Annotated in this window: 836 protein-coding genes, 8 tRNA genes, 8 pseudogenes and 3 riboswitches (1 of these 855 running past the window's edge); of the genes and pseudogenes, 337 read left to right on the top strand and 515 right to left on the bottom strand. The window is 71.1% G+C overall.

The window, feature by feature from the left end:
• Both BKA14_RS39860 and BKA14_RS39855 read left to right on the top strand, forming a co-directional pair.
• On the top strand, window positions 1-302 hold the end of the coding sequence (locus BKA14_RS39860; protein ID WP_184955881.1) for an N-acetylglutaminylglutamine amidotransferase. It extends 1471 nt beyond the left edge of the window; 302 of the gene's 1773 nt are visible here — the last part of the coding sequence; its start codon lies beyond the left edge, outside the window; it ends in the stop codon at window positions 300-302.
• 61 nt (window positions 303-363) lie between these two features.
• Window positions 364-2112, top strand: coding sequence for a S9 family peptidase (locus BKA14_RS39855; RefSeq protein ID WP_239092667.1), 1749 nt, complete (start codon window positions 364-366; stop codon window positions 2110-2112).
• Here the strand turns inward: BKA14_RS39855 and BKA14_RS39850 are convergent.
• Window positions 2102-3097: a helix-turn-helix transcriptional regulator gene (locus tag BKA14_RS39850; protein ID WP_184955879.1), complete on the bottom strand. Its 996-nt coding sequence runs from the start codon at window positions 3095-3097 to the stop codon at window positions 2102-2104. The two genes, BKA14_RS39855 and BKA14_RS39850, sit on opposite strands and share 11 nt — an antisense overlap.
• A gap of 63 nt (window positions 3098-3160) precedes the next feature.
• On the opposite strand from BKA14_RS39850, the gene BKA14_RS39845 reads away from it, so the two are divergent.
• Complete coding sequence (locus BKA14_RS39845) at window positions 3161-4567, top strand: MFS transporter (RefSeq protein ID WP_184955878.1); 1407 nt, start codon at window positions 3161-3163, stop codon at window positions 4565-4567.
• A gap of 102 nt (window positions 4568-4669) precedes the next feature.
• Here BKA14_RS39845 and BKA14_RS39840 read toward each other — a convergent pair whose 3' ends face one another.
• The 3 genes from BKA14_RS39840 to BKA14_RS39830 all read right to left on the bottom strand — a co-directional run bounded on the left by BKA14_RS39840 (window position 4670) and on the right by BKA14_RS39830 (window position 8444).
• Window positions 4670-6283, bottom strand: a complete 1614-nt coding sequence (locus BKA14_RS39840; protein ID WP_239092668.1) for a beta-1,3-glucanase family protein — start codon at window positions 6281-6283, stop codon at window positions 4670-4672.
• A gap of 161 nt (window positions 6284-6444) precedes the next feature.
• The gene (locus BKA14_RS39835) at window positions 6445-6870 is read right to left on the bottom strand and encodes a VOC family protein (RefSeq protein WP_203722174.1); all 426 of its coding nucleotides are present in this window, start codon (window positions 6868-6870) and stop codon (window positions 6445-6447) included.
• 56 nt (window positions 6871-6926) lie between these two features.
• Complete coding sequence (locus BKA14_RS39830) at window positions 6927-8444, bottom strand: ricin-type beta-trefoil lectin domain protein (protein WP_239092669.1); 1518 nt, start codon at window positions 8442-8444, stop codon at window positions 6927-6929.
• A gap of 190 nt (window positions 8445-8634) precedes the next feature.
• Here BKA14_RS39830 and BKA14_RS39825 point away from each other — a divergent pair, with 190 nt between their 5' ends.
• Genes BKA14_RS39825 through BKA14_RS39815 form a run of 3 tightly spaced genes read left to right on the top strand, consistent with a single transcriptional unit; the run spans window position 8635 to window position 12943 of the window.
• Complete coding sequence (locus BKA14_RS39825; protein WP_184955875.1) at window positions 8635-9804, top strand: NAD(+)/NADH kinase; 1170 nt, start codon at window positions 8635-8637, stop codon at window positions 9802-9804.
• A 10-nt stretch (window positions 9805-9814) separates the two neighbouring features.
• Window positions 9815-11473, top strand: coding sequence for an NAD(P)/FAD-dependent oxidoreductase (locus tag BKA14_RS39820; protein WP_184955874.1), 1659 nt, complete (start codon window positions 9815-9817; stop codon window positions 11471-11473).
• A gap of 3 nt (window positions 11474-11476) precedes the next feature.
• Window positions 11477-12943, top strand: a complete 1467-nt coding sequence (locus tag BKA14_RS39815) for an ATP-binding protein (protein WP_184955873.1) — start codon at window positions 11477-11479, stop codon at window positions 12941-12943.
• A gap of 36 nt (window positions 12944-12979) precedes the next feature.
• Here the strand turns inward: BKA14_RS39815 and BKA14_RS39810 are convergent, their stop codons facing one another.
• From BKA14_RS39810 to BKA14_RS39800, 3 genes are read right to left on the bottom strand one after another with little or no spacing between them, the layout of a single operon-like run.
• Window positions 12980-13477: a mycothiol transferase gene (locus BKA14_RS39810; protein ID WP_184955872.1), complete on the bottom strand. Its 498-nt coding sequence runs from the start codon at window positions 13475-13477 to the stop codon at window positions 12980-12982.
• A gap of 4 nt (window positions 13478-13481) precedes the next feature.
• Window positions 13482-14252, bottom strand: coding sequence for a hypothetical protein (locus BKA14_RS39805; protein WP_184955871.1), 771 nt, complete (start codon window positions 14250-14252; stop codon window positions 13482-13484).
• Window positions 14253-14285: 33 nt separating this feature from the next.
• Complete coding sequence (locus BKA14_RS39800) at window positions 14286-15620, bottom strand: MFS transporter (RefSeq protein ID WP_184955870.1); 1335 nt, start codon at window positions 15618-15620, stop codon at window positions 14286-14288.
• Between the two features lie 210 nt (window positions 15621-15830).
• Between BKA14_RS39800 and BKA14_RS39795 the strand changes: the two genes are divergently transcribed.
• The 4 genes from BKA14_RS39795 to BKA14_RS39780 are packed head-to-tail and all read left to right on the top strand — an operon-like array spanning window position 15831 to window position 19311.
• Window positions 15831-17087: a multidrug effflux MFS transporter gene (locus BKA14_RS39795; RefSeq protein WP_184955869.1), complete on the top strand. Its 1257-nt coding sequence runs from the start codon at window positions 15831-15833 to the stop codon at window positions 17085-17087.
• Window positions 17088-17142: 55 nt separating this feature from the next.
• Window positions 17143-17952, top strand: a complete 810-nt coding sequence (locus BKA14_RS39790; RefSeq protein ID WP_184955868.1) for a PrsW family intramembrane metalloprotease — start codon at window positions 17143-17145, stop codon at window positions 17950-17952.
• 10 nt (window positions 17953-17962) lie between these two features.
• On the top strand, window positions 17963-18868 hold the full coding sequence (locus tag BKA14_RS39785; protein ID WP_184955867.1) for an aminoglycoside phosphotransferase family protein: 906 nt from the start codon (window positions 17963-17965) through the stop codon (window positions 18866-18868).
• Window positions 18865-19311: a GNAT family N-acetyltransferase gene (locus BKA14_RS39780; RefSeq protein ID WP_184955866.1), complete on the top strand. Its 447-nt coding sequence runs from the start codon at window positions 18865-18867 to the stop codon at window positions 19309-19311. Before BKA14_RS39785 ends, BKA14_RS39780 begins: the two co-directional genes overlap by 4 nt.
• A gap of 72 nt (window positions 19312-19383) precedes the next feature.
• Here BKA14_RS39780 and BKA14_RS39775 read toward each other — a convergent pair whose 3' ends face one another.
• Both BKA14_RS39775 and BKA14_RS39770 read right to left on the bottom strand, forming a co-directional pair.
• Complete coding sequence (locus BKA14_RS39775; protein ID WP_184955865.1) at window positions 19384-20310, bottom strand: NAD-dependent epimerase/dehydratase family protein; 927 nt, start codon at window positions 20308-20310, stop codon at window positions 19384-19386.
• A 374-nt stretch (window positions 20311-20684) separates the two neighbouring features.
• Window positions 20685-22313: a glycoside hydrolase family 99 protein gene (locus tag BKA14_RS39770; protein WP_184955864.1), complete on the bottom strand. Its 1629-nt coding sequence runs from the start codon at window positions 22311-22313 to the stop codon at window positions 20685-20687.
• 130 nt (window positions 22314-22443) lie between these two features.
• Here BKA14_RS39770 and BKA14_RS39765 point away from each other — a divergent pair, with 130 nt between their 5' ends.
• Window positions 22444-22695: a hypothetical protein gene (locus BKA14_RS39765; protein WP_184955863.1), complete on the top strand. Its 252-nt coding sequence runs from the start codon at window positions 22444-22446 to the stop codon at window positions 22693-22695.
• On the opposite strand, the gene BKA14_RS39760 is transcribed toward BKA14_RS39765, so the two are convergent.
• Window positions 22679-23449 carry an alpha/beta fold hydrolase gene (locus BKA14_RS39760; RefSeq protein ID WP_184955862.1) on the bottom strand — a complete coding sequence of 257 codons (771 nt, stop codon included), beginning with the start codon at window positions 23447-23449 and terminating at the stop codon, window positions 22679-22681. The two genes, BKA14_RS39765 and BKA14_RS39760, sit on opposite strands and share 17 nt — an antisense overlap.
• A gap of 88 nt (window positions 23450-23537) precedes the next feature.
• Here BKA14_RS39760 and BKA14_RS39755 point away from each other — a divergent pair, with 88 nt between their 5' ends.
• From BKA14_RS39755 to BKA14_RS39745, 3 genes are all read left to right on the top strand, one after another.
• A complete protein-coding gene (locus BKA14_RS39755) occupies window positions 23538-24011 on the top strand; it encodes a MarR family winged helix-turn-helix transcriptional regulator (protein ID WP_184955861.1) in 474 nt (157 codons plus the stop codon).
• Between the two features lie 90 nt (window positions 24012-24101).
• Window positions 24102-24410 (top strand): endonuclease/exonuclease/phosphatase family protein, encoded by a 309-nt coding sequence (locus tag BKA14_RS39750; protein ID WP_184955860.1) that lies wholly within the window; start codon window positions 24102-24104, stop codon window positions 24408-24410.
• A complete protein-coding gene (locus tag BKA14_RS39745) occupies window positions 24410-24952 on the top strand; it encodes an endonuclease/exonuclease/phosphatase family protein (protein WP_184955859.1) in 543 nt (180 codons plus the stop codon). Before BKA14_RS39750 ends, BKA14_RS39745 begins: the two co-directional genes overlap by 1 nt.
• Here BKA14_RS39745 and BKA14_RS39740 read toward each other — a convergent pair.
• On the bottom strand, window positions 24895-25893 hold the full coding sequence (locus BKA14_RS39740; protein WP_184955858.1) for a class I SAM-dependent methyltransferase: 999 nt from the start codon (window positions 25891-25893) through the stop codon (window positions 24895-24897). The genes BKA14_RS39745 and BKA14_RS39740 overlap by 58 nt on opposite strands.
• 101 nt (window positions 25894-25994) lie before the next feature.
• On the opposite strand from BKA14_RS39740, the gene BKA14_RS39735 reads away from it, so the two are divergent.
• The 5 genes from BKA14_RS39735 to BKA14_RS39715 are packed head-to-tail and all read left to right on the top strand — an operon-like array spanning window position 25995 to window position 29584.
• Window positions 25995-26393 (top strand): TOBE domain-containing protein, encoded by a 399-nt coding sequence (locus BKA14_RS39735; protein ID WP_184955857.1) that lies wholly within the window; start codon window positions 25995-25997, stop codon window positions 26391-26393.
• Complete coding sequence (gene modA, locus BKA14_RS39730) at window positions 26390-27172, top strand: molybdate ABC transporter substrate-binding protein (RefSeq protein WP_184955856.1); 783 nt, start codon at window positions 26390-26392, stop codon at window positions 27170-27172. The genes BKA14_RS39735 and modA overlap by 4 nt, the downstream gene beginning before the upstream one ends.
• Window positions 27169-27951, top strand: coding sequence for an ABC transporter permease (locus tag BKA14_RS39725; protein ID WP_184957232.1), 783 nt, complete (start codon window positions 27169-27171; stop codon window positions 27949-27951). The genes modA and BKA14_RS39725 overlap by 4 nt, the downstream gene beginning before the upstream one ends.
• Window positions 27948-28982, top strand: a complete 1035-nt coding sequence (locus tag BKA14_RS39720; RefSeq protein ID WP_184955855.1) for an ABC transporter ATP-binding protein — start codon at window positions 27948-27950, stop codon at window positions 28980-28982. The genes BKA14_RS39725 and BKA14_RS39720 overlap by 4 nt, the downstream gene beginning before the upstream one ends.
• Window positions 28983-29005: 23 nt before the next feature.
• On the top strand, window positions 29006-29584 hold the full coding sequence (locus tag BKA14_RS39715; RefSeq protein WP_184955854.1) for a DUF1684 domain-containing protein: 579 nt from the start codon (window positions 29006-29008) through the stop codon (window positions 29582-29584).
• Here BKA14_RS39715 and BKA14_RS39710 read toward each other — a convergent pair.
• The 3 genes and pseudogenes from BKA14_RS39710 to BKA14_RS39700 form a co-directional block, all read right to left on the bottom strand.
• Window positions 29571-29954, bottom strand: a pseudogene (locus BKA14_RS39710) (adenosylcobinamide amidohydrolase); the annotation flags it as partial. The gene BKA14_RS39715 and the pseudogene BKA14_RS39710 sit on opposite strands and share 14 nt — an antisense overlap.
• Window positions 29955-30860: 906 nt before the next feature.
• Window positions 30861-31202, bottom strand: a pseudogene (locus tag BKA14_RS39705) (adenosylcobinamide amidohydrolase); the annotation flags it as partial.
• Complete coding sequence (locus BKA14_RS39700; protein ID WP_184955853.1) at window positions 31192-31743, bottom strand: GNAT family N-acetyltransferase; 552 nt, start codon at window positions 31741-31743, stop codon at window positions 31192-31194. The gene BKA14_RS39700 and the pseudogene BKA14_RS39705, both read right to left, overlap by 11 nt.
• Before the next feature lie 100 nt (window positions 31744-31843).
• Between BKA14_RS39700 and BKA14_RS39695 the strand changes: the two genes are divergently transcribed.
• Window positions 31844-32884, top strand: coding sequence for a hypothetical protein (locus tag BKA14_RS39695; RefSeq protein WP_184955852.1), 1041 nt, complete (start codon window positions 31844-31846; stop codon window positions 32882-32884).
• Window positions 32885-32940: 56 nt separating this feature from the next.
• Here the strand turns inward: BKA14_RS39695 and BKA14_RS39690 are convergent, their stop codons facing one another.
• The 3 genes from BKA14_RS39690 to BKA14_RS39680 form a co-directional block, all read right to left on the bottom strand.
• Window positions 32941-33669, bottom strand: a complete 729-nt coding sequence (locus tag BKA14_RS39690) for a discoidin domain-containing protein (RefSeq protein ID WP_184955851.1) — start codon at window positions 33667-33669, stop codon at window positions 32941-32943.
• Window positions 33670-33847: 178 nt separating this feature from the next.
• Window positions 33848-35518 (bottom strand): alkaline phosphatase family protein, encoded by a 1671-nt coding sequence (locus BKA14_RS39685; protein WP_239092670.1) that lies wholly within the window; start codon window positions 35516-35518, stop codon window positions 33848-33850.
• 57 nt (window positions 35519-35575) lie between these two features.
• On the bottom strand, window positions 35576-37786 hold the full coding sequence (locus BKA14_RS39680) for a putative bifunctional diguanylate cyclase/phosphodiesterase (protein ID WP_239092671.1): 2211 nt from the start codon (window positions 37784-37786) through the stop codon (window positions 35576-35578).
• 139 nt (window positions 37787-37925) lie between these two features.
• Here BKA14_RS39680 and BKA14_RS39675 point away from each other — a divergent pair, with 139 nt between their 5' ends.
• The 3 genes from BKA14_RS39675 to BKA14_RS39665 all read left to right on the top strand — a co-directional run bounded on the left by BKA14_RS39675 (window position 37926) and on the right by BKA14_RS39665 (window position 42275).
• On the top strand, window positions 37926-38519 hold the full coding sequence (locus tag BKA14_RS39675; RefSeq protein ID WP_184955849.1) for a TetR/AcrR family transcriptional regulator: 594 nt from the start codon (window positions 37926-37928) through the stop codon (window positions 38517-38519).
• Window positions 38519-40255, top strand: a complete 1737-nt coding sequence (locus BKA14_RS39670) for an ABC transporter ATP-binding protein (RefSeq protein ID WP_184955848.1) — start codon at window positions 38519-38521, stop codon at window positions 40253-40255. Before BKA14_RS39675 ends, BKA14_RS39670 begins: the two co-directional genes overlap by 1 nt.
• A gap of 64 nt (window positions 40256-40319) precedes the next feature.
• Window positions 40320-42275, top strand: coding sequence for an ABC transporter ATP-binding protein (locus BKA14_RS39665; RefSeq protein WP_184955847.1), 1956 nt, complete (start codon window positions 40320-40322; stop codon window positions 42273-42275).
• Between the two features lie 59 nt (window positions 42276-42334).
• On the opposite strand, the gene BKA14_RS39660 is transcribed toward BKA14_RS39665, so the two are convergent.
• From BKA14_RS39660 to BKA14_RS39635, 6 genes are all read right to left on the bottom strand, one after another.
• The gene (locus tag BKA14_RS39660) at window positions 42335-45181 is read right to left on the bottom strand and encodes a Calx-beta domain-containing protein (RefSeq protein ID WP_184955846.1); all 2847 of its coding nucleotides are present in this window, start codon (window positions 45179-45181) and stop codon (window positions 42335-42337) included.
• Between the two features lie 90 nt (window positions 45182-45271).
• Window positions 45272-45351: riboswitch (cyclic di-GMP riboswitch) on the bottom strand.
• 214 nt (window positions 45352-45565) lie between these two features.
• Window positions 45566-46747 carry a hypothetical protein gene (locus BKA14_RS39655; RefSeq protein WP_184955845.1) on the bottom strand — a complete coding sequence of 394 codons (1182 nt, stop codon included), beginning with the start codon at window positions 46745-46747 and terminating at the stop codon, window positions 45566-45568.
• 44 nt (window positions 46748-46791) lie between these two features.
• Window positions 46792-47010 carry a ferredoxin gene (locus tag BKA14_RS39650; protein WP_184955844.1) on the bottom strand — a complete coding sequence of 73 codons (219 nt, stop codon included), beginning with the start codon at window positions 47008-47010 and terminating at the stop codon, window positions 46792-46794.
• Window positions 47007-48215 (bottom strand): NADH-ubiquinone oxidoreductase-F iron-sulfur binding region domain-containing protein, encoded by a 1209-nt coding sequence (locus BKA14_RS39645; protein WP_184955843.1) that lies wholly within the window; start codon window positions 48213-48215, stop codon window positions 47007-47009. Before BKA14_RS39645 ends, BKA14_RS39650 begins: the two co-directional genes overlap by 4 nt.
• Window positions 48212-48940: a ferric reductase-like transmembrane domain-containing protein gene (locus BKA14_RS39640; protein ID WP_184955842.1), complete on the bottom strand. Its 729-nt coding sequence runs from the start codon at window positions 48938-48940 to the stop codon at window positions 48212-48214. The genes BKA14_RS39645 and BKA14_RS39640 overlap by 4 nt, the downstream gene beginning before the upstream one ends.
• A complete protein-coding gene (locus BKA14_RS39635; RefSeq protein WP_184955841.1) occupies window positions 48937-49845 on the bottom strand; it encodes an FAD:protein FMN transferase in 909 nt (302 codons plus the stop codon). The genes BKA14_RS39640 and BKA14_RS39635 overlap by 4 nt, the downstream gene beginning before the upstream one ends.
• Before the next feature lie 17 nt (window positions 49846-49862).
• On the opposite strand from BKA14_RS39635, the gene BKA14_RS39630 reads away from it, so the two are divergent.
• On the top strand, window positions 49863-50000 hold the full coding sequence (locus BKA14_RS39630) for a hypothetical protein (protein WP_184955840.1): 138 nt from the start codon (window positions 49863-49865) through the stop codon (window positions 49998-50000).
• Window positions 50001-50207: 207 nt separating this feature from the next.
• On the opposite strand, the gene BKA14_RS39625 is transcribed toward BKA14_RS39630, so the two are convergent.
• The 6 genes from BKA14_RS39625 to BKA14_RS39600 all read right to left on the bottom strand — a co-directional run bounded on the left by BKA14_RS39625 (window position 50208) and on the right by BKA14_RS39600 (window position 55319).
• On the bottom strand, window positions 50208-50825 hold the full coding sequence (locus BKA14_RS39625) for a response regulator (RefSeq protein WP_184955839.1): 618 nt from the start codon (window positions 50823-50825) through the stop codon (window positions 50208-50210).
• Complete coding sequence (locus tag BKA14_RS39620; RefSeq protein WP_239092672.1) at window positions 50822-51949, bottom strand: sensor histidine kinase; 1128 nt, start codon at window positions 51947-51949, stop codon at window positions 50822-50824. Before BKA14_RS39620 ends, BKA14_RS39625 begins: the two co-directional genes overlap by 4 nt.
• Window positions 51946-52737: an ABC transporter permease gene (locus BKA14_RS39615; RefSeq protein WP_184955838.1), complete on the bottom strand. Its 792-nt coding sequence runs from the start codon at window positions 52735-52737 to the stop codon at window positions 51946-51948. The genes BKA14_RS39620 and BKA14_RS39615 overlap by 4 nt, the downstream gene beginning before the upstream one ends.
• Window positions 52734-53570, bottom strand: a complete 837-nt coding sequence (locus BKA14_RS39610) for an ABC transporter ATP-binding protein (RefSeq protein WP_184955837.1) — start codon at window positions 53568-53570, stop codon at window positions 52734-52736. Before BKA14_RS39610 ends, BKA14_RS39615 begins: the two co-directional genes overlap by 4 nt.
• 79 nt (window positions 53571-53649) lie before the next feature.
• Window positions 53650-54408 carry an ABC transporter permease gene (locus BKA14_RS39605; RefSeq protein ID WP_184955836.1) on the bottom strand — a complete coding sequence of 253 codons (759 nt, stop codon included), beginning with the start codon at window positions 54406-54408 and terminating at the stop codon, window positions 53650-53652.
• On the bottom strand, window positions 54405-55319 hold the full coding sequence (locus BKA14_RS39600; RefSeq protein WP_184955835.1) for an ABC transporter ATP-binding protein: 915 nt from the start codon (window positions 55317-55319) through the stop codon (window positions 54405-54407). The genes BKA14_RS39605 and BKA14_RS39600 overlap by 4 nt, the downstream gene beginning before the upstream one ends.
• 69 nt (window positions 55320-55388) lie before the next feature.
• Between BKA14_RS39600 and rnhA the strand changes: the two genes are divergently transcribed.
• From rnhA to BKA14_RS39585, 3 genes are all read left to right on the top strand, one after another.
• Window positions 55389-55856, top strand: a complete 468-nt coding sequence (rnhA, locus tag BKA14_RS39595) for a ribonuclease HI (RefSeq protein ID WP_184955834.1) — start codon at window positions 55389-55391, stop codon at window positions 55854-55856.
• A 12-nt stretch (window positions 55857-55868) separates the two neighbouring features.
• Window positions 55869-56981 carry an epoxide hydrolase family protein gene (locus BKA14_RS39590; protein WP_184955833.1) on the top strand — a complete coding sequence of 371 codons (1113 nt, stop codon included), beginning with the start codon at window positions 55869-55871 and terminating at the stop codon, window positions 56979-56981.
• 69 nt (window positions 56982-57050) lie between these two features.
• A complete protein-coding gene (locus BKA14_RS39585; protein ID WP_184955832.1) occupies window positions 57051-58190 on the top strand; it encodes a hypothetical protein in 1140 nt (379 codons plus the stop codon).
• 78 nt (window positions 58191-58268) lie between these two features.
• On the opposite strand, the gene BKA14_RS44710 is transcribed toward BKA14_RS39585, so the two are convergent.
• Entirely contained in the window at window positions 58269-59639 is a 1371-nt protein-coding gene (locus BKA14_RS44710; RefSeq protein WP_239092674.1) for an NAD(P)-dependent oxidoreductase, read from the bottom strand.
• 1155 nt (window positions 59640-60794) lie between these two features.
• Between BKA14_RS44710 and BKA14_RS39570 the strand changes: the two genes are divergently transcribed.
• From BKA14_RS39570 to ligD (BKA14_RS39545), 6 genes are all read left to right on the top strand, one after another.
• Entirely contained in the window at window positions 60795-61811 is a 1017-nt protein-coding gene (locus tag BKA14_RS39570; protein ID WP_184955831.1) for a LacI family DNA-binding transcriptional regulator, read from the top strand.
• Window positions 61812-62405: 594 nt separating this feature from the next.
• Window positions 62406-63677, top strand: a complete 1272-nt coding sequence (locus BKA14_RS39565; RefSeq protein ID WP_184955830.1) for an extracellular solute-binding protein — start codon at window positions 62406-62408, stop codon at window positions 63675-63677.
• Between the two features lie 67 nt (window positions 63678-63744).
• Window positions 63745-64638, top strand: coding sequence for a carbohydrate ABC transporter permease (locus BKA14_RS39560; protein ID WP_184955829.1), 894 nt, complete (start codon window positions 63745-63747; stop codon window positions 64636-64638).
• Between the two features lie 64 nt (window positions 64639-64702).
• Window positions 64703-65596 (top strand): carbohydrate ABC transporter permease, encoded by an 894-nt coding sequence (locus tag BKA14_RS39555; RefSeq protein ID WP_184955828.1) that lies wholly within the window; start codon window positions 64703-64705, stop codon window positions 65594-65596.
• A 116-nt stretch (window positions 65597-65712) separates the two neighbouring features.
• Entirely contained in the window at window positions 65713-66030 is a 318-nt protein-coding gene (locus BKA14_RS39550) for a hypothetical protein (RefSeq protein WP_184955827.1), read from the top strand.
• Window positions 66031-66048: 18 nt separating this feature from the next.
• A complete protein-coding gene (gene ligD, locus BKA14_RS39545) occupies window positions 66049-67002 on the top strand; it encodes a non-homologous end-joining DNA ligase (protein ID WP_184955826.1) in 954 nt (317 codons plus the stop codon).
• Window positions 67003-67150: 148 nt separating this feature from the next.
• Here the strand turns inward: ligD (BKA14_RS39545) and BKA14_RS39540 are convergent, their stop codons facing one another.
• From BKA14_RS39540 to BKA14_RS39505, 8 genes are all read right to left on the bottom strand, one after another.
• A complete protein-coding gene (locus BKA14_RS39540; protein ID WP_184955825.1) occupies window positions 67151-67753 on the bottom strand; it encodes a DUF6461 domain-containing protein in 603 nt (200 codons plus the stop codon).
• A gap of 181 nt (window positions 67754-67934) precedes the next feature.
• The gene (locus tag BKA14_RS39535) at window positions 67935-68360 is read right to left on the bottom strand and encodes an MmcQ/YjbR family DNA-binding protein (protein ID WP_184955824.1); all 426 of its coding nucleotides are present in this window, start codon (window positions 68358-68360) and stop codon (window positions 67935-67937) included.
• A 28-nt stretch (window positions 68361-68388) separates the two neighbouring features.
• Window positions 68389-68541 (bottom strand): hypothetical protein, encoded by a 153-nt coding sequence (locus tag BKA14_RS44705; RefSeq protein WP_239092676.1) that lies wholly within the window; start codon window positions 68539-68541, stop codon window positions 68389-68391.
• Window positions 68517-69038: a P-loop NTPase family protein gene (locus BKA14_RS39525; protein WP_184955823.1), complete on the bottom strand. Its 522-nt coding sequence runs from the start codon at window positions 69036-69038 to the stop codon at window positions 68517-68519. The genes BKA14_RS44705 and BKA14_RS39525 overlap by 25 nt, the downstream gene beginning before the upstream one ends.
• Before the next feature lie 6 nt (window positions 69039-69044).
• Complete coding sequence (locus BKA14_RS39520; RefSeq protein ID WP_184955822.1) at window positions 69045-69701, bottom strand: response regulator; 657 nt, start codon at window positions 69699-69701, stop codon at window positions 69045-69047.
• Window positions 69698-70813: a sensor histidine kinase gene (locus BKA14_RS39515; RefSeq protein ID WP_184955821.1), complete on the bottom strand. Its 1116-nt coding sequence runs from the start codon at window positions 70811-70813 to the stop codon at window positions 69698-69700. The genes BKA14_RS39520 and BKA14_RS39515 overlap by 4 nt, the downstream gene beginning before the upstream one ends.
• A gap of 97 nt (window positions 70814-70910) precedes the next feature.
• A complete protein-coding gene (locus BKA14_RS39510; RefSeq protein ID WP_184955820.1) occupies window positions 70911-71750 on the bottom strand; it encodes an SDR family oxidoreductase in 840 nt (279 codons plus the stop codon).
• 85 nt (window positions 71751-71835) lie between these two features.
• Window positions 71836-72498, bottom strand: coding sequence for an alpha/beta fold hydrolase (locus BKA14_RS39505; protein ID WP_184955819.1), 663 nt, complete (start codon window positions 72496-72498; stop codon window positions 71836-71838).
• 54 nt (window positions 72499-72552) lie between these two features.
• Here BKA14_RS39505 and BKA14_RS39500 point away from each other — a divergent pair, with 54 nt between their 5' ends.
• Window positions 72553-73539, top strand: coding sequence for a helix-turn-helix transcriptional regulator (locus BKA14_RS39500; RefSeq protein ID WP_184955818.1), 987 nt, complete (start codon window positions 72553-72555; stop codon window positions 73537-73539).
• A gap of 113 nt (window positions 73540-73652) precedes the next feature.
• Here BKA14_RS39500 and BKA14_RS39495 read toward each other — a convergent pair whose 3' ends face one another.
• The 3 genes from BKA14_RS39495 to BKA14_RS39485 all read right to left on the bottom strand — a co-directional run bounded on the left by BKA14_RS39495 (window position 73653) and on the right by BKA14_RS39485 (window position 75650).
• Complete coding sequence (locus BKA14_RS39495; protein ID WP_184955817.1) at window positions 73653-73928, bottom strand: hypothetical protein; 276 nt, start codon at window positions 73926-73928, stop codon at window positions 73653-73655.
• A 70-nt stretch (window positions 73929-73998) separates the two neighbouring features.
• Window positions 73999-74766: an SAM-dependent methyltransferase gene (locus BKA14_RS39490; protein ID WP_184955816.1), complete on the bottom strand. Its 768-nt coding sequence runs from the start codon at window positions 74764-74766 to the stop codon at window positions 73999-74001.
• A 50-nt stretch (window positions 74767-74816) separates the two neighbouring features.
• Window positions 74817-75650 carry a PhzF family phenazine biosynthesis protein gene (locus BKA14_RS39485; RefSeq protein ID WP_184955815.1) on the bottom strand — a complete coding sequence of 278 codons (834 nt, stop codon included), beginning with the start codon at window positions 75648-75650 and terminating at the stop codon, window positions 74817-74819.
• A 355-nt stretch (window positions 75651-76005) separates the two neighbouring features.
• Between BKA14_RS39485 and BKA14_RS39480 the strand changes: the two genes are divergently transcribed.
• The 6 genes from BKA14_RS39480 (at window position 76006) to BKA14_RS39450 (ending at window position 84632) form a co-directional block, all read left to right on the top strand.
• Window positions 76006-80196, top strand: coding sequence for a GH92 family glycosyl hydrolase (locus BKA14_RS39480; RefSeq protein ID WP_184955814.1), 4191 nt, complete (start codon window positions 76006-76008; stop codon window positions 80194-80196).
• A gap of 53 nt (window positions 80197-80249) precedes the next feature.
• Complete coding sequence (locus BKA14_RS39475; protein ID WP_184955813.1) at window positions 80250-80663, top strand: TIGR03618 family F420-dependent PPOX class oxidoreductase; 414 nt, start codon at window positions 80250-80252, stop codon at window positions 80661-80663.
• Window positions 80660-81718: a DNA glycosylase AlkZ-like family protein gene (locus tag BKA14_RS39470; RefSeq protein ID WP_239092677.1), complete on the top strand. Its 1059-nt coding sequence runs from the start codon at window positions 80660-80662 to the stop codon at window positions 81716-81718. Before BKA14_RS39475 ends, BKA14_RS39470 begins: the two co-directional genes overlap by 4 nt.
• A gap of 475 nt (window positions 81719-82193) precedes the next feature.
• On the top strand, window positions 82194-82820 hold the full coding sequence (locus tag BKA14_RS39460; RefSeq protein WP_184955812.1) for a hypothetical protein: 627 nt from the start codon (window positions 82194-82196) through the stop codon (window positions 82818-82820).
• A gap of 609 nt (window positions 82821-83429) precedes the next feature.
• Window positions 83430-83792, top strand: coding sequence for a hypothetical protein (locus BKA14_RS39455; RefSeq protein ID WP_184955811.1), 363 nt, complete (start codon window positions 83430-83432; stop codon window positions 83790-83792).
• A 90-nt stretch (window positions 83793-83882) separates the two neighbouring features.
• Window positions 83883-84632, top strand: a complete 750-nt coding sequence (locus tag BKA14_RS39450) for a S1 family peptidase (RefSeq protein WP_184955810.1) — start codon at window positions 83883-83885, stop codon at window positions 84630-84632.
• Here the strand turns inward: BKA14_RS39450 and BKA14_RS39445 are convergent.
• Window positions 84622-85401, bottom strand: coding sequence for a phytanoyl-CoA dioxygenase family protein (locus BKA14_RS39445; RefSeq protein ID WP_184955809.1), 780 nt, complete (start codon window positions 85399-85401; stop codon window positions 84622-84624). The genes BKA14_RS39450 and BKA14_RS39445 overlap by 11 nt on opposite strands.
• A 26-nt stretch (window positions 85402-85427) precedes the next feature.
• Between BKA14_RS39445 and BKA14_RS39440 the strand changes: the two genes are divergently transcribed.
• The 8 genes from BKA14_RS39440 to BKA14_RS39405 all read left to right on the top strand — a co-directional run bounded on the left by BKA14_RS39440 (window position 85428) and on the right by BKA14_RS39405 (window position 91453).
• Window positions 85428-85805 (top strand): VOC family protein, encoded by a 378-nt coding sequence (locus BKA14_RS39440; RefSeq protein WP_184955808.1) that lies wholly within the window; start codon window positions 85428-85430, stop codon window positions 85803-85805.
• A gap of 71 nt (window positions 85806-85876) precedes the next feature.
• Entirely contained in the window at window positions 85877-87904 is a 2028-nt protein-coding gene (locus tag BKA14_RS39435) for an NAD(+) synthase (protein ID WP_184955807.1), read from the top strand.
• A 49-nt stretch (window positions 87905-87953) separates the two neighbouring features.
• A complete protein-coding gene (locus tag BKA14_RS39430; protein WP_184955806.1) occupies window positions 87954-88769 on the top strand; it encodes a hypothetical protein in 816 nt (271 codons plus the stop codon).
• A gap of 162 nt (window positions 88770-88931) precedes the next feature.
• A complete protein-coding gene (locus BKA14_RS39425; RefSeq protein ID WP_184955805.1) occupies window positions 88932-89408 on the top strand; it encodes a hypothetical protein in 477 nt (158 codons plus the stop codon).
• A 21-nt stretch (window positions 89409-89429) separates the two neighbouring features.
• On the top strand, window positions 89430-89762 hold the full coding sequence (locus BKA14_RS39420) for an immunity protein CdiI family protein (protein ID WP_184955804.1): 333 nt from the start codon (window positions 89430-89432) through the stop codon (window positions 89760-89762).
• Window positions 89763-89818: 56 nt separating this feature from the next.
• On the top strand, window positions 89819-90316 hold the full coding sequence (locus BKA14_RS39415) for a GNAT family N-acetyltransferase (protein ID WP_239092679.1): 498 nt from the start codon (window positions 89819-89821) through the stop codon (window positions 90314-90316).
• Between the two features lie 49 nt (window positions 90317-90365).
• The gene (locus tag BKA14_RS39410; RefSeq protein WP_184955802.1) at window positions 90366-90752 is read left to right on the top strand and encodes a YciI family protein; all 387 of its coding nucleotides are present in this window, start codon (window positions 90366-90368) and stop codon (window positions 90750-90752) included.
• A gap of 5 nt (window positions 90753-90757) precedes the next feature.
• Entirely contained in the window at window positions 90758-91453 is a 696-nt protein-coding gene (locus BKA14_RS39405; RefSeq protein ID WP_239092680.1) for a SprT-like domain-containing protein, read from the top strand.
• A gap of 74 nt (window positions 91454-91527) precedes the next feature.
• Here BKA14_RS39405 and BKA14_RS39400 read toward each other — a convergent pair whose 3' ends face one another.
• On the bottom strand, window positions 91528-94704 hold the full coding sequence (locus BKA14_RS39400) for a GH92 family glycosyl hydrolase (protein ID WP_184955801.1): 3177 nt from the start codon (window positions 94702-94704) through the stop codon (window positions 91528-91530).
• A 170-nt stretch (window positions 94705-94874) separates the two neighbouring features.
• Here BKA14_RS39400 and BKA14_RS39395 point away from each other — a divergent pair, with 170 nt between their 5' ends.
• The 4 genes from BKA14_RS39395 to BKA14_RS39380 all read left to right on the top strand — a co-directional run bounded on the left by BKA14_RS39395 (window position 94875) and on the right by BKA14_RS39380 (window position 102351).
• Window positions 94875-97577, top strand: coding sequence for a putative bifunctional diguanylate cyclase/phosphodiesterase (locus tag BKA14_RS39395; protein WP_184955800.1), 2703 nt, complete (start codon window positions 94875-94877; stop codon window positions 97575-97577).
• The gene (locus BKA14_RS39390) at window positions 97570-98793 is read left to right on the top strand and encodes a type III PLP-dependent enzyme (RefSeq protein WP_239092681.1); all 1224 of its coding nucleotides are present in this window, start codon (window positions 97570-97572) and stop codon (window positions 98791-98793) included. The genes BKA14_RS39395 and BKA14_RS39390 overlap by 8 nt, the downstream gene beginning before the upstream one ends.
• Window positions 98786-100297, top strand: a complete 1512-nt coding sequence (locus BKA14_RS39385) for a hypothetical protein (protein ID WP_184955799.1) — start codon at window positions 98786-98788, stop codon at window positions 100295-100297. Before BKA14_RS39390 ends, BKA14_RS39385 begins: the two co-directional genes overlap by 8 nt.
• Window positions 100298-101025: 728 nt before the next feature.
• The gene (locus BKA14_RS39380) at window positions 101026-102351 is read left to right on the top strand and encodes an MFS transporter (RefSeq protein ID WP_184955798.1); all 1326 of its coding nucleotides are present in this window, start codon (window positions 101026-101028) and stop codon (window positions 102349-102351) included.
• Here BKA14_RS39380 and BKA14_RS39375 read toward each other — a convergent pair.
• Window positions 102338-102955, bottom strand: a complete 618-nt coding sequence (locus BKA14_RS39375; protein ID WP_184955797.1) for a lipoprotein — start codon at window positions 102953-102955, stop codon at window positions 102338-102340. The genes BKA14_RS39380 and BKA14_RS39375 overlap by 14 nt on opposite strands.
• 93 nt (window positions 102956-103048) lie before the next feature.
• Between BKA14_RS39375 and BKA14_RS39370 the strand changes: the two genes are divergently transcribed.
• Window positions 103049-103558 carry a hypothetical protein gene (locus tag BKA14_RS39370; RefSeq protein WP_184955796.1) on the top strand — a complete coding sequence of 170 codons (510 nt, stop codon included), beginning with the start codon at window positions 103049-103051 and terminating at the stop codon, window positions 103556-103558.
• Here the strand turns inward: BKA14_RS39370 and cobF are convergent.
• Both cobF and dinB read right to left on the bottom strand, forming a co-directional pair.
• Window positions 103552-104307 (bottom strand): precorrin-6A synthase (deacetylating), encoded by a 756-nt coding sequence (gene cobF / locus BKA14_RS39365; protein ID WP_203722188.1) that lies wholly within the window; start codon window positions 104305-104307, stop codon window positions 103552-103554. The two genes, BKA14_RS39370 and cobF, sit on opposite strands and share 7 nt — an antisense overlap.
• A gap of 116 nt (window positions 104308-104423) precedes the next feature.
• A complete protein-coding gene (gene dinB / locus BKA14_RS39360; protein ID WP_203722189.1) occupies window positions 104424-105599 on the bottom strand; it encodes a DNA polymerase IV in 1176 nt (391 codons plus the stop codon).
• Window positions 105600-105695: 96 nt separating this feature from the next.
• Between dinB and BKA14_RS39355 the strand changes: the two genes are divergently transcribed.
• From BKA14_RS39355 to BKA14_RS39335, 5 genes are all read left to right on the top strand, one after another.
• On the top strand, window positions 105696-106421 hold the full coding sequence (locus BKA14_RS39355) for an ABC transporter ATP-binding protein (RefSeq protein WP_184955793.1): 726 nt from the start codon (window positions 105696-105698) through the stop codon (window positions 106419-106421).
• The gene (locus BKA14_RS39350; protein ID WP_184955792.1) at window positions 106418-107173 is read left to right on the top strand and encodes an ABC transporter permease; all 756 of its coding nucleotides are present in this window, start codon (window positions 106418-106420) and stop codon (window positions 107171-107173) included. The genes BKA14_RS39355 and BKA14_RS39350 overlap by 4 nt, the downstream gene beginning before the upstream one ends.
• A 124-nt stretch (window positions 107174-107297) precedes the next feature.
• Complete coding sequence (locus BKA14_RS39345; RefSeq protein ID WP_184955791.1) at window positions 107298-108587, top strand: sensor histidine kinase; 1290 nt, start codon at window positions 107298-107300, stop codon at window positions 108585-108587.
• Between the two features lie 14 nt (window positions 108588-108601).
• The gene (locus tag BKA14_RS39340) at window positions 108602-109246 is read left to right on the top strand and encodes a response regulator transcription factor (RefSeq protein WP_184955790.1); all 645 of its coding nucleotides are present in this window, start codon (window positions 108602-108604) and stop codon (window positions 109244-109246) included.
• A 189-nt stretch (window positions 109247-109435) separates the two neighbouring features.
• Entirely contained in the window at window positions 109436-109807 is a 372-nt protein-coding gene (locus tag BKA14_RS39335) for an Hsp20/alpha crystallin family protein (RefSeq protein ID WP_184955789.1), read from the top strand.
• 29 nt (window positions 109808-109836) lie between these two features.
• Here BKA14_RS39335 and BKA14_RS39330 read toward each other — a convergent pair whose 3' ends face one another.
• The 8 genes from BKA14_RS39330 to BKA14_RS39295 all read right to left on the bottom strand — a co-directional run bounded on the left by BKA14_RS39330 (window position 109837) and on the right by BKA14_RS39295 (window position 119677).
• Complete coding sequence (locus tag BKA14_RS39330) at window positions 109837-110454, bottom strand: carbohydrate-binding protein (RefSeq protein WP_239092683.1); 618 nt, start codon at window positions 110452-110454, stop codon at window positions 109837-109839.
• A gap of 5 nt (window positions 110455-110459) precedes the next feature.
• Window positions 110460-111518, bottom strand: coding sequence for an ABC transporter ATP-binding protein (locus BKA14_RS39325; RefSeq protein ID WP_184955788.1), 1059 nt, complete (start codon window positions 111516-111518; stop codon window positions 110460-110462).
• A gap of 12 nt (window positions 111519-111530) precedes the next feature.
• On the bottom strand, window positions 111531-112619 hold the full coding sequence (locus BKA14_RS39320) for an ABC transporter ATP-binding protein (protein WP_184955787.1): 1089 nt from the start codon (window positions 112617-112619) through the stop codon (window positions 111531-111533).
• A 46-nt stretch (window positions 112620-112665) separates the two neighbouring features.
• Window positions 112666-113643: an ABC transporter permease gene (locus tag BKA14_RS39315; protein ID WP_184955786.1), complete on the bottom strand. Its 978-nt coding sequence runs from the start codon at window positions 113641-113643 to the stop codon at window positions 112666-112668.
• Between the two features lie 171 nt (window positions 113644-113814).
• A complete protein-coding gene (locus BKA14_RS39310) occupies window positions 113815-115560 on the bottom strand; it encodes an ABC transporter substrate-binding protein (RefSeq protein WP_184955785.1) in 1746 nt (581 codons plus the stop codon).
• A 31-nt stretch (window positions 115561-115591) separates the two neighbouring features.
• Window positions 115592-116617 (bottom strand): ABC transporter permease, encoded by a 1026-nt coding sequence (locus BKA14_RS39305; protein WP_203722192.1) that lies wholly within the window; start codon window positions 116615-116617, stop codon window positions 115592-115594.
• A gap of 762 nt (window positions 116618-117379) precedes the next feature.
• Window positions 117380-118285, bottom strand: coding sequence for a TIGR03619 family F420-dependent LLM class oxidoreductase (locus BKA14_RS39300; RefSeq protein WP_184955784.1), 906 nt, complete (start codon window positions 118283-118285; stop codon window positions 117380-117382).
• Window positions 118286-118294: 9 nt separating this feature from the next.
• Entirely contained in the window at window positions 118295-119677 is a 1383-nt protein-coding gene (locus BKA14_RS39295) for an Hsp70 family protein (RefSeq protein ID WP_184955783.1), read from the bottom strand.
• A gap of 176 nt (window positions 119678-119853) precedes the next feature.
• Here BKA14_RS39295 and BKA14_RS39290 point away from each other — a divergent pair, with 176 nt between their 5' ends.
• A complete protein-coding gene (locus BKA14_RS39290) occupies window positions 119854-120780 on the top strand; it encodes a GNAT family N-acetyltransferase (RefSeq protein ID WP_184955782.1) in 927 nt (308 codons plus the stop codon).
• A gap of 1 nt (window position 120781) precedes the next feature.
• Here the strand turns inward: BKA14_RS39290 and BKA14_RS39285 are convergent, their stop codons facing one another.
• The 8 genes from BKA14_RS39285 to BKA14_RS39250 all read right to left on the bottom strand — a co-directional run bounded on the left by BKA14_RS39285 (window position 120782) and on the right by BKA14_RS39250 (window position 128386).
• Window positions 120782-121456, bottom strand: a complete 675-nt coding sequence (locus tag BKA14_RS39285) for a DUF6766 family protein (RefSeq protein ID WP_184955781.1) — start codon at window positions 121454-121456, stop codon at window positions 120782-120784.
• 81 nt (window positions 121457-121537) lie between these two features.
• On the bottom strand, window positions 121538-121945 hold the full coding sequence (locus tag BKA14_RS39280) for a hypothetical protein (protein WP_184955780.1): 408 nt from the start codon (window positions 121943-121945) through the stop codon (window positions 121538-121540).
• Window positions 121946-121962: 17 nt separating this feature from the next.
• The gene (locus tag BKA14_RS39275) at window positions 121963-122676 is read right to left on the bottom strand and encodes a tetratricopeptide repeat protein (protein WP_184955779.1); all 714 of its coding nucleotides are present in this window, start codon (window positions 122674-122676) and stop codon (window positions 121963-121965) included.
• A 22-nt stretch (window positions 122677-122698) separates the two neighbouring features.
• Window positions 122699-123343 carry an SDR family oxidoreductase gene (locus BKA14_RS39270; RefSeq protein WP_184955778.1) on the bottom strand — a complete coding sequence of 215 codons (645 nt, stop codon included), beginning with the start codon at window positions 123341-123343 and terminating at the stop codon, window positions 122699-122701.
• A gap of 10 nt (window positions 123344-123353) precedes the next feature.
• Window positions 123354-124391, bottom strand: a complete 1038-nt coding sequence (locus BKA14_RS39265) for a LacI family DNA-binding transcriptional regulator (RefSeq protein ID WP_184955777.1) — start codon at window positions 124389-124391, stop codon at window positions 123354-123356.
• A gap of 74 nt (window positions 124392-124465) precedes the next feature.
• Entirely contained in the window at window positions 124466-125725 is a 1260-nt protein-coding gene (locus BKA14_RS45415) for a DUF1996 domain-containing protein (protein WP_308441183.1), read from the bottom strand.
• Window positions 125722-127497, bottom strand: coding sequence for a galactose-binding domain-containing protein (locus tag BKA14_RS39255; protein ID WP_184955776.1), 1776 nt, complete (start codon window positions 127495-127497; stop codon window positions 125722-125724). Before BKA14_RS39255 ends, BKA14_RS45415 begins: the two co-directional genes overlap by 4 nt.
• Window positions 127498-127822: 325 nt before the next feature.
• Window positions 127823-128386, bottom strand: a complete 564-nt coding sequence (locus tag BKA14_RS39250) for a hypothetical protein (RefSeq protein WP_184955775.1) — start codon at window positions 128384-128386, stop codon at window positions 127823-127825.
• A 106-nt stretch (window positions 128387-128492) separates the two neighbouring features.
• Between BKA14_RS39250 and BKA14_RS45410 the strand changes: the two genes are divergently transcribed.
• Window positions 128493-130439, top strand: a complete 1947-nt coding sequence (locus BKA14_RS45410; protein ID WP_184955774.1) for a sensor histidine kinase — start codon at window positions 128493-128495, stop codon at window positions 130437-130439.
• On the top strand, window positions 130430-131074 hold the full coding sequence (locus BKA14_RS39240; RefSeq protein WP_184955773.1) for a response regulator transcription factor: 645 nt from the start codon (window positions 130430-130432) through the stop codon (window positions 131072-131074). The genes BKA14_RS45410 and BKA14_RS39240 overlap by 10 nt, the downstream gene beginning before the upstream one ends.
• Here BKA14_RS39240 and cobN read toward each other — a convergent pair.
• Window positions 131071-134619, bottom strand: coding sequence for a cobaltochelatase subunit CobN (gene cobN, locus BKA14_RS39235; RefSeq protein WP_184955772.1), 3549 nt, complete (start codon window positions 134617-134619; stop codon window positions 131071-131073). The genes BKA14_RS39240 and cobN overlap by 4 nt on opposite strands.
• A gap of 53 nt (window positions 134620-134672) precedes the next feature.
• Window positions 134673-134744, bottom strand: a riboswitch (cobalamin riboswitch).
• A 129-nt stretch (window positions 134745-134873) separates the two neighbouring features.
• On the opposite strand from cobN, the gene BKA14_RS39230 reads away from it, so the two are divergent.
• From BKA14_RS39230 to BKA14_RS39215, 4 genes are all read left to right on the top strand, one after another.
• Window positions 134874-136049, top strand: a complete 1176-nt coding sequence (locus tag BKA14_RS39230) for a ferredoxin-like domain-containing protein (protein ID WP_239092686.1) — start codon at window positions 134874-134876, stop codon at window positions 136047-136049.
• Window positions 136049-136666: a precorrin-8X methylmutase gene (locus BKA14_RS39225; RefSeq protein WP_184955771.1), complete on the top strand. Its 618-nt coding sequence runs from the start codon at window positions 136049-136051 to the stop codon at window positions 136664-136666. The genes BKA14_RS39230 and BKA14_RS39225 overlap by 1 nt, the downstream gene beginning before the upstream one ends.
• Entirely contained in the window at window positions 136663-138228 is a 1566-nt protein-coding gene (locus BKA14_RS39220) for a precorrin-2 C(20)-methyltransferase (RefSeq protein WP_184955770.1), read from the top strand. The genes BKA14_RS39225 and BKA14_RS39220 overlap by 4 nt, the downstream gene beginning before the upstream one ends.
• A 145-nt stretch (window positions 138229-138373) precedes the next feature.
• A complete protein-coding gene (locus BKA14_RS39215; protein ID WP_184955769.1) occupies window positions 138374-139993 on the top strand; it encodes a glycoside hydrolase 5 family protein in 1620 nt (539 codons plus the stop codon).
• Here BKA14_RS39215 and BKA14_RS45405 read toward each other — a convergent pair.
• The 8 genes from BKA14_RS45405 to BKA14_RS39175 form a co-directional block, all read right to left on the bottom strand.
• Window positions 139927-141270: a glycosyltransferase gene (locus tag BKA14_RS45405; protein ID WP_184955768.1), complete on the bottom strand. Its 1344-nt coding sequence runs from the start codon at window positions 141268-141270 to the stop codon at window positions 139927-139929. The genes BKA14_RS39215 and BKA14_RS45405 overlap by 67 nt on opposite strands.
• Window positions 141248-142474: a glycosyltransferase family 4 protein gene (locus BKA14_RS39205; protein ID WP_184955767.1), complete on the bottom strand. Its 1227-nt coding sequence runs from the start codon at window positions 142472-142474 to the stop codon at window positions 141248-141250. The genes BKA14_RS45405 and BKA14_RS39205 overlap by 23 nt, the downstream gene beginning before the upstream one ends.
• Window positions 142471-143727 carry a lipopolysaccharide biosynthesis protein gene (locus tag BKA14_RS39200; protein WP_184955766.1) on the bottom strand — a complete coding sequence of 419 codons (1257 nt, stop codon included), beginning with the start codon at window positions 143725-143727 and terminating at the stop codon, window positions 142471-142473. The genes BKA14_RS39205 and BKA14_RS39200 overlap by 4 nt, the downstream gene beginning before the upstream one ends.
• On the bottom strand, window positions 143721-144479 hold the full coding sequence (locus BKA14_RS39195) for a hypothetical protein (protein WP_184955765.1): 759 nt from the start codon (window positions 144477-144479) through the stop codon (window positions 143721-143723). The genes BKA14_RS39200 and BKA14_RS39195 overlap by 7 nt, the downstream gene beginning before the upstream one ends.
• Window positions 144476-146407 carry a putative glycosyltransferase family protein gene (locus BKA14_RS39190; protein WP_184955764.1) on the bottom strand — a complete coding sequence of 644 codons (1932 nt, stop codon included), beginning with the start codon at window positions 146405-146407 and terminating at the stop codon, window positions 144476-144478. Before BKA14_RS39190 ends, BKA14_RS39195 begins: the two co-directional genes overlap by 4 nt.
• Window positions 146404-147528 (bottom strand): glycosyltransferase family 4 protein, encoded by a 1125-nt coding sequence (locus tag BKA14_RS39185; RefSeq protein WP_184955763.1) that lies wholly within the window; start codon window positions 147526-147528, stop codon window positions 146404-146406. The genes BKA14_RS39190 and BKA14_RS39185 overlap by 4 nt, the downstream gene beginning before the upstream one ends.
• A complete protein-coding gene (locus tag BKA14_RS39180) occupies window positions 147525-148337 on the bottom strand; it encodes a glycosyltransferase family 2 protein (protein ID WP_184955762.1) in 813 nt (270 codons plus the stop codon). Before BKA14_RS39180 ends, BKA14_RS39185 begins: the two co-directional genes overlap by 4 nt.
• Window positions 148338-148418: 81 nt before the next feature.
• Window positions 148419-149195: an L-type lectin-domain containing protein gene (locus BKA14_RS39175; protein WP_184955761.1), complete on the bottom strand. Its 777-nt coding sequence runs from the start codon at window positions 149193-149195 to the stop codon at window positions 148419-148421.
• Window positions 149196-149492: 297 nt separating this feature from the next.
• Here BKA14_RS39175 and BKA14_RS39170 point away from each other — a divergent pair, with 297 nt between their 5' ends.
• From BKA14_RS39170 to BKA14_RS39145, 6 genes are all read left to right on the top strand, one after another.
• Window positions 149493-150251, top strand: coding sequence for a glycerophosphodiester phosphodiesterase family protein (locus BKA14_RS39170; RefSeq protein ID WP_184955760.1), 759 nt, complete (start codon window positions 149493-149495; stop codon window positions 150249-150251).
• A 1006-nt stretch (window positions 150252-151257) separates the two neighbouring features.
• A complete protein-coding gene (locus BKA14_RS45400; protein ID WP_184955759.1) occupies window positions 151258-152724 on the top strand; it encodes a hypothetical protein in 1467 nt (488 codons plus the stop codon).
• A gap of 138 nt (window positions 152725-152862) precedes the next feature.
• Window positions 152863-153693, top strand: coding sequence for a siderophore-interacting protein (locus BKA14_RS39160; RefSeq protein WP_184955758.1), 831 nt, complete (start codon window positions 152863-152865; stop codon window positions 153691-153693).
• A 31-nt stretch (window positions 153694-153724) separates the two neighbouring features.
• The gene (locus tag BKA14_RS39155) at window positions 153725-154918 is read left to right on the top strand and encodes a CynX/NimT family MFS transporter (protein WP_239092687.1); all 1194 of its coding nucleotides are present in this window, start codon (window positions 153725-153727) and stop codon (window positions 154916-154918) included.
• Window positions 154919-154998: 80 nt separating this feature from the next.
• Window positions 154999-155871 carry a class I SAM-dependent methyltransferase gene (locus BKA14_RS39150; protein ID WP_184955757.1) on the top strand — a complete coding sequence of 291 codons (873 nt, stop codon included), beginning with the start codon at window positions 154999-155001 and terminating at the stop codon, window positions 155869-155871.
• A 63-nt stretch (window positions 155872-155934) separates the two neighbouring features.
• Window positions 155935-156564: a peptide deformylase gene (locus BKA14_RS39145; RefSeq protein WP_203722196.1), complete on the top strand. Its 630-nt coding sequence runs from the start codon at window positions 155935-155937 to the stop codon at window positions 156562-156564.
• Window positions 156565-156568: 4 nt separating this feature from the next.
• Here the strand turns inward: BKA14_RS39145 and BKA14_RS39140 are convergent, their stop codons facing one another.
• On the bottom strand, window positions 156569-157522 hold the full coding sequence (locus BKA14_RS39140; protein WP_184955756.1) for a helix-turn-helix domain-containing protein: 954 nt from the start codon (window positions 157520-157522) through the stop codon (window positions 156569-156571).
• Window positions 157523-157654: 132 nt separating this feature from the next.
• The gene (locus BKA14_RS39135) at window positions 157655-158479 is read right to left on the bottom strand and encodes an LLM class flavin-dependent oxidoreductase (RefSeq protein WP_184955755.1); all 825 of its coding nucleotides are present in this window, start codon (window positions 158477-158479) and stop codon (window positions 157655-157657) included.
• A 190-nt stretch (window positions 158480-158669) separates the two neighbouring features.
• Between BKA14_RS39135 and BKA14_RS39130 the strand changes: the two genes are divergently transcribed.
• Together BKA14_RS39130 and BKA14_RS39125 are read left to right on the top strand one after the other, a co-directional pair.
• Window positions 158670-160613, top strand: a complete 1944-nt coding sequence (locus tag BKA14_RS39130; protein WP_308441185.1) for a M4 family metallopeptidase — start codon at window positions 158670-158672, stop codon at window positions 160611-160613.
• A gap of 164 nt (window positions 160614-160777) precedes the next feature.
• Complete coding sequence (locus BKA14_RS39125) at window positions 160778-161290, top strand: CAP domain-containing protein (protein WP_184955754.1); 513 nt, start codon at window positions 160778-160780, stop codon at window positions 161288-161290.
• Between the two features lie 219 nt (window positions 161291-161509).
• On the opposite strand, the gene BKA14_RS39120 is transcribed toward BKA14_RS39125, so the two are convergent.
• On the bottom strand, window positions 161510-162916 hold the full coding sequence (locus BKA14_RS39120; protein WP_184955753.1) for an aminobutyraldehyde dehydrogenase: 1407 nt from the start codon (window positions 162914-162916) through the stop codon (window positions 161510-161512).
• Between the two features lie 69 nt (window positions 162917-162985).
• Entirely contained in the window at window positions 162986-164263 is a 1278-nt protein-coding gene (locus BKA14_RS39115; RefSeq protein WP_184955752.1) for a glycosyltransferase, read from the bottom strand.
• 116 nt (window positions 164264-164379) lie between these two features.
• On the opposite strand from BKA14_RS39115, the gene BKA14_RS39110 reads away from it, so the two are divergent.
• Genes BKA14_RS39110 through BKA14_RS39100 form a run of 3 tightly spaced genes read left to right on the top strand, consistent with a single transcriptional unit; the run spans window position 164380 to window position 167146 of the window.
• Window positions 164380-164991, top strand: coding sequence for a TetR/AcrR family transcriptional regulator (locus tag BKA14_RS39110; RefSeq protein ID WP_184955751.1), 612 nt, complete (start codon window positions 164380-164382; stop codon window positions 164989-164991).
• A gap of 17 nt (window positions 164992-165008) precedes the next feature.
• A complete protein-coding gene (locus BKA14_RS39105; RefSeq protein ID WP_184955750.1) occupies window positions 165009-166124 on the top strand; it encodes a hypothetical protein in 1116 nt (371 codons plus the stop codon).
• Window positions 166121-167146 carry an SIS domain-containing protein gene (locus BKA14_RS39100; protein WP_311776119.1) on the top strand — a complete coding sequence of 342 codons (1026 nt, stop codon included), beginning with the start codon at window positions 166121-166123 and terminating at the stop codon, window positions 167144-167146. The genes BKA14_RS39105 and BKA14_RS39100 overlap by 4 nt, the downstream gene beginning before the upstream one ends.
• 136 nt (window positions 167147-167282) lie before the next feature.
• Here BKA14_RS39100 and BKA14_RS39095 read toward each other — a convergent pair whose 3' ends face one another.
• A complete protein-coding gene (locus tag BKA14_RS39095; protein ID WP_239092688.1) occupies window positions 167283-167525 on the bottom strand; it encodes a DUF397 domain-containing protein in 243 nt (80 codons plus the stop codon).
• Window positions 167526-167558: 33 nt separating this feature from the next.
• Entirely contained in the window at window positions 167559-168407 is an 849-nt protein-coding gene (locus BKA14_RS39090; protein ID WP_184955749.1) for a helix-turn-helix domain-containing protein, read from the bottom strand.
• A 231-nt stretch (window positions 168408-168638) separates the two neighbouring features.
• Between BKA14_RS39090 and BKA14_RS39085 the strand changes: the two genes are divergently transcribed.
• Both BKA14_RS39085 and BKA14_RS39080 read left to right on the top strand, forming a co-directional pair.
• Window positions 168639-169277 (top strand): GOLPH3/VPS74 family protein, encoded by a 639-nt coding sequence (locus BKA14_RS39085; protein WP_184955748.1) that lies wholly within the window; start codon window positions 168639-168641, stop codon window positions 169275-169277.
• Between the two features lie 71 nt (window positions 169278-169348).
• Window positions 169349-170884, top strand: coding sequence for an APC family permease (locus BKA14_RS39080; RefSeq protein ID WP_184955747.1), 1536 nt, complete (start codon window positions 169349-169351; stop codon window positions 170882-170884).
• 181 nt (window positions 170885-171065) lie between these two features.
• Here the strand turns inward: BKA14_RS39080 and BKA14_RS39075 are convergent, their stop codons facing one another.
• On the bottom strand, window positions 171066-171617 hold the full coding sequence (locus BKA14_RS39075) for a GNAT family N-acetyltransferase (RefSeq protein WP_184955746.1): 552 nt from the start codon (window positions 171615-171617) through the stop codon (window positions 171066-171068).
• Between the two features lie 413 nt (window positions 171618-172030).
• Window positions 172031-172507 (bottom strand): Lrp/AsnC family transcriptional regulator, encoded by a 477-nt coding sequence (locus BKA14_RS39070; RefSeq protein WP_184955745.1) that lies wholly within the window; start codon window positions 172505-172507, stop codon window positions 172031-172033.
• A gap of 170 nt (window positions 172508-172677) precedes the next feature.
• On the opposite strand from BKA14_RS39070, the gene BKA14_RS39065 reads away from it, so the two are divergent.
• On the top strand, window positions 172678-174312 hold the full coding sequence (locus BKA14_RS39065; protein ID WP_184955744.1) for a substrate-binding domain-containing protein: 1635 nt from the start codon (window positions 172678-172680) through the stop codon (window positions 174310-174312).
• Between the two features lie 197 nt (window positions 174313-174509).
• Here BKA14_RS39065 and BKA14_RS39060 read toward each other — a convergent pair whose 3' ends face one another.
• The 3 genes from BKA14_RS39060 to BKA14_RS39050 all read right to left on the bottom strand — a co-directional run bounded on the left by BKA14_RS39060 (window position 174510) and on the right by BKA14_RS39050 (window position 179316).
• Entirely contained in the window at window positions 174510-175136 is a 627-nt protein-coding gene (locus BKA14_RS39060; protein WP_184955743.1) for an NADPH-dependent FMN reductase, read from the bottom strand.
• Between the two features lie 24 nt (window positions 175137-175160).
• Window positions 175161-175898 (bottom strand): hypothetical protein, encoded by a 738-nt coding sequence (locus tag BKA14_RS39055; protein WP_184955742.1) that lies wholly within the window; start codon window positions 175896-175898, stop codon window positions 175161-175163.
• A gap of 175 nt (window positions 175899-176073) precedes the next feature.
• On the bottom strand, window positions 176074-179316 hold the full coding sequence (locus tag BKA14_RS39050) for an NACHT domain-containing protein (protein WP_184955741.1): 3243 nt from the start codon (window positions 179314-179316) through the stop codon (window positions 176074-176076).
• Between BKA14_RS39050 and BKA14_RS39045 the strand changes: the two genes are divergently transcribed.
• Window positions 179308-179592, top strand: coding sequence for a hypothetical protein (locus BKA14_RS39045; RefSeq protein WP_184955740.1), 285 nt, complete (start codon window positions 179308-179310; stop codon window positions 179590-179592). The two genes, BKA14_RS39050 and BKA14_RS39045, sit on opposite strands and share 9 nt — an antisense overlap.
• Window positions 179593-179608: 16 nt before the next feature.
• Here the strand turns inward: BKA14_RS39045 and BKA14_RS39040 are convergent, their stop codons facing one another.
• Entirely contained in the window at window positions 179609-183484 is a 3876-nt protein-coding gene (locus BKA14_RS39040; protein ID WP_184955739.1) for a protein kinase domain-containing protein, read from the bottom strand.
• Window positions 183485-183568: 84 nt separating this feature from the next.
• A complete protein-coding gene (locus BKA14_RS39035) occupies window positions 183569-184570 on the bottom strand; it encodes a hypothetical protein (protein ID WP_184955738.1) in 1002 nt (333 codons plus the stop codon).
• 107 nt (window positions 184571-184677) lie between these two features.
• Here BKA14_RS39035 and BKA14_RS39030 point away from each other — a divergent pair, with 107 nt between their 5' ends.
• From BKA14_RS39030 to BKA14_RS39015, 4 genes are read left to right on the top strand one after another with little or no spacing between them, the layout of a single operon-like run.
• Window positions 184678-185205, top strand: coding sequence for a hypothetical protein (locus BKA14_RS39030; protein WP_184955737.1), 528 nt, complete (start codon window positions 184678-184680; stop codon window positions 185203-185205).
• 7 nt (window positions 185206-185212) lie between these two features.
• Window positions 185213-186844: a ThiF family adenylyltransferase gene (locus tag BKA14_RS39025; RefSeq protein WP_184955736.1), complete on the top strand. Its 1632-nt coding sequence runs from the start codon at window positions 185213-185215 to the stop codon at window positions 186842-186844.
• Between the two features lie 53 nt (window positions 186845-186897).
• Window positions 186898-187341, top strand: a complete 444-nt coding sequence (locus BKA14_RS39020) for a lamin tail domain-containing protein (protein WP_184955735.1) — start codon at window positions 186898-186900, stop codon at window positions 187339-187341.
• 36 nt (window positions 187342-187377) lie between these two features.
• Window positions 187378-187782: a DUF3224 domain-containing protein gene (locus tag BKA14_RS39015; RefSeq protein ID WP_184955734.1), complete on the top strand. Its 405-nt coding sequence runs from the start codon at window positions 187378-187380 to the stop codon at window positions 187780-187782.
• Window positions 187783-187922: 140 nt separating this feature from the next.
• On the opposite strand, the gene BKA14_RS39010 is transcribed toward BKA14_RS39015, so the two are convergent.
• On the bottom strand, window positions 187923-188918 hold the full coding sequence (locus tag BKA14_RS39010) for an MsnO8 family LLM class oxidoreductase (protein WP_239092689.1): 996 nt from the start codon (window positions 188916-188918) through the stop codon (window positions 187923-187925).
• A 130-nt stretch (window positions 188919-189048) separates the two neighbouring features.
• Between BKA14_RS39010 and BKA14_RS39005 the strand changes: the two genes are divergently transcribed.
• Together BKA14_RS39005 and BKA14_RS39000 are read left to right on the top strand one after the other, a co-directional pair.
• The gene (locus BKA14_RS39005; RefSeq protein ID WP_184955733.1) at window positions 189049-189582 is read left to right on the top strand and encodes a SigE family RNA polymerase sigma factor; all 534 of its coding nucleotides are present in this window, start codon (window positions 189049-189051) and stop codon (window positions 189580-189582) included.
• Window positions 189569-190756, top strand: a complete 1188-nt coding sequence (locus BKA14_RS39000; RefSeq protein ID WP_184955732.1) for a hypothetical protein — start codon at window positions 189569-189571, stop codon at window positions 190754-190756. The genes BKA14_RS39005 and BKA14_RS39000 overlap by 14 nt, the downstream gene beginning before the upstream one ends.
• Window positions 190757-190830: 74 nt before the next feature.
• Here BKA14_RS39000 and BKA14_RS38995 read toward each other — a convergent pair whose 3' ends face one another.
• Entirely contained in the window at window positions 190831-192039 is a 1209-nt protein-coding gene (locus BKA14_RS38995; protein ID WP_184955731.1) for a CHAT domain-containing protein, read from the bottom strand.
• The gene (locus BKA14_RS38990) at window positions 192036-193580 is read right to left on the bottom strand and encodes a hypothetical protein (RefSeq protein WP_184955730.1); all 1545 of its coding nucleotides are present in this window, start codon (window positions 193578-193580) and stop codon (window positions 192036-192038) included. Before BKA14_RS38990 ends, BKA14_RS38995 begins: the two co-directional genes overlap by 4 nt.
• 152 nt (window positions 193581-193732) lie before the next feature.
• On the opposite strand from BKA14_RS38990, the gene BKA14_RS38985 reads away from it, so the two are divergent.
• Window positions 193733-195331 (top strand): ABC transporter transmembrane domain-containing protein, encoded by a 1599-nt coding sequence (locus BKA14_RS38985; RefSeq protein WP_239092700.1) that lies wholly within the window; start codon window positions 193733-193735, stop codon window positions 195329-195331.
• Window positions 195328-197034, top strand: coding sequence for an ABC transporter ATP-binding protein (locus tag BKA14_RS38980; protein ID WP_184955728.1), 1707 nt, complete (start codon window positions 195328-195330; stop codon window positions 197032-197034). Before BKA14_RS38985 ends, BKA14_RS38980 begins: the two co-directional genes overlap by 4 nt.
• 51 nt (window positions 197035-197085) lie before the next feature.
• Here BKA14_RS38980 and BKA14_RS38975 read toward each other — a convergent pair whose 3' ends face one another.
• On the bottom strand, window positions 197086-197652 hold the full coding sequence (locus BKA14_RS38975) for a TetR/AcrR family transcriptional regulator (protein ID WP_184955727.1): 567 nt from the start codon (window positions 197650-197652) through the stop codon (window positions 197086-197088).
• Between the two features lie 508 nt (window positions 197653-198160).
• On the opposite strand from BKA14_RS38975, the gene BKA14_RS38970 reads away from it, so the two are divergent.
• Window positions 198161-200029: a CocE/NonD family hydrolase gene (locus BKA14_RS38970; RefSeq protein ID WP_221477420.1), complete on the top strand. Its 1869-nt coding sequence runs from the start codon at window positions 198161-198163 to the stop codon at window positions 200027-200029.
• Between the two features lie 35 nt (window positions 200030-200064).
• Here the strand turns inward: BKA14_RS38970 and BKA14_RS38965 are convergent, their stop codons facing one another.
• Both BKA14_RS38965 and BKA14_RS38960 read right to left on the bottom strand, forming a co-directional pair.
• Entirely contained in the window at window positions 200065-200349 is a 285-nt protein-coding gene (locus tag BKA14_RS38965; RefSeq protein WP_184955726.1) for a hypothetical protein, read from the bottom strand.
• Between the two features lie 50 nt (window positions 200350-200399).
• Window positions 200400-201581 (bottom strand): GNAT family N-acetyltransferase, encoded by a 1182-nt coding sequence (locus BKA14_RS38960; protein ID WP_184955725.1) that lies wholly within the window; start codon window positions 201579-201581, stop codon window positions 200400-200402.
• Window positions 201582-201768: 187 nt separating this feature from the next.
• Here BKA14_RS38960 and BKA14_RS38955 point away from each other — a divergent pair.
• From BKA14_RS38955 to BKA14_RS38945, 3 genes are all read left to right on the top strand, one after another.
• A tRNA-Gly gene (locus BKA14_RS38955) sits at window positions 201769-201841 on the top strand.
• A 34-nt stretch (window positions 201842-201875) separates the two neighbouring features.
• A tRNA-Cys gene (locus tag BKA14_RS38950) sits at window positions 201876-201946 on the top strand.
• Between the two features lie 22 nt (window positions 201947-201968).
• Window positions 201969-202043, top strand: a tRNA-Val gene (locus tag BKA14_RS38945).
• A gap of 214 nt (window positions 202044-202257) precedes the next feature.
• On the opposite strand, the gene BKA14_RS38940 is transcribed toward BKA14_RS38945, so the two are convergent.
• Window positions 202258-202437, bottom strand: coding sequence for a hypothetical protein (locus BKA14_RS38940; protein WP_184955724.1), 180 nt, complete (start codon window positions 202435-202437; stop codon window positions 202258-202260).
• A 255-nt stretch (window positions 202438-202692) separates the two neighbouring features.
• Here BKA14_RS38940 and BKA14_RS38935 point away from each other — a divergent pair, with 255 nt between their 5' ends.
• Entirely contained in the window at window positions 202693-203253 is a 561-nt protein-coding gene (locus BKA14_RS38935; RefSeq protein ID WP_184955723.1) for a hypothetical protein, read from the top strand.
• An 11-nt stretch (window positions 203254-203264) separates the two neighbouring features.
• Here BKA14_RS38935 and BKA14_RS38930 read toward each other — a convergent pair whose 3' ends face one another.
• Window positions 203265-203621 carry a nuclear transport factor 2 family protein gene (locus BKA14_RS38930; protein WP_184955722.1) on the bottom strand — a complete coding sequence of 119 codons (357 nt, stop codon included), beginning with the start codon at window positions 203619-203621 and terminating at the stop codon, window positions 203265-203267.
• Window positions 203618-204316 (bottom strand): alpha/beta hydrolase, encoded by a 699-nt coding sequence (locus BKA14_RS38925; RefSeq protein ID WP_184955721.1) that lies wholly within the window; start codon window positions 204314-204316, stop codon window positions 203618-203620. Before BKA14_RS38925 ends, BKA14_RS38930 begins: the two co-directional genes overlap by 4 nt.
• A 65-nt stretch (window positions 204317-204381) precedes the next feature.
• Here BKA14_RS38925 and BKA14_RS38920 point away from each other — a divergent pair, with 65 nt between their 5' ends.
• Together BKA14_RS38920 and BKA14_RS38915 are read left to right on the top strand one after the other, a co-directional pair.
• A complete protein-coding gene (locus BKA14_RS38920; protein WP_184955720.1) occupies window positions 204382-204984 on the top strand; it encodes a TetR/AcrR family transcriptional regulator in 603 nt (200 codons plus the stop codon).
• A 492-nt stretch (window positions 204985-205476) separates the two neighbouring features.
• Complete coding sequence (locus BKA14_RS38915; protein ID WP_184955719.1) at window positions 205477-205929, top strand: hypothetical protein; 453 nt, start codon at window positions 205477-205479, stop codon at window positions 205927-205929.
• 217 nt (window positions 205930-206146) lie between these two features.
• Here BKA14_RS38915 and BKA14_RS38910 read toward each other — a convergent pair whose 3' ends face one another.
• The 3 genes from BKA14_RS38910 to BKA14_RS38900 are packed head-to-tail and all read right to left on the bottom strand — an operon-like array spanning window position 206147 to window position 208782.
• Window positions 206147-206827: an O-methyltransferase gene (locus BKA14_RS38910; RefSeq protein WP_184955718.1), complete on the bottom strand. Its 681-nt coding sequence runs from the start codon at window positions 206825-206827 to the stop codon at window positions 206147-206149.
• A 56-nt stretch (window positions 206828-206883) separates the two neighbouring features.
• Window positions 206884-207927, bottom strand: a complete 1044-nt coding sequence (locus BKA14_RS45395; protein ID WP_184955717.1) for an ArsR/SmtB family transcription factor — start codon at window positions 207925-207927, stop codon at window positions 206884-206886.
• Between the two features lie 24 nt (window positions 207928-207951).
• Window positions 207952-208782 carry an SDR family NAD(P)-dependent oxidoreductase gene (locus tag BKA14_RS38900; protein ID WP_184955716.1) on the bottom strand — a complete coding sequence of 277 codons (831 nt, stop codon included), beginning with the start codon at window positions 208780-208782 and terminating at the stop codon, window positions 207952-207954.
• Between the two features lie 58 nt (window positions 208783-208840).
• On the opposite strand from BKA14_RS38900, the gene BKA14_RS38895 reads away from it, so the two are divergent.
• The 3 genes from BKA14_RS38895 (at window position 208841) to BKA14_RS38885 (ending at window position 212153) form a co-directional block, all read left to right on the top strand.
• A complete protein-coding gene (locus BKA14_RS38895; protein WP_184955715.1) occupies window positions 208841-209497 on the top strand; it encodes a TetR/AcrR family transcriptional regulator in 657 nt (218 codons plus the stop codon).
• A 596-nt stretch (window positions 209498-210093) separates the two neighbouring features.
• Window positions 210094-211131, top strand: a complete 1038-nt coding sequence (locus BKA14_RS38890; RefSeq protein WP_184955714.1) for a hypothetical protein — start codon at window positions 210094-210096, stop codon at window positions 211129-211131.
• Window positions 211132-211205: 74 nt separating this feature from the next.
• Window positions 211206-212153, top strand: coding sequence for a GlxA family transcriptional regulator (locus tag BKA14_RS38885; RefSeq protein ID WP_184955713.1), 948 nt, complete (start codon window positions 211206-211208; stop codon window positions 212151-212153).
• A gap of 8 nt (window positions 212154-212161) precedes the next feature.
• Here the strand turns inward: BKA14_RS38885 and BKA14_RS38880 are convergent, their stop codons facing one another.
• The 6 genes from BKA14_RS38880 to BKA14_RS38855 form a co-directional block, all read right to left on the bottom strand.
• Window positions 212162-213166: a zinc-dependent alcohol dehydrogenase family protein gene (locus BKA14_RS38880; protein WP_184955712.1), complete on the bottom strand. Its 1005-nt coding sequence runs from the start codon at window positions 213164-213166 to the stop codon at window positions 212162-212164.
• A 76-nt stretch (window positions 213167-213242) separates the two neighbouring features.
• On the bottom strand, window positions 213243-214523 hold the full coding sequence (locus BKA14_RS38875) for an alpha/beta hydrolase (RefSeq protein WP_203722203.1): 1281 nt from the start codon (window positions 214521-214523) through the stop codon (window positions 213243-213245).
• Window positions 214524-214708: 185 nt separating this feature from the next.
• Window positions 214709-215941: an alpha/beta hydrolase gene (locus tag BKA14_RS38870; RefSeq protein ID WP_184955711.1), complete on the bottom strand. Its 1233-nt coding sequence runs from the start codon at window positions 215939-215941 to the stop codon at window positions 214709-214711.
• Window positions 215942-216162: 221 nt separating this feature from the next.
• Window positions 216163-216876, bottom strand: a complete 714-nt coding sequence (locus BKA14_RS38865) for an FAD:protein FMN transferase (protein ID WP_184955710.1) — start codon at window positions 216874-216876, stop codon at window positions 216163-216165.
• Window positions 216877-216908: 32 nt separating this feature from the next.
• Window positions 216909-217433 (bottom strand): FMN-binding protein, encoded by a 525-nt coding sequence (locus tag BKA14_RS38860; protein ID WP_184955709.1) that lies wholly within the window; start codon window positions 217431-217433, stop codon window positions 216909-216911.
• 16 nt (window positions 217434-217449) lie between these two features.
• The gene (locus BKA14_RS38855) at window positions 217450-219108 is read right to left on the bottom strand and encodes a ferredoxin reductase family protein (protein WP_239092690.1); all 1659 of its coding nucleotides are present in this window, start codon (window positions 219106-219108) and stop codon (window positions 217450-217452) included.
• A 164-nt stretch (window positions 219109-219272) separates the two neighbouring features.
• Here BKA14_RS38855 and cbiE point away from each other — a divergent pair, with 164 nt between their 5' ends.
• The 4 genes from cbiE to BKA14_RS38835 are packed head-to-tail and all read left to right on the top strand — an operon-like array spanning window position 219273 to window position 222580.
• Entirely contained in the window at window positions 219273-220466 is a 1194-nt protein-coding gene (gene cbiE / locus BKA14_RS38850) for a precorrin-6y C5,15-methyltransferase (decarboxylating) subunit CbiE (protein WP_184955708.1), read from the top strand.
• Entirely contained in the window at window positions 220421-221206 is a 786-nt protein-coding gene (cobM, locus tag BKA14_RS38845; protein WP_239092691.1) for a precorrin-4 C(11)-methyltransferase, read from the top strand. Before cbiE ends, cobM begins: the two co-directional genes overlap by 46 nt.
• Complete coding sequence (locus tag BKA14_RS38840; RefSeq protein WP_184955707.1) at window positions 221199-221921, top strand: cobalt-precorrin-6A reductase; 723 nt, start codon at window positions 221199-221201, stop codon at window positions 221919-221921. Before cobM ends, BKA14_RS38840 begins: the two co-directional genes overlap by 8 nt.
• A gap of 53 nt (window positions 221922-221974) precedes the next feature.
• Window positions 221975-222580, top strand: coding sequence for a VOC family protein (locus BKA14_RS38835; RefSeq protein ID WP_184955706.1), 606 nt, complete (start codon window positions 221975-221977; stop codon window positions 222578-222580).
• Here BKA14_RS38835 and BKA14_RS38830 read toward each other — a convergent pair.
• Both BKA14_RS38830 and BKA14_RS38825 read right to left on the bottom strand, forming a co-directional pair.
• On the bottom strand, window positions 222574-223965 hold the full coding sequence (locus BKA14_RS38830) for a glucose-6-phosphate dehydrogenase (protein ID WP_184955705.1): 1392 nt from the start codon (window positions 223963-223965) through the stop codon (window positions 222574-222576). The genes BKA14_RS38835 and BKA14_RS38830 overlap by 7 nt on opposite strands.
• A 30-nt stretch (window positions 223966-223995) precedes the next feature.
• Window positions 223996-224955, bottom strand: a complete 960-nt coding sequence (locus tag BKA14_RS38825; protein WP_184955704.1) for a GlxA family transcriptional regulator — start codon at window positions 224953-224955, stop codon at window positions 223996-223998.
• Between the two features lie 93 nt (window positions 224956-225048).
• Between BKA14_RS38825 and BKA14_RS44670 the strand changes: the two genes are divergently transcribed.
• The gene (locus BKA14_RS44670) at window positions 225049-225171 is read left to right on the top strand and encodes a hypothetical protein (protein ID WP_260416669.1); all 123 of its coding nucleotides are present in this window, start codon (window positions 225049-225051) and stop codon (window positions 225169-225171) included.
• A gap of 25 nt (window positions 225172-225196) precedes the next feature.
• On the opposite strand, the gene BKA14_RS38820 is transcribed toward BKA14_RS44670, so the two are convergent.
• Window positions 225197-226882, bottom strand: a complete 1686-nt coding sequence (locus BKA14_RS38820; protein ID WP_184955703.1) for an alpha/beta fold hydrolase — start codon at window positions 226880-226882, stop codon at window positions 225197-225199.
• 226 nt (window positions 226883-227108) lie between these two features.
• Between BKA14_RS38820 and BKA14_RS38815 the strand changes: the two genes are divergently transcribed.
• The gene (locus BKA14_RS38815; RefSeq protein ID WP_184955702.1) at window positions 227109-228326 is read left to right on the top strand and encodes a hypothetical protein; all 1218 of its coding nucleotides are present in this window, start codon (window positions 227109-227111) and stop codon (window positions 228324-228326) included.
• Window positions 228327-228329: 3 nt separating this feature from the next.
• Here BKA14_RS38815 and BKA14_RS38810 read toward each other — a convergent pair whose 3' ends face one another.
• Together BKA14_RS38810 and BKA14_RS38805 are read right to left on the bottom strand one after the other, a co-directional pair.
• Window positions 228330-228779, bottom strand: coding sequence for a YdeI/OmpD-associated family protein (locus BKA14_RS38810; protein WP_184955701.1), 450 nt, complete (start codon window positions 228777-228779; stop codon window positions 228330-228332).
• Between the two features lie 5 nt (window positions 228780-228784).
• Window positions 228785-230599, bottom strand: a complete 1815-nt coding sequence (locus BKA14_RS38805) for a penicillin acylase family protein (RefSeq protein WP_184955700.1) — start codon at window positions 230597-230599, stop codon at window positions 228785-228787.
• A 721-nt stretch (window positions 230600-231320) separates the two neighbouring features.
• On the opposite strand from BKA14_RS38805, the gene BKA14_RS38800 reads away from it, so the two are divergent.
• The gene (locus tag BKA14_RS38800) at window positions 231321-231704 is read left to right on the top strand and encodes an OsmC family protein (RefSeq protein WP_203722205.1); all 384 of its coding nucleotides are present in this window, start codon (window positions 231321-231323) and stop codon (window positions 231702-231704) included.
• 28 nt (window positions 231705-231732) lie between these two features.
• Here the strand turns inward: BKA14_RS38800 and BKA14_RS38795 are convergent, their stop codons facing one another.
• Entirely contained in the window at window positions 231733-232767 is a 1035-nt protein-coding gene (locus BKA14_RS38795) for a beta propeller repeat protein (RefSeq protein ID WP_184955698.1), read from the bottom strand.
• Between the two features lie 83 nt (window positions 232768-232850).
• On the opposite strand from BKA14_RS38795, the gene BKA14_RS38790 reads away from it, so the two are divergent.
• Window positions 232851-233402 carry an antibiotic biosynthesis monooxygenase gene (locus BKA14_RS38790; RefSeq protein WP_184955697.1) on the top strand — a complete coding sequence of 184 codons (552 nt, stop codon included), beginning with the start codon at window positions 232851-232853 and terminating at the stop codon, window positions 233400-233402.
• On the opposite strand, the gene ligD (BKA14_RS38785) is transcribed toward BKA14_RS38790, so the two are convergent.
• From ligD (BKA14_RS38785) to BKA14_RS38770, 4 genes are read right to left on the bottom strand one after another with little or no spacing between them, the layout of a single operon-like run.
• A complete protein-coding gene (ligD, locus tag BKA14_RS38785) occupies window positions 233391-234365 on the bottom strand; it encodes a non-homologous end-joining DNA ligase (RefSeq protein ID WP_184955696.1) in 975 nt (324 codons plus the stop codon). The genes BKA14_RS38790 and ligD (BKA14_RS38785) overlap by 12 nt on opposite strands.
• Before the next feature lie 9 nt (window positions 234366-234374).
• Window positions 234375-236108 carry an acyl-CoA dehydrogenase gene (locus tag BKA14_RS38780; protein ID WP_438861935.1) on the bottom strand — a complete coding sequence of 578 codons (1734 nt, stop codon included), beginning with the start codon at window positions 236106-236108 and terminating at the stop codon, window positions 234375-234377.
• A gap of 43 nt (window positions 236109-236151) precedes the next feature.
• A complete protein-coding gene (locus tag BKA14_RS38775) occupies window positions 236152-237939 on the bottom strand; it encodes a diguanylate cyclase domain-containing protein (RefSeq protein ID WP_184955694.1) in 1788 nt (595 codons plus the stop codon).
• 57 nt (window positions 237940-237996) lie between these two features.
• Window positions 237997-239871 (bottom strand): alpha-amylase family protein, encoded by a 1875-nt coding sequence (locus BKA14_RS38770; RefSeq protein WP_203722207.1) that lies wholly within the window; start codon window positions 239869-239871, stop codon window positions 237997-237999.
• A gap of 130 nt (window positions 239872-240001) precedes the next feature.
• Between BKA14_RS38770 and BKA14_RS38765 the strand changes: the two genes are divergently transcribed.
• Window positions 240002-241699 carry an alpha/beta hydrolase gene (locus tag BKA14_RS38765; RefSeq protein ID WP_184955692.1) on the top strand — a complete coding sequence of 566 codons (1698 nt, stop codon included), beginning with the start codon at window positions 240002-240004 and terminating at the stop codon, window positions 241697-241699.
• Between the two features lie 93 nt (window positions 241700-241792).
• Window positions 241793-242419 carry a hypothetical protein gene (locus tag BKA14_RS38760; protein WP_184955691.1) on the top strand — a complete coding sequence of 209 codons (627 nt, stop codon included), beginning with the start codon at window positions 241793-241795 and terminating at the stop codon, window positions 242417-242419.
• On the opposite strand, the gene BKA14_RS38755 is transcribed toward BKA14_RS38760, so the two are convergent.
• Both BKA14_RS38755 and BKA14_RS38750 read right to left on the bottom strand, forming a co-directional pair.
• Window positions 242416-243243 (bottom strand): ABC transporter permease, encoded by an 828-nt coding sequence (locus BKA14_RS38755; protein WP_184955690.1) that lies wholly within the window; start codon window positions 243241-243243, stop codon window positions 242416-242418. The two genes, BKA14_RS38760 and BKA14_RS38755, sit on opposite strands and share 4 nt — an antisense overlap.
• Window positions 243244-243308: 65 nt before the next feature.
• Window positions 243309-244289 carry an ABC transporter substrate-binding protein gene (locus BKA14_RS38750; RefSeq protein WP_184957209.1) on the bottom strand — a complete coding sequence of 327 codons (981 nt, stop codon included), beginning with the start codon at window positions 244287-244289 and terminating at the stop codon, window positions 243309-243311.
• Between the two features lie 263 nt (window positions 244290-244552).
• Here BKA14_RS38750 and BKA14_RS38745 point away from each other — a divergent pair, with 263 nt between their 5' ends.
• Window positions 244553-245485 (top strand): LLM class F420-dependent oxidoreductase, encoded by a 933-nt coding sequence (locus BKA14_RS38745; RefSeq protein WP_184957208.1) that lies wholly within the window; start codon window positions 244553-244555, stop codon window positions 245483-245485.
• Here the strand turns inward: BKA14_RS38745 and BKA14_RS38740 are convergent.
• Both BKA14_RS38740 and BKA14_RS38735 read right to left on the bottom strand, forming a co-directional pair.
• Entirely contained in the window at window positions 245470-246105 is a 636-nt protein-coding gene (locus tag BKA14_RS38740; RefSeq protein WP_184955689.1) for a response regulator transcription factor, read from the bottom strand. The genes BKA14_RS38745 and BKA14_RS38740 overlap by 16 nt on opposite strands.
• On the bottom strand, window positions 246057-247352 hold the full coding sequence (locus tag BKA14_RS38735; RefSeq protein WP_184955688.1) for a sensor histidine kinase: 1296 nt from the start codon (window positions 247350-247352) through the stop codon (window positions 246057-246059). Before BKA14_RS38735 ends, BKA14_RS38740 begins: the two co-directional genes overlap by 49 nt.
• Window positions 247353-247454: 102 nt before the next feature.
• On the opposite strand from BKA14_RS38735, the gene BKA14_RS38730 reads away from it, so the two are divergent.
• On the top strand, window positions 247455-248456 hold the full coding sequence (locus BKA14_RS38730; protein WP_184955687.1) for a fatty acid desaturase family protein: 1002 nt from the start codon (window positions 247455-247457) through the stop codon (window positions 248454-248456).
• On the opposite strand, the gene BKA14_RS38725 is transcribed toward BKA14_RS38730, so the two are convergent.
• Window positions 248453-250192 carry a pyruvate dehydrogenase gene (locus tag BKA14_RS38725; protein ID WP_203722209.1) on the bottom strand — a complete coding sequence of 580 codons (1740 nt, stop codon included), beginning with the start codon at window positions 250190-250192 and terminating at the stop codon, window positions 248453-248455. The genes BKA14_RS38730 and BKA14_RS38725 overlap by 4 nt on opposite strands.
• 85 nt (window positions 250193-250277) lie before the next feature.
• On the opposite strand from BKA14_RS38725, the gene BKA14_RS38720 reads away from it, so the two are divergent.
• On the top strand, window positions 250278-251063 hold the full coding sequence (locus BKA14_RS38720; RefSeq protein WP_184955685.1) for an SDR family NAD(P)-dependent oxidoreductase: 786 nt from the start codon (window positions 250278-250280) through the stop codon (window positions 251061-251063).
• Here the strand turns inward: BKA14_RS38720 and BKA14_RS38715 are convergent.
• A complete protein-coding gene (locus BKA14_RS38715) occupies window positions 251047-251877 on the bottom strand; it encodes an alpha/beta fold hydrolase (protein ID WP_184955684.1) in 831 nt (276 codons plus the stop codon). The genes BKA14_RS38720 and BKA14_RS38715 overlap by 17 nt on opposite strands.
• 27 nt (window positions 251878-251904) lie before the next feature.
• Here BKA14_RS38715 and BKA14_RS38710 point away from each other — a divergent pair, with 27 nt between their 5' ends.
• Entirely contained in the window at window positions 251905-252588 is a 684-nt protein-coding gene (locus BKA14_RS38710; RefSeq protein ID WP_184955683.1) for a TetR/AcrR family transcriptional regulator, read from the top strand.
• Here BKA14_RS38710 and BKA14_RS38705 read toward each other — a convergent pair.
• From BKA14_RS38705 to BKA14_RS38680, 6 genes and pseudogenes are all read right to left on the bottom strand, one after another.
• Window positions 252577-253260, bottom strand: a complete 684-nt coding sequence (locus tag BKA14_RS38705) for an ArsR/SmtB family transcription factor (RefSeq protein WP_184955682.1) — start codon at window positions 253258-253260, stop codon at window positions 252577-252579. The genes BKA14_RS38710 and BKA14_RS38705 overlap by 12 nt on opposite strands.
• Window positions 253257-253568, bottom strand: a complete 312-nt coding sequence (locus BKA14_RS38700) for a hypothetical protein (protein ID WP_239092692.1) — start codon at window positions 253566-253568, stop codon at window positions 253257-253259. The genes BKA14_RS38705 and BKA14_RS38700 overlap by 4 nt, the downstream gene beginning before the upstream one ends.
• A 96-nt stretch (window positions 253569-253664) precedes the next feature.
• A complete protein-coding gene (locus tag BKA14_RS38695) occupies window positions 253665-254120 on the bottom strand; it encodes an SRPBCC family protein (RefSeq protein WP_184955681.1) in 456 nt (151 codons plus the stop codon).
• Window positions 254110-254475, bottom strand: a complete 366-nt coding sequence (locus BKA14_RS38690) for an ArsR/SmtB family transcription factor (protein WP_184955680.1) — start codon at window positions 254473-254475, stop codon at window positions 254110-254112. The genes BKA14_RS38695 and BKA14_RS38690 overlap by 11 nt, the downstream gene beginning before the upstream one ends.
• Before the next feature lie 178 nt (window positions 254476-254653).
• Window positions 254654-254917: pseudogene (locus BKA14_RS38685) on the bottom strand (transposase); the annotation flags it as partial.
• Window positions 254918-255019: 102 nt separating this feature from the next.
• A tRNA-Met gene (locus tag BKA14_RS38680) sits at window positions 255020-255091 on the bottom strand.
• A gap of 46 nt (window positions 255092-255137) precedes the next feature.
• On the opposite strand from BKA14_RS38680, the gene BKA14_RS38675 reads away from it, so the two are divergent.
• The gene (locus BKA14_RS38675; protein ID WP_221477419.1) at window positions 255138-255527 is read left to right on the top strand and encodes a VOC family protein; all 390 of its coding nucleotides are present in this window, start codon (window positions 255138-255140) and stop codon (window positions 255525-255527) included.
• Window positions 255528-255635: 108 nt separating this feature from the next.
• On the opposite strand, the gene BKA14_RS38670 is transcribed toward BKA14_RS38675, so the two are convergent.
• The 4 genes from BKA14_RS38670 to BKA14_RS38655 form a co-directional block, all read right to left on the bottom strand.
• A tRNA-Trp gene (locus BKA14_RS38670) sits at window positions 255636-255708 on the bottom strand.
• 196 nt (window positions 255709-255904) lie between these two features.
• Window positions 255905-256600, bottom strand: a complete 696-nt coding sequence (locus BKA14_RS38665; RefSeq protein ID WP_184955679.1) for a DUF6745 domain-containing protein — start codon at window positions 256598-256600, stop codon at window positions 255905-255907.
• 139 nt (window positions 256601-256739) lie between these two features.
• Window positions 256740-257738: a TAXI family TRAP transporter solute-binding subunit gene (locus tag BKA14_RS38660; RefSeq protein WP_239092693.1), complete on the bottom strand. Its 999-nt coding sequence runs from the start codon at window positions 257736-257738 to the stop codon at window positions 256740-256742.
• A 5-nt stretch (window positions 257739-257743) separates the two neighbouring features.
• Window positions 257744-259759: a TRAP transporter permease gene (locus tag BKA14_RS38655; protein ID WP_184955677.1), complete on the bottom strand. Its 2016-nt coding sequence runs from the start codon at window positions 259757-259759 to the stop codon at window positions 257744-257746.
• A 196-nt stretch (window positions 259760-259955) separates the two neighbouring features.
• Here BKA14_RS38655 and BKA14_RS45630 point away from each other — a divergent pair, with 196 nt between their 5' ends.
• The 5 genes from BKA14_RS45630 to BKA14_RS38635 all read left to right on the top strand — a co-directional run bounded on the left by BKA14_RS45630 (window position 259956) and on the right by BKA14_RS38635 (window position 265004).
• Window positions 259956-260180, top strand: coding sequence for a helix-turn-helix domain-containing protein (locus BKA14_RS45630; RefSeq protein ID WP_369076895.1), 225 nt, complete (start codon window positions 259956-259958; stop codon window positions 260178-260180).
• Window positions 260181-260248: 68 nt separating this feature from the next.
• Entirely contained in the window at window positions 260249-260848 is a 600-nt protein-coding gene (locus BKA14_RS38650) for a hypothetical protein (protein WP_184955676.1), read from the top strand.
• A gap of 152 nt (window positions 260849-261000) precedes the next feature.
• Window positions 261001-261672 (top strand): dioxygenase family protein, encoded by a 672-nt coding sequence (locus BKA14_RS38645; protein ID WP_184955675.1) that lies wholly within the window; start codon window positions 261001-261003, stop codon window positions 261670-261672.
• A 23-nt stretch (window positions 261673-261695) separates the two neighbouring features.
• Window positions 261696-263372, top strand: coding sequence for an AMP-binding protein (locus BKA14_RS38640; RefSeq protein ID WP_184955674.1), 1677 nt, complete (start codon window positions 261696-261698; stop codon window positions 263370-263372).
• 36 nt (window positions 263373-263408) lie between these two features.
• Window positions 263409-265004, top strand: coding sequence for a glycosyltransferase family 39 protein (locus BKA14_RS38635; RefSeq protein ID WP_184955673.1), 1596 nt, complete (start codon window positions 263409-263411; stop codon window positions 265002-265004).
• A gap of 13 nt (window positions 265005-265017) precedes the next feature.
• Here BKA14_RS38635 and BKA14_RS38630 read toward each other — a convergent pair whose 3' ends face one another.
• Entirely contained in the window at window positions 265018-266607 is a 1590-nt protein-coding gene (locus tag BKA14_RS38630; RefSeq protein WP_184955672.1) for an AMP-binding protein, read from the bottom strand.
• 52 nt (window positions 266608-266659) lie between these two features.
• Here BKA14_RS38630 and BKA14_RS38625 point away from each other — a divergent pair, with 52 nt between their 5' ends.
• Together BKA14_RS38625 and BKA14_RS38620 are read left to right on the top strand one after the other, a co-directional pair.
• The gene (locus tag BKA14_RS38625; protein WP_184957206.1) at window positions 266660-267670 is read left to right on the top strand and encodes a zinc-dependent alcohol dehydrogenase; all 1011 of its coding nucleotides are present in this window, start codon (window positions 266660-266662) and stop codon (window positions 267668-267670) included.
• 2 nt (window positions 267671-267672) lie between these two features.
• Window positions 267673-269301 (top strand): FAD-dependent oxidoreductase, encoded by a 1629-nt coding sequence (locus tag BKA14_RS38620; protein WP_275412382.1) that lies wholly within the window; start codon window positions 267673-267675, stop codon window positions 269299-269301.
• Here the strand turns inward: BKA14_RS38620 and BKA14_RS38615 are convergent, their stop codons facing one another.
• From BKA14_RS38615 to BKA14_RS38595, 5 genes are all read right to left on the bottom strand, one after another.
• Entirely contained in the window at window positions 269302-269904 is a 603-nt protein-coding gene (locus BKA14_RS38615) for a TetR/AcrR family transcriptional regulator (RefSeq protein WP_184955671.1), read from the bottom strand. It abuts the gene before it with no gap.
• Window positions 269871-271331 carry an MFS transporter gene (locus BKA14_RS38610; protein WP_239092694.1) on the bottom strand — a complete coding sequence of 487 codons (1461 nt, stop codon included), beginning with the start codon at window positions 271329-271331 and terminating at the stop codon, window positions 269871-269873. Before BKA14_RS38610 ends, BKA14_RS38615 begins: the two co-directional genes overlap by 34 nt.
• Before the next feature lie 95 nt (window positions 271332-271426).
• Window positions 271427-271588 (bottom strand): hypothetical protein, encoded by a 162-nt coding sequence (locus tag BKA14_RS38605; RefSeq protein WP_184955669.1) that lies wholly within the window; start codon window positions 271586-271588, stop codon window positions 271427-271429.
• A gap of 41 nt (window positions 271589-271629) precedes the next feature.
• Window positions 271630-272370: an SDR family NAD(P)-dependent oxidoreductase gene (locus BKA14_RS38600; RefSeq protein WP_184955668.1), complete on the bottom strand. Its 741-nt coding sequence runs from the start codon at window positions 272368-272370 to the stop codon at window positions 271630-271632.
• A 77-nt stretch (window positions 272371-272447) separates the two neighbouring features.
• Window positions 272448-272792 (bottom strand): histone-like nucleoid-structuring protein Lsr2, encoded by a 345-nt coding sequence (locus tag BKA14_RS38595; protein WP_184955667.1) that lies wholly within the window; start codon window positions 272790-272792, stop codon window positions 272448-272450.
• A 284-nt stretch (window positions 272793-273076) separates the two neighbouring features.
• Here BKA14_RS38595 and BKA14_RS38590 point away from each other — a divergent pair, with 284 nt between their 5' ends.
• Window positions 273077-274204, top strand: a complete 1128-nt coding sequence (locus BKA14_RS38590) for a glycoside hydrolase family 12 protein (RefSeq protein WP_184955666.1) — start codon at window positions 273077-273079, stop codon at window positions 274202-274204.
• 297 nt (window positions 274205-274501) lie between these two features.
• Here the strand turns inward: BKA14_RS38590 and BKA14_RS38585 are convergent, their stop codons facing one another.
• From BKA14_RS38585 to BKA14_RS38575, 3 genes are all read right to left on the bottom strand, one after another.
• Entirely contained in the window at window positions 274502-275257 is a 756-nt protein-coding gene (locus BKA14_RS38585; RefSeq protein ID WP_221477418.1) for a GNAT family N-acetyltransferase, read from the bottom strand.
• 423 nt (window positions 275258-275680) lie between these two features.
• Window positions 275681-276760: an NAD-dependent epimerase/dehydratase family protein gene (locus BKA14_RS38580; RefSeq protein WP_184955665.1), complete on the bottom strand. Its 1080-nt coding sequence runs from the start codon at window positions 276758-276760 to the stop codon at window positions 275681-275683.
• 62 nt (window positions 276761-276822) lie between these two features.
• Window positions 276823-279855, bottom strand: a complete 3033-nt coding sequence (locus BKA14_RS38575) for a putative bifunctional diguanylate cyclase/phosphodiesterase (RefSeq protein WP_184955664.1) — start codon at window positions 279853-279855, stop codon at window positions 276823-276825.
• 84 nt (window positions 279856-279939) lie between these two features.
• Between BKA14_RS38575 and BKA14_RS38570 the strand changes: the two genes are divergently transcribed.
• Window positions 279940-280587 carry a class I SAM-dependent methyltransferase gene (locus BKA14_RS38570; RefSeq protein WP_184955663.1) on the top strand — a complete coding sequence of 216 codons (648 nt, stop codon included), beginning with the start codon at window positions 279940-279942 and terminating at the stop codon, window positions 280585-280587.
• Here the strand turns inward: BKA14_RS38570 and BKA14_RS38565 are convergent.
• Window positions 280577-281173, bottom strand: coding sequence for a TetR/AcrR family transcriptional regulator (locus BKA14_RS38565; RefSeq protein ID WP_239092695.1), 597 nt, complete (start codon window positions 281171-281173; stop codon window positions 280577-280579). The two genes, BKA14_RS38570 and BKA14_RS38565, sit on opposite strands and share 11 nt — an antisense overlap.
• Before the next feature lie 77 nt (window positions 281174-281250).
• Between BKA14_RS38565 and BKA14_RS38560 the strand changes: the two genes are divergently transcribed.
• Window positions 281251-282336 (top strand): FAD-dependent oxidoreductase, encoded by a 1086-nt coding sequence (locus tag BKA14_RS38560; protein ID WP_184955661.1) that lies wholly within the window; start codon window positions 281251-281253, stop codon window positions 282334-282336.
• Here the strand turns inward: BKA14_RS38560 and BKA14_RS38555 are convergent.
• Window positions 282317-283045: an HAD family hydrolase gene (locus BKA14_RS38555; protein ID WP_184955660.1), complete on the bottom strand. Its 729-nt coding sequence runs from the start codon at window positions 283043-283045 to the stop codon at window positions 282317-282319. The genes BKA14_RS38560 and BKA14_RS38555 overlap by 20 nt on opposite strands.
• Before the next feature lies 1 nt (window position 283046).
• A complete protein-coding gene (locus BKA14_RS38550; protein WP_184955659.1) occupies window positions 283047-283799 on the bottom strand; it encodes an ROK family protein in 753 nt (250 codons plus the stop codon).
• Window positions 283800-283862: 63 nt separating this feature from the next.
• On the opposite strand from BKA14_RS38550, the gene BKA14_RS38545 reads away from it, so the two are divergent.
• The gene (locus BKA14_RS38545) at window positions 283863-284651 is read left to right on the top strand and encodes a TrmH family RNA methyltransferase (protein WP_184955658.1); all 789 of its coding nucleotides are present in this window, start codon (window positions 283863-283865) and stop codon (window positions 284649-284651) included.
• Here the strand turns inward: BKA14_RS38545 and BKA14_RS38540 are convergent.
• Window positions 284611-285165, bottom strand: coding sequence for an SDR family NAD(P)-dependent oxidoreductase (locus BKA14_RS38540; protein WP_239092696.1), 555 nt, complete (start codon window positions 285163-285165; stop codon window positions 284611-284613). The genes BKA14_RS38545 and BKA14_RS38540 overlap by 41 nt on opposite strands.
• Here BKA14_RS38540 and BKA14_RS44665 point away from each other — a divergent pair.
• A complete protein-coding gene (locus BKA14_RS44665) occupies window positions 285143-285871 on the top strand; it encodes a LysR family transcriptional regulator (RefSeq protein WP_239092697.1) in 729 nt (242 codons plus the stop codon). The genes BKA14_RS38540 and BKA14_RS44665 overlap by 23 nt on opposite strands.
• A complete protein-coding gene (locus BKA14_RS44660) occupies window positions 285844-285975 on the top strand; it encodes a hypothetical protein (protein ID WP_260416665.1) in 132 nt (43 codons plus the stop codon). Before BKA14_RS44665 ends, BKA14_RS44660 begins: the two co-directional genes overlap by 28 nt.
• Before the next feature lie 101 nt (window positions 285976-286076).
• Here BKA14_RS44660 and BKA14_RS38535 read toward each other — a convergent pair whose 3' ends face one another.
• The 7 genes from BKA14_RS38535 to BKA14_RS38505 all read right to left on the bottom strand — a co-directional run bounded on the left by BKA14_RS38535 (window position 286077) and on the right by BKA14_RS38505 (window position 292828).
• Window positions 286077-286979 (bottom strand): DNA-3-methyladenine glycosylase family protein, encoded by a 903-nt coding sequence (locus BKA14_RS38535; RefSeq protein WP_184955656.1) that lies wholly within the window; start codon window positions 286977-286979, stop codon window positions 286077-286079.
• 281 nt (window positions 286980-287260) lie between these two features.
• Window positions 287261-288538: a Pecanex-like protein 1 gene (locus tag BKA14_RS38530; protein ID WP_184955655.1), complete on the bottom strand. Its 1278-nt coding sequence runs from the start codon at window positions 288536-288538 to the stop codon at window positions 287261-287263.
• 42 nt (window positions 288539-288580) lie between these two features.
• On the bottom strand, window positions 288581-289285 hold the full coding sequence (locus tag BKA14_RS38525) for a DUF4142 domain-containing protein (protein ID WP_308441186.1): 705 nt from the start codon (window positions 289283-289285) through the stop codon (window positions 288581-288583).
• A 139-nt stretch (window positions 289286-289424) separates the two neighbouring features.
• On the bottom strand, window positions 289425-290126 hold the full coding sequence (locus tag BKA14_RS38520) for a COG4315 family predicted lipoprotein (protein ID WP_184957203.1): 702 nt from the start codon (window positions 290124-290126) through the stop codon (window positions 289425-289427).
• A 209-nt stretch (window positions 290127-290335) separates the two neighbouring features.
• Window positions 290336-291118: an anti-sigma factor family protein gene (locus BKA14_RS38515; RefSeq protein ID WP_184955653.1), complete on the bottom strand. Its 783-nt coding sequence runs from the start codon at window positions 291116-291118 to the stop codon at window positions 290336-290338.
• Complete coding sequence (locus BKA14_RS38510) at window positions 291115-291798, bottom strand: sigma-70 family RNA polymerase sigma factor (RefSeq protein WP_133875041.1); 684 nt, start codon at window positions 291796-291798, stop codon at window positions 291115-291117. Before BKA14_RS38510 ends, BKA14_RS38515 begins: the two co-directional genes overlap by 4 nt.
• Before the next feature lie 424 nt (window positions 291799-292222).
• Complete coding sequence (locus tag BKA14_RS38505; RefSeq protein ID WP_239092698.1) at window positions 292223-292828, bottom strand: TetR/AcrR family transcriptional regulator; 606 nt, start codon at window positions 292826-292828, stop codon at window positions 292223-292225.
• Window positions 292829-292881: 53 nt separating this feature from the next.
• Here BKA14_RS38505 and BKA14_RS38500 point away from each other — a divergent pair, with 53 nt between their 5' ends.
• Window positions 292882-293325 carry an SRPBCC family protein gene (locus BKA14_RS38500; protein ID WP_184955652.1) on the top strand — a complete coding sequence of 148 codons (444 nt, stop codon included), beginning with the start codon at window positions 292882-292884 and terminating at the stop codon, window positions 293323-293325.
• Here BKA14_RS38500 and BKA14_RS38495 read toward each other — a convergent pair whose 3' ends face one another.
• Entirely contained in the window at window positions 293326-294120 is a 795-nt protein-coding gene (locus BKA14_RS38495) for a class I SAM-dependent methyltransferase (RefSeq protein WP_184955651.1), read from the bottom strand.
• A gap of 53 nt (window positions 294121-294173) precedes the next feature.
• Here BKA14_RS38495 and BKA14_RS38490 point away from each other — a divergent pair, with 53 nt between their 5' ends.
• Window positions 294174-294728, top strand: coding sequence for a TetR/AcrR family transcriptional regulator (locus BKA14_RS38490; protein ID WP_184955650.1), 555 nt, complete (start codon window positions 294174-294176; stop codon window positions 294726-294728).
• A 16-nt stretch (window positions 294729-294744) separates the two neighbouring features.
• Here the strand turns inward: BKA14_RS38490 and BKA14_RS38485 are convergent, their stop codons facing one another.
• From BKA14_RS38485 to BKA14_RS38470, 4 genes are all read right to left on the bottom strand, one after another.
• Window positions 294745-295725, bottom strand: a complete 981-nt coding sequence (locus BKA14_RS38485; protein WP_184955649.1) for a hypothetical protein — start codon at window positions 295723-295725, stop codon at window positions 294745-294747.
• Window positions 295722-298208 carry an AAA family ATPase gene (locus BKA14_RS38480; RefSeq protein WP_184955648.1) on the bottom strand — a complete coding sequence of 829 codons (2487 nt, stop codon included), beginning with the start codon at window positions 298206-298208 and terminating at the stop codon, window positions 295722-295724. Before BKA14_RS38480 ends, BKA14_RS38485 begins: the two co-directional genes overlap by 4 nt.
• A 70-nt stretch (window positions 298209-298278) precedes the next feature.
• Window positions 298279-299430, bottom strand: a complete 1152-nt coding sequence (locus tag BKA14_RS38475; RefSeq protein WP_184955647.1) for an exonuclease SbcCD subunit D — start codon at window positions 299428-299430, stop codon at window positions 298279-298281.
• Window positions 299431-299450: 20 nt separating this feature from the next.
• Window positions 299451-301199, bottom strand: coding sequence for an ATP-binding protein (locus tag BKA14_RS38470; RefSeq protein WP_184955646.1), 1749 nt, complete (start codon window positions 301197-301199; stop codon window positions 299451-299453).
• Between the two features lie 193 nt (window positions 301200-301392).
• Here BKA14_RS38470 and BKA14_RS38465 point away from each other — a divergent pair, with 193 nt between their 5' ends.
• Both BKA14_RS38465 and BKA14_RS38460 read left to right on the top strand, forming a co-directional pair.
• The gene (locus tag BKA14_RS38465) at window positions 301393-301977 is read left to right on the top strand and encodes an RNA polymerase sigma factor (RefSeq protein WP_184955645.1); all 585 of its coding nucleotides are present in this window, start codon (window positions 301393-301395) and stop codon (window positions 301975-301977) included.
• Window positions 301970-302875, top strand: a complete 906-nt coding sequence (locus BKA14_RS38460) for a CU044_5270 family protein (protein WP_184955644.1) — start codon at window positions 301970-301972, stop codon at window positions 302873-302875. Before BKA14_RS38465 ends, BKA14_RS38460 begins: the two co-directional genes overlap by 8 nt.
• Here the strand turns inward: BKA14_RS38460 and BKA14_RS38455 are convergent.
• The gene (locus tag BKA14_RS38455) at window positions 302863-303561 is read right to left on the bottom strand and encodes a pyrimidine reductase family protein (RefSeq protein WP_184957201.1); all 699 of its coding nucleotides are present in this window, start codon (window positions 303559-303561) and stop codon (window positions 302863-302865) included. The two genes, BKA14_RS38460 and BKA14_RS38455, sit on opposite strands and share 13 nt — an antisense overlap.
• Window positions 303562-303805: 244 nt before the next feature.
• Between BKA14_RS38455 and BKA14_RS38450 the strand changes: the two genes are divergently transcribed.
• Together BKA14_RS38450 and BKA14_RS38445 are read left to right on the top strand one after the other, a co-directional pair.
• Window positions 303806-304534, top strand: a complete 729-nt coding sequence (locus BKA14_RS38450; RefSeq protein WP_184955643.1) for an ACT domain-containing protein — start codon at window positions 303806-303808, stop codon at window positions 304532-304534.
• A gap of 106 nt (window positions 304535-304640) precedes the next feature.
• Complete coding sequence (locus tag BKA14_RS38445) at window positions 304641-305687, top strand: GNAT family N-acetyltransferase (protein WP_184955642.1); 1047 nt, start codon at window positions 304641-304643, stop codon at window positions 305685-305687.
• Here BKA14_RS38445 and bsaP read toward each other — a convergent pair.
• Together bsaP and bioB are read right to left on the bottom strand one after the other, a co-directional pair.
• Window positions 305684-305860 (bottom strand): biotin synthase auxiliary protein BsaP, encoded by a 177-nt coding sequence (gene bsaP / locus BKA14_RS38440; protein WP_184955641.1) that lies wholly within the window; start codon window positions 305858-305860, stop codon window positions 305684-305686. The two genes, BKA14_RS38445 and bsaP, sit on opposite strands and share 4 nt — an antisense overlap.
• 1 nt (window position 305861) lies before the next feature.
• Window positions 305862-306857 carry a biotin synthase BioB gene (gene bioB / locus BKA14_RS38435; protein WP_184955640.1) on the bottom strand — a complete coding sequence of 332 codons (996 nt, stop codon included), beginning with the start codon at window positions 306855-306857 and terminating at the stop codon, window positions 305862-305864.
• Between the two features lie 85 nt (window positions 306858-306942).
• On the opposite strand from bioB, the gene BKA14_RS38430 reads away from it, so the two are divergent.
• Window positions 306943-308076, top strand: a complete 1134-nt coding sequence (locus BKA14_RS38430) for an 8-amino-7-oxononanoate synthase (protein ID WP_184955639.1) — start codon at window positions 306943-306945, stop codon at window positions 308074-308076.
• 1058 nt (window positions 308077-309134) lie between these two features.
• Window positions 309135-309911 carry a dethiobiotin synthase gene (gene bioD / locus BKA14_RS38420; protein ID WP_184957200.1) on the top strand — a complete coding sequence of 259 codons (777 nt, stop codon included), beginning with the start codon at window positions 309135-309137 and terminating at the stop codon, window positions 309909-309911.
• 38 nt (window positions 309912-309949) lie between these two features.
• Here bioD and BKA14_RS38415 read toward each other — a convergent pair whose 3' ends face one another.
• Genes BKA14_RS38415 through BKA14_RS38405 form a run of 3 tightly spaced genes read right to left on the bottom strand, consistent with a single transcriptional unit; the run spans window position 309950 to window position 313517 of the window.
• Entirely contained in the window at window positions 309950-310471 is a 522-nt protein-coding gene (locus BKA14_RS38415; protein WP_184955638.1) for a DUF1697 domain-containing protein, read from the bottom strand.
• The gene (locus tag BKA14_RS38410; protein ID WP_184955637.1) at window positions 310468-312684 is read right to left on the bottom strand and encodes a glycoside hydrolase family 65 protein; all 2217 of its coding nucleotides are present in this window, start codon (window positions 312682-312684) and stop codon (window positions 310468-310470) included. The genes BKA14_RS38415 and BKA14_RS38410 overlap by 4 nt, the downstream gene beginning before the upstream one ends.
• A complete protein-coding gene (locus tag BKA14_RS38405) occupies window positions 312681-313517 on the bottom strand; it encodes a PfkB family carbohydrate kinase (protein ID WP_239092701.1) in 837 nt (278 codons plus the stop codon). Before BKA14_RS38405 ends, BKA14_RS38410 begins: the two co-directional genes overlap by 4 nt.
• A 153-nt stretch (window positions 313518-313670) precedes the next feature.
• Here BKA14_RS38405 and BKA14_RS38400 point away from each other — a divergent pair, with 153 nt between their 5' ends.
• The 5 genes from BKA14_RS38400 (at window position 313671) to BKA14_RS38380 (ending at window position 317479) form a co-directional block, all read left to right on the top strand.
• A complete protein-coding gene (locus BKA14_RS38400; protein ID WP_184955635.1) occupies window positions 313671-314249 on the top strand; it encodes a GAF domain-containing protein in 579 nt (192 codons plus the stop codon).
• A gap of 34 nt (window positions 314250-314283) precedes the next feature.
• A complete protein-coding gene (locus BKA14_RS38395) occupies window positions 314284-315192 on the top strand; it encodes a diacylglycerol/lipid kinase family protein (RefSeq protein ID WP_184955634.1) in 909 nt (302 codons plus the stop codon).
• A gap of 144 nt (window positions 315193-315336) precedes the next feature.
• Window positions 315337-315894, top strand: a complete 558-nt coding sequence (locus tag BKA14_RS38390; RefSeq protein WP_184955633.1) for an ArsR/SmtB family transcription factor — start codon at window positions 315337-315339, stop codon at window positions 315892-315894.
• Window positions 315891-317144, top strand: a complete 1254-nt coding sequence (locus BKA14_RS38385; protein ID WP_184955632.1) for an MFS transporter — start codon at window positions 315891-315893, stop codon at window positions 317142-317144. Before BKA14_RS38390 ends, BKA14_RS38385 begins: the two co-directional genes overlap by 4 nt.
• Before the next feature lie 122 nt (window positions 317145-317266).
• Entirely contained in the window at window positions 317267-317479 is a 213-nt protein-coding gene (locus BKA14_RS38380) for a hypothetical protein (RefSeq protein ID WP_184955631.1), read from the top strand.
• A gap of 100 nt (window positions 317480-317579) precedes the next feature.
• Here the strand turns inward: BKA14_RS38380 and BKA14_RS38375 are convergent, their stop codons facing one another.
• The 3 genes from BKA14_RS38375 to BKA14_RS38365 are packed head-to-tail and all read right to left on the bottom strand — an operon-like array spanning window position 317580 to window position 319893.
• Entirely contained in the window at window positions 317580-318224 is a 645-nt protein-coding gene (locus BKA14_RS38375; protein ID WP_184955630.1) for a glycosyltransferase family 2 protein, read from the bottom strand.
• Window positions 318225-318232: 8 nt separating this feature from the next.
• Window positions 318233-318808 carry a YdcF family protein gene (locus tag BKA14_RS38370; protein ID WP_184955629.1) on the bottom strand — a complete coding sequence of 192 codons (576 nt, stop codon included), beginning with the start codon at window positions 318806-318808 and terminating at the stop codon, window positions 318233-318235.
• On the bottom strand, window positions 318790-319893 hold the full coding sequence (locus tag BKA14_RS38365; RefSeq protein ID WP_184955628.1) for an MBL fold metallo-hydrolase: 1104 nt from the start codon (window positions 319891-319893) through the stop codon (window positions 318790-318792). Before BKA14_RS38365 ends, BKA14_RS38370 begins: the two co-directional genes overlap by 19 nt.
• Before the next feature lie 67 nt (window positions 319894-319960).
• Here BKA14_RS38365 and BKA14_RS38360 point away from each other — a divergent pair, with 67 nt between their 5' ends.
• Window positions 319961-320539: an LURP-one-related family protein gene (locus BKA14_RS38360; RefSeq protein ID WP_184955627.1), complete on the top strand. Its 579-nt coding sequence runs from the start codon at window positions 319961-319963 to the stop codon at window positions 320537-320539.
• A 10-nt stretch (window positions 320540-320549) separates the two neighbouring features.
• Window positions 320550-321995, top strand: coding sequence for a deoxyguanosinetriphosphate triphosphohydrolase family protein (locus BKA14_RS38355; RefSeq protein WP_184955626.1), 1446 nt, complete (start codon window positions 320550-320552; stop codon window positions 321993-321995).
• A 54-nt stretch (window positions 321996-322049) separates the two neighbouring features.
• Here BKA14_RS38355 and BKA14_RS38350 read toward each other — a convergent pair whose 3' ends face one another.
• Both BKA14_RS38350 and BKA14_RS38345 read right to left on the bottom strand, forming a co-directional pair.
• Window positions 322050-322601: an LPXTG cell wall anchor domain-containing protein gene (locus BKA14_RS38350; protein ID WP_184955625.1), complete on the bottom strand. Its 552-nt coding sequence runs from the start codon at window positions 322599-322601 to the stop codon at window positions 322050-322052.
• A gap of 94 nt (window positions 322602-322695) precedes the next feature.
• Window positions 322696-323181 (bottom strand): hypothetical protein, encoded by a 486-nt coding sequence (locus BKA14_RS38345; protein ID WP_184955624.1) that lies wholly within the window; start codon window positions 323179-323181, stop codon window positions 322696-322698.
• A gap of 64 nt (window positions 323182-323245) precedes the next feature.
• Here BKA14_RS38345 and msrB point away from each other — a divergent pair, with 64 nt between their 5' ends.
• The 4 genes from msrB (at window position 323246) to BKA14_RS38325 (ending at window position 326832) form a co-directional block, all read left to right on the top strand.
• A complete protein-coding gene (msrB, locus tag BKA14_RS38340) occupies window positions 323246-323656 on the top strand; it encodes a peptide-methionine (R)-S-oxide reductase MsrB (protein WP_184955623.1) in 411 nt (136 codons plus the stop codon).
• Window positions 323657-323724: 68 nt separating this feature from the next.
• Entirely contained in the window at window positions 323725-324114 is a 390-nt protein-coding gene (locus tag BKA14_RS38335; protein WP_184955622.1) for a hypothetical protein, read from the top strand.
• Between the two features lie 18 nt (window positions 324115-324132).
• Window positions 324133-325200 carry an ATP-dependent DNA ligase gene (locus BKA14_RS38330; protein ID WP_184955621.1) on the top strand — a complete coding sequence of 356 codons (1068 nt, stop codon included), beginning with the start codon at window positions 324133-324135 and terminating at the stop codon, window positions 325198-325200.
• 66 nt (window positions 325201-325266) lie between these two features.
• The gene (locus tag BKA14_RS38325; RefSeq protein WP_184955620.1) at window positions 325267-326832 is read left to right on the top strand and encodes an alpha/beta hydrolase; all 1566 of its coding nucleotides are present in this window, start codon (window positions 325267-325269) and stop codon (window positions 326830-326832) included.
• On the opposite strand, the gene BKA14_RS38320 is transcribed toward BKA14_RS38325, so the two are convergent.
• Window positions 326783-327238: a potassium channel family protein gene (locus tag BKA14_RS38320; RefSeq protein WP_184955619.1), complete on the bottom strand. Its 456-nt coding sequence runs from the start codon at window positions 327236-327238 to the stop codon at window positions 326783-326785. The two genes, BKA14_RS38325 and BKA14_RS38320, sit on opposite strands and share 50 nt — an antisense overlap.
• A gap of 65 nt (window positions 327239-327303) precedes the next feature.
• On the opposite strand from BKA14_RS38320, the gene BKA14_RS38315 reads away from it, so the two are divergent.
• On the top strand, window positions 327304-327753 hold the full coding sequence (locus BKA14_RS38315; protein ID WP_184955618.1) for a GNAT family N-acetyltransferase: 450 nt from the start codon (window positions 327304-327306) through the stop codon (window positions 327751-327753).
• On the opposite strand, the gene ligD (BKA14_RS38310) is transcribed toward BKA14_RS38315, so the two are convergent.
• Complete coding sequence (gene ligD, locus BKA14_RS38310) at window positions 327742-328773, bottom strand: non-homologous end-joining DNA ligase (RefSeq protein ID WP_184955617.1); 1032 nt, start codon at window positions 328771-328773, stop codon at window positions 327742-327744. The genes BKA14_RS38315 and ligD (BKA14_RS38310) overlap by 12 nt on opposite strands.
• A 1057-nt stretch (window positions 328774-329830) precedes the next feature.
• The gene (locus BKA14_RS38305; RefSeq protein ID WP_184955616.1) at window positions 329831-330025 is read right to left on the bottom strand and encodes a hypothetical protein; all 195 of its coding nucleotides are present in this window, start codon (window positions 330023-330025) and stop codon (window positions 329831-329833) included.
• A gap of 135 nt (window positions 330026-330160) precedes the next feature.
• Here BKA14_RS38305 and abmR point away from each other — a divergent pair, with 135 nt between their 5' ends.
• On the top strand, window positions 330161-330712 hold the full coding sequence (gene abmR / locus BKA14_RS38300) for an ATP-binding transcription factor AbmR (protein WP_184955615.1): 552 nt from the start codon (window positions 330161-330163) through the stop codon (window positions 330710-330712).
• A 10-nt stretch (window positions 330713-330722) separates the two neighbouring features.
• Here the strand turns inward: abmR and BKA14_RS38295 are convergent, their stop codons facing one another.
• Window positions 330723-331715, bottom strand: coding sequence for an IS481 family transposase (locus BKA14_RS38295; RefSeq protein WP_184955614.1), 993 nt, complete (start codon window positions 331713-331715; stop codon window positions 330723-330725).
• Between the two features lie 150 nt (window positions 331716-331865).
• On the opposite strand from BKA14_RS38295, the gene BKA14_RS44655 reads away from it, so the two are divergent.
• Together BKA14_RS44655 and BKA14_RS44650 are read left to right on the top strand one after the other, a co-directional pair.
• On the top strand, window positions 331866-332591 hold the full coding sequence (locus BKA14_RS44655; protein ID WP_184955613.1) for a HipA family kinase: 726 nt from the start codon (window positions 331866-331868) through the stop codon (window positions 332589-332591).
• The gene (locus BKA14_RS44650; protein WP_184955612.1) at window positions 332588-332959 is read left to right on the top strand and encodes a DUF3037 domain-containing protein; all 372 of its coding nucleotides are present in this window, start codon (window positions 332588-332590) and stop codon (window positions 332957-332959) included. Before BKA14_RS44655 ends, BKA14_RS44650 begins: the two co-directional genes overlap by 4 nt.
• A gap of 42 nt (window positions 332960-333001) precedes the next feature.
• On the opposite strand, the gene BKA14_RS38280 is transcribed toward BKA14_RS44650, so the two are convergent.
• The 6 genes from BKA14_RS38280 to BKA14_RS38255 form a co-directional block, all read right to left on the bottom strand.
• Entirely contained in the window at window positions 333002-334015 is a 1014-nt protein-coding gene (locus tag BKA14_RS38280) for a glycosyltransferase family 2 protein (protein WP_184955611.1), read from the bottom strand.
• An 88-nt stretch (window positions 334016-334103) separates the two neighbouring features.
• Window positions 334104-334613 (bottom strand): dihydrofolate reductase, encoded by a 510-nt coding sequence (locus BKA14_RS38275; RefSeq protein ID WP_239092516.1) that lies wholly within the window; start codon window positions 334611-334613, stop codon window positions 334104-334106.
• Window positions 334614-334621: 8 nt separating this feature from the next.
• On the bottom strand, window positions 334622-335422 hold the full coding sequence (locus BKA14_RS38270) for a thymidylate synthase (RefSeq protein ID WP_184955609.1): 801 nt from the start codon (window positions 335420-335422) through the stop codon (window positions 334622-334624).
• A gap of 100 nt (window positions 335423-335522) precedes the next feature.
• Window positions 335523-335762, bottom strand: a complete 240-nt coding sequence (locus BKA14_RS38265) for a hypothetical protein (RefSeq protein WP_184955608.1) — start codon at window positions 335760-335762, stop codon at window positions 335523-335525.
• 29 nt (window positions 335763-335791) lie between these two features.
• Window positions 335792-336400, bottom strand: a complete 609-nt coding sequence (wrbA, locus tag BKA14_RS38260; RefSeq protein WP_184955607.1) for an NAD(P)H:quinone oxidoreductase — start codon at window positions 336398-336400, stop codon at window positions 335792-335794.
• Between the two features lie 69 nt (window positions 336401-336469).
• Window positions 336470-336745 carry an isoamylase early set domain-containing protein gene (locus BKA14_RS38255; protein WP_184955606.1) on the bottom strand — a complete coding sequence of 92 codons (276 nt, stop codon included), beginning with the start codon at window positions 336743-336745 and terminating at the stop codon, window positions 336470-336472.
• 81 nt (window positions 336746-336826) lie between these two features.
• On the opposite strand from BKA14_RS38255, the gene BKA14_RS38250 reads away from it, so the two are divergent.
• Window positions 336827-337279, top strand: coding sequence for a GNAT family N-acetyltransferase (locus tag BKA14_RS38250; RefSeq protein WP_184955605.1), 453 nt, complete (start codon window positions 336827-336829; stop codon window positions 337277-337279).
• 8 nt (window positions 337280-337287) lie between these two features.
• Here BKA14_RS38250 and hemQ read toward each other — a convergent pair whose 3' ends face one another.
• From hemQ to hemE, 3 genes are all read right to left on the bottom strand, one after another.
• Complete coding sequence (gene hemQ, locus BKA14_RS38245) at window positions 337288-337995, bottom strand: hydrogen peroxide-dependent heme synthase (RefSeq protein WP_184955604.1); 708 nt, start codon at window positions 337993-337995, stop codon at window positions 337288-337290.
• Window positions 337992-339521, bottom strand: coding sequence for a protoporphyrinogen oxidase (hemG, locus tag BKA14_RS38240; protein WP_184955603.1), 1530 nt, complete (start codon window positions 339519-339521; stop codon window positions 337992-337994). The genes hemQ and hemG overlap by 4 nt, the downstream gene beginning before the upstream one ends.
• 82 nt (window positions 339522-339603) lie before the next feature.
• Complete coding sequence (hemE, locus tag BKA14_RS38235) at window positions 339604-340635, bottom strand: uroporphyrinogen decarboxylase (RefSeq protein WP_239092517.1); 1032 nt, start codon at window positions 340633-340635, stop codon at window positions 339604-339606.
• Window positions 340636-340708: 73 nt separating this feature from the next.
• Between hemE and BKA14_RS38230 the strand changes: the two genes are divergently transcribed.
• Window positions 340709-341278, top strand: a complete 570-nt coding sequence (locus tag BKA14_RS38230) for a DUF3000 domain-containing protein (RefSeq protein WP_184955601.1) — start codon at window positions 340709-340711, stop codon at window positions 341276-341278.
• 36 nt (window positions 341279-341314) lie between these two features.
• Here the strand turns inward: BKA14_RS38230 and BKA14_RS38225 are convergent, their stop codons facing one another.
• On the bottom strand, window positions 341315-342622 hold the full coding sequence (locus tag BKA14_RS38225) for a S1C family serine protease (RefSeq protein ID WP_239092518.1): 1308 nt from the start codon (window positions 342620-342622) through the stop codon (window positions 341315-341317).
• A gap of 154 nt (window positions 342623-342776) precedes the next feature.
• Here BKA14_RS38225 and BKA14_RS38220 point away from each other — a divergent pair, with 154 nt between their 5' ends.
• From BKA14_RS38220 to BKA14_RS43375, 7 genes are all read left to right on the top strand, one after another.
• Window positions 342777-344081: a ribonuclease D gene (locus BKA14_RS38220; RefSeq protein WP_184955600.1), complete on the top strand. Its 1305-nt coding sequence runs from the start codon at window positions 342777-342779 to the stop codon at window positions 344079-344081.
• Between the two features lie 111 nt (window positions 344082-344192).
• The gene (locus BKA14_RS38215) at window positions 344193-344552 is read left to right on the top strand and encodes a response regulator (protein WP_184955599.1); all 360 of its coding nucleotides are present in this window, start codon (window positions 344193-344195) and stop codon (window positions 344550-344552) included.
• Window positions 344549-345991 (top strand): RAD55 family ATPase, encoded by a 1443-nt coding sequence (locus tag BKA14_RS38210; RefSeq protein ID WP_184955598.1) that lies wholly within the window; start codon window positions 344549-344551, stop codon window positions 345989-345991. Before BKA14_RS38215 ends, BKA14_RS38210 begins: the two co-directional genes overlap by 4 nt.
• 250 nt (window positions 345992-346241) lie before the next feature.
• Window positions 346242-347438, top strand: coding sequence for a thiolase family protein (locus BKA14_RS38205; protein WP_184955597.1), 1197 nt, complete (start codon window positions 346242-346244; stop codon window positions 347436-347438).
• A complete protein-coding gene (locus tag BKA14_RS38200) occupies window positions 347435-349489 on the top strand; it encodes a 3-hydroxyacyl-CoA dehydrogenase NAD-binding domain-containing protein (protein WP_184955596.1) in 2055 nt (684 codons plus the stop codon). Before BKA14_RS38205 ends, BKA14_RS38200 begins: the two co-directional genes overlap by 4 nt.
• A gap of 151 nt (window positions 349490-349640) precedes the next feature.
• On the top strand, window positions 349641-350612 hold the full coding sequence (locus tag BKA14_RS38195) for a hypothetical protein (protein WP_184955595.1): 972 nt from the start codon (window positions 349641-349643) through the stop codon (window positions 350610-350612).
• A 151-nt stretch (window positions 350613-350763) separates the two neighbouring features.
• A complete protein-coding gene (locus BKA14_RS43375) occupies window positions 350764-351795 on the top strand; it encodes a DUF2637 domain-containing protein (protein WP_203722052.1) in 1032 nt (343 codons plus the stop codon).
• A gap of 6 nt (window positions 351796-351801) precedes the next feature.
• Here the strand turns inward: BKA14_RS43375 and BKA14_RS38185 are convergent, their stop codons facing one another.
• From BKA14_RS38185 to dxs, 6 genes are all read right to left on the bottom strand, one after another.
• On the bottom strand, window positions 351802-353022 hold the full coding sequence (locus tag BKA14_RS38185) for a sensor histidine kinase (RefSeq protein WP_184955594.1): 1221 nt from the start codon (window positions 353020-353022) through the stop codon (window positions 351802-351804).
• Window positions 353019-353693, bottom strand: a complete 675-nt coding sequence (locus BKA14_RS38180) for a response regulator transcription factor (protein WP_133874990.1) — start codon at window positions 353691-353693, stop codon at window positions 353019-353021. The genes BKA14_RS38185 and BKA14_RS38180 overlap by 4 nt, the downstream gene beginning before the upstream one ends.
• Window positions 353694-353761: 68 nt before the next feature.
• On the bottom strand, window positions 353762-355048 hold the full coding sequence (locus BKA14_RS38175) for an outer membrane protein assembly factor BamB family protein (protein ID WP_184955593.1): 1287 nt from the start codon (window positions 355046-355048) through the stop codon (window positions 353762-353764).
• Window positions 355049-355087: 39 nt separating this feature from the next.
• Window positions 355088-356449, bottom strand: coding sequence for a PQQ-binding-like beta-propeller repeat protein (locus BKA14_RS38170; RefSeq protein ID WP_184955592.1), 1362 nt, complete (start codon window positions 356447-356449; stop codon window positions 355088-355090).
• Window positions 356450-356452: 3 nt separating this feature from the next.
• Entirely contained in the window at window positions 356453-357763 is a 1311-nt protein-coding gene (locus BKA14_RS38165; RefSeq protein ID WP_184955591.1) for an outer membrane protein assembly factor BamB family protein, read from the bottom strand.
• A 57-nt stretch (window positions 357764-357820) separates the two neighbouring features.
• Window positions 357821-359743 (bottom strand): 1-deoxy-D-xylulose-5-phosphate synthase, encoded by a 1923-nt coding sequence (gene dxs / locus BKA14_RS38160; RefSeq protein WP_184955590.1) that lies wholly within the window; start codon window positions 359741-359743, stop codon window positions 357821-357823.
• 161 nt (window positions 359744-359904) lie between these two features.
• Window positions 359905-359988: riboswitch (ZMP/ZTP riboswitch) on the top strand.
• A gap of 15 nt (window positions 359989-360003) precedes the next feature.
• Here dxs and BKA14_RS38155 point away from each other — a divergent pair.
• Window positions 360004-360876, top strand: a complete 873-nt coding sequence (locus BKA14_RS38155; protein ID WP_184955589.1) for a bifunctional 5,10-methylenetetrahydrofolate dehydrogenase/5,10-methenyltetrahydrofolate cyclohydrolase — start codon at window positions 360004-360006, stop codon at window positions 360874-360876.
• Here BKA14_RS38155 and BKA14_RS38150 read toward each other — a convergent pair.
• From BKA14_RS38150 to BKA14_RS38140, 3 genes are read right to left on the bottom strand one after another with little or no spacing between them, the layout of a single operon-like run.
• Window positions 360863-361549 (bottom strand): carbonic anhydrase, encoded by a 687-nt coding sequence (locus BKA14_RS38150; protein ID WP_184955588.1) that lies wholly within the window; start codon window positions 361547-361549, stop codon window positions 360863-360865. The two genes, BKA14_RS38155 and BKA14_RS38150, sit on opposite strands and share 14 nt — an antisense overlap.
• A gap of 59 nt (window positions 361550-361608) precedes the next feature.
• Entirely contained in the window at window positions 361609-362847 is a 1239-nt protein-coding gene (locus BKA14_RS38145; protein ID WP_184955587.1) for a class I SAM-dependent RNA methyltransferase, read from the bottom strand.
• Window positions 362844-364934, bottom strand: a complete 2091-nt coding sequence (locus BKA14_RS38140; RefSeq protein WP_184955586.1) for an APC family permease — start codon at window positions 364932-364934, stop codon at window positions 362844-362846. The genes BKA14_RS38145 and BKA14_RS38140 overlap by 4 nt, the downstream gene beginning before the upstream one ends.
• Window positions 364935-364977: 43 nt before the next feature.
• On the opposite strand from BKA14_RS38140, the gene BKA14_RS38135 reads away from it, so the two are divergent.
• Both BKA14_RS38135 and BKA14_RS38130 read left to right on the top strand, forming a co-directional pair.
• The gene (locus tag BKA14_RS38135; RefSeq protein ID WP_184955585.1) at window positions 364978-365643 is read left to right on the top strand and encodes a potassium channel family protein; all 666 of its coding nucleotides are present in this window, start codon (window positions 364978-364980) and stop codon (window positions 365641-365643) included.
• Window positions 365640-366323 carry a potassium channel family protein gene (locus BKA14_RS38130; RefSeq protein WP_184957198.1) on the top strand — a complete coding sequence of 228 codons (684 nt, stop codon included), beginning with the start codon at window positions 365640-365642 and terminating at the stop codon, window positions 366321-366323. The genes BKA14_RS38135 and BKA14_RS38130 overlap by 4 nt, the downstream gene beginning before the upstream one ends.
• A 2-nt stretch (window positions 366324-366325) precedes the next feature.
• On the opposite strand, the gene BKA14_RS38125 is transcribed toward BKA14_RS38130, so the two are convergent.
• From BKA14_RS38125 to dut, 4 genes are all read right to left on the bottom strand, one after another.
• Window positions 366326-367105: a DUF3159 domain-containing protein gene (locus BKA14_RS38125; RefSeq protein WP_184955584.1), complete on the bottom strand. Its 780-nt coding sequence runs from the start codon at window positions 367103-367105 to the stop codon at window positions 366326-366328.
• On the bottom strand, window positions 367102-367479 hold the full coding sequence (locus tag BKA14_RS38120) for an OB-fold nucleic acid binding domain-containing protein (protein ID WP_184955583.1): 378 nt from the start codon (window positions 367477-367479) through the stop codon (window positions 367102-367104). The genes BKA14_RS38125 and BKA14_RS38120 overlap by 4 nt, the downstream gene beginning before the upstream one ends.
• 95 nt (window positions 367480-367574) lie before the next feature.
• Entirely contained in the window at window positions 367575-368249 is a 675-nt protein-coding gene (locus BKA14_RS38115; protein ID WP_184955582.1) for a DUF3710 domain-containing protein, read from the bottom strand.
• A 17-nt stretch (window positions 368250-368266) separates the two neighbouring features.
• Window positions 368267-368734 carry a dUTP diphosphatase gene (gene dut / locus BKA14_RS38110; RefSeq protein WP_184957197.1) on the bottom strand — a complete coding sequence of 156 codons (468 nt, stop codon included), beginning with the start codon at window positions 368732-368734 and terminating at the stop codon, window positions 368267-368269.
• Between the two features lie 103 nt (window positions 368735-368837).
• On the opposite strand from dut, the gene BKA14_RS38105 reads away from it, so the two are divergent.
• Window positions 368838-369326: a DUF3093 domain-containing protein gene (locus BKA14_RS38105; protein ID WP_184955581.1), complete on the top strand. Its 489-nt coding sequence runs from the start codon at window positions 368838-368840 to the stop codon at window positions 369324-369326.
• On the opposite strand, the gene BKA14_RS38100 is transcribed toward BKA14_RS38105, so the two are convergent.
• Together BKA14_RS38100 and BKA14_RS38095 are read right to left on the bottom strand one after the other, a co-directional pair.
• A complete protein-coding gene (locus tag BKA14_RS38100; RefSeq protein WP_239092519.1) occupies window positions 369323-370141 on the bottom strand; it encodes a hypothetical protein in 819 nt (272 codons plus the stop codon). The genes BKA14_RS38105 and BKA14_RS38100 overlap by 4 nt on opposite strands.
• A 135-nt stretch (window positions 370142-370276) precedes the next feature.
• Window positions 370277-370573: a DUF4193 domain-containing protein gene (locus BKA14_RS38095; RefSeq protein ID WP_133874975.1), complete on the bottom strand. Its 297-nt coding sequence runs from the start codon at window positions 370571-370573 to the stop codon at window positions 370277-370279.
• A 369-nt stretch (window positions 370574-370942) separates the two neighbouring features.
• On the opposite strand from BKA14_RS38095, the gene BKA14_RS38090 reads away from it, so the two are divergent.
• Entirely contained in the window at window positions 370943-371488 is a 546-nt protein-coding gene (locus BKA14_RS38090) for a LytR C-terminal domain-containing protein (RefSeq protein WP_184955580.1), read from the top strand.
• A gap of 36 nt (window positions 371489-371524) precedes the next feature.
• On the opposite strand, the gene BKA14_RS38085 is transcribed toward BKA14_RS38090, so the two are convergent.
• On the bottom strand, window positions 371525-372319 hold the full coding sequence (locus BKA14_RS38085) for an inositol monophosphatase family protein (RefSeq protein WP_221478541.1): 795 nt from the start codon (window positions 372317-372319) through the stop codon (window positions 371525-371527).
• A 345-nt stretch (window positions 372320-372664) separates the two neighbouring features.
• Between BKA14_RS38085 and BKA14_RS38080 the strand changes: the two genes are divergently transcribed.
• Together BKA14_RS38080 and BKA14_RS38075 are read left to right on the top strand one after the other, a co-directional pair.
• Entirely contained in the window at window positions 372665-374224 is a 1560-nt protein-coding gene (locus tag BKA14_RS38080; protein ID WP_184955578.1) for an RNA polymerase sigma factor, read from the top strand.
• Window positions 374225-374467: 243 nt separating this feature from the next.
• The gene (locus BKA14_RS38075) at window positions 374468-374707 is read left to right on the top strand and encodes a DUF7455 domain-containing protein (RefSeq protein WP_133874972.1); all 240 of its coding nucleotides are present in this window, start codon (window positions 374468-374470) and stop codon (window positions 374705-374707) included.
• A 792-nt stretch (window positions 374708-375499) separates the two neighbouring features.
• Here the strand turns inward: BKA14_RS38075 and BKA14_RS38070 are convergent.
• The 5 genes from BKA14_RS38070 to BKA14_RS38050 all read right to left on the bottom strand — a co-directional run bounded on the left by BKA14_RS38070 (window position 375500) and on the right by BKA14_RS38050 (window position 378994).
• Complete coding sequence (locus BKA14_RS38070; RefSeq protein WP_184955577.1) at window positions 375500-375760, bottom strand: helix-turn-helix transcriptional regulator; 261 nt, start codon at window positions 375758-375760, stop codon at window positions 375500-375502.
• Window positions 375760-376251, bottom strand: a complete 492-nt coding sequence (locus BKA14_RS38065; protein WP_184955576.1) for a hypothetical protein — start codon at window positions 376249-376251, stop codon at window positions 375760-375762. The genes BKA14_RS38070 and BKA14_RS38065 overlap by 1 nt, the downstream gene beginning before the upstream one ends.
• A gap of 99 nt (window positions 376252-376350) precedes the next feature.
• Complete coding sequence (locus tag BKA14_RS38060; protein ID WP_184955575.1) at window positions 376351-378075, bottom strand: DEAD/DEAH box helicase; 1725 nt, start codon at window positions 378073-378075, stop codon at window positions 376351-376353.
• 89 nt (window positions 378076-378164) lie between these two features.
• Window positions 378165-378779 carry a trimeric intracellular cation channel family protein gene (locus tag BKA14_RS38055; RefSeq protein ID WP_184957195.1) on the bottom strand — a complete coding sequence of 205 codons (615 nt, stop codon included), beginning with the start codon at window positions 378777-378779 and terminating at the stop codon, window positions 378165-378167.
• Complete coding sequence (locus tag BKA14_RS38050; protein WP_184955574.1) at window positions 378776-378994, bottom strand: DUF3039 domain-containing protein; 219 nt, start codon at window positions 378992-378994, stop codon at window positions 378776-378778. Before BKA14_RS38050 ends, BKA14_RS38055 begins: the two co-directional genes overlap by 4 nt.
• A gap of 178 nt (window positions 378995-379172) precedes the next feature.
• On the opposite strand from BKA14_RS38050, the gene BKA14_RS38045 reads away from it, so the two are divergent.
• Together BKA14_RS38045 and BKA14_RS38040 are read left to right on the top strand one after the other, a co-directional pair.
• Window positions 379173-380123 carry a pseudouridine-5'-phosphate glycosidase gene (locus tag BKA14_RS38045; protein WP_184955573.1) on the top strand — a complete coding sequence of 317 codons (951 nt, stop codon included), beginning with the start codon at window positions 379173-379175 and terminating at the stop codon, window positions 380121-380123.
• On the top strand, window positions 380123-381001 hold the full coding sequence (locus BKA14_RS38040) for a carbohydrate kinase family protein (protein ID WP_184957194.1): 879 nt from the start codon (window positions 380123-380125) through the stop codon (window positions 380999-381001). Before BKA14_RS38045 ends, BKA14_RS38040 begins: the two co-directional genes overlap by 1 nt.
• Here the strand turns inward: BKA14_RS38040 and BKA14_RS38035 are convergent.
• From BKA14_RS38035 to BKA14_RS45390, 4 genes are all read right to left on the bottom strand, one after another.
• Window positions 380998-381411, bottom strand: a complete 414-nt coding sequence (locus BKA14_RS38035; RefSeq protein ID WP_184955572.1) for a DUF3099 domain-containing protein — start codon at window positions 381409-381411, stop codon at window positions 380998-381000. The two genes, BKA14_RS38040 and BKA14_RS38035, sit on opposite strands and share 4 nt — an antisense overlap.
• Before the next feature lie 121 nt (window positions 381412-381532).
• Window positions 381533-382099, bottom strand: coding sequence for an HhH-GPD-type base excision DNA repair protein (locus tag BKA14_RS38030; protein ID WP_184955571.1), 567 nt, complete (start codon window positions 382097-382099; stop codon window positions 381533-381535).
• 48 nt (window positions 382100-382147) lie between these two features.
• A complete protein-coding gene (locus tag BKA14_RS38025) occupies window positions 382148-382789 on the bottom strand; it encodes a response regulator (protein ID WP_184955570.1) in 642 nt (213 codons plus the stop codon).
• Window positions 382790-382893: 104 nt separating this feature from the next.
• On the bottom strand, window positions 382894-384102 hold the full coding sequence (locus tag BKA14_RS45390) for a sensor histidine kinase (protein ID WP_184955569.1): 1209 nt from the start codon (window positions 384100-384102) through the stop codon (window positions 382894-382896).
• A gap of 120 nt (window positions 384103-384222) precedes the next feature.
• Here BKA14_RS45390 and BKA14_RS38015 point away from each other — a divergent pair, with 120 nt between their 5' ends.
• The 5 genes from BKA14_RS38015 to dtd all read left to right on the top strand — a co-directional run bounded on the left by BKA14_RS38015 (window position 384223) and on the right by dtd (window position 389484).
• Window positions 384223-384957 carry an ABC transporter ATP-binding protein gene (locus BKA14_RS38015; RefSeq protein ID WP_184955568.1) on the top strand — a complete coding sequence of 245 codons (735 nt, stop codon included), beginning with the start codon at window positions 384223-384225 and terminating at the stop codon, window positions 384955-384957.
• Entirely contained in the window at window positions 384951-387290 is a 2340-nt protein-coding gene (locus BKA14_RS38010) for an ABC transporter permease (RefSeq protein ID WP_239092520.1), read from the top strand. The genes BKA14_RS38015 and BKA14_RS38010 overlap by 7 nt, the downstream gene beginning before the upstream one ends.
• 75 nt (window positions 387291-387365) lie before the next feature.
• A complete protein-coding gene (locus BKA14_RS38005) occupies window positions 387366-387716 on the top strand; it encodes a hypothetical protein (protein WP_184955567.1) in 351 nt (116 codons plus the stop codon).
• Window positions 387717-388153: 437 nt separating this feature from the next.
• Window positions 388154-389062 (top strand): aminoglycoside phosphotransferase family protein, encoded by a 909-nt coding sequence (locus tag BKA14_RS38000; protein ID WP_184955566.1) that lies wholly within the window; start codon window positions 388154-388156, stop codon window positions 389060-389062.
• A complete protein-coding gene (gene dtd / locus BKA14_RS37995) occupies window positions 389062-389484 on the top strand; it encodes a D-aminoacyl-tRNA deacylase (protein ID WP_184955565.1) in 423 nt (140 codons plus the stop codon). The genes BKA14_RS38000 and dtd overlap by 1 nt, the downstream gene beginning before the upstream one ends.
• 23 nt (window positions 389485-389507) lie before the next feature.
• On the opposite strand, the gene BKA14_RS37990 is transcribed toward dtd, so the two are convergent.
• Window positions 389508-390296 (bottom strand): sporulation protein, encoded by a 789-nt coding sequence (locus BKA14_RS37990; RefSeq protein WP_184955564.1) that lies wholly within the window; start codon window positions 390294-390296, stop codon window positions 389508-389510.
• Between the two features lie 296 nt (window positions 390297-390592).
• Between BKA14_RS37990 and sigB the strand changes: the two genes are divergently transcribed.
• Window positions 390593-391543 carry an RNA polymerase sigma factor SigB gene (sigB, locus tag BKA14_RS37985; RefSeq protein WP_184955563.1) on the top strand — a complete coding sequence of 317 codons (951 nt, stop codon included), beginning with the start codon at window positions 390593-390595 and terminating at the stop codon, window positions 391541-391543.
• Window positions 391544-391892: 349 nt separating this feature from the next.
• On the opposite strand, the gene BKA14_RS37980 is transcribed toward sigB, so the two are convergent.
• Together BKA14_RS37980 and BKA14_RS37975 are read right to left on the bottom strand one after the other, a co-directional pair.
• Window positions 391893-394439, bottom strand: coding sequence for a bifunctional acetate--CoA ligase family protein/GNAT family N-acetyltransferase (locus BKA14_RS37980; RefSeq protein WP_184955562.1), 2547 nt, complete (start codon window positions 394437-394439; stop codon window positions 391893-391895).
• Between the two features lie 44 nt (window positions 394440-394483).
• Window positions 394484-395668 (bottom strand): acetoin utilization protein AcuC, encoded by a 1185-nt coding sequence (locus BKA14_RS37975; RefSeq protein WP_221477414.1) that lies wholly within the window; start codon window positions 395666-395668, stop codon window positions 394484-394486.
• 221 nt (window positions 395669-395889) lie between these two features.
• On the opposite strand from BKA14_RS37975, the gene BKA14_RS37970 reads away from it, so the two are divergent.
• The gene (locus BKA14_RS37970) at window positions 395890-396591 is read left to right on the top strand and encodes an iron-dependent transcriptional repressor DtxR (protein WP_184955561.1); all 702 of its coding nucleotides are present in this window, start codon (window positions 395890-395892) and stop codon (window positions 396589-396591) included.
• 21 nt (window positions 396592-396612) lie between these two features.
• Here BKA14_RS37970 and BKA14_RS37965 read toward each other — a convergent pair whose 3' ends face one another.
• Window positions 396613-397161: a hypothetical protein gene (locus tag BKA14_RS37965; protein ID WP_184955560.1), complete on the bottom strand. Its 549-nt coding sequence runs from the start codon at window positions 397159-397161 to the stop codon at window positions 396613-396615.
• A gap of 115 nt (window positions 397162-397276) precedes the next feature.
• Between BKA14_RS37965 and BKA14_RS37960 the strand changes: the two genes are divergently transcribed.
• Window positions 397277-397783 (top strand): hypothetical protein, encoded by a 507-nt coding sequence (locus BKA14_RS37960; RefSeq protein ID WP_184955559.1) that lies wholly within the window; start codon window positions 397277-397279, stop codon window positions 397781-397783.
• Window positions 397773-398672 carry an alpha/beta fold hydrolase gene (locus tag BKA14_RS37955; RefSeq protein WP_184955558.1) on the top strand — a complete coding sequence of 300 codons (900 nt, stop codon included), beginning with the start codon at window positions 397773-397775 and terminating at the stop codon, window positions 398670-398672. The genes BKA14_RS37960 and BKA14_RS37955 overlap by 11 nt, the downstream gene beginning before the upstream one ends.
• Here BKA14_RS37955 and BKA14_RS37950 read toward each other — a convergent pair.
• Together BKA14_RS37950 and BKA14_RS37945 are read right to left on the bottom strand one after the other, a co-directional pair.
• Complete coding sequence (locus tag BKA14_RS37950) at window positions 398647-399075, bottom strand: SRPBCC family protein (RefSeq protein ID WP_184955557.1); 429 nt, start codon at window positions 399073-399075, stop codon at window positions 398647-398649. The two genes, BKA14_RS37955 and BKA14_RS37950, sit on opposite strands and share 26 nt — an antisense overlap.
• 12 nt (window positions 399076-399087) lie before the next feature.
• Entirely contained in the window at window positions 399088-400332 is a 1245-nt protein-coding gene (locus BKA14_RS37945; protein ID WP_184955556.1) for an MFS transporter, read from the bottom strand.
• A 183-nt stretch (window positions 400333-400515) separates the two neighbouring features.
• Between BKA14_RS37945 and BKA14_RS37940 the strand changes: the two genes are divergently transcribed.
• Window positions 400516-401667, top strand: coding sequence for a phosphotransferase (locus tag BKA14_RS37940; protein ID WP_184955555.1), 1152 nt, complete (start codon window positions 400516-400518; stop codon window positions 401665-401667).
• Here BKA14_RS37940 and BKA14_RS37935 read toward each other — a convergent pair.
• From BKA14_RS37935 to BKA14_RS37915, 5 genes are all read right to left on the bottom strand, one after another.
• Window positions 401658-401924, bottom strand: a complete 267-nt coding sequence (locus BKA14_RS37935; RefSeq protein WP_184955554.1) for a hypothetical protein — start codon at window positions 401922-401924, stop codon at window positions 401658-401660. The genes BKA14_RS37940 and BKA14_RS37935 overlap by 10 nt on opposite strands.
• A 41-nt stretch (window positions 401925-401965) precedes the next feature.
• Entirely contained in the window at window positions 401966-402814 is an 849-nt protein-coding gene (locus BKA14_RS37930) for a barstar family protein (protein ID WP_184955553.1), read from the bottom strand.
• A 91-nt stretch (window positions 402815-402905) separates the two neighbouring features.
• A complete protein-coding gene (locus BKA14_RS37925) occupies window positions 402906-405821 on the bottom strand; it encodes a vitamin B12-dependent ribonucleotide reductase (protein WP_184955552.1) in 2916 nt (971 codons plus the stop codon).
• Window positions 405822-405855: 34 nt separating this feature from the next.
• Window positions 405856-406368 carry a transcriptional regulator NrdR gene (gene nrdR, locus BKA14_RS37920; RefSeq protein ID WP_184955551.1) on the bottom strand — a complete coding sequence of 171 codons (513 nt, stop codon included), beginning with the start codon at window positions 406366-406368 and terminating at the stop codon, window positions 405856-405858.
• Between the two features lie 274 nt (window positions 406369-406642).
• On the bottom strand, window positions 406643-406966 hold the full coding sequence (locus BKA14_RS37915; protein ID WP_184955550.1) for a LysM peptidoglycan-binding domain-containing protein: 324 nt from the start codon (window positions 406964-406966) through the stop codon (window positions 406643-406645).
• A gap of 278 nt (window positions 406967-407244) precedes the next feature.
• Here BKA14_RS37915 and lexA point away from each other — a divergent pair, with 278 nt between their 5' ends.
• The gene (lexA, locus tag BKA14_RS37910; RefSeq protein ID WP_184955549.1) at window positions 407245-408030 is read left to right on the top strand and encodes a transcriptional repressor LexA; all 786 of its coding nucleotides are present in this window, start codon (window positions 407245-407247) and stop codon (window positions 408028-408030) included.
• Window positions 408031-408045: 15 nt separating this feature from the next.
• On the opposite strand, the gene BKA14_RS37905 is transcribed toward lexA, so the two are convergent.
• Window positions 408046-409851, bottom strand: a complete 1806-nt coding sequence (locus BKA14_RS37905; protein WP_184955548.1) for a hypothetical protein — start codon at window positions 409849-409851, stop codon at window positions 408046-408048.
• A gap of 92 nt (window positions 409852-409943) precedes the next feature.
• The gene (gene hflX, locus BKA14_RS37900) at window positions 409944-411362 is read right to left on the bottom strand and encodes a GTPase HflX (RefSeq protein WP_184955547.1); all 1419 of its coding nucleotides are present in this window, start codon (window positions 411360-411362) and stop codon (window positions 409944-409946) included.
• Between the two features lie 218 nt (window positions 411363-411580).
• On the opposite strand from hflX, the gene BKA14_RS37895 reads away from it, so the two are divergent.
• The gene (locus BKA14_RS37895; protein WP_184955546.1) at window positions 411581-413038 is read left to right on the top strand and encodes an NAD-dependent malic enzyme; all 1458 of its coding nucleotides are present in this window, start codon (window positions 411581-411583) and stop codon (window positions 413036-413038) included.
• A gap of 93 nt (window positions 413039-413131) precedes the next feature.
• Here the strand turns inward: BKA14_RS37895 and BKA14_RS37890 are convergent, their stop codons facing one another.
• The 3 genes from BKA14_RS37890 to miaA are packed head-to-tail and all read right to left on the bottom strand — an operon-like array spanning window position 413132 to window position 415612.
• Window positions 413132-413848, bottom strand: coding sequence for a glycerophosphodiester phosphodiesterase (locus BKA14_RS37890; RefSeq protein WP_184955545.1), 717 nt, complete (start codon window positions 413846-413848; stop codon window positions 413132-413134).
• Window positions 413848-414675, bottom strand: a complete 828-nt coding sequence (dapF, locus tag BKA14_RS37885; RefSeq protein WP_184955544.1) for a diaminopimelate epimerase — start codon at window positions 414673-414675, stop codon at window positions 413848-413850. Before dapF ends, BKA14_RS37890 begins: the two co-directional genes overlap by 1 nt.
• Window positions 414676-414682: 7 nt before the next feature.
• Window positions 414683-415612, bottom strand: coding sequence for a tRNA (adenosine(37)-N6)-dimethylallyltransferase MiaA (gene miaA, locus BKA14_RS37880; protein ID WP_221477413.1), 930 nt, complete (start codon window positions 415610-415612; stop codon window positions 414683-414685).
• A gap of 160 nt (window positions 415613-415772) precedes the next feature.
• Between miaA and BKA14_RS37875 the strand changes: the two genes are divergently transcribed.
• Window positions 415773-416981, top strand: a complete 1209-nt coding sequence (locus BKA14_RS37875) for a DUF349 domain-containing protein (protein ID WP_184955542.1) — start codon at window positions 415773-415775, stop codon at window positions 416979-416981.
• A 179-nt stretch (window positions 416982-417160) separates the two neighbouring features.
• Here the strand turns inward: BKA14_RS37875 and BKA14_RS37870 are convergent, their stop codons facing one another.
• On the bottom strand, window positions 417161-418165 hold the full coding sequence (locus BKA14_RS37870) for a threonine ammonia-lyase (protein ID WP_184955541.1): 1005 nt from the start codon (window positions 418163-418165) through the stop codon (window positions 417161-417163).
• A gap of 85 nt (window positions 418166-418250) precedes the next feature.
• Here BKA14_RS37870 and BKA14_RS37865 point away from each other — a divergent pair, with 85 nt between their 5' ends.
• Complete coding sequence (locus tag BKA14_RS37865; protein ID WP_184955540.1) at window positions 418251-419174, top strand: LysR family transcriptional regulator; 924 nt, start codon at window positions 418251-418253, stop codon at window positions 419172-419174.
• Here the strand turns inward: BKA14_RS37865 and miaB are convergent.
• On the bottom strand, window positions 419098-420582 hold the full coding sequence (gene miaB, locus BKA14_RS37860; RefSeq protein ID WP_184955539.1) for a tRNA (N6-isopentenyl adenosine(37)-C2)-methylthiotransferase MiaB: 1485 nt from the start codon (window positions 420580-420582) through the stop codon (window positions 419098-419100). The genes BKA14_RS37865 and miaB overlap by 77 nt on opposite strands.
• A 30-nt stretch (window positions 420583-420612) precedes the next feature.
• Window positions 420613-421047, bottom strand: coding sequence for a hypothetical protein (locus BKA14_RS37855; RefSeq protein WP_239092521.1), 435 nt, complete (start codon window positions 421045-421047; stop codon window positions 420613-420615).
• A 141-nt stretch (window positions 421048-421188) separates the two neighbouring features.
• Here BKA14_RS37855 and BKA14_RS37850 point away from each other — a divergent pair, with 141 nt between their 5' ends.
• The 5 genes from BKA14_RS37850 (at window position 421189) to BKA14_RS37830 (ending at window position 425097) form a co-directional block, all read left to right on the top strand.
• Window positions 421189-421932: an amino acid ABC transporter ATP-binding protein gene (locus BKA14_RS37850; protein WP_184955537.1), complete on the top strand. Its 744-nt coding sequence runs from the start codon at window positions 421189-421191 to the stop codon at window positions 421930-421932.
• A 38-nt stretch (window positions 421933-421970) separates the two neighbouring features.
• Window positions 421971-422831, top strand: coding sequence for a glutamate ABC transporter substrate-binding protein (locus tag BKA14_RS37845; RefSeq protein ID WP_184955536.1), 861 nt, complete (start codon window positions 421971-421973; stop codon window positions 422829-422831).
• 71 nt (window positions 422832-422902) lie between these two features.
• Complete coding sequence (locus BKA14_RS37840) at window positions 422903-423577, top strand: amino acid ABC transporter permease (RefSeq protein ID WP_184955535.1); 675 nt, start codon at window positions 422903-422905, stop codon at window positions 423575-423577.
• A 73-nt stretch (window positions 423578-423650) separates the two neighbouring features.
• Complete coding sequence (locus BKA14_RS37835; RefSeq protein ID WP_184955534.1) at window positions 423651-424544, top strand: amino acid ABC transporter permease; 894 nt, start codon at window positions 423651-423653, stop codon at window positions 424542-424544.
• Between the two features lie 52 nt (window positions 424545-424596).
• A complete protein-coding gene (locus tag BKA14_RS37830; RefSeq protein ID WP_184955533.1) occupies window positions 424597-425097 on the top strand; it encodes a DinB family protein in 501 nt (166 codons plus the stop codon).
• Here BKA14_RS37830 and rny read toward each other — a convergent pair.
• The 8 genes and pseudogenes from rny to BKA14_RS37790 form a co-directional block, all read right to left on the bottom strand.
• Window positions 425071-426612: pseudogene (gene rny, locus BKA14_RS37825) on the bottom strand (ribonuclease Y); the annotation flags it as partial. The gene BKA14_RS37830 and the pseudogene rny sit on opposite strands and share 27 nt — an antisense overlap.
• A gap of 605 nt (window positions 426613-427217) precedes the next feature.
• Window positions 427218-428273, bottom strand: coding sequence for a hypothetical protein (locus BKA14_RS37820; RefSeq protein WP_184955531.1), 1056 nt, complete (start codon window positions 428271-428273; stop codon window positions 427218-427220).
• A gap of 134 nt (window positions 428274-428407) precedes the next feature.
• Window positions 428408-429115: a hypothetical protein gene (locus BKA14_RS37815; protein ID WP_184955530.1), complete on the bottom strand. Its 708-nt coding sequence runs from the start codon at window positions 429113-429115 to the stop codon at window positions 428408-428410.
• Window positions 429116-429374: 259 nt separating this feature from the next.
• Entirely contained in the window at window positions 429375-430094 is a 720-nt protein-coding gene (locus BKA14_RS44640) for a regulatory protein RecX (protein ID WP_239092538.1), read from the bottom strand.
• Between the two features lie 406 nt (window positions 430095-430500).
• Window positions 430501-431547: a recombinase RecA gene (gene recA / locus BKA14_RS37805; protein ID WP_184955528.1), complete on the bottom strand. Its 1047-nt coding sequence runs from the start codon at window positions 431545-431547 to the stop codon at window positions 430501-430503.
• Between the two features lie 199 nt (window positions 431548-431746).
• Window positions 431747-431947 (bottom strand): DUF3046 domain-containing protein, encoded by a 201-nt coding sequence (locus BKA14_RS37800; protein WP_184955527.1) that lies wholly within the window; start codon window positions 431945-431947, stop codon window positions 431747-431749.
• A 53-nt stretch (window positions 431948-432000) separates the two neighbouring features.
• Complete coding sequence (locus BKA14_RS37795) at window positions 432001-432780, bottom strand: ABC transporter permease (RefSeq protein WP_184955526.1); 780 nt, start codon at window positions 432778-432780, stop codon at window positions 432001-432003.
• On the bottom strand, window positions 432777-433721 hold the full coding sequence (locus BKA14_RS37790) for an ATP-binding cassette domain-containing protein (protein WP_184955525.1): 945 nt from the start codon (window positions 433719-433721) through the stop codon (window positions 432777-432779). Before BKA14_RS37790 ends, BKA14_RS37795 begins: the two co-directional genes overlap by 4 nt.
• A 77-nt stretch (window positions 433722-433798) precedes the next feature.
• Here BKA14_RS37790 and BKA14_RS37785 point away from each other — a divergent pair, with 77 nt between their 5' ends.
• On the top strand, window positions 433799-434563 hold the full coding sequence (locus BKA14_RS37785) for a TetR/AcrR family transcriptional regulator (protein ID WP_184955524.1): 765 nt from the start codon (window positions 433799-433801) through the stop codon (window positions 434561-434563).
• Here the strand turns inward: BKA14_RS37785 and BKA14_RS37780 are convergent.
• Window positions 434535-435197, bottom strand: a complete 663-nt coding sequence (locus BKA14_RS37780; RefSeq protein ID WP_184955523.1) for a UdgX family uracil-DNA binding protein — start codon at window positions 435195-435197, stop codon at window positions 434535-434537. The genes BKA14_RS37785 and BKA14_RS37780 overlap by 29 nt on opposite strands.
• 47 nt (window positions 435198-435244) lie before the next feature.
• Window positions 435245-436591 carry an aminotransferase class I/II-fold pyridoxal phosphate-dependent enzyme gene (locus tag BKA14_RS37775; RefSeq protein ID WP_184955522.1) on the bottom strand — a complete coding sequence of 449 codons (1347 nt, stop codon included), beginning with the start codon at window positions 436589-436591 and terminating at the stop codon, window positions 435245-435247.
• Between the two features lie 49 nt (window positions 436592-436640).
• Between BKA14_RS37775 and BKA14_RS37770 the strand changes: the two genes are divergently transcribed.
• Entirely contained in the window at window positions 436641-437906 is a 1266-nt protein-coding gene (locus BKA14_RS37770; protein WP_184955521.1) for a bifunctional pyridoxamine 5'-phosphate oxidase family protein/GNAT family N-acetyltransferase, read from the top strand.
• A 9-nt stretch (window positions 437907-437915) separates the two neighbouring features.
• Window positions 437916-438569: a leucine efflux protein LeuE gene (leuE, locus tag BKA14_RS37765; protein ID WP_184955520.1), complete on the top strand. Its 654-nt coding sequence runs from the start codon at window positions 437916-437918 to the stop codon at window positions 438567-438569.
• Between the two features lie 972 nt (window positions 438570-439541).
• Here the strand turns inward: leuE and BKA14_RS37760 are convergent.
• The 6 genes from BKA14_RS37760 to BKA14_RS37735 form a co-directional block, all read right to left on the bottom strand.
• Window positions 439542-440606: a sporulation protein gene (locus BKA14_RS37760; protein WP_184955519.1), complete on the bottom strand. Its 1065-nt coding sequence runs from the start codon at window positions 440604-440606 to the stop codon at window positions 439542-439544.
• A gap of 49 nt (window positions 440607-440655) precedes the next feature.
• Window positions 440656-441699, bottom strand: a complete 1044-nt coding sequence (locus tag BKA14_RS37755; RefSeq protein ID WP_184955518.1) for a hemolysin family protein — start codon at window positions 441697-441699, stop codon at window positions 440656-440658.
• Window positions 441696-442988 carry a hemolysin family protein gene (locus BKA14_RS37750; protein WP_184955517.1) on the bottom strand — a complete coding sequence of 431 codons (1293 nt, stop codon included), beginning with the start codon at window positions 442986-442988 and terminating at the stop codon, window positions 441696-441698. Before BKA14_RS37750 ends, BKA14_RS37755 begins: the two co-directional genes overlap by 4 nt.
• Window positions 442989-443086: 98 nt before the next feature.
• A complete protein-coding gene (locus BKA14_RS37745; protein WP_239092522.1) occupies window positions 443087-444757 on the bottom strand; it encodes a serine/threonine-protein kinase in 1671 nt (556 codons plus the stop codon).
• Window positions 444758-444788: 31 nt separating this feature from the next.
• Entirely contained in the window at window positions 444789-446243 is a 1455-nt protein-coding gene (locus BKA14_RS45385) for a class F sortase (RefSeq protein ID WP_239092523.1), read from the bottom strand.
• Window positions 446244-446251: 8 nt separating this feature from the next.
• Window positions 446252-447106 (bottom strand): DUF4397 domain-containing protein, encoded by an 855-nt coding sequence (locus BKA14_RS37735; protein WP_184955516.1) that lies wholly within the window; start codon window positions 447104-447106, stop codon window positions 446252-446254.
• Window positions 447107-447266: 160 nt separating this feature from the next.
• On the opposite strand from BKA14_RS37735, the gene BKA14_RS37730 reads away from it, so the two are divergent.
• Complete coding sequence (locus BKA14_RS37730; protein WP_184955515.1) at window positions 447267-451808, top strand: ATP-dependent helicase; 4542 nt, start codon at window positions 447267-447269, stop codon at window positions 451806-451808.
• Between the two features lie 9 nt (window positions 451809-451817).
• On the opposite strand, the gene BKA14_RS45625 is transcribed toward BKA14_RS37730, so the two are convergent.
• Window positions 451818-451937, bottom strand: coding sequence for an EspF repeat-containing protein (locus tag BKA14_RS45625; RefSeq protein ID WP_221478528.1), 120 nt, complete (start codon window positions 451935-451937; stop codon window positions 451818-451820).
• Between the two features lie 920 nt (window positions 451938-452857).
• On the opposite strand from BKA14_RS45625, the gene BKA14_RS37720 reads away from it, so the two are divergent.
• Complete coding sequence (locus tag BKA14_RS37720; protein WP_184955513.1) at window positions 452858-453619, top strand: NAD(P)H-binding protein; 762 nt, start codon at window positions 452858-452860, stop codon at window positions 453617-453619.
• A 114-nt stretch (window positions 453620-453733) separates the two neighbouring features.
• On the opposite strand, the gene BKA14_RS37715 is transcribed toward BKA14_RS37720, so the two are convergent.
• On the bottom strand, window positions 453734-454660 hold the full coding sequence (locus tag BKA14_RS37715; protein WP_184955512.1) for an LLM class F420-dependent oxidoreductase: 927 nt from the start codon (window positions 454658-454660) through the stop codon (window positions 453734-453736).
• 85 nt (window positions 454661-454745) lie between these two features.
• On the opposite strand from BKA14_RS37715, the gene BKA14_RS37710 reads away from it, so the two are divergent.
• Window positions 454746-455525: an SAM hydrolase/SAM-dependent halogenase family protein gene (locus tag BKA14_RS37710; RefSeq protein WP_184955511.1), complete on the top strand. Its 780-nt coding sequence runs from the start codon at window positions 454746-454748 to the stop codon at window positions 455523-455525.
• Here the strand turns inward: BKA14_RS37710 and BKA14_RS37705 are convergent.
• Complete coding sequence (locus BKA14_RS37705; protein WP_184955510.1) at window positions 455519-456184, bottom strand: hemerythrin domain-containing protein; 666 nt, start codon at window positions 456182-456184, stop codon at window positions 455519-455521. The genes BKA14_RS37710 and BKA14_RS37705 overlap by 7 nt on opposite strands.
• A 67-nt stretch (window positions 456185-456251) precedes the next feature.
• Here BKA14_RS37705 and BKA14_RS37700 point away from each other — a divergent pair, with 67 nt between their 5' ends.
• Entirely contained in the window at window positions 456252-458933 is a 2682-nt protein-coding gene (locus BKA14_RS37700; protein ID WP_184955509.1) for an AfsR/SARP family transcriptional regulator, read from the top strand.
• Window positions 458934-458936: 3 nt separating this feature from the next.
• Window positions 458937-459728, top strand: a complete 792-nt coding sequence (locus BKA14_RS37695; RefSeq protein WP_184955508.1) for a DNA-formamidopyrimidine glycosylase family protein — start codon at window positions 458937-458939, stop codon at window positions 459726-459728.
• Here BKA14_RS37695 and pspM read toward each other — a convergent pair.
• From pspM to rimO, 6 genes and pseudogenes are all read right to left on the bottom strand, one after another.
• Window positions 459688-460497, bottom strand: a pseudogene (gene pspM, locus BKA14_RS37690) (phage shock envelope stress response protein PspM); the annotation flags it as partial. The gene BKA14_RS37695 and the pseudogene pspM overlap by 41 nt on opposite strands.
• A gap of 24 nt (window positions 460498-460521) precedes the next feature.
• A complete protein-coding gene (locus tag BKA14_RS37685) occupies window positions 460522-461379 on the bottom strand; it encodes a PspA/IM30 family protein (protein WP_184955506.1) in 858 nt (285 codons plus the stop codon).
• 301 nt (window positions 461380-461680) lie between these two features.
• The gene (locus tag BKA14_RS37680; RefSeq protein WP_184955505.1) at window positions 461681-462067 is read right to left on the bottom strand and encodes a helix-turn-helix domain-containing protein; all 387 of its coding nucleotides are present in this window, start codon (window positions 462065-462067) and stop codon (window positions 461681-461683) included.
• A 157-nt stretch (window positions 462068-462224) separates the two neighbouring features.
• Entirely contained in the window at window positions 462225-462716 is a 492-nt protein-coding gene (locus BKA14_RS37675) for a CinA family protein (protein WP_184955504.1), read from the bottom strand.
• Between the two features lie 9 nt (window positions 462717-462725).
• The gene (gene pgsA, locus BKA14_RS37670; RefSeq protein ID WP_184955503.1) at window positions 462726-463334 is read right to left on the bottom strand and encodes a CDP-diacylglycerol--glycerol-3-phosphate 3-phosphatidyltransferase; all 609 of its coding nucleotides are present in this window, start codon (window positions 463332-463334) and stop codon (window positions 462726-462728) included.
• Complete coding sequence (gene rimO / locus BKA14_RS37665; RefSeq protein WP_438861934.1) at window positions 463331-464791, bottom strand: 30S ribosomal protein S12 methylthiotransferase RimO; 1461 nt, start codon at window positions 464789-464791, stop codon at window positions 463331-463333. The genes pgsA and rimO overlap by 4 nt, the downstream gene beginning before the upstream one ends.
• 81 nt (window positions 464792-464872) lie before the next feature.
• On the opposite strand from rimO, the gene BKA14_RS37660 reads away from it, so the two are divergent.
• Complete coding sequence (locus BKA14_RS37660) at window positions 464873-466138, top strand: glycosyltransferase 87 family protein (RefSeq protein WP_184955502.1); 1266 nt, start codon at window positions 464873-464875, stop codon at window positions 466136-466138.
• On the opposite strand, the gene BKA14_RS37655 is transcribed toward BKA14_RS37660, so the two are convergent.
• Window positions 466083-468632 carry an FtsK/SpoIIIE family DNA translocase gene (locus BKA14_RS37655; RefSeq protein WP_184955501.1) on the bottom strand — a complete coding sequence of 850 codons (2550 nt, stop codon included), beginning with the start codon at window positions 468630-468632 and terminating at the stop codon, window positions 466083-466085. The two genes, BKA14_RS37660 and BKA14_RS37655, sit on opposite strands and share 56 nt — an antisense overlap.
• A 63-nt stretch (window positions 468633-468695) precedes the next feature.
• Between BKA14_RS37655 and BKA14_RS37650 the strand changes: the two genes are divergently transcribed.
• Window positions 468696-469109 carry a YbjN domain-containing protein gene (locus BKA14_RS37650; RefSeq protein WP_239092524.1) on the top strand — a complete coding sequence of 138 codons (414 nt, stop codon included), beginning with the start codon at window positions 468696-468698 and terminating at the stop codon, window positions 469107-469109.
• Between the two features lie 82 nt (window positions 469110-469191).
• Here the strand turns inward: BKA14_RS37650 and BKA14_RS37645 are convergent, their stop codons facing one another.
• The 5 genes from BKA14_RS37645 to BKA14_RS37625 form a co-directional block, all read right to left on the bottom strand.
• Window positions 469192-470727, bottom strand: coding sequence for a S1 family peptidase (locus BKA14_RS37645; RefSeq protein WP_184955500.1), 1536 nt, complete (start codon window positions 470725-470727; stop codon window positions 469192-469194).
• A gap of 89 nt (window positions 470728-470816) precedes the next feature.
• Entirely contained in the window at window positions 470817-472505 is a 1689-nt protein-coding gene (locus tag BKA14_RS37640; RefSeq protein ID WP_184955499.1) for a ribonuclease J, read from the bottom strand.
• Between the two features lie 38 nt (window positions 472506-472543).
• A complete protein-coding gene (gene dapA, locus BKA14_RS37635) occupies window positions 472544-473437 on the bottom strand; it encodes a 4-hydroxy-tetrahydrodipicolinate synthase (protein ID WP_184955498.1) in 894 nt (297 codons plus the stop codon).
• A gap of 25 nt (window positions 473438-473462) precedes the next feature.
• Window positions 473463-474017 (bottom strand): DUF2752 domain-containing protein, encoded by a 555-nt coding sequence (locus BKA14_RS37630; RefSeq protein WP_184955497.1) that lies wholly within the window; start codon window positions 474015-474017, stop codon window positions 473463-473465.
• Between the two features lie 187 nt (window positions 474018-474204).
• Window positions 474205-475443 (bottom strand): winged helix-turn-helix domain-containing protein, encoded by a 1239-nt coding sequence (locus BKA14_RS37625; protein WP_184955496.1) that lies wholly within the window; start codon window positions 475441-475443, stop codon window positions 474205-474207.
• 187 nt (window positions 475444-475630) lie between these two features.
• Here BKA14_RS37625 and BKA14_RS37620 point away from each other — a divergent pair, with 187 nt between their 5' ends.
• A complete protein-coding gene (locus BKA14_RS37620) occupies window positions 475631-476194 on the top strand; it encodes a GNAT family N-acetyltransferase (protein ID WP_184955495.1) in 564 nt (187 codons plus the stop codon).
• Window positions 476195-476198: 4 nt separating this feature from the next.
• A complete protein-coding gene (locus tag BKA14_RS37615) occupies window positions 476199-476600 on the top strand; it encodes a thiol-disulfide oxidoreductase DCC family protein (protein WP_184955494.1) in 402 nt (133 codons plus the stop codon).
• An 11-nt stretch (window positions 476601-476611) separates the two neighbouring features.
• Here BKA14_RS37615 and BKA14_RS37610 read toward each other — a convergent pair whose 3' ends face one another.
• The 6 genes from BKA14_RS37610 to BKA14_RS37585 form a co-directional block, all read right to left on the bottom strand.
• Complete coding sequence (locus tag BKA14_RS37610; RefSeq protein ID WP_239092525.1) at window positions 476612-477472, bottom strand: HTTM domain-containing protein; 861 nt, start codon at window positions 477470-477472, stop codon at window positions 476612-476614.
• Complete coding sequence (locus BKA14_RS37605; protein WP_184955492.1) at window positions 477469-477906, bottom strand: hypothetical protein; 438 nt, start codon at window positions 477904-477906, stop codon at window positions 477469-477471. Before BKA14_RS37605 ends, BKA14_RS37610 begins: the two co-directional genes overlap by 4 nt.
• 153 nt (window positions 477907-478059) lie before the next feature.
• Window positions 478060-478893, bottom strand: a complete 834-nt coding sequence (locus tag BKA14_RS37600; protein ID WP_184955491.1) for a carbohydrate ABC transporter permease — start codon at window positions 478891-478893, stop codon at window positions 478060-478062.
• A complete protein-coding gene (locus tag BKA14_RS37595) occupies window positions 478890-479900 on the bottom strand; it encodes a carbohydrate ABC transporter permease (protein ID WP_184955490.1) in 1011 nt (336 codons plus the stop codon). The genes BKA14_RS37600 and BKA14_RS37595 overlap by 4 nt, the downstream gene beginning before the upstream one ends.
• A gap of 5 nt (window positions 479901-479905) precedes the next feature.
• Entirely contained in the window at window positions 479906-481141 is a 1236-nt protein-coding gene (locus tag BKA14_RS37590) for a sugar ABC transporter substrate-binding protein (protein ID WP_184955489.1), read from the bottom strand.
• A gap of 18 nt (window positions 481142-481159) precedes the next feature.
• Complete coding sequence (locus BKA14_RS37585; protein WP_239092526.1) at window positions 481160-482128, bottom strand: LacI family DNA-binding transcriptional regulator; 969 nt, start codon at window positions 482126-482128, stop codon at window positions 481160-481162.
• 135 nt (window positions 482129-482263) lie between these two features.
• Between BKA14_RS37585 and BKA14_RS37580 the strand changes: the two genes are divergently transcribed.
• Complete coding sequence (locus tag BKA14_RS37580) at window positions 482264-484186, top strand: glycogen debranching N-terminal domain-containing protein (protein ID WP_184955487.1); 1923 nt, start codon at window positions 482264-482266, stop codon at window positions 484184-484186.
• Between the two features lie 427 nt (window positions 484187-484613).
• Here BKA14_RS37580 and dapB read toward each other — a convergent pair whose 3' ends face one another.
• The 16 genes from dapB to rimP form a co-directional block, all read right to left on the bottom strand.
• A complete protein-coding gene (dapB, locus tag BKA14_RS37575; protein ID WP_184955486.1) occupies window positions 484614-485372 on the bottom strand; it encodes a 4-hydroxy-tetrahydrodipicolinate reductase in 759 nt (252 codons plus the stop codon).
• Window positions 485356-486261, bottom strand: coding sequence for a phosphatase PAP2 family protein (locus BKA14_RS37570; RefSeq protein WP_184957187.1), 906 nt, complete (start codon window positions 486259-486261; stop codon window positions 485356-485358). The genes dapB and BKA14_RS37570 overlap by 17 nt, the downstream gene beginning before the upstream one ends.
• Before the next feature lie 86 nt (window positions 486262-486347).
• Entirely contained in the window at window positions 486348-487682 is a 1335-nt protein-coding gene (locus BKA14_RS37565; protein ID WP_184955485.1) for a M16 family metallopeptidase, read from the bottom strand.
• Window positions 487683-487688: 6 nt separating this feature from the next.
• Window positions 487689-490028 carry a polyribonucleotide nucleotidyltransferase gene (locus tag BKA14_RS37560; RefSeq protein WP_184955484.1) on the bottom strand — a complete coding sequence of 780 codons (2340 nt, stop codon included), beginning with the start codon at window positions 490026-490028 and terminating at the stop codon, window positions 487689-487691.
• Between the two features lie 194 nt (window positions 490029-490222).
• On the bottom strand, window positions 490223-490492 hold the full coding sequence (rpsO, locus tag BKA14_RS37555) for a 30S ribosomal protein S15 (protein WP_184955483.1): 270 nt from the start codon (window positions 490490-490492) through the stop codon (window positions 490223-490225).
• A gap of 116 nt (window positions 490493-490608) precedes the next feature.
• Complete coding sequence (locus BKA14_RS37550) at window positions 490609-491541, bottom strand: bifunctional riboflavin kinase/FAD synthetase (RefSeq protein ID WP_184955482.1); 933 nt, start codon at window positions 491539-491541, stop codon at window positions 490609-490611.
• Between the two features lie 56 nt (window positions 491542-491597).
• The gene (gene truB / locus BKA14_RS37545) at window positions 491598-492479 is read right to left on the bottom strand and encodes a tRNA pseudouridine(55) synthase TruB (RefSeq protein ID WP_184955481.1); all 882 of its coding nucleotides are present in this window, start codon (window positions 492477-492479) and stop codon (window positions 491598-491600) included.
• Window positions 492480-492496: 17 nt separating this feature from the next.
• Window positions 492497-493825: an MATE family efflux transporter gene (locus BKA14_RS37540; protein WP_184955480.1), complete on the bottom strand. Its 1329-nt coding sequence runs from the start codon at window positions 493823-493825 to the stop codon at window positions 492497-492499.
• Window positions 493826-494319: 494 nt separating this feature from the next.
• Window positions 494320-495351, bottom strand: a complete 1032-nt coding sequence (locus BKA14_RS37535; protein ID WP_239092539.1) for a DHH family phosphoesterase — start codon at window positions 495349-495351, stop codon at window positions 494320-494322.
• Between the two features lie 14 nt (window positions 495352-495365).
• Window positions 495366-495833 carry a 30S ribosome-binding factor RbfA gene (rbfA, locus tag BKA14_RS37530; protein ID WP_184955479.1) on the bottom strand — a complete coding sequence of 156 codons (468 nt, stop codon included), beginning with the start codon at window positions 495831-495833 and terminating at the stop codon, window positions 495366-495368.
• A 94-nt stretch (window positions 495834-495927) separates the two neighbouring features.
• Window positions 495928-496221, bottom strand: a complete 294-nt coding sequence (locus BKA14_RS37525) for a DUF503 domain-containing protein (RefSeq protein ID WP_184955478.1) — start codon at window positions 496219-496221, stop codon at window positions 495928-495930.
• A 39-nt stretch (window positions 496222-496260) separates the two neighbouring features.
• Window positions 496261-497283, bottom strand: coding sequence for a TRM11 family SAM-dependent methyltransferase (locus BKA14_RS37520; protein WP_184955477.1), 1023 nt, complete (start codon window positions 497281-497283; stop codon window positions 496261-496263).
• Window positions 497284-497351: 68 nt separating this feature from the next.
• The gene (infB, locus tag BKA14_RS37515; RefSeq protein WP_184955476.1) at window positions 497352-500408 is read right to left on the bottom strand and encodes a translation initiation factor IF-2; all 3057 of its coding nucleotides are present in this window, start codon (window positions 500406-500408) and stop codon (window positions 497352-497354) included.
• 92 nt (window positions 500409-500500) lie between these two features.
• Entirely contained in the window at window positions 500501-500839 is a 339-nt protein-coding gene (locus BKA14_RS37510; RefSeq protein ID WP_184955475.1) for a YlxR family protein, read from the bottom strand.
• Between the two features lie 40 nt (window positions 500840-500879).
• Window positions 500880-501914, bottom strand: a complete 1035-nt coding sequence (gene nusA, locus BKA14_RS37505) for a transcription termination factor NusA (protein ID WP_184955474.1) — start codon at window positions 501912-501914, stop codon at window positions 500880-500882.
• On the bottom strand, window positions 501911-502531 hold the full coding sequence (gene rimP, locus BKA14_RS37500; protein ID WP_184955473.1) for a ribosome maturation factor RimP: 621 nt from the start codon (window positions 502529-502531) through the stop codon (window positions 501911-501913). Before rimP ends, nusA begins: the two co-directional genes overlap by 4 nt.
• 176 nt (window positions 502532-502707) lie before the next feature.
• Between rimP and BKA14_RS37495 the strand changes: the two genes are divergently transcribed.
• From BKA14_RS37495 to BKA14_RS37485, 3 genes are all read left to right on the top strand, one after another.
• Complete coding sequence (locus BKA14_RS37495) at window positions 502708-503175, top strand: hypothetical protein (RefSeq protein WP_239092527.1); 468 nt, start codon at window positions 502708-502710, stop codon at window positions 503173-503175.
• Between the two features lie 153 nt (window positions 503176-503328).
• Window positions 503329-503754: a ferritin-like domain-containing protein gene (locus BKA14_RS37490; RefSeq protein WP_184955471.1), complete on the top strand. Its 426-nt coding sequence runs from the start codon at window positions 503329-503331 to the stop codon at window positions 503752-503754.
• Between the two features lie 54 nt (window positions 503755-503808).
• Window positions 503809-504534: a nucleotidyltransferase domain-containing protein gene (locus BKA14_RS37485; RefSeq protein WP_184955470.1), complete on the top strand. Its 726-nt coding sequence runs from the start codon at window positions 503809-503811 to the stop codon at window positions 504532-504534.
• Here BKA14_RS37485 and BKA14_RS37480 read toward each other — a convergent pair whose 3' ends face one another.
• Together BKA14_RS37480 and map are read right to left on the bottom strand one after the other, a co-directional pair.
• Complete coding sequence (locus tag BKA14_RS37480) at window positions 504535-505224, bottom strand: VIT1/CCC1 transporter family protein (RefSeq protein WP_184955469.1); 690 nt, start codon at window positions 505222-505224, stop codon at window positions 504535-504537.
• Window positions 505221-506078 carry a type I methionyl aminopeptidase gene (gene map / locus BKA14_RS37475; protein ID WP_184955468.1) on the bottom strand — a complete coding sequence of 286 codons (858 nt, stop codon included), beginning with the start codon at window positions 506076-506078 and terminating at the stop codon, window positions 505221-505223. Before map ends, BKA14_RS37480 begins: the two co-directional genes overlap by 4 nt.
• Window positions 506079-506199: 121 nt before the next feature.
• Here map and BKA14_RS37470 point away from each other — a divergent pair, with 121 nt between their 5' ends.
• Window positions 506200-506511, top strand: a complete 312-nt coding sequence (locus tag BKA14_RS37470) for an STAS domain-containing protein (protein ID WP_239092528.1) — start codon at window positions 506200-506202, stop codon at window positions 506509-506511.
• Here the strand turns inward: BKA14_RS37470 and BKA14_RS37465 are convergent.
• The 7 genes from BKA14_RS37465 to BKA14_RS37435 all read right to left on the bottom strand — a co-directional run bounded on the left by BKA14_RS37465 (window position 506501) and on the right by BKA14_RS37435 (window position 516895).
• Window positions 506501-510073, bottom strand: coding sequence for a SpoIIE family protein phosphatase (locus tag BKA14_RS37465; RefSeq protein WP_239092529.1), 3573 nt, complete (start codon window positions 510071-510073; stop codon window positions 506501-506503). The genes BKA14_RS37470 and BKA14_RS37465 overlap by 11 nt on opposite strands.
• 81 nt (window positions 510074-510154) lie before the next feature.
• The gene (locus BKA14_RS37460; protein ID WP_184955466.1) at window positions 510155-510904 is read right to left on the bottom strand and encodes a gamma-glutamyl-gamma-aminobutyrate hydrolase family protein; all 750 of its coding nucleotides are present in this window, start codon (window positions 510902-510904) and stop codon (window positions 510155-510157) included.
• A gap of 27 nt (window positions 510905-510931) precedes the next feature.
• On the bottom strand, window positions 510932-511615 hold the full coding sequence (locus BKA14_RS37455) for a gamma-glutamyl-gamma-aminobutyrate hydrolase family protein (RefSeq protein ID WP_184955465.1): 684 nt from the start codon (window positions 511613-511615) through the stop codon (window positions 510932-510934).
• Window positions 511616-511826: 211 nt separating this feature from the next.
• A complete protein-coding gene (locus tag BKA14_RS37450) occupies window positions 511827-512591 on the bottom strand; it encodes a 3-oxoacyl-ACP reductase (protein WP_184955464.1) in 765 nt (254 codons plus the stop codon).
• Window positions 512592-513947: an aldehyde dehydrogenase family protein gene (locus tag BKA14_RS37445; RefSeq protein ID WP_184955463.1), complete on the bottom strand. Its 1356-nt coding sequence runs from the start codon at window positions 513945-513947 to the stop codon at window positions 512592-512594.
• Between the two features lie 10 nt (window positions 513948-513957).
• The gene (locus BKA14_RS37440) at window positions 513958-515304 is read right to left on the bottom strand and encodes a glutamine synthetase family protein (protein WP_184955462.1); all 1347 of its coding nucleotides are present in this window, start codon (window positions 515302-515304) and stop codon (window positions 513958-513960) included.
• A gap of 64 nt (window positions 515305-515368) precedes the next feature.
• Window positions 515369-516895 (bottom strand): amino acid permease, encoded by a 1527-nt coding sequence (locus tag BKA14_RS37435; protein ID WP_184955461.1) that lies wholly within the window; start codon window positions 516893-516895, stop codon window positions 515369-515371.
• Between the two features lie 723 nt (window positions 516896-517618).
• Between BKA14_RS37435 and BKA14_RS37430 the strand changes: the two genes are divergently transcribed.
• The 5 genes from BKA14_RS37430 (at window position 517619) to BKA14_RS37410 (ending at window position 522032) form a co-directional block, all read left to right on the top strand.
• A complete protein-coding gene (locus tag BKA14_RS37430; RefSeq protein WP_184955460.1) occupies window positions 517619-517987 on the top strand; it encodes a helix-turn-helix domain-containing protein in 369 nt (122 codons plus the stop codon).
• 54 nt (window positions 517988-518041) lie between these two features.
• Window positions 518042-519328 carry a sensor histidine kinase gene (locus BKA14_RS37425; RefSeq protein ID WP_184955459.1) on the top strand — a complete coding sequence of 429 codons (1287 nt, stop codon included), beginning with the start codon at window positions 518042-518044 and terminating at the stop codon, window positions 519326-519328.
• Window positions 519325-519987 (top strand): response regulator transcription factor, encoded by a 663-nt coding sequence (locus BKA14_RS37420; protein ID WP_184955458.1) that lies wholly within the window; start codon window positions 519325-519327, stop codon window positions 519985-519987. The genes BKA14_RS37425 and BKA14_RS37420 overlap by 4 nt, the downstream gene beginning before the upstream one ends.
• A 90-nt stretch (window positions 519988-520077) precedes the next feature.
• Window positions 520078-520971 (top strand): ABC transporter ATP-binding protein, encoded by an 894-nt coding sequence (locus BKA14_RS37415; protein ID WP_184955457.1) that lies wholly within the window; start codon window positions 520078-520080, stop codon window positions 520969-520971.
• The gene (locus BKA14_RS37410; protein WP_184955456.1) at window positions 520968-522032 is read left to right on the top strand and encodes an ABC transporter permease; all 1065 of its coding nucleotides are present in this window, start codon (window positions 520968-520970) and stop codon (window positions 522030-522032) included. The genes BKA14_RS37415 and BKA14_RS37410 overlap by 4 nt, the downstream gene beginning before the upstream one ends.
• Here the strand turns inward: BKA14_RS37410 and BKA14_RS37405 are convergent.
• From BKA14_RS37405 to BKA14_RS43365, 3 genes are read right to left on the bottom strand one after another with little or no spacing between them, the layout of a single operon-like run.
• The gene (locus tag BKA14_RS37405) at window positions 522022-522627 is read right to left on the bottom strand and encodes a TetR/AcrR family transcriptional regulator (RefSeq protein WP_203722054.1); all 606 of its coding nucleotides are present in this window, start codon (window positions 522625-522627) and stop codon (window positions 522022-522024) included. The genes BKA14_RS37410 and BKA14_RS37405 overlap by 11 nt on opposite strands.
• A 16-nt stretch (window positions 522628-522643) precedes the next feature.
• Entirely contained in the window at window positions 522644-524779 is a 2136-nt protein-coding gene (locus BKA14_RS37400; protein ID WP_184955454.1) for a YhgE/Pip domain-containing protein, read from the bottom strand.
• Entirely contained in the window at window positions 524776-526023 is a 1248-nt protein-coding gene (locus BKA14_RS43365) for an ABC transporter ATP-binding protein (RefSeq protein ID WP_203722056.1), read from the bottom strand. The genes BKA14_RS37400 and BKA14_RS43365 overlap by 4 nt, the downstream gene beginning before the upstream one ends.
• Window positions 526024-526158: 135 nt before the next feature.
• Between BKA14_RS43365 and BKA14_RS37390 the strand changes: the two genes are divergently transcribed.
• Window positions 526159-527121 carry an LLM class F420-dependent oxidoreductase gene (locus tag BKA14_RS37390; RefSeq protein ID WP_184957184.1) on the top strand — a complete coding sequence of 321 codons (963 nt, stop codon included), beginning with the start codon at window positions 526159-526161 and terminating at the stop codon, window positions 527119-527121.
• Between the two features lie 128 nt (window positions 527122-527249).
• On the top strand, window positions 527250-527885 hold the full coding sequence (locus BKA14_RS37385; protein ID WP_184955453.1) for a CG0192-related protein: 636 nt from the start codon (window positions 527250-527252) through the stop codon (window positions 527883-527885).
• Between the two features lie 211 nt (window positions 527886-528096).
• Here BKA14_RS37385 and BKA14_RS37380 read toward each other — a convergent pair whose 3' ends face one another.
• Entirely contained in the window at window positions 528097-528678 is a 582-nt protein-coding gene (locus tag BKA14_RS37380) for a PadR family transcriptional regulator (RefSeq protein WP_184955452.1), read from the bottom strand.
• A gap of 125 nt (window positions 528679-528803) precedes the next feature.
• Between BKA14_RS37380 and BKA14_RS37375 the strand changes: the two genes are divergently transcribed.
• A complete protein-coding gene (locus BKA14_RS37375; RefSeq protein ID WP_184955451.1) occupies window positions 528804-529643 on the top strand; it encodes a GNAT family N-acetyltransferase in 840 nt (279 codons plus the stop codon).
• Between the two features lie 356 nt (window positions 529644-529999).
• Here the strand turns inward: BKA14_RS37375 and ispG are convergent, their stop codons facing one another.
• The 3 genes from ispG to dxr are packed head-to-tail and all read right to left on the bottom strand — an operon-like array spanning window position 530000 to window position 533654.
• Complete coding sequence (gene ispG, locus BKA14_RS37370) at window positions 530000-531172, bottom strand: flavodoxin-dependent (E)-4-hydroxy-3-methylbut-2-enyl-diphosphate synthase (RefSeq protein WP_184955450.1); 1173 nt, start codon at window positions 531170-531172, stop codon at window positions 530000-530002.
• A gap of 11 nt (window positions 531173-531183) precedes the next feature.
• On the bottom strand, window positions 531184-532446 hold the full coding sequence (locus BKA14_RS37365; protein ID WP_184955449.1) for a M50 family metallopeptidase: 1263 nt from the start codon (window positions 532444-532446) through the stop codon (window positions 531184-531186).
• Window positions 532446-533654 (bottom strand): 1-deoxy-D-xylulose-5-phosphate reductoisomerase, encoded by a 1209-nt coding sequence (dxr, locus tag BKA14_RS37360; RefSeq protein WP_184955448.1) that lies wholly within the window; start codon window positions 533652-533654, stop codon window positions 532446-532448. Before dxr ends, BKA14_RS37365 begins: the two co-directional genes overlap by 1 nt.
• A 60-nt stretch (window positions 533655-533714) precedes the next feature.
• Between dxr and BKA14_RS37355 the strand changes: the two genes are divergently transcribed.
• Both BKA14_RS37355 and BKA14_RS37350 read left to right on the top strand, forming a co-directional pair.
• Window positions 533715-534566 carry a YhjD/YihY/BrkB family envelope integrity protein gene (locus BKA14_RS37355; protein ID WP_184955447.1) on the top strand — a complete coding sequence of 284 codons (852 nt, stop codon included), beginning with the start codon at window positions 533715-533717 and terminating at the stop codon, window positions 534564-534566.
• A gap of 37 nt (window positions 534567-534603) precedes the next feature.
• On the top strand, window positions 534604-536217 hold the full coding sequence (locus tag BKA14_RS37350; protein WP_184955446.1) for a phytoene desaturase family protein: 1614 nt from the start codon (window positions 534604-534606) through the stop codon (window positions 536215-536217).
• Between the two features lie 113 nt (window positions 536218-536330).
• On the opposite strand, the gene BKA14_RS37345 is transcribed toward BKA14_RS37350, so the two are convergent.
• The gene (locus BKA14_RS37345) at window positions 536331-537293 is read right to left on the bottom strand and encodes a GlxA family transcriptional regulator (RefSeq protein ID WP_184955445.1); all 963 of its coding nucleotides are present in this window, start codon (window positions 537291-537293) and stop codon (window positions 536331-536333) included.
• A 51-nt stretch (window positions 537294-537344) separates the two neighbouring features.
• On the opposite strand from BKA14_RS37345, the gene BKA14_RS37340 reads away from it, so the two are divergent.
• Entirely contained in the window at window positions 537345-537722 is a 378-nt protein-coding gene (locus BKA14_RS37340; protein ID WP_184955444.1) for a cupin domain-containing protein, read from the top strand.
• Between the two features lie 161 nt (window positions 537723-537883).
• Here the strand turns inward: BKA14_RS37340 and BKA14_RS37335 are convergent, their stop codons facing one another.
• The gene (locus BKA14_RS37335) at window positions 537884-539446 is read right to left on the bottom strand and encodes a Rieske 2Fe-2S domain-containing protein (RefSeq protein WP_184955443.1); all 1563 of its coding nucleotides are present in this window, start codon (window positions 539444-539446) and stop codon (window positions 537884-537886) included.
• A gap of 127 nt (window positions 539447-539573) precedes the next feature.
• Between BKA14_RS37335 and BKA14_RS37330 the strand changes: the two genes are divergently transcribed.
• Complete coding sequence (locus tag BKA14_RS37330) at window positions 539574-539807, top strand: DUF2631 domain-containing protein (protein ID WP_239092530.1); 234 nt, start codon at window positions 539574-539576, stop codon at window positions 539805-539807.
• 56 nt (window positions 539808-539863) lie between these two features.
• Here BKA14_RS37330 and BKA14_RS37325 read toward each other — a convergent pair whose 3' ends face one another.
• The 8 genes from BKA14_RS37325 to BKA14_RS37290 form a co-directional block, all read right to left on the bottom strand.
• Complete coding sequence (locus BKA14_RS37325; protein WP_184955441.1) at window positions 539864-541012, bottom strand: DivIVA domain-containing protein; 1149 nt, start codon at window positions 541010-541012, stop codon at window positions 539864-539866.
• 37 nt (window positions 541013-541049) lie between these two features.
• Window positions 541050-542228, bottom strand: coding sequence for a dual-specificity RNA methyltransferase RlmN (rlmN, locus tag BKA14_RS37320; RefSeq protein ID WP_184955440.1), 1179 nt, complete (start codon window positions 542226-542228; stop codon window positions 541050-541052).
• A gap of 40 nt (window positions 542229-542268) precedes the next feature.
• A complete protein-coding gene (locus BKA14_RS37315; RefSeq protein ID WP_438861933.1) occupies window positions 542269-543108 on the bottom strand; it encodes a phosphatidate cytidylyltransferase in 840 nt (279 codons plus the stop codon).
• Window positions 543109-543299: 191 nt separating this feature from the next.
• On the bottom strand, window positions 543300-543857 hold the full coding sequence (frr, locus tag BKA14_RS37310; RefSeq protein WP_184955438.1) for a ribosome recycling factor: 558 nt from the start codon (window positions 543855-543857) through the stop codon (window positions 543300-543302).
• A gap of 41 nt (window positions 543858-543898) precedes the next feature.
• Entirely contained in the window at window positions 543899-544657 is a 759-nt protein-coding gene (pyrH, locus tag BKA14_RS37305) for a UMP kinase (RefSeq protein WP_184955437.1), read from the bottom strand.
• 103 nt (window positions 544658-544760) lie between these two features.
• Entirely contained in the window at window positions 544761-545591 is an 831-nt protein-coding gene (gene tsf / locus BKA14_RS37300) for a translation elongation factor Ts (RefSeq protein ID WP_184955436.1), read from the bottom strand.
• A 32-nt stretch (window positions 545592-545623) separates the two neighbouring features.
• Window positions 545624-546517, bottom strand: coding sequence for a 30S ribosomal protein S2 (gene rpsB, locus BKA14_RS37295; protein WP_184955435.1), 894 nt, complete (start codon window positions 546515-546517; stop codon window positions 545624-545626).
• 219 nt (window positions 546518-546736) lie between these two features.
• Entirely contained in the window at window positions 546737-547381 is a 645-nt protein-coding gene (locus BKA14_RS37290; protein ID WP_184955434.1) for a hypothetical protein, read from the bottom strand.
• 156 nt (window positions 547382-547537) lie between these two features.
• On the opposite strand from BKA14_RS37290, the gene BKA14_RS37285 reads away from it, so the two are divergent.
• The 3 genes from BKA14_RS37285 (at window position 547538) to dprA (ending at window position 550858) form a co-directional block, all read left to right on the top strand.
• Window positions 547538-547897, top strand: coding sequence for a YraN family protein (locus tag BKA14_RS37285; RefSeq protein WP_184955433.1), 360 nt, complete (start codon window positions 547538-547540; stop codon window positions 547895-547897).
• A 17-nt stretch (window positions 547898-547914) separates the two neighbouring features.
• Window positions 547915-549438 (top strand): YifB family Mg chelatase-like AAA ATPase, encoded by a 1524-nt coding sequence (locus BKA14_RS37280; protein WP_184955432.1) that lies wholly within the window; start codon window positions 547915-547917, stop codon window positions 549436-549438.
• A 322-nt stretch (window positions 549439-549760) separates the two neighbouring features.
• The gene (dprA, locus tag BKA14_RS37275) at window positions 549761-550858 is read left to right on the top strand and encodes a DNA-processing protein DprA (RefSeq protein ID WP_438861932.1); all 1098 of its coding nucleotides are present in this window, start codon (window positions 549761-549763) and stop codon (window positions 550856-550858) included.
• 76 nt (window positions 550859-550934) lie between these two features.
• Here the strand turns inward: dprA and BKA14_RS37270 are convergent, their stop codons facing one another.
• Complete coding sequence (locus BKA14_RS37270; protein ID WP_184957183.1) at window positions 550935-551120, bottom strand: DNA-binding protein; 186 nt, start codon at window positions 551118-551120, stop codon at window positions 550935-550937.
• 1300 nt (window positions 551121-552420) lie between these two features.
• Here BKA14_RS37270 and BKA14_RS37265 point away from each other — a divergent pair.
• Both BKA14_RS37265 and BKA14_RS37260 read left to right on the top strand, forming a co-directional pair.
• Window positions 552421-552606: a hypothetical protein gene (locus BKA14_RS37265; RefSeq protein ID WP_184955430.1), complete on the top strand. Its 186-nt coding sequence runs from the start codon at window positions 552421-552423 to the stop codon at window positions 552604-552606.
• 377 nt (window positions 552607-552983) lie between these two features.
• Window positions 552984-553388, top strand: coding sequence for a GntR family transcriptional regulator (locus BKA14_RS37260; RefSeq protein WP_184955429.1), 405 nt, complete (start codon window positions 552984-552986; stop codon window positions 553386-553388).
• A gap of 393 nt (window positions 553389-553781) precedes the next feature.
• Here BKA14_RS37260 and BKA14_RS37255 read toward each other — a convergent pair whose 3' ends face one another.
• Window positions 553782-554243: a pyridoxamine 5'-phosphate oxidase family protein gene (locus BKA14_RS37255; protein ID WP_184955428.1), complete on the bottom strand. Its 462-nt coding sequence runs from the start codon at window positions 554241-554243 to the stop codon at window positions 553782-553784.
• Between the two features lie 33 nt (window positions 554244-554276).
• The gene (locus BKA14_RS37250; RefSeq protein ID WP_184955427.1) at window positions 554277-554762 is read right to left on the bottom strand and encodes a DUF6636 domain-containing protein; all 486 of its coding nucleotides are present in this window, start codon (window positions 554760-554762) and stop codon (window positions 554277-554279) included.
• 119 nt (window positions 554763-554881) lie between these two features.
• Between BKA14_RS37250 and BKA14_RS37245 the strand changes: the two genes are divergently transcribed.
• Complete coding sequence (locus BKA14_RS37245) at window positions 554882-555763, top strand: tyrosine recombinase XerC (protein ID WP_184957182.1); 882 nt, start codon at window positions 554882-554884, stop codon at window positions 555761-555763.
• A gap of 17 nt (window positions 555764-555780) precedes the next feature.
• Window positions 555781-556962 (top strand): aminotransferase class V-fold PLP-dependent enzyme, encoded by a 1182-nt coding sequence (locus tag BKA14_RS37240; protein ID WP_184955426.1) that lies wholly within the window; start codon window positions 555781-555783, stop codon window positions 556960-556962.
• A 50-nt stretch (window positions 556963-557012) separates the two neighbouring features.
• Here the strand turns inward: BKA14_RS37240 and BKA14_RS37235 are convergent, their stop codons facing one another.
• From BKA14_RS37235 to proS, 13 genes are all read right to left on the bottom strand, one after another.
• On the bottom strand, window positions 557013-557447 hold the full coding sequence (locus BKA14_RS37235) for a murein hydrolase activator EnvC family protein (protein WP_184955425.1): 435 nt from the start codon (window positions 557445-557447) through the stop codon (window positions 557013-557015).
• A 50-nt stretch (window positions 557448-557497) separates the two neighbouring features.
• Window positions 557498-557824, bottom strand: a complete 327-nt coding sequence (locus tag BKA14_RS37230) for a DUF2469 domain-containing protein (protein WP_133874843.1) — start codon at window positions 557822-557824, stop codon at window positions 557498-557500.
• A complete protein-coding gene (locus tag BKA14_RS37225) occupies window positions 557821-558654 on the bottom strand; it encodes a ribonuclease HII (RefSeq protein WP_184955424.1) in 834 nt (277 codons plus the stop codon). Before BKA14_RS37225 ends, BKA14_RS37230 begins: the two co-directional genes overlap by 4 nt.
• Window positions 558654-559100 (bottom strand): NUDIX hydrolase, encoded by a 447-nt coding sequence (locus BKA14_RS37220; RefSeq protein ID WP_184955423.1) that lies wholly within the window; start codon window positions 559098-559100, stop codon window positions 558654-558656. Before BKA14_RS37220 ends, BKA14_RS37225 begins: the two co-directional genes overlap by 1 nt.
• Before the next feature lie 44 nt (window positions 559101-559144).
• Entirely contained in the window at window positions 559145-559786 is a 642-nt protein-coding gene (gene lepB / locus BKA14_RS37215; RefSeq protein WP_184955422.1) for a signal peptidase I, read from the bottom strand.
• Window positions 559783-560679, bottom strand: a complete 897-nt coding sequence (gene lepB, locus BKA14_RS37210; RefSeq protein ID WP_184955421.1) for a signal peptidase I — start codon at window positions 560677-560679, stop codon at window positions 559783-559785. Before lepB (BKA14_RS37210) ends, lepB (BKA14_RS37215) begins: the two co-directional genes overlap by 4 nt.
• 156 nt (window positions 560680-560835) lie before the next feature.
• Window positions 560836-561192 carry a 50S ribosomal protein L19 gene (gene rplS, locus BKA14_RS37205; protein WP_184955420.1) on the bottom strand — a complete coding sequence of 119 codons (357 nt, stop codon included), beginning with the start codon at window positions 561190-561192 and terminating at the stop codon, window positions 560836-560838.
• A 128-nt stretch (window positions 561193-561320) separates the two neighbouring features.
• Complete coding sequence (trmD, locus tag BKA14_RS37200) at window positions 561321-562079, bottom strand: tRNA (guanosine(37)-N1)-methyltransferase TrmD (RefSeq protein ID WP_184955419.1); 759 nt, start codon at window positions 562077-562079, stop codon at window positions 561321-561323.
• Window positions 562080-562643: a ribosome maturation factor RimM gene (gene rimM / locus BKA14_RS37195; RefSeq protein ID WP_184955418.1), complete on the bottom strand. Its 564-nt coding sequence runs from the start codon at window positions 562641-562643 to the stop codon at window positions 562080-562082.
• A gap of 45 nt (window positions 562644-562688) precedes the next feature.
• Complete coding sequence (locus BKA14_RS37190) at window positions 562689-562946, bottom strand: RNA-binding protein (RefSeq protein ID WP_014447131.1); 258 nt, start codon at window positions 562944-562946, stop codon at window positions 562689-562691.
• The gene (rpsP, locus tag BKA14_RS37185) at window positions 562924-563439 is read right to left on the bottom strand and encodes a 30S ribosomal protein S16 (RefSeq protein WP_184955417.1); all 516 of its coding nucleotides are present in this window, start codon (window positions 563437-563439) and stop codon (window positions 562924-562926) included. The genes BKA14_RS37190 and rpsP overlap by 23 nt, the downstream gene beginning before the upstream one ends.
• 192 nt (window positions 563440-563631) lie before the next feature.
• Entirely contained in the window at window positions 563632-564288 is a 657-nt protein-coding gene (locus BKA14_RS37180) for a ribonuclease FAU-1 family protein (protein ID WP_184955416.1), read from the bottom strand.
• The gene (gene proS, locus BKA14_RS37175; RefSeq protein ID WP_184955415.1) at window positions 564288-565694 is read right to left on the bottom strand and encodes a proline--tRNA ligase; all 1407 of its coding nucleotides are present in this window, start codon (window positions 565692-565694) and stop codon (window positions 564288-564290) included. Before proS ends, BKA14_RS37180 begins: the two co-directional genes overlap by 1 nt.
• Before the next feature lie 76 nt (window positions 565695-565770).
• Here proS and BKA14_RS37170 point away from each other — a divergent pair, with 76 nt between their 5' ends.
• Entirely contained in the window at window positions 565771-566304 is a 534-nt protein-coding gene (locus BKA14_RS37170; protein WP_184955414.1) for a SigE family RNA polymerase sigma factor, read from the top strand.
• Window positions 566294-567706, top strand: a complete 1413-nt coding sequence (locus tag BKA14_RS37165; protein ID WP_184955413.1) for an outer membrane protein assembly factor BamB family protein — start codon at window positions 566294-566296, stop codon at window positions 567704-567706. Before BKA14_RS37170 ends, BKA14_RS37165 begins: the two co-directional genes overlap by 11 nt.
• On the opposite strand, the gene BKA14_RS37160 is transcribed toward BKA14_RS37165, so the two are convergent.
• The 4 genes from BKA14_RS37160 to BKA14_RS37145 all read right to left on the bottom strand — a co-directional run bounded on the left by BKA14_RS37160 (window position 567696) and on the right by BKA14_RS37145 (window position 571186).
• Window positions 567696-568775: an amidohydrolase family protein gene (locus BKA14_RS37160; RefSeq protein ID WP_184955412.1), complete on the bottom strand. Its 1080-nt coding sequence runs from the start codon at window positions 568773-568775 to the stop codon at window positions 567696-567698. The genes BKA14_RS37165 and BKA14_RS37160 overlap by 11 nt on opposite strands.
• 59 nt (window positions 568776-568834) lie before the next feature.
• On the bottom strand, window positions 568835-569269 hold the full coding sequence (locus BKA14_RS37155; RefSeq protein WP_184955411.1) for a Uma2 family endonuclease: 435 nt from the start codon (window positions 569267-569269) through the stop codon (window positions 568835-568837).
• A gap of 62 nt (window positions 569270-569331) precedes the next feature.
• A complete protein-coding gene (gene ffh, locus BKA14_RS37150; protein WP_184955410.1) occupies window positions 569332-570891 on the bottom strand; it encodes a signal recognition particle protein in 1560 nt (519 codons plus the stop codon).
• A gap of 64 nt (window positions 570892-570955) precedes the next feature.
• Window positions 570956-571186, bottom strand: coding sequence for a hypothetical protein (locus tag BKA14_RS37145; protein WP_184955409.1), 231 nt, complete (start codon window positions 571184-571186; stop codon window positions 570956-570958).
• A 201-nt stretch (window positions 571187-571387) separates the two neighbouring features.
• Here BKA14_RS37145 and BKA14_RS37140 point away from each other — a divergent pair, with 201 nt between their 5' ends.
• Window positions 571388-573088, top strand: coding sequence for a stealth family protein (locus tag BKA14_RS37140; protein ID WP_184955408.1), 1701 nt, complete (start codon window positions 571388-571390; stop codon window positions 573086-573088).
• The gene (locus BKA14_RS37135; protein WP_184955407.1) at window positions 573085-574332 is read left to right on the top strand and encodes a nucleotide sugar dehydrogenase; all 1248 of its coding nucleotides are present in this window, start codon (window positions 573085-573087) and stop codon (window positions 574330-574332) included. The genes BKA14_RS37140 and BKA14_RS37135 overlap by 4 nt, the downstream gene beginning before the upstream one ends.
• Before the next feature lie 9 nt (window positions 574333-574341).
• Here the strand turns inward: BKA14_RS37135 and BKA14_RS37130 are convergent, their stop codons facing one another.
• Genes BKA14_RS37130 through BKA14_RS37100 form a run of 7 tightly spaced genes read right to left on the bottom strand, consistent with a single transcriptional unit; the run spans window position 574342 to window position 582536 of the window.
• Entirely contained in the window at window positions 574342-576066 is a 1725-nt protein-coding gene (locus tag BKA14_RS37130) for an FAD-dependent oxidoreductase (RefSeq protein WP_184955406.1), read from the bottom strand.
• A 29-nt stretch (window positions 576067-576095) separates the two neighbouring features.
• Entirely contained in the window at window positions 576096-577985 is a 1890-nt protein-coding gene (locus tag BKA14_RS37125; RefSeq protein ID WP_184955405.1) for a maleylacetate reductase and hydroxyquinol 1,2-dioxygenase domain-containing protein, read from the bottom strand.
• Window positions 577986-578024: 39 nt separating this feature from the next.
• Complete coding sequence (locus tag BKA14_RS45380) at window positions 578025-578906, bottom strand: helix-turn-helix domain-containing protein (protein WP_184955404.1); 882 nt, start codon at window positions 578904-578906, stop codon at window positions 578025-578027.
• Window positions 578907-578937: 31 nt separating this feature from the next.
• Window positions 578938-579315, bottom strand: a complete 378-nt coding sequence (locus BKA14_RS37115; RefSeq protein WP_184955403.1) for a GtrA family protein — start codon at window positions 579313-579315, stop codon at window positions 578938-578940.
• On the bottom strand, window positions 579302-580252 hold the full coding sequence (locus tag BKA14_RS37110) for a glycosyltransferase family 2 protein (protein WP_184955402.1): 951 nt from the start codon (window positions 580250-580252) through the stop codon (window positions 579302-579304). The genes BKA14_RS37115 and BKA14_RS37110 overlap by 14 nt, the downstream gene beginning before the upstream one ends.
• A gap of 60 nt (window positions 580253-580312) precedes the next feature.
• Window positions 580313-580981, bottom strand: a complete 669-nt coding sequence (locus BKA14_RS37105) for a hypothetical protein (protein ID WP_184955401.1) — start codon at window positions 580979-580981, stop codon at window positions 580313-580315.
• 1 nt (window position 580982) lies between these two features.
• Window positions 580983-582536 (bottom strand): glycosyltransferase, encoded by a 1554-nt coding sequence (locus tag BKA14_RS37100; RefSeq protein ID WP_184955400.1) that lies wholly within the window; start codon window positions 582534-582536, stop codon window positions 580983-580985.
• Between the two features lie 229 nt (window positions 582537-582765).
• On the opposite strand from BKA14_RS37100, the gene BKA14_RS37095 reads away from it, so the two are divergent.
• Window positions 582766-583260, top strand: a complete 495-nt coding sequence (locus BKA14_RS37095; RefSeq protein WP_184955399.1) for a CAP domain-containing protein — start codon at window positions 582766-582768, stop codon at window positions 583258-583260.
• Window positions 583261-583268: 8 nt separating this feature from the next.
• Here the strand turns inward: BKA14_RS37095 and BKA14_RS37090 are convergent, their stop codons facing one another.
• From BKA14_RS37090 to BKA14_RS37075, 4 genes are read right to left on the bottom strand one after another with little or no spacing between them, the layout of a single operon-like run.
• Complete coding sequence (locus BKA14_RS37090) at window positions 583269-584204, bottom strand: class I SAM-dependent methyltransferase (protein ID WP_239092531.1); 936 nt, start codon at window positions 584202-584204, stop codon at window positions 583269-583271.
• Window positions 584205-584238: 34 nt separating this feature from the next.
• Window positions 584239-585846 carry a hypothetical protein gene (locus BKA14_RS37085; protein WP_184955398.1) on the bottom strand — a complete coding sequence of 536 codons (1608 nt, stop codon included), beginning with the start codon at window positions 585844-585846 and terminating at the stop codon, window positions 584239-584241.
• 3 nt (window positions 585847-585849) lie between these two features.
• Window positions 585850-586506, bottom strand: a complete 657-nt coding sequence (locus tag BKA14_RS37080; RefSeq protein ID WP_184955397.1) for a hypothetical protein — start codon at window positions 586504-586506, stop codon at window positions 585850-585852.
• The gene (locus tag BKA14_RS37075) at window positions 586496-588385 is read right to left on the bottom strand and encodes a glycosyltransferase (RefSeq protein WP_239092532.1); all 1890 of its coding nucleotides are present in this window, start codon (window positions 588383-588385) and stop codon (window positions 586496-586498) included. The genes BKA14_RS37080 and BKA14_RS37075 overlap by 11 nt, the downstream gene beginning before the upstream one ends.
• Before the next feature lie 72 nt (window positions 588386-588457).
• Between BKA14_RS37075 and BKA14_RS37070 the strand changes: the two genes are divergently transcribed.
• Complete coding sequence (locus BKA14_RS37070) at window positions 588458-590662, top strand: glycosyltransferase family A protein (protein ID WP_184955395.1); 2205 nt, start codon at window positions 588458-588460, stop codon at window positions 590660-590662.
• Between the two features lie 196 nt (window positions 590663-590858).
• Here BKA14_RS37070 and BKA14_RS37065 read toward each other — a convergent pair whose 3' ends face one another.
• The 7 genes from BKA14_RS37065 to ftsY form a co-directional block, all read right to left on the bottom strand.
• Complete coding sequence (locus BKA14_RS37065; RefSeq protein WP_184955394.1) at window positions 590859-591830, bottom strand: class I SAM-dependent methyltransferase; 972 nt, start codon at window positions 591828-591830, stop codon at window positions 590859-590861.
• Between the two features lie 43 nt (window positions 591831-591873).
• The gene (locus BKA14_RS37060; protein ID WP_239092533.1) at window positions 591874-594252 is read right to left on the bottom strand and encodes a glycosyltransferase; all 2379 of its coding nucleotides are present in this window, start codon (window positions 594250-594252) and stop codon (window positions 591874-591876) included.
• Between the two features lie 67 nt (window positions 594253-594319).
• Window positions 594320-596587, bottom strand: a complete 2268-nt coding sequence (locus BKA14_RS37055; protein WP_184955392.1) for a [protein-PII] uridylyltransferase — start codon at window positions 596585-596587, stop codon at window positions 594320-594322.
• Window positions 596588-596597: 10 nt separating this feature from the next.
• Window positions 596598-596936 (bottom strand): P-II family nitrogen regulator, encoded by a 339-nt coding sequence (locus tag BKA14_RS37050; RefSeq protein WP_184957180.1) that lies wholly within the window; start codon window positions 596934-596936, stop codon window positions 596598-596600.
• Between the two features lie 35 nt (window positions 596937-596971).
• The gene (locus tag BKA14_RS37045; protein ID WP_184955391.1) at window positions 596972-598339 is read right to left on the bottom strand and encodes an ammonium transporter; all 1368 of its coding nucleotides are present in this window, start codon (window positions 598337-598339) and stop codon (window positions 596972-596974) included.
• A 236-nt stretch (window positions 598340-598575) separates the two neighbouring features.
• Entirely contained in the window at window positions 598576-599373 is a 798-nt protein-coding gene (locus tag BKA14_RS37040) for a phosphotransferase (protein ID WP_239092534.1), read from the bottom strand.
• A gap of 34 nt (window positions 599374-599407) precedes the next feature.
• On the bottom strand, window positions 599408-600601 hold the full coding sequence (gene ftsY, locus BKA14_RS37035) for a signal recognition particle-docking protein FtsY (protein WP_184955389.1): 1194 nt from the start codon (window positions 600599-600601) through the stop codon (window positions 599408-599410).
• Window positions 600602-600718: 117 nt separating this feature from the next.
• Here ftsY and BKA14_RS37030 point away from each other — a divergent pair, with 117 nt between their 5' ends.
• Window positions 600719-602413, top strand: a complete 1695-nt coding sequence (locus BKA14_RS37030; protein ID WP_184955388.1) for an alkaline phosphatase D family protein — start codon at window positions 600719-600721, stop codon at window positions 602411-602413.
• Here the strand turns inward: BKA14_RS37030 and BKA14_RS37025 are convergent.
• From BKA14_RS37025 to BKA14_RS37010, 4 genes are all read right to left on the bottom strand, one after another.
• The gene (locus BKA14_RS37025) at window positions 602377-602997 is read right to left on the bottom strand and encodes an HAD family hydrolase (protein ID WP_184955387.1); all 621 of its coding nucleotides are present in this window, start codon (window positions 602995-602997) and stop codon (window positions 602377-602379) included. The genes BKA14_RS37030 and BKA14_RS37025 overlap by 37 nt on opposite strands.
• A gap of 6 nt (window positions 602998-603003) precedes the next feature.
• Window positions 603004-606585, bottom strand: coding sequence for a chromosome segregation protein SMC (gene smc, locus BKA14_RS37020; RefSeq protein WP_184955386.1), 3582 nt, complete (start codon window positions 606583-606585; stop codon window positions 603004-603006).
• A 652-nt stretch (window positions 606586-607237) separates the two neighbouring features.
• Window positions 607238-607432, bottom strand: a complete 195-nt coding sequence (locus BKA14_RS37015) for a hypothetical protein (RefSeq protein ID WP_097318386.1) — start codon at window positions 607430-607432, stop codon at window positions 607238-607240.
• A 522-nt stretch (window positions 607433-607954) separates the two neighbouring features.
• Window positions 607955-608200: a hypothetical protein gene (locus BKA14_RS37010; protein WP_184955385.1), complete on the bottom strand. Its 246-nt coding sequence runs from the start codon at window positions 608198-608200 to the stop codon at window positions 607955-607957.
• Between the two features lie 1038 nt (window positions 608201-609238).
• Between BKA14_RS37010 and BKA14_RS37005 the strand changes: the two genes are divergently transcribed.
• The 3 genes from BKA14_RS37005 to BKA14_RS36995 are packed head-to-tail and all read left to right on the top strand — an operon-like array spanning window position 609239 to window position 612713.
• Entirely contained in the window at window positions 609239-610825 is a 1587-nt protein-coding gene (locus BKA14_RS37005; protein ID WP_184955384.1) for a DUF3492 domain-containing protein, read from the top strand.
• Window positions 610822-612147, top strand: coding sequence for a hypothetical protein (locus BKA14_RS37000; protein ID WP_239092535.1), 1326 nt, complete (start codon window positions 610822-610824; stop codon window positions 612145-612147). Before BKA14_RS37005 ends, BKA14_RS37000 begins: the two co-directional genes overlap by 4 nt.
• Window positions 612144-612713: a spherulation-specific family 4 protein gene (locus BKA14_RS36995; protein ID WP_184955383.1), complete on the top strand. Its 570-nt coding sequence runs from the start codon at window positions 612144-612146 to the stop codon at window positions 612711-612713. The genes BKA14_RS37000 and BKA14_RS36995 overlap by 4 nt, the downstream gene beginning before the upstream one ends.
• On the opposite strand, the gene mutM is transcribed toward BKA14_RS36995, so the two are convergent.
• The 9 genes from mutM to rsmD form a co-directional block, all read right to left on the bottom strand.
• Entirely contained in the window at window positions 612667-613521 is an 855-nt protein-coding gene (gene mutM / locus BKA14_RS36990; protein ID WP_184955382.1) for a bifunctional DNA-formamidopyrimidine glycosylase/DNA-(apurinic or apyrimidinic site) lyase, read from the bottom strand. The genes BKA14_RS36995 and mutM overlap by 47 nt on opposite strands.
• Window positions 613522-613540: 19 nt before the next feature.
• Window positions 613541-614704 carry a putative hexosyltransferase gene (locus BKA14_RS36985; RefSeq protein WP_184955381.1) on the bottom strand — a complete coding sequence of 388 codons (1164 nt, stop codon included), beginning with the start codon at window positions 614702-614704 and terminating at the stop codon, window positions 613541-613543.
• Window positions 614701-615474, bottom strand: a complete 774-nt coding sequence (gene rnc, locus BKA14_RS36980; protein ID WP_184955380.1) for a ribonuclease III — start codon at window positions 615472-615474, stop codon at window positions 614701-614703. Before rnc ends, BKA14_RS36985 begins: the two co-directional genes overlap by 4 nt.
• Window positions 615471-616424 (bottom strand): phosphate acyltransferase PlsX, encoded by a 954-nt coding sequence (locus tag BKA14_RS36975; protein WP_184955379.1) that lies wholly within the window; start codon window positions 616422-616424, stop codon window positions 615471-615473. Before BKA14_RS36975 ends, rnc begins: the two co-directional genes overlap by 4 nt.
• 68 nt (window positions 616425-616492) lie before the next feature.
• On the bottom strand, window positions 616493-616666 hold the full coding sequence (rpmF, locus tag BKA14_RS36970; RefSeq protein ID WP_014694262.1) for a 50S ribosomal protein L32: 174 nt from the start codon (window positions 616664-616666) through the stop codon (window positions 616493-616495).
• 5 nt (window positions 616667-616671) lie between these two features.
• Window positions 616672-617235 (bottom strand): YceD family protein, encoded by a 564-nt coding sequence (locus tag BKA14_RS36965; protein WP_184955378.1) that lies wholly within the window; start codon window positions 617233-617235, stop codon window positions 616672-616674.
• Between the two features lie 90 nt (window positions 617236-617325).
• Complete coding sequence (locus BKA14_RS36960) at window positions 617326-617823, bottom strand: ATP synthase subunit B family protein (RefSeq protein WP_184955377.1); 498 nt, start codon at window positions 617821-617823, stop codon at window positions 617326-617328.
• A gap of 101 nt (window positions 617824-617924) precedes the next feature.
• A complete protein-coding gene (gene coaD / locus BKA14_RS36955) occupies window positions 617925-618404 on the bottom strand; it encodes a pantetheine-phosphate adenylyltransferase (protein WP_184955376.1) in 480 nt (159 codons plus the stop codon).
• Entirely contained in the window at window positions 618401-618964 is a 564-nt protein-coding gene (rsmD, locus tag BKA14_RS36950) for a 16S rRNA (guanine(966)-N(2))-methyltransferase RsmD (RefSeq protein WP_184955375.1), read from the bottom strand. Before rsmD ends, coaD begins: the two co-directional genes overlap by 4 nt.
• 345 nt (window positions 618965-619309) lie before the next feature.
• Here rsmD and BKA14_RS36945 point away from each other — a divergent pair, with 345 nt between their 5' ends.
• Window positions 619310-620464 carry an LPXTG cell wall anchor domain-containing protein gene (locus tag BKA14_RS36945; protein ID WP_184955374.1) on the top strand — a complete coding sequence of 385 codons (1155 nt, stop codon included), beginning with the start codon at window positions 619310-619312 and terminating at the stop codon, window positions 620462-620464.
• A 53-nt stretch (window positions 620465-620517) separates the two neighbouring features.
• Here BKA14_RS36945 and BKA14_RS36940 read toward each other — a convergent pair whose 3' ends face one another.
• The 3 genes from BKA14_RS36940 to BKA14_RS36930 form a co-directional block, all read right to left on the bottom strand.
• Window positions 620518-620976, bottom strand: a complete 459-nt coding sequence (locus BKA14_RS36940) for a hypothetical protein (protein WP_184955373.1) — start codon at window positions 620974-620976, stop codon at window positions 620518-620520.
• A 92-nt stretch (window positions 620977-621068) separates the two neighbouring features.
• The gene (gene recG, locus BKA14_RS36935; protein WP_184955372.1) at window positions 621069-623279 is read right to left on the bottom strand and encodes an ATP-dependent DNA helicase RecG; all 2211 of its coding nucleotides are present in this window, start codon (window positions 623277-623279) and stop codon (window positions 621069-621071) included.
• Window positions 623276-625225 (bottom strand): DAK2 domain-containing protein, encoded by a 1950-nt coding sequence (locus BKA14_RS36930; protein WP_184955371.1) that lies wholly within the window; start codon window positions 625223-625225, stop codon window positions 623276-623278. Before BKA14_RS36930 ends, recG begins: the two co-directional genes overlap by 4 nt.
• A gap of 296 nt (window positions 625226-625521) precedes the next feature.
• Here BKA14_RS36930 and rpmB point away from each other — a divergent pair, with 296 nt between their 5' ends.
• Entirely contained in the window at window positions 625522-625713 is a 192-nt protein-coding gene (gene rpmB, locus BKA14_RS36925) for a 50S ribosomal protein L28 (RefSeq protein WP_026207002.1), read from the top strand.
• Between the two features lie 209 nt (window positions 625714-625922).
• On the opposite strand, the gene BKA14_RS36920 is transcribed toward rpmB, so the two are convergent.
• Together BKA14_RS36920 and BKA14_RS36915 are read right to left on the bottom strand one after the other, a co-directional pair.
• Window positions 625923-626378, bottom strand: a complete 456-nt coding sequence (locus BKA14_RS36920; RefSeq protein WP_184955370.1) for a GNAT family N-acetyltransferase — start codon at window positions 626376-626378, stop codon at window positions 625923-625925.
• Window positions 626379-626392: 14 nt separating this feature from the next.
• Window positions 626393-627331: a thiamine-phosphate kinase gene (locus BKA14_RS36915; protein WP_184955369.1), complete on the bottom strand. Its 939-nt coding sequence runs from the start codon at window positions 627329-627331 to the stop codon at window positions 626393-626395.
• A gap of 101 nt (window positions 627332-627432) precedes the next feature.
• On the opposite strand from BKA14_RS36915, the gene BKA14_RS36910 reads away from it, so the two are divergent.
• Both BKA14_RS36910 and BKA14_RS36905 read left to right on the top strand, forming a co-directional pair.
• On the top strand, window positions 627433-627666 hold the full coding sequence (locus tag BKA14_RS36910) for an Lrp/AsnC ligand binding domain-containing protein (protein WP_133874791.1): 234 nt from the start codon (window positions 627433-627435) through the stop codon (window positions 627664-627666).
• Window position 627667: 1 nt separating this feature from the next.
• Window positions 627668-628303, top strand: a complete 636-nt coding sequence (locus BKA14_RS36905; protein ID WP_184955368.1) for a DUF3515 family protein — start codon at window positions 627668-627670, stop codon at window positions 628301-628303.
• Between the two features lie 15 nt (window positions 628304-628318).
• Here the strand turns inward: BKA14_RS36905 and BKA14_RS36900 are convergent, their stop codons facing one another.
• Window positions 628319-629413: a D-alanine--D-alanine ligase family protein gene (locus tag BKA14_RS36900; RefSeq protein WP_184955367.1), complete on the bottom strand. Its 1095-nt coding sequence runs from the start codon at window positions 629411-629413 to the stop codon at window positions 628319-628321.
• A 107-nt stretch (window positions 629414-629520) separates the two neighbouring features.
• On the opposite strand from BKA14_RS36900, the gene BKA14_RS36895 reads away from it, so the two are divergent.
• Window positions 629521-630027, top strand: a complete 507-nt coding sequence (locus tag BKA14_RS36895; protein WP_184955366.1) for a protein-tyrosine phosphatase family protein — start codon at window positions 629521-629523, stop codon at window positions 630025-630027.
• A gap of 2 nt (window positions 630028-630029) precedes the next feature.
• Here the strand turns inward: BKA14_RS36895 and BKA14_RS36890 are convergent, their stop codons facing one another.
• The 7 genes from BKA14_RS36890 to BKA14_RS36860 all read right to left on the bottom strand — a co-directional run bounded on the left by BKA14_RS36890 (window position 630030) and on the right by BKA14_RS36860 (window position 635212).
• Window positions 630030-630707, bottom strand: a complete 678-nt coding sequence (locus tag BKA14_RS36890) for a hypothetical protein (RefSeq protein WP_184955365.1) — start codon at window positions 630705-630707, stop codon at window positions 630030-630032.
• Entirely contained in the window at window positions 630704-631585 is an 882-nt protein-coding gene (locus BKA14_RS36885; protein WP_184955364.1) for an ATP-binding cassette domain-containing protein, read from the bottom strand. Before BKA14_RS36885 ends, BKA14_RS36890 begins: the two co-directional genes overlap by 4 nt.
• Window positions 631582-631935 carry a GntR family transcriptional regulator gene (locus tag BKA14_RS36880; RefSeq protein WP_184955363.1) on the bottom strand — a complete coding sequence of 118 codons (354 nt, stop codon included), beginning with the start codon at window positions 631933-631935 and terminating at the stop codon, window positions 631582-631584. The genes BKA14_RS36885 and BKA14_RS36880 overlap by 4 nt, the downstream gene beginning before the upstream one ends.
• 81 nt (window positions 631936-632016) lie before the next feature.
• The gene (locus BKA14_RS36875) at window positions 632017-632373 is read right to left on the bottom strand and encodes a hypothetical protein (RefSeq protein ID WP_239092540.1); all 357 of its coding nucleotides are present in this window, start codon (window positions 632371-632373) and stop codon (window positions 632017-632019) included.
• Between the two features lie 15 nt (window positions 632374-632388).
• Window positions 632389-633492 carry a cystathionine gamma-lyase gene (locus tag BKA14_RS36870; protein WP_184955362.1) on the bottom strand — a complete coding sequence of 368 codons (1104 nt, stop codon included), beginning with the start codon at window positions 633490-633492 and terminating at the stop codon, window positions 632389-632391.
• A complete protein-coding gene (locus BKA14_RS36865; RefSeq protein WP_184955361.1) occupies window positions 633489-634484 on the bottom strand; it encodes an NAD(P)H-dependent glycerol-3-phosphate dehydrogenase in 996 nt (331 codons plus the stop codon). Before BKA14_RS36865 ends, BKA14_RS36870 begins: the two co-directional genes overlap by 4 nt.
• Window positions 634484-635212: a lysophospholipid acyltransferase family protein gene (locus BKA14_RS36860; protein WP_184955360.1), complete on the bottom strand. Its 729-nt coding sequence runs from the start codon at window positions 635210-635212 to the stop codon at window positions 634484-634486. Before BKA14_RS36860 ends, BKA14_RS36865 begins: the two co-directional genes overlap by 1 nt.
• 141 nt (window positions 635213-635353) lie before the next feature.
• Here BKA14_RS36860 and cofC point away from each other — a divergent pair, with 141 nt between their 5' ends.
• From cofC to BKA14_RS36845, 4 genes are read left to right on the top strand one after another with little or no spacing between them, the layout of a single operon-like run.
• Window positions 635354-636001, top strand: a complete 648-nt coding sequence (gene cofC / locus BKA14_RS36855; RefSeq protein WP_203722072.1) for a 2-phospho-L-lactate guanylyltransferase — start codon at window positions 635354-635356, stop codon at window positions 635999-636001.
• A gap of 17 nt (window positions 636002-636018) precedes the next feature.
• Window positions 636019-636216, top strand: a complete 198-nt coding sequence (locus tag BKA14_RS44615; RefSeq protein ID WP_203722073.1) for a cold-shock protein — start codon at window positions 636019-636021, stop codon at window positions 636214-636216.
• Between the two features lie 55 nt (window positions 636217-636271).
• Window positions 636272-638536: an RNA degradosome polyphosphate kinase gene (locus BKA14_RS36850; protein WP_184955359.1), complete on the top strand. Its 2265-nt coding sequence runs from the start codon at window positions 636272-636274 to the stop codon at window positions 638534-638536.
• 1 nt (window position 638537) lies between these two features.
• Window positions 638538-639410, top strand: a complete 873-nt coding sequence (locus BKA14_RS36845) for an NUDIX hydrolase (protein ID WP_184955358.1) — start codon at window positions 638538-638540, stop codon at window positions 639408-639410.
• Here BKA14_RS36845 and BKA14_RS36840 read toward each other — a convergent pair.
• The 4 genes from BKA14_RS36840 to leuC form a co-directional block, all read right to left on the bottom strand.
• Window positions 639367-639807, bottom strand: a complete 441-nt coding sequence (locus tag BKA14_RS36840) for a hypothetical protein (RefSeq protein WP_184955357.1) — start codon at window positions 639805-639807, stop codon at window positions 639367-639369. The two genes, BKA14_RS36845 and BKA14_RS36840, sit on opposite strands and share 44 nt — an antisense overlap.
• A 105-nt stretch (window positions 639808-639912) precedes the next feature.
• Window positions 639913-640746, bottom strand: a complete 834-nt coding sequence (locus tag BKA14_RS36835) for an HU family DNA-binding protein (protein ID WP_184955356.1) — start codon at window positions 640744-640746, stop codon at window positions 639913-639915.
• 188 nt (window positions 640747-640934) lie between these two features.
• The gene (gene leuD / locus BKA14_RS36830; protein ID WP_184955355.1) at window positions 640935-641522 is read right to left on the bottom strand and encodes a 3-isopropylmalate dehydratase small subunit; all 588 of its coding nucleotides are present in this window, start codon (window positions 641520-641522) and stop codon (window positions 640935-640937) included.
• A gap of 17 nt (window positions 641523-641539) precedes the next feature.
• Window positions 641540-642979, bottom strand: coding sequence for a 3-isopropylmalate dehydratase large subunit (leuC, locus tag BKA14_RS36825; RefSeq protein ID WP_184955354.1), 1440 nt, complete (start codon window positions 642977-642979; stop codon window positions 641540-641542).
• A 49-nt stretch (window positions 642980-643028) separates the two neighbouring features.
• On the opposite strand from leuC, the gene BKA14_RS36820 reads away from it, so the two are divergent.
• From BKA14_RS36820 to BKA14_RS36800, 5 genes are read left to right on the top strand one after another with little or no spacing between them, the layout of a single operon-like run.
• Complete coding sequence (locus tag BKA14_RS36820; RefSeq protein WP_023561932.1) at window positions 643029-643715, top strand: IclR family transcriptional regulator; 687 nt, start codon at window positions 643029-643031, stop codon at window positions 643713-643715.
• Between the two features lie 31 nt (window positions 643716-643746).
• Window positions 643747-646515, top strand: a complete 2769-nt coding sequence (locus BKA14_RS45375) for a helix-turn-helix transcriptional regulator (RefSeq protein ID WP_184955353.1) — start codon at window positions 643747-643749, stop codon at window positions 646513-646515.
• 44 nt (window positions 646516-646559) lie between these two features.
• Window positions 646560-647348, top strand: a complete 789-nt coding sequence (locus BKA14_RS36810; protein ID WP_184955352.1) for an alpha/beta hydrolase — start codon at window positions 646560-646562, stop codon at window positions 647346-647348.
• The gene (locus tag BKA14_RS36805; RefSeq protein ID WP_184955351.1) at window positions 647345-648094 is read left to right on the top strand and encodes an MBL fold metallo-hydrolase; all 750 of its coding nucleotides are present in this window, start codon (window positions 647345-647347) and stop codon (window positions 648092-648094) included. Before BKA14_RS36810 ends, BKA14_RS36805 begins: the two co-directional genes overlap by 4 nt.
• Before the next feature lie 35 nt (window positions 648095-648129).
• Window positions 648130-648804, top strand: a complete 675-nt coding sequence (locus BKA14_RS36800) for an MBL fold metallo-hydrolase (RefSeq protein ID WP_184955350.1) — start codon at window positions 648130-648132, stop codon at window positions 648802-648804.
• 981 nt (window positions 648805-649785) lie between these two features.
• Here the strand turns inward: BKA14_RS36800 and BKA14_RS36795 are convergent.
• The 3 genes from BKA14_RS36795 to BKA14_RS36785 form a co-directional block, all read right to left on the bottom strand.
• A tRNA-Glu gene (locus tag BKA14_RS36795) sits at window positions 649786-649858 on the bottom strand.
• A 90-nt stretch (window positions 649859-649948) separates the two neighbouring features.
• Window positions 649949-650020: transfer RNA gene (locus BKA14_RS36790), tRNA-Gln, on the bottom strand.
• Between the two features lie 68 nt (window positions 650021-650088).
• The gene (locus BKA14_RS36785; protein WP_184955349.1) at window positions 650089-650886 is read right to left on the bottom strand and encodes an NmrA family NAD(P)-binding protein; all 798 of its coding nucleotides are present in this window, start codon (window positions 650884-650886) and stop codon (window positions 650089-650091) included.
• Between the two features lie 46 nt (window positions 650887-650932).
• On the opposite strand from BKA14_RS36785, the gene BKA14_RS36780 reads away from it, so the two are divergent.
• Window positions 650933-651685: a TetR/AcrR family transcriptional regulator gene (locus BKA14_RS36780; protein ID WP_184955348.1), complete on the top strand. Its 753-nt coding sequence runs from the start codon at window positions 650933-650935 to the stop codon at window positions 651683-651685.
• Here the strand turns inward: BKA14_RS36780 and BKA14_RS36775 are convergent.
• Genes BKA14_RS36775 through BKA14_RS36760 form a run of 4 tightly spaced genes read right to left on the bottom strand, consistent with a single transcriptional unit; the run spans window position 651656 to window position 654534 of the window.
• On the bottom strand, window positions 651656-652447 hold the full coding sequence (locus BKA14_RS36775; RefSeq protein WP_184955347.1) for a fumarylacetoacetate hydrolase family protein: 792 nt from the start codon (window positions 652445-652447) through the stop codon (window positions 651656-651658). The two genes, BKA14_RS36780 and BKA14_RS36775, sit on opposite strands and share 30 nt — an antisense overlap.
• Before the next feature lie 40 nt (window positions 652448-652487).
• A complete protein-coding gene (locus BKA14_RS36770) occupies window positions 652488-652751 on the bottom strand; it encodes a helix-turn-helix transcriptional regulator (RefSeq protein WP_184955346.1) in 264 nt (87 codons plus the stop codon).
• A gap of 17 nt (window positions 652752-652768) precedes the next feature.
• Entirely contained in the window at window positions 652769-653611 is an 843-nt protein-coding gene (locus BKA14_RS36765; protein ID WP_184955345.1) for an ABC transporter permease, read from the bottom strand.
• On the bottom strand, window positions 653608-654534 hold the full coding sequence (locus tag BKA14_RS36760) for an ABC transporter ATP-binding protein (protein ID WP_239092546.1): 927 nt from the start codon (window positions 654532-654534) through the stop codon (window positions 653608-653610). The genes BKA14_RS36765 and BKA14_RS36760 overlap by 4 nt, the downstream gene beginning before the upstream one ends.
• A 181-nt stretch (window positions 654535-654715) precedes the next feature.
• Here BKA14_RS36760 and BKA14_RS36755 point away from each other — a divergent pair, with 181 nt between their 5' ends.
• Window positions 654716-655657, top strand: coding sequence for a 3-methyladenine DNA glycosylase (locus tag BKA14_RS36755; protein WP_184955343.1), 942 nt, complete (start codon window positions 654716-654718; stop codon window positions 655655-655657).
• 18 nt (window positions 655658-655675) lie between these two features.
• On the opposite strand, the gene BKA14_RS36750 is transcribed toward BKA14_RS36755, so the two are convergent.
• The 8 genes from BKA14_RS36750 to BKA14_RS36715 form a co-directional block, all read right to left on the bottom strand.
• Entirely contained in the window at window positions 655676-656326 is a 651-nt protein-coding gene (locus BKA14_RS36750; RefSeq protein ID WP_184955342.1) for a hypothetical protein, read from the bottom strand.
• Window positions 656327-656489: 163 nt separating this feature from the next.
• On the bottom strand, window positions 656490-657323 hold the full coding sequence (locus tag BKA14_RS36745; protein ID WP_184955341.1) for a hypothetical protein: 834 nt from the start codon (window positions 657321-657323) through the stop codon (window positions 656490-656492).
• A gap of 61 nt (window positions 657324-657384) precedes the next feature.
• The gene (locus BKA14_RS36740; RefSeq protein ID WP_184955340.1) at window positions 657385-657696 is read right to left on the bottom strand and encodes a hypothetical protein; all 312 of its coding nucleotides are present in this window, start codon (window positions 657694-657696) and stop codon (window positions 657385-657387) included.
• A gap of 40 nt (window positions 657697-657736) precedes the next feature.
• Window positions 657737-657856, bottom strand: a complete 120-nt coding sequence (locus tag BKA14_RS44600) for a GNAT family N-acetyltransferase (RefSeq protein WP_239092547.1) — start codon at window positions 657854-657856, stop codon at window positions 657737-657739.
• 357 nt (window positions 657857-658213) lie between these two features.
• Window positions 658214-659227 carry an endonuclease/exonuclease/phosphatase family protein gene (locus tag BKA14_RS36730; protein WP_184955339.1) on the bottom strand — a complete coding sequence of 338 codons (1014 nt, stop codon included), beginning with the start codon at window positions 659225-659227 and terminating at the stop codon, window positions 658214-658216.
• A 32-nt stretch (window positions 659228-659259) separates the two neighbouring features.
• The gene (locus BKA14_RS36725) at window positions 659260-660270 is read right to left on the bottom strand and encodes an endonuclease/exonuclease/phosphatase family protein (RefSeq protein ID WP_184955338.1); all 1011 of its coding nucleotides are present in this window, start codon (window positions 660268-660270) and stop codon (window positions 659260-659262) included.
• Between the two features lie 52 nt (window positions 660271-660322).
• Window positions 660323-661666 carry a M16 family metallopeptidase gene (locus BKA14_RS36720; RefSeq protein WP_184955337.1) on the bottom strand — a complete coding sequence of 448 codons (1344 nt, stop codon included), beginning with the start codon at window positions 661664-661666 and terminating at the stop codon, window positions 660323-660325.
• Complete coding sequence (locus BKA14_RS36715) at window positions 661666-662982, bottom strand: M16 family metallopeptidase (RefSeq protein ID WP_184955336.1); 1317 nt, start codon at window positions 662980-662982, stop codon at window positions 661666-661668. Before BKA14_RS36715 ends, BKA14_RS36720 begins: the two co-directional genes overlap by 1 nt.
• Window positions 662983-663009: 27 nt before the next feature.
• Between BKA14_RS36715 and arfB the strand changes: the two genes are divergently transcribed.
• From arfB to thrS, 4 genes are all read left to right on the top strand, one after another.
• Entirely contained in the window at window positions 663010-663447 is a 438-nt protein-coding gene (arfB, locus tag BKA14_RS36710; RefSeq protein ID WP_184955335.1) for an alternative ribosome rescue aminoacyl-tRNA hydrolase ArfB, read from the top strand.
• Window positions 663447-664757 carry an alpha/beta fold hydrolase gene (locus tag BKA14_RS45370; RefSeq protein WP_184955334.1) on the top strand — a complete coding sequence of 437 codons (1311 nt, stop codon included), beginning with the start codon at window positions 663447-663449 and terminating at the stop codon, window positions 664755-664757. Before arfB ends, BKA14_RS45370 begins: the two co-directional genes overlap by 1 nt.
• A 378-nt stretch (window positions 664758-665135) precedes the next feature.
• Window positions 665136-666755, top strand: a complete 1620-nt coding sequence (locus BKA14_RS36700; RefSeq protein WP_239092541.1) for a PAS domain S-box protein — start codon at window positions 665136-665138, stop codon at window positions 666753-666755.
• A 206-nt stretch (window positions 666756-666961) separates the two neighbouring features.
• Window positions 666962-668158 (top strand): threonine--tRNA ligase, encoded by a 1197-nt coding sequence (gene thrS, locus BKA14_RS36695; protein WP_184955333.1) that lies wholly within the window; start codon window positions 666962-666964, stop codon window positions 668156-668158.
• Here thrS and BKA14_RS36690 read toward each other — a convergent pair.
• Both BKA14_RS36690 and cimA read right to left on the bottom strand, forming a co-directional pair.
• Complete coding sequence (locus BKA14_RS36690; RefSeq protein WP_184955332.1) at window positions 668136-668516, bottom strand: RidA family protein; 381 nt, start codon at window positions 668514-668516, stop codon at window positions 668136-668138. The two genes, thrS and BKA14_RS36690, sit on opposite strands and share 23 nt — an antisense overlap.
• Before the next feature lie 3 nt (window positions 668517-668519).
• Window positions 668520-670091, bottom strand: coding sequence for a citramalate synthase (gene cimA, locus BKA14_RS36685; RefSeq protein WP_184955331.1), 1572 nt, complete (start codon window positions 670089-670091; stop codon window positions 668520-668522).
• A gap of 248 nt (window positions 670092-670339) precedes the next feature.
• On the opposite strand from cimA, the gene BKA14_RS36680 reads away from it, so the two are divergent.
• Window positions 670340-671086 carry a tyrosine-protein phosphatase gene (locus tag BKA14_RS36680; RefSeq protein ID WP_184955330.1) on the top strand — a complete coding sequence of 249 codons (747 nt, stop codon included), beginning with the start codon at window positions 670340-670342 and terminating at the stop codon, window positions 671084-671086.
• Between the two features lie 5 nt (window positions 671087-671091).
• On the opposite strand, the gene BKA14_RS36675 is transcribed toward BKA14_RS36680, so the two are convergent.
• The 4 genes from BKA14_RS36675 to BKA14_RS45365 all read right to left on the bottom strand — a co-directional run bounded on the left by BKA14_RS36675 (window position 671092) and on the right by BKA14_RS45365 (window position 677815).
• Window positions 671092-672189, bottom strand: coding sequence for a branched-chain amino acid aminotransferase (locus tag BKA14_RS36675; protein ID WP_184955329.1), 1098 nt, complete (start codon window positions 672187-672189; stop codon window positions 671092-671094).
• Between the two features lie 130 nt (window positions 672190-672319).
• Entirely contained in the window at window positions 672320-673345 is a 1026-nt protein-coding gene (locus BKA14_RS36670; RefSeq protein ID WP_184957176.1) for a 3-isopropylmalate dehydrogenase, read from the bottom strand.
• Window positions 673346-673642: 297 nt separating this feature from the next.
• Window positions 673643-674041, bottom strand: a complete 399-nt coding sequence (locus tag BKA14_RS36665; RefSeq protein ID WP_184955328.1) for an Imm50 family immunity protein — start codon at window positions 674039-674041, stop codon at window positions 673643-673645.
• A 9-nt stretch (window positions 674042-674050) separates the two neighbouring features.
• Window positions 674051-677815: an HNH/endonuclease VII fold putative polymorphic toxin gene (locus BKA14_RS45365; protein WP_184955327.1), complete on the bottom strand. Its 3765-nt coding sequence runs from the start codon at window positions 677813-677815 to the stop codon at window positions 674051-674053.
• 334 nt (window positions 677816-678149) lie between these two features.
• On the opposite strand from BKA14_RS45365, the gene BKA14_RS36655 reads away from it, so the two are divergent.
• Entirely contained in the window at window positions 678150-678485 is a 336-nt protein-coding gene (locus BKA14_RS36655) for a hypothetical protein (RefSeq protein WP_221478485.1), read from the top strand.
• A 22-nt stretch (window positions 678486-678507) separates the two neighbouring features.
• Here the strand turns inward: BKA14_RS36655 and serA are convergent, their stop codons facing one another.
• The 8 genes and pseudogenes from serA to BKA14_RS36615 form a co-directional block, all read right to left on the bottom strand.
• A complete protein-coding gene (serA, locus tag BKA14_RS36650) occupies window positions 678508-680112 on the bottom strand; it encodes a phosphoglycerate dehydrogenase (RefSeq protein ID WP_184955325.1) in 1605 nt (534 codons plus the stop codon).
• A gap of 83 nt (window positions 680113-680195) precedes the next feature.
• Window positions 680196-681437 carry a mannosyl-3-phosphoglycerate synthase gene (gene mpgS / locus BKA14_RS36645; protein ID WP_184955324.1) on the bottom strand — a complete coding sequence of 414 codons (1242 nt, stop codon included), beginning with the start codon at window positions 681435-681437 and terminating at the stop codon, window positions 680196-680198.
• A 168-nt stretch (window positions 681438-681605) separates the two neighbouring features.
• Window positions 681606-681986 carry a hypothetical protein gene (locus tag BKA14_RS36640; protein ID WP_184955323.1) on the bottom strand — a complete coding sequence of 127 codons (381 nt, stop codon included), beginning with the start codon at window positions 681984-681986 and terminating at the stop codon, window positions 681606-681608.
• Window positions 681986-685720, bottom strand: a complete 3735-nt coding sequence (locus tag BKA14_RS36635) for an ALF repeat-containing protein (RefSeq protein ID WP_184955322.1) — start codon at window positions 685718-685720, stop codon at window positions 681986-681988. Before BKA14_RS36635 ends, BKA14_RS36640 begins: the two co-directional genes overlap by 1 nt.
• A 276-nt stretch (window positions 685721-685996) precedes the next feature.
• Window positions 685997-687010: a ketol-acid reductoisomerase gene (ilvC, locus tag BKA14_RS36630; RefSeq protein WP_184955321.1), complete on the bottom strand. Its 1014-nt coding sequence runs from the start codon at window positions 687008-687010 to the stop codon at window positions 685997-685999.
• Window positions 687011-687023: 13 nt separating this feature from the next.
• A complete protein-coding gene (gene ilvN / locus BKA14_RS36625) occupies window positions 687024-687539 on the bottom strand; it encodes an acetolactate synthase small subunit (protein ID WP_184955320.1) in 516 nt (171 codons plus the stop codon).
• Window positions 687540-687541: 2 nt separating this feature from the next.
• Window positions 687542-689371 (bottom strand): acetolactate synthase large subunit, encoded by a 1830-nt coding sequence (locus BKA14_RS36620; protein WP_184955319.1) that lies wholly within the window; start codon window positions 689369-689371, stop codon window positions 687542-687544.
• A 232-nt stretch (window positions 689372-689603) separates the two neighbouring features.
• A pseudogene (locus tag BKA14_RS36615) lies at window positions 689604-691901 on the bottom strand (putative bifunctional diguanylate cyclase/phosphodiesterase); the annotation flags it as partial.
• Between the two features lie 101 nt (window positions 691902-692002).
• On the opposite strand from BKA14_RS36615, the gene ilvD reads away from it, so the two are divergent.
• Window positions 692003-693850 (top strand): dihydroxy-acid dehydratase, encoded by a 1848-nt coding sequence (gene ilvD / locus BKA14_RS36610; protein ID WP_184955318.1) that lies wholly within the window; start codon window positions 692003-692005, stop codon window positions 693848-693850.
• A gap of 153 nt (window positions 693851-694003) precedes the next feature.
• On the opposite strand, the gene BKA14_RS45360 is transcribed toward ilvD, so the two are convergent.
• From BKA14_RS45360 to BKA14_RS36580, 6 genes are all read right to left on the bottom strand, one after another.
• On the bottom strand, window positions 694004-694831 hold the full coding sequence (locus BKA14_RS45360; protein ID WP_184955317.1) for an MSCRAMM family protein: 828 nt from the start codon (window positions 694829-694831) through the stop codon (window positions 694004-694006).
• 55 nt (window positions 694832-694886) lie between these two features.
• Complete coding sequence (locus BKA14_RS45355) at window positions 694887-695420, bottom strand: MFS transporter (RefSeq protein ID WP_308441158.1); 534 nt, start codon at window positions 695418-695420, stop codon at window positions 694887-694889.
• 852 nt (window positions 695421-696272) lie between these two features.
• Window positions 696273-698726 carry a glycoside hydrolase family 2 protein gene (locus tag BKA14_RS36595; RefSeq protein ID WP_184955316.1) on the bottom strand — a complete coding sequence of 818 codons (2454 nt, stop codon included), beginning with the start codon at window positions 698724-698726 and terminating at the stop codon, window positions 696273-696275.
• Window positions 698727-698782: 56 nt separating this feature from the next.
• On the bottom strand, window positions 698783-699640 hold the full coding sequence (locus BKA14_RS36590) for a carbohydrate ABC transporter permease (protein ID WP_184955315.1): 858 nt from the start codon (window positions 699638-699640) through the stop codon (window positions 698783-698785).
• Complete coding sequence (locus BKA14_RS36585) at window positions 699637-700617, bottom strand: carbohydrate ABC transporter permease (RefSeq protein WP_184955314.1); 981 nt, start codon at window positions 700615-700617, stop codon at window positions 699637-699639. The genes BKA14_RS36590 and BKA14_RS36585 overlap by 4 nt, the downstream gene beginning before the upstream one ends.
• A 57-nt stretch (window positions 700618-700674) precedes the next feature.
• Entirely contained in the window at window positions 700675-701961 is a 1287-nt protein-coding gene (locus BKA14_RS36580; RefSeq protein ID WP_184955313.1) for an ABC transporter substrate-binding protein, read from the bottom strand.
• A gap of 310 nt (window positions 701962-702271) precedes the next feature.
• Here BKA14_RS36580 and BKA14_RS36575 point away from each other — a divergent pair, with 310 nt between their 5' ends.
• The gene (locus BKA14_RS36575; RefSeq protein ID WP_184955312.1) at window positions 702272-703285 is read left to right on the top strand and encodes a LacI family DNA-binding transcriptional regulator; all 1014 of its coding nucleotides are present in this window, start codon (window positions 702272-702274) and stop codon (window positions 703283-703285) included.
• On the opposite strand, the gene BKA14_RS36570 is transcribed toward BKA14_RS36575, so the two are convergent.
• The 3 genes from BKA14_RS36570 to BKA14_RS36560 form a co-directional block, all read right to left on the bottom strand.
• Window positions 703282-705897 carry a putative bifunctional diguanylate cyclase/phosphodiesterase gene (locus BKA14_RS36570; RefSeq protein WP_239092543.1) on the bottom strand — a complete coding sequence of 872 codons (2616 nt, stop codon included), beginning with the start codon at window positions 705895-705897 and terminating at the stop codon, window positions 703282-703284. The genes BKA14_RS36575 and BKA14_RS36570 overlap by 4 nt on opposite strands.
• Window positions 705898-706018: 121 nt before the next feature.
• Window positions 706019-706306 carry a MoaD/ThiS family protein gene (locus tag BKA14_RS36565; RefSeq protein ID WP_184955310.1) on the bottom strand — a complete coding sequence of 96 codons (288 nt, stop codon included), beginning with the start codon at window positions 706304-706306 and terminating at the stop codon, window positions 706019-706021.
• Window positions 706306-707391 carry a WD40/YVTN/BNR-like repeat-containing protein gene (locus BKA14_RS36560; RefSeq protein ID WP_184955309.1) on the bottom strand — a complete coding sequence of 362 codons (1086 nt, stop codon included), beginning with the start codon at window positions 707389-707391 and terminating at the stop codon, window positions 706306-706308. Before BKA14_RS36560 ends, BKA14_RS36565 begins: the two co-directional genes overlap by 1 nt.
• 64 nt (window positions 707392-707455) lie before the next feature.
• On the opposite strand from BKA14_RS36560, the gene BKA14_RS36555 reads away from it, so the two are divergent.
• The 3 genes from BKA14_RS36555 (at window position 707456) to BKA14_RS36545 (ending at window position 710711) form a co-directional block, all read left to right on the top strand.
• On the top strand, window positions 707456-707842 hold the full coding sequence (locus BKA14_RS36555; protein WP_239092544.1) for a PH domain-containing protein: 387 nt from the start codon (window positions 707456-707458) through the stop codon (window positions 707840-707842).
• Between the two features lie 41 nt (window positions 707843-707883).
• Complete coding sequence (locus BKA14_RS36550; RefSeq protein ID WP_239092545.1) at window positions 707884-709059, top strand: PQQ-dependent sugar dehydrogenase; 1176 nt, start codon at window positions 707884-707886, stop codon at window positions 709057-709059.
• Window positions 709060-709121: 62 nt separating this feature from the next.
• Window positions 709122-710711 carry a metallophosphoesterase family protein gene (locus BKA14_RS36545; RefSeq protein WP_184955308.1) on the top strand — a complete coding sequence of 530 codons (1590 nt, stop codon included), beginning with the start codon at window positions 709122-709124 and terminating at the stop codon, window positions 710709-710711.
• Here the strand turns inward: BKA14_RS36545 and gatB are convergent.
• The 3 genes from gatB to gatC are packed head-to-tail and all read right to left on the bottom strand — an operon-like array spanning window position 710708 to window position 713984.
• The gene (gatB, locus tag BKA14_RS36540) at window positions 710708-712207 is read right to left on the bottom strand and encodes an Asp-tRNA(Asn)/Glu-tRNA(Gln) amidotransferase subunit GatB (RefSeq protein ID WP_184955307.1); all 1500 of its coding nucleotides are present in this window, start codon (window positions 712205-712207) and stop codon (window positions 710708-710710) included. The genes BKA14_RS36545 and gatB overlap by 4 nt on opposite strands.
• The gene (gene gatA / locus BKA14_RS36535; protein WP_184955306.1) at window positions 712204-713679 is read right to left on the bottom strand and encodes an Asp-tRNA(Asn)/Glu-tRNA(Gln) amidotransferase subunit GatA; all 1476 of its coding nucleotides are present in this window, start codon (window positions 713677-713679) and stop codon (window positions 712204-712206) included. The genes gatB and gatA overlap by 4 nt, the downstream gene beginning before the upstream one ends.
• Window positions 713680-713684: 5 nt before the next feature.
• Window positions 713685-713984, bottom strand: a complete 300-nt coding sequence (gene gatC, locus BKA14_RS36530) for an Asp-tRNA(Asn)/Glu-tRNA(Gln) amidotransferase subunit GatC (protein WP_184955305.1) — start codon at window positions 713982-713984, stop codon at window positions 713685-713687.
• Window positions 713985-714253: 269 nt separating this feature from the next.
• Between gatC and BKA14_RS36525 the strand changes: the two genes are divergently transcribed.
• Window positions 714254-716389, top strand: a complete 2136-nt coding sequence (locus BKA14_RS36525; protein WP_438861931.1) for a putative bifunctional diguanylate cyclase/phosphodiesterase — start codon at window positions 714254-714256, stop codon at window positions 716387-716389.
• Window positions 716390-716512: 123 nt separating this feature from the next.
• Here the strand turns inward: BKA14_RS36525 and ligA are convergent.
• The 6 genes and pseudogenes from ligA to BKA14_RS36495 all read right to left on the bottom strand — a co-directional run.
• A pseudogene (ligA, locus tag BKA14_RS36520) lies at window positions 716513-718930 on the bottom strand (NAD-dependent DNA ligase LigA); the annotation flags it as partial.
• Window positions 718931-719144: 214 nt separating this feature from the next.
• The gene (locus BKA14_RS36515) at window positions 719145-720137 is read right to left on the bottom strand and encodes a uroporphyrinogen decarboxylase/cobalamine-independent methonine synthase family protein (RefSeq protein WP_184955303.1); all 993 of its coding nucleotides are present in this window, start codon (window positions 720135-720137) and stop codon (window positions 719145-719147) included.
• Window positions 720138-720240: 103 nt separating this feature from the next.
• A complete protein-coding gene (mnmA, locus tag BKA14_RS36510; RefSeq protein ID WP_184955302.1) occupies window positions 720241-721332 on the bottom strand; it encodes a tRNA 2-thiouridine(34) synthase MnmA in 1092 nt (363 codons plus the stop codon).
• A 10-nt stretch (window positions 721333-721342) separates the two neighbouring features.
• Window positions 721343-722518 carry a cysteine desulfurase family protein gene (locus tag BKA14_RS36505; protein WP_184955301.1) on the bottom strand — a complete coding sequence of 392 codons (1176 nt, stop codon included), beginning with the start codon at window positions 722516-722518 and terminating at the stop codon, window positions 721343-721345.
• Between the two features lie 82 nt (window positions 722519-722600).
• Window positions 722601-723533, bottom strand: coding sequence for an electron transfer flavoprotein subunit alpha/FixB family protein (locus BKA14_RS36500; RefSeq protein ID WP_184955300.1), 933 nt, complete (start codon window positions 723531-723533; stop codon window positions 722601-722603).
• An 18-nt stretch (window positions 723534-723551) separates the two neighbouring features.
• The gene (locus tag BKA14_RS36495; RefSeq protein WP_184955299.1) at window positions 723552-724328 is read right to left on the bottom strand and encodes an electron transfer flavoprotein subunit beta/FixA family protein; all 777 of its coding nucleotides are present in this window, start codon (window positions 724326-724328) and stop codon (window positions 723552-723554) included.
• 373 nt (window positions 724329-724701) lie between these two features.
• Between BKA14_RS36495 and BKA14_RS36490 the strand changes: the two genes are divergently transcribed.
• Genes BKA14_RS36490 through BKA14_RS36480 form a run of 3 tightly spaced genes read left to right on the top strand, consistent with a single transcriptional unit; the run spans window position 724702 to window position 725779 of the window.
• Window positions 724702-725088, top strand: a complete 387-nt coding sequence (locus BKA14_RS36490) for a YidH family protein (protein WP_184955298.1) — start codon at window positions 724702-724704, stop codon at window positions 725086-725088.
• Entirely contained in the window at window positions 725085-725396 is a 312-nt protein-coding gene (locus BKA14_RS36485; RefSeq protein ID WP_184955297.1) for a DUF202 domain-containing protein, read from the top strand. The genes BKA14_RS36490 and BKA14_RS36485 overlap by 4 nt, the downstream gene beginning before the upstream one ends.
• Window positions 725397-725434: 38 nt before the next feature.
• Window positions 725435-725779 (top strand): PLDc N-terminal domain-containing protein, encoded by a 345-nt coding sequence (locus BKA14_RS36480; RefSeq protein ID WP_184955296.1) that lies wholly within the window; start codon window positions 725435-725437, stop codon window positions 725777-725779.
• A gap of 7 nt (window positions 725780-725786) precedes the next feature.
• Here the strand turns inward: BKA14_RS36480 and BKA14_RS36475 are convergent, their stop codons facing one another.
• The 4 genes from BKA14_RS36475 to BKA14_RS36460 are packed head-to-tail and all read right to left on the bottom strand — an operon-like array spanning window position 725787 to window position 730514.
• Window positions 725787-727409, bottom strand: a complete 1623-nt coding sequence (locus BKA14_RS36475) for an acetolactate synthase (RefSeq protein ID WP_184955295.1) — start codon at window positions 727407-727409, stop codon at window positions 725787-725789.
• A gap of 57 nt (window positions 727410-727466) precedes the next feature.
• Window positions 727467-729083: an Hsp70 family protein gene (locus BKA14_RS36470; protein ID WP_184955294.1), complete on the bottom strand. Its 1617-nt coding sequence runs from the start codon at window positions 729081-729083 to the stop codon at window positions 727467-727469.
• 26 nt (window positions 729084-729109) lie between these two features.
• On the bottom strand, window positions 729110-729700 hold the full coding sequence (locus tag BKA14_RS36465) for a hypothetical protein (protein ID WP_184955293.1): 591 nt from the start codon (window positions 729698-729700) through the stop codon (window positions 729110-729112).
• Window positions 729701-729740: 40 nt separating this feature from the next.
• On the bottom strand, window positions 729741-730514 hold the full coding sequence (locus tag BKA14_RS36460; protein WP_184955292.1) for an enoyl-CoA hydratase/isomerase family protein: 774 nt from the start codon (window positions 730512-730514) through the stop codon (window positions 729741-729743).
• 51 nt (window positions 730515-730565) lie between these two features.
• Between BKA14_RS36460 and BKA14_RS36455 the strand changes: the two genes are divergently transcribed.
• From BKA14_RS36455 to BKA14_RS36440, 4 genes are all read left to right on the top strand, one after another.
• Window positions 730566-731033 (top strand): DUF6232 family protein, encoded by a 468-nt coding sequence (locus BKA14_RS36455; RefSeq protein WP_308441161.1) that lies wholly within the window; start codon window positions 730566-730568, stop codon window positions 731031-731033.
• A 10-nt stretch (window positions 731034-731043) separates the two neighbouring features.
• Window positions 731044-731397, top strand: coding sequence for a DoxX family protein (locus BKA14_RS36450; RefSeq protein ID WP_438861930.1), 354 nt, complete (start codon window positions 731044-731046; stop codon window positions 731395-731397).
• A gap of 61 nt (window positions 731398-731458) precedes the next feature.
• The gene (locus tag BKA14_RS36445) at window positions 731459-731992 is read left to right on the top strand and encodes a PAS domain-containing protein (protein WP_184955290.1); all 534 of its coding nucleotides are present in this window, start codon (window positions 731459-731461) and stop codon (window positions 731990-731992) included.
• Window positions 731989-732876, top strand: coding sequence for a methyl-accepting chemotaxis protein (locus BKA14_RS36440; RefSeq protein WP_184955289.1), 888 nt, complete (start codon window positions 731989-731991; stop codon window positions 732874-732876). The genes BKA14_RS36445 and BKA14_RS36440 overlap by 4 nt, the downstream gene beginning before the upstream one ends.
• Window positions 732877-732932: 56 nt before the next feature.
• Here BKA14_RS36440 and BKA14_RS36435 read toward each other — a convergent pair whose 3' ends face one another.
• Genes BKA14_RS36435 through BKA14_RS36425 form a run of 3 tightly spaced genes read right to left on the bottom strand, consistent with a single transcriptional unit; the run spans window position 732933 to window position 735852 of the window.
• Window positions 732933-733826, bottom strand: a complete 894-nt coding sequence (locus tag BKA14_RS36435) for a ribokinase (RefSeq protein WP_184955288.1) — start codon at window positions 733824-733826, stop codon at window positions 732933-732935.
• A gap of 5 nt (window positions 733827-733831) precedes the next feature.
• Window positions 733832-734665: an ABC transporter ATP-binding protein gene (locus BKA14_RS36430; RefSeq protein ID WP_221478477.1), complete on the bottom strand. Its 834-nt coding sequence runs from the start codon at window positions 734663-734665 to the stop codon at window positions 733832-733834.
• Window positions 734662-735852, bottom strand: a complete 1191-nt coding sequence (locus tag BKA14_RS36425; protein WP_184955286.1) for an ROK family transcriptional regulator — start codon at window positions 735850-735852, stop codon at window positions 734662-734664. Before BKA14_RS36425 ends, BKA14_RS36430 begins: the two co-directional genes overlap by 4 nt.
• A gap of 129 nt (window positions 735853-735981) precedes the next feature.
• Between BKA14_RS36425 and BKA14_RS36420 the strand changes: the two genes are divergently transcribed.
• The 4 genes from BKA14_RS36420 to BKA14_RS36405 all read left to right on the top strand — a co-directional run bounded on the left by BKA14_RS36420 (window position 735982) and on the right by BKA14_RS36405 (window position 739126).
• The gene (locus BKA14_RS36420; protein WP_184955285.1) at window positions 735982-737418 is read left to right on the top strand and encodes a glycoside hydrolase family 3 protein; all 1437 of its coding nucleotides are present in this window, start codon (window positions 735982-735984) and stop codon (window positions 737416-737418) included.
• A gap of 172 nt (window positions 737419-737590) precedes the next feature.
• Window positions 737591-738025: a hypothetical protein gene (locus tag BKA14_RS36415; protein WP_184955284.1), complete on the top strand. Its 435-nt coding sequence runs from the start codon at window positions 737591-737593 to the stop codon at window positions 738023-738025.
• Window positions 738022-738441: a thiol-disulfide oxidoreductase DCC family protein gene (locus tag BKA14_RS36410; protein WP_184955283.1), complete on the top strand. Its 420-nt coding sequence runs from the start codon at window positions 738022-738024 to the stop codon at window positions 738439-738441. Before BKA14_RS36415 ends, BKA14_RS36410 begins: the two co-directional genes overlap by 4 nt.
• A complete protein-coding gene (locus BKA14_RS36405; RefSeq protein ID WP_184955282.1) occupies window positions 738422-739126 on the top strand; it encodes a TetR/AcrR family transcriptional regulator in 705 nt (234 codons plus the stop codon). Before BKA14_RS36410 ends, BKA14_RS36405 begins: the two co-directional genes overlap by 20 nt.
• Before the next feature lie 290 nt (window positions 739127-739416).
• On the opposite strand, the gene BKA14_RS36400 is transcribed toward BKA14_RS36405, so the two are convergent.
• Window positions 739417-741606, bottom strand: a complete 2190-nt coding sequence (locus tag BKA14_RS36400) for a heavy metal translocating P-type ATPase (RefSeq protein WP_184955281.1) — start codon at window positions 741604-741606, stop codon at window positions 739417-739419.
• A gap of 184 nt (window positions 741607-741790) precedes the next feature.
• Window positions 741791-746722, bottom strand: a complete 4932-nt coding sequence (locus BKA14_RS36395; protein WP_184955280.1) for an NAD-glutamate dehydrogenase — start codon at window positions 746720-746722, stop codon at window positions 741791-741793.
• Between the two features lie 210 nt (window positions 746723-746932).
• Here BKA14_RS36395 and BKA14_RS36390 point away from each other — a divergent pair, with 210 nt between their 5' ends.
• Window positions 746933-748885 carry a penicillin-binding transpeptidase domain-containing protein gene (locus BKA14_RS36390; protein WP_184955279.1) on the top strand — a complete coding sequence of 651 codons (1953 nt, stop codon included), beginning with the start codon at window positions 746933-746935 and terminating at the stop codon, window positions 748883-748885.
• Between the two features lie 2183 nt (window positions 748886-751068).
• Here the strand turns inward: BKA14_RS36390 and BKA14_RS36385 are convergent.
• The 5 genes and pseudogenes from BKA14_RS36385 to BKA14_RS36365 all read right to left on the bottom strand — a co-directional run.
• Window positions 751069-752008: pseudogene (locus BKA14_RS36385) on the bottom strand (arginase family protein); the annotation flags it as partial.
• Window positions 752009-752023: 15 nt separating this feature from the next.
• Entirely contained in the window at window positions 752024-752971 is a 948-nt protein-coding gene (locus BKA14_RS36380) for a tetratricopeptide repeat protein (RefSeq protein ID WP_184955278.1), read from the bottom strand.
• Between the two features lie 165 nt (window positions 752972-753136).
• Window positions 753137-754810 (bottom strand): coenzyme B12-dependent isobutyryl-CoA mutase large subunit, encoded by a 1674-nt coding sequence (gene icmA / locus BKA14_RS36375; protein ID WP_184955277.1) that lies wholly within the window; start codon window positions 754808-754810, stop codon window positions 753137-753139.
• A gap of 237 nt (window positions 754811-755047) precedes the next feature.
• A complete protein-coding gene (locus BKA14_RS36370) occupies window positions 755048-755521 on the bottom strand; it encodes a hypothetical protein (RefSeq protein ID WP_184955276.1) in 474 nt (157 codons plus the stop codon).
• A 123-nt stretch (window positions 755522-755644) separates the two neighbouring features.
• On the bottom strand, window positions 755645-756826 hold the full coding sequence (locus BKA14_RS36365; RefSeq protein ID WP_184955275.1) for an FAD-dependent oxidoreductase: 1182 nt from the start codon (window positions 756824-756826) through the stop codon (window positions 755645-755647).
• Between the two features lie 53 nt (window positions 756827-756879).
• On the opposite strand from BKA14_RS36365, the gene BKA14_RS36360 reads away from it, so the two are divergent.
• On the top strand, window positions 756880-757473 hold the full coding sequence (locus BKA14_RS36360) for a PadR family transcriptional regulator (protein ID WP_239092549.1): 594 nt from the start codon (window positions 756880-756882) through the stop codon (window positions 757471-757473).
• On the opposite strand, the gene meaB is transcribed toward BKA14_RS36360, so the two are convergent.
• Window positions 757470-758423, bottom strand: coding sequence for a methylmalonyl Co-A mutase-associated GTPase MeaB (meaB, locus tag BKA14_RS36355; protein WP_184955274.1), 954 nt, complete (start codon window positions 758421-758423; stop codon window positions 757470-757472). The two genes, BKA14_RS36360 and meaB, sit on opposite strands and share 4 nt — an antisense overlap.
• Window positions 758420-759604, bottom strand: a complete 1185-nt coding sequence (locus BKA14_RS36350) for an acetyl-CoA C-acetyltransferase (RefSeq protein ID WP_184955273.1) — start codon at window positions 759602-759604, stop codon at window positions 758420-758422. Before BKA14_RS36350 ends, meaB begins: the two co-directional genes overlap by 4 nt.
• 91 nt (window positions 759605-759695) lie before the next feature.
• Here BKA14_RS36350 and mce point away from each other — a divergent pair, with 91 nt between their 5' ends.
• The 4 genes from mce to BKA14_RS36330 all read left to right on the top strand — a co-directional run bounded on the left by mce (window position 759696) and on the right by BKA14_RS36330 (window position 764788).
• Window positions 759696-760163 (top strand): methylmalonyl-CoA epimerase, encoded by a 468-nt coding sequence (gene mce / locus BKA14_RS36345; RefSeq protein WP_184955272.1) that lies wholly within the window; start codon window positions 759696-759698, stop codon window positions 760161-760163.
• A 281-nt stretch (window positions 760164-760444) separates the two neighbouring features.
• Window positions 760445-761746 (top strand): DivIVA domain-containing protein, encoded by a 1302-nt coding sequence (locus BKA14_RS36340; protein WP_184955271.1) that lies wholly within the window; start codon window positions 760445-760447, stop codon window positions 761744-761746.
• Window positions 761747-762000: 254 nt separating this feature from the next.
• Entirely contained in the window at window positions 762001-763530 is a 1530-nt protein-coding gene (locus BKA14_RS36335) for a coiled-coil domain-containing protein (protein WP_184955270.1), read from the top strand.
• A gap of 136 nt (window positions 763531-763666) precedes the next feature.
• The gene (locus tag BKA14_RS36330; RefSeq protein ID WP_438861929.1) at window positions 763667-764788 is read left to right on the top strand and encodes an AI-2E family transporter; all 1122 of its coding nucleotides are present in this window, start codon (window positions 763667-763669) and stop codon (window positions 764786-764788) included.
• Here the strand turns inward: BKA14_RS36330 and BKA14_RS36325 are convergent.
• Both BKA14_RS36325 and BKA14_RS36320 read right to left on the bottom strand, forming a co-directional pair.
• Window positions 764763-765569, bottom strand: a complete 807-nt coding sequence (locus BKA14_RS36325) for an alpha/beta hydrolase (RefSeq protein WP_184955269.1) — start codon at window positions 765567-765569, stop codon at window positions 764763-764765. The genes BKA14_RS36330 and BKA14_RS36325 overlap by 26 nt on opposite strands.
• A 55-nt stretch (window positions 765570-765624) precedes the next feature.
• Window positions 765625-765966: an Rv1322 family protein gene (locus BKA14_RS36320; RefSeq protein WP_438861928.1), complete on the bottom strand. Its 342-nt coding sequence runs from the start codon at window positions 765964-765966 to the stop codon at window positions 765625-765627.
• A 101-nt stretch (window positions 765967-766067) separates the two neighbouring features.
• On the opposite strand from BKA14_RS36320, the gene BKA14_RS36315 reads away from it, so the two are divergent.
• The 3 genes from BKA14_RS36315 to BKA14_RS36305 are packed head-to-tail and all read left to right on the top strand — an operon-like array spanning window position 766068 to window position 769709.
• On the top strand, window positions 766068-767558 hold the full coding sequence (locus tag BKA14_RS36315; RefSeq protein WP_184955268.1) for an aldehyde dehydrogenase family protein: 1491 nt from the start codon (window positions 766068-766070) through the stop codon (window positions 767556-767558).
• 13 nt (window positions 767559-767571) lie between these two features.
• The gene (locus BKA14_RS36310; RefSeq protein WP_184955267.1) at window positions 767572-768219 is read left to right on the top strand and encodes an ABC transporter ATP-binding protein; all 648 of its coding nucleotides are present in this window, start codon (window positions 767572-767574) and stop codon (window positions 768217-768219) included.
• Complete coding sequence (locus BKA14_RS36305; RefSeq protein WP_184955266.1) at window positions 768216-769709, top strand: DUF6297 family protein; 1494 nt, start codon at window positions 768216-768218, stop codon at window positions 769707-769709. The genes BKA14_RS36310 and BKA14_RS36305 overlap by 4 nt, the downstream gene beginning before the upstream one ends.
• 252 nt (window positions 769710-769961) lie before the next feature.
• Here the strand turns inward: BKA14_RS36305 and nucS are convergent, their stop codons facing one another.
• Window positions 769962-770621: an endonuclease NucS gene (nucS, locus tag BKA14_RS36300; protein WP_184955265.1), complete on the bottom strand. Its 660-nt coding sequence runs from the start codon at window positions 770619-770621 to the stop codon at window positions 769962-769964.
• A 68-nt stretch (window positions 770622-770689) separates the two neighbouring features.
• Here nucS and BKA14_RS36295 point away from each other — a divergent pair, with 68 nt between their 5' ends.
• From BKA14_RS36295 to BKA14_RS36280, 4 genes are read left to right on the top strand one after another with little or no spacing between them, the layout of a single operon-like run.
• Window positions 770690-771304, top strand: a complete 615-nt coding sequence (locus tag BKA14_RS36295; protein ID WP_184955264.1) for a DUF4126 domain-containing protein — start codon at window positions 770690-770692, stop codon at window positions 771302-771304.
• Between the two features lie 9 nt (window positions 771305-771313).
• The gene (locus BKA14_RS36290) at window positions 771314-772660 is read left to right on the top strand and encodes a hypothetical protein (protein ID WP_184955263.1); all 1347 of its coding nucleotides are present in this window, start codon (window positions 771314-771316) and stop codon (window positions 772658-772660) included.
• Between the two features lie 57 nt (window positions 772661-772717).
• Window positions 772718-775318 (top strand): FtsK/SpoIIIE domain-containing protein, encoded by a 2601-nt coding sequence (locus tag BKA14_RS36285; RefSeq protein ID WP_184955262.1) that lies wholly within the window; start codon window positions 772718-772720, stop codon window positions 775316-775318.
• A complete protein-coding gene (locus BKA14_RS36280) occupies window positions 775305-776060 on the top strand; it encodes a hypothetical protein (protein WP_184955261.1) in 756 nt (251 codons plus the stop codon). The genes BKA14_RS36285 and BKA14_RS36280 overlap by 14 nt, the downstream gene beginning before the upstream one ends.
• Window positions 776061-776063: 3 nt before the next feature.
• On the opposite strand, the gene BKA14_RS36275 is transcribed toward BKA14_RS36280, so the two are convergent.
• Window positions 776064-776246: a hypothetical protein gene (locus BKA14_RS36275; RefSeq protein WP_184955260.1), complete on the bottom strand. Its 183-nt coding sequence runs from the start codon at window positions 776244-776246 to the stop codon at window positions 776064-776066.
• Window positions 776247-776439: 193 nt separating this feature from the next.
• Here BKA14_RS36275 and BKA14_RS36270 point away from each other — a divergent pair, with 193 nt between their 5' ends.
• Window positions 776440-777729, top strand: a complete 1290-nt coding sequence (locus BKA14_RS36270) for a hemolysin family protein (protein WP_184955259.1) — start codon at window positions 776440-776442, stop codon at window positions 777727-777729.
• Here BKA14_RS36270 and BKA14_RS36265 read toward each other — a convergent pair.
• Together BKA14_RS36265 and BKA14_RS36260 are read right to left on the bottom strand one after the other, a co-directional pair.
• Window positions 777726-778043, bottom strand: coding sequence for a hypothetical protein (locus tag BKA14_RS36265; RefSeq protein ID WP_184955258.1), 318 nt, complete (start codon window positions 778041-778043; stop codon window positions 777726-777728). The genes BKA14_RS36270 and BKA14_RS36265 overlap by 4 nt on opposite strands.
• Window positions 778044-778061: 18 nt before the next feature.
• Window positions 778062-778910 (bottom strand): 3-hydroxyacyl-CoA dehydrogenase family protein, encoded by an 849-nt coding sequence (locus BKA14_RS36260; protein WP_184955257.1) that lies wholly within the window; start codon window positions 778908-778910, stop codon window positions 778062-778064.
• A gap of 136 nt (window positions 778911-779046) precedes the next feature.
• Between BKA14_RS36260 and BKA14_RS36255 the strand changes: the two genes are divergently transcribed.
• The gene (locus BKA14_RS36255; protein ID WP_184955256.1) at window positions 779047-779385 is read left to right on the top strand and encodes a hypothetical protein; all 339 of its coding nucleotides are present in this window, start codon (window positions 779047-779049) and stop codon (window positions 779383-779385) included.
• Here the strand turns inward: BKA14_RS36255 and murA are convergent.
• The gene (gene murA, locus BKA14_RS36250) at window positions 779382-780668 is read right to left on the bottom strand and encodes a UDP-N-acetylglucosamine 1-carboxyvinyltransferase (RefSeq protein WP_184955255.1); all 1287 of its coding nucleotides are present in this window, start codon (window positions 780666-780668) and stop codon (window positions 779382-779384) included. The genes BKA14_RS36255 and murA overlap by 4 nt on opposite strands.
• A 103-nt stretch (window positions 780669-780771) precedes the next feature.
• Here murA and BKA14_RS36245 point away from each other — a divergent pair, with 103 nt between their 5' ends.
• The 3 genes from BKA14_RS36245 to srmL all read left to right on the top strand — a co-directional run bounded on the left by BKA14_RS36245 (window position 780772) and on the right by srmL (window position 783059).
• Complete coding sequence (locus tag BKA14_RS36245) at window positions 780772-781347, top strand: cob(I)yrinic acid a,c-diamide adenosyltransferase (protein ID WP_184955254.1); 576 nt, start codon at window positions 780772-780774, stop codon at window positions 781345-781347.
• Window positions 781320-781736 (top strand): VOC family protein, encoded by a 417-nt coding sequence (locus BKA14_RS36240; protein WP_239092550.1) that lies wholly within the window; start codon window positions 781320-781322, stop codon window positions 781734-781736. Before BKA14_RS36245 ends, BKA14_RS36240 begins: the two co-directional genes overlap by 28 nt.
• A 180-nt stretch (window positions 781737-781916) precedes the next feature.
• Complete coding sequence (gene srmL / locus BKA14_RS36235; RefSeq protein ID WP_184955253.1) at window positions 781917-783059, top strand: PheS-related mystery ligase SrmL; 1143 nt, start codon at window positions 781917-781919, stop codon at window positions 783057-783059.
• Here the strand turns inward: srmL and BKA14_RS36230 are convergent.
• The 14 genes from BKA14_RS36230 to glyA all read right to left on the bottom strand — a co-directional run bounded on the left by BKA14_RS36230 (window position 782985) and on the right by glyA (window position 794904).
• Complete coding sequence (locus tag BKA14_RS36230) at window positions 782985-783791, bottom strand: PhzF family phenazine biosynthesis protein (protein ID WP_184955252.1); 807 nt, start codon at window positions 783789-783791, stop codon at window positions 782985-782987. The two genes, srmL and BKA14_RS36230, sit on opposite strands and share 75 nt — an antisense overlap.
• 50 nt (window positions 783792-783841) lie before the next feature.
• Window positions 783842-784309, bottom strand: coding sequence for a DUF2550 domain-containing protein (locus tag BKA14_RS36225; protein ID WP_184955251.1), 468 nt, complete (start codon window positions 784307-784309; stop codon window positions 783842-783844).
• Window positions 784310-784317: 8 nt separating this feature from the next.
• Entirely contained in the window at window positions 784318-784599 is a 282-nt protein-coding gene (locus BKA14_RS36220; protein WP_184955250.1) for a F0F1 ATP synthase subunit epsilon, read from the bottom strand.
• Window positions 784600-784706: 107 nt separating this feature from the next.
• Window positions 784707-785831 carry an LCP family protein gene (locus BKA14_RS36215; protein ID WP_438861927.1) on the bottom strand — a complete coding sequence of 375 codons (1125 nt, stop codon included), beginning with the start codon at window positions 785829-785831 and terminating at the stop codon, window positions 784707-784709.
• Window positions 785832-785992: 161 nt separating this feature from the next.
• Window positions 785993-787435 carry a F0F1 ATP synthase subunit beta gene (atpD, locus tag BKA14_RS36210; protein ID WP_184955249.1) on the bottom strand — a complete coding sequence of 481 codons (1443 nt, stop codon included), beginning with the start codon at window positions 787433-787435 and terminating at the stop codon, window positions 785993-785995.
• Window positions 787435-788364: a F0F1 ATP synthase subunit gamma gene (locus tag BKA14_RS36205; RefSeq protein WP_184955248.1), complete on the bottom strand. Its 930-nt coding sequence runs from the start codon at window positions 788362-788364 to the stop codon at window positions 787435-787437. Before BKA14_RS36205 ends, atpD begins: the two co-directional genes overlap by 1 nt.
• Before the next feature lie 2 nt (window positions 788365-788366).
• Window positions 788367-790016, bottom strand: a complete 1650-nt coding sequence (atpA, locus tag BKA14_RS36200; protein ID WP_184955247.1) for a F0F1 ATP synthase subunit alpha — start codon at window positions 790014-790016, stop codon at window positions 788367-788369.
• Window positions 790017-790144: 128 nt separating this feature from the next.
• Entirely contained in the window at window positions 790145-790966 is an 822-nt protein-coding gene (locus BKA14_RS36195; protein WP_184955246.1) for a F0F1 ATP synthase subunit delta, read from the bottom strand.
• Window positions 790966-791529, bottom strand: a complete 564-nt coding sequence (locus BKA14_RS36190; protein WP_184955245.1) for a F0F1 ATP synthase subunit B — start codon at window positions 791527-791529, stop codon at window positions 790966-790968. Before BKA14_RS36190 ends, BKA14_RS36195 begins: the two co-directional genes overlap by 1 nt.
• 31 nt (window positions 791530-791560) lie before the next feature.
• A complete protein-coding gene (locus BKA14_RS36185) occupies window positions 791561-791785 on the bottom strand; it encodes an ATP synthase F0 subunit C (protein ID WP_184955244.1) in 225 nt (74 codons plus the stop codon).
• A 76-nt stretch (window positions 791786-791861) separates the two neighbouring features.
• On the bottom strand, window positions 791862-792656 hold the full coding sequence (gene atpB, locus BKA14_RS36180) for a F0F1 ATP synthase subunit A (protein ID WP_184955243.1): 795 nt from the start codon (window positions 792654-792656) through the stop codon (window positions 791862-791864).
• A gap of 15 nt (window positions 792657-792671) precedes the next feature.
• Complete coding sequence (locus BKA14_RS36175; RefSeq protein ID WP_184955242.1) at window positions 792672-792902, bottom strand: AtpZ/AtpI family protein; 231 nt, start codon at window positions 792900-792902, stop codon at window positions 792672-792674.
• 209 nt (window positions 792903-793111) lie between these two features.
• On the bottom strand, window positions 793112-793612 hold the full coding sequence (locus BKA14_RS36170; RefSeq protein WP_239092554.1) for a hypothetical protein: 501 nt from the start codon (window positions 793610-793612) through the stop codon (window positions 793112-793114).
• 2 nt (window positions 793613-793614) lie between these two features.
• On the bottom strand, window positions 793615-794904 hold the full coding sequence (glyA, locus tag BKA14_RS36165; protein WP_184955241.1) for a serine hydroxymethyltransferase: 1290 nt from the start codon (window positions 794902-794904) through the stop codon (window positions 793615-793617).
• An 80-nt stretch (window positions 794905-794984) separates the two neighbouring features.
• On the opposite strand from glyA, the gene BKA14_RS36160 reads away from it, so the two are divergent.
• The gene (locus tag BKA14_RS36160; RefSeq protein ID WP_184955240.1) at window positions 794985-796496 is read left to right on the top strand and encodes an SDR family oxidoreductase; all 1512 of its coding nucleotides are present in this window, start codon (window positions 794985-794987) and stop codon (window positions 796494-796496) included.
• On the opposite strand, the gene BKA14_RS36155 is transcribed toward BKA14_RS36160, so the two are convergent.
• Genes BKA14_RS36155 through prmC form a run of 4 tightly spaced genes read right to left on the bottom strand, consistent with a single transcriptional unit; the run spans window position 796489 to window position 799621 of the window.
• The gene (locus BKA14_RS36155) at window positions 796489-797433 is read right to left on the bottom strand and encodes an L-threonylcarbamoyladenylate synthase (RefSeq protein WP_184955239.1); all 945 of its coding nucleotides are present in this window, start codon (window positions 797431-797433) and stop codon (window positions 796489-796491) included. The genes BKA14_RS36160 and BKA14_RS36155 overlap by 8 nt on opposite strands.
• On the bottom strand, window positions 797430-798023 hold the full coding sequence (locus BKA14_RS36150) for an arsenate reductase/protein-tyrosine-phosphatase family protein (protein WP_184955238.1): 594 nt from the start codon (window positions 798021-798023) through the stop codon (window positions 797430-797432). Before BKA14_RS36150 ends, BKA14_RS36155 begins: the two co-directional genes overlap by 4 nt.
• A gap of 1 nt (window position 798024) precedes the next feature.
• The gene (locus BKA14_RS36145) at window positions 798025-798717 is read right to left on the bottom strand and encodes an L-threonylcarbamoyladenylate synthase (RefSeq protein ID WP_184957164.1); all 693 of its coding nucleotides are present in this window, start codon (window positions 798715-798717) and stop codon (window positions 798025-798027) included.
• A 37-nt stretch (window positions 798718-798754) separates the two neighbouring features.
• The gene (gene prmC, locus BKA14_RS36140; protein ID WP_184955237.1) at window positions 798755-799621 is read right to left on the bottom strand and encodes a peptide chain release factor N(5)-glutamine methyltransferase; all 867 of its coding nucleotides are present in this window, start codon (window positions 799619-799621) and stop codon (window positions 798755-798757) included.
• Window positions 799622-799702: 81 nt separating this feature from the next.
• Here prmC and BKA14_RS36135 point away from each other — a divergent pair, with 81 nt between their 5' ends.
• On the top strand, window positions 799703-801226 hold the full coding sequence (locus tag BKA14_RS36135; RefSeq protein ID WP_184955236.1) for a GGDEF domain-containing protein: 1524 nt from the start codon (window positions 799703-799705) through the stop codon (window positions 801224-801226).
• A gap of 8 nt (window positions 801227-801234) precedes the next feature.
• Complete coding sequence (locus tag BKA14_RS36130; protein ID WP_184955235.1) at window positions 801235-802572, top strand: outer membrane protein assembly factor BamB family protein; 1338 nt, start codon at window positions 801235-801237, stop codon at window positions 802570-802572.
• A 6-nt stretch (window positions 802573-802578) separates the two neighbouring features.
• Here the strand turns inward: BKA14_RS36130 and prfA are convergent, their stop codons facing one another.
• Together prfA and rpmE are read right to left on the bottom strand one after the other, a co-directional pair.
• On the bottom strand, window positions 802579-803670 hold the full coding sequence (prfA, locus tag BKA14_RS36125) for a peptide chain release factor 1 (RefSeq protein WP_184955234.1): 1092 nt from the start codon (window positions 803668-803670) through the stop codon (window positions 802579-802581).
• 79 nt (window positions 803671-803749) lie between these two features.
• Window positions 803750-803974 (bottom strand): 50S ribosomal protein L31, encoded by a 225-nt coding sequence (gene rpmE, locus BKA14_RS36120; RefSeq protein ID WP_184955233.1) that lies wholly within the window; start codon window positions 803972-803974, stop codon window positions 803750-803752.
• A 212-nt stretch (window positions 803975-804186) separates the two neighbouring features.
• Between rpmE and BKA14_RS36115 the strand changes: the two genes are divergently transcribed.
• A complete protein-coding gene (locus BKA14_RS36115) occupies window positions 804187-804621 on the top strand; it encodes an AAA family ATPase (protein WP_184955232.1) in 435 nt (144 codons plus the stop codon).
• Window positions 804622-804692: 71 nt separating this feature from the next.
• The gene (locus BKA14_RS36110; protein ID WP_239092551.1) at window positions 804693-805334 is read left to right on the top strand and encodes an RNA ligase family protein; all 642 of its coding nucleotides are present in this window, start codon (window positions 804693-804695) and stop codon (window positions 805332-805334) included.
• On the opposite strand, the gene BKA14_RS36105 is transcribed toward BKA14_RS36110, so the two are convergent.
• The 3 genes from BKA14_RS36105 to thrB all read right to left on the bottom strand — a co-directional run bounded on the left by BKA14_RS36105 (window position 805318) and on the right by thrB (window position 809927).
• Window positions 805318-806484, bottom strand: a complete 1167-nt coding sequence (locus BKA14_RS36105; RefSeq protein ID WP_184955231.1) for a nitric oxide synthase oxygenase — start codon at window positions 806482-806484, stop codon at window positions 805318-805320. The two genes, BKA14_RS36110 and BKA14_RS36105, sit on opposite strands and share 17 nt — an antisense overlap.
• Window positions 806485-806616: 132 nt before the next feature.
• Window positions 806617-808686, bottom strand: a complete 2070-nt coding sequence (rho, locus tag BKA14_RS36100) for a transcription termination factor Rho (RefSeq protein WP_184955230.1) — start codon at window positions 808684-808686, stop codon at window positions 806617-806619.
• A gap of 329 nt (window positions 808687-809015) precedes the next feature.
• Window positions 809016-809927 (bottom strand): homoserine kinase, encoded by a 912-nt coding sequence (thrB, locus tag BKA14_RS36095; protein WP_184955229.1) that lies wholly within the window; start codon window positions 809925-809927, stop codon window positions 809016-809018.
• Between the two features lie 54 nt (window positions 809928-809981).
• On the opposite strand from thrB, the gene BKA14_RS36090 reads away from it, so the two are divergent.
• Window positions 809982-810371: a hypothetical protein gene (locus BKA14_RS36090; protein WP_184955228.1), complete on the top strand. Its 390-nt coding sequence runs from the start codon at window positions 809982-809984 to the stop codon at window positions 810369-810371.
• Here the strand turns inward: BKA14_RS36090 and BKA14_RS36085 are convergent.
• Window positions 810355-811680, bottom strand: coding sequence for an MFS transporter (locus BKA14_RS36085; RefSeq protein ID WP_184955227.1), 1326 nt, complete (start codon window positions 811678-811680; stop codon window positions 810355-810357). The two genes, BKA14_RS36090 and BKA14_RS36085, sit on opposite strands and share 17 nt — an antisense overlap.
• A 61-nt stretch (window positions 811681-811741) precedes the next feature.
• Complete coding sequence (locus tag BKA14_RS36080) at window positions 811742-814969, bottom strand: efflux RND transporter permease subunit (protein WP_184955226.1); 3228 nt, start codon at window positions 814967-814969, stop codon at window positions 811742-811744.
• Window positions 814970-815114: 145 nt separating this feature from the next.
• Here BKA14_RS36080 and BKA14_RS36075 point away from each other — a divergent pair, with 145 nt between their 5' ends.
• Complete coding sequence (locus BKA14_RS36075; protein WP_239092552.1) at window positions 815115-815558, top strand: MarR family winged helix-turn-helix transcriptional regulator; 444 nt, start codon at window positions 815115-815117, stop codon at window positions 815556-815558.
• Here the strand turns inward: BKA14_RS36075 and thrC are convergent.
• From thrC to argS, 4 genes are all read right to left on the bottom strand, one after another.
• Window positions 815544-816593 (bottom strand): threonine synthase, encoded by a 1050-nt coding sequence (thrC, locus tag BKA14_RS36070; RefSeq protein ID WP_184955224.1) that lies wholly within the window; start codon window positions 816591-816593, stop codon window positions 815544-815546. The genes BKA14_RS36075 and thrC overlap by 15 nt on opposite strands.
• Window positions 816594-816679: 86 nt before the next feature.
• The gene (locus BKA14_RS36065; RefSeq protein WP_184955223.1) at window positions 816680-817993 is read right to left on the bottom strand and encodes a homoserine dehydrogenase; all 1314 of its coding nucleotides are present in this window, start codon (window positions 817991-817993) and stop codon (window positions 816680-816682) included.
• Complete coding sequence (lysA, locus tag BKA14_RS36060; protein ID WP_184955222.1) at window positions 817990-819375, bottom strand: diaminopimelate decarboxylase; 1386 nt, start codon at window positions 819373-819375, stop codon at window positions 817990-817992. Before lysA ends, BKA14_RS36065 begins: the two co-directional genes overlap by 4 nt.
• Before the next feature lie 2 nt (window positions 819376-819377).
• Window positions 819378-821042 (bottom strand): arginine--tRNA ligase, encoded by a 1665-nt coding sequence (argS, locus tag BKA14_RS36055; RefSeq protein ID WP_184955221.1) that lies wholly within the window; start codon window positions 821040-821042, stop codon window positions 819378-819380.
• 85 nt (window positions 821043-821127) lie between these two features.
• Here argS and BKA14_RS36050 point away from each other — a divergent pair, with 85 nt between their 5' ends.
• The 3 genes from BKA14_RS36050 (at window position 821128) to BKA14_RS36040 (ending at window position 822778) form a co-directional block, all read left to right on the top strand.
• Complete coding sequence (locus BKA14_RS36050; protein WP_184955220.1) at window positions 821128-821931, top strand: thioredoxin-like domain-containing protein; 804 nt, start codon at window positions 821128-821130, stop codon at window positions 821929-821931.
• Window positions 821931-822590, top strand: a complete 660-nt coding sequence (locus BKA14_RS36045) for a DUF305 domain-containing protein (RefSeq protein WP_184955219.1) — start codon at window positions 821931-821933, stop codon at window positions 822588-822590. The genes BKA14_RS36050 and BKA14_RS36045 overlap by 1 nt, the downstream gene beginning before the upstream one ends.
• Window positions 822591-822703: 113 nt before the next feature.
• Window positions 822704-822778 (top strand) — tRNA-Arg (locus tag BKA14_RS36040).
• A 1324-nt stretch (window positions 822779-824102) separates the two neighbouring features.
• Here BKA14_RS36040 and BKA14_RS36035 read toward each other — a convergent pair.
• Window positions 824103-825053: a helix-turn-helix transcriptional regulator gene (locus BKA14_RS36035; protein WP_184955218.1), complete on the bottom strand. Its 951-nt coding sequence runs from the start codon at window positions 825051-825053 to the stop codon at window positions 824103-824105.
• A gap of 63 nt (window positions 825054-825116) precedes the next feature.
• On the opposite strand from BKA14_RS36035, the gene BKA14_RS36030 reads away from it, so the two are divergent.
• Window positions 825117-826040 carry an alpha/beta fold hydrolase gene (locus BKA14_RS36030; RefSeq protein WP_184955217.1) on the top strand — a complete coding sequence of 308 codons (924 nt, stop codon included), beginning with the start codon at window positions 825117-825119 and terminating at the stop codon, window positions 826038-826040.
• A gap of 51 nt (window positions 826041-826091) precedes the next feature.
• Here BKA14_RS36030 and BKA14_RS36025 read toward each other — a convergent pair whose 3' ends face one another.
• The gene (locus tag BKA14_RS36025; RefSeq protein WP_184955216.1) at window positions 826092-826892 is read right to left on the bottom strand and encodes an alpha/beta hydrolase; all 801 of its coding nucleotides are present in this window, start codon (window positions 826890-826892) and stop codon (window positions 826092-826094) included.
• 67 nt (window positions 826893-826959) lie between these two features.
• On the opposite strand from BKA14_RS36025, the gene BKA14_RS36020 reads away from it, so the two are divergent.
• The gene (locus tag BKA14_RS36020) at window positions 826960-827307 is read left to right on the top strand and encodes a winged helix-turn-helix transcriptional regulator (protein ID WP_184955215.1); all 348 of its coding nucleotides are present in this window, start codon (window positions 826960-826962) and stop codon (window positions 827305-827307) included.
• 132 nt (window positions 827308-827439) lie between these two features.
• Here BKA14_RS36020 and BKA14_RS36015 read toward each other — a convergent pair whose 3' ends face one another.
• Entirely contained in the window at window positions 827440-827814 is a 375-nt protein-coding gene (locus tag BKA14_RS36015; protein WP_184955214.1) for a VOC family protein, read from the bottom strand.
• 51 nt (window positions 827815-827865) lie between these two features.
• Window positions 827866-828336 carry a hypothetical protein gene (locus tag BKA14_RS36010; protein WP_184955213.1) on the bottom strand — a complete coding sequence of 157 codons (471 nt, stop codon included), beginning with the start codon at window positions 828334-828336 and terminating at the stop codon, window positions 827866-827868.
• Window positions 828337-828404: 68 nt separating this feature from the next.
• On the opposite strand from BKA14_RS36010, the gene BKA14_RS36005 reads away from it, so the two are divergent.
• Both BKA14_RS36005 and BKA14_RS36000 read left to right on the top strand, forming a co-directional pair.
• Window positions 828405-829610 carry a serine hydrolase domain-containing protein gene (locus tag BKA14_RS36005; RefSeq protein ID WP_184955212.1) on the top strand — a complete coding sequence of 402 codons (1206 nt, stop codon included), beginning with the start codon at window positions 828405-828407 and terminating at the stop codon, window positions 829608-829610.
• Window positions 829607-829963, top strand: a complete 357-nt coding sequence (locus tag BKA14_RS36000) for a YybH family protein (RefSeq protein WP_184955211.1) — start codon at window positions 829607-829609, stop codon at window positions 829961-829963. The genes BKA14_RS36005 and BKA14_RS36000 overlap by 4 nt, the downstream gene beginning before the upstream one ends.
• Here the strand turns inward: BKA14_RS36000 and BKA14_RS35995 are convergent, their stop codons facing one another.
• Window positions 829964-831661, bottom strand: a complete 1698-nt coding sequence (locus tag BKA14_RS35995; protein ID WP_184955210.1) for a CocE/NonD family hydrolase — start codon at window positions 831659-831661, stop codon at window positions 829964-829966.
• Window positions 831662-831790: 129 nt separating this feature from the next.
• Here BKA14_RS35995 and BKA14_RS35990 point away from each other — a divergent pair, with 129 nt between their 5' ends.
• The 4 genes from BKA14_RS35990 (at window position 831791) to BKA14_RS35975 (ending at window position 836203) form a co-directional block, all read left to right on the top strand.
• Window positions 831791-833338 carry a serine/threonine-protein kinase gene (locus BKA14_RS35990; protein WP_184955209.1) on the top strand — a complete coding sequence of 516 codons (1548 nt, stop codon included), beginning with the start codon at window positions 831791-831793 and terminating at the stop codon, window positions 833336-833338.
• Window positions 833339-833497: 159 nt separating this feature from the next.
• The gene (locus BKA14_RS35985; protein WP_184955208.1) at window positions 833498-833809 is read left to right on the top strand and encodes a hypothetical protein; all 312 of its coding nucleotides are present in this window, start codon (window positions 833498-833500) and stop codon (window positions 833807-833809) included.
• 181 nt (window positions 833810-833990) lie between these two features.
• On the top strand, window positions 833991-834626 hold the full coding sequence (locus BKA14_RS45350) for an acyl-CoA-like ligand-binding transcription factor (protein ID WP_184955207.1): 636 nt from the start codon (window positions 833991-833993) through the stop codon (window positions 834624-834626).
• Window positions 834623-836203 carry an MDR family MFS transporter gene (locus tag BKA14_RS35975; RefSeq protein ID WP_184955206.1) on the top strand — a complete coding sequence of 527 codons (1581 nt, stop codon included), beginning with the start codon at window positions 834623-834625 and terminating at the stop codon, window positions 836201-836203. The genes BKA14_RS45350 and BKA14_RS35975 overlap by 4 nt, the downstream gene beginning before the upstream one ends.
• Window positions 836204-836265: 62 nt before the next feature.
• Here the strand turns inward: BKA14_RS35975 and BKA14_RS35970 are convergent, their stop codons facing one another.
• Window positions 836266-836616 (bottom strand): STAS domain-containing protein, encoded by a 351-nt coding sequence (locus BKA14_RS35970; protein ID WP_133874633.1) that lies wholly within the window; start codon window positions 836614-836616, stop codon window positions 836266-836268.
• A 240-nt stretch (window positions 836617-836856) separates the two neighbouring features.
• Between BKA14_RS35970 and BKA14_RS35965 the strand changes: the two genes are divergently transcribed.
• Window positions 836857-837909, top strand: a complete 1053-nt coding sequence (locus BKA14_RS35965) for an AraC family transcriptional regulator (protein WP_311776118.1) — start codon at window positions 836857-836859, stop codon at window positions 837907-837909.
• Between the two features lie 12 nt (window positions 837910-837921).
• Here the strand turns inward: BKA14_RS35965 and BKA14_RS35960 are convergent, their stop codons facing one another.
• The gene (locus BKA14_RS35960; protein ID WP_239092557.1) at window positions 837922-838287 is read right to left on the bottom strand and encodes a hypothetical protein; all 366 of its coding nucleotides are present in this window, start codon (window positions 838285-838287) and stop codon (window positions 837922-837924) included.
• 270 nt (window positions 838288-838557) lie between these two features.
• On the opposite strand from BKA14_RS35960, the gene BKA14_RS35955 reads away from it, so the two are divergent.
• Window positions 838558-838848 carry a hypothetical protein gene (locus BKA14_RS35955; RefSeq protein ID WP_184955204.1) on the top strand — a complete coding sequence of 97 codons (291 nt, stop codon included), beginning with the start codon at window positions 838558-838560 and terminating at the stop codon, window positions 838846-838848.
• Between the two features lie 3 nt (window positions 838849-838851).
• On the opposite strand, the gene BKA14_RS35950 is transcribed toward BKA14_RS35955, so the two are convergent.
• The 5 genes from BKA14_RS35950 to BKA14_RS35930 form a co-directional block, all read right to left on the bottom strand.
• Window positions 838852-840318 (bottom strand): molybdopterin-dependent oxidoreductase, encoded by a 1467-nt coding sequence (locus BKA14_RS35950; protein WP_184955203.1) that lies wholly within the window; start codon window positions 840316-840318, stop codon window positions 838852-838854.
• Complete coding sequence (locus BKA14_RS35945) at window positions 840318-840956, bottom strand: fasciclin domain-containing protein (RefSeq protein WP_184955202.1); 639 nt, start codon at window positions 840954-840956, stop codon at window positions 840318-840320. The genes BKA14_RS35950 and BKA14_RS35945 overlap by 1 nt, the downstream gene beginning before the upstream one ends.
• Window positions 840957-841029: 73 nt before the next feature.
• Window positions 841030-841779, bottom strand: a complete 750-nt coding sequence (locus BKA14_RS35940; protein ID WP_184955201.1) for an anti-sigma factor — start codon at window positions 841777-841779, stop codon at window positions 841030-841032.
• Window positions 841776-842396: a sigma-70 family RNA polymerase sigma factor gene (locus BKA14_RS35935; protein ID WP_184955200.1), complete on the bottom strand. Its 621-nt coding sequence runs from the start codon at window positions 842394-842396 to the stop codon at window positions 841776-841778. Before BKA14_RS35935 ends, BKA14_RS35940 begins: the two co-directional genes overlap by 4 nt.
• Window positions 842397-842504: 108 nt before the next feature.
• Window positions 842505-843401, bottom strand: a complete 897-nt coding sequence (locus BKA14_RS35930; protein ID WP_184955199.1) for a Gfo/Idh/MocA family protein — start codon at window positions 843399-843401, stop codon at window positions 842505-842507.
• Between the two features lie 72 nt (window positions 843402-843473).
• Here BKA14_RS35930 and BKA14_RS35925 point away from each other — a divergent pair, with 72 nt between their 5' ends.
• Both BKA14_RS35925 and BKA14_RS35920 read left to right on the top strand, forming a co-directional pair.
• A complete protein-coding gene (locus BKA14_RS35925; RefSeq protein ID WP_184955198.1) occupies window positions 843474-843839 on the top strand; it encodes a hypothetical protein in 366 nt (121 codons plus the stop codon).
• Window positions 843832-844251 (top strand): hypothetical protein, encoded by a 420-nt coding sequence (locus BKA14_RS35920; protein WP_184955197.1) that lies wholly within the window; start codon window positions 843832-843834, stop codon window positions 844249-844251. Before BKA14_RS35925 ends, BKA14_RS35920 begins: the two co-directional genes overlap by 8 nt.
• 115 nt (window positions 844252-844366) lie before the next feature.
• Here BKA14_RS35920 and BKA14_RS35915 read toward each other — a convergent pair whose 3' ends face one another.
• The 6 genes from BKA14_RS35915 to BKA14_RS35890 all read right to left on the bottom strand — a co-directional run bounded on the left by BKA14_RS35915 (window position 844367) and on the right by BKA14_RS35890 (window position 851377).
• A complete protein-coding gene (locus BKA14_RS35915; protein ID WP_184955196.1) occupies window positions 844367-845830 on the bottom strand; it encodes a glutathionylspermidine synthase family protein in 1464 nt (487 codons plus the stop codon).
• Window positions 845831-845832: 2 nt separating this feature from the next.
• Window positions 845833-846234: a hypothetical protein gene (locus BKA14_RS35910; protein ID WP_239092558.1), complete on the bottom strand. Its 402-nt coding sequence runs from the start codon at window positions 846232-846234 to the stop codon at window positions 845833-845835.
• 49 nt (window positions 846235-846283) lie between these two features.
• Entirely contained in the window at window positions 846284-847048 is a 765-nt protein-coding gene (gene fabG, locus BKA14_RS35905; protein ID WP_184955195.1) for a 3-oxoacyl-ACP reductase FabG, read from the bottom strand.
• 45 nt (window positions 847049-847093) lie between these two features.
• Window positions 847094-848740, bottom strand: coding sequence for an alpha-amylase family protein (locus BKA14_RS35900; RefSeq protein WP_184955194.1), 1647 nt, complete (start codon window positions 848738-848740; stop codon window positions 847094-847096).
• Window positions 848741-850139: 1399 nt separating this feature from the next.
• Entirely contained in the window at window positions 850140-851048 is a 909-nt protein-coding gene (locus BKA14_RS35895; RefSeq protein WP_184955193.1) for a hypothetical protein, read from the bottom strand.
• Window positions 851045-851377 (bottom strand): PadR family transcriptional regulator, encoded by a 333-nt coding sequence (locus tag BKA14_RS35890; RefSeq protein ID WP_184955192.1) that lies wholly within the window; start codon window positions 851375-851377, stop codon window positions 851045-851047. Before BKA14_RS35890 ends, BKA14_RS35895 begins: the two co-directional genes overlap by 4 nt.
• Before the next feature lie 132 nt (window positions 851378-851509).
• Between BKA14_RS35890 and BKA14_RS35885 the strand changes: the two genes are divergently transcribed.
• Window positions 851510-852133: a DedA family protein gene (locus BKA14_RS35885; RefSeq protein ID WP_239092559.1), complete on the top strand. Its 624-nt coding sequence runs from the start codon at window positions 851510-851512 to the stop codon at window positions 852131-852133.
• A 3-nt stretch (window positions 852134-852136) separates the two neighbouring features.
• Here the strand turns inward: BKA14_RS35885 and BKA14_RS35880 are convergent, their stop codons facing one another.
• Both BKA14_RS35880 and BKA14_RS35875 read right to left on the bottom strand, forming a co-directional pair.
• Window positions 852137-853327, bottom strand: coding sequence for a carbohydrate-binding protein (locus tag BKA14_RS35880; RefSeq protein ID WP_184955191.1), 1191 nt, complete (start codon window positions 853325-853327; stop codon window positions 852137-852139).
• Window positions 853328-853354: 27 nt separating this feature from the next.
• Complete coding sequence (locus BKA14_RS35875; RefSeq protein WP_184955190.1) at window positions 853355-854626, bottom strand: chitinase; 1272 nt, start codon at window positions 854624-854626, stop codon at window positions 853355-853357.
• Between the two features lie 176 nt (window positions 854627-854802).
• On the opposite strand from BKA14_RS35875, the gene BKA14_RS35870 reads away from it, so the two are divergent.
• The 3 genes from BKA14_RS35870 to BKA14_RS35860 all read left to right on the top strand — a co-directional run bounded on the left by BKA14_RS35870 (window position 854803) and on the right by BKA14_RS35860 (window position 858835).
• Complete coding sequence (locus BKA14_RS35870) at window positions 854803-855996, top strand: carboxylate-amine ligase (protein ID WP_184955189.1); 1194 nt, start codon at window positions 854803-854805, stop codon at window positions 855994-855996.
• A gap of 55 nt (window positions 855997-856051) precedes the next feature.
• Window positions 856052-857422 carry an FAD-dependent oxidoreductase gene (locus tag BKA14_RS35865; RefSeq protein ID WP_184955188.1) on the top strand — a complete coding sequence of 457 codons (1371 nt, stop codon included), beginning with the start codon at window positions 856052-856054 and terminating at the stop codon, window positions 857420-857422.
• 114 nt (window positions 857423-857536) lie between these two features.
• Window positions 857537-858835 (top strand): polysaccharide deacetylase family protein, encoded by a 1299-nt coding sequence (locus tag BKA14_RS35860; RefSeq protein ID WP_239092560.1) that lies wholly within the window; start codon window positions 857537-857539, stop codon window positions 858833-858835.
• Here BKA14_RS35860 and BKA14_RS35855 read toward each other — a convergent pair.
• Together BKA14_RS35855 and BKA14_RS35850 are read right to left on the bottom strand one after the other, a co-directional pair.
• A complete protein-coding gene (locus BKA14_RS35855) occupies window positions 858813-859625 on the bottom strand; it encodes an Fpg/Nei family DNA glycosylase (protein ID WP_184955187.1) in 813 nt (270 codons plus the stop codon). The two genes, BKA14_RS35860 and BKA14_RS35855, sit on opposite strands and share 23 nt — an antisense overlap.
• 45 nt (window positions 859626-859670) lie before the next feature.
• Window positions 859671-860225 carry an NAD(P)-binding domain-containing protein gene (locus tag BKA14_RS35850; protein ID WP_184955186.1) on the bottom strand — a complete coding sequence of 185 codons (555 nt, stop codon included), beginning with the start codon at window positions 860223-860225 and terminating at the stop codon, window positions 859671-859673.
• Between the two features lie 152 nt (window positions 860226-860377).
• Here BKA14_RS35850 and BKA14_RS35845 point away from each other — a divergent pair, with 152 nt between their 5' ends.
• The 5 genes from BKA14_RS35845 (at window position 860378) to rocD (ending at window position 865149) form a co-directional block, all read left to right on the top strand.
• Window positions 860378-861259 (top strand): LysR substrate-binding domain-containing protein, encoded by an 882-nt coding sequence (locus tag BKA14_RS35845; RefSeq protein WP_221477401.1) that lies wholly within the window; start codon window positions 860378-860380, stop codon window positions 861257-861259.
• Window positions 861260-861501: 242 nt separating this feature from the next.
• Window positions 861502-862110, top strand: a complete 609-nt coding sequence (locus tag BKA14_RS35840) for an ATP-dependent Clp protease proteolytic subunit (protein WP_184955184.1) — start codon at window positions 861502-861504, stop codon at window positions 862108-862110.
• Window positions 862111-862229: 119 nt separating this feature from the next.
• On the top strand, window positions 862230-862844 hold the full coding sequence (locus BKA14_RS35835) for a hypothetical protein (protein WP_184955183.1): 615 nt from the start codon (window positions 862230-862232) through the stop codon (window positions 862842-862844).
• A 287-nt stretch (window positions 862845-863131) separates the two neighbouring features.
• Window positions 863132-863938, top strand: a complete 807-nt coding sequence (ddaH, locus tag BKA14_RS35830) for a dimethylargininase (RefSeq protein ID WP_184955182.1) — start codon at window positions 863132-863134, stop codon at window positions 863936-863938.
• Window positions 863935-865149: an ornithine--oxo-acid transaminase gene (rocD, locus tag BKA14_RS35825; RefSeq protein WP_184955181.1), complete on the top strand. Its 1215-nt coding sequence runs from the start codon at window positions 863935-863937 to the stop codon at window positions 865147-865149. Before ddaH ends, rocD begins: the two co-directional genes overlap by 4 nt.
• Here the strand turns inward: rocD and BKA14_RS35820 are convergent.
• The gene (locus tag BKA14_RS35820) at window positions 865146-866297 is read right to left on the bottom strand and encodes an FHA domain-containing protein (protein ID WP_184955180.1); all 1152 of its coding nucleotides are present in this window, start codon (window positions 866295-866297) and stop codon (window positions 865146-865148) included. The genes rocD and BKA14_RS35820 overlap by 4 nt on opposite strands.
• A 125-nt stretch (window positions 866298-866422) precedes the next feature.
• On the opposite strand from BKA14_RS35820, the gene BKA14_RS35815 reads away from it, so the two are divergent.
• Entirely contained in the window at window positions 866423-867217 is a 795-nt protein-coding gene (locus tag BKA14_RS35815) for a hypothetical protein (RefSeq protein WP_184955179.1), read from the top strand.
• 899 nt (window positions 867218-868116) lie between these two features.
• Window positions 868117-868803 (top strand): hypothetical protein, encoded by a 687-nt coding sequence (locus BKA14_RS35810; RefSeq protein ID WP_239092561.1) that lies wholly within the window; start codon window positions 868117-868119, stop codon window positions 868801-868803.
• Window positions 868804-868806: 3 nt separating this feature from the next.
• Here BKA14_RS35810 and BKA14_RS35805 read toward each other — a convergent pair whose 3' ends face one another.
• Together BKA14_RS35805 and BKA14_RS35800 are read right to left on the bottom strand one after the other, a co-directional pair.
• Window positions 868807-869868, bottom strand: coding sequence for a 1-acyl-sn-glycerol-3-phosphate acyltransferase (locus BKA14_RS35805; protein ID WP_184955177.1), 1062 nt, complete (start codon window positions 869866-869868; stop codon window positions 868807-868809).
• Window positions 869868-870722 (bottom strand): patatin-like phospholipase family protein, encoded by an 855-nt coding sequence (locus tag BKA14_RS35800; protein ID WP_184955176.1) that lies wholly within the window; start codon window positions 870720-870722, stop codon window positions 869868-869870. Before BKA14_RS35800 ends, BKA14_RS35805 begins: the two co-directional genes overlap by 1 nt.
• Before the next feature lie 39 nt (window positions 870723-870761).
• On the opposite strand from BKA14_RS35800, the gene BKA14_RS35795 reads away from it, so the two are divergent.
• Window positions 870762-872051, top strand: coding sequence for a serine hydrolase domain-containing protein (locus tag BKA14_RS35795; protein ID WP_239092562.1), 1290 nt, complete (start codon window positions 870762-870764; stop codon window positions 872049-872051).
• Between the two features lie 150 nt (window positions 872052-872201).
• Here BKA14_RS35795 and BKA14_RS35790 read toward each other — a convergent pair whose 3' ends face one another.
• The 9 genes from BKA14_RS35790 to BKA14_RS35750 form a co-directional block, all read right to left on the bottom strand.
• The gene (locus BKA14_RS35790) at window positions 872202-873599 is read right to left on the bottom strand and encodes a chitinase (RefSeq protein WP_184955174.1); all 1398 of its coding nucleotides are present in this window, start codon (window positions 873597-873599) and stop codon (window positions 872202-872204) included.
• A 446-nt stretch (window positions 873600-874045) separates the two neighbouring features.
• Window positions 874046-874540 (bottom strand): hypothetical protein, encoded by a 495-nt coding sequence (locus BKA14_RS35785; protein WP_184955173.1) that lies wholly within the window; start codon window positions 874538-874540, stop codon window positions 874046-874048.
• An 18-nt stretch (window positions 874541-874558) separates the two neighbouring features.
• The gene (locus BKA14_RS35780; RefSeq protein WP_184955172.1) at window positions 874559-874774 is read right to left on the bottom strand and encodes a hypothetical protein; all 216 of its coding nucleotides are present in this window, start codon (window positions 874772-874774) and stop codon (window positions 874559-874561) included.
• 31 nt (window positions 874775-874805) lie between these two features.
• Window positions 874806-877985: a cyclic nucleotide-binding domain-containing protein gene (locus BKA14_RS35775; RefSeq protein WP_184955171.1), complete on the bottom strand. Its 3180-nt coding sequence runs from the start codon at window positions 877983-877985 to the stop codon at window positions 874806-874808.
• Window positions 877986-878169: 184 nt separating this feature from the next.
• Window positions 878170-879750, bottom strand: coding sequence for a S1C family serine protease (locus BKA14_RS35770; RefSeq protein WP_184955170.1), 1581 nt, complete (start codon window positions 879748-879750; stop codon window positions 878170-878172).
• Window positions 879751-879789: 39 nt separating this feature from the next.
• Window positions 879790-881370 carry a sensor histidine kinase gene (locus tag BKA14_RS35765; protein ID WP_184955169.1) on the bottom strand — a complete coding sequence of 527 codons (1581 nt, stop codon included), beginning with the start codon at window positions 881368-881370 and terminating at the stop codon, window positions 879790-879792.
• 10 nt (window positions 881371-881380) lie between these two features.
• On the bottom strand, window positions 881381-882094 hold the full coding sequence (locus tag BKA14_RS35760) for a response regulator transcription factor (RefSeq protein ID WP_127497738.1): 714 nt from the start codon (window positions 882092-882094) through the stop codon (window positions 881381-881383).
• A gap of 76 nt (window positions 882095-882170) precedes the next feature.
• Entirely contained in the window at window positions 882171-882956 is a 786-nt protein-coding gene (locus BKA14_RS35755; RefSeq protein ID WP_184955168.1) for a lysophospholipid acyltransferase family protein, read from the bottom strand.
• Complete coding sequence (locus tag BKA14_RS35750; protein WP_184955167.1) at window positions 882953-883717, bottom strand: GNAT family N-acetyltransferase; 765 nt, start codon at window positions 883715-883717, stop codon at window positions 882953-882955. The genes BKA14_RS35755 and BKA14_RS35750 overlap by 4 nt, the downstream gene beginning before the upstream one ends.
• Window positions 883718-883811: 94 nt before the next feature.
• Between BKA14_RS35750 and BKA14_RS35745 the strand changes: the two genes are divergently transcribed.
• From BKA14_RS35745 to BKA14_RS35710, 8 genes are all read left to right on the top strand, one after another.
• On the top strand, window positions 883812-884468 hold the full coding sequence (locus BKA14_RS35745) for a hypothetical protein (RefSeq protein WP_184955166.1): 657 nt from the start codon (window positions 883812-883814) through the stop codon (window positions 884466-884468).
• Window positions 884469-884508: 40 nt separating this feature from the next.
• Window positions 884509-885429 carry an ABC transporter ATP-binding protein gene (locus BKA14_RS35740; RefSeq protein ID WP_184955165.1) on the top strand — a complete coding sequence of 307 codons (921 nt, stop codon included), beginning with the start codon at window positions 884509-884511 and terminating at the stop codon, window positions 885427-885429.
• Complete coding sequence (locus BKA14_RS35735) at window positions 885426-886244, top strand: ABC transporter permease (protein WP_184955164.1); 819 nt, start codon at window positions 885426-885428, stop codon at window positions 886242-886244. The genes BKA14_RS35740 and BKA14_RS35735 overlap by 4 nt, the downstream gene beginning before the upstream one ends.
• 157 nt (window positions 886245-886401) lie before the next feature.
• Window positions 886402-890118, top strand: coding sequence for a multifunctional oxoglutarate decarboxylase/oxoglutarate dehydrogenase thiamine pyrophosphate-binding subunit/dihydrolipoyllysine-residue succinyltransferase subunit (locus BKA14_RS35730; RefSeq protein ID WP_184957158.1), 3717 nt, complete (start codon window positions 886402-886404; stop codon window positions 890116-890118).
• Window positions 890119-890175: 57 nt separating this feature from the next.
• The gene (locus BKA14_RS35725; RefSeq protein ID WP_184955163.1) at window positions 890176-890355 is read left to right on the top strand and encodes a DUF6104 family protein; all 180 of its coding nucleotides are present in this window, start codon (window positions 890176-890178) and stop codon (window positions 890353-890355) included.
• On the top strand, window positions 890345-891070 hold the full coding sequence (locus tag BKA14_RS35720; RefSeq protein WP_184955162.1) for an AAA family ATPase: 726 nt from the start codon (window positions 890345-890347) through the stop codon (window positions 891068-891070). Before BKA14_RS35725 ends, BKA14_RS35720 begins: the two co-directional genes overlap by 11 nt.
• Window positions 891071-891289: 219 nt before the next feature.
• A complete protein-coding gene (gene pta, locus BKA14_RS35715; protein ID WP_184955161.1) occupies window positions 891290-893362 on the top strand; it encodes a phosphate acetyltransferase in 2073 nt (690 codons plus the stop codon).
• A complete protein-coding gene (locus BKA14_RS35710; protein ID WP_184955160.1) occupies window positions 893359-894474 on the top strand; it encodes an acetate/propionate family kinase in 1116 nt (371 codons plus the stop codon). Before pta ends, BKA14_RS35710 begins: the two co-directional genes overlap by 4 nt.
• Before the next feature lies 1 nt (window position 894475).
• Here the strand turns inward: BKA14_RS35710 and BKA14_RS35705 are convergent, their stop codons facing one another.
• Window positions 894476-894640 (bottom strand): hypothetical protein, encoded by a 165-nt coding sequence (locus BKA14_RS35705; RefSeq protein WP_184955159.1) that lies wholly within the window; start codon window positions 894638-894640, stop codon window positions 894476-894478.
• Window positions 894641-894773: 133 nt separating this feature from the next.
• Here BKA14_RS35705 and BKA14_RS35700 point away from each other — a divergent pair, with 133 nt between their 5' ends.
• A complete protein-coding gene (locus BKA14_RS35700) occupies window positions 894774-895691 on the top strand; it encodes an alpha/beta hydrolase family protein (RefSeq protein ID WP_184955158.1) in 918 nt (305 codons plus the stop codon).
• Between the two features lie 120 nt (window positions 895692-895811).
• Here BKA14_RS35700 and BKA14_RS35695 read toward each other — a convergent pair whose 3' ends face one another.
• The 3 genes from BKA14_RS35695 to BKA14_RS35685 form a co-directional block, all read right to left on the bottom strand.
• The gene (locus tag BKA14_RS35695; protein WP_184955157.1) at window positions 895812-896762 is read right to left on the bottom strand and encodes a zinc-binding dehydrogenase; all 951 of its coding nucleotides are present in this window, start codon (window positions 896760-896762) and stop codon (window positions 895812-895814) included.
• 23 nt (window positions 896763-896785) lie between these two features.
• A complete protein-coding gene (locus BKA14_RS35690; RefSeq protein ID WP_184955156.1) occupies window positions 896786-898021 on the bottom strand; it encodes an NAD(P)-dependent malic enzyme in 1236 nt (411 codons plus the stop codon).
• 145 nt (window positions 898022-898166) lie between these two features.
• Complete coding sequence (locus BKA14_RS35685; RefSeq protein WP_275412375.1) at window positions 898167-898475, bottom strand: S26 family signal peptidase; 309 nt, start codon at window positions 898473-898475, stop codon at window positions 898167-898169.
• Between the two features lie 86 nt (window positions 898476-898561).
• On the opposite strand from BKA14_RS35685, the gene sodN reads away from it, so the two are divergent.
• Window positions 898562-898966 carry a superoxide dismutase, Ni gene (gene sodN, locus BKA14_RS35680; RefSeq protein WP_184955155.1) on the top strand — a complete coding sequence of 135 codons (405 nt, stop codon included), beginning with the start codon at window positions 898562-898564 and terminating at the stop codon, window positions 898964-898966.
• 97 nt (window positions 898967-899063) lie between these two features.
• Window positions 899064-899474, top strand: a complete 411-nt coding sequence (locus BKA14_RS35675; protein ID WP_184955154.1) for a trypco2 family protein — start codon at window positions 899064-899066, stop codon at window positions 899472-899474.
• A gap of 4 nt (window positions 899475-899478) precedes the next feature.
• On the opposite strand, the gene BKA14_RS35670 is transcribed toward BKA14_RS35675, so the two are convergent.
• Complete coding sequence (locus BKA14_RS35670) at window positions 899479-900171, bottom strand: FadR/GntR family transcriptional regulator (RefSeq protein ID WP_184955153.1); 693 nt, start codon at window positions 900169-900171, stop codon at window positions 899479-899481.
• 38 nt (window positions 900172-900209) lie between these two features.
• The gene (locus BKA14_RS35665; RefSeq protein WP_239092563.1) at window positions 900210-900605 is read right to left on the bottom strand and encodes a hypothetical protein; all 396 of its coding nucleotides are present in this window, start codon (window positions 900603-900605) and stop codon (window positions 900210-900212) included.
• 52 nt (window positions 900606-900657) lie between these two features.
• Between BKA14_RS35665 and BKA14_RS35660 the strand changes: the two genes are divergently transcribed.
• On the top strand, window positions 900658-901608 hold the full coding sequence (locus tag BKA14_RS35660) for a diacylglycerol/lipid kinase family protein (protein ID WP_184955152.1): 951 nt from the start codon (window positions 900658-900660) through the stop codon (window positions 901606-901608).
• Between the two features lie 460 nt (window positions 901609-902068).
• Window positions 902069-902323 (top strand): WhiB family transcriptional regulator, encoded by a 255-nt coding sequence (locus BKA14_RS35655; RefSeq protein ID WP_133874584.1) that lies wholly within the window; start codon window positions 902069-902071, stop codon window positions 902321-902323.
• Between the two features lie 381 nt (window positions 902324-902704).
• Here the strand turns inward: BKA14_RS35655 and BKA14_RS35650 are convergent, their stop codons facing one another.
• From BKA14_RS35650 to BKA14_RS35625, 5 genes are all read right to left on the bottom strand, one after another.
• Complete coding sequence (locus BKA14_RS35650) at window positions 902705-903436, bottom strand: sirohydrochlorin chelatase (protein WP_184955151.1); 732 nt, start codon at window positions 903434-903436, stop codon at window positions 902705-902707.
• Complete coding sequence (locus BKA14_RS35645) at window positions 903418-904182, bottom strand: phosphoadenylyl-sulfate reductase (RefSeq protein WP_184955150.1); 765 nt, start codon at window positions 904180-904182, stop codon at window positions 903418-903420. The genes BKA14_RS35650 and BKA14_RS35645 overlap by 19 nt, the downstream gene beginning before the upstream one ends.
• 151 nt (window positions 904183-904333) lie before the next feature.
• The gene (locus BKA14_RS35635) at window positions 904334-906019 is read right to left on the bottom strand and encodes a nitrite/sulfite reductase (RefSeq protein ID WP_184955148.1); all 1686 of its coding nucleotides are present in this window, start codon (window positions 906017-906019) and stop codon (window positions 904334-904336) included.
• 295 nt (window positions 906020-906314) lie between these two features.
• Window positions 906315-907862, bottom strand: coding sequence for a sensor histidine kinase (locus BKA14_RS35630; RefSeq protein WP_184955147.1), 1548 nt, complete (start codon window positions 907860-907862; stop codon window positions 906315-906317).
• Between the two features lie 27 nt (window positions 907863-907889).
• Window positions 907890-908927, bottom strand: a complete 1038-nt coding sequence (locus BKA14_RS35625) for an SIS domain-containing protein (RefSeq protein WP_184957155.1) — start codon at window positions 908925-908927, stop codon at window positions 907890-907892.
• A 164-nt stretch (window positions 908928-909091) separates the two neighbouring features.
• On the opposite strand from BKA14_RS35625, the gene BKA14_RS35620 reads away from it, so the two are divergent.
• Window positions 909092-910609, top strand: a complete 1518-nt coding sequence (locus tag BKA14_RS35620; RefSeq protein ID WP_438861926.1) for a tetratricopeptide repeat protein — start codon at window positions 909092-909094, stop codon at window positions 910607-910609.
• An 87-nt stretch (window positions 910610-910696) separates the two neighbouring features.
• Here BKA14_RS35620 and BKA14_RS35615 read toward each other — a convergent pair whose 3' ends face one another.
• Both BKA14_RS35615 and BKA14_RS35610 read right to left on the bottom strand, forming a co-directional pair.
• Window positions 910697-911329, bottom strand: a complete 633-nt coding sequence (locus BKA14_RS35615; protein ID WP_184955146.1) for a hypothetical protein — start codon at window positions 911327-911329, stop codon at window positions 910697-910699.
• A 130-nt stretch (window positions 911330-911459) separates the two neighbouring features.
• Window positions 911460-911708: a hypothetical protein gene (locus BKA14_RS35610; RefSeq protein WP_184955145.1), complete on the bottom strand. Its 249-nt coding sequence runs from the start codon at window positions 911706-911708 to the stop codon at window positions 911460-911462.
• Window positions 911709-911723 lie beyond the last annotated feature (15 nt).

The following is a 911723-nucleotide window of genomic DNA, read 5'->3' as shown; positions in this document are numbered from 1 at the left end:
AACTGGCGCACGGTGGCAAGGGGGTTCTCAAGGAGGCGGCCCGCGGGGTCGTGCCCGACGAGGTGATCGACCGGACCAAGGGATATTTCCCGGTTCCGGGCATCCGGCACCTCGAGGGCCCGATGCTCGACAAGGTCCGCGACGCGCTGTCGGCGCAAGCCGCGCGCGACCGGGGGTTGTTCCGGCCGGAGTACGTCGACTCCCTGCTGGCCGACCCCAACACGCCCCGCACGACGCTCGGCGCGAACCAGCTGTGGCAGCTCGCCCTGCTGGAGATGTGGTTGCAGGACAAAGGAATCTAGTGATCGAGGGAGGACCCGTATGACCGGTCAGTTCAACCGTGTCGACGTAACCGTTTTGCCGATGGGCTGGACGGACATAGAAACGGGCTCCTTCCCCTCCGAGGTCTCCGGCAGCTGGTCGCCCGCGCTGTCACCGGACGGCCGGCACGCCGCCTACGTCTCCGACCGCGGCGGCCGGCCCCAGGTGTGGGTGCAGCCAGTCGGCAGCGACCTGACGTTCCTGGTCGACACGGGTGAGGCCCCGGTCGCGTCGGTGCAGTGGTCGACCGGCGGCGGCTGGCTGGCCTGCCACGTCGCCCCCGGCGGCGCGCCCCGGCACGAGGTGTGGCTGGTCCGGCCGGACGGCTCCGAGCTGCACCAGGTGGCCGGTTTCGGCGCCGACACGGCTGACAACATGCGCTGGCTGCCGGGCCGCTCACTGCTGGCGCTGACCGAGAACCTGACGACCGCCCTGCTGATCGACCCGGCCGACGGCTCGCGCTCGATCGCCGCCCGCGGCGAGCTCATCTCGCTGCTCGACGTCGCGCCGGCCCGCGACCGGGCGCTGCTGCGGGTGGGCCCGCGTGGCGACCGCCACATCGTGGTGCGCGACCTGCTGACCGGGGTCGACGAGTTCGTCACGGCGGGCGAGCAGGCGGTATTCGGGCCGGACGGCGAAACCGTGTACGCCCGCAGCGAGTCGGGCGAACTGCCGGTGCTGATCCGGGTGGCCAAGGGCGGCGTGGAGGTGCTGGCCGCGTCCGGGACCGACGAGGTCGAGACGTTCGCGGTCACGGCCGACGGGCGTACGGCAGCGGTGCTGTGGAACGTGCGGGGCGGGCTGTCGTCGGTCGAGCTGCTGGACCTCGACTCGGGCGCCCGGCGCCCGCTGACCCCGCAGCCGGGCCTGGTGATCAGCGGGCCGGCCTGGTCGTTCGACGGGTCCACGCTGAGCTTCACGGCCGAGGGGCCGGGACAGCCGCACGGGGTCTGGGTGTCGTCGGCGGCGACCGGAGTGGTGCCGGTGTCGGCTGAGCCGCCCGCGCCCGGCGCGGTGACGCCCACGCTCGAGACGTTCCCGGCGCACGACGGGCTGGAGCTGAGCGGCTGGCTGTTCCGGCCCACCGGCGAGGGGCCGTTCCCGACCGTGCTGTGGTTCCACGGCGGGCCGGAGGCGCAGGAGAGGCCGGGGCACGGGCCGCTGTTCCAGTCGCTGGTCGACCGGGGCATTGCCGTGTTCGCGCCCAACGTCCGGGGGTCGTCGGGTTTCGGCCGTACGTTTGTCAACGCCGACAACCTCGCTTTGCGCTATGCCGCGATCCAGGACGTGCACTCGTGCGCTTCCTTCCTGGTCGGATCGGGCATCTCCGATAGTTCACGGCTGGGCATCATGGGCCGGTCGTACGGCGGGTACCTCACGCTGGCCGCGCTGACGACGTTCCCCGACCTGTTCGCGGTCGGCATCGACGTCTGCGGCATGTCCAACTTCGCCACGTTCTACGAGCACACCGAGCCGTGGATCGCGGCGGCGGCCGTCTCCAAGTACGGCGACCCGGTGACCGACGAGGTCCTGCTGGCGGACCTCTCCCCCATCACCCGCATCGACCACCTGCGGACCCCGCTGATGATCGTGCACGGCGAGAACGACAGCAACGTCCCGGTGATCGAGGCCGAGCAGGTCGTACGGGCCCTGGCGGAGCGCGGCATCCCGCACCGTTACCTGCTCTTCCCGGGCGAGGGTCACGAACTGCTGCACCGTTCCTCGCGAGCCGACTACATGCGCGAGACGGTCGAGTGGCTGGAGACCCACCTGCGGCCGGTCATCGGCTGACGGCGCCGAGCCGCTCCACTATCCGCCCCATCGCCTCCCGCAGTTCCGCGGGCTCGACCTCGCTCAGGTCGCTGTCGAAGGTGATGAACAGCCCGGCGATCCCCGTCCACGACCAGCCGCCGATCGTGAGCCGGCAGCGCCGGTCGTCGACGGGCTCCACGACGGAGCCGCCGGGGGCCCAGCGGGCGACGAGCGGGGCGGGCAGGTCGAGCACGGCGGACCCGACGCACTGCCACCGCCCGGGGGTGTCGCCGCGGTCCGGGTTCTGCACGACCAGGCGGGTCAGGTCGTCGGGGGTGAGCGGCTGCGGCGTGAAGACCGCGCCGCCGCCCGGGGTGCGGGGCTGGATCCGGTCGACGCGGAAGGTGTGCCAGGTCCGGTCGCGCCCGTCGCGGGCGATCAGATACCAGCGCCCGGCCCAGACGACCAGGTGGTGCGGCTCCACCTCGCGGGGCGGCCGGAAACCGGGCCGGCCCGGATCGGGGACGGCGCCGTCGGTGTCGCGGTAGTCGAAACGCAACACCCGGGCCGTACGGATGGCGGCGCCGACGACGCGCAACGTCTCCACGTCGACGGGCGCGGCCGAGAACTCCCAGTAGTTGCGCAGCGAGGTGACCTGAAAGGCCTCGCTGGCCGCCCGCAACCGGGCCGGCATGACCTGACGCAGCGTGGTGAGCGCCCGCGCGACGGCGTCGTCGATACCGCTCACCGTGGCCGGGGCGGTCTGCAACGCCAGCGCGATCGCGATCGCCTGGTCGTCGTCCAGCACCAGCGCGGGCAGCCGGCCCCCGGCGCCCAGCCGATAACCCCCGCCCGCTCCCATCACGGCGTTGACCGGATAGCCCAGCTCGCGCAGGGTGTCGACGTCGCGCCGCAGGGTCCGGGCCGACACCTCCAGCCGCGCGGCCAGCTCGGCGCCGGGCCACTCGACGCGCGCCTCGAGCAGGGACAGCAGGCGCAGGATGCGCGCGGAGGTATCGGCCACGAAAACCACGATCGCAGACCTGGCGGTCAGCCGGTGACCGCCACCGTTGCGACTCTGCCCGCCATGAGCACTCACCTCTCCACCGCCGTCACGGGCCGACGGGCGTCGATTGCCCTGCTGGTCGTCCTGTTCGCCTCGTTCATGGACCTGCTCGACGTCACGATCGTCACGGTCGCCGCCCCCGACATCGCCGCCGACCTCAACGCCGGTGAGGCCCAACTCCAATGGACGGTGGCCGCCTACACCCTGGCCCTCGGTTCGGGCCTGATCACCGGCGGGCGCGTCGGCGACGCGTACGGGCGCCGCCGGGTCTTCCTCGTCGCCCTGGTCGGCTTTGCCGTCGCCTCCGCGGCCTGCGCGCTGGCCCCGTCCGCGGGGGCGCTGATCGCCCTGCGCGCGGTGCAGGGCCTGGCCGGGGGCTTCCTGGTGCCGCAGGTCTTCGGCATCATCCGGTCCTCGTTCGCGCCGGCCGCGATGGCCAAGGCGTTCGGGGCCTACGGCGCGGTGCAGGGTTTGGCCGCGGTCGCCGGCCCGCTGCTCGGCGGCGCGCTGGTCGACGCGGACCTGTGGGGTCTGGGCTGGCGCACGATCTTCTGGATCAACATCCCGGTCGCGCTGGTCGCCCTGATTCTGGGCCTGCGGGTGCTGCCCGAGTCGACCTCACCCGCGCCGGCCCGCCTCGACATCGCCGGTGCGCTGCTGTCGGCCGTCGCGGTCGTGCTGGTGCTGCTGCCGCTGGTGCAGGGCCGGGACTGGGGCTGGCCGTGGTGGGGGTGGGCGCTGCTGGTGGGCGGGCTGGTCCTGCTGGCCTGGTTCGTGGCGTACGAGCGGGGCCTCGAGGGCCGGGGCGTCCTGGACCCGGCGCTGCTGAGCGTCCGTCCGTTCACGGCCGGGCTGGCGGTGTCGGTGCTGTTCTTCGGCGCGCTGGCCTCGTTCTTCCTGGTCCTGTCGATCTATCTGCAGGCCGGGACGGGCCGGTCGGCCTGGGAGACGGGCCTGGTGATCCTGCCGTACGCGATCGGTTCGATCCTCACCTCCGGCGCCGGGGTCGCGCTCGCCGCCAAGGCGGGCCGGGCCCTGCTGGTCACCGGCGCCCTGACCCTCGCCGCGTCCCAGGGCCTGCTGTGGCTGCTGGTCCGCGACGGCGGCGCGCCCGGCTACTGGTCCCTGGCCGGTGCCCTGTTCCTCGGCGGCCTGGGCCTCGGCCTGGCCGCCCCCATCCTGGTCAACGTCGTACTGGCCGGCGTGCCCGGGCACCAGGCGGGCGCCGCGGGCGGGGTGCTGTCCACCGCCACCCAGATCGGTGGCGCGGTCGGGATCGCCGTGCTCGGCACCGTCTTCTTCGACGCCCTGGGCGCGCCGCCGGTCTTCGGGCAGGCGCTCGCCCAGGTGATGCCGTGGCAGGTGGCCGCGTACGTGCTGGCCGCCCTGGCGATGCTCGCCCTGCCCCGCACCGCCACCGCTCACTGACATGAAGGAGCGCCGGCCACCGCTGCGGTCCCCTCCCGCTGCGGCCCGGCCGGCGCTCCCGTATGCGGCGCCCTTCCGGTCTTTCCGGCGGACGCCTACCCCTCAGAAACGACTCAACGTGATGCCCGCGAGCCGCGGGTCGCCGCTGTGCACCAGCGACTCCTGCGCCTGCACGTCGTCGAAGGCGAACGCGTACGCCCGGCCGTCGACCATGTTGTCGTGGATGACCTTGCCGTACACGTTGGCACTCTCGCCCTGGTAGAAGTCGGCCGCCGTGCCGCTCGGCTGCACGTCCAGCTTGTCCAGGGTGTTGCGGGTCAGCGCGGCGCACAGGGTGCGGGCGATCGGGCCGACGACCAGGTCGTTGGGGGCGCCGAGCGCGCCGTCACAACCCCACACGTCGGCGGTCGAGGGCTTGGTGAACGAGGCCACCGTCTTGCCGGTGCTGTCCGTGAAGTTCATGACGTTCCCGCTGGTGCGGCCGAAGAACTTCGTGTCCGGCTGGTCGCTGAACGGCACAACGGTCAGGTTCTTGCCGGTGTACGTGTTCCACGACTTCGTGATGTACGAGTCGAGGAACGTCGGGCTCATCAGGCCCGCGTCGGCCGCCTTGCCCGGCGCCAGCACCCGCAGCACCGTGCCGTCGCCCCGGGTCACCACGCTCTTCGCGAAGTCGGGCGACGCCTTGATGGCGTCGATGACCCGCTGCCGGCCGTTGGTCCTGACCTCACCCGTCTTCAGCGTCTTGCCGTCGCCACCGGTCACGCTGATGGCGTGCGGCACCGCGAACATGTCGACCTGCGAGCTGTTGATGAACAGGCCGCCGTCGTTGAACGTGAACTCGCTCCAGTCGAACAGGATGTCGCGGTTGGGGTCGCCGCCCGCCCACGGCGCCGGCTGCACCAGGCCGTCGGTGGTCAGCCGGAAGTCCAGCTTCTGCCCGAACGACATGTAGAGACGCCCGGACAGGTTCTTCGGCATCTTGACCGTGACGCTGGACCCGTCGGCCGGTCCCGGGATCGAGACGTCCGGGGCCGGTACGGGCACCGAGCCGCCACCCGACCAGTTGGTGAACGCGCCGTCCGCGTTGACGTAGCCGAGCTTGCCGGTCGTCAGGTTCGTGCCCAGCAGGTAGAGGAAGACGTTCTCCCCGCGGCCCGTCTCGTTGGTGACCTTGACCGGCAGGACGTCACTCTTGGGCGGCACGCTCGTGGGCTCGGTCTCCGCTGGTTTCGTTGCCGCGGGCGGTGTCTTAGCAGGCGGCGTCGCGGCGGGCGCCTTGGTCGTCGGCGCCACCGTCGGGGCCGTAGTGGTGATCACGTCGCCGCCACTACCGCACGGCATGCCGTTGAGCTTGCAGTTGGCCGGCTTGCCGCCCGCCCCGACGAACCCGAAGGTCACGCCGGCGTCCGCCGGCACGACCCCGTTCCACGACCGGTTGCTGAAGGTCAGGTGGTTGCCGCTCACGGCCAGATCGGTGTCCCAGTAGCTGCCGATCGACCCCCCGGCCGGCAGATCGAACTCCACCTTCCACGACTTCATGTCGCCGCCGGTGTTCTTGATGGTCACCTCGCTCTGCCACCCCGAACCCCAGTCCGAGACCGTACGCAACGTGGCAGTAGGCGCAGCAGCCGAAGCCGGCAACGCGATCCAGGTGGTAACCCCGACCACGGCCGCAGCCACCGTGGAAAGGACCAGGGTTCGCTTGTGACGCATCGTTCGCTTGTGACGCATGGTGGAACAGGCCTCCGTAGTAGCGGACCTGCCCATGCTCGAAGCCGCCCCCTTAAAACGACCTTAACGATCATCTTGAAGGCCTTTAAGCCCACCCGGCCTGCCCGAACAAGCGCTCGGACAGGCGCCGCGGCAACTCTCCGTCAGGCTTGTCCGGGGTGGTGGCAGACGGCTTCGAGGTTGATGCCGTGCAGGTCCAGGACGAACGCGCCGTAATAGTCGTCGTGGTATTCGGGATGGACTGCGGGCTTCAGCAACGACGTGGCGCCCGCCGACAGGGCCGCCTCGTAGAACGTGTCCACGTCGGCGCGGGTGTCGACCGTGAAGGCCACGTGCATGTTGGTGCCCACCACGCCGCCGTCGATGAGCCAGAAGTAGGGCTTGACGTCGGCCAGGCCGAAGCCGGTCATGGCGGTGGGCTGGTTGGGGGTGGCGTTGGGTGGGATCTCCAGCATCTTGGTGATGCCGATGGCGGCCAGCACCGGCTCGTAGAACGCCACCGCCTCGGTCAGCGACGGGACGGCCAGGTTGAGGTGGTCGATGCGGGATCCGGAACGGTCGAGTGTCATGACGTCGAAGGTGCCCGGCATCGCGGCCACCGAATGGCCGCGATGCCGGAAGAAAATCAGCCGCGGCGCCACTTCTGGTTGGCTCCGCCGACGCAGTCCCACAGGTGCAGGCGCGCGCCTTCGTTGCCGTTCCACTCGGCGATGTCCACGCACTTGTTCGCTTGCGGGTTGACCAGGTCACCGGCCGCCGACAGGACGAACTGCTGGGCGGGGTTGCCGCTGCACGTGACGATCTGGATGGCGGCGCCGTTGGCCGTGGAGCCCCACGCGACGTCCATGCACTTGTTGTTCGACGTCCGCAGGGTGCCGTCGACGAACTCCCACTTCTGGGCGGCGCTGTTGTTGCAGTTCCACATCTGCAGCTGGACGCCGTCGGCGAAGTTGCCGTTCGGCACGTCGATGCACTTGTTGTTCCAGTTGCTGATCACCGCGGAGCCGCCGCCACCGCCGCCGGTGGTGGTCAGGGCCAGGCCGTACGTCTGGAGGATCTCGTTGACCGGCTGGAACCACATCGTGCCGCCGCTGGAGCAGTTGCCCGTGCCGCCCGAGGTGACGCCTTGGGCCTGGTTGCCCGAGATCCACGAGCCGCCGGAGTCGCCCGGTTCGGCGCACGCGTTGCTGCGGGACAGGCCGGACACCGCGCCCTGGGAGTAGACGATCGTCTCGTTGCGGCCGAGCAGGGTGCCGCAGCGCCAGCCTGTGGTGCGGCCGGAACGGCAGATCGAGCTGCCGATGGCCGCGTCCTGCGAGCCGGCCACGGTGACGTTGCCGCCGGCGTAGTTGTTGACCCACGGTTGCGGGGTCCAGTTGCCGTTCGTACGCACCCAGGCGTAGTCGTTGCCGGGGAACGAGGAGCCGGCGAAGGTGCCTTGGGCGACGTTGTTGTAGCCCAGGGTGGGGCTGCCGGTGCCGCCGCAGTGACCGGCGGTGACAAAGCCACCTGCGACCGAGAAGCCGACCGAGCACAGCGTGTTGCCGTTGATCACGTACTGGTCGCCGCCGCGGATGTCGTAGAGCGCGCGGGGCTGTTCGGCCGCGGTGACCACGGTGACCGATGCGCCGGCGAAGGCGCGCGCGGCACTTTCGGAGCCGGGAGCGGCCATGACCACCACCCGGTTGTTGGGGACGTCGACGTACCACCCCCGTACGACGGAAGGCTTTGCGCTTTTCGCCTTCTTGTCCAAGCTGTCGCGCAGACGGAGAAGATCGGACGCGGATCTGCGAACCACCGCAAAATCCGCACCTGACGATCGCACGGCGGCCGCGGCGGAGGACGAAGTGGCCGCAACCGTCAGCCGGGACGCCCCGGAGGGGATCCAGGCTCCCGCGAAGGCCGGACCGAGCACGGCCTTGAGCCGCTTCTCGACCACGGGCGCCGCCGCCTCGGTCCGCAGCCGCGCCTCGATCTGGGCGTCGTTCAGCTTGAGGTCCCGGCGCATCGCGCTGAGCATGCCGGGGTCGATGTCGATGGCGGGCGAGGGGGCAGGAGCGGCCTGAGCAGCGGGAAGAGGGCTCAGCGAGACAGCTGTGAGGGCTGCCGCGGCGATGGCCAGCAACCGTGGACGTGGGCGCATGGGGATCCTCTCGGAGCGCCGGGAAAACCGGGGATAAATCGGAGGCTGTCTATGTCTGACAACGCTGTCAAGAAACGAGAAGGAAACCTGCCCGAAAGACCCGCGTGTGCTCCGTCGCCTGCCCTCGCCGATCCGGCGCCGGACGTGCAAGGCTGTCTTCTTGAACTACGAGAACGGGCGGTAATCCGGCATGGGGATGGTCAAGGTCGTAGGGCTCGTCCTGCACCCGCGACGCGACTGCGGATCGGCGATAGAGGCGATCGTCGACTGGGCCGAGCGGCGCAACGTCACCGTGCTGGGCCTGCACGACGAGATCGACCGCATCGACTGTGAGGCCGTCGCGGTCACCGCCGACGAGATGGTCGAGCGGGCCGGCCTGCTGGTCAGCCTGGGCGGTGACGGCACGATGCTGCGCACGATGCGCCTGGTCGAGGGGCGCAAGACCCCGGTGCTGGGCGTCAACGTGGGCCGGCTCGGCTTCCTGGCCGAGGTCGATCTGCCCGATCTGACCGACGCGCTCACCGCGATCGACGAGCACAAGTTCACCATCGAGTCCCGTACGGCGGTGCGCACCGTGCTGCCCGACGGCAAGGACGTGTCAGCCTTCAACGACATCGCCATGGTGCGCGTGCCCGGCGAAGGGCTGGCCGCGGTCGGCATCAGCCTCGAGGGCAAGAACTTCGTCAACTACGCGGCCGACGCCGTCATCGTGGCCACCCCCACCGGCTCCACGGCGTACAGCTTCTCGGCCGGCGGCCCGATCGTCTCACCCAACGTCGAGGGCCTGATCGTGACCGCCTCGGCCGCCCACTCGTCGTTCAACCGCCCGCTCATGCTGGCCCTGCAGGAGCAGCTCGACATCGACGTGCTGCCCACCAGCGGCCGGCTCGCCATCGAGGTCGACGGCATCATCGAGGGCTACGCCGGGCCGGGCGACAAGCTGTCGATCGAGCCGATCCCGTCGGCGGCCCAGGTCATCCGGCTCGGCAACACCAGCTTCTACGAGCGGGCCCGGCGCAAGCTGCGCGTCGAGGGCAGCGCCCAGGTCGGCGTGCCCGACGCGACCGACGCCGTGGTGGTCGACGCCTTCGAGCGGCGGCGCTACGAGCTGCTGGTCGGCGGTGAGGTGGCCGGTGTGCTGGACTATCGCCGCCACGGCGACCGGATCGAGCTGCTGAACACCGTGATCGAGCAGTCCTTCTCGGGCCGGGGCCTGGCCGGCCGGCTCGCCTCGGCCGCGCTCGAGGACGCGCGCGGCCGCGCCACCCCGGTCGTCGCCTCCTGCCCCTTCATCAGCGGATATCTCGACCGTCACCCCGAATACGCCGACCTCCTGGCCACCCCGACTGCGGATAGCTGAGGTATTTGCCATGGGCCACCCCGCGATCCTGACCGTCGACGACGACCCCGCGGTCTCCCGGGCCATCGCCCGCGACCTGCGCCGTCGTTACGGCGACCAGTACCGCATCGTGCGCGCGTCGTCGGCCTCCGAGGCCCTCGACGCCCTGAAAGAACTCAAGCTGCGTGGCGGCCGCGTGGCCGTCATTCTCGCCGACTACCGGATGCCGCAGACCAACGGCATCGAGTTCCTGGAGCAGGCGATGGACCTGTTCCCCAACGCGCGGCGCGCGCTTCTGACGGCGTACGCCGACACCGACGCCGCCATCCAGGCCATCAACGTGGTCGACGTCGACCATTACCTGCTCAAGCCGTGGGACCCGCCGGAGGAGAAGCTCTACCCGGTGATCGACGCGCTGCTCGACGCCTGGCAGGCCACCGGCGACCGCGAGATGGAGGACATCCGCGTCGTCGGGCACCGCTGGAGCGAGCCGTCGTACGAGATCCGTGACTTCCTCGCCCGCAACCTGGTGCCCTACCGGTGGCTGGGCGCCGACGAGTCCGAGGGCCGCCGGTTGCTCGAGGCAGCCGGGGTCGGTCCCGAGTCGATCCCGCTGGTGGTCACCTCCGACGGGCGCACGTTCGCGCAGCCCAGCACGACCGAGGTGGCCGAGGCGGTCGGGCTGTCGACGGCGCCCGGACGCGACTTCTACGACCTGATCATCGTGGGGGGCGGCCCGGCCGGGCTCGGTGCCGCGGTCTACGGCGCCTCCGAGGGCCTCAAGACGCTGCTGGTCGAGCGGCGCGCGGTGGGTGGCCAGGCCGGTCAGAGCTCGCGCATCGAGAACTATCTGGGCTTCCCCGACGGCATCTCGGGCGCCCAGCTGACCGACCGGGCGCGGCGGCAGGCCGGCAAGTTCTCGGCCGAGGTGCTGACCACGCGCGACGTGACGGGCCTGCGGCAGGACGGTTCGGCCCGCACGCTGAGCTTCGCCGACGGCGGCGAGATCTCGGCCCACTCGATCGTGCTGGCCACCGGCGTGGCGTATCGGCCGCTGGTGGCCGACGGCATCGCCGAGCTGACCGGTTCCGGCGTCTACTACGGCTCGGCCTCGACCGAGGGCCCGTCCTGCGCGGGCACCGACGTCTACATCGTGGGCGGCGCGAACTCGGCCGGGCAGGCGGCGTTGTTCTTCTCCCGGTACGCGCGGACGGTCACGCTGCTGGTGCGGGGCGACTCGCTCGAGGCGTCGATGTCGTACTACCTGATCCAGCAGCTCAACAAGATCGACAACATCCGGGTCCGTACGCGGTGCGAGGTGATCGGCGCCCAGGGCGACGGCCATCTGCAGGCCATCACGATCTGCGACAGCAAAGAGGGCCAGAGCACCACCGTCGAGTGCGGTTACCTCTTCGTCTTCATCGGGGCCGAACCCCGTACGGACTGGTTGGGAACCGCCGTCGCCCGCGACGAGAAGGGCTTCGTCTACACCGGGCCGGATCTTCTCTCGAATGGCACCCGTCCGAAGGGATGGGATCGGGAGCGGGATCCGTTCTACCTGGAGTGCAGTGTTCCCGGCATCTTCGCCGCCGGCGACGTCCGGGCCAACTCCGTCAAGCGGGTGGCCTCGGCGGTCGGCGAGGGCGCGATGGCCGTCACGCTGGTCCATCGTTACCTGGAGGCGCAGTAAGCCATGAGTGACACCGCTGAGGTCAAGCTCGTTCCGTGCGAGCCGGGGCAGCTCACCAACGACGAGCTGCGCACCCTGTTCCTGTTCGAGAAGCTGACCGACGACCAGCTCACCTGGATCTCGGAGCACGGCTGCACGATGCACATGCCGGCCGGCGGCGTGGTGATCCGCGAGGGCGACCCCGCCGACCAGTTCTTCGTGCTGCTCAGCGGCACGATCGAGCTCACCCGCCGGGTCGGGCAGGACGAGGTGCGCACCAACCGCACCGAGCAGCGCGGCGTCTACATGGGCGCCACCAACGCCTACCTGCGCGACGACGGCGTCCAGCGCAACTACATGATGAGCCTGCGCGCGCTCGACGACAGCGACTTCTTCGTGCTGTCGGCCAACGACTTCGGCTGGATGATGCGCGAGTGGTTCCCGATGGCGATCCACCTGCTCGAGGGCCTGACCATCGGCATGCGCAACACCCAGGCCGCGGTCAGTGAGCGGCAGCGGCTCACCGCGCTGGGCGCGCTCTCGGCCGGTCTGATGCACGAGCTCAACAACCCGGCCGCGGCCGCCTCCCGGGCCACCTCCGCGCTGCGCCAGCGGGTCGCCGGCATGCGGCACAAGCTGGCCATGCTGGCCGCGGGCAAGGTCGACCCGGAGCGCCTGGTCGCGCTGGTCGAGCTGCAGGAGGACGTGATCGAGCGGGCGGCCAAGGCCAAGCCGCTGACCGCGATGGAGACGGCCGACCGCGAGGACGAGCTCGGCGACTGGATGGACGAGCGCAACGTCACCGGCGGCTGGGACCTGGCGCCGGTCTTCGCCCAGGGCGGCCTCGACATCGAGTGCCTCACGCTGATCGAGGAGCGGGTCGGCACCCAGAAGCTGCTCGACCAGGCGATCCACTGGATCGGCTACGCGCTCGAGACCGAGCAGCTGATGACCGACATCGAGGACGCCACGAGCCGGGTGTCGTCGCTGGTCTCCGCGGCCAAGCAGTATTCGCAGATGGACCGGGCCGCGCACCAGTGGATCGACGTGCACTCCGGCCTCGACAGCACGCTGGTCATGCTCAACCACAAGATCGGTGAGGGGATCAAGGTCGTGAAGGACTACGACCGTACGATTCCGCAGGTTCCGGCCCACCCGGCCGAGCTCAACCAGGTGTGGACCAACCTGATCGACAATGCGGTGCAGGCCATGAACGGCGCCGGCACGCTGACCGTCAAGACGTACCGCGAAGACGATCACGTGGTCGTGTCGGTCGGTGACTCCGGTCCGGGCGTCCCCGAGGATCTCAAGAAGCGCGTCTTCGAGCCGTTCTTCACGACCAAGCCGGTGGGCGAGGGCACGGGCCTGGGCCTGGACATCTCGTACCGGATCGTGGTCAACGGGCACGGCGGCGACATCAAGCTCGACTCGAAGCCGGGCGACACCAAATTCCTCGTACGGCTGCCGCTGACCGAGCCGTCCTCGGCGTGAGAAAAAGCGGGCGGGGTCGCCCCCGCCCGCTTTCCTTTACAGCAACCCGCGCACGTAGGCCGCCTGGCCCGCGTGCTGCGCGTCGTCGTCGTACACGCTGATCAGCCGCACCCCGAGCGTCACGGGCGGATCCCAGTTGTCGTCGACCACCCGGTCCAGGTCGGCCTCGGTGAGGTCCGCGAGCCAGGCCACCGTACGGTCGTGGACCGCCTGGTAGTAGTCGAGCAACACCTGCGCGCTTTCCGGGGCCACCGCGGCCACGTCGGACGCGTCATGCCCGTACCCGGTCTCGCCCGGGTCCTTCAGTCCGAACTTGGCGGGCCAATCACCACCGGCGTAGACCTGCTCGGTGCCCATCACGTCGGCCACGTGGTCGTCCTGCACCCGGGTCAGGTGCCAGACCAGCCACCCGATCGAGTTGGCCCCCTTCGCCGGCTGCCACCGCAGCTGGTCGGCGGTGAGCCCGTGCACGGCCGTGTGCACGAGCTCGGGGAGGCGCCCGAAGGCCTCGGTCAGTACGCCCTTGGCATCCATCTGCCTACTCCGTTCCGTTCGGCTGGACCTGCTGGTTCTGCACGTCGCCGTTCTGCGTGGTGGAGTCCTGCGTCGTGCCGTCCGGCTCGGTCTGGCCGTCCGCCGGCGCCTCGGTGGGCGCCGTGCCGGTCTGCGTGCCGTCGGTCTGCTGCGGCTCGGGCGACTCGGCCGGCGCCGAGGTGTCCGTGGGCGCCGCCGTGCCGGTCGGGGCGGCCGTCTCGGCCGGGTCCGCGGTGGGCTCACCGGTCGGGTCGGCCGAGGGCTGCGTGGACGGCGTGGTGGCCGGCTTCTCGTCCGAGCCGTTGTCGCCCTTGAACGCGTTGCCCAACGTCGTGCTGGAGCTGGTCTTGTGCCCGACCGCGTCCGCGATCGAACGCTGGGCGATCAGCTCGAACACCGTGATGCCGCCCATGGCCAGCACGAACAGCAGGCCGGCGGCCGCGGTGATCCGGCCCCAGCGCATCTTGACCGGGCGCCGGTCGACCACGGGCTCGTCCGACGGCACCTCGTCCTCGGCCGCCGCGACCGGTGGGGTGCCGACCGCGGCCGGCGCGGTCACGAACGTCTTGATCTTCTCGCTGCCGCGGTTGATGAACCGGTGATAGAGCTCCGTTCCGACCGAGCCGATGAGGCTGGCCACGGCCGCGCCGATGAGAGTGCCGGCGACGCCTAGGAAGGAACCGACAACCGCGGCGGAGACCGCGGCCAGGGTTCCTGCGATGGTCTTGGGAATGTCGATGCCGGACAAGATCTTGGCCGGTGCGTGCTCGGTCATGTCCTCCTTGCCTCTGCCCTCTTGTGGTGACTGTCAGGCCTTGGCCTTCTCCTTACGCGCGATCGCTAAACCCCGGCGATCCGCCCACACCTCGCGTAGCGGGCGGACCACGATGCCCTCCGCGGCCATGCGTTCACGGGCCAGCCTGCGCGTTCGCAGAATTCCGGCGACGCCGACGATCATGAATATGTATTGCACCGACATGGCCACTTTGAAGTCGGCGATGTCATACGTGGCGCCGCCGCCGGTGCGCGCGTCGAGAATAAGGCCGATCAGCTCGATCGACAGCAGCGACGCGACGAAGCCGCCGACGTTCACCACTCCGGTGGCGGTGCCGAGCCGGCTCGGCGGGTTGAACGTGCGGGCGTAGTCGAAACCGATCATCGAGCCCGGGCCGCCCAGGCCCAGCGCCACGATCAGCACCACCAGCACCGGCATCGGCGCGTGCCCGGGCCAGGCCAGCACCAGGCCCCAGCCGCCCGCGTTGGCCGCGATCACCCCCAGCACCAGCCACGACCGGCGCAGCGGATGCCGCTGCACGAGCAGCCCGATCATCGGCCCGGCGGCCATGCCGACCAGCACGAACAGGGTGAGCAGAGCGCTCGCCGTCTCCTGGGGCAGACCCTGCCCGGCGATCAGGAACGGGAAGCCCCACATCAGCGCGAACACCGTGCCGGTGAACTGGGTGGTGAAGTGCGTCCACAGCCCCAACCGGGTCCCCGGGTGCCGCCACGCGCTGCTCAGGTCGTGCCCGACCTGCCGCATGGTGATCGCGGCGCCGACGGTGATCCGCCGTTCCGGGGTGTCGTGCAGGGCCAGGAAGGCGGCCACCGCGACGAAGACGCCGGCTCCCGCGGTCGCGAGGAACGCGGTGCTCCAGCCGGGGCCGGCCAGCATGGCAGCCAGCGGCACCGCCGAGAGCACCTGCCCGGCCTGCCCGGCCAGCCCGGTGATCTGGGTCAGCACCGGCACCCGGCGAGCCGGGAACCACTGCGGCACCAGGCGCAACACGCTGATGAAGGTCATCGCGTCGCCCGCGCCGACCAGGATGCGGGCCAGCACGGCGCCGCCGACGTGATCGGTGGTCGCCATGATCGCCTGACCGGCCGCCATCAGCACACCGCCGCTGACCACCAGCCGCAGCGAACCGAACCGGTCGAGCAGCAGCCCGACCGGCACCTGCAGGCCGGCGTAGACGAGCAGTTGCAGCACGGCGAACGAGGCCAGGGCTCCGGCTCCGATGCCGAAGCGGTGCTGCGCGTCCAGCCCGGCCACGCCGAGCGAGGTGCGGTGCAGCACTGCGACGATGTACGCGGCGAGGCCGACGGCCCAGACCGTCCAGGCCCTTGCTGAGGGACGCAGGGGCACGGGGTCGCCTTTCACTCGCTCTGTGGCACGTACGGACTCCCACTTTTCTCCGCTTGCACCGGCGTCACAACCGATCGCGGTCCAGACCACACGTGGGTCCCGTCACTGATCGTTTATGCAGGTAGTCAAGCCGATTTCCGCGATTCGGCACGGTTGTGATCACTATTACGACGCGGAACAAAGCCGGTCGCCGGAGACTTGCCGCCGAATATGCGCGCTGAACTCTCCCCTGGTGAACTCCTGCCCGCAGGACGCCGCCTCCGCATCGTCCTCGTGCTGGGTTTTCTCACCGCGCTCGGGCCGCTGACGATCGACATGTACCTCCCGGCGCTCCCGACGATCACCACCGACCTGCACACCACCGAGGCCGCCGTGCAGCTGACGCTGACCGGCACTTTGCTCGGCCTGGCCCTCGGGCAGCTGCTGGTCGGCCCGCTCTCCGATGCCGTCGGGCGCCGCCTGCCCCTGCTGGCCGGGGTCGGCGTGCACGTGCTGGCCTCCGTGCTCTGCGTCGTCGCGCCCAACCTGGCCGTGCTCGGCACCCTGCGAGTGCTGCAGGGCCTGGGCGCCGCAGCCGCCGCCGTCGTCGCCATGGCGATCGTGCGTGACCTGTTCAGCGGGCTCGCCGCGGCCAAGCTCTTCTCGCGCCTGATGCTGGTCGTCGGCGTGGCCCCGATCCTCGCGCCCACCATCGGCGGCGTGGTGCTCAACTGGACCTCGTGGCGCGGCGTCTTCGTCGTGCTCACCGTGGCCGCGATCGCCATCCTGACGGCGACCGCGCTGTTCCTGCCCGAGACGCTGCCCGTCGAGCGGCGGCGCAACGGCGGGGTCACCGGCACCCTGCGCGACTACGGACGGCTGTTCACCGACCGGGCCTACGTGGGCCTGATCCTGGTGGCCGCGCTCGCGTTCTCCGCGCTCTTCGCGTACGTCTCCGGCAGCTCCTTCGTGTTCCAGGAGGAGTACGGCATGGACGAGCAGCAGTTCGCGTACGTCTTCGCCGGCGGCGCGATCGGGCTGATCGGCGCCACCCAGTTCAACGTGCGCCTGCTCCGCCGCTGGCAGCCGGTGCAGATCCTGACGGGCGCGCTGGTCGCGGGCGCGGTCTTCGGCGTGATCTTCCTGCTGTTCGCGATCACCGGCTTCGGCGGGCTGGCCGGTGTACTGATCCCGCTCTGGCTGGTGCTGGCCACGGTGGGCCTGGCCATGACGAACGCCCCGGCGCTAGCCCTCTCGCGGCATGGTGAGGCCGCCGGAACCGCGGCCGCGCTGCTGGGTGCGATGCAGTTCGGGGTGGGCGCGCTCGCGGCGCCGCTGGTCGGCGTGCTCGGCAACAGCGCCCTGGCCATGGCGATCGTGGTGGCGGGCACGATGCTGGCCGTGGTCGTGGTGCTCTGGACGGTCGTGCAGCCTTCGCGCCTGCCCGTCGACGAGTCGGCCGAGCCCGTGATGGCCGTCGCACACTGAGCGACGCGCGTCGCATTACCGCTAGTCGATCCCACCGGCGGGGTAGCAGCGCGGCATGCGCGAACACAACCCCCGCCGGTGGGCCTGGCTCGGCGTCCTGGTCATCGGTCTTGCCCTGTACGCCGTGGTGCTGCGGACCTTGGTCCACACTCAAAATCCCAACTTCGTGCCCGCCCTGATCCTGCTCGGCGCCACGGTCGTCCCGCTCTCGTTCCTCACGTTCGCCCAGGCCCGTACGGGTCGGTGGCAGGTTCCGGCCTCGGCCTTGGTGATCGCCGCGTTCTTCGGCGGGGTGATCGGCATCGTGGTGGCCGGCACGCTCGAGTACGACACGCTGCACCGCCTCGGCGTGCTGCCGATGGTGCTGGTGGCGGTCATCGAGGAGTCGGCCAAGCTGATCGTGCCGCTGATCCTGCTGTTCACGATCCTGTCGCGGCACGAGCGGCGGCTGCCGTCGGACGGCCTGATCATCGGCGTCGCGTCCGGCATGGGTTTCGCGGCCCTGGAGACCATGGGCTACGGCTTCACGGCCCTGCTCGCGTCGGGCGGTAACGTCGGCAGCGTCGAGCAGACCCTGTTCGTACGGGGCCTGACCGCTCCCGCCGGCCACACCGCCTGGACCGGGCTCACCGCGGGCGCGCTCTGGGCCCTGATCGCCGCCCCGAACACCCGGCGCGTGCTCGCGTTCCTGGCCACCTTCGCCGGCGCGGTGGTGCTGCACACTTGCTGGGACACGTTCTCGACTCCGATCGCGTACGTCGTGCTGGCCGTCATCAGCCTGGGCTGGCTCTTCCTGGCCCTGCGCCACTACCGCACGTTCGCCGAACACGCCGAGGGGACAGTGCTGCGGCCGCTGACGATCTAGTCTTCGCCGCATGCGTAGTCCGACTCAGCCCTCCGTCGACTCCGACGACATCGCCGGGATCGTCAACGACGGTCTCGGACTCGGGGTGTCCTCGCCCGCCGTCGAGCTGAGCGGGGGCGGGTTCGCCGCCGTCTGGCGAGCCGCTCTCACCGACGGGCGCGAGGTGGTGGTCAAGGTGGGTCCGCCGCCGTCGGCTCGCTTGCTCTCGTACGAGGCGGGCATGCTCCCGGCCGAGGTCGCGTACTTCTCCATGGTTCGCGGCGTGGCCCCCGTGCCCGAAGTCCTCGCCTCATCGGACAGCTGGATCATTTCGACACTGCTGCCCGGGCGCCCACTGACCGAAGGCGACTCCGCTCCGGCGCGGCGTCAGCTCGGGGCGGCCATCGCCCGCGTGCACGAAATCACCGGCCCGCACTTCGGCTACACCGGCAACCGGCCGTCGGCCGCCGACTGGCCCACGGCGTACGCCGCGATCCTCGACTCCCTGCGGGCCGACGCCGCCGAGTGGGGTGTGCCCCTGCCGCCGCTGGACGGGCTGGTCGCGCGGCACCACCGCCTGCTGGCCACGGTCACCCGGCCCGCGCTGCTGCACTTCGACCTGTGGGACGGCAACGTGCTGGTCGCGCCGGACGGGTCGCTCAGCGGCCTGGTCGACGGCGAGCGTTACCTGTACGGCGATCCGCTGCTCGACTTCGTCTCCCCCGCCCTCTTCCAGCGGATCACCCCCGCGCACCCGTTCGCGGCGGGCTACGGCCGCGCGGCGTTCACGCCCGAGGAGCAGACCCGGATCGCGCTCTACCGCGTCCACCTCTACGTGCTGATGCTGACCGAGCAGCCGAGCCGCGGCATGGAACTCTCCGGCCGGCGGCACGACCACGTGACCCGGCTGCTCGAGGCCGAACTGGAGGAGCTGTGATCACCTGGGTCGGCCCGCCGGGCGACACCTTCGAGGCCGTGGCCGCGCTGTTCGACGAATATCGCGTGCACTACGGCTTTCCGTCCGCCCCGCACGAGACGCAGGCCTGGCTGGCCGAGCAGGTCACGTCGGGCCGCTTCGCGGTGGCGGCGGCGATCGAGTCCGGGACCGTACGGGGCTTCGTCACCACCGCCGTGCTGCCCGCCTCGCTGACCTTGGGCACGGCCTGGCTCGTCCGCGACCTCTTCGTGCCGCCCCGGGCCCGGCGCCGCGGTGTGGCCCGCGCGTTGCTGGCTCACGTGGTCACCGCGGCCCGCTCGGCCGGCGCCCGGCGGGTGTCGCTGCAGACCGAGGCCGACAACGAACCGGCGCTCACCCTCTACGCGGAGGCCGGCTTCCGCCCCGTCACGGGCCTCGACATGCTCAACCTGACGCTCACCTGAGCAACGCCTCCCGAGCCCCGACACGCTCACCCCGACACCCGCCTGAGCAACGCCTCCCAAGCCCCGACACGCTCACCCCGACACCCGCCTGAGCAACGCCTCCTCGGCCTCGGCCGGGAAGGGGTCGTCCACCGGGCCGCCCCGGGCGACATCCCACGCCAGCACATCCACCGCCGTCTCCCGCAGCGGTCGTGTCGTCAGGCCGTGCGCCCGTGCCCGCTGCCCGTCGACCAGATTGGCCGCGGCCGCCTCGGGGTCGCCGATCCACATCGGCACACCCATCCACGGGTCGACGCCCAGCTCCAGCAGCACCGCGCTCGGCACCCAGACCAGCTCGGCCGGGACGGTCACCGGGCACGCCTCGATCAGTTCCCGCATGGTGACGGGCTGCCCCACGACGTTGCAGAACCCGGCCGCGTCGGTCGAGACGAGCCAACTGCCCAGATCCCGTACGTCGATCAGCTGCATCGGATCCTCCGGCGCCCCCGGCACGAGCACCCGGCCGCCGCGCGCCAACCGCCGCGGCCAGTGCGAGAACCGCTCGGTCGGGTCGTGCGGCCCCACGATCAGGCCGGGCCGGGCGAGCAAGGCGCGCTCGCCGAACGCGTCGAGGACCACCCGCTCGCAGCGCGCCTTGCGCCCGCCGTACGACTCGTCGTCGAGCACGGCCGAACTCTCGTCGGCCGGGACGCTCTGATCGGCGTACACAGAAACTGACGACACGAAGACGTAGCGCGCCACACGGCCGTCGAGCGCGGCCACCGACTTGCCGACCACCTCCGGCTGATAACCCGCGCAGTCGACGACGGTGTCGAAGGCACGCCCGCTCAACGCGGACAGATCAGCCGTGCGATCACCGACGACCGTCTCCGCCTCGGGGAAGAGATGCGGGGCGGTGCGGCCGCGGTTGAAGAGGGTCACCTCGTGGCCGGCGGCGAGCGCGGCCTCGACCACGGCCCGGCCGACGAACCGGGTGCCGCCCAGCACGAGCAAACGCATGGTTGTGGAGCCTTCCGACGAGGACCGGGGAGCGAGCCGATAGTAGCGACGCCGCTGCTTGATCCATCGGTTGTCCACAATCCATGGTTGTCCACAGGCTTGAGCGCAAAGATCGCCGCGATCGACCAGAATGGTGTCCGTGGGTGGGGGTCCCCCTTGGTAGGGCGGGCACTGGGCAGGGGCCGTTGTGGCGATCTTGAGCGATCGGGTGGAGTCGGGCGGCGGCTCGTGCGTCAGGGACACGGTGAGTGCCGCGTTGTCGTCGGCTGCGGGCCGGGTCGTCGATGAGCGCACGACCCAGCGGTGCGTGGCACCTCCGGCGGCCGCTCGCGTCCCCCGGCGGGGGACACATGGGCGCCCCCCGCCGGATCGGTTTACGCGTACGCCTCCAGGGCGGCCAGTTGCGCGGCGGGCCAGCCGGTGTTGGCGGTGAAGGTCAACCGCAGTTGCCGTACGGACGTGCCCGGCAGTGTGATCGTCACGGTGTTGCCGGAGGCGGGGTCGAACACGTACGTCTCGGCGGCGCGGCCGGGCACCGTGATCGTCTGGGTGCGGCGCTCCCAGGTGCCGGGCAGGCGCAGCACCAGACGCTTCACCGCGTACGGGGTCCCGAGATCGACCTCGATCCACTGGGGAAAGACGTGGTTGGTGCTCTCCCAGTAGCTGCCCGCGTTGCCGTCGACCGCGTTGCCCGGCCCGTACGGGCCGTTCGCGCTGCCGGCGGTGACGGGCTTGCCGGCGGCGAGGTCACCGGTCGGAACCGGCGGGGTCCCGGTGGTGGGCGGCGTCGGCCGCGTCGCGGTCAGGGCTGTCTGCCCCTTCAACATGCGCCCGCCGTCGCCGGTGATCCGCAGGTAGTAGTCGGCTGAGCAGAACGTGCCGTCCTCGTCGAGCGCCCGGATGCCCGTGCCGGCCGGCACCGACGCGCCGGTCTCGGCCGTCTTGGCGATCTGGTTACCCTCGTTGAACTCGTCGAACATGGACACGTACAGGCCCTGGGCGCCCAGCCTGATCATGTTGTAGAGGCTGCGCCAGTAGAAGTCGCCGTGCCGCCGATGCCCGGAGGAGAGGTCGCCGGGCAGCACGCACGGCTGGTAGTCGATGCCGTGGGCGTTGCAGTCGGCCTGGTCGGCCGTGTTCACGTTGGCCAGGAACCAGTCGAGCCCGTCGAGCGTCCCGGTGCGGCCGACCATCCACGGCGAGAGCATGTGGAACGCGTGGTAGACGTCGGAGAACCCGGCCCGGCTGTCGTTCTTGCCTTCGCGCCAGTAGGTGGGGACGCCGCCGATCACGTAGCAGCCCTGTGCCTTGAACCAGTTCACGACGTCGAGGCACGCGGCCGGCGGGAACGGGCGGCCGTCGTCGTTGAAGCCGAAACCCCAGATGCAGACGACGGGCTTGCCGTTCTGCCGGGCGTAGGCGGGCGAGGAGGCGTACGGGGACATCTTCTGCGACCAGTCCGTCTTGATCTGGTTCTGCATCGACGTCCAGCCCGTGACGTCGTACATGATGTAGAACTTGCGTCCGGTGGCCTCGGCCGCGCCGCGCACCTTGGCCGCCATGGCGTCGCGGGTGGGACCCTCGTCGCCGGTCGGGTTGAACCGCTGCAGGGCGGCCGTGTCGATCCCGTACGTGCGCATCCACTGGAAATGCGTGTCCACGGTCTGCTGGTCGTACGAGGAGAAGAGAGTCGCGGGGCGCCCGTCGCCGAGGTTCGGGTACGCCGTGGGGTAGGCGTGCGTGAAGTCGCGCATGTCGGGCCAGGACACGATCGTGGTGTTGCTCGCCGACGGCGGCTGGAACCGGTCACGGCTCCAGTGCCACCAGCCACCGATCGGGGCGCCGTCGCCGGGGCACGAGAACCAGCCCTGATAGCCGACGCTGATTTTGCCGACGACGTCGCCGGGCGGGGAGGCGGCCGCGGCCGCGGTGGGTGACGGGAGCAGGGTTGCCGCGGGCGTGAGGGCGGCCGCGGACAACAGTGCTCGTCGGGTGACAGTCATGGGGACTCCTGTCGATCCGGTTGGGGATGGAACGGATCGACAGCCATCATCACAATGGACGTCACAGGATTGCAATAGTTGAACGAACTCTTGAAAATACTGAATGATCACTAGGTCGTACGATGTCCGGATGAGCGATGAGAACACTGCCGACCAGCTGCGTCAGGAACTGAAGGACGTCGAGGCCGAGCTGGCCGAGCTGCGCCGCGTCGGGGGCGATGCCCAGGCGCGACGCGGGCAGGACACCGACACCTCGGAGGGATACATCGAGCCGGAGGAGATCGCTACCGAGCTGACCGGTATCGCGGAGAACGAGGCGATCATCGACACGCTGGAGCAGCGGCGCGACCGCATCCAGGAGAAGCTCAACAGCCTCGGATGAAGTCGAGGACGGCGTGGGCCAGCCGCTCGGGAGCCTCGAGCGCCACGTAGTGACCCACGCCGTCCAGCTCCACCGCGGTCACCTGCTGGGCGACCTGCCGCATGGTGGCGACGGCGAACGGGCCGACCGCCAGCACCGGCATCGTGAGGGTGGGCAGCGCCCTCAGCTCGTCGCCCTCGCGCAGCATCGAGCGGTAGAGACCGGCGGCGCCGCGCCACCCGCCCGGCCGGGCGTAGGTGCGCGCGAACTCGCCGACGTCGCCCGCCGGCAGCAGATACTCCAGGAACTCGCGCTCGTGCCCGGCCAGCAGCATCTCGGGCACGCCTGGCGCAGCCAGCACGCCGATGTGCCAGGCGCCGCCGTGCGTGACGTCGGCCAGCGCCTCCAGCCCGTAGCCGGCCAGCCCCATCTCGACCGCGATCAGGGTGCGCACGTCCTCCGGATGCGTGGCGGCCAGCCGATAGACCGCACCGCCGGCGATGTCCTGGCCCACGAGGTGCACCGGGCCCACCCCGAAGTGCGCGATCAATTGGTGCAGATCCTCGGCAGCGGTCGCGCTGTCGTTGTCGCCCGCGGCCGAGTCGCCGAAGCCGCGCAGATCGACGGCGAAGACGCGGTGATTCCCGGCCAGCAGCGGCATCACCCGGTGAAAGGCGTACGAGGTCTCGGGGAAGCCGTGGACCAGCAGGATCGGCTCGCCGCGGGTACCCGCTTCGACGTAGTGCAGGGTAGTTCCGTTGATGTCGACCTTCATGACTTCTCCCTTTCGACAGCCTGACTGTCTTTCTCCAACCCCAAGATAGACACCCAGACTGTCGATCGTCCAGCGGTAGCCTCATCACATGTCCCGATCCGGCGCCGACCTGGCCCTGCTGCTCCTCGGCGGCTTCCGCACCCTCGTCGACTCCGCGATCACCGAACTGGCCGCCGCCGGCTTCGAGGACGCCCGCCCCGTCCACGACTTCGCCATGCGCGCCATCGCCGCCGGCGCCGACACGGCCTCGGAGCTGGGCCGCAGCCTCTCCATCACCAAGCAGTCGGCCGCCCGCACGATCGCCGTCCTGCAGGAACGCGGCTGGGTGACCACCGGCCCCGACCCCCGCGACGCCCGCCGCAAACGCCTGGAAGTCACCCCGCTCGGCTTCGAGGTCATGCGCACCGGAGAGGCCATCTTCGACCGCCTCCGCGAGGAGTGGGCCGCTCGCATCGGCCCCGCCGAGCTGGAAAAACTCGAACACCACCTGACCACGCTGGCCGGCCCGCAACCCGTACGCTTCGACTCGCCGGGCTGGCTGGCCCAGGACACCACAGGCTGACCGGCGACGGAGGTCCCGGGGTCGATGCGGCGATGCGGGCTCCTCGCGATGATGTCGGTGGGCGGCGTGGGTCCGGGCGATAATCGCCGGATGCGGATCGTCACGATGAATGTGCTGGGGCCGGCCAACCCGGGCTGGGACCGGCGCCGGCGGCTGATTGCGGAGACGCTGCAGGGGCTGCAGGCCGACATCGTCGCGCTGCAAGAGGTTCCCGTCGGCAGTGCGCCGGAAGTCGTGGACGAGCTGGTCGGCCCCGGCTATCAGGTGCAAGGCTTCTCCCGTACGGCCGCAGACGGGGTGGGCGGGGCTTTGGCCACTCGCGGGCAGCATCGCGTCGTCGGGGAGATCGATCAGCGGGACACCGTACGGGGGAAAGTCTGCCCTGGTGCGCGACGCTGATGGTCACAGTGGACACGCCGGCCGGCGAAGTCCTGGTTGCGCACCACAAACCGAGCTGGCCGTTCGGCCATGAACTGGAACGGCAGCGGCAAGCCGTTGCCGCCGCCCGGGTTCTGGAACAGCATGCGGCGCAGGTCGGCCATGTCATCGTGCTCGGTGACTTCGACGCGCGGCCGGACGCGGCGAGCATGCGGTTCTGGCGGGGGTTACAACCCGTCGACGGGCTCAGCGTGTGCTATCAGGACGCGTGGGAGACGGCGCACCCGGCCGATCCGGGCCACACGTTCAGCGCCGTCAACCCGCTCGTCCGGGCCGGTGAGGTCGCGACGGCGTTGTCCCGGCGCATCGACTACATCCTGGTCCGGTCCGGTGATCACGGCCCCACCCTCGACGTCCGATCCTGCGGTCTGGTCCTGGACCGGCCCGTCGGCGGCGTGTGGGCCAGCGATCACTTCGGGGTCGTGGCGGACCTGGAAGTGCCGGATCACCCGCCGGGGGCCTGGGGCACCGCTGGGGAGCGGACGGCTACTGCCAGGAAATGATTCTCGTCGTCCTCGTAGCGGCTCGGGGTCCAGCCGGTGGCCTCCAGGGCGCGTGTCAGGTTGTCCTCGTTCATGGGGTCGGCGGGGGTCAGTTTGCGGCCGTGGCGGGCCGCCAGCGCCACCCGGCCCGTGGGGTGGAAGAGGACCAGGCGGCCGCCCGGGCGGGTGACCCGGGCCAGCTCGGCCAGGCCGGCTTCGGGGTCGGGCAGGTGGTGCACGAGGCCGGCCGCGAACACCACGTCGGCCGCCGCGGTGGCCAGCGGGAGCAGGCGGGCGTCGGCCTGGAGCAGGGTGGCCGCCCGGTCGCGGCCCTTGGCGTGGGCCTCGGCCAGCATCGCGGGCGTGCAGTCGAGGCCGATCACCCGGCCGGTCGGGCCTACGGCGGTGGCCAGGGCGGGCAGGGCCCGGCCGGTGCCGCAGCCCAGGTCGAGGGCCACATCGCCGGGGGCGGGCCCGGCGGCTTCGACTGCTTTCCCGTACGCGGGCAGGTCGTCACCGAATTTGTCGTCCCAGCCGGCCGCCTTGGGGGCGAAGAAGGCCCGGCTCTCCGTCAGGTGCCAGCGGTCGGGGTCGGCCAGCCGGGGGTGGACGTGGCGGATGACCGGCCATTGGGGATCGTGGTGGTCGATCACCACCTGGGCCCGGCGTTCGCCTTCGCCGGCGGGGGCCCGGCGGCTCGCGCGCAGGTAGACGATGACGCGGTCGGCTGCCGGTTCGAGCACGTTGAGGGCCGAGTCCAGCACTCCCCCGGCGGGGCCGCTCAGACCCATGACGGCGTCGACGTTCCACGCCCGGGCCGAGGGCGGGAAGGCGGCGGCCAGCCGGGAGGCGAAGCGCGCGGCGGCACCGTGGTCACCACCGTCGATGATGACGGTGAGTGGCGCGCGGGGGGCGAGCACCTCGGCCAGGAAGGCGGTGACCTCGGCAATGCGTTCGGGCACGCTCCCAGCATGCCGTCGAGTGTGTGAGCTGTGCAACGGTTCCGCATCTGCAAGTCGTACGGGGTAGGTAGACTCGCAATTGCGGCCCTAGAGTGGCGGTTGTGACGACCTATCGCATCGGTGAGGCGGCCGACCTGCTCGGCGTCAGCGTGGACACGGTGCGGCGCTGGGTCGACGCGGGCCGGTTGACCGCCGGGCGCGACGACCACGGGCACCGGCATGTCGCGGGGGCCGACCTGGCCGCGTTCGCCCGGTCGCTGGCCGACGAGCCCGATCCGGGCACCAGCCGCTCCTCGGCGCGCAACCGGCTGCGGGGCATCGTCACCGCGGTCGTGCGCGACGAGGTGATGGCGCAGGTGGACATTCAGGCCGGCCCGTTCCGGGTGGTGTCGCTGATGAGCCGTGAGGCGGTTGATGACTTGGGCCTCGAGGTGGGTTCGACGGCGGTGGCCGTCATCAAGTCGACCACGGTGGTCGTGGAGCGAGGGGACGACAGATGAGGCGAATGCTCAGCGGCGTGGCGCTGCTGGCGGTGCTGGCGTCGGCGGCGTGCGGCGACTCCGGCGACAGCGCTCCCGCGGCCGGCCCCAGCGGCAGTGCGGCCGGCGGCGAACTGATCGTCATGGCGGCCGCGTCCCTCACCGAGTCCTTCGACAAGATCAAGACTGATTTCGAGGAGCAGAACCCCGGCCTCGAAGTCACGATCTCGTACGGGGGCAGCTCCGGCCTGGCCCAGCAGATCACCTCGGGCGCGCCCGCCGACGTCTTCGCGGCGGCCAGCCCGGCCACGATGAAGACTGTCGTCGACGCGGGCGACGCCCAGGGCGACCCGGTCGTCTTCGTGAAGAACCAGCTCGTCATCGCCACCGCCAAGGGCAACCCCGAGGGCGTCCGGACGCTGGCCGACCTGAAGAACCCGGAGCTCAAGGTCGCGCTCTGCGCCGAGCAGGTGCCGTGCGGCTCAGCGGCCCAGAAGGCGATCGAAGCGGCCGGCGTGGACGTCGAGCCGGTCACGCTGGAGCAGGACGTGAAGGCCGCCCTGTCCAAGGTGAAACTGGGCGAGGTCGACGCGGCCCTGGTCTACCGCACGGACGCCAAGGCGGCGAGCGCCGACGTGGACGGCGTCGAGTTCCCGGAGTCGGCCGGCGCGATCAACGACTACCCGATCGTCGCGCTCAAGAACGCGCCGAACCCGTCGGCCGCCGCGTCGTTCGTCGCGTTCGTCCGGTCGGAACCGGCGCTCAAGATCCTCACCGACGCAGGGTTCCAGCAGCCCTGAACCGTCGTCGAGCCCCGCTGGCGCTGCTGATCCCGGCCGCGCTCGGCCTCGCGTTCCTGATCCTGCCCCTGGCCGGGCTGCTGATCCGGGCGCCGTGGACGACGCTGCCGGAACGGCTGACCGAACCCGGCATCCTGGCCGCGCTGCGCCTGTCGCTGCTCACCGCGAGCCTGGCCACGCTGGTGTGCCTGGTCCTCGGCGTACCGCTGGCCTGGGTCCTGGCCCGGCTGGAGTTCCCGGGCCGGCGGCTGGTGCGTGCGCTGGTCACCGTGCCGCTGGTGCTGCCACCGGTGGTCGGCGGGGTGGCGCTGCTGCTGGTGTTCGGGCGGCGAGGGCTGGTCGGCGGATGGCTCGACCAGACGTTCGGGGTGAGCCTGCCGTTCACCACCACGGGCGTGGTCGTGGCCGAGGCCTTCGTGGCGATGCCGTTCCTGGTGATCGCCGTGGAGGGGGCGTTGCGCGGCGCCGACGTGCGGTTCGAGGAGGCCGCGGCCACGCTCGGCGCCTCCCGCTGGACGACGTTCCGCCGGGTCACGCTGCCGCTGATCGCGCCCGGAGTGGCCGCGGGCGCGGTGCTCTGCTGGGCCCGGGCGCTGGGCGAGTTCGGCGCGACCATCACCTTCGCCGGCAACTTCCCCGGCCGTACGCAGACCATGCCGCTCGCCGTCTATCTGGCGCTGGAGCAGGACGTGGACGCGGCGATCGTGCTGAGCCTGATCCTGCTCGTCGTCTCGGTCGGCATCCTGGCCGCGCTGCGGGACAAGTGGGTGGCCCCATGAGCCTCGACGCGCGACTGGTCGTCAAGCGGGACGGGTTCACGCTCGACGTCGACCTGACCGCCGAGCCCGGCGAAGTCGTCGCTTTGCTGGGCCCCAACGGCGCCGGCAAGACCACGACCCTGCGCGCGCTGGCCGGCCTGCTGCCGCTCGACCACGGCCGGATCACCCTCGACGGCGTACGGCTGGACGGGCTCGCCCCCGAGCAGCGGCGCATCGGCGTGGTGTTCCAGGACTACCTGCTCTTCCCGCACCTGAACGCGCTCGACAACGTCGCTTTCGGGCCCCGGTGCCGCCGGGTGCCGCGCGCCCAGGCACGGCAGCAGGCCCACGAGTGGCTGACCCGGGTGGGCCTGGCCGACCACGTACGGAAAAAGCCACGCCAGCTCTCCGGTGGTCAAGCCCAACGGGTGGCCCTGGCCCGGGCGCTGGCCTCCGAGCCGCGCATGCTGCTGCTCGACGAGCCCCTGGCCGCGCTGGACGCCCGTACGAGATTGGACACGCGGGCCCGGCTGCGCGGGCACCTGGCCGCCTTCCCCGGCGCGACTGTGCTGGTCACCCACGACCCGCTGGACGCGCTGATGCTGGCCGACCGGCTCGTCATCGTCGAGGACGGCCGGGTCGTGCAGACGGGCGACGCCGCCACGATCACCGCGCAGCCCCGCACCGACTACGTGGCCCGGCTGGTCGGCCTCAACCTCTACCGGGGCCGGGCCGACGGCGCCACCGTCGAGCTGCCCGACGGCTTCACGCTGACGACCGGGACCGACGAGCAGGGTGCGGTCTTCGTGGCGTTCCCGCCCTCAGCGGTCGCGCTCTACCCCAGCCGCCCCGACGGCAGCCCCCGCAACACCTGGCCCGCCACCGTGACAACCGTCTCGCGGCAGGGTGATTCTCTTCGCATCGAACTCGGCGGCCCCCTGCCCGCGGCGGCCGACGTCACTCCCGCCGCTGCCGTTCACCTGGGCCTCGAACCCGGACGTGAGGTCTGGGCCAGTGTCAAGGCGACCGAGATCCGCGCCTATAAAGCCTGATCGGCCGGGGCATAGTGGGGGGCATGGACGCTCTCGATCTGACCGACTTCCGCGCGGCCACAGCCCGGATGTATCTGGCCGGCACCGGTCTGGCCGAGTTCCGGGCCGAGCGCGACAAACTGTTCGCCACCCACCCGCAGTCGGCCATCGCCGAGCCGTCCTCGTTCACCGGCCTGCGCTACCACCCGGCCAACGAGAACGCCGTCATCGAGGCCGACGTGCGCCCGGCCGACGGCGAGATCGACATCGACACGGGCGGCCCCGACGGCGTCGTCCACTACAACCGCGTGGGCATCATCGAGACCCCGTACGGGGAACTCTCCCTCTGGTGGATCGAAGCCTACGGCGGCGGCCTGTTCCTCCCCGTACGCGACGCCACCAGCGGCAAAACCTCCTACGGCGGCGGCCGCTACCTGACCGACACGGTCAAGGGCACCCACGGCCGGGGTCTGCAGCCCCTGGGCGGCTCCCGGGTGCGGCTCGACTTCAACTACCTCTACAACCCGTCGTGCGCCTACAACGACGCCTACCTGTGCCCGCTGGCCCCGCCGGAGAATACCGTGGCCGGCGCGATCGAGGCCGGCGAACTCACCTACCACTGACCCGGTCGGACCACGCCTGGGTGCCCGCTCCCCCCGCGAACACCGCCGCATAGGCGGCCCGGGCCAGCCGCGCACCCCAGGTCGACCGCGGCCCGCCGTAGTCGGCCACCGGCCCGTCCAGCGGGCAAAGCACGCAGACAGCGTCGGTGGCCGTCCCGGTCGCCTCCAGCCCAAGCGCCCGAATCGCCTGCGTCTTGGCCTCGGTCACGGTGGCCACAGCATTGACCAGAGCACCATCACTGAGCCGCACGGGCACCCAGGCCACGATGTTGACGGTCCCCACCTCTGGGCTCCGCTCACCCTCGCCCTCGCCCTCGCTTTGCGGCTGCTCACCGCCTCGCCGCCGCTCATCCATGGCACCGCCGCGCGGCCGCTCGCCTGAACGCCGGTGCTCATCTTCGCCGCCGCCCCGATACTGCTCCCCCTCGCCACCGCCACGCCGCCGCTCACCCTCGACCCGCCACGGCTCCCCCTCGCCACCGCCACGCCGCCGCTCACCCTCGGCCTGCCGCGGCTCACCCTCGCCACCGCCACGCCGCCGCGTGCCCTCGACCTGCCACGCCTCCCCCTCGCCACCGCCACGCCGCCGCGTGCCCTCTCCACCGCCCTGCTTACCGGACGAATGCGAAATGCCGGAAAGGTGAGCAGGGGAAGACCCAGCTGATGAGGCACGGGCAACTGGCGCAGAAGCAAGCCCGGCGGAAAAGGGCGGCGCAGAGACGGGCGGGGAAAGGCCCGGCGGGGGAAGGCCAGGCACGGAAGAGCCAGGCACGGAAGAGCCAGGCACGGAAGAGCCAGGCACGGAAGAGCCAGGCACGGAAGAGCCAGGCACGGAAGAGCCAGGCACGGAAAAGGTGGGCCCAGCGACGGGCGCGTCGGGACCAGGCGCGGCCGGGGCGAGCGCCAAAGGGGGTGGCGCAAGGGCAGGCGCCTCAGAAGCAGACGCGACCGGGGACGGCAGGGATCGGGGTAGCGCAGAGGAAGGCGCTTCAGAAGCAGGCACGACCGGGGCGGGTCCGGAACGGGGTGGCACAGAGGCAGACGCCGCGGGGGCAGGCGCAGAAGAAGGCGGGGCAGCCGGCGCGACTAGGGCCGGCCCGGAACGAGGTGGCGCAGAGGCAGACGGGTCTGCAGCAGACGCCGCGATAACGGCAGCAGAAGAAGGCGGCGCAAAGGCCGGCGCGTCAGAAGCAGAGGGCCCGGAACTAGCTGGCGCAGGGCCAGGGGCGGCGGCGGCGAAGGTAGGCGACGCAGGTGTGGGCGTGGAGACCGGGGCCGGAAAGGCGGCCTGGATGGGGGTGCCCAAGCCGACCGTGGCCCACAGTTGCACTCCCCCGTCCGAGGTCTTGACCACGTCGGCCACGTCGACGCCGGTCAGCAGGCCCACGCCGGGGCCCTGCAGATTGAGGGCGGCGGCCATGGCGGTCAGGTGGTCGGCCGGGTCGTCGCGGTCGTAGGACATGGGGACTGTGGCGTTGATCAGCCACTGGCACCGGCCGAGGCCGCCGCCCAGGACTGCGGACGAGATTGCCCGTACGGGGGAAGACAGCCGCCACACCAGGAGCGGGGTGTCGTGGCCGTTTTCGTGGCGGGTGGTCAGTAAGGGGTCAGGGAGCACTTTCGGGCCATTCGGGGGCTAGGACGGCCCAGATCTCCGTGTCGTAGCGGACGCCCTTCCAGACGAAGTTGCCGCGCAGGGTGGCCTCGTGTTTGAGGCCCAGGCGGCGGGCCACGTTGGAGCTGGCCACGTTGTCGGGGCGGCAGTGCCACTCGACTCGGTAGATGCCGCGGTCGCGGATCAGCCATTCGATCAGCAGGGCGGCCGACTGGGTGATCAGGCCGCGGCCGGTGCCTGCGGGTTCGAGCCAGCAGCCGATCTCGCAGACCCCGGAGGCGTCGTCGTAGTCGAACATCATGACGCCGCCGACGAGCACGCCGTCGAGCCAGATGCCGAGGATCCGGCCTTCGCCGCGCGATTCCAGGTCGGCGTAGCGCTGCAGGGTCTGCCGGGCCGAGGCCAGGTCGGTGCTGCGGCTGGCCCACGGGATCCACGGGTCGACGGTGGCCCGCGCCCGCTCGATGTGGGCCAGGAATTCCTCGGCCTGCCACGGAACCAACTGCCGGAGCTCGGCGCCCTTACCCAGATCGACCTTGAACACGGCCACAGCGTAGCCGTAGCCGGCCCGCCATTTTCTGGTCTCCCCATGTCCACCGGGCCCGCTTAGATTTACGATCATCAATGCTTGACGAGGAGGGCACATGGTGATGGTTCGCAGGATCGCGCTCGGCCTGGCCGGCGCGCTCGTGGCGGCGGGCTCCACGGCGGTCGTCGCCACGACGCCCGCGCAGGCCGCGCCCAGCCGGGCCGAGCTCGCGCTGCGCTGGGCGCCGATCCACTACCAGGACGTGGACTCGACCGGCACCCACGCGCTGGGCGGAAAAAGCGACTTCATTACCCGGTACGACTTCGACGGCAACCTGAACGGACGGGACGACTGGGACAACGCGGGGTCGAACACTTCGGCCGCGGTCTATTACTCAGTGCTCGAGACCGGCACCCACTACTACCTCACATACTTCTTCTTCCACCCGCGCGACTGGATCGACCACCCGTTCTTCGAGACCGAGCACGAGAACGACGGCGAGGGCGTGCTCGAGGTCGTGCAGAAGGACGGCTCCACGTACGGCACCCTCAAGGCCGCCGTCACGGTGGCCCACAGCGACTTCTACTCCTACATCCCGGCCGGCAGCGACTGGACCAACGGCAGCGAGACGATCGACGGCACGCTGCAGTTCAAGGCGTCGCCGCACGACTCGTTCCAGCACCCGGTGACGGCCCAGGAGCGGGGCGGGCACGGGCTCAAGGCGTGGCCGCAGTACGACATCGACGGCGACGGGGTCGTCTACTACCCGACGGCGAGCACGTCGGAGGCGCCGGGCAGCTCGAACGACCGCGACGTGAGGTACGAGCTGATCGACGTCTTCGCGAGCGGCGGCTTGTGGGCGCAACGCAACAACACGAACCTGTTCGCCAACCTGGGCACCTTCGCCGGTGACACGTCGGGCGGGTGCGGGCAGGGCACGTGGAGTTGCGGTACGAACTCGGCCAACGCGCCGTGGGGCTGGGACGACGGGAACGACGTTCCGGCACGAGGAGAGATCGCAACTGATCCGGCGAAGCTGGTTGCCTCGTACTACAAGGTGCCCGGTTCACTCGATCGTGCGTACAGCTACAACCCGTACTCCAGCGCCGCCGCCGCGCTGAAGGCGGCCCGGAACCTTCCTCCGACGGTCGACTAGGTCCCAGTCGTCCGTCAAGGTGCTCCCCGCAGGCTCCCTGCGGGGAGCACCTCATTTCACCGTATTTCCAGCTCCCACAGCGAGAAGCCGTACTGGTTGGACCGCTTGGTGCCGTACATCCGCACGAACCGCGCCACCGTCCCGCCCGCGTCGACGGTGACCGTGCCGCCCGCGCCGGCGGTCGTCGCGAAGATCCGCTTCCAGGTCTTGCCGTCGAGCGAGACCTCGACCCGGTAGGCGGTCGCGTGCGCGTGCTCCCAGACCAGCGTGACCTCGGTCAGCCTGCGGCGCTCGCGCAGGTCGACCCGTAGCCACTGCGGTTGGGCGAAGCCGCTCGACCAGCGCGACGCCGGGTCACCGTCGGCGGCCTCGGCCGCCGCGAAGTGCGGGGCCTCGATGCTGCTGGCGGACACGAGACCGGTCAGCGCAAGGTTGGCACCGGACGGGTTCGGCTCAGCCGCCGTTGTCACTTTGGGTGACACCCTGGGCACGCTCGTGACGGGCGCCGCCACGGCTCGGCTCGGTGGCTCCGACGGCGGCAGCACCGCCTCGGACGCGACGACCGTGGCGGCCGGCACGGCCAGCGACGGCACGCTGGGTGCGGGCACGGCCTTCTCGGTCGTCGCGCGATAGGCCACGTGCAGACCACCCGCCAGCAGCACCGCGGTGATCAGCCCGATCACGGTCCACCAGGCCTTACGCGACCGGCGCCGGGCCGGCGGCGGCTCCGGCGGCGCGGTCGCGGACGGCGGCGCCGCGCCCCCACGCGGCCGCACGTCAGGCATCCTGGTCAGCCTCAGACTGTCCGCACGGGACTGTCGCCTCGGCTCTTCCACTTCAGTTCCCCGCTTACCCTCGAGGGCCGCCCCCTCGCGGCCTCCGACGGGTATCTAAGCGGATGATGGTTACGGAACGTCAGTTACGCGCGAGTAGATCCGTGTCGATTTGCTGTCAAGAAACCGATCAATGCGGTTCGCCCTGCGGGCTGTACGCGGTGAGGAACTTGTCGCGGAACTCGTTCATCGGCCACAGTGGCGCGTCGGGCGCGGGAGTCAGCCCGTCGGTCCAGCCCCAGGAGCCGATCCGGTCGAGCACCCTCGGGTCCTTGGCGACGATCGAGATCGGCACGTCCTTGGTCGAGTTGGTGCCGACCACGACCGAGGCCGGCTGGTGGTCGCCCAGCAGCACGAGCACCAGGTTGTCGTCGCCGAAGTCCCGGACGTACGAGATGAGGCTGTCCAGGGAGTAGGCGATCGACCGGGCGTACGCCTGCTTGACCTTCTTGCCGTCGGCGAACAGCTTCTGCGGGCTCTCGGCGGCCGCCACGACCGGGCCGTAGACCGAGCCGTCGCCGATCTGCTCCCACGGCAGCATCTCGGGCACCGGCGTCCACGGGGTGTGGCTGGAGGTCAGCGTCACCTCGGCCAGCAGCGGCGGACGCTTGGCCTTGGCGAACTCGTAGTCGTGGACCTTCTTCATCACGTACTGGTCGGGCATGGTCGACCAGCTCAGCATCGGGCCGTGGTAGCCGAGCGTGTGCGAGTCGTAGATCTGCTGGTAGCCGTAGAACTGCCCCTCGGGCCAGGCGAAGGTGACGCCGGGCTCGAACCCGACCGTACGGAAGCCGGCTTTGCCGAAGGCCGAGGTGAGCGTGAGCCGATCGGTGGCGACCAGGTTGCGGTAACGGTTCTGGTTGTCGACCCAGAGACCGGACAGGAACGTCGAGTGGGCGAGCCAGCTGCCGCCGCCGAACGTGGGCGAGGTCAGGTAGCCGCTGCGGCCGTGGAAGCCCTTGGCCGCGAGTTCCTGCTGCCCCGTACGCAACTGGTCGGCCACGGGTGCGTTGAAGGCGGGGTTCTCGACGGCGTCGCGGCCGTAGCTCTCGACGAACCCGATGATCACGTCCTTGCCCCGCAGCGCGCTCAGCAGCTGGTCCTGCGGCATGTTCTTGAACTCGTCGGCCTGCACCTCGCGCGCGAAGTCCTTGCGGTCCTGGATGTCCTGCGGGACCGCCAGCACCGTGTCGCGGGCCAGATCGGCCGCGGCCTGGCTGGCCACCGGGATGCCGCCGACGAGCTGGAAGCTCAGCACGGCGAGCGTGACCCAGGCCGCCGAGAGGGTGACCACGCCGCCGCGGACCAGGCGCGGATGCGCGGGCAGCAACCGGGCCAGACGGCGTACGGAAAAGGTCGTCGCGACCAACGTCAGCGCGGCCAGCAGGACGCCGCCCGCGGCCACCCCGATGGCGCCGCCCCGGCCCACCGAGTCGGTGAGGAAGTTGAAGCCGTCCTTGAACAGCATCCAGTCCAGCACGGGGTCGAACGCGCGGGCCAGCACGGCGAAGAACGCGATGTCGATGAGCTTCAGCACGGTCAGCACGCCGAGCAGCACACCGAACGCGGTGGCGGTGACGCGGCGGGCCCGGGCCGGCAGCGCGAGCAGCAACGCCACCACGAGCAGGCCCTCGATCGGCACCCGGACCAGCGCCGTGCCCCAGAAGTTGCCGGGTGGGAGCCGGGTGATCTGGTCGGGCAGCACCAGCGCGAGGAAGACGAGCAGTGCGGCGAGGGTGGTGACCACCGCGCCGCCGATCCGGCGTACGTGCTTGCTGACCGACACTGGGGGTTTCCTCACCGCTGGATTACACACCTGCCATCAGGTACACGCTGTGTGAGGGTCCACGGTTCAGCCTCACGCCGAGATGGCGCTCACCCCGTTCAGCAGGGCATTGATGTCGGCCGGGGCCGCGGGCTTGCCGAACAGGTAGCCCTGCCCGTGGTCGATGCCGATGCTGCGCAGCGTCGCCCACTGCTCGTCGGTCTCGATGCCCTCGGCCACGGTCTGCATCTTGAGCGCCTGCCCGAGGCCGGCCACGGCGTCGACCAGGGCCACGTCGTCGTCGTCGATGTGCACGTCGTCGACGAACGTCTTGTCGATCTTGATCACGTCGACCGGGAGCTGCTTGAGGTAGCTGAGCGACGAGTAGCCGGTGCCGAAGTCGTCGATGGCCAGCCGTACGCCCAGCTCGCGCAGCGCGTGCAGGGTGCGCTTGGCGGTCTCGATGTCCTCCATCAGCATCGATTCGGTGATCTCCAGGGTGAGCGACGCGGCTTCGACCCCGGCGTCGGTGAGCGCGGCGGCGACGTCGTCGACCAGGCCCGCGTACTGGAACTGACGGGCCGAGAGGTTGACGTTGATCTTCAGGTCGGCCGCGGCCGGGGACTCGGCGCGCCAGCGGGCCAGTTGCGCGCAGGCCTCCCGCAGCACCCACCGGCCCAGCGGCACGATCAGGCCGTTGGCCTCGGCGGCGGCGATGAAGTGGTACGGGCCGAGCAGGCCGTCGCGGGGGTGCTCCCAGCGCACCAGCGCCTCGACCGAGGTGACGCGCTGGGTCTGCATGTCGACCACCGGCTGGTAGAGCACCACGAACTCGTCGTGCTCCAGGCCGTGCTCCAGGTCGCTGCGCAGCTGCGCCTCCTCGAGCACCGACATCGTCATCGTCGGGTCGAAGATCGCGTAGCCGTTGCGGCCGGCCCGCTTGGCCGCGTACATGGCCAGGTCGGCGTTGCCCAGCAGGTGGTCGGCCGAGGAGCCGTTCTCCCCGTACGCGGTCGAGGTGGCGATCCCGATGCTCAGCGAGCAGGCGACGTCGCGGCTGGCCAGGCGGATCGGCTCGCGGATGGTGCGGGCCAGCCGTTCGGCGAGCGCGGCGGCGTCGCCCGGTTCCAGGTCGTGCATGAGGATCGCGAACTCGTCGCCGCCCAGGCGGGCCAGCACGTCGGAGGGGCGTACGTGCCGGCGCAGCCGACCGGCGATCGTCGACAGCAGGTCGTCGCCCGCGCTGTGCCCGAGGTTGTCGTTGACCAGCTTGAAGTCGTCGAGGTCGAGCAGCAGCACGGTGACCGGCTGGCCATCGGGGGCCGACACGGCCTCCTCCAGGCGCCGCCGGAACAGCGCGCGGTTGGGCATGCCGGTCAGCGAGTCCGTGTACGCCTGCAGGTGCAGTTTGTCCTCGAGGGCGCGCCGGGTGCCGATGTCCCGCAGGCTCACCACCACGGCCTCGATGTCCGGGTCGTCCATCCAGTTGGTGGCCAGCACGTCGAGGTAGACCCACTCGCCGGCCGCGTTGTGCAGCTGCGACTCGGCCCGCAGGCTCTGCCCTTCGGGCAGCGCGATCAGGTTGCCGAAGAAGGCCTCGGCCGATTCCAGCCGGTCCGGGGGCAGCAACGTGCTCAGGCGCTGACCGACCAGATCCCGCGGCGCCAGGCCGAGCAACTGGCTGACCGAATCGGTGGCGTACCGGATGAGTTTGTCCGGACCGATCGCGATCACCGCGTCGGCCGAGGCGGCCAGCATCGTCTCGGCCCGGCGCTCGGTGGCCTGCCGGCGGTCGTCCAGCCAGCGCCGGCTCTTCGCGTAGATCGCGGTCAGCCCGACCACGCAGGCCATCATGGCGACCAGCACGAAGGTGGTGCCGAGGTCGGTGCCCGCGCGGACCGGCAGCAGGACGGCGTAACCACCGATCGCCATCACGCCGAGGCCGATGACGAAGCGGGGGGTCCACAGGGCGGCCGCCGTGATCAGCAGCAGCACCGCGGCCGGCAGGTAGAGCATCCAGCCGTCCGGGTCGACCCAGCCGAACAGCAGCATCACCGGCAGCTCGCCGAACCACCAGGCCACCAGCCAGCGCTTGGTGCGCCCGGACCGCACCAGGCGCTTCCACGGCAGCGAGAACAGCGCCAGCTGGGCCAGCACGGCCAGCGTGACCGGGATCAGCCACCACCGGTCCAGCGGGTCCCAGCCCATCGCGATCCGGGCCCCACCGATCGCGGTGACCACGGCCGCGATACCGGCACCGATGCGCAGCTGACGCGCCCAGTACTCGGCTGTGTGATCGTCCATCTCGGCTTTCCGCACGGGCGCCACGATCGGCTCACCGGTCGGCGACCTGAGCCAAACCGCACTCTTTCGGGGCCGCTCTTTCCGGCCCATGACAAATGTCAGTGGCTGAGTGAGTGCTCGCTCATTAGAGTGGGCGAACGTGGAGAACAAGCGAAGGCGGGTGCCCGCGCTCGCGCCCGAGGAGCGGCGCGAGGCCCTGATCGCCGCGACCATCCCGTTGCTGCACGAGCACGGGGTCGACGTCAGCACCCGGCAGATAGCCCAGGCCGCGGGCGTCGCCGAGGGCACGATCTTCGGGGTCTTCGAGACGAAGACGTCGCTGGTCGTGTGCTCGGTGATCAAGGCGCTCGACGCCCAGCCGACCATCGACGCGCTGGCCGCGATCGACCGGTCGGCCCCCTTGCGCGACCGGCTCGTGCTGGCGGCCGAACTGCTGCACGCCCGGTTCTCGGAGAACGCGCAGATCATGACGGCCGCGCGCAAGCTGGTGATGACCGGCGACGCGCCGGCCCACATGGTGGCGAACCGGGAGCGGCTGCACACCGCGCTGACCGAGGTCGTCACGCCGGGAGCGGAGGAGCTGCGGCGCTCGCCCGCCGCGGTGGCCTCCCTGCTGCTGCTCTTCTGCGGGGCCAACACGTACGGGCCGTTCGGCGACCCGGACAACTTCAGCGGCGAGGAGACGGTTTCCCTGCTGCTCGACGGACTGCTCATCCGACGGGGGACGCACTAGTGCTCATCCAACTACTCAGGAAACACCTACCGCCGTACCGGCGAGACATCACGCTCGTCGTGCTCTTCCAGTTCCTGCAGACCCTGGCCACGCTCTACCTGCCCACGCTCAACGCCGACATCATCGACAACGGCGTGGTCAAGGGTGACACCGGTTACGTCATGGAGATCGGCGGCTGGATGCTCGCCGTGACCGTGGGCCAGATCGCCGCCCAGATCGTCGCGGTCTATTTCGGCGCCCGTACGGCCATGGCGGTCGGGCGGGACGTGCGGGCCTCGATCTTCTCGCGGGTGCAGGACTTCTCGGCCCGCGAGGTGGGCCAGTTCGGCGCCCCCTCGCTGATCACCCGCACCACCAACGACGTGCAGCAGATCCAGATGCTCGTGCTGATGACCTTCACCCTGATGGTCTCGGCGCCGATCATGTGCGTCGGCGGCATCGTGCTGGCCCTGCGGCAGGACGTGCCGCTCTCCGGCCTCCTGCTGGTCATCATCCCGATCCTGGTCACCACGGTGGCCCTGATCATCGTGCGGATGCGGCCGCTGTTCCGCTCGATGCAGAAGCGCATCGACCGGGTCAACCAGGTCATGCGCGAGCAGATCACCGGCATCCGGGTGATCCGCGCGTTCGTCCGCGACGAGCGCGAGCAGCAGCGTTACGAGGTCTCGAACGACGAGCTGACGGACGTGTCGCTCCGGGTCGGCAAGCTGATGGCGCTGATGTTCCCGAGCGTGATGCTGATCGTGAACTTGTCCAGCGTCGCCGTGCTCTGGTTCGGCGGCCACCGCATCGACTCCGGCGCGATGCAGATCGGCGCGCTCACCGCGTTCCTCAGCTACCTCATGCAGATCCTCATGGCGATCATGATGGCGACCTTCATGTTCGTGATGATCCCGCGGGCCGAGGTCTGCGCCGAACGCATCGAGGAGGTGCTCGGCACGGAGCCCAGCGTCGCCCCGCCGGCCCGGCCGGTGACCGAGGTGACCCAGCACGGCCGGCTCGACCTGCGCGGGGTCGACTTCCACTACCCCGGAGCGGAACAGCCGGTCCTGTGCGGGATCGACGTGACGGCCCGGCCGCGTGAGGTCACCGCCATCATCGGCAGCACCGGCAGCGGCAAGACCACGCTGCTCAACCTGGTGCCGCGGCTGTTCGACGCCACCGGCGGCCAGGTGCTGGTGGACGGCGTCGACGTGCGCGAACTCGACCCGGCCCTGCTCTCCCGGCTGGTCGGGCTGGTGCCGCAGCGGCCGTACCTGTTCACCGGCACGATCGCTTCCAATCTGCGGTACGGCAACCCCGACGCGACCGACGACGAGCTGTGGCAGGCCCTCGAGGTCGCCCAGGCCCGCGACTTCGTCGAGCGCATGGAGGGCGGCCTCGAGGCGCCGATCGCCCAGGGCGGCACGAACGTCTCGGGCGGCCAGCGGCAGCGGCTCGCGATCGCCCGGGTGCTCGTGCACAAACCCGAGATCTACCTGTTCGACGACTCGTTCTCGGCGCTCGACTACGCCACCGACGCCGCGCTGCGGGCCGCCCTCACCGACCACATCGCCGACGCCACCGTGGTGATCGTGGCCCAGCGGGTGAGCACGATCCGCGACGCCGACCGGATCGTGGTGCTCGACGACGGCCGGGTCGCTGGCACCGGCACGCATACGGAGCTCATGGACACCAACGCGACGTACCGGGAGATCGTTCTTTCGCAGCTCACCGCCCAGGAGGCCACGGCATGACCGACTGCACCGGAGTAAGCGCAGCGGCCGTAGGGCCAGGAGGGCATGCCCAGGAGGTTCAGTTATGACCGCGCCGCGTCGTCCCGGACCGCCCGTGGGCGGGCCGCCCGCCGTACGGATGATGGCCGGGCCCGCCCCGACCGAGAAACTGCAGGACTTCAAGGGTTCGACCCTGCGGCTGCTGCGGCGGCTCAAACCGCAGCGGGTGCTGGTCGGCTTCGTGATGCTGGCCGGCGCGGTCAGCGTGGCCCTGTCCGTGATCGGCCCCTACCTGCTCGGCCACGCCACCGACGTGATCTTCCGCGGCGTCATCGGGCAGATGTTCTCCCCTTCCGAGACCAAAGCCGATGTGGTCGCGGGCTTGCGCGCCCGGGGCGAGGGCACCCAGGCCGACCTGCTCTCGGCGCTCGACTTCACCCCCGGCCGGGGCATCGACTTCGACGCGCTGGCCCGCGTGCTGGCCTGGGTCGCGATCGTCTACGTGTTCGCCTGGCTGTTCGGCATCCTGCAGGGCCGGATCACCGCGACTGTGGTGCAGCGGGCGGTCTACCACCTGCGGCAGGAGGTCGAGGCGAAACTGTCCCGGCTGCCCCTGTCGTACTTCGACCAGCAACCCCGCGGCGAGGTGCTGAGCCGGGCCACCAACGACACCGACAACATCGCGCAAACCCTGCAACAGACGTTCGCGCAGCTCATCACGTCGCTGCTGATGATCGTGGGGGTGCTCGGGGCGATGTTCTGGATCTCTCCCCTGCTCGCCCTGATCGCGCTGGTCACCGTGCCGGTGTCGTTCTTCGTGACCACTGCCGTCGGCAAGCGCTCGCAGCCCAACTTCGTGGCGCAATGGGCCACCACGGGCCGGCTCAACGGGCACATCGAGGAGATGTTCACCGGGCACTCGCTGGTCAAGGTGTTCGGCCGGCAGGACGAGGCCGCGGCCGTGTTCCAAGAGCACAACGACAAGCTGTACGCGTCGTCGTTCCGCGCGCAGTTCATCAGCGGGCTGATCCAGCCGGCCATGATGTTCATCAGCAACCTGAACTACGTGCTGGTGGCCGTCGTCGGTGGTCTGCGGGTGGCCTCGGGATCGCTGTCGCTGGGCGAGGTGCAGGCCTTCATCCAGTACTCCCGGCAGTTCAGCCAGCCGCTGACCCAGGTCGCCTCGATGGCCAACCTGATCCAGTCGGGTGTCGCCTCCGCCGAGCGGGTGTTCGCCCTGCTCGACGCGCCCGAGCAGTCGCCCGAGCCGGGTGCTGTCGCTTTGCCTTCCGTACGGGGTGAGATCGTCTTCGACGACGTATCGTTCCGTTACGTTCCGGACAAACCACTTATTTCTTCGCTGAATCTGTCCGTTTCGCCGGGGCAGACCGTGGCCATCGTCGGGCCGACCGGGGCGGGCAAGACCACGCTGGTCAACCTGCTGATGCGCTTCTACGACGTCGACTCCGGGCGGATCCTGCTCGACGGGGTCGACATCGCCACCATGCCGCGCGAACAACTGCGCGAAGAAATCGGCATGGTGCTGCAGGACACGTGGCTGTTCGGCGGCACGATCGCGGAGAACATCGCGTACGGAGCCGACACGTTCGACATGGCCGCGGTGCAGGCAGCAGCCGAAGCGGCCCACGTGGACGCGTTCTGCCGGACCCTGCCCGACGGCTACGAGACGGTGATCGACGAGGAAGGCTCGAACGTCAGCGCGGGCCAGAAACAGCTGATCACCATCGCCCGGGCGTTCCTGGCCGAGCCGTCGATCCTGATCCTCGACGAGGCCACCAGCTCCGTCGACACCCGTACGGAGGTGCTGATCCAACGGGCCATGGCCACCCTGCGCGAAAACCGGACATCGTTCGTCATCGCCCACCGCCTGTCGACGATCCGCGACGCCGACGTGATCCTGGTGATGGAGAACGGCCAGATCGTCGAACAGGGCACGCACGACTCGCTGATCGCGGCCCGCGGGGCCTACGCGCGGTTGTACTCGGCACAGTTCGCCCAGGCGGTAGCCGAGGTCGACTGAGGTTACGGACAAAGGCGACGGGGGCGGCCGAATGGCCGCCCCCGTCTTCGTTCCTCTACTTACTTGACGGTGCTGCGAATCTGGTCGGTGAAGGCCGGCAGGGTGCCCTTGCCGGGCTCGCCGCCCACCCAGGCCCGCAGGACGACCGAGGTGCCCGACTTGAACTTGGGCGAGCCGCGCCAGACGCCGTCGGCGCCGGTCTTGCCGCTCCACTTGGTCACCCAGTCACCGTTCACCCACTGCTGAACCGCGGCGGTCTGGCCGGCAGCCCACGGCATGCCCTTGACGCCCAGGTTCAGCTGGCCCTTGGTCGAGGTGGAGACCACGAACACCGGGTCCTGCTGCACCCACACGGCGATCTCGTTGGACTTGACGCCCTGCGAGAGCGTCGCGAAGCGCGTGCCCCAGGTGATGTTCTGCTCGAACCAGTAGTAGCCCTCGTCGTCAGCGGTCACGTTCTTGACCCACTTCAGGGCCCCGCCACCGACGGTCGCGCTCCACAGCTGGACCTGCTTGCCGGGGGCCACCTTGCCCTCGACCTCGACCTTGCCCGGGCCGACGACCTTCATGGGCTTGGCCATGATGGTCGGCTTCGGAGCCTCACCGGGCTCTTCCTCGCCCGGCTCCTCCGGCGCGGTGCCGTGGGCCGCGATCGTGATGACGCCCTCGGTCACGGTGCCGACGTTGCCCTCACCGTAACCGGTGACCCGAATGGTCTCGGCCGGCTCGGAGTCCTTGGTCACGAGCAGCGGAATCTTGGCCACGTCGATGACCGTGCCCTCGACCGTGCCCTTGGTGATGGTCCACGGGGTGGCACCCGGGTTGGTGAAGTCGTCCGCACCGGCGGCCCGCTTGCCGTCCGACGCGCCGCCGGCGAAGACGACGGTCAGCTTGACGTCGGCGTCGGCCCAGCCGGTGACGACACCGGTCACCTGGACCGTCTCGCCTTCCTTGCCGGTCACGTTGTTGATCTCGAGGTCCGGCGCCTTGTCATCGTTCGACAGGGTGAACGTCGAGGTCGTCGCCGCAGCGCCCACGGCGAGGTTGGCACTTGTCCCGGCCGACGGGGTGGCGGTGAACTTCGCCCACTCCGCCTTCTCGTGGATCTTGTCGCCGCTGACCAGAACGACGACGTAACCCTCGGTCTCACCGGCCTGGATGGTCACCGAGTCGGCGCCCTTGGTCAGCAGGCTGTAGTCGCCCGTACCGATCTTGGTCAGGTCGAGAGTGTCCGAGGCCGCACCCGGCTGAGTGGGGTCGGTGGCGTCGGTGATCCCGAACTTGATCGGCTGAGAGCTGGGGTTGCTCAGCTTGACCGGGAGCAGGACCGCGTGCGGCATGTTCCCCTCGTCGATGGTCACGTTGTCGAACTTGAACGTCGGCGCGGCGTCGTCGTCCTTGATCGTGATCAGGGCCGTCGAGGGGCTGTAACCGACGAAGTCGGACGTGGTGGCGATGCTGAAGTTCTCGTCCGTCTCGTCCATCAGGTCACCGTTGATGTCGACGGTGAACGTCTGCTTCGTGGAACCGGCCGGGAAGGTGACCGTGCCGCTCGTCGGCATGTAGTCGACGTTGGGCGTCGCGGTGCCGGTTACCGTCTTCCAGGTCACGGTGACCGGGCTGGAAGCGGCCTGGCTCAGCGTCGCGGTGAAAGTCGCCGGCTTGTGGCCGTTGTTGCCCTCGTCGATGCTGACCGGCGTGACGCCCGTGGTCAGGTCCTTCTCGTCGAGGATCGTGCCCATCGCGGACGCCGGGGTGCCGACCGTGGCACCGGTCGGGCTGCCCAGCCCGATGGTGAAGTCCTCGGGCTGCTCGTAGACGTCGTCCTTCTTGAGCGGGATCACGATGTTCGAGGTGACGGTACCGGCCGCCGGGTTGGGCGCCGTGGCCGCGGGAATGGTGACGACCCGCTTGGTCGCGTCGGCGTCGTAATCGAAGTCCGTGCCGGCCGTCGCGGTGCCGTGACCGGTCATCGGCGTCGTGGCCAGCGACGACCACTGGGCCTTGATCTCGGTGTCCGAGCCGTGGTCCGCGGTGACCTTGAAGCTGGCGTTCGTGCCTTCCTTGGCGTCAGCGGCCTTGGCGATGCTCAGAACCGGGTCGACCGCGTCCTTGGCGTCGTCCTTGATCTGAACATTGACCTGCTTCGGCAGAACATTGTTGGCGGGACCGGTGCCGAGCACGGTGAACTGCTCGACGAGCGCACTGTCCTTGAGCCCGTCGCTCGTGATCGTCACATCGGCGCTCTTTGTCGTTTCGCCGATCGGAATGGTGAGAGCCGTGTTGGCCAGTGCCGTGAAGTCGGTCGCGGCCTTCGCGGTGCCCTCAAGGGTGGTCAGGTTGACCGTATAGGCCTTCTCGGTCTTCCAGCCCCCGGGCAGCGTTGCGGTGACAGCGGCCTTGGCCGCAGTGGCTCCGGCCGCGGTCTCCTGAGCCGGCGTCGTCGAAGCCAGGCTGGTCAGGTCGAAAGCCGGCGCAGCGCCGTCGGTGATCGTCAGACTGGCCTGCTCGGTGTCACCGGCTCCGTCGTCAGCGGTGATGGTGAAACCCTCATCGCCTTCGTAGACCGTGTCCTCCAGGGCGCTGACAACGATCGTTCCCGTGATCGGGGTGCTCGATCCGTCGGCGAGGCTGGTCAGCGCGGTGGCACCGGGAGTGAGGCTGAAGGTGTAGTCCTTGCCCACGCCCTGCACGGCCCCGCCCGGACCCACGGGTGCGCCGGCGAGCGTGTAGCTGTCCCCGCCGTCCCCCTTGTAGCTCCAGTTGATCGTGATAGTCCCCTTCTCAGCCGCGCTCGAGTTCGCGACGGTGAAGGTGAGGTCGCCCGCAACGGCCGAGGCCGGCGAGCTGTAGACGAGTGCGGGCGCAACGCCGATGGCAGCTGCGACGGCGGCAGAAAGCACCATCCGCACGGGCTTTTTGCCAAACAGCGCGAACGGAACGGAGCCGCTCGTCGCCGCATGGGCTTCTGAATAGGCCATGTCCTTCTGTTCTCCTTCGGCGGCTGGGCTGCCTCCGTCGGGGGAGGCCCCTGGCTTTGCGTCTCCGCCTCACGGCGGGTTTGCCTGTTCGGGTACCGCACCGATGGCGGGGCTCGGGGAACCGGCTTGGGCCGGCCGAGCAGCGAAAACCGAGAAAGATCCGGCTTCTCGCCTTCCGTAATCTAACCGGCCTATCGCCTCGTTACCGGCGGAACGGTTTTTTCGGCTTAAATCGGCCAAACGCTCTTCGCCGAGGGGCGCAGCAGCATGCATTCGGCTAGCTGGACGCCGCCGAGCAGACCGGTCTGGTCAGGCCGAGGAACCGGCTCGCCGGCGGCGGACGGCGGCCCGCAGCAGCCAGGGTGCAGCGCCCACAGCCAGGAACAGCGTGAGCAGCGGCAGGCGCCACCACACGGAGATGTAGCGGGACGGCAATTCCGCGGGCGGAGCGGCCACCCACAGCCGGGCTGACTTGGACCAGGCCAGGAACGCGTCGCCGATCGGGGCCAGGCCGAAGGCGTACCGCTTGGTCCACGGGGTGGCGAGCGGCCAGCCGGCCACCTCGCCGAACTGAGACAGGCTCGTGGCCAGGGAAGCATCGCCGTGGACGCGGGCGGCGCCGATGGTGACGGCCGTGGCGGAGAGGCTGATGCCCAGGACGAGCGGGCCCGAGTCGACGTTGGCCGGGCCGTCGAAACCGACCGGATATTCCCGTACGGCGGGGCCGAGACCCAACGGGGCGTCGAGGAACCACGTACGGAATCTGGTGTATTGCTGTGTGGCGAAGTCGGCGTCGATCTCGGGCAGGAAGCGGTTGATGATGCTCTGCGACGTGCCCTGGGCCCCGGAGGTCGGCTCGCCCGTGTCGGCGTCGACCGTGTGCGGGATCAGCTGGGTGGCGGGGTCGAGGCCGGCCCGGACGTTGGCCAGCCAGACGATCGTCGTCTCCTCGTACTTGGGGGTCAGCACTTTGTCGTGCAGGCGCAGCGACGCCATCGCCACCGTCGAGTCGACCGGCCACGCCTGGCCCGGGTAGGAGGTCAGGTAGGGCGTGGGGGACGCGTCGAAGGCGGCGGCGATCTCGGCCGAGTCCTGCTCGAACTGGCGCAGCTCGCCGGGGTCGCGTGACAGGGCCGCGATGCCGCCGCGCAGCCAGTTGACCCAGCCGCGGTAGAAGACGCCGTACTTCAGGGGCATGTCGCCGGTGAACGGGGCCCGGCCCGCGTCGGACTCGAGGTGGGTCAGCGCCCAGCGGGCGTCCTCGAGGCGCGAGGCGTCGACCGCGGTGAGGCCGTACAGGGCGTACAGGAAGAAATAGCCCTCGGGGAACTGCTGTTGCGCGTCCTCGGCCGCGCCGGACTCCAGCTCGCTGCGCAGGAAGGCCAGTTGGCGGGTGATGCCGCCGTCGGCCGGGGTGGTCAGGCGGGCCACGCCCAGGGCGGCGGCGGCGGTGATCGCCACCGCCAGCACCAGCCGCACCACCCTCAGCACCGCACGAGCTTAAACGGCGTGATCAAACGGGGATGCGTCTTCACTTACGCGTCGCGGCGATCTGCACCGACCAGGCGCAACGCCAGGGCCGGGCATCGGTTCACGGCTTGACGGGCCGCCGGCTCCAGGGCCGGCGGCACCGTCATGTCGTCGCGCGCGACGGGGTAGCCCCAGTCGTCCTCGGTGAGCATCTCGGGCAGTAACTCGGCGCAGAGACCCCGCCCGTCACAGGCGGTCCAGTCGACGTGCAACCGGTTGCTCATCGGTGACTTCCCTCGGCCACGCAGTGTCCGTTCAGATGCGCGATGACGTCCGCATGGAAGGCGCGCATCGCGCTGTGGATCAAGCGGGCCGTGCCGTCCGGGTGGCGGCAGGCGCCGCGCCCCGTGACCAGCCGGGCCAGCCGCTCGACCTCGGCCGGCAACCCCGGACGGGCGCGGCGGTGAGCCAGATCGGCGAGCGTGCTCGCGAGCCGCGGCAACCCGTTGACGCACGGGCCGCACTGCCCGGCGCTCTGCTCGGCCAGGTAACCAGCGATCCGGGCTGTCTCGACGAGCCCGCACGCGCCCACCGGCAGGGCCATGATCACGCCGGCGCCGGGGCTTCCCCCGTACGGGGTGAGAGCCGCGCGGCTGACCGGCAGGCGCGGGTCGGCCGGCACCCAGGCGCCGTGATAGCCGCCCACGAGCACCGCGCTCAGCTCCCGCGTCACACCGCCCGCCGCTGCGATCAGCTCACCCAGCGTCACGCCGTAGCCGGCCTCGACCACGCCGGGTGACACGACCGGACCACTGACGGTGGCCAGGAACGTGCCCGGCTCGTCGTACGTGCCGGCCGCCCGGAACCACCCGGGCCCGTAACGCGCGATCATCGCCAGATGCGCGAGCGTTTCGACGTTCTGGACCAGCGTTCCCGCCTCGGTGATCCGCACCAGCTTGTCGGCCGGCACTGCGCCCCCGCCCGCGACGGCCGAAGCCACCGCGCTCTCCTCCCCCGCCACGAACGCGTCGGGCGCCGCGACCAGCCGGACCGGCACCCGGTCGAGACCGGCCGACCGACGCTGGTCGAGCAGGCGGGCCAGCGCCGGGTGGGCCGCGCCGGGCGCGTACAGAACAGCATCCGGCGCGCCGGTGGCGACCAGTTGGAGGCCGTCCAGAACGAGATTCGGCGCGTAGGCGAGCAGCACCTTGTCCTTGCCGCTGGCCGGCTCGCCCTCGGCGCCGTTGGCGATCACCACGGCCGGGCGGCGGGTCGCCGTCACCGCGCCGAGCTTGCGCCACAACGGGAAACCGGCGCCGCCGCGGCCGGTCAGCCCGGCGTCGCGGGCCATGCCGATCACCTGGGCGGGGTCGGCCGCGGGGAGGCGGCCGTGCTGGGTCAGGTGGGTGTCGAGCCGGGTCCCGGCCGGGTCGGCGAGCAGCCTGAGCCGCACCGAACTGCCGGGCGGCGCCTCCGCGACGCTGGTCATCGAACCTCCTCGTACGGGCCGGGCCGAGCCGGCGGCGGGGTGGTGGGCCGGGCCGCCGTCGGGGTGCCGGGCCGAGCCGACGGCGGCGTGCCGGGCCGAGCCGCCGCCGGGGTGGTGGGCCGGGCCGAGAGCGAGGGGCCGGGCGGGGCCGGGATGGGCAAGAGGCGAGGGTTGAGGCGCCGCCGAACGCGGTCGGGGAAACGGGTGAAGGACGGAGTCAGGCGCCAGGCGACGGCGGCCACGACGAGCAGCGTGCACAAGGCCGCGATCGTCCGGAGCCAGACCGTGCCGTTGTCGGAGCCGGTGCCGAGGCCGTGCATCAGCGCCACGGGCCAGCACAGGTAGGCCAGCCAGTGCACGACCCGCCACACCCGGGCCCCGAGTCGCCGGCGCAGCAGGCTCGTGATCGCGATGGCCAGCAGCAGGTCGAAGGCCAGCGTGCCCAGCCCCTGCCAGAGCGGGCGATAGTTGCCCACTAACGGCAGCACCAGGTCGAAGACCCGCAATTGCGCGTACGGGTCGAAGAGCAGGCCGATGACGTGCCCGGCCACGAACACCACGGCCAGCAGGGCGGCGTTGCGGTGCAGCAGGTTCACCGCGAACCGGGGCAGGCCGAACGCCGTACGGCCGCTGCGGGCGCCGATGCCCAGCGCCACCACGACGCTCAGCAGCACCAGCGAAACGACGCCGCTGCCGCGCGCGAAATACCAGAGGCCGTCGCTCATGCCGGCCACCCGCCGAGCCGCAACACGTCGAGGCCGGGGGTGACCAGCCGGCTGGGCGCGCCGCCGAGAAGTGCGGGAGCGTCGTGGCCGCGCACAACCGCCGCCGTGCTCAGGGTGTTGGCGCGCAGGCAGGAGAAGGCGGCGACCGAAACCGTACGCCACACTCGCGCGGCGGGCCGGCCGGTGCGCGGGTCGATGATGTGGTGCAGCAATTCGCCGGGCCGCCCCCACGTGCGGGACGCCGTGCTCGACGTGGCCAGCGCCGCGCCCGCCGGGAGCCGGACGGTGCAGGCGGGGTCGCCCGGCCGGTCCTGCACCAGCACCCGCCAGCCACCGGCCGGCCCGGGCCCGGCGGTCGCGATGTCGCCGCCCAGCGCGACCAGCACGCCGGTGCCCAGGTGGGCCGCGACCCGGGCCGCGGCCCGATCGGCGGCGACCGCCTTGGCCGTGGCCCCCAGGTCGAGCAGCACCCCGGCGGGCACGGTCAGTTGGCGGCCGCGCAACCGCACCGACCGCCAGTCGGGGGCAGTGAAGATGCGGACCGCGGGCGCCACCTCGCACCCGGTCAGCACCGCGAAGTCCCGGTCGTAGCCGAGCCCGCACAGGGCCCCGCCCACGGTCGGGTCGACGTCGCCGCCGGTGTCGCGGGCCGCGGTGAGCGCCGCGGCGACCAGTTCGGCCAGCAGCGGGCTGACCGTGACGGGCCCGCCGGTGCAGGCCCGCCGCAGCTCGGCGTCGTCGCGGAACCGGCTGCAGGCTCCGTCGACGGCGGCCAGCTCGTCGCGGACCAGGCCTTCCGCGTCGGGAACGAGCGCGGGGTCGGTGACGACCACCCGGGCCACGGTGCCCCAGACGTTCCACTGTGCCGTGCCGGCCCCGACCGGCAGCGCCTCGATGAGCGGCATGTCACGAACCCCCGGAGGTGGCGGACTGCCCGCCGGACGAGGAGCTGTCGTCGGACAGCGCGGGCCAGTCGTCGGCCGACGAGGACGACGACGAGGAAGATGACGATGACGAACTGGCCGACTCGTCGGTCGTGGTGACCGACGAGGACGCGTAGGCGGCCGCGGCCACGGCGGCGGTCCCGGCCACACCGGCCACCACCAAGACGCCGGTGAGCAGCACGGCACTGCGCCGGCCGGACTCCCGTTCCATCCGTGCCTCCGTTCGTTGTGGTCCCCTGCTGGTGGACACCTCAACTACGGTGCGCGTTCCCCTTGGCCTTGCCCTGTGGGCGGCCTTGGCGGTTCCTGTGAGAGTCGCGGGCTCAGATCAGGCCGTGCTCCATGGCCGTGGTGACGGCGGCCGTACGGTCGGCCACGTCGAGCTTGTTGAACGCGCGCAACAGGTGGGTCTTGACGGTCGCCTCCGAGATGAACAGCTGCTTGCCGATGTCGGCGTTCGTCAGGCCGCGGGCCACCAGCCGCAGCACCTCGGTCTCGCGCGCCGACAGGGCCGGTGGCGCGGGCCGGCGGACGCTCTTGATCAGTGAAGACGCCACGCTGGGGGCGAGCACGGTCTCGCCCCGGGCGGCGGCCCGTACGGCGTCGGCCAGTTCCGTCGGTGACGCGTCCTTGAGCAGGTAGCCGCCGGCGCCGGCCTCGATCGCGCGCAGGATGTCGCGGTCCGACTCGTACGTGGTCAGGACCATGACCCGTACGCCGGAAGCTCGGGCCACGATCTGTTCGGTGGCCGTCACCCCGTCGCCGCCCGGCATGCGCAGATCCATCAGCACGACGTCGGGGCGCAGCGTCACCGCCTGCTCGACCCCCTCGGCCCCCGACGACGCCTCGCCGATCACGGTCAGGTCGGGTTCGGCCTCGAGCATGCCGCGCAACCCGTGCCGTACGACGGGATGGTCGTCCACCAGCAGAATCCTGATCACACCGGCACCTCCACTTCGATCGTCGTGCCGGTATCGGGGTCGCTGTGCACGGTGACGGCCCCGTTGACCTGCTCGGCCCGCGCCCGCATGCCGGCCAGCCCGTAGCCGTCGGCCGCGCCGGGCACGAACCCGCAGCCGTCGTCCCGCACGACCAGGCGGACCGCGGCAGGCGTGTACGCGAGCAGCACCGCGGCCTCCTGCGCCGAGGCGTGCCGCCGTACGTTGGTCAACGCCTCCTGCGCCGCCCGCAGCAGCACCACCTCGGCCGCCGTGGGCAGATCCCGTTCGTCGCCGGTGACGCGCAAGCCGGCGCGGACGCCGGACTCCTCAGCGAACCGTTCGACCTGACGCCGTACGGCGGAAGGAAGTGAGATCGAGGCCAGGGGCGCGGGGGAAAGCGCCGCCACGAGCGACCGCGACTCGGCCAGATTCTCGCGGGCGGTGCGCACCGCGAGCGCGATCTTGTCGTCCTTGAGTTCGGGGTCGGCGGCCTGCAGGAGCGTGATGATGCTGGTGAAACCCTGGGCCAGCGTGTCGTGGATCTCGGCCGCGAGCCGGGACCGCTCGGCCGTGACACCGGCCTCGCGGGACAACCGCGCGACCTCGGCCCGGCTGTTCTCCAGCTCGACGATGAGGCGGTGCCGTTCCTGGCTCTGCTCGATCACCCGGATGATCCAGAAACCGAGCCAGATGCCCGTCGCGCAGGAGATGGCCGCGATGACCAGGTCCAAGCCGAACGTGTCGGGCCGCAGGATCAGATCGGAGACGGGCAGCGCCGCATTGGCCAGCACCACCGCGATGGTCGCCTGGCGCAGCCCGGCCAGCTGAAACATCAGCGGGATGAGGGCGAAGAGCAGCCAGTTCGACTCCGGCACCAGCGTGACCGCGGTGGCGAACAGGACCAGATGCGCGGCGAGCAGACGGCTGCTCGTCCGGTCGGCCCGGATCAGGTCACGCCCGAAAACGGCGTGCAGCAACGCCATCGCGCCGATCGCCCCGGCCGCGCCGAGCTTGGCGGGCCATGGGCGATCGACGACGAGGACCACGGTGACCGCGGCGGCCGCGATCACGGCCAGATAGAGGTCCCACAGGTGCGGGTACGGGACCTGGTCCTCGGTCTTCACCGGTCGGACCGGCTCCACCGGAAGGTCAGCAGGCACAAGACCAATCCGATCACACACCAGGCGCCCAGCACCAAGGCGATGCGACCCAGCTCCCACTGCCCGGCCGCCTCGTTGACCCGCATGCCGTCGGGCAGGAACACGTACCGGAAGCCCTGAGCCATCCACTTGACCGGGAAGAACGAGGCGACCGTGATCAGCCAGGACGGCAGCTGGACAACCGGATAGATGAACACGCCCGAGATGAACTGCAGCACCACCACCGGCACGTTGAGGATGGCGCCGGCCGTGCGGGCGTGCTTGACGACCACGCTGACCGCCATGCCGAGCAGCGACGACGAGATCACCGAGAGCAGGAAGACCCAGGCGAACGTCAGCCAGTGCGACGCGTCCGGCAGCGACATGCCGAAGACCAGCGTGCCCACCGCGATCATGAGCACCGCCTCGGCCACCGCCAGCGCCAGGACCAGGAGCAGCTTTCCCAGGACGTACGAGGTGGCGCTGATCGGCGTGCCGTGCAGGCGCTTGAGTGTGCCGTCGTCGCGGTCCATGGCCAGCCCCGAGCCCATGGTGACGAAGGCGGTGGTCAAGATCCCGTACGCGATCATGCTGGCCGAGAAGACATGGGCGGCGCTCACACCCGGCTGGTCGTACGAGTCGGAGAAGATCGTGCCGAACAGGAGCAGCAGCAGCGCCGGGAACGCGAACGTGAAGACCATGGCCGTGCGGTCGCGGAAGAACTGGAGCAGCTCGACGTGGCCGCGGCTGACCCCCAGGGCGAGAGTGCTCATCGGTTCGCTCCGATCAGGTTCAGGTAGGTGTCCTCGAGCGTGGGGCGGGTGACCGTCAGCGTGGTCAGGTCGACGTCGGCCGCGAGCAGCTTGCGCAGCAGCGGCGCCGGATCGGTCACCTGCTCGCTGTGCTGCACGCCGTTCTCGTGCCAGGTCACCCGCGAACCGGCCGACGCCCGCCCGCCCAGCCCGGCCGGGGTGCCCTCGGCGACGATCCGCCCCGCCGACAACACGGCCAGCCGGTCGGCCAGCGCCTCCGCCTCCTCCAGATAGTGAGTGGTGAGCAGGATCGTCGTGCCTTCGGCGGCCAGCTCGCGGATCAGATCCCAGAACAGGTGGCGCGCCTCGGGGTCGAACCCGGTGGTCGGCTCGTCGAGGAAGAGCAGCTCGGGCCGGCCCACGATGCCGAGCGCGACGTCCAGCCGGCGGCGCTGCCCGCCGGAGAGCGTACGGATCCGGCTGTTCCGCTTCTCCTGCAACCCGACCAGCCCGATCACCTCGGCCACCGGTCGCGGCTCGGGATAGAACCCGGCCAGGTGCTTGACCATCTCGGTCACCGTCAGGTCGGCGGCGTCGTCGGTGTCCTGCAGCACGATGCCGATCCGGGCCCGCCAGTCGGCGCCGGCCGTCCCCGGGTCGGCCCCGAGCACCCGCACCTCACCGTCGTCCCGCCGGCGGTGCCCCTCGAGGATCTCGGTGGTGGTGGTCTTGCCGGCCCCGTTCGGCCCGAGCAGCGCGAACACCTCGCCCCGGGCCACGTCGAGATCGACGCCGCGGACCACCTCGTGGCCCTTGTAGGCCTTGCGCAGGCCCCGCACCTCAATGGCTGTCATGCCATCGATCCTGCTGGTTTTTCGTTCCCGCAGGGACGACCGTGTGGTCGTCAGTTCGTGTCAACCGATCGGTGGACGTCTACTCCCAGCGGAACTTCTTGGCGGCGGCCGTCACCATGACGACGGCCCACGCGGCCAGGCTGAGCCAGATGGCCAGGGGCACGCTCCCGCCGTGGGACAGGGTGGCCCGCAAGGCCTCGGCGTGCGCGGCCAGTGGCAGCAGGAACCAGCCAAAAGTGCCCAGGTCGGGAGCGGCGAACATGATCCCGCCGGCGGCCAGCATGAGCACGTAGATCAGGGTGGCCGCGCCCGTGGTGGCCTCCGGACGCAGCAGGCTGGCCATGAGCAGAGCCAGGCCGCTGTACGCCGCGGTGGCCAGCACGGTGACGCCGAGCGCGGGCAGCAACGCCGCGACATGCGGCCGCCACCCGACGGCCACGCCCACCGCGGCCAGCACGACCAACTGCAGGACGATCAGGCCGAGCACCGCCGCGGTCTTCGCGAACAGCAGCCCCGGACGGCTCAACGGCGACGCACCGAGCCGCTTGAGCACGCCGTAACTGCGCTCATAACCCGTGGTGATGGCCTGCCCGGTGAACGCCGTGGACAGCACGGTCAACGCCAGCACCCCGGGCACGACGAAGGCCAGCCGGTCGTCGCCGGGCACGTTGGTGACGTCGGTCAGGCCCGCCCCGAGCATCACCAGCAGCGGCACAGCCAGGGCCAGCACCACGGCCTCGCCGCGGCGCGCCGTCAACGTCAGCTCCATACGAATCTGGCTGGCCACCACGCTGCGCACGGGAGCCCGCCCGGGAGCGGGGGCGAAGGTGCCGCTCATCGGTGAACCCTCTCCCCGCTGGTCAGCGTCAGGTACACGTCTTCCAAGGTGCGGCGGCGTGTGTTGACCGCGGTGACCTGGGCGCCGGCGCTCGCGAACCAGCCGACCACGTCGGAGATCGCCGCCGCGTCGAGGGCGCCGCTGATCGCGTACTCCCCCGGCGTCGCCTCGCTGACCTTGAAGTCGGTCAGCCGCCCCGCGGGCACGAGGCCGGGATCGGCGCGCACCTCGAGCAGGTCGATGCCGGCGGCCGCGGTCAGCTCGGCGGGCGAACCGGTCGCGGCGACCACACCCGAACGCATGATGACCACCTCGTCGGCCAGCCGTTCCGCCTCGTCGAGCAGATGGGTCGTGAGCAGCACTGACACGCCGTCGGCGCGCAACTCCTCGATCAGTCGCCAGGTCGTGTGACGGGCCTCGGTGTCCATGCCCGCCGTGGGCTCGTCGAGGAAGACCAGCTCGGGCCGGCCCACCAGCGCGATGGCCAGCGAAAGCCGCTGCTGCTCGCCCCCGGAGAGGCGGCGCCACCTCGTACGCTCGAATTTGCGCAGGCCCAGCCGGTCGAGCAGCATGTCGACGTCGAGCGGGGTGGCCGCGAACGAGGCGAACAGGCGCAGGATCTCGCCGGCCGTCGCCCACGGATAGACGCCGCCCGATTGCAGCATGATGCCGAGCCGGGGCATCAACGCGTCGTGATCATCCATCGGGTCGAGGCCCAGCACCCGCGCGGTGCCGCCGTCGGCCCGGCGGAAGCCCTCACAGACCTGCAGCAGGCTCGTCTTGCCGGCGCCGTTGTGCCCGAGCAGCGAAAGCACCCGGCCGCGGGGGACGGTGAGCGAGACACCGCCGACCGCGGTCGTGTCGCCGTAGCGCACGACGATGTCGCGTAGCTCGACCGCCTCGTCCGTCACGGTCAACCACTTTACGTGGCGCCCGTTCCTGCGCGGCTGTGGGCGGGGGCCCGCCGTTAAGGTGCTCACATGACCGTGGTGGAGATCTACACCGACGGGGCCTGCGTCCCCAACCCCGGCCCGGGCGGCTGGGGCGCCGTGCTGCGTTACGGCGCCAAGGAGAAGGACCTGTGCGGCGGCACCGCGGAGCAGACCACGAACAACCGGATGGAGCTGATGGCCCCGATCCGGGCCCTGGAGACGCTCAACCGCGAGCCGATGACGATCAAGCTGTACACCGACAGCATCTACGTGCGCGACGGGATCACGAAGTGGTTGCCGCGCTGGTCGGCCAACGGCTGGCAGACCTCGGCCAAGCAGCCGGTCAAGAACGTCGACCTGTGGCAGCGCCTCGACGCGGCCGTGCGGCGTCATGACGTGCAGTGGCACTGGGTGAAGGGGCACGCGGGGCATCCGGAGAACGAGCGGGCCGACCGGCTGGCCGCGCGCGGGCTGCAGGAGGCGGTCGCTTCCGGGAAAGTTGTCGGTGGGGCCTGATAGAACGGGCCGATGATCGATCCGTTTCGAGTCTCGATCTCGTCCGCCGACATCGCCGACTTGCGGTCGCGACTCTCCCGGACGCGCTGGCCCTCCGCGGCCCCGGCACCGGGGTGGACGCAAGGAGCCCCACTATCAGACATTTCTGATTTGTGTGATTACTGGGGCTCCGGCTACGACTTCTCCTCCGCGGAGCACCGACTCAACCGGCATCCCCAATTCCGTACGGTCATCGACGGGTTGGGAATCCACTTCGCGCACGTGCGCTCGGCGCGCGCCGACGCCGTTCCGTTGCTGCTCACGCACGGGTGGCCGGGCTCCATCGTCGAGTTCTTCGACGTGATCGGGCCGCTGTCGTCCACGTTCCACCTCGTGGTCCCGTCGCTGCCGGGTTACGGATTCAGCGACGCGCCCGCCGAAGCGGGCTGGGGCGTCTCGCGGGTGGCCGACGCATGGGCCGAGCTGATGTCCCGGCTCGGCTACTCCCGCTTCGTCGCCCAGGGCCACGACTGGGGCACGAGCGTCAGCACCGCGCTCGGCCTGCGGCATCCGTCGCGGATCATCGGGTTGCACCTGGTGCCGCCGCTGGTCGCGCCCGACCCGGCGACGTTCGACACGCTCACCCCGGCCGAGCAGGCCGCGCTGGACGATCTGGCGGCGGCCGAGCGGGGCGACGGCTATTCGTTCGTGCAGTCCACCCGGCCCCAGACGATCGGGTACGGCCTGGTCGACTCGCCCGCCGCGCTGTGCGCCTGGATCATCGAGAAGTTCCACGCCTGGACCGACGGGGACCCGCTGACCCGGGACCAGCTGCTCGACAATCTGATGATGTATTGGCTGCCCGGGGCGGGCGCCTCGGCCGCCCGGATGTATTGGGAGAGCTTCGGTGAGGTCCAGGCCGTCTTCCGCGGCGACGGCAGTGCGGCTCCCGTCGTCCCCGTGCCGGTGGGCTGCTCGATCTTCCCACGCGAAAATCCACGCCCGTCGCGGCGCTGGGCGGCCCGGCGCTTCCCCGACATCCGGTACTGGAACGAGCCGGCCCGGGGTGGGCACTTCGCCGCCTTCGAGCAACCTGCCCTGTTCGTCGACGAGGTCAGGTCGTGTGTGGCGGCCCTCACTAGTTGAAGGTAATACGATCGGGGTACGTCAAACGGGCCATAGCTCTCGGTCTATTGAAACCGCAACAATTGGGCCATGACCGCGCCCGGCGACTCTGTGCTGATCTTCATCCTGCTGGCCCTGTTCGTCGCGTGCTGCGGCTACGCGGCCGGGCGCGTCCACCAGCGGCGCCAACTGAAGCAGGACCGCGACGAGGCCTACCGCGACGGCTACGAGACCGCCTCGGACCAGGTGTTCAGCCTGGCCGTCCGCTCCACAGTGCCCAAGCGCGCGACCGATCAGGACCCGGGGCGAGCCGTCCGGCATCAAGGCGTCGCGCCTTCCCCCGTACGGGAACCCGACGCGCCGGAGTCGGTGTTCCACCCCACGGCCCCTCACGCCGGGAACTCCGTCTTCGGCCCCCTGCCCACGCCGCGCTCACCCGAGTCCGTCCGGCCCGGCATGCCGCTCGGCTTCCCGGCCCCGCCACCGCCCCCGCCCAACACGGTGGCCGAACCGGGGGCGGTCGGTGGGGTGCACTACCAGCAGTTCCCGGACCCGCGGCACCCCGCTGGTGCCGGGCCCGTGCTGGGGAGCCCTTCGTACGAACCCGCGTTGGGCGGCCCTTCAGACGACTCCGCGCTGGGCGGCCCCTCGCACGAGCCCGCTTTGGGCGGCCCCTCGCACGAGCCCGCTTTGGGCGGCCCCTCGCACGAGCCCGTGTTGGGCGGCCCCTCGCACGATCCTTCACGCGGTCCCGCGGCCGGCTCCGAGCCCGTGGACCGGCCCGGCTCCTCGTCCGCCGAACCCACCCGGCCCACGCGGTCCGGCTCCTCGTCCAGCGAGTCCTCCAGGCCCGCGCCGTCCGTGGCCCGATCCACCCGGTCCGGCTCCTCGTCCAGCGAGTCCGCCAGGCCCGCGCCGTCGGTGGCCCGATCCACCCGGTCCGGCTCCTCGTCCAGCGAGTCCGCCAAGCTCGCGCCGTCCATGGCCGAAACCGCCCGCCACAGCGCCGAACCCACGCTGCACATGGCCGATTCCGCCCGGAATAAACCTGAGGCCGAGGCCGAGCGGGAGACCCGTACGGGAAAGCACACCGTGCCCGACGAGCTCGTGCAGGCCGCCACTTATCGGCTCCCGCCCGACCGGGTGTTCCGCGCGAAGGTGCCGAACAGCACCGCCCTGCCCGACGAACCCACAACCAATCTCAACGTGCCGAAGCCGCGTCGTTCCTGACGGCCGTTTTTGTCGTACCCCCGCCGTAGCGTCTGCGCATGGTCACCTCATCGACGAAGCGCGGCGGGTCGCACGGCCTCAGGCGCGCAACCGCGCGACGATCTCCTCCGGTGAGAGCTCCCGCTCCTGCTCCGGGTCCCCCGCGGCCAGTTCCGTCAGCGCGACGCCGGCATAAACGTCGGCAATCGCACTGAAGAGTGCCGGGCTCAGCCCGGCCGCCTCCTGGGTGGCGGCGACTTCCCGCATCTCGCCCACGAACCGGTGCGCCTTAGTAGCCGACCGCGCCACGCCGTCGCTGTCGGCCAGACCGCTGCGCTCCAGATCGGCCAGCACCAGATCGAGCACACCGTGCGCCCCCGCGGTCCGCATGGCCTGAGTCACGAGTGCGGTGAGCCCCTTGTAAACACTGCCGGTGCACATCTTGACCGCACTGGCCGCCCCCACCCGTTCCCCCACCACGACCGGTTCGATCTGCCCACCCCACGGCAACCCCGCCACCACCCCGGCGGCCACCCCCGACAGATAAATGCGCGCCCCTTTCCGCACAGTCGGCGGCGGCCCCGAAATGGACCCGTCGACCACCCGCAGCCCCGTCAACTCCTCAGCAACCCGCCCCATGGTCCCCGGCGACACAGCATTGAGATCCACCACTAACAGCCCGCCCCCGCCCACCGTCGCCCCACCCTCATGCAGCGGACCCCCGCCCCCGTCGGCCAACTCCGGTTCGGCCCCCGCACTTCCGGCCGGCTCACTGCCATAACCCGAGTCCCACGCCGCCCCCTCAACCGATCCGCCGACACCGCCCGCACCCTCGATCAGCCCGCCGACAGCACCCAGATCCCGCGCCGCTCCTTCAGCCAGCCCGCCACCCGCACCCCGCGCCGCTCCCTCGGCCAGCCCGCCACCCACACCCCGCGCCGCTCCCTCGATCAGTCCGCTATCCGCACCCCGCGCCGCTCCCCCGATCAGCCCGCTACCCGCACCCCGCGCCGCTCCTTCGGTCAGCCCGCCGACAGCGTTCAGATCTCGCGACGCTCCTTCGGCCCGCCCACCCGCACCCCGCGCCGCACCCTCAACCAGCCCGCCGACAACGGCCGGATCCCGCGCTGCTCCTTCAGCCAGCCCGCCACCCACATCCCGCGCCGCTCCGCCGGCCGACTTGCCCGGGGCCGCACCGCCCTCAAGCCGACCGGCTCGACGGGCCGCGACGGCGATCGACCGGGCCGTGTCCACCGCGACGCCCGGCGGGGTCACCGAGAGCACGACGTCGGCCACCGCGACCACGTCGGTCAAGGTCGGCAGCAGTTCGAGTCCCGCTTCCGCAGCCAGCCGAGCCGTCCGCGCCGAACGTCCGTCGATCGTCGTGACGACCCGAGCGCCGCCTTCGATCAGCGCCCGCCCCAGCCCGGCCCCCATGAATCCCGCACTGACCAGACCCACTGTCACCATCGCCAAGCCCCTCACCCAAGATCCACACAGGCCGCTGACAGCTCCAACCTAGGCTGGAGTGTTTTGCTGACAGGCAAGCGGCACCACGACACACCCCGCGGATCCGCGGCCGTGCCCCGCCCCGGCTCAATCCGCGTCCACCGGGCGGCCGGGGCACGGCCGCCCCGCGAGTTTGCGGCCGCGACGCGGGTGCGCTTCTTCTGGTGGCCTTCGGACGTGGCGCTTCTGCATGCAGCGGGCCCGGCACGGTGGGGCTGCGCCGCGAATGTGGTGGGCTTTCGCCTGCGTACCCGGTGGGGATCGTCGTGCCGGCGTGCGCTTCCAACTGCCGGCTGGTGGGGGCTTCGCCGCGACGTGGTGCGGGCTTCGAGGGCGGCGCCGCCGAGCCTTCTACTGCATGCAACAGGCCCCGCCCGGTGGGACCGCGAATGTGCTGGAGCTTTCGGCTGCGCGCACGGTGAAGATCGTCGTGCCGGGATGCACTTCCTGCTGCCGGCTGGTGGGGGCTTTGTCGCAACGTGGTGCGGACTTCGAAGGCGGCGCCGTTGAGCTTTCTGCTGCGCGCAGCAGGCCCCGCCTGGTGAGGGCCTCGTCGCGATGTTGTGGGGCTTTCGGCTACGTGCCCGGTGGCGGTCATCGTGCCGGGGTGCGCTATCTGCTCGGGACTGTGGGCTTTGCTGCGACGTGGTGGGGTTTCGTCGCGGGCGGGCGGGATTGGCGCGGGCGGTGGGCTTTGCGGCGCCAGGCGGCTTCGTACCGCCGAGGATCGGGTCTCGCGGCGCCAGGCGGCTTCGTGCCGCCGAGCGCCGGATCTTGCGGCGCCAGGCGGCTTCGTGCCGCCGAGGGTCGGATCTCCCGGCGCCAGGCGGCTTCGTGCCGCCGAGGGTCGGATCTCCCGGCGCCAGGCGGCTTCGTGCCGCCGAGGGTCGGATCTCCCGGCGCCAGGCGGCTTCGTGCCGACCGAGTTGGGCTTTGCCCGGCGCGGGGCGGCGGGGCACCACCGTCCCGGTGACGACGGGCCTCACCGTCTCGTGTCGGCAAGCCCCACCGCGTCGACCGGGATGGTTGGCTGGGGAACTGCGGTGACCAGGCGGAGCGGGCATCGGTGTCGATGTCATACTGGGGCGTCCCGTTGCTGAGAGTGCTCGGAGCGTTATGCCCGCCGACGATGTGACCGTTCGCCGGCCTACGTTGACTCAGGTTGCCGCCTTGGCCGGGGTCAGCCTCAAGACCGCCTCCCGCGCCCTCAATCAGGAGCCCAATGTGGCGCCGTCGACCGGGCGGCGCGTGCGGGACGCGGCCGACCTGCTCGGTTATCGGCTCAACGGGATCGCGCGGGAGTTGCGCCGTGGTGCCACTTCGGCGTTGGTCGGGCTGGTGAGCGGTGATCTCACCAATCCGTTCTATTCGGCTGTGGCCAGCGGCATCGAGCGTGAGCTGCGGCAGCACGGGCTGCTCCTGATCACCGCGAACAACGACGAGGACGCGATGCTCGAGCGCAGCCTGGTCGACGCGTTCCTGGAGAGGCGCGTACGGGCTCTGCTCGTCATTCCCAGCGCCGACGACCACGAATATCTGGCCATCGAGGGCAACCGCGGCGTTCCGTTCGTTTTTCTGGACCGCCCGCCGGACGGGCTGGCCGCCGACGCCGTGCTGATCGACAACGCGGGTGGGGCGCGTTCGGCTGGGGAGCATCTGCTGGCGGCGGGGCACAAACGGATCGCCATCGTGGCCGACCTGGCGCGGATGGCGCCGCAGCGGGCCCGGATCGACGGTTTCGTGGGGGCGATGCGGGCGGCCGGCAATCGAGCTTGGGAGCCTTATCTGCGTACGGATGTGCATGACGTACGGCATGCCGAACGCACCGTGCGCGAGTTGCTCGCGCTCGACCCGGCGCCGACCGCGATCTTCACAACGAACAACCGGCTCACGACGGGGGCTTTGCGGGGCATGCGGGGTTTGGCCGAGCCGCCCGCACTGGTCGGGTTCGACGACTTCGATCTGGCCGATGTGCTCGGCACGACCGTTGTCGCGCATGACATGACCGCGCTCGGGCGGGAGGCGGCGCGGCTCGCGTACGAGCGGATCAGCGGACATTCCGGCCCCGCCCGAACCATCGTTATTTCTACATCTATCATTGCCCGCGGCTCGGGCGAGAGGCCGCCGCGCTGAGCGCTGGTGTCGCCCGCGCTGAGCGCTGGTGTCGCCAGCGCTGAGTGGCGGTGCCGCCGGCAAGCCGAGTGGCAATGCCGCCGGCGCGCTGAGCGGTAGTGCTGCCGGCGCACAGAGCGGCGGTGCCGCCGCGGCTGAGTGGTGGTGTCACCGGCGCGCTGAGCGGCGATGTCGCCGCCGCTGAGTGGCAGTGTCGCCGCCGCGCTGAGTGGTGGTGCCGCCGCCGCTGAGTGGCAGGGCCGGATCCGCGCTGAATGGCGGTGCCGCCGGCGCGCCGGGTGCGTGAGCGGTGAAAATGACGCTCGGCGATCACACCGAGACTCATCACAACCGAACACGAGCGACGGAGAGATCAAACCCGCGGCGTACGGGAGGTGACCGTTTTGTCCGTCACCAGGGTTGGCCAAGGGACTTCGAAGACCGCCGAAGCAGAGCGAATCATCGATGTATTAGCAGGTCAGCGATCTTTCGCTCAGGTAACAACAGAGTGCGCACGTAACGACACGGAAACAGGCGTTGACACGTGTTCGGTTGAGGCGGCACGGTACTCCCCATCGCGTGACAACGATGTCAATACTTCGATGGAGGATAACCATGCGCTTCACTCGACGGGCTGCCGTGGCAGCTGTCGGTGTCGCTGCGCTCCTGACCGCCACGGCCTGTGGGTCCAGTGACGACAGCAGCGGCGGCGGCTCCGGTTCGTCCAAGGTGGAGGTTTTCACCTGGTGGGCCGACGGCGGCGAGAAGGCCGGCCTCGACGGCCTGGTCAAGCAGTTCGGCACCGACTGCGCCGGGCAGACCTTCGAGAACGGCGCGGTGGCCGGTGGCGCCGGCGCGAACGCGAAGTCCGTGCTCGCGTCCCGCCTGCAGCAGAGCGACCCGCCGGACACGTTCCAGGCGCACGCCGGGGCGGAGCTGCAGGACTACATCAACGCCGGCCAGATCGAGGACCTCAGCGCCGACTACGACAGCTGGGGCCTCAAGCAGGCCTTCCCGCAGGGCCTGATCGACAACCTGACGGTCGAGGGCAAGATCTACTCGGTGCCCGCGAACATCCACCGGGCCAACGTGGTCTGGACCAACAAGAAGGTCCTGGCCTCGGCCGGCATCACCAAGGACCCGACCGACCTGGCCGGTTTCATCGCCGACCTCGACAAGGTCAAGGCCAAGGGCATCGCGGCCCCGCTGGCGATCGGCAAGGACTGGACGCAGCTCATGCTGTTCGAGTCGGTGCTGATCACCGATTTGGGCCCGGACAAGTTCACGGGCCTGTGGACCGGCGCCACCGACTGGAACGACCCGCTGGTCACCAAGGCCATCAACGACTTCAAGACGCTGCTTACGTACACCAACTCCGACCGTGACGCGCTCGACTGGACCGACGCCGAGAAGCTCGTCATGGACGGCAAGGCGGCGTACCAGCTGATGGGTGACTGGGAGGCGGCCGACCTGGACGCCAAGAAGTTCACCGACTACGCCTGGTTCACGTTCCCGGGCAACGGCGACACGTTCCAATGGCTGGCCGACTCGTTCGTGCTGCCCAAGGGGGCCAAGAACCCCGAGGGCACCAAGTGCTGGCTGAAGACCGTCGGCTCGGACGCCGGGCAGAAGGCCTTCAACACCACCAAGGGTTCGATCCCGGCCCGTACGGACGCCAAGCCGGCCGACTACCCGAAGTACCAGCAGGCCGCCATCGCTGACTGGAAGTCGTTCAAGCAGGTTCCGTCCTGCGCCCACGGGTCGGCCTGCTCGCAGGGCTGGCAGGGTGCGGCCAACTCGGCCCTCGGCAAGTTCAGCACCAACTCCGATGTCGCCGAGCTGCAGAAGGCCATGGCCACTGCCGCTTCCGAGTTCGTCAAGAAGTAAGCGCCAGCGGGAAATGGGGGCGGCATTCGGCCGTCCCCATTTTCCGCGTTGACACCAAGGAGCCCGGATGCGCAAACTCCGGCACTGGGGACCGGGCCTGCTGCTGCTCTCCCCCTCACTGATCCTGCTCGCCGTCTTCGTCTACGGCCTGATCGCCTGGACGACCAAAGTCTCGGTGTCCGACGAGCACAACGCTCTGGGCTCGAAGGGCTTCGCCGGGCTCGAGAACTACACGAAACTGTTCACCAACGACATCAACGACCGGTTCACGCACTCGCTGAAGAACCTGCTCGTCTTCACCGTGGTGTTCCTGGTCGGCGCGATGTTCTTCGGCCTGCTGTGGGCTTTCATCCTGGAGCGCGGGGTCAAGGCGGAAGGCTTTTTCCGTACGGTCTACCTGTTCCCGATGGCGGTGTCGTTCGTCGCCTCGGGCGTGGTGTGGCGCTGGCTGATGAACCCGAACAAGGGTGACAGCGCGGGCGGCCTCAACTCCGTACTGGGTGGGCTTGGTCTTGATTTCCTGCAGAACACGTGGTGGACCAACCCCGACTGGGGCATGGCGGCGATGGCGATCCCGGCGATCTGGCAGCTGTCGGGCTATGTGATGGCGTTGTTCCTGGCCGGCTTCCGGGGCATCCCGCAGGAACTGCGCGAGGCGGCGGCCATGGACGGCGCCTCGACGTACCGGCTGTACCGCAACGTGATCTTCCCGCAGCTGACGCCGGTCGCGTTGTCCGCGCTGATCATCCTCGGCCACATGTCGATGAAGATGTTCGACCTGATCATGAGCGTGTCGGGCCCGCAGTGGCTCACCGAGGTGCCCGCGATCTACGTCTGGCAGACGTTGCTGACCAGCGACTACGCCAAGGCGGCGGCCATCTCGATCATCCTGCTGCTGCTCGTGGCGGTCGTCATCGTGCCGTACCTGATCTACACGAACCGGCAGGAGAAGAACGCATGACCGCACCGCACCGGAGTCAGCGAAGCGTTCGCAGGGCCAGGAGGGCATGCCAGGGGGGCTCAGCATGACGACGACGTCTGTCGAAGCTCCCCCGCCGCCCAGCGTCGAAACCCTGACTCCCGTACGCAAGCCGAAGCGTGGCGGTGGTCCCGGGGCAATCGTCAAGTACGCCCTCGCGCTGGTCTTCCTGATCATCGTGCTGATGCCCCTGTACGTGCTCATCGTGACCAGTTTCAAGGCGGGCTCGGACATCGGCGTGGCCAGCCAGTGGAGCCTGCCCGAGACGTGGACCCTGGCGTCGTGGGAGAAAGCCTGGAACGCGCTGCAGCCCGCCTTCTTCCGCACGTTCCAGCTGGCCGTGCCGGTCGCGATCATCTCGTCACTGATCGGTGCGGCCAACGGGTTCGTGCTGTCGCGCTGGCGCTTCCCCGGCGCCGACGTGGTGTTCACGCTGATCCTGTTCGGCATGTTCATCCCGTACCAGGCCGTCATGATTCCGCTGCGCGAGATCGTCACCACCCTGGGCATCCCGCCCGGCATCACGACGCTGGTGCTGGTGCACTGCATCTACGGCATCCCGATCTGCACCCTGATCTTCCGCAACTACTACGCCACCACGGTGCCGGAGGAGCTGATCGAGGCGGCCCGGGTCGACGGCGCGGGCCTGCTGCGCACGTTCGGCCGGATCATCCTGCCGATCTCGATCCCCGGTTTCGTGGTGACGATCATCTGGCAGTTCACGTCGGCCTGGAACGACTACCTGTTCGCCATCTTCCTGTCGAACACCCGCAACGGGCCGATCACGATCGCCCTGAACGCGCTGGCCGGCGCCCAGTCGCCCGACTACGCGGCGTCGATGGCGGGCGCCCTGATCACGTCGCTGCCGACGCTGGTCGTCTACGTCCTTCTGGGTCGCTGGTTCATCGGTGGCCTGATGGCGGGCTCGGTCAAAAGCTAGAGACGCCGGGAGGCTCCCGGTACGCCGAACGGTGTGCCGGGAGCCGGGTCACTATTCGGTCAATCCACCTCCGGAGTTAAAGACCCCGGTGCATGATCACCACTAGGCTCAGCGCCGTGAGTTTCACCGACCGCATGGCGTACGCCCTGGAAAAAGACCTCTCCGACGACGAGCGCCACACCAAGGTCGGCCTGCGCTGCACCGCCATCCTGGTCGGCTGGGCGGTCATCGTTCCCATTCTGATCGGGTACGCCGTGACGGGCCGCCAGCGCGAAACCGAAGTGATCTCGGTCGCCGCGTCGCTCACCCTGCTCCTGCCCTTCACCGCCGCCGTCATCGCCACCCAGGGGCGCCGGTTCGGCCTCGGGGCGGCGTACGTGGTCCTCACGCTCCTGATGGTCTTGCCCGCCGTGTGGGTCGCCCAGCTCGGCTGACTCGGGCACGATGGCCCTATGGCGGAGCTCGAGGAACGCGACGGGGTCAAACTGACGAACCTCGACCAGGAACTGTTCGAGGACGCGGGCGCGACCAAGCGCGATCTGATCGACTATCTCGACGCGGTCCACGAGCGGATCCTGCCGGTGCTGCACGACCGGCCGCTGTCGGTGATCCGGCTGCTGCGCGGTCAGGACAGGTTCATGCAGAAGAACCTGCCGAAGTACACGCCCGAGTGGGTGCCCCGGACGACGGTGTGGGCCGACTCGTCACACCGCGAGGTCACGTACGGCCTCTGCAACGACCGCCGCACCCTGCTGTGGTTCGGCAACCAGCGCGCCATCGAATACCACCCGGCACTCATGCTCGCCGACTCGGCCAGGCCCACCCACCTGATCATGGATCTGGACCCGCCCGAGGGTGGCGCTTTCGACTTGGCCGTACGCGCCGCGAAGCTCGTACGGGAAGCTCTGGCCGGCGCCGGCATGTCGGGCGCGGTCAAGACGAGCGGCGCCAAAGGCGTGCATGTCTTCGTCCCGCTGGACGGTGAAGCGGACCCCGAACAGGTGGCCGCGGCGACCCGAGCCGTCGCCGCCCGGGCCGAACGCCTCGACCCCGAACTGGCCACCACCGCGTTCATCCGCGAGGACCGCCACGGCAAAGTCTTCCTCGACGCCACCCGCTCCGGCGGCGCGACGGTGGTGGCCGCATACAGCCCCCGCGTACGGCCGGGGGTGCCCGTGTCCTTCCCGGTGTCGTGGGACGAACTGGACGACATCAAACCCAGCGACTTCACGCTGCACACGGCAGTCTCACGGCTGGGCGGGAAAGACCCGTGGGCCGCGGAGATGCCCGAGCCGCAAGCCCTCGACGAAGGACTGATCGAGCAGGGCCGGACGATTCCGGTCGCCCGCGTCCAGGCCATGCACGAGGGCAAACGCCGAGCCAAAGCCCGCCGCGAGGCCGAGTAGGCACAGGCGTGCTCCGTGGATCGGGCGGTGGGTGATCGAGTCCTGGTCGGCCGGCCCGCTCCGGCCGGGACCGCCGGCTCAGCCGCGCCGCCACATCCGGACCCGCCACCGACGCTGGGGCGGGGACCCGGCTCGGCTACGCCGGGGGTTATCGACTTCGCGCTTCGGCCAGCAGGTATGTCAGGGAGTGCAGAAGGTCGGCCGTCAGCTTCACACCGGTCAGATACTCGGTCAGGGCGAAAGCCGCCGGGGTGGGGTGCTTCTCCACGTAGTCCGGGTCGCCGGGGTCGAGATCTTCCGTGAAATCGAACCCGACCGTATCCATCGCCGGGAGGAGAGAATCGGGAGCGCTGCCCTGCCGGTCCGTCGGGTCCCACGGCGCGAAGTCGAGCCGGACGTCGCCGTCCTCCACCAGCCGGTAGTGGTCGTCCAGTTCCACGTTGAGAAAGTGTGAGATCGCGGTCGTGCCCTTCGAGAGCCGGACAACCAGGTCGTCGCCGATGGCGGAGTCGCCCTCAAGGTCGAGGACGAAAGACCAACCGCCGAGCTCGGCCACGCCGAGGCGGTGCGAGCCCCGGCTGCCGTCGGAACGCTCGACGAGCCCTTCCCAGCCGACGCGTTCTCCGATCGTCCCGCCGGCCCGCGTAGCCACCTGCTCCGGTGGGACGGCCTTGACCCAGAACAGGCCGAATCCGTTCACCAGTTCACTGTCGTCGTCTTCGAGCCACAGGTAGTCGGTGAAGGTTGGCATGATTCCGCTCCTGCTCGTCACGACGTCGGGCGTTGGATGATCGCCGGGACGGCTCGGCCCGGCGCAGCCCGGAACAGCGGCTGAGGCCACAGCAGCCACCGACACGCCGGCCAGACACCGGAGCGCCTCGCGACGTTTCACCGGTCCAGTAAACCTGCGCATTCGACCGGTCACCGCGATTTCAGCCCAGGTCCGGGCGGGCAACGGCGGCGACACGAGCGGCGAGGAACTTCGGGGCCATTTCGCAATAGCTGTCGGTCAGCAGTTCGGCCACCTCGGTCCAGTCGGTGTGGTCGCCCAGGACCATGGCGGCGACGTTGTGGCCCCAGCCGGCCCGGAAGAACGGGAAACCGCTGCCCGTCAGGCCGAGCAAGTCGTCGGCGGGCACGCGGAACGTCAGCAGGACCGGGGGTTCGCCGGTGACCCAGTCGCGCGGGTAGCAGAGCCGGCGGTCCGGGTCGGCCGTGTAGACGTGGGCCACCGTTCGCTGCCGGATGCGCCAGCGCAGGCCGATCCAGGCGGGTTCCTCGTACGCCTCGGGCAGTGCCCTGCAGATCGGGCGTAGGCGGCTCAGGATGTCAGGGGGCACGTCGCCGGGAGCGGACATGGGCCGACACTAGCGCCGGGGTCCGACATTATCGGGCGGCCAGCAGGACAAGGGCGGCCCGTTCCTCCAGCGGCGCGGCGGGGACCTCGACGACGGCGTGCCCCGCGACTTCGAGCCGGCGCAGCAACGCCGTCTTGCCCGAGCCGGGGGTGCCGGTCAGGACGTGAGCCCGGCCAGCCACTTCTCGACCTCGGCCGGGGAGCGCAGCAGCACTGTTTCGGGGAAGTCGGTGCTCGATTGCCACAGGCGCATCCGCCGGCGTTTGCGGGGGAACGACGTGATGTGGAAGAGCAGGATCGATTCGCGGTCGAAGAACGCCTTTCGCCACGTCTCGTAGTTGCCGTTGCACGTGGGGGTGCGGCGCACGATCCGGGTGACCGTGCGGCGCAGCAGGCGGGTCGCCGAGCGCCAGCGGGGCAGATCCAGGCCGACGATCAGGTCGGCGCGTTGCAGGGCCAGGTCGTGCCAGAAACCGTAGGCCGCGTCGATCACCCACTCGTCGCGGGCCAGCAGCTTTTCGATGACGTCACGTTGCTCGGCCACGGTGAGCGGCTCCCAGCCGGGCCGCCACATCAGGTCGTCGATCGAGTGGTAGGGCAGCCCGAGCCGCGCGCCGACCCGGGCCGCCAGCGTCGACTTGCCGGAACCGGTCACCCCGTAAACCAGGATCCGTCGCATGAGACGTCACGATAGCGGGCCGGCCAGCCCGTCCTCGAACGCGAGGATGACGAGCTGGACCCGATCCCGTACGCCCAGTTTCGCGATCGCGCGGGTGATGTGCGTTTTCGCCGTCAACGGGCTGATCACCAGCTCGCGGGCGATCTCGGAGTTGGACAGCCCGGCCGCCACCAGCCGTACGACCTCGCGTTCCCGGTCGGTCAGCACGGTCAGACGGTCACCGCCGGGTGGGCCGGCCACCGGGCGGTGCGCGAACTGCCCGACCACGCGGCGGGTCACGCTGGGTGAGAGCAGCGCGTCCCCGGCCGCCACGACCCGTACGGCTTGGCGCAGCCCGTCGGGGCCGATCTCCTTGGTCAGGAAGCCGCTGGCCCCGGCCGCGAGCGCCGCGAACACGTACTCGTCGGTCTCGAACGTGGTCAGGATGATCACCCGGGTCGGCAGGCCCGACTCCAGGATCGTGCGGGTGGCCGCGATCCCGTCCATTCCGGGCATGCGGATGTCCATCAGGATCACGTCGGGGCGCACCGCGGCCGCCGTACGCACGGCCTCGTCCCCCGTCGACGCCTCGCCGACGACCTGGATCTCCTTGTCGCGCCGGAGCAGACTGCGGAACCCGGCCCGTACGAGGTGCTGGTCGTCGGCGAGAAGCACTGAGATCATCGGGTGCCTTGGGACAGCGCGAACGGGATCGTCGCCCGTACGCAGAAACCCCGGTCGGACCCGCCGGCGGTGAGCGCTCCGCCCAGCGCGGCCACCCGTTCCCGCATGCCCGCGATCCCGTTGCCGTCGATCACCACCTCGGGGGCCGTGCCGTCGTCCTGCACGTCCACGACGACGCTGGCCGGCGCGTAGCGCAGGGTGATCACCACCCGCTGCGCGCAGGCGTGCCGCACGGTGTTGGTCAGCGCCTCCTGCACGACCCGGTAGATCGCCGTGGCCACCGCGGCCGGCACGTCGGCCCGCTCCCCGAACTCGTTGAGCGACACCGTCAACCCGGCCCCGCGCACGTGTTCGGCCAGCCGCTCCAGCCCGTCCAGGCCGTCGACCGGTTCCGCCGGCGCGCCGTCGCGCAACACGTCGACGAGCGACTTCAGATCGGCCATGGCCTTCCCCCGTACGTCTTGAGCCAGCCGCAGTGACGAGCGGGCCTCGTCGGGATCGTTGTCGAAGGCGTCGAGCGCGACGTTGAGGTGCACACCCACCACGGCCAGCGTATGGGACACCACGTCGTGCAGGTCACGGGCGATGCCGACGCGTTCCTCGGCCCGGCGCCGCCGCGCGTCGAGTTCGCGCTGCTGCTGTTCCTGCTGGAGGCGCAGCCCCATCTCCCGCTGCCAGCGGCGGGTGCTGACGAACGCGTTGGCCGCGGCCAGCACGGCGGCCAGCCACAGGGCGTCCCCGCCGACGTGCGCGAGGGCCCAGTTCCCGTCGTGGTCCTGGTTGACGAAACCGTCCCAGCCGATCCCGTACGCCAGAGCCAGCCCACCCGCGATCACCGCGAAGCGCAGGTGACCGGCGAGCGCGACAGCCACGAACGCGGCGGTGGCCGGCCACACCCACCCCGACCCGACCAGGTCGGCGCCGCGCATGCCCTCGACCGTCAGGAGTGAGAGCACCAGGACCGTACGGGGAAAGCGGTTGAGAAAACCGGCGAACAGCGCGAGCAGGCCGGCCACCGAAAGCGTCATGGTCGTGTCGATGTTGCCGCCGGTGATGGCGAGACCGGCCGGCACACCGACGAGGGTCAAGGCTGGGGCGAGATATTTGTTCATGGCCGGGACGCTATGGCCGGAACCGGGGGCAGCACGTCGTCCCGCCGCGGACACTTGCATCGACGCCTCCCGACTACCGGCTACTCCATGTGGAGTATCACCGGCCGGGTTGCGCCTGACCGAAGTCGGCGCGGTGGTCCCGGGCCCACTGTTCCAGGGTGCGACCGGGCGCGCCGGTGAGGTCGGGCACGCCCGAGCGCACCGGGTCGGGCGCGGTCACCGTCTCGGACCAGTATTCGAGCAGCATCACGATGATGTCCTCGGGGATGAACCGGGCCACGTCCGCGCGGAACTCGTCCGGGCTGATCTCGACCAGGTCCAGGTGGCGGCCCAGGCCGGCCCCGATGGCCGCCACCTGCTCGATGCGGGTCAGCGACTCGGGGCCGGTCAGCGGATAGAACTGTCCGATGTGGCCGTCCTGCAGCAGCGCGGTGGCTGCCGCGTCGGCGATGTCGGCCTCGTGGATCGGAGGCTGCGCCGACTTGATGTACGGCGCTCGCACCGGCATGCCGGCCTTGATCGGCCACGCCCACGACAGCAGGTTGTTCGCGAACGTGCCGGGTCGCAGGATCGTCCATTCGCCGGTGCGCGAGGTCACGGCCTGCTCGATCGCCCGGTGGTGGGCGTAGCTGGCCGAGCGGACCTCCCGTGGCAGTTCGCCCGCGGCGGCCAGCGACGAGAGCACCACGAAGCGGCTCTCGCCGGCCGCGGTGACCAGGTCGGCGACCTGCTGAGCGCCGGTGGGGAAGACGAACACCCGGTCCACCCCGTCGACCAGCTCCGGCGTCACGTCCGGGCCGACCACTTCAACGCCGTCGGGCAGTGCGGCCGACTGCGGTGTGCGGCTCACGGCACGCACCTTCTCGCCCCTTTTCACCAGAACGTCGACCAGGTGCCGTCCGACCGCTCCGGTGGCGCCGGTAACCAGGATTGTCATGCTCTGCATCCGTTCCGTGGAGGTGAGTACCAGTCGCCACCACGCTAGGAACGGATCAGGTCACCGGACGACCTCAATAGATCAATCAGGCGTCGGCCAGGATGCGGGCCAGGTCGGCGGGCCGGGTCAGCTGGGGCCAGTGGCCCGAGTCGATGTCGACCAGCTCGACGTGCTTGGCCCGGGCCAGCTCGGGCAGCTCGCCGGCGTCGATCCACTCGCGGGCCTCGGCCGGGCTGAACTCGGGGCAGACCAGCACGACGGGCACGTCGTAGCGGCGCTCGTCACTCAGGTGCACGGTCGCCGTGGACACGCCCTCGGGCACCGGCACTGCCGCGGCCGCGAACTCCTCACGGGCGGCGGGCGTGAGGTCGGCCGAGTCGGCGCCCTCGAACGGCGCCCAGCCGGGGAACGCCATCATCCCGTTCTCGGCCGGGAAGAAGTCGGCGTAGGTCTCGCCGTCGGCCTTGGGGAACCCGCCGATCATCACGACCTTGGCCACCCGGGCCGGCCGCTTGTCGGCGACGAGCCAGGCCAGGGCGACGGCGGCCGAATGCCCGACCACCACCGAGGCCCCGCCGGCCGCGTCGACCACGGCGAGGACCGCGTCGACCTGGTCGTCGAGGGTGGCCCCGCCCAGGTCGACGGCGACCGCCCGGCGGCCCCGGCCGGCCAGGTCGGCGACCACGGCGTCCCACGTGGAGGGGGTGAGCCACAGGCCGCCGAGCAGCACGATTTGTTCGTCAGTCATGCGCCCCAACCTAGAACCCATTCCGGACGTTCCCCTTCCGGTAGCCTGCGCGGCGTGGAGAATCCGTCCAGCCCCACCTCACGGGCCCTGCGCACGCTGGAGATCCTGCAGGCCCGCCCGGGCACGACCGCCGAGCAGCTGGCCGGCCAGCTGGGCGTCACCGAGCGGGCCGCGCGGCGTTACGTCGGGATCCTTCGTGAGGCGGGCATCCCGGTGGATGCGGTCCGGGGCCCGTACGGGGGTTATCGCCTGGGTCGCGGCACCCGGCTGCCACCCGTCGTGTTCACCGAGGACCAGGCCCTCGGGCTGGTGATGGCCGTGCTGGACGGGCAGCCGGCCGCCATCGACGCCGACGACCTGGTCGGGGCGGCGCTGAGCAAGGTGATCCGGGCGCTGCCGGAGAGCATCGGACGGCAGGCCGCGGCGCTGCGGGCGTACGCGTCGGCCGCCCCCGACCGCCGGGCCGCCCGCGCCGACCCGGCCGTGATGAGCGCCCTGGTCGCGGCCGTGGCCGACCACCACCGGGTCACCGTCACGTACGCCAACGAGGCCGGCGACCAGTGGGAGGCCGAGGTCGACCCGTGGGCCGTCGTCGTGCGCTTCGGCCGCTGGTACCTGCTGTGCCATTCGCACCGCGCCGGCGCCATCCGCACCTACCGCATCGACCGGATCCGCGCCGCCCGCGCGCTGCCGCAGCGCTTCGTCCCGCCCGGCGACCTCGACCCGGTGGCCGCGCTGGAGGAGAACCTGGCCTCCGGCTGGAAGTATCCGACCCGGATCGTCTTCCACGCCCCGCACGACGAGGTCGCCCCGTGGATCCGCCCACCCATGGGCCGCCTCGAACCCGACGGCGACGACGAGTGCGTGCTGATCGGCAGCACCACCAACACCCGCATGTACGCCCAGGAATGGCTGCCCGCCGTCCCGTTCCCCTTCACGGTCGTCGAGTGCCCCGAACTGCGCGAGGCCGTGGCTGAGGTGGCCGCCCGCTTCACCGCCGCGACACAGCCACCGCGAGCAGACCGTCGTCGTGCCCGCTGACGATCGTTCGACCGGCCACTGTCACACAGCGTGGTGCACGTCGAGCGGGATCAGCGCGGCCGCATTCCGTACGGGGTCCCGGATCCGCAGGCTGCGATCGGCGCGGCTGACCGTCACCGGTGTCGCCGTACAGCATGACGAGGTCTCCGGCGGGCCGGCGTGCGCGCCCACGGCACGGCGTCGCCTCCGCTGGTCGCCACCATCGCGGCTACCGGGCACCACACGGCGTCCGGGGGCAGATGCGCGGGCACCCCGGCCGCAGCCACCTGCCGGGCCGTGTCGAGAAAGCCCGACCAGCCCGGGCCCAGATCCACGGCGCCGACGGCCCGCGCGATGCCCAGCCAGGGTTCGGGGCCGGTCGGCGGCACATCCAGTGCCGCGTTGCGCATCTGTGGAGCGTCGCTCGGCATGTCAGCGTTCTGAGCGGGCAGCGGCGACGGCCCTGCGCCTGTCGAGGGCCTAAGGTTTGCGGCCGACGGCGCCGTACTGGTCGATGTCGGGGACGTTGATGTCCGGGTGCCAGCGGGTCACCGGGACCAGGCCGGGGTCGACCAGGTCGAGGCCGTCGAAGAGGCGGGCCAGGCGGTCGGGGCTGCGCAGGTGGTAGGGCAGGGCCGCGGACTGGTTCCAGATGCGGGCGGCCTCGACAACCTCGGGGCTGGTGTCGGTGCCGTCGCAGATGGCCAGGTAACTGCCGGAGGGGACCGCGGCCATCGCGGCGCGGGTCAGGTTTTGCGCTGTGGTGTCGTCTTCGATGTGGCCGAGGACGCCCATGAACAGCACCGCCACGGGGCGGTCGAAGTCGAGTGTGTGTGCGGCTTCGCGCAGCACGTGGGGCAGGTCGTCGAGGCCGGCTTCGAGGTAGACCGTTTCGCCCTCGGGGTGGCTGGTCAGCACGGCACGGCCGTGCGAGACGACCAGCGGGTCGTTGTCGACGTAGACGATGCGGCTCTGCGGCGCCACGGCTTGGGCGACTTCGTGGGTGTTGTCGGCGGTGGGCAGGCCCGCGCCGAGGTCGAGGAACTGCCGGATGCCGGCCGCACCGGCCAGCCACCGCACCACGCGGGTGAGGTAGGCGCGGCTGAGCCGGGCGTTCTCGGCCAGGGCGGGCTGGCCGACCAGGACCTGATCACCCACCGCTCGATCCACGGCGAAGTTGTCCGTGCCGCCGAGCAGGTAGTTCCAGATCCGTGCGGTGTGCGGAACAGAAGGTTCGTCACTGACCACGCCAACAGCCTAACCGTCATCCGGTCCGATGAGGACCGACGACTGAACGGTCAATCGAGGCGGAGCTTGCCGGTGACCGTGGCTTCGCCGCCTACCTCTACCGCGCCGCCGGGGCGGGCGGAGGCGAGGATGGTGGACGGGGCGCCCAGCGTGTCGCCCATGTCGACGGCGATCGTGCGGCCGGCCAGGGCGGCGGCCAGGCAGGCGGTGCTGTTGGCGTTGGCCACGTCTTCGTCGACGCCGATGGCGGGGGCGAACATGCGGGCGGCCAGGCGGCCCTCGGCGTCGGGTGGGGTGTGCACGTAGCAGCCGAGCAGGCCGAGCCGGTCGCAGGCCGCGCGCAGGCGGGCGGGGTCGGGGGCCAGCCGGGTCAGGGCGGCCCGGGACTCGACCGGCACGAGCAGGCGCCAGCGGCCGGTGGAGGCGGCCAGCACGCCGACCGGGAAGTTGAGGCCGCGGCCGGGGAAGCCCAGCGCCGGGAGCACGCCGGTCAGTTCGGGGTCGGTGGGCAGGCGGAGGGCGACCCGGTCTTCGAGGAACGTTGCCATCGTGCCCCCGGTGACGTAGCCGGTCAGGGACCGGCCGCCGACGCGGAGGGGGACTGTCAGGTCGCGTTTTCCGGCGCGGGCGGCCAGGAAGGCCAGGGCGGCGACTGTGCCGTGACCGCAGGCGGGCAGTTCGCCGGCGGCGGTGAAGAACCTGAGGTCGACCGGGCCCTCGGGCGGGCCGTCGACCACCACGGCGTGGGAGGCGCCGGCGCGGGCGGGCAGGTGGCGCAGCGCCGCAAGGTCGGATGGGGCGTCGGCCCGCCACAGGACCGCGGTGGGGCTGCCGCCGCGGCCGTCGCGCCGGCAGGAATGGATCACGGCGACGTCCGTCGGCACTCCTCGGCAGTCGAGACGGCCGGCGAGCCGGCACACGAACCGGCAAGCGGACCAGCGATCAAAACGAAGGCGGCCCCATGATCAAAGCGGCAAGCGGGCCGACGGTCAAGGCTGTGAGCGGATCGGCACGCCACGAGGAAAGGGCCGCGGCCCGTGAACGAACATGATTGAACATGCGCCCCCGGGCGAGGCGGACCCCGAAGTGACCATATCGGGCGGCAGAACGGGACACAAGGACCCTACTGACATCGATGTCAGGCGTTGCGCGATTGTGTGCGATCCGGTCTTGCCCATTGATTGATTTACCGGTAACGATGTGTCGCGCACGTTACGTGAGTTGATCGGAGGAGGCCGGATGCGCCGACCACGGTGGATAGCCGCGACAGTGCCCCTGGCGATGATGGGATCGATGCTGATGGGAGCGCCGGCCCGGGCGGCGGCGCCGGATTTCGCGTCCTCGTTCGAGACGGGGCAGCCGCAGCCCGACTGGATCGACACGACCGAGCGGGCGAGCGGCGTGGACGGCACCGTGATCGTCGGCATGCCGGGCAGCCTGCGGGGCAACGTCACGGCCATCGCGGTCAACGCCCAGCCGAACGCCAACGAGGGCGCCACCAACCTGAACGACGGCGACTCCGCGACCAAATGGCTGGTCGACACGCCGACGAGCTGGGCCCGGTACACGCTGGACGCACCCTCCGAGGTCGTCAAGTACGCGCTGACCAGCGCCAACGACGCCCCGGAGCGGGATCCGAAGGACTGGACGCTGGAGGGTTCGGCCGACGGTCAGAGCTGGACCACTGTCGACACCCGGACCGGGCAGACCTTCGACGAGCGCTTCCAGACCAAGACGTACGAGGTCGCGAGCCCGGGCAGCTTCACGATCTACCGCTTGAGCATCAGCGCGCACGGCAGCGGCAACCTCACCCAGCTGGCCGACCTCGAGCTGGCCGGCGCCGACGTCACGGAACCGCCCACGGGCCCGATGCAGAGCCGGATCGGCAGCGGCCCGGCCGGTTCCCCCACGGCGAAGGCCAACGCGGGTTACACCGGCTTGAAGGCGTTCCAGATCGCCGGCCGGCACACCGCCGAGGGCCGCGGCTACGCGTACAACAAGGTCTTCGACGTCGACATGGCGGTGACCGACAATACCGAGTTGTCATATCTCATCTTCCCGGAGTTCAACCGCACGGACCTGAGCAATCCCGCCACGTACGCCGCCATCGATCTGGCCTTCACCGACGGCACGTTCCTGTCGCAGCTCGCCCCCAAAGATCAACACGGGTTCACCCTGACACCCGCCGGCCAGGGCGAGTCGAAGTCGCTCTACACCAGCCAGTGGAACCTCAAGAAGAGCAGGATCGGAAAGGTCGCCCGGGGCAAGACCATCGACCGCATCCTCGTCGGCTACGACAAGCCGAGCGGCCCCACCAGCTTCCGTACGTGGTTCGACGACATCACGATCGGCGAGGTCGCCCCGGCTCAGCCGAGGGAACACCTCTCCGAGTACGCCGACACGCGCCGGGGCACGCAGTCGTCAGGCGACTTCTCGCGGGGTAACAACTTCCCCGCCACCGCCGTCCCGCACGGCTTCAACTTCTGGACGCCGGTGACCGACGCCGGCTCGACCAGCTGGCTCTACCAGTGGTCGCGGCAGAACAACGCCGACAACAAGCCGACGATCCAGGCGTTCTCGGCCAGCCACGAGCCCAGCCCGTGGATGGGTGACCGGCAGACGTTCCAGGTGATGCCGTCGACCGCGCTCAACCCGGCCCGCACGGCGCGGGCGCTGCCGTTCAGCCACGACAACGAGGTGGCCCAGCCGCACTACTACGGGGTCACGTTCGACAACGGGCTCAAGACCGAGCTCGCGCCCACCGACCACGCGGCGCTGTTCAAGTTCACGTTCCCCGGTGACAGCGGCCACCTGATCCTGGACAACGTCAACAACAACGCCGGGCTCACCATCGACGCGGCCGGCAACGCGATCAGCGGCTGGTCCGACGTCAACAGCGGCGGGCTCTCGGCCGGCTGGACCCGCATGTTCGTGTACGCCACGTTCGACCAGGACGTGACCGCGAGCGGCTCGCTGGCCACGGGCAACCGGCCGTCCACGGGTTACGTGAGCTTCGGGGCCAAGACCGTACAGATGCGCATCGCGACCTCGCTGATCAGCGTGGCCCAGGCCAAGCACAACCTGGACCTCGAGATCGGCGCCGACGCCACTGTCGAGTCGGTGCGCGACAACGCCCGCAAGCTGTGGGACGCCAAGATGAGGACCATCGAGGTCGAGGGCGCCACCGAGGATCAGCTGGTCACGCTCTACTCGAACCTCTACCGGCTGTTCCTCTACCCCAACTCGGCCTTCGAGAACACGGGCAGCAACGAGGCCCCGGCCTACAAGCACACCGTGCAGTCCGCGGTGACCAGCCCGGCCGGCACGCCGACGGAGACCGGGGCGCCGGTCAAGGACGGCAAGGTGTACGTCAACAACGGGTTCTGGGACACCTATCGCACCACCTGGCCCGCGTACTCGCTGCTGACGCCGAAGACGGCGGGCGAGATGGTGGACGGGTTCGTCCAGCAGTACCGCGACGGCGGGTGGATCTCGCGCTGGTCGTCGCCGGGTTATGCCAACCTCATGGTGGGCACCAGCTCGGACGTCGCGTTCGCTGACGCGTACCGGAAAGGGGTCAAGGGTTTCGACGTGGAGGAGGCCTACGCCGCGGCGGTGAAGAACGCCACGGTGACCCCGCCCAACCAGAACGTCGGGCGCAAGGGGCTGGCCAGCTCGATCTTCAAGGGCTACACGCCGAGCGACGTCACCGGCGAGGCGATGAGCTGGGCCATGGACGGCTACATCAACGACTTCGGCATCGCGAACATGGCCGCGGCGCTGGCCGGCAAGACCGGCGAGAAGCGGTACGCCGAGGAGGCCGAGTACTTCCGCAACCGGGCGCTGAACTACGTCAACATGTTCGACAAGTCGGTCGGTTTCTTCCAGGGCAAGAACTCGGCGGGCGTGTGGCGGCAGACGCCGGAGCAGTACGACCCGCGCGTCTGGGGCTACGACTACACCGAGACCAACGGGTGGAACATGGCGTTCCACGTGCCGCAGGACGGTCAGGGCCTGGCCAACCTGTACGGCGGGAAGAAGGGGCTGGCCGACAAGCTGGACACGTTCTTCGCGACGCCCGAGACGGCGACCTTCCCCGGCTCGTACGGGGGAACGATCCACGAGATGCTCGAGGCCCGCGACGTCCGGATGGGCCAGTACGGCCACAGCAACCAGCCCTCACACCACATCATCTACATGTACGACTACGCCGGGCAGCCCGCGAAGGCGCAGAAGCTCGCGCGGGAGGCGCTGTCCCGGTTGTACCTGGGCAGCGAGATCGGCCAGGGCTACGCCGGCGACGAGGACAACGGCGAGATGTCGGCGTGGCAGGTGTTCTCGGCGCTCGGCTTCTACCCGCTGCAGATGGGCTCGCCGGCGTACGCGGTCGGTTCTCCGCTCTTCCAGAAGGCCACAGTCAACCTGGAGAACGGCAAGAAGATAGTCATCAACGCACCCGCCAACAGTGCGTCGAACGTCTACGTGCAGGATTTGAAGATCAACGGGTCGTCGTACGCATCGACGTCGATCCCGCATGAGAAGCTCGCGGACGGCGCGGTGCTCGACTTCACGATGGGGCCGAACCCCTCGTCGTGGGGTGCCGATTCGCCGCCGCCGTCGATCACCCAGGGCAGCGCGCCGGCCAACCCGCTGCGCGACCTGACCGGGCCGGGCAAGGGCACCGCGTCCACGCCCGCGCTGGTCGACGACACCAGCACGACCCAGGGCAGCGGGCCGTTCACCTACGAGTTCGCGAGCGCGGGCGAGCAGGCCACGTACTACACGCTGACCTCCGGGGCCACGGCCGGCGCCGACCCGTCGTCGTGGACCGTGCGGGGCTCGTACGACGGCACGAAGTGGACGACGATCGACAGCCGCAAGGATCAGAAGTTCGACTGGCGGCTGCAGACCCGGCCGTTCAAGATCACGTCGCCGGGGCGGTACAAGCACTACTCGATCGAGTTCGAGGGCACGCCGGCCGAGGTCGAACTGCTCGGCAAGCCCGCGCCGGCCTGCACGACGACCATCGCGGACGAGGTGTCGGGGGCGCTCACGGTCAGCTCGGGCGTCACCTGCCTGGCTCCCGGCTCGACAGTCAAGGGCCTGGTCACCGTACGGAACGGGGCGTCGCTGTATGCCACGGGCGCGACCCTGAAAGCGGCGCTGACGGCCACCCGGGCGGGCACCGTGTCGCTGCTCGGCACCAACGTGTCGGGCTTCGTGACCGCGACCGACTCGGGCCCGGTGTCGATCGAGGGCTCCACGGTGCGCGGGATCGTCACGCTGACCACCGGCAAGACCGCGACGGTGGTGGCCGGCAACACCATCAACGGGGCCCTGACCTGCACGGGCAACAACCCGGCGCCGGTTGACAACGGCCTCAAGAACGCCGGTACGGGCCTCCGGCTGGGGCAGTGCGCGAAGTTGTGACAAAAGGGGCGGCGGGGCCCACCTCGCCGCCCCTTCCTAGTAATGTAGTAACCATGTCAGACGAGAAGCTCTGGGGCGTGATCGCCGCGGGAACCCTGGGCACTGTGGCCACCATCAAGCGGGACGGGCGGCCGCAGCTGTCCGACGTCAGCTACATCGCCCTGCCCGGGCTGATCCGCTTCTCCACCCGCACGTCGCTGGCCAAGGTGCACAATCTGCGCCGCGACGCCCGGATCAGCATCAAGGTGTCGGGCGAGCAGGGTTACGCCGTGGCCGAGGGCACCGCCGAGCTCACCCAGGTCGCCTGGGGCCTCGAGGACGAGGTGGTCGAGGAACTGGTCGAGATCTATCGCCTGATCCGCGGCCAGGAGCATCCGGACTGGGACGAGTTCCGGCGCGCGATGGTCACCGACGGGCGGCTCGTCGTGCGGATCAAGGTCGAGCACCTCTACGGCTGGGTCATGTGACAGTCACGCTGACCCGGACCGCGGCGCGGCGCATCGCCGTACGGGCGCAGCTTTTGACTTCGCCGCGGCCCTCCTCGATGGATGCGGTGATATCGGGGCTGACGTTCCTGCAGTACGACCAGACCGCGGCGGTCGCTCCCCATGCCGATCTCGCTTTGTGGAGCCGGCTGGGCGCTTCTTACCGACCCTCGGAGCTGGCTTCCGGCTTGGCCGACCGCACCTACGTCGAGCTGCGCGGCATGATCCGTCCCATGTCCGATATTTCGTTGTATCGGGCGGAGATGGCCGAGCATCTCGCGCCCGACTCGCAGTTCGGCACGCCGGGCGCGCAACACTGGGTGGACGCCAACGACCGCTTCCGCCGGGACATCCTGGACCGGCTCGACCGCGACGGCCCGCTGCCCCAATCGGAAATTCCGGATACGTCAGTGGTGCCGTGGGGTTCGTCCGGCTGGAACAACAACCGCAACGTCGGCATGATGCTGGAATGCCTGGTCGTCCGGGGTGAGGTCGCGCTGGCCGACCGCGACGGGCGCGACCGCATGTGGGATTTGGCCCACCGCATCTACCCCGCCGAGGTGGTGCCGCTGGAAGAGGCGTTACGCATTCGCGCGGCCCGGCTGCTGCGGTCGCTGGGCATAGCCCGTCGCGTCGACGCCGGCATCGAAGCCCGCATCGAAGGCGTACGCGGGCTGTGGCGCGTCGACCCGTCCTACCTGGAGGCCCCGTTCGAGGGCCGGACGGCGCTGCTCTCCCCGCTGGACCGCCTGATCTTCGACCGCAAACGCATGGCCGACCTGTTCGAGTTCGACTACAACCTCGAAATGTACAAACCCCCCACCCACCGCCGCTGGGGCTACTGGGCGATGCCGATCCTGCACCACGACCGCCTGATCGGAAAACTCGACGCCACCACCGACCGCAAACACGGCACCCTCCGCGTCGACGCGATCCACGAAGACATCCCCTTCACCCCCACCGTGACCGCCGCCGTCCACACCGAACTCCACGACCTGGCCCGCTGGCTGGGCGTCGCCCTCGACCTGCCCGCTTAGAGCAGCGCGCTCAGCGGCGGGTCGGCTCCGGGGCTCTCCAGGCCACGTTCCAGTTCCCCCCGTACGTCCTCAACCGTGCCGTCCTCCCCGAGAACCTCAGGCACGTCGTTGCCGCACTCGAGCTGCTCCAACAGGTCGCAGGCCCTCCCCCAACGTCTCCGCCCGTTCTCGTGAGCCCACCGCAACACTCTTAAGGTCACCCCCGCCGGCGCAAACTCTTCCCACGGATCATCCATCAGCCCCACGTAGACCACCCCACCAGCGAAGCAGGCAATCAAAACGCACAACTGAGGGGCGGCCGGTCCCGTCAGGCCGACATCACGGGCCCGGTGCATGTTGCCCACTCGATAGGTGCCGACAGCCGACCGCAAGCCCGCTCACACTGCCAGCAAGCGGCATGAGGCCGCCCGGAGGCACGAACGCTGATCTGCCGAGATGAGTGCACCTGATCTTGGCGTATGCGAGGCTTCGGCCGATGGAAATCTCTCCGGACATCTTGCAAGCCGCAGCGGCTGATCCTGCCTCCGAGGCATGGAGCTTCATCTGGGCGAAGTCGTGTCATCAAGGCAACTGCGATCCCGCCAGCGCGGTCTTGGTGCCGTGGCTGTCGACGACGATTGCTGCGTTCACCGGCGAAGCATGTGTCAAGGCATTGGCTCTGGCCGGATACATCGTCGTGGACTCCTTGGAGGCGGACCGGACCTCGTACCGTGGCGAGATTGCTGCTCTACGAGGTATGGCCGCGCAGCGTCTAGCAAACGCCTCCGACGATCGTGAGTTCGTCTACCTCCAGCAGGCGATCCTGGGATTCGACGGCGATGAATTGTGGGGCAAGGAGCTCGATCATCTCAATGACGGGGAAGTCGACGTGGAATGCCCTGGTTGTGACGCGGAGGTGTTGGTAGATCTAGGGGACGACGAGTCCTCGGTCATCCCCGGCCTGTCCAGCGAGGTGGCCGAGCGCCTTCACGCTGAGGCGGTTGAAGGTGGCCGCGCCGTCCTCGCCACAGCCCTGACCCGCCTCTTCGGCCGCATCGAGTGTCCCGAATGCGGATCTCTATTTAACGTCGCCGAGCACCTCGCTGGGGTTTCTCGCGGCTGACGCGAGACGCTCGTTCCGCCGCCGCTAGAGCGAGCTGGCTCGGATCGCCGGTCAAGCCGGATTGTCGGCGATGTATCCGCTGGCCGAGATGGCATCGATGAAGTGCCGCAGAACTGGCCAGGGGAGCAACGGGTTGCCGTGCGAGGTAAAGACGACGGCTTTGGCAGCGGGCGTGAACGGGCCGGCGCGCGGTTCCAGGTCGGGATGTGCACGCTGATGTAGCTGTTCGTAGTGTTGGCTGGGTCGACGCAGATGGACACCCGGCAGCAGCCCGCAAGGTGTCGACCTGGCCCGTGCTCAGCCTCAACCAGGCGACCACTCCGCGGGCTCGGTCACCCAGCACGGCTGAAGCCACTCGCAGCCGAGGGCAACGGCCCGTCGCAAGCAGCGACCCGGGCGTGGAAATGTTTGGCGCATCGGCACGTGAGCCGGTCAGCGCTGGAGGGCGGGCCCGAAATCGCCATCATCAAGAACGTGAGATGTCGATGGTGTCGAGACTACGAGCAAGGACGATCGCCCGAATGACCAACACCTCGTGAAGTGCTGTAGCGGTGGCTCATCCATGGCGCGACGGCGCCTCGCGGGGCGCGGGGTTCGTACTATCGCGGCATGGACGGCGAGTACCGGTTGCGGCGGATGATCGGCAGGTTGTCGCATGTCGCGGACGTCGTGGTGCGGGTGGAGCCGTCCGCGCGTGATGAGGTCACCGTCTCGGACGACGTGTTCGGGTGGCGGCGCGACGTTTACGGGCCCGACGCGTACGGCTATGGCGAGTGGGACGATCAGCGGGCGGCGGAGGCGATCGCGGGTGTCCGGGACGCGGTGGCCCGCAGTGGGGGCGACAGCTACCGGGTGACGGTGATCAAGATCTTCTGCACGGAGACGGACACCCAGATAGGCGATGTCAGGTTTGCGGCGGCCCAGGCCGTTGCGAGAGCGCTGGGCATCCCGCCGGTGATAGGCCCCAACTGACATGTATCGATAGACGTCTATTCACGGCTACGGTGTGGCCGGGCCACCGGCCCGTTGTCACCCCCCACCGGCCAAGACAGGACGTCATCCATGCGCCTCCTCGCCCGGACCCTGCTCACCGCGGCCAGCGTGCTCGCCGCGGGTCTGCTCTCCCCGGCCGCCTCCGCGGTGGCCGCACCCACGGCCGATCCCGTGGTGGGCCCTTCGGTCGTCGGTGGTCAACCGGCCACCGAGAACTACCCGTTCATGGTTTACACCTCCGGCTGCACCGGCTCGCTGATCAAGGCGAACTGGGTGGTCACGGCCAAGCACTGCCCGACCCCGGCTTCCGTACGGGTCGGCAGCGTCAACCGCACCAGCGGCGGCACCGTCGTCTCGGTGCGGCGCGCGGTCAGCCACCCGAACATCGACGTGAAGTTGTTCGAGCTGGCTTCCTCGGTCAGCTACGTCCCGGCGCCGATCCCGTCGACGTCGGGCGCGGTCGGCACGGCCACCCGGATCATCGGCTGGGGCCAGACCTGCGCGCCGCGCGGCTGTGGGTCGTCGCCGGCCGTGGCGCACCAGCTCGACACGTCGATCGTGGCCGACAGCCGCTGCGCGGGCATCAACGGACCGTACGAGATCTGCACCAACAACACGGGCGGCGTGGCCGGCGCCTGTTACGGCGACTCGGGCGGCCCCCAGGTCCGTACGGTCAACGGCCGCTGGAATCTGATCGGCGTGACCAGCCGGGCCGGCAACAGCAGTTCGACGTGCGCCACCGCGCCGTCCATCTACGGCGACCTGCCCTCGATCCGCACGTGGGTCAACACGCAGGTCGGTGGTCTGCCTACGGCCTGACCGGGTGTCCCGGACCGTCCGTCAGCGCTTGGCGGATGGTCCGGCCGATCGGGCTGTCGTTTCCCTCGTACGGCCGTCGCGCGTACCGGTCCCGGGGCGAGATGCACGGCTGGGACAGGAAACGGGGTCCCGTGCCGTGGTTGGGCTGGGCCGCGTGCACCAGGAACGGGTGACAGACGAACACGTCACCCGCGCGGCCGGTGCCCAGGACGGTCGGGCGGTGCGCGGACGCGGCGTCCACCAGTGGGGACAGAACCTCACCGGAGGCGCCCTCTTCGGAGTACGGCAGCAGCACGCGCGGAACGTCCATGTGGGAGCCGGCGCGGATCCGGGTGGGTGCGGTCCGCTCGTCGACGTCGGTGAAGAGGAACAACAGCAGCAGGGCCCGATAGCTGGAGTGGACGTTGGTCCAGTACGACGTCTCGCCCGGCGGCATGTAGGCGCCCTCGATGTGCCAGCCCGCGTCGTCCGGCTCCTCGGTGTGCGGGAAGCGCAGCGGGAAGGCACCCATCTCGTTGCGCGGCTGCCAGCGCCCCGGCCCGGCCACCGCGTCGATCGCCTCCACCAGCACCGGCACGTTCATCGCCGCGGCGAACGGCGGCTGCGCCATGGTGCCGACCCATTCGACCGGCTTGGTCCAGGTGCGGGGGTCGTCCCGCTCGGCGTCGATCCGCTCCCACAGCAGCCGCGCGCAGTCGTCGACCACGGCCGCCGGCACGGCCTGCTCGATCTTGACGAAGCCGTCCCGGACGAACCTGTCGATGTCCATGCCCCGAGTGTGGCTACCGTGAGCCCATGACGTCCAAGGACTTTCAGGTCACGTTCGACTGCGCCGAGCCGCAGCGGGTCGGGCCCTTCTGGTGCGAGGTGCTGGGCTACGAGGCCACGGTGTCGACGGAGACCGCGTTCGCCTGCGCCGACCCCGGCGGCGTACGCCCCCGGCTGCTCTTCCTGCGGGTGCCCGAGGGCAAGGTCGTGAAGAACCGCGTGCACCTCGACGTGCGGGTCGGCACCGGGCTCGTCGGCCAGGAGCGGCTGGACGCCCTGGAGGCCGAATGCGTACGGCTGGAAGCGCTCGGTGCGAAGCGGGGGATCCTGCTGGTGGCCGACGGCGTGAACGAGTCCTGCCAGAACATGCAGGACCCGGAGGGCAACGAGTTCTGCTTGGATTGAGCATCGCTCAGGCTCGTGGGGCACCCCCCGGTTGGCAGGACAGACGCGGGGAGTCTGACCATGATGGGGTGGTGAACTTCCGATCTGTCTACCAGCACGGGTTCGCGCGCGTGGCCGCGTGCACCGATCACGTCGTCGTAGGGGATCCCGCGGCCAACGCGGCGGCGATCCTGAGCCTGGCCCGCGAGTGCTCCGAGCAGGGGGTGGCCGTCGCGCTCTTTCCCGAGCTGGGATTGTGCGGCTATTCGATCGAGGACCTGCTGATGCAGGACGTGCTGCTCGACGAGGTGCGGGCCGGGCTGAGAACGGTGGTCGACGGGTCGGCCGAGCTGCTGCCGGTGCTGGTGGTGGGGGCGCCGCTGCTGCACCGGAACCGCATCTACAACTGCGCGGTCGTGATTCACCGCGGGCGGATCCTGGGGATCGCGCCGAAGTCGTATCTGCCCAACTACCGCGAGTTCTACGAGAAGCGGCAGATCGCGGCGGGCGACGACGAGCGCGGCGGCTTCTACGACGGCACCATTCCTTTCGGTACGGATCTGCTGTTCAGCGCCGAGGACGTGCCGGGGCTGGTGGTGCACGCCGAGGTCTGCGAGGACATGTGGGTGCCGATCCCGCCCAGCGCCGAAGCCGCCCTGGCCGGGGCGACCGTGCTGCTCAACCTGTCGGGCAGCCCGATCACGGTGGGCCGGGCCGAGGACAGGCGGTTGCTGTGCAAGTCGGCGTCGTCGCGCTGCCTGGCCGCGTACGTGTATGCCGCCGCGGGCCTGGGCGAGTCAACCACCGACCTGTCCTGGGACGGGCAGACGATGATCTACGAGAACGGGGTGCTGCTGGCCGAGACCGACCGGTTCCCACTGGACGACCGGATGGCGATCGCCGACGTCGACCTCGACCTGCTGCGCCAGGAGCGGCTGCGGATGGGCTCGTTCGACGACAACCGGCGCACCCACGCCGGCCGGACCGGCGAGTTCCGCACCGTACGGTTCACGCTCGACGCCCCCACCGGTGACCTCGGGCTGCGGCGCCGGGTCGAGCGGTTCCCGTTCGTGCCGGCCGACGTCGATCGGCTCGCGCTGGACTGCTACGAGGCGTACAACATCCAGGTCGCGGGTCTGCAGCAGCGCCTCGCCGCGATCGGCAACCCGAAGGTCGTGATCGGGGTGTCCGGCGGCCTCGACTCGACGCACGCGCTGATCGTGGCCGCGCGGGCGATGGACCGGGCCGGGCGGCCCCGCAGCGACATCCTCGGGTTCACCATGCCGGGCTTCGCCACCAGCGACAACACCAAAGGCAACGCGCACCGGCTGATGCGCGCGCTGGGCGTGACCGCGGCCGAGCTCGACATCACGGCGACCGCGAAACTGATGCTGTCCGAGATGGGGCACCCGTTCGCGTCGGGCCAGCCGGTCTACGACGTCACGTTCGAGAATGTGCAGGCCGGGCTGCGCACCGACTACCTGTTCCGGCTGGCCAACCAGCGCGGCGGCATCGTGCTGGGCACCGGTGACCTGTCGGAGCTGGCGCTGGGCTGGTGCACGTACGGGGTCGGCGACCAGATGAGCCACTACAACGTCAACGGCGGCGTGCCCAAGACGCTGATGCAGCACCTGATCCGCTGGGTGGTCTCCGAGAGGATCTTCGACGACGAGGTCGGCGCGGTACTGACCGACGTGCTGAACACCGAGATCAGCCCCGAGCTGGTGCCGGGGGCCGAGCTGCAGTCGACCGAAAGCACCATCGGCCCGTACGCCCTGCACGACTTCGCGCTGTTCCACGTGCTCCGCTACGGCATGCGCCCATCGAAGATCGGCTTCCTGGCCTGGCACGCCTGGCGCGACACCGGGACGGGCGCGTGGCCGCCCAACTTCCCGGAGCCGAAGCGGATCGCCTACGACCTGCCCGAGATCCGCCACTGGCTGGAGACGTTCTGCCGCCGCTTCTTCGCCTTCGCCCAGTTCAAGCGGTCGGCGATGCCCAACGGCCCCAAGGTCTCAGCCGGCGGCTCGCTGTCCCCGCGCGGCGACTGGCGGGCCCCGTCCGACGGCAACGCCAACGCCTGGCTGCGCGACCTCGAACGCTGGGACGCCATCGAATGACTTCGTCAGGGGCCGCCGGTGCCGAACGGCAGCAGGGCGGGAAGGCCGCGTGAGCAGCTTCCCCGCCCAGGCCGCGCGCGTCCGCGACCTCGACCTGCCGCTCGAACGCCGGCTGCTGGCGCTGCGCGAGTGCGCGCTGCACTTCGCCCCGTACGAGTTCCGGAAGACCTGGCATTACCTGATCGCGGCGGCGCGCGTCCCGGTGTGGCTGGAGATCGACCCGGACGCGTTGTTGCGGGCCCTCGACCTGCTCGAACCGGCCCGCAACCGATGGCTGGCCGAGACCCGGTCCTACGCGGCCCGCCGCCGGCTCGAAAAGGCGGCCGGTCGCCGCCAGCCGCGCGCCGGACCACCGCCGCACCCGCCTGCACCGGAACCGTGGCCCGACGACGGGCGCCCCTGGGCGCTGATCTGGTATCGGATGGTGCCCCGCGACGAGACGATCGGCGGCGGCGACATCGAGGAGTTCCGCGCCGAATACACCCCGACCAGCGCTGACGGCCGCTTCGGGGACTATCAGCTCTACATCCGGGGCGTCCCGCTCGGCAACATCACCACCACCGCTCTGGCACCCCACGTCGTCAACCTGCGGGCCATTCGCCGTACGGCCGAGGACCCGGCCCCACGCGACCCCGAGCCCCTGATCCTCGGCGACACCTTCGACCACGTTCACGTCACGCTGGCCGCCACCGAACACGACCTGATCTTCGAGTTCGCGTCGAACCGCCGGCCCGGCTGGGCGCCGCCTCCGCAGTGGACACCCCCACGCGATCGCCCCCGGCGCCTGCTGGTGCGCCGAACCGAAGTGATCACCGCCTGCCGTGCCGCGGAGGCCCGCTTCGAGGCTTTCCTCGGCCTGCCGTGAATCCCGCTCCCGGCTTGGGTGGAGCCGGGGTGGCTGGGCCGGCGTGTGGTAGCCGGAGCGAAGCCGCCGGGATATTTCACGAGGGTGCCCCTCCCGGGTTGTCCTGACGGTGGCGCCCTGAACAATGGGCGGCGGCCCCGCCGTACGAGGAAAGGTTTGATCATGGGTTGGAACACCTCGGTGCTTTTCCGTCAGGGCATGACGGCGGACGAGGCTGTGGACGACCTCGCCATCACGGATTTCAGCGGCGAACTGGTCGGAGCCGACCAGGCTACGAGCGCCCTCAAGCCCGACGCCCTCTATGCCGCGGAGTCGGGTGGCTGGGTGCAGGTCTGGAACCCGATGATGGATGTGGTCATGGGCTGGGAGCCGACCGACCCGGCCGACGCTTTGGTGGTCTTCTTCAGCAGCGTTTCCAGCACATACGGCTTCACGCTGTTCACGAACGGGGAGCGCACCCGTCATTACGTCTACGCCGACGGTGTGGCCGTCGAGGACGAAGGAACGCCACTGCCGGTCGAGGCCGAGATCCCCGTGCCGTCCTGGGGCCCGGACGAGGACTTCCTCTGGTCGATCATCACGGCAGTCACCGGTCTCCGGTACGACGAAAAGCTGCAGTACCGCGTCTACCCGGTGTGACACGCGAGGCATCATCGCGGTATGGATGAGCCGTATCGGCCCTTTGCTCTGCGGGTCATGGCCGACCACCTCGGTGACGGGCTGTGGGACAGCGATCCGGACCATCGGGGGCCGGCTGAGCTGGACGATCTGGGCCTGAGCGCGGAATTGGTGGCGCGGCTGCGCGCGTGGAACGGGCAGTTTCAGCGGACTGCCCTGACCGAATTCGAGTTTCCGAGCGCGGAGGCGGAGCGACGCTGGGTCTCCGATGGTCTGCACCTGGCTTTCGACCTGCAGAACGCGCTGCCCGACATCGAAGTCAGCTACGCCCACGACGACGACCACCGACCGATGCGGGACCGGCGCGGGCCCTAGGATCGGTTTCGATGACCACGCCTTCTGTTCGTTTTGCACGCCTTGCGCCGGCAACTTTGACGGCTCTGCTCGACGGTGACCTGGTCACCGCCCGCAAGCTGGCCGGGGTCGAGCTGACCGATTGGTTCCTGTCCGACGAGATCACGTGGTTGTGGCGGATGCGCCTCGACCAGATCGCCGCCGACCCGGGCGCCGCCGACTGGATCGTGCGGGCCGCCGTTTCCGTTCCCGGCGAGGTGGTGGTGGGCGCCGGCGGTTTTCACGGGCCGCCGGACGACACCGGGATGGTGGAGATCGGTTACAGCACCGACCCCGATCACCGCAGGCGCGGATACGCGCGGGCGATGGTGACCGAGTTGTTGCGCTGGGCGGCCGCGGAGCCGTCGGCTGTCACGGTGCGGGCCAGCATCCGGCCCGACAACGAGGCCTCGCTGGCGACCATCGCCGGGTTCGGCTTCGTGCACGTCGGCGAGCAGTGGGACGAGGAGGACGGCACCGAGTTCCTGTACGAACGTCCGGCGCGTGGTGTCGGTTCCGGGGACGGCCGTTCGTAGAGCCGGTGGAAGCGGCTGGTCGAGGCCGCCGATACGAGGGAGTCATGCGATGCCGCAGTACCTGATCTCGTTCAACGAGGGTGCAATGGATCACATCAGCGCCGAGGAGTTGCCCGCGGTGGGTGAGGCGGCGAAGGCGGCGGTTCAGGAGATCGTGGACGCCGGTGTGTTCGTGTTCGCCGGCGGCCTGAACCCTCAGCGGGCGAGCGTCGTGGCCCCGGACGGCGTGGTCAGCGACGGCCCGTACCCGGAGACCAAGGAGGTTGTCGGCGGGCTCGTGATCGTCGACGTAAGCTCGCGCGACGAGGCACTGAAGTGGGCGGCCAAGATCGCCGGGGCCTGCCGCTGCGCGCAGGAGGTGCGCGAGCTCGGGGCCGACTCGGCGCGCGACGAGATGGTGCGCCGGGCCGCCGCGGAGAAGTCTGCGAAGGAGTAACACGGTTGGAGCTGGGGGACGTCCGGGAGCTCGCCACTGCTGTGATGGCCGAGCATCGGCTGAGCGGGTGGCGGCTGGTGTTCGACAACGCCAAGACCCGCGCGGGGTCGTGTCACTCGGCCAAACGGGAGATCGCGCTGTCGCGGCCGCTGATGCGGTTGTACGAGCCCGCGCAGGTGCGGCAGACGATCCTGCACGAGGTCGCGCACGCGCTGGCCGGCGCGGGTCACGGGCACGACCGGGTGTGGCGGGGCATCGCCCGGCGGATCGGCTACACCGGTGGGCGGTGCCTGCCGGCCGACACGCCCAAGGTCGACGGGGCCTGGGTCGGCGTGTGCGCCGCCGGTCACCGGACCACCGCGCATCGGCGGCCGATCCGGGTCCGCTCGTGCCCCGAGTGCTCGAAGACGTTTGATTTATCAGCCCGGTACGAGTGGACGCACCGAGGGCGGCCGGCGGCGATGGACCCGCGCTACACCGCCGAGCTGGCCCGGCTCCGCGAGCGCCGGCCCGCGCCGCGGCCGCCCCTGGCCGCCGTCGGTGATCGGGTCCGGCTGACCGTCGAGGGCAAGTACGGCGGGCTGACCGGGACCGTCGAGAAGCGCGGGCGCAGCCGCTACCAGGTGCGTACGGGAAAGGGTCTGTTGAGCGTCTCCTTCGCCGGGGCCCAGCCCTTGACCGAGCCGGCACCCAGCCACTGACCGAGCCCGCCCCCAGCCACTGACCGAGCCCGCCCCCCAGCCACTGACCGAGCCGGCCCCCAGCCGCTGACCGATCAGGCCAACGTCAGCGCGTAGACGTAGACGCGGGCGTCGTCGGGCAGCGTGATCGAGCGGATCTGTTTGCCTTCCGCCAGGGCCAGGCGCGCGCCGAAGAGCGAGACCGGCGGCCCGTCCACGCCCTGGCCGGCCTTGATGCGGTGCGGCATGGCGAGCACGGCGGTGGTGCCCGCGGCCGCCGTCCCGCACCAGTCGGCGATGGTCACCGGGACGGAGGCGTACGTGCCGTCGGTATAGCCGATCGTCACCGAGCTCCCGACCGGACCGTTGTGGCTGGTCAGCACCAGGTTGGCCGACGTGTAGGAGCCGGCCGGCAGCAGCAGCGTCCGCCCCGCGGCCGACGTGAAATTGGGGGCCGTGCCGGCCGGATCGGGCGCGGCGTAGGTGACCCCGGACCACGTGACCGGGCCCGCCGGGGGCAGCAGGCCGGCGTCGTAGCTCCAGCCGCCGCCGTCGAAGTTGCCCGAGTCGGAGGCGGCCACCGTCGCGGTGCCGTCGCGGGTCGGGGTGAGCACCACCGCGCACTGCCCCGTGACAGCCGAGGAGCAGACGGACGGGGTCGTGACGATCAAGTTCGCCGACTTCCGCACGCCGGAGACGTCGACCGTCAGCGGGTAGGTGCCCGGCGCGACGGAGGCGGGCGCCGTCACGGTCACGGTCGCGGTGGCCGAGGTGGGCAGGTGCCGCGACACGATCGGGCCCGGTTGGCGAACCTCGGTCCGGAAGCCCGACGCGTCGACCACCGTGACCTGCGGCCGCAGCGTGCCCGGGGCCTGACCGACGATGTCGACGGTGAGCGTCGCGCTGCCGCCGGGCGGGACGGCGGCCGAGGCCGGGCGGATCGCGGCCGACAGCGCGGTGCGGTTGTCGAGCGGGGCCCGGTTGACCGACGGGGGTTCGGCCGCGGCCGAGGTGCCCCACGACGACGGGGACGTGCCGAGGGTGTGCGCGATCGTGCCGCCCGAGCCGACCGCCGACCACGGCACCCAGTTCTTGGTGAGCGAGGACCCGTTGACCCGTACGCGCTGGATGTACCGGTTGGTGTCGGAGGCGCCGGGCGCCGTGACGGTCAGGGTCCGGTCGCCGGTTCGCACGACCGCCGACGGGAACTGCGGGGACGACACGGCCAGGAAGTTGGCGCCGCTCATCGTCGGGTAGAGGCCGAGCGACGAGAACACGTACCAGGCGCTCATCGTGCCCAGGTCGTCGTTGCCGGTCATGCCGTCGGGGCCGGTCGTGAAGAGCGTCATCGCCGCGCGCACGACGGTCGCCGTCCGCGCGGGCGCGCCGGCCCAGTGATACATGTACGGCGCGAGCAGGTCGGGTTCGTTGTTCGGGTTGTACGTGGGCTTGGCGTAGTAGTCGTACGGGCTGGCGATCCAGTCGTTGCGCGCGGTGCCCGCCGGGTCCTTGAGCAGTTTGTCGTACGCGAAGAAGCTGTCGAGCCGGCGCGCGGTGGCCGCCCGGCCGCCCATGAGCTGCACGAGGCCCGACGGGTCCTGCGGCACCAGCCACTGGTACTGGTACGCGCCGCCCTCGTGGAACTGCTGGGCCGCGGCCACCGGGTCGTACGGGGTCAGCCAGGTGCCGTCGGTCGTGCGCGGCCGGAACTGCTGGGTCGAGCTGTCCCACAAGTTGCGATACCACTGCCCGCGCGCCGCGAACAACCGCGCGTCGGCGGTCTTGCCCAGCCCCTGGGCCATCAGCGCGAGCGACGCGTCGGCGGCCGAGTATTCGAGCGTGGCCGAGGCCGGGTGCACGCAGTCGTTGTCGCCGCCCTTGTGCACGCAGTCCGTGCCGAGTTCGAGCCCGGACGGGATGTAGCCGCGGTCGCTGTAGTACTTGATGCCCGTGCGACCGTTGTAGGGCGAATCGGCCGGCGGCTCGCTCAGCGCGTTCTTGCGCAGCAACTCGTACGCGGTGCTCTCGTGGCCTTTGAGCAGGCCCTTGGACCACGCCTCGACGAGGAACGGCGTGACGGGATCGCCGGTCATGATGTTGGTCTCGCTGTTGGCCAGGGCCCAGCGGGGCAGCCAGCCCCCGTCGCGGCCGATCGCCAGCACACTCAGCGCCACGTCCCGGGCCACGTCGGGGGTGAGCAGTTCGAGCAGCTGGTTCTGCGGGCGATAGGTGTCCCAGAGCGAGAAGTTCTGGTACGGCGTGTAGCCCTCGGCCTTGTGCACGGCCCGGTCGAAGCCCACGTACGAGCCGTCGACGTCGCCGGCCACGTTGGGGTGCAGCAGCGAGTGGTAGAGCGCCGTGTAGAACGCCGCGCGCCGTTCCTCCGTGCCGCCGCCGATCTTGACCCTGTCCAGGGCGGTGACCCACTGGGCCCGCAAGGCGTCACGCACCGCCGCGAAGTCGAATCCCGAGGTCTCCGCGGCCAGGTTCGCCCGCGCGCCGGCCATCCCGGTGTAGGACAGCCCGACCTTGACCACCACATCGCGGTCGGTCGTGGCGTCGAACGTCACGTACGCCCCGTTCGAGCCCGCGCCGGCGGCGTCCCGGCTGCCCGCCGTCACCGAAGTGCCACGCCAGGTCCCGTACGAGGAAAAGGGCCGATCAAAGGACGCGGTGAAGAAGACAGTGTGGTCGTCCTGGCCCGCGCAGAAGTTGCCCGCCTCGACGCGGCCCTCGATCGTGCGGTCGTCGACCACGTGGATCTCGGAGTCGAACACCGACTGGTTGGCCTTGCCCGTGTTGAACAGGACGTTGGCCGCCGCGGTGGCCGGGAACGTGTAGCGCTGCCAGCCGGTGCGCGCGGTCGCGGTGAGCTCGGCGTCGACGTCGTACTTGTGCAGCCCGACCCGGTAGTGGCCGGGTGAGGCGGACTCGTCGTCGTGGCTGAACTCCGACTTGTAGACGTTGGGGTCGACGCTGCTGATCGCGCCCGTGGTCGGCATGATCGGCAGCTCGCCGGCGACCCCGCAGCCGACGCCGGAAAGGTGCGTCTGGCTGAAGCCGTAGATCGTGTTCTGCCGGTAGTCGTACCCGCCCTGCCCGCCGGTGTCCGGGCTGACCTGCACCATCCCGAACGGCGCGCTGGCTCCGGGGAACGTGTTGCCGAAGTTCTCCGTGCCCACGAAGGGCCGTACCAGGTCGACGGGTTGAGTCTCCGCGACCGGCGCGGCCAGCACCGAGGTGAGCAGCGCCGCACTGAGCAGCAAGTGCATGGATGAACCTCCCGTGACGGGCGTGATCGAGCCTTGACAACGTTGTCACCAGAGAGAGACGTACGTCAATAAGCTCTGCACCCGTTTCGCAACGCACTGCCCGGCCGAACCCCTCAAGGCCGACCGGCCGATCCCGATCATCGGCTAGACCGCCTAACTGGGGAGACGTGATGGCAACCAGCACCCGCGCGGCCGACTGGTACCGCTTGTGCGGGGTCGTCGGCGCGGTCGTCGCCGCCTTCGCGATCATCCTCGGCACCGGCTCCAGCCTCGCCGCGCCCGTGTCGAACTTCGGCCTGTGCCTGGGCGCGCTGGTCGCCGCCGTGGCCTGCCTGCGCCGCTCCCGCCGCTTCACCGGGCGGATGCGCTGGGGCTGGAGCCTGATCGGCCTGGGCGTGCTCAGCTGGGGCCTGGGCCAGGCCGTGGCCTGCTGGTACGGCATCACCGGACAGGACGTGCCGCTGCCCTCGCACGCCGACCTGGGCTATCTCGGCATGGTCGTGCTGACCCCGGTCGGGCTGCTCGTGCTGCCCAGCCGCACCCAGGCCCTGGCCGGCCGGATCCGCAGCGTGCTGGACGGGCTGATGATCGCGGCCTCGCTCGTGCTGATGGCCTGGATCTTCGTGGTCGTGCCGCTGCTCGAGGACGGCCGGGCCGGCCTGGCCCTCTACGTCAGCCTGGCCTACCCGCTGGGCGACGTGGTCATCGTGACCATGGTGCTCTACATGCTGGCCCAGCAGCGCCGCACCGGCCGCACCTTCAACCAGCTGGCGGTCGTCGGCGTCGGCATCGTGGCGTTCGCGGTCTCCGACATCGGCTACGCCTACCTCAACCTGCTCGACGCGTACAGCTCCGGCGGCGTGACCGACATCGGCTGGTTCACCGGGTTCTCGCTGATCCTGCTGGCGGCGCTGATGCCGGTGAAGCGCACCGAGGACGCCCCCGACGAGGACAGCCAGCAGCCGGTCGGCATCCTGCTCCCGTACGTGGCGGTGCTCGCGGCCCTGATCACGTCGGTTGTCTGGTACGCCACGACCGGCCACACCAACCTGTTCATCGCCTACACCCGCTCCGCGCTGATCCTGCTGATCGTCGGACGGCAACTGCTGACCCTGCGCGAGAACCGCAACCTCACCCGTACGCTCGAGGCCCGCGTGGCCGCCCGTACGGCCGAGCTGTTCGCCAGTGAGCAGCGGTTCCATGCCCTGGTGCAGCACAGCTCGGACGTCGTCACGGTGGTCAGCCCCGAAGCCGACGTGCTCTACCAGAGCGAGTCGGTGCAGCGGGTCTTCGGCTACCCGGCGCACATGCTGACCGGCCGCCGCCTGACCAAGCTGCTCGACCCCGAGTCGGGCCTGCGTCTCGCGCAGGCGCTGCGGCAGGTGGCCGGCCGCCCGTACGCCACCACGGTCCTCGAAATCACCGTGCGGCACCGCGACAAGCGGCTGCGCCAGGCCGAGATGACCATCACCAACCTGCTCAGCGACCCCAGCGTGGCCGGCCTGGTGCTCAACACCCGCGACATCAGCGAGCGCAAGGAGCTGCAGGACCAGCTCGTCCACGAGGCGTACCACGACGCGCTGACCCAGCTGGCCAACCGCGCGCTGTTCCGCGAGCGGGTCGGCGAGGCGCTGCGCACCCAGCCCGACGACGGCGAGGTGACAGTGCTCTTCCTCGACCTCGACGGGTTCAAGGAGGTCAACGACAGCCTGGGCCACCTGGCCGGCGACCAGCTGCTCGTGCAGGTGGCCGACCGGTTGCGGGCCTCCGTCCGCGAGGACGACCTGGTGGCCCGTTTCGGCGGCGACGAGTTCGCCGTGCTGATCCAGGCCCCGGCCGACGGCACCGACGCCGAGCAGGTCGCGCAGCGCATCATCGACGTGCTCGAAGAGCCGTTCGCCAGCGAGAGCCGCGACATCCACGTGCAGGCCAGCATCGGCCTGGCCGCGGCCGGGCTGCTCGAAGCGGGCGAGACCGACGGCGCCGAACAGCTCATGCGCAACGCCGACCTGGCCATGTACAAGGCCAAATCGGCCGGTGGCAGCGGCTACGCCGCCTACGACCCGGAGATGCTTTCCGGCCTGGTCGAGCGGCTCGAACTCGAAGCCGACCTGCGCCTGGCCCTGGAACGCAAACAGCTGCACCTGCACTACCAGCCCACCATCGACCTGGCCAGCAGCGAAGTGATCGGGTTCGAGGCGCTGGCCCGCTGGGAGCACCCCACCCGCGGGCTGATCCCGCCGGCCGAGTTCATCCCGATCGCCGAGGCCACCGGGCTCATCGTGCCGCTGGGCCGGTGGGTACTGCGCGAGGCGTGCCGCCAGGCCGTGTCGTGGAGCAAGGCCGGCGGCGGGCGCCCGGTCAAGATGGCCGTCAACGTCTCGGTCCGCCAGTTCGACCGGGCCGACCTGGTCGAGGTCGTCGCCGGGATCCTGGCCGAGACCGGCATGCCGGCCGACCAGCTCTGCCTCGAGATGACCGAGAGCGTGCTGATGACCGACACCGACGACAACCTCGAACAACTCGTACGCCTCAAGGCGCTCGGCGTCACGCTGGCCATCGACGACTTCGGCACGGGCTACTCGTCGCTGGCCTACCTGCGGCGCTTCCCCGTCGACACGCTGAAGATCGACCGCTCCTTCGTGGAACGTCTGGGCGCCCTGACCGACGACACGGCGCTGGCCGACACGATCGTGCAGCTCGGCAAAAGCCTCGGCATGGACACCGTGGCCGAAGGCATCGAGGAGTTCGGGCAGCTGGCCGCGCTTCGTGAGATGGGCTGCCACTTCGCCCAGGGCTACTACTTCTCCCGCCCCGTACCGGCCACCGAGGCCGGGCGACTGTTCCTGGAAGGCGCTTCCGCCCGTGCTTGACACCTCCCGGCCCTCCGCCCTCGCCCCCTCCCGGGCCTCCGCGCTCGCCCCCTCCGCGCTCGACCCCTCCTGGCCCTCCGTCCTCGACCCGGCCGTGCTCAGGGCGATCGACATGCCGACGCCCTACCTGGTGACCGACCTGGGTACGGTGGCCGACCGGCACGCGGCGTTCCGCGCGGCGCTGCCCGGCGTACAGGTCCACTACGCGATGAAGTGCAACCCGGCCCCCGAGATCCTGCGCACGCTGCACACCGAAGGCGCCGGCTTCGAGATCGCGTCGATCGCCGAACTGCGCATGCTCGAAGCGATCGGCGTCGACCCGGCCGACGTCCTGTACAGCAACCCGGTCAAGCCGCCCCAGCACATCGCGGCCGCGCACGCCGCCGGGCTGTGGCGCTTCAGCTTCGACTCCCCCAACGAACTCGTCAAGATCGCGGAGCACGCGCCCGGTGCGGCCGTCTACGTGCGCCTGCGCGTCGACGACGAGGCCAGCATCTTCCCGCTGTCACGCAAGTTCGGCACCGACGTCGAAGACGCGTACGACCTGATGCTGCTGGCCGAGCGGCTGGGCCTGCGCCCGTACGGGCTCACCTTCCACGTCGGATCGCAGTGCACCCGGCCCGACGCGTGGGCCGAAGCCGTCGACGCCGCGGGCAAACTGATGGACCGGCTCCGCCACGACGGCATCGACCTGCAGATGCTCGACCTGGGCGGCGGCTTCCCGGCCCGCTACACGACCGACGTGCCCACGATCGCCGAGATCGGCGCCGCCACAACCGAAGCGCTCGACGCCCTGCCGTACCGGCCGCCCCTGATCGTCGCCGAACCCGGCCGGCACCTCGTGGCCGAGGCCGGCGTGCTGGCCGCCACGGTCATCGGTCACGAACGCCGCGAGGACGAGAACTGGCTCTACCTCGAAGTGGGCGCCTACAACGGGCTGATGGAGGTACTGCAGACCCCCGGCGGGTGGGACTTCCCCATCCGGACCGAGTCGGCCGCCGCCCTCATCCCGTACACGGTCACCGGTCCCTCCTGCGACAGCACCGACACCATCGGCCACGGCATCATGCTGCCCGCCGACCTGACCACCGGCGACGTGCTCTACCTGGGCAGCACCGGCGGCTACACCCTGTCCTACGCGTCGAACTTCAACGGTTTCGCCCCGCCCGTCCCCCTGTTCGTCGGCTCATTCGCCACCACCGGCGCGCGTGTCTGACACCGTTGTGTTCCGCCGGGGCCGCCGCAGAGCCGGCCCCGGCGGCATGCGTCGCGCCGGCCGCCTGCGCGAACTGCTGCTCTCGGGCATCGTCGACTCGTTCGGCATGGCCCTGGGCTGGACCTTCATCGTGCTCATCGCGACGGCCCGCGGCGGACTCGCCGAAGCCGCCCTGCTCAACGCGGCCATGCTCGCCGGCGTGGTGCTGTCCGCCCCCGTCACCGGCTGGCTGTCCCGCCACCTCGACGGCCGCACCCTGCTCCGCGGCGCCGCGGGGATCGAGGTGCTGCTGCGCTTCGGCACCCTGTACGGCCTGATCGCGGGCTGGCCCTCCTGGCTGGTCGCGGCCCTGGTGGCCCTGCAACACATCGCGGCCTGGGCCGGCTTCGCGGGCATGCGGGCCGAGGTGTCCGCCGTGGACGCCTCACCGCGCTCGATGACCCGTTACACGGTCGCCATCGCCGGTGTGGAAGCGGCGGGGACTGCGCTGGCCGCCCTCCTGCCTACGGGGACGCTGGGCTATCCGACGGGGTGGCTGCTCGTTGGTGTTTACGTTGTTTATTTGGGTTCCCTGCTGCCTACGATGATGGTCGCCCGCCGAGCCCGGATCACCCCCGCCGTCTCCCCCGCGGGGGCGGCCGCCGCCTTTGCCACCCGCGCCGTCACTGCCTCTCTCGCGGGGCCGCCCGCCGCCTCACCCGCAGCTTTCTCTCCCGCGGGGCCGCCCACCGCCTTTCCCGCAGCTGCCTCTCTCGCGGGGCCGCCCACCGCCTTTCCCGCAGCTGCCTCTCTCGCGGGGCCGCCCACCGCCTTTCCCGCAGCTGCCTCTCTCGCGGGGCCGCCCACTGCCGTCGCTACGCCTCCCGCTTTCGCAGCCGCGTCTGCACCGGCGCGCTGGCGGCACGCGGCCGTCCCGCCGTCCGAGCCCGGGCCCTGGCGTCTCCCCCAGCCCCGGCTGCTCCTGGCCGGCGCCGGCATCATGCTGCTCGCCGCCGGCCCCACCCTCCTCGCGATCCCGGTCACCTCCGAACTGCACGGCGAGAGATGGGTCGCCGTCTCCGCGATCGCCTTCTGCATCGGCACCCTGCTGGCCACCCGCGCCGTCGCCGTGGTCGGCCGGCTGCGGCTGCCCGCCGTGCTGCGCTGGTCGCTGTGGGGCCTGGGCATGCTCGCAGGCTGGATCCTCGCCCCGGCCCACGCCTTCATGGTGGTCGTGGCCCAGTTCGCCGCCGGGCTGAGCCAGACCGCCTTCGAGGGCGACATGGACGCACGTGTGGCCGCCGGGGCCAGGCCCGAATCCGTGACCCGCGACCTCGCCTACAGCGCCTCGGTGCGCGCCCTTGGTGGTGCCATCTCCGTCCGCCTCCTCCCCATGCTCGTCGCCGCCCCCGCCATCGGTATGGCCGCCAGCGGGGCCGCCCTGATCCTGGGTGTCCTGACGCTCACCTTGTGGGCCGGCCTGACCACCGCGCCTCATATTTTCCGCCGAGTTGCCCACGGCTGACGGACCTGTGGATAACTCCGAGGGACAAATCGCCCCTGTGGACAATGCACGTTCCAGCAAGGCATTCCGAGTAAAATCGGGTCGGGACGGAGGCCCCCTGGGAGGGCGGGTCATGCCGTGGGAGCCGTAGGGGAGACGCGCAGCGACAGCCGCCCCGCACGCAGCGCCAGCAGCCCCCGCCCGCAGAGCGGGTCGCCCCGCAAGCAGCTCCAGCCGTCCTCACCCATAGAGCGGACCGCCCGGCGCCCAGCGCCAGCCGCCCGTATACGCAGAGCGGGCCACTCCGCACGCAGCGCCCGCCGGCCGCACCCGCAAAGCGGGCCACCCCGCACACAGCGCCAGCCGGCCTCACCCGCAAAGCGGGCCACCCCGCACCCAGCGCCAGCCGTCCGCACGCGTAAAGCCCTCACCCAGCGCCAGCCGACCGCACCCGCAAAGCCCTCACCCAGCACCAGCCGACCGCACCCGTAAAGCCCTCACCCAGCGCCAGCCGACCCTCACCCGTAAAGCCCTCACCCAGCGCCGGCCGCCGATCAGCCGGGTCTCAGCGAGCGGATGATAAATCGGTTGACTACGACACCCCCGCCCGGCCACCATCTCGGCATGACAACTGCGCACGGCATCGTCGGCTTTTCCGGTGCCCTGTGTCGCTTGCCGGGCTGATGACCCTTTAGTAGCGGCGCCACACTGCACGGCACCGGGTCGTTGCGATCCCGGAGCGCTTCTGCATGTCCGCCTATCGGCTTTATCTGCTCATTTCCGGTGTCGGGTCGTTCGCGTCCCGCACCGCCTTCACCCTCAACTTGATCTATCAGGCGACCGTCGTCGGGTTGTCGCCGCTTCAGCTTGTGCTGGTCGGCACGCTGATGGAGGCCGTCTGTTTCGTCGCGCAGGTGCCGACCGGTGTGATCGCCGACCGGTACAGCCGGCGTCTTTCCGTGATCGTGGGTTATCTGCTCATGGGGGCGGGTCTGCTCGTCTGGGGCCTGTTCCCCACGTACGCGGCGATTCTCGTGGCCAATGTCGTGTGGGCGATCGGTGCGGTCTGTGTCGACGGCGCCGAGGAGGCCTGGGCCGCCGACGAGATCGAACCGGAACGGGTGACTCGGGCCTTCGTCCGTGGCGGCCAGGTGTCGCAGGCGGGGGCGCTGGCCGGCATCGTGGCCGCGGTGGCGTTCACGGCAGTCGAACCGGCCCTGCCCATCGTCGTGGGCGCGGTTGTCACGCTGGGTCTGGGCGTCCTGCTCGTCGTGCTGATGACGGAGGACGGGTGGCGCCGGCCTGAGACGTTCACGAGGTCGTCGGCGGGCGGTCAGGTCGCCGCCGCGGTGCGGGCGATCCGGGGCAATGTGATCCTGGCCGCGATCGTCGGCGGCACGCTGTTCGCCGGCATGAGCAGCGAGGGCTTCGACCGCTTGAGCCAACCGTTTTTGATCCCGTACGTCGGTGGCCGGCCCGTGGAGCTGGTCTTCGGCGGCCTGGCGATCGTGGCCGCGGCCGGTTCGATCGTGGTCACCGGGCTGGCCGGGCGGTGGATCGACGTGGTGCGGCCGCAGCGGGTGGGGCGGGTGCTGGCTGTCGTGCAGGCGCTCACCGCCGCCGGCATGATCGGACTCGGGTTCGCCGGGCACTGGTGGTCCGCGGTCGGGCTTTATCTGGGCGTGCGCCTGCTGCGGGACACGGCCGGCCCGATCCTCAACGTCTGGCTGGTCTCGGCCACCGCCCCGGAGTCGCGGGCCACGGTTTTCTCGTTCGTGTCCCAGGCTGACGCGCTCGGGCAGGTGGCGGGCGGACCGCCGGCGGGGTTCGTGGCGCAGCGCCGCGCGATCGGGGCCGGCATTTCGGTGGCGGGCCTGTTCGTGCTGCCCGCGGTGGCCCTGTACGCCGTGGCCACCGCGCCGCGCCCCAGCAGGGGCAACGAGCCGCGCCCCAGCAGGGGCAACGAGCCGCGCCCCAGCAGAGGCACCGAGCCGCGCCCCAGCAGTGGCACCGAGCCGACCGCCGGAGGCACCACGCCGGCCGGCACGAGCAGCGAGCCGATCAGCCCGCTTTGAGGCTGGTCCTGGCCAGTTCGTAGGCCGGCAGCATGGTCTCGTACTCCTCGCTGTCGAGGCTGTCGAGAGCCACCACGACCAGGCCCGCGCTGGTCGGCACGGCGAAGGCCCGCTCGGGGTCCAGCACGTCCTCGAGCGGGTTCTTGGCCTTGTAGACCACTTCGAGCCCGTCCCGGCCGCCGATCTTCACGTCGGCGAACTGCTTCTGCTGCGCGGTGTCGCCTGCGTAGGCGGTCAGGTTTTCCTTGAGGTCACCCGTCCGTCCGGTGTAGACGCGGAGGAAGCCGATGTTGCCGGCCGGCTTGGCGTCGATCTCGCAGACCATGGTGAGCGGGCCGCGCCGGGCCAGTCCGGCCAGCGGGTCGCCGGCTTTGACGGCCACCGCCTTGGGCTTCCACGACTCGGCCACGCCGAACGTCACGGGCAGTTCGCATCCGCTGCCCGCGCCGCCGACCCGGGCCGCCTCGGTCGCAGCGCCCGGGGCAGCGGCGGGAGCGGAAGGAGCGGGGGTGGAAGCGTCCGGGGTGGAGGCCGGCGACGACGAGTCGCAAGCCGCCAGGGCGAACGCGGCGGCGCTGAGGCCGGCCAGGGCTAGATGTCTCACGGGTTCGAGAGTGTAGGCGGTGATTTGATCTCGCTCTATCCCCCCGCTACAGTCCCGCGCCGACAGCATTTTTCCGTACGGGGGTTCGATTCCATGCTTCGCGTTCGCACCACTTTCGCCGCCGTCCTCGGCGCCTCGCTGATGTCTCTGGCCGCTTGCGCCGGCGACGACGCCACCGAGGCCTCGGGCACCCCGGCCACTACGGCCACCAGCGCCGCACCCGCGGCCACGACCGAGGCCGCCGCCCCGGCCGGTGACGCTCCGGACGACAAGACGATCTGCAACGCCGCCAACAAGGCCGACAAGGCCATGAAGGCCGAGCTGATCAGCCAGATGCAGAAGACCCAGGGCGAGCTGGACGGGGCGGGCTACCAGAAGATCCTGGTCAGCCTGGCCGACCAGCTGACCGCCGCCGCCGGGTCGAGCGAGTCCGAGGTGGGCAAGGCCGTCAAGACGTTCTCGACCCTGGCCACCGAGGCCGGCGCGAACGCGGCCAAGGCCGGCGCCAACCCGGAGGCCGCGCTCGCCGCCCCCGGCTTCGAGAAGAGCGGCACCGACCTCACGGCCGCGTGCAAGGCTGCCGGGGTCACCGTCAACTACTGATCCTCACGCCTGCGCAGCAGGTACGTGTCCATGATCCAGCCGTGTTCGGTCCGGGCGTCCGTGCGGGTCTTGACGATGTCGTCGGCCACTTCGGACACCGGGCCGGAGCGCAGGATCTCGTCCTCGGTGCCGACGTAGGCGCCCCAGAAGATGTCCACGTCGGGGTACGCGGTGAAGGCCTGCTGGGCGTCGAGCATGACGACGACGTCGTCGACGCCCTCGGGCCAGCCCTCGGCGAGCCGGCGGCCGGTCGTCACCTGATACGGCCGGCCGACCCGGTTCAGCGGCACCCGGTGTTTGGCCGCGAGCGCCGAGACGCTGCTGATGCCGGGGATCACCTCGTACTCGAAGTCGATCTTGCCGCGGGCCAGCACCTCCTCGAGGATGGCGAGCGACGAGTCGTACAGGGTGGGGTCGCCCCAGACCAGGAACGAGCCGGTCTCGTCCTCCTTGAGGTGCTCGACCAGCATCTCCTCGACGACAAGGGAACGCCGGCGGCGCCAGTCGTCGACGGTGCCCTCGTAGTCGGCGGGTGTGCGGTCGCGGTCAGGGTCCCGGCCGGTGATCATGCGGCGGCTCGGCTTCGAGTAGGCCCGCACGATTCGTTCCCGCAGGTCGACCAGGCTGGCCTTGAGCTCGCCCTTGTCGAGCAGGAAGAAGACGTCCGTACGCCCGATGGCCTTGGCCGCCTGCAGGGTGAGGTGGTCCGGGTCGCCCGCGCCGATCCCGATCAGATAGATCTTCCGCACCCGCACCAGTGTGCCGCACGCGCTCGGCACTACCGCGGAGCACCCGCACCAGAGGGGCGCGCGCTCGGCGCCACCGCGGAGCACCCGCACCGGAGGGGCAACGCCCCAGCACATGACTAGTCGGGGAGGATGGGCACCGACGGGCCCAGTTCACGGCCGATCGTCGCCGCACGGGTCAAAGACGACGAGCCGAAGCGATCCCGTACGGCGTCCATAGCCGTATCCAAGCGGTCCTCCTCGGCGTCGTCGAACAGCGACGGCTGCACGTGCCCGTCCCCGTCGAGGTTGCTCACCGCCACCCCCACCAGTGTCAGCCCACGCAGGCCGATCAGCTCGGCCGCCTCGGTCAGCAGGTCGCGCGCGGTCGTCTGGATCAGGCGGGTCTGCATGGTTGCCTTGAGCAGCGAACGGGACCGGGTGGCCCGCCCGAAGTCGTCGAAGCGCAGCCGCAATGTGACCGTGCGCCCGGCCCGCTGGGCGCCACGCATGCGCCGGGTCACGCGGTCGACCAACGCGTCCAGCGTGGCCTCGATCTCGGCGAACGGACGCGGCCGGCGGCCCAGGGCGCATTGCGCTCCGATCGAGCCACGGCGGTGCCCCACCCGTACGCGCCGGGGGTCTTGATTGTGGGAAAGCGCGTAGAGGTGGCGGCCGTAGCCGGGGCCGAGCATCGACACGAGGGCCGCCTCGCCGATGCGGGCGACGTCGCCGACCGTGTTGACCCGGCGTTCGCGCAGCTTGGCCGAGGTGACCGGGCCGACGCCCCACAGCCGCTCGACGGGCAGCGGATGCAGGAACACCAGTTCGCCGCCGGCCGGCACCTCGAGCAGCCCGTCCGGTTTGCCGACCGCGCTGGCCACCTTGGCCAGGAATTTCGTGCCCGCGATGCCGACCGTGATGGGCAGCCCGACCTGGGCCCGCACCTCGGCCCGGAGCCGCGTGGCGATCTCGCGCGGGGTGCCGCTGACTTTGAGCAGGCCGCCCACGTCGAGGAAGGCCTCGTCGATGGAGATGCCCTCGACCAGCGGCGTGGTGTCACGGAAGATCTCGAACACGGCCTTGCTGGCGGTCGTGTACGCCTTCATGCGCGGCGGCACCACGACGGCCCGGGGGCAGAGCGCGCGGGCCTGGGCGAGGCCCATCGGGGTGCGTACGCCGAAAGCTTTGGCCTCGTAGCTCGCGGCCAGCACGACACCGCCGCCGACCAGCACCGGACGCCCGCGCAGGGCGGGATCGTCGCGCTGCTCCACCGACGCGTAGAAAGCGTCGAGGTCGGCATGCAGGATCGCCACGGCGACACTATAGAACACTTGTTCGAACGCATGGTGGAAAACCCCCGGGTGGTTTCCGGCTTCTGACCGGCCGCGGCTTTTCCTAGCGTCAGTGACGTGATCGAGCTACGCGAACTGACCAAACGGTACGGAAGACGAGTCGCCGTCGACGGGCTGAGCGTCCGGGTGCAGCCCGGCGTGGTGACCGGCTTCCTGGGGCCCAACGGGTCCGGCAAGTCGACAACAATGCGCATGATTCTCGGCCTCGACGCCCCCGATTCGGGCGCGGCGCTGATCGACGGCGTCCCCTACCGGCAGCTGGACCGGCCGCTGACCAGGGTGGGCGCGCTGCTCGACGCGGGCGCCTTCCACCCCGGCCGCAGCGCCCGGGCCCACCTGACCGCGCTGGCCGCGAGCAACGACCTGCGGAGTACGCGGGTGGAGCACGTGCTGCGCATCGTCGGCCTGACCGAGGCCGCGGGGCGACGGACCGGCACGTACTCGCTCGGCATGCGCCAGCGGCTCGGCGTGGCCGTGGCCCTGCTCGGCGACCCGGCCGTGCTGATGCTCGACGAGCCGGTCAACGGGCTCGACCCGGAGGGGATCCGGTGGATCCGGGACCTGCTGCGCGGGCTGGCGGCCGAAGGCCGGACGGTGTTCGTCTCCAGCCACCTGATCGCTGAGATGGCCCTGACCGCCGACCGGCTGGTCGTGATCGGCCGCGGCCGGCTGCTGGCCGAGACGACAGTGGCCGAGCTCGCGGCGGGCGGCGACAGCCTGGAGGACGCGTTCTTCCGATTGACCTCCGAAACCACCGACTACCGAGGAGCAGAGGCGGCATGAACAGCGCAATCCGGATGGAATGGATAAAGCTGCGCAGTGTCCGGTCGACGTGGTGGCTGGCCGCCGTGTCGATCGTCGCCATGGCCGCGGCCGGGACCGGGGTCGGGCTCGGCTATCGGTCGCACACACCGATCGCCACCGAGGCCCAGATCTTCAACAACAGCCTGAGCGGCGCGCTCCTGGCCCAGCTCCTCCTGGGCGCGCTGGGCGTGCTCATGGTGACCGGTGAGTACGGCAGCGGCATGATCCGTTCGACGTTGGCCGCCGTGCCGCGGCGCCGGACCGTGCTGATCGCGAAGGCCGTGGTGTGCGGCGGCGCGGCGCTCACGGCCGGCCTGGTCGCGAGCTTCGCCGGCTATCTAGGCGGGCAGCTGGCGATCCGCGGCACCGCCATCCCGGCCGCCTCCCTCGGTGACGGGGTCATCCTGCGCGCGGTGCTGCTGACCGGCGCCTACCTGGCGGCGACGGCGCTGATCGGGCTGGGGGTGGGGACGATCGTGCGGCACTCGGGTGCGGCCGTCGGCATCCTGTTCGCCCTGATGTTCGTGCCGATAATCGTGGTCGGGATGTTCGGCGAGAGCGGCATCGCGGTCGGCCGCTTCATGCCGCTGCTGATGCTGCTCAACGCGATCGCCGTGATCACACCGACTCCGGGACTGTTCCCGGCCACGGGCAGCGTGCTGCTGATGTGCGGATACGCGGCGGCGGCGGTCGCGCTGGGCGGCGTCCTGCTCCGCCGGCGGGACGCGTGACCGGCGACAGCGGGCAACACCCCGCGACCGGCGACAACCGGCTGGACCCCGCGACCGGCGACAACCGGCTGGACCCCGCGACCGGCGACAACCGGCGGGATGCGTGACCGGCGACAATGGTGCGATGACCGCGCTGCGCGCCCCGTTCACCTCGACGGCTCTGCGCCTCCTGGTGTTCTGTGTCGCCGGCGTGGTCAGCGCGCTCGCGGTGCTGGCCGTGCCCGCGATCCTGCCGGGCGCGGCCGTGCTGATCCTGTGGGCGACCGGCGCTTTCGCGCAGCAGCCGGCGCCCGTGGTCGCGCCGGTGTTCCTGGTCCTGTTCCCGCTCACCGTCGTGCTGCTGGTCGTGCTGGCCCGCCCGGCCGGGCGCGTGCTGGCCACCGTGCACCGCCGGCTCGCCCATCGCCTGCTCGGCGAGCGGGTGGACGCCCCGGCGCCCGGCCCGGGCTGGCGGGCGGTCGGTTACTGCCTGCTCAAGGTGCCACTGGCCGTACCTCAGGGCTACGGCGCCTTCTGTTACGTCTTCGGCCTGGTCAACCTGAGCTACCCGGTGTGGTGGCCGCTGTTTCGCAACCACCCGCCCGGCACCACCCTCGGCCCGGTGGGGGCGCTGACGCCGTTCGGCATCATCAGCACGCGGTCGTTCGCCGGCACCTTGGTCGTGGCCGCCGCCGGCCTGGCCATGCTGCTCGTCGCGCCCTGGCTGATGCGGGCCGGCGCCACCCTCGACGTGGCCGCCCAGCGCCGGCTGCTGGACCCGCACGGGCTGGCCGAGCGGGTCCGCGAGCTGCAGGTCAGCCGGGCCCGGGCCATCGACGACGCGGCCACGATGATGCGCCGGCTGGAACGGGACCTGCACGACGGCGCCCAGGTCCGGCTGGCCACGCTGGCCCTGAACCTCGGCATGGCGACCGAGAAGCTCGGCGCCGACGGCCCGCCGCCCGATCTCGCGCAAGCCCGTGAGCTGGTCGCGCTGGCCCACCGCGGCGCCAAGGACGCCCTGGCCGACCTGCGCGAGCTGGTGCGCGGCATCCACCCACCGGTGCTCGACAACGGTCTGGGCGACGCGTTGGCCACGCTCGCGACGGGCAGCGCGATCCCGGTCGCGGTGAGCGTCGAGCTGCCCGGCCGCCCGGCCCCGGCGATCGAGACCATCGCCTACTTCTGCGCCGCCGAGCTGCTCGCCAACGCGGCCAAGCACAGCCAGGCGTCGCGCATCGCGCTCGGCGTCACCGGGTCCGGCGCCCGCCTGCGCTTGACCGTGGAGGACGACGGCGCGGGCGGGGCGGATCCGGACGGTCCCGGCCTGTCCGGTCTGGCCCGCCGCGTCGGGGTGGTGGACGGCCGGTTGCGGGTGCACAGTCCGGCTGGTGGCCCGACCGGGGTCGAGATCGAACTGCCCACGCAGGCATGAACGGAGGCGACGGCATGCGGGTGGTGATCGCGGAGGACGCCGCGATGATGCGGGAGGGCCTGGTCCGGCTGCTGACCGACCGCGGCTTCGAGGTGTGCGCGGCGGTGGCCGACGCCGACGCCCTGCGGTCCGCCGTCGCCGCGGAGGAGCCGGACGTGGCCGTGGTCGACATCCGGATGCCGCCGACCCACACCGACGAGGGCCTGCGGGCGGCGATCGACATCCGGCGCGACCATCCCGGCGTCGGCGTGCTGATGTTCTCGCAGTACGTGGAGACCCGCTACGCGACCCGCCTGCTGGCCGACCGGCCGTCCGGCGTCGGTTATCTGCTCAAGGACCGGGTGGCCGACGTCACCGACTTCGTGGACGCGCTGACCCGGGTCGCCTCGGGCGGCACCGCGCTGGATCCGGAAGTGGTCGGTCAGCTGATGCGGGCCGGGTCCGCCCCCGGCCGGAGCGCGGCCCTGACCGTACGGGAGAAGGAGGTGCTCGCCCTGATGGCCGAGGGCCGGTCCAATGCCGGGATCGCGGCCGCCCTGGTCATCACGCCCGGCGTCGTCGAGAAGCACGTGGCCAACATCTTCGCCAAGCTGGGCCTGCCGCCCTCGGACACCGACAACCGCCGGGTACTGGCCGTGCTGCGCTACATCGAGGGATGACCGCCGGTCACGCTCGGTGTCAGCGGGGACCCCTCAACGACAACGGATCGTAACGAAGTATTCGGGCGTATCGTGACGCCGGTCATGTCCATCCGGGAATCGGGGGACCACAATCTCCGTTGGTCATAACCGGACCGGGCCCACCCCGCTCGGTTCCAGCAGAGAAGAACTCCGCCTGGAGGAACCACCATGTCGCCTCACGGCGCGACGGTGCGCGAGCTCGACCAGCTCACGTGCCGCGTGTTCGACAGCACCCGCAGTTCCGGGGCGCGGCTCGCCGCGTATCGGATCGACGGGACCTTCTTTGTCGATATCGACCTGCCGGGCATCGACCGGGCCGGTATCGACGTCTCGGTGGACGACGGCGTCCTGACGATTCGGGCCGAGCGTCGCGCGGCCGAGGGCGAGGCCGGTCAGCCGGCGAGCGCCCCCGTGACCCGCGAGGTCGATCTGCGCGAGTCGGAGAGTCTGGACACCGATCGCCTCGAGGCCCGGTGCGACAACGGAGTCGTGACGCTGCACATCCCGGTCGTACGGGAACCGGTCCTGGCCACCGTTTGAGGAAAGCCGCGCCCACGGGCGCGGCTTTCTCAATGCACGAACCGCAGCCAGTTGATGTTCAGGAACTCGTTGCCGTCCTCGCGGACGAAGACCAGATGGACCGTGTGTTTGCCGGTCGTCGGCGTGATGTCGACCTGGTCGGTCCGCCAGTTCTGCCACCCGCCGGTCCGGGTGACGTTGAGCGTCCCGATCGCCGGCTGATCCGCGCCGTCGAGCCGGATCTCCATCTTGCCGCCCTCGGCGTCGCCCGCCACCCGCACGTCGAGCTTGGTCGCGGGCACCGGCCCGAAGTCGACGTCGTCGAACCGCAGCTGGTCGCCGTTGGCGATCCACCCCACGTTCTGCCCGCCGCCCTCGTCCTCGGTCACCTGGGACTGGATGCCCTGGTTGCCGTCGGCCGCCTCGGCCTCGAGCTTCGGATAGACCGTCGGCGTCGGCGGCTCGGTGGTGGGTGCCGGCGACGACGGAGCGACCGACGGCTCGTTCACCACTACGGGGGGCAGGGCCGCGGCCGGGGCCGGCGAGTCCTGCCAGCGGCCGAGGCCGTAACCCACGGCCACCAGCCCGAGCCCGGCCAGCGCGACGAGCGAGCGCTGCCGGACCCGGTAGGCCTTGGTGCGATAGACGGACGGGTTCGGCTGAGACACCCCGCTCAGGCCGTCTCGGCGAGGATCGACTCGGCCGGCGGCTCGGCGAAGTGGCAGGCCACCCGCTGGGCCGGGGCCCGCTCGATCAGGGCCGGGTCCTCGGTCGCGCAGATGTCCTGCGCCTTCCAGCAGCGCGTACGGAACCGGCAGCCCGACGGCGGGTCGACAGGGCTGGGCACGTCGCCGACCAGGCGGATCCGGTTCTTCGGGGGCACGCCGCGGACCACGCCGATGTCCGGCACGGCCGAGAGCAGCGCCTGCGTGTACGGGTGCTGCGGCTTCTCGTAGAGCGAGTCGCGCGGGCCCTCCTCGACGACGCGGCCCAGATACATCACCGCGATGCGGTCGCAGAAGTGCCGCACCACGCCGAGGTCGTGCGCGATGAACACGAACGCGATGCCGAGTTCCTTGCGCAGGTTCTCCAGCAGGTTCATGACCTGGGCCTGGATCGACACGTCGAGTGCGGAGACCGGCTCGTCGGCCACGATGATCTTGGGGCGGGCGGCCAGCGCGCGGGCGATGCCGATGCGCTGGCGCTGACCGCCGGAGAACTCGTGCGGGTAGCGGTTGTAGTGCTCCGGGTTGAGGCCGACCACCTCGAGCAGTTCCTGCACCCGCTTGAGCTCGCCGCTCTTGGCCACCATGTCGTGAGTGCGCAGCGCGGTGCCGACGATCGTGCCGACGGTGTGCCGCGGGTTCAGCGACGAGTACGGGTCCTGAAAGATCAGCTGGATCTCGCGCCGGTACGGCCGCAACTGCCGCTCGTTCATGTGCGCGATGTCGACGCCCTGGTAGCGGATCTGCCCGCCGGTGGGCTCGAGCAGCCGCGTGATCAGACGCGCGGTCGTGGACTTGCCGCAGCCGGACTCGCCGACCAGCCCGACGGTCTCGCCGGGCGAAATGGTCAGGTCGACGCCGTCGACGGCCTGCACCCACTTGGTGCCGCGGGCGAAGAACCCGTCGCCCTTGGTCTTGAAGTGCATCTTCACGCCGTCCAGCTGGAGCAGCGGCGCGCCCTCGACCGAGCGGACCCCGGACTTGGTGGGCGTGGTGGTTGTGCTCATGATCGGTCCCTCTTACGGCAGCCGGGGCAGAATTTCGGTCTGGAACACCTGGTCGGGTTCCTTCAGGTGGCACCGCGAGGTGCGGCCCAGATCGGCGGTCCGCGGGATCAGGTCGGGCTTGAGGGTGGTGCAGAGGTCGCCGGGCACGCGGTCCTTGAACTCGCAGCGCGGGTGGAACGGGCAGCCGCTCGGCACGGCCAGCAGGCTCGGCGGCGACCCGGGGATGGGATGCAGCGGCTGCGGTTCGCCGGTGAGCGCCGGGATGCTTTCGAGCAGACCCCACGCGTACGGGTGCAGGGGCTCACCCAGGATCTTGTTGACCGGGCCGTGCTCGACCGCGGTGCCCGCGTACATGACCAGGATGTCGTCGGCGATCTCGGCCACCACACCCAGGTCGTGGGTGATGAAGACGACCGCGGAGCCGAAGTCGCGCTGCAGGTCGGAGATCAGGTCGAGGATCTGGGCCTGCACGGTCACGTCGAGGGCCGTGGTCGGCTCGTCCGCGATGAGCAGCTTGGGGTCGTTGACCAGCGCCATCGCGATCATCGCGCGCTGGCGCATGCCGCCGGAGAACTCGTGCGGATACTGGTCGACGCGGCGGCGCGGGTTGGGGATGCCGACCCGGCCCAGCATCTCGATCGCCCGGTCCTTGGCCTTGCGCTTGCTGACGTTGTTGTGCGCCCGGTACGACTCGGTGATCTGGTCGCCGATCGTGAAGTAGGGGTGGAGCGAGGACTGCGGGTCCTGGAAGATCATCGCGGCGTCGCCACCGCGGTAGCCCTCGAGCTCCTTGTCGCTCATGTTGACGATCTCGCGGCCGCCGACCTTGATAGAGCCGGAGATGCGGGCGACCTTGCGGTCGTGCAGGCCCATGACGGCCATGCTGGAGACGCTCTTGCCCGAGCCGGACTCGCCGACGATGGCCAGCGTGCGGCGCAGCGGGACCGAGTAGCTGAGCCCCTGCACCGCGCGGACCAGGCCGTCCGCGGTCGGGAACTGGACCTGCAGGTCGGTGACCTCGAGGTAGGCCTCTTCGCCGGCCGCGGCGGTGCGCGGGACGCGGGTCACCGTGTGCGGGGCCTGAATGCTCTGGTCGCTCATGCTGCCGCCTTCGTGCTGCGGAGTGGGGAAAGGATGCGGACCGGGATCATCCGAGACGCACCCGCGGGTCGAGGAAGGTGTAGGCGATGTCCACCACGAGGTTCATCACCACTAGTACCACCGAGCCGACCAGAACGCCGCCCATGAGCACGGGCAGGTCGTACTGGCCGAAGGCGCGCAGGGTGAGCTGACCCAGACCGGGCAGGTTGAAGATGCTCTCGGTGAAGATCGCGCCGGTGAGCTGGAACGCGAGGTCGATGCCGAAGATGGTGACGACCGGGGTGAGGCCGGCGCGCAGGCCGTGCCGGTAGACGACGCGCCGCCGGCTGATGCCCTTGGAGGCGGCGGTACGCACGAAGTCCTGCCCCAGCGCCTCGATCATGGAGGCCCGGGAGTAGCGCGTGTAGGCGGCGGCGTTCGTCAGGCCGACACAGAGCCAGGCCGCGAGCAGGCCGCTGGCCCACGTCAGGGGATTGTCGAGGAACGGGTGATAGCCCGAATCCGGCAGGAACGTGGCGTAGAGCGCGACGAGCAGGGCGAAGACGAAGTACGGGATCGATTGCACGATCAGTGTCGACCCGACCACCAGCTTGTCGAGCGACGTGCCCCGGACCTGCGCGGCGATCGTGCCGGCGAGGACGCCGACGATGAGGTAGACGACCGCGCCGCCGACGACGATCGAGACGGTGACCGGCAGAGCCGCCGCCAGCAGCTTGGTGACCGGCTGGCCCAGCGTGTACGAGTAACCCAGGCAGGGCGCCTCGCACTCGCGGGTGGTGCCGCCGCTGCTGTACTCGCGGCCGGCCACGATGCCCTTCATGTAACTGCCGATCTGGCTGATCGCCGGCTCGTCCAGGTCGAGGCTGGCCTCGATGTCGGCCAGGCGCTCGGGGGTGCAGCGCGGGCCGCAGATGACGCCGGCCGGGTCGGTGGGCGCCAGGAAGAACAACGCGAAGCTGGCCACCAGCGTCACGATCACGACGGAGATCGCGCTCAGGACGCGTTTCAGGATGTACAGCAGCACCGCTTGCTCCTCTTTCCACACGGCGCCGGGTGGATGTCCCGGATTCTCTGATCACGGCGCGCCGTGCCGGTCGCCCGGCACGCCGAGAGGCTACTTTCACGCCCGGGGTGGTCCCGTCCGCCGGTTTGCGCGGACCGGACCACCCCGGGGTTCTAGCTATCTACTGCTGTTTCAGCTCTTCAGGTACATGTTGCTGAAGTTCGGCATGCCCATGGTCGGGTCACCGGTCGTGGTGCCGACGTTGGTGCCCTGAACGACCGCCAGCTTGTCGTAGTACCACGGGATGGCGACGTACTGCTCCATGATCTTCTTGTCCAGGGCGGCCCACTTCGGGGTCGACTGGTCGGCCGGCAGGTTGGCCGTGTCGTTGATCTCCTTGTCGAGCGCCTTGTCGCTCAGCATGCCCCAGCTCTGACCCTCGGCGATGCTCTGCGAGCGGAACAGCACCGGGAACCAGGAACCACCGGCGGGCCAGTCCGAGCACCAACCGGCCGGGCTCTGACCCATGTTGACCGGGGCGTCGTAGTCGCCCTTCTTGGTGCGCAGGTCGGCGGTGGAGACGCCGATCGGCTTGACCTTGAAGCCGGCCTTGGTCAGCGCGTCCGAGCGGATCTGGCTCAGCTGCTGCTGCACGGGCTTGGTGTTGTCGTAGTAGTAGCTGACCTCGAAGCCAACCTTGCCCGCGGCCTCCAGCATCGCCTTGGCGGCGGCCGGGTCGCCGGCACCGGTGCCGGTCAGGTCGGGGACGGGGGTGTACTTCTCGTAGCCCGGAACCGAGGGCGGCATGACCGTGCTGGCCGCCTCGGCCACGTACTCGTTGAGGCCGTAGGCCTTCCACAGCTGGTCGTTCGGATACGCCTTGGCGATCGCCTTACGCACCTCGAGCGGGATCTTCCGGCTGTCCAGCTGCCAGACGATCGTGCAGGGGCTCTCGCCCTGGACCAGCTGGTTCTTCTTCTCGCCGGTCAGCTGCGGGATCAGCGAGGCGTCGAGCACGTCGTAGTTGATCGCGTTGGCGTCCTGGCCGTTGCTGTTCAGGATGGCCTGCTGCGACTTGATGGCGTCGCCGCCCCACTGGAAGTTGAAGCCGTCCAGGTACTGGTGGCGGGCCGGGTCGGTGTTCGGGTCCCAGTTGGTGTTCTTCTCGAGCACCAGCGAGGTGCCGGCCTGGTAGCTCTTGAACTTGTACGGGCCCGTGGCCAGCGGCTTGTTCTTGTACTCCTGCCGGGTGTCCTTCGCCTTGGGGATCGGCGTGAACATCGGGAAGGTCATGAAGAACGGGAGGTCCTGGAACGGCTTGGCCAGCTTGACGATCAGGGTGTCGGTGCCCTGGGTCTCCACACCGGCGTAGTTGTCGCCGTCCTTGTACGGACCCTTGTACTTGTCACCGTCCTTGAAGTAGGACAGCTGGTACGTCGGGCCGTTGACGTAGATGTCGTGGGCGAACGACCGCTTGATCGCGTAGGCCAGGTCCTCGACCTTGACCTCGGTGCCGTCCTCGTACTTGATGCCCGGCTGCATCTTGAAGGTCCACGTCAGCTTGTCGGCCGACGGGGTGCCCAGGTCGGTGAGGTCCGGGACGAGGGTGGGCTTGCCGTCGCGGATGTCGAACTGGGTCGGCGTACGGAACAGCAGCTTGCCGATCTGGTTCGAGTCGACGTAGTAGATGTCCGTAGGATCGAACGTGTTCGGCGTGGTCTGCGCCTGCACGTTGAGGACGCCGCCGGGGCGGGCGCCTTCGATCTCCTTGGCCGGGCCCTTGGCGTTGGGGTCGGTCGCGTTGGCCTGCTGCGTGATCTTGCCCGAGTCGGTGTTGCCACCGGTCGCGTCGTTGTTCGACGACGGGCTGCTGCAGCCGGCCACGCCAAGCGCCAGGGCGGCGGTGGCCGCCACGGCAACGTTAAATCGCCTTGCCATTTCTCCTCTTCTCATACGGGGCGTCACCACGTCACCGTCGGGTGCGGGGATCGAATGCGTCACGGATCGAGTCACCGAGCAGGCTCAGCGAGAGCACCAGGATCGTGATGGCGAGAACCGGGATCCACAGGTACAGAGGATCGGCCCGGTAGTAGTTCTGGGCTGCGGCGATCGTCAGGCCCCAGGACGGCGTCGGCTCGGTCAGGCCGACGCCGAGGTAGGTCAGGCCCGCCTCGACGACGATGTAGCTCGGTAGAGCCATCGACACCGAGATGACGATGGGAGCCACCAGGTTGGGCAGCAGCTCCTTGAAGAGAATCTTGCGGGTCGGCACACCGAGCACCTTGGCCGCGGAGATGAACTCTCGCTCGCGCAGGGAGAGGACCTCGCCGCGGATCAATCGCGCGAGGCTGGCCCAGCCGAAGAAGGAGAGGACGATGATCAGGGAGAAGAAGCGCGCGTTGGCGACGTCCTCTGCGGCCGCGTCCTCCGAGGTGCCGACGAAGATGGTCAGCAGCACGGCCGGGACGGCGATCGCGAACAGCAGGTAGGGCAGGCTCAGCACGAAGTCGATGACCCAGGAGACGATCCGGTCGAGCCAGCCGCCCACGAAACCGGCCAGCAAGCCGATGGTCACACCGATGAGCGTGGTCACGATGGTCACCGTGCCCGCGACGATCAGGGACGGGCGGGCGCCGTAGACGAAGCGGGCGAACAGGTCGCGGCCCAGGCGCGGCTCGACGCCGAACCAGTGCTCGCCGTTCGGCGCGATCGTCGGATAGCCGTACTGGTCGATCAGATCCTGGTGCAGGGTCGTCGGGTCCTGCCCCTCGAGCTTCGTCAGCAGCGGCGCGAGGATCGCGATCAGCACGAAGAACCCGAAGATGCTCGCGCAGATCACCGCGATCTTGTCCTTGCGCAGACGCGCGAAGGCGATCTGGGTCGGGGACTTACGCCGGGTGTCGACCTTCTTCTCGGGGTCGACGGCCGGGCTCGCCATGGCATCGGTCGGGGAGCCGGCCCGGGCAAGCTCGGCTTCCTCGATCAGCGGTTCCACGCGTCGGTCACCTCCATCGGACGACACACCTCACATGCGTCGTGCGTGAGAGGTATTCGGATGCTGCGCTGGGAAAGGTAGCCCGGAACTGGCTCGTAGGAAATGAGTTGACGCATCGAATGAATAACAGCCCGCTGAAAGCGGTGGATGCCTGGCCTCACAACTAGTCCCATCCCTGCAGGGCGCGAACTACCACTCTGCCCCCTAAATCACCCGTAACGACGATCATCTTTGCACCTGATGTCCGATTTGGAAAGCCAGAGGGCAATCGTACTGTTGCGCAAAGTTATGGAAGTCCGGTTCGTGACACGGCAGGCCGCTGTTTCGGGCCGGTTTCGCCACCGCAACGATCTTGGCGAGCGATCGCCGTGGTTTCCTCCGGTACATGAGCCCTGGTAGCGCAAGATCTTCGGTTCGTACGGCACTCCGGGGGCGTATCGACGGCCATCCCGCGTTCCGGGACGCGGTTCGACGGTGATCTCCACCCGCCCGGCGTGTCGCCGGGACTACGCCCCGTAAGGCCGGGAAAGGCGTTCAAAGGAAGACGACCGCCATTTCGATAACGAATGCCCCCTCCATTCGACGCTATATAAGACTTCGAAGCGCGTCTTCCCCGATGCGGCCGACCCATCGACAACCTGCTACCTGCGGGCGACGCGCAGCGACCCTCGGACACGCCCGCCACCCCCCGCGTTCGCTGCGGCGACACCCGGTGAACAGGTTGCGGCAAGCCGCGAGCGGGGCGGCGACGCAGAGTGATCGTCAGGGGCGCGGGGCCAGGGCCGAGAGGATCTCGCCGGCCCGTTCCCGGGCCACCGCGGGGTCGGCGCCGGGCGCCCCGATCACCGGATCCCAGTTGAGGTCGTAGAACAGCTCCGTAACCCCCGCCTGGGCGTAACGGTCGGCGCCGGCCCGGATCTGATCCCAGTCCCCGGACAGCGGGACGGCGTCGTCGCGCAGTCCGGGACGCACGACCGCGCGCACGACGATCCGGACGGCGTCCGGGTCGCGGCCCGCCTCCTCGGCCGCGCGCCGCACGATCTGGGCGCCGCGGGAGATGTCGTCGAAGCCGAGCCGGCTACTGCTCACCCAGCCCGCGCCGAGCCGGCCGGCCCGGCGCAGCGCGACGTCGGCGGTGCCCCCGAGCAGCACCGGCGGGCCGCCCGGCTGCACGGGACGCGGGGCCGCGGTGCTCTCGGGCACCCGGTAGAGGTCGCCCTCGAACGACGCCACCGGGTCGTTCCAGAGCGTCCGCAGCACCTCGAGATACTCCCGGAGGCGTTTACCCCGCGGGTTCGGGTCGGACCCGGTGGCCTCGAACTCCGGCTGCGACCAGCCGGTGCCCAGGCCCAGGTCGAACCGGCCGCCGGAGAGCACGTCGAGGGTGGCCGCCTGCTTGGCCAGGTACACCGGGGAGACGTACGGGATGTTGATCACCGCCACGCCCAGGCGGATCGTGCTGGTGCGGGCGGCGGCCCAGGTCAGCGCGAGCAGCGGGTCGAGCACGTGGTGATAGACCGGCAGCATCGGCTGATCGACGCCGACCAGCAGCCGCTGAAAGGACCAGAGGCCGTGATAGCCGAGCCGCTCGGCCCGCTCGGCGAACTCGCCCAGCAACGCCGGCTCGGCCCACGCCCCCGCCACCGGGGCACCCGTACTGATCAGCATGTCCGGAGCCTAACCGGACGTGCGCTCGAACTCCGCGCTCAGCTGCCGGCCCAGCTCGGTCAGGCGGGTGTCGGGCGCCGCGGCCTGCACCGCGGCGATGAACGCGCCGTACGCCGCCCCGAGCGCGCCCATGTCGCCGTCCTGCAGCAACAGCATGTACGTGGCCTCGGCGACCCGGCGGAAGTCGGCCGGCGTCTCGGCGGGCGGGCCCGGCGGCCCGGGCGGGTCGGGCGTCTCGGCCGGCTCCTCGGCCGTCACCGGCGCCTCGGGCCCGGCCAGTTCGGCCCGCAACCGCAGGCTGGCGCTGAGCAGCCCGACCGGCGAGCCCTCGAACAGCGACGCCGGCTCGTAGTCGCGGGCCACCAGCCCGGCCCCGCGGGCCACCATCTCGTCGGGGTCGAGGTCGACCCGGATGCGGGCCGCCCCCCAGCCGAAGTAGCCGGCCAGCCGGTCGCGGATGGCCGGGATCCGGGTCGAGCCGCCCGCCAGCACCACCTCGTCGATGTCGCCCCAGCCCACACCGTGCGCCGCCCGGGCCGCCGCGATCGCCTCGGTGAGCAGGTCGAGCGAGCGCTGCACATCCGGCTCGATCATCGCCTCGAACGCACGGCGGCTCAGCGGCACGCTGGCACTGACCGTGGCGGTGAGCACCGGCAGCTCGAGCATGGTGTGGTCGGCCACCGTCAGCTCGCGCTTGCGGATCTCGGCCTCCCACCGGATCCGCTGCCTGATGGTCTGGTCCATGCTCAGGTCCACGTGGTGCCGTTCGCGGATCTGCCGCAGGGCGTAGGCGACGATCAGCTCGTCGAAGTCGTCGCCGCCGAGCCGCTGGTCGCCCGACGTGCCGAGGACGTCGACCGTGCCGTCGGCCACCCGCACGATCGAGGCGTCGAACGTGCCGCCGCCCAGGTCGTAGATCGCGTACGTGCCGGGCCGGGCCTCCACGCCGAGCGCCATGGCCGCCGCCACCGGGTCCTCGACCAGCCGCCGCACGTTGAGCTGGGCCAGCCCGGCCGCCTCGCGCAGCGCCCGCCGCTGGGCCTCACCGGCCGCGGCCGAGACGGTGATCACCGCGTCGTGGATGGGCTCGCCGACGAACGCCTCGGCCTGCCGCTTGAGCTCGATCAGCAGGAACGCGCAGACCTCGCGGGGCTGGTAGGAGCGGCCGCGGAAGCGCACGTTCTCACCGCTGCCCAGGCGTCGCTTGATGCCGGCGATCACGTTCTCGGCGTCGTCGGCCGGTGGCACCCCGGCGATCACCTGGCCCGCCCGGTCCTGCCCGACGGCGGCGGGGATCGTGGCCGCGCCCGTCGGCCCCCGCACCATCAGCAGCCGGCTGCCGTCCCACACCGAGACCGCGCACGAGCTGGTGCCGAGGTCGATCCCGACCACACGATGGAAAAAAGGGTATGCGTCGGGATGCTCGGTCAAGGCCGCCCCCTGGACCAGCAGTAGCACGGTATATCTGAGCGCCAAGTTAACATTCGTCACCGACGCGACAGAACTGACAGCGATCGATCCGTCGGACATCCGACTGATGCTGGACAAAACATGGCAGGGTGCACGGCATGACTGTGGTGCTCGTCGACCTGACCTCGGCGGAACTGGCCCAGCGGTGGCCGTCGATGATCGCGCTGTTCGCCGACGCCATGGTGGAGAACTACGGAGTCAGCCCGGCCGAGGCCGCCGCGGAGGCCGAGCGGCAGACCGACGAACTGCTCCCGGCCGGCGTGCACACCGCGGGCCAGCTGTTGCGCAAGGGCATGGACGGCGACGACGAGGTCGGCTTCCTGTGGATCTCCCTGCCCGGCACCACGTACGACACCATGGCCTGGATCGCCGAGGTCTCGGTGCGCGCGGACCGGCGCAGCCGCGGCTACGGCAGCGCGATGCTCCGGGCCGGGGAGGCCGACCTGGTCGAGCGGGGCGTGCGCCGGGTCGGCCTGCACGTCTTCGGCGTCAACACTGGCGCCCGCCGACTGTACCGGCGGCTCGGGTATCAAGTGCTGGCCCAGCTGCGCACGCGTCCCGTCGGGGCCCCGCAGACGACGGTCGAGCTCGAGCCGATGAGCGAGCCCGAGTATGCCGCCCGGCTGTCCGAGGTCGTCGAGCGCCACCCGGTCGCCCTGACTCGGGATCCGCTCGCCCCGGCCGCCCGCGCCCGCGAGGTGGCGCGGGTGCTGGCGCCGCAGGGGGTGGACAGTCCGAACGTCTTCCTGCGCCACGCCGTCTCCGGGGGCCGCCCGGTCGGCTGGATCTGGTTCTCGCTGCCGGGACCGCACCGTCCCGGCACCGGCGCGATCCACTACCTGACGATCGACGAGCCGTACCGGCGCCGCGGCCTGGGCCGGGCCCTGCTCGCCGCGGCCGAGGCCGAGTACGCCCGGCACGACGTAGGGAGGCTGGGTCTCTGGATCGCCGGGCCCGACGCCGGTCGGTTCGCCGACGCGCTCGGTCTCGAGGTCTCGTCCGAGCAGCTGGTCAAGGACCTGTAGCTCAGCCCTCGACGCCGGTGGCCTCGTGCGCCGAGCCGACCGGTTTGGACTGCGACGACCCGCGCTGCCGCAGGAAGACGGCCAGGATCGCCATGGACGCCACGGCCAGCAGCTCCGACTGCCAGTTCTGCAGGGTCCGGTTCCAGAAGTCGGCTCCGAGCACGTACTGCCCCCACGAGACCGGGTCCAGGCGCTCGCTGAGCTGCTCCTCGTTGAAGGCGGCGAGCCCGGCCACCGACTGCGCGAGCCAGGAGCCGAGGAAGATCAGCCCCATCACGAGACCGAGCGAGTTCGAGAACACCGCCGTGCGCCACCCGCCCACGCGCGCCCACTTCGGCGACTTCGCGTCGGCGTACGGACCGAGCTTCTGCTCCTCGTCGGTCTCGCGACCGGGCTTCTGCAGCGACTTGGACTCGGGCGAGCCCTTCTGCAGCAGCCACACCGTCAGCACGATGAACAGAAAGAACTGCAGATACTCGGACTGCCAGTTCTCCGCCACGTCGACGCCGAAGCCGGCCGACGTCACGTAACGCCAGAACGCGACGTCCGGCAGGCCCGACGCGCGCTGGCCGGAGTTGAAGACCGCCAGGCCCGCGTACGCCTGCCCGACCAGCACGACGACGAAGAGCAGCCCGAACACGAGGCCGATGGAGTTCTCGCGCAGGAAACGTCTCACCGGTGCAGCACCCCCAGCGTCGTGACGTAGACGAGGCCGGCCGCGACCACCAGGAGCAGCAGCACGAAGAGAACACGCATGTCAGTCCCCCTCGACCGTGCACACGTACGGGCGGCTCGCCTGCGGTGTGCACCCGGCCGCCACCACCCGCCAGCCGCCCGGGAAGGCGCCCAGGAAGACCGTGTCGTCGTCCAGCTCGACCTGGGCCCACTGCCCGTAGACGGAGGTCTCGACCACAGTGCCGGGGCGGGGCAGGTCCTTGTCGAGGATCGCCTGCGGGCACGGCTCGTCCTCGGCCACGGTGCGCACCGTGCCCGGCGCGAGCACGGCGCAGGCCGCCTCGCCGTCGCCCGCGTCGACCGCGGTGAGCAGCCGCAGCGCCAGCTCGGCCGCGGTCCGTTCGCGCTCACCGACCGTGGCACAACCGGCCGCGGTCAGCAGCATCACGGCGCTGACCAGCACGTTTCTGAGAATCACGGGGCGCCGCATGCCCGTATTTTGAGCAGCTATGCGGCGGCGCGCTCGGCATCTGCGAGGGCGTGCTCGGCCCAGCCGACGCGCTGGGGCGACAGGTTGGCCTGGCGGGCCTGGCTGACCGCCTCGCGCAGCAGGCGCAAGGCCTCCGCGAGGTTGCCCGCCGCCAGCTCGGCCTCGCCCAGCGCGAGCGTGCCGGTGGCCACCCGGCGCGGGTCGCCGTACCGTTCCCGCAGCACCTGGGACATGCGCAGGTGACGCAGGCCGCGCTCGAAATCGCCGGAGACGAAGACGTGGAAGAAGCCGATGTGCCGGTGCACCTCGGAGCGCACCATCTCGTCGGCGTAGCTCTCGGCCAGGTTCAAAGCCTCGGTGTAATAGGGCATCGCGGTCGTCCAGTCGCCCCGCAGCACCTGATGCACCAGGCCCAGCCCGAACAGCGACTCGGCGGCGCCGGCCGGGTCACCCACCTCGCGCTGGATGCGCAGTGCGGCCGTGAACAGCTGCTCCTCGGTGGCCCAGTCGGCCCGGGAGAGGTCGCCGCCGATCGCCGCGAAGTGCGCCAGCAGGCCCAGCCGGGTCAGGGCGGCCGCCTCCTCGACGCGGTTCGCCTCGTCGCAGGCACGGCGGCGTGCCCCCTCCAGCAGCTGCCATGCGGACAGGAAGTCGCCGGTGCGGTACGCCGCCTCGAGCATCGCCTCGTTGCCCGCGGCCAGCAGCGCCCCGGCGGTCGACTCGCTCCCCATGGAACGTTACGTTAGCGACCCATCACAATGAGCGCAGCGCCTCATCGACGGGGGTCTCACCGCCGAAAAGCTCGAAGGTCACCCCGATGGTCGATGGCGTGGTGAGGCAGGCCGCGATCACCGCCGCCACGTCGTCGCGGGGCACCGACGCCCGGTGGCCCAGCTCGCGCGAGACGGTGACCAGGCCGGTGCCGGGCTCGTCGGTCAGGCCGCCCGGGCGCACGATCGTCCAGTCCAGGTCGGCGCGGGCCGTGACGTACGCGTCGGCCTCGGCCTTGGCCTCCAGATACGGCTGCATGGTCTCGCCGCCGGCCGCGGGATCCTGGGCGCCGATCGACGACACCATCACATAACGCCGGACGCCCTGGTCGACGGCCGCGTCGGCCAGCTTGACCGCGCCGCCCAGGTCGACGGTGCGCTTGCGGGCGGCCCCGCTGCCCGGTCCGGCCCCGGCCGCGAACACGACGGCGTCGGCGCCCTTGACGTACGGGGAAAGGGACTCGTCGTTCTCGAGGTCGCCGATCACCGGAACCGCCCCGACGGCCTGCAGGTCGGCGGCGTGCTCGGGCTTGCGGATCAGGCCGCGGGCGGTGTGGCCCCCGGCGGCGAGCAGCTTGAGCAGACGAAGGGCGACCTGACCGTGGCCGCCGGCGACAAGAATGTCCATGCCCCCGAGACTATGCCGACTCCCGGACGACCAAGGTCGGCTGGAACGTCACCGAGCGCGGCAGCCGCCCCGGCGCGGCGATGTGCGCCAGCAGCACCTCGGCCATCTCGGCCGCCATCTCCTCGACCGGCTGGCGCACGGTGGTCAGCAGCGGCCGGCAGTCGAGCGCGGCGCTGCTGTCGTCGAAGCCGACCACGGCGATGTCGTCCGGCACGCGGCGGCCCAGATCCTGCACCGCGCGCAGAGCCCCCTCGGCCATCAGGTCGTTCGCCACGAACAGCCCGTCGATCTCCGGATGCTCCGCGAGCAGCCGCCGCGCCGCGGTCTCGCCGCCGGCCCGGGTGAAGTCGCCCTCCACCGCCGGCACCTCCCGGCCGGCCAGATGCGCCTGGAAGCCTTCCAGCCGGTCGAGGCCGCTCGGGATGTCCAGCGGCCCGCTGATCGTGGCCAGCCGGCGGCACCCGCGGTCGAGCAGGCGTTCCGCGGCCAGCCGGGCACCGAGCCGCTGGTCGACGTCGACGTAGCTGACCGCGATGGGGGACGTGGGCCGGGCCGACACCACGGCCGGGATGCCCAGCTCGTGCACCTGGCGGGGCAGCGTGTCCTGCTCGTGGCTGCTGATCAGCAGCACCCCGTCCACGTGCCCCTGCCGCAGGTAGCGGATCACCTGGTGGTGGTCGGTGGAGTCGGTCGGGATGACCACCAGGTGGACGTCGTGCGGGCGCAACGCCCCCGTGGCGCCCGCCGTGATCCGGCCGAAGTACGGGTCGGTGAAGATGCGGTTGAGGAAGGAGTTGTTGTCGGGCCGGTCGGGCTCGCTGATCACCAGCGCCACCGAGTTCGAGCGGCGGGTCACCAGGCTGCGGGCGGCGACGTTGGGCACGTAGCCGGTCTCGGCGATCGCCCGCTGCACCATCTCGCGGATCTTGGCGTCCACGCTGGGAGCGCCGTTGATCACTCGGGAGACCGTCGCGCGCGACACCCCGGCCGCCTCAGCGACCTGGTCCATCGTCGGGTGCTGCCCACCGCGCGCGGGCCGGGTTGTCATGCGCTCCGTTATAGCAGTGAGCTGGGGACGGGTGCCGCCGCCGTCATGTTCTCCGCCGGCGACACCCGTAGTCATTACGGACGTCCGTCCGTACCGCACTTGATGATCGGCCGGATGCAGTCGTTCACCCGCCGGGCCAGCTCGTCCACCGGCCAGGCGTTGAAGAAGTCGCCGTGCATCGTGTAACCCGGCCCGGAGGCCAGCCGGAAGTTCGCCGGGTTGCCGTTGACCGGGTACCGCATGACCTGCCGCAGCTTCGGCACCACGACCGGGTGGCTGGCCGGGCAGGCGTTGTTCACCGGGTACGCCATGTGGCTCTTGTGATCAGGCGAGTCCAGGTTGACGCCGTCCCAGCAGTGCGGGAAGTCGAGGTACGACTCCAGCATCGTGCCCGGCGGGCAGGTGACGAAGTCGTGCGACGAGCCCACCTCACCCGCGTGCAGACACGACCACCGCGAGATGGTGTTGTCGTTGGGCCCGGTGGCCTTCGCGTTGCCGGCCACGATGCGCAGGCCGAGCGGGAACGGCTGGGTCTGCGCGATCAGGTCGTCGCGCACCCCCTCCCCCAGGTAGTAGAAGATGCCGGTGGTCGGCTCGACCGGGGTGTTGCCGTTGTAGAAGGTCGGGATCCAGTACGACGACTTGTCGATCGACGGGTTGCAGTTGCTGTTCGCGTTGAGCAGGTCCTGCGTGGTGCTGTAGGCGTTCGTCACGGTGCTGCCGAAGAAGCTGTGCATGTGCGACGCCCCCGGCAACCCCGGGAAGATGATCGGGTCGTCCGGCAACCGGTGGCTGAACGGGCAGTCGGCCAGGAACTCGGCCACCCGTACGGCGCCCGGCGGGATCGTGGGCGTGGTGCCACCGCCGCCCCCACTGCCGTACACCTGGAACTCCGTCAGGGAAACACCCCACTGCGTGGCCCGTACGGTGGTCTCGAGCCGGACGTAACGCCCGGTCCCGCTGACCGTCAGGGCCTGCCGGCCGCCGGCGCCGTTGGTGGTGTTGTAGATCGTCGTCCACGAGGAGCCGTTGGCCGACGTCTTGAGGCTGAAGCCGCGGGCGTACGCGGCCTCCCAGTTGAGCACCACCGACGAGATGGTGGCCGAAGCGCCCAGGTCGACCTGCAGCCACTGCGGGTCGCTGAACGCGCTCGACCAGCGGGTGCCGAGATTGCCGTCGACCGCGTTCGAGGCGGGGAACGCCGCGGACTCCGACGACGACGCGGTGGCCGTCTTGCCCTGCGAGATCAGGGTGTCGGCGGCATCGGCGCGGGTCGCGATCGCGATCGCCGAGGTGGCCAGCAGCGCCGCGGCGACGAGGATGCGGGCCCTCACTGGTACACCCGCACGTAGTCGACGAGCATGCGGGACGGGAACGGCGTGGTCGCGTCGATCGGGCCGGGGAAGTCGCCGCCGACGGCCAGGTTGAGGATCAGGTAGAACTTGTGGTCGAAGATCCACGGGCCGCGGGTGTTCTCCACGGTGGCCTTGTCGGCGTTGAAGACCTGCCGGCCGTCCAGGAAGAACCGGATGCCCTTGCTGTCCCACTCGGCCGCGTACACGTGGAAGTCCTGCGACAGGTCGACCCCGGCCGCGTTCTTCTGGCCGTAGCCGCCGCCACCGTTGTAGGCCGGGGCGTGCAGCGTCGTGTACATCTCGTTGGTGTTGCGGCCCAGAACCTCCATGATGTCGATCTCGCCGTTGTACGGCCACGGACGTCCACTGAGGAAGTCCTCGCCCATCATCCAGAACGCGGGCCACAGGCCGTTGCCCTTCGGCACCTTGATCCGGGCCTCGAACCGGCCGTACTGGGCGCTGAACTTGCCGCCGGTGTTCATCCGGGCCGAGGTGTACTGCCGGCCCTGGTAGTCCTGCCGGCGGGCCTCGATGACCAGGCTGCCCTGCCCGTCGGTCTGCGCGTTCTCGCTGTTCGGCGTGTAGTACTGGATCTCGCCGTTCTGCGGGACACCCGGGTCGTACGTCCACTTGGCCGTGCTCGGCTTGGTGCCGGCCGGGTCGTTGAAGTTGTCCTCGAAGACCAGGCGGGAGGCGGGGAACGACGGGTCGGCGGGCGGGGCCGGCGGGTTGTTCGGCGCGCCGCCCGTGCCGTAGACACTGAACTCCCACAGCGAGTAGCCGTACGCGCTGCTCCGCTGGGTGCCGTACATCCGCACGTAGCGGCCGGTGCCGGTGGCGTTGATGACGTCCTTGAGCCCGTCACCGGTGGTCGTGGAGAAGATGGGCGTCCAGTTCACATTGTCGTTGGACACCTGGATCTGATAGCTCTTCCCGTACGCCGGGTCCCACTGCAGCACGACCTGGCTGATGGTGGCCGTCGCGCCCAGGTCGACCGAGATCCAGCCCGGGTCCACCCAGCCGTTCGTCGAACTGGTGGCCCAGCGGCTGGCCGGGTCGTTGTCGAACGCCTTGTCCGGGCTGCACGGGTTGCAGTTGACGTCGTTCTGCCAGGTGCTGGCCTGCGCGGGCTTGTTGTAGGAGAGCAGCCGCGTGGTGCCGCCCGGCGGGGTCGTGGGGGGCGTCGTCGGCGGGGTGGTGGGCGGGGTCGTCGGGCCGCCCGAGAACACCTGGAACTCCCAGAACGAGTAGCCGTACGCCGGAAGCGCGCGCTCGGTCAGGTTGATCCGCACGTACCGGGCGGTGCCGGTGACCGCGATGCTCTGCTGGCCGCCGGCGCCGGTCGTGGTGGTGTACGCCTGGGTGAAGCTCGTGCCGTTGGTCGAGAACTGGACGTTGAAGCCCTTGGCGTAGGCCCCCTCCCAGTTGATGGCGATCCGGCTGACCGCGGTGGCCGCGCCGAGGTCGACCTGCCACCACGCGTTCGCGGTGAACGCGCTGGCCCAGCGGGTGCCGTTGTTGCCGTCGACGGCCTCGCCGGGCAGGTAGGCGCCGGCCACCTCGGTCGAGCTGGCCGTGGCGGGCTTGCCCTGCGAGACGACCACCTCGGCCGCCTGCGCGTTCTGGGTGGTCACGACGAAGTAGGCGGCGATCAGCCCGAAGAGGGCCGCGCCGAGCGTGAGAATCCGGGCCGGGGACAACCTCTTGCTGTTACGAGGCGTCCCGAGCCCGTCCAGGACCGGGGATGTCATGGAGGACTCCTGCTTTAGGGGATGTGTCCGAGCGATTTCAACCTGGGGACCGGCTTGTGAAAGCGCTCTTTGTGACGACACTGTGAACCGGCATCTCGGCACCTGTCAATGCCTGGTGAGACGCCCGGGAAGCGCTTTCTTACCGTTCCCGCAGGTGAACAGCTGAACGTCCCCAGCAGTTCCGGAACCGTCAGAGGCGGCGCGGGGCCTCCGCGTCGGCGGGGCGGCGCCCGGCCGGCAGCACGACCAGACACGACGCGGGCACCGGCAGTCAGCGACCCATGCTGGATCAACCCGTACGGGCCAGTAGCGGTGACCGGGGTCGTCAGGGGTGCCCGACTGGTGCGGTCGCAGGCGGCATGGTGCGCAGCGGGCCGCGGGCCGCGGCGCCGAACGCGGCCACCAGGACCAGGTTGACCGCCACGGCCAGCCAGCCGATGTTCGCGATGTGCGCGACCGGCCAGGCCAGACCGGCCACCAGCAGCAGCGGCGCGACCCCGGCGGGGCCCCGGGGGCGCAGGACGGCCACGGCCAGCAACAGGGTCAGCGGGAAGAACAGGCCGAGCGGCTTGATGATCGTCGCGGCCCCACCCGCGTCGACCAGGTCGGTGTCGCCCAGCGCGACGTGGATGGTGTTGAAGCCGTACGCGACGTTGCCGGCCGCGCCCAGAGCGCCCACCAGCAGCAGGGCCACCGCGAGCCGGCCGCTGCCGAGGGTGACCAGACGCAGCACGACGACGGTGTAGGCCACCGCGCCGAGGATGTGGAAGACGGCGGCGGCCGGGTCGTCCCAGCCGCGCACGGCGTAGAGGACGTCGGCGATCAGGTAGACGACCGGGGCGACGATCAGCGAGGCGTTGAGGGTGCGGTCGAGCGGGGTGGAAGTCATACGCCGACCGTCGCCGCCCGCGCCGCCGCAATCATCCGGGTGGCCCCTGCGAAAGTGCCGGGTCAACCCTGGTCCGCGAACGGCCCGGCGCTGGCACGATACGGGCGTGAGCCGCGCCGGGGTGCTGGGACGGGCGGCGGGCGTGGTGGCGGCCGCGCTCGTCGCCGCCGGCTTCGCGCTCGGCTGGCACGTCGCCAACCTCCACAACGGCCTGATCGCGGCCACTTTCACCGCGGTCGGCCTCTACGTGGTGCACCGCCGCCCCGGCAACCGGGAGGGCCGGCTCTTCGTGGCCGTCGGCCTGGCCCATGCGGTGATGTTCACCGGCCGCCAGTACGCCCTGCACCCGGGCCCGCTGCCCGGCGCGGAGTGGATCGGCTGGTTCGGGGTCTGGCCCCTGCCGCTCGTGCTGGTGCTGGTCGGTGTGGCCGTGATGAGCTTTCCCGACGGACGCCTGCCGTCGCGCGGGTGGCGTCCGGTCGTCGGTGTCCTGGCCGTCGCCGGGCTGGCGCTGTCCACGACGTCGGCCCTGTGGCCGGTCGAGTACGCCCGCACCGGGCTGGTCGCCGGTCATCCCCTGACGCTTGCGGGCGCGGCCGCGGCGCAGGAGTTGTACGACGCCGTCCGTCCGGTGGCCTATCTGCTCTTTCAGCTGACCTGGGCGGCCTGTGTCGTCGTGCGGGTCCGGCGGGCCCACGGCGACGAGGCCCGCCAGCTGCGCTGGTTCCTGTACGCCGTGACGGTGTCCGCCGCGGTCATGGTGCTCGGCCTGGCACTGTGGGGTTCACCGCTCGCGGGCACGCTGGCCGTCCCGTTCGTCGCTGTCGCGGCGGGCGCGGCGATCCTGCGGTACCGCCTCTACGACATCGACCCGGTGATCAACAAGTCGCTGGTGTTCGGCGCGATGGCCGCGGTCGTCACGCTCGGCTACGCCGTGGTCGTGACCGGGATCGGGCGCCTCGTCGACGGCTACGGCACCCTGCTGTCGCTGATCGCCACCGGCCTCGTCGCCGTCGCCTTCGAGCCGCTGCGCCGGCGGGTGCAGCGGCTCGCCGACCGGCTCGTCTACGGGCACCGGGCCACCCCGTACGAGGCCCTGTCGCGCCTTTCCGGGCACCTCACCGCGCCCACCGGTGGGCTGCTGGCCGCGCTGACGGCAACGGTCGCCGACGCCGTGGGGGCCCACCAGGTCGTGCTGTGGACCGGCCCGGCCGACGCCTTGCGTCCCGTCTCGATGTGGCCGGCGACGGTGCCGCTCCCGGCCGCCCCGGACATCGAGACCCTCGTCCCGATCCGCTACGACGAGCGCTTCCTGGGCGCGATCACGGTCGCCAAGGGCGGCCCGGCCAACGGCCGGACCGGGGTTGCGACCGAGCTCTCCGCGGCCGAACGCCGGCTCGTCGGCGACCTGGCCGCGCAGGCCGGGCTGGTGCTGGAGCTGCGGGCCACCGCGCAGCGGCTGGTCGCGGCGGGGGACGCCGCGCGCCGCCGGCTCGAGCGGGACCTGCACGACGGCGCGCAGCAGCGCCTCGTGACCGTTGCCATGGAGCTGGGTGCGGTGGTCCGGCTGGCCGCGGCGAACGGTTCCGATGCGGTCGCCGCGCGGGCGGAGGGCGTACGGGCGCAATTGCTCGAGGCGACCGCCGAGCTGCGGGAGATGGCGCGCGGCCTGCACCCGGCGGTGCTGACGCAGGACGGGCTCGAAGCCGCGGCCGGTTTCCTGGCCGACCGTTCCCCGCTGCCGGTCCGGCTGACCGTCGACGTGCCGCGCCGCCTGCCGGCCGAGGTCGAGTCGACGGCCTACTTCGTGATCAGCGAGGGTCTGACCAACGCGGCCAAGCATTCCGGGGCGGCCACGGTGGCCGTCACCCTCACCGGCGACGAACCGGGCCTGCGGGTCGAGGTGGCGGACGACGGCCACGGCGGCGCCGCGATCACCTCCGGCGGCGGCCTCGAAGGCCTGGCCGACCGGCTCGCCACCATGGACGCCCGCCTGGTCGTGGAGAGTGGACCCGGCGGCACCACCCTGCGGACGGTGATTCCGTGCGCGTGATGCTGGCCGACGACGCCGTGCTCTTCCGCGAGGGCATGTCCCGCATCCTGACCGACGTCGGCTTCACCGTGACCGGGCAGGCCGGCGACGGACGCGCCCTGCTCGCTCTGGTGCGCGCCGACCCGCCCGACGTCGCCGTGATCGACCTGCGCATGCCGCCGTCCTTCTCCGACGAGGGCATCGAGACGGCGGCCGCGATCCGGGCCGCCGCCCCCGGGGTGGGGCTGATGCTGCTCTCCCAATACGTCGAGGTGCACCACGCGCTGCGGCTGATGACCGACTTCGACGGCGGCGTGGGTTACCTGCTCAAGGACCGCGTGTCCGACCTGGCCGCGTTCGGCGCCGACATCCGCAAAGTGGGCCGCGGCGAGACCGTCATCGACCCGGAGCTGGTGGCCCGGCTGGTCGCCCGGCGCCGCGAACGTGACCCGCTGGACCGGCTGACCGACCGGGAACGGGCCGTGCTCGCGCTGATGGCCCGGGGCCTGTCCAACACCGCCGTCGCCGCCGACCTGCACCTGGCCGTCAAGACCGTCGAGGCCCACGTGACCTCGATCTTCACCAAGCTCGGGCTGATCCAGGACGACCGCGAGCACCGCCGGGTGCTCGCGGTCCTGACCTTCCTGCGGGCCTAGCTGTCCTCGATGTCACCCTCGGTTTCCAGATAGAGCTGCTGCAGGGCGTTCAGCGTGTCCGGGTCCGGGGAGTCCCAGAGCTTGCGTTCGGCCGCCTCGAGCAGGCGTTCGGTGACGCTGTGCAGGGCCCACGGGTTGGACTGCTGGAAGAACTTCTGGTTCTCCGGGTCCAGGGCGTACGTCGCCGCGAGCTGCTCGTACATGTAGTCGGTGACCACGCCGGCGGTGGCGTCGAAACCGAACAGGTAGTCGACAGTGGCGGCCAGCTCGAAGGCGCCCTTGTAGCCGTGCCGGCGCATCGCGGCGATCCAGCGCGGGTTGACGACCCGGGCCCGGAAGATGCGTGCGGTCTCCTCGGTCAGGCTGCGCGTGCGGGTGGCGTCCGGGTTGGTCGAGTCACCCACGTACGCCGCGGGGGCCTTGCCGGTCAGCGCGCGCACCGTGGCGATCATGCCGCCGTGGTACTGGAAGTAGTCGTCCGAGTCGGCGATGTCGTGCTCGCGGGTGTCGATGTTCTTGGCCGCCACGTCGATCCGCTTGTACGCGTTCTCCATGTCGGGCCGGGCGGGCACACCGTCGAGGTCACGGCCGTACGCGAAGCCGCCCCACACCGCGTACACCTCGGCCAGATCCTTGTCGGTGCGCCAGTTCCGGCTGTCGATCAAAGGCAGGATCCCGGCCCCGTACGCCCCCGGTCGCGACCCGAAGATGCGGGTGGTGGCCCGCCGCCAGTCGCCGTGGTCGTCGCGGTCGGCCAGGGCGTGCTCGCGGACGAAGTTCTCCGGCTCGTCGAGCTCGGCGATCATCCGGAACGCGTCGTCGAGCATGGCCACGACGTGCGGGAAGGCATCGCGGAAGAAACCCGAGATGCGGACGGTGACGTCGATCCGGGGGCGGCCGAGCTCGTCGCGGGTGATCGGTTCGAGACCGGTCACCCGGCGCGAGGCCGGATCCCAGATCGGGCGTACGCCGATGAGGGCGAGAATCTCGGCGATGTCGTCACCGGCCGTACGCATGGCGCTGGTGCCCCAGGCCGAGAGGCCGACCGAGCGGGGCCAGTCGCCGTAGTCCTCGCGGTAGCGCTTGAGCAGCGACTCGGCCATCGCCTGACCGGTCTCCCAGGCCAGCGCGCTCGGGATCGCCTTGGGGTCGACCGAGTAGAAGTTGCGGCCGGTGGGCAGCACGTTGATCAGGCCGCGCAGGGGGGAGCCGCTCGGGCCGGCCGGCACGTAGCCGCCGTCCAGCGCGTGCAGCAGGTTGGTCAGCTCGTCGGTCGTACGGTCGAGTCGCGGCACGATCTCGGTCGCCGCGAACGCGAGGACGTCCTGCACCCGCTCCCCGCCCACCCCGTGCGTTCCGGACAGCTCCGCAATGTGAGCTCGATCGGTCGGCCAGCCGGCTTCCTCCATCCCGCTGACCAGAGCGTGCGCGAGGGCCTCGACCCGGTCGGTCTCGGCGGTGGACGCCTCCTCGGCGAGCCCGAGCGCCTCCCTGAGCCCGGGGAGCGCCGCGACCTGCCCCGCCCACATCTGCTTCGCCCGCAGCATCGACAGCACCAGGTTGACCCGCGCCTCGCCCTGTGGCGCCGCGCCCAGGATGTGCAGCCCGTCGCGGATCTGCACGTCCTTGACCTCGCACAGCCACCCGTCGACGTGCAGGATGAACTCGTCGAACTCCTCGTCGTCGGGCCGGTCCGACTGACCCAGATCGTGGTCCATCCGCGCGGCCTGGATCAGCGTCCAGATCTGGGCCCGGATCGCCGGCAGCTTGGCCGGGTCGAGCGCGGCGATGTTGGCGTGCTCGTCGAGCAGCTGCTCGAGGCGGGCGATGTCCCCGTACGACTCGGCCCGGGCCATCGGCGGGATCAGGTGGTCGACCAGTGTGGCGTGGGCCCGGCGCTTGGCCTGCGTGCCCTCGCCCGGGTCGTTGACCAGGAACGGATAGATCAACGGCAGGTCACCCAGAGCGGCGTCGGTGCCGTCCGAGGCCGACATGCCCACGTTCTTGCCGGGCAGCCATTCCAGGTTGCCGTGCTTGCCCACGTGCACCACCGCGTGCGCGCCGAACTCGTCGGCGACCCAGCGGTACGCGGCCAGGTAGTGGTGCGAGGGCGGCAGGTCGGGGTCGTGATAAATGGCCACCGGGTTGGCCCCGAACCCACGCGGCGGCTGCACCATGACGACCACGTTCTCGTCCTGAAGCGCGGCCAGCACGATGTCGCCGTTGTCGACGTACAACTCGCCCGGCGCCGGCCCCCAATGTGTGGTCATCGATGCGCGCAGATCGTCGGGCAAGGTGGCGAACCAGTCGCCGTACCGCTCGCCGTTGATCCGCACCTTGTTCTCGGCCAGCTGGTCCTCGGTGAGCCAGTCCGGGTCCTGGCCGCCCGCCGCGATCAGGGCGTGGATCAGCCCGTCGCCGTCGTAGTCGCCGAACGAGCCGATCCGGTAGCCGCGCTCACGCAGGGCCGCCAGCAGCGCAACGGTCGAGGCCGGGGTGTCCAGGCCGACCGCGTTGCCGATGCGGGAATGCTTGGTCGGGTACGCCGAGAGCATCACCACGATCCGCCGCTCGGCCGGCGGGATGTGCCGCAGCCGGGCGTGCGCGACCGCGATGCCGGCGACCCGGGCCGCACGCTCGGGGTCGGCCACGTAGATGGAGAGCCCGTCCGGGTCGATCTCTTTGAACGAGAACGGGACCGTGATGATCCGGCCGTCGAACTCCGGGATCGCCACCTGGGTGGCCGCGTCCAGCGGGGACAAGCCGTCGTCGCTGGCCTCCCACTTGGCCCGCGAGCTGGTCAGGCACAGCGCCTGCAGGATCGGCACGTCCAGGCCCGCCAGCACGCCGACGTCCCACGCCTCGTCGTCGCCGCCCGCGGTGACCGTGGCCGGCTTCGTGCCGCCGGCCGCGAGCACGGTGACCACCAGGGCGTCCGCCTTACGCAACTCGGCCAGCAGATCCTCCGGCGCCGTACGCAGGGACGACGTGAACAACGGCAGGGGGCGCCCGCCCTTGGCCTCGATCGCGCGGCACAGCGCCTCGACGAACGCGGTGTTACCGGCCATGTGGTGCGCGCGGTAGTAGAGCACCGCGACAGTGGGCCCGGTCGCCGTCGTCTCGCGCGGCAGCGGCCCCCAGTCGGGTGCGGCCTGCGGCGGGGCGAACCCGTGCCCGGTCAGCAGCACCGTGTCGGAGAGGAAGTCGTGCACCGCGGCCAAGTTGTCCGAGCCGCCCTGAGCCAGATACGCGTGCGCCTCGGCAGCCACCCCGGCCGGCACCGTCGACAGCTTCATCAGCTCGGCGTCCGGGGCCTGCTCGCCACCCAGCACGACGACCGGGACCGGCCCGGCCAGCAGCGCGTCGAGCCCCTCCTCCCAGGCCCGGCGCCCGCCGAGGATCCGCACGACGACCAGCGTCACGTCGGTGAGCAGGGCGGGCAGGTCGGCCACACCCGTCCGGGCCGGGTTGGCCAGGCGCCATGCCGAGCCGCTGGCCCGGGCACTGAGCAGATCGGTGTCGGAGGTCGACAGCAGCAGGAACACGCGCCAGCTCCCCTCGGGGTCCGCGCCCCGGGTAGTAGAGATCACGGCGACCGGAGTTCCTGGCTCCCAGCCCTTACGGCCTGGTGACAGTGGCGGGACCGCGCCGGACTCACACCGGCTTCCTCCGCGGCGTCGCCGCTCGTGACCTCCCACCCTTCCCGGCGCCGATACTCGCCGTCAAGGAGGGTGCCGGTGTGTGACGATCCCGACCCGAGGATGCGCTCCTGTCGGGGGTCGACCGTAGTATCCGGGCCGTGCCCGCCCGTGAATCCGCCGTCGACGCCTGCCCCGGCGCCCTGCGCCTGCACGCGGCCGCCGACGGCCCGCTGGCCCGCGTGCGGCTCCCCGGCGGCCTGCTCACCGGCGCCCAGCTGACCACCCTGGCCACCCTGGCCGCACAGTTCGGCGACGGTCGTCTGGAGCTCACGTCCCGGGCCAACCTGCAGCTCAGAGCCCTGACCGACGCCGACCCGACGGTGCTCGCGGCCGCCCTGACCGCCGCCGGCCTGCTGCCCTCCGAGACCCACGAGACCGTTCGCAACATCGTGGCGCCGCCACTGGCCGGCGCCACACTGCGCGCCCTCGTCGCCGAGCTCGACCGGGCCCTCTGCGCCGATCCGGCATTGGCCGCCCTTCCCGGACGTTTCCTCTTCGCGCTCGGCGCGGTGCCCCTGTCGGCCGACCTGGCCGCCGTCCCCGTGGACGAAACGTTCGCGATCCTCTTCGCCGGCCACGACCCCGGCCTCCGCGTCCCCGCCACCGACGTGGTCCGGACCCTGCTGACCGCCGCGAACGCCTTCCTCACCGAACGCGCCGAAACCACGGCGTGGCGCTTGCACGAACTGCCGGACGGCCCGTCCCGGATCGCCACACGCACCGCGGCCGCCCTGGGCCTCCCCACACTCCCGCCGTCCACGGCTGTCCCCCTGTCGGCGGACGCGACCTTGCTCGGGATCGTGCCGCAGGGGGATGGGCTTGTGGCGGTGGGCGCGCTCGTGCCGTTGGGGCGGCTCGGCGGGGAGGCGTTGCGGCTGCTGGGGACTGCGCGGCGGCTGGTGGTGACGCCCTGGCGCGGGGTCCTTGTGCCCGATCTGACGGTCGAGGCCGCGCGGCGGTGGGCGCGGGCGCTGGCCGAGGCCGGGCTGCCGGTGGAGCCGGCCACGCGGTGGGCCGGGGTGACCGCGTGTGCCGGGCGGCCCGGGTGTGCGAAAAGCCTGGCCGACGTGCGCGCCGACGCCGACCGCAGCAGCGTGTATTCCGATGGCCTGCCCGTGCACTGGATCGGCTGCGCCCGCGGGTGCGGGAGTCCGGCCGGGGCGCATGTGCGGGTCGAGGCCACCCCGGACGGCTATGCCGTGACCCGGCAACCGGACGGGGAGACGTTCACCGGCGACACGGCCCACGCGGTCGCCGCCGCGAGGAGGAACTGATGGAGTACGAGAGGGACGGCGCCGAGATCTATCGGCGTTCCTTCGCCACTATCCGGGCCGAGGCCGACCTGGGCGGGTTGCCCGCCGAGGTGGCGCGGGTCGCGGTTCGCATGATCCACGCCTGCGGCATGGTCGACCTGGTGCGCGACATCGGGTATTCGCCGCAGGTGGCGGTCGTGGCCCGCAAGGCTCTGCTGGCGGGCGCGCCGATTCTGTGCGACGCCGAAATGGTGGCTTCCGGCATCACCCGCAAGCGCCTCCCGGCGGGCAACGAGGTCGTCTGCACGCTGCGCGACCCGTCGGTGCCCGCCCTCGCCGAACGTCTGGGCACCACCCGCAGCGCCGCGGCGCTCGACCTGTGGCTGGACCGGCTGGAGGGTTCGGTCGTCGCGATCGGCAACGCCCCGACGGCCCTTTTCCGGCTGCTCGAGATGATCGCCGCGGGGGCTCCGCGCCCGGCCGCGGTGCTGGGCATCCCGGTCGGGTTCATCGGTGCCGCCGAGTCCAAGGACGCGCTGGCCGCGACCGACCTGGAGCACCTGATCGTGCGCGGTCGCCGGGGTGGCAGCGCCATCACGGCCGCCGCCGTCAACGCGCTGGCTTCGGAGGCGGAGTGACCGGCAAGCTGTACGGGGTGGGCGTCGGCCCCGGCGACCCCGAGTTGATCACGCTGAAGGCGGCCCGCCTGATCGAGTCGGCTGCCGTCGTGGCGTATCACGCGGCCCGGCACGGCCGCAGCAACGCGCGCGCGATCGCGGCCGGCCTGCTGCGCGAGGGGCAGATCGAGGAACCGCTGATCTACCCGGTCACGACCGAGGTCACCGACCACCCGGGTGGTTATCAGGGCGCGATCGACGAGTTCTACACCGCGGCGGCCGACCGTCTGGCCGCGCACCTGGACGCCGGCCGCGACGTGGTGGTGCTGGCCGAGGGTGACCCGTTCTTCTACGGCTCCTACATGCACATGCACAAGCGGCTGGCCCACCGGTACGACGCCGAGGTCGTCCCCGGCGTCACGTCGGTCAGCGCCGCCTCCGCCGTGCTCGGCCGCCCGCTGATGGAACGCGACGAGATCCTGACCGTGCTGCCCGGCACTCTGCCCCCGGCCGAGCTCGCGGCCCGCCTCGCCGCCACCGATTCGGCAGCCGTGATGAAACTGGGCCGCACCTTCGACGGCGTCCGCGAGGCCCTGGCCAAGGCGGGCCGCCTCGACGACACCTGGTACGTCGAACGCGCCACCACCGACCGCGAACGCCACGCCCGCCTGACCGACGTCGACCCCGAGTCCGTGCCGTACTTCTCCCTGGCCCTGCTGCCGAGCCCGGCCGCCACCGCGTTCGTCGAGGGGGAGGAAGGGCTCGCCGCGCGAGGAGAGGGCGAAGAGAGTGCGGCCGGGGACGCGACCGGCGCGGCCGGGCCGGTGAAGCACGGCAGCGTGACCGTGGTGGGGCTGGGGCCCGGCGACCCGATGTGGCTCACCGCGGAGGCTCGCGGGGTGCTCGCCGCGGCCGATGACCTGATCGGCTACCAGCCCTATCTCGACCGTGTGGCAACCGGGAAGCACCAGCGCAAGCACCCGTCCGACAACCGGGTCGAGGCCGAGCGGGCGGCGTTCGCGCTCGATCTGGCCAAGCGGGGGCGCAATGTGGCCGTCGTGTCGTCGGGCGACCCGGGGGTGTTCGCCATGGCGGCGGCGGTGCTCGAGGTCAGCGAGGACCCGCAGTGGAAGGCCGTACCGGTCCGGGTGGTTCCGGGGCTCACCGCCGCGCAGGCCGTGGCGAGCCGGGCCGGGGCGCCGCTGGGGCACGACTTCTGCATTCTGTCGCTGTCCGACCGGCTCAAGCCGTGGCCGGTCATCGCCGACCGGCTGACCGCGGCCGCGCGGGCCGATTTCGTGATCGCGATCTACAACCCGGCCTCCAAGTCGCGCCGGGAGCAGCTCGTCAACGCGCGGAGCCTGCTGCTGGAGCAGCGCGACCCGGCCACCCCGGTGGTGGTCGGCCGTGACGTCGGCGGGCCGCAGGAGTCCGTACGGGTCACCACGCTGGGCGATCTCGACCCGGCCACGATCGACATGCGCTGCCTGCTGATCATCGGCAGCTCGCAGACCCGCACGGTCACCCGAGGCGACGGCAGCGCCGCGGTCTACACCCCGCGGACCTATCCCACCGCTCCGTAAATGCGGTCCTCAGCCCTTGCAGCCTGACCGCAACCCGCCGCAACGCCATTGCAATTCGTAAATCCACCAGCCCCAAACGATCCGACCGATAGAGGTGGCGCTCCCGAAAAACTTCCGCACTCCGACCGAAGGGCCCCGACCAGCCGTGTTCTCGCCTCGCCGCTGTGCCGCCGTCCTGGCCTCCTCGCTGCTCCTGGGCCTCGCGCTCCCGCATGCGCCGGCCACCGCCGCAACCGCCAAGACCGCCGCCAAGACGAGCGCCACCAAGTCCACCACCAAGACCACGGCCACCAAGACCAGTACGGCCCAGACCGCGCGGGCCAAGAACAGCACCACCAAGACGACGGCCAAGACCTCGGCCACCAAGACCGTGAAGGCCGCCGAGGCCCCGGCCGTCCCCACCCTGGCCTCCCGCATGGCCGCGGTGAAGAGGGCGAAGACGCTCAACTACTACCCGTCCGCGGCCGGCTGGTCGAAGATGTGGACCCAGTGGGACCCCGCCAAGATCGACGCCGACCTGACCAAGGCCGACGCGCTCGGCGCCGACAACGTTCGCGTGATCATCTTCCCGAGCACGTTCGGCTGGCCCAAGCCGTGGAACGGCTACCAGGACCGGCTGTCCCAGTTCGTCGACATCGCGGCCGCCCACGGCATGACCGTCAAGTTCACGCTTTTCGACTGGTGGGACGCGTACGGCGACGTCGACGAGAGCGTGGCCTGGAGCAAGACCGTGCTCACCCGCTACAAGGACGACAAGCGCATCCTGTCGTTCGAACTGCAGAACGAGATCGACGCCGACAACGCCAAGGCCATGACCTGGGCCAAGAAGATGATCCCGGCGATGCGCTCGGCGTTCCCGACGATGCCGCTGACGATCTCGACCGACGGCGTGTCCGGCGCCAAGGGCCTGGCCAAGGTCAAGACCAGCCTCGGCTCGACCACGCTCGACTTCTACGAGTTCCACCTGTACGGCAACTCGGAGCGCGCGCTCTCCCTGATCAAGGGCGCGCAGTCCGCGGTCAGCCCGACCCCGATCACGATCGGCGAGACGGGTTTGAACACCCTGCAGAACACCGAGGGTGAGCAGGCCGCGTTCCTGGCCCGCATCTTCGAGGCGGCCGAGGTGGCCGGCGTGCAGTCGGTGGCGCCGTGGACGCTCAACGACTTCGTCCAGGGCAGCATCCCGTCGTCGGCCGTCTCGCGCATCCCGGCCCAGTACAACTACGGCCTGTACCGCACCGACGGCACCGCCAAGCCGGCCGCGGCAGTGGTCAAGGCGGGCTGGACCGACGCGAACATGCCGGCCAGTGTCATGGACCCGAGCTTCGAGGCGGGCAACAACCTGACCCCGTGGCGCGCTTACATGCCGGAGCTGGGCCTGGCGGTCAAGACCCAGAGCATGGCCCGTACGGGTAAGTGGTCGGTCAGCATGACCAACACCGGCAAGACGGCGGCCGGTTCGCCGTCGTACCGGGTCGCCCCGATCACGCCCGTCAAGGCCGGTCAGAAGTGGCACGGCGAGGTCTGGGCCCGCGGCAACGCGGCCACGGGCACCAACACCATCGCGCTGAGCTGGTTCGACGCGAACGACAAGTGGCTCGGCGGGGCCAGCTCGACGTGGCTGCCGGTCGGCACCACCGGCTGGACCAAGCTGGTGGTCGACGGGGCCGCCCCGGCCGGCTCGGCCAGCATGCAGGTTCACCTCAAGTCGGGCGAGAACACCGGCACGGTCTGGTTCGACGACGCGGTGATCTCCGCGTCCTGAGCAACGGGTACGCCCATCCGGGCGAACAGGCGCGTGAAGGCGGCCACCGACTTCTCCCACGAGGAGGGGTCGGTGTGCCGCCTTCCGACGTTTGCGGTGGCCGACACGATCGCCTCGCCCAGCGCGGCCGGCGACCCACTGGTCACGAAGGTCGTGCCGGCGTATGCGGACGCGGCCTCGACCAGCCCGCCGACCGCGGTGACGACGACCGGCAACCCGTGACTCATCGCGATGTGCAGCGGCCCGCTGGCCGAACTCCGCCGATACGGCAGCACCACCATGTCGGCGGCGGCGAAGAAGTCGTCCACCTCGGAATCCGCGACATAGCGGTTCACGAACGTGATGCGCGACGCGGCCGGCGATGCCGCGATCATCGCCGCGGGCAGGGTCCACCCCTCCCACGTCTCCCCCACCACCGTGAGCGTGTAGTGCTGCGGCAGCCGCCCGAAAGCCTCGACAAGATCTTCAAGCCCCTTGTACGGGCGAATCGTCCCGAAAAACAGCAGACGAACTTGATCATGCGTAGTGGGGACAGCGCGGGGCGCAGGGGCGGCGGCGGAAGCAGAACCGGGAGCGGAGGCGGAGGGCGCGCAGATGTGGGCGGACGTGGGGGCGGGTGCTGAAGCGGGCTCGGGGGCGCGGCGCGCCGGTGGCACGGCTGCCCGCTCGTGGTGGTCGAACGGGCCGTGCAAGGCGATCTCGTCCGGGACGCCCGCGAGGTCGTAAGTGGAGCGCAGGGCGGTCCGGTCGAAGGCGGAGTGGACGATCACGCCCGAGATGCGGCGGAGCAGGGGCTTGATCAGGGTGCGGCAGTACAGCGTGGCCCATCGGTGCTGGGCCTCGCCGGTGTCCTGCACCTCGTGGAACTCGACGACGACGCGGATCCCGAGCGCGCGGGCGGCCAGCGCGAGCACCAGGTAGGAATGCAGCACGGCGCCGGTCCACCACTGCAGCACGAGCACTTCGGGGCGGAACGAGCGCAGGAATAGCACCGCGCGGAGCAGGCTCGGCACGCCCCACCAGTCGATGCCGTCGAAGACGTGGACCCGGGGATCGTACGAGAGGGCATTGAGACGGTGGCCGACGCGCGCGCGGCCCGGGTAGAGCCGCGTGGGCAGCAGTTGCCGCATCAGGATCGCGCCCACTTCGTAGCGGGTGGCCAGCGCGTTGCTCAGCCGGCAGGTGTAGTAGCTGATGCCGGAGAGGAAGCGCCAGCCGGAGCCGACGACCACGATCCGGGTGGGGCCGTCGCCATCAGGAAGCGGCGATGCAGGCACGGTAAACCTCCTCGATCTGCGGGACGACGCGGGCGGCGGTGTAGTCGAGTCCGCGCCGGTGGCCGGCTGTGCGCAGCCGCGCGGTCAGGCCGGGGTCGGTGAGCAACCGCCGGATCGCGGTCACGAGCGCGCCCACGTCACCTACCGGCACCTGCAGGCCGCTCTCGCCGTCGCGGATCATGTCGGCCAGGCCGCCCGCCGCGGTGGCGATCAGCGGGGTGCCGGCCAGCAGGGCTTCCACCGCCACCTGGCCCATGGGCTCGAAGACGGAGGGCACGACTCCGGCCGCGGCGCCGTGCCAGGCCGCCATCACTTCGGGGTGCGGCACGTTGTGGCGCACGATCACGCCTTCGGGGACGGGTGGGGTGTCGTCGCGGGGCGTCCCGATGCAGACCAGCGCCGGGGCATCGCCGAGGGACACCAAGCGCCGGTACGCCTCGAAGAGCACGTCGATGCCCTTGTGCGGTCCCAGCGCGCCCACGAAGAGCAGGTAGGGCCGGTCGGGCAGCCAGGCCGGGCGGGGGGTGTTGCGGGCCAGTTCGTCCAGTCCGTCCGGCACCAGCGACGTGATCACCTGGACGGGCAGGTCACCGGGGAGCCGCCCGTGGCTGACCCCGGCGGCGACGGCGGGCGAGATCGCGGTGAGCGCGTCGATGCCCCGGTGCCGCTGGGCCCGCAGCGCGGTGGTCAGCAGGGCCGATTTGGGCCGCCCGTACTGCGGGGTCGCGCAGGGCACGCACTGGCCGAGCCGTGGGCCGCCGCACGTACGGCCGTTGCGGGCGAAGGTTTTCTTGACGCACGTGAAGCCGAAGTCGTGCGCCGTGTGCACGTGCGGCAGTCCCCCGCGGCCGTAGCGCAGGGGCAGGTAGCTGTACATCATCCAGTCGTGGCTGTGCACCACGTCGTACTGGCCGGAGAGCAGCACCCGCCGGATGGCCGCGGTGGTCAGCGGGTCGGCGGTGGTCGGGTGGAACGGTTTGCCGGCGTCCGCGTTCATGCCGGGCAGCAGGGTGTTGGCCACGCTGCGCACGCGTTTCACCCGTACGCCCCGGATCTCTTCGTCGTGTCCGGCGAGCGGGGTCGCCAGCGTGAGCACGGTGACCTCGTGCCCGCGTCGTACCAGCTCCTCGCTGCTGGTGGCGATGCTGCGCTCGAGCCCGCCGATGACGGGGGCGTACAGGTTGGACAGGTGCAGGATTTTCATGCAGCGGAGGCCTTTCGACGGGTCGGCAAGCAACGGACGGCGACGACGAGGGCGCCGGTGGTCTGCCCGGCGAGCCACGCGATGCCCGCCGCCTCGATTCCGGTGCCGGGCAGCCAGAGCCAGGTCAGGGTCAGGCAGACGGTGGCCATCAGCAGGTTGAGCCGCAGGCAGCGCCGGAACTCGCCGAGCGACCGCCAGTGCGCGACGGCCAGGTTGGTGACGGCGTCGGGCAGGGCGGCCAGCACGAGGATCTTGAGCAGCAGCGCGCCCTGGTCCGCGTAACTCGCGCTGAACAGCCCGAGGATCGACTCCCCGGCGAAGAACAGCACGAGCGCGGGCAGCCCGGTCACGGCCAGCACGACGAGCGCGGCCCTGGGCAGGCCGGCCGGGGCCGCGTTGGAGCGTTCGGCGTAGAGGGCCGAGGCGACCGCGGGCGAGACCATGAACAGCACCGACGCCGTCATCCAGGCCACGTAGAAGTGGCCGTTGGCTTCGGCTCCGAGCCGGGCCGTGACCAGCACCGGCAGCAGCGCGGTGGGCCCGGCCTGGGCCAAGTTGATCAGGTGGTGACCGCCCAGCGAGCCCTGCACGTGCCGCAGTTCGGCGCCGATCCCGCGGGTGGTGAGCCGGGCCCCGGGCCGCAGCCGGCTCAGCATCGTGGTCAGCGTGTACGCCGTGACGGCGACCGACGGCAGTGTCCAGGCCACCAGCACGACGCCCGCCCCGCCGTAGCCGGCCCAGGTCAGCAGGGCCAGCGTGGCCAGTTTGCCGCCGGCCAGGGCCAGGTTGCGGGTGAGCATGCCGTGGCTGGCCCGGTGGGCCACGAACACGTTGTCGAGCAGGGTCGTGGCGGTCAGCGCGACCGACGCCACGACCAGCGCGGCGACGCCCGACGAGCTGCGCAGGAAGGCGAAGTTCGCGGCCAGCGAGGGCAGCACCGCGGCCGCGGCGAACGCGACGGCCGCGGTGACGCCGCATCCGGTGAGCAGTCCCGCGCCGACGATCCGCGACCATTCCCGTACGCCGGTGCCGGGCAGCCGCTGGATGAACATGTGCCCGAGGCCCAGGTTGGACACCATGCTGACCACTGCGGAGACGGAGATCAGGGCGGTGGCCGTGCCCATCGCCGGCTGGCCCGGCTGCCGCGCGGCCAGCAGCCAGTAGAGGTAGCCCAGCCCAGCCGTGCCGACCGTGCTCGCCATGATCAACACGCTGTTGCGGGCCAGCGAGTCGCGGGAGACGGTCCTCAACATCCGGCCGGCCCCCGGCCGTAGAACACGGTGCTCGCCGGGCCCAGGCTGATCTCGATGCGGTGCAGGCAGCCGTCGGGCGGGGCGGGCACGAAGACCTCGACGGCGTCGGTGGCGTCGGGCGCGACGGCCAGCGGGCGGGTGGCAACGAGTCGCTGGCCCACGCGCACCCGCAGCGGCGCGGTCGCGGCGGGCAGCCCGGCGCTGCTCACCCGCAGCCGCACGTGCACGCCGCGGGCCGGGATGGCGACCGGCCGGTCGATGCCCGCGGCCCACCCGGTGAGCGCCACGCTCGTGTAGCCCGGCTGCGGCGGGTGCGGCATCCGGTCGTACGCCTCGAGCGCGCAGAAGCCGGCCGCCAGCATGAGCACGCCGGGGACAACGACGGCGCCGATCATGCGGGGCAGGCGCGGGTCGGCCGTGGCCCCGGTGGCCCGCTCGCGCACCAGCACCGCCAGGCCGAGCAGGGTGACCAGCACGGCCAGGCCGGCCGCGACCGAGCGGGCGCGGATCGCGATCCCGCAGACGTGCAGGGTGAGCGCCACGAACGGGAGGCTGACCAGGCCGGCCGCGGTGGCCAGGCCGATCCGGTGCAGTGGGGGCATGCCCTCGCCGGTCAGCGCGCGCAGCCACAGCTCGCCGAGCACGGTCAGGGTGGCCAGGCAGACCGGCACCAGCAGCCAGGGCAGCCTGCCGGCCAGGGCCAGCAGGAGCAGGGCGCCGTAGACGGCGGCCAGCAGGCGCGGCGTGGTCACCGGGGACCCCCGTACGAGGTGAAGTCGAACCGGTAGATCGCGATGTTGCCGCTGTCGTAGATCTTGATGGTCCACGGCGTGTGGTCGAACTTGGTGAGCTGACCGAGGGTGAACGCGGGCCGGCCGTCGTGCGGGACCGGCTCGTTGGTCTCGAAGTAGATCTGGATCTCCGGCACCTCCCGGGCCATCCGCCGGTCGACGATCAGATAGCCGAACCGCCACGAGCTGAGCTGCTCGATCAGGCGGGGCGGGATCTCCCGGCCGGGCTGGGCGAGGTAAAGGTCGTACGTGCGGAAGGACTGGGAACCGGTGACCGGCCGCTGCTCCCCGTACGACCCGAAGATCAGCCCGGAGTAACGGTCGGCCACGATGCGCAGGTCGCGGCCCTGGGTCTCGCGCAGCCACGCCGAGGCGGCGGCCACCTCGGGGATGGCCGAGCGGGTGTCCGAGCCGAAGACGGGCGGGCCCGGGAACCGGTACGACGGGTTCATGCCGGCCGCGGTGTTGCCGACCAGCGCGACCGTGCACGCCGCGAGCAAGGCCACGGCGACGGCGGCCCGAGCCGTGCGGCGGGTCGCGTGGTCGAGCAGCGCCACCACGACCGGGGCCACGACCAGCGCGATCCCGAGATAGCTGAACGCCCACGAGCGGCGCGCGCCCTCGGCGCCGGACGGGGTCAGGATGAGCAGGGCGGCCGGGAAGTACAGCGAGCCCAGCACCAGCATGGCCAGTGCCCCCGTACGGGAGACCGCGTCGCCGGTCCGCCGATAGCGCAGCCGCCACAGGGCCGCGGCCATCGCCGCCCCGGCCAGGCCCTGCGCGCCGAACGCGGCGTACCGCTCCCACCAGGGCGCGACCGACTCGCGGAACAGCGTGCGCTTGCCCGAGCCACTGCTCCCGGCCATGCCGGCGACCTGGTCGAGCGCCTTGGCCAGGTAAGGGTCGAGATAGCCGGCCGTGCGCGGGGCGACCACGGCCAGGTACGTCACCACGAGCACGGCGGCCGAGCCGGTCAGCACCCAGGCGGTCCAGGTCACCGCGCGCGGGTGGCTGCGGCGCAACGCCCGGGCAGTGGCCACCGCGCAGAGGATCAGCATGACGCCGAGCAGGCCGAGCGCGGTCAGGTGGTGGGTGGCGATGGTGGCCGCCGAGAGCACCAGGGTGACCGCGGACCAGCCCAGCCGGGCCCGTCCGGCCGGTCCGCGCATCGCCCGGTGCAGCGCGACGAGCGTCCACACCAGCAGCGGGATCGCCAGCGACTCGTACCCGAACTGGGTGTCGAAGAACAAGAAGGAGCTGTTCATGCTGTACAGGACGGCGGCCACGGCGGCGATCCGGCCGTCCGGCCAGATCTCCTCGGCCAGCACGGCCACGCCCAGCACGACGAGCAGGTGCGCGGTGATCAGCACGAACAGCGCGCCGTGCCAGATCGAGACGCCGGTCAGGGCCGAGATCGACGCGACGGTCGAGTGCAGGCCGGGGAAGTCCCCGACGACCTTGACGATCGGGTTCTGCTCGAAGAGCCGGCCGTCGAGCAGGATCTGGTGCGCCTGCCGCCAGTGCGCGAACTCGTCGTGATAGAGCGGCCCGTCCGGCGTGCGCAGCAGTTTGGGCAGGTAGGTGAAGCCCGCGTACGCGGTGAGGACCGCCACGCGCAGGCGGGCGCTCGAGGTGCGGCGCACCAGCCAGGCCACCGCGGGCAGCGTGAAGACCAGCATGCCCAGCCAGAACAGCCCGAACTGGCGGCCGGTGTCCCACTCGGCGGCCCGGTTGGCCGCCACGAGCAGGGCGGCTCCGGCCCCACCGGTCACGACCAGGGTCACCGCGCAGGCCAGGGCCGGACGCCGGGACGCCGCCGCGGGCGCCTCGGGCGGGCTCGCGGCGGCGCGGTGGAGACGATCGGCAGCGACCGGCTGGGTCAGGGTCATCGGTCGCCGGCTCCGGCACCGGCCTTGGCCTGCTGGATGACGTGGACCGGGGGTGCCACGCCGGTGTAGATCTCGCGGGTCGCCAGCACGACGTCGCTCCAGGTGGGCAGCGTGTTGCGGCCGTGCTCGGCCCGGTCGGTGCCCGCCGCGACCCGCAGCGCGTCGGCCAGCGCGGCCTCGTCGTCCGGGTTGACCAGCCACAGCGGCGCGCCAGGGGCGGCCATGGCGGCCAGCTCGCGATGCGCCGGGATGAAGGAGGCGACGGTCGGGATGCCGGCGGTCAGCGCGTCGGCCACGGCCATGCCGAACGCCTCGTGGGCCGAGGCCGAAACCACGGCGGCGGCCGACGCCATCCGGGCGTGGAAGGCGCCGTCGGGCAGGCGGCCGTGGAAGACGACCCGGTCCGGGCTCAGGCCGAGGCGGTCGGCCAGCTGTTGCCACTCCTCGGCGGCCGGACCGGCGCCCACCACATCGAGCCGGTGGTCGCCGGGCAGCTGGGTCATGGCCCGGATGACCCGGTCGACCCGCTTGTAGCGTTCGAGCCGGCCCACGCAGAGGATGCTGCGCCCCGGCTCGGGCCCGGCCACCAAGTCGGGGGCGGGGTCGGTGCCGTTGGGCACGACCACCATCCGGTTGCGCGCCTCCGGGAAGTGACCGATCAGCAGTTCCCGTTCGGCCCGGGTGACGCAGATGATCCGGCTCGAGCGGGCCACGATCCGGCGGCCGAGCGGGCGGTAGACGGGGTGCAGAGCCGCGCGTAACCGGCTGTGCCCGGTGCCGTGGTAGTGCGGCGTGAAGACCATCGGGGTGCGGTTGGTCAGCGCGGCCGGCAGCGCAGCCAGGGCGTGGTAGCTGTGCGCGTGCAACACGTCGTAGCGGCCCGCGTGGCCGCGCAGCCACTTCCACAGCCCCACCGAGAACCGGTAGTTGGCGGCGGAGACGGTGAGCGGGAAGCGCCTGACCACGACGCCGTCGATCGTCTCGACCGAGCCCGCGGCGGCCTGGGTCAGCACCTCGACCTCGTCACCGGTCGCCACCAGCGCGGCGCAGAGCCGGCGGACGTGGGTCTCCACGCCACCGACCTCGGGGTGGTAGGCGCTCGTGACGACGCCGATCCTCACCGCGTCCGCTCCGGCGCGCGGTCGCCGGCCGGGCGCCGGCGCGGCCACTCGCGGGCGATGGTGCGCAGCACCCGCATCCCGTCGGTGAACGCGTTGAGGTTGCTCTCGCCGTACAGGCGCTGCTGCTCGAAGCTGGGCACCTCGACGATGCGCAGCCGGGCCCGGGCCGCGCGCAGGTTGAGCAGGGTCTCGATCTCGAAGCCGTCGCCCCACAGCCGCCCCTCGGCCGCGGTGGTGCTGTCCAGCCCGAAGACGTCGAGGTGACGGGCCCAGAAGGCGTTGTAGCCGTAGCAGAGGTCGCTGTACCGCGTCCGGAACAGGAGGTTGACCATCAGGCTCAGGCCGAGGTTGCCGGCCCGGCGCAGGCGGGTGATGTCGGCGCTGCCGCCGCCGGTCGAGAAGCGAGAGCCCTTGGCGAAGTCGGCGCCGGAGCGCAGCGCCTCGATGAAGCTCGGGATCTCCCGGGGGTCGGTCGACCCGTCGGCGTCGATCATGACCAGGATGTCGCCCGTGGCGGCGGCGAACCCGCAGGCCAGCGCGTTGCCCTTGCCCCGGCGGTTCTGCTGGACGACCCGGATGCCGGGCATCAGGCGGCGGGCCACGTCGACCGTGTCGTCGGTCGACCCGCCGTCGACCAGGATGACCTCGTCGACCTGGGGCAGGGCGGCCATCACGTGCGGCAGGTTCCGCGCCTCGTTCAGGGCCGGGATGATGACGCTGACCAGCGGCTCACCCGCGGTCGCGATCACCGGGGGCGGCAGCTCGGTTCCCGCTCCGGCCTGAGGGCGAGCGTAGGGGACCGTCGACATACTTCTCTCCAAGACTCGGTGGGGACGTCAAAAGCCGCCGGGCCGGCCGGCGTGACCGGCCGGCACCGGCGCATTACCTGGTCAGGCTTCCGACCCCTGGAGCGTCCAGGAGTAGATGTCCTGCTTCGAGAGGCCCGTTCCGGTGGATCCGGTGAAGCCGACCCACGCGGAGTCGCCGCGCACGTGCTGGGCCAGGTCGATCTCCTGCTCGAGCACCTGCCGCTCGCGGGCGCCGGCGCTGAGCGCCTTGACGTAGACCCGCAGCAGGCTCGCCTCGGCGTCGTAGCTGACCCGGGCGTTGAACGGGCGGCCGTACAGCGGGATCGGCGACTCGGCCACGGCGTCCTGGTAGTCCGGGTTCCCGCCGAGCACCACCGCGAGGTGGTTGCGGCTCGGGTCGAACGCGTTCTGGTAGATGTCGAACTCGACCGCCAGGCTGGGCTTGATGCCGCGGTAGCCGACGCCGCCGCCCCAGCCGCCGAGGGCCCGCGGGCCCTCGGTCTGCACGACGAACGCGATGCCGTCGGCGCCCGGCCGGAAGTGGTGCAGGTAGACCTTGAAGGTCGACTCGAACGACTGCGTGACGTCGAGCTTCGTGGTCGACCAGGCCGAACCGGACTGCCGGTAACCGCCGGGGGTGAGCCGCAGGATCCGCTGCCGGGCCTTGTCGCCCGACGACAGGATCAGGTCGGCCGCGCCGTTACGGTCGAGGCTCTTCGCGGCGCCCTTGAAGGTGGGCCAGTCGATGATCGGGTCGCCGTCGGCCGCGAACGCCGGCGCTCCCGCGGTGACTATCGAGAGGCTCAGAGCGGCGATGAGCCCGCCGCGGGCCAATCTCGAGGAACGTGAAGAAGACACAGTTCTGCGCTCCATTTCGGATAATTTGCCCCACTAGGACGTGGCCTAAGGTAGGACAGCGCGCAGAGCCGCGTGACCGAGTCGATACTATTTGCTCCGGATAGGATGCATTCGGTCGGTTACCCACTGATGGAACGCGCCGATGTGGTGCTCGCCCGGAACGAGCACACCCCCGCAGGCGCAGGCCCGGGATCTCATCGACGGCTGGCAGCGCTCTCAGGCCTCGAAATCCTGCCGGTGACCCGGACGAACAGCTCGGCCGGCTCGCCCGAAGATCGCGGCTCCTAGGATCGGGCCGTGCCCTTCCCCTACTTGGACGCGCCGACACCGCTGGCTTTCGCCCACCGCGGTGGCGCGGCCGACGGCGACGAGAACACGGCCGAGGCCTTCGAGCGCGCCGTGAAACTCGGCTACCGCTACGTCGAGACCGACGTGCACGCCACCGCCGACGGCATCCCGGTCGTCTTCCACGACGCCACCCTGGACCGGGTCACCGACGGGGCCGGCGCCATCGAGTCGCTGACGTGGTCCGACCTCCAGTCCGTACGGATCGGCGGCGCCGCCCTCGTCCCCCGACTCGACGAGATCCTGGCGGCGTGGCCCGAGACCCGCTTCAACATCGACATCAAGGCCGACCCCGGCGTGGCCCCCACCGTCGAATGCGTACGCACCTCCGGCGCAACCGACCGCGTGCTGCTCGCCTCGTTCAGCAACCGCCGCCTGGCCCAGGTGCGTTCGCTGGCCGGCCCGTCCGTGGCCACGTCACTCGGCTCCCGCTCCGCGGCGCTGCTCCGCCTGGCCTCGGTGACCGGCACCCCCGTACGCTTCCCCACCTCGGTCGCCGCCGTGCAGGTCCCGCCCCGGCACGGCCGCTTCACCGTGGTCGACCGCCGTTTCATCGCGCTCGCCCACCGCCTGGGCCTGCAGGTCCACGTCTGGACGATCGACGACCCAACCGAAATGAACCGCCTGCTGGACCTGGGCGTCGACGGCATCATGACCGACCGCCTGACCGTGCTCAAAGAGGTCTACCAGTCCCGCGGCCTCTGGCCCTGACCGCGCGCCCCTTGTTCGGCCCTGCGCTGCACCCACGCTCCGCGCCGCGCCCCGAGGTCAGCCCACACATCGCGCCGCACCTCCCCACGCGCCAGGCCACACCGCACGCCGCCACGCCACGCCGCGCCGACATGCCCGCCACGCCACGCCGCCTCGCCCGCCACGCCGCACGCCGCCACGCCCGCCGCGCAGCACGCCGCCACGCCCGCCAGACCACCCCACCGCCATGCCCGCGCCACACCGCACGCCGCACGCCCGCCACGCCCGCCAGACCACCCCACCGCCATGCCCGCGCCACACCGCACGCCGCACGCCCGCCACGCCACCGCCATGCCCGCGCCACACCGCAAGCCGCACGCCCGCCACGCCCGCCACACCGCACGCCGCGCGAGGGGAGGTGTGGCAGCGAAACAAGGCGAGTCGCGGGTCGAGGTGCAGCGCGGAGCCAGAAACAGCGCGGAGCCAGAAACAGCGCGGAGCCAGGCACAGCGCGGAGCCAGACACAGCGCGGAGCCAGACACAGCGCGGAGCCAGACACAGCGCAGAGCCAGACACAGCGCGGTGCGAGGCGCCTCGCGCGCCCTGTCTCGGTCATGCCTCGCCGGTGGGTCTCTCGCCTTGCCGCAGCGTGGGGTGCAATGACGCTAAGAAAGGGATCAAGAACGGGCTGGAATTGTTTTCCCAGGTTGCTCTAAGGTGCATCCAGCCCAGCGTGTTTTACATTCGTCTGTGACGACGCGACCTCGGGGCGCCACGGGAGGGCTCTGAGCGGCCCGATGCGAGAGTCGCTGGTCAGCGAATTTTTCGTGATCTTGGTTGAACCCCTGACATCAGCCGTTCGGATGATGTCGGGGGTTCGGAGGCCGGCCCATATTTTTTCTTTAAGTTTGGGCTAAGAATTCATCAAGTTCGCTCCCGGAATTGCATTCCGGCGGGGCGGCTCTTACCGTCTGGGAGCCGGTCGGAATGTGGGCCGGGTGGATTCTTCGAAGATGAGGTATCACGCATGCGTAGGTCTGCTTACCGCCGCGCGGCCGCCACGCCGTCGGGACGCAACCGACGGCTGTTCGCGGTCGGTGCGGTGATCGCCGCCCTGGGTGCGGCCGTGGGCTTCGCCCAGATCTCCGGCGCCGCCGAGAACGATCGGCCCGAGGGCAGCGGGGCCGGCAAGGTCGTCAACGGACAGGTGATCCTCACCGACACGTGTATCGACAGCAATCTCGCCCCGCACACCGGCTTCCAGGAGGGCAGCAAGTGTGTGTCCACCGAGTTCGGTGAGGTCGGCGAGGCCAAGGACAACCCGAGCCTGCTGATCACCGACGCTCCCGAGCGCATCGCGGCGAACACGCCGTTCAGCCTGACGATCAGCACCCGCAACCTGATCCGTGACCGCTTCCTCGCGGCCGGCAAGGGCGGCTACTACGTGGAGAGTTCGGTCCTGCGGGACGGCCTCGTCCGCGGCCACTTCCACACCGCGTGCCGGATGCTGCCGAACACCGACGAGGCCCCCGCGCCCGACCCGGTGCCGGCGTTCTTCGTGGCCACCGAGGACAGCAAGGGCGGCGCCACGCCCGACGAAGTGGTCATCCAGGTGCCGGGCATGCCGACCGACGGCATCGCGCAGTGTTCCTCCTGGGCCGGTGACGGCTCCCACCGCACGCCGATGATGGTGCGCGCCAACCAGACGCCCGCGATCGACTCCGTCCGCATCACCGTCGGCAACGCCGGCGGCGGCAACAACGGCGGGGGCAACAACAACGGCGGCGACAACAACGGCGGGAACAACGGCGGCGGCGACAACAACGGCGGGAACAACGGCGGCGGCGGGAACAACAACGGCGGCGGCAACAACGGAGGCAACAACGGAGGCAACAACGGCGGCGGGAACAACAACGGTGGCGGGAACAACGGCGGCACGCCGGGCAACCCCAACAGCACCGTGAAGCCGACCAAGCCCCCCGTTCAGACCCCCACCACGGCCCCGACGGTGAAGGACGACTTCACCCCCGACCCGACCAAGCCGGCCAACCAGCCGACGAAGCCCACCGTCACCCGTCCCCCGGCCACCCAGCAGCCCCCGGCGAACACCAGCGGCGGCAACAGCAACAACAACGGCGGGAACAACAACGGCACCGACAGCGGCGACAACAACGAGTCGGACAGCGACACCGAGGCCCCGGTGACCAAGGCCCCCAAGCCCCGCGCGACCTCCAGCAGCGCGGCGCCCGCGGCCGGCGGCACCGACTACACGTACGAGGACGGCCAGTTCAACTCGGGCAACAAGGCCCCGGTGGCCGACCAGGTGGCCCAGGTGCAGGCCGACGCCCCGAAGAAGGACGAAGGCGGCCTGCTCGCGCTGACCGGCAACAACACGGTCGCGGTGGTCGGCGGCGCGGCGGTCCTGCTGATGATCGGCCTGATCATCATGGCGCTCACCCGGCGGCGCAGCCTCCCGGGCAGCACCTGGGAGTAACAGCCAGAACGACGAGGGCGGCCCGCATCACGCGGGCCGCCCTTTCTCGTATCCGGGGAAAGCAGCGGGAACTCGCAGCCGGGAAAGTGAGGGTAGCCTTACCGGCGACTACGCGATTCCCGGCACGAAGGAAGAAGCATGGCTGACAGGCCGGCACGAGCAGCGACCGAGGCGGTCGTCACCCGGGTGGAGCAGCTCACCCCGCACATGGTCCGGGTCGTCCTGGGCGGCGAGGCCCTGGGCGCGATCGACGCGGGCGCCTACACCGATCACTACGTGAAGATCTTCTTCCCGCGGCCGGGTGTCACGTACCCCGAGCCGTTCGATATGGGCGCGATCCGCGAGGCGCTGCCCGCCGGGGACTGGCCGGTCGTCCGGACGTACACGGTGCGCAAGTGGCTGCCCGAGCTTCCTGAGTTGTGGATCGACTTCGTGGTGCACGGCGACGAGGGCATCGCCGGGCCGTGGGCGGCCGCGGCCAAGCCGGGCGACGTGATCCGGTTCATGGGCCCGGGCGGCGGTTACACGCCCAGCCCCGAGGCTGATTGGCATCTGCTGGCCGGCGACGAGAGCGCGCTGCCGGCGATCGCGGCCGCGCTCGAGGGCATGCCCGCCGGCGCGCGCGTCCGGGCGTATGTGGAAATCGACAACCCCGACGAGGAGCAGAAGCTCGAGTGCCCCGGCGACCTGGAGCTGACGTGGCTGCATCGGGCGGGCCGGCCGGTGGGCGAGCCGCTGGTGGAGGCCGTACGGGGAAGCGTTTTCCCCGACGGTCAGGTGCACGCGTTCGTGCACGGTGAGGCGAATTTCGTACGGGATCTCCGGCGTTTCCTGAAGAACGAGCGCGCGATCCCGATGGCGCAGCTGTCGATCTCGGGTTATTGGCGGCGCGGCATGAACGAGGACGGGTGGCAGTCTTCCAAGCGCGCCTGGAACCAGCAGGTGGAACAGGAGCAAGACCGGTCGTAGGCCCGATCTTCGGTGGGTCGATGATGTGTAAGTGGTGACTGCCGGAGAAGACCTGACCGTGAAGCGTCGCGGGCGCATGGTGGCGCTGGTCGCGCTGCTGCTCGCGGCGGTCAACCTGCGGCTGGCCGTGACCAGCGTCGGCCCGGTGCTCGACGAGATCCGCGAGGGTCTCGGCATGAGCTCGACGGTGGCCGGGCTGCTCACCTCGGTGCCGGTGGTCTGTTTCGCCGCCGTGGGCCTGACCGCGCCCCGGCTGGCCCGGCGGTTCGGCGCGTCCCGGGTGATCCTGGTCGGTCTGGTGGTCCTGGCCGCCGGTTTGGCCGTACGCCCGTTCGCGCCCGGAACTGCCCTGTTCCTGCTGCTCAGCCTGGTCGCGCTGGCCGGCATCGCGGTGGTCAACGTGCTGCTGCCCTCGGTCGTCAAGGACCGCTTCGCCGACAAGGTGGGCTCGACGACGGGCCTCTACACGGTCGCGCTCAATGTGGGCGCCACCACCGCCGCGGCGGCCACGGTCCCGCTCACCGGCCACGCGTTCGGCGGCGACTGGCGGATCGGTCTGGCCTGCTGGGCGGTCGTCGCCGTGCTCGCCGTGCCGTCGTGGCTGCCGCTGGCCCGCGAGCCGATTCCCCCGGCGGCCGAGGTCAAGACCGATGACCTCGTACGGGTCTCGAGGCACCCGGTCGCCTGGGCGCTCGCGGTGTATTTCGGCATGCAGTCGACCTCGGCCTACGTGATCATCGGCTGGCTCCCGCAGATCTACCGTGACGCCGGGGTCTCGGCCGAGCAGGCGGGGCTGCTGTTCGCGCTCACGTCGTTCCTGGGTGTGCCGCTCGGGTTCGGGTTGTCCGCGCTGGCCGGGCGGGTGCGCAGCCAGAGCTGGATCGCGGTCGGGCTGGGTGTGTTCGGCCTGGCCGGCTACGGCGGGCTGTGGTGGGACCCGGCCGCCGCGCCTTGGCTGTGGGCGACCTTCCTGGGCATCGTCAACACGGCGTTCCCGCTGGTGCTGACGCTGATCGCGCTGCGCGGCCGCACCCCGGGCACGGTCGTGCGGCTGTCGGCGTTCGCGCAGAGCGTCGGCTACATCATGGCCATTCCGGGTCCGTTCCTGGTCGGCGCCCTGCACGACGCGACCGACGGCTGGCGGGCGCCGCTGACGCTGGTGCTCTGCCTGATCGTCCCGCAGATCGTCGCGGGCTGGTTCGCGGGTCGCGACCGTCAGGTGTAGCCGATTCATTCATTACTTTCCGCACAAATTTGATTGCTCTCAGGCACGACGATCGATCGGTCGTGGTGCAGAGTGAGTGCATGGGTGCGGATGTGTGGGAGGTCGGCGACTCCTACGAGGCCTACGTCGGCCGGTGGAGCCGCCTGGTGGCCGCCGGTTTCGTCCGCTGGCTGGAGATCCCGGCCGGCCGTCGCTGGCTCGACGCGGGCTGCGGCACCGGCGCCCTCACGTCAGCCGTCCTCGCCACTGCCGCCGTCGAAGCCTCTGGCCCTCGCGTGACCGGCGTGGACCCCTCGCAAAGCTTCCTGCGTCTCACGCCCGCAGCGGCCACCCCCGTCGCCGGTGATGCGGCCGCCCTGCCGTTCCGCGACGCCCGTTTCGACGTGGTGGTCAGCGGTCTCGCCCTCAACTTCGTGCCGCATCCCGAGCGGGCGGTCGCCGAGTTCGCGCGGGTGGCCAGGCCGGGTGCGGTCGTCGCCTCGTACGTCTGGGACTACACCACGGGCATGCAGATGATGCGCCACTTCTGGGACGCCGCGGCCGAGGTTGTGCCGGCCGCCGCCGACCGGGACGAGGGCCCCCGCTTCCCGATCTGCCACGAGCCGGCCCTGCGTGCGGCCTGGTCCGAGGCCGGGCTGACGGAAGTCACCACGGAGGCGATCGAGGTCCCGACCGTGTTCGCCGGGTTCGACGACTTCTGGGAGCCGTTCCTGGGCGGCCAGGGCGCCGCACCGGCCTACCTGGCCACGCTGGGCGCCGACGAGCGGGCGGCCATCCGCGAACGCCTCCGCTCCCGGCTGCCGACCGAGGCGGACGGGACGATCCCCCTCACCGCGACGGCCTGGGCAGTGCGCGGCCGCCGCCCCGCAGAAACGGCCCGGACACGCAGTGCCCGCGTTCCCCGGGGTGCGACGGCAGCGGCGACGCCCAGCCCTCGCCCGGCAGAGGCCTGAAACGGAGCGTCGCTCTCGTCCGACAGTCACAGGCGTTCGGTCCCGCTCGGCCGAAGGAGGCTCATGACCCCCGACAATCCGATCCCCGCGCAGCGCAGGAGCCCCCACCAGGAGATCCCCGCGCACCACGGCAGCCCTCGGCACACGACCCCCGCTCAACGCATGATCGCGCTCGGCATCGTGCAGGCGGGCAGCCCCGCGTTGCAGAAGAGGGCCCGCCCCTTCGTGCTCCCCCATGAGGCCGCCGCGGCGCGCGAGACGATCAGACGGGTCCGGGCCGCGATGGACCGGGTGGCCCGGGCGCACCAGTTCGCGAAAGGCATGGGCATGGCCGCGCCGCAGATCGGCATCGACCGCGCGGTGACGGTCATCCGTACGGGAAACCAGGAACTGGTCTTGCTGAACCCGCGCGTCGTGGACCGGTCGGGCGACTGCGACACCCTGTTCGAGGGGTGCCTGAGTTTCTTCGACGTGCGCGGTGAGGTCGTGCGGGCGGCCCGCGTCACCGTCGAGCACCGGCGTCTCGACGGCGTTGTCGAGACCAGCCGGTTCGACGGCGGCCTGGCCCGGCACGTGCAGCACGAGATCGACCACCTGGAGGGCCGCCTCTACACCGATCGCATGCCCGCCGGAACTGACGTCATCCCGCTCTCGGAATATCAGGGCACGGGACGGCCGTGGGGTGACCGGTGACCGATCACGCGGCCAGGTCGGTCCATCCGGTCGGCGCGCGGTCGGCGAAGCGCCATCGCAGCCGGATCTGACTGGTCAGCAGCAGCTCGCGCAGCCGTAGCGTGTAGACGACCGTGCCGTTGTCACCCGGCGACTCGGTGGGCGAGAAACCTTTGATGCCCGCGTACGAGAGGGTTTCCGCACTCACCTCGGCGGCGAGGCCGGCCGGCAGCCGCAACGACATGGTCAGCGCCCGGGTCGGGAACCGGATATCGCGCTGGAACCATTGGCCCCACAGGCTGGCGGGCACCCGATACGCGTACGTGACCCGGGTGCGCTCGCCCGGATAGAGCGGGAACCGGGCCCGGGCGTTGCCGAAGATCAGGACCATTTTCACGTACGCATCGGAGGCGCGCGTCACGCGTACGTCCATCGGCTCGGGGCGGTCGTCGCCCGCGTGGGCCTCGAACCCGAGGTCTGACAGCTGCAGCGGGCTCTCCGCGTAGAGCCTGCGGGACACCCCGGGCTGGTCGGGGTAGCGGTCGACGTCGACGCGTACGGGATAGCACGTGACGGGCCGGTCGCCGACGTTGCGCACGACCCGCTCGACACGGCACGAGTACCACCCGTCGGCGTACGTCAGGGTGGCGTTCTCCTCCTCGATCACGAGCGTGGCCGGCAGCATCGGGCTCGGCTCGTAGTCGTTGCGCAGGACCGGGGCGGGCGCGGGCTCACCGGCGGCCTGGCGGCACTGCTCGTACCGCGAGATGATCTCACCCCCGCTCGCCAGGACCGCTTCGGCGCGGCAGGCGAACTCGAGGGTCGGGTGGTGGCGCAGGCTCTCCACGTGACTGACGTACGACGGGTGGTAACCCATCGACGCGGCCAGCTGCTTCTTGGAGAGTCCACGCCGGGTGCGCCAGGCGGTCAGCACCTGGGCGAACGCCGTACGGGCGGCGAGCTCGAGTTGTGAGGTCATCACACACTCCTCAGGGGACGCTGTCCGGCCATGATGCCCCACCGGCGAACCGTCGACCAGAGCCAGAGATGTCACTTTACGGATTCATGAGATTACTCAGCGCACACTTGAATGACCGTTCATGCTGTTGAATCATGCGCGCAGCAGGGCGATGACCGGAGCGAACTCCTCCATGAAAAGGCCGCTCACCCCCACATAGGAGACGTCGAACTCCTCCCGGCGCCGGCACAGCAGGTCGGCGATGCGCTCGGGCGAGCCGGTCAGGAACGCGATGCCACCCGCGGAAGCCATCGCAACCGGGTCGCCGCCGACCATCCGGCTCACCCACGGCGGCACGTCCCCGGGCGCCGGGGCCACAGCGGCCACGTTGAGGTGCACCTCGATGCGGGCGAAGCGCTCCCCCGCGGCGACCCGCAAGGCCTCCACCGTCCGCGCCAACTCGGTCTCGGTGGACTGCGGCGGCAGGCCCAGCGCGACCGTGTCAGCCTGCTCGGCGGCGAGCCGCAACATCCGCGGGCGACTGGCCGCGACCAGCACCGACGGCGGTTTCTCGAGCCCCCGTACGGCTTCGATGGTCGCGCCGACCCGGGCCAGACGCTCAGCCGGTGGGCCGAAATCGCCGCCCAGCGCGGCCGCGTCCCGCTCGGCCCCCGGGCGCCCGCCGCCGAGGCCCAGCTCGAAGCGCCCGCCACTGATGACCTGCAGCGTGCCGGCCTCCCAGGCGACGAGGCCGGGCGACCGGTTGGGCGCGCTCAGCACATAGGTGCCCAGCCGCAGCCGGGTGGTGATGGCGGACGCCGCGGCCAAGGCGGCGAACGGCGACAGGGTGTGCAGCGTGTCGGGCACGAGCAAAGTGTCGTAGCCCAGCTGCTCGGCCCGGCGGGCGGTCGCCGTCCACTCCTCGCCGCCGGCGGCCCGGCCCGCGACGACCCCGAATCGGAACTCTCGCTCAGTCATGCCGACATGCTCCCGCCGGGCCGCCGCGCTGTCGTCAACCCAGAGACGACGGCCGCGTACACCCCCGGTTGTACGGCGCCGGGCACGCGCAAGGGTTTTCCCTGATTCGGTGACAGACGTCGATGCTTACCGTCTCACCATCGGACCTTGAGCCCGCCCGAGAAGCCCCGGGCGGGAAGGGAGTACCCGCGTGAAACGTCGAACCCCTTTGATCGTGGCACTGGCGGCCGGAACCGTGGCCGCCTCCGCCATGGTGGCGGCGACCAGCCCGGCCACCGCCGCCCCGCAGGACCCGTCGGCCGCCGCCGCGCTCGCCGCGACCAAGGCGGACGCCCTCGTCGCCAGCCGCCCGGCGATCCTGCACGCCGGCGCGAACGAGACTTTCCAGCAGCAGAAGGTCATCCAGTCGTCCGGCCTCAACTACGTGCCCTACAAGCGCACCTACAAGGGCCTGCCGGTCGAGGGCGGCGACTTCGTCGTGGTCACCGACGCGGCCGGGCAGACCAAGGCCACCTCGGTCGCGCAGAGCGCCCCCGTCGGCGAGCTCGCCACCGTGGCCAAGGTCGCCGACACGGCGGCCGCCGCCACGGCCAAGGCACAGCTCAAGACGGTCACCACCGTCGAGGGCACCAAGCTGGTCGTGCTGGCCGAGGAGGGTCAGGCGGCCCGGCTGGCCTGGCAGACCACTGTGGCCGGCACGAACGCCGAGGGCCCGAGCCGGCTGACCGTCGACGTCGACGCCCTCACGGGCAAGGTGCTGCGTACGACGGAAAGGGTCATCGACGTCACCGGCACGGGCACCGGCTGGATCAACGGCGCGGTCTCGATCGACACCACCCAGTCCGGCTCGACCTACCTGCTGCAGGACCCGAACCACACCACGATCCGCTGCCAGAACGCCACCGGAAACGCGACGTTCAGCGGCCCGGACAACGTGTGGGGCAACGGCAGCGGCACCGACCGCGAGACCGGCTGCGTCGACGCGTTCTACGTCGCGCAGAAGCAGTACGCGATGCTCTCGTCGTGGCTGGGCCGCAACGGCCAGAACGGCAGCGGCGGCGCCTGGCCGATCCGCGTCGGCCTGAACGACCAGAACGCGTACTACGACGGCACGCAGGTGCAGATCGGCAAGAACACAGCCGGTCAGTGGATCGCCTCGGCCGACGTGGTCGGGCACGAACTGGGCCACGGCATCGACGACACCACGCCCGGCGGGATCTCGCGCTCGGGCACCCAGGAGTTCGTCGCCGACACGATCGGCGCGGCCACCGAGTGGTACATCAACAACCCCAACGACGCCCCCGACTACCAGGTCGGCGAGGAGGTCAACCTGGTCGGCAGCGGCCCGATCCGGTACATGTACAACCCGTCGCTCGCGGGTGACAGCAACTGCTACTCCAGCAGCACCCCGGGCTCCGAGGTGCACGCGGCGGCCGGCCCCGGCAACCACTGGTTCTACCTGCTGGCCGAGGGCACCAACCCCACCAACGGGCAGCCCGCCAGCACCCGTTGCAGCGGGTCGGGCGCGATCACCGGGCTCGGCATCCAGAACGCCATGAAGATCATGTACAACGCGATGCTGATCAAGACGTCCAGCTCGTCGTACCTGAAGTACCGCACCTGGACGCTGACCGCGGCCAAGAACCTCTTCCCGAACAGCTGCGACCAGTTCAACACGGTCAAGGCGGCCTGGGACGCGGTCAACGTGCCGGCGCAGACGGCCGACCCCACCTGCACCGGCGGCGGCACCACGCCGCCCCCGACCACCACCCCGCCGCCCAGCGGCAGCTGCACCGGCACCAACGCCACCGACGTCACGATCCCCGACGCCGGCGCCGCGATCAGCAGCAGCATCGCGATCAGCAACTGCGCCCGGGCCGCCTCGGCGACCTCGACGATCGCGGTCACCATCGTCCACACGTACCGGGGTGATCTGCGGGTCGACCTGGTGGCACCGGACGGCACGGTCTACAACCTGAAGGCGACGTCGTCCTCCGACAGCGCCGACAACGTCAACACCACCTACACCAAGAACCTGTCGAGCGAGCAGGCCAACGGCACCTGGCAGCTGCGGGTGCAGGACGTGTACCGGTCCGACACCGGCTACATCAACACCTGGTCGCTGACCGTCTGACGTTCCTCCCCCGACGCGGGGCCCGGCTTGACGCAGCCGGGCCCCGCGTCACTCAGGTGCAGCTGAGTTGCCCGGCGTTGCCTTCCGGGTCCCCTCCTTCATCCGGGCGTGCGCTCCCCGATCGGTATTGCTGACAGCAGCCGAACGTCAGAAGGAGCCCGAACTTGAAGCGTTTCGTCCGCAACGCCGTCGTCGCCGCCGCTCTGATCGCCGTCCCGACCCTCTTCAGCGCCCCCGCCTTCGCGGCTGCTACCGCCGAGGCGCCGAAGAAGGCCGCGGCCGTCGACCAGGTCGCGTACGAGACCGAGGTCGTGAAACTGACCAACGCCGAGCGCACCGCCCGCGGCTGCAAGGCCCTCCGGATCGACGACCGCCTCGTCCAGGCCGCCCGCGCGCACAGCGAGGACATGGTCAAGCAGCGCTTCTTCGACCACACCGGGTCGGACGGCAGCAACTTCGTCACCCGCGAGGCCCGCGCCGGCTACCCGCGCAACGGCGCCTCCGCCGAGAACATCGCCTACGGCTACCGCACGCCGCAGCAGGTCGTCACGGGCTGGATGAACAGCTCGGGCCACCGCAAGAACATCCTGAACTGCTCGAGCATCGCGGTCGGCGTGGGCCTGGCCTTCACGTCGAAGGGCACCCCGTACTGGACCCAGGACTTCGGCCGCGTCTGACCCAAGATCGTCCGCCCACTGCCCGTCCCCCACCGCACCACGGGGGGCGACCCCGCCGCCAGGCTACTGACCGGGACTGAGGGGACGGTCGGTTATCCACAGGACACGTGTTCATCCACAGCCGAAATGCCGCGCAGCTCCTACTGCGCGGCATTTCGGCGTTTCAACACGTACGGCGAAGTAACAAAGACAGGCCGCCGCCGAACCGGCATCAACCGGTCACGCGGGCCGGAACGAGTCGCGTTCCGCGGGGGCCGCGTGCTTGATCATCAGGTGGCGGGTCACGGAGTACTCACCGATCGCCTCCTGGCTCATGTCCTTGCCGAAGCCGGACCCCTTGACCCCGCCGTGCGGCGCCTCCGAAGCGATCGGCAGATGGTCGTTGATCCAGGTCACGCCCACGTCGAGCCGGTGCGCCACGCGCAGCGCGCGCCCCACGTCGCGGGTCCAGATCGACGAGGCCAGCCCGTAGCGCACGTCGTTGGCCAGCCGCACCCCGTCGTCCTCCGACGAGAACGGCACCACGACCACGACCGGTCCGAAGATCTCGTCCTGCACGATCTCGCTGCGCTGGTCGGCGTTGAGCACCAGGGTCGGCGGGAAGTAGAAACCGGGCCCGTCGAGCGCCCGGCCCCCGACCGCCACGCGAGCTCCGGCCGCCACGGCCCGTGACACGAACCCCGACACCCGCTCGCGGTGCGCGGCGGAGATCAACGGCCCGATGTCGGTCGCGGTGTCCCACGGATCCCCGGTCCGCACCCGCCGCAGCGCCGCCTCCAGCGCCTCGACCGCCTCCGCGAAGATCGACTGCTCGACGTAGACCCGCGTGGCCGCCGTGCAGTCCTGCCCGGTGTTGTAGGTGGCCCCCATCGCCACCCCGCCGGCCATCTCGGCCAGATCCGCATCCGCGAAGACGATGGCCGGCGCCTTACCCCCGAGTTCCAGGTGTACGCGTTTCAGCCCGTCCACGGCGCCCCGCATGACCTCACGCCCGGTCGCCGTCGAGCCGGTCACGCTGACCATGTCGACACCCGGGTCCCGTACGAGAGCCGAGCCGACCGCGGCGCCACCGGTCACCGCGCCCACCAGCCCCGCCGGCGCCCCCGCCTCCTCGAACAGCCGCACCAGGGCGAGCGTGCTGCGCGGTGTCTGCGGCGCCGGTTTGATCACCACCGCGTTGCCCGCGGCCACCGCCGGCCCGATCTTCCAGATTGCCATGACCAGCGGGAAGTTCCACGGCGCGATGCTGCCCACGACCCCGACGGGCCGCCGGATCAGCATCGAGGTGTAGCCGGCGGACAGCGTGCCCGCGCCCGTGCCGTCCAGCGAGCGCGCCGCCCCGGCGAAGAAGCGCAGGTTGTCGACGCCGAACGGCAGCTCACCGTCCCGCATCACCGGCAGCGGCTTGCCCGTCTCCTCGACCTCGAGCCGGGTCAGTTCCTCCGCGTCCCGCTCGACGAGGTCGGCCACGCGCAGCAGCACCCGGGCCCGGTCGGCCGGCGTAGCGTCCCGCCACTGGAGAAACGCGGCCCTGGCGGAGGCCACGACTTTCCCGACCTCGGGTAGCTCGGAGTCCGAAATATCGGAGATCGGGGTACCGCTGGCCGGGTTGATCAGGGAGGTCATGGGCGAGCCGCCTATCCGCAGGTAGCCGAGCTGGTCAGTAGGAACGGGTGAACGGCCCGCCGAGGGTCGTCAGGCGCGGACCGCGCCGAGCTTCTCGATCGCGTCAGCCGCCAGCCGCAGCCCGTCGGCCGATCGGATCGACGCGCTGACCGTGGCGAGGCGCGAGGCCAGGCCGGCGTCGTTCAGCAGCCGGTCGATCGCCGCGCGCATCTCGTCCGGGGTGAACCGGTACGGGTCCAGCCGCACGCCGAAGCCGGTCTCGTGCACGCGCTGCGCGTTGTCGTACTGGTCCCAGAACAGCGGCAGCACGATCATCGGTTTGCCGAAGTGCATGGCCTCGGTCGTCGTGTTGTTGCCGCCATGGGTTATCACCAGGTCGACCAGCGGCAGGATGCTGGTCTGGGGCAGGAACTCGGCGCCGATCATGTTGTCGGCCAGCTCGAACTCGGAGTGCAGCGGCCCCTTGGACACGATGTACTTGTGCTCGGTCTCGGCCAGCGCGGCGATCACCCGGCGCATCAGGTCCACGTCGGCCGAGCCGAGCGAGCCCAGACTGAAGTAAATGATCTTGCTGCCGTCGGAGAAATCAGGAGGCAACGAGTAGGACGAGTCGGTTTCCCGTACGGACGACTCGAGTCGCTGCCACGTGTCCCCCAGCGGCCGCGCCGACGTGTAGTCCAGCGCCTCTGGATACACGTAGAGGTTGAGATCGCCGTCGTGGATGAACTCCAGGTCGGGCAGCGCAGGCGCGCCCTGCTCGACGACCCACGCGTTGAACGCCTCCCACATCGGACGGTGCGTCCGGTCGTACTCGGCGCGGAATTCCTCCCATCCCGTACGGTCGCCGGCCGCGTAACCGCTGAACACGGGCGCGATGTCCGGGCCTTTCACCTCGAGCGGGTTGCACGACACGATCCGCACGAACGGCACGCCGGCCGTGTTGAGCGCCGGGAACGCGACCACGTTGTCCTCGACGATCACGTCCGGCCGGACCCGCGCGATGATCTCGGTGAGCGTCGGCTGGCAGTACTTGGCCCCGTCGATCAGCTCCTGCCAGACCGGCTTGACCCACGTGTCGAGCTGCTCGATCGTGGGTTTGCGGAACTCGGGGGCGGTGTCGCGGATGAAGTCCTTCCAGAACTGCCCGGCGTCCTGCGGGGTGTCCGGCTCGGGGGCCAGGTGCACCAGGTCTTCGGAGAAGCCCAGCGCGGTCAGCTTGCCCGCCCAGGAGGCCTCGGCGGCGAAGACCACGCGGTGGCCCCGGCGGCGCAGCACGTCACCGATCCCGATGCAGTTGTTGGTCGGCCCGTACGCGCTCTCGGGCATGAACAGAACCGTCAGAGGCATTGCCGACCTCCCCAGCCGTTGTTGAACGGCAATTCAACAAGCGCTCTTGCGTAAGGTCAATACCCTGAGCCTATGGTTGTCGGCGACAGTTGACGATCAAGTGAAACGGAAACACGTTGGCAACCCGGAAGAAGCGCAGCGAGCGCCGGGCGGACCTCGTCGAGGCGGCCCGCCGCGCGATGATCCAGCACGGCCCGGGCGGGGTGCTGCTCAACCAGGTCGCCGAGGAGGCCGGGCTGACGTCGGGCGCCGTGCTCTACCACTACCCCGATCTCAGCGACCTGCTCCTGGAGGCCAACCAGGCCGGCATGGAGCGCTTCTACGCCGAACGGATGCGCCGGATCGACGGGCTCACCGACCCGGTAGAAAAACTGGTCGTCACGATCCGGTCGGGCCTGCCCGTCGACGCCGACGACGCCGACGTCCGCCTGCTCTGCGAGCTGGGCGGGTCGGCCGGGCGCAACCGGGTGTACGCGGCCCTGCTGACCACGCTGTTCGACCGTCAGGTGTCGATGTATCAGACGATCCTGGAGCAGGGCGCCGCGCGCGGCGTGTTCACGCTGGCCACGGATTCCCAGACGATCGGCCGCAACCTGGTCGCGCTCGAGGACGCGTACGGGTATCGGATCGTCGCCCGTCACCCGACCCTCGACGCCGCCGAGGCCGAGGAACTCATTCTCTCGTACGCCCGGCAGGCGACCGCGTGTTCGTTGGAGATCGCACCATGAGCGGCAAGGACCACGCCATGAGCGGCGAGTCTGCCGACCTCGTCCGCCGTGTCCTCGACCATGACCCCGATCTGCACCACTTCACCCCGGTGAAATCTGACATTTCACTGACCGAGCGCCCGATCACCGTCGATCAGACCAACGAGTCGGTTGTGGTCGGTGAACAAGTGGTCGTCAAGTGGATGCGCACCCCCGCTCCGGACCGGTCCACCCCGCTGCTGGCCCACCTGGCCGCCAACGGTTTCACCAGCATGCCCGCCCCGCACGCGGCCCTGTTCGACGGCGACAATCTGGTCGCGCTGGTGACCCAGTTCCTGCCCGGGGGCCAGGACGGCTGGGACTGGTGCGTCGACGACCTGCTGGCCCAGCTCGACGGCGGCCCGCCCGCGAGCTTCGGCCGCGACCTGGGCATTCTCGCCGCCGACCTGCACTGCGCCCTGGCCACCCCGTCCGCGCTGCTGCCGGACCCGGTCGTGCCCGCGCCACCCGCCGACGGCTGGGCCGACCTGCTGGAGGAGGCAGTGGCCACCGGCACCCACGAATCGCCGGCCCGAAGCACGCACGGGTGGCCCACCACCAGCGCGACCACATCGCCGGCCACGAGCGTGCACGAGCTGCCGGGCCCGGTTGTCGCGGGGCTGCCGGAGGTCGGCGACGACTGGCTCGTCTCGCTCCGCCCCCGCCTGGCCGCCGACCTCGACTCACCGGCCCGCGCGCACCCCGGCAAGGCGATCCACGTGCACGGCGACCTGCACGTCGGGCAGATTCTGCGTTGGCGGGACGGCTACGCGGTCATCGACTTCGACGGGAATCCGACACTGGCCGCGCAGCCCGAACCGGTCGCCCGCGACGTGGCCCAGCTGCGAATGAGCGTGCTGCACGTGGCCGAGATCGCGAACCGGCGCACGGCCGGCCGGCACCGCGCCGAGCTGGTCGCCTGGGGTCGCCGCACCGCTGATGAGCTGCTCACGGCGTACCGGGAAAGACTTTCGGCCCGAAGCGAGCTGTTCAATGTCGACCTGCTGCGGCCGTTCGAGGTCGAGCAGGAGTGCCGCGAGCTGGTCTACGCGGCTCGGTTCCTCCCCCGCTGGCGATACGCGCCGCTGGGTGTCCTGCGTTCCTGGTACGGGTGATCCGATTGCATCCCGCTCTGTTCCTGGCCGATCTCGAGGCCAAGCCGGCCGCCCTGCGAGCCTTGGCCGGCCACCTCGCCGGCGGTAACCCGTGGGCCGGGCTCGGCACAACCGGCGGTAACCCGTGGGCCGGGCTCGGCACAACCGGCGGTAACCCGTGGGCCGGGCTCGGCACACCCGGACGGGTGACCTTCGTGGGCATGGGCAGTTCCCGGTACGCCGCCCTGGTCGCGGCCCGCCGGCTGCGGCTGCGCGGCGTCGACGCGTCGGCCGAGTACGCCTCGGACGTGCTGCCCGCGCTGCCGGGCCCGCTGATCGCGATCTCGGCCTCGGGCACGAGCCGCGAGACGCTCGACGCGGTCGCGGGACGCGACTACGTGGCCGTCACCAACGTGGCCGATTCGCCGTTGGCCAAGGGTGCGACCACAGTGGTCCCGATGCACGCCGGCGTCGAGGCGGGCGGCGTGGCCTGCCGCTCCTTCCAGCACACGTTGCTGCTGCTCGATGCGCTGATCCGGCAGCTGACCGGCGGGGACACCGCGGCCACCGGACGGCTGGCCGAGCGCACGGCCGAGGCGACCGAGGATCTGCTGGAGCGCCGGGACGAGTGGCTGCCCGCGGTCGACGAGTTGCTGGACGGCGGGGACGGTGTCTACGCGATCGCGCCGGTGGATCGGGTCTCGTCGGCGCTGCAGTCGGCGCTCATGGTCCGGGAGGGGCCGCGCCGGGCGGCCGACGGTTGCGAGACGGGCGACTGGGCCCATGTGGACGTGTATCTGACGAAGACGCTGCGCTATCGTGCGCTGCTTTTCCCGGGTTCGCGTTACGACGAGCAGGCGCTCGAGTGGATGCGTTCCCGGAAGTCCACCGTGGTATCCGTCGGGGCCGATGTGCCGGGCGCCGCGGGAACGGTTCGCTTTCGGCACGACGACGTTCCCGACGTACGCCTGACGACCGAAACGCTGGTGGCCGAACTGGTCGCCGCGAAATGGTGGGAACGCGTCGCACAAACGTCACCGTAATGGGTGAGAATGGTGATTCTAAGTGCGGGTGCCGCAACTCCCGGTGATCGAAGCCACGGCACCCCGGAAAGCACGTGCCTTCAGGAAGTAAACTTTCAGTGAGCACTTCCCAACGGCGCGTGCTTATCGATAGAGTTCAGTTCGCGTCGAGGTCGAACTCGCCGTCCTTGGCGGAGCCGACGAACGCGGCCCATTCCGCCGTGGTGAACAGCAGCGCGGGACCGGAGCGGTCCTTGCTGTCCCGGACAGCGACGCCCTGGTCGAGGAACGCGACCTCGACACAGTTGTTTCCACCGTTACCGTTGCTGCGGCTGGCCTTCTTCCAGACCGCGCCGGTGAGAACAGCAGCGTTTTGCTGGTGCGTGAGCAACTCAAGCACCCCCCTTCATTATGCGGTTGTCTCTCGAGAGCACTACGCGACGAGCAGGCTCTCAATCATCTTGATGGTCATCCGGTGGTCGAGCGCCCTGGCACTCAAACGCTCGAACTCTTGCCGGTAGCGAACAACCTCGGCCGGTTGCTCTTCGTAGTAGTCTCCCGCAAGACCTTCAAGATAGACAACATCCAAATGGGTGGTCTCCCGGAACTCCAAAAGCGCTGCTGAACCGCCGAGGAACGTGTGTTCGCCGGCGCTGAAGGGGAGAATCTGCAGCATCACATTGGGTAATTGAGCAACCTCGATAAGGTGCCGAAGCTGTTCGTTCATCACCTCGTCACCGCCCACTATCCGGCGCACCACCGATTCGTCGATGATGGCGGTCAGCTCGAGCGGACGCTCGCCGCGCAGGCGCACCTGACGGGTGAGTCGCAGCGAGACGCGGCGGTCCGTCTGCTGTGGTGACTCGTTCGAGCGACCCGTCCGGATGAGCGCACGCATGTACGCCTCGGTCTGCAGCAGACCGGGCACGATGATCGGTTCCCAGGCCCGCATCGAGGCGGCGGCCGCTTCCAGGCCCACGAAGTTGCCGGGCCGCATGATGTCCCGGTAGTCCGTCCACCACGTGCGCTCGCGGGACAGCCGGGCCAGTTCGACCAGCGCCTCGCGATAGTCCTGATCACCGACGCCGTACAGCGTCAGCAGATCCTTCACATCTCGCGGGGTCACCGCCACACGCGCGGTCTCGATGCGCGTGACCTTCGCGGCGTGCCACTCGAAATGCCTGGAGACGTTCTCTTGCGTCAACCCTGCCGCTTCACGGCACCGCTTGAGTTCCGCGCCCAGTCGGCGGCGGCGCAGGGTTGGTCCTTCATCTACGGACACCTGGACTCCCTCGGTCCTGATGAGACCGATAGTACGGCCCTGGCCTTCATGATCCAAACACGGCGTACCAAACAAAAAGTACTAGCCTTCTTGTATATGCCCTTCCGGCGGGTACATGATGCGCGGACATCGAGTCACAGCGTTTTCTACCGACAGTGATCATCGCGGCCATGGTGGTCACTGCCAACCCGACCAAAGACCATCAAGACGTTGTCTAAGGGGCGTGGCGGCGTGTTGGCTGACCAGTACTTCCTGATCGCACACGAGGACCGCACCGGCCGGTCCAGACTCCATCCACGTGCGACCGGCCTTGGCCTGGCCGCCGCACTGCTAGGCGAGCTCATCCTGGAAGGGCGCATCGGCATCTCCGACGGAGATCTGCTCATCCTGGACCGGCATCCTCCGTCGGACGCGCTCGCGCACGATGTTCTCGACCTGCTGGTGGCCCAGCCGCAACACCGGGACGTCCGGATCTGGCTGGCCTTCCTCTCGCAGGACGCGGCGATCCGGGTCGGGGAACGGCTCACCCGCCTCGGCGCGGTCGAGACGGTCACCAAACGGCGGCTGCTCTCCACCGAGACCCTCTATATGCCCAACAGCGCGGCGCAGCGCAACGCCGCCGCGTGGGCGCCCGCTCGCCTGGCCAACATGCTGGTTCGCGGCATGGGCATGAGCATCACCGATCGGGTGCTGATCGGCTTGGTGGCCGCCACCGGTCTGACCCGGCACGTGCTCTACGACTTCGAGGCGCACCGGCACGCGTTCCAATCGCTGCCCAGCGCCGTCGGGTCGCTCCCGGCCGACCTGCGGGAGCTCGTCGAATACACCGAAGCCTCAGTGGGCTCGGTCGTCACTGTTGGCCGCCGGTGAGCGGCATCGGGCGCCATCACCTCGGGCGCAACAACTCTGAACATTGGGCCGGGAGGCTGCTGGTGGCACGTATGGAACCCGAAGAACCGGACATCGTCTCGAAGGCGCTGGCCAAGAACAGGCTGGGCGTACCGTCGGTCGTGTTCTTCGGCGTCGCGGGCGCGGCCCCACTGACCGTGATCATCGGTTCGATCACGACCATCTACGCGATCATCGGCAGCACCGCCGTGCCGATCGCCTATCTGGTCACAGCGGGACTGCTCTCCCTGTTCACCGTCGGCTTCGTCGCGATGAGCCGGCACATCGTCAACACCGGCGCGTTCTACTCATACATCAGTCATGGGTTAGGCCGTGTCATCGGCGTCGGCGCGGCCTTCGTGGCCCTGCCCGCCTACTCTCTTATGCAGATAGGCCTGTTCGGCCTGTTCGGGTCGGTCGCCAGCGGCATCCTGGCTGCTTTCGGCTTCACGGTGCCCTGGTACGCCTGCGCGATAGCGGCCTGGTTCGCAGTGGCGATCCTCGGCCTGCTCTGGGTCGATCTGAGCGGCAAGGTCCTGGCGGTCCTGCTCGTGCTGGAGATCGCCGTCGTGCTGATCTACGACCTCGTGATGATCGGCAACCCGGCCGACGGGCACATCACCTTCTCCCAGTTCTCCCCCGCGCCGCTGGCCACCCCGGTGATCGGCATCCTGATGGTGCTGGCGATCGCCGGCTTCGTCGGCTTCGAGGCCACAGTGGTGCTCTCCGAGGAGGCCAAGGACCCCAAGCGGACGATCGCCCGGGCCACCCACATCGCGGTGATCCTGGCCGGCGTCCTGTGCGCGGTCTCGGCCTGGGCCATGAGCGTCAACACCGGGCCCGACCAGATCGCCGCGCGGGCCGCCGAGCATCAGACCGACCTGGTCTTCCAGCTCGTCGGGCCGCACCTGCCCAGCTTCCTGGTCGACCTCGGCTACGTGCTCTTCCTGACCAGCGTGTTCGCGGCGTTGCTGGCCTTCCACGCGGCGGTGTCGCGCTACCAGTTCGCGCTCGGGCGTGAGGGTGTGCTCCCGGCCGCGTGGGGGCGCACCCACCCGCGTACGGGAGCTCCGCTGCTCGGCTCGATCACGCAGAGCGTGCTGGCCATCATCGTGCTCAGCCTGTACGCCCTGGTCGGCTCCGATCCGCTGGTCTTCGTCTTCGCCTGGCTGACCACGATCGGCGGGCTCGGCGTCCTGATCCTCATGTGGGCGGCGTCGGCGGCCGTGCTCGCCTTCTTCATGCGCAACAAGCGCGGAGAGAGCATCTGGAAGGCCTATGTCGCCCCGGCCGCGGCATTCCTGTTGCTGACCGTCGTGCTGGCCGCGACGTGCATCGGCTTCGGCGAGCTGCTCCAGGTCGACGGGAATTCACCGTTCCAGTGGCTCATTCCCGCGCTCTATCTGGCGGTCGCCCTGGTCGGCTTCGTCTGGGCCCTGATCATGCGGGCCGCGCGGCCGGAGGTCTACGCGGCGATCGGCCGCGGCACCGAAGGGCGGGTGAGCGTCGTCCCCGATAGCACGTCGATGCTGCGGGCAATGCACGCCGATCCGGTCGGTGCCCGCAGCGGAAGCGGATATCCCTACTGACTTCCTCCGGCCGGCGCGAGACGTCGTGCGGGCCGGACGGAAAGAACCGGTGGCCGCGGCCGCCGAGAAATCGACATCCACTTCGATCCGGAGGTCGCCTATGGCCTGAAGGTTTCCCCCCAGCTCCGCGGCAGACCGTCGAAGAATCGGCGGCCTGCCGCGTTTTGCGGCCGGGAAGCCGTCAGGCGGCCGACGGGAATTCGTAGAGCCAGTACGACTGCTGGTCGATCCGGGTGAACTTCATGTTGTCCGAGAGCCGGCTCACCATCATCCGGAACACCCGGGACATCCGCCGCACCTCGTCGTTGTGGTTGCAGATGTCCAGACAAACGAGTCCGTTCTGGGCCGAGGCAACCATGTACATCTGCTCGACGAGCTGCGCGAACGCCTCGCGACCCTGCGCGTGCGGGCTGACCGCGACAAATCCGATGTACCAGATCTTGTGAGCGGCATAGTGCTCGGGCCAATGCCGCTCGAAGTACTGCGGTGCGATCAGGGGCACGGCTTCCAGATCATTCGTGTAGGTCGCCACGCCGCAGATGGTGCCGTCGTCATCGAGGGCAAGGTACTTGTCGACTCGCGTGTCCGCCATTACCTCGTCGAACTCGGACCGGAACATCAGATGACGCTGAACCGCCAGGTGATTCAGCTCCTCGAACGCATCCGTGTACATCTTCCACATTGTCTCGTGGAGGGTGGCGTCGGTGATCCGGTCGATGACTTTGATCAGCATGCTCGGCTCCCCCGCAGGCCGCCGCCAGGTCGGCCCGCTTCTCGCACTCATCTTGATCGATGATTGTTGACCATCAGCGTACGAAGGGTCACCCGACCACGACAATGCGTGTCGACGGATTGAATGTGCCAATTCATCTACCGGACGCGTCGAGTGCCCGTTTTGGCGTGCAAGTTGCAGTGACCACAGTAGATTCGTCCCTCAACCCGGCACATTGCGCAGGCCTCCGAGTACTAAACACCGTGCGCATTACCCCTGGTGTACGCCCTTGCCCAACGGCGAATAGCGCTACCTTTCCATAATTGATCTTCAACGTGGCCAGTCAAGTGCGCAGCAGCCTATTTTTTCGCGCAACATCAAATACTGCCCTCGCGAATGTGACGCTCGGTGACGGATCTTTTCCGCAGCGCGACTCAGCGGGACTCAGCGGTGTGCCGGCGCAGCAACCCGTCGACGCTGTTGGGCGCCACCTCGTGCAGGACGATCGAGGTCGAGGTGCGCACCACGCCGGGGGACGCCACGACCAGGTTGGTGATCCGGTAGAGGTCGGCGGTGTCCTTGGCGACGATGCGGACGAGCAGGTCGCCGTCGCCCGTCGTGGCGAGGATCTCGACCACCTCGGGGATCCGCACGATCTGCTGCGCCGCCAGGTCGCCCTCGCGCTGACTGAGCGACAGCGTCATGAACGCCATCAACGGATAACCCAGTGAGGCCGGCTCGAGGCGGCGCGAATAGGCCCCGAGGGCACCCGACTCGCGCATCCGGCGCAGCCGCGCCTGCACGGTGTTGCGCGACATCGACAGCCGCTCGGCCAGGGCGACCACTGTGGCGTCGGGATCGGCGTCGAGCGCCAGCAGAATGCGCGCATCGGTCGCGTCAAGAGATCGCATCGTTGCATCCTCCCCCGTCACCGACCATTCTGCTGTGCGTTTGCACAGCGGGCAAGAACAATGGTGCGCAGGATGCTCCCCCACGCCCGCTCGCACTATGTGCAGTCCCGATGAAAAAATCAACCGAACGGCCAAGGTCGGTGGGGCGGGGATCGCATCATGATGTCTCGATGCCTGGCCGTCATCGTCAGCTCCAGCGCTCAGGGATCGTCGCCGTCCTCGCCGCGGCCGCCGTGCTCGTGGCGGCGGGCGGATGGGCCGGGTACCGGCGACTCTCCACCGACGACTGTCCCGAGACCGTCGGCCTTCACGTGGCCGCGGCGCCCGAGATCGCGCCCGCAGTGCGGACGGCCGCCGAGACGTGGGTCCGGAACGGCGTGTGCGCCACGGTCACGGTGTCCGCAGTCGACCCGACCGCGATGGCGGCCGCCGTGGGGCAGAAACACGGCGTCAACCTGGTCACCGGGCTGACCAAGAAACAGGACACGACGGCCGACGTCTGGATTCCCGACTCGGCCACCTGGCTGCTGCGGCTCGCCTCGGAGGCGCCCGGGTTCGTGCCGTCGGCGCTGGGCTCGGTGGCCGAGAGCCCGGTCGTGCTCGCGGCCCCGGCGAGCAGCGCGCTGACGACCGAAGGGCTGGCCCGGAGGGTCGCCACCGACAAGAACCTGCGGCCCGCGGTGGCCGACCCCGACCGCGACGCGGCCGGCCTGGGCGGGCTGATCGTGCTGGCCGGGGCGGCGGGCCGGGACGCGCGGCTCCGGGTGGGCACGATGCGGGCCCTGGCCGAGAACCGTTCCAGCATCCGCGCCGACGTACTGCAGAAGTTCCAGAGCGGCGACCCGATCGGCATGGCCCCGCTCTCCGAGACCGACGTGATCGCCTACAACCGGAGCGGACCGGCCACCCCGCTGACGGCCGTCTACCCCGCGGCCACAGTGGTGCTCGATTACCCGTACGCGATCATGCCCGGAATCGACCCCCGGAAAGCGGGCGCCGCCACCACGTTGCGCACCGCCCTGAGCACCGGCCTCTTCACGGCGGAACTGGCCAAGGCCGGGATCCGCAGCCCCGGCGGCACGACCGGGCCCGGGTTCGCCGCCCCGCCGGGCGCGCCCCCGGCCCTGCCCCCACCCGCCACGCTCGACACCAAGGCGATCACCCAGCTGCTGGGCAGCTGGACGGCGATCACGCAGCCGGGCCGGATGCTAGCCGTCTTCGACGTGTCGGGCTCGATGAAGGCCAAGGTGCCGACGGCCGGCGGCCTGACCCGCGCGCAGGTGACGCAGGGGGTCGCACGACAGGGCCTGGCCCTGCTCGACGATCGCTGGTCGGTCGGCAACTGGACCTTCTCCACCAACCTGGCCGGCCGGCGCCCGTGGGTGGAGAACCTGCCGATCTCCCCCTGCTCCACTCATCGGCCCCAGATGGAGGCCGCGATCAGCAAGATCGTCCCTGTGCCGGGCGGCGACACGGGCCTCTTCGACACCGCGCTGGCCGCCTACCAGCGGGTGCAGCAGGGCTGGCGGGCCGGCGTGTCGAACTCGGTGGTCATCTACACCGACGGGCGCAACGACAACCCCGGCGGCCTGACCATCGACGACCTGGTCGCGCGCATGGCCGAGCTGCGCGACCCGCAACGCCCGATCCGCGTCATCATCATCGGCATGGGCACGGCCACCGACCGCGCCGAACTGGAGAAGATCGTCGAGGCCGCGGGTTCGGGCGGCGTCTTCATCGCGACCGACCCAGTCAAGATCGGCGAAATCTTCCTGGAGGCGATCGCCAGCCGCAAGGGCGCCTGACCAGCGGCTCGCCGGCACCGCCCGGCGCTCGGCCGCCGGCACGGCTTGCCCTCGACCCTCGGCCCGGCCTTCGCTCAGTCAGCCGGCACGGCCTGCCCTCGACCCGCCGCCCGGCCTCGGCTCAGCCAGGCGGCACGGCCTGCCGACGGCCCGCCGCCCGGCCTCGGCTCAGCCCACCGGCACCCGGCCTCTCCCCCTCAGCCCGCCTGCCAGTCCGGCAGGGCGGACTTGTCGCGGCGTTCGATGACCGGCAGGACCGTGGAGTAGTGCTGCCATGCGGGCCGCGGCTTGTTCTCGCTCATGGAGAGGACCCGCACCAGGGCCTGCAACGCGTCCTGCAACGCCTGGTGCAGCAGCGGGTCGGTGATCAGGCCCGACCGGTCGATCGTGCCCGGGTCGATCGGGACCCGGATGCACGCTGCGCGCAACACCTTGGCGTTGGTGTGGCTGAACACAGTCTCAAGCGCGCTGCGGGCGCCGAAATCCTCGCCCTCGCCCGAGACCGAGAGCCAGGCCACCGGTTTGCCGTCGAGCAGATTGTCCTCGACGAGCCAGTCCAGCAGGTTCTTGAGGCTGCCGGGCAGCGTGCCCGCGTACTCCGGGGTGCTGATCAGCACGGCGTCGGCGATCCGCACCTGGTGGCGCAGCAGCACCACCGTGTCGTGCGGGTCCGTTTCGCCGGGCACGAACGCCGGCACGCCGCGCAGGCCCTCGAACAGGCCGGCGTTGATGTCGTCCGGAGCGAAACGCGCGGCGGTGCGCAGGGCAGCGGTCTGCAGGCTGTCCTCGCGGGTGCTGCCCGAGATCAGCAGGATGCGGGTCATGCCGCCGAGCCTAGAGCCCCCGGGTTACGAGCCCGCGGCGCAGACCAGCCCGATCCGCTCGGCGACCGGGTTGCCGGTGTCCGCGACCGGGCCCGCGTCGCTTCCGGGCGGCGTGTCGCCGCCCCCGGGCAGGGTGTCGCCGCTTCCGGGCAGGGTGTCGTCGTCCGTGCTCGGCGTGTCGTCCGAACGGGTGGCGACTCGCGCGTGATGTCCGGAATCGTCGGGCTTCTCGGCGTTTCCGGAGTGGTGATCGTCATCGGACGACGGCCGGGCCAGCTTCAGCTTGTCGATGCCCGCGCCGCTGACCAGATTCGCAACGGTCGCCACCGAGGTGCAGCCCTTCCGGTGCCCGCGCCACTCCAGCTCGGTGTCGGCGGTGACCGTCACCGTCAAGGACGACCCTTTCCCGTACGCCACCACGAGCGCACCGGTCGTCGCGTCGTACGAGGTGACCCTGAACCGGACCCGCGCGTCGTCCTTGACCTTGGGCCGCTTGTCGTCGCCGTCGCGGATGCCGTCGCCGTCCGAGTCCGCCTTCGACGGGTTGGTGCCGCCCCGGAACTCGACCAGGTTGCGCAGGCCGTCCTTGTCCTTGTCGCCGCGCGCGTCGTTCTTGCGCGGGTCCAGCCCGTTGGCCCGCTCGTACTTGTCGGGCATGCCGTCCCGGTCGCGGTCACCCGAGGAGGCCAGCGCGGTGCCGGGAACGGTCAGGGTGGCCAGGGTCGCGGCCGCGACGGCGGTCAGGCGCAGGCGAGAACTCATCCGGGGGTCCTTTCGAGGGGGGTGATCATCACGGTAGGTCGCGACCCCGGTCCACCGGAACGGCGCCGCGACCACCGCTACCCACCTGCTCCCGCTCTGCTCCCGGCCCTTTTCCGGGCGGCCCTGATCCCGTGCAGGACGGCGAGTCCGTCGTGGGCCTCGTCCGGGGCGGCCGTCAGCGAATGAGGTCCAGCCGCGAGATCAGACGCGGTTCCCGTTCGCGGAGGGCCTGCATGCGGCCGGAAGCCCGCAAGTGGTACGCCAAGCTTTTGAGCTGGTGATCCGGCTCCGCCTCGACAATCGTGCGGATTGCCTGAATGAGCAGTTCGTCACCGATCTTCTCCGGGGCGTTGGAGATCAGCGCCCGCATGACACCGGAGCAGGAGCGCTGTTTCCTGACCTCGGGGGACAGCAGGCAGCTGACAGCCTGCTCGGCCGCGCGTCCGGTCGGGCCGTCGAAGTTGACGACCAGATTGGCCACGACCTCGATGACCAGCTCCGGCGGGAGGCGATCGACGTCCACGTAGAGCGCCTGGGCCATCAGCGCGATCAGTTCGAAGACCGTCTCGCGCTGCACGTCGGTCTGCCGGATGGCCTCCAGAAGCGCCCCCAGCATCCACCGGTAGCGACCGGCCCGGACCTCGGGCTGATCGTCGTCGGAGGCGGCGGCCAGCCAGATCTCGACCATGGCCCGCGCCAGCGACTGCTCGACGCCGTCGCGGGCGACGAACAGTGTCACCGCTCCGGGCATCGTGGTCAGCAGCGGTTCCAGGGTGTGCAGCAGCGTGCTGTCGCCGAGTGAGTTGCTCAGGTGCATCGACCGGAGCAGCGTGTGCAGGCCGAATTCGGAGCGATGGACGTTCGGGTGCCCCGCGTCCGGCGGGTGGTCGTTGAACCAGCCGACGTCCATGTCGGCGGGCGGGTCGGCGGTCCAGTCGAGGGCCAGTTCCACGGTGATGTCGCGCTTGTTCTCGTGCCACACGCGGGTCACCTTGAAGACCTCGAGGGCGTCCATGTACATGTCGCCGGGAATCGCCGCGCGCCACTGCAGGGCCGACGCGCGCATCCAGTAGGCGGGGTCGGCCGCCCTGGTGAACAGGTCGGATGCGCGCAGTTGCCCGCCGCAGGCCAAAGTGAGCAGGAAGAGGTTGAACGAGTAGGTCGCCATCCAGTGGTCGGCGCGCTTGTCGACGGGGCGATAACTGCTTTCCCCGTACGCCGGACGGGTCACGGCCAGCGAGGTGCGGCCGGTGAGCCAGGCGCGCAGGCGGTCCCGGTCGGGGCCGGCGAACTGTTCGGCGACGAACGGCAGGATCGTGGCCCGCGCGGTCAGCGCCGTGAAGCCGAGCAGCGAGCGCAGCAGGTCGTCGTCCTGGGCCGGGCCGAGGCGCAGGGCCAGGGTGCTCGCCCGTTCGCGGGCCTCGGTGTCCCGGACGGCCTGCACGACGAGCCGGGCCACCAGGTATTCGCCAAAGGTGGCGTGCAGGAACTCGTACGTCTGCCGGGTCTGGTCGTCCTGGACGGCCTGCGCACGCTGGATGAAGAAGAAGCGGCCGACCATCTCCTGCCCGGCCGTGAGCGGGGTGCGGAAGGCTTCGGTGCGGCCGGGCCGCGACGGGGTGAGGCCGAGCCCGGCCAGGTCGGCGTCGAGCTCGCTCTCGGTGACCCACAGGCGCAGGCGGTGGAACATGGCGAAAGCGACCACCGACAGGCGCAGCAACTCCTGCTCGACCAGGGCGGGCAGCTGCGAGTCGGGCTGCCCGGCGTACACCCGGCGCACCTCGCGCTCGGCGAAGGACGCCAGCAGACGCTCGTACAGCTGACCACCCTCGAGCCGCGCGACGCCACCGCCGCGCAGACCGTCGCCCGTGGCGTCGTACAGGGCCAGCATGAGCAGCAGCAACGGCTGCTCGGCGAGGTGGCGCAGCGGGCGCAGCACATCCGGGGTGAGCGGACGCGCGACGACCGTGTTCCACACGCTCAACCAGCGCTCGATCTGCGCGTCGTCGAACGGTTCCAGCCGTACGGCCAGAGCGCCCACCGGCAACCGGGCCCGATCGGCCACCGCGATCCGGCTGGTGACGATGACGGCGACCGGGCGGCCCAGCGCCGCCTCGCGGAGCTGGAAGGCGGCCACCCGCTGCAGGTAGTCGGACTGGTGCAGACCGGTGGCCTGCAACAGTTCGTCGAAGCCGTCGAGCAGCACGACCGGCAGCGCGCCCCCGGCCGACGCGACCAGTTCGGCCCACGCGACGGTCTCGCCGATCGCGGTGCGCAGGGCCCGCTCGATCTGATCCTGCACCTCGGCCTCGGCCGGCACCTCCCGCAACGCGACCCGGCAGACGAAGAAGTCGGCGGCGGGCAGCCGGGCGGCCAGGATCCGGGTCAGCGACGACTTGCCCGCGCCGGGCTGGCCCAGCAGCAGCATCGGAGCCTCGGCGGCCCGCGTCGTGGTCAGGTAGGAGGCGAGAAAGCCGGCGATGTCGGTGCTGGTCTCGGCGGCCGCCCACCAGTGGTCGTCGGCCGGCCGGGCCCCCGGCCCGGCCTCGTGCACGCGAAAAATCGGGTCGAGGTAGGCGGCCCCGAGCGCGGGCATCCGCAGCTCGCCGTTGTCGCCGCCGAGCACGGGCCGGTCGAGATCGGCCCGGTAGGCGCGGGCGAGCGCGGCCCGGTGCCGGTGCGGGTCCCGGCCGGAGCTCGCCCTCAGCAGCAGGGATTCGAGGCGTTCGAGCCCCCGGGCCGCCGCGCGGGCCTCCAGACGCTCGGACCAGATCGCGAACTCGGGGATCTCCCCGGCCAGCCGCCGGTGGCTCTCGTCGAAGCGGGCGACGGCCAGGCCGGGCAGCCGGTCGGCGAGCAGGTCCTCAAGGGACGCCCGCCGGTGCTCGGCCGCCTGCTCCCATGCCGCGAACCCGGCGAGGTGTTCCCGCATGGCCCGCGCCGTCCCGGCGAACCACTGCTCCAGCGACTCCAGCAGGCCCGCGTACGGCCGGGCGGCTGCCGGCAGCGGAACGGGCAGGGACAGCACCCGATCGATCAGCCGGCCCTCGGACTGTTCACCCACGAAACGCAGCTGGTCGTCGCGGCCGAAGTCGACGCTCTGCACCCCGGCCGCGGACAGGCACTCCTCCAGCGACTCGAAGAAGGCCGCCACCACGAGCACGACATGCGCGGCCTGCAGACGCTCACTGCGCTCGTAACGGCCGAGCCCCCGTACGGAATCGTCGAGCGCGGCCGACACCAGCGTACCCAGCCGCACCACTTCGGTCTTGGCGTCGAACAGGCTGATCGCGAGGTCGCTGCCGCCCGCAGTGGCCACCGAGAGCGCACCCCCGAGCAAGTTGTCGACGACCTTGGCCAGCGGCCCGGAACCACCGAGAATGCGAACGGCGTCGGCGTAGGACAGACCATGAGGCATCGCCCCATGATGCCGCTCGCTGTCGACGAGGACCGCGGCTGGCTGCTCACCGCGGATGCGGGGCCTACCCTGCGGAATGCGCTCCCCGACGATCGGGAGGCGCGGCTGCGCGGGTGGCGGGAGATGCTGCGGGCGTGCGCGGTTCTGCAGCGCACGCCGGCCCCGAAAGCCCGGGAGATGACCGCCTTGGGCGTGCCCGACATGCGCCCGGAGGTGCTGCCCGGGCGGCTCGCCACGCTGCTGGCCGAGATCCCGAAGCCCACCCCGGTGTCCTGACCGCGAAGGGGCCTGATCATCGGGGCGGCTGCGGCTCCGCGGTGGCCGATGGGGACGGTACGGATCGCCCGTCGGTGGAGGCGATCTGTTCGCGCAGGAGTTCGTGGCGGAACTGGTACGCCGAGCCGGCCGCGCGCAGCACCTGGCGATGGTGGTGGGCGTCGTCCAGGAAGCGCATCAGGCGCCACGGCAGGTCGTCGCCCGCGGCCAGCCAGGCGCTGCGCACCACGAAGACGCCGTACCGGGTCGAGGAGGCCGCGATCACCAGGCCCGCGGTGAGCCCGTACGTGGCGAAGGTGGCGGCCGCCCCGGCCAGCGCGGCCAGGCCCGACTGACCCCCGGCGGCCGTGCGGAAGCCGACGGCCACCCCGATGGCGACCGCGATCACGGCCGTCATCCGCAGGAACACGCGCCGGTCCTGGCGGAACAGGGTGGCCGGGGAGGCGGCGAGCCGGTTGCTGGGGTCGTCGCCGCGGATGCCGAACGCGTACGCCCCGGCCACGCCGCCCGAGATCCCGATGATCGCCAGCGAGTAGGCGGGGAAGCCGCTCGTCGCCGCGGCGAACGCCGCCATCGTGCCCAGCAGGGCGCCGCCGGCGATCTGCGTCCAGGGCGCGCTGATCCGCAGCGACGGCAGCTTGCGCTGGGCGATGTCCGCCGACACGCGCGACGCCAGGCCGCAGATCAGCCCGAACAGCAGGGCGTAGGCGAAACCGGCGAGCAGCCCGACGACGATCAGCCCGGCCACCCCGGCCTCGATCGGGTCGACCCGGCCCGGTCCGGAGCGGGTGGTGTCGCGGGCCAGGAAGAACAGGGTGATCAGGGTGACGGTCACCCCGAAGGCGGCGCCGCGGGACGGCCCGGCCGACTGGACGTGGGCCAGGCCGAGCACGAGACCGGCCAGCCCGGCCAGCAGCACCGGGGGCAGGATCTGCCGCAGGGAACGGCGGGGCGGGCCGGGCCGCCGCGGGCGCAGGGCCAGCAGCACCAGCAGCGCGACCGCGGCGCCCTCGCCCAGCGCCCGCACGGCCTCGGCCTCGACGTCGTCCCGGCCGGCGTAGCCGAGCAGGTTCAGCCCGGTTGTCAGGCCGCCCAGCACCGCCGCCGTGACGAACCGGGCCGTCCGCCCGTGGAGGGGCCGGCGCGTCCAGTTGGACACCCACCACACGGCGAGCCCGGCGGCCAGGCCGTCGCCCGGGCCGAGCAGCCACGGCTGGTCGATGCCGGGCCGGGCGCCGTCGGCCCACGAGGTGATCGCCCCCACGACGACCGCGGCGACCAGTCCGTGCAGCTCGGGCCGGTTCCACCGGCGGGCCGGGCCGGGCGCCGGGCCGCCCCGCGTCACCCGGATCCCGATCCAGGTCAGCAGCCCCGCGACGAGACCGGTGGCCAGCCAGCCGTTGACGTCTTCGTCCCAGCGCAGGGCGAACCCGTCGAACGTGCCCGCGCCGAACCCGGACACCAGCGCGGGGTCGAGCGGAACGTACCGGGCGACCGTACGGATGGCCGCGATCACCACCACCGCGGCCACGCCGACCTCGGCCGCGCGCAGCAGGTCGCCGCCCCGGCTCGGCGCGCGCACCGGCAGCGGCCGCCACGCGAACCCGGCGGCCAGCCCCGAGCCCAGGGCCAGGTCGTACGAGCCGCTCAACGTGCCGGTGACGTAGGCGCCCACCACGGCCAGCACCGCGGCCGGATAGCTGCCGGTCACCCGGAACAGGGCCGCGTAGCAGACCAGCGCGGCCGCCGCGATCCGGATGGCGTCGGTGGCGCCGGTGGTCACACTGCCGAACACCCACGTGTTCATGACTCCGGCCGACAGCGCGGTCCAGGCGATCACGGCGATCAGCGTCAGCGTGTGCAGCAGCCCCCGGGACGTGGGGGCCGCGGTGACCCGCAGTTCCCACCAGCGCAGCTCGCCGGTGTCGGCGACCATGCGCGCGAGGTAGCCGAGCCACCGCTTCGCCTGCGGCACCTCGTACCGGGCCGGCTCCTCGCGGTAACGGGCCGGGACGAAGCCGCGCAGCAGATACTGCGTGATCTCCTCGAATCCGTGCCGGTCGAGCAGCTCGCGCGGGTCGGGCAGCGAGTCGGCCAGCATCACCATCAGCGGCGTCCGGAGCACGCCGGCCAGGTCGGGCCGGTCCGGCAGGCTCGCCACGACCGGCTCCCACCGCTGGTCGCCGGCGGTCCCGCGGCGCAGGTAGGCGATGACGGTCTCGAGGTCCTGCGCGTCGAGGGTGATCCGGGCCCCGCCGGGGAACAGCTCGTCGACCGCCCGGTTCCCGTCGCGGCACCCGAGGAGGATCTGGGCCGGGCCGTCCAGGTTGTTCAGCTGGTCCACGACCGCACCGGCGGGCGCCTTGTCGAAGACCTCGTCCAGCCCGTCCAGGATGAGCGCGAGATGCTGGTCGTCGAGGAGCTTGGCCGCCTGCGACTTGCGGACGGGACCCCGGGCCGGGCTGTCGAGGAAGCGATGGTTGACGTGCAGCCAGTCGATCAGCCACGTACGCAGGTCGGTCAGGGCAGGATCCCAGGACGCGAGCGGGATCAGCAACGGCACCGGCTCGCCCTTTTTCCAGCCGGTCAGCAGCTCCCGGAACACGCCCGTCAGCAGCTCCGACTTGCCCGAACCGGCCGCGCCCAGCACGACCATGCGGGTGCTGTCGGCGTCGCGCTGCCAGGTGCGGACCAGCCGCTCGGCCGCGTGCTGGTCGGCCTCGCCCGCCTGCCAGCCGATGGGCAGCCGCCGCCCCGAGCCCACCCGCACCCACACGGGGTCGGACCGCCAGCGCTCGCGCAAGGCCTCGTGCAGCACCGCGGCCGCGGCGATCGCGTCCTCGTCGCGGACGGGCGTGCGGCGGGGCGCACGGCGACGGCGGCGCCGCGAACGCTGCTCGTCGAGCGCGGTCACCAGTTCGGCCGCGGTCGGCCGGTCGGCCGGGTCGGGGGCCAGCGCGTCCAGCACCAGCGCGGCCCAGTCGCCCGCCTCGGCCAGCGGGCCGGTCACCGCGTAGGCCGGGTCGCCGTGCCGCATCCGGGTCCGCTCGAAATCCTCCAGGGCGACGCTGCCGGGCGTCTTCGACCACGGGTGCCGCCCGGCCGAGGCTCCGGCCACGAACAGGGCCCAGCTGAAGACGTCGGCCGACGGGCGGCGGTCGGGCCGCTCGTGCAGCGGCGACGTGATCACCTCGGGCGCGTGCCAGTCGGGGGTCCCGTTGACGCCCTGGCGGGTCAGGCCGGTGCTCATCGTCTGCTCGATGCCGTCGTCGATCCAGCGCGGCGCCCACGAGACCCCGAAGTCGGTGATCACCGGGCCTGCCGCGGTCAGCAGCACGTTGCCCGGCGACAGGTCACGGTGGACGATTTCCCGGTCGTGCAGGTGGGCCAGCCCGGCGGCGTACCCGCGGGCCAGCCGCAGCCACTGGTCGAGCGGGGGCGGCCCACCGGCGATCAGGTCGTCCAGCCGGTGGTGCGGGGTCAACGGCATGACCAGCCACGAGTCGCGGGAGTCGCCGGGGCCCGGCCGTGCGTCGTCCGACTCGGGCCGCAGCAGATGCGGCGGACCACTGTCGAGCAGGGGCATCACGTTGGGGTGGGGCGCGATCGAGCCCATGATGCGGGCCTCGCGGACCATCCGGCGCTCCGAGATCCGGCCCGCGCCGAAGGGACCGTCCGGCCGCAGGATCTTGATCGCGACGGGCCGGTCGCTCACCTCATCCACCGCGTACCAGACGTACGCCTGCCCGCCGCCCCGGATCGTGCCGCGCAGCCGGTAGCGGCCGCCCGCGCCGAGCCGCCGCAGCCGGGTCCGTCCGTCGGCGGCCACCGGCCACACCCAGTCGTCCTCCGGCGGGTCCGGCGCACCGATGAGCTCCGGCTCCCCCAGCATGATCCCCCTCCCGCCGGGCGAGGTCCCAGCTTGGCCCGCCCCGTGCGCCCGCGGCATCCGGCTGTCGGGGGATGGTGTTCCGCGTCAGTCCCGGTTGAGGTACGCCTCCAGCTGGAAGCGGCGGAACGCCCACAACCCCTTGACCAAGGCGATCAGCTCGTTGAGCCCGCCGGTGCCGCCGGGCCGCGCATTGATGTGCCGGTCCGGTTCCAGATGCTCGGCGACCAGGGTGGTGTACCACTTCGCATCGTGCGCGGGCGGCGTGCCGATGCCCTCCAGGATCAGGCGGTGGATCTCATGGGTGGGCCGGCCCTCGGCCACGTTGGTCAGTTCCCGCCGCACGTAGAACTGCCAGTCCTCGATCCCCTTGCGCTCGAGGAACGCCCGCAGGGTGGGGCTTGTGCTCAGCCGCGCCCGTACGGGATCGCTGTCGAAGAACGTCCGCAGCAGCGGGAAGTTGTCGCGGTCGGCCAGCTGGACCCGCAGCGCGGCGTCGTCGAGCTCCTGCTGCTCGCGCGGCCCCAGCGGCGTACGGGGATCGGCGGTGAAGCTCGTGCTGATCGCGGGCAGCTGCCGGATCGGCGCCTCGATCCACACCACGAAGCCGGTGCTCCGGTTCGAGATCGTCAGCGTGGTGCTCTCCGTCTGCACCGCGACCATCGGCGTGCCCAGCAGCTCGGAGCTCTGGTCCTCGGGGTCGGGACGGACGGCCGGATAGAGCGTGACCGGCCGCGGCAGCCGGGGTGACCGCAGCTCCAGCGTGTTGTTGTTGGACAGGTTTTCGACCAGCACCCGCGCGCCGTCGGTGAGCGAGGTGAACCAGATCCGCCCGACCACCTTGCTGACCGCGGAGGGCAGCTCGGGCTCGGCCCGGCCGACCTGCAACCAGTTGCGGCCGCCGTCGGGTCGTCGCGCGCCGAACCACAGCTGCCCGCCCGGCCGAAGCCGGGCGACCCGGCATCGGCGTTGGTAGCGCCGGTCCATCACCCGGTTGACGTGCCCCGGATACATACACAGATCGGGCAGCGGCGAATCGCCGGCGTCGCACGGAGTGTGGATCTCGGCGGCCATCCCGGGAGGCGTCACGCCCCTCATCCTCAGTGGCCGGTCGGGCTCCCGCAAGCTTGCGCGCCCCCGGGCGCCGGTCCGGCGAACCTGATCTCACGGCAGCAAACCTCTGAGGGGAGAGAGCCATGAGTCAGATCGACTTGAACGCGCTGCGCGCCGATGTGCAGCAGTCCCAGATGCGCGGCGACAGCAACCCCGGCGACCTGCGGGTGACCCAGGACGGCAAGATCACCCGGGACGGCCGCGACGACATGGCGGCCCGGCTGAGCAAGGAGACGTTCGCCGTCTTCCCGTCGCCGGCCGACGACTACCGGATCGCCCGCACCCAGTTGCCGCACGGCACTTATCAGCACACCGTGGGCCGGACGACGGGCTGGGTCTACTCGTTCTCCAACGAGTTCGCCGACCAGTACACCTTCTTCACGTACTACAGCACCCAGCACGGCCAGTACCGCACGATGCTGGTCGCGCCCAACCTCAACGGCCTGTTCGGCGAGCACCAGGCCCACCTCTACGCCGACGGCACCGCCTGCCTGAGCCCGACCGTCGGCATGCCCACGCTGGACGGCTCGTACGCGCGGGCCGTGCTGTGGAGCAACGGTGTCAGCGTCGTGCGCCGCGGCGGCGAGTTCCCCTTCACCTACGACCAGTGAGGTCACGATGCACTTTCTCGACAGCACCGTCGCAGATGTCGAACGCGAGGTAGCGGCGCACCCGGCCGAGCGGGGCGGCGCCCTGCTCGGCCCGGCCGGCCTGGCGCTGGTCACCCGTTTCCTGGCCGACCCCGACGGGCGCACCAGCGACGTCTCGTACAACTCGTCGGACCGGCTCGAGCAGTGGGTCCGCGAGGTCGAACGGGAGGAGGACCTGGAGTTCAAGGGGATCCTGCACAGCCACCCGGCGTCGATGGACCACCCGTCCGGCCAGGACCACCGGGCGTACGCGGACAGCCTGCGCCTCAACCCGGCCCGCGGCACCTTCCTGGCCCCGATCGTGACCCACCGGCCCGCCGACCCCCAGCGGCCGCACGAGATCCCGCTGGCCGGGGGCAAGATGTCGGTCTACCGCGCGGTTCCGGCGGCCGACGGCACCGTACGGGTCCTGCTCGAACCGAGCTCCGTCGTGCCGCTGGACGAACACGTGCGGGCGGCGGCCGACGCGCTGGGCGGTGAGGTCACCCGGCCGCCCGCCCCCGGCACGGTCGGCGGAACGCTGCTGCTCACGGCCACGATCACGCTGCCCGGCGGCGAGGAGCTGACCATCCTGGCCGGCCCGTCCTATCCACTGCTGCCCCCGGCCGTGCTGCGGACCCGGCCCGGCCGGCCCACCGAGTCCGTGCGGATCGAGTGGCGACCCGGTCAGGACCTGGCAGCGGCCCTGCCCCGGGCGGTCTCGGTGCGGGCCGGGCTGGCCGCGCGCACCCGCGGCATGGTCAGCGCGGCCCTGGCCGGGCGCCGGGTGCTGCTGGCCGGGGCGGGCAGCGTGGGCAGTGTGCTGGCCGACCAGCTGGTGCGCTCCGGCGTGGAGAAGCTGACCCTGCTGGACCCCGACGAGGTCAGCCCCGAGAACCTGTCCCGCTCGGTCTACCACCTGGCCGACGTGGGCCGCCCCAAGACCGAGGCGCTGGCCGGCCACCTGCGGTCGGTGCAGCCCGAGGCCGAGGTGGCCACGCTGACCACGACGGTCGCGGCGGTGGGCGAGGGCCTGGACGAGCTGGTGCGCTCGCACGACCTGATCATCGGCTGCACTGACGACCCGTCGGCCCAGGCCGCCCTGAACTACTTCGCCTGCGCCGCCGACCGTCCGTCGCTGTACATCGGCCTGTACGCGGGGGCGCAGGCGGGCGAACTGGTCTACGCCGTGCCCGGCCTCACCTCGTGCTACCGGTGCGCCACCGGGCTGCGCCACAGCGGCGACGCGGTCCGGCCCGCCACCGACTACGGCACCGGGCGGCTGGCCGGCGAGATCGCCCTGGGCCCCGACATCGCCCACGTCACCACGGCCGCCGCCAAGGTCGCGCTGGCCCTGCTCCACCTGGACGAGGACACCCCGGCCCGGGCCTTCCTGTGGCCGGCCCTGCTCGCCCGCCGCAACGTGATCCTGCTCAGCAACACCCGCGAGTTCGACTTCTTCCCCAAGGTGTTCGACGGCGTGCCCAATCAGGAGGCCTATCAGAGCCTGTGGATGCCGGCCGACGGCAATCCCGAATGCGAGGTCTGCGGCGAGAACCGAGCCGAGGCGGTTTTCACTCCTGCTCCCGACCTTTCCGCGGTCGTCCGCACGGTGGCTTAGGCCGTCCGATCACCCGAAGGCTTCCGGGGGCGCGAGTCGTTAGAAAGGTCGTCATGCGAAAGCTTCTTGCGCCCCTGGCCGTGGCGGCCGCCGTGTTCGGATTCGGCGCCGCGCCCGCTTCGGCCGCCACCAAGCCGGTCCTTTTCACGTACGTCTACGTGGACTCGCCCGGCACCGACAACCGGACCAATGCGAGCCTCAATCAGGAATACTTCCGGCTCACCAATCAGCTGGCCAAGCCGGTGGGCCTGAAGAACTGGTCGGTCAGGGACGCCGCCGGCAAGGTAATCACTTTCGGCAACATCACCTTGCCGGCCAAGGGCACGTTCGTCGTGCACACCGGCAAGGGCACGCAAGGTTCGCCGGCCGGCCACTTCTATTGGAACTCGGGCAACTACATCTGGAACAACACCGGCGACACGGCCACCCTGCGCAGCCCCTCCGGCGCGACGATGGACACCTGCACCTGGAAGAAGGTCAGCACGACCAAATGCTGACAGTGGATGTCAGTCTCTGGCCGTACGGTGCTCGTCATGCAAGCAACCGGAACGTTTGAGGTAGCCGAGTTCACCCCGGCCGCGGTGCCGGCCGGGGACATCAAAACCGCCCTGCCGGTCGGCGTGGCCACCATGCGCAAAACCTTCACGGGCGAGCTCGACGGCCGCTCCGAGACCCTGTTCACCGCGGCCTTCGACCCGGTCAGCGGCACCGGGACGTACGTGGCCATGGAATCGTTCGAGGGCAGGGTGGCCGGTCGCTCGGGCACTTTCAACTTCGTGCATTCCGCGGCCACGACCGGGCACGACCGCCAGGCCGAGTTCCTGACGATCGTGCCCGGCAGCGGCACCGCCGAGCTGACCGGAATCCACGGCACAGGCGCCCTGACGGTCGACCCGGACGGCACCCACCACCTCCGGCTCGACTACGAGGTGCCCTGACCGATCAGCCCGGGCGTGACGCCGGCCGGTGGGGGGGGCAGGGCGGTTGTCGCGGGTGAGGCGCGCAGGGCGTCGAGGGCCGGCGGCGGCGAAGCGGCGGGCCCGCCAGGCAGGCGGCGAGACCCCGGGAAGCGCCACCGTCAACTTCTGAAGAGTGCCGCCAGCATCGTGTCCGAGGCGGTCAGGGCGGCCCGGTCGTAGGTGCTGCTCGAGGCGACCAGTTCCGCCGCCCCGGTGCGGTCCAGCAGTTCGGCCAGGCGCCGTTCCACCTCGGCCGGGGTGCCGGCGACGGCCGCCGCGGCGGTCCGGTCCAGGTGTTGCTGCTCGCGCGAGGTCCGGGCGGCGGCCTTGACCGCGGCCACCGGCTCCAGCGGTGGGAACTCCCCCGTCGTACGGCTCCGGGCCATCGCCCACGCCTCGGGCAGCAGCAGGTCCGCGGCCTCGGCGGCGGTGTCCGCGACCAGCACGTCAAGGCTGATCGCGACCCACGGGTGCGGCTGCTGCGGCGACGGCCGGAAGGCACGCCGATAGCCGGCCAGCGCCTCCAGCCCGGGTGCCGGGTCGCCGCCCGCGCCGAGCAGGGGCCCGCCCACGATCACCGGCAGCCCCAGGTCGGCCGCGACCGGCAACCCGCGTCCCGTGGCCAGCACGTACATCGGCACCGGCCCCGCCGGTTGCGGGTGCAGGCTGATCTCCTGCGTCCCGGTGAGGAACCCGCGCAGTTCGACGAGGTCGGCGGCGAAGTCACGTTCGGTCTCGCGCAGGGCCCGGCGTACGGGAGCGGTGAAACCCGGGGAGCGTCCGAGCCCGAGATCCACCCGGCCCGGCGCGAACGCTGACAAAGTGGCGAACTGCTCGGCCACCACCAGGGGCTGGTGGTGGGGCAGCATCACGCCCGCCGAGCCGATCCGGATGGTCGTCGTCGCTCCGGCCACGGCGGCCAGCAGCACGGCGGGGGCCGAACCGGCGATGCCGGGGACGCTGTGATGCTCGGCCACCCAGAACCGCCCGTAGCCCAGCCGCTCCGCCTGTGTGGCCCGCGCCACGGTGCCGGCGAGCGCCGTCGATGCGGCCTCACCGGCCCGGGTGCGCGACCGGTCCAGCAGCGAGAGACGGATCCCGGAGTTGATCACCACAGGTGCAGCGCCGCCTTTCCCGCGCTTGTTCCCGGATTGCGCCGGGTGACCGCGGAACTACTTTTGACCTCCGTGCAACTCCTGGGACCGGCGGCACCGTTCTACCTCCGCCATGAAGGAGGCAGTCGAGTTGAAAGCCGAAGACGAGCAAGCGTTCCGCGAGTTTGTGACGTTCCAGCTGCCCCAACTGCGGAAGCTGGCGTACATGACCTGCGGCGATTGGCACGCGGCGGAGGACGCCGTGGCCAACGTGCTGGCGAAGCTCTACCCGCGCTGGCGCAAGCTGGAGCGGCCCGACCTGTACGCCAAGACGATGGTGTACCGCGCCGCGATCGACGAGACACGCAAGCCGTGGCGTCGGGAACGGTCCGCCGGGGACGCCCTGCCCGAGATGGCGCACGGCGATCCGGCCGGCGCCTCCGACGTACGACTGCGGCTGCGGGACGCGCTCGGCACGGTGCCGCCCCGGCAGCGGGCCGCGGTGTTCCTGCGGCACTACCTCGGCCTGAGCCTCGAGGAAACGGCCGGGGTGCTCGACTGCAACGTCGGAACGGCCAAGAGCCAAAGTTCGCGGGGCCTGGCCAAGCTGCGCGAACTGCTCGCGGCCGAACGAATCAACCTCACCGGGGAAGCGATAGAGGAGTGGACCAATGCAGTTGCATGAGTTCGTGGACACGGTGACGGCCGACGAGCCGCCGCTGTCGCGCAACGCGGACGACATCATCCGGGCCGGGCGCCGTCAGCAGCAGCGCCGCCGGGCCGGGTTCGCCACGGCGGGCGCGGCCGGGCTGGTGGCCGCCGTGGTGGCGGGCGCGTTCGCACTGCCGTCGGCCGGCACCGAACAGACCACCCCCGACGCCGACGCGCCGGCGGCACCGGCCAAGGCCGCGACGTGGCCCGACGCGGCGCCGTTCACCTTCACCTTCCAGGGCTTCGACGCGGGCCAGTTCCAGGTGCAGGACCCGATCGTGGCGTCGACCGCGTATCAGATCGCCTCGGTCTACATGACCGGCGCGGACTCGAACGACAAGCCGTCCACCGGTGGCGACGAGGAGCTCACGCAGGAGCAGCTGCTGGAGCGGAAGAAGAACGCGAAGCCGTCGATCTACGCGTACCTGACCGTGTACCGCCCGGGCGCCTTCGACCCGGCCGGCATCAAGAACGGCAAGAGCACCACCGTGAACGGGCAGCAGGCCGTGCAGGCGACGCTGACCGCCGGCCTCGACCCCACGAACGCCGTCGTGCCCGGCAACAAGCTGCTGGCCTGGGAGTACACGGCCAACGCGTGGGCGTCGGTGACCTCGGTCTCCAGCCGCGAGACGTCGCCGTCCTTCGCCGATCTGGGCGCGCTGGTCGAGGGGCTCAAGCCGGGCCCGGCCAAGCCGGCCACGCTGCCGTTCACCGTCGGCTACGTGCCCGCGGGCTTCAAGCCGGTGCAGACCGGCACGGGTGCCATGGCCGGGCTCGACGGCATCGCCAACGCCCGCGGCGGCGACTACGGCGGCGCCACGTACGCGAAGCCGGCCCCGGCCGCGACGGGCCTGTCGGCGCCGTACGACCAGGGCACCGAGGCCGGCATCCCCGGCAGCTTCAACATCTACGTCACGCCCAGCACCAACTCGAACCAGAAGGCGAAGGCCGGGAAGACGGCCTGCTACCCCAACGGTTTCTGCAACGTGTGGAGCGCCGACGGCAAGGTTCAGGTGCAGGTCAGCAACCAGGGCACCGGGGCCGACCTGCCGGAGTCGGAGCTGAAGAAGATCGCCCAGTCCATCCGGGTGGCCGACGTCGCCGACCGCTCCACCTGGCAGCCGGCCGCGAAGGCCCTCAAGCAGTAAGACCGAAGAAAAAGACGACGGCACCGCCCTCGGGCGATGCCGTTGTCTTGCCCGCGGCCAGCGGGGATCAGGCGTCACGGGCCGGTGTGGGCGAACGGTGTCCAGACACTGGGCCGGTCCGGCTGGGCGGTTCGGAGCCGCCGGACCGCCCGGTGCAGGGCGTGCGCCGCCGGGCGGGCGTCGGGGACGCCGCCGGTCACCAGGGCCGCGTACACGTCTGCGGCCACCTGCGCCGCCTGCTCGTCCCAGACCGACCACAAAGTGGCGATGACGTGCCGGTATCCCGTGTAGTGCAACGCGGCGGCCAGCGTGATCGCCTCGTCCGGAAGGTCCCGTCCGCCCACCGCCGTCTTGCAGCCGGACAGGTACGCGAACTCGCCGCGGTACTGCCCGGAGGCCAGGTCGGTCACGGTGAGCGAGCCGTCCTGCAGCACCAGGCCTCCGCGGGACGGGTCGGCCAGGTTCTGCTCGCCGTGGCAGGCGAAGTGGACCCAGTCGTACGTGGGCAGGGCGCGCAGCACGGCGTCACGGGTGGCGGACGGTCCGACCAGGCGGGTGGCGGCCCCGGTGAAGTGACGTCCGATCAGACCTTCCTCCACCCGTACGTTGGGCAGCTGGGCCTGGCCCGGTGTCTCCGGCATGCCGACGAAGAGCATCCGGCCCGGGCCCGAGGTGTGCGGCCGCGCCTCGAGCAGGGCCCGCAGGGTCGGCGTGTACGACGACACCACCCGGTCGAGCACGGCGGCGCCCGGGGTGCGGTGATCGCCCGCGGCGTGGATCGGCAGCAGCGTCAGCAACCCGGTCGGGCACCACCAGACGCGTGGCCACGGTTGTCCCGGCGCGGGCGGCCCGGTGTGGCCCAGCCGGTCCAGGATCTCGTGGGCGAACGCGTCCCACATCCACCGCAGACAGTCGTCCAGGGCTTCCTCCACGCCCGCTGTCGCCGCCAGGTCCCGCCGCCCGGCGCCGCGCTCGGTCGCCCGCTGCCGGACGCCGACCGCGGTCAGGTACGCCTGCACCTGCTCGGCGACCCGCTCGGCGGTGAGCCGCGGCAAGGCGACGACCTCGACCCCACCCGTACGGATGACGAGCGCGTCGCAGCGCCAGGTGCTCACGTTCAGGATGATCACCGGGCCGCCCGCGGCCGCCGGCAGCAGCGTCGTCAGCCGCGGCGGCCGCAGGAAGTCCGCGAAGCCGGGCCGGTCGCGCACCTCGGTGACGAGCTGGTCCCATTCGCGGGCCAGCGACATCCGGCGATCGACGTCGGTTTTCCCGGTCCTCATTCGCCCTCCGCCGTGGGTCGCTCGAACCAGCCGCGTATCTCGTTGAGGCGCTCGGCCGTCGCGGGCGCGGCCACCCGCAACCGGCTCAGGTCGGAGCGCCGGCTCAGCTGCTGCGACCAGAGGACCGCCCGGCCCGCCTCCAGCAGTTCCACGGCCAGGCCGGGCTGTGCGGCCTGCACCGCCGTCGCGGCCGCGTCGGTCGCCCGGGGCGCCTCGGCCAGCCGGGCCTCGCGCACCGTCCGCCGCAGTCCCGGCCAGGCCGCCGTGGGCAGCAGCTCGACCGCTCGGCGGTAGCCGAGCAGCGCGTCGGCGGCCCGGCCGTCCTCGGCGGCCAGTTCACCGAGCGCGACCGCGGCGCGCAGGGCGCTGTAGATCGACAGGGTCGGCGCCCGCCCCCGGACCGCGGTGATCAGCAGCTGCCGGGCTTCGGCGCGGCGTTGCGGGTCGCCCGGCCGGCGGCGCAGCAGTTCCGCCAGTTCACACCTCAGCGCGTCGGCCAGCGGATCCCCCGGCCCGATCAGGCCCAGCGCCTCCCGGACCGCCTGTTCCCCCCGGTCGAGGGCCGCCTCGTCGCCGGTCACGTCGAACCAGCGCCGCTCGATCAGGCTCACCCGCTGCAGCAGCATCGGCCGGCCGAGCGCACCGGCCGCCGCGGCCTGCTCGGCCAGCTCCCGAGCCCGCCGCAGGTCGTCGGGCTCCCCGCCGGCCAGGTGCCGCATGAACAGCGCCATCGAGAGCGTGCTGAGCCGGCCGGGGTGGTCGACATTGTCCGGTGGGTCGTCGCGCAGCGCGTCCTCGGCCACCTCGACCGCCTCGGTGAGCAGCTCCGGCCGGCCGGTGACGCGCAGCAGGAGGCTGAGCTCGTTCGCGTAGAGCGCGCGGTACGGGTCGAACCGGGACAGTGTGGCCAGCGCCTCCCGACCGGCCGCGATCGCGCCGCTCAGGTCGTCCGGGTCGTCGGTGTACTGGTAGCGGGCGCCGAGCGCGCTGATCAGCGCGCCCAGCCGCAGCCCGCGGTGCAGGGGCCCACGGGCCGGTTCGCGGGCGTCCCGCAGCGCGGCCAGCAGGTCGGCGGTGTCGGCGCTCAGCTCGTACCGGGCGAGCAGCGCCAAAGCCCGATTCGTGACGGCGGACGCGGGGTTGCCGGAGTGGCGTACGGCGTCGGAAGCGGCCTCGATCGCCTCGTCCAGGTCGGCCGGATCGCCGTACCGGAGGAAGCGGGACCGCAGGACGGCCGCGAGATCACCGCGGAAGCCGGCCCGCTCCCCGATCGGCAGCCCCGGCGCGGCGATCGCCTCCTGCAGCCGCTCGGCCGCCCCGTCCAGATCGGCGGCGGCCGAGGTCTGCTCGTACCGCCAGAGCAAACCGTTGCTCAGCGCGGCCAGCACCAGCGGCCGGTCGGGATGACCGGGCCGCAGCCGCGCGGCTCCCCGTTCCAGGTGACTGATCGCCCGGTCCAGGCTGGGCCGGTGGTGCAGCAGCCGGAACCGCGCCAGCCGGACCGAACCGCGCAGCGAGTAGAACTGACCGATAGCGCCCACGTCTCATCCCTGACGGACAGCCCGGGGTACGCCGCGGGTGGGAAACCGGGCGGCGTTCATCGACCCTCATGAGGCAGCATGACGACGTGGACTTACGGGGACCGGCGCGCTTTCTCTGGTGGTTGGGACGCACGAACAAACGCCGGGTGGGGATGGGCGCCCTCTTCGGCTCGCTCTGGTTCCTCAGCCTGGCCACCACGCCCTGGCTGCTCTCCCAGGCCATCGATCACGGCCTGGCCGGCCGGGACCGCGGCGCGCTGATCGGCTGGGCCGCGACCGTCCTGGTGGTCGGCGCGGCCAGCGCTGGTCTCGGGATCATGCGGCATCGCAGCATGACGAAGCTGCGCATGGCGGCCGCGCTGCAGACGGCCGATCTGGTGATGACCCACGCGACCCGGCTCGGCTCGGCGCTGCCCCGGCGCATCACCGCGGGTGAGGTCGTCACGATCGGCATCTCCGACGTGTGGACGATCGGCCGGGCCATGAACGTCGGCGGTGTCGGCGTCGCGGCCACCCTGGCCATCTCGGTCGTGGCGACGATCCTTTTCCGTACGTCACCCACGCTCGCCGTCGTCGTGCTGATCGGCGTGCCGGTGCTCGCGGTCTTCGTCGGCCCCCTGCTGCAGCGCGGTCAGCGGGCCGGGCTGAGCTATCGCGAGCAGCAGGGCGAGCTCAACACCCGGCTGGTCGACGTGCTCGGTGGCCTGCGCATCCTCAACGGCCTCGGCGGCAAACAGACCCATCTCTCCCGGTACGACCAACAGTCCGCCCGGCTACGGGACCAGGGGTATCGCGTCGGTGGGCCGTTCAGCTGGATCGGCGCACTGGGTGACGGGCTCCCGGTCGTGTTCCTGGCCGTGGTGGTCTGGCTGGCGGCCCGGCTCGCGGCGTCCGGCGCGCTGACCGTGGGCGAACTGGTCGGCGTCTACGGCTACACGGCGATGCTGGTCATCCCGGTCAACGTGCTGATCTTCTGCTCGTTCGACGTCACCCGCGGCCTGGTCGCGGCCCGCCGCGTGGTCGACTTCCTGCGCCTGCCCGAGGACGACCGCACCGGCGCGCCCGGCCCGGCCGGCCCGGCCCCGCTGCGCGACCCGGAGTCGGGGGTGGTGGCCGAGCCGGGCCGCTTGACCGCGCTGGCCGGCGCGCGCCCGGCCGACGCGGCCGAGGTGATCGACCGGCTCGGTGCGTACGGGCCGACCACCGCGACCTGGGGCGACCGGCCGCTGGCGGAGATTGCCCAGCCCGAGATCCGCGGCCGCGTCCTGGTCGCCGAGCCCGGCGCCGACCTGTTCGCCGGTCCGTTGCGCGAGGTGGTGGCCGGGCGCGACGACCCCGACGACGAACGGGTGCGGGCCGCGATCAGGACGGCCGTGGCCCACGACGTGGCGTCCGACCTGGGCCGGCCGATCGAGTGGTCCGGCCGCAACATCTCGGGCGGCCAGCGGCAGCGGGTGCGGCTGGCCCGGGCCGTGCACGCCGACCCCGAGATGCTGCTGGCCGCCGAGCCGACCTCGGCCGTCGACGCGCACACCGAGGCCGCCATCGCCGAGCGACTCACCGAAGCGCGCCGGGGCCGGGGCACCGTCGTCGCCACCACCTCGCCGGTGCTGCTCGACCGGGCCGACGTCGTGCACTACCTGGTCGACGGCCGGGTCGCCGCCACCGGCACACACCGCGAGCTGCTCGCCTCCAGCCCCGGTTATCACGCCCTGGTCACCCGCGTCTTCTCCCAGGAGGACGACCTGTGAGCGCCTCGCTGCCCGTCGCCGATCAGCGTCAGGTCGCCCGGGCCACGCTGGGTCTGATCGCGGCCGACCGTCGCTCGATCACCGCCGTGACCGTTCTCAACGTGCTGGCCGCGCTGGCCGGACTGGGCGGTCCGTGGTTGCTGGGCCGCATCATCGACACGGTCGCCGGCGGTGGCGGCGTCGAGACCGTCGACCGGCTCGCCCTGGGCGTGCTGGCCTGCGCAATCGCCCAGACGCTGCTGGCCCGGCAGTCGCTCGGCATCGCCTACCGCTTCGGCGAACGCACCGCCGCCCGCATCCGCGAGGGCTTTCTGCGCCGCTCGCTCGGCCTGCCCGCCGCGGTGATCGAACGCGTCCCCGCCGGCGACCTCGCGGCGCGCGGCACCACCGACGTCGATGCGGTCGCCAACACGCTGCGCGACATCCTGCCCAACATTCTCATCGGCGTCGTCCAGATCGTCTTCATCGTCGTCGCCGTCCTGCTGCTCAATCCGCTGCTCGGCGTGGTCGGCATCCTCGGCCTGTCCGGCATCTGGTTCGCCACCCGGTGGTATCTGCGCGTCGCCCGCCCCGCCTACCTCACGGAGGGTGAAGCCAACTCCGCGCTGGCCGACGAGCTGGCCGCGACCACCTCCGGAGCCCGTACGGTGGAGGCGTTCGGACTGGCCGAGCGGCGCCTGGACGCGGGCCGCCGGGCGATCGACGAGACCCGGCGCACCCGGCTGGCCACCCTGCGCCTGCGCAGCGTCTTCTTCCCGTCGGTGGAGATCTCGTACGCGGTCCCGAGCGTGCTCGTGCTGCTGCTGGGCGGGTTCCTCTACTTCGACGGCCACGTGTCGCTGGGCACGGTCGGCGCGGCGGTGCTCTACCTGCGCCAGCTCGTCGGCCCCCTCGACATGATCTTGATATGGATCGAGTCGTTGCAGAGCAGCAGCGCGTCGTTCGCCCGTATCGAAGGGCTCTCCGCCGTGCCCGCCGGCCCCCCGGCGTCGACGGTGCTGCCCGAGGGGGACCGCATCGAGATCTCCCAGGTGCGTTACGCGTACGACGAGGGCCGCGACGTCCTGCACGACGTGACCTTGACCGTACGGCCCGGGGAACGCCTCGCGATCGTCGGCCTCTCCGGCGCGGGCAAGTCGACGCTGGGCCGCCTGATCGCCGGGGTGGACCGGCCCGCGTCCGGTTCGGTGGCCGTGGGCGGGGTGCCGGTGGCCGACCTGCCACCCGACGAACTGCGCCGCCAGGTCGTGCTCGTCACGCAGGAACACCACGTCTTCCGCGAATCCCTGCGGGACAACCTGATGATCGCGGCCCCCGACGACGAGCTGCGGCGAGCCCTCAAGACGGTCGGGGCCGACTGGGCCGACGACCTCGACCGCGACCTGGGTGAACACCCGCCCGACGGGGCCCAGGCCCAGCAGCTCGCCCTGGCCCGGGTGGTGCTGGCCGACCCCCACACGGTCATCCTCGACGAGGCCACCGCGCTGCTCGACCCGACCGCCGCCCGCACGGCCGAACGCGCCCTGGCCGCGGTGCTGCACGAACGTACGGTGATCGCCATCGCCCACCGCCTGCAGACGGCCCACGACGCCGACCGGGTGGTCGTGATGGAGGACGGCCGGATCATCGAGGTCGGCACGCACGACGCCCTGGTCGCGGCGGACGGCCCGTACGCGGCCCTGTGGCGCTCCTGGCACAGCTGAGGCCTGTCCTGCCGATCACGCGGGGCTGCGGCATGATCGGCAGGACAGGACTCAGGCCTTGAACACGCCGTCCAGCGCGAGGTCGATGGTGCGATCAGCGGCGGCGCGGGCTTCGGCCTCGCCGTCCAGGGTGCCCGCCAGCACCCCCTCGACCATGGTGAAGATCAGCACCAGGTCACCCGGTTCGAGATCGCTGCGCACATGCCCGTGCTCCTGGGCCCGACGCAACGGCTCAGCCAGCAGCGCGACGATGCGGCGCAGGTAACGCCCCTGCACAGCGGGTTCCAGCCGGCGGGCCAGCCGCACGAGCGGACGCATGCTGACCTGAGCCCGCAACACGGCGTCGAGCATGGCCCGGAAGGCGGCCGGCTGCTGACGGGTCGCGGCCACACAGGCCTCGAGCCGCTCCACCTGCAACCCGATGACGGCGGCCGTGAGCGCGTACCGGTCGGGAAAGTGCCGGTACAACGTCGCCTGCCCGACCCCGGCCCGCCGCGCGATCTCAGGCATGCCCACCACGGCGCGTTCGCTGGTCATCAGGTCACAGGCGGCGCGCACGATGGCCTCCCGGTTCCGCTGAGCATCCCGGCGCCGCGGCGTCTGAACTCCGTACAGCATCCGGTTCTCCTGCCCCGTGTTCGTCGCTTCCCGCGCCTGCTCGTCCCGCGCCCCGCTCGTCTTACGCCAGCCCGTCTTGCGCCCGCCCCGCGCTTGCCCGCTCCGCGCCCGATCGCCTTACGCCTGCCAGTCCGCGCCGCGCCTGCCCGTCAGGTGTACCGCTCGTATCACGCCCGCTCGTGCCGCGCCCGCTCGTCCGGCTCCCCGCTGGTACTGCGCCTGCCCGTCCCGCTGGCTCCTGCCCGCCCGTCCCGCGCCCGCCCGTCCGCGTCCGCCTTCCCTGCACCCGCGCCTCTCGGCCCCTCCCCGCCTGCGGCTTACCGAAGTGACCTACGTTACTGGCAAGTAACGATAATGTCATGAAGTTCAATTTCTCGGAACCGGCTCCTACGCTGCCGAAACTGGAGCGCTCCAGCCCCTCCCGCAGGCGAACACCCCTTCCCGTACGGACGTGCCACCGCGCCCGTACTCCGGGGCTCGCCGACCTTGCTCTGCATGAGGAGAGCGCATGGAGCCCCATCGCAAAATCCTGCTCAGCGTCGCCTTGTCCGCCGGTCTCGCCCTCTCCGGCGCACTTCCCGCCCCCGCCGCGGCCGCGCCCATCCCTGCCGCCGCCCCATCGGCCGCCCTCGCCGCGGCCGCGCCCCTCCGTGCCGCCGCCCCATCGGCCGCCCTCGCCGCGGCTGCCGCCCCACCCGCAGCCCTCGCCACCGCACCCACCGCCCCACCCGCAGCCGTCGCCGCAGCCGCCGCCCCACCCGCAGCCCTCACCACCGCACCCGTCACCGCTCCCGCAGCCCTCACCACCGCACCCGTCACCGCTCCCGCAGCCCTCGCCACCGCACCCGTCACCGCTCCCGCAGCCCTCGCCGCTGCCCCGCCCGCGGCATCCGCCGCACTCGCGGCCGCCGCACCCGCCGTCGCCACCACCGGCTACAAGTTCGTGGACATTCCGGGCGCCGGCGTCACGCTCAAAGCCAACGTGATCGCCCCCGCCGCCGCGGGCCGCCATCCCGCGGTGATCCTGCCGGCGAGCTGGGGCCTCAACGACCTCGAATACCTGGCGCAGGCCAAGAAGCTGGCCGAGGGCGGCTACGTGGTGGTCTCGTACACGCCGCGCGGCTGGTGGGCGTCCGGCGGGGAGATCGACACCGCGGGCCCGAAGGACATGGCCGACCTGTCCAAGGTGATCGACTGGACGCTGGGCAACACGACAGCCGATCCCGCCCGGGTCGGCGCGGCCGGGATCTCGTACGGGGCCGGTATCTCCCTGCTCGGCGCCGCGTTCGACAAGCGCATCCGCGTGGTCGCCATGATGAGCGGCTGGACCGACCTGGTGTATTCGCTCTACAGCGACTCCACCCGGCACCGCCAGTCGGCCGGGCTGCTGGAACTGGCGGCCGCGCTGCTCGGCAACGCCGGCCCCGACCTCAGCGGCAAACTGGCGGACTTCAAGGCCGACCGTGACGTCCCCGAGGTGATGGCGTGGGCCCGGGTGCGTTCCCCGGCGACGTACCTCGACCGGATCAACGCGAACGCCCCCGCCGTGCTGATCGCCAACGCGTGGGGCGACTCGTTCTTCCCGCCCAATCAGCTGGTCGACTTCCATCGGCAGCTGACCGGCCCCAAACGGCTCGAGCTGCGTCCCGGCGACCACGCGATCGCCGAGCTGGGCGGCGTGTTCGGCTTCGAGAACGACGTCTGGGCGAACGTACGGGCGTGGTTCGATCAGCATTTGGCCGGCGGCACGCCCGACGCCCGGCCGCCGGTGCTCGTGCGGCCCGACAACGCGGCCACCGAGACGTACGCCGACTGGTCGAGCCTGAGCACTTCGACCACCCGCTACGGTCTGGGCCGGATCCGCACCCTCGACGGCACCGGCCTGCTCGGCGGCGCCCCCACCACCGGCTGGTCGAAGACGCTCCCCACCGACCAGGACACGATCGCCAACGGCGGGGTCGTGCTGCTGACCAACGGCGTCTCGGCCTTCACCAACCAGCGCCCGTCGATCTGGCTGCCCACTGTCGACCGGGGCCGCGCCGGTGTCTGGGCCGCCGCCCGCCCCGGCTCCGTCCTCAAGATCCGGGGCATCCCGCGCCTGCACCTCAGCGTGGCCCAGTCGCAGGGTTCCGCCGTCGCTTACCTGTACGACCTCGACAACCTGGGCACGGCCCGCCTGATCACCCACGCGCCCGTCACATGGTCGGGCACCACCGAGGTCGACCTGGCTCTCTCGGCGGCCGCCTACGACGTGCCGGCCGGCCACTCCCTGACCCTGGTCGTCGACACGGTGGACCCGCTCTATTACGACGCCAACGACCCCGGCCGCCGGATCACCGTCACGGGCGGCTCCTACCTCGACGTCCCCACCCGCTGACCACTCACCGCTGAGGCCGCCCCCAGCGGGCGGTCTCAGCCGTGGTTGTGCCGATGTCCGCTCCGGACCTGCCCGCCGTGCGCCCCAGTGGCCATGACCGCGCGCCGCGCCTGCCAGGCCATGAGCGAACCGATGGACAGCCCCGACAGGATCGAGCCGATCGACAGCCACGAGGCGATCGACCCGACCGACCCGAAAGAACCGATCGACCCGATGGACAGCGCCGACCCGGTGGAGCCGATCGACAGCACCGACCCCTTGGAATAGATGCTCAGCACGGAGCCCTCGGACTTGTACGACAGGATCGAGTCCTTTCTCATGCCGTGATTATCGCCCTCCTCCCCGCTGTCACGCTGACCCCGGCGTCCCGTCAGAAGTCCGAGAAGATGTACGGCATCCGGCGCGGAAACAAGCTGCTCAGCGGCGCGACGGCCGCCTCGTCGACCCGCCCCAGCCCTCGCGTGATCACCTCGATGGGGTCGAGCACCCCGTACAGCAGGCCGCTGAACCCGCCCACCGAGAGCGTCGCCGCCGGTTCCGCCGTCCCCTTGGTCACCGTGAGCCGCCCACCCTCGCCGACCAGGCGCCAGGACCCGCCCACCAGCGCGTCGTCGGTGATCTCGATCGTCACGTCGCCGTCCCCGGCCTCGCTGCCGGTGAGCGCCGGCATGTCGAGCACCCGCACCATCGCCCCGCCGTGAGTCGGGAAGTCGACCCGCCCCTCGGTGGTGACCGCGAAATCCGTGCCCCACAGCTCGGGCACCTCGTCGCTGCCCACCCGCACGTGCACCCGCGCGATCTGATCGACGTGCCGCCCGAAGAACTGCAGCAGCAGCGCCCTCCCCAGCGGCCCGGTGGTCAGCAGGTCAGAACCGTAAAGATCGGCCCCGTACGCCTTGACCCGGTAATCCACCGCCCCGACCACCTCACCGCCGGCCCGTGCGATGGCGACCCACCGCTTGTCCTCCCGGAACTCGGCCGCGCGGACGTCGTCGTAGATCGCGAACCCGTGCCGCTCGGGAAGCAGCCGGTGATGCAGCGCACGCCACTCGTCGAACCCCTCGCGCATGGGCAGCCGCTCGACCTCACCCGGCAGCTCGGCCCGCGTCAGGTGAGAAAGACCTTCGGGGGCAAACGTCGCAATGCGGTGCCGAGGCGTGCCCACGTAGCCGAACCGGGCGTAGAAGCTCGGCCGGAACGGATAAAGCGCGCTCACGGTGTGTCCCTCGTCGCGCACCTGGCGCAGCAGCCGCTCCAGCACCCCGCGCACCAGCCCCCGCCGCCGCGCCGACGGATGCGACGCGACCGAGGCGATGCCCGCCATGGGCTGCACCTTGCCCCGCACGTTCTGCCGCATCCGCAACGAGGCCGCGCAGGCCAGCGCCTTCCCGTCCTCCTCGGCGACCATGTTGACAGCCGTCTCGAAGAACTTCATGCGGCTCGCGTAGGCCGCCTCGTCGCCCTCCGGCCAGGGCGAGGCCAAGAACGCGTACGACTGGAGGGGGAACATGCTCGCCGTGCGCTCCGCCGCGCTGATCTGTCGGAACTCCATGGGCTCATCCAACACCGGGAAGACCCTCGGCCGCCTGCCGGGTTTCCGGCCTGTGGACAACTCGGAACCCCCTGGTGAACCCCGCCCCGCGACGCGCCGGGGTACCCCGGTTTGGCAAGGCCCCAGGTGACCCGCTAATGTTTCTTCCGTCGCCGGGCAAGCCCGACAGGGCAGGCACGAACGACATGCGGACGTAGCGCAGCTGGTAGCGCATCACCTTGCCAAGGTGAGGGTCGCGGGTTCGAATCCCGTCGTCCGCTCGGAGAGGCCTTCACAGTCGTGCTGGGCCGGCTCGGTGGAGTGGCCGAGAGGCGAGGCAACGGCCTGCAAAGCCGTCTACACGGGTTCAAATCCCGTCTCCACCTCGGCAGTATGCTGTTTTCCCGAGGGCGATTGGCGCAGCGGGAGCGCGCTTCCTTGACACGGAAGAGGTCACTGGTTCGATCCCAGTATCGCCCACCACGGATGGCTGTGCGCGAACCATCTGGTTCGTTCGGGTCACGGTCGGTCTGGGTCAGTCCCTCAGGGGCTGGCCCTTCGTCGTTTCCGGGCGGAGTCGTCCACGACGTTCGTGCCTTGCCGAATGCGAAAATCCCCGTTCGCCGGGTGGCGGCTGGTCCGGGGATTTATCGCGCGTGCTGCGTCAGGTGGTTGTCATGATCTGGCGCGGTGGTCGTCAGGCGGTGGTGCGGCGGTGCCGGCGGTATTGCACGACCAGGGCGACGGCGACGCCGAGGGTCAGGACGCCGAGGGCCACACTGACGACGGTCAAACCGGCCGCGGAGGTGGCGCCGTTGGCGACGGCGAGGACTACGAGGGCGATCCAGAGGGCGGGGCGGAAATCGTTGTTCGTCATGCCTTGAATCTATGGATCCGGCCGTCCTGCGACGATCCCGTGAGCTGCCCAACCCCTGGTACAGCCAGCTGTACCAAGGCTCCGTGACGTCGACCGCGCGGTTCCGGACGATGCGGGTAGTCCGAAGTTGTCCACGGGCACCGCGAGCGGGGCCACCGCGATATTGACGCTGATCGCTGCTAGCCTGTCCGCTGAGTCGATCGGCCGGGGTCCCTTTGCCTCGGCCGAACGGGAGTCGACACGAGGAGAGAACTCTTGCGTACCCCTCTGCGTGCGGGCGCCGTCGCGCTTGCCGTCACCGCCGCCCTGTTCGGTGGCGCCCTCGCCGCCCAGGCCGCGCCGGCCGAAGCCGCCCAGGCCGCGCCGGCCGAAGCCGCCCAGCCGACCCTCACTGTCGGGCCGCTGATCTTCAACCCGCGGGCGCAGGGCGACCACACCGGCAGCATCGACATCGCGATCAAGAACAACTCGGATGCGCCGTGGAGCAACGGCATCTCCATCACCGAGCCGATCGCGAACACCTTCGACTTCGACAGCTTCGACGGTGCCGACGGGTGCGTCTTCGGCTGGACCGAGGACAACCGCACGATCGTCAACTGCGGGCTCGCGTTCAGCATCCCCGCCGGCCAGACCGAGATCGTCACCATCGGCTTCCAGTCGTCGGCGACCCCGCAGCCGTACGCGCAGATCGCCTCGACCCTCGGTCACGTCGAGGTCGGCACCTCCACCGCCGACTTCCCGGCACTGTTCCGCTCGACCACCGGTTCACTGCACGACGCCCGCCCGTACGTGCCGGCCACCGTGACCGCCGACTGACGCTCCGGCGCTTATGGCGGCGTCGTGTCCGGTTCGATGTCCATGCGGGCGGTCAGCCCGTCCCTGAGCTGAAAGAGATGGACGAAGCGGGCCGTCGACACGGGCGACCCGTCGGGCGTACGGACGGTCTGGTTGACATGGACCGCGATGCGCCCGGCGCCCAGATCGACCGGCTCGCCAGGGTCGTCGTGGGTGTGGACCCGGGTCCACTGCTCGAGCCAGTAGCTGCGGAGTGCATCTTTGCCGCGCAGTCGGGAACTGCCGTCCGGCCAGTCGACGTCGTCGGTCAGCAAAGCGAGCAGACCGTCGGCGTCGCGGCGGTTGTAGGCCGCATACATGTCCCGCACCAGTTCCGACGCCGTGGTCATGACAGGCCGGTCAGGATGTCGGCTATGGTCTGCGGCTGCGACAGGAACGGGTGGTGGCCCGTCGGAACGTCAACGACCTGGCCGGCGCGGCGGGAGAATCGGCGCTGCGCCGCCGCCGGAGTGCCACGATCGTCGGTGCACACCACGTACGTGGTCGGCAGGTCGGGCCACGCCACCTGCCGCACCGGCTGCTGAAGGACGGCGATCGTCTGCCGGACGAGGCGGGCCGCACCTTCGCGTGCGATCTCCTGCGAGCAGTCCTGTACGAACGTCTCGGCGAACAGCTGCGGCACCGCACCGAACGTGCCCCGCTCGGGGTCGAAGTCGAGGAACGGCGGCGGTTCCGGAGCGCCGAAGGTCGACAGCGACTCTCCCGGCTCGGGCAGATAGCTCGACACGTAAACCATGTGCCGTACCGATGGGACACCCACCGCTGCCTCGGATGCGACAATCCCGCCGTAACTGTGTCCGACGACCAGGGTCGGTTCGTCGCTCCCGGCCAGTGCCGCCCGCACCGCCGCGACGTCCTCCGTCAGGCCGGGACCGTTCGCTCCGGCGGGCCGGTCAACCTCACCGCAGCTCGGTAACGCCGGCGCGACGCTGGTGATGCCGCGCTCCCGCAGCGCTTCGGAAGTCAGGTGCCACCACCAGTCGCCGTCCCGGACGCACGCACCGTGCACGAATACCACTCGCATCTCAGCCTCCTTCTCGGCCGAAACCAACGTTAGACGTACCGGCAGTTACGTGAAAAAGTGTCGGGGTGGGCCGTCACAAGCAACCCGAGATCCGCGACCGCATCCTCGATGCCTGTGTCGATCACGCGCTCATCCATGGACTGCCCGACCGCCTCGAACCGTTCGTGAAGGCGTCCGGATCGTCGACCCGCATGCTGATCTACCACTTCGGGACGCGGGACGCGCTGCTGTACGAGACCCTGCGCCGGGCGCGGCAGCGTCAGCGTGAGTTCTACGGCAAGCTGCTGTCCGCACGGCGGGACGAGCCTTACCTGGTGACGCTGCGGCACGCGTGGCAGGCCATGACCGGCCCGGAGGGTCGCCCCTATCTCCGCATGTTCGGCAAGCTCCGCGAGGACACCGAGCAGCAGTTGTGGCCGACCTTCCGGCGCGAGGCCACCACTGACTGGCTTCAACCCCTCGAGGACGGCATGCGGACCGCCGGCCGCCCCGAGCTCGCCACCCTCGTGCTGGCGGTCATCCGCGGCCTGATCATGGACATCGAGGCCACGGGGGACACGCCGCGAGCCGATCGTGCCTTCGACGACTTCCTCGCCGCGCTTGCCCTGTTGCCGGACACCGGCGAGGCCGGCACCAGGGCCGTCGTGAAACGGCGCATCGCGCCGTAGGTCAGGAGAGTTCGCTTCGGTGGCTCACCGAAGGAGAAGGTTGAGCAGCACGGTCAACCCGACCGACAACAAGATCGACACTGCGATCATCCCGAGGCAACCAGCGGGCCCACCGAGGAACCGGACTTCCGTGTTTCCGATACGCATGGCTGCCCGACTACCCCTCCGCAGCGCGAACACACCGCCGGTCGGCGCCCGAAACGCCGGCGTCGGCGGCTTGCCCTAAAGGGGTCCACTGACCGGCCGCCTCAACCGTCCGTTCTGCGCCTCGCGATGGCCGCTAGATCCACTTCCAGGATCCGCGGCCAACCGTTTCTTAGGACAAGAAGCGATTTGAACGGGTATGAGAGGAATCTAATGAACAAGCTCACGCGTGCCCTGACCCTTGGAGGGTTCGGCGTTCTCACCGCTCTGACCGTTGGCATGGGCCCGGCTCAGGCTGCCCCGGCTGCGCCGGCGGCGCCGGAAAGCAAGACCACGGCTAGTCGCAACGTGTGGCGGGGGGAAAGCCAGATCGTCGGCTTCTACCGGTCGCCGCGCGCCTGCCAGCTGGCCGGCTTCTACGGCGAGCGCCGCGGCGTCTGGGACGACTTCGACTGCACCTTCGTGCGCGTCGGGCCCCGCCGTGGTGCCTGGGCCCTCGAGGTCGTCGACTACGACAACTGGAACTCGTTCGGCTTCGGCCGGCCGTTCCAGGTCATCCGGGGCTTCCCGGCACAGTTCCGGCCCGTCTGGGCCGGGCAGTTCCGGCAGGGCCGCCCGGGCCAGTTCCGGTTCTACCGTCCGGGTTCGCACCGCAACGACTGGATGCAGGACCGGGACCGCCGCCACGGTGGCTGGGACCGCAACGACCGGGACAACAACGACCGGGACCGCGGCGACCGCGACAACAACGACCGGGACCGCGGGGACCGCAACGACCGGGACCGCGGCGACCGGAGCTGACCTCCACGCGCGCGGTGTCCAGACCGAACCGCCGGCGTCGGAGCCGTCCACGACGGCATAAAACGCAGATGGTCCCGGCGAAGGAAAAATCTATCGCATAGCTACTGATCCTCCGTGTTGCATTGCGCCACCGTCAGACCGCCCGGCAAGGTTTCCGCCCGGCGGTCTGACGGCTACTCATGCACTGTGCAGCCGCCTTGACCGCTGAGCGGTGATGTCAGGCGACGCTGTCGCTGACGACGGCGAGGAGGAAACCGTCGTAGCCCCTTTCGCCGACTGTCTGGACGGCGACCGCCTCGACGTCGGTGCGGTCGGCGAGCATGTCGACGAGCCGGCGTACCCCTTCCGATCCCTCATCGGCGCCCTCCAGAACACGGCCGTCGCGGACGACGTTGTCGACCACGATGACCGTTCCCGGGCGGCCGAGCCGAACCGCGTAGTCCAGGTAGGTCGCGTTGGACGCCTTGTCCGCGTCGATGAAGACGAAGTCGAACGGTTCCGGCTGCTCGTCGGCGAGCGCAGCCAGGCCCTCGGCGGCCGGCCCGACCCGGATGTCCACGAGGTCTCCGACGCCGGCCTGATCGACGGCGGCCCGGGCGACTTCGGCGTGCCGGGGATCCAGCTCGAAGGTGACGATGCGTCCGGGAGGTTGGATCGCCCGGGCCATCCAGACGGCGCTGTGGCCGCCGAGAGTGCCGACTTCCAGGATCCGCTGGGCCCGGGCCCCGCGGATCAGCAGGTACAGGAGTTTGCCTTGGGCCTTGGACACGCTGATCGCGGGCAGTCCGGCCTTCTCGCCGGCCCGCTCGACCTCGGCGATCACGGGGTCGGGGCCGATCAGAGCAGTGTCGAAATACTTGTCTACGGATGTCCAGGTCTGCTGGTCCGCTGTGGTCACGGCGTACGGCCTCTCGTCATGCGTCTGCTGTCGGAGCGACGCTAGGCGCGCGGGGCTCAAGCAGGGAAACGATTCGCCGTGGCCGAATCGAGGCTCGGCTGCTCGAACACCTCCAGCAAGGCCTGCCCGGACGGTTCGAGGGCGTAGAACACCTGGCGGCCGGCCCGGACCTTGCGGACGACACCGGCGCTGTGCAGCGCTGTCAACTGCTCCGACACCGTGCTGGCGGGCAGCCCGAGCCCCGAGGCGAGCCCCGACGTCGTCGCCGGGGTCGTCAACGCCCGCAGGATCAGCGCACGGCGGGAACCGATCAAAGCGCCCATCCGATCCGGTCCCCGTACGGCTCGGCGGCCCGGTTCTGACGCGAGCGCCGCCGCGCCACGACACTGGTATGTCAGTCGCAGGACCGCGGCGTCATCGGTCGAGCAGCCGACCCGCTGATCGGCGAACAGCATCGGCACCAGCAGCAGCCGACGGCCTTCGGCCGCCAGCCTGGACTCTTTCGCCTTGGGCAGGCTCAGCACCGGCCGTTCCCACCGTGACCCGCCGCGCAGGTCGCTGAGGACCGCTTCCGGCCCGACCGTCGCGATGACCCGGCCGCGTCGAAGGATTTCCTCGTCGAGCGCCGAGCGCATGCGTGACCAGTACGGCCGCAGCGCCCGTAGCCAGAACTCGTACAGGCTTTCGGCCAGCGTCGTGAAGGAGCGAGCCGGGTCCTGTTGATAGCCGGCCAGCCAATCCGGCGCCCCGGCCGGGAAGTGTTCGGCGAACTGCGCGTCGATCGTCGACCGGGGCGTGGCGCACAGCACCTCGAGTTCCTCCTCGATGCTGGGCGCCGGGGAGTCCGCCATCGGGTGGAACACGTCCGGCGTCCGTTGCCGGGCGCGGACAGCGAGGAGCCGGCCATAGACGTGGAGCGGCGAGTCGGCCGCGATCGAATCCAGCACGGCACCCGCGTGGCGCGCCCATTGCGAGTACGGCCACGGCACTGCTGAGCGAGACCGGCCCAGCAGCTCGACCGCACCGATGAGCTCGGAGAACTGGCTGACTCCGATTCTCAACGACGCCGTGGCCGAACGGTCCAACTCGATACGAATCACGGCACCAACGTACGGCCCGGTGTCTCAGAAGTCGGCGCTGCGCGAAAGCTTCTCGTACGCGCGCATCTCCGTGAGGGCGTTCTCGTGCATCGCGGCGACGACGTCGTAGCCGGAGTTGCCGAGCACGATGCGTTGCGGTGGAACGGGTGCGTTCATCGCGTCGATGACGGCCCGCACTCCGCGTTCGGGGTCGCCGGCCTGCTTGCCGTTCTGGCCCACGAACGCCGCCTTGACGCTTTCGACCATCGGCACGTACGCGTCGACGGTCTCGTTGACGGGCTCGTTCTGGAAGCCGGCGTAGGCCTGGGTGCGGAACGCTCCCGGCTCCACGAGGAGCACGCGGACACCGAACGGCTCGACTTCCTGGCGCAGTGTCTCCGACAGTCCTTCGAGCGCGAACTTCGCCGCCGCGTAGTAGCCGAAGCCTTGGGCGCCGACGAGGCCGGCCACCGATGACATGTTGACGATCCAGCCGTCGCCGCGGGCCCGCATACCGGGCAGGACCGCGCGTACGACGTCGACCACGGCGAACAGGTTGAGGTCGAACGTGCGGCGGATCGTCTCGTCGGGGGATCCCTCGACCGAGCCGAACCAGCCCCGGCCCGCGTTGTTGACGAGCACGTCGATCCCGCCGAACCGTTCCTCGGCCGTCTTGACCGCCGTACGGACTTGCTCGGCATCGGTGACGTCGAGCTGGAGAACCAGCACCCGGTCGCCGTACGTCTCAGCCCATTCCCGCAGCTCAGCAGGCCTACGCGCGGTTACCGCGACCTGATCACCGGCGCGCAGCGCCGCCTCGGCGTAGACCAGTCCGAACCCTCCGGGCGTCGCACCGGTGATGAACCAAGTCCTCATGGACTTCTCCTTTCGCTATAGAGCGCAATGTAGCGCTATAGCGTGTACTGTAGCAAGCATGCAGAACGCACGAGACCGTCTTTTGCTGGCCGCGGCGGAGTTGCTGGAAAGTGGCGCCACCGTCTCCACGCGGGCGGTGTGCGAACGCGCCGGGGTGCAGGCCCCGACGCTGTACCACCACTTCGGCAGCAAGCAGGGCCTGATCGACGCCGTGGCGAACCACGGCTTCACCCAGTACACGGCGGTCGAAAGCTCCGACGACCCGCTGCACGACCTACGCGAAGGCTGGGACAGGCACGTGCGGTTCGGGCTGGAGCACCCGTCGTTCTACGGGCTGCTGTACGGCCGGGCCGAGCGGGGAAAGCCCTGCGCCGTCACCGCTCCCGCGCACGCCGCGTTGCGTGAGCGGTTCACCGCCGCAGCCACCCAGGGCCTGCTCAAGGTGCCGGCGGGCGACGCGGCCGAACAACTGTTCGCCGCGAACATCGGCGTCACGCTCACCCTGATCAGTCAGCCGGAGCCGGACTTCGAGCTGTCCGAACGCGTCCGCGAGGCCGCGCTGGCCGGAGTCCTGCACACCCCCTCCGCCGACACCCCCACGACCCGGGCCGGCGCCGCCCTGACGTTGCGCGCGCTGGTCGACAACGACCCGGCCGGCCTCACCCCCGGCGAGCACACCCTGCTCGGCGAACTTCTGGAACGCCTGGCCCGCTAGGTCCCGCGGGCGGTGGTCAGCCGTCGGTGGAGCTGCCCCCGGAGGATCTGCCGGGCCCGGACGAGTGGCCGCCGCCGGGGATCGGTCGTCGGGTTCCACCACGTGTTCCATGACGCGGCGGGCCGACGGTCCACAAGCGAGCACGGGACCCCGGGGCGGGAGGGCCAGCCGCTGCCCTCCCGCGTGTGACTCATCCGATGATGCCGAACGATCCGCGCCGGCTCGGGAATGACGAGCTGCTCGGTCGTCTCGGTGAGGGCGGCATGGGCGGGCGCTCGACGTGACGGCCGACCGCCATGAGTTGCTCGACCTGCTGCTGGAGGCGGAGACCGGAGGGGCGCTCAGCCAGCGGCCGGAGCTGCGGGAGGCGGCCGAGGCGGCACAGCACACGGGGCGGGTGCGGCCTTCCGTCGTACGGGAACCGGCCGCGCACTCTCACCAGAGGGCTGACCGGGCAGGAGGGCGGCCTGGTGGCGGTGGCCACCGCCGGCGGCGAGGTCGCGACGCTCACCCGGATCGACACCTTCTGACCGGCCGGTCAAGCTAGGTGTTCATTGCCGATGCGGTTCTCGTCCGCCCGTGTACAAGCTGGGGGTATGGCTTTGCATCCCGTTCGCCGCGCTCACCTGATAGGCAGTCTGCCCGCGACCGATGCGGCCGACGCGATGCGGTTCGCACTCGATCACCTGGGGCCGCACCTGGACTGTCTGCCGGACGGCGAGACCGGGGAGCGCGGTCAGTGGATCATGAACCTGCTCGACGGGTTCCGCCGTCACCCCGCGCTGGAGACAGTCCGGGACGGGGATCTCTCCGGGTACGACACGGTGCCGCGCTACCGGGTGCGGCGCGGCGAGCGACTCTACGGCGCGATGCTGGACTTGGGTATCGCGGCCGCGGCCAAGGACGCGCTGCCGGCCTATCGGGCCGCGCGGGAAGCGACCGGCGAGCCGTTCCCGCGTTTCCAGGTCGGCATTCCCGGCGCGCTGGATCTGGCGCTGTTCACGTTCGGGCCGGCCGGCGTGCTGCGGTACGAGAAGCCGTTCGCCGAGGCGTTGTCGGCCGCCATGCACGAGGTGTCCGCGCTGACCGGCGACGACGTGCTGTTCCAGGTGGAGATCCCGGCGGAGCTGGTGCTGACCGCCCGGGCGCCGAAGCCGGCGCGCAGGGCGCTGGCCGGTTTCCTGGCCGCCCGGGTCTCGGCGCTCGCGCTCGGCGCTCCGGCCGGTGCCCGTTTCGGCGTACACCTGTGCCTGGGGGATCTTCATCATCGAGCCCTCGGGCGGATGACCGATGCCGGGCCGCTGGTCCACTTGGCCAATGCGCTCACCCAGCGCTGGCCGGGCTCGCGACCGTTGCAGTACGTACATGTTCCGCTGGCCGCCGCGGCGGACCCGCCCGTGGTGGATCCGGCGTTCTACCGGCCCCTGCGGGATCTGCGGTTGCGGGGCGCCCGGCTGATCGCCGGGTACGCGCACGAACGCCAGGATTTGCACACCCAGTTGCAGATCCGCGGCCATCTCGAGGAGGCGGTCGGCGCGCCGGTCGACGTGTCGACGAGTTGCGGTCTCGGCCGTCGTGACCGGGACGGCGCCGCCGCGGCCATGGAACGCATCGCGACCCTGGTCCGGGACTGAAGCCGACGGTAATAGATAACACCCGCGAGTATCCTGACACGCGGCCGGCGCGTGCCGGCGGGATCGGGGCCGGGATGCAGCGACCGCATCAGGTGGTGGTGCTCGTGCTCGACGGGGCGCTGCCGCTCGACGTCGGGATCCCGGCGGAGGTGTTCCATCCGGAGTCGGGCTTCCCTTACGAGGTGTCGACCTGCGGGGTCACCGCCGGGACGGTGCCGGCGCACGGCGACTTCGGCTACACGGTCTCCCGGGGCCTGGAGGCGCTGGCCGACGCGGACACGATCGTCGTGCCGGGATACGCGCCGGCGGGGCGGCCGATCCCCGTGGGGGTGGGCGAAGCGCTCCGGAAGGCCGCCTCTCGTGGGGCGCGCATCGCGTCGATCTGTTACGGCGCGTTCGCTGTCGCGGAGGCGGGCCTGCTCGACGGCCTGCGGGCGACGACCCACTGGGACGCGGCCGAGAAGCTGGCGGAGCGACACCCGCAGGTCACGGTCGAACCGAACGTGCTCTTCGTCGACGAGGGGGACATCCTCACCTCGGCCGGGGCCGCTGCCGGGCTCGACCTGTGTCTGCACATCGTCCGGCGCGACCTCGGCGTGGGCGCGGCCAACGAGATCGCCCGTGGACTCGTCACCGCGCCCTACCGGGCCGGAGGTCAGGCCCAATATCTGCCGAAGACCACCTCGGCCACCCGGGGCGAAACCCTCGCGGCGACCCGCGAATGGGCCTTGAAGCGGCTCGACCAGCAGCTCACCGTGGCCGGGCTCGCCGCTCACGCGCGGATGTCGCCTCGCACCTTCATGCGCCGGTTCACCGAGGAGACCGGCAGCACCCCGCTGCAGTGGATCCACCGGGCGCGGGTCGACACCGCCCGCGAGCTCCTGGAGAGCACGAAACTGTCGGTCGACGGCATCGCGGCGCAGGTCGGCCTGGGCACCGCGGCCAACCTCCGGCTGCATTTCCGGCGGCTCCTGGATGTGTCGCCTTCGGAGTACCGCGCCACCTTCGCCGGGCGGGGCTGAACAGCCGATTACGGGAGACGCGGGGGCAGGTCCACAGTGTCGCCGGCCACATCGATCGCGACCTTGCCGTGCATCGCGTACGACCGCCGGTTCTCCAGAAGCTCGTGCGCCTCACCCATGCGAGCCAGCGGCAGCGTCGCGCCGATGACCGGCTTGACGAGTCCACGCTCGACCAGCGTGGTGAGCGCGTCCAGCTTTCCCCGGTTCTGGCGGGTGAAGACGAAGTGGTAGGCGGCGTTCTTGTCCCACGCGTCGATGAGGTTCTGCGGCCGCGCGATGTCGACGATGCTGACGACGCGTCCGGCGTCGGCGAGCGTCAGCGGGCTCCGGGTGAGCGTGTCGCCGCCGATCGTGTCGAAGACGACGTCGACTCCGCGGCCTCGCGTCGCCTCGGCCACAGCTTCGACGTAGTCCGTCGCGTAGTCGATCGCCGTGTCGGCGCCGAGGGACCGTACGAACTCATGGTCGCCGGCTTTCGCGGTGGTGATCACTCGTGCGCCCATCGCCTTCGCGACCTGGATCGCGATGGTGCCGACACCGCCCGCGCCGCCGTGGACGAGGATCGTCTCCCCCACTGTGAGCTGCGCCCGCGTCACCAGGGACTCCCACACCGTTCCGCCGGCGAGGGTCAGGCTCGCCGCCTCCAGGTGACTGAGGTTCCCGGGCTTACGGCCGACCAGCTCCACGTCGGCGACGTGCTGCTCGGCGTACGAGCCGGGGCCACCGAAGATCCGGGGCGTGTAGTACACCGCGTCGCCGGCGCGGAACTCGGTCACGTCGGTTCCGGTTGCCTCGACCACGCCGGAGATGTCGTGCCCGATGATCGCCGGAAGCGGCACATGAGCCGTGTAGTCGCCGCGCCGGATCTGGTAGTCGAGCGGGTTGAGGGCGGTCGCGTGGACGCGCACCCGCACCTGGCGGGGTCCGACGTGCGGTACGGGGACGTCGCGGAGCTCGAAAGCGTCGGTCCCGCCGAAACGGGCGAGCACGACAGCCTTCATCGGTTCAGTCATTGTCCCAGCGTGGCGCGCACGATCCGCACCCTCCAGTGGCAGCATTGCCAATATCCGCGAGGATAGTGACACGTGATCATCGGGGATGCGGGCTCGCGGCGCCGACACCCACGAAGGTGACGTCGGGAAAACGGGGCGACGGGCCGTCCAGCTCGTGACCGCCCCGGCCGCGCAGCCACTTGTCGAAGAAGGCGGCAACCAGCCTGCGCTGGGTATCGGTCGCCCGCACCGGGTCGATGCTGCCGATGATCTTGCTGACGTAGCTCGCGGGCAGGCCGAGTTGCCGCGCGATCTGCGGCACCAGCGGCACGGCGTCCTTGTACGAGTCCTCGCCGCTCGCCCCGGTCAGATGCAGGTCGACCCGCCACCCCGTGCTGTTCTCCCACAACATCCGCCAGGACGGTGTCCGGTGGTGGTCGGTGCCGGGGTCCCCCACGAGCATGAACGGCCGGGCGAGACCGTGCCGGGCCACCGGCCACAACTGGAGGACGTCCGGGACGATCGGCGACTCGATGCTGCCGCCCATGTCGACGGCAACCTTGACGCGCGGGTCCTCGTCCATCACCCGCAGGGCGGTGAGCCCACCCGCGGACACGCCGACCATGCCCGTACGGGACAGATCCAAGGCGCCGGTGAGCCCTCTGGCGCCGGGATGAGAGCCGCAGTTGACCGCGACCAGCTGGTCGAGCACGAAACGGGTGTCGGCCACGCGCGTGTCGAAGATCAGGCTCGCCAGCCGCTGGAAGTCGTCGGGCTGCTGCGCCTCTTGGAACAGCTGATTCAGCACGCCCGTGACGACCCGGCCGTCCGGGAACTGCACCTCGGACGCGTCGTAGGTGTGGTCGACGGTCACCACCACGTAGCCCCGGCTGGCCAGATCCTGCACCGCCGCGGTGCCCCAGGTCCGCGGGTCGCCGGCCCCGGCCGAATACAACACCACCGGGAAGGGCCGCCGGTGCCGCGCCACCGGGGCGCCCACGTGACCACTGGTCCGGGTCGCGGCGAAATCGACCGCGCCGGCCGGAACGCCGTACAGAGTGGAACCGGCACCGCTGGCACTGCCGAAATGGGCCGCGGCTCCGGGCCGCATGTGCGGCGCCCGCGGGAACCGGGCCACACCGGCGGCCGGATACCAGAGGCTGACCATCAGTTCGCGCCGGGCCGGAGCGGGCGCCCACGGATTGGCCCGATCATGGTCGACCAGGTGCAGGTCGACCGTGCCGACCGGAAAGCGGCCGGTCGGCGCGGGCAACGTCAATCGAGCCCGAGGGGCGGCGTACGACGCGGGCGCGGGCACGATCGCGACACCCCCGGCCAGCAACGAGGCAGACAGAAACGTACGGCGGCTCAACACCATGATCGACCCTCTCCCGGAGCGAGGACCTGCCGGCGGCGGTCCTTCATGGACTGACGCTAGAAGCGCCGCACCCCGCGCAGAAGGCGGCTGTCACCCCCTCCCCGCCCGGAGGAAAACCCCCGGGGGCCCGGAGGCCGGACGAGAGACGGCCGCCCGGTGGGCGGCCGTCTCCGGGGTGATACGGGTCAGCGGTGGGCGCGGAGCCAGGTGCGGATGTCGGTGACGACCTGCTGGTCGGGGTCGCCGAACTCCGGGCGGAACTTCGGGGTGATGTTCATGGTGTGGGCCATGCCCGGGTAGATGATCGCCCGGTGGTCCTGGTGGCCGGCTGCGGCCACGGCGGCGTCGGCGGCCAGGGCGACCCGGGCCGGGGTCTGCAGGTCGTTCTCGCCGTTGAGGAGCAGGGTCGGGCCGCTGAACTGGGGCAGGGCCTCGGTGACCGTCGGGAAGCGGGCGATGTCGGTGACGTAGTCCTTCAACCCTTCCAGGCCCGGCGTGTCCGGGTAGTTGTCGATGCCGCTGGCCTTGCGCAGCACCGCGCCGGCTTCGGCGTCGATCGCGATCCGGCCGTCGTGGTCGGTGTCGGTGCTCGCCTTGAGCTTGGTGCCGTCGAGCAGCACCGACCGGAGCTGCTCGGCCACCTCCGCGGGCTGGCCGACCAGGCCGTCGGTCGCTTCGCGGGCGGTGAGCCGGCCGTCGCCGTCTACGTCGAACTCGTCGTGCAGCTGCAGCAGCAACCGCCCGTACAGTTGCAGCGTCAGCAGGGTCTTGATGTCCTCGCCGACGACACCCATCGCGACCACACCGGCCGGCTTGGGGATGCCGTATTTCTTCGGGTCGGCGGCGAGGTTGGCGGCCACGTTGGTGCCTTCGCTGTGTCCGAGCAGGACGATCCTCGACGGGTCGATCCGCGCCGAGCCGGCTCCGAAGCGGATGGCCGCGGCGGCGTCGCGCTGGATGAGGTCGTACGGGTTCTTGGGGTTCAGCTGGGCGGGGTCGGTGCTCTCCACCGGTCCGATGCCGGTCACGCCGCGCTTGTTGAACCGCAGTGTCGCGTACCCTTCCCGGCTCGCGGCCTGCGCGAGCGGGACGAAGGTGGCACCCTTACCCTCCGGCAGCGTCTGGTTCATGTCGTTGTGCCCGCTGCCGTGCAGGAACACCACCAACGGCAGACGCCCCCGTACGTGGCTGGGGTACGTCAGTTCGGCGTCGGTGACCCAGCCCCGGCCGAAGTCGATCCGGACATGTTCGCGGGTGATGCCGTGCCAGCCCGATGACGGCGCCGTGGCCGCGGACCGCACCTCACCGTTTCCGGCGTCGTTCCTGACGTCCGCGTAAGCGACTCCGGCCCCGCCGGCGAGCACAGCGGCGGCGGTCAGACCGACCGTCAGCCTTCGGAAATTCGTCTTCGCTGTCATGGCTCAAACGCTATGCACCACGTTCATCAAGATCGATCCCGGTGACGCTACTTTCGCTGGTACAGCTGGCTGTACCGGCGGGCCGGTTCTGCAGGTGGCGGCTGACCCATTCGCCGGACGGCATGCCGTAGGCGGCGTGGAAACGGCGATCGAAGTGCCGGCCGGCGAGGAACTGCTGGACCCGGTTTCGCGGCTTGCGCAGTGGGCGCTGCGGTCGGTCGTCAGACCGCGGCGGGCAGGTTGGCCGAGCTGAAGGCGCGGCCGTCGTCGGTCACGACTGCCGAGTCGTAGCCGTCGGCGGCGCGCTTGGCCAGCCAGGCGATGCCGGCCTCACCCATGGCGAGCGCCGCCGTGGCGTAGGCGTCGGCGATCGACAGGTCCGGGCCGACCACCGTGACCGAGCGCAGGCCTTTCGCCGGCTGACCCGTCCGCGGGTTGATCACGTGGTCGCCTCGCTCGTACGTGCCGGAGGTGGCCACCGCGCCGTCGTTCAGGGCCAGCACCCAGCTGACCTTGTCGGCCTCCCACGGGTGCCGGATGCCGACGCGCCACGGGCCGCCCTCGGGGTGCCGGCCGCGCATGCGGATGTCGCCGCCCGCGTTGATGTAGTGGTCGTGCGAGCCCGCCGCGGCCAGCCGCTGCGACGCCACCTCGACCGACCAGCCTTTGACGTAGCCGGACGGGTCGAGCGACCCCGATGCGTACGCGTCGAAGTAACCGTCCGTATCGCGCCACAGGTCGGCGCACGCCTCCAGCACCTGCCGCAGGTCGGCCGAGCTGTCCTCCAGGCGCAGCTCGCCGCGGCCGAAGCGGGACACCTCACTGTCCGCCTTGTACGTGCTGAACCGCGCATCGACCTCGTGCAGCCACGCGCACACGGCGGCGATGAGATCCGGCCGCTCATCGGCCAGCTCGATGCTGACCGTCGTTCCCATCACATGTTCGACATGGCGCACAGAGCGTGACCTTACGCCTTTGCGGCGTCCAGCGCTGCCTGCAGGGACTTGACGTAGGACTCGCTGGTGTAGGTGGCCCCGGAGACGGCCTGGACGTCGCCGGCGCTCTTGGCCTGCAGCGTCGACTGCTTGAGGGCGTCGATCGCGGGCGGGTTGATCGTGCCGCTGTCGTTGGCGGTCGGGTAGGTCGCGTCGGCGCCGGTGATCTCGCCCCCTTCGACCTTGATGGTGACCTGGATCTTCCCGTACGGGTTGGCGGCCGCGTTGCCCTTGAAGACGCCGTCCTTGAGGCCGCTCTTGGGCTTCTCGGCCGCTTCTTCCTCCTTCGCCGCGCCTTTCTCCCCGCCGCCGTTGCCGGCCGGCTTGGTGGTGGGCTTGGCGGCCGGCTTCTTGGACGGGGCCGACGTGCTGTTCTCCAGGTTGGAGACCGGCGCCTGGGCGACCGGGGCCTCGGGCGGCGTCACGCTCAGTCGCACCCCGATGATCAGGGCGGCGCCGGTCAGGGTGCCGACGGCGGCTGCGGTACTACGTCGCATGGGGGCAATCTCCTTGTCAGAACTCGAACGGGTCGAGGTGCAGCTGGCTGTCCGGAACGTCCAGATCGCGCAGGGTGCCCACCGCGGCCTCGACCAGCCCGGGCGGGCCGCACAGGTAGACGTCGCGGCGGCTCACGTCGGGCACCAGGCCGAGCAGGCCCTCCGGCGTGAACAGGCGGCGCGGACCGGGATCGTTGCGGCCGCCCACGATGTAGCGCACCCAGGCGTCCCGCTGCTCGGCCAGCTCCTCCAGCTCACCGCGGAACACCAGCTCGTCGGGGCGGCTGGCCCGGTAGATCACGATGGTGTCCGGCGGCATGTCCTCCAGCAGGGCGCGGATCGGCGCGATGCCGCTGCCCCCGGCGATCAGCAGGGCCCGGCGGCGGGTGCGGCGCTGGGCGGTGAACGTGCCGAACGGACCCTCGGCCCAGATCGGCGTGCCCGCCTTCATGTCGGCCAGCTTGCGGGTGTGGCCGCCGACCGCGGTCACGGTCAGGCGCAGCCACTGCGAATTGGGCGCGGCCGAGAGCGAGAACGGGTGCGACTGCCACCAGCCGTTGCGGGTCAGGAACCGCCAGCGCATGAACTGGCCGGCCTGGGCGGGCAGCTTCTGCAGGTTCTTGCCGTCGATGTAGATCGAGAACGTGTTGCCGCCCTCGGAGACCACCTCGGCCACCTCGAACTTGTGCCGCAGGTTGAGCCAGAGCGGCTCGACCAGGCGGCCCCAGACCAGCGCCGAGATCACCAGCGCGGTCAGCGCCGGCCAGAAGACCGTGGCGAACGGGCCGCTCAGGTTGGCGCCCGTGGCGACCTGGTGACCGTAGCCGAGGACCAGCACCAGATAGCCGGTCAGGTGGATCAGGTGCCACAACTCGTACGGCAGGCGGGTCTTGGCCGCCCGCATCGAGATCAGGCTGATGACCACCAGGATGATCGTGGCCGCGGTGGCGCTGAGCATCTCGGGCAGCGTCGTGATGATCGTGATGCCCTGCTCGACCACGCCGGTCTCGGCGGTGAGCGCGTAGCCGTAGATGATGAAGACGGCGTGGGCCAGCACGAAGACGCACAGCGAGGTGCCCAGCCAGCGGTGCCAACGCAGCAGGTCGCGGGCGCCCACCCACTCCTCGAGCCAGCTGACCCGGCTCATCATGATCAGCTGGATGAAGAGGATGTAGCCGCCGATCAGGCCGGTGATGCGCCCGGCCGCGAGCATCAGGCTGGCGGTGTCGCTGACCGCGCCCGCCTCGGTCTCGAACAGCCAGAGCGAGACGCTGGTGGCCAGGCCCGCGAAGAACAGCAGGACCGTGAGCAGGCGGTTGCCCGAGATGGCCTCGGCCGGCGGGCGGTCGTCGGGAATCGGCGGCTGGGCCGGGCCGGACGCCTTCCAGCCGGTCGGGTCGGTGTTCGACTCGACCACCAGGTCGCTGCGCCGGTAAGGGTCCTCGCGGTAAGGGTCGTCGGGCCAGGGGTCGCGGCCCTCGTCGACCTCGCGCACACCCCAGCCGCTGGACGCGCCGCGGTCGTCCTCCTGCTGGCCCCACGGATCGGAGCGTCGCTGAGCGGGCCACGCCTCCTCGTCGTCGGGCGCGGCGCGCAGATCGGCGAAGAACTGCGCGTCCTCGTCGGCCTGGCGGCGCTGATCGTGAGTCTGGAACGTCGGCGGTCCCTGCGCCATGGTCCTCACCCGTTCAGCGGTCGTCTTCGGCGTCGGCCACCCCCTGCGGCTGACGTGACGACCCGGTCTCGGCAAGCCGTCGGGGTGTTGTACGCACCTGGCCTCGGCTTCGCTCAACCGGACGCGGAAATTCTCGCGACTGCCCCGCGCGATAGGTTCGCCATGTGCATGCCGATAACACCGGCCTGGTCACGGTGGTCGGCATCGGCGCCGGAGGCTGGGACGACCTCCCCCGTACGTCCCGGGACGTGCTCACCGCGGCGTCGGTGATCATCGGCAGCTCGCGGCAATTGTCGCTTCTGCCGCCCTCGGTGACCGCGCGCCGGGTTCTGCTGCCGTCGCCACTGCTCCCGGGCCTGGGCGACCTGCTCCGGGGCGACGTCACCGTGCTGGCCAGCGGCGATCCGATGTTCCACGGCATCGGGGCGACGCTCGCGCGGCTGACCCCCCGCCTCAGAGTGCTCCCGCATCCCTCGTCGGCCGCGCTGGCCGCCGCCCGGCTCGGCTGGCCGCTCGCCACGACCGAAGTGCTCAGCCTGGTCACGGCGGACCCCGCGACCGTACGGCGGGCCCTCAACCCGGGGCGGCGCATCCTCGTGCTCTCGCGTGACGCCACGACCCCGGCCCAGGTGGCGGCGCTGGTCGCCGAGGCCGGCTACGGTGCCGCCGCGATCACCGTGTTGTCGCAGCTGGGCGGGCCCGCGGAGGAGGTCGTGACCGGGGCTGCGGGGTCGTGGGCGCAGCCGCCGGGCGATCCGCTGAACGTGGTCGCGATCGACTGCGGGGACGGGCCGGCGACGTCGCTCGTGCCGGGGCTGGCCGATTCCTCGTACGAGACGGACGGACAGCTCACCAAGCGTGAGGTGCGGGCCGTGACGCTGGCCGTGCTGGCGCCGGCGCCGGGCGCGCTGCTGTGGGACGTGGGCGCGGGGTCGGGGTCCATCGGGATCGAGTGGATGCGCAGCCACCCCACGTGCCGGGCCGTCGCCGTCGAGTCGTCCGCTGCTCGCGCCGTCACCATCCGGGCCAATGCCTCGGCTCTCGGTGTCCCCGGACTGCGCGTGGTGACCGGCCAGGCGCCCGCCGCCCTGGACGGCCTGGACACGCCCGACGTCGTGTTCATCGGCGGGGGCCTGACCCGCCCCGGTGTGCTCGACGCGTGCCTGGCCGCACTGCGCCCCGGAGGCCGGCTGGTGGCCAACGCGGTGACGCTGGAGTCCGAGGCCGCGCTGGCCACGGCGTACGCGAAGCTCGGCGGCGAACTGACCCGCCTGTCGGTGAGCCGGGGCTCGCCGGTGGGCGGCTTCACGGGATGGAGACCATTGATGCCGGTGACGATCTGGTCGGTGACGCCATGACGGTCCACTTCATCGGCGCCGGGCCGGGCGCCGCCGACCTGATCACCGTACGGGGACAGCGGTTGATCTCGTCGTCGCCGGTCTGCCTCTACGCGGGCAGCCTCGTGCCGGCCGAACTGCTGGAATCGTGCCCGCCGGATTGCCGCAAGGTGGACACGTGGCCGCTCACGCTCGACGAGATCATCGCCGAGCTGGCCTCCGCCCACGCGGCCGGGCAGGACGTGGCCCGCCTGCACTCGGGCGACCCGTCGGTGTTCAGCGCCGTGGCTGAACAGATGCGCCGCCTCGACGAGGCCGGCATCCCGTACGACGTCACCCCCGGGGTCCCGGCCTTCGCCGCCGCGGCCGCCGCGCTGGCCCGCGAGTTCACGGTGCCCGGGGTGGCCCAGACCGTGATCTTGACCCGGACCGCCGAACGCGCCACCGCCATGCCCGCCGGCGAGGACCTGACCACGCTCTCAGCCAGCGGCTCGACGATGGTGCTGCACCTGGCCGTGCAGCGGATCGACGCCGTGACCGCCGAGCTGATCCCCGCCTACGGCCCCGACTGCCCGGTGGCCGTGGTGGCCCGGGCCAGCCGCCCCGACGAGGTCGTGCTGCGCGGCACCCTCGGGGACATCGCGGACCAGGTCACCGCGGCCGGGATCCGCCGGACGGCAGTCATCGTGGTCGGGCCCGCTCTGACCGCGGCCCAGTTCCCGGACAGCCATCTGTACTCGGCCGCCCGCTGCCGTGACTGACCGTGTGCTCATCCTCGGCGGCACCAGCGAGGCCCGGGCCCTGGCCGCCGCCCTGCCCGGCCTGACCGTGATCAGCTCGCTGGCCGGGCGCACCTCAGCTCCCCGGCTGCCGGTGGGTGAGGTACGCATCGGCGGCTTCGGCGGCGTCGACGGGCTGGTCGCCTACCTGCGCACGGAACGCATCGACGTGCTCGTCGACGCGACCCACCCGTTCGCCGCCGGGATCAGCCACAACGCGGCAGCCGCGGCGGCGCTGACGGGCGTGCCGCTGATCGTGCTGCGACGGCCCGGATGGACCGCGCAGGACGCGGACGTGTGGCACCGCGTACGGGATCTCGAAGAAGCCGCCGCCCTCCTCCCCCGGCTCGGCCGCCGGGTGTTCCTGACGACCGGGCGGCAGGGGATCGCCGCTTTCGCCGACGTGGACGCCTGGTTCCTGGCGCGCTCGGTCGAACCGCCGGCACCGCCCCGCCCCGCGCGCCTCGAAGTGCTGCTGGACCGCGGGCCGTACACGCTGGACGGCGAACGGCGGCTGCTGGCCGCACACGAGATCGACGTGCTGGTCACCAAGGACAGCGGCGGCCCGGACGCCAAGCTGACGGCGGCCCGGGAACGCGGCATCCCGGTCGTCGTGGTGAACCGGCCGGCCACCCCGGCGACGGCTAACGAGGCGGCGACCGTCGCGGCGGCGGCCGAGCTGATCCGGCGGACCTGACCACCATCGGAAAATGGGGTGCGAACCCGGGGACGCCGCCGTAGAAAGCGGGGGTGCTTGCGCTTCTCTTCGCCGCCCAGGAGCCACCGCGGCTCGAACGGTTCTGGTCCACGCTCACCGATGGGGAGGAGAGCATCCCGATCCGCTTCTTCCCCACCGACCGGCCCAAGACCGGGCTCAACCGGGTCCACCTGCACCTCACGAGCGAATCCGAGGAGCATCAGCGGCGCACCGTCGCCCGCGCCCTCGAGCTGGGCGGCCGGCATCTCGATGTCGGGCAGAAGCCGGAGGAGGGTCACATCGTGCTGGCCGATCCCGAGGGCAACGAGTTCTGCGTGATCGAGGCGGGCAACAAATACCTGGCCGGCACCGGCTTCCTCGGCGAGCTGGCCTGCGACGGTTCACGGGCGACGGGCCTCTTCTGGAGCGCCGCCCTGGGCTGGCCGCTGGTCTGGGACCAGAACGAGGAGACCGCGATCCAGTCACCCGCGGGCGGCCCGAAGATCGGTTTCGGCGGCCCGCCGGTGGCGCCGCGCACCGACGACGAGCGCATGCTGTTCGAGATCGACGGCAACCTCGACCACCTGCTCACCCTGGGCGCGACGCTCGTCGACGGTGAGCCCGCCGATCCCGACGGGATCCCCTTCAGGATTCACTGACCGAGCAGCCACCGGTGCGGCGCGGCCAGTTTGCGGGCGGCGGCCGGCCCCCACGAGCCCTGCGCGTACGAGGCGGGCTTGGGCCGGTTCTCCAGCAGCGGCCCGACCGTCTTCCAGGTCGCGCTGAGCCCGTCGGGCCGGGTGAACAGGGCCCGGTCGCCCTGCAGCACGTCGTGGATGAGGCGGGCGTACGGCGGCAGCGGCTCACCGTCGGGCAGGTCGCCCAGCGGCAGCCGCACCGAGCCGGGTTCCACGTCGAGGGCCACGCCGGGCCGCTTGACCAGCAGGGACTGGTCGATCGTGCCGTTGCCCGCGAGGTCGAAGGTGAGCACGTTGGCCTGCGGCGGCAGCCCGCTCAGGGGCCGGTCGGGGGTGCGCAGCACCAGGCTCACCACCTGCCGGCTGCCGGCCATGCGTTTTCCCGTACGCAGCAGGAACGGCACGCCGCGCCAGCGCGGGTTGTCGATCCACAGTTTGGCCGCCACGTACGTGTCGGTGGCCGACCCCCGTTCGACCCCCTTGATCTGCTTGTAGCCGGCGTGCTGCCCGAGCACCACCTCGGCCGGGTCGAGCGGCCGGAACGCCCGGATCACCCGCTCGCGCGCGGCCTGCAGGTCGGCCGACTCGAGGCTGGCCGGCGGCTCCATCGCGACCTCGGCCGCCACCTGGAAGAGGTGCGTGACGAGCATGTCGAGCACCGCGCCGGTGGCGTCGTAGAACCCGGCCCGCTGCTCGATACCCAGCGTCTCGGGCACGTCGATCTGCACGCTCTCGATGTGCTCGCGGTTCCACAGTGCGGCGAACGCCTCGTTGGCGAACCGGGCCACGTGCAGGTTCTGCGTCGCTTCCTTGCCCAGGAAGTGGTCGATCCGATACACCTGCTCCTCGTCCAGCACCCGGTGCACGAGCCGGTTGAGCGAGCGGAACGACGACGGTGACGTGCCGAACGGCTTTTCGAAGACCACACGCGACCCGGCCGCCAGCCCGTGCTCCCCCAGCGCCTTCGTCGTCTCCTCGAACGCGACCGGCGGGATCGCCAGATAGTGCACGAGCTGCGAGGAACGCCCCAGCGAGGAATCGATCACGTCGAGCAGGCTGCCCGGGTTGTCCGTGTCGAACCCGCCGCCCGCGAAGTGCAGCCGCGACGAGAACTCCTTCCACGGCCCCTTCGACGGCGCGGGCCCGAATTCCTCCAGAGCTTCCCGTACGCGACCACGGAAGTCCTCATGGCTGACGTCACCACGGCCGTTGCCGATCAGCACCCAGTCCGGCGGGAGCAGCCCCTCGATCGCGAGCGTGTAGAAGGCCGGCAGCACCATCCGCCGGGCCAGGTCACCGGTCGCCCCGAAGAGCACGAACACGGTCGGACCAGGAGTCTTCGCCATGACCGTCGGGATGCCCGGCGATCGGTGCGCCTACACCGGCTGTGACGATCGGAACGTCCCCCGGTACGCCTGCGGGGTCGTGGCCAGCCGCTGCGCGAAGTGGTGGCGCAGGGTGGCCGCGCTGCCGAACCCGACCCGGGCCGCGATCGCGTCGATGCCCAGCCCGGACTCCTCGAGCAGGTTACGCGCGAGCAGCATGCGCTGGCTGATCAGCCAGTCGTGCGGGGTGGCGCCCGTCTCGTCGCGGAACTTGCGGGCGAACGTGCGCGGGGCCATGTGCGCCAGGTCGGCCATCGTGTCGACCGTGTGCGGCTGGTCGAGCGAGGCCAGCACCGCGGTCAGCACCGGCTGCAGGGTCGCGCACTCGACGGCCTGGAGCGGGGTCTCGATGTATTGCGCCTGGCCACCTTCGCGGTGCGGCGGCACCACCATGCGCCGGGCCAGCATGCGGGCCACGGCCGTGCTGTGTTCCTGGCGGATCAGGTGCAGCCCGGCGTCGATGCTGGCGGCCGTGCCCGCGCTGGTCAGGATGCGGCCGTCCTGCACGTAGAGCACGTCGGGGTCGACGATCGCGGCCGGGTAGAGTCGGGTCAGGCGGGCCGTGTGCAGCCAGTGGGTGGTGCAGCGGCGGCCGTCGAGCAGACCCGCCGCGCCCAGCGCGAACGCGCCCGTGCACACGCTCATCACCCAGGCCCCCCGCTCGTGGGCGCGGCGCAACGCGTCGAGCACCGGCTCGGGCGGCGCGAACTCGGGGTTGTCGAACGGGGCCACCACCACCAGGTCGGCCTCGTCCGTCCGGGAGAGGTCGTGGCGGACGGAGATGTCGAAGCCGGCCCGGCTGGCGACCGGCGCGCCGTCGATCGAGCAGACGGCGAAGTCGTAGCCGGGCAGCCCGTCGGCCGTCCGGTCGTATCCGAAGAGCTCGCAGAGCACCCCGAGCTCGAAGACGGCCACGTCGGGCAGGACGATCACGGCCACGTTGCGCAGCATGTGACCGAGCATACGGCCGGTTGGCAGGATTTCGAAGATGTGTGGCATCACTGCCACTGTCGACCACGAGCGAGCAGGACGAAGCTCTCTGTCATGGCTATCGCAATCGCACTCTTCTTCCTGCTCATCCTCATCGCCGCCGTCACCGGCCGGACCGCCGACACGCGCGACAGCGCCGACTGGAAGCCTTCGGACGAGGGCTTCCGCCACACCTAGGACGGCACGGCGGAAGCCCCGCCGGTCAGTTCGCGACCAGAATCGAATCGGGACGGATCGTCGCCACCGGCGGCCGCTGCTTGGCCGTGGCCGCCTTGGTGGTGGCCGTGGCCGCGGGCAGCGGCTCGGTGAACGGCTGAGCGGCGTCGGTGCAGGTCTTGCGGTCCTGCGGCGCCTTGCCGGTCAGCAGATAGTTGTCGATCGTCGTGGTCGCGCAGACCCCCGAGCCGTACGCGGTGTGGCCCCAGTTGTTGCTGGAGAGCAGGCTCGCGTTCGGCGCCAGCGCCCGCGACGACACGGCGCCGCGGTAGTTGGTGGCCGGGTCCCAGAAGTTGCCCACGATCAGGAACTTGGTCGCGGTGCGCTTGGTGAACGGCCCGGTGTACGCGTTCTTGTCCTGGACGGTCCAGGTCTTGTTGGCGCACTGGCTGTCGATCCAGCCCCACGAGCGGCCGAAGTACTTCGCCTCACGCTCGCGGCGGTCGACGGCGGCCGGCCACGACGACGCGTCGGCCGGGTGCTTGCCGTCGGTGCAGATCACCGTGCTGCTGGCCTCGAAGCCGTTCTCGTACGGGAAGTCGTACGCCCGCGACGCCTTGGCCGCGTTGACCCGGGCCAGCAGCGGCGCGGTCGTGCCGCCCTCCTGCGCCGTGGCGATCTCGGCGGCCAGCTGGGTGACCCCTTCGCCCGCCTCGGTGCTGTAGAGCGTGCTGAGCACTGCGCTGATGAAGACCGCGTACGTCACCTGGATGGTGCCGCCGGCCCCGTCCGGGAAGTCGAGCGGGTCGGTCTTGAGCCGCTCGGCGATCTGGTCGAAGTGCTGGACCGGGTTGCCTTCGGCGAAGACGCACTTGCTCTCGCCCGCCTTGTCGCAGCGGACCAGGATCTCGTGCAGCGCCTTGTACGCCCCGTCGCTGGAGCGCAGGCGCTGGTCGAGGATCTGCCGGGTGGTGCCCACCCACGCCGTCGGGTCGAGCACGCCGTCGACGACCAGGGCCCGGAAGCGGTCCGGGAACATGTTGGCGTAGTACTGACCCAGCGCGCTGCCGTAGCTGAAGCCCAGGTAGCTGAGCTTCTTGTCACCGACGGCGCGCCGCACGACGTCCATGTCGCGCGCGACCTCGGCGGTGGACGCGTGCGCGGTGAGCGGCCGGCCCGTGGTCGAGCAGGCCCGGCCGAGCTTCTTGGAGCCCGCGATGTAGTTGCGTTCCTCGGCGCCGGTGACGGGGAACGGCACGTTCATGAGGTTGAGCACCTCGGTCTGCGCCCGCACGGTCGGGAAGCACTTGACCTGCTCGCTGGCCCCGATGCCGCGGGGGTCGACCCCGACGACGTCGAAACGCTCGGTCAGGGCGTCGCTGAGGAAGTCGGGCGCGGCCAGCGCGAACTGCGTGGCCGAACCGCCGGGCCCGCCGGGGTTGACGAACAGGCTGCCGATGCGCTTGGCCTGGTTCTTGGCCTTGACCCGCAGCACGGCGATCTCGGTGGTCTTGCCCTTGGGCCGGCGGTAGTCGAGCGGCAGCCGGACGGTGGCGCACTCGGCGATCTCATAACACTTGTACCAGTTGAGCTTCGGCGTAGGCACAGCGTCGACGAGCCGAGCTTCTGAGGGAGCGCGCCCGGCCGCGGCGGGAGCGGCGCCCGCGAAGGCCGAGCCGGTCACCAGGGCGCCGGCGAGCGCGATAGTCAGTAGTCGGTGCGTTCGTGGCATACGGACGACCCTTCTGATGGTGGGATCACGGCGGCGGTGCCGCGACCCCCGGCATTGTAGAGAGTCGATGCACACTCAGTGATCATGGCCGATATCGCAAACCGGCGATAAAGCCCCGAGACCTTCTGCACGACGTCACGGGTGGTGATGGGCGTTTTCGCGGACGGCCCGCGACGGGGCCGAAGGGGGGTGTGATCGCCCCGGAAGCATTTGGCACAGTGGACTAATGCGCACCGATGTCGACCTGCCCGCGCCGGGACTGCTCTGGACCCGCTGGGCGACGTTGTCCGCTGCCCTGACCGGCATCGGTCACGCCGACGTGTGGTTCGTCGACGACCGCGGGGCGCACCACGACGACCACGGCGGCAGCTGGGCCCGGTTCGCGCTGGTCGACGGGGCCCGCGCCGTGCTGTTCGGCTACGACCGCGACCACAGCGCCACCGCCGCCGCCGACCCGCCGATCGACCTGCTCACCGGCGCGCCCGAGTGGCTGCCCTGGGGCGACCTGACGGCGCTGGCCGAGGCCGACCGGCTCGGCTTCGTGCTGTGGCACGCCGAGGGCCGCTGGTCGCGCACCCGCTACTCCGACGGGCTGGGCGACGGCCTCGTGCAGACCGTCCGCCCGGTGCTCAGCAACGAGAACACGCTGCAGGAACTGGCCGAGGTCATCACCGAGTGGGGTCAGCACGACCTGGGCACGCCGGCCGAACGCGACGCGGTGCGCAGCGCGAGCGAGGACCTGCTGACCGCGGCCATCCGCGGCGAGGTCACCGCCGCGGCGTTCGAGCGGCTGCTCGGCCGGCTCGCCGAACCCGCCCTCGACCTGCGGGCCGCGCTGTTCGCGGCGGGCCGCGGCGGCATCACCGCGGGCACCCGGCCGCCGCGCATCCCGGCCGGGGAGCGCCCGCCGATGCGCCGGGTGCGCCGGCTCAGCCAGGGCGAGCACGACCGGATGGTGTGGGCCGCCATGCAGGGGGCGAACGAGCTCAACCGGCCCGAGCCGCCGGAGACCGCCGAGCTCTCATCGCTGGCCGCGTGGATGCGCGACCGCTCGCCCCAGCAGGACGGCCGCTGCACGGTGCTCGCCTACGCCGACCCGACCAGCCTGAGCGTGCAACCCGGCAACTATCCGCCCGCCGACCGTCCCGGCGAACGCCGGTTCGGCGCCTTCCGGGAGGTCAGCGACCTGTTGCGGAGCCTGCGGCGGGCCGAGTCCGACCCTCGCTACGGGCGGTGGCTGTTCCTGCGCGTGCAGACCACCCCGACCGAGATCCTCGTCGAGCGCCGCTACGACTCGTGGCCCAAGTGGTGGGCCGACGACGGCGTCTCCGGGCCCTGGCGCACCAACCTGCAGGAGGAGATGGACGGCCGGGCCGCGCAGTGGCGACCGGAGTGGACACGCCTGCTCGACCCCGAAGTGGCCTACAAGCCGGCCGGTCAGTAGCGGTCAGCGGGCCTTGCCCGCGGCCAGCAGCGCGACGGACTTGGCCAGGCGCCGCTCCCGGGTCTCGGCCGTCTTGGCCGCGGTGAGCTGGTCGACGTGATAGCGCTGCTGGGAGAACGACAGCGTCGCCCAGAACTCGCGGGCGGCGGGCTCGGCGTCGAGGGCGGCCCGCAGATCACCGGGCACCTCGATCTCGCGCGGCGCCGTGTCCAGCTCGACGTCGACGTCGTACGTCTCGCCGCCGCTCACCCCGGCCGCCTCCCGGCGCTCGGCGCTGACGCCCAGCCAGTAACTGCCACCCATCTTCGCGATGGTCGAGCGGAACGTGAAGCCGTTCACCGTCGCGACCACCTTGGGCCGGCCACCGCCACCGAGCCCGGTCACGATCTCGTCGGACACCTCGAAACCGGTCGTGTTGCCGCCCGTACGCTGCAGCTCCGCACGAAACTTCATACGCGTCACACTAGCGGCTCCTCGATCAACGCGGACCAGTCCGTGACCAGCGGAATCAGCTCCCCACGGGCCCACAGCGGGAGCTGGTCGGCGAAATGCGGGGAAGCCGGGTCACCGGACGCCCCGAACGGCACGACCCAGCGGCTGCGCTGCCGATCGGCGACGTCCCACACGTAGCGGGCGACCGGACCGCGCGAGCAGCGGTCGGTGACGCCCGGGATGCTGTTGAGGCAGAGCACTGAGTCGCGTTCGCCGCCCAGCTCGGTGCGCGGCAACTCGGCGATGAGCCCGGGCAGCCGTACGGGATCGAGAAGGTGCCGCGACCCCCACGGGCCCGACTCGATCGGGGCCGGATCGACCAGCTCCTCGGCGGTGAGCCCGAGCCCGGCCAGCACGGCGTCGAGCGCCCCGCCGATCTTGACCCGCGGATCGGTCCAGCCGTCGAACAGCGGGTCGAACCCGTGCGGCTGCATCAACGGCTTGAGCGCCGGATGTTCGTGCAGGCGCCGCGCCACCTCGAACCGCCACGCCGCGCGCCGGCCGGCCTCGACACTGCCGGCGGGCATCGGCGTGTCCATGTGGATCCGGGCCGACGGCACCCCCTCGTCGATCAGTTCCTTGATCCGGTGCGCGCGGGCCTTCGAGGCAAAAGCGTTCCCGTACGGCTCGGTGTCCGGCCGCCGGTCGTTGGCGTTCACGGTCACGCCCGTCAGCTCCACGCGCGTCATCGGCACATAGCCGGGCCGCCACGCGTACGTCTGATCCCACGCCGGCACCGGGACCCGGCCGTTGCGGGCATCGCGCACCGGCACCTTGCCCACGGTCAGCTGCAACGCGCGGCCCGTGGTGTCGGCGGTGAGGATGCTGTTGACCGGTTCGGCCCAGCGCTCCAGGGCGGCCGCGACATCGTCCACGGTGGACGCATGCAGCAGCGGCAGCAGCGCCGAGAAGCCGAGATCGAAGTCGGCGCGGGTCGGCGTGCGCAGCGACACGGTGTCGTCGATCATCGGGCCGCGGGCCGTCTCGACCACCTCGACCAGTTCGCTGCCCCCACCCCGAACGGGAATGGTCTCGGTGTGCACGGCGACACGCTCCCACCCGTCGGGGCCGCGAGCCTCCACCCCCGTCGGCGTGCGTCGCAGCTCCTCGATGAACAGATCCTGATAGTCGGCCATCGCGTTGGTGACGGCCCACGCGACACCGCCCGTGTGCCCGAAATGCTGCACACCCGGCACCCCCGCGAAGGTCAGCCCGGCCACGTCGAACTCCGGGCAGGCCAGCCGGACCTGCTGGTAGACGCCGGGCAGCTCGATCAGCCGATGCGGGTCACCCGCGATCTCCCCCGCGGTCAGCCACGCGTTGCTGCCCGAACCCTGCGCCTCGTCGGCGTCGGCCAGGAACCACGGGACGGCGTGCGGGCCCAAGGTGCGCTCGACATGCGAATTCCACAGCTTGCCGGGAAAACTGGCGAACATGATGTGCCGGGCCAGGAAAACCCCCAGCGACGACCACGGATGCCAGGTGACCCCGGCGGCCCGCACCCCGTCCGCGTAGGCCCGCAACCAAGCCTTCGTGCCGGAATCAAGCTTGGCGAAAGCCCGGCGCGCGGTGTCGTCGATGCGCGCCCGCCGGGCGAACCTGTCCCACCCCAGCCCCGGCGGCCCCACCATCTCGGCCAGCAACCCCTCGGAACGCCGCCGCTCGACGTCGATCTGGGCCCCCCGATCGGCCGCGGTCACCCGCCCCTGCAGAAAGGCCAGCTCATTGACCGAGTCGGCCCGCAGATGCGGAACCCCGAACCCGTCCCGAAAAACCCGCATCCCCCATCCTTACCGACGCCCACCCCGGGAAGCGACCCGGATCTCACCGCCGGGCCGTCGCGGGGCTCGCTCAGCGGCCGGCCGGCCCGCCCCGCGTGTGCCCGAATCCGCTCGCCGATCGGGATGCCTGTCGCTCGGGGGCCGGAATCAAGCCCGCCACTTCCCGCCGCTGCGCCACCCGGACGTCGCACAGGTCGATCAGCCCGCCACCTCCCGCCGCAACGCCAAGCGGGCATCTCACACGTCGATCAGCCCGCCGCCTCCTCCCGCCGCAGCGCCAAGCGGGCATCTCACACGTCGATCAGCCCGCCTCCTCCCGCCGCAACGCCAAGCGGGCGTCGCTCACGTGGATCAGCCCGCCCGACCGGCCACTGCGACAAGCCCGTTCCCGGACGTCGCCCGGTCCGATCCGCCATGCCGCCTCGATCGCGGGTGTGCCTCGTGCCCCCACGTCGGTCCGGATCCACCCACACCCCCGGCCTGTCGACAGGCGCGAGCCGGCCCGCGCTCCACTCCACTGTCCGCGGATGCCGTAGCACGTTCGTTGCCGCGGGGTCGCGTTGTCCACAGTCTTCGGTTGTCCACAGGCCTCCCTCCCAAGATCGGCCGGAGGCGGCACAATTCTCGGCAGGGCGGAGGCCCCCGGTTGGGGTGGGTCATACCCGGCCGGCCAAGCATGATCATTTGCTCAGGGGCCGGGCTGAGCGGCGAGGGGGCGGCGGTGGACGGGTTCGCGGTGGTGGTGGGGGCCGGGTCGTTCCGAGTCGAGGGTGGGGTCCGGTTCCCGCATCGGTGGACCGAGGCCGGCGTGAGCGTCGGGGCCGAGTTCACCGGGGCTCACCTGCTGCATCTGGCCGCGGCCGGGTGTGTGCTCAACGACCTCTACCGGGAGGCCGCCGACCTGGGGATCCGGCTGGACGGGGTGCGGGTGACGGCGTCGGGCGGGTTCGACACGCAGAGCTGGGCCTCGACCGGCATCACGTACGGGGTCGAGCTGGACTCGGCAGCCTCGGCGGAGGAGCAGGCCGCACTGATCGAGCGCGTCGATCGGGTGGCCGAGATCCCGCGGGCGATCCGGGCCGGCGCCCCGGTGCAACGCCGGTAGGGCTGCGGCACCGGGGCGGCGAACCGTTCTAGCGGGTCAGTCTGGCCACGCGGCCCTTTTCGCCGGAGGCCCAGCAGGCGCCGCCGGGGGTGCAGTCGACGGCGTCGAAGCTGCCGGTGTCGAAGCGTTTCCACGTACGGCCACCGTCGTACGAGATGTCGCTGCCGGTCGGGCCTACCGCCAGCGCCGTGTGGCCGCGCCAGGCCGAGCCGGAGCGGTATTCGCCGGGGACCTTCGCGGCGACTTTCCACGTGCGGCCGTGCCGGTAGGCGGCGCCGTCGGGGGCGGCCGTGGGGGTCACGTAGTCGCCGCCGACCGCGATCGCCTGGCCGCCGGGGCGTACGGCCAGGCTGTAGATGCCGGCGCTGGGGCCGCTGGGAACCGGGGTGCCGGTGACCGTCCAGCTGCGGCCGAGGTCGCGGGACGTGAAGACCCGGGCCGTGGCCCCGCCGCCGGTTGCGAACAGCGCCTGACCGCCGGCCGAGACCAGGCAGGTGCCGCTGGCCGCGAACGCGAACTCGCCGGTCAGGGCGGCGGGCATGCCCGCGGTGGGCTGCACGGTCCAGCTGCGGCCGCCGTCGCGGGTGGCCAGGATGCGGAATTTGCCGTCGACCGGGTCGGAGAGGGCCAGCCCGTGCCGGCGGTCGAGGAACGTCATGCAGTCGTAGAAGGCGGCCGGGTCCTCGTTGCGGAACGTCTCCGTCCAGGTGCGGCCGCCGTCCGACGTGGCGTACAGGCGGGAGTCGGGGCCGTTGCCGATGGTCAGGGCCACGGCGTGCCGGGCGTCGAATGCTTCGATGTCGCGGAACTCGAGCCCGGACGCCGCCGCCGGTCCGACCGACGCCCACGTGCGGCCGCCGTCGACGGTGCGCAGGATCGTGCCGGCCGACCCGGCGACCCAGGCGGTCGTCCCGCTGACCGGGGCGAGACCGCGGAACCGGGCCTCGACGCCGGTGGGTGTGAGCTTCCAGCCGAGGTCGCCGCCGGCCCGGGCGGGCGACGGGGTCACGGCGAGCAGGGCGACCGCGGCCACTGCCATCGACAACTTTCGTTGCAAGGTCATGTGCCGGAACCTACCGTGTGGGCCACGGCACGGAAACCGGGAGCGCGGCACGCCCGAAACCTCGGGATACCACAATGTGAGACATGCAGTCTCCCGCCGTCACCGTCGCGATCACCCGCCGCGCCGATCCCACCCGCAACGCCGAGATGATCGCCTGGGTCAACGCGGGCACCACGCTGGCCGAGGACTTCCCCGGCTTCCTGGGCACCGGCTGGGTGCGGCCCGACCAGCGCTCGCACGAGTGGCACATGCTCTACCGGTTCGCCGACGAGGAGTCGCTGCGCAACTGGGAGGAGTCGCCGCAGCGGCGCTGGTGGCTGTCGTCGGCCGAAGGCTTCGTCGAGCACACCCGCACGGAACGGCGTACGGGAATCGAGGGTTGGTTCGATCCCCCGAAGGGCCAGGAGATAAGTGATTCCGCGCCGAAGCCGCCGCCGCGCTGGAAGCAGGCCGTGACGATCTGGCTGGGCTTCTTCCCGGTGAGTCTGCTGGCCGCGGTGACCCTCAACCACCTGCTGGTCGACCTCAACGTGGTGCTGCGCACGCTGATCAGCACGCTGTGCCTGACCCCGGTCATGACCTATCTGGTGCTGCCGCAGGTGACACGGCTGCTCCAGCCCTGGCTAAGGCGCTGAGTCGGCGTCCGCCGGGCCTTCGAGGCCGGCCTTCTCGTCGCGCTCGGCCCAGGCGAGCAGCGGTTCCAGCGAGTGGTGCTTGTCGTCGATCGTGGCGTGCAGATCGCCCAGCTCGGCGAAGCGGGCCGGGACGGTCCGGATCGTGAAGTCGCGCGGGTCGGCCTCGGGGATCTCGTCCCACGTGACGGGGGTCGAGACCGTGGCCGTGGGCACGCCGCGCACCGAGTAGGCACTGGCGATCGTGTGGTCGCGGGCGTTCTGGTTGTAGTCGACGAACAGCTTGGACGGGTCGCGATCCTTGCGCCACCACGTGGTCGTCACGTCGTCGGGGGCCCGGCGTTCGACCTCGCGGGCGAAGGCGAGCGCGGCCCGCCGCACGTCACCGAAGCCCCAGTTCGGCTCGATGCGCACGTAGATGTGCAGGCCGCGACCGCCCGAGGTCTTCGGGTAGCCGGTGATGCCGAGGTCGTCGAGCACCGTGCGGGTGACCGCGGCCACTTGCCGGACCCGGTCGTACGAGCAGTCGGGCATCGGGTCGAGGTCGATGCGCCACTCGTCGGGCTTCTCGGTGTCGGCGCGGCGCGAGTTCCACGGGTGGAACTCGACGGTCGACATCTGCACGGCCCAGATGACGTCGGCCGGCTTGGTCACGCACAGCTCGTCGGCGTGCCGGTTGTAGCGCGGGAACTTCACCCGAACCGTCTCCAGCCAGGGCGGCGCGCCGTGCGGCACCCGTTTCTGGTGCACTTTTTCGCCGGCCAGCCCGTCGGGGAAGCGGTGCAGCATGCACGGGCGCTCCCGCAGCGCCCGTACGATGCCGTCGCCGACCGCCAGGTAGTAATTGACCAGGTCGAGCTTGGTCAGCCCGAGCTCGGGGAAGTAGATCCGATCCGGGTTCGACACCCGCACGGTGAGGTCGCCCGCCGCGACCTCGGTGGCCGGGCTCTTGCTCGAAGAGGCCATGCGATCAAACTATCCGAGAACCGCGTCGTCGAGGTCGGCCAGCAACGTGTCGCCCGAGTCGAGCAGGTCGAGCAGCGGGCCGATGCGGGGCAGCTCGTGGGTGATGAAGTAGCGCGCGGCCAGGCGCTTGCCGTCGTAGAACGGGCCCTCCTTCTCCGCCGCCGCGTTGAGCTGCGACAGCCACAGCCAGGCGATCACCAGGTGGCCGGTGGCCTCGAGGTAGGCCGTCGAGTTGGCCAGCGCCGACGTCGGGTCGCCCGCGGCCCACAGCTTGCGGGTGGTGGCGGCCAGGCGGTCGCACAGGGCGATCACCGGCTGGCCCAGCTCGGCCGGGGCGGCCACGGCGGTGGTGACGATCCGGCCGATCAGCAGCTGCAGCCCGGCCCCGCCCCGCATGATCACCTTGCGGCCGAGCAGGTCGAGACCCTGGATGCCGTCGGTGCCCTCGTGAATCGAGTTGAGCCGGTTGTCGCGGTAGAACTGCTCGACCGGGTATTCGCGGGTGTAGCCGTAGCCGCCGTGGACCTGGATCGCGTGGTCGTTGGCCAGCCGGCACCACTGCGAGGGCCACGCCTTCACGATCGGCGTCAGCACGTCGAGCAGCAGGTCGTTCTCGTCGGAGGGCTCGTCCAGCAGCTTCGAGGCGTAGAGGATCAGGGCCAGACCCCCTTCCACGTACGCCTTCGACGCGAGCAGCATCCGGCGTACGTCAGGGTGGCGCACGATCGGCACGGCCGGCGCCGCCGGGTCCTTGTCGGCCACCGGGCGGCCCTGGGTGCGTTCCCGCGCGTAGTCGAGGGCGTGCAGGTAGCCCGTGTAGCCCAGCGCCACCGCGCCCGAGCCGACCCCGATCCGGGCCTCGTTCATCATGTGGAACATGTAGGCCAGGCCTTTGCCCTCCTCGCCCACGAGGTAGCCGGTGGCGTCGTCGAAGGAGAGCACGGCGTTGGTCGTGCCGCGGTAGCCCATCTTGTGGTTGAGCCCGGCCAGGGCCACGCCGTTGCGCTCGCCGACCGTGCCGTCGTCCTCGATGTGGTGCTTCGGCACGATGAACAGTGACAGCCCCTTCACCCCGGCCGGAGCGCCCGCGGCCCGGGCCAGGACGAGATGCACAATCGTCTCGGTGAGCTCGTGGTCGCCGCCCGAGATCCACATTTTCGAGCCGTTGATCCGATACGTCCCGTCGCCCACGGGCTCGGCCCGGGTCAGCACATCGGCCAGCGCCGAACCCGCCTGCGGCTCGGACAGGCACATGGTGCCGGTGAAACGGCCTTCCAGCATGGGCCGGACGAAGCGGTCGATCTGCGCGGGCGAGCCGTACCGCAGCAGCAGGCTCGCGTTGCCCGCCGTGAGCAGCGAGTACGACGAGGTGGCGAGGTTGGCCGCCTGGAACCAGACGAAACAGGCCCGGGCCACGACGTGCGGCAGCTGCAGCCCGCCGACCGACTCGTCCATCGTGGCGCTGAGCAGCCCGGTCTCGTTGAAGACCTTGAGCGCCGCGGCGACCTCGGGGATGACCGACACCCGGACGCCGTCGAACGTGGGCTCCTCGAGGTCGGAGCGCCGGTTGTGCGGGGCGAAGTCGCGCTCGGCGATCTGCGCCGAGACGTCGAGGAACGCGTCGAACGTGTCGCGCGAATGGTCGGCGAACCTCTCCCGGCCGGTGAGCGCCTCGACGTCGAGCCACTCGTACAGCAGGAAGTCGAGGTCGCGACGCGAAAGGATCTTGGACACTGCCGGCACCGCCGTTCTCGCGAAGGAGGGGTCAGGTCCCTAGTGTGCCCGTTCAGTCCGCCGCGCGGTGCCTCCCCACCCGCTGCTGCGGATAACCCTGGCGCGACCTCTTGACCGAGTACATGGCGTGATCGGCGGCTCGCAGCGCCTCGTCGGGATCGGTCGCCCCGGCCGCGAGGTGCTCGCCCACGCTGGCGCTGATCCGCACCTGGTGGCCGCCGATGAGGAAGGGCCGTTCCAGGGCGTACCGGATGCGGTCGCTCATGGCCGCCGTGTCGTCCGGCGCCATCACGCCGGGCATCAGGATGACGAACTCGTCGCCGCCGACCCGGGCCAGCACGTCGCGCTCGCGGACGCAGGCGCTGAGCCGCTCGGCCACCTGGCGCAGCAGCTCGTCGCCGGCCTCGTGCCCGTGGGCGTCGTTGACCGGCTTGAACCCGTCGAGGTCGACGAAGAGCACGGCCACCGGCTGCTCGCGCAGGGAGGCGCCGAGCGCGTCCTGCATGCGGCGGCGGTTGGGCAGGCCGGTCAGCGCGTCGTGCTGCGCCTCGTGGGCCAGCCGCTCCTGGAACGCGCGGTTCTCGGAGATGTCGCGCGCGTTGATGACCACACCGTGCAGCGACGGGTTGTGCATCTGGTTGGACGCGGTGAACTCGAACCACCGGTACTCGCCGGTGCCCGAGCGCACCAGGCACTGCAGGCGCAGCACGGCGTCGCGGCGCGAGAGCAGCACCCCGAACTGCTCGCGCATGTAGTCGCGGTGGTCGGCGTGCACGATGTCGAAGACGCTGCTGCCGACCAGCCGGCCCTCGGCGAACCCGAGCACGGCGGTCGCGCTGGGGCTCGAGTATTCGATCCGGCCGTCGGCATCGAGCACCGAGACCAGGTCGGGGGCGTGCTGGAAGAGGGCCTGGAACCGCTCGTCGGCCCGGCGGCGCTGGATCTGCGTGCGGTAACCGAGGACACCCATCGCGAGCACGCCGATCAGCAGCATCGCGCCCAGCGTCATGTTGAGGGTCTGGCTCTTGGTGTGCACCGCGCCGTCGAACGACTTCTTGGTCTGGATGCGCGCGTACGACCATCCGCCGGGCAGGCCGCGCACGACGATCGCGATCATCTCGGTGCCGGCGAGCGTGGAGTACTCCACGAACTCCTCGTCGGTGGAGGTCACCGCCCGCCGTACGGCCGGGTCGACCTGGGTCCCGAGCAGCTTCGCCTGGCTGGTGGCGGCGATCGTGCCGGTGCTGTCGGCCACCGCGGTCAGGTGCACGTCCGAGCTCAGCGTCACGGTGTACTGCTGCAGCGCGGTGGTGGCGACGTTGTTGAGGCCGATCAGCACCGCGACCGGGTTGCCGGCCACCAGCACGGGCACGCCGACGGCCTCCAGGTACGTGCCGTCGACGCCCATGATCGAGGAGAAGCCGGCCTTCTGCCCCGACTTGAGCGTGGCGAACAGCGGCTGCCAGCCGGTGTTGTCCGCGGCGGGCAGTCCCGAGGCGCGCGAACTGGTGAGCACCTTGCCGTTCAGGTCGGTCAGCAGGGCCCCGTACGAGAAAGTGCTGCTCTTGGCGGCGAAGGCGATCAGCGCGGCCCGGTCGGCGGCGTTGCCGGACCCCAGGTTCAGAGGGTTCTCCGCGAGGAACTCACCCAGCTCACCCGCCGAGAGCATCTGCAACTGCCCGACGAGCGTCGCGTTGTTCACGGCGAGCGCCCGCGAGTCGGCCTTGTGCACGTCGTCGGCGGCCTGCAGGGCCGAGTGGTTGACCCAGAAACCGATTCCGCCCGCGGCGACCAGCAACACGACGCCGACCACCACGGCGATCCAGTTGCGCAGCCGCATGAATTCACCCCTCCTCGCCGGTTGAGATCGGCAGAAGGGGCCGGAACGTAAGAGAACTCAGCGTTCGATCAGCCAGGCGAAGCCCAAACCGGGCAGAAAGGCACGACCTTCCCGTACGACCAGAGGGCCGTCGCTGCTCAGCGCGGTCTCCAGCCAGCCGTAGTGCCCGATCGCGGCCGCCTCCACGGTCTGCGGCTGCTCGCTGAAGTTGGCCAGCCCCACGAACGTGCCGCTGCGCGGGTGCCGGCGCCGCCACGCGAACACGTGACCGTTGTCGACGACGACGATCCCGGTCTCGCCCCCGCCGCGCAGGGCGAGCAGGTCCTTGCGGGCGGCCACCAGCTCGCGCAGCCCGGTGAAGACCTGACCCTCGAGCGTCGCCGGGTCGTGCCGCCGGGCCGCGGCCGCCCAGTCCATGTGCGGGCGGTGCATCCAGCGGTTGTCGTCCCGCAGCGCCTCGTCGTGCCGGTAGGAGTCGTCGTTGCGCAGGCCGAGCTCGTCACCCATGTAGATCAGCGGAATGCCGCCGTACGCGAAGGCCACCGCGTGCAGCAGAAGCAGCCTCCGCACACCCAGGGGCCAGCTCGCCGGGTCCTCCGTGATCCCGCACAACGAAGCCGCCGAGCCCGAGATCCGCGCGTCCCCCGTGTCCGGATTCTCCTGGAAGAGAGCTCCCCGGGCGTACGAGGACGGGAACGTGCCGGAGAAGAACGCGTTGAGGAAATTGCGGTGGTTCCACCAGTCCCAGCCCACCGCCGACGCGTCCTCGGCACTGATCGCCCAGCCGATGTCGTCGTGCCCGCGCACATAGCTGACCCAGGTCGCCTCGGCCGGGATGGGCTTCATCCGGGCCAGCGACTGGGTCATCAGCCGCGCGTCCTTGGTGGCCAGGCTGCTCCAGAGCATGACCATCAGCTGGTTGTGATAGGCCAGCTCGCACTCGGGCCGGTAGCGGTCGTGCCCGCCGAGGTAGGGCACCAGGTCGTCCGGGGCCACGATCGCCTCGGCCTTGAAGATCACGCCGGGCGCGGCCAGCCGGGTCAGCGCGCGCAGCGCCTGCACGATCCGGTGCACCTCGGGCTGGTTGAGGCAGGTCGTGCCGAGCCGCTTCCACAGGAACGGGACGGCGTCCAGGCGGAAGACGTCGACACCCCGGTTGGCCAGCCACAGGATCGTCTCCAGCATGGCCCGGAAGACGTTCGGGCTGGCCCAGTTGAGGTCCCACTGGTAGCTCCAGAACGTCGTCCACACCCACTTGCCGTCGAAGAGCGTGAAGCTGCCCGGAGCGCGGTCGGGAAAGACCGGCACGATCGTCCGCTCGTACGCGTCGGGCATCTCACGGTCGGGGAAGGACATGTAGAAGTCCCCGTACGCCGGGTCGCCCGCCCGCCACGCCTCGGCCCACGGGTGTTCCTGGGCCGTGTGGTTGAGCACGAGGTCGACGCAGAGGCTCATGTTCCGCTCGTGCAACCGGCCCGCCAGCGCGCTCAGGTCGTCCATCGTGCCCAGCCGGGGGTCGATCGCGCGGTAGTCGGCCACCGCGTACCCGCCGTCGTTCTCCCCCGCCCGGGGCTGCAGCAGCGGCATCAGGTGGAGATAGGTAACGCCCAGCTCGTCCAGATAGTCAAGATGGTCCGGGTTTTCGGCCACCGCACGAAGCGACCCGGCGAACCGATCGGCGTAACAGACGTACCCGACCTGCCGCGCCCGCTGATACCAGCGCGGATCGATCTCCCGCCGCCGATCCAGCTCACGCAGCTCCGGCGGGCGCTCGGCGATCGCGTCCAGAGCCGTCCTCACCAGGTCGTTCAGCGGCACCGTGCCGTAGACGACCTCCAACGGCTCGTAGATGTCGAGCAGCTGCGTCTCGAATCGGGCAAGAAAGGCAAGTGCCTCCGAACGACCCAGCCGTTCGGTGGCGTCGGCGGTCAAAGATGGAAGCAGGGCCTCGAACGCGCTTGCGGCCCGGGAGCGAACGGAAGATCCTGCCATCGGGTCAACGTAACCCCGTGTGGCGCTGGGGTCACGCATATCGACGGCTGCGACAAGAGCGGGGGCGCGAATGCGCAAACTGTTGGTTGCCGCTCCCCTGATACCGGCCCAGCGGCGCGTGCGCGAAGTCGTCGCCGCCCCGACCGTCGTGGGCAGCCGCCGCGTCGTCCGCTGCGGTCTCAGCGTGACCGGCGTCGGCTTGTGCGCCGTCTTCTACTGCCTCACCTACACGCCGTCCCTGCTGCCGAGGCCCTGGTTTCTGCAAGGCGTCGTCGCGGGCCTGACCGCCTCCTTCGGGTACGCCGGGGGAACGGCCATCGGGGCGGTGGTGCGCCTGAGATGGTGGCCGTCGCGCCGGGTCGAACGCATCGCCTGGCGCGTGCTCCTGATCCTGGTGCCCCCGCTGATCCTGCTCTTCCTCTGGCTCGGCACCCGCTGGCAGCGCGAACTGCGGCTGCGCCTGGGCATGCCGCCCCAGCAGGAGTACGACCTGATGCGTACGGTCGGCATCAGCATCCTGACCTTCGGCGCGCTGCTGCTGCTGGCCCGCTGCCTGCGCCTGGCCGCGCACGGCTTCGCCCGCCTCTTCGGACGGCTGGTGCCCGAATCGGCGGCCTACTGTGCCGGGTTCGTCGTGGTGACCGTGCTCAGCTGGTCCGCGTTCGACGGCCTGCTGCTGAGCAACCTCGTCACCAGCGCCGACCGCTCCGCCGCGATCACCGACAGCGGCACCGGCGACGGCGTCGTGCGCCCGGCCTCCGCCCTGCGCTCGGGCAGTCTGGGCTCGCTGGTGACGTGGGACTCGCTGGGCCGCCAGGGCCGCAACTTCGTGACCAAGGCGCCCCCGGTCAGCGCGCTCACCGCGTTCTCCGGCCGGCCCGCGCTCGACCCCATCCGCATCTACGCCGGGCTCTCGTCGGCCGACACCGCGCAGGATCGCGCGGCGCTGGTGGTGCGGGAGATGGACCGTACGGGAGCCTGGAACCGCGACGTGATCGCCGTGTTCACCCCCACCGGCACCGGCTGGGTCGACAACGACGTGCCGAGCTCGCTCGAATACATGTACACCGGCGACACCGCTCTGGTGTCGATGCAGTACAGCTACCTGCCGAGCTGGATCTCGTTCGCGGTCGACCGCACCAAAGTCGTCGACGCCGCCTCGGCCCTGATCACCGCCGTCCGCGAACGCTGGACCCGGATGCCGGCCCACGACCGCCCCAAGCTGCTGATCTTCGGGGAGAGCCTGGGCACGTACGGCACCGAGAAGACCTTCGGCACGGCGGCCGCGATGGTCGAGGGCGCCGACGGGATCCTCCTCGAAGGCCCGATGTTCGCCAACCCCGTGCACCGCGAACTGACCGCGGGCCGCGCCCCCGGATCGCCGGTGTGGGACCCGTCGTACCCTGGCCTGCCCGTCGAGTTCTCCTCGGAGTCACACGAACTGCGCGACCTGACCGGACCGCCCCGCAAGGTCGTCTACATGCAGAACTCGTCGGACCCGGTCGTGTGGTGGAGCCCCAGCCTGCTCTGGCACAAACCGGAGTGGCTGCGGGGCACACGCGGCCCCGACGTCACCCCGGACATGCACTGGTATCCGGTGATCACGTTCTGGCAGACGACAGTGGATCTGCTCTTCGCCAACAAGGCCCCGATCGGTCACGGCCACGTCTACAAGTCGGGCGCCGTCGACGGGTGGGCCGCGCTGGCCCCGCCCCCGGGCTGGACGGTCGCCGACACCGTGCGCCTACGCACCCTGCTCGACACCTGAACAAGGCCCGTCGCAGCAGATGTCCTCGTCCTCGGCCGCCGGCAGCGCGCTTCATCCGTCGACGCACTGGTGCGGCGGTGTCATCGTGGGCGGGTGATGGATGAGGCGCGCGCGGAGCTGGCGCGGATGCGGGAAGCACCGGAGGCGTGGGCGGAGCTGCGCAACGACACCGTGAGGCGGGCGAAGGTGTTGTGGGCCCTGCAGTACGACCGCCGCCCGGAGGATCTGGCCCTGCTGCGGTCGCTGGTCGAGCAGGAAGCCGCGTGCTGCCGCGAGTCGCCCGGGCGAGGGCTGGGCGAGGAGGCCGAGCTGGCCGGTTTCCTGCTGGCCGAGCACCGGCGGGTCGAGGACGTCTGGCGGCACTGGGCGATCAAGCAGTCCAACTTCGACGCCGGCTGCGCCTACGACGTCCAATACCTGTTCGCGGCGGGGGTCGAGACAACCCTCGCCTTCGTACGGGCGGACACCCACCCGCAGCGCGACGCCCTGCTCGAGCGTCTCACCGAGGAGGCTCTCACCGACGAGGACGTGGCCGAGTGGGCCCGGGTCAAGGGCCTCAACTTCCCCGCCGACCCGGCCCACGAGGAGCCCCTGACCTGGGTCGACCGCGCCCTGTCGAGCGGCGACCGGCAGGTGGCGGGCGAGCTGTTGCGGCAGTGGGCGGCGGGCCCGGAGCGCGACGAGGAGACGCTCAGGTATTACCGCGGAGCGGGCCTCTAGGCGGTCGTGCCGCGCACCCAGGGCAGGGCCACACGCTCGATGGCGACGATCGCGTAGTAGAGGATGATGCTGACCACGGCCATCAGGGTCAGGGCGGCGAACGCGGTGGCGGTGTCACCCTGGCCCGCGGTCTGCACGATGATCGTGCCGAGGCCTTCGTCGACGCCGCCGGACTGCATCTCGCCCACGGCGACGCCGATGACGGCCAGGGGCATGGCCAGCTTGAGGCCCACGAAGATCTGGGGCAGGGCGGCCGGGACCCGTACGCGCAGGAAGGTCTGCACCCGGGTGGCGTCCAGCGACTTGGCCAGCTCCACCAGGTCGGAGGGGGTGCTGGTGAGGCCGGTGGCGGTGGACAGCACGATCGGGAAGAAGCAGAGCAGGAACGCCATCGCCAGCACCGGCGTGGTGCCGAAACCGAACCACGCGATCATCAGCGGGGCCACCGCGACCTTGGGCACGGCGTTGAGGGCGACCAGCAGCGGGCCGAACGCGCGCTCGAACGGCTTCCAGGCAGCGAGGGCGGTGCCCAGCGCGACGCCGATGGCGATCGACAACGCGAAACCGATCAGCGTGACCCGTACGGTGTCCCATGTGGTGCTGAGCAGCAGCTGGGTGTAAGTGCCGAAGCTCTCGGCCACCGCGACCGGCGACGGCAGGATGATCGTCTGGATGTCGAAGACCTCGACGACCGCCCACCAGGCCGCGATGGTCACGACGATCCCCAGAACCGGCCAGCCCACCGCCGAGAGCGAGATCCGCCGCGCCGGGCGGGTGGGACGGGCCACTGCGGCCTCCGACGGGGGCGTCAGGGTGTCGTGCACCGGTGCTCCTCGAAACGGGCGGGGGCACGCCGTGGCCGGCGCACCCCCGTCACACTAGAGAACGATCAGGCCTTGGGGGTCAGATCGAAGTTGATGACCTGCTCGGGCTTGAGGCCCGGGTCGATCTGGCCGGAGCCCTGCAGGATGGCGATGGAGCGGGCGACCCGCTCGGCGTCGAGCGCGCCGACCGGGATGCCGGCCGCGGCCGACTTGACGTACGGACCCATCAGGGTGAGCTCGGCGGCGACACCGTCCGGCTTGGCCGTCTGCACGTACTTCTGCGTGATCGTGCCGGCCTCGTTGGGGTTGGTGATGGCGTCGTTGAGACCCTTGAGCAGCGCCTCGGTGAACTTCTTGACCTTCTCCGGGTTGTCCTGCGCGTACTTCGACGACGTGATCAGCACGTTGCCGTACAGGTCCTGGAGGACGTCGCTGTAGGGCAGCACCACGGCCTTCTTGCCCTTGGCCACGGTCTCGACGGTGGGCTTGCCCACCACGAACTGGCCGATGCCCTGCACGCGGCCCGACGCGAGCGTGCCGATCAGCGTCTGGGCCTCGCCGTTGACGAACTTGACCTTCTTGTCGTCCACGTTGGCCAGCTTGGCGTACGTCGGGAACAGGGTCTTGACCACCGAGCCGGGCTGGTCGGCGATGGTCTTGCCCTCGAGGTCCTTCGGCGTGTTGATGCCGTTGCCGTCGAGCGCGATGATCGCCGCCATGGTGCGCTGCTGAATGGCGCTCACCGCGGTGAACCCGGTGACTTTGTCCTTGCCACCGGCCGCGATCAGGCCGCCGGTGAGGTCGATCGGCGTGAACTGGGCCTGGCCGGCCACGATCGACTGGATGTTCTTGCCGGAGCCCTGGCCCGGGTTGATCGTGACGTCGAAGCCGGCGTCCTTGAAGTAGCCCTTCTCCAGGGCGACGTACGCGTAGGAGTCGCGGCCGAACGTGCCGAACGAGGTCAGGTAAGTGATCTTCTCGAGCGAGGCGCCGCTGCCACCGTCGCCGTCAGCCGAGTCGTCGCTGCACCCGGCGGCCGCGCTCATGGTGAGGGCGAGCGCGCCGGCGACAACGGAACGAACGAGGGTCCTTCTGTGCACCGTGATCCTTCCAGCAGGGCATCGAGGCAAAAGGCGCGCCGAGGCCTAAGGGGTCGAACGTGGGACAGGGGTGCCCCGACCGGGGATCGTAGGGCAAACTGGCACATGCATCGATGACAAGTTCGTCTCAAACGCCGAAGTAGACGTATCTCTCACGATGGATCATGATGAGCCGCTATGCGTCCTAACAGCGTCTATTGGGGTCGATGATGCGCGTCTGTCTGTTCATCGAGCCCCATCGGGGTGCCTCTTATGACACCCAGTTGAGGTTCGCCCGACAGGCTGAGGACGCGGGTTACGAGGGACTTCTCCGCGCCGATCACTATCGGGCACTGACCCCTGACCCTGGGCTACCGGGGCCGACCGACGCCTGGATCACGCTGGCCGGCCTCGCGCGCGAGACGAAAACGCTGCGCCTGGGCACGATGGTGAATTCGGCCACATTCCGCCTGCCGGGACCGCTGTCGATCATCGTGGCGCAGGTCGATCAGATGAGCGGCGGCCGTGTCGAGCTGGGCATGGGCGCGGGTTGGGTGGAGCGCGAGCACACCGCGTACGGGATTCCGTTCCCCCCGGTGGGTGAGCGCTTCGACCGGCTCGAGGAGCAGTTGGAGATCCTCACCGGACTGTGGGGCACGGCCGAGGGCGAGACGTACTCGTACGAGGGCAAGCATTATCAGCTGGTGGACGCGCACGCCTTGCCGCTGCCGGTCCAGCGGCCGCACCCGCCCATCATCGTCGGGGGCAAGGGCCCCCGCCGCACGCCGGAGCTGGCGGCCCGGTTCGCCGACGAGTTCAACATGCCGTTCAAGACGGTCGCCGAGACCGCGGCCGCGTTCGACCGGGTGCGCCGGGCGGCCGCCCGGATCGGTCGCGAGCAGCCGCTGACCCTGTCGGCCGGCATCGTCGTGGCGATCGGCCGCAGCGACGCCGAGGCCCAGCGCCGGGCCGCTCCCCTGCACGTCAAGAGCGTGCTGCCGCCGGAGGACCCGGTAGTGGGCTCGCCCGACCGGCTGGTGCAACGGATCGGCGAGATGCGCGAGATCGGCGCCACCCGCGTGCACCTGCGCATCATCGAGATGGGCGACCTCGACCACGTCGACCTGATCGCGAGCGACGTGCTGCCTCAGCTGTCCAAGTAGGCGAGAACCGCCAGCACCCGGCGGTTGTCGTCCTCCGAGACCGGCAGCCCGAGCTTGGTGAAGATGTTGTTGATGTGCTTGCTCACGGCCTTCTCGGTGACGAACAGCTTGGCCGCGATGGCCGCGTTGGACCGCCCCGACGCCATCTCGCCCAGCACTTCCCGCTCGCGCGCGGTGAGCACGTCCAGCGGCCGCGAACGGTCGAGCAGGCGGGCCACGACCTCGGGGTCCATCACCGTGCCACCGCCGGCCACCTGCCGCACCGCGTCGACGAACTGGGTCACGTCGGACACCCTGTCCTTGAGCAGGTAGCCCACGCCGCCACGGCGGTCGGAGAGGAGCTCGCGCGCGTAGAGCGGCTCGACGTGCTGCGAGAGCACGAGGATGGGCAGACCCGGGACCTCCCGGCGGACGGCGATCGCGGCCTGCAGGCCCTCGTCGGTGAACGTGGGCGGCAGGCGCACGTCGAGCACGGCCACGTCGGGCTTGCACTCCAGCAGCGTGGGCAGCACGTCGGGCCCGCGGTCGACCACCGAGACGACCTCGAAGTCGAACGCCTCCAGGATCCGGGTCAGTCCGTCCCGGAGGAGAGCATGGTCCTCGGCGATGACGACGCGCACGGCAGCTCCATGGTCACGATGGTCGGCCCACCCGGCGGGCTGGACAGGGTCATCGTGCCATCGAAGGCGGCCAGGCGTCGCTCCATTCCCGCCAGCCCGGTGCCCCGGGTCATGTCGGCGCCGCCCCGTCCGTCGTCGCCGACCTCCAGGCGCAGCAGGTCACCGGAGCGGTGCATGCTCACGTAGGCGAAGGTGGCGGCGCTGTGCCGCTGCACGTTGGCCAGGGCCTCGGCAACCGCGAAATACGCCGCCGACTCGACCGGCGTCTCCAGCCGGCCTGGGACGTCGGAGTCCACAGTGGTCGGTATGCGCGACGTCAGCGCGAGCGCCCGCACCGCCCCGTCGAGGCCGCGCTCGGCCAGCACCGGCGGGTGAATCCCCCGTACGAGGTGACGCAGCTCGACCAGTGCCGTGGAGCTGTTCTCGCGCGCCTCAGCCAGCAGTTTGCGGGCCGTCTCGGGGTCGCGCTCGACCAGCTCCTCGGCCAGGCCGATCGTCATGCCCAGCGAGACCAGCCGGGCCTGGGCGCCGTCGTGCAGATCGCGCTCGATCCGGCGCAGCTCGGCGGCCTGCGCGTCGACCGTGTCGGCCCGGGTGACGGTGAGCTGGGTGACCCGCAGCCGCAGCTCGGCCGCGCGGGTCGGGGCCAGGAACAGCTTGGCCCACAGGCCCTCGAAGCGGCGCAGGTGGGGCGCGACGACCAGGCCGAGAGCGAGAAACACCAGGCCCTGCGGGAGCGAGAGGAAACCCTCGGCGATGTTCTGGATGGGCCAGTTCACGCCGTAGCCGGACCAGCCCTCGCCCAGATAGATCCAGAGCGGGAGCAGGGTGATCCCCTCGACGCCGTACGCGGGCAGGGCGAGCGTGAGAACGCCGAGAACGAGCCCGCCGACCGCGCCGGGCAGCAGCCAGGCGACGTCGCGCCACGTGGCCGGGTCAGTGATCACCCAGTGGTAGCGCTGCCAGCCGATCAGCCCCACCCCGGCCGGCTTGGGCCGATAGGGGCGGGTGATGCTCACGCCGTGCCAGGCCGCCGTCCGGCGGGCCAGATCGGCTTTGGCCCGGATCAGGACGGTGACCGCGGGCAGCGCCACCAGGCCGATCCCGAGCACCGGGGTGAGCACCAGGGAGACCACGAAAAGCACGAAGAGCGGGATGTTCAGGACCGCGAGCACGATCGAGAGCAACCCGGCCGCCACCGCTCGCAGCCCGTCACGTATCCAGTCTCTTGTCTCCACGCTTCTCATCCTGACCGACGCGGGCGTTCAGTTCAGTAGTGCTAGCCCTACCAAGCCTTGGGGGCCTCGCACTCCTGACCCGCCGGGGGTCCGCACGGTGTGCTTGACGGCATGACGACGATGGCAGAGCGGCCGCGCACGACGGCCGGAAGCGACTTCGCGGAACTGGGCCGGCGGATCAACGCGGCGGGTCTGCTGCGCCGGCGGCCCGGGTATTACGCCCTGCGGCTCGGCCTGGTCGCGGGCGCGCTGATCGGCGGCTGGGCCCTGTTCTTCGCGATCGGCGCCTCGTGGTGGACGCTGCTGGTGGCGGTGTTCCTGGCCGTGGTGTTCGCGCAGACCGCGCTGGTCGCCCACGACCTCGCCCATCGGCAGGTGTTCCGCACCAACAAGCCGAGCCGGCGGGCCGGGCTGATCGCGGGCAACCTGGCGATCGGCATGTCGTACGGCTACTGGATGGACAAGCACACCAAGCACCACGCCAACCCGAACCACGACGATCTGGACCCCGATGTCGGGCCGGGTGTGCTGGTCTGGTCGCGCGAGGCGGCCCGGGGCAAGGGCTTCCTCACGCGCTATCAGGCGTACTTCTTCTTCCCGCTGCTCACCCTGCTCGGCCTCTCGCTCAAGCGGGACAGCCTGCGCTGGATCAACGAGCAGAAGAACCCGCTGGAGGCCGCGCTGATCGGCCTGCACCTGATCGGCTACGCGGCCGCCCTGATCACCGTGCTCAGCCCGCTGCAGGCGCTGGCGTTCTTCGTCGTGCACCAGGCCGTCTTCGGGGTCTACCTCGGGATGACCTTCGCGCCCAACCACAAGGGCATGCCGCACCCCGACGGCACCGAGGACTTCCTGCGCAAGCAGGTGCTGACCTCGCGCAACGTGCACGGCGGGCGGCTCGTCGACGCGGCCCTGGGCGGGCTCAACTACCAGATCGAGCACCACCTGTTCCCGGCCATGCCGACCCCGAACCTGCCCAAGGCGCAGCCGATCGTGCAGCAGTACTGCGCGGAGATCGGCGTCCCGTACGAGGTGACCAGCCTGACCGATTCGTACCGGCAGGCCCTGGTTCACCTGCACGACGTGGGGGCCGACCTCCGCGCTGCTTCTTAACGGGGGATGTTGCGCAGGTTCGTGCGCGCCAGGTGCAGCATCTGACCCACGCCGCCGGACAGCACCGACCGTCCGGCTGCGAGCGCGAACCCGGCCGCCTCCTCCTTGGTGATGTGCGGCGGGATCTCCAGCGCGTCCGGGTCGGTGACCACGTCGAGCAGAGCCGGGCCGTCGTGGTCGAGCACGTCCCGCAGGGCGGCCCGCACCTCGGCGGGCTTCTCCACCCGTACGGCATGCAGCCCGGCCGCTCGGGCGATGGCCGCGAAGTCGACGTGCTCGTGGTCGGTCTCGAACGGCGGGTCGCCCGCCACCAGCATCTCGAGGCGCACCATGCCGAGGCTGGAGTTGTTGAACACGACCACCTTGACCGGCAGGTTGTGCAGCTTGGCGGTGAGCAGCTCGCCCAGCAGCATGGCCAGTCCGCCGTCGCCGCTCATCGACACCACCTGCCGCCCCGGCTGGGCCTTCTGGGCGCCCAGGGCGTGCGGCAGCGCGTTGGCCATCGTGCCGTGCACGAACGAGCCCAGCACCCGGCGGTGCCCGTTCGGCGTGATGTAGCGGGCCGCCCAGCTCGTGCACATGCCGGTGTCGGCGGTGAAGATCGCGTCGTCGGCGGCCTCCTCGTCGAGCAGCGCGGCCACGTACTCGGGGTGGATCGGCACCAGATCCTCGACCTTTTTCGTGTACGCCCCCACGACCCGTTCGAGCTCGTCGACGTGCTTCTTGAGCATCTTGTTGAGAAACTTGTGGTCCTTGCGGCCGAGCTTGGGCAGGACCGCCCGCAGCGTGGCGCCGACGTCACCGGCCACGCCGAGGTCCAACGCCGTGCGCCGGCCCAGACGTGACGGGTCGAGGTCGATCTGGATCGTGTTCCTCTGGGGCAGGAACTGCCGGTACGGGAAGTCGGTGCCCAGCAGCAACAGCAGGTCGGCCTCGTGGGTGGCCTCGTAACAGGCGCCGTAGCCGAGCAGACCCGACATGCCCACGTCGTACGGGTTGTCGTACTGCAGCCCCTCCTTGCCGCGCAGCGAATGCCCGATCGGGGCGCCCAGCAGCTCGGCCAGTTCGAGCACCTCGGCCCGCGCCCCGGCCGCACCGATCCCCCCGAAGATCGCCACCGTGCCGGCCGCGTTGATCCGCTCGGCCAGTTCGTCGATCACCTCGGCGGGCGGCGGGCCCAGCACCGGCCCGGCCACCGCGCGCCCGGTCCCGGTATCGCCGGCCGCGTCCGCCTCGAGCACGTCACCCGGCACCACCAGCACCGCGGCGCCGCGCAGACCGACCGCCTGCTGGATGCCGATCCGGGCCATCCGCGGCATCTGGGCGGGCGCAGAGACCAGCTCGGTCCAATGGCTGGCCTGCTCGAACAGGCGTTTGGGATCGGTCTCCTGGAAGAAGCCGGTGCCGATCTCGCTCGACACGATGTGCGAGGCGATGGCCAGCACCGGGGCGGCCGAGCGGTGCGCGTCGAAGACCCCCTGGATCAGGTGGGTGTTGCCCGGCCCGCAACTGCCCGCGCAGACGGCCAGCTTGCCGGTGACCTGGGCCTCGGCCGCCGCCATGAACGCCGCCGACTCCTCGTTGTGCACGTGCACCCACTCGATGGCGTCGTTGCGGCGGATCGCGTCGGAGAGCGCGTTGAGGCTGTCCCCCACGATGCCGTAGATCCGCTGCACGCCCTCCTGCACCAGCACCTCGACCAACTGGTCGGCGACTGTCTTCGACTTCCCGAACACCCCGGCACCCCCTCGTCGTGCTCTCTTCGCACTCTGGCCGTGCGACCGTGCTGGGGGTACCCGAACGCGCGAAACGGAGAACCGGATGGATCTGCATCTCACAGGCAAGGTGGCCGTCATCACCGGAGGGAGTGCCGGCATCGGCGCCGCGATCGCCCGCGGGCTGGCCGCCGAGGGTGCGCATGTGGCGCTGGTCGGCCGGGACACCGCCCGCCTCGACGAGGTGGCCACGTCGATCTCCGGCGTACGGGTCCTGACCGTCCCCGCCGACCTGACCGAGCCCGACTCCGCGGACCGAGTGGCCGCAGCCGTGGCGGCCGAGTTCGGCGGGGCCGACATCCTGATCAACAACGCCGGCACCGGGAGCGAGGAGACGATCCTCGAAGCCCCCGACTCGCGGTGGCAGTTCTACTGGGAGCTGCACGTGATGGCCGCGGTCCGGCTCGCCCGCACGATCGCGCCACAGATGAAGGCCCGCGGCGGGGGCGTGATCCTGCACAACGCGTCGATCTGCGCCACCCAGCCGCTGGGCTACGAGCCGATCTACAACACCACCAAGGCCGCGCTCGTCATGTTCTCCAAGTGTCTGGCCAACGAGCTGATCGGCGACAACATCAGGGTCAACGCGGTCAAGCCCGGCCTCGTGCTGACCGGGGACTGGATCAAGACCGCGAAGTCGCTCACTGCTGATTCCGATCAGACCTGGGAGCAGTACCTGCAGAAGATCGCCGATGACAACGCGCCGATCGGGCGGTTCGCCACGCCCGAGGAGGTCGCCGACTTCTTCGTGTTCCTGTGCTCCTCCCGGGCGGCTTACTCGGTGGGGTCGACCTACTACGTCGACGGGGGCTGGCTCAGGACGACGACCTGAGGAAGGGGATCAGGATCGGGAGGACGACCGCCGCCTGCATGGCGGCCATGTGCTCAGCGTCAGGGACAAAACGGACCTCCCAGCCTCTTTCTTTGAGGTCGGCTTCGTGTCGCTTCAGCGGCTCGGCCAGGGCGACATATGCGTTGTCCCAGGCCGGGCCGTATTGGATGTTGTCATTGGCGCCGGCGAACGCCAGCCGCGGGATGTCGAGGCTCACCTTGGCGTCGTCGAAGTTCTGGAGCGACTCGTAGAGCGTCACGAACTGCCGGGTCTGGTCGGGCGTCTGGGTGAAGGCCACCGCATCCCAGTCGCCCGGCACGGCGTCGCCCGAGGGCGGAGGCGGCGGGTCGAGCGCCATCCGATGCGCCGTGCCGGTGACCGCGAGCATGGCCCGGTAGGGACCGTCGAGCGGCGGATAGCCACCCATGGCGAGCGCGGTGAGCCGGTCGGTGCGGAGAGCCAGTTGCAGCCCGGCCAGCGCCGTCCAGGAATAGCCGTAGTAGGCGAACCGGCCGGCCCCGCCCGCGCCGGCGATGGCCAGCAGGTCGGCCGCGACGGTGTCGGCGGTCAGCGTGAGCGGGGCCGGGTGCTCGTTGCGGTGGCCCTCGTAGTCGGCCGTGATCACCGTGAAGCCGGCCTCGGCCAGCCCGGTCGCGAGGGTGTGCCCGAGGTGGGGGTCGGCGCCCCAGGCGCGCATGGTCTCGGCCTGCTCGCCCTCGATCAGCCGGGTGCTGACCGGGGTGAGAACGGCCGGGCCACTGCCTTGGACCTTGACATCGATGGTGGATCCGTCGTGAAGTCGCGCGGTAGGCATGCAAAACACTATACACTGTCAGGAGTTATGGACGATCACCTCAGGCGGCTCTGGCGGCACCGCGGGACGACGCTGCCCACGCCCCGGCGCGGCCCCCGCCAGCAGCTCGACCTCGACGACATCCTCGACGCGGCCATCGCGCTGGCCGACGCGTCAGGGCTCGACGCCGTCACCACCCGGGCCGTAGCGGCGCGCTTCGACAAGACGGCGATGGCCCTTTACCCGTACGTGGGAGACAAGGAGAACCTGCTCGCGCTCATGCAGGACCACGCGAGCGCGATGCCCGTGGCGCTTCCGCAGACGCTGCGGGACTGGGCGACGGCGCTGTTCGAGCTCTACCTGGCGCACCCCTGGCTGACCGAGCGGTCCTGGGCGCAGAGCAGCCAAGGCCCCAACGAGCAGGACTGGATGGAAGCGCTGCTCGCCGTCCTCGACCGCTCCGGGTGCACACCCGAACTGCGGGCGCCGGCCGTCACCATGATCTACGCGACCACCCGCGCCACCGCCCGGACGGCGGCCGCCTACCAGCGCCTGACCCCCGCCGACGAGGCCGCCTGGGTCACCCGCGCCACCGCGATCCCCGACTTCGCGGCCCGCTATCCACTCTCGACCAGCCTGACCCCGCACACGGCCAACTGGCGCGACGCGCCGTACGCGGGCCTGATGGCAGCCGTCGACCTGGTGACGGCAGGTCTGCGATCAGAGACCTGACGTGTTGAGCAGACTCCGCAGCGCGCCCACGCCCTCGGGGGTGAGCCGGACCGCGCGCCCCGAACCGATCCGGGTCACCCAGCGCCGCTCGAAGAAGACCTGACACAACCGCGCCCCGGCCACGCCGGCCAGGTGGTGCCGCCGCTCCGTCCAGTCCAAACAGGCGCGCGCCAGCGGCCGGCGTCCCGCCTCGAGCGACACCCCGAGCGTGGCGGCGAACCATTCCTTCCCGTACGGCGTGAGCGCGCACCCGCCGTCCTGATCCAGCAGCTCCGAGGCCGTCATGGCGTCAGTGACGGCCACCCCGAGCCGCCCCGCGAGATGGTCGTAACAGGTGCGCCCCCGCCGCAGGGCCGCCGACGCCGTGACCGCCCGCAGCCCGATCGGCGCCGGCCCCGGCCCCAGCCGTGCGGCCAGATCCTCGATCAGCTGGGCGGCCCCCGGATCGGCCAGCCGCACATAGCGGTGCCGCCCCTGCTTACGCTCCGCCAGCAGCCCACCCCGGACCAGCCGATGCAAATGCTCCGTGGCCGTGGACGGCGCCACACCGGCCAGACCGGCCAACTCCCCCGCCGTCCAGGCCCGCCCGTCGAGCAGCGCCAAACACATGGCCGCCCGCGTCTCATCGGCGAGCAGCCCAGCCAGGGCCGCGAGATCAGAAGCCGAACTCATACCCCATTCTGGGCCGCCGACAGTTCGACCGGCACCGAAGCCTTGCGGCCGAGCGCAAGCACCGCCACGACGCTGACTACGGCCAGGACCACATGACACACGGCCGGCGTCAGCGTGCTCACTCCGTCGAAGTCGGCCGGCAGCGTCATGACCACGATCGGGGCCGGCGCCGGCACGGGCGCGACGATCACCGCCGTGCGGGTGCCCCAGCCGCCGAGACGCGACAGCAAGGCCACCAGCCCGAGACCGATCAGCAAGGGCAGCGCACCGAAACCGGCCACCGTGAGCGCGTCGACCCGGTTGACCACACCGTCCGACGTGAACGCGAAACTGCCGCCGCGGACCGCCCCACGGCGTAGACGACCAGGTTGACGACGACGGCCACGACCACGGCGCCCGCAGCCCTAAGCATCGGCGCGGGCCCGCTTCAGGTAGGCCTCGATACGGGCGAACGCGCCCTGCCAGACCTCGCCGGCGAAGAAGTCGCGGACCTCGGGCACGGGGAATCCGCTCTGCACGACGGTCATCAGCGTGCCGTCGCCCTGCGGCTCGAACGTGACCTCGATGCGGGTGGACATCTCCTGCCCGTCCGGCCCCGACCCGACCGACTCGGTGACCAGCCGGTGCGGCCGGTCGATCTCGAGGAAAGTCTGGGTCTCGCGGAACAGAGTGTCCTTGTCGGGCCCCCACACGGCGGTCTGCCGGCCCCCCACACGCAAGTCGACCTCGATCTCGACGATGCCCGGCTCCTCGTCGAGGATGCTGAACCAGACCTTCTGCTTCTCGGCGTCGGTGTACGCGTCGAAGACCTCCTCCGGAGTCGCCGGAAGTTGCCGGGTGACCCGCATGTCAAGCGTCATCGCTGAGCTCACTTTCGTCAGTTGGCTGCGCGCCTCGGCGCAGAGTGAAGTAGGCGTCCAGGCCGTCGAGGCGGCGGGCCCACAGTCGCTGGTAGAAGCTGATCCACGCCATGGCCGAATCGAGCGGCGCCGGCGCCAGGCGGCACTGCCGGCTGCGGCCCACCTTCTCGGTGACCACCAGCCCGGCGTCCTCCAGCACTTGGACGTGCTTCTTCATGCCGGTCAGCGTGATGCCGGCCGGCTCGGCGAGCTCACCGATCGTCGCCGGCCCCTCGCCCAGCCGGATCAGCACACCCCGGCGGGTGGCGTCGGCCAACGAGGCGAACACCCGATCCAATCCCTCTTGTTGAACCACATGGTTCACCTTATAAAACTGAACTGAAAGGTTCAACGTCAGATTTCCACCCTTGCCGCCACGTCACCCTGATCCACGTGCTCACGGCCTGGTCGGTCTCGCCTGCGCCCCTGACCTGCCGGTCACGTCCCCTGGCGTGATGTAAGAGTCGGCCATCGCTGATCCGTGTGGGTGGACGCTATGCGGCGATCTCGGCGGGCTGGTCGGGTTCGGTGTCCTGGCTGGTGGCGACTGGGAGGAGGCGGGCTTTGCGGAGCAGGTCCAGGCCCATGTAGCAGCGCCCTTCGGCCCATTCGTCGGTCTGTTCGGCCAGCACGGCACCGACCAGGCGGGTGATCGCGGCCCGGTTCGGGAAGATCCCGACGACGTCGGTGCGGCGACGGATCTCTTTGTTCAGCCCTTCTTGGGAGTTGTTGGACCAGATCTGGCGCCGGAGCTCGCGCGATCAGGGCTCACCGATTGAAGATGCTCGCGCAACACCTCGGCGACGTTCAGACTCGGTTCTGCGGCCACAGCACAAGTGCGCTGCCGTCAATGGACTCGGTGTCGTCGGGTGGTCTCGAACCACCGGCCTCCGCCTTATGAGGGCGGCGCTCTGCCGCTGAGCTACGACGACAAGCTTCCGGCAGCGGATCGTCCGCAACCGGTCCTACGGTGTGGGCATGTTGCAATCACGCACCCCGGGCATGTGGTGGGGCATGGCGGTCGAGGCGCCCGACCCGGCGGCACTGGCCCGGTTCTATTCGGCGTTGCTCGGCTGGCCGGTCGTGCACGAGGAGCCGGGGACCACCGTGCTGGCCACCCGGCCCGACGGCTCCTCCTTCGTCGTTTTTCAGCAGGCCGAGGGTTATGTGCCGCCGGTCTGGCCGCCGGTCGGGGAACGGCAGCGGCCGATGATGCACTTCGACTTCCAGGTGGGCGACCTCGATGCCGCGGTGGCCGAGGCCGAGGCCCTGGGCGCCACGGTTGCCGAGCATCAGCCGCAGCCGAACGTACGGGTGTTGCTGGACCCGGCCGGGCACCCGTTCTGCCTGGTGCGCGACGAGGGCTGAGGGGCGGCGGCGGTGCGTTGGCGGGGTAGCGCAAATGTTCCCCGCCGGCGAGCCCGATGAGCCGGCCCGCACGGCCGCCGCCCACTGTTCAATTGTTGATCGGGGAAGCACGGGCGGCAGGATTCGAACCCGCATCTGTCGGCTTTGGAGGCCGGCGCTCTCCCCGTTGAGCTACGCCCATAGGAAATGTCCGAAAAGGGTGCGGGGTCAGCCCGCGCGCCACATTTCCGCGGCACTCACACACAGGCGGACGGCAACGGCGTCATGCCATTTCATCTCGATCCCCTTTCGTGGTGTTCTCGCGGACTCACCAAACCATAGGACCCACCGATACGCCCCGCAATTGCTTTTCGAGGCGCATCGGTGGGGTCGCGGATCTACCGTACGGACCAGCCGTCGCCGTATTCGACGACGAGGGGGTCGGTGTGCAGGGTCACCGGGCGTTCGACCAGCACGCAGCGGTGGTCGCCGGGCCACCACCAGCCGCCCGAGCGGGTGAGCGTGGCCCACTCCTCGAACTCGCGGCTTTCCCGTACGGGAACGAGGTTGGTTCTCCGCAGGACGTCGGCGAATGCCACCCAGTAGGCGTCCTGGTGGCCGTACCAGCCGACCGGGACCGGGCCCAGCGCCGCCCGGACGGGCAGATAGATCCGCGACAACCGGCGCCAAAGCTCTTCCCGTACGCCCTGCACGAGCACTTCGTGGAACGGCAGCCCAGCCTCGAGGGCCTGGTCGGGGCGCATGCGGGGCCAGCGCTCACCCTTCTTGCGCTTGGGCGGGGGCCGGTCGGCGGGCGGTTCGGTGAAGTCGGCTTCGAGAGCGGACCGCAGCCGCGACAGGCCGGCCGCTATGTCGCCGGCCACCGGCCGTACGCCGAACTCGGTCAGCAGGTCCTCGTGGGACGGGAGCCCGTCGAGGAGGGGAAGCGCGGCCCGGGGTGAGGTGACCCAGACAAATTCGGGACGCCGCCGGCGATGCCGCGCGTAGATCGAGGCGATCGCCTCTTCGGTGATGGTGTGGTCGACCGGCTTGGTCGTCATGGCGACCTCGAGCCAATTGTCGCGGATTTCCACCGCCTGGGACCACAAGTCGTTACGGAGCGCGGCCTGTCGCCGCGCGGTCGCGATCAAAGCGCGAGGGCGCACGCGCCCTTCCGAGAGAAGGTCATCATGCGCCCATGATGACCTTCTCCCAGCCTTTTCCGCAACCCCGTTACTTGGGTGCGCCCAAATCGTCGAGGGCCTTCTCGGAGCCGCGGTGCAGCGGCACGGGGTCGGTGTTGCGGGCCTGTTCGAGCGTGATTTCCTTGGCGGCCGCGTTGGCCTGTTCGAGCTGCGGCTTGCGGTCGAACAGCGTCTTGGTCAGCGTGCAGGCCACGTTGGCGTCGAGGTCGTCCTTCACCAGCAGCACGTTGGGCACGACGATCGTCTTGGTGTCGGCGGCCAGCTTGTAGGTGGCGGCGGGGATGGTCCCCTCCTCGTACACCTCGTTGATCTTTTGCATCGCGGGCAGCAGCGGCGTGATGTCGAGGAACTCGACCTGGGCGCCGGAGGTGGTGAGCAGGTCGGTGACCCCGGGGGTGGGCAGGCCGCCCGACCAGAACAGCGCGTCGATCGAGCCTTCCTTCATGCCGTCGACGGTCTTGGTCAGGTCGAGTTTCTGGGCGCTGATGTCCCGGGCGGGGTCGAGTCCGGCCGCGGTCAGCAGGCGGTTGGCGATGACCTCGGTGCCGGACTTCGGCGAACCGGTCGAGACCCGTTTGCCCTTCATACCGGCCACGTCCTTGATGCCGGCCGCCTTACGCACGATCACCTGCGTGTAGTTGGTGTGGATGCGGGCCAGCGCGGCGATCGGTTGCTTGCTGTCGAAGCTGCCGGTGCCGTTGACCGCGTCGGCGGCGGTGTCGGCCAGCGAGAACGCGACGCCGTAGGTGCCCGCCACGAGTTGCTGGATGTTCTGCACGGAGGCGCCCGTCTCGGCCGCGGTGGCCTTGACCTTGCCGCCGGCCGCGCCGATCTGCTCGGCGTAGGCGTTGCCCAGCGCGAAGTAGACCCCGGTCGCGTTGCCGGTGGCGATGCCGATCCGGGTCTCGTTGGCGACGTCGCACGTCACCTCCCCACCGGCGTCGGTCGAGGCGGCGTCCTGCCGCCCGCCGCAGGCCGTGAGCGCGCCGGCGAGGGCGAGCGCGAGCCCGGCGGCGGCTGCTGTCATGCGTCTCATGTCAACCCCGTTCCTGTCTCGTTGCGGCGTTTCTCCCATGCCGCCCAACCGGCGGCCGCGGCCAGCAGCACGATGCCGAGGCCGATCGTGAGGGGCTCCAGATAGAGCAAGAGCAGCCCGGCCAGCGCGGCCAGCACCCGGGCGCCCGTGCCGGCCCGGCCCACACCCAGCACCCAGCCGCCGGTGGCGACGGCCAGACCGGCCACGCCCAGCATCGCGGCCAGCGAGGCCAAGACGATGTCGAGGAACGGGCCGCGAGCCAGCAGATAGGACCCGGACGGCGTGAGGACGAACGCGATCGGGGCCAGGAACGCCGGCAGGGCGTACTTGAGCGCCTGCCACATCGTCGGGATCGTGCGCCCGCCGGTGATCGCGCTCGCGCCCACCGCGGCCAGCGCCGTCGGCGGGGTGACCTCGCTGAGCACGGAGTAGTAGAAGACGAACATGGCCGCGGCCGGTGCGGGCACCCCGAGGGCGAGCAGCGCGGGCCCGATGATGACCCACCCGATGATGAAGCTGGCCGTCACGGGAACCGCGAGGCCCAGGACGGACAGCGCGATCGCGGCCAGGATCACGGTCAGGGCCAGCACCGCCGTCGGGTTGTCGGTGATCGCTTGCGCACCCCGTACGAGCAGGGACGCCAGCTGCGCCCCGAGCCCGGTCTTCGTCGTGGTGGCGGTGATGATGCCCGCGGCGGCGCAGACCGCGACCACCGGCAGCACCCCGCGCACCCCGGCGCTCAACGCGGTGAACAGCCGCTGCGGAGTCAGCCAGGAACGACGGTCCAGGAAGGACAGCGCGAAAGCCAGCAGCGTGGCGTAGACGACCGCGCGCGTCGCGCTCTGCCCCAGCGCCAGCAGCACCACGATCAGCACCAGCGACGAGAAGTGGTAGCCGAAACGGCCCAGCAGGCGCAACGTGCTGACCTGCGGCGTCTCCAGCGAACGGACCCGGAACCGGCGTACGTCGATCTCCACCGCGAGCAGGATGCCCAGGTAGTAGAGGACCGTCGGGATCATCGCCCAGCCCAGGACGGTCAGGTACGACACGTCGAGGTACTCGGCGACGATGAACGCGGCCGCACCCAAAGTGGGCGGGGACAGGATCGCGCCGACCCCGGCCGCGGCCAGCATGCCGCCCGCCTGCTCGGCCGGGTAACCCGCGCGGCGCAGCATGGGCCAGGTGACCGCACCCACGCTGACCGCGGTGGCCGTGCCCGAACCAGAAACCGTGCCGAGCAGGAAACCGGCCGCCACCGCCGTACGCCCGGCCGCGCTGCGCGACCTGCGGAAGGCAGCCACCGACAAGTCGACGAAGAAGCGGCTGGCCCCCGACAGGTCGAGCACGGCGCCGTAAATGGTGAACAACACGATGTACGTGGCGGCGACGTCGAGCGGGGTGCCGTAGAACCCGCTGCCCGAGTTGTAGAGCGCATCGACGATCTGTGAGAAGTCGAGCCCCGCGTGGGCGATCGGCCAGTTCTGCGGGAGCAGGCCGCCGTAATACCCGTACGCGAGGAACGCGAGACAGACGACGGGCAGCGCCCACCCGGTGGTGCGCCGGCATGCCTCGACGACCAGCACCAGCAGGACGGCCCCGAACGCGATGTCGGCCGGCTCGAGCAGACCCTGCCGGTCGAGGAAACCGTCGTAGCCGCCGCCGAACGGGCTGATCGGATAGAGACAGACGACCAGCGTGGCCGCGGCCAGGACCCAGTCGGCGATCGTGGGGTTGTCGCTCTTCTTCTTCCCTACGCGCGATCGGTAGGCCAGGAAGACCAGCGGCAAGGTGCCGGCCAGAAAGATGATCAGGTAGTACTGGCTGCCGCGGGCCAGCGGACGGAACACCTGCCACAGCACCAGCACGGCCACCGCGAAGGCGACGATCGCCACGGCCAGGCCGATGCGGCCCTTGAGGTCGCGGGCCGGCAGCTCTTCGTCGTCGTAGTGCAGGGCGTCCACCGTGGACGCATCGGACCGCTCCCGAACTTCGGAAGATCGATCTTCACCCATGAAACGGACAGTACCGCCTGTGAACGCGCTTGGTAACCGCACGACTCATAACGGATTAACGGCTAGCCAAGTTACGAATCGTCCGGTAACGGCATGACCCCGGGGACCCTCAGGCACCAAGACCGCCGCTCGCCAAGATAAGGGGGACCGTGCGACCGCATGCAATGCTGGATGCGGAAACCTCTCGCCGAGGGGGATGTCGATGCACGGATCAGTGCCATCACGATCACTGGTCAGAGGCCGGGTCGCTCGGGCAATCACCTCATTGCGCCTGAGCCGAGGGCTGAGCAGGGAACAGCTCGCCGCACAGCTTGGCTGGCAGCCGATCAAGATCCTCCATATCGAACGAACCGACATCACCGCACCGATGTCGGATCTGCGAAGGATTGTCGACACCTTGCCACCGTCCATCGAAATTTGAACCTGGCTGCGAATGCAGTCCCCGAGGAGTCCGTTCGGCAGGCGGTGGAGGAATTCCTGGACTCGTGCTTGGACCGGGCCTACGACCTGTCAGGCGGAGACCAGGAGGCCTTCGGCGAACCGGACGATCGGTACTGGCCGGACGAAACCGCGTGGCGGGAGGGATGGGTTTCGTTCGACGATGCGGAAGGCCGCCCGCTCGCCGGACAAGAACGATCCACTTCTCATGGCAGCGGGCACGCCAGCATGGGTCCAGGGGAATTTCTCTGGTCCTATGACGGCATCCTGATCGGCATCTCGTTCGTAGCTGGGGCGGCGGCGAGCGGCGTGCCCGGCAACGCCGCCTACGATGGCCTGAAATGGCTCATCAGGCGGGTTCGTTCCCGGGCCCGGCGCAGGAACGAAGATTTCACCGTCTTGGTCAAAGACGAGGCAATCACCCTGGCCCGGGTCCATCTTCGTGCCTACTGCAGTTATTGGAATCTGCCGGTGGACGCAGAGCTCGCGACTGTAGTCGTCGATGATTTTCCCGACGACGCCGGCACCTGGGACATTCGGTTCTTCCAAGGCCGGCGCCAGGCGGGTGAAGGCCGGTATGAATTCGCGGTACGCATCTTTCCGGCCAGCTCTCAAGAAAGCCGGGCCAAGGTATCAGCCCAGGTGCGCTGATTACCTCTGTCTGCCCGAGCACGACCACAGCCTGCCGGAGCCATGACCTCGAGAACGGATTCGGCGCTGCAACCGGGCTGCAACCCGGGGGGACCGGGAACCGCAACGAGCGGGCTGCGTAATGAAGGCCGATCGTCGACGGAGGGGACCGGATGACCACGCAGATGCAGGTGGATGAGCGGCAGCAACACGGCGTCGGGCTCGCCGTGGACTTCCCGGTGCTGCGCCGCCGCCGCATGATGGGGCTGGTCAACGGGGTCACCGTCGCGACCCTGGCGGGTGCGGACAAGGATGTTCTCAGCCGTTCGGGCATCGTTCGCGGCGACCTCCGGCGCAGTTTCGGCAAGGCGTCGGGGGTCGCTCGCGGCGTTCCGCTGCGGGTGCGGCTGCGGCTGGTCAGCGCGAACTCGGGCCGGCCGCTCGCGCGGCACGCCCTTTACCTGTGGCACGCCGACCGTGACGGCGCCTACTCGCTGCACTCGCCGGGGCTGGCGGACCAGAATTATCTGCGCGGCGTCCAGATGACCGACAAGCAGGGCTGGGTCGGCTTCACGACGGTCTTCCCGGGGGCCGGTGAGGGCCGCTGGCCGCATCTGAGTTTCGAGGTGCGCCCCGAGCTGAAGGCGGACCCGGTGCGCGCCGGCCAGATCGGGCTGCCCGCGGACGCCTGCGTGCTGGTGTACGGCACCGCGGCGTACTGGGAGAACGCGACCCATCTGGCGCTGGCGCGGCCGGTGGAGGACGACGGCGGCCCGCTCGCCATGGCGACCGTCACGGGTGATCTCGGACGTGGCCTGGTGGCGACGCGGACGATTAGCATCTGACCCGGGGGATCCGGGAGGACCAGATGACCACGACCTCGTTCCAGGCCGCACGTGATTTCCTGCTGGCCCACGCCGGCGACTACGGCGCCGCGGTCGAGCGGTTCCGATGGCCCGACCTGGGCGACGGCGAGTTCAACTGGGCCCTCGACTGGTTCGATGTGATCGCCGAGGGCAACGACGCGCCCGCGCTCTGGATCGTCGAGGAGGACGGTTCGGAGCAGCGGTTCACGTTCGCCGAGATGGCGCACCGGTCGGGGCAGGTGGCCACGTGGCTGCAGGCCCAGGGGGTGCGCCGGGGTGACCGTATTGTCGTCATGCTGGGCAATCAGGTCGAGTTGTGGGACACGATCCTCGCCGCGATCAAGCTGGGCGCGGTTCTCATCCCGGCGACGCCGCTGCTGGGGCCGGCCGACTCGGCGGGCCGGGTGGCGCGCGGGGGCGCCCAGCACGTCATCGCCGCGTCGGCCGCGGCGAGCAAGTTCGCCGAGGTGAACACCGAAGTCACCCGCATCGCGGTGGGCGAGCCCGTCGAGGGTTGGCGCCCCCTGAAAGACGCGTACGACGGTAATGTCGGTTTCGTTGCCGAGGGGAAGAGCAAGGCGAGCGACACCTTGCTGCTCTATTTCACCTCGGGCACGACGGCGCAGCCCAAGCTGGTCGAGCACACCCACGCCTCCTATCCGGTCGGCCACCTCTCGACCATGTACTGGATCGGGCTGCGTCCGGGCGACGTGCACCTCAACATCTCGTCGCCGGGCTGGGCCAAGCACGCCTGGAGCAACGTCTTCGCCCCGTGGAACGCGCAGGCCTGCGTGTTCATCTACAACTACACGCGGTTCGACGCGGGCCGGCTGCTGGCCGAGATGCAGCGCTGCGCCGTGACGAGCTTCTGCGCGCCCCCGACGGTGTGGCGCATGCTCATCCAGTCCGACCTGTCGGCGCTGGCCACTCCCCCGCGCATCGTCGTGGGGGCCGGCGAGCCGCTCAACCCCGAAGTGATCGATCGGGTCGCCAAGGCGTGGGGCGTGACGATCCGCGACGGTTTCGGGCAGACCGAGACGACAGTGCAGATCGCCAACACGCCGGGCCAACCGGTCAAGCCGGGTTCGATGGGCCGCCCGGTGCCGGGTTACCGGATCGCGCTGATCGACCCGACCACCGGCGCGGAGGCCGACGAGGGCGAGATCTGTGTGGCGCTCGACCCGCGCCCGGCCGGGCTGATGGTGGGCTATCACGGCGATCCCGGGCTCACGGCCGAGCGGATGGCCGACGGCTACTACCACACCGGCGACGTCGCTTCCCGTGACGCTGACGGCTACATCACGTACGTGGGACGCACCGACGACGTGTTCAAGGCTTCCGACTACCGCATTTCCCCGTTCGAGCTGGAGAGCGTGCTGATCGAGCACGAGGCGGTGGTCGAGGCGGCAGTGGTGCCTTCCCCCGATCCCGTACGCCTGAACGTGCCCAAGGCTTACGTCGTGCCGGCCGAGGGCTGGCCGCCCGACGCCGCCACGGCCGACGCCATCTTCGCGTACGCCCGGGAGCACATGCCGCCGTACGCGCGGATCCGCCGCCTCGAGTTCGCCGACCTGCCGAAGACGATCTCGGGCAAGATCCGCCGGGTCGAGCTGCGCCTGGCCGAGGCGACCAAGAACATGGACCCGGCCACCATCCCGGAAGGCGAATTCCGCGGGTGATGTGATCTTGGCCGGTCACCGGGCTACTGTGGCGCGATGCTGCTGCGGCGATGGCTCTATCCGCTCGCCGTGGTGCTGTTGCTGGGGCAGATGGCGTTGGCCATGGTCACCACCGCCGTGCAGCAGTCGCCGACGATCGACGAGCCCGTCTATGTCGCCACGGCGCAGTTCTACCTCGACCAGCATCAGGTGCTCTACAACCCGGAGCATCCGCCGCTGGCCAAGCTGTTCATGGCGGCCGGGCTGGCGTTCACCGGCGCCGCGCTCGACCCGGCGTACCGGGGAAATCAGACGAACCTGGGCCGCCACCTGCTCTACGAGAGCGGCCACAACCCGTTCGAGCTGATGCTGGCCGCGCGGCTGCCGATCATCGTGCTGACGCTGCTGTTCGGCCTGGCCGTGCTGTTCTTCGCGCGCGATCTGGCCGGGCGCTGGGCCGGTCTCATCGCCCTTTCCCTGTACGCGTTCTCGCCCGACATCATCGCGCACGGCTCGCTGGCCACGCTGGACGTGCCGGCCGCGGGCTTCGTGCTGGTCACGTTCTGGATGTTGTGGCGGGCCCGGGAGCATCCGCGCCGGTACCTGCCGCTCGCCGGGCTGGCCTTGGGCGCTGCGCTGGCCACCCGGATGAGCACCCTCCCCGCCGTACCGATGGCTCTGCTGTTGGTTTTGCTGGCACCGGCCGTGGTCAATCCCGGGCCCATCAGGGCGTGGCGCGAACTCGGCAAGCGCGTGCTCGCGGCGATCGGGGTGGGGCTGATCGCGGTGGCGGTGGTCTGGCTGGTCTACCTGATCGTCGACCCGCGGCTGCGCTGGACCACCCCGGCCTGGCTCGACCCGAGCGGTCTCAAGGCCCAAGTCGTCGACCTGCTGCCCCTGCCCCCGTCGTACCGGGACGGGATTTTGATCCAGTTCCGGCTCGAACAGAAGGTCACCAACGGGTTCCTGCTCGGCGAGGCGTACAAGGGTTCGCTCTGGTACTACCTGCCGGTCGCTCTGCTGATCAAGACGCCGATCGGCATGCTGCTGCTCTGGCTGGCCGGCACGGTCACCCTGCTGATCAAGAAGTGGGTCGCCGCGCTGTATCTGCTCGTGCCGGCCGGGGTGCTGATGCTGGTCGCGATGACCGGGTCGCGTAACTACGGCACCCGCTACGTCATCTTCATGCCGATGATGCTGGCCGTAGTAGCCGGCACCGTCGTGCTGATCCGGTGGCGGTGGGCGTGGGTCCCGGCGACCGCTCTGGCCGGGTTCGTCGCGGTGAGTGCGCTGCTGACGTTCCCGTACTACCTGCCGTACTCGAACGAGGCTTTCGGCGGCACGGCCCGCACCCATGAGAACCTGCACGACTCGAACGTCGACTGGGGTCAGGACCTGCCCCGCCTGTCCCGGCACCTGAAGGAGAAATATCCGGGTCAGCCGGTATGGCTGGTCTACAAGGGCGCGGGCGTGCCGGCCTACTACGACATCGAGGGCCGCAACCCGCTCACCGTGCCGATCGACGAGGTCCGGGGGCTGCTGGTCGTCTCCGACTCGCGGGTGGCGCTGGCCCGCAACCGCCTGAAGCAGCTGATCGATTCGAGCACCGAGATCGACCAGGTCGGCTATTCCTTCACGATCTATCGACGCTGAGAACCCTGTTGCCTCAGAGGTCCAGGATCCCCACTGCCTGTGCGCGCATCTCGACCTTGCGGACCTTGCCGGTGACGGTCATCGGGAAGCTGTCGACCACGTGGACGTAGCGCGGCACCTTGTAGTGGCTGAGTTTGCCCGCGCTGTACTCCCGGACGTCGTCGGCGGTCAGCGGGGTCGCGCCGGGGCGCATGACGATCCAGGCCATCAGCTCCTCGCCGTACTTGACGTCGGGCACGCCGATCACCTGCACGTCGGCGATGTCGGGGTGGGTGTGGAGGAACTCCTCGACCTCACGCGGGTAGACGTTCTCGCCGCCGCGGATCACCAGGTCCTTGATCCGGCCGACGATGCTGACGTAGCCTTCGTCGTCCATCGTGGCCAGGTCGCCCGTGTGCATCCAGCGGGCGGCGTCGATCGCCTCGGCCGTGGCCTCGGGCTGGTCCCAGTAGCCCAGCATCACCGAGTAGCCACGCGTGCACAGTTCGCCCGGTTCACCCGCGGGCACGACGCGGCCGGTGCCGGGGTCGACGACCTTGGACTCGAGGTGCGGCATCACCCGGCCCACGGTCTCGGTGCGCCGGGCCAGGGTGTCGTCGGGCCGGGTCATGGTCGAGACCGGGGACGTCTCGGTCATGCCGTAGCAGATGGCGACCTCGCTCATGTTCATCTCGGCGACGACCCGCTTCATCACTTCGACCGGGCACGGCGAGCCGGCCATGATCCCCGTACGCAGGGAGGACAGGTCGTAGCCGGCGAAGTCGGGCAGGCCCAGTTCGGCGATGAACATGGTCGGCACCCCGTACAGGGAAGTGATCTGCTCCTGGCCGACGGCGGCGAGGGTGGCCGCGGGGTCGAAGCCGGGCGCGGGCAGCACGATGCAGGCGCCGTGCGAGGTGGCCGCCAGGTTGCCCATGACCATGCCGAAGCAGTGGTAGAGCGGCACGGGCAGGCAGACCCGGTCGCGCTCGGTGTAATTGATCAGCTCGCCGACGAAGTAGCCGTTGTTGAGGATGTTGTGGTGCGAGAGGGTGGCGCCCTTGGGGAAACCGGTCGTGCCCGACGTGTACTGGATGTTGATCGGGTCGTCGAACGACAGCGAGGCCGCACGATCCGCGATGCGCGTTTTGTCGCCTGAGAGCGATAAATCGGAAAAGCTGGATTCGCCGATGTAGACGGCGGCACCGAAGCCGATCTCCTCGATCATGCCGCGGTAGTCGCTCGTCTTGAACGACACGGCACTGATCAGCAACGTCAGGCCCGACTGCTCGACCACGAACCGCAGCTCATGGGTCCGGTAGGCCGGATTGACGTTGACCAGGATCGCGCCGATCTTGGCCGTCGCGTACTGCGTGATCACCCACTCGGCGCAGTTCGGGGCCCAGATCCCGACCCGGTCGCCTTTTTCGATGCCGCGCGCCAGCAGCCCCCGGGCCAGCCGGTTCACGTCCTCGTCGAATTCCGCGTACGTCCAGCGCCGCCCCGACGCCACCTCGACCAGCGCCTCCCGATCCCCGAAACGCGCAACAGTGCGTTCCAGGTTGGCGCCGATGGTCTCACCGAGCAGGGGCAGGTCCGAGACACCCGAGGCATAGGACGACATGTGGGCAGCATCACCCATGACCCCGTACGGGGGCTAGGGTCTGCTCGTGGGAATGCGTCGGGTGATCGTCTCGGGTGACGGAGTGTCGGTGGTCTCGGCCGAGGTGCCCGAGCCCGGGCCGGGTGACGTGCTGGTGCGCACGGCCGTCGCCGGGGTCTGCGGGTCGGACACTCATGCGCTGGCCGGGCTGCATCCGTTCATCGAGTTGCCGTACGCGCCGGGGCACGAGGTGTGCGGCACGATCGAGGCCGTCGGGCCGGCGGTGACCGGAGTGACAGTGGGCCAGCGGGTCACGCTAGAGCCTTTCCTGCCGTGCTGGGAATGCAAGCAGTGCCTGGCCGGGCGGCAGAACATCTGTGAGCGGCTGCGGTTCTTCGGGTGCGCGCACGACCAGGGTGGCATGGCCGACTACTTCACGATCGATCAGCGGCGGCTGCACGTGATCCCCGACGGGTTGTCGTGGGAGCAGGCCGCGTTCATCGAGCCGCTAGGCACTCCGGTGCACGCCGTGGGGCTGGCCGGGGGCGTACGGGGGAAGGCAGTGGCGATCCTCGGGGCGGGCACCATCGGGATCCTGACCTTGCAGGTGGCTCGGGCGTACGGGGCGCGGCGGGTGGTGATGACCGCGCGGTCGGCGGCGTCGCGGGCGCGGGCGCTGGAGTTCGGGGCCGATGCCGCGATCGACGCCACCGGGGACGCGGTCGCCGGTGTGCGGGAGGCGCTGGGCGAGAGCGCCGACGTGGTGTTCGACTGTGTGGCCGAGCAGTCGACGACCGACCAGGCGCTGGGCCTGGTGATGAAGGGCGGGACCGTGGTCGTGGTGGGGGTGCCGCCGGCCGACGTCCGGATTCCGCTGCCGCTGATTCAGGACGCGCAGTTGCGTATTCAGGGCAGCGCGACGTATCTGCCGGCCGATTTCGCCGAGTCGATGCGGCTGCTGAGTTCGGGAGGGGTGGACGTGTCGCGGATGGTGACGGCTGCGCATCCGCTGGAGGAGGCCGCGGCCGCTTTCGCCGACGCTGCTTCCGGGCGGCATCTGAAGGTTCTGCTGACGGCCGTCTGATGGTGGACTACGACGTCGTGATCGTGGGCAGCGGCTTCGGCGGCAGCGTGAGCGCCCTGCGGCTGGCCGAGAAGGGCTACCGGGTCGGCGTGCTCGAGGCGGGCCGGCGCTTCACCCGCGAGACGCTGCCGAAGACCTCGTGGGACCTGCGCAACTTCCTCTGGGCGCCGAAGCTGGGCCTGCGCGGCATCCAGCGGATCACCCTGCTCAAGGACATCGTGGTGCTGTCGGCCGCGGGTGTCGGCGGCGGCTCGCTGGTCTACGCGAACACGCTCTACCGGCCGCCGCAGACGTTCTTCGACGACCCGCGCTGGGCCGGCATCACCGACTGGGCGGCCGAGCTGGCGCCGCACTACGACCAGGCGTCGCGCATGCTGGGGGTGACCGAGCAGCCCTCGATGACCCCGTCCGACGTGGTGATCCGTCAGGTCGCCGAGGACATGGGGGTGGGCGAGACCTTTCGCCGTACGCCGGTGGGAGTCTTCTTCGGCGAACCCGGCAGACAGGTCGCTGATCCGTTCTTCGGCGGGGCCGGCCCGTCCCGTACGGGGTGCACCGAATGCGGCAACTGCATGATCGGCTGCCGCGTGGGGGCGAAGAACGCGCTCGACGTCAACTACCTCTACCTGGCCGAGCGGGCCGGGGCCGTCGTGCATCCGTCCACACAGGTCACCTCGCTGCGCCGCACCGGCGACGGCTGGATCGTGAACGACGGCGCCTTCACCGCCCGCGACGTGATCCTGGCCGCCGGCGCTCTCGGCACCCAGCGCCTGCTGCACGCCATGCGCGACAGCGGTGTCCTGCCCGACCTGTCGCCACGGCTGGGGTCCTTGACCCGTACGAACTCCGAAGCGCTGCTCGGTGCGCAGACGGCCGGCGTCCCGGCCGAGCCGTTCTCGCGCGGCGTGGCGATCACCTCGTCGTTCCACCCCGACGAGACCACCCACATCGAGCCCGTACGGTACGGGCCCGGCAGCAACGCGATGGGCCTGCTCACCACCGTGCTGGTCGACGGCGGCGGCCGGCTGCCCCGGCCCGTGCGCTTCCTCGCCCAGGCCCTGCGCCACCCGTACGTGCTGCTCCGCTCGTTGTCGGTGCGCCGCTGGAGCGAACGCACGATCATCGCGCTCGTCATGCAGACGGCCGACAACTCGCTGACCGTGCGCCGCACCCGCCGCGGCCGCCTGACCACCGGCCCCGGGCACGGCGCACCCAACCCGACGTGGATCCCGATCGGCCACGACGCCGTACGCCGGATCGCGGAACGGATCGGCGGCTTCCCCGGCGGCGGTGTGGGCGACGTCTTCAACATCCCGATGACCGCGCACATCCTGGGCGGCGCGACGATCGGCGACGCGCCCACGACCGGCGTGATCGATGCCTACCACCGCGTGTTCGGGTACGAGGGCCTGCACGTCATCGACGGCTCGGCCGTGCCCGCCAACCTCGGCGTCAACCCTTCGCTGACCATCACGGCGCTTGCCGAACGGGCCCTCTCGCTGTGGCCCAACAAGGGCGCAGCCGACCCGCGCCCGCCGCTGGGCTCCCCGTACGTGCGGCTGCCCGCGATCGCCCCGGTCAGCCCGGCCGTCCCCGCGCACGCCCCGGGGGCCCTGCGGCTCGCGCCGTAGTCACTTCTTGGCGCGGGCGTCCAGCATCTTGCTGATCTGCGCGGCGTCCGGGCCCGGCTGAGTGCTGGGGAACGGGGAGGCGCGCAGGCCCGCGAGATGGATGTCGAGGAAGCGCTCCCAGGCGTCGGGGGCGACGGAACCGCTCACGGCGACGACACCGCGCACCCCCCAGATCAGAATTTGCAGGTCGGCCTTGGTGGTGCTGTCGTTGATCGTGCGATGCGTCTTGGCCTGCGCCAGGAGGTCGTCGAACAGGTCGTCGAGCTGCTCGCCCACGCCCGGCCCGCGGGCGCTGACGAACCGGTCGGAATAGCCGAGGTGGTCGATCAGCGATCGGCTGAGCCGGCGCAGGAACTCCTCCAGACCCGTGCCGTCGCCCCGCGCCAGGGCCTCCTGCGCGATGGCGACAAGGTCTTCGTACATCGTGCTCACGAGCTGATCGAGCAGGAGGTCCTTGTTCGGGAAGTGGCGATACACGGTGCCGACCCCGACGCCCGCCCGGCCGGCCACCACGTCCAGGCCCACCTCGGTTCCCTGTTCGGAGAACACCTCGTGGGCGCTCCGCAGGATCAGCTCCTGATTTCGGGCCGCGTCTCGGCGCACGAGGGCTCCTCTCCCGGCGCGGCGGGTTTCTCGGTCTCCGGTGCCGGTGGCACGGCCGGCTCGGGTATCAGGAGCGCGGCCACGGCGGCCAACACCAGGACGACCGCCATCGCGGCGAAGCCGAGTGTATAGCCGGACTCCTCGGGCGGGCCGTCAGGCATCACGTGGGACGTCACGACACTTGCCATCAGCGCCGCACCGACCGAGCCGCCGATCGTCCGGATGTTGGCGTTCATGCCACTGGCCACGCCGGTCTGCGACGGCGGGACGGCCGCGACGACGAGAGCGGACATCGCCGCGAAGACGAGCCCGAGCCCGACGCCGATGAGGGCCGACGACAGGTAGATCTGCCAGGTGTGCTCGTGGGCGGCGGCGAGCAGGGCCAGGGACGCGCCACCGATGAGGCAGCCCAGGACGACGACGCGCTTGGCGCCGGCGATCGAGGCCAGCCGACCGGCGACCACCCCGGCCGCGAACATGGTGATCGACGAGGGCAGGAGCAGCAGACCGGCCTGGGCGATGCTCGCGCCGAAGCCGTAGCCCGCGGCCGGAGAGGTCTGGACGAACTGCGGCAGGAAGGCGAAGACCGCGTACATCGCGGCCCCGGTGAGCAGAGCCACCAGATTGGCGGTCCACACGGCGGTCAGGCGCAACATCCGCAGGTCGATCAGCGGAGTCGCGGCGCGCTGCTCCGCCCGGATCCATAGCCCGCCCAGCACAAGGGCCCCGATCAGCAGGCCCAGGACCGCCGGTGAGCCCCAGCCCCACGCGGGCGCCTGGTTCATCGCCAGCAGCAGGCACACCAGCCAGGCCGAGAGCAGCCCCGCGGGCAGCCAGCTCACCGTTCCGCCACTGCGTACGGGTGAGGGCGGCACCGTGAAATGCGCCGCGACGGCGGCCCCCAGCGTCGCGATCATGGGCAGCCAGAACAGCCAGCGGTAGCCCAGGGCGTCGACGACGGGACCGGCCAGGACGATGCCGAGACCGCCGCCGACCGCGCTCAGCGAGGCGATCAGCCCGACCGCCCCGGCCACCCGGCCCCTCGGGAACTCGTCACGGATGATGCCGAAGGACAGCGGAAGGGCGCCACCGCCGACTCCTTGGACGACCCGGGCAATGATCATCACCGTGATGTTCGTGGCCAGCGCGGCCAGCAGGGACCCCAGGGCCAGCGCCAGAAGAGTGAAGACCAGGACTCCCCGCTTGCCCAGCATGTCGCCGACCCGGCCCATGATCGGGGTGAAGATCGAGGCTGACAGCAGGTACGCGGTGAGGACCCAGGTGACGGTGCCCTGCGTGGTGTGCAGTTCCGTCACCATCGTGGCCAGGACGGGCGTCAGCAGGGACTGCATCAGGGTGTAGACGACGACCGATGCCGCCAGGACGGCGAAGGTCGCGTTCAGGGGGATACGACGCGTTCGATTCACGTCGACGACCATACACCGAAACGGAATCTGACTTCCGGTTCCGTTTCGCGAGTACGTCTTGGTCGCAGGATCACCGGCCCCCGGTGCCCTGACGCCTACTCGGGCTCCTTGGCCGGCGGCGGGTCGTCGGACAGATGCTCGGGCACGGTCGGCTCGTTCCCGCCGCCGTGCACCTCGTCGTACTCGTAGTCACCGCCGGTCTGCTCGGACTCGTCCGTCCGGGTGGGCCCGGACTCGGCGCTGTTCGGATCGGTCATGCCGTTCAGGTACCCGCGCCGAGCCCGAATCATCCCGGCGGTCAGAGGCGGCCCTTCACGTCGCCCTTGCCCGCGGCCTTGCCGGCGTACATGCGGTCGGCGATCCCGGGGAAGACGTGGGCGGCCAGCACTGCGGCCCGATACTTGGCCGGCACGATCACGCGGCGGCGCGGCCTCCGCAGGGCGCTCTCCACCGCGGCGGCCACGATCTCCGGGCCGGGCAGCCCCGAGCGGTTCCGGTTGGCGTCGCCGGCGATGTATCCGGGCTCGACCAGGGTGACGCCGATGCCGGTGCCGGCCAGTTCCCGCCGTACGGAATCGGTCATGCCCCGCAAAGCGAACTTGGTGGCCGAGTAGACGCCGCTCATCCCGACCTCGCCCGCGACCGAGCCGATGTTCACGATCGCGCCACCGCGCTGCTCGCGCATGATCGGCACGACCGCGCGCATCAGCCGGATCGGGGCCAGCAGGTTGACCTGGATCATGCCTTCGACCGCGGCGTCCTCGGAGAGCACCGACGCCACCCCGCCCACGCCCGCGTTGTTCACCAGGCCGTCGATCCGACCGGTGATCGCCCGGGCCCGCGCGACCAGCTCGGTCAGAGCTTGCTGATCCCGTACGTCGGTGGGCACCGCGACGGCGTTCGGCAATTGCTCGGCGAGGGCGGCGATTTTGTCCGCCCGGCGGGCCGCCAGCACCACGGTGAAGCCGTTGCCGGCGAGCCGTTCCGCGGTGACCCGACCGATTCCGCTGGACGCCCCCGTCACGATTACCACCGGCATGGCTTCACCCCATTGTCGAAGAAAACGGCGCCGCCGTGGATCGGCGACGCCGTCATTTCAGCGCTTGCTGGCTCAACCTATCGCTTGCTGTGGTACGCCTCCACGATGTGGCTCGGGATGCGCCCGCGCTCGGAGACCTCGTACCCGTTCTTGTTGGCCCACTCGCGAATCGCCTGATTCTGGTCGCGGCTGGCCCGGCCCGTGCTGGCCGGGGCGACGCGACGGGTCGGCGACACCACCGCGGTGCGGCCCACCCGGGTCGCCGCACCCAGGAACGGGTCGAGCGCCTTACGCAACTTGCCGGCGTTCTTCTCGGAGAGGTCGATCGTGTAGTTCACACCGTCCAGTCCGAACTCGACGGTGCGATCCGCCTCGCCACCGTCGAGGTCGTCGGTCAGAAGGGTTATTACCTGCTTGGCCATGGTGTGCCCCGCTCCTACCACGATGTCATTTGAGCCACGACTTTGCGCGCACGCCTTCGCCGTGGAATGTCGATGCGCCTTTATTCTGGCTTGCGATAAGGCCTGGTGCAAATTGCCCCCTTCCGCATGTCGCAATTCTGCCGCTGGTTGTACCCGACGGAGGCGGCGCCCCGGCCCGGCCCGGTACGGACTCTTTTCACGCTCGTGAATGTCCTGTAACGTGACTTGGGAGCGCTCCCAAACGCCCGTCCCCACGGGTTCCCCCTCCCCTAGGAGCTGACGAAATGCGACGTCTTCTCCGCGCCGCCCTGGCCTCCGGCCTGCTCGCAGCGGCCGCCCTGACCTCCCTCGCCGTGGCCGGCCCGGCCGCGGCCGACACCCTGATCTGCGACCAGTACGGCAGCACCACGATCGGCGGCCGCTACGTCGTGATGAACAACCGCTGGGGCACCTCGGCCCAGCAGTGCATCAACGTGACGAGCACCGGATTCGCGATCACCAGCCAGCAGGGCACGGGCAACACCAGCGGCGCCCCGGTCTCCTACCCCGCCGTCTACCTGGGCTGCCACTACACCAACTGCTCGCCCGGCACCAACCTGCCCATCCGGGTCAGCGACATCTCGAGCGCGACGAGCAGCATCAGCTACCGGTACGTGTCGGGAGCGACCTACGACGCGGCCTACGACATCTGGCTCGACCCGTCGCCCAAGAAGGACGGCGTGAGCCAGCAGGAAATCATGATCTGGTTCAACCGGCAGGGCTCCATCCAGCCGATCGGTTCGATCGTCGGCAATGCGACCATCGGCGGCCGCACGTGGCAGGTATGGCAGGGCAGCAACGGCTCCAATGCCGTCATCTCCTACGTCGCCCCGTCGGCCATCAGCAGCTGGAGCTTCAGCGTCCTCGACTTCATCCGGGACACGCAGAATCGCGGCGCCATCACGAATAGTTGGTATTTGACAAGCATTCAGGCCGGATTCGAGCCGTGGATCGGTGGCACGGGCCTCGCGGTGACCGATTTCAGCGCCCAAGTGAACGGCGGCGGGGGCACACCCAGTAATCCCCCGGCCACGACACCGCCGCCCACCGGAACCGCTTCCTGCCGCGTCACCTACGCCACCAACACGTGGAATACCGGCCTCACGGCCAATGTCACCGTGACCAATACCGGATCGACCGCAGTGAACGGCTGGGCGCTCGCCTTCAACCTGCCGGCCGGCCAGACGATCACCAGTTCCTGGAACGCCGCATTGACCGGCACCAGCGGCGCCGTGACCGCCCGCAACATCGCCTGGAACGGCACGATCGCCCCCGGCGGCAACGCCTCCTTCGGATTCCAGGTCACCCACAACGGCTCCTCCGCGGCCCCGGCCGGCTTCGCCCTGAACGGTTCCCCCTGCACCACCACGTGACCGCCTGAGTCACCCCGATCCCGAGCCGCCTCGTCGCCGATTCTCCGGCGCCGGGGCGGTTCGTCCATTTCCCGTGTTGATCTTCATAAATGGCCCTTCAGTCAACCGCCGTGTCCACGCCGCGCCCACCTAGCGCCGTCCCTGCCTCGCCCCGCCTCGCCGCCTCACCTCACCGCGTCGCCCCCCGCCAGGTCGTCCCACCGCCTCGCCCCACCGCGCCGCTTCGCCCACCTCGCGCCACGTCGTCCCACCACCTCGCCCCGCCGCCCCGCTTCGCCCACCTCGCGCCGCCCCCGGCTACGAGACAGGGCCCAGTCGGATGCTGAGCTGGGTGCCGAACTCCCGGAAACCCAGGCCCCGAGCCACCCGCCGAGACGCTTCCGGCCGCGCCCGCCATTGCGGCATCAGTCCTTTGCTCAACGCGTCAGCAGTCGCCGCCGAGGCCACCAGCCGAGCCAGCCCCCGCCCGCGCCACTCGATGGCCGTCAGAACACTCAAATGAGCCGTAGCTCGCGGCCACACCTCATAACCGGCCGCAGCCTTCCCCCGCACGACGAACGCCTGCGAGGTGATGTCCGCGAGCCCCGCCTCGCCGTCCTCGTCGGCGCTGACCCCGGCTCGCAACGCCACCACGTCAGGATGCGCCGCCGGCAACGCCACGACCTGATCAGCCGTCGCCTCGTCGACCCCGCGCACGAAATCGGCGGGACCCGACGCCGGCCGGAAGCTCTCCCCGTCGCAATACAGAAGCGTCGCCGGCCCCAGCACCTCGGCCACGGGCAGCCGAGTCAACCAGTCGGCAGTGGACAAAGCCGGCCGCAAAGCCGCAGCCGACCTGGCATCAGGCGCGGTCACGATCGCGACCGAGCCCAGATCGACGATCCCGCACCACCCTGGCGGGCAGAGCCGCGACCGCGGCGAGACGATCACGTCCTTGTCCTCCGAGCCGGAGGCCGGCACACCGGCCAGCTCAACCCATAGACTCCGAACACGCCGCATCAGGGAACCGTCAGTCACGCCGGCATCGTGGCAACCGCTCCGGCCCACCGCCACCGCGATTTCTCGCCCTGTGGAAAAGTCCAGCCCCTGTGGACAACTCGGCCGCCCGCCCGGCGCGTGCTTAGGGTGGAGGTCCCCCGGTGGGCGGGCCACTGATACGACCAGCAACAGGATGATCTACGAACGGGCCCCAGATCGTTCAGACGCACCGGCAAGCCACACGGATTCGCACGCCCCTGTCTGCCTCTTGGATCAAGGCCGTCGGGTACGGCGCGGAGCCAATCGAGCCTTCCGACGAGGTCGATGTGGCTTGAATGAGCGCCCCGCTTGTCGTTTCGGGCTGCCGGTCCGCGCCAGTGCGCACGCTGGTTGAAGCCGCGTTCGATCTGGTCACGCCTTTGCCGACGGCCGGGACGGGCCGGTCCGAACGGACCGTGACGTCGACGCGGTGCATGATCGCCGAACGTCGGTGCCGCTCTAGTAGGGGTTGCCGGTGCCGGGCAGGCGGCCCTTGAGCAGGCCGCCGAGCCGCCCGGGCAGGTCGGGGTGGCCGGCCAGCGGTGGACCGGCGTCGTCGTGGGCCCGGTCGGCCATGCCCGCGACCAGCTCCTTGAGCGCGCTCACGGCGTCGCGGCGCGGGCTCCAGCCGAGTTCGGTGGCGGCCCGGTCGCAGGACATCAGCGGCGCTTTGAGGCCCAGGTGCACCCAGCCCGCGTCGACCGGCTGCAGCCGCAACCACCAGGTGGCGGCGGCCGCGCCGGTCAGGGCGAAGCCGGGGACCGGCACCTGGACGCCGTGGAACGTGCGCGCGGCCACCGCGGGGTCGAGGACGGGGCCGGCGGCGATGTTGAACGCGCCGTGGGCGTCGGAGAGCAGGGCCCGGGCGTACGCGTCGGCGACGTCGTCGGCGTGCACCGCCTGCATGCGCAGTCCCGGATGGGACGGCACCACGGGCAGCCACTGCGGGCGCAGCAGCCACGCCGGCAGCAGCGGGCCCGCGAAGTAGCGCGAGATCTCGGTGCCGACCGCGCGTTGGAAGATGAGCCCGGGACGCAGCCGGACGACTCGCAGCTGGGGGTGGTCGGCTTCGATCTGGTCGAGCATCCATTCGACGAGCGCCTTGTGCCGGCTGTACGAGGACTGCAGCACCCCGGCCCGCGGCCAGCTCTCCCGCACGTACGCGTTCTTGGGGCCGGCCGAGTAGACGCCGACGGATGACGCGAAGGCCAGCGTGGGCACCGCAGCCCGCAGCACCGCTTTGGCCACCGCGCGGCTGCCCAGCACGTTCGTACGGTAGAGCAGCTTCTGATCGTGGCTCGGCTGAATCTGCCAGGCCAGGTGCACCACCGCGTCGGCTCCCGCGAACACCTCGGCCAGCCGGTCCTCGGCGGGTGAGGCGCCGATGTCCACCGAGTGCCACGTGGCTTCGGCATACACCCCGGTGGGGGACGGCAACCGGCGCGCGACGCCCACCAGCTCGACGTCCGGTTCCGCGCTCAAACGGCGCAGCAGGGCGGTTCCGGCGTTCCCCGTGGCTCCGACGATCACGACACGCATGCCCTATCGCCTACCCGGGCCCGGGGTGGTTGAACCACATGGGCCCGGGTACTTGTAGGGGTTCAGGCAACGAGCGGCAGGCCGGCGCTTCCGGACATGCGGCTCAGCGCCTCGGTGCCGTCGAGCAGGCTGGAGAACAGGTAGCCCTGGCCCAGCGGGCAGCCCAGGCGCATGAGCATGTCGCGGTGCGCGGCGTCCTCGATGCCCTCGGCGATCACCGTCAGGCCCAGTGACTGGGCCAGCGTCACCAGGCCGGTGACCAGCGCCGTGTCGTCCAGGAACGTTTTGTCGATCTTCACCACGTCGATCGGGCGGCGGCGCAGGTCGCCCGGCGCCGAGCGGCCGGTGCCGAAGTCGTCGATCGCGATGCCGACGCCGAGTCCACGCAGCGCGGCCAGCTCGGCCCAGATCGGGTCGTGCTCGCCGGCCAGCAGGTTCTCCGACAGCTCGAGCATCAGCGCCTGCGGGGGCACCCCTGCGTAGGCCAGGGACTGCTTGACCTGCTCGGCGAAGGCGCCGTCGCGGAACTGCCGGGCCGACACGTTGACGCTCACGTACGGCCGGCGGCTGGGCGGCAGCGTGCGCCACCACTGCGCCACCGTGTGCAGGGCCTGGTCGAGCACCCATCGGCCCATCGGCACGACCAGGCCGCTCTCCTCGGCCACTTCGAGGAACTCGGCCGGCGCGATCACCCCGCGGGTCGGGTGGTGCCAGCGCACCAGCGCCTCGAAGCCGACCGCCTCGTCGCTGCGCAGGTCCACCACCGGCTGGTAGGCCAGCAGGAAATGTCCCTCGTGCACCGCGTGGTCGAGGGCCGAGCGCAGTTCCAGCCGTTCCACCATCGCGCCGTGCAGGTGGGCCTGATAGCGGCGCCACTGGTTCTTGCCGGCGCCCTTGGCCACGTACAGGGCCAGGTCGGCCTGGCGCAGCAGCTCGTCGGCGGTGTCGGCCTCAGGGGTGGTGGTGATGCCGATGCTGGCCACCGCGGTCAGCTCGGAGCCGTCGTCCATGGTGATCGGCTCGGCCAGCGCGGCCAGGATGCGCTGGGCCGTCTCCTCGACCGCGCCCGGGTCCTGCACGTTCTCGACCAGGGCGGCGAACTCGTCACCGCCGAGCCGGGCCGCGGTGTCGTCGGCGCGCAGCGCGCCCGCGATCCGGTCGGCCACGCCGATCAGCAGCTGGTCGCCCGCCGCGTGCCCGAGCGTGTCGTTGACCTTCTTGAAGTCGTCCAGGTCGATGAAGAGCACACCCACCACCGAGCCGTCGCGGGCGCCGCGGGCCAGCGCGTGCCCGAGCCGGTCGTGGAAGAGCACCCGGTTGGCCAGCCCTGTCATCGCGTCGTGGAACACCCGGTGGGTCAGCTCGGCCTCGAGCCGGCGCCGCTCGGTCACGTCGCGCAGGGTGAGCACGAGCGCGGCCACGGTCGGGTCGGAGCGCAGGTCCTGCCCGTGCATCTCGAGCACCACGTCGGCGAGGGCGCGGAAGTCCAGACCCTCCTGCAGACCTTCCCCCGTACGGAGGGCGGCCAGCACTTCCGTCAGCCGCGTGCGCTCGGCCGGGTGCATCACGGCGGGCAGCGGGTAGCCCGTCGGGTCGTCGCCGAGCACGCCCGCCGCGGAGGGGCTCGCGTACCGGACCCGGTTCTCCTCGTCGACGATGAGGATCACGTCGGAGGTCTTCTGCACGAGCGTACGGAAATAGGTCTCGCTGTTGCGGCGGATGACCTCCTGGCTGAGCCCGATCCGTTCCAGGGCCAGGGCGGCCTGCGTGGCCAGCACCTCGATCGCGCGCAACAGCCCGGGCAGTTGCGGGGCGGGCGCGGCGACGTGCAGCACGCCCAGCAGCGGGTCACCGGTCGGCCGGTCGGCCAGCACCAGGGGGCAGCGCAGCGTCATCGGCAGGTGCGCCAGCCGTACGGAGACCGCCCAGTCGACGTCCCGCGTGGGCATGATCCGCGCGGCGGTCCCGGTCGTGCGGTCCACCGCCGCCTGGTGCGCGGCCTCGGGCGACAACGGCCCGTTCTGAGCGATCGTCACGGCCAGCACCACCGCGTGCGGGGTGTCCGGGGGCAGCAGGTGCGCCACGGCCGTCCGTACGGCGTCGGAGACCTGCTCGGTGTCGGCGGCCGAGACGAGTGCGGCCGACGCCTCGCGCAGCGCCCGCTCCCGGGCCAGTGCCTGCCGGTGACCGGCCATGATGTCGGCCATCCGCACCAGCACGAGCAGGAATGTGAGGGCGCTGAGGGCGGCCACGACTGTCAGGTCGGGCACCTCGCCGTCGCGCACCATGCGCACCAGCAGCACCACGGGGGCGGTCATCGAGGCGATCCCGAGCAGCGCCAGGCGGCCCCGGCCGAGCTGGGCCACGGGCAGACCGGCCGGGCGGTCGAGGTCGGCCATGGACGGGTGCAGCGCGGCCAGGCCGGCCGCGGTGTAGAGCGCGAAACGGCCCAGGCCGACGATGTACGTGGGCCCGCCCAGCAGCGACATCTCGTACCCGACGTCGCTGATCAGCATGATGGCCAGCCCGGCCCCGAGCACCTGGCCCGCCCGGACGGTGGCCCCGCCGACCAGCAGCCGGGCCAGCACACCGACGAGCAGCAGGTCACCGAGCGGGAACGCGATCTGCTGCCAGGTCTGCGCCACCGCCCCCTGCAGGTTGGGGCCGATCACGAAGCTCCACGACAGCAAGGCGACGCCGGCCGTGACGGTGAGCGAGTCGAGCAGCGCGGCGCGGTCGTGCGGGGCGCCCGCGCGACGCCGCAGGAAGGCCACGAGCATGAGGGCGAGCACGGGATAGCTCGCCAGCGTCAGCAGCGACCCGAGATCGGCCAGGTCGCCCACGACGGCGGGGGCCCAGCCGGCGGCGCGGAACAACGCCGTGCCCAGCACCGAGAGCACGAGCGCGGTGGTCAGCATGCGCCACGGGAAGCGGTGCGCGGGCCGGTTGCGGCGCACCCCGAGCGTCACCACCACCACGGCGGTGATGCCCCCGAGCAGGCGCACCGGGGTCTGCGCGCCGGTCGGCACCAGCACGAACAGCACCGCGAGCGCAGCCATCCAGCCGCCGAAGAGGGCGGCCCAGCGAGCCGGCATGTGTGGGTCCTTCTTCCGTGGGGATCGTGCGCCGTCTGATCGGTCCCGCGCGGGCCCGGTTGAGGAACCGGGGACAATCAGGTTGTGCTTCTGGAGTTCATTCGCGGCAACACGACCGCCGCCCCCGTCCCGTTCGTCCCCGAGATCACGCTCTTCCAGGCCGACGAGCCGATCGTGCTGTGGGAGAAGACGGAGGCGGCGGGCGTGGCTCAGCCCCCGCCGTTCTGGGCGTTCGCCTGGGCCGGCGGGCAGGCCCTGGCCCGGCATGTGCTCGACCACCGCGACCTGGTCGCGGGCCGCTCGGTGCTCGACTTCGCGACCGGTTCGGGCCTGGTCGCCGTGGCCGCGGCCGTCGCCGGGGCGCATCCGGTGACGGCCAACGACATCGACCCGTACTCGCTGGCCGCGGCCACCGCGAACGCCGCGGCCAACCACGTCGACGTGATCGTGCTGGAGGAGGACATCCTCGACGCGGACGAGGACCGGGACGACGACTACGGTGTGATCCTGGCCGGTGACGTCTTCTACAGCCGCGAGATGGCCGCCCGGGTGCTGCCGTTCCTGCGCCGCGCGGCCGGCCGCGGCGCGCTCGTGCTGGTGGGCGATCCGGGCCGGGCCTACCTGCCCAATTCCGGTCTGATCGAGCGGGCCGCCTACGACATTCCGGTGCCGGTCTCCCTGGAGAGCGTGCCGACCCGGCACACCAAGGTCTGGCAGCTGATCAACCGCTGATCCCGCGCAGGAAGATGTCCACGCCGGCCAGGAACTGCGCCCGGTCGTCGTGGTCGCTCAGCAGCGCCGCCGCCTCCTGCACCAGCGGATCGGTGTCGCTCCCGGCCCACTGCGCAGCCAGCTCCTCCAGGTAGTCCCGGCGGGCCGCTTCGTCGGGGGCGCGACGGGCGGCCGCCGCGCCGAGCACGTAGTTGACCAGGGCCGCCCCCGCGTCGTTGAGCGCCGTCCCGGTCAGCCCGAGCCGGTGCAGCTGGGTCCCGACGCTCTTCCAGATCCGCAGGACGGCGGGCTGGGCCGGTTCGCGGGCGAGCTGCGCCCCCAGCCACGGGTGCGCGTCTATCGCGTCGAAGACGGCCAGCGCCAGCTCCCGGATCGGGACGTCGCCGATCCGGATCACGTCGTCGGCGGCCGCGGCGAGCAGTTCGTCCTTGTTCGCGACGTGGTGATAGATCGCACCCCGCCCGGTGGCCAGGCGATCGGTGACGGCCCGCAGCGTCAGCCCGCTTTCGCCCTGCTCGTCGAGGATCCGCACGGCCGCCTCGACGATGCGCTCGCGGGACAACGCGTCGGTGCGCCGAGGTGTCATGGCCACCATCTTGACAGAGTTGGACCGGCGGTCCAATAGTGGAGTGAGTGGACCGCCGGTCCAAAGAAGGAGACATCATGATCACAGTCGTCGGCGCCGGCCTGGGCGGACTCACCCTGGCGTGCGTCCTGCACCGGCACGGCGTGCCCGTCACCGTCTACGACATGGACGCTTCGGCCGGCGCGCGCACCCAGGGCGGCCAGCTCGATCTGCACGAGCACAACGGTCAGCGCGCGCTCGAGACGGCCGGGCTCACGGAGGAGTTCCGCGCGATTGTGCACGCGGGCGGCGGGGCGCAGCGCGTGCTCGACCGGCACGGCGCGATGCTGGCCGAACTGCCCGACGACGGCTCGCTGACCCGTCCCGAGGCCCTGCGCGGCGACATCCGGCGGATCCTGCTGGAGTCGTTGCCGGCCGAGACCGTACGGTGGGGAAAGAAGCTGATCTCTGCCGCGCCCGTGGGCGGGGGCCGTCACCAACTGCGGTTCGCGGACGGTTCGACGGCCGTCTCCGAGCTGCTGGTGGGGGCCGACGGTACGTGGTCGAAGGTCCGCGCGCTGGTCTCCGACGAGCGGCCGGTCTACGCGGGCCTGTGCTACATCGACACCTACCTGCACGACGTCGACGAGCGGCACCCCGAGGCGGCCCGGGCGGTCGGGGCCGGCGCGATGTACGCCCTCGAGCCGGGGCGCGGATTCCTGGCCCACCGGGAAGCGGGGGACGTCATCCACACGTACGTGGTCATCAACCGCCCGCTCGAGTGGTTCACCCGCGCCGCCCTCACCCGGGAACGCGTCGCCGCCGAGTTCGCGGGGTGGGCGCCCGAGCTCGTCGCGCTGATCGCCGACAGCGACACCACGCCGGTCCTGCGCAGCATCCACCGGCTCCCCGACCGGCACCGCTGGACCCGTACGCCCGGGGTCACGCTGCTCGGCGACGCGGCCCACGTGACCGTGCCCGGCGGCGAAGGCGCGAACCTGGCGATGCTTGACGGGGCCGAACTGGGCCGGGCGATCGCCGCGGATCCGGGGACGGCCCTGCAGACGTACGAGGAAACGATGTTCCGGCGCAGCGAGAGCGAGGCCGTCGCCGCGCGCGAGACGATCGACCTGATCTTCGGGGCGGGCGCTCCCCAGGGGCTCGTCAGTCTGCTGAACGGTTGAGCAGTGCCCGCAAAGCGAAGCCGTCCTCGACGGTGTCGTCGGGAGTGGGGCCGCCCGGCTCGGCCATCGTGCGGGGTGAGGGCATGAGCACGGCCCGGCCGATGCCCGCCCGGCGGCCGCAGACGATGTCCCGGCGCGGGGTGTCGCCCACGAACCAGCACGCGGCCGGGTCGACGCCCAGCTCGTCGGTGGCGTTCCAGATCATCTGCGGGTTGGGTTTGCGGACGCCGGCCTCGTCGCTGTAGACCTGCACCGCGAACAGGTCGCCCAGCTGCGACTTGTCGAGGAAGTCCCGATGGGCGGCGCCCGAGAGGGTGTTCGACACGACGCCGAGCGCGACACCGGCGTCGGCCGCGCAGTGCAGGGCCTCGGCGATCCCGGGCCGCAGCGCCCAACTGTCCCGATAGGCCCACTCGTAACTCAGTTTGCGCACGGCACCCCGTACGGGAATCCGGGCCGCCGGCGGCCAGCCGGGCAGGATGAACCGCTCCCACACCTCGGCCTGGCTCAGCTCGTCCGGCCAGTCCTCGTCGCGCCAGGCCGCGTAAGCCTCGGCGCCCTCGGTCAGCGCGCGCTGGATCTCGCCCGGCGTCAGCACACCACCGGCCAGGTTGAAGATGCGCAGCACCAGCCCGGGCGGCGCCGTCCGCTGCGGGGGCGCGTCGGCCAGCACACCGCCGAAGTCGAGCAGGATCGCCGCGGGTCGCATGTCAGCGGGCGTTCAGGGTCCAGGCGCGCACGCCGCCGACGATGCCGGCCGTGTTCGGCACGACCACCACGTCGTCGCCCATGCGGGCCAGCTGGGCCGCCGTGATCAGGCGGGAGTTGCCGCCGCCGAGATACAGCCTGTCCCACAGGAAGACGGGCCGCAGCCCCTCCACGACGTTGCGCACCCGGCGCGACCAGAGCGCGTCCCCCAGACGACGCCGCTCGTGCTCACCGATGTACGTGTCGTAGGACATTCCCCACCGTACGGGGGCCTGGCTCATCTCCAGGTGCGGCGCGAGCGCGCCCCCGTCGAACAGCGCGCACCCCAGCCCCGTGCCCAGGGTCAGCACCAGCTCGCAGCCGGTGCCCGCGACCACCCCGGCCCCGTGCACCTCGGCGTCGTTGAGCACCAGGGTGGGCCGGCCGAACGCGTCCTCCAGCGCCGTGCGGGCGTCGAAACCGAACCAGGCGTCCTGCAGCTCGGGGTCGATCCTCGTCCGGGGGCCGGAACGGGTGATGTAGTGCGGCGTGGCCACGACGACACCGTGGCGCAGCATGCCGGGCATGCCCACGGTGACCCGGTCGTGCGCGGGGAGCCGCTCGCCCAGCTGCGTCAACGTCTTCACGAAGAGCTCGGGCGGCAACGGGTACGGAGTCGGGACGCGTAAGGGTTGCGCGCGCATCGTGCCCGCCTCGTCGAGCACGGAACCCTTGATGCCGCCGCCGCCACAGTCGATCGTCAGGGTGAAAGCCACGCCGCCAGTTTGCATGGAGTACACCTCCTCGCACAGCAATTGTGACCCGGTATCGTCGCTGCGGTGTCGAGGGCAGTCCGGGTCAGCACCCGCAACGCGAGCTTCCAGCAGTGGCAGGCGCTGCTGACCAACCGCACCAAGCGGCATCGCGCGGGCGAGTTCCTGGTGCACGGGGTGCGCCCGATCACGCTGGCCGCAGAGTACGGCTGGGAGATCCGGGACCTGATCTATCCGGACCGGCAGTCGCTGTCGGCGTGGGCGCGCGACATGCTCGACCGCACCGGGGCCCGGGCCGTCGCCATGGACCCCGCCCTGGTCGCCGAACTCGCGGACAAGGAATCGGCCGAGCTGATCGCCGTGGTCGGCATGCCCGCTCCCCCTGACCTGCCCCGGGCTGACCTCGTGGTGGTCTTCGACCGGCCGTCGACGCCCGGCAACATCGGCACGCTGATCCGCTCGGCCGACGCGTTCGGAGCCGCCGCCGTGGTGGTGACCGGGCACGCCGCCGACCCGTACGACCCCAAGGCCGTACGGGCCAGCACCGGTTCACTTTTCGCGCTGCCGGTCCTCCAGCTCGACCGGCCCGACCGGCTGCTCGACTGGGCCGCCGCGGGTGGGGTTCAGCTGGTCGGCACCGACGAGCACGGCGCGGTCGACGTGGCCGACCACGACCTGACCGGCCCGACCGCGCTGCTGATCGGCAACGAGACGAGCGGGCTCAGCGCGGCCTGGCGTGAGGCCGCCGACGTGCTGGTCCGCATCCCGATCACGGGCGCGGCCAGCTCGCTCAACGCGGCCACGGCGGCCACCGTCATCCTGTACGAGACCAGTCGCCAGCGGTCCCGCGGCTGACCTTCTCCCAGGCCCGCAGGTCGGCCGCCCGGCTCGCCTGAGCCGCGGCGATCGCCTCCACCGCGTCCTCGCCCAGCGCCAGATGCAGCGGGGCGTCCGGGTCGTCGACGGCCGCCAGGATCGCCGCGGCCGCCTTGGCCGGGTCGCCGGGCTGCGAGCCGTCCATGGTCTCGACCGCGGCGCGGGTCTGCGCGTTCGAGATCCCGTACGCGTCGATGGTGCGCGACCGGTGCATGCCGCCGCCCCCGAAACCCGTGCGGAACGCCCCCGGCTCGACGATCAGGACCCGCACGCCGAACGGCGCCACCTCGGCCGCCAGCGACCCCGAAAGCCCCTCGAGCGCGAACTTGGCCGCGCAGTAGGCCCCGAACCCGGGCATCGTGACCTGCCCACCCACCGAGCGGATCTGCACGAACGTGCCGGATTGCCGGGACCGCAGGTGGGGCAGGACGGCCTTGGTGACGGCGACCGCACCGAAGAACATCACGTCCATGATCGCGCGCAGCTCGGCCAAGGTGAACTCCTCGACCGCGCCCGCACTGCCCCAGCAGATCGCGGCGCTGGAACGGATGCTCGGGGTGCGGCTGTTCGACCGGGACACCCGCGGCGCCCGGCTCACCGCGGCCGGTGCGGCTTTCCTGCCCTCCGCCCGTTCCGTCCTGGAGCAGAGGGAAAAGGCGATCTCCTCCGTACGGGGTGGGCTCCATCTAGCCTTCCTCGAGTCGACGGCCAACTACATGCTTCCGCCGATCGTGCGGGCCGTCCGCGCCCGGTTCCCGGACGCCTCGCTGACCACCCACAACGTGCCGATCGCGGCGCTCGTCGAAGGTCTGCGCGACGGACGCTTCGACGCCGCGTTCACCCGTCCCCCGCTGGTCCCCGACCTGGCCACGCGCGAAGTGGTCACCGAGCCGGTGTGCGTCGTGCTGCCCACAGGGCATCCCCTGGCCACCCGCCCGTCGCTGCGCCTGCCCGACCTGGCCGGCGAGGACTGGGTGTTCACGCCGCGCTCCTCATGGCCGCCGTGGCACGAGAAGTACGACCGTGACTTCGCCGCGGCCGGCTTCACCCCCCGGGTCGCCCAGCGCGCGGCCGGCGTGCCGAACCTGCTCGGCCTGGTCGCCGCGGGCGTGGGGATCACGTGGCTGGCCCAGTCGGCCCGCAGCATCCGCCGCGCGGCGGGGTCGTCTTCGTGCCCCTGGCGGGCGAACAGGCGGTGACCGTGGTGGCCTGGTCGCCGGGCCGCGACCACCCGCTGCTGCCTTCCCTGCTGTCCCTGGCCGACGAACTCGCCAACACGCTGGACCTGACGAGCTGGGGCTGAGCCGGCGCTTTGCCCCGCGCCGCCTCTTCCGCGCGCCGCCACTCCCGCGCGCCGCCATTCCCGCGCGCCGCCATTCCCGCGCGCCGCCACTCCCGCGCGCGTCAGAAGCGGGCGAACGAGCGGATCGTCATGCGGGGGCCGAACTTGGGGGCGCCGATCCCGCCGTGGGCGAACAGGTCGCACACCCGGCCCCGGTGACCCGCGAACGGCGCCAGCAGTTCCAGCATCCGCTCGTCGGTGCCGCGGGCCTCACCCGCCAACGCCCACGCCACCGTGTTGGGGATGTGGAAGTCGCCCACGCTGACCGCGTCCGGGTCCCCGTACGCCACCCGCACGACCTCGGCCGCCGTCCAGGGGCCGATGCCGGGCAGCGCGACCAGGCGGGCCGTGGCCTCGGTGGCGTCGGCGCAGCGCTCCAGCCGGGCGGCGACCACGGCGGCCCGTTGCAGGGCCTGGGTGCGGCGCTGCTCCATCCCGTACGGGTGGAAGACCCAATACGGCGTGGCCGCGATCACTTCGGGGTCGGGCGGCAGCATCAGCTCGATCGGGCCGGGGGCGGGTTCGCTGAGCTGGGTGCAGATCATCCGGTACGCCCGGTGCGCCTCTTTGCCGGTGACTTTCTGCTCGAGGATCGCCCGCAGCACGCTTCGGAAAACCAGCCCGGTGGCCGGCATCCGTACGCCCGCGAAGGTCTTGGCCAGACGGGCGACCAGCGGATTGGCCGCGGCGAGGGCCGGGAACGCGGTCAGGTCGTCACGCAGGCCGGCGATCGCGTCGGCCCGGTCGAGCACCCAGTCCGCGGCGGGGCCGTAGCCCGTGGCCAGCAGGCCGTCGCGGTCACGGCACAGGTGCAGCGTGGCCGGGCCGTCGGGGGTGCGGACCGCCAGCCAGAAGTTGGCGCCGTCGAAGCGACCGCACGGGTCGTGCTTGGGGACCAGCAGCGACCGCACCGAGGCGCCGAACTGGTAGCGCTCGGGCGGGGACAGTCTGCGGGTCGAACTCACCGGAACACTGTGCCACCTTCGCGGGCTGATGCCCACCGCCCCGCCTTGTTCGGTGGGCAGGCCGATGGCCCTGACCGCGCTCCCGGTCAGGGCCATCGGAAGGGCGACCGGACACCCGAGTGGTCCGGACCGCCGTGGAGCTGCCGTCGCTTGTCGTCCATCAGGGGGAAGGACGACGACCCGGTGGCGATGGGGGGCCCTGGCGGGGACGGGATCATGTCGGTGATCCCGTCCCGTTCAGGTTCGCCTCCGGGATGGGCGGCGTGGCTCCTAGTTCTTCATCAGCCGCGACCGCCGCCGCGACGGTTGCCGACCTGGATGCGCACCACGTCGAAGGCGGGCGTCTGGTTGGCCCGGACCATCATCGGGATGCGGTGCGAGCCGTCACCGGCCCACGAGGCGCACTGCGCGGTGCCCGCGTTGGGCAGGCCCGGCACCTGGATCTGCACCGAGTCGGGCTGCGCGCCGCCCCGGCTGTCCTCGGTCGCCACGAAGAACGCGGGGACCGGGTCGGGCGCGGGGGCCTCGTTGGTGCTGGCCAGCATGCGGCAGGCGGTGTGGAAGTGACCGCGGACCAGGCCGTTGGCCAGAACCGAGGACTCCACGTAGTAACCACCCTGGCCGGCCGCGAGGAACCGGTCACGGATCAGGTTGCGGGTGCTCACGGTGATCGTGAACGGGGTGTTCGGGGCGACCCGCTGCGGGGCGTTCGTGATCAGCAGGCTCGGGTTGGCGTTGGCCTCACCGACCTCACCGAACTCGGTCGAGACACAGCGGCTGCCTTCCTGGAAGCCGTTGTGCGGGGTCAGGTTGCTGGTCTCGCAGCTGTTGGTCAGCACGCCCAGGCCGGCGCCCGGAGGCGGGGTGGTCTGGCCACCGTTGCCGTTGCCCTGGTCGCCGCCCTGCTCGCCACCGTTGCCCTGGTCGCCACCGTTGCCCTGGTCGCCGCCCTGGTTGCCACCGTTGTTGCCCTGGTCGCCACCCTGCTCGCCACCGTTGTTGCCCTCTTCGCCGTTGCCCTGGCCGTTGTCGCCGCCATTGCCCTGGCCGTTGTCGCCGTTGCCGGCACCCTCTTCGCCGTTGCCCTGACCGTTGTCGCCGTTGCCGGCGCCCTGGTCGCCGCCCTGCTCGCCACCCGCGCTGGGGTCGGCGGCGGGCTGGGTCGCAGCCTCGGTCGGCGGCGTCGTCTGGTTGCCGCCACCGTTGCCGCCGTTGTTGCCGACGTTGTTCATCACCCAGTTGCGGCAGCGCGTGCGCAGCGTCTGGGTCGACACGGTGTCACCGGCACCGTCGTCGGGGTGCTGGGTGACCTTGCCGCCGTTCGTCGAGTACGTGCCGCGGCGCGTCTCCGTCGAAAGGTTTGTGCGGTTGGGCGCCTGCACCTTGTCGCATGCGGCCAGCGCCTTGCGCTGAGTCCGGTCGGTGCTCGCGTTGGAGACCTGGGTGACGGTCACGATGCCGCCGAAGGCCACCAGCGTGGCTGCTACCGCGATGATGCGGCGCTTGCCACTGAACCAGTTGTTGCTCCTGGATGCGCGCCGGTACTTGGACCTTCGCATGGGGGTGACACCTTTCTGTTACGCGACTGAACTCGGCTGGGGCTACCGAGCCCGGAAGATGCGCATGGACGTGATGACGCCGGCCACGAGAGCGGCGGCGAGGACGAGCAGGATCACGGTGGTGCTGACGCCCGGAATACCGCCGTTGCTGCTGGCAGCCGCGAGCATCTGCCCGTCCACCGGGACCGGTCCACTGCCGGGATTCGCGGGGGCGGGAGCTGTGGGAAGAGCCGCGTAGTCGACGATGTTGCTCGACTCCAGCAGCGTCATGTGGGTCATGACGAACTGGTTGGCCTCCTGGGCCAGCTTGCGCACGGAGTCGTTGCGCGTGGTGGCCCGGATCGTGGCGATGGCCGGGAAGATCTTGCCGTGCGCGGCCCGGAGGCGGTCGATGAAGATCTGGTCGAAAGTCGTCGCGTTCGCGTTTTTCATCTCCTGCAGCCAGAACTGCTGATCGTCGTTCGGCTTGTTGGGCAGGTCGATGTTGAGCTTCTTGGCCACCAGACGGTCGAGCTTGTCCAGCACGACGTGCTGCGCCGCGATCGACTGACCGATCTTGACGACCCGCTGGTCGTTCGACTTCTCGACCGCCATGTTGCCGGCGGGGATCTCCCACAGGCCGGCCAGGCGGACCTTGATGACGAAGTCCTTGTCGGCGTCGCTGATCGCGCCGACGCCCTTGTCGCTCAGTCCGTTGGAGCTCGGCACCGGAATCGGATCGCCGGGAGCCGCCTGAACCGGGCTCACCGGCGCGAGCACAAAGGCCAAGGCCACCGTGGAAATGCCCACCAACCAACGCGTCGTCCGGCGCGATGTGCGAGTGGTAAGCATTTTTTCTCTACCTCCGAGTCAGCGATTCTTCAAGGGATTTCAAGTGCGAGGCTGATCAGTAGCTGTAGTCACTGCCAGTGCCGGAATCGTCACTCGAACCGGCGCCGTCACCAGCGGAGTCATTGGCCGGGGGCGCGACGGGCTTCGAGATCTTCGGCAGGCAGGTGAGGTTCTTGGCGCCGTCGGGCTGGATCACGAACCAGGTGCCGTTGACGTTCTGGCCCTTCCAGTTGCCCGGCTTCTTGTCACCGATGTAGGTGTAGAGCGGCCAGCCCTTGAGCGTCAGCTGCTTGCTGCCGTCGGCCCGGGTGACCGTGCCGACGAGTTTCGAGTCGACGCCCTTGAGCTTCGGCTTGCCGTCGTTGGTGAGGGCAGGCGGCCAGGTCTCGGCACAGTCACCGGCGCAGTTGGACTTGGCCGGGTTGTTGCCGTCGTTGTCGAAGCGGTAAAGCACGAAGCCCTCGTCGTTGACGACGACCTTGCCCATCCGCGCGACCTTGCTGCCGGTCAGCGAGTTGGTCGCCTCGTCGTCGCTGAGCTCAGGAGCCGCATTCGGGTCGCCGGGGCCCTCGGTCGCGTTGGGGTCGGCCTGGGCGGCCGGGTCGCTCGTGGCGGCCGGGTCAGCCTCGGGGCCGGCGGTCGCGGCCACGTTCTCGGCGGCGGGCTCCGCGGCGTTGCCGTAGTCGCCACCGTCGTATCCCTGCGGGGCGCAGCCGGTCACTGCGAACGCCGCGGCGATTGCGGCGCCGACGACCATCAACTTTCGCTTCTCCGGTACCACGTGCCCTCCAGGCTTGTTTCTTCGTCTGGCGTTTCCGGGCTGTAGTACGCGGGCGGGGTCGTGGCGGTTGAAGAAAGTTCCCATCAATTTCCGAGTTTTTGGCGAGACCTCGCCGGACCTGCCTGCCTAAGGAAAAAGAAAGGACCCCGGCCGTTCGGCCGGGGTCCTTTTCCGTACTCGATTGATTACGGAACGCGCACCAGGGTCTCGCCGGCGCCGTTCGCGCCGACCTCCTGCACCTGCACGTGAGCGATCTCGTCGCGCGGGGTCGCCGTGATGGCCTGCAGCAGCAGAGGCTCCGAGTTCTTGGCGGTGCCCCAGCCGTTCTCCCCGACCGTCCACGTGGCGAGCGGCTCGGTCGTGCCGTTGGTGTGCACGGCCACGAGCCGGCAGACCTTCGGACCGGTGATGTTGGAGATGGAGAACGACACCTGCGTGCCGAATGTCTTCTTCTCGAACGCGACCGAAGCCTGCACGCCGGTGCGCGGGTCGGAGCCGTCGAACCGTTCGCCCGCGAGGTCGGGGCCACCGATGCCGGGCCCGCCCTGCGCGTTGGGCAGGGGGTCCTGCTGGCTCTCGTCGCGCTGCGCCGTGTTGGTCGTGGCCGGGTCGTTGCTCTCGCCGCCGAAGACCTGGCCGCCCACGAAGAACGCGCCGATCGACAGCATCGCGAAGATGACGACCGCGGCGGCCAGGCTGTAGAGCCGCCGGCTGTTCGCCCGGTGCCGCTCGTGGCTGACCTCGCCGATCACCTTCTGCAGCATGAAGCCGTCGCGCCGGGCCTCCTCGGCGACGACCACCGAGTTGGCGTCGACGTCGGCCAGCAGGTCGGCGACCTCGACGAACGACTCCAGCTCGTACGCACACCGCGAGCACTCGATGAGGTGGTCCTCGAAGCGAGCCGCGTCGTGCTCGTCGAGCACACCCAAGGCGTACGACGCGACGTCGAAGTGGTCTTCCTGTGTCATTCGGTCACCCCCCGTTGCTGCAACGCCGTCCGCAACGCACGCAGAGCGTAATACACCCGTGACTTGGCGGTGCCCAACGGAAGGTTGAGCTTCTCCGCCGCTTCCGGCACCGTGCGGCCCCGGAAATACGTCTCGATGAGGATCTCGCGGTGCGACTGGCTGAGCTCGCGCAGCGCGTCGGAGACCGTCATCGACTGCAGCACGCGGTCGGTGTCGTCGGCCTGGCTGGGGAAGCTCTCCAGCTCACGGTCGTACGTCTCGGCGGGCCGGGCACTCGCGCTGCGGTGATCGTCGATCGCGATCCGCCGGGCGACGGTCACCAGCCACGGACGCAGCGACTGCTGCCCCTGGGCGCCGAGCCGGTGCGCGTTGCGCCAGGCCCGGAGCAGGGTCTCCTGCACGATGTCTTCCGCGCGCTGCCGGTCACCGCCGGTCAGGCGCAGCACGAACATCAGCAGGGGGCCCGCATGCTCCTCGTAGAGCATCTTGACCAGAGTGTCTTCGTGACTTGCCCCCGCCGGGGTCGCGGCCTCGTGCCGCGGCGCCTGCCGGGGAATCACCGAACCACCATCGCCCGCACTACGGCCTCCGTCGAGTGACTGCCACCGTCCATCGGAACGCTGCTGTGTCATCAGGCGCACCCCGCCCGGCGCCAGCCGATGTTCGGCCACCGCATGCATTGATACCTCCGCCCGGAGTTTTCCCCGTCGCCTGAGATACGGCTGGGGACCGCCCTCGGGATCAACGCGGACGGGAAAATTTCGGGGAGCGGTCTCAAACGGTCCTCCGGTCTCGTGTGGGGGGTCACGAGGCACATGGATATACCGTGCAAAATCATTGATCTGCACCGATATTCCGGCCAGGGCAGCCGAATAATACTCAGCCCCAGGGGTCTCATGAAACGCCCTTCTGAGCTGCCGCGACGCACCGGCGGTGCGGCGCTACCGCTGAGTAGGCACGTCCGTGCGGAGCGTCCCCGTCTCGCATAGTGGGAGCGCTCCCAACAGCGTTTGCTAGCCCGTTCGGAGGACGTCCACCCACCATCCGGCCTGTTCACGTGTTCCGTGTCTCAACCATCCCGGTTGGACCGATCTGTCGGATCTCTCAATCCGCCGCCGCGCGTGGACCACTCTCTTCATCCAGCCCGATACGCAGCACGTCCGCGGCCCGTCGCACCTCCGCGCGCACCGTCGCCGGATCGCCGGGCCGGCGGCGCAGACTCTCGTACTGCACGCGCCACAGGCCGAGCAGGGCAGCCGCCGTGATCTGCGGTTCCGGGTCGGCCGGGTCAACTCCGGCCCGCGCCGCCAGCGCCTCCGCCGCCACGGCGACGAAGCGGTCCATCATGTCGTTGCGATAGGCCCGCAGCGACGGCGCCGCCTCCAGCAGCTCGCCGAAGCGCCGGTAGCCCTCCGGATCGCCGGCGAACCCGTCGAGTTCGGCGTCGAGCAGGCGCAGCGCGGCCTCGATCGGTGCCTGCCCGGTCGACGCGAGCGCTTCCCGCAGGGCCGTCGCCGTGCCTTCGAGCCGATCGAGCAGCAGCGCCTCCTTGGTCGGGAAGTAGTTGAACACCGTCTTCTCCGACACCCCGCACGCCCGCGCCACCTCGGCCACCCGTACGCCGTCGAACCCGCGCTCCACGAACATCCGGGTCGCCGTGTCGGACAGCTGCTGCCGCATCTGCCGCTTCTTCTCCTCGCGCAGGCTCACGGGGCAATCTTACTGCTACAGTATTTTTACAGTGGCCGTAAAAAGGAGATGCCATGAGCGAGTTCCGGATCACCCGCGACTATCCGCACCCGGTCGAGCGCGTCTGGCGCGTGCTCACCGACCCCGAGTTGGTCCCGCGCTGGACCACGACCGGCCGGGGCGGTCGCCCCGAGGGCTTCGCGCCGGTCGCGGGGACGACGTTCCGCTTCCTCGCCACGCCCGTCGCGGGCTGGCGCGGCATCGTCGACTGCGAGGTTCTCGAGGTCGACGCGCCGGCGCTGCTGCGCTACTCGTGGATCGGCGACGAGGGGGCGACGCCGAGCTTCGTCGCCTACCGCCTCCAGCCGATCGCCGGCGGCACCCGCTTCACCTGGGAGCACACCGGCTTCACCGGCATCGGCGGCCTGTTCATGGGCCTGCTCCTGCGGTCGGTGCGAGCCAAGATGCTGACCGTGGCGTTACCCACGGTCCTCGACGATCCCAAGCTCCCGGCCTGATCACCCTCCCGAGGCCCTTCTCACTGCCGTCGTGGTCAGCGTCGTGAAGTGCATCGAAAAGCTCCCGCCCACCGCGTCGACAGCCGCCCCGATCGCCGCCGACACCTCGGCCAGCTGCGCCGGCGGCATCCGGGTGAACAGGCCCTGAGCAGGCAGCTGGTCAAGCCACTCGGCTCGCGTGTAGACCCGCTCCCACTCATCGCTCCACCGTTCGACGGCCCCGAAGCCACCCTCGGCGCGCAGACCCTCGTCGGCCCGGTCCAGAAGCGCCGCATATCCCGCCGCCGCCGAGATCCCGCGCACCCCGGCCAGCGGACTGCCGGGCATCAGCCGCTCGAAGACTTCGGCGAAGGCGTCCGCCACCGCCGGGCCGGGCTGCCCGGCGTTCCACATCAACGCCAGCCGCCCGCCCGGCCGCAGCACCGAGGCGGCCGCGGCCGCCCCGGCCCTGGGCTCGACCCAATGCCACGTCTGACCGGCTACCACGGCGTCGAAGAGGCGTCCCGCGGGTTCCCAGGCCTCGAACCGGGCCTCCTCGACCTCGAACCCGGCCCTGCGGGCGAACGCGGCCATCCGCGGGTCGGGTTCGACGCCGAGCACCTCACACCCGGCCGCGCGCAGCTGCCGGGCCACGATGCCGGTGCCGATCCCCACGTCGAGGATCGACCGTCCGGGAATGCCCGCGACGAGCCGGTCGATCAGGGCCGCCGGGTAGGACGGGCGGGTGCGGTCGTAGCGGGCGGCGTCCACCCCGAAGGACTCGGCGATCTCGCGTTCACGATGCGGTGTGGGCATGCGCCCACTCTAGTGGGCAAGCGCCCATTAGGCCATGTGGAAGGCTGGGCCCTGTGCCGACCGGAGTGGCGTTACGTGATGTGCGCCAGCAGTTGTTCGATGCCGCCGAGCGCGTCCTGGTGCGCGCCGGTCACAACGCGCTGACCAGCCGGGCCGTGACCGCGGAGGCCGACGTGGCCAAGGGCGTGCTGCACCGGCACTTCGCCGACTTCGACGAATTCCTGGCCGAGCTGGTGCGCCGCCGCATCGCCGGGCTTCAGGCCTGGGGCGCCACCATGATCGAGCACGCGGGCACGGGCACCGTGGCCGAGAACATCGCGGACTTCCTGTTCGGTGTCTTCGACCGGGTCGGGCTCGGCCTCGTCTCGCTGGTCATCGGGCGCGGCGAACTGCGGGCGCGGCTGCAGGGGTCACCCGGAGTGCCGCTGCTGGCCGAGGCGGCAGCCGTGATCGCCGCCTACCTGAGCGCGGAGAACCGGAAAAATCCCGACATGCTGGCGCTCAGCCTGATCGGCTCGGCTCACCTGGTCTTCAGTGAAGCCGGCGACGAGACCGACCCGGACCGCGTACGGGATCTGGTGAGTCAGCTCATCGCGACCGGGCGGTAGCCGAACCCGGGCCGGCTCATCGCGACCGCGCGGTGGCCAGCGTCAGCGCCCGATGCAGCACCCGGGCGTCGCCCAGCATGCCGCGCAGCCGGCGTTCCAGCCCGGCGATCGGCACCAGATTCTGCGGCGCCCGCGGGTCCTTGTAAGCCGACGACGCGAACCGCGGCAGCGTCGCCACCGAGACATCAGCCAGCTCGATCGCCTGCTCCGGGGTCAGATCGGGCGAGCATTCCACCCGTACGATCCCCGACCACGGCGCCCCCGAGGCGCCGGGCAGCCGCAGATACCACGACCAGCCGCCCCACACCGTGCCCAGGTGGAAGACGGGGGTGCGCTGCCCGGGCCGCAACGACGTCACCACAGTGGTCAGCGAGGCCGGCAGATACTGCTTCTGCTGCGTCTTGACGTAGCCGATCGTGCGCGGCAGCTGGCGCCGGTTGCGCAGCGGCCCGTCCACCACCAGCAGGTCGTCGGCGGCGAAGGAGGCGCCCATCTCGCGGGCGGCCGACGAGATGTCGATCTCGAGCGCGGTCAGTGGCGCCTGCACGGCGGCGGGCAGTTTGCTGGCCTCGCCCGTGCCGTGGATGCGGTGCACCTCGTAACGCACCGACCCGGCCTGCACGTCCCCGGCCGACGGGCTCGCGGTGAACAACCCCCGGCCGACCCGCGCGCCCACCAGTTCGGCCGCCCCGCGGGCCAGGTCGCAGCGCACCACCCCGGCCGCGTACGAGGCGGCCAGGCCCGCGTACGACGTGCCGTCCTCCTCCGCCGTCCACAGGCCCGCGTCGTTGCGCCGCACCCCGTCGACCAGGAAAACCACGTCGGGGCAGCGCACCGCGGGCGACGCGTCGATCGGGGCCCACTCGGCCGCCGGCACCTCGACGTCGGTGTCGACCTGCGCGCTGCTGGGCGAGGCGGGCCCGTCCCCGCCGTCGGCGCCACCCTCGAAGGACGACCCGTACGAGGGGTCCCACGCGTCCACGAACATCCTGGTCAAAGGCCCACCCTCGCAACGTGCGCCGTCCGCGCGTCCTTGTGCACCTCGAAGCGCACCGGCACCCGCTCGGCCAGCGCGTTGACGTGGGTGACCACGCCGACCATGCGGTCGCCCCGCGCGGCCAGGTTTTCCAGGGTCGCCGCGACCACGTCGAGGGTGGCCGCGTCGAGCGTGCCGAAACCCTCGTCGAGCACGATCGACTCCAGGCTGGCGGCCGTGGTCGACATGCCCGCGAGCTGCTCGGAGAGGGCCAGCGCGAGCGACAACGAGGCCTGGAACGTCTCGCCGCCGGAGAGCGTGCGCACCCCGCGCCGCAGCCCGGCGTCGTGATGGTCGATCACGTAGAACTCGCCCTTGTCGTGCATCAGGTCGTACTGCCCGCCGGTGAGCTCACGCAGAATCCGCGACGCGCCGTCGACCAGCATGTCGAGCGCCTCCTCGAGCAGCCAGCGCTCGAAGTTGTTGGCCCGCAGGTGCCCGGCCAGCGCCTTGGCCACCCGCTGCTCGCGCTGCAGCGTCATCCGCTGCTCGGTGAGCTCGCGCACCTGGTCGCGCCGGTCGGCCAGGCGCCGCCAGGTCGCCTCGGCCCGTTCGACGGCCACCGCGGCCGCGCGAATCAGGGCCGACTCGTCGGGCTGGGGCACCGTGACCCCGGCCGCGGTGAAGAGCGCCGAGATCTCCTGCAGGACGGCGACCGTGGACCGGTGGGCGTCGGCCACCGTCGCCTCGGCCGCGGCCCGGGCGCTGGCGCGTTCGGCGGCCTGCGCGGCGGCCCAGCCGGCCAGCGTCGACCACGCGCCCGCGAGATCGTCGCGGTCGGCCGGTGGCGGGGAGAACCGGGCGACTTGATCCCGTACGGCGTCGAACTCGCGCCACGCCGACCGCTGACGCTCCTCGGCCGCGATCACCGCGGCCTGAGCCTGCCGGTGCGCCGAACGAGCCGTGCGCACCGCCACGCCCGCGCGGTCGAGGTGCTTCTGCAGCTTCTCGATCTCGGCCAGCTGACGGCGCAGCGCGTCCGCCCCGGGCGAGTCGGCCACCGCGGCCCGCGCCTCGGCCATCCGGGACAGGTGGTGCTCGTGCTGGGCCCGCTTACGTTCCAGGTTGCTCTCGAGCTTGCGGGCCACGGCGTCGCGCTGCTGCCAGGCGGCCTCGGCGACCTCGGCGGCGGCCCGGGCGGCCTTGCCGGTGGTCTCGGCGGCGCGCACCGCGGACTCCTCGGCGACCGGGGGCACGGTGGTCACGGTCTGCTCGCACACGGGGCAGTGATCACCGGCCGACAGGTGGGCCCGCAGGGCTGACGCCCGGTCGATGCGCTGGGCCTCCACATAGTCCAGCCGGGCCTGTTCGAGCAGCTGGGCGGCGCCGAGGTGGGCGCTGTGGGCGATCGCGGCGGCGGTCGCGGCGTCCTTGTGCTCGACCTCGGCCACCGACACCTCGCCCGCGAACCAGTCGGCCTGCCCGGTGAGCCGTTCCAGCTCGGCGTGCCGGTCGAGCATCAGGCTGAGCGAACCGGCGTCGCCGGCGGCCGCCAGTTCCCCGCGGACCTTCTCCTCCTTCTCCTCGGCCCCGCGCACCTCGTCCGCGGCCTCGGTGGCCTTCGCGCGCGCGGCGGCGGTCACGCCCGCGGTCTCCACGCTTGCTTGCGGCGTACGCACGGCGGAGAGCAGCCGCAGGTCGGCGTCGAGCGCGTCCCGGGTGGCAGCGGCCTCGGCCTCGGCGGTGCGCCGCGCGCGCAGGCCCGGCATGGCCGCCTCGACCGCGGCGGTGAATTCGCGCATGCGGGCGACGTGCTGGTCGGCCGCCTCGACCGCCTCGTCGGTGGCGTCGGTCAGCCCGGCCAGGTTCTGGTCGACCACTGCCAGCTTGCCCTCGGCGGTCTGGGCCCGGCCGGTCGCCTTGGTCTGCACCTCTTCGTAGATGTGCAGGCCGAGCAGGTTGACCAGGATCTGCTGCCGGGTGGCCGGTTTGGCGTGCAGGAAGTCGGCGAACTGGCCCTGCGGCAGCACGACGCAGCTGGTGAACTGCTCGAACGGCAGACCGACGGCCTCGAGCACGGCCTGGTCCATCTCGGCCGGGGTGCCCGCCAGCACCTCGCCCAGGTCGTCGAGGTCCATGCCGGTGTCGAGCTTGGTGACGTCGAACCCGGCCGGCATCAGCTGCAGGCCGGCACCAGCGGTCTTGACGTTGCCGCGGCCGTCGCGGCGCACCACGCGGGTCGCCACGTAGCGGTCGCCGGCCGACTCGAAGACCAGTCGTACCCGGGCCTCGGCGGCCGAGGGGGCCAGCGCGTTGGCGATGCCACGAGCGCCGCCCCAGCGCGGGACGGTGCCGTACAGCGCGAAGGTGATCGCGTCGAGCACCGTCGACTTGCCCGAGCCGGTCGGCCCGACCAGCGCGAAGTAGTCGGCGTCGGTGAAGTCGACCGAGGTCTCGTCCCGGAAGACCGTGAACCCCGCCATGTCCAACCTGATCGGCCTCATGATCCCGCTCCGCTTCGCTCCGCCGGATCAGAGACCTGGGCGCTGAGCCAACCGCGCTCACTTCGTTCGCTCATGAGTGGGTGCTCACCTCGTCGTACAGCTCGTCGAAGAGTTCGCGGACGCCGTCCTCGGCGTTCTCGCGACTGTCCAAGTAGTCGCCGAAGAGTTCGCGCGGCGACCGCCCGGCCCGCTGTGCCATTCGCTCCCCCACCCGGTTGGGCATCATCTCGGGGTCGATCCGCACCTCGAGGGCGTTGGGCAGCATCTCCTGCACGTCCTCGCGGAGGCCGACCCGCGGCTTCTCGCGCACGAGGACACGGAGCCAGGCGTCCGGAAGGTTCACCGTTGAGAGCTGTTCGAGGGTGCCGCGCACCGTGCGCAGCGCGACCGCCCCGGTGATCGGAACGTCACGCACCCGGGCCGCCTTGTCGACGCTCACGTCCACGATCGCGACCGACGAGACGTTCTCCTCCTCGCCGAAGTCGATCGCCAGCGGGCTGCCGCTGTACCGCGTCGGGCACGGCGAGATCACCTGCTGGGCGCGGTGCAGGTGGCCCAGCGCCACGTAGTGCGCGTTGCGCGGGAAGACCGTGGCCGGCACGGCGTACCCCATGATCGTGTGCGCCTCGCGCTCGCCGCCCCCGGCCGACGCCCCGACGATGGTCAGGTGCGCGGTCAGCAGGTTGACCACGCCGGGCTGGTCGAAGCCCTCGGACAGCTTCTCGATCAGCCGGGCGATGTGGTCGGCGTACGTCTGGGTGGCCTCGGCCGCGGTCAGGTCGTACATCTCGGCGGCCCGGATCGCGTACCGCTGGGAGAGGAACGGCAACGTGACGAGCTGCCACTTCTCACCGCCCGCGGTCTCACCCTTGATCAGCAGCTCGTCGGCTTTGTCCTTCACCGCGCCGCGCAGCGTGATGCCGGCCGCCTCGGCCCACGGGCGCAAGGCGTCGAGCGCCGGGCCGTTGTCGTGGTTGCCGCCGATCGCCACGACCTGGGCGCCGGTGTTGCGCAGCGCGGTCAGCGCCCGGGTGACGACCCGCGTCGCGTCGGCCGTCGGGGCCGCGGTGTCATAGAGGTCACCGGCGATGATGACGAGGTCGGGACGCTCCGCCCGGGCCGTGTCGACCACCTGGGCCAGCACGCGGATGTGCTCCTCGTGCCGATTACGTCCCTTGAGGACCTTGCCGACATGCCAGTCGGACGTGTGCAGAATGCGCATCGCAAAAACGCCTCAGACTCTCAGAACGGAATGTCGTCGTCGGACGAGCCGCCGCGGCTGCCGACCACGGCGAACGGATCGGCCCCCTGCACGATCGATTTCATGGTCTCGGAGGGCGGTGGCCCCGACTCCGACTTGCGGGTGGCCCAGGCCGGGAACGGGAACTCCACGCAGAGCGGGACCGGAATGTCGGGCTGGTTGACGAACATCGTGCCGGGGCGGGCCAGCAGCGCCCGCTGCCGCATGGCCGGGGGCAGGAAGCCGTATTCGGGGCGGGCCGCCTCGGCCGGGTCGAGCCGGCCGACCACGCGAATGGCCGAGTTGGTCACGATGCGCCGCTCGACCTCGCTCGCCGTCTGCTGGGCGCCGATCAGGATGACCCCGAGCGAGCGGCCGCGCTCGGCGATGTCGAGCAGCACCTCCTTGATCGGCGAGGTGCCCTCGCGCGGCGCGTACTTGTTGAGCTCGTCGAGCACGACGAAGAGCAGCGGGCGGCCGGTGCCGGCCTTCTCCTTCTCCTCGAACTCGGTCTTGAGCGTCACGCCGACCACGAACCGCTGCGCGCGGTCGGGCAGGTTGTGCAGGTCGACCACGGTGACCTGGGCCGACTCGGCGGTCTTGATCTGATGCGGGCGGCGCTGGGCCAGGTCGCCGCGGATCAGCCGGGACAGGTCGCGCTTGCTGCCGATCAACCGGCGGGCGAACGCGTTGACCGTGCCCATGTTGATCGCGCTGCCGGCCCACGTCGAGCGGGTCTCGTCGTCGGTGAGCTGCTCGACGATGTGGTCGACCAGGTCGCCGTACGAGCCGAGGCGTTTGCCGTCGATGCTGATGCCGCCCTCGGCCGGCACGGAGTGGCGGTGCAGGTGAGCCGTGACGGAGTGCACGACCATCGTGTATTGCTGGCGCTCGTCGTCGGCATCGGCGAACACGTAGGGCAGCAGACGCAGCGAAGCGAACTCCTCGAGCGTCCAGTAGAACGTGTCGACCCCGGTCAGGCGGCTGTTGACGTCGGGGGCGCCGGACGAGTCCCCGGCCCGCGGCGGGGCATAGACCCGTACGTCCGAGAAGGGTGTCGCCGGCAGCTCGAGCAGCTTGTAGGCCGCGCGGGTGCTCTCGTCGAGCTTGGTGTTGGGGTGGTCGAGGAAGAGCAGGTCCTCGCCCTTGACGTTGAAGATCAGCGCGCGGGCGTTGGTGCCGTCGGCGCCGAGCGCCCCCGAGCGGAACACCGAGTAGAGCAGGAACGTGGCGAAGCTGGTCTTGGTGGCCACACCGGAGATGCCGGAGATCGACACGTGGGCGCCGCGGGTGCCGTCGAGGAAGTCGGCGTTGAGGAAGACGGGCACGCCGTCGCGGCCGGTGCCCATGGGGACGCGCCGCTCCATCCGGTCGAAGTGCAGTGCGGCGTCGCGGGCCTCGCCGGACGCGCGGTGCACGATCGCGCCGGGCGCGGGCGGGACGTAGAGCTCGGGGTCGACGCGTGTGGTGGTGATCTCGGCCGCCTCCTGCACCAGGGCCGGCAGCGTGCCGTCGGCGATGGCGAAGACGTCCGAGTCGAACTGGGCGCCCTCGTGCCGCGCCCGCACCTGGGTGACCACCCCGGCGATCGTCACCGGTTCGCGATCCGGCAAGTCACGCTGAGTGACCACTACGTCATCCAGCTGTAGATAACTGCCCGGGGTCACGGCCGTCCAGAACTGCAGCGGGGTCGCATCGGCCGTACCAAGCACCCGCCCGACGGGGGAAGAATCGTCAGACACGCCGCTCATCGTGCACCAGGGGTACGACAGAACGCGCACCAGGCGTGGGTTGGCACGCGTTGTCCACAACTTCTGGTGGTCATACACAGAGTTATCCACAAGATCTTGCCGCGACGGTGGAGGCGCGCCCGGAAACGAACCGATGTGAGCCGATCGGCCAAAGACGGGTTGACGGAACTCCCACCGACCGGAAAGGGCGCGCATGAGACCGACGGCCACGCGGGCCGAGCTCACCGACGGCGACCTGATCCAGCTCTCCGCCCGCCAGCCCGAGGCGTTCGGATCGGTCTTCGACCGGCATGCCACCACCATCCACCGCTATCTGTCGCGCCGGGTCGGTACCACGCTCGCCGACGACCTGACCGCCGAGACCTTCCTCACCGCCTTCAGGAGCCGAGCCGCGTACGACACCGGCCGGCCGGACGCGTTGCCCTGGCTCTACGGCATCGCGGCCAACCTGCTGCGTGGCCACCAGCGGGCCGAGAGCCGGCAGTACCACGCCCTGGCCCGTACGGGCATCGATCTGGCCCTGGCCGGTCACGACGACCGCGTGTCGGCCCGGGTCGACGCCTCCGAGCAGGTGCGTGCCCTGGCCGGAGCTCTGGCGCGGCTCAACTCCGGCCAGCGCGACGTGCTGACCCTGATCAGCCAGGCCCAGCTCAGCTATCCGGAGGTCGCCGAGGCGCTGGGCATCCCGATCGGCACCGTCCGCTCACGGCTGCACAGCGCCCGCGAACGCCTCCGCCACGCCTTGCCCGACCTCACGAACGGATCAGACGATGAATGACCTCGACCTGATGGAGAAGTTCCGCGCCGACGTGCCCCCGCCCGCGCCCGACGTCCTGGCCGGTGCCCGGGCCGCCATGTTCCGGGCCGAGCCACCCGGATCCCGTACGAGATTCCTCTGGAGCCTGGCCCCCGCGGCGGCGCTGGCCGCGGCCGTCGCAGTGGCCGGCGTGCTCGCCCTGCCCTCGGAACCGGCCGGGCCTGGGGGTCAGGCTCCGGCCACGGCCTCGGATGCCGCTCAGGTGCTGCGTCTGGCCGCCGCCGAGGCCCGCCGCGAACCGGTGCTGAAGGCCCGGCCCGACCAGTTCGTCTACGTCGAGTCGCGCTACGCCGGGAGCGGGCGCCGGGCCGGAGTCGGTGCGGACGGGCAGACGGCACCGTCGGACCAGCGCCGCCAGGTCTGGCAATCGGTCGACGGCACCCGGACCGGCCTGCTGCGCGAGAAGGACGGCGACACCCCGCTGGACGCGGGCTTCCCCGCCTATCGGGACAAGTTGCCGACCGACGCGAAGGCGATGCGCGCGTTCCTCTACCAGGACGCCAAGCCCGGCCCGAAGGGCATCCCGGTCGACCAGATCGCCTTCACCAAGGTCAGCGAGACCCTGCGCGAGCAGTATCTGCCGCCCGCCGCGCTGGCCGCGCTCTTCGACGCCGCGGCCACGATCCCGGGCACGAAGACGGTGCCGCGGACCGACTTCGCCGGGCGGCGCGGCGTCGCGGTCTCCCGGGCCGACGACTTCTTCCGGCAGGACCTGATCTTCGACGAGAAGACGTACAAGTTCCTGGGCGAGCGCAGCGTGGTCGTGGGCGAGCTGCCCGACGTGAAGAAGAACACCGTGATCACCTTTACGGCCCAGCTGCGGATCGCGATCGTCGACCGGGCCGGTCAGCTGCCCTGACGGACGTACCGGAGAAAGAGCATGTCCTGCAGGGTCAGCACGTGCCGCAAGGACATGCCGCGGGGGGAGGTGGTGGCCCCGGTCGCGATGCGGCCGGGGCCACCACCGACGAGCAGCGGCGACACCGTCAGGCAGAGCTCGTCGGCCAGGTCCTCGGCGATCATCGACCCGAACAGGCTGGGCCCGCCCTCGCAGAGCAGTTGCGTGGCGCCGCGCGCATGCAGTTCCCGTACGGCCGTGGCCAGATCGTCCACGGCGACGACCTCGGCGGCATCCCCCAGGCTGCGGGGCGGCCCGGTCGTGATCACGATCGGGCGGATCGGCGCGTCGGAGAACACGAGCTGGTCGAGATCGAAGTCGAGCGAGCGCGAGACGATCACCATCAGCGGGAACTCGGGCAGGCCGTGCGCCACCCGCCACGCCCGGGCCTCGGCGGTCAGCCGCAACGCGTCGTAGTTCTCGGCCCGGACCGTGCCCGCGGCCACGATCAGCGCGTCGCAGACCATCCGGAGCGAGTCGAAGATCTCCTTGTCACCCGGCCCGTGCAGGCCGCCGGAGAGCCCGTCGACGGTCACGGCCCCGTCGGCGCTGGCGATGAAATTCATCCGCAGCGTCGGCTCCGGGTTGCGCGGATAGAGCTCGACCAGCCCCTCCGGGGACGAAGGCCAAGCGGGGAACGCGGTCATGGGCCGGGTGGCCCGGTCACCGGCGGGGTCGGCTCGGGCGCGCGGTGCTGGCAGTCGCACCACGAGCCGCCGCGGCAGTCCTCGTGCCGCCTGTCCCGGCAGGCCTGACAGATCACGAACCGACCCTACCGGGGAATTGTCGGCGAAGGACACGGCTCCGCAACCCGGGCGAAACGCCGAATTGGCAGGCTGTACGCCTACGGGGATGGCATGACCGTGCCGTCTTGCCGACGGGAGGAGTCGCATGTTGCTGCGGGTTCGAGTCACGCTGCCCGATCGCCCCGGCGCCCTCGGTCAGGTGGCTCGCACACTGGGCGTCGCCGGGGCCGACATCGTGCAGGTGGTGGTGCTGGAACGGCTGGGCGGCCGGGCCGTCGACGACTTCACCGTCGTCTGGCCGGGCGCCGCGCGGGTGGAACGGCTGCTGGCCGGTCTGGCCGCGATCCCCGGCGTGCAGGTCGACGGCGTGTGGAAGGCGATCGGCGCCCCCGTCTCGGGTGGCCACGACGCTGAACTGCTGGCCCAGGTGGCCGCGAACCCGGCCGACGGGCTGGCCACACTGGTCGATGCCGTGCCCGGCCTGCTGGCCGCCGACTGGGCGGCCGCCGCGTTCGTACCGGCCGACTGGGCCGCCCGCTCCGGCGCGCCCCGGCCGCTGCCCGCCGAGCCCAGCCTCAGCTTCGGCGCCGAGCCGACGATCGCGTACGCGAGCTGGCGGGCCCCCGCGCCGCTGCAGCTGCCCGAGATCACCCCGCTGCGCGCCCGGCCGCTCACCGCGCCGGACAACACGCGGTACGCGATCGCGCCGTTCGGCCGGGCCGGGCTGGTGCTCGTCGTGGCCCGGACGGACGAGGCGGAGCTGCCCGCCGCCGCCTTCCACATCACCGAGGTGGACCGGGTGGCGCAGCTGGTGCGCGCGGCCGCGGTCATCCTGGGCGACCGGCTGGACGCCGCCGTGCCGTCCGCCCTGTGATCGGACTCTCCCCGAAATCCCAGCTCAAGCAATGTCCGGTTAACAGCGGCGGAGGAAGATTGAACCCGGTACAGCTGAACGTGACTCGCCGAAAGGGGTGCCGGACATGGCGCTGTGGCGGATCCGGGCAACGGTTGACGACCGGCCGGGCTATCTTTCCGTTCTGACCGCGAGCCTCGCGCTGCGGTCGGTGAACATCCTCGCCGTCCAGGTGCACACCACCGAGGCCGGCGCCGTCGACGACTTCCTGATCGACGCACCCGACTCGATGAGCGAGCCGGAGTTGCTGGCCGCGATCGCCAAGGGCCGCGGGCGCGACGCGTTCGTGTCCCGGGCCGAGGCTCAGGGCCTGGTCGATCAGCCCACTCGGGCGCTGGCGCTGGCCGGGCGGCTCGCGCACGATCCCGACGCGCTCGGTGAGGCGCTGGTCGCCCTGCTCGACGCGACCGAGGTCCGCTGGCGGCCGGAGCCCCTGGCCGGCCGCCCCGGTTACGAGGCGGCCCGGATGACCCTGGCCGACCCGGCCGGTGGGTCGTTCGAGGTGTTGCGGCGGCTGCCCGCGTTCACCCCGGCCGAATACGCGCGGGCCCAGGCCCTGGTCGAGCTGTCCGGCGCGATGCTGCGCCAGCAGGACGAGCAGATCACGCTGCTGCTGCCCGACGGCGCCGAGCTGGTGATCCGGGCCGCGACGAGCCACGACCTGGACGCCGTACGGGGTCTGCACGAGCGCAGCTCCGCGGCCACCCTGCAGCGCCGCTACCTGGGCGGGGGCACCCCCAGCGACGCCCGGCTGGCCCGCCTGCTCGAACCGTCGGGCACCGGGCGCACGCTGATCGCCGTGGCCGGCGAGCGTGTGGTGGCGATGGCCAACCTGCTCGCCGAAGGGGATTTGGCCGAGGTCGCGATGCTGGTCGAGGACGACTGGCAGCGCCGCGGCATCGGCACGGCCCTGCTGCGCCGGCTCCTCGCGTACGCCGAACGGGCCGAGATCGCAGCCCTGGTCGCCCACACCGCGGCCGACAACGTGGCGATGCTGCGCACGCTCCGCCGGCTGGGCGCGGGTGCGGCCGACCGGGACGGTGCGATGGCCACGGTGACGCTGCCCGTGCCGGGCGTGCGCCCGGTGGGCGAGGAGACTCCGGCTCCGTTCTAGCCCGTACGGGTCCCGTGCTCGACACACGCGGCGCTCCAGCCGGCCGGCACGACCTGCACCTTCATGCGGCGGCGGCACTCGGGGCAGAAGCGTGGCGGCTCCAACGCCCGGGCCGCCGCGCACGCCGCGTGATCACCCTCGGCGGCCGGCTCGCCGCAACGGTCACAGAACATCTCAGATCGTCGCCGAGAGCGCCTTGACCGGCATCTTCAAGTCTTGCAGCAGCTCCAGGTCGCTGGTGGCGGGGCGGCCCAGGGTGGTCAGGTAGTTGCCCACGATCACCGCGTTGATGCCGCCCAGCAGCCCGTCGCGCGTGCCCAGGTCGCCCAGGGTGATCTCGCGCCCGCCCGCGAACCGCAGAATCGTGCGCGGCATGGCCAGCCGGAAGGCGGCGATCGCGCGCAGCGCGTCCTTGCCCTCGACCACGGGCTGGTCCCCCAGCGGCGTGCCCGGACGCGGGTTGAGGAAATTCATCGGCACCTCATGCGGGTCGAGATCGGCCAGCTGGGCCGCGAACTCGGCGCGCTGCTCCAGCGTCTCGCCCAGGCCCAGGATGCCGCCGCAGCAGACCTCCATGCCCGAGTCGCGCACCATCTTGAGCGTGCCCCAACGCTCCTCCCACGTGTGCGTGGTCACCACGTTGGGGAAGTGCGACCGGCAGGTCTCCAGATTGTGGTTGTAGCGGTGCACGCCCATGTCGACCAGGTCGTCCACCTGCTCCTGGGTCAGCATGCCGAGGCTGGCCGCCACCTGGATGTCGACCTCGGCCTTGATCGCCTTGACGCCCTCACGCATCTGGGTCATCAGGCGTGCGTCGGGTCCGCGCACGGCGGCCACGATGCAGAACTCCGTGGCGCCGGTGGCCGCCGTCTGCTTGGCCGCCTCGACCAGCGACGGGATGTCGAGCCAGACCGAGCGTACGGGGGAGGCGAACAGGCCCGACTGCGAGCAGAAATGGCAGTCCTCGGGGCAGCCGCCGGTCTTCAGCGACACGATGCCCTCGACCTCGACCTCGGGACCGCACCACTTCATCCGGACGTCGTGCGCGATTTGCAGGAGCTCGGGCAGCGCGTCGTCGGGCAGCCGCAGCACGTCGAGGATCTGCGCCTCGTCGAGGCCGACACCGTCGTTGAGCACTTGCGAGCGGGCGCGGCCGAGGATCTCTGACATGTCCGCACCCTAACAAGGACTCGCGCCGGGAAGGACCGTCGTAGGGGGGTGGTAGTTTCCCCTTCTCGTGATCGGTGGAGGTGTTTTGAGGGGCTGGTTGGACGCCCTGGAGAGCCTGGCCGCAAGCAGGGCCAAGGCGGGGCTGACCCGTCGGCTGCGGCCGCGCTCATCAGGCGATGCCGTCGTCGATCTGGCCGGCAACGACTATCTCGGCCTGGCCACCCATCCCGCGGTGATCGAGGCATCGGCGCAGGCCCTGCGGGCGTACGGGCTGGGCGCCACCGGATCCCGCCTGGTCCGCGGCTCGTCGGTGGCACACGCCGAACTGGAGTCCGACCTGGCCGCCTGGCTGGGCGCGGAGTCGGCGCTGGTGTTCTCGTCGGGCTATCTGGCCAACCTGGCCGCCGTGCGCAGCCTCACATCCGTGTGTGACCTGATCGTCTCCGACGCCTACAACCACGCCTCGCTGATCGACGGCTGCAAAATTTCAGGGGTCCGTACGGTGGTCGCCCCCCACAACTCGCCGTCCGCGGTGGCCGCGCTGCTCGACGAGCACCCCGGCCGCGCGCTGGTGGTGACCGAGTCGGTGTTCTCGGTCGACGGCGACCTGGCCCCGCTGGCCGAGCTGCACGAGGTGACCTCGGCCCGCGGCGCCCTGCTGCTGATCGACGACGCGCACGCGCTGGGCCTGCTGGGCCCGGCCGGCGCCGGCGGTGTGGTGGCAGCCGGGCTGGCCGGCCGCTCCGACGTGGTGGTCACCGCGACACTGTCCAAGTCGCTGGGCGGGGCGGGCGGCGTGGTGGCCGGCCCGGCCCCGTTCACCCGCCACCTGATCGACACCGGACGCACGTTCATCTACGACACCGCGCTGCCACCGGCCGTGGCCGCCGGGGTGCACGAGGCGCTGCGCATCGCCCGCACGGCCGACGACCGGCGCGCACTGCTGGCGTCCCGGGCCGCGCAGACCGTCGCGCGGCTGAGCGCAGCCGGTTTCGCGGTGTCCCCGCCCGCGGCCGGCGTGCTCTCCGTGCTCGCCCCCGGCCCCGAGGCCGCCCTGGGCTGGGCCGAGGACTGCCGCGACCGCGGCGTGGCCGTCGGCTGCTTCCGCCCGCCGTCCACCCCGGACGGCACCTCCCGGCTGCGCCTGACCCTCAACGCCGGGGTCCCCGACGCCGATTTCGCCCGCGCGCTGGACGTCATCGTGGAGAGCTCACCGTGACCCCCTCATCCCCCACCTCCGTCGACCTGACCGCGCTGCTGACCCGGCTGCCCGGCGCCGACGTGGTGCTGACCGCGCAGGGTTCGGCCTTCCGACTGCCGGCCCGGACGGTGGATCCCGAGCACATCCTGGCCCCGGTCGGCCTGGAATCACTGACCACACCGGAGGCGGTCCCTACCCCGCTGCCGGCCCAGCGCGGCGCCCGGACCACTCCGTCGGCCGGGGCCGATCCCGCTACGAGCGGCCGGACCACCGAGCCGGCCGCAGCCGGCACACCGCCCTCTGCAGCCGACACGTCCCCGCCCTCTGCCGACACGTCCCCGCCCTCTGCAGCCGGCACACCGCCGCCTTCCGCCACCGGCACACCGCCGGCCTCTGCAACCGGCACACCGCCGCCTTCCGCCACCGGCACACCGCCGGCCTCTGCAACCGGCACACCACCCGATGCAGCCGGCACCGACCGGCCGGCCGCCGCGACAACCGTGCGTCCCGGCCCGTCCGACACCGCCCCGCCGGTCGAGCCCGAGCCGGTAGCGCCTGTCTCGCCGGCGCCCGGACTCCCCGCGCCCGTCTCGCCCGCACCCGTCTCGCCCGCGCCCATCTCGCCCGCGCCCATCTCGCCCGCGCCCATCTCGCCCGCGCCCATCTCGCCCGCGCCCATCTCGCCCGCGCCCATCTCGCCTGCGCCCATCTCGCCCGGGCCCGCAAAGCCCGCACCCGTCTCGCCCGCGCCCGTCTCCCCTGCGCCTGGAGTGCCCGCACCCGGAGTGCCCGCACCCGAGGTGCCGTCCACGCCGGAGCCTCCGCTCCCCGCGCCGATCTCACCGGCCCCCTCGCCCGGCCATCCGCTGCCCGACGTGCCAGTGCCGGTCTCGCCCGCGCCCGGTGTCCCCACGCCCGGCACACCCGCGCCCGGTGTCCCCACACCCGGCACACCCGCGCCCGGTGTCCCCACACCCGGCACACCCGCCCCCGGCACCCCCGCCCCCGGCACCTCCGCTCCCGGGATCGACGACCTGCCCGGCGCCGAGGCGATCGGCGCCGAGGTCTCGGCCGAGCTGGCCGCGCAGGCCCAGCCCTCCCCGCGTCGCCCCGCGAACGGCGAGTGGCGCGGCATCGTGCTGGTCACCGGCACCGACACCGAGGTCGGCAAGACCATCGTGACGGCCGCCGTGGCCGCCGCGGCCCAGGCCTCCGGCCTCCGGGTGGCCGTGATCAAGCCGGGCCAGACCGGCATCAACACCGGCGCGCCGACCGACATCGACGTGATCACCCGGCTGGCCGCCCCCGACACGGCAAAGACCCTGGCCGAGTACCCCGAGCCCATGGCACCCCTGGCCGCCGCCACGGTGGCCGAGATGCCGCCGCTCGAGCTCTACGAGGTCGTCGACGCCATCCGGGCCGAGGCCGACAAGCATGACCTGGTGCTCGTCGAGGGCGCCGGCGGTTTGCTCGTCCCGATGGGTGTGCGCCCGTCCGGTGAGTCCTGGACCGTGGCCGACCTGGCCACCACGTTGGGCTTGAGCACGATCGTGGTGGCCCGCGCGGGCTTGGGCACCCTCAACCACACCGCTTTGACGTTGGAGGCCCTGGCCCGCCGCGGCGTCCCCGCGGGCGTGGTCATCGGCGCCTGGCCCGCCGACCCTGACCTGGTGCACTGGGCCAACTTGAGCGAGCTGGTCCCCCATCTGATCGGTGCCCTCCCCGAGGGTGCGGGCTCGATGGATCCGGGTGTCTTCCGCCGCTCGGCCCCGGGCTGGCTCACTCCCGGCCTTTACGGCGACTTGGAGAACTGGCGGGTGTGGGCCGAGGAGTCAGGCGACGGCCACCACTGAGAGCCGCGGCCCTCAGAGGGCGACAGCCACCCGGACGGTCACCACTGAGCGGCCAGTTCGGCCAGTTTGAGGACGGTCGTCCAGTTGCGTTCGGTGCCGGGCAACCCCAGGCGGCGCGACGCCATCGCGGTGTTGACCGGGTTGCCGTGCACCCGGTCCCGGTAGTCGATGTAGACCTCGCGCTCCAGGAGGCGTACGTCGTCGTGGGTCTCCAGGAGACGGGCGCGCTCGGGTGTGGGGTGTTCGGCCAGGAATGTGACCCGCAGCAGGGTGGGTCGTTCGACGGCCGCCGCCGGGAACGGGTTGGCCGCGATGATCTCGGCCAGGCGGTCCCGGCTGCGGATCATCACGGGCTGGTCGACGGCGAACGTGTCGCGCAGCACCGCGTGGATGATCGGGCCCACGTCCCGCTCGGATTCGACTATCACGTTGCCGCTCTGCAGCAGTGTGCGCGCCCCGGGCAGGCCGGCCGTGGCCAGCGCGGCCCGTAATCGGGCCATCGGCACCTTGTTGCGCGCGCCCAGGTTGACCGCGCGCAGGAGCGCCACCCAGACCGTCACTCCGCGAGCGTAGGTGGTCGCGGGGTGGGCGGCGCGGGAAGGTCGTCGATCGGTTCGAGCTGGAAGGTCACCTCCTCGCCGGCGTTCAGGGTGACCTCGGCGCCGTAGTGGCGGAACTCGATCCCGCCGGTGGCGGCCTGATAGGTCACCTTCTCGGACGTCACCGTCACCCTCAGCCCCGCGCCCCGCCACCGCAGCCGGAACTGCAGGCGGGTCAGCCGGGGCGGGATCCGCGGCGCGAGCGACAGCCGGCCGCCGGTGTCGCGCAGCCCGCCGAAGCCCATCACCACCGCGATCCATGACCCGGCGAGGGCCGCGATGTGCAGGCCGTCGCCGCCGGACTCGCCGCCCGCGCGCAGGTCGAGCAGGGCGGTCTCGGTCAGGTAGGCGTGCGCGAGCGACAGGTGGCCGAGCTCGGCCGCGAGGACCGCTTGCACGGGGGCCGAGAGTGAGGAGTCCCGCACCGTACGGGCTTCGTAGTACTCGAAGTTGCGCCGCTTCTCGTCCAGCGTGAACTCGTCGCCGCACATCGCCATCGCGAGCACCAGGTCGGCCTGCTTCACCACCTGCTTGCGATACAGGTTGAGGTAGTGGTGGTGCAGCATCAGCGGGTATTCCTCGTCGTCGAACGAGCCCCACTCGTCCAGGCGCGTGAAGCCCGCCGACTGTTCGTGCACCTGGCGGCGCGGGTCGTACGGGACGGCCAGCCGGTCCGCGATGTGCTCGGAGACCTCGTCCAGGGCCGCCGCGCGCAGGTTGCGCCGGGCCATCAGGTTGGTGAAGACGTTGTCGTCCATCAGCGCCGTGTATTCGTCGGGCCCGGTCACCCCGGCGATGTGCGCGACACCTTCCTCGTCCAGGTAGGCCACTTTGCGCCACAGTCGCGCGGTCTCGGCGACCAGTTCGTCGCCGGCTTCGCGCATGAACGCGTCGTCGCCGGTGGCCGCGTGGTAGCGCAGCACCGCGTCGGCGATGTCGGCGTTGATGTGCAGCGCCGCCGTCCCGGCCGGCCAGTAGCCGGAGCATTCGGGCCCGCTGATGGTCCGCCAGGGGAAGGCCGCGCCGTCCAGCCGCAGTTCGCGGGCGCGTTCGCGAGCGGCGTCGAGGGTGCTGTGCCGCCAGCGCAGGGCCTGCCTGACGCTCGCCGGGTGCGTGTACGTCAGCACCGGCAGCACGTACGACTCGTTGTCCCACAGCGTGTGCCCGTCGTATCCGTTGCCGGTCAGCCCCTTGGACGGGATCGGATGCGGCCCGGCCTGCGCGCCCGCCTGCAGCACGTGGAACAGCCCGAAGCGGGTGCCCTGCTGCACCTGGTCGTCGCCGTCCAGCTCGATATCCGCGTACGCCCAGAAGTCGTCCAGGTAGCGGCGCTGTTCGGCCAGCAGTTCGTCGAATCCGGCGTGGACGGCCGCGTCCCGGTCGGCGCGTGCCTTGTCCCGCTGGTCGAGCCCGTCCCACCCGTACGCGAATATCTTGTCGAACGCGATCGAACCGCGCGCACCGGTCGTCCAGCGCAACCGGTCGGGCCCGGTGACGATCTCGCCCTCGGCGCCCACGTGCGTCACGGCCACGGCGACGGTGATGCCGCTGCGGTGGGTGCGGTGCACGAGCAGGTCACGGTCGTGGAAGACGGGCACGAACGCGTCCTCGATCACGGCACTGGCCCGCGGGTCGTCGCGCGGCGGGGGCTGCGACTCGTCGACGGCCACATCGGAGTCGACGCGCAGCTCGGCGTCGGCTTCGACGGTGTAGCGGATCGCGCCCACCGACGGACGCTCGAACGACACCACCCGGACGCTCCGCAGCCGCACCTCGATCCCGCCGGGCGACACCCATTCCACGTCCCGGGTGAGCGTGCCCGCGCGCAGATCCAGCACTCGCTCGTGTTTGCGCACTTCACCGGTGCGCAGATCGAACGTCTCCCCGCCGACCGTCAGATGGATCGGCTTGGCGTTCGGGGCGTTGACGACCGTTTCCGTGCGCTCGGGGAACGCGTACCCGGCCTCCGGATAGGTCAGGTCGCGCACCTCGTACAGCGAGTTCAGGAACGTGCCGGGCATCCCGGCGGGTTGCGGCTCGTCCAGGTTGCCACGCAGCCCGATGTGCCCGTTGGCCAGCGCGAACAACGATTCCGCCTGCCTGAGCCCGGCGTCGTCCGAGGGCAGACCGATTTCCCGTACGACCCACGCCTCGGCCGGCCCGATCCGGCTCATCGGCCCAGCTCCGGACGGCCGCCGACATGCTGCACGGTGGAGCCGGAGGCGGCCGTGGCCTGGTGCGCCGCCTCCTCGTAGGACGCGCCGTTCAGCAGCGCGGCGGTCAGCGCGGCCACGAACGAGTCGCCGCCGCCGGTGGTGTCGACCGCGTCCACGTCCCCCAGCGGGATCTTCAACCGGCCGCCGCGCCACAGGAACAGGTTGCCGTCGGGCTGCGCCAGCGCGACCAGTTCAGGCCCGCGGTCGAGCAGTTCCTCGCCCCGACCGCCGGCCTCCTTCTCGTCGGCGCGCACCACATCGGCGTACGGGAGCAGGGTCTCGTCGTTGATCTCGCCGTCGAGGACCACCAGCCGCCCGGCCTCGTGACCGATGCGGGCCGCGGCCCGGACGGCCTCGGCGGGCTGCTGGAGCTGCAGGAGCACGGCGTCGCACTGCGCGATCGGGTCGCGGGCGCGCAGGATGTCGGCCTCGGTGAGCAGCACGGGCGGCGGCAGGTGCTCGATGTAGCGGTAGTCGCCGCCGGACTCCAGAATCTCGACGATCACCCCGGTCTCCTCGCCGCGGCGGCGCACCACGTGATCGACGTCGATGCCGTCCCGGGCCGCCCGGGCCAGCAGGGCGTCACCGGTCGCGTCGTCGCCCGCCACCGCGATCAGGACGGGACGAACGCCCAGTTGGGCCAGGGCAACGGCTTGGTTCGCGCCTTTGCCGCCGAGTTGTTCGCGGCGTTCGCCGGCGGGCGCCGAGCTGCCGGGCCCGGGCAGGCGGTCTACGGTGAGAACCAGGTCGCGGGCGAGTTGTCCGATCACGGCGGCAGTGGGTGCTGTCACGGGGAGATAAGTACCCAGCAACCGACTGGTTGTGCGACATTCGCGGCTGAGGCTTGCCTGTGAACTCAATTCGCCCATCGAGAGCATTGCGGGACACCGACGCCCTTTCTAGGCTCGCATGCACCGTTGCCACTGTGAGGGGGATCACCGGACATGACGAACAGCAACCCCGTGTCGTCGAACGCCTACGAATATCTGGACAACGTGGGTCCGGAGGAGCAGGCGCGCCTCGAGGCCGTGCGGCGTTACCGGCTCGTCGATCAGCCGGTCGAGGACGCGTACGACCGGATCGCGTACGTCGCGGGCGCCATCTTCGACACCCCCATCGCGACGGTGTCGCTGGTCGAGCAGGACAGGGTGTGGCTGGCCGCGTGTCAGGGCCTGTCGGGCGTACGGGAAGTCGGCAAGGAGCCGGGGCTGTGCGCGTCGGTCATCGCCCAGGACGACGTCTACGTGATCAACAACGCCGCGGTCGACCCCCGTACGCTCGAACACCCGCTCGTCCGGGGCGAGCTGGGCCTGCGCTTCTACGCCGCCGCGCCGATCCGCACCCACGACGGCTACCGCCTGGGCACCGTCAACGTGATCGACAACCGTCCCCGCGAGGCGTCGCAGCGTCAGCTCCAGGCCCTCGAACACCTCGCCTCGATGGTCTCCGACGAGCTCGAACTGCGCCTCATGGTGATCCGCAGCGCGGCGGCCGAGCAGCGGATGCGCGAGACGGTCAGCTGATTACGATTCCGGCGCTTCGGGTAGTTCGCTGCGCATGCGAACCCCCCGCACGATCGCCGTAGTCGCGCATCAGAAGAAGACGCTGGGCGGCGGCCTGGACGAGTTGCGTCGCCGCCTGACCGACGCCGACCTCGACGACCTGATCTGGTACGAGGTGCCGAAGAGCAAGAAGGCCCCGGCCGCGGTCAAGAAGGCGCTCAAGTCCAAGCCCGACCGCCTGATCGTGTGGGGTGGCGACGGCATGGTGCAGCGCTCGCTCGACGTCGTCGCTCACACCGGCGCCAAGACGCCTGTCGGCATCATCCCGGCCGGCACGGGCAACCTGCTGGCCACCAACCTGGGTATCCCGGCCGACCTGCCCGAGGCCGTCGAGATCGCGTTGCACGGCACACCCCACGCCGTCGACCTGGGCCGCTTCGAGGGCGAGTACTTCGGCGTGATGGCAGGCGTCGGCTTCGACGGCGCGATGATCAGCGACGCCGACCGCAACTTGAAGGACCGGCTGGGCAAACTCGCGTACGTCTGGGCTGGTGTACGTCACGTCAACGAGTCCGCCGCCGTCGCCACCATCAAGATCGACGGCACGAAGTGGTTCGAGGACGAGGCCAGCTGCGTCCTGATCGGCAACGTCGGCCGGATCACCGGGGGCATCAAGGCCTTCGACGACGCCAAACCCGACGACGGCTGGCTCGACGTCGGCGTGGCCACCGCCCAGGGTGCCCTGCAGTGGGCCCGGGCGCTGGGCACGATGGCCGTGGGCCGCAGCGACAGCTCCCCGTTCGTCCGCACGACCCGCGCCCGCCGCATCGACGTCAAGCTGCAGTCCAAGATGGAATACGAACTCGACGGCGGCGCCCGCACGAAGACCAAGTCCTTCTCGGCCAAGGTCGCCCCCGGCGCCGTCAAGATCTGCGTCCCCCGGGAGCCGGCCGCCCTCTCCTGACCCACCCCGCCGCCCCTGCCCGCCCGCTCGGCCCGACCACCCCTCCCGCACTCGCCCCTCCATGCGTCAATCGAGCGCTTTGCGTCCCTGGCACTCTGTCGCTCATGCTTGCAAAGACTTCTTTGCATAGCTAGCTTTGCGTTTATGCCCGACGTCCCGAGCGACCACTTGGATCCCCGCACCCTGCGCGGCCTGGCCCATCCGCTCCGAGTTCGGCTGCTGAACCACCTGCGCGAACGCGGCCCTTCCACGGCCAGCAAACTGGCCGAGCAGTTGGGCCAATCCAGCGGCGCCACCAGCTACCACTTGAGACAGCTGGCCGCCTACGGCTTCGTGGAGGACGCCGGCGACCGCACCGGACGCGAACGCTGGTGGCGCGCCACCCACACCCGTACGGACCTGGACGTCGCCACCAGCCGTGAGGCGTTCGACCAGGCCGAGGGCTACCTCCGGGCCGTCGCCGCGGCCGACTTCCAGCGCGTCGAGGCCGCGATCGGCAACCTCCCCGGCCTGCCGGAGCCCTGGCCGGACGCGTTCTTCCTGGCCACCGAGCAGCCCCGGCTCTCCGCCGCCCAAGCCGTCGAACTGCGCACCCGCATCAAGGCCCTGGTCGACGAGTACGCCGCCGCGGCCCCCGCCGACGCCGCCCGCGTCAGCGTCCAGTGGCAGATCCTCCCGGCGCCCGACGGGCCCGCCGAATGACGAGGCGTCCCCTGGCCGGCCTGCTCGCGGCCGAGGCTGTCTCGCTGACCGGAAGCCACATCGCGGCCGTCGCCGTGCCCTGGCTGGTGCTCGTGACAACGGGTTCGGCCACCCGCGTCGGCGTTGTCGCCCTCGCCCAGACGCTGCCGTTCGTGCTGGCCGGCGTCCTCGGCGGCGCGCTGGTCGACCGGGTCGGCCCGCGCCGTGTGGCCGTCACCGCCGACGTTGCCAGCGCGATCGCGGTCGGGCTGATCCCCTTCCTGCACGGGCTGGGCCAGCTCACTTTCGCCCGGCTGCTCACCGCGGTGGCCCTGGCCGGCGCGATCGGCGGCTGCGGCAATGTCGCCAAACGCGCGCTCCTGCCGGCCGCCATCGAAGCTTCCCGTACGCCCATGGCCCGCGCCACGGCCCTCTTCGAAAGTTTCGCCCGGGCCGCCCTGCTGGTCGGCCTGCCCGTCGGGGGCGTCCTGGTCACCGCGCTCGGCCCGGCCCTGGTGCTCGCCCTCGACGCGGCCTCCTTCGCGCTCAGCGCCCTTGCCGTGGCCACCCTGGTCCGGGTCCGCGCCCCTGCACGAAACGAACAGACCGGTCTCTCCGCCGGCTTCCGCTTCCTCCGGCGTGACCGGCTGGTGGTCGCCGTGACAGCGATGCTCTTCGTCACCAACCTGGTCGATCAGGCGTTCATGGTCGTCTTCCTGCCCGTCTGGGTCCGCGACACCGGCGCCGGCCCGGCCGCGCTGGGCTGGATCGGTGGCGTCTTCGGCCTGGGCGCAGTGCTCGGCGCGGTTGCCTACGCCTCCCTGGCCGTACGCCTCCCCCGCGTCACCACGTTCGCGATCTGCTGCCTGATCGCGGGGTCCCCCAAACTGTTCACCCTGGCCCTCACCGACCATCCCGGGCTCGTGCTGGCCGTGGCCTTCGGAGCCGGCCTGGCCGCCTCCACCCTCAACCCGATCCTCATGGCCGTCGGCTACGAACGCATCCCCGTCCACCTGCGCGGCCGCGTCCTCGGCGCGGTCGGCGCCGTCTCCTTCGCCGGCGTGCCCGCCGGTGGCCTGCTGGGCGGTCTCGCGGTCGATCTCGGCGGCCTGCGCCACGCCCTGCTGACCGCGGGCGCGATTTACCTGGTCGTCACGCTCGCACCGTTCCTCACCCTGTCCCGCCTGCGCGAAGCGGTCGGCCAGCCAGCCCCGAAGTCGGATAGCCGACAGCCGCCTTCGTCCCCACCAGTGCCAGCGATAACCGCTTAGGTCCATATCTGCCCGGATATCCACTGGATTGCGCCACACGGCCGCCCCCACACTGGCCTTTCCATCCGGCACCGCTACGCATCTCCAGGGGGTTCGCCATGCCGTCCCACCCGAGTTCCGCAGTGAGCGTCGTATCCGTGGTGACCGCGGCCGCCGTCATCGTCGTCGGCTACCGCCTCGGTCACCGTCCGTCCGCCTGGCGAGCCACGCGGCGCCGGACCCGGGCCGCCCGCCACACCCGCCCGCACGCCTGGCTGCCGACCGCCCAATTCATGACCGTCTTCCTCATGCTGCTGGCAGCCATGTTCGCGGCAGCCTACGACGCAGGAAACTAGACCCGGCGGTCATCCACAGTGGCCAATCGAAAGGCAGATGCCCGACGGGTCACCGAAACGCAGGCCCCGGCCTGCGTGATCGCTCGAGCGCGGTGCGCACCTACCTATCGACCACGACGAACCGCAGCAGCGACCGGTAGACCCGCGCCGCGTCCCGTACCGACCCGAAGTGGGACGACGCGTTTCCGTCCAGATAGGTGGTGTCGATCGGCACCTGCTCGATCCGCTGCCCGTCGCGGGCCGCCCACAGCAGCACGTTCATCTCGTACTCGAACCGTTCCCCGGGCACGGCCAAGAGCCGGTCCAGCATCGAGCCCGGCATCCCGCGCAGCCCCGTCTGCGTGTCGCGCACCCACTGCCCGGTCGCGGCCCGGAAGAGCGTCCTGGTCACCGCATTCCCGACCCGGCTGCGCGGCGGCATCCGCCGCACCCGGCGTACGCCCAGGACCAGCCGGCCGGTGGCCTCCACTTCGGCCTGCACCCGCCGGATGTCCTCAACGGAGTGCTGCCCGTCGGCGTCGGCGCAGATCACCGGTTGTCCCGGGTGCGTCCGGGCCACGTACGCGAAACCGGTTTTCAACGCGGCCCCTTTGCCCCGGTTGACGGGATGCCGCAGCACCACGGCGCCGGGCACGGTGACGGGTTCGGAACTTCCGTCGTCCACGACGACGACGTGCTCGAATGCGGCGACGAGAGCCCGGAGCCGATCGGGCGACGGCTGGTAAACCGGCAGCAGCAGAACCATGCGCGCTGCTATACCCCGCGCCGCAACATCGTCACCATCCGTCGCTCGCGCCGCAGCAGCACCACCGGGTCCCGTACGCCGAAAAAGCACACTTTCGAGGCCGCGCGCAGCCCGTGCTCGAGCAGGTAACCACGGCCGGGCACCGGGACGTCGAGCAGAGCGGACGACGGCAGACCCAGCACTTTCCGGGCCAGGTAGTGCACTCGCGGCAGATGCCAGGCGTGCGTGACCAGCCCCAGCGGCCGCGCCGGCCCCAGCGTCAGCCCGTCCAGGAGCCCGTCCTCCACCACGTTGAGCAGGTTCTCCAGGGTGCTCCGGGAGCGGCACTCCACCCGCAGCGACCGCGCGTCCACTCCGGCGTCGAGGGCGACCTGACGCATCAGATCACCCTCGCGACAACCCGTCGGCGGTTCGGGAGCTCCCGTTCGGGCCTGCTCCCAGCCGCCCGACAGCACGATCCGCTCCACCGGCGGATACGCGACGGCCGCACGCACCCGAGCCAGGGACCCGGGCGAGAGCGACGCGTCGGGAGCGAGCCCGTTGCCGAAGACCAGGAGCGCGGCCGCTACGCGATCTGCTGCCACCAGCCGTCCACCGCGGGCGGGTTGTCGACGTCGACCCGCTCACCGGGTCGCGGCACGGCCAGTCGCACGTCGCGGGCCTTGGCCTCCCGCCAGGTGCGGTCGGCGGGCTCGGCCCAGTCGTGCAGGGCCAGGTTGAACGTCGCCCAGTGGACCGGGATCATCAGCCCGGCCCCGACGTCGACGGTGGTGGCCACACCGTCCTCCGGGAACATGTGGATGTCGGGCCAGGACTCGCTGTACGCACCCACCTGCACCAGCGAGACGTCGAACGGGCCGTGCTGCTCACCGATCTCGGCGAAGCCGGGGAAATAGCCGGTGTCGCCCGAGTAGAAGACCTTCCGGGTGGGGCCGTTGATGACCCAGCTCGTCCAGAGCGTGCCGTCGCGGCCGAGCCCGCGCCCGCTGAAGTGCCGGGCCGCGGTCGAGATGAACTCGAGGCCGGCCACCTTGTGCCTGTCGTTCCAGTCCAGCTCGACGATGCGGGTGGCCGGCACACCCCAGCGCTCCAGGTGGGCGCCCACGCCCAGCGGCACCAGGAACGGCACGGCCTGCAGGTCGACCAGGTTCTGGATGGTCTCCATGTCGAGGTGGTCGTAGTGGTCGTGCGAGATCAGCACGGCGTCCAGCGGGGGCAGGTCGCGCAGCGCGACCGGCGGTTCGTGCAGGCGGCGGGGGCCGGAGAGCCGCGACGGGGAGCAGCGCTCGCTCCACACCGGGTCGAGCAGCACCCGCTTGCCCTCGATCTCGACCAGCGCCGACGAGTGGCCGTACCAGGTCACGTGCAGCCCGTCGGCGGAGGCGCCGGGGGCCGGAGTGACCAGCGGGATCGGCAGGCGCGGGTGGCGGCGCTCGCGGTCGCGCAGGGTAGCGGCGAAGATCTTGGGCATCGACGAGGCGGCCAGCATGGTGGCGGGCACGGTGTTGTGGAACTTGCCCTCCGCGAACTGGGGTGACGCCTGCATGCGGGCGAGCCGCTCGCCGCGGGCCTTGGCCCCCATCTGGCGCGGGATGTCACGCGCCACCCACACCGCCGCCGCCCCCAGGGCCAGCGCAATCAATGATCCCGTACGTCCTCGCTTCGCCATCCGACCAGTCTGACGGGCCCGCCGGGGGTCCCGCCACCGGATGCCTTTTGTGACACACTGCTCAGCCGTGAACGTCGACATCCTTCAGAGCCAGCAGCAGCTCATCGTGCGTCAGCGCATCCGCATGATGGTCAACCAATACGAGATCCACGCCGCCGCCCCCGACGGCAGCGAGGCCGGCATCCTCGCCTTCGCGCAGCAGAAGCGGATGGCGTTCAAGGAGCAGGTCACGCTCTACACCGACGACACCAAGAGCACGCCCGTGCTGGGCTTCAAGGCCCGCCAGGTGATGGATCTGGGCGCCACGTACGACATCACCGACGCCGCGGGCGCGCCCATCGGCCTGTTCCGCAAGAACTTCAAGGAGTCGCTGATCCGCTCGACGTGGCACCTCGAGCAGCCCGGCTTCGGCGAGATGGTGGGCCGCGAGACCAACGTGTGGGTCGCCGTGCTGCGCCGGTTCGTCGAGGCGCTGTCCTGGCTGCCCTACCACTTCGACTTCGTGCTGGGCGACCGTCCGGTGTTCTCCGTGGTCAAGAAGTGGGGTCTGCGCGACCGCTACGTGGTGACGATCCACGACCCGCGGGTCGACCGTCGCCTGGTCGCGGCCATGTCCGTCGCCTTGGACGCACTGCAGGCCCGGTAACGTAGCCGGGATGGACGATCCCCGGGCGCAACGCCTCTTCGGCGACCGGCTGGTCGCCCCCGGCGACCTCGCCGCCAGCCCGTTCCGCGTCGACCGGGACCGGATCGTCGCCTCCCCGTTCTTCGCCCGGCTCGCCGGCGTCACCCAGGTCATCAGTCCCGGGGGCGCCGGCCTGCTGGTGCACAACCGGATGACCCACAGCCTCAAGGTCGCGCAGGTGGCCCGGGCCATCGCCGAGCGCGTCGACCCCGGCCTGGCCGACAAGCTGGGTGGCTGCGACCCCGACGTGGTGGAGGCGGCCGCGCTGGCCCACGACCTGGGTCACCCGCCCTTCGGCCACCTCGGCGAGCGCGTGCTCGACCGGGTCGCCCGCCAGCGGCTCAAGCTGCTCGACGGCTTCGAGGGCAACGCCCAGTCGTACCGGATCGTCACCAGCACCGAGATCCGTGGCCAGGCGACGCTCGGGCTCAACCTCACCAACGCCGTACGGGCGGCGATCCTCAAATATCCGTGGACCCGCCGCGACCCCCAGCGGTTCATGGACCCGCCACCGCGCGGCGCCGCGCCTCCGGCCGACGACCCCGAGGGCGGCTCGCCCAAGTTCGGCGCCTACTCGACCGAGGCCGGCGACATGCGGGCCGCCCGGGCCCCGTTCGCGGGCCGGGTCGCCGACTGGCAGCAGACGGTCGAGGCCTCGGTCATGGACACGGCCGACGACATCGCGTACGCGATCCACGATCTTGAGGACGTGCACCGGGTCGGGGTGCTGCAGCAGGGTGCCGTGGCCACCGAGCTGATGGCCTGGCAGCGCTGGGGCACCGAGACCGACCTCAACCGGGCCGGCGGCGCGATCGAGTCGCTGCGCCGCCAGCTGCACCGCAAGGACGGCTGGATGGCCGACGACGAGGCCTTCGCGGCGGCGGTCGAGCTCGTGCGGGCCGAGCTGGTCGACGGTCTGCTGGCCCGCCCGTTCGACGGCTCGCTGGAGGCCGAGGCCCAGGTCGCGGCGTTCGCGGCCACGTGGACACGCCGCCTGGTGGATTCGGTGGAGACGATCGCCGACCCGGCCGTCCGCTCCGGTCATGTGCAACTCGCCACAGCCCAGTGGCACGAGGTGCAGATCCTCAAGTTCGTGCAGAACCGGTTCGTGCTGGCCCGCCCCGACCTCGCCCTGCACCAGCGGGGTCAGGGCCGCCTGGTGGCGTCGCTGGTCGAGGCGCTGATGGCCTGGCTGGTCGACCCCGACGAGGAGGAGCGCATCCCGAGCCGGCTGCGTGACCTGGTCGAACTGGCCGAGGCCGAGTTGCCCGAGGGCACCCCGGAGCGGATGGACCGGGCCCGGGGGCGTGCGGTGGTCGACTTCGTGGCCGGCCTGACCGACAACCAGGCAGTGGGCTTGATGCAGGCGTTGTCCGGCAAGTCGCGCCAGCTCTGGACCGACGCGTTCGTGCTTTGAACAAAACGAAGGCCGCCCGGTAGCCGGGCGGCCTTTCGTTCACCTACTGGTGTGTCAGGCGGTGCGGCGGCGGCGCGTGTACCAGACCGACGCGATGCCGGCCGCGACGAGCAGGCCACCCATCGAGACGATGGCGGCCATCGGCGTGCCGGTCACCGGGAGCGCACCGGCCGGGCTGACGCCGCCACCGGGGGTCGTGGTGGCCGGGGCCACGCCCGGGCTGCTGGTGGTCGGGCTGACGCTCGGCGGCACCGTGTCGACGCTGGCAGTGGGCGTCGGGCCGTAACCGGTGTTGCCCCGGGTCGGGGTGTCGGTGTCCGGCGTGTCCGTGTCCGGGGTGTCGGTGTCGGGCGTGTCGGTGTCCGGCGTCTCGGCCGCGTTCCCGGTCGGGGTCGTCGCGCCCGGCGTGCCGTATCCACCCTGCCCGCGGGTCGGCGCCTCGTCGGTGGCGTCAGGGGTGCCGTAGCCGGTGGCGGCGACGACCGGCATGGCGGCCGGGTCGATGGTGGCCGACGTGGCCAGGGCCGGGGACACACCCAGCGCGAGAGCGGCGGTCAGGCCGGCGGCGGGCAGGCCGACGGCGATGATCCGGCGAATTGTGCTCATGAGGAGTTATCCATTCCTGTTCCGGTGTTTCCAGGTCCGAGGGGAGCTTAGCGGCATATGCCCGATTTACCCGTTAAGGGGGCCCGGCGGGTCATCATCCCGGAAGACCACCGAAACGGTGACTCCGCCACAGATGGGACAAAGCGTACATTTTCCCCTCGAACCGAGGGTCGGCCGCGAACAGTTCGCCGCTGTACGGGGCGTTGAGCTGCACACTGTCACCGGAGTCGAGATAGACCGACACCACGGTCCGCGCCCCACGCCGCTCCGCTCGCACGTCGACGACCTCGTCCCAGGGCGCTACGCCGTTCGTGAAGACGGAGAGCGTACGGATGCCGCAAGCGCTCACCTGCGTGCCGGTCACGCGGCCCACGAGCACGCCGACCAGCGCCCCGCCCAGCGGCGGCAGCCCGGCCAGAGCGGCCCAGGTCGCGCCCGCCGGCGGCTCGACGAACCCGGTCAAGGTCAGCATGGCGGCGAGGAGCAGGAGCCCCACCGCGAGGATCGAGCCGAGGTAGAGCCCCCGCCCGAGGGCCTGGTGCCAGGTGGGCCTGAAAGTGGCCGGCGACGCATCTCCCATGCCCTGGTCAAACGGTGACGCCGACCACTTCGGCCGCACCCCCGGTGCGTCGTACCTTTGAGACATGGGAACAAACGAGTCCACCCTGCCCACAACGGAAGAGCAGTGGCGTGTCCGCCTCTCTCCCGACGAGTTCCGCGTCCTGCGTCAGGCCGGCACGGAGGCCCCGTGGTCCGGCGAGTACGTGAGCACCAAGACCGCCGGCATGTACAACTGCCGGGCCTGCGGCGCCGCCCTCTACCCGAGCACCGACAAGTTCGACTCCAACTGCGGCTGGCCGTCCTTCGACGACGCCATCCCCGGTGCCGTCAAGGAGATCGACGACTACAGCCACGGCATGGTCCGCACCGAGATCCGCTGCGCCAACTGCGACTCCCACCTGGGCCACGTCTTCCGCGGCGAGCACCTGACGGCCAAGAACACCCGCCACTGCGTCAACAGCCTGAGCATCAAGCTGGACCCCGAGCAGTCCTGACGCCGCACAGGGCCGACCGACACCGTCCGATCGGCCCTGTGAACCACTCGAATGGCACACTCCTCGCCGTGGATGCCGAGCTGACTGCCGCCCTCGCCCCGGTTCTGCGTGACCTGGCTGCCCACGACGTGCACCCGCGCATCGAGATGGAGTCGTGGGACGGCGGCGCACCGATCCTCATGCTGTACAGCTCCGACGGCTTCGGCATAGGTCTGCGCGACCAACCGGGCCTGTCCCCCGCCGCAAAGGTCGCCGAGCTGGCCGATCAGGTGCAGGACTGGGCGGTTGAGGTGCTGTGGTTCGCGAGCCGCCCCACAAACTGGCCGCGCTGCCCCCACCACCCCACGACGCATCCGCTCGCGGCGGCCGCGCACGACGAACGGGCGTACTGGAAATGCCCGGCCGACGGCGCCTTGATCAGTGAAATCGGCAGCGCAGGGGCTACCTCGGCGGCCTGAAACGGGCACACTGGCGGCATGGAGCTGCCGATCAATCCGCCGGTCAAGCCGATGCTGGCCAAACCCGTGGCCGAGATCCCGCCCGGCCAGGTCTACGAGCCGAAGTGGGACGGCTTCCGCTCGATCATCTTCCGGGACGGCGACGAGATCGAGATCGGCAGCCGCAACGAGAAGCCGATGACCCGCTACTTCCCCGAGGTGGTGGAGGCGATCCGGGCCAACTTCCCGGAGCGGGCGGTGATCGACGGCGAGATCATCGTGGCCGACACCGGGCGCAACACGCTCGACTTCGAGGCCTTGCAGCAGCGCATCCACCCCGCCGCGAGCCGGGTCAAGCTGCTCAGCGAGCAGACCCCGGCCAGTTTCGTGGCGTTCGACCTGCTCGCGATCGGCGACGAGGATCTGACCGAGCAGCCGTTCAGCGTGCGCCGCGACCGGCTGGCCGAGGTGCTCAAGGAGGCCAAGCCCCCGGTCTACGTCACCCCGGCCACCGACGACCTCGAGACGGCCACCCGCTGGTTCGCCGAGTTCGAGGGGGCCGGCCTCGACGGGCTGATCGCCAAGCAGCGCGACCTGACCTATCAGCCCGACAAGCGGGTGATGACGAAGATCAAGCACAAGCGCACCGCCGACTGCGTGGTGGCCGGCTACCGCGTGCACAAGTCGGCCGACAACCGGATCGGCTCGCTGCTGCTCGGCCTGTACGACGAGCGCGACGTGCTGGTCAGCGTGGGTGTGATCGGCTCGTTCCCGATGAAGGTGCGCGAGGAGCTGTTCGAGGAGCTGCAGCCGCTGGTCACCGAGTTCGAGGGCCACCCCTGGAACTGGGCCGCGCACATGGAGGGCGAGCGCACCCCGCGCAAGAACGAGGTGAGCCGCTGGAACGCGGGCAAGGACCTGTCGTTCACCCCACTGCGGCCCGAGCGGGTCGTCGAGGTGCGCTACGACTACATGGAGGGCATCCGGTTCCGGCACACCGCCCAGTTCGAACGGTGGCGACCCGATCGTGACCCGCACACTTGCACCTACGAGCAGCTGGAACGACCGGTGCAGTTCAACCTGGCCGAGGTGCTGACGAGCCGCTGACCCACGAACTGTCAGACAGACCGGATAGCCTTCGTGGCAGCAACCCGCCGTCGAAAGGTCAGCATCGTGCAGCGCCGCTCCCGCCTGGTAGTCGCCGTCCTAGCCACGATCCTGGCCGTGTCCACCGGCTGCACAGTGCCTTCGTTCGCGCCCAACGGCTCCGGCGAGGCCGGCCGGGCCCCGTCGTCCACGGGTTCACAGGGTCCGACCGGCACTGCCGATTGGCGCCCCTGCCCCGAGATCCCGCAGCAGCTGGTCGGCCAGGGCGCCCCCGGCATGACGTATGAGTGCGCCGAGGTCAGCGTCCCGCGCGACTGGAACGACGCGAACAACGGCGAGACGTACGCGATCTCGATGATCCGCATCCGGTCGTCGAAGCAGCAGGGCCGCACCGGCTCGCTGCTGATCAACCCGGGCGGCCCCGGTGGCTCGGGCGTCGAGACGGCGGTCTACCTGTCGTTCGGCGAGCAGTTCGGCGGCCTGCCGGCCGAGGTCACCAACAAGTTCGACATCATCGGCTTCGACCCGCGCGGCGTCGGCCGGTCCGACCCGGTCAAGTGCATCAGCCCCGCCGATCAGGACGCGAGCTTCGCCGCCCCGCCCGACCCGGTCGGCCTGCAGCAGTTCAACGAGCTGGTCGAGCTCAACAAGCGGATCGCCACCAGCTGCGCCGCCAAATACGGCGACCAGCTGCCGCACTTCTCGACCGAGCAGGCGGCCCGCGACGTGGATTCGCTGCGCGCGGCCGTCGGCGACGACAAGCTGACCTACCTCGGCTTTTCGTACGGCACTCTGCTCGGCGCCACGTACGCCCAGCTTTTCCCGCAGAACGTGCGGGCGATGGTGCTCGACGGCGCGGTCGACCCGAAGCAGAACTTCGTGGAGGGCTCCGAGACCCAGGCCAAGGGTTTCGAGCGCGCCTTCACCAACTTCACCAACTGGTGCAAGGCCACCCCCGACAAGTGCCCGATCGCGCCCGACGCGCGTAAGGCGGTCACCGACGCGATCACCGCCGCGGCCACCAAACCGGTGGCGGGCCCCGACGGCCGCCAGGCCACGAGCGGCTGGATCTTCGTCGCGGTGATCTCGTCGCTCTACACGGAGTCGGGCTGGGCCAAGCTGGCCGGCGCGATCTCCCAGCTCAAGGGGGGCAACCCCCGCAGCGTGTTCGCGCTGGCCGACCAGTACGCCGAGCGCAAGCCCGACGGGACGTACAGCAACCTGTTCGACGCCAACCTCGCGGTCAACTGCGCCGACACCGAGGACGCGCCCAGCCTCGACGAGGTGCGCCGCCTGCAGGGCGAGTGGCGCACGAAATACCCGCTGTTCGGGGGCGCCCTCGCGGTCGGCATGCTGCCGTGCGCGGTGTGGGAGGGCAAACGGGACCCATATCCGGTCGGCGCGGCCACCAACGCCCCGCCGATCGTGGTCGTCGGCACCACCGGTGACCCCGCCACGCCGTACGAGAACACTGCCGACCTGGCCTCGATGCTGGGCGTGGGGCATGTGCTGACCTGGGAGGGCGAGGGCCACACGGCCTACCCGAGCACGCCGTGCATCGTCAACGCCGTGGACGCGTACCTCATCGATCTGAAGGTGCCGCAGGAGGGCCTGCGCTGTCCGGCAAAATGATGCCGTCGCGCTCGGCGACCGCCTCCAGCAGAGCCCGCACGCGGCGCAGGTTGGCCTTGAGCTCCTCCTGCTCCTCGTGGTGAAACGCGTCGGAATCGACGATCAGCTTGCTGGCGAAGTGCGCCGTGATCAGCGGGATCACCACCAGCACCATGATCGAGATGAGCAGGCCGGCCAGCACCCGCGCCTCCCACGACGCGGGCGAGATGTCGCCGTAGCCGACGGTCGACGCGGTGACGACGGCCCACCAGATCGCGTCGCCGACCGACTTGTCCTCGAAGTAGTGGTAGAGCACTCCGCAGACGACGATCAGAATGGCGTAGGCAAGGATCAGCGTGCCGGGCGAGTTGGCCAGCCAGACGATCGCGCGATAGATCCGCTTCAGCGGCGTGAGCAGCACATGCATGGCGTCATCGTGCCCGAGCGGCCCGCCTCGGCGTAGGGCCGCGCGGACATTAATAGACTGCCGCGATGGAGTTCCGCACCGCCACCCGAGCCGATGTTCCGGCCGTCCTCGCCCTCCTGGCCGACGACGAGATCAGCCGCTCGCGGGGAACGGTCGCCGAGGCCGCGGACGCCGCGATCTGGGCCGCCTTCGACGAGATCGACGCCGACCCCAACAACGAGCTGCTGGTGGCCGACGACAACGGCGAGGTCGTCGCGACGTGCCAGCTCACGTTCACCCCCGGGCTGAGCCGCAACGGCACCCGCCGCATGACGATCGAGGCCGTCCGGGTGCGCACCGACCGCCGCGGTGACGGCCTCGGGCGTACGTTCATGCAGTTCGCCCTCGACCGGGGCCGCGAGCGCGGCTGCCGCGTCGCCCAGCTCACCACCGACAAACGCCGCACCGACGCCCACCGCTTCTACGCGCGGCTGGGCTTCGAGGCCAGCCACGAAGGCATGAAGCTAGCCCTCTGACGTCCAGTTGGCGTGGTTCATCTTGCTCGGCTGCACCCGCGGCGGCTCGCCCGGCATCTTCGGGTGATCGGGCGGGTAGGGCATGTCCCCCAGCCCGTTCTTCTCGTCACGCTCCACCCACTCCAGCAGCGGCGCGAGGTCGTGCGCCACGTCGTCGATCGCCGCGTGCGGATCCCCCACCTCGGCGAACCGTTTCGGCAACGACCGCAGGTCGAAGTCGTCCGGCTCCACATCGGGCAGCTCGTCCCACGTCACCGGGGCCGACGCCGTGGCCCGCTCGTTGGCCCGCAACGAATACGCGCACGTGATCGTCCGGTCCCGCGCCATCTGGTTGAAGTCGAGGAACACCCGATCACCGCGCTCCTCCTTCCACCAGGCAGTGGTGATCAGCTCGGGCCGGCGCCGCTCGGCCTCCCGCGCCAGCGCGATCGCGGCCCGCCGCACGTCGACGAACGACCACCGCGGCTCGATCCGCACATAGACGTGCGCGCCCCGCCCACCCGACGTCTTCGGGAAACCGCCCCACCCCAGCTCGTCGAGCACCTCCCGCAACACCCCGGCGGTGCTCACCACGTCGGCGAACGACATGCCCGGCTGCGGGTCGAGGTCGATACGCAGTTCGTCCGGGTTGTCCGGGGCATCCCCGCGCACCGGCCACGGGTGGAAGACCACAGTGCCCATCTGCGCCGCCCAAGCCACGTGAGCCAGGTCGGCCGGGCACAACTCCACCGCCGTACGCTTGCTCGGAAACGTGATCTGCGCCGTCCGGACCCACTCCGGCACACCCCGCTGCGGGATGCGCTTCTGGAAGAACGCCTCACCCCCGATGCCGTCGGGAAACCGCTGCAAGGTGGTCGGCCGGTTACGCAACGCACGCATGATGCCGTCACCGACCGCCCGGTAATACTCGAAGACATCACGCTTGGTGTAGCCACGCTCCGGAAACATGATCTTGTCAGGGCTGGTCAGCCGCACCTGATGTCCGGCAATCTCGATCTCTTCCGCGGGCGCTTTCGGCATACGTCGACGATAGGCGTCACGGCCGCGCCATAGGCGCCCTGCCGCCCCCACAACTTCAAAAGCAGCGGTCGGTGGTGCCGTCGTCTGCTTCCCGTTCAAAGCGGATGGCTCGGTCGCTCCTGCTTCCTGCTTCAGCAGCATGTCCGAGCGGGGTGGAGGATGCCGTCACTCCTGCTTCATGTCAAAGCAGATGTCCAAGCGGGGTGGGGGGTACGGACCATCGCTCCCGCGGGGGCCGCGGCGGGCTTCGCTGGCCGCTGGCGCGTCCAAAACGCGAAACCCCCCACGGCGACGTGCGTAAGTGGTTGCGCCCAACCCGAACAGTTCTGCCGTCGACCACCATGACGTAGGGCCAGCGCTCCCGTCGCCACAACACAGTCGCGCGCCCATCGACCGATCCGGCGGACGCACACTGAGGCCACCGCCCGACCTGGCGAACGCACACTGCAGCCACCAGCCGACCCAGCGGCCGCACACCGTGGCCCGGCGACTCAGCGTGGCCACGCTCGACTCGATCAGGCCGACTCCCGCGTTCCACGCCAACATTTACCCTCGCGGGTCAGGGGCCGTCCCGCCAATCACAGGGGAGCCAGGCGAAGCCCAGAACGCTTGCCCTCCGCGTACCAGGGGCTGTCCTGCCGATCACGTGGCAGCGGGGCGAAGTCCAGGTGACGGCCCGGCCGCAGCGCCCGTAATCAGGCACGACAGGGGCCAAGCCGGACGCGGCTTCCCGACCGGCGTTCACGCCGACGCGCAGTGGCGAGCCGGGCCTCCGCCAGCACATGCTGGCCACAGACGGACACCCGCTGCCGCGACCACGCCAGCGCCTCATAGGGAGCGCCTACCGCTGCCGGCGGGCAACTGGCCTCACAGAACGCCTGACACGTCTGTAAACCCGCCAACGTGCTGGCCACGCAGAGCGCCTGACACTGCCGCAACCACGCCGAGCGCGGCGTCAGTGGGTACGGGCTTCACTTCGACAGCGCGGCGTCGACGGAGCACCGCTGAGGAAGACGGCCTGGCTGCGCGCCGACAAAGGGCGGAGTGAACCGCAGGGCTAGTTCCGGACTCGGTTGTCCAGGGGCTGGGGCTGGCTGACCCACCATTCGGAGGGGACCGCCTCGTGGATTTCGTTGGCGATTGCTTTCAGGTGGTCGCCGGTGGCGTGGCCGTGGTGTGCGTCGGCCAGGCCTTTGATCCGCATGAACCACTCGGCTAACTGTTCGCATTTGACCGAAACCTGATAGTCCATGGGCCGACGCTAGGCCGGTGGTGAGCCGTCCGTCAGCGAAACCGGCCGCCGCCACCCGGACGAGCCACTGGTCGCTCCTGGCGCAACGGTGTAATCATGTAATTAGCGTTGCACCACGTACAGGGGGAGGATGTCATGCGATTCCGTACCGCACCGCCCGGACGGGGCGAGCCGCCGAACGCCGAGGACGCGCCGGGCTGGGTCACGGGAGCCATCCCGGACGGCTGGTTCATCGAGCGGCCCGAGATCGTCATCGACCGTGACGAGATCATCATCTGGGGCCGTCTGGCCGAGCCCGAGCTGGGCGCCGACGCCACCGACGCCGACCGGGCCGCCGCCCGGGCCGGACGGATCAACCAGTTCCGGGAGGACACCCGCGAGGCCCGCATGCGGGTCGCCCGGCAGATCGAATACCGCTATCAGCGCAAGGTCGCCTGGGGTGTGCGCGCCGGCGACACCAACGAGTTGTTCACGCATCTGGCCGCGCCGGTCATGACGCGGCTCCGGCAGCCGGAGCGGCAGATCCTGGACACGCTGGTCGACGCGGGCGTGGCCCGGTCCCGGTCGGAGGCGCTGGCCTGGTGCGTCAAGCTGGTCGGGCAGCACTCCGACCAGTGGCTCACCGACCTGCGGCAGGCCATGACCAAGGTCGACGAGCTCCGCAAGCAGGGTCCGGCCGCCGGCTGAAAATGCGGGGCTAGGTGTGATGTCCAGCCAGGTTGTTCAACCGGGTGATGGGTGGCAGTTTCCCGATGGCGGTGTGGGGTCTGTGGTGGTTGTAGTCGTGCATGAAGGCGGGTAGCGCAGCGCGGCGGGCTTTCTCCGAGGTGTAGAGCTTGGCGAAGGCCCAGCCGTCGGCCAGGGTCCGGTGGAAGCGTTCGACTTTGCCGTTGGTCTGGGGCCGGTAGGGGCGGGTCTTTTTCACCGTGATGCCCAGCTCGGCGCAGGTGTCGCGCCAGAGGTGCGATTTGTATGCGGAGCCGTTGTCCGAGAGCACTCGGTGGGTGGTCACGCCGCGTTCGGCGAACCAGGTGACCGCGCGGCGAAGCACTCCGGTGGCGGTCAGGGCGGTTTCGTCGTCGTGGATCTCGGCATAGGCGACGCGGGAGTGGTCGTCGATGACGGTGTGGACGAACGCAGTGCCGATGATGGGGTTGCGGTGCTTGTTCCGAGGCTTGCCGGCCGTGGCGGTCCGGTTTTTCTCGCCTTGCTGACGGCCGAGGTAGCGCCAGCCGCCGCCGTCGGGAACGTTGCCAAGCTTCTTCACGTCGACGTGCAGCAGGTCGCCGGGGCGTTCGTGTTCGTAGCGGCGGATCGCCTCGCCGGTGGCCCGGTCGAGGTGCGAGAGCCGGTTCGCGCGCTGCCGTCGGAGAACGGCATGCACGGTGGAGGCGGCCAGGCCGAGCTGATCGGCGATCGGGACCGGTCCCCAGCGTTGTTTGCGGCGCAGGTGCAGGATCTTGCGGACCAGCGGCGCCGGGGTGCGGTTCGGCTGCCGACGTGGCCGTGATGAGCGGTCGTGCATGCCGGCTTCGCCTTCGGCCCGGTAACGCCCGGCCCACTTGCTGGCGGTGCGCCAGGACACGTCGTAGCGTTCGGCCGCTCGTGCGGGTGACCAGCCACCCTCGACGATCAGACGCGCCAGCCGCAATCGCGCCCTCGGGGTCAATGCGGCGTTAGCGTGGGACATGAAGGCCTCCAGCCTGGTGTGTGGCGTCTTAGCAGCTCCACTGCACCGTTGGAGGCCTTCATCTGTTCACCGGATCAGCCTTTGATCGTCAGATCGAGTGGTCGCACTTCCTCGACCAACGTCCCTGGACATCACAGCTAGGGTAGCGGAGTGCTACGTGAAGTAACCGCTATCCGCTACGTAACCCCGCTGCGTGAGGGCGGTTCCCTGCCCGGTGTGGTCGAGGCCGACGACCTCGGCACGTACGTGGTGAAGTTCCGCGGCGCCGGGCAGGGCCCCCGCGCACTGGTGGCCGAGGTGATCTCGGGGCAGCTGGCCCGGCGACTCGGCCTGCCCGTCCCGGAGCTGACAGTTGTCCACCTCGACCCGATCGTGGCCCGCGCCGAGCCCGACGAGGAGGTCCAGGAGCTGATCAAGGCCAGCGCCGGCGCCAACTTGGGCATGGATTTCCTGCCCGGCGCGCTCGGCTACGACCCGGTCGTGCACCCGGTCGACCCCGGCCTGGCCTCGCGGGTGGTGGCTTTCGACGCCTTCGTGGAAAACGTCGACCGCAGCTGGCGCAACCCGAACCTGCTGATGTGGCACGGCGATCTTTGGCTGATCGACCACGGGGCGACGCTGTACTTTCATCACAACTGGCCCCGCGCCGCCGCCGTGGTTCACCGTCCGTACAAGTGGGACGACCACGTTCTGAAGCCGTACGCGACCGAATTGGCGACCGAGGGCCCCGCGCTGGCCGCCCGTCTCACGCCGGCCCTGCTCGCGGAGGTCATCGCCGAGGTCCCGGACGAGTGGATGGACGACGAGGGCAGCCGGGAGAACTACCTGGCGCATCTCACCGCCCGCGCCGAGCGCCCGGAGGCGTGGCTGCCGTGAGAGTCCCGTACGAGTACGCCGTAATTCAGGCCGTGCCCCGCATCGAACGCGGCGAAGTGATCAACGTGGGCGTGGTCCTCTACTGCCAGCGCCGCGATTTTCTGGCCGCCCGCACCGACCTGCGCGAGGACCGGCTGCGCGCGATCGATCCGCACGCCGACGTGCCCGCCATCCGGGCCGCGCTCGCCTCCTGGGACGCCACGTGCGGAGGGTCGGGCGCCGCGGGCGACATCAGCCTGGGCGAGCGGTTCCGCTGGCTGGTCGCTCCCCGCAGCACGATCCTGCGGGCCGGCCCGGTGCACATGGGCTTGGCCGCCGACCCGTCCGAAGAGCTCGACCGCCTGGTCGAGCTCTTGGTGAAGGTCTGAACCGCCGGCCGAGTGAGGTCTGAACGGCCGGCCGAGTGAGGACTAGGCGGCCGGCCGCGTGTCGGCGACCACGGTCACCGCGTCGAGCGATTCCACCGAGTCGGGCGCCGTGGTGGCGGTGTCGAAGGAGACCAGGAACGGCGGCCGGCTCTGGGTCGCCATGTAGATGCGCCCGACGTATTCGCCGAGCAGGCCCAGGCAGATCAGCTGGACGCCGCCGAGCAGCAGCACCGCGATGTAGAGCGACGTCCAGCCCGGCACCACGCCGCCCGTGCCCCAGGCGACCAGCCCGGTCACGATCAGCACCACGCACAGCAGGAAGCTGAGCAGGCCCAGCCAGGTCGCGATCTTCAGCGGGGCCGCGGAGAAGCCGGTGACGCTGTCGAACGTCAATCGGATCATGCGCGACAGCGGGTATTTCGTGTTGCCGGCGACCCGTTCCTCGCGCACGTACGGCACTTCGGCGCTGGCGAATCCGAGCGACGGCACCACCAGGCGGTAGACCGGACGGGGCTCGGCCAGCTCGTTGAGCACGTCGACGACCGCGCGGCTCATCAGGCGGAAGTCGCCGGCCTGGTCGCTGACCCAGGGGCCGACCAGCCGCCGCATCATCCAGTAGTAGAGCCCGGCCGTGTTGCGCTTGAACGCCGTGTCGGTGCTGCGGTCGCTGCGGACTCCGTAGACGACGTCGACCTTCTCGGTGAGCGCCTTGGCCAGCATCTCGCCGATCACCTCGGGCGGGTCCTGCAGGTCGGCGTCGATGCTGATCACGTAGTCGCCGCGGGCGGCTCGGAGCCCGGCGCGCAGGGCGGTCTGGTGCCCGACGTTGCGGCGCAGCGAGACGATGCGCAGCTCGGCCCAGTCGGCGCGCAACTGCAGGAGCCGGGACACGGTGGCGTCGGTGCTTCCGTCGTCGACGGCGACGACCTCGTACGCCACGTCGAGCGCGTCGAGCACGGGCCGCAGCCGACCCACGAAGTGGTCGACCGCCTCGCGCTCGTTGTACATCGGCGTGACCACCGACAGCGTCACCGGCGGCACGAGGCTCTGCGGCATGGGTAGCTTCTTCCTATCGCTCTGGCGTTAAAGCCGATTCGCCCCATAAATCATGAATGCGATTCGGCCCTCTCGTCGGCCGAAGAGACTAGCCCGTGCCTGTTGCACCGACCTTACGAGGTGGGGTCGTTTGCTCGGCGCGAACCAATTCCTCGACGACGTAGCGGAGCCCGCCCACCGAAGTCTGCCAGTCCGTCGACTCGCTGACGACCCACCCTTCGCCCGGATCGGGAGCATAGGTGTCGCCCGAAATGTCCAGGTCGATACGTGTGCGAAGAATGTGATCAGCCATCGGCAGGAAGGCTCGATACACCGCCTCGCCCCCCATGACCCAGATGTCGCCGTACGCCAGAGCCTCGCTCACGGAGTGCACGACCTCGGCGCCCGGGGCCGACCACTGCGGGTCGCGCGTCAGCACCACGTTGCGCCGCCCCGGCAGCGGCCGGAACCGCTCAGGCAAGGAATCCCAGGTGGCGCGGCCCATCACCATCGTCGCGCCCGCCGTGCGCTGCCGGAACATCGCCGAGTCCTCGGGCAGCCGCCACGGGATCCCGCCGTCCGCGCCGACGACGCGGTGGCGGGCCTCGGCCCAGATCATGTGGATCGTCATACGGCGACCGGGGCCCGCAGCGCCGGGTGGTGCTTGTAGTCGACGACCGTGAAGTCCTCGTACTTGTAGTCGAAGAGCGAGGACACCGGCGCGATTTCGAGCCGCGGGAACTCGTACGCCTCGCGGGAGAGCTGCTCGGTCACCTGCTCGACGTGATTGTTGTAGATGTGACAATCGCCACCCACCCAGATGAACTCGCCCGGCGTGAGGCCGACCTGCTCGGCGATCATGTGGGTCAGCAGCGCGTAGCTCGCGATGTTGAACGGCACGCCGAGGAAGAGGTCGGCGCTGCGCTGGTAGAGCTGGCACGAGAGTTTGCCGTCGGCCACGTAGAACTGGAACATCGCGTGGCACGGCGACAAGGCCATCTCGGGCAGGTCGGCCACGTTCCACGCCGACACGATCATGCGGCGGGAGTCGGGGTCGCGCCGCAGCGTCTCCAGCACACCGCTGATCTGGTCGACATGCCCGCCGTCGGGGGTGGGCCACGAGCGCCACTGCACGCCGTAGACCGGGCCGAGCTCACCGGACTCCGACGCCCACTCGTCCCAGATCGTCACACCCTGGTCGCGCAGCCATGCGACGTTGCTCTCGCCGCGCAGGAACCACAGCAGCTCGACGGCCACCGACTTGAAGTGCACGCGCTTGGTGGTGATCAGCGGGAAACCGGCCGACAGGTCGTAACGCAGACGTTCACCGAACAGGCTCACCGTGCCGGTGCCCGTGCGGTCGTTCTTGGGTGTGCCGGTGGTCAGGACCCGCTGCAACAGGTCCTCGTACTGGGTGTCGACGGGCATGGCAGCCAACCTACCCGCCGCGCGGCCCGGCCCGGCACAACGTGTGGGCCGAGTCGCGCGGCGCGCCCCGGTGCGGCCGGCACCGGTGCTGACGGCGCCCTCAGCTGGCCCAGGACTCCGACATCTGCGGGATCTGCTGGCTGAGCGCCTGCAGATCCTGCGGCTGGCCGTTCGCACTGCCGATGAAGCCGAGCTCGGTCCCGATCTGCTGCCAGCGCTCGTAGAGCACCTGGTCCTGCAGCACGGCCCGCACGTCGTGGTGGGCCGAGCGCAGTTCGTCGAGAGCCGTCTCGTATCGCGCGACCCGCGATTGCAGGTCCAAGGTCTCGTACGTGGTCATGCAGTCAGGTTAGCGAGAGATGAGTAGTTTTATTCGCTTTTCAGCATGCTCGCGACGCGAACGATGCGCTGCGCCAGATGGTCCAGAGCGGCGTATTCGGCGTCGCCCAACGGGGCATCGTTGTTCCCGCCCGTCACGTGCGAGACACCGTACGGGTTCCCGTCGGCGAATTTGAGCGGGTCGGTGTAGCCGGGCGCCACCACGATGCCGCCGAAGTGGTAGATCGTGTTGTACAGCGCGAGCAGCGTCGACTCCTGCCCGCCGTGCGCGGTCTGGGTGGCGGTGAAGCCCGCGTACGCCTTGTCGGCCAGTTGCCCCTGCGCCCACTGCGGGCCCAGCGTGTCCAGGAACTGCTTGAGCTGGCTGGCCACGTTGCCGTAGCGGGTGGGCGAGCCGAACAGCACAGCGTCGGCCCAGGTCACGTCGTCGGCGGTGGCCTTGGGCTCGTTCTTGGTGCGGTCGAAGTGCTGGCTCCACGCCGCGTTGGAGGCGATCGCCTCGGGCGGGGCCAGCTCGGCCACCTGACGCAGGCGCACCTCGGCGCCGGCCTTCTCACCCGCCTCGCGCAGGCGCTCGGCCATCTTGTGGAGCGTCCCGGTGGACGAGTAGTAGATGATCGAAAGTCGCACTTCGGACACGGTGATTCCTCCCTTGGAAGATTGCTTGTCGAGTCAAGCAAGTCCCCGGAGAGGCCCGGCCGAAACGACTTAAACGCGAATTTCTCCTCCGTGCGGGCCCACCGAGTCGGCGCTCTCGTCGTCGAACCAGTGCCCGTCGGTGGCCAGATAGCGGAACTGATAGTTGCCCGGCGGCACGGTCACGCTGACCGTGCGGGTGCCGTCGCGGCGCGGCTTGAGCTCGTGGGCGCCCGGCTCCCAGCCGTTGAACGTGCCGACCACGCTGACCGGCCCGGCGGGCTGATTGACGGGCAGACAGAAGGTCACCCGCGTCTTGTTGCCGAAGAGTTTGTTCCTCTTGATCATCAAGACCTCCACAGCTCGGGCTTCCATCCCTATAACGCCACGCCACGATACGGGTAACGGCGTGCCGCTTACCCTTTCGGCATGCATCCCGAACCGGCTGACGATCTCCGTACTGCCAGCTTCCGCGACCTCGACACCACCACCCTGTACGCGATCCTGAAGCTCCGCGCGGACGTCTTCGTGGTCGAGCAGGACTGCGTCTACGGCGACATCGACGGCCGCGACACCGAGCCCGGCACACGCCACCTGTGGTTCGAGCGCGACGGCGAGGTCCGCGCCTACCTGCGCATCCTCGACGACGACGGCGTCGAACGGATCGGCCGGGTCGTGACCGCTCCGCAGGCCCGCGGCGCCGGCCTGGCGGGCCGCCTGATGGACCACGCTCTGACGGTCATCGGTCACCGCCCCAGCGTCCTCGACGCCCAGGCGCACTTGGCGAAGTTCTACACCAGGTACGGATACCAGCAAACCGGCCCGGAATACATCGAGGACGGCATCCCCCACATCCCGATGCGCCGCGAGATCGAGGCGTAGCTGACCGCTCAGGGCAGGGCCGCGACCAGCTCGCTCATCGAACGCCGGCGGCCCGTGTAGAACGGGACCTCCTCGCGCACGTGCCGGCGAGCCGTGGAGGCCCGCAGGTCACGCATCAGGTCGACGATGCGGTGCAGCTCGTCGGCCTCGAAGGCCAGCATCCACTCGTAGTCGCCCAGCGCGAACGACGCCACCGTGTTGGCCCGCACGTCGGGGTAGCCCCGGGCCATCCGGCCGTGCTCGGCGAGCATGTGGCGGCGCTCCTCGTCGGGCAGCAGATACCACTCGTACGACCGGACGAACGGGTAGACGCAGATGTACGGCCGCGCCTCCTCCCCGGCCAGGAACGCGGGCAGGTGGCTCTTGTTGAACTCGGCCGGCCGGTGCAGGGCCATCTGCGACCACACCGGGGCCAGGTGCCGGCCCAGACCCGTGCGCCGGAACAGCGAATACGCCTCCTGCAGGGCGTCGGGCGAGCTGGAGTGCCACCAGATCAACACGTCGGCGTCGGCGCGCAGGCCGGCCACGTCGTACGTGCCGCGGATCGTCACGTCCTTGCCGGCGAGCTGCTCGAACAGGCCGTCTACCTCGCCCGCCAGCTCGTCGCGCAACGCCGGCAACGGCGTCTCGGCCCGGAACACCGACCACATCGTGTAGCGGATCGTCGCGTTCAGCTCGTTGATCCGTGCCGCGTTCGACTGCGTCTGCTCGCTCATGCTGCGTCCTCCATCGCCTTGCACACGTCTTCGGCGGCCCGTTCGCCGCTCGCGACGCAGGCCGGGATCCCGACCCCGTCGAACGCCGCCCCGGCCAGCGCCAGCCCCGGCGGCAGCCCGGCCCGCGCCGCGGCCAGCCGCTCGCGGTGCCCGGGGGTGTATTGCGGCAGGCCGCCACCCCAGCGCTGCACCCACGTGGCGACCGGCGCGGGCAGGGCGACGCCGAGCAGGTCGCCCAGCTCCCGGTGGGCCCGCTCGGTCAGCACCGCGTCGTCGAACTGCAGCCGCTCCTCCTCGCCGGCCCGGCCCAGCGACACCCGCACGATCACCGGGCTGCCCTCGGGGCGGGCCCACTTGCGGGTGACGAAGGTAGCCGCCTTGACCAGCGTGCCTTCGCTGGGTGGCACCAGGAAGCCGCTGAGCGCGGGCAGCTCGGTGCCGGGCGGCAGCGCGAGGGCGACCAGCGCCACGCTCGCGTAGTTCAACTCGCCGATCGCCGCGGCCGCGTCGGGCGCAACGCGGGTCAGCAGGCGCGCGGACGGCCTGGCCGGGACCGCCAGCACCACGGCGTCGACGTCGTCGGTCTGCGGCGCCCACCCGTCATCGACGAGCTCGCGGCTGGGCGGGCTGCCGCTGCCGGCCGGCGCCCGGTCAGCGCCGGAGCCCGCGCGGGCGGAGAGCGCCGACAGGTCGGGCGAGGCTGCCTCCGGGGACGGCGAGAAGCCGGGCGGCGCGGCGACCGGCCCCAGCAGCAACCGCCAGCCGTGCGGCGTCCGCGCGATCTCACGGACGGGCAGGCCCATGCTGATCCGGGCGCCGCTCGCGGTGGCGGCCGCGCCCACGAGGCGGCTCAGCCCACCCTCGAGCGCCCCGAACACCGGCTGACCGGGCACGCGCTTGCTCGCGGCCTGCGCCGCCCGCACCGCCCCGCTCAGCGTGTGCTCGACCCGGGCCGTCGCGGCAAGCTGCGGCATCGTCACCTCGAGGGAGAGCCGATCGGCGCGCCCCGCGTAGACGCCGCCCAGCATCGGGTCGACCAGCCGGTCGACGACCTCGGGGCCGTAGCGCTCGCGGACCAGCACGCCGACCGCGACGTCCTGCCCCTCGGCGAGCAGCGGCCGGCCGCCGTCGGCGTCGTGACCGGCCTCGGCCCGCGCGAGGTCGCCCAGCGTGGCCGGGTCGCTCGGCACGCCCACGAGGGTGCCGGCCGGCATCGGGGCGAGCCGGCCGCCCAGCGCCAGCGCGGCGGGCACCCGCTGCGGATGCACCAGCGCTCGCTCCAGGCCCAGGCGCTTGACCAGGCCCACCGCGGCCGACTCGGCGCCGTCGGACCCGGTCATCAGGAACGACTCGGCGCCGCGCTCGACGGTCACGCCGGCCAGCTCACCGGTGCGCAGCTTGCCGCCGAGGGCGCCGCTCTGCTCGTACACGATGATCTCGGTGTCGGGCGGCGTCAGGTCGCGCAGTCGCACGGCGGCCGCCAGACCGGCGATGCCGCCTCCGATGACCGCAACCCGCTTTCGCACGAGAACAAGCCTTCCACCACTCGCCCCGGCCCGGACGGCTGGGGTCGGCGGGTGTGAGTTGCATCCGCCAGTACCTTCGGCCCTACCGAGCTTCGTGAATGTGGGCCACGAGCCGCGTCAGGATGTCCGGGTCGGTCTCGGGCATCACGCCGTGGCCGAGGTTGAAGACGTGCCCCGGCGCCGCCTTGCCCTGCTCCAGCACCCGGTCGGCCTCGCGCCGCACGACATCCCACCCCGCGAAGAGCAGGGCCGGGTCGAGATTCCCCTGTACGGCCTTGTCGGGCCCGATGATCCCGGTCGCCTGGTCGAGCGGGGTGCGCCAGTCGACCCCCACCACGTCGGCCCCGGCCTCGCCCATGGCCCTAAGCAGCACCGCCGTGCCCACTCCGAAGTGGATGCGCGGCACCCCGGCGTCGGCCAGGCCACCCAGCACCCGGGCCGAATGCGGCAGCACGTGCTCGCGGTAGTCGGCCTCACTGAGCGCCCCGGCCCACGAGTCGAACAGCTGGACCGCGCTCACCCCGGCGTCGATCTGCGTGCGCAGGAAGGCCAGCGTGATGTCGGCCAGGCGCGACAGCAGCGCGTCCCACAGCTTCGGGGCGCCGTACATCATCGCCTTGGTCTTGAGGTACGTGCGCGACGGCCCGCCCTCGATGAGATAGCTGGCCAGCGTGAAGGGCGCCCCGGCGAACCCGATCAGCGGGGTCGCGCCGAGCTCCCGGACGAGCAGCTCGACCGACTGGGCCACGAAATCGACGTCGTCCGCCGTGATCGGCCGCAGCCGCTCCAGGTCGGCCTCGGCGCGGATCGGCTCGGCCACGACCGGGCCGGTGCCGGCGACGATGTCCAGGTCGATGCCGGCCGCCGCGATCGGCACGACGATGTCGCTGAACAGGATGGCCGCGTCGACGTGGTGCCGCCGTACGGGCTGCAGGGTGATCTCGGTGACCAGCTCGGGCCGGCGGCACGACTCCAGCATCCCGACCCCCGCCCGGATCTTGCGGTACTCGGGCAGCGACCGGCCCGCCTGCCGCATGAACCAGACCGGGGTGTGCGGCACGGCCTCGCCGCGGCACGCCCGCACGAAAGTCGAATCGTTCAAGACTGAAGTCACCGCGCCATCGTCCCACGACACGCGCGGCGCGCCGATCGGCGACGGACACCGCGCGGCGGCATAGTCTTCCCCCATGGCGTCCCCCTCCGCTGTCCCTCCGGCGTTCGCCCGCGCGGTCGACGCTCTGCGGGCACCGGCGCCTCGGCCCGAGATCCTGCTCGAGGAGATCGCCGCGCCGCAGCGTCTGGCGCCGTTCGCGTTCGCGATCAGCGCCACCGTGCTGCGCTCCGGCGACGAGGTGGCCGGCGGCCGGCTGATCCTGCTGCACGACCCGGCCGGGCACGAGGCCTGGCACGGCGACATCCGCCTGGTCACGCTGGTCACGGCCGAGCTCGAGGACGACCTGGCGGGCGACCCGATGCTGTCCGCCGTGGCCTGGACGTGGCTGACCGACGCGCTCGACCAGCACGGGGCGGCCTACACGGCGATCGGCGGCACGATCACCCAGACGACGTCGACCCGGTTCGGCGAACTGGCCGGCCCGGCGCCCACGGCCGACCTCGAGGTGCGCGCCTCCTGGACCCCGACCGGCACGGACTTCGGCGCCCACCTGCAGGGCTGGTGCGCGATGCTGAGCTCGACCGCGGGCCTGCCCCCACCCGGCGTGACCACTCTCGGCGACCGCGCTCAACGCGTGGGTTGACCGCAACCCCCCGAGCGGGCAGGCTCGCGTCTTCTCCTAACAGACCGCGAGAGTCTGGCAGGCCGTCCTGATCGGGATGGCCAGGCCGATGCCCTCGGCGTCCTTGGCCTTCGCCGTGGCCACACCGACCACCTGCTTGCTCGAGTTGACCACCGGACCGCCCGAGTTGCCCGGGTTGATCGGGGCGTCGAACTGGATCGTCGGGCCGTCGGCGTCGTTCGGCCGGTAGGCGCTGATCACGCCGGTGGTGACCGAGTCGTCGAGCCCGAGCGGCGCGCCCACCACCACGACCTGCTGACCCGGCTTGACCTGGGCCGTCGCCGTGCCCAGCGGGGCGATCGTCTGACCGGCCCGCAGCAGCGCCAGGTCCTTGGCCTTGTCGACCTTGACGATCGTGGCGTTGATCCGGGTGCTGCCGCGCTCGAGCGACACCCGGCGCCCGCCGCCGGTCCACGTCTCGGCGACCACGTGATAGTTCGTGATCAGGTTGGCCTGGCCGGCGCCGGCCTTCTTGCCGACCGAGAACGCCGTGCCGGTGAAACCGCCCGCCCGCACCCGGAACACGCTCGGCAACACCCCCGACGACACGCCCTCGGGGTCGAACACGCCGGCCAGCTCCTTCTCGAGCCGGTCGGTGCGCTCCTGCTCGGCCGAGAGCACGGTGGCCAGATCCTGGTTGTGCCGGCTCATTCCCTCGATCCGGTACGCCTGCCACCCCGCCACCAGGAGCAGCAGCACCACGGCGCCGATCACGAGCGGTTTGAGGCGATTGCCGCGCAGGGGGGCCGGCCCGGTTTCCCCCTTACGCCCGGGGGCCGTGGGCCAGGCCGGCTGCTCGCCCGCAAATCGGGGCTGCTCGCCCGCGAACCCGGGCTGCTCACCCGCGAACCGGGGCTGCTCGTCGACGTAGCGCGGCTGCTCCCCCGCGTGGCGCTGCGACTCGCCCGCGAAGCGCGGCTGCTCCCCCGCGTGGCGCTGCGCCTCCCCTGAGAAGCGCGGCTGCTCCCCGGTGTGGCGCTGCTGCGGGATCGGGGCCGGGGTGTCCCAGTGCTGCTCCGCGACGCGGGCGCGCTGATGCCCCGGCGCCGCCTCACCCCACGGGTCGGCGGGGGCGCCCCACGGATCGGCCGGCGGTTCGGTCCGGCGGGCCGGCGGCGCCGCCCACTGCCCGTCCGCCGCCCACTGGTCCGGCGGCGCTTCGGCCCACTGCCCCTCGGGGGCCCCGGCCCACTGACCTCCGGGCGCCGTCCACTGCTCCTGCGGCTCGTCGGCGCGGCGGCGTCCGTCGTATCGGCGCTGCTCACCTGAGCCCGCGGGGGTGAACGGTTCGTAGGTCATGGTCATCCGGCGCGGCCTCCCGGGTATCGGCGCTGCGGGGGGTAGTACGGAGAAAACCGCGCTCCGGATCAGCCGGGACGGGCCTTTGTTGTCGATCGAGAAACGGCGCGCCGGGACCCGGCTGCAAGCAGGCGGGGTGGGGTCCCCGTACGGTTACGGAGTGACCGACGAAGCACCCCTGCGCCGTCGGGACACGCCGGAGCCCGAAAGGGACGGACGACCGCACGCCGACTCGCCCGACCCGACGTCTGGCGGTCCCGAACCCGTACCGTTGACCGCGCCCCGTGAGGGCACCCCCCGACCGGTCGAGACCGACGACGAACTGGCCGAGATCGTGGCCCGGATGGCCGCGGGTTCCGGGCCGGTCGCCGTCGATGCCGAGCGCGCCTCCGGCTATCGCTACACCCAGCGGGCCTACCTGGTGCAGTTGCGCCGGGCCGGAGCGGGCACGGTGCTGATCGACCCGCTGCCGCTCGACGACCTGCGCACGCTCGACGCCGCGCTGGCCGAGAGCGAGTGGGTGCTGCACGCGGCCAGTCAGGACCTGGCGTGTCTCGCTGAGATCGGCATGAAGCCGCGCCGGCTGTTCGACACCGAGCTGGCGGCCCGGCTGGCCGGGTTCGAGCGGGTCGGCCTGGCCGCCCTGACCGAACAGCTGCTCGGCTTCTCGCTCGAGAAGCACCACTCGGCCGCCGACTGGTCGACCCGGCCGCTGCCCGAGTCGTGGCTGACCTACGCCGCGCTCGACGTCGAGCTGCTCACCGACCTGCGCGACCACCTGGCGGCCGAGCTCGACCGGCAGGGCAAGACGGCGTGGGCCGCCGAGGAGTTCGCGGCCCTGGTGGCCAGCGCCGACCGGCCGCCGCGGGTGCGTCCCGACCCGTGGCGCCGCACGTCGGGAATACACCGCGTTCGCGGGGCCCGCGCCCAGTCGCGAGTCCGCGCGCTCTGGTACGCCCGGGACGGCGTGGCCGCGCGCCGCGACTCCGCGCCCGGCCGGGTGCTGCCCGACTCGGCGATCGTGGCCGCCGCCGAGGCCGACCCCAAGGATGAGCGCACCCTGCTCGGCATCGCCGGTTTCGGGGGCCGCTCAGTGCGCCGCCTGGCCCGGGTCTGGCTCGACGCCCTCGACGAGGCCCGTGCCCTGCCCGACGACGCGCTGCCGATCAATCAGCCGGTCGAGGGTCCGCCTCCGCCGCACCGCTGGGCCGAACGTGACCCGGTGGCGGCGGCCCGGCTGGCCCGCTGCCGGGCGATCGTGGTGGCCACCGCGGAGTCGCACAACCTGCCCCCGGAAAACCTGATCAGCCCGGACTTCGTCCGCCGCCTGGCCTGGTCCCCGCCCGACGAGGTGACCCCGCAGACGGTGGGCGACACGCTCCGCGGCTTCGGCGCCCGCAACTGGCAGGTCACCTTGCTCGCCGACCAGCTGGCCGACGCCCTGCCCGCCCCCTCGATCACCTGACCCGCACTCCCGGCGCCGGCTCCAGCCGGCCCGGGAGCCCGGCAAATTCCCCTTAACGCACCGCTCCTGTCACCGGACGAAATATGCTTTTCCCGGCGAAGGGACGGGGGCGTGGGGACGATTCTGGTGGTTGACGACGAGCCGGACCTGCGATTCCTGCTGCACCGCATCTTCGTCAAGGCCGGCCACGAGGTGGCCGAGGCCGGCAACGGAGAGGTAGCGCTCGACGCTGTCCGGCACGCCCCGCCCGACCTGGTCGTGACCGACGTGATGATGCCGGTGATGGGAGGGGTCGAGCTGATCCGGAGGCTGCGCGCCGACCCGGCGACCGCCTCCATCCCGATCCTCTCGGTCAGCGCCGACTGGCAGCTCGCGGTCGAGGCCGACGCCGCCCTGGCCAAGCCTTACCAGCGGGCCGAGGTGCTCGCGGCGGCCGAGCGCCTGCTCCAGGAAGGACGGCAGGCTTCATGAAGCTCCTGTCCACGGGGCTGGCCGACCTCGACCTGATCCTCGGCGGCGGCTTGCAGCCGGGCTCGGTGGTCGTGGTCTCCGGACCGCCGGGGACCGGCAAGACCATCCTGGCCCAGCAGATCTGCTTCGCCGTCGCCACCGAGGAGCGCAAGGCGATCTACTACACCACGCTCTCCGAGCCGCACGCCAAGCTCGTGGAACACCTGCGGGACTTCTCCTTCTTCGACCCTCGGTCGCTGGGCCCGCGCGTCGAATACGTGCACCTGGGCGACATCCTGCGCGACAGCGCCGCGAACGACCTCGAGGTATTGATCAACGAGGTGGTGCGCAAGGCGCTCGACGACGAGCCGGTGCTGGTGGTCATCGACAGCACGATGATGCTGCGTGACTTCGTCAGCGATCAGGCGCTGCGCACCGCCCTCTACGATTTGACCAGCCGGGTCTCGCACAGCGGGGCTGTCCTGCTGCTGCTGGGCGAGTACGACGACGAGCATGTGCAGACGGGCGTGGAGTTCGCCGTGGCCGACGGCATTCTCTCGCTGTCGCACCACATTCGCGAGCCGGTCGACCGGCGTGCCCTGCGGGTGGTCAAGATGCGCGCGGCCAACCCGCTCGGCGGCAACCACACGCTGCACATCACCTCCGACGGTGTTCAGGTCTACCCGCGCGTCGAGTCGTTCCTGCCGACCGACATGCCGCCCCGCGGCGAGCGGCTGGCCTCCGGCATCCCCGGCCTCGATCCGCTGATCGACGGTGGCATCCCGGACGGCGACGGCACCGTCGTGCTCGGCCCCTCGGGTGTGGGCAAGACGATCGGCTGCCTGGCCTTCGTGGCCGAGGGCCTGGCACGAGATCAGGGGTGTCTGTACGTCACGTTCCAGGACACAGCCGAGGAATTGGAGGAGATGGCGGCCCGCTTCGGCTGGGACTTCCGCGCCGCCCGGGAGCGCGGCCGGCTCGACATCGCCCATGTGCCGGTAGGCGCGCTGGATCTCGACCTGGACGTGCTCGCCTCGATGATCCGGCACAACCTCGAGGACGGATCGATCAAGCGTGTCGTCATCGACAGCCTGGCCGAGATGGCCCACGCCGCGCGCGAGGCCCAGCGCTTCCCGGCCTATCTGCGCAGCATGCTCGGCATCGTCCGGGCCGCCGGCGCGTCGTTGTGGGTGACCAGCGAGACGCGGACGCTGGGCCCGGTCGAGGATCCGCTCGCGGGCCTCATGTATCTGTTCCACAACGTGTTCCAGGTTCGCTACGTCGAGCGCCGGGCCGAACTCGGCCGGTTGTTCAACGTGGTGAAGATGCGCAACAGCCGGCACGAGAACGGCATGTACGACTGCCACATCGCCGATCAGGGCGGCCTGGTCATCGGCGAGCGACTCGACGCTGTCACGGGCATGCTGGCCTGGGAAGCGCTTCGCGACCACTCGAGCTGATCACCGGCCGTCGCCTTTTGCAGGGCGCGACCACGCACGCACGTCGCCGTGGTGGGTTTCGCGTTCTGGACGCGTAGCGGCCGGCGAAACCCGCCGCGGCCCCCGCGGGAGCGACGGTCCGTCACCCCCCACCCGGCCGGGACATCAAGCTCTTGATCTTGAAGGTGAAGTCTCCTGTGAAGTTTCCCGGACTCGGTGGCACCTCCTAGTTACTGGCGAGTAGCATTCACCCACGTCCTGAGGAGGTACCGTGCCCCGTGAAGTACGCGAGGTCGTCTTTGTCGACGGCGTCCGCACCCCCTTCGGCAAGGCGGGCGGCATGTACGCCGAGACCCGCGCCGACGACCTGGTCATCCGCTGCATCCGTGAGTTGATGCGCCGCAACCCCCAGCTCCCGCCGGAAAGGGTCGACGAGGTCGCCATCGCGGCCACCACCCAGATCGGCGACCAGGGCCTGACCATCGGCCGCACCGCCGCCCTGCTGGCGGGCCTGCCCAAGACCGTCCCCGGCTACGCGGTCGACCGCATGTGCGCGGGCGCGATGACCGCGGTGACGAATGTGGCCGGCGGCATCGCGATGGGCGCCTACGACGTGGCGATCGCGGGCGGTGTCGAACATATGGGCCGCCACCCGATGGGTGAGGGCGTCGACCCCAATCCGCGCATCATCGCCGAGAAGCTGGTCGACCCGTCAGCGCTGGTGATGGGTTCGACGGCGGAAAACCTGCACGACCGCCTGCCGCACATCACCAAGGAGCGGGCCGACCGTTACGGGTTGAACTCGCAGCTCAAGACGGCCAAGGCGTACGCCGACGGCAAGCTGCAGCCCGATCTGGTGCCGGTGGCGTTGCGCAGCGCCGAGCAGGGCTGGGGCCTGGCCACGGCCGACGAGGCGCCCCGCGAGACGTCGCTGGAGAAGCTGGCCACGCTCAAGACCCCGTTCCGCCCGCACGGCCGGGTCACCGCGGGCAACGCGGCCGGCCTCAACGACGGGGCCACGGCGGCGCTGCTGGCCAGCGAGGAGACGGCCCGCGAGCTGGGGCTGCCGGTCGCGATGCGGATGGTCTCGTACGGTTTCGTGGGCGTCGAGCCCGAGATCATGGGCTACGGCCCGATCCCGTCGACTGAGAAGGCCCTCAAGAAGGCCGGGCTCACGATCGACGACATCGGCCTGTTCGAGCTGAACGAGGCGTTCGCGGTCCAGGTGCTGGCGTTCCTCGACCACTACGGCATCGCCGACGACGACCCGCGGGTCAACCCGTGGGGCGGCGCGATCGCCATCGGGCACCCGCTCGCCTCGTCCGGCGTGCGCCTGATGACGCAGCTCGCGCGGCACTTCGCCGAGCACCCCGAGGTCCGTTACGGCCTCACCGCCATGTGCATCGGCATCGGCATGGGCGGCACCGTGATCTGGGAGAACCCGAACTGGGACGGAGAGGCGAAGTGATCGAGCACCCGAACGAGGTCGTCACCAAGGCGCTCGTCCGCTTTGTTCACGTCCAGGGCAAGAAGGCCGCCCTGATCACGCTGGACAACGGGTTCGACCACAAGAAGCCGAACAGCTTCGGGCCGGCCGGTCTGCGCTCTCTCGACGAGGCGATCACGTCGGCCACCGCGGAGAAGCCGGACTTCATCGCGCTCACCGGCAAGCCGTACATCTTCTGCGTCGGCGCCGACATCACCGGCATTCCGTTCCTGACCTCGCGGGAGCAGGCGGTCGAGCTGGGCGAGCTGGGTCACCGGGTCTTCGCGCGGCTCAAGGACTCGTCGATTCCGACTTTCGCGTTCATCAACGGTGCCGCCCTCGGTGGTGGCCTCGAGGTGGCGCTGCACTGTCACTACCGCACGGTCTCCGGTGGCGCGGCGGCCCTCGGCCTGCCCGAGGTCGCGATCGGCCTGGTGCCCGGCTGGGGCGGCAGCCAGTTACTGCCCAATCTGATCGGTGTGCCCGGCGCGGCCCAGGTCATCCTGCAGAACCCGCTCACCCAGAAGGTGCTGCGCCCCAAGCAAGCGGTCGAGCTGGGCGTGGCCGATCAGCTCTTCGAGCCGGCCGACTTCATCGAGCGCTCGCTGGAGTGGGCGGCCGCGGTGGTCGACGGTGAGCTGACCGTGCAGCGGCCCGAGGTCGACAAGGACATGTGGGAGGGCGTGCTCTTCTTCGCCAAGCAGCAGCTCGACGAGAAGCTGCACGGCGCGGTCCCGTCGGCCAACAAGGCCCTCGAGCTGCTTGCCCTGGCCAAGGACGCGTCGTTCTCCGACGGCACCAGGGCCGAGACCGAGGCCCTGGCCGACCTGATCCTGGGCGACGAGTCCCGGGCCAGCCTGTACGCGTTCGACCTGGTGCAGCGGCGGGCCAAGCGCCCGGTCGGTGTGCCCGACAAGTCGCTGGCCCGCAAGGTCACCAAGGTCGGCATCGTCGGCGCCGGCCTGATGGCCTCGCAGCTGGCCCTGCTGTTCGCGCGCCGCTTGCAGGTGCCGGTCGTGCTGACCGATATCGACCAGGCCCGCGTCGACAAGGGCGTGTCGTACGTGACCGAGCAGATCGACAAGCTGGTCGCCAAGCGCCGCCTCGACGAGGGCACCGCGGCCAAGCTGCGCGGCCTGGTCAGCGGCTCGGTCGACAAGTCGGTGTTCGCCGACGCCGACTTCGTGATCGAGGCTGTCTTCGAGAACCTCGAGCTCAAGAAGCAGATCTGGGCCGAGCTGGAAAAGATCGTGACGCCCGAGGCGATCCTGGCCACCAACACCAGCTCGCTCTCGGTGACCGCGATGGCGGCCGACCTCGAGCACCCTGAGCGGGTCGTCGGTTTCCACTTCTTCAACCCGGTCGCCGTGCTGCCGCTCCTCGAGATCATCAAGGGCGAGCGGACCGACGACGCCACGCTGGCCACGGCGTTCGCCGTCGGCAAGGAGCTGAAGAAGTCGTCGGTGCTGGTCAAGGACGCCCCGGCGTTCGTGGTCAACCGGCTGCTGACCCGGGTCACCAGCGAGATCTTCCAGGCCGTCGACGCCGGCACGCCGCTCGACGTGGTCAACGAGGCGATGGACCCGCTGGGCCTGCCGATGCGCCCGATCGCGCTGTTGCAGCTGGTCGGGCCGGCCGTGGCCTACCACGTGGGCGAGACGCTGCACCGGGCGTTCCCGGACCGGTTCGCCGAGTCCGCGAACCTCAAGAAGATCGTCGACGCCGGCCTGCCCGTCATGGTCGACGACGAGATCAACCCCGAGGTCGCCGAGCTGGTGGCCGGGGGCACGGCGCCGTTGAGCGCCGACGAGGTGCGCCAGAAGGCTCTGGACGCGCTGGCCGAGGAGATCCGCATCATGCTCGACGAGGGCGTGGTGGCGGAGGCGCAGGACATCGACCTGTGCATGATCCTCGGTGCCGGCTACCCGTTCCACCTGGGCGGCGTGACGCCGTACCTGGACCGCAGCGGCACCTCCGAGCGGGTGACCGGCAAGCGGTTCCTGCCCCCGGGCGTGGCGAGCCTGCCCGCCTGACCCGCAGAGTCGCGTTGACGACGCCCCGCACCGGAAAAGGTGCGGGGCGTCGTTTTTGCCCGTACGGATCGTCTCGCCACCCAGAACAGTTGACGTGCGGATTCGTACTGTGACGCTAGGCTCGCGCGGTACCCGAATGATGGAGCGCTTGATGTCGCAGCCCCCGTACCCCGGCCAGCCCTACCCCAATGACCCGTCGTCAGGCCAGCCGAACCAGGGTCAGCCGCCGTATCCGGGACAGCCGCAGTACGGCCAGCCGAACTACCCGCCCACGACGCCGTATCCGTCGTCCGGTCAGCCCGACTACGGCCAGCCGTCGTACGGGCAGCAACCGCAGTACGGCCAGCCCGGCGGTAACGAGTACGGGCAGCAGCCGCCATACGGACAGCAGCCGCAGTACGGGCAGCAACCCCCGTACGGTCAGCCCGCCGGCGGCTTCCCGCCCCCGCAGGCGCCGAAGAAGAAGTCGCGCACGCTGCCGATCATCCTGATCTCGGTGGCGATCGTGCTGGTGCTCTGCATCGGTGGCATCACCGCTATCGTGCTGGCCACCCGCGACGGCGACACCGACCGGGACAACCTGAGCGGCCTTTCCACGACCGCGCCCACGGCGGCCCCGACCACCGAGCCGGCCGAGGAGCCCACGACCGAGCCCCCGGCGGCGTCCACGGTCTCGATCTCGGAGCCGGCCACGCTGGGCGGCCGCAAGAAGCTGACCTCGCAGCAGTTCAAGGCGATCGCCGACCAGCTCAAGAGCGGCCTGGCCTCGGTGCCGGGCGCGACGAACTCGGTGGGCGCGCTCTACGGCGACGTGGCCGACCAGAACATCGTCATCGTGGCCGCGGCCGAGGCGCCCATCGCCAACCCGAAGGTCGAGCTGGAACAGACCTTCTACGGCGCCGGCATCGGCGGGCTGAAGATCGAGAACATCACGAACGCCCCCACGGGTGCGCTCGGCGGCGCGGCCAAGTGCGGCCGCTCCGAGACCTCGGGCATCGACATGGCCATCTGCACCTGGGCCGACGAGGGCAGCGTCGGCATGATCATCTGGTACTACGAGTCGGTGAGCGGGGCCAAGGCCGAGTTCCCCAAGCTCCGAGCCCAGATCGAAAAGAAGAACTAAGCGCGTCAAGGCGCCACGCCGCGCGCGACGATCACGTAGTCACAACGCCTCCGGAACGGACCGGTCACGGTTCCCGTCCGGAGGCGTTGGCGTTACCAGCAGCGTTCAGGATGGTTGGCCGAACCCCGTCCGAAGGCTGAGGAGACGTCCGGTGGTCCTGGAGCAACTGCGCCGCGTCCGGTGGGCCGTGCGAGCCACACTGCTGCTCGGCGTGGCCGCCTCCGTGGTCGCCAACGTCCTGCACGCCCTGGACAACCCGATCAGCCAGGCCATCGCCGCCTGGCCCCCGCTCGCCCTGCTGCTCACCGTCGAGCTGATCTCCCGCGTGCCGGTGCACCGGCGCTACCTGGCCGTGCTGCGGCTGGTGGCCACGGCGATCATCGCGGGCATCGCGGCCTGGGTCTCCTACTGGCACATGGTGGGGGTGGCGGCCCGCTACGGCGAGACGGGGGCTTCGCCCTACCTGCTGCCGCTCTCGGTCGACGGGTTGATCGTGGTGGCCAGCATCTGCCTGGTCGAACTGGGCGGGCGCATCTCGACTCTGGAACGCGCCCAGTCCGAACCGACGGCGCCGCCGATGACCTCGTCGCACCCGCAGCCGCAGCCGTTGAGCCAGCCGCAGCCCGGCACCATTTCCGCCGAGTTCCCCGGCGACCCCGTTCCGGGCCTCATTCCCAGTCCGCTCGCGGCGGCTCAGGCGCGGGTGAACGGCCCTGGACGCGCATCAGGCCCGCTCGGTCCGGCCACGGCCGCCGCGCTGGCAGAAGTCGCGGCCGCCCTGCCCCAGCCGGCGCCGCGCACACTGAGCCGGGCCACCGCACCCGCCCGGCCGAGCACCCCCACGCGCGAGAACCGGCCGAGCACCCCCACGCGCGAGAACCGGCCGAGCGCCACCGCGCGCGAAAACCGGCCGAGCACCTCCGCGCGCGAAAACCGGCCGAGCACCTCCGCGCGCGAAGCCGCCAACGGCCGAGTTGTCCCCGCGCAGCGCTCGACCCCCAGCGGCCGCGCGGTCACGGCCCCCGCCGACCGATCCGGGAAGAGCCGCCGCACCCCCGCCGAGACGATCGCCCTGGCGACGCAGATCAAGGCCGCCCGGCCCGGCCTCAACGAGGCCGAGATCGCCGCCGAGCTGGGCATCAGCGAGTCCCGCTGGCGCACCATCCGCCGCGAGGCCGCGTAGCAGAGCTCAGGCCAGCTTGGCCCGCGGCACCGAGGCCGACGCCGCCACCACGGGTGTCGCGTCGGCCGTGGGCAGCGACACCGTCACTTCCAGCCCGCCTCCGGCCTGGGCCACCGCCGAGACCGTCCCTCCGTGCGCGTCGCACACCGCCCGCACGATCGACAACCCCAGACCGGATCCCCGGGACCCCGTACGCTCCCAGCCCCCACGACGGAACGGCTCGAACAGCCCCGGCACGTCCCCCGGCTCGACCTCGTAGCCGGTGTTGCCCACCACCAGCCGGGCTTGACCGTTCACCGTCTCGGTGCGCAGCCACAGCCGGCCCAGCAGGTGGTTGTAGCGGATCGCGTTCTCGATCAGGTTGCCCGCGAGCCGGTCCAGCAGTGACGGGTCACCCACCACGGGCGCCGGCTGCAGGTCGGTCGTCACGTCGAGTTTGAGCCGTTCGGCCTCGGCTTTCACCGCCGACAACGCGTTGGTCACGCTCATCGCCATGTCGGCCGGCACTTTGCGCACGAGCCGCCGCCCGGACTGGGCCTCGGAGCGGGCCAGCACGAGCAGCGCGTCGACCAGCCCGTTGGCCCGTTCGGAGGCGTTGCGCACCACTTTGGCCATGCGGCGGTATTCCGCCACGTCGGCCTCGTCGTCGCTGAGGGTCACGTCGATCTCGGTGCGCATCACCGCCAGCGGGGTGCGCAGTTCGTGGGAGGCGTTCGCGACGAACCGTTTCTGCGACTCGAACGCGCCGGCCAGCCGGTCCAGCATCGCGTCGAAGGTGCGGGCCAGTTCGGCCACCTCGTCGTCCGCCCCGGAGTAGCGGATGCGCTGGTCGAGCGTCTCCTCGCCCAGGCGGCGGGCGGTCTGGGTGACGGTGTGCAGGGGGCGCAGGGCCCGGCCGGCCACCGCGTACGCCCCGGCGATGCCGATGATGCCGATCGCGAACAGCGCCACCAGGCCTTTGACCAGCATCTCGCGTGCCGCCTGGTCGACCAGCGCCTCCTGCCACTGGGCGGCGTCGACCGTACGCCCGTCGGTCAGCGTGACCACGGAGCCGGGTTGCAGCCCCACGCCGGGGTGCATCACGTCGCCCACCAGCAGCCACGCCAGCAGCACCAGGATCGCTCCCGCGCCGACCAGCAGGATGCCGTTGAGCAGGGTCAGCCGCAGCCGCAGGGTGGGCCGGGGCAGTCCGGGCGGGGGTTGCTCGCGGCCGAGGTAGACCGTCATGAGAGGACGACCGGTTCGGGCACGCGGTAGCCGGCGCCGACCACGGTTTCGATCAGCGGCGGGTCGCCCACCTTCTTCCGCAGCGTCATGACGGTCACCCGTACGGTCGTGGTGAACGGGTCGGTGTTGGCGTCCCACACCCGTTCCAGCAGTTCCTCGCTCGACACGACACCACCGCGCGCCTTGAGCAGTTCCTCCAGCACGCCGAACTCCTTGTTGGTGAGCTCGATCGGGGTGCCGCCGCGGGTGACGACCCGGCGGGTCTGGTCGAGCACCAGGTTGCCCACGGTGAGCACGGGCGGGGCGGCCGGGGTGGCCCGCCGGCCCAGCGCCTGCACCCGGGCCACCAGCTCCTCGAAGGCGAACGGTTTGGCCAGGTAGTCGTCGGCACCCAGCTGCAGGCCCTCGACCCGGTCGGCGACCGTGCCGCTGGCGGTGAGCATGAGCACCCGGGTCAGCGCGCCCGATTCGACCAGGGCCGCGCAGATCTCGTCGCCGTGCATGCCGGGCAGGTCACGGTCGAGCACGACCACGTCGTAGCGGGTCACGTAGGCCATCTCGTGGCCCTGCAGGCCGTCGTAGGCCACGTCGACCGCCATGCCTTTGCGCCGCAGCCCGCGGGCGATCGCATCGCAGAGGTTCCGCTCGTCTTCCACAACCAGCACACGCACCGCAGACCTCCGTCGAACCGCCGGGCCCAGCCTCGCCGACCGGGTGTGAAGAGGCTGTAAGCAAGAGGCTACCGAAGGGGCCACAGGGCGACCGAGGCGTCGACGAGCCGGCAGATCAGCAGACCGGCCACGGCCTGGCAGCTGTTGGAGACGTCGGCCGCCGTGCCCAGCACCCGTACGGTGAAGGTGTCCGGGTCGAGGATCCCGTAGTGCACCAGGAACTCCCCCGGGACGTCGAGCTTGCCGTAGAAGCGCCCGTCCCCGGTCGCCGCGAGGTACTCCCACCGGCCGAAGTTCCCCCGGGACCGTCCGGTGGCGGGGTCGATCACCCACAGCCCGGGCTCGTCCACGCCGCGCTCGGCCCGGGTCGCCAGCAGGTAGGGGCCGACCGGCTCGGCGTACGCCCAGTCGGGGTTCTCCCACAGTTCCCGCCCGTCGGCCGGGTCGATCGCCGTGAGCCCCCGCTGCTGCCGGAACGTGCAGATCAGGCGCCCGCAAGCGGCCTGCATCCAGCTGCTCGACAGGTCGGCCCCGGTGTGCCAGAGCGGGGTCAGGGCGGGCAGCCGGTACGCGGCGAAGCCGGGCCCGCCGTCGTCCGCCATGACCAGGTCGTCGACCGGCCAGATCAGCCCGTTGGCGCGACCCTCGCGGGGCGGGATCGCACGGGTGGCCAGCAGCGCCCCGGTGTGCGGGTCGCGGCTCTCCAACCGGCCCGAGTCGGTCAGCAGCACCAGCCAGCGCGGATAGTTCGTGGCGTCCCAGCCGGTCTCGGCGATGTAGCCGTCCGGTGGCCGGGGCAGCCGCCAGCGGGTGGCGCCGGTGCGCAGGTCGACGGCGGACACCGCCTCGTCGGTGCCCAGCAGCGCCTGGCCGTCGGCCTCGGAGACCGCGATCAACCGGGCCGTGCGGCGCCAGCGGGTCTGCTCGGTGCCCTCGGCCACCGCCACCGTGGCCCAGGTGCCGCTCGCGTCCACCTGGTACGAAACCACTACCGTGTCGCCCGCCGGGAGCACCTGGTTGATGCCGCCGGAGACGGTGACCGTGGTGGTGCTGACCAGGCGGGTGCTGGGCAGGTCGTAGGCCCGCACGACCCGGCGGCTGATCTGCGAGACGAGCGTGGCCGAGCCGCTGACCAGCAGCATTCGCCGCCCGTCGAGAAACATGGTGTCGCCCAGCCGGGCCGGCACGATGGTGGGCCGGCCGAGGGCGGGCAGCGGGGCCGCGGCCGCGGTCGTCGCGACGAGGAGGGCCGACAGCAGCATCAGCAGGGCCCGGCGCGGCACCAGCCGGTCGGCCCCGACGACGGTGGGCGTCTCGCGGGGCACCTCGCCGAGTTCGATGACTCCGCCGGCCACGGCACTCATTGTGCGCTGCCGATGACCCTCGGTGATAGATCAGGCCCGATAGGCCCAGATTCGCAGCCCGTCGTCGGTGCGGCAGACCACGTGCCGCGCGTCGGAGGCGCAGTCGCTGACCGGGCCGCCGGTCACGCCGAGCGGCTGGATCTCGTCGCGGCGGTCCACCACCACGCCGAACGCGCTGGCCCCGGCGTCGATGCCGCGCCGCAGCACGATCGGCTGCCCGGCCTGGCCCACCACCTCGGCCCGCCAGCCGGTCAGGTCGACGCGGGTGACGCCGGTGTCCGGGTCGACCAGCCGCACCGGCATACCCGACTCGACACCCACCTCGATCACGTAGTTCCCGTATTTCGCCAAATCGACGTCGTCGGGTGCCCGCCAGCGGGCCCGGCCGGTGTCCGGGTCGAGCACGTCGAGGGCCTGACGGCCGCCCGCGCAGTGCAGGCCGGAACAGTTGGCCGGGTCGGTCATCATCGTCGGCACGCGCCGCTGCCAGCGCTGCTCGAGGGTGTCGGGGGCGTAGGCGACCTCGCGCGAGACGATCCCCCGGCGGCCGTAGTAGACCATCATCAGCCCGTCGACCAGTTCCCCGGTGGCCGGGGCGATCCCGCCCACCCGGGGCAGCGACCGGTTCCCCACGACCTCGCCGGTGGTGCCGTCGATGCGGCGCAGCCGGTCGGAGGAGAGCAGCAGCGCGGCCGTCTCGTCGCCCGGCGGCACGGCCACGTTGACCGAGCCGGCCACGGTCAGCGTCCACAGCACCCGGCCGTCGGTCAGGTCGACCCCGTTGATGTGGGTGCGCAGCGGCGGCTCGGTGTGCGGCTCGCCGGTGGCCGAGAAGTACAGCATGCCGGGTTCGCCCGAGGCCTGGTCGTAGACGGTGCCGGAGCGGAAGTCGTGCCGCTGGGTGACGCCGATCCGGCCGCCCGGCAGCGGCGTGACGGCCACCGGCGAGGTCCACCGGATCGCCCCGGTCGCCGCGTCCACGATCGTCGTGTCCGGTCCGTCGCCGAAGAGCACCACGTCGCCCGCCTGTTCGGCGTCGACCGCGCCCCAGCTGATCTCGTCGGGACCGGAGACGCGGGCCGGGAAACTCACCGTCCACAGCTCGCGCGGCGTGCGTTCCAGGCTCCAGGCCGTGGTGACGCGTTCCTGGCCCGCCGCCTCGACCGTGTAGACCCGGCCGCCGGCCAGCTGGAACGGCGCCTCCGGGCCGCCCGCGGCGGGCACGGCGCCGAGGTAGCGCCAGAGCACCGGCAGGGCGGGCGCGGCGCCTCCGGCGGCCAGCGCCAGCACCGCGACCAGCAGCAGACCGGGCAGGCGGTAGCGGTGGGCGGGAGGCAGCGGAGTGGACGTCTGGTCGGGCTGGGTCGTCAGGTCCAGCTCGATCAGTGCCAACGCTTACCCCTTCAAGCCGTACGCCCACACGATGAGCCGGCCGTACATCGAGCGGCAGACCAGGCGCTCGTCCGCGGCCTGGCAGTCGCCGGTGCCGGTCGGCAGCGCCCCGAGCAGCCGTGGTGCGTTCTCGCCGGGCCGGGCAACGGCGACCATCGTACGGCCTCCGGGTTCGGTTGCCCTGGTGACCAGCAGGTGGTGTTGGGTAGCCGTTCCGGTGACCGGGCGCCATCCGGTGAGGTCGACTTCGAGGGCACCGGTGTCCGGATTGATCAGGCCGAGCGGTCGGGTGTACTCCGCCGACCCGTACGCGACGAACTGGGTGCCGAACTGCTGGATGCCCCGCCACTCGGGCCGCTGCCAGACGGTGTCGCCGGTGGCCGGGTCGACCGCGCGGATGCCGCCGGGCCCGGTCAGGCAGGCCAGGGCGCCGCAGGTCTCGACGTCGTACGCCCCGTCGGCCGGCTTCGACCACAGGTTGCGCAACGTGACCGCGTCGTAGGCCGAGAACTCCATGCTGGGCCGGCCCGGGTGCCGCAGCAGGATCGTCCCGCCGACCACCACCGGGTTGTCCTGGTCGTAGTCCGCGGCCGGCACGTTCGTCCGGGTCAGGCGCTCGCCGGTGACCAGGTCGTGCACGGCCATGGTGCGGTCGTCGTGCACGAGCAGCATGCGGGTGCCGGCGTCGCCCGCGCCCGGCAGCGCCACGAGGGTGGCGGTCGACGGCACGTTGACGGTCCAGAGGGTGCGCCCGGTGTCCGGGTCGATGGCGTCGACCGGCCCGTTGATCCGCCGGTTGGCGCTGCTGCCGAAGCCGCGCACCGGCACGACCGAGAGCAGGGTCGGCGACCCGGCCAGAGTGATGACCTGGCCGGAACGCCGCCACTGCAGATCGCCGTCGTCGATCGAGACGGCGGTGGTGCCCGGGTCGCGGGCGCCGACGCTCCACGGGCGCATGAGGATCAGGCCCGAGCCGAGGCGCAGCCGGTAGACGGGGATCTCCTGCCCCGCCTCCCACTGCGACTCACCGTCGTCGAGGTCGTAGGCGCCGAGCGTGCCGTAGGCCTGGGCCAGCAGCTGGCCGTCCTCGGTCAGCGCGTACGGGTCGGCCGGCCCCACCTTGAGGCTGAACACCTCGGTGAACGGCGGCTTGGCGGGCGCGGCCGAGGCCCCGGCGGTGAGCAGCACGAGCACGGCCAGGACGGCGGCGGGGAACCAGCCCGGGTACGTCGAGCGTTGCGGCGCGTCGTACGAATCGGGTTCACCCCGCTCCAGGCCCAGATCGATGACCACCGTGTTGCCCTGAACCGTCATGCCCCAAAAGTAACGAGCAGATAACGGAACTGCCCAACCGCCGTCCGTTTAACGACCCTATCGGCGAATTTCCGCGTTCGCGGGCTGCGCGTCGAGCTTGGCCACCCACTCGGTGACACCGCGCGCCACGTCCTGCGCGGTGAGTCCGAGCTCGGTCAGGATCTCGGCCCGCGTGCCGTGCGGGTGGAACCCGGCCGGCACGCCGAAGTCGCGCAGCGGCACCTCGACCCCCGCGTCCCGCAGGGCGCTGGCCACCGCGTCGCCCACGCCGCCGGCCCGCATGCCGTCCTCCAGCGTGACCACCAGGCGGTGCTGAGCGGCCAGGCCGGTCAGCTCGATCGGCACCGGGCGGACCCAGCGCGGGTCGGCCACGGTGACCCCGAAGCCCTGCTCGGCCAGCCGCTCGGCGACCTCGAGGCCCAGCCCGGCGAACGAGCCGACCGCGACCAGCAGCACGTCCTTGCGCTCGTCCTCCCGCAGCAGGTCGACCTGGCCGACCCGGCGCAGCGCGGGCAACGCGGCCGGCACGGCGCCGGTCGGGAAGCGGACCAGCGTCGGGCCGTCGTCGACGGCGAGAGCCTCGCGCAGCTCCTCGCGCAGCGTCGCCTCGTCGCGCGGGGCGGCGATCCGCATCCCGGGCACGACACCGAAGACGCTCATGTCCCAGATGCCGTAGTGGCTGGGGCCGTCGGGGCCGGTGATCCCGGCCCGGTCGAGCACGAACGTGACGGGCAGCTCGTGCATCGCCACGTCGAGGAGCACCTGGTCGAAGGCGCGGTTGAGGAACGTGGCGTAGACCGCCACGACCGGGTGCAGGCCGCCCATGGCCAGGCCGGCCGCGCTGGTCACCGCGTGCTGCTCCGCGATGCCCACGTCGTACGAGCGCTCGGGGTATTTCTTGGCCAGTGCGGCGATGCCGGTCGGCTCGGCCATGGCGGCGGTGATGCCCACCACATCGGGCCGGTCGTCGGCGATCTTGACCAGCTCGTCGGCGAAGACGCTCGTCCACTTGAGCTTGGAGGCGGCCAGCGACTTGCCGGTCTCGACGTCGAAGCTGCTCGGACTGTGCAGGCAGTCGGCCTCGTCCTGCTCGGCGGGACGGTAGCCGTAACCCTTGCGAGTGACCGCGTGCACGATGACCGGCGCGTCGAAGCCCTTGGCCCGGCGCAGCGCCGACTCCATGGCCTGCACGTCGTGCCCGTCGACCGGGCCCAGGTATTTGATGCCGAGATCCTCGAACATGGGCTGCGGGCTGACCGCGTCCTTGATGCCGCGCTTGACCGCGTGCAGCACCTCGTAGACCGGCTTGCCCACCACCGGTGTCGAGCCCAGCGCGTCCTTGACCAGGTCGAGCACCTTTTCGTAGCCGGGGTTGAGCCGCAGCGTGGAGAGGTGGTCGGCCAGGCCGCCGATGGTCGGCGCGTACGACCGGCCGTTGTCGTTGACGACGATGACCAGGCGGTTCTTGGCCGCGGCGATGTTGTTGAGGGCCTCCCAGCACATGCCGCCGGTGAGCGCGCCGTCGCCGACCACGGCCACGACGTGCCGGTCCTCGCCGCGCAGGGCGAACGCCTTGGACATGCCGTCCGCGTAGGACAGGGCGGTCGAGGCGTGCGAGTTCTCGATGAAGTCGTGCTCGCTCTCGGCCCGGCTCGGGTAGCCGGTCAGTCCGCCGCGCCGGCGCAGCAGGTCGAAGCCGTCCTGCCGGCCGGTGACGATCTTGTGCACGTACGCCTGGTGGCCGGTGTCGAACAGGATCCGGTCCCGGGGCGAGTCGAACACGCGGTGCAGGGCCAGGGTGGTCTCGACCACGCCGAGGTTGGGGCCGAGGTGGCCGCCGGTGCGCGACACCTTGGCCACCAGGAAGTCGCGAATCTCCGCCGCCAGCAGGGTCAGCTGCTCGGGGCTGAGGCGCTTGAGGTCACCGGGCTCGGTGACGGTCGCCAGGATGCCGTCGGGGGCGGGGAGGGATTCGCTCATGGGGGCAAAGTCTATCGGCGTGTCGCGACCGCGCATCCCAGCCGTTGGGCCCTCCTCGGGTCCTACACACAACCGACGCATCACCGTAACCTGCGATCTCCCGTGATCTACCGCACAGTAACAACCCGGCCGGGGCGGCCCTGGACAGGTCGGGCATCCTTGGTAGCCACGGCGACTGGCGGCACCGGGGATGGATACACCATCGGGGAGCCTGTCACGGGGAGTCGACCGCCTGGGCCCCCGTGCGACAAGGTGGTCGCATGTCCTCAGAAGCCCGACTTCTCCCCGGCAAGCCCGTCGCCGAGGCCGTGCTGGCCGACGTCTCCGAGCGCGCCGCCAAGCTCAAGGCCCAGGGCGTGACGCCCAGCCTGGCCACCGTGCTCGTCGGCGACGACGACGCCAGCGCCGGCTACATCCGGATCAAGCAGCGGCAGGCCGCCGAGCTCGGCTTCGACTCCCCGCACCGGCACCTCTCGGGTGACATCACCCAGCAGCAGCTGCTCGACGTGGTGGCCGAGCTCAACGCCGACAAGAACGTGCACGGCGTGCTCATCCAGTACCCGATCCCGGCCCACCTCGACTACGACGCGGCGCTGATGACCCTCGACCCCGACAAGGACGTCGACGGCATGCACCCGCTCAACATGGGCCGCCTCGCCGTCGGCCTGCCCGGCCCGCTGCCCTGCACCCCGGCCGGCATCGAGGCGCTGCTGGCCCACTACGAGATCCCGGTGGCCGGGCGCGAGGTCGTCATCCTGGGCCGGGGGGCCACCCTGGGCCGTCCGCTGGCCATGCTGCTGGCTCAGAAGCGGCCCACCGCCAACGCCGCCGTCACCGTGGTGCACACCGGTGTGCCCGACTGGGAGCGCTACACCAAGCGGGCCGAGATCCTGATCGCCGCGGCCGGGGTGCCCGGCATCATCCAGCCCGAGCACGTCCGGCCGGGCGCCACGGTGATCGGCGCCGGGGTCCGCTACGAGGGCAAGCGTCTGCTGCCCGACGTCGCCGAGGAGTGCGCCGCCGTCGCCGGGGCGATCACCCCGCGGGTCGGCGGGGTGGGCCCGACGACGGTGGCGATGCTGTTCCGCAACGCGATCACCGCCGCCGAGCGGGCCGTCGCTACAGCAGAGTGACCTTCCCGGTGTCCAGGTCGTAACGCGCGCCGGCCACGCCGAGGTGGCCGGCCTCGACCTTCTCGCGGATGATCGGGCTGCTCGCGGTGAGCGCCGCGACCTGGGCCCGCACGTTGGCCACGACGCCGTTCTCGACCGGGTCGCCGGGCAGGCTCAGCACCGGCTCGACGATCGGGGTCAGCGCGTCGACGATGGCGGCGATGTGCCCCGGGGCCTCGCCACCGCTGCGGAGGATGTCGACCGTGGCCGAGATCGCGCCGCAGCGCTCGTGCCCGAGCACCAGCAGCAGCGGCGGGTCGAAGTGCTCGACGGCGTATTCCATGCTGCCCAGCAGCAGGTCGTCGACGATGTTGCCGGCCACCCGGTTGTCGAAGATGTCGCCGAGGCCCTGGTCGAAGAGCAGTTCCGACGGTACGCGGGAGTCGGCGCAGCCGAGCGTGATGACGAACGGGTCCTGGGCCGCGGCCAGCCGGTGGATCGCGGCGACGTTCTGGTGCGGGTGACGCAGGTGGCCGGTGACGAAGCGGCGGTTGCCGCGCAGCAGCTCACGGATGGCCTCGTCGTAGGTGCCGGGCGAGGCAGGCTCGGCACTGGCGTGGGCCGCGGTGGGGACCACTGTCGCGGCGAGCGCGGTGGCGCCCGCGGCGAGCAGGGAACGACGTCCGATGGACATGGATCTTCTCCGATCTGCGAAAGCGATCGGAGTCTATTGATCTGGGACCACCCCGGCTGTCAGGGTTCCAACAGAGCGACGCACTCCACATGCTGGGTCATCGGGAAGCAGTCGAAGGCGCGCAGCGTGACCAGATTCCAGCCCAGCTCACGAAACGTGGCGATGTCGCGGGCGAGCGCGGCCGGGTCACAGGCCACATAGGCCACCGCCCGCGGTCCGGCCGCCACCACCGAGCGCACCACCTTGGCCCCGGCCCCCGCGCGGGGCGGGTCGAGCACGACCAGGTCGACCGGCCCGGTGACGCGGCGGCGGGACAGCGCGGCGTCGACCCGGGCCTCGACGACCTCGGCGGTCACGTTCTCCCGGGCCGCGGCCGCCCCGAGATGCGAGGCCTCGACCACCGTCGTACGCCCGTGGGTGTGCTCGGCGACGGCCCCGGCGAAGAGCCCGGCCCCGCCGTACAGGTCCCAGACGGTCTCCCCAGCGGCCGGGCGCAGCATCTCGACCACGGTGGACACGAGGGTCTCGGCCGCCGCCGGGTGCACCTGCCAGAAGCCCTCGGCCGGCACCCGCCACTCGCGTCCGGCCGCCCGCTCGGTCACCTCGCCCGGGCCGGTGAGCCGCACCCGGCCGCCCCCGCCCAGCGTCGTGCCCTCGGCGGGATCGTCCGGCGGCAGCGTCTTGCCGCTGCCCGTGGGGCGGGCCAGCACAGTCACGTCGCCGCCGGTGCTCGCGACCGCCTCCAGCGCGTCGGCGTCGGGCCACTCCCGCTGCAGCAGGTCGAGGGCCTGGAGGCCGGGGTGCGCGATCCGGCACCGGTCGATCGCCACCACCTCGTGCGAGCGGTGCTTGAGCAGCCCGGCCCGCCCGGCCGCGTCGACGGCGTACCGCACCCGGCTGCGCCAGCCCAGTAGGCCACCGGGCAGTTCCTCGACCCGTACGGCGTAGGTCAGCTTGGCCAGCCGCCGCAGCTGCTCCTCGACGACGGCCGCCTTCCACCGTCGCTGCGCGTCGCCCGAGGCGTGTTGCAGATCGCAGCCGCCGCACAGGCCCGGACGCGCGTACGGGCAGGGCGGCTCGACCCGGTCCGGCGACGGCTCGTGGATCGTGACCGCGTCGGCCCGCGCGAACCCCTTGTGCAGCTCGGTGATCTCGGCCGTCACCCGCTCGCCGGGCAGCGCGTGCCTGACGAACACGACCTGGCCGTGCTCACCGCCGACCCGGGCCACGCAGTGCCCGCCGTGCGCCGGGGCGCCCACGGTGAGCTCGACGAGGTCGCCCTCCTGCAGTTCGTTCACGAGCGTGCCTCGCTGGTGTCGTCGGCCGGCGGCGTGGGCTCGGCCGGGGGTCGCACCCGGGGGCCACGCGCGGGCACCCGGGTCAGGCTCTGGTCGAAGCGGTCCAGGTCACGGTCCTGGCTGGAGCGCAGTTGCCACGGCACGCTGGTCACCATCACGCCCGGCTCGAACAGCAGCCGGCCCTTGATGCGCAACGCGCTCTGGTTGTGCAGCAGGTTCTCCCACCAGCGGCCGACGACGTATTCGGGCACGAAGACGGTGACCACGTCGCGCGGCGACCCCCGCCGTACGCCCTTGACGAAGTCGATGATCGGGCCGGTGATCTCGCGATAGGGCGAGTCGACCACGGTCAGCGGCACCGGGATCTGCCGGCGCTCCCACTCCTCCTGGATCTGCCGGGTGTCCTTGTCGTCCACGTTGACGGTGACCGCGGTGAGCGTGTCGGGCCGGGTCGCCTGGGCGTACGCGACCGCGCGCAGGGTCGGCATGTGCACCTTGCTGACCAGCACTACCGCGTGGTTGCGGGAGGGCAGCACGGGCCGCTCGTCGGTCGGCTGCAGCTCCTGCGAGACCCGGGTGTAGTGCTTGCGGATGGCCAGCATGAGCCCGTAGATGACGATCATGGCGGCGATCGCGATCCACGCACCGAGCAGGAACTTCGTGATCAGCACGATGATCAGGACGGCGCCGGTGAGCCCCATGCCGAACGCGTTGATGGCCCGCGACCGGATCATCCGGTGGCGCCGCTCGGGGTCGCGCTGGGTCCGCAGCAGCCGGTTCCAGTGCCGGATCATGCCGCCCTGCGACAGCGTGAACGACACGAAGACACCCACGATGTAGAGCTGGATGAGCCGGGTCGTCTCCGCCTGGAACGCCACGACCAGCACCATCGCGGCGATCGCGAGGAAGATGATGCCGTTGCTGAAGGCCAGCCGGTCGCCGCGGGTGTGCAGCTGGCGGGGCAGGTAACGGTCCTGGGCGAGGATCGAGCCGAGCACCGGGAAGCCGTTGAAGGCGGTGTTCGCGGCCAGGAAGAGGATCAGGGCGGTGACCGCGCCCACCACGTACAGCAGGATCGACCCGGGACCGAAGATGGTCTCGGCCAGCTGCGTCGTCACCGTCTTCTGCACGTAGTTGGCCGGGCCGGAGACGATCTGCAGGCTGGGGTCCTCGACGTACTGCAGCTTGGTGGCCCGTGCCAGCAGCACGATGCCGACCAGCATGATGATCGAGAGGCCGCCCAGCAGCATCAGCGTGGTGGCCGCGTTCCTGCTCTTGGGCGGCTTGAAGGCGGGCACGCCGTTCGAGATGGCCTCGACGCCGGTCAGCGCGGCACAGCCCGACGAGAACGTCCGCAGCAACAGATAGGCGAAGCCGAAGCTGGTGAGATGGTCCTCCTCGGCCGTGATGACCAGGCCCGCGCTCGGCGCCAGCAGGTTGTCGCCGAGCACGAAGACCCGGAACAACCCGACCAGGATCATGCCGACGATGACGATGATGAACGCGTACGTCGGCACGGCGAACGCGGTGCCCGACTCGCGCAGCCCGCGCAGGTTGAGCGCGGTCAGCAGGGCGATCGCGCCGATCGCGAAGGCCACCTTGTGCTCGGCCACGAACGGCACGACCGAGCCCAGGTTGTTGACGCCCGCCGAGGTCGACACGGCCACGGTCAGGATGTAGTCGACCAGCAGCGCACTGCCGACACCGAGCCCGGCCCGCGGGCCCAGGTTGACCGTCGCCACCTCGTAGTCGCCGCCGCCGGAGGGGTAGGCGTGCACGTTCTGCCGGTAGCTGGCGACCACGGTCACCATCACGACCGCGACGGCCAGCGTGATCCACGGGGAGATCCAGAAAGCGCCCGCGCCGGCGATCGAGAGGGTCAGCAGGATCTCGTCCGGCGCGTAGGCCACGCTCGAGAGGGCATCACTGGCGAAGACCGGGAGCGCGATCCGCTTGGGCAGCAGCGTGTGCTGCAGCTTGTCGGAGCGGAACGGCCGGCCCAGCAGGAGCCGTTTCGCGAGGGAGGTCGTACTGGCCACGATGGCAAAGCGTACGGCCGCCCCACCCGCCGCTACTGGCGAGGGCATGGCAATCTCTCACTGACTGGCTCCATGCGGGAGGACGCGACACGTGCACGTGGTGATCATGGGGTGCGGCCGGCTCGGTTCGACGCTGGCCCACAACCTCGACGGGCGCGGCCACTCGGTGGCCGTCATCGACCAGAACGCGGACGCCTTCCGCAGGCTGGGCTCGGAGTTCGGCGGCACCACGGTGACCGGTGTCGGCTTCGACCGCGACGTGCTGCGCTCGGCCGGCATCGAGCGGGCCGACGCGTTCGCGGCCGTCTCCAGCGGCGACAACTCCAACATCATCTCGGCCCGGCTGGCCCGGGAGACGTTCGGCGTGTCCCGGGTCGTGGCCCGCATCTACGACCAGAAACGGGCCCAGGTCTACGAGCGGCTCGGCATCCCGACCGTGGCGACGATCCGCTGGGCGGCCGACCGGATGGTGCGCCACCTGGTGCCCGAGGGCACGGTGGAGGTGTTCCGCGACCCGACCAGCGTGGTCTCGATCGTCGAGGCGCCGTTGCACCGCGACTGGGTCGGGCGCACGCTCAAGGCGCTCGAGGAGCGCACGGGGGCCCGCGTGGCCTACCTGATGCGCTTCGGCATGGGCACCCTGGGCACCCCGTCCACCGTGCTGCAGGACGGCGACCAGGTCTTCATGCTGGTCACCGACGAAACGGTGACCGCCGTGCTGGACATCGCCTCCGGGGCCGACAAGGAAGGGCACTGACCATGCGGATCGCCATCGCCGGGGCCGGCAACGTGGGCCGGTCGATCGCGCAGGAGCTGATCGGCAACGGGCATCGGGTCATGCTGATCGAGCGCCAGCCCAAGCAGCTGCGGCCCGAGCGGGTGCCCGAGGCCGACTGGGTGCTGGCCGACGCGTGCGAGCTGAGCAGCCTCGAGGAGGCCGACGTGGCCGGCTGCGACGTGGTGGTCGCGGCCACCGGCGACGACAAGGTCAACCTGGTGGTCTCGCTGCTGGCCAAGACCGAGTTCGCCGTGCCCCGGGTGGTGGCCCGGGTCAACCGGGCCGAGAACGAGTGGCTGTTCACCGAGCAGTGGGGCGTCGACGTCTCGGTCAGCAAGCCGCGCCTGATGGCCGCGCTGGTCGAGGAGGCGGTCACGGTGGGCGACCTGGTCCGGCTGATGACGTTCCGCCAGGGCGAGGCCAACCTGGTCGAGATCACGCTGCCCAAGAACGCCCCGTACGAGGGTCAGCCCGTGCGCGACGTGCCCCTGCCCCGCGACTCGGCGCTGGTGGCGATCCTGCGCGGCAAACGGGTCATGGTGCCCACGGCCGACGACCCGCTCGAGGCCGGCGACGAGCTGATCTTCGTCTGCACCGCCGAGATGGAGGACCAGATCCGCGCCGTCGTGCTGGGCAGCGAGGGCCGCGAGCTGGGCTAGAGCTAGGCCTCGACCTTCTGCTCGCTGGTCACCCGGTGGATGGCCCAGGCGGTGAAGGCGAAGGTGGCCGCGTAGATCGGCCAGCTGATCAGGATGCGCACGATGCCCAGCGCGTTCGCCTCGCCGGCCGCCCACAGGTAGTACTGGATGCCGGCCCGCAGGGTCAGCGAGGCCACCCAGACCAGGGTGAGCCACTGGAACGTACGGAAGAGCCGGGTGTTGCCGAACCAGTCCTGCCGGCCCTTGTTGGCCATCACGCCCCACACGTAGCCGATGATCGGCTTGCGCACGAGGACCGAGATCAACAGGGCTGCGGCCTGGCCGAAAGTGAGCAGGATGCCGGGCAGGTAGAAGTCTTCGGCGTTGCCCGAGCGGTAGGCCAGGAAGGCTCCCACCGCGATGCCGAACAGACCGTTCACGGCATGCCGTACGGGCTCCTTGCGGAACAGCCGGAAGGCGCCGATGGCCAGCGCCGCGAAGACCGCACCGCCGATCGCCCAGTAGAGCGCCGTACGCTTCTCCAGCCCGGCCACCGCGTCGCCCAGCACCACGTTGAGGATGACGAACGCGAAAACGGGCAGGCTCGACTCGATCAGCCCGCGGACACCACCGAGCTGCTCGGAGATCTGCTCGCTCATGGACGGGAACGGCTCTTCGTCCTCGTCCTTCTGGCGCGGCGGCTCCTGGACCGGGTGGAGGTCGAGTTCCTCGACGACCTCCTCGGCGAGCCGTTCCTCCACGTTCTCGTGCGCGGCGTGACGCGGCTCGCTGCCGGGTGTCACCGGGGCGCCTCCAGCTCGTAGTACGGGTTGTAGATCACCTTACGGTCCTCGCGGATGGCGATGCGGCCCCGCGCCGTGAGCTGCCGCCCCGGTTCGATGCCGGCGATCGACCGCCGGCCCAGGAAGACCAGGGTCACGACGTCGCTGCCGTCCCACAGGTCGGCCTCCAGCGTAGGCAGGTTGGTGCGCGGCGTGTAGGCCACCGTCCGCAGCCGGCCCGACACCGAGACGACCTGCCCGCGGGTGCACTGCCCGGCCGGCATGGCGCCGCACTTGGCGCTCTCACGCTGGAGGTCCCGCGCGTCGAGCTCTGAATCCGTGGCGGTCAACCGGTCGAAGAACCGGCGCAGGCCGGTGCGCTCGTCGGTGGTCATGACCTCTCCTCAGCCCCCGCCGTGGTGAACGGCACGGCCTCGATCGCCGTGCCGCCCCTACACGGTACGCCCCCGGTGACCTCTGTCACGAGGCGCTAGACGGGTGAGCTGCCGTTGGTGCCGGTGGCCTGCTCCTGCTGGGCCTGCTCGGTCATTTCCTGGGGCAGCCGCAGCGGCAGCGCCTCGCGGACCGGGCGGGCCTCGTTGTCGCGCACGACCACCAGACCGGTGAGCACCTCACCGAGCCGGCCCTCGCGGGAACGGTCGGCCGCGGCGGCACCCTGGAAGAGCGCGCGGACCATCCAGCGCGGCCCGTCGACACCCACGAACCGCACGTCGGCCGGGCCTTCCGGGGTGTTCACCCGGGCCGCCAGCTCGACGCCGTACGCCCCTTCGACCTCGCGCGGTGACACACCGTCCGACTTCATGGCCTGGGCGATCTCCTCACGGACCTCGTCCCAGATGCCCTCGGTGCGCGGCGCCGCGAACACGCCCAGCTGGAGCGCGCTCTCGCCGTCGACCAGGACGATCTGCTCGACCACGCCGTCGGGGTTGGCCTGCACCCGCACCTCGACGCCGTCGACGGCCGGGATCAGCAGGCTGCCCAGGTCGAGCTGTTGCACGTCGTCGGGCGCGTACGAGGAGTCCCACGGCCCGTGATCGGGCGGCGGGGGCGCGTCGCTCGCGGCCATGCTCTGCTTGAGCGCCTCGGAGGGCGGCGCGTCGGTCGCACGTACGTGCTTCGGGCCGCCGCGCTTACGGGAGAACATCGTTGGCACCTTCCGTCCTAAACCTGCTGCGTGGGCAGCGCGCTGTGCCCGCCGGTGGACCCGTGCCCACCGGCGCCACGAGCGGTGTCGCCGAGGTCGTCGACCACGTGGAACGAGGCCCGCTCGACCCGCTGGACGACCAGCTGGGCGATGCGGTCGCCACGAGAGATCTTGACGGTGTTCACCGGGTCGTGGTTCACGAGAATCACCAGAATCTCGCCGCGATAACCGGCGTCGACCGTACCGGGCGCGTTGAGCACCGTCACACCCAGGCGCGCGGCCAGCCCCGAACGAGGGTGCACGAGGCCGACGTAACCCTCGGGGATGGCCACCGCGATGCCCGTACGCACCTTGGCCCGATGGCCCGGCGCCAGCTCGGCGTCCTCGGCCGCGACCAGGTCGGCGCCCGCGTCACCGGGGTGCGCGTACGCAGGCAGCGGCAGGTCGGGGTCGAGCAGGCGGATCGGGATCACAACATCGGTCAAGATCGGGTCGGTCAAGGTCGGTCCTCACTGGCGTGGCTGCGGGCGGCACTCACCCTGCCATCCTGCCGTGCCCGGTCGCGGAGGCGCGCCGTACCCTTCCAGGGTGACACCGGAGTCCCCCGCGCGCACCACCACGACCCCCGCCTATTCCGAGCGGCTGAGCGTCACGTGGTGGATCTGGCCGGTCTCGCTGCTGGTCGTGTCGATCGTCGCCTTCGAGGTCCTGCTCGGCTTTCACGGCGTGCCCACCTGGGTCCCGTTCGCCGTCCTGATCCCGCTCACGGTGGCCGGCCTGCTCTGGACCAGCCGCATCCGGGTCGCGGTGACCGGGGGCGAGTTCCAGGTCGACGACGCGCGGCTCCCGGTCGAGTTCGTGCGGGACGTGGTGGCGCTCGACGCCGAGGGCAAGCGGGAGGCGCTCGGCGTGGGCGCCCACCCGCTCGCGTTCGTCATCCAGCGCCCGTGGGTCGGCCCGGCCGTGCAGGTGCTGCTCGACGACCCCGCCGACCCCACGCCGTACTGGATCGTCAGCACCCGCCGGCCGGTCGAACTGGCCACGGCCCTGCTCGAGGCCCGCGGCCCCCGGGGCTAGCCCTCGATCACCTTGTTGCGCGTCTTGCGCAGGTCCTTCTGGATGTGTTCGCCCAGGTTGCGGGTGGCCCGGCGGTTCAGGAAGCCCGCCACGGCCGCACCCGTCAGCATCGGCCCCAGCGTCGTCAGCTGGCGTCCGAAACGCTTGAGCAGGGTTGTCTGCAGCTCGCGGCGGGCGGCCGTGCCGAGCACCGTGGCCACGCCCACACCGGGCACCAGCGGATTGACCCCGCGCTGCTGCGACCACGCCTGCACCAGGCCCGCGGCCCGCTGGCCCAGGCTACCCTCGACCGGCTGCCCGTAGATCTCGTGCAGCTCACCGATGAGCTTGAGCTCGATCGCCACCACGGCGATCGTCTCGGCGCCGAGCAGGATCGGCGCGGACAACAGGGTCGGCGGTGCGACCCACTGCACGGAGGCGACCCCGCCCCCGGCGGCACCCACCCCGGCCGTCGATCGCGCGGCGTTGCGGATCAGCCGGTCGGCCAGGTCGTCGTCGTTCAGGCCGGGGAAATGCCGGCGCAAGGTCTCCAGGTCGCGGATCGGAACGTGCGGGGCCACGTCGGTCACCACGTCGGCCATCCAGCGCACCGCGGCCTTGGGCTTGAACATCTGGCCCAGCCCGCGGCGCCGGATGTCCGTGACGAGCCGGCCGAGCAGCTGCCGGCGGCCGGCCGGTTCCAAATCATCGGCGGTGAGCGCCGCTACCGTCTCTCCGAGTTCGGCGTCGACCGCGGCCAGCTCCTGGCTTTTGGCAGGTGTCTGCTCCAGGGCAGGCGGCACGCCGGTCTCGGCGGGGTGGTCCGTTCCGCTCATCGTCGTCCTCCCGTTGTATCCCCCGGGCTCATGTCTCCATCCTGATGCCCGGAGTCGACCCCGGGTCAAACCCGGCAACGGCCTGACGCCCGACCGCGAACCGCGGCCGGGTGGTGCACTGCTGCGAGCGGCCGGTCAGGCGCACTCGCGGCAGATCAACTCCCCGTTCCGCTCCGCGGCCAGCTGGCTGCGGTGGTGAACGAGGAAGCAGCGAGAACAGCGGAACTCGTCGGTCTGCATCGGCAGTACCTTGACGGTGAGCTCCTCGTCGGCCAGGTCGGCGCCGGGCAGCTCGAAGCTCTCCGCCACCTCGACCTCGTCGACGTCCACTGAACCCGACTGCGAGTCGGCGCGGCGGGCCTTGAGCTCCTCGAGGCTGTCCTCGCCGAGGTCGACCTCATCGCGACGCGGAGCGTCGTAGTCGGTGGCCATCGGTCTTCACTCTCCTGTATCGATGTGTCACTTGGCGTTAGTAACGCCCGCGACCCTGTTTCGGTTCCCGGTTCCGCCGGACGATTTCTGACACTGCCTCTAGCACGTGAAACACCCCGGTGAGCGCGGAACCTTACCGCTGTCGCGGCACTGTTGTACGCGCCCGGGCGGCCCATTGTTCCCGATGTGACCGAGGCGACATCAAAGTAGGGGTATCAGCCTCTGGATCATCGTCAACGCGCCGGAAGTATTCCCTGTTTCCGCATGCCTGGCGCACAGACGCTAACCTCTCGACAGGTCCGCCCGTGCCCCGGTGGGCGCGACATCCCGTTTGCGCCCCCTTCAGAACCGCCCCCTGGAGCCAGTCCCATGAGTTTTGCGCGCGTACGAGCGTTGATCGTCGTCGGCGTGCTCGCCGTGGCCGCGGTGGTGTTCGTCGTGGTGGCGCTGGTGAAGGACACCCAGGGTGGCACCAACGCGGGTGACGACTGCCCCGCCGGCGCGCCGATGGTCGACCTCACGCTCCCGGACGACCCGGCCGAGGTCTCGGTCAAGATCTACAACGGCACCGACAAGGCGGGGCTGGCCGACAGCGTCACGAACGAGTTCAAAAACCGGCGCTTCACCACCCAGAAGCCGGCCGAGAGCAAGACCAAGTACAAGGGCGTGGCCGAGATCCGCTACGGCCCGGACTCGGTGGGCAAGGCGCAGCTGCTCCGGGCGTACTTCCTGGCGCAGTCCAAGATGTCCTACAGCGCCAAGCGCAAGGGCCAGGTCATCGACATCGTGGTCGGCAACGAGTTCCGCCAGCTGGCCACCACCACCGAGGTCAACCAGTCCCTGGTCGAGGTGGGCGAGCCCACGCTGCCGCCGGGCGCCTGCCTCAAGCCCGCCGAGAAGGACAAAGACTCCTAGCCCGTACGGGATTCCGCCCGGCGCCCCGAACTGCGCTCACGGGCCCCCTGAGGCGTCCAGAGCAGCCAGTACGTCGTGCAGCTCCGCGAAGATGCCCGGCCCGGCGGTCACCAGCAGGTCCAGGCCGGGCGCAGCGCCGTTCAGGCCCGAGACGACCGCGCCCGCCTCGGTGGCCACCAGACCCCCGGCGGCCCAGTCCCACGGGTTGAGCCCCTTCTCGTAGTAGCCGTCGAGCATGCCCTCGGCCACCGCGCAGAGATCCAGGGCCGCCGCGCCGAACCGGCGGATGTCACGCACACGGGTGATCAGCCCGGCCACGACCTGACCCTGATGGGCCCGCCGCCGGGCGTCGTAGCTGAACCCGGTGCCGACGAGCGCCTGCCCCAGCCCGGCCGGCGCCGAACAGCGCAGCCGCCGCCCGCCCCGCCAGGCCCCGCCGCCGAGCGTGGCCGTCCACTCGTCGCCCGTTGCCGCGTTCACCACCACACCGGCGACCACGGTGCCGCCGACCTCGGCGGCCAGCGAGACCGCGTACTGCGGCAGCCCGTACAGGTAGTTGACCGTGCCGTCGATCGGGTCGAGGATCCAGCGGACGGCCCCGGTGCTCCTTTGCTCCTCGCCCTCGCTGCTGCCGTACTCCTCGCCCAGCACCCCGTCGCCGGGCCGGGCCGCGCGCAGCGCCTCGACCACCTGACGCTCCACGGCCTTGTCGGCCGCCGTCACCACATCGGTCGCGGTGCTCTTGGTCTCGACGTCGCCGATCGCCTCGGCGCGCATCCGCCGGGCCGTCGCGGCGGCGTCCCGAGCCACCCCGACCGCCAGTTCCAGCAGCGCGCCGGGGTCCGCGTCAAAATCGTTACCGGGATTTTTCCCGGCGTTGGTGGCCGGCTCGCCGGGGGCCGCATCGGCCGAAAACTCGCTCACGTCTTTGCCCTTTCCGCCGATACCATTCTCGCGCCGGGTGTCTCCGGCGAGGTCGGCGGCCCCCTGCGGCGTGCTGCGACGGGAGGATCTCGCTCGACGGCGCTACAATTCACCCCTGCCCACCGCTTCACGGACACCGAGCACCGATCGTCCGTGTCCCGGGGGTCCTCACACCAACACCGGCCAGCCTCCTCGCCGTGCGCTGCGCTGGGCTCATGGCCGTTGCACAACCTCGCCTCCGGAAGGTCTTTCGTGACAGAAGCCCACCAGAACGGTGCCGACGTTCGCTCTCTCACCGAGGCCCTCATCACCCATGCCCAGGGCGCTGGTGGGCAGCTCACGTCGGCCGAGGTCGCGCGCACGCTCGAGTCCGCCCAGGTGAATCCGGCTCAGGCCAAGAAGATCCTCCGCGGTCTCATGGACGCGGGCATCACCGTGGCCGTCGACGGCACCACGGGGACCCGCCGCAAGGTCGCGGCCGCCCGCGCCGCCACCCCGGCCTCCAAGGCCACCACCGCCAAGGCCGCCGTGCCCGCCCGCAAGCCCGCCGCCCCCGCTCCCAAGCAGGCCGCGGCCGAGGCCGGCGACGAAGCGGCCACCCCGGCCAAGAAGGCGCCGGCCAAGAAAGCCGCCACGAAGGCCGTCCCCGCCAAGAAGGCGGCCGCCGGTCCCGCCAAGGCCGCCAAGCCCGGCGAGGAGGGCCCCGCCGAGGGCGAGATCGATCCCGAGGAACTCGCCGCCGAGATCGAGGACGTCGTCGTCGAGGAGCCGCCGGCCATGGTCGCCGCCGCCGCCACCGACGCCGCCAGCTCGGCCACCGACGGCGACTTCGAGTGGGACGACGAGGAGTCCGAGGCCCTCAAGCAGGCGCGTCGCGACGCCGAGCTCACCGCCTCGGCCGACTCGGTCCGCGCCTACCTCAAGCAGATCGGCAAGGTCCCCCTGCTCAACGCCGAGCAGGAAGTCGAGCTGGCCAAGCGGATCGAGGCCGGCCTCTACGCCGCCGAGCGCCTGCGCGCCTGCGACGAAGGCGAGGAAAAGCTCGAACGCAACATGGAGCGCGACCTGCGCTGGATCGGACGGGACGGCGAGCGGGCCAAGAACCACCTGCTTGAGGCCAACCTGCGTCTGGTCGTGTCGCTGGCCAAGCGCTACACGGGCCGCGGCATGGCCTTCCTCGACCTCATCCAGGAAGGCAACCTGGGCCTGATCCGCGCGGTCGAGAAGTTCGACTACACCAAGGGCTACAAGTTCTCCACGTACGCCACCTGGTGGATCCGCCAGGCCATCACCCGCGCCATGGCCGACCAGGCCCGCACCATCCGCATCCCGGTGCACATGGTCGAGGTCATCAACAAGCTCGGCCGCATCCAGCGTGAGCTGCTCCAGGACCTGGGCCGCGAGCCCACGCCGGAGGAGCTGGCCAAGGAAATGGACATCACGCCGGAGAAGGTCCTCGAGATCCAGCAGTACGCCCGCGAGCCGATCTCGCTCGACCAGACGATCGGCGACGAGGGCGACAGCCAGCTCGGCGACTTCATCGAGGACTCCGAGGCGGTCGTCGCGGTCGACGCGGTGTCGTTCTCGCTCCTCCAGGATCAGCTGCAGCAGGTCCTCCAGACGCTCTCCGAGCGCGAGGCGGGCGTGGTGCGGTTGCGGTTCGGCCTGACCGACGGCCAGCCGCGCACGCTGGACGAGATCGGCCAGGTGTACGGGGTCACCCGTGAGCGCATCCGGCAAATCGAATCCAAGACGATGTCGAAGTTGCGACACCCGTCCCGCTCCCAGGTTCTGCGCGACTACCTGGACTAGGGACGTTCGGTCAACAAAGCGTGCCCGAATGGTCACCACCCGTACAACATCGGGTGGTGATCAGACCGTTGTGCAGAAGTGATCGTTGACGTGGCACCCTTGGATCACGGCACACTTAGCCCACCACGGTGTGACCTCGGTCCCCCCGGGGCACCGTGGGAAGGCTGCAACGGTGCAGGGTGTTGCACGATGTGAGCAGTAGCCGAGGAACGTGTTCATCGGTTCGAACAGAGGAGGAAGGCGATGACCCCGACTCTCACGCCGCCGGCGGGAAGCTTGGCCGGCACCGCAGCCGATGAACGGTGCGACCGCTGCAATGCAGCCGGAAAGCTCCGTTTGACCCTGGCTGGTGGCGGTGAGCTGGTGTTCTGCGGACACCACGCCAACCGGTACGCCGAGGACCTGGTGAAGATCGCAGTGCAGTACGCGGCGGACCCGGAGTTCACCTGGCGTGGCGCGGACATGATGTCTAACTCCAACTGAAGAGTCCCCAACCCCCCGAGCAAGACTTGACGAAGGGGCGCCCACGGTGTGGGGCGCCCCTTTTCACGTCCCCACCCGGGCCCGCTCCCCCAAAACGGCCGCACAGCCGCCGCCCCGCGCGCCCACAGCCGGGCCACCGCACCGCCGCCGCACTACCGCGCCTCCACAGCCGGCACACCGCGCAACCGCCGCACCCCACGCGCCCACAGCCAGCCTGCCGCACCTCACGCGCCCACAGCCAGCCTTCTGCACCCCGCGCGCCCCATAGCCAGCCCGCCGCGCAGCCGCTGCGCCCACCGTCGCCCCGCCCGCCACCGGCGCGCTCACAGCCAGCCCACCCGGCAACCGCCGCACCGCGCGCCCCATAGCCGGCCTGCCGCACCCCGCGCGCCCCATAGCCAGCCCGCCGCGCAGCCGCTGCGCCCACCGTCGCCCCGCCCGCCACCGGCGCGCCCACAGCCGGCCCACCGGGCCCCGCGCGCCGTAGTCGCCCCGCCTCGCAGCCGCCGTGCCCCGTGCAACCAGAATCGGCCCGCCCGCAGCCGCCGCGGCGCCTCGCTCGTCCGCAGTCGACCCGCAGCGCCCACAGCCGCGCCCCCTGTCCGCCCACCGTGGTCGCTAGCCGCCGCACGCACGATGTGCCGGCCCGAGCGGCTCGGTTGCCCCGCTGCCGGCCCAGTCGACGCAGCACCCTGCCGCTCCGCCTGTCGCACCCGCATCGGCCTCAACGCCCCCGCCTGCGCCGCTCGCTGGGCCACCCCAGACGCTCACGGGCCGCCTGAGCCGCCCCTATCAGCCGGTGGTGGTGCCGTCAGGCCCGGTGTCCCACAAGTGCTCCACGGTCGTGTTGAGGGCCTTGGCGACCTTCAAGGCCAAATAAACCGACGGCGCGTAGTCCCCCGTCTCCATCGCGATGATCGTCTGGCGGCTCACCTGCACGGCACTCGACAGGCCCTGCTGAGTCAGCCCGGCCTCCTTGCGCGCGGCCCGGATCCGCACCCCGGCGGCCCCGCCCGCCTCAGGCGCCCGCACCGGCCCGGCCGGAGGCGCCATCAGTCGTCGTCCACGGCGGAGTCCTCGAGCCGGCGACGCCGCCGGCTCTGCCTGACCTGGCTCACGAGCCCGAACACGCCGCCGAACGCTCCGCCGATGGCCGCACCGACCCAGGTGGCGCCGTCGGGGTCGTAGGCCCGCAGCGCACCGACCAGGAACACCGCATAGGGCAGGCCGCCGATCAGGGTCAGGACGACCCGGCGCGGGCCCCAGCTGCGCGGGGTCGTGTCGACCCGGCGACTGCGCACATACCACCCGCAGATCGTGATCGGCACCATCATGGCGACGAGCACGACGGCGAGCGGGATCACCGACGAGCGGCCCAGTGGCCACACCATGACCGCCGCGGCCCACGGCACGACCATCCACTGCATCGACGCGGCGGCCGCGATGCCCTCGTACCAGCGATAGCGCTCGCGCTCATCGCCGTACGTATCGCCGTCGAGATCAAGATTCCAGTGCACGACTCGGTCGAGGAGTGTCGTCGTCATGCGTCCATCATTGTGTGAAGTCCTCTTGACGTCAAGTGGACTTAACGTCAAGACTCCTTCACATGGTTTCTCACGTGACGGCGTCACCTCGTACGGGCGTCAAAGGGTCTGGATCGTCGCGATGCGCTCCTCGAGCTGCTCGATGGTGGCCTGGGCGCTGGGCGGCCCGCCGCAGAGCCGGCGCAGCTCCGCGTGGATCTTGCCGTGCGGCAGATTGGTGCGGTGGTGATGCGCCGCCACCAGCGTGTTCAGCTGACGGCGGAGGCTGTTGCGGCGCTCCCCCGCGGTCATCGGCGCCGGAGCCTCCCGCTGCACGGGGGCTGCGGGCTCGGCCGCCTTGCGCTTCTTCTGCGCCGCCATCTGCTCGGCCTGCCGCTTGTTCAGCAGCACCGACACCTGGTCGGCGGTGAGCAGCCCGGGCAGGCCGAGGTATTCCTCCTCCTCGGCCGTGCCGGTCATCGCGCCCATGCCGAAGGAGGTGCCGTCGTAGATCACCTGGTCCAGCTCGGCCGTGGCGCCCAGGGCCTCGAACTGCTTCTCGAGGTCGCCCTCCGCCTTCTCCTCACGCTGCGCGCGTTCGAGCAGGTCGTCGTCCAAGCCGTCCTTCTGCTTGGGCAGCCCCAGCACGTGGTCGCGCTGTGCCTCCATCTCGCTGGCCAGCCCGAGCAGGTGCGGCACGCTGGGCAGGAAGACGGTCGCGGTCTCGCCCTTGCGCCGGGCCCGCACGAAACGGCCGATCGCCTGGGCGAAATAGAGCGGGGTGGAGGCGCTGGTGGCGTAGACACCGACCGCCAGCCGCGGGATGTCGACACCCTCCGACACCATCCGCACGGCGACCAGCCAGCGCTCCTGCGAGGCGGCGAAGGTGGCGATCCGCTTCGAGGCACCCTCGTCGTCGGAGAGCACGACGGTGGCCGGCTCCCCGCTGATCTCGCCGATGAGCTTGGCGTAGGCACGGGCGGTCTGCTGGTCGCTGGCGATGATCAGGCCGCCCGCGTCGGTCATGCCGTGCTCGCGCAGCTTGGTCAGCCGGGCGTTGGCCGCCCGCAGCACCTGGGGCATCCAGTCGCCGCGGTGGTCGAGCGCCGTACGCCAGGCCTGCGCGATCAGGTCCTTGGTCATGGGCTCGCCGAGCCGGGCCGCGAGCTCGTCCCCGGCGTTCGTGCGCCACCGGGTCTCACCGGAGTAGGCCATGAAGAGCACCGGCCGCACGACGCCGTCCTTCAGCGCGTCGGAATAGCCGTAGACGGAGTCGGCCCGGGAACGCTGCAGCCCGTCCTCGCCGCGCTCGTAGGAGACGAAGGGGATCGGGTTCTCGTCCGAGCGGAACGGCGTGCCGGTGAGCATCAGCCGGCGGGCGGCGGGCTCGAAGGCGTTCTTGACACCGTCACCCCAGCTCCGCGAGTCGCCGGCGTGGTGGATCTCGTCGAGGATCACCAGCGTGGGCCGGGTCATGGTGCGGCGGCGGTGCACGGCCGGGGCCATGCCGACCTGGGCGTAGGTGAGCACCGCGCCGTGGAAGTCGCGCGACGAGTGGATGTCGGAGTTGCGGAACTCATGATCGAGCTGGATGCCGACGCGGGCGGCCGCCGAGGCCCACTGCACCTTGAGGTGCTCGGTCGGGCACACCACGGTGACGGCTTCCACCGTACGGTCGGCGAGCAGCTCGGCGGCGATCCGCAGGGCGAAGGTGGTCTTACCCGCGCCGGGGGTGGCCACCGCCATGTAGTCGTCGCCGCGGCGGCGCAGGTAGCCCACGAGAGCCTTGCGCTGCCAGTCACGAAGTGGCGGGAAGGTTTCCAGATCCGGCAGTGGCGGGCTCAAGCTGCGACGATCCTTCCCTGACAGAAAACACCCCCGGCACTGGACCGGAGGCGGCAACCAGCATAGCCGCGACGGCGGCCTCGCGCGGGCTACGGCGCAGCGACCGGAGCCGACCAGCGGCGGTAGAGCGCGATCAGTCGGACACCAGTGATGAGCAGGGCCGACACGCCCATCGTGAGGGCGTCGGCCACCGCGACCTCGCGCAGGATCGTGACAAGAATCGCGCCGCCCAGGGCCGCAACGGCATAGATGTCACGCTGCAGAACCACGGGAATCTCACCGGTCAGCAGGTCGCGGGCGAGGCCACCGCCGATAGCGGTGAGCATGCCGATGAGGCAGGCGCCGACGGGTGGCACACCCGCGTCGAGCGCCTTGATCGTGCCGGTGACGGTGAAGAGCCCCAGCCCGGCCGCGTCGAGCAGCAGGACGGACCGGCGCCAGCGCGCCAGGCGGGGGTGCAGCCAGAAGACGGCGAGCGAGGCCGCGATCGCCGTCATCGAGTAGCGCCAGTCGGCAAAGGCCAGCGGCGGCACCGCGCCGATCACAAGATCACGCAGGATGCCGCCGCCGAGCGCCGCGATGAATCCGACGAAGGCGACGCCGAACAGGTCCAGCCGCTTCGCGACGCCGGCCGAGGCGCCCGAGGCGGCGAAGACCGCGACGCCGATCAGGTCCGCGGCTAAGAGCCCGTCACCACTCGTCAGTGCTTCATCGATTCGTAGATCTCCTTGCACTGGGGGCACACCGGGGATCCCGGCTTCGGCGACTTCGTCACCGGAAACTTCTCACCGCACAGCGCCACGACAAAGGTGCCCATGACCGCGCTTTCCGCGATCTTCTCCTTGCGCACGTAGTGGAACATTTCCGGCCCGGTGTCGGCGTCCTTGGTCTCCGGACGCTCCAGGATCTGCGTGCTCACGACATCTGCCCTTCGTTCACATTCTCGGGTCGAACCGCCGATCCCCCCGGCTTCGGCGGCCTAACGAAAGCTCCAACCCGCAAGTGTGACACCTCGGACCGGACCGGTCCAATGACCTGGTCTTCAGCTTTGTGCCGGGCGGCGTCCAAGGGCTTCGCGACACCGTACGGTAGCTGTCGTGACTGACTTCGCGATTCGATACGGCGAGCACGTGACCCGTGCCCGCCGGGACGGCCGGCCGGTGGTCGCGCTGGAGAGCACGATCATTTCGCACGGGCTGCCGCATCCGGACAACCTGCGGGTGGCGCACGAGATCGAGCAGACCGTACGGGATCAGGGCGCTACGCCCGCCACGATCGGCATGATCGGCGGCGAGCTCGTCGTGGGTCTGGACGATGCCCAGATCGAGCATCTGGCCCTGGCCGAAGGAGTGGCGAAGCTCTCCGTACGGGACCTCGCCGTGGCCGCCGCCCGGCGCGCGGACGGCGCCACCACGGTCGCCGCGACCAGTGCCGTCGCGGCCGCCGCGGGCATCGGCGTGTTCGCGACCGGCGGCCTGGGCGGCGTGCATCGTGAGGCGAACCTCACCTTCGACGAGTCGGCCGACCTCACGACGCTGGCCGGCACGCCCATCGTCGTGGTCTGCGCCGGCGTGAAGTCGATCCTCGACGTGGGCGCGACGCTGGAGCGGCTCGAGACCCTCGGCGTCGCCGTGGCCGGGTACGGCACCAAGCGCTTCCCCGGCTTCTTCATCACCGACGGCGGATTCGACGTGGACTGGGGGCTCGACTCGCCGGAGCAGGTGGCCGACGTGATCCGCGCCCGGGCCGACCACAACGTCGGTGCGGGGGCACTGATCCTGGCCAACCCGCTGCCGGTCGATCAGCAGCTCGACCCCGACCTGCACGACCGTACGCTGGCCGAAGGCTTGTCGCTGCTGGCGCGAGGTGGGATCACCGGCAAGGCGGTCACCCCGTTCCTGCTCAGCCACTTCCACGAGAGCACCGAGGGCCAGAGCCTCGAGGTGAACGTACGGATCATCCTGCGCAACGCCGAGCTCGCCGCCAAGATCGCGGTGGCTGCGGCCACGCCGGCCACGGCCCCGCTCGGTTTCAGCGTCTCTGCGTGATCATCGTCGTAGGTGACCTGGTCACCGATGTCCTGGTGGCCCACGGCGGCCCGATCGAATCGGGCTCCGACACCGCCGCCGCGATCACCGTGGGCGGCGGCGGCCAGGCCGCGAACACGGCGGCCTGGCTCGCGCAGTCGGGACAGCCGGTCACGCTGGTCGCCGCCGTGGGCGATGACCCGGCGGGCCGCGAGCGGGTGGCCGAACTGGCCGGGGCCGGTGTGCGATGCGCGGTACAGACCCATCCCGGCGCGGTCACCGGCAGCGTCGTGGTACTGGCGGGCCCGGAAGAACGCACGATGATCACCGATCGGGGCGCTTCACTGCTGCTGGACCCGGCCCGCGTACGGGCGGCGGTCCTGGACATCCCCGACGCGGTACACCTGCACCTCTCCGGCTATCCCCTGCTGCACGACGGCTCACGCGCGGCTGGCCTGGCGGCGCTGGCCGCCGCCACCGAGCGTGGCCTGACCACCAGCGTCGACGCGGCCTCGGCGGCTCCGCTGCGGGCGGTGGGGGCCGAGGCCTTCCTGACCTGGATACGCGGTTGTGATCTGCTGCTGTGCAACGCCGACGAGGCCGATGTGCTGGCCGGTCCGGGTCCGGCCGCCGAGCAGGCTCAAAACCTGACTTCCCACGTACGTAATGTGGTCGTCAAGCAGGGCGGCGACGGCGCCACTTGGGCCGCGCGGGACGGCAGCGTGCACTCGGCCAGGCCCGATCGCGTTCCGATGCGGGACCCCACCGGTGCGGGCGACGCCTTCGCCGCGGGTCTGCTCGGCACGTGGATCACCGGCAGCACCCCTGACGAGGCGCTCGAAGCCGGTGCCGTCCTCGGCGCCGCGGCCGTCTCACGGATCGGGGCCCGGCCGCGCTAGCCCTCCTTGCGGTCGCGAGGGTCGCTCGGGATCCAGTGCTCGCCGGTCTCGGAGGGCTCGAGATCGATCGTCAGGTATTCGGCCTGCTCGGCGGAGTGCTGCGGGAGCGTGACCTGCGGCTTCGCGTCACGGGCGGCGGCCGAGGCGGCGCGCTCGGCCTTCGTCCTGGCGGGCCGGTCGTTGGCGATGAGCACGGCCGCCCACGGCAGGAACACCATGCCCGCGCCGCACAGGATGAGCCAGAGCGGCAGCCACGGCGGCCGGACACTGACGAGCACGGCCCCGGCGACCACGCAGGCGGCACGGATGCCCATCATCGTCACGTACCGGATCTGCCGGCTACGGAACTGATCATCCGGGCTGCGATCCGCATCCGTGATCAGAACCGCTCTGTCCAGCTGCTTCTTCACGATGGGTCTCCGATCGACCCCCCATACTTGCACCGTTCGTGCCAGTACGCCCAGCGTGCTCTCGACCGGGCCGCGTGCCGCGTCGCCGAAGTTGGTGTTTTACCAGCTCACAACCGCGCGATTACGCCTTGGCGGCAGCCTTCATCTCCTTCTTGTAGGCGCGCACCTTGCCCAGCGACTGGTCGTCGACGATGTCGGCCACCGACTTGAAAGAGCCCTCCTCGCCGTACCCGCCGGCGGCGGCACGCCACCCGGCCGGCTGCACTCCGTACTGCTTGCCGAGCAGCGCCACGAAGACCTGCGACTTCTGCTTGCCGAACCCCGGCAGCGACGCCACCCGCTTGAGCAGCTCCTCGCCGTCCTCGACGCCGGTCCACAGGTTGGCCGCCACCCCGTCGTACCGGTCGACCAGCGCCCGGCAGACCTCCTGCACCCGCGCCGCCATGGCCTTGGGGAACCGGTGCAGCGCGGGCGGCTTCGCGAAGATCGCGATGAGCGCCTCCGGGTCGAACTCCGCCAGCTCGGCCGCCGTCGGCGCGTGCCCGAGCCGCTGCGCCAGCACATGCGGCGAACTGAACGCCTTTTCGAGCGGAATCTGCTGGTCGAGCACCATGCCGATGAGCAACGCCAGCGGGTCGGTGGACAGCAGCTCGTTGGCCTCGGCGTCGATCGGCAGGGAAAGCGTCATGGCGCTCATCTTCGCAGGTGCCGCGGGTCTGGCGGCAGCACCGGGCGGTCATCGCAGGCCGCTCTCGTAGGCGGCGATGACGAGATGCGTGCGGTCGCGGCCGTCGAGCTTGGTGAGCAGGCGGTTGATGTGCGTCTTGACCGTGGACATGGAGACCCCGAGCTGCGATGCGATCTGATCGTTCGACAGCCCCCGGGCCACCAGCACCAGCACCTCACGCTCGCGCCCGGTGATCTGAGGCAGCGGCGTGACGCGCCGCTCGGGCTGCGCGACGTGGGCCTCGATCAACCGGCTCAACGGCCCCGGCGCGAGCAGCCTGTCCCCCGCCATGACGGTCCGGATGCCGTCGATCAGCTCGTGGGGCAGCACATCCTTGATCAGAAAACCGCTGGCTCCCGCACGGAACCCACCGATCACATACTCGTCCAGGTCGAAGGTGGTCAACATGATCACTTTGCTGTCCAGCGCATCGGCGCCCCGGCAGATCGCCCGGGTGGCCTCGACGCCGTCCATCTCGGGCATCCGCACGTCCATCAGAATCACGTCGGGCCGTTCCCGCCGCGCGATCGCGACCGCCTGCCGCCCCGTGCTGGCCTCACCGACGCAGACAAGCCCCGGCGTGTGATCGATCAGCACCCGGAAACTGCCCCGCACAAGCGCCATATCGTCCGCGATCACCACCCGGATCACGGGCCGCTCCCCCGCGGCGCTCGCCCCGGGCCCCGCTACCCCGGCCCCCACCACCACAGACCGCGCCTCCGCGACGCCCTCTCCGGGCTGCTCCCACGCGGCGCTCATGGCGCGAATCGCAGGGTCGCCGCGACTTCCCAGCCGCGATCGGGCTGCGGTCCGGCCCGGAACTCCCCGCCGAACTGCGCGGCCCGTTCCCGCATGCCGATGAGCCCCTGCCCGACCGGGCCGCCTCCCCCGGCCAGGGCCGCCGGCCGGGTCTCGCTTACGGCACTCCCGGATGGCGCAGCCGGGCCGGTGAGAGTGGCGCCGGCCCCGTCGTCGGTGATCCGGATACTCACCTCACCCGACCGGCCCACGACCTCGACCCGGCAAGCGGCGGCGCCGGAATGCTTGACCACATTGGTCATCCCCTCCTGGACCATGCGGTAGGCGGACAGCGCCACATCGCTGGGCAATTCCTCCTCCATGCGCACCTCGAGATCCACCCTCAGCCCGGTCGACCGCGCGTTGCGGACCAGCTCGGGCAGGTCGGCCAGAGTCGGCGCGGGTCGCAGGGCAGCCTCCGTGCGCACCAAGGCGAGCGCTCGCCTGATCTCCGCCAGCGACTGCCTGCTCGTCGTGCCGATCACCCGCAACGCGGCCCGCATCTCTTCCGGCCGATCGTCTCCGACGTGGTCGGCGACGGCCGCCTTGATCGCGATCATGCTCATGCTGTGCGCGACGATGTCGTGCAGCTCGCGAGCCAGCCGGAGGCGCTCCTGCTCCACCGCGAGCGCCGTGGCCTGCTCGGCGCGGGAGGCCGCGTGCGCCCGGCGTTCCCGCACTGTGCGCCCGACCGCCCAGAACGCGGCGATCATCCACGTCACGACCAGCAGCTCGAACGAGTCGCCCTCGGCCACGGCGAATGACGCGACCAGGGCCACCACGCTCACCAGGACGACCGGGACCGAGCGACGCCGCGGAAGCTCGACGCCGACGGTATAGAGGACGAGGCCCAGCGCAACGATCGGCGCCGCGCCGGCATAACTCGGGATCGCACCGCTGACGACGGCGAACACGGCGACGACCAGCACCACCGCGGTCGCGGCGATGGGCCACAGACGACGGACGGCGACCGGAGCGCCCAGAGCCAGGCCGATCATCGCGGACAGCCAGGCCGGCTCGAACCAGGCCGGTTGGGCGGACGCCGGCGGTTCGGTCGCGGCGAACCATCCAAAGGCAGCGGCCAGCACGGCCAGCAGCGCGTCGATGCCGAGCAGCTGACCGCGGTTGAGCCTCCGGATGAGGAAGGAGGGCGATGCGGCAGTCACCCGAGCGACGTTAACGAGCGGCGGGGGCCCGGGCGTCAACCCACGGTTCGATTTTCTGGCGTCACGGCGCCGAACCACGGGTTGACGACATCCGATCGGGAAACCAGGAGGCTTTCCGCCATGACGACACCGATGGTTGCGATCAAGGAGCTCCGAAGGGAGTACGACGCCGGTCCGGGCCCGGTGACCGCGCTCGACGGCGTCACTGTCGACCTCGCCGCGGGCACGTTCACGGCGGTAATGGGCCCGTCCGGCTCCGGCAAGTCCACCCTGTTGCATTGTGTGGCCGGTCTCGACCGCCCGACGTCCGGCGAGGTGACCATCGAAGGGGTCCGCCTGGGCGAACTGGACGAGACCGGGCTGACGGTGCTGCGCCGCGAGCGGATCGGCTTCGTGTTCCAGGCGTTCAACCTGATCTCGTCGCTCACCGCCGCGCAGAATGTCGCTCTTCCCGTCCGGCTCGCCGGTCGCCGCATCGACCCGGCCGACGTGAATGCCGCCCTCGACGACGTCGGCCTGGCCGATCGGGCCCACCACCGCCCGGTCGAGCTCTCCGGTGGCCAGCAGCAACGAGTGGCGATCGCCCGGGCGATGGTCACCCGGCCCGCCGTGATCTTCGCCGACGAGCCGACCGGGGCGCTCGACAACCAGACGTCCCGGCGCGTCCTCGAGTTGCTGCGCGGGCTGGCGACCGGCCGGGGCCAGACGATCGTGATGGTGACGCACGATCCGGTGGCCGCCGCTGTCGCCGACTCGGTGCTGCTGCTCGCGGACGGCCGTCTCGTCGATCGCCTCGACGGCGCCTCGGCCGAAGCGATAGCGGCCCGCATGACCCGAGCGGAGGCGACGTGCTGACCCAGTTGCTCCGGGGCGGCATGCCGGCCAGAGATCGGTTGGGCGCCTTAATAGCGGTCCTTCTGGGGACGGCGGTGGTCACACTGACTCTCACGCTGCTGGCCTCGGCCGGGCCGGAGCGGCCGGACCGGTTCGCCGCCGTGACTGTCGCGGTGCGAAGTGCCGGGGTCACGACACCGGCCGACCCGTTCCCGGAGACGCGACCGTGGCCGTCCGATGTGGCCGGCGCCCTCGCCGAACGGCTTGCCGGGCTGCCCGGTGTCGAGGCCGCCGTGCCCGATCACCGGTTCTACGCACAGCCCGTGCGGTCGGGTCGCCCGGTCGCCGAGATCCAGGAGGGGTACGGATGGGCGAGCGCGACCCTTGCGGGCGAATCCTTGATCGCGGGTCGTCCCGCCGACGCACCCGGTGAGGTCGTCCTCGGCGAAGACCTGCGAGTTCCGGTGGGCGGCACCGTGACGATCCTGACCGCGGCCGGCCCCGCGACGTGGAAGGTCACCGGGCTGGTCCGGGCGGCGCGCCTCTATGTCACCGATGCTGAGGCGGCCCGGCTGGCTCCCGGCGTACGGGTGATCGGGCTGACCGGGAACCCTGATCCTGCGGATGTGCGAGCCGCCGCGGGCGGGGCGACCGTTCTCTCCGAGGCGTCGCTCGGAGATCTCGAGCCGCGCGGCGACGCCCGTACGCGGTGGATCGGCTTGCAGGTGCTGAGCGCAATGGCGGCGCTCTCCGTGTTCTCGTGCGTCTTCGTGGTCGCTTCCACGCTGGCCCTGTCGGTCAATCAGCGACGCCGCGAGATCGGGTTGCTGCGGGCCGTCGGGGCCACGCCTCGGCAAGTGAGATTCACGGTGCTGCGCGAGGCAGCCGTGGTGGGTCTGACCGCGGCTGTCGTCGGCACGGCATCCGGGTTGGCGCTTTCCCCATGGGTGGGCTCGGTGCTGGTCGACGCCGGGTTCGAGCCTGAGTCCTTCCAGGCCCGGTTGCAGTGGTGGCCGCCGCTGACGGGTGTCCTGATCGGACCGGTTGTAGCGGTCGCGGGCGGGCTGATGGCGGCGCGGCGAGCCGCTCGGGTGCGGCCGCTCGACGCATTGCGCAGCGCCGAGGTCGAGACCCGGCCGATGACTCGGGGCCGTTGGTTGGCGGGGCTGGTGTTCGCGGGGGCCGGCATCGGTGCCGCGGTCGCCACGGTGGTGACGGACGATCTGGCCGACCTGGGTGCCTACGCGTTGCTGGGAGCGATGGCGCTGGTGGTCGCGGCCGCGCTGCTGGCACCCGCGGTGGTGCCGCTGATCGTGCGGCTGATGTTGCGCCCGGTTCGCGGCGCGCTCGGCACGGTGGTGCGGGAGAGTGCGCTGACCGGGGCGCGGCGTACCGCTTCCACCGCCGCGCCGGTCCTGCTCACGGTCGCGTTCGCGGTCTTCATCGCGGGCAACGTGCAGACCGCGGAGACGGCGTATGCCGATCGGCGAGCCGACGCCGCGCAGGCCGGCACGGTGCTCATGCCCGACGGCACGCCGGGCCTGACCGACTCGGCCGCTCCCGCGGCGGCCCTGTTCACCTCGGTCTACGTGAACGACACGGTGCTGATCGCCGCCGGCCTCCCACCGGATGGACCGGCGGAAGCGCCCGATCCGGACGCGCTGGTTCTCAATCGGTCGCGGGCCGCGCAGCTCGGCAGAGAGGCCGGGGACCAGTTGACTCTGGTCTTGGCGGACGGGCAGGAGAAACGGCTTCGGGTGTCGGCGGTGCTGCCGGACGACGAGGCGGCCGCGGAAGTGGTTCTTGCTCGTGCGACGGTGCGGCGCCACGATCCTTCGGCTCTGGCCCCGGCACAACCGGTCGGATCGGCGACTGCCTCGCCGGCACCGGTGGGGGCCCGGCTGGTCGACGTGGCGACCTACGCGCGCGAGTCGGGTTCCGAGAAGGATCGCCTGGTCTGGATCTTCACGCTGTTACTGGTCGGAGTGTCGGTGGGGTACGGGGCGCTGGCGGTGGCGAACACGCTGTTCATGGCGACCGGGCGGCGGGCGAACGACTACCGGCTGCTGCGGCTCGCGGGGGCCACGCCCCGCCAAGTGCTGGTGACCGTGGCGGGCGAGTCGGCGCTGGTCGTGCTGATCGGTTCGATCCTCGGCGGCTCGGCCGCTCTGCTGGCGCTGTGGGGAACGGCGGCCGGCTTTCGGGAGCAGACGGGCACGTCCGTGACGCTGACCGTGCCGTGGGCCGTCGCGACGGCCGCGGTCGGCGCGTGTCTGCTGCTGGCCCTGGTGGGCAGTTTGCTCCCGGCGCGGGCACAACTGACGGGTTCCGGGGCCGTCCGGGAACGAGCATGATGGCCGTCACCCCGGTTTACCCCGTGCCGGCCGGGGCACGTTGGGAGCCGCCGAACTGTCGGGAGGGGCAGAGCTATGAGCGACTCGCAGGAGAGCATCGAGCGGGAGATCCTGGGGAGCGATTACGCCCCAGGGGCCCTTAACGAGCCCAGTACGTACCGTCCCGAGAAGGGTGATGACGACCCCGGCCTGTCCAGCACGATCGCCGCGGGCACCGACACCGACCAGCTTCAGGACGGTGGGCCGCCGCCCGAGCACGGCGTGATGACCACGACCGGTGGGAACGCGGGGCCGAACAGCTTCCGGACGCGCCCGCGCTCGGGGCCGGGTGTCGCCAACACGACGACCGGCGACGCCACCACGGGCGCGATGGAGACGCCGGTGGACAGCTACACGAGCGACTCCAGCAGCAACGCGGTCGACTGATCGCCCGGCCGCCCACGCGCCGCCGCCGCGCCCACCCAACGCGACAGGGGCGGCGGCGGTGCGCGAACAAAGCGGCCTAGTGAGTCGCCCCGGGGCGGCACAGCGGGGCCTTCGGGCGGCCCGGCGGTTCACCCCAGGCGGCCGTGGGGTCATTCCCGACGCGACCGTGGGGCCACTCGCGGCGCGGCTCGGAAGTCACTCGCGGCGCGGCCGGAGGGTCACTCGCAGCGCGGCTCGAGGGCCACTCGCGGCGCGGCTCGGGTGCCACTCGCGGCGCGGCCGTGGGCCACTCGCGGCCCGGCCGTGGGGGGCAGTCGCGGCGCGGCCGTGGGGTCATTCCCGGCGCGGCCGTGGGGTCACTCGCAGCGCGGCTCGGGAGTCACTTGGGGCGCGGCTGTGGGGTCACTTTGGGCTCATTGGTGGGCTAGCGTCACGGCGTGACGAGTGTGCCGGTGCCTGAGGAGTTGGGTCAGCCGTTCGCGTTCGGGCGGGAGGCTGACGTCTACTCGCTCGGGGACGGCACGGTGCTCCGGCGGTATCGGGAGGGTGGGGACACCGAGCCCGAGGCGCTGATCATGCGGCATGTGGGAAGCCACGGGTTTCCGGTGCCGCGCGTGTTCGCGGCGGGTGGGGCCGATCTCGTTCTCGAGCGGCTCGATGGGCCGACCATGGCCGCCTTGTTGCTGTCCGGGGCGATGGCGATGGAGGACGGGGCGGCGATCCTGGCCGATCTGCTGCGCCGGCTGCACGCCCTGCCGCCGCTGGGCGGAAACACGCAGCCGATGGGCGCGGCGGCGAGTGACAGCGCACAGCCGACCAGCACGGCCGCAGATGACAGCGCACAGCCGACCAGCACGGCCGCAGATGACTGCGCACGGCCAGTGGGCCCGGTGGCGGGTGGCAGCGCACAGCCGGTAAGCCCGACGGCGGGTGACAGCGCACGGCCGGTGGGCGGAGACGTGCCCTCGGCAGGTGACGGCATGTGGTCGCTGGGTGAGGGCGGGCCGTCGGTGCTGCATCTTGATCTGCATCCGGAGAATGTGGTGATCACCGCGGACGGGCCGGTGGTGATCGACTGGCGGAATGCCCGGAACGGGGAGCCGGATCTTGACACGGCGTTCACGGCGCTGATTCTGGCGCAGGTGGCGACCGGGGCGATCCAGCATCCGACTCACGAGCAGGTTGGCGCCATGCTCGACGTTTTTCTGCGGCTCGCGCCCGGGGACCCGGTTCGTCTGCTGGACCAGGTGGTGGAGATGCGTTCGCGGCAGGTCACCATGTCTGTGGGTGAGGTCAACATGTTGCCGCTGGCTGCGGCGCGCGTACGGCAAGGGGTCGGGAAGTAATGCGAGCACTGGTGCAGACAGTCAGCCGGGCCAGCGTGACCGTTGACGAGGCGGTCGTCGGCAAGATCGAGGACGGGTTGCTCGTGCTGGTCGGGGTGACCCACGACGACACTCCGGCCAAGGCCGCCGAGCTGGCCCGGAAGACGTACGAGCTCCGCGTTTTGGACGACGAGGCGTCAGCGGCCGACCGCAACGCCCCGCTGCTGGTGGTCAGCCAGTTCACGCTTTACGGCGACGCGCGCAAGGGACGCCGGCCCACCTGGAGTGCCGCCGCGCCGGCTGAGGTGGCCGAGCCGCTCGTCACGGCGTACGTGGAAGCTTTGCGATCTCGCGGCGCGACGGTCGAGACCGGTCGGTTCCGCGCGCACATGCTGGTCGAAAGCGTCAACGTGGGGCCCCGGACAATTCTGCTCGAACTGTAGGGAGCCCCACGCCCGGCCCCGGGTCAGAAGAACAGGCCGCGCCGCTGCGCCGACTGCCGCAGCCAGTTGTCGAGCTGGCCGGCCCAGTCCACCTGGTCGACTGTCGCGTAGTCGACATCGAAACGGCCGAACGCGTCGTGCCCCTCGGTGAGGAAACCGCCCCGCTTGTCGATCTCCAGGACGACCTGGAGGTTCTGCGGGGTGGCGATGAACGTGAGCTCGAGCTGGTTGATGCCGCTCGCGTAGGCGGACGGCGGGTAGAACTCGATCTCCTGGTAGAACGGCAGGTGCTGCTGCACGCCGTAGACCCGGCCGCGCTCGACGTCGGCCTTGCTGAAGCGGAAGCCGAGCCGCAGCAGCGCGTCCAGGATGCGCTCCTGTGCGGGCAGCGGGTGCACCATGACGGCGTCCAGGTCGGACTTGTCGACGGCCCGCGCGACCTCGAGCTCAGTGGCCAGGCCCATGGTCATGCCGTGCAGACGCTGCCCATAGACCTCGGTGATCGGGGTTTCCCACGGCACGTCGAAGCGGAACGGCACGTCATAACGGGCACCGGGGTCAAGCCGGAACGAACCGGTCAATCGCTGCCGGTGGAATTCCTGGTTCGTGTTGTATTCGCTGTCGCCGCTCTCTACTTCGACCCGCGTCATCAACCCAATTGCCACATATTCGACGTCGACGGCGTGGTCCCCGCCGATGACGTGCACCTGGCCCTCAAGAAATCCGCCGGGCCGGCAATTGGGGTTGGCCAGCACAGTTTCGACCGACGGGCCACCGACACCCATTGCCTGCATCAGTTTTTTGAAGACCACTGAACCATCTCCTCCTCGAGGGCGTTTGGGGAACAGTATCGGCGCGCAACACGCGACGAGTACCGGCAATCCGGTCACTTGTCGGCTTGGCGACGTCAGGGTTCTCCCTGATTCATGCCACCTGGACGCTTGCCTCACCTCGGCTTAACGCGCTCCAGGCCAAGCTATCGATCACCGGCACGCAAGGGCTGGGAACGCACGAGCCAGTTATTCAGCGGGGAGGGGACTGAAAGGTGGTCCTGCAGATGAAGGCGTCGGAGTCCAAGGCGACGGTTGCGGTTGCCGTTGAGAACAGCATGACCGATGGTGTCGAGCTCCTGACCGACCTGGACGCCACGGACGAGCGTGGCGTTTCCGCCGACCTGGTTCGTGCCTACTTGAACGGCATCGGACGGACCCGGTTGCTGACCGCGGTCGAAGAGGTCGAGCTGTCCAAGCGCATCGAGGCCGGCCTGTACGCGGAGGAGAAGCTCCCCGAGGCCGCCGAAGACCTGGCCCCCCTCCTGCAGATCATCATCGCGGAGGGCAAGGCTGCCAAGAACCACCTGCTCGAGGCCAACCTGCGGCTCGTGGTGAGCATCGCGAAGCGGTACACCGGGCGGGGCATGGCCTTCCTCGACCTCATCCAGGAAGGCAACCTGGGCCTGATCCGCGCGGTCGAGAAGTTCGACTACACCAAGGGCTACAAGTTCTCCACGTACGCCACCTGGTGGATCCGCCAGGCCATCACCCGCGCCATGGCCGACCAGGCCCGCACCATCCGCATCCCGGTGCACATGGTCGAGCAGGTCAACCGCATGGTCCGCAGCCGCCGCGACCTGGCCGCGACGCTCGGCCGTGAGCCCAGCATCGCCGAGATCGCGCAGGCCATGGGTGTGCCCGAGTTCCAGGTGATCGAGCTGATCTCGTACGACCGGGAGCCCGTCAGCCTCGACCAGGCGGTGGGCGAGGACGGGGAGAGCGCGCTCGGCGACTTCGTGGCCGCGGTCGACCAGCAGCCCAGCACCGGCGCCGGTCAGGGCGAGCTGCGCAGCGAGGTCGAGATCGTGCTGGCGACCCTGAGCGAGCGCGAGTCGGCAGTCATCCGCCTGCGCTTCGGCCTCGACGACGGCCGCCAGCGCACCCTCGACGAGGTCGGTCGCGAGTTCGGCCTGAGCCGTGAGCGCATCCGCCAGATCGAGAAGGTCACCATGCTCAAGCTGCGCGACCCGGAGCGCGCGTCCCGCCTCGAGGCCTACGCCGGCTGAGGCACGCGACACTTCCGACCGCCCGGCGGGCCTCACGGCTCGACCGGGCGGTCGCCGTTCCAAGACCTTTCCCCGTACGCCGTGAGGCAGCGCCGATCAGGAAGTGCACAGCGGCCGGGGGCGGGCCCGATCGGGGTTGCGCGGACGGCAGGCTGGTCACGGGCTGGGTGGCTGGTGGGGGCGCATCCGGGTATCGGGTGCGCGGGCGGCGGCCGGTCAGGGGCTGCGCAGTTGACAGGAACACGGGCCGGGGCAGGGCCGGGGCACGCGGGATGCGGGCCCGGCCGGGGCGGGCGGGGTATGAGCCCGGCCGGGGTGGGCGGGTTCGGGCCCCGGCCGGGGTGGGGTGTCAGGGGCTGCGGAGGCGGCGGGGGCCGGTGTCGGGGCGGCGGGCCGGGTCGCCGAGTTCGGCTGCGACGTGCAGCACCGAATAGCCGTCGGGGCGGGCCAGCACCGGGTTGAGTGAGAGGCCACGCAGGCGGGGATGGTCGTCGGCGAGGCGGCCCACCCGTAGCAGCAGGTCGATCAGCGCCGCGCGGTCGACGGGGGCCGAGCCGCGATAGCCGTGCAGCAGCGGGGCCGCGCGTGGCTCGACGACCAGGGCCTCGGCCGCCCGGTCGGTCAGCGGGGCGGCCCGCCAGGCCAGGTCGCCCAGCAGCTCACTGGCCACGCCGCCCAGTCCGAAGCCGACCACCGGGCCGAACGCCGGGTCTTCCATCACCTCGATGCGGCAGGCCACCCCGGCCGGGACCATCGTCTGGACCAGCACGTCGGGGCCGAAGGCGGCGGACAGTTCCCCGTACGCCGTGCGGACGTCACCGTCGTCGGCCAGTGCGAGCCGGACCGCGCCGAGGTCGATGCGATGCCGCAGGGCGCCGCCGGCTGCTTTGAGCGCCACCGGGTAGCCCAGGGCCGACGCGGCCGCGATCGCCTCTTCGACGCCGGCCGCGAGCGTGGACGGCACCACGTCGATGCCGTAGGCGGCGAGCAGCTCGGACGGCGGGCCGTCGACGCGGGCCGCCGTCACGTCGACGTCGTCGAACACGGGGAGCCGGCCCGGTGGGCGGCGCAGCCATTCCGCATACGTCGCCACCCGGCCCAGGGCCCGCACGGCCTCCTCGACCGACGGGTAGGCCGGGACCCGCGGCGGCAGGCTGCCCAGCAGGAACGTCGCCACGGTGGGCTTCTCGCCGGCCAGGGCCACGCTGGCCAGCGCGGCGGCGAAGTCGGCATCCTCGTCGGCCAGCTGGCCGGGCAGGGGCGGCGCGAACACCACGACCAGGGCGTCGGCGCGGTCGTCGACGGCGGCGTCGGCCAGCACGTCGGCGAAGTCGTGGGCGCCCGCCTGCGGGCTGATGTCGAGCGGGTAGCCCGTGGCGACCGTCAGGCCGTTGGCCCGGCACGCGGCCACTGCCAGTTCGGAGAGGGCGGAGGAGTTGCCGACCACCGCCACCCGGCGGCCGGTGGGCAGGGGCTGGTGGGCCAGCAGCAGGCCGACGTCGAACATCTCCTGCACGGTGTCGACCCGGATCACGCCCGAGCGGGCGAACAGGGCGGTGACCGCGTGCACGTCGGGGCCGGGCAGGTCACCGGCCAGGCCGGGCGGGCGGGTGGCCGAGGAGACCGCGACCACGGGCTTGACCCGGCTCATGCGGCGGGCCAGGCGGGCGAACTTGCGCGGGTTGCCGAACGTCTCGAGGTAGAGCATGACGACGTCGGTGCCGGGGTCGTCCTGCCAGTACTGCAGGAGGTCGTTGCCGGAGACGTCGGCCCGGTTGCCCGCCGAGACGAAGCTGGACAGGCCCAGCCCGCGACGGTCGGCCTCGGCCAGCAGCGCGACACCGAGCGCGCCGCTCTGACTGAAGAACCCGACCCGTCCGGCGGCGGGCAGGCGCGGGGCGAGGGTGGCGTTGAGCCGTACGGAAGGGTCGGTGTTGGCCACGCCCATGCTGTTGGGGCCGACCACGCGCATGCCCGCCGCGTGCGCGCTCTCGATCAGGGCCCGCTGGGTGGCCGCACCCTCGACGCCGGTCTCGGCGAACCCCGCGGAGACCACCACCAGCCCACCCACGCCACATGCGGCCGCGTCGGCCACCGCAGCCGCGACGCCCTCGGGCGGGACGGCGATCAGGGCGAGGTCGACGTCGACGCCCGCCTCGGTGGCCGACCTGAACGCCCGCAGGCCGGCCACGCGGTCGGCGCTGCGGTGCACCGGGACGATGGAGCCGGCGAACCCGCCGTCGCGCAGGTGGCCGAGCATGGCGGCGCCGATGCCCTGGCCGCTCGCACTGGCGCCGTAGACCGCGACCCCGCGCGGGGCCAGCAGACGGGCGATCGAGCGGGCCTCGGTGAGCTTCTCCCGCGATTCCTGCACCTCGCGCGACTTCTCGGTGGGGGCGATGGGGAAGCTGAGGTGCACGACGCCGTCGGCGTACTTGCGCTGCACCTGATAGCCGAAGTCGCTGAAGACCCGGAGCATGCCCGCGTTTTCGGGCAGCACTTCGGCCACGAAGCGGGTGAGGCCGTTGGCCCGGGCGGCCTCGGCGAGATGTTCGAGCAGGACCGAGCCGATGCCGCGGCCCTGGTGGGCGTCCTCCACGACGAAGGCGACCTCAGCCTCGGGCGAGTCGGGGCCGAGCCGTTCGTAACGGCCGACGGCCATGATGCGCGGGCCGGCGACGATGACGAAGGCCTCGCGGTCGTGGTGGTCGACGTTGACGAAACGTTCGAGGTCGCGCTCGGGGATGCGCGGGTAGGGGGAGAAATAGCGCAGGTAGCGGGTGCGGTCGCTCATGCGCGAGTGGAACTCGACGATGGCCGGGGCGTCGGCCGGGCGGATCTGTCTCAGGTGGACGGCGGTGCCGTCGGAGAGCAGGACGTCGGCGCTGATGTCCATGCCCCTCCTCCTCTCCGATGCGGGGATGCGGTGATGCGGAACGGTCAGTCGCGGGGGTCGTGGGGATCGAGGCCGTGCAGGGGGAAGACGGCCGTGCGCGTGGCCAGGATCGCGCGGTCGACCGGGTCGGGCGTGGTGCCGGGTTGCCAGCGCTCGGTCGCCGGTTCGGTGCCGTCGGTCATCGTCTCGGGGACGGCGGCCTGCGGGCACCGCTCGGTGGCCATCGTGCGCCAGGCGCCGGGGGTCGGGGTCGCCGGATCGATCGGGGCGCCGGTGGCCGCGGCCAGCAGGTGGGTCCAGGCGCGCGGCACGACCTCGACCAGCGCGTAACCCCCGCCGCCCATCGCGACCCAGCGGCCGTCGCACAGCTCGTCGGCCAGGTCGCGCATCGCCAGATAGGCCGCGCGCTGGCCGTCGACCGAGAGCCGCAGGTCGGCCAGGGGGTCGAGGCGGTGCGCGTCGGCGCCGCACTGGCTGAAGATGATCTCGGGGGCGAAGGCGCGGAGCACGGACGGCACGATCGCGTGGAAAGCCCGCAGCCAGGCCGCGTCGCCCGTGCCCGGTGGGAGCGGCACGTTGACCGCGAGGCCCTCGGCACCGGGGCCGCCCGTCTCCTCGGCGAATCCCGTGCCGGGGAAGAGTGTGAGCGGCGACTCGTGCAGGCTGATCGTCAGGACGCGGGGGTCGTTGTAGAAGGCGGCCTGCACACCGTCGCCGTGGTGCACATCGACATCCACATAGGCCACTCGCTGGGCGCCCTGGTCGAGCAGGCGGGCGATGGCGACCGCGGGATCGTTGTAGACGCAGAAGCCGGCGGCCCGGGCGGCGAGCGCGTGATGCAAACCACCGGAGACATTGACCGCTCTCGTGGTCGCGCCGTGCCAGACCGCCTCGGCGGCCGCGATGGTGGCGCCGCAGATACGCGCGGACGCCTCGTGCATGCCCTCGAAGACCGGGTTGTCGTCGGTGTTGAGCCCCCAGCCGCGGAAGAACGGGTCGAGCGGCGCGTGCCGGACGGCCTCGAGGTAGTCGGCGCGATGCACCCTGGTCAGGTCGGCCTCGGTGGCCGGCTCGGGGGTGAGCATGCGGACCCCGGGGCGGTCGAGGACCCCCAGCTCGCGGGCGAGCGCCATGGTCAGCTCGACCCGCACCGGGTTGAGCGGGTGATCGCCCATGTCGTAGTCGAGCAGCGCTCGGTCCCACACCACCGTGGTCGTCGCATCCACCATGCCGTCATGCTGCCACGCCCCACCGACGGTTTCCCTTCGCGGCAGTTGCCCGGACGGTCAGGTACGCTCTCTGCACCTGCTCGGGGCGGCTGTCAACCCCTGACGACGAGGTATTATCGCTGCTGGGAGGGCCGCACTGTGAATGAATTCGTCATCAGCCCGGCTACGTCCTGGTTCGGGGCGAGGCCGGCGGTCCGCCGAGGCCGCTGGGAGGTCGGAGCATGAAGGCGTCACTGCACAACCACGACCTGATCGACACCACCGAGATGTATCTGCGCACCATCCTCGAGCTGGAGGAGGAGGGTGTGCCGCCGCTGCGGGCGCGCATCGCCGAGCGGCTCCACCAGAGCGGTCCCACGGTCAGCCAGACGGTCGCGCGCATGGAGCGTGACGGCCTGCTGACCATCGAGAACGACAGGCACCTGGTGCTGACCGACGACGGCCGCTCCACCGCGGTGGCCGTCATGCGCAAGCACCGGCTGGCCGAGTTGCTGCTGGTCAATGTCATCGGCATGCCCTACGAGGAGGCCCACGAGGAGGCTTGCCGCTGGGAGCACGTGATGAGCGACTCGGTCGAGAAGAAGGTCTACGAGCTGCTCAACAAGCCGACCCGATCCCCGTACGGGAATCCGATCCCCGGTCTGGACGCGTTCGGCGGGGCCGACGACGCCGAGCACGCCGAGATCCCCGGCGAGCGCAACCTGGCCTTCCCCGGGCTCACCGGCAGCGTCGTGGTGCAGCGCATCTGCGAGAGCGTGCAGACCAACGCCGACGTGCTGCGTCAGTTGCACGCAGCAGGCATCGACCCGGGCACGACGGTGACGGTGGCCCAGGAGCGCGACGGGGTGACCATAGACCGTTCGGGCGACAAGATCCGCCTGCCTCGTGAGGTCGCGTCGCGAGTGTTCGTCGCGGCCCACTGAGGCCGGGCATCAGCACACACGTCAGCCGTTCGTCGTGTCCATCGCCTTGGCGAGGGTGATGAGCTTCGGGTTCATCGCGGTCACGGCGGCGGCTGTCGCGTTCGCGGCGAAGGTGAAGCGCAGCGTCTGCAGCTGTTTCGCCTCGCTGAGCCAGCCGATCTCGATGATCGGGCCGCGCCCCGCCGCGGGTGGGGTGTAGAGCCGGTAGGCCGCCTTGGCGAGCCCCTTGAACGTCGTGGACCGGGCCGGTTTGAGGTCGCTGAGAAACTGCGCCGGGGTGGCTTTCGTGCTCTCGACCACCGACAGGGTGAGATCGGGATAGCCGGCCGCCGCGGTCTGCACGACGCAGGTCGATGTGTCGTCGACCTGGCCGGAGGCGGCCACGTCGAAGGTGACCCCGATTTTCTCCTGGATGAAGGCGTAGTCCCAGAGGATGCAGGCGCCGCCGGCCGAGGCGGCGGGCTGCTGGACCACTGTGACCTTGGGCGGGGCCGCGACCGCCTCGTCCTCGCTGTCGTCGCAGCCGGTCAGGACGAGCAGCAGGGCCGCTGCGACGACGAGCGCACGCACCAGAGATCCTCCCGAGAGATTCGGGCATACCGTACTGGTCCGCCCAGGGTCAGCGGAAGGCCCGCACCCCCGACGGCACTTGACACCCAGCGTCAAGTAGGGAAATCATGGCGGCATGACCCGGGACGACGCGCTTGTCGAGCAGATCGTGCGGCTCCTCGACGTCCGGCTGCTCGACCCGCTCGAGGTGCTGCTCGAGGGGGACGACGCGGTCGACGCGCTGCGGCAACTCGTGCGGCTGCGAGCTCGCGGGTGGGCGACGGCCCTGCGCGACGGCGATGACACGGCGGCGACGATGACCGCGGCCCGCCTGATCGCGACGCTCTATCCGGGGGACGGGCCGTTCGATCCGCCGGCCGCGTGGTGGAGCTCGCCGCTCGGGCAGATCGTGGCTCGACGAATTGGACACCCGTGGTTCGCGTCGATCTCGTACGCCACCGCGGGCGCGATGCTCGGGATCACCCGGCAAGGGGTGCACGACCTGGTGAAACGCGGACGACTGCCGCGGCACCCGGACGGCGGTGTGCCGTCGTCGGCCGTACGGGACCGGCTTTGCTCGTCGCCCGCGAACTCCGACCTCTCCGACTCTTCCGACTCGCCAGGAGACCTTGATGATCAATGACCGGCTCATCGATGCGGGCGACGTGCCGCTCGCGGTGCGCGACTTCGGCGGGGACCAGCCGCCACTTCTGCTGCTGCACGGCGCCGGGGGCAACCTGGCCATGATGACCACGCTGGCGCGCGCCCTGCGGCCGAACCACCGGGTGATCACCGTGGACCTGCGCGGGCACGGGCGTTCGGGCGAGGGCTCGTGGACGTGGGACACCGCCCTGGGTGATCTCGCGGCGGTGTGCGTCCAGATGGAGATCGAACGGCCGGCCGTGGTGGGGCATTCACTGGGCGGGATGCTGGCGGCGCTCTGGGGCCAGCGGCATCCGGAGGCGCCGGGCGTGGTGAGCCTCGACGGGAATCCGCCGCCCGTCACTCCGGCGCAGCTGCCGGGCATGGACCCGGAGAAGGCGGCCGCCGAACTGGCCCGGCTGCACGGGCTGTTCGACCGGGTGGAGGCCATGGCGGGCCAGGTGATCGAGGCCGACCAGCTGGCCGACCTGGTCGAGGGCCAGCGGGCGGCGGCGCGCGACATGGGCGCCAACGAGAAGGTGTGGATCGAGGGCTTCCGGCGCAACCTCGCGCACGACAACGGCGAGACGTCGATGCGTCCCTCGGCCGCCGTGACGACCCAGTTGCGTACGCTGATGAACGAACTTGATCTTGGACCGGTGTACGCGGGGACGTCGTGCCCGGAGCTGGTCGTGCTGGCCACTCGCAACCTGCCTCAGCAGGAGCCGTTCGCCGAGCTGTACGAGGCCCACCGGCGCTACCTGCTCGATCAGGTGCGGGCGGCCGGCCACCCCCGGTACATCCAGCTGGCCGACGCCTCGCACGCGATGGTGATCGAACAGCCGGCCGTGCTGGCCGGGCTGATCACCGACTTTCTGCGCTCGGAGTAGCGGCCAGATAGGCGGGCAGGCGGGTCAGGCAGCTCTCCCAGCCCGCCCGATACATCTCGGCGGTCTCCTCGTCGACCCGGTCGTGGACGATGCGGAGGTCGGTGCCGGCACCGGACGGGGCGAGCTCGATCGTCACTCGGCTGTCCCGGTCGTCGCCGGCCCAGCGCCACGACTGCACGAGGCGGCGGGGCGGGTCGAGCTCGCGATACTCCCCCGCGAAGCCCATGTCGCCCGCGTCGACGCCGAAACGGCCGCCGACGACCGGCTCGGAATAGGCGCGGGGGTGCATCGAGGCCGGCCAGTACCAGGCGGTGAGCGCCTCGGCGTCGGTCAGCGCGAACCACACCCGTACGGGTGCGGCTTCGACATGCGACGTGATCACCGCGGATGTGTCGTGCGCCATGGACCGAGACTGTCAGTCCCCGGACTTTCCCGCCACCCCGTCCACGCCGGACCCGGGCTTTCTCCCCACCCCGCCCGGGGCCGGCTCGACCGGCCGGGTGGCGCCGGAGGCGAGCAGGCCCAGGGCCAGGGCGCCGAAGACGCAGAGCATCGCGCGGAGCACCCCCACGTGCTCGGCGAGCAGACCGATCAACGGCGGGCCGGCCAGGAAGGCCCCGTAGCCGACCGACCCCGCGACCGAGACGCGGATGGCGGCGCGGGCCGGATCGTCGGCGGCCGCGCTCATGCCGATCGGGAAGCCCAGCGACGCGCCCGCGCCCCACAACAGCGCGCCGGCGATCGCCAACGGGACGGCGACCTCGGAGACGACCAGCAGCAGGCCGAGGGCGGCCGACGCCGCGGTGAGGCGCAGGGTGAGGACACGGCCCCAGCGCTCGATCGCGTAGCCGCCGAAGAGCCGGCCCAGCGTCATCGCCGTGACGAAGCTCCCGAACGCGATCGCGGCGACTGTGTCATCGGCCCGGTAGCCATCGACGAGGCCGATGGCCAGCCAGTCGTTGGCGGTGCCCTCGGTGAAGCCGAACCCCAGCATGACCAGCCCGATCAGCACGGTCCGGGGCTCCCGCCAAGCCTGGCCCACGCTCATCGCGGGCTTCTCGCCGGCGGGCAGCGGGTGATAAGGCAGGAACTTGCGTACGGTCGGGGCCGTGACCGCCGCGGCCAGCGCCGCGGTGATGTAGAGCTGCGCCCAGATCGGCAGGTCGACCGCCGCCGCGACGGCGCTGAAGGCCGCGCCCAGCACTGTGCCCAGGCTGAAACCGGCGTGGAAGCGCGGCATGATCGTGCGGCCGAGGCGGCGCTCGACGTCGGCCCCCTCGACGTTCATGGCGACGTCCCACGTGCTGTTGCCCATGCCGGTCAGCACCAGGCCCAGGCCGGCCAGCGGCACCGAGCCGACCAGCGTGCCGGTGGCCAGGCCGGTGAGCCCGAGCACCATCGACGTGCTGCCGATCAGCACCGACCGGGCCGGGCCGAAGCGCTGCACGAGCGGGCCGGCCAGCGGGATGGCGCTGATCGCGGCCACCGACAGGCACAGCAGGAGCAGACCGAACCCGGCCGCGGAGAGGTCGAGGCCGTCACGCACTGCGGGGGCGCGGGCCAGCCATCCGGCGTACGCGAGGCCGTTGGTGGCGAAGGTGAAGCCGACCGCCACCTTCGCCAGTTCGAGGCGGGGACGATCGAACTCGGTGGCGGTCACGTCCCGAACTTACACGTTAAACCTGGCGTCGCCCGCCGACCGGGGGTTAAGGTCGGCGGGCGTGCGGGGAGCGCGCCGAGACCCGCCGGAAGGCTTGAAGCCACCCCATGTGTTGCCGGTGGGGCGACTGACGCCGACGCTCCGACCGTCCGTGCGGGTCCGGGCGCTGAGCGAGGTGCTCCGATGAAAACCCTGCCCGACAACCCCAACCTCGACCACCTGCGCCGGCAGGCCAAAGACCTGCTGGCCGGGCTGCGCGACACGCGACCCGAGGCGACCCTGGCCGACGCGCAGACGTCACTGGCCCGGCAGTACGGCTTCCGCACCTGGACCGACCTCAAGGCCGAGGTCGACCGCGGCCGCAGCGGGGCGGTCGTGGCCGGCCACGCCCTGGCCGAACAGATCGCGAACCGCTACGGCCTGGGCGCGGTGGCCGCGATGCGGTCGCTGGCCCGGCCCGACGAGATGGGCCGGCGCTGGCTGCTCGAAACCGGACAGGGCCGCTGGGCGGTCCGGACCGTCGACGACGTCTACCCGGTCACCGACGGCGAGGAGAACACCCGCTTCCAGGAAGCCGCGCTGCAGGCCGGGGTCACACTGCCCCGGCCGGTGCGCAGCCTCGACGGCCGGGTCGTCGAGCGGATCGGCGGCCACCGCTGGCGGGTCTACACATCGGTGCGTTCCGGGCCACCGCTCGCCGCGCCGGTCAGCGCGACCGTCACCCGTACGGTCGGGGAGCTGCTGGCGATCGTGCACGGGTTGCGGTTCCCGGCGGCGGAGATCTGCCCCTGGAACAACCGCCGGCTCTCGACGCGCAGCTGGGCCGAACTGGCCGGGCTGGCCACGGCCAAAGGGGCAGGCTGGGCCCCGGTGCTGACCGCGGCGCTACCCGCGCTGGCCGAACTGGAGTCCATCGGGGACGGTCACGCCGCCACGGCGGAACCGGTGATGTGTCACAACAACTTCACCCCGGGGAACGTACGGGTCGACGGGTCGAAAACCCTCGTGGTGAGCGGATGGGAGCATGCGGCCGGGCTGCCACCGCAATGGGAACTGGCGGCGGTCCTGGCGAACTGGGCCATCGACCCGGACGGCGGCGTGAACGAGGCCGGGGCGCGGGCGCTGCTCGACGGCTACCGGCCGGCCCGGCGGCTGAACGTGGCGGACTTCCGCGGTACGGCGATCGGGCTGCAGAACTACGTGGCCGGGCAGGTGGAACTCGCGCTCGAAGCCACCGATGCGGAGGACGTCCGCTTCACCGACCGCAACGTCCGGCACGTGCTGACCCACCTGCCTTCGCGGGCCGCTCTGGAGGAACTCGTCAGCTATTCATAACTCGAACTGCCGGCAACGATGTTGATCGCGATCAAGGCGGCACCGAACAGCACCGGCCACAGCACGGCCCCGGTGTACGCGCCGACGGCGGTGTCGGGCCGGGAACGGCGGCGATGCCAGTGGCCGAGCAGGATCACCGCCGCCAGGGCTGTCACCAGGGCCGCCCACAGCACGGCCACGTTGCGAACCAGCCACACGGTCGCGATCGCCGCCACCCAGACGGCCAACGCTTGAGCCAGGCCGGAGAGGAGACGCATCGGCACACCGTAGCGGACCGGGCCTCGATCAGGCGTCCGCGTCAGCCCAGCTCGACCTCGATCTGATCCTCGGCCAGCCATCGGAGGATCAGGTCGAGCCCGGCCTCGGCGGGTGAGCCGTCGGCCCTCGCCTTCAGATGAGTGCGGGCGACTCCGGCGTCGTGCCACACCAGGCGAAACGGCGCCGCCGCGCCCCACCCTCCGCGCGCACAGTCGTGGAGCGCATCGCCGTTCCAGCCGAAGTAGCCTCCGGGACCGTTGACGGCCTCACCGATGGCGCAGTAGAAGCCTTCGATGTCGGTGACGTGACGCCCGTCGAGCCGGTAGGTGCGGCCGGCCGGCTTGTCCGGCGCGTCGGCCCGGTGGTGAGCCAGAGCTGCTCCGGACCAGTGATGCCGGAGCTCGGCGCTCAAACCCGCCCAGAGGCCCGGCTCGGTCGGGCCGCCGGCGTGCCACAAATCCCAGATCGGTCGCGCCGCGCTCGGCATCGGCTCCGCGATCGCGCCGTCCAGAGTGACATCGACGAGGTCGGCACCCAGGGCCGAGGGCCGGGCCCGGGTCACCGACGCTCGCAGATGGGAGTCGATCAAGCGGTTCACCCGGCCGTTCCGACCCACGCTGTGGACGGTCACGTCGATCGCCCGGCGGTACAGTGCGCCACCCGGATTGCCCGCCCCTTTCGCCAGCGCGTCCAGGGCGCGGCGCAACGGCGGGTGGGGATGGCAGCCGAGAAGCGTCGTCTCGCCCACCGTGGACGGCGAATCGACGAACAGCCCCTCGATATCGGCGCACGCCGCGACCACGACGTCCCGTTCTCCCATGACGGCTTCGTCGACCAACAGCCAACGAAGCGGGTGGGCGTCCGAACCCGACACGAAGGCCTCGTTCATGGCCCGAGTGTGCCGGACACCGGAAAAGCGATGCCCTCCCACCCGGCATCGGGTGGGAGGGCATCGCTGTCACTCAGTGAACTTCCCGGCCTCAGCTGCAGCCGGACGTGGAGCCGCAGCCCTCGCAGACGTAGCAGCTGCCGGCTCGGCGCATCTTGGTGCCGCAGGTGAAGCAGAGCGGCGCGTCGGCCGAGTGACCGGTCACGACCTCGAGCAGCTCGGTGGAGGAGCCGGCTGTGACAGGCGCGGGCCGCTCCGGCTCAGCGGCCGGGATCGTGGCGTCGGCCGCAGCGGTGGCCCCGCCGACCGGCGCGGACACCGGGGCGGAGGCGGCCAGGGTGGTCACGACCTGGTCGACCGCGGCGGCCTCGGCCGCCGCCTCGGCCTGGACCTGCGCCGCGCGCTCCTTGGCGGTGAAGATGCCCAGGTCGGCGCGGGTGTCGTACGGCAGGAAGTCGAGCGCGAGGCGACGGAAGATGTAGTCCATCACCGAGGCCGCCATGCGCACGTCCGGGTCGTCGGTCATGCCGGCCGGCTCGAAGCGCATGTTGGTGAACTTACTGACGTACGTCTCCAGCGGGACGCCGTACTGCAGGCCTATCGAGATCGCCACCGAGAAGGCGTCCATGACACCGGCCAGGGTCGAACCCTGCTTCGACATCTTGAGGAAGACCTCGCCGAGGCCGTCGTCCGGGTAGGACGACGCGGTGAGGTAGCCCTCGGCGCCGCCGACCGAGAAGGACACCGTCTCGGACGGGCGCTTCTTGGGCAGCCGCTTGCGGACCGGGCGGTACTCGATGACCTTTTCGACGACCTTCTCGACCTCGGCCGCGGGCGCCGCGGGCGCGGTGGTCGTGGCCGTGGCGGTGCCCGCCTTCTTGCCGGCGGCGGAGAGCGGCTGGCCGACCTTGCAGTTGTCGCGGTAGATCGCGAGCGCCTTCAGGCCGAGCTTCCAGCCCTGGTAGTGGATCTCCTCGATCTCCTCGACGGTGGCCGTCTCCGGCATGTTGACCGTCTTGGAGATGGCGCCCGAGATGAACGGCTGCACGGCGGCCATCATGCGCACGTGGCCGAGGGGCGAGATCACGCGCTCACCCATGGCGCAGTCGAACACCGGGTAGTGCTCGGGCTTGAGGCCCGGGGCGTCGACGACGTTGCCGTTGTCGGAGATGTGCTCGACGATCGCCTCGACCTGCTCCTCGGGGTAGCCGAGGCTGCGCAGGGCGCGCGGGACCGTCTGGTTGACGATCTGCATCGAGCCGCCGCCGACGAGCTTCTTGAACTTGACCAGGGCCAGGTCGGGCTCGATGCCGGTGGTGTCGCAGTCCATCATCAGGCCGATGGTGCCGGTCGGGGCGAGCACCGACGCCTGGGCGTTGCGCCAGCCGTTCTTCTCACCGATCCGCAGGCCGTCCTGCCACTGCTGGGAGGCCTCGCGAGCCAGCTCGGCGGCGATCGGGTGGGCCGGGCGGATGTCGTCGCTGGCCGACGCGTGCTTGCGCATGACGCGCTTGTGGGCGTCGGCGTTGCGGGCGTAACCCTCGTACGGCCCGACGACACCGGCCAGCTCGGCCGAGCGACGGTACGCCGTGCCGGTCATAACCGAGGTGATAGCGGCGGCCACGCTGCGGCCCGCCTCCGAGTCGTACGGCAGGCCGGAGGCCATCAGCAGGGCGCCGATGTTCGCGTAGCCGATGCCGAGCTGACGGTAGGCGCGGGTGGTGATGCCGATCTTCTCGGTCGGGAAGTCGGCGAACGAGATCGAGATCTCCATCGCGGTGATGATGAACTCGACGCTCTTCACGAACTTCTCGGTCTCGAAGCCGCCGTCGGCCTTGAGGAACTTCATGAGGTTGAGCGAGGCCAGGTTGCAGGACGAGTCGTCCAGCGACATGTACTCCGAGCACGGGTTGGACGCGGTGATCCGGCCGGTCTCGGGGTTGGTGTGCCAGTCGTTGATGGTGTCGTCGTACTGCAGGCCGGGGTCGGCGCACTCCCAGGCGGCCTGGGCGATGTCGCGGAAGAGCTTCTTGGCGTCGACCTTCTCGATGACCTCGCCGTCGAGCCGGCCGCGCAGGCCGAACTCGGTGCCCTCCTCGTACGCCCGCATGAACTCGTCGGAGACCCGGACCGAGTTGTTGGCGTTCTGATACTGCACGGAGACGATGTCGTCGCCGCCCAGGTCCATGTCGAACCCGGCGTCGCGCAGCGCGCGGATCTTGTCTTCCTCACGCGCCTTGGTGCGCACGAACTCTTCGATGTCGGGGTGGTCGACGTCGAGGATGACCATCTTGGCGGCCCGGCGCGTCGCGCCACCGGACTTGATCGTGCCGGCGCTGGCGTCGGCCCCGCGCATGAAGCTCACCGGGCCACTGGCGGTCCCCCCGGACGACAGCAGCTCCTTGGACGAGCGGATGCGGGACAGGTTGACACCCGAGCCCGAACCGCCCTTGAAGATCAGGCCCTCTTCCTTGTACCAGTCGAGGATCGAGTCCATCGAGTCGTCGACCGAGAGGATGAAGCACGCGCTGACCTGCTGCGGCGACTTGGTGCCGACGTTGAACCAGACCGGCGAGTTGAAGCTGAACACCTGGTGCAGCAGCATCCAGGTCAGCTCGTGGTCGAACAGCTCGGCGTCGGCCTTGGAGGCGAAGTAGCCGTTCTTCTCGCCCGCCTTGCGATACGTCGACACCACCCGGTCGATCAGCTGCTTGAGCGACCACTCACGGTCGGGCGTGCCGACCGCGCCGCGGAAGTACTTGGTGGTGACGATGTTCGCCGCGTTGACACTCCACGCGGTCGGGAACTCGACGCCCTTCTGCTCGAAGTTGATCGAGCCGTCCCGCCAGTTGGTCATGACGACGTCGCGGCGCTCCCACTCGACCTCGTCGTACGGGTGGACCCCCTCGGTCGTCCAGACCCGCTCGACCCGCAGCCCCCCGCCGGCCGCGCTCGCGCCGTTCGCACGGCTGCGCTGCCGACCTGCTGTGATGCCGTCCCCGGCCATACTGCTCCCCCTCGAAAAAATGCCGCTACTGCCGTCAAGCCCGTGGTGCGCGACCGCTGGACCGCGGGGCCACGGGATGTCGCACCCCGGCCTCACGGGCGATCGTCGCCTCGCGCAGCGCCGTGATCTCGCGCTCGAACTCGTCGAGCGAGTCGAACGACTTGTAGACACTGGCGAACCGGAGATAAGCCACCTGGTCGAGATCTCGCAGCGGAGCGAGAATGGCCAGGCCCACCTCGTGGCTGGGCACCTCGGCCGCGCCCTTGGCCCGGACGGTCTCCTCGACCTTCTGCGCGAGCAGTGCGATCGAGTCCTCGTCGACGGGCCGGCCCTGGCAAGCCTTGCGAACCCCGCTCATGATTTTTGCCCGGCTGAACGGCTCGGTGACACCGCTGCGCTTCACGACGGCGAGGATCGCTTCCTCGACCGTGGTGAACCGCTTGCCGCACTCGGGGCACGATCGACGGCGACGGATCAACTGACCGTCGTCGGCCTCGCGCGAGTCGACCACCCGAGAATCAGCGTGGCGACAGTACGGGCAGCGCACCTCGAACCCCTTTCAGCCCCCCTCGACCAACCGCCTGCAGGCACGCAAAAACACGGCGAATCGCCGGTTACTCACCAGCTGACGCCGTCACAGCCTGTAGATGAACGGTGGAGGTGAACCCCAACCAGTGGATGACTTACACCCTTGTAACTACTAGATGTTGGGGTAGACGCTATGCCGCAGCGGACACGGGCGCAAGCTCAGCGGCGGGTCGGCGCGCCGTATTTTCCGACTCAACACGAGCGGTGGACCGGGCGGTCACGGACCGCTGAAATCAGGCGGCTCGCGGCAAGATCAAAACATCGCCGGCGGCCACGCCGTAGCCCGACAGGCCGTTGAGCCGGCGCAATTCGTCGACGGCGGCCTGGCCGTCGCGGCGCGGCATCGAGCGGGACGCGATGTCCCACAGCGTGTCACCCGGCTGGACGACGACGGACGGGGACGGGCCGGCGGGCGACTGCTCGGCGCGGGACGCGGTGCTGAACAACACGGCACTGGCCAGCGAGGCCAGCACGACCAGGAGCCCAAGGACGACGGCGCGGCCACGACGGGTGAGTCGCAGCGGAGGCTCGACGTGCCGTACCTGGTTCGCCACCATGACGTTCCCTCCACCGAAAGGTGAGCTTCGTACGGGCGTTCGATCGAACGCCCGTACGACGGTCTATCAGAACACGCGTACGGAAGTCGAGCACTTCCGGGCGACACGCCGGAGGAATGTCGTACAGATGTTTGAATATGTCGTACCGCGCCATTACGGTCTTCCCTCAAGAGGGTCAGCCGGGCAAGCGCCATCCCCACGGCGCGAGCCGGCTCCGCGAACGCAGGACGCACCACGTGCCCCACCCCACGGGGCACTGGCCGACAGGGAGGGCGGACGTGTCGACCGACGACCGGACGAGCAGCCGGCAACATCAGACCAAGCCAGACAGTGGAGCCGCGCTGCGCCGCCGCTCACCGAGCCGCGGGCGTGCCGCCGACGCGCCGCAACTGCGCTCGGTCACCCCGGTGGTCAGCCAGTTCCCCGAGCCGGTCACCGCCGACCTGACCGCCCGGCAGAAGCGCATTCTCGAGTTCATCCGCGACTGGGTGGAGCGCTACGGCTATCCGCCCAGCGTGCGCGAGATCGGCGAGGCGGTCGGCCTGGTGTCGCCGTCCAGCGTGGCCTATCAGCTGAAGGCGCTCGAGACCAAGGGCTTCCTGCGGCGCGACCCCAACCGGCCGCGCGCGGTCGACGTGCGCTCCCCCAGCGAGCTGGTCGACGAGGAGGGCCTGCGCTCGGCGCGCCCCCAGCCGGCGTACGTGCCGCTGGTCGGCCGGATCGCCGCCGGTGGCCCGATCCTGGCCGAGCAGGCCGTCGAGGAGTTCTTCCCGCTGCCGCGCGAGCTGGTCGGCGAGGGCGAGGTCTTCATGCTCGAGGTCAAGGGCGACTCGATGATCGACGCGGCGATCTGCAACGGCGACTGGGTCGTCGTGCGGCAGCAGCCCACGGCCAACGCGGGTGACATCGTGGCGGCGATGATCGACGGCGAGGCCACGGTGAAGAGCTATCGCCAGCGTGACGGGCACGTCTGGCTGATGCCGGCCAACCCCGCCTTCGACCCGATCCCCGGCGACGACGCGACCATCATGGGCCGCGTCGTGGCCGTGCTGCGCCGGGTCTGACGCAGCGGCAGACGATCAGCGCCGGGGGCCGTAGCCGTCGAAACGGCCCTCGGGACGCTGCTGCTGGAAGTCGTTGCGGCCGCCGTAGACGCCGCCACCACCGCGCGGCGGTTGCTGACCGCGAGGCGGTTGCTGACCGCGAGGTGGCTGTTGCCCGCGTGGTGGCTGCTGACCACCTCGGGGCGGCTGCCCCTGCGGGCCGCGCGGAGGCTGACCTTGAGGACCACGCGGAGGCTGGCCCTGCGGACCACGCGGAGGCTGGCCCTGAGGGCCGCGCGGAGGCTGGCCCTGAGGACCACGCGGAGGCTGACCCTGCGGACCACGCGGAGGCTGGCCTTGCGGACCGCGAGGCGGCTGGCCCTGAGGACCACGCGGAGGCTGACCCTGCGGACCACGCGGAGGCTGCCCTTGCGGACCGCGAGGCGGCTGCTGGCCGCCGTAGACCCCGGCCCGCGCCGGCTGCTGCTGCCCGTTGGCCGGCCGCCCCTGCGGCTTGCCCCCGGGACCGCCGGCCCGCTGCCCGTTGGGGTTGCCGCCGTAGACACCGGATTGGGGCCCGGCCGGCTTGCCGTTGACCGGCCCCGACCGTGCACCGCCGTAGACACCCTGCCGCGGCGGCGCCCCACCGACCCCGATCAGCTCGGTCTCGGGCTCACCCTCGAGCGGATTCTTGAAGCCGTCGTCGTCATCGTCGCCGGAGGAGGACGAGGCGGCGGGCGCGGCGGCGACGCGCTTGCGGTGCTTGACGATCCCCATCGCGCCCACGCCCACGAGGATCAGGCCGAGCACGCCGACCCCGCCCACGGCGTACGTGATGTCACTCAGTTCGAGATTCGCGTACCAGGCGCCACCGGAGTCCTCCCCGGCGTCCTTGGCGGCTGCCGCGACCTTCGTGGCGGGCGCGTAACGCAGGATGTAGTTCGGCGGTTCGGTCTCGCCGCTCATGTCCGACGTCGTGTAGAAGAACTTGCCGTCAGGGCTGTAGGTGATCGCTTCGCCCAGCGTCTCGTTCGGCAGGCCGGTCGTGCGGGGCTGGCCCTTGATCGCGGCCAGCACGTCGCCGTTCTGGACGTCCCACTCGAGCGCGTCGGTGTACGTCCGCAGGGCGACCTTGCCGCCGCCGGGGGCCACCGCTCCGCCGCTGATGGTCTTGTTGCCGATCCGCGCGTACGGCCCGCCGGCGGTCTGCGTCGCGGAGGGCTGGATCTCGGCGACGCGCCGCATCGGCACGCCTTCCTTGTTGTTCGCCTTCAGCGGCGCGGTCGGCTGGTAGACACCGGCCGGCTTGCCGATCTCCTTGGTGACGATCAGCGGGGTGCCGTCGCCGTTGAGCAGCAGCGCCTCGGCGTCGTGCTTGTCGCCCTGGGGGTAGGAGAGCCGGTGCAGCACGGGCTCGCCCGAGCCGTCGGCCGCGATCGACCAGAGCCCGACCGTGGCCCGGCTGTCGTCGTTGTCGAAGTTGTTGTCACCGATGTCGGCGATCCACAGCTTCTTGCCGTCGGCCGACAGGATCAGGTCTTCCGGGTCCTTCGGGCCGTCACCGCTGTATTTGACGGCCTTGGTGACCGCGCACTTGGTGTCGAGGAAGAAGATGCGCTTGTTGGCGTTCTTGTCCGTGCTGTCGTTGATCACGACATAGCCCGTGCGGGTCGCCACCAGGCCGGACGCCTCAGTGATCTTCTCGTCCTTGATCTGGCACATCTTCTTGCCCGCCACCGAGGGCGCGCTGACCGTGGGGGCGGGATCCTCGGCAAACGCCGCGGACGAGCCGATCATCACCAGCCCGGAGGCCACGATCACCGGGAACACGAGACGCCGCATCCGATCAGTGTCGCACGCGGCGTCCCGTGCCGGTGTTACGCGTTAATCAACGCAGGTCGCGGGCCACGGCCCCGACGTGTCGTGAGAAACGCTCAGTTGCGGAACGACTCCAATTCGCTGGCGAGCCGCTCGTCGACGAGCACGCGCATCTCGGTCCCTTCCTCCAAATGGCGGGTCTGGAGTACCTGACCGGATCGATGAATCCGGGCGACCAGATCGCCCCGGTCATAGGGCAGCAAAACGCGCATGTCGACCGCGGGCCGCGGCAGCTTGTCGGCGATCGCCTGGTGCAGTTCGGCGATGCCCGCGCCGGACTTGGCCGAGACGAAGACCGCGTCCGGCCACGCCCGCTTGAGGCGCAGCACCGTCTCCTCGTCCGCGGCGTCCATCTTGTTGATCACCAGCAGCTCGGGGATCGCGTCCGCGCTGACCTCGGCCAGCACCTCGCGCACGGCGCTGACCTGACCCTCGGGGTCGGGGTGAGCGCCGTCGACGACGTGCACGACCAGGTCGGCGAACGACACTTCCTCAAGCGTGGAGCGGAACGCCTCCACGATCTGGTGCGGCAGGTGGCGGACGAAGCCGACCGTGTCGGAGAGCGTGTAGACGCGCCCGTCCTCGGCCGAGGTGCGCCGGGTGGTCGGGTCGAGCGTGGCGAACAGCGCGTCCTCCACCAGCACACCGGCCTGAGTCAGCCGGTTGAGCAGACTGGACTTGCCGGCGTTGGTGTAGCCGGCGATCGCCACAGCGGGCGTCCCGCTGCTGGCCCGGCGCGAGCGCTTGGTCTGCCGTACGGTGCGCATGGCCTTGATCTCCCGGCGCAGCTTCGCGATGCGCTGGTTGATCCGGCGGCGATCGGTCTCGAGCTTGGTCTCACCGGGACCACGCGTCCCGACGCCACCACCGCCCGAGCCACCACCGGCGCCACCGCCCTGGCGGGACAGCGACTCACCCCAGCCCCGCAGGCGCGGCAGCAGGTACTGCAGCTGGGCCAGCTCGACCTGGGCCTTACCCTCTTTGCTCTTCGCGTGCTGGGCGAAGATGTCGAGGATCAGCGCCGTACGGTCGACGACCTTGACCTTGACCTGCTGCTCGAGATTGCGCAGCTGGCTCGGGGAGAGCTCGCCGTCGCAGATGACCGTGTCGGCCCCGGTGGCGACGACCGCGTCGCGCAGCTCGTCGACCTTGCCCCGGCCGATGAAGGTGGCCGTGTCGGGCCGGGATCGACGCTGGATCAGGCCCTCGAGCACCTGGGAGCCGGCGGTCTCGGCGAGCGCGGCCAACTCGGTGAGCGAGTTGTCGGCGTCCTCGACGGAGCCCTCGGTCCAGACCCCGACCAGGACGACCCGCTCGAGCCTCAGCTGCCGATACTCGACCTCGGTGATGTCGGTGAGCTCGGTGGAGAGACCAGCGACCCGCCGCAGCGAGTGCCGCTCCTCGAGCTCGAGGTCGCCGGACGTCACGTCCGGCTCGTCAAGTTCTAGTACGGGTGCCTGGTAAGTGTTTCGCAAAAGGTGACCTCCTCGGCCCCGATCGTGGCACGTCGCCGTGTTCGGCGCATCCACATAACGTGGCCAAGCGTTTGGATGAAGCGTTGGTCTATTTCCGGTCAAGGGCGGCGGGTGGGGAGGCGGACGTGTTGGGCTCTCTTATAACTACCCGGATGGAATCCGATATTCCGCAGGAGCAAGATTACGGTGACGCACCCACCAATGTCGGAGGGAACACCGTGGTGACGACCCGCCTGCCGAGCGCAGGATTCTCGATCACGATCCGGATAGCAGTGACCGCGGACGCCTCGTCCATCGGTCGGCTCACCACCTGTGTCGGCGAGGCCGGCGCGATCGTGACGGCTCTCGACGTGGTCGATTCCGACCCCACTCGCGTGCTCGTCGACCTCACCTGCGACACCGCCGACTCCAGCCACGCCGACCAGGTCGTCAAGCAGCTCGAGGAACAGGACGGCGTCGACGTCCGCAAGGTTTCCGACCGCACGTTCCTGCTGCACCTGGGCGGCAAGATCGAGGTGCAGTCCAAGGTCGCGCTGCGCACCCGTGACGAGCTCTCCCGGGCGTACACGCCGGGGGTGGCCCGGGTCTGCATGGCGATCGCGGAGAATCCGGCCGACGCGCGCCGCCTGACCATCAAACGCAACACCGTGGCCGTGGTCAGCGACGGTTCGGCCGTGCTCGGGCTGGGCAACATCGGCCCGGCCGCGGCCATGCCGGTCATGGAGGGCAAGGCCGCGCTGTTCAAGCGGTTCGGCGGGGTGGACGCGTGGCCGGTCGTGCTCGACACGCAGGACACCGACGAGATTGTGCGCATCGTGAAAGCGATCGCCCCCGCTTACGGCGGCATCAACCTCGAGGACATCGCCGCGCCGCGCTGCTTCGAGATCGAGGCCCGGCTGCGCGAACAGCTGGACATCCCGGTCTTCCACGACGACCAGCACGGTACGGCCATCTGTGTGCTCGCGGCGCTGACCAACGCGCTGCGGGTGGTCGGCAAGCGGCTGGAGGACGTCCGGGTCGTGGTGTCGGGCGCGGGCGCGGCGGGCACGGCGATCATGAAGCTGCTGCTGCGCCAGGGTGTGGGCGACATCATCGCGTACGACCGGAAGGGCGCCCTGCACCGCGGGATGCCGGACATGTCGGAGACCTGGCAGTGGCTGGCCGACAACACCAACCGGGACAACTACTCGGGTGACCTGCCCGGCGCGATCGTGGGCGCCGACGTCTTCATCGGGGTGAGCGCACCCAACCTGCTCACCGGCGACGACATCGCGCGGATGGCCGACAAGTCGATCGTCTTCGCCCTGGCCAACCCCGACCCCGAGGTCGACCCGCGGGCTGCCCGGCAGCACGCCGCGGTCGTCGCCACCGGCCGGTCCGACCAGCCCAACCAGATCAACAACGTGCTGGCCTTCCCGGGTGTCTTCCGCGGCATGCTCGACGTCAGCGCCGAGGAGTTCACCGAGGAGATGGCGCTGGCCGCGGCCCGCGCGATCGCCGACGTGGTGGGCGAGGACAAGCTCAACCCCACGGTCATCATCCCGAGCGTCTTCGACCCCAAGGTCACGCCGGCCGTGGCCGCCGCCATCCGCGCCGCGGTCAAGGGCGCGGCCCCGCACAACACCGCGGCGCTGCCGGAGACCGAGCTCGACGACGCGCCGGAAGAGACCTTCTGAGACCGTCCCGTACGGGGCCGGGCTCGGCCCCGTGGCTTCGCGGCGGCCTTGGTCAGTGGCCGAGGCCGTCGCGACAACCGGCGCAGAGCTCGTCTAGCGGGCCGCGATCCAACCGGTCAGTTCGGCCACGCGGTCGGTGATCAGCCCGGCGATGCCGGCCCGGCCCAGCGCGTCCCACTCGCTCATCTCGTTGGCCGTCCACGGCATCACGTCGATGCCGCGGGCGGTCAGCGCGGCCACCGTTTCCGGGTCGCCCAGCACGTCGGCCGTCGACGGGTTGACGCACACCACGTCCAGCTCGTCGGCCAGGTCGAGCGTGTCCGCCTCGAAGCGCAGCCGTAGCAGGCCGCGGCGCACCGCGGGGTCGGCCTCGCGGACCAGCCGGACGATCTCGGGGTCGAAGCTCTGCACGATCGTGCGGTCCCGCGCGCCGGCCGCCCCGACCAGCTCCAGGATCGTTTTGACCTGGGGCGGCGTGGCGGGCGGCTTGATCTCCAGGAGCAGGTCGGTCCCGGCCAGCAGGTCCAGCACCGCGGCCAGCGTGGGGACGCGCACCCCGGCGTACGCGGGCGAGAACCACGAACCGGCGTCGAGCGCGGACACGTCCTCGTACGAAAGATCCCAGACGTGCCCCGAGCCCGAGGTCGTGCGGTCGAGTGTGCGGTCGTGGATGACCACGGGAACGTCGTCGGCCGTGGTGCGCACGTCGAACTCGACCAGCGTGGCGCCGCCGTGGACGGCCGCGGCGAAGGCGGGCAGCGTGTTCTCGGGCGCGACCGCGGAGTAACCCCGATGCGCCACGTTGTGCATCAGATCAGCTCACCCGTGGCCACCAGCACCGCCGGGCCCGCCAGCCACCAGCGGTCCGCGCTGTCGTGCGTCACCGTCAGGCGGCCGCCGGGCAGGTCGACCGTGACCGTGCCCGTAGCCAGACCGGCGTCACGCAGGGCGACCGCGCCCACGGCCAGCGCACCCGAGCCGCAGGAGAGCGTCTCACCCGAGCCGCGCTCGTAGACGCGCATCGCGACGTGCAGGTCGGTCTCGTCGAGGGGCTCGGCGGGGACGACGAACTCGACGTTGACCCCGGACGGGAACAGCGCCTTGTCGAAGCCGGGGGCCAGGTGCAGGTCGAGCGAGTCGAGGGCCAGGCCGTCGTGCAGATTGCAGACCAGGTGCGGGTTGCCGCAGTCGACGGCCACGCCCGGGAACGTCAGCGGACCGGTCGTCGCGGTGCCCGCCGCGTACAGGGAAGGGCTTCTCATATGCACCCGGATCTGGTCGCCCTCGACCACCGCGCGCACCACCCCGGCGCGCGTCGCAACCGGAATATCGGCAATGTTCGATACGAGAGAATGCGTCACCAGGTAGCGCGTGAAGACGCGGACCCCGTTCCCGCACATCTCGGCGATCGAGCCGTCGCTGTTGCGGTAGTCCATGAACCACTCGGCGTCGGCGGCCATCGCAGCGCCGGCCGCATCCTTGGCCGCGCGCACCACCCGCAGCACACCGTCGGCCCCGATGCCGAACCGCCGGTGGCACAGCGCGGCCACCTGCTCAGCCGTGAGGTCGAGAGCGCCGTCGGCGTCCTCGATGATCACAAAGTCGTTGCCGGTGCCGTGACCCTTCGTAAATTGCACCGGACCATCATTCCGTAAGCGCCAGGGCGTCCGCCAACAGCGTCGGCGAGCCCCCGTCGAGCCACGTGATCGACGGGTCGCGCCGGAACCACGAGCGCTGCCGCCGGACGAACCGGCGAGTCCCCCGTACGGTGTCCGCCTTGGCCGCTTCTTCCGTGGCAGTGCCGTCGACCTGCGCGAGCGCCTGCTGATAGCCGAGCGCCCGGGACGCCGTACGGCCGTCGCGCAGCCCCCGGGGAAGCAGCGCACGCACCTCGTCGAGCAGCCCGGCCGCCCACATCAAGTCGACCCGCAACGCGATTCGCTCGTCGAGCACGTCGGTGGGCCGGTCGACCCCGATCTGCACCGACGGGTAATGCGGCGTCGGCGCGGGCAGGGCCGCGGTGAACGGCCGGCCGGTCAGTTCGATGACCTCCAGCGCGCGCACGATGCGTCGCCCGTTCGAGGGAAGGATCTGCTCCGCCGCCACCGGATCGCTCGTCCGCAGCTGATCGTGCAGCGCAGCAGGACCGACGGAGGCCAGCTCAGCCTCGAGCCGGGCCCGGATCCCGGGGTCGGTGCCGGGGAACTCGAACTCCTCCAGAACCGCCCGCACGTAGAGCCCGGACCCGCCCACCAGCAGCGGCACCCGCCCCCGGGCCAGAATGTCGTCGATCGCCGCGCGGGCCAGGCCCTGATATTCGGCGACGGCCGCCGGAAACGTCACGTCCCAGATGTCCAGCAGATGGTGCGCAACGCCCGCACGCTCGGCCATGGTGAGTTTCGCGGTGCCGATGTCCATGCCGCGGTAAAGCTGCATCGAGTCGGCGTTGACCACTTCGCCGCCCAGTTCGTGCGCGAGAGCGATGCTGAGAGCGGACTTGCCCGCCGCCGTCGGCCCGACGACGGTGATCACTCCGGGAGCTCCTGCGAACGGCACGGAGCAACGGTAGGACAAGGTTTGGCCACGGTCATCGGCGGGCGCTTCCCCGTAACCGGGTTGGACCTGTGACAATGCGCGAGAAAGAATGCCGTAGAGAAGCTAGGCGTTCGACTGCGCTGTGGCGGTGGTCACCGGTCAGGCGAGATCGGTGATGCCGGGAAGACGAGGATGGGTCATGAACGACTGGACGGCCTTCGGGCGCGTGGATGCCGACGGCACCGTGTACGTGAAGACCGCTGAGGGCGACCGGGTGGTCGGCTCCTGGCAGGCGGGCACCCCCGAGGAAGGGCTGGCCCACTTCGCGCGGCGCTTCGCCGACCTCGTGACCGAGGTCGAGCTCGTCGAGGCCCGCCTCAAGTCCGGCGCCGCCGACGCCTCGCATTCGCTGACCAGCGTCAAGCGGCTGCGCCAGCAGCTCGACGAGGCGCACGTGGTGGGCGACATCGAGGGGCTCGGCAACCGGCTCGACCGCCTGACCACCCTGGCCGAGGAGAAGGCCGGCGAGGCCCGGGCCGCCCGCGAGACGGCCCGCACCGAGGCCGTGGCCCGCAAGACGGCCCTGGTGGAGGAGGCGGAAAAGATCGCCGCCGAGTCGACGGGCTGGAAGTCGGCCGGCGACCGCCTCAAGGAGATCCTCGACGAGTGGAAGACGATCCGCGGCGTCGACAAAAAGACCGACGGTGAGCTGTGGAAGCGGTTCGCCACGGCCCGCGACGGCTTCACCCGCCGCCGCGGCGCCCACTTCGCCACCCTCGACGGTCAGCGCAAGCAGGCCCAGACGGCCAAGGAAGACCTGGTCACCGAGGCTGAAGGCCTGGCCGACTCGACCGAGTGGTCGGCCACCGCCAACCGGCTCAAGGAGCTGATGGCCGAGTGGAAGGCCGCGCCGCGCGCCGCCAAGGAGGCCGAGCAGCGCCTCTGGGAACGCTTCCGGGCCGCGCAGGACGCCTTCTTCACCCGCCGCAGCGAGGTCTTCTCGGCCCGCGACGCCGAATACAAGGGCAACCTCGACAAGAAGCAGGCGATCCTGGCCGAGGTGGAGGCGCTCGACGTCGACGCCGACCCCCGCGGCGCGCAGAACAAGCTGCGCGACGCCCAGGCCGCGTGGCACGACGCCGGGCGGGTCCCGCGCGAGTCGGCCGCGTCGCTCGACCGTCGCTGGCGGGCCGCCGAGGAGCGCATCCGCGTGGCGATGGACTCGGCCTGGCGCAAGACCACCCCGCAGGACAACCCGCTGCTGCAGCAGATGCGCGAGCAGGTGGCCGAGGCCGAGCAGCGGCTCGAGCGCGCCAAGGCCGCCGGCGACGCCAAGCGGGTCAAGGAAGCCGAGCAGGCGCTCAACTCCAAGAAGCAGTTCCTGGCCCTGGCCGAGCAGGCTTCCTGAGCCCTCGGCCCTCATTCCGAACTCGTCGCGGCGGCTCCTCGAACTTTCGAGGGGTCGCCGCTTCTTTCGCCGGTGTGCGATCCTCGCCGCTGAACCCGAGGGGGAGATCGATGGCGAGCAACGTTCGATGGGCCGGGGCGGACGGGCTCGACAAGCAGAAAGAGCTGCTCAGGACCTCACTACGCGACCTGCTGGCCACCCTCAGCTGGGCCGCGATCCTTCGCGACATGATCGGCAACCTGAGCGTCGGGTGAGAGGGTTGCCAGTTCGGTCGGGGAGGCGTTGCCGCCGGAGCAGATGACGGCTACCTCGCGGCCGGCGAAGCGGTCCGGGAATGCCAGCAGGGCGGCCAGAGCCGCGGCGCCCGCCCCTTCGGCCAGGGTGTGGGCCGCGGCGGCGAGCAGGCGCTGAGCCTCCGCGATGCTGTCGTCGGAGACCAGCACGAAGTCGGCCAGGTGCTTGCGCATGATCTGCTGGGGCAGGTCGTAGCCGCGGCCGGTGGCCAGGCCCTCGACCCGGGTCTTGTTGGGGCGGGTGCACAGGGCACCCGAGCGCCACGAGTCGTGCGCGGCCGGCGAGGCCGACGACTGCACGGCGATCACCTCGCAGCGCGGCGCGACGGCCTCGGCGACGACGGCCGCGGCGGCCGCGCCCGTGCCGCTGCCCACGGGCACGACGATGGCGTCCAGGCCCGGGCGGGCGGTCAGGATCTCCTGGTACAGCGTTCCCACCCCGGCCAGCAGCTCGGGGGTGTCGCCGGGGCTGACCAGGCGGTGGCCGGTGCGGTCGGCGAGGTCGACGGCGTGGGCCTCCGCGTCGGCCAGGGTGGCGCCGGTCAGGATCACCGTGGCGCCCCAGGCCTGGACGGCGGCGACCTTGGCCGGGTTGGCGCCCTCGGGCATGACGACCGTGCACGGGGTGTCGAACAGGTGACTGGCCCAGGCCATCGACTGGGCGTGGTTGCCGGTCGAGTACGTGACCGCGCCGCGGCCGGGTGTGGACGCCAGCAAGTTGAGGGCGCCCCGGGCCTTGAAGGCGCCGACGGGCTGCGCGTTCTCGTGCTTGACGTGCACGGTCGCGCCTACCGCCGCGTTCAGCACCGGGTACGACCACATCGGTGTCGGTGGCAGGTGGCGGCTGATTGTCGGGACGGCGGCGCGGACATCGGCGTACGAGAAGGACATGTCGTCAATCGTCGGGGGCCGAGCACGCATAGGTCCAATGCCGGATCTTGAACGATTCCATAGACAGCATCGATACATTGGTCCGATGCTGGATGTCACCCGCCTGCGCGTGCTGGTCGCGCTCGCGAAAACCGGGTCGGTCACCGCGGCCGCCGAGGCGCTGCACTACGCCCAGCCTTCGGTGAGCCACCATCTCGCGCGGCTCGAGGCCGAGACCGGCAGCCGGTTGGTGCAGCGGGTGGGTCGCGGGGTCCGCCTGACCGAGGCGGGCCGTCTGCTGGCCGACCGGGCCGAGGAGATCCTGGGGCGGCTCGACGCGGCCGAGGAGGAGCTGGCGGCGCACTCGGGGCTGCGGGCGGGCCGGGTACGGCTGGCGGCCTTCCCCTCCGCCCTGGGCACCTTCGTGCCCGCGGCGGCGGCCGCTTTCGACGCCGAACACCCCGGCGTCGACCTGCGCTTCCGCGAGGCCGAGCCGCCCGAGGCGATCGCTCTGCTGCGGCGCGGCGAGGTCGACGTGGCGGTGATCTTCACGCACGACGCCGGGCCCGACGTGGCCGGTCTGCGCACCGAGGAGCTCTTCGCCGACGAGACCTACCTCGTGCGGCCCGCGGGCTGGACCGGTGACCGGCTGGCCGACCACCGCGAGCGGCGCTGGATCGGCGGGTGCGAGCGCTGCCGCGACGAGCTGCTGCGGGCGTGCGCGGCCGAGGGGTTCACCCCGGACATCCGGTTCACCACCGACGACTACGTGGCGGCGCAGCAGCTGGTCGCGCGCAACCTCGGGGTCACGACGCTGCCCGCGCTCGCGCTGGCGGCGCACCGCAACGACCTCGTACGGGTGGTGCCGTTGCCCGGTCTGCGCCGGCGGGTGCTCGTCGCGGTGGCCGGCGAGGCGCCCGACCCGCCCGCGACGACGGCGCTGCTGGAACGGATCAGAGCGAGCAGCCCTCGGCCGCCGGCAGCGGGGCCGGAACCCCGAGCGACGGCAGACCCAGCGAGACACCCTTGAGCTTCGGTGTGCGGCCGGCCTCGAAGGCGTCGCCCGCGCGGGTGCGGCGGTGGCTGAGCGGCGCGCCGTCGGCGTTGAGGTGGTGCGGCGCCGCGTACGTCACCACGGTCTCGACGATGTCGCCGGGGCGCGGGGTGAGGCCGCCGGTCGCGAAGTGCACCAGCCGGCCGTCGCGGGCGCGGCCGCTCATCCGGCCCGTGCGCTCGTCCTTGCGCCCCTCGCCGACGGCGACGAGCACCTCGACCTTTTCGCCCACGAGCCTCTTGTTCTCGGCCCAGGTGATCTCTTCGAGCAGCGCGATCAGCCGCTCGTAGCGCTCCTGCACGACCGCCTTGGGCAGCTGCTCCTCCATGATCGCGGCGGGGGTGCCGGGCCGCTTCGAATACTGGAACGTGAAGGCGCTGGAGAAGCGGGCCCGCCGGACCACCTCGAGGGTCTGCTCGAAGTCTTCGTCGGTCTCGCCGGGGAAGCCGACAATGATGTCGGTGGTGATCGCGGCGTCGGGCATCGCGGCCCGCACCTTGTCGATGATGCCGAGATACTTCTCCTGCCGGTAGCTGCGGCGCATGGCCTTGAGCACGCGGTCGGAGCCGGACTGCAGCGGCATGTGCAGCGAGTGGCAGACGTTCGGCGTCTCGGCCATCGCGGCGATCACGTCGTCGGTGAAGTCCTTGGGGTGGGGGCTGGTGAAACGCACCCGTTCCAGGCCCTCGATCTGGCCGGTCGAGCGCAGCAGCTTGCCGAACGCGAGCCGGTCGCCGAACTCCACGCCGTACGAGTTGACGTTCTGCCCGAGCAGCGTGACCTCGAGGACGCCTTCCTTGGTGAGGGCTTCGACCTCGGCCAGGATCTCGCCGGGGCGGCGGTCCTTCTCCTTGCCGCGCAGCGACGGCACGATGCAGAACGTGCAGGTGTTGTTGCACCCCACGGAGATCGAGACCCATCCCGCGTACGTCGATTCGCGCTTGGTGGGCAGCGTCGACGGGAACACCTCGAGCGACTCGAGAATCTCGACCTCGGCCTCGGCGTTGTGCCGGGCGCGTTCGAGCAGGGCGGGCAGCGAGCCGATGTTGTGCGTGCCGAAGACGACGTCGACCCAGGGCGCCTTCTTGACGATGTCGCCGCGGTCCTTCTGGGCCAGGCAGCCGCCCACCGCGATCTGCATGTCCGGCTTCTTCAGCTTCGTGGGCCGCAGATGGCCGAGGTTGCCGTAGAGGCGGTTGTCGGCGTTCTCCCGTACGGCACAGGTGTTGAACACCACGACGTCGGCCGACTCGGGATCGGCGGCGCGCACGTAGCCCGCGTCCTCCATCAGACCGGAGATGCGCTCGCTGTCGTGCACGTTCATCTGGCAGCCGTACGTGCGCACGTCGTACGTGCGCGTGGCGCCCACTGTCTCTGTAGTCATGGCAATTGACCAGGGTACGCCGTACCCGATTCAGGCGGCAGGCCGCTCGCAACCCGTGGGGCCGCCGTCGCACGGGCGCACGTTGCGCCGCTCCGGGCCGTCGTCGGTCTCGACCTCGTCGGCGTGCACGAGCCCGAGGCTGCCGTCCGGCCGGGCCAGCACGAACCGGGTCGGGTCGAGCGTGTCGTCCGGGAGGATGATCTCGACCTCCAGCCGGACGGCGACCGCGCTGGCCGCGGTGGCCTCGGCGATCGTCTCCGGGGCCAGGTAGACATCGATCAGGGTCGGGAAGTCGCCGCCGACGTGATAGACGTCGCACAACACGGCTTCACCGGCCGGCTCGGGGCCGAGCGGCACGACCGTGCGCTCCAGCGCTCCCGCGAGCGCGCCGTGGACCCGTTCCTCGGAGAGGGACGATGCGGCCGCCCAGTTCCAAAGGCCGCTTGTCGGATCCATGTCAGCCATACCGAACATGGTGGACAATGCTCGCGCCTCGCACTCCCTGTGTTACCGCTCCGTGACCATTCTCGGTGTGAACCGATACAAGGGCCCACATAGAGTGTGCCCATCCGGGTGATCCGCCAGAACAGGGACGGTGGTCCAGCAGTGTCCGACGAGGCTCTCATCGTCCTCGACAAAGTGAACAAGTGGTTCGGTCCGCTCCACGTTCTCGACAACGTGAGCCTCTCCGTAGCCAAGGGCGAGGTCGTTGTCGTGATCGGACCGTCCGGTTCCGGCAAGTCCACGCTCTGTCGCGCGATCAACCGGCTCGAACCGATCAACGACGGCACCATCACGTTCGACGGCCAGGCGCTGCCGGCCGAGGGACGCCCGCTGGCGCGGCTGCGCAGCGAGGTCGGCATGGTCTTCCAGTCGTTCAACCTGTTCGCGCACAAGACGATCCTGCAGAACGTGATGCTCGGCCCGGTCAAGGTCCGCAAGGAGAAGCCGGCGGTCGTCCGCGACCGCGCGATGGCCCTCCTCGAGCGCGTCGGCATCGGCAACCAGGCCGAGAAATACCCCGCCCAGCTCTCCGGCGGTCAGCAGCAGCGCGTGGCGATCGCCCGCGCCCTCGCCATGCAGCCCAAGGCGATGCTCTTCGACGAGCCCACCAGCGCCCTCGACCCCGAGATGGTCGGTGAGGTGCTCGAGGTCATGACCTCGCTGGCCAAGGAGGGCATGACGATGGTCGTCGTCACGCACGAGATGGGCTTCGCCCGGCACGCGGCCAACCGCGTCGTTTTCATGGCCGACGGCCAGCTCGTCGAGTCCGCTCCCCCGGCCGAGTTCTTCGCCAACCCGAAGAGCGACCGCGCCAAGGACTTCCTCTCCAAAATCCTCACGCACTGAAGCCTTTGTTTAAAGCAACGATTCGAGGAGCGACAACCATGCGCATCACCCGATTGGCAGCCACGCTCGGAGCGCTCACCATGGCGCTCGCCGTGGCCGCGTGCGGCGGCGACGACGAGGGCAGCGGCAGCGGCAGCAGCGGCGCCAAGGGCATCGAGGGCAAGGCGGCCGGCGGCAAGCTGGTCATCGGCGTCAAGGCCGACCAGCCCGGCCTGGGCCTGCAGTCCGGCAGCACCTACACCGGCTTCGACGTCGAGATCGGCAAGATCATCGCGAAGGGCCTGGGAGTTCCCGAGTCCGGCATCGAGTGGAAGACGACCGTGTCGGCCAACCGCGAGCCGTACATCCAGCAGGGTCAGGTCGACATCGTCGTGGCGACGTACACGATCAACGACGAGCGCAAGAAGGTCGTCAACTTCGCCGGTCCGTACTTCATCGCGGGCCAGGACCTGCTGGTGCCGACCAACTCGACGATCACCGGCCCGGAGTCGCTGGCCGGCAAGCGGGTCTGCTCGGTGAGCGGCTCGACCCCGGCCAAGCGGATCCAGACGGAGTACAAGGACGCCAAGCTCCAGCAGTTCGACACGTACTCCAAGTGCGTGACGGCGCTGGCCGGCGGTCAGGTCGACGCGGTCACCACCGACGACATCATCCTCGCGGGCTACGCGGCCCAGGACCAGTACGCCGGCAAGTTCAAGGTCGTCGGCAAGCCGTTCAGCGAGGAGCCGTACGGCATCGGCCTCAAGAAGGACGACAGCGCGGGCTGCAACAAGATCAATGACATCTTGAAGGCGGCCGCGACCGACGGGTCGTACAAGAAGGCCTGGGACGACACGCTGGGCAAGAGCGGCACCGCGGCGCCCGAGCTGGACGCCAGCAAGCTCAGCAACTGCGCCTGATCCACTTCTAGTCGGCGGGGCCGGGAGACCGGCCCCGCCGCCTTTGTCCCACATCCCCAGCGAAGGTGCCGATGGACGTCTTCTCCGACCCGGCCAACCGGGACGTATACATAACCGGTTTCCTCTGGATCCTGAAGCTCACGCTGGCCGGCGGCGTCGGTGCTCTGGTGCTCGGCGTGCTGCTCGCGGCGATGCGGGTGTCCCCGGTCCCGGTGCTGCGCGGCTTCGGCACGGCGTGGGTCAACATCTTCCGGAACACGCCGCTCACCCTGATCATCTTCTTCTGCTACTTCGGTCTCTTCTCGACACTGGGTCTCTCGCTGGCCGACGACATCGACCTCAACAACTTCTGGCTCGGAGTGGTCGGCCTGTCCGTCTACACCGCGGCCTTTGTGTGCGAGGCGATCCGCTCCGGCATCAACACCGTGCCGCCGGGCCAGGCCGAAGCGGCGCGGGCGATCGGCATGTCGTTCCGGCAGACCCTGACGATCATCGTCCTGCCGCAGGCCGGCCGGGCCGTGATCGCGCCACTGGGCAGCATCCTCATCGCGCTCTGCAAGAACTCGACGATCGTCGGCACGATCGGCCTGATGGAGTCGTCGAACGCGATGAAGGACCTGATCAACGCGAACGGCGACGCCGTCATCCCGATCTTCCTGGTCTTCGCGGGCACGTTCGCCGTCGTGCTGATCCCCACCGGCTACGCGTTCGGCTGGCTGGCCAACCGCCTGGCGGTGAAGAGGTGAGAGAGCGCAGCGAACGAACAATTAGGCTCAGCAGCATTGCTCTTGTCGGCTCGGAGCGAAGCGGAGAGGCGTCATGAGCAGCACCGACGCGGTCCTCTACGACCACCCCGGGCCCAAGGCCAAGGCGCGCAACCTCGTCCTGACGATCGTCTTCGGCATCGGCGTGGCCGCGCTGCTCTACTGGGTGTATTCGCGCTTCGACGAGAAGGGCCAGTGGGCGGGCAACCTGTGGGAGCCGTTCACCCGGGCCAGCACCTGGAGCGACTACATCCTGCCGGGCCTGCTGGAGACGCTCAAAGCGGCCGCGGTGGCCATGGTGCTGTCGCTGGTGTTCGGCATCGTCTTCGCCGTGGGGCGGCTCTCCGACCACTGGTGGGTGCGCGTGCCCGCCGGCGTGGTGGTCGAGTTCTTCCGGGCCGTACCGCTGCTGCTGCTGATGTTCTTCATCTTCTTCGGGGTGCCGTTCCTCACCGAGCAGCCGATGTCGATCTTCTGGGCCGTGGTGCTGGGCCTGACCCTCTACAACGGGTCGGTTCTGGCCGAGGCGTTCCGGGCCGGCGTGCACTCGGTGCCCAAGGGGCAGAGCGAGGCGGCGTACGCGATCGGCATGCGCAAGGGCCAGGTGATGAGCAACATCCTCATCCCCCAGGCGGCCCGGGCCATGCTGCCGGTGATCGTGAGCCAGCTCGTCGTGCTGGTCAAGGACACGGCGCTGGGCTACATCATCTCGTACGGGGAAACGATTCAGCTCGGCGTCAACAACCTCTCGGCCAACTTCGGCAACGTGGTGCAGGCGGCGATCGTGGCCGCGATCATCTACATCATCATCAACTCGGCCCTCACCGCCTTCGCGGGCTGGCTGAGCCGGCGCACCCGGCGCAAGGGCCGCGCGCCCCGGGCCTCCGGCGCCGACCTCGAGCAGCGCACCATCGAGCCCGGCCTCGGTGGTGGCGGCGGAACGCTGTAATGCTGGTGGCCCCGGGTTGATCCGGGGCCACCCCGCTTGACATGCTTCGGTCATGATCTCCGCGGACGACGTCATCCAGCAGCCGTTACGAGCCCAGTTCGAGGTCTTTCTCAACGAGCACCGCCAGGCTCTGCACGACTGCCTCGACGATCTGACCGAGGAGCAGGTACGGCGGTCGCTCGTGCCGTCCCGCACCACGCTGCTGGGTCTGGTCAAGCACGCGACGTTCGTCGAGAAGGTGTGGTTCGACGAGGCCGTCACCGGGCGGTCCCGGGCCGATATCGGCATCCCTCTTGACTCCGACGAATCGTTCCACCTGGACGATTCGGACAGCATCGCCACCGTTCGAGCCGCTTACCTGGCCGCATGTGAGTCGTCGCGACGTGCTGTCGCCTCCCTGGAGTTGGACGACGAACTGCCCGGAAATCGACGCGGGCCCGTACCGCTGCGCTGGGTCTACCTGCACATGCTGCGCGAGCTGGCGCAACACTGCGGGCACGCCGACATCCTGCGCGAACAGCTGGGCCTAACGAGCGAGCTCGGTGACTCGTGATTCCCGGACGACCGTGACGCGGATCTGGCCCGGATAGGTCAGCTCCTCCTCGATCTGCTTCGCCACGTCGCGGGCCAGCACCGCGGCGCCGATGTCGTCGATGTCGTCCGGGCGCACCATCACCCTGATCTCGCGCCCGGCCTGCATCGCGAACACCTTCTCCACGCCCGCCTTGGTCGAGGCGATCTCCTCGATGCGCTCGAGACGCTTCACGTACGCCTCCAGGCTCTCCCGGCGGGCACCCGGCCGCCCACCCGAGCAGGCGTCCGCGGCCTGAGTCAGCACGGCCTCGATGGTCTGCGGCTGCACCTCGTTGTGGTGCGCCTCGATCGCGTGCACCACGTCCTCGGACTCGCCGTACTTGCGGGCCAGGTCGGCGCCGATCAGCGCGTGGCTGCCCTCGACCTCGTGGGTGAGCGCCTTGCCGATGTCGTGCAGGAACGCCGCCCGCTTCATCGTCGGAACATCCAGGCCCAGCTCGGCGGCCATGATGCCGGCGATGTGGGCCGTCTCGACGAGATGCTTGAGCACGTTCTGGCCGTAGCTGGTGCGATACCGCAGGCGGCCCAGCAGCTTGGACAGCTCCGGGTGCAGGTTGGTGATGCCGACGTCGACCAGCGCCTCCTCGGCGGCGCGGTCACAGAGCACGTCGACCTCGTTCCTGGCGCTGTCGTAGACCTCCTCGATGCGGTGCGGGTGGATGCGCCCGTCCAGCACCAGCTTCTCCAGGGTCAGCCGGCCCACCTCCCGCCGTACGGGATCGAAACAGGAGAGCAGCACCGCCTCGGGAGTGTCGTCGATGATCAGGTTGACCCCGGTGACCGACTCGAACGCGCGGATGTTGCGGCCCTCGCGGCCGATGATCCGGCCCTTCATCTCGTCGCTGGGCAGATGCAGCACGCTGACCACGCTCTCCGAGGTCTGCTCGCTGGCGATCCGCTGAATGGCGTCGACCACGATGTGCCGGGCCCGGGTGTCCGCGGTGGTCTTGGCCTCGCTCTCGATGTCGCGCACCAGGATCGCGGCCTCGCGCTTGGCCTGCGCCTCGATGCCCTCGACCAGCTCCGTCCGGGCGGCCTCGGCGGTCAGACCGGCGATCCGCTCCAGCTCGCGGCGCTTCGACTCCTCGACGCCGGCCAGGGCGGTCTCACGCTCGGCCAGCGCGGCCTCCCGCGAGGCGAGGTCGGCGTCCATGGTCGCGAGGCGGCGCTCCCGCTCGACCAGGCGCTCCACCTCGTCGGCGTGCAGCCGCTCCCGTTCGTCGATGCGGGCGGTGCGCCGCTCGACCTCGGCCGCCTGCTCCTTCGCGGTCGTGTTGAGCAGCGCCACCTCGCGCTCGCCCTGGCGGCGGGCGGCCGCGCGAACCTGCTCGGCGTCGGCCTCGGCCTGGCGGTGCGCGTGCTCGAGAATCGTGTCGGCCTCGCCGTGCGCGGTCTCGAGGACCCGGCGGGCCTCGGCGCGAGCGGCGGCGGCCTCGGCCTTGGCGGCGGCGGCCTCGGCGCGGACGGAAGCGGCCTTGGCGTTGGCGTCGTCGACCTTCGCGTTCGCGTCCTCGACCTTGGCGTTGGCGTCCTCGACCTTGGCCAGCGCGTCGTCGACGGCCTGACCCTGCCCGTGATCGTCAGCCCGGACCTTGTGCAGCTGGCGCAGCGCACGGGCGCCGAGCACCATGCCGGCCACCACCAGCGTCGCCAGCACGACGATCGCCACCACCAGCACCCAGTCCAGGGCGGTCATTTCGCCGCGTCTCCCTTCGCCGCCCGCGCGTTGCAAGCGCGCGGACCATCTGACGGGATGCCCGACCAAGGCAAGACGACCGCAGGCGTCATCGGACCGCCGCCCACAAAGGGTGCGACGGGGCCAACCGCCCATATATCGGACCTCACGGCGCGTGCGGTCCGGGCGCCGGGGCCAAAAGTGCTGGCTGCTTGCAGGCTACAAGTGATGCCGTAATGTAATGCGATCTATGTTGTGCGTGTTGCATGCGATGGTCGAACAAACCTTGTGTAACGCGAGGCTAGGTCGCGGATGGCACTTCGGTCAAGGATCCATGATTCGGCAGCGGATGGGACTTAGGGCACAGACTTGCTTACGCCCAGCTCACGATACTGGCGGGCAATTCAGGCGTACCGGGACCAGAGATCGCGCATCGGGTCCCACTTCGCACCCAGACCGTCCTCCCAGTACGCCAAGAGGTAACCCGCGACCGGGGTCTGCGCGTCGTCCCACCAGATCCCGGCGACCGTCCGCGTGGCGCCACTCTCCGTGAGACGGTATGCGTACTCCACGTAGTTGCCCGTGACCCGACCCGAAGGGGTGGCCTGCTCGACCGCCGGGGCGACCCCCGGAGTGAGAGAACGCGCATCGACCGCCTGACCCAGCGCCTTCACCCGAGCCTTGTCCCGATCGGCGACCGAGTTGTACTCCACGAAGATCGCGCTCATGCCGTCGAGCGTGCACCGGACCCGCAGCTTCTCACCCGCGTTGGCCTTGGGGCGGGCGCAAGCCGACAGATAAGGCAGGAAACCCTCGGACATCGTGGTCAAGCCGGTGCCGGCGAAATCCTCCCGGTTGATCGTCACCTGGCTCTGCTCGAACACGCCGAGCCCGCCGGTTGCGGTGGGCGCGGGGGCCGGAGCGGCCTCGGGAGTCTTGGGGGCCGTGGCGCGGCCCGCGAAATAGCCGCCCGTGCCGAACAGAAGGAGGCCCACCACCAGGCCGGCCAGGATGCCGACGACCAGGCGGTTGCGCTCGGGCGGGGGCGAGGGCTCGATGCGGCGGCCGGGAGGGGCGTTGAATCCGTACGGCGTCTCGGTCCAGCCCTCCTGCTTCTCACCGAAGGGGTCGGGGGCGGCGGCCTGGAAGGGGCCGTAGCTCGGGTTTCCCCCGGAGGGGGCGCCGCTTGACGGGGGCCTGCCGGCCGGGATGCCACTCGACGGGACGCCGGCCGGGATGCCACTCGATGGGACGCCGGCAGGGATGCCGCTCGACGGCGGGCCGCTCGACGGCGGGCCGCTGGCCTGGGTCTCGCTCATCGGCTGCCCGTCGTGGCCGCCGGTCGGCTGGGGCGGGACGTGGGCCGCGGGCGGCTGATGCATGCCGATCGGCGCGGTCGGCTCGGCACCCTCCGGGAAGGGACCATAGCCCCGCATGCTGCCCTGCGAAGACTCGGTCACAACGCCGAATATTACCAAGCAGTGGCGAACGCCGATGTCCGGCCGCAGGCCCGCCACCTGGGAAATCGATCACGTTCGGGGCAGACGGATCCGGCCGCGGCCTCCAGCCGCGGCCGGATCCGATCGAACTGTCGTCAGGCCTGGGAGTCCGGGGTTTGCCGGGTCTCCGGGCGGCGCCGCGTGACGAGAAGCAGCACCACACCACCGACCACTACGGCGCCGCCGAGACCGGCCATCCCGGCCACGTTGAGGCCGGTGACCGGAAGGCCTCCGCCACCGCCGCCGCCGTTGTCGTCGTCGTTGTTGTCGTCGTTGCCGTCCGCCACGTCGGCGTCCTGATCGTCGTCGCCGGTGCCGCCCCCCGCGCCGGTGTCGTCGGTGGGCGGAGTCTCGCCCGGACCGTTGTCACCCGGCGGGGTCTCGCCGCCGTTGTCGGGCGGGGTCTCGCCGCCGTTGCCGGGCGGGGTCTCGCCGCCGTCGCCAGGTGGGGTTTCACCGCCGTCACCGGGCGGGGTTTCACCGCCATCACCGGGCGGGGTTTCACCGCCATCACCGGGCGGGGTTTCACCGCCATCACCGGGCGGGTTCTCGCCGCCATCACCGGGCGGGTTCTCGCCGCCGTCGCTCGGTGGGGTCTCGCCGCCGTCGCCGGGCGGGGTGCCCGGGGTTTCGTCGTCGCCCGGAGCCTTCTCGCCGGCCGCCGTGCCGGTGCTTTTCGGGTCCTCGGCCACGATGACGACCCCGCGCGCGGCGGCCTGCGTGGTCGCGGCGCTCGCGGCGTGCCCCCCGGCAAGCGCCGCGACGCCGACCGCCCCGGCCAGAACACCGAGGCGCGCGACCACACGCACACCCCGACGGCGCGCAAGCTGATTGATCCGCATGTCCCTCCCCGTTTCGTCCAGCGGGGAACACGCAAAACAGAGATCCCCCGCGATCCGGCCAGCAACGTAGCCCAGATCAGAACCCCTGCGCCATCCACGTTCAGCGATATGTGGATTTCCGGGCACAGATCGTTACCTCTGTGGACCGTCGCCTCCGGAGTGCGGCTCCAGGCCGCCGACCAGCCCGAAGGCTGCCGGTCGGCGCGGCACCGAGGGTGGGTCAGGCGGTGGGGTCGGCGTCGGTGGTCAGGGCGTCCGCGTCCAGCTGGTCGGCAAACTCGGCGGCCTCCGCGTCCCTGTCCGCCAAGGCGTCCTTCACGGCCCGGATGGCCACGCCGGCCGGATAGCCCTTGCGGGCCAGCATGCCGACCAGGCGCCGGAAGACGGCGTCGGGCGCGCCCGTGGCCGTACGCAGCTTGCGGTCGACCAGGGCGCGGGCGGTGGCGGCCTCGTCCTCGTCGTCGACGGACTCGAGGGCCTCGCTCGCCACCTCGGCGTCGACACCGCGCTGCCGCAATTCGTTGGCCAGCGCGCGGCGGGCCAGCCCACGACCGTGATGCCGGCTGGACACCCACGCCCGGGCGAAGGCGGCGTCGTCGATGATCCCGACCTCGTCGTAACGGTCGAGAACCTCGGCGATCACCTCTTCCGAGATCTCCTTGCGGGCCAGCACCTTGGCCAGCTCGGCCCGGGTGCGCGGTCGCACGGCGAGCTGCCGCAAGCAGATCTCGCGGGCCCGTTCGCCCTCGCTCTGCTCGGGTTGCCCGCCTCGACCGGCCGGCTTTCCCCGGTCACCGCCGTCGGAACGCCCACCGCCGTCGGAACGTCCACCACCGGAACGTCCACCGCTGGAACGTCCGCCGCGCGCGGAACGCCGGCCGCCGGAACGTCCGCTGCCGCCGGCGAAAGGATCGGTATCGTCGTCGGCGGCGAGCTCCATGTCGTCGTCGAAATGCCCGGCGCTCTCGTCGGGCGAAGCAGGTTCGCCGCGACGCCGCCCACGTCGGCGCTGCCCCTGCGGCGAGTCGCCGGTCAGGCCGTCACCCGTCGGGTCGTAACGGCCGGGGCCACCCTCGGGGACGAGGTTGTAGCGACCCGGTTCGGGGTTGAGGGTGAGGTTGTAGCGGCCGGGCTCGCCGCCGACGGTCAGGTCGTCGCGGTAGGGGATTCCGCCCGGCGAGGTGCGCCGGCGACGGGTCGGAACGTTGCCGCGTTCCGGATCGTCGTCGGGCGAGGGCTCGCCGGGCGGGTGCTCATCGTAGGAGCGAGCTGGGCGGGGCGGGAGGGGATCCCACCCGCGCCCGGAACGCGCGCCCCGTCGGGCCGGCATGACGCGTGCCTACCGATCAGAAGTCGACCGGGGGAAGCTCGGGGCCGCCCGCGGCGTCGCCGGTGGTCTGACCGACACCCAGCTTCTCGAGGATCTTCTTTTCGATCTCGGCGGCGACGTCGGGGTTCTCCTTGAGGAACTCGCGCGCCTTCTCCTTGCCCTGGCCGAGCTGGTCGCCGTCATACGTGTACCAGGCGCCGGACTTGCGGATGATGCTCTGCTCGACGCCGACGTCGATCAGCGAGCCCTCGCGCGAGATGCCCTTGCCGTACATGATGTCGAACTCGGCCTGCTTGAACGGCGCGGCCACCTTGTTCTTCACTACCTTGACGCGGGTGCGGTTGCCGATCACGTCGGTGCCGTCCTTCAGACTCTCGATGCGACGCACGTCGAGACGCACCGAGGAGTAGAACTTCAGCGCGCGGCCACCGGTCGTCGTCTCGGGCGAGCCGAACATGACGCCGATCTTCTCGCGGAGCTGGTTGATGAAGATCGCGGTGGTGCCCGAGTTGTTGAGCACACCGGTGATCTTGCGGAGTGCCTGGCTCATGAGGCGGGCCTGCAGACCGACGTGGCTGTCGCCCATCTCGCCCTCGATCTCGGCGCGCGGCACGAGGGCGGCCACCGAGTCGATGACGATGATGTCGAGCGCGCCCGAGCGGATCAGCATGTCGGCGATCTCGAGAGCCTGCTCACCCGTGTCGGGCTGGGAGACGAGCAGCGCGTCGGTGTCGACACCGAGAGCCTTCGCGTACTCCGGGTCGAGGGCGTGCTCGGCGTCGATGAACGCCGCGATGCCGCCGTTGCGCTGGGCGCTGGCCACCGCGTGCAGCGCGACGGTCGTCTTACCGCTGGACTCCGGCCCGTAGATCTCGATGACCCGGCCGCGCGGCAGGCCGCCGACGCCGAGCGCCACGTCAAGGGCGATGGAGCCGGTGGGGATGATGGCGGTCTGCACGACCGGCCGCTCCCCCAGCCGCATCACCGAGCCCTTGCCGAACTGCTTGTCGATCTGCGCCAGCGCCAGATCGAGCGCTTTGTCCCGGTCAGGTCCTGCCACCATGTCCGCCACCCCTGTACTCGATTTCGCGGGCGTCTTCGCCGATGCGCTTCTGTTCACCACGGGCAACAAGGTAGGCGGTGGGTATGACAAAAATCGACCGCCCTGCCGTGGCCTGTGGATAACTAAGCCGTTGTGGACAATAGCCGAACACGTGTACGACGAACGAGTGACACGCCAGAACGGGTGTACTAAAAATGGGTCATCGCAGGCGGGAGGGCACCCGATCGGGGTAAGCGGCCACAACCGCGCGCCAGATAGTAGCCGTATCGATACCGTCCGCAATTGCTTTGTCGATCGTCCGGTCGCCGAGGCCGGCAAAAGAATGGTCCGCCGCGATGCTGCGCGCGTAAACAGGGCCGAAGGACTCCTCCAGCCGCGCCCAGAAATCTGTCAACCGCACAGCACGAGCCTACCCATTCCCCGCGCCGGCCCCGGCCCCGCGCCGACAGCGGGTCAGCTGCGCAGCCGCCGGTACGCCCGCGCCGACAGCGGCAGGAAGATCGCCGTGAGCAGCAGCGGCCAGCCCAGCGCGAGCCACACCGCCGCGTCGGCCAGCGGCCCCGAGGTGATGCCGGTCGGGTTGCCGAAGAGCTCGCGCACCGCCGAGGCCGTCGCCGAGAGCGGGTTCCAGGCGGCGATCGCCCCCAGCCAGCCCGGCATCGTCTCGGCCGAGACGATCGCGGTCGACAGGAAGCCGATCGGCCACACCAGAACCTGGACGGCCATCGTCGCGCCCTCGCCCCGGAAGCTCAGCCCGACATAGATGCCGATCCACAGCATGGCGAACCGGAAGAGCAACAGCAGCAGGACGGCCAGCCCGGCCGACCCCGGGTCCGAAGTGATCCGCCAGCCGATCAGCAGCCCACCGGCCAGCAGCACCAGCAGCTCGACGGCGGAGTTGGCCAGGTCCGCGCCGACCCGGCCCATCGCGACCGAGGCACTGCCGATGGGCAGCGAGCGGAACCGGTCGGTGATGCCCTTACGCGCGTCGCCGGCCATCGCCGTGGCCGTGCTCTCGACGCCGAACATCATGCTCAGCGCCAGCATGCCGGGCAGCAGGAACGTGATGTAGTCACCGCCGCCGGGCACGTTGATCGCGCCGCCGAACAGGAAGCCGAACACCAGCAGCAGCATGATCGAGAACATCAGGCCGAAGATCGGCGCCCACGGCTGACGGACCCAGTGGGCCAGGTTGCGCTGGGTGAGGATCCACCCCGCTCGTACGGCGGTCATTGCACGGCCTCCCGGGGAGCGTCGGTCAGAGTGAGGAAGACCTCGTCGAGGGTGGGCCGGCGCAGCACCAGATCCTCCGGCGTGACGCCGCACTCGTCGAGAGCCCGTACGACGCGGGACAGCCCGGTCACCCCCGAGCCCACCTCGAACGTGAGGCTGTGCGTGCCGGTGTCGGCCACGGCCGGGACGCCGACCGCCGCACCGAGCCGTCCGGCCAGGTCGTCCAGCGGGTCGCCGGGAGCGATCGTCAGCGTCACGCGGTCGCCGCCGATCTCACGCTTGAGCACGTCGGGGGTGTCGTCGGCCACGATCCGCCCGTGGTTCAGCACCGAGATGCGCGCGGCCAGCTGGTCCGCCTCGTCCAGATATTGCGTGGTCAGCAGCACCGTGGTGCCGGTCGCGGCGACCTCGCGCACGGCCGCCCAGACCTCGTTGCGGGCCCGCGGGTCGAGCCCGGTGGTGGGCTCGTCCAGGAAGAGCACGGCCGGCGTGAGGATGAACCCGGCGGCGATGTCGAGGCGGCGCCGCATCCCCCCGCTGTAGGTCGAGACGGCGCGCTCCGCGGCCTCGGCCAGCCCGAACATGGCGAGCAACCGATCGGCCGCGGCCCGCGCGTCCACTTTGGTGAGCCCGTAGAGCCGGCCGAACATCACCAGGTTCTGCCGGCCGCCGAGGATCTCGTCGACCGCCGCGTTCTGCCCGATCAGGCCGATCCGCCGCCGCACCTGCGCGGGCTGAGTGCGTACGTCGAATCCTGCGACTTCCGCCCTGCCCCCATCGACATCGATGAGAGTGGCCAGCGCCTTGACCGCCGTGGTCTTGCCGGCACCGTTCGGGCCCAGCAGGCCGTGGATCACTCCGGGTGGCACCTCCAGGTCGAAACCGTCCAGCGCCTGCACGTCTCCGTACCTTTTGCGCAGCCCATCCGCCACCAGATTCACCGCTGCTCCTAACTCCGTATGCCTTACGGTATTTCGGTGCGGACAACACCGTACACCCCACGGGGTAATCTCGGCACATGGAAAATCAGGACGTCGATCGCACGCTGACCCTGATGTGGCGGCGAAAGCTCGGAACTCCGCAGGGCACCCGCGGACCCAAGCAGCGATTCAGCGTCGACGAGGTGCTCCAGGCCGGCATCGCGGTGGCCGACGAGGAGGGCCTACCGGCGTTCTCGATGCGCAAAGTGGCCGACCGGCTCGGGCTCAAGCTGATGTCGGTCTACACGTACGTGCCGAGCCGCGACGAGCTCATCGGCCTGATGGTCGACGAAGTGATGGGCGAGTCCGCCCTGCCCCCGCACGAAGGCGGCTGGCGCGACCGGCTCGTCGTGGTGGCACGGCAGATGTGGGACGAGTTCCACCGCCACCCGTGGCTGCTGCAGGTCGACCCGAGCCGCCCGTGGATCGGGCCGAACGGCTCCGACCGGTACGAGTGGCAGCTGACGGCAATCGAGGGTGCCGGCTTCACCGACCTGGAGATGGACCAGACCATCACGCTGATCGGCGACTTCACGATGGCTTCGGCCCGAGCCGACGTCAACGCCCTGCGCGCGGCCGAGCAGTCCGGCCTCTCGGACCTCGAGTGGTGGACGATCAACGCGCCGGTGCTGGAACGCGTGATGCCGCCCGGCGCCTACCCGATCTCGGGCCGGGTCGGCACCGCGGCCGGCGAGGAATACAACGCCGTACGGGACTCGGAGCGGTCCTTCCGGTTCGGCCTGGACCGCATCCTCGACGGCCTCGAACAACTGCTCAGCTCACGGCCGCGGCCGCAATCTTGAGATCGTCGACCAGCCCCCCGTACGCGACCTCGCGGTTGTCGGCCCGCAGCACCGCGGACGGGTGGATCGTCGCGAGCGCCTGGATCTCGGCGACCGGGAAGTCCTCCGGGTGCTGGGCGGAAGCCGGCCACGGCATCAGCCGCCCGCGCTGCTGGGTGACCCGGAACGACGGGCCGAGCAGGGCCCGGCCCGCGGTCGCGCCCAAGATGACCACGAGCTGGGGCTTGAGCAGCGAGAACTCGGCGACCAGCCAGGGCCGGCAGGCAGTGATGTGCGCCGGGCCGGGGTTCTGATGGATGCGCCGGTTGCCGCGCCGCTCGAACCGGAAGTGCTTCACCGCGTTCGTGATGTAGACGTCGCTCGCGTCGAGACCGGAGTCGTCGACCGCCTCGCGCAGCAGCCGGCCGGCCGGGCCCACGAACGGCAGACCCTTCTGATCCTCCACGTCGCCCGGCTGCTCGCCGACCAGCACCACCCGGGCGTCGGCCGCGCCCCGGCCGAAAACCGTCTGCGTGGCGTCGGCGTGCAGCTCACAGCCCTCACAACCGGCGGCGGCCGACTTGAGCTGATCGATGCTGCGGGGCTCGGGCGGCACCCACTGCTGCGCGCCGACCGGCGCTTCGGTCCTAGGCATGGAGAACGTTCTACCCGAATCGGGGCCGAAGAAGCATCGGAGGCACCCTAACGAGTCGGCGCATGCAGTGACGGCGGGCTGACGGCCACGGCCACGGCATCGGCCAATGCGGGGATCTCCGCCTCGGGCAGAGGACCGACCGAGATCCGTACGCCCGGGGGCGCCGACTGGCGGAACAGGGAACCGGGGGCCACGGCGTAACCGGCCTCGCGCAGCATGCCCACCGTACGGGTCTCGTCGGGCACCGGGACCCACACGTTGATGCCGGTGGCGCCCAGGGCGGCGACTCCCCGCGACCCCAGCGCCTCGAGCAGGGCGCGACGGCGACGACCGTACGCCCGGGCGGCCTCGGCAACCGCGGCGGTGACCTCGTCGTCCTCCCACAGGCGCAGGAGCAGGCGCTGCAGCACCGTGGAGACCCAGCCCGAGCCGATGCGCATGCGCCCGACGACCCGGGCGATCGTGGCCTCGTCACCCGCGAGCACGGCGACCCGCAGATCGGGGCCGAAGGGTTTGGACGCCGAACGCGTGACGGCCCACGCGCCGGTGACCGGGCCGATGCTGTGGGGCGGCTCCTCGGCCAGCTCGGCGGCATGATCATCCTCGATCACCAGAACGCCCGGACTGCCCGCGAACAAGGCGCGCAACGCCTCGGCGCGGGCCTCGCTGACGGCGGCGCCCGTCGGATTCTGCGCGCGCACGGTGATCACCGCGGCTTGCGCGCCCGCTTGCAGGGCGGCCGACATGGACGCGGGCTCGGGCCCCTCCTGATCGACGGACACCGGCACCGGGCGCAGACCCAGCGCGGCCAGCAGATCGAGCAGATTGGCCCAGCCCGGGTCCTCCACGGCGACCGCGTCACCCGGGCGCAGGTGGGCCGTGAGCAGGCGCTCGACGGCGTCGAGAGTGCCCGCGGTAACGGTGATCTCGGCACCGCCGGCCGGGATGCCCCCGGCGATCAGCCGGGGGCGGGCCGCCTCGATCAGCTCGGGCATCGCGGCGGCCGCGGCATAGCCCTGGGGCGGGCCGTTGGTCTCAGCGACGGCCCGCAGCGCCCGGCCCAGCGGTGGCAGCAGGCCGACGTCGGGCTCGCCGGAGGAAAGGTCGCGCACACCCGCGGGCACGGACAGGCGCAGCGCGGAGCGTGGGCCGGCGACGGGCGGCCGGGACCGGATGCGGGTGCCGCGACGGCCCTCGGTCTCCACCACGCCACGGTGCCGCAGCTCCTGATATGCCTTCGACACCGTGGCCGGGCTGACGTGCAGATTTTCGGCGAGCACGCGGACGGGCGGCAGGGCCGTGCCGACCTCCCACACACCCCGGCGGACGCCCCGCTCGATGCTGGCCGAAATCGAAGCGGCACTGTCACCCTCGACCTGATACTGTGCTGACACACGAAGGATTCTGTACTAGCACAAAGTGAAACGCAAGCTGGGAGGGCCGATGTCCGACACCTATACGCGGACGAGCCGCACGACCGCCACCCGCTATCGCGACCGCATGCACTACGACCGTGCCCTGGCCCACGAGATCCTCGACGAGGCCTACGACTGCACTGTGGGCTTCGTCGCCGACGACGGGGAGCCGCGCGTGCTGCCGACCCTGCACGTCCGCGTCGGCGAGACGCTCTATCTGCACGGGTCGTCGGGCGGCCGGATGGGCCTGTCGGCGCGCGGCGGCGACGTGCCGGTCGCGGTCAGCGTCACCCTGCTCGACGGGCTGGTCTACGCCCGCTCCCACCTGCACCACAGCGCTAACTACCGCTCCGTGATCGTGCACGGGCGGGCCCGGCTGGTCACCGGCCTCGAGGAAAAACTGGCGGCGATGGCGGCCCTGGTCGACAAGGTGGGCGCCGGCCGCTCCACCGACAGCCGGCCCGCCGATGCCAAGGAGACGGCACAGACCAGTGTGCTCGCGTTGCCGCTGGTCGAGGTGTCGGCCCGAGCCCGGCGCGGCGGCGTGATCGACGACCCCACCGACCTGCCGCTGCCGCACTGGGCCGGCGTGCTTCCCGTCCGCCGCGTGTTCGGCCCGCCCGAGCCCGACGCCGGTGTCCAGGCCGACCTCCCGGCCTACCTGCCCGGCGCCGGCCTGCCCTGGGCCGCGCCGGTTCCGCTCATCGGACGACACGTAGGCCTCGAGCCGCTCACCCTCGGTCACGCGGCCGGGCTGGTCGAGGCGCTCGGCGACGACGAGGTGTGGGAACACATGCCGGTCCGTCGCCCGCAGACGGTCGAGGCCATGCGCGACTACCTCACCACGTTGCTGCGCGACCGGTGGACCGGCAGCCGGATCTTCTGGGCCCAGGTCGACCCGGCCACCGGCCACGTCATCGGCATCACCGGCTATCACGACGTCGACCCGGAGCGGCGAGCCCTGGCCATCGGGCACACCGTCGTGGGCAAGCAGTGGTGGCGCACGGGCGTCAACACCGAGGCCAAACTCCTGCTGCTGACGCACGCCTTCGACACGCTCGGCGCGGAACGCGTGTTCTGGTACACCGATAATCGCAACGAACGCTCGCAGCGGGCGATCGCCCGGCTCGGGGCGGTCCGCGAGGGCGTGCTCCGACGGCACAAACGGCGAGCGGACGGGTCGTGGCGCGACACCGTAGTGTTCGGCATGACCGTCGACGACTGGCCCCAGGCCGGGCGCCGGTTGCGGGAGTTGCTGGCCGCGGGTGGGGCCTCCGCCCTCACGGCCGCCTAGGAGGTCGCGATGCTGGGGATCACCGACTTCTGGACGTACGTGATCGGCACGCTGGCCATCATTCTGCTGCCCGGGCCCAACTCGATCTTCGTGCTGTCGGTCGGCGCGCGGCTCGGCGTGCGGGCGGGTTATCGGGCCGCGGCCGGGGTCTTCCTCGGCGACACGGTGCTGATGGTGCTGTCGGCGGCCGGGGCGGCCTCGCTGCTGCGCACCTATCCCCCGTTGTTCCTGATCATCAAGTACGCGGGGGCGGCCTACCTGCTGTGGGTCGGGTTCGGCATCGTGCGCGGCGGCTGGCGCAAATGGCGCAGCCGCGGCGAGCCGTCCCCGCCGCCGGCACCTCCGCCGGCGACCGACGCCCGCAGCCCGTTCCGTCGAGCAGCCGTGATCAGCCTGCTCAACCCGAAGGCGATCCTGTTCTTCGTGTCGTTCTTCATCCAGTTCGTCGAGCCGGGCTACGCCCATCCGGCCCTGTCGTTCCTGGTGCTGGGCGCGGTGGTCCAGCTGTTCAGCGCCCTCTACCTGTCCGCACTGATCTTCGGCGGCCGCTTCCTGGCCGGCCAGTTCCAGCGCCGCCGCCGGCTCGCCGCGGGCGCCGCCGCGGGGGTGGGCGCTCTGTTCGTCGGCTTCAGCATCAAACTGGCCACCGCCAGCGTCGGCTAGCGTCACCCGCCGCCGCGAGCTCTGAGCCGGTGGTTCCGGGCGCGGCGCGGGCAGGTCCGGCCGTGGTGCGGGCAGGTCCGGCCGTGGTGCGGGCAGTTCCAGGCGCGGGCACGGGCAGTTCCAGGCGCGGGCACGGGCAGTTCCGGGCGCGGGCGGTTCCGGGGCGGGCGCGGGCAGTTCCGGGCGCGGGCGCGGAGTCCGGAGTGGGACGCGGGCGCGAGGTCCGGCGTGGCTTGGGATTCCCGGTGCGACGTGATGCGGGGGTTCGGGCGCGGCGCGGAGGTGAGGTCCAGGCGCGGCGCGCAGTTCGGACCCGGTGCAGGCGCGGTGCCTTGGGCACGGCACGGGGACACAGCATGGCGCGGGAGTTTGGTGGTGGCGCGAACGTGACGTCCAGGCGCGGCGCGAAGTTTCAGACCAGGGCAGGGTGCCGCACCCCGGAGCGCGGCACGCGGGACGCGTTGCGGCGCGGAAACCCGAGAGCGGCGCCGACGTGAGGTCCGGGCGCGGTGCAGCGCGGGGATGCGACGAAGGCGAGGGTCCGCTTGCGGCGCGCCACGAGGTCCGGGTGGGGCGTTCGGATGCGGGCGCGGCGCGGGGATCCGGCGTGAGGCGGAATCCGGGCGCGGCGCGGGAATGCGGCGTGAGGCGGAATCCGGGCGCGGAACGGGGATCCGGCGTGAGGCGGAATCCGGGCGTGAGATCCGAGCGCGATGCGGGGGGCCGGGCGCGGAACGGGGATCCGGCATGAGGCGGAATCCGGGCGTGAGATCCGAGCGCGATGCGGGGGCCGGGCGTGGCGCGGGACCTGGGCCCGGCTTGACGCCGGGGTTGCGGGCGAGAGGGTCTAAGGCGATGCGGGGCGGGCATGGTGGGTCTTGCGGATGCGGGGTGTCGCGGGCGGCCCGGGCGTAGCTGGGTCGCCCGCGGGTGGCCGTGCGTCCCGCTTCGGGGGACGCACGGCCGGAGGGGTCACTCCTCTTCGCCGCCGCCGTCGTCGCCCTCGAAGGCGTCTTCCATGGCCTCGCCGAGGATCATGCCGCCTACTACGCCGCCGGCCACGCCTGCGGCCATTGCGCCCATGCCCATGCCGCCTCGGCCGTGACCGTGGCCGGCGTAGTGGCCGTGGTGGCCGTAGCCGCCGCCGTGGCCGTAGCCGGGGGCGCCGTGACCCGGGGCACCGTAGCCGGGAGCACCGTAACCGGGGGCGCCGTAGCCGGGAGCTCCGTGGCCGGGGGCGCCGTGGGGGAAGCCGCCGGCTGAGCGGAGGCCCTGGTAGCGGCCCGCCGCCTCGGAGATCCACTGTTCGACGACTGCGGTCCAGTCGGTTGTGTCGGCGTCGGCGTGTGCGACGCGGAAACGGCCGTACGTGTCGTGGCCGGGCTGCAGGAAGCCGCCGCGCTTGTCGAACTCGAGTACCACCTCTACGCCCTCGGGGTCGGCGATGAAGGTGACCTCGACCTCGTTGATGGCGCCCGCGTACTGCGGCGGCGGGTAGAACTCGATCTCCTGGTAGAACGGCAGCGTCATGCGGACGCCGTAGATGGCGCCGTGTTCCAGGTCGGCGTTCTTGAACCGGAAGCCCAGCCGGGCGAACGCGTCGAGGATTTTCTCCTGCGACGGGAGCGGGTGCACGGCCACGTGGTCGAGGTCGCCCTTGTCGACGGCCTTGGCCACAGCCAGCTCCGTGCGCAGACCCATCGTCATGCCGTGCAGCCGCTGGCCGTAGACGTCGGTGATCGGCGTCTCCCAGGGCATCGGGAACGAGAACGGCAGGTCCCGGTTTTCGCCCTTGCGCAGCTGGAAAGGCCCGGAGACCGGCAGCCGGTGGAACTCGATGAGGTTGTCGCCGTGCTCCGACTCGACCCGGGTCACCAGGCCGAGCACGATTCCCTCGATGGTGACGTCGTGGTCGCCGCCGGCGATCCGCACCTGGCCCTCCAGGGCCAGACCGGGCCGCGTGTTCGGGTTGGCCAGCACGGTGTCGACGGTCGGCCCGCCGACGCCGAAGGCGCGCATCATCTTCTTGAAAACCACCGGGTCATTCCTCCTTGAATCAACGCTGGGGTGGCTTGTGACGTACAGCTCAGGCGCCCGCCGTGGCCGGCAGCGCGTCGGTCTCGTCGTCGAACCGGCCGATGACCTGTTCCAGCAGGTCTTCCAGGGCGACGAACCCGACCTGGGCCGAATCGTCGCCGGTGACGATCGCGAGCTGGGTGCGGCCGGCCCTCAGGGCCTCGACCGCCTCCACCACGTTGACCCCGGCGCCGAGCAGGAAGGCAGGCTCCATCAGTTCGCCGGCGGTGGCGGCCCGGCCCGTCGCGCTGGCCCGGACGGCCTCACGGACGTGCACGACCCCGACCACCTGCTCGGCGGGGCCGGTGACGGCCAGGCGTGCGCGGCCGCTGGTGAGCGAGGCCAGCTCGATGTCGGCCACCGAAGCCGACTCCGGCACCGACACCAGCTGCGCCGTGGGCAACATGACGTCCCGTACGGGAAGGGAAGCCAGCGACAGCACGCTGGTCAGCAGCTCGCTCTGCTCGGCCTCGATCAGGCCCTCGGCCCGGGACCGGTCGAGCAGGATACGCATCTCGGCCGGCCCGTGCGCCTGGGCCAGCTGGTCCTGCGGGTGCACCCCGAACGGTTTCAGGGCGAGGTTGGCCAGTGCGTTCAGCACGCGCAGGGCGGGGCCGACGATTCGTGCGTACAGCCGGAAGGGCACGGCCAGCAGCATCGCCGAACGCTCGGGGTGGGTGATCGCCCACGACTTGGGCATCATCTCGCCGATCACCAGGTGCAGGAACGTGACGATGATCAGCGCCAGCAGGAACGCGATGACGTGGCTGGCCACGTCGGGCAGGCCGAGGGCGTGCAGCGCCGGGCCGAACAGGTGCTCCAGCGACGGCTCGGCCAGCGCGCCCAGGCCCAGCGAGCACAGCGTGATGCCGAGCTGGGCGCCGGCCAGCATGACGGACAGTTCCTTGGTGCCGTCGAGCGCGGCCTTGGCCGCCCGGCTGCCCGCCGCAGCCGACTGTTCGAGGCGGTGCCGTTTGCTCGCCACCAGGGCGAACTCCGCGGCGACGAAGAAGGCGTTGCCGATCAGCAGCAGCGTGACCCAGAGGGCGTTCATCGTGAGATCCGAACCGTGTGAGGAACGTGCCGGTCGACGCTTTCCACCCGTACGGAAAGGGAACCGCCGTCGAGAGTGACCGAGTCGCCGGCCTTGGCCACCCGCCCGAGCCGGGACAGGACCAGGCCGGAGACCGTTTCGTAGTCGTCGCCCAGGGGCAGGTCGACGCCCGTGGCGTCGGTGATCTCGTCGATCCGCCAGCGGGCGGGGACGAGCCACGAGCCGTCGGGCTGGCGCACCGGGGCGGGCTCGGCCTCGTCGTCCTCGTCGCGGATCTGGCCCACCAGCTCCTCGGCGATGTCTTCCAGCGTGATGATGCCGGCGAAACCGCCGAACTCGTCGACCACGCAGGCGAGCTGGCGGTGGGCCGAGCGCAGCCGTTCGAGCACGGCCGGCAGGTGCAGCGACGACGGGACCAGCACCGGGGCCGACATCACCGACGCGATCGACGTGGTGGCGCGGTCGGCGGGGGCGATGGCCAGGATGTCCGCGATGCCGACGACACCGACGATCTCGTCGACGACGTCCCCCCGTACGGGGAAACGGGAACGGTGCGTGTCGAGGAGCGCGACCACATCGGCCGCCGTGGCCGTGGCCGGAACCGTGTGGACGTCGACGCGCGGGATCATCGCCTCGGCCGCCGTGCGACCCCGGAAGTCGAGACCGCGGTCGAGCAGCGAGGACAGGTCGGCGTCGAGCCCGCCGTTGGCCCGGGACTCGCGGATGATCTGCTCGAGATCCTCCTCGGTGGCGCCCTCGGGCAGCTCCTCGATCGGCTCGATGCCGATGCGCCGCAGCAGGCCGGCGGCCGTGCGGTCGAAGAGCCGGATGATCGGGCCGAACACCGTGAGATACATCAGCGTGGACCGGCTCAGCGCCTTGGCCAGGGTCTCGGCGCGGGCGATGGCGAGGTTTTTCGGGGCCAGCTCGCCGAACACCATCTGCACGATGGTGGCGATGAGCAGGGCCGCGGCGACCGACACGCCCATGCTGACCGCGGTGGGCACGCCGGCGTCGTCGAGCAGCGCGGCCAGGCCCTCACCGATGAACGGCTCGGCCACATAACCCACCAGGAGTGCGGTCACGGTGATGCCGAGTTGCGCCCCGGACAGGACGAAGGAGAGACGCTCGGTGACCTTGAGAGCCCGGGCCGCGGCCTGATCGCCCTGTTCGGCGTCGGCGCGTAGCTTGCCGCGGTCGGCCGCGACGTATCCGAACTCTTGCGCGACGAAGTAGCCGGTGACGGCGGTCACCACGAGCACCAGGAGAAGGCCGGTGATGATCAACACGGCCGGGGGAATCTGACGGGACGCCGGGCCGAGCCCGGCTGTCTACTGCCGCTCATGACCGACGACCCTAGCAACCAACACTGAAGGATTGCTGTGAATCAGCCGCCCGTACGCTGGGCGTAGAACGTGGTCAGCACCATGTTGATCTTCGCCAGGTCACCCGTCCAGTCGAACTCGCGGGTGGCCCAGCTGATCGCGAAGCCGCGGTCCGCCTTCACGAACCAGCGGGTCTGGGCATGCATGAGCACGCCGTCCCGCTTGTACCGATATTCCCAGTCCGCGGTCTTGTTGAGCAACGGCGTCCGCTGCAGCGCCAACTCGTCGTAGCCGGGCAGGGCACCCGACCGCACGAGCCGGGTCGCCTCGGCACGGCACGCCTTGACCGGGTCGGCGGCCGGGTTCCGCCCCGTGTCCAAGCTCAACACAGTGTCACCGACCGGGTCGCGGAAGCAGTACGTGGTGCCGATCCGCTGCCACGTCCAACCGTCAGGCACGGGCATGTGGAAACCGGAGCCATTGGTGAAATACGACCAGCCGGGGAACAGGGTCCAGCCGCTGACCCCACGCGACGCGCCCTTCAACGGAAGCACCGGGAGCTTGGCCGGCGCCGGCCGGTCGCAGGTCAAAGCGGAGAAACCGGCCGCCACCGGTTTCGCGCCGGTCGACACGGGCGGCGCGGCCGGGGTGGCGGGCACATCCCGTACGAGATAACCGGCCAGGATGCCACCCACCCCGAGCACGGCGACCAGCGCCAAACCGGCCGCGACCAGGGACAGCTGCCGCTTCTCGGACGCGGGCAGCGTGATCGGGGACGACGCCGTCGGAGTGTGGGCCGCCCGCACCTCGGCCGACTGATCAACTTCGGCCCCGATGACGGCCCGCACCCGCCGCGGGGACGGCACCTTGGGCGGCACCGGAGTCGACGCGACGATCATGCGGAGGCGGCGCTCGGTCTCGGACGCGGTGAGCCGGTCACGCGGATGGCGGCGCAACAACCCGGTCAGCACGGGACCGAGCATCCCGGCCCGGGACGGCGGATCCGGCTCCTCCGTGGCCAGCGCCATCAAGGTGGCCATGGCGTTCTCCCGGGCGTACGGGGCGCGGCCCTCCACGGCGGCGTAAAGCGTGGCACCCAGCGACCACAGGTCGGACTCGGGCAAGGACGTGCCGTCGCGGGCCCGCTCGGGCGACACGAACTGCGGGGAACCGACCACCAGGCCCGGCCCGGTCACAGCACCGTCGTCGACGAAAGTGGCCAAGCCGAAATCGGTCAGCACCACCCGACCGTCATGACCGATCAGCACATTGTGCGGTTTCACGTCACGGTGCAGCACACCGGCCGCGTGGGCGGCGCGCAACGCGTCGAGCAGGGCCACCCCGATCCGCGCGGCCGTGGCCGGCGAGAACGGGCCGTCCTCGTGGATGACCTGGTGCAGCGAACGCGACGGCACGTACTCCATGACGATCCACGGCAGACCGTCGGCGTGCACGACGTCATAGATGCGGACCACGTGGGGGTGGTTGAGCCGGCCGGCGCTGCGGGCCTCACGCAGGGTGCGGTCGCGCAGACGCGCGCGTTCCTCGTCGCTCATCCAGTCGGGCGGGACGAACTCCTTGACCGCCACATCACGGTCGAGCATCTCGTCGCGGGCGCGCCAGACCCGGCCCATGCCGCCCGAACCGACCGGTTCGCCGAGGCGATACCGACCGGCGACGAGCATGCGTCCGACCGCCATCCCGCCCCCACCCGTCGACTCGATCTCCACCATAGACACGGCCTCCCGGACAGCGGAACGACGATCACCCGGCCACCGCGTAGACCACGAGGTTGTCGCGGTACGAGCGCAGCGATCGATCAAAGACACCGCCGCACGTGATGAGACGCAGCTGGCGGTCCGGCGTGGGGCCGTACACCTCCTCGGTCGGGAAATCGGTCTTCGGATACCAGCGGGCGGCCGTGACTGTGAAGCTGACTACTTGGCCGCCGCGGACCACCTCGACACGGTCGCCGGGGGTGAGCTCGCGCAGGCGGAAGAAGACTGCGGGGCCGGATCTGGAATCGACGTGGCCGGCTATGACCGCGGGGCCGGTGTCGCCGGGGGCGGTGCCGTCGGCGTACCAGCCGGCTTGGGCGAAGTCGACCGGCGGCTGCAGGGATCGGTCGGGGCCGAGCTGGAGGGACTCCAGCGGGGTGTCGATGCCGATGGCGCTTATGCGGAGCTTGGTGGGGGCGCCTTGGGGGGCCTGGGCGAGGCTGCCGAACGGGTCGTTGGCGGGGCGTTGGGTCTCGGTCGGCGGCTTGGTGACGGCGCCTGGTGCGGTGCCGTTTCCGGCTGCGGTTCGGGAATTGGCTGCGGTCTTCGCATCGGCTGCGGTTCCTGCCCTCGAGTCGACTTTGGAGCCGAATCCGGCCCAGCGGCCGAGGTCGGCGGGGGTGCGGCCGGTGACGGCCACATATCCGGCGGTGGCGATGACGGCGGCTGCCGCGGCGGCTGTGATCGGTAGCGCCAGACCCCTCTTTCGTACTGAGTCCGGGCGGTCCTTCGGTAGCTGGGCAGGGGCTTCCACCGGCGGCAGAATCGTGTCGTCGAGGGCAACGGCGGTTTCCCGTACGGGGGAAGGAGTGCTGGTGGGCACGGGGTGATCGGGGGTGGGCGCCCGGATGGGTGGCGGGACGATCGTGGCCGGCTCGGGCGGGACCGCCTCCCGCGCGGCGGACGAGGTGCCGGCGCGCTGGAGTTCGGCCGGCTGGGGCTCGGCGGGCTGGGGCTCGGCCAGCTGAGGCTCGGCGTTGGGGAAGACGCGGCGGGGGAAGGGCGTGGCGGGCTGACCCAGACGTAGCTTCCGGCTCGGCTTGGGGCGCGGGATCGAGAGGGCGCCGGGCACGAGGGCGCGGGCTCTGATCGTTGCGGGCTTGACGACCTTGGCCCGGCCGCGGGCGATCCAGCTGATCTCGGTGTCGCCGAGCGGCGGGACGATCGGGACGGGGACCGCCTCGTAGCGGGACGACGCCTCCGGGGTCTCTCGGCGGCCCGGCGTGTCCTGCCGGCCGGGTGAGTCGGGGCCGCCCGGCGTGGCGCGCTCGGACGGCGTGGCGCGCTCGGACGGCGTGGCGCGCTCGGACGGCGTGGCGCGCTCGGACGGCGTGGCGCGATCCGGCGGCGTCGGGCGAGTGGGTAGTGCGGCGGGGTCGGGTGGTGCCGGGCGGCCGGGGAGTTTGATGATCAGTGGGGTGTCGGAGTCGTCGGCTTTCACCGGGGGCCTCAGGCCGTGCGGGACCGGCGGCGGAGGGCAATCACCGACGCACCCGTGATCAGGGCGGCGACCGCGGCCGCGGCCGCGACGAGTGGGCCGGCCGGGCGGTCGCTGAGGGCTGTGCCACCGGCGCCGGTGGCGACGCTGCCCAGCGGGACGGTGCCTTGGCGTTCCGCGTCGACGTGCAATTCCGGTTTGAGGCCGCCCCCGTCGTCGTCCAGCACGATCAGCGAGTAGACGCTGCCCGCGCCCAGCGTGCAGGGCAGTTCGCTGGTGTTGCCACCGCCCGCGGGCACGACCCGCACGCTCCAGCGGCCGGGGTTGACCTCGCGGTAGGCGGTCGTCGTGGCGAACTGGACGCTGTCCGCGATCTTCGTGCCGTTCTTGCCCGCCACGTCGAGCACGGGCGCCTTGACCGAGGCCTGGATGATGCGCACCTTCGACTTGCCGGGGTCGGGCAGGCGCAGATCGTCCTTGAGCACGCGCAGACCCAGGTCGGCGAAGCGGCCCACGCCGGCCACCGTGTAGGCGCCCCTGTCGGCCACGCCGACCTCGGTGGTGATAACAGGCGGCTCGCTCGCGGGGGCGCCGGCCTTGCGCATGGCGACCTGGTAGGCCCCGGTGGGCAGCCGCAGGTAACGCGACATGTCGCCGTAGGCCACCGCGCGGAACGTCTGCGGCTCGACCGCACCGGTGGTGGACCGCAGGTAGACGTCGACCGCGGGGGTGTCCGGCGAGAGGTGGGCCAGGCGCACATAGCCACTGCCCGCGGCGGCGCGCGCCGGGGCCGCGGTGAGCAGGACGATCGCCAGCGCGGCGGCACCGGCCGCGAGGCGCCGCAGAGGGCGGACCGGGAGGACCATGGAGCCTCCTTTCAGTGGCGCCCATGTTTATCCAGCGTCGTTCGTTCACACCATGGTGCGCGCGGTCAGGAAATTTCGCTGCCCGGACGTCCGCCCCGTGCCCGGATGACCATTTCGCGAGGGTTCGGTTTTTGTCGTACCCCCGAGGGAGCATGGATCCATGCAAGAAGTCCTGGAGCAATTCGGTCCGGCCACCCGCGAGTGGTTCACGGCCGCCTTCGCCGCGCCCACCGCGGCGCAGGCGGGCGCCTGGCGGGCGGTCGGCGCCGGGCGCAACGCCCTCGTCGTCGCGCCGACCGGCTCCGGCAAGACGCTGGCCGCGTTCCTCTGGTCGCTGGACCGGCTGGCTCGCGAGCCCATGCCCGAGGATCCCAAGCGCCGCTGCCGGGTGCTCTACGTGAGCCCGCTCAAGGCGCTGGCGGTCGACGTCGAGCGCAACCTGCGGGCCCCGCTCACGGGCATCCGGCAGGCGGCCGGCCGGCTCCAGCTCCCCCCGCCCGACATCACGGTCTCCATGCGCACAGGGGACACTCCGGCCGACGAGCGCCGGCTGTTCGCCCGCACCCCGCCCGACATCCTGATCACCACCCCCGAGTCGCTGTTCCTGCTGCTGACCTCGGCCGCGCGTGATTCGCTGCGCGGGGTCGAGACGGTGATCATCGATGAGGTGCACGCGGTCGCCGCCACCAAGCGCGGCGCGCATCTGGCGCTCTCCCTGGAGCGGCTCGACGCGCTGCTCGGCCGTCCGGCCCAGCGCATCGGCCTGTCCGCCACCGTCCGCCCGATCGACGAGACGGCCCGGTTCCTGGGCGGGGCGCACGACGTCGAGATCGTTCAGCCGCCCAGCGCCAAGACGATCGAGGTCGCGGTCGAGGTCCCGGTCGAAGACATGACCCGGCTCGACGAGGTGCCCGACGTCGACCCCGACGACCCGGGCGCCGGCCGCAACACGCCGTCCATCTGGCCTGCCGTCGAGGAGCGCGTGCTCGACCTCATCGAGAGCCACCGGTCCACGATCGTCTTCACCAATTCGCGGCGCGGCGCCGAGCGCCTGTGCGCCCGCATCAACGAGCTGGCCGCCGAGCGCGCCGGGGCCGAGGCGGCCGAGCCCGTCAAGCCCCCGGCCCAGATGATGGCCCAGGCCGGTCAGGCCGGCGGCGCGCCTCCGGTGGTCGCCCGGGCCCACCACGGCAGCGTCTCCCGCGAGGAACGCAAACAGATCGAGGAGGCGCTGAAATCGGGCCAGCTGCCCGCCGTGGTCGCGACCTCCAGCCTCGAGCTCGGCATCGACATGGGCGCGGTCGACCTGGTGGTGCAGATCGAGGCGCCGCCCTCGGTTGCGGCCGGGCTGCAGCGCATCGGCCGGGCCGGTCACCAGGTGGGCGCGGTCTCCCGGGGCGTGGTCTTCCCCAAGCATCGGGGCGACCTCGTCTCGTGTGCGGTGGTGGCCGACCGGATGAGCGCCGGCGCGATCGAGGAGCTGCGTTATCCGCGCAACCCGCTCGACGTGCTGGCCCAGCAGATCGTCGCGATGGTGTCGCTCGACGCGTGGCAGGTCGACGAGATGGCCGCCCTGGTGCGCCGGGCCGCGCCGTTCGCCGAGCTGCCCGATTCGGCGCTGCACGCGGTGCTCGACATGCTCTCCGGCCGCTATCCGTCCACGGCCTTCGCCGAGTTGCGCCCCCGCCTGGTGTGGGATCGCGGCACCGACGAGCTGACCGGCCGCCCCGGCGCCCAGCGGCTCGCCGTCACCAGCGGCGGCACGATTCCCGACCGGGGCATGTTCGGCGTGTTCCTGGCCGGTTCGGAGCGCGCGTCGCGGGTCGGCGAGCTCGACGAGGAGATGGTCTACGAGTCCCGCGTGGGCGACGTGTTCCTGCTCGGCTCGACGTCGTGGCGCATCGAGGACATCACGCCCGACCGGGTGCTGGTCTCCCCCGCGCCCGGCGCGCCGGCCAAGATGCCGTTCTGGAAGGGCGACTCCCCCGGCCGGCCGATCGAGCTGGGCCGCGCGATCGGCGCCCAGCTGCGCGCGCTAACCCGGGCCGACGACGAGAAGGCGACCGCCACGCTGCGCGAGTCCGGGCTCGACGAGTGGGCCGCGGGCAACCTGCTGGCTTATCTCCGCGAGCAGCGGGAGGCGACGCGTAATCTGCCCGACGACCGGACGGTGGTGGTCGAACGCTTCCGCGACGAGCTGGGCGACTGGCGCATGACCGTCCACTGTGTGCTCGGGGCCCGGGTGAACGCGCCCTGGGCGCTGGCCATCGGGCGGCGGCTGTCCGAGCGTTACGGGGTCGACGGCCAGGTCATGCCCTCCGACGACGGCATCGTGGTGCGCCTGCCCGACACGGCGGAGGAACCGCCCGGGGCCGACCTGGTCGCGTTCGACCCCGAGGAGATCGCGCAGCTGGTCGAGGAGACGGTCGGCACGTCGGCGCTGTTCGCGTCCCGGTTCCGGGAGTGCGCGGCCCGTTCGCTGCTGCTGCCCCGCCGTGACCCGCGCCGCCGTCAGCCGCTCTGGCAGCAGCGGCAGCGCTCGGCCCAGCTGCTCGATGTGGCCCGCGAGTTCGCCGATTTCCCGGTCACGCTCGAGGCCGCCCGCGAGTGCCTGCAGGACGTGTTCGACCTGCCCGGCCTGACCGGCCTGATGCGCGAGCTGGCCGGCCGCAAGGTGCGCCTGGTCGAGGTCGAGACCCCGCGGCCGTCGCCGTTCGCCCGGTCCCTGCTGTTCGGCTACGTGGGGGCCTTCCTCTACGAGGGCGACGCCCCGCTGGCCGAGCGCCGCGCGGCCGCCCTGGCTCTCGACTCGACGCTGCTGGGTGAGCTGCTGGGCCGGGTCGACCTGCGGGAGCTGCTCGACCCGGACGTGGTCGGCGAGACCGAGGCGCAGCTGCAGTGGCTCACCACTCAGCGGCAGCCGCGGGACGCCGAGGACGCGGCCGAGCTGCTCCGTCTGCTGGGCGATCTCTCCCCGACCGAGCTGGCCGTGCGCGGGGTCGAGGAGTCGTGGCTGTCCACGTTGGAGACGAGTCGCCGTGCCATCCGCATCCGGGTGGCCGGTGAGGAACGCTGGATCGGCATCGACGACGCCGGCCGTTACCGGGACGCGCTCGGCGTCGCGCTGCCGGTGGGTCTGCCCGAGGCCTATCTGTCGTCGGTCGCCGACCCGCTGGGCGATCTGGTGGCGCGTTACGCGCGCACGCACGGGCCGTTCGCGGCGGCCACCTGCGCGGCGCGGTTCGGGCTCGGCGTCTTCGTGGTGGAGCAGGCACTCAAGCGGCTCTCGGCGACCGGCCGGGTGGCGCAGGGCGAGTTCTCCCCCGGCGGCGCGGGCAACGAATGGTGTGACGCCGAGGTGCTGCGCATGCTGCGGCGCCGGTCGCTGGCCGCCCTGCGCCGCGAGATCGAGCCGGTGCCGCCGCGCGTGCTGGCCGCGTTCCTGCCGCGCTGGCACCAGATCGGCGGCAACGCCCGCGGGATCGACGCGCTGGCCGCCTCGATCGAACAGCTGCAGGGCATCGCGGTGCCCGCCTCGGCCTGGGAGAGGCTGGTGCTGCCGGCCCGCGTGGCCGACTACGCGCCGCCGATGCTCGACGAGATGAGCAGCGGCGGTGACGTGCTCTGGGCGGGCTCCGGGTCGATCGGCAACAACGACGGGTGGATCACGCTGGCCTACGCCGACGCCGCTCCCCTGCTGCTGCCCCCGCCCGACGAGGAGTTCGCCGCCACCCCGCTGCACCAGGCCGTGCTGGACGCGTTGGGCGACGGGCAGGCTTTGTTCTTCCGCTCGCTCTCCGATCGGGTAGGCGCCACCGACGACGTCAAGCTGGCCGCCGTCGTGTGGGATCTGGTCTGGGCCGGCCACCTCACCAACGACACGCTGGCTCCGCTGCGGGCCCTGCTCGGTGGCAGCGGCGCCCACAAATCAAAAGCAGCCCCCGCCCGTACGAGGTATCGCCGCCCCGGCCGCCCGGTCATGCCCGCCCGCAGTGGCCCGCTCATGATGGCCGGTCGCTGGTCCCGGCTGCCCGACCGCGACCTCGACCCGACCCGTCGCGCCGCCGCCCTGGCCGATCTGCTGCTCGAACGGCACGGCGTGGTCACGCGCGGCGCCGTCATGTCGGAGGGCCCGGTGGGCGGGTTCGCCGGGGTCTATCCGGTGCTCGGCGCGCTCGAGGAGCGGGGCGCGGCCCGGCGGGGCTATTTCGTCGAGGGCCTGGGGGCGGCGCAGTTCGCCGTGCCCGGTGCGGTCGACCGTCTGCGGGCCCTGGCCGAGCCGGCCGAGCTGGCCAAGCGCATCGGGGTCACGGCTGTGGTGCTGGCCGCGACCGACCCCGCCAACCCGTACGGGGCGGCGCTGCCCTGGCCCGAGCGCATCATCGACAGCGGCGACGGCGAGCCGGTCGCCAAGGCGGGCCACCGCGCGGGCCGCAAGGCGGGCGCCCTGGTCGTGCTGGTCGCGGGTGAGGTGATCCTCTACGTGGAACGCGGCGGCCGCACCCTGCTGTCGTTCGTGGACGATCCCGAGGCCCTGATCGCGGCGGGCCAGGCGCTGGCCGGCGCGGTGCGGTCGGGTGCCCTGGGCGCCATGTCGGTGGAACGGGCTGACGGCGAGTCGGTGCACTCGTCCCCGCTGCGCGACGCGTTGACGGCGGCCGGTTTCCGCGCCACGCCGAGGGGGTTGCGCTTGCGGGGCTGAGCCGCCGGCTCAGTCGTGGCGGTGCGCCGAGATCGGCCGCGACTGCTCACACCTGGGCGGTTGCCGCCAGGCGGGCCAGTTCGGCGCAGGGGGTCGCGGGTGGGAGGCGGCCGGCCGCGTAGGCCGCAGGGGTCACGCCCATGAACGAGCGAAAGTCGCTGATCATGTGGGCCTGGTCGAAGAATCCGGCGTCGTCGGCCACGGCGGCCCACCGCCGGGCGGCGCCGGCTTGGCCGGGAGCGTGGCGCACCCGGGAGGCGTCGGCCTGGTCGGGCGCGTGGCGCACCAGGGAGGCGTCGGCCTGGCCGGGCGCGTGGCGCACCCGGGAGGCGTCCGCCTGGTCGGGAGCGTGGCGCACCCGAGAGGCGTCGACCTGATCGAGGACGCGGCGCACGCGGGAGGCGTCGGCCTGGGCGAGGACGCGGCGCACGCGGGTGATGCGGGCGTAGTGCTTGGGTGAAAGGCCGGTCTCGCGGGCGAAGATGTTGCGCAGGTGCCGTTCGCTGACGCCGAGCCGGGCGGCCACGTCGGCCAGACGGGGCACAGTGGACAGTTCACGGACGGCCGCCGCCAGCAGACCGCCTGCCTGTCCGGCGACGCGCGCGCCGATCGCATCCTGCAGCACGGCCAGCACCCGGGTGGTGTCCCGCCCGGCGGCGATCAGGGCGTCGGCCACCTCCGTGGCGTCCGGGCCCCACAGGTCGGTCAGCGGCAGCGTCTTGTCGACCAGGGCCTGCACCGGCACCCCGAGCGTGGCCCGGGCCACGCCGGGGCGCAACCGCAGCCGTACGCAGACCGGGACGCCCTTGACCGGGTGGTAGCGGCCCCGGGTGCGCGGCCCCACCACGTACAGGTCGCTCCGGCCGGTTGTCGTGGTGCGGAACGCGAGCGCCGTGGCGGGGTCGGGCAGCTGGACCGCCGTCGTGCCGTCGGTCAGCGCGATCACTTCGGGGTCGGCCAGCACGGGTCCACGCTAGCCCTCCGATGTCCGGCCGGGGAGTGCCGAAACTTCCAATACGCCGGGCCCGGCCGACGGCACGGTGGGTGGCATGATTCTGGTTCTCGGTGCCACCGGCACTACCGGCTCCGCCCTGATCGAGGCGCTGCTCGCCCGCGATCACCCGGTCACCGCGGTCACCCGCGAGCCGGCCCGTGTCCGGCCCAGGAAGGGACTGACGGTCACGACGGGGATCGTTCCGGCTGATGCGATCTATCTGGTCGCGCCGGCGGGACCGGAGATCGCGGAGCATGATCGGCGCAATCTGCGGGCCGCCCTCGACGCGGGGATCGGCCGGGTGGTCAAGCTGTCGGCCATCGGGGCTGACGACGACCGGCTGGGCGGCTGGCATCAGCCGGGCGAGGTGGCGGTCCGGGCGAGCGGGTTGCGATGGACGATTCTGCGGCCGACCACGTTCGCGTCGAACTCGCTGGCCTGGGCGCCCGACATCAGGGCGGGGCGGCCGATCGCGAATTTCTGGGGCGACGGCCGGCAGGGCGTGATCGATCCGGACGACGTCGCCGAGGTCGCCGCCGAGGCGCTGACCGGCGACGACCATCATGGACGGACCTACACGCTGACCGGGCCCGAGCTGATCACGGTGCCCGAGCAGGTGGCGGTCCTCGGCGAGATCCTCGGGGTGGGCGCCACCGCGAAAGACACGCCACCCGAGGGGGTCGGTGTCTTCGCGGACGGCGCCCGTTTCGTCCGGGACGGCCACAACGCGATCGTCACGGACGACGCCGAGCAGATCCTCGGCCGCCGGCCGGCCCCGTTCCGGGCTTGGGCTGACCGCAACCGCGCGAGATTCTGAGGCGGCGGCCCACAAGCGGACGCGGCGAGGCGGCCGACCCGAATACGGACGCGGCGAAAGCAGACGGCCCACGGCGGACGGCCCACAAGCGGACCGCCCACAAGCGGACGGCGGTCAGAGCTGCGGCGCCACCGCGGAAGCGACCAGCTCGATGTGGTCGAGGTCGCCCACGTCGAGCACCTGCAGGAACATGCGGGTGGCGCCGGCCTCCCCGTAGGCCCGGATGATCTCGGCCGCCTGGTCGGGGGTGCCGACCACACCACCGTTCTCGCGCATCTCGTCGACCTCGCGACCGATCGCCGCGGCCCGCCGGCGGACCTCGGCGTCGTCGCGGCCCACGCAGAGCACCGCCGCGGCCGAGAACGCCGGCGGGGTCGCGCGCCCGATGGCCGCTGAGGCCGCCCGCACCCGCTCGTACATCGGCGCGATGTCGGCCACCTTGGAGAACGGGACGTTGAACTCGTCGGCGAAGCGGGCGGCCAGCGCGGGCGTCCGCTTCTTGCCGTGACCGCCGACGATCACCGGCGGGCGCGGCGCCTGCGCCGGCTTGGGCAGGGCCGGCGAGTCGTTGATCTGGTAGTGCTTGCCCTGGAAGTCGTAGGTGCGGCCGAGCGGCGTCGACCACAGACCGGTGATGATCTCGAGCTGTTCCTCGAGCCGGTCGAAGCGCTCGCCGACCGGCGGGAACGGGATGCCGTAGGCGGTGTGCTCGGCCTCGAACCAGCCGCCACCGAGCCCGAACTCGATGCGGCCGCCGCTGATCTGGTCGGCTTGAGCGACCGCGATGGCCAGCGGGCCGGGCAGCCGGAAGGTGGCCGACGTGACCAGCGTGCCGAGCCGGATGCGGGAGGTCTGCACCGCCAGTGCGGCCAGGGTCAGCCACGCGTCGCTGGGCCCGGGCAGCCCGTCGCCACCCATCGTGAGGTAGTGGTCGGACCGGAAGAACCCGTCGTAGCCGCTGGCCTCGGCCGTCTGCGCGACTTTGCGCAGATCGTCGTGGCTGGCCCCCTGCTGGGGTTCGGTGAAGATCACGAGACGCATGACTCCAACCCTGCCAGATCGGATCCGGCGCGCCCTGTGGAACCTGCCACACACGATCCGTAGCAAGGCAGTAACGTTTCTCACCATGGCCGGGTATGCATGGATCAGTTTCACCACCGACTACGGAACGTTCGACGGCTTCGTCGCGGCGTGCCACGGGTCGATCGCCCGTATCGCGCCTGATGTGCGCGTCATCGACGTCACACATCACGTGCCCCCGGCCGATGTGGCCCGCGGCGCGGCGGTGCTGGCGCAGACGGCGCCGCATCTGCCCCCGAGCGTGCACGTCGCCGTGGTCGACCCCGGTGTGGGCACGTCCCGCCGCGGTGTCGTGCTCACCACGCCCAACGGGCTGCTCGTCGGCCCCGACAACGGCCTGCTGATCTGGGCCGCCGAGGCGCTGGGGGGCATCGAGGCGGCGCACGAGATCCGCAGCGACGGCACCGTCTCCAGCACGTTCCACGGGCGTGACGTCTTCGCTCCGGCGGGGGCCCGGCTCGCCCTCGGCGCCAAGCCCGCGGAGGCCGGCCCCGAGGTCGACAAGGATTCCCTCGTACGCCTGCCCGACCCCGTCGTCACGGTCGGCGACGGCTGGGTCGAGGCCGAGGTGCTCACCGTCGACCGGTTCGGCAACGTCCAGTTGGCCGCGGGCGGCGACCAGTTGCGCGGCCTGGGCACGGATCTCGTGCTCAACGGCACGGTCAGCGCTCGCCTGGGCCGCACGTTCGCCGACGTCGGCCAGGGCGACCTGTTGGTCTTCGAGGATTCGGCCGGTCACGTGGCGATCGCCGTGAACAACGGCCGGGCGGTCGTCGTGCTCTCGGTCACCCCCGGCGACGTCGTCAAGATCGCCACACGTCAGTAGACGCGCACCCGATCGCGCGACGCGATGTAGGTCCGCTCCCCGGCGAGCCGCCACAGCAGCCGTACGGGCAGAGGCAGTTCGCCGAGGAAGCGGCGCCGTTCCGCCTCGGAGGCCTCCTCCAGGATCGAGCCGAGGAAGACGAGCGCCATCTTGCCCTTGGGCAGCACCTCCTTGCCCCGGTCGCCGACTGCCTTCCACTCGGCCGGGGTGAGGTGCTCCTCGATCAACGGCAGGATCTCGCGCTCCTCGTCGGCCAGGTGCTCGTCGAGGGCGACCGCCGCCTGCGCGATCACGTCGGCCAGCTCGTCCCGGTCGTCGGCGAGCGCGCGGTCGCGCCACCGCGGCAGGAGCTCGTTGATCCGCTGGAGCGGCTCGTGCAGGCGGTGGTGCTGCGCCTCCATCCGGTGGATCAGGCCGGCGTGCATCTTCGCCCGTCGCAGCAGCAGCGGCCAGACCAGATCGTCCTCGGCGCTGTGATGGTGGTGCAGCCCGAGCGCGATGTTGGCCAGGTGGGCGCCGAGCACCTCGGCGCGGGCCGTGTCGCCGGGCGCGACCGCGCGTACCAGGGCGGGCAGGATGCGGAACTCGCGCCGGAACACCCGGTGGACGAGGACCATGTCCCAGGTGTCGGTGCGTTCGATGGTGGAAGCCGAAGTCATGCGTCCACAGTCGCAACGTCGACTTGCAGACTGCCTGCAAGCCACCTGCACTCCTATGCTCTGACCCGTGCTGATCGGCAAGGTGCTCGGGTCCACCGAGATCGAGGTGGACGGCGCGGTCGCCGACCTGGGTGGCCCGCTGCCGCGACGGCTCGTCACCGCGTTGCTCGCCGCCGAGGGCCGGCCGGTCGCGGAGCCCACGCTGGCCGAGGCGATCTGGGGTGACGAGGCGCCCGCCAACCCGACGTCCTCCCTGCAGGCGTACGTCTCCCGGCTGCGCCGCACGTTGGGCCGCCCGGCGCTGGCCCGGGCCGGTGAGGGGTATCGGCTCGCCGTCGACGACACCGATGCGGCCCGGTTCGCGGCCGATGTGCGGCGCGGTCGTGAGCTGCTGGCCGGCGAGCGTCCGGGCGAGGCGTTGCGACTGTTCGACACGGCCCTGGCCCGGTGGCGGGGCGACGCCTACGCCGACCTGCCGCACACCTATGCCCGCCCGGCCCTGGAGGAGTTGCGCGCCGTGGCCGAGGAGGAGCGCCTGGCCGCGCGTCTGGCCGCCGGTGACGCGCCCGGCGTGACCGGCGACCTGGAGGCGGCCGTCGCCGCCGAGCCGTATCGCGAACGCCGCTGGGAGCTGCTCATCCTGGCGCTCTACCGCGGTGGCCGGCAGGCCGACTCGCTGGCCGCGCTGCGCCGCGTGCGCAAGCGGCTCGCCGACGACCTCGGCATCGATCCCGGCCCGGCGTTGCAGGAGCTGGAGGGCCGGCTGCTGGCCCAGGACCCGGGGTTGTTGCTGCCGTCCCGGCCCGTTCCCGCCGTACGGCCGCTCTCGCATTTCTTCGGACGCACCGCCGAGCTGTCCGCCCTGACCGCGCTGCTCGGTTCCGCGCGCCTGGTCACGCTGGTCGGCCCGGGTGGCGCGGGCAAGACCCGGCTGGCGATCGAGTACGCAGCGGTGCTCGACCCGTGGTTCGTCCGCCTGGCCGACGTGACCGAGCCGGCGCTGGTGCCTGCCGCCGTCGCCGCAGCGGTCGGGGTGCGCGGCGCCACGACCGACGCGATCGCCACCGCGCTGGGTGACCGGCCCGGCCTGCTGCTGCTGGACAACTGCGAGCACGTCGTGGCCGCGGTCGCGGAGCTGGCCCTGGAAGTGCTCGCCCGCTGCCCCCACCTGCGGGTGCTGGCCACCAGCCGGGAACCGCTGGCGGTCGACGGCGAGAGGCTGCTCCCGGTGGCGCCGCTGCCCGCGGCTGACGCGATCGCGCTGCTGACCGATCGGATCACCGGTGTCCGCCCCGGCTGGCGGCCCGGTCCCGAGGAGTCGGCGACGCTGGCCGGTCTGGCCGCGGCCCTCGACGGCATCCCGCTCGCGCTGGAACTGGCGGCCGCCCGAGCCCGGGTCCTCGGCCTGGCGGAACTGCTCGAGATGCTGCGCGACCGGTTCCCCGCGCTGGGCCCGGTGCCGCGCGGCGCCCTCGCCCCGCACGAGACGCTGGAGGCCGCGGTGGCCTGGAGCGTCGACCTGCTCGGAGCCCACGACCGTGCCATGCTCCTGCGGCTGTGGCCGTTCGAGGGCGGCTTCCCGCTGTCCGCCGTCGACGACGACCTGGACGCCCTGTCGGCACTGGTCACCCGTTCGGTGGTGGTGGCCGACACAACTGTCACCCCGGCCCGCTACCGGCTGCTGGAGATCGTCCGGGCCTACTGCCGGCAGCACGATCCCGATCCCACGGGCAGCCGCGAGCGGCACGCGGCCTGGGTCCGGCGGCTCGTCGAGCAGCACGCGCCGCTGCTGCGGGGCGACCGCTCGGCCCGCTCCATCCGCGTGCTCAACCGCGAACTGCCCAACCTGCGGGCGGGCATCCGCCACGACCTGGACCGGCGTCCGGTCGCCGCGTTGCGCACGGCCGGCCTGCTGGAATGGTTCTGGTTCCGGGGCGGGCTCGTCGCCGAGGGACTGCCGCTGCTGCGGGCCGCGCTGGCCGCCGCCCCGGACGCTCCGCCCACCGACCGGGCCCGGGCCCACCTCAGCCTCTCGCTGCTGCGCTACATGGCGGGCGACCTCGGCGCCACCACCGACATGTACGCGGGACTCGACCTGCTGCGGGACCGGCCCGATCACGAAGGCGAGATCCTGGCCGCTCAGGGCGCCTACTACGAGTCGCTCTACTGGTCGTTCCGCGGCCAGTTCGACCGGGCCGTCGAGCCCGCCCGCCGCTCGATGCGGACGGCGACCCGGATCGGGGAGGAGTGGATCCTGCCCGCCTCCACGATGTCGCTCGGGGCCGCCCTGGCCGGGTCGGGCGAGCTGGAGGAGGGCCGCCGCGAACTGGCCCGGGCCGGGGCCGAGGCGGACGCCCGGAGTCAGAGCTGGACGGCTGCCATGTGCGGGTTGCTGCTGGCCCGGGCCCTGCTGATCGAGCCCGTACGGCCGGCCGAGGCGCTCACCGCCGTACGGCGGGCCCTGGATCTTTTCGCGGAGGAGGACGACATCGGCAACGTGCTGGCCAGCTTGCACACCGGGGCGTACGCGATGGCCTTGACCGGCCGCACCGAGCGGGCGGCCCGGTTGCTCGTGGCTGCGCGCCGGGCCGCCGGGCGCCGCGGCATCGACCTCGACGTGGCCGACCCGATCCGTACGGCCGGCCTGTCCGCGGTGATCCCCGCCCCGGTGCTGGCCGCGGCGGCGGGAATCGGTGACGACGAGTCGGCCCTGCCGGAGTTGCTCGAGCCCAAAAACGGGAACAATTGAGCCATGCCGGAGGGCGATACCGTTTGGAACACCGCGCGCGTGCTGGAGAAGGCGCTGCAGGGTGACGTGCTGACCGGCTCCGACTTCCGGGTGCCGCGGCTCGCCACCACCGATCTCAGCGGCTGGCTGGTCGCCGAGTCGGCCAGCCGGGGCAAGCATCTGCTGCTGCGGCTCACCCGCGACGGCGAGACGCCACTCACCCTGCACTCGCATCTGCGCATGGAGGGTGCCTGGCGGGCGTACGCGCCGGGTGAACGCTGGACGGGCCGCCCGGCCCACCTGATCCGCGTCGTGCTGCGCACCCAGCGGTCGGTAGCCGTCGGTTATCACCTGCACGAAGTCGAGCTCTATCCCACGGCCGAGGAGGACCGGCACGTCGGGCATCTGGGGCCGGACCTGCTGGGCGCCGACTGGGACGCCGAGGAGGCCGTACGGAGGATCGCCGCCCAGCCGGAGACGACCATCGCCGAGGCCCTGCTCGACCAGCGCAACCTGGCCGGGGTGGGTAACCTCTACAAGGCCGAGACCCTGTTCCTGCGTGGACTGTGGCCGTGGACGCCGGTGTCGCAGGTGGCCGACCTGAGCGGAGCCGTCACGCTGGCGCAGAAACTGGTGGCATCCAACCGCGGGCGCTGGACGCAGACCACGACCGGCTCGCTGCGGCGCGGCGAGACCAGCTATGTCTACGGGCGGCGGGCCAAGCCGTGCCGGCGGTGCGCCAGCGCGATCCAGAAGGACGAGAAGGGCGAACGGATCACGTACTGGTGCCCGCGTTGTCAGCCGCGGCCTGCTTGAACACCGTGGTCGGCGTGCGTTTGAGCTCCGACAGCCCCTCGGCGAAGCCGCGCAGCCGGTCGGTCGCGTCGATGAGGCTGCCCAGCGCCGGGTGCGCGCCTTCGGCGACCGGGTGGCCGTCCTCGGCGACGTAGCTCGCGGCCGCCGCGACCAGTCGCTCGTACGCGTCGACGCCCTCGGTGAACTGCGTGGCCAGCGACCCGTGCGACTCGGCCAGGGCGGCGCGCTGGTCGGGCGGGGTCAGCGGGAGGGCCCGTTCGACGCTGGCCACCCGCTGGCCGAGATCGCGCAGCCACTCCTCGGCCACTGCCGCCTCGAGCAGGGCGCCCTCGCCGGGGCCGTGCAGGCGACCGGCCAAGGCGGTCAGGGTGGCCGCGGCGCGGTCGAGCCTGTCCCAGGCCTGGGTGATCTCGGAGCCGCGCAGGGCGTAGCGGTTCTTCTGCCGGCGCACCTCGTTCATCACCGTGCGACCGGCCGGGAACCGCTCGAGGGCCGCGCTGAGCTTGGCCCCGGGCAGCACCGGCGGGGGCGGGGGCGGCGCCGGGGTGGCGGCCAGCTCACGATGGTCGCTGTGCCGCCACCAGGCCAGCGCGATCGAGGAACCGGCGGCGCCGGCCCAGATCGCGTCGGCCCAGCCGATCCCCGCGTAGGGAGTGAGGACGGCGGTGGCCGCGGCCAGCCCGCCTCCCAGCACGCTCCACCGCCGCGCCGAACCGCGCAGCCGCTTGAGTCGCCGGAAGTATCTGGTCCGCTCGTCCACCGTCGTCCTCCCCTGTGTGCGACGTCTGTCGCGTCAGCCGGCGGCGGTCGTGTCGCCGCGCTTCTGATTCATGCTGGCCCGGATCTCGTCGAGCCGGGCCACGCTGGCCGGGTCGGCGGCCGGACCGGCCTGCTCGACCGCGGGCTGGGCCGGAGCCGCACCGAGCTTGTCGCCCGCCATGCTGGCGCGGATCTGCTCGAGCCGGGACGAACCGGCCATGTCGAGGCTGGACTTCTGCACCTCGAGCATGCGGCCCTCGACCGAGTTGCCGGCCAGCTCGGCGCGACCCATCGCGTCGGCGTAGCGGCGCTCGATCTTGTCGCGCACCTCGTCCAGCGACGGAGTGTTGCCCGGCGCGGCCAGCGACGACATCGACTCGAGCGACTTGGCCACGGTCTCCTGCATCTTGGCCTGCTCGAGCTGGCTCAGCAGACGCGAGCGCTCGGCGATGCGCTGCTGCAGCACCATGGCGTTGTTCTCCACGGCCTTGCGGGCCTGGCCCGCCGCCGAGAGCGCCTGGTCGTGCAGCGTCTTGAGGTCCTCCATCGACTGCTCACCCGAGACGAGCTGGGTCGCCAGCGTCTGGGCGGTCGACTCGTACTTCTGGGCCTCGGACTCGTCGCCGCCGGCGCGGGCCCGGTCGGCCAGGACGAGCGCCTGCCGTGCCATGCCCTGCAGCTTCTCGACCTCGGACATCTGCCGGGACAGCTTCATCTCCAGCTGACGCTGGTTGCCGATCACCGCCGCGGCCTGCTGCACAAGAGCCTGGTGCTGGCGCTGCGCGTCCTCGATGGCCTGCTGGATCTGAACCTTCGGGTCGGCGTACTCGTCGATCTTCGCGCCGAAGAGCGCCATCATGTATCGCCAGCCCTTGACGAACGGATTCGCCATCTCGCGGTATCCCCTCAATGTCGCTCAGTCGGGTCCGCCACCGACGCAGATCGAGGAGCTGTCGCGATGGCGAGTTACCTGGTGTGGTCATGCCATCGTGTCAGCTCGACGCCACCGACGTCACGTGACCTCCGGGGGATCTCAGGGTGTCCCCCAGGCTTCGAGGCTACGCGCTGTCCCCGGTCGGGGTCGATCCCGAGGGGCCGTCCCCGAGGAGCCACAGCAACCTCACAGGGCACAAAAAGGAAACGGGCCGGATCCGCTCCCGGAAGAAGCAGAACCGGCCCGGCTCAAATGATCTCTAGGCGGCGTAGACGACGTCGCGTTGCGGCTTGCGAGTCGCGTGCAGGGTCGCCTTGAGCGGCGAATCCTGACGGACCTTGACCGACACGTTGCCGTCGGCGGCGACACTCTTCTTGCTGTCGTCGACGGGAACCAGCACACCGTCCATGTCCTCGGCGAGGGACAGCGTGTCGCCGACCTCGCGGAGAAGCTCGGAGAGCCGTGCGCCGAGAGCGTCACAGATGGCGGCGAGCAGCTCGCTGGACGCTTCCTTCTGGCCGCGCTCGATCTCGGACAGGTAACCGAGGCTGACATTCGCGGCGGTGGACACCTCGCGCAGCGTGCGGTGCTGCCCCTGCCGGCGCGCCCGTAGTGCGTCGCCGATGACCCGGCGTAGCAGGACCATGGCACCTCCTCCTGCGGCGGGGCCGCCGGCACACGCCGGAGGCTTCCCGCAACCGTACCCGCTGCCGGCGATACCGACATCCCGCCCCGCCGAATTCTGCGGGGCCCGGCCGCGGGGCCTTCACGTAACCTCAATGATCAATGGAACATTCCCCAGCTCAAACCGCAGCGGGGGCGTCCTTGAGACAGTCTGCGAGCAGGAGTAGCGCCCTCGTCACACTTTCAGTGCGGATCGCCGCCCGATCACCGTCGAGATTCAGCTCACGTACCTGCGCCCCGGCCGGCCCGGCCACGGCCACGTAGACCAGGCCCACCGGCTTGCCGTCCTGCTTCTCCGGCCCGGCGACCCCGGTCGTGGCCACGCCCCAGGTGGCGCCGCAACGCTCCCGGACCCCCTCGGCCAGCGCCTTCGCGACGTCGGGATCCACCGCGCCGCGCTCGGCCAGAAGCTGCTCCGGCACGCCGGCCAGACGGTGCTTCATCTCCGTGGCGTAGACGACCACGCCGCCGAGATAGACCGTGCTCACGCCCTCGATCTCGACCACGGTCGCGGCCACCGACCCACCCGTCAGCGACTCGGCGGTGGCCAGCGTCTCCCGGCGTTCCTTCAGCCTGCGCACGGCCACCTGGGCCGCGATCTCAGTTCCCACGAGGAAAGTCTAGGCTTCCGAACCCTTGGCCCGCCGGGCATCCCGCCGCAGGCGCAGCGCCTCGATCACATAGTCCACACCGGTCACGACGGTCACGAGAGTGGCCGCGCCCATGAGCCACGGGCCGACGATGTCGAACGGTTCTGGGACGGGCCACAGATACCAAGCGATGGCGGCGATCTGCAGCATGGTCTTGAGCTTGCCGCCGCGGCTGGCCGGGATGATGCCGTACCGGATGACCCAGAACCGGAGCGCGGTGATGCCCCACTCGCGGAACAGGATCAACAGGGTCACCCACCAGGGCAGCCGGTCGTAGACCGACAGCAGGACCAGCGCCGTGCCGGTCAGGGCCTTGTCGGCGATCGGATCGGCGACCTTGCCGAACGAGGTGACCAGCGACCAGCGCCGGGCGATCCAGCCGTCCACGAAGTCGGTCGCCGAGGCCACGCAGAAGACCAGGCAGGCCACGATGCGCGGGCCGGTGCCGGTGAGCTGCGAGGAGACGACCAGGCCGAGGAAGACCGGCACCAGCACGATCCGCACCACGGTGAGGATGTTCGCCGCGTTGTACGGCGAGACCGTCCGCGGAGCGGTCACCGGGACCGGCTCGTCGGTCACCGCGGGGACACCGGCGCCGCTGAGATCATCTCGACCGGCACGGCGATCAGGTCGACGCCCTCGGTCGCGGTGACCCGGGCCCGCACGAAGTCGCCGGGGCGCAGCGCGGCCAGGTCGACCCCGCTGCTGTCGGAGACGAGCGTGGTGGAGCCGTCGACCTCCGGGGCCTGGTGCTCGGCGCGACCCTCGACGTCGCCGTCCTCGATCGTGTCGACCAGCACCTCGACGATCGAGCCGAGCCGCTCCTCGGCCCGCTGGTTGCAGAGCTCGTCGGCCAGCGTGACGATCCGGTCGTACCGGCGCTTGATCGTGTCTTCCTTGACCTTCTTGTCGAGCCCGGCCGCCTCGGTGCCGTCCTCGTCGCTGTAGTCGAAGACACCGATGGCGTCGAGCCGGGCCTCGGACAGGAAGCGCACCAGCTCGTCGACGTCGGCCTTGGTCTCGCCGGGGAAGCCGACGATGAAGTTGCTGCGCGCGCCGGCCGCCGGGGCCAGCTCGCGGGCCGAGGCGAGCAGCTCGAGGAACCGGTCGGTGGAGCCGAAACGCCGCATCCGGCGCAGCAGGGGCTCGCTGGAGTGCTGGAACGAGAGGTCGAAGTAGGGCGCGACACCAGGCGTGGTGGCGATCGCCTCGACCAGGCCGGGACGGGTCTCGGCGGGCTGCAGATAGCTGGCCCGCACCCGCACGATGCCGTCGACCCGGGCCAGCTGCGGCAACAGCTTCTCGAGCAGACGCGGGTCGCCGAGATCCTTCCCGTACGAGGTGCTGTTTTCACTCACCAGCACCAGCTCGCGCACGCCGCTCTTGGCCAGCCACTCGGCCTCGGCCAGCAGCTCCTGCGGGTCGCGGGACACGAAGGCGCCGCGGAAGGAAGGGATCGCGCAGAACGCGCACTTGCGGTCGCAGCCGCTGGCCAGCTTGAGGCTCGCGACCGGGGAGTTGTCGAGCCGCCGGCGCAGCACCGGGCGCAGGTGGGCCGGGGTGTGCTCGTCGACGGTGGCGTGACCGGGGATGACGACGTGGGCCGACTGGCGCTGCACGGGCGTGATCGGCAACAGCTCGCGCCGGTCGCGCGGGGTGTGCGCGTCGAACTTCTCGCCGGCCATCACCCCGTCGAGCCGGGCCGCGATGTCGGTGTAGTCGTCGAAGCTGACCACCGCGGCCGCCTCGGGCAGGCTGTCGGCGAGCTCCTTGCCGTAGCGCTCGGCCATGCAGCCGGCCGCCACCACCTTGGCCCCCGTGTCGGCCGCGGCGAGCAGCGTCTCGATCGAGTCCTGCTTGGCCTTCTCGACGAAGCCACAGGTGTTGACGACCACCACATCGGCCCCTTCGGCGTCGGTGCTCACCTGCCAGCCACCGGAGTCGAGACGGGCCGCGAGCTCTTCCGAGTCGACCTCGTTACGGGCACAGCCGAGGGTGAGCAGGGCGACACGACGGGGAGAAGGAGTTACCGACACCAGGCAAGGTTAGCCGGGTTCGCACGCGCGTTCATCCGCGCACTGATCCGATCGGGGGTCCGGGCCGTACCCCAGGTCACCATGCAGACTTCAGACAAGCCCGCCCGGCACGCGGAGTGGCTGCTCATCGCCGCCCTCGTCGTGCTCGCGATCCTGGCCCGCTGGGCCGGCTTCCGCGAGAAGACGAACGACATGAACATCTTCTTCCAGTGGTATCACCAGCTGGGCCGGGCCGGCGACTGGCGCGCGCTGGGGGCCGAGGTCGGCAACTACAACGCGCCGTTCCTCTATCTGCTGGCGTTCACCCATCTGCTGCCGGGCCCGCTGCTCCTCAAGATCAAGGCGATGTGGGTCGTCTTCGACGTCGTGCTGGCGTTCTTCGCCTACCGCATCGTCGCCCTGCGCTACCCGAACAGCCGCATCCCGGCGGCCACGGCGCTGATCGTCGTGCTGCTGCCGACGGTGGTGCTCAACGCGTCGTGGTGGGGCCAGATCGACGCGATGTGGGCCGCGCCCGCCCTGGGCGGCCTCTACTACCTGCTGCGCGGCAAACCCTGGTGGGGTGTGGCCCTGTGCGGGGTCGCGCTGGCCATGAAGCCGCAGGGCGTGTTCATCTTCCCGCTCCTGCTGCTGCTCGTCCTGGCCGGCAAACTTCCCTGGCGTACGCTCCTGGCCGCTCCCGCCGCCTACCTGCTGCTCGACGTCCCGGCGATCGTCTTCGGGCGCGACCCGGTCGAGCTGCTCACGATCTACTCGATGAACCGGCAGGCGGCCAACGTGCCCGAGCTGAGCCTGCGCGCGCCCAACGTGTTCGCCTTGGTCACCGGGGGCGCCCGGGAGGACAGCCTGCGTACGCTGGGCTACCTGTTCGCCGCGGCGGTGGTCATCGGCGTCATCTACGTGCTGATCGCCCGCGCGGTCGAGCTGACCACCGGACGCATTGTCGTGGTGGCGGCGCTCTTCTCGATCCTGGTGCCGTTCCTGCTGCCCGGCATGCACGAGCGGTACTTCTTCCTGGCCGACGTGACGACCGTGCTGCTCGCGGTCTTCCTCCCGCGGCTGTGGTTCGTCCCGCTGCTGGTGCAGGCGTCGTCCCTGCTGTCCTACCAGCCCTACCTGTTCGGCCGGGTCGTCCCCGTGCTCCCGACGGTCGCCGCCCTGCTGATGCTGGCCGCCCTGCTCGTGGTCGCCCATCGACTCTTCCGCGACGTGTTCCGCCCCGCCCCTAACGCCCCGCGACAGCCCGCCCAAGACGCCTCGCGGCCATCTCCGGAAGCCGAGCTGGAAACCTTTACTCTCCGTCCACACGCAGAGCGGCCAGCGCCTCTTCCAGCTCGTCCGGCTTGATCAGCACGTCGCGGGCCTTGGAGCCCTCGGAGGGGCCGACGATGCCGCGCGTTTCCATCAGGTCCATCAGGCGGCCGGCCTTGGCGAAGCCGACCCGCAGTTTGCGCTGCAGCATCGACGTCGAGCCGAACTGCGAGGTCACGACCAGCTCGATGGCCTGGATCAGCACCTCGAGGTCGTCGCCGATCTCCTCGTCGATCTGCTTCTTCTTGCTGGCCGGGACCTCGGTGACGTCCTCGCGGAACTCCGGCTCGCGCTGGTCCTTGCAGAATTTGACGACCGACGCGATTTCCTTCTCGTCGACCCAGGCTCCCTGGATGCGGGTCGGCTTGGACGCGCCCATCGGCAGGAACAGGCCGTCGCCGCGGCCCAGCAGCTTCTCGGCGCCCGGCTGGTCGAGGATGACCCGGCTGTCGGCCAGCGACGAGGTGGCGAACGCGAGCCGCGACGGCACGTTGGCCTTGATCAAACCGGTCACCACGTCGACCGACGGGCGCTGCGTGGCCAGCACCAGGTGGATGCCGGCGGCCCGGGCCAGCTGGGTGATGCGGACGACGGAGTCCTCGACGTCGCGCGGCGCGACCATCATCAGGTCGGCCAGCTCGTCGATGATCACCAGCAGATAGGGGTACGGCTTCATGACGCGCTCGCTGCCGGGCGGGGCAGTGATCTCGCCGCTGCGCACCTTGCGGTTGAAGTCGTCGATGTGGCGTACGCCGTTGGCCGCGAGGTCGTCGTAGCGCATGTCCATCTCGCGGACGACCCATTCGAGAGCGTCAGCGGCCTTCTTCGGGTTCGTGATGATCGGCGTGACGAGGTGCGGAATGCCCTCGTACGCGGTCATCTCCACCCGCTTGGGGTCGACCAGCAGCAGCCGCACCTCGTCGGGGGTGGACCGGGTGAGCAACGAGACCAGCAGCGAGTTGAGGCACGAGCTCTTGCCCGCGCCGGTCGCGCCCGCGATCAGGATGTGCGGCATCTTGGCCAGGTTGGCCACCACGAAGCCGCCCTCGATGTCCTTGCCCAGCGCGACCAGCATCGGGTGGTGGTCGGCGGTGGCGGCTCGCGAGCGCAGCACGTCGCCCAGCGACACGTTCTCGGGGTCGGTGTTGGGGATCTCGACGCCGACCGCGCTCTTGCCGGGGATCGGGCTCAGGATCCGTACGTCGGGCGACTTCACCGCGTACGCGATGTTGCGCGAGAGCTGCGTGATGCGCTCGACCTTCGTGCCCGGCCCGATCTCGACCTCGTAGCGCGTGACCGTCGGGCCGCGGGTGAAGCCGGTGACCATCGCGTCGACGTTGAACTGCTCGAACACCCCGGTCAGGGCGGCCATGATCTCGTCGTTGGCCCGGCTGCGTGACTTCGGCGGCGCGCCCTTGCCGAGCAGCGTCGGCGGCGGCAGCCGGTAGTCGCCCGGCACCGAGCTGATCTCGAGCTGCTCGGCCCGGGTGGGCAGCGGCTCGGAGTGCTCCGGCGGCTCGGGCTTCTTGCGGGAGGCCGGCACCTTGGGCACGGCCACCGTGTCGTGCAGCAGGAAGTCGTCCTCGGCGGCCGGTTCGGGCTCGGCCAGGCCGATGTCGGAGAGGGAACCCTGACGGCGACGCGACGGGCGCCGCTTCGTGGCCGGCTCCTCCTCGTCGTTGTCGTCGTCGGGGTCGTAGTCGTCGGGCAGCTCGGGCGTGGGCAGCGGGGCCCGTTCGGTCGAGCGGCCCGTCAGCACGTCGACCAGCAGCATGATCCGCTCAGGGATCTTGTTGATCGGGGTGGCCGTGATCACCAGCAGACCGAAGACGAAGAGCAGGACCAGCAGCGGTACGGCGACCCAGGCTGTCACGGCCCGCTCCAGCAGCGCGCCGAACGCGTAGCCGAGCAGGCCGCCCGCCTTGGTGATGCCGACGTCGTCGGTGGGCCGCTCGCTGATGTGCAGCAGCGCGGCGGTGGCGATGACCAGGGCCGTCCAGCCGACCACCGAGCGGCCGCGGTGCTCCGGGTCGGCCGGCTTGCGCATCAGCCGGATCGCGCCGTAAAGCAGCAGCAACGGCAGGAACACGGCGAGCCCGCCGAGGAAGAGGTGCGTCGAGTCGGCCAGCCACTGCCCGACCGGCCCGGCGCTGTTGGCCCAGACCGCCACCCCGACCAGGATGGCCAGGCCGAGCATGAGCAGGCCGGCGCCGTCGCGACGGTGCTCGGGATCGATCTCCTTGGCCGTGGCGGCCTGCCGGCCGACGCCGCGGGCGGCCCAGCCGACGCTGTGGGCCAGGCCCATCCAGACCGCGCCCAGGCCGCGGCCCATGCCGGTGGCGATAGCCGAGCCCATGCTCGGCCGGGCGCGGGCCGCCGAGCGACGGGCGGCCGGGCGGGCCGGCTTGGTGGCCTTGGCGGCCTTACGCGCTGGTTGCCGGGCCGCTGGTTGGCGGGCACGACTGGTAGCGGCGCCGCGCGGCGTGGACGCGGCGCGACCCCGGCTCGCCGGAGAGGTTCGGCCCGCCATGCGAACACCGTATCGCCGCGATGCTCATGAATCCGGTAGGCGCACCGACGTAGGGTTCGTCAGGTGCAGCCGTTCACCAAGGAAATGATCACGGACGCGCTCGACGCGCGCGACTTCAAGTACTTCGAGGACGCCGACGGCGACATCGGGGGCAATTTCCAGGGCAACCTGGTCTATTTCTTCCGGATCGGCCAGCAGCAGGAGGTGTTGCAGGTCCGGACGATGGTGCAGCACCTGTTCGACATGGACGCGGTCCCCCGGCTCTACGAGTTCTGCAACTCGTGGAACCACGACCAGCTCTTCCCCAAGGCCTACGTTCACGTCAACGACGACGGGACGGTGCTCGTGGTGGGTGAGGTCATCGCCGACTGGGAGAAGGGCGTGACCCCCGAACAACTCGACCAGGTGCTGATCGCCGCGATCGCCACCAGCGTTCAGCTCGCCAACGAGGTCGCCGAACTGCGCCAGCAGTCCTGAGACATGTGTGATGCCGGGGAGCCTCACGGCTCCCCGGCATCAATGCGCTTCACCACCTAGGCAGGGTTGGTGGCCCGGCGCGTCACGGGGTGCTGAACCCCAGGTTGTACGAGCCGTTGCCGGAGGTGGCAACAACAACGTACCGGTAGGTGCCGGAGCGGCCGTTGAACGAGATCGCCTTGTCGCCCGCACCCGTGTCGCTGGCCACCGTGCGGAAACCCCGGTTGGTCAGGCGCTGCAGGAACAGGTCGAAGTCGGCGCCGTCGGCCGACGTCAGGCAGGCGGTCTGCCGGCCGGCGTTCGCCCGGAAGGCGGCCCCGTCGGGCTGGGCCTGCGCGGTGCGAGCGCGGGGCAGGGTGCCCGAACGCTGCACGGCCTGGTCGTCGCAGGCACCGGCCGACTCGGCGGGCGGGGCGGCCTCGCCGCCACCGTTACCCGCGGCGTCGCCGCCGCCGGAGGTCACCAGCGTCAGGTCCTCGGCCGCGAGAATCTCGTTGATCGGCTGGAAGAACGTCTCGCCACCGACCGTGCAGTCGCCGGAACCACCAGAGGTCATGCCCTGGGCCTGGTCACCGCTCAGCCACGGGCCGCCGGAGTCGCCGCCCTCGGCGCAGACGTCGGTGCGGGTGAGACCGGTGACTGCGCCCTCCGGGTAGACCACCGTCTGGTTCTTGGCCAGGATCGTGCCGCAGAACGTGCCGGTCGTGGAGCCGGAGCGGCAAACCGCGGCGCCGACCGGCGCCTCGGTGTTGCCGGCCACGGGGAGCTCGTTGCCCTCGAAGTCGTTGACCACGGCGCGCGGGGTCCAGTTGCCGTTGACCTCGACGAAGCCCATGTCGGCGTTGCCCGGGAAGGTCGAGGCGCGGACCACGCCCTGGGCCTGCTGGTTGAAGCCCGTCGTGGTGGCGCCGACCTCACCGCAGTGGCCGGCCGTGACGAAGCCGCCCTCGACGGAGAAGCCGATCGAGCAGCGGGCCGTGCCGCCGTCGACCGCGATGAAGTAGGGGTCGGCGCCGCGCACGTCGAACAGCGGCTTGGGGCTGGCGGTGCTGACGACCACCGAATACGACCCGGAGGAGACGCCGGCCGCGCGGGCCAGCTTCTTCGCGGCCGCCTGCTCGCCCGGCTTGGCCACGACGACCAGCTTGTTGGTCTTGACGTCGACATACCACCCGGTGATGCCGCCGGCCTCGGAGCGCACCTCGTCGAGGCTCTCCTTGGCCTTGACGAGCGCCTGCTCGCTGCGCTTGACCAGCACCGGCTCGGCCCCGGCGGCCCGAACCGCCTCCTGCGCGGCCGGGTCGGTCACGGCGACCTTGAGCGTGTTGCCGTCGGCGGCCAGCCAGGCGCCGCCGAAATCGGCGCCCGTCTGGGCCGACAGCTTGGCGCTCACACCGCTCGCCCACTTCGACCGCTGCAAGCGGGCCGTCGCCTGGTCGCCGTCCAGGCCCAGGTCACGCTTCATCGCCGCCAGAATCTGCGGCGCCACGCCACCCGGGCTGGGCTTGGCGGCCTTGCTCGACGGCGTGGTGCCGGCCATGGACGGCAGGGTGAAAGCCACCGCTGCCCCGGCCGCGACCACGACCGCCGCCGCCACGGCGATCCGTCTGCGCTGCATCTTGAGGTACTCCCCTCGCCAACGGGTGCCGTGGGGGCGGCACCGGTGACTAGAAGTACGGAGGAGGGCAGCGAAAGGTTTAAATTGGATCAGACTTCTACGACGGTGGGCACGATCATGGGGCGCCGGCGGTACGCGTCGTTGACCCAACGGCCCACCGTACGCCGCACGACCTGCTGCAACTGGTGGGTGTCGGTGATGCCGTCCTCGGCCGAGCGGTGCAGCGCGGCGGTCAGCAACGGGATCACCGGGTTGAACGCCTCCGGGTCCTCGCTGAAGCCCTTGGCCGAGATGTTGGGCTCGCCGACCACCTTGCCGGTCACCGAGTCGATCACCACCGTGGCCGAGATGAAGCCGCCGTCACCCAGGATGCGCCGCTCGGTCAGCAGCGACTCGCTGACGTCGCCGACCGCGAGCCCGTCGACGTACACATACCGGTTCTGCACCCGGCCGACGTGGCGGGCGTGGCCCTCGACGAGGTCGACGACGTCGCCGTCCTCGCAGAGCACGACCCGGTCGGCCGCGACCCCCGACTCGATGCCGAGCTGGGCGTGGGCCCGCAGGTGGCGCCACTCGCCGTGCACCGGCATGAGGTTGCTGGGGCGCACGACGTTGAGCAGGTAGAGCAGCTCACCGGCGGGGGCGTGCCCGGAGACGTGCACCTTGGCCGTCTCCTTGTGCACGACCGTGGCGCCGGCCCGGGACAGCCGGTTGATCACCCGGTAGACCGAGGTCTCGTTGCCCGGCACCAGCGAGCTGGCGAGCACAACCGTGTCACCGGGCTCGATGGTGATGTGCCGGTGGTCGCCCGTGGCCATCCGGCCCAGCGCGCTCATCGGCTCACCCTGCGACCCGGTGGACATGAAGACGATCTCGTCGGCCGGCATGTTGGTCGCCTCGTCCAGGTTGACCAGCAGGCCGTCCGGGATGTTGAGCAGGCCCAGGTCGCGGGCGATGCCCATGTTGCGGACCATCGAGCGGCCGATCAGCGCGACCTTGCGCTCGTACTCCCAGGCCGCGTCCATGACCTGCTGCACGCGGTGCACGTGGGAGGCGAAGCTGGCCACGATGATGCGGCCGCGGGCCTTGCCGAAGATCGAGCTGAGCACCGGGCCGATGTCGCGCTCGGGCGCCACGAAACCGGGCACCTCGGCGTTCGTCGAGTCGGAGAGCAGCAGGTCGACGCCCTCGGCGCCGAGCCGCGCGAATCCGGCCAGGTCGGTGATGCGGCCGTCCAGCGGCACCTGGTCCATCTTGAAGTCGCCGGTGTGCAGGATCAGGCCGGCCGGGGTGCGCACGGCGACAGCCAGGGCGTCCGGGATCGAGTGGTTGACCGCGAAGAACTCACACTCGAACGGCCCGAGCCGCTCGGTCTGGCCCTCGCGCACGGTCAACGTGTACGGATCCAGCCGGCGCTCGGCCAGTTTGGCCTCGACCAGCGCGAGCGTGAACTCGGAACCGACCAGCGGGATGTCGGCCTTGTGGGCCAGCAGATACGGCACCGCGCCGATGTGGTCCTCGTGGCCGTGCGTGAGCACGATCGCCTGGACGTCGTCGAGCCGGTCGAGGATCGGCGAGAAATCGGGCAGGATCAGGTCGACGCCCGGCTGCTCCACGTCGGGGAAGAGCACGCCGCAGTCGATGACCAGCAGCTTCCCGTCGAACTCGAGGACGGTCATGTTGCGGCCGATGGCGCCGAGGCCACCCATCGGGATGACGCGCAGGGCGCCCTCCGGCAGCGGCGGCGGCGGATCGAGTTCCACGTGGGCTTGGCTCATTCGGTTTATCTGTCTTTCGTCGGTGAGGCCGGCCGCCCTTACAGGGCGATGCCGGCGGCGGCGGCGTCCTGGCGCAGCTGATCGAGCTCGGCGCCGGTCGCGTCGACCAGCGGCGAGCGGACCGGACCGGCCGGGCGGCCCTGAGCGTTGAGGCCCGCCTTGACCAGCATGGTGCCCGGCGAGCGGAAGATGCCGGTGAACAGCGGCATCGCTTGCCGGTGCAGGGTCAGAGCGGCGGCGTTGTCGCCGCGCTCGAACGCCTCGATCATGTCTTTGGCCAGCACGCCGGTGAAATGGGTGGAGGTGCCGACGAGACCGGACCCGCCGATCGACAGCAGCGGCAGGGTGGCCGCGTCGTCGCCGGAGTAGTAGGCCAGATCCGTCCGGCTGAGCACCTCGGAGCTGGCGATCAGATCGCCCTTGGCGTCCTTGACCGCCACGATGCGGCCGTGCTCGGCGATGCGGCACATCGTCTCGGTGGCGATCGCCGTGCCGGCCCGGTGCGGGATGTCGTAGACCATGATCGGCAGACCGACCGCGTCGGCCACGGTCAGGAAATGCCGGGCCACACCCGCCTGCGGCGGCTTGTTGTAATACGGCGTCACGACCAGCAGGCCGTGAGCGCCGGCCTTCTCCGCGGCCTGGGCCAGCTCGACGGTGTGGGCGGTGTTGTTGGTGCCCACCCCCGCGACGATCCGCGCCCGGTCACCGACGGCGTCGACGACGGCCCGCAGCAGGGTGTCCTTCTCGGCGTCGCTGGTGGTCGGCGACTCGCCAGTGGTGCCGCTGACGACGAGAGCGTCGTTGCGCTGCTCGTCCACGAGATAGGTGGCCAGTTTCGCCGCGCCCTCGACGTCGAGGGAGCCGTCCGGGGCGAACGGGGTGACCATCGCGGTCAGCAGCCGTCCGAAGGGTCGCGGGTCGTGCGTCATACCCACAACCTATAGGACGGCTCGGTCAGACGTAGAGCGCGGTGAACGGGGCCCAGGGCAGGTTGCGCAGCACGCTCCAGACCGCCCACACAGCGACAAACGTGATCAGAACGGCCGGGCTCAGACTGAGCTGCGGCAGGTTCCACTTGAACAGGCGCTTCGCGGCCCAGGCCACGTACAGATAGAGAAGGAACGGGACCGCGAACGTGAAGAGGGCGTGGTGGCGGGCGGCGGCGGGGAGGTCGCCGTGCAGCAGATACCACGCGGCGCGGGTGCCGCCGCAGCCCGGGCAGACGAAGCCGGTGGTGTATTTGAGCAGGCAGGTGGGGGCGTCACCGGCACCGGCGTCGGCCGGGTGCGAGGCCAGGGTGTAACCGACCGCACCACCCATGCAGACCAGCAGCGCCACGGGAGCGGCCCAGATCGGCGACCGGGTCCAGAATTTCTGGACGAAGCGGGTAACCCGGTCGGGCTCCTGCGCGGCCTGCTGCTGCGCGTAATAGGCCAGCCATTCCGGCGGCACCGGCGGGCCCTGCACCGGCTGGTCGTCCAGCCACGGGCGCTCGGTGGCGGTGGTCATGTCCGCCACGGTACACCTGGGCGGCCCACGCCCACTCCCCCAAGATCGCCGCCCATCGCCCGCTCCGTCCCGACCTCCAACGCATGATCAAAGCGCCGCCTCGGTTGCCCTGATCACCTGCCGCCCCTCGCCATGATCAACTCGTCGGCCCTCTCGCCGTGATCAACTCGCCGGCCTCTTGCCGTGATCAACTCGCCGGCCCTCTTGCCGTGGCCGACTTCAAGGCCGCGGTCAGCGGGCCTGCCAGATCGCCTCGCTCGGGCGGGGCGATCTGGTCGAGGCCCAGCCAGCCGGCCAGCCGGTGCAGCTCGGCGGCGAGGGCGGCGGCCGTCTCCTCCTGGTCGGCGCCGGGCTCGAGCCACGCGGCCGGGATCAGCAGCCGGCCCGTCTTGCGGTCGGCCTTGAGATCGACCCGGGCCGCCAGCCGATCGCCCAGCAGGAACGGCAGCACGTAATACCCGTAGAGCCGCTGGGCGGCCGGCACGTAGATCTCGATGCGGTAATTCATGCCGAACAGCCGCTCGGTGCGCCCACGCTCCCAGATCAACGGATCGAACGGGCTGACCAGGGTGGCCGCGCGCACCCAGCGCGGCAGCTTGGCCTCGTGATGCAGGTAGGTCGGCTGCTTCCAGCCCGGGACGGCGACCGGGCGCAGCACCTGGTCGTCGACCAGCTCGGCCACGGCCTGCTTGAAACCGTCGACCGGAAGGCGGAAATAGTCACGCAGCTCGGGCTCGGCGGCCACCCCGAGCGCCCGGGCCGAGAGCTCGACCAGAGCCCGGAAGGCGTCGGCGGGGTCAGGAGTCGGCGCGTTGAGCACGGCCTGCGGCAACACTCGCTCGGGCAGGTCGTAACGTCGCGCGAACGACGTCGTGCGCTCGGCCGCGGTGATCTGCCCGGTGTAGAACAGCCACTCGAGGGCCTGTTTGACCGCCGACCAGTTCCACCCCCAGTGGTCCTTGCGGCGGGGCTCGTCGTGCTCGATCTCGGCCGCCGTGATCGGGCCCCGGTCCCGCACGACCCCGAGCACACGCTCGACCAGCTCGGGCTGCTCCTGCGCGACCCGGCGCATGCCGCCCCACGCCATCTCGGCCGCGCGGGCCATGCGCCAGCGGAACAGCGGCTGCAGATCAGTGGTGATCAGCGACGCCTCGTGACCCCAGAACTCGAACAGGTCGCGCGGCTTGCGATAGGCCGCCCGCTCGAGCAGCTCGACCGGATAGGGCCCGAGCCGGCTGTAGAGCGGCATGAAGTGGGCCCGCTGCAGCACATTGACCGAATCCATCTGAATCAGGTGGACCCGGCGCAGCACCCGGCGCAGGTGACGCAGGTCGGTGGCGCCGCCCGGCTTGGGATCGGCGAAGCCCTGCGCGGCCAGCGTCACCCGGCGGGCCTGCGCGACGGAGAGAGAGTCTGGGAGAGCCATCGATGAGCACGTTAGAGCAGAGGTACGACAAATTCGCCTGATGATCGGGATCAGGCGATCCCCGAAGCCCGCTGCGACGAGGTCGCGGTGGTGCGCGGCCGGCGGCACCCGCCGGGTGTGGACGCCCCGCGGCTCGACGGCCGAACTGCCCGAGTTGCGGTACGCGACGGCTCTGTAGGCTCCCCGCATGGCAATCGGCTTCGTCCGCCCCGCCCGTCCCGAGGACGCGGCGGAGATCGCCCGTATCCAGCTGTCCACGTGGCGCTTGGCGTACCGGCGCATGTTTCCCGCTCACGTGCTCGCCAACCTCGACGAGGCGTACCTGGGAAGGGGTTGGGCCGAGGCGATCGAGCGCCCGCCCACCGAGCGGCACCGCGTGCTGGTCGCGGTCGAACAGAGCGAGGCGGCGTCGAGCACTGTCGGCTTCGCGGCGTTCGGCCCGGCCGACGAGCAGGCCCTGGCCCCCGAGGAGCCGGCGCTGCCGGAGACCGTGGCCGCCATCACCGACCTGCTGGTCGAGCCGCGCTGGGGCCGGCGCGGGCACGGCAGCCGTCTGCTCTCGGCCGCGGTCGCGCACTGGCGGGACGACCACTTCACGTACGCGGTGGCCTGGGCCTACGAGCAGGACAAGGCGATGCAGAAGTTTCTGACCTCGGCCGGCTGGGAGCCCGACGGGGCGGGCCGGGCACTCGACGTGGACGACATGCTCGTCCCCCAGCTGCGGCTGCACGTGGCAGTGAGCGGAGAATAGAAGGGTGACCACGCCGACCTTCGTCTACGACGGCGACTGTGCCTTCTGCTCGACGTGCGCCGAGTTCATCCAGACGCGCATCCCGACCAGGGCCCGGGTGATCCCGTGGCAGTTCGCCGACCTCGACGCGCTCGGCCTGACGACCGAGGAGTGCGAGGAGGCCGTGCAGTGGGTCGGCCCCGGCGGCGTCAAGGCGGCCGGCCCCGACGCGATCGCCCTGATGTTGCGCGACGCGGGCCGGGCGTGGCAGCTGGCGGGCGGCGCGCTGCAGCTGGGCCCGATCCGGCTCGCGGCGTGGCCGGCCTACCGCTGGGTCTCCGGCCACCGCCACCTGCTGCCGGGCGGCACGGCGGCTTGCTCGCTCCCCCAGGCCCAGCGCGACCTGCTCTACCCCAAGGACGCCTGAGCCCGCCCGGCCTACGTCGGCTGTTCCCGGGCGGCCGGACTCACTTCGGCCCGGCGGCCCAGGCGGCGGCGCACCCACTCGATCGGGCGCACCCGTTCCAGCGGCAGGAAGCTCGCCATCGCGACGAGGTGCGGGGCGAACGAGATCGTGATCATCGAGAACGTCATGACGTGGAACGAGTAGAAGAACGCCACGCCCATCCAGCGGAACCGCTGCGGCACCACGAAGATCAGCGGGCTCGACAGCTCGAACAGCATGATGCCGATCTGGGCCGCGATCAGCAGGCCGGGGACGACCGCGATCTCGTCGGCCAGCCACGTGCCCCGGCGGATGATCGCCTGGGCCAGCACCGCACTGGTCAGCCAGTCGATGCCGCCGAAGCGCAGCTTGGCCCACGCGGCCAGGAAATAGGTGCAGATCACGGCGATCTGGGTGACCCGCAGGGCCCACCCGGCAGCCTCCGAGAGCGTCTTGTCGCCGAAGCGGGCCCGGCCGATCGTCGGCAGCACCGCCAGCGCCACGAGCAGCCCGACGCGGTCGTGGTCGACCTTGCCGTAGCTCATCGCGATGACCATCCACTCCACGTACAGCGCGAAGACCGCCCAGCCCAGGACGCGCGGCGCCCGGCCGGTGGCAGCGGCCAGGGAGAGCACGATCAGGGCCCAGAAGACCACCCAGACGAGGATGTGGGTAGGCGTCGGCAACGGCAGGATCCGGCCGATCAGCAGCGGTTCGTAGAGCTCGCCCGGTGTGTTGGCGTGCGACCGCACCCAGGGGGTGAAAACGGTCAGGTCGAGGGCGACGAAGACGTAGACCAGAGTGCGGAAGGCCGCGATGCGACCCAGCGGCACCGGCGCGAACAGCCATTTCATGGGCGCTTCCATTCGGCCACGACCTCGTCCCGCCAGGTGCCGGTGGGGCGGGCGTGCTCGATGCCGTGCCAGCGCACCACGATGCGCACCGAGCTGAGCGGGGCCGCGCCCGGCGTGTGCTCCGCGTAGGCCGAGGCGACCCGGCTCAACCGGGACGGCTCATCCACATACGCCTGTTGCTGACCCTCGATCTCGGCCCGGCGGATGCCGCTGTTGCCCTCGGTGATCGCGATGGTGCGGCCCTCGGCGTCGACGCCCTCGACCCGGGTGTCACGGGCGTCGCCGTTGGGGTCGGGAGCCGTCGAATACATCCGGAAGGGGCCGAACGGGAAGTCGTCGTCGGTGCCCCAGAGGGTGCCGGCGAGCAGCAGGACCCCCGCGACCAGGGTGGCGATCACCCTGGCCCGGCGGCCGCGGACGGAAAGCTGGTTCACAGCGAGACAACCTATCGGCCGCGGTCCAGCCGGCGCCCGGCCACCTGTGGACAACCTCCAATTGTGGATAACTCAGGTTGATCATCACGAATGCCGTAGGCTCTGGCCGGCCCCCGGGTGGGAGGGGTAGGGCTGGTGATGGTGGCGGGGCGATCAACCCTTGTCGGCGCCCGCGGCGGCGTCGCGGACGAAGTAGCGCTGGAAGATCACGAAGATGATCGCCACGGGGATGGTGGCCAGCAGCGCCGCCCCCAGTTTCAGCGGGTACTGCGTCCCCGCCCCCAGCGACCCGCTCACCAGGTCGGCCAGCCCGCGCGGCAGCGTGAACAGCCCCGGGTCCTGCACGGAGACCAGCGTGTGCGGAAACTCGTTCCACGATCCGGTGAACGACAGGATGGTCAGCGTGATCAGTGCCGGTTTGGCCATCGGCAGGACGACGGACCAGAACATGCGGAACGATCCCGCCCCGTCGATCCGGGCCGCTTCCTCCACGCTGACGGGCACCGAGTCGAAGAACTGTTTCATCACGAAGATGCCGGTGGCGTCGGCCAGCAGCGGCACGATCAGCCCGGAGTAGCTGTTGTACATGCCGAGCTGGTTGAGCACGAGGAACTTGGGGATGAGCAGCACGACGGGCGGCACGGCCATCAGCGCGAGCAGCCCGGCGAAGAGGGCTTTGCGGCCGGGGAAGCGCAGCCGGGACAGGGCGTAGCCGGCCATCGAGGCGAACAGCACGCGCCCGATCGTGACCACGACCGTCACCAGCACCGAGTTGCCGAGCCAGGTGGGAAAGCCGGTGCCTTCGAAGATCCGTACGAGGGAATCGGTGACGACGGGGGACGGGATCGGCGAGAGCGGGTTGTCGGCCGCGTTCGACTCGGTTTTGAACGAGTTCGCGATCTGGATGACGAACGGGTACAGGAAGACCAGCGCGAAGAAGATCAGGATCGCGTAGCCCAGGAATCGTGAGGCCAGCGTACGGATCACGAGTCACGCTCCCGGGTGAGCCGCCGCTGCAGCAGCGTGAGCAGCACGATGATCAGGAACAGCACGAACGAGATGGCCGCGCCCGAGCCGTAGTCGAAGTCGCGGAAAGCCGTGCGGTAGGACAGGAACGCCGGTGTCAGCGTGGTCTTGGCCGGGTTGCCCTGGCTCATCACGTAGATCTGGTCGAACACCTGCCACGTGCCGATCAGCCCGAGCGTGACGACCAGGAACGTGGTCGGGCGCAGCTGCGGCAGGATCACGTGGCGCAGCAGTTGCCAGCGGTTGGCGCCGTCGATGCGGCCCGCCTCTTCGAGTTGTACGGGCACGTTCTGCAGGGCGGCCAGGAACATCACCATGAATGTGCCCGAGGTGGTCCACACGACCAGCGAGATGATCGCGCACATCGCCACGCTGGGCCCCGACAACCAGTCCCACCAGGTCAGACCGAAAACTCCGGATTCGGTGAGGAAAGGCGAGATGCCCAAACTCTCCAGGAGCAGATGGACAAGGCCGCGAGGGTCGGAGAACCACTGTGGACCTCGGAGGCCGAAGACGCTCAGGATCGCGTTGATCGCCCCACCGTTGGCGAACATGAACAGGAAGACCACGCTGATCGCCACCGAGCTGGTGACGGACGGGAAGTAGAACGCCGTACGGAAGAAGCCTTTGCCTTTGAGCAGGCGGTTGTTGACGATCAGGGCCAGCCCGAGCGCGAGCACGGTCTGGATCGGCACGACCAGGAACACGTAGTAGGCGTTGTTCCGGATGCTGGTCATGAAGTCCTGCCGGGCCAGCCCTTCGTCGGTGAACAGCCGGGTGTAGTTGCCCAGCCCGGCGAAGGGCACGTCGCCGGTGAACGGGCTGCCCTGCCCGTTCCACCGGGTCAGGCTCACCCACAACGCCATCAGGATCGGCAGCAGCATGAACAGGCCGAGGATGATCAGTGCGGGGGCGACGAACAGCCAGCCGGCCGGCCGTTCGTTGCCGCGGATGCCCTTCGTGGCCAAGGAGATCAGCCCCCGAGGGCCGTCTTGGCGTTCTTGTCGAAGCGTTGCAGCACCGTGGCCGGGTTGCCGTTCTGCAGGCCCTGCAGCCCGGCGTCGAGGTCGGCCAGCACACTGTCCATCTTGGGTGCGTTGACCGGGCCCCGGGCGTACTGCGCACCCGCCACGAAGGCGGCGTCGTCGGGGTTCTGCTGCTGGTAGGTGGCCTGCGCGTCCTGCCGGGAGGGCATCACACCGAACGCCTTGCTGAAGCTGAGCTGCTGATCGGCGCTCGTCATGGCCTGCACGAAGGCGACCGCCTGCTGCTTGAACCGGCTCTTGGCGGCGATGCCCCAGCACTGGGTGAAGCTCAGCGTGCCTTTGCCCTTGGGCCCGGCCGGCAGTTCCTTGACCGTGTATTTGATGGCCGGGAAGTCGGCGCTCAACGCCCCCTTGATCCAGTTGCCTTCGATGGCCATGGCCGCTTTGCCCTTGCCGAAGGCCTCGCCCGCCCAGCCCGCGTCCATCGCCTTGGGGTACTTGGCCAGGCCGTCCTTCAGCAGACCCTGGACGTAGGTGAGGGCCTCGACGTTCTGCGGGGTGTCACCGGTGGCCTGTTTGCCGTCCGCGCTCACCCAGTAGCCGCCGGCCTGCACGAGGAAGGCGCCGATGCGGTCGCGGGTGTCGCCGATCGCGAGCGGGGTGATGCCCTTCGCCTTGATCTTCTCGGCGGTCGCGCGCAGCTGCTCCCAGCTGGTGGGGATGTCGGCGTCGGTCAGCCCGGCCTTGGCCCACAGGCCGGTGTTGATCTGCAGGGCCAGGGTCGAGGTGTCCTTGGGCACGCAGTACAGCTTGTCCTCGTAGGTGAAGCTCTGCCGCAGGTTCGGCAGGAACGCGTCCACACCGTCCAGATCTTCCCCGTACGGCTCCAGGGCGCCCACGCTCGCATAGTCGGCGAACCGGGCCGCGTCGACGTAGAAGACGTCAGGCGGCGTGCTGCCCGCGAGGGCCTGGCCGAGCTGCTGCACGATGTCCTGCGCGGGGGTGATCGTGGCCTTGTTGCCGCTGCTCGTGGCCCACGCGGCGGCGGCCTCCCGCACTGCCTTGGTCTCGGCGTCGCCGGAGGAGGCAATCATGATCTTGAGGTCGGCCGGCCCGGTGGTCTGCTGGGTGGCGGTCGAACCGTTGTCGTCGAAGCCGCTGCCGCAGGCGCTCGTCGCGACGAGCACAGCGGCCAGGGCGGCGCCGCAGAGTTTGCTTCTCATGGGTGTCTCCAGGGGAGGTCAGGCCGTTTGACGAACGACCAGGGACGGTGGAAGCAGGACGGTCGTCGGGAAGGACGGCGCGCGGCCGTCGAGGAGCTCGGCCAGCAGGCCCATGCAGCGGGCGGCGGCCTCCGCGAGCGGCTGGCTGACGCTGGTCAGGCCGATCGCCTGGGCCACGGCGGTGTCGTCGAAACCGATCACCGCGCAGTCGCGGCCGAGTTCGCGCGCGGCTTGCAGGGCGCCGAGCGCGAGGGAGTCGCTGGCGCAGACGAGCGCGGTCGGCGGCTCCTCCGCGCGCAGAAGGGACAAAGCGCCGGCAGCGCCCGACTCGACGCTATCGGTCGCCTCGAAAGAGGACCCCCACGGACCGAGCGCCCGATGCCATCCCTCGCGCCGGGCGTCACCCACACCGGAGCCGGCGGGCCAGCCCAGGAACCCGATCCGGCGATGACCGGCGGCCAGCAGGTGCTCAGTGGCGGCGGCGGTGCCCGCGGCGTTGTCGATGTCGACCCAGGAGTGGGTGTCGGGGGCGCCCCACGGCCGGCCGAAGGTCACGAACGGCACGTCGCGGGCGGCCAGCCAGGATGTGCGCGGGTCACCGTGGTGCGTGCTGGTCAGGACGAACGCGTCCAGGTCGTACGCATTCAGCAGTTCGTCGTAGGTGGCGATCTCGTCGGCGTCGCCGTCCGCCGTGTAGAGCATCACGCGATAGCCCGCGAGCCCGGCGGCGTCGGTGAGCCCGTGCAGGAAGCGGTCGAGCACCGAGCCGTTGATGCCGTCGCGGGCGGGCTCGATGCGCACCGCGATCAGCCGCGACCGGCCGGTGCGCATCTGCCGGGCGGCCTGGTTGACCCGGTAACCGAGTTCCTCGATCGCCTCGCGGACCCGCTCCCGGGTCTCCGCGCGCACCACGTCCGGCGTGTTGATCACGTTGGACACGGTCTGGCGGGAGACGCCGGCCCGGCGGGCCACCGTCGCGATCGTCACCTTCTGCACCCTTGTAAAACCTTCCTAGGTCTTGAACGATCAAATTCTGGTAAGGCAGGATTGGATCGATCAAGTTACGGGGTTGTTTCGCACTTTGCCTCCACCCCGGCCCGCTGTCAACCCGGGAGTTCGACCTTGTCTCTGCAGCCGCTCCTGCACGATCTGGTGCCCACCCTGGCCGCGCCGACCTCGGCGCTCTCCGGGCCCGACGGTCAGATCCGGGCCGCCGGGGTGCAGGGGGTGTTCCACGCCGACCGGCGGGTGCTCTCACTGGCCGTGCTGCGGCTCGACGGGCGCGAACCCGAGCCGATCGGTCACGCGCAGGCCGGGCCGGGCGCCACACGTTTCGTCTCGCTGGCCCGCTGGCTCGGCAACCCCGGCCCCGACCCGACCGTGCGCATCGACCGCGTACGGCGGGTCCGCGCGGACGGCCTCGACGAGGAGATCACGATTTCCTCCACCGCCACCTCCCCCGTCACGACCACCGTCACGATCGACACCGCCAGCGACCTCGCGCCGATCGAGGCCGTCAAGTCCGGAGACATCGGGCAGGTCAAGGACGAGATTCCCGTACGAGTCACCGGCGACCTGGAGCGCACAGTGACGATCTTGCCCGGCGCGCAGGTGGTGCTGCGCTGGTCCCTCGACGTGGACGACCCGCACGCCGTGATGTTCCCCGGCCCCCGCGGCGCCTTCGCCCGCCCCACGATCACCGGCCCCGACCGGCGGCTGCCCCGGCTCGTCGACCAGTCCCTGGACGACCTGACCGCCCTGCGCCTGACCACCGCGATCGACGACGGCGACACGTTCCTCGGCGCCGGCGTCCCCTGGTATCTCACGCTGTTCGGCCGCGACAGCCTGTGGGCGGCCCGGATGATGCTGCCGCTCGGCACCGACCTGGCCGTGGGCACGCTCCGGGTGCTGGCCCGCCGTCAGGGCAGCAAGATCGACCCGGAGACCGGCGAGGCGCCCGGCAAGATCATGCACGAGCTGCGGCGTTCGGACGTGCAGGTCGACGGGCGGCTGCCGGCCGTCTACTACGGCACGATCGACGCCACCCTGCTCTGGATCAGCCTGCTCCACGACGCCTGGCGCTGGGGCCACGACCCGGCCGGGATCGAGGCGTTGCTACCCGCGCTGGAGGCCGCCCTGGGCTGGCTGGCCGACCACGCCGACCCGGACGGCGACGGCTTCCTGGAATACCTCGACCCCACCGGGCGCGGCCTGGCCAACCAGGGCTGGAAGGACTCGCACGACGCGGTCCGCTTCCACGACGGGCGCCTGGCCGACCCGCCGATCGCCCTGGCCGAGGTGCAGGGGTACGCGTACCGGGCCGCCCTCGACGGCGCCGCCCTGCTCGACGCGTTCGGCCGTCCCGGCGGCGACCGCTGGCGCACGTACGCGGGCTCGTTGAGCGCCCGGTTCCGCGCGGCGTTCTGGGTCGCCGACGGCCAGTACCCCGCCCTCGCGCTCGACCGCGACAAGCGCCCGGTCGACTCCCTGACCAGCAACATCGGCCACCTGCTGGGCACCGGACTGCTGACCGGCGAGGAGGAGGCCCGGGTGGCCGCGGCACTCGGCTCGGCCGACATGTCCGGCGGCTACGGCCTGCGCACCATGTCGGCCCGCGACGGCGGGTTCGCCCCGCTGTCGTATCACTGCGGCTCGGTCTGGGCCCACGACACCGCCATCGTGGCGGCCGGGCTGGCCCGGGGCGGTTTCGCGGCCGAGGCCGGCCGCCTGGTCGACGGCCTGCTGAGCGCGGGCGAGGCGTTCGGCTTCCGGCTTCCCGAGCTGTACGCCGGGGACGCGCGCGACGACATCGGCCGCCCCATGCCGTACCCGGCGTCGTGTCACCCCCAGGCGTGGTCGGCCGCCGCCGCCGTCCTGATCGTCCAGTCCCTGCTCGGCCTCGACCCCGACGTCCCCAACGGCGTCATCCGCCTGCGCCCGCTCCCCGACGCCCCCACAGTCACCGGCCTGCGCATCGCCGGCTACCCCGTCGACTTCACCAACGGCACCCTGACCGGCCTACCCAGCACCATCCGCCTGGCTTGACCAAACCACCGAGCAACACCGGTGGCCGAGTTTCGATGCGCTGGTCGAGCGCGAGATACGGGCACGACGACCCAGGCTTCTCCGTACCGGCCGAGGGCGACCGGGCGGCCGTGACGAGACGCCGCAGCCGACCCGGTTCGCAGCCGTGGCCACCGACGCCGCGCAACATCGTCCTGGTCGTCTACGAGAACCACCAAGCGAAACCCACCCGGTCCGACCGAACCGCCAAGCGATATCCACGTGGGTCGAACCGCAACCAGAGTCGGATTTCGCCCGCCGATGACTTGGGCGCCAAAAACGGCTAGCGAAGCGAGGACGTTTTTGGTGTCCAAGTCATCGGCCCCCAGGGGCGAAATCCTCGCCGAGCGGGCAGCGAAGGCCAGCAAACTCAGCCAGCAAGCTCAGCCAGCCAGCTCAACCAGCGAACTCAATCCAGGAAGCTGTCGAGGCCGACGGTCAGGCCGGGGTGCTGGGCGATTTTGCGGACGGCAAGCAGCACCCCCGGCATGAAGGACACCCGGTCGAGGGAGTCGTGGCGGATCGTCAGCGTCTCGCCGAGCGACCCGAACAGCACTTCCTGGTGCGCGACCAGACCCGAGGCCCGGACGGAATGCACCCGGACGCCGTCGATGTCGGCCCCCCGCGCCCCGTCGACCTCGTCTTTCGTGGCGTCGGGCATGGGGGAAAGGCCGGCTTCGGCCCGGGCCGCCGCGATCAGCTTGGCCGTGTGCGTCGACGTGCCGCTGGGTGCGTCGAGCTTGCGCGGGTGGTGCTGCTCGATCACCTCGACGGACTCGAAGTAGCGGGCGGCCCGCGCCGCGAACTGCATCATCAGCACCGCGCCGAGCCCGAAGTTGGGGGCGATCAGCACGCCGACCTGGGGCTTGGCAGCGAGCCAGCCGCGCACCTGCCCGAGCCGCTCCTCGGTGAAGCCGGTGGTGCCCACGACCATGCTGATGCCCTGCTCGATGGCCCAGCGCAGGTTGTCCATCACGACGTCGGGCGTGGTGAAGTCGACGAACACCTGGGCGCCGGCGTCGGAGGCTTTGAACAGCTCGTCACCCTGATCGATCATGGCCACGAGCTCCATGTCGCCGGCGCCGTCGACCGCCTTGCACACCTCGAGGCCCATGCGCCCCCGGGCACCGAGAACGCCGACGCGGATCGAGTCAGGTTGCTGAGTCACCCGGATAACTTAACGTACCTTTCCGGCGGGCCCACCAGCGCTCGGCCAGGCTGACGAGCGCGAAGGTCCCGGCCACGTACAGCCAGCCCACCAGCACGTCGATGACGTAGTGCTCACCCGTGTAGACCAGGGTGAACGTCATCGTCAGGGGGTAGGCGAGCAGCAACGGCCACCACCGCTTGCGCACCATCGGCAGGAAGAAGGCGACGGCCATCATCGCGTACGCGGTGTGCAGGGACGGCATCGCGGCGACCGGGTTGGACTGGTGCACCTGCAGGGCGTTCAGGGTGTTGCCGGCGCCGTGCAGACCGATCACGTCGAGGCCGCGCGTCGAGAACCGGAGCACCTCGTCGGGCAGGTAGCCGAATTTGTACGCCCACCACGGCGGCGCCGCCGGGTAGAGGAAGTACGTGATCAGGCCGGCCACGCTGAGCGTGATCCACCGGCGCAGGAACCGGTAGGACAGGCCCCGGTTGCGCAGCCACAGCACCACGGCCACCGTCGGCACGGCCAGGAAGTGTGAGGTGTAGACCAGGGTGAGGATGACCTCCCACCACGGGACCTCCTTGGTCCAGAGGTGCTCCTGCAACCAGACCGTGGGGATCTTGCCGTCGGTGAGCCACCCGAACATCGCCACGTCGGCGTCGATCAACGGGTGGACGTGCGGTGCGAACAGTTCGTCGGCCGCACCCCGGGACACGTTGTAGATGACCAGCAGCAGGGCGACCGGGCCCCAGTCGCGCAGGAACAGCAGGTGCTCGCGCCAGGGCAGATAGTTGCGCCAGCCGATCGTGGCCAGCCACAGCCAGCCGAAGGCGGTGAGCGGGTCGCTGGTCGGCACGCCGACCAGCCACACGAACACCGCGAAGGCCACCGCCCACACCGCCATCCCGATGATCCGGCGTTTCCGCTGATCGGGTGTGATGGCGGGGGTGGGCGGCGGCGGAGTCTCCAGCGTCGTCACGGGGACCAAGGTTAGCGGTGCGTGCCGAACGCGGATTCGTCGAAGGGTCCGACCACGGCCAGCGACATCGGCTGGGCCAGCAGCTGGGCCGCGACCTCGTTGACGTCGTCCGGGGTGACCGCGTCCACCCGGGCCAGCAGTTCGTCGACCGACATGAGGTCGCCGTAGAGCAGTTCCGACTTGGCCAGCCGGCTCATCCGCGACCCGGTGTCCTCCAGGCCCAGCACGTACGAGCCCTTGACCATGCCTTTGCCCCGGATCACCTCGTCGGCCTCGATGCCCTTGGCCGCCACCCTTTCGAGTTCCGTACGGGTGAGGTCGAGCACTTCTTCCACCTTGCCGGGCGCACAGCCGGCGTAGACCCCGAACAGGCCGGCGTCCGCGTACTGGCTGGCGTACGAGTAGACGGAGTAGGCCAGGCCCCGCTTCTCGCGGATCTCCTGGAACAGCCGGCTCGACATGCCGCCGCCGAGCACGTTGTTGAGCACGCCCAGGGCGAAGCGGCGTTCGTCGCGGCGGCCGATGCCGACCCCGCCCAGCACCAGGTGGCCCTGCTCGGTGTCGCGGTTGCGCACGACCGTGTGCGGCTTCTGGGTCGCCACGCGCTTGGATCCCGTACGGGGACCGGCCGGTTCAGCCGGTGCGGAGTCGAGCGCCGTGCCGGCCAGGGCCTTACGGACGAGCCGGACGACGGTGGCGTGGTCGAGGTTGCCCGCGGCCGCGATCACGATGTTGGGGGCGGTGTAGCGCCGCCGGTAGAACCCGTGGATCTGGTTGCGGGTCATCGGGGTGATCGATTCCTCGGTCCCCGAGATCAGCCGGCCCAGCGGGTGGGTGCCGAAGATCGCCTCGGTGAAGATGTCGTGCACCTCGTCACCGGGCTCGTCCTCGTGCATCGCGATCTCTTCGAGGATCACGCCGCGCTCGGTCTCGACGTCGGCCGGGTTCATGATCGAATCGGCTACGGCGTCGCACAGCACGTCCACCGCGAGCGGCAGGTCGGCGTCCAGCACCCGCGCGTAGTAGCAGGTGTATTCCTTCGTGGTGAAGGCGTTGGTCTCGCCGCCCACGGCCTCGATCTCGGCCGAGATCTGCAGCGCGGTGCGCTTGTGGGTGCCCTTGAAGAGCAGGTGCTCGAGGAAGTGGGAGGCGCCGGACATGCCGGGCGTCTCGTCCCGCGAGCCGATGCCCACCCAGACGCCGAGGGCGGCGCTGCGGGTGGTCGGGATCGCCTCGGTGACGATGCGCAGCCCGCTGGGCAGGGTCGTGCGCTTCGCGCCGTCGGCGAGGGTTCTGGTAGAAACGCGGGCCGGCTTGGCAGCCGACCCGCGATCACTTGTTGTCACCGGTGATTAGTCGCGGCGCTCGCCACGGTCGCCACCGCGGTCACCGCTGGGGCGCGACCGGCGACGGCGGGGCTCGCCGCCACCCTCGCCACGGTCACCCCGCGGCTCACGCGGCGGGCGGCCACCCTCGGCGGGGGCCTCCGCGGCGGCCGGTGCCTCCGCGCCCTCGGGGCGGACCTTGTCGAGGTAGATCTTGCCGCGGGCGTCGATGTCCGCGATGGACACCTCGACCTTGTCGCCGACGTTGAGGAAGTCCTCGACCTTCTCGACGCGCTTGCCGTCGCCGACCTTGCTGATGTGCAGCAGGCCGTCGCGGCCGGGCAGCAGCGAGATGAACGCGCCGAACGCGGCCGTCTTGACGACCGTGCCCAGGAACTTGTCGCCGACCTTGGGCAGCGTCGGGTTGGCGATCGCGTTGATCCGCTCGACCGCCGCCTCGGCGGCCGGGCCGTTGGTGGCGCCGACGTAGATCGTGCCGTCGTCCTCGATCGAGATGTCGGCGCCGGTCTCGTCCTGGATCGCGTTGATCGTCTGACCCTTGGGGCCGATCACCATGCCGATCTTGTCGACCGGGATCTTGACGGAGGTGACGCGCGGCGCGTACTCCGACATCTCGGCCGGCGAGCTGATCGCCGCCTCCATCACGCCCAGGATCGTCGCGCGGGCGTCGTGCGCCTGTTGCAGGGCACCGGCCAGCACGTCCGACGGGATGCCGTCGAGCTTGGTGTCCAGCTGCAGGGCGGTCACGAAGTCGCTCGTGCCGGCGACCTTGAAGTCCATGTCGCCGAACGCGTCCTCCGCGCCCAGGATGTCGGTCAGCGCGACGTACTGCGTCTTGCCGTCGACCTCGTCCGAGATCAGGCCCATCGCAATGCCGGCGACCGGCGCCTTCAGCGGCACACCGGCGCTCAGCAGCGACAGCGTGGAGGCACAGACCGAGCCCATCGACGTCGAGCCGTTGGAGCCCAGCGCCTCGGAGACCTGGCGGATCGCGTACGGGAATTCCTCGCGGGACGGCAGCACGGGCACCAGGGCCCGCTCGGCCAGCGCGCCGTGACCGATCTCGCGGCGCTTCGGCGAGCCCACCCGGCCGGTCTCACCGGTGGAGTAGGGCGGGAAGTTGTAGTTGTGCATGTAGCGCTTGGACTTCTCGGGCGCCAGGGTGTCGAGCGCCTGCTCCATCCGCAGCATGTTCAGCGTGGTGACGCCCATGATCTGGGTCTCGCCCCGCTCGAAGAGCGCCGAACCGTGCACGCGGGGCAGAATGCCGATCTGAGCGGTCAGCGGCCGGATGTCGCGCGGGCCGCGGCCGTCGATGCGGACCTGCTCGCGCAGCACCCGCTGGCGCACCTCGCTCTTGGTGACCGAGCGGAAGGCGGCGCTGATCTCCTTCTCGCGACCCTCGAAGCGCTCGTCCAGCAGCTCGTGCGCCTTGGCCTTGACCAGGTCGAGGGCCTCCTCGCGCTCCTGCTTGGCCGCGATCTTGAGGGCCTCGGCGGTCTCGGCCCGGACGGCCTCGGTGACGGCCGAGTAGACGTCGTCCTGGTACTCCAGGAAGACGGGGAACTCGACGGCCGGCTTCGAGGCGACCTCGGCCAGCTCGCTCTGCGCGCGGCAGAGCTCGCGGATGGCGGGCTTGGCGGCCTCGAGACCGCTCGCCACGACCTCTTCGGTCGGGGCGGTGGCGCCGGCCGCGATCAGCTTGACCGCGTTCGGGGTGGCCTCGGCCTCGACCATCATGATGGCAACGTCGCCGTCCTCCAGCGTGCGGCCCGCGACGACCATGTCGAAGGTGGCCCGCTCGAGCTCCTCGATGGTCGGGAAGGCGACCCACTGACCGTCGATGTGCGCGACGCGGGTCGAGCCGATGGGGCCGCTGAACGGCAGGCCGGACAGCTTGGTCGACATCGACGCGCCGTTCATGGCGACCACGTCGTACGGGTGCTGCGGGTCGAGCGCGAGGACGGTCTCGACGACCTGGACCTCGTTGCGCAGGCCCTTGGTGAACGACGGGCGCAGCGGCCGGTCGATCAGGCGGCAGGTGAGGATCGCGTCCTCACTGGGCCGGCCCTCACGGCGGAAGAACGAGCCGGGGATGCGACCCGCGGCGTACATCCGCTCCTCGACGTCGACGGTCAGCGGGAAGAAGTCGAAGTGCTCCTTCGGCTGCTTGCTGGCCGTGGTCGCGGAGAGGACGACGGTCTCGCCCAGCTGGACGATGACCGAGCCGGCGGCCTGCTTGGCGAGGCGGCCGGTGGAGAACGTGATCTCGCGAGTGCCGAACGACCCGTTGTCGATGACGGCGGTGCGGAACTCGGTGCCGAGAGCGGTGTTCTGCTCTGTCATGTGGTGCGGTACTCCTTCGTCGAGGACCCGGCGGTCAACACAGCGCGGTATTCGCAGCTGCCGGTCTTCGATCGAAGTACCCAGGATTCTTGTGCCTGGTTACCACTACCGAGGACCGGTGGCTTACTGCGTCCCGCGCGGGTCCGTGGGTGTTACGCGAAGGGGGAGCGGCCCCAGGCCACTCCCCCGTCAAGTCAGCGGCGCAGGCCGAGACGCTCGATCAGCGTCCGGTAGCGCGCGATGTCCTTCTTCTGAACGTAGTTGAGCAGGCGGCGGCGGCGGCCGACCAGCAGCAGCAGACCACGACGGCTGTGGTGGTCGTGCTTGTGGATCTTGAGGTGCTCGGTCAGATCGGCGATCCGCTTGGTGAGCATCGCGACCTGGACCTCGGGCGACCCGGTGTCGCCGTCCTTCGCCTTGTACTCGTCGATGATCTTGGTCTTGGTCTCTTGATCGAGCGCCATGTTCTCCGTAATTCTGTGTTGCCGGTGAGAAGCGGTTTCTCCGCGGCCCGCGGCGTCGGGCAGGCAGGCGGGACCGGTCGCTGGACATCCAGCGTCTCCTCAACCCTACCAGGGTGCTATCGAAGCAGCGCGCGGGTCTCTTCGACGTCGGCGTTGATCTGGGCCACCAGCGGCTCGATGGCGTCGTACGTCCGTTGTTCGCGCAGGTGGGCCACGAAGTCGAGGCTCACGCGCTCGCCGTACAGGTCGCCCGAGAAGTCGAGCACGTACGCCTCGACCCGGCGCTCCCGGCCCGAGAAGGTGGGATTGGTGCCGATCGACACGCTCGCGGGCAGGCGGGCCGCGTGCTCGCCCCCGCGGATCAGCCAGGCCGCGTAGACGCCGTCGGCCGGGACCGCCGCATACCGGTGGACCATCAGATTGGCCGTCGGGAAGCCGAGCTCACGCCCGCGCTGGTCGCCCCGCACGACCACGCCGGCCAGGCGGTGCGGCCGGCCCAGGGCCGAGGCCGCCGCGCGCACGTCACCGGCGTCGACACAGCTGCGGATGTAGGTCGAGGAGAAGACCAGCCCGTCCTCGGTGACCAGCGGCGCGTCCTCCACGGTGAAGCCGAACTGCACCCCCAGCCGTTCGAGCCCGGCCACGTCCCCGGCCGCCTTGTGCCCGAAGCGGAAGTTGTCCCCCACCACCACGACTGCCGCGTGCAGCGCCTCGACCAGCACGTCATGCCCGAAGGCATCCGGGCTGAGCTGCGAGAACGCCGGGGTGAAGGGCACCACGCAGAGCGCGTCGGCCCCCAGCTGCTCGATCAGCTCGGCCTTGCGCACCGGCTCGGTCAGCACCGCCGGATGCGACCCCGGCCGCACCACCTCGGCCGGGTGCGGGTCGAAGGTCACCACCACCGACTGCAACCCCAGATCCCGCGCCCGCTTCACGGCGTGCCCGATGATCGCCTGGTGGCCGCGGTGCACGCCGTCGAAGACCCCGATCGTGACGACCGAGCGCCCCCACCCGCCGGGCACCGCCTCGAACCCCCGCCACCGCTGCATGTCTCGCCCTCCTGGCGTTCGATTTCCGGCTCAGCGTAGCGACGATGCCGCGACGCTCAGGCCGGGGCCAGTACGATCTCCGCCCGGGCCCGCCCCTCGCGCTCCGAGACGATGGCCAGCACCTCCCCCGTGGGCGCGAACACCGCGTACGGGCCGTCGATCCCCACCGGCGCCAGCGGCCCCCCGTGGCTCAGCACCCGCGCCTCGTCCGCCGTGGCCTCCCGCTGCGGGAAGGCCTGCCGAGCGGCCTCGGCCAGGGGCAGCGAGATCACATCCGGCGCCACGTCCTCGAGCTCGGGGAGCGTCCGCGCCGACTCCAAGGTCAAACCCCCCACGGCCGTACGGCGGAGGGCCGTCAGATGCCCGCCGACCCCGAGCAGTGTCCCCAGGTCGCGCGCGATGGCCCGGATGTAGGTCCCCGAGGAGCAGGTCACCTCGATGTCCACGTCGACGAAGCCGGCATCGCGCCGGATCTCGAGCACGTCGAGACGTGAGATCGTCACCCGGCGGGCCGGGATCGTCACCTCTTCGCCCTCGCGCACGCGCTTGTACGCCCGCTGCCCATTGATCTTGATGGCGCTCACGGCGCTGGGCACCTGGTCGATCTCGCCGCGCTGACCGGCCAGCCCGTCCCGGATCGCCGCGTCGGTGACCCCGTCCACCGGGGCGGTCGCGGTGATCTCGCCCTCGGCGTCGTCGGTGATCGTGGACTGACCCAAGCGGATCGTGGCGGCGTAGCTCTTGGACGAACCGATCACGTACGTGAGCAGGCGTGTGGCCCGGTTGACGCCGATGATCAGCACGCCCGTGGCCATCGGGTCGAGGGTGCCGCCGTGCCCCACGCGCCGGGTCTTGGCCAGCCGCCGGATCCGCGCCACCACGTCGTGCGAGGTCATCCCCGCCGGCTTGTCCACCACGATGAGTCCGTCCGCATTCACCGGACCACCCTAGAAGCTCAGCGCGTCACACCCACCACGGCCCAGCGGCCGGAGTGCCAGCGCCACACCGTCGTGGCGAAGCGGATCAGGATGAGCAGGGCCAGCCCGGCCCACACGCCGCCCAGGCCGAGGTCGAAGAAGTACGCGATCCAGATCGCCGGGAGGAAGCCCAGCAGGGTCGCGGCCAGGGTGATGTTGCGCAGGAAGCGGACGTCGCCCGCGCCGATCAGCACGCCGTCGAGCGCGTAGACCACCCCGGCGAAGGGCATCAGCCCGATGAACCAGGGCCAGATGATCGCCGCCTGGGCGTGCACACCCTCGTCGGGCGTGAACCAGCCCGGTATCGACCCGGCGCCCGCGGTGACCAGCAGCGCGAACGCGACCCCGGAGAGGCCGCCCGCGATGGTCACCTTGCGGGCCACCGCCTTGGCCTCGCCCGCGCTGCCCCCGCCGAGCGCGGCCCCGACCAGCGACTGGGCGGCGATGGCGACGGCGTCCAGGGCGAGCGCGCTGAAGAACCACAGCTGCAGGCCGATCTGGTGGGCGCCCACCGATTCGACGCCGAACCGGCTGGCCACCGCGGTCGCCGAGAGGAAGCAGGCCTGGAACGCGCCGCCGCGGATCAACAGGTCGCGGCCGAGGCGCAGCTGCAGCAGGATGATCTGCGGGTCGGGGCGCAGCTGCTTGGTCTCGCGGAAAAGGGCGTAGAGGAAGAAGAAGCCGGAGACGGTCTGCGCGACCACGTTGGCGACGGCGGAGCCGGTCAGGCCCCAGCCGACGGGGTAGACCAGCACCGGGCACAGGATCGCCGAGAGCACGTTGGCGCCCAGCACGTAGACGAGCGGGCGGCGGGTGTCCTGCACACCGCGCATCCAGCCGTTGCCCGCCGCGGCCAGCAGCAGCCCGGGGGCGCCCAGCACGGCGACGCGTAACCAGCCGGCGGCCGCGTCGGCGACCTCGTGGTCACCCGCGAGGGCGCGGGCCAGCGGGCCGGCGAGGGGCTGGGCGAGCACGGCGAGCAGCACGCCCACGCCGAGCGCGAGCCAGGAGGCCTGTACGCCCTCGGCGACCGCGGCGGCCCGGTCACCCGCGCCGAAGCGACGGGCGGCCCGCCCGGTGGTGCCGTACGACATGAGGGTGCCGAGCCAGGCGGCCACCGACATGACGGAGCCGCTGACGGCGACGGCCGCGAGCGGCACCGGGCCGAGGTGACCCACGACGGCGGTGTCGACGAGCACGTAGAGGGGCTCGGCGGCCAGCACCACCAGGGCGGGCAGGGCAAGGGAGGCGATCTTGCGCGCGGACGCGCCTGACCGAGGTCTCACCTCAGGGGCAGGCGGGCTCATAGTTACTCATGATGCCCGCCCCACCGTAAGGATCTCAATGCGGATAGGGGCTTACTTAGGGGTTACTGACGAGTGTCCATCGACGTCTGCAGGGCGCGGCGCGCCTGCTCGCGGGCTTCGTCGGTGCTCTGCGGCTTCGGCTTGGCAGCCATGATCGTGGTCCTTCCACGGTGGTGCGGCGTGACGAGAGGCACGCGCACGCTGTCTGGGATCGGTCGAGCGGGCGTCACATCGAGGCCGGCCCGGGATCGCCGGGCACCTGGCGCTGGGTGACGCGACCCGGATGGGTGAACCCGGGTGGCTCGCGGTTCCACGGCGGGCGGTGGTCACGGCCGCGCAAAACCAAATCACCGTTCAGGTCACCAAACTATCGTTCAGGTCCGCCCGTTGAGGCGCGGTTCCCACCCAGCGAGACACCGATCTGATACCGGACAGTCACTCAGGCATAAGAAAACGCGCGACGAGACCTCGTCGCGCGTCATCGCAGAACGGCGTCAGGAGAGGTTGGCCGCCAGCAACGGGACGATCCGGGCGATGACCTCGTCGGGGGTGCCGTGCGCCGTGAAGCCGGCCGCCAGGCGATGCCCGCCGCCGCCCAGGGCCACCGCCACCGCGCTGACGTCGACGCCCCCCTTGGAGCGCAGCGACACCGACCACTCGCCGGCCGTCTGCTCCTTGACGACCACTGCCACGTCGGCCTCGGCCACCCCGCGCACCGGGTCGATCAGCGAATCGAGCACGTAGGGCCGCTGGTTGTGGCGTTCGAGGTCGGCGCTCGTCGCGAACGTCCAGACCAGGCCGCGCCCACCGGCCGCCGCGGGGTCGAGGACCGCGCGGCCCAGCACCTCGCCGGCCAGCTTCATCGCCCCGAACGGGCGGGTGTCGAAGATGCGCCGGGCGATGTCACCGGGGCTGATGCCGGTCGCGATCAACCGGGCCGCCAGCTCGTGCACGGACGGGTCGCGCACGAACTTGAACGAACCGGTGTCGGTGGCCAGCGCGACGTACAGGCATTCGGCGATCTCGGCGTCGAGCTCGACCCCGAGCCGGGTCAGCAGCTCGTCGGCCACCACCGAGGTGGCGACCGCGGCCGGGTCGACCAGGCTGACGTCGCCCAGGCCGGTGTTGGAGGCGTGATGATCGAGCACGATCGCCGGGGCCCCGGCATCGAGCAGGCGGACCAGATCACCCAGACGCGACTCGCCGGCCACGTCGAAGATCAAGATCAAGGCCGGTTTCCCGTACGCCTGAGGCTCGGGCACCAGGAGCTCGGCTCCGGGCAGCGCTCGATACGGCTCCGGCACGTCGAACTGGCCCGGGAACGTGGCCCGCAGCCCGGTGAAGCCCAGCCGGCGCAGGCCCAGCGCGAAGCCGAGCATGCTGCCGAGCGCGTCGCCGTCGGGGTTGACGTGGCAGATCAGCTGCACCTCGGCGTCGCGGGGCAGCGCGCGGATCGCCGCCACGGCCGCGGCCCACGACGCCTCGGGCACGGCTGAGGTGCGGCCCGGCTCGACACCGGGCCGCACAACGGAGGAGGAGGTCAACTCTGGTCCTCGCGGGCGCCGACCCGCTCGGGGGCGTCCTCGTCGTCCTCGTCGTCGCTCTTGTAGGGGTCGGGGTCACCGGCGTACTTCTTGCCGGCGGCCAGCCGCTGGACCTCCTGGTCGCGCTGACGCGCCTCGGCCAGCAGGTCCTCCATCTCCTTGGCGTGGTCCTGCACGTTGTCGAGCACGAACGTCAGGCTCGGCGAGTGCCGCAGGCCCAGGGCGTGGCCCACGCGGCTGCGCAGCATGCCCTTGGCGCTCTCCAGAGCCGTCTGGGTGCCCGCCTGCTCAGTGCTGTCGCCGAGCACCGTGTAGTAGACCGTCGCGTCACGCAGGTCGCCGGTGATCCGTGCGTCCGTGACGGTCACCATGCCGAGCCGGGGATCCTTGATCTCACGTACCAGCGACGCCACCAGTTCCCGTACGCGCTCGGCATGCCGCCGCGTCTTGGCCGGGTCCGACATATCGCCCACCTCCGACTGTGTTCCTGCGGGTTCGCGAACGCCCCCGCCCAACTGCTGAAGCCTACCCACGTGGCCACCGGGCCGAACGTCTGAGTCAGTCGTCGTCGCCGTACAACCGGCGCTTGACCGACAGCAGCTCGATCTCGGGCCGGCCGGCCACCTGGTTCTCGCAGGAATCGATGACGGCCCGCGCCTGTGCGGGCTCGGCGGCCACCACCGCCACGCCGAGCTGGGCCCGGGCGTGCAGGTCGTGGAAGCCCACCTCGGCTGCGCTGACCTCGTATTTCTTCAGCATCGCGAGGATCGGGCGGACATAGGAGCGCTTCTGCTTGAGCGATCGGGAATCGCCCGGCAGCAGCAGATCGAACACTGCGGTCTCGGTATACATCAGCGCGAAGGTTACTGCCGGGGTACGACAGTCCGCGGCTCAATTTCGGCGGGCGACCACCACATCGCGCTCGATCCCCTGGTCCACGCGGTGCACGAGGGGCAGTTGGGGCACGATCTCCAGCCCGTTCGCCTGCAGGATGTCCTCGGCCAGCTCGCGCTTGGCGACCTTCGTGTTCCACGACAGCCCCATCGCGCCGCCCGGGCGCAGCAGCGGCAGCCACTGCGGCACCGCGCGCTCCAGCAGGTCGAGCGGGCGCCGGGAGAGCCCGCCCTCGTCGTCGTAGGAGCCGTGCGCCACCCCGTACGGCAGGTCGGCCACCAGCACGTCGGCGACCCCACCCCGCAGCAGCCCGTCGAGCTGAGTGGTGTCGGCCTGCAGCACCACGACCTTCTGCACGGCCCCCGCCTTGTGGTCGTCCTTGCTCGCGGCCAGCGTCACCTCGAGCCGGCGGGCGGCCCGGCGGCCCTGCCGGCGGACGGGCACGAGGTCGGCGGTGTGCTTGAGGCGCTTGCGCTTGAGCCAGGTCTGCAGGAACAGCTTGTACGCCTCGACGTCCTTGCCGTCCATCTCGACCCCGACGCCGTCGTAGCCGTACATCAGCGCCTGGTTGAGCGTCGTGCCGCGGCCGCACAGCGGGTCGAGCACGGTGAGGTGGTCGTCGAGCATCCGGCCGGCCGACGCCGAGGCCAGGATCGTCAGGTTGAGCACGAGCTTGGTGAACTGCTCGTTGGTCTTGCCCGCGTATTTCGGGATCGTGATGAGGTCGCTGTCGTAGCGGGCCAGCGGGGTCATCAGCACCGGCCGCAGGTGATCGTCGCCGGTGCGCTCGAACAGCGCGTACGCCGCGGACAGGTTCGACAGATAAGCGACGTCGCGCACCGTCAGGTCGCCCGTGAAGGTCAGGTATTCGACGCCGCCGAGGGTGGTGACGTCGATGTCGTCGAGGCCGCCGGTGAGCACCGGCGCGAACCCGGCCAGTTCGGCGGTCGCGAGGCGGGCGGCCTGATCGGCGTAGACGCGGTTGGCGGAGGGCGCGAGCAGCAGGGCGTACCGGGACATGCCAGCCATTGGACAGCAAGGCCCCCAGCGCCGGAGCACTGGGGGCCTTGACTGGTGCTACTGAACCCTTACGAGCGGGGCTTCTCGCGCATCTCGAAGGTCTCGATCACGTCGCCGACCTGCGGGCTGCCGTAACCGTTCAGCGTCAGACCACACTCGAAGCCCTCGCGGACCTCGGTGGCGTCGTCCTTGAAGCGGCGCAGCGAGCTGATCGTGACGTTGTCGGCCACCACGGTGCCGTCCCGCAGGATGCGGGCCTTGGCGTTGCGGCGGATGAGACCCGTGCGGACCAGACAGCCGGCGATGAGACCGATCTTGGACGAGCGGAAGACCTCGCGGATCTCCGCCGTGCCCTGCTCGACCTCCTCGTACTCCGGCTTGAGCAGACCCTTGAGCGCGGCCTCGATCTCCTCGATGGCCTGGTAGATCACGCTGTAGTAGCGGATCTCCACGTTCGCCCGGTCGGCCATCTCCTTGACCTTGTTCGAGGCCCGGACGTTGAAGCCGATGATCGTGGCGATGGCCTCCGAGGAAGCCGACGCCAGGTTCACGTCGCTCTCGGTGATCGCACCGACGCCGCGGTGGATGACCTTGAGCTGGATCTCGTCCGGAATCTCGATCTTGAACAGCGCGTCCTCGAGGGCCTCGACCGAACCGGACGAGTCGCCCTTGATGACCAGGGTGAGCGAGGTCTTCTCGCCCTCCTTGAGCTGCTCCATCAGGTTTTCGATGGTGGCCTTGGTGCCCGAGTTGGCGAAGCTGGCCGCACGACGGCGGGCCTGCCGCTGCTCGGCGATCTGGCGCACGGTGCGGTCGTCCTCGCCGGCGAGGAACGTGTCACCCGCGCCGGGCACCGAGGTCAGACCGAGCACCAGCACCGGACGTGCCGGCAGGGCCTCGGCCACCGTGTTGCCGTTCTCGTCGAGCATGGCGCGGACGCGGCCGTGCGCGCCGCCCGCCACGATCGAGTCGCCGGCCCGCAGTGTGCCCTTCTGCACCAGCACCGTCGCCACCGCACCACGACCCTTGTCGAGGTGCGACTCGACGACCGCGCCCTGGGCCGCGCCGTCGACCGGAGCGGTGAGCTCCAGCGAGGCGTCGGCGGTGAGCAGGACGGCCTCGAGCAGCTCGTCGATGCCGATCCCGGGCTTGGCCGCCACGTTCACGAACATCGTGTCGCCGCCGTACTCCTCGGCCAGCAGGCCGTAGTCGGCCAGCTGCTGCCGCACCTTCTCCGGGTTGGCGTCGGGCTTGTCGACCTTGTTGACCGCGACCACGATCGGCACCTCGGCCGCCTTGGCGTGGTTCAGCGCCTCGACCGTCTGCGGCATGACGCCGTCGTCGGCCGCGACCACGAGGATGACGATGTCGGTCACCTGGGCACCACGGGCACGCATGGCAGTGAACGCCTCGTGACCCGGGGTGTCGAGGAAGGTGATCGCGCGGTCGTCACCGTTGTGCTCGTAGTGCACCTGGTAGGCGCCGATGTGCTGGGTGATGCCACCCGCCTCGCCGGCGACCACGTTGGTCTTGCGAATCGCGTCGAGCAGCTTGGTCTTACCGTGGTCGACGTGACCCATGACGGTCACGACCGGCGAACGGCTGACCAGGCGGTCCTCCGCGACCTCGGCGTCGAGGTCGATGTTGAACTGCGCGAGCAGCTCACGGTCCTCGTCCTCCGGGCTGACGATCTGGACGTCGAAGCCCAGGTGCTCGCCCAGCAGGAGCAACGTGTCGTCGGAGACGGACTGCGTCGCCGTCACCATCTCGCCCAGGTTGAACATCTCCTGGACCAGCGAACCGGGGTTCGCGTTGATCTTGTCGGCGAAGTCGGAGAGCGACGCGCCGCGGGAGAGCCGGATGACCTGGCCCTGACCACGCGGAGCGCCCGAGCTCATCTGCGGAGCCGACAGGTTGTCGAACTCTTGACGCCGCTGCTTCTTCGACTTGCGGCCACGGGTCGGCCGGCCACCCGGACGCCCGAAGGCACCCGCGGCGCCGCCGCCACGGCCACGACCGCCGCCACCGGGACGACCGGGAGCACCGCCACCGGCCGGAGCACCGCCACCGGGACGGAAGCCGCCACCGGCGCCACCGCCACCGCCGCCGGGACCGCCGCGGTAGCCACCGCCACCGCCGCCACCACCGGGACCGCCGCGGTAGCCACCGCCACCGCCGCCGCCACCACCGGGGCCGCCACGGTAACCGCCGCCGCCACCACCGGGGCCGCCACGGCCGCCGCCGGGACCACCGGGACGACCGGCGCCGCCGCCGGGACCGCCACGGCCGGGACCGGCCGGGCGCTGCGCGGGCATGGACGCGGGGCTGGGCCGCGGCGGCATCGACGCCGGGCTCGGCCGCGGCGGCATGCCGGGCTGGTTGGGCCGGGGCATCGCGTTGGGCGTGGGCCGCGAACCGGCGCCACCCCCGGACACCCCGAACGGGTTGTTACCGGGACCACGCTGCGGCGGGCGCGGCGCGCCACCGGCGGGGCCGGGACGCGGGCCGCCCGGAGCACCGGGAGCCGTGGGACGGGCAGCCGGGGAACCCGGACGCGGGGGAACCGCACCGGGGCCCGGACGGGGACGCGAGCCACCGTCGGCCGGGGGCTGCTGGGCGCGACGCTCGGCGTCGCGGGTGCGGGCGGCCTGAGCGGCCTTGACCGCGGCCTCCTGCTCGGCCTTGAGCGCCGAGGCACGTGCCTCGGCCGCTGCGACCTCGATGTCGTGGGCGCTCGCCGGCTTGGCGACCGGACCGGGCGTGGGACCCGGACGGCCGGCCGGCGGCTTGGGACGCGCGAAGGAACCGGGAGACGGCGCCGGGGACGTGGGGGCGCTGGGCGCTCCCGCGGCCGGGGCGGCCGGCTTGCGCGGCGGCTGCGGCCGGGCGCTGGGCGGGGCCGGACGGGCGGAGGTGGGCGCGGGGGCACTGGGGGCCGACGCGGCGGGGGCCGCCGGAGCGGATCCTGCCTCGAGGGCGCCACGAAGCCGCCGGGCCACCGGGGCCTCGACCGTGCTTGAAGCTGACTTGACGAACTCGCCCATCTCCTTGAGCTTGGCGAGAACGGTCTTGCTGTCGACCCCGAGCTCCTTCGCGAGCTCGTGTACGCGGGCCTTTCCTGGCACTGCACTCCTCACTTCGAGGTCGTGCGAGCGCACCCGCAACGACCTCACTCGTGCACTAGAAGCCTGTTCATTTCAGGGACTTCATCGTGTGCTCATCTGGGTCGTCCTACCTTGCTGGGTCGTGACACGGCCACGGCGGCCGTGTCATCGGTCGTTCCGAGTGACATGGAAGCCACCCGGATGTGCTCGGCAAGCATTCCGGTGTCAGCAACACCGGGGAGACGCAGCGCCCGCCCGAAGGCGCGACGCCGCTCCGCCAGCGCGAAGCAAGCCGGATCAGGATGCAGATGCGCTCCCCGGCCCGGCAGTCGGCGATTCGGATCGGGCTGGAGCCGGAGATCATCCCCGGAACCGGCCGCGACGAACCGCAGCAAATCAGAGGCCGGCGCGCGCTTGCGACAGCCGACACAGGTTCGCGTCGGGCCGACCATATGAAAGTCTACTCCTCATGCGCCCCGGACGCGTATCCGGTCAGCTTCCCGCCTCGGCCGCATCACGGTCGGCCGGGGTTGAACGGTCGGACGGGCCGGTCGGTTCATTGTCCGGCCGGATGTCGATCCGCCAGCCGGTCAGGCGGGCGGCGAGCCGGGCGTTCTGCCCCTCACGGCCGATCGCCAGCGAGAGCTGGAAATCGGGCACGGTGACCCGGGCCGTCCTGGTGGCGGCGTCCACCACCTCGACACGCAGGGCTTTTGCGGGCGAGAGGGCGTTGCCGACGAACTGGGCCGGATCCTCCGACCAGTCGATGATGTCGATCTTCTCGCCGTGCAGCTCGCTCATCACGGCCCGGACCCGCTGACCCATCGGGCCGATACAGGCGCCCTTGGCGTTGACGCCGGGAACCGTCGAGTGCACCGCGATCTTGGTGCGGTGACCTGCCTCACGTGCGATCGCGGCGATCTCCACCACACCGTCGGCGATCTCGGGGACCTCGAGCGCGAACAGCTTCTTGACCAGGGCCGGGTGGGAGCGCGAAAGGGTGACCTGGGGGCCGCGGAAACCCTTGGCCACGTGCACGACGATCGCCCGGATGCGCGACCCGTGCTCGTAGGACTCGCCGGGGACCTGCTCGGACTGCGGGAGCACGGCCTCGATCTTGCCGAGGTCGACGATCACGATGCCCTTCTCGGCCCGCGCCGCGTCGGCCTGCACGATGCCGGTGATCAGGTCACCGTCGCGCCCCGCGTACTCACCGAAGTGCTGCTCGTCGGTGGCCTCGCGCAGCCGCTGGAGGATGACCTGCTTGGCGGTCATCGCGGCGATGCGGCCGAAGTCGTGCGGGGTGTCGTCCACCTCGCGCACCACCGTGCCGTCGTCGTCCAGTTCCTGCGCCAGCACCGAGGCGACACCGGTCCTACGGTCGATCTCGACGCGCGCGTGGCTCTGCGCGCCCTCGGTGTGCCGGTAGGCGGTCAGCAGGGCCGTCTCGATGGCGGCCAGAATCGTGTCGAACGGGATCTCCCGCTCGCGCTCCAGGGCGCGCAGCGCCGCGAGGTCGATGTTCATTCCTCGCCCTCCCCTTCGTCGTCATCGTCATCGTCGTCGTCTTCGTCGCCGAAGTCGGCCTCGTCCAGCCGTTTGAACTCGATCTGCACCTTGCCCGGGCCGAGCTCGTCGAAGCGCAGCTCGCGGGGGGTGCCGTCGACGTCGAGCACGACGCCCTCGTCATCGGTGTCGACCACGCGGCCGGTCAGCCCGTTGACCGCGACCAGCCGGCCCCGGTTGCGCCGCCAGTGCCGGGGCAGGGTCAGCGGCCGGTCGACACCGGGCGAGCCCACCTCCAGCTGGTATTCGCCCGCCAGCACCTCGCCCTGCTCGTCGGCCGCGTCGAGCGCGCCGGAGATCTCGCGCGAGACGATCGCCACGTCGTCCAGGCTGATGCCGCCGTCGGTGTCGACCAGCACGCGCACCACGTGGCGGCGGCCGGCCCGCGAGACGGCCACGTCTTCCAGGTCGTAACCCGCCCGGGCGACGACCGGCTCGATCACCTCACGCACGCGGGCGCGGGCGGCGGACAGGTCGATGCGGGGCGCGGCGGGAACCCGCGGCTCCTCGGCCTCCCGGCGGCGACGGGCCCCGGGACCCTGTCCGGGCCGGGCGCCGGCGCGACCACGCTGCGTCATCGGGGCTCGACCTTTCCTTGAAATCGGACAAACGACTGCATGCCGCCGGGCCGGAAAGCCCCGCGGCTGGCACGAAGCGTAACGCGCGGGACCGAGCGACGGTTCGCCGCCGCACCGATTCCGCGCCATCCGCAGCTCACGGCGCGTACCCGATGGTGTTGACTGGCGCGGTGCGCATGAGCATCACGGGGTACCACCGCAGGCGCGTGCTCGGGGTCGCGGCGGCGGGCCTGGCGGCCACCTCATTGAGCGGGTGCGGCCTCCTCGACGACGAGCCGGCCCCACCGGAGACACCGGATCCGCTGCAGCCGCTGCTCGACGAGGCGGCGGCGCTGGCCGCGTCCTACGATCGGGCGATCGCGGCCCAGCCCGGGCTGGGCACCCGGCTCACCCCGCTGGCCGACGACCACCGCGCGCACGTGGCCGAGCTGGCCCGGCTGATCGGCAAGACGCCGCCCTCGGCGGGCCCGAGCGCGAGCGCACCGGCCGGCGCCGCGGCCGAGACGGTGGCCACGCTGCGCTCGGCCGAGCAGGCGGCGCAGAAGTCCGCGGTCGCGGCCTGCCTGGCCGCCCCGGCCGAGCGGGCGGCCCTGGTCGGCTCGATCGCCGCCAGCCGCGCCACCCACGCCGAGGCCCTGCGATGAGCGCCCGGAGGCAGCCGCCGGGCGGGGTGGCGCCGCGATGAGCCCGCAGCTGGACACGACCCCGGCCGCCCGGGAGATGAGCCCGCAGCTGGGCGGAGCCTTGGCGGCGCAGAAGACGAGCCCGCAGCTGGGCACGACCGTGGCGGCGCTGCGATGAACCCGCAACTGGGCGCGGCCCTGGCCGCCGAGGAAGCCGCCATCTATGCGTACGGGTTGCTCGGGGTGCATCTGGGTGGCCGGGGCGACGTGACCGAGGCGCGCGCCGCCGAGCAGACCCACCGCGGCCGCCGGGACTTCCTGGTGGCCAAGCTGGCCCAGCTCAAGGCCAGCGCCGCCCCGTCGCCCGCGGGCTATCAGCTGCCGTTCCCGGTGACCGACCGGGCGAGCGCGCTCAAGCTGGCCATCCACGTCGAGGACGGCGTGGCCCAGGCGTGGCGGCCGCTGCTGCCCGCGAGCACCGGCGCCGACCGCACCACCGCCCTGGCCGCGATGACCGAGGCGGCGGTGCGCGCGACCCGCTGGCGCCGCCTGGCCGCGGTGAGCCCGGTGACCCTGCCCTTCCCGGGACGTCCCGAATGATGTGGCGATGTCCCTTCTCCAGCTACGCGCTGTAGACCTTCCCCGTACGCATGGATGCTCGACAATGACGGGGTGCAGGACGAGATCGACTTGAGCTCGCCGCGGGGCCGCCTGGCCACCCGGCTGAGCGACGTGATCGAGCGCCGCTGGCCGGCCGAGGTGCAGGCGATCGGCGTGCACGGGTCGCTGGCCCACGGCGACGACCACGACGGCAGCGACGTCAACCTGGTCGTGCTCACCTATCGGGGCGGCGCGGGGCCCCGGCCGGCTCTGCGCCGGGTGGACGGCATCCTGGTCGACCTGCGGGTCAGCACGGCCGAGGAGGAGCTGCGCCGGGCGCGCGAGCTGACCCCGCGCTGGCCGTTGGAGGCGGAGCGGTTCGTCACCTGCCGCCCGCTGCACGACCCCCGCGGCCTGCTGGCCCAGCACCGCGACGCCCATCTGAGCCGGCTCGCCGAGGCCCGCCCGCTCGAGTTCAGCGGCCTGGCCCGGCACAACTGGGAGCTCGCGGCGGCCGCACACAGCCGGGCCGTACGGCTGGCCGAGTATTACGACACCGACGCCGCGCTCGTCCTGATGGCCGACGCCCGCCTGCACACCGCCCTGGTCGCGGGCCTGCTCAGCCGCACGTATTTCCGCAATCCGGCCGACGCCGTCAAGCGCACCGGGCTGGCCGGGGCCGACGTGCAGGAGCTGAGCAAGATCCTCGATGCGCAGGCCGACGACCTGACCGCGCGGGGCCGCCCGGTCGACGGCACTCTGAAGGAGCTGTTCGAGTAGTCAGACGCCGATCCAGACCCCGATCCCGTACGTGGCCACGGCGGCCAGCGCGCCCAGGGCGAGTTGCCGCAGGCCGCCCAGCCACCACGGACGGGCGGTGAACCGGCCGACCACCGCGCCCGCCGCGAACAGGCCGATCCCGCCGACCGCCAGCGCGAGCCACAGGCTGTCGAAGCCCAGCAGGTAAGTGAGCAGCGGGATCAGCGCGCCCACGGCGAAGCACACGAACGACGACCCGGCCGCCGTCCACGGGCTGGGCAGCTCGTCGGGCACCACCCCCAGCTCCTCCTGGGCGTGCACCCGCAAAGCCTGGTCGGGATGCTGCTTGAGCACGTCGGCGACCTCTCGGGCCAGCGGCTCGGGCAGTCCGCGGGCGACCCACATGCCGACCAGCTCGTCGGCCTCGCCCTCGGGGTTGAGCCGCAGCTCGCGCAGCTCCTTGGCCAGCTCGGCCGCGACCTGCTCGTTCTGCGTGCGGACGCTGGTGTATTCGCCGATGCCCATCGAGATCGCGCCCGCCACCAGGCCGGCCACCCCGGTGAGCACCAGCGCCGACCGGTCGGCCCCGCCGCCGCCCACGCCGGCGATCAGCGCGATGTTGGTGACCAGCCCATCCATCGCGCCGAAGGTCGCCGCCCGGAGCCAGCCGCCGGAGACGTCCGCGTGGTGGTGCTCGGCGACCTGCGTCACGGCAGGGTCAGGATCTCGGCGCCGTCGTCGGTGACCACCAGTGTGTGCTCGAACTGGGCGGTCCACTTGCGGTCCTTGGTGACGACCGTCCAGCCGTCTTTCCACATGTCGTACTCGTGGGTGCCCAGGGTGATCATCGGCTCGATGGTGAAGGTCATGCCGGGCTCCATCACCGTGTCGAGGCGCGGGTTGTCGTAGTGCGGGATGTAGAGCCCGGAGTGGAACGTCTCACCGATGCCGTGACCGGTGAAGTCGCGGACCACGCCGTAGCCGAAGCGTTTCGCGTACGACTCGATGACCCGGCCGATCACGTTGATCGGGCGGCCCGGCGCGACGGCCTTGACGCCCCGCATCATCGCCTCGTGGGTGCGCTCGACCAGCAGGCGCGCCTCCTCGCTGACCTCGCCCACGCAGAAGGTGGCGTCGGTGTCGCCGTGCACGCCGTCGAGGTAGGCGGTGACGTCGACGTTGATGATGTCGCCGTCCTCGAGCACCGTCGAGTCGGGGATGCCGTGACAGATGACCTCGTTGAGCGAGGTGCAGCACGACTTGGGGAAGCCCTTGTAGCCCAGGGTGGACGGGTAGGCGCCGTGGTCGCACAGGAACTCGTGCACCACCCGGTCGATCTCGTCGGTGGTGACGCCGGGCTTGCAGTGCTCCCCCGCCAGCTGCGTGGCCTGCGCCGCCAGCCGCCCCGCGATCCGCATCTTGTCGATGGTCTCGGCGGTCTGCACGTGCGAGCCGCGCCACTCTTTCGGGCGCTTCTTCCCGACGTACTCAGGGCGGACGATCTGCGCCGGGACCGCCCGCCAGGGCGACTGCTTTCCCGGCGCCAATGGGGCGCGAACGGTCATGGGGCCAGCCTATCGCCGAGCCGACGCCGCGCCGGTGTGGTGGCGGCCGCACCATAACGGCTCTGTTGAGGCCCAACGGGCGGTTCTTGCCGGTCTCAGGCCCCTGTGTAATCGTGTCAGCGTGGATCAAGAGCAGGCGGACCAGAACTTCACGGCCACGGCGGCCGTGGAGGCGGGCCGGGTCGTCGTCACGGTGGGCGGTGAGGTCGACATGTCAACCGCCGGCGCCATGTACGAGACGGCCACCAGGGACGGCACCGCCGCGGCCACTCTCGACCTGCGCAACGTCACCTTCTTCGACTCGGCCGCGATCCACGCGCTGCTGCGGCTGGCCGAGCGTTACGGCAACGGGTTCACGGTCCTGGCCTCGGCGCAGGTGCGCCGGGTGCTGGAGATCAGCGGGCTGTCCACGCAGCCCTGGCTCAAGGGCTGAAGGGCCGCCGCAGCGTCACCGAGGTGCCCTCCGGCGAGCGCAGCACCGCCAGCTCCGACAGGGCGCCGATCAGGGCCAGCCCGCGCCCGCGGAAACCGCCGGACCCGCTGGGCCGCCAGGTGCCGCTGTCCCGCACCACGATGATCACCGCCCCGTCGGCCACCGACCCCTCGACGGTGATGAACGGCTCGGCCGGCTCGATCGGGTGCTCGATCGCGTTGGCCGCCGCCTCGGACACCGCCACGGTCAGGTCGAACGCGTCGGCCTCGGGCACGGCGTGCGCGGTCAGGAACTCGTCGAGCCGGCGCCGCACCACGCCGAGCTGGGTGGGTTCGGCCGGCAGGCGCAGCACGAACTCGCGCGGCCCGGTCGCCTCCAGCCCGAGCAGCGCGATGTCGTCGCGGCGGGCACGCCGGGCCGCCTTGGCCAGCAGCCCGTCGAGCAGTTCGGCCACGGTCTCGGCGGGCTTGGCGGCGTCGGCGGTCAGTTCGGCCAGCCCGGCGTCGATCCCGGTCTGCCTGTCCTCGACCAGGCCGTCGGTGTAGAGCAGCAGGCGCCCGCCGGTCGGCATCGGGGCCGAGAGCGTCGGGTAGTCGATGTCGGTGAGCGCGCCGATCGGCGGGCCCAGCGCCGACTGGTAGAGGAACGAGCCGAGCTCGCCCGGCGGCACCAGCACCGGCGGCGGGTGCCCGGCCGACGAGAAGTGCAGGCGGCGTTCCCGCGGATCGAACCGCACGCACACGACTGTGGCGAACTGGCGCCGGCCCAGGTTGTCGACGAGCCGGTTGAGCCGGGTCAGCGCGTCCCCGCAGTCGAAACCCTCCAGGATGTACGCCCGGAGCGCGTTGCGGAGCTGCCCCATGCCCGCCGCGGCCTGGACGCCCTTGCCGACCACGTCGCCGATCACCAGGTACAGCTGCTCGTCGGGCGCGGCGATCACGTCGTACCAGTCGCCGCCGACCTCGGCCTCGCTGCTGCCGGCCAGGTAACGGCCGGCCAGGACGGCTCCCGGCAGCTGGGGCAGCGACTGCGGCAGCAGGCTGTGCTGCAGCGTGCTGGCGATCCGGTGCTCGGCCTCGTAGAGTCGCGCGTTCTCCAGCCGCAGCCCGATCAGGCGGGCCAGCTGGGCCAGCACCGCCGGTTCCGGGGTGCCCTGCGGCGACGCCCAGACCCGCAGCTCGCCGACGGTCGCGCCGGACGTGTCGGGCAGCGGCAGCTCCAGGTCGGGCCGCGAGCCCGGGTCGGCGCCCGCGTCCACCTCGGCCTGGGCGCCGGGGACGGTGATCACCACCCGGCCCGCCGAGGCCATGTCGCGGACGTGCTGGGCCGCGACGTCGAGCACCTCGGCCGTGGTGCGGACGGAGTCGATCGCGGCCGCCGTGTCGACGAGCTCGCGCAGCCGGTGCAGGACCTGGCGGCGGGCCTGCCCGAGGTCGAGGTTGGCGCGCACCCGGGCGGTCAGGTCGCGGGCTGAGAACGGCTTGACCAGGTAGTCGTCGGCGCCCGCGGCGAGGCCCTCGCTGGACGCCTCCTCACCGGCCCGGGCCGAGAGCACGACGATCGGGACGTCTCGGGTGCGCTCGTCGGCGCGCAGGGCTGCGATCAGGCCGAACCCGTCCAGCCGGGGCATCATCACGTCGGTCAGCACCAGGTCGAACTGCCGGTGGGCGGCCAGCTCGAGCGCGGCCCGGCCGTCGACCGCTGTGGTGACCTCCCACAGCGGGCGCAGCAGCCGGCTCAGGTGGTCGCGCAGGTCGGCGTTGTCGTCGACGATCAGGATGCGGCCGCGCGGCCGGCCGGTGGGCACGGGCTCGGGCAACGGCTCGGACGGCTCGTCGCCGGCCCACCAGTGCTCGGCCTCCTCCACGTACGGGCGGGGGTCGATCGCGGTCACCGCGCGATCGCCGGTGTCGGTGATCCGGTCGGCCGGCAGGTGTGCGGAGCCGAACGGGACCGTGACGGTGAAGACGCTGCCCGCGCCGGGCTCGCTCGCCACCGTGGCCGCACCCCCGTGCAGTTCGGCCAGTTCGCGCACCAGGGCGAGGCCGATACCGGTGCCCTCGTGGCTGCGCGACCAGTTGCCGGTGACCCGGTGGAACCGGTCGAACAGCAGGGGCAACTGGTCGGCCGGGATGCCGATGCCGGTGTCGCGCACGGTGAGCTCGGCACCCCCGCCGACGGCCCGGATGCGGACCTCGATGCGTCCCCGCGGGGTGAACTTCACCGCGTTGGCGAGCAGGTTGAGGACGATCTTCTCCCACATGTCGCGGTCGACGTGAACCGGCGCGGGCAACGGCGGCGCGTCCACCACCAGCTCGAGTCCGGCCCGTTCCGCGGCCGAGCGGAAGGTGCTGGCCAGCCGGGCGGTGTAGTCGGCCAGGTCGGTCGGCTGGTACGCCGCGCGCATCCGCCCCGATTCCAGCCGCGAGAAGTCGAGCACCGTGTTGACCAGCTTGAGCAGGCGCAGGGCGTTGCGCCGCATCGGCTCCAGGCGTTCGCGCTGCTGGCCGGGCAGCCCGGGGTCGTCGAGCAGGTCGTCCAGCGGGCCGAGGATCAGGGTCAGCGGCGTCCGGAACTCGTGGCTCACGTTGGAGAAGAAGTTGGTCTTGGCCCGGTCGAGGGCGGCCAGCCCGGCGGCGCGGGCCCTTTCCTGCTCGTACGCCCGCAGGTTGCCCACGGCCCGGGAGATCTGCGCGGTCGCCAGCTCGAGGAAGTCGCGATAACCCCCGTCGAGCGCCAGATAGCGGCTGACCCCCACGATCAGCCCCCCGACCCGTACGGGACCCACGGTGACGGGCAGCACGAGCGCCTCCGCGGCGGCCGTGGGCGGCGGTTCGGTCAGTTCGCGCAGCGGCACCTGCTCGGCCCGGCCGCTCTCGATCACCCGGCGCACGACCGGATGGGCCGGCTCCACGCTGTCGTCGAGCACCAGCCGCGCGTACGGGACGTCGGCCGCGTCCTCGGCGAACACCGCCACCACCTCGGCCGCCAGCGCCACCTGATCGGGTGAGCCGGACAGGCGCGAGCCGAGCGCGCTCAGGCTGCGCACCCGGCGCTCGCCGAGCACCCGCGCGGTCGTGTCGCTGACGACGCAGAAGATGCCCTCGACCGAGCCGTTGTCACCGCGGATGGGGTCGTACGAGATGTCGAAGTAGGTCTCTTCGAGGAAGCCGTGCCGCTCGAGCCGGAACGGGTGGTCGGCCGCCCAGAACGCCTCGCCGCTGCTGGCCACGCCGTCGAACAGGGTCTCGAGCACCGACCAGGCCTCGGCCCACATCTCGCGGCCGGGCCGGCCCAGGAAGGCGGGGTGCTTGGTGCCCATCGTGGCGATGTAGGCGTCGTTGTAGAGCGAGCAGTACTCCGGGCCCCAAAAGATGATCATCTGGGCCCGCGAGGCCAGCATGGTCGACACCGCGTCGCGCAGCTCGGGCGCCCACTCGGCCGGCGGCCCGAGCGGGCTGGCCGACCAGTCGAGCCCGGCCATCCGGCGGCCCATCTCGCCGCCCCGCTCGAAGGCCACCCGCAGCCGGCTCGGAAGGGTGCCGTCCGAGCTCACGCCCATGGGGCTCCTCCCACGCTCTCCTGCCCGCCGAACCGGTCCGCAGGTACGGATGAGCACGGTAACACCGGACGGGCCGGGCGGTTACGCGGCGAAGGCTTCCGGCTTCAGCCCGGAGCGCTCGGCGGCCGCCTCGACCAGGGCGGCGAACACCCGAAGATCGGCGGTGCGCTCGGGATGCCACTGCACTCCCAGCGCGAACGTGCAGGAGGGATCCTCGATGATCTCGATGACCCGGTCGTCGGGGCACCAGCCGGTCGCGGTGAACGAGCCCGGGTCGTCGATCGCCTGATGGTGGAACGAATTCACCGTCGCGTGGGCCCCCAGGATCCGGTGCGCGATCGAGTCGTGCTCGATGATCACGTCGTGCCGTCCGTACGCCGAGGCGCCCGCGGCCAGCGGGTCGGTGCCCTTGGCGGCCCGGTGCCGGTCGTGGCCGATCACGTCGGGCAGGTGCTGGTGCAGCGTGCCGCCGCCGACCACGGCCATCACCTGCAGGCCCCGGCAGACGCCGAGCAGCGGCAGGTCGGCGGCGAGGGCCGCCCGCATCAGCCGGATCTCGGACTCGTCGCGCTCCTTGTCGACCTCGGTCGTCGGGTGCCGTTCGGCACCCCAGTACGCCGGGTCGATGTCGTTGCCGCCGCAGAAGACGATGCCGTCGAGCGACTCGATCACGTCCTCACCGGGATCGTCCGGGGTGATCAGCACGGCTCGTCCGCCCACCGCGTGCACGGCCCGCACGTACGTCATCGGGAGCATGCCCGCCATGACGTCGTTGCCGTTGTACTGCACTTGCTCTGCGTACGAGGTCATGCCGATCAGGGGCCTGCGCATGCGGTGTGTTCCTCCTCGTGCTCTTCCCTACTTGGCTGCCGCCGCGACGAGCGCCCCGAAGAGCCGTTCGTCGCGTATCACCTCAGGGTGCCACTGCACTCCGAGGACGAACTTGTGGTCCGGATCCTCGACGGCCTCGGGGAGGCCGTCCTCGGCGCGTCCGGTGACTGTGAGTTTTCCGGCATCGGCGACACCTTGGTGGTGGAAACACCGGATTCCGAGGTCGTCACCCATCAGGCCGGCGATCCGGCTGCCGGGGACGAACGACGCGTCGTGCTCGCCGTAGACCGCGGGAGCCGGGCGATGCCGGTCATGACCCAGCACGTCCGGCAGATGCTGATGCAAGGTGCCGCCGGCCGCGACCACCAGGAGCTGCATGCCCCGGCACACGCCGAGCAGGGGCACATCTGTGTCCAACGCCCGGCGGACGAGCAGTATTTCCGCCCGGTCGCGGTCGGGGCGGGTCACGGTCAGGGGCTCGGGCTCGGCGCCGTAGAGCTCGGGGCTCAGGTCGGGCCCGCCCGCCAGCACCAGCCCGTCCAGCACACGCAGCACGTCGACGTCCTCGTGGGGCGGGATCAGCACCGGCCGGCCACCCGCCTGGGTGACCGCCTCGACGTAGTCGTGCGGCACGAACGTGGTCGGCACGTCGCGCCAGACGCCCCAGGTCGCCTGATCCACATAGGTCGTGATGCCGATGATCGGACGCATCGCCCCACCGTAACCAGATCACGTTTCCGGACAACCACTGATCGGGTGATAGGGGTGCGCGGCGTCGCCCTCGTCGAGGAGGCGGCGCCGCGCCCGGGTCCTCTGACCCACCCACACCGGGATCGACCGGCACGGGCGGGGATTCGACCCCTTCACCCCTGCGAAAAGGGTGTACAGGGCCGATGCCCGTGAAAACGGACTCCTAAACACATCAAAGCGGAGTTACATAGGCTCCGGTAATTCCGCCGTCGACCACGAACTGCGAGGCGGTCATGAACGAGGCGTCGTCGCTGGCCAGGAAGGCCACCGCGGCCGCGATCTCCGCGGGCTCGGCGAACCGGCCCATCGGCACGTGCACCAGGCGCCGGGCGGCCCGCTCGGGGTCCTTGGCGAACAACTCCAGCAGAAGTGGAGTGGCGACCGGGCCGGGGCACAGGGCGTTGATCCGGATGCCCTCGCGGGCGAACTGCACGCCCAGCTCCCGCGTCATCGCGAGCACGCCGCCCTTGCTCGCGGTGTAGGCGATCTGTGACGTCGCGGCGCCGAGCAGGGCCACGAACGACGCCGTGTTGATGATCGACCCCTTGCCCTGACGCTGCATGTGCGGGATGGCGTACTTGCAGCAGAAGAACACGCTGGTGGTGTTGACCTTCAGCACGCGCTCCCACGCGTCGATGCCGGTGACGAGGATCGAGTCGTCGTCCGGGGGCGAGATGCCGGCGTTGTTGAAGGCGATGTCGACCCGGCCGTGGCGCTCCACGACCCCGTCGAAGAGGGCCTTGACCTGCTCCTCGTCGGACACGTCGCAGGCGACGAACTCGCCACCGACCTCCGCCGCGATGGCTTTCCCGGCCTCGTCCGAAATGTCCACGGCGACGACCTTGGCGCCCTCGGCGGCGAACCGCCGCGCCGTGGCCAGGCCGATCCCGCTGCCGGCACCGGTGATGACGGCGACCCGATCCTGCAAACGCTCCACTTAATCTCCCATTGCCAGGAACACGTTCTTGACGTCCGTGAAGGACAAAAGCGCATCCGGTCCCAGCTCACGGCCGAGTCCCGACTGTTTCATCCCGCCGAAGGGGGTCCAATAGCGCACCGAGGAGTGACTGTTGACGCTCAGCGCTCCGGTTTCCACGGCGCGCGAGACACGCAGCGCCCGGCCCACGTCGCGGGTCCAGAGCGAGCCCGACAGCCCGTACTCGGTGTCGTTGGCCAGCCGTACGGCGTCTTCCTCGTCCTTGAAGGGCAGCACCGAGAGCACCGGCCCGAAGACCTCCTCGCGCCAGTGCCGGTCCTCGGTCGAGTGGGCCAGCAGCACGGTCGGCGGGAACCACCAGCCCCCGGTCTCCGGCGCGCTCCCCCGGAAGGCGACGTCCGACCCGTCCACGTACGAGGTCACGGTCTTCTTGTGCGACGCCGAGATCAGCGGGCCCATCTCGGCGTCGGGCTGCGCGGGATCGGTCACCCGGAACGCCCGTACCGCCGGTTCGAGCAGGGACAGGAACTTGTCGTAGACCGACTCCTGCACCAGCAGCCGCGAGCGGGCGCAGCAGTCCTGACCGGCGTTGTCGAAGACCGAGCCGGGGGCCGAGGCGGCCGCCTGCTCCAGGTCGGCGTCCGCGAAGACGATGTTGGCGCTCTTGCCGCCGAGCTCCAGCGTCACCCGTTTCACCTGGTCGGCCGCGCCCGCCATGATCGACTTGCCGACCTCGGTGGAGCCGGTGAAGCAGATCTTGCGAACGGCCGGATGGGTCACGAACCGCTGCCCCACGACTGAGCCCTGACCGGGGACGACCTGGAAGACACCCTCGGGCAGCCCGGCTTCGAGGGCCAGCTCGCCGAGCCGGATCGCGGTGAGCGGAGTGAGCTCGGCCGGTTTGAGCACGACGGTGTTGCCGGCCGCCAGCGCCGGGGCGAAACCCCAGCCGGCGATCGGCATCGGGAAGTTCCACGGCACGATGATGCCGACCACGCCCAGCGGCTCGTGGAACGTCACGTCGAGACCGCCGGGGACCGGGATCTGCCGGCCGCTGAGCCGCTCGGGCGCGCCCGCGTAGTAGTCGAGCACGTCGCGGACGTTGCCGGCCTCCCAGCGGGCGTTGCCGACGGTGTGGCCGGCGTTGCGCACCTCCAGCTCGGCCAGCTCGTCGAGGTGCTGGTCGACGACGGCGGCGAAGCGGCGCAGCAGCCGGGCCCGGTCGCCCGGCGCCACGGCCCGCCACGCCGGGAAGGCCCGGGCCGCCCGTTCGATGGCCGCGTCGGTCGCCGCCAGGTCCAGCGACGGCACGGTCGTGAAGACCTCACCCGTCGCAGGGTTGATCACATCAGTCACGGATCCAGTCTCACATTCGCTCGAAGCCGCGGCGCAGCTCCCAGTCGGTAACCGCCGCGTCGAAAGCGGTCAGCTCGACCTGGGCCATGTTGGCGTAGTGGCCGACCACGTCCGCCCCGAACGCCTCCCGCGCCACGTCGCTGCCCAGCCACAGCTGCTGGGCCTCGCGCAGGGTGGTCGGCACGCGGTCGGCGGTGGCGTCGTCGTACGCGTTGCCCGGCGTCTCCGGCTCCAGTTCGAGTTCGTTCTCCAGCCCGTGCAGCGCGCCCGCGACCAGGGCGGCGATCGCCAGGTAGGGGTTCACGTCGCCGCCCGGCACCCGGTTCTCGACCCGCATGCCCTGCCCGTGGCCGGCGATCCGCAGCGCGCAGGTGCGGTTGTCGACGCCCCAGCGCAGCGCGGTCGGCGCGAACGAGCCCGCCTGATAGCGCTTGTAGGAGTTGATGTTGGGCGCGAACAGCAGGCTGAACTCGCGCATCGTGGCCAGCAGCCCGGCCAGCACCCGCTGCCCGGTCTCGCTGAGGTGGGCCGGCCCGTCGCCCAGCATGGCCGACTTGCCGTCCGGCCCGCGCAGCGAGAAGTGAATGTGGCAGGAGTTGCCCTCGCGCTCGTTGGGCTTGGCCATGAAGGTCAGCGCCATGCCCTCCTGGGCGGCGATCTCCTTGGCCCCGTTCTTGTAGATCACGTGGTGGTCGGCGGCGGTCAGCGCGTCGGCGTAGCGGAAGGCGATCTCGTGCTGGCCGAAGTTGCACTCCCCCTTGGCGCTCTCCGGCACCAGCCCGGCCCCGTACATCTCGTTGCGGATGCGGCGCAGCAGCGGCTCGACCCGCGCGGTCCCCAGCAGCGAGTAGTCCACGTTGTACTGGTTCGCCGGGATCAGCCCGCGATAACCCTTGTCAAAGGCTTGCTCGTACGTGTCCTTGTAGAGCACGAACTCCAGTTCGGTTCCCGCGTACGCGGTGAGGCCGTGCGCGGCCAGCCGGTCGAGCTGGCGCTTGAGGATCTGCCGGGGCGAGGCGTACACGGGCTCGCCGCTCGTCGTCTCGAGGTCGGCCAGCACCATCGCCGTCCCGGGCTGCCAGGGCACCGGCCGCAGCGTCGTGAAGTCGGGCTTCATCACGAAGTCGCCGTAGCCGCTGGCCCACGAGGACGACTCGTACCCGTCGACGGTGTTCATGTCGACGTCCACCGCGAGCAGGTAGTTGCAGCCCTCGCTGCCGCCGCTGACCACCTCGTCCACGAAGTAGCGGCCGTGCAGCCGCTTGCCCTGCAGCCGGCCCTGCATGTCGGTCAGCGCCAGCAGCACGGTGTCGATGCTGCCGTTGTCGACGGAGACGTCCAGTTCCTCGAGATCCATGCGGTCGGTCTCCTCGTTCGTCCAGGGGCCGGGCGTTTACGGACACCCGGCCCCGCTTCCGTGGTCAGTTCTCGGTCGGCATCGTCTGTTCGCCGTGGTGGGCCTTCTCGATCAGGTTCTGCTTGGGCCCGGTGAACCACTTGCGGGCGCCCGCGAACCACCAGATCGTGGCGAAGGCGAGCACCACCGCGACGGCGACGATCGTGTAGTTGAAGTTGGCCGCGGTGATCGGGCTGGCCGTCGGCAGCACGAACAGCACGCAGATGATCACTACCCAGACGATGGCGATCCAGCCGACCGCCGCGCTCCACTTACCCAGATGCCACGGGCCCCGCTCGAAATCGGGGTTCATCCGCCGCAGGAAGACCGGCATGACGTACGCGATGTAGAGGCCGATGACGGCGACCGAGGTGGCCGCCAGGTAGGCCGTCGTGTTCCACAGCGACGGCAGCACCAGCAGCGTGGACAGGGTCACGCAGAGCCAGATCGAGTTGGTCGGGGTGCCCGTACGGGGATTGACCTGCTTCCACAGCCGCGAGCCGGGCAGCGCGCCGTCGCGGGCGAAGGCGTACGACATCCGCGAGTTGGCGGTGACCGAGGCCATGCCGCAGAACCACTGCGCGACCATGCAGATGAACAGCAGGAACGTGCCCGTGTTGTGGCCGGCGGCGTCGATGAAGATCTGCGCCGGCGGCAGACCCAGGTCGGTGGTCCGCTGCGCCTCGTAGTCCTGGATCGACCAGGTGATCGCGAACAGCAGCACGAAACCGGCGATCACCGAGACGACCACCGACATCACGATCCCGCGCGGGGCGGCCCGGGCGGCGTCGTGCGTCTCCTCCGCCACGTGCGCCGAGGCGTCGTAGCCGGTGTACGTGTACTGCGCCATCAGCAGGCCGATGAGCACGGCGTACACGCCGGCCCCGGCGAACGTGAACCCGGTGGCGTTGTGGACCTCGGTGAACACCTCGGAGATGGGCTTGTGGGTGTCGGGCACGATCGCCAGCACGCCCACGATGACGGCCACGCCGACCAGGTGCCACCAGGCGCTGACGTCCGACAGGACCCGCACCAGGTTGACGCCGAACGTGTTCAGCAGGCCGTGCACGACGATGATGACCAGGAAGATCAGGAACGTGCGCCCGGTCGTGACCTCCATGTCGAAGGTCAGGCTGAGAAAGGCCGAGGTCGTGATGGCCGCCCCGAAGTCGATGGCGGCGGTGACGGCCACCTCGCCCAGGAAGTTGAACCAGCCGACGAACCAGGCCCAGGCGGCCTTGTTGCGTTTGGCCAGCGCCGCCGCCCACCAGTAGAGCGCGCCGGCGGTCGGGTAGGCCGAGCAGACCTCGGCCATGGCCAGGGCCACGAAGGTCACCATGATGCCGACGAACAGCCAGCCCAGGGTGATGGCGATCGGGCCGCCGGCGGCCATGGCGATCCCGTACGAGGTGATCGCACCGGCCAGAATGGAGATGATCGAGAAGGAGACCGCGAAGTTCGAGAAGCCGGACAGTCGGCGATGCAGTTCCTGCTGGTAGCCGAGTTGGGCAAGGCGTTCTTCGTCGGTGCTGGGTGCGGGGTTGACGCTCATGTGCGGCTCCCTTACCGAAGGGTTGCTGTGACCGAGGCCACGGCGTGCCGTGATGATCTACCCGCTGTGTTACCGACGTCAATGCGCAGCGTTAATTGCGTTGCTCCGCCCGGCCCCGGCCCGGCACACTCGTAGCCATGACAGGGCATCGAACGACTCGATCCCGGCCGGTGTTCTGACGCCGATCATCACGGCGCGCGAGCCCTCGGCAGGCTTCGCGAACACCCGGGGCAGCCCCACCGGCGCCCCTGCCCGCGGCGGCGCGGGACGCGGTCACCTCTCTCTCACGTGGCATCGCCACGCCGTGCGCCCGTCCCGCGCCGCCGCCCCATTCCCCCTGGTCGACCTGCGGCAACATGGATCACTCCGACGATTTGTCCTAAAAAATCTGCAGCGTCGGTACTAGAAATCCGGCCGTGATCGGAATACAGTTTCTGGAGTCGGCCACGCACAGCCGGCACGCAATCGCAGACCCTGAGTTGGCTAAGGAGGACGAGATACCGCAGCAACGCGTAAGCGCAACGTCCCCGACCCGACAAGAGGTGATCGCAGCCGATGCCCATCACTCAGGTGGTCCGCTAGCGGCACGCAGGCGGACTGCCGAATGCGCCGGCGACGGCCGGCACCAGAATTGAAAAGCCAAGGCCCCGGTTACCCGCCGGGGCCTTGGATTGTGTACCGGACACCCCGGACGCAACTCGCTTGACCCCCCGGAAGGGCACGATGAGCACGACCTTCGACGACGCCGACTTCCCGGCGTACACGATGGGCCGCGCCGCCGAGATGATCGGCGTGACCCCCGCATTCCTCCGCAGTCTCGGCGCCGCCGGCCTGATCGAGCCCGAGCGCTCCCACGGCGGCCACCGACGTTACTCCCGCCACCAGCTCCAACTGGCCCAACGGGTGCGCCAGTTGCTGGACGAGGGCTACCTGCTGACCGCCGCCTGCCGCATCGTCACCCTCGAGGACCGCCTGGCCGCGGCCCACCGCCGGATCATCGAACTGGGCGGCACCCTGACCCCCGACGACGACGCCGACATCCCCACGCAAACCCACCCGGACATCGCAAAGACGCAGTACTACAGCGCCTGACCCGCGCAAGATCACCGTCCGTCGAGGCCTGGCGCATGTGGCAGGCTCAAGGGCATGACCAGCCTCGACGACTGGCGGCGGCCGGGCCCGACCCCGCGCCAGCGCCGCATCGACCTTGTCATCGGTCTCGTCGTGGTGGCCGCCGCCCTGCTGTACGTCATGCTGGCCCGCAGCGTGGGCCAGATCGTGTGGGGCGTCGAACGCAGCGCCTTCGAGCACCTCGCGTTCGCGTTCGCGGTCACGTTCCCGCTCGTCTGGCGGCGCAGCCACCCGGACGTCGTCATGATCGTCACGGCCGTGGTGTTCATCGCGGGCCAGGTCCGCGAGGCACAGGAGATCCAGTTCGCCTCGGGCGCGATCTTCGCGGCCGTTTACGCCGCGGGCGCCTGGTCCCCCGATCACGGGCGGTCCCGCTGGCTGCGCCTCGGCGTGATCGGCTCGATGTTCGGCTGGCTCGCCATCACCTGGCTGCTCTCGTACGACGGCATCGGGGAGGACGCCTTCCCCGACGGCACGGGCGAGCTCCCCCCGCTGCTCTCGGCCCTGGTCAGTCAGGTGCTGATGAACGTCGTGGTGTTCGGCTTCTCCTACTTCTTCGGCGAGATCGCGTGGCTGGCCGCCCGGCGCGAAGCCGTGCTGGTCGACCAGACCGAGCAGCTCCACCAGGCCAAAGCCGCGGCCGAGGCCCAGGCGGTGGTCAGCGAGCGACTGCGGATCGCCCGCGAGCTGCACGACGTCGTGGCCCATCACGTGTCGGTCATGGGCATCCAGGCCGCGGCCGCGCGCCGGGCCATGGACCGCAACGCCGAGACCGCGCGCGACTCGCTCACCGCCGTCGAGGAGAGCGCCCGTACGGCGGTGGACGAGCTGCAGCGCATGCTGGGCGCGCTGCGCACCGCCGACGAGCCGGTGACCGCGCCCAGCCCCGGGGTCGAACGCGTCGAGGAGTTGCTCCACCGGGTCAGCGACGCCGGGCTGACGCCGCACTACGCGGTCTACGGCACCGTCACCGACCTGCCCGCGTCGACGTCGCAGACCGCGTACCGGATCGTGCAGGAGGCCGTGACGAACGCGCTCAAGCACGCCGGCGCGTCCACGGTCGACGTACGGATCCGCTATCTCAGCACCGAGCTCGAGATCGACGTGGCCGACGACGGCCGCGGCGCCGCCCGGACGAACGGCGGGATGGGCCTGATCGGCATGCGCGAACGGGTGAGCCTGCTGGGCGGCACCGTCGAGGCCGGCAACCGCACGGGCGACACCGGGGGTTTCCGCGTACGGTCGCGCCTGCCCCTGACCATCCCGGCCCAGCGGGGCAGCAAGGAAAGGGTGACGTCGTGATCCGGGTCCTCCTCGCGGACGACCACCGGCTCGTGCGTACGGGCTTCCGCGTCATCCTCGGCCTGGAGGACGACATCGAGGTGGTCGGCGAGGCCGAGGACGGCGCTCAGGCCGTCGACGCGTGCGCGAAGCTCGCGCCCGACGTGGTGCTGATGGACGTCGAGATGCCCGTGATGGACGGCTTGGAGGCGACCCGCCGTGTCGTCGCGAGCGGGGACGGGCCGTCGGTGCTGATCCTGACCACGTTCGACCGCGACGACTACCTGTTCGCGGCGCTCGAGGCCGGGGCGAGCGGGTTCCTGCTCAAGAACAGCTCACCGGAGACGCTGGTCGAGGCCGTCCGGGTGATCGCGCGGGGCGACGCGCTGCTGGCCCCCGAGATCACCCGCCGGGTCATCTCGGCGTTCGCCCGGCCCGGGGCGGGTGCGGCGCGGGCCGAACCGGCGGCACGCCTCGCCGAGCTGACCCCGCGCGAGCACGAGGTGCTGGTCGAGCTGGCCGGGGGCGCCACCAACGCCGAGATCGCGGCCGCCCTGCACCTGGGCGAGACCACGGTCAAGACCCACGTGAGCCGGGTGCTGACCAAACTCGGGGCACGCGACCGCACCCAGGCCGTGGTGATGGCGTACGAGCTCGGGGTCGTCCGCCCGGGTGGCTGACCCCCGCTCCGTGTCCTCCGCGCGGAGGACCTCGATGATCGTGCTCGAGCGGGACGTATTCGGCGGCCGTTTTGCCTAGCGTCTTCAGACATGACCACCGTGCTGAACGTGAATTCCGTCAGCCGCAGCTTCGGTGACCGGGCAGTTCTCCAGAACGTCTCGTTCGCCGTCGGCGGCGGCAAACTGACCGGTTTCGTCGGCGCGAACGGCGCCGGCAAGACCACCACCATGCGGATCATCCTGGGCGTCCTGGCCGCCGACAGCGGTGAGGTGACGCTGGGCGGCACACCGCTGACCCGCGAGATCCGGCAGCGCTTCGGCTACATGCCCGAGGAGCGCGGCCTCTACCCGAAGATGACAGTGCACGACCAGATCGTCTACCTGGGCCGACTGCACGGCCTGAGCAGCAGCGCGGCCGAGGACCGTACGAAGAAGCTCCTGGAACGCCTCGGACTGGGTGAACGCGCCGGCGAGAAGCTGGAGAAGCTGTCGCTCGGCAACCAGCAGCGCGCGCAGGTGGCCGCCGCGCTGGTGCACGACCCCGAGGTGCTGGTGCTCGACGAGCCGTTCTCCGGTCTCGACCCGATCGCCGTGGAGACGATGGTCGAGGTGCTGCGCGACCGGGCCGCGGCCGGGGCGCCGGTGCTGTTCTCGAGCCATCAGCTCGAACTGGTCGAGCGGCTGTGCGACGACCTCGTGATCATCGCCGACGGCGGGATCCGGGCCGCCGGTGACCGGGCCACGCTGCGCGCCCAGCACGCCGAGCCGCGCTATCAGCTGCAGGTCGACACCGACGCCGGCTGGCTGCGCGACCAGCCCGGGGTGACCTTGCTCGACCTGGACGGGGCCCGGGCCGTCTTCTCCCTGGACGCCGGCTTCGACGACCAGAAGGTGCTGCTGGCGGCGCTCGAACGAGGGCCGGTGCGCGCCTTCGGTCCCGTCGTCCCGACCCTGTCCGAGATCTTCCGAGAGGTCGTCCGATGAGCACGTACGAGGCCGCCAAGGTGGTCGCCGCACGCGAGATCAAGGTCAAGCTGCGCGACAAGACCTTCCTCTTCAGCACCGCGTTCTTCCTGCTCTTCTCGATCGCGGTGACGGTGCTGCCGGCCGTGTTCTCGGGCGGGCCGACCTCGGTCGCGGTGGCCGACCAGGCCACGGCCACCGCCCTGCAGCAGGCCGACCTCGAGGTGCGGGTGGTCGGCGACGACGCGACCGCCGAGCAGTTGCTGCGCGACGGCGACGTGGACGCCGCGGTGGTCGCCGGACCCGAGGTGCTGGGCATGTCGGAGACGCCCACCGACGTGGTGCGGGCGCTGAGCACCGCACCGCCCACCCGGCTGCTGGACGCCAACGCCGTGGACCCGTTCCTGGCCTACATCGTGCCGTTTGCGCTGGCCTTCGTCTTCTTCTTCACGTCGTTCCTGTTCGGCCTGCAGATCGCGCAGAGCGTCACCGAGGAGAAGCAGACCCGGATCGTCGAGATCCTGGTCGCCAGCGTGCCGACCCGGGCCCTGCTCGCGGGCAAGGTGGCCGCGCTCTCGCTGCTGGCGTTCCTGCAGGTCGGCCTGATCGCGATCGTGACACTCGTCGGTTCCCGCCTGGCCGGCCTCGACAGCGGGGTGCTGCGCCTGCTGGAACCGACGATCGGCTGGTTCGTCGCGTTCTTCGTGGTCGGCTTCGTGATGCTGGCCGCGCTGTGGGCCGGGGTGGGTGCCATGGCGTCGCGGCCGGAGGAACTGAGCAGTTCGTCGCAGCCGGTGCAGATGGCCGTCATGCTGCCGTTCTTCGCGGTCATCTTCTTCGGCGAGAACGACCTGGTGCTGCGGATTCTCTCGTACGTGCCGATCTCGGCGCCGGTGGCCATGCCGACTCGGATCTTCAAGGACGACGCGGCGTTGTGGGAGCCGATCGTCTCGCTCGGGCTCATGGCCGTCACCGCGGCTGTGCTGCTGGCTGTGGGTTCGCGCATCTACGACGGTTCGCTGCTGCGCACGAACGGCCGCACCTCCTGGGCCACAGCGTGGCGGTCGAAGGCTACGTCGTAGTCCCCACTCTTCGCACGATCGCCAGGAGCGACTCCTCGACGTCTTCGAGGGGTCGCTCCGGTGTGAAGACCAGCCAGTCGACGGCCACGACCAGCCCGACGCCGAACAGCGCGGACGACGCCACCCGGACGTCGAGGTCGGCCGGCAGGTCACCGGAGTCGACGCCCGCCCGCACGGTCTCCGCGATCACGCCGATGGCCTGCTCGCGCAGCAGCACCAGGGTCTGCTGCCACTCCCGGTTGGTGCGCCACATCTCCGACAGCAGCAGCTGCGCGAACGCCCGATAGCGCCGGATGTACTCCAGCTGGCTGCGGATCAGGGCGGCCACCGCCTCGCGGGGCGGCAGCCCCTTGACGGCGGCCCGGAAGTCGTCGGTCAGCAGCCCGATGCCGTGCCGCAGCAACTCCTCGAACAGGTCGGTCTTCGACTTGAAGTTGTAGTAGACCGTGCCCTTGGCGACCCCGGCCCGCAGCGCGATGTCGTCGACCGTGGTGGCCGAGAAGCCCTGCTCGGCGATCAGCTCCACGGCCGCCTCGAAGAGCCGCTGCCGGGTGTCCGCCCGCCGCCGCGTCCGCCCGTCAGTCGTCACCGTCACAGTGTTTCATCGCTTTTCAGAGCACCAGCGCGGGGTGCAGGTCGCTCATGGTCATCCGCCGCTTGCGCCGGGCCGCCGTCACAGTCAGGGCCAAAGCCCCCAGCCCGTACGCCACCAGCACCGCGACACCCTGCACGACGGTGCCCGACGGGCCGCCGTCGATCAGGTGCCGCGCGGCCTGCACGACGTACGTCATCGGCAGCAGCGGGTGGATCGCCTGGAAGAACCCCGGCGAGGTCTCCACCGGATAGGTGCCGCCCGAGGACGTGAGCTGCAGCATGAGCAGGGCCAGGGCGAGGATCCGGCCCGGGGCGCCGAACGCCGCGCCGAGGAGCTGCATGATCGCGGCGAACACGGCCGCGGTCAGCGCGAGCAGCCCCCACGTGGCCGCCGGATGCACCGGGTCGAGCCCCAGCCCGAGATGCACCACGAGGAACAGCAGCGTCGCCTGCACGAGCCCGATCGCCACCGCGGGCAGCAGACCGGCCAGCATCACCCGGTACGTGGGCGCCTCGCTGACCAGGTAGCGGCGGTTGAGCGGACGCAACACCATGAACGTGATCATCGCGCCGACCCAGAGCGCAAGCGCCAGGAAATAAGGCGCAAAACCGACCCCGTACGTGGCCGCGGGGTGCCGGACGCTGCGGTCGAGCGCAACCGGATCGGCCAGCACCCCGGCCCGGTGACTCGGGTCGTCGCCGTAGCCCGGGATCTGCTCCGCGCCGTCGGCCAGCCCCGACGCCAGCCGCTCGGCCCCGCCCTGCAGGTCGCCCAGCCCGTCGGCCAGCCGATGCCCGCCGCCGGCCAGCGTGGACAGCCCGCCGGACAGTTCGCGCGCGCCCGAGGACAACCGGTACAGGCCGCCCTGCAGGCTCTTCGCGCCCTGCTCGGCCTGAGCGGTGCCGGTCTGCAGGCGGCCCGCGCCGGTGGCCAGCCGGTCGAGCCCCGTGGCCAGCTGGTCGACCCTGCTCCGGGCGGCCCGCACGTCATCCGCGAGGTGCGGCGCCGCGGCGGCGACCTGCCGGGCGGTGGCCGCGACCTGTTTGAGCTCGGCCCGCAGGTCGTCCAGGTCGATGCGGCCGCGCACCTCCCGCGCGTCGCTGACCAGCCGGGCAGCCAGGGCCCGGGCCTCGGTCACACCCTCGGTGTCGTCGGGCAGGTTGTCCACATAGTCCTGCAGCCGTTCGGCGTCCTCCACAGCCCGCTGCGCCGCGGCGTCGACGGTCCTGATGTTCGCGGCCAGGGTGTCGGCGCCCCGCGCGACCAGGCCGGCGGCGTCCTCGATCCGCTGGGCGTTGTCCCGCAGCAGCGGTTCCGCCTTGTCCGCAGCGGCGTCGACCGCGTTCGCGAGCTGACGTCCGCCGCTGGCGGCCTGCCGGGTCCCGTCGGCCAGCTGCCGCGCGCCCGTGGTGAGCTGCTCGAGCCCACTGGTGAGATCGTTCGCCCCGGTCGCCGCCGTGCCCAGCCCCTGGCTCAGCCGGCCGGCGCCGCCCACGGCGTCGTCCAGCCCGCCGGCCAGCCGATCGGCCCCGGCCCCGGCGCTGGTGGCCCCGTCGCGCAGTTTCCCGGCCCCGTCCGCGGCCTGCTGGGTCTGCTGCTTGAGGTCGGTGAACCCGATCAGCATCTTGTCGAAGTAACCCGCCGACGCACTGGCCGCCGCGGCCGCCCGAACCTCCTCGAACGCGCTGCGCGCAAAAACCCCGCTGAGGTAGTTGGTGGCGTCGTCACTGACTGCGGTGAGCGTGGCCGCCTGCGGTTGCTTGTCCTGATCGGGCCCGCTGACAAGATCCCGCGAGAAGTCCCGAGGGATCCGGAGCAGCAACTGATAACTGCCGTCGGTCAGCCCCTCCTCGGCCTGCTTCTCGTCGACCACGTGCCAGTCGAAGATCTCCCGCTCGATCAGCTCGTCGCCCAGGTCCTTCCCCGCGTGCACTTCGCTGCCGTCGCCGGCGGTAGCCGTCCGATCCTCCAGAACAAGCGCCGCCGGGATGTGATTGAGCCGCCCGTACGGATCCCAGAAGGCATAGAGGTAAAGCGCCCCATAAAGCAGCGGAACAACCGCCAAGGTGACGACCGCCGCCCGGGTCAACCGCCCCCGCAAGAACCGCCGCAGCTCGAGCCCGGCCAACGTCAGCGTGGACAGCCCTCTCATCGCCGGCCCCCATCCTCTTCCCCAGCCCTCACGTCCGTGCGGGCGTCATCCACAGCCGTCACCACGCCGCTGTGCCTGTCCACAGCCGGTGGCGCGTCAGCCTCGCCATCCACAGACGGCGGCGCCTCAGTCGGGTCGTCCACAACCGGGGCCGGTCCGGCTTCGTCATCCACAACCGGGGCCGATCCGGCATCGCCATCCACAACCAGGGCCGATCCGACATCGCCATCCACAACCAGGGCCGATCCGACATCGCCATCCACAACCAGGGCCGATCCGACATCGCCATCCACAACCGGGATCGATCCGGATGCGTCGTCCACAACCAGATCCGCTTCGGCCTCGTCCACACCCAGGCTCCACGCGGGTCCGCCGTCCATCAGATCGGACGGCTTGATTGCGCTGTCAACGTGTAGATCCGCCCTCACGTCCCTCTCACCATGCGACAGCGCGGCAGGTCCGCCGTCCACAGGTCGCGTCGCCGCGAAGTAGCCGTCCACAACCGGCGTGGTTCTCGTGCCGCCGTCCACAGGTCGCGAGCCCGCGAAGTCACCGTCCACAACCGGCGTGGTCCTCGTGCTGCCGTCCACAAACGACGTGTTCCCGGGAACGTCTCTTCCTGTGACTGCCTGCGGGCTGCAGACACCCGATTTGTGAGGTTGTGCTTCATGTGCGCCGAGGCGGATCACCGTCGTGTAGTGGGATTCGTCGACCTCGCGGGCGGTGACGATCACGGCTGGGCCGTGCGCTGTCGTGTCGGCGATCAACTGTGACAAGGCGGCCTGCTCGGTGGTGTTGAGGCCGTCGTCGAAGCCGTCGAGGGCTGTCACGGTGGGGGTGGCCAGCGTGGCCAGGATCAGGCCGAGAACCTGTTTCTCGTACGGGGACAGGTCTTGACCCTGCTTGTCGGGATCAAGGCCGTGCAACGGAACCGTGGCCGCGGCGGAGCGGGAGTGGCCGAGGAGGGTCAGGCGCTCGCGGATGTGCTCGGTGACGGTGAAGACAGGTTCGGGGGCGGAGACCTCCGGCACGTAGCCCAGCGACGCCCGGCCGGTGATGTCGACTCGGCCCGCTGTCAGGTGGAAGCGACGGGTCAGCGCCAGCAGCAGTGTGGTGCGGCCGCTGCCGGGCGGGCCGACCACGGCCACCGTCTCGCCGGGCGACACCGTCACGTCGAGGTCGCGGAAGAGCCATTGGTGGCGGCGGCGACGGACGCCCGCCCCGCGCGCGATGAGCACCGACATAGCCGGGCCCTCCAGAAACATAGACTGACTGGTCAGTTCAAAAACATACCTCCGACATAGATCATTCCCACGCTCCGGTGGTGGACCTCACTGCCGGGCCAGGGCAGGATCGTGGTCATGTCGATGCGATGGGGCATGACCGTTCCCCTGGGCGGGATCCCGCTCTCCGAGCACGCCGCCGCCTTCTCCGCGCTGGGCGACGCCGGCTTCACCGACCTGTGGACGTCGGAGGTGGCCGGTTCGGACGCGTTCACCCCGCTGACGCTGGCCGCCGCCTGGGCCCCGCAGTTCCGGCTCGGCACGGCGATCGCGCCCGTCTTCACGCGGGGGCCCGGCCTGCTCGCGATGACCGCGGCGGCGCTGGCCGAGGCCGCTCCGGGGCGGTTCCAGCTCGGCATCGGGGCCTCGTCGCCGGTCGTGGCGGGCGACTGGAACGCGGCCGAGTTCACCCGGCCGTTCCAGCGCAGCCGCGACGTGCTGCGCTTCCTGCGCGCGGCACTCGCCGGTGAGATCGTCGACCAGGAGTTCGAGACCTTCGCCGTACGACGGTTCCGGCTCGAACGGGTCCCGACGACTCCGCCGCAGATCCTGCTGGCCGCGCTGCGTCCGGGCATGCTGCGCCTGGCCGCCGCCGAGGCCGACGGGGTGATCCTCAACTGGCTCTCCCCGGCCGATGTGACCACCGCCCTGGCCGAGGTCAAGACCGACAAGCCGGGCTTCGACGTGGCGGCCCGGATCTTCGTGTGTCCCACCGACGACGCCGAGCACTCCCGCCGGGTGGGCCGTCGCATGATCGCGGCCTATCTGACCGTGCCCGCGTACGCCGAGTTCCACCGCTGGCTGGGCCGTGCCGACATCCTGGCCCCGATGTGGCAGGCCTGGTCGTCGGGTGATCGCAAGGCGGCCCTGGCCGCGATCCCCGATGCCGTCGTCGACGACCTGATCGTGCACGGCACACCCGCCGAGTGCCGGGAGAAGGTCGAGGCGTACGTGGCCGCCGGCATCACCGTCCCCGCGATGGCCCTGCTGCCGACGCCGGCCCTCGATTCCGGCGACGCCCGCGCGATCCTCGACGTGCTGACCGCTCTGGGCCGCTGACCGTGCCGCCCGAGCGACGGGGATCACGGGGCTGACCTGGGGCTGTTCGCGCAGACCGGACCGAAGGCGGGACAGTCCGGCCGGTTGCCGGTGCCCGTGGGGCGCATGGGGTAACTACGATGCGGCGCATGGCATTGATCCACAAGGCGACTTTGAGTCCCACCAAGGTTGAACTGCTGACGGCGTGGCTCCCGAGCCGCTCGTGGTATCAGGGCGCGGCCGGCACCGTCGTCGAGCGCGTGGCGTCCTACCGGTTCGACGACCCCGAGGGTGAGGTCGGCATCGAGACCGTGCTGGTCAAGGCGGGGGACGGCCCCACCTATCAGGTTCCGCTGACCTATCGGGCGGCCGCGATCGAGGGCGCCGACGAGTGGCTGGTCGGCACCACTGAGCACTCGGTGCTGGGCCGGCGCTGGGTCTACGACGGCACGGGCGACGTCGTCTACGCCGAGGCCCTCGCGCAGGCCCTGCTCACCGGCAGCGGCCAGGCGCAGGAATTCATGGATGTGGACGGGCACCTCGAGCCGCGCCAGCCCAGCATGACGATCACCACCAGCCTGATCACCGAGTTCGCCGAGGCCCGCGCGGTCACGACGATCACCCACGTCGACCCGGGCAACCCCACGGTGATCGAGACCGACAAACTCACCCTGACGATCCCCCGCATCCTCGACCGGGCCGTCTCCCACCCGGGCGCGGTCCTCTTCGGCACGTGGCAGGCCGAGCCCGCGTCGGTGCCGCTGGCTTTCGCACTCCCCCGCTGACCCCAGCTTTTCCCCCACCAAGCGGCCCGACGAAGCGCCGCGACATCCCCCGGACGCCCAGGGGGCCGATCCCGTTGCGAGGATCGGCCCCCTGGGCGTCCCGTCGTTTCCGCCGGGCGCGGCGCGGAACACGGCAGGCCCCGTGGGTGGTCAGCGGCGGAACGCGAAAAGCGCACCCCATAATCGGGGTGCGCTTCACCGGTGACCACGATCACTCGTCGGCGAGGATCGCGTACAGCTTGCGCTTCGTCTCGTTCAGGATCTCCAGGGCCCGCTGCCGCTGCTCGGGGGTGCCGTTGAAGCCGACCTGCTTGAGCGCGCCCATGATGCCCACCGCGGCGTCGCGGAAGTCCTGCACCTGCGACATCGTGTCGTCGCCGATGCTGCCCCACGGCGGGTTCTGCGCGGCGGTCTCCGCCTCGGCCCGGCCGGCCTCGGTCAGGCGGTAGCTCTTGCGGCTGCCCTCCGCCTCGGGCTCGATCAGGCCCTCGTCCTCGAGCAGCTGCAGCGTCGGGTAGACCGAGCCGGGGCTGGGCCGCCAGATGCCGTTGGTGCGCGAGTCGAGCTCCTGAATCATCTCGTAGCCGTGCATGGGCCGCTCCAGAAGCAGCGCCAGGACAGCGGTGCGAACGTTGGGCCGTCCGCCTCGTCCGCCGCGCCGGCCGCCGCGTTGGCCGGGCCCACCCCATGGGCCGCCAGGCCCGAAGTCGCCGGGGCCGCCGAAGGGGAAGCCGGGCGGGAAGGTGAAACCGCGGTGACGGAAGCCGTGCGGGCCGGGATGCTGGTACCTCATGACTATCTCCGATCTGTTGTCGATAGTTAGACGATATATCGGCAACGCATCGGCGACAAGGGTTTCTTTGCGCGGACCGGGTTGCGATGGGTGTGGGCAGCCCTGGATCTGGCAATGTGATAGCTGTGCTGACCGTCCCCATTCGCCAGCTCGGTGAGTCCGAGCGCGCGCAGGTCGAGAAGATCCTCGACCGCGACCCCTACGCCGGCGCCCAGATCGCCGAGCGGGTGGCGGCGCACGGGCTCAACTGGTGGCGTTCCGACGGCCGCATCTTCGGCTACGGTCCCGGCCGCCGCGTCGAGTCGATGATCTGGTCGGGCGCGCATCTCGTGCCGGTGTGCACCACGCCCGCCGCCACGGCCGCGTTCGCCGAGATGCTGGGGGCCGAGCCGCGCATCTGCTCCTCGATCATCGGCCGCTCCGACGCCGTGCTCGACTTGTGGGACAGGCTGGGTGGCCAATGGGGCCGGGCCCGCGACGTACGCCCCAACCAGCCCCTGCTGGTGGCCGACCGCGACCCGATCATCGCCCCCGATCCCGAGGTCCGGCTGGTCCGCCCCAACGAGGTCGACGCCCTGTTCCCGGCGGCGGTGGCGATGTATACCGAAGAGGTCGGCGTCTCCCCGCTGCTCGACGACGGCGGCCGCGGTTACCGTCGGCGCATCGTCGAGCTGGTCAAGGGCAAGCGCGCGTACGCACGGTTCGTCGGCGATCGCGTGATCTTCAAGGCCGAGCTGGCCATCGTGACGAACCGCACGACCCAGGTGCAGGGCGTCTGGGTCGATCCCGAGTTCCGCGGCCGTGGTCTGGCCGCCCCGGCGATGGCGACGGTGGTACACGACGCATTGCGGCGCGTGTCACCCACGGTGAGCCTCTACGTGAACGACTACAACACGGCAGCCCGCCGCGTTTACGCCCGGTGCGGCTTCGTCTCGGCCGGCTCGTTCGCGACGGTGCTCTTCTAAAAGCTTCCCCGTACGAGTTCTGGCCGCCCGAAACCGCAGGTGCCGGGCTCGGCTGAGCCGCACGGGCCGAGTGCAACACCGGGCCGCCGCCGACTACCGGCAGCGCGGGGTGGCCGGCGGCGCGGGGCTGACCGGCAGCGTGGGACTGACCGGCAGCGCGAGGCCGACCGGCAGCGCGAGGCCGACCGGCAGCGCGGGGCTGGCCGACGGCGCAGATAGCTGACAGCACGGGTGGCCAACAGCGGGGCTGGCCTGCGGAGCGGGTGGCTGCCGGCGGCGTTGGGGATCTGGATGCCCAAAGGCCCCGCCGACCCGAGGGCAACGGCGAGGCCTGAGGGCAGGACGAGTCCGCGGTGTCAGTGCACCGTGACCTGCGGCCCGGGCAGCAGGTCGCGGAGCTCCTCGGGGAGGTCGGCGCCCATCTCGTCGGCCAGGCGGAGCGCCTCCTCGATCAGGGTCTCGACGATGATCGACTCGGGGACGGTCTTGATGACCTGGCCCTTGACGAAAATCTGGCCCTTGCCGTTGCCGGACGCCACACCCAGGTCGGCCTCGCGCGCCTCGCCGGGGCCGTTGACGACGCAGCCCATGACGGCCACCCGCAGCGGGACCGGCAGGCCCTCGAGCCCGGCCGTGACCTGCTCGGCCAGCGTGTACACATCGACCTGGGCCCGGCCACAGGACGGGCACGACACGATCTCGAGGCCACGTTCGCGCAGGCCCAGCGACTCCAGGATCTGCTGGCCGACCTTGATCTCCTCGACCGGCGGGGCCGACAGCGACACCCGGATCGTGTCGCCGATGCCCTCGGCCAGCAGCGCCCCGAAGGCGACCGAACTCTTGATCGTGCCCTGGAACGCCGGGCCGGCCTCGGTCACGCCCAGGTGCAGCGGATAGTCGCACTGCTCGGCCAGCTGCCGGTAGGCCCGGATCATGACGACCGGGTCGTTGTGCTTGACCGAGATCTTGATGTCGCGGAAGCCGTGCTCCTCGAACAGTGAGCACTCCCACAGCGCCGACTCGACCAGCGCCTCGGCGGTGGCCTTGCCGTATTTTTGCAGCAGCCGCTTGTCGAGCGAGCCCGCGTTGACGCCGATGCGGATCGGGATGCCCGCGTCGGAGGCCGCCTTCGCGATCTCCTTGACCTTGTCGTCGAACTGGCGGATGTTGCCCGGGTTGACCCGGACCGCCGCGCAGCCGGCGTCGATCGCCGCGAACACGTATTTCGGCTGGAAGTGGATGTCGGCGATCACCGGGATCTGCGACTTCTTGGCGATCGCGGGCAGCGCCTCGACGTCGTCCTGCGAGGGGACCGCGACCCGAACGATCTGGCAGCCCGAGGCGGTGAGCTCGGCGATCTGCTGCAGCGTCTTGTTGACGTCGGCGGTCAGCGTGGTCGTCATCGACTGCACGCTGACCGGCGCACCGCCACCGACCGGCACGTTGCCCACCATGATCTGCCGGCTGTGCCGACGGGGCGCCAGCGGCGGCGGGGGCACGGCCGGCATACCGAGACTGATTGCGGTCACTTTCGCATCACCTATTTGAAGATCGTGATCGGGTTGATGATGTCGGCGGTAACGGTCAGCAGGGTGAACGCACCGCCAATCAGGATGACTGCATAGGTGACAGGCATCAGCTTGTAGTAGTCGACACGGCCCGGGTCGGGCTTACGGAATCGAGCGTAGAGCCACGATCGGACGCGCTCGTACCAGGCGATCGCGATGTGACCGCCGTCCAACGGCAGCAGCGGCAGCAGGTTGAAGATGCCGATGAAGACGTTGAGCGAGATGAAGATGTTGAGGAAGAGCTCGGGCACGCCGTTCTCGAGGGCCTCGCCACCGAGCCGGCTCGCGCCGACCACGCTGATCGGGGTCTCGGGGTCACGCTCGGCGCCGGTGATCGAGTGCCACAGGGCCGGGATCTTGTCGGGGATCCGCTTCATGGCCTCGAACGTGTTCTTGAACAGGAACCAGCCGTAGTCGGCGGTCGCCCCGAACCCGTCGGCCGCGCTGTATTCGATCATCGTGGGCACGCTGCGCTGGTCCCAGCCGACGCCGGCCACCGAGACCGTGGTCGTCGCGCCCTCGGAGTCGGTGATCGGCGCGCGCTGGGCGGCCACCAGGTCGACGTTCGCCGTGGCGGTCGCGCCGGCCCGCTGATACTCCACCGGCACCGGGCCCGCCGGGAGCGCCCGGATGGCCTCGGTGAGCTGCCCGTACGTGGTGATCGGGGTGTCGCCGACCCGCGTGATCAGGTCGCCGTCGCGCAGGCCGGCCGCGAACGCCGGGCCCGCGATCGCGCCGTTCTGACCGGGGACGCACTCCTGCTGGGTGGTCGGCAGGTTGACCCAGGTGCACTCGGTGATCGTGATGACCGGCTTCTGGGCCAGCGTGTCGGCGTCGGTCTGCGGGTAGGCCGTGTTGGGCAGGCCGAGCGAGATCGCGGCGAAATACGCGGCCACGGCGGCCAGCATGAAGTGGGTGATCGAACCGGCCGACATGACGATCGTGCGTTTCCACACCGGGAACCGCCACATCGCGCGGGGCTGGTCCTCCGGGGCGACGTCGTCGTCCTGCGGCGTCATGCCGACGATCTTGCAGAAGCCGCCGAGCGGGATCGCCTTGAGCCCGTATTCCGTCTCGCCCCGCTGGAACGAGAAGATCGTGGGCCCGAACCCGACGAAGTAGCGCGACACCTTCATGCCGAAGCCCTTGGCCGTGAGCATGTGGCCGAGCTCATGCAGGCTCACAGAGATCAGGATGGCCAGCGCGAACGCGGCCACCCCCAGCCAGTACAGCATCAAGCTCCTTCTGCCGCAGTAGCGATCATCTGCTGGGCCTGGGTGCGCGCCCAGGACTCGGCCGCGAGCACCTCTTCGACGGTACTCGGCTCGGCAAATCGAGGAGCCGCCGCGAGCACCTGTTCCAGTGTGTCGACGATGCCCAGAAAAGGTAGCCGACCGGCGACGAAAGCGGCCACACACTCCTCGTTGGCCGCGTTGTAGATCGCCGGGCGGCAGTGGCCCTCGCGGCCGGCCTGCTTGGCCAGGCGCACGGCCGGGAAGGCCTCGTCGTCGAGCGGGCGCAGCTCCCAGTTGTGCGCCTCCCGCCAGTCGACGCCCGCGGCCGCCCCCGGCACCCGCTCGGGCCAGGCCAGCGCGAGCGCGATCGGCAGGCGCATGTCGGGCGGGCTGGCCTGGGCCAGCGTCGACCCGTCGGCGAACTCGACCATCGAGTGCAGCACCGACTGCGGGTGCACCATCACCTCGATGTCGTCGTAGGCCACGTTGAACAACTCGTGTGCCTCGATCACCTCGAGCGCCTTGTTCACCATCGTGGCCGAATTGATCGTGACGACCGGGCCCATGTCCCACGTCGGGTGTTTGAGCGCCTCGTCGGGTGTGACGTTCGTCAGCTCGTCGCGGCGCCGGTCGCGGAACGCTCCCCCGCTGGCGGTCAGCACGAGCCGGCGCACCTCGCCCGTCGTGCCGCCGCGCAGGCACTGGGCCAGCGCCGAGTGCTCGGAGTCGACCGGGACGATCTGCCCCGGTTTGGCGATGCGCCGCACCAGCGGGCCCCCGGCGACCAGCGACTCCTTGTTGGCCAGGGCGAGGATGCGGCCCGACTCGAGGGCGGCCAGCGTGGGGGCCAGGCCGAGGCTGCCCACCACGCCGTTGAGCACCACGTCACAGGGCCAGCGGGCCAGCTCGGTCATCGCGTCGGGGCCGGCCACGATCTTGGGCAGCTTGAAGTCGCCGGTCGCCCAGCCGCGGCGCTGCGCCTCGGCGTAGAAGGCGAGCTGCAGATCCTGCACCGCAGTGGCCCGCGCCACGCCGACCACCTCGACGCCCAGCTCGAGGGCCTGGGCCGCCAGCGACTCGACGTTTCCGCCGCCCGCGCCGAGCGCCACGACCCGGAACTTGTCCGGGTTGCGGCGCACGATGTCGATGGCCTGGGTGCCGATGGACCCGGTCGAGCCGAGCAGTACGAGATCCCGCATGCCGCCCATCTTTCCGGACCGGTGCGACACTCTCGCGTCGGGCTGCGGGCAACTGGGTATGTGGATCACATGACGGGGTGGCTCCGCCGGACGGCGCATGTGGTGGGGATGCCGTTCCGGCCGCTGCGGGGACGCGATCTGGCGCTGCACGCGGCGGCGGTCACGTTCTACGGCGGGATCGCGGTGGTGCCGATCGCCTTGCTCGCGATCTGGATCACCGGCTTGATCGCGGGCGCCGACCGGGTGCGCAGGCTCACCGGCCGCACCATCACCGCGCTGCCCGACCAGATCGGCGCGCCGCAGGCCTTGAGCGCCCTGATCGACGCCGGGCTGCACCTGACTCCGTTGTTCGCGCTGGCCAGCCTGCTTCCGGCCACCCTGTACGGCGAGGGTCTGCGCCGGGCCTTCGTGTCGCTGCGCAGCCGCGAACCGGGCGTCGAGTCGCTGGTCGGCTGGCGGGGCCGGCTGGCCTGGCTGCCCTTGATGGCCGCGGCCCCGGCCCTGACGCTGGCCATGTTCCTCGCACTGCCCTCGACCAGCGAGCTCTGGCTGCGGGGCGGCTGGTACTCCGTGCTCGGCGTCGTGCTCTCGTTCCTGGCCGCCTGGCTGGTGCTCACGCCGGTGCTGATCTGGGTCTACCGCTACGTGGCGCCGGACCGCCCGCGCTGGCTCTCGACGGTGCTGGTCGGGTCGTTCTTCGCGGCCAACCTGTCCGGTTTTCTGCACGGCTTCGTGCTGTTCTGCTCGTTCCCCCTCGACTTGGGCGCGCCGTTCGGCGGCTTCGACGAGATCGGCGGCATGGTGGCGGTCGGGCTGTGGCTGTATCTGTTCCACGTGATCGTGCTGGCCGGTTACGCCGCGACCCGCAGCGCGAGCGTCTACCAGAATCGACGTGAATCAGCTTCACGTACGAACAGTTGAGGATCACTCACGAGGTCAGCCGCTACGCTCAAGCGTCATGACCGCTCACCCCGCCGCCGGGCTCCCCACCCGCGCCGACGTAGTGATCATCGGCGCCGGTCACAACGGCCTCGTCTCCGCGATCCTGCTGGCCCGGGCCGGCCTCGACGTCGTCGTCCTCGAGGCCACCGACGTGATCGGCGGGGCCGCCCGCACCGAGCGCCCGTTCCCCCAGGCGCCCGGCCTCGGCCAGTCCACCGGGTCCTACCTGCTGGGCCTGATGCCGCCCGAGCTGCTGCGCACGCTGGACGTCGACATTCCCGTGCTGCGCCGCGACCCGCACTACTTCCTGCCCACGCCCGGCCCGGCCGGCTCGCCCTACCTGCTGTTCGGCCGCGACCACGCGTCGACCCGCGAACAGCTCGAACGCTTCTTCTCGCCGCGTGACGCCGCCGCCGACGAGCAGCTGGCAGTCGAGATCGGCGCGCTGCGGGCCGACCTCGCCCCGGCCTGGCTGCAGGAACCGGGCAGCGTCGAACAGATCGCCGACCGTTACATCCGCCCCCAGCTGCAAAGCACGTTCATCGACCTCGTCCGCGGCTCGGTGGCCGACTACCTGGCCCGGTTCGGCTTCAAGAGCGAGCTGCTGGTGAGCATGTACGCGGTGACCGACGGGCTCTCCGGCCTCAACGCGGGCCCCGACGACCCCGGCACCGGCCACAACTTCCTGGTGCACAACATGTGCCGCCTGCCCGACTCGGACGGCACCTGGATGATCGCCGAGGGCGGCATGGGCACCGTCACCCGCACGTTCGCCGATGCGGCGCGCGCGGCCGGCGCCCAGATTTTCACCGAGGCCCCCGTACGGGCCGTCACTGTCGACGGCGGGGCCGCCAGCGGGGTCGTGCTGGCCGACGGCCGCTCCGTCGCCGCCCGCGTCGTGCTCGGCTCCTGCGACCCGTACCGGCTGATCGACCTGGTGCCGTCCGGCGCCCTGCCCGCCGAGCTGACCGAGCGCATGACCGCGGTGAAGCGTCCCGGCAGCACGCTCAAGCTCAACCTGGCCCTGCGCGGCCTGCCCGAGTTCACCTGCCTGCCGCCCGGCTCGGCCTCCCCGTTCGGGTCGACGATCCACCTGCTGCCCGGTTCGGCCGGTCTGGCCGGTCAGCCCGGCACCGACTCCCCCATGGCCGCCCTGCGCGCGATGTGGGCCGACGTGCAGGCGGGCCGGCTGCCCGCGGAGCCGACCATCGAGTGGTATCTGCACACCACGGTCGATCCCACGCTGCAGGACGCCGAGGGTCACCACTCGTCGGCCCTGTTCGTGCAGTCGGTTCCCTACACGCCCGCGGGTTCCTCGTGGGATCAAGAGCTTCCCGCGTACGTGGACCGGCTGCTCGACATCTGCGAACAGTACGCACCCGGCACGCGCGACCTGATCGTCGACATGATGCCGCTCACGCCGCCCGGCATCGAACAGCACTTCGGCATCACCGGCGGCCACATCCACCACGTCGACAACACGGTCGCCTTCGACGAGCGCATGCCCTACTTCACCGGCCTCGACGGGCTGTACGCGGGTTCGGCGGGCGCGCACCCGGCGGGCAGCGTGATCGGCGCCGCCGGCCACAACGCCGCCCGGCGCATCCTGCGCGACCTGTCGATCGGCTGACCCACTTCTCGGCCGCTCCGCTTGGGGCCGGTCCGCAGCGGGCTGCTGCGGGCTGGGCCGGGCTGCTGCGGGCCGAGTAGCTGCGGCCGGGTGCCGCGAGACGGGCGCTTCGATCAGCCGGTGAAGCGGCGGCGGTAGTCGGCCGGGCTGACGCCCACGTGCCGCTTGAACAGGGACCGCATGTTGGCGCCGGTGCCCAGGCCCGAGCGGTGCGCCACGATCTCCAGCCCGTGGGTGCCCTGCTCGATCAGGCGGCAGGCCAGGGTGACCCGCTCGACGGTCAGCCAGGCCAGCGGGGTGGTGCCCAGTTCGGCCCGGAACCGGCGGTGCAGGCTGCCCGTGCTCAGGCCGGCCCGGCGGGCCAGGTCGGCCACGGTGATCGGCTCGTTCAGGCGCTGCTGGGCCCAGGCCAGAGCGGGCGCCAGGGACTGGCCGGCGGCCGGGGGCATCGGGCGCTCCACGAACTGGCGCTGACCGCCGTCGCGGTAGGCGGCGAAGACGAGGCGGCGGCTGACGTGGTTGGCGACCTCGGCGCCGTGGTCGAGCCGGACGATGTGCAGTCCGAGGTCGAGCGCAGCGGCGCTGCCGGCCGAGGTCAGGACGTCGCCGTCGTCGACGAACAGGACGTCGGGTTCGAGAGTGACCGCGGGGAAGCGCTGCCTGAACTCGTCGGCCAGATGCCAGTGGACCGCCGCCCGGCGCCCGTCCAGCAGACCGGCTTCGGCCAGGGTGAAAGCGCCGGTGCAGAGGCCGACCAGGCGGGCCCCGCGCTGGTGGGCGCGGCGTAGGGCGGCCAGCAGGACGGGCCGGGACGGGGTTTCGACGTACGGCCGGTTCGGCACGATCACGGTGTCGGCCTGGTCGATCTCGTCGAGCCGCCCGACCGCGCCGATGCTGAACAGGGAGTCCCGCATCGGGGTCGAGCGGCGCGGGGCGACCACCCTGAGGTCGTAGAGCGGGAACCCGATCTCGGGTCGCAGCGGGCCGCCGAAGATCTCGCAGGCGCAGCCGACCTCGAACGGGTTGGACTGCTCGTCGACGACGAGGACGACCCGGTGTGAGGATCCTTGCGGCATCGGCCATTCCTACCACTGCTGCCGGACAGTCCGCGGGGTGATGATCGCAGCATGCTGACGAAATACGCGGTCGCGGACGAGGCGGCCGGCCTCACCGAGTTCTGGTCCCAGCGGGTGCTCACCGAGGCCAACGGCAACCTGTTCAAGGTCGCGAAGGGCACCCGATCGGCCAACTGGCACGCCCACGACGACCAGGACGAGACGTTCCTGCTGCTCGCGGGTCACCTGACCGTCCAGCTCCGCGACGGCGACGTGCACCTGTCACCCGGCGACCTGCTGGTCATCCCGCGCGGCGTCGAACACTGTCCCCGCGTGGACGGCGACGAGGAGGCCCACTTCCTCCTGATCGGCCCGGCCGTGACGTCGAACGCCGCCGGCGGTAAACCCGACTGGAGCCACGCCGGCGGCACCCCCACCAGCACGCCCTGACGCGCTTTTCGGGGGTGGGCGCTTGGGGGTTGGGCGCAACCACTCACGCACGTCGCCGTGGTGGGGTGAGCGTTTTGGGCGCGCCAGCGCCCTGCTCGCCCCGCCGCGGCCCCCGCGGGAGCGACGGTCCGTACCCACCACCCCGCGAGGACATCTGCCTTTTATGCCTTTTCGGTCTTCTCTGCCCGGATCTTGTGCCCGACGCTGGTCAGGCACCGGCCGCTGGGCAGGTCGAACTTCCAGCCGTGCAGCTGGCAGGTCAGCACGTTCCCCTCGACCATGCCGAAGCGGCTCAGGTCGGCCTTGAGGTGCGGGCAGCGGCGCTGCACGGTCCAGTCGCCCAGCACCGTGTCTTCCGCCTCGACGGCCTTTTCGTGCTCGTCGTACCAGCCCTCGGCGTACTGCAGGCGCTCCTCGGAGAGGCACTTGAAGAACGCGTAGACGTACTCGTTGTACTGCCCGATGCGGGCGGCGGAGAAGCGGCAGCTGAGGAAGAGCGAGTTGACCCAGTCGCCCTCGTCGATGTGGATGAGGTGCTCGATCAGGGCGCGGCCGGTCTTGAAGCGGTAGCGCACCTTCTCGTCGGCGTAGGGGCGGACCTGCTTGCCGGGGAAGTCGACGACGATCGACTCGATGACGTTGCCGTCGGGGCCGAACGTGTCGGTCAGGTCGAAGCGGACGGGGCCGCCGACGCCCTGGGCCATGTAGATCGACTCTTCGAGCAGGGGCTCGATGCGCTTCTTGAGCGCGCCCAGCACGTCGATCTCGGGGTGCCGCCAGGAGGCCTTCTCGGCGGCGATGACCGGGGCCTTGCGCTCCCGCATCTCCTCGAGGTGGGCCTGCTTGTTGGCGAAGAACTCGTCGACGTCGGTGGGGTGCGTGGTGGTCGCTTTCCCGTCGGCGTCGAGGGAGGTCTCGCTGCCCGGGAGCAGGACGATGCCGTTGGTGCCGCCGACCTTGGCGTACTCCGCCATGAAGACCGACTGGTCGGGGAAGATGTTGCCCTCGTCGCCGTGGATGTCGTTGAACTGCCAGAGCGTGTCGTCGAGGAAGCACGGCGGGCCGGCGATCGGGAAGACGTGGTCGGCCTTGAGGTCGTCGATGTAGCGCCACGTGCGGTCGAACTGGCGGTCGCGCTTCTGCTTGCCGAAGGCGGTCTTGGCCGCGTCGGGCAGTTCGTAGACCATCGGATACCAGATCGCGCCGGAGAACTGCAGCATGTGGGCGTGCACGTGGCCGAGCTCGTTGAACCGGGTCAGGTCGGTGGGCCGGGCGTCGTTCTGGTTGAGCACGCGGACGCCGTTGTGCTCGACCCACAGCGAGGAGTCGCCGATCGGGCCGTCGGTCGGGCTGATCAGGGCCTGGATCATGATCTTGAGGCCGCCGTCGAGCTCGTGCACCTCGTCCGACCGGGTCTTGTAGAAGCTGGTGAAGCCGAGGTCGCGCAGCTCGTCCTCGAGCTGGCTGGTCGGATACTCCGGCAGCAGCACCGTCGCCTTTTTGCTGATGAAGCGCTTGAGGTGCTCGGCGTCGAAGTGGTCGCGGTGCAGGTGCGACACGTAGAGGTAGTCGACGTCGCCCAGGGTCTCCCAGTCGAGCAGCGAATTGTCGGGGAAGGGGAACCAAGAGGCGAAATAGGCGGGATTGACCCACGGGTCGCACAGAATGCTGCCCGCGGCGGTGTCGATCCGCATGCTCGCGTGTCCCGTGCCCGTGATCCGCACCGTTCTACTCCCTCGATCCGTGAACCCGACCGCATCGAAGGTACCGGGTCCGGGTTGGTGGGCCGCGCGCGGAGCCGTCGTGCGAGACTGGAACCGGATGCGATCGACCTTCGAGGAAGGACCAGGCGTGGCTGCCGATCAGGAACCGGTGTATGCCCCCGACCAGCTCAAGCCGGGCAACCGCAAGCAGGCGCGACGCGCGGCGATCATCTCGGCCGCGATCATTCTGATGTTCTTCTGGGGCAACCACGAGGGCAACACCGAGAACGTCTGGCTCGTCGTCTTCGCGGTGGGGCTCGTCGGCGCGGTGCTGGCCGACGTGGTGCTGCGGCGCAACGGCTTGAAGCCCGAAGACCAGTAGGCGCGGTTCCACCGAGCGACAAGGAAAAGGGGCCCTCGATCGGGGCCCCTTTCCTGTCAGCGGCGTCGGGTCAGAATGTCCTTGACCTCGCGGAGCGCGGCGTCGACCTCGGCCTCGAAGTAGCCGCCGGGCACCAGGCCGAACTGCAGCATGTCGAGATCATTTTCCGGTACGGGCATCGGGCCGCGGCCGGTCATCGCCTGCAGGATGCCCTCGAACAGCCGGTCGACCTGGCTGGGGTCGTAACCACTGCCGAAGCGCCGCGGCTGGAACGTGCGCCGCAGCTGGTCGACCCGGTAGAGCTCGCCGCCGGGCTCGCCCATCGGCGGGGGCAGCTGAGGCTGCTGGGGCTCGCCGTAACCCATCGGCGGGCCGCTCATCGGGGCGTTGCCCATCGGCGGGCCACCCATGGGCGGGCCGCTCATCGGGGGGCCGCCGTAACCGCCACGCGGATCCTGCTGCTCGCGCTGCGGCATGCGGATCTCGGCGGTCATGTCGGTTTTGCCGTGCCGGCCCGCCTCGAACCCGTCGAAGCCACCGGTCGGCTGCTCGAAGCTGCCCGTGTCGTAGCCGCCCCGGTCGTAGCCGCGCGGGTCACGCGGGTCGCGAGGGTCACGGTCGTACGCCGGCGGGGGCGGACCGGCGGGGCGCTGCGGCAACTGCGGCTGCTGCGGCTGGCCGTAACCGGTGGGCTCGTCGTACCGCCCGTACGGGTCGGGCGGCATCTGGCCACGCTGCGGGGGCTGCTGCTGAAAGCGGTCGTCGCGGACCGGCGGAGCGGGCAGGCGCTCGGTGGGCGGGGCCATCCGGCCGCCCATGCCACCGCCGGCCATGCCGCCCATGCCCTGGCCGCCGCCCATGCCGCCACCGCTCATGGCCGCACCCAGGCCGGGCTTGGCCGCGGAGAGGCCGCCGCGCAGGGAGTCACGCATCGGGTCGGGCGCGGGCGCGCCCCGGCCACCCCTGTCCTCGAGCTCGGCCAGCTGGCGCTCGACACGGTCCAGGTGCAGGTCGACCTGCCACTCGTCGTAGCCGCCGAAGCGCACGCGGAAGACCACGTCGTGCACCTCCTGCGCGCCGACGGGCGGGCCCACCTGCTCGCCTTGGAGCGTGGCCTCGACCCGGTCGAGGAAGGAATCGACCTCATCCACCTTGTAGCCGCGGCGCAGAGCACGCCGCCGGAAACGTTGCCCCTGACTCGTCACAACGTCTCCCACTCCGCTCGCTGGGACCTGCGCCCAGTCACTGTGCCACCTCCGCGTCGGCGGCGGCGCCCCCAGCGCTCGCCTCCGTGAGCTCGCCCGCGGCCAGCTGGCCACAGGCGCCGTCGATTTCCCGGCCACGGGTGTCGCGGACCGTCGTCGATATCCCGGCCTCGCGCAGCCGGCGGACGAACTCGCGCTCGACCGGTTTCGGACTCGCATCCCACTTGCTGCCGGGTGTCGGGTTCAGCGGGATGAGATTCACATGCGCCAGCTTGCCGCGCAGAAGTTTGCCGAGCAGATCGGCACGCCACGGCTGATCGTTGACGTCCCTGATCAGGGCGTACTCGATCGAGATCCGGCGTCCGGTCCGGGCCGCGTAATCGAACGCGGCATCGAGCACCTCGGCCACCTTCCAGCGCTGGTTGACGGGCACTAGCTCATCGCGCAGATCATCATCGGGGGCATGCAGGGACAACGCAAGGGTCACATTGAGGTCTTCGGCCGTCAAACGGCGGATAGCGGGCACCAGACCCACGGTGGAGACCGTGATGTGCCGTTGCGAAAGCCCGAGACCCTCCGGCGCCGGGGTGGTGAGCCTGCGCACAGCCTCGATCACCCGGGGGTAATTGGCCAGCGGCTCGCCCATGCCCATGAAGACGACGCGGGACAGCCGCGGCGGCGCGCCGGTGACCGCGCCCGAGGCGGCCACGCCGGCCAGGTAGACCACCTGGTCGACGATCTCGGCGATCGAGAGGTTGCGGGTCAGGCCCTGCTGGCCGGTGGCGCAGAACGGGCAGGCCATGCCGCAGCCGGCCTGGCTCGAGACGCACGCCGTCACCCGATCGGGGTAGCCCATCAGGACACTTTCCACGAGCGAGCCGTCGTGCAGCCGCCACAGCGTCTTGCGGGTGGCGCCGTCGTCGCAGGCCAGCTCGCGGACGGGGGTGAGCAGCGTGGGCAGCAGGTCACCGGTGAGCCGGGCGCGGGACGCGGCGGGCAGATCCGTCATCGCGTCGACGTCGCGCACGAGGCGGCCGAAGTAGTGGGTGGAGATCTGCTTGGCCCGGAACGCGGGCTCGCCGAGGCTGGTGACGGCCGCCTGGCGGGCCGCGAGGTCGAGGTCGGCGAGGTGACGCGGGGGCATCGATGGACGGCGCTTGGTGGCCACCGCGTCGGGCTGGTCGAGGCTGGTCGGGATGACCGGAAGAATCGTCATGGCAGAACCAGTCTCGCACGCTTGCCTGTGTGCGTGCCGGTCACGTGTTCGCCCCGATCAGAGCGAACAGAAGGTAGGCCGTGGGGACGGCGAACAGGATTGAGTCGAGCCGGTCCATCAGGCCGCCGTGCCCGGGCAGCAGGTTGCTCATGTCCTTGAGGCCCAGATCGCGCTTGAGCATCGACTCGGCCAGGTCACCGGCGACGGCCACCACCGAGAGCAACGCGCCGAACAGCACGCCCCAGAACCAGGGAATGTCCAGCAGGAAGTGCAGCAGCAGGGCGCTGCCGACGGCGGCCGAGACGACCGAGCCGGTGAAGCCCTCCCAGGTCTTGCCGGGGCTGATCGACGGGGCCATCTTGTGCTTGCCGAAGAAGACGCCGACCGCGTAGCCACCTGTGTCGGAAAGCACCACGGCGAGCAGGGTGCACAGCACCCGCCACTGGCCGTCCTCGCCGGCGTCGGGCAGCTGGAGCAGCACACCGAAGCTCAGCAGGAACGGCACGTAGATCGAAATCATGACGCTGGCCACGAAATCGCGGCGGAACGCGGCCACGCCGTCGGCTATGCGCCAGATCACGGATGCGGCGATCGTCACCAGCAGGCCCAGCAGCAGCGCGTCGGGGCCTTCGCGCCAGGCCAGGCCGACCATCAGCAGCGAGCCGGCGACCAGCGGAATGAGCGGAGCGTCGGCGCCCGTGGCCCGCAGAGCCCGGACCATCTCGTAGACGCCGACCGCGGAGGCCAGCGCGATGACGCCCAGGAACGCGTCGGGCCAGATGACCAGAGAGCCCAGCACCACCAGGACCAGGCCGACGCCGACACCGATCGCGGCCGGCAGGTTGCGGCCGGCCCGGCCCTTGGCGCGCCTGCGACCCATCTGCGGCTTTTGTTCGGTCGTCGGGATGATGTGTTCCGGCGCCGGAACGTTGCGGTCAGACGCCGGAACGTTGCGGTCAGACGCCGGAACCAGAGGAAGCTGCCCGGTCGGGACGTCCTCGCCCGCGTGCCAGGCGGGCACGCTCGTGTCGTCGCCGGCGCTCTGCCCGGCACGCGGATCGAGGTAGGACATCAGACCTCGAGCAACTCGGCTTCCTTGTGCTTGACGAGCTCGTCGACCACAGACACGTACTTGTGGGTGGTGTCGTCGAGCTCCTTCTCGGCGCGACGGCCCTCGTCCTCGCCGGCCTCCCCGTCCTTGACCAGGCGGTCCAGCTGCTCCTTGGCCTTGCGGCGCACGTTGCGGATCGCCACCCGGCCTTCCTCCGCCTTGCTGCGCGCGACCTTGATCATGTCGCGGCGCCGCTCCTCGGTCATCTGCGGCAGGTGGATGCGCAGCTGGGTGCCCTCGTTGTTGGGGTTGACCCCGAGGTCCGAGTCGCGGATGGCCCGCTCGATCGCGCCGAGCTGCGACGCGTCGTACGGCTTGACGATGACCATGCGCGGCTCCGGGACGCCGACCGAAGCCATCTGCGTCACCGGCGTGGGCGCGCCGTAGTAGTCGACCACGATCTTGGAGAACATGGCCGGGGTGGCCCGCCCCGTACGGATCGCGGCGAACTCCTCCTTGGCGTGCTCTACCGCGCTCTCCATCTTTTCTTCGGCCTCGAAGAGGGTCTCGTCGATCACCGGCTCTTCTCGCCTCCCTTGCTTTCCTCGGTGGTGGGTTGTCAGGCGGTGATCAGGGTGCCGATCTTCTCGCCGCTCACGGCGCGAATGATCGTGTCGTCGCCCTGGGCACCGAAGACCAGCATGGGCAGGTCGTTCTCCTCACAGAGGCTGAAGGCGGCCTGGTCGGCCACGCGCAGGCCCTGCTGAATCACGTCTTGGAAGGTGAGCCGGTCGAGCTTCTTGGCGTCGGGGTCGACGCGGGGGTCGGCGCTGTAGACGCCGTCGACACCGTTCTTGCTCATCAGCACGACGTCCGCGTGGATCTCGAGGGCGCGCTGGGCGGTGACGGTGTCGGTGGAGAAATACGGCATGCCGGCGCCGGCGCCGAAGATGACGCAGCGGCCCTTCTCGAGGTGCCGGATGGCGCGCAGCGGGATGTAGGGCTCGGCGACCTGGGCCATCGTGATCGCGGTCTGCACCCGCGTCTCGACGCCCTCCTTCTCGAGGAAGTCCTGCAGGGCCAGGCCGTTCATGACCGTGCCGAGCATGCCCATGTAGTCGGCGCGATTGCGGTCCATGCCACGCTTCTGCAGCTCGGCCCCGCGGAAGAAGTTGCCGCCGCCCACGACGACGGCGACCTGGATGCCGCGGCGGATCACGGTGGCGATCTGCCGGGCGATGCCCTGCACGATGTCGGGGTCGACGCCGACCGCGCCCCCGCCGAACACCTCACCGGAGAGTTTGAGCACGACCCGGCGGGGCCGCGCGGGCGGGTTCGAACTGCCAACCGGAACTGCCTGCTCGGTCACCAATGTCATGAGACCCGCCTTCCCTTCGAACGCTCAGCAGAGACCTTATGGGAGAAGGAGGCCGGACGCAGAATCGCGTACCCGGCCTCCCTTGCCTCCATCGGCGGCCCGCTTACTCCTGGCCGACCTCGAACCGGACGAAGCGGGTGATGGTCAGCCCGGCCTCGTCCGCGATCTGCTTGACGGTCTTCTTGTTGTCGACGACCGAAGCCTGCTCGAGCAGAACGAAGTCCTTGAAGAAGGAGTTCACCCGGCCCTCGACGATCTTGGGCAGGGCCTTCTCGGGCTTGCCCTCCTCCTTGGCCGTCTCCTCGGCGATGCGGCGCTCGGACTCGACGACGTCGGCCGGCACCTCCTCGCGGGTGAGGTAGCGCGGGCGCATGGCGGCGGCCTGCATGCCGATGCCACGGGCGTCCGCGTCGGCGGCCTCGTCCGACTTGCCGGTGTACTCCACCAGCACGCCGACCTGCGGCGGCAGGTCCTGCGCCTTGCGGTGCAGGTAGACCGCGACGGTGCCGTCGAGGATCACGAAGCGGTTCACGACGATCTTCTCGCCGATCTTCGCGGAGTACTCCTGGACCGTGTCGGCGACGGTCTTGCCGTCCGGCAGCGTGGCGGCCAGCAGGGCGGCCGCGTCGGCGACCTTGTTCTGCTCGCCCAGCTCGACCAGCTGCTGACCCAGCGCGACGAAGTCGGGGGTCTTGGCGACGAAGTCGGTCTCGCAGTTGAGCTCGAGCAGCGCGCCGCCCGAGTGGGCGACGATGCCGTTGGCCGCGGTGCGGCCGGCCCGCTTGCCGACGTCCTTCGCGCCCTTGATGCGCAGGAACTCGACCGCCTGGTCGAAGTCGCCGGACGCCTCTTCGAGCGCCTTCTTGCAGTCCATCATGCCGGCACCGGTCAGATCGCGGAGCTTCTTCACGTCCGCGGCGGTGTAGTTAGCCATGACTCTCTCTCGATGTCAGGTTCGTCGGTGACTTACTCGGCGGGAGTGGCAGCGGCCGGAACCGGCTCGGCGGCGGGCGCCTCGGCCGCGGGGGCCTCGGCAGCCGCGGGCGCCGCAGCGTCGTCGGCCTTCTTCTCGGCGCCCTCGTAAAGGTCGCGCTCCCACTCGGGCAGCGGCTCGCCGGCGGCGACGGTGCCCGGCTCGGGCTTCTCGTCGGCGCCACCACGGCCCCGGCCGGAACGGGCGATCAGGCCGTCGGCCACCGCGGCCGCGATGACCTTGGTGAGCAGCTCGGCGGAGCGGATCGCGTCGTCGTTGCCCGGGATCGGGAAGTCGACCTCGTCCGGGTCGCAGTTGGTGTCCAGCACCGCGATGACCGGGATGCCCAGCTTGCGGGCCTCGTCGACCGCGATGTGCTCCTTCTTGGTGTCCACGACCCAGATCGCCGACGGCGTCTTGGTCATGTCACGGAGGCCACCGAGGGTCTTCGAGAGCTTGGTCTTCTCGCGGTAGAGCTGGAGGGTCTCCTTCTTGGTGTACCCGGCGGCGGTGCCGGTCAGGTCACCCAGGGCCTCGAGCTCCTTCATGCGCTGGAGCCGCTTGTAAACGGTCTGGAAGTTGGTGAGCATGCCGCCCAGCCAGCGGTGGTTCACGTACGGCTGGCCGACGCGGGTCGCCTGCTCGGCGATGGCTTCCTGCGCCTGCTTCTTGGTGCCGACGAAGAGGATGTGGCCACCCTCGGCGACGGTGTCACGGACGTACGCGTAGGCCTTCTCGATGTAGTCGAGCGTCTGGCGCAGGTCGATGATGTAGATGCCGTTACGCTCGGTGAAGATGAAGCGCTTCATCTTCGGGTTCCAGCGCCGGGTCTGGTGCCCGAAGTGGACACCGCTCTCCAGCAGCTGGCGCATGGTCACGACGGCCATGGTGATTACTCCTACGAATCCCTGGTTGTCGCGCTCACCGGCGGCGAGCGCCCTGGTGCCCGGTCGGCGGCCACGGTCGGACCCGAGAAGATCGAGACCAGGGAGGGCCGTCGCTGCCGGCCCCGTTCCGTTACCGGACGGACCTGACAGAGGGCACGCGAGGTCGACCGCACGAGGCGGTCGCCGTCAACCAGCATACGCCAAGCCTCGGACTGCCCCTTACGCGGCGGCCAGCCCCGCGGCGATCAGCAAGATCAACCCCGTCGGGAGGTACGCCACCGGGGGCCGCAGCCAGGTCTCGCGTGTGATCGGGCCCACCCGGGTCAGCGAGAACAGCCCGATCCCGGTGAGCGTGAACCCGAGCGTCAGCAGAACCGCCGGGACGATGGCGCCGGCCGCCGGGTCACCGGTGAACGTCGCGTCGATCAGCAGCCGGACGACCGGAATCATCAGGACAACAGTGACGACTGCGATCACGACGGACGTAACCGGGCGCTTCGACTGGTAAACGCTTTCCTGCCGCCGCTCCACCACCGGGGGGACCAGGGCCGTCGGCTCGGCCGCCGCGACCGATGGCTGGATAGTGGGGTATTCCGGACCCCGTACGGGGACACGGGACTCCGGCTCGGCCGGACGGGCATGACTGCCGGTCGACGCGACCGGGTCGGGCGCCGCGTACGAGGACGTGACCGGGCGCTGCTCGGGGAGCCGGAACGCGCCGCTCGGCCGCTCGTGGATGCCGGAGTCGTACGGGTTCGCGGCCGGGATCGAACCGGACACCTCGGCGTCGGTCGATCGTGAGTACTGACCCGGCCCGGAATACCAGCTGGGCTCGGGCTCATCGGCGTAGCGGCGTCCTTCCACGATGTCGGAACTTAAGTGAATACGGGCGTGAATGCCACCGCTGGCCTCATAACACACCTGGACGGTGACACAGAGGTTTTCCACAGTTGCGCTCTGTCCACAGATCTTGGACCGGGCCGGATGCACGGCGGGCCCGGCCGGTCCAGGTTGTGCGCCATGACGACGCAAAGGCGAGCGGTGGGCGCGTACGGCGAGAACGTCGCGGCCCAGCACCTGCAGGAGCAAGGGCTCGTGGTCCTCGACCGGAACTGGCGCTGCGCCGACGGCGAGGTCGACCTCGTGCTGCGCGACGGCCACGACATCGTGTTCTGCGAAGTGAAAACGCGCCGCAGCGACCGGTTCGGGCCCCCCGCAGCCGCGGTCACCCCGCAGAAGGTGCGCAGATTGCAGCATTTGGCGCTCCGCTGGCTGGCCGAGGCCGGCATCCGCCCCCGCGAGATCCGCTTCGACGTCGTCGAAGTGCTCCCGCAGACCCGCGGCGGCAGCCAAGTCACGCACATCCGCGCGGCGTTCTGACATCTCGGGGGCAACTGATGAGCTACGCACGCGTCTTCGCCGTCGGGCTGCTCGGGGTGACCGGGCACATCGTCGAGGTCGAGGCCGACCTGTCCCAGGGGCTGCCCGTGGTCACGCTGACCGGGCTGCCCGACACCGCGCTGCACGAGGCCCGCGACCGGGTGCGGGCCGCGGTGGTCAACTCCGGCCAGTCGTGGCCCAACCGCCGGATCACGGTCAACCTGCTGCCGGCCGCGCTGCCCAAACACGGCAGCGGATTCGATCTCGCGATCGCGACCGCACTCCTGGCCGGCGCGGGTGAACTGCCGGTGGAGGCGCTCGACAAGGTGGTGGTGCTGGGCGAACTCGGGCTCGACGGCCAGGTGCGGGCGGTCCGCGGGGTGCTGCCGATGGTGGCCGCCGCTGTGCGGGCCGGCCTGACCGAGGTGATCGTGCCGCTGGCCAACGCGCGCGAGGCCGCTGTGGTGCCCGGCGTGACCGTACGGGCCGTCGACAGCCTGCGCCGGCTCATCGCCTACGTGCGCGGCCAGGACGAACTGCTCGAACCGCCGCCGCACGAGCCGGGGCCACCACCCGCCGGTCCCGACCTGGCCGACGTGGCCGGGCAGGAAATGGGGCGGTACGGGCTCGAAGTGGCCGCCGCGGGCGGGCACCACCTGGCCATGTTCGGGGCACCCGGGGCCGGCAAGACGATGCTGGCCGAGCGGTTGCCGTCGATCCTGCCCGAACTCGACGACGAGGCGGCCCTCGAAGTGACCGCGCTGCAATCGATCGCGGGCGTGCTGCCACCGGACGGGCAACTCTTGCGGCGGCCGCCCTACCAGGCACCGCACCACACGGCCTCGGCCGCGGCGATCGTCGGCGGCGGCAGCGGCCTGGCCCGCCCCGGGGCGATGTCGCTGGCCCACCGCGGGGTCCTGTTCCTCGACGAGGCGGCCGAATTCTTGTCCGCCACCCTGCAAGCGTTGCGCCAGCCGCTGGAGACCGGACGGGTGCGGCTGGCCCGATCCCAAGGGACGACCGAGTTCCCGGCCCAGGTCCAGCTGGTGCTGGCGTCCAACCCGTGCCCCTGCGCCAGCCCGGCCGGCGACCAGCACTGCACCTGCCCTCGCGTCGTCCGGCGTCGCTACCTGGCCAAACTGTCGGGGCCGCTGCTCGACCGGATCGACATCCGGCTGACCCTGGCCCCGTTGACGGCGGCCCAACTGACCGTCTCGTCGGCTCCGTCCCCCTCCTCGGCCGAGGTCGGCGCCCGGGTGGCGGCGGCCCGGGCCGCGGCGGGCGCGCGCTGGGCCGCCGACGGCTGGCGGGTCAACGCGGGCGTGCCGGGCCAGGTGCTGCGGCGCCCGCCGTGGCGGCTGCCGGCTTCGGACACCGCGGTTCTGCGCGAATCCCTCGACAAGGGATTGCTGTCGGCGCGGGGTTACGACCGAGTTCTGCGGCTGGCGTGGACGATCGCCGACCTGGACGGCCGGACCCGCCCGACCCGAGCCGAGGTCAACGAGGCAATCCAGCTGCGGATGGGAGACCGCAATGGGTGACCTCTCCCCCGATTCTCCGCCCGGCCCCTTGTTCGAGCCGGCCCCCTTTCTCACCGCCCCATCTACCGAGCCGCCTCCATCCACCGAGCCGCCTCCATCCACCGAGCCGCCTCCGTCCTCCGAGCCGGCTCCTTCCTCCGCGTCGCCTCCTTCCTCTGCCGGCTCGTCCTCCGAGTTGGGCGCATTCCTCGCCTCTTCCCCGCAGCCGCGCCCTTCCCTTGCCTCTCCTCCCTCTCAGCCGCACCCTTCCCCCGCCGCGGGCGAGGGCGATCGGGCGGCGCGGGTTGCGCTCACCTGGCTCGCGGAACCGGGGAACCGGACAGTGTGGTCGCTTGTGGAGGAGGACGGCGCCGAGACGGCCCTGGCCCGGGTGCTGCGGGGTGACGTACCGGACAAAGCACTGCGAGCGGCCGCGATCGCCAAGGCGGCCAACCTCGATCCACGGCGGCTGGCCGAGCTGACGCTGCGCCGGGCCGAACGGCTGGGCGCACGCATCGTGGTGCCGTCCGACGACGAATGGCCGGACCGGGTCGGGGCGCTGGCCACGCTGACGCTCGAAGGATCCCAGCGGATCAACCACGATGTGCGGCCGCCGCTGTGCTTCTGGGTTCGCGGGGACTGGCCGCTGGGCGAAACACTCGAACGGTCGGTCGCGGTCGTGGGCGCCCGGGCGGCGTCGAGCTACGGCATTCATGCGACAACCGAGATCGCGTACGGATTGGCCGAACAGAACTGGACGGTGGTGTCGGGCGGCGCGTTCGGCATCGACGCGGCCGCTCATCGGGCGGCGCTGGCGGCCGGCGGGCGTACGGTGGCCGTTCTCGCCTGCGGGGTCGATCGGCCGTACCCGATGGGCAACACGGCGATGTTCGAGCAGATCGCCGAGACCGGCCTGCTGATCAGTGAGTGGCCACCGGGGTCGGAGCCGTACAAGCACCGCTTCCTGATCCGCAACCGGGTGATCGCGGCCGCGACCGCCGGAACCGTGCTGGTCGAGGCGGCGGCGCGCAGCGGGGCGATCCAGACCATGGGGCGGGTGCTGGCCCTGGGCCGGCCCGCGATGGTGGTGCCGGGGCCGATCACGTCGGCGATGTCGGTCGGCTGCCACGAACTGCTGCGCTCGAGGCCCGACGCGACCCTGGTCACGGGGCTGGCCGACGTGCTGGAGGCGGTGGGCCGGGTCGGCGAGTATCAGGCCGCCGTGCCGCGCGGGCCCGAACATCGGCGGGACACCCTCGACGAGGAATCGGCCCTGATCCTGGAATCCGTGCCCCGGCGTGGGGTCATCACGCCCGAGGATCTCGCCGCCCGGGCCGGGCTGTCACTACGGCTCGTGCTGCGGCGGCTGTCCCTGTTGGAGCTGACCGGCCTGATCGAACGCCGCGGGACCGGGGTGGCGCTGGCCCGGAGACGCCGATGATGTTTCTTCGCGCAGCACAACGGCGGGCGCCTCCCGGTCGCCCGCTCTCCCCTGCCTCTCCGGCACCCGGCCGGGGTCAGTCCTCCGAGTCGTCCAGATCGCGGCGGTGCACCTTCATCCACGCCTCGACATCGTCGGCCGCCCAGACTTTGCCCTGGGCCAGGTCGGCGATGGGCTTGGGGAAGTCAGCGCGGCTGGTGATCTGATACGCACGCTGCCGGCTCACCCCACCCAAGCGGATGCGGATCTCGTGCGCCCCCATGAGCCGGATCGGTTTCGCTGCCACATGATCGACCGTAGGCGCGAGACTATTAGTCAATCATCAAGTTGATAGGAGACAGCTAGTCGTATGTCATCTACACTGTTCCCATGACAAGGCGTCGCCAGACAACCCCTCTCGTGCCCGTCGGCCCGATCCATCGACGCACGTGGCGGTCGTTCTGGCGGCGATGCACGTGCGGCCTGACCGCTCCGTGCGTCGACGCCCTCGTCCCCTCGGTCCCACTCCCCTACCCTCCCCGCGGCGCCGCTGCCGGCGGTCTCGGTCCGCGTGACCTTCTCACTCGTGATCTCGAGCCCAGCACCTTCGCAGCCCGCGTCGTACTTACGCCAGACCTTTCCCCGCCCTCACCCACCCCCGCGACGGAAAGGAGGTCCAGCCACGCAGAAACCTTGAGACCGGGCAAGACAGAGAGCGATCCCACAGCTCTGTCACGCTGCTCGCCCGGCGGCGGCCACTCTCCCGCGCGGAGACCCCAGAAGCCGCCGGGCGACAGCCGCCCGCACACACGACGGTACGGCCGCGCACGCGTCTGCGGAGTCATCAAGACACCGTCGAAAGCTGCCGCCGCGCCGCGTCGCCCGGCACATTCAACGCACCACTCGACATGATCCGGCCGAGTTTCGCCGGGCCTCAGCCACCTGAGACCAGGCGGCCGCCTAACCGCTGAAGCACCTCGGTAGCGACGCCGGCCGAGGCGTCGATCACCGCCAGGGCCGATGTTCGCCACTCGGGATCACCAGCGATCCGATCCGCTCGTCGGCATAGGACAGCACCGCCGCCCCTTCAAGGGCGCATTGGGGGAACCGTCATGACGACAACCGACCCGCCGCCGGAGCCACCCGATCCACCCGTCCCCGAGGGCCGCGGGCCGAACGAACCCGACGACCCCCAGGCGGCCGAGCAATCACAGACGCCCGGGGACACGCAGGCAGACCCAGACGCGCAGAGGCCCGCGGAGGCACGGGCACCCGCAGACGCGCGGATAGCGGGTGAGGCACGGGTGTATGGGTCGGAACCCCAGTCGGGGCCGGCGGCGGTGAAAAGGCAAGAGTCCACCTCGGGGCGAGGCGGCATGCCCTCCGGTCGATCCAGTGCTGCGCCCGGGACGCGGAACTCCGCGGGGACCAAAGTGGCCAGGAGGACGAGGGTGCCGGGCGCGGCTGCGTCAGTGGGGCACCTGAACGGCCGGCCCGGGTGGGACTGTATGGCCTGCGGGGAGGCGTGGCCCTGTGGGGCTGCGCGGAAGAAGTTGCTGAAGGAGTATCACCGCTTTCCGTCGATGCTGACCCTCTATCTGTCAGCTCAGATGTATGACGCGCTCGGTGATTTGATCTCGATCGGGCAGATGACGCCGACGGATCTCTATGAGCGGTTTCTCGGGTGGGCGCGCCGGGCTGCCATCGATCCGGATGGTCTTCGCCGCGTCGAACCGGGAACGGACCAGGCGAAGACGTTCGCGGCCTAGTGGGCCGGCAACCACCGCACGGCGCTGGAGATCGGGGGCCGTGCGGTGGTTCGCCGTTGCCACTTCTGGTGGACCGCGCACGTCCGTCGGCGGAGCAGAGATGACCGGCCAACGGCGCTGGGCGCTGGGCGCTGGGCGCTGGGCGCTGGGCGCTGGGCGCTGGGCGCTGGGCGCTGGTGAGGGCTCCGGAGGAGCGGAAGAACGGGCGACGGCTGGGCCGTCCCGTGGGTGCTTGCGCACCTCGTTTTGCGGCTTTACCGCCGCCCGCCCTGCCGCCCGATCAAGTCTCAGCCTTCTCAGTGCGGCAGAATTATCATACCTACATGGCTTCGTACGTACAATCCGATGGAGCATCGTGGTCACGTAGGATGAGGTCCATGATCGATCCCTCCGCGGACCGGGCGGTCTTCCGGCAACTGGCTGACCTGCTCCGCAATCAGATCGAATCGGGGGAGCTGGGGCCGGGTGAGCCGCTGCCCAGCGAGTTGCGCCTCGCGCAGGAATACGGCATCAGTCGCACCACCGTCCGCCAGGCGATCGGGCAGCTTCGCACCGAGGGCCTGGTGACCGTCGACCGGCCGCGCGGCACCTTTGTGCGCGTGCCCGAGCCGATGGAGATCATCACGCTGGCCCGCGGCGAACGCGCCGGCGCCCGGATGCCCACGGACGCCGAGCGCCGCAAATACCGCCTCGGCGAGGGGGTGCCCGTGCTCGTTGTCACCGGCACCGACGGCACCGAGACCGTCCACCCCGCCGACCGCGTGCAGCTCACCCGCCCGTAGCACCCACCGACCCAGCGCGCCGGTGACGGGTCGCCTCACCCACCGCGCACGCTGAAGCGTCGCCGAAGAGGCGGGTTCGGGCCGGCGAGCCCGAACGCGGACGGACGAAGCGAACACCGGCGGACCAGGTGGGAGCGCGGCCGAAGCGAACACCGGCGGACCAGGTGGGAGCGCGGCCGAAGCGAACACCGGCGGACCAGGTCGGAGCGCGGACGAAGCAAACACCGACGGACCAGGTGGGAACGCGGACGAAGCGCGAACACCGGCGGACAAGGCGCGAACACTGGTGGAAAAGGCACGAGCACGCGAAAACGGCGCCCAACACGGGCAGGCCAAGTAGGGGAGCAAAGCGCGAGCGCGTGAAGAACGTGGGCGGCTCCGGCTTACGGGGGATCAGGTTCTGGTTCGGCGGGTGTGGCCGCGGCCGGTGTGCCAGCTTTCGATCACCAGGTGGTCGGCCGGGACGCCCACGTAGGTGAGCACCACCTCGTGGATGTCTATGCGGAACAAGCCGGCTTCCCCGTGTGGCCAGTCGGCGGGTGGTTCGATCTCGACGGCCACGCCGGCCAGCTTGGCGTCGCCGGGACCAGCCGAAGGGTTGTCGGCCGGTGGCTCCAGGGTCGGCGCGTGCATGGCCAGCCTGGGGTCGCGGCGGACGTCACGCAGCTTCATCGAGCCGGCCATCATGCCGAAGGTCAGCTCGCCGTTGTCGAACTTGGCCTCGTTCGCGCTGATGCGCGGGGATCCGTCGCGGCGGAGGGTGGCGATCGTCTTGTTGGTGCCCGCGTCGAAGAGGGCCTTGACCCGTTCGGCGAAGGCCGGTGCGTCCTTTTCGATCTCATGCCAGCTAGCCATGCCCGAGACATTAGGCCCGGGGTACGACAAAACTCAGAACAGTCTGTGTTTCGCCGTCGCCATCGTGAAGCCGTGTGCGGTCTCCTCGTCCTTGCATGTCAGCCCGCTGCTGGCGCTGTCGCAGCGGACCGTCCCGGCGCGGAGGGCCGACCCGTATTGCAGCGTGGTGCGGGCCGACCCCAGCAGGGTGTCGCCGGCGCAGCTGTAGGCGGCCTCGCCGTCCGTGACGACGAGCCCGTTCCCCCAGTCGAGCTCGCAGTCGGCCGGTTTGGCGGGCGCCGACCACTCCTTCTGGGCGATGTCGCACCGCACCTCGGAGGAGGTGAGGGCGCAGACGATGTTTTTGGACGGCGTCTGGAACGTCTCCTCCGTCACCGAGACCGCCGCCGGGTCGGGACCGCCGAAACCCGACTTGGCCGACGGCACGGTGGTCGGGGTGGAGGTCGGGGATTCGAGCGGGGAACAGCCGGAAAGCACGCCCAGGAGGGCCAGCACGAGGATGCCGCGGATCGCTGCCATGGTGAGGGCAGTCTAGGAACGCCGGGCAAGAGCGCGCGTGGCCGCTTGACGATCACGCGCGGAACGAAGAACGTCGACGTGTGGGAACACGTGAGACGCACGAGCGGCTGCCGCCGGAGATGCGCGCGGCGGTCGACGAGTTCGGTCATCATCTGGCCCGGGTCGACGACCGCTCGGCCGAGACCGTACGCGCCTATCTGGGTGACGTCGTCTCGCTGCTCGACCACGCGGCCGAGGCCGGCCTCACCACCCTGGCCGAGCTCGACATCGTGCTGCTGCGGGGCTGGCTCGCGGCACGCATACGGCAGGGTGCGGCCCGGACGTCGCAGGCCCGCCGGGCGGCCGCGGCCCGCGCCTTCACCGCGTGGGCGTTCCGCACCGGTCGTGTCCCGGCTGATCCCGGCGCCCACCTGGCCAGCCCGAAAACCCACCGCACGCTGCCCACGGTGCTGCGGGCCGACCAGGCCGAGGCGTTGATGGCCGGGAACGAGGAGGATCCGGAGAGCCTGCGCGATCGGGCCGTCCTGGAGCTGCTCTACGCCACCGGCGTACGGGTCAGTGAGCTCTGCGGCCTCAACCAGGCCGACGTGGACGAGGCGCGACGGGTCGTGCGGGTCTTCGGCAAGGGCGCCAAGGAGCGGGCGGTCCCGTACGGGATCCCGGCCCAGAAGGCCCTCGACGCCTATCGCCGGCACGCCCGCCCGAAACTGGCCGTCAAGGCCAGCGGCGACGCGCTTTTCCTGGGGGTCAAGGGCGGCCGCCTGCAGCAGACGGTTGTGCGCCGGATCGTGGACGCCGCCGCCCGCGCGGCCGGGCTGCCGCACACCAGCCCGCACGATCTGCGCCACTTGGCCGCCACCCACCTGCTCGACGGTGGCGCCGACTTGCGCGCGGTGCAGGATCTGCTGGGCCACTCCTCGTTGTCGAGCACGCAGATCTACACCCACGTGTCGACGGAGCGCCTCCGTGCGGCGTTCAAACAGGCGCACCCGCGGGCGTGACCCCGTACGATCGGAGAGTGAGCGCCCCCGAACCGCCCGCCCCCATCCCCGGCGCCCGCCTCCTGTTCTCGCTCGACCCGGGTGTGTCCTATCTCAACCACGGCTCGTTCGGCGCCGTGCCGATCGGGGTGCAGCGGGCCCAGCAGCGGCTGCGCGACGAGATCGAGTCGAACCCGCTGCGTTTCTTCACGCAGGGCCTGGGCGACCGCATCATCCATACCCGACGCCACGTCGCGGCCTTCCTGGGCGCCGACCCGGAGGGCAGCGCCCTGGTGGCCAACGCGACCACCGGCGCCTCGATCGCGCTGAACTCGGTGCGGCTCGAATCGGCCGACGAGGTGCTGCTCACCGATCACAGTTACGGCGCCGTGGCCATCGCCGCCCGCCGCCGCTGCCGCCGGGCCGGCGCGACCGTGCGGACCGTCACGCTGCCGCTGGGCGCCACCGACGCCGAGGTGGTCAGCCGGATCCGCGCGGCCCTGCGCCCCGGGCGGACCAAGCTGCTGATCGTCGACCAGTTGTCGTCGGCCACAGCCATGACCTTTCCGGTACGGGAGATCACCGCGGCCGCCCACGAGCACGACATCCCGGTGCTGGTCGACGCCGCCCACGTGCCCGGCATGCTGCCCGTCGACGTGGACGCTATCAGGGCCGACTTCTGGGTGGGAAACCTGCACAAATGGGCCTTCGCCCCGCGCGGCACGGCCCTGCTCGCGGTCGCTCCGCCCTGGCGGCGCAAGATCGAGCCGCCGGTGGTGTCGTGGGATCAGGAGGAGGGTTACCCGCAGTCGGTGGAGCACCAGGGCACGGTCGACCACACCCCGTGGCTGGCCGCGCCGACCGGCCTTTTCACGCTGCGCACCCTGGGCTGGGACGAGGTGCGCGCGCACAATGCCGCACTCGCCGCTTACGGCCAGCGGGTGGTCGGGGCGGCGTTGGAGGCGCGGGAGCTGCCCGAGCCGGGTGACACCGAGGTCTCGATGCGGATCGTGCCGTTGCCGGCCGGTCTGGCCACCACCCCGCCCGAGGCGCAGGCGCTGCGGCAGCACATCTCCGACAAGCTGGCTGTGGAGACCGCGGTGAACGCGTGGGGCGGCCGGGGCCTGCTGCGGCTGAGCGCGCAGGTCTACAACCGGCCCGACGAATACGACCGGTTCGCCGAACGCCTCCCCCAGCTGCTGCACGACTACCGCCGCTGAACAAGCGACCACGGCCGCCGACGAAGCGACCTCGGGCCCGGACAAAGCGACTACCGCCGCTGAACCGGCAGCAACCGCACCCGGCCCAGTCCGAGCAGGGCCAGCGGGTCGAGATAGAGCGACCCCCGGCGCAATCCCCAGTGCAGGCAGGCCGCCGCGGGGCAGCCCGCGTGCCCGGTCTGGAGAAGCCCGATCGGGTCGCCCTGAGCCACCACGTCGCCCACGGAGACGGTGGCGGTGACCGGCTCGTACGTGGTGCGCAAGCCGCCCGCGTGGGCGATGCTGACGACCCCACGGCCGGCGAGCCCGCCCGCGAAGAGCACCGTGCCCGGCCCGGCCGAGCGCACCGCGGTCAGCGGCGGACCCGCGAGGTCGACCCCGCGATGCCCGGCCAGCCACGGTTGAGCCGGCGGATCGAAGGCGCGCGTGACCTCGGGCGGCACGACCGGCCATGCGAACAACAGAAGAGCGAGCAGCAGAACCATGCCGAGGAATCTGCCGCATCAGGACCGCGGAAAACGGCCCTGTGGATAACTCAGCTGCCGCCGAAGCCGGGCTCGTCCGGCAGGGAGATGTCCGGCTTCTCGAGCTCCTCGACGTTCACGTCCTTGAACGTCATGACCCGAACGTTTTTCACGAAACGGGCCGGGCGATACATGTCCCAGACCCAGGCGTCGTGCATCTCGACCTCGAAATACACCTCGCCGTCGGAGTTGCGCACGTGCAGGTCGACCTGATTGGCCAGGTAGAACCGGCGCTCCGTCTCCACCACGTAGGAGAACTGGCGGACGATGTCGCGGTACTCCCGGTAGAGCTGCAGCTCCATCTCGGTCTCGTACTTCTCGAGATCCTCTGCGCTCATCGCTTCTCGCCCTCCATGGCCTCATCTTCCCCCACCGACGGCGACGGCTGAGGCTGGTCGCCCGACGCCACGCCGACGGTACTCCCAGGGGTCTCCGGAAGCACGAGGGACGTGGTGTCGGATGCATCAAAGAGTACTGGCTGGGCCGGCACGGGGCGGCGGGCCCGCGGCGGGCGATTACCCCGTCCGGAGGCGGCTGCCACGTTCACGTACGAGAACCGGTGCTCGGCGCAGGGCCCGTGCTGCTTGAGCGCGGCGCTGTGCTCGTCGGTGATGTAACCCTTGTGCACAGCGAACCCGTACGCCGGGAACTGGTCGTGCATCTCCACCATGATCCGGTCCCGGGTGACCTTGGCCAGCACGCTGGCCGCGGCCACGCAGGCGGCGACGCGGTCGCCCTTCCACACCGCCAGGCCGGGCACGCCCAGGCCGTCGACCGGGAACCCGTCGGTCAGCACGTATTCCGGCCGGGTGGTCAGCGACGCGAGCGCCCGGCGCATGGCGGCCAGATTGCACACGTGCAGGCCGCGCGCGTCGACCTCGGTGGCCGGCACGATCACCACCGACCAGGCCAGCGCGCGCTCGACCACCTGCTCGTAGACGCGCTCGCGGGCGGCCGGCGTGAGCAGTTTGGAATCGGCCAGCTCGTCGATCTCGCCGCGTTTGCCCTCGGGCAGCACGGCCGCCGCGGCCACGAGCGGACCGGCGCAGGCGCCCCGACCGGCCTCGTCGGCCCCGGCCACCTGCCGGAAGCCGCGGCGCTGCAGGGCACGTTCGAGCGCGTAGAGGCCGCCTTCGCGGCGGACCACTGTGCGGGGCGGGGCCAGCATCAGGGGACCTGCCGCAACAACTCGGGCAGCTCGACCGGGAAGATCGACTCGGAGCTGGCCTCGATCTCGTCGGCCGACCACCAACGGTGCGCGGTGATGGTCGCCTTCTCCTCGGCGTCCATGCCCGCCGTGTCGACCTGCCACGCGGGCACCCGCAGGACGAAGAAATCCTGCTCCTGGCGATAGTCGCGGGCGTCGTAGCTGAACTCGGCGACGTGGCGGAAGACCGGCTCGCCCAGCTCGACCGGATCGACCCGCAAGCCGATCTCCTCGAAGAGCTCGCGGGCGGCGCCCTCAGCGGGCGTCTCGTCGCTTTCCAGCCCGCCGCCGGGGGTGAACCACCAACTTGTGCCGGGCCGGGCCGGATCGCCGCCGTAGAGCAGCAGGGCCCGGCCGGCCGAGTCGACGAGCAGCACACGGGCGGCGCGGCGTTGGACAACGGTCACGTGCTCAAGCCTATTGCGCCCGAGGTGGATCTTACGAGCGGGTGTTACTTGGGATCGGGGATCGCGCTGAAGCCGTCCGGCACCGAGAGCCAGGTGGCCCGCCCGACCGGCCAGAACACGGTGAACGCGCGGCCGACGATCGAGTCCTCGGGGATCGTCGCCTCCATGACGTTCTTGTCGCTGTCCTGGTAGTGCTCGAGCGAGTCGCCCGAGGCCGAACGGTGGTCGCCCATCACCCACAGGCGGTCGGGCGGAACCGTGACGTCGAAGTCCTCATCGGCGGGCGCGTCCTGCTCGCCGGCCTCGTTCTTGAAGATGTACGGCTCGTCGAGCAGCACACCGTTGATCCTCAGCTTGTTCTCGGACGCCTTGAAAGAGATCTGGTCGCCCGGAACGCCGATGATGCGCTTGATGAAGTCTTCGCCGTCGGCGCCCGACTGCCACTGCGACGGCGCCTCGAAGACGATGATCTCGCCGCGGCGGGGCTCGCGGAAGTCGTAGACCAGCTTGTTGACGAGCACCCGGTCGAGCACGTTGAGCGTGTGCTCCATGGACGGCGACGGGATGTAGAACGTCTGCAGCACGAAAGCGCGCACCAGCACGGCGACCAGAACCGCCACGCCCAGCAGGATCGGTAGCTCGCGCCAGAAGGAACTCTTGCGCTTCTCGGTCTGCTCGTCAATCACGAGGGGAGCCTACGTCGCCGGGTCCGGAACGGCAGTCCGGAACGCGCGGATAACGCCGCACTTAACAGAAACGGGAGGGCGAACACCTCGGTCGCGGGGCTCTGCTCGCGCACCGGCTCGAGCGCCGGGGCGGCCGCGGTCGGATGGTCGGCGGCGTACGCCTTCCATACGTCCGGCACCGAGAGGCTGGTGAACCGATTGCTCGGCCAGACGATGACGAAGGCCCGCCCGATGGCGTTGCTGATCGGCACGGGGCCCTGGCATCGCGCATCCTGCGAAACCTGGCGGTGATCGCCCATGACGAACATCTCACCCTCCGGGACGATCACCTCGTTGAAGCGCCGGCTGGTGCACTGGTTCGGGTTGGGCGGCTGGTTGAGGTCGGAGTTGAAACCGTCGGCGATGTACGGCTCGTCCATGCCGACGCCGTTGACGGTGATCCGCCCCTTGGCGTCGCAGCAGGCGACCTTGTCGCCCGGCAGGCCGATCACCCGTTTGATGAAGTCGCGTTCCCCCGGGCGGCTGACGCCGACGAGGTCGCCGATCGTGCGGCCGAGCTTCGCCGCGAACGTGTTGCTGACCGGCTCGCTGACCTCGGGGGTCCAGTTCTCGTCGCCGCGGAACACCACGATCTCGCCGCGGACGGGGTCGCGCATGTCGTAGATGACCTTGTTGACCAGCACCCTGTCCTTGACGAGCAGCGTGTTCTCCATCGACCCGCTGGGGATGTAGAACGCCTGCACCAGGAAGGTCCGGATCAGGACGGCCAGGCAGAAGGCGACCACCAGCAGCAGCGGCAGCTCTTGCCAGAGTGGCATCTCTTTGCGCCGGACCAGTCCCCGTCGCCGCCGAGAAGCCGGGCCGTAGCCCTCCATCGGTTCCACGCTTCGCATCTCCCGCCGCCGACCGGCCGAACTACCCCGGATACAGCACTACCGCCCGAGTATTTCCCCTCGCGGGGACTTACGGGCGGTAGTGCTGGAAGGGTTCACACTGATCCCATCCGGCACACGGCAAGAGTAGTGCGAGTGTGCTCGGATCGATGACGATCAGACGGTCTGCTTCTCCCGCAGCTCCTTGATCTTGGCCTTCTTGCCGCGGAGCTCGCGCAGGTAGTAGAGCTTGGCGCGGCGGACGTCACCGCGGCTCACGACCTCGATCTTGTCGATCGCCGGGCTGTTGAGCGGGTAGGTCCGCTCGACACCGACGCCGAAGCTGATCTTGCGAACCTTGAAGGTCTCGCGCAGACCGGCGCCCTGGCGGCCGATCACGACGCCCTGGAAGACCTGGACGCGGGAACGGTTGCCTTCGACGACTCGGGCGTGCACCTTGACGGTGTCGCCGGCCCGGAAGGCGGGAATGTCGGTGCGCTGCGACTGGGCGTCGAGAGCGTCCAGCGTGTTCATCGCTGCATCCTCGTCGTACTCAAAGGCGCACCGGGAGTTCGATGCGCACAGGGGTAATTCTGATCTTCGGAAACGTTCAGAAGATCCTCGACTCCGCTCCACGGCGTGGGACGAAATCGGCAACCTCCCTACTTTGCCACAGAGGGAGGCGTGATCTGAAATCCACCCTCGTCGAGGGCCTTCCTGTCCGCTTTGTCCAAATGCTCGGGCGGGTACGCCGCCATCATGTCGGGCCGCCGGGACGCCGTACGAGAAAGGCTCTGGTCGCGCCGCCACCGGGCGATCCGGCCGTGGTCACCGGAGCGCAGAATGTCCGGGACGTCCCGCCCACGCCACGAGGCCGGCTTCGTGTAGACGGGCGCCTCCAGCAGTCCGGCCGCGTGCGACTCCTCGGTCAGCGAATCCGCGTTACCCAGCACGCCGGGCAGCAGCCGGGTGATCGCCTCCATGATCACGATGACCGCGACCTCGCCGCCGAACAGCACGTAGTCGCCCAGCGAGACCTCACGCACGGGCATCCGGGACGCCGCGTCGTCGATCACCCGCTGGTCGATGCCCTCGTACCGGCCGCAGGCGAAGATCAGATGCTGCTGAGCGGCCAGTTCGTACGCGTCGGCCTGCGTGAACGGCTTGCCCACGGGCGACGGCACCACCAGCGTGCCCGGACCCACCGCGTCCAGCGCCTGCCCCCACGGCTCGGGCCGCATCACCATGCCCGGCCCGCCCCCGTACGGGGTGTCGTCGACGGTCCGATGCACGTCCGACGTCCAGGTGCGCAGATCGTGCACGGACAGGTCGAGCAGCCCGGTCGTGCGCGCCTTGCCGATCAGCGACAGCTCGAGCGGGGCGAAGTAGTCAGGGAAGATCGAGATGATGTCGACGCGCATCTAGAGATCCAGCAGACCCTCGGGCAGATCGACCACCACACGGCCGCCCGCGAGATCAACGGTCGGCACGATCGCCGTGACGAAGGGGATCAGCGCCCGGCCGCCACCGGCCTTGCTGAGCACGATCAGATCCGAGGCCGGTGCGTGCTCGATGCGCTCGACCGTCCCGTGCACGGTGCCGTCGGCCGACTCGACCCGCAGACCGACCAGCTGGTGGTCGTGGAACTCGTCGGGATCGTCCGGCGGCGCCAAGGAACCGCTGTCGACCTGCAGAAACACGCCGCGCAGGGCCTCGGCGAGGTTGCGGTCGTAAATGTCCGCGAACTGCGCGATCCCCCGGCCCTGATGCCAGCGGATGGCCTCGAGCGTGAGCTGCTTCGGCACCTCGAAACGAACCCCCGGAGCGGCCGCCGGGCCGGTGCTCACGCGGCGGACCCGAGGGACCTCCGTCACGAACACCGACCCGGGGACGAAACGTTCTTCCGGTTCGTCGGTCCGCACGACCACCGAGACCTCGCCCCGGATGCCGTGCGGCTTACCGATCTGGCCGACTACTAAGAGCACTCAAACTTCCTTTGCAGTACGGCGAAGCCGTTTCGGAAGCTCGGATCAGTACGCGTCGACGATGTCGACGCGGATGCCGCGCCCACCGATCGACCCGATGACCTGCCGCAGGGCCTTGGCCGTGCGTCCGCCGCGCCCGATGACCGTTCCCAGGTCCTCCGGGTGCACGCGAACCTCGAGCCGCTTGCCGCGGCGCGAGTCGACCAGCCGGACCCGGACGTCGTCCGGGTTGTCGACGATGCCCTTGACGAGGTGCTCCAGCGCCGGCCGGAGCGCCCCGTCAGCTCGCGTCGGCGCCGGCACCGGCCGGGTCCTCTGCGGTCTCGGCGACAGCCTCGCGGTTGGGCTCGGCCCGGTCGGCCACCTTGGTCTGCTCCGGCTTGGCCTCGGCGGCCTCCGGGGCAGCGGCGACCTTCTTGGCCGGCTTGGTGCTCTTGGCCGGGGTGTCGGCCACGCCGGCGGCCGACTTGGCCTCGGCCTCGTAGATCTCGGTGCGGCTCTGCTTCTGCTCCTTGACGAGCAGCGGCGGCGGGGCCGGGAGGCCCTTGAACTGCTGCCAGTCGCCGGTCTTCTCGAGGATGCGCTGCACGGCCTCGCTCGGCTGCGCGCCGACCGACAGCCAGTACTGCACGCGCTCGGACTTCACCTGGATGACCGAGGGGTGTTCCTTCGGCTGGTAGATGCCGACGTACTCGATGGCGCGACCGTCGCGCTTGGTGCGCGAGTCGGCGACGACGATGCGGTACTGCGGGTTGCGGATCTTGCCCATCCGCAGGAGCCGGATCTTAACGGCCACGGTTCTTTACGCTCCTGAATGACTGCGTGGTTGATCCAAGGGCGCCCCCGTGGGGACAGGGAAGCCGTTGTCTCGAGGACTGGCAACGCAGAGGGGTTAGAGGGCGCCTCACGCGAGCCGAATACCAGAGGACCATTCTGCCAGACGGGCGGGGGCGGATCCCAATCGGGCCACGTTTTGGTCAGATCAAGATCAATTACGGGCGACTACCGGGCGGTCCCATCCGATCGGCAGTTCCGTGGGGGTGGGCCAGGACGGGTCGGGGTGGAAGTCGGTCCAGGTGCCGTCGAAGGGGAAGTCGCCGGCCTCGATCAGCTTGATCACGCGGAAGCCCTCGGACCAGACCGCCTGCTCGTCGGGGACCCAGTAGAGGTCGGGGTGGGCCAGGCGCTCCTCGAACTCGTCCTCGTCCTTCCACTGCCAGTTCAAAGCAGGGTCGGCGACGATGTCGAGGTCCTGGTCGACGACGTCGAAGCCGGCCACGTCGCCGTCGTCCCAGCGGACGGCGTGTTCCTCGAGGTTGACGTAGTACCTGGTGAAGTAGTTGTCGTCGTCGCGGAAGAACCAGACCGAGTGGTCGGCTCCGGCCGGGAAGAAACGCAGCACGCCCGGGCCCCGCCAGGTGGCAACGGTGGCCTTCTTGGGGGCCGCCTCCCACTCGAGGAACGAGGGCATGTCGCGCGGGCCGCGGCCGTCCGTGGTCGTCTCGAGCGCGACCGCCGAGTTGCGAGCCAGCCAGACCAGCAGGCCGCGGTCGTCGTCGGCGACCACCCGTACGGGGTTGACGAAGCCGAGACGACCACGGTGCGTGTCGCGGTGCAGGATGAGCCGGCCGGGCTCGAACCGCATCAGTACGAGCGGGCCAGGTAGGCGACCAGGCCGGGCTCCTCGTCGGAGTCGGGCATCGAGCCGTCGGGGCGGGTCAGGCAGCGCACCGTGACCGCCTTGCCGTTCGCGGTCTTCTCGCCGTCCTCACCGACCGCCGACCACGGCACCCGGGCCCAGCCGGTCTGCGCTGCCTCGATCGCCTCGTCCAGCGTCTTGACCTCGACCGTGTTGGCCGCGCGGAACGCCAGCGCCTCGTCGTACAGGCGCTGCTGGTCGGCCTTGAGGGCGCTGGTGACCGCGCCCAGCACGTCGCCCAGGGGGGTCGGGGTCTTGGAGCCGTCGACCCGGCGCGCGATCGTGACGCTGCCGTTGGCCAGGTCGCGCGGGCCGACCTCGATGCGGATCGGGATGCCCTGCAGTTCGGCGTCGACGGCGCGGCGCCCGAACGGGATGTCGGCGCGGTCGTCGAGCTTGACCCGGACGCCCGCGCCCTTCAGCTCGTCGCGGAGCTTGCTCGCGGCCTCCACCACGCCCTCGCCCGCCTTGACCACCATGATCTGCACCTGGATCGGCGCCAGGCGGGGCGGCAGGCGCAGGCCGTTGTCGTCGCCGTGCACCATGATCAGGCCGCCCACCATGCGGGTCGACGTGCCCCAGGAGGTGGTCCAGGCGTGCTCGACCGTGCCCTCCTTCGACGAATACGTGATGTCGAACGCCTTCGCGAAGTTCTGGCCCAGCTCGTGCGAGGTGCCCATCTGCAGCGCCTTGGTGTCGCCCATCATGGCCTCGACGGTCATGGTGTTCGTGGCGCCGGCGAAGCGCTCACCCTTGGTCTTGCGGCCCGGCACGACCGGGATGGCCAGCAGCTCCTCCATGAACGCCTGGTAGACGTTCCGGTGGATGTTGCGGGCGTGCTCGCGCGCGAGCTCCTCGCTGGCGTGCGCGTCGTGCCCCTCCTGCCACAGGAACTCCGTGGTGCGCAGGAACGTGCGCGGGCGCAGCTCCCACCGCACGACGTTGGCCCACTGGTTGAGCAGCAGCGGCAGGTCACGATACGAGTCGACCCACTTGGCCATGAACTCGCCGATCACGGTCTCGCTGGTGGGCCGCACGACCAGCGGCTCGGCCAGCTGTTTGCCGCCGGCGTGGGTGACCACGGCCAGCTCGGGTGAGAAGCCCTCGACGTGGTCGGCCTCGCGGCGCAGGTAGCTCTCGGGGATGAACAGCGGGAAGTAGGCGTTCTGCACGCCCTCTTCCTTGATCCGCAGGTCCATGTCGGCCTGCATGCGCTCCCAGATGGCCCAGCCGGTCGGCCGGATCACCATCGTGCCGCGGACTGGGCCGTTGTCGGCCAGCTGCGCCTTGGCGATCAGGTCCTGATACCAGCGGGGGAAGTCTTCCGCACGGGGAGTGAGCACACGGGCCATGAGGCGACATCCTAGTCGCGTCCGTGCGCAACCCTGCGGGAGGGCATGTCGTGTCCTAGGTGGAAGGGGGCGGGGGATGACAGCAACTGACGACTTCGACGACTTCTACCGGGACACCAGCCGGCGCCTGGCCCGATACGCGTACGGGCTGACCGGTGACCCGGGTGACGCCCAGGACCTCGTGCAGGAGGCGTACGCACGGGCCTGGCAACGCTGGCGGCGGCTCGCGGACTACGAGGACCGGGAAGCTTGGTTACGGCTGGTGGTCAACCGGTTGTCGACCGACCGGTGGCGGCACCTCGGCGTACGGCGGGCCCGGGCCGCGGCCGAACCACCCCCGCCACACACACCGCCGCCCTCGGAGAACACGGTGCTGCTGATCCGCGCGATGCGCACGTTGCCGATGACCCACCGGCGCGCCCTGGCCCTGCACTACCTGCTCGACCGGTCGGTGGCCGAGATCGCCCACGAGACCGGCGCCTCGCTCGGCACGGTCAAATCGTGGCTGTCGAGAGGCCGGACCCAGCTCGCGGCCGCCCTCGGCGCGACACCCGCCCTGGCCACGAACGGAACCACCACAGCCTCGAAGGGGGCCGACGATGCCAGCTGATCTCGACGAAATCTTCGCCTCGGTGGCTCGCGAGGCCGACGCGATCCCGCTCAGCACCGCCACCCGGGCCCGCCGGCGCGGCCGGCAGCGCAGCCGCAACGGCATCCTCGCGGCGGCCGCGGCGGTGTGCGTCGTGCTGGCCGGGATCGGGGTGGTGGCCGGCCCCGACCGGCGCGCCGACAACAAGACCGTCGCACCCATGCCGTCCCCGTCCGTCACGACCACGGCCGCCGGCCCGCTGCCGCTGGTCGGCCAGCCGATCCCCTTCGGCCGGGCGATCGACGAGGTGCACCCGGCGATCGTGAAGGGTCACGTCTACGCCGCCTGGAAGGTGGGGAGCACGATCTCGGTGGTCGCCGCCGACGTGCGGACGAGCGAGGTCGTCTGGCGGGCCGACGGCTTCGAGGCCGGGTCCGATCTCAGCGCCTCGGTCAGCGCCACCGACGACGCGGTGCTGGTCAGTTACGGCGGCACGAAGACGTGGGTGCTCGACCCGGCCGACGGCCGCCGGATGTGGGAGTTCACCAGCAGCGACCTGGGCGAGTGGGTGCTGCACCGGAAGGTGCTCGTCCAGCGCGACCCCGAGACGGGCCGGGTCGACGCGTACGAGCTGAGGACCGGCCGCGAGCTGTGGTCGATCGCCCCGAGCGCTGACAAGGTCGACCAGATCCTGGGCATGCGCCTGGACGGGGCGGACGTGCTCGCCACCTCGCTCACGGACAACCGGCTGGTGGTCGTGCGGCGCTCGGGCAAGGTGCAGGTGCGCGACATCGTCAGCGGCGACGTGCTGCGGACGACGACACCGGTCTCGCCTCCGGTCGGCGGCAACACCCTGATCGCGTACGAGGGGAAGCTTTTCGACGGTGGCCCCGGGTGCTGCGACACCGAGCCGTATCGCGTGGTGGTGACCGACCTGGCCACCGGCGCCTCGAAGAAGGCCTTCGTCGGCCGGCTGGGGCACAGGACCGGCAGCATGGACGTCTGCGGTCCGGCGATGGTCTGCCTGGTCGATCAGGAGAGCGAGACCGTGTCCTGGGTCAAGATGATCGACACGACGCGGGGCGAGACGATCTGGCAGGTGCCCGGGCCGCTCGACGGGTCCTCGCTCGTCGCGAACGGCACCGACATGCTGGTGGGCGGCGACGGCGTGACCCGGCTGATCGACGGGAACGGACGCGAGAATTTCCGTTTCACCTCCGGCGACGTCCAGTGGCTCGACGGCGGGCGCCTGCTGGTGCTGCCCGAGCTGACCGGGGGCGAGCTGAAGATCATGATCACCGCTTTGGGCACGATCACCACGCTGGGCACGGTGCCCGCGCACACCGCGCCCTGTGCGTTCACCCCCGACCGGCTGGTCTGCGCCAGCCCGCAGGACCTGCGAATCTACGAGTTCAGAGAATGACCCGGCCCTTGAGCACGATCCGGCTCGGCGCGCGGACCACTCGCAGGTCCGCGCGCGGGTCGGTGTCGTAGACGACCAGGTCGGCCAGCCCACCCTCGACCAGCCCCGCAAAGCCCAGCCACTCCCGGGCCCGCCACGAGGCAGCGGCCAGGATCTCCTCGGCGGGCAGCCCGGCCTCCTGCAGGATCAGCATCTCCTCGGCGACCAGCCCGTGCCGGATCCCGCCGCCGGCGTCGGTGCCCACATAGATCGGCACCCCGGCCTCGTACGCGGCCCGCACCACCGACGGGAACCGTTCCTGCAGCGCCAGCATGTGATCGGCGTACGTGTCGAACTTGCCCCGGGCCCGGTCCGCGATCCCGCCGAACGTCCTGATGTTGATCATCGTGGGCACCAGCGCCGTGCCCCGGCGGGCCATCTCGTCGATCAGGTCGAGCGACAGCCCTGTGCCGTGCTCGACGGAGTCGACGCCCGCCCGCACCATCAGCTCGACGCCCTCCTCGGAGAACGTGTGCACGGCGGCCCGCGCGCCCGCCGCGTGCGCCGCGTCGACGGCCGCCGCCATGGTGTTTGCGTCCCACGAGGGGGCGAGGTCACCGGCGTCCCGCGAGATCCAGTCGCCGACCAGCTTGACCCAGCCGTTGCCCGCCTTGGCCTGCTCGGTCACGGCGGCCCGCACGTCGGCCTCACCGTCCACCTCGACGCCGACATCCCGCAGGTATCGCCGCGGCGCCGCCACGTGCCGGCCGGCCCGGGCCAGCCGGGGAATGCCGTCCTCGTCCTCGAGCTCGGGATACGGGTAGGGCGAGCCCGCGTCGCGCAGGGCCAGCACGCCCGCGTCCCGATCGGTGTGCGCCAGCTCCCGCGCCTGGTCAAGGCTGGTGATGGGCTTGGCCCCGAACGCGATCCCCAGGTGGCAGTGCGCGTCGACCAGCCCCGGCACGATGAAACCGCCGTCGCTGATGGTCTCGGCACCCCGTACGGGCTCGTAGGTGACCGTGTCCCCCACCAGCCAGAGATCCCTGACTTCCCCGTCCGGCAGAACCGCCCCACGCACATGAAACGCCATACCGACAGTCCTACCCGATCAGCCCGTCGCCCGTCCGGACGAGCCGCCGTCGCCGCCGGTCAGGAATTGCCCGGATCCTGGTCGCCTTCGTCGTCTTCCTCGTCGCGGAGCGCGGTCAGCGCCGGCACATCGATGCTGATCGGATAGGGGACATCCGTGGTGAACACCTTGCTCGTACTGGTGACCGTGTCGTACTGGCCGTTCTCGCCGAGGCGGTATTCAGTCAACACGACACCATCGGAGAACAACGGGTCGACCAGCAGGTACGTGGTCACGCGGTTGGCCGCGTAGACCTTCCACTTCGCGTTCATGTCACGGACGCGAGAGGTCGGCGAAACCACCTCGAGGACGAGCAGCGCACCGTCGACCGGGGCCGGAGTGCGGCGGCGGTATTCCTTCCGCAGCACCACGACATCCGGTCGAGGCTCGTTTCGCCGGTCGACCTCCAACGACAGGCCGATGACCGGGCTCGGCAGCTGTAGGGCCGCAGTCATCGGGACCTCCTCAGGGGGTGTCACGAGACTACTGTACTCAAGCCTAGATCACCGATCGGTTGTCAGCGCTTGTCCTTGTCGTCCTTCTGCTGCTTCATCAGCTTGTTGAAGTCGAGATTGGGCAGGTTGAAGCCGCCGCCGCCGGCGCCGCCGAGGGCGTTGGGGTCGAGGCCGGGCGGGAGCTGGGGCATGCCGCCCGGGAAGCCCGCGGGCAGGCCGCCCCCACCCGTACGGGGCCGGTTGTTGCCGCCCTTGGTGCCCTTGCGCTTGTTCTTCGGGCTCTTCGTGGCCTTGCGCCGGCCACCGCCGGGCAGGCCCATCATGCCGCTCATCTGCTTCATCATCTTCTGCGCGTCGGCGAAGCGGTTGAGCAGCTGGTTGACGTCCATCACCGTGACGCCGGAGCCGTTGGCGATGCGGGCGCGGCGGGAGCCGTTGAGGATCTTGGGGTTGCTGCGCTCGCCCGGCGTCATCGAGCGGATGATCGCGGTGACCTTGTCGAAGTGGCTGTCGTCGAGCTCGGCCAGCTGGTCCTTCATCTGGCCCATGCCCGGCATCATGCCCAGGATGTTGGCGATCGGGCCCATCCGCCGCACGGCGATGAGCTGGTCGAGGAAGTCTTCGAGGGTGAAGGTCTCGCCGGCCAGCAGCTTGCCGGTCATCTTCTCCTTCTGGTCCTCGTCGAAGGCCTGCTCGGCCTGCTCGATGAGGGTCAGAACGTCACCCATGCCCAGGATGCGGCTGGCCATCCGGTCGGGGTGGAAGAGGTCGAAGTCCTCGAGCTTCTCACCCGTGGAGGCGAAGAGGATCGGCTCGCCCGTGACGTGCCGGACGGAGAGCGCGGCACCACCGCGGGCGTCACCGTCCAGCTTCGAGAGCACCACGCCGGTGACGCCGACACCGTCGCGGAAGGCCTCGGCCGTCTGCACCGCGTCCTGACCGACCATGGCGTCGATGACGAACAGGACCTCGTCGGGCTCGACGGCGTCGCGGATGTCGCGGGCCTGCTGCATCATCTCCTCGTCGATGCCCAGCCGGCCGGCGGTGTCGACGATGACGATGTCTTTGGCCGTGCGCTTGGCGACCTCGATCGAGTCCTTCGCGACCTTGACCGGGTCGCCGATGCCGCTGCCGGGCTCGGGCGCGTAGACGTCGACGCCGGCCCGGCCGCCGACCACCTGCAGCTGGTTGACCGCGTTGGGGCGCTGCAGGTCGGCCGCGACGAGCAGCGGCTGGTGGCCCTGGCCCTTGAGCCAGCGGGACAGCTTGCCGGCCAGGGTCGTCTTACCGGCACCCTGCAGACCGGCCAGCATGATCACCGTGGGCGGCTGCTTGGCGAACTGCAGCCGCCGGCCCTCGCCGCCGAGGATGTTGATGAGCTCCTCGTGGACGATCTTGATGATCTGCTGCGCCGGGTTGAGCGCCTGGGAGACCTCGGCCCCCCGGGCACGCTCCTTGACGTTGAAGATGAAGGCCTTGACCACGGGCAGCGCGACGTCGGCCTCCAGCAACGCGAGACGGATCTCGCGGGCGGTGGCGTCGATGTCGGCGTCGGTGAGCTTGCCCTTGCCCCGGAGCTTGGTGAAAATCCCGGAGAGGCGGTCACTCAAAGTGTCAAACACGGCGAGACTTCCCAGTGGTCAAGAGGAGCGGCGATAGCGCAAGCCTAGCCGCCCGGGATCAGCCTTACCGGTTCCGCATCCGGTACGTCTTCGTCGCCGCCTCGATCCGGCGCTGCGTGCGCGTGCCGGGGGCGATCGACTTCTTGGCCTTGGTGTAGAGGTAGTAGCCCCCGCCGACCGCGAGCGCGCCCACGATCAGGTAGAACAGGGCCGGCCCGAGCAGCGAGCTGACCACCCAGCCGACCACGATCACTCCGGCGATCAACGCCACCAGAAACGCTACGGCCTTACCCATCTCGGCCTCCCCGAGTCGAAGCTGCGGACTCCACCATGACGCACTCGGGCAACCTCCCGCATCGGTGGTAACCCTGAACCCCATGTCCGAAATGCCCGCTATACCACCGATTTCCGGGGTAACGGCGGCGCCGCGCCGCAACTTCTCCCGGCGGTGCCCGTTGGGGCTCGTGACCGAACGGCCCCGCGGAAGGACGACGGTGTGCGGATCATCCGGCTGGCTCCCTGGCCCGTACGGCGGCGCCTGCTCCACCACCTGCAGCGCCGGCTGCTTCCGCTCGTGCCGCCGGCCGACCGGCTCCGGGTGGCCCGCCGGATCGTGCCGCTCGGCCCCCGGCCCCGGCTCAAGCCGATCGGTGACGCGCCGGCCCTGCGGGTCCGTACGGCCGCGGGGCGGGTCACGGCCCGGCGGTGCCTCGACGCCACCCCGGCCGCCGTGCGCCGGGAGAACCTCGATCGCGTGCTGGACGCGCTGACCGGCGCCGGTGTCGAGTGGTTCCGGATCCCGGTGGCGTCCCTGACCCGTACGGGGGTGGCCGTCGACGCCGCCGACCGGGCCCGGGCCATGGCCGCGCTGACCACGGTGACCGCCCGCGGCGAGGGCCGGCTCGACCGCGTGCGGCCGGGACAGGTCGTACGGGCGAGCTGGCCCGTCACGGACCCGTCGGGCCGCCTCACGCTCGGTCCCGCGTACGGCTGCGACGTGGAATTCTGGCGGCGTGAGCAGGGCAACCTGGTGGGGCCGCGCAGCAACCCGGTGGCCGACGTGGTGCCGGTCGACGAGCCCGAGATCGCAGTGGCCGAGCCGGTGTTCGGCCCGTTCGGCGCGCCCGGCACGACCCGCCGCTACCGCACACGTGAGGTGTTCACGATGGTCAGCCCGGACCGGGTGGCCTTCCCGATCGACGCCGTCTACACGTGGGTCGACGGCGGCGACCCGGCCTGGCACGCGCGCAAGGCCGCGGCGCTGCGCGAGAACGGCTGGGTGGCCGGTTCGAGCGGGCAGACGGCCAACGACTCGCGGTTCGTCTCGCGCGACGAGCTGCGCTACTCGCTGCGCTCGCTGCACGCGTACGCGCCTTGGATCCGGCACGTCTATCTGGTCACCGACGACCAGGTGCCGCCCTGGCTCGACACCACCCGCGCCGACCTGACCGTGGTCAGCCACCGCGAGATCTTCGGCGGCACCGGGCGGCTGCCCACCTTCAACTCCCAGGCCATCGAGACGCGTCTGCACCACATCCCCGGACTGGCCGAGCATTTTCTCTACCTCAACGACGACGTCTTCCTGGGCCGGCCGGTGGCGCCCGAACTGTTCTTCACGCCGGGCGGACTGACCCGCTTCTTCCCGTCCGGAGCGCTGGTCGGCTCGGCGCCCCGGACGCAAGCCGACGCCCCCGCCGACTCGGCCGGCAAGAACAACCGCCGGCTCATCCAGAACACGTTCGGCCGGGTGCTGACCCACAAGATGAAGCACACGCCGCACCCGTCGCGGCGCAGCGTGCTGGCCGAGATCGAGCAGCGCTTCGCCGAGCACGTCGAGGCGACCGCCGGGCACCAGTTCCGCCACCCCGACGACATCGCCATGTTGTCGTCGCTGCAGCAGTACTACGCCTACCTGACCGGCCGCGCGGCCCCCGGGCAGATCAGCTACCTCTACACCGACCTGGCCGACCCGGCCACGCCGTTCCACCTGGCCCGCCTGCTGCACCGGCGCCACCTCGACGCGTTCTGCCTCAACGACACCGACTCCTCCGTGAGCGCGGCGCCCGAGCAGGCGGCGTTGCTGGCCGAGTTCCTGCCGGCCTACCTGCCCTTCCCGTCCCGGTGGGAGGGCGCGGTGGTGCCGCGCGTCGCCCGTCAGGTCAAGCGGGTCGCGGTCGTCGGAGAGGCGGTGCGATGAGCGCCGACGTGGTGGTGCTGGGGCTGGGCTACGTCGGGCTGCCGCTGGCCCAGCAGGCCGTCCGGGCCGGCTTGACCGTGCTCGGGTTCGACGTACAGGCGCAGGTGGTGGACGCGCTCAACGAGGGGCGCTCGCACGTCGACGACCTCACGCAGGCCGACATCGCCGAGATGCTGGACGGCGGTTTCCGGGCCACCACCGACGAGGCGCTCATCGGTGCTTGCACGACGGCCGTCATCTGTGTGCCCACCCCCCTGGCCGAGGGTGACGGGCCCGACCTGAGCGCGGTCACCGGGGCCACCGAGGCGATCGGCCGGCAGCTGCGGCCGGGCATGCTCGTGGTGCTGGAATCCACCACCTACCCCGGCACGACCGACGAAGTCGTACGGCCGCTGCTGGAGAAGCTGTCCGGGCTGACCGCGGGCGTCGACTTCCACCTGGCGTTCTCCCCCGAACGCATCGACCCCGGCAACCCGCACTTCGGGGCGCGCAACACGCCCAAGGTGGTCGGGGGTTACACGCCGGACTGCACCTTGCGCGCGGCGGGCTTCTACGGACGTTTCGTGGAGACGGTGGTGCGTACGAGGGGAACTCGCGAAGCGGAAACCGCGAAGTTGTTGGAGAACACCTATCGCCACGTGAACATCGCCCTGGTCAACGAAATGGCCCGGTTCTGCCACGAACTCGGGATCGACCTGTGGGACGTGATCCGCGCCGCGTCGACCAAGCCGTTCGGCTTCCAAGCCTTCTATCCGGGGCCCGGCGTGGGCGGGCACTGCATCCCGATCGACCCCAACTACCTGTCGCACAACGTCCGCAGCCGGCTCGGCTACCCGTTCCGCTTCGTCGAACTGGCCCAGGAGATCAACGCGACGATGCCGTCGTACGTGGCCCGCCGCGCCCAGAACCTGCTGAACGCCGACGGCCAGGCGGTCCACGGCGCGACGATCCTGCTGCTGGGCGTCACCTACAAGCCCGACATCGCCGACCAGCGCGAATCACCGGCCACCCCGCTGGCCCGCCACCTGCAGTCACTGGGCGCCACAGTCGTCTTCCACGACCCGTACGTCACCGACTGGATCGTGCCCCGAGCCGACGATTTGCGCGGCACCGTGGTCACGGCCGACCTGGTGATCCTGGTGCAGAACCACCGCGCCTACGACGCCGACGACCTGGCCGCGCTGGCCAAACGTTTCTTCGACACCCGCGGCGCGACCACCGTCCCGGAGGCGCACCGGCTCTGAAGGCCCAGGTCACCGCCCCAGTATCCGGTTCAGGGCAGAACTCAACTCGCCTGCGGGGTCGGCGGCCAACTCGGAAGCCCGGTAGCCGACGTAGTTGTCGGGGCGCAACAGCACGCAGCCGGAGTCGCCGACTTCGCGCAGCCGGGCCCAGTCGCCGTAGGCGTCCTCGTAGTCGGCGCCGGGGCCGATCACGTGCGCGGTCACGCCGAGCGCGGCCGCCGCGGTCACCCACGGCTCGCCACCCGGCCCGGTCAGCAGCACGAACCGGCCGCCACCGCCGAGGTCCAGCGTGGACAGACGGGTGTTGCCGCGGACCACCCACGCGTGCGGCACCTTGGCGCCGGGCCATGTGGTCGGGTGGTGGTAGAGCTCGGCGTCGCGTGGGTTCGCAGGTGGTGGGCCGTCGGGGAGCACGGCCGACGAGGTGTAGCGCTGGTCGAGTTCGACGCCGTGCGTGTTGAACTCGTAGTTCTTGAACTCGATGGCTTCGCGCAGTTCGCGCCGCTGTTTCTCGGCCGCGGGGGTGGCCAGTTTGCGCGCGTCCATGTTGCGGCGCAGCTGCTCGGGGTCGCCGGTGGTGAGCAGCCCCAGCGCGTCGAAGATGCGGGTCGTCTCGCCGATGCTGCGGTTGGCCCGGTCGACGATCTGCCGCCCGACCGGCGCCCGCTCGGCCGAATACGTGTCCAGCAACGCCGGTCCGGCCGTCCCGTTCAGCACCAGGCGCAGTTTCCAGGCCAGGTTGTAGGCGTCCTGGATCGACGTGTTGGAGCCGAGCCCGTTGGACGGCGGGTGCCGGTGCACGGCGTCGCCCATGCAGAACACGCGACCGTTCTGGTACGTCTCGGCGTACAGGTGGTTGACCGTCCACGCCGAGGACGACTTGATGGTGACGGGCACCGAGTCGTCGCCGATCAGGTGGTGCGCGATCCGCCGGGCGTAGTCCTCGGTGAGGTCGGGCGGTGCGCCGTTGATGTCGTAGCCCCAGACGATGAGCCATTCGTGCCACGGCCGGACGCAGCGCACCAGGCCCATCCCGATGCCGCCGACGTCCGATCCGGTCTGCAGCACCCAATAAAGCGTGCTCGGCCGGTGCGCCGTCAGCGCGGTCAGGTCGGCCTCGAAGACGATGTTGATGCTGCCCGCGACGCCCATCTGGCCGACCATGGGCAGCCCGATGTCCGCGGCGACCTTGCTGCGCCCGCCGTCCGCGCCGATCAGGTATTTCGCGCGGATCCGGTATTCGTCGCCCCGCAACCGGTCCCGTACGGTCGCCGTCACCCCGTCCGCGTCCTGCTCGAGCGACAGGTATTCGGTCTGGTAGCGCAGCGAGGTGCCCCGGGCCACCGCGGTGCCGACGAGCACCGGTTCCATCAGGTGTTGCGGCATGTCGCAGATGCTGGACGGGGAGGCCAGGTCGTGGTCGGCCTGTCGCGCCGGATGGGTGTACCAGGTGTGCAGCCGACCCAGTTCCTCCCCGGCCAGGCTGGAGCAGAAGACGGTGTCGCCCATCAGCCGTTGCGGGGTGGCCTGGGCGATCACCTGGTCCTCGATCCCGGCGTCGCGCAGCACCTCCATCGTGCGCTGGTTGGTGATGTGCGCCCGCGGCGTGTCCGAGAGCCGGCCGTACTTGGTGACGACGATGTTCGGCACGCCGTACGTGCTCAGCAGCAGCGCAGCCGCCCCACCGGCGGGGCCGCTGCCCACGATCAGCACGTCGGTCTCGACGTCAGCCATGCCGGCCGCCCGCCGGAGACGCGATGACGTCAGTCATGGTGATCCTCCAGGGGTGCGATGCGGAAGGTGAATTCGACCGTGCGGGTGCCGTCGGCAGCGGCCGGGAATTCGACGATCAGGTCCTCCTTGACGCCGAAGACCGCGTCGGAGTCCAGGTACGGCCCGCCGGCCACGAAGAGCTGGGTGATGAGCCGCCGGAACCCGGGCGCGCTGATCATGAAGTGCAGGTGCGGGGCCCGGTAGGGGTGGCGGCCGGTGGCTCGCAGCATCTGCCCGACCGGGCCGTCGTCCGGGATCGGATATTCCGACGGCAGGATCGAGCGGAACCACAGCCGCCCGTCGGTGTCGCTGCGCAGCCGGGCCCGTAGCACCGGTCCTTCGATGTCAGGCAGCTGCACGTCGTAGAAACCGTCCTGATTGGACTGCCAGACGTCCACGACCGCGTCCGGCACCGGCTGCCCGTCGAGGTCGACGATCCATACGTCGGCCCGCAGCGGCACGCCCGGCAACCCTTCGGCGAGGTCGGTCCCGGCGGGCACCGAGGGCGGCCCGTCGACGTAGAACGGGCCGAGCACGGCCGACGGCGTGGTTTCCGGCGAGCGCGAATTGCTCAGCAGGTCGACCGCGCTGGAGATCCCCAGCGTGTCGCTGAGCAGCACGAATTCCTGCCGCGTGGGTGAGCAGAGCTGACCCGTACGGGTGAGGAAGTCGATCGCCGCCTGCCATTCGTGCTCGGTGAGGTCGTTGTCGGCCACGAAGCCGTGCAGCCGCCGCACCAGGTCGGACAGCAATTGCGCCGTACGGGGTGAGGCCGCCCCGGCGAAGCTGGCCACCACCTCGTCGGTGAGCCACGTGATGTCGGGCCGCCGGCCGCTCGCACCAGGCCGCTCGCCCCGCCATGCGCTCTGCAGCACCGACGAAACCCCCTCGGCGGTGACCTCACGCGGATTCGGGTACGGCTGCGCGGTGGCCAGCGCTGCCGCGCGCGGCAGATCGGCGGCGGACAGGCCGAGCGCTTCCAACGAGCCCGGCGCTCCCAGCCGCGCGGCCAGGTCGTGCACGGCCGCCGGGGCATCCGTCGCGCCCAGGGCCGCGGCGATCCGGCGCATGGCTTCGGGGGCGGCCGCGGCGTTGTAGGCCATCACATGAGGCAGCACGACCGCGTGCGTCTCCGAGTGCGGCAGCCCGAACGACCCGCCCAGCACGTGGCAGAGCTTGTGATGCAGCCCCATCCCCACGGTGCCGAGGCAGATCCCGGCCAGCCACGCCCCGGCCAGAGCGTCCGACCGCGCGTCGAGGTCGTCCGGCCGTTCGACGATGACCGGCAGGGAACGCGCAAACCGCGCCAGAGCATCCTGCGCGAAGGCGTCGACGGCCGGGTCGGCCTGCGGCGAGTACAGCGCCTCGACCGCGTGCGCCATGGCGTTCAGCCCGCTCGTCACCGACAGCCTCACCGGCAGTCCGAGGGTCAGCTCGACGTCGTAGACGACCGTCCGGGGCAGCAGGGCGGGGTCGCTGCGGGTCGTCTTCTTGCCGTCCGCGGTCTCGCCCACGACCGGCGTCATCTCCGAGCCCGCGTACGTCGTGGGCACCGCGATCTGCGGCAACCCGGTGCGCGCGGCGAGCGCCTTGCCCAGGCCCGTGCTCGATCCCCCGCCGATCGACACCAGGCAGTCCACGTCGTGTTCGCGCACGAGATCGAGCGCTCGCGTGGTCACCTCGACCGGGGTGTGCATCGCGACCTGCTCGAACCGCGCCACGGCGAGCGGCCCCAGCAGCCCGGCCGCGCGCTCGGACCGTCCGCCCAGCAGCAGCACGCGCGCGGCCCCGATCCGCGCCACCTCGTCGGGCAGCCGGCTCAGCGTTCCCGCTCCGAAGACCACCCGCGAGGCGTGCCCGTTGTGCTCGAACGACTCCACCCGCCCAGTGTCGGCGCGCGATCGATCAGGATCCTGCACCTAAGCGCTGCACGAAACGCGCATCGCGGCCGGGGTGATGCTCAGATGCGCGCGCAGCACCCGGGTCAGGTGTTCCTGGTGGGAGAAGCCGCAGCGCTGGGCCACCTCGGCGATCGGGATCGTGGTGCCCCGCAGCAGCCGCCCGGCCGCGTCGACCCGGCGCTGGATCAGGAACTGGTGGGGTGACAGGCCGGTGCGCGCCTTGAACTGGCGGCCGAACTGGCTGACGCTCAAGCCGGTCACGGCGGCCATCTCGCGCAGCGGCAACGGTTCACCGAGCCGGGTCTCGACCATGTCCCGTACGGCGTCGAGCTGCCGATCGGTCAGCCCGGAGCGCCGGGGCGGCGGGGGCACCGGCCGCCCGCGCACGCTGTGCTGCCGGGCCAACTGAGCGGCCAATGCGTAGCCCAGGTGGTCCACATAGGTGCGTGCGGTGGGCTCCCATTCCCGCATCACCCGGTCGAGGGTCAGCATCAGCTGCTCGACCAGGGGGTCGAGGGCGCCCAGTTCCTCGGCCAGTTCGACCGGTCCGTCGTCGCAGGCCGCGCGGAGCAGGTCGTCGGTCAGGTAGGCGTGCACGGTGTCGAGCGCGCCGCCCAGTTCGACGGTCAGTTCTTTGCCCGCCGGGTGCACGAACAGGCCGCCCGGCGGCACGGTCCGCGAGCTGGTCAGCCCGAGATGCCCGCGGCGCACCGTGACCGGCCCGTTGCGGTGCAGGATCACCAGGTGGCTGGGCGCGCCCCCGAAGCTGGCCTGGTAGGGCTGCTCGCTCTGGGTGGAGACGTAGAGCGATGACCAGCCGAGGCCACGGCTGGTGCGGTCGGGGTGCACCCACGGCTGCCGGAGGATGCCGTTGGTGTCGTGGACCGTGAGCTCCGCCACACGACCATGACACCCGTAAACATGATCGAAATCAAGGGACGCGGAAGGTCCATCGGGAGTTGAGCGCGTAGTTGACGACCGGGATCGCGATCAGCGCCACCGCCTGCACCGGCACGAACGGGGCGGCCAGGGCCTCCGTGCCGAGCCAGAGGATCAGGGCGTTCAGCGCGAAGGCCACGGCCGTCACGGTCAGGAACCGCCCGCCCGCGACCAGGTGCCCGGTCGTCGAGCGGAAGACCCAGGACCTTTGCAGCCAGTACGAGACTCCGACGCTCGCGCCGAAGCCGAGGGCCGAGGCGAGCACCGCCCGGACGCCCAGCCCGGCGGCCAGCCCCGCGCCCACGCCGAGGTGGGTCAGCGCGCCGGCACCGCCACTGATCGCGTACCGGAACAGCTCAGCGCTTCGCACGCGCCCACTGCTCGGGCACGACCGAGTGCTCGGCGCGTTCCTGCACGAGGTAGCGGGGCCGGCCGCGGACCTCCTCGTGGATGCGTGCCAGGTATTCGCCGATCACGCCCAGGCCCAGCAGCAGGAACGTGCCCATCACGAGCAGCAGCAGGATGACCGTGGGGAAACCGGCCACCGAGTCGCCGCCGATCCAGCGGATCAGGGTCTGCGCCCCGAGCAGCACGGCGAACGCGGCGAAGCCCAGCCCGACCATCGTCACCAGGTGCAGCGGGGCCGACGTGAAGGAGGTGAGCCCGTTGACCGCGAGCCGGAACAGCGAACCGAAGGTCCACCGCGAGCGGCCACCCACGCGTTCGGCGATGTCGATCTCGACGGTGCTCCGGCGGAAGCCGATCCAGCTGCTCGTGCCACGGAAGAACGACGAGTGTTCGGGCAGCCGCAGCAGCGCCTCCAGGGCCGGGCGGGCCAGCAGCCGGAAGTCGGTCGCGTCGACCAGGTCGACCCTGGTCAGGCCGGTGAACGCCTTGTTGAACGCGCGTCCGCCGACTCGGCCGATCAGGCCCTGACCCGTACGGTTGCGCTTGACCGCCTCGACCACGTGCGCGCCCTGCCGCCAGCGCCGCACCATCTCGGGGATGATCTCGGGCGGGTGCTGCAGGTCGGAGTCGATCACGACCACGGCGTCGCCGGCCGCGTGCTCGAGCCCGGCCAGCACGGCCGCCTCCTTGCCGAAGTTGCGCGACAGCTGCAGGCCGCGCACCCGGGGATCGAGCGCCGCCTGAGCGACCACGAAGTTCCAGGAGTCGTCGGTCGAGCCGTCGTCGACCAGCACCAGCTCGTACGCCAAACCGGCGCCGGCGAGCACGTCGGCCAGGCGGGCCACGAAGCGTTCCACGCCGGCGCCCTCGTTGTGGACGGGCGCCACCACGGAGATCATCGGGCTCGATACGGTCACGCTCGCCCAACGAGACCGGAGCGGCAAAAGTTACAAAACTGGTCAGCGCAGCAGCTCGGCCAGGGTCGGCGGATGGGCGCGGTCGATGATGATCGTGCGGACCGACTCGTGGTCGCGATACAGCCGGGACAGCCGCTCCGAGAGCACGTCCTCCCACGAACGGTCGGGCCGGTGCCGCTCCCAGGTCGCCCGGTCGGGCAGGTATTCGAGCAGCACACCGAGGTCGCGCAGCAGGGCGAAGGACTCGCAGTCGGTCATCACGACCGGCCGGTGGTCGGGGTCGACCTGCAGCCGCTGCCGCAGGGTCAGCACGAACTCGCGCACCGCCTCGAACTCCAGACCGATCACCACGTACAGGTGGACGGGGGGACGCGGCGCGACGGCGGCCGGGGTGCCCGCCGGCTCCAGCGCCAACGCGATCGTGCGAGGCGCCGGGCGCAGCCGACGCACCAGCGAGCGGGTCAGGCGCGGGGCGGCCTGCACCGGGTTCCGCAGCAGCGCGAGCAGCCCGGCGCCGATCCGGTAGGCCTCGCTGCGGCGCAGGCGGTCGGCCCGGCGCCGCTCCCGGTCGCGTTCGCGGCGCAGTTCGTCGCCGCGGTGGCGTTCCTCCACCAGCCGCGATTCGAGCATGCGGAGCCGGCCCGCCATGGCGGCCAGTTCCCAGCGCGCCCGCTGCGCGGTGTCGAGCGTCTGCAGTGCGGTCTCCGGCACGTCAGCCTCCGATCCGTTCGTGGCGGGCGGCCAGCCCGCCGAGCCAGGTCGCGGCCGCGGACGCGCCGTTGGAGAACGTCAGCTCCTCGCAACGGCGGCGCAGCACGGCACGTTTGTCGGCGCGGGCGGCGCTGTCCAGCGCCCGCTCCAGCTCCTCCGATTCCGGGTCCTCGACGGTCAGGGCCACCCCGGCCGCGTCGGCGTAGCGGGCCCGGGCCAGCTGGTCGTCGAGCACGGTGTCGCGGCTGGGCACGAGGATCGTGGGGATCCCGAAGCGCAGCTGCTCGTGGTAGGCGTCGTAATCGGCCGAGCTGACCACCAGGTCGAACGCCCGCAGGTAGCGGCTCACCGCCTGGTCGCGCACGACAACCTGGAAGCCGTGGCCCTCCAGCCGCTCGACGATCCGGGTGTCGCCCAGCCGCACCAGGGCGGCCGGCCGGTCGGCGTCGAGCCCGAGGTCGGCCCGCGCCGCCGCGGGGTCGAGCAGTTCGCCCGCGTCGAGCAGGGTGATCGGTTCGACCCGGTGCGCGGAGGCCCGGTCGGCCACTGTCGGCCCGTCGTCGGCCAGGGCGGCGAACTCGCCCGGTTCGAGGACGTGGTCGAAGACCTTGCCCTCGGTGATCCATTCCTGGCCGGCCCCGCGCGGCCACATCGCGCGCCGCACCCACACCCAGAGCACGTGCGGGTGGGCCCGGACGGCCTCGACGATGCCCTCGTGCGGCAGGTCGTCGACCGCCACGATCTCGGGTGAGTGCAGGTCGATCAGGTGGGTCAGGCGGTCGCGGAGCATCCGGTTCCAGGCCGCCTCGCCCCCGCCGAGCGCCTCGCGGGAGGGGATGTGCTCGGTCAGGAAGCCGCCGCCGGGTGCCGCGTACTGGGTGGCGATCACCGGCGCGAGGGCGGGCGGGAGCCGCCGGGCGATCGCGGTCAGCCGGGTCGGCGCGCCGAGCAGCAGCACACGGCGGGTGGGCGCGGGCGGCACCGGGCCGGGCTCGCGGGGCAGGGCCGGGGCGCTGATCCGGGGGCGGATGCCGAACCCGGCCAGCCGCCGCAGGTGCGACTGGTGGCCCGAGGTGCGTTCCAGCGCCCGGAAGCGTTCGGGGAACTCCTGCCACGAGGCGGCCGCGTCGACGACCTCGTGCCAGTTATGCACAGTGAGGCGGCAGAGCAGCGGCATCGCTTCGCGCACGCGGTCGTCGACCGGTGCCCACTCGACGTCGTCGGGCAGGTCACCGCCGGGTTCGGGCGCGCGGTCGGCCACCACGACCGTGTGTTCGGCCCGCACCCGCGTACGCGCCTCGGCCAGCAGGTCGGCGCCGCGGGCGATGAGCAGCCGTACGGTGGCGGTCCGGTCCTCCCGGGCCAGCGTGGCCGCGCCGTCCCGCAGGAGGTCGCGCACCTGTGGGGCGAAGGGCAGTGGCCGCGCGTCGCGGGGCACGTGCACCAGCAGCGTGCTCAGCGCCGCCTCGTGCTGCGCATGCACCTCGGCCGCCACTCCCGCCCCGGCGAAGCGAAAGTCGGCCAGGATCGCCACGTCGTGAACGGTCGCAGTCACCGCGATTCCCCCTCTCCAGTGTCCGTTTTGCCCGTCTATCGGGATCAACGATCATCAGCACGCACCGTGATGGCAACGTCACGGGAACCGGGCCCGGCCAGCCAACCAACCGGCAACCGAAGGGCATCTCCATGGCACCCGAACATGGGTCATCTTCACTGCCTCAGCGCCGAACATAACCCTGAACGCGGCGGTAGGAGCCGACGCGGACATCAACGAAAGGCAGTCGATGCGCTCTTCGATCACCAAGCGTCTGGCCCTGATCGCCATGATCCCCGCCACCCTGTTTGTGCTGGTCGCGTTCGCTTCGTCCGCCCAGGCCGCCACCACCGCGGCGCCGAGCGCCGCGACGATGCAGGCCGACATCGTGACCTACACCAACAAGATGCGCGCCGCCAAGGGCTGCAAGGCCGTCGTGGCCAGCCCGAGCCTGACCAAGGCGGCCGTCGGCCACAGCGCCTGGATGGCCCGCACCGGCAAGTTCAGCCACGTCGGCGCCGGCAACTCGACCTTCGACCGTCGCATCAAGACCGCCGGCTACGTCCGCCCGCTGAGCGAGAACATCGCGTACGGCTACAGCACCGGCGCCGACACCGTCAAGGCGTGGATGGCCAGCCCGGGTCACCGTGCCAACCTGCTCAACTGCACCGCCAAGGCCGTCGGCGTCGGCGTTGTCCGCGCCGCCAACGGCACCACGTACATCTCGCAGGAGTTCGGTTACTGAGCCTGAGGTTATTGCAACCGGCTCAGCTGCCGCACCACACGTCGATAGGACAGCAGGGCCTCACCTTCGCGGGTGAGGCCCTCAGTCGTTTCCAGCCACCGGCCCAGCACGTCGCGCTCGTCGGCCACGAACACCGCCGCCGCGTCGGCCAGCCGCTCCTCGAGCAGCGCCATCGCCGGGAACCGGGCGTCGGGTCCGGTCGTGCCGGGCGGGCCGCCGATCACCAGCAGGTCGACGTCGTGCACGTCGGCCAGCGACTCCAGGTCGTACCAGGCGAACGTGCGCTCCCCGATCGGCACCGGGCGCAGCGGCGCCTCGCGCACCTCGGCCACCGGCACGAGCGCGTGCGTGGCCAGCGCGGCCCGAGCGCTCTCGGCCGCGCCGGAGTCGTGGTGCAGCGAGACGAGCCGGCCGCCGACCTGTTCCAGCGCGTACGCCAGCCAGACCGTCGACTGCCCGCTGCCCAGTTCGAGCGCGAACCTCGGCTTACGGGTGCGGATCAGGTGCAGCAGTTCGAGCAGTTCGGCCGGGGCGGCCGCGGGAGGCATCGGGGCCCGCGGCGTGACCCGCTGGAAGAGCTGGACGATGGCCTCGATGTCACGGGTGTGCGCGCTCATCTGCCCGGCCAGCGCACCGGTCAGCTCGCGGTGCCGGTCACCCGAGTGCAGCAGCAGTTCCTCCATCGCGCCGAGCAGCCGCCGCTGGGTCTGGTCGAGCACCGCGCGCACGTCGTGCTGCTGCCGGCGCTGCGCGCGGGCCAGTCCCGAGATCCGGCGCGCGATCAGCAGCAGGCCACCGAACAGGACCGTGAAGAAGATCGCCAGCAGGGTCAGCGCGACGGTGACGTTGCCGGTCAGCGCGGCCGCCCCGACCGCCGCGCAGAGCAGGCACGCGCCGGCCGCCAGAATCGCCTGACGCCTGGTCAGTCTGCGCAACCGGCGCATCGGTCCTCCCCCGCTGATCTTCAACCTGCCAACGTCAACGCGGACCGGACCCACCGGTTACGCCCGGGCAGAAAGCCACGTCCGCGCGCTGCCGGGCCGCGACCTCCAGCGACTCGTCGAAGCGGCGCAGCGAGAACGGGGAATCGGCGTACAGCTGGTGGAACTCGGCTCGCAACGCGCAGCGGCGGGCGGCGCCCTGGGGGCCGGGGTCGAAGTCGGCCATTTCGACGGCCACCCGGTCGGCCAGGCGGGCCGCGGGGGCCGTCATCGCGGTGTCCCGCTGCCGCTTGTTGGCCGCGGCCGATCCGGCTGCCGCCACGGCCAGCAGCACCACGGCCGTCACGACGAGCCATTGCTTGCGTACGAGGTGCAGCCCGGCCGCCACGAACAGCGCACCCGCCGTCGTGGTGACCGCCGAGTCGCGCCAGCCCCAGCCCCACTTCCCGGCCGTCACGAGCTGCTGCACGTCGGCGTTGAGCGAACCCATCGCGGCGCCCGCGACGATCAGCGTGCCCGCGGTCAGGACCAGGGCCAGGGCGGCGCGCCGGCTCACCTGCGACAGCCGGGGCAGGTCGCGGATCGCGTGCCAGGCCAGCAATCCGAGCACGATCAGCGCGACGGCCAGGACCGTGCCGCCGAGCCACGGCCGCGGGCTGCCCCCGGCCACCGCGGCCCGCCACATCAGCGGGGGCAGCCAGTCGACGACCCGTACGGGGAAGGCTTGGAAGGTATCGGCGGTGAGCCGCACGTCGGAACCCTTGTAGCAGCCGCCGGTGGCGCAGTAGCGCTGGATGACGACCCGGACGGCGAGGAAGATCGGCAGGAAACCCAGCCACAGCAACGCGAGCGCGCGGGCCGGGGCCGCCGTGCACAACCGGCCCGGCGTCAGCCCGAGCACCAGCCGGCCCCGGGCCAGCACGGCCACGGTGGCCAGGGGCAGCGCCAGGTACGCGATCTCGTTGAAGGCCGCGAGGGCCGCGCCGCCGAGCATCAGCAGCGGCGCCCACCAGAGGCGGAACGGCCGGTCGGGATCGATGCGGCACAGGCCCGCGGCGACACCGAGAACGAGGGCGGCCGACGCGAGGTAAAGGCCGCCGAACAACACGATCGGGCTCGACCCGCCGGCCGCGACGAACCCGGCGGCTACCGCGAACGGCACCACGGCGGCCACTGTGGACGGCGGACGGCGGAACAGCTTGCCCCGGGCCACGACGCTTTCGGCCAGCAGCACGGCGGTGACGCACAACAGCAGCGCCGACAGGAACGAGACGAGCCGCAGACCGACGTTCACAGGCAGGCCGAGCACCTCGCTCAGGGCGTACGCGGCCGTGTCGAGGGCCTTCTCCAGCATCCGGCCGAACAGCCGGAAGTTGCCCAGCCGCAGATAGCCGGGGAGCGAGCCGACGGTGTGCGGCACGATCCGCAGCGGGTCGTCGCGGAACAGACCGCCGTGCCAGTACAGGTTGAACCGGTGGTCGCGGCTCGGCGCCAGCGCGATCAGCGGGGCCAGCACCGGCAGCGGCACGAGCACGGCCCTCAGCAGCGCCCGCCGCCACAGCGCCCCGACCGGCGGCCCGGCGACGACGAAACGCATCCCCACGCGCGGTGCGGCGGAGGGGGCATCCATCGTCGGGGCGCTCATGTCTCAAGTCAACGAACCCGCCGATCGATCGGTGACGCTCTCGAGCAGCCGGGCCAGTGTGGGCGGGTCCCGCGGATCTATCACCGTGGCCCGCGAGGCGCGGTGGTCGCGGCAGAGCTGGGCCACCCGCCGGGCCAGCAGTGCCTCCCAGCGGGCGCCGGGATCGTGGCGCGACCAGGTCGCCGGGTCGGGCAGGTATTCGAGCACCACACCCGGCACCTGCAGACCGCGCAGCGCGGGCTGATCGGTGATCACCACCGGCAGATGATCGGCGTCCACGAGCACCCGCTGCCGCAACGCCCGGATCAGCGCGTGCGACCCGGCCCGGGACAGCCCGACCGCCACGTAGACACGGCCCGGCACGCCGGTTGCGGGCGGGCGGGCGCGGGACGCCTCGAGTGCCGGGGGCCGGCGCAGCCGCCGGGCCGCCCGACCGGCCATCGACGGGGCCTGCCGCATCGGGTCGCGGGCCAGGTCGACCAGCGCGCGGCCGAGCCGGTAGGAGCGGCTGCGGCGCAACGCCAGCACGAGTTCGCGGTTGCGGTCGCGCTCCCGGAGGGCGGCGTCGCGCTCGTCCTCGACGCAGCGCAACCGGCCGGTCAGCGTGGCCACCTCCCACCGGGCCAGGGCGAGGTCGGCCGCGTCGGGCTCATCGAACACTGCGGGCCCCCGTCTCGGATTGTTCCCGGCAGAACCCGGCCAGCCAGTCCGCGGCGTCGGCGGCCCCGTTGCCGAACGACAGCTCGGCGCAGCGCCGGGCCAATGCCTCCCGGGCCGCCGGATCGGCCAGCCGTTCCAGCGCCGCGGCGGCCTCGTCGTCGCCGGTCGCGCAGATCGCCACCCCGGCCGCGGCGGCGAACCGGGCCCGGGCCAGCTCGTCGTCGGCGCCGCCGGGATCGGGCACGAAGACCGTCGGCACGCCGGCCCCGAGCAGCTCGTGGAAGTTCGTGTAATCGGCCCGGGACACGGCCAGAGCGATTCCGCCCAGTTCCCCCGGACGGGCCTCGGTGACCGTGAAGCCGGGCAGCGAGGCCACGACGCCCCGGCAGAGCAAAGTGTTCTCCGCGGCTCGACGGCGCCGTTTCCGGGGCAGCTCGGTGATCGGGTCGACAGTGCTCACCCCGGCCCGGGCGGTGGTGGTCCAGCCCTCGTCACCGCCGGCCGCGAACTCGCCCGGCTCCAGGATGCCCGCGAACAACGCGCCGCGGGCCGCCCACTGACCGCCGGTGCCGCGCCGCCACATGGCCGGGCGCAGCCACAGCCAGCGCGGTCCCTCGTTGTCCGCGATCGCGGCGGCGATCCCGTCGTGCGGCACCCCGCCGACCAGCACCGCGCGCGGGCCGTAGAGCTCGATCAGGTGCCGCAGCCGGTCGCGCACGAACCCGGCCCAGCGGTTCTCGGCCACACCGAGCTCGGCCGCCGCGGGCAGGTACTCGGTGAGCAGACCGGCGGCGTGCGCGGCGGGTAGCCCGGCCGATCCGGCCACGACGACCGGTTCGAGATCGGCCGGCAGCCGGCGGGCGATGGCCCGGAACCGGGCGATGTCGTCGCCCACGAGCAGGACCCGCCGGGCCGGCCGGGCACTGGGGAGCAGCTCCACACGCGGCGCGGGCACGGTCCCGCGGGGCAGCACGCCCAGCGACGCCAGCCGGGCGATGTGCGAGGCACTGCCGAAATGCTCGGTCACGAAGGAGCGGGCCCGGGCGACCAGAGCGTCGTAGGCGGGCCGGTCCTTGTGCAGTCGCAGCACGAGATCACGGACACCGGCCGGCTGCGTGTAGACCGCGGCCTCGGCGAAGACCGACCGGAACCGGGGGTCCGCGACGACCGGCACCCCGCTCGCCATCGCCTCCAGAATCGTCCGGTCGGTGTCCACCCGCTCGGGTTCGGGGAAGTGGACGAAGAAGTCGAGCGTGCCGAGGAACTCGCGCGGGGACTCGTCGCCGGTCTCGTCCAGCCGACGCACCCGGACGTCCGGCGCGTCCGGCTGGACGGCCGGATCGGGCCACCCGTGCCCACCGATCACCGGAACTGTCGCATGTGGACGCGACTCGACCCGCCAGCCGGCCACGTCGATGATCTCGTGCCAGTCGGTGTCGGGCAGCGCGCCGGCGGACGCCGCGGCCTGCAACTCCTCGCGCACCCGCCCGCTGATCGGGGCCCACACGACGGCCGGGCCGAAACGGCTCTCGATCCGCTCGCGCACGCCCGCGGCGGGGGCCCGATCGAGCACGACGATCGTGTGCCCAGCCGCGATCTTCGGCACCGTCGCCGGATCCTCGGCGAACACCTCCGGCCCGCGGATCAGCAACACCCGGGCCGCGACCTCGGCGTCCTCGTCGGCCAGGTCGGCCAGCCCGTCGCGCAGGCAGGCCACGATCCGCGACGCGAACGGACGGGCGTGCCGCAGCCGGGGGGAGGGCACGTGGATCAGCACGGTCGTCAGGCCGGCCGCCGCCTGGGCCTGCACCTCCGCCACGATGCTCGCCGAGTTGCCGCCCGGGAAGCGCAGGTCGGACAGGATGGCGACGTCGTACACGCGATGGTCAACGACCCGTGGCAATCGGGCGATACGGACAATTCACCCAGGCCCCTTGATCGTTGATCAGTTGTGGAAGACACGCATCCTCTTGCCGTCGCCGCCCTGCAAGCGCGGTCGATCGCCGCGCGCGCACCCCTGGCCCGGATCGCCGACACGGGCGACCCGTGGGCCACCGGCGAACTGGCCCGCGTGATCGCGCTGCAGAACCTGCGGGCCGACGACCAGACCGACGCGCTGACCCTGCTCGACGGGCTGCGCACCCGCGGCCCGATCGCACCCGCCCATCAAGGACTGCACTGCCAGATCGCGTACGCCACCGGAGACCACGACCGGGCCCGGGCGCTGCTGTCGGCGTACCCCGCGGTGCCCGCCCCGGTGCGCATCGCGCTCACCGTCGACCTGGCCAACCCGTACGCGCAAGGAAACGGCACGTGGGATTTCGCGTCCCTGCTGCCCGCGCCGCGTGTGCAGGTGACCGACGGGCCGGGCACCCCGTACGACCGGGTCACGACGGGACCGGTGCAGCGCACGGGCCACCCGTGCCGGATCACCACGATCGTCACCGTGTGGCAGCCCGACCAGTCACTGCTGACCTCGGTGCGCTCCCTCGTGCGGCAGACGTGGACCAACCACGAGATCCTGGTCGTCGACGACGGCTCGCCCTCGGAGTTCGAGCCGGTGCTGCGGGCGGCGGCCGCGCTAGACCCGCGCGTACGGGTGATCCACATGCTCGCCGGCGCGGGGAAGTACGTGGCCCGCAACGCCGGGCTGGACGCGGCGACCGGGGACTTCGTGACCTTCCAGGACGCCGGCGACTGGTCGCATCCGCTGCGGCTGGAACGTCAGGCGGCGCCGCTGCTGGCCGACGAGAACGTCTGCGCCACCACAGTGAACGGCATGCGGGTGACGCCCCGCCTGGTGGTGACCCGGCCGGGGATGACATCGACCCGCACGGAACATTTGTCGTCGCTGATGACGCGGCGGGACCGGGCGCTGGCGGCGGTCGGGCACTTCGACCCCGTACGCATCGGGGGCGACGCGGAGTACGTCGCGCGCATGCGGGCGGTTCTCGGACCCGCCGCCATCTCGCATGTGGACGGTGCGCCGCTGGCCCTGATCACCGGACCCGGCTCGCCGCCGGGGTGGGTGGATCCGGCCCGGCGGTCCTACCGGTCGGCCTACTCGCTCGCGCACTCGTCCTCGTCGAGACCCCTTCCCGTACGGGGATTCGCCGCACCGCGGCAGCTGCTCGGGCAGACCGGGGCCCGGGCGTACGACGCGGTGCTGGCGGGCGACTGGACCACGGCCGGCGGCGCGGGGGCCGCCGGGGCCGGGCAGTTGCGGGCCCTGGCCGCGCGGGGCCTGCGGGCCGCCCTGCTGCACCTGGACGTGCTGACCAACCTGCGCGACGGGCCGCGGAACCTCGACCCGGCCGTCCAGACATTGATCAACAGCGGCGAGCTGACCCAGGTCGAACTGACCGACGACGTGCGGACCCGGCTCGTGGTGGCCCGCTCCGCCCGCGTCCTGCAGCACGCGCCCGACCTGCCCAGCGGCGTCCGGGCGCAACGGGTCGTCATCGAGGACGCGAACGTCGTCCCCCAAGCTGCCGCAGCCGCGATCCGGCTCTTCGGCCGCAAACCGCTGTGGGCGCCGGCCGGAGCCGACGGCCGCCGCAAACTCACCGGCGCCGAGGCCGCCCTGGCCACCCTCGACCTGCCCAGCACGCTCGACGCGGCGCAGTGGCGGCTCGACCGGCGCGGCCCGCGAGCCGACCGCCCGGTGCTGGGCCGGCACTGCCGCGGCGGCCGGGCCGAATGGCGGCGCCTGCGCGACGAACTACCCGACTCGGCCCGCATGGACGTCCGCCTGCTCGACACGGCCGGTTCCGCACCCCGCTCGTTCGGCCGTTTCGGCACCCCACGCAGCTGGCTGGTCTACGGCCCCGGTGACGTCACGCTGCGCTCGTTCCTCTACCAGATCGACTTCTACCTGCACCTGCCCGCCGACGACGAGCCCGCCGACCCGGCCCCCGACGTGCTGGCCGCGCTGGCCGCGGGCTGCGTCGCCGTGCTGCCCTACCGCTATGCGCCCGCCTTCGGGGAGGCCGCGGTCTACTGCACGCCGGAAGAGGTGCCCGACACCGTCGGACAGCTTCACGCCAACCGCAATGCGCTGCGCGAACAGGCGGCCCGCGGCTCCGACTTCGTCCGCCGCCACCACGCCCACGAGCTCTACGCCGAACGGGTCGCGTGGCTGGCCTCACAAAGCTGAGAATCGGCAACCGTTTGGCACCCGAGCGGATCGTCAACCGGCCCCCCGGGCAACCGATTCCTAAGGGCACAAGCCACAGAGTTTCGGAACGGCCCCCGCCGCTCCGACACGCGGGGAAGAACCACTCCCCCACCCCGCGTACCGCTACCCCGCCGTCCCCCGCGGCGGGGTAGCGGTATTTCCGGCTAGGCCCTACCTAGGCCGGGGTTGAGGCGGCTGTCTGGGAGAGCACTGCCCAGCGGCCCGGCAGGCGACGCTGTACGGTCAGGCCGAAGCCCCCGCCCTGGCGCGGCGCCACCCGGGGTTCCTCGTCCACCACCACGGCCGCGCCCGGGGCCAGGCGGCGGCCCAGCACATGCAGTGCGGGCGCGAGCGGGTCGGCCGCGGAGGGCGCCAGGCCCGAATCCACGAGCAGGAGGTCGACGTCGTTCAGGCCGTCCAGCCGATCGACGTCGTACCAGTCGACAGTTCGCCCTTCGACCACCAGTTCCGCCCGTGGCACGTGCCGCAGCTCGACCGAAGTCAACCCGTGTTCGGCCAGCAACCCCCGTACGAGCGAGACCCGGCCCGCATCGTGGTCGACAGCCACCAGCCGCCCACCCGTGCCGGTCAGGGCGTAGCCCAGCCAGACGGTCGCGGGACCGCAGCCCAGCGCCACCGTCAGGCCCGGCCGCCGTTCCCGGCCCACATACACCAGGCCGAGCAGGTCGGTCGGCTGCAGGCCGGGCCCGGCCGAGGGCATCGGCGCCCGTGGTCTGACCGCCTGGAAGAGCTGGAACAGCGCCTCGATCTCCTGGCGCTGTTCGCGCAGCAGCAGTTCGGCGCCGCGGCCGGTGAGGCGCTCGGTCCGCGCCATCGCCTCGGTGAGCTCCTGGTGCCGGTCGCCCGCGGCGAGCCGTTCCTTCTCCACTGCGGCGATCACCCGGCGCTGCAACTGTTCGACGGTCGCGCGCAGCTCGCGTGCGGACTCGTGGGTCGCCCGGTTCGAGCCCTCGATCCGGCGCAGCAGATAGAGCACGGCCAGCAGGACGACGGCGACGGCCACCTGACCGATCATCGCGATGCCCAGGGCCAGCGGCACGATGACGAGCAGGCCGGCCAGCTGCCGCCGGGTCAGGCCCCGCAGCCGGCGCACGACGGCCCGAGCCAGCCGCCGCAGCCTGGTCATGGTGATCCGCACACCGAGGTCAACGGCGCGGCGACCCGGTCCGTTACGGGATCGTCAGCAGAGCGGGCAGCAGGGCCGCGATCCGCGCCACGAACTGCCCGGGGTCGTGCGCGGCCGCCACGACCTGCCGGGCCCGGCGGCTCTGTGCGGCGAAGAGCGCCGGATCGGCCCGGTACCGCGCGATCAGGGCGTCCACTTCGGACCGTGTGCAGTACACGGCCGCGTCCCCGTAGAGACCCCGATACCGTACGGGCATCACCACCACACACCCCGCCGCCGCGGCCTCCAGTGCCGGCCGCGAATACCATTCGGCCTGTTCACGCGGCGGGAAGTGCAGATAGAAGTCGAGCTGGTGCAGGAACGGCCGCGATTCCAGGTCACCTGTCTGGTAGCCCAGCCACGTCGGCTCCACCGGCACGTCGCAGGTGCCCGCGGGCCGGTCGGGCAGCCGGACCCGTACGTCGGCCCCGGGCACCCGGCGGCACACCGCGAGGCTGTCGGCGGCGTCGGACGGCCAGTTCGCCGCGTCGCAGAGATCGGTGCCGACGATGGCCGACCCCGCCGAGGCCCCCGTACGGTCGGCGACCCACCCGCCCGGCGCCAGCGCGAGCGGCAGGTCCTCCGCCGCCACGTCCGCCACCGACCGCAGCGCGGCCCGCACCCCGGGATCCTGGGGCACCCACGACGGCTCCGCCCCGAACAGCTCACGCACCACCTCCGCACAGGCGGGCGGGTCGTAACGGTGGTCGCTGCCGTCGGCCCGTACGGGCGCACGGTCCGCCACGATCAGGGCGCGCTCGGCCCGGACGCCGGAGTCCGTCGCCGCCGCGAAGGTGAGCACGCCCGCCTGCCGCACCACCAGCAGCGCCGCGGTGACCGGGTCGGTCAGCGCGATCCGGTCGACGACCCCGCCGTTGACCAGGTCCTGCACGGGTGCGGCGAGCGGGAGCCGGCGCAGCTGGATCGCCCGGTACGAGTCGAGTTGCAGCACCGCCACCCGGAACCCGGCCGCGTGCAGCGCCCGCAGTTCGTCCAGCGCCGTCCGCTGCGGGCTCTCCAGGAACCGCCAGTCGGCCACCATCACGACGTCGTAGGCGCTTTCCCGTACGGTCCCCAGCAGGTGATCGGGCGCCGGGAAGGCCCGGTCCGACCCGTCCGCCGGCCGGTACGCGCTGGCCCGCCGCTGTGCGATGAGTTGGTGATGCCGTTGGTAGGCCGACATGTACGCGGTCCGCGCCGGGTGCATCCAGTGCGCCCGGATCTCGGCGCGGGACAGCGAGCCCGCCGACAGCCGGATCAGCGCGAGCGGCAGCGAGTCGAGGTGACGCACCCGGCCCGCGCCGAAGGCGGCCTGGATCCGCCCGATGTACTCGGAGTCGGCGGCCTTGCGCAGCCGGTCGAAGTAGCCCACTGTGCGCAGCACTGTGCCCCGCCGCAGCAGCAGCGACGACGGGTTGAACCGCCCGCTGCGCACGCCCGGCCGGGTGCACATCAGTTCGTCGGTGACCGCCAGCCCGTCCGAGGTCGTGGCGACCAGCCGCCGGTCCTCGATCAGCGGCCGCACCTGCAGTTCGATCCGGCGCGGATGGGACCAGTCGTCGGAGTCCTGGAAGGTCGCGAACTCCCCGCCGGCCGCGTCGAGCCCCGCGTTGCGGGCCGCGTACGTGCCCGCGTTCTCGGGCATCCGGATCAGCGTGATCCGCTCGCCCAGCGCCACGGCCTCGCGCAGCACCGGCTCGAACTCGGGCGGCGAGGCGTCATCCACGATGATCACCTCGGTGTTGGCCCAGCTCTGCGCGAGGATCGAGCGCACCGCGGTGATCAGCCCCCGATCCGGCCGGTACGCGGTGACGATCACCGAGACCCGGTGCGCCCCTTCCACCCGCTCCACCGGGGCCGTGCTCAGGTCGTCGAACAGTGCCCCTGTGGGACCCGGCGCCGGCATCAGCGCCTGAAAGGCGGCGGCCCACCCGCGCCGGCCGACGAGCAGATCGGCCGACAGCCCGGCCCGGGCCGGCTCGGCGATCTTCAGGTAGCGCCGCAGCAGCTTGCGCGCCCGTTCCGGCCCCTGATGGGCCAGGGCGAGCTGGGCGTGCAGGGTCTGGTTGGCCGGCGACAACGCCCGCGCGCCGCACGCCCGCCGCACCAGCTCGAACAGCGCGATCGCGTCGTCCCGGTCGGTCGGCCGCAGCTCCTGCAAGCCCATGATGTGCGCGACCGCCGCCACCAGCGCGGGGTCGACCCGACGCCGGATGCGCCGCAGCCACCGCCGGTCGCCGGTCCGCGCCGCGTGCAGCAGTTGTTCCAGCGTGCCGTGCGGGCCCAGCGCGGCCCGGGCCATCAGCTCGCGGGCGTCCAGCGATCGGTTGCGCGCGGCGGTGGCGGTCAGGGCCAGCCGGAACCGGGAGCCGGCCGCCGTCACATGATCATCGAGCAGTCCGGATGGGTGTGGCCGCATGCCCCGGCTAACGCCACGACGAGAAGGTTGGTTACACGGCGGCCAGCACTGTGGCCGTTACGCGCTCGCGTTCGGCCCGATCGGCCCACGACCCGACCAGGTAGAACGCGTCCACCACGTCGCCGCCCAGGGTGGAGATGCGAGCCGCCCGGACTTCGGCCCCGGCCTCGTCGAGCGCCGTCGCCACCCGGTAGAGCAACCCCGGCGAGTCGGCCGCGCGCAGTTCCAGCACCGCCGCGTCGGTGGCCACGTCGCGCTGCCACACCACCCGGGGCGAGGCCGTGCCGCCCCGCGCGCTCATCGCCCGCGCCCGCACCCGCTGGGTCACCGACACGTCCCCCGCGGCCACCCGGCGCAGGTCGGCCGCGAGCGCCACCGGGTCGTACGGGCTCCCGTAGCGGGGCTGGGTGAAGAACTCCACGATGGCCCGCCCGTCGACGGTGCCCGCGTTGGCCCCCACGACGTCGAGCCGGTGCATGGCCAGGCAGGCCGCGACCGCGCCCAGCAGTCCCCGGCGGTCGGCGGCGGCCACGGCCAGGCGGTCCCCGTCGAGGTGCACGGCGGGCAGATCGCCGTCGAGCAGCTCGGGGTCGGGCGCGGGCGGTTCGGGCAGCTCGCCCGTGTCGAGCGCGGTGTGCACGCGGCTGACCAGCTCGGTCATCAGCCGGCCCTTCCAGTCCGACCAGGCGGCCGGGCCGGTGGCCAGCGAGTCGGCGCGGGCCAGGGCGTGCAGGAGGTCGAGCGTGGTGGCGTCGCCGACCGTCTCGGCCACCGACGAGATCGTCATCGGGTCGCTCAGGTCGCGGCGGGTCGCCACATCGGGCAGCAACAGGTGCAGCCGTACGAGTTTCTCGATGGTGGCCACGTCGGCCGGGGGCAGCCCGATCCGGGTCGCGATGTCGGCCGCGACGGGGGCGCCGACCACGCTGTGATCCCCGGGCAGGCCCTTGCCGACGTCGTGCAGGAACGCGCCGATCAGCAGCAGGTCGGGCCGGTCGACTTCCCGCGCGTACGCCGTGGCCTCGTACGCGGCCTGCACGAGGTGCCGGTCGAGGGTGAACCGGTGGATCGGGTGGTGCTGGGGCAGGCTCCGCATCCGCGCCCACTCCGGCAGCCAGGCGTCGGTCAGCCCGTACCGGTCGCAGGTCTCCCATGTGGGCAGCAGGCCGGGGCCGGAACCGAGCAGCGACACCAGCGCGGCCCGGGCGGCGGGCGGCCACGGGTTGGGCAGCGGCGGCGAGAACGCGGCCAGCCATTCGGAGGTGGCCCGGGCGATGGGCAGCTGCACGACGGCGGCCGCGGCGGCGACGCGCAGCGACAGGCTGGGGTCGGGCTTGGGCCCGATGGCGGTGCGGGCCAGAACCAGCTCGCCGTCCTGCTCGACCACGTCCCGCGCGACCGGGCGGCGGCTCGGCGTTCCCGCGGGCAGACCCCGGCGGCGGCCGCTGCGGAGCCGATCGGCGGCGCGCCAGGCGTCGTCCAGGGCGTGGGCCACCGTACGGGCGTCCCCCGCGACCCGGCGCAGCAGCGCGTCCCCGTCGTCGAGGTCGAGCAGGTCGGCCACGGCCCCGCGTTCCTGGGCGACCAGCCGGTCGACGCGGCGCCCGACCGCCAGGTGCAGCGCGTCGCGGGTGTCGAGCTGGCGCAGGTTCGCGGCCCGTACGGCCGGTCGCATGGTGTCCGCCACCCCGGCGCGGCCGATCGCGCGCAGCAGGGTGACGTCGCGCAACCCGCCCGCCGCCTCCTTGAGGTCGCCCTCGAGCAGGAACGCGAGCTCGCCGTGGCTCGCCCAGCGGGTGGTGGTCAGTTCCTTGAGCGCCGGCAGCAGCCGTACGGCAGTGCGCCGCCACTGGTCGCCCGCGGCCGCGACGAGTTCGGCGGTCAGGGCCGCGTCGCCGGCCACGTGGCGGGCGTCGAGCAGGCCCAGGGAGACCTTGACGTCGTCGTGCGCGACCGACAGCGCCTCCGGCAGAGTGCGCACGGAGTGGTCGAGGCCGAGCCGGGCGTCCCAGATCGGATACCAGAGAGCGGCGGCGATCCGGTCGATGCCGGCCGCGCCGTTGTGCAGCAGCACGAGGTCGAGGTCGCTGTAGGGGGCGCAGTCGCGCCGGCCCAGCCCGCCCACCGCGACCAGACTGACCCCCGGCACGTGGGCCGGGAACATCTCGCGCAGCCAAGCATCGAGCGCCGCGGCCCGATCCTGCCGGGCGGCGGCGCCGATGTGTTCGCGCAGTTTGTCCAGCGAGCCGCCGACCGGCACCTGCGGCGGGGGCGGCGGCTCGCTGGACATGGTCGTCATCTCGGGCTGGTCAGAGCGCGTCGAGGCCGCGCTCGCCGGTGCGGACCCGGATCACGTCGTCGACCGACGTGACCCAGACCTTGCCGTCGCCGATCTTGCCGGTCTTGGCCGCGGTGACGACGGCGTCGACGATCTTGTCGACGTCGATCTCGTCGGTCACCACCTCGACCTTGATCTTGGGCAGGAACTCCACCGTGTATTCCGCGCCGCGGTACACCTCGGTGTGGCCCTTCTGCCGGCCGTAGCCTTGTACCTCGCTCACGGTCAGGCCGGTCACGCCGAGTGCGTGCAGGGCCTCCTTCACCGCGTCGAGCTGGTACGGCTTGATGACCGCGGTCACCAGCTTCATGCTCAGTCCTTCCATGGGTGCAGTCATGGGACTATCTAACCGGCGACCTTCTGGCTGACGTCGGCCTTACCGTCAGCGTCCACCGCGGCGGAGGGCTTGATACCGGCCATGGCGAACGCGCCGCCACCGCCCGAGCCGCCGGCCGGGGTGATGTCGTAGCCCGACTCGCCGTGGTCGCTGATGTCGATGCCGCCGACCTCGGCCTCCTCGCTGACCCGGCCGAGCTTGACGGCCTTGAGGATGATGGCGAGCACAGCCGCGATGGCGAACGAGTAGATCGTGACGACCAGGCTGCCGAGGAACTGGCGGCCCAGCTGGGTCGCGCCGCCGCCGTAGAAGAGGCCCTCGTTGGCGCCGAGCACGTCGGTGATCGCGCCGTTGACGTCGGTGGTGGCGAACAGGCCGATGAACAGCGAGCCGATCCAGCCACCGACGAAGTGCACGCCGACGACGTCGAGCGAGTCGTCGTAGCCGAGCTTGTACTTCAGGCCGACGGCCAGGGCGCAGACGACACCGGCGATGAGGCCGAGCAGCACGGCCGGCAGCGGGGCGATGAAGCCACAGGCCGGGGTGATCGCGACCAGGCCGGCGATCGCGCCGGAGGAGCCGCCGACCAGGGTGGGCTTGCGGTCCCGGATCCACTCGACGACCAGCCAGCCGACGACCGCGGCCGCGGTGGCGAGCTGGGTGTTGACGAAGGCGACGGCGGTGGTGCTGTCGACGGTCAGCTCGGAGCCGGCGTTGAAGCCGAACCAGCCGAACCACAGCAGGCCCGCGCCCAGGGCGACGAACGGCACGTTGTGCGGCCGCATGTTCTCGCGCGGCCAGCCGATGCGCTTGCCGAGGATCAGGGCCAGGGCGAGGGCCGCGGCGCCCGCGTTGATGTGGACCGCGGTGCCGCCGGCGAAGTCGAGCGCCTTGATCTGAGCGCCGATGAAGCCGCCGCCCCAGACCCAGTGGGCCACGGGCACGTAGACCAGGGTGAACCAGCCGAACGCGAAGAGGATCCAGCCCGCGAACTTGAAGCGGTCCGAGACGGCCCCGCTGATCAGGGCGACAGTGATGATGGCGAACATCATCTGGAAGGCCATGAAGACGTACGTGGGGATGCCGGTCTCGCCCCACATGTCGCCGACCCAGCTGGTGCTGGTGCCCGCGTAACCCCAGTTACCGATGATGTTGTTGACGCTCTCGGACCCGTTCGCGCTGAACGCGAGCGAGAAGCCGTAGACAGCCCAGAGAATCGAGATCAGGCCGATGGCTGAGAAGCTCATCAGCATCATGTTCAGAACGCCCTTGGACCGGTTGAGGCCACCGTAGAACAGCGCCAGACCCGGAGTCATGAGCAAAACGAGCGCAGACGACAGGAGCAACCAGGCGGTATTGCCGGTATCGATCTCCACGCTGCCTCCTCTCGGAATGAAGGTGTCTCACACACAGCCACGGGCGGCGTCGCCGGTCGGCCGGTTTCGTGACGAGAGACTTCCGGTCGGAGGTTTCACGCACGGTCTACGCGCGATTTCCGGCGCGTGACCGACTGTTTCGTACGTGTGAAGAAAGCCTCACAGGCAAGGCGGAGAAACGGCGTCAACTGGGACAATCGCCGCAGTTGACGATACGGCCGATTGTCACCGGCCGATCACCGAAGCGCGTATTCGAGGGTGTGACGCTCGTAATCGAGCAACCTCAGGTCGCGCATCGGGCGCCGGAGATGCCCTTTGTGAACAATGCGAACGAACGCGGGATCGCCGGAGGCGGCCATGCGCCGGATGCCCTCGACGTGGTCGACGATGCGCTTGCGGATCGTGCGCACCAGCCGATGCCGGTCGCGCGGGATCAACCCGTACGCGTCGGCGAATAGCCGCAGGCGGCGTGGGCGGTTCGGCCGCTTCCAGCCCAGCGTGTACGAGTCGCGGTCGCTGAACAGGGGAACCCAGGTCCACGCGGCGTAGGCCACGTCGTAGATCCGCGCGCCCGGCGAGGCCAGGTCGAAGTCGATCAGGGCCAGGGTGCCGTCGGGCCGCCAGACCACGTTGTGCGGCGCGGCGTCGTGGTGACAGATCACCTCGGTGTCGGGCGGGGGCGGCCCGAACGAGCGCCACACCGCGCCCGGCGGCGGCACGAACCCGTACTGCGCGTCGTGGAACATCCGCAGCATCGTGGCCACGGTGACCAGCGCCTCCTCGGTCACCCAGTGCGGGGCCAAGGGGTATTCGCCGCACTCGCCGTCGAGATACGACAGCACCTCGCGGCCCTTGTCGTCCATGCCCAGGGCGTGCGGCGAGCCGGTGAAACCGACCCGCTCGAGGTGATTGAGGAGGCCGTGCACGGCCGGCGTCCACGGCCCGGCGTTGCGTCGCACGGTGTCGCCGACCTTGGAGACGGTGCTGACGTTGCCGCCGTGCAGCGGGATCTCCCGCTCCTGCGTCACCAACACCCTCCCCTGCTACTCGGTTCTCTGTTCAACGAGACTACGCGGCGCTGCCAAGCAGAGCCTCGACGAAGGCGGCCGGCTCGAACGGGGCCAGGTCGTCCGGGCCCTCGCCCAGGCCCACCAGCTTGACCGGAATGCCCAGCTTGCGCTGCACCGCGATGACGATTCCGCCCTTGGCGGTGCCGTCGAGCTTGGTCAGCACCACCCCGGTCACGTCCACCACTTCGGTGAACACCCGGGCCTGCTCGAGGCCGTTCTGGCCGGTCGTGGCGTCCAGCACGAGCAGCGTCTCGTCGACCGGGCCGTGCTTCTCCACGACCCGCTTGACCTTGCCCAGCTCGTCCATCAGGCCGACCTTGTTCTGCAGGCGGCCCGCCGTGTCGATCACCACGGTGTCCACGCCGGTGTCGATACCCCGCTTCACCGCGTCGAAAGCAACGCTGGCGGGATCTCCACCTTCCGGACCCCGTACCGTCTCGGCGCCGACCCGCTCGCCCCAGGTCTGGATCTGGTCGGCTGCGGCCGCCCGGAAGGTGTCGGCCGCGCCGAACAGCACCGAACGCCCGTCCGCGATCAGCACCCGGCCGATCTTTCCGCAGGTCGTGGTCTTGCCGGCGCCGTTCACGCCGACCACCAGCATCACCGCGGGCCGGCCGTCGTGCGGGGTCGTCTTGAGCGTGCGGTCCATCTCGGGGTCGAGCGCGGCCACCAGCTCCTCGGACAGCTGCTCGCGGACCTCGGCCACCGTACGGGTGCCGAGCACGCGGACCCGCTCGCGCAGCCGGGCGACGAGCGCCTGTGTCGCCTCGACGCCGACGTCCGCGCTGATCAGGCTGTCCTCGATCTCCTCCCAGGCGTCCTCGTCGAGGTGATCGCGGGAGAGCACGCTGAGCAGGCCGCGGCCGAAGATGTTCTGCGAGCGCGACAGGCGGGCCCGCAGCCGCACCAGGCGACCGGCCGTGGGCTCCGGACGGTCGAGCTCGGGCTCCGGCTCGACGACCTCCGGCTCGCGCTCCAGCAGCGGCGGCAGACCCTCGTCGGCCTCCGCCGGAACGACCAGCGGCGGGGTCTGCACACCCGGCTCGGCGGCGGAGGGACGCTCCAGGGTCGTCGTGTCGCCGCCCGTCTCGGAGGGCGGGAGCTCACGGCGGCGCATGCGGGGCACGACCAGGCCGATCGCGCCCGCCAGCAGAACGACGAGCAGGATGACTGCGGCGACGACGTATTCCATAGCCGAAATCCTGACAGATGTCCGGGCCGCCCGTGGCGTCGCCCGCCCAGTGGCATCCTGCATCACATGTGCAGGAGGATGTAGTCCCCTCGGCCCCTCCCGCGAAGGCTCTCTCCCGTGACCGCTCAGCTGCTGATAGGCCCCTTGCTACGTCGCGTCGTCGGCGACCGCGCGACGATCTGGGTCGAGACGACGGAACCCGCGGTCGTGCGCGTCGAGGCCGAGGGCGGCGGCGCCGGCTCCACCCCGACCTTCACCGCGTACGGGCACCATTACGCGATCGTGGTGGTCGAAGGGCTCCGCCCGGACGTGGCGAGCGCCTACCGGGTCTTCCTGGACGATCATCAGGTCTGGCCGTCGCAGGAGTCGACCTACCCACCGTCGGTGATCCGCACCCGCCCGGCCGACGACGCCGAGGCCCCCGTACGCCTGATCTTCGGCTCGTGCCGGGAGGCCACCCCGACGTCGAGCAGCCGCAAACTGCCGCCCGACGCCCTCGACGCGTACAGCCGGCGCCTGATGACCGACCCGCAGAACCCGGAGCTCCGGCCCGACCTGATCGTGCTGCTGGGCGACCAGGTGTACGCCGACAACACCTCGGCCAAGGTCAAGCGCTTCCTCAAGCGGCGCCGCCCGGCCCACCACGACGGGCCGGACGACCAGGTCATCACGTTCGACGAATACACCAAGCTCTACCTGGAGTCGTGGCGCGACCCGGAGGTGCGCTGGCTGTTCGCGACCGTGCCGAGCGTCATGATCTTCGACGACCACGAGCTGATCGACGACTGGAACACCTCCGAGTCGTGGCACGCCGAGATGCTGCAGAAACCCTGGTGGCTCGAGCGGATCACGGGCGGCCTGGCGTCGTACTGGGTCTATCAGCACCTGGGCAACATGAGCCCCGACGAGCTGGCCACCGACCCGCTGTACCAGAAGGTGATCGCGGCCGACGACGCCACCGACCTGCTGCACGACTTCGGCCGTACGGTGGACAGCGGCGAACAGCCGTACCAGTGGAGCTACGCCCTCGACGTGGGCCGCACCCGGGTGGTGATGCTCGACAACCGCTGCAGTCGCGTGCTGACCCCCGACCGCCGCGAGATGCTGCCCGCGGCCGAGTGGAACTGGTTCCTCGACCAGGCCCACGGGGAGTACGACCACCTGGTCGTCGGCTCGTCGCTGCCGTGGCTGATGCCGCCCGCGATCCACTACCTGGAGTCGTGGAACGAGAGCACCGCGGCCTCGCACCGGCCGTGGGTGGCGTCGTCCGCGGAGAAACTCCGCCGGGCCGTCGACCTCGAGCACTGGGCCGCGTTCGGCCGCTCGTTCAACGCCCTGGGCGAGCTGTTCCGGCGGCTGGGCGAGGGCGGCACGGGCTCCCCCGGCCACCGGGTCGGCGCGGGCGGCGCCTACGCGGCCCCGGCCTCGATCAGCGTGCTCTCCGGTGACGTCCACCACTCGTACGTGGCCGAGGCCGACTTCGGCACCGCCATGGCCACCCCGGTGATGCAGCTGACCTGCTCCCCGGTGCACAACCAGGTGCCCGCCTTCATGCGGCCGCTGATGCGCTTCAGCTGGTCACGGGCTGCGGCCCAGGCCGTACGGGGAATCGCCCGCTCGGCCGGCGTGCGCCGCCCCGCCTGGACGTGGAAACGCCTGGCCGGCCCCTACTTCGGCAACGCCATCAGCACCCTGCGCCTGAACGGGCTGGACGCCACGGCCAAAGTCGAAGGCACCACCAAGGACGGCGACCTGTTCGAGGTGGCCGAAGTCACCTACCCCCGCTCGATGTCGAGGGCCTTACGCAAGTAGTCCAGGTGCTCGGGGCCGCTCCAGCGGTACGCGGAGAGACCGGCCGCGCGGGCGCCGCGGACGGCCCGCTCGTCGTCGTCGATGAACAGGACGACCTTGGCCGGAAAACCGATCAGCTCGCACGCCTTCTCGAAGAACTCGGGAGCGGGCTTGTGGGTCTTGAGCTCCCACGAGCTGATCACCACGTCGACCTCGGCCGCCAGGCCCAGGGCGTCGAGGTCGCCGCGCAGGCGGTCGGTGGCGTTGGTGGCCAGGCCGACCGTGCGGCCCGCGGCCCGCACCTCCCGCACGAACGCCAGCACCTCGGGGTCGGGCTCGCCCCGGTAGGACTGCCACTGGGCCACCGCGGCCCGTGCCGCCTCGATGTCGAGCGGGAGGCGCGAGGCGACCAGCTCCATCCACTCGGCGTCGGTCATCTCGCCGGCCATCGCGGGGCGGTAGATGTCCCACGACATCGCCGTCTCGAGCAGGGCGGCCGGCTTCAGCCCGTTCTCCACCTCGACGGCGATCATCGGGGCCGGGTCCCAGCGGCGCAGAACGCCGTCCAGGTCGATGAGCAGGGCCTGGGCGCGTTCGCGCGTCATGGGCGGCTAAACCTCCGAATCGTGCTTGAGCCGCTGGCTGATCACCTGGGTCACACCCGCGCGCATCGTTACGCCGTACAGGGCGTCGGCGACCTCCATCGTGCGCTTCTGGTGCGTGATGATCAGCAGCTGGCTCTTCTCCCGCAACTGTTCGAAGAGCGTAATCAACCGGCCCAGGTTGACGTCGTCGAGGGCCGCCTCGACCTCGTCCATGATGTAGAAGGGCGAGGGACGGGCGCGGAAGATCGCGCACAGCATCGCGACCGCGGTCAGCGAGCGCTCACCGCCGGAGAGCAGCGACAGGCGCTTGATCTTCTTGCCGGGCGGGCGGGCCTCGACCTCCACGCCGGTGGTCAGCATGTCCTCCGGGTCGGTCAGCACCAGCCGGCCCTCGCCGCCGGGGAACAGCACCTGGAAGACGGTCTGGAATTCGCGCGCGGTGTCCTCGAACGCCGTCGTGAACACCTCGAGGATCCGGTCGTCGACGTCCTTGACCACGGTCAGCAGGTCCTTGCGGGTGGCCTTGAGGTCTTCGAGCTGGTCGCTGAGGAACTTGAACCGCTCCTCCAGCGCCGCGAACTCCTCCAGCGCGAGCGGGTTGACCTTGCCCAGCAGGGCCAGGTCGCGTTCCGCCTTGTTGGCCCGCTTCTCCTGGGTCGGCCGGTGGAACGGCACCGGCTGCGGCTCCGGCTTGCCGTCCTTCTCGGCCTGCGCCACGTCGGCCTGGGTGGGCGGCACGGGCTGAGCCGGACCGTACTCGGTGATCAGCGTGTCGACGTCGAGCGAGAAGTCCTCGGCCGCCTTGGCCTCGAGCTGCTCGATGCGCAGGCGCTGCTCGGCCCGCGCCACCTCGTCGCGGTGCACCTCGTTGGTCAGCCGCTCCAGCTCCGTGACCAGGCGCTTGGCCCCCGCCCGGACCTCCTGCAGCTCAGCCTCGCGCAGCGTGCGGGCCTGGGCCAGCTCGTCGCGGACCTCGATCGCCGCGGCCAGCGACGTCTGCACGCGGGCCAGCGCGGCCGCGGCGCCCAGCGCGACGGCCTTGGCGATCTCGGCGCCCCGGGCCCGCGCGGCGCGCCGGGCCGCGGCGCGTTCCCGGGCCTGGCGTTCCTGGTTGGCCTGGCGCAGCAGCGAGTCGGCCCGGCCCGCGATCGAGGCGACCCGCTCCTCAGCCGTACGGACCGCGAGCCGCACCTCCATCTCGTTCTGCCGGGCCTGCGGCACCAGCGCGGCCAGCCGGTCACGCTCGTCGGTGGACGGCTCCTCGTCGATCGGGGTCGACTCGGCCAGCGCCAGCCGTTCCTCCAGCTCGGCCACCCGCATCAGGTCGGCCTCCCGGGCCGACTCCGCCTTCTGCCGGGCGGCGCCGAGGCGCTCGGTCTCGGCCTTGGCCGACCGGGCGGCCGCCCCCAGCTCGGCCAGCCGGCGGGCGGCCGCGTTCCGCACGCCCTCGGCCGCGCGCTTGGCCTGGGCCGCGACGTTCACTGCCTCTTTGTGCCGGGCCACCTCGGCCCGAGCGTCCCCCAGCTGCTGCTTGAGCTCCCCGATCGACTGCTCGGCGGTGGCCCGGTGGGCCGCGGCCTCGTCGACGGCGGCCTGCACCTCGAGATAGCTGGTGCCCTTGCCGGAGCCACCCGCGGCCGCGTACGCCCCCAGGACGTCGCCGTCCGGCGTGACAGCCCGAAGCTCACCGTTGGCGGCGACCAGCGCGACGGCGGCGGCATGATCGGGCACCAGGACGACGTCGCGCAGCGCCCGGTTGAGCGCGGCGCGGATGGTGTCGGGGCAGCCGATCACGTCGGGCGCCCAGACCGCGCCCGCGGGCAACACCGGCCGCAGCGAATCGAGCGAACCCTGCATGCCGGGCCCGGCCGGCGACGCGACGACCAGCGCGGCCCGCCCCGCGTCGGCGATCTTGAGCGTACGCATGGCCTCGACGGCCTCGTCCACACCGGAGAGCGCGACGGCGTCGGCCAGCGAACCCAGCGCGGCGGCCAGCGCGGCCTCATGTCCGGGCCGGACGGTGAGCATCGAGGCCAGGCTGCCCAGCAGCCCCGGGACCTCGCCCGCCTTGGCCAGCAGCGCGCCCGCGCCGTCCTTGCGCTTGAGGCCCAGAGCCAGCGCTTCCTCACGCGCCTTCCAGCTGGCCGCGTCCTTCTCGGCCGCACGCTCGGCATCGGACAGCTCCCTGACGACCGCGGCCGCCCGGTCGTGCTGGTCGACCGCCTCGGCGTGCCGCTCGTCCAGCTCGACGTTGCCCCGGTCGGCCTCGGACGACTCGGCGGCAACCGCGTCCACCTCGGCCTGAGCCGCCTCGGCGCGCATCATCGCGTCGGTGTGCGCGGCGGCCAGACGCTCGATCTCGTCGGTGGCGCCCTCGGTGCGGGCCCGGGCCGCGTTCACGTTGCCGACCAGCTTGGCCAGCCCTTCACGGCGATCGGCGATGGCTTTGGCCGCCGTCCGCAAGGCCCCCTCGGCCGCCGCGAGCTGACGCTCCAGATCCTGGCGGTGCTCGATCGCCTCGGCCAGGCGCATCTGGTCGTCGGTGAGGGCCTCGCGCAGCTCCTCCTCCTGCTCGCGCACCCGCTCCGACTCGGCCACCAGCTGATCGGGATCGCGACCGGGCCGCTCCTCGTCTCCGGTGGCAGCCAGGTGGCGCAGCCGCTCGGTGGCCAGCTGCTCAGTCGACCGGAAACGCTCCTGCAGGGCGGACAGCTTGTACCAGACGTCCTGCGCGGCCTGCAGCAGCGGCGCGTCCTCGGCGTGCGCCAGCTCGAGGTCGGCCAGGTGCCGCTGGACCTCGCGATTCTCGTCCTCGACCTGCCCGCGCCGCTCCCGCATGGCCGACTCGTCGGCGATCTCTTTGTCGAGGGTGGTGCGCAAGGTGTGCAGGTCGTCGGCGAGCAGCCGCAGCCGGGCGTCGCGCAGATCAGCCTGGATGCCGGCCGCGCGCCGGGCCACCTCGGCCTGCTTGCCCAGCGGCTTGAGCTGGCGCCGCAACTCGGCGGTGAGGTCGGTGAGGCGGTTCAGGTTGACCTGCATCGCGTCCAGCTTGCGGATCGCCTTTTCTTTCCGCTTGCGATGCTTCAGGACACCCGCGGCCTCCTCGATGAAGGAGCGCCGGTCCTCGGGCTTGGCGTGCAGCATCGCGTCGAGCCGGCCCTGACCGACGATGATGTGCATCTCACGGCCGATGCCGGAGTCGCTGAGCAGCTCCTGAATGTCGAGCAGACGGCAGGCGTTGCCGTTGATCTCGTACTCGCTGGCCCCGTCCCGGAACATCCGGCGGGTGATCGACACCTCGGTGTACTCGATCGGCAACGCGTCGTCGTTGTTGTCGATCGTGAGCGTCACCTCGGCCCGCCCCAACGGCGCCCGGCCGGACGTGCCGGCGAAGATCACGTCCTCCATCTTGCCGCCGCGCAGCGCCTTGGCGCCCTGCTCACCGAGGACCCAGGCGATGGCGTCGACGACGTTGGACTTGCCGGAGCCGTTAGGGCCCACCACACAGGTGATGCCCGGCTCCAGCCGCAGCGTCGTAGCGGAGGCGAAGGACTTGAAGCCCTTGACCGTCAGGCTCTTGAGGTGCACGGATCTCCGAGGGTCGGTCGTGTCTGCTTCGGCGCAGATTACCCCCGGCACGCGTCACCAGCCGTACCCGCCGCTCCGGACGACCTAGAAACCGGACAAAAGGGTACGCAGGGTCACGCCGAGGAATGCCCGCGATTACCGTGCGCCACCGCCTCTTCAGCTCACGCACCGGTTTCCGTGCCCGGCCTGCGGCCCAGCCCCGCGCCCGGCTCGCGCCTGGCCCGCCGTCAGCTCACACCCGGCCCCGCGGCCAGCTCACATGTCGCCCGGCCAGCTCGCGCCCAGCCCCGCGCCCCACTCACACGCCGCCCCGCCAGCCGCGCCCGGCCCAGTGCCCCACTCACACGCCGCCCCGCCAGCTCGCGCCCAGCCCAGTGCCCCACTCACACGCCGCCCCGCCAGCTCGCGCCCCACTCACACGCCGCCCCGCCAGCTCGCGCCCAGCCCCGCACCCCACTCACACGCCGCCCCGCCGCAAGCTTGCGTCCAGCTCACAGCCAACCTCCGCGGCCAGCTCACGCCCGGCTCGGGCGCAAAAAGATGCGCGCCGCCACATGGTGGAGGCGCGCGATTTCGGGGGTGCGTCTTTGGTGCGGTGGGGGGACTGTGGCCGCCAGGTCGAGGATCACGCGACCGCGACGGCCGGTGGAGCTCAGGTCAGAGCGGGCTCGGTCAGCCGCGCGAAATCGTCAGCCTCAGCGGCTGCGGCCGCCAGACGATCATTTTCCGCCCGCAGGCGGGTGACCTCGAACTCCAGGGACTGCACCCTGGAACGCAGACGGGTGACCTCGTCGAGCAGGCGCCGGTCGGGCGCCGCACCTACGTGGCCAAAGAGGGCCTTCGCCATGGTGACTACTCCTTGAGAAGCTCTGCTTCTTCTTATGGAAAGCGTTGCCGGAGGAGCCGGCCTACGCGCGCCCAGCACGCGGCCCACCATGCACTCAAGGGCACGCTTGAGCACAGAATCATGCACCCTTGAAAGAACTTCTCAGAGTGCAGATCGCTCACACCCGACTGGAAACGGGCGTGAGTGGGCGCGACTGGCGACATCTCCATAGTCCGCCGTAGCCCAGAATCCGTCAAGCGCTGCGGAGGCGTCCCGCCGCAGCGAAGCAGTGAATCATGCCACCCGAAGGGCCGTCATCAGGCTAAATGACCCCTTGACACTGCAGGGGCCCACCTTTCCCCACCCTCCACAAGATCCAAAACGGACGCCAGGTTGGCACGCCCACTCGGTCAGTACTCAATCTCAACCATCACCGCCCGCAGCGCGACCCCTTTTCTCACTACGACCCCCCTGCCGCCCGCGTCCCCGGCTCATCTCCGTTCACACCAGCCGCCTGTGCCAGATTCCGCCACCTTTCTCCACTCACACCCGGCTCTGCCACAACTCGGCCGGCGGCGCCCACCCCCACGCACAAGCAGCCAACCCCGGCCCCATCCGCCGTGCGGCCACGCTTTCGTTCAGCACCACCAGCGCCCTGTCCCACGCCAAGCAGCGGCCGCCCCACTCGTCCACGCCCCGCCAGCAGGCCGCCTCGAGCGGCAGGTCGCGAACCCCGGCCCGGCGCACCTGGCGAAAGCGGCCCGGTTCATGCCGCCGCCGTGCCTCCATCCAGCACCACCAGCGACCGGCTATCCGAAGCGAGGGCCGCCCGGAGCGCCGGTCGCCCAGGTTCCGCCCTCCGCAGCGCCTTCACCCACCCCGCGCAAAGCAGTCCGTCCAGGTCACCCATGCTCCCCGCTGTCGCCTTCACCCGCGCCGCACCAAGCAGACCGCCCAGCTCACCCATGCTCCCCGCCGCTCTCACCCACGCCGCACCAAGCGGTCCGTCCAGCGCGCCTCCCTGCTCCCCGCCGAGCCTCTACACCCCCCGCCAAGCAGACCGTCCAGCTCATCGTGCTCTCCGCCGCGCCTCCACCCGCATCGACCAAGCGCACACGCCCCGGCATCACCTGCCTCACCGCCACGCCTCACTCCACCCTCGCCAATCAGGCCGCCGAATTCACCAGCCCGCCCGCCACGCCTCACTCCACCCTCGCCAATCAGGCCGCCGAATTCACGAGCCCGCCCGCCGCGCCTTAACCCCGCCCGCGTCAGCCGCGGGCCCTCGGCTCCACCTGCCCCACCGCCACGCCCTCACCCCGGCTCCCGTCGGCCCTCCGCTGCACCGCTTCGCTCCGCCCCGCCACGCGAAGCCCGGGCCGCCCCGGGCCCCGTCCGCACCGAGTGGCGGCGCCATACACGATCCAGCGCTGATCATTTGCGTTGTCCACAGCGGCGGGTTGTCCACAGAGCGGCCAGCGAAGATCGGCAATCTTCGCCACAATTGCAGCGGGTGGTGGACCCCCGAGGAGGGTGGGCCACTGGGGTCGGATGATCTTGACTGTGGCGGGGCTGACGTAACTGTGAGTGATAGCGCGCCCGGCCCGTAGCGACCACCGAATCCGGCGGGCGCTACCGGTGGGCTCGACGGGGCAATCCATGGAGCCATACCGGGCCCACCCACGAGAGCCCTGCGTGCTCGAACGGGCTAAAAGAGAATCGGACTTTTACCACAAATAGGGCGGCAAATCGGGTAAAAAGCGCGTAATTGTGTCGCCTAGTTGACACAGTGTCGGGTGTGTGGGGCGCTGTTTCGTTGCCTCCATCGTGAATCCGACCCCGTCGCGCGAGCGCATCTGTCTGCTGACCGGCGGCGGGTACCCGTATCGCCGGGACGCTCTCAGCGGATGGTGCCGCACCCTCGTCGAGGGTCTGCGCCGGTTCCGGTTCGAGTTGCTGACCGTCACGGATCGGGAACCGCCGGCCGCCCCCGCCTACCCGCTGCCGCTCAATGTGGGCTCGGCCCGTGCCGTGGCCGTCGGCCGCGATTTCAAGCGGCACGAACTGTGGCGGGACATCCGGCACGGGGACGACGACCAGCCCGACCCCGAGCCGGAGCCGAAGGAGCGCAAGCCGAACCGCCAGGAGAGGCGCGAGACCGCCGAACGGGCCCGGGCAGCCGCGGCCCTGCTTTGCACGGGGTTGATCGGTGAGGCCGAGAACGCTGAGCAGATCTTCGCCGACGGGCTGCGGCAGCTGGCGGACGACACGCGGGTGCTGCCGGGGCTGCCGCTGGCCGACGCGCTGGTGGATGCCTGGCGCACGGGCCACGCCGAGCCGGGCGAGTTGCCGCTGCCGCGGTTGAGTGTGCGCGATGCCCGTACGGCGGGAACGCTTTTACGCCACGCTCTGGGCGCGCTCACCGTGGAGCTGCCCGGCTCCGACCTGGTGCATTGCATCGGCGGCACGACTCCGCTGCTCACCGCGCTGGCCGGGCGCTGGCGGCAGGGTGTGCCGCTGCTGCTCACGGAGGCTCGCGCCCCGGTGGCCCGGCACAAGCCGCACGAGGAGCGCCTGTCGCCGGCCGTACGCACGATTCTGCGGCGGTTCCGGGGGTCGGTCGCACGCACCGGGTACGCCGAGGCCGGGCTGATCGCGCCGCTGAGTGCCTACCACCACAGCTGGGCTCTGCGGCACGGTGCTCACGCGGCCAAGCTCGTGCAGGTGCCGGCCGGGGTCGACCCGTCGGAGTATCCGGCTGCGGCCGAGCCCGATTCCGAGCCGGCAGTGGTGTGGGCCGGTTCCGGTGGGCCCGACAGTGGACTGTCGCCTTTGCTGGCCGCGTTCGAGCAGGTCGCTTCGGCAGTGCCGGGGACCGTGCTGCACCTGGTGGGCGTCACGGCCGCGCATGAGGAGTTCTGCGCCGAGCAGATCGAGCGGACGGGGCTGGGGCGGGCCGTACGCCTGCATCCGTTGCCCGCCGATCCGCGTGACCGCTACACCGCCGGGAATGTGGTCGCGCACGTGCCGGGGCCCGCCGATCCGCCGTACCGGTTGATCGAGGCCATGATGTCGGGTCGCGCCGTCGTGGGGGTCGATGTGGGGCCGGCGGCGGAGACGCTGGGCGACGCGGGTGTGCTGGTGCAGCCGGATGATCCGGCCGAGCTGGCCATCGCGATCGTCGAGTTGTTGCGGGCTCCCGGGCGCCGCCGGGCTCTGGGTGATGCCGCCCGCCGGCGCGCGCTCACGCATTTCACCAACGACCGGGTGGTGCGGGTCTACGGCGCGCTCTACGCCGATCTTGCGGCGCCGCCCCCGCCGCCCGCGTTCGAGCTGGCGCTGGCCGTGCCGGCCCCGCGGTCGGAGCCGCCGGTCACGCTGCGCTGGCTGGTCAGTGAAAGGACGGACGGATGACGATCACCCACGGACGGTCGCGCACGATCTCGCGGCGTACGCATCGCCGCCGGGTCGGTGGGGGCAGGCCCCGGCATTCGCTGACGCCGTGGCCGGAAAGTCCGCCGCCCGTGGTCGTGGAGGTCGCGCCGCCGGTGGTGCGTCAGCATCGCGCGCCTTCGTCGAGTCGCTCCTACCTGTACGCCGCCGTGCTGCGCTGCGCTCTCTATCTGGGCCCGCTGAGCGTCGCCGCGGCCGCGGCCGAACCTTTGGCCCGGGTGGAGTGGCCGGTGCCCCTGGTCACGTTGCTGCTCGGCTGGGCGGCGGCGCAGGCCTTGACCTGTACGGGGGTGTCGGTCGCGCGCCGGGCCGGTCCGGCTGCCGCGGCCCGGCAGGTCGGGCTGGGCTTCGCCGTGGTCGCCGGGTTGTGGTGCGCCCTCGTCTGGGTCGCCCCGTCCACGATGGTCGGCCCCGACCGCGGGCTGGCCCTGGTGGTCGGGCTGGGTGGGCTCGCCACGCTGGCCACGGTCACGGCCGCCCTGGTGACGCGGGCCGAGGCGGCGATCGTGCTGTGGTGCCTGCCGTGCTGGGCGCTGGCCGCGATCACGCTGGCCGATCTCAAGCCGGTGGGCACGTTGTTGCCGGCCGCGATCGTCGTCGCCCTGATCCGCGCGTTCCAGCCGATCGTGGTGCCGGGACGGCGGTCGCGGCGGCCGCGGCTGAACCGGGCCGAGCTGCTGCGCGGCGGCGGTTACCTGATCATCGGCGCGTCCCAGGCGATCTGCGTGGGCCTGGTCTGGCAGGCCGGGCCGTCCGGGTCGACCGCGCCTTTCTGGCTGCCGCTGCTGCTGGCCGTGCCGATCCTGGAGGCGTTGATCGGCTGGCACACGCGTCAGGTGGAGGCGGGTCTGGACGCGGCCGAGAACGGCGCCGACTATCACCGGCACGTCCGCAGCGTCACCCTGATCACGCTGGTCGGGCTGTTGCCGCCGTTCGCCGTGGGGATCGCGCTCGCGCTGGCCGCGTATCAGCTGCCCGCGGGTCTGCCGGGGCTGGTCGACACGCAGTCGGGTGTGCTCGGGTTGGCCGGCGGCATGCTGCTCGGCGGCGTCTTCGCCATCACCTACCTGGTGGCGGCCCGGGGCCGTACGGGCATCGCCGCCACCATCGCCTCCGCACCCCCGTTGACCGCGGCCGTCCTGCCGTTCCTGCCGCTGCCGTCCTCCGGCCCGCTGCCCGACGCCGTGGCCGTGCTCGCCGCCACGCACCTGGCCGGCCTGCTGGTCGTCGCCCTCATCGCGCAACCTGCACAGTCCCTCGACGACAACCGGAGAACATCGTGAAGACCCTGTTCCCCCCGTACGCCCATCCGTCGCCGGAGCTGCCTCTGGACGGCGACACCTGGATCGTCCGCGACCTGCCGGGCGACCGCCGCACCCTGCACCAGTCGCTGGGCCGGATCGACCTCGACTGGGGCAGCCGTTCGCTGGCCGACGTGCTGGCCGACGTGGACGCCTGGCGGGAGGACGGCGCCGAGGGCCTGTTCCTCGATCGGGCGCCGGCCGGTTCGGGCGGGGTCGGCCCGGTCGCGCTGACCATAAGGCTGGCCGCCCGCCGGGGCCTGCACCGCGTGGTGCTCAACCCGGGGGTGCCGACCCACCCGCTCTACCGGGACCTGAGCGTGCGGATCTGCACTTTCGAGGGCCCGTGGGAGGCGTATCAGAACTGGGACGGCGACGGCTCCCGGCCGGGCGACGGGCACCTCGTGCACGGCGTGCCGACCGCCCTGCTCACCGCCGCGCGCCGCCTGATGGGCCGGCGCGGGGCCGGGTTCGGGCTGGCCACCGACGCCGGCCCGCGGGTCAGTGCCGAATCGTACGCGGGCGGGGCTGGCAGCGCGGACAACTGAACGAGGAGCGGTTCATGAACTGCTCCCGGCGCATGATCGTGCCGCACCGGTGGCACGGTTCACCCTCACGGCCGTAGGCGTTGAGCGACCGGTCGAAGTAGCCGCTCTCGCCGTTCACGTTGACGTAGAGCTCGTCGAAGCTGGTGCCGCCGGCGACGATGGCTTCGGCGAGCACGTCGCGGATGTGGGCGAGCAGACGGCGTACGGCGGGCTTGGTCAGTTGGTCGGTGAGGCGCGCGCCGTGCAGCTGGGCCCGCCAGAGGGCCTCGTCGGCGTAGATGTTGCCGACCCCCGAGATCAGCGTCTGGTCGAGGATCGCCCGCTTGATCTCGGTGTGTTTGGCCCGCAACCGCGCCACGAACAGCTCGTCGTCGAAGAGCGGGTCCATCGGGTCGCGGGCGATGTGCGCGATCTCGTCGGGCAGTTCGGCGCCGCCCTCCGACACCGAGAGGCCACCGAACGTGCGCTGGTCGACGAAGCGCAGCTGCGGGCCGTCGTCGGTGAACGTGAAGCGGATCCGCAGGTGCTTCTCGTCCTCGGCGTCGGCCGGTTGCATGAGCAGCTGACCGCTCATCCCGAGATGCCCGATGATCGCGTCGCCGGAGTCGAGCGGGAACCACAGGTATTTGCCGCGCCGGGACACGTCGGTGATCGTGCGGCCGGTCAGCAGGGCGATGAAGTGCGCGTCACCGGTCAGGTGGCGGCGGATCGCGCGGGGGTGGTGCACCTCGACCGCTCGGATCGTGCGGCCGGTGACCCATTTGGCCAGGCCCTGCCGTACGGTCTCGACCTCGGGCAACTCGGGCACGTCGACTCCTCGTGAAAGATCAGAGCGTGTAAGGCCAGACGGTGACCAGGTAGGCGCCGTACCAGAGGCCGAACGCGGCCCACGCGGCGATCGACAGCACCGCGACCCGGGGGCGGGCCCGGCCGGCGGCGATCGCGGCGGGGAGCAGAGTCAACAGTACGGGCACGAGCAGGCGCGGCTTCGAGTGGTAGAACCCGGCCTGGCCGTAGACGAGCAGCATCGCGATCAATCCGTAGACGGCCAGCGGCAGCCAGGGCCGGCCGGCCAGAGCGACCCCCGCCGCGACCAGGGCGGCCAGCAGGATGAAGGCGACGCTGACGGGCACCCAGCCGTCCGCGCCGGACAATGTCGTGCCCAGGAAGCTCAGTGTGCTCGACCCGTAGTCGAAGGCGGTGCCCCAGCCGGCGGCCTGGATGCGGAACCACGCCGCGGGGTCGCCCACCCGCCAGCCGACCCAGGTCAGGAACAGCGGCACGCCGAGCAGGGCCAGCCCGGCCGCGCCCAGCGGCTGCCACATCTTCCGGCGGTCCTCGCGGATCGCCAGCAGCGCGGCCACGGCCAGCGCGACGGCCGCGGCGGCGCCGGTGGGGCGGGTCAGCGCGGCCGCCAGCCCCAGCAGACCCGCGGCCCACCACACACGCCGGTGCGCCGCGACCAGCATCCCGGCCACCAGAGCGAGAAAAAGCGCTTCTGTGTACGCCATGGAGAACACGATCGCGACAGGAGCGCTGAAGCAGATGCCGACCAGCGCCCACCCGGTGCGCTTGTCGTGCAGTGAGGTGCCCAGCAGGTGCACCGCGACGGCGGCCCCGACCGCGGCCAGCCAGCTCACGATCAGCGCGGCCGTGCTCGCGGGGATGCCGAGGGCGGCCACCATCCGGATCAGCGTCGGATACAGCGGGAAGAAGGCGAGCTCGTTGCCCTCCATCCGGCCCGCCGCGTCGAACGTGTAGCCGTGCGGGTAACCGCCGACGGCCACGCGCAGGAACCAGCCGGCGTCCCAGACGAGCAGGCGGTCCCGTACGCCGATGGGTTCGTCGTCGGCCGCGTCGAGCCAGGCCAGGATGATCAGCTGCGCGACCCGGGTGAGCGCGAAGATGCCGACCGCGATCCCTACGCCGCGCCGGCCGCCCGCGAGGTCCCACAGCCGGGTGCGCTGTGTCTTCTCGTCGGTCAGGCTCACTCGTCGCTCTTGTCCTCGGGCTTGGTCTCGGCCTTGTCGAGCACCGCGCCGTCGGGCTCGCTCGTGCGTTCGGTGAGGATGCGCCAGGCGGCCGCGGCGGCCCGCTGCTCGGCCTGCTTCTTGCTGCGTCCCTCGGAGCCGCCGTAGCGCTCGCCGGCCACCACGACCCAGGCGGTGAACGTCTTGGCGTGGTCGGGCCCCGAGTCCTCGATCACGTAGTCGGGCACACCCAGGCCGAGCGCGGCCGTCAGCTCCTGCAGGCTGGTCTTCCAGTCGAGCGCGGCGCCGCGACCGGCCGACTCGGCCATCAGCGGGTCGAACAGGCGGTGGATCACCTCGGCGGCGACGTCGAGGCCGTGCTCCAGGTAGATCGCGCCGAGCAACGCCTCCAGCGTGTCGGCCAGGATGCTGGCCTTGTCACGCCCGCCGGTGGTCTCCTCGCCCTTGCCGAGCAGCAGATGCCGGCCCAGCCCCTGCTCGCCCAGGCCGCGGGCCACGTCGGCCAGCGCGTGCATGTTGACGACGCTGGCCCGCAGCTTGGCCAGCTGCCCCTCGGGCAGGTCGGGGTGGTTGTGGAACAGCGCCGAGGTGATCACGACGCCGAGCACCGAGTCGCCCAGGAACTCCAGGCGTTCGTTGGTCGGCAGGCCGCCGTTCTCGTACGCGTACGACCGGTGGGTGAGCGCACGCTCGAGCAGATCCGGCTCGAGCGGAACGCCGAAGGCCTCCTCCAGCGGCAGGGTCGGGGGCCGGCGGCGCTTGTCACTCATGAGACACCTCGTCGTGTTTCGATCATCTCGGCCATCGCCGCGACCGCGGCTTGGCGATGAAGCTGGGCGGCGAAGGCGATGCCGGCCGCGAGGTCGGCGCCGGAGGCGGCACCGTGGCAGACCACGACGGTGCCGTCGACGCCGAGGAGCAGGGCGGCGCGGGGCGGGATCGCGGGATTCGGGCTGCCGACTTCCGCGTACGCGGTCTCCAGCCCCTTGAGCAGGACGTTTCCGGTGAAGCCGTCGGTCACGACGACGTCGGCGATCGCGCCGGTGACGACGTCGTTGCCCTCGACCAGGCCGACGTAACGGCCACCGCCGGGCAGGTCGAGACCGGCCAGCAGCTGCGGGAGGGCCCGCCGGAGCCGGTCACCTTTGCCGCGCTCGGTGCCGATGGTCAGCAGGCCGACGCGGGGCTCGGTCACCCCGTGAACCACTTTCGCGTACGCGGAACCGAGCCGGGCGTGGGTGGCGACGGTCTCCTCGTCGGGGTCGACCGAGGAGCCCACGTCGAGCAGCACGAGCCGCCCGGCCCGGGTGGGCAGCACGGCGGCCAGCGGCGGGCGGCGCACCCCGGGGCGGCGGCCCAGGCCGAGCGCGGCCGAGGTGACGGTGGCGCCGGTGTTGCCGGCGGAGAGAACAGCGTCGGCGGTGCCCTGGGCGACCGCCAGCACGGCCGAGCGCACCCCGGACTCGACCCAGCTGTCGACGGGGTCGCCCGGAGCTATGGGCAGCGTGCTGATCCGAGCGTGTTCGCTCGGCGGCAGGGCAGCGAGAACCTCGCCGGCCGCCTCGAGCGGGCCGACGAGCAACAGGTGAAGGGCCGGGTCGGCCTGGCAGGCACGCAGAGCGCCGTCAACCACGACGGCGGGAGCTTGGTCCCCGCCGAGGAGGTCGACGGCGATCCGCGCGGTGCCCGGCTCCCCGACAGCCAGCTGTCCGGGAGCCATGGCACCGATCGATCGCCTGTGCTCAGGTGCGACCCGCCCGGTGAGCGGGCGCGTCACTTAAACGCGACTCAGACCTCGAGGACCTGACGGCCGTTGTAGGTGCCGCAGACCGAGCAGGCGGTGTGCGGCAGCTTCGGCGACTTGCACTGGGGGCAGGCCACGGTCGAAACCGCGGTCGCCTTCCAGTTCGCCCGGCGAGACCGGGTGTTGCTGCGCGACATCTTGCGCTTGGGGACGGCCACGGTTCCTACTCCTCAGTCTGTGACAGGTTACGCAAAGCGGCCCAGCGGGGATCGACGTCCTCGTGGCTGTGCTCCGCCGGAAGGTCGTCGAAATGCACCCCGCACTCGGGGCACAGGCCTGGGCAATCCGGCCGGCACAGCGGGTTGGTCGGCAGCGTCAGCACCACCGCGTCCCGCAACGCCGGCTCCAGGTCGAACAGGTCGCCCTGCATCCGGCCAACCTCGTCCTCGTCGGTCGTCTCCTCGGTGGTGCTGTCCGCGTAGGCGAACAACTCCGCGATCTTGACGTCGAAGGACTCGTTGATCTCGTTGAGGCAGCGACCGCACTCGCCCGAGAGCGAACCGCGGACCCTGCCGCTGACATAAACCCCCTCGGAGACCGACGTGAGCGTCAGATCGAGCTCGACGTCCGACCCCTCGGGGACCGAGATCAGTTCCAGACCGAGGTTGACCGGTGCCGGAATCACCCTGTTCAGGGCACGCGTCGCGCCAGGCTGCCGCGGGAGCTTCGTCGTGTCGACGACAAGCGGCTGCCTGGGGTCCAGGTGACTCTGTGATGACTTGGGCATAGTGTTTCCTCAGCCATGGGTAGGCCGACAGAAAAGGTTACCTGAGCTGCCGCCCTACCGTCGAATCGCCCCCGTGCGAGGGCGACTCTTCTAGAACGGCAGAGGACGCTCGCTGTCTTCCCCCTGGAAGGTGCCGATCTCGCGGAGCGCGTGCATCTTGTCGCGGCCACGCTCTATCGACGCCAAGGCCCTGGTCAGGAACTGCTCGAAGTTGGCCAGCGCGGTGTCGACGTAGTCGTCGACCTCCTCGCGCAGCCGCTGGGCCTCGTTGCGGGCCTCGGCGATGATCCGGGCGCCCTCGTGCTCGGACGACACCGTGATCTCGTTCACGGAGACGAGGCGGGCGTGCTCGGTCTCACCCTCGCTGATGATCCGGTCGGCCTCGCGCCGACCGGCCTCGATGATGCGGTCGCGCTCGTCGAGCACGGCCGCGGCCTTGCGCAGCTCGGACGGCAGCTCGGAGCGGAGCTCGTCGAGCCGCTCGATCATCTCGGCCCGGTCGAACATGAAATTTGTTCGTGACATGGGCACGGAGCGCGACTCCTGCACGATCTCGATGAGCTCGTCGATACGGTCGAGCGGATCCACCGGTGCCTCACTCCCGTCCTTTGCGCCACGCAGCGTGGTGCGATCACGTTACTGCGTCACCGGCGTGCCCGTTTCCGGCGCGCCGAAGCCCCGCGTGCGGGCTAGCCCTGCTTCAGGCGCGTGACCAGTCGCTCGCCGACGAAGTCGGGCACGTACGCCGAGGCGTCGCCGCCCCACTTCACGACGTCTTTCACCAGGCTCGACGAGAGGAAAGAGTAGAGCGGGTTCGTCGGCATGAAGAGGGTCTCCACGCCCGACAACCCGATGTTCATCTGCGCCATCTGCAACTCGTAATCGAAATCGCTGACCGCCCGCAGGCCCTTGATCACGACCGCCGCGCCCTGGGCCCGGCAGAAGTCGACGAGCAGCCCGTGGAACGAGGCGACCCGGACGTTCTCGTACGAGGCGGTCGCCTCACCGAGCATCTCGATCCGTTCCTCGATCGTGAAGAGGCCCGTTTTCGACTGATTGATCAGGACGCCGATGATCACCTCGTCGAACAGCCGGGAGGCCCGGCCCACGATGTCGAGGTGGCCGTTGGTGACCGGGTCGAAGGAGCCGGGACACACCGCTCGTCTCATGATCGGCGACCGTACCAAAGCGTGGTCTCCCCGTACTTGCGGCTGCGGTCCGCAGTGACGCCGTCCACCCAGCTCACTGCCCCGCCACGGGTGGCCCGCTCGAGGATCACGACCGCGTCCGGAGCCAGCCATCCGAAGTCGATCAACGATTGCTGCACCTCGACCAGGTCGGCGTCGGTCACCGCGTACGGCGGGTCGGCGAACACCACGTCGTAGGCGCCCCCGTCGGGCGGGCCGGCGACGACCTGGGCCACCTTGCCGGTGACGAGTCGCGCGGACCCGCCGACCTTCAGAGCCACGATGTTGTCGCGGATCGTGCGGGCCGCCCGGGCGTCCGATTCGACCAGAAGAGCATGACTTGCCCCCCGGGAGATCGCCTCCAGGCCGACCGCCCCCGAACCCGCGTAAAGATCCGCGAACCGGGCGCCCTTGAGATCGATCATCGCATCGAGCGCGCTGAAGAAGGCCTCCCGCACCCGGTCCGATGTGGGGCGGGTCAGCGCACCGGCCGGAGCGGACAGTCGCCGCCCGCCGTGCGAACCGGCGATGATCCTGGTCATGGCGCCTCGCGGGGTTCTGCGGTGAACACGACTCGAAGCTACTTCACCACTTACGCACCGCAACGAGAGAGTGAACAATTCCGCACGCGAGCACCACTCACGGCATCGACTCCAATCCGTTCGGTAAATGGAAAATCACGGATCCGCATCAACACCTTTAAGCGCCTCTGAGGGATTTCCCAGATTCTCGTAAGTCGTTATGGTCAGGCGCTGTTGCTGGCGTCTCCACCGACTGCCGGCTGTCGACGTGGGGAGGCGTCGTCGCAGGCCATCGCTCGAGACCGCCGGCGAAAGGCCCGCCCGCTTCCTTGCGCCGTACCCCTGATTCCCCAGACAGGAGTAGGCGTGAACCTGCTGAAGTCCAAGCTGCGGCGCATGACTGCCGTAGCTGCTGGAACGCTCATCGGTCTGTCCGGTGTCGCGTTCTTCGCCTCGCCCGCCGCCGCGCACGACAGTTTCGTCAAGGGCAGCGCCACGTGTGACACGACCACTGGCGACTGGGTTGTCACGTGGGAAGTGAACACTGACAACGGCAACGAGAAGGGCGCGGAGAACTACCGCTTCCTCAAGGTCGAGTCGTACCCGACCCCGGTCGAGGGCATCGTTCACACCCCGGACGACGCCGACCCCGCCTTCCCCCACAAGAGCAACGAGCCGCTCGTCGGCACGCAGCGCGTCAAGGGCGACAGCGGCGCCCGCGGCGCGAAGCTCGAGGTGCAGGTCAAGTGGAGCGACGAGTGGATCCAGTACGACCACAAGAAGGGCTTCGTCAAGTTCCACGGCACCTGCTCCAAGGAGGAGTCGCCGAAGCCGGACGCGCAGCTGGCCTCCTCCTGTGAGGGCGTGACCGTCACCCTGGCGAACGGCAAGGACGCCACGGCCGACGCCAACTTCACGATCAAGGGCTCGAAGGACTTCGAGAAGAAGGTCACCGTCAAGGCCGGCGAGGAGCCGGTGGCGGTCGAGATCCCGGCCGAGAACGCCGAGAGGGTCCTGGTCTTCGAGGGCGACAGCCGCAAGCCGATCCTGGTCGGCAAGTGGGAGAAGCCCGAGAACTGCACCCCGCCGTCCGACGGTGGTCAGGCCGAGATCGGCTACGAGGTCACCTGTGACTCGCTGATCTTCGGCATCGACAACAGCAAGGGTGAGGAGACCATCACCCTGGCCCTCAAGCCCAACAAGGGCGAGGCCCAGACGCTGGTCGCCCGGCCCGGCGAGACCAAGACCGTCGAGCTCAAGGGCCAGAAGGGCCTGATCGTCAACGCCACCATCAACGGCGAGGCGCAGGAGCCGATCAAGTGGGACGAGCTGAAGAAGCCCGAGGACTGCGACGCGACCCCCACCCCGACCCCGACCGAGTCCTCCCCGGGTGAGGGTGGCGGCCTGCCCGTCACCGGCCCGGTCGCCGGCAGCATCGCCGGTGGCGCCGGCCTCCTGCTGGCCGCGGGCGCGGTCCTGTTCTTCCTGGCCCGCCGCCGCAAGGTGAAGTTCACCGCCTGACCGAAGCGGTAAAGAGGGGCGCAGACCACGGTCTGCGCCCCTCTTGCTGTCTTTCAGACCTCCTCGGAAATCCCCAAGGCTTCGATCAGCCCGGCCAGGGTGTCCTCGGCCTGAACGCTGTGCGCCTCGAGCGCAGCCCGCACAGCCGCCGGCTCAGCGACGAGACCCGCCTCGGCCGACCAGCCGAGCGCCGCCGCGAGCACCTCATCAGGCGACTGGGACAAGGCCGGCGCCCCGAACTGGGCCGCTGTGCGGGGGTGCAGGTAAGTGTGGAACCGTCGCCCCGACGGAGTCAGCGCTTCGACGTCGGCCACATCGCTGTCCAGCACATACGCCGCGATGGCCGGAGCCCCGCTCGCCGCGACCACCTCCTCCAGCGCCCCGGGCACGTCGCCGTCGAGCTGTACCCATCGCCACCCGTGGGCGCGCTCGTCCTCCCACAACACCGCCACGTCGCCACCCTGATAAGGCTCGCTGATGCGGGCCACCAGAATCCGGCCGCTGAATCCCATGTGGCTCCTCAATTCCGAAAGGCGCTCAGGATAGCGGCCTCGGCAAGAACGTCGGCCGCCTGCGGACGGACCGGTGGCCACGGGCGGCGGGATCAGCCCTTTTCGAGATACTCGGCGCGTTCCTCGTCGACGAGCGCGGCCACCGAGGCCGCCAGCTCGGGATACTTCTTCAGGCTGGGGTCGTCGCCGACCAGCTCGTCGGCCTCGGCGCGGGCCTCGGTGATCAGCTTGGCGTCGCGCAGCAGCGACAGCAGGCGCAGGTGCGAATGCTTGCCGGACTGGGAGGCGCCCAGCACGTCACCCTCGCGCCGCTGCTCGAGGTCGATCTCGCTGAGCTTGAAGCCGTCGGTGGTCGAGGCGACCGCGTCCAGCCGCTCGCGGGCCGTCGTGCCCTCGACCGACTCGGTCACCAGCAGACAGATGCCCGGCGCGGAACCCCGGCCGACCCGGCCCCGCAACTGGTGCAGCTGCGAGACACCGAACCGGTCGGCATCCATGATGATCATGACGGTGGAGTTGGGGACGTCCACACCGACCTCGATCACCGTGGTGGCCACCAGCACGTCGAGGTCGCCCGCGGCGAACCTGCGCATGATCGCGTCCTTCTCGTCGGCCGGCAGCTTGCCGTGCAGCATCGCGATGCGCAGGCCGTGCAGCGGGCCCTCCTCGAGGATCGGCGCAACCTCCGTGACCGCCAGCGGCGGGCGGCGGGCGGGCTCGTTGTCGCTCGGCGGCTCGGCGTCGTCGTCGCTGCCGCCGTCGCCGATGCGCGGGCAGACCACGTACGCCTGGTGGCCTTTCTGCACCTCCTCGCGGACCCGGCGCCAGGCCCGATCGAGGAACGCGGGTTTCTCCGGCGGCACGACGTGCGACGCGATCGGCGAGCGGCCCCGCGGGAGCTGCGTCAACACCGAGGTCTCGAGATCGCCGTAGACGGTCATGGCCACCGTACGAGGAATAGGGGTGGCCGTCATGACCAGCACGTGCGGCGGGGTCGTGGCCTTGGCCCGCAACGCGTCCCGCTGCTCGACACCGAACCGGTGCTGCTCGTCCACCACGACCAGGCCCAGATCGTGGAAGTCGACGCCCTCGTAGAGCAGGGCGTGCGTGCCGACGACGATGCCGGCCGTGCCGTCGGCCACCTTGGCCAGCGCCGCACGCCTGGCGGCCGCGCCGAGCGAGCCCGTGACGAGGGTTAGCTGGGTGCCCGCGGGGTCGCCGTCGATCTCACCGGCCCGGCCCAGGGCGCCCAGCTGCGCGGCGATGCCCCGGTAGTGCTGGGTGGCCAGCACCTCGGTCGGCGCAAGCAGCGCGGCCTGGCCCCCCGCGTCGACCACCTGCAGCATCGCCCGCACCGAGACCAGCGTCTTGCCCGAGCCGACCTCACCCTGCAACAGCCGGTGCATCGGGTGCGGCCGGGCCAGATCGGCGGCGATCTCCTCGCCCACCTGGGCCTGACCCTCGGTCAGCTCGTAGGGCAGGCTCGCGTCGAACTTGGCCAGGATGCCGCCCTCGCTGCGAGGGCGGGAACGACCCGGGGACGCGGCGGCCCGGGCCCGGCGCTGCACGAGCGTGAGCTGCACGGCGAACGCCTCGTCCCACTTCAGGCGCTTCTTCGCCATCTCCAGCGCGCCCCGCGACGACGGCCGGTGGATCTCGCGCAGGGCCATGCCGATGCCGACCAGGTCGCGCTTGGCCCGTACGGCGGAAGGAAGTGGATCTTTGGGCGGCTGGAACGTGTCGAGCACCGTGCGGACGCAGCGGGTGATCGTCCAGGTCGGCACGGCTTGCGCCGCCGGATAGACCGGGATCAGCGCGCCCGCGAACTCCTCGATCTCCTCCGCCGCCTCGTCCTGCGTGGCGTCGGCGCTGAGCAGCTGATACGCGGGGCTGTTGAGCTGGCGCTTGCCCCGGAAATCGGTGACCTTGCCCGCGAACAACCCCCAACGCCCCCGCCGCAGCTCGCGCTCACGCCACGCCTGGTTGAAGAAGGTGCACGTCAGCGAGGCGCCCGACCCGTCCCCGATGGTGATCTCGAGCATGTTGCCGCGGCGCTGGCGCATCGGCTTGACCGTCGTCGACTGCACCTGGGCCAGCACGGTGACCTGCTCACCGATCTGCAGGCCCTGCATGTCGGTGTGCTCGCCGCGCTCGTCGTAACGCCGGGGAAAGTGATAGATCAGGTCGCCCGCGGTGTGCAGATCGAGGTGGGTGGCCAAGGCCTTCGCCTCGTGCTTCTTGAGCACCTGGTCCAGCGGGGTGTCGGTCGTGGTGATGGTTGCGGTCTCGACGGTCTCGCTCATTCCACTCCAACCAGCAGGTGGTAGCGGGGTTGTCCACCCGCGTAGCACTCCAGCTCGACGAACGGCCAGCCGGCATTGACGTGCGCGCGCAGGGCCGGCTCGAGCCCGGCCGGGGCGTCGGCCCCCAGCACGAGCGTGGCCAGCTCGCCCCCGCCGCCCAGCATGCGGTCGAGCAGATAGGCGCTGACCTGAGCCAAGTCGTCGCCGATGACGTGCACCTCACCGTCGACCAGGCCCAGCAGATCCCCCGCCCGGCACGGGCCGGCCACCGTGAGCGAATCACGCTGAGCCGTGCAGACCTCGCCGTAACGGCAGGCGCCGGCGGCCTCGGCCATGGCGATGACGTCGTCGGCGAAAGGCCGGGCCGGATCCCGGACGGCCAGGGCCGCGAGCGCCTGCACCGGCGAGCGTGTGGGGACGACGCTGACCTGACGGCCCCACTCCCCCGCCTCCCGCGCCGCCTCAACCGCCACGGCGTGCGTGTTGGCGTCGTTGGGCAGCAACACCACGCAGCGGGCGCCGGACCGCTCGATGGCGTCGAGCATCTCGGCCGTGGACGGGTTGCGCCCGACCACGGTGGCCCCCTCGGCCTCGAACAACGCGGTCAACCCGTCACCGGCCGCCACCACCACGGCCCCCCGGCCCGCCGGCGGTTCGTGGCGCTCGTGCTCGTCGTCGAGCGGCGTCACCGTGATGCGATGCGGCCGGCCGGCCACGACACCGGCCTCCAGAGCGGGACCGATGCCGCTCGCGGGCACGTGGACGTGCACGTTCCAGGTTTCCCGGCCGGCGTCTCCGGCGTCTCCGCTGCCCACGACCACCAGCGAGTCGCCGAGGGCCGCGAGCTCGCGCCGGAGCCGGGCCACCGCGTCTTTGTCCGCCTCGAGCAGGTATTGCACCTCGTAGCCGTGCGTGCCCTCGCCGTGCTGAGGGTTATGCAGGGGCGCCGCATCGTCGTCGTCGCGCCTTGTGAGGGTGTCGCCGGGCGGGCCGTTTCGCGGGTCCTGCGCTGCGGTGGCGCCGGCGCCCGGCGGGCCGTCTTGCCGGTCTTGCGTTGCTGCCGCGTCGGCGCCCGGCGGGCCGTCTTGCCGGTCCGTTGCTGCCGCGTCGGCGCCCGGCGGGCCCTCTTGCCGGTCCTGCGTTGCTGTGACGCCTGCGGCCGGCGGGCCGTTTCGCGGGTCTTGCGTTGCGATGACGCCGGCGCCCAGCGGGCCGTTTCGCGGGTCTTGCGCTGCGCCGGCGCCGTTCGGGCTGCTCGGCTCCGGGCTCTTTGCGGCGGCCGGGTGGCGTGCCTCGGCCAGAGTGAGCGCCTCGACCAGGGCGTCGAGCAGCACCACGAGCCCCCGCCCACCGGCGTCGACCACGCCGGCGCGGGCCAGGGCCGGCAACTGCTGCGGCGTGCGGGCCAGCGCCTCGGCCGCTGCGCGGGCGGCGGCCCGGGCCACGGCGACCAGATCGTCGGACTTGAGCCGGCCCGCGGCATCGGCGGCGGCCGCCACGACGGACAGCACGGTGCCCTCGACCGGCCGGGCCACGGCGGCGTAGGCCGCCTCGGAGGCGGACCGCAACGCCCGGGCCAGCTCGGCCCCCCGCACGGCGACCGAGGCGGCGAGGCTGTCGGCCATGCCCCGCAGGATCTGCGACACGATGACGCCCGAATTGCCCCGGGCCCCGAGCAGCGCACCCCGAGCCATGCGGCGCAGGGCGTTGGCCGGAGGGTGGGGCAGCTCGACGGCCGGGCCGGCCAGGTCCGCGGGGGCTTCGGCCTCGACGGCCTCCAACGCCTCCAGCGCCGAGGTGAGGGTGAGCACGAGGTTGGTGCCGGTGTCACCGTCGGGCACGGGATAGACGTTCAACTCGTCGATCTCGCGCTGATGAGCCCGCAGCGCACTCAGCCCACCGCCACACCAGCGGCGGACGGCAGCGGCGTCCAGCGTCTCCAGCACGCGAAAATCGTACTGTCGACGCCCGACAACTTCTCGGGAGCGCGCCACACCCTGTGGACGACTCCGTTTCCGACTGCGACGGGTTCGACAGAGGAAACCGGCGGGCGGAGGGCCGGCTGGGGAGGGTGAACCAGGGGCGGGAACGGGAGCAAACGGGCACAGGCGAGGGGGGCCTGGGCTGCGCAGCGGGGGCGATTGGCTGTGCGGGCCGGGTATCGGGTAACCTTGCCCAGTTGCCTGCGCGGCGGTGTTCGCTGGGCGCCTTTTAGTTTTCGTTTCGACCCAGGAGTTATCCCGTGGCTAGCGTGTGCGACGTCTGTGGCAAGGGACCGGGCTTCGGCCACAACGTGTCCCACTCGCACCGGCGGACCAACCGCCGCTGGAACCCGAACATCCAGTCGGTGCGCACCCCGGCCGGTGGCGGCACGACCAAGAAGCTCAAGGTTTGCACCTCGTGCATCAAGGCCGGCAAGGTCGTCCGCGCCTAATTGAGGCTCGCGACACCAGCCCTTCGGTCCACGTGACCGGAGGGCTGGTTGTGCTTCCGGGCCGATGCGAACGGCCCGATGCGAACGGCCCGATGCGAACGGCCCGATGCGAACGGCCCGATGCGAACGGCCCGATGCGAACGGCCCCCACGCGAACGAGCCGACGCAAGCGGCTCCACGCGAGCGAGCCGACGCAAGCGGCCTGAGCGCTAGAGGTCTTTGGCGTAGGAAAGCACGCTGTCGTGCCCCGCGTAGAACCCGAAGTCCTCGATCCGCGAATACCCCGCCGACTCGTACAACGCGATGGCCTCCGGCTGTTTGTCGCCGGTTTCGAGGATCACGCGGCGGCAGCCGGCGGCCCGGGCGGAGTTTTCGATCGTGGTCAGCATGCGCCGGCCCAACCCCTTCCCCCGTACGGACTTGGCCGTGAACATACGCTTCAGTTCGGCGTCGTCGCCGTGCCGGCGCCACCCGGCGCAGCCGACCAGGGCCGCGCCGTCGTCGGCGACGAAGAACGCGCCGTTCGGGGCAGTGAAGTCGTCGGAGGCGATCGGGGTGTCGTCCCCGGTGCCGCCGTAGCGTTCGGAGAGTTCGCCGTGCACGTCGACGAGCAGGGCCCGGACGTCGGGGTCGGCGAACTGGGCCGAGCGGATCTCAAGGTGCACGAGGGCGAGCCTAATCAGCGGAAGTGGTCCCAGCCCACCGGCCCTCCCCACGGCCGCCCGTCGACGGTCACCCCGGTGCTTTCGTGCACTTTGCCGATGACCGTCCAGTCCTGCGGCAACACGGCTTCGGCCGGGAACGTGGCGACCAGGGCGTGATCGTCGCCACCGCCGAGGATCCATTGCAGCGGGTCCACGCCGAGGGCGGCTGCGGCGTCGCGCATCTGGCCGGAGATCTCGAACGTGTTCGTGTGCACGTCGACGCCGACCACGCTGGCCCGCGCGATGTGACCGAGGTCCTGCAGCAGGCCGTCGGAGACGTCGATCATCGCGGTGGCCCCGGCCCGGGCCGCGGCGGGGCCCGCCTCGTAGGGCACGACCGGGCGCCGGTACGCCTCCACCAGCGCTTTCGGGGTGCGGAAGCCGCGGGACAGGACGGTGTAGCCGGCGGCGGCGTGCCCGATCCGGCCCGCGATCGCGATCACGTCGCCGGGCTGGGCGCCGCTGCGCAGCACGGGCGGGCGGCCGCCGAGGTCGCCCAGGGCGGTCACCGCGATGGTCAGCGTCGGGCTGGCGGACGTGTCGCCGCCGACCACTGAGGCGCCGGTCAGCGCGGCCTCGTCGGAGAGCCCGCCCGCCAGTTCTTCGGCCCAGCTCAGTTCGAGGTCGGCCGGGGCGCACAGCCCGACCAGCAGGGCGGTCGGCACGGCGCCCATGGCGGCTATGTCGGCCAGGTTGGCCGCGGCGGCCCGGTGGCCCACGTCGGCCCCGGACGACCAGTCGCGGCGGAAGTGGCGGCCTTCGACCAGGACGTCGGTGGACGCGACGATCCGGCCGTCGGGGGCGGCGACGATAGCGCTGTCGTCGCCCGGACCGAGCAGGGTCGTCGGACCGTTCTCGAGCCGGGCGACCACCCGGGCGATGAGCCCGAACTCTCCGGCCTCGGCAATGCTCACGGTGTACGGCCTTTCGTCGGAGTGGTGGCGTCCCGCTGTCGAGCGGATCCTTACGGTAGTTTCACGTTCGGGTTACGGCGGAGGCGGAATGGAGTCGGAGCGTGGTCCAGGCATACATCCTGATCCAAACTGAGGTCGGAAGGGCCCATGACGTGGCCGCCGCGATCGGCAAAATCCCCGGTGTGGTGCGTGTCGACGCGGTCACCGGCCCTTATGACGTGGTCGTTCTGGCCGAGGCGCACACGGTGGACGACCTCGGTGGGCTCATTGTGAGCAAAGTCCAGTACGTACCCGGCATCATGCGGACTCTCACCTGCTCCGTGGTAAACCTCTGACATGGTCGACCTCGAGAACCCGCCGGCGAAGCCGAAGGACAAGACGACGCGCAGCGCGGCCTTGTGGGCCGCTCTCGTCGCCGTGCCCGTGGCCGTGATCGTGGGTCTCGTAGCGTTTTCGCAGATCGCGCCGGAGCCGACGAACACCGGGGCGGCCGCGAGCGCTTCCGCGCCGGCGCCTGTGCCGTCCACGCCGGTGCGGATGGCCGCGCCCGCCCTCGACGCGCGCACCACCCAGGTCTGCCTGGCCGTCACGTCGCAGTTGCCCACCGAGTTGCGGGGCCTGCCGGGGCGCAAGGTCACCGCCGGCCCGGAGCAGAACGCGGCCTGGGGCGAGCCGGCGATCACCTTGGCCTGCGGGGTGAAGCAGCCGGTGATGTGTGAGCGGATCGACGGCGGCAGCGACGGTTGTGTGCCGCTGGACGCCACGATGCTGGCGATGGACGGTGTCTGCTGGTGGGCCGCCGACGGCCCGGCCACCGACGTCTTCACCACGATGGACCGTGAGGTCGCGGTGCAGGTGAGCGTGCCCGGCAGTTACGAGCAGAGCGGGCAGTGGGCCAACGAGTTCTCCGAGCCCGTGGTCAAGACGGTGAAGTCGACCACGAAGGGCGTGCCCAGCGGTTGCAAGGGCTGAACGCGCCAGCCCCCGCTAGTGCAGCCCGGTGCCGCGGTGCAGGGCCGTCCGGATCAGACGGTCGACCACCTTGGGGTATTCGAGGCCGGTGGCCGCCCACATCAGCGGGAACATCGAGGTCGGCGTCATGCCGGGCATCGTGTTGATCTCGTTGAGGTAGACCTGGTGGTCGGCGGTGACGAAGAAGTCGACCCGGGCCAGGCCGGCGCAGTCGAGCGCGGTGAACGTGCGGCGGGCGTATTCCTGCACCTGACGGGTGACTTCGGCGGGCAGGTCGGCCGGGATGGTGTAGCGGCTGCCCTGGATGTATTTCGTCTCGAAGTCGTACCAGTCGTTGTCGTCGACGTGGATCTCGGCCAGCAGGGACGCCTCGGGCGCTCCTCCGGCCTCGCCCTCGAGCACGCCGCATTCGATCTCGCGGCCCACGATGGCCGCCTCGACCAGCACCTTGGGGTCGATGCGGCGGGCGGTGGCGACGGCGTCGTCGAGGTCGGCCCAGTCGGTGACCTTGGTGATGCCGTGCGACGAGCCCGCGCGGGACGGCTTCACGAAGACCGGCAGGCCCAGCCGCTCCTTGTCGGTCTCCGACAGTTCGGCGCCCGCCCGCAGCACCGCGTACGGCCCGACGGGGATGCCTTCGGCCACCGCCAGCTTCTTGGTGAATTCTTTGTCCATGGCCGCGGCGGAGGCGAAGACGTTGGCCCCCACGTAGGGCAGGCCGGCCATCTCGAGCATGCCCTGGATGGTGCCGTCCTCCCCGTACGCCCCGTGCAGCACCGGGAAGACGACGTCGACCCCGGCGAGCGTCGACATGCCGTCGGCGGGGTCGTGCACGATCAGCTCGGTGGCCGTCGGGTCGGCCGCCAGCACGACGGCGTTACCGCTGGCCGCCGTGATCTCGGGCAGCTGGTGGTCGCGGATGGCCAGCGCGGACGGGTCGTCCCCGGCCAGCACCCATTTGCCTTCCTTGGTGATGCCGACCGGAAGCACCTCGTACTGGTCCGGGTCGAGCGCGCGCAGGATGCTGCCGGCGCTCACACACGAGATCGCGTGCTCGGAGCTGCGACCGCCGAAGACGATCGCGACGCGGGTTTTCCGAGGGGTCGTCACTTTCTTTGGGCCTCTCGCTAGCGGTCATGCCGGGGGTGACCCTACTCTGCGTTAGCCACTCGCGGGATCACCCGGCCACCGGGCCGGGACAGGGGAACGGGCAGTTCATGAGAGCAGCACTCCACGTGATCGCCGGGCCGGGGCCCGGGCAACTGGCGACGATCGCGCACCCGCGCGCCGACGCCTGGCCGGTCGAGCAACTCGGCGCGTTGGCCCGTGCCGGGGTCAACGTGCTCGTCTCGGCCTTGACCACCGTCGAACAGCATCGGCTGGGCTTCGGCGACACCGCCGCGGCGGCCTCGTCGTACGGGCTGCAGTTCGTCTCGTTCCCGGTGCCCGACGGCGGCGTGCCGCGCGACGAGGCCGTGCAAGTGGTCACACTGGCCGGTCAGCTGGCGGGCCAGGTGCGGGCCGGCCGCTTCGTGGTGACCCAGTGCTTCGGCGGGATAGGGCGTTCCACCCTGCTCGCCTGCACGACGCTGGTGCTGCTGGGGATCGCCCCGGGCGAGGCGCTGAGCCGGGTCACCGGCGGCACGGAGATGCCGGTGACCCAGGATTGGCTTTACGACTTCGTGGCGGCCCACCCGTCGCGGCGGCTCGCCGACAGCGCCTGAGGTCAGCCCGTACGCCGGATCGCGACGTCACGCATCAGCCGGTGCGCCGCGATCCCGGCCGCAGCCGTGACCGCCAGCACGACCGTCAGCGCGACGGCCAGCGAGCCCCGCTGCGTCAGCACCCCGAACTCGTCGATCGTGAGGAGCCCGCCGCTCGCCATGATCGGCAGCGAGCCGGGGAGGATCAGCAGCAACCCGATCAGTGGCCGGAACCGATAGAAGCCGGCCGAGATCACCGTGCCCGACGCCAGGTAGGCCGCCGTGCCCGGAAGCACGTGCAGGTATTCGTTCGCGGCCTCGCCGAAGCGGAACACCGGATAGCTGTCGCCGCGCTGATCGAGCAGGCCGAGCACTGTGCTTTCGACGCCGTGACCGATCACGACCAGGGCCGGGAGGAGCACCACGATGCCGAGCGCGAAGACCGCGAACCCGCGCAGGAACTCGTGCCGGGTGACGCCGTTGGTCACGATCTGCCGGAAGTACGTGCTCATCATGAGGATGCCGGTGACGAGTGGCCAGTACTTGGCGGCCGAGCCGACGACGACCAGCCAGAAGCTGAAGCCGGGCGGGTTGACGGTCAGGATCGCCGCCACCACGGCGATCTCGAGCGCGACGACGATGGCCAGGCCCCAGTAGATGACCGGACGGTAGAGCTGGAACAGGACCGCGCTGACGCTCATCGGGACGCCTCCAGGGGCTGGGGCTGCGAGGTGAGGTGGACGAAGAGCTCCTGCAGGCCGAGCGGGCCGAAGGACAGGCCGTCGCGTTCGCCGCGGGCGATCTCGCCGGGGTCGAGGCGGCCGTCCAGGGTCAGGGCCCGTACGGTGCCCAGGCTGTGCTCGCCGAGCACGGTGTGGCCCGACGCGAACGCGGTGACCAGATCGGCCGGCCCGGTCACGGTGACGCCCCGCCCGCGCAGGGCGTCGGTCTCGTCGTGCAGCAGGATCCGGCCGCGATCCATGATGATCACCCGCTCGAACAGGTCGGCCACCTCCTCGATGAGGTGGGTCGAGAGCACGATCGTGCGCGGGTGGGCCAGGTAGTCGTCGAGCAGCTCGCGGTAGAACAGGGTGCGGGCCACCGCGTCCATGCCCAGGTAGGCCTCGTCGAGGACGGTCAGCGGGGCCCGGCTGGCCAGGCCGAGCGTCACGCCCAGCATGGAGCGCTCGCCCCGGGAGAGCCCCGCCACGCGTTCGCGGGGGTGGAGCTCGAAGAGGTCGAGCAGCTTGCCCGCGTAATCGGCGTCCCAGCCCGGACGCAGCCATCGGGCCACGGCGAGCACGGTGCTGATGCGGTCGGAGCCGCTCAGGTCGAGGGTGTCGCGGATGAAGCTGGTCTGCCGCGTGAGCCGCGGGTTCTCGAACGACTCCTCACCGTCGATCAGCACCGTGCCCGCGGACGGCTTGCGGTACGAGGTGAGGACGTTGAGCAGGCTGGTCTTGCCCGATCCGTTGCGCCCGAGCAAGCCGTAGATCACGCCGGTGGGCAGGTCGAGATCCACGTGGTCGACGGCCACCGTACGGCCGTACCGGACGGTGACGCCGCGCAGCTCGATCATCGCCGGCTCCCCAGGTAGTGCGTGATGTCGTCGACGCCGATGCCGACCCGCTCGGCCTCGTCGAGCATCGGGTCGACGACCTCGGCGAAGAACCGCTCGCGGCGTTCGGCCCGCAGCTTGGCGGGCGCGTCGGGGCTGACGAACATGCCGATGCCGCGCCGCTTGTAGAGCACCCCCTCGTCGACGAGATGGGCGAAGCCCTTGGCCGCGGTGGCCGGGTTGATCCGGTAGAAGGCCGCGTACTGATTCGTGGACATGACCTGGTCGTCCTCCTTGAGGGCCCCGCTCAGGACGTCGTTCTTGATGCCGTCGGCGATCTGCAGGTAGATGGGGCTGCGGTCGTGGAACACGCGAGCCTCCTTAGTGCAGTGGTTCATTACTCATGTAACGAACCATAGAGCCGCGACGCCCACGGAGGCAAGAGGCGGTTTTCAGGCGGCGAACGTCTGGGGCAGCACGCCGTCGTCCCAGAGGCGGTCGAGGTGCCCGAGGAACCCGACCAGGCTGCGCTCCAGCTCGCGCCGTTCGGCGGCCGTGAGCGTGGCCAGCGGGTCGCTGAAGACCAGGCCCTCGGGGTGCTTGGCCCGCGTGCCGACGAACTTGCGGCACGACGAGCACCACACATAGCTGACCAGCGTCGGCCGGCGGGCGTTGTCGGGGGCGTGGAAGTAGGCCCGCAGCGACGTCGCGCCGCAGGCCGGGCACTCGCGCTCACCGGGGTCGGCGAAGAAGCTCGACCCCTGCGTCATGGCCGCTACCTGGTCACCGGAGAAGCTGTCCCAACTCACTCCCGGCACGCTAGATCAGGCCTGATCCAACGCGGCCGTCAGATCGGCCAGCAGGTCCACCGTGTCCTCGATGCCGCACGAAAGGCGTACGAAACCCGGGCTGGTGTCGTCACCCCACTGGGCGCGCCGGTCGGCCGTCGTGTGCACGCCGCCGAACGACGTGGCCGCGAAGACCAGCTCGGCCGCGGTCAGGAACCGGGCCACCCGCTCGGCGTCGCCCAGGTCGAACGACACGACGCCGGGGATGCGCCGCATCTGGGTCGAGGCCACCGCGTACGACGGGTCGGAGCTCAACCCCGGCCACCGTACGCCGGTGACGTCCTCCCGCCCGCTCAGCAGCGCGGCCACCGCGGCCGCATTCTGGCTCTGCCGGGCCAGCCGCAGGTCGAGCGTCGCGATCGAGCGGTGGGCCAGCCACGCGTCGAACGCGCCGGGGACCGCGCCGGTGTGCTTGCGCCACGTCTCGACCTTGCCGAGCAGCTCGGTGTCGTTGGTCGAAACGTAGCCCAGCAGCACGTCGGAGTGACCGGTCAGCGCCTTGGTGCCGGAGGCGACCACCAGGTCGGCGCCGAGCGCGAGCGGATTCTGCCCGAGCGGGGTGGCGGTGGTGTTGTCCACGGCGACGAGTGCGCCCGCCGCGTGGGCCAGGGCCGAGACCTCGCGGATGTCGCAGACGTCGAGGCCCGGGTTGGCCGGCGTCTCCAGCAGCACCAGGCGGACGCCCGCGAAGTCGGGGTACGGACCGGCCGTCGGCACCACGATCGATTGCACACCGAGGTCGCGAAGGGTGCTCTCGGCGAAGCTGCGGACCGTGAAGTACCCGTCGGAGGGGAGGGCCACCGTGTCACCCGTACGGAGCACAGAGAGCAGCAGAGCGGTGATCGCGGCCTGCCCGCTGGCGAAGGTCAGCGTGCGGCCGCCCTCGAGCTCACCGATCGCCGACTCCAGCCGCCGCCGGGTCGGGTTGTCGGGCCGGCCGTAGCCGTTGTCGCCGACCTGCCCGGCGGCCGGGTCGAGGTGGTAGGGCGCCGCGAAGACCGGGCCGGGCAGGAACGGATCCCCCGCCTCGGCCTCCGGCAGACCCGCGTGTACGACCCTCGTCCCGTCCGAATACGTCACTCTGGCTTCATCTCCCGGCCCATCAGCAGTTTGACCGCGACCCGCGGGTCGACGCCCTCGTGGCAGACCCGCTCGACCTGTTCGGTGATCGGCATCTCCACCCCGTGGGCGCGCGACAGGTCGCGGATCGCCAGGCAGCTCTTCACGCCCTCGGCGGTCTGCCGGGCCGCGACCTGCGCCTGCTCCAGAGTCTTACCCAGGCCCAGCTGCTCACCGAAGGTGCGGTTGCGCGACAGTGGCGACGAACACGTCGCGACCAGGTCGCCCAGCCCGGCCAGACCGGCGAAGGTCAGCGGGTCGGCGCCCAGTGCCACCCCCAGGCGGGCCGTCTCGGCCAGGCCCCGGGTGATCAGCGACGCCTTGGTGTTGTCGCCCAGACCCATCGCGGCGGCCATGCCGTAGGCCAGGGCGATCACGTTCTTGACCGCGCCGCCCAGCTCGCAGCCGATCACGTCCTCGCTCGTGTACGGCCGCATGTACGGCAGGGCCAGCGCGTGCTGCACGGCCCGGCAGCGGTCGTGGTCGGTGCCCGCCACGACCGTCGCGGCCGGCTGCTCGGCGGCGATCTCGGGGGCCAGGTTGGGCCCCGAGACGACCACCACACGGCTGGGGTCGACCCGGGCCGTCTCGACGATGACCTGGCTCATCCGCTTGGTCGTGCCGAGCTCGATGCCCTTCATCAGCGAGATGAGCGTGGAGTCGGGCGCGAACGCCCCGGCCCACTCGGCCAGGTTGCCCCGCAGCGTCTGCGACGGCACGGCGATCGCCACCAGCTCGGCGCCGGACACGGCTTCGGTCAGGTCGCCGGTCGCCGTGATCCGCTCGGGCAGCTTGAGCCCGGGCAGCGCGCCCTCGTTGAGGTGGTGCTCCCGGATCGAGGTGGCCACCGACTCGCGCCGGGCCCACATCGTGACGTCGGCGCCCGCCTCGGCCAGCATCTTGGCGAAGGCCGTGCCCCAGGCGCCGGCCCCGATCACCGCCGCGCGGGCCATCAGGCGTCCTCGGCCTTCGTGATCTGCTTGCGGGGCCGGTCGTAGAGAGTCGATGGCGGCGTCGCGCCGCGCACCTGGCCGAGCAGTCCGCTGATGTCCCGCATGATCGCCTCGGTCATCTCCTCGAGCACGGCCCGGGTCGGGGTCGAGCCCTGCCACTTGCTCAGGTCGACCGGCTTTCCGGAGGTGACGGTCACCGGCACCCGCGGCCGGAAACGCAGCTTGCTCGTGCGCGGGTCGAAGATCTGCTCGGCCCCCCAGTTGGCCACGGGCACCACGGGGGCGCCGGTGAGCAGGGCCAGCCGGGCCGCGCCGGTCTTGCCGCGCATCGGCCACAGGTCGGGCTCGCGGGTGGTCGTGCCCTCGGGATAGATCACCACCACACCGCCCTGCCGCAGCGCCTCGACCAGCACGTCGAGCGACTTCACGGCCTCCACGCTGCCGCGTTCGACCGGGATCTGCTGCACCTTGCGCAGGAAGCCGCCGAGCAGCGGGACCTTCCACAGGCTGGCCTTGCCCAGGAAACGCGGCCAGCGGCCCGCGCTGAAGATGTAGTAACCCACAACCACCGGATCGAAGTGCGAAACGTGGTTCGAGGCGATGATCACCCCGCCCGACCGCGGGATGTTGTCCGAATTGAGCCAGGTCCGTCTGGTCCAGACCTTCAGCACCGGGATCACCAGTGACGCCGCGAAACGCCGCCAGAACCCGAGCCTGCGGTGTGCCACGGCTTCTCCTGCCTGCTGTTCGTGCTGTGACGCGGCGTGCCCCCGCCGCCTGTCGTCGTACCTGCGACGAAATCATGCCTGCTCGAAGCCTGCGGTACCAGGCAGGGGTCCTTACCGCCGGGCACTGGCAGACTTGGCCCAATGGTGCGCGACTGGACTGCGGTGATGCCGGTCAAGCGGCTCGGGGCCGCCAAGAGCCGGCTGCGCGGCGCGGTCCCGGCCGCCCGGCACAGGGATCTGGCGCTGGCGATGGTGCGGGACACGGCGTCCGCGGTGCTGGCCACTCCGGCGGTGGCCGAGCTGCTGGTGGTGACCGACGACCCGGTGGCCGGGGCCGCCGTGACCGCCCTGGGCGCCCGGGTGGTGCCGGACCGGCCCGGCGCGGGGCTCAACGAGGCGATGCGGCACGGCGCCGACGAGGTGGCCGGGCTGGGGCGGCATCGCGTGGTGCTGGCCGGCGATCTGCCCGCGCTGCGCCCGGGCCAGCTCGACGCGGCATTGGCGGCGGCCCGCCCCGGGCGCGGTTTCGTGGCCGACGCCGCCGGCACCGGCACGGTGCTGCTGGCCGTGGGGCCGGGCGAGCCGCTCGACCCACGCTTCGGCCTGGGCTCGGCGGTGGCGCACGCCGCCTCCGGGGCCCGCCCGCTCGACGGCGACTGGCCGGGGCTGCGGCAGGACGTCGACACCCCGGCCGACCTGGTCACCGTGCTCGCTCTGGGCGCCGGGCGGCACACCTGTGAACTGCTGCGTGACCTGGGACTCGAGGTGGCCTGCGTCTCGGCCGCGTGAACGGTAGCTTCTAAGGCATGCAAGGCACGATCGCAACCTTCGACCCGGCCTCCCGAAGCGGCACTCTGCTGCTCGACGACGGCACTGAGCTGGCCTTCGGCGCGTCCGCCTTCGACGCCTCGGGGCTGCGCAAACTCCGCCTCGGGCAACGCGTCGACATCGATACCGATCCGGCCGGCGGGATTCGCGAAGTGAGAATTCCGGGCGTTGCCTGAACTAATCCGAGGCTTGTTCGTTTCACGTTCCGCAGAAACCGGCAATGATGGTGCGATGCACACCTCGCCCCGGACCCCCGAACCCCGCCGGCGTGGCCCGAACGGCCGCTATCTGTCCCGTACGACCCCGACCGATCCGGCACCCGTGGGCGAGACCGTGGTAGCCGCAGAAGATCCGAAACCGACGGAGCCCGTGGTGACCACCAGCAGCGACATTCCCGACGCGATCGAGCCGGCCGAGCCCGAGCGGCCCGAGTTGCCGGAGGACAGGTTCCTCAACCGCGAGCTGTCGTGGCTCGACTTCAACGCGCGGGTGCTGACCCTGGCCGAGGACCCGGAGACCCCGCTGCTGGAGCGGGCCAAGTTCCTGGCCATCTTCGCCAGCAACCTCGACGAGTTCTACATGGTGCGGGTGGCCGGGCTGAAGCGGCGGCTCAACGCGGGCCTGCCGATGCGCGGCGGCGACCGGTCCTCGCTGCGCAACCAGCTCGAGATGATTTCGCAGCGCACCGCCGACCTGGTGACCCGGCACTCGGCCTGCTTCTCCGAGGAGGTGCGGCCCAAGCTGCAGGCCGAAGGCATCGAGATCGTGAAGTGGGCCGATCTCGACGCCCCCGAGCGCGAGCGCCTGCGGACGTATTTCCGGGAGCAGGTCTTCCCCGTGCTGACCCCGCTCGCCGTCGACCCCGCGCACCCGTTCCCGTACATCTCCAACCGGTCCTTGAACCTCGCGGTCGTGCTGCGTGATCCCGAGGACACCGCGGGCGAGCTGTTCGCGCGGATCAAGGTGCCGAACAACGTGCCGCGCTTCGTGACCGTGCAGAACGACAGCCGGTCGGTGCGCTTCCTGCCCGTCGAGGAACTCATCGCGACCCACCTCGACCAGCTCTTCCCAGGCATGGAGCTGGAGGAGTGGCACTCGTTCCGGGTCACCCGCAACGCCGAGCTCGAGGTCGACGAGGACCGCGACGAGGACCTGCTGCAGGCCCTGGAGCGCGAGCTGGCCCAGCGCCGCTTCGGCCCGCCGGTGCGCCTCGAGGTGGCCGCCTCGATCAGCGACCACGTGCTCGACCTGCTCGTGCGGGAACTCGACGTCACCGGGGCCGACGTGCAGCGGGTGCCCGGCCTGCTCGACATGTCAGCCCTGTGGCAGGTCTTCGGCGAGTGCGACCGCGACGACCTCAAGGACCGCCCGTTCGTGCCGTCGACCCACCCGCAGCTGGTGGACGGCGAAGTGCCGCGCAGTGTGTTCAACCGGCTGCGCGAGAGCGACATCATGGTGCACCACCCGTATCACTCGTTCTCGACGAGCGTCCAGCGCTTCATCGAGCAGGCCGCGGCCGACCCGGACGTGCTGGCCATCAAGCAGACGCTCTACCGCACCTCGGGCGACTCGCCGATCGTGGACGCGCTGGTCGACGCGGCCGCCGCCGGCAAGCAGGTGGTGGTGCTGGTCGAAGTGAAGGCGCGCTTCGACGAGGTGGCCAACATCGCCTGGGCCCGCACCCTGGAACGGGCCGGCTGCCACGTCGTCTACGGCCTGGTCGGTCTCAAGACGCACTGCAAGACGGCTCTGGTCGTACGGCAGGAGGGCAACCAGATCCGCCGCTACTGCCACATCGGCACCGGCAACTACCACCCCAAGACCGCCCGGCTCTACGAGGACTTCGGCATGCTCACCGCCGACCCCGAGATCGGCGCCGACGTCACCGACCTGTTCAACGTGCTGACCGGTTACAGCCGTCAGCGGTCGTACCGGCGGCTGCTGGTGGCCCCGCACGGCGTCCGGCAGGGCCTGATCGAGCGGATCGAGGAACAAGCCCGCGTCGCCCGCTCCGGCGGTGAGGCGCTGGTGCAGATCAAGGTGAACTCGCTCGTCGACGAGGAGACGATCGACGCGCTCTACCGCGCCTCGCAGGACGGTGTGAAGGTCGATCTGATCATCCGGGGCATGTGCGCGCTGCGGCCCGGTGTGCCGGGCCTGTCGGACAACATCCGCGTCCGCTCGATCGTCGGGCGCTTCCTGGAGCACTCGCGGGTGTTCCGGTTCGGCGTGGGCGACGACGCCGAGTACTGGATCGGCTCGGCCGACATGATGCACCGCAACCTCGACCGTCGCGTCGAGGCGCTGGTGCGGGTGACGCTGCCGACGGCCCGCGAGGAGCTGCGCTACGTGCTGGAGCTGTCGATGAGCGACGGCACCGAGGGCTTCGACCTCGACGGCGCGGGCGACTGGCACCGGCACCCGGCCAACCTCACCGAGCCGCACGTCCACCTGCAGGAGGCGCTGCTGCGCCGGGTCATCGGCAAGGCGTCCTGACATGACGGACACGGTTCACGCCGCCGGCGGGGTGCTGGTCCGCGACGGCCAGGTCTGCCTGGTGCACCGCCCCCGCTACGACGACTGGGCGCTGCCCAAGGGCAAGCTCGACGGCGACGAGCACCCGCTGGTCGGCGCGGCGCGCGAGGTGCTGGAGGAGACGGGCTGGCGCGGCCGCGTCCGGCTGGCCCTGCCCGAGGTGGCGTACACACTGCCCGACGGCCGGCCCAAGACGGTGACGTACTGGCTGATGGACGCCGTGGGCGACGGCGGCCCGGTGCAGGACACCGACGAGGTCGACGAGGTCGCCTGGCTCTCCTTGGCCGAGGCCGCCGCGCGGGTCAGCTACGCCGACGAGCGCGCGATCCTCGACCACGTGGCCGCGCTGCCCCCGGTGACCGACGTGGTGGTGCTGGTGCGGCACGCGCACGCGGGCGACCGCAAGAAGTGGTCCGGTAACGACGCGCTGCGGCCGATCGACGAGGTGGGTGCGGGCCAGGCCGAGCTGTTCGCCCGGATCTGCGGCCCGATCGGGCCCGGGCGGCTCGTCGCCGCCACCCCGCTGCGCTGCAAGCAGACGCTGGAGCCGCTGGCCGCGACGCTGGGCGGTATGCCCATCGTGGTGGACGGTGCGTTCGCCGAGCCGGCCGAGGCCGAGGAGGCGCCGGCCAAGGCCAAACTGGCCGCGCAGCGCCTGCTGGAGCTGCGGTCGGCCGGGAGCCTGCCGGCGATCTGCAGTCAGGGCAAGGTGATCCCGCACCTGCTGGCCGCGCTGCGCGACGAGGCCGACCCCGAGCCCTACAAGACGCCCAAGGGCTCGGCCTGGCTGCTCACCTGGAGCGGCGACCGCCTGCTGGAGCCGACGCGGCTCTAGCCGACCGGGCGGCGCCCAGCGGCACCGGATCGACCCGCCAGTAGCCGACCAGGTCGCCGGTGAGCCAGCGGGCCCGCCACAGCTCGTCGTCGCGCGGCTCCCAGTCGCGGAACGGCAGCAGCGCCACCCGCCAGCCCAGCACGCAGACGAGATACCAGTTGTAGAGAGGGATGAGCCCGAGCCAGGCGTCGCGGGGCCGGTACGACGCGTGGGGCGCCAGCACCCGTACGGTAAGGGCGCCCCAGAGTCCGGTGACGCACCAGTCGAGCAGTTCCGAGCCGGTGTACCGCTCGGCCGTCGTACCCAGCGTCCAGCCCGGCACGACGGCGGCCGCGAACACCAGCGTGGCGAGCAGCGACCGGCCGACCAGCCCTCGCGGTGATGCTCTGCGCTCCATGCCCCGGACGGTAGGCCCAGCAACGCTTTCGGCGCCCGTACACACGAAAGGCGTCCACCGTTAGGGTGGACGCCTTATCGGCCCAACATGGTGCTATCCGCGAAACTAGCGGGACTTGCGCGCCGACTTGGTGGCGCGCGCCCGGGACGGGGTCTCGGCCGCGGCCGCCGTGGTGGTCTTGCGGGCGGTCGTCTTCTTGGCCGCCGCCGTCTTGGTGGCGGCGGTCTTGGCCGGAGCCGCCTTGGTGGCAGCGGTCTTCTTGGCCGCCGTCGCCTTGGTGGCGGTGGCGGTGGTCTTGGCCGGGGCCGCCTTGGTGGCGGTGGTGGCCTTGGTGGCAGCGGTCTTCTTGGCCGCCGTCGCCTTCGTGGCAGTGGTGGCCTTGGTCGCCGTCGACTTGGCCGGGGCCGCCTTGGTGGCAGCGGTCTTCTTGGCCGCCGTCGCCTTGGTGGCGGTGGCGGTGGTCTTGGCCGGGGCCGCCTTGGTGGCGGTGGTGGCCTTGGTAGCGGTCGTCTTCTTGGCGGCCGTGGTCTTGGTAGCGGGGGTCGCGGTCGCCTTGGTGGCGGCCGTCTTCCGCGCCGGGGCCGCCTTCGTGGCGGCGGCAGCCTTGGTGGCAGTGGCCTTCGTAGCAGTCGCCTTCTTCGCCGGGGCGGCCGCCTTCGCGACCTTTCCGGCCGCGACCATCTCGCGGAAAGCGGTGCCCGGCTTGAACGCCGGCACGGAGGTTTTCTTCACTTTCACCGGCTCGCCCGTGCGCGGATTGCGGGCGGTACGCGCATTGCGTGCCCGCTTCTCGAAGACGCCGAAGCCGGTGATGGCAACCCGATCGCCCTTGGTGACAGCACCCTGCACCTCAGCGATGACCGCATCCAGCGCCGCCGTGGCGGACTTGCGGTCTCCCAATCGGGCTGCGAGCGCCTCGATGAGCTCGGCCTTGTTCACGGTTTTCCTCCCAAACGTGAGAACTGAGCCTCACTGGCCCAATGCGAGCCATTCTGCGCGCACCGTATGCCCTCTGACCAGCAGACACAAACATTAGTGTCATAAAAAACCCTTGCGTTACAACGAATTCGCCCCTGCCGGGGATGCGGCAGAGGCGAAAAACGTAGTGCTGACAAGGGTTTTCACCCTCAGGCAGTCACCGGCTTGAAGGAGGGCCGATTTTTTTCGAACTCGGTGATGTCGTCGGCGTGGCGGAGGGTCAATCCGATGTCGTCGAGGCCTTCCATGAGGCGCCAACGACTGAAATCGTCGATCGGGAACGGCCACGAGGCATCGTCGGCGACGACCCGGCGGCCCTCGAGGTCCACGGTGATCTGCTTTTCCGGCTCGCTCTCGCCGAGATCCCACAACGCCTCGACGGCCTTCTGGTCGAGTTGGACGGGCAGCAGCCCCTCCTTGAGCGCGTTGCCGCGGAAGATGTCGCCGAATCGAGCGGCGATGACGACCTTGAAACCCCAGTCGCGCAGCGCCCAGACGGCGTGCTGACGCGACGATCCGGTGCCGAAATTGGGCCCGGCGACCAGGATCGTGGCGCCCGCGTGAGCCGGATTGTGGAGCACGAAATCCGGGTCCTCACGCCAGGCACTGAACAGACCGTCCTCGAATCCGGTGCGGGTGACCCGCTTCAGATAAACGGCCGGGATGATCTGGTCGGTGTCCACGTCGGAACGGCGCAGCGGCATCACTTTGCCGCTGTGGGAGACGAACTTGTCCATCGGGAGTCGCTTCCGTTCTACAGATCGGCGGGGGCGGCCAGCTTGCCGACCACTGCGGTGGCGGCGGCGACCTGAGGCGAGACCAGGTGGGTGCGTCCGCCCTTGCCCTGCCGGCCCTCGAAGTTGCGGTTGGACGTGGAGGCGGCCCGCTGGCCGGGACTGAGCGTGTCCGGATTCATGCCCAGGCACATGGAACAGCCCGCGAACCGCCACTCGGCGCCCGCCTCGGTGAAGATCTTGTCGAGCCCCTCGGCCTCGGCCGCCTCGCGCACCTTGTAGGAGCCCGGGACGATCATCATGCGGACGCCGTCGTGCACCCGGTGGCCCCGGATCACGTCGGCCGCCGCCCGCAGGTCCTCGATCCGGCCGTTGGTGCAGGAACCCACGAAGACCACGTCCACCGGCACGTCGCGGAACGGGGTGCCGGGCTGCAGGTCCATGTATTCCAGCGCGCGGCGGGCGGCGCTGCGGTCGGTCTCCTCGACGAACTCCTCGGGGTCCGGCACCACGCTGTCGAGCGGCGCACCCTGGCCCGGGTTGGTGCCCCAGGTGATGAAGGGGCTGATCGCCGCGGCGTCCAGGATGATCTCGGTGTCGAACTCCGCGTCCTCGTCGGTCACGAGCGTCTTCCAGTACGCCACGGCGGCGTCCCAGTCGGCGCCCTTGGGCGCGTTCTCGCGGCCCTCCAGATACGCGAACGTGGTCTCGTCGGGCGCGATCATGCCGGCCTTGGCGCCCCACTCGATGCTCATGTTGCAGATGGTCATCCGGCCCTCCATGGAGAGCTTGCGGATGGCCTCGCCGCGATACTCCACGATGTGGCCGTTGCCGCCGCCGGTGCCGGTCTGCGTGATGAGCGCCAGGATCAGATCCTTCGCGCTGACGCCGGGACGCAGGTCGCCGACCACGGTGACCGCCATCGTCTTCGGCTTGGCCTGCGGCAGCGTCTGCGTGGCCAGCACGTGCTCGACCTCGCTGGTGCCGATGCCGAAGGCCAGCGCGCCGAACGCGCCGTGGGTCGCGGTGTGCGAGTCACCGCACACGATCGTCATGCCGGGCTGGGTCAGGCCCAGCTGCGGCCCGATCACGTGCACGATGCCCTGGTTGACGTCGCCCAGCGGGCGGATCTGCACACCGAACTCGGCGCAGTTCTTGCGCAGCGTCTCGATCTGCGTCCGCGAGGTCGTGTCGGCGATCGTGAAAAGCTCGCCGCGGCGCGTGTTGAAGGCCGGGTCGGCGTAGCCCGTCGGCGTGTTGTGATCCTCGGTCGCGAGCGTGAGATCGGTGCGTCGAACCGGGCGGCCCGCCAGGCGCAGGCCGTCGAAGGCCTGCGGGCTGGTCACCTCGTGCAGCAGGTGCAGGTCGATGTAGAGCAGATCAGGCTCACCCTCGGCAGCACGCACGACATGGTCGTCCCAGACCTTTTCGGCCAGGGTCCTCGGAGTGACTCCCACCATCTGGACATCCTAAATTCTGGGAGGTATGTTTCGGCTTGTGGGACACAGTATGAGCGGTGTCGGCGTTCTCGACAAGGCGGTAGTCATCCTGGCGGCGTGTGTCGACGGCGCCAGCCTGGCCGAACTCGTCGACCGTACGAAGCTGCCCCGGGCAACCGCACATCGCCTGGCCCAGGCCTTGGAGATCCACCGGATGCTCGTGCGTGACACCCAGGGCCGGTGGCGCCCGGGCCCCCGCCTGGGCGAGCTGGCCAACGCCGCGCCGGACGTGCTGCTGACCGCGGCCGAGCCCCTCCTTTCCGCATTGCGGGACGCGACCGGGGAGAGCGCGCAGCTCTACCTGCGCCGTGCCGACGAGCGTATCTGTGTGGCCGCGGCCGAGCGGGCCAGCGGTCTGCGCGACACCGTGCCGGTCGGCTCGGTGCTGCCGATGGTCGCCGGTTCGGCCGCGCAGATCCTGCTCGCCTGGGAACCCCCCGAGGCCGTCATGCCGCTGCTGCCCCGCTGCAAGTTCACCGGCCGCACCCTGGCCGAGGTGCGCCGGCGCGGCTGGGCCCAGAGCGTGGCCGAGCGCGAGCCCGGTGTGGCCAGTGTCTCGGCGCCGATCCGCGACCGGACGGGCCGGGTGATCGCCTCCATCTCGATAAGCGGTCCGATCGAGCGACTGGGCCGCCGCCCCGGCGAACGCCACGCCATGGCCGTTGTGCGGGCCGGACAGCGACTTTCGGGTCTGTAGACCTGACACCTTCGATCGATAGAGTCGCCCCGTGCGGCTCTTCGGTCGGGAGGCGGAGTGCGCCGCGCTCGATGCGCTGCTCACCGAGGCGCGATCCGGGCGCAGCGCAAGCTTGGTGCTGCGCGGCGAGCCGGGCGTCGGCAAGACCGCCTTGCTCCGGTACGCCGAGGGCCGCGCGCCGGATTCCCTCTGGGTCAGCGGCGTCGAGCCCGAGACCGATTTCCCGTACGCGGCACTGCACCGCCTGGTGATCCCGCTGGTCGCCGACCGCGCCCGGCTGCCCGCGACCCAGCTGGCGGCGCTCGAGGTGGCCTGCGGCCTGGCCGATGGCCCACCGCCCGACCTCTATCTGGTCAGCCTGGCCGCGCTGACCCTGCTGGCCGGTTCGCGCCGCCCGGACGGACAGGCGCCGCCGCCCACGCGGTTGTGTGTCGTGGACGATGCGCAGTGGCTCGACCGGGAGTCGTTGCGAGCCCTGGCCTTCGTCGCTCGCCGGCTGCACGCCGAGGGCGTGGTGCTGCTGTTCGGCCTGCGCGCCGAGGGCGACCGCCCGGACGATCCCGGTCTGCTGGCCGGCGTGCCCGCACAAGAGATCGGTGGCCTGGCCCCGGATGCGGCCGTGGCGTTGCTCACCGACGTCGTCGACTCCGTGGTCGACCGGGCCCGGGCCGAGCACATCGCGCGGGCCACCGGCGGCAATCCGCTCGCCCTGACCGATCTGGGCCACGAACTCACCGCCGGGCAACTGGGCGGGACGGTCGCCCTGCCCGAACCGGCACCCATCGGCAGCCGGCTCGAGGCGCACTACGCGGCCCGGATCGACGGCTGTCCCCCGGCCACGCGCACCTGGCTGCTGCTGGCCGCGGCCGGTGCGGGCACCGCCGCCGACCGGCTCACCGCGGCGGCCCGGCTGCTCGGCCTCACACCCGCCGACGCCGCACCGGCCGAAGCCGACCGGCTCGTCACCGGTTCGCCGCCGTGGACGTTCCGGCATCCCCTGGTGCGCTCGGCCGTCTACGGCGGCGCCACACCGGCCGCCCGGCGAGCCGTCCACCGCGCACTGGCCGCGACGATCACCGGTGAGGGCGAGGCGGATCGCCGGGCCTGGCATCTCGCCGCGGCCGCCGACGGGCCCGACGAGGCGACGGCGGCCGAACTCGAGATGCGCGCCGACCGGGCCGCGGCCCGCGGTGGGCACACCGCCCGGGCCACCTTCCTGACCCGATCGGCCGAACTGACACCGGATCCCGGGGCGCGGGCCGTGCGGCAGGTTCGGGCGGCCGAGGCGGCGCTCGCGGCCGGCGCCTACGGTCAGGCGCTCCTGCTGCTCGACGGCGTCGCGGAGCAGACACTGCCCGGCCCGGCCCGCGGCAGCGCGCTGATGACGCGCTCGCTGGCCGAGGTCAACACCGGCACCCCGGACGGGCAACGGCTGGGCGCGGCCCGCTGCCTGGCCGCGGCGCGGGCGTTCGGCGACGACCGGGAACGGGCCCGGCGCGCCGTCGTGCAGGCGATCGAGCTGGCGCGCAGCGCCGAACACCTGTCGGCGGTGAGCGAACCGGAGATCGCGGCCGAGGCGGCCCGGCTGGTCGGCCCGGCCCCGGCCGGCGTGGACGAACTGATTCTGGCCGGTTACGCCGCTTTCACCACCGACGGCTACTCCGGCGGGCTGCCCGCCGTGCGCCGGGCGGTGGCCGCGATCACCGACCCCGCCCTGAGCGACGAGGCTCTGCTGGCCCGGCTCGTGGTCGGGGTCAACTTCTGCACGCTGCTGTGGGACGACGAAGCCAAGGACGGGCTGCTGCGCCGGGCCGAGACCGCCGCCCGCCGCAGCGGCGCCCTGCACGCGCTCGATCTGGTGCACTACCTCGGCACGATGACCTGGACGCTGCTGGGCGGGCTGAACGAGGCCGACCGGCACGACGCGGCCGGGCTGCGGCTGCGCGCGGCGCTCGGCATGACGGCCGATCAGGCGCAGGTGTGGCGGCACCCCGAACTGGCGACGTGGCGGGCCGGGCCGGGCATCAGGGAATCGGTCGGGGCTGCGCTCGGCGTCTTCGAGACGCTCTGCCTGGGCGGCCTGCACTCGTGGACCAGGCTCAGCCTCGCGGTGCTGGACAACGCCGAGAGCCAGTACGGCGCGGCTCGCGACACCCTGCTCGGCCTGGTCGAGCTGGGCCGGCCGCACCGCTACGCCGACGCGCTGCCCGAGCTGGCCGAGGCGGCGCTGCGTGCGGGCGACAGGCGTACGGCGAAACTCGCCACGGCCGACCTCGCGGTGGTCGCCGAGGCCTGCGGCATGCCCCGCGCGCTCGGCGTGCTCGACCGGTCTCGGGCCCTGCTGGCCCCCGCAGCGGAGGCGGAAACCCTGTACCGGCGGGCGATCGAACACCTCACCGGTGGCCTCAGCAACGGCGACCGGGCCCGGGCCCACCTGCTCTACGGCGAATGGCTGCGCCGGCAACGCCGCCGCCGGGACGCCCGCGAGCAACTGGGCACGGCCCTCACGATGTTCGAGGGGGTACGGGCGGAGGCGTTCGCCGAACGGACCCGCAAAGAGCTGCGCGCATTGGGCGGACCTGTGCTTCACCCCGTACGGGAAACCGATGAAACGGCCTTGACCCCGCAGGAGGCCGCCGTGGCCCGCCTGGCCCGGGACGGGGGAACCAACGCCGAGATCGCGGCTCATCTGTTCCTGAGTGCCAACACCGTCGATTACCACCTGCGCAAGGTGTATCGGAAGCTCGGGGTGCGGTCGCGACGGCAACTTCGGGGAAGGTTGCAAGATTTGACTACGTGAGACGCGTGATTCGCGTGTGGACGCGCTCCCAGCACGATCGGCGCATGAGGCCCATCATGCTTGTCCACGGTTTCTGGGTGACGCCGCGCAGCTGGGAGAACTGGATCGCGCACTACGAGGCCAAGGGCCATCGGGTGATCGCGCCGGGCTATCCCGGTTTCGAGGTCGAAGTCGAGGCGCTCAACGCCGACCCGTCCCCGATCGTCGCCGTCACCGTTCCGCAGATCATTGCGAAATACGAAGAGGCCGCCCGTTCACTGCCGGAACCACCGATCATCATCGGGCACTCGGCCGGCGGCGCTTTCACGCAGATTCTGCTCGACCACGGGTTCGGCGCGGCCGGGGTCGCGCTCAACTCGGCGCCCACCGAAGGCGTCCGGGTCGTGCCGCTGTCCCAGCTGAAATCCACGTTCCCCGTCCTGAAAAGCCCGGCCAACCGGCACAAGGCGATCCCGCTGACCTTCGAGGAATGGAAGTACGCCTTCACCAACACGTTCTCCGAGGACGAGGCGCGAACCCTTTACGAGCGGTACGCCATTCCGGCCAGCGGCGGCATCCTGTGGGGCGGCGTGCTGGCCAACTTCCAGCCCGGTCATCAGGACACGTGGGTCGACTACCACAACGACAACCGGGCGCCGCTGTTGTTCGTGTCGGGCTCGGAGGACCACATCATGCCGCCCGCGATCCAAGAGTCCAACGCCAAGCACTACAAGTCGAACACCGTCACCGAACGCCGCGAGTACGAGGGATACGCCCATCTGCTGCCCGCACAGAAAGGCTGGGAGCAGATCGCCGACGACGTCCTCGACTGGGCGCTGCGGCACGCCCGATGACACTTTCCATCACCCACATCGGCGGGCCCACCACGCTGATCGAGATCGGCGGGGTGCGGCTGCTCGTCGACCCCACGTTCGACGCCCCCGGCCGGCGCTACGCGTTCGGCTGGGGCACGTCGTCGCGCAAAACCGCGGGCCCCGCCGTCCCCGCCGCGGACCTGGGCCCGCTCGACGGCATCCTGCTCACCCACGACCAGCACGCCGACAACCTCGACGACGCCGGCCGGGCCCTGCTGCCCTCCGCCCCGGTCGTCGTCACCACACCGGCGGGCGCCCGCAGGCTGGGTGGCGTGGGCCTGACGCCGTGGCAGACCACCACAATCGGCGACGTCGAGGTGACCGCCACCCCGTCCCGGCACGGCCCCGCCTGGAGCGTCCCCATCGTCGGCCCCACCACCGGATTCGCCTTGCGCCCACCCGGCTCCACGTCAGTGGTCTGGATCTCGGGCGACACGGTCGTCTTCCCCGGCGTGCTCGAGGTGGCTTCCCGCCTCACCGTGGACACGGCCGTGCTGCACCTGGGCAAAGTCCAGTTCGGCCTCACCGGTCCCGCCCGCTTCACGATGACCGGCCGCGACGCCTACGCCCTGTGCACCCGCATCAAACCCCGGCGGATCATCCCCGTGCACTACGAAGGCTGGTCCCACTTCCACGAGGGCCGCGCCCAGATCGACGCGGCCTTCCCACCCGACACCCTGACCTGGCTCACCCCCGGCACCCGCACCACGTTCGCTTCAAGGTGAAAAACGCCGGCCCGGCAATCGGTAGGTTGACGCCTGTGACCGAGATTTCCGTACGCCGGGTCGACTACGGCTACTTCGTGCGCCCCGCCGCGGAAACCGGCACCGGCACACCCCGGGTGGAGCCCACACTGGGCTACCTGGTGGACCACCCCCAGGCCGGCGTGATCCTGGTCGACACCGGCATGGGCAGCGACCCCGAGGTGGACGCCTGGTACAACCCCACCCGGGTGCCCCTGCCCCGGGCCCTCGAAGCCGCCGGCGCCGACATCACCGACGTCCGCATGGTGATGAACTGTCATCTGCACTTCGACCACTGCGGCGGCAACCCTCAACTGGCCGGCCGCCCCGTCTTCGCCCAACGAGCCGAACTCGACCTGGCCCGAGCCCCCGAAAGCCACACCCTGCCCGGCCTGGTCGACCACCCCGGCGCCCACATCGAGGAACTCACCGGCGAAGCCGAGATCGCCCCCGGCGTCCTCATCGTCCCCACCCCGGGCCACACGGCAGGCCACCAGTCCCTCGTGGTCCGCCGTCGCGACGGCACAGTGATCGTGGCCGGCCAAAGCCACGACAACGCCACCCTCTTCACGTCGGACGCCCTCGGCCACCACGCCACCGTGGGCACCCAGCCCTCTTGGCTGCCGCGCCTCCTCGCCCTGGACCCCCGCGCCATCTATTTCGCCCACGACAACGCGATCTGGACCCCCTGACACCGCCGTGAGGACCCGGAGGCGGGTTCGCTCAGGCAGCGTCTTTCGCCAGAGGCCGGCGCTCATCGAGGCCCCCGTTCGCAACGTCGCCGGGATCCATCGGTTGTTGAGGGCAGCGTCAGTCGAGGACCGCGTTCATACAAGGCGACGTTGCCGGGCGGCGTGGAGCGCCGCTGTTACTAGGGCATCACCGGGGCCAGCGTCGCCGGGGACCGGTGTTGCCCAGGACCGGTGTTGCCCAGGACCGGTGTTGCCCAGGACCGGTGTTGCCCGGGACCGGTGTTGCCCGGGACCGGTGTTGGCCGCGGACCGGTGTTGCCGCGGGCCGGCGGTTGCAGAGCGCGGCGTTCTTCAAGGGGCAACTCATGAGCGGGCGTACCGGAAAGGTGCCCGCGGTCCGGGGATTGTCGGAGAGGCTCCCCACGCAGCAACCGCGGCAGGAGCTTGCCGGGTGAGCTCACGGAACGGCGTTTGCTGACGGCTGCCCTACGGCGCGGGCTCGAGGAACGAACCCACGAGGCAAGATTCGGTGGGATGCAGCCCATTGAGCTGAACTTTGGGGCGGGGCGGCCACATCGGCGTTTGTGGAGGCGCACCCCACGATGCGGGGCTGTCGAGGACGGCTCACGCGGCGGGCTGGTCGCAGACGACCCACGGGCCGGCGCTCATTGATCAATGCCCCGCCGGCGCTGGTTGGCGGCGACCCACGGCCGGTGTCGGACGAGAAGCGACCCCGCGCCGGAATTGCCGGGAGGCAGCCACGGACCGCGGTTGGCCGCCGACTCGGCTCAGGGGCGCCGTTCGCTCAGCGGTAGCCAGCAGGGTCTTTCGGGGGCAAGGGGCGAAGCCCCCCAAGCCCCGCAAAGCCGCCACCATCCCCACCACCGCAAGCACCGTAACGTGGGGTCTGGGGGCTCGGCCCCCAGGCAGAACGCGGAATGAGCCCGTCCGCGCTTTCTGCGGACGGGCTCAACCCGAATGTAGCCCCGAAGGGATTCGAACCCTCGCTACCGCCTTGAGAGGGCGGCGTCCTAGGCCGCTAGACGACGGGGCCAGGACTTGCTTGTTGCTTCCGCTTCCGCGTTGGCGACGGGCCGAACTCTATCAGAAGTCCAGCGCCGCCTCCCTCGTGGGAGTGGTAGCGCTGGGGTACCAGGACTCGAACCTAGACTAGCTGAACCAGAATCAGCCGGGCTGCCAATTACCCCATACCCCAATGGCCCGGTTTCCCGTGCCGAGAGAAAACCTTACCTGACGCTGCAGGGCCCACCAAATCGGGTTCCGTCATCGGAACAGGTCGGCGTGGTCGCGGGCCCACTGTTCGTACGTTTTGGCTGGTCGGCCCAGCAGTTGGGCGACTGTCGCCGTGGCCGCTTGGGGGCGTTGGACGAGCTGGGCGGCGCCTTCGAGGTACCACTCGGCGTATTCACCCATGACCGGGCGTAGCTGCTCGACCGCTTCGTCGTGGGGTAGTTCGATGTAGCGGAGGTCACGACCGAGGGCCCGGCCGATGGCTTCGACTTTTTCGCGCCGGGTCAGGGTCTGGGGGCCGGTGAGTTCGTACGACTGGCCTTCGTGGCCCTCGGTGAGGATGACGTGGGCGGCCACGGCGGCGATGTCTTCTTGGGCGATGGCCGCGTTGGCGGAGTCGGCGTAGCCGTCGCGTATGTCGTCGCCGGCTTGGATCTGGGGGGCCCACAGGGTGGCGTTGGCCATGAATTCGCCGGGTTCGAGGTGGGTGCAGGGGACGCCGGAGGCTTCGACGCCGTCTTCGATTTCTTGCCAGTGGTCGCCTTTGGCGCCGGCCAGGTCGACGATGCGCCGCACGCCGGCCGCGGCGGCCAGCCGGCTCACCTCGTGCACGGTGGGGATGTGCGGGGCGAGGTACAGCACGTCGACACCGTTCAGCGGCACTGTCGCGGGCCGCCCCAGGAAGCCGCGCACGACTTCGACCCCCGGCGGCAGCGCGGCCCGTTCGGGGTCGACTGTCAGGGCCCGTACGTCGTCGGCGCCGCGGGCCAGCAGTTCGTCGACGACCATGCGCCCCACGTTGGCGGTGGCCCCGGTGACCAGGATCTTCATTTCCGTACCCCCTAAGGAAACGACTTACCGTAGGGTATACGAAATCATGGAGGAGTTCAGCCCGCGGATCCTTCCGCTGCTCTGGCGGCGGCACGTGCCCGCCCGCAAACCGGTCGGCCGCCCGCCCCGGCTCACCGTCGACGTGGTGGTCGCCACCGCGATCCGCGTCGCCGACGCCGAGGGACTGGAGGCGGCGTCGATGGCCCGGGTGGCCACCGAGCTGTCGGTGGCCACGATGAGCCTCTACACGTACGCGCCCTCGCGGCCCGAGCTCGTCGATCTGATGGTCGACGACGTGCTGTGGGCGCGCGACCTGACCACCGGGGGCAGCTTCCGGGAGCGCGTGGGTTACTACGCCGGGCGCACCTTCGCGATGTATCGCGCGCATCCCTGGCTGGCCGAGGTCTCGCGGGCGCGGCCGCCGATCGGGCCGGGCATGCTCGCCGAGATCGAGTTCATGCTGGCCGCCGTGGCCACGCTGGGCCTGCCGGTGCGGCGCCTCAGCCCGGCCGCCACCGCGATCACGTCCTGGATCACCGCCGCGGCCCGGCAGGAGGCGGAGAGCGTGTTGTTACGCCGTACGACCGGTCTCAGCACCGACGAGTGGTGGCTGCAGCGCGGCGAGATGTGGGAGAGCTGGTTCGACGTCGAGCGGCACCCCACGATGACGTCGATCTGGAACGCCGGCGCCTTCGACCGGGGCGGCGACGAGCAGGCCCAGGACGCCTACGAGTTCGGCCTGGACCTGCTGCTGCGCGGGATCGAAGGGTCAGTCGAGGGAGACGACCGGGTTTCGTAGTTCGCCGATGCCCTGGATGCTGACGGACACCGTGTCGCCGGGCGTGATCTGGCTGACCCCGGCGGGGGTGCCGGTCAGGATGATGTCGCCCGGCAGCAGCGTCATGACGTGCGACACGTACGACACCAGGGTCGGCACGTCGAACACCATGTCCTTCGTGCGGCCCAGCTGCACGGTCTCGAGCGCCTCGGGGTTGCGCCCGACCTCGGCGCGGATCTCCAGGTCGCTCACGTCGAGGCCGGTGACGATCCACGGGCCGATCGGGCAGAACGAGTCGAAGCCCTTGGCCCGCGTCCATTGCGGGTCGCTGCGCTGCAGGTCGCGCGCGGTGACGTCGTTGCCGATGGTGTATCCGAAGATCGCCTTCTCGGCGGCCGCCCGGTCGAGGCGGCGGGCGCCGGTGGCCCCGATCACGACGGCGAGCTCGCCCTCCTCCTCGACGCGCTGCGACTGCGGGGGCAGCCGGATCGCGTCGTTGGGGCCGATCACCGAGGTGGACGGCTTGATGAAGATCAGCGGCTCCTTGGGCACCTCGTTGCCGAACTCGGCGGCGTGGTCGGCGTAGTTGCGGCCGACGCCGACCACCTTGCTGGAGAAGATCGGGGCGAGCAGGCGTACGTCGGCCAGGGCCCAGCGCTGACCGGTGAACCGGACCTCCTCGAACGGCAGCGAGCCGATCTCGGCGATGGTCAGGCCCGACGCGTCACCCTCGACGACGCCGAACGACACTCCTCCGGCATGAACAAAACGGGCGAATCGCACGGTTGATCCCCTCTACGGCTGGCGGCTCTTCACGGGAAATCTACGCCGAGCGCTCGCCGTTCCTTTCGCTCGCGGTCGCGCCCAGCCGCGGGAACGGGTCGAGCGAGAAGATGACCTCGATCGGGACCTCGAAGTAGCGCGAGATCCGCAGGGCCAGGTGGAGGCTGGGGCTGAACTCGCCGCGCTCCAGGTAGCCCACCGTTTGGTAGTGGACCCCCAGAGCGTCGGCCAGTTGCCGCCGCGAGACCCCGCGCTCGGCGCGAAGCATCGCAATCCTGTTGTAGGTGACCTCGTTACTGCCCATCAGCTCTCTCTAACGACCTAGCGACCCACCGTGGCCAGCGCCCGCTCCCGTCGCGCGGCCACCGCCGAGCCCGACTCGCGCCGCGCCATCCGCCGCATCAGCACCGGCGCCACCAGCAGGCCCAGCACCGCCCAGACGGCCAGGACCCCGAACGTCTCGAGATGACGCCACGAGTCGCCCAGCTCGACCGCGGCGAGGGCGTCGGGCAGAAACACCGACCGCATGCCCAACCCTAGCCAGTAGATCGGGAAGAGCTGCGCGATCCCCTGGAGCCAGCCCGGCATGCCGGTGATCGGATAGAAGATGCCCGAGATCGCGACGAGCCCGAAGATCGGCAGCATGATCAGGCCGAGGGTGCGCGGGTTCTCCAGCATCGAGCCGATCGCCGCGCCGATCGGCATGGTGGCCACGACGGCCAGCGGCAACAGCCAGACCAGGGTCAGCACGCCGGCGAGGTCGATCTGGATGCCGTCGACCAGGAACAGACCCGGTATCAGCACGATCAGGACCGAGAAGAGCGTCATGCCGCCGACCATGACGACCTTGCCGACCAGATAGCCGGTCATGCCGTTGGGGATGGCCTTGGCCCGCAACAGCGTGCCGTCCTCACGCTCGACGACCAGATACTGCGCGATGGACATCAGGCCGCCGAACGCCAGCAGCATGCCGAGCGAGCTGGGCAGCGTGGCCGCGCCGAGCGAGAAACTGGTGCCCGGCACCTGCGCGTCGTTGGTGAAGAAGAGCGTGATGAGCAGGCCCACCGAGGGGAAGAAGTAACCCCACAGGTCCTGTGCGTTGGTCAATGTCTGGCGCAGCTCGATGAGCCCGCGGGTGGCGCCGACCCGCACCGTCTCGATCATCGCGCGCTCCCCTCCGAGTCGTGGACCAGTCGCATGTACGTCTCTTCGAGGTTGTTGCGGCGCACCTCGAGGTCCTCCACCGCGTCGCCGTGCTGCACCAGCAATTCCCGTACGAAGGGGGTCGGGTTGGCGGCCGCATGGACGAAGCGCTGCCCGTCCCGTGTCCAGCGGATCTCGCTCTCACCGGCCACCCGCCGCGCCAACTCGTCGGCCGAGCCGTCGGCGATGATGCGCCCGCCGTTGAGGATCAGGATGCGGTCGGCCAGTTTCTCCGCCTCGTCGAGATCGTGCGTGGTGAGCAGGATCGTGGTGTCGTCCACATCGGTCAGCCGATGGACCAGGTCGTGGAATTCACGCCGGGCCGCCGGGTCGAAGCCGACCGTCGGCTCGTCGAGAAAGAGCAGGTCGGGCCGCCCGACGATGCCGATCGCCACGTCGAGCCGGCGGCGCTGACCGCCGGAGAGCCGCTGGATCCGCGTCTTCGCCGCCGCCGTCAGGCCGACCACGTCGAGCAGGTCGTCGACCGGCCAGGGGCGCGGCTTGCCGTCGGTCGCATAGCGCCGGTAGTAGTCGCCGAGGTGGGCCAGCAGCTCGCGCACCTGCCACTTGCCGTGGTCGCGCCAGGACTGCAGCACCACGCCGACCCGGGCCCGCCACGGCTCGCCGGCCCGGGCCGGGTCGGCGCCGAGCACGGTCACCTCGCCCGAGGACCGCATGCGGAAGCCCTCGAGGATCTCGATCGTCGTCGTTTTGCCCGCGCCGTTGGGCCCGAGCAACGCGAGCACCTCACCGCGCCGAGCGGCGAAGCTCACACCGTGCAGAACGTCCCTCGTCCCGTAGCGCATTCGCAGATCGCGGACGTCGATGACCCGCTCGTCGGGCGGGATCCGCGGGCCCGACTCGAGCGCCCCCGTCAAAGTCATTCCTCCCATGTCGAGCACACTATCAAGAATGTAGTAGGTGTACTACATAACTGAGCAGGCATTCGGCATGTGCACAAAAACCGACCGATTTGGACCATTACGCCGGTTTCGTCCGCGACGCATATTGCATTCGCGCCTAACGGTGATCGTGTTGATCGCTTCGGCTGGATACGCTGAAGCCATGGGGATCAAGCAGGTGAGGGCGCTCACCACGACGCTGCCCTCGGTGACCTGGATTCCCCTTGCCCGGGCCCACGCCGAGCGGGCCGACGAGATGACCGCCGGCCACCGTGCCCGCCGGGCCACCGGCGAGAAGCACGCCATCGAGGACTTCCTCTACGACTACTACGGCACCCGCCCGTCCGTGCTGCGCCGCTGGCATCCCGGGGTCGGCGCCGGCCTCGCGCCCGCCCCCGACGGCCTGGCCGAGCAGTCGTCGTGGAAGTTCTACATGACCTACCCCGACGGCGTGGTCACGCTCGACCAGGATGCGTACATGCACGCCCGCGGCGAAAGTGTGCGCTACATCCACGGCCTGCTCACCGCCACGGCGTCCCGCCCGGTCTTCTCGGGCTGCTTCGGCCTGCACGAGTGGGCCATGGTCTACCGCGACCCCGAGCACCGCCACCCGCTGCCGCTGCGCCTCGGCCTGGCCGAGACCGACCGGGTCGTCGAGCAGCACCCGATCCGCTGCACGCACTACGACGCGTTCCGCTTCTTCACCCCCGAGGCCGTCGGGCTCAACCGCCTGCAGCCCACCCGGGCCACCCAGGTCGACCTCGACCAGCCCGGCTGCCTGCACGCCGCGATGGACGTGCACAAATGGGCCACCAAACTGGGCGCCGCCGTGCCGGGCGCGCTGGCCCTCGACTGTTTCGCCCTGGCCTCCGACATCCGCCTGCTCGACATGCAGGCCAGCCCGTACGACCTGAGCTCGTACGGGCACCCCCCGGTGAAGATCGAAACCCCCGAGGGCAAGGCCGAGTACGTGGCCCGCCAGCGCGAGTTCGCCCGCCGCGCGGCCGCCCTGCGGGCCCGCCTCATCCGCGTCTGCGAGGAACTGATGGGGCCGGAGACCGCGGCCCGCAACCGCGAGGCCGTGGCCCCGGCCAACCGCCGCTGAGCGGCCTGCCACGGTCCGTCAGCGCCTGACGAATGTCGTGCCGATCTTCTCGTCGGCCCGCCGCCCAGCCGCCTGAGCCGCGCGTGCGGTCGACTCCAGAGTCTTCTGAAAGCCGTCTCCGTCGGCGTAGTACGGGTCGTCCGGCCACACGGTCAGAATCATGATGAACGGTCCGGACAGCATGTAGACGATCAGGTGCCGGCATCGGGACGTGCCCTCGTCCTCCACGCTGTAGATCAACGTGGAGTCGGACCAAGCATCCGACGGCACCCGGCGCAGGGTGATCGGGCCCACCTCTTCGCCGCAGGCGGCGGCCTCCTGAGTCCAGGGGCACTCGTCCTTGGCCGTGCGGAAGACATCGCGCAGCTTGCGGCCGTTGGCCACGGTGAGCTGCCGCAGCGAGATGAACGCGTCCAGCTCGCGATCCTGTAGCGAGTAGGAAGCGAACGCACGACCGGCGGGGAACCACGAATCGCTCCACGCCTCCTCGGTGCAGGACACCGCCGGCCATTCCGTGCTCGGATCCACCTCGTCGGCCGGGTTGTCCGGCCCGCTGCGGTCGTAGCCGGCTTCGCTCATCCCGCCGACATTGACAGTGCCGAGGTAGATGCTGCCCGGGTCGTCGGGTCCGAACGGCGGATCGGTATGCAACGGAAGGACGTCGGCCATCGTCGGGCCTGGCAACTGGGGCAACCGTTCCGCCGCGGTCAGGGTCGGACCCGACACGGTCGCAGGGCCTGGCTTCTCCCTGCCGTCGCGCAGGACCGCCCTGGTCACCGCGACGCCGGCACCCAGACCGACAACGACGGCCAGGACCATCCGGACTGCTCGACTAGCGGACACGCTCGAAATTCCCCCCGCCCCACCGATACATCTGCTGATAGGCGGGTGCCTGCGAAACCGTGTCGAAGCTGGTCAAACCGGCCCCGACTGGCACCCAGCGGGTGGCGCCACCCTGCCGGTAGCCGACTTCGGCGGTCCATTTGTAGGCGCCTTCCGCGGCGTGCGCCCACACGTCGAGGTACTGCTGCTGGCCCGGCTGGAGCGTGAGCTGGGTGCCGGCGGGATAGGGACGGCCGTCCTCCTGGGCGACGTTGACGTCCGCGTCGTCCAGCGAGATGTCGACCGAGGGAATCGGGCTCACGTCGCCTTCGGGAGACATCCGGATGTACGCGCCGTCGGGCGTTTCGCGGCGCTCCTGGGTGCGGCTGCGAACGCCCGTGATCAGTACCTCGCCGACACCGCCGGCGGTCAGCAGCAGCCGCGCGGGAGTGCCGAGCCGTCCTTCGGGGTCCACCCCCGAGACGACTCCGCCGATCTCCTGTGGCCAGCTTTCCGGCAGGAACGACCTCGTCTGCGAAGGGTCTACGAGCACCTGTTCCTGAGCAGTCGTCAGCGGCGGCGAGAGCACCCGGAAGTCGTTGGGAACGATATTGTAGGAGCCCTCCACCGTGAGGCCCGGCGCCGCACTCAGCTTCTCGGCTGCGATGTCGGCCGGCGACTTGTCGTCGTCCCGATAGATGAACAGGCCGACGGCGGCCCCGACGACCGCGGCGGTGAGGCCCGCCGGAAGCTCCAGCGTCGTGTAGAGGCGTTTCCACCAGGGCTTGTCGTCCTGGGGTGGCCGCCGTCGACCGGCTGCAGCGCGCCCTCGTTGTCTCGCCACTGCTACCTCTCCGCTGGAACCGACCCTGTTGAAAGGAGCCGTACGCAGTACCAACGAAGACCTAATGGATCAAGTTATCGCTCGACCGGCCGCAAGCTGGGCACTTGCAGCCTTGACGAGCGGATGGCCGAACGAACCGCGGAGTAGGTGCTGATCGCTGTCTCGTCAGCGGAACGATCGGGGCGGCCGTAAGGAGCGCGTCGCGGTCGAGCGGCAGGAACGTGCGGATCGCGGCATGGAAGTCCGGCCCGGCGTCGTAGCCCTCGACGTGGAAACGACATTCCTTGCCCAGCACGGGCACGAAGATCGGCTCGCTCTCGAACCAGCCGGCGTCGACGTCCTCGACAACCGGGCCCAGGCCGGGAATCTCCATGTCAGTCCTCCGCGAAGCGCTGAAACCAAAGGTGGTCGCGCTATTCGCCCGCGATCCACACGTAGCGCGGCGCCGTCCCGTACGGCTGGAAGCGGTTGACCTTGAGGACACGTTGCGAGGCCTTGTTGTGGGTCAGGGTGCCGGCCTCGACGCGGTGCAGCCCGAGGTCGACGAAGGCCAGCCGGACGATGCGGGCGACCGCCGCCCGCGCGACGCCCGCGGCCGTTGGCGTGCTGGGCGACCCAGTAGCCGAGCGTGGCCGACAGGAACGGGCCGCGGACGACGTTCGAGGGCACTATCCGGCCCAGCAGGCGGCCGTCCTCGACGATCACGCGGGGCACGGTCAGGCCAGTCTTGTGCTGGCGCAGCATGTCGCCCAGCACCTGCCGCTGGCCGGTCGCGGTGAAGTACTGCTCGGAACGGTCGGGTTCCCAGGAGGCCAGAAACTCGCGGTTGGCCCGCAGCAGTTCGGCCATCTCGGTGGCATCGGTGACCTTGGCCAGCCGGGTGATGACCGTCATCGCGCGGCCGGCACGGTGAGCCCGGCGATGACGGCGCGGTGGTCGCTGCGGGGGATTCTGTGCACGCTGGTCTCCCGTACGCCGATCCGCTTGTCCACGAGCACGTGGTCGATCGTCACGGGTGGGATCGGGTCGCCGTCGTACGGGCCCCAGGTGCCGATCAGGCCTTTGCCGGTGGTGTCGGCGGCGTCGCGGTAGCCGCTCGCGATCAGTTCGCGCAGCGGGCTGTGGTCGAGGGTCGCGTTGAAGTCGCCCAGCAGCACGACCGGCGTTCCGCTCTGATCGGCCCGCGGCTCGGCCAGCAGGTCTTTGCGCCACTGCTTGAGCACCGACCGGGCGTACGGGGCCAGCGGGTGCGCCGATTCGACCAGCACCGGCCCGGCCCCGGGCACCTGCACGGTCGCGTGGGCCTGCATGAAGCCGCCGCCGTTCTTGCGTGCGCCGGGCGAGCTGATCGGGTAGCGCGAGTAGAGCCCGGAACCGTCCGCGCGGGGCTGGTCGGCCAGCGACGAGTACGGGAGCAGCGCGCCGAGCCCGGCGTCGGCCAGCGCCTGCTTGCCTTCGGTGGTGAATTCCTGCACGGCCAGTACGGCCACGTCGTGCTCGCTGACCAGCTTGACGATCGCGGCCGCGTCGGCCTTGCCGAACAGCATGTTCGACGTCATCACGGTGAACGGCACGCCCTGGGCCGGGCCCTTGTCGCGGCTGGGAAGGGCTCGCGGCAGCACGGCCGAGGCGAGCACGATCGCGACGACGACGGCCACCGCGGCCACCGTCCAGCGCTTGGTGGCCAGGGCCAGGATCGCCGGCACCCAGGCCGCGGCCGCGACGTACGGGGTGAAGGCGAACAACTGGACCACCAGGCCCCGTTCCCACCCACCGAGGCGGAGCACGGCCCAGGCCAGGAAAGGGAGGATGAACAGCCAGAACAGCACGGTCAGCGCGGCCTTTCGTCGTCGTCGGGGGTGACCGGCCTCACGACCGGCGCTCGGCGCGCTGGTGATCGTCATGGCGGCGAGGCTAACCACCCCACGCCAACCAACTATGCAGTGGCGGGAAGAGTGACCGTCGCGACCAATGCCCGGTGGTCGCTGCCCGAAACGGAGTGCACGGACGTTTCCCGTACGCCGATCCGCTTGTCCACCAGAATGTGGTCGAGCGTCACCGGCGGGATCGGCAACCCGTCGTAAGGCCCCCACGTGCCGATCAGCCCCTTGCCGGTGGCCGCGGCCGCGTCGCGGTAGCCGTGCGAGATCGTCTCGCGCAGCGGGGCGTGGTCGAGCGTCGAGTTGAAGTCGCCCAGGATCAGCTTGGGCGGGCCCGCCTGATCGGCCCGGGGCAGCGCCTCGAGGTCGGAGCGCCACGCCTGTTCGGCCGCCAGCGCGTACGGCGCCAGCGGGTGCGCCGATTCGAGGAAGACCGGGCCGGCGCCGGGCGGCTGAATGGTGGCGTAGGCCTGCAGGTTGCCGTCCTGCAGCCCACCGCCGTCGCCGCGTCGCGAACCCTGATCGGTCAACGGGAACCGGCTGTAGAGGCCCGACCCGGTGGTGCCGATCTCGTCGGCCAGGGCGTGGTGCGGCAGCAGTTCGTCGAGCCCGGCCGCGCTGAGCCCGGCCGCCGACTCGGGTGTGAACTCCTGCACCGCCAGCACCGACACGTCGTGCTCGCGCACCAGACGGACCACGGCCGCCGGGTCGGCCGCGCCGATGAACATGTTGACGGTCATGACGGTGATCGGGACGCCGGTGGCCGGGCCCTTGTCGCGGTCGGGCACGGCCCGGGGCAGCACGGCCACCGCCAGCAGCACCGTGGCCAGTGCGGCCACCGCGGCGGCCGGCCAGGTGCGGGTCAGCAGGGCGATCGCCAGCGGCACGAGCGACCACGCGGCCGCGTACGGCGTGAACGCGACCAGCTGCACGAGGAACCCGTGCTCCCAGCCGAACAGCCGCACCACCGCCCAGGCCAGGGCCGGCAGGGCCAGCAGGATGAGCAGCGCGGAGCGCCTCACCCGCCGGCCCGGCCGGACCTCGGACGGTGTCGTGGTGATCGTCATGGCGGCAAAGCTATCGGTAGAAGCTGGCCGCTTCCTTGAAGTCCCGCGTGATTCAGATCTCCGCGTCGACCACGTCGCCGATCTTCGCCGCCACCAGCTCGTCACGGATCACCGCCGCGTCGCCCTCGACGACCAGGGTCAGGCCGTGCGGGTGCAGGTGCCGTCCGGCGGCCGCACTGACCTCGGCCAGCGGCGTCTGGAGATACTGCGAGCGCAGCGCCGGGTAGTAGTCGTCGGGCAGGCCGTGCACGACCAGCGTGCTCAGCGCACCCACGATCGAGCCCGGCGTCTGCATCTCGACCGACAGCTGCCCGGCCCGCCAGGACCGGGCGACGGCCAGCTCGTCCTCGGTCACGCCGAGCTCCTGCGTGCGGGCGATCTCGCCGATCGTGTCGACGATGGCGGGCACGGTCACCGCGGTCTGCACCCCGGCCGCCACCTCGAAACGGCCGAAGCGCCGGCTCATCGCGTACGCGCCCCGGATGCCGTACGTGTAGCCCTTGACCTCGCGGATCAGGTGGTTCAGGCGGGACGTGAAGGCGCCGCCGAGCACCGTGGCGGCCAGCGTCATGGCCACGAAGTCGGGCGTGGCCCGCTCGGGCGAACGGTGCCCGATGCGCAGCGTCGACTGCACCGAGCCGGGCCGGTCGACGAGCAGGACCTTGCGCTCCGAACGCACCGGCACGTCCAGCGCGGGCTCGGCCGTCAGGGGGTTGCCCTCGACGCCACCGAACGCGGCCTCGCCCAGAGCCTTGAGGTCGAGCGTGCTCAGGTCGCCCGCCACCAGCAGCACCGACGGGCGGCCCAGCCAGGACTGGTGGGCGACCACATCGTCCACGGTGACCGCGGCCATCGAGGTGGGGTCGCCGTGCATCGGGCGGCCGAACCGCACGTCCGGGCCGAACAGGTCGGCCCGCAGGGCGGCGTCGGCCCGCGGGCCGGGCTGGGCCCAGTCCATCCGCAGCGCGGTCACCTCGTCGTCGCGGACCCGGATGACGTCGGCCGGGTCGAGCCGCGGCGTGCGCACCGCCTCGGCGGCCAGCCGTACTGCCTCGAGCAGCTGCGGCACCGGCGCCGAGACCCCCACGCGGAACGTGTCCCAGTCGACCGACGGCGACAGTTCGGCGCCCAGGCTCTCCAAGGCGATCGCGTACGCCGCCGAGTCGCGCTTCTGGGTGCCTTCCTCCAGCGACTTGGCCAGCACGGTGGCCGTGCCCTCGCGGCCCGCGGCCTCCCGGGCGGCGCCCGCGTCGGCCAGCAGCATCGCGCTGGCCAGGGCCTGGCCGGGCAGGTGGGCGCCGATCACGACGCCGCCGCCCGCGGTGACGCGCTGCAGGTCGGGGAACGTGTACGGCCGGGCCTCGCCGGGCTCGGGCCGGGTGGCGATCAGCGTCATCAGTTCTCCCCGTTCTCGGGCAGGTAGGTCAACGTGACCCGGGATTCGGGCTTGAGGGCGTACTTGGCGGCGTCGGTCACGTCGTCCGCGGTCACCGCCAGCCACTGCGGGAGCCGATACCCCGCCGCGCCCGGATCGCCGAACTGGGTCGTGTAGCGCGAGAGCGTGTCGGCCCGGCCGCCCACCGTGGACACCTGCCGCCACCACGCGGTGGTCAGCAGCGCCTTGGCCCGCGACAGCTCCTCCTCGGTCACCGGCTCCGTCACCAGGCTGCCGATCACCTCGGTCAGCCCCTCCTCCAGCGTCTCCACCGGCACACCGTCCTTGGCGGTGGCGGTGATGATCAGCGGCGCCGGGGCGTGGGCCAGATCGACCCCGTACGACCCGATGTAGTCGGGCTGCGCGATCCTCGCCCCGTCGGCCAGGCGCTGGTAGAGGCGGCTGCCGCGGCCGTTGCCGAGCACCGCGGCCAGCACGGTGATCGCGTCGTAGCCGGCCGTGCCGAACGGGTGCGTGCGGTGCGAGACGTAGATCCGGGGCGCCGGGACGGCCGCGGTCACCATTTCCCGTACGGGGGAAGTGGCCGGACCGGGCAGGTGGCTGTGCGGCGCCGGCGGGATCGACGAGACCGGCTCCAGCACACCGAAGTACTTCTCGGCCAGCGCGAACACCTCAGCCGGCGACGCGTCCCCGGCCACCGTCAGCACGGCGTTGTTGGGCGCGTAGTACTGCTGGTGGAAGGCCTTGAACGTGTCGAGGGAGGCCGCGTTGAGGTCCTCCATCGAGCCGATCGTGGCGTGGTGGTAGGGGTGGCCCTCCGGATAGAGCAGAGCCAGCAGGCGCAGCCAGGCATCCCCGTACGGGACGTTCTCGTACCGCTGGCGGCGCTCGTTCTTCACCACCTCGCGCTGGTTGTCCAGCGTCTCCTGGGTGAGCGCGGGCACCAGGCCGCCCATCCGGTCGGCCTCCAGCCACAGCGCGAGCTCCAGGTGCTCGGCCGGCATGGTCTCGAAGTAGTTGGTGCGGTCGGGGTTGGTGGTCGCGTTCAACGAGCCGCCGTTGCCCTGCACGAGACGCATGTGCTCGGTCTTCGCCACGTGCTGGGAGCCCTCGAACATGAGGTGCTCGAACAGATGCGCGAAACCGGTCTGGCCGGCGGGTTCGTGGCGCGACCCCACGTCGTACCAGAGATTGACGCAGACCACCGGGGCGGTCCGGTCCTCGCTGACCACGACCCGCAGGCCGTTGTCGAGGCGCGTGGTTTCGATGGGCCACGGATAGCCGGTCACGACGGCCGGCGTAGTTGGGGACGTCACCCGTTCATACTGCCTTGTGCGCGTGCCATGCTGGGCGGCGTGGTGGATGACGTCCGGGTCAATGATCGGCTGACGATCCCGGCGGCCGAGCTCGCCTGGCGCTTCTCGCGCTCCGGCGGCCCCGGCGGCCAGGGGGTGAACACGACCGATTCGCGGGTCGAACTGTCCTGGGATCTGGGCGGATCAAGCCTGCTGCCGCCGATGCTCAAGGAACGCGCCGCCGAGCGTCTCGGCCATCGCCTGGTGCAGGGTGTGCTGACCGTCACCGCGTCCGAGCACCGCTCGCAGCTGCGCAACCGGGAAGCGGCCGCGGCCCGGCTGGCCGGGTTGGTCGCCTCGGCCATCGCGGCGCCACCCCGCGTGCGGCGGGCCACCCGGCCGTCCAAGGGCTCGGTCGAACGCCGCATCGCCGAGAAGAAACGCCGCGGCGAGACCAAACGCAACCGGCGCTCGTATCCCGACTGATGGCGCTGGTAGTAGTTCTGCACGGCCTGGCCGGCAGCGCGAACGAGATGGCCCCGCTGGCCGCGCGTCTGACCGCGGCCGGCCACCGGGTCCTCGTGCCCGATCAGCGCGGCCACGGCCACCACGAGCGCCATCCGGCCGATGTGTCGCGTGCGGCCTACGTGGCCGATGTGGTGGCCCTGCTCGACGAGCCGGCCTTCCTCGTGGGCCAGTCGATGGGCGCCCACACCGCGATGCTCACGGCCGCGGCCAACCCTTCCCTCGTACGGGGTCTGGTCATGATCGAAGGAGGCGTGGGCGGCTCCACCGACGACTATCCCGAACGGCTGCGCGCCTACTTCGCCTCGTGGCCGGTCCCCTTCGCCGACGAGGCCGCGGCCCGGTCGTTCCTGGGCGACCGCCCGATCACCGAGGCCTGGATCGCCGATTTCGAACGGCGCCCCGACGGTTTGTGGCCCCGCTTCGACCCCGGCGTGATGAAGGCTGCGATCGCTCCCGTGGCCGCGGTGGCGCGCTGGCGCGAATGGGAGAGCCTGACCGTCCCGGTGCTCCAGATCCTCGGCGAACACGGCGCGATCCCGCCCGGCGAGGTCGAGCGGATGGCGGCCCGCCGGGTGGTCGTGCCCGGCGTCGGCCACGACGTGCACCTGGAGGCCCCCGACGAGACGGCCCGCCTGATCCTCGACTTCCTGGCCGAGCGACCGCTGGCCGGCGGCTTCGTCAGCGACGTCGTGCAGATCGGGGAGACCGTGCGGAAGTCGCCGCCCCGCGATCCCGAGTTCGTCCGCCGCCTGCTGCGCCACTTCGAGCTACAGGACTGGAGCGGTGCGCCGCGCTTCCTCGGTATCGACGATCAAGGCCGCGAGATGCTCAGTTTCGTTCAGGGCGACGTGTGGTGGCGGCCGGAGCACGAGCCGCCGTCGCTGCGATCACCGGAGAGCCTGGCCGCTGTCGCCCGGCTGGTCCGGCAGTTCCAGAACTGGTCGTCGAATCGGGAACATGAACGCCCCGCCGGAGCAAGCACAGGTATGACAGCGCGGATAAGACCTGTCGGATCGGACGGCTCCACGACCGGCACTGGGATGGTCGTGGGGGCGGACGATCTGGCCGGCATGTTCTCCCGGTACGGCCGGGACCTGCAGGTCTATTGCACGCGGCGGGTGGGACCGCAGCTCGCGGAGGACGTGGTCGCCGAGACGTTTTTGGTGGCGCACGAACGGCGGGACAAGTTCGACCCGCGGCGCGGCGAGCTGCTCGGCAAGCTGTCCCGCCAATGGCTCGTCCCGGGCAGGTGGGATCTGCGGTTCTGAAGCGCTACCAATGCACCGACGGCCAGAAAGAGAGCCGGCTGCGGGCTCCACAGAAACGCGCCACGTAAAGGCGCCCAGCGAGGCGGAAAGCCCGTAGAGGAACTTTCACCCGCACCGGCGGGCGTTGAGCGCGTTCTCCCGGCCGACTGCCTCGAAGCCGATGGACGGATCCGCCGGCCCAAGCGTGGCCGTTGCTCGGTCTGTCATCGCGTGGTCGCCCTTACTGACGACGGCAACATCGCGCGGCACAAACGGCACTGTCCGGGCCTTTGCCCCGCCTGAGGAGTGTGGTGGAGGTGGGCTGGCGGCTGAGGTCGACGACAGCGCTCCGCGTTAGGGCGCGTGGACACCCTGCTACGGCGCTGGTAGTAGTAAGGCGTGTTGAGGGCTCTGGAATGGATGGTGCTGGGCTTCGGTAGCGCGGCGGCCATCGTTTTCGGTGTGCGTCGTTACCGGCCCGCCCGCGTCGGGCCCTGGCTGCTCCTGGCCGGCGCCCTCGTGGCGAGCACCGCGGGCGATGTGTTGACCGCGGTGGGCCGGCCCGGCGCGGCCGACATCTGCTTCTACGTCATGTTCGTGCTGATCGCGTGGAGTCTGCTGCGGTTCACCGGCATCGGCGCGATTCTCGTCGACCGGGCCCGGCTGATCGACCTGCTGGCCTTCGGGTGCTCGACGCTGCTGGTGGTCTGGGTGTTCGTCGTGGGCGACGCGGGCCGGATCGGCGGCGTCTCGGGGGCGTACGTCATCGGCGCCCTGCTGCTCCTCGCGGTGGTGGCCCGGGTGCTGGTCGCCGTGGGCCGCAACCTTTCGGCCGTGCTGCTGGTCGCCGGCGCGGTGGGGGTGCTGGTCAGCGACATCGCGCAGCCGCTGTGGCCGGGCCGGTGGAGCGAGTTGGGGTTCGTGGTGCTCTACCTGGCTTGGGGAGCCGCGGCGCTGCATCCGTCGATGGTGCGGCTCACCGAGCCCGCGGTGCCGCGCCCGAGCCCGTGGCGCGGGCATTGGGCGGCGCTGTTGGGCATCTCCGTCGCCACTCCGCCGGTGGTGCTGCTGGTCGAGGCCGTGCAAGGCAGCGTCGCCGACGGCGTGGTGATCGCCGTCGCCGGGGCGGTCACGCTGCTGCTGACGATCACCCGGCTGACCGATTCGGTGACCCTGAACGGCCAGGCCCTGACCCGCGAACGCGGGCTCCGGCAGGCGAGCGCCGCGCTGGTCACCGCCACCGACGCCGAGGCCGTGGAGGGGGCCGTCCGGGCCGCTGTCGCCCAGCTGATGCCGCCCGGCGCGGTCTGCCGGAGTGTTCTCGCCGGCGACGACCGTCAGCTCGCGCGGGAGGTGGCGACCGGCCCGTCGTCGCGCAGCTGGTGGGTCGAGGGCGGGGACGACGACTCCGCCACGCTGGTCTGCCCGCTCTGGCTGGAGCCGCTCGCCGTCGCCCGGCCCGGCGGCGGCGCCCTGGTCCTGGTGGGCCGCCGCGACGTCCTCGCCGCCACCCGCGACACCCTCGAGGTGCTGGCCGCGCAGGCCGCCCTCGCGCTGGAGCGCATCACCCTGGTCGAGGCGGTCGGCCGGCGCGACAGCGACCTCTATCTGCGCACAGTGATCCGCAACAGCGGGGACATCATGGTCGTGATCGACGAGGACCAGCGCATCCGGTACGCCAGTCCGTCGCTACGTGACCTGCTCGGCGCCGACGACCTGCCACCACTGGCCACTCTCGATGATCTGGTGGACCCGGACGATCGCCATCGGTTGCGTCAGGCCCTCGGCGGCTCCGGCGACGGCGTGCTGTTCTGCTCGCTGGTGCGGGCCGACGGCACCCGGGCGCCGGTCGAGGCAACGTATCGCGACCTGCGCGGGGATCGCCTGGTCCAGGGGTTTGTGGTGACCGTGCGGGATTTCCCCCCGCGCCATGAGCCGGCCGAGACGCTGTCTCATGGCGCCGTCCCTGTCCCCGCCGGGCTCAACCGGCGCAGCGCCCGCGACAAGTTCCGCTACTAGGCCTGGCGTTAATCGGATGACGGTGCCGCTGCACCGGTTCTAGCATCGGGCGTATGAGCTACAGGTTGGTGCTGACGACGACGCCGGGGTGTCCCGGCGTGTGTTTGCGCTGACCTTCGACAGCGAAAACAACGGCCCCGGGCGAGCTGCCGGGGCCGTTTCGCGTGTCCGGAGTTTCTCGCCCGCACATCCAAGGGAGAGAACTGATGCACGCCGACCATCGCAAGCTCGGGCGGGAGCTCGACCTGTTCGACTCCGATCCGCTGATCGGGGCGGGGCTGCCGTTCTGGCTGCCCGCCGGCGCCGCGGCTCGGCACGCGGTCGAGTCCTATCTGCATGAGCTGGAGCGCCGCCACGGCTACCAGCACGTGTATTCGCCCGCACTCGGCAAGCGGCAACTGTTCGAGAAATCGGGGCACTGGCGCAATTTCGCCGAGGACATGTTTCCGCCGATGGCCATGGGCGGGGACGAGCTGGTGCTGCGGCCCAGCCAGTGCCCGCATCACGCGCTGATCTACAAGTCGCGCGGGCGGTCCTATCGTGATCTGCCGTTGCGGATCGCCGAGCTGGGGCCGATGTATCGGGCCGAGCGCTCGGGGGTGCTGGGCGGCTTGTCCCGGGTGCGGGCGATCCAGCTCAACGACGCCCACATCTTCTGCGCCGCCGAGCAGGCCGCGGCGGAGGTGGCCGACGTGCTGGGGCTGATGCGCCAGGTGCATGCGGCGCTGGGCATCGAGCCGTCCTCGTTCCAGCTGTCGCTGCGGGGCGAAGGCAAGCAGTACGGCGGCGACGAGGCGGGCTGGGCTTCCGCCGAGGCCCTGCTGCGCGAAGCACTCGAAGTCCAGGGCATCCCGTTCCAGGCCGTGCGGGGGGAGGCGGCCTTCTACGGACCGAAGATCGACGTGCAGGTGGCCGACTCCGCCGGTCGGGAGTGGAGCCTGGCCACCGTTCAGATCGACTACCACCAGCCGGAGGCGTTCGACCTGGAGTACGCCGACTCGTCCGGCGGGCGATCGAGGCCGGTCATGATTCATCGCAGCCTCGCGGGCTCGCTGGAGCGGCTGTTCGCGCACCTGATCGAGGTGCACGACGGCGCCTTCCCGCTCTGGTACTCCCCCGTGCAGCTGGCCGTGCTGCCCGTCTCGGAATCCGAGTCCCCGGAGGCCGACGCGCTGGCCCGGGAAGCGATCGCCGCCGGGTTGCGGGTCTCGGTGGCCCATGAAGGTTCCATCGGCGCGCGCATCCGGGAGGCCGCGGAGAGCCGGATCCCGTACGCGGGAATCATCGGCAAGCGGGAGGCGCCGGACGGCCTGGTCGCGCTGCGGCACCGCGACGGCCGCCAGGTGCCCGCGATGCCGGTGGCCGCCGCGATCCGCAAGCTCAGCGAGGAGGCGAAACCCTAGCGTCGACCTCGATCTCGATCCGCATGCGCGGGTCCGCCAGGCCGCACACCATCATGGTGGCGGCCGGGCGGATCTCGCCGAAGGCCTGGCGCAGGACGGGCCAGCAGGGCTCGAAGTCCTCGCGGGCCGGCAGCAGATACCGCACCCGTACGACGTCGGACAGCTCGCACCCGGCCTCGGCCAGGGCGGCCGCGATGTTGTCGATCGCCTGCTGGGCCTGCTCGACCACGCCGTCGGGGATGGTCATCGTGGCGTAGTCGAAGCCCGTGGTGCCGGAGACGTACACATGGTCGCCGGACACCACGGCTCGGGCGTACCCGATCTGCTCCTCGAACACCGAACCGCTGAAGATTCGCACTGCCTACTCGGCCAGGCCGTAGGTCAGGGCGTCGACCAGCGCGACCCAGCTGGCCTCGACGATGTTCTCGTGCACGCCGACAGTGGTCCAGTCGCGCTCGCCGTCGCCGGTTTCCAGCAGCACGCGCGTGATCGCGTTGGTGCCGTGGCTGCCCTCGAGGATGCGTACCTTGAAATCGGTCAGCTCGAAGTTCTTGAGCTGCGGGTAGTACTGGGTCAGCCCGGCCCGCAGGGCCTCGTCGAGCGCGTTGACGGGGCCGTTGCCCTCGGCGGTGGCGATCACGCGCTCCCCCCGTACGCGGACCTTGACCGTCGCCTCGGAGACCACGGAACCGTCCTCGCGGTGCTCCACCTGCACCCGGTACGACTCCAGGCTGAACGGGCGGGCGAAGCTCTCACCCGGCAATTCGCTGCGCACGAGCAGCTCGAACGACGCGTCGGCGGCCTCGAACGACCAGCCGCCCGCCTCCAGGTCCTTGACCCGCTGGGTGACGGTGCTCAGCGTCTCCGGATGGCCGGCCAGGTCGATCCCGAGCTCGCGGCTCTTGAGCTCGATGCTGGCCCGGCCGGCCATCTCGGTCACCAGGATCCGCATGTCGTTGCCCACAACCGACGGGTCGACGTGGTTGTAGAGCAGCGGATCCACCTTGATCGCACTCGCGTGCAACCCCGCCTTGTGGGCGAAGGCCGCGGCCCCGACGTAGGCCTGGTGGGTGTCGGGGGCGATATTGGCGATTTCGGCGAGCGCGGAGGACACCCGCGTCGCCTTCTCCAGGCAGCCGTCCGGTAGGACCTGCAGCCCGAGCTTGAGCTGGATGTTGCTGACCGTGGCGAACAGGTCCGCGTTGCCGGGCCGTTCGCCGTATCCGTTCGCGGTGCACTGGAAGTGCTTGACCCCCGCCTCCACCGCGGCGACCGTGTTGGCCACCGCGCACGAGGTGTCGTTCTGGCAGTGGATGCCGAGGAGATCGGCCGAGACCCCCGTACGCTCGACGACCTCGGTGATGGCCTTGGTGATCATCGAGGGCAGCATGCCGCCGTTGGTGTCACACATGATCACGCGCTCGGCCCCGGCGTCGATGGCCGTACGGACGACGCTCGCCGTGTACTCGGGGTCGTGGCGGAAACCGTCGAAGAAGTGCTCGCAGTCGACGAACGCGCGGCGGCCGTTGGCGACCAGGTGCCGTACGGTGTCGCGGACCATGGCCAGGTTCTCGTCGCCGGTCGTGCGCAGCGCGCGCTCGACGTGCCTGATGTCGCTCTTGGCGACCACGCAGACCACCGGCGTCTCGGCGTCGAGCAGGGCCCGCACCTGCGGGTCCTGCGCCACGTCGACGCCGGCCTTGCGGGTCGCGCCGAACGCCACGAGCACCGCGTTCTGCAGGTCGAGCTCGGTCTTGGCGCGCTGGAAGAACTCCGTGTCCTTGGGCATCGCGCCGGGCCAGCCGCCCTCGATGAACCCCACACCGAATTCGTCCAGCAGCTTCGCGACCGCCAGCTTGTCGGCGACCGAGTAGCTGATCCCCTCACGCTGCCCGCCGTCGCGCAACGTCGTGTCGAAGACCTGGTACTCCATGGGGGTTCCCTTCGAGGTGATAGTGACCAACAAAAAGACCCCCCGGCGGATGCGGGAGGTCTGCGCGTCGGCGAGGAGTCAGCCGGCGCGCTAGGTGCCAATAATGAGCACGAGGTGGGTCACGTCCCGAAGTGTGCCACGCCCTCGGCGATGTGGAACAGGAAATCCACTGAATGAGACAGGGTCGCTCGCCCGGGGGACACATCTACGTCACAGCGTCGTTCGATCGGGCGGGTTAGGTTGGGTTCGTGGCAGTCGAACAGTTCCCCCGCAACCTCGGCTTCTCGGCGACCTACAACTTCCGCGACGTGGGCGGTTACCCCGGTCTCGACGGGCGTACGGTCCGCTGGCGCCGGCTCTTCCGGTCCGACGCGCTGCACCGGCTCGGCGAGGACGACGCGGCCGCGTTCGAGGCGCTCGGCGTGCGCACGGTGATCGACCTGCGCCGGCCGTTCGAGATCGAGAAGTACGGCCGGGTGGCCGAGCGCTACGGGCTGGCCTATGAAAATCTGGTGCTCAACCACGTCGACTGGGAGACGATCGACCACCCCGACGAGGTCGTGCACGAGCGCTGGCTGGCCGACCGCTACCTGAACTTCGCCGAGGACGGACGCGAGGCGATCCTGGCCTCGCTGCGCATCATCGCCGACCCCGCGCAGGCCCCGGTGATCGTGCACTGCATGGCGGGCAAGGACCGTACGGGCACGGTTTGCGCCTTGGCCTTGTCGCTGCTGGGTGTGTCCGACGAGGACATCGCGGCCGACTACGCCCTGACCACGCAGGCGATGCAGCCGCTCACGGACTACCTGCTGGAGAAGCACCCGTCGGCAGTGCTGGGCAAGGAGCACATGTGGGACTCCCCGCCGGCCGCCATGCGGATGTTCCTCGACGACCTGCGCGCCCTGCACGGCTCGGTGGAGAACTACGTGGCCGAGATCGGCCTGACCGACCAGCAGGTGGCCGCTATGCGCGCCCACCTGCTGGAGCCGGCATAACTCGCTCAGAGCACCCGGTGGACCCAGCCGAACGGGTCCTCGGCGCGGCCGCGCTGGATGTCGACCAGCTGCTTGCGCAGCTCGGAGGTGACCTCGCCGGTGCCGCCGTCGGCGACCGTGAATCCGCCGCCGGCGTACTTGACCGAGCCGATCGGGGTGATCACGGCCGCGGTGCCGCAGGCGAAGGCCTCACGGATGGCGCCCGAAGCGGCCCCCGTACGCCACTCGTCCAAGCTCACCGGGCGCTCGACCACCTTGCGGCCGGCCCGCTCGGCCAGCTTGATCACCGAGTCGCGGGTGATGCCGGGCAGGATCGTGCCGGTCAGCGGCGGCGTGGCCAGACTGTTGTCGTCGAGCACGAAGAACACGTTCATGCCGCCGAGCTCGTCGATGTATTTGCGCTCGACCGCGTCGAGATAGACGACCTGGTCGCAGCCGTTCTCGATGGCTTCGGCCTGGGCCGACAGCCCGGCCGCGTAGTTGCCGCCGCACTTGGCCGCGCCGGTGCCGCCGGGGGCCGCGCGGGTGAAGTCGGGGGTCACCCAGACCGACACCGGCTTGACGCCGCCCGAGAAGTAGGGCCCGACCGGGGACGCGATCACCAGATACAGGTATTCCATCGAGGGCCGCACCCCCAGGAAGACCTCGCTGGCGTACGCGAACGGGCGCAGGTAGAGGCTGCCCTCGTCGCCCGGCGGGAGCCAGGAACGGTCGATGGCGATGATTTCGCGCAGCGACTGCAGGAACGTCTCCTCGGGCAGCTGCGGCATGGCCATGCGCTGGGCCGACTGAGCGAAACGGGTCGCGTTCGCGTCGGGCCGGAACATCGCGATGCCGCCGTCGGGCAGCGTGTACGCCTTCAGGCCTTCGAAGATCTCTTGCGCGTAGTGCAGGACGGCGGACGCCGGGTCCATCGGGATCGGGGCCCGGGCCTCGACGCGGGGCTCGTACCACCCTTTGCCGTCGGCATACCGGATCGTGACCATGTGGTCGGTGAAGATGCGGCCGAAGCCGGGGTTGGCGAGGAGCGCGGAGCGCTCGGCATCTGCCACGGGTGCCGGGTTCGGACGGATCTCGAACTCGAGGTTGTCACCACCGCTCATGACAAGTGGACCTGCTTTCTGACAAGACGAATGAGGGCATGCGGAAGCACCCGTAGTGCTTCATGAATCTACCCGAACGGTCGTTCAATCCACAGACCGCAGCGGGTGAAGTGCCCCCGGCGCTGCTTGTTTACAGCGCGGCGGCGATACGGTCGCCGACCTCGGCGGTGCGCAGCGGCGCGCCCGGGGTGCGGGACGCGACCTCGGCTGCGACCGCCTCGGATACTCGGCGGGCCTCGTCGTGGTGGCCGAGGTGCTCGAGCAGAAGCGATGCGGAGAGGATGGCGGCCGCCGGGTCGGCGATGCCCTGACCGGCGATGTCCGGCGCGGAGCCGTGCACCGGCTCGAACGTCGACGGGTAGGTGCGCTCCGGGTTGACGGAGCCGCTGGCCGCCATGCCGATGCCGCCGGTAACGGCCGCGGCGATGTCGGTGAGGATGTCACCGAAGAGGTTGTCGGTCACGACCACGTCGTACCGCTGGGGGTTGCTGACCATGAACATGCTGGCCGCGTCGATGTGCTGGTATTCCGTCGTGACCTCGGGGAACTCGGCCGCGACGGCCGCGAAGGTGCGCGCCCAGAGGCCGCCCGCCTTGGTCAGCACGTTGGTCTTGTGGACCATCGTCACGTGGCGGCGCTCGCGCCGCTGGGCCCGGGCGAACGCGTCACGGACGACCCGCTCGACGCCGTGCCGCGTGTTGAGGCTCTCCTCGGTCGCGATCTCGGCGGGGGTGTCCTTGTGCAGGACGCCGCCGGCGCCGACGTAGAGACCCTCGACGCCCTCGCGCACCACAACCATGTCGATCTCGCCCGGCTTGATGCCGGCCAGCGGGCTGGTCGTGCCGGGCCAGAGCTTGGACGGGCGCAAGTTCACGTACTGGTCGAAGTCGAAGCGGAGCTTGAGCAGCAGGCCGCGCTCGAGCACGCCCGGCGGCACACTCGGGTCGCCGATGGCACCGAGCAGGATGGCGTCGTGCCGGGCCAGCTCGTCCTGGATGGCCTGGGGCAGCACCTCACCGGTGCGGTTGTAGAACCGCGCGCCGAGGTCGTAGTCGTTGAACTCGGTGCCCGGCAGTACGGCCTCGACGACCTTCTGAGCCTGCGCGGTCACCTCGGTACCGATGCCGTCGCCGGCCACCACCGCGATCCGCGCCACGCTCACGTCTGCTCCTCCGGTCGAGTTCCGTCGGGCCTCAGGCTAGCGCCTTGTTCCCGATCTTCGGTACGTCGGTCCCACCTAGTGAGCGTTAAGGGTAATACCGGCGAGTAGGGGCGGGACGCGAACAGCCCCCGTGCCGCGGCAAACGGCAACGGGGGCTGTAGCGACGAGTACGCGTGGCTCGGTCCCGCCAAATGCACGCCGGACGAGCAGGCACCGTCACCCGAAGACAGGCCCGCCCGACGAGCGGCACCGGCAACGCTAGCGATACGGACTAATGACGCGCAAGGTGCCTCACCGAGAGCCGGCTGCCTGATATGCGGAAATTCCGGCCACGTCGACGAAACCGGCCGACGCCGTCAGGGTCAGCACGGGCGAGACGATCTCGACCCGCACCGGGTCACCGGGACTGAGCACGATGTCCGCCATCGGGTCGGTGCCGAACCCACGCAGCTCGACGTCGGTCAGCCCGAAGAACCTGAGCTGTATCTGCACCACGTCGTAACGCTCCCGGACCCATTTCGCCGGTGGCCGGGCTGGGAACACCGGCAGGTCCACCGTGACGGTCAGCGAAGGACCGTCACGGTGGAGCGTCACCTCGTGGACGTGAACAGCGGCCAGTTCCGGCGGCTCACCGCCGTAGACGGCGAGGATGCCCTCCGGGTTGCCGAGTGCTTGCGTCCATCCGGTCATACCGACTACCTACCACTCATAGTGCTGGGCGGTTCCCTCGACCTTGCCCGTACGGGTGTTGTCGCCCGGCCGCACGTTCAGGTGCCGCCCCTGGTCGCCGACGCCACCCTCACCGAACTGGTGCCCGGCCGAGTGGTCCTGGATGACCACCTTGCTGCCGTCGTCGCGGGTGAAGTGGTACTCCCGTGTCATGATCCGCTGCTTGTTGGCGTCGAGCACCGGGTTGCCGAACTTGTCGGTCATCGGCACCCGCTCCACCTTGTCGGGCACCTTGTTCATCGGGATCTTGAGGTCCCGCTTGGCGTCCCGGAAGGCCGCGCTGCGGCTGGCCAGCGTCTTCGTCGCGTTGATCGGACAGGCTTCGCCGGCCGCCGCGGATTTCGCGGACGCCTGGGCCCGCAGCCCGCTCCGCGCAGCGGCCAGGCCGGTGCAGGGGATCTCGTCGGCCTTCTTGCGCGCCTTGGCCAGGTCGGTGAGCTCGTCGACCTCCTTGCGGGCGCCACTGAGGGCGTTGACGAAACGGGCGATCTTCGGCGCGAACTTGACCAGGTCGGCGGTGAGGCTCAGCGCCTTGCTCCACGGAATGAAGTCGGCCAGCGCCCACAGACAGGCCGAGATGTTGCCGTCCATGAAGCAGCCCTTGATGTTGTCCAGCCCGAGCAGGCTCAGGACAAGATCGCCGGCGTTGGCCTTGATGAAGTCGAGGATGCCCTGGTCGGCCTGCGCCTTGGCCGCCTGGTAGCGAGCCCGCTCCTCGGGCGTCATCGAGGCCAGGAGGTCCTTCTCCTCGTCCGGCGTGAGATCGCCGCCGCCCTCAATGTCTTCGACGCGTTCCTGCCGCTCCCGTTCACGATCGGCCGCCTCGGCCCGCTCGAAGGCCTTCTGCGCCTCGACGGCATAGCCCAGGGCCTGGTCGGCGGCGATCGCCGCGCTGTCGGCATGCTTCTGCGCGCTGGCCGCGGACGCCTCGGCCGCCGCGGCGTCCCGCTCGGCCGATGCGGCCGCACCCCGGGCCGCCGAGGCGTCGGACTCGGCGCGCGAGGCGGCCGCGTTGGCCGCGTCGGCCTCGCTCTGCGCCGCGGCCGCCGCCTTGCCCGCGATGGCGGCGTCGGAAGCGGCCTCGTTGGCCGCGTTGCGGGCCGCGACGGCGTCGGCCCGGGCCTGCTCGTCGGCACGGGCCGCACTGGCCGCGGCCGCGCGCGCCGCCGCACCGTCGGCCGCCGCCTGCGCGGCCGACTGCTTGGCCTCGGCCGCGGACTGCGCCGCCTGCGCGGCCGACGCGGCCGCCGCGGCGGCGGCGTTGAAGGCCGGCTTGACCTGCTCGTTGGCCAGTCGTGCGGCCTCCGCGGCCGCGTTGGCCGCGACCACCGCCTCCTCGGCCCGGCGCTTGGCCGCGGCCGCCTGCTCGGCCCCGATCACCTGGGCCTGGGCGGCGACGAGCTCGACGAAATCGGCGTCGATGTCGTCCCCGCTGAACGGCGACACCATCGCGATAGCGGTGTTGGCGGGCTCGGCGATGCCGGCCGCCGAGACGCGCGCGGCGTTGGCCGCGCTGACCGCGACGTCGGCCTGGGCCGCCGCGGCGACGGCCTCGCTGGTCGCCGCCTGAGCCTCGTCCCGCGTCCGCTGGGCCGCCCAGAGCGACTGCACGGCCTCCTCGGAGGCCTGCGACGCCAGCTGCTGCGCCGCGCGGGCCGCCTCGGCCGCCTTGACCTCCTGGCGGGTGGCCTCGGCGGCGCGCGCGTCGGCCTGCAGACGCGCCGAGTGCGCGGCCCGGGAGTCGGCCTCGGCGGCGTCAGCCGCGGCGTCGGCGCGCGCCGCGGCGGCCTGCGCCCTCTCGGCGGCCGCCCACGCCCGGGCCGCGGCCTGGTCGGCCTGCGTGGCTGCCGACCGCGCGTTGGCGGCCGCGCCGGTGGCTGTGTTCGCCGACGAACGGGCGCTGCGGGCCGCGGTGCCGGCCACGCCGGCCTGCCGCCCGGCCTCGTCGGCCTGTCGCTGCGCCTCGGCCGCGTCGGCACTGCCGGCGGCCTGGGCCGCCCACGCCCGGCGCGTGGCCGCCTCGGCCTTGGCGGTCTGCTCGGCCCGCTCCGCAGCCATCGCGTCGTCGCGCGCCCGCATCGCGTTGTTCTCTTGATCCCAGGCGCGCTTGTTGGCCTCGTCGGCGGCCGAGTCAGCCGAGCCGGCCTGGCGGCGGGCGTTGGCCGCGATGCCGGCCTGGGTGTCGGCGTTAGCCCGGGCGTTCGCGGCGATCGCGGCCTGCGCGTCGGCGCGCTGCCGGGCGGCGGCCGCGTTGGCCCGCTCCGATTCGGCGATCTGCCGCTGCCGCTTGGCCTCGGCCGCCTGCGCCTCGGCGATCTCGCGGTGCCGGCGAGCCTGCTCGGCGGCGGCCCACGCCTTGGCCTCGGCGGCCTGGGCCTGCTCCCGGGCCTTCTTGGTACGCGCGGCCGCAGTCTTGGCCGCCGCGGCCTGCTTGGCCGCGGCGGCGGCCAGCTTCGCAGCCGACTTGGCGTGCTCCTCGGCGTGCTGACGCCACTTGATCGCCTGCTGGGCGTGCGCCTCGGCCTGGGCCTGGGCGCCCTGGGCGGCGTTTGTGGCGATGGTCGCGTCGATGGCGAACTGCGCGGTGCGGGCGGCGCCGACCGCGGCGGTGGCTGCCTCGCTCATGCCCTGGGCGATCAGCGACCATTCGGCGCCGTAGTCGAGCCCGGTGTCCATCAGGTCGTCGGCCGCCGACGTGGCCGTCTGCGCCGCGATGCCCGCCTCGCGAGCGGCCACCTCGGCGTACCCGAGCTGACGTTTCGCCTCGTTGTTGGCCGTCGTGAGCTCGGGCGCCTTCTGGGCCGCCGTGCCGCCGCCGTCGAGCACCCGCGCCGAGTGCCGGGCGGCGTTCGCGGCCGCGGCCATCGCGTTGGCCGCCTGCTGCAGGGCCCGTACGCCCTGGCCGTGCGCGACCAGCATCTGGCGGCGGGCCACGTTCGCCCGGGCCGAGCGCTGGGCCAGCTCGGTCAGCTCCTCGGCGGCCTTGTTACGCGCCTCCAGGTCCTTGAGGTATTGCTCGCGCTCGGCCGCGTCCAGGCGCGCCGCGGCCAGGTAGCCGGTGCTGAGGAACGCGTTGACGGCCGCGTCGTCGCCGGCCAGCGCGGCCTCGGCGGCCCGCTTCACGTTCGACTCGGCCGGGGCGGTGGCGGCGACGATCCGCACGCGCTCGCGCAGGGCGGCCGCTCGCTCGGCCGCGCTGCGCGCCACCTTCGCGTCCCGGTCGCGGGCGATGTCGGCGCCGTAGGCCAGGAAGGCCGCCCGGTCGCTGTCGGTGCCGGCCAGCACGCGCTGCACCTCGGCGTTGAAGTACTGGCCGCCGGTGCCGGCCAGCGCGCGGACGGCGGCCAGATTGTCGGCCGCCTCCTGCTTCTTGCGCGCCGCGACCTGCTTGTCCAGCGCGGGCTTGTCGACAGTGGCGAACCGCAGAATGATCGCCGGGTCACCCGTCGCCAGCGCGGCCAGAGCAGCCGCCCGGACCTCGGGCTCGGCGGTGAACTCGGCTACGTCGGCGACCGCCTTGCGCCACCGCTCGTCCGTGGCCGACACGCCGGTGGTGCCGTTCCACGTCTCGGTGATCAGCGGCGGCACCTCGATCCGGGGTGGATCTTCGGCGAGCGCCACCACCCTCGAGGCGGCCGGGGCCGCCATGGCGGGCGGCGCGTGCAGATATGTTGCGACCACGGCCGCGGTCAGCGACAAGAATGTCGCCGCGCGGACGCGCGTGCGGATGCTCACTACTGGAATCCCCGTTTCGCGTGCTCGGTCACCGACCGGCACGCAAGGCCGGCCGGGGGGGCCGGCCGACCACCTCCGTGCGCGCTGACACGCACGGGCGCGACGCTCGTCCCCCGTTGAGCGCCACGACCGATCGGAATCATTTCGATCGATGGGCTGATCGCCGCGGGAATTCAACCACATCACTGTCCGGCGTGGCGGCCCGGCCGTGTGTGATCTTTCCTGGGCGCATCGGCGCGGGGGCCGCGCCCGCGTGTCGGAACGGCTTCTTCGCGCTTGCCGGGCTCCGCGATGGCACCATGCGCCGGTGAGTTTCGACCTCGTGGTGTGGGCGATGAACAAGACGGACCTGCCGGACGCCGTGCGGGCCGCCAACGCGCGATGCGCGCGCGGTGAGCACCCGCAGCGCCCGGCCGACCCGCGCGTCGTCGCCTTCTACGACGCTCTGACCAGTGATTATCCCGACCGTGGCCCGCGCGCCACGGCGGCCGGCTCACCATGGGCGCACGCCCCGCTGCACGCCGCGGCCGACCACATCCAGATGCGGCTGGACGAGAACTGCCCCGACCAGGTGCTCGAGACGATCGAGCGGCTGGCCGCCGAACTCAACCTCGACCTGCTCGACCTGCAGGACGGCACGGTCTATCCGCCGCCGGTCAGGAGCCTCTGAGTCCTGTCGGAAGCCGAGCCGGTCAGGAGCCGTTGAGCCGCAGGTCGACCGCACTGCCCCGGGCCGAGCCGATCGCGGCGGCCACGCCGGAGAGCAGTTCCGCGTCGACCGACGAGTCGACGGTCAGCGTCATCAGCGCCTCGCCGCCCGCCTCGCGCCGGGCCACCTGCATGGCCGCGATGTTGACGCCGGCCTCGCCGAGCAGCGTGCCGATCGCGCCGACGACACCGGGACGGTCGCTGTAGCGGAAGAAGAGCAGCACACCGTCCGCGGTGAGGTCGAGGTCGAAACCGTCGACGCCGGTCAGCTTGGCGATCTCGCGGGCGCCGTGCAAAGTCAGCGTGCCGGCCACGCTCACCGCCCGGCCGTCGGGCAGCGCCCCGCGTACGGTGACCAGGTTGTGATGATCGGCGGGCTCGTCACTGACCACGAGCTCGACCTCGACCCCCCGGTCCAGGGCCAGCTGAGGGGCGTTCACGTAGGTCACCCGCTCGTCCACGACCGCGGTGAACAGCCCCTTGGTGGCCGCGAGGCGCAGCACCCCGACGTCGTGCGAGACGATCTCGCCGCGCACCTCGACCGTGACGGTGGCCGCGATCCCGCCCGCCACCGCCGTGAAGACCTTGCCCAGCTTCTCGGCCAGCGCCAGCAACGGCCGCACGTCCTCGTCGACCACGCCGCCGGCCTGCACGTTGACCGCATCGGGGACGAACTCGCCGTCGAGCGCGAGTTTCACACTGCGGGCCACGGACAGGCCCGCCTTGTCCTGCGCCTCGGCCGTGGACGCGCCCAGATGCGGCGTGACCACCACGTTGTCGAAGGCGAAGAGCGGGGACTCGGTGGTCGGCTCGGTGACGAACACGTCGAGCCCGGCCCCGGCCACCCGGCCGTCGGCCAGCGCGGCGGCCAGCGCGGCCTCGTCGATCAGCCCGCCGCGGGCCGCGTTGACGATCCGGACCCCGGGCTTGACGAGCGTCAGCTCCTTCTCGCCGATCAGGCCCACGGTCTCCGGGGTGCGCGGGAGGTGCACCGAGATGAAGTCGCTCTCGCGCAGCAGTTCCTCCAGACCCACCAGCCGTACGCCGAGTTGCGCGGCCCGGGCGGGCTGGATGTACGGGTCGTAGGCGATCAGCCGGGTGCCGAACGACGCCATGCGCTGGGCGAACAGCACGCCGATGCGGCCCAGCCCGACCACGCCGACCGTCTTGCCCTGCACCTCGACGCCGACGTGGCGGGAACGCTGCCAGCGGCCCGCCTTGAGCGCGGCCGAGGCGGTGGCCGTGTGCCGGGCCACCGCGAGCAGCAGCGCGATCGCCTGCTCCGCGGCCGACACGATGTTGCTGGTCGGCGCGTTGACCACGAGGACACCGCGGGCGGTGGCGGCGGGCACGTCGACGTTGTCGAGCCCCACGCCGGCCCGGGCCACCACGCGCAGCCCCGAGCCGGCCGCCAGCACCTCGGCGTCGACCCGGGTGGCGCTGCGGACGATCAGCGCGTCGGCCGCGGCCACCTCCGCGAGCAGGGCGGCCCGGTCGGTGCCGTCGACCCGGCGGACGTCGTAGTCGTACGCAAGCACGTCGAGGGCGGAGGGGGCCAGCTCTTCGGCGATCAGAACGACGGGCGTCACGGGCAGCCTCCGGGATCGCGGGACCCGATCGTATGCAGTCCCATAGATCCACAGTGATGTGACGACCATCACACCGTGGTTACTTAGGCAACACGCCTCGGAATCTTGTCCCGATCGATGGGCGGGGACGCCGGACGGCCGGCTAGGGCGAGCCCGTCGGGCTGGCGGAAGCTGAGCGCCTCGGCGTCCAGCGCGTCGTAGAGCAGGTCGAGGTCGAGCGTGCCGACGGGCGGGTAGACGCGCTCCCGCGGCGGCTCCTGACCCACCTCGAGCGCACCCTGCTCGACCATGAACTCCACGATGGCCTGGCGCACGGCGGGCAGCGTGACCGGCGAGTGGTAGACGACGTTGAGGGCCTGCATCCGCATGCCCTGCACGTGCTCCTCGCCCTTGTTGTCGTGGAAGTGCGGGTTGCGGGTCTCGATCTGCAGCACCGGCACCGAGCTGGCCATCACGTCCGGATCGGTGCTCTCGAGCACGCCGCCGAACTGCTCGAACATGTCCATGTACTCGTACGGCTCGACCGCGAACCCGCCGGCCAGGCGCAGCTTGAGGCCCAGGTCGAGGGTCATCGCGTGCTCGCCGGCGTTGCCGGTGGCGATCACCTCGGTGCCGAAGTCGGAATACTCGGCCAGGAACCGGTTGAGCCACTCGTTGGTGATCTGCGAGCTGCGGCCCCGGCGGCTGAAGAACAGGCGGTTGTCGCGCAGCTTGGGCTTCGAGTGCCACGAGATGCGGACCATCGAGTAGGGCGAGCCGGCCAGGTGCAGCCCGGCCGCGTAGACCTTGCAGTACTCGTGGACCGAGCCCGGCACGTAGTTGTCGGCGTCCACATAGCCGATGTAGCGACGGCCGGTCATCGCGGCGAGGGCCATGCCGAGCAGCATCGCCTCGCCCTTGCCGCTGCGGACCAGCCCGTCGTCGTCGATCAGCTCGGGCATGCCGGCCGCCTTGATCGCCGCGGCGACGCCCGGGTCCTTCTGGTGCACGGTGATCGCCGAGCGCCCGGCCAGCCGGCAGAACTGCTCGACCGTCTGCGCCTCGATCTCGTAACGGTCGACCGGACCGCGATCGCTGTTCGAGACCAGAATGATCAGACAGTCGTGCGGAATGCCGGAGAGGACGCCCTCGATGACGGTGCGTGTCTCATTCATGCACGGAACGACAATGACCATTTGCGATTCCACGGCGCGAAGCGCCTCGGCCGGCACAACCTGGCTGCCCGCACCGACCGAGGTGCCCGAGTCCAGCTCGATCACCCGCTGCAGCTCATGAATCCGGACCGCACCGAAGCGCTCACTCCGAAAAGAATCAGCCAGTCGCATCTCGCGAAGATACCCGCCGGAACGCACCCGCAAAGGCCCGAACAGCGCACAATTCAGTTTCGGAAGCGGCCCAGGTAAAGGGGAAGTAACGCACGCGTTTCAGGTAATCGCCTGGTCACGGAAAGGCCCGGATCCCGCTCGCGAACGAGGGAGATCCGGGCCCTTTCACTACTGCGGACGTTTTCCGTAGTACGGCTTGATCACCTTACCGAGCTGCCTCTGGAGGCCGCGCAGCAAGCGGATGGTCCCCTCGTCGCTGCGCCCGGTCGTGGTCGACCACTCGTAGCCCGACCCGACGAGATCGCTGACGAAGACGACCTCGGTGGCCAGCAGGACCCGGGCCCAGTCGGCCGGGGACAGCGGCACGTCGTCGCGGATCGCGTGACTCAGCCGCCTCGACCCGGTGTAAAGGTCGGCGGCGTCGGCGAAGCCCATCGCGTACGCCATCTCGTCACTGCACCGGGCCGGTCCGCCCCACTCGCCGAGCGCCCGGATCAGCAGCGCGGTCTCGTCGTCGTTCAGGATCGCGGCCGGTCGCACGTCGGTCATCAGTTGAGTTCCTCCCAGTACTCCTCGAACGCGTCCGGGTCGCTCTTGCCCTTGAACACTGTGCCCCCGTCCGGGTGCATCGGGTCGTGAATCACGATCGTCCGGCCGTCCTTGCCCAGATAAGCCTTGCGCCCGCTGCCCAGATCCTTCGTCCGGGACGGGTTTGCCATCACGTCGTCGACCAGTTTCTCCAGATCCGCCTGCGACATGCCGGGGAACTCGGATCCGTGCTTGCCGTTGGCGTGCCCGCCTGCGATGTCCGGCGCGTACTCGCGGCGCTCGTCGTCGTCCATGCACCAGCCGCCGCCCCCCTGGGCCACGGCCGTCCGGGACGCCCCCTTGGCCGCCGCGGGGTTGGGCCGGATCGGGCAGGCCTGCGGCTCATCCGGGTTCTTCCGCTTGCGCGCCTTCTCCTTCAGTTCCTCGAGACGCTTCTTGGCCTTGTTGACGTCGTCCAGGAATTTCTTGATCTTCGGCGCGTGCTCGAGCAGCTTCTTGGCCATCTTGCCCGCCTTGAGCAGCCCGCCACCGGGTGCGAACGTCAGCGCCAGCGAAAGGCAGGCCGTCCAGTTGCGCTCCATGAAGCAGCCCTTGATGTCGCCCCACGGCGTGAGGTCGTCGATCAGGCCCGGGATCGCTTCCTTCAAATAGTCGAGCAGGTCCTTGCCGGCCATCTCCTCGAGCTGTTTGTACTCGTCCTCCTCGCCGCCGAGCAGCATGGCCAGCAGCTCGTCGCGTTCCGCGCCGGTGGGCGCCGAGCTCGTGCCCTCGACCAGCTCACGGCGGCGATCCAGCTCGCGCTGACGTTCCGCCTCCTCGGCCCGCTCGGCCGCCTGTTGGGCCTCGACCGCGTGCTGGAGGGCGCTCGACGCCGCGGCGGCGGCGCTGTCGGCGTAGGACTGGGCCCGGTCGGCCGCCCGCTTGGTGGCCGCGGCATCCGATTCGGCGCGGTCGGCCGCCCCGCGAGCAGCGGCCGCGTCGGCCTCGGCGGCCGAGGCCGCGCTGTTGGCCGCGTTGGCCTCGGCCTGTGCCTGCTGGGCGCTGCGCCCGGCGATCGCGGCGTCGCTGGCGGCCTCGTTGGCCGCCTGCCGTGCGGCCAGGGCGTCGGCCCGGGCTTGAGCGTCGGCGCGGGCAGCACCGGCCGCCGCGGCCCGGGCGGCTGCGCCGTCCGCGGCCGCCTGGGCGGCATATTTCTTGGCCTCGGCGGCCGAGGCGGCTGCGTCGGCCGCCGATCGGGCCGCCTGCGCGGCCGCGGTGAAGGCCGGCTTGACCTGCGCGTTGGCCCGGTCGGCGGCGGCCTCGGCCCGCTGCGCGGCGGTCAGCGCCTCCTCGGCGCGGGCCTGGGCCGCGGCTGCCTGCTCGGCGCCGATGGTCCGGGCCTGCTCGGCCACGAGCGCCACGAAGTCGGCGTCGATGTCGGCCCCGGTGAACGGCGAGACCATGGCGATCGCGGTGTTGGCCGGCTCGGCGATGCCGGCTGCCGAGTCCCGTGCCGCCGTGGCCGCCCGCACCGCCATCTCGGCCTGGGTCGCCGCCGCCACTGCCTCACTGGTGGCCGCCTCGGCCTCGGTTCTGGTCCGGTTGGCGGCCCACAGCGCTTGGACGGCCTCCTCGGCGGCCTGGTCACTGAGCCGGACCGCCGTCCGCGCGGCCTCTGCGGCCTTGGTCTCCTCGGCCGTGGCCACTGCCGCCTTGGCATCGGCGCGCACCCGTGCCGCATGGGTCGCCCGCGCGCTCGCCTCGGCGCTGTCGGCCGCCGCATCCGCCGCCGCGGCCGCCTGCCGCGCCCGCTTGGCCGCGACGGCCGCCCGGTCCGCGGCCTGCTGAGCCTGGGTGGCCGCGGCGCGCGCGTTGGCCGCCGCGCCGGTCGCTGTGTTGGCCGACGACCGGGCCGACCGGGCCGCGCCACTGGCCACCCCGACCTGCCGATCCGCCGCGTCGGCCTCCCGCTGCGCCGCGTCCCGCTCGGCGGCGCTGCCGGCCGCCGCGACTCCGGCCCGCATCGCCTGCGCGTAAGCCTTGGCGGTCTGCTCGTCGAGTTCGGCCTGGACGGCGGCGTCACGGGCCCGGCCCGCCTCGCTCTCCTTCTCCCACGCCCGGCCGGCGGCCGCCTGCGCGGCGGCGCTGGAGTTCTCGGCCTTCGAGCGTGCGGACGCCGCGACGGCGGCCTGGGCGTCGGCGTTGGCCCGCGCGTTGCGGGCCACGGCCGCCTGCCGCTCGGCCTCGGCCCGGTGCCGGGCCGCGGTGGCCCGCTCGGCCTCGGCGATCTGGCGCTGCCGCTTGGCCTCGGCCGCCTGCGCCTCGGCCGCTTCGCGGTGCCTACGGGTCTGTTCGGCCTGCGCCCATGACTTGGCCTCGGCCGCCTGAGCCTGCTCCCGGGCCTTCTTGGCGCGTGCGGCGGCCGTCTTGGCCGCGGCCGTCTGCTTGACCGCAGCGGCCGCCAGCTTGGCCGCCGCCTTGGCGTGCTCCTCGGCGTGCTGACGCCACTTGATCGCCTGCGCCGCGTGCGCCTCAGCCTTGGCCTGCGCGGTCTCGGCGTTGTTGGTGGCGATGGTCGCGTCGATCGCGAACTGTGCCGTCTGCGTGGCACCGACCGCCGCGGTCGCCGCCTCGCTCATGCCCTGCGCGATCAGCGACCACTCGGCGCCGTACTCGAGGCCGGTGGCGATCAGTACGTCGGCCGCCGACGACGCCGTCGCCGCCGCGATCGAGGCCTCCCGGGCCGCCGCCTGGGCGTAGCCGAGCTGCCGCTTCGCCTCGTTGTTGGCCGTCGTGAGGTCGGTCGCCTTCTGCGCCGCCGTGCCGCTGCCGTCGAGCACCCGCGAGGCGTGCCGGGCCGCGTTCGCCGTGGCCGCCATCGCGTTCGCCGCCCGCTGCAGCGCCCGGACGCCTTCACCGTGCGCGACCAGCATCTGCCGCCGCGCCACATTGGCCCGCTCGGAACGCTGGGCGAGGTCGGTCAGCTCCTCGGCCGCCTTGTTGCGCGCTTCGAGGTCCTTCAGATACTGCTCACGCTCCGCCGCGTCCTGCCGCGCGGCGGTGAGGTAGCCCGTGGCGAGGAAGGCCGTGATCGCCGCGTCGTCGCCCGCCAACGCGGCCTCGGCCGCCCGCTTGACGTTCGACTCCGGCGGCGCGGCCGCCGCCACCAGACCGACACGCTCACGCAACGTTGCCGCCCGCTCGGCCGCCGTCCGCGCCACCTGGGCGTCCCGGTCGCGGGCGATGCCGGCCCCGTAGGCCAGGAAGGCCGCACGATCGCTGTCGGTGCCGGCCAGCACCCGCTGCACCTCGGCGTTGAAATAGGCCCCGCCCGTCCCGGCCATGGCGCGGATCGTGGCCAGGTTGTCGGCCGCCTCCTGCTTCTTGCGGGCGGCGATCTGCTTCTCCAGGGCCGGCTTGTCGACCGTGGCGAACTTGAGGATGGTGGCCGGGTTACCGCCGGCCAGCGCGGCCAGGGCGGCGTCACGCACCTCGGGCTCGGGCGTGAACTCGGCCACGTCGGCGACCGCCTTGCGCCACCGCTCGTCAGTGGCCGACACACCGGTCGTGCCGTTCCACGTCTCGGTGATCAGCGGTGGCAGGTCGGGCACGGGCGGCGGGTCGGTCTCGGCTCGCGCGGCGGCCCGGCCCGGGAGCGGCGCCGCGGCGGCCGGTGGAGCGTGGAGATGAGTTCCGACGATCACGGCGGCCAGCGAGGCCATTGCCGCCGCCCGGAACCTCTGGGCAGATCTCACTAAATGCATCCCCGTTCAGCGTGCGACCCGGCGAACCGAACGGCCGCCGGGCACGGGGAATGACGATTGGCCACAGCAGTGCCCAACCCTCGTCTTCACAGCCCCCGTGGGCGCGACGATCGACCAATCACCCGGATCGATGGCTACGCGCCGCGGGCATTCAATCACACGATCAAGATCGTGGATGTCCACCGGGTCGCGGCGAGGACGAGAAAGGGATCACAGACGCGACGTGCCCGGCCTCCACGGAGGCCGGGCACGCGATGGAGCGGAGGATCAGGCGGTCTCGGTGATGGGCCGGTCGACCCAGCTCATCATGTCGCGCAGCTTCTTGCCGGTGACCTCGATCGGGTGCGCGGCACCCTGCTCGCGGTACTTGGTCAGCAGCGGGCGGCCGTTGTCGTCGTCCTCGATCAGCTGGCGGGTGAACTCGCCGGACTGGATGTCGGCCAGGATCCGCTTCATCTCCGCCTTGGTGTCGGCGTTGATGACACGCGGGCCACTGACGTAGTCACCGAACTCAGCCGTGTCGGACACGCTGTAGCGCATCCGGGAGATGCCGCCCTCGTACATGAGGTCGACGATCAGCTTGAGCTCGTGCAGGCACTCGAAGTACGCGATCTCGGGGGCATAGCCGGCCTCGGTGAGCACCTCGAAACCGGTCTGCACGAGCGCCGCGGTGCCACCGCAGAGCACGGCCTGCTCGCCGAAGAGGTCGGTCTCGGTCTCCTCTTTGAAGGTGGTCTTGATGACGCCGGCCCGGGCGCCACCGATCGCCTTGGCGTAGGAGAGCGCGAGCGCGAGACCGTCACCGGTCGGGTCCTGCTCGACGGCGACCAGACACGGCACGCCCTTGCCGTCCACGTACTGGCGGCGGACCAGGTGGCCGGGGCCCTTGGGGGCGACCATGGCCACTGTCACGTCGGCCGGCGGCTTGATCAGCTCGAACCGGATGTTGAGGCCGTGACCGAAGAAGAGGGCCTTGCCCGCGGACAGGTGGGGCGCGATCGACTCGGTGTAGATCTTGCGCTGAGCGGTGTCCGGCGCCAGGACCATGATCACGTCGGCCCAGGCGGACGCCTCGGCGGGCGTCTTGACCTCGAGGCCCTGCTCGGAGGCCTTGGCCCGGCTCTTGGAGCCCTCCTGCAGACCGACCACCACCTGGACGCCCGAGTCGCGCAGGGACAGCGAGTGGGCGTGGCCCTGGCTGCCGTACCCGATCACGGCGACCTTCTTACCCTGGATGATGCTCAGGTCGGCGTCGTCGTCGTAGAAAACTTCCGCGGTCATTTCTTTCCTTTTACTAGGCGGCGCGGAGCGCCGGGCCGGTGGTGATGGACCGGGAACCGCGGCCAATAGCCACGAGGCCCGACTGGACCATCTCTTTGATGCCGTACGGCTCGAGGTCGCGCAGCAACGCGTCCAGCTTGTCGGGGTTACCCGTGGCCTCGATCGTGAGGGTGTCCGGAGCGACGTCGATCACCCTCGCCCGGAACAGCTCGACCGTCTCGAGCACCTGGCTGCGCTGCGCACGATCGGCGCGCACCTTGACCAGCAGGAGCTCGCGCTGAACCGACTGCTGCGGGTCCAGCTCGACGATCTTGAGGACGTTCACCAGCTTGTTGAGCTGCTTGGTCACCTGCTCCAGGGGTGAGGAGTCGGCGTTGACCACGATCGTGATGCGGCTGACGTCGGGGTTCTCCGTCTCGCCGACCGCCAGGGAGTCGATGTTGAAGCCGCGCCGGGAGAACAGGCCACTGACCCGAGCAAGCACACTCGGCTTGTTCTCGACCAGCACGGACAAAGTGTGCTTGTTCATGATCAGAGGTCGTCCTCTTCGAATTCGGGACGCACGTCCCGGGCGAACATGATCTCGTCGTTGCTGGTGCCGGCCGCGACCATGGGCCAGACCATCGCGTCCTTGCCGACGGTGAAGTCGATGACCACCGGCGCGTCGTTGATCTCCATGGCCTGCTTGATGATCTTGTCGACGTCGTCCTTGGACTCGCAGCGCAACCCGACGCAGCCCAGCGCCTCAGCCAGCTTCACGAAGTCGGGGATGCGGTGCTTGTGCGTGCCCAGCTCGGTGTTGGAGTAGCGACCGTCGTAGAACAGGGTCTGCCACTGCCGGACCATGCCCAGATTGCCGTTGTTGATCACGGCGATCTTGACCGGGATGCCCTCCAGGGCGCAGGTCGCGAGCTCCTGGTTGGTCATCTGGAAGCAGCCGTCGCCGTCGATCGCCCAGACCGGGGTCTCCGGCCGGCCGACTTTGGCGCCCATCGCGGCGGGGACGGCGTATCCCATCGTGCCCGCGCCGCCCGAGTTGAGCCACGTGCCCGGCTTCTCGTACTTGATGAACTGCGAGGCCCACATCTGGTGCTGGCCGACACCCGCGCAGTAGATCGCGTCGGGCCCGACCAGCTCGCCGATCCGCTCGATCACGTACTGCGGGGCCAGCGAGCCGTCGGTCGGCTCCTCGTAGCCCAGCGGGTAGCGCTGACGCAGCTCGTTGAGCGTGGACCACCAGGGCTCGTACTGCCCGGCGCCCTCGGCCGTGGCCGACACCGCGGCGATCAGCTCGTCGATCACGTGCCGGGCGTCGCCCACGATCGGGACGTCGGCGTGCCGGTTCTTGCCGATCTCGGCCGGGTCGATGTCGGCGTGCACCACTTTGGCGTCCGGCGCGAACGAGTCGAGCTGACCGGTGACCCGGTCGTCGAAGCGGGCGCCCAGCGTGATCAGCAGGTCGGACTTCTGCAGCGCGTAGACCGCGGGGACGGTGCCGTGCATGCCGGGCATGCCCAGGTGCTGCGGGTGCGAGTCGGGGAACGCGCCCAGCGCCATCAGCGTCGTGACGACCGGGATGCCGGTCAGCTCGGCCAGCCGGCGCAGCCCGTCGGTGGCGTCGGCCTTGAGCACGCCGCCGCCCACGTAGAGCACCGGGCGCTTGGCCGCGGCGATCAGCCGGGCCGCCTCACGGATCTGCTTGCCGTGCGGGTGCAGGGTCGGGCGGTAGCCGGGCAGGTCGAGCGTCGGCGGCCAGGAGAACGTGGTCTGCGCCTGCTGCACGTCCTTCGGGATGTCGACCAGCACGGGCCCCGGCCGGCCGGTGGCGGCCAGGTGGAACGCCTCGGCCAGGATGCGCGGAAGTTCCTCGGGCGTCTGCACCAGGAAGTTGTGCTTGGTGATGGGCAGCGTGATGCCCTGGATGTCCGCCTCCTGGAAGGCGTCGGTGCCGATCGCGGGGCGGGAGACCTGACCGGTGATGGCGACGATCGGAACCGAGTCCATGTAGGCGTCGGCGATCGCGGTGACCAGGTTGGTCGCGCCCGGGCCGCTGGTCGCGATGCAGACGCCGACCTTGCCGGTGGCCTGCGCGTAACCGGTGGCGGCGTGGCCGGCGCCCTGCTCGTGCCGGACCAGGATGTGCCGCACCTTGGAGTCGAACAGCGGGTCGTACGCCGGCAGGATCGTGCCGCCGGGAATGCCGAACGCGACCTCGACCCCGAGCGCCTCGAGCGACCGCACGAGCGCGCCGGCGCCCGTGGTGGAAACCGGGGAGGCTACGGCCGGGGCCGAGGTGGCGGCCGCCGCGACAGTGGCCGGGTTGGCTCGGTGGGCGAGGGTCTCAGGAGTGGGTCTCGTCATGGCACTTCATACCTTTACGGGTTGGGCGTTCCGTTACTTGAGCAACAAAAAAGGCCCTCGTGCTGGGTAGCACGGGACCTAGCGCACTCTCGCCCACTCAGGGGGCTGGAGTGCGCTCACATAAGTACTCGGGACGCGAAGCACATGCCAGCCACCTTGCCGCATCTCAAGCCGTGAGTCAACTGATCCCACATTTTGATCATTCGCTCTCACCCGTGGGAGCCACGAACCCGGGATCGCTGGGCAACAACGCCCTGAGCTGCCGCATTCCGGGGCCGAGCATGACCACCTGGCTGCGCGCGGCGGCGTCGGCGGGCGGAGCCGAACGGGGTGCCGGCGCCGGGCGGCTGGACCCCTGCCGCAGCGTCTGCAACTGGGCCTCGAGATGCTCGGCGGGCACGCCCCATCCGAACAGTGAGCCCTGGCCCAGCCGGCAGCCCGCCTCCTCGACCGCGGCCCGTTGCGCCGGCGTGCCGATGCCCTCGGCCAGCACCTCCAGGCCCAGCCGGTGCCCCATCCGCACCACCACGTCGACCAGCGGCGCGGCCATGCCCGTACGGGACTCGGGTTCGGCGACCAGGGCCCGATCGATCTTGAGGATGTCGACCGGCAACGTGCGCAACTGGCCCAGCGACGAATAACCGGCGCCGAAGTCGTCGAGCGCGATCCGCACGCCGGTGGCCCGGAGCTCGGCCAGCCGGCTGATCAGCTCCTCCATGTCGGTGGCCACAGCGTGCTCGGTCACCTCGAGCACCAGCCGCTGCGGCGGCACGCCGTGCTGCTCGAGCACCTCGGCCACGTGCCCCGCGAAATCGGTGGAATGCAGCTCCTTGGGCGACAAGTTGACCGACACCCACACGTCGTGCCCGCGCGAGAGCCACTCGGCCAGCTGGATGCAGGCCTGCTCGAGCACCCAGGCGCCGACCCGGTTGATCAAACCCGACTCCTCAGCGACCGGGATGAACTCGTCGGGCCGCACCGACCCCAGCGTCGGGTGGTGCCAGCGCAACAGCGCCTCGGCGCCCACCGGCCGCATCGAGGGCAGCGCCACCACCGGCTGGAAGACAAGCCGCAGCTGGTCGCGGTCGATCGCGTGGCGCAGCTCGTTCTCCAGCGTGCCCCGGCGGCGCAGCAGCTCGTCGTAGCGGGCCTGATAGCGCTCGACCCGGTTCTTGCCGCGCTGCTTGGCGTAGCGCAACGCGAGATCGGCGTCGCGGATCAGCTCGCCGGTGTCCGCCGGGCTGAGCTGGTTGGAGTCGGCCACGCCGATGCTGGCCGACAGGAAAACCGCCAGACCGTCGACCTCGTACGGCTCCCCGAGCACCGCGAGCAGCCGATGCGCGGTGAGCATGGCCTCCTCCGCGTTGCCCCGCATGAGCACCGCGAACTCGTCGCCGCCGAGCCGGGCCGCCACGTCACCGTCCAGCAGGTTGCGCCGCACCCGCTCGCCGACCTCGGTCAGCACCGCGTCGCCGACGTCGTGCCCGCGCATGTCGTTGACCGTCTTGAAGCCGTCCAAGTCGATGCCGACCAGCACGCGCGAATCGCCGCCGGCGCGCAGGGCCCGCTGCAGGCCCCGGCGGTTGGCCAGACCGGTCAGCGGGTCGGTGTGGGCCAGCTCGCGGAAATGGGCCTCGCGCTCGCGCAGCTCGAGCGTGTAGCGCCGGACGTCACGCAGGGCCAGGAACTGCCGCCCGACCAGCGCGAAGCCCTCGACAGCGGCGCCCAGGAAGCCGTACAGGTCGAAATCGCCGCCCCGGACGAGGTGATAACCGAGCGCGCTGACCATGGCGACCATGGGCACGACCGCGTACGCCGTGTTGCGCTCGACGACGTCACCCACGACCTCGACCGGGCGGTCGGCCACCTTCACTGCCCGCGCGATCACGAACAGGCCCGCGGGCAGCATCAAGGCGCCCGCCAGCACCATGCCGTCCCGGTCCTGGCAGATGCCGCCGGCGATGGCCACTGCCGCGAACGACACGACTGTCACGCCGGCCGCCACCCGTACGGTGGTCAGCCGCGGGCGATGGGCGTGCAACGCCAGCACGATCGTGAGCCCGAGCGACACGACCGCGAAGCCGGCCGGGATCAGCACCGAAGGGCAGGCCATGGGAGCCGCGTCGCCCAGCAGGCGGGTCGGCTCGGCGAGCAGCACCCAGCCCACGAACCAGATCGCAGCCGCGATGACCAGGCCGTCGAGCAGGTGGCGGACGGCCGCGGCCGCGCTCTCGGCCGCGCCGGGCAGCACCGCCACCCCCACCAGCAGCATCAGCACGCCCAGGGCGGTGCCGCCGGCGACCGCCGAGCCCAGGCCCATGCGCGGCGGCGCGGCCGTGGTGAGAAGCACAGTGATCACGCCGGCCAGGGCGGCCGCGGTCGCCACGGCTCCCCCGGCGGCCAGAAGAAGATGGGCTCGACGAGCGGCACCGGTGTGTTTGCGACCGGAATCGCCCAGCAGGGCGACGGCCGGGACCGCGACCAGAAGGCTCGCCAGCCCGGCCAGCTCCACGCCGGACGGTGATTGCACGCGAACACTCTGCCTGATCCTGATCTATTTAAGTAGCCCCCGTGTCCCGTCTTGTGGACGCAATTGGCGGTCCTTACTTCTCCGAGTGGCACACTGAGGGGATGCCTGACCTGCGTTCCCGGACCTCGACCCACGGTCGGACCATGGCCGGCGCGCGTGCCCTCTGGCGCGCCACCGGGATGACCGACGACGACTTCGGCAAGCCCATCGTGGCCATCGCCAACAGCTACACCCAGTTCGTACCGGGTCATGTGCACCTCAAAGACCTCGGCGGCCTGGTCGCGGAGTCGATCGCCGAGGCCGGCGGGGTCGGCCGCGAGTTCAACACGATCGCGGTCGACGACGGCATCGCGATGGGCCACGGCGGCATGCTCTACTCGCTGCCCAGCCGCGAGCTGATCGCCGACGCGGTCGAATACATGGTCAACGCGCACTGTGCCGACGCCCTGGTCTGCATCTCGAACTGCGACAAGATCACCCCCGGCATGCTGATCGCCGCGCTGCGGCTCAACATCCCGACCGTGTTCGTCTCGGGCGGCCCGATGGAGGCCGGCAAGACGGTCGCCATCGAGGGCGTCGTGCACGAGAAGCTCGACCTGGTCGACGCGATGAGCGCCAGCGCCAACGAGAACGTGACCGACGCGCAGCTCGACACCATCGAGCGCTCGGCCTGCCCGACCTGCGGTTCCTGTTCCGGCATGTTCACCGCCAACTCGATGAACTGCCTGACCGAGGCGATCGGCCTGTCGCTGCCGGGCAACGGCTCGACGCTGGCCACGCACGCCTCCCGTAAGGCGCTGTTCGAGAAGGCGGGCTCGCTGATCGTCGAGATCGCCAAGCAGTACTACGAGGAGAACGACGAGTCGGTGCTGCCCCGCAGCATCGCCAACCGCTCCGCCTTCGAGAACGCGGTCGCGCTCGACGTGGCGATGGGCGGCTCGACCAACACCGTGCTGCACCTGCTGGCCGCCGCGCGCGAGGCCGAGATCGACTTCTCGGTGGCCGACATCGACGCGATCTCGCGCCGGGTGCCGTGCCTGGCCAAGGTCGCGCCGAACAGCCCGAAGTACCACATGGAGGACGTGCACCGGGCCGGTGGCATCCCCGCGCTGCTGGGCGAACTCAACCGCGGCGGCGTGCTCAACACCGACGTCCGCTCGGTCCACTCCCCCGACCTGACCTCCTGGCTGGACGAGTGGGACATCCGCGGCGGAGCGCCTTCGGCCGCGGCTCTGGAGCTGTTCCACGCGGCGCCGGGCGGGGTGCGTACGACGCAGCCGTTCAGCACCACCAACCGCTGGGCAACCTTGGATGTCGACGCCGAGAACGGGTGCATCCGCTCGATCGACCACGCCTACACGGTCGACGGCGGCCTGGCCATCCTCTTCGGCAACCTCGCCCCCGACGGCTGCGTGGTCAAGACGGCCGGCGTCGACGAGACCCTGTGGAAGTTCACCGGCCCCGCCCGCGTCTTCGAGTCGCAGGACGCCGCGGTCGACGGCATCCTCGGCAAGCAGGTCGTCGAGGGCGACGTCGTGATCATCCGTTACGAGGGCCCGCGCGGTGGCCCCGGCATGCAGGAGATGCTCTACCCCACGTCGTTCCTCAAGGGCCGCGGCCTCGGCAAGGCGTGCGCCCTGATCACCGACGGCCGCTTCTCCGGCGGCACGAGCGGCCTGTCCATCGGCCACGTCTCCCCCGAGGCGGCCGCGGGCGGCCTGATCGCCCTGGTCGAAACCGGCGACGAGATCAGCATCGACATCCCCGGCCGTGGCATCACCCTGCACGTCGACGACGAAACCCTGGCCCAGCGCCGCCACGAGCAGGAGCGGCGCCCCAAGCCGTACACCCCGCTCGACCGGCAGCGCCCGGTGTCAGCGGCCCTGCGCGCCTACGCCTCCATGGCCACCAGCGCCAGCGACGGCGCGTACCGCAAGGTCCCGGAGTAGAAAACCCGAACGCAGCCGAGGCCACGCACCGACCGGGTGCGTGGCCTCGGCCGTTCCACCACGCCCTTCGCTCCGGACGGGCCGCACTTCGAGCGCACGCTCGTCGTGCCGGGCCCGCTCGACAGGGACGCCACCGAGATCCGGACGATCACGTCAGTGGAGTGAGCCGATGACGGCCGGTGTGCCCAGCGTGATGTCGTGGGCCGCGTGGTCGCCGGTCAGCTCGACCCGCGTCGCCACCGGTGCGTGTCCGCTGGCCGCCACCGTGTACACCCCCGGCGGCAGATCGCACAGCTCGTAACGGCCCTCGTGATCGGTCGTGGCCGCCCCCGCGACCCGCCCATGACGGTCCACGGCCACCACCGACGCCTCCGGGATCGGGTGCCCCGAGCCGGCCGCCCGTACGTTGCCGGTCAGCACCCCGCCCACGGCCAGCGTCAGGTCCACCGGGCCGGGCTCGTTGGGCGACACCGCCCGCGAGGCCGGCCGCGCGTGGGCCGCGGTGGCCGTCAGTGTGTACTCCGGCCCGTCCAGTCCGGGCAGCTGATAACGCCCGTCCGCCCCGGCCGTCGTGGTCGCCACGACTTCGCCCTTCGTGTTGGTCAGCGTCAGCGTCGCGCCGGGCAGCCCGCGGCCCGCCCGATCGGTGACGCGCCCGGTGATCTGCCCGGCGCCGGCCAGCGACAGCACCCGCCTTATCTCACCGGCGGCCACGTTGATCACGGCGGCCGCGGGCTGGTGCCGGTCGGCCGCGCAGATGAGCAGGAACGAGCCACCGGTGTGCAGCACCATCCGGTACGTGCCGTCCGCACCGGTCACCGCGCGGGCCAGCTGCTGCCCGCCGAAGTCGGTGATCGTGAGGGTGGCCCCGGGCAGCGGCAGGCCGCCGGGGCCGTCGATCCGGCCGCGCACCACCGCGTCCCCGGGCCCGGTCGGCTCGTCGAGGGCGGTGGCGTCGTCGGGCAGCGTGGCAGTTTCCATGTCGGGCGTCCGTTCGAGGCAGGGCCCGGTGTCGAACAACCGGGCGAGGTCGGCGTCAAGGTCGGCCAGGTCGGCATGAGCGAGGGCATGTTCCTGCGGGGTGGGAGCCGGCCCGCCCCGCAGCGGCCGGTCCCAGCACCCTCGCCGAGCCGGCCACGGCCAGGAAAAAGCTCCGGTAGCGGGCCTGTTCACGGGGCGGCACGAGGTCGCCCAGGATAGCCAGGGCCAGCGAGAACAGCCCTCCCGCGCCCAACCCCTGCACCGCCCGGAACGCGGCCAGCTGATACATCGACCCGGCGAACGCACACGCCGCCGAGCCCACCACGAAGATCGAGATGGCCGCGAGAAAGATCCGTTCACGGCCGTAGATGTCGGAGAGCTTGCCGTGGAGCGGGGTCGAGATCGTCACGGTGATCAGGTAGGCCGTGGTCACGCAGGCCTGCACGCTGAGCCCGTGCAGGTCGTCGCCGATCGTCCGGATGGCCGCGGTGACGATCGTCTGGTCGAGCGCGGCCAGGAACATGCCGAGCATCAGCCCGGCGAGCACCTCGAGGGTCTGCCGGTGGCTCCTCTGCTCAGCGGTGCTCACGCATCGAGCAACGACGCGACCCCGGCGTAAGTTGCCCTCCGGGAAAGATCAAATTCGGATCGCTACCGGTCACGCCCCATCGACTTGCCCTCGACCCAGCACGCCTGCGCAGACGTGTTGTCCTGGGACGCCCCGGCCCGCGACCGCACCGCCTCGAGCGACGCCGACTCGCCCGCCGCCGCCCAGAACTGCCACCGAGGCGGCGTCGGCCACGAGCAGCACCCCGCCCACGCCGTCGGCCCACCCGAACGGCTCCGACCCGAGCGGCACCGCGGCCACCTCCGTGCCCGGCTGGCCCGCGTGCCAGGTCTCGATAACGGTGCTGATGCTGACGGCAGCTGCGGCGTGGATTCAGCGACACCGGCTCAGGACGGAGCCCAAGTCGCCGTCGGGGCCGGTTGGCCAGATCTCCGCGGAGACCTCGGGCGCGGGGGTGGGCGCCACGGTCGGTCCTGAGTAGAGAGACGCTAGGACGACGGCGGTCAGGACGCTGCTGGTCAGGTGCGCATCAGACCCGAAAAGACATGCCCGGCCGGCGCCGGACCGACTCGGCGAACTCGGTGCATCTCCTCACGGACCCGCGGTGCCCGAGCCGAACCGGAAAGGAGAACCCCGGTCGGCGTTCCCGGGTGCCGCCAAACCGACAGCCGCCGCAGACAAGGCCCTCCCACCCGAGTGCCGCCAGACCGACAGCGACGCCGACATGACCATGCCACCCGAGTGCCGCCGAACCGACAACACCGCGAATACGGCCCTCCCGCCCGGGGGTCGCCACCCTAAAAAAGCGTATCGAATCCGGGCGGGGGGAAACGGGTTATCCACAATCCGGGGTTGTCCACAGGGTCTAAGCGATCACCGCGTCGACCCCATATCGTTCACGCATCGCAGGACCGGGCGGCTCGTCAGGGCGGCCTCGTCGAGCGGCTCCGGGGAGGCGATCGTGAAGGTGGCCGACTCGCCGGGCAGGACGGTGACTGCCGCGCGGTCCGGGGTGGCGGCTGGGTTCAGACGGTCGGGGAAGAGGGTGAGGGAGCGCAGGATCGTCGACGCGTGCACGGTCACCGTGGTGGTGTCGCCGGCCCGCGACACCGAAGTGGTGAAGTCGGCGCGAGGCCACGGGATGTCCTTGTCGGACGCCCAGAACCACGTCGTGCCGGTGTCGGTGGCCAGCAGTTCGGTGCGCGGGTCGCCGGGCGTGGCCACGTCGGCCGGGAGTGTCAGCGTCACCGACGAGCCGGGGGCGACGGTGGCCGACGCGTGGAAGGTGGCCAGCACGTCGCCGGTCAGGTTGCGGCGGGTCACGGTGGTGCCGAAGGTCCAGGGCGTGCGGCCGTCGTTGACCGCGACCAGGGCCGGGGCACCGTCGGGCGGGAAGACCGCGCCGGGCTCGATGTCGGTGAGCGGACCTCCGGCGGTGAGCGGGGCACCCGTACGGGGCTGGAACGTCAGCAGCCGATCGGCGTAGGCGTCGCGCAGGGCGTACCAGAGGGGCTTCTTGCGGCCGTCGCCGTCGACCGCGGCCCACGACGTGACCGGCCAGCAGTCGTTGAGCTGCCACATGATCGTGCCGGTGCAGAGCGGGCTCAGCGAGCGGAAGTGCTCGATGCCGAAGGCCAGCGCGCGGGCCTGGTTGAGCTGGGTCAGATAGTGCCAGTCGTCGAAGCTCGCATGAGCCGGCATGTGGTTGGCCAGACCGCGGGCCAGCTTGTGGTCGCCGCCGATGGCCTTCTGGTGGTGGGCCATGCCGGGCGAGTCGGGCGCGAGCACGTCGTCGGAGATCGCGCGGCGCAGGGTGGCGTATGTGGGCGGGGCCTGGAAACCGAACTCGGCCACGAAGCGCGGGCGGTAGGCGGCGTATTTCGTGTAGTCGTCGGTGTTCCACACGTCCCAGATGTGGGTGGTGCCGTAGGCCGGGTCGTTGGGGTAGCGGTCGGGGCTGCCCGAGTAGGGGCTGCCGGGCCAGTACGGGCGGGTCGGGTCGAGTTCGCCGACGATCCGAGGGAGCAGGTCGTAGTAGAAACCAGCGCCCCACGTGCGCCCGTTCAGCGCGGGCTTCCAGTCCCAGTCCTCGTGGCCCCACAGATTTTCGTTGTTGCCGGTCCACACGACGAGGCTCGGGTGCGACGCCAGCCGCACGACGTTCTCGCGCGCCTCGGCCTCGATCTCGGAGCGGAACGGCTCCTCCTCGGGGTAGGCCGCGCAGGCGAACAGGAAGTCCTGCCCGACCAGGAAGCCCATCTCGTCGGCGAGTTCGTAGAAGTCCTCCGACTCGTAGCGGCCGCCGCCCCACACGCGCAGATAGTTGACGTTGGCCTCGGCCGCCTGCCGGAACCGGGCGGCCAGCCGGTCGCGGGTGATCCGGTCGGCGAAGACGTCGTCGGGGATCCAGTTGATTCCCCGTACGAAAATCGGCTCGTCGTTGATCACAACGGTGAACCCGCCGTCGGCCGTGTCGACGCGCGCGGAGCGGAAGCCGATCTTGCGGGACCAGGAGTCGAGCCGCTCGGAGCCGGACGAGAGGGTGACGTCCAGGTCGTAGAGCGGCTGGTCGCCGTAACCCCGCGGCCACCACAGATCGGGGTCGTCGACGGTGAGGATCAGCAACGCCTCGATGCCGTCGACGGTGGCCTGCGCGGTCCGTCCACCGACCGAGGCAGTGATCTTGACGGGGCTCTCCACGAGGCGTTCGAGGCGGACCCGCAGCTCGACCCGTCCCACGCCACCGGTCACCGTGACCTGGGGCCGCACCTCGGCCAGCCGGGCGGTCGACCAGGTCTCGAGCCCGATCGGCTGCCAGATGCCGGCCGTCACGAGCGTCGGGCCCCAGTCCCACCCGAAGTTGCAGGCCTGCTTACGGATGAAGTTGAACGGCTCGTCATACGCGTTGGGGCGCGCCCCCAGCCGGTCGCGCTGCCCCTCGGCGTACGAGTAAGCGCTCTTGAACGTGACCTTCAGATCGTTGTCCCCGTCGACCAGCAGCGAGCTGACGTCGAAACGGTAACCGCGGTGCATGTTGGCCGTCTCACCGATGACTTCGCCGTTGAGCTCGACGGCCGCGACGGTGTCGAGGCCGGCGCAGACCAGGTCGGTGCGCCCGCCGGGAGTGGCGGTGAAAGACGTCGAGTACTCCCATTCCGTACGCCCGATCCAGCCCAGCCGGGTCTCGTTGGCGTCCAGGTACGGGTCGTCGATCCGCCCGGCCCGCAGCAGGTCGGTGTGCACGCATCCGGGCACGGCGGCCGGAACACCGGAAATGTCGCCTCCGGTGAGGGTCCAGCCTTCGTGCAGGGGTCGGTACGAGGTCACGGTTCTCCTTCTGCGGGCCTGACGACAACGCGTACGGGCCTGTCAACAAACGCGGATCAGGACTTCACGGCGCCTTCCATGATCCCTCGTACGATCTGCCGTCCGCCGATCAACAGCAGGACGATCAGGGGAACTGTGGCGATGAACGCACCCGCCAGCACCCGCCGGTAGATCACGTAGTTGCCGCTGGCCAGGTCGGACAGGGCGACCATCGAGGTCGGGAAGTCGGTGCCGTTGAGCTGGATCAGCGGCCACTGGAAGTCGTTCCAGGCCATCACGAACGTGAGCAGGCCCAGCACGGCCAGCGCCGGACGGATCGCCGGGAGCACGATGTTCCAGTAGACGCGCATGTTCAGCGCCCCGTCGATGCGGGCCGACTCGACCAGCTCGTCGGGCACGGCGTGCGCGATGAACTGCCGCATGTAGAAGACGCCGAACGCGCTGACCAGCCCGGGCGCGATGACCGCGAGCAGGGTGCCGTTCCAGCCGAGCTTGCCCATCACGATGTAGAGGGCGACGATGCCGAGCTGGCTGGGCACGGTAAGCGTCAGCACGACCACGACCATCAGCGCGTTGCGGCCGCGGAAGCGCAGCTTGGCGAACGCGAAGCCGGCCAGTGAGCAGAAGAACAGCGTGGCCAGGGTGATCACTGACGACACGATCACGCTGTTGATCAGCGAGGCCGCGAAGAAGACCTCGTTGAGCGTGAACACCTCGTTGGCGTTGGTCCAGAACTCGCCGCCGGGAAGAATCGACGGCGGGATCTGGGCCACGGCTTCGTCGGTGCTCGTCGAGATGACGAACATCCAGTAGACCGGGAAGGCCGAGAACAGCAGCACAACCACGAGGGCCGCGTACGTCAGCCAGGTGCCCCGGGTGTCCTGAGGGGCGCGATTCACGTACGTCTTGGTCATCGGTCGCCTCCGATGCGCCGGGTGAGCAGGGTGTTGACGCCGGCGACGATCAGGATGATCAGGAACAGCGCCCAGGACATGGCGGCCGCGTACCCGAGGTCGAGGTCCTTCCAGCCGACCTTGTAGATGAGCTGGGCGATCGTCTGGAACTGGTGGGCCGAGCCGCCGCTGGCCGACTGCGGGTTCTCGTCGAACATCATCGGCTCGTTGAACAGCTGCAGGCCGCCGATGGTGGACAGGATCACGGTGAACACCACGACCGGCTGGATCATCGGCACGGTGATCCGCCACAACTGCCGCCACGCGCCGGCCCCGTCCACGGCCGCCGCCTCGTACACGTCCTTGGGAATGGCCTGCATCGCCGACAGGTAGAGCAGGGCGTTGTAGCCGATCCACTTCCAGTTGACCATCGTGGCGATGGCGATCCAGGCGCTCCACTTCTGCGCCCGCCAGTCGAGCGGGGTCTCCTCCCCGAAGCCGACCAGCGACAGGAACCAGTTGGCCATGCCGTTGTCGCGGGCGAAGAAGATCGCGAAGACCAGGGTGGAGGCGACAACCGGGGTCAGGTACGGCAGCAGGATCCCGATCCGCCAGAAGGTGTTGCCGCGCAGCTTGCGGTTGAGCAGGTTCGCGATGATCAGGGCGAGCAGCAGCTGCGGCACGGTGGAGAGGATGAAGATGCCGAACGTGTTGCCCAGCGCGTTCCAGAAGTCCTCATCGGACAGCAGGCGCTCGAAGTTCGCGAAACCCGCCCAGCCGGTCAGCGTCGGGTCGTCCAGCCGCCAGTTCCGCACCGCGACGATCCCGTTGAAGACCAGCGGGAAGACGCCGAAAATGCCGAACAGGATGAAGAACGGGGAGATGAAAACGTACGGGATGGTCTTGTTGTCGAACCGGTAGAGCCAGCTCCTGGTCTTGACCTTCTTCGGCGGCGGGGCGGGTCGATGCGACGCCGGCCGGAGCTCTGTGAGGGACACGGCCTTCTCCTAGGGAAGAGCGGGGCGGCATGACGCCGCCCCGCCTGGCTGAACCGATCAGGCCTTGCCGGTCTTGGCGACCTTTTCGGCCTGCTTGACCGCTTCGGCCCACGCCGCATCCGACTTGAGCCCGCCCTGCTGCACCCGGGTGATGACGTTCTCCACCGCCACGCGGGTCGGGCCGTTCTTCTTGCCCAGGTACTGCGGCTTGAGGTTGGCCGCGGTGGCCGCGAAGATCTGGCCGGTGGGCGCGTTGCTCATGAACTCCTTCTTGTAGTCCAGCACCGCCGGGTCCTTGTAGAGGTCGGGCTGCGAGGGCAGGTTGCCGACCGTCTTGAAGACCTCGATCTGCTGCTCCGGCTGGACCATCCACTTCACGAAGTCGGTGGCGGCGTCGATGTTCTTGCCCTGCGACGGAACGGTCCACCAGGAGCCGCCCCAGTTGCCGCCGCCGCCCGGGATCGCGGCGATGTCCCACTTGCCCTTCTGGTCGGGCGCGGTCTCCTGGATGTGGCCCAGCATCCACGCCGGGCAGGCCAGCACGGCGAACTGGTCCTTCTTGAAGCCCTGGTTCCAGTTGGGCTGGAAGCTCGCGAGGTTGGCCGAGATGCCGGCGTCGATCGCCTTCATGCTCACGTCGAACGCGACCTTGGGGCCACCGTTCATCTGCAGCTGTTCCTGGTCGTCGTAGAAGCCGACCGGCTGCTGGGCGAGCACGGGGTTGAACATGTTGGTGCCGGAGTCGACGAACTTCTTGCCGGTCTTGGCCACGTACTGCTTACCGACCTCGATGAACTGGTCCCAGTTGGTCCACAGCTTCGAAACCTGTTCGCGGTCGGTGGGCAGGCCGGCCGCCTTGAACAGGTCGGAGCGGTAGCACATGGCCAGGCCGCCGACGTCGGTGCCGAGGCCGATCTGCTTGCCGTCGGCCGACATGGACGCCTTCCACTTCCAGTCCAGGTACTTCGACTCGAATTCGCCGGCGCCCTTGTCGAGCAGGTTGACGAACTTGTCGGACTGGTTACGGAACTGGACGATGAAGCCCTCGTCGACCGCCGAGATGTCCGGCGCGCCGGTGCCCGCGACCAGCTTCTTCTGCAGGTCCTCGTGCTGGGCGTTGAACTCGCCGGTGTTCAGCACGATCTTGACGTTCGGGTGGGCCTTCTCGTAGTCGGCCTTCAGCTTGTCCAGGCCCATGTCACCCCAGAAGGCAACCTTCAGCGTGACCTGCTCGCCGCTGCCGCCCTCGGTCTCGTTGCTGCTCTCGAGGTCACGACCACTGCATCCCGCAATCACCAAGGTTGCCGCAAGGCCGGCCGCGACCGCGCTCAAAGTCCGTCTCATGTGTTGCCTCCACTGCCGGAGAGAGTTAACTGAACCGGGTAAGTTGTGGAGACGTTAAGCCGCCCCTCGATGACTGTCAATACCGTGTTACATCGGTGATCTGGCACCGTTGTCAGTGCTTGTTAAGCGGCTAAAAACGGACGTATGCCGTGATGGCTGTTTACAAAGTGGGGTGTGGTGGCCAACACTTAACCGATCAAGACACGCTTCCGCCGCTCGTTCAGCTCGGCGTGGTTCCGCGTGAGAGCGCTCTACCGATCCCGGCACCGGTAAACTCCGCCGGTAGGCTCGGCGGAAAAGAGGAGACCGAGTGAAGCGGCCCACGATCGCCGACATAGCGCGGCGGGCGGGCGTGTCCAAAGGCGCGGTGTCGTACGCGCTGAACGGCCAGCCCGGCGTCTCCGAGGCGACCCGGCAGCGCATCGTCGCCATCGCCCAGGAGATCGGCTTCAACCCCAACAGCGCCGCGCGGGCCCTGTCCGGGGCGAGCGCGCGTGCCGTCGGGCTGACCCTGTCCCGCCCGGCCCGCATCCTCAGCATCGAGCCCTTCTTCATGGGCCTGATCAGCGGGTTCGAGGCCGAGCTGGCCGCCCGGTCGTACGCGTTGACCCTCCAGGTCGTGGCCACCCCCGAGCAGGAGGTCGAGGTCTACCGCCGGTGGTGGGGCGAGCGCCGCATCGACGGCGTGATCGTGACCGACCTGCGGGAGAACGACCTCCGTATCCCGGTTCTGCAGAAGCTGCAACTTCCGGCAGTCGTCATCGGCGGCCCCGGCGACACCGGCAAGATCGCCCAAGTCTGGTCGGACGACGCCGGCGCGATCACCGAGACGGTGCGCTACCTGGTCGCGCTCGGCCACCGGCGGATCGCCCGGGTCAGCGGTCTGCCCGGCCTGCTGCACACCAAGGCGCGCACCCGGGCCTTCAACGACGTCTGTGCCTCGCTCGGCCTCAACGAGGCATTGACCGTGCCGTCCGACTACACCGGCGAAGAGGGCGGCCGGGCGACGCGCCGGCTCCTGATCGGCGCCGGCCGCCCCACCGCGATCATCTACGACAACGACGTGATGGCCGTGGCCGGCCTGGCCGTGGCGCAGGAGATGGGGCTCGCCGTGCCGGGCGACCTCTCCATCGTGGCCTGGGACGACTCTCCACTGTGCAGCCTGGTGCACCCGCCGCTCACGGCCCTGTCGCGCGACATCGCCGAATACGGCGCGCACGCCGCCCGCGAGCTGCTGGCGGCGATCGACGGCAAGCAGGTCAACAACGTCGAGGCCGGCACGGCCCACCTGACGCCCCGCGGAAGCACCGCGCCGCCGCGTTAGGCGCGGTGCGTTTCCAGATACGCCTCGATGCGCTCGGCCGGCGTCGGCCGGCCCAGAGCGAATCCCTGCCCGTAGAGGCATCCGGCCGCCGCGGCCCGCTCGATCTGCTCCTGGGTCTCCAGCCCCTTGGCCACGATCTCGAGACCCAGACGGCGGCCCAGGCTGACCACCACGTCGATCACCGCGGGCCCGTTACCCGGCTCCGCGCCGGCCAGCGACGTGTGCAGCTTGAGCATGTCGACCGGCAGGCGCCGCAGGTGCGACAGCGAGGCCTGCCCGGCGCCGAAATCGTCGAGCGCGGCCCGCACACCCAATTTGCGCAGCCCGGCCAGCGAGGCCACGATCGCCGGCACGTCCTCGGCGATCCACGTCTCGGCCACCTCGACCACCAGGCGCTCGGGATCCACGCCGTACCGCTTGAGGGTGGCCGCCACCCGGTCGGGGAAGCGGGCCGTGAGCAGCTCGCGCGGGGACACGTTGACCGACAGCCAGAAGCCGTTGTCGCCGCCCGCCCAGCCGGACAACCGCTTGCAGGCGGTGTCGAGCACCCACTCGTCGAGTTCGGCCGAGATGCCCACGGCGCGGGCGATCGGCAGCAACTCGTGCGGCAGGATCGTGCCCAGCTGGGGGTGCCGCCAGCGCAGCAGCGCCTCCACACCCACCGGCTGCTGGTCGCGCAGGTCGACCACCGGCTGGAAGACCAGGTCGAGCTCGCCCCGGTCGGCCGCCCCGAGCAGCTCGCGCTCGAGGTCCATCCGGCGGTTCAGCTTCATCTCGACGTCGGGGTCGTACCACTCGACCCGGTCCAGCCCGAGCTGGCGGGCCCGCTTCCGGGCCAGGTCGGCGTGGCGCAGCACCTCGTCGGAATCGTCGCCGCCGGCCAGTTCGGCCAGGCCGATGCTGGTGTGCAGCTCGACTGTCGCGCCGGGCAGCCGGTGCGGCTCGGCCAGCACGGTCGCGATGCGGGTGGCCAGCGCGTACGCCAGCACCGCGCCGTCGGCGGTCAGCACCGCGAACTCGTCACCGCCGAGCCGGGCCGGCACGTCCTCGGCGCCCAGCAGGCCGCGGATGCGCCGGCCCACCTCGATCAGCACCGCGTCGCCGGTCTCGCGGCCCCGGCTGTCGTTGATCTCGGCCAGGCCGTGCAGGTCGATCACCAGCAGCGTGCCCGGTCGGCCCGCCCGTCGCCGGTGGGCCAGCAGGTCGCGCATCAGCGCCCGCCGGTTGGCCAGCCCGGTGAGTTGATCGGTGTACGAGAGTTTGTGCAGCGTCCGCTCGAGGTGCCGCCGCTCGCCGATGTCGCGCACGTGCACGACCAGCGCCGCCACCTCGGGCACACCGCGCTGGTCGGAGATGGTCGACTCGGTGTCGCGCCACAGCCCGGCGCCGTCACGCATGCGGGCCGTGACCAGCGCGGGCGGCCCGTCGGCGGGCTCCCCGGCCAGCACCGAATCGATGATCTCCTGCGCGATCTCGACGTCCTCGGCGTGGATCAGGTCGCCGAACGTGCGGCCGACCACCGCGTTGTCGTCCAGGCCGAACAGACGCGACGCGGCCGGCGACTGCCAGGTGATCCGGAGGTTCTCGTCGAGCACCAGGGTGAGGTCGGTGGCCCCGGCGACCAGCGAACGGAAGTGGGCCTCGGCGGTCTGCAACTGGCCCGCGTAGCGCCGGATGTCGTGCACGACGAGCAGTTCGCGCATCGCCAGCACGGCGACCATGGCGATGCCGAGAATGATGCTGGTCGGGTCGAACTCGCGGGCCACGATCAGATGCCAGACGGCGGCCACCACACCCACCCCGGCCGGCACGGCCAGCAGCGGATAGCTGGCCAGATATTGATCCGGGTTGCGCGGCTCCAGCGCCGGCGCGGGCAGGTCGCGGCGGGAGCCGCCCTCGGCGGTCAGGGCCAGGCCGCCCACGATCGGCAGCCCGAACAGGGCCAGCAGCGGGCCACCGGCGTCCGCCGCGAGCAGCGTCGTGACCGCGGCCAGGCCGCTGAGCACGAGGATCGCCCCGATGCCGCAGCGCACCGCCGGACGCCGGGCCGGCCAGCCGCGCAGCATGGCCACCAGCACGATCGCGATGCCGGTGGCGCCGATCAGGGTCACCGGCAAACCGGCCGGGCGCTCCGACTGTTCCGGAGTGAGCAGGTAACCCGCGAAGGCCAGGCTCACGCCCAGCCCGAGGCCGTCGAAGGCCCGCCGGGAGTGCACGACCCAGCCCTTGCCCGAGCCCGGCAGCAGCAGGGTGCCGACCGCGTAACAGGCGGCGGCCAGGCCGAAGACGATCGTCACCCAGACCGCCGCGCCCGGCGGCGCCAGCAGCGGGACCAGCGCGGCCAGGGCCGTGGCGAGAGCACCCAGCCCCACGAAACCGGCACCGCGGCAGGCCACGAACGAGCGGTCGGCGTGGTGGATCGAGAGCGCCGCCCGCACCAGCACCGCGGTGGCCCACAGGGCGCAGCCACCGGCCCCGGCGGCCAGAGCCACCTCGGGCGCGACCACCCCGGTCAGCCCGGTCAGCAGCACGACCGCCGCGGCCACGGGCACGCCCAGCAGCCACGCCCGGCCTTGAGGCCGGGCGGCGCGCGGGGGGAGCGGCACTGCCACGTCGACGGATCCTCTGCAATTCTTGGCCGAACAGGGGGACAGAGGGAGCTGCACCGGACAACGAACGTCCCTCGAACAGGTTACGGCCGCGTGTTGCTCCTCCGCACTTCCAGATCGTCGGCTATGGACAAACGGAGCCGCCGGCCACCGACGGCAACACCTGGATCTCCGAGCCCGGGCCGACCGGGGTGGCCAGACCGGCCGCGCGCCGCGCGTCCTCGCCGTCCACATAGACGTTGACGTAACGCCGTACGGCACCCTGCTCGTCACGGATGCGCCGGGCCAGCCGGGGCCACCGCTCGCCGACCTCGGCCAGCACCGCACCCAGAGTGCCGGCGGCGGCGATCTCGAGCCGCGACTCACCGCCCGCCTCGGCCCGCAGCACGCCCGGCACCAGCAGCACCGGCATCAGACGGTCACCGCCCGCACGCTGAGCACGTCGGGCAGATGCGACACCACGGTCGACCAGCTCTCGCCCTCGTCGTTGGTGGCGAACACCTCGCCGCACCTCGTGCCGAAGTAGACACCCACCGGGTCGTGCTCGTCGGTGCACATGGCGTCGCGCAGCACGACCGGGTAGTAGGGCCCCGTGGGCAGACCGCGCTGCTGCGGCTCCCACGTCCGGCCCGCGTCGGTCGACCGGTAGACCCGGCAGCGCAGTTCGGTGGGGTGACGTTCGCCGTCCGCGGTGAGCGGGAAGTTCCAGATCGTGCCGGCCCGGCGTGGGTGGGCGACCATCGGGAAACCGAAGTCCGAGGGCAGCGTGTCCGCGATCGACTGCCAGCTGTCGCCGCCGTCGGCCGAGCGGTAGACGCCGTGGTGGTTCTGGGCGTACAGGCACTCGGGGTCGCCGGCGTCGCGGGCCACCCGGTGCACGCACTGGCCGAACTCGGGCCACGGGTCGGGGAAGAAATACGCCTTGATCCCCCGGTTGGCCGGGGCCCAGCTCGCGCCCCCGTCGCCGGAGCGGTAGACCCCGCCGGTCGACATGGCCACGAGCAGCCGGGCCGGGTCGCCGGGGTGGGGCAGGATCGTATGGATCGCCTGGCCGCCGAAACCGGCACCCCACTGCGGCCGGTGCGGGTGGTCCCACAAACCACGGACCAGCTCGAACGACTCCCCGCCGTCGGTCGAGCGGAACAACGCGGAAGGCTGTGAGCCCGCGTAGACCACGCCGGGCTCGTCGGGGTGCCCGGGCACGATCTGCCAGACCCGCTCGACCGCGACGCCCGCCTCGGCCGGGAAGGCGATCGGGGCGGCGTCGGGTTCGTGCCAGGTCGCGCCGAGGTCGTCGCTGACGGCCACGCTCGGCCCGAAATGCGAATTGTCCACGGCCGCCAGCAAGCGGGGCCGCGGGCCGCGTAGGTCCACGCCGACCGTGTAGATCGCCGTACCGGGAAAGTGTGCCGGGCCGACCTGCCAGGTCCGGCGTTCGGTGTCGCTCGTGGCCAGGAACAGGCCTTTCTGTGTGCCGATGGCGAGCAGGACAGTCATGCGGCCGAGTATGCGCGCCGGGACCGGCAGAAGCACCGCACAGAGTGGGTGGGAAGATGAACCGGTGAGGTCCAAGCCCCTGCTGCGCGTCCGCAAGACCGGCGCCCTGATGGTCGCCGCGGTGATCGCGTTCGTCTGCGCCGTGCCCCTGGCCGGCGCGATGTGGCAGCTCACTCCGGTTCTGCTGATCCCGGTCGTCGTCTTCGTGTGGGCCTGGCGGGCCGGCACCGACGTCTACGCCGACGAGCTGCGGGTGCGCGCCCTGGTCGGCAGCACCCGAGTGCCGTGGCAGCGGGTCAGTGAGCTCGCCCCCGACGCCGGCGGGCAGATCTCCGCGCTGCTCGACAACGGCAACGTGATCCGGCTGACCGGCGTCACCTCCGACAACCTGCCCCGCGTTCTGGCCGCCGGCGGCCAGCAGATCGGCCACTCCGACCAGCCTCCCAGTTGACCTCGCTACCCTGGGGTGCGTCGCAACCTCGAGGAGGTCGAGTGATCGTGCGTTCCCGCCGGGCCCGCGCCGTCTCGGTGACGCTCGCCGCCGTGCTGGGCCTCGCCTCGGCCTGCAGCTTCGGGCCGCCCGATCCGGACCAGCAGGGCGCGCCGCCCAACCTGCCGAAGCCGTCGGCCGATGCCTCCGACGAGGCGCAGGACCCGAGCGGCGGCAGCCAGGAGGTCGCGGTCACGGTGCTCGCCAAGGGTCTCGACGTGCCATGGGGCATGGCCTTCCTGCCCGACGGGTCGGCGCTGGTGACCGAGCGCGACACCGCGCGCATCCTCAAGGTCGGCCCCGAGTCCGACGCCGAGGGCCTGGCCGTCACCGAGGCGCAGCGGCTGGCCGAGGTGCGCGCCTCCGACGACGGCGGTCTGCTCGGCATCGCGGTCTCGCCCAAGTACGAGACCGACAAGACGGTGTTCGTCTACTACTCCACCGCCAAGGACAACCGGGTCGGCAAGCTGGTGCTCGGCCAGAAGCTGCAGCCCATCCTGACCGGCATCCCCCGCTCGGACGCCGTCAACGGCGGCGCGCTCGCCTTCGGTCCCGACGGCCAGCTCTACGCGGGCACCGGCGACGGCACCCCGACCGGCGCCCAGGCGCAGAATCCGAAGAGCCTCGGCGGCAAGATCCTGCGGATGACCACTGCCGGCAAGCCCGCCGCGGGCAACCCGGTCAAGGACAGCCTGGTCTGGAGCTCGGGTCATCACAATGTGCAGGGTCTGGCCTGGGACAAGACCAAGCGCCTGTACGCGAGTGAGAGCGGGCAGAAGAAGTCGGGCGAGCTCAACGTGATCGTCAAGGGCAAGAACTACGGCTGGCCCAAGGCCGACGGCCCCGGCAGCGACACGAAGCTGACCAACCCGATGTTCAGCTGGCCGGTCAAGGACTCGAACTGCTCCGGCGTCGCCGTGCTGGAGCAGATGGTCGCCGCCGCGTGCCTGGACGGCAAGCGCGCCTACCTGCTCAACGTGACCCAGAACGGCACCGTCCTGGGCACGCCGCAGGAGGCGCTCGTCGGCGAGTACGGCCGGCTGCGCAGCATGATCGCCGCGCCCGACGGCTCGCTCTGGATCGGCACGTCGAACCAGGAGGAGGCGGGCACCCCGGCCCCCGACGACGACCGGATCATCCGGCTGGTCTTCTCGGACGGCGGCGCCGGTCGCAGCTGACCATGCCACGGTGGTGGGGACAACGGTTTGACTGGCGGAAGGGCGGGGCAGGTGAGCCGACGATGATCGAGCAGACTCGGCCCCGGCGCTTCCTCTCTGCGGTCCGCCGATTCCCGTACGTGGTGGGAAGGCTCAGGCGCAACCCGTGGACCAGACGGGTGCGGATGGCGGCCATGATCGCCGTGATCAGCGTGGGCGGCGCGGTCATCGGCACGATGCTGTTCGCCCACGCCAACGTCAACGTCGGGCCGTTCCGCGCCGAGATGTCGATCAACCCGTCGATCCTGGGCGGCACCGAGGTCGACCTGCCCCCGCTCGGTTCGCTGCACCTGGACAGCCACGACGGCCCGATCCACCTCAAGGTCAACCTGGCCGCGCTCGACCAGAGCCGTACGGAGGCCCTGATCGACGACCCGGCCACGATCAGCCGGGCCGGTGAGAACGCCGTCACCGACGTGCGCGACGGTGTGATCCGCCTGGGCGTGCGGACGCTGGGCATCGCCGTGCTCAGCGCCCTGGTGCTGAGCGCACTGATCTTCCGCAACGTCCGCCGAGTCGCCGCCTCGGGAGTGACCGCCCTGCTCGTCACCGGGGGCAGCCTGGGCCTGGCCGCGACCACCCTGCGGCCCGACTCGATCGCCGAGCCGCGCTACGAGGGGTTGCTGGTCAACGCGCCCGCCGTCGTCGGTGACGCGCGGCGGATCGCCGACAACTACGGCAGGTACGCCGACCAGCTCAACCAGATCGTCAGCAACGTGAGCCGGCTCTACACGACCGTGTCGTCGCTGCCGGTCTACGAGCCCGCGGAAAACACGACCCGCCTCCTGCACGTCTCCGACCTGCACCTCAGCCCCCAGGCGTACGGGCTGATCCGGACGGTGGTGCAGACCTTCGACATCGACGCCGTGATCGACACCGGCGACCTGGTCGACTGGGGCAGCACGGCCGAGACCGGGTACGCGTCCTCGATCCCTTCGGTCGGCGTGCCGTACATCTGGGTCCGCGGCAACCACGACTCCGCGTCGATCCAGGCCGCCGTGGCCCGCCAGCGCAACGCGACAGTGCTCGACAACAAGATCACCACGGTGGCCGGCCTGACCATCGGCGGCATCGGGGACCCCGAGTTCACGCCGGACAAGAGCGAGACCCCGCCCGCCGGGGACGCCGACGACCCGGCGCAGTCGCCGCTGCTGCGGGCCGGCTCGCAACTGGCCGACACGATCCGGGCGTCGGACAAGCCGGTCGACATCGCGCTCGTGCACGACCCGGCGATGGCGCCGCCGCTCTCCGGTGTGGTGCCGCTCGTGCTCTCCGGTCACCGGCATCAGCGTTCGGTCGAGCTGCTGCCCGCCCCCGCACCGGAACCGTCGGCGTCGCCCGCCCCCGCGGCCTCCGGGACCGACGGGGCCCCACTGGCCACCCGGCTCATGATCGAAGGTTCGACGGGCGGAGCCGGGCTGCGCGGGCTCGAGAAGGAGGAGCCGACGCCGCTGAGCCTGTCGGTGCTCTACTTCGACGAGAACCGGCAGCTCAAGGCCTACGACGACATCAGGCTGGGCGGCACCGGCCAGTCCAACGTGGAGATGCAGCGCAACGTGATCGGCGCGGACCCCGAGGAGGCGCCCGCGCCGTCGCTGTCGCCGACCCCTTAGCTCGCGCCCAGGCGCTCCAGGATCAGGTCGCGCACGGTCTTGGCGTCGGCCTGGCCGCGGGTGGTCTTCATGACCGCGCCGACCAGCGCGCCCGCCGCCGCCACCTTGCCGTCACGCACCTTGGCCGCGATGTCGGGGTTGGCGGCGATCGCGTCGTCGACGGCCTTGGTCAGCGCGCCCGTGTCGGAGACAACCCCGAGGCCCCGGGCGTTCATCACGGCAGCTGGGTCACCCTCGCCGGCCACGACGCCCTCGAGCACCTGGCGGGCCAGCTTGTCGTTCAGCTTGCCCTCGTCGACCAGCTTCTGCAGGGCGGCCACCTGGGCCGGCGTGGCACCGACCGCGGCCAGCTCGACGCCGGTCTCGTTGGCCCGGCGGGCCAGCTCGCCCATCCACCACTTGCGCGCGCCCGCGGGCGAGGCCCCGGCCGCGATGGTCTCCTCGATCAGCTCGACCGCGCCCGCGTTGGCCACCGACTCCATGTCGGTCGCGCTGATCCCCCACTCCTCGCGCAGCCGGGCCCGCTTGCTGCTCGGCCGCTCGGGCAGGGCGGCCTTGAGCTCGGCCACCCACGCCTTGTCGGGCGCGATCGGCACCAGGTCGGGCTCGGGGAAGTAGCGGTAGTCGGTCGCGGTCTCCTTGGAGCGGCCGGGCCGGGTGTCGCCGGTCGTCTCCTGGAAGTGGCGGGTCTCCTGGAAGATCCGGGTGCCCTCGTCGAGCAGGCCCGACTGGCGGATGATCTCGGACCGGACCGCGCGCTCGACCGACCGCAGCGAGTTCACGTTCTTGGTCTCCGTGCGGGTGCCCCACTCCTCGCCGGGCTTGTTGAGCGAGGTGTTGACGTCGCACCGCAGCGAGCCCTGCTCCATGCGCACGTCGGAGACGCCGAGCGAGCGGATGATGTCGCGCAGCTCGGCGACGTAGGCCTTCGCGACCTCAGGGGCCAGCGCGCCCAGACCCGGCACCGGCTTGGTCACGATCTCGACCAGCGGGATGCCGGCCCGGTTGTAGTCGACCAGCGACTCGGTGGCGCCGTGGATGCGGCCCGTGGCCCCGCCGACGTGTAGCGACTTGCCGGTGTCCTCCTCGAGGTGCACCCGCTCGATGCCGATCCGGTACTGCTTGCCGTCGACCTCGACGTCGACGTAACCGTCGACGCACAGGGGCTCGTCGTACTGCGAGGTCTGGAAGTTCTTCGGCATGTCGGGATAGAAGTAGTTCTTCCGCGCCATGCGGCACCACTCGGCGATGTCGCAGTTGAGCGCGAGACCGATGCGGATGGTGGCCTCGATGCCCGCGCGGTTGGCCACCGGCAGCGCCCCCGGCAGACCCAGACAGACCGGGCACACCTGCGTGTTCGGCTCGGCGCCGAAATCAGTGCGGCAGCCGCAGAACATCTTGGTGGCCGTGCCCAGCTCGACGTGGGTCTCGAGCCCGATGACCGGCTCGTAACGCGAGACGGCGTCCTCGTAGGTGGGCAGCGCGGTGGTGGTCATGCGGTCGCCTCCAGCGTGGGTGGGGTCAGCGTGCCGACGGCGGACTCGAGGGCGGCGGCGACCCGGTACATGCGGTCGTCGGCCATCGTCGGGGCCATCACCTGGAAACCGACCGGCAGACCCTCGGACAGCCCGCACGGCACCGAGATGGCCGGGCCGCCGTACAGGTTGGTGGGGATCGTGAAAAGGTCGGCCAGATACATCTGGTACGGGTCGCTCGTGCGCGAGCCGAACGGGAACGCCACGAACGGGGTGGTCGGCGAGACCAGCACGTCGACGCTCTTCCAGGCCGCCTCGAAGTCCCGCGTGATCAGCGTGCGGACCTTCTGCGCCTGGCCGTAGTAGGCGTCGTAGTAGCCGCTGGACAACGCGTACGTCCCCAGGATGATGCGCCGCTTCACCTCGGGGCCGAAACCGGCGTCCCGGGTCAGCGACATGACCTCCTCCAGCGAGCGGCTGCCGTCATCACCCGTACGCAGGCCGTAGCGCACGCCGTCGAAGCGGGCCAGGTTGGACGAGGCCTCACTGGGGGCGATCAGGTAGTAGGCCGGCAACGCGTACTGGAAGTGGGGGCAGGAGACCTCGACGACCTCGGCGCCCAGCTTGACCAGCGCCTCCAGCGACTCGTGGAACGCGCTGAGCACCCCCGGCTCGGAGCCGTCGCCGGCGAACTCCTTGACGACGCCCAGCTTGACGCCGCTCAGGTCGCCCCCGGCACCCCGGCGGGCCGCACCGACCACGTCGGGCACGGGCTGCGGGATCGAGGTGGAGTCGCGCACGTCGTGGCCGGCGATCACCGAGTGCAGCAGCGCCGCGTCCTCAACCGTACGGGCGCAAGGGCCCGGGGTGTCGAGCGAGCTCGAGAACGCGATGAGCCCGTAGCGGGAAGTGCCGCCGTACGTCGGCTTGGCGCCGACCGTGCCGGTGACCGCGCCGGGCTGCCGGATCGAGCCGCCCGTGTCGGTGCCGATGGCCAAGGGCGCCTCGTACGCCGCGACGGCCGCGGCGCTGCCGCCACCCGAGCCGCCCGGGATGCGGCCCAGGTCCCACGGGTTGTTGGTGGGCCCGTACGCCGAGTACTCGGTGGAGGAGCCCATCGCGAACTCGTCCATGTTGGTCTTGCCGAGCATCACCGTGCCGGCCGCCCGCAGCCGCTCGACGATCGTCGCGTCGTACGGCGGGCGCCAGCCCTCAAGGATCTTGGAAGCGGCCGTGGTGGGCACGCCCTTGGTGGCGATGACGTCCTTGACGGCCACCGGCACACCGGCCAGCGGGCCCGTCCTCTTGCCGGCGTCGACGTCGGCCGCGGCGGCCAGCGCGCCCTCGCGGTCGACGTGGAGGAAGGCGTGCACCCGCTCGTCGACGGCGTCGATGCGGTCGAGGTGGGCGGTGGCGACCTCGACGGCCGAGGCCTCCTTGGCCGCGATCGCCTTGGCGAGCTGGGCCGCCGACATCTTGGTCAGGTCAGACACGGCGGTCAGTCCTCCTCAGCCAGGATCTGGGGCACCCGGAACCGGCCCTCGTAAGCGTCGGGGGCGCCGGAGAGCGCCTCCTCCTGCGTCAGGCTCGGCACGGGCACGTCGTCGCGATACACGTTGGTCAGCGGCACCGAGTGCGAAGTGGGCGGGATGTCGTCGGCGGCCACGTCACCGATCCGGGCCACGGACTGCAGGATCACGTCGAGCTGCCCCGCGAACCGATCCAGTTCCTCCTCGGTCACGGCGAGCCGCGACAGGCGCGCGAGGTGCGCAACCTCTTCGCGGGAGATGGCGGCCATCCTGCCCTACTTTCCTCAAAGCTGTCGCTGACCGTACGAGTCTATTTCGCCCCCGGTTCCGCCCGGCGCCCGGGACGGGCCAACCACCCGACCCGCATGACACGCCTTCAGTGAGCCGGCAGGCACGTCCCCCAGAAGGGGTAATTTAGGGTTAATGAGCGTTTGGCGGCTCATGCCGATTTGATAACGGGAAAGCCGTTTAGCGGTTAATCGCCCATGTGGATCTATCGTGGGAACGATCGGTTGATCGAGGCCATGGTGGAGGTCGCATGGACGCCGCACGCCCCCGCGACCCCGCGGCCGTCCACGAGGACGAGGCGTACGACGCAGGCTGTGACGACGTCGACCGCGACACGATCATCGTGCGCCGGCGGCGGCCGATCACCCCCGGCAACGCACCGGTGGACCGGGCCCGGCGGCGGCGTTCGCTGGTGGTCACCGGGCTGCTCGTGGCGGCCGCCGACACCGCGCTGTGGGCGCTCGACCGGCCGCACTTCGAAGCCCTGCCCGCCGCGTACTGGCTGATGGGCTTCCTGGCCGTGATCGTCGACGCCCGGCCGTACGTGGTGGCCCACCGCCGCGCCAGCGAAGTGATCCTGCCGTCCATCTGCTTCACCTTCGCCATCGCCCTGGCCTGGGGTTACGGGCCGGCCCTGGCCGTCCAGCTGATCTCGGTGACAGTGGCCGGCATCCGCCTGCGGCACACCGCCCGGCGCATCCTGCACCTGGCCGTGCAGCACGCGGTCGCGCTGGGAGCGGCCGGCCTGGTCGTGCAGCTCGTCTCGCTGCGCATCGGCCCCGGCCCCGACTGGGGCGACGCCCTGCTGACGGTGGCCGCGGCCAGCGCGTGGATCGTCGCCCGCTACGGGCTGGCCGCGCTCGTCGCCCGCTCGATGGCCGACCGCCCCGGACGGCTCCAACGGCTGCGGCGCCTGCGGCGGTTCGGGGTGGAGTTGCTGGCCACAGCCGCGCTGCTGCTGCTCGGTCCGGTGGTGCTGGCCACCGCCCAGGTCGGGCTGGCCTTCGTGCCGCTGGTGCTGCTCGCGCTGCACGCCGTGCACCGGATGGTGCGTTCGGCCGGCGAGTTCGAGCGGGCCGCCCGGGTCGACGCGCTGACCGGCCTGCCCAACCGGCGGGCGCTGCACGCCGCGGTGCTGTCACAGTCCAAGGGGCGGCGGCTGGCGCTGCTGCTGCTCGACCTCGACCGCTTCCGAACGGTCAACGACGCCCTCGGCCACAGCGTCGGTGACCGGCTCCTGGCCGAGGTGGCGCTCCGGCTGTCCGCTGTGGTGCCCGCGCACGACCTGGTGGTGCGGCTCGGTGGCGACGAATTCGCGGTGCTGGCCACCCGGGTCGACGGTCCACCGGCCGCACGCCGCATCGCCGAGCACCTGGCCGAGGCGCTCAACCGGCCCTTCACGCTGGACGGCATGCCCGTCGACGTGACCGCCTCGATCGGGATCGCGCTGCAGCGGGAACCGGGCAGCGACAGCGCGACGCTGCTGCGCGAAGCCGAGGCGGCCATGTACGACGCCAAGCAGCGCGGCGACCAGTTCGCGATTTACGGCCCGGACTCGGCGCACCACACCCCCGACCGGCTCACCCTGCTGGCCGACCTGCGGCACGCGCTGCGCTCCGACTCGCCCGACGACGGGATCGTGCTCTTCTACCAGCCGCAGATCGCCATCGCGACCGGCGAGGTCGTCGGCGTGGAGGCGCTGCTGCGCTGGCGGCACCCGGAACGTGGGCTGGTCGGCCCGGAGGACCTGATCCGGGTGGCCGAGCCCACCCCGGTGATGCGGCTGCTCACGGAGCGGGTGCTGCACGACGTGGTGGCCCAGCTGGCCGAGTGGCGCGACGCGGGCCGGCCGCTGCGGGCAGCGGTCAACGTCAGCGCGCGTGACCTGCACGCGGGCGACATCGCCGACCGGGTCGACGACCTGCTGACCACGTACGACATCCCGCCCGACCTGCTCCAGCTGGAGATCACCGAGAGCGCGTTGATGGCCGACCCGCACCGGGTGCTGAGCACGATCACCCGGCTGGACCGGATGGGCATCGCGATCTCGCTCGACGACTTCGGCACCGGGTATTCGTCGCTGCAGCACCTGCGCCGGCTGCCCCTGGCCGAAGTGAAGATCGACCGCTCGTTCGTGCTGGGCATGGCCACCGACCACGGCGACGCCGCGATAGTGCGCTCCGTCATCGACCTGGCCGAGGCGCTGGGCCTGCGCGCCGTGGCCGAGGGCGTGGAGGACGAACGCACCTGGCGCCTGCTCGCCGAAGCGGGCTGCCACGCGGCCCAGGGCTGGTTCCACGCCCGCCCGATGCCGGCGGCCGACCTGATCGACTGGCTGGCCCGCTACCGCCCGCTACGCCCGACCGTCGCCCTGCCCACTCAGTAGCGTCACGCCGCCCACGCCGCGCCGCCGCTCCGCCTCCCAGTAGCGTCACCGCCGCCCACGCCCCCGCCTCCTCAGTTAGCATCGCGCCCGACTCCTCAGTGGCATCGCCGCCGCCTATGGTCTGTCGCCGCTCTGCCCCTCAGCCGCGTCACCGCCGATCTCGGCCACCTCGCGGGCCGCGTCGGGCCCGTCGGACAGCAGCACCGCGAAACCGGCCTCGTCGAGCACCGGCACCTTGAGCGACAGCGCCTTGTCGTACTTGCTGCCGGGGTTGTCGCCCACCACGACGAAGGCCGTCTTCTTCGACACCGAACCGCTCACCTTGCCGCCCCGGGCGGTCACGGCCTCGGTGGCCTGATCGCGCGAATGCGTGGCCAGCGTGCCGGTGACGACGATCGTGAGACCCTCCAGCGGCCGCGGGCCCTCGTCGACCCGCTCGTCGGCCATGCGGACGCCGGCCTCGCGCCACTTGCGGACGATGTCGCGATGCCAGTCGACCGCGAACCACTCGCGCAGGCTGTCGGCGATCGTCGGGCCCACGCCCTCCACAGTGGCGAGCACATCCGGTTCGGCCTTGGCCTTCTTCGGCGCTTTGACGGCATCGGCATCGGCGTCGGCCGTAGCGGCTGCTCCCGTCTCCGCACCGGCTTCCTCGACCGCGGCGGCCTCCCCGGCACTGCCCGGCGCGGCCTCCCCGGCACTGCCCGGCCCGGCCTCCCCGGCACTGCCCGGCCCGGCCTCCCCGGCACTGCCCGGCGCGGCCCTCTCGGCGCTGCCCGGCGCGGCCTCCTCGGCACTGCCCGGCGCGGCCCTCTCGGCGCTGCCCGGCGCGGCCGCGACCACGGCCTCGATCGCCTCCATCGAGCCGAACTGCCGGGCCAGCGCCTGCGCCGCGGTCGGCCCGACGTGCCGGATCGACAGCGCCACCAGCACCCGCCACAGCGGACGATCCTTGGCCCGCTCCAGGTTCTCCAGCAGCTTCACCGCGTTGGACCCGAGGCTGCCGTCCTGGTTGACGAAGAACGGCGACTGGCGCAGCTGATCCTCCGTGAGCGCGAACAGATCGCCCTCGTCGGTGATCACGCCGGAGTCGAGCAGCGCCTGCCCGGCCTTGTAACCCAGCACCTCGATGTCGAACCCGCCCCGCCCAGCCAGGTGGAACACCCGCTCACGAAGCTGCGACGGGCACGACCGCGTGTTGGGGCAGCGGATGTCGATGTCGCTTTCCTTGGCCGGCGCCAGCTTCGTGCCGCAGGCCGGGCAGTGCGTCGGCATCACGAACTGACGCGCGTCGTCAGGGCGCAGATCGATCACCGGGCCGAGCACCTCGGGGATCACGTCGCCCGCCTTGCGCAGCACGATCGTGTCGCCGATCCACACGCCTTTGCGCTCGACCTCTTTCGCGTTGTGCAGCGTGGCCAGCGCGACCGTGGAGCCGGCGACCTTCACCGGCTCGAGCACGGCGAACGGCGTGACCCGACCCGTCCGGCCGACATTCACGTCGATGTCGAGGAGCTTGGTCGTGACCTCCTCGGGCGGGTATTTGAAGGCGATGGCCCAGCGCGGCGCGCGCGACGTCGACCCCAGCCGGCCCTGGATGGCCACCGAGTCGGTCTTGATGACGACGCCGTCGATCTCGTGCTCGACGTCGTGCCGATGCTCGCCGTAATAGGCGATGTAGTCGCGGATGCCGGCCAGGTCGGGCACCAGCTTCCACCGGTCGCTGGTCGGCAGGCCCCACGCCTTCAAGGCCTCATAAGCATGGGACTGCGAGTCGGGTGCGAAACCGGCCCGCGCGCCGATGCCGTGAACGACCATGCGCAGCCCGCGGGTGGCCGTGATGCGTGGATCCTTCTGCCGGAGGCTGCCCGCGGCGGCGTTGCGCGGGTTGGCGAAGGGTGCCTTGCCCTGCTCGACCAGCGACGCGTTGAGATCGGCGAACGCGGAGACCGGGAAGTAGATCTCGCCGCGGACCTCGACCAGGTCGGGCGGGTTGTCGCCGGCCAGCCGCTCGGGGATCTCGCGGATCGTGCGCACGTTGGACGTCACGTCCTCCCCCGTGCGCCCGTCGCCCCGGGTGGCCCCGCGGACGAGGCGACCCTTCTCGTACGTCAGGTTGATCGCCAGACCGTCGACCTTGAGCTCGCAGATGAACTCGGCCGGGCCGCCCGCGTCGCGCAGCGTGCGCTCGACCCAGGCTGCAAGCTCGTCGTCGTCGAAGACATTGTCGAGCGACATCATGCGCTCGGCGTGCTCGACCGGGGTGAACAGCGTGGAGAACGTGCCGCCGACATTTTGCGTGGGGGACTCGGGCGTGCGCAGCGCGGGGAACTCGGCCTCGAGCGCCTCGAGCTCGCGCAGCAGCTTGTCGAACTCGGCATCGGAGATGGTCGGCGAGTCGAGCACGTAATACCGGTATTGGTGGCCGCGCAGCTCGTCGCTCAGCTCGGCATGCCGCGCGCTGGCCTCCGAGGTCGGGTCTTTGCCGGCGGCCGCCTCCTGCTCAGCAGTGGGCTGCGCATCCACGATCTCTTCAGACACCGGAACCTCCGCGTTCGAGAACTACCGAGAACGGTAGTCGCCACCCCTGACATTTTCGGTGCTGGGCACGCCTGTGCGGCGGTTGTCCACAGTTCGAAGTTATCCACAGGGGCGTCCGCGAAGATCGGCGAACTTGAGTAAAATTGCCGGTGGCGGAGGCCCCCGGGGAGGGTGGGCTGGACCGGCGTGATGATCATGGGGAAGGGGCTGCCGGCTAGACCTCGGAGAGCCGCCGCCCCGCTTCACGGCAAGCGGTCAGCACCGCCCGCGCATAGCTGGGCGACGCCCCGCTCAGCCCGCAAGCAGGCGTGATCACCACTTGGCGCGGCAGCAGCCCCGGCGCGAAGGCGAGCCGCTTCCACAGCGTGCCGACCCGGTCGGCCACCTTCTTGCCGTCGATCCCGCCCGCCGGCGGGGTGGTCGGCGCCGCTCCCGCGAACAACCCGAGACCGGCTTCGAGCATCTCCCCCAGCGGGTCGAGATCTTTCAGCAGCGACAGGTCGAGTGCCACGGCCGCCGCCCGGGCGTCGAGGAAGACCTGCAGCGGCACGTCGGGGGCGCAGCAGTGTGCGATCACCGGCACGCCGACGGCTTCGACGACCGTTCGCAGGGCCGAGGCGGCGTCGGGGCCGGGCACGGCCCGGTAGGCGCCCAGCCCGCTTTCGGTGGGCACCCGCCCGGCCAGCACGGCGGGCAGTGACGGCTCGTCGAGCTGGAGCAGGAGCTCGGCCCGGGGCAGGCGTTTGCGCAGGTCGTCCACGTGCCGCCGGAGGCCTTCGGCCAGCGAGTCGGTAAGGTCGCGGACCGCTCCGGCGTCGCGCAGCAGCCGGCCGCCCATGGGCCGGTCGATCGAGGCGGCCAGCGTCCACGGGCCGGCCGTCTGCACTTTGAGCGGCCCCGCGTATTTCTCGCCCTGTTCGGTGAGCTGGTCGAGGTCGCGTTCGAGCAGGTCGGCCGTGACCCGCATGTCTTTGCCGGGGCGGGGCGCGACCTGCCAGCGCCCGGCGTAGAGCTGCACCGACAGGTCGATCAGGAACCCGGCGCTGCGTCCGATGATGTCGGCGCCGGGGCCGCGACCGGGCAGTTCGGCCAGGTGGGGCAGGTCGGGCAGTTCGCCCAGGACGATGCGCTGGGCTTCGGCGATGTCGGTGCCGGGCAGCGACCCGATGCCCGTAGCCGACCCGGGCCGCCAGGGGAAGTCAGGCACGCGGAGCCGTCCGAGAAGAGCCGGGGAAGTCAGGCACGTGAGGCCGTCCAAGAAGAGCCGGGGAAGTCAGGCACGTGAAGCCGTCCAAGAAGAGCCGGGGAAGTCAGGCACGTGAGGCCGCCAGCGGGGCCGCCGCCGTGATCGTCGCCGAGCCCAGCACCACGTCGCCTTCGGGTGAGCGCTGGTAGGCCACGATCGCCTGGCCGGCCGCGACACCGCGGGCCGGGGTGGTCAGCCGGGCGGTCAGCGTGTCGCCGTCGACGGTGACCGTGGCCGGGTAGACCTCGCCGTGGGCCCGCAGCTGCACTTCGCATTCGAGCGGTGACGCAGCGCCGTGCCAGATGACCTTGGTCGCGGTCACCTCGCTGACTTCAAGGTCTTCGCGGGGGCCGACGGTCACCGTGTTGGTCACCGGGGTGATCGACAGCACGTAGCGGGGGCGGCCGTCGGCTGCGGGGACGCGCAGGTCGAGACCCTTGCGCTGGCCCACCGTGAACCCGTAGGCGCCGTTGTGCCCGCCGAGGCGTTCGCCGGTGCGGCCGTCCACGATGTCGCCGGGCGCGTCGCCCAACTTGCCGCGCAGGAAGCCCTGGGTGTCGCCGTCGGCGATGAAGCAGATGTCGTGCGAGTCGGGCTTGTCGGCCACGGCCAGCCCGCGCCGGGCCGCCTCTTCGCGCACCTGGGCCTTGGTCGAGTCGCCGAGCGGGAAGACCGCGCGGTCGAGCTGGGCCCGGGTGAGCACGGCCAGCACGTACGACTGGTCCTTGCCCTCGTCGACGCTGCGGCGCAGCAGCCCGTCGGCCCCGAGGCGCGCGTGGTGGCCGGTGACGACGGCGTCGAAGCCGAGCGCGACGGCCCGGTCGAGCACCGCCTCGAACTTGATCTTCTCGTTGCAGCGCAGGCACGGGTTGGGGGTGCGGCCGGCCGAGTATTCCGCCACGAAGTCGTCGACGACGCTGGCCTGGAACTGTTCGGCCATGTCCCACACGTAGAAGGGGATGCCGATCACGTCGGCGGCGCGGCGCGCGTCGCGGGAGTCTTCCAGCGTGCAGCAGCCGCGGGCGCCGGTCCGGTAGGTCTGGGGGTTGCGCGCCAGCGCCAGGTGCACGCCGGTGACGTCGTGGCCGGCGGCGTGGGCGCGCGCGGCGGCGACGGCGGAATCGACGCCGCCCGACATGGCCGCTAGAACTCGCATGACTCCCAGCCTAACGGGGTGTTTTCCAGGCGGTGGCACGGCGGGCGCGCTCGACGGCGCCGGGCAGCGCGGCCAGCAGTGCGTCCACGTCGTGCGTCGTGCTGGTGTGCCCGAGCGTGAAGCGCAGCGAGGAGCGGGCCCGGTCGTCGTCGGCACCCATGGCCAGCAGCACGTGACTGGGCTGGGCCACCCCGGCCGAGCAGGCCGAGCCGGTCGAGCAGCAGACCCCCTGCGCGTCCAGGAGCAGCAGCAACGCGTCGCCTTCGCAGCCGGGGAAGCTGAAGTGCGCGTTGCCGGGCTGCCGGTCGGCCGGGTCACCGTTGAGGATCGCGTCGGGCACGGCGGCGCGGACCCGGCGCACGAGTTCGTCGCGCAGGGCGCCGATCCGTTCCGCGTACGCGGCCTGGCTCTTGACTGTGATCTCGACCGCAGTGGCGAAGGCGGCCACCCCGGCCGTGTCGAGGGTGCCCGACCGCACGTCGCGTTCCTGTCCGCCGCCGTGCAGCAGCGGGGTGCAGGCCACGTCGCGGCCGAGCAGCAGCGCGCCGACGCCGACCGGGCCGCCGACCTTGTGCCCGGTGACCGTCATGGCCGCGGCGCCGCTGGCGGTGAAGTCGACCGGCACCTGCCCGACGGCCTGCACGGCGTCGGTGTGGAACGGCACTCCGGCCGCGGCGGCCACGCGCGCGAGCTCGGCCACGGGCTGGATCGTGCCGACCTCGTTGTTGGCCCACTGCACGCTGATCACGGCGATCTCTTCCCCGTACGCCTGCAGCAGCTCGGCCAGCGCGGCCGGGTCGACTCGCCCTGCGCCGTCGACCGGCAGCCAGCTGAGCTGGGCGCCTTCGTGCGTGCCGAGCCACTCGGCGGCGTCCATGACGGCGTGGTGCTCGACCGCGGAGGCGACCACGCGGCTGCGGTTGAGCGAGCCGGCCCGCCGGGCCCAGAAGATGCCCTTGACGGCCAGGTTGTCGGCTTCGGTGCCGCCGCTGGTGAAGATCACCTCGGAGGGCCGGGCGCCGAGGGCGGCCGCGATGCGTTCGCGCGACTCCTCGACCAGGCGCCGGGCGCGTCGCCCGGCCGCGTGCAGGGACGACGGATTACCGGCCTCGCGGGCCGCCGCAACATATGCCGCCAGCGCCTCGTCGAGCATCGGCGTGGTCGCAGCGTGATCCAAGTAGGCCATCAGTCCCCAAGCTTATGCCTCGGTCCGCCCACGACGAACGGCCCGGCGCTGAGCACCGAGCCGTTCGTCACATAGGCGGAACCTACTTACGCTTACGGATCTCGTCGGCCGCCTGCGGGATGATCTTGAACAGGTCGCCGACCACGCCGTAGTCGGCCAGCTCGAAGATCGGGGCCTCGGGGTCCTTGTTGACCGCGACGATCGTCTTGCTGGTCTGCATGCCGGCCCGGTGCTGGATCGCGCCGGAGATGCCCAGCGCCACGTACAGCTGCGGGGAGACCGTCTTGCCGGTCTGGCCGACCTGGAACTGGTGCGGGTAGTAGCCGGAGTCGACGGCCGCGCGGGACGCGCCGACGGCACCGCCGAGCAGGTCGGCCAGCTCCTCGACCAGCTTGAAGTTGTCGGCGTTGCCCACGCCGCGGCCGCCGGAGACGACGATGCCGGCCTCGGTCAGCTCGGGGCGCGAGCCTCTCTGCTCGACGACCCGCTCGACCACCTTGGTCAGCTTGTCGGTGTCAGCCACGTCGACCTCGATCGACGAGACGGCGGCGTCGACCGGCGACGCCGACGGGGTGACCGAGTTGGGGCGGATCGTCACGATCGGCAGGCCCTTGGTGACCTTGGACTTGACGATCCCGGAGCCGGCGAAGACGGCCTGCGTGGCGGTGCCGTCGGCGGCCACCTCGACAGCGTCGGTGAGCAGCCCGTTGTCGAGCTTGACGGCCAGCCGCCCGGCGATCTCCTTGCCCTCCTGGGTGGAGGCCAGCAGCACCGCCGCGGGCTGCTTCTCCCGTACGAGGCCGGCCAGCACGGCCGCCTTGGGAGCCACCAGATAACCGTCGACGTCGTCACCGGAGGCGACGTAGACCTTCTCGGCGCCATACTCGCCGAGCTTGGCCGTGTCGGCCTCACCGAACACGACCGCCGAGACCGAGCCGAGCCCGCGGGCGATGGTCAGCATCTCCAGCGTGACCTTCTTGACGCCGTTCTCGACGACAACCAGCACTTCAGCCATGATTTCCTCTCCCCCGGCTCAGACGAACTTCTCGGTGGCGAGGTACGCGACCAGCTGCGTGCCGCCGTCGCCCTCGTCGGTGACCTTCTGCCCGGCCGAGCGCGGCGGGCGCGGCGCGAACTCGAGCACGGCGCTGGTTGCTCCGGCCGTCCCGACCTCGTCGGGAGAGATGCCGAGGTCGGCCAGCGAGAGCGCCTGCACCGGCTTCTTCTTCGCGGCCATGATGCCCTTGAAGGACGGGTACCGCGGCTCGTTGATGGTGTCCCACACGCTGACGACGGCCGGGGTGGCCGCGGTGACCACCTCGTAGCCCTCGTCGGTCTGGCGCTCGATCGTCAGCTGCGAGCCGTCCACGGTGAGCTTGCGCGCGCCGGTCAGCGCGGCGATGCCCAGCCGCTCGGCCAGCATGTGCGGCAGCACCTGGACCCGGCCGTCGGTCGACTCGGCCCCGGCGATGATCAGGTCGGCGTTGAGGGTCTTGAGCGCCTCGGCCAGCACCTTGGAGGTGGCGACGGCGCACGAGCCGTGCAGCGCGTCGTCGGAGACGTGCACGGCCTTGTCGGGGCCCATGCTCAGCGCCTTGCGGATGGACTCGGTCGCACCGGCCGGGCCCATCGTCAGGACGGTGACCTCGCCACCGTGCGCCTCTTTGAGCTTCAAGGCTTCCTCGATGGCGTACTCGTCCATCTCGTTGATGACATTGTTCGCCGATGCGCGTTCGACCGTGTTGTCGGCGCTCAGCGTGCGCTCGGCACCGGAGTCGGGCACCTGCTTGACCAGTACGACGATATTCATCGCGCTCCTACGACCTCCTGTTGTGAACGCACCGTTGCGACCGGACGCCTCCCGATAGGTTACCCGTCGGTAGCTTAGGCGTCGTCGGCCACGAAGAGTGACTCACCTCACCCATATCGACCGTCGAATGGCTACAGTCGGTGCAGGGAGGTGTACGAAATGTCCGGCCCTACCACTCCGCTGGCGGACGGGTTGCTTCCGTCCGCCTCACATCGTCTACCACGCGGCCCCGGCATGGTGCTGGAGACCCATGGCCGAGTGGACCCCGACTCACCGTGGTGCAAGTGCGGTCATCTGCGCGAGGCCTGCGTGAGTGACGAAGTCCGCACCCTGTGGGCCGACCTTCTGCACCCCACGGGTCAATAATCGCTCTGTGTTCGGTGGCCTGCGGCAGTGGATCGACCCGGAGAAGACGCCCACGGTCGGCCGCGCCCCCGACTACCGGTTCTCCCTCGCCAACGAGCGCACGTTCCTGGCCTGGATCCGTACGGGCCTGGCGCTGGTCGCGGGCGGGCTCGGCTGCGCCCAGTTCCTGCCGCCGCTGCCGATCACCTATCTCCGCGAGATCATCGCCGTCGCGCTGCTCGTGCTGGGTGGGATCGTGGCGCTGCGGGCGGTCGACCACTGGGCCCGCACCGAACGGGCCATGCGGCTCGGTGAGGAACTGCCCGGCTCGAAGTTCCCCGCCCTGCTGGCCGTGATCGTCGCGCTCGGCGCGCTGCTGCTGATCGTGGCGGTCCTGCTGCAAAGTCCGCGATGACGCACCCACCGCCCGACCTGGGCGCGTCAGCCGAGCGCACCCGGCTCGCCTGGCGACGCACGACCCTTTCGGCGGGCGTCCTCGTGCTGCTGGCCGCCCGCCCCGCCTTCGGCCCCGGCGCCGGGCCCGGGCAGTGGATCGCCGCGGCACTGGCCGGTCTCGGCTGGTCGGCGCTGGTCGCCCTGGCCTACCGCCGGGCCCGGGCCCTGCGCCGCCACCCGCCGTTCCCCGGCCGGCGCTCGATCACCGCGTACGCCCTGACCACCGTCGCTCTCGCGGTGCTCGCGGGGGTCATTGTCACGCTCTGATCGTCGCCGGAACGCCCGGCGCGCGTCATCATTGCCTCATGGTCCGGTTGTTCATCTTCTTGGCTGCCGTGCAGCTGGTGCTCTTCGTGCTGGCGCTGATCAGCTGTTTGTCGGCCGCTCGCGTCCGCAACGCCCCCCGCGTGGTGTGGGTGCTGGTGATTCTTCTCATCCCCCTGCTGGGCCCGCTCGCGTATTTCGTCTGGGGACGCCCGCGCCCGGCGCCTGTCGAGGGCGGGATCGTGCGCAGGCGTCCCGCTCCGGCCTCGCCGGACGACGACGCCGACTTCCTCCGCTCGGTCGACACCGAGCAGTCGAAGCGGGATCGCGAAATGCTCGCCCAGTGGGAAAAGGAACTAAACAACCGCGAGGAGGACAAGCCCTGAGGGCCGGCTACGCCAAGTTCGACGAGCGCGGGTAGGCGTCGCCGGGGTCGGTCAGCACGTTGACCAGGTAGGGCACCCCGGCAGCGAAGGCACGCTCCAGGGCCGGGCCGATCTCAGCCGCCTTCTCGACCGTCTCCCCCGCGCCGCCCAGCGCCTTGACCACGTCGTCGTAGCGCAGCCCCGGCTGCAGATCGGCCGCGACGTCGTAGCCGTACATGGCCTGCATGGGGTGCTTCTCCAGGCCCCAGATGCCGTTGTTGCCGACCACCATGACGACCGGAAGTCCCTGCCGGACCAGGGACTCGGCGTCCATCAGGGAGAAGCCGGCGGCCCCGTCGCCCATCAGCACGCAGATCTGCCGGTCGGGATAGGTCACCCGGGCCCCCATCGCGTAGCCCATGCCGGTGCCGAGACACCCGTACGGGCCGGGGTCGAGCCACGTGCCAGGCTGCGCGGGCTCCAAATACCTTCCCGCGTACGAGACGAAGTCGCCGCCGTCACCGATGGTGACCGCGTCGGACGCCAGGACCTTGCGCAGCTCGCCGTAGATGCGGGCCGGCTTGATCAGGTCGGTCTCGGCCGCCATGGCCTCGGCGTCGCGCGCCTTGGCCGCGTCCTCGGCCGAGCGCAAGCCCGAGATCCACTCCGCGTGATCGGCCCGGTCACCCGTGTAGTCGGCGATCGCGGCCAGGATGCGCCGCAGATCGCCCGCGGGTGAGACGACCGGCTCGACGTGGGTGGCGCGCTGGCTCGGCGCGTCGACGATGTGCACCACCCGCGCCTCGGCGAACTCGCCGAAGCCGAGCCGGAAGTCCAGCGGGGTGCCGATCACGCAGACCACGTCGGCCTCGTTGAGCGCGGGCCGGCGCGCCTTGGCGAAGGCCAGCGGATGCGTCGGCGGCAGCGCGCCCCGGCCCATGCCGTTGGTGAACACCGGCACCTGGAGCGCCTCGGCGGCCGCCCGCAGTTCGGCGATCGCATCGCCGCCCCACACGTCGGACCCCGCGATGATCACAGGCCGGTGGGCCGTGGCCAGCAGCGCGGCGGCCTTCGCGACCTCGTCGGGGTCGGCCTCGAGCACCGGGACGGCCGGCTCGCCCGGGGTCGCGGCCTCGCCGCTGGAGAAGACCACCTCGAGCGGGATGTCGAGGAAGGCCGGACCGCGGTGGGCGGTCAGCGCCTCGGTCAGGGCCGCGCGCACCTCACCGGCGATCGCGTCGGTGTCGCCCACCGTGGCCGCGTACTTGGTGATCGGGGCGACCAGCGGCACGTGGTCGAACTCCTGCAGGCTGCCCGAGCCCCAGCGGAAGGCGGGCGCCCGGCCACCCAGCACGAGCACCGGCGAGGCGTTGAAGAACGCGCTGGTCAGGCCGGAGATGCCGTTGGTCACGCCGGGGCCTGCGGTGAGCACCGCGAGGCTGGGCCGGCGCTGCAGCTTGGCCACCGCCTCGGCGGCGAAGACCGCGGTCTGCTCGTGGCGGACGTCGTAGATCGGGAAGTCGGTCTTGTGCGCCGCGTCGTACAGCGGGAACACGTGCCCGCCGGAGAGCGTGAACATCTCGTTCACCCCGAACGCGCGCGCCGCGGCCAGCGCCAGCTCGCCGCCGTGCCCCTCGATCACTTCTGCCATCTCTTGCAGCTCCTCAGCCTCGTCGCCGGTGTAGGCGCACGTTACCCGTGAGTCACCTCAGAAACCGAGAAGGCTTCGGATCTCTTCGTAAAGGTTTTCCGCGTCGACCAGGATCGACTTGCCGTTGCCGTAGCCGTACGCGATAACCAGCGCGGCCAGCGGGACCAGGATCATGATGGCCACGCTCAACAGGACCTGCAGCGTCCGCAGGAACCCGCCGCGCTTCTTGGTGCGCCGCACAGCCTGCGAGACCTGCGGCTGAGGGCGCGGGCGGGAGATCGGCGGGCGGGACGGCGAGACCGGCCGCGACGAGATCGGGCGGACCGCGGCCATGCCGTGCGAGGACGACGGCGGTGACGACGAGACCGGGGGCATGGAGATCGAGGGCTCGAATTTCGGTTTCGGCGTGGGCACTGTCGCGTGCGGGTCCGGCACCCAGCCGTGGTCGGCGTCGGGCCACGGGTCGACCGCGGGCTGCAGGCCCGTCGTGCCGGGCACGCGCACGGTCGCGGTGGCGACCCGTACGGTGGCCGTCTCGGCCCGCCCGGTGGAGACCAGCCGCAGCTCCGAGGTCGGGCCGGGGGCGGCTGCCCCGGTGGCCAGCATCGCCGCGTCGGCCAGGATGCTGCCCTCGGCCACCACCAGCTCGGGCTGCTCGATCACCACCGGGGCCTCACCCAGCTCGCGGTGCAGCAGCGTGGCCACCAGGGGGATCCGGCTGGCCCCGCCGACCAGGAAGACGCCGGCCAGGCGCCCCTCGGGCAGCGCGGCCCAGTCGAGCAGGCCCTTGGTGACGCGGACGGTCTGCTCGAGCACCGGGCGGGCCAGCTTCTCGAGCTCGTCACGGGTGAGGTGCACCTCGGTGTCGAGCAGCGGCACCACGAAATCGGCCGACTGGGCCCGGGAGAGGCGCTCCTTGGCGATCCGCACCTCCTCCCAGAGCTGGCGCTGGGCCCGCCGTTCCTGCGCCGTCGTCGGCTCCAGCAGCCGCTGCCAGTCGTCGGTGCGCAGGTGCTCGACGATGGCCGCGTCGACGTCGAGACCGCCGATGTCGTCGCGCCCGTCGATCGCCATGACCTCGAAACCCGAGGCCGTACGGGCGACCACGCTCGCGTCGAACGTGCCCGCGCCGAAGTCGTGCACCACCACGACCGAGCCGATCGGCACGTCGCGGCCGAGCACCTCGGCGAAGTAGGTGGCCGCGGCGACCGGCTCGGCGACCAGGCGGGCGTTGGTCAGCCCGGCCCGGGCGGCGGCCTCGGCCAGCAGCGAACGGCGGGTCGCGCCCCAGGTGGCGGGGCAGGTCAGGGTGACGTCGGGCAGCACCGGGCCGACCGCGCGATGCCACTCCTCGGCCACCCGGGCCAGCACCGCCGCGATCAGGTCGACGACCGGGAACTCCTGCTCGCCCAGCAGCACCGTGCCGTCGTCGATGCGGCGCTTGGGGTTGGGCTCGAAGCGCACCGGGTCGAGCCGGGCGCTGTGCACGGCGTCGCGACCGACCACGAGCGCGCCCCCGGTCTCGGCGTAGACGGCCGAGGGCAGCAGCGGCGAGCCGTCGACCAGGATCGGGCGCGCGCGGCCGTCGGGCCAGCGCGCCACCGCGACGGTGTTCGAGGTGCCGAAGTCCACGCCGAGAGCATGCCGTTTCGGCTCACCTTGGTCGATGGCCATGCCCTGAGTCTAGGGGGTACCCGCCGTTACACGATCTTCCAGCGCGGCCCGTGCCGCCAGTCGCGCACGCAACGCACGAGGTCGCCCTCCGCGGTTCGCCCGTAAGAGCCCACGGGGTGGCATTCGTCCCCCACCCGTACGGGATCTTGCACAACTCCCGGTGACGCCGAGGGCACCGGCGACGAAGCCGGTGAGCTGGGCAACAGCGGAGTCTTCGGAGTGGAGGGCGACGGCACGGGCGGCACCGGTGGCACCATCGCCGGGTCGTCCGGCGGCGCCAGGATCGGCTCCGGGCTGGCAGCCGGCGGCGCGGGAGCGGCGGACGTGCTGCGGACCGGAGCCGGCCGCGCGGAGGAGACCACTGACGGTTGGCGGGACTGCCGGGTGGCCGAGATGGCGCTGCGCGACGGAGGCGGCGCGGAGGCGGCGGTGGTGGTCAGCGGCGGGATCGCGAGCTGGTCGACCACCGGCGCACCGGGCGGGCGGGCCGGCTCGGGCCGGTGCCGGCCCAGCGTGAGCCAGCCGATCAGCGCGCACAGCATCGCCTGGCCGACGACCAGCGCAACGGCCATGCGAACGGTGCGGCGCACCCTGCGCGTGACCGGAACCGGTTCCACAATGTCGGACTTTATGGCAAGGGATCGATATGGTCGAGACCTAACGCCCCGTAAATGTGGGCTTACGCTTCTCGACGAACGCCGTGGTGCCCTCGATCCGGTCGTCGGTGGCGAACAGGCCGGCGAACAGCTGCGACTCCAGGGCCAGCCCGGAGGCGAGGTCGGTGTTGAGGCCGCCGTCGATCGCCAGCTTCGCGGCCCGCAGAGCCAGGGACGGACCCGACACGTACGGCTGGACGAGCGCGAGCGCCGTGGCGTGGACCTCGGCCGCGGGGACGACCCGGTCGGCCAGCCCGATGCGCAGCGCCTCCTCGGCGTCGACCATGCGGCCCGAGAAGATCAGATCCTTGGCGCGGGCCGGGCCGATCAGCCGGGCGAGCCGCTGGGTGCCGCCCGCGCCGGGGATGATGCCCAGCTTGATCTCGGGCTGGCCCAGTTTCGCGTCGTCCGCCACCACCCGCCAGTCGCAGGCCAGGGCCAGCTCGCAGCCGCCGCCCAGGGCGTAACCCGTGATCGCGGCGACGACCGGCTTAGGGATCCGGGCCACGGCGTCGAAAGCACTGGAGAGCGCGGCCGCGCGCACGGCCATCTCGGGGTAGCCGACCTTGGTGAACTCGGTGATGTCGGCGCCCGCGGCGAAGACCTTCTCGCCGCCGTAGACGATGACCGCCTTGACCTGCTCGTCCGTGGTGGCGGAATGCGCGGCGGCCCGCAACTCTTCTTGAAGCTGCGTGTTGAGCGCGTTCATCGGGGGACGATCCAACCGGATCGTGCCGATGCCGTCGGTAGTCTCCACCGTCACGAACTCACCCACGCCGCGCCTCCCTGACTCTTGGTTCAGGTCAGCCTACGACGGGTAACCCAGATGAAGATGACCACCTACTACCGGGATCCGGACGTGTGGATCACCTCCACCGGTGTCCGGATGTACGGACGCGACATGCGCCTGGAGGAATTGCTCCAGGTGTGGCACACGCGCGGCCGCCGTTCCTGGGGCACGATCGCGGGCCGGGGCGCGGTCGGGCTGGCCATCCTCGTTCCGCTCGTCGTCGGGTTGCTGGCCGTCGCGGTCGCGCTGGTCATCGACGCCTCCACCGCCACCACGATCGCCCTGGCCGGTGGTGGCGTGCTGGTCGGGCTGGCCACCGCGCCGCTGGCCGACGTGCTGCTGGAACGAGTCGACCGGTCGTACGACCGGGGCAGCCGGGTCCGGGAGATCTGGGCGCGCACCGCCGAGGGCGACGTGCTGCTGCTCAGCACCCCTGACGCGGCCCGGTTCGGCCGCATCTACCGAGCCCTGCAACGCGCGCTGGAACCTGCTACTCGCCGGTAATATGCGACGCGTGAAAAAGGATGCCGTCGCCTTGGCCACGCTGCTGGCCACCACGGGAGTGCTGCACTTCGCCGTGCCGCGCCCGTTCGACTCGATCGTGCCGCGTTCGCTGCCCGGCCGCCGCCGCACGTGGACGTACGTGAGCGGCGCGGCCGAGCTCGCCGTGGCCGCGGCCATCGCCCACCCGCGGACACGCAAGCTCGGCGCGACGGCGGCCGCGGCGCTTTTCGTCGGCGTCTTCCCGGCCAACGTGAAGATGGCCGTGGACTGGCGCAACGCCTCCCCGGCGAAGCGCGCGATCGCCTTCGGACGGCTGCCGCTGCAGGTGCCGCTGGTGCTCTGGGCCCGCCGCGTGGCCCGCTGATCGTCCGACTTTCCATAAACCGGCGTCCTGACAATCGCCGGTCGGTGACGATGCAAAGACCATGAAAGCAACCCAGGTGCGGCCGACCGGCGTGGAACGCTCATTCGGCGCGGACGAGATCATCGTGACGAAAACCGACCCGCGCGGCATCATCACGTACGCCAACGAGGTGTTCCTGCGCACCTCGGCGCTCACCGAGGACGAGGCCGTCGGGCAGCCGCACAACCTGATCCGTCATCCGGACATGCCGCGAGCCATCTTCAAGCTGCTCTGGGACACCTTGGCCGAGCGCGAGGAGATTTTCGCGTACGTGGTGAACCTCGCCTCGGACGGCGCGCACTACTGGGTGCTGGCCCACGTGACGCCGTCGTTCACCCCCGACGGGCGGCTCGCCGGTTACCACTCCAACCGGCGGCTGCCGGAGCCCGCGGCGGTGCACGAGATCGGCCGCATCTACGCGCGGATCCGCTCGGCCGAGCAGCAGGGATCGGGCCGCTCGGCCGTCGACGCGGGCTGGCAGGCGTTGCTGGGCGAGCTGGGCGATCGCACGTACGACGAGTTCGTCTGGGGCCTCACCAACGGGGCCCGGCGATGACCGACGAAACCCTGAAACTGATCGCTGACGTCTGCCGGCAGGCCGCCGCGGGCGACCTCGAGGTGCGCCTGCCCTCGCTGGGCGAATCACCCGAGGCGATCGACGCCCGGGCCGCGCTGAACAACCTGCTCGACACCAGCGACGCGTTCCTGCGGGAGTCCGGCGCGGCGTCCGCGGCCGCCGCCGAGGCCCGCTTCCACCGCCGCATCCTGACTCGCGGCCTCCCGGGGGCGTTCCGCCACGCGGCCGACCAGATGACCGCCTCGTTCGAGGCCATGAAGGTCACCGCCGACCAGGTGGCCGAGGCCGCCTCGGCCCGCGTCGCGCTGGCCGACGAGCTGGAGTCGGCCGTGCTGACCGTCTCGGAGCAGGTGGCGACGGCGGCGACCGAGATGGGCGCGTCGGCCAACGGGCTGGCCGACTTCGCCCGCGAGGCGGTCAGCGAGGCCGAGCGCGGCCTGGCCACCGTGGAGTCGCTGCGGACCGCGTCCGACCAGATCCGTACGGCGGTCGACCTGATCAACCAGGTGGCCAAGCAGACCCGGCTGCTCGCGCTGAACGCGACCATCGAGGCAGCCCGGGCGGGCGACGCGGGGCGCGGCTTCAGCGTGGTCGCGGGCGAGGTCAAGACGCTGGCCGCGGAGACCAGCTCGTCCAGCGACGAGATCATGGGGCAGGTCAACACCGTGCAGGAGGTCGCGCAGGACGCGGTGGCCGTGCTGGAGACGGTGACCAGCAGCATCCGCGAGATGAGCGGGCTGGTGAACGGCATCGCGACGGCGGTCGACGGCGGCGGCGCGCCCGGCACGGCCGGGCTCTCGCAACTGGCCGAGGTGCTGCGCTCCGAGGTGAGCCGGTTCGTGACGACGGCGCGGGCCTCGTAGCCGCGGCCACGCCTCAGCCCGTCCGGAGCGGCCCGCGCCTCAGCCTGCCCCTCGTCTCAGCCTGCCCGGAAGACCTCGTCGATCTCGTCGCGGGTGGGCAGCGCGTTGGAGGCGCCCATCCGGCGCACGCAGGCCGCACCGGCCGCGTTGGCCCAGTGCACCGCCTCGACCAGGTCGCGGCCCTCGCCCCAGGCCACGGCCAGCGCACCGGTGAAGGCGTCGCCGGCCGCGGTGGTGTCGGTGACCTCGACGCGGAACGCGGGCACGGTCTCGTCGCGGCCCTCCCGGTCGGCGTAGCGCGAGCCGCTGCCGCCCAGGGTCAGCACCACCCGCGGCACCAGGGCCAGCAGCCCGGGCACGTCGATCTCGGTGCCACCGGTCACGGCCAGCGCCTCGGTCTCGTTCACGACCAGCAGGTCGATGCAGGCCAGCAGCTCGTCGGGCAGGGCGCGGGCGGGCGCGGCGTTGAGGATCGTGCGGGTGCCGCCCGCGCGGGCCGCCCGCGCCGCCGCGACCACCGTCTCGACCGGGATCTCCTGCTGGCACAGCAGCACGTCGCCGGCGGCGATGGCGGCCTCCTCGGCGGCGGTCAGGCCGACGAACGCGTTGTTGGCCCCGGGCGCGACGAGGATCGCATTCTCGCCCTGGTGGTCGACCATGATGACCGCGACGCCGGACGCGCCGTAACTCGTGCGGACGTGCTGCATGTCGACGCCGGCGCCGTGCAGCCGGGCGTTCAGGTTGACCCCGAACGCGTCCGACCCGATCGCGCCCAGGAACACCGTGTGGCCGCCGGCCCGGGTGGCGGCGATCGCCTGGTTGGCGCCCTTGCCGCCCGGCATCATCAGGAAGTCGTCGCCGAGCACGGTCTCGCCCGGCCGGGGCAGGCGCGGGGCCAGCCCCACCAGATCCATGTTGGCGCTGCCGGCGACGACGATCCGCGGGGCCATGGGGGTCAGGCCGCCCGGGCCGCGTAACGGTCGCCGAACCGGTCGACGACCAGCGGCAACCCGAAGGTCTTGGACAGGTTGTCGGCCGTCATCACCTCGCCCAGCAGCCCGGCCGCGACGACCGTGCCCTCACGCAGCAGCAGGCCGTGCGTGAAGCCGGGCGGGATCTCCTCGACGTGATGCGTGACCAGCACCATCGCCGGCGAGTCGGGATCGAGGGCGAGCTCGGTCAGCCGGGCGATCAGATCCTCGCGGCCGCCCAGGTCGAGCCCGGCGCCCGGCTCGTCGAGCAGCATCAGCTCGGGGTCGGTCATCAGCGAGCGGGCGATCAGGGTGCGCTTGCGCTCACCCTCGGAGAGCGTGCCGAACTCGCGCTCGGCCAGCGCGCCCATGCCGAGCTGCTCGAGCAGCTGGCGGGCCCGGGCCACGTCCTGCGGGTCGTACTGCTCGCGCCAGCGGCCGACGACCGACCACGCGGCCGTGACGACGACGTCGACGACCCGCTCGTTCGGCGGCACGCTCTCGGCGAACTGCCCGGTGGCCAGGCCGATGCGGGTGCGCAGTTCGTTGATGTCGGTGCGGCCCAGGCGCTCGCCGAGCACCCACGCCGTGCCGCGCGACGGGTGCAGCCGGCCCGAGGCCAGGTTGAGCGCGGTGGTCTTGCCGGCGCCGTTGGGACCCAGGATCACCCACCGCTCGTCCAGCTCGACCTGCCAGGTCAGGCCGCGGACCAGATGGTTTCCGCCACGGATCACGCTGACCTGGTCGAAGGCGATGACTGTGTCTTCGTCGGGCGTTCGCACGCGTCCATCCAACCACGCACCGGTGCGGCGGCTCAGGCGGTGGTCGAACCGAACACCTCATCGCGTACGGCACCCAGCGCAGTGTGCAGAGCGCCGTGCAGGACGGGCTCGGCCTCCACCCCGGTGATCACCACTTTCGGGTTGACCAGCGTGATCGAGGCCACCTCGTTCTCGACCCGCGCGGCCAGTGCCGGCCCACCGGCCTGCGACACCTCACCGGCCAGCACGACCAGCGGCGGGTCGAGGACCACGCAGGTCGCCGCCACGCCCAGGGCCAGCCGGGCGGCCAGCTCGTCGAGCACCGGCTCGCCGGCCGGGCCCGCCTCGACGGCGTCGCGCACCACGTCGGCCCCCTCCACACCGCGGAAGCCGTACTTCTTGCCGATCGCCTTGACCGCGTCGGCGCCCGCGATGCTCTGGAACGCGCCCCGCACCCCGCCCTTGGTCGCCTTGCGGCCCGGATGCCGGGGTACCTCGGCGCCGGCCACGGGCAGGAAGCCGATCTCGCCCGCCGCGCCCGTGCTGCCCTGATGCAGGCGGCCGTCGATGACGCTGGCCAGACCGACGCCACGGCCGGCCCAGATCAGCACGAAGTCCTTGACGCCCGCGGCCGCCCCGGTGGTCGACTCGGCCACGGCGGCCATGTTCACGTCGTTGCCGAAGACCACCGTCGTGCTCAGGTCGCGGCGCAGGTCGTCGAGCAGTCCGCGGTGCCAGCGGGGCAGGTCCCAGGCGAAGGAGATCTCGCCGCTCTCCGGGTCGACCAGGCCGGGGGTCCCCAGCACGACCCGGCGTACGGAGGTCATGTCGGCGCCGGCGTCGGTCGCGGCCTGCACCACGGCGTTGTGCACCACGCCGACCGGGTCGTCGGTGTCCTTGGTGGACCGCTCGACCCGGCCGATGATCGAGCCGGTGATGTCGGCACAGGCCGCGACCACCCGATCGGGGCCGACGTCGACGCCGATCACGTGGGCGCTGCCGGGCGTCACCGCGTACAGCTGGGCGTTGGGACCGCGGCCGCCCGCCTGCTCGCCGACCCGCCGCACGAGGCCGCGCTGCTCCAGACGCTCCACCAGCTGGGACGCGGTGACCTTGCTCAGCCCGGTCATCTCACCGAGCTGGGCCCGGGTCAGCGGACCCCGGTTGAGCAGCAGTTCCAGCGCCGCGCGGTCGTTCAGCGCGCGCAGCAGCCGGGGCGTGCCCGGAAGGCGGGTGGAGGCCATAGCAGGATCCTCTACTTTTTAGGATAGTTTCCTATTAGATTAGCGGCGCCCCTGTATCGGGCCCGACACCGAGCGATCATGGCAGCTCGCGGGGTGCACAGACCAGACTTGCGTCACCGGAAGGACATCATGGCGATCGACCCCGCACTCCGCCGCCTCGCCCTCGGCACCCTGCTGGCGGCCTTCAAAGGTGGGAACGCTCCCGGCTGGGCCGTAACCCTGCTGGGCGAAGGATTGGCAGGCCACACCCTCTTCGGCACCAACGTGACGGACCCCGCCCAGGTGGCCGCGCTGACCGCGCGGCTGCGCGAGGGCCGCCCCGACGCGCTGATCGCGATCGACGAGGAGGGCGGCGACGTCACCCGGCTCGCGCACCGCACCGGGAGCCCCTACCCCGGCAACGCGGCGCTCGGCGCGGTCGACGACCTCGACCTCACCCGCGCGGTGTACACGGCAATCGGCGGCGACCTGGTCGCGGCCGGGGTGAACCTCGACCTGGCCCCCACCGTCGACGTCAACACGGCCGACGACAACCCGATCATCGGCACCCGCTCCTTCGGCGCCGACCCGTTGCTGGTGGCGCGGCACGCGCGGGCCGCGGTCGACGGGCTGCAGTCGGCCGGGGTGGCCGCCTGCGCCAAGCACTTCCCGGGCCACGGCGCGACGGTCACCGACTCGCACCTTTCGCTGCCGACCGTCGACGTCACCCGCGAACTCCTCGAGACGCGCGACCTGCCGCCCTTCGCCGCGGTGGCCGGGGCGGCCAAGGCCGTCATGTCGGCCCACATCCGGGTGCCGGTGCTGACCGGCGACGACCCGGCCACCTTCAGCACGGCCGCGCTGCAGGACCTGCTGCGCTCGACGCTGGGCTTCGACGGCGTGATCGTGACCGACGCCCTCGAGATGGCGGGGGCCGCCGCGGCGGCCGGGGGCATTCCCCAAGCCGCCGTACGGGCCCTGACCGCGGGAGCCGACCTGCTCTGTATCGGCGCCGAGGTGACCCACGAGCTCGTGGAGGCCGTGGTCGCGGCGATCGTGGCCGGGGTGCCGGCGGCCCGGCTGGAGGAAGCCGTGGCCCGCAACACCGCCCTCGCCGCGTGGACGACCTCACCCCGGACGACCCCGGCCGTCGACGGCGACCTCGGGCTGGCCGCGGCGCGCCGCGCGGTGCGGGTCGAGGGCTCGCTGCACGACCTCTCGTCGCCCCTGGTCGTGCAGCTGGCCTCGGGCCACTCGATCGCCGAGGGCGTGGTGCCGTGGGGCCTGGCCCCGCACCTCGACGGGGTGGAGCAGGTCGAGGTGGTGGCCGCCTCCGCGTCGGCCGCGCAGCTGACGGCGCACGCGGGCGCACGGCCGATCGTGGTGGTGGGGCGGCACACCCACCGGCAGGAGTCGAACCGGGCCCTGATCGAGCAGCTCTCGGCCGCCCATACCGTGGGCGTCGTCGAGATGGGCTGGCCGTCGGCGTGGCGGCCGGCGCGGGCGCGGGCCTTCGTCACGACCCACGGCGCCAGCCTGGCCAACGGGCGGGCCGCCGCCGAGGCCCTGGGGCTCGCCGCGAACTAGCTCTGCGCTCTCTTCGGGCGGCCCGTCTCGTACGGGCCGCCCTTTCTTTCCGGTGTTTCCCGACTGCCACGTCTCGGCCTTTCCTGACTGCCACGTCACATCACTTGAACATGTTCAAGTAGACGGCTTACGCTGTCCTCGAAAGTTGAACACGTTCGAGAAAGGCGTTCCGATGGACCCGAAGGTCTGGATGTACCTGGTCTACCTGGCGGTGAGCATCGGGCTCACCGTCTGGGTGGCCACCACCATCTCGCGCAACGGCCTGGTCTTCCTGACCGACGTCTTCGCCGACGAGAAGCTGGCCCGGGCGATCAACCAACTGCTCGTCATGGGCTTCTACCTGCTCAACCTCGGCTACGTGACGGTCACCATGCGGTCGAGCCAGACGATCGCCGACACCAGCGAGGCCCTGGAGACCCTGTCCAGCAAGGTCGGTCTGGTCCTGCTGGTGCTCGGCGTCCTGCACTTCCTCAACGTGTTCTTCCTCGGCCGCTACCGCCGGGGACGCCTGCGCCAGCAGCAGACCGTGCCGCCGCTGCCGCCCGCGGGGCGCCTGCCGATGCACCCGCCGATGCCGCCGCAGGGCCCGCCGCCGGCGCGGGCATGACCACCACTGACGATGGCCCGGCCGGACGAGGGGGCGGCCGGGCCATCACCTCCTTCACCGTGCTCTACGACGGCGGCTGCCCGATCTGCCGGACGGCTCGTCAATGGCTTCAGGGGCGGGCCCAGCTCGTACCGCTGGAATTTGTGCCGGCCGGATCGCTCGAGGCCCGCCATCGGTTCCCGGGGCTCGATCACGCGGCGACCTTGCGGGACATCACCGTGATCGGGGACGAAGGCTCGGTCTACACCGGCGAGGGAGCGTGGGCGGCCTGCCTGTGGGCACTGGCCGACTATCGAGGGCTGTCGGAGCGGATGGGCTCGGGCGCGGCGCGGGCCTTCATCGCCGCGGCGTCGGCGGTCAGAGGCCGTACGCGGGACCTGGACTACGGTGACGGGTGTGACGACCGCTGCCTCTGAACCTGATCCCGCGGAAAAGCCCCGTCGGGCGCGGGGCGAGCAGACCCGTCAGCTGATCCTCGAGACGGCGCTGCGGTTGTTCCGCGAGCGGGGTTACACCGAGACGACCATGCGGGCCATCGCCAAGGAGGCCGGGGTCGCGGTCGGCAACGCCTATTACTACTTCGACTCCAAGGAACACCTGATCCAGGGGTTCTACGACCGCAACCAGACCGCGCACCGGGCGGCCGCCGAGCCGGTGCTGACGACCGAGAAAGAACTGGCGTCCCGGCTGCGCGGCGTGCTGCACGCGGGCATCGACGTCAACGAGCCGTACCACTCGTTCGCGGCGACGTTCTTCAAGTCGGCCGCCGAGCCGACGTCGCCGCTGAGCCCGTTCTCCAAGGAGTCGTCGCCGGCCCGTGAGGCCGCCATCGCGATCTTCCGCGAGGTGGTCGACGGCTCTTCGGCGAAGCTCGACCCCGAGTTGCGCAAGGAGTTGCCCGAGCTGCTCTGGCTGGGCTGGATGGGCGTGATCCTCTTCTGGGTGTACGACAAGTCGCCCGGCCAGCGGCGCACCCGGCGCCTCATCGACGGCGCGGTGCCGCTGATCGACCGGATGGTGTCGCTGTCGCGGCTGCGCGTGCTGCGGCCGGCCTTGCGGCAGGTGCTGGCCCTGATCGAGACGGTCCGTAAGGACGACTGATCACCGTCGGTAGCGCTCGATCATTATCACGGTGGGTAACTACGGTGTCGCCTTAGTACCTCAGTGTCCATCCTTATCCGGATCTGTCGCCTGAATCGCAGTGACCGAACGGCCATAAAGCGCACACAGGGCTTCCAGCGTGCGCCCGCCGGCACGTAGCGTCATGTTCGCAGGTGGGTCTGGGGACGTCGCGAATCAACTCGGCCTACGGGACCAGGTCGAGTCCTCGCGACGCAGACGGTGAGCCGGGCGCGGCAGTGGATTACGGGAGCAATCCGCCGCGACCCGGCTCACGCTGTCTGTGCCGCCGGGCGGAAGCGACGCAGGCGCAGACTGTTCAGCACGACGAAAACCGAGCTGAAAGCCATCGCAGCCCCGGCGATCATGGGATTGAGCAGGCCGGCGGCGGCCAGCGGAAGGCCCGCGACGTTGTAGGCGAACGCCCAGAACAGATTGCCGCGAATGATGCCGAGGGTGCGCCGCGACAGACGTACGGCGTCGACGGCCGCGGTCAGGTCACCGCGCACCAACGTCAGATCCGAGGCCTGAATGGCCACGTCGGTGCCGGCGCCCATGGCCAGCCCCAGATCGGCCTGCGCCAGCGCGGCCGCGTCGTTGACCCCGTCGCCGACCATGGCCACCGAGTGGCCCCGCGCCTGCAACTGCTTGACCACGTCGACCTTGCCCGCGGGCAGCACCCCGGCCTCGACCTCGGTGATCCCGACCTCGGCGGCAACCGCGGACGCCACAGCCGGCGAGTCACCCGTGACCAGCATCGGCGTCAGCCCGAGCCGCCGCAGACCGGCCACCGCCGCCGCACTGGTCGGCCGTACGGCATCAGCCAGCGCGATCCACCCCAGCACAGTCCCGTCCGCCCTGACCTCGACCCACGTGGCCGCCTCGGCGCCGGCCGACGACCCGGGCCCACCGGCCGCCACCACGATCTCGCGACCCTCGACCATTCCCCGTACGCCGACACCGGCCGTCGCCCGGAAGTCCGTGACCGCGGCCAGCGGCCCGACTTCACGCGCGGCGTCCGCGATGGCCCGTCCGATCGGATGCTCGGAAGCGGCCTCGACCGCACCCGCCGGACCCAGAACCGCTGAGCCGGCCACGTCGGACGGGTCCGTCGACTCGGCCGGCCGGGTGTTCGGGACCACGGCGACCACCGACATGCGGCCTGTCGTCACCGTGCCGGTCTTGTCCAGGACGATCGTGTCCACGCGACGGGTCGACTCCAGGGCCTCGACCCCCCGGATCAGAATTCCCATCTGGGCACCCCGGCCCGTCCCCACCAGCAAGGCCGTCGGCGTGGCCAGGCCCAGCGCGCACGGGCAGGCGATGATCAGGACGGCGACGGCCGCGGTGAAGGCCGCTGTCGTGCCGCCGCCCGTTCCGAGCCAGTAGCCGAGCGTCCCCACCGCCAGCGCGATCACCACCGGCACGAAGACGCCCGAGATGCGGTCGGCCAGACGCTGGACGGCCGCCTTGCCGTTCTGCGCCTCCTCGACCAGGCGGGCCATCTGCGCCAGCTGCGTGTCGGCGCCGACCCGGGTCGCCCGGACCACCAGCCGGCCGCCCTCGTTGATCGTCGCGCCGGTCACCGGGTCGCCCGGCCGCACCTCGACCGGGACCGACTCGCCGGTCAGCAGGCTCACGTCCAGGGCCGACGATCCCTCCTCGACCACGCCGTCGGTGGCGACCTTCTCCCCCGGACGTACGAGGAACAGCGTTCCCACGGCGAGATCAGCGGCCGGCACGACCCGCTCGTGACCGCCGTCGAGAACGGTGACGGTCTTGGCCCCGAGCGACAGCAGCGCCCGCAGCGCGTCGCCCGCATGCCGTTTGGCCCGCGCCTCCAGATAGCGGCCGGCCAGCAGGAACGTCGTGACCCCGGCGGCCGCCTCGAGGTAGATCGCGTCCCCTTCGCGAGCGGTCAGCGAAAAGGGATGCGACATTCCCGGCATGCCCGCGTCGCCCAGGAACAGCGCCCACACCGACCAGCCGAACGCGGCCAGCGTGCCGATCGAGACCAGCGTGTCCATCGTGGCGGCGCCGTGGCGGACGTTGACGAAGGCCGAGCGATGAAAAGGCCACCCCCCGTACGCCACCACGGGCGCGGCCAACGTCAGCGACAACCACTGCCAGTAGTCGAACTGCCAGGCCGGCACCATCGCGAGGACGATGACGGGAACACTCAGCGCAGCGGAGATCAAAAGCCGGTCGCGGAGCGTGTCCCTCGCGGCCTCGGTCTTGGCCACTTCGAGGGGCTGGGGCTCGGCCGCGGTGTAACCGGTCTTCTCGACGACCGCGATCAGGTCGGCCGCGGTGAGCGCGGACGGCACGGAAGCCCGGGCCTTCTCGGTGGCGTAGTTCACGGTCGCGGTCACGCCGTCGAGCCGATTCAGCTTCTTCTCGATGCGGTTGGCGCACGCGGCGCACGTCATCCCGCCGATCTCCAGCTCGATCACCCGCTCCATGCCCCTACCCTATACCCCTTGGGGGTACCTGACACGAAGGCAGCTCCGGGGAACCACGGCCCAGCTGGTTGGTGACCGCGTCCTTCTGCCGGGTCAGGTCCTCCACCTCGCGCTTGGCCGGGAGGCGCGGGTGGGCCCCAAAATGCGAAGGGGCCGCCCGAAGGCGGCCCCTCCCAGCGGTGACTCAGGCGGCGGACGTCTTGACCAGGGTGCGGATCTGCCGGAGCAGCACCGACAAGGCGGCCAGCTCGGCCGGGGTGTCGGCGACGTTGCCCATGGCGTTGGCCGCCCGGGCGATCGAGGCCGCGTTGACGCGTTCCCACTCCGAGACCCGTTCGTCGGCCGTGGCGTCGGACGGGGTGGACTGCAGCACCTCGGCGGTCAGGGCGGCCAGGGCCGCGTACAGGTCGTAGCGCAGCGCCATGCGGGCCAGCGTCTGCCACCGGTCACCACGCGGCAGGTACGAGATGTGGGAGAGCAGCTGGTCGATGTGGAAGCGCTCGGACAGGGCGAAGTAGACCCCGGCCACCTCGACCGCGGGCTTGCCCGTGCCGGCGCCGGTCTCCAGGATGTCGAGCAGGCCGAAACCGTAGTTGCACCACGTGACCCGTTCGGCCAGCTCCATCGGCACGCCCTGGTTGACCAGCGTGGCGATGTGCTCGTCCATCGACCGGCGCTCGATGCCCCGCAGCACCTGCGGCATCTGCGGCAGCAGCGACTGCACCCCGGCGCCCAGTTTGGCGATCTCGCCGGCCACGTCGATCGGTGAGCGGCGGGTGCTGACCAGCCACCGCACCGCCCGGTCGAGCAGCCGCCGTGATTCGAGGAAGACCAGCGTCTGCGCCTCGGTAGGCACCTTGTTGTCGAGCGCCTCGGCGTCGGCCCAGATGCCGGCCAGCCCGTACGCCTCCCGAACCACCGTGTAGGCCCGGATCACGTCGGCCGCCGAGGCCCCGCTCTCCTCCATCGCCCGGTAGACGAACGACGTGCCGCCGCGGTTGACCACCTCGTTGACCAGGACGGTGGCGATGATCTCGCGGCGCAGCCGGTGCCCCGTCATCCGTCCGGCGCAGCGTTCGCGCAGCGGCGTCGGGAAGTAGCGGCTGAGCACCTCGTTGGTCCACGCCTCGTCGACGATCTCGTCGGCCAGCACCTCGCGTTCCAGGCTGATTTTGACGTACGCCAGCAGGACCGCGAACTCGGGAGCGGTGAGCCCCTCCCCCGCGTCGTAACGGGTGGCCAGTTCGGCGTCGGTCGGCAGCGCCTCCAGTTCGCGGTTGAGCTGCCCGCTCGCCTCGAGGTCGTTGAGCAGCCGCCGGTGCACGGGCAACAGCGAATGGGCCTGGGCCCGGGCGTTGCCGAGCGCGTTGGCCTGCTCGTAGTTGTCCCGCAGGACCAGCGCGGCCACCTCGTCGGTCATCGCGGCCAGCAGCTCGTCGCGTTCGGGCAGGGTCATCTCGCCGTCGGTCACCGCGCCGCCCAGCAGGATCTTGATGTTGACCTCGTGGTCGGAGCAGTCCACCCCGGCGGTGTTGTCGATGAAGTCGGTGTAGATGCGCCCGCCGGCCCGCGCGAACTCGATGCGCCCACGCTGGGTCAGCCCCAGGTTGCCGCCTTCGCCGACCACCCGCACCCGCAGCTGGCTGCCGTTGATCCGGATCGCGTCGTTGGTCTTGTCGCCCACGTCGGCGTGCGTTTCGGCCGCCGACTTCACGTAGGTGCCGATGCCGCCGTTCCACAGCAGGTCGACCGGTGCCCGCAGGATGGCCCGCATCAGTTCGACCGGGCTGATCGTGGGCGCCTCACCGAGGTCGAGCGCCGCGCGCACCTCGGCCGAGACGGGGATCGATTTCGCCGTACGGGGATAGATGCCCCCGCCGGCCGAGAGAAGCGAGCGGTCGTAGTCGTCCCACGAAGAACGCGGCAGGTCGAACAGCCTTTTCCGCTCGTTGAAGGACTCGAGAGCGGACGGGTTGGGGTCGAGGAAGATGTGCCGGTGGTCGAACGCGGCCACCAGCCGGATGTGCTCGCTGAGCAGCATGCCGTTGCCGAAGACGTCACCTGACATGTCGCCCACGCCGACCACGGTGAAGTCCTCGCGCTGGGTGTCGACGCCCAGGTCGCGGAAGTGCTTCTTGACCGACTCCCACGCGCCGCGGGCGGTGATGCCCATCTTCTTGTGGTCGTAGCCGGCCGAGCCGCCGCTGGCGAACGCGTCGCCCAGCCAGAACTCCTTGGACACCGAGATCTCGTTGGCGATGTCGCTGAACGTGGCCGTGCCCTTGTCCGCCGCGACCACCAGGTACGGGTCGTCGCCGTCGTGGCGCACCACGTCGCGGGGTGGGATGATTTTGCCGCTGAGGATGTTGTCGGTGACGTCGAGCAACGCCGTGATGAAGCGCTTGTAGCACTCCACCGCCTCGTCGCGGTCGCCCGGCTTCTGCTTGAGCACGAAGCCGCCCTTGGCACCGACCGGCACGATCACCGCGTTCTTGACCATCTGCGCCTTGACCAGGCCGAGCACCTCCGTACGGAAGTCCTCGCGCCGGTCCGACCAGCGCAGACCGCCCCGGGCCACCGCGCCGAACCGCAGGTGCACGCCCTCGAAGCGCGGCGAGTACACGAAAATCTCGTACTTGGGCCGGGGCTGCGGCAGGTCGGGGATGGCCTGCGGATCGAGCTTGAAGGCGACGTACGACTTCGGCCGGCCGTCGGCTCCGCGCTGGAAGAAGCTGGTGCGCAGGGTGGCCTGGATCAGGGTCAGGTAGGACCGCAGGATCCTGTCCTGGTCGAGGCTGTCGACGTCGTCGAGCAGGGTGGTGACACGCTCGACGAGCTCGTCGGCGACGCGGCCGCGCTGGGCCTCACCCGCCTCCAGCCGCGGCGAGAAGCGGGTCTCGAACAGCCGGACGAGCAGACGCGCGATCTCGGGGTAGGCGATGAAGGTCGACTCGAGGTACCGCTGCGAGAAGACCGACCCGGTCTGGCGCTGATATTTCGCGTACGCCCGCAGCACCACCACCTGCCGCCAGGTGAGCCCGGCCCGCAACACGAGCTCGTTGAACCCGTCCACCTCGGCCTCACCCCGCCAGGCGGCCGCGAACGCGTTCTCGACCTGCGGGCGTACCTCGGACAGCTCACGGTGCGCGGCCGGCGGCTCCAGCCCGAAGTCGTACAGGTAGATCGTGCCGTCGGTGCGCCGGATCTCGTGCGGCCGCTCGTCGATCACCTGGACGCCCAGCGAGTGCAGCACGGGCAGCACCGCGGAGAGCATCATGGGCTCGCCGTACCGGTAGACCTTGAACCGGATGTCGTGGTCGTCGGCCTCGAGCACGCCGTCCCGCCCGGGCCGCCGCTTGCGATAGAGGTGCATCTCGAGCTGCCCCTCCTCCTCGAGCAGCTCGAGTTTCGCGAGATCCTGCATTCCCTCGTACGGGGTGTGGCCGTCCTTGTAGCTCTCGGGGTAGGCCGTCGCATAACGCGCGAAAAGATCGCGGGCGGCCTCCTCGCCCAGTTTGCGCTCGAGCACCAGCGAGAAGTCGTCGTCCCACATGCGGGTGGCGTCGGCCAGCATCTCGGCCAGGGTGTTGGGGTCGATCTGGCCCGGCGGGTCGGCCGGATCCGTCCGCACGATGAAGTGCACCCGGGCCAGCATCCGTTCGGTGACCCGGGTCGTGTAGTCGACGCCCACGCCGTTGAGCTCGCGCAGCAGGATCTCCTGCATGCGCAGCCGGTTGCCGGTGGTGAAGCGGTCGCGCGGCAGGTAGATCAGGCACGAGATGAACCGGCCGTACCCGTCGCGCCGCAGGAAGAGACGCAGCTGGCGGCGGCCCGCCATGCGCAGGACACCGATCACCGCCTCGTACAGGTCATCGGTCTTGATCTGGAAAAGCTCGTCCCTCGGGTACGTCTCGAGGATCTGCACCAGGTCCTTGCCGGAATGCCCGCGCGGCGACAGGCCGGAGCGGTCGAGCACCTCGCGCACCTTGCGCTTGACCACCGGCAGCTCGCGCACGCTGGTGCGGTAGGCCGACGAGCTGAACAGGCCGAGGAAACGGCGCTCGCCGACGACCTCGCCGGCCTCGTTGAAGACCTTGACGCCGATGTAGTCGAGGTAGGCCGAGCGGTGCACGGTGGCCCGCGAGTTGGCCTTGGTGATCACGAGCAGGCGCTTCTCCAGGGCCCGCTGGAACGCCTCGTCGGCCATCGTGGACAGCTTGCGGGGCTTGCTGTCGCCGCGCAGGATGCCCAGGCCCGAGCCGGCCACGGCGGACAGCAGGTCGCCGTCGAGGCGATACTCCCGGTAGCCCAGGAACGTGAAGTGGTCGTGGGCCAGCCACTTGAGCAGCTCGATCGAGTCGGTGACGTCCTTGTCGGGCACCGGCAGCTTGCGCTCCGACCCGCGGGCGGCGGCCAGCTCGTCGGCGATCACCAGGGCCCGCTGGCGCATGCGCGGCCAGTCCTCGACCGCGTCGCGGACGTCGGTCAGCACCCGCTGCACCTCGTTGAGCAGCTGGTCGCGGGCCTCGGTGTTGCGGATCGGGTCGAGCTCGATGCGGATCCAGCTCTCGACCAGGTCGCCCTCGATCGCGTCGTCGGGCTCGACGTCGGCGGCCAGCTCGGCCAGCGCGCCCAGCGGCTCCCGGCGCACCACGATCAACGGGTGCACCAGCAGATGCACCTGCTGCTGGTGGGCCGAGAGCAGCGCGATCACCGAGTCGACCAGGAACGGCATGTCGTCGGTGACGATCTGCAGGATGGTGTGGCACTGCGACCCGCTCGGCGGCGTGATCGCGAGCTTCAGCTCACCCGGGAGGCGCGTCGCGGCCAGCTCACGGTGGCTGATCGCGGCGTCGTACATCTCCTGCGGGGTCAGCCCCACCAGTTCTTCGTCCGGCGCGAACCGCCAATACCGCCCCACGAGCGAGGCGGTGGCATGGTCGTCGCCGGCCACCTCCACCGCCTGGGCGATGAGCCGCTCCCCGTTGGGCAGCGTCTCGTCGAGATCGCCTTCCTCGGCACTGGCGCCGAGGCGGCCGGTCAGGGCTAACCCCGGCCCGGCGATGAGATCGTTGTCGGCGTCGGTTTCGGTCGCTGCCTCGTCGGCGACAGCCATGGCTCTGGCGCTCCCCTCACCCACGACACTGTGGGCTCGAACGTTTCGAGGACAGCCTAGAGCCCCGGGCCGGGCACTAGGACAGCCGCGGTGTGAACGGCCCGATGAGCGGCAGATTTGACCTATCTCACCGGAGTGGGGTCAGCGGAACGTGCACGAGTTCACTACCGTCTCCTACATTCCGGCCGGTACCCGGCGAAAGGGGTTCTCATGCACCGCGGTCCGTACCGATCCGTGCACCGCGCCGCGGGGGCGGCCGTCGCGCTGGCCCTGGTGGCCGGTGGCCTGGCCGGGTGCTCCAAGGACGGCCCCGAGGGCACCCTGGAGGACTTCGTGGCCGGCTGGAAGGCCGGCGACCTGAGCAAGGTCGGCTTCGTCGGGGCCGACGGCGGCAAGATCGCTGCGCCGGCCGTGCTGGAACAGATCAAGGCAGTCTCCGGCGACCTGGCTCGGCAGCCGCTCACGGTCACCGCGGAGGGTGAACCGCAGACCCGGGGGGACGACGCCACCAGCGCCCTCAAACTCGACTGGAAGCTACCTGGCGACGTCGCGTGGTCCTACCAGAGCACGGTTCGCCTGACCAAGCAGAACAGCGACGGCTGGCGCGTGGTGTGGGAACCGTCGGTGCTGCACAACGACCTCACCAACGGCGACAAATTCCAGGTGACCCGCCTGCCGGCCGACCGTGCGAGCATCCTCGACAGCGCGGGCAAACCGATCGTCAGCCCGCGCCCCGTGATCATGATCGGGGTCGAGCCGCAGAAGGTGACCGACCTGGCCAAGCTGCGCGCCGGGCTGGCCACCGAGTTCAAGAAGATCGGCGTCACGGTCGACACGGCCAACCTGGCCGACCGCATCAAGAACGCCCAGCCGCAGTCCTTCCTCGAGCTGATCACACTGCGCGAACCCGACTACAACAAGATCCGGCCCGGGCTGCGGGCGCTCAACGGCACGGCCTTCATCAAGGAGGACAGGCCGCTCGCGCCGAGCCGGGTCTTCGCCCGCGCGCTGCTCGGCACGGTCGACGCCGCCACCGCCGAAGACCTCGAGAAGAACCCGCAGACACTGGTGCAGGGAGACACCGTGGGGCACGGCGGCCTCCAGCAGAAATACGACACCGCGCTGCGCGGCACGCCCGGCGTCTCGGTCACGATCAGCGGCGGCACCGACGGCGACGAGGCCGACAGCACCGGGCAGGAGGAATCGGTGCCCAAGGCGCTCTTCATGACCGACCCGGTAGCGGGCAAACCGATCAAGACCACGCTCGACGTGCAGACGCAGAACGCGGCCGACCAGGCGCTGGCCGCCGAGAAACAGCCCAGCTCGCTGGTCGCCATCAAAATCAGCGACTCCTCGGTGCTCGCGGTGGCCAACGGACCCGACGGCGGCGGAGTCAACACCGCCCTCACCGGCCAAGTCGCCCCCGGCTCGACGTTCAAGGCCATTTCCACGTACGGGATCCTGCAGAAGAAGGCCGCGACGGCCGACTCGGTGGTGGCGTGCCCCAAAACCGCCGTGGTCGGCGGGCGCCAGTTCAAGAACTCCCACGACATGGCCCTGGGCAACGTGCCGTTCCACGTGGACTTCGCGAAATCGTGCAACACGGCGTTCGTCGGGCTGGCCCCGAAGCTGGGCGCGGACGGCCTGCGCACGGCGGCGGAGGCGGTGGGCTTGGGCGGCCGATGGGATCTGGGCGTCGAGGCCTTCAGCGGCAAACTCTCCCCCGCCGACAGCCCCACCGAACTGGCCGCGGCCACATTCGGTCAGGGCGCCACGGCGGTGAGCCCGCTGGCCATGGCGGGCGCCACCGCGGCGATCGCCCGCGGCCAGTTCAAGCAGCCCAAACTCGTGCTCGACCCGGCACCGGCCGCGCCCGCCGCCGACGGGGCCGCCCTCGACCAGGCGTCGGTGACGGCGCTACGCAAAATGATGCGCGAAGTGGTGACCAGCGGCACGGCAACGGCCCTGCGCGGCGTCCCGGGCGGCGCGGTCTTCGGCAAGACCGGCACGGCCGAGTTCAGCGAGGCCACCGAGGACACCCACTCGTGGTTCATCGGCTACCAGGGCGACGTGGCCTTCGCCGTGATGGTGCAGAAAGGCGGGGCCGGCTCGGAAGCCGCGGTCCCGATCGTCTCCCGTTTCCTGACCAACCTGGCCAAGTAGCCGCTCAGTTCTCAGCCGCTCATTCTCAGCGGCTCAGTTCTCAGCGGCTCAGTTCACGCCGGCTCAGTTCACACCGGCTCAGTTCACGTCGGCCGGCGCACCCGACCCGAGGTCGAAGGCGGGGCGCTGGGCCGGCAACGAGAACGGCTCCTCGTCGTTGACCCGGGGCCGCAACATGCCGGGCCGGGTAGCAGGCAACGGCTCGGAGTCCAGCAAGGGCGCCGACCCGAGCGGCCGCGGCACCAGCCGCACGGGCGCTTCCCCCACCCCGCCTGACGCGGCGTCGGCCCCCGGCTGACCGTCGTCCCGCAGCCCCGAACCGTCCGGCTCGCCGTCGACCAGCTCAACCTCAGCCGACTCCACATCGATCAGCTCGGCGTCAGCCCGCTCAGTGCCGATCAGCTCGGCCTCAGCCGCCTCGACGTCGATCAGCTCGGCGTCAGCCGACTCCACGTCGACCCGCTCGGCCTCAGCCGACTCCACGTCGATTCGTTCGGCGTCAGCCGACTCCACGTCGACCCGCTCGACGTCAGCCGACTCAGCGACGATGTGTTCGGCTTCGGCCGGCTCCATCGCGATCGGCTCTGCTTCAGCCGGATCCGCGTCGACCACTGCGGCGTCGGCTGGCTCTACCGCGGCCGGATCCGCGGCTTTGAGCGGCTCGCCGGTGTAGGCCCCGTGATGCGCCTGGTTTCCCTCTTCGAGGTGCTCGACCCCGGTTGGGTCCGTGTCGTCGGCCCATGGGTCCACGGGATACGCCTCGTCGGCACCTGCCGGGGCCCCGTCCTCCGCGGAGCCGGCCGCCTCAACATCGTCCGCGGCAGCGGCATCGCCGGTTTCGCCGCCAGCTGACCACGTGCCCACACCATCAGCGAACCCGGCGCCCTCAGCGTCGGGTCCAGCAGCCACGCCGTCAGATCCGGCGGCCTCGGAGTCGCTGGCCGCGGCCTCGGGTGCGCCAGCCACGGCACCGGGTGCGGCAGCCACCGCATCGGAGCCGGCGGGCACGGCGTCAAGTGCGGCAGCCACCGCATCGGAGTCAGCGGGCACGGCGTCGGGGCCAGCGGGCACGGCGTCGGGGCCAGCGGGCGCGGCGTCAAGGTTGGCGGCTACGGCATCGCCGTCGTGGGGACCGGACTCGGCCTCGTCTGGACGGGCGATCGTCGCGTCAGGCGCGTCGGCGGTGTCGCCGTCTCCCCCGCCGAAAGGCTCGACGTCATCGCCCGCTTCCTCGCGCAGGCGTGCATCCTCGTCGGAGCTGGGCGAACCCTCGTGCTCGGATGCGACCTCGTCCGCCTCCTCGACGCCGAGCAGAGTCGTCGCGGGCAGGGCGACCTCGTCGGACACACCCTGCGACATCCCGGTGGCGGCCAACGAGACGCTGTCGCCCGCGGCCGCGGCCCGGCGCTGCTCCCGCTCGTGCTCCTCGTCGGACCCGCCCGCCGACGCGGCCGGACGCCGCAGACCACCCGGCTGGGACCCACCCCGGTTGAGGCCCGCTATGAGCGACTCGGCCCGGCCCACCCGCGGATTGGGTGAACGCGGCCGGATGAGCCCGGCCGCGCCGGCGTCACCGCGGTTCAGTCCCACGCCGCCTTCGCGGTTGAGTCGGCCGGGCGCACCCGCTTCGCCGCGGGTGAGCCCGTCCAGGTCGATGTTGCGGTTCAGCCCGCCGAGGTCGCGGTTGAGGCCACCGGACTCACGACCCAGCCCGCCGGGCTCCCGGCCCAGGCCGCCGCCAGGTCCAAGACCGAACGCGCCGGGCTCGCGGTTGAGGCCGCCGGACTCACGACCGAACGAGCCAGGCTCTCGCTTGGGGCCGCCAGACTCACGACCCAACGAGCCAGGCTCGCGGTTGAGGCCGCCGGTCTCGCCGGGCTCACGACCCAGCGCGTCAGGCCCGCGGTCAAGACCGCTGGTCTCACTGTTCGAGCCGGACTCACGACCCAGCCCGCCGGGCTCCCGGCCCAGGCCGCCAGGCTCACGACCCAGCCCGCCAGACTCGCGATCGGGTTCGTCGGAGTCGCCGCGGTTGAGGCCGCCGGGGCCGCTGCCGGCGCGGTCCAAGCCGGCGAGCAGCGACTCGGCCCGGTTGAAGCGCGGCGCCGACGGCCCCAGCCGGCCCGGTCCTTCGGTGTCCGGCGCCGAGGGCTGGGCGACGGCGGGTTCGTTCAGGTCGGCCCGGGCCGCGATCAGGTCGGGGCGCGGGGTCACGGTGTGGGCGTTGGCCAGGCCGGCCGTGATGGCGCTGACGATCTCGGCCGCGTACGAGCCGTCGGGGTCGTAGTCGGGGTCGAAGACCGTGATCTCCACGCCGAGGCAGTGCGGCGACTCCACCAGCCCGGCCAGCAGGATTTCGAGCTCGGGGAAGGCGATCCCCCCGGGCGACGGCGCGTCGACGGCCGGCATCACGGCGGGGTCGAGCACGTCGACATCCATGTGGACCCAGTAGCCCGCGCAGTCGACCAGTTGGTCGCGGGCCCATTGGGCGCTGCGGGCGGCGCCTTCGGCCCGCAGGGCGGTCACGGGGCGGGTCACGATGCCGGCCGCCTGCAGGTCGAGGCGGTATTCGTCTTGGGCGCGGATGCCCATCACGACCACGTCGACGTCGCGGAAGTAGGGCCGGCGCCCTTCGATCGCGGCCAGGTCGGCCTGGCCGCGGCCGGTGACCAGCGCGAGGTCCTCGCCGGCGGCGGCCCCTACGTAGGAGGCGTTGCCGGGGTGCCGGAAGTCGGAGTGCCCGTCCACGAAGACCAGGCCGATGCGCCCGCCGACGGAGTCGCCGAGCCGGTTCATGGCCAGGCCGGAGCCGAGCAGGATCGAGCAGTCGCCGCCGAGGACGACCGGGAACTCGCCGGCGTCGAGGATGCCGCCGATCCGGTCGGCCAGCGCCCGCGAGTAGGCCGCGATCTGGGCCGCGTGGGCCACGCCGTCGCCCGGCCGCCAGTCGCCCGCGTCGTAGCGGGGCGGGGTCAGGCAGCCGGCGTCGCGGGCGTCGAGTTTGCTGATCAGCCCGTGGTCACGGAGAGCTCCGGGCGCCTTGGCGCAGCCCGGCACCGACGTCGCGGTCGGCGGGCGCAGACCGAGATTGGACGGTGCGTCAAGGACGGCGATGCGGCGCACGGAGCGGCTCCCTGGCTAGAAGAGGGCGCTGGCCAAGGCCCGTCGGGCTCCGGCCACCGCGGGATCGTCGGGGCCGGCCACGCTGAACAGCGACAGCAGGTGCTTGCGTACGGCGTCGCGTTCGTCGCCGGAGGTGCGCCGGACGAGGGCGACGAGGCGAGCGTAGGCCTTGTCCGCTTCCCCGCTGAGCACTTCGACGTCGGCGGCGAGCCGCTGCGCGTCGATGTCGTCGGGCGCGGCGTCGGCTTTCGCGATGGCGCCGGCGGCGTCGGCTCCGGAGATGCGGCGGTAGAGGTCGACCTGGGCCAGGCCGGACTCGGCGGCCGCGTCGGCCGGGTGCTCGGCCAGGATCTTGCGGTAGGCCGCCTCGGCCTCGTCGAGGTCGCCGCCCATCAGCGCGTCGTCGGCCGCGTCGAGCCGCGGGTCGGCGTCCGGCTCGACGGAGATGCCGCCCGCCTTGAGCACCGCGTCGACGTACTGCTTGATCTGGGACTCGGGCAGCACCCCGGTGAAGCCTTCGACGAGCTGACCGTTGACGACCGCGACCACCATCGGGATGCCCTGCACCCGCAGCGCCTGGGCCAGGCGGGGGTTGGCGTCCACATCGACTTTGCCGAGCACCCAGGAGCCGCCGCCCGCCTGCGCCAGCCGTTCGAGGATCGGCGACAGCTGCTTGCAGGGCTCGCACCAGTCGGCCCAGAAGTCGAGGATGACGGGGGTGCTCAGGGACCGTTCGAGGACGGTGGTCTGGAAGTTGGCCTCGGTGACGTCGATGATCGTCTCGGGGCCGGCACCGCCGGGCAGGCCGCCGGGGATGGTGCCGGACGGGCCGTCGTGGTTCTCGTGCGGGGCCGCGCTGCCGGGCGCGGGATTTTTCGCCGGGGACGCAGCCGGGGCGCGCAGCGCGCTGAGATCGACCGCGCCGCGGGTGAAGATCGACGGAGTGGTCCGTGGGTCGCTCATGGTTACCTAGTCTCGCACGCAGACGAGGCGCTCCGCCGCGCCGATATCGGACGTCACAGGGGCGTGTTTCCGCCGATCCTCGGCCCTGCCGGACGGTTGCGCAAGATCCGCCCGACAGGCGACGCTTTTGTCCGATTCGATCGAGGTCGGCCGGGAACGGAGCCCCTAGAACCGCGCCGGTTCCCGATAGATGCCCCACTCGTCCTTGAGCACCCCGCAGATCTCGCCCAGGGTCGCCTCGGCCCGCGCGGCCTCCAGCATGGCCGGGATCATGTTGTCGCCCGTGCGGGTCACCTCCACCATCCGGTCGAGCGCGGCCTTGACCCGTACGGGATCTCGCTCCGACCGGCGGGAACCGAGCGCCCGGTTCTGCTCGAGCTCGACCTCGTGCGAGACCCGCAGGATCTCGAGCTCCTTGGCCACCGTGGCGGTGTGCACGTTGACGCCGACGGTCCGCTTGTCGCCCTTCTCGACGGCCTGCTGATAGACGAAGGCCGAGTCGGCGATGTGGGCCGTGAACCAGCCGTCCTCGATGCCGCGCAGGATGCCGGCGGTGATGCTGCCGTCCTCGCCCAGTTCGCGGATGCGCGCGAAGATCTCTTCGGCCTCGGCCTCGATGCGGTCGGTCAGCTCCTCCAGATACCACGAGCCGCCGAGCGGGTCGGCCACGTTGACCACGCCGGTCTCCTCCATGATCACCTGCTGGGTGCGCAGGGCGATCTCGGCCGACTCGTCGGTGGGCAGGGCCAGCGTCTCGTCGAGCGCGTTGGTGTGCAGCGAGTTCGTCCCGCCCAGCACGGCCGCGAGCGCCTCCACCGCCGTACGGACGACGTTGTTGACCGGCTGCTGGGCGGTGAGCGAGACGCCGGCCGTCTGCGTGTGGAACTTCAGCCACAACGCCTTCTCACTGGTGGCGCCGTAGTCGTCGCGCAGGTGGCGGGCCCAGATGCGCCGCGCGGCCCGGAACTTGGCGATCTCCTCGAAGAAGTCGATGTGCGCGTCGAAGAAGAAGCTGAGCCCGGGCGCGAACTGGTTGACGTCGAGCCCCCGGCTGAGTCCCAGCTCGACGTAGCCGAAGCCGTCGGCCAGCGTGTACGCCAGTTCCTGGGCGGCCGTCGAGCCGGCCTCGCGGATGTGATAGCCGCTGACCGACAACGGCTTGTAGCGCGGGATCTCGGCCGCGCAGTACTCCATGAGGTCGCCGATCAAACGCAGGTGCGGCTCGGGCTGGAAGAGCCATTCCTTCTGCGCGATGTATTCCTTGAAGATGTCGGTCTGCAGCGTGCCGTCGAGCTTGTGCAGGTCGGCGCCTTGCCGTTCGGCGGCCACCAGATACATGCAGAAGATCGGCACGGCCGGGCCCGAGATCGTCATGCTGGTCGTGGTCTGCTCGAGGTCGATGCCGTCGAAGAGCACGTCCATGTCGGCCGCGGAGTCGATCGCGACGCCGCAGTGGCCGACCTCGCCCGCCGACTGCTGATCGTCGGAGTCGCGGCCCATCAGCGTCGGCATGTCGAACGCGACGCTGAGCCCACCGCCGCCGGCGGCCAGGATCATCTTGTAGCGCTCGTTGGTCTGGCGCGCGTTACCGAACCCGGCGAACTGCCGGATCGTCCAGGTGCGCCCGCGATAGCCCGTCGGGTAGAGCCCCCGCGTGTAGGGGAACTCGCCCGGCCAGCCGATGCGCTCGAACCCCGGATAGCCCGCCTCCGGCGGTGGCCCGTAGACCGGCTCGACCGTGGCGCCGGAGAGCGTCGTGAAGTCAGCGTCCCGCTTGCGCGCGGCGTCGTAGCGCCGCTGCCAGCGCTCCCGCCCCGCGGCGATGTCGGCAGCATCCATGGATGTCATCCTAGGGCTATTCCTGAACGATCGCTAAGGTCAAAAGAGACTGATCCCGTACGCGTCCTGGCCGCCCACAGAAGCACCAGGGCCGTCCGGGGCCCGCCTCGCGAGCCAGTGGGTGGTCCGGGCCGTTGCGCGGGCTCCGGCCGTGGTGGGTGGTTCCGGTGTCGAAGACACGGCGACGCCCACACCGTGACAGGACAAGGTGTGGGCGTCGCGCGCTTCGGGTGGATCTCAGACCAGGACGTCCAGCGCGTGGTAGAGCCGCGACGTGGTGGTGTCGAGCTGAGCCAGCCGTGCCGCCGGCAGACCCGAGGTGACGGCGACCCGCCGCTCGGCCGCGGCCCGGGTCAGCAGCATGCCCACCTGCGACGAGGCGCGGTCGAGGGAGGCCTGGCGGGCCAGTTCGGCGAACGCGTCGTCCTCGGCGGTCTGCTCGAGGCGGCGGGTGGTCTTGGCGGTGACGGTGGCCGTGCGGACCGCGGTGGCCGCATCGCGGGCGAGGTTCTCGGCGTAGGCGGCGGTCGGCTGCACGGCAGTCACCGCGGGCACGGCGGGCTGGCGCACCTGCGTCACGTTCGGGGCGGCCTCGGAAGGCTTGGCCGCGGCCGCGAGGACTGTCGACTGCAGCGCCGCCGACTGCAACAGAGGGTGAAGATAGGTGGCCGTGGTGCCGGCCGCCTGGGGGAACGTAACCGGGTTGACCATGACGTCCCCTCCTCTCATGACGATGGCGTAGTCCCAGCTTAGGGCGTTGCGAGAGGGTTGCCGATCGGGTCAACGAGGGTAGGCGCGTCACCCGAATGCTCACGGAAAGTGACCGAAAAACTCTCAAGCCACCCGGTGGTCGAGGATCCACGCCTGCGGGTTGCCGCGGCGATAGAGGATCTTCATGACGAGTGGGAACATGGCGTCCCGAATCGCCGCGCCGACCGGCCCGGCGGTCTTACCGCTGCCGTTGCGCCGCCCGACGGCCACCACGCGCTCGACCCGGCGCCGGCGGCGTTGCTCGTAGTCGGCCAGCCCCTCGGCGACTGACGAGCCGGCCGGCAGGCACAGCCCCAGCGTGACCGCGTCCTCGAAGGCCATCGACGCGCCCTGCCCGGACGAGGGCGCGACCGCGTGCGCCGCGTCGCCGATCAGGACGGCTCGACGGGAGTGCCACACCCGTACGCGGGGAAGGTCGTCGGTGTTCCACGGCCCCAGCACGTCGGGCGTGGCCCGGATGATCGCCGCGGCCGGGAAGGCGTCGTCGGCGAACAGCCCCAGCAGGTGGTCCCGCCACGACGCGGACGTGAAGTCCCCGGGCCGCACCGGCTGCTTGCTGGGCGGGTTGGCGAACCACCACACCGAGCCGTCCGGCGCGGCGGTCCAGCCGAAGAAGGCCCGCCGCCCGAAGGCCATGTAGACCATGCCCGGCTCCGGGGTGACCCCGTCGACGGGGCCGGACGTGAACCCGCCCGCGTTGAGCAGCCCCAGGTAGTCCGGGGCCGGGCCGTCGGGGTCGAGCAGTTCCCGCGTCCGGGATCGAATGCCGTCCGCCCCCACCAGCAGCGAACCTTGCGCGGTGGAGCCGTCGGCCAGCGTGACGCTCACCCCGCCCGGCCCTTCGGTGAAGTCGCGCAGAGCTTTGCCGTACGAGAGGGGAATGCCCCGCGCTTGCGCCGCCGCGCGCAGCGCCGCGTAGAGGTCGGCCCGCCGGATCGTGGTGGTGGTCGTGCCGTCGGGCGCGGGGCCACCGAGCGGGAGCACGCCGAGGTGGCGGCCGGCGCCGTTGGTCATGGTCAGCGCGGGGGTCGGGAAGCCCGCGGCGAGCACCGCGGACGGGTCGAGGTCGAGGGCCCGCAGGGCGGTCAGGCCGTTGACGGCCACGGTCAGGAACGCGCCCCGCTCGTCGGCGTCCGCGGCGCGGGCCTCGAAGACGCGGGGCGCCCAGCCGGCCCGGTGCAGGGCGAGCGCGGCGACGGTGCCGGCGATGCCCCCGCCGGCGATCAGGGCAACTGGGTTAGTCATAAAATGACTATCCATCTCATGACTACTACGCGTCAACCCTCTAGGCTTGATCGGTGGCCACCGAACCGCGCCGATCGACGCTCGGCATGCTGCTGCTGGCGCTGCTCACCGAGGCGCCCATGCACCCGTACCGGATGCAGCAGATGATCAAAGAGAGAGGCCAGGACCAGCTGGTCAACGTGGCCCAGCGCAACAGCGTCTACCAGGCGCTGGACCGGCTCGTCAGGGACGGCCTGGCCCGCCCGGCCGGCACCGCGCGCGAGGCCGGTCGCCCCGAGCGCACGGTCTACGAGATCACCGACGAGGGCGCGGCCACGATGCGGCGCTGGCTGGCCGACGCGCTGCCGGCCCCGGCCCGCGAGTTCCCCGAGTTCCCGGCCGCGCTCGCCTTCATCGCCGTGCTGGAACCCCACCACGTACGGGATCTGCTCGCGCAGCGCGTCGAGACGCTGGAGGCGAAGGTCGCCGCCATCCGCGCGGCCGCGCCACCGGGCCTGCCCCGGCTCTTCCTGATCGAGGACGAATACCGTGCGGCCCTGCTCACGGCCGAGATCGCCTGGCTGCGCGGGGTCGTGGCCGATCTGAGTGACGGCACGCTGGCCTGGGATCTGCAACTGATCCAGGACACGCTGCAGGAGTTCGGTTAGAGGCCTTTGATCAGCTCGTCGGCGGCCGCATAAGGGTCGGCCTCCCCGGACGCGACCGCGGCCGCGAGCGCGCCCAGCGCCGTCCCCTGCCGCAGGTCACCGATGCGGGCCCGCAGCACGCCGAGCGCGATCGCCTCGATCTCGACCGCGGCCCGGCGCTCGCGGCGGGTGACCAGGGCGCCGGTCCGTTCGAGCCAGTCGTGGTGCTTGTCGATCGCGCCCGTGATGTCGTCGATGCCCTCGGCCTTGACCGCGGTGGCCCGCACGACCAGCGGCCGCCAGTCGCCGGGGGCCCGCTCCCCCAGCCCGAGCATGCCCTGGATGTCGCGGTAGGTGGCGTCGGCGCCGGGACGGTCGGCCTTGTTGATCACGAAGACGTCGGCCACTTCGAGCACACCCGCCTTGACCGCCTGGATCGCGTCGCCCATGCCCGGCGCGAGCAGCACCAGCGTCGTGTCGGCGAGCGAGGCGATCTCGACCTCGGCCTGTCCGACGCCGACGGTCTCGACCAGGATCACGTCGCAGCCGGCCCCTTCCAGCACCCGTACGGCCTGCGGCGTGGCCGCCGCGAGCCCGCCCAGCTGCCCGCGGCTCGACATGGACCGGATGTAGACGCCCGGGTCGGTGGTGTGGTCCTGCATGCGGATCCGGTCGCCCAGGATCGCGCCGCCGCTGAACGGACTGGACGGGTCGACCGCGAGCACGCCGACCCGCCGGCCCCGGGCGCGCAGCGATCGCACGAGCTCGTTGGTGGTCGTCGACTTGCCGACGCCGGGTGAACCGGTCAGGCCGACCACTTGCGCCCTTCCCGCGTACGGGGCGAGGGCCGCAGCCACCTCGGGCAGCGCGGGGTCGCCGTTCTCGACCAGGCTGATCAGCCGGGCCACCGACCGCACGTCACCGTCTCGCGCTTTGGCCACCAGCGCGGGCACGTCGTGCCGCCGGTTCACGCCCCGGCACTCTTGATGATCAGCGCGTCGCCCTGACCGCCGCCGCCGCAGAGCCCGGCCGCGCCGTACAGCCCGCCGCGGCGCCGCAGCTCGAGGGCCAGCGTCAGCACCAGCCGGGCGCCCGACATGCCGATCGGGTGGCCCAGCGCGATGGCGCCCCCGTTGACGTTCACCATCTCCTCGTCGACCTTGAGCTCGCGCATCGACTGCAGCACCACCTGGGCGAACGCCTCGTTCATCTCGATCAGGTCGAGGTCGTCGACGGTCAGCCCGGCCTTGTCGAGCGCGTGTTTGATGGCGTTGGCCGGCTGCGACTGCAGCGAGTTGTCGGGGCCGGCCACGTTGCCGTGCGCGGTGATCTCGGCCAGCCAGCGCAGCCCGAGCGCCTCGGCCTTGGCCTTGTTCATCACCACGACCGCGGCCGCACCGTCCGAGATGGGCGACGAGCTGCCCGCGGTGATCGTGCCGCCGGGGGTGAACGCGGGGCGCAGCTTGGACAGCGACTCGGCCGTGGCGTCGGGCCGGACGCCCTCGTCGACGTCGACGACCGGGTCCTCCTCGCGCTGGCCCGACTTGATCGGCACGATCTCCTCGGCGAACCGGCCCTCACGCTGCGCGGCGGCGGCCCGCCGGTGGCTCTGGGCCGCGAACGCGTCCTGCTCGGCCCGGGTGATGCCCAGGTGCACGCCGCTGCGCTCGGTGGACTCCCCCATCGAGGTGCCGTCCCACGGGTCGATCAGCCCGTCGTACGCCGTGTGGTCGCGCACCAGCACGTCGCCGAACTTGACGCCTTGGCGCTGGGTCATCAGCAGGTGCGGCGCGTTGGTCATCGACTCCATGCCGCCCGCCACGACCACGTCGAACTCGCCGCAGCGGATGAGCTGGTCGGCCAGCGCGATCGCGTCGAGCCCGGAGAGGCACACCTTATTGACGGTCAGGGCCGGGGTGCTCATCGGGATGCCGGCGGCCACCGCGGCCTGCCGCGCCGTGATCTGCCCGGCGCCGGCCTGCAGGACCTGGCCCATGATGACGTATTGCACCTGGTCGGGGCGGACGCCGCCGCGCGCGAGAGCGGCCTCGATGGCATAGCCGCCGAGCGTCGTGGCCGGCACGTTCTTGAGGTTGCCGAGCAGGCGGCCCATCGGGGTACGGGCGCCGCTCACGATCACCGAGCTGGTCACGGTTGGATTCCGATCTGCCGGGCGGACTCAGGGGAATCTTGAGGGGGGACTCCCGGTTGGCCTTAACGGCCGTTTAGGCCAGACTAATAGGATGACCCAGCCTTCACCTAGCGCCGCCGAGTCTGAGAATGTCACATTCGGCGAGGTCGCGCCTCTGCGGATCGATCACGTGGGGATCGCCGTTCCCGATCTTGACGAGGCGGTGCGCTTCTACGCCGAGACCTTCGGCATGCGGTGCGTGCACGAGGAGACGAACGAGGAGCAAGGCGTACGGGAAGCGATGCTCGCGGTCGGTGACGGCGCCGGTCCCCGCCTCCAGTTGCTGGCCCCGGCCCGGCCCGACTCGGCAATCGCCAAGTTCCTGGACCGCAGCGGCCCCGGGCTGCAGCAGCTGGCCTACACAGTGGCCGATGTCGAGGCCACGTCAGCGGCGCTGCGGGCACGGGGGCTGCGTCTGCTCTACGACACCCCGCGCCGCGGCACGGCCGGGTCGCGGATCAACTTCGTGCACCCGAAGGATGCCGGGGGCGTTCTGGTGGAGTTGGTGGAGCCTGCCTGATTTCGTACGCCTTACGGATGAATCATCCTGACGTGACCGCCCCGGCCTGGCAGGATCTCGGGGCATGGCGGACGGTGCTCGCGGCCCGCACCCGACGATCATCCCGGCGACCCCGGATACAGCAGGTGACACCGGGCCGGACCCCGGTCGCCGGGTGGGTGACGTTCGTCCGGCCGAACGGTGGAGCCGCTCACTACGGGCCAGCTCAAAGCTGATCTACGTGTCTTTTCCGTAGCCGTTCCGCTCTTGCGTGGCTCGTGCGTCTTCGCCAGGATGGCCCAATGCCCCAGCAGCAGGATCAGAATTTGGCATTTTTCGACTCCGCGAATTCTCAGCACGACTTCACCGTGGTGCTCCGTGGATACGACCGCGGACAGGTGGACGCCCACCTCGGCCGCCTGGTCGCCGCGCTCAACCAGTCGTCGCAGGCCCAGGGCGAGGCCGAGCAGCGGATGAACGACGCGCAGCGCCGGCTGCGCCAGGCCGAGCAGCGGCTCAACGCGGTCGAGCAGAAGCTCGCCGACAGCAACAAGCTGCTGGAGGAGAACAACCGGCCGACGCTCTCCGGGCTGGGCACCCGGGTCGAGCAGATCCTGCGGCTGGCCGAGGAACAGGCTAACGATCACCGCAGCGAGGCCAAGCGAGAGTCCGAGGGCATCCTCTCCGCGGCGCGCCTCGAGGCCCGCGAGATCACCGACAAGGCGCGCGCCGAGGCGGCCGCGATGAAGGCCACCGCCGAGCGCGAGGCCGGCCAGGTGCGCACCCACGCCGAGCGCGAGGCCGCCGAGGCCCGCGTGCAGGCCCGCCGCGAGGCCGACACGCTGCGATCCGACGCCGACCGCGAGACCAAGCAGCTGCGTACGGTCACCGCGCACGAGGTGGCCGAGCTCAAGTCGACGGTCGAGCGCGAGGTGGCCTCCCTGCGGGCCACGGCCGAGCGCGAGATCACCCAGCTGCGGGCCAAGTCGTCACGCGAGGCCGAGGAGAAGCGGGCCGAGGCGACCAAGCTGCTGACCGACGCCCGCGACAAGCGCGACAAGGACCTGCAGGCCCTCGCGCTCGAGATCGCCGAGCGCCGTGAGAAGGCCGAGCGCGAGGAGTCGCAGCGGCACGCCGCTCAGGTCAGCGCCACGCAGAAGATGGTGGCCGAGGCCGAGGAGCGGGCCCGCGCCGCCGAGGACCGCTCCAAGGAGATCTCGCAGCGGGCCGAGCAGCGCCGCATCGAGTCGGAGCGCACCGCCGCCGAGACCACCGACAAGGCGCGCGCCCTGGCCGAGAAGACTGTCGGCGAGGCCCGAAGCGAGGCGCAGCGTCTGCTCAGCGAGGCCCGCACCGAGGCCGAGCTGACCACGCAGGCGGCCAAGCGCGAGGTGGAGGACCTGACCCGGCAGAAGGACGCGGTCACCAACCAGCTGGGCCAGATGCTCTCCGGCCTCTCCGGTCTGGTGCCCGGTGTCGGCCCGGCCAAGGCGGCCGAGGCGGTGGCCAAGGCGGCCGAGGCGGCCCCCGCTCAGCGCGCCACCGAGCCGCCCAAGGCGGGCCCCGAGGCCGACAAGCCGGTGGGTGCGAAGACCAACTCCTGATCCCGGCGGCCGGGCCCTCTGCGGTTGCGGGCACCCACCGGGTGCGCGACCGTATGGGTCGCCCGGTCGTTGAGCGAACATCGATGCGGGCCGTATCGGAGTTTCTCCGGTGCGGCCCGATCGTTTGGGGCGCATAGCCTTGCGTCTGCCAAAGTCGCAAGCCGGGTCAGACATATCACAACTAGGCGCATACTCCCCCCGGGACGGTGTGTATCCCCCCGAGGCCGGACGTTGCGTATGTGAGGATGGGAAGCATGTCGCACGGCGGTGAAATTCTTGGTCTCGGCGGGGACGCGGCCACCGAACCCAGCTTCGACATCGCCCTCCGGGGCTATGAGAAGAAGCAGGTCGAGCGGTACGTCGCCCGCGCCGAGAACGAGATCGCCGCGCTGGCGGCCGAGCGCGAGCAGGCCTACACGCAGATGCAGGCGATGAACGCGCAGATCGAGCGTCTCCAGCAGGAGATCGTGCAGGCCCGCAAGCAGGTCGGTCCCGGCCCCGAGGTCTCCTTCCGGCACCTCGGCCCACGTGTCGAGCAGATCCTCACGCTCGCCGAGGAGCAGGCCGAGGCGATCAAGGCGTCGGCCACCGACGACATCGCGGCCCGCCTGGCCGAGGCCGAGCGGGTGCGGGCCGAGGCCGAGGCCCACGCGCACAACGGCATCCGCGACTTCGAGATCGCCCTGGCCGCCCGCCGCGCCGAGGAGGAGCGGGCCGACGCGGCCAAGCGGGCCGCCTCCGAGAAAGCACTGGTCGCGGCCCGGCAGTCGGCCGAGCAGATGCGCACCGAGGCCGAGACCGTGCTGACCCGGGCCCGCGCCGAGGCCCAGCAGCACACCGACCAGGCCGCGCAGGCCGGTCAGCGCACCCGGGCCGAGGCCGACGGCTACGCCCGGTCCACCCGCATGCAGGCCGAGCAGGAGATCAAGGCCCTGCGGGAAAAGACCCAGCAGGAGATCACCGCCCTGCGCACGGCGGCCGAGCGCGACGCGGCCGAGCAGCGCAAGGCCCTCGATCAGGAGACGGCCCAGAAGCGCCAGATCCTCACGCAGGAGCTGGCTCAGCTGCGCGCGGGTGTCGAGAAGCAGTGCGCCGACCTGCGCAGCGAGGCCGACAAGTACGCCGAGGAGGTCCTGCGCCGCTCGGACGAACAGGCCACCGCGGTCCGCAACGAGATCGCCGCCCAGCAGGAAAAGATTGCCGAGGCCGGGCGCGAGCTCGAGGCCGCCCGGGCCAAGGTCGCCGACGCCGAGCGCGAGCTGGCCACGGCCCAGGAAAGGGCGCGGGCCGGCTCCGACGAGGCCGAGCAGGTGCACAAGCGGCTGGCCGAGGCCCGCACGCAGCTCGAGGCCGAGCAGACCCGGCTGGCCGAGGCCAAGCGGGCCGGCGAGGCGGCCGAGCGGCACGCTTCCGACGTCCGCCGCCAGGTGCAGAGGGAAGCCAAGCGGGTGGCCGAGCTGGCCGCCGCCGCCGTGCTGGCCGCGGCCAACGCGCCGGAGGAGCCGGACGACCCGGCCGACGACGACAAGACCGGCCCGGTCGGGGCGCACGCCGCCGACAAGCCGGTGGGCCAGCACGCCGCGGACAAGGGCCAGCACGCCGCCGACAAGGGCCAGCACGCCGCGGGCAAGGGCCAGCACGCTGCGGACAAGGGTCAGCACGCCGCCGATAAAGGCCAGCACGCCGCGGACCAGCCGGCCGGTCAGCCCGTGCCCGGCAAGGTCACGGCATCGGCGAAGGTCACCGTGCCACCCGCCTCGCGCGTGGGCGCCGACGCCGACTGAGGTCAGCGGCCCGAGCCCCGCGTCACGCGCGCGGCCGGTCGGGTAGCGGCGCCGACCGCACAGGGTTAACGTCTCCGCCGAGACTGTGCGGCCGGCGCGAACGATTCCGGCTCACCCACCAGTGTGGAGGATCCGGGTGGCCGGCGAAGACGACGAGACCCCGCGCGACGGCGAGCCGCTGGAACCGGTGGCCGAGGAACACCTCGCGGGTCGCTTCGGCCGCCCCGGGCCGCCGCTCGACCAGCGCAACCCGTTCATGATCGGGCTGCTGGGCGGGCTGGGCCTCCTGCTGGCGTACGGGCTCTTCCTGGGCCTGCGCAACGCGGCGGGCATGCTCGTCCTGATCTTCATCGCGCTCTTCCTGGCCATCGGCCTCAACCCCGCGGTCGTCCGGCTGCGCAGCTGGGGCGTGCCGCGCGGGCTCGCGGTGGCGATCGTCGCGCTCGCGGTGGTGGCGCTGCTCGCGAGCGGCATCGTCGCGCTGATCCCGCCGCTGATCAGCCAGACCACCCAGCTGATCGAGAACGTCCCCGAATACATCCAGAGCCTGCAGCGCAACGAGACGATCAACGAGCTGGTCCAGCGCTACGACATCCTCAACCGGGTGAGCAGCGCGCTCAACCCGGGCACGGTCGGCGGCGCGGTCGGTGGCGTGGTCGGCGTGGGCCGCGTGCTGGCGGGCACGGTCTTCAACCTGCTGACCGTGCTGGTGCTGACGATCTACTTCATGGCCTCGTTCGACCGCATCCGCGAGACGGGTTACTCGCTCGTGCCGGCGTCCCGGCGGGTGCGCGTCCGGCTGCTGACCGACGAGATCCTGACCAAGGTCGGCGCGTACATGGTCGGCGCGATCTCGATCGCCGTGCTGGCCGGTGCGAGCACCTGGCTGCTGGCCGTGATCCTGGGGCTGGCCTATCCGTTCGCCTTGGCCGTGGTCGTCGCCATCACCGACCTGATCCCGCAGATCGGCGCCACGCTGGGCGCGGTCGTCGTGAGCCTGGTCGGGTTCGCCTCCTCGCTGACCGACGGCATCGTCTGCGCCGTCTTCTTCCTGCTCTATCAGCAGGTGGAGAACTACCTGATCTATCCGAACGTGATGCGCCGCTCGGTGAAGGTCAGCGACGTCGCCGCGGTGGTGGCGGCTCTGCTCGGCGTGGCGCTCTTCGGCGTGGTGGGGGCGCTGGTGGCGATCCCGATGGTGGCCGCCATTCAGCTGATCATGCGCGAGGTGCTCATTCCGAGCCAGGAGGCGCGGTAGGCATCGGCACCTCGCGGAACGCGGCGGTGGTGCGATCGGCGTAGGCGTTCATGTCGCCCGTCTCCATCGGACCGTCCCACGTGCGGGGCAGCGGGGTCTCGACGCCCGGCGCCACCCGCTTGACCACCTCGTCGAGCACCTTCTCGGCGTCGCCCACCCACAGGTGCTTGCCGCCCGGGATCGCCAGCACCTCGGCGTGCGGCACGGCCGCGAATCGCTCGGTGGCCTCGGCCGGGCGCAGGTAGTCGTCGAACTCGGGGACGATCGCGGTCAGCGGCTTGCCCTCGGCGGCCCACGCCTTGAGGTGCTCGGGCTGCGAGTAACGCAGCGGCGGGGAAAGCAGGATCGCGCCCGCCACCCCCGGGTCGAGCCCGTGCATGAGCGTCAGGTCGGTGCCGAACGACCAGCCCAGCAGCCACACGTCGGGCAGGTCGGCGAACTCGGCGTACTCGATCGCGGCGGCCACGTCGAACTTCTCGTCGGCGCCGGCCGAGAACGTGCCCTCGCTGGTGCCGCGGACGCTGGAGGTGCCGCGGGTGTTGAAGCGCAGCACGGCGATCCCGGCCAGGGCGGGCAGCCGCCAGGCGGCCTTGCGGAACACGTGGCTGTCCATCATCCCGCCGTGGGTGGGCAGCGGGTGCAGGCAGACCAGCGTGGCCACCGGGTCGCGGTCGAGCGGGCGGGCCAGCTCACCGACGAGGGTGAGACCGTCGGCGGTCGCCAGCTCGATGTCCTCCCGGTGGGCGGGCAGAATCGAGTTGGCGCGAATCGGAGCACTCATGGCAGACAGGGCCTTCGGTCGGGATAGGGGTGGCTACGGGGTGGTCGGTGAGCCTCTAGCCGTAGCGGGGTGCGTTGCGCGAGCGCTCGATGCCGGGACCGCGCCGGTCGCGCGCCTTCCAGCAGCCGGTGTGCCAATGCCGGCGGTCGGTCAGATCGCCGCTGCCGTCGACCGGCCACGCCACCACGTGGGCCACGCCGGGCCGGATCTCCTGCATGCACCCGGGGCACCTGTACGTCTTCACGGCGGCCCCGCCGAAGATCGACCGCACCATCCACTCGCCGTCCTGCCACTGCTGGACGCCCTCGATGCCCTTGCGGACCCGCTCGTCGGTCAGCGCCGGCGGCGGCGTCACCCCGGCCTCACGACGGCGGGGATGGTTACGGCGAGGGCTCACATTCACAAGCGTACGGGTGAGGCCGGTCACCGGCCCGCCGGAGCCGGGGTTGCGAAATCAAGTAATGACTCGCCGGTAACAAGCGAATTAGACTCGCGTTCATGACCGCTACCCGTGTGCCCGGCACCCCGGTCGTCGAGGACGGCGTGCTGATCTCCACCAACCCCGCTTCCGGGGCGGAGGCCGGCCGGGTGCCGGTCGCCGACGCCGAGGCTGTGAACGCGACAGTGCGCCGCGCCGCCGAGGCCGCACGCTGGTGGCAGGCGCTCGGCTACGACGGTCGCCGCGAACGGTTGCTGCGCTGGCGGTCGCTGATCGTGCGCCGCATCGAGGAACTGGCCGCGCTGACCGCCCTCGAGACCGGCAAGCCCGAGGCGGACGCCATCGTCGAGGCCACCGCCGCCGTCGAGCACCTCGATTGGGCCGCCCGCAACGCCGAACGGGTGCTCGGGCCACGCAAGGTGCGCACCCGGCTGCTGGTGGCCGAGCACTCCGGTCACGTCGAATACCAGCCGTACGGGGTCGTCGGCGTGATCGGCCCCTGGAACTACCCCATCCTCACGCCGGTCGGCCCGATCAGCGGGGCCCTGGCCGCGGGCAACGCTGTGGTCCTCAAACCCAGCGAATACACCCCGATCGTCGGGCAGTGGCTGGTTGACACGTTCGCCGAGGTGGTGCCCGAGCAGCCGGTGCTGCAGGCGGTGCACGGCCTGGGCGACGTGGGCGCCGCGCTGTGCCGCTCGGGTGCAGGCAAGATGGCGTTCACCGGATCGACCGCCACGGCCAAGAAGGTGCTCGCGGCGTGCGCGGAAAACCTCGTACCGGCGGTTATCGAGGCCGGCGGCAAGGACGCGCTGATCGTGGACGCCGACGCCGACATCCCGGCCGCGGCCGAAGCGGCGGTCTGGGGCTCGATGACCAACGCCGGGCAGACCTGCATCGGCATCGAGCGGGTGTACGCGGTCGCCCCGATCTACGACGAGTTCGTCCGGGCCGTCACCGAGAGGGCGGGCCGGCTGCGCACGGGCGAGGAGATCGGCCCCATCACGATGCCCGGCCAGCTCGACATCATCCGCGACCACATCGACGACGCGCTGGCCAAGGGCGGCCGGGCCGTGCTGGGCGGGGCCGAGGCGGTGCAACCCCCGTACGTCTCTCCCACCGTGCTGGTCGACGTGCCGGCCGACTCGCGCGAGATCAGTGACGAGACCTTCGGGCCCACCCTGACGATCACCAAGGTGGCCGACGCCGACGAGGCCCTGCAGAAGGCCAACGACACCCCGTACGGGCTGGGTGGCGCGGTTTTCGGCAAGAAGAACGCGCTGCGTATCGCCCGCCGGCTGCGCTCGGGCATGGTGGCGGTCAACTCCACGCTCTCGTTCGTGGGCATGGGCAGCCTGCCGTTCGGCGGCGTGGGCGAGTCCGGTTTCGGGCGCATCCACGGCGAGGACGGGCTGCGCGAGTTCGCCCGGGCCAAATCCATCACCGTACGGCGGGGGCCGTCACTCCTCCCGGCGATGACCTTCGAGCGCACCCCCGCCCAGGTCGGCGCGATCGTCAAGGCTCTCAGAATCCTGTACGGGCGGAAGTAGTAGCGTCCGTGAAGTGGTGGATCATCCCGCGGTCGCGGTCGACGGCCTGCATGTCGGATACGGCTCCAGCCCGGTGCTCATCGGGGTCACGCTGACCGTGCCGGCCGGCGCGGGCGTCTGCGTGGTCGGTGAGAACGGCATCGGCAAATCGACCCTGCTGCGCTGCGTGAGCGGGCTGCAGCAGCCCGACGAGGGCACGATCCACGTATTCGGCGGCGACCCCGGCGCGACCCCCGAGTTCTGGCGGGCCGTCGTGACCACCGTCGAACCCCCGACCTGGTATCCCGGGCTCACCGCGCGCGAGCACGCCGAACTGGTCTGCCGCGCGCACGGACAGGACCCCGCGTCGGCCGGGGTGGACGAGGCGCTGGAGAGGTTCGGCCTGGCGGGGCACGCCGACGCGATCCCGCCCCAGCTCTCGTCGGGTCAGAAGCAGCGGCTCGTGCTGGCCATCGCGCTGCTGCGGCCCAGTTCACTGCTGATCCTCGACGAACCCGAGCAGCGCCTCGACCGCGAGGGCCGGGCCGACGTGGCGAGCCTGCTCGCCGACTACGTCGCCGGTGGTGGCTCGCTGCTGATGGCCAGCCACGACGACGCCTTCGCGCTCGCGTCGGGGGCCGAGGTCACCACGATGGAGTCGCTGAGCGCGGGCACGCCGTGACCGCTGTTCCCCTTTCCCCCGTACGGCGGTGGATCAGCCGCACCCAGTCCTCGCACCGCGAGCGCGGCGCCACCCTGAACAGCCTGTACATCGGCGCGCTGAGCGTCGCGATCATCGGCGGGATGCTGCACCGGCAGATCGCGGCGATCTTCTGGCCGTCCGCGCCGGACACGTCGGCACTGGCCGCCGGGTCGCTGGTCGCGGTCTGCTACGGCCTGCTCTACCTCGCGCTGCGCCGGTTCGGGCCGCTCGCATTGAGCCGGGCCGCCGCCTCCTGGCTGCTGACCGCCCCGGTCAGCCGGCGCCGGCTGCTGCTGCCCTCGCTGCGGCTGACCGGCATCGCCGCCGCCGTGCTGGGCGGGCTGGCCGCGCTGGCCGTCGTCGGGCACGCCGCGCCCCGGGCCGAAGCCGGCGACGAGGTCGCCTTGCTGGCCGCCGACGGCGCGCTGATCGGGCTGGTGCTGTTGCTGGTGGCGACGGCAGCGCAGGCCGGCGGGCGCTGGGGTGACGCGCTCGACCGGCTGGCCGGCCTGCTCGTCGCGGCCGGGCTGACCGGGCTGGTCGCCGCCACGATGCTCGACCGGCCCGCGGTCGTCACCCAGTGGCCCCCGGTCTCGGTGCTGCTCCCCATCACCGGCGCGGTCGCGCTCGTTGTGCTGGGCGCGCTGGGCCTGGTCGTCCGGGGCCTGGCGGCGACGCCGAGCGATCGCATCCTGGACGCGTCGCGGGTCGCCGGCACACTGTTCGACAGCGCCTTCGGCATCGAGCCGTCGTTCCTGACCGACATGATCGAACGCCGCTACTGGGCCCGGCGGCGGCTGCGCTCGACCCGCCTGTTCCCCCGGCTGCCGGTGCTGGTCGCCCAGGATCTGCTGCTGACGCTGCGGCGCCGCAACCGCCTGGTCTGGCTGCTGCTCGCGGCCCTGCTGCCGGTGCTGCTGGGCGGCGCGCCGGGCTGGGTGCTGGGCGCCGCTGTGCTGCTCGGCCTGCTGATCTCAGGCCTGACCGCCACCGGCAACGTCAAGACCGACGCGGGCAACCCGGTGCTGCTGCGGATGCTGGGCCTGTCCTCCCGTCAGGCCGTCCTGCAGCGGCTGTGGGTGCCCGGCGTGCTGGCCGGCCTGTGGGCGGCGCTCGCACTGACCGCCCTCGACCTGCTGGGCGACCTCACCTCGGGCCCGTGGTGGGCGCTGGGCCTCACCCTGGGCCCGGTCGGCGCGGCCGCCGCCGTGCACCGCGCGCGGGTCGGTTTCGTCCGCAACGAGCTGCTGCCGCTCGACACCCCGATGGGCACACTCTCGACCGGCCCGCTGGTCAACGCCGTGATGGGCCCCGACATGCTGCTGCTCGGCATCCCGGCCTGGATCGCCATCGGCACCGGCACCCTGACCCCGACCCTCTTGCTGCTCCAGGCCGTCATCGGCGTCGGCGGCGCCCGCATCTACCTCTCCGGCACCACAGCCGACGACCGCACAGAATTGTCGAACTAGAACGCGATCGCCGCCGGTGAGACGGCAGTCGGTTTTCGACGCCCGCGGGGTTTGCCGGTGGCGGAAAACCGCCTGTCATCTCATCGGTTACCAGGCGATCGCCCGCGGAGCGAAGGCGACGCCATTAAATGCGATCGCCGCCGGTGAGATGGCAGTCGGTTTTTCGACGCCCGCGGGGTTTGCGGGTGGCGGAAAATCGCCTGTCATCTCATCGGTTACCAGGCGATCGCCCGCGGAGCGGAGGCGACGCCATTAGAACAGCGTGAGTTCGTCGCGTTCCATGCCACGGAGTTTGTCGTAGTCGACCACCACGCAGCGGATGCCGCGATCGGTGGCGAGCACGCGGGCCTGGGGTTTGATCTCCTGCGCGGCGAACACGCCCTTCACCGGGGCCAGCAGCGGGTCGCGGTTCATCAGTTCGAGGTAGCGGGTGAGCTGCTCGACGCCGTCGATCTCGCCGCGGCGTTTGACCTCGACTGCCACCGAGGCACCGTCGGAGTCCTTGAGCAGCAGATCGACCGGGCCGATGGCGGTCATGAACTCGCGGCGGACCAGGGTGTGCCCCTCGCCGAACGTCTCCGGGTGGGCCGCCAGCAGCTCCTGCAGGTGGGCCTCGACGCCGTCCTTGACCAGGCCGGGGTCGACCCCGAGCTCGTACGAGGTGTCCTGGAAGATCTCCTCCAGGGTGATCCGCAGCTCCTCGCCGGCCTTGTTGACGACCTTCCACACACCGGGCGCCTCCTGCAGCTTGCAGGGCGGGCTCATCCAGTTCAGCGGCTTGTAGGCACGGTCGTCGGCGTGGATCGAGACCGAGCCGTCGGCCTTGACCATCACGAGCCGGACGGCGGTGGGCAGGTGGGCGGACAGCCGGCCGACATAGTCGACAGAGCACTTCGCGATGACCAGACGCACCGCACGACAGTACCGGACCGTGTTCGGCTCGCCGGGCGGTGCTCGCGTGGGTTTGTCATCCTGAAGCCGTGCTCGAAGCGCTGACCGGCACCGGCCTGGCTGCATCCGCAGGCCTCAATGCCTACATCCCCCTGCTCACCATGGGCGTGCTCGCCCGTTACACCGACACGATCGACCTGCCCATCGGCTGGGACTGGTTGTCCAACGGCTGGACGCTGCTGATCCTCGCGCTGTTGCTGGCGATCGAGGTGGTGGCGGACAAGGTGCCGGTGGTCGACCACGTGAACGACGTGGTGCAGACCGTGGTGCGACCGACCGCGGGCGGCCTGGCGTTCGGGGCCGGTTCCTCCTCCGAGACGGTCACGGTGAGCGACCCCGGCTCGTTCTTCGGGTCGCACCAGTGGGTGCCGATCGCCGTCGGTGTGGTCATCGCGCTCGTCGTGCACGGCGTGAAGGCCTCCTCCCGCCCCGTGGTGAACGCCACCACGGCCGGCTTCGGCGCCCCTGTGGCCAGCACGGCGGAGGACATCGGGAGCGTCGTGATGTCCGTTCTGGCCATCCTCCTGCCGGTGTTGGTCCTGGTCGGACTGTTGGTGATGGTCCTGGCGGGGGTCTGGGTGGTGCGCCGCCGGCGGCGTAAGAAGGCTCTCGTTTCTTCCGGCTCCGCACGCCTGGGTGGTTGACTCTTCGCCGTGCCCGCCCTAGCCGTCCTCGTCTTCGCCCTCGCCTGGTGGGCCGCCTGCTATCTGGCCGGCCGCGATCCGGTGCGACCGGCGGCGCTGCGGTCGGCGGGCGCGTTGATCACGTACGCGGCCGGGGTGGCACTGTGGACCGCCGACCCGCGCGGCGTGGCGGCCCAGGTGCTGCTCTGCCTGCCCGTCCTGCTCTGGGCCGGGGCCATGGTGGCCCTGCTGCCGTCCTCGGTTCCCGAGCGGCGCCAGATCGACCTGGGCTGGATGATCCTGGCCGGCGCTTTCCTGGTGACTCTGGTCGTGCTGCCCTCGGGCGTACGGCTGGTCGTGCTGGCCCCGCTGGCGGGTGGGCTGCTGCTGCTCTGGCGGTTCCGCGATCAGGTGCGCCCGCCGATGCTGACCGCCGCGCTCACCGTGGCCGCCGCCCTGTACGCACTGGCCCTGGCCGCCGTCCTGCTGCCGATCGACCTCGGCCGCCCCGGCCTGGCCCTGGCCGCGATGGGGCTCGACCTGCTCATCCTCGGGTTCCTGATCGCGGTCTCGGACGCGTTGGACGCGGGCGAGCGGCTGCGGCCCGATCTGGTCCGCTCGGCCACTGCCGCGGTCGTGGTGATCGTGCTCGTCGGCGGCCCGGCCGCGGTCACCCTGATCGCGGTCGACGACACCGCCGTCACGGTGCTGCAGTTCCTTCTGGTCGCGGCGGTCATGACGGTGGTCGGGCTGGAGGGCCCGGTGCGGCGCGGGCTCGACGTGCTCGCGTTCCGCGGCGAGGAGCGGCTGCGGCAGGACAGGTCGGCCCTGCTGCTGCTGGCCGAGGCGCTGCCCCGGCATCGGCAACGGCATCGGCTGCTGGCCACCGGCGAGGAGGAGTTCCTGAGGTTCGCCCGGCAGGCCCTGGCCAACTACGGCGATCTGGGCCGGCTGATGCGCAGCCCGCTGACCGATCTGCCCGCGGTGGACCGCCGGCTGACCGGGCGCGCGCTCGACCAGCCGCTGGAGCGCGCGGTGGAGTTGCGGGCGCTGCTCAAGGACAGGATCGATCGGCTGCGCCCGGCGGGCCCGTTCGAGACCACCGACGAGTGGCGGCACTACAACGCGTTGCACTTCTGCACCGAGCTCGGCCTCAACCCGTACGGGCGGAAACTCCGGACGGACGGGCTGGACCGGGATGCCCGGCAGGCGCTCGACTGGATGCGGCGTTATGTGCCGCGCGGCACCCTGCGGCGCTGGCACAACGAGGCCGCCGCGCTGGTCGCGAGCGGGCTCTGGGACGAGCTGATCACCACTGACCCCCGGCTGGTGGCCCGGCAGCGGGGTAACCGCAGCACGCCGACACGCAGCACATAATCCGCCGATACGGGCGGAAATGGGTAAAATCCCCCAACGTGAATTTCGGGGGGTCGTGTGGGTAACCACCGCAACGCGCTGGTCGCCGCCGTCCGGCAGGAACTGGCCGAGGCGCGCGGAGCGGCCCGGGCGGTGCTGGCCGAGGCCGAGTCAGCCCGCAGCGAGGCGCAGACCCGGCGGCAGCTGGTCCGGGACGCGTATTCGACCTGCCTCAACCAGCTCGCCGAGGCCCGCGACTCCGCCCGCCGGGACATCCAGCGCCGCTTCCAGTTCGAGTCGTCCCGGCTGGCCGGCAACGTGCGGCAGCTGGCCGCCCGCAACGCCACCGGGGCGGCCGGCCTGCCCTGGCGCATGTGGTCGCCGACCGAGCCCCAACCCGGCGCCCGCCCCGGCCTGCTCCGGATCGGCACGCTGACCTTGGACGACACGGCCGCCCTGCCCGCGCTCGTCCCCTTCCTCGACGCCGCCCACCTCAACCTGGACGGGCCCGCCGAGACGGCCGACGGCGTGATCACCGGCCTGCTGCTGCGCGCGCTCGGCACCACCCGTCCGGGGGACGTCGAGCTCACCGTCTACGACCCCGAATACCTGGGCGGCACGCTGGCGTCGTTCGCCCCGCTGGGCATCTCGTTCGTCGGGCCGGGTGGGCTCGGACCGGCCCTCGACGAGCTGGTCGAGCACATCTGCCGGGTCAACGAGAGCGTGCTGGCGGGCGAGTACCAGTCGCTGGCCGACCTGACCGCGGCCACGCCGGGCCCGCGGGCCGAGCCCTGGCGGGTGGTCGTGCTGCTGGCCGACTCGGCCACCACCGAGGAACTGACCAACGCCCAGCGGGCTCAGCTGGACCGGATCGTGCGCACCGGCGTCTCGTGTGGAGTGCACCTTCTCGTACGGGGTCTGGAGCTCGCCGAGCACCCGACCGTGCGCCGGCTCAAGGTGCGCGACCAGACCGCGACCTGCGACATCACCGGCGATCTGGAGATCCGTCTGGACTCCGCGCCACCCGCCGAGCGAGTCGCCGCGTTCTGCCGGGCCACCGCCGAGCGGCTGCGGGCCGGACCGCCCCCGGCCCGCCTGTCCGACCTGGAACCGCGCGAGTTCTGGGCCGAGTCGTCGGCGCACGGGCTGGTCGCCCCGATCGGCGACAGCACCGACGGCTCACTGATCGAGGTTCTGCTGGGCGACGACCCGCCGCACGCGCTGATCGGCGGGCCGTCCGGATCGGGCAAGACCAACCTGATCTACGCCTGGCTGGCCGCGCTGTCCACTCGCTACGGCCCCGAGGAACTGGCGCTCTACCTGCTCGACTTCAAGGAAGGCGTGTCGTTCGCGCGGTTCGTGCCCGGGCCGCGCGACCCCGCCTGGCTGCCCCAGGTGCGGCTGGCCGGCATCAACGTCAACGGCGACCGCGAGTTCGGGCTGGCCATGCTGCGGCACCTGAGCGAGGAGCTGCGGACGCGGGCCCAGGCGGCCAAGCGCCTCGACGCGTCCAAGCTGGCCGAGCTGCGCGCGGAGGACCCGGACGGGCACTGGCCGCGCATCGTGGCCGTGATCGACGAGTTCCAGGTGCTGCTGGCCGGCCGGGACGCGGTCGCCGACGAGGCCGTCAGCCTGCTCGAAGACCTGGCCCGCCGGGGCCGTTCGCAGGGCATCCACCTGATCCTGGCCAGCCAGGACGTGAGCGGCATCGAGGCGCTGTGGGGCCGTTCCGGCCTGATCGGACAGTTCACGCTGCGGATCGCTCTGCCCAAGGCGCGCCGCATCCTGGGCGACGACAACCTGGCCGCCGCGGTCATCCCGCGCTTCCACGCCGTGGTCAACGCCCAGTCCGGCGCGGCCGGGGCCAATCAGGTGGTGCGGCTGCCCGACGCGGGTGACCGGCTGGTCTGGCGCAGCCTGCAGCGGCGGTTGTGGCGCGACCGGCCCGACGGCTGCGAGGAGCCCCGCCTGTTCGACGGCGATGCCGTGCCGCTGCTGCCGGAGAGCTGCCGCCCGGCCGGCCCGGTGCCGAGCGCCGCTCACCCCGTCGGCTCCTCCCCCGGAGCCGTGCTGGGTGAGCGGATCGACGTGGCGGCCCGGCCGGCCCGGCTCCGGCTCGGGCGCATGCCGGGCCGCAATCTGGCGGTGCTCGGAACCCGTACGGACGAGGCCTGCGACATCCTGGCCGCCGCCGCGCTGTCGCTCGCCGCGCAGGGCCCCGCCCACTTCAGCCTGGTCTGCCTGGACCCCGACGCGGCCCGGCCCGCGGCCCGCCTGATCGCCGAACTGCCGTCGGCCGACTGGTGCGACGCGCTGCCTGAGGCCCCGCCGCTCGACGTGCCGCACTACGTGATCGGTTACGCCCTCGACGGCGGAGCCGACCAGGCCCTGCTGCGCAAGCTCGTCACCGAGGGCCCGGAACAGCGCACCCATGTGCTGGGCTGGTGGCGTTCGGTGGCCCGGCTGCGCGACTCGCTGGGCGGGCTGGGCGCCCGGCTCGACCCGATCGGGGCCTGGGTGGCGCTCGACGTGCAGGGCGCCGACCTGGCCCCGCTCTATCCGCAGCCCGGCGGCCCGGCCTGGTATCCGCGCACCCGCCGGGCCTTGTTCTTCGACCGCTCGGTGCACCGCACACCCGAAGTCATCGTCCCGTACGAGGTGAACAGTGACCACACGTGACCGTCAGCCGATCGGCCGGGACTACCAGCTAATGGTGAGCGCGCTGGCCGAGGCCACCCGCCGCCGCGACCACGAACTGGGTAACGCCGAACAGGCCTACCAGGAGAGCTCGGCCCAGGCCGCGGGCGAGCTGGCCCGGGCCGAGGGGGACGCGCTGTCGGCCGACCGCTGGGCCGGGGCGGCGGCGGCCCAGGTGCTCGACGTGGATCGCGAGGCGGCCCGGCTCTGGGACCAGCTGCGCCGGGCCCGCGGGCTGCGCGTGCGCGCGATCGGCGAGCTGCCCGAACCGACGCCGGTCGAGTCGCTGCCACGGGCGCTGCCACGCCAGTCGGACTCCGGGTCGGACGCGCCGCCCGTGCCCCGGCAGTCGCCGCGGGCCCTGCTGGCCCGGGCCGCCGAGCGGATCGACCACACCATCCGGCCGGCCGGGCGGCGTGCGCTGCCGCGCTGGTCGCTGCCGCTGCTGCCGCTGCTGGGGGCGCTCGTGGCGGCGATGGCCGGGCTGGTCGGGTCGGGGCTGGTCACCTTTGGCAGCAGCACCGGGATCTGGGGCGGGGCGGTGATCCGGGGCTTGGGCTGGCTGGCCTTCCTGGTGGCGCCGTCGGCCGGGGTGCCGGTGGCGGCGTTCTTCGCGCATCGGCGGCTGCAGGCCCGGCTCGACATCGGCGGCATCGGCCTGACCCTGCTGGGCGGCATGGTCGCGGCCACGCTGATGTCGCTGGCCTTCGCGTCCACCCACTGATCTCTATCGGGAGCGCAGGAAACTCAGCAACTGACGGAGCACCCGGGCCGCGTGCCGGCGCACCTCGCGATCACGATGCAGCAGCGTGACCGTCAACGTCGCCCCGACGAAGACGACGAAGCTGCCCACGAAGAGGACGGCGGCCCAGCTCGCCGTGGGGACGAGGGCTTCGAGAAGAGGGAACATGCGCCACCTCCGGTTCAGGCTGAGGTGCCTGACAAAACCGGGAGGGGTGTTGATCTCGACGGTAGACCCGCCACGGCCGTTTCCGCCAAAATGTCACTCCCCGGAGCGACGCGGCGCCGGATTCTGACAGGCTTGACCTTTACCTCCCGCGGGTAAGACGGCGGGATCACAATCGAAGGGGTTGGTCGCCGCCATGGGCGGATATGGCTGGCAGATCGTGCTCGTCGTCGTGCTGGTGCTGCTCAACGCGGCTTTCTCCGGCAGCGAGATGGCGCTGATCTCGCTGCGGGACAGTCAGCTGCAGCGGCTCGAACGGCAGAGCCGTACCGGCCGCACGCTCGCCAAGCTGGCCCGCGACCCCAACCGGTTCCTCGCGACCATCCAGATCGGCATCACGCTGGCCGGCTTCCTGGCCTCCGCCTCGGCCGCGGTCTCGCTGGCCAAACCGCTGACCGGTCCGCTGGAGTTTCTGGGCTCGGCCGCCGAACCGGCGTCGATCGTGCTGGTCACCATCGTGCTCACCTTCTTCACGCTGGTGATCGGTGAGCTGGCCCCCAAACGCATCGCGATGCAGCGCGCCGAGGGCTGGGCCATGGTGGTGGCCCGCCCGCTTGACATGCTGGCCACCCTGTCCCGCCCGATCGTGTGGCTGCTCGGCAAGTCGACCGACATGGTCGTCCGGCTGACCGGCGCCGACCCCAACGCGGCCCGCGAGGAGGTGACCACCGAGGAGATCCGCGACCTGGTCACCCAGCAGCAGGAGTTCACGCCCGAGCAGCGCACGATCATCAGCGGCGCGTTCGAGATCGCCGACCGGATCCTGCGCGAGATCCTCGTGCCGCGGCGCGACGTGCTGGTGGTCAACGGCGAGGGCGGTGCGCACGAGGCGCTGGCCCAGCTGATCGCGGGCGGGCACTCCCGGGCGCCGGTCACCGGGCCGATGGGCCTGGACGACGTGCTGGGTGTCGTGCACCTGCGCGACCTCGTCGACGCGCAAGGTCCCGTACGGAACCACATGTTCGCGCCGCTGTTCCTGCCCGAGACGCTCAAGGTGTCGGACGCGATGAAGCAGATGCGGGTGCAACGCCAGCAACTCGCGCTGGTCGTGGACGAGCGCGGCGCCATCGACGGCATCGTGACCATGGAGGACCTGGTCGAGGAGGTCGTGGGCGAGATCTACGACGAGACCGACCGGGACGTGCAGTCGGTCGTGCGCGAGCCCGACGGCGCCATGCTGCTGCCCGGCACGTTCCCCATCCACGACCTGCCCGACATCGGCGTCGACGTGGAGAACCTGGACGAGGGCGACTACACGACGGTGGCCGGTCTGGTGCTGGCCCACCTCGGGCACATCCCCACCGAGCCGGGCGAGTCGGTGCAGGTCGACGGGCACACGGCCGAGGTCGTCGAGGTCACCGGCCGGGCGATCACCAAGATCCGGCTGCGGGTGGCCCCGCGCGAGCTCGAGGAGCAGGAAGCCTAGCTTTCTTTGTAGGCCACCGACAGCACGGCGTGCGCGACCAGAATGGCTTCGTCCTTCGACTCGTACGGGCCCAGCCGCAGCTCGACCGTGTGCGTTCCGAAGACGGCGCGCACGGTCCAGCTGTTCGGATGCCGGTCGTCCTCACGGCTGTGGTTGACGATGACCTGAGTGGCGGCCCGGACGTTGATGGCCGACCACTTGTCCTCCGTCGTGGCCCACGTGCGGAACCAGCCCGGGGCGACCGCCAAGGCCTCCTTGCTGGCCTCGGCGAGCGCCCACTGCATCTCCTCGGGTGCCGGTCCCGTACGCGTCATACGGAAATATTAGGACTTTCAGTACGAGTAGAAGCCCTTGCCGGTCTTTCGGCCCAGGTCACCGGCCTGAACCATGCGCTGCAGCAGCTCCGGCGGGAAGAACTTCTCGTCAGCGGTGTCGCGGTAGATGTTGGTCGCCGCGTTGAGCATGACGTCCAGCCCGGTCAGGTCGACCGTGGCCAGCGGGCCCATCGAGTGGCCGAAGCCCAGCTTCATCACGGTGTCGAGGTCGGCCGCGCTGACCACGCCCGACTCGACCAGCTGCACCGCCTCGACCAGGATCGCGCTGAACAGGCGGTTGGAGACGAAGCCGGCCACGTCCCGCTTGACCTCGACACAGGTCTTGCCGACCTCCTCCGCGTACGCCCGGGCCGCGGCCAGCGTCTCGTCGGAGGTCTGATAGCCCCGGACCAGCTCGACCAGCTTCATCATCGGCACCGGCGAGAAGAAGTGGATGCCCACCACCGACTCGGGCCGCTGGGTGACCGTGGCGATCTGGGTGATCGGGATGGCCGACGTGTTGGTGCCGAGCACCGCGTCGGCCTTGCAGATCTTGTCGAGGGTGCGGAAGACGTCGTGCTTGGCCTCCACCTTCTCGAAGATGGCCTCGACCACCACGTCGGCGTCGGCGGCCGCGTCGAGGTCGGTGGTGGGAGTGATCCGGCCCAGGGTGGCCTCGGCCTCCTCCTCAGTGATCTTGCCCTTGGCCGCGAACCGGCTCAGCGAGTCGCGGATCGCCGCCATGCCGCGGCCGGTCGCCGCGTCGTCCACGTCCCGCATCGTGACGTGCCAGCCGGCCTGCGCCGAGACCTGCGCGATGCCGGAACCCATCAGCCCGGAGCCGATGACCGCGAGTCGACCCGCCATGTGTGTTTCCCCCTCGACGTCGAGAACAACAGGCTCACATTAGCGGTGTTACTTAACGGAAACTCAGCGCAGGGGGTGCCGCCCGATCGGGGCAATTTCGGGGAAAAAGCACACGTACCGGTGCGAGACTATGCCCATGCCGTCAGGTAGCAGCTGGTACCTCATCGGGCCGCTGATCGCCGTCGGCCTGGTCGGCCTGCTCGGCGCGGTCTTCTGGCGCATGGGCCTGCAATGGACGCTCGCGGCGGAACCCGAACCGGGCACCGGGCTGGCCATCTTCGGCGACACCGACGACTACGGCCTGCTCTGCCCGGCCGCGGTCACCACCGACGCCGACGTGGCCGACGAGATCCGGCAACTGCTCGGCCAGGCGGGCATCAGAGCGACCCATGCGTGCGACCGGGACGGCCGAACGGTCGTGCTGGTCTTTCCCGAGCAGGTCGAGGCGGCCCGGCGACTCGTCGGTTCTGTCTAGAAATCGAACGTCGGCTCGGGCACATCGGCCCGCTCGACCTCGACCCCCAGCTTGGACAGATCGGCCACGAAGTCGGGGTAGCCCCGGTCGATGTGGTGCACTTCGCCCACCTCGGTCACGCCCTCGGCGCACAGCCCTGCGATGACGAGCCCCGCCCCGGCCCGGATGTCGGTGGCCCGCACCGGCGCCCCGGACAGCCGCTCACGCCCGTTGACCACCGCGTGGTGACCGTCCGTGCGGATGTCGGCGCCAAGGCGCACCATCTCGTTCACGAACATGAAGCGGCCGTCGAAGATGTTCTCGGTGATCAGCGAGGAACCCTCGGCCACGGCGGCCAGGCCGATCGCCATCGGCAGCAGATCGGTGGCGAAACCCGGGTAGGGCAGCGTGACGATGTCGACGGCCTTCGGGCGGTCGGTCATCCGTACACGGAACTGGTTGTCCCCCGGCTCGACCGTGGCCCCCGCCGTGACCAGCTTGTCCAGCGCCAGGTCGAGGAACTCGGGCCGCACACCCTGCACGGTGACGTCGCCCCTGGTCATCGCGCCGGCGAAAGCCCAGGTGCCGCCGACGATCCGGTCACCCACGGTGCGATGCCGGACGGGTCGCAGCTCCTGCACACCCTCGATCGTCAGCGTGGACGTGCCGGCGCCGTCGATCCGGGCGCCCATCGCGGTCAGCATCTCGCAGATGTCGACGATCTCGGGCTCGCGGGCCGCGTTGTCGATCTCGGTGACGCCCTTGGCCAGCACGGCCGCCATCAGCAGATTCTCGGTGGCGCCGACGCTCGGGAAATCGAGCCAGATCTTGCCGCCGCGCAGACCGCCCGGCGCCGAGGCGATCACGAAACCGTGCTCGCCGGAGATCTGCGCACCCATCCGGGCCAGACCCGAGACGTGCATGTCGAGGCCGCGGGAGCCGATCATGTCACCGCCGGGGAGGGCGACGCGGACATATCCCGTACGGGCCAGCAGGGGGCCCAGCACGCAGATCGAGGCCCGCAGGCGGCGGACCAGGTCGTAGTCGGCCTCGCTGCCCGGGTTGTCGGGCACGTCGATGGTGGCCTGACCGCCCTCGAGCGACACCTGGCAGCCCAGCCGGCGCAGCACCTCGGCCATGATGGCGATGTCGGTGATCCGCGGAACGTTCTCGACCACACTGCGGCCCGGAGCGAGCAGCGCGACGGCCATCAGCTTGAGCGCCGAGTTCTTCGCACCACCCACAGTGACCTCGCCGGTCAGCGGCGTGCCGCCCTTCACCCTGATCACATCCACGCGGGCCATGGTATTGGTGTGCTCGCGGGCCCGCCTCCGTAGGGTCCGTTCGACGGGCCGCACCGAGCGGCTCCCCCGTCGCGCCGGCGACCACCTCGAATAGGCTCAGCGGATGGCCGTTCACCTCACCCGCATTTACACCCGCACCGGCGACGCGGGGCAGACCCGCCTCGGCAACAACGAGGTCGCCGGCAAGACCGACCCGCGCATCGTGGCGTACGCGGACGCCGACGAGTGCAACGCGGCCATCGGGGTGGCGCTGGCCCTGGGCGACCTGCCCGCCGACGTCCGCACAGTGCTCACCGCCATCCAGAACGATCTCTTCGACGTCGGGGCCGACCTCTGCAACCCCGAGACGGAGAACCCGCCCTACCCGCCGCTGCGGATCACCGAGGAGTACGTGACCCGGCTCGAAGGCTGGTGCGACGAGTTCAACGAACGGCTGCCCGCCCTCGACAGTTTCGTGCTGCCCGGCGGCACCCCCGGCGCGGCCCTGCTGCACGTGGCCCGCACGGTCGCGCGCCGGGCCGAGCGCTCCACCTGGGCCCTGCTGCAGACAGACCCGTCCCGTACGGGGGACCTGCCCGCGAAATACCTGAACCGCCTGTCCGACCTGCTGTTCATCCTGTCCCGCATCGCCAACCCCGGCGGCGACGTCAAATGGGTCCCCGGCGGCGGCGCGGCCTGATGCTGCACCACGTCGAACTCTGGGTCCCCGACCTGCCCGGCGCGCTCGGCCCGTGGGGCTGGCTGCTGGACGCGCTGGGCTGGACGCAGTATCAGGACTGGCCCGGCGGCCGCTCCTGGCGCCACGGCGACGTCTACCTGGTGCTGGAGCAGTCCCCGGCCCGGTCCGGCGACGTGCACGACCGGCTCGCGCCCGGGCTCAACCACGTGGCCTTCAACGCCGGCAGCCGCGCCGAGGTGGACCGTCTGACCACCGAATCGGCCGCCCACGGCTGGACGCTGCTCTTCCCCGACCGCCACCCCCAAGCCGGCGGCCCGGCCTCGTACGCGGCCTACCTGGAGGACGCGTGGGGCTACGAGGTGGAACTCCAGTCCGGCCCACCCGACTGAAAATCTGGTGACCCGCGCGGCCAGGAGTGCCACCATCGGAGCATGACGTCTCGCGCTGTTGTCTTCGCCCGGCCCCTGCTGGCGGCCGGCTGACCTGCGCCCTTATGGCCGTCCCACGGGGCGGCCATTTTCCGTTCAGGCCTCTTCCGTGGGCAGCCTCCGTTCCTCCAGGAGAGCCCGATGACACCGGAAAACATCCGTGACCTCACCGACCCCACGGCCGGCCCGCACGCGATCCAGGCGATCGTCGACGCCGCGGTCGGCGCCGCCCACACCCTCTATCCGGACGCCGCCGTGGTCGTGCACCGCGGTGACCGCATCGTCGACGTGGCCGACAACTACGACCGGCTCGGTTACAGCCCGTCGGCGGCGGCCCGGGACAGCCGGTACACCCGATATGTCGACGCGCGACGGATGCTGCGTTCTCAGACATCCGCCCTCATCCCGGGCGCGCTGCGGCACCTGTCCGTGGCCGAGGCGCTGATCGTGTGCCCGGGCCTGGTCTACCGCCGGGACTCGATCGATCGCCTGCACACGGGCACCCCCCACCAGCTCGACCTGTGGTGGGTCGGCCCCGCCGCGGACGGCGACCTCGGCGCGGGCCTGGTCGCCTTGGTCGGGGCCGTCGTCGGGGCGACCCTCCCCGATGCGGAATGGCGCACCCGTCCGGCCGACCACCCGTACACGACCGGCGGCCTGGAGATCGAGGCCCGGGTGGGCGACGCCTGGGTGGAGATCGGCGAGTGCGGCGTCGCCGCGGAGCATGTCATCGGGCCCGTACGGCGAGGGCTGGCGCTCGGCCTGGGCCTCGACCGGCTGCTGATGCTGCGCAAGGGCGTCGACGACATCCGGCTGCTGCGCTCGGCCGACCCGCGGGTCCGCGAGCAGATGCTCGACCTGTCCCCGTACCGGCCGGTCTCGGCCCAGCCCGCGGCGCGGCGCGACCTGTCGGTGGCCTTGCCCGCGGGTGTGACGGCGGAGGATCTGGGCGATCGGGTGCGTGAGCTGCTCGGCCCGGAGGCTCACCTGGTCGAGGAGGTGGCGATCGAGTCGATCACGCCGCCCGACGCGCTGCCGAAGGCTTCCCGGGAGCGGCTCGGCATCCGCGACGGCGAGGTGAACGTGCTGCTTCGCGTCGTGCTGCGGGATCTGCGCCGGGCCCTGCCCAAGCAGACCGCCAACGCCCTGCGCGACCGGCTCTACGCGGGCCTGATGACCGGCCGGCCCGGCCGGGGCGAGCGCGGCGAATCAGGGGAGGGCGTGGAGTGTGCCGTCGATGACGGTGACGGCTTTTCCGGTCAGCAGGGTCCGATCGCCGCGTAGGGAGACTCGGACGAGGCCGCCGCGGGCGGAAGCCTGGTAGCCGGCCAGCTCGGTGCGCCCGCCGAGTTTGGCCGACCAGAACGGGGCCAGCGCGGTGTGGGCGCTCCCGGTCACCGGGTCCTCCCCCACGCCGGCCGCGGCGCCGAAGAAGCGGGACACGAAGTCGTAGCCGGCGGCGGGGTCGTCGGCCCGGGCGGTGACGATCACGCCGCGCTGCTCGTAAGTGGCCAGCGTGGCCAGGTCGGGGGTCAAGTTCCGTACGGCGGTCTCGTCGAGCAGTTCCAGCAGCACGTCGTCGGTGTTGGGGCCGGTGTGGTGGGCCGACACCGGCGTCACGCCGAGCACGTCGAGCAGCTTGGCGTCGGGGGTCAGCGGCGTCAGGGGCGCCGTCGGGAAGTCGAGCGTGTACGAGCCGGAGTCGCCGGAGGTGGCGGTGAGCACGCCGCTGCGGGTCGCGAAGCTGACGGTGCCGTCGACCCCGAGGACGTGGGCGGTGGCCAGCGTGGCGTGGCCGCACAGCGCCACCTCGACGGCGGGGGTGAACCAGCGCAGGGCGTAGTCGGCCTCGCCGCCGAGCGGGTGCGCGAACGCGGTCTCGGAGAGGTTGACCTCGGCCGCGACCTGGCTCATCCACTCATCCGAGGGAAAGCCGTCCGAAGACAGCAGCACCACTGCGGCCGGGTTGCCGGCGAAGGGGCGATCGGTGAAGGCGTCGACGATTCGAATGCGCATGCCTCGACGCTAGGACGTGCGCGGCGTGGCGGCGAGAGCCAATCAGGCCGTCACGGCTCGATCGTGCGGGGCTGGATGACCGGGCGGGGCGCGACGCTGCCGGGTGGGCCCGGCGGGCCGGCCTCGAGCCAGGAGAGGAAGCCGGTGACCGTGGACTCGGCCATGGCGATCTCGATCTCGTCGAGGGTGGTGGCCAGGCGCAGGATGACCCAGTGGCCGGGCATCGTCAGGCGCTCGGGACCTTCGGGGGGCCGGCGGCTCTCGACCACAGTCGTGGCCCGGTCGAGGATGCGCTTGGGGCGGAAGGCGAAGCTGAACATGCGGTGGATCCGCAGCGTGCCCCCCGCGAACTGGCCGATCGCCGGGGACCAGCCGCGGCCCGGCACGAGGGTGGTGACACGAATCTGCAGGCGGATCGTCCCGCCGCCGAGCATGAGCAGCCGGCGGCGGAAGAAGACCGCGAAGAGAACAAGGAGCAGCGCACCGACGCAGATTCCGAAGACTTCCAGAACCCGCATCGCCGGCGTCAGTGAGACTCGGGGGTGGCGGGCGTGGCGCTCTCGGCCAGGACGGTCACGCCGTCGGCGTCGATCGAGAGGAAGCCGCCGGACACGTCGTAGGTGAGCTGCTCACCGCCGGCCAGCTTGACCCGAACCTGCGACGGCTCCTTGAGCAGGCCCAGGAGCGGCGAGTGACCGGGCAGCACACCGATCTCACCCTCGGTGGTGCGCGCGACGAGCATTTCGGCCTCGCCGGACCAGATGCGTTCCTCGACGGCAACGACCTTGACGGGCAGCTGGTTGGCCACGCTGTCCTCCTGTTGAGCCTGCTTTGACCTCCGGCGGCACCGCCGAATGGGTGAAGTCTAATCGGCGCCGCTGGTGGCCGTGGTAGGGGGTGGCAACCGCCACACGGTCAAGCGGCGTTGTTGTTGATGTACTCCGGGTTACGGAACACGAAGTCCTGCACGGTGTCCTGCCGGACCGCCGCGAAGAACTGCTTCGCGCTGTCGTCGAGCTCCTCTCCCCGGTAGTTGCCGTTGACGATGATCGACTCGCCGGGCAACTTGATCAGCGTCATGTCGTCGGAGCGGATGTTCTTCATGGAGAAGGCCCAGTCGACGACGCTGTGGCCGCCGCCGTCGAAGATCAGTGCCTTGCCGGCCGCCTTGAGCACGCGGTCGAGCTTGGCCGGATTGGTCACCACGTCCTTGCCCAGCGCCTGCTTGGCCATGGCCTTGATGAACTGCTGCTGGTGACGCTGGCGGTCGTAGTCGCCGCGGGGCAGGCCGTAGCGCTGCCGCACGTAGTCGAGCGCCTGCCAGGCCTGCAGGTGCTTGGTGCCGACCTTGTATTCGGCCTGGGGGCCGTAATACGGGTGCGAGCAGGAGTTGTCGGCGCAGCGGGAGAGGCGCGGGCGGGGCTTGCCGTTGGGCTGCAGGTGCTCGGACTTCACGTTCTGGTCGATCGTCATGGTGACGCCGCCCATGGCCTCGACGATCGCCTTGAAGCCGTTGAAGTTGATGATGGCGCCGGCGTCGAATGTCGGGATGCCGGTGAGCTGGCCGACCGTCTTGGCCAGCAGGTCGAAGCCCTGCACCACGTCGTGCTTGCCGTTGCCGACCGAACTGCCGTACCCCATCGCGGCATTGATCTTGGAGCGCCCGCCCTTGAAGCCGGTCTTCTCGAACGCGGGAATGTCGACCACCAGGTCACGCGGGATCGAGAACAGGTACGCCTGCTTCATGTCCTTGGGGATGTGAGCCACGATGATCGAGTCGCTGAGCGGGGTCTGCTCGTCGGTGCGCGGGTCGATGCCGACCAGCAGGATGTTGAGCGGGCCCTTGATGTCCGAAACCTTGGTGTTGGCGTTGGCGGCGGGCGCACCGAGCAGGTTCTGCGTCTCGATCGCCCCGGCATAGCGCGACACCAGCACCTGCTGGGTGACCAGGGCGCCACCGGCGACCACCATGAGCACGCACCCGAAGATCGCGCAGAGTCGCGCCCACAGAGGCGTGCGTCGTTTCCCGCTCTTCGCCACTTGCTCCCCAATGCCTCGATCCGACGCCGACAACAGTAACGAGCGAGCGCTCCCCTAATCGCCGCACAAGCTAACAAAACGGACACTACTTTTCCCGGGTACGACGAAGCCGCGCCCACTTTTACAGTCGGCGCGGCTTCGTTGACTCTGAGTCGGGCGAATCAGCCCTTCATCAGCTCGTGCGCGTTCTTCTCGAGGTCCTCGAGGCCACCGCACATGAAGAAGGCCTGCTCGGGGAAGTTGTCGTACTCGCCCTCGCTGATCTTCTTGAACGCCTCGATGGTCTCCTTGAGCGGGACCGTCGAGCCGGGGACGCCGGTGAACTGCTCGGCGGCGTACGTGTTCTGGGAGAGGAAGCGCTCGATGCGGCGGGCCCGCTGCACCGTGACCTTGTCCTCTTCCGAGAGCTCGTCCATACCGAGGATGGCGATGATGTCCTGCAGGTCCTTGTACTTCTGCAGGATCCGCTGCACCTCACGGGCGACCGTGTAGTGCTCGGCGCCGACGAACTCGGGCGCCAGGATCCGCGAGCTGGAGGCCAGCGGGTCCACGGCGGGGTAGATGCCCTTGTCGGAGATCGACCGCTCGAGGTTGGTCGTCGCGTCCAGGTGGGCGAACGTGGTGGCCGGCGCCGGGTCGGTGTAGTCGTCGGCGGGCACGTAGATCGCCTGGAGCGAGGTGATGGCCTTGCCCCGGACCGAGGTGATGCGCTCCTGGAGCTCGCCCATCTCGTCGGCCAGCGTGGGCTGGTAACCCACGGCGGAGGGCATGCGGCCGAGCAGGGTGGAGACCTCGGAACCGGCCTGGGTGAACCGGAAGATGTTGTCGATGAAGAGCAGCACCTCCTGGTTCTGGACGTCCCGGAAGTACTCCGCCATGGTCAGCGCGGACAGGGCGACCCGCAGGCGGGTGCCCGGCGGCTCGTCCATCTGGCCGAAGACGAGGGCGGTCTTGTCGAGCACGCCACCCTCCTCCATCTCCAGGATGAGGTCGTTGCCCTCACGGGTGCGCTCGCCGACGCCGGCGAACACCGACGTACCACCGAAGTTGCGGGCCACGCGGATGATCATCTCCTGGATGAGCACCGTCTTGCCCACGCCCGCGCCGCCGAACAGGCCGATCTTGCCACCACGCACGTACGGCGCGAGGAGGTCGAGCACCTTGATGCCGGTCTCCAGCATCTCGGTCTTGGGCTCGAGGTCGGCGAACGCCGGGGGCTTGCGGTGGATCGCCCAGCGCTCCTGGATGTCCAGCGTCGACGGGTCGACGTTGAGCACCTCGCCCAGGGCGTTGAACACGTGGCCCTTGGTCACGTCACCGACGGGCACCGAGATCGGCGCGCCGGTGTCGCTGACCTCGGCCCCCCGGACCAGGCCGTCGGTCGGCTGCATCGAGATGGCGCGGACGATGTTGTCACCCAGGTGCTGGGCGACCTCGAGCGTCAGCGTCTTGGTGCCCTCGGAAAGGGTCACCGAGACGTGCAGCGCGTTGAAGATGTCCGGCATTGCGTCGCGGGGGAACTCGGCGTCGACGACCGGGCCGATGACCCGGACGACGCGGCCGACACCGGTCTCCGCCTTGGTGGGCTCAGCTACAGCAGTCATCACATATCACTTCCTGCCGAGGACAGCGCCTCGACGCCGCCGACGATCTCACTGATTTCCTGGGTGATCGCAGCCTGCCGCGCGGAGTTCATCTCGCGCGTGTACCGCTTGAGCAGGTCGTCCGCGTTGTCCGACGCGCTCTTCATCGCCCGGCGCCGGGAGGCCGACTCGCTCGCCGCCGAGTCCAGCAACGCCGCGTAGATCCGCGTGTTGAGGTACTTCGGCAGCAGCGCGTCGAGCAACTCGTCGGCGTCCGGCTCGAACTCGTAGGCCGGGCGCAGCCCGGGCTCGACCTCGCGCTCCTCGACCTGCATCGGGGCCAGGAAGTGCGCCTCGGCGCTCTGCGTCATCAGCGACTTGAACTGCGTGCTGACGATGTGCAGCTCGTCGACGCCCTGGATCCCGTCGGGCCCGTAGGTCTCGTCGGTGTCGTCCGCGCCGGCGACGAACGCGTCCAGCAGGGCGTCACCGATCGCCTTGGCGTCCGAGAACGACGGCCGCTCGGAGAAGCCCGTCCAGCTGGTCTCGATCGGCCGGTTGCGGAACCGGTAGTAGCCGACGCCCTTGCGGCCGACGACGTAGAGCACCGGGTCCTTGCCGTCCGCCTTGAGCCGCTCGATCAGCTGCTCGGCGGTGCGGATGGCGTTCGCGTTGTACGCGCCCGCCAGGCCGCGGTCGCTCGTGATGAGCAGGACACCCGCCCGCCGGACCCGCTCGCGCGGGACCAGCAGGGGGTTGTCGATCGTCGCGTTGGACGCCAGGGCGGTCAGGACCTGGGTGATCGCCTCCGCATACGGCTTGGAGGCCTGAACGCGCTCCTGAGCCTTGGCGATGCGGCTGGTGGCCACCAGCTCCTGCGCCTTCGCGATCTTCTTGGTCGACTTGACGGTGCGGATGCGCCGCCTAAGAGCCTGTACCTGACCGGCCATGACTACTGACCTTCGGCCGGACGGGGAACCTCGCGGGTCACCGTCTCACGCGTCTGGCGGCCGTCCTCGAGCGGCTCGGCCGGGCTCTCGTTGACCGCGGAACCTGTCTCGCCGCGCTTGAAGAGCTCCTTGAACTCGGTCACGCCGCTCTTCAGGTTCTCGACGTCGTCGTCCGACAGCAGGCCGGTCGAGTCGATCGCGGTGTAGGTGTCGCTGCGGTTCCGCTTGATCCAGCCCAGGAAGTCCTGCTCGAAGCGGCGCACGTCGCCGACGTCGATGTCGTCGAGCTGGCCGGTCGTGCCGGCCCAGATCACGATGACCTCGTCGACCACCGAGTACGGCGAGTACTGCGGCTGCTTGAGCAGCTCGACCAGGCGTACGCCCTTCTCGAGCTGGGCCCGCGACGCGCGGTCCAGGTCGGAGGCGAAGGCCGAGAAGGCCTCCAGCTCACGGAACTGGGCCAGGTCGAGGCGCAGGCGGCCGGAGACCGAGCGCATCGCCTTGACCTGCGCCGAGCCACCCACCCGGGACACCGAGGTGCCGACGTTGATCGCCGGGCGGACACCCGAGGCGAACAGGTCGGTCTCCAGGAAGATCTGGCCGTCGGTGATCGAGATGACGTTCGTCGGGATGTAGGCCGAGATGTCGTTGGCCTTGGTCTCGATGATCGGCAGACCGGTCATCGAGCCGCCACCGAGCTCGTTGGAGAGCTTGGCGCAGCGCTCGAGCAGCCGGGAGTGCAGGTAGAAGACGTCACCCGGGTACGCCTCGCGGCCCGGCGGGCGGCGCAGCAGCAGCGACACGGCACGGTACGCCTCGGCCTGCTTGGTCAGGTCGTCGAAGACGATCAGGACGTGCTTGCCGGCGTACATCCAGTGCTGGCCGATGGCCGAGCCGGTGTACGGGGCGATGTACTTGAAGCCGGCCGGGTCGGAGGCCGGGGCGGCGACGATCGTCGTGTACTCGAGCGCGCCCTGCTCCTCCAGCGTCCCGCGGATCGAGGCGATGGTGGTCGCCTTCTGACCGATCGCGACGTAGATGCAGCGAACCTGCTTCTCGGGGTCGCCGGACTCCCAGTTGGCGCGCTGGTTGATGATCGTGTCGATCGCGACCGTGGTCTTGCCGGTCTTGCGGTCGCCGATGATCAGCTGGCGCTGGCCGCGGCCGATCGGCGTCATGGCGTCGATCGCCTTGATGCCGGTCTGCAGCGGCTGCTTCACCGGCTGCCGGGCCATCACGTTGGGGGCCTGGAGCTCGAGCTCGCGGTCACCCTCGCTGGCGATCTCGCCGCGGTCGTCGAGCGGGCGGCCCAGCGGGTCGACCACGCGACCGAGGAAGGCGTCGCCGACCGGAACCGAGAGCACCCGGCCGGTCCGCTTGACCTGCTGGCCCTCCTCGATGCCGGCGAAGTCACCCAGGACCACGACGCCGATCTCGCGGACGTCGAGGTTCTGGGCGACACCCAGCGTGCCGTCCTCGAACTCGAGCAGTTCGTTCGCCATCACCGAGGGCAGGCCCTCGACGTGCGCGATGCCGTCGCCCGCATCGGAGACGATGCCGACCTCTTCGCGGGTGACCTCATTGGTAGCGGACGAGACGTAGCGCTCTAGCGCCCCCCGGATCTCGTCCGAGGAGATGGTCAGCTCGGCCATCCTCTGCCTTCTCTGTCTAGCTCGGGACGTTCCCGCCACCGAGGGGCCTGCTCGATCCGCGTCGCCGCTGGACCGAGTTCAAAACTTCATCGCAGTACGGCGCAGCCGTTTGGCAGCTCAGCGAAAAGCTACTTCGCGAATGCCTGCTTGGCGGCGTTGAGCCGACGCAGGATCGTGCCGTCGTAGAGGTCGGAGCCGACCCGGACGCTGACGCCGCCGAGGATCGCGGGATCGACGTCGACCTTCAGCGAGACCGGTCGACCGTAAATGTCGGACAACTTGGCAGCCAGAGCCTGCTCGTCGGCGTCGGACAGCGGCTTGGCCACCGTCACGTACGCGACCTCACGGTCCCGTTTCGCGGCGGTCAGCTCCACCAACCGGGTCAACGACGACTCGAAGCCACGGCCCCCAAAGCCCTCGAGAGCGATCTCGGCGAGCCGCACCGTGGCCGGCTGGGCCTTGCCCTTGAGCAAGTCCTCCACCAGCTTAACGCGGCGATCGATCGGCGCACCTGAATCGCTCAGCGTGACGGCGAGCTGCGGGTTGCCCGAGACGATCTGCCCGAAGCGGAACAGCTCGTCCTCGATGTCGGCCAGCTTGCCGTCCTTCTGGGCGGAGTCCAGCACGGCGTCGGCACCCAGCCGCTCGACCGAGTCGAGCAGCTCGGCGGGCCGGGAGAACCGGCCCGCGACCAGGGTCGCCAGCGTGTCGAGGACGACCGCGGCGACCTTGCCGGACAGCAGCGAGCGGACCAGACCGGCCCGGTCGGCGCCGGAGCGCGACGGGTCGGTCAGCGCCCGGCGGAGCCGGGGCTGCGCCCGCAGCAGGCCGGCCACCGACAGGATCTGGTCGGCGGCCGCGGCGACCTGCCCGCTCGTAGCCGTGGCGGTGCCGGCCGCGAAGGTCGCACCGGCCTCGGCCGTGGCCTGCTGGCTGACGGTCGACGCCATCAGCGCCGCCCGCCCGCCGAGCCGGCCGTGCCGAGCTCGTTGATGAACCGCTCGACGGTGCCCCGGCTGCGCGCCTCGTCGGCGAGGCTCTCGCCGACGATCTTGCTGGCCAGGTCGACCGCGAGCGATCCGACCTCGGAGCGGAGCTCACGCACGATGCTTTCGCGCTGTGCGGCGAGCTGCTCCTGACCGGCACCGATGATGCGGTCCGACTCCTCGCGGGCCTTGGCCAGGATGTCCTGGCGGATGCCCTCGGCGTCGGCCCGGGCCTCGTCGCGGATGCGCGCGGCCTCGGTGCGAGCCTCGGCCAACTGGGCCTTGTACTGCTCGAGGAGCTGGTTGGCCTCGGCCTGAGCAGCCTCGGCGCGCTTGATGCCACCCTCGATCGCGTCCACCCGCGCCGCGAAGGTCTTCTCCATCATGGGGAAGACGAACTTCATCAGCACGAAGCAGAGGATCGAGAAGGCGATCAGTCCGAGGACGACCTCCTGCCAGAGCGGGATGATCGGGTTGTGCTCGGACTCGCCGGCTTCAGCCGCGACGGTCAGAACTTCGGTGATCATGGACACCTCCCAACGAGGAGTACGGGAGTGACTAGCCGGCCCAGATGAAGCCGAAGGCGATGCCCAGCAGCGCGAGCGCCTCGATAACGGCGAAGCCGATCCAGACGTACGGCAGGGTCAGGCGGGACGACTCCGGCTGACGAGCGGTCGACTGGATGTAGGCCGAGAAGACCAGACCAACACCAATGCCGGGGCCGATGGCGGCGAGGCCGTAACCGATGGCAGCGGTGCTACCGACAACTTCGGCGAGAAGCATTTCAGGATCCTCCTGGTATCTCGCGTGACGATCACGCGGGACGACAAACGGGGTGATGCAGGGTGGTGCGTGGAACTCAGTGCTCGTCGGCGAGCGCGCCCTGGACGTAGCTCGCGGTCAGCACCGTGAAGACGTAGGCCTGGAGGCAGATGACCAGGAACTCCAGGAAGGTCAGAGCGATGGTCATCACCCACGAGACGACCGAGAACGGCGCGAACCACACATTGGCGTTCAGCATCGCGAAGCCGCCCAGCGTGAACACCAGCAGCAGCATGTGGCCGGCGAACATGTTGGCGAAGAGACGGACGGCGAGCGAGAACGGCCGCACGAGGAACGTCGAGAAGAACTCGATCGGGATCAGCAGCGGCAGAATGAACCACGGGGCCGGCGGAATGAGCGCGTGCTTGAAGTACTTCAGGCCGCCGTGGTGCTTCATGCCGATGTAGATGAACATCACATAACTGATGACCGCGAGAACCGCGGGGAAGGCGATGTGCGAGTTCGGCGAGATCTGCGCGAACGGCACGATGGCCCAGAAGTTCATCAGCAGGATGAACACGAACAGCGTCGTGAGGTACGGCGCGAAGTTGATGCCGCGCTTGCCGAGCATGTCGACCGCGATGTTGTTCCGCACGAAGCCGTAGATGCTCTCGGCGATCCACTGCTTCTTGCTCGGCACCAGCTGCGGCTTCCGGTACGAGACCAGGAAGAAGATGATGATGATGGCGATCGAGATCCACAGCAGCGCCGTGATCTTCGTGAACCAATACGAGTTGTGCTCGCCCCACGGCAGGATGCTGGGCAGGTAGAAGTCCTCGACCTTCGGCGGGAACGGAACTTCCGCTGCGAGAACAGTCGACTGACCGGTCACCGTAGCCCTTTCCTGTCAGGCGCCGAGACGGCGCACGATGAGGTAGACACCGCCGCCGATACCAACGACAGCGCCGATGCCGGCGAAGATGCCCTTGGTGCCGAGCCAGTGATCAACCAGCCAACCGATCGCTCCCCACACCAACATGCCCGAGATGAGGTAAGCGACCGCCGTCATTCCCATGCCCGTGTCGGGCGGGGGCTGGTCGTCACCGCTGGGGTTCCTGGGAGGTTCTTGACCGGTCATGACGGCCCGAACGATATCAGCAGGAAACACGAGGCTAAGCGGGACCCCCCGCACAACCGTAGTTGTCCAGGCGTCAGGGGTCTCGCAACTGGAAGGACACGGTACTCCCCCTTCGCCATAACCGGACATCACACAACCGTTCACGTCACCGTTTCGTGGTCAACAAACCACGAAAAGGGCGCTGACGAGGCGAAACGGCTGTAAGAAGATCAGTTCGGGCGACTAACCCGGTGAAACCACCACGCCTGCACGGCAGTCCAGACGACCACGCCGGCCACGATCCCGTATCCCAGCGCGTTCTTTCCGGGCCACGTCGTCGAGACGCCGTAGGCCAGAACCACACCGAGCGCACCGTACTTCAGAACATACGTAAAAAGGGCGAGCGGCATCAGCAGAGCCGGCCGAACCGTGTCGGCCCAAGCGATCACGAGCGTCGACATCGTGAAGCTGACGGTCACGATCATGACGCCGGCCGCCGCGCCGACCGCCGAGGACGGCCCGCCGGTGAGGAAACCGATGGAGGTGGCGAAGAGCAGAAGGGCGAAGGACACCGCGCTCAGGAACGGCAGGTGCGCCACGCGCCAGCGGGGATCGGCCGGGAGCGGGGGCAGATCGGGCAGGGGCAGGTCGTCCTGGTCCTCTTCGGCCGCCTGCTGCCGCTGGAACTCCAGCGCCCGCAGTCGCTCCCGCTCGAACTCGTCAATCTCCACAGTCAAGCCAATACCTCCTGCCGCCCGTACGCCGGGAACCGTCGCACCAGGGCAGCCACCTCGTCCGCGGCGTCGGCCAGCCGGGACGCCCCGCCCGCGGTGTCCGGGTTGCTGCGCACGGCCACGCCGATCAGCGCGGCGATCTGCCGCATCTCACCCTCGCGCATCCCCTGGGTGGTCACGCTGGGCGACCCCACCCGGATGCCCGAAGCTACCGCGGGTCGCTCCGGATCGTACGGGATGGCGTTCTTGGTGAGCGTGATGCGGGCCAGATCGCACCTCGCCTCGGCGTCGCGCCCGGACACTCCGAGCCCGCGCAGGTCGGCCAGCGCCAGGTGGGTGTCGGTGCCGCCCGCGACGGGCCGCATCCCCTCGGCGGCCAGCCCGGCGGCCAGCGCCCGCGCGTTCTTGACGACCTGGTGGGCGTACGTGCGGAAACCCGGCCGGGACGCCTCGCGCAGGGCCACCGCCTTGGCCGCGATGACGTGCATCATCGGGCCGCCCTGGCTGAACGGGAAGACGGCCTTGTCGATCCGCTGGGCCAGCTCGGCCCGGCACAGGATCATGCCGCCGCGGGGGCCGCGCAGCACCTTGTGCGAGGTGCAGGTGACCACGTCGGCATGTGGCACCGGCGAGGGCACGGCCCCACCCGCGACCAGGCCCATGAAGTGGGCCGCGTCGACCACGAGATAGGCCCCGGCCTCGTCGGCGATCGCGCGGAACCGGGCGAAGTCGATCAGGCGGGGGTACGCCGTGGCGCCACAGATGATCATTTTGGGCCGGTGGGCCAGCGCGAGGTCGCGCACCTCGTCGTAGTCGATCTCCTCGGTGTCGGGGCGGACCCGGTAGCCGATCGGATGGAACCACTTGCCGCTGAAGTTGACCCGGCTGCCGTGGGTCAGATGCCCGCCGTGCGGCAGTTCCATGGCCAGCACCGGGTCGCCGGGTTCGGTCAGGGCCGCGTACGCCGCCAGGTTGGCCGCCGTCCCCGAGTGCGGCTGCACGTTGGCGTGCTCGGCCGAGAAGAGCTCCTTGGCCCGCTCGACGGCGAGCCGCTCCGCTTTGTCGGCCTCCAGGCAGCCGCCGTAGTAGCGCTCGCCCGGATAGCCCTCGGCGTACTTGTCGGCCAGCGTCGAGCCCAGCGCGGCCAGCACGGCCGGTGACGTGAAGTTCTCGCTGGCGATCAGCTGGAGTCCGGTGCGCTGCCGCTCGACCTCGGCCAGCAGGACACGGGCGATCTCCGGATCGGCCGTCTCGAGCGCGGCGAAGTCCGGCCCCCAGAACGTGTCCACGTGCCCTCCCCCGATAGGCAGCGCTGCCGGATTCGAGCATATGGCTTAACCAGGCCCTTCCGAGGGCACAGTCTGGGTTTGTGCGGTGCTTGGTGACGGGTGCGACGGGATACATCGGCGGACGGCTGGCCCCGCGGCTGCTCGAGGCCGGCCACGAGGTGCGCTGTCTGACCCGCGACGCGGGCCGTCTGCGCGACGTGCCCTGGGCGGGCCGGGCCGAGGTGGTCGAGGGCGACCTCAACCAGGCGGCGACGCTGACGGCGGCCATGTACGGCGTCGACGTGGCGTATTTCCTGGTCCACTCGCTGGGCCGGGCCGACTTCGAGAAGCTGGACCGGGAGGCCGCGCACAACTTCGCGACCGCGGCCAAGGCGGCCGGCGTCTCGCGGATCGTCTACCTGGGCGGCCCCGAACCCCCGCCCGGCGACAAGCCCTCGCCGCACCTGCGCTCCCGCGCCGAGGTGGCGAGAATCCTGCTCGCGAGCGGCGTCCCGACCGCGGTGCTGCGCGCCCCCGTGATCATCGGCTCCGGTTCGGCGTCGTTCGAGATGCTGCGCTACCTGACCGAGCGCCTGCCGGTGATGGTCACCCCGCGCTGGGTGCGCAACCGGATCCAGCCCGTCGCCGTCCGCGACGTGCTGCGCTACCTGATCACCGCGGCCGGACTGCCGCCCGAGGTCAACCGAGGTTTCGACATCGGCGGCCGGGACGTCCTCACGTACGGCCAGATGATGCAGGGCTACGCCCGGGTGGCCGGGCTGCGGCGCCGCGTGATCGTGCCGCTGCGGCCGCTCAGCCCGTGGTTGTCGGCGCACTGGGTCGGGGTCGTCACGCCCGTGCCCAACGCGATCGCCCGCCCGCTGGTGGCCAGCCTGGTCCACGAGGCGGTGGCCCACGAGGACGACATCCGCCAGTACGCCCCGGGCGAGCCGCTCGGCTTCGAGCAGGCGGTCCGGGTCGCGCTCGGCAAGATTCGCGACGCGAACGTGGAGACCCGCTGGTCCGGCGCGGCCGGCCGGGACTGGGCGGCCGAGCCGCTGCCGAGCGACCCGGAATGGTCCGGCGGCAGCGTCTACGTCGACGAGCGCTGCCGTGCGGTGAGCGCCCCGGCCGACGCGCTGTGGCGGGTCATCGAGGGCGTCGGCGGCGAGAACGGCTGGTACTCGTTCCCGCTGGCCTGGTCGGTGCGCGGCTGGATGGACCGGCTGGCCGGCGGGGTGGGCCTGCGCCGGGGCCGCCGTGATCGTCACCGGCTGTGGGTGGGCGAGGCGCTCGACTGGTGGCGGGTGGAGGAGATCGAACCGGGCCGGCTGCTGCGGCTGCGGGCCGAGATGCGCGTACCGGGCCGGGCCTGGCTCGAGATGAGCGCCACCCCCGACGGCCACGGCGGCAGCGTCTACCGCCAGCGGGCCGTGTTCCTGCCGCGCGGGCTGGCCGGCCACGCGTACTGGGCGGCCGTCCTGCCCTTCCACGGCGTCATCTTCAACGGCATGGCGCGCAACATCGCTCTCGGCGCCGAGCGGACGACAGCAGCCGAGCGGACAAGGGATGGGGAGCGGACGACAGCGGCCGAGCAGACGAGGGCTACTTAGCCGCGGCCCGGCCCAGGCGGTCGCGGACGGCCAACCAGTCCTCGGTCTGCGGCGGCTCCAAGGCCAGGATCGTCGCCACGCCCGCGTCGTCCAGGCGGTGCAGGGCGGCGTACAGGTCGGCGGCGTACTCGCGGGGGTCGGACGAGAGGATCTCCGCGCCCTCGACCCCCGCGCCCTCGTAGGCGAGCACCCCGACCGGGCCGGACAGACCGGTCTGATCCAGGTCCTTGACCAGCAGCAGGGTGGCCCGCGGGGCGTAGTGCCGGCGGCTCATGCCGGGCGAGGGGCGCACGGCGCCGTCGACCGGGCCCTCGTCGGGCAGCGAGATCGAGCCGACCACCTCGCGGATCGTCCGCAACGGCAGCGCGCCCGGCCGCAGCAGCCGGGGCGTCTCCGCGGTCAGGTCGAGCACCGTCGACTCGATGCCCCACGACGCCGGGCCCCCGTCGAGCACCAGCGGCACGTCGGGCAGGCTGCGCAGCACGTGCTCGGCGGTGGTGGGCGAGATGCCCTCGGAGCGGTTGGCGCTGGGCGCGGCGAGCGGCAGCCCCGACGCCTCGAGCAGCCGCAGCGCCACCTCGTGGGCCGGGATCCGGATCGCGATGGTGTCGTTGCTCGCGCCCACCCCGGCCAGGTGGCGGGCCCGCGGCACGACCAGCGTGAGCGGCCCCGGCCAGAACTGGGCGGCCAGCTCGTCGGCCGCGCCGGGCCAGGTCTCGGCGAGAGCGCGGGCGGCTTCGACGTTCGCCACGTGCACGATCAGCGGGTTCCAGGCGGGCCGGTTCTTGAGGCGGTAGATCTCGCTCACGGCCTTCTCGGAGAACGCGTTCGCGCCCAGCCCGTACACCGTCTCGGTGGGAAACGCGACCACCGAGTCGGCCCGCAGCACCTCGACCGCGCGGCGCAGACCCTCGGCATCGGGCCGGACGACGCTCACGGGAGGAGGAGCTTGGCGAACGGGACCGTCGTGTCCTCGATCTCGTCGCCGACGCGCTGGAACGTCTGGTCGCCCCGGCCCCACGGGTCGTCGAGGTCGTCGGACGGCAGCGGAGCGTCGTCGCCCCGCAGCTCCCGCACGGCGGCAACGATGGCGATCCCGCGCGCCCGTACGGCCTCGGGCTCCGGCTCGGCCGCGGGCAGCGCGCTCGCGTCGACCGCGCGCAGCAGCCGCCCGAACTCGCCGGTGACGAATGTGCGGGCGGCCGCGTCGGGACGCAGCGCGATCACGTAGTCGTACTGGTCGGCGGTGGCGGTGAGAACCAGGTCGGCCTCGTCGATGAAGTCGCCGCGCAGCTTGCGGGCCTCGAAGCCGGTGTCGGAGCCGCCGCGCGCCTTGACCTGACGGGCGGCGGGCGGGTTCATCTCCTCGCCCTCGTGCCAGCCGCCGGTGCCGGCGCTGACGCTGTGCACCAGCTGGTCGCCCTGCTCGCCGGTGCGGTCGCGGACGGCCCGGGCCAGCAGGCGCTCGGCCATCGGGGAGCGGCAGATGTTGCCCATGCAGACGTGCAGGACGGTGAAGGCGGCCACCTCAGGCCTCCGCTGAGCTTTTACCAGCGCCTGACGGCGCGGAGAACCCAACTTCATCGAGGGGGACGATCTCAGGCACGACATCACGCAGCTTCTCGAACGGGATGGCCCCGGCCCGCAGCACCTGCGGCACCTCGCCGGTCACGTCGACCACCGTGCTCGGCGCCGGATCGTGCGCCTGGCCGGCCTCGAGATAGACCCGCACCGCGTACTCCAGCTGGTCGCGGGCGGCCTCGGCGGTGACCGGGGCCGGCTGACCGACCTTGTTGGCCGTGGTGACGGCCATCGGGCCGACCGCGCGCAGCACCTCGAGGGCCACCGGGTGCAGCGGCATGCGCACCGCGACGCGACCGCCGGTGTCCCCGAGGTCCCACTGCAGGCTGGGCGAATGCTCCACGTACAGGGTGAGCGCGCCCGGCCAGAACGCGTCGGCCAGCTCGCGCGCCGCCTTGGGCAGCGAGTAGACCAGGCCGTCGAGCGTGTGCCGCGAGCCGACCAGCACCGGCGGGGGCACCTGGTTGGTGACGCTGCGCGCATGGTGCAGCGAAGTGATCGCGTGCGGGGTGAACGCGTCCGCCCCGACCCCGTACACCGTGTCGGTCGGCATGACGACCAGCTCACCGCTCTTGACCGCCTCGACGGCGGCGGCGATGCCGCGATCACGGTCCGCGGTGGTACGGCAGTCGTAGAGCATCACACCGTGCAGTCTGCCATGCGATCGCGCGTATCGATCAGGCCCGCCTGGCCGTCGTGTACCGCGGGCGGCCGGTCAGGTCGGCGTGCGCGGTCACCTCGGTGAAGCGGCCGTCGGCGCGCAGCAGCTCCGGCACCGCCTCGCCGTGCCCGTCGTCGTGCTCGATGCCCACCACGCCGCCGGGTCTGAGCAGCGTCGCGGCCAGCGCGATGACCGGGCGGATCACGGTGAGCCCGTCGCTGCCGCCGAACACCGCCTCGGCCGGATCGAGCGCTACTTCACGCGGCACCGGGGTGCCCAAGGGGACGTACGGCGGGTTGCAGAGAAGAACGTCGACGGTCAGACCCGACAACAGCCCCGGGTCGGTCACATCGCCCTCGACCACCTCGACGACCGGAAAAGCGGCAGCGTTGCGACGCAGGTAGGACAGGGCCGCGGCCGACCGCTCGACGGCGACGACCCGGCCCGGCGCCGCCTCGTCGGCCACGGACAGCGCGATCGCCCCGGTGCCGCTGCACAGATCGACCACCGTCGAGCCCGGCGCGGTGTGCTCGATGCCCCAGCCGGCCAGCAGCTCCGTCTCGGGTCGTGGGACGAAGACGCCGTCGCCGACCTGAAGTTCGAGATGCCGGAACGCGGCCGTGCCCAGCAGATGCTGCAGCGGAATCCGCTTCGCGCGCTCGGCCACCAGGGCCGTGAAACGACTCAGTTCGTCCGGCCGCAGCGAGTCCACCAGGAGCAACCGCCCACGTGAGACGCCCAGTACGTGCGCCGCCAGCAGTTCGGCGTCGACGCGGGGCGATTCCACCCCGGCTGCCGACAGATCGACGACCGCCGTGGCCAGGGCCCGGCTGAGCGAGGCCCGGACCTCCGGGCGGGAGGTGTCTTCGGAGTCCGTGTCCACGGCATAATCTTTCCCACGTCACGTGCGGCGCCGATCGGCCGGGTCGGTGCAGGGACGCGCGGCACCAGTGGGAGGCGCCTGGTGAGTTGGTTGGACCAGCTCGCGGAAAACACCGAGGAGCTGCGTCGTGCCGGGCGGCTCCAGCAGAACGGCCGCTCGGCGGAGGCGTTGCCGATCCTCGACAAAGTGCTGGCCGTCGCCGCGGATCCGACCACCAGGGCGTACGCCCTGGTGCAGCGGTTCGGCGCGCTGATCAACCTGGGCCGGATAGCCGAACTGGCGACCGCGATGACGATCGCCGAAAATGCCGTCCGCGAGATCCCCGACCCCTATCTGCGCGGCCAGATGCACGCCTTCGCCGCCCTCGGCGCCCACCTCGAGCGCAATCTGGACCGGGGCGTGACCCACCTCGTGCAGGCCTCGCGCGCCCTGGCCGCCGTGCAGGAGAACGACTCCGAGACCGCCTGGGGCTGGCACGACCTGGCCATGGCTTACTCCTATCTGGGCTTCCACGGGCACGCGTTGACCGCGATCGAGCAGGCCCGGCAGGTCGGGGCCGCGGTCGGCCTGGCCCCGGAGATCTTCGCGGCCCCCGGCATCCGGCTGCGCAACGCCGTCTCGCTCGACCATCAGGGCGACACCGACGGCTGCCTGCGCGTGCTGCGTGACATCGACGCCGAACTGACCCGTTACGTGGCGATCGGCGCGGATCACATGCGCCCCGGCAGCCGCGCCGCGTACGGATATTCACTGGCCCGCCGGGCCGCGCTGGGCGAGGACACCGAGGCCAACGCGGCCGAGTGGCTGACCGGTGGCGGCGACAGCGTGCGCACCCGCGACCTGCAGCATCTCGGTCACGTCTGCCTGACCATGGCGGCCGGGCGGCCCGGGCAGGCGCTGTCCATGCTGGACTCGGTGCCGGTGTCGGCCGAGATCCTGGGCGCCGCCGAGCCGGCCCGGCTGCGCAGCATCTGTCACGCCGCCGCCGGTGACCACGCGGCCGCGCACGCCGCCGACCGGTACGCGTTCCGTCTGGCCGCCCAGCGCATCGACCGGCTGCGCGACGGTTACCTCGACGGCGTGGCGGCCCGGCTCGACGCGCAGGAGACCCAGCGCGATCCCGGCCGGTACGGCGACGAGACGCTCACCGACCCCCTGACCGGCCTGCCCAACCGCCGCCAGCTCGAGCGCTACGTGGCGACGATGCTGCAGCGCGGCGACCGGGCGGCGATCGGGGTGTGCGACCTGATCGGCTTCACCGAGGTCAACGCGCGGCACGGGCGGCACTGCGGCGACCTGGTGCTGCAACGCATCGCCGGGGTGCTCAACCGGGTCATGCGCCGTGGCGACTTCGTGGCCCGGTTCGCCGGTGACGAGTTCGTGGTCGTGCTTCCGGGGGCGGGCACGGCCCAGGCGGCCGAGGTGTCGCGACGCATCACCGCGGCCACCACCGCCGAGAACTGGCAGATCCTGGTGCCGGGCACGCCGATCAGCCTGGCCGCGGGCTGGTCCGAGGTCGGCGCCAACGGGCGCACGCTCAGCGCCGCGCTCGCCGCGGCCGCGGCCAACCGGCTGCCGACCCGTCCCCTCTCCGAGATGACGTAAGCCCGGACATGAGCACGATCGAGCTCGGTGAGATCTCCTCGGCCTCCGACGGCCCGGAGCCCGCCGGCTCGTCGCGGCTCGACCGCCGGCTCGTGCGGCAGGTGAGCGTCGGGCTGGTGGGTGTCCTGTGCCTGGCCGGCCTGGCCGGCTCGCAGGTGCCCGAGCCGCTCGGGGTCCGTCCGGTCTGGAGCGTCTCGGTCGCGCAGGCCCAAAGCACGACGCTGACCGACGACGGCGTCTTCGTGCACCGCTCGGCCGACGGGCGGGCCGCGGTCACCGCGTACGAGCTGGCCACCGGCGCGGTCCGCTGGCAGCGGCCGTTCGACACCACAATCGGCTATCTGCAGGCCGCCGAGTCCGCGGGCATGCTGCTCGTGCCGACCGAGGGGCACGTCGTCAACCTGCCCTCGACGAACGACGGGTCCGTCTTCCACGCCGAGTTCCACCGGCAGACGATCGCGATCTCGACGGCGACCGGGGCCGAGCTGTGGCGCACGGCCGGCGAGCCGTACACGGTGTCGGACCGGACGGCGCTGCTCACCGAATACACCGATCGCGCCGACCTGGCCCGCATGCGCCTGATCCGGCTCAGCGACCACGGCACGATCTGGAGCCGCGACACCCCGGGCGTGGACAACTACACGGTCATCCCGAACGACCACCCCGACAAGATCATCACGGCCACCGGCACCGGGGTGATCAACATTTACTCGTACGCGTCGGGCGCGCTGCTCAGCACGGCCAAGGTGCCGTGGGTCAAGGGCAACCCCGACGAGGGCTACTTCAACGACCTCAGTGGCACCCGCGACGTGCTGGTGGTCAACCGGTCGCGCCGCGAGCTGTTCGACATGAGCATCTATCGCGCCGACACGATGACCGAGCTGTGGCGGGCCCCCGACACCAACGGGTACGCGTTTCCGTGCGGTTCTGCCCTGTGCCTCAACGACGGCGGCGGCCTGGTCGCGTACGACCCGCTGACCGGCGCGCGCCGATGGCGGCTGGACGGCGTGGTCAACGCGTTCCAGGTCACCCCCGACCGGCTGGTGCTCGGCGAGGGCCTGGACGACGGGCGCAACCTGCTGGTCGACGCCGAGACGGGCGCGGCCGTGGGCGAACCGGCCTACGGCACCCTGGCCTGGAGCGCCCCCGAGGAGGGCTCGATGCTGGTGCTGCGCTCGACCGTGTCGCCCCCGGACCGTACGGCCGTGGTCCGCTGGGATCTCACGACCGGGCGGCAGCGGATGCTGGGCACGGTCGGCGCCATGGTGAGCCGTCCGTGTTCCACCGTGCCCGGCTATCTGGTCTGCACGGTCGGCGACGACTACCAGGTCGTCGCCGTCCGCTGAGCGCCCTCAGCCTCGTCGGCCGATCTCCGACTCGCCGGCCAGGCGGGCCGCGCGGTCGGCCTCGCCCAGCGCGTCCAGCACGGCGTCGAGCTCGCCGCCCAGCACCAGGTCGAGGTTGTAGGCGGTGAAGCCGATCCGGTGGTCGGTGATCCGGTTCTGCGGGAAGTTGTACGTGCGGATCCGCTCGGAGCGGTCGACCGTACGCACCTGGGCCTTGCGCGAGTCGGAGGCGGCGGCGTCGGCCTCCTCCTGCGCGATGGCCAGCAGCCGGGACCGCAGGATGCGCAGCGCCGACTCCTTGTTCTGCAGCTGGCTCTTCTCGTTCTGGCAGCTCACCACGGTGCCGGTGGGGATGTGGGTGATCCGCACGGCGGAGTCGGTGGTGTTGACCGACTGCCCGCCCGGCCCTGACGAACGGAAGACGTCGATGCGCAGGTCGCTCGGCGCGATCTCGACGTCGACCTCCTCGGCCTCGGGCAGCACCAGCACGCCGGCGGCCGAGGTGTGGATGCGGCCCTGCGACTCGGTGACCGGCACGCGCTGCACCCGGTGCACGCCGCCCTCCCACTTCATCCGGGACCAGACGCCGTGACCACCCTCGGGCACGCCCTTGGTGCGCACGCCGACCGAGATGTCCTTGACGCCGCCCAGGTCCGACTCCTGCGAGTCGATCACCTCGACCACCCAGCCGTGGCGCTCCGCGTAGCGCGTGTACATGCGCAGCAGGTCACCGGCGAACAGCGCGGACTCCTGGCCGCCCTCGCCCGCCTTGATCTCGATGATCACGTCTTTGGCGTCGTTGGGGTCGCGCGGGATGAGCATCTCGCCGAGCTTCTCCTCCAGCGGCGGCAGCGTGGCCGCGACGGCCTCCACCTCGGACGCGAAGCCCGGGTCCTCGGCCGCCAGCTCCTTGGCCGCGGCCAGGTCGGCCCGGGCCGCCTCCAGCTCGGCGTGGGCGGCGTAGAGCGGGGCCAGCTCGGCGAAGCGACGGCCGACCCGGCGCACGAGGGCCTGGTCCGAGTGGATGGAGGGGTCCTCCATCCGCTTCTCGAGCTCGGCGTACTCGGCGAGAAGGGTGGTCAGCCGATCAGTGCTCACGGTCTCTCCCAGTCGAAAATGCCCCGGCATGCGAACGGCGCCCGCCCCCTGGATCGGGGTGCGGGCGCCGTTGAAGCAGTTACTTCTTCTTCGCGGCGTTGACCTTGGCGTACTTGGCCTGGAACTTCGCGACCCGGCCCGCGGTGTCGAGGACGCGCTGCTTGCCGGTGTAGAACGGGTGGCAGGCGCTGCAGGTCTCGACGCGGATCTCGCCGCCCTTGGCGGTGCTGCGGGTGGTGAAGGTGCTGCCGCAGGAGCAGATGACCTCGGTGGAGGTGTACTCCGGGTGGATGCCGCTCTTCATGTAACTCGGTCTCCCTCAATGGAAAATGGTCGCCGGGTCGCCTTCGCTGCGCCTGCAGCATGAGCGGCGTGAACCGGAACCTTTACTGGCCGATGTACTAGTCTGCCATGTCGCCGCGTCCTGGCGAAATCGGCGTGACCTGCGCTTCAACGTACGCCTTGGGCGGGGTATTCCCGGCGCTTTCCTGCCGCTTTGTCCGGAGTTCTCGACTGATGACACGACTGCTGATCACCCGAGGCCTGCCCGCGTCCGGCAAGACCACCTTCGCCCGCACCCTGCAACCCCACGTCGTACGGGTCAACCGCGACGATCTGCGCCGCATGCTGCACGGCCGGCGGCTCTACACCGACCGGGCCGAGGCCGAGGTCTCGCTGGCCCAGCGGGCCGCGGTCGACGCGCTGCTGGGCCGGGGGGTCAGCGTCATCGTCGACGACACCAACCTGCGCGACGACGCCGTCCGGCGGTGGGCGGCGACGGCGGCCCGGCACGGAGCCGGCTTCGAGGTGCACGACTTCACCGACGTGCCGCTGGAGGAATGCATCAGGCGCGACGCCGGGCGCGATGAGGACGACCGGGTCGGCGCGGACGGCATCCGCCGCATGCACGCGCTCTATCTCGCCGGCCCGGCCGATGGTCCCGGTGTGTGAAGCGAGGCCGGGATGGGCCTTTACGTGGACGTGCCGTACGCAGCAGTATTCATGCGGCTGACCGTGTTCCGGTGGCGGAGGGGGAGTTCCGAGCGGTGAAGTACCCGCGCACCCATCACCTGCCCGACTCGCCCGGCGCCACCCGCGACGACCTGGTGCAGCACGACCTGACCTGGCTCGACGGCGAGCTCGTGGTGACCGAGAAGCTCGACGGCGGCAACCTGACCTTCACCCGCGACGCCATGTACAGCCGGTCGGACGGCGACGACACCGAGCCCTGGGACCGCCCGGCCAAGGCCCTGTGGGCCATGACGGCGTACCGGATCCCGGACGACTGGCGGGTCTGCGGCGAGTCGATGTGGGCCCGGCGCGACATCGCCTACTCCGACCTGCCCGGCGTGTTCATCGTCTTCGGCATCTGGGACGAAACCGACACCCTGCTGGGCTGGGACGACACGGTCGACTGGGCCAATCGGCTGGAGCTGCCGGTGGTGCCGGTGCTCTATCGCGGGGGCAGCCTGTCCGAGGCCCGGGCGGCCTGGGCGGCCCGTTGTGACGCCGAAAATTCCGAAGGCTTCGTCGTACGGTCGGCCGGGCGCATTCCCGCTGACGAGTTCGCGGTCCGCGTGCTCACGTGGGTCCGGGCCGATCACGTACGCACTCCTGCCGCTCGACGGCTCCGTGACGACTTCGCCGTCAATGAGTTCGCCTGACCGGACACCCGTCACGGGCCAGCTCTGACGCCTCGTCGTCGAGGTAGAACGCCGGTCGCAGGTCGGCCTCGTCGTAGTAGCGGTGGAAGACCGGGGTGATCCCGCCCGACAGCGGCGGCACGATCCACGTCCAGTCGGCGGGCACCCGGCGGCCGGCCCGCTCCTCGTTGTCGATGTGCTTGAGGAACCGCTGCGACTCGGTGTGGTGGTCGCTCATCTTGACCCCGGCCAGCTCGAACGAGTGCAGCACGGCCCGGTTGAGCTCGACCAGCGCCCGGTCCCGCCACAGCGTCGACTCGCGGGTGGTGTCGAGCCCCATCCGGGCCGCGAGCACCGGCAGCATGTCGTAGCGGTCGCGGTCGGCCAGGTTGCGCGCGCCGATCTCGGTGCCGAGGTACCAGCCGTTGAACGGGGCCAGCGGATAGTGCACGCCGCCGATCGTCAGGCGCATGTTCGAGATGGCCGGGACGGCGTGCCAGCGCAGGCCGAGTTCGGCGAACCAGGCGTACTCGGGATGGGTCAGCGGAACCTCGCGGATGGCCCGCTCGGGCAACTCGTAGAGCCGTACGCCCTCGGCCGGGGTCTCGATCGCGAGCGGGAGCACGTCGAACTGGTCGCCCTTGCCACGCCACCCGAACCCCTGCATCGCGGCGGTGAACTTCTGCTGCCGGCCGTCGCCGATCGGGCACCCGTCGGCGCCGCGATAACCCGCGTACCGGATCAGCTGCTCGTTCCAGATGCGCGCGTACGGCTGGCCCGGCTGTGCGGGGGCGAAGACGCTGATCACCGGACGGATCTGATGGCCGCCCGCCGTCTGGAGATGGTTCACCACCAGCGAGAAGATCTCGTCGGCCGTACGGGCGCGGCGGCGGTCCAGGACGACCAGGCTGCGCCAATAGAGGCGGCCGATGCACCGGCTCGCGTTACGCCAGGCCAGTTTGGCGCCGTAGGCGAGCTCCTCAGTGGTGTGCACGTAGGTGCCGGTGGCCGCGATCTGGGCCCGGACGATCGCCAGTCGCGGCTCGACCGGGCCCAGACGCAGGTTCTCGGTGTAGCACTGCCGGAGAAACTCCTCGGCCTCACCGGGGTCCGCGGGTGCGGCCGGATCCCACTGTTCGACCGGCGTGTCCCGATAGCCGGGCACATTCATCCGGCACCTCCCACCGTATTGCCATTTCGGAATGGGAGATTCGCACGACCCTGACCGGTATCGCACACACATCCTGTGCGACACAAAGGCGCGCCCTCTCCGTTAAGTGAGGACGCGCCCTGGTTTGCCCGTTTACTCGCCGGGCGTCGACTTCGCGATCTGCATCAGGAACTCGACGTTCGTCCGGGTCTGCTTGAGCCGGTCGAGCAGCAGGTCGAGCGCGGCTCCCGAGTCGAGCGAGTGCAGCACCTTCCGGAGCTTGTGGATGATCGCCAGCTCTTCCTTGCCGAGCAGGATCTCTTCCTTACGCGTGCCGGAGGGGTCGATGTCGATGGCCGGGAAGACCCGCTTGTCGGCGATCTTGCGGTCGAGCTTGAGCTCGGCGTTACCCGTGCCCTTGAACTCCTCGAAGATCACCGTGTCCATCATCGAGCCGGTCTCGACCAGCGCGGTCGCGAGGATGGTGAGCGAGCCACCGTTCTCGATGTTGCGCGCCGCACCCAGGAACCGCTTCGGCGGGTAGAGCGCCGTCGAATCGATACCACCCGACATGATGCGACCGGAGGCCGGCGCGGCCAGGTTGTACGACCGGCCGAGCCGCGTCACCGAGTCGAGCAGCACGACCACGTCGTGGCCGAGCTCGACGAGACGCTTGGCCCGCTCGATCGCCAGCTCGGCGACCGTGGTGTGGTCCTGCGGCGGGCGGTCGAACGTGGCCGCGACGACCTCGCCCTTGACCGAGCGCTGCATGTCGGTGACCTCTTCGGGCCGCTCGTCGACCAGCACGACCATCAGGTGGCACTCGGGGTTGTTGTGGGTGATCGCATTGGCGATCGCCTGCAACACCATCGTCTTACCGGCCTTGGGCGGCGAGACGATGAGCGCCCGCTGGCCCTTGCCGATCGGCATGACCAGGTCGATGACACGGGTGGTCAGGATGTGCGGCTCGGTCTCGAGCCGCAGCCGCTCCTGCGGGTAGAGCGGGGTGAGCTTGTAGAACTCCGGACGGCGCCGGGCCTCCTCGGGCTCCATCCCGTTGATCGTGTCCAGCCGGACCAGCGGGTTGTACTTGTCACGACGCTGGTCGCCGCCGCCCTCGCGCGGGGTGGCCCGCACGGCGCCGGTGACCGCGTCGCCGCGGCGCAGGCCGTGCTTCTTGACCTGCGACATCGACACATAGACATCGTTCGGGCCGGAGAGGTAACCGGTGGTGCGAACGAACGCGTAGTTGTCGAGCACGTCGAGGATGCCGGCCACGGGGACGAGCACGTCGTCCTCGCTGACGTGCGGCTCGCGGCCGCCACCGTCGCGCTGGCCGCCCTCGTTGCCGTCGCGGTCACGGCCACGGCGGCGGTCACGGAAGCGGCTGCGCCGGCTCCGGCGGCTGCCGTCGCCACCGTCGTTGTCGTCGTCATCGTCGTGGTTGTTGTTGCGCCCCTGGTCACGGCCCTGGTCGCGGCCGTCGTTACGGGACCGGTCGTCACGCTGCCGGTCGTCCCGCGGACGGTCGTCACGCTGACGGTCGTCGCGCGGACGGTCGTCACGCTGACGGTCGTCGCGCTGCCGGTCGTTGCGCTGGCGGTCGCGGTTGCGCTCGCCCCGCTCCGGGCGCTCGGCCCGCTCGACACGCTCGGCCGTCTCGGTCTCGGCGACCGGGGCCGTCGTCTCCCGGGACTCCCGAGGCTCCCGGGACTCACGCTGCTCACGGGACTCGCGCTCCCGGTTGCGGCCGCGCCGGCTGCCACCCTCGGCGGCCGGAGCCGCCTCCGGCTGCGCGGCAGCGGTCTGGGGCGCCTCGGTCGGGGCGGCGCTGATCGGACCGGTGGGCGCGTCGGCCGGGGCGGTCTGCACGGCGGGCGGCTCGGCCTTGGCCGAGGCGGCCACGGGGGCCGTGGCGACGACCGGAGCCGGGGCGGACTCGGCGGGCGCGGACGCAGCGGTCCTGCTGCTGCGGGGCTTCGGCGCGCTCTCGGCCGGGGCACCGCCGCTCTGGCGCTCGGTGATCGCGGTGATCAGCTCACCCTTGCGCATCCGGGCGGTGCCGGAGATGCCGAGGGAGGCGGCGAGGCTCTGCAGCTCGGGCAGCAGCATCGCGGACAGGCCGGTGCCGCCACGGCGGCGCTTCGTGGCCGTCGCGGTGGTGCCAGCGCCGGCGTCAGCGACGTCAGAAACACCCGACGTCACGTCGGTGGTGTCGCTCAATGGATTCCTTCCGTCGGAAAAAGCCCGAGACTCCCGGTTCTGCAGCCTGGTGGCCGGGAGTTCCGGTTACCCGCCTCGCAGAGCGGCGCGGGAGATTTTGCAGCACGGCAGCTCGACGGTGTCCCTGCCCGTCAGGGGTTGACGAGTAGGTCTCGGCGAGTGCAGCGACTCTTCTTCTGCTGCCCGGCGTGTGCCTTGGAGAAGTGAGACGGCCAGAAAGGCCTTGTGAGTCTCGGGGGTGCGCGCCGAACCGCAGAGATCGCTCGCTTCGCGGCTGTGCTAGGTCTTGAGCGTAGTCAACTCGTGCGACCTGCGGCAACAGGGCCCCGCTAGGCGAGTTCCACCATACTCCCTTTGACAAGAGCACCGGCGCCATCCACGCCCAACGACTCGGCGCGCCATTCTGTTCCCGGATGGAAATCGGCCGGCACCTGCGTCAACGCCAGCACCGAGGGCCCCGCGCCGCTCACCACAGCGGCCACACCGACCGAGCGCAGCGCCGCCACGAGCGAGGCCGTGCCGGGCATGCCCTCGGCCCGGTAGCCCTGGTGCAGACGATCCTCGGTGGCCGCCCAGAGCAGACTCGCGTCGCTGGTCAGAGCATGGGTGAGCAGGGCGGCGCGACCGGCGTTGAACGACGCGTCGGCGTGCGGCACGGTCGGCGGCAGCGCCGCGCGGGCCGAGGACGTGTAGCCGCGCTCGGCCGGGATGAAGACTGTCGGATGGACGTTCGCCGCCGGCGTGAGCCGCACGGCCCGCGCACCCGCCGCCTCGGTCCAGGCGATGGTGAAGCCGCCGAGCAGGCAGGGCGCCACATTGTCGGGGTGGCCCTCGAGCCGGGCCGCGATGCGCAGGGCGTCCTCGTCGCCGATCGTTCGCAGACCGTTCGCCACCAGGCCACGCGCCAGTTGCACACCGCCGACGATGGCCGCCGACGAGGAGCCGAGGCCGCGCGCCTGCGGGATGCGGTTGACGCACTCCACCGCCAGGCCGGGCGGGCGCTCGCCGAACTCGTCGAACGTGGCCAGCATGGCCCGCAGCACCAGGTGGGTCTCGTCGCCCGGCAGCTCCCCGGCGCCCTCACCGGTCACCGTCACCGTGAAGCCACCGTCGGTGACGCGGGCCGTGAGGTCGTCGTAGAGGGTCAGGGCCAGGCCCAGGGCGTCGAAGCCGGGCCCGAGGTTGGCGCTGGTGGCCGGTGTGCGTACGGAAACCGGCTCGGCGGCGAAGGACAGGCCCATGCGCCACATGCTAGGGCTTGATCCTTTGTCGTACCCGGCCGGTAGGTTCAGCGCGTGGATTTCATGGCCGCCCTGTTCGGGTTCTTCATAGTGCAGCTGCCGGTGCTGGTCGTGCTGGTCGTCGGCCTGGCCCTGCTCGGCCGGCCCGAGAAGCGACTGCCCGGCCGCAGCCACACGCTGGCCCGCGCCGGCCTGATCGTGCTGCTGATCGACACCGGCGCGCAGACGCTCTTCCAGCTTGCTTTCAGCCGGCTGGTGCTGCAGCTCGACTGGTCGTCCACCCAGTTCGGGCTCCTCAGCGCCGTCACGTCGTTTCTGTTCACGCTGCTTTTCGCGGGTGGCCTGGGCCTGCTGATCGCGGCCTTCGCGACGATCCGTTCCGAGGCCGCCCGGGCGGCGGAGCCACCGCCTGCCGACACCTCATCGGTCAACCCTCTTCACTGACCGCTCTTCCGTCAGTTCTCACTGCCGCGCCTCGGTCCTCGGCCCTTCCGGTCGGCGCTTCCTCCGCCGATGCTTCCTTCGCCGGCCCCGCTGCTGACTGGTCCGCGCGGGCCACCCCGCGGGTCGCGATCCGCCAGCCGATCGCGTAAAGCAGCGTGACCAGGCCGCAGCCGGCCAGGATGACCCACTCGTCGACCAGGTCGACCACGGCGGTCGCGCCCAGCTGGCTGATCGCGATGGCCAGCGTGGCCAGCATCAGGTCGGTCGAGAAGATCCGCCCCCGCAGCCGGTCGGGCACCTCGCCCTGCAGCGCGTAGTTCGACAGCACCCAGTTGGCCCCGCCCGCCAGGTGGGCCACGAAGACCAGCACGACCACCAGCGGGAACCACGGGGCCACGGCCACGCCGAGATAGCCGACGCCGTAAAGGGCCATGGACAGCGCCAGCCCGGGGAAGAGCCACGAACGGCGGCGGATCACCGGGCCCAGCACGAACGGCCCGGCCAGCGCGCCCGCCCCGCGTACGGCGAAAAGCAGGCCCGCACCCAGCACACCCGCACCGTGCAACCCGGCGATCAGGGGAAAGACGGTCAGCACGCCGTTGCCCAGCCCGGCCGCCATCTTCACGGTCACCAGGGCCCGGATGCGCGGATTCTGCCGCAGATAACCGAACGACTCGCGCAGCGCGTGCCGGGTGCGCGGGGCCGGAGTGCTCTCGTCGCGGCCGGTCTGCAGCGGGCGGCGGATGGTGAAGGTCAGCGCGGCCCCCAGGATCAGCAGGACAGCGGTGATGCCGAAACACGCGTACGGGCCGAAGGCCGCGCCCACGACGCCACCCAGCGAGGCGCCGACGATCGTCATGGTGCCCCAGGCCGAGCCGGAGACCGTGTTCGCCGCGGCCAGGTCGTCCCGGTCGACGACGTTGGGCAGCGCGGCCGAGGCCGCCGGGGAGTAGAAGGCCTTGGCCACCGCCATGGCGCCGATAGCGACCAGGGCCAGCGGAGCCGTGGCGGCCGAACGAACCGCGAACAACAGGAGCACTGCGAGCACCGCGGCCAGATTCGCAGTGATCAGGATCTTGCGCCGATCGAACCGGTCGGCGATCGTGCCGGTGTACGGCAGCAACAGCGCGTTGATGCCGGTGTCGGCGGCCAGCACCAGGCCGCCCCAGATGCCGCTGCCGGTGAGCTCCGGCAGGAGCACGAGCAGCGGGACCATCACGAACCAGTCGGCGCCGAAGACGACCAGTTCGGCCGCGAAGAGCCGCCGGAAGTCCCGGTTCCGCGTAACGACCGAAAACGCTGTTGCCACGTACCGGGACGTTACCGGGCGGCCGGATCGTGATCCGGCCGCCCGTGCCTTGCCTACTGTCTTACTCGGTCGCGGTGTCGGGGCGCTTCGGCATCTTCAGCACCTCGAACTGGTCGGTGTAACCGCGCAGGGCGCCGCTCGGCTGCGGCGACGGCTCCGTCGGCCCGGCCGGACCAGCGTTGTCGTCCGGCTCCACCGGCTCCTCGGGCGCGGCGACGACGCCCCGCTTGGCCAGCCGCTTCTGCCGCCGCTTCTCCTTGCTGTTCTCGACCATCGTGTAGAGCGTCGGCACCAGCACCAAAGTCAGCAGCGTCGAGCTGACCAGGCCGCCGATGACCACAATGGCCAGTGGCTGCGAGATGAAGCCGCCCTCGCCGGTGAGGCCGAGCGCCATCGGGATCAGGGCGAAGATGGTCGCGATGGCGGTCATCAGGATCGGCCGCAGACGGTGCCGGCCGCCCTCGATCACCGCCTCCTGCACGCCCATGCCGGCCGTTCGGTAATGGTTGATCAGATCCATCAGCACGATGGCATTTGTCACAACGATGCCGACGAGCATCAGCACACCGATCAGCGCGGGCACGCCGAGCGGGGTGCCGGTGATCAGCAACAGGGCGATCGCGCCGGTCGCCGCGAACGGGATCGACACCAGCAGGATCACCGGCTGGATGAGGCTGCGGAACGTCGCCACCATGATGATGAAGACGATCGCGATGGCCGCCAGCACGGCCAGGCCCAGCTGCTGGAACGCCTCGGCCTGGTCGGCGCTGGTGCCGCCGATGGTCGCCGTGGCGCCGGCCGGCAGGGTCAGGTCGTCGAGCTTCTGCTGCAGCTCACGGGTGGCCGCACCGAGGTCGGAGCCGGTCGCCGTGCCGGTCACGGTGACCGTGCGGTCGCCGTCGACGCGGGTGACCTCCTCGGGCCCGCTGACCTCCTTGACCTCGGCCAGCGTGCCGAGCGGGACGACACCACGGGCCGAGGTGATCGGCAGGGCGCGCAGCGCGGCCGGGTCGGACGGGGCCGAGCCGAACGAGATGACGACGTCCTGCCCGGAGCCGTCGACAGTGATCTGACCGGCGGGCGCCGCCCGGAAGGCGCCGGCCACGTTCTGCGCGATGCCGGCTTCGGTCAGGCCGTACTGCGCGGCGACCTCACGCTTCACCGAGACCTGAAGCCGCGGGACGCTGGCCGCGAGCGAGCTCTTGGCCTCGACGACGCCGCCGGTGGCCGCCATCGCCTGCTGCACCTGCTCGGTGGCGCCGGTCAGCGCGTCCAGGTCGGCCGCCTTGACCTGGACCGACAGCTCGTTGCCGCCGCCCAGACCGGAGCTGTCGCCGCCGATGCTGACCTCACCGATGCCGTTGATACCGGCGAACTTGTCGCGCAGCTCGTCGGTCAGCTCGACCGCGTCGGCGTCCTCCTCGAGGCCGACGTTGAAGCTGGCGGTGCTCGCGCCCCCGCCGCCGACGAACGGGTTGAAGTCGCCGCCGCTGCCCAGCGACACCTGGTACGTCTTGACGCCCTCGGTGTCGGCCAGCACCTGCTCGACCCGCTTGGCCGCGGCGTCGGTGGCGGCCAGGTTGGTGCCGACCGGCATTTCCTGCGTGATCGAGAGCGAGTCCTGACCGGACTGGTCGATGAAGTTGGTCTCGAGCCGGCTGGCCAGGCCGAGCGTGCCGATCAGCACGACCAGACCGATCGTCAGCGTGGTCCAGCGCCGCCGGGTGGCAAACCTGATCACCGGGAGGTAGCCACGCTGCAACGGGCTGCGGCGCTCCTTCTCCTCGGCGGCCTGCCGGATCGCCTCGGAGTCGGCGCCCTCGGGCGGGGGCTTGAGGAACCAGTACGCCAGGACGGGCACCACGGTCAGGGCCACGACCAGCGAGGCCAGCAGGGCCACGGTGACCGTGATCGCGAAGGACGAGAAGATCTGGCCCACGAAACCGCCGACCAGCGCGATCGGAGCGAACACGGCCACGGTGGTCAGGGTCGAGGCGGTCACCGCGCCGGACACCTCGCGGACGGCCGAGATGATCGCGTGGATCTTCGGTTCGCCGTACTCCAGATGTCTCTTGATGTTTTCCAGCACGACGATCGAGTCGTCGACCACGCGGCCGATCGCGATCGTCAGCGCGCCCAGGGTGAGCAGGTTGAGGGTGTAGTCGCCGGTCCAGAGCGCGATCAGGGCGATCAGCACCGACAGCGGGATCGACACCGCCGTGACCAGGGTCGAGCGCACCGAGAGCAGGAAGACGAGGATGACGATCACCGCCATCACCAGGCCGAGCAGACCCTCGGTGGTGAGGCTCTCGATCGAGCGCTCGACGAACGGCGCCTGGTCGACGACGACGGTCAGCGTGGCGCCGGACGCCTTCTGCAGGTCGGCCAGCTTGTCGCGGACCTCGTGCGAGATGTCGACCGGGTTGCCGTCGGGGCGTGCGGTGACGGCGATGCCCAGGCTGTCCTGCCCGTCGGTGCGGGTGTAGGAGGTGGGCGCGGGCAGCTTGCTCTCGACCGTGGCGACCGAGCCGAGCTGCACCGGGCCCCGGGAGCCGGTGAGGTAGACCTGCTTGAGCTGGTCGATCGAGGTGAGCGGCGTGCCGACCTGCACGGTCAGCGACCGGCTGCCCTCGTTGACCGCGCCGGCCGGCACCGAGATGCCGTTCTGCTGAAGCACGGTGGTGATCGCCTGCGGGGAGACTCCGGCCGCGGTGAGCTTGGGCAGGTTCGGCGTGATCACGACCTGAGCCGCGCGGGCGCCGGTGATCTGGGTGTCGCGGACGCCGGCGATCGCGTTCAGCTCGGGCACGACGGTGTCGTTGAGCCGGTCGAGCAGCTCGCTCTCGTCACCTCCGCCCGAGGCGGCCAGCACGATCGCCGGGATGTCGTCGGTGCCGCCCGCGAAGATCGTCGGAGTGACGTTGTCGGGCAGGGTCGGCTGCACCCGGTTGACCGCGGTGGTCAACTGGTTGACCGCGGTGTCGATGTCGGTGCCGAAGACGAAGGCCACCGTCACCGTCGCGATGCCCTCACGGGTGCTCGACGTGACGCTGTCGATGCCGTCGAGGCCCTTCGCGGCGTCCTCGAGCGGTTCCGTGATCTGATCCTGGATGATCTCCGGGCCGGCGCCCGGCAGCGTCGCGGTCACGAAGGCCGCGGGGAACTCGATCGACGGGAACAGCTGCTGTTTCAGCGATGGGATGGCGAAGAGGCCGAAGCCGGTGATGATGATGGCGATCAGGGCGACGAGGCCTCTGTTGGCGAGGCTCAGCCGGGTCAGGAATGACATGTGCGCTCCCCCGGTTTAAAAGTTCGTCCAGCATAAATATTTTGCCCGACACGAACAAATGGTTTTCCGCCGGGGTCCGCTGGTAGCGTCCGTCACGAGATGGACGTCCCCAGGCCATCGGCTCGCAACAGAGGAGAAGTCCCCGGTGGCCACTAAGGAACAGCTCATCGCGGACATTATGGGCGCGCAGCAGCGGCTGCAGGACCTGATCGCGGAGGACCGAGAGGATCCCCTCTTCTCCTCGCATCTGACCCTGTCGCAGCTCAAAATCCTCATGCTGCTCGCCCGCCACGGCTCCGTCTCGGGCGGTGAGCTGGCCGGCATGCTCGGGATCGGCGCGGCCGCGCTGACCGGCATGGTCGACCGGCTCGTGGTGCAAGACCTGGTGGCCCGCGCGGAAGATCCGCACGACCGGCGGGTCCGCCGGATCGCGCTGACACGCACGGGCCGCGATCTCATCGGGAGCATCTTCAACGCCGGGGACGCGAAGATGCGTACGATCCTCAGCCGCCTCTCAGCCGAGGAGCTCGATCTGGTGGCTCAGGCCACCGAGCTGATCATCAAAGCGGCCGGCTCAAGCGAGTCCTAGCTCTCGCGCCGCAATCAGCACGTCGTTCTGGATGGTCGTCGGCGACGGCGCGGTCGAGATGGCCCACTCCGGGTCCTTGAGACCGTGGCCGGTGACCGTGCAGACCACCGTCGCGCCGGCCGGGATCTTGCCCTCGGCCGCCTGCTGCAGCAGGCCGGCCACGCTGGCCGCGCTGCCCAGCTCGACGAACACGCCGACCTCGCGGGCCAGCAGCCGGTAGGCCGTCAGGATCTCGCGGTCGGTCACGGCGGAGATCAGGCCACCCGAGGAGTCGCGCGCGTCGAGCGCCTTGGTCCAGCTGGCCGGGTTGCCGATCCGGATCGCGGTGGCGATCGTGGAGGGCTCCTCGACGACCTGGCCGCTGACGATCGGCGCGGCCCCCGAGGCCTGGAAGCCGAACATCCGCGGGCGGCGGGTGCTGTTGCCGGCCTCGTGATCCTCCTGATAACCCATCCAGTACGCCGAGATGTTGCCGGCGTTGCCGACCGGGAGGCAGTGGATGTCGGGAGCGTCGCCCAGGGCCTCGACGATCTCGAAGGCGGCCGTCTTCTGCCCGTGCAGGCGGAAGATGTTGACCGAGTTGACCAGCGAGACCGGGAAGTCCTGGGACAGCTTGGAGGCGAGCGCCAGGCAGTCGTCAAAGTTGCCGTTCACCTGCAGCAGCTTCGCACCGTGCACGAGCGCCTGGGCCAGCTTGCCCAGCGCGATCTTGCCCTGCGGCACGAGCACGGCGCAGGTGACACCGGCCCGGGCCGCGTACGCCGCGGCGGAGGCGCTGGTGTTGCCGGTGGACGCGCAGATGATCGCCTTGGCGCCCTCCTCGACGGCCTTGGAGACGGCCATCGTCATGCCGCGGTCCTTGAACGACCCGGTCGGGTTGGCCCCCTCGACCTTCAGGTAGACCTCGGCTCCCGTCCGCGCGGAGAGCACCGGCGCCGGCACGAGCGGCGTGTTGCCCTCGTGCAGCGTGACCACCGGGGTCTTTTCGGTGACCGGCAGCCGGTCCCGATACGCCTCGATGAGTCCCCGATACATGGCTGTGCTCCTCACGGTTGACCTCGACGATCCAGAATGTCGCAGGACGCCGAATCTTGGGACGGGAAGTTCACTGACTGGGACGGTCAGGCGCCGCCCTCGACCCGCAGCACGCTCGCGATAGAGCGCACGATGTCGAGCCGCGACAGGTCCTCGACGGTCGCGGCCAAGTTGGCGTCGGGCGCGCCGTGGGTCACGATGACCAGCTTCGCGTCCTCCGCGCGGCCGGACTGACGCACCGTCGCGATCGACACCTCGTGCTGGGCGAAGACGCCGGCCACACTGGCCAGCACGCCCGGGCGCTCCGCCACGTCGAGGCTGATGTGATACCTCGTCAGTGCCTCCCCGATCGGGCGTACGGGCAGGTGGGCGTAGTTGCTCTCACTCGGCGCGCGGGTGCCCGAGAGCCGGTTGCGAGCCGCCGCCACGATGTCGCCCAGCACCGCGCTCGCGGTCGGCGTGCCGCCCGCCCCGCGGCCGTAGAACATGAGCTGACCGGCTGCCTCAGCCTCGACGAACACCGCGTTGAAGGCGTCGCCGACCCCGGCCAGCGGGTGGCTGCGCGGGATCATCGCCGGGTGCACCCGCACACTGACCGACTCCTGGCCGGACGAGTCGGGCCCACGCTCGGCGATGCAGAGCAGCTTGATCGTGCAGCCCATCTCCTTCGCGCTGGCCATGTCGCCCGCGGTCACCCCCGTCATCCCCTCGCGGAAGACGTCGGCCGCGGTGACCCGTGAGTGGAAGGCGAGCGAGGCCAGGATGGCCGCCTTGGCCGCGGCGTCGAAACCCTCGACGTCGGCCGTCGGGTCGGCCTCCGCGTACCCGAGCTCGGTGGCCTCGTCGAGCGCCTCGCTGAACCCGGCCCCCGAGGAATCCATCGACGAGAGGATGAAGTTGGTGGTGCCGTTGACGATGCCGGTGACCCGGGTGACGCGGTCGCCGTGCAGCGACTCGCGCAACGGCCGCAGCAGCGGGATCGCGCCGGCCACGGAGGCCTCGTAGTAGAGGTCGGCGTTGCCCTCGGCGGCCGCGTCGTGCAGCGCCGCACCGTCCTCGGCCAGCAGCGCCTTGTTGGCCGTGATCACGCTCTTGCCGGCCCGCAGGGCCTCGACCAGCCAGCCCCGGGCGGGCTCGATGCCGCCCACTACCTCGACCACCACGTCCACGTCGTCCCGCTTGACCAGCCCGAGCGCGTCGGTGGTGAACAGGGCCGGGTCGACGGGAAGGTCACCGCGTTCGCGGCCGAGCCGGCGGACCGCGATCCCGACGACCTCGAGCGGGGCGCCGATCCGGGCGGTCAGGTCCTCGGCCTGGGCGTTCAGCAGACGTACGACTTCCGACCCGACGGTGCCACAGCCCAGTAGGGCCAGGCGGACGGGCTTAGCAGGCTGGCTCATCCAACATCCAATGCGAGCAGGTCGTCCTCGGTCTCCCGCCGCACGATCACGCGCGAGGCGCCATCGCGCACGGCCACCACGGGCGGCCGAGGGACGTGGTTGTAGTTGCTGGCCATGCTCCGGCAGTAAGCGCCGGTGCCGGGCACGGCGAGAAGATCTCCGGGCTGCACGTCGGCGGGCAGGAATTCATCCTTCACGACGATGTCCCCGGATTCACAATGCTTTCCCACCACGCGGGCCAGCAGCGGCTCGGCGGCACTGGCCCGCCCGGCCACCGTCGCCGAGTAGGACGCGTCGTAGAGCGCCGTACGGATGTTGTCGCTCATCCCGCCGTCGACGCTCACGTACGTCCGGATGCCGTCGACGTCCTTGACCGTGCCCACCTCGTACAGCGTCAGGACCGCGGGCCCGACGATCGCGCGGCCGGGCTCGATCGACAGCTTCGGCTTGCGCAGGTTGGCCGACTCGCACTCCGACTCGACGATCTTGTTGAGCCGTTTGGCCAGGTCACCAGGGGTGCTGGGGTCGTCCTGGGTGGTGTACGCGATGCCGAAGCCGCCGCCCAGGTCCAGGTCGGGCAGCTCGACGCCGCGCGCGTCGCGGATCTGGGCCTGCAGCTCGAGCACGCGCCGGGCCGCCACCTCGAAACCGCTGGTGTCGAAGATCTGCGACCCGATGTGCGAATGCAGGCCCTGCAGGTTGAGCACACCCTCGTCCAGGATCTTGACCGCCGCCTGGAACGCCGCACCACCGGCCAGCGAGAAGCCGAACTTCTGGTCCTCGTGCGCGGTCGCGATGAACTCGTGGGTGTGGGCTTCGACACCCACGGTGACCCGGACGAGGACGCCGGGGGTCTTGCCCTTCTGCCGGGCGAGGGCGGTGAGCCGGTCGATCTCGTCGAAGGAGTCGACGATGATCCGCCCCACCCCGGCGTCCAGGGCGCGGGTCAGCTCGGAGATCGACTTGTTGTTGCCGTGGAAGCCCAGCCGCTCGGCCGGGAACCCGGCCGCCAGCGCCACTGCCAGCTCGCCGCCCGAACAGACGTCGAGGTGCAGGCCCTCCTCGTCGATGATCCGGACGACCGCCTTGCACAGGAACGACTTGCCCGCGTAATAGACGTCGCAGTCGGCGAAAGCGGCCGCGAAATCCCGGCAGCGGGCCCGCAGGTCGTCCTCGTCCAGCAGATACGCCGGGGTGCCGTGCTCAGCCGCCAGGTCGGCCACGCTCACGCCGCCGATCTCCAGATGCCCCGCCTCGGCGCGGCTCACGGTCCGCGGCCAGAGCTGCGGCACGAGGGCGTTCACGTCCTGCGGCGTCCGCAGCCAGGCCGGGCCCCGCTGCCCGAGGTCGCCGTGCAGCGCCCCGGCCTCATGAGCTCGCATCCCTACATCCTTTCGGGCGCCGAGACGCCGAGCAGGCCCAACCCGTTGGCAATCACCGTACGGGTGGCGTCGTTGAGCCAGAGGCGCGCGCGGTGCGTGTCGGTGACCGACTCGTCGGTGCGCGGCGTGACCCGGCAGTTGTCGTAGAACCGGTGGTAGGCCCCGGCCAGGTCTTCCAGATAGCGGGCGACGTGGTGCGGCTCCCGCAGCTCGGCCGAGCGGGCGATCACCTCGGGGAACTCGCCCAGGGCTTTGAGCAGCTCGTTTTCCTTCTCGTGGGTGAGCAGCCCGGGGTTGAAGTCACCGGGCTCGCCCCGCGTCACGCCGAGGTCGGCGGCCTGCTTGGCCACATTGAAGGTGCGGGCCGCGCAATATTGCACGTAATACACCTTGTTGTCCTTGGTGGCCCGGGTCCACTCGTCGATGTCGATGTCGATGGGCGAGTCGGACGAGAACCGGGCCAGCGCGTACCGCGTGGCGTCGACGCCGATCGCCTCGACGATGTCCTCGAGCGTGACCACCGTGCCGGCCCGCTTGCTCATCCGCACCGGCTGCTTGTCGCGCACCAGATTGACCAGCTGGCCGATCAGGATCTCGAGGTTCGTGGCCGGGTCGTCGCCGAAACACGCGGCCATGGCCTTCATCCGGCCGATGTAGCCGTGGTGATCGGCGCCCAGCATGATCACGATGCGCTCGAAGCCACGCTTGCGCTTGTCGAGGTAGTAGGCGCAGTCAGCGGCGAAATACGTCCAGTCGCCGTCCGACTTGCGCAGCACGCGATCCTTGTCGTCGCCGAAGTCGGTCGTCCGCAACCACGTGGCGCCGTCGGCCTCGTAGATGTGGCCCTGCGCCCGCAGCCGATCGAGCGCCTCCTGCAGCTCGCCCCGCTCGTGCAGGTCCTTCTCGTTGAAGTAGGTGTCGAACCGCACGCCGAACTCGGTCAACGACTGCTTGATCTCGGCGAACATCAGGTCGACGCCGACCCGCCGGAACGTCTCGAGCGCCTCCGGCTCGCCCAGCTTCAGCACGTCGGGCGCCTCGGCCACCACGGCCGTCGCGATCTCGGCGATGTACTCCCCGCCGTAACCGTCCTCCGGCGCGGGCTCACCCTTCGCGCTGGCCAGCAGCGACTTCGCGAACCGGTCGATCTGGGAACCGGCGTCGTTGAAGTAATACTCCGTGCCGACCGTGGCGCCCGCCGCGCGCAGCAGCCGGGACAGCGCGTCACCGACCGCGGCCCACCGCACGCCACCGATGTGCACCGGGCCCGTCGGGTTGGCCGAGACGAACTCCAGGTTGATCCGCTCGCCGGCCAGCGTGTCGGTGTGCCCGTAACGCGAACCGGCCAGCACGATGTCGCGGGCCAGCACGCCGGCGGCGGCCGCGTCGAGCCGAATGTTCAGGAAGCCCGGCCCGGCGATCTCCACCGACTTGACGCCCGGCTGCCGGCCTAGCTCCTCGGCGAGGGCGGCGGCCAGCTCGCGCGGCGCCACCCCGGCCTTCTTCCCCAGCTGCAAGGCCAGCGTGGAGGCGTAATCACCGTGCTCGGGGTTGCGGGGTCGCTCCACCGTCGTGGCCTCGGGCAGAGCCGACGTGTCGAGCCCACGGGTCTCGAACACGCTACGAGCAGCTGAGAGAACGGTGGCAGCAAGGTTGGCGGGAGTCACCCCGCCATGCTATCGGGGGTAGACTTCGACGCTCGGCGGCCACCCGAGCCCCGCCCTCCCTCTTTCAAGGAATCGACGAGGCACGATGAGCATGAGCACGCCGGGTCCCGAACGGGTCCCGTCCTCAGTCAAGGTCACCAAGACCTCCGGTCAGGGCAAACCGCCCACTTCTGCCGGCTCCACCCCCGGCAGGAAGCCCGGCGCCAAGGGCCCGGCCGGCAAGGGCGGCGGCAAAGGCCGCAAGCCTGTCACCCCGGTCAAGGTCGCAGGCGGGCGCAACTGGGGCCCGATCGCCGTGGCCGGCGTGGTCGTCCTGGTCGCGGTCGGCATCATCGGCTACGGCGTCTACGCGGCCGTCCAAGGCTCCCGCGACTGGCAGGACAAGGCCTCCGAGATCGCCGGCGTCGTGAACTACCGCAAGCAGAACAACGCGGCCATCAACGACCAGTCCCACAAGCAGGGCCAGCTGCAGTACGTGACGAGTCCGCCCGTGGGCGGCGCGCACAACGCCACGCCGCAGAACTGCTCGGGTGACGTGTACGACGCGCCGATCGCCAACGAGCACGCGGTGCACAGCCTCGAGCACGGCGCGGTCTGGATCACGTACAAGCAGGGTCTCGCGGCCGACCAGGTAAACGTGCTCAAGAGCAAGGTCGAAGGCCAGGACTACACGATGATGTCGCCTTACGCGGGCCTCGACAAGAACGTGTCGGTGCAGGTCTGGGGCTTCCAGTACAAGACGGACGACGTCAACGACCCCAAGATCGACCAGTTCATCAAGGACACCCGCCTGGTCTCCGCCCTCGAGCCCGGCGTCTCCTGCTCCGGCGGCAACACCACGACCGGCCCGCTGCAGGCGGCCGGCAACGGCACGGTCATGAACAAGTAATGACTGTCTCCACGGACCCCGGCGCGGCGGCCGACGCCGCCGCGCCACCCGAAACCCGCCGCGCCCGCGGCCCCATCTGGGCCGCGGTGCTGGCGCTCGTCCTCGGCGTGGCCCTCGGCATCGGCATCGGCCTGTCGATCCCGCACTTCACCAAACCGGGTGACGACTCCGTCGAAGCCGGCTTCCTGCGCGACATGTCGACCCACCACGCCCAAGCCGTGGAAATGTCGATGATCGCCCACCAGAAGTCCGACGACGCCGAAATCGTCTACGTGGCCAACGACATCGCGCTGACCCAGCACGGCCAGATCGGCTACATGCAGGCCTGGCTGCGCGACTGGGGCCTCAGCCCCACCGGCTCCCAGAAGCCCATGGCCTGGATGCCCAACTCGGCCGGCTCGGTCGTCAACGGCCTGATGCCCGGCATGGCCACCCCCGAACAACTCACCAAGCTGCGCGCCGCCAGCGGCAAAGAACTCAACACCGAGTTCCTGACCCTGATGCGCCAGCACCACCTGGGCGGCATCCACATGGCCCAGGAAGCGGTGAAGCTGTCCGACAACAAGGACATCGACTGGATCGCCGAAAGCATGGTCCAGTCCCAGCAGACCGAACTGGGACTCATCGACGACCTGCTCAAGAAGGTCCAAGCCAGCTGAGACTCCCCCAAGAGCCCCGAACCGCGCGGTTCGGGGCTCTTCTGCTCGGCGGGGCACGCCGTAACCCGGTTGTCGACCTCCCCGGCACACCTGCTAGGCTCGTCCTCACTTGAGCCCCCGTAGCTCAGGGGATAGAGCGTCGCCCTCCGGAGGCGAAAGCGCAGGTTCGAATCCTGCCGGGGGCACCACTCAGGCTCATCCTGTTCGCGCTTCGCGCTCGCCTTGTCGTGGTGCGTTTCTTCCTGGGGCCCGAGCCCCAGACCCCACGCCGTGGGGCTTCGCCCCCGGACCCCCGATCGGCTGTGGCTGGGGTCGGCGGGATCCTTACGCAGGCTCATTCTGTTCGCGCTTTGCGCCCACCTTGTCGTGGCGCATTGCCTCCTACGGCCCCGAGCCCCAGACCCCACGCCGTAGGGCTTCGCCCCCGGACCCCCGAACGGCTGTGGCTGGCGTCGGCGGGATCCTTACGCAGGCTCATCCCGTTCGACTCAGGCTCATCCTGTTCGCCCTTCGCGCCCACCATGTCGTGCGCATTGCCTCCTACGACCCGAGCCCCAGACCCCACGCCGTAGGGCTGCACCCCCGGACCCCCGAACGGCTGTGGCTGGCGTCGGCGGGATCCTTACGCAGGCTCATCCCGTTCGACTCAGGCTCATCCTGTTCGCGCTTCGCGCTCGCCTTGTCGTGGTGCATTTCTTCCTGGGGCCCGAGCCCCAGACCTCACGCCGCGGGGCTTCGCCCCCGGACCCCCGAACGGCTGTGGCCGGCGTCGGCGGGATCCTTACGCAGGCTCATCCCGTTCGACTCAGGCTCATCCTGTTCGCCCTTCGCGCCCACCTTGTCGTGGCGCATTGCCTCCTACGGCCCGAACCTCAGACCCCACGCCGCGGGGCTTCGCCCCCGGACCCCCGATCGGCTGTGGCCGGCGTCGGCGGGATCCTTACGCAGGCTCATCCTGTTCGCGCTTCGCGCTCACCTTGTCGTGGTGATTGCCTGCCCGAGACCCCACGCCGTGGGGCTTCGCCCCCGGAACCCCGGACGGGTGGGGCTGGTGTTGGTGGGGTTCTTGCGGTTGGGGGTTGTGGCGGGGGCATCACCCTGGTGGCTGGGGTGGTGAGTCCTCAGCGGCGTGGATGGTGGGATCGTCGCTGCTGGGACGTCTAGCCGGTGGTCGGGGGCGACTGATTCAGCCGGGCGCACCGCGTATCTTGGCCGGTTGCAAGATGGCTGCATCTACGCCGCATGTAAGGGACCGGTGCAGTCGGGCGGCGGTTGGACGTGCCGGTCTTCGCCTGCCGCGAGGCGGCAGGGCGCGCCGGCGTCGGACCGGTCCGCCGCTACGGAGACGCTCCACACCTGAGCGAACTCGACCGCACCGCTGCTGCCGGGCACATGACCGACGAACACGGCGGTGGGCGGCTTGCGGACCGCCCTGGGCGATCCCTCGACGCCGGCCTGCACCGAATGCCGGCTACAAGACCTGGGAAGCGGTGGCTCCTGATGGCGGGGTGGTCAGGTGTAGTGCTTGAGCAGGGCGGTTCCGATCTGCGCCAGGTGTTGCCGTACGCCGGGCGGGCCGAGCACCTCAAGCCACTCGATCAGGCCGGCCAGTTCGCCGGCCAACGCGTATTCGTTGTAGCCGCGGATGACGACCTCGATGCGGCCGTCGCGGGCGGCCGTGCCCACCTCGAGCCGGTCGCCGACCACCATCCGGAGCCGGCTCAGCGCCTGCGGTGCGCAGAGCGCCGTGATCGCGAGGGGGTTCCGCCGGCGGTCGACCTCGTCGGTGATCTCACGCCAGCTCGCGGCGAGGTCGAAGTCGCCGGGCCGGTGGGCGGGGTTGCCCGTCGGGTCGGCGGATGTCACGCGATCGATGCGGAAGGTCCGCCGGCCGGTCCCGGTGGTGGCGACGAGATACCACCACTGGCCCTTGGCGGCGATGCCGAGCGGGTGGACGGTCCGGTCGGTCCGGGCGCCGGTGCTGTCGAGGTAGCCGAGCCGCACCTGGACGCCGCGGATCACCGCGTCCTGGAGCGCGTCGAGGAACCGGGGTGGTGGCCGGCGGTCGATCCGGCTGGTGCCCCATCGTTGCGGATCCACCACCATCGACGCGGCCGCCGCTCGGGCCGGGCCGCGGAAGGGCGCCGGCAGGGCCTGGACGAGTTTGCGCAGCGCTGCCCTCAGGGCCGGGGTCACGGCCGCGGCGGGACCGGCCACCAGGAACAGGGCGCGGGCTTCGCCGGCGGTCAACCCGGACAGGTCGGTGCGGGCGCCGCCCACGAGGCGCCAGCCGCCGCCCCGGCCCTGCCGGGAGTAGACGGGCACCCCGGCCATGGACAGGGCGTCGAGGTCGCGGCGGGCGGTGCGCTCGGAGATCTCCAGTTCGCGGGCGACCTCGGCCGCGGTGAGTTGCTCGCGTTGTTGCAGCAGCAGGAGGATGGCCATCAGCCGGTCGGCTCGCATGGCGCCAACTCTTCCGTCGAAACCGGTCAGAGGATGGCCTGTTCTGCTCGGCACTCTGCCGGCATGACGAACTTTCCCCAACCCACTCTTGTCCCGGTCAACGGCGTGGAACTCGAAGTCTTCGAGGCGGGCCGGCACAACGCGGGACGGCCTGTCGTGCTGTGTCACGGCTGGCCCGAGCATGCTTTTTCGTGGCGTTACCAGGTGCCCGCGCTGGTCGCCGCCGGCTATCACGTCATCGTGCCGAACCAGCGGGGCTACGGGAATTCCTCCGTACCGGCCGCGGTGACCGACTACGACATCGAGCATCTGACGGGTGACCTGGTCGCGCTGCTCGACCACTACGGCTACGAGGACGCCACTTTCATCGGCCACGACTGGGGGGCGTTCGTCGTCTGGGGTCTGACTCTGCTGCATCCGAAGCGGGTCAACAAAGTGATCAACCTGAGCCTGCCGTACCAGGAACGCGGCGCGACGCCGTGGATCGCCTCAATGGAAGCCGTGCTGGGTGGCGACTTCTACTTCGTCCACTTCAATCGGCAGCCGGGTGTCGCGGACGCCGTCTTCGACGAGAACCCGTACCGGTTCCTGCGCAACCTGTTCCGGAAGAACGTGCCGCCCGTCGAGCCGCAGCCGGGCATGGCGTTGATCAACCTGGCCCGGGCGGAGAAGCCGCTGGGCGAGCCCGTGATGAGCGACAGCGACCTGGCGGTGTTCGCCTCCGCCTTCACGTCGTCCGGCTTCACGGGCAGCATCAACTGGTATCGGAACCTGGACCGGAACTGGCATCTGCTGGCGGACGTGGACCCGATCATCCACCAGCCCGCCCTCGTGATCTACGGCGATCGTGACGCGGTCCAGCGGTCCGGGAAGCTGACCGAGTTCGTGCCCGGCGCGGAGGTGATCAGCCTGGATTGCGGCCACTGGATCCAGCAGGAGAAGCCACAGGAGACCAACCAGGCGATCCTGGGCTGGCTGAGCTCCTGAGGCCTGTCTCATAGGGAACAGGGCTGCGGCCGCCCCGGTGGGAAACAGGCCTCAGACGCGGCGGAGGAACTCGGCGGTGGCGGTCACGGCCTGGGAGACGTACGGGTCGTTGTCGTAGAAATCGGTGTGGCGCTCGCTGTCCAGCCAGCGGGTCTCGTCGGCAGCCATCTGCTCGGCCAGTTCGGGCGAGCAGTAGTCGTCGCGGCGGCCGTGGATGATGAGGCTGGGCGGCAGCAGCGGGCGCACGCCCAGCACGTCCAGCGTCATCAGGCTGTGCAGCGAGCCCCGCGTGACCCGGTTGGTCCAGTTGGCGGTGTGGGTCGAGTAGTACTGCCACGGCTCGTCACCGGGCATCGCGGCCTCGCCTTCCGGGGCCACCGCGGGCAGGAAGTCGTCATATCGCTCGATCATGTCTTTCAAGGCCTTCCCGTACGCCTCCACGCCCATCCGTTGAGCGAACCAGGCCGGGCTGTTGTAGGCCCCCGCGATGCCCACGACCGCTGTCACGCGCGGGTCGAGGGCGGCTGCACGCATGGCGTAGCCGCCGCCCAGGCAGATGCCGACCAGCGCCACCTGGTAGCCGTCCAGGTAGCTCACCGCCGCGCGCAGGTCGGCCAGTTTGCCCTGGCTGTCCTCGTGCTGCGGGCGGCCCTCGCTCTCGCCGAAGCCGCGGTGGTCGAAGGTCAGCGTGGTGAAGCCCTCCGCGGCCAGCCGTTCCGCGTACAGGCCCGTCACCTGCTCCTTCACCCCGGTGAAAGGTCCGGTGAGGACAATGGCCCGCGGGCCTGGGGACGAGTGGAGGACACCGGAGAGGGCCAGGCCCTCGCTGTGGACAGTCACACGTTCGGTCACACCGCGACATTAGGCTGCTGTTCGACGGAAGGGCAGAAGGCACTTTCGCGTACCCATAAGGACAGCCATGGCGCTGGTCGTCCCGGACGTGCTCGAGGAGAGCTGCACCACCCGGCAGGCGCTGGAGCGTCTCGCCGCGAAATGGCGGGTGCTGCTGGTCTATTCGCTGCTGGACGGCCCGCAGCGGCCCGCCGACCTGCGGCGCCGGGTGCCCGGCATCACGCAGAAAATGCTGACCGAGACGCTGCGGGGCATGACGGCCGACGGGCTCGTCTCGCGTCGTGTGCTCAAGGGCACCGCGCCGCAGCACATCGAGTACGAGCTGACCGACCTGGGTCGCACGCTGGAGGAGCCGCTCGCCGCGATCTGCGACTGGGCCACGCGGCACCCGGCCGGGGTTGCTGACGCCTCCTAGCCCGGCTCGCGGCGGCGCAGCCCGCGTCCCGGCGGCGCAGCCCGCGTCCCGGCGGCACAGCCCGCGTCACGACGGCACAGCCCGCGTCACGACGGCACAGCCCGCGTCACGACGGCACAGCCCGCGCGTCTCTCAGCCCGGCTCGCGGCGGCTGATCTTGAGGGTCAGGCCCTCCGGCGTACGCACGAGGAGCTGATCGCCGAAGTCGCGGTCGTGGCCCACCTCGCCGACCGGGAAGCCGGCCCGTTGCAGGTGCGACTCGAGCTCGGGCAGCGGCATCGACGTGTCGAACGTGAGCTCGACCGTGTCCTCCCCGCGGTCGCGGTCGGGCGGTCGCGTGACCAGTCCGATCTGGATCGTGCCGAGCTGCATGAGCACCCAGTCGGTGTCGTCGCCGCCGTGGATCACCTCGCCGCCCAGCATCCGGTAGAACGCGATCGAGGCGGCCAGATCGTCCACGTGCAGCATCGGGCGCAACAGCAACCCCGGATCCGTGCGCGTCGCCATGAATGCCCCCTTTTCACCCGATATCACCGCATCTGCTGGTGACTCAACGACTCAGTCGTTCAACTGGGTGTGCTGGATCTCGGACAGGGCGGCGGTCAGAACCGGCTCCGCCGGACGCGCACCGAGCAGCTCGGCCAGCAGCAGCGCGGCGTGCCGGGCCAGCGCATCGGGCTTGGGCACGTCGGCCGCATCCTCGTCGAGCACACCGAGCGAGCCCGCCAGCAGGTAGAGCACCACATGGGGGTCGGTCTCCGGATGCCAGACGGCCGCCGACCGCACACTTCGCTCGAGCACGTCGCGCACGGCGTCGCCGTCGAGACCGTCGGGATGGGCCTGCTCGAGCAGCAGGCGCACGGACGTGCCGAGGATCAGGCCGGTCTGGGCCGGGTCGAGCGCGGCCAGCTCGGCGGTGGCCGCGTCGAGCGCCTCGGTGTCGTGAGCCCGCGCGGCGGTCACCGCCGCCGTCGTCGCGGCCGCGATCGGCCGGGCCGGGGCGGGCAGATGCCGCCAGTTCTGAGTCATGGCCAGACCTTAGCCACGACCCCCGACAGGACCGGAAAATGTCGTGGGGTGGTGGCAGGCTGTGCCCCATGTCGAGTCAGCTCAGGCAAGCCATGGCCGCGCGGGTCGAGCGCGGTGAGTTCCCCGGTCTCCTGGCCCTGGTCGCCCGGGGCGACGACGTGCTGGTGGAGACGGCCGGCGTCACCGAGTTCGGTGGTGCCGTGCCGATTCGCCGCGACACGCCGTTCCACATCACGTCGATGACGAAACCGGTGCTGGCCGCCGTCACGATGATGCTGGCCGAGGACGACGTGCTCGACCTCGAGCAGCCGGTGGCCCACTTCCTGCCCGAGCTGGCCGGGCAGCGGGTGCTGGCCCGCCCCGACGCCCCGCTCGATCAGACGCTTCCCCTCGTCCGGCCGGTCACTGTCGAAGACCTGCTGACGTTCACGCTCGGTTTCGGCTCGCTGATCGGGCCCGACGGCGCGGTCGATCCGTCCTTCCCGGTCGTGCGGGCCTGGCGTGACCTCGGTCTGCAACTGGCCGAGCCCGAGCCCCGCAGCACCCTCGAGCCCGACGAGTGGATCCGGCGGTTCGGGTCGTTGCCGCTGATCCACCAGCCGGGCGAGGCATGGATGTACAACGCGGGCACGCTGGTGCTCGGCGTGCTGCTGGCCCGCGCCGCCGGCCGGCCGCTGGGCGACCTGCTGCACGAGCGCGTCTTCAGCCCGCTCGGCATGAGCAGCACCGGCTTCTGGCTGCCCGCCGAGCGGATGGCCCAGGTGCCGCCGCACTATCTGGGCGACGGCTCGGGTCACCCGGTCCGGCAGACGGGCGAGCCGCTCGAGGCGTGGACACGGCCGCCGGTTTTCCCGAGCGGTTCGGCCGGGCTGCTGTCCACCGCCGACGACTATCTGGCCTTCGCCCGCATGCTGCTGCGCGGCGGCGTGCACGGCGGCACCCGGCTGATGTCCGAGAAGTCGGTGGCCGCGATGACCACCAACCACCTGAGCCCCGAGCAGATCGAGGGCGGCGGGTTCTTCCTGGGCGGCTCGGGCTGGGGCTACGGTCTGGCCGTCACCGTGCGGGCCGACGAGATCAGCGGTCCCGGGCGTTACGGGTGGGCCGGCGGCTACGGCACGGACTGGTTCACCGACCCGCACGAGGGGCTGATCTTCATCGTGCTCAGTCAGGTCAGCGACCTGCTGTGGAACGGGGCACTGACCGAGTTCGGCCGGCTGGCGTACGGTGCGGTCGACGCCCCGGCGCGGGGCCGGCCTGGGGAGGCTCGATGACCAGTCTCGACGCGGTGACGGCGTGGATCGCCAACTATCGCAAGGCGTGGGAGTCCAACGATCCGCGGCACATCGCCGACCTGTTCGCGGAGGACGCAGCCTACTTCACGGAACCCTATGCGAAACCGTGGCTCGGCCGCGCCGCGATCGTGGAGCAATGGCTGAAGATCAAGGACGATCCGGGCACCACGACGTTCGAGTGGCATCCGCTGATCGTCACCGACGACCTCGCGATCATCGCGGCGAAAACGGTCTATCCCGACGACACGTACAGCAATTTGTGGATCCTCCGGCTCGACAATCTCGGCCAGGCCCGTCAATTCACCGAATGGTGGATGAAACACCCTGCCTGATCAATTCGGGGCCGCGACCGGCAGCACGAGTCGCGATTGTGCACAGTGCACGGTGTGGTCCCGCGGCCGCAGTTCGTGCGCGTCCGCGGCCGAGCCGACATTGCGGGCGAAACGCGGGAACGATCCGCCCGAGACCTGCACGCGCAGCCGGTGCCCGGCCGCGAGCCGGTGAAAGCACGGGTCGAGCGTAAGGGTGAGCCGCTGCGTCCGACCGGCCGGCACCGACGGGTCGAGGCGCCGCATCCCGTCCGCGAAATTGCGGGAGTGTCCGCGTTTGTCCACGTCACAGAGCCGGACGAACACGTCCGCGTGCTCCGGCTCGACCGAGACGGCCAGCTCCAGCACGGGCGCGCCGATCACGTCGACGGCCGTGGGCAGCGGATCGGTCGTGAACGTCAGCACGTCGGCGCGGGCCTCGAGCGCCCGGTTGTCCTTGACCCCCATCGACCCGGTCAGCGTCCGCCCGCCCACGGTCGGCGTCGGATCCGCCGGGTCGTACCGGAACCGCACGGTCTCGCCGGTCGCCTCGCCTGCAGAAACGACTGACCCGTCCAGCGCGTCGGGCCGGCTGGGATCACCGCCGCGGGCCGGGCCGGCCGCGAGGGTCAGGGTGCGATCGGCGTGCAGTTGGAAGATCGCCGGAGCCGACGGGGGTGGCCAGGAGGCCAGTTCGTGCCAGCGGCGTTCGCCCGTCCGGAAGACGCGAACCGGGGACTTGCGGGCGGCGGGGCCCTCGGCCATGTGCTGGTCGAGCCAGGCCAGGCTTTCGCGGGCCATCGTCATCGCGCCCTGCAGACCCACGGTCAGGTGGGTCCACGGGCCCACTGTCAGGCCCACCTCGACGTTGCGGGCGCGCAGGGCTTCGTACTGCCGCAGGGACTGGTCGACGAACAGGTCCTGCCAGCCGCTGATGATCAGTACGGGCGTGTCGACCCGGTCCAGGGCCGCACCGGCCCGGTAGGGCTGCCACCACGGGTCGTCCCCGTCGGGATGCGCGAGCCACTCCCGATACCAGGGGGCGCGGCCGCGCAGCACCGGGTCGGCCGCCTCCGCCAGCGGCAGTCCTTCGAGGGCGGGCCGCAGGCGGCGGCGGGCCGAGGCGTCGTTGAGGGCCCGGCGCAGCAGACCGCCGTCCTCCTGATGGGCGATCAGGTCACTCCAGCCAAGGAAGTCGCCGAGCGTGAAGGCGCCAGTGCCGTAGACGGCCTCGCGAAAGTCGTGCGGACCGACATAAACGACGGCGGCCCGTAACTCGGGCGGGGGATCCTGCATCATCGCCCACTGTGACCAGGCCAGATACGATGCGCCGAGCGTGGCCAGCCGCCCGTCGAACCAGGGCTGTTCGCGCAGCCAGGCCACCGTGTCGAGACCGTCCTCGGCCTCCTGGGCCATCGGCACGAAACGGCCACCCGACCCGAACGTGCCACGGACGCTCTGGATGATCACGTGGTAGCCGCGCGCCGCGAACAGCCGCCCGTTCAGCGCCGAGGCGGGAAACCCGCGCCCGTACGGGCTGCGCATCAGCACCGTGCCCCGGGGCCGGGCGGTGACCGGGGCGTAGTGGTCACCTACCAGCACCACGCCGTCGCGCATCGGCGTGCGTGCGGTCGCCAGCACGTAGTCGTTCGCCGCGGGGCCCTGACGGAGAAGGCGCGACAATGCCGCGTCGGCGAGTCGCTGCCTGATCGAGTTGGCCATACCGCTCCTTGATCAATTGCGCGAGAGTCAGGAAGGGCGCGAGGTAAACAATGCCGGAATGTGAATGCGAGCGCGATTCGAGCCGCACTCGGATGTGCGAATTCGCGGCCGGGTTGGCAGACTGCCACGGTGGAAGTTCGGCAGGCACTCGGCGGCCGCTACACATTGCTGAGCGAACTCGGCAATGGCGGCATGGCTGTGGTGTGGCGTGCCCGCGACGAGGTGCTCGGCCGTCCGGTCGCGGTCAAGGTGCTGGCGGGCCGGTTCGCCGGTGATGCGCAGTCGCGGGCCCGCATCCGCGACGAGGCCCGGGCCGCGGCCAACCTTTCCCATCCCAACATCGCTCAGGTCTACGACTACGGTGAGGCCGACGACCTGCCGTACGTGGTGATGGAGCTGGTCAACGGCCCGACCCTGCAGCAGCGGGTGTCGTCCGGGCCGTTGCCGCCGCGCACGATCTTCCGCATCTGCGGCGAGGTGGCCGCCGCGCTCGCCGTCGCCCACGAGGACGACCTGGTTCACCGCGACATCAAGATGGCCAACATCATGCTCGCGCCGTCGGGCGTCAAGGTCGTGGATTTCGGCATCGCCGCCGTGGCCGGGCCCGCCGCCCCGGAGGACATACTGGTCGGCACCCCGGCCTATCTCGCCCCGGAGCGACTCACCGGTGACGCGGTCGAGCCGGCGTCCGACGTCTACGCGCTCGGCGTGCTGCTCTACCGGCTGCTCGCGCACGAGTCGCCGTGGACGGTCGAGAGCACCACCCAGATGTTGCAGGCGCACGTCTACGTCGAGCCCGAACCGCTGCCCGATCTGCCCGGTGTGCCCGCCGCGGTGGCCGACCTCATCCACGCCTGCCTGCTCAAGGATCCCGCCGCCCGGCCCAGCGCGAGCGAGGTGTCGGCCACGCTGGCCGACGCGGCCGAGGCGGCGTCGGTTCCCGAGCCCGTACGGGATGACAACGAGCCCACAGCGTTGCACCTGTCCCCGCCCGGGCCGCCCCCGGCTTATGCCGCCCAGCCGGCCACCGTGATCGACCGGTCCGCGCACACGTCGCGGCGACGCCCCGATGCGGTTGCGGGCGGGCTCTCCGCCGTACGGGGGAAAGGAGTTCTGGCCGGTGGCGCGGTGGCCGTGGGGCTCGTCGGCGCCCTGGTGGCATGGTTGCTGGGTGGCGACCCGGAGGCAGCCGGGCGGCCGCAGGCGGCCGGCCCAACCACCTCGGCGGCACCGGTCGCGACCAGTGCGGACCCCTCACCGACGGCCTCCGCGCGCAGCCATGACAACCCCGTCCCGGCCGCCACCGGCCGACCCGGGCCGGGCCCGATCGCCGGCAGCACGGCGGTGCCCACGAACGCGCCGTCCGGAGCACCCGCCGTCACCCCGAGTGCCGGCGCCCCGCCCGAACCCACCGCCTCGATCGACGTGTCACCCTCGCCTTCCGCGCCGCCCATGGGCCGGCGGCTGGAGTCGCCCGGCGGCGCCGTGTTCGCGGTCTGCGACCGGGGCCAGGCGTCGCTGACCGGGTTCGAGCCCGCCGACGGCTTCACCGCCCAGCCGATCGAGCCGGGCCCCGCCCTCACCGCGCGCGTGTTGTTCGACGGCACCAGGTCGAAATACCGCATGGCCGTGACGTGTGTCGGGCAGACGCCGACGCCCGTGGTGCTGCCGCTGTAGGGCCTGCCCGGCCGATCACGCGGGGCTGGGGCGTGGCCCAAGTTGACGAAGCCCAGCACCCGGGCCCTCCGGTGCGATCCGTGGCACCCTGCCGTTATCCACGTTTTCCCCTGGGGTACGCACGTCGCAGGGTACGAGCCCCGAGGAAGGGGAAGCGACATGACAAGGGACAACGTCAACACGGAGGCGGCCGAGGGCGACCGCGACCGCCGGTTCCACGGCGGCGCCCCCGCCCACCTCGACGACGACGAGCTGGCTCGCCGCACCGACGAGGAACGGGCCGAGGCCGGCGTGACCGACTACAACCCGGCCGACGTCCCCCCGGCCACCGACGACCCGGTGCCGTACGACCCGGCCGCCGACCTCGTCGAACAAGACATCGAAAGCGTCACCGCCCGTCAGGAGTCAGAAGGCGAAACCACGCCGCTGACCGAGGACAACCCGTTCCCACCCACCCGCTACTCGGAATAGCTCTTCATCAGGGCGTTCAACCGGCCGGAGCTCAAGGCGTACGTGCCTGTGGTCAGCGCCTCCTTGGTGGCGCGCCGGGCCACCGCGTACGCCACCCGGCTGATCGCCGGCGTTCGTAACGCTCATCACTGCAGTCGATAAAAGTTTGCAGCGCCTGCAAGATTCGACTTAGCCTGCCGGGGTGGGTACCACAGCGACCGAGGCCGCCCCCGGGCGGCGGGATCGGAAGAAGCAGCAGACGCGGGCCGCGCTCGTGGCGGCGGCCCTGCGGCTCGTCGACGAGCGTGGGCGCGACCATGTCACGGTCGAGGAGATCGCCGAGGCGGCCGACGTGTCGCCGCGAACCTTCTTCAACTACTTCGCAACCAAGGACGACGCCCTGCTCGGCGGGCCGCTGCCGGACGGGCCCCCGATCCACGATCGGCTGCTGGCCGTGCCGGCCGGGGTGCCGCTCATCGAGGCGTTGTTCGAGGCCATGCGGCCGGACATCGAACAGATTCAAGCCGAGCGTGATGTCTGGCTGCTCCGGCTGCGGGTGATCAAGGGCAATCCGGCGCTGCTGCCGCTTCTTGTCGCGCGCGGGGAGTGCGCCGAGGAGGAGACCGTGTCCGCGGTCGCCGCCCGTACGGGAATCGCTCCTGACAGCCTTTTCCCCCAGCTCGTCGCCACCACCGTGGGCGCCGCCTTCCGCACCTCGATGATGCGCTGGGCCACCGGCGACGGCCGCGACCTCCTCGACCTCGTCCGCGAGGCCTTCGACATTCTCGGCTCGGGTCTGACCGAACCGGCACCTACTCACGAGGAAGTCACCCGATGACCCTGACCAGCGAAGAGGCCGTCACCGACGACCCCGCCCCGGGGCGGATGTCCCGCGGCCAGGTCGTGCAGGCTCTGTCCGGCCTGATGCTCGGCATGTTCGTGTCGATCCTGGCCTCGACCGTCGTCTCCAACGCGCTCCCCCGAATCATCGCCGACCTCAACGGCAGCCAGTCCGTCTACACCTGGATCGTCACCGCCGAGTTGCTGGCGATGACGGCCACCGTTCCGCTGTGGGGCAAGCTGGCCGACCTCTACAGCAAGAAGCTGCTGGTTCAGCTTTCGCTGCTGCTGTTCGTGGCGGGTTCACTGATCGCCGGTTTCACCCCTGACGTCGGGGTGCTCGTCGTCAGCCGCGTGGTGCAGGGCATCGGCGCGGGCGGCATGACCGCACTGGCCACGATCGTGCTGGCCGCGATCATCCCGCCGCGTGAGATGGGCCGCTACGCCGGCATGTTCGGCGCGGTCTTCGGGGTCGCGACGATCGCCGGTCCGCTGATCGGTGGCGTCATGGTCGACACGTCGTGGCTGGGCTGGCGCTGGTGTTTCTTCATCGGCGTGCCGTTCTCGATCGCCGCGATCGCCCTGTTGCAGAAGACCCTCAAACTTCCCTCCGTACGGCGGAAGGACGTCAAGATCGACTGGCTGGGCGCACTGCTGATCACGGCGGGCGTGAGCACGCTGCTGATCTGGTCGACGCTGGCCGGGCAGCACTTCGACTGGGCGTCGTGGGAGACCGCGGTGTTCGTGGCCGGCGGCATCGTCCTGCTGGCGCTGGCCGTGTGGGTCGAGTCGCGCGCCGCGGAGCCGGTCATCCCGCTCGGCATCTTCCGCAACCGCACCGTCACCCTGACCATCATCGCCAGCGTGCTGGTCGGCGTGGCGATGTTCGGCGGCACGGTGTTCCTGTCGCAGTACTTCCAAGTTGCGCTGGGTAAGTCCCCGACCGTCGCCGGCCTGATGAGCCTGCCGATGATTTTCGGACTGCTGATCTCCTCGGTGGTCGCCGGAGCGCTCATCACAAAGTTCGGCCGGTGGAAGGTCTACCTGGTCGCGGGGGCCGTCATCATGACGGTCGGGATGCTGCTGCTGAGCACGATCGGCGCGGACACGAGCGTACTGGTGCTGTCGCTGCACATGGCGGTGCTGGGCGTGGGCGTCGGCATGCTGATGCAGAACCTGGTGCTGGCCGCGCAGAACGACGTGCCCGCGGCCGAACTGGGCGCGGCCACCTCCGCGCTGACGTTCTTCCGCAGCATGGGCGGGGCGATCGGGGTGAGCGCGCTGGGCGCCGTGCTGGCGAGCCGGGTGACGTCGCTGACGACCGAGAAGTTCGGCGAGGCGGCCACGTCCTCCGGCGGCGGGCACGCGGTTCCCGACCTGACCGCGCTGCCGCCGGAGATCAAGACGATCTTCGCCGACATCTACGGCACGGCCACGGCCGAGCTGTTTCTGGTCGGGGCGCCGATCGCTTTCCTGGCGATCATCGCGGTGCTCTTCATCAAGGAGAAGCCGCTCTCCGAGCTGAGCGGCGACGAGCGGCGGGCGCGCGAGGAGGCGGCGCTCAGCGCGCACTAGGCACGACCTGATGAGCGGCTGCCCCGATGCCGGGGTGGCCGCTCAGTCGTGTCAGGGGCTCGTCAGTGCAGGTTGACCGACGTGCGCGGGGAGGGCGGCTCGGCGCAGCCCAGCAGGCCCACCAGGCCCGAGACCCAGAGCTGGCGGTAGACCGTGGGGCTGGGGTGGCTCACCACCAGCTTGATGCCGCTGGCCGCGGCGGTGTGGAAGCAGGCGACGAGGATGCCGATCCCGATGCTGTCGATCAACATCACGCGCTGGAGATCAAGGCAGATCTTGCCCGGCGTGGAGCTGGTCAGCACGTCGTTGACGGCGTCCCGCATCACGTGGGCGTTGTCGAGGTCGATCTCGCCACTGGGCGCGATCTCGACGGTGCCATCAGCCAACTGGCGCGTGGTGATCGGCAGATACACGGCTGCCCTCTTCCTGGCGTCGAGCGGGCCGACGCCGACTTCCGCGAGGAGGACACACCGCCGGCCCCACAAAGGCTCTGACAGGCATCGGACGCCCCGCCCGGGCGTCTCTCTCCAAACACGTCCCTACAACAATCCGCTGGTCTGCAAGTTACGCCACGTAGGCGCGGAACGCCAGAGTAGTTCATATGGCCTGAATGTGCTGGATCGGTCACCGCGTGGCGGCAACGTTGACGTTCCATGTGTCGGGGTCGAATACTCACGGTATGCGATGGAGCGCCTCTCGGCATGGCTGACGTCTTCCCGAGGTATGCCCACGTGTTCCCCGAGGTGCCGGACATAGTCCACTTCAGCGGGGCAGACATCGATGAGGCGCGCTCTGTGCTAAATCGGTTCTACTATCCCGTAGCGGTCGGAATGCCCGACGGCTGCGACGACTTCGAGCTGGGCGTCGGAGTGATCCAACTCGGACCCCTCACGGTCGGCCGGCTCAGCTTCACGGGCCCTGTGACGTTGCTCGTAGCCGAACTCGACGCTTATCACGTCAGCATCCCGACCGCGGGCCGCCTGCACGCCCGGCACGCCGGCCACGAGGTCTTCGCCGGGCCGTCCACGGGAGTCATCTTCGGGCCCGGCAGCCCGGTCTACACCTCCCGTGAGGCCAAGTCCGCGGAATTAGCGATCAAGGTCGAGCGGAAGGCACTCGAGGAGGAATTGTCTGGACTGTTGGGACACCCGATCGAGGGACCCCTCAGCCTCCCCCCGGAGGTGGACCTTTCCACCGGCCCGGGGCACAGCTGGACCCGGCTGATCCGGCTCCTGTGCGACGAACTCGAATACGAGTCGAGCCTGTTCGCCGAGCCGATGATGGCCGAGCAACTGCGCAGCACCATCCTCAGCGGCCTGCTGCTGAGCCTGCCGCACCGTTACCACGCCGAGCTGACCGGCCCGGTCACCGTCGGCCCGCCCCGGGCGATCCGCCGTGTGGTGGAGGCGATCCAGGCCGAGCCGGAACGCGCGTTCACGGTGACCGACCTGGCCCGCGTGGCCAACATGAGCGTCCGCTCGCTGCAGGAGGGTTTCCGCCGGCACGTCGGCACGGCCCCCATGACTTACCTGCAGCAGGTACGCCTGGGCCGGGTGCACGACGCCTTGCGCCGGGCCGATCCCGTACGGATGACGGTCGCGGGCGTGGCCCACCGGTGGGGCTTCGCGCACCTGGGCCGGTTCGCGTCGGCCTACCGGGCTCGGTTCGGCGAGTCCCCGTCGGAGACCCTGCGGTCACCGCACTGAGCAGCCCGGAAGCTATTCGCCGGGGTCGCTGCGGCGCGGCTGGGGGACCTCGTTCGGGGTGGGCCGAGCCTCCGTCAGACCGAAGACGTGGCCGCGCGGCGGCACCCACTCGCGCCACGGGCCCAGCCGCGGCGGCACCGCGACCAGGTCGCCGTCACCGGCGCCGCGCTGGGTGCGCAAATAGGCCAGGACCCGGGCCGCGGCCTGACCACCGTCCTCCGCCAGGCTCAGCAGAAGACGCCGGGCGTCGTCGGACGCGGGGTCGGCCGGGTCGAGACCCGGCACGTCCGCGGCGGGGCGGCGCAGCAGCGCGGCCAGACCCGCGAGAGCCTGCATCGCGTCGCACGCGTCCCGCTCGGCATCGGACAGGCTGGTCACGACCGCCCTCCCCGACTCTCGGTCATGCGTTTCCCCCTCACCCCGCCCGCTCGTAGCGGAGGCCGGGCGCATCCCACCCGGCCCCCGCGAACGGGCGTCAAGGCGAAAATGTATTCGGCTCGCTACTAAGCGTCCATCCGTAACGCGCAGGTCCTGTCCAGTTAGCGCTCAGTTTGACCAGCGGACGGCATGATCGTCCCATTCCGACCCAGGGTGAATACCCGGATCGATGGGGTAGTACCGGAGTTGAGCCGAGCAATGGAGGACATCATGACCGACGAGATACGTCAGCCGTTGGAGGAGACGCCGGAGGTGGCGGACGCGATCGAGGACGACGTCGCGGTCGACGCGTTCATCACCGGCGGCGGCACCGACCGTGACACCCCGGAGTTCCTGCAGCCCGGTGAGGAACCCCACGTCCGTACGGGTGCCGACCAGCCCTGGGACCCCGAGGACCTGGCCGTCGCCGAGGGGCGCGACCCCACGCCGGAGAACGTCGAGCGCGCCCGCCAGGAGATCGAGCGCGACGGCGCGGCTGCCATCGAGCGCACCGTCCCGTGAGGGCTACGAGACCGACACGCTGATCGTGTGCCATCCCGTGGCCCCGCTCGGAAACGGGGTGGCCCGCTCCTCAGCCTGCACGGCCCCCGTCCTGTCGGTGGCCCGCACCGCCAGGGAGTGCGGGCCGGCCGCCGCCTTCCACGAGTAACGCCACTGCACCCAGGTGTCCACCGACGGCGCCGGCAACAGTTCGGCCTTCGCCCAGGGACCGTCGTCCACGCGGACCTCGACCGAAGCGATCCCCCGCTGCTGGGCCCAGGCCACTCCGGCCACCGTGACCACGCCGCTGTCGAGCCGCGCGAACGGCCGCGGCTTGTCGATGCGCGACCCGGTCTTCACCGGCGCCTCCGCGGCCCAGCCCCGCTCGACCCAGTACGCGTCGAACCGATCGAAGGTGGTCAGCTCGAGCGAGGTCAGCCACTTGCAGGAGCCGGCGTAGCCGTACAGGCCGGGCGTGACCATCCGCACCGGGAACCCGTGCTCCAGCGGCAGCGGCTCGCCGTTCATGCCGACCGCCAGCATCGCGTCGCGCCCGTCGAGCAAAGTCGCCACCGGTGTGCCGATCGTCATGCCGTCGACCGAACGCGCCACGAGCTGGTCCGCCCGGGACGACACGCCCAGCGAGCGCAGCAAGGGCGCCAACGGCACGCCGAGCCATGTCGCGGTGCCCATGTACGGGCCCCCGACCTCGTTGGAGACGCAGGTCATCGTGATGGGCCGCTCGATCAGCGGCATCTCCAGCAGGTCGGCGAAGGACACCTCGAGCTCGCGATCGACCATCCCGCGCACCCGCAACGACCAGCCGTCCAGGTCGATCCGCGGCACTGTCAGCGCGGTGTCGACCCGATAGAAGTCCCGGTTGGGGGTAACGAGCCCGGGCGGCACGGGCGGTCCGGGGTCCGCCGCGACCGGCAACCGGATGTCGGCCCGGGCCTGCGCGCGTGTCCGGGCGGCGACGCGGCGCACGGTCACCGCGCCGCCCGAAGCGACCACCGCCCCACCGGCCACAAGCGCTGCGGCCCGCAGGAAACGGCGCCGATCCACCCGTACGCCGGAGGGAGCGCGGTGCCGCCGCAGCAGCCACCACAACGTGACCCCGGCCAGCGTCGCTCCGGCCAGGGACGGCACCACGTCGTAGGCCTGTGCGGCCGGCCGCGACACTGCCGCCGCCGCGCCGGCCAGTCCGAGAATCGCGGGCCCGGCAATCACCGCGGCGCGCCACCGGCCGCCGGCGATCCCGGTCACCGCGGCCAGTGCCGCCACGACCAGCCCGATGACCGCCAGGAGCACCGGTTTGTCGTGGGTTCCCAGCTCCCGTACGGCGAATTCCTTCACCGCCGTCGGCGTGGCGTCGATGACCGCCCCGCCCACCGCGACCAGGGGCCCGGCCGCGGGCCGGGTGGCGGCCGCCAGCAGTTCGGCGACCGCCACTCCCAGTCCCGCTGACAGGAGCCCGGCGAGGGCTCGCATCAGCTCTTCGGCATCAGGACGGAGTCGATGATGTAGACGGTCGCGTTGGCCGTCTGCACGTTGCCGCAGATCACCGACGCGTCGCCCACCTTGAAGTCCTCGCCGCTGCCGGTCACGGTGACCTCGCCGCCCTGCAGCGTCTTGTGCGAGCCGGCCAGCGCCTCGGGCGCGAGCTTCCCGGGCACGACGTGGTAGGTCAGGATGCTGGTCAGGGTCTTCTTGTCGGCCAGCACCTTGTCCAGGGTGGCCTTCGGGATCTTGCCGAACGCGTCGTTGGTCGGCGCGAAGACGGTGATCCCGTCGGCCGAGTTGAGCGAATCGACCAGCCCGGCCTTCTTGACCGCGCTGACCAGGGTCGACAGCAGCGGGTTGCCCGAGGCCGCCGTGGCCACCGGCACCTGCGCCATGGCCTGGAAGCTGCCCGGGTTCGACGAGTCGGTGGGCACGGCCGCACAGCCGGCGCCGAACGTCGTCCCCATCATGTCGGCCGGCGCCGAGCTGGGCGCGGCGCTCGACATGGTGGGCGCCGCGGCAGAGCCGGCACTCTCCTGGTCCGAGGACGAGTCGCTGCCGCAGGCCGCCAGGGAGATCGAGAACAGGGCGGCGGCTGCGACCGCGGTGAGCTTCGTTGCACGCATGGTTCGTCCCTTCGGAGCGTTTTTTACCTTCGCTCCTGATTCGGGGCGAACCATGCGCCGGATGGGTCGGATCTCAAACGAGTTTTACGTCGGCCACCAACGGCAGCGTCGGAGTGGCCGACCCGTTCGGCGGCTCCAGGGTCACGCCCACCAGAGCCGCACCGGGCAGACCCTCGACCAGGACGACATCGGCCGACTGCCCCTGGGCCAGGACGGCCGCACTGACCGGATCGGCACCGGGACGGATCGTCCACAGCTGGTAGACCCGGCCGGCCGGTGCGGCGTCCGCGGACAGCAGGACCACACCCGCGTTCTGCAGGCGTGAACTGGCCACGGTGACTTGGCCCCCGGTCGTCACCGGCCGCTTGCTCAGCACCACGTCCGACGCCCCGAGCACCTGCCGGACCCGGGCCTCGTTGAGCCGCGCGGCCTCGGCGACCTCACGCTGATCCCGTACGCGCTGATCCTGCACCGCGTAGACCGTGGAGCCGGCCCCGGCCGCCGCGACCACCACCGCCGCCGCGGCGCTGATCAGCCACCGCCGCCGGGACACGCCGCGAACCGGAGTGACCACCGGCGCCTCGGGCACGATCGGGGGCGCTTGGCGGGTCCGGGCGATCTCGGTCAGCACGTTCTCCCGCAGCCACGGCGGCGGCACCGACCACGTGTCGTGCGCCAGCTGGGCCGTGGTCTCGCGAAACTCGTCGACCTCGGTGCGGCAACTCTCGCACTCGCGCAGATGCCGCTCGAACGACGCCCGCTCGATGTCGTCCACCGCGTCGAGCACGTACGCGCCGACGAGGGTGTGGATCTCCGTGGTCATGCCGACACCCCCGTCCCCATGCAGTCGCGCAACCGGATCAGACCGTCGCGCATTCTCGTCTTCACCGTCGGCAAGGGCGTGCCGAGCAGCTCGGCCACCCGCGGATACGAGTGGCCCTGGTAATAAGCCAGCGTCACCGCCTGCCGCTGCAGGTCAGTGAGATCTTCGAGACACCGTCTGACCTGCTGACGTTCGAGCCGGCCGGACACCTCGTCGGCCACCGCGTCATACGGGGTGTCGACCGAGGCCGCGCCGGCCCGGATCGTCCGCTCGCTGGCCGCCTGCTCGGAACGCACCCGGTCGACCGCCCGGCGATGCGCGATAGTGAAGATCCACGCGGTGGCCGAGCCGCGCGCCGGGTCGAACCGGGCCGCCGAGCGCCACACCTCGACCAGGGCCTCCTGCGCGACCTCCTCGGCCTGGGCCGGATCGCGCAGCACCCGCCGGATCAGGCCGTAGACGCGCGGCGCGACCAGGTCGTACAGCCGGCCGAAGGCCTTCTCGTCGCCGCGAGCCACCTCACGCAGCAGATCGCCCGCGTCCACCGGGGGCGGCGCGCCGCTGTCGGGCACCGCCGCCAGATGTTCGGGGCGACGGTTTGCTCCGCGCTCCGCCATGGGGTCCGCCTTTCGCCGTTGCCGCCAGTCAAACCCCGATTCGGCCCGGCAGTACGCCCGGACTGGTCACCGATCGAGAAATTTTGCGGGTGGCGAAACGGCTTGCGTTCAGCCGAGAGCGACCGTACGGCCGGTGGCGATCGCTTCCTGGGCGGCGACCAGGATCGCCGTCACCTGGGCGCCGAGGCGAACGTCCAGCTCTGACGCCGGCCCGCCGCCGGCGTGAGCGATCAGCTGGTCGATCGCGCGGGCCAAGGCGTCGACCGGTGACCAGGGCATGTCGGGCGGCGTACGGAGGCCGGCCTCGCCCGCGAACAGGGCGTCCTCGCGCTCGGCGGCGGCCGGCGCGTCGACCGAGAGGGTGAGGTGGCTGACCGTGCCGCTCGCGTGGCGCAGCAGCAGGTGAGTCATGTCATGCGGGGCGGCCAGGCCGGTCACCTCGGTCACCGGGCCCAGCACGGGTAGCAGCAGGGCGAGCGCGTGCGGGCCGACATCCCACAGGCCGCCCTTCTCCTTGCGCCACGGCGACGCGCCGAACGGGTTGTCGTCGGTGAAGATCGAGCCGAGGTGGTCGATCCGGGCCTCGGTCCAGCCGCCGGTCGCGGCCGCCTCGGCGACGAACTCGGCCAGCTGCGGCATGAGCCGGCGGGTGAAGAACACCACTGAGGCCAGATCGCGCTCGTCCACCGCGGCCACAATCTCGGCCGCCTCGGCGTTGGTCATCGCGATCGGCTTGTCGAGCAACAGGTGACGGCCCTGACGGGCGGCCCGTACGGCGATCGGGGCCTGCACGTCCGGCGGCAGCGCGATGGCGACGGCATCGACGTCCGCGATCAGATCATCCTGATTCCCGTACGCCTGGATGCCGTGCTCGGCGGCGAGTTCAGCGGACTTGTCGGGATTGCGTCCCCAGACCCCCACGAACTCGACGTCAGGATGAGCGGCCAGCGCCGGAGCGTGGGCCAGATGCGCCCAAGGTCCCGTGCCGAACAGTCCGAAGCGCATGTCTGTCGCCTGCCTCTCTGGATCTTCCAGCCGCAAGCTACCAGGCCGCGGCCGATCAGTACGCTGTGCCGGGTGAACGGTCCTCTGTCGCTGGTGACGATCGTCGCCGCCCTGGTGCTGGCGGCGTGGTATCTGCTGCGTGCCGCCCTCAACCGCGCGCCGAGCCGCTTCGACCTGCTGGCCGCCGTGGTCTTCAGCGCGCTGGTCGCCGTGCTCGTCGTCATCGCGGTGGCCGGCCTGTTCGGCGACTCCCGGCCGAGCGAGACCGCGACCTTCGCGGGCTATCTGATCACCACGATCGCCTTCGTGCCGGTCGGCGCCTATCTGGCCCGGCTCGAGCCGACCCGCTGGGGCAGCCTCATCCTGGGCATCGCCTGTCTGGTGCTGCCGGTTCTCGTGCTGCGGCTGCAGCAGATTGCGTCGGTGACCGGTGCCTGAAGCCTCGACCCGCCCCCAGGACGCCGCCCTCGGCTCCGGCCTCGGCCGGGTGCTGCTGCTGGTCTACGGCATCTTCGCGCTCTCGGCCAGCGCCCGCGCCCTCGTGCAGATCAGCACGCACTTCGGCGAGGCCCCCCTGGCGTACCTGCTGTCGGCCTTCGCCGGCCTGGTCTACATCTCGGCCACCGTGGGCCTCGCGATCGGCGGCGCCCGCGGCCGGCTGATCGCCCTGGTCAGCTGCAGCATCGAACTGCTCGGCGTGCTGATCATCGGCGTTCTGACGGTGGCCGACGCCGGCGACTTCCCCGACGACACCGTGTGGTCGCGCTTCGGCAGCGGCTACGGCTACGTCCCGCTGGTGCTGCCGTTCATCGGCCTGTGGTGGATCTGGCGGCACCGCCCCCGGGCGTAAGGCTCAGTCCACCGCCTTGCCAGTCCACCGCCTCGCTGGTCCACCGCCTCGCTGGTCCTCAGCCTCGCTAGTCCTCAGCCTCGCTGGTCCTGAGCCTTGTTGGTCCTCAGCCTCGCTAGTCCTCGGCCTCGATGACGTGCGGGACGAAGAAGCTGGCGTCGTTAGTGACCAGGCCCGCATCGCCGAGGCCCTCGCGGATGCCCATGCCGGCCGGCTCGCCGTCGATCAGCCAGGAGCCGATCACCGGGTGCACGACACCCTCCAGGCCCTCGAAGGACGGCAGCTCGCAGAGCTCCTGCACGACGAAGCGGCCGTCCGAGCCGTACTCGGAAGGGTTTTCGGTGATCGTGCGGCCGTCCTTGACCAGCGTGACCGAGCCGCCCTCACGGCCCCAGATGGGCTTCTTGGCGTAGCTGGTCAGCGTGGCCGCCTTGGACGACTCGGCGAAATAGGCCGGGAGCAGGTATTTGCTGCGCTCGGGGTGCTCACCGAAGAGCATCCACAGCACCGGGAGCAGGGCCTTGTTGCCGAGCAGGGCCGCCTTGTAGGGCGGTTCGATCCACACCGTGCCGCGCTTGGTGGGGTCGGCCATGTTGCGGAAGAAGGCCTTGCCGCCCTCCTCGCTCCAGAACCATTCCCACGGGTAGAGCATGAAGATGATGTCGATCGGCTCGGACTTGTGCTCCTGGCCGGGGCCGGGCACGAACACGACGCGGTCACCGGCGACATCCCAGCCGATCTGGCTCATCGCGATCAATTCGACCGGGTAGCCGGCTTCCTCGGCCGTCGCCATCAGGTAGGCGACGTTCATCCGGTCCTCGCCGGTGCGCTCGGACGTCTCGTACGCGAAAAAGATCTTGGGTTTTTCCGGGAGCCAGGTGCGGGCCTCGCGCAGCTTGTTGATGTTGCGCTTCCACGCGCCCGGCTCAGCCGGTTCACCCGGGCTGGCGGGCCAGCCGACCAGGCGGTCGTGGATCGAGTTCCACTGGCGCCACTCGTGCTTGGTCAGGTTGGTCTGGTCGGCCCAGTGCCACTGGATGACCGCGCTCTCGACCAGCGACGTGGGCGTCTGCGCGTTGAACTCGAGCAGCTTGGGGGTGCTGCCGGCGCCGTTGTACCACAGGTCGAAGCGGCCGTAGACCGACGGCGAATAGTCAGGCGTCTCCATCGGCAGGCGCATGTCGGGGTCTTTGTCGTAATGCGTCCACGTCTCGGCGTCGCCGTCGAACCACGTACGGATGATCTGCTCGTGCGCGAACTCCGGGATGCCGATCTTGGCCAGGTAGCACGACTGGGGGTTGCAAATCGAGGCGAAGAACCCGTCCTTGCGGCCCTGCACGGTGTGACGCGGGCACTGCTTGACCATCCAGTCGCCGGCCTCGAGGCACATCTCGTAGATCGCCGCGGTGGCCGTCTCGAGCTCCTCGATCTCGGCCGCGGTGAAGTCGTAGAACGGGCCCTCCTGCCAGTACGACACCATCGAGCCGTCAGGCAGCTCGGTGTCGTTGTACGTCAGGCCGAGGCTGAAGTTGGTGAGTTTCCAGCCGTCGCGGATCGGGCCGTGGGGAACTCGGCGCACGCTCAGCTGCCTCCGCTCTTGCTGTTGCTGCGCGCGACGCCGCCCTTGCCGACCACGCTGGTCTTGATCGTGCCGTTGCCGATCCGGCCGGAAGCGGGCAGCCCGAACGACTGCCGCGCCTTCGTGTCGTTGTATGCGAACTTGTTGCCACCCGGCGGGAGCTTGTAGCCCACCGGGTAGCCCGCGCGGTAACCCGACGAATACCAGATGAAGAACGGCAGCACTCCGAGGCCGGAGCCGCCGTCGTTGTCGTCGTCGCAGTAGTCCTCGTCGACGACCGTGCCGTTGGCGTCGGCGCAGTAGAAGCCGGCGTCCTCGTAGTCGTCGTCGTTGTCGCAGGCCGCCAGCCCGCCCGCCGCGAGGAGCAAGAACGTGCTGGTGAGCGACACGCTACGAGAGCTCATGCGTCGGTTCATCATCATCCCTTTGTAGCGCCTCACAGCAACCGCTGCACTATGCGCGAGGGCCTCCGGCGACATAGATGACCTGCCCCGACACGAAGCCGGCACCCTCGCTGACGAGGAAGGATACGGTGTTGGCGACGTCCTCGGGGCGACCGGCCCGGCCCACGGGAATTTGGGCCACCGCAGCCTTCTCGAACTGGGCGAAATCAACCCCGACGCGCGCCGCGGTCGCCGCGGTCATGTCGGTCACGATGAACCCGGGCGCCACGGCGTTGGCCGTGATGCCGTAGCGGCCCAGCTCGATGGCCAGGGTCTTGGTGAAGCCCTGCAGGCCCGCCTTGGCCGCGGCGTAGTTGGCCTGCCCGCGATTGCCGAGGGCGGAGGTGCTGGAGAGGCTGACGATGCGGCCCCACCCGGCGTCGACCATGTGCTTCTGCACGGCCCGGCTGAACAGGAACGCGCCGCGCAGGTGGACCGCCATCACGGTCTCCCAGTCGTCGTCGGTCATCTTGAACAGCAGGTTGTCGCGCAGCACGCCGGCGTTGTTGACCAGCACGGTAGGCGCGCCCAGCTCGGCCTGGACCCGCTCGACGGCCGCGCCGACCTGGATCGGGTCGGACACGTCGGCCCCCACCGCGAGGGCCGTTCCCCCCGCGTCGTGGATCGCGGTCACCGTGTTGGCGCACGCGCCCTCGTCGAGGTCGACGACCGCCACGGCCATGCCGTCGGCGGCGAGCTTGCGAGCGGTGGCCTCACCGATGCCCCGGGCGGCCCCGGTGACGATCGCGACGCGAGTGGGAACGGACTGCGACACTTATGCCTCCGAATATTTGCACTGAGAGTGCAGTTTAACCCAGGACTAGACCGTACGGCGTAGGCGAATCCACCGGTATCCGTAGCCCGCCACCTCGACCTTGTCCCACTTGCCCAGCTCCGGGTACTCCTGATCAGCCAGGACGTCGTTGGGCTGATCGGCCTCCGCGGCGAGCGAACTGAGGTCGAGAGTCGCCGCCTCGGTTCCCAGATTGTGCACGAAGACCATCGTGCCGGTCTCGCCGTCCGCACGGTGGACCAACACACTGGTCGAACCCGGAATATCGACATGCGTGCAGCTGCCCGTGCCCACCTCCGGGGCCTCCCGCAGCGTACGGATCATGCGCTCGAACCAGGACAGCAGCGAGTTGGGGTCGTGCCGCTGGAGGGTCACGTTGACCTTCTCCCAGCCGAAGTCGCCGCCGCTGATCACCGGGCGGGCCAAGTCCTCGGGCTTCGCCCCGGAGAAGCCGCCGTTGGCGGTGAGCGACCACTGCATGCCGGTGCGGATCGCGTGCCGGCCCTGCTCGCTGAGGTCGTCACCCATGCCGATCTCCTCGCCGTAACGGATGACCGGGGTGCCGCGCAGGCTGAACTGCAGCGCGTAGGCCAGCTCCAGGTGCCGGCGGTCGTTGCCGAGCATCGGGGCCAGCCGCCGCCGGATGCCCCGGCCGTACAGCCGCATCTCCGGCTCCGGACCGAACTTCGCGAAGACCTCCTCCCGCTGCTCGGCGGTGAGGCGGGACAGGTCGATCTCGTCGTGGTTGCGCAGGAACGTGGCCCACTGGCCGCCCTCCGGCAGCTGCGGGGTGTCGCGCAGGCCGTCGATGATCGGCTCCGCGTCCTCGCGGGCCAGGGCCAGAATCAGCCGGCCGTTGAGCATGAAGTCGAACAGCATGTGGATGCGGTTGTTCGAGCCGCCCTTGTCGCCGAAGAAATCCACCAGCTGGGCCGGCTCGACGTTGGCCTCGGCCAGCAGCACGGCGTCGCCCTTACGCCACTGGACGTGCTGGCGCAGTTCGGTCAGGAAGTCGAGATCCTTGGGCGAGTTGGGGTTGCCCGGCTCGGTCTGCTCGATGATGAACGGCACCGCGTCCATGCGGAACCCGGCCACGCCCAGCTGCAGCCAGAACGAGGTGATCTTCTTGATCTCCTCGCGGACCTCGGGGTTGTTGATATTGAGGTCGGGCTGGAACTTGTAGAACCGGTGGTAATACCAGAGCTTGGCGGTGCGGTCGTAGGTCCAGGTCTCGTCCTGCTCGCCGGGGAAAACCATGCCCTGCTTACGGTCGGCGGGCTCGGTCTCCGACCAGACATACCAGTCCCGGTACGGCGAGTCGGGCGACGACCGGGCCGACTGGAACCACGGGTGCTTGTCCGAGGTGTGGTTGACGACCAGATCGATGATGACCTTGATGCCGAGGTTGCCCGCCTGATGCAGCAGCTCGGCGAAGTCCCCCAGGTTCCCGAACCGCGGGTCGATGTTGTAGAAATCGGCCACGTCGTAGCCGTCGTCACGGTCCGGCGTCGGGTGGATCGGGTTGAGCCACAAGCAGTTGACGCCGAGCCGGGCCAGATAATCCAGCCTGTTGATCATGCCGCGGATGTCGCCGCAGCCATCATCATTCGAGTCGGCGAACGTGTCGATGTCGGCACAGTAGACAACGGCTTTCCGATACCACCGGTCAGTCATGCCTCTCTACTTCACCATGACCCCGAGCCCCGAAACCGCCAACCGCTCAGGATCACCACCGACGGGCCCACCTCAACCCGCAACCACACACAATCCCCACGACGGCAGCGCAGCAGGCCCACCTCAACCCACCCGACCACCAACGACGGCACCGCCGCAGACCCCCCAACCCCCGCCAACCGCTCAGAAATACCGACGACGGCAGGGTGGCGGGAGGCGTCGGGCGTCGGGCGGCGGCCGGGTGGCATGTGGCGAACGGCAGCGGGCGCAGGTAGCCAGCGGACAGCGAAGGCGCAGACGGGCGGGCGGCAGGCAGCGGGTGGAGTGGGCGGGCAGTGGCAGACAGCACGCAGCGGCAGGGCGGCGACAGACGGCAACACGCAGCGGCACGCGACGACACGCAGCGGTAGGCGGCACCCAACGACACGCGGCGGCGGGCGGCGGCGGCGGGCGGCGGCGGCGGGCGGCGGCGGCGGCGGGCGGCGGCGGCGGGCGGCGGCCGCGGGCGGCGGCGGCGGCGGGCGGCGGCGGGCGGCGGCGGCGGGCGGCGGCGGTGGGCGGCGGCGGCGGTGGGCGGCGGCGGTGGGCGGCGGCGGTGGGCAGCGGCGACGACGGGCGGGCGGCAGGCAGCGGCGGAGTGGGCGGGGAAGCGGCAGACAGCACGCAGCGACACGCGGCGGAAGACCACCACACGCGGCGGTAGGCGGCAAACGGCACCCAACGACACGCGGCGGCAGGCAACGGCGGGACGGGCGGCGGCACGCGGCGGGACGGGCGGCGGCACGGGCGGGCGGCGGCACGGCGAGACGCGCGGCGGCACGCGGCGGGACGCGCGGCGGCGCGGGCGGCGGCACGGGCGGCGGGACGCGCGGCGGCGCGGGCGGCGGCACGGGCGGCGGCACGCGGCGGGACGCGCGGCGGCACGCGGCGGCACGGGCGGCGGCACGCGGCGGGACGCGCGGCGGCACGCGGCGGCACGGGCGGCGGCACGCGGCGGCACGGGCGGCGGCACGCGGCGGGACGCGCGGCGGCACGCGGCGGCACGGGCGGCGGCACGCGGCGGGACGGGCGGCGGCACGCGGCGGGACGGGCGGCGGCGGACGGCGGGACGGGCGGCGGCGGACGGCCGCGACGGGCGGCGGCGGACGGCCGCGACGACGGGGAGTGTGGCGGCGAGGAGCGGACGGGGCGGGTGGCAGCGAAACGGGTTACAGCAGGGCGGACGACAGCGGACGCAGGTAGCAGCGGACGGCGGGGCGGCGGCAGCGGGAGCAGGAGGCGGCGGGCGACGGCGGGTGACATGACAGGCAGGTAGCGGGCGGCAGCAGGCGGCCGCGTCGACAGGCGACCGCGACGGCAGGCGGCGGCGATCGAGCAGGATCGCCGCCGGGGACTGGGGTCAGCGGCGGGTGGGCAGGCCCGGGAGGTCGCGACGGCTGAGCAGCGACACCCCGGCGAAGGCGGCCACCGGCACCAGCACGAGGACGGCCCACTGCAGCGGGTTGATCAGCTGCAGCGACTCCGGGTGGCCCATGTTGTGCTTGATGAGGCCGCCGAAGCCCCACTGGACCAGGGGGATCGTCACGAGTACGGGCGCGACCCAGCACAGCAGCCGGGCGCGGAATTCGGGCTCCTGCCGGATGACGGCCACTGCGGCCAGCACGGCGGCGGCCACCACCAGGACGTTGCCGATCGGGCTGAACATGCGGTCGAACATCACGGGCTCAGCGACCAGCAGGGTGCTCGCGGCGGCCACCCAGGCCAGGCCACGCGGCTCCGTCCGGCCGCCTCGCGCCGCGACCAGGCCCGCGATCAGCACGACCGCGGCCGCCACGATCAGCCAATACGCATGCAGCACCGTGGCCGGCGTGTCCAGGTAGAGCCGCGCGGGGGCAGCGATCTCGCCCGCCAGCCCGACGGTCGCCCCGGCCGCCGCGGCCACGCGCCATCCCAGATAGGCCGCGACCAGCGCGACACCCCAGCCGGCCAGCCGGGCCCAGCTGACCGTGTCGACCGGCGGCACGTACTCCGGGTATCTCAGCGCGGCCCGGGCCTCGACCACGACCCGGCCCAGCGCGACGGCGAACAGCAGCATCGCGCCGAAGATCTGCACGGTGCGGGCCACCCGGCTCTGCCCGGCGACCATCAGCCGCAGGTGGGCGGCGATCGCCCCGCGCACGACGTCGAACGCCTGGGCCGCGCCGGGACGCGGGTCGGCCATCAGCACGCCGAGCATCTCGTCGCCGTACTCCTGGCGGAACTCACGCGGATAGAGCGCGAGCAGGCGCCGGTAGCGGATCTCGGTCATGCGGTGGCTCCCCCGAAGTCGGTGCGACGGGCCCGCAGCCGGCCCTCCGCGAGTGTGGCCTGGGCGCGCAGGCGGGCGGTCTCGGCCTCGAGGCTCCGCTCGCCGGCCCCCGTGAGCCGGTAGTAGCGCCGGAGGCGGGACTGCACGACCTCTTCCCGGTCGACCTCGATCAGCCCTTCGCCGCGCAGGCGGTCGAGGGCGGCGTAGAGCGTGCCCGCGCGCAGCCGCACGCGGCCGCCGGTCATGTGCTCCACGTCTTCGGTGACCGCGTAACCGTGCATCGGCTCACCGGCCAGCGCCGTGAGGATGAGAAAGGTCGGCTCGTTCACGGTCGGAGTATATGCCGCCGGTCGGTATATGCAAATGACCGGCTCAGGCTTCAGGTTGGTTTCAGCTCTGCCGGGTATGAAAAAACGGTGGCTGAAGCGGGTCTGAGTCAGCAAGGTGGGCTGACAGGGTGGGTGGCGTCCGTCATCGAGTCGTGGGGCGAGGTGGGCGTCGGGCTGCTGGTCGCCCTGGAAAACCTCATCCCGCCGATCCCCAGCGAGATCGTGCTCTCGCTCGGCGGCTATCTGGCCAGCGAGGGCCGGGTCAATCTGATCCTGGTCTTCGTCGCGGCCACGCTGGGCTCGGTCGGGGGCGCGCTGCTGCTCTACTGGCTCGGCTACGGCCTGGGCGAGGAGAGGCTGCGCCGCTGGCTCGACCGCATCCCGCTGGTCGACGCCGACGACCTGGACAAGGCCGATCGCTGGTTCGAGAAGCACGACCGGATGGCCGTCCTGTTCGGACGGTGCGCGCCGGTCGTCCGCAGCCTGGTGTCGATCCCGGCCGGCGCCAACCACATGCCGCTCGCCCAGTTCACGATCTTCACCGCGATCGGCAGCGGCGTCTGGAACGCCATTTTTGTCGGCGGCGGCTATCTGCTCGGCTCGCGCTATTCCGATCTCGAGAAGTACAGCCAGTATTTCGACTACGCGATCTGGGCGTTCTTCATCGTCACCATCGCGAGCTGGGTCACCAAGAAGGTGCGCAAACGGCGACGCGCGGCCGCTGGACAGAGCGGCCGCGCGTCTGGGGACGGGTAAGGATCAGAACCCGGCGCTGATCTTCGTGAAGGCCCAGTCGGCCTGCGCGATGCCGGAGCAGTCGGAGACCACGCCGCCACCGGCGCAGCCGCGGTCCCGGTTGACCGACCAGAAGGTGAAGCGGGAGAGACCCTTGCTCTTCGCGTAGTCGCGGATCCGCGTCCACGTGTCGGTGCTGGTGAGCTCCTGCTGGTCGGAGAGACCGTTCATGCCGGAGATGCCGATGTGCGAGTACGCCTGCGCGTCGGTGTAGCCGAAGGTCGTCTTGAGCAGGTTCTTCAGGCCCTCGGTGGCGCCCACGGTCGAGCCGTACATGTCGGCGCCGCCGCCGAAGTCGAACGGCATCTGGGTGAAGATGTCGATGTTGGCGTTGAGCGCCTTGGCCTGCTGCACGAGCCGGGTGCCGTAGTAGTTGGGGCCGGTCGGCGAGGTGCCGAAGGTCAGGATCGTCTTCACCGACGGGTTCTTCTGCTTGACGATCTTCAGCGCGTTCAGGATGCGGTCCTGGACGACGGTGTTCTCGAACTCGTCGGAGTTCTCGATGTCGATGTCGATCGACTTGAGCTGGAAGGCGTCGATGAGCTTCTGGTACGCCCCGGCCAGCGCCTCCGCCGTGGAGCAGTTCGGGCCGAGCTTGTTGCCGCTCCAGCCGCCCACGGACGGGACGATGTCGATGCCGGCCGCCCGGGCCTGGGCGATGTAGCTGGCGTGCACGCCACCGGTCAGGCCGCTCTCGCCGTCCCAGGCCGGGTTGCAGCCGTTGTTGGCCAGCACGAACGCGATGGTGAAGGCCTTGACGCCGGTCGCGCCGGCAACCGTCGCGGGCGCCGGCGGGTTACCCCAGCCCGGGTAGACGTACGGGGCCGAAGCCATCTTGGTGCCGGTGCTCGGCGGTGTCGTGGGCGGCGTGGTGGGCGGCGTCGTCGGGGGTGTGGTGCCGCCGCAGGCGCCGTCGTTCTTCCAGACGTCCCACTGACCGCTGTGCGTGGCCGGCGACTCGTTCTGCGTCCACCACTTGGCGCTGTAGTTGATGCCGTTCTGCGAGGCGGTGTTGCCGCCCACGTAGACCTGCGAGGCGCTCCATGCGGGGGCACACGCGGCCGCGGCGCTCGAGGTCGCCATCGGCAGCACCGCGGCGGCCGTGCCGGCCACTGCCACGGTGCCGACGATGGCCAGCTTCCTGCTCAGTTTCACGGGGATTCTCCTGCTGGGGGTGGGGGTTCAGGGGAGGGTGGCGAGGTGGGGCTTGACGGTGTTGGCGAAGCCGTTGCCGTTGGTGACGTCCCAGTTGATCGACCAGGTCATCGCGCCCCGGAGGCCCGGATAGGTGGCCGGCGGCTTGAAGGAACCGCAGTTGGTGCCGCGGGCCAGGCAGTCGAGCGCCTGGTTGACCACGGCCGGGGCGACGTAGCCGCCACCGGCGGCCCGGGTGCTGGCCGGCAGGCCCAGCGCGACCTGGTCGGGGCGCAGACCGCCTTGGGTCTGGATGCAGGCCAGCGCGGTCAGGAAGTTCACCGTGCCCTGCGAGTAGGCGTTCATCTGGTCGCAGCCGAGCATCGCGCCCGAGTTGTAGAACTGCGTGAACACCACGGTGAGGATGTCCTTGATGCTCAGCGCGAGCGCGAAGTACGAGGACTGCGGGTTCTGCATGTCGATGGTCTGCGGGGCCATCGTGATGATCAGGTTCGCGCCCACCTTGGCCCGCAGGCTGCGCAGCGCCTGCGCCATGTAGGTCGGGTTGAGCCCGTTCTCCAGGTCGATGTCGACGCCGTCGAAGCCGTACGTGGTGATCAGGCGGTGCACCGAGTCGGCGAACGCGGTGGCGGCGGCGGCGCTGTTGACGGCGACCGTGCCCTTCTCACCGCCGACGGAGATGACGACCTTCTTGCCCCGCGCGTGCAGGGTGGCGATGTCCGCCTTGAACTGGGCGTCGGTGTAGCCGCCGACCGCCGCGGCCAGGCCCGGGTCGAGGTTGAAGGTGACCGCGCCCTGCGTGCTGGTGGCGTCGGCGAAAGCGACTGCGATCAGGTCGTAGTTGTTGGGGACGGCGGCCAGCTTGAGCGGGGCGGCGCCGTTGTCGAAGTTCTGCCAGTAGCCGGTGAGGAAGTGCTTGGGCAGCTGCCCGTTCGACGGCGGAGTGGTGGTGGGCGGCGTCGTCGGCGGGGTCGTGGGAGGCGTTGTAGGCGGGGTTGTGGGCGGCGTGGTGGGCGGGGTCGTCGGCGGGGTGGTGGGACCGCTGCCGCAGGCCCCGTCGTTCTTCCAGACGTCCCACTGTCCGCTGTGCGTGGCCGGCGACTCGTTCTGCGTCCACCATTTGGCGCTGTAGTTGGTGCCGTTCTGGGAGGCGGTGTTGCCGCCCACGTAGACCTGCGAGGCGCTCCACGCCGGCGCGCAGGCCGCCGCGGCCGAGGCCGTACTGGAGAAGTAGGTCGCCGCACCGCCGGCGACGAGCGCCACCACGGTCGTCAGGACTATCGATCTGGAGCGCTTCATGGCGGTCCCTCCACGCACAACCCAATGAGATGTATCAATCATTAGGACTGTTAACAGTAAAAGTCCAGAGGGCCGGACCTTAAACATCCTTAAACGTGCGCGGCCGGGTACGCGGGGTGAGCCATCGACGGACCGGCCCCGTTTCCGTGGCGCATCGACCGGGTAAGGCGGGCGGCATGGATACGGGTGCCGCGGGCGCGACCATCATCGACCCTGAACTGGCCGAGCGAGCCGAGTCCCAAGACCTGCTGACCCTCGGCGTCGAAGAGGAATATCTGCTGGTGGACGCGGTGGAACCGCGTGCCGTGGAGGCAGTCGAGAAGGTCTTCGACTTCGTGCCGCCCGAGCTCGGCGAGGCCGTGCAGCACGAGTTGACCCGCGGGCAGATCGAGGTGGCCAGCCCGCCCCAACTCGACCTCGGAGTGCTGGCCGAGGCCCTGCGGAACCTGCGTTCGGCGGTGGCCGGCGCGGCCGAGCAGGCCGGGGCGCGCCTGCTGGCCATGGGCGCCGGACCGGCGGCGGGGCCCAACGTCCGCATCGTCGACAAGCCGCGCTACCACCGCATGCGCGAACGCTTCGGCGACCTCTCCCCCGGCCCCGGCCTGTGCGGCACCCACGTGCACGTGAGCGTGCCCGACGACGAGACCGGCGTGCAGATCCTCAACCACCTGCGGCCCTGGCTGCCGATCTTCCAGGCTGCCACCACCAACTCCCCGCTGTTCAGCGGGCGCGACACCGGGTACGCCAGTTGGCGCTCGCTGATGTGGGAGCGGTGGCCCACCGTCGGCCCCACGCCGTACCTGCGCTCGTTCGCCGAGTACGAGACGCTCGTGTCCGACCTCGAAGCGAGTGGCGCGATGCTCGACGAGGGCATGCTCTACTGGTACGCCCGGCTGTCCGCGCGGTACCCCACCGTCGAGATCCGGATGGGCGACGTCATGCCCACCGCCGACGACGCCGTGCTGCTGGCCGCGCTGGCCCGGGCCCTGGTGGCCACGCTGCTCAACGAGGTGCGCGAGGGCAAACCCGCCCCCGACGTGCCGCACCCGCTGCTGATGGCCGCGCACTGGCGCTCCGCGCACGACGGGCTCGAGGGCCTGAACATCGACATGGCGACCCGCGAGCCGCGCCCCGCGTGGAAGCTGATGCGGCAGCTCTTCGATTACGTACGGCCGGAGCTGGAACGGCACGGCGACCTGGAGACGGCCACCGTCCTGATGGGACGTCTGCGCTCGCACGGCACGGGCGCCGCGCGGCAGCGGGCGATCCTGGCCCAGGGTGGCTCGATCAGCGACGTCGTCGACCGGTTCGCCCGGCTGACCCGCGGCGACGTCGCGGAGACGGAGCCGTCGGCCGGTTCGCCCGAGTGACTCGCCGCCAGGGCCCGGCGACGTAGGCTGGGCCCGGAGATCGGGGGTACGCCGGATGAGACTCGTGGTCATCGGCGGGGACGCCGCCGGAATGTCGGCGGCGTCGCAGGCACGCAAGCGGCTCGGCCAGGACGACCTGGCCATCACCGTCTTCGAGCGGGGACATTTCACCTCGTACTCGGCGTGCGGCATCCCGTACTGGATCGGCGGCGCCGTGACCGACCGCGACAAACTGGTCGCCCGCACCCCCGAGCAGCATCGCCAGGCCGGAGTCGACGTGCGGCTGCGGCACGAGGTGGTCGGCATCGACCTCGACCGGCGCGAGGTGGTCGCGCACGACCTGGCGGGCGGCGGCGAGACCCGTGAGCCCTTCGACCACCTGGTCTACGCGACCGGCGCCAGCCCGTTCGCGCCGGAGTGGGCTCGGGTGCGCGACGCCGGCGTCTTCGGCGTGCAGACCCTCGACGACGGCCAGGCCATCCACGACTGGCTCGACCGCGAGCCCGCCCCGCGCCGGGCCGTGGTGATCGGCGGCGGCTACATCGGCGTCGAGATGGCCGAGGCCATGGTCCTGCGCGGCCTCGAGGTCACCTTGCTCGAGAAGTCGCCGCAGCCGATGGCCAAGACCGTCGACCCCGAAATGGGCGCGCTGGTGCAGAAGTCGATGCGCGGCCTGGGCATCGAGGTGGTGACCGGCGCGCACGTGGAGGGCCTCGAGACCGCGGGCGGGCGGGTGCGGGCGGTGGTCACCCCGGACGGCACGCTGCCGGCCGACATCGTGGTGCTCGGCCTGGGCGTACGGCCGAACGTCGCGCTGGCCGCGGACGCCGGATTGCCGGTGGGCCCGGCCGGGGGCGTACGGACTGACCTGCGCATGCGTGTCGAGGGCGCCGAAGGGGTGTGGGCCGCCGGCGACTGCGTCGAGACCAGGCATCTGCTCACCGGGCGGCCGGTGCACGTGCCGCTCGGCACCCACGCCAACAAGCAGGGCCGGGTGGCCGGCATCAACATCGGCGGCGGCTACGCCACGTTCCCCGGCGTGATCGGCACCGCGGTCACCAAGGTGTGCGACCTCGAGGTGGCGCGCACCGGGCTCACGTCGAAGGAGGCGCACGCGGCCGGCTTCTCCTTCGTGACCGCGACCGTCGACTCCACCAGCCGGGCCGGTTACTACCCGGGCGCCGAGACGATGACCATCAAACTGATCGCCGAACGGCGTACGGGAGTCTTGCTCGGGGCCCAGATCGTCGGCCGGGCCGAGGCCGCCAAGCGGATCGACGCGCTCGCCGTGGCCATCTGGAACAAGATGACCGTGGAGGAGATGACGTCGCTCGACCTGAGCTACGCGCCGCCGTTCGCCCCCGTGTGGGATCCGGTGCTGATCGCTGCCCGAAAGGCCACCGAGGCGGTACACGCCAGCCTTTGACCGTATTTGCACTTCCCGCGCTCCCAGCACCCAGCCAGGAACTATCGCACACCGTGAGGTGACCACCACCGATCCGGTATCGCGCTTGATCATGCGGCACGGTAGGAACGCAGGATGTCGCCGCACTCTCCTCGCATCCCGGCCCAGGGTGGCGCGTCCGCGTCCTCCGGCCGGCATCGGCGACCCGAGTCCCTGGCCGACGTCTCGACCGGCGGCATCCCGCGCGTGTCGGTGACCACCCTGACCGACTCGCCGATCTCGCAGCGCAGCCGGTCGGCCCGGCATCAGCGCCCGGCCCGCACCGGCCGGCACGCCGCCGCCCGCGTCCCGGCCCAGCGCCCGCCGTCCGGGCGCCCGCCGGTCACCGGCTCGCACCGCGCCCCCGGCACCCTGCCGATCGAGTCCTGGCTGCTGATGGGCAAGAAGCGGCAGCAGGCCATGCTCGCGTCGCTGGTCGCCATCGGCATCGTCCTGCTGGCCATGCCGGCCGAGCAGCGCCGCGGCGGCTTCGAGGCGGTGAACGCGGCCGCCCAGGCGGTGGCCGGCGTGCAGACGGAGAAGAAGCCGGAGCAGGAGCCGCAGGCCGCGCCCGAGCGCGAGCAACAGAGCGCGCCCGACAAGCAGGAACAGGACGGCACGCCCGCCAAGCCCGCGGCCCCCGAGCCGGTCACGCCCACCCCCGCGCCGAGCACCCCCACGGCGGAAGCCACCGCAGCCGGCCCCAAGAAGCCCAGCTCCGACCTCGGCCCCGGCCGCTCGCTGCGCACCACCGGCAGCAAGGTCGTCGCCCTCACCTTCGACGACGGCCCCGACCCGGTGCAGACGCCGAAGATCCTCGAACTGCTGGCCGAGCATCAGGTCAAGGCCACGTTCTGCCTGGTCGGCACGCAGGTCGAGCGGCACCCCGAGATCGTCCGGCAGATCGTGGCCGACGGGCACACGCTCTGCAACCACACGTGGGACCACAGCCTCAAGATCGGCAAGGATCAGCCCGCGAAGATCAAGGCCGATCTGGACCGCACCAACGCCGCGATCCTGGCCGCCGTGCCGGGCGCACAGATCCCGTTCTTCCGGGCCCCCGGCGGCAACTTCACCGAACGGCTGGTCAACGTGGCCGCGATCGGCGGGATGACCTCGCTCTACTGGGAAGTCGACCCGCGTGACTGGGAGCACCCCGAGAACGAGACCGAGCCGCAGCACATCGCCCGGATGGTCCGCGACATCCAGAAGCAGGTCCGGCCGGGCGCGATCGTGCTCTCCCACGACTTCAACCAGCCGGCCACCATCAAGGCGTACGAGAAACTGCTGCCCTGGCTGACCGACAACTTCACCCTCGGCATCCCCGGCGAGAAGGCCGAACCGGAAACGCCTCCGGCACCTCAGCCCAGCGTCACGCCGCCCGCTGACAGCTAGGACACCAGTAGAGGTTGCGCGCAGCCAGCTCCCCACGTGCGACCTCGGTGCCGCAGACCAGGCACGGCTGCCCCGGACGGCGATAGACGTAGACCTCACCGCCGTGCCGGTCGACCCGCGGCGCCCGCTGCATCGCCTCCGGCGTGTGCCGGGTGTGCACGGTGTCGATGCGGCCGCGGGCCACGCCCTCCTTCATCAGCGCGCGCAGATCGGTCCACAGCTCGTCCCACTGCTCGGTGCTGACCAACCGCCCCGGCGTGGTCGGGGCCAGCCCGGCCCGGAACAACACCTCGTTGGCGTAGATCAGACCGCAGCCGGCCACGATCGATTGGTCGAGCAGCAACGCGAAGATCGGCTTGGTGCTCGACCGTGCCCGGCTCGAGGCCGGTCCCGGGTCGGCGTCGTCCCGCAGCGGATCGGCCCCCAGCCTGTCCCGCAGCAACTGGACTTGCGCCGGGTCGAACACCTCACAAGCGGTCGGCCCGCGCAGATCGAGCCAATGCCCGGCGCCGGCCACCCGCATCCGCACCTGGCCCACCGGCTCGGGCACGGGCAGCACGCCGTCGGCGAACTTGCCGTACAGCCCGAGATGCACATGCACGCTGAGGTCACCCTCATAGTGGTGGAAAAGATGTTTCCCGTACGCCTCGGTGTCGACCAGACGGCGCGCATCGACCCGCTCGGCCCCGGCTGCGAACCGCCCCTGCGGGCTGCCGACCCGCACAACCTGCCCGGCGAAGAGCTCCCGATGCCGCACCGCGAGCCGATGAATGGTGTGTCCCTCTGGCACGGCGGCAACGGTACCCAGGTACACCGATTCCGCGCCAAACGTGCGTCAGAGCTGTTCGGGTGTGGCCAGACGGTAGACGAACTCGCCGAGCCCGGCCTGCGCGATCGCGATGACCGAGTGGGCGAGGTCCTCCTGGGTCGCGGCCATGGTCAGATCACCCAGCCGGACGGCTTCGTAGCCGGCGTCGAGGCTGAGCTGCTCCACGACACCCCGGGCCTCCTCGTCGCCGGACCACAGGTTGCTCGGTCGGACGCGGGCCTGGGCGATCCGCTTGTAGAGCAGCGCGATGTTGGTGTTGAAAACCTTCGCGGCCGGTCCGCCGGTCACGGACTTGATGTACTCGGCGTTCGAGGCGAAGCCGCCCGGTGGCCGCACGCCGCCGTAGAGGTTGGTGGCGTCGAGCACCGTCTTGCCCGCCAGTCCCGTCACTGCGGCCAAGGCTGGCTGCACGGCGTCCCCGGGCACGGCGACCAGCACCGCTTCCGCGCCACCGGCGTCGCCACCGGAACGTCCGAGCCGCTCTACCTTGTGCCCGGCCTGCTCCCACAGGTCGGCCAGTCCGCCGCCGATGTTGCCCCGTCCGATCACGGTGATGTGCATGGTTCTCCCCCTGCGGATCTTGAACACGCGGAGTGTCTCCGCCGCGCGAGAAGGACACTAAGGCGGCCGCCGGACGGACGTCCAAGACCTGGGTGAGCAGCGGACGATAGGCTTTGCCTATCGATGTCAGCCCGCGAAACCTCCGGTACTTCATGGCCGTGGCCGAGGAACTCCACTTCGGCCGGGCGGCCGCGCGCCTGTACATCTCGCAGCCGTCGCTGAGCCATCAGATCCGCAAGCTCGAGGACAGCCTGGGGACCCCGCTCTTCGTCCGGTCCAGCCGCCGGGTGCAGCTCACCGCGGCGGGCCGCGCGCTGGCGCACGAGGCCCCGGCAGCACTGGCCGCGCTGGAACGGGCCGTGGAGCTGACCCGGCGGGCCGGGTCGGGCAACGCCACGATCATCCGGTTCGGCTACACCCCGGTCGCGGGCCTCGGCACGCTCACGACGCTCCTGCAGGCTTTCGGGGAGGAGCATCCCGGCGTCACCATCGACGCTCGCGAGTTGTTCAGCGCGGAGATCCCGGAGCGGCTCCGGGCCGGGGATGTGGACATCGGCCTGGCGCTGGCCCCACCGGTCACCGACGGGGTGGACGGCGAGATCCTCCGGCGGGAGCACGTGTCCACACTTCTGAGCGTTCACCACCGGTTGGCCGCCACGTCGGCGATCCCGTTGACGGACCTTCGCGACGAGACACTGCTGCTCTTTCCCCGGCGCCTCGCCCCGGCGTACTACGACGGCATCGTCGACGCCTGCCAGCAGGCCGGCTTCACACCGCGGATCCGCACGTTCGAGGAACCACCGGTGAGCGCCATGCTGGCGCGTCTCTCCACCGGACGTGAGGTGGGGCTGGCCCCGGCGTCGTTCGCCGAGCTGGCGGCGCGGGCCGGCACCCCCGTCGTGCATCGGCGGATCGTCGACCCGCCGATCATGGCGGAGCTTTCCATGCTGTGGGCCGGGACCGGCCAGTCGCCCGCCCTGGCTGACCTCCTCGCCACGGCGCGCCGGTGCGCCGGACGCGACGGATGGCTCTGACCGAGCCGGGCCGTCAGATCGAGGGTGCTCCGCCGTACGGTGAAGGAAGTCATGCTCGTCAGGGGTGGCGCCGCGCGCTGCGGCCACGGCGTGTCGGGGACCCGGCGGGTGGGCGTTTCTGCCCTGAGCTGATTCGCCCTGAGGGGAATCGGTGGGATGTGCGGGCCCGCTGAGTAAAGCTTGGTGACGTCGAACGGCCGGTCGGGTTCCGGCTTAACCGGCGGATGCGAGAGGGTGTTGTCATGAGTGTTGACGAGTTGACGATGCGGGGCGGCGGCGCATCCTTCGATGACCAGGTGTTCGAGCGGCTCCTGCGGGAGCGGATCATTTTTCTCGGCAGCGAGGTCAACGACGAGGTGACCAACCGCATCTGTGCCCAGATGCTGCTGCTGGCCTCGGCCGACAGCGAGAAGGACATCGCGCTCTACATCAACTCGCCCGGCGGCTCCATCAGCGCCGGCATGGCGGTGTACGACACGATGCAGTACATCAAGAACGACGTGGCCACGATCGCGATGGGCATGGCGGCCTCGATGGGCCAGTTCCTGCTCTGCGCCGGCACCCCCGGCAAGCGGTACGCGCTGCCGCACGCGCGGATCATGATGCACCAGCTCTCCGGCGGCATCGGCGGCACCGCGGCCGACATCGCCATCCAGGCCGAGAGCATGCTGCACATCAAGAACGTGATGAACGAGCGGATCGCCTTCCACAGCGGTCACACCCCCGAGGAGATCGAGCGCGACTCCGACCGGGACCGCTGGTTCACCGCCGAGCAGGCGAAGGACTACGGCCTGGTCGACCACGTGATCTCCAAGGCGGCGCAGGTGGGTAACAACTCCGCACTGGTCTGACCTGCGGGTTCACGCCTCCTTCAACGGGCACGCGGCCACTGCCGCGTGCCCGTTGTGTCGTTCTCGGCGGTTTCGGGTAAGAGCCGGTCATCCCCCGAATCTGTCAAGGAGGTGCTGACGTGAGGATCCCGACGTTCTCCCGCCAGTCCACGAGCGATACCACGGAGACCGCCGAGCGTCCGGCCGCGACCGGCACGGTGACGCGGCCGCGTGAGGACAACACGACCGAAGTGCGACCCACCCCCGTACGTCCTCGGCGCGACGACGAGGACACCCTGCGCGACCTGCCCCCGGCCCCGCCGCCCGCCTCGCGCCGCACCGAGCCGCCGGCGCCGCCGCGCCCCGCCGGCACCGCTCCCGTCGAGCGCCCGGCCGACCGGGACGCCGCCGACGCCGTCACCACCGGCCCCAAGCCGCGCGCGAGCCTGCTGGCCACCCTGGGCCTGATCCTGGGTGTCGCCTCGGTGCTGCTCGTGCTGTCCGGGCCGCTGCTGGGCTACGGGATCGGCGTGGCCGTCCTGGCCCTGATCCTGTCGCTGAGCGGCATCCACGCCACCGGCAAGCGGCACGTCGCCGGCAAGATGGACGCCCTGCTGGGCCTCGTGCTCTCGCTCGGCGCGATCGTGCTCGGGGTGCTCGCCCTGACCGGCTCGCTCAGCTGGCTCGGCACCGACGTGCAGCCGGTGAACACGCTGCGCGAGTGGCTTGACGCACAGACCGTCAACCGCTTCTAAAGGTTTACCCCCGGCAACAGTCGGGCATCAGACAGTTGCGGGCGGCGATGCGCCGGACGCGAAGATCGGAATCGGGACTGGCGCTCACCAGTCCCGCCCCGGAACAGTCCGGCGGTGCGCCGGCAATCTTTTCGCCTCAGGGGCGGCCTGGTTCAGGCCGCCCCTGACGCATGTGCGGGGGCGTTGCAACGAATCTCCGTCGCGGTCGCGGATCACGCAATGATCGAACGCGGCAAGCATGGTTGAACTAAGGCCTTCGACGGTGCGGCGCGCCTAGCGTTTCAGGCATGACGACCACCGCCTCACCGCGCCGCTACCTGATGTGCCGGCCCACCCATTTCGCGGTGACCTATCGCATCAACCCGTGGATGGATCCCACGGCGCCCTACGACAACGCGCTCGCCGTCAGCCAGTGGGAGAACCTGCGGCAGACGTACGTCGACCTGGGGCACACGGTCGAGCTGATCGAGCCGCTGCCCGGGCTGCCCGACATGGTGTTCTCCGCGAACGGCGCCACGGTGGTCGACGGCCGCGTGCTGGCGGTCCAGTTCCGCGACGCCGAGCGGGCCGACGAGGCCCCCGCGTACGCCGCCTGGTTCCGTGAGCGCGGCTTCGAGGTGATCGAGCCCAAGCACACCAACGAGGGCGAAGGCGACATCCTGCTCGCCGGGGACGTGCTGCTGGCCGGCACCGGTTTCCGCACCGCGCACGCGTCGCACGCCGAGACCCAGGAGGCCCTGCGCCGCCCGGTGATCACGCTGCAGCTCGTCGACCCGTCGCTGTACCACCTCGACACGGCGCTCTGCGTGCTCGACGACACCAACATCGCGTACCTGCCCGCGGCCTTCTCACCCGGCTCGCAGGCCGTACTGCAGCAGCTCTACCCGCACGCCGTGATCGCGAACGCGGAGGACGCCGCCGTGCTCGGCCTCAACGCGGTCAGCGACGGCCGTACGGTGGTGCTGCCGGTGCAGGCCACCCATCTCGCGGCCGAACTGCGCGCGGCCGGTTACCAGACCGTCGGGGTCGACGTCTCCGAGCTGCGCAAGGCCGGCGGCGGACCCAAGTGCTGCACGTTGGAGGTGCGCTCATGACAAGCGTCGACATTCTCCGTACGCCGGACGAGCTGGCCCGGGCCGAGCGGCACACGGCGCACAACTACCACCCGCTGCCCGTCGTGATCACCGAGGGCGAGGGCGCCTGGGTCACCGACGTCGACGGGCGCCGCTACCTGGACTTCCTGGCCGGCTACTCGGCGCTCAACTTCGGGCACCGGCACCCCGGCCTGATCGCAGCCGCGCACGCCCAGCTCGACCGGATCACGCTGACCAGCCGCGCCTTCGTGCACGACCAGTTCGCCGAGTTCTGCCGGTCGCTGGCCGCGCTCTGCGGCAAGGAACTCGTGCTGCCGATGAACACCGGCGCCGAGGCCGTGGAGACCGCGATCAAGGTGTCCCGCAAGTGGGGTTACCAGGTCAAGGGCGTGGCCGACGGCCGGGCCGAGATCATCGTGGCCGCTGACAACTTCCACGGCCGCACGACCACGATCGTCAGCTTCTCGACCGATCCCGACGCCAAGGCCGACTTCGGGCCGTACACGCCGGGGTTCATCGTGGTCCCGTACGGAGATGAAGTCGCCCTGCGCGAGGCGATCACCCCGAACACGGTCGCCGTGCTGCTGGAGCCGATCCAGGGCGAAGCGGGCGTGCTGGTGCCGCCGGCGGGCTACTTCGCCGCCGTACGGGCGCTCTGCGACGAGCACAACGTGCTGATGGTGGCGGACGAGATCCAGTCGGGTCTGGGCCGCACCGGCCGGACGTTCGCGATCGAGCACGAAGGCGTCGTGCCCGACATGTACGTGCTGGGCAAAGCGCTGGGCGGCGGCATCGTGCCGGTCTCGGCCGTGGCCGCCGACCGTGACGTGCTGGGTGTGCTCAAGCCGGGCGAGCACGGCTCGACCTTCGGCGGCAACCCGCTGGCCTGCGCAGTCGGCACCGAAGTGGTGCGCCTGCTGGCCACCGGCGACTTCCAGCGCCGCTCGGCCGAACTCGGCGAACACCTGCACGCCCGGCTCAACGCGCTGATCGGCCACGGTGTCGTCGCCGTGCGCGGCCGCGGCCTGTGGGCCGGCGTCGACATCGACCCGGCCCTGCTCACCGGTCGTCAGGCCGTGGAGCGGCTGGCCGAGCGGGGGGTGCTGGCCAAGGACACCCACGGCTCGACCATCCGCCTGGCCCCACCCCTGGTGGTCACCCGCGAGGAGATCGACCACGCGGTCGACCAGCTGGCCGCGATCCTGAGCTAGCTTCGCTCGAACTTGCGCAGGGCCATCGTCGGCGCCTCGCCCATCACCGATTCGGGTTGGACGACGCCGCCGGTGGCCCACATCTTCGAGCGACCCACCTGGACGCCCGCGTAGAGCTCGACCACGTCGGCCGGGCCCAGGGTGCGGCTCTCCTGACGGTGCAGCGCGATCCGCTCGTCGTCGTCGACCGCGCCGCCGGGGCGGATGCCGCTGCCGTTGGTGCTGATGTCCTGCACCGTCAGGTTGCCGTCGGTGCGCAGCGTGAACTGCACGTGGCCGCGGCTGATCCACTTGCGCGCGTCGTCGGTCAGCCACTGGCCGAGCATGATGCCGCGACCACCCTCGGGGGCGCGGCCGACCACGACCGGCTCGTCGGTCGAGACCACGAACCGGCGGCGGATGACCCCGTCGATGCGCACCGAGAGCACCTCGACCGCGGGCCGGGGACCGGCGTCGCGCAGCTTGGCGCCGTGCCGCGGGCAGGTCGGCGCGCCCGAGCGCAGCGACGGCGGGGGCTGCGAGACCGGGCTGGTGAACGTCCGCATGTCGGCGAACGGGCTGTCCGGGTCGCCGCCGGAACCGAAGCTGGTGCAGTTGGGCTCGGGGCAGCTCCAGATGCGGGCCAGCAGGCGCTCACCCAGCGGGGAACGCTCGGCCGGCCGAGGCGGCTCACCACGGCCGACCCGGGCCATCAGCACCGGGCTGCCGCCCTCGCCGGCCACCGCGGCCAGCAGGCGGCCCGGCTCGTCGACCCACGGGTGCCGGTCGCGGTTTCCCCTCGAACGGGTGAGCACGGGCAGGCCCAGCAGCTCGGCCACCTCGAAGACGCGGTCGTCGAGCTGAGGCACGACCTCGACCTTGCCGTCGTCGGCCCAGCGACGGACGACCATTCGCTCGTTAGAGGTCAGATCGGTGTCCGAGAGCAGGCCGCGCGGGGTCACCACGTAGACCGGGACGTTCTCCTCCGATACCCGTCGGCCCAGGGCGTCGATGACCAGGCCCAGACGCACCGAGCTGGCCGGACGACCCCCATCGAGGTCGGCATAACGCACGATCTCCGACATGTCGACCACAGCGCGGGCGAGCGCAGGGTCAGTGGTGAGGCGGGCCTCGATGGCGTCGAGGACCTTGCTGACCTCGAATCTCACGGGTCCTCCCGATGGTCCGCTGTGTTTGTGCCAGGCAATCATGCCCCGTCCCCGCGCCCGGCGAATGTCGCACCCCTCCGTTACCGTGTGGCCCGCACAGCGATACATCGACGGGGGAGAAAATCTTGAGGACTCGACGACTGGCCCTCGCGGGTGCGCTGACCGCGGTCATCGCCGCCGGCGGCTGCGCCGACAAGCAGGTCACCACCGGCATCGCCGAAGGTGGGTCCGGCGCTCCGGCCGCATCAGCGACGACCACCACGACGGCCCCGGCCACCCCCGGCGCCGAACTCGAAGCGGCCGCGGTCAAACTCAGCGACGCGCCGGTCAAAGTCGACGTGGTCTCGGTGGCCGGCGTGACCATCACGGGCGCCTTCGACGCCAAAGCCCAGCGCGGCGACATGACCATGGAGCTCGGCCCCGCCGGCGGCATGAGCATGAAGCAACTCGGCAACGACCTCTACGTTCAGGTCAAGGGCGCGATGGCCAACGCGGTCGACGACGCCGCGGCCCGGAAATGGATGCACATCGACCTCAGCACGGTGCCCGAGTCGAGCTCCCTGAACATCAAGAACAACGACCCCCGGGTGACGGCCAAGCTGCTCACATCGGCGATGCAGGTCAAGAAGACCGGTGAGCACACGTTCTCGGGCACCGTCGACCTGACCAAGTCGCCGACCTACAACGCGCAGGCGGCCAAGGGGCTGGCCGCCAAGATGAAAGCCGTGCCGTTCACCGCCGAGACCGACACTGACGGCCGCCTGGCCGAACTGACCTTCGACATGGAAAAGATCGCCCCCGGCGCGGGCGAGATGATTACGCGCTATTCCGACTTCGGCGTCCCGGTAGCGGTCAAAGCACCACCCGCGGCCCAGGTCGTCGAGATGCCGGCATCGTTCAGAAAGGCGATGGGCGCCTGAAGGAGGGCAGCCGCCGAGCCCGGCCACACCGCTGCGCCGGGCTCCACCCCGCCACACCGCGCCGCTTCACCACGGTGCGCCGCGCCACATCACGCTGCGCCGCGCTGAGCCCAACCCCCGCCTCGCCCGCCTCGCCCACTCCGCACGTCATGCTTTGGCGCGCCCGACCGCGCCTTGCCGCACCCGGTCACGCCCCAACCACCCCGGCTCTCCTTGCCGAATCGATCCCGTACGGGCGCCGGGTTGTCGCGCTCACCTGGCTGCCGGCCCTGGTCGTGTCCGGGCACACCTTCACCGCATTCAGCTACGTCATGCCTTGGCGCGCCCGACCGCGCCTCGCTGCGACCGCCCTCGGCGGCGCCCCGTTCGGCCGCGGCTCACCCCACAACGCCATGACATAACCGACGAGGCGTGGCCAACAGTGAGACGCGGGCTGGGGCGTAGCGGCAGGAGCGAGCGGCTGGTCAGGTGCGTTCGGCAGGGCGGACACCGGGGCGGGACTGAACAGCACAACCGGGGCAGGGCGAAGCGGTACGTCGGGCAGGGCAGGCGCGCTCGGCGCAACGGGGCAGAGCGCGGGCTGGGCATGTGGCCTGACCGGGGGGCATAGGCGGAGCAGCCGGGTGGGACAAGGGGTTCGACGACGACGCCCGGGGCGCGGGCTGGGGTCGCCAGGGGCGACCGGGATGTCCGTTTGCGTTTCGGTGGTGTCGGGAATTGATGGGGGTGAGCCGACGTCATTCGGGCGGGCGGCCGGGCGGAAGGTATCGACAATGCGGACACCACGGCTCGCCGGGCTGGGTCTTGCGACTATGGCTACGGCGGCACTGACGGTCGCCGGCTGTGCCGATGGGGGCAGCGCGACGTCGGGGGCCAGCGCGCCTGCGCCTGGGGTGAGCGTGACGGCGACTGCCTCGGGCAGCGCCGCCGACCCGGCTGCTGTGGAGGCCCTGAGCAAGGCGACCGCGCAGCTCGGCACGACCAGCTTCAAGATGACGGCGAGTTCGGGGTCCGGCTTCAAGCTGACTGGGCAGGTCGACCCGGCGCAGGGAGTGGGCACCGTCGACATGGCCGCGAGCGGCGCCAACGCCGAGCTCAAGGTCAAGACGTTGCTGGCGGGCCAGGATCTTTACCTGCAGATTCCGGGTGTCACCAAGGCGGGCACGTGGACTCACGTCGACGTGTCGCGGCTGCCGGAGGGGGCCAACGTCGGGCTGCGGCCGGGTCAGATCGACCCGGTGAACACGTCGAAGCTGCTCAGCTCGTCGACTGACGTGCACACCACCGGCGGCAACAGCTACGCGGGCACGCTCGACCTGACCAAGGCGGCGGGGCTGGCCGGCGTTTCGCAGGTCACCATCGACCAGAGCGGCGCCCAGGCGCAGAACGTGCCGTTCACGGCGGGCCTCGACGATCAGGGCCGGCTGGCCGAGCTGACCGTGCAGATCCCGGCCGTCAACGGGCAGGCCGCGCAGCCGCTCGAGGTGCTTTACAGCGACTACGGTGTGCCGGTGACGGTGGCCAAGCCGGCCGCCTCCGAGGTGACCGAGGCCCCCGACAGCCTCTACACCTCGCTCGGCAGCTGAACGTCAGACTGTGGGGGCGGATTTGCGCGCGGTCCAGTCCGTGCTGAGCGGGCGGAAGGCCGGACGGTTCTCCTCGATCCAGGCGTCGATCCGCTCCCACCAGTCGTAGAGCCAGGCCACCCGTTCCTCCTCGCCGGTGGGCACCTCTTCCGGCGGTACGCTCCAGAACTTCATCACGAGCCGCTTGTCCATGGGCAGCTCCTGCCACACGTCGGCCACCGTCAGCATCCGGTCGAGCCCGGTGTGGGCCACGAAGATGACCCCGGCGTCGGGTGCGGCGTCGATTGCTGAGAACAGGCCACCCGGTTTCGGGGGCAGCACGTGCCGCAGGTTTTCGGCCCGTTCGGCCGCGTCGGCCAGGCCGCGGGCCCGCAGGCGGGCGATCGCGCTGGTGCGGCGGCGCGGGGTGAAGTTGCCGCCCTCCGGGAAGATCACGAAGGCGTCGTTGTCGTCCAGCCCGTCCGCGGTCTCGCCGATCTGCTGCTCCAAAGTGGAGGTGCCGGTACGGCCGGGTGTGATGAACCGGTTGGGCAGCCGGTTGAGCAGCACGTCGACGGCCGGGTCCCACTGCAGGGTGGCTTTGAGCACGATCCGCGGTTCGCGCTGGAACCAGTTGGTGAGCGCGTGGATCAGGATGAACGAGTCACCCGGCCCGGCGTGCCGGCTGACCACGATCTCGGGCCGTCCGGGCAGCGCGGTGTCGGGGTCGGTGCCGACCACGTCGACGGTCAGGTGCAGCGCCCATTTGGCGAACCAGAACAGGATGGCCAGGAACTTGCCGGTCACGACGTAGTGCGCGCGCTGGAACCACGGGCTGCGGATCTTGGCGCCGAACCCGGAGGCGACCCAGAGGACGGCCAGGACCACGAGCGCGGCCGCGTCCCAGACCAGGTACAGGATGGCCGCCAGCACGAGCCGGGGCACCCGCAGGTGGCCGGGGACCAGCGGCGAGGCCAGCAGCGCGAGCACCAGCCAGACGGGGACCGTGATCAGCAGGGCGGTGGCCAGCACGACCACCGCGGGCGCGATGAGCAGGCGGCGGACCCAGATCGGGGGCAGCGGCATCAGAGTACGTCCGGCCCGGGTTGCGGCGGCACGTTGGCCGCCAGGTAGCGGCGGGACGCGGTGTAGGCGCGGCTGATCCGGCGGCCTACGGCGGCCATGTCGCGATACGCCCAGGGACTGTCGTCCCGGCTTTCGCCGCCACCCGTGGGGAGCACGTGCACCCTCACATCGTCGGGCAGCGACGCAAGTTCGCGGGCGAACCGGTGCCGCCGGGCGATCTCGAAGGCCACCTGTGCCACCTCCCAGGGCCGGCGGGGCACGCTCAGCGTACGTTCGACCCGGCCCACCTGCAGCACGAAGATCAGCTGAGCGCCGAGCCCGACGGCCTCGCCGATCGGGATCGAGTTGACGATGCCACCGTCCACATAGTGCTCGCCCGCGATCTCCATCGGCGGCAGCAGGCCGGGCACGGCCGACGAGGCCAGCACCGCGTCGACCAGGGGGCCGCTGTCGAACCAGTGCTCGGCGGCCCGTTCGATGCTCGCGGCGCAGCAGTGGAACGGCACTTTGAGGTCGGCGAACGTGGTCTGCTCGCCCAGTTCCGCCTCGAGCAGCCGGCGCAGCGGGAGCGGCGAGTGCAGGTGGGTGCGGGCGGCGAAGCGGCGCAGCTGGCGGCCGATCGAGTCGCCGTAGACGGTGGCCGCCTCGGGTGAGGTCCAGAGCCGTACGAGGCGCTGGGTGACGGCCTCGCTGGGGTCCGTCGCGACCAGGGCGCCGTTGACCGCCCCGATCGAGGTGCCGACCACGACGTCGGGCCGGAAGCCCGCCCGGAACAGGGCGCGCAGCATGCCCACCTCGACGGCGCCGAGCACGCCCCCGCCGCCGAGCACGAACGCCACCGGACTGTTGACCATGACTTCATGGTTTCACGAGTTTCGTGGGATCATCTCGCGGTGCCTGTTACCCGCCGCGCCCTGATCCTCGCCACCGGCGGCGCCGCCGTGCTCGCCGGCTGCGGCAGGCCCGGTTCCTCGGCCTGGGCGGAACCCGCGGGTGGGGCCGGGGGCGCGCAGGCTGCGCAGACCACCGTGCCGTCCACGGCGTCGGTTTCGGCGTCGGCGTCGGCCGCGCAGGTACGCACGGTCCTCACGAAATACCTCAAACCCACTCCGGACAACCCCAAGCATCCCGGGTACGCCGGTGCGGTCGCGCACGTGTTGCAGGACAACCGCACGTTGCTGACCGTCAACGTGGGCCATGCCCTGCGCTACAAGGCGGGCCCGGTCGAGCTGCCGGCCGCGCAGCGGGTCGCCATGCGGACGAACTCGATCTTCGATCTGGCCTCGATCACGAAGGTCTACACGGCGATCCTCGTGCTGCAGCTCGTCGACCAGGGCAAGGTCGACCTGAACGCGCCGGTTCGTCGCTATCTGCCGGAGTTCACGGGCACGGGCAAGGACAAGATCACAGTGGCCATGCTGCTGGCGCACACGAGCGCGCTGCCGGTCGGGGCCAAAGTCACCGGCTTCCGTACGAACGCCGAGCGCTGGCGGTCGGTGATGACGACGCCACTCGTCAAGGGCGGGGTGCCGGGCACGACGTTCCGCTATTCGAGCGTCGGGCTCATGGTGCTGGGCCGGCTCGTCGAGAAGCTGACCGGCAAGACCCTCGACAAGGTGCTGGCCGACCGGATCACGACGCCGCTCGGCCTCAAGGACACCGGGTTCCTGCCACTGAAGTGGGTGAAGGACAAGTCCCGCCTGGTCGCAACCGACGCCCGCTCGTCCCGGGGCCTGCTGCGCGGCACGGTGCACGACGACGTGGCCAACCACCTGGGCGGCGTGGCCGGGCACGCGGGCGTGTTCAGCACGGCCCGCGAGGTCGCGGTGCTCGGCCAGATGCTGCTCAACGGCGGCACGTACGGCGGTAAGCGGATCCTGTCGGCCGCCGTCGTCGCGCAGATGCTGACGAACGTCAACAAGGGCAAACCGGCCGTCGATGCGGAGCGCCCGCGCCGGAGTGCCGATCACGGCCTGGGCGTCGAGATGAATCAGCCGTGGTTCATGGGCAAGCTCGCCTCACCGGCCGCCTTCGGCCACACCGGCTTCGCGGGCACGTCCCTGCTGGTGGTCCCGGCTCGCAAACAGGTGATCGTGCTGCTCACGAACCGCGCCCACCCGAACTGGTCCTGGTCCAACCCGGACACTCACCGCGTCGCGCTGCACAACGTCCTGGCGGCTTGACGCTTCGGCTTTGCCCGCAACCATTTACGCAGGTCGCCCGGGTGGGTTTCGCGTTCTGGACGCGTCAGCGGCCAGCGAAACCCACCCGGGCCCCCGCGGGAGCGACGGTCCGTACCCACCACCCCGCGAGGACATCCGGATTTTGACTTTTCAGGCGATCGCTTTCAGGTACGCGCCGTTCTGGTTCTGGAATTCGTAGCCGTAGAACTTGTCCCAGTTGATCGACCAGGTCATCAGGCCGCGGAAGTTCGGGTTGGTCCCGCTGCGCAGCGTGTACGAGCCGCAGTTGGTGTTGCGGATCAGGCAGTTGACGGCCTGCTGGATCGCCGACGGCGCGACGTACCCGTTGCCCGCGCTGACCGACGACGGGGCGCCGAACGCGATCTGGTCCTCCCGCAGCCCCGGGAACACGTTGGCGGTGTTGCCCGCGACGGGGAAGCCGGCCAGCAGCATGTCGGTCATGGCGATGTGGAAGTCCGCGCCGCCCATGGAGTGGTACTGGTTGTCCAGACCCATGATCGAGCCCGAGTTGTAGTCCTGGACATGCAGCACGGTGATGTCGTTGCGCAGCGCGTGGATCACCGGCAGGTACGAGCCGGCGCGCGGGTCCTGGCCACCCCACGGGCCGGAGCCGTAGTACTGGTAGCCGAGCTGCACGAAGAACGTCTCGGGGGCCATGGTGAGCACGAAACCGGCGCCGTAGCGGGCTTTGAGGCTCCTGAGCGCCGAGATCAGGTTGACGATGACCGGGGTGGTCGGGTTCTTGAAGTCGGTGTCGCCGGTGTTGAGCGACAGCGAGTGACCCTCGAAGTCGATGTCCACACCGTCCAGGCCGTACTCGTCGATGATGGCGCTGACCGAGCTGACGAACTTGTCCCGCGCGGCGGTCGTGGTCAGCTGGACCTGGCCGTTCTGCCCGCCGATGGAGAGCAGCACCTTCTTGCCGGCGTTGCGCTTGGCCCGGATGGCGGCGATGAAGTCGGCCTTGCTCTCGACGCCCGGGCACTCGGCGGCCGGGCACAGCGTGAATCGAATGTCACCCGAGGTCACCGAGGTCGGTTCGCCGAACGCGAGGTTGATGATGTCCCAGTTGGCGGGGACGTCGGCCATCCGCACGTAACCGGAGCCGTTGGCGAAGCTGGAGTGCAGGTAGCCGATCAGCGCGCGCTTGGGGAGGCCGGTGTTGGGCGGCGTGGTCGTCGGCGGCGTGGTCGGGGGTGTCGTGGGGGGAGTTGTCGGGGGCGTGGTGGGCGGGGTCGTCGGGGGTGTGGTGGGCGGCGTGGTCGGGGGTGTGGTGCCGCCGCAGGTGCCGTTGTCGATCCAGACGTCCCACTGTCCGCTGTGGGTCGACGGGGCCTCGTTCTGGGTCCACCACTTGGCGGTGTAGTTGCGGCCGTTCTGCGAGGCCACGTTGTCCTTGACGTAGGTGGCAGTGGCGCTCCAGGCCGGTGCGCAGGCGGCCGCCGCGCTGGCGCTGGAGGCGAGGTAGACGGTGCCACCACCAGCCGCGAGTACCGCGGTCATGGCGAAGATCATCGATCGGCGCATGACCAGAGTATGAATACTGTTAAGTTTATTTGTAAATAGCGTCACACCTATCGTGCGCCGCAGGAAGATCCGGCGGGGGCCGGCAGCCCGCGGGCGGTCGCCTCCTCGAAGCGTTCCCACGCGGCCCGCGTGAAGGGATGGACGCCGTCGAGAATCAGGTCGGCGACCTGCCGAGCCTCGTCGCGGGTCTGAGCCGCCTCGGCCGGGGTGACCCCACCCCCGACCGACTACGTCGTCGAGTTCGTCGTCGTCGGCAAAGCCGACGGACCGAGGATCGTCCGGCCGGTGCCAAAGGTCGAGTTCGAGATCGACGAAGCTCCACACGCCTTCGGGACGGAACAGCCAGGAGCCGGTCTCGTCGTCGCCGAGATGGTAGACGAGCCAGCTGCCCTCGTTGCCGTTGAGCTTGTCCTTGACGAGCTTGCGGACGCGGGGCGCGCCCAAGGTCAGCTGCCCGGGTGCAGCCAGGCGGCGCGGTCCAGGAAGCCGTCGCCGTTGTCGTCGAACATGCGCTTCTCGAAGACGCCGTCGCGGTCCTTGTCGTAGTCGGCGTAGTCGACCCGGTTGTCGAGGTCGAGGTCGGTGCCGATGAAGTCGGCGCGGCCGTCGTCGTCGAGGTCGACCAGGATGTCCACGCCGCCGTCGAGGCGGCCGCGATAGGTGGCCTCGTCGAGGGTGCCGTCGCCGTCGGCGTCGACCTCGTTGTCGTAGCCCTTCGGCGGGGGCGGGGACAACTCGGCGTCCAGGGCGCCCACCGCCTCGGCCACGTTCGCGCCCACGGTGATGTCGGGCAGGCCGTCGAGGTCGTCGGGACGGTCGCCGAAGCCGGTGTGCGCCTCGGCTTCGGTGAGGTTCTCCGTCGTGCGCGCGGCGACCATGCCGGACACCGTGCCGAACTCGGACCAGGCGCCCAGGTCCTCGTAGCCGTCGTTGCGAGCCATGTCCTGACGGTACGTCGTTCAGTCCAGTTCGGGCATCGCCACCGCGTGCGGACGGGGCCGGCACGTGCCGCACTGCACCGCGTCGTCCACCACCAGCGCCTCCGCCCGGCGCCGGGTCTCGGACCGGCTCACCTGCAGCAGGTAGGGGCCGAAGCGGGCGTGTTCGGCGCAGACGCCGCGGCCGCAGAAGCGGCAGCTCGCCCGGGCCGACTCGGCGCAGAACCAGCAGAGCATCGAACCTCCTGACGAAGGGGGCCGCTCCCCATCAGTTCGGCGCTGTCGACCCCTGCTCCGGCCCCGGCGGCGGGGTCTCCTCCGGCGGCGGGGCGGTGGTGGCGGGCGGCGTCGTGGCGGGCGGCGCGGTGGTCCTGGGCGGGGTCTGGGTGGGCGCCGGCGGCCGGGTGGTCGCGGGCGGCGTGGTGGGACGCGTCGTCGGGCGGATCGTGGGGGCGGTGGTGGGGTCGTCGTCGGGCTGTCCCGGATCGTTGCCATCGCCGGGATCATCGGTCTGTGACGGTGTAGTCACAGTATCGGTAGGAGTGGGCGTCGCGCTCGGGGCGATCGTCGGATTGATCGATTCCGAATCGGACGGTAGGGGCTCCTCGCTCGGCAGCGGTTCGGGGCTGCTGGACGGGGGCGCCTCCACCGGAGTGCCGTCCGCGCACCCCAGCGACTTGCCGGCGACCTCGCTGGTCTTGCCGTCGACGGCGACCGTGCCGGACGAGACGATCACCGTCGCCGGTTCGATCTGATACCAGGCCGCGCCGGTGTTGGTCACCGTGCCCTGGCTGCGGTCCACGGTCAGGGCGAGCGGCTTGTACGCCCCGCTGGTGCTGCCGGTGCCGGCGAGCACGCGGCCGGTCTGCAGCGAGATGGTCGCCTTGGGGGCCTGGTCACGGCCGCCGCCGGTGCTGAGGCGGCCGATGCCGACCCGGGTGTTGGCGCAGAGCAGGGTCGTCGCCCCGCCCGCGAAGGTGAGCGTGGCCGAGGCCCGGGACGGCACCTCGATCACCTCGCCCTGGTCGAGGTAGCGCCGCGCGCCCTCGCCGAGGTTGGCCGGTGCGCCGTCGAAGGTGGCGGTGACCAGGCCCTGGTCGATCGAGAGGAGCACCCGGTCGGCGGGCATCTCGGCCCACGCCGGGCCGGGCCGGAACGACAGGCCGGTGAGGAACAGGGCCGTGGTCAGCAGCACGACCACCAGCCACGTCAGCACCCGCTCGAACCGGCGGTCGGCCTCAGGGTTGTCGTGGCCGTCGGGCGGGCCGGGCGGAATGGTCAGCGGCGGGTAGGCCGCACCGCGCGGGGAGCCGGGGCGCAGCGACCCCTTGGCCGTGACGACGGGCATCGGCGAGCCGGGCCGGTGGGTGGCGCCCACCAGCGGTGGCAGATCGGAGGCGTCGGGCAGGACCCACAGCCGTACGGGGGTGATGGTCTGGGCCACCATGCCGGGGCTGCCGTCGCCGACCGGGCCGACCAGGGTGCCGCGGCGCAGCTCGACGCCGTCGGGCAGGGCGATCACACCGGACTCGACCACCACCGCATGGGTGGGGCCGGGCAGGATCACCGGCGCGCCCGGGTCCAGATCGACCGGGTGGGCCGAAGCGATCAGGGCGAGCCGCTGATCGGTGGCCAGGCCGGCCAGCGCGGGGGTGTCGGCGAACAACGCCTCGGCCTCGGCCCGGTCGTGCGGCGGCGGACCGGGCAGGGGGCCGACCACGGTGGCCACGGTGGCGGTCGGGATCGACAGCAGGGTCGTGCCGGCGGTGTGCCAGTCGAGCTGGGTGGACCGGCCGGTGACCGCGTTGACCAGGCCGACCACGGCGCCGGGGCCGACGTGGTGGCGGATCGTGCCGGGCGGGTCGCCGGGCCGGCGGGCCTCCAGCGCGCCCTCCACAACCACGTAGACGGCTTGCTGGGCGGCGCCGGCCAGGACGATCTGGCGGCCGGTCGGCGGGTGCATCCAGCGGGCCCGGGAGGCCAGGCCCTGCAGTGCGGGTTCGGGCAGGCCGCCGAGGTCGGAGGCGCGCAGCGCGGCCAGGCGGCGCGGACTGTCGGCCTCGCGGTCGTTCTCGGCACGGCGCAGCCGGGACAGGCCCCACCATCGGGTGAACCGGCCGACGAGGAAGTAGACGATCGGGGCGGCCAGGCCGAGCGTGATGGCCACCAGCAGCAGGGCGCCGGTGACACCCTCGTGCCACAGGCCGGTGGCCACGCCGGAGAGCCTGTCCTCCCAGAGGCGGACGGCCACGTTGGCCGCAGCGGCCAGCCAGCAGACGGCCAGGAAGCCGTACAGGGCGATGAGGCGGCCCTCGCGGTCGAGCTTGCCCCACTGCGGCGGACGGCCCCGCAGGCGCCCGCCCACCCAGGCCAGCGCCCGGTTGCGCAGCTGCGGCACCTCCAGCCAGTTCATCAGCAGGTATTGCCCGTCGAGCGGGAGCAGCGGGCTGAGGTGCACGAACGCGCTCAGGTAGCAGAGGAACGCGAGCTTGAAGGCCAGGTCGGCGGTCGCGGGCAGGGCCAGCCCGGCCAGTTGGGCCAGCCCGGCCAGCAGCAGCGCGCTGAGCGGCCCGGCCGCCGAGGCCAGCATGCGGGCGCGGCGCCCGGCCATCCAGACGTCGCTGGTGTCGACGAACAACGACGGCAGTCCGAACCAGACGAGGAACCCGGCGGCGGGCACCTCACGGCCGGCGTGTTTGGCCGCCATCGCGCGGGCGTATTCGCGGACGACCACGACGACGACGTTGAGCAGGATCAGGGTGAGCGCGCCGTACAGGTAGGAATCGCCGGTCAGGAACAGCGAGCGGCTGCCCCGCGTCCAGGTGGCGACGAACAGGCCCAGGCCGAGCACGCCGAGCACGGCGGTGAGGATGCCGACGACCTTGTTGAAGAACAGCCGCCCGCCCGCGCGGTAGAGCACCGAGACCAGGCTGTCGACGTTGAGCAGCAGCATGCGGCGGCCCCGGGCGGCGGCCAGCAGCGAATTGCCGACCCGCTCCCCCACCGGTTTGCGCCGCAGCTCCTGCAGCGGACGGAACGCGTCCATCGGCAGTTCGTCGAGCATGCGATTGCCGGCCAGGTCGGCCACCACACGGCGGACCTGGTCGGGGGCGAGCCGGCCGGCGATGCGGGCGAACTCGGCGACCAAACGGGCCACCGTGTGCTCGCCGTCCATCAGCAGCGCGAGCTCCCACTCCTCGGGAGTCAGCCGCAGATAGCTGGCGCGCTCACCGTCGTCGGGCGAGCGCAGCATGATGTAGTCGCCCCCGCGGGCGCTGGTGAGCTGCACGTATTCCACGCCGGCGCGGAGCACGGGGCGGGCGCTGGTGGGATTGAGGCGGTCGACGACCGCGCCCCACAGCCCGGGATCGGCGGGGCCGGAGGGCTCACCGGGGGCGCGACCCGCCAGCGCTTCCCACACGTTCCCGCGGGTCTCGACGTAGGTCAACCTGGTGCCTCTCACTGCCGGGGTACCGCCGATGGCGAATGGAGATTAGGCGGTTTGCCTGCGCGATGGCGAGTCCCGGCGGGGGAAAAGCGCGGATTCCTCCGTAAGTCGGAGATTAGCGCCGAACAAACGTACGGCGGGCGGCGTGACAACCCCCTTGTCACACCACCCGCCGCAGCGTTCCTTACTGGGCCTCGGCCAAAGTGACCGTGACCTGCTTCTTCTCACCGCCGCGGGTGAAGTCCAGCGTCATCTTCTGACCGACCGCGCCGGACTGGACCGCCGCCACCAGGTCGTCGGAGTCACCGATGTTCTTGCCGTCGGCCGAGGTGATCACGTCACCCTGCTCGAGCCCGGCCTTGGCCGCCGCGCTGTTCGGCGTGACCTGGCTCACCAGGGCGCCACCGTTCTCGGCCTCGGTCACGCTGACCCCGAGCGCCGGGTGGCTGACCTTTTTGCCCGCCATCAGGTCGTCGACCACCTGCTTGGCCTTGTCGCTGGGGATCGCGAAGCCCAGGCCGATGTTGCCCGTGCCCTGGCCCTGGGTGGCGATGGCCGAGTTGATGCCGATGATCTCGCCGTTGGTGTTGACCAGGGCCCCGCCCGAGTTGCCGGGGTTGATCGGGGCGTCGGTCTGCAGCAGGCCCGACATCGTGGTCGTGGCGCCGCCCTGCTGCTGCGAGCCGAACGGGCTCTCCTGCTGGCCGCCGCCGTCGCTGCCGGACTGGATCGTGCGGTCCTTGGCGCTGACGATGCCCGCCGTGACCGAGCCTTCCAGGCCGAGCGGGCTGCCGATCGCCAGCACGGTGTCGCCCACCTGCATCTTGGCGCTGCTGCCGAAGGTGGCCGGCTTGAGGTCGGAGACCCCGGTGACCTTGACGACGGCCAGGTCGGTGCGCTCGTCGGTGCCGACGATCGACGCGCTGGCCTTCTTGCCGTCGGCGAAGATCACGGTGACCTTGTCGGCCTGGGCGCCCGCCACCACGTGGTTGTTGGTCACGATGTAACCGTCGCCCGAGATCACGACGCCGGAGCCCTCGCCGCTGCCGGTGGTGATCGAGACGACGCTGTCCTGCACGGCCGCGGCGATCTGGGCCAGCGACGAGCGGTCGACCACGCGGGTGACCGAGGAATTGCCGGTCTGCACCGCGGGCGACGCGCCGTCGTCGTCGAAGGCGAGCGCGGTGGCCGCGCCGACCCCGCCCGCGCCCAGCGCGATCAGTACCGCGGCGGCGCCGGCCACGAAGATCTTGCGGCCACGACCGGGGTTGCGCTGCGGCTGCTGGTCGACCGGCAGGGCCCAGGCGGGCTGGCCGTCGGCCGTCGGGGTCCAGGGCTGGCCCTCGGTGCCGAGCGGCTGCGTCTGGGTCTGGGTCTGCGCCCATCCGGGGTTGTAGGCGGCATGCTGCTGGCCGTAGCCGGGCTGCTGACCGTAACCGGGATAGGGCTGCTGGTAGCCCGGCTGCTGCCAGGGCGACTGGTGCGGCCACTGAGCACCGGGCGGACCCGTCACCGGAACACCGGACTGCGGGGCGGCCTGGGGGACGCCGGACTGCGGAACACCCGATTGGGGGGCTGCCTGGGGAGCGCCGCCCGGCTGGGGAGCGCTCGACACCGGCCGGGCCCACTGGGGGGCCTGCGGCGCCGCCGGCTGCGGGGCAGCGGCGGGCAGCGCGGCGGTCGGCTGCTCAGACTGTCCCCGCTCCGGGCTGCTGCTCTCAGAGGAGGCGTCCGCGGGTCGCGGGTCGGTCTCGTTCTCGTTCATGCCCACAACCTTGCCCCGTACCTCTCGGACCGACCTGTGTCAGGCCTGGATGTTTTCTGTGAAGCCTTTATCCGCATTTAGGGTAGGCAAAGACACGCGGAACGTGGCTCCCTGCCCTGGTTCGCTGATCACCTCGACGGTTCCTTGGTGCGACCTGACGATTGCCGCCACGATCGCCAGGCCCAGCCCCGTGCCGGTGGCGGCGCGCTCGGTGTTGCGGGTGCGGGCCTCGTCGGCGCGGTAGAACCGCTCGAACACGTGTTCCTTCTGCTGCGGCGAGAGCCCGGGCCCGGTGTCGGACACCTCCACCACCGCGCGGTCGCCCGACTCGGCGTAGAGCCGCAGCGTGATCGTGGCCTCGGCCGGGGTATGGACCAGCGCATTGGTCATCAGGTTACCGATCACCTGGCGCAGCCGGGCGTCGTCGCCGTACGCCACCAGCTGCTCGGGCTGGTCGCGGACCTCGAGCTCGATCGTGCGCTCGGGGGCGGTCGCCTCGGCCGCCTGCACCGCGTCGAGCGCGAGCACCGGCAGCTCGACCGGGCCCAGCGTGAGCGGGCGCTCGCGGTCGAGCCGGGCCAGCAGCAGCAGATCCTCCACGAGCAGGCCCATCCGGGCCGCCTCGTCCTCGATCCGGCGCACCAGCCGGGCCACGTCGTCGGGGTTGGTCACCGCGCCCTGGCGGTAGAGCTCGGCGAAGCCGCGGATGGTGGTCAGCGGCGTGCGCAGCTCGTGCGAGGCGTCGGCCACGAACTGCCGCATCTTGCCCTCGGACTCGACCGCACGGGCCTCGGAGGCCTGCGCGGAGTCGGCCGCCTGCACCGCGACCGCCTCGGCGGCCCGGGCGGCCGCCTCCGACTGCTCGCGCGCGCTGAACGCGGCCTCGATCTGGGCCAGCATCGCGTTGAGGGCCTTGGCCAGCCGGCCCAGCTCGGTCTGGGGTTCGCCGTCGTGCGCTTCCGGATCGGGCACGCGCTGGGTCAGATCACCGGCCCCGATCGCCGCCGCGGTCCGTTCTATCTGCAGCAACGGCACCAGGCTCTGCCGCACGATGGCGGCCCCGATCGAGGCCAGGGCGATCAGCACGCCCACGCCGACCAGCAGGTCGACCCAGACCATCTGGTTGACCGCCAGGCCGATCACCGAGAGCTTCTCGCCGACCTGGATGACCGAGCCCCACTGGTCGATGACGACCACGACCCGCCACACGACCTTGCCGCTCGGCGAACGCACCGTGTACGGCTCGCCGAGCAGCGGGTTGACCACGTCGGAACCCTTGACCAGGGGCGGGGTGTCCTCGGGGCCGAGGTCGGGGTCGCCCACCACCGGCGGGTCCGGCCGCACCCCGTCGATGCTGCTGGACGAGACGTAGTAGTCGCTCGGCACGGGGATCTCGGAACCCTGGCGCGCCTTGGCGATCGTCGCCGCGTAGATCGACAGCGACGTGTCGAGCCGGTCGAGCAGGTAGTTGTGCAGCGCGTACGTGCTGGCGGCGCTGATCGCGGTCAGCGCCGCGAACACCAGGATGAGGACGGACGCCACCAGCTTGATGCGCAGCGACACCTTACGCAGGCTGGGCTGCGGCGGGATCGAGGCGCGGACCCGCTCGGTGAGCGTCACGGCGGGGGGCTCAGACGGCGGGTTTGCGCAGCACGTAGCCCACGCCGCGCAGCGTATGGATCAGCCGGGGCTGCACGTTGTCGACCTTGCGCCGCAGGTACGAGATGTAGGACTCGACGATGTTGTCGTCGCCGCGGAAGTCGTACTTCCAGACGTGGTCGAGGATCTGCGCCTTGGAGAGCACCCGGTTGGCGTTGAGCATGAGGTAGCGCAGCAGCTTGAACTCGGTCGGCGACAGCTGCACCCGCTGGCCCGCGCGGTAGACCTCGTGCGTCTCCTCGTCGAGCTCGAGGTCGGCGAAGACCAGGCGGGACGGCTCGTCGTCGCCCTGGGTCGTGCGGCGCAGCACGGCCCGGATGCGTGCGGTCAGCTCCTCGAGGCTGAAGGGCTTGGTGACGTAGTCGTCGCCGCCCAGGGTGAGGCCCCGGATCTTGTCGTCGGTGCCGTCCCGGGCGGTCAGGAAGACCACGGGGGTGCGCTGGCCGCCCTCGCGCATGAGCCGGATGACCTCGAAACCGTCGAGGTCGGGCAGCATGACGTCGAGCACGACGAGGTCGGGGGTGGTGTTCTTCGCCGCGCTGACCGCCGCGCTGCCGCTCGTCGCGGTGCTCACGTCGAAGCCGGCGAAGCGGAGACTGGCGGAGAGCAGCTCGAGGATGTTCGCGTCGTCCTCGACGACGAGCAGTTTCGCCTCGCTCTGCTTGGGCTGGGTCTGAGCGGCCATGGCACCCAGTATTTATCAGCCCGCTGCAGCCCGGCTGCACGGAAGCTGAAAGTTTTCTGTAAAGACTCTCAGGCGCTCAGGCCGCGAGACGGTACCCGCCGACTCCCATCGAGGCCTGCGCGGCGCGGGCCAGCACACGGCGGTCGGCCCCGGGCACCGGGCGCAGCGCGGGCGCGCTGACCAGGGTCACCGTCAGCGACCGTAGCGCGGCGACCCGGCGTACGGAATCGAAGAGGGTGTCGTCGCCGATGAAGGCGGCCGCCGTGGAGTCGTAGTTGATCGAGACCGGCACCACGGGGGCGCCCGCGTCCACCGCCGCCTGGAACAGCGCCGGGCGGAACCGGCCCTGGTTGGCGCCGCAGAACGTGGTGCCCTCGGGGAACGCGGCCACCGTGCGGCCCGAGCGCAGCGCGGCGGCCACTTCGCCGACGGTGCCGGGCAGCGACTTCGGGCGGGAACGGTCGATGAAGATCGCTCCGGACAGGCCCGCGAGCACCCCGATGCCGGGCCACGCGCCGACCTCGCCCTTGGCCACCAGACGCACCGGCGTGACCGCCGTCAGCACCAGGATGTCGAGCCAGGAGACGTGGTTGGCGACCAGCAGGCTGCCCGGCTTGAGGGCCGGCCCGCGCCGCACCAGCCGGACGCCGAGCACCCGCAGCATCGCGCGGGCCACGCCGCGCAGGGCCAGCCCGCGCAGCAGGGGCACGACGAGCAGACCACCGACGAGCACGACGGCCAGGGCGACCATGCGCAGCGTGCCCACGCCCGGGGTGACGTGCCGGTCGGCGCCGTCCCGGCAGTGGTCGCCACAACCCGAGACCGGCTGCCACAGCCCGGTCAGCACACCGCCGCCGATCATCGCTGCGCTCCGAGGAAGTGGCGGCGGTAGCGCGGGTCCATCCGGTCCATCGAGAACAGCACGTAGAAGTCGGCGCAGTTGAAGTCGGGGTCGTACGCGGGCCGGCCGCAGACCCAGGCGCCGAGCCGCAGGTAGCCCTTGAGCAGCGCGGGCGGCTGCGTCCCGGGGTCGCCGGCCAGTTCGGTGCGGGCCAGCCAGTCGGTGCGCGGGGTGACCCGCATGGTGGGCGGCGACAGGTGCTTGGCCTGCACGCGGGCCCAGACCCCGGCCGCGGTGACGCCGCCGTCGTCCAGCGGCACCGAGGCGCAGCCGGCCAGCCAGCGCAGGTTGTTCAGGTGCAGGTAACGGGCGATGCCGGCCCACATCAGGTTGATCACCGAGCCGCTGCGGTGGTCGGGGTGCACGCACGAGCGGCCGGTCTCGACCAGCTGGTCACGCAGCGGGGAGAGCGCGGACAGGTCGAACTCGCCGTCGCCGTAGCGCCGGCCGGCCCGCTCGGCGGCCTTGGGCGGCAGCATCCGGTAGGTGCCGACCACCGCGCCGGTCGCGTCGTCGCGCACGATCAGGTGGTCGCAGAACTCGTCGAACTCGTCGGCGTCGCGCCCGTCGGCGGTGGCGCCCGGCAGCGAGGCGCCGAGCTCGCCCGCGAACACGTCGTGGCGCAGGCGCTGCGCGGCCTCGACCTGGCTCGGGTCGTCGGCTAGGAGCAGGGTGTAGCCGCTGGTCCCGGTGGGGGCGGCGGCTGTCATGAGAACGGCCATGTGATGTGTGTAAGGGCGACACCTGCCGATGGAATGTCGCGCCAGGAGGCGATTCATGGCTACAACATGAACGGCTTGTGCGAGGGTTCCTCGCATGAGGATTCCGGCCCGGTTCAACGGCCCGCCCACGTCCGGCAACGGGGGGTGGTCGGCGGGCGCGTTCGCCGCCGCGGCCGGGGCCCGGATCGGCGGCCCGGCCCTGGAGGTCACGCTGCGGGTGCCGCCGCCGCTCGACACCACGCTGACGTATGCGGACGGCTCGGTGCGCGACGGCGACACGCTGGTGGCCACCGTGACCGAGGCCGCGGGCGACATCCCAGCCGTCGCACCGGTGGAGCCGGCCACGGCGGTGACGGCGGCCGAGGCGTACGAGGGCTTCACCCATCACCCCTTCCCCACCTGTTACGTCTGCGGGCCGGAGCGCGAGGACGGGCTGCGCATCTTTTCGGGCCCGCTGCCCGACGGGCGGACGGCCGCGCCCTGGGTGGTGCCCGCCGGCGCCGACCTGACCGTGCTGTGGGCCGCCCTGGACTGCCCGGGCGGCTGGACCGCGCTGCGCTCGGGCCGCACCTACGTGCTGGGCCGGATCGCGGTGGCGGCGGACGCGTTGCCCGAGCCCGGGTCGACCTGTGTCGTGGTGGGCGAGGCGATCGAGTTCTCGGGTCGCAAGGCGACGGTGCTCTCGACCCTCTACGACCCCTGTTCTGTGCCGTTGGCGCGGGCCAGGGCCACGTGGATCGCCACCAACTAGTAGGTTGACCTCTCACTCCACGGGGAAGGGGAACTTTTCGATGACCGGGCCAGGCACCGACGAGATCGTCGTCGATCGCCTCACCAAGCAGTACAAGAAACTCCGAGCGGTAGATGATCTGTCGTTCCGCGTCCGCTCAGGCCGGGTGACCGGCTTCCTGGGCCCCAACGGCGCCGGCAAGACCACCACCCTGCGCATGCTGCTCGGCCTGGTCACCCCGACCGCCGGCACGGCCACCTTCGGCAGCCAGCGCTACACCGAGCTCAGCGATCCCGTCCGCAAGGTGGGCGCGGTGCTCGAGGCGTCGAGCGCCCACCGCGGCCGCACCGGCCGCAACCACCTGCGGATGATCTGCCGCGCCTCGGGCCTGCCCGACAGCCGCGCCGACGAGGTGCTCGAGCTGGTCGGCCTGACCCCGGCCGCGAGCCGCAAGTTCAAGGGTTACTCGCTGGGCATGAAGCAGCGGCTGGGCATCGCCGCCGCCATGCTGGGCGACCCGCAGGTGCTGATCCTCGACGAGCCGGCCAACGGTCTCGACCCCGAGGGCATCCGCTGGATGCGTGACCTGCTCAAGTCGCTCGCCGCCAACGGCCGTACGGTGCTGGTCTCCAGCCACCTGCTGGGCGAGATGCAGCTGCTGGCGGACGACGTGGTGATCGTCGCGGCGGGCAAGCTGATCACGCAGGGCCCGGTCGACGAGGTGCTCGGCGGCATGACCGGCGGCGTGCAGGTGCGGGTGCGCACCCCGCAGGCCGAGGCACTGACCGCAGCCCTCTCGGAGCTGAACGCGACAGTCACCCCGGGCCCGGACGGCGCCCTGCTGGTGCACGGCGCCGAGGCCGCCGCGGTGGGCCACGCGGCCTTCACGGCGGGCGTCGAACTGCACGAGCTGCACGCCGAACGCGGCGACCTCGAACAGGTCTTCCTGCAGCTCACGGCCGGAAAGGCGGGCATCCGATGAGTCTGGTCAACGCCGAGCTCTTCAAGGTCCGCACCACCTCGCTGTGGTGGATCATGGGCATCATCCTGCTCCCGCTGTACGCGGCCAGCGTGCTCGCCAACTGGGCCCAGGCCAGCGCGGGCCCCACGCCGTCGGACGTTCCCGACCAGCAGGCCGAGCTGATCGAGGCCGCGAACCTGCCGATCAACGTGGCGACCAACCTCTACACCAGCGGGCAGTACTTCGGCGTGCTGGTGGTCGTGCTGCTCTCGGCCATCATCGTGACCAGTGAGTTCTTCCACCTCACAGCGACCACGACGTTCCTCACGACGCCGCGCCGCGAGTCGGTCATCCTGGCCAAGTTCGGTGCCGCGGCCGTCATCGGCCTGGCCGTCTGGCTGCTCACCACGATCCTCAACCTGATCGTGGTGCCGCTGATCATGAACAACCTCAACCTGGGTTCCCAGCTCGGCGAGCCTGCCGTGTGGCGCGCCATCGGGCTGAACGCGCTGGCCTTCGTGCTCTGGGCGATCCTGGGCGTGGGCGCGGGGGTGCTGATCCGCAGCCAGATCGCGGCGACGCTGATCCTGGCCATCACCTACGTGGTCGGCACCTCGGCCATCGGGTTGATCTTCTTCCTGCTCAGTGAGTACGTGGCCGAGTGGATCAACAACTTCCAGGTGCTCGTGCCGACCACGGCGTCCACGCTGATGATCTCGGGTACTGATCTGCCCGGCAGCCCGCCGCGCTGGGTCGGCGCCGTCGTGCTGATCGGGTACGCGGCTGTGCTGGGCTTCTTCGGCACGTGGCTGACGAAGCGGCGCGACATCAGCTGACGAGAACCGAGGGGAGGATTCGGCTAAGAGGTCACACACTCGACGTGGGAAGATGTTCGCCCGCACCCACGGCGTAGCCTTGAGGCCGAATCCTTCCCGTCCCATGTGACGAAACAGTCGCGTGCTGACAAACATGGTGAAAGAGGCGAACACGGAAGTGTCGACCCAGCAGACTTCGCACGAGAACCCACTCGCGGACTTCGGGCCGAATGAGTGGATCGTCGACGAGATGTACCAGCGCTATCTGGCCGACCCCACCAGCGTCGACCCCGCCTGGCACGACTTCTTCGCCGACTACAAGCCCGCGATGGCCACCGGTTCGATCGTGACGCCCGACGAGGCGAAGGCGGCCAACGCCACCGCTTCGGCGGCCCGCGCCGGCACCGACGCCCCGGCCGCCTCCACGGTCGCCCCGGTCAAGCCGACCGTGCCCACCGAGTCTGCCCAGCCGAAGCCCGCCCCCGCGAAGCCGGCCCCGGCGGCCAAGCCCGCCCCCGCCGCCGCGAACGGGAAGGCCGACGGCGCCAAGGTCACCACGCTCCGCGGCGTCGCCGCCAAGATCGTGCAGAACATGGACGCCTCGCTGGAGGTGCCGACCGCGACGTCGGTGCGCGCTGTGCCCGCGAAGCTCATGGTCGACAACCGCATCGTGATCAACAACCACCTCGCCCGCGGGCGGGGCGGGAAGGTCAGCTTCACCCACCTGATCGGCTGGGCGCTGGTGCGCGCGGTGGCGCAGAACCCCGCCATGAACAACTCGTTCGCCGAGGTCGACGGCAAGCCCGCCATGGTGCAGCCCGAGCACATCAACCTTGGCATCGCCATCGACCTCGCCAAGAAGGACGGCTCGCGCACCCTGGTCGTGCCGTCCATCAAGAACTGCGAGCAGATGGACTTCCGCAAGTTCTGGCAGGCCTACGAGGACGTGGTCCGTCGCGCCCGCCGCAACGAGCTGACCATGGACGACTACTCGGGCACGACGATCTCGCTGACCAACCCGGGCGGCATCGGCACCGTCCACTCCATCCCCCGCCTGATGGCCGGGCAGAGCGCGATCATCGGCGTCGGCGCGATGGAGTATCCCGCGCCCTACGCCGGCATGAGCGACGAGATGCTGACCGACCACGGCGTCTCCAAGGTCACCACGCTGACCAGCACCTACGACCACCGGGTGATCCAGGGTGCGCAGTCCGGCGAGTTCCTCAAGGCCATGCACGAGTTCCTGCTCGGCGAGCACGAGTTCTACGACGAGATCTTCACGTCGCTGCGCATCCCGTACGAGCCGGTCCGCTGGGTGCGGGACGTGGCCCGCACGTCCGAGGGCCAGATCGACAAGGCGGCCCGGGTCGTCGAGCTGATCCACGCGTACCGGGTGCGCGGTCACCTGATGGCCGACACCGACCCGCTCGAGTTCGAGATCCGCCGCCACCCCGACCTCGACGTGCTGCAGCACGGCCTCACGCTGTGGGACCTCGACCGCACGTTCCCGGTCGGCGGTTTCGCCGGCAAGCCGCGTATGCGTCTGCGCGACGTGCTGGGCGTCCTGCGCGACACGTACTGCCGCCGCGTCGGCATCGAGTACATGCACATCCAGGGTCCCGAGGAGCGGCGCTGGATCCAGGACCGCATCGAGATCAAGTACACGAAGCCCGACTCGGACGAGCAGAAGCACATCCTCAACCGGCTGAACGCGGCCGAGGCCTTCGAGACGTTCCTGCAGACCAAGTTCGTCGGTCAGAAGCGGTTCTCGCTCGAGGGCGGCGAGTCGCTGATCCCGCTGCTCGACGCCGTGCTGGAGGCGTCGGCCGAGGCCGGGCTGGACGAGATGGTCATCGGCATGGCCCACCGCGGCCGGCTCAACGTGCTGGCCAACATCGTCGGCAAGCCGTACGAGAAGATCTTCAACGAGTTCGAGGGTCAGATGGACCCGAAGTCGGCCCACGGCTCCGGCGACGTGAAGTACCACCTGGGCCAGACCGGCAAATACACCACGCCCGACGGCGAGCACGCCACGACGGTCAGCGTGGTGGCCAACCCGTCGCACCTGGAGGCCGTCGACCCGGTGCTCGAGGGCATCGTCCGGGCCAAGCAGGACCGCCTCGACCTGGGCCTGCACGGTTACACGGTGCTGCCGGTGCTGGTGCACGGCGACGCCGCGTTCGCCGGCCAGGGCGTCGTGGCCGAGACGCTCAACCTCTCCCAGCTGCGCGGTTACCGCACCGGCGGCACGGTCCACGTGATCGTCAACAACCAGGTCGGTTTCACCACCGCCCCGGAGTACAGCCGCTCGTCGATGTACTCGACCGACGTGGCCCGCATGATCCAGGCCCCGATCTTCCACGTGAACGGCGACGACCCCGAGGCCGTCGTGCGGGTGGCCAAGCTGGCCTTCGAGTACCGCCAGGCGTTCAACAAGGACGTCGTGATCGACCTGGTCTGCTACCGACGCCGCGGGCACAACGAGGGCGACGACCCGTCGATGACCAACCCCCGGATGTACGAGATCATCGACCAGAAGCGCTCGGTGCGGAAGCTCTACACCGAGGAGCTGATCGGCCGGGGTGACATCACCGTGGACGACGCCCAGGAACAGCTGCGCGACTACCAGTCCCAGCTGGAGCAGGTCTTCAAGGCCACCCGCGACGCGGCCGGCACCCCGCCCCGTCCGCGGGTGATCAGCGAGGAGCCCGAGCCCCAGGTCGAGACCGCGGTCGACGCGGCCACCGTCCGCGCGGTCGGCCAGGCGCACGTCGAGCTGCCCGAGGGCTTCACCCCGCACAAGCGCGTGCAGCAGCTGCTCGAGCGGCGGGCCAAGATGGGCACCGAAGGCGGCATCGACTGGGGCTTCGGCGAACTCGTCGCGTTCGGTTCGTTGCTGGCCCAGGGCGTCACCGTCCGGCTCGCCGGGCAGGACTCGCGCCGCGGCACGTTCGTCTCGCGGCACGCCTCCGTGGTCGACGCGCGTACGGGGAAGGACTTTCTGCCCCTCTCCACGCTGACCACCGGCTCGGCCCGCTTCTTCGTGCACGACTCGCTGCTCAGTGAGTACGCGGCGATGGGCTTCGAGTACGGCTACTCGGTCGAGAACCCGGAGGCGCTGGTCCTCTGGGAGGCGCAGTTCGGCGACTTCGTCAACGGCGCCCAGTCGATCGTCGACGAGTTCGTCTCGTCCGGCGAGGTCAAGTGGGGCCAGCAGTCGTCGCTGGTGCTGCTGCTCCCGCACGGCCAGGAAGGCCAGGGGCCCGACCACTCCTCCGGCCGGCCCGAGCGGTTCCTGCAGCTGTGCGCGCAGGACAACATGCGCGTGGCCAACACGACGACCCCGGCCAACTACTTCCACCTGCTGCGCCGGCAGGCCCTGTCGACCAAGCGCAAGCCGCTGGTGGTGTTCTCGCCCAAGTCGCTGCTGCGGCACAAGCTGGCCGTGTCGCAGGTCGCCGACTTCACCCAGGGCACGTTCCAGCCGGTCATCGGCGACGCCGGGATCAACGGCGCGCCGCTCGACGCGGGCTCGGTCAAGCGGGTGCTGCTCTGCTCGGGCAAGGTCTACTACGACCTGTTCCAGGCCCGGGCCGAGCGGGGCATCACCGACACCGCGATCGTCCGGATGGAGCAGATCTACCCGCTGCCCGTCGAGGAGCTGAAGGCAGTGCTGGCCCAGTTCGGAAACGCGGAGGACTTCGTCTGGGTGCAGGAGGAGCCGGCCAACCAGGGCGCCTGGTCGTTCGTCGCACTCAACCTGCTCGAGCACCTCGAAGGTGTCCGGCTGCGGCGCATCTCGCGCCCCGCCGCGGCCGCCCCCGCGGTCGGCTCGGCCAAGCTGCACGAGGCCGAGCAGGCGGCACTGATCGAGGCCGCCCTGCCCCGGCCGTAACTTCTCTGACGAGGGGGCGCTCCGCTGCGGCGGGGCGCCCCCTTTTACTATCCGGGCATGTATTTCACCGATCGCGGCATCGAGGAACTGGTCAACCGGCGCGGCGAGGAGAGCGTGACGCTGGAATGGGTGGCCGACCAGCTGCGCACGTTCGTCGACATGAACCCGGAGTTCGAGACCCCGATCGAGCGCTTCGCGACGTGGCTGGCCCGGGACGACGACGAGGATGACGAGTAGCGCCCGCCCGATCCGCCGCGTCGAACTGGACACCGGCGCCGAGGTCGACCGCTCCTCGTGGTGGGCGACGATCCCCGCCGTACGGGCCGTGCTCGACCACGGCCTGAACATCCCGGCCGGCGTCACGTTCCTGGTCGGCGAGAACGGATCCGGCAAATCGACCCTGATCGAGGCGTTGGCCACCGCGCACGGACTCAACCCCGAGGGCGGCTCGCGCGACGCCATGCACTCGACCCGGGCCACCGAGTCCCCGCTGGGCTCGGCGCTGCGGATCATCCGCACCCCCGGGCGCCGCGCCAACGCGTACTTCCTGCGCGCCGAGACCACCCACGGCCTCTACACGTACCTGGAGTCGCTGCCCGGCGACAACCCTGATCGAGGCCTCCACGAGCAGAGCCACGGCGAGGGCTTCCTGGAGATCCTCTTCCGCAAGTTCCGGGGGTACGGCTTCTACCTCATGGACGAGCCCGAAGCTCCGCTGTCCTTCACGTCGACCCTCGGCCTGTTGACCCGCCTCGACGAGCTCCGTTCGGCCGGAGCCCAGGTCGTGGTGGCCACCCATTCGCCGCTGCTGACCGCCCTGCCCGACGCCACGATCCTCGAACTGGGGCCGCACGGGATCCGCCGCACCCCCTGGGCCGACCTCGACATCGTGGCCAACTGGCGCGGCTTCCTCAACTCACCGCAGACCTATCTGAGGCAACTCACGGTCTGATCGCGTCACCACCCAGATCAAGATCAAGAGCCCTTCGTCCCGACCGTCGCTCCCGCGGGGACCCGGGCGGGATTCGCTGGCCGCGGTCCCCGCGGGAGCGACGGTCCGTCACCCACCACCCGGCCGGGACAGCTCGATCTTGATCCTCGGAGCCCATCGTCATCCGGAGTTAGGACTTTCGACCCGGCGGGGCGACGAGGCGGCCGGTAGGTTGAATCCGTGGCACGAAGCGTCTATGTGGCCGGCCTCGGGCCCGGAGTCGGCAAGGGCACCGTCGCGCTGGGGCTGGTCGAGTTGCTGTCCCGGCAGGTCGCGCGGATCGGGGTGTTCCGGCCGCTGGTCTCCGGGCCGGGGGACGATCCGCTGCTGACGATGCTGACCAAGCGGTATCCCGTGGTCGCCCCCTACGCGGAGTCGTACGGCGTGACCATGGCCGAGGCGAGCGCGCTGGTGGCCGACGGCAAGTGGGAGGAGCTGATCTCGCGGATCGTCGAGCGGTACCGCGAGGTCGAGCGGCAGGCCGCGTCGGTGGTGGTGATCGGCAGTGACTTCGCGGCCGGTGGGGCCGACGAGCGCGACGAGATTCCGCGTGAGCTGGGGTTTAACGCGCGGCTGGCCACCGAGTTCGGCAGCGTGGTGGTGCCGGTGATCAGCGGGGCCGGGCGGGGAGCGGAGTCGCTGGCCGGAGCCGCCCGGAGCGCCTATCACGCGCTGGTCGACCTGGACGCCACAGTCGTCGCCGTGATCGCCAACCGGGTCACCGAGGGAGTGCGGGCCGACGCCGGCCTGCCCGTGCCGATGTGGTCGATCCCCTCCGTGGCGGCCGTGGCCGCGCCCACCGTGGCCGAGGTGGCGGCCGCGCTCGACGCCACTGTCGTGTCGGGCGGTGACGGGGCGCTCGATCGGGACGTGCTCGACTACGTCGTCGGTGCGGCCCACGTGCCGACGGTGCTGGACCACCTGACCGACGGCGCGCTGATGATCACCCCCGGCGACCGGGCCGATCTGCTGCTGGCGGCCAGCGCGGCCCACGCGGCGGGCAACGTGACGCTGTCGGGGCTGGTACTTACGCTGGGCGAGCCGCCCGACCCCCGGGTCGTACGGGTGATCGAGAAGCTCAACACCGGGCTGGCCATGCTGCTCGTGGACGCCGACAGCTATCACACGATCGCGGCCGCCTCGCACATTCAGGCCCGGCTGGGCACGGGCACCCCCCGCAAGATCGACGCTGCGCTCGGCGCCTTCGAGGAACATGTGGACACCGCGGAGCTGACCCGTGTGCTCGACGTGGCGCGGTCGAGCCGGGTCACGCCGCTGATGTTCGAGAACGACCTGATCGACCGGGCCCGCGCCGAGCGCCGCCACCTGGTGTTGCCCGAGGGCACCGACGAGCGCATCCTGCGGGCCTCGGAGACCCTGCTGCGCCGCGGCGTCGCCGACCTGACGCTGCTGGGCGATCCCGGCGAGATCGCCCGCCGGGCCCGCGAGCTGGGCGTCGAGATCGGGGCGGCCAAGCTGGTCGACCCGGCCCACAGCCCGTGGCGTGACGATTTCGCCGAGCGTTACGCCGAGCTGCGCAAGAAGCGAGGCGTCTCGCTCGACCTGGCCTTCGACGTGGTGCGCGACGTCAACTACTTCGGCACGATGATGGTGTTCGAAGGGCTGGCCGACGGCATGGTGTCAGGGGCCAACCACACCACCGCGGCCACGATCCGGCCCGCTTTCGAGATCATCAAGACGGTCCCCGACGTGTCGGTCGCGTCCAGCGTGTTCTTCATGTTGCTGGCCGACCGGGTGCTGGTCTACGGCGACTGCGCGGTCAACCCCGACCCCGATGCGGCGCAGCTGGCCGACATCGCGCTTTCCTCAGCCCGTACGGCGGCCGCGTTCGGCATCGAGCCGCGCGTCGCGATGCTGTCCTATTCGACGGGCAGTTCGGGGGCGGGCGCGGACGTGGAGAAGGTCGCCGCGGCCACCGCGCTCGTCCGTGAGCGGCGGCCCGATCTGCCGGTCGAAGGTCCAATCCAGTACGACGCGGCGGTCGACCCGGCCGTGGCCGCGACCAAGCTGCCGGGCAGCGCGGTGGCGGGCCAGGCGACCGTGCTGATCTTCCCGGACCTGAACACGGGCAACAACACTTACAAGGCCGTGCAGCGGTCGGCCGGCGCGGTCGCTGTGGGCCCGGTCATGCAGGGCCTGAACCGGCCGGTCAACGACCTGTCCCGCGGCGCGACAGTGAAGGACATTGTGAACACGGTGGCGATCACGGCGATCCAGGCGGCCTCGCGATGAGCCGGGTGCTGGTGCTCAACAGCGGCTCCTCCTCGGTGAAGTATCGGCTCTTCGACGGCACCGAGACGGTCGCCAAGGGCCTGGTCGAGCGGATCGGCGAGTCGGGCGGCGAAGTGGCCGACCACCGGGCCGCGCTGCAGGGGATCATGGACGAGATCGACCTGACCGGCTTGGCCGCGGCCGGGCATCGGGTGGTGCACGGCGGCGCCGAGTTCACCGGCCCCACCGTGATCACCGACGAGGTGGTGGCCCGGGTCGAAGCGCTGGTGCCGCTGGCCCCGCTGCACAACCCGGCCGCGCTGACCGGCATCGAGGTGGCCCGCAAGCTGCTGCCCGACGTGCCGCAGGTGGCCGTGTTCGACACCGCGTTCCACGCCACGATCCCGCCCGAGGGCGTCACCTGGGCCATCTCCCGTGAGCTGGCCGAGCGGTGGCAGATCCGCCGGTACGGGTTCCACGGCACTTCCCACGCGTACGTGTCCCGCCGCACCGCGCAGGTGCTGGGCCGCGACCCGGCGCAGACGAACGTGATCACCTTGCACCTGGGGAACGGCGCGAGCGCCTGCGCCGTCGAGGGCGGCCGCAGCGTGGCCACCTCGATGGGCATGTCCCCGCTGCCCGGGCTGGTGATGGGCACCCGCAGCGGCGACATCGACCCGACCGTGATCTTCCACCTGCACCGGGTGGCCGGGCTGCCGCTCGACGAGATCGAGACCTCGCTGACCCGGCACGGAGGACTGCAGGGCATGGCCGGGGTGAACGACCTGCGCGCGGTGCTCGACCTGCGGGCGGCCGGCGACCCCGACGCGACGCTGGCCTTCGACGTCTACTGCCGGCGCATCCGCGAATACGTCGGGTCCTATCTGGCCGTGCTGGGCCGGGTCGACGCCATCGCCTTCACAGCCGGGGTGGGCGAGAACTCGGCCGCCGTACGCGCGGCGTCGCTCTCCGGCCTGGAACCGCTCGGCATCGTGATCGACCCGGAACGCAACGAGCGCCGCGACGAGGTCATTTCCCCGCCGGGCGCTCGCATTCCCGTCTGTGTGATCCCCACGGACGAGGAGTTGGAGATCGCCGACCAGTCCCGGACGGCGCTCTCGCTGGACCGCTAACTCAGGCGACCAGCCAGATGATGAGGGCGACCAGCACCACCGCGACGACGGCACCGCCGACGATCAGGGGGGTCTTGGACGCCGGCGCGGGCTCCTGCGGGGTGCTCTGGGTGAACGCCCGGAACGCCTCGGTGTTGCCGCTCGGGTCGACGCTGTTGTCAGACATGCGCAAGACCATAGCGAAGGAGTGCACGCCGGCCGAGCCCCATATCTTAGTCGTCACAGCTCCGACCAGGACAAACGTCATCCGTCCGGGGGATTTCACCCCATCGTGAAGGGGCCGACGCACAATGGGTCGGGTGCGTCGCCGTCTGGTCCCCCTCGTCCTGGCAGTTGCCGTGCTGTCCGCCTGTACGGCGGAACCTGAGCCGGCCGCTTCCTTGCCACCCGTCGCCGGCAGCCCGGCTGCGCCGCCTGCCGCCTCCTCTGCTCCACCGGCCGCTTCCCCTGCTCCACCCGCCGCTCCCATTCCCGCGGGGACGGCGCCGGCCCGGTCGTTCGCGGTCGAGACCCGCACGCTGAAACTGCGGCGAGGCGCCGGCCGCCCGCTGACCACCACGGTCTGGGCGCCGCGCGGCGACGGCCCGTTCCCGCTGATCCTGTTCAGCCACGGGCTCGGCGGGCGCCCCGCCGACTACCGCGAACTGCTCACCGCCTGGGCCCGCGCCGGTTTCGTCGTGGCCGCGCCGGCCTACCCGTTCACCTCCCGCTCGGCCGAGCAGTTCAACGTGCTCGACGTGCTCAACCAGCCCGCCGACGCCAGCTACGTGATCACTCAGACGCTGGCCGCCGTGCCCGGCGCCGACGGGGAGCGGGTGGCCGCGGCCGGGCACTCGGCGGGCGGGGTCACCACGATCGGGCTCTTCAGCAACGCCCGCGACGACCGGCTGCGGGCCGGGGTGGTGCTGGCCGGTCGTCAGGTGCTGCCGCAGCCGTTCACCGGGCCCTCGGCGCCCCTGCTCTTCGTGCACGGACGTAAGGACGCCACGGTCGCGTACTCGGAGGGGCGGGCCGCCTTCGACGCGGTGCAGTGGCCCAAGGCGTTCGTGAGCGTCACCGAGGGCGGGCACACCGTCGGCGGGCGGGCGCTCGGGATAGTCGCGACCACCAGCACCGACTTCTGGCGGTGGACCTTGTACGGCGACGACAGCGCACGAGAACGCCTGAAGGGCGACGCCACCCGGGGCGGGACCGCCACATACATCGATGATCTCTGATTTCCCAGACGTGGGCCCACCCTCCACCGGGGGGACCCCCACCCAGCCCATTTTAGTGCTCGGGGGCGATCTTGGCCGGGTGCCCTGTGGACAACTGAGGTTTGTGGATAACGACGACCGTCAATGCAGAAAGTCCACGGCCACCTTGCCGAAGATGTCGCCCGACTCCAGGCGCGCGAAGGCGTCGGCGACCGCGCTGAACCCGTACGTCGAGTCGACCACCGGCCGTACGTCCTTGTCGACGAGCAGGTCGAGCAGCGCGGCCAGTTCGGACCCGGTGCCCATCGTGCTGCCCAGGATGTCGAGCTGCATCGCGAACACCCGGCGCAGGTCGACCGTGGCCAGGTGACCGCCGGTGGCCCCGCACACCACGATCCGGGCGCCGGGCGCGCTGCACTTCATCGAGTGCTCGAACGTGGGGGCGCCGACCGATTCGATCACCACGTCGACCCGTTCGGGCAGGCGCAGGCCGGGTTCCACCGCGATCGCGCCCAGCTCGGCGATCTTCTCCCGTTTGCCGGCGTCACGGCTGGTGGCGTACACCCGCTTGCCCATCGCGACGGCGAGCGCGACCGCCGCGGTGGCCACTCCCCCACCGGCGCCCTGCACGAGCACCGCGGAGGCCTCGGCAACCCGGCCCCGCGTGGTCAGCATGTGATAGGCGGTGAGCCAGGCCGTGGGCAGGCACGCGGCGTCCAGGAACGACACCCCTTCCGGCTTGCGCACCAGGTTCGCCCGGGGCACGGCGACACGCTCGGCCAGCGTGCCCGGGTGCCGCTCGGAGAGCAGGGACAGCCCGCGCGGGTCGGCTTCGTCCGCGACCACGGGATAGATCACGACCTCGTTGCCGTCGGGGTCGACGCCGGCCGCGTCGCAGCCCAGAATCATCGGCAGCCGGTCGGCGGGCAGGCCCACCCCGCGCAGCGACCACAGGTCGTGCTGGTTGAGCGAGGCGGCCCGCACGTCCACGGTCACCCAGCCCTCGGGCGGGTCCGGGTCGGGCCGGTCGCCGACGCGCAGGGCGGAGCGCGGGTCGGTGGGGTCGGAAGCTACGGCGTAGGCGGCGCGCATAGCTTCCGACCCTAGTGCTCCGTCTAGCGAACGGGTGCGGTCCGCTGCTCGGGGGCTGCCGGGGCGGTGCGGCGGGCCACGCCGTCGGCCTGCGCCGCGGCGGCCACGGCGGCCGAGACGGCCGGGGCGACCCGCGGGTCGAGCGGCGAGGGCACGATCGCGTCGGCGCTCAGGTCGTCCGAGACGACGGCGGCGATCGCGTCGGCCGCGGCCACCTTCATGCGCTCGGTGATCGTGGTGGCCCGCACGTCGAGGGCGCCACGGAAGATGCCCGGGAACGCCAGCACGTTGTTGATCTGGTTGGGGAAGTCGCTGCGGCCGGTGGCGACGATCGCGGCGTACTTGTGGGCGATTGCCGGCGCCACTTCGGGTGTCGGGTTGGCCATGGCGAAGATGATGCCGCCGGGTGCCATGCCGGCCACCGCGCTCTCCTCGATCTGCCCCCCGGACACCCCGATCAGGACGTCCGCGCCGATCAGGGCCTCCCCGATTCCTCCCGTACGGCCGGAGAGGTTGGTCGTCGCGGCCAGCTCGGCCTTGATCGGGGTGAGGTCGCCGCGCTCGGCGTGGACGATGCCGCGCGAGTCGCAGATGATCACGTTGGCCCCGTCGATCCCGGCCGCGATCAGCATCTGGGTGATGGCGACCCCGGCCGCGCCGGCCCCGCTGATCACCACGCGCAGGTCGCCGAAGCGGCGGCCGAGCAGCGTGGCCGCGTTGCGCAGGGCGGCCAGCGTGACCACCGCGGTGCCGTGCTGGTCGTCGTGGAAGACCGGGATGTCGAGCTCAGCGTCGAGCCGGCGCTCGATCTCGAAGCAGCGCGGGGCGCTGATGTCCTCGAGGTTGATGCCGCCGAACGAGGGCGCCATCGCCTTGACCGCGGCGATGATGCCGTCCACGTCCTGGGTGTCCAGGCAGATGGGGATCGAGTCGACCCCGCCGAACTGCTTGAACAGGATGGCCTTGCCCTCCATGACCGGCATGGCGGCCTTGGCGCCGATGTTGCCCAGTCCCAGCACGGCCGAGCCGTCGGTGACGACCGCGACCGTGTTCGCCGTCCACGTGTAGTCGGGGTAGAGCTCGGCGTCGGCCGCGATGGCCTCGCAGACCCGGGCCACGCCGGGCGTGTAGGCCAGCGACAGGTGGTCGCGGCTCGCCAGCGGGACCGTCAGCGCGATCTCCATCTTGCCGTGCTTGTGCAGGTCGAAGACGGGGTCGGCGGCGAGGGCGGGATCGAGTTCGAAACTGAAAAAGGACATGGTGACTCCAACCGGCATCGGGACGTAGGTCGACTGGGCGCCTGTCGATCACAGCGGCGAGTTGTGCGCCGGATCGGAACGCGATGCGGGGATCACCCGTAAGAAGCAACCGCGAAGCGCGAGTGTGCGCCGCGGTTGTGCGACCTTAACTTAGCCGACCGACCCGCGGGTAGTAGCGAATTAACACCCGGCCGATGACATCCGCCACCCCGTACGCCCGGCTGTCGTCCGCGATCAACTCGTTGTCGCCCTGGATCCACCAGCCACCGTCCTGCGGCCGCACGGCGCGCTTGACGACCAGCAGATCGGGCCGGGTCCGGAACCGTGCAACCACCACTTGACCAGCCCGTACGCGTCCACCCCGGCGCACCAGCAGGGCATCTCCGGAGTGCAGCGCGGGCACCATCGACGGGCCCTGCACCAACACCGCGAACAGTGGTAGTTGCCATCTCACGGCATCAGTCCTCCGCAGCGTTACGGGCAAGGTGTAAGGGGTAGTGTCAACCTTGGATCATCGCAAACTCGTATGGAGGAGTCCTGATGCGACTTCCGCGTTTCCTCACGCCTCGGACCGTGGTCAGCGCCCATTGCGACCTGCCCTGTGGCGTCTACGACCCGGCCCAGGCCCGGATCGAGGCCGAGTCGGTCAAGGCCATCGCCGAGAAGTACCAGGCGAACACCGACCCCGAGTTCCGCACTCGGGCCATCCTCATCAAGGAGCAGCGGGCCGAGCTGGTCAAGCACCACCTGTGGGTGCTGTGGACCGACTACTTCAAGCCCCCGCACTTCGAGAAGTACCCGAACCTGCACCAGCTGTTCAACGAGGCCACCAAGCTCGCCGGCGCCTCGGGCGCCAAGGGCTCGGTCGACCCGGCCGTGGCCGACCAGCTGCTCGGCAAGATCGAGGAGATCTCCAAGATCTTCTGGGAGACCAAGCAGGCCTGAGTTTCCGCGCTGCTCCGGCCGGTGCGCCCACCCGGGCGTACCGGCCGGCTGCGCTCTGCTACTAGAGTCGGCTCCAGCGGTGGGAGGAGCAACGGTGATGCAGCTGACGGATACACACCCGGACCCGGCGATCGGTGACGACGTCGTCATGCTCACCGTGCCCGCCGACGGCGGCTACCTGGGCGTGCTGCGCACGGCGACTGCCGGCCTGGCCGCCCGGCTGCATTTCGCGCTCGACGAGATCGAGGATCTGCGCATCGCCGTCGACGAGGCGTGCGCGATGCTGCTGGCCATCGCGACTCGCGGCGCCGAGCTCGACTGCCGGTTCGCGGTCACCGAGGACGCGCTCACCGTCGAGGTGACGGTCACGACCGTACGGGGGGCCAAGCTGCCCGCCGAGTCGTCCTTCGCGTGGAAGGTGCTGACCGCCCTGACCACGTCGGCGGCCGCGGAGGCGACCGGTCAGCGCGCGACGATCCGGCTGGTCACCCGTCGTACGGGCGCTTAATTCCTTACCGCACGACCGCGGCGATGTAGTCGAGATGCTGCGTCGCGGCCCGGGTGGCCGACTCCGCGTCACGCATGATGAGGCAGTCGAGCAGCAGCCGATGATCCGCGTCGATCTGCCGCCAGTAGCCCGGGGGCAGGTCGCCGGTGACCTCCTCGCCGAACTCGGCGTGGTAGAGCGGCCGCGCCACCAGCTCGAACAGCGGATTTTGGGTGGCCTTGGCCACGGCCATGTGGAACGCGACGTGCGCGGCCATCATCGTCTCGAACTCGTCGACCGCGGGGTCGAAGAACGCGCCCCGGATCTCGGCCAGGTTCTCGTCGCCACGGCGGTACGCGGCCAGCCCCACGGCCGGCACCTCGATCGCCCGGCGTAGCTCGAGCAGGTCGGCGAAACCCACCCCGTCCGACTTCGTCAGCAGGGTGAACCCGGTGGTCAGACTCTCGGCGAGTTGCTCGGCGTCGGGATGCGCCACGAAGCTGCCGCCGGTGACCCCACGGGTCGTGACGATCAGATGCTGGCTGGCCAGCAGGCGGAGGGCCTCGCGGACGGTGCTGCGACTGACACCCGTCTTGACACACAACTCGGGCTCCGGCGGCAGGCGCTCGCCGGGTTGCAGCCTGCCCGAGGTGATGTCGGCCCGTAACTCGTCCGCCAGCAGCTGATACGCGGGTGGGCGCACCGTTGATCCGGTCACCTTCTCAGGGTAGGCCCTGGCCCGCCGAATGAGGGCGATTAATCGATGCCCAGCGCTCGCGTGCTCGCCGGGAGCACGACCAGCAGGCCGATGAGCACCCCGAGGGCCATCAGCACCACGCCCAGCCAGGCCGGGCCGACCTGCAGCAGGAAGCCGCCGGCGGCGATCGTGAAGAGCTGGATGACGATCGATGGCCCGCGCGCGCCGCGAGTGCGCCGGCCGAGCCCGCGCGCGACGAAGAAGATCGCCGCCACGCCGAGGGCGGCGAAAACGGTCAGCGCGACGGCCATGCCGACGTGCACCGCATCGCTCGTCAGATCGAGGACGAGCAAGTAGATAGTGAGCCCGGCCAGGGCGGCGCACTCCAGATAGAGCAGCCGCACCGCCCACAACAGGCTGGGAGGGTTGTCAACGACTGACTTCTCACCGGTCACACCAGCACCATACCGACAGAGTTTTTGCGCGCTCTTGGGTACAGTGCCGCGCATGCGAGCGTTACTGCTGGTCAACCCCAAGGCCACGACCACCAGCGAGCGCAGCCGGGACGTGCTGGTCAGGGCATTGCGCAGCGCGGTGGAGCTGTCGGTGGAATACACGACCCGCCGTGGGCACGCGGCGACGCTGGCCCGGGCCGCCGCCGAGAGCGGGGTCGACGTGGTCGTCACGCTGGGCGGCGACGGCACGGTCAACGAGGCCGTCAACGGGTTGATGACCGCCGAGGCCGTGCTCAGCGGCCTGACCGGCCCCCGGGCCCACGTGCTGCCGGCGCTCGCGGTCGTCCCCGGCGGATCGACCAACGTCTTCGCCCGTGCGCTCGGCCTGCCCCGCGATTGGGTCGAGGGGGTCAGCGTGATTCTCGACGGCCTGCGCGACGGGCGGCACCGGGTGATCGGGCTGGGCCGGGCCGACGACCGCTATTTCACGTTCGCCGCAGGCATGGGCCTGGACGCCGCGGTCGTGCGCCGGGTCGAGCAGGCCCGCTTGCGCGGCCGCACCTCGACGCCCGCCCTCTACTTCCGCTCGGTGGTCGGCCAGATGCTCACCCGGGAGGACCGCAAGTCCCCGCCGCTGACCATCGAGCGCCCCGGCGAGCCGCCCGAGGCCGACCTCGGCACCGTGATCATTCAGAACACCGCCCCCTGGACCTATCTGGGTGACCGCCCGATCAATCCGAGCCCCGGCGCCTCGTTCGACCGCGGGCTCGACGTCATGGCGTTGCGCGGCCTCGCCGTCGGCAGCACGAGCCGGACGATGGCCCAGCTCGCCCTGCGCCGGGCGGAGCCGCACGGCAAGCAGGTGGTGCACCTGCACGACCAGGACGAGTTCACCGTGATCGCGAGCCGGCCGCAGGCGTTCCAGCTGGACGGCGACTATCTGGGCGAGCGTCAGAAGGTGCACTTCGTGTCCGTTCCCGAAGCGCTACGTGTGATCTGCTGACCGCTGGGTAGGCGATAAGAGCCGAAGGAATGGTGGCCAACCCAGGGTGACCAGCAGGTCACGGACGGGTCCGGCCTCACAATCCGTTACAGAAACACGGTCAAAAGGTCGGCAGCAGGGCGCAGACCGTACTACATTGATGGAGGCGTAGGTCAACCGGCTCCGGCGCAAGCGTCAGAACCGGACAAAGAGGGCGTGAGCCAGCTCACCCGCCCGGAGAAACTTCCGGCGCTACCCTTGACATCGCACGAGTTCGTGAAAGCATTCACAAGCGATAAGAAGTAACCGGTTGCCGCTTGCGCGCGTTCCTAATCAAGAAGCGCCGAACAGCACCTGATAACACAAAAGCTTGCTACGCACGGCGAGCCGAGGGTCACACACCCCGCAGGCCGCCCGCGCACGCATAGGTAAACCAGTAACGCAATTCATTACCCCATCCGAAACAAGGAGTGTTGCCGCCATGGACTGGCGTCACGATGCGATCTGCCGCGACGAGGACCCGGAGCTGTTCTTCCCGATCGGGACGTCCGGCCCCGCGCTCCTGCAGGTCGAGCAGGCCAAGGCCGTGTGCCGGCGGTGTCCCGTGACCGAGGACTGCCTTACTTGGGCCCTCGAGTCCGGTCAGGATGCCGGCGTATGGGGCGGGATGAGCGAAGACGAGCGGCGCGCGGTCAAGCGTCGTGGCGGCCTCCGGGTCGGCGCTCCCACCGCCTGAACCAAACCCCCACAGCATTTGCGCCCCGGGCCGATCGGCACCGGGGCGTCTTGCTGTTTCCGATCGATTACTCAGCGCGCGCAATCCTGAGAGGAACCCGAGAGGTTCGCCGAGTGCGCTATTTCGATCACGTTGGGTTTCGTCGAGAATCCGCGAAATGATCTCGAAATTGCGCCACCGACACGAATGGTCCACATTCCCCTCACCCGGCGTGGACGTCGGCGGAGCGCACAACCCGCGGTAACGCTGAGCGACGGCGACCGCCCTCCGGATCCCCTGTGGATGACCCGTACGGCCTGCGGTGCGTTCATCACAGACTGTGGACAGTCGGCGATCATGCGACACACGCGATGAGCACGCCCCCACAGCGACCCGGCCGTCTCAGGCGGCGGCCGGCAGAAGGCGACCGGTGGCGGCCAGCACGCGCGCGGCCACCAGCCGCACCACCTCGGCCGCGTCCCCCAGCGGCTCGGCGACCGCCACCGCACCGGCCTCGAGCGAGGACCGCACAGCCACGTCGTACAGGCGTCCCGGAGCCAGGAAGTACGCCGCCATCCCGACGCGACGGGCGCCGGCGGCCCGCAGAAGCTCCACAGCGGCGCCGGGGCCCGGCGGGGCGGCCGAGGCATACGCCGCGACGCACGGCACGCTCAGCCGGGCGCTCAGGGCGGCCGCGGCCCACATGATCGTCTCGCGGGCGGCCGCGTCGCGGGTGCCCGCCGCGGCCAGCACCACCGCGTCCGCCCCGGTGGGGCCGAGCCGCCGCGCGACACCGTCGACGAGCAGCGCCGAGGGGCCCAGCACGTCGGCCAGGGTCACCTCGACGGGTAGCGCGGCCGCCTCGGCGACCACGGCCGGGATGTCGACCCGCCCGTGGTAGGCCGCGGTCAGCAGCAGCGGCACCAGCACGACCCGGCGGCCGGGCAGCGACCGCAGCACGTCGAGCGGGCGCGGCCCGGCGTGGTCGAGGAACGACGCGTGCACCTCCCACGCCGGGTGGGCCCGGCGCACCGCCCGGGCCAGGGCCTCGGTGGCGGCCGCGGCCCGCGGGTCCCGGCTGCCGTGGGCGACCAGGACGACCGCGAGCCGGTCGGTCAGACGTGCAGTCCGCATTCGGTCTTCTCGAACATCGCCCAGCGGCCCGCGCGCGGGTCCTCGCCGGCCTTGGTGCGCCGGGTGCAGGGCCAGCAGCCGATCGAGCCGTAGCCCTTCTTGAACAGCTCGTTGACCGGCACGTTCCAGCGGCTGATGTAACGGTTGACGTCGGCCTCGGTCCAGGCCGCGATCGGGTTGACCTTGACCTTGCCCTTCTTGGCGTCGAACGCGACCATCGGCGTGTTGGCCCGGGTCGGCGACTCGTCGCGGCGCAGGCCGGTGGCCCAGGCGTCGTAGTCGGACAGGGCGCGCTCGAGCGGCTCGACCTTGCGCAGGAAGCAGCACTCGTCGGGGCTGCGGGCGAACAGCCGCGGCCCGTACTCGCCGTCCTGCTGGCCGACCGTGCGGCGCGGCCGGATCGAGCGCACGTTGACGTCCATGGTCGCGGCCACGATGTCGCGCACCTTGAGCGTCTCGGGGAAGTGCAGGCCGGTGTCGAGGAAGACGACGTCGACGCCCGGCGAGACCCGGGAGAAGACGTGCGCCACCACGGCGTCGGCCATCGAGCTGGTGACGCAGAACCGGGCGCCGAAGGTGTCGGTCGCCCACTTGGCGATCACCTCGGCGGGCGCGCCTTCGAGCTCACGGCCGGCGTCGCGCGCCAGCGCCTCGAGCTCGTCGCGGGAGCGCCGGTCCGGGTCCTGGGCCACCGGGGCCGCGCCCAGGTTGACCAGGTTGAGAGATGTAGCGGCCACGATGGTCATCGGTTCACTCCCTTGGACAGCAACCCGTTGAACTTGACCGTGAAAACCCGGGTGCAGGAGTGGCACTCCCACGCCCCGTGTGATGCCTCGTTGGGGAACAGGTCTTCTTCGCCGCAGTAAGGGCAGTACATGGGTGTCGACCGGGCGTCGCTCATTTGAGGAGCTCCTCGTCGGCGCGCATGACCCAGGTGGCGAACGACTCGTCGCGCGCGGTGCGCCCGTCCAGATAGTTGCGAGCGAGCCGTTCCACGTACGCGGGAAGCTCTTCGGCAGTTGCCTTGAGCCCGCGGAGCTTGCGCCCGAAACCGGACGTCTGCCCCTGCGCCATGCCCAGCCCGCCGCCCAGGTGCACCTGGAAGCCCTCGACCTGCTCGCCGTGGGAGTTCATGACCAGCTGGCCCTTGAGCCCGATGTCGGCGACCTGGGTGCGCGCGCAGGCGTTGGGGCAGCCGTTGATGTGGATCGAGATGTCGGCGTCGAAGTCCTTGAGCCTTTCCTCGAGCCGGGCCACCAGTTCCTCGCCGCGGGCCTTGGTCTCGACGATCGCGAGCTTGCAGTACTCGATGCCCGTGCAGGCCATGGTGCCGCGCCGCCACGCCGAGGGCCGCGCCTCCAGACCGATCTGCCGCATGCCGGCGATCAGCGGCTCCACCATCTCGTCGGTCACGTCGAGGACCAGGAGCTTCTGGTACGCCGTGAGCCGTACACGGTCGGAGCCGTGCTGCTCGACCAGGTCGGCCAGCCGGCCCAGCTGAGTGCCGGAGGACCGGCCCACGACCGGCGCGGCGCCGACGTAGTTGCGCCCGTCGACCTGCTTGTGCACGCCGATGTGGTCGATCGGCTTGGCCGGCAGGTCGGGCGCGGGGCCGTCGATCAGCGCGCGGCCCAGGTACTCCTTCTCGAGGATCTCGCGGAACTTGGCCACGCCCCAGTCGGCCAGCAGGAACTTCAGGCGGGCGCGGTTGCGCAGGCGGCGGTAGCCGTAGTCGCGGAAGATGCCGATGACGCCTTCCCAGACGTCCGGGATCTCGTCGCGCGGCACCCAGACGCCGAGCCGCTCGGCCAGTCGCGGGTTGGTGGAGAGGCCGCCGCCGACCCAGAGGTCGAAGCCGGGGCCGTGCTGCGGGTGGACCACGCCGACGAAGGAGATGTCGTTGGTCTCGTACGGCCCGTCGGCCAGCCAGGAGATCTGCGACTTGAACTTGCGCGGCAGGTTGGAGTACTGCGGGTCGCCGATGTAGCGCTTGAGGATCTCGTCGATCGCGGGGGTGCCGTCGAGCACCTCGTCGGTCGAGATGCCGGCGACGGGCGAGCCCAGCACCACGCGGGGGCAGTCGCCGCAGGCCTCGGTGGTCTGCAGCCCGACGGCCTCGAGCCGGCGCCAGATCTCGGGCATGTCCTCGACCCGGATCCAGTGCAGCTGGATGTTCTGCCGGTCGGTGATGTCGGCGCTGTCCCGGCCGAACTCGCGGGAGATCTCGGCGATCGTGCGGAGCTGGGCCACCGACAGCGCGCCGCCGTCGATGCGCACCCGCAGCATGAAGAACTCGTCCTCGAGCTCGTGCGGCTCGAGCACCGCCGTACGCCCGCCGTCGATGCCCGCCTTGCGCTGGGTGTAAAGACCCCACCAGCGGAAACGGCCGCGCAGGTCCTGCGGGTCGATCGAGGCGAAGCCGCTGTGCGCGTAGATGTTCTCGATGCGGGCGCGGACGTTGAGCGGGTTGTCGTCCTTCTTGATCCGCTCGTTGGGGTTGAGCGGCTCGCGGTGTCCGAGCGCCCACTGACCCTCGCCGCGCGCCTTACGAGGGCGGGCGGTCGGCTTAGCTGGGGTCGCCATGTCGGCGGTCCTCCTGGAGTCGGTGGGCGCGGTCGGACGCTCACGGCTCTCAGGGGCTCGTGACTACGGTGTCAGGAGTGGCCGGCGCGTCTTCGCGCGCCCGAAAGAAAATCCGGACGGCGTCAGGAAGCCGGACACATCGCGCTGCGGACGCGGCCGTAATCAACGTGGCGGCGAGCCACGAAGCGGCGGTCCAGAGCAGCGGTCATGTCGGCAAGCCTCTCACGCCGAACCAATCTGGGCCAGTGCGGTCCAGATTTCGGGAGTGTGTCGCGGCCCACCAGGTGGGAAGCCGTCAGCGTTTGCCCAACGGCACGACCAGAACCGCCTCGGTGCCCCCGCCGGCCCGGTTGCGCAGCTCGATACTGCCGCGCAGCTCGCCGGTGGCCAGCGCGCGCACGATCTGCAGGCCGAGCCGCTGGCTGTCGTCGGCGCGGAAGTCAGCGGGCAGCCCCTGCCCGTTGTCGGCCACGGTGACGTGCAGCTGCTTGCGGAACCGGTGGGCGGAAACCACCACCTCACCCTGGTCTTCCCGCTCGACCGGGGGCTCGTCGTCGTCCTCGGACGCCGGGAAGCCGTGCTCGACCGCGTTGATCAGCAGCTCGTTGAGCACCATGACCAGCGACGTGGCGATCTCGGCGGGCAGCACCCCGAACGTGCCCTGGCGGCGCATCTTGACCGGCACGCTGGTCGCGGCGACCTCGGTGGCGGCTGTGGCGACCCGGTCCACGATCCCGTCGAACTCGACCGCCTCGTCGCTCGACATCGACAGGGTCTCGTGCACCAGGGCGATCGAGGCCACCCGGCGCACCGACTCCTGCAGCGCCATCCGGGCCTCGGGGGCGTCGACGCGGCGGGCCTGCAGGCGCAGCAGCGCGGCCACGGTCTGCAGGTTGTTCTTGACCCGGTGGTGGATTTCGCGGATGGTCGCGTCCTTGGTCATCAGCGCGCGGTCGCGGCGGCGGACCTCGGTCACGTCGCGGACGAGGACCAGCGCACCGATCGGCACCCCGGCCGGCAGCAGCGGCAGCGCGCGGATCAGCACGGTGGCGCCGCGGGCCTCCATCTCCTGCCGGGGCGGCGACTCACCACGCAGCGCGGACAAAATCCGCTCGGCGGTGTCGTTGCCCTCCAGCGGGTCGGCCGCGAGCCGGCTGGTCAGCGCCGAGAGCTCCTCACCGACCAGGTGGGCGTTGAAACCCAGACGCCGGTACGCCGACTGGGCGTTCGGGCTGGCGTACGTGACCTTGCCGCCCGCGTCGAGGCGGACCAGGCCGTCGCCGACGCGCGGGGCGGAAGTGGTCTCGCCCGGGTGCCGAGGTGGCGGGAAGGTGCCGTCGGCCACCATCTGGGCCAGGTCGTCGGCGGTGGTCAGGTAGTTGAGTTCGAGCTGGGACGGCGTACGGGCAGTGGACAGGTTGGTGTCGCGGCCGATCACCGCGATGACCTCGCTGTAGCCCTCCTCGCGGTCGTTCGGGTCGCGCAGCCGTACGGGAATCGCCTCGTGCCGGGCCGGGGTGTCGCCGTACCAGACCGGGTCGCCCTCACGCCAGATCCGCTCCTGGGCGAAGGCGATGTCGAGGTGGGCCACCTCCGGTCCGCCGACGATCTTGCCGACCTGATCGTCCTGGTAGGCCGTCGGGGCCGTGGTCGGCCGCACCTGGGCCACACAGAGATACTCGCGCGGCTGCCCGGCCTCCCGCTTCACCGGCACCCACATCAGCAGGTCGGCGAAGGAGAGATCGGACAGCAGCTGCCAGTCACCGGCGATGCGGTGCAGGTGGTCGATGTCGGCCGGGCCCAGGCCGGTGTGCTCCTCGGCCAGATCACGCAACGTTGACACGCGCCAAGCGTGCCACGTCACTGTTTCCTAAAGCGTCGTGGTGACCTTCTTCAGCCCCCGAGGCGCGTCCGGGTCCTCGCCGCGGGCCAGCGCCAGGGCGAGGGCCAGCTTCTGCAAGGGCAGGATGTCGAGCAGCGCGCTGTACCGCTCATCGGTCAGCTCCGGCACCGGCAGCCGCCCGGCCGCGCCCGGCACGTCGGTCGCGCCGATCGTCACCACGTCGGCCCGCCGCTCGCCGAGCCGGGTCACCACGTCACGCATCGACTGCCCGCCCGGCCCGTCGCCCACGACCGCGAGCACCGGCACGTCCGGGTCGGTCATGGCCAGCGGCCCGTGCAGCAAGTCGGCGCCCGAGAAGGCCAGGGCGGGCAGGTACGACGTCTCCATCAGCTTGAGCGCGGCCTCGCGGGCGGTCGGGTAGGCATACCCACGGCCGGTCGTGACCAGGCGCGACGCGAACCGGTAGCGCTGCGCGAGGTCGTCGGCCGTACGGTCGGCCAAGGCGTCCTCGGCCAGCTGGGGCAGCTTGTCCAGCGCGGCCCGTTCGTCGTCGGGCAGCGAGCCGTCGCCCGATCGGATGCCCTCGATCAGCAGCAGCAGGGCGAGGAGCTCGGCCGTGTACGTCTTGGTGGCCGCGACCGCCCGTTCGTGACCGGCCGCCACGTCGATCGAGAACTCGGCCGCCCGGGCCAGCGGTGAGTCGGGGTTGTTGGTGACCGCGAGGGTCAGGCCCCCGGTCTCGCGGGCCACCTGCAGCACGCCGGTGAGGTCGGGCGAGCCGCCGCTCTGGCTGACGCCCACGACGAGCGTGTCGGTGAAGGTGGGCCGGGCCCCGAAGAGCGTGATCGCGCTGGGCGAGGCGCTGGCCACGGGCAGGCCGAGCCGGATCTCGGTCAGATAGGCCCCGTAGAGCGCGGCGTGGTCGGAGGTGCCCCGGGCCACGAACACGACATTGCGGGGCTTACGGCGGGCCACCTCGGCGGCGACGGCGGCGATCGCGCCGGCGTGCTCACCGTCGAGCAACCGCGCGAATCCGCCCGGTTGTTCCGCGATGTCCGCGGCCATCCCCTGGCCTCGTTGTGTCACGTGTTCCTCCCCTGATGAGCGGCTGTGCGCGCGATTGATGCGCAGTCTTGCAAGAATGAGCTTAATTCGTCAATGTTTCGAGCACTAATGCGCAGCAAACCTCCTGCTGACAGGAGGGGCTCTTTCCCCTACTGTCTTGCATCGTGGATGTACGCCGCGCCGCCGACCGCGCTCTTGAACAGGCAAGATCGGCCCTGGCGACGGATCAACCGGAGCGCGCCGCCGATCACCTCGCCGGCGCGCTGGCCCACGCCCCCACGCTGCCCGAGGTGCACGAGGTGCTCGGACGCCTCGCGGCCCGGCCCGGCGGCGGGCTCGACCTCTTCCGCGCCGGGCCGCACGCCTCCCCCGGCCGGCTCGCCGCCCGCGCGCACCTGCTCGCCGCGGCCGGGCGCCCCGAGGACGGCCTGCCCCTGCTCGCCGCGGCCAGCGGACAGTCACCCGCCGCCGACTGGGCGGGCATCCCCTGGGTGGACGAGCCCGCCCTGGGCGTCCGGATCGAACCCGGGCTGCTGGCCCAGGTTCTCATGCGCCTCTGCACCCGGGTGGGGGAACCGGCGCCGCCGACGCTGCGCCCCTACCTGACCGTGGTGCGCCACGCGCTGGCTGCCTATCCGGAGCACGCCATGCTGCTGGGCGCCGGCTCCGCGCTGGCCCGCCGCGTCGGGGAGCACGACCTGGCCGTCGACTGGGCCGCCCGCGGGGCCCGTGTCCGGCCGTCCAAGCTCGGGGAGATCTGGCTCGGGTACGCCTATCGCAGCGCCGGCAAGCTGCCCGAGGCGCTCGCGGCCCTGCGCCGCGCGGTGGCCCACGACCCCGACGACCTTTCCGTGTACGCCGACATCGCCGGCACCCTGGCCGACAACGGCCGCCTCGACGACGCGCTGAGCTGGGTCGACCGCGCGCTGGAACGCGACCCCGACTACGACTGCGCCGTGCACACCGCGCACCGGCTGCGGCACCGCGCCGACGGCGACCTCACGCACCTGGTGCGGCTGGCCGACTACATCCGCGACCACCCCGACGAATCGCACGAGCACACCGACCTGGCCGACTGCTGCCGCGACACCCCGTGGCTGAGCGGTGCGCCCGCGGCCGCGCCTCTGCCCCGCGGCAGCGCGCCGGTGGCCGCCGAGCCCACCCCCGACGCCGTACGCCGGCTCCGGCAGGTCGCCGCGCTCTCGTGGGCGCACCCACCGGCGGCGTACGACGCCGCCCTACAGCTGATCATGGTGTCCCCGGCCGACCTGCTGGCGCTGCTGGCGCACCCGCCGGCCGATGTGGCGGCGCCCGAGGTCTGGGCCTGCCTGGGACTGCTGCACCACCGCGCCGAAGAGGGCTGGCTCGACTCCGAGCGGCGGCGGATGCTGCTGGGCCTGGTCGACGGCGGGGCCGACCGGGTCACCGAGGCGGCGCTGTTCGCCCTGATCGTGGCCGCCTGGACCGACCCGTCGGCGCGGGCCGACGTGGCCCGGGTCGTCACCGCGCGGCTCACCGAGGTGGCGTCGCGGCCCGGCGCGCGTTCGTTCGCCGAGCTGGCCCTGGCCACGCCCGACCTCGACCAGTCGGCGCGGCAGCTGGCCACGGCCATCACCCGAATGCCCGTGGTGCCCCGGCCGCGCGGCCGGAGCCGTCTGTCCCTGCGCTGGCGGCGAGGTTAGCCGAGACGTCGTTGCCGGGAACGCCCCTGGCGTGCCCGGCAACGAAGGTGACGTAGTGCTTCTCACCGGCGCCGCGCCGGCAGGTGGTCAGTACTTGTCGTCGGTGTCGGCAGCCTGCGGCTTGGTGTAACCGTCGGGCTTGGTGGCCGCCGGCTTGGTGTAGCCGTCGTCCTTGGTGGCCGCGGGCTTCGTTCCCGCCGGCTTGGTGTAGGCGTCGTCCTTGGTGGCCGCCGGCTTCGTTCCCGCCGGCTTGGTGTAGCCGTCGTCCTTGGTGGCCGCCGGCTTCGTTCCCGCCGGCTTGGTGTAGCCGTCGGGCTTGGTGGCCGCGGGCTTGGTGTAGCCGCCGTCGCCCTTGACGTCGTCGTCGTCCCTGGAGCCGTGCGGCTTGCCCGGCTTGTGGTGGTGACCGTGCCCGCCCCAACCGAGGTCGCACTCCTCGGCCCGAAGGACCCAGCCGCCGCGGCGGAAGCCGACGTGCACGAACTCGCAGTCGTAGTCCTCCCACCGGCCCTGCCGCTCGCCGAGGCGGCCGGCCACCTCGCAGACGACGGGGGAACGGAAGTAGCCGACGATGTCGTCCCGGCCGAAGCCCTTCTGCGCGGCCGGCTTGCTGTCCGACTGCGCGGTGGCGCCGGCCGCCTGAGCGGGACCGGCGACCATCGTGAGACCGGCCATCAGGCCCAGGCCGGACGCGGCGACGACACGCATGGTTTTCTTCACTGACGTGCTCCTTCTCGAGAACTGCCGAACCGCGCAAGACATCGCTTGCGCAAGATCAGCAGAGCACGCGACTGCGTCCCCGGCGCCTGCGCGACACGCACAGGTAGCGCCATCGGATGACCCGCAGCGATCAGTCGGCCGGCGCGTCGGACAATTGCCGGGCCCGCTCCGAACCGGTCGGGCGGGGCACGCGCCGGGAACCGCGAGCGGCGAGGTGAAAGAGCGCTTGATACCCGTGGGCGTACCCCTCGCGGAAGGCCCGGTCCCGGTCCATGCCGTGCATGTACCACTGATGAATGCGTCCCCCGCCGTAGGCGCTCATCATGGAAAGCACGACACCGGCGATGATCTGCAGGGTGCCACTGTTACCGATCGGCATTTCCTGACTCTAAGG

Origin of the sequence: Paractinoplanes abujensis (assembly GCF_014204895.1) — a bacterium.
GTDB lineage: Bacteria > Actinomycetota > Actinomycetes > Mycobacteriales > Micromonosporaceae > Actinoplanes > Actinoplanes abujensis.
Note: the sequence above shows the minus strand (reverse complement) of the source record. Positions and strands in the feature narration are given on the sequence as shown.

What these genes read in the sequence shown, in the direction of transcription:
- BKA14_RS39855 (WP_239092667.1), top strand. Translation starts at nt 364, where the DNA reads ATGGGCTGGACGGACATAGAAACGGGCTCCTTCCCCTCCGAGGTCTCC.
- BKA14_RS39845 (WP_184955878.1), top strand. Translation starts at nt 3,161, where the DNA reads ATGAGCACTCACCTCTCCACCGCCGTCACGGGCCGACGGGCGTCGATT.
- BKA14_RS39840 (WP_239092668.1), bottom strand. Translation starts at nt 6,283, where the DNA reads ATGCGTCACAAGCGAACCCTGGTCCTTTCCACGGTGGCTGCGGCCGTG.
- BKA14_RS39835 (WP_203722174.1), bottom strand. Translation starts at nt 6,870, where the DNA reads ATGACACTCGACCGTTCCGGATCCCGCATCGACCACCTCAACCTGGCC.
- BKA14_RS39830 (WP_239092669.1), bottom strand. Translation starts at nt 8,444, where the DNA reads ATGCGCCCACGTCCACGGTTGCTGGCCATCGCCGCGGCAGCCCTCACA.
- BKA14_RS39825 (WP_184955875.1), top strand. Translation starts at nt 8,635, where the DNA reads ATGGGGATGGTCAAGGTCGTAGGGCTCGTCCTGCACCCGCGACGCGAC.
- BKA14_RS39820 (WP_184955874.1), top strand. Translation starts at nt 9,815, where the DNA reads ATGGGCCACCCCGCGATCCTGACCGTCGACGACGACCCCGCGGTCTCC.
- BKA14_RS39815 (WP_184955873.1), top strand. Translation starts at nt 11,477, where the DNA reads ATGAGTGACACCGCTGAGGTCAAGCTCGTTCCGTGCGAGCCGGGGCAG.
- BKA14_RS39810 (WP_184955872.1), bottom strand. Translation starts at nt 13,477, where the DNA reads ATGGATGCCAAGGGCGTACTGACCGAGGCCTTCGGGCGCCTCCCCGAG.
- BKA14_RS39805 (WP_184955871.1), bottom strand. Translation starts at nt 14,252, where the DNA reads ATGACCGAGCACGCACCGGCCAAGATCTTGTCCGGCATCGACATTCCC.
- BKA14_RS39795 (WP_184955869.1), top strand. Translation starts at nt 15,831, where the DNA reads ATGCGCGCTGAACTCTCCCCTGGTGAACTCCTGCCCGCAGGACGCCGC.
- BKA14_RS39790 (WP_184955868.1), top strand. Translation starts at nt 17,143, where the DNA reads ATGCGCGAACACAACCCCCGCCGGTGGGCCTGGCTCGGCGTCCTGGTC.
- BKA14_RS39785 (WP_184955867.1), top strand. Translation starts at nt 17,963, where the DNA reads ATGCGTAGTCCGACTCAGCCCTCCGTCGACTCCGACGACATCGCCGGG.
- BKA14_RS39775 (WP_184955865.1), bottom strand. Translation starts at nt 20,310, where the DNA reads ATGCGTTTGCTCGTGCTGGGCGGCACCCGGTTCGTCGGCCGGGCCGTG.
- BKA14_RS39770 (WP_184955864.1), bottom strand. Translation starts at nt 22,313, where the DNA reads ATGACTGTCACCCGACGAGCACTGTTGTCCGCGGCCGCCCTCACGCCC.
- BKA14_RS39765 (WP_184955863.1), top strand. Translation starts at nt 22,444, where the DNA reads ATGAGCGATGAGAACACTGCCGACCAGCTGCGTCAGGAACTGAAGGAC.
- BKA14_RS39760 (WP_184955862.1), bottom strand. Translation starts at nt 23,449, where the DNA reads ATGAAGGTCGACATCAACGGAACTACCCTGCACTACGTCGAAGCGGGT.
- BKA14_RS39755 (WP_184955861.1), top strand. Translation starts at nt 23,538, where the DNA reads ATGTCCCGATCCGGCGCCGACCTGGCCCTGCTGCTCCTCGGCGGCTTC.
- BKA14_RS39750 (WP_184955860.1), top strand. Translation starts at nt 24,102, where the DNA reads ATGCGGATCGTCACGATGAATGTGCTGGGGCCGGCCAACCCGGGCTGG.
- BKA14_RS39745 (WP_184955859.1), top strand. Translation starts at nt 24,410, where the DNA reads ATGGTCACAGTGGACACGCCGGCCGGCGAAGTCCTGGTTGCGCACCAC.
- modA (WP_184955856.1), top strand. Translation starts at nt 26,390, where the DNA reads ATGAGGCGAATGCTCAGCGGCGTGGCGCTGCTGGCGGTGCTGGCGTCG.
- BKA14_RS39720 (WP_184955855.1), top strand. Translation starts at nt 27,948, where the DNA reads ATGAGCCTCGACGCGCGACTGGTCGTCAAGCGGGACGGGTTCACGCTC.
- BKA14_RS39715 (WP_184955854.1), top strand. Translation starts at nt 29,006, where the DNA reads ATGGACGCTCTCGATCTGACCGACTTCCGCGCGGCCACAGCCCGGATG.
- BKA14_RS39695 (WP_184955852.1), top strand. Translation starts at nt 31,844, where the DNA reads ATGGTGATGGTTCGCAGGATCGCGCTCGGCCTGGCCGGCGCGCTCGTG.
- BKA14_RS39690 (WP_184955851.1), bottom strand. Translation starts at nt 33,669, where the DNA reads ATGCCTGACGTGCGGCCGCGTGGGGGCGCGGCGCCGCCGTCCGCGACC.
- BKA14_RS39680 (WP_239092671.1), bottom strand. Translation starts at nt 37,786, where the DNA reads ATGGACGATCACACAGCCGAGTACTGGGCGCGTCAGCTGCGCATCGGT.
- BKA14_RS39665 (WP_184955847.1), top strand. Translation starts at nt 40,320, where the DNA reads ATGACCGCGCCGCGTCGTCCCGGACCGCCCGTGGGCGGGCCGCCCGCC.
- BKA14_RS39660 (WP_184955846.1), bottom strand. Translation starts at nt 45,181, where the DNA reads ATGGTGCTTTCTGCCGCCGTCGCAGCTGCCATCGGCGTTGCGCCCGCA.
- BKA14_RS39650 (WP_184955844.1), bottom strand. Translation starts at nt 47,010, where the DNA reads ATGAGCAACCGGTTGCACGTCGACTGGACCGCCTGTGACGGGCGGGGT.
- BKA14_RS39645 (WP_184955843.1), bottom strand. Translation starts at nt 48,215, where the DNA reads ATGACCAGCGTCGCGGAGGCGCCGCCCGGCAGTTCGGTGCGGCTCAGG.
- BKA14_RS39640 (WP_184955842.1), bottom strand. Translation starts at nt 48,940, where the DNA reads ATGAGCGACGGCCTCTGGTATTTCGCGCGCGGCAGCGGCGTCGTTTCG.
- BKA14_RS39635 (WP_184955841.1), bottom strand. Translation starts at nt 49,845, where the DNA reads ATGCCGCTCATCGAGGCGCTGCCGGTCGGGGCCGGCACGGCACAGTGG.
- BKA14_RS39615 (WP_184955838.1), bottom strand. Translation starts at nt 52,737, where the DNA reads ATGAGCACTCTCGCCCTGGGGGTCAGCCGCGGCCACGTCGAGCTGCTC.
- BKA14_RS39610 (WP_184955837.1), bottom strand. Translation starts at nt 53,570, where the DNA reads ATGACAGCCATTGAGGTGCGGGGCCTGCGCAAGGCCTACAAGGGCCAC.
- BKA14_RS39605 (WP_184955836.1), bottom strand. Translation starts at nt 54,408, where the DNA reads ATGAGCGGCACCTTCGCCCCCGCTCCCGGGCGGGCTCCCGTGCGCAGC.
- rnhA (WP_184955834.1), top strand. Translation starts at nt 55,389, where the DNA reads ATGACCGTGGTGGAGATCTACACCGACGGGGCCTGCGTCCCCAACCCC.
- BKA14_RS39590 (WP_184955833.1), top strand. Translation starts at nt 55,869, where the DNA reads ATGATCGATCCGTTTCGAGTCTCGATCTCGTCCGCCGACATCGCCGAC.
- BKA14_RS39585 (WP_184955832.1), top strand. Translation starts at nt 57,051, where the DNA reads ATGACCGCGCCCGGCGACTCTGTGCTGATCTTCATCCTGCTGGCCCTG.
- BKA14_RS44710 (WP_239092674.1), bottom strand. Translation starts at nt 59,639, where the DNA reads ATGGTGACAGTGGGTCTGGTCAGTGCGGGATTCATGGGGGCCGGGCTG.
- BKA14_RS39570 (WP_184955831.1), top strand. Translation starts at nt 60,795, where the DNA reads ATGCCCGCCGACGATGTGACCGTTCGCCGGCCTACGTTGACTCAGGTT.
- BKA14_RS39565 (WP_184955830.1), top strand. Translation starts at nt 62,406, where the DNA reads ATGCGCTTCACTCGACGGGCTGCCGTGGCAGCTGTCGGTGTCGCTGCG.
- BKA14_RS39560 (WP_184955829.1), top strand. Translation starts at nt 63,745, where the DNA reads ATGCGCAAACTCCGGCACTGGGGACCGGGCCTGCTGCTGCTCTCCCCC.
- BKA14_RS39555 (WP_184955828.1), top strand. Translation starts at nt 64,703, where the DNA reads ATGACGACGACGTCTGTCGAAGCTCCCCCGCCGCCCAGCGTCGAAACC.
- ligD (WP_184955826.1), top strand. Translation starts at nt 66,049, where the DNA reads ATGGCGGAGCTCGAGGAACGCGACGGGGTCAAACTGACGAACCTCGAC.
- BKA14_RS39540 (WP_184955825.1), bottom strand. Translation starts at nt 67,753, where the DNA reads ATGCCAACCTTCACCGACTACCTGTGGCTCGAAGACGACGACAGTGAA.
- BKA14_RS39535 (WP_184955824.1), bottom strand. Translation starts at nt 68,360, where the DNA reads ATGTCCGCTCCCGGCGACGTGCCCCCTGACATCCTGAGCCGCCTACGC.
- BKA14_RS39525 (WP_184955823.1), bottom strand. Translation starts at nt 69,038, where the DNA reads ATGCGACGGATCCTGGTTTACGGGGTGACCGGTTCCGGCAAGTCGACG.
- BKA14_RS39520 (WP_184955822.1), bottom strand. Translation starts at nt 69,701, where the DNA reads ATGATCTCAGTGCTTCTCGCCGACGACCAGCACCTCGTACGGGCCGGG.
- BKA14_RS39515 (WP_184955821.1), bottom strand. Translation starts at nt 70,813, where the DNA reads ATGAACAAATATCTCGCCCCAGCCTTGACCCTCGTCGGTGTGCCGGCC.
- BKA14_RS39510 (WP_184955820.1), bottom strand. Translation starts at nt 71,750, where the DNA reads ATGACAATCCTGGTTACCGGCGCCACCGGAGCGGTCGGACGGCACCTG.
- BKA14_RS39505 (WP_184955819.1), bottom strand. Translation starts at nt 72,498, where the DNA reads ATGACTGACGAACAAATCGTGCTGCTCGGCGGCCTGTGGCTCACCCCC.
- BKA14_RS39495 (WP_184955817.1), bottom strand. Translation starts at nt 73,928, where the DNA reads ATGCGCAACGCGGCACTGGATGTGCCGCCGACCGGCCCCGAACCCTGG.
- BKA14_RS39480 (WP_184955814.1), top strand. Translation starts at nt 76,006, where the DNA reads ATGCGCCGACCACGGTGGATAGCCGCGACAGTGCCCCTGGCGATGATG.
- BKA14_RS39475 (WP_184955813.1), top strand. Translation starts at nt 80,250, where the DNA reads ATGTCAGACGAGAAGCTCTGGGGCGTGATCGCCGCGGGAACCCTGGGC.
- BKA14_RS39460 (WP_184955812.1), top strand. Translation starts at nt 82,194, where the DNA reads ATGGAAATCTCTCCGGACATCTTGCAAGCCGCAGCGGCTGATCCTGCC.
- BKA14_RS39455 (WP_184955811.1), top strand. Translation starts at nt 83,430, where the DNA reads ATGGACGGCGAGTACCGGTTGCGGCGGATGATCGGCAGGTTGTCGCAT.
- BKA14_RS39450 (WP_184955810.1), top strand. Translation starts at nt 83,883, where the DNA reads ATGCGCCTCCTCGCCCGGACCCTGCTCACCGCGGCCAGCGTGCTCGCC.
- BKA14_RS39445 (WP_184955809.1), bottom strand. Translation starts at nt 85,401, where the DNA reads ATGGACATCGACAGGTTCGTCCGGGACGGCTTCGTCAAGATCGAGCAG.
- BKA14_RS39440 (WP_184955808.1), top strand. Translation starts at nt 85,428, where the DNA reads ATGACGTCCAAGGACTTTCAGGTCACGTTCGACTGCGCCGAGCCGCAG.
- BKA14_RS39425 (WP_184955805.1), top strand. Translation starts at nt 88,932, where the DNA reads ATGGGTTGGAACACCTCGGTGCTTTTCCGTCAGGGCATGACGGCGGAC.
- BKA14_RS39420 (WP_184955804.1), top strand. Translation starts at nt 89,430, where the DNA reads ATGGATGAGCCGTATCGGCCCTTTGCTCTGCGGGTCATGGCCGACCAC.
- BKA14_RS39410 (WP_184955802.1), top strand. Translation starts at nt 90,366, where the DNA reads ATGCCGCAGTACCTGATCTCGTTCAACGAGGGTGCAATGGATCACATC.
- BKA14_RS39400 (WP_184955801.1), bottom strand. Translation starts at nt 94,704, where the DNA reads ATGCACTTGCTGCTCAGTGCGGCGCTGCTCACCTCGGTGCTGGCCGCG.
- BKA14_RS39395 (WP_184955800.1), top strand. Translation starts at nt 94,875, where the DNA reads ATGGCAACCAGCACCCGCGCGGCCGACTGGTACCGCTTGTGCGGGGTC.
- BKA14_RS39380 (WP_184955798.1), top strand. Translation starts at nt 101,026, where the DNA reads ATGTCCGCCTATCGGCTTTATCTGCTCATTTCCGGTGTCGGGTCGTTC.
- BKA14_RS39370 (WP_184955796.1), top strand. Translation starts at nt 103,049, where the DNA reads ATGCTTCGCGTTCGCACCACTTTCGCCGCCGTCCTCGGCGCCTCGCTG.
- BKA14_RS39350 (WP_184955792.1), top strand. Translation starts at nt 106,418, where the DNA reads ATGAACAGCGCAATCCGGATGGAATGGATAAAGCTGCGCAGTGTCCGG.
- BKA14_RS39345 (WP_184955791.1), top strand. Translation starts at nt 107,298, where the DNA reads ATGACCGCGCTGCGCGCCCCGTTCACCTCGACGGCTCTGCGCCTCCTG.
- BKA14_RS39340 (WP_184955790.1), top strand. Translation starts at nt 108,602, where the DNA reads ATGCGGGTGGTGATCGCGGAGGACGCCGCGATGATGCGGGAGGGCCTG.
- BKA14_RS39335 (WP_184955789.1), top strand. Translation starts at nt 109,436, where the DNA reads ATGTCGCCTCACGGCGCGACGGTGCGCGAGCTCGACCAGCTCACGTGC.
- BKA14_RS39325 (WP_184955788.1), bottom strand. Translation starts at nt 111,518, where the DNA reads ATGAGCACAACCACCACGCCCACCAAGTCCGGGGTCCGCTCGGTCGAG.
- BKA14_RS39320 (WP_184955787.1), bottom strand. Translation starts at nt 112,619, where the DNA reads ATGAGCGACCAGAGCATTCAGGCCCCGCACACGGTGACCCGCGTCCCG.
- BKA14_RS39310 (WP_184955785.1), bottom strand. Translation starts at nt 115,560, where the DNA reads ATGGCAAGGCGATTTAACGTTGCCGTGGCGGCCACCGCCGCCCTGGCG.
- BKA14_RS39300 (WP_184955784.1), bottom strand. Translation starts at nt 118,285, where the DNA reads ATGCTGATCAGTACGGGTGCCCCGGTGGCGGGGGCGTGGGCCGAGCCG.
- BKA14_RS39290 (WP_184955782.1), top strand. Translation starts at nt 119,854, where the DNA reads ATGACTGTGGTGCTCGTCGACCTGACCTCGGCGGAACTGGCCCAGCGG.
- BKA14_RS39280 (WP_184955780.1), bottom strand. Translation starts at nt 121,945, where the DNA reads ATGCGGCGCCCCGTGATTCTCAGAAACGTGCTGGTCAGCGCCGTGATG.
- BKA14_RS39275 (WP_184955779.1), bottom strand. Translation starts at nt 122,676, where the DNA reads ATGGGGAGCGAGTCGACCGCCGGGGCGCTGCTGGCCGCGGGCAACGAG.
- BKA14_RS39270 (WP_184955778.1), bottom strand. Translation starts at nt 123,343, where the DNA reads ATGGACATTCTTGTCGCCGGCGGCCACGGTCAGGTCGCCCTTCGTCTG.
- BKA14_RS39265 (WP_184955777.1), bottom strand. Translation starts at nt 124,391, where the DNA reads ATGACAACCCGGCCCGCGCGCGGTGGGCAGCACCCGACGATGGACCAG.
- BKA14_RS39255 (WP_184955776.1), bottom strand. Translation starts at nt 127,497, where the DNA reads ATGACATCCCCGGTCCTGGACGGGCTCGGGACGCCTCGTAACAGCAAG.
- BKA14_RS39250 (WP_184955775.1), bottom strand. Translation starts at nt 128,386, where the DNA reads ATGACTTCCACCCCGCTCGACCGCACCCTCAACGCCTCGCTGATCGTC.
- BKA14_RS39225 (WP_184955771.1), top strand. Translation starts at nt 136,049, where the DNA reads ATGGAGTACGAGAGGGACGGCGCCGAGATCTATCGGCGTTCCTTCGCC.
- BKA14_RS39205 (WP_184955767.1), bottom strand. Translation starts at nt 142,474, where the DNA reads ATGAAAATCCTGCACCTGTCCAACCTGTACGCCCCCGTCATCGGCGGG.
- BKA14_RS39200 (WP_184955766.1), bottom strand. Translation starts at nt 143,727, where the DNA reads ATGTTGAGGACCGTCTCCCGCGACTCGCTGGCCCGCAACAGCGTGTTG.
- BKA14_RS39190 (WP_184955764.1), bottom strand. Translation starts at nt 146,407, where the DNA reads ATGACCCTGACCCAGCCGGTCGCTGCCGATCGTCTCCACCGCGCCGCC.
- BKA14_RS39180 (WP_184955762.1), bottom strand. Translation starts at nt 148,337, where the DNA reads ATGTCGACGGTCCCCTACGCTCGCCCTCAGGCCGGAGCGGGAACCGAG.
- BKA14_RS45400 (WP_184955759.1), top strand. Translation starts at nt 151,258, where the DNA reads ATGCGTAGGTCTGCTTACCGCCGCGCGGCCGCCACGCCGTCGGGACGC.
- BKA14_RS39160 (WP_184955758.1), top strand. Translation starts at nt 152,863, where the DNA reads ATGGCTGACAGGCCGGCACGAGCAGCGACCGAGGCGGTCGTCACCCGG.
- BKA14_RS39150 (WP_184955757.1), top strand. Translation starts at nt 154,999, where the DNA reads ATGGGTGCGGATGTGTGGGAGGTCGGCGACTCCTACGAGGCCTACGTC.
- BKA14_RS39145 (WP_203722196.1), top strand. Translation starts at nt 155,935, where the DNA reads ATGACCCCCGACAATCCGATCCCCGCGCAGCGCAGGAGCCCCCACCAG.
- BKA14_RS39140 (WP_184955756.1), bottom strand. Translation starts at nt 157,522, where the DNA reads ATGACCTCACAACTCGAGCTCGCCGCCCGTACGGCGTTCGCCCAGGTG.
- BKA14_RS39135 (WP_184955755.1), bottom strand. Translation starts at nt 158,479, where the DNA reads ATGACTGAGCGAGAGTTCCGATTCGGGGTCGTCGCGGGCCGGGCCGCC.
- BKA14_RS39120 (WP_184955753.1), bottom strand. Translation starts at nt 162,916, where the DNA reads ATGACCTCCCTGATCAACCCGGCCAGCGGTACCCCGATCTCCGATATT.
- BKA14_RS39115 (WP_184955752.1), bottom strand. Translation starts at nt 164,263, where the DNA reads ATGCCTCTGACGGTTCTGTTCATGCCCGAGAGCGCGTACGGGCCGACC.
- BKA14_RS39105 (WP_184955750.1), top strand. Translation starts at nt 165,009, where the DNA reads ATGAGCGGCGAGTCTGCCGACCTCGTCCGCCGTGTCCTCGACCATGAC.
- BKA14_RS39080 (WP_184955747.1), top strand. Translation starts at nt 169,349, where the DNA reads ATGGAACCCGAAGAACCGGACATCGTCTCGAAGGCGCTGGCCAAGAAC.
- BKA14_RS39075 (WP_184955746.1), bottom strand. Translation starts at nt 171,617, where the DNA reads ATGCTGATCAAAGTCATCGACCGGATCACCGACGCCACCCTCCACGAG.
- BKA14_RS39070 (WP_184955745.1), bottom strand. Translation starts at nt 172,507, where the DNA reads ATGCGATCTCTTGACGCGACCGATGCGCGCATTCTGCTGGCGCTCGAC.
- BKA14_RS39065 (WP_184955744.1), top strand. Translation starts at nt 172,678, where the DNA reads ATGCCTGGCCGTCATCGTCAGCTCCAGCGCTCAGGGATCGTCGCCGTC.
- BKA14_RS39060 (WP_184955743.1), bottom strand. Translation starts at nt 175,136, where the DNA reads ATGACCCGCATCCTGCTGATCTCGGGCAGCACCCGCGAGGACAGCCTG.
- BKA14_RS39055 (WP_184955742.1), bottom strand. Translation starts at nt 175,898, where the DNA reads ATGAGTTCTCGCCTGCGCCTGACCGCCGTCGCGGCCGCGACCCTGGCC.
- BKA14_RS39045 (WP_184955740.1), top strand. Translation starts at nt 179,308, where the DNA reads ATGAGGCATCGCCCCATGATGCCGCTCGCTGTCGACGAGGACCGCGGC.
- BKA14_RS39050 (WP_184955741.1), bottom strand. Translation starts at nt 179,316, where the DNA reads ATGCCTCATGGTCTGTCCTACGCCGACGCCGTTCGCATTCTCGGTGGT.
- BKA14_RS39040 (WP_184955739.1), bottom strand. Translation starts at nt 183,484, where the DNA reads ATGCTGGGGGAGCCGGAGCTCATCGGTGCGCCGGACCCGCCGGAGGAC.
- BKA14_RS39030 (WP_184955737.1), top strand. Translation starts at nt 184,678, where the DNA reads ATGAGTCAGATCGACTTGAACGCGCTGCGCGCCGATGTGCAGCAGTCC.
- BKA14_RS39025 (WP_184955736.1), top strand. Translation starts at nt 185,213, where the DNA reads ATGCACTTTCTCGACAGCACCGTCGCAGATGTCGAACGCGAGGTAGCG.
- BKA14_RS39020 (WP_184955735.1), top strand. Translation starts at nt 186,898, where the DNA reads ATGCGAAAGCTTCTTGCGCCCCTGGCCGTGGCGGCCGCCGTGTTCGGA.
- BKA14_RS39015 (WP_184955734.1), top strand. Translation starts at nt 187,378, where the DNA reads ATGCAAGCAACCGGAACGTTTGAGGTAGCCGAGTTCACCCCGGCCGCG.
- BKA14_RS39000 (WP_184955732.1), top strand. Translation starts at nt 189,569, where the DNA reads ATGCAGTTGCATGAGTTCGTGGACACGGTGACGGCCGACGAGCCGCCG.
- BKA14_RS38995 (WP_184955731.1), bottom strand. Translation starts at nt 192,039, where the DNA reads ATGAGGACCGGGAAAACCGACGTCGATCGCCGGATGTCGCTGGCCCGC.
- BKA14_RS38985 (WP_239092700.1), top strand. Translation starts at nt 193,733, where the DNA reads ATGGGCGCCCTCTTCGGCTCGCTCTGGTTCCTCAGCCTGGCCACCACG.
- BKA14_RS38975 (WP_184955727.1), bottom strand. Translation starts at nt 197,652, where the DNA reads ATGCTGTACGGAGTTCAGACGCCGCGGCGCCGGGATGCTCAGCGGAAC.
- BKA14_RS38970 (WP_221477420.1), top strand. Translation starts at nt 198,161, where the DNA reads ATGGAGCCCCATCGCAAAATCCTGCTCAGCGTCGCCTTGTCCGCCGGT.
- BKA14_RS38965 (WP_184955726.1), bottom strand. Translation starts at nt 200,349, where the DNA reads ATGAGAAAGGACTCGATCCTGTCGTACAAGTCCGAGGGCTCCGTGCTG.
- BKA14_RS38960 (WP_184955725.1), bottom strand. Translation starts at nt 201,581, where the DNA reads ATGGAGTTCCGACAGATCAGCGCGGCGGAGCGCACGGCGAGCATGTTC.
- BKA14_RS38940 (WP_184955724.1), bottom strand. Translation starts at nt 202,437, where the DNA reads ATGACGAACAACGATTTCCGCCCCGCCCTCTGGATCGCCCTCGTAGTC.
- BKA14_RS38930 (WP_184955722.1), bottom strand. Translation starts at nt 203,621, where the DNA reads ATGACCACGGCGTCGGAACTGGTGCGGGACATGTATGCGGCCTACAAC.
- BKA14_RS38925 (WP_184955721.1), bottom strand. Translation starts at nt 204,316, where the DNA reads ATGCGAGTGGTATTCGTGCACGGTGCGTGCGTCCGGGACGGCGACTGG.
- BKA14_RS38900 (WP_184955716.1), bottom strand. Translation starts at nt 208,782, where the DNA reads ATGAGGACTTGGTTCATCACCGGTGCGACGCCCGGAGGGTTCGGACTG.
- BKA14_RS38895 (WP_184955715.1), top strand. Translation starts at nt 208,841, where the DNA reads ATGCAGAACGCACGAGACCGTCTTTTGCTGGCCGCGGCGGAGTTGCTG.
- BKA14_RS38890 (WP_184955714.1), top strand. Translation starts at nt 210,094, where the DNA reads ATGGCTTTGCATCCCGTTCGCCGCGCTCACCTGATAGGCAGTCTGCCC.
- BKA14_RS38885 (WP_184955713.1), top strand. Translation starts at nt 211,206, where the DNA reads ATGCAGCGACCGCATCAGGTGGTGGTGCTCGTGCTCGACGGGGCGCTG.
- BKA14_RS38880 (WP_184955712.1), bottom strand. Translation starts at nt 213,166, where the DNA reads ATGACTGAACCGATGAAGGCTGTCGTGCTCGCCCGTTTCGGCGGGACC.
- BKA14_RS38875 (WP_203722203.1), bottom strand. Translation starts at nt 214,523, where the DNA reads ATGGTGTTGAGCCGCCGTACGTTTCTGTCTGCCTCGTTGCTGGCCGGG.
- BKA14_RS38870 (WP_184955711.1), bottom strand. Translation starts at nt 215,941, where the DNA reads ATGACAGCGAAGACGAATTTCCGAAGGCTGACGGTCGGTCTGACCGCC.
- BKA14_RS38865 (WP_184955710.1), bottom strand. Translation starts at nt 216,876, where the DNA reads ATGGGAACGACGGTCAGCATCGAGCTGGCCGATGAGCGGCCGGATCTC.
- BKA14_RS38860 (WP_184955709.1), bottom strand. Translation starts at nt 217,433, where the DNA reads ATGCGACGTAGTACCGCAGCCGCCGTCGGCACCCTGACCGGCGCCGCC.
- BKA14_RS38855 (WP_239092690.1), bottom strand. Translation starts at nt 219,108, where the DNA reads ATGGCGCAGGGACCGCCGACGTTCCAGACTCACGATCAGCGCCGCCAG.
- cobM (WP_239092691.1), top strand. Translation starts at nt 220,421, where the DNA reads ATGGAGACCATTGATGCCGGTGACGATCTGGTCGGTGACGCCATGACG.
- BKA14_RS38830 (WP_184955705.1), bottom strand. Translation starts at nt 223,965, where the DNA reads ATGGCGAAGACTCCTGGTCCGACCGTGTTCGTGCTCTTCGGGGCGACC.
- BKA14_RS38825 (WP_184955704.1), bottom strand. Translation starts at nt 224,955, where the DNA reads ATGCTGCGCAACGTGGCCGTGATCGTCCTGCCCGACGTGGCCGTCTTC.
- BKA14_RS44670 (WP_260416669.1), top strand. Translation starts at nt 225,049, where the DNA reads ATGGCTATCGCAATCGCACTCTTCTTCCTGCTCATCCTCATCGCCGCC.
- BKA14_RS38820 (WP_184955703.1), bottom strand. Translation starts at nt 226,882, where the DNA reads ATGCCACGAACGCACCGACTACTGACTATCGCGCTCGCCGGCGCCCTG.
- BKA14_RS38815 (WP_184955702.1), top strand. Translation starts at nt 227,109, where the DNA reads ATGCGCACCGATGTCGACCTGCCCGCGCCGGGACTGCTCTGGACCCGC.
- BKA14_RS38810 (WP_184955701.1), bottom strand. Translation starts at nt 228,779, where the DNA reads ATGAAGTTTCGTGCGGAGCTGCAGCGTACGGGCGGCAACACGACCGGT.
- BKA14_RS38805 (WP_184955700.1), bottom strand. Translation starts at nt 230,599, where the DNA reads ATGCGGGTTTTTCGGGACGGGTTCGGGGTTCCGCATCTGCGGGCCGAC.
- BKA14_RS38795 (WP_184955698.1), bottom strand. Translation starts at nt 232,767, where the DNA reads ATGACCTTGCAACGAAAGTTGTCGATGGCAGTGGCCGCGGTCGCCCTG.
- BKA14_RS38790 (WP_184955697.1), top strand. Translation starts at nt 232,851, where the DNA reads ATGCAGTCTCCCGCCGTCACCGTCGCGATCACCCGCCGCGCCGATCCC.
- ligD (WP_184955696.1), bottom strand. Translation starts at nt 234,365, where the DNA reads ATGGCCTCTTCGAGCAAGAGCCCGGCCACCGAGGTCGCGGCGGGCGAC.
- BKA14_RS38775 (WP_184955694.1), bottom strand. Translation starts at nt 237,939, where the DNA reads ATGCGGCTGCGCAACTGGATCGCCGTGGTGGTCGGCGTCGTGTTGCTG.
- BKA14_RS38765 (WP_184955692.1), top strand. Translation starts at nt 240,002, where the DNA reads ATGCGCAAACTGTTGGTTGCCGCTCCCCTGATACCGGCCCAGCGGCGC.
- BKA14_RS38750 (WP_184957209.1), bottom strand. Translation starts at nt 244,289, where the DNA reads ATGAGCGCGGCCGCCGGGTGCAGCGACGACTCGGCTGACGGCGACGGT.
- BKA14_RS38745 (WP_184957208.1), top strand. Translation starts at nt 244,553, where the DNA reads ATGCGCGTCTGTCTGTTCATCGAGCCCCATCGGGGTGCCTCTTATGAC.
- BKA14_RS38735 (WP_184955688.1), bottom strand. Translation starts at nt 247,352, where the DNA reads ATGAGAAGCGTGGAGACAAGAGACTGGATACGTGACGGGCTGCGAGCG.
- BKA14_RS38730 (WP_184955687.1), top strand. Translation starts at nt 247,455, where the DNA reads ATGACGACGATGGCAGAGCGGCCGCGCACGACGGCCGGAAGCGACTTC.
- BKA14_RS38720 (WP_184955685.1), top strand. Translation starts at nt 250,278, where the DNA reads ATGGATCTGCATCTCACAGGCAAGGTGGCCGTCATCACCGGAGGGAGT.
- BKA14_RS38715 (WP_184955684.1), bottom strand. Translation starts at nt 251,877, where the DNA reads ATGCCTACCGCGCGACTTCACGACGGATCCACCATCGATGTCAAGGTC.
- BKA14_RS38710 (WP_184955683.1), top strand. Translation starts at nt 251,905, where the DNA reads ATGGACGATCACCTCAGGCGGCTCTGGCGGCACCGCGGGACGACGCTG.
- BKA14_RS38705 (WP_184955682.1), bottom strand. Translation starts at nt 253,260, where the DNA reads ATGAGTTCGGCTTCTGATCTCGCGGCCCTGGCTGGGCTGCTCGCCGAT.
- BKA14_RS38695 (WP_184955681.1), bottom strand. Translation starts at nt 254,120, where the DNA reads ATGACGCTTGACATGCGGGTCACCCGGCAACTTCCGGCGACTCCGGAG.
- BKA14_RS38675 (WP_221477419.1), top strand. Translation starts at nt 255,138, where the DNA reads ATGTTGCAATCACGCACCCCGGGCATGTGGTGGGGCATGGCGGTCGAG.
- BKA14_RS38660 (WP_239092693.1), bottom strand. Translation starts at nt 257,738, where the DNA reads ATGACAGCAGCCGCCGCCGGGCTCGCGCTCGCCCTCGCCGGCGCGCTC.
- BKA14_RS38655 (WP_184955677.1), bottom strand. Translation starts at nt 259,759, where the DNA reads ATGGGTGAAGATCGATCTTCCGAAGTTCGGGAGCGGTCCGATGCGTCC.
- BKA14_RS45630 (WP_369076895.1), top strand. Translation starts at nt 259,956, where the DNA reads ATGTCGATGCACGGATCAGTGCCATCACGATCACTGGTCAGAGGCCGG.
- BKA14_RS38645 (WP_184955675.1), top strand. Translation starts at nt 261,001, where the DNA reads ATGACCACGCAGATGCAGGTGGATGAGCGGCAGCAACACGGCGTCGGG.
- BKA14_RS38640 (WP_184955674.1), top strand. Translation starts at nt 261,696, where the DNA reads ATGACCACGACCTCGTTCCAGGCCGCACGTGATTTCCTGCTGGCCCAC.
- BKA14_RS38635 (WP_184955673.1), top strand. Translation starts at nt 263,409, where the DNA reads ATGCTGCTGCGGCGATGGCTCTATCCGCTCGCCGTGGTGCTGTTGCTG.
- BKA14_RS38630 (WP_184955672.1), bottom strand. Translation starts at nt 266,607, where the DNA reads ATGTCGTCCTATGCCTCGGGTGTCTCGGACCTGCCCCTGCTCGGTGAG.
- BKA14_RS38625 (WP_184957206.1), top strand. Translation starts at nt 266,660, where the DNA reads ATGCGTCGGGTGATCGTCTCGGGTGACGGAGTGTCGGTGGTCTCGGCC.
- BKA14_RS38605 (WP_184955669.1), bottom strand. Translation starts at nt 271,588, where the DNA reads ATGACCGATCCGAACAGCGCCGAGTCCGGGCCCACCCGGACGGACGAG.
- BKA14_RS38600 (WP_184955668.1), bottom strand. Translation starts at nt 272,370, where the DNA reads ATGCCGGTGGTAATCGTGACGGGGGCGTCCAGCGGAATCGGTCGGGTC.
- BKA14_RS38595 (WP_184955667.1), bottom strand. Translation starts at nt 272,792, where the DNA reads ATGGCCAAGCAGGTAATAACCCTTCTGACCGACGACCTCGACGGTGGC.
- BKA14_RS38590 (WP_184955666.1), top strand. Translation starts at nt 273,077, where the DNA reads ATGCGACGTCTTCTCCGCGCCGCCCTGGCCTCCGGCCTGCTCGCAGCG.
- BKA14_RS38580 (WP_184955665.1), bottom strand. Translation starts at nt 276,760, where the DNA reads ATGCGTGTCGTGATCGTCGGAGCCACGGGGAACGCCGGAACCGCCCTG.
- BKA14_RS38575 (WP_184955664.1), bottom strand. Translation starts at nt 279,855, where the DNA reads ATGCCGGCTCGCTGGGCCGCCCTCTTCGGCGGCTGGATGGCTGCGCTC.
- BKA14_RS38565 (WP_239092695.1), bottom strand. Translation starts at nt 281,173, where the DNA reads ATGACACCTCGGCGCACCGACGCGTTGTCCCGCGAGCGCATCGTCGAG.
- BKA14_RS38560 (WP_184955661.1), top strand. Translation starts at nt 281,251, where the DNA reads ATGATCACAGTCGTCGGCGCCGGCCTGGGCGGACTCACCCTGGCGTGC.
- BKA14_RS38555 (WP_184955660.1), bottom strand. Translation starts at nt 283,045, where the DNA reads ATGCGACCCGCGGCGATCCTGCTCGACTTCGGCGGTGTGCTGGCCGAC.
- BKA14_RS44665 (WP_239092697.1), top strand. Translation starts at nt 285,143, where the DNA reads ATGATCGCGCGCAGCTCGGCCAAGGTGAACTCCTCGACCGCGCCCGCA.
- BKA14_RS38530 (WP_184955655.1), bottom strand. Translation starts at nt 288,538, where the DNA reads ATGCGAAGGTCCAAGTACCGGCGCGCATCCAGGAGCAACAACTGGTTC.
- BKA14_RS38520 (WP_184957203.1), bottom strand. Translation starts at nt 290,126, where the DNA reads ATGGTCGTCGGCGCCGCAATCGCCGCGGCGTTCGCAGTGACCGGCTGC.
- BKA14_RS38515 (WP_184955653.1), bottom strand. Translation starts at nt 291,118, where the DNA reads ATGACACAGGAAGACCACTTCGACGTCGCGTCGTACGCCTTGGGTGTG.
- BKA14_RS38510 (WP_133875041.1), bottom strand. Translation starts at nt 291,798, where the DNA reads ATGCATGCGGTGGCCGAACATCGGCTGGCGCCGGGCGGGGTGCGCCTG.
- BKA14_RS38500 (WP_184955652.1), top strand. Translation starts at nt 292,882, where the DNA reads ATGAGCGAGTTCCGGATCACCCGCGACTATCCGCACCCGGTCGAGCGC.
- BKA14_RS38495 (WP_184955651.1), bottom strand. Translation starts at nt 294,120, where the DNA reads ATGCCCACACCGCATCGTGAACGCGAGATCGCCGAGTCCTTCGGGGTG.
- BKA14_RS38480 (WP_184955648.1), bottom strand. Translation starts at nt 298,208, where the DNA reads ATGAGGCCGATCAGGTTGGACATGGCGGGGTTCACGGTCTTCCGGGAC.
- BKA14_RS38475 (WP_184955647.1), bottom strand. Translation starts at nt 299,430, where the DNA reads ATGCGCATTCTGCACACGTCCGACTGGCATGTCGGCAAGGTCCTCAAG.
- BKA14_RS38470 (WP_184955646.1), bottom strand. Translation starts at nt 301,199, where the DNA reads ATGAGCGGCGTGTCTGACGATTCTTCCCCCGTCGGGCGGGTGCTTGGT.
- BKA14_RS38465 (WP_184955645.1), top strand. Translation starts at nt 301,393, where the DNA reads ATGAGACCGACGGCCACGCGGGCCGAGCTCACCGACGGCGACCTGATC.
- BKA14_RS38460 (WP_184955644.1), top strand. Translation starts at nt 301,970, where the DNA reads ATGAATGACCTCGACCTGATGGAGAAGTTCCGCGCCGACGTGCCCCCG.
- BKA14_RS38455 (WP_184957201.1), bottom strand. Translation starts at nt 303,561, where the DNA reads ATGACCGCGTTCCCCGCTTGGCCTTCGTCCCCGGAGGGGCTGGTCGAG.
- BKA14_RS38450 (WP_184955643.1), top strand. Translation starts at nt 303,806, where the DNA reads ATGTTGCTGCGGGTTCGAGTCACGCTGCCCGATCGCCCCGGCGCCCTC.
- BKA14_RS38445 (WP_184955642.1), top strand. Translation starts at nt 304,641, where the DNA reads ATGGCGCTGTGGCGGATCCGGGCAACGGTTGACGACCGGCCGGGCTAT.
- bsaP (WP_184955641.1), bottom strand. Translation starts at nt 305,860, where the DNA reads ATGTTCTGTGACCGTTGCGGCGAGCCGGCCGCCGAGGGTGATCACGCG.
- bioB (WP_184955640.1), bottom strand. Translation starts at nt 306,857, where the DNA reads ATGTCAGAGATCCTCGGCCGCGCCCGCTCGCAAGTGCTCAACGACGGT.
- BKA14_RS38410 (WP_184955637.1), bottom strand. Translation starts at nt 312,684, where the DNA reads ATGAGCCGGATCGGGCCGGCCGAGGCGTGGGTCGTACGGGAAATCGGT.
- BKA14_RS38400 (WP_184955635.1), top strand. Translation starts at nt 313,671, where the DNA reads ATGACGAACAGCAACCCCGTGTCGTCGAACGCCTACGAATATCTGGAC.
- BKA14_RS38395 (WP_184955634.1), top strand. Translation starts at nt 314,284, where the DNA reads ATGCGAACCCCCCGCACGATCGCCGTAGTCGCGCATCAGAAGAAGACG.
- BKA14_RS38390 (WP_184955633.1), top strand. Translation starts at nt 315,337, where the DNA reads ATGCCCGACGTCCCGAGCGACCACTTGGATCCCCGCACCCTGCGCGGC.
- BKA14_RS38385 (WP_184955632.1), top strand. Translation starts at nt 315,891, where the DNA reads ATGACGAGGCGTCCCCTGGCCGGCCTGCTCGCGGCCGAGGCTGTCTCG.
- BKA14_RS38375 (WP_184955630.1), bottom strand. Translation starts at nt 318,224, where the DNA reads ATGGTTCTGCTGCTGCCGGTTTACCAGCCGTCGCCCGATCGGCTCCGG.
- BKA14_RS38365 (WP_184955628.1), bottom strand. Translation starts at nt 319,893, where the DNA reads ATGGCGAAGCGAGGACGTACGGGATCATTGATTGCGCTGGCCCTGGGG.
- BKA14_RS38355 (WP_184955626.1), top strand. Translation starts at nt 320,550, where the DNA reads ATGGACGATCCCCGGGCGCAACGCCTCTTCGGCGACCGGCTGGTCGCC.
- BKA14_RS38350 (WP_184955625.1), bottom strand. Translation starts at nt 322,601, where the DNA reads ATGAGCACAATTCGCCGGATCATCGCCGTCGGCCTGCCCGCCGCCGGC.
- BKA14_RS38345 (WP_184955624.1), bottom strand. Translation starts at nt 323,181, where the DNA reads ATGGGAGATGCGTCGCCGGCCACTTTCAGGCCCACCTGGCACCAGGCC.
- msrB (WP_184955623.1), top strand. Translation starts at nt 323,246, where the DNA reads ATGGGAACAAACGAGTCCACCCTGCCCACAACGGAAGAGCAGTGGCGT.
- BKA14_RS38330 (WP_184955621.1), top strand. Translation starts at nt 324,133, where the DNA reads ATGGAGCTGCCGATCAATCCGCCGGTCAAGCCGATGCTGGCCAAACCC.
- BKA14_RS38320 (WP_184955619.1), bottom strand. Translation starts at nt 327,238, where the DNA reads ATGCATGTGCTGCTCACGCCGCTGAAGCGGATCTATCGCGCGATCGTC.
- BKA14_RS38315 (WP_184955618.1), top strand. Translation starts at nt 327,304, where the DNA reads ATGGAGTTCCGCACCGCCACCCGAGCCGATGTTCCGGCCGTCCTCGCC.
- ligD (WP_184955617.1), bottom strand. Translation starts at nt 328,773, where the DNA reads ATGCCGAAAGCGCCCGCGGAAGAGATCGAGATTGCCGGACATCAGGTG.
- BKA14_RS38305 (WP_184955616.1), bottom strand. Translation starts at nt 330,025, where the DNA reads ATGGACTATCAGGTTTCGGTCAAATGCGAACAGTTAGCCGAGTGGTTC.
- abmR (WP_184955615.1), top strand. Translation starts at nt 330,161, where the DNA reads ATGCGATTCCGTACCGCACCGCCCGGACGGGGCGAGCCGCCGAACGCC.
- BKA14_RS38295 (WP_184955614.1), bottom strand. Translation starts at nt 331,715, where the DNA reads ATGTCCCACGCTAACGCCGCATTGACCCCGAGGGCGCGATTGCGGCTG.
- BKA14_RS38280 (WP_184955611.1), bottom strand. Translation starts at nt 334,015, where the DNA reads ATGCCGCAGAGCCTCGTGCCGCCGGTGACGCTGTCGGTGGTCACGCCG.
- BKA14_RS38275 (WP_239092516.1), bottom strand. Translation starts at nt 334,613, where the DNA reads ATGATCTGGGCCGAGGCCCGCCACCGCGTCGTCGGCGCGGACGGCGGG.
- BKA14_RS38270 (WP_184955609.1), bottom strand. Translation starts at nt 335,422, where the DNA reads ATGCCCGTCGACACCCAGTACGAGGACCTGTTGCAGCGGGTCCTGACC.
- BKA14_RS38265 (WP_184955608.1), bottom strand. Translation starts at nt 335,762, where the DNA reads ATGACCACGTACGAGACCTTGGACCTGCAATCGCGGGTCGCGCGATAC.
- BKA14_RS38255 (WP_184955606.1), bottom strand. Translation starts at nt 336,745, where the DNA reads ATGATCAAGAGGAACAAACTCTTCGGCAACAAGACGCGGGTGACCTTC.
- BKA14_RS38250 (WP_184955605.1), top strand. Translation starts at nt 336,827, where the DNA reads ATGCATCCCGAACCGGCTGACGATCTCCGTACTGCCAGCTTCCGCGAC.
- hemQ (WP_184955604.1), bottom strand. Translation starts at nt 337,995, where the DNA reads ATGAGCGAGCAGACGCAGTCGAACGCGGCACGGATCAACGAGCTGAAC.
- BKA14_RS38230 (WP_184955601.1), top strand. Translation starts at nt 340,709, where the DNA reads ATGGCGTCCCCCTCCGCTGTCCCTCCGGCGTTCGCCCGCGCGGTCGAC.
- BKA14_RS38225 (WP_239092518.1), bottom strand. Translation starts at nt 342,622, where the DNA reads ATGACCATGACCTACGAACCGTTCACCCCCGCGGGCTCAGGTGAGCAG.
- BKA14_RS38210 (WP_184955598.1), top strand. Translation starts at nt 344,549, where the DNA reads ATGAAGCTCCTGTCCACGGGGCTGGCCGACCTCGACCTGATCCTCGGC.
- BKA14_RS38195 (WP_184955595.1), top strand. Translation starts at nt 349,641, where the DNA reads ATGTCGCAGCCCCCGTACCCCGGCCAGCCCTACCCCAATGACCCGTCG.
- BKA14_RS38185 (WP_184955594.1), bottom strand. Translation starts at nt 353,022, where the DNA reads ATGACGGTCTACCTCGGCCGCGAGCAACCCCCGCCCGGACTGCCCCGG.
- BKA14_RS38165 (WP_184955591.1), bottom strand. Translation starts at nt 357,763, where the DNA reads ATGACGGTTCAGGGCAACACGGTGGTCATCGATCTGGGCCTGGAGCGG.
- dxs (WP_184955590.1), bottom strand. Translation starts at nt 359,743, where the DNA reads ATGAGCGAATCCCTCCCCGCCCCCGACGGCATCCTGGCGACCGTCACC.
- BKA14_RS38155 (WP_184955589.1), top strand. Translation starts at nt 360,004, where the DNA reads ATGTCCTCAGAAGCCCGACTTCTCCCCGGCAAGCCCGTCGCCGAGGCC.
- BKA14_RS38150 (WP_184955588.1), bottom strand. Translation starts at nt 361,549, where the DNA reads ATGTCCATCGGACGTCGTTCCCTGCTCGCCGCGGGCGCCACCGCGCTC.
- BKA14_RS38140 (WP_184955586.1), bottom strand. Translation starts at nt 364,934, where the DNA reads ATGCCCTCGCCAGTAGCGGCGGGTGGGGCGGCCGTACGCTTTGCCATC.
- BKA14_RS38120 (WP_184955583.1), bottom strand. Translation starts at nt 367,479, where the DNA reads ATGACCACCGACGAGCGCACCGGCCTGCGCCGGTTCTTCGACCGGTTG.
- BKA14_RS38115 (WP_184955582.1), bottom strand. Translation starts at nt 368,249, where the DNA reads ATGTTCTCCCGTAAGCGCGGCGGCCCGAAGCACGTACGTGCGACCGAC.
- BKA14_RS38100 (WP_239092519.1), bottom strand. Translation starts at nt 370,141, where the DNA reads ATGAGCGGAACGGACCACCCCGCCGAGACCGGCGTGCCGCCTGCCCTG.
- BKA14_RS38095 (WP_133874975.1), bottom strand. Translation starts at nt 370,573, where the DNA reads ATGGCCACCGACTACGACGCTCCGCGTCGCGATGAGGTCGACCTCGGC.
- BKA14_RS38090 (WP_184955580.1), top strand. Translation starts at nt 370,943, where the DNA reads ATGAGTTTTGCGCGCGTACGAGCGTTGATCGTCGTCGGCGTGCTCGCC.
- BKA14_RS38075 (WP_133874972.1), top strand. Translation starts at nt 374,468, where the DNA reads ATGACCCCGACTCTCACGCCGCCGGCGGGAAGCTTGGCCGGCACCGCA.
- BKA14_RS38070 (WP_184955577.1), bottom strand. Translation starts at nt 375,760, where the DNA reads ATGGCGCCTCCGGCCGGGCCGGTGCGGGCGCCTGAGGCGGGCGGGGCC.
- BKA14_RS38065 (WP_184955576.1), bottom strand. Translation starts at nt 376,251, where the DNA reads ATGACGACGACACTCCTCGACCGAGTCGTGCACTGGAATCTTGATCTC.
- BKA14_RS38030 (WP_184955571.1), bottom strand. Translation starts at nt 382,099, where the DNA reads ATGACGCTTTCCCTGCCGATCGACGCCGAGGCCAACGAGCTGCTGTCC.
- BKA14_RS38015 (WP_184955568.1), top strand. Translation starts at nt 384,223, where the DNA reads ATGACGACACCGATGGTTGCGATCAAGGAGCTCCGAAGGGAGTACGAC.
- BKA14_RS38005 (WP_184955567.1), top strand. Translation starts at nt 387,366, where the DNA reads ATGAGCGACTCGCAGGAGAGCATCGAGCGGGAGATCCTGGGGAGCGAT.
- dtd (WP_184955565.1), top strand. Translation starts at nt 389,062, where the DNA reads ATGCGAGCACTGGTGCAGACAGTCAGCCGGGCCAGCGTGACCGTTGAC.
- sigB (WP_184955563.1), top strand. Translation starts at nt 390,593, where the DNA reads ATGACCGATGGTGTCGAGCTCCTGACCGACCTGGACGCCACGGACGAG.
- BKA14_RS37980 (WP_184955562.1), bottom strand. Translation starts at nt 394,439, where the DNA reads ATGGACATCAGCGCCGACGTCCTGCTCTCCGACGGCACCGCCGTCCAC.
- BKA14_RS37975 (WP_221477414.1), bottom strand. Translation starts at nt 395,668, where the DNA reads ATGGTGGATGCGACGACCACGGTGGTGTGGGACCGAGCGCTGCTCGAC.
- BKA14_RS37970 (WP_184955561.1), top strand. Translation starts at nt 395,890, where the DNA reads ATGAAGGCGTCACTGCACAACCACGACCTGATCGACACCACCGAGATG.
- BKA14_RS37960 (WP_184955559.1), top strand. Translation starts at nt 397,277, where the DNA reads ATGACCCGGGACGACGCGCTTGTCGAGCAGATCGTGCGGCTCCTCGAC.
- BKA14_RS37955 (WP_184955558.1), top strand. Translation starts at nt 397,773, where the DNA reads ATGATCAATGACCGGCTCATCGATGCGGGCGACGTGCCGCTCGCGGTG.
- BKA14_RS37950 (WP_184955557.1), bottom strand. Translation starts at nt 399,075, where the DNA reads ATGGCGCACGACACATCCGCGGTGATCACGTCGCATGTCGAAGCCGCA.
- BKA14_RS37940 (WP_184955555.1), top strand. Translation starts at nt 400,516, where the DNA reads ATGAAAACCCTGCCCGACAACCCCAACCTCGACCACCTGCGCCGGCAG.
- BKA14_RS37935 (WP_184955554.1), bottom strand. Translation starts at nt 401,924, where the DNA reads ATGCGTCTCCTCTCCGGCCTGGCTCAAGCGTTGGCCGTCTGGGTGGCG.
- BKA14_RS37930 (WP_184955553.1), bottom strand. Translation starts at nt 402,814, where the DNA reads ATGAACGAGGCCTTCGTGTCGGGTTCGGACGCCCACCCGCTTCGTTGG.
- BKA14_RS37925 (WP_184955552.1), bottom strand. Translation starts at nt 405,821, where the DNA reads ATGGCCGGGGACGGCATCACAGCAGGTCGGCAGCGCAGCCGTGCGAAC.
- BKA14_RS37915 (WP_184955550.1), bottom strand. Translation starts at nt 406,966, where the DNA reads ATGGTGGCGAACCAGGTACGGCACGTCGAGCCTCCGCTGCGACTCACC.
- BKA14_RS37905 (WP_184955548.1), bottom strand. Translation starts at nt 409,851, where the DNA reads ATGCGGCGTCTCGTGTTCCCGGTGATCGTGGCCTCCGGGCTGGTGATG.
- BKA14_RS37890 (WP_184955545.1), bottom strand. Translation starts at nt 413,848, where the DNA reads ATGCACAACGTGGCGCATCGGGGTTACTCCGCGGTCGCGCCCGAGAAC.
- BKA14_RS37875 (WP_184955542.1), top strand. Translation starts at nt 415,773, where the DNA reads ATGAACGACTGGACGGCCTTCGGGCGCGTGGATGCCGACGGCACCGTG.
- BKA14_RS37870 (WP_184955541.1), bottom strand. Translation starts at nt 418,165, where the DNA reads ATGTCCTTCTCGTACGCCGATGTCCGCGCCGCCGTCCCGACAATCAGC.
- BKA14_RS37865 (WP_184955540.1), top strand. Translation starts at nt 418,251, where the DNA reads ATGCTGGATGTCACCCGCCTGCGCGTGCTGGTCGCGCTCGCGAAAACC.
- miaB (WP_184955539.1), bottom strand. Translation starts at nt 420,582, where the DNA reads ATGACTACAGAGACAGTGGGCGCCACGCGCACGTACGACGTGCGCACG.
- BKA14_RS37855 (WP_239092521.1), bottom strand. Translation starts at nt 421,047, where the DNA reads ATGGCTGACATGGATCCGACAAGCGGCCTTTGGAACTGGGCGGCCGCA.
- BKA14_RS37845 (WP_184955536.1), top strand. Translation starts at nt 421,971, where the DNA reads ATGCGCATCACCCGATTGGCAGCCACGCTCGGAGCGCTCACCATGGCG.
- BKA14_RS37840 (WP_184955535.1), top strand. Translation starts at nt 422,903, where the DNA reads ATGGACGTCTTCTCCGACCCGGCCAACCGGGACGTATACATAACCGGT.
- BKA14_RS37835 (WP_184955534.1), top strand. Translation starts at nt 423,651, where the DNA reads ATGAGCAGCACCGACGCGGTCCTCTACGACCACCCCGGGCCCAAGGCC.
- BKA14_RS37830 (WP_184955533.1), top strand. Translation starts at nt 424,597, where the DNA reads ATGATCTCCGCGGACGACGTCATCCAGCAGCCGTTACGAGCCCAGTTC.
- BKA14_RS44640 (WP_239092538.1), bottom strand. Translation starts at nt 430,094, where the DNA reads ATGGAGCTCGCCGCCGACGACGATACCGATCCTTTCGCCGGCGGCAGC.
- recA (WP_184955528.1), bottom strand. Translation starts at nt 431,547, where the DNA reads ATGGTGGCAGGACCTGACCGGGACAAAGCGCTCGATCTGGCGCTGGCG.
- BKA14_RS37795 (WP_184955526.1), bottom strand. Translation starts at nt 432,780, where the DNA reads ATGACCGCCGTACGAGCGGGGTGGATCCTCACCCAGCGCAACCTGGCC.
- BKA14_RS37785 (WP_184955524.1), top strand. Translation starts at nt 433,799, where the DNA reads ATGGAAAATCAGGACGTCGATCGCACGCTGACCCTGATGTGGCGGCGA.
- BKA14_RS37780 (WP_184955523.1), bottom strand. Translation starts at nt 435,197, where the DNA reads ATGCCTAGGACCGAAGCGCCGGTCGGCGCGCAGCAGTGGGTGCCGCCC.
- BKA14_RS37770 (WP_184955521.1), top strand. Translation starts at nt 436,641, where the DNA reads ATGTCCGACACCTATACGCGGACGAGCCGCACGACCGCCACCCGCTAT.
- leuE (WP_184955520.1), top strand. Translation starts at nt 437,916, where the DNA reads ATGCTGGGGATCACCGACTTCTGGACGTACGTGATCGGCACGCTGGCC.
- BKA14_RS37755 (WP_184955518.1), bottom strand. Translation starts at nt 441,699, where the DNA reads ATGAACGCCCTCTGGGTCACGCTGCTGCTGATCGGCAACGCCTTCTTC.
- BKA14_RS37745 (WP_239092522.1), bottom strand. Translation starts at nt 444,757, where the DNA reads ATGGTGGAGATCGAGTCGACGGGTGGGGGCGGGATGGCGGTCGGACGC.
- BKA14_RS37735 (WP_184955516.1), bottom strand. Translation starts at nt 447,106, where the DNA reads ATGGTCCTCCCGGTCCGCCCTCTGCGGCGCCTCGCGGCCGGTGCCGCC.
- BKA14_RS37730 (WP_184955515.1), top strand. Translation starts at nt 447,267, where the DNA reads ATGCAAGAAGTCCTGGAGCAATTCGGTCCGGCCACCCGCGAGTGGTTC.
- BKA14_RS37720 (WP_184955513.1), top strand. Translation starts at nt 452,858, where the DNA reads ATGATTCTGGTTCTCGGTGCCACCGGCACTACCGGCTCCGCCCTGATC.
- BKA14_RS37715 (WP_184955512.1), bottom strand. Translation starts at nt 454,660, where the DNA reads ATGCGTCTCGTGATCTTCACCGAACCCCAGCAGGGGGCCAGCCACGAC.
- BKA14_RS37710 (WP_184955511.1), top strand. Translation starts at nt 454,746, where the DNA reads ATGGCCGGGTATGCATGGATCAGTTTCACCACCGACTACGGAACGTTC.
- BKA14_RS37705 (WP_184955510.1), bottom strand. Translation starts at nt 456,184, where the DNA reads ATGACTTCGGCTTCCACCATCGAACGCACCGACACCTGGGACATGGTC.
- BKA14_RS37695 (WP_184955508.1), top strand. Translation starts at nt 458,937, where the DNA reads ATGCCGGAGGGCGATACCGTTTGGAACACCGCGCGCGTGCTGGAGAAG.
- BKA14_RS37685 (WP_184955506.1), bottom strand. Translation starts at nt 461,379, where the DNA reads ATGGCGAATCCGTTCGTCAAGGGCTGGCGATACATGATGGCGCTCTTC.
- BKA14_RS37680 (WP_184955505.1), bottom strand. Translation starts at nt 462,067, where the DNA reads ATGGTCCTGCTACGCCGGGTCATCGGCGACGCACTACGGGCGCGCCGG.
- BKA14_RS37660 (WP_184955502.1), top strand. Translation starts at nt 464,873, where the DNA reads ATGCAGACTTCAGACAAGCCCGCCCGGCACGCGGAGTGGCTGCTCATC.
- BKA14_RS37655 (WP_184955501.1), bottom strand. Translation starts at nt 468,632, where the DNA reads ATGGCGGGCCGAACCTCTCCGGCGAGCCGGGGTCGCGCCGCGTCCACG.
- BKA14_RS37645 (WP_184955500.1), bottom strand. Translation starts at nt 470,727, where the DNA reads ATGCAGCGCAGACGGATCGCCGTGGCGGCGGCGGTCGTGGTCGCGGCC.
- BKA14_RS37640 (WP_184955499.1), bottom strand. Translation starts at nt 472,505, where the DNA reads ATGAGCCAAGCCCACGTGGAACTCGATCCGCCGCCGCCGCTGCCGGAG.
- dapA (WP_184955498.1), bottom strand. Translation starts at nt 473,437, where the DNA reads ATGACGCACGACCCGCGACCCTTCGGACGGCTGCTGACCGCGATGGTC.
- BKA14_RS37630 (WP_184955497.1), bottom strand. Translation starts at nt 474,017, where the DNA reads ATGACCACCGCCACCGAGCGCCCGTGGCTGGACGACCAGCCGGTGCAG.
- BKA14_RS37625 (WP_184955496.1), bottom strand. Translation starts at nt 475,443, where the DNA reads ATGGCTCTCCCAGACTCTCTCTCCGTCGCGCAGGCCCGCCGGGTGACG.
- BKA14_RS37620 (WP_184955495.1), top strand. Translation starts at nt 475,631, where the DNA reads ATGGCAATCGGCTTCGTCCGCCCCGCCCGTCCCGAGGACGCGGCGGAG.
- BKA14_RS37610 (WP_239092525.1), bottom strand. Translation starts at nt 477,472, where the DNA reads ATGAAATGGCTGTTCGCGCCGGTGCCGCTGGGTCGCATCGCGGCCTTC.
- BKA14_RS37590 (WP_184955489.1), bottom strand. Translation starts at nt 481,141, where the DNA reads ATGAGAAGCAAACTCTGCGGCGCCGCCCTGGCCGCTGTGCTCGTCGCG.
- BKA14_RS37570 (WP_184957187.1), bottom strand. Translation starts at nt 486,261, where the DNA reads ATGGCGGTGTGGGCGGTGGCCTTCGCGGTGTTCGTGTGGCTGGTCGGC.
- BKA14_RS37560 (WP_184955484.1), bottom strand. Translation starts at nt 490,028, where the DNA reads ATGACAGAGCAGAACACCGCTCTCGGCACCGAGTTCCGCACCGCCGTC.
- rpsO (WP_184955483.1), bottom strand. Translation starts at nt 490,492, where the DNA reads ATGGCGCTCGATCAAGAGACCAAGACCAAGATCATCGACGAGTACAAG.
- BKA14_RS37550 (WP_184955482.1), bottom strand. Translation starts at nt 491,541, where the DNA reads ATGCAGCGGTGGCGGGGGTTCGAGGCGGTGCCCGGCGGGTGGGGGCGC.
- BKA14_RS37540 (WP_184955480.1), bottom strand. Translation starts at nt 493,825, where the DNA reads ATGAGCCCGCCTGCCCCTGAGGTGAGACCTCGGTCAGGCGCGTCCGCG.
- rbfA (WP_184955479.1), bottom strand. Translation starts at nt 495,833, where the DNA reads ATGTCGGACCCGGCCAAGACGCGGCGGCATGCCGAGCGCGTACGGGAA.
- BKA14_RS37525 (WP_184955478.1), bottom strand. Translation starts at nt 496,221, where the DNA reads ATGTATACCGAGACCGCAGTGTTCGATCTGCTGCTGCCGGGCGATTCC.
- BKA14_RS37520 (WP_184955477.1), bottom strand. Translation starts at nt 497,283, where the DNA reads ATGTCCCGGTACGCCCTGCTGCTCGCGCCCTCCGCCAACCGCGTCTAC.
- BKA14_RS37510 (WP_184955475.1), bottom strand. Translation starts at nt 500,839, where the DNA reads ATGGTCGGCCCGACGCGAACCTGTGTCGGCTGTCGCAAGCGCGCGCCG.
- nusA (WP_184955474.1), bottom strand. Translation starts at nt 501,914, where the DNA reads ATGAACATCGACCTCGCGGCGCTGCGCGCCCTGGAGCGCGAGCGGGAG.
- rimP (WP_184955473.1), bottom strand. Translation starts at nt 502,531, where the DNA reads ATGACGCAGCGTGGTCGCGCCGGCGCCCGGCCCGGACAGGGTCCCGGG.
- BKA14_RS37495 (WP_239092527.1), top strand. Translation starts at nt 502,708, where the DNA reads ATGAGCATCACGGGGTACCACCGCAGGCGCGTGCTCGGGGTCGCGGCG.
- BKA14_RS37490 (WP_184955471.1), top strand. Translation starts at nt 503,329, where the DNA reads ATGAACCCGCAACTGGGCGCGGCCCTGGCCGCCGAGGAAGCCGCCATC.
- BKA14_RS37485 (WP_184955470.1), top strand. Translation starts at nt 503,809, where the DNA reads ATGCTCGACAATGACGGGGTGCAGGACGAGATCGACTTGAGCTCGCCG.
- map (WP_184955468.1), bottom strand. Translation starts at nt 506,078, where the DNA reads ATGACCGTTCGCGCCCCATTGGCGCCGGGAAAGCAGTCGCCCTGGCGG.
- BKA14_RS37465 (WP_239092529.1), bottom strand. Translation starts at nt 510,073, where the DNA reads ATGGGCGTGAGCTCGGACGGCACCCTTCCGAGCCGGCTGCGGGTGGCC.
- BKA14_RS37460 (WP_184955466.1), bottom strand. Translation starts at nt 510,904, where the DNA reads ATGCGCAGGCCCCTGATCGGCATGACCTCGTACGCAGAGCAAGTGCAG.
- BKA14_RS37455 (WP_184955465.1), bottom strand. Translation starts at nt 511,615, where the DNA reads ATGCGTCCGATCATCGGCATCACGACCTATGTGGATCAGGCGACCTGG.
- BKA14_RS37440 (WP_184955462.1), bottom strand. Translation starts at nt 515,304, where the DNA reads ATGGATCTCGAGGAACTGGACGTCTCCGTCGACAACGGCAGCATCGAC.
- BKA14_RS37435 (WP_184955461.1), bottom strand. Translation starts at nt 516,895, where the DNA reads ATGAGCGTCAACCCCGCACCCAGCACCGACGAAGAACGCCTTGCCCAA.
- BKA14_RS37430 (WP_184955460.1), top strand. Translation starts at nt 517,619, where the DNA reads ATGAGCACGACCTTCGACGACGCCGACTTCCCGGCGTACACGATGGGC.
- BKA14_RS37425 (WP_184955459.1), top strand. Translation starts at nt 518,042, where the DNA reads ATGACCAGCCTCGACGACTGGCGGCGGCCGGGCCCGACCCCGCGCCAG.
- BKA14_RS37415 (WP_184955457.1), top strand. Translation starts at nt 520,078, where the DNA reads ATGACCACCGTGCTGAACGTGAATTCCGTCAGCCGCAGCTTCGGTGAC.
- BKA14_RS37410 (WP_184955456.1), top strand. Translation starts at nt 520,968, where the DNA reads ATGAGCACGTACGAGGCCGCCAAGGTGGTCGCCGCACGCGAGATCAAG.
- BKA14_RS37400 (WP_184955454.1), bottom strand. Translation starts at nt 524,779, where the DNA reads ATGAGAGGGCTGTCCACGCTGACGTTGGCCGGGCTCGAGCTGCGGCGG.
- BKA14_RS43365 (WP_203722056.1), bottom strand. Translation starts at nt 526,023, where the DNA reads ATGTCGGTGCTCATCGCGCGCGGGGCGGGCGTCCGTCGCCGCCGCCAC.
- BKA14_RS37390 (WP_184957184.1), top strand. Translation starts at nt 526,159, where the DNA reads ATGACCGTTCCCCTGGGCGGGATCCCGCTCTCCGAGCACGCCGCCGCC.
- BKA14_RS37385 (WP_184955453.1), top strand. Translation starts at nt 527,250, where the DNA reads ATGGCATTGATCCACAAGGCGACTTTGAGTCCCACCAAGGTTGAACTG.
- BKA14_RS37380 (WP_184955452.1), bottom strand. Translation starts at nt 528,678, where the DNA reads ATGAGGTACCAGCATCCCGGCCCGCACGGCTTCCGTCACCGCGGTTTC.
- BKA14_RS37365 (WP_184955449.1), bottom strand. Translation starts at nt 532,446, where the DNA reads ATGCTGTACTGGCTGGGGGTGGCCGCGTTCGCGCTGGCCATCCTGATC.
- dxr (WP_184955448.1), bottom strand. Translation starts at nt 533,654, where the DNA reads ATGGGCGGCATGCGGGATCTCGTACTGCTCGGCTCGACCGGGTCCATC.
- BKA14_RS37355 (WP_184955447.1), top strand. Translation starts at nt 533,715, where the DNA reads ATGACGGGGTGGCTCCGCCGGACGGCGCATGTGGTGGGGATGCCGTTC.
- BKA14_RS37350 (WP_184955446.1), top strand. Translation starts at nt 534,604, where the DNA reads ATGACCGCTCACCCCGCCGCCGGGCTCCCCACCCGCGCCGACGTAGTG.
- BKA14_RS37345 (WP_184955445.1), bottom strand. Translation starts at nt 537,293, where the DNA reads ATGCCGCAAGGATCCTCACACCGGGTCGTCCTCGTCGTCGACGAGCAG.
- BKA14_RS37340 (WP_184955444.1), top strand. Translation starts at nt 537,345, where the DNA reads ATGCTGACGAAATACGCGGTCGCGGACGAGGCGGCCGGCCTCACCGAG.
- rlmN (WP_184955440.1), bottom strand. Translation starts at nt 542,228, where the DNA reads ATGACGATTCTTCCGGTCATCCCGACCAGCCTCGACCAGCCCGACGCG.
- BKA14_RS37315 (WP_438861933.1), bottom strand. Translation starts at nt 543,108, where the DNA reads ATGGGTCGCAGGCGCGCCAAGGGCCGGGCCGGCCGCAACCTGCCGGCC.
- pyrH (WP_184955437.1), bottom strand. Translation starts at nt 544,657, where the DNA reads ATGACATTGGTGACCGAGCAGGCAGTTCCGGTTGGCAGTTCGAACCCG.
- tsf (WP_184955436.1), bottom strand. Translation starts at nt 545,591, where the DNA reads ATGGCTAACTACACCGCCGCGGACGTGAAGAAGCTCCGCGATCTGACC.
- rpsB (WP_184955435.1), bottom strand. Translation starts at nt 546,517, where the DNA reads ATGGCCGTCGTGACCATGCGCCAGCTGCTGGAGAGCGGTGTCCACTTC.
- BKA14_RS37285 (WP_184955433.1), top strand. Translation starts at nt 547,538, where the DNA reads ATGACGACGCAAAGGCGAGCGGTGGGCGCGTACGGCGAGAACGTCGCG.
- BKA14_RS37280 (WP_184955432.1), top strand. Translation starts at nt 547,915, where the DNA reads ATGAGCTACGCACGCGTCTTCGCCGTCGGGCTGCTCGGGGTGACCGGG.
- BKA14_RS37270 (WP_184957183.1), bottom strand. Translation starts at nt 551,120, where the DNA reads ATGGGGGCGCACGAGATCCGCATCCGCTTGGGTGGGGTGAGCCGGCAG.
- BKA14_RS37265 (WP_184955430.1), top strand. Translation starts at nt 552,421, where the DNA reads ATGCTGACCCTCTATCTGTCAGCTCAGATGTATGACGCGCTCGGTGAT.
- BKA14_RS37260 (WP_184955429.1), top strand. Translation starts at nt 552,984, where the DNA reads ATGATCGATCCCTCCGCGGACCGGGCGGTCTTCCGGCAACTGGCTGAC.
- BKA14_RS37255 (WP_184955428.1), bottom strand. Translation starts at nt 554,243, where the DNA reads ATGGCTAGCTGGCATGAGATCGAAAAGGACGCACCGGCCTTCGCCGAA.
- BKA14_RS37250 (WP_184955427.1), bottom strand. Translation starts at nt 554,762, where the DNA reads ATGGCAGCGATCCGCGGCATCCTCGTGCTGGCCCTCCTGGGCGTGCTT.
- BKA14_RS37245 (WP_184957182.1), top strand. Translation starts at nt 554,882, where the DNA reads ATGCGCGCGGCGGTCGACGAGTTCGGTCATCATCTGGCCCGGGTCGAC.
- BKA14_RS37235 (WP_184955425.1), bottom strand. Translation starts at nt 557,447, where the DNA reads ATGGTTCTGCTGCTCGCTCTTCTGTTGTTCGCATGGCCGGTCGTGCCG.
- BKA14_RS37230 (WP_133874843.1), bottom strand. Translation starts at nt 557,824, where the DNA reads ATGAGCGCAGAGGATCTCGAGAAGTACGAGACCGAGATGGAGCTGCAG.
- BKA14_RS37225 (WP_184955424.1), bottom strand. Translation starts at nt 558,654, where the DNA reads ATGCTGGCCCCGCCCCGCACAGTGGTCCGCCGCGAAGGCGGCCTCTAC.
- lepB (WP_184955421.1), bottom strand. Translation starts at nt 560,679, where the DNA reads ATGCGAAGCGTGGAACCGATGGAGGGCTACGGCCCGGCTTCTCGGCGG.
- rplS (WP_184955420.1), bottom strand. Translation starts at nt 561,192, where the DNA reads ATGAACACGCTGGACGCTCTCGACGCCCAGTCGCAGCGCACCGACATT.
- trmD (WP_184955419.1), bottom strand. Translation starts at nt 562,079, where the DNA reads ATGCGCGTCGACATCATCTCGATCTTCCCTGACTACTTCGCCCCGCTC.
- BKA14_RS37180 (WP_184955416.1), bottom strand. Translation starts at nt 564,288, where the DNA reads ATGCGGTTCGAGCCCGGCCGGCTCATCCTGCACCGCGACACGCACCGT.
- proS (WP_184955415.1), bottom strand. Translation starts at nt 565,694, where the DNA reads ATGGCCCGTGTGCTCACTCCCCGTGCGGAAGACTTCCCCCGCTGGTAT.
- BKA14_RS37170 (WP_184955414.1), top strand. Translation starts at nt 565,771, where the DNA reads ATGACAGCAACTGACGACTTCGACGACTTCTACCGGGACACCAGCCGG.
- BKA14_RS37165 (WP_184955413.1), top strand. Translation starts at nt 566,294, where the DNA reads ATGCCAGCTGATCTCGACGAAATCTTCGCCTCGGTGGCTCGCGAGGCC.
- BKA14_RS37160 (WP_184955412.1), bottom strand. Translation starts at nt 568,775, where the DNA reads ATGGCGTTTCATGTGCGTGGGGCGGTTCTGCCGGACGGGGAAGTCAGG.
- BKA14_RS37155 (WP_184955411.1), bottom strand. Translation starts at nt 569,269, where the DNA reads ATGACTGCGGCCCTACAGCTGCCGAGCCCGGTCATCGGCCTGTCGTTG.
- BKA14_RS37145 (WP_184955409.1), bottom strand. Translation starts at nt 571,186, where the DNA reads ATGGGTAAGGCCGTAGCGTTTCTGGTGGCGTTGATCGCCGGAGTGATC.
- BKA14_RS37135 (WP_184955407.1), top strand. Translation starts at nt 573,085, where the DNA reads ATGAGCGCCGACGTGGTGGTGCTGGGGCTGGGCTACGTCGGGCTGCCG.
- BKA14_RS37130 (WP_184955406.1), bottom strand. Translation starts at nt 576,066, where the DNA reads ATGGCTGACGTCGAGACCGACGTGCTGATCGTGGGCAGCGGCCCCGCC.
- BKA14_RS37110 (WP_184955402.1), bottom strand. Translation starts at nt 580,252, where the DNA reads ATGATCTCCGTGGTGGCGCCCGTCCACAACGAGGGCGCCGGCGTGGAA.
- BKA14_RS37095 (WP_184955399.1), top strand. Translation starts at nt 582,766, where the DNA reads ATGCGCTCTTCGATCACCAAGCGTCTGGCCCTGATCGCCATGATCCCC.
- BKA14_RS37090 (WP_239092531.1), bottom strand. Translation starts at nt 584,204, where the DNA reads ATGCGCCGGTTGCGCAGACTGACCAGGCGTCAGGCGATTCTGGCGGCC.
- BKA14_RS37085 (WP_184955398.1), bottom strand. Translation starts at nt 585,846, where the DNA reads ATGAGCGCCCCGACGATGGATGCCCCCTCCGCCGCACCGCGCGTGGGG.
- BKA14_RS37065 (WP_184955394.1), bottom strand. Translation starts at nt 591,830, where the DNA reads ATGACCAGGCTGCGGCGGCTGGCTCGGGCCGTCGTGCGCCGGCTGCGG.
- BKA14_RS37055 (WP_184955392.1), bottom strand. Translation starts at nt 596,587, where the DNA reads ATGACGACCATGTCCAGCGAGCCGCCGCCCCCGCCGCAGGTGCCGGTC.
- BKA14_RS37050 (WP_184957180.1), bottom strand. Translation starts at nt 596,936, where the DNA reads ATGAAGCTGGTGACCGCGGTCATCAAGCCGTACCAGCTCGACGCGGTG.
- ftsY (WP_184955389.1), bottom strand. Translation starts at nt 600,601, where the DNA reads ATGGAATACGTCGTCGCCGCAGTCATCCTGCTCGTCGTTCTGCTGGCG.
- BKA14_RS37025 (WP_184955387.1), bottom strand. Translation starts at nt 602,997, where the DNA reads ATGACGCGCGAACGCGCCCAGGCCCTGCTCATCGACCTGGACGGCGTT.
- BKA14_RS37015 (WP_097318386.1), bottom strand. Translation starts at nt 607,432, where the DNA reads ATGGCGAAGGCCCTCTTTGGCCACGTAGGTGCGGCGCCCGACCGGCGC.
- BKA14_RS37010 (WP_184955385.1), bottom strand. Translation starts at nt 608,200, where the DNA reads ATGGAGGCACGGCGGCGGCATGAACCGGGCCGCTTTCGCCAGGTGCGC.
- BKA14_RS37000 (WP_239092535.1), top strand. Translation starts at nt 610,822, where the DNA reads ATGACGATCACCCACGGACGGTCGCGCACGATCTCGCGGCGTACGCAT.
- rnc (WP_184955380.1), bottom strand. Translation starts at nt 615,474, where the DNA reads ATGAGTGACAAGCGCCGCCGGCCCCCGACCCTGCCGCTGGAGGAGGCC.
- BKA14_RS36975 (WP_184955379.1), bottom strand. Translation starts at nt 616,424, where the DNA reads ATGGCTCCCGGACAGCTGGCTGTCGGGGAGCCGGGCACCGCGCGGATC.
- BKA14_RS36965 (WP_184955378.1), bottom strand. Translation starts at nt 617,235, where the DNA reads ATGCCCAAGTCATCACAGAGTCACCTGGACCCCAGGCAGCCGCTTGTC.
- coaD (WP_184955376.1), bottom strand. Translation starts at nt 618,404, where the DNA reads ATGAGACGAGCGGTGTGTCCCGGCTCCTTCGACCCGGTCACCAACGGC.
- rsmD (WP_184955375.1), bottom strand. Translation starts at nt 618,964, where the DNA reads ATGACCAGGATCATCGCCGGTTCGCACGGCGGGCGGCGACTGTCCGCT.
- BKA14_RS36940 (WP_184955373.1), bottom strand. Translation starts at nt 620,976, where the DNA reads ATGGGATTCAGCGGCCGGATTCTGGTGGCCCGCATCAGCGAGCCTTAT.
- recG (WP_184955372.1), bottom strand. Translation starts at nt 623,279, where the DNA reads ATGAGCGAGACCGTCGAGACCGCAACCATCACCACGACCGACACCCCG.
- BKA14_RS36905 (WP_184955368.1), top strand. Translation starts at nt 627,668, where the DNA reads ATGGTCGACCTCGAGAACCCGCCGGCGAAGCCGAAGGACAAGACGACG.
- BKA14_RS36895 (WP_184955366.1), top strand. Translation starts at nt 629,521, where the DNA reads ATGAGAGCAGCACTCCACGTGATCGCCGGGCCGGGGCCCGGGCAACTG.
- BKA14_RS36890 (WP_184955365.1), bottom strand. Translation starts at nt 630,707, where the DNA reads ATGAGCGTCAGCGCGGTCCTGTTCCAGCTCTACCGTCCGGTCATCTAC.
- BKA14_RS36885 (WP_184955364.1), bottom strand. Translation starts at nt 631,585, where the DNA reads ATGATCGAGCTGCGCGGCGTCACCGTCCGGTACGGCCGTACGGTGGCC.
- BKA14_RS36865 (WP_184955361.1), bottom strand. Translation starts at nt 634,484, where the DNA reads ATGGCCCGCGCGGCGGTGATCGGGGCCGGCGCCTGGGGCACGGCCTTC.
- cofC (WP_203722072.1), top strand. Translation starts at nt 635,354, where the DNA reads ATGGTGCGCGACTGGACTGCGGTGATGCCGGTCAAGCGGCTCGGGGCC.
- BKA14_RS44615 (WP_203722073.1), top strand. Translation starts at nt 636,019, where the DNA reads ATGCAAGGCACGATCGCAACCTTCGACCCGGCCTCCCGAAGCGGCACT.
- BKA14_RS36850 (WP_184955359.1), top strand. Translation starts at nt 636,272, where the DNA reads ATGCACACCTCGCCCCGGACCCCCGAACCCCGCCGGCGTGGCCCGAAC.
- BKA14_RS36845 (WP_184955358.1), top strand. Translation starts at nt 638,538, where the DNA reads ATGACGGACACGGTTCACGCCGCCGGCGGGGTGCTGGTCCGCGACGGC.
- BKA14_RS36840 (WP_184955357.1), bottom strand. Translation starts at nt 639,807, where the DNA reads ATGGAGCGCAGAGCATCACCGCGAGGGCTGGTCGGCCGGTCGCTGCTC.
- leuD (WP_184955355.1), bottom strand. Translation starts at nt 641,522, where the DNA reads ATGGACAAGTTCGTCTCCCACAGCGGCAAAGTGATGCCGCTGCGCCGT.
- leuC (WP_184955354.1), bottom strand. Translation starts at nt 642,979, where the DNA reads ATGGTGGGAGTCACTCCGAGGACCCTGGCCGAAAAGGTCTGGGACGAC.
- BKA14_RS36820 (WP_023561932.1), top strand. Translation starts at nt 643,029, where the DNA reads ATGAGCGGTGTCGGCGTTCTCGACAAGGCGGTAGTCATCCTGGCGGCG.
- BKA14_RS36810 (WP_184955352.1), top strand. Translation starts at nt 646,560, where the DNA reads ATGAGGCCCATCATGCTTGTCCACGGTTTCTGGGTGACGCCGCGCAGC.
- BKA14_RS36805 (WP_184955351.1), top strand. Translation starts at nt 647,345, where the DNA reads ATGACACTTTCCATCACCCACATCGGCGGGCCCACCACGCTGATCGAG.
- BKA14_RS36785 (WP_184955349.1), bottom strand. Translation starts at nt 650,886, where the DNA reads ATGAAGATCCTGGTCACCGGGGCCACCGCCAACGTGGGGCGCATGGTC.
- BKA14_RS36780 (WP_184955348.1), top strand. Translation starts at nt 650,933, where the DNA reads ATGGAGGAGTTCAGCCCGCGGATCCTTCCGCTGCTCTGGCGGCGGCAC.
- BKA14_RS36770 (WP_184955346.1), bottom strand. Translation starts at nt 652,751, where the DNA reads ATGGGCAGTAACGAGGTCACCTACAACAGGATTGCGATGCTTCGCGCC.
- BKA14_RS36765 (WP_184955345.1), bottom strand. Translation starts at nt 653,611, where the DNA reads ATGATCGAGACGGTGCGGGTCGGCGCCACCCGCGGGCTCATCGAGCTG.
- BKA14_RS36760 (WP_239092546.1), bottom strand. Translation starts at nt 654,534, where the DNA reads ATGACTTTGACGGGGGCGCTCGAGTCGGGCCCGCGGATCCCGCCCGAC.
- BKA14_RS36755 (WP_184955343.1), top strand. Translation starts at nt 654,716, where the DNA reads ATGGGGATCAAGCAGGTGAGGGCGCTCACCACGACGCTGCCCTCGGTG.
- BKA14_RS36750 (WP_184955342.1), bottom strand. Translation starts at nt 656,326, where the DNA reads ATGGCCGACGTCCTTCCGTTGCATACCGATCCGCCGTTCGGACCCGAC.
- BKA14_RS36740 (WP_184955340.1), bottom strand. Translation starts at nt 657,696, where the DNA reads ATGGAGATTCCCGGCCTGGGCCCGGTTGTCGAGGACGTCGACGCCGGC.
- BKA14_RS36730 (WP_184955339.1), bottom strand. Translation starts at nt 659,227, where the DNA reads ATGACGATCACCAGCGCGCCGAGCGCCGGTCGTGAGGCCGGTCACCCC.
- BKA14_RS36725 (WP_184955338.1), bottom strand. Translation starts at nt 660,270, where the DNA reads ATGACGATCACCACGACACCGTCCGAGGTCCGGCCGGGCCGGCGGGTG.
- BKA14_RS36720 (WP_184955337.1), bottom strand. Translation starts at nt 661,666, where the DNA reads ATGACGCTGATCGCCACCCGGCCCGAGCCCGGCGAGGCCCGGCCGTAC.
- arfB (WP_184955335.1), top strand. Translation starts at nt 663,010, where the DNA reads ATGCTGGGCGGCGTGGTGGATGACGTCCGGGTCAATGATCGGCTGACG.
- BKA14_RS45370 (WP_184955334.1), top strand. Translation starts at nt 663,447, where the DNA reads ATGGCGCTGGTAGTAGTTCTGCACGGCCTGGCCGGCAGCGCGAACGAG.
- thrS (WP_184955333.1), top strand. Translation starts at nt 666,962, where the DNA reads ATGCACGCCGACCATCGCAAGCTCGGGCGGGAGCTCGACCTGTTCGAC.
- cimA (WP_184955331.1), bottom strand. Translation starts at nt 670,091, where the DNA reads ATGGAGTACCAGGTCTTCGACACGACGTTGCGCGACGGCGGGCAGCGT.
- BKA14_RS36675 (WP_184955329.1), bottom strand. Translation starts at nt 672,189, where the DNA reads ATGAGCGGTGGTGACAACCTCGAGTTCGAGATCCGTCCGAACCCGGCA.
- BKA14_RS36665 (WP_184955328.1), bottom strand. Translation starts at nt 674,041, where the DNA reads ATGACCGGATGGACGCAAGCACTCGGCAACCCGGAGGGCATCCTCGCC.
- BKA14_RS36655 (WP_221478485.1), top strand. Translation starts at nt 678,150, where the DNA reads ATGAACAAGACGGACCTGCCGGACGCCGTGCGGGCCGCCAACGCGCGA.
- mpgS (WP_184955324.1), bottom strand. Translation starts at nt 681,437, where the DNA reads ATGCGACTGGCTGATTCTTTTCGGAGTGAGCGCTTCGGTGCGGTCCGG.
- BKA14_RS36640 (WP_184955323.1), bottom strand. Translation starts at nt 681,986, where the DNA reads ATGACCGACGTGCGACCGGCCGCGATCCTGAACGACGACGAGACCGCG.
- ilvC (WP_184955321.1), bottom strand. Translation starts at nt 687,010, where the DNA reads ATGACCGCGGAAGTTTTCTACGACGACGACGCCGACCTGAGCATCATC.
- ilvN (WP_184955320.1), bottom strand. Translation starts at nt 687,539, where the DNA reads ATGAACAAGCACACTTTGTCCGTGCTGGTCGAGAACAAGCCGAGTGTG.
- BKA14_RS36620 (WP_184955319.1), bottom strand. Translation starts at nt 689,371, where the DNA reads ATGACGAGACCCACTCCTGAGACCCTCGCCCACCGAGCCAACCCGGCC.
- ilvD (WP_184955318.1), top strand. Translation starts at nt 692,003, where the DNA reads ATGCCTGACCTGCGTTCCCGGACCTCGACCCACGGTCGGACCATGGCC.
- BKA14_RS45360 (WP_184955317.1), bottom strand. Translation starts at nt 694,831, where the DNA reads ATGGAAACTGCCACGCTGCCCGACGACGCCACCGCCCTCGACGAGCCG.
- BKA14_RS36590 (WP_184955315.1), bottom strand. Translation starts at nt 699,640, where the DNA reads ATGACCAAGACGTACGTGAATCGCGCCCCTCAGGACACCCGGGGCACC.
- BKA14_RS36580 (WP_184955313.1), bottom strand. Translation starts at nt 701,961, where the DNA reads ATGAGACGGACTTTGAGCGCGGTCGCGGCCGGCCTTGCGGCAACCTTG.
- BKA14_RS36565 (WP_184955310.1), bottom strand. Translation starts at nt 706,306, where the DNA reads ATGCCGGTGCTGCTGGTGCCGGGCGTGCTGCGGGCCGAGGCGGGCGGT.
- BKA14_RS36560 (WP_184955309.1), bottom strand. Translation starts at nt 707,391, where the DNA reads ATGACTGTCCTGCTCGCCATCGGCACACAGAAAGGCCTGTTCCTGGCC.
- BKA14_RS36545 (WP_184955308.1), top strand. Translation starts at nt 709,122, where the DNA reads ATGATCGAGCAGACTCGGCCCCGGCGCTTCCTCTCTGCGGTCCGCCGA.
- gatB (WP_184955307.1), bottom strand. Translation starts at nt 712,207, where the DNA reads ATGACCACCACCGCGCTGCCCACCTACGAGGACGCCGTCTCGCGTTAC.
- gatC (WP_184955305.1), bottom strand. Translation starts at nt 713,984, where the DNA reads ATGGCCGCCATCTCCCGCGAAGAGGTTGCGCACCTCGCGCGCCTGTCG.
- BKA14_RS36525 (WP_438861931.1), top strand. Translation starts at nt 714,254, where the DNA reads ATGGACGCCGCACGCCCCCGCGACCCCGCGGCCGTCCACGAGGACGAG.
- mnmA (WP_184955302.1), bottom strand. Translation starts at nt 721,332, where the DNA reads ATGCGAGTTCTAGCGGCCATGTCGGGCGGCGTCGATTCCGCCGTCGCC.
- BKA14_RS36505 (WP_184955301.1), bottom strand. Translation starts at nt 722,518, where the DNA reads ATGGCCTACTTGGATCACGCTGCGACCACGCCGATGCTCGACGAGGCG.
- BKA14_RS36500 (WP_184955300.1), bottom strand. Translation starts at nt 723,533, where the DNA reads ATGGCTGAAGTGCTGGTTGTCGTCGAGAACGGCGTCAAGAAGGTCACG.
- BKA14_RS36495 (WP_184955299.1), bottom strand. Translation starts at nt 724,328, where the DNA reads ATGAATATCGTCGTACTGGTCAAGCAGGTGCCCGACTCCGGTGCCGAG.
- BKA14_RS36485 (WP_184955297.1), top strand. Translation starts at nt 725,085, where the DNA reads ATGACGCACCCACCGCCCGACCTGGGCGCGTCAGCCGAGCGCACCCGG.
- BKA14_RS36480 (WP_184955296.1), top strand. Translation starts at nt 725,435, where the DNA reads ATGGTCCGGTTGTTCATCTTCTTGGCTGCCGTGCAGCTGGTGCTCTTC.
- BKA14_RS36475 (WP_184955295.1), bottom strand. Translation starts at nt 727,409, where the DNA reads ATGGCAGAAGTGATCGAGGGGCACGGCGGCGAGCTGGCGCTGGCCGCG.
- BKA14_RS36470 (WP_184955294.1), bottom strand. Translation starts at nt 729,083, where the DNA reads ATGGCCATCGACCAAGGTGAGCCGAAACGGCATGCTCTCGGCGTGGAC.
- BKA14_RS36455 (WP_308441161.1), top strand. Translation starts at nt 730,566, where the DNA reads ATGAAGATGACCACCTACTACCGGGATCCGGACGTGTGGATCACCTCC.
- BKA14_RS36445 (WP_184955290.1), top strand. Translation starts at nt 731,459, where the DNA reads ATGAAAGCAACCCAGGTGCGGCCGACCGGCGTGGAACGCTCATTCGGC.
- BKA14_RS36440 (WP_184955289.1), top strand. Translation starts at nt 731,989, where the DNA reads ATGACCGACGAAACCCTGAAACTGATCGCTGACGTCTGCCGGCAGGCC.
- BKA14_RS36435 (WP_184955288.1), bottom strand. Translation starts at nt 733,826, where the DNA reads ATGGCCCCGCGGATCGTCGTCGCCGGCAGCGCCAACATGGATCTGGTG.
- BKA14_RS36425 (WP_184955286.1), bottom strand. Translation starts at nt 735,852, where the DNA reads ATGGCCTCCACCCGCCTTCCGGGCACGCCCCGGCTGCTGCGCGCGCTG.
- BKA14_RS36420 (WP_184955285.1), top strand. Translation starts at nt 735,982, where the DNA reads ATGGCGATCGACCCCGCACTCCGCCGCCTCGCCCTCGGCACCCTGCTG.
- BKA14_RS36415 (WP_184955284.1), top strand. Translation starts at nt 737,591, where the DNA reads ATGGACCCGAAGGTCTGGATGTACCTGGTCTACCTGGCGGTGAGCATC.
- BKA14_RS36410 (WP_184955283.1), top strand. Translation starts at nt 738,022, where the DNA reads ATGACCACCACTGACGATGGCCCGGCCGGACGAGGGGGCGGCCGGGCC.
- BKA14_RS36400 (WP_184955281.1), bottom strand. Translation starts at nt 741,606, where the DNA reads ATGGAGCGGGTGATCGAGCTGGAGATCGGCGGGATGACGTGCGCCGCG.
- BKA14_RS36395 (WP_184955280.1), bottom strand. Translation starts at nt 746,722, where the DNA reads ATGGCTGTCGCCGACGAGGCAGCGACCGAAACCGACGCCGACAACGAT.
- BKA14_RS36390 (WP_184955279.1), top strand. Translation starts at nt 746,933, where the DNA reads ATGCACCGCGGTCCGTACCGATCCGTGCACCGCGCCGCGGGGGCGGCC.
- BKA14_RS36380 (WP_184955278.1), bottom strand. Translation starts at nt 752,971, where the DNA reads ATGAGCGACCCACGGACCACTCCGTCGATCTTCACCCGCGGCGCGGTC.
- icmA (WP_184955277.1), bottom strand. Translation starts at nt 754,810, where the DNA reads ATGGATGCTGCCGACATCGCCGCGGGGCGGGAGCGCTGGCAGCGGCGC.
- BKA14_RS36370 (WP_184955276.1), bottom strand. Translation starts at nt 755,521, where the DNA reads ATGGTCAACCCGGTTACGTTCCCCCAGGCGGCCGGCACCACGGCCACC.
- BKA14_RS36365 (WP_184955275.1), bottom strand. Translation starts at nt 756,826, where the DNA reads ATGACTAACCCAGTTGCCCTGATCGCCGGCGGGGGCATCGCCGGCACC.
- mce (WP_184955272.1), top strand. Translation starts at nt 759,696, where the DNA reads ATGACCCAGCCTTCACCTAGCGCCGCCGAGTCTGAGAATGTCACATTC.
- BKA14_RS36340 (WP_184955271.1), top strand. Translation starts at nt 760,445, where the DNA reads ATGCCCCAGCAGCAGGATCAGAATTTGGCATTTTTCGACTCCGCGAAT.
- BKA14_RS36335 (WP_184955270.1), top strand. Translation starts at nt 762,001, where the DNA reads ATGTCGCACGGCGGTGAAATTCTTGGTCTCGGCGGGGACGCGGCCACC.
- BKA14_RS36325 (WP_184955269.1), bottom strand. Translation starts at nt 765,569, where the DNA reads ATGAGTGCTCCGATTCGCGCCAACTCGATTCTGCCCGCCCACCGGGAG.
- BKA14_RS36315 (WP_184955268.1), top strand. Translation starts at nt 766,068, where the DNA reads ATGACCGCTACCCGTGTGCCCGGCACCCCGGTCGTCGAGGACGGCGTG.
- BKA14_RS36275 (WP_184955260.1), bottom strand. Translation starts at nt 776,246, where the DNA reads ATGTTCCCTCTTCTCGAAGCCCTCGTCCCCACGGCGAGCTGGGCCGCC.
- BKA14_RS36270 (WP_184955259.1), top strand. Translation starts at nt 776,440, where the DNA reads ATGGGCGGATATGGCTGGCAGATCGTGCTCGTCGTCGTGCTGGTGCTG.
- BKA14_RS36265 (WP_184955258.1), bottom strand. Translation starts at nt 778,043, where the DNA reads ATGACGCGTACGGGACCGGCACCCGAGGAGATGCAGTGGGCGCTCGCC.
- BKA14_RS36260 (WP_184955257.1), bottom strand. Translation starts at nt 778,910, where the DNA reads ATGGCGGGTCGACTCGCGGTCATCGGCTCCGGGCTGATGGGTTCCGGC.
- BKA14_RS36255 (WP_184955256.1), top strand. Translation starts at nt 779,047, where the DNA reads ATGCCGTCAGGTAGCAGCTGGTACCTCATCGGGCCGCTGATCGCCGTC.
- murA (WP_184955255.1), bottom strand. Translation starts at nt 780,668, where the DNA reads ATGGCCCGCGTGGATGTGATCAGGGTGAAGGGCGGCACGCCGCTGACC.
- BKA14_RS36245 (WP_184955254.1), top strand. Translation starts at nt 780,772, where the DNA reads ATGGCCGTTCACCTCACCCGCATTTACACCCGCACCGGCGACGCGGGG.
- BKA14_RS36240 (WP_239092550.1), top strand. Translation starts at nt 781,320, where the DNA reads ATGGGTCCCCGGCGGCGGCGCGGCCTGATGCTGCACCACGTCGAACTC.
- srmL (WP_184955253.1), top strand. Translation starts at nt 781,917, where the DNA reads ATGACACCGGAAAACATCCGTGACCTCACCGACCCCACGGCCGGCCCG.
- BKA14_RS36230 (WP_184955252.1), bottom strand. Translation starts at nt 783,791, where the DNA reads ATGCGCATTCGAATCGTCGACGCCTTCACCGATCGCCCCTTCGCCGGC.
- BKA14_RS36225 (WP_184955251.1), bottom strand. Translation starts at nt 784,309, where the DNA reads ATGCGGGTTCTGGAAGTCTTCGGAATCTGCGTCGGTGCGCTGCTCCTT.
- atpD (WP_184955249.1), bottom strand. Translation starts at nt 787,435, where the DNA reads ATGACTGCTGTAGCTGAGCCCACCAAGGCGGAGACCGGTGTCGGCCGC.
- BKA14_RS36205 (WP_184955248.1), bottom strand. Translation starts at nt 788,364, where the DNA reads ATGGCCGGTCAGGTACAGGCTCTTAGGCGGCGCATCCGCACCGTCAAG.
- atpA (WP_184955247.1), bottom strand. Translation starts at nt 790,016, where the DNA reads ATGGCCGAGCTGACCATCTCCTCGGACGAGATCCGGGGGGCGCTAGAG.
- BKA14_RS36195 (WP_184955246.1), bottom strand. Translation starts at nt 790,966, where the DNA reads ATGGCGTCGACCGTCAGCCAGCAGGCCACGGCCGAGGCCGGTGCGACC.
- BKA14_RS36190 (WP_184955245.1), bottom strand. Translation starts at nt 791,529, where the DNA reads ATGATCACCGAAGTTCTGACCGTCGCGGCTGAAGCCGGCGAGTCCGAG.
- BKA14_RS36185 (WP_184955244.1), bottom strand. Translation starts at nt 791,785, where the DNA reads ATGCTTCTCGCCGAAGTTGTCGGTAGCACCGCTGCCATCGGTTACGGC.
- BKA14_RS36175 (WP_184955242.1), bottom strand. Translation starts at nt 792,902, where the DNA reads ATGACCGGTCAAGAACCTCCCAGGAACCCCAGCGGTGACGACCAGCCC.
- BKA14_RS36145 (WP_184957164.1), bottom strand. Translation starts at nt 798,717, where the DNA reads ATGCTCTACGACTGCCGTACCACCGCGGACCGTGATCGCGGCATCGCC.
- BKA14_RS36130 (WP_184955235.1), top strand. Translation starts at nt 801,235, where the DNA reads ATGAGCACGATCGAGCTCGGTGAGATCTCCTCGGCCTCCGACGGCCCG.
- rpmE (WP_184955233.1), bottom strand. Translation starts at nt 803,974, where the DNA reads ATGAAGAGCGGCATCCACCCGGAGTACACCTCCACCGAGGTCATCTGC.
- BKA14_RS36115 (WP_184955232.1), top strand. Translation starts at nt 804,187, where the DNA reads ATGACACGACTGCTGATCACCCGAGGCCTGCCCGCGTCCGGCAAGACC.
- BKA14_RS36105 (WP_184955231.1), bottom strand. Translation starts at nt 806,484, where the DNA reads ATGAATGTGCCCGGCTATCGGGACACGCCGGTCGAACAGTGGGATCCG.
- thrB (WP_184955229.1), bottom strand. Translation starts at nt 809,927, where the DNA reads ATGGGCCTGTCCTTCGCCGCCGAGCCGGTTTCCGTACGCACACCGGCC.
- BKA14_RS36080 (WP_184955226.1), bottom strand. Translation starts at nt 814,969, where the DNA reads ATGTCATTCCTGACCCGGCTGAGCCTCGCCAACAGAGGCCTCGTCGCC.
- thrC (WP_184955224.1), bottom strand. Translation starts at nt 816,593, where the DNA reads ATGTATCGGGGACTCATCGAGGCGTATCGGGACCGGCTGCCGGTCACC.
- BKA14_RS36065 (WP_184955223.1), bottom strand. Translation starts at nt 817,993, where the DNA reads ATGAGCCAGCCTGCTAAGCCCGTCCGCCTGGCCCTACTGGGCTGTGGC.
- lysA (WP_184955222.1), bottom strand. Translation starts at nt 819,375, where the DNA reads ATGCGAGCTCATGAGGCCGGGGCGCTGCACGGCGACCTCGGGCAGCGG.
- BKA14_RS36050 (WP_184955220.1), top strand. Translation starts at nt 821,128, where the DNA reads ATGAGCATGAGCACGCCGGGTCCCGAACGGGTCCCGTCCTCAGTCAAG.
- BKA14_RS36045 (WP_184955219.1), top strand. Translation starts at nt 821,931, where the DNA reads ATGACTGTCTCCACGGACCCCGGCGCGGCGGCCGACGCCGCCGCGCCA.
- BKA14_RS36035 (WP_184955218.1), bottom strand. Translation starts at nt 825,053, where the DNA reads ATGCGAGCCGACCGGCTGATGGCCATCCTCCTGCTGCTGCAACAACGC.
- BKA14_RS36030 (WP_184955217.1), top strand. Translation starts at nt 825,117, where the DNA reads ATGACGAACTTTCCCCAACCCACTCTTGTCCCGGTCAACGGCGTGGAA.
- BKA14_RS36020 (WP_184955215.1), top strand. Translation starts at nt 826,960, where the DNA reads ATGGCGCTGGTCGTCCCGGACGTGCTCGAGGAGAGCTGCACCACCCGG.
- BKA14_RS36015 (WP_184955214.1), bottom strand. Translation starts at nt 827,814, where the DNA reads ATGGCGACGCGCACGGATCCGGGGTTGCTGTTGCGCCCGATGCTGCAC.
- BKA14_RS36010 (WP_184955213.1), bottom strand. Translation starts at nt 828,336, where the DNA reads ATGACTCAGAACTGGCGGCATCTGCCCGCCCCGGCCCGGCCGATCGCG.
- BKA14_RS36005 (WP_184955212.1), top strand. Translation starts at nt 828,405, where the DNA reads ATGTCGAGTCAGCTCAGGCAAGCCATGGCCGCGCGGGTCGAGCGCGGT.
- BKA14_RS36000 (WP_184955211.1), top strand. Translation starts at nt 829,607, where the DNA reads ATGACCAGTCTCGACGCGGTGACGGCGTGGATCGCCAACTATCGCAAG.
- BKA14_RS35995 (WP_184955210.1), bottom strand. Translation starts at nt 831,661, where the DNA reads ATGGCCAACTCGATCAGGCAGCGACTCGCCGACGCGGCATTGTCGCGC.
- BKA14_RS35985 (WP_184955208.1), top strand. Translation starts at nt 833,498, where the DNA reads ATGACAAGGGACAACGTCAACACGGAGGCGGCCGAGGGCGACCGCGAC.
- BKA14_RS35975 (WP_184955206.1), top strand. Translation starts at nt 834,623, where the DNA reads ATGACCCTGACCAGCGAAGAGGCCGTCACCGACGACCCCGCCCCGGGG.
- BKA14_RS35965 (WP_311776118.1), top strand. Translation starts at nt 836,857, where the DNA reads ATGTGTCGGGGTCGAATACTCACGGTATGCGATGGAGCGCCTCTCGGC.
- BKA14_RS35955 (WP_184955204.1), top strand. Translation starts at nt 838,558, where the DNA reads ATGACCGACGAGATACGTCAGCCGTTGGAGGAGACGCCGGAGGTGGCG.
- BKA14_RS35950 (WP_184955203.1), bottom strand. Translation starts at nt 840,318, where the DNA reads ATGCGAGCCCTCGCCGGGCTCCTGTCAGCGGGACTGGGAGTGGCGGTC.
- BKA14_RS35945 (WP_184955202.1), bottom strand. Translation starts at nt 840,956, where the DNA reads ATGCGTGCAACGAAGCTCACCGCGGTCGCAGCCGCCGCCCTGTTCTCG.
- BKA14_RS35940 (WP_184955201.1), bottom strand. Translation starts at nt 841,779, where the DNA reads ATGACCACGGAGATCCACACCCTCGTCGGCGCGTACGTGCTCGACGCG.
- BKA14_RS35935 (WP_184955200.1), bottom strand. Translation starts at nt 842,396, where the DNA reads ATGGCGGAGCGCGGAGCAAACCGTCGCCCCGAACATCTGGCGGCGGTG.
- BKA14_RS35930 (WP_184955199.1), bottom strand. Translation starts at nt 843,401, where the DNA reads ATGCGCTTCGGACTGTTCGGCACGGGACCTTGGGCGCATCTGGCCCAC.
- BKA14_RS35910 (WP_239092558.1), bottom strand. Translation starts at nt 846,234, where the DNA reads ATGAGCTCTCGTAGCGTGTCGCTCACCAGCACGTTCTTGCTCCTCGCG.
- BKA14_RS35900 (WP_184955194.1), bottom strand. Translation starts at nt 848,740, where the DNA reads ATGACTGACCGGTGGTATCGGAAAGCCGTTGTCTACTGTGCCGACATC.
- BKA14_RS35895 (WP_184955193.1), bottom strand. Translation starts at nt 851,048, where the DNA reads ATGACCGAGATCCGCTACCGGCGCCTGCTCGCGCTCTATCCGCGTGAG.
- BKA14_RS35875 (WP_184955190.1), bottom strand. Translation starts at nt 854,626, where the DNA reads ATGAAGCGCTCCAGATCGATAGTCCTGACGACCGTGGTGGCGCTCGTC.
- BKA14_RS35870 (WP_184955189.1), top strand. Translation starts at nt 854,803, where the DNA reads ATGGATACGGGTGCCGCGGGCGCGACCATCATCGACCCTGAACTGGCC.
- BKA14_RS35865 (WP_184955188.1), top strand. Translation starts at nt 856,052, where the DNA reads ATGAGACTCGTGGTCATCGGCGGGGACGCCGCCGGAATGTCGGCGGCG.
- BKA14_RS35860 (WP_239092560.1), top strand. Translation starts at nt 857,537, where the DNA reads ATGTCGCCGCACTCTCCTCGCATCCCGGCCCAGGGTGGCGCGTCCGCG.
- BKA14_RS35850 (WP_184955186.1), bottom strand. Translation starts at nt 860,225, where the DNA reads ATGCACATCACCGTGATCGGACGGGGCAACATCGGCGGCGGACTGGCC.
- BKA14_RS35845 (WP_221477401.1), top strand. Translation starts at nt 860,378, where the DNA reads ATGGCCGTGGCCGAGGAACTCCACTTCGGCCGGGCGGCCGCGCGCCTG.
- BKA14_RS35840 (WP_184955184.1), top strand. Translation starts at nt 861,502, where the DNA reads ATGAGTGTTGACGAGTTGACGATGCGGGGCGGCGGCGCATCCTTCGAT.
- ddaH (WP_184955182.1), top strand. Translation starts at nt 863,132, where the DNA reads ATGACGACCACCGCCTCACCGCGCCGCTACCTGATGTGCCGGCCCACC.
- rocD (WP_184955181.1), top strand. Translation starts at nt 863,935, where the DNA reads ATGACAAGCGTCGACATTCTCCGTACGCCGGACGAGCTGGCCCGGGCC.
- BKA14_RS35805 (WP_184955177.1), bottom strand. Translation starts at nt 869,868, where the DNA reads ATGCCGCTGCCCCCGATCTGGGTCCGCCGCCTGCTCATCGCGCCCGCG.
- BKA14_RS35800 (WP_184955176.1), bottom strand. Translation starts at nt 870,722, where the DNA reads ATGGTCAACAGTCCGGTGGCGTTCGTGCTCGGCGGCGGGGGCGTGCTC.
- BKA14_RS35790 (WP_184955174.1), bottom strand. Translation starts at nt 873,599, where the DNA reads ATGCGCCGATCGATGATCTTCGCCATGACCGCGGTACTCGCGGCTGGT.
- BKA14_RS35785 (WP_184955173.1), bottom strand. Translation starts at nt 874,540, where the DNA reads ATGGCTCGCAACGACGGCTACGAGGACCTGGGCGCCTGGTCCGAGTTC.
- BKA14_RS35780 (WP_184955172.1), bottom strand. Translation starts at nt 874,774, where the DNA reads ATGCTCTGCTGGTTCTGCGCCGAGTCGGCCCGGGCGAGCTGCCGCTTC.
- BKA14_RS35770 (WP_184955170.1), bottom strand. Translation starts at nt 879,750, where the DNA reads ATGAACGAGAACGAGACCGACCCGCGACCCGCGGACGCCTCCTCTGAG.
- BKA14_RS35760 (WP_127497738.1), bottom strand. Translation starts at nt 882,094, where the DNA reads ATGGCCGCTCAGACCCAGCCCAAGCAGAGCGAGGCGAAACTGCTCGTC.
- BKA14_RS35755 (WP_184955168.1), bottom strand. Translation starts at nt 882,956, where the DNA reads ATGATCGGCGGCGGTGTGCTGACCGGGCTGTGGCAGCCGGTCTCGGGT.
- BKA14_RS35750 (WP_184955167.1), bottom strand. Translation starts at nt 883,717, where the DNA reads ATGGCCGTTCTCATGACAGCCGCCGCCCCCACCGGGACCAGCGGCTAC.
- BKA14_RS35745 (WP_184955166.1), top strand. Translation starts at nt 883,812, where the DNA reads ATGAGGATTCCGGCCCGGTTCAACGGCCCGCCCACGTCCGGCAACGGG.
- BKA14_RS35740 (WP_184955165.1), top strand. Translation starts at nt 884,509, where the DNA reads ATGACCGGGCCAGGCACCGACGAGATCGTCGTCGATCGCCTCACCAAG.
- BKA14_RS35735 (WP_184955164.1), top strand. Translation starts at nt 885,426, where the DNA reads ATGAGTCTGGTCAACGCCGAGCTCTTCAAGGTCCGCACCACCTCGCTG.
- BKA14_RS35725 (WP_184955163.1), top strand. Translation starts at nt 890,176, where the DNA reads ATGTATTTCACCGATCGCGGCATCGAGGAACTGGTCAACCGGCGCGGC.
- BKA14_RS35720 (WP_184955162.1), top strand. Translation starts at nt 890,345, where the DNA reads ATGACGAGTAGCGCCCGCCCGATCCGCCGCGTCGAACTGGACACCGGC.
- BKA14_RS35710 (WP_184955160.1), top strand. Translation starts at nt 893,359, where the DNA reads ATGAGCCGGGTGCTGGTGCTCAACAGCGGCTCCTCCTCGGTGAAGTAT.
- BKA14_RS35705 (WP_184955159.1), bottom strand. Translation starts at nt 894,640, where the DNA reads ATGTCTGACAACAGCGTCGACCCGAGCGGCAACACCGAGGCGTTCCGG.
- BKA14_RS35695 (WP_184955157.1), bottom strand. Translation starts at nt 896,762, where the DNA reads ATGCGCGCCGCCTACGCCGTAGCTTCCGACCCCACCGACCCGCGCTCC.
- BKA14_RS35690 (WP_184955156.1), bottom strand. Translation starts at nt 898,021, where the DNA reads ATGTCCTTTTTCAGTTTCGAACTCGATCCCGCCCTCGCCGCCGACCCC.
- sodN (WP_184955155.1), top strand. Translation starts at nt 898,562, where the DNA reads ATGCGACTTCCGCGTTTCCTCACGCCTCGGACCGTGGTCAGCGCCCAT.
- BKA14_RS35675 (WP_184955154.1), top strand. Translation starts at nt 899,064, where the DNA reads ATGCAGCTGACGGATACACACCCGGACCCGGCGATCGGTGACGACGTC.
- BKA14_RS35660 (WP_184955152.1), top strand. Translation starts at nt 900,658, where the DNA reads ATGCGAGCGTTACTGCTGGTCAACCCCAAGGCCACGACCACCAGCGAG.
- BKA14_RS35655 (WP_133874584.1), top strand. Translation starts at nt 902,069, where the DNA reads ATGGACTGGCGTCACGATGCGATCTGCCGCGACGAGGACCCGGAGCTG.
- BKA14_RS35650 (WP_184955151.1), bottom strand. Translation starts at nt 903,436, where the DNA reads ATGCGGACTGCACGTCTGACCGACCGGCTCGCGGTCGTCCTGGTCGCC.
- BKA14_RS35645 (WP_184955150.1), bottom strand. Translation starts at nt 904,182, where the DNA reads ATGACCATCGTGGCCGCTACATCTCTCAACCTGGTCAACCTGGGCGCG.
- BKA14_RS35635 (WP_184955148.1), bottom strand. Translation starts at nt 906,019, where the DNA reads ATGGCGACCCCAGCTAAGCCGACCGCCCGCCCTCGTAAGGCGCGCGGC.
- BKA14_RS35625 (WP_184957155.1), bottom strand. Translation starts at nt 908,927, where the DNA reads ATGGCCGCGGACATCGCGGAACAACCGGGCGGATTCGCGCGGTTGCTC.
- BKA14_RS35610 (WP_184955145.1), bottom strand. Translation starts at nt 911,708, where the DNA reads ATGCCGATCGGTAACAGTGGCACCCTGCAGATCATCGCCGGTGTCGTG.